The organism is Kocuria sp. cx-455 (genome assembly GCF_057707085.1).
This window is the reverse complement of the sequence record NZ_JBYIPM010000001.1, coordinates 1-834,577: the sequence shown is the minus strand read 5'-3', so window position 1 is coordinate 834,577 and position 834,577 is coordinate 1. Positions and strand designations below refer to the sequence as shown.

Here is an 834,577-nt window from a genome sequence, read left to right as displayed (position 1 = left end):
TGGTCAAGCCACGGACAACCACACTCGCGCGAGCGGGGCGGCTATCCGTGGCTTTCTGCTTTTAACACGCGTTCATTGCTGCAGGGGGAGTGGTTTGCCCGTCGGGGGTGAGCTCTCTCCTAGATCCACCCCTCCTCCCACGCCCTGTGAGCGGCCTGTTGGCGGCTGCTAGCACCAAGTTTTGCCATGGCAGCGGAGACGTAGTTCCTGACTGTTCCCGGGGCCAGGTGTAGCGCCCCCGCAGTTTGTGCAAGGGTGTCGTGTTCGGTGCTCGCCCGCAGCACGTGAAGCTCCCGTTCGGTCAGCAGACAGTCCGTGCCGGTGAGTGCACTGGCGGCAATATCCGGATCCACATATCGTGCGCCGCCGGCCACGGTGCGGATCACTTCGGCCAGTTTTTCTGAGGGGGTGGATTTGGGTACGAAGCCCTTGACGCCGGCTGCCAGTGCACGTCGCAGGACTCCAGGGCGGGCATGACGAGTCACCATGACAATGCGGGTGTCGATCTCCCGCAGGATGCTCGTGGCGGCGTCCACGCCATCGGTGGGAGGCATTTCCAGGTCCAGGACGCACACGGTTGGGGAGTGGTCTCGTGCCGCGGCTAGCGCGTCCGTGCCGTTGTCGACCTCGGCTACAAGCTGGAAGTCGTCCTCAAGGTCCAGCAGGGCTGCCAGGGCACCCCTAATCAGGTGCTCGTCGTCCGCGAGAACAATCGAGATGGGGGTGTTATTCACTTCGTGTTGTCCTTCTCGTGAGCGGCTGAGACGTCCGTGGTTCTGGGTACCGAGACCCGCAGGAGGAACTCATGGTCTGGTGTGGTCTCTATCGCGAGCTGTCCTTCAACCTCCGCGAGTCGCCGTTTGAGTCCTGCCAATCCTGATCCACTCGGTATCGCGTTTGCTGATCCGCTCGTTACGGGTAGAGCGCCGTCGTTGCGGATGCAAAGCTCGACCATCGGTTGGAGCCCGGCCGAGGCGGTATCGCGGAACGAGAAAAACGAAGTGAGCGTTGCCGGCCTCGGAGTGGCGCAGGATGTTCGTGGTGGCCTCCCGGACCGTGAGCCCCATGACCGCACCGAGGTCGGTTGTTTCCGGCTGCTGGGACCATGTGGTAATAAGCTCCGGCACATCCACCGTTGTGCTGACGCCGGCCGACTGCAGGACGGAGGAAGCATTGTTGAGCTCCTGGGTAAGTGTTGTCTTTCGGTACCCCTGAACCAAGGCCCGGGTCTCCTGCAGGGCGTTCTGAGCAGCGTCGTGGGCTTCGAGAACGTGATGTGCGGCCGTGTCGGGCCTACCCCTGGCGAGTAGGCGGGACGCGAGGTCAGTCTTGAGGCTGATCACCTGGAGATGATGGCCCTGTACGTCGTGCAGGTCAGCGGCGAAGCGCAATCGTTCGTTGCTGATTGCCAGCTCTGCCGCCCGCTGACGGGTGACATCCAATTCGACCATGACCGCCCAGACCCACAGGGAGGTCGGCGCCCCAATGACGGCGAAAAAAGAGACCCAGGTGACCCATACAAGATCCTGGGCCTCGGCGGGCTGACCGCTGAGGAGCGTTGCCACGTACAAGTGGATGGCGGGTAGGAACATCGAGATGAGGATGACCCACCAGCGGCCCTTACCCAGGGAGAGCGCTGCCGTGGCCAGCACGACGGCCAGCGGTAAGGCACCGACTCCCAGGGCGGGAGGCGCCCACACACTGATCAGAGCGGTAGCGAACGAAAAAATGACTGCGCAGGCCATGGTGCGAGTACGGAACGTTGTTCTGTCGACCCCTCGACGGGCTCTTCGGATGGTCATGGCCCACGGCACCATCGTGAGCGACCCCAACACGGCCGCAATCATCGCGACGGGTTGTGGATCTTGAGAAATTCTAACCAGCACCGCCACGCCGTAGACGAAGAATGCCAAGAAGACGAGGAACAAGTACGTGCTCCACCACACCACCGCCATGTCACGACGCTGACTGGGTGATGCCGCGGTTGAGCTGCCGGGCATGATGTCTTGGGCCGCAGCGGAGCGGTCCGTGGAGAGGGACATGGAATCACCCTAAGCGCTGCCCCTCCCCGATATGACAGCTGTCATGGGGGTTCCATGACACCGTCCCCGCAATTCATGACAGGGCGACACCAACGGTGCAGGGCAGTTCTCGGAAGAGTGGAACTCAACAAGCCAATCGGAATCTCCGGTTCACGAACTGAAAGGAATAGACCGATGCTCGACTGGTTGCAGAACTCCGTAGAAGCCGCAGGACCCTTGGCGAAGGCATTGTTCCTGATGCTCGGCGGGGCCATCCCGTTCATCGAATCCCACGGAGCATCGTTCCTGGGCGTGGTTGCCGGCGTGCCCCTGTACATCACCGTTCCGTTCGCGGTGCTGGGCAACATCATGTCAATGCTTGTCCTGGTACTCGGCGCTGAAAAGCTGCACAGCTTGTTTCGCAAGACCAAACCGGCAGCCGAGCCCAGCAAGCGGAAGCAGAAGTTCTACCGCCTGTTCGAGAAATACGGTGTGGCCGGCGTGTCGCTCATCGGCCAGTGGTTCCTGCCGAGCCAGATCACTTCGTCCATGATGGCCGGCGCCGGCGTGGCCAAGGGCAGAATCATTTTCTGGCAGATCATCGCCATTGTCCTGTGGGGCATGGTGTTCGCGGGATTCGCCACGGCTGGCATCAACATATTGGGCGTTGCCTGACCAACACCGGCCGAGAATTCATGTGACCAGCACTACGTCGTGACGTCCAACCAAGGTGAGGGCTTCATCCCGAGATGGGGCGAGGCCCTCATCTTTGACGGGCTGATCGTCAGTTCTTGTCGTTGATACCGGGCACCACCGCGCCCGCCGGCAAACCCTGGTGCGCGTACCCGCGGTACACAGCCTCCCAGTCCAGGCGAGTGGTCATCGTGTCACCGGTGAGCACACTCCGCATCGTGTGCAGGCACACGTGCCACCCGGCGGCATTACGGGCCGCGGTGTTCTCCGCCTCGAGGAACTCGATGAAGGTGAGTTTGCTGCCCTCCCCGCTCGGCTCGACGGAGATGTCGATCTCAGAGTCGCCCCAGGTGAACGACCAATGGCGTTTCGGTTCCCAGTTCGTCACCGTGCCGGTGCTGGACTCCATGTGCGGGTCACCGGTGAATACGATGCCGCCGCCCTGATGCGCGTTGAGCTGCACTCGGGAAGGGAACCAGCGACTCATGGCCGGTGCTGTGGCCACGGTCGTCCACAACTGGGACGGAGCCACCGGATACTCGCGTTCGAAGACAATCGCCGGCCGGCCTTCGATCACCTCGTAGGTGCCGTCGAAATTCTGCGCAGTGCTGCTGTTCGTCACGGTTCGGACTCCTCGTGCCGGGGGCCTCGTGTTCGGCGCGGATCAGCGCGCCATAATGCACCCATTCAATCCGCCGGCCCGTTTTCCCACAACTACCGAGGCCATTAACCAACGACGGCGCCGCACGAGTAGTGCTCGTGGGGCGCCGTCGTCGTCGGCCAAAATGCTCACCAAGGCGTCAGGCCGGGACGGGAGAGTCCTCCGGGGTCTTCAGGTCATGGCGGCGGTTCTTGAGGATGCGATCCATGATGGTTGCAATGGCGCCGTCGCCGGTGACATTGCACGCGGTACCGAACGAATCGATCGCAATGTAGGTGGCGATCATCAAGCCCACGGCCGTCTCGTCGAACCCGAGCGCGGACTGCAGAATGCCCACCGCGGCCATGATGGCACCGCCGGGTACACCGGGAGCGGCCACCATGGTGACGCCTAGAAGGAAGATGAAGCCCACGTACTGCCACGAGTTGATGGGCATCCCCGTGATCGTCATGATGGCCAATGAGAACAGGACGATCTTCATGGTTGAACCGGACAGGTGGATCGTGGCGCACAGGGGAATGGTGAACCCGGCCACGCGATCGTCCACACCGTTACGAGCCGCGCACTTGAGCGTCACCGGGATGGTCGCGGCGGAGGAGGACGTACCGAGGGCGGTGGCGTAGGCCGGGAGCATGTTCTTGAGCAGCACGAACGGATTGCGCTTGGCAATCATCCCGGCCACCACGTACTGAATGATCAGGATGACCACGGTCATGATGAACGCCAGGACCACGATGCGGATGAACGTGGAAATGATGGTGGTGATCTGGCCGTTCATGGTGATGCTCATAAACATGCCAAAGATGTAAATGGGCAGCAGCGGGATAATGATTTTTTCCACGATCATCATGATGATGATGCGCAGCTCATTAAAACCTTTGTGCAGCGAGTTGCCTCTGATCATGGTGATGCCCACACCCAGGCAGAACGACAGCACCAGCGCGGTCATGACGTCGAAGACCGGAGGCATGGTGATGTCGAAGAACCCGGACAGCGCATGGTCCTCGGGGTTCTCCAGGGAACCGACGGCGCCTCGATCACCCAACAACCACGGGTAGCTGGCCTTGGCCACCAGGAATGCCAGGAGACCGGCAAAGACGGTGGACCCGTAGGCGATTCCCGCGGTCACAGCCAGCCACTTGCCCGCACCGCGCCCGAGGTCCGCAATGGCCGGGGTCACCAGCGCCACGATCAGGACGGGGATCAGGAATCCCAGGAACTGGCTGAAAATGCCGTTGAAGGTGAGGAATAATCGCGCGACACCCTCTGGGAAGAACATTCCACAGACGATGCCCAGCACAATGGCGACCAGTACCCGCAGCAGCAGGTTTTTGGACAGGGAACGAAGACTCATGGTTCAAAATCTCTCGGGACAAGAAGGGGCATTGGTTGATCGACACGTTCTCACGATTGCGACCGTCTCGATGTAGCTGACACCGTCCGTTACGCAGGCCGGTGACCAAGCTGACCCACAGTCGAGGGGACGCCGACCGCGTCCCCTTTGTAGAATGCACTGAAGACTACCGCGACACAGCCTGTCGCTTCCACGCTTTCGGGCCGCAGGCCCCACAAGGAGATCCCTTTGACCGATTCCGAACAGTACGGTTCCCGCGACAAATCCGAGCGCCCCGGCGGAGACCGACGCCGCGGCTCGGGTGGGTCCGGTGGCTGGAACAACCGCGGGGGCCGCTCCTGGCAGGACCGCGGCGACTCCCGGGATCGCCGAGACGATCGTCGAGACGATCGCCGGGGAGGGGGTCGGAGTGACCGCGCTGAAGGCGCTCGGGGAAGAGACCGCCGCGATGATCGAGGTTGGGACAACAAGGGCGGCGACGACCGTCGCGAACCCCGCCGGTGGGATGACCGTCCTCGAAATGACCGCTCGGACGGCCGCTCCGGAGACCGCAAGGGCCCGGGCCGCCAGTTCGGGCGATTCACGGACTGCAAGGACGATCACCGCTCGGAGCGCCGCAGCGGTGACTGGGAACGTCAGCGCAAGACCGGCGACCGCAGCCGCACCTGGGACGACCGCGGTGGTTCGCGAGACCGCAGGGAGGACCGCCGGGACAATCGCGGCGCAGACCGTCGTGATGATCGTGGCGGGCGTCCGGACGGCCGTAAGGATTTCCGCCGTGACGACCGTTCCGGCGGGCGTCGCGATGATCGGAAGCGTGATGATCGGCGCCGTGACAGCTTGGGTCGCGATGATCGCCGCAGGGATGCAGACCGCGAAGAGCGGATGACGCGTCGGGACCTCAATGACCTGGACAAACCGCGTTTCATTGCACCTGATATCGACGAGGACGTGACGGGCCGTGAGATCGACAAGCCCACGCGCCGTCAGCTGGAGGCTCTCGAACCGCGCAATGCGGAGCGAGTAGCTCAGCACCTCGTCATGGCCGCGCGCTATTTGGAGGTCGACCCGGAGTTCGCGCTGGAACACGCCAATGCCGCCGTGCGCAAGGCCGGCCGCATCGCCGCGGTCCGTGAAGCCACGGGCGTGGCGGCCTACGCGGCCGAGGATTACGCGCTGGCCCTGAAGGAATTGCGCACCCATCGCCGGATCTCCGGTTCGGAAGAGCATTTGCCGTTGATGGTGGATTGCCAGCGGGCGCTGGGCAAGGTCGACAAGGCCCTTGAAGAAGCCCAGTCGAGCGCGGTGGAGAAGTTGGACGCCACCGGCAAGGTGGAACTGGCCATGGTTGTGTCCGGAATCCACGCGGATGCCGGTGACAGTCAGGCAGCACTGGAAGCCCTGCAGATCCCGCAGCTCGACAAGAACCGCGGCTTCTCCTACAGCCCGCGCCTGTTCCGCGCCTACGCGGAGGCCCTGCGCGGCGTCGGCCGTGACAAGGAATCGCTCAGCTGGGAACGCCAGGCCATTGTGGCCGAGGCCGCGCTCGGGCTGGGCCAGTTCTCCGAGCCGGAAATCGTGGATCTCGGTGACGACATCGACCTCGACGCCGCCCGTGAAACCGTTCGTGATGCCGGTGAACGTCACAGCGAGAACGCCGCATCTTCCGCCGACTCGTCCGAAACCCCTGAGTCAGCGGAGACCACCGAGACATCGGACGCTCACGACGCCGGGGTCACCGAGAGCGCCGACGATCTCGAGAAGGCACCCATGACCGGCGATGATTCCGAGAACCATGACCGATGAACCGCTGATCCGGGGCTTCGATGCGCTGTTGTGTGATTTGGATGGCGTGGTCTACGCGGGCCCCGATGCCATTGACGGCGGACCCGAATCGCTGAACCGCGCCGTAGAAATGGGCGTTCCGGTGATGTACGTGACGAACAATGCGTCACGCCCACCGGCCGCCGTGGCGGAACATATCTCGCAGCTGGGTGCACCCACTCAGGTGAGTTCCGTGGCCAGCTCCGCACAGGCGGCTGCGAAGCTGCTGGCCGGTCGGCTGCCCGAGAAATCCCGGGTGCTGATCACCGGCGCGCAGGCGCTCGCGGACGAAATCAGCGCCGTGGGTCTGATCCCGGTGTGGTCGCAGACTGAAAATCCCGCCGCCGTGGTGCAGGGGTTCGACCCGCACCTGGGCTGGGAACAACTGGCCGAGGCGGCGTACACGTTGGCCGATGAATCCGTGTTGTGGTGTGCGACCAACACGGACCGCACGATCCCCAAGGAACGCGGCATTGCACCGGGTAACGGCACGCTCGTGGCAGCGGTGGCGGCGGCCACCGGCCGGGAACCCATGGTGGCGGGTAAGCCGCAGGCTCCGGTGTTCCAGGAAGCTGCGCAGCGAGCCGAGAGCCGGCGACCCGTGGTGGTCGGCGACCGGCTCGACACGGACATTCGAGGGGCCCACGCCGCGGGCATGGACAGCATCGAGGTGTTCACTGGTGTCGACACCCCGGACGCCGTGTTGCGCGCGTGCGATCAGGAACGCCCCACCTTTCTGCTCGGTAACCTGCGGGAGCTGTTCGAGGTCTATCCCGATCCGCAGGTGACCCGAGAGGATCGCGACGTGACCGCCAGCTGCCGCGACGCGACGGCCGTGGCACGGGAGAATACGGTGACCGTGCACGCCCCCGAAAACAGCCTGGACGGCTGGCGCGCGGCGTGTGCCGCGTGGTGGTCCCTGCACCCCGAGGCGGAAGCGCCGACTAATCCCCACCTGACGTGGGTGAGCGAGCCATGAGTGACCAGCCAGTGAACGCGGGCCAGAACCAACCGGAACCGAACGCCGTTCCCGTCACCGGGCTGGATGCGGTGGACCGGGTACTCGCCGAGGACGCCGCGGTGAGCGAGCTGCCCGTGAACGAACGAGCGGCGGCCTATCAAGAGCTCCACACGGAACTGGAAGCGGTTCTCAATCAGCAACCCGGTTCCCTGCCCACGGGGCTCACGGGCCAGTGAGCCGGCGGTTGGACCAAGCCTTGGCCGCCCGGGGGCTCGCGCGCTCCCGCACCCTCGCGGCGTCGTGGGTCCGGGACGGGCGCGTCAGTGTCAACGGGGTGGCGTGCACCAAGCCGTCCCGCACGGTGAGTGACGAGGATCAGCTGGCGGTGACGGCGTCGGCGGCGGAGGAATACGTCAGCCGAGCCGGGCACAAACTGGTGGGTGCCTTGGAAACCTTCACCGACATCGATCCGGCCGGACTGCGCTGCCTGGACGCCGGTGCATCCACCGGTGGATTCACGGACGTGTTGTTGCGCCGCGGTGCCCGCGAAGTGGTCGCGGTCGATGTGGGGCACGATCAGTTGGTGCCCGAATTGCGCGCCGACGAGCGGGTGCGCGTGTTCGAGGGTCTCAACGTTCGGTATCTGGACCCGGACCGGATCGGCGGTCCCGCCGATCTGACCGTGTGCGATCTGTCGTTCATTTCGTTGACACTGGTCACGGATGCCCTCGGCCGGGCCACGAAGGACGGGGGAGACGTCCTGTTCATGGTCAAACCCCAATTCGAGGTGGGTGCCCACAACATTTCCCGCACCGGTGTGGTGACCTCCGAACGGGAACGACGCCGCGCCGTGGCCGGCGTGATGTCCGCCGCCGGCCGGGCCGGCCTCGAGGTCATGGGACGGGTGGAAAGCCCCCTGCCGGGTCAAGACGGTAACGTGGAGTTCTTCGTGTGGTGCCGTAAACGAGGCATCGTTCAGGGAGTCTGAATGCTCGCGTAGGCTGAGCAGAGTTCTTCGACCGTAGCCCAAATCACAGGAGGATGACCCGAGCACGTGAGTCGGAAAATCTTGGTCATGACACACACGGGCAGGCGTGACGCCAAAGACGCCGCCCGTCAGTCCTGTGCGCAATTGCATGAGGCCGGACTGACTCCCGTGCTGTCGCGCCGAGATCTGGAAGCCCTGCGGGCGGACGGCCAGACCATGGCACCCGTGGAGATCATCGAAGAAGACGTCGCCCTGCGCGACATCGAACTGGTCATGGTCCTGGGCGGTGACGGTTCCATCCTGCGCGCCGCGGAACTCGTCCGTGGCGTGGACACCCCGCTGTTGGGCGTGAATCTGGGACACGTGGGGTTCTTGGCCGAATCGGAACGCTCCGGGCTCACGGAGACCGTGGAAGCAATTGTCGACGGGCGCTACACCGTGGAACGCCGCATGGCGTTGGATGTGACCGTGTGGGAGAACCAGAAGAAAGTTCTCCACACCTGGGCCCTCAACGAGGCCTCGGTCGAAAAGGGTAACCGAGAGAAAATGGTGGAAGTGGTCATCGAGGTGGACCGCCGCCCGCTGTCCACGTTCGGCTGTGACGGTGTGGTCATGGCGACCCCCACGGGTTCCACCGCGTACGCCTTCTCCGCCGGCGGGCCCGTGGTGTGGCCCGAGGTCGAGGCGTTGCTCTTGGTGCCGCTGTCGGCGCACGCGCTGTTCTCACGCCCCCTGGTCATTTCACCGCGCTCCATGATGGCGGTGGAAGTGCTCACCCGCACCGATGCCCGCGGTGTGCTGTGGTGCGATGGCAGACGCACTGCCGACCTGCCACCGGGCTGCCGCATTGAAGTGCGCCGCTCCGACAAACCCGTGAATTTGGCGCGCATGCACGCGACCCCGTTCTCGGAACGACTGGTCAAGAAATTCGAACTGCCCACCGCGGGCTGGCGCGGCCCGCTCCCCAGCCACCAGCAGGAGGCCAAGACCACCGCCCTCCCCATGTTTCAGCCCAAGCACAATGTGATCTCCGAGACCAATGATTTTCCCAAATTGAGCGTGGGACGCGAAATCCCGTACGACCTCAGGTCCCCCCAAGACGGCGATACCACGGACCATGTCCAGGACCCGTCCCCGGAGCAACCCTCGTCAGGTGAAACCCCGAGCCGATGATCGAAGAAATCCACATTCATGACCTGGGTGTCATCACGGATGCCGTGCTGCCACTGGGGCCCGGACTGTCCATCCTGTCAGGAGAGACCGGCGCCGGTAAGACTATGGTCGTCACCGCGCTCGGCATGCTCCTGGGTAATCGCGCGGATGCCGGTGCCGTGCGCTCCGGAAGCGGTAAAGCACTGGCAGAGGCAACCGTCATGGTGCCCGCGACGCACGGGGCGGTAGAGCTCGTGGAGGAAGCGGGCGGCGTCGTCGACGTCGAGACCGTCAACGGTCGGGAGGAGGCGCAGATCCTGCTGTCCCGCACCGTCTCCGCCGAGGGCCGCAGCCGCGCGCACGTGGGCGGCCGGTCGGCTCCCGTGGGCACCCTGGGCGCCGTGGGGGAGACCCTCGTGGCCGTGCACGGCCAGTCGGACCAGCTGCGGCTGAAGTCCCCTGTAGCCCAGCGCAAGGCCCTGGACGAGTACGCGGGGGCGGCGCTCGCCAAGGAATTGACCGCGTACCGGGAGAAGCTCGCCCGCTACCGGACGATTGTGGCGACCCTGCGCGAAATCAAGGAGAACATGCGCGAGCGAGCCCTGGAGGCTCAGAGCCTCACCACCGCGCTCGAGGAAATCGACGCGGTGGAGCCGATCTCCGGCGAAGACCTCCAGCTGGACGCCGAAAGCGAAAAACTCACCAACCTCGAGGCCCTGCGGTCCGCGGCGATGACCGCGCAGGCCGCGCTGAGTGGAACGGACACGGACGACGAACCCACCGCCAATGCCGTGGCCCTGCTGTCGCTGGCGCAACAAGCCCTGGATCACGAGTCCGACGCGGATGCCGACCTGACCGAGTTGGCCACTCGCGTCAGGGAACTCACGGTGGTCGCCGCCGACGTCGCCGCGGACCTGTCCGGGTACGCGAGCGGTCTCGACGAGGACGGGCCGGCCCGTCTGGCGCAGGTGGAACAGCGCAGAAATGCGCTGCGGACCCTCACCCGCAAGTACGGAACCACGATCGACGAGGTCATCGAATGGGCCGAGACAGCGCGGGGGCGGCTCTCCGACCTCGTGGACGACCCGCAACGCGACGAGGAACTGCGCGCCGAGGCCCACGCGCTGCACCGGGAACTGCTCGAGCGCTCGCAGACCATGCTGGGGATCCGCCGAAAGACGGCCGAGAAGCTTTCCCGGGCCGTGAGTAGGGAACTGTCCGCCCTGGCCATGCCGAACGCGTCGCTGGTGGTCTCGGTGGAACCGATCGAACAGTTCACCGACCACGGGCGTGACGAGATCGAATTCCTGCTGGCTCCCCACCCGGATGCAAAACCTCGCCCGCTGGGCAAGGGGGCCTCGGGTGGTGAGCTCTCCCGCATCATGCTGTCGCTGGAAGTGGTGCTCTCCGAGGTGGACCCGGTACCGACCTTCGTCTTCGACGAGGTGGACTCCGGCGTGGGTGGTAAGGCCGCCGTGGAGATCGGGCGGCGCCTCAAGATGCTGGCCAAGAATGTCCAGGTGCTTGTGGTGACCCACCTGCCACAGGTTGCCGCCTTCGCGGACCACCACGTGCTGGTGACCAAATCTTCGGATTCCACGGTCTCGGACGTGAGAGTTCTCACGGACGAGGAACGCGTGGTGGAACTGGCGCGCATGCTCGCCGGCCATGAAAACTCTGAAGCCGCGCGGGAACACGCCCGCGAGCTCCTGCGGGATGCAACCGCATGACACAACTGCCCGTCAACTCAACGCAACTGGAATGGTAGGCTGAAATTCCGTGGTGAACGCTCAGAACGCCGCCCCCGAGGCAGGCACGCAGAACAACGGCAAAGTGACCCGACAGATCTTCGTCATGGGTGGTGTAGCTTCCTCCCTCGGTAAGGGCCTGACGGCCTCGTCCCTGGGCATGTTGCTCCGCTCCCGCGGATTGTCCGTGACCATGCAGAAGCTGGATCCGTACCTCAACGTGGATCCCGGGACCATGAACCCGTTCCAGCACGGTGAAGTCTTCGTCACGGAAGACGGCGCAGAAACCGACCTGGACATCGGTCACTACGAGCGCTTCCTCGACGAGAAATTGGATGCCTCCGCCAACGTGACCACCGGTCAGGTGTACTCCACGGTGATCGCCAAGGAACGCCGCGGCGAGTACCTGGGTGACACGGTCCAGGTCATTCCTCACATCACGGACGAGATCAAGCGCCGCATGCGCCGCCGTGCAGAGGACGAGGACGCGCCGGACATCATCATCACCGAGATCGGTGGCACGGTGGGTGACATCGAGTCCCAGCCGTTCATCGAGGCCGCACGCCAGGTACGGCAGGACGTGGGCCGTAACAACGTGTTCTACCTGCACGTGTCCTTGATCCCGTTCATCGGCCCGTCCGGGGAACTCAAGACCAAACCGACCCAGCACTCCGTGGCCACGCTGCGTGGTCTGGGTATCCAGCCGGACGCGTTGGTGCTGCGCTGCGACCGAGAAGTCCCGGAGGGTATGCTCCGCAAGGTCGGCGGAGCGTGCGACGTGGACCTGGACGCCGTGATCTCATGTGCCGATGCGCCCAGCATCTACGACATCCCCACGACCCTGCACAATCAGGGTCTGGACACCTACATCCTGGACTACCTGCGGTTGTCCTACGGCGATGCCGATCTGACCCAGTGGTCGCACCTGCTCGAGGCCGTGCACCAGCCCGAACAGCATGTGAACGTGGCGCTCGTGGGCAAGTACATCGACCTCCCGGATGCCTACCTCTCGGTGTCCGAAGCACTGCGCGCCGGCGGGTTCGCCAATGGGTCCCGCGTGCACATCAAGTGGGTTGCCTCCGACCTGTGCGACACCCCCGAGGGTGCACTGCGCGAACTCGGCGACGTGGACGCGATCTGCGTTCCCGGTGGTTTTGGCATCCGCGGTCTGGAAGGCAAGCTGGGTGCCCTCAAGTGGGCCCGTGAGAACCGTGTTCCCGTACTGGGCCTGTGCCTGGGTCTGCAGTGCATGGTCATGGAATTCGCCCGCAACGTGGTGGGCCTGCCCAACGCGTCCTCGACCGAATTCGACCCCGAGACCGACACCCCGGTGATCGCCACCATGGAAGAGCAGAAGCAGTTCGTGGAGGGCGCCGGCGATCTGGGTGGCACCATGCGTCTGGGATCCTACCCGGCAAAGCTCGCCGAGGGTTCCGTGGTCGCCGAGACCTACGGCAGCCTGGAGGTCTCCGAGCGTCACCGCCACCGCTACGAGGTCAACAATGCCTACCGTGATGCGCTGACCCAGGGTGGCCTGCTGATGTCGGGAACGTCACCGGACGGTCAGCTGGTGGAATTCGTGGAGCTGCCCCGCAGCGAGCACCCGTACTACGTAGCCACCCAGGCCCACCCGGAGTACGGCTCCCGTCCGACCCGACCGCACCCGCTGTTCGACGGCCTCATCAAAGCGGCACTGTCACGCCGCGAGGGCCTGGACACGAAGTAAATCAACAACCCGGAGGTTTGGATGCAACAGTTGCGCGTGAACGGCCCCGACCTGAAGGACACGGTGGATCCCCACACGGTGGTGAACTCTGAGACCGTGTACGAGGGCTTCATCTGGGACGTCCAGCGTGACGAGTTCCGGCTGGGTGATGAAGATGCCACGCTGAAGCGGGACTTCATCACCCACCCGGGTGCGGTGTCCATCCTGGCACTCGACGACCAGGACCGCGTTCTGCTCATCAACCAGTACCGCCACCCCGTGGGTATGCGCATGTGGGAGATCCCGGCCGGCCTGTTGGATGTGGAAGGGGAGGCACCCCACGCCGCGGCCCAGCGGGAGCTGGCCGAGGAGGCGGACCTGAGCGCGGACGAGTGGCACGTGCTCGTGGACTTCCACAACTCACCCGGTTCCTCCTCCGAGGCCAATCGAATTTTCCTGGCCCGCGGGCTGCACGAGGTCCCGGAAGCCGACCGGCATGACCGGGACGGGGAAGAAGCGGAGATCTTCACTCGCTTCGCGGACCTCGATGACGCGGTGGCCGCGGCCTTGTCCGGCCAGATCAGTTCTCCCACTGCAGTGCTGGGCATCCTGGCAGCTCACACGGCGCGTACTGGGGGCTGGGACTCGCTGCGTCCCGTGGACGCACCGTGGCCGGGCCACCCGAAATTCCGGTGACCGATTCCCCCGGATCGCCCGAACTGGGCCGAGCGGTTCAGCGCTATCTCGACCACCTCACCGTGGAGCGGGGACTGGCCGCCAACACATTGGCCGCCTACCGCAGGGACCTCGCGCGGTATCAGGAGTTCTTGGCCGGGCCCGCCGCGGACTCGCGGTACGGTTCGGTGAGCGCGCCCGCTGACATATCCACCGAGCACGTCCGTGCCTTTGTCAGGCTACTCCACGAAGGTTCTGCCGACTGCGCCGCACTGAGCACCCGCAGTACCGCCCGGGTGTTGGCCGCCGTGAGAGGGGCCCACGCGTTCTGGGTGACCGAGGGCCTGTGCCCGGTGGACGTGGCGTCCCGGGTCAGCCCACCGACGCCGCCCCGGCGCCTCCCCAAGGCGATCGGCCTGAGCAGTGTGGAGAAGCTGCTCTCGGCTCCCGATCCCGACACCCCGGCGGGACTGCGGGCTCGCGCGTTCCTGGAACTGCTCTACGCCACGGGCGCGCGCATCTCCGAGGCGGTGGCCTTGGACGTGGACGACCTGGCCGGGCTGGCGGAAGACGATCTTTCCTTCGTCCGGTTACTGGGCAAGGGCACCAAGCAACGCATGGTCCCGGTGGGTTCCTACGCCAGGAAGGCCCTGGACCAGTACATGGTGCGCGCGCGCCCGGAACTGTCGCGGCACGGGAAGGGCACCCCCGCGGTGTTCCTCAACGCCCGCGGTGGGCGGATCTCCCGCCAGACCGCATGGACCATGGTCAAGCACGCCGCGGCGTGCGCGGACCTGCGCGAGGATGTCACCCCCCACACGCTGCGGCACTCCTTTGCAACCCACTTGTTGGAGGGCGGAGCCGATCTGCGCGTGGTCCAAGAGCTGCTGGGGCATGCGTCCTTGGCCACCACCCAGATCTACACCCAAGTTTCCGTGCAATCACTGCGCGAGGTCTACGCCACCGCGCACCCGCGGGCACGGTGACGGTCGTGGCTGCTCGGGCGCGGTGTCGCCGGGCAGCCCGGGCCAAGATTTAAGCTCCTTTTCGGCTCCCTGCCGGCACGCCCGGTCTACCCTGGGAACATGCCGCGCACACAGCTGTCCCGAACCGTCCTCTTCTCGGCGCTCTTGGTGCTGGTTTTCTCCTTTCTGGGGGCTCCTCCAGCGCAGGCCGGCGCCGGTATCGACAACGAATACAACTCGCTGGGCGGCTCCGGCGGGTGGCTGGGTAAACCCACATCCTCGGAACGCTGCGGCCTGCGGGACGGCGGCTGTTATCGCCAGTACCAGGGCGGGACCATCCACTGGTCCCCGAACACCGGCGGTCGCGCCCAGCGGGGCGGTATTCTGCTGCGTTGGCGGGTCGAGGGGTCGGAGCACGGCACCCTGGGGTACCCGACAACACGGGAAACCTGCAGCGGTAATTCCTGTGTCGTGCACTATCAGCGCGGGACCATCCGATGGGCCAAGGGTAAGGGCTCCACGGTCAGCCGCGACATTGATCGGGCGTCCAGCGCCTCGGTCGTCGTGAACAAGAAGCGGCCGTTGAACCCCCGGGCCTACGCTCCCGGACCGTTACGTAATGTGGGCGCGGGAGTTCTGTTGCGCAGCGATGCCGCCACCGCGTATCAGCGGATGAGTCAAGCGGCGGCCAATCAGGGTGTGAGCCTCGTGCCCGTCAGCGGCTACCGCTCCTACGCCACACAGAACAGTCTGTACTGGAACTACGTGAACATGTACGGACAGGCCACTGCGGACACTCTTTCCGCGCGCCCCGGATACTCCGAGCACCAGACCGGCCTGGCCATCGATGTGGGAGCACCCGGGGGAGTGTGTGGCCTGCAGTCATGCTTCGGTAACACCCCGCAGGGCAAGTGGGTGGCGGCCAACGGTCACCGGTACGGTTTTGTGGTGCGTTACCCCAACGGGTACACCGGCACCCACGGCTACGCCTACGAACCGTGGCACCTGCGCTACGTGGGCACCGCCACCGCCACCAGCCTGAAGAGCAACGGGTACATCACCCTCGAGGGGTACCTGGGTCTATCCAACGCACCTCGTTACTGAAACGTCCCCGGGACTCACGGTCATGGCGTGAACCCCGGGGACTTCTGTGTGCCTGGACGGGTCGGCGCTTAGTCCAGGTGACGCTCTTGCGGCCCGTTGTACTCGGACAGCGGTCGAATCAAGGAGTTGGAGGCGCGCTGCTCCATGATGTGGGCGGTCCAGCCGGTGATGCGGGCGCACACGAAGATCGGTGTGAACGTGGGAATGTCGAAACCCATGAGCCAGTACGTGGGTCCGGCGGGGTAGTCCAGGTTGGGTTTGATGGACTTGGCCTCGTCCATGGACTTGGCCAGACCGTTGTACAGACCCAGAATCTCCGGGCGCTCGTAGTAGTCCAGCATGCGGAACAAGGCATCCTGCATGGTCGGCACGCGCGAGTCACCGTGCTTGTACACGCGGTGCCCAAAGCCCATGACCTTCTTCTTCTCCGCCAGGGCCTGGTCCATCCATTCCTTGGCGCGCTTCTCGGCGTCCTCCGCGGACTCGTCCTTGCGAATGCCCAGTTCCTCGAAGGTGCGCATGACGGCCTCGTTCGCGCCACCGTGCAGCGGACCCTTGAGGGCGCCGATGGCACCGACCACGGCGGAGTGCAGATCGGCCAGGGTCGAGGTGATCACGCGACCGGTGAAGGTCGAGGCATTGAATGAGTGCTCGGAATACAAAATGATGGACACGCGGAACGCGTCCACGACCTCGGGAGCGGCCTCTTCGCCAAAGGCCATCCACAGGAAGTTCTGCGAGTAGTCCAGGTCATCGCGCGGCTCGATGAGCTCCTGGCCGCGGCGGCGTCGCTGGTCGTAGCAGACCACCGAGGGCATCACGGCGAACAATTCCTGGGCCTTACGCAGTTCGGCCTCCGGGGAGGAGTCCTCCGCGTCCGGGTGCTGGGCGCCGATCACGGACGCCGCGGTGCGGCACACGTCCATCGGGTGACAGTCGGTGGGTAGGGCGTTGATGATGTTCTTGAGCTCCGGAGTCAGGGCGCGGTTGGCGCGTTCGCGCTTCGTGAAGTCGGCGAGCTCGTCGTCAGTGGGTAGCTCACCGGTCCACAGCAGCAGCGCGACCTGCTCGGGGGAGCACTTGGCCGCCAATTCCTGGACGGGGTAGCCCCGGTACAGCAGGGAGTTGGTCTCGGCGTTGACCTTGGAGACGGCGGTGGTGTCCGCGACGACGCCGGCAAGACCCTTGCGAATCTCGGTTTCGGTCATGGTGACCTCCTTGTTCGTGTGTGGTCGATCACTTGAAAGCCTACGACGCCGCTGGGCAGCGGCGTCGTAGGCGAGCGTTTAGTTACCGGGCGTGCCCGGGACCTCGAAGTTGAACACCCCGGAGTCGAACTGGTTGTAGCCGTTGTAATCCACCAGTTCGTACAGCCGCTTGCGTGTGAGCATGTTCTCCACCTCCGCCTGCTGGGTGCCGTCCTCGCGGATGGCGCTCAGCAACCGTTCGATGGCACCCAGCGCCTGCCGCTGCAGGGACACGGGGTAGATGACCATGGCCACCCCGGCGTCCTGCAGTTGCTGCTTGGTGAACAAATCGGACTTACCGAACTCGGTCATGTTCGCCAGGATGGGAACGTCCAGGGCTTCGGCCATGCGCTCGAATTCGGAGAGATCGGCCATGGCCTCCGGGAAAATGACGTCCGCACCGGCGTCCGCGAGGGCCTTCGCGCGGTCGATAGCGGCGTCCAGGCCGTCCACACCGCGGATGTCGGTGCGGGCCATGATCACAAAATTGTCGTCGCGGCGGGATTCCACGGCGGCCTTGATGCGCTTGGTGGCCGTGGCGGTGTCCACCACGTTCTTACCGTCCAGGTGACCGCAACGCTTGGGGTTGAACTGGTCCTCGATGTGGCACCCGGCCAGGCCGGCGTCCTCGAGTTCCTGCACGGTGCGGGCCACGTTCATGGGCTCACCGAAACCGGTGTCCGCATCGACGAGCGCGGGCAGGTCCGTGGAGCGGGCGATCTGAGCGGCGCGGGTGGCCACCTCGGTGAGCGTGGTCAGGCCGATATCGGGCAGGCCCAACTCGTTGGCCAGAACGCCGCCGGAGATGTACACGCCCTCGAAGCCCTGTTCCTGGATGAGCTTGGTGGACAGCGGGGTGAACGCCCCGGGGAACTGGGCGACCTGCGGGTCCGCTAGGGCCTTGCGGAACGCCACGCGCTTTTCGGCGGGGGTGACTTTCGAATACAGCATGATTTAGAAGATTCCCTCCTGAGCCTTGTCCAACTCCACGGCCGCCACGATGTTCAGCTGGCCCAGCTCACCGGCTTCGAGCTCGGGCAGACGCTGCACGGCGTCCAGGAAACGCTCGATCTCTTCCGGTGCCACCAGGCCCTCGGCCAGGGTGCGGAACTTGTTGATGTACTGCTCACGGGCGAACGGACGGGCACCCAGCGGGTGGGCGTCGGCAACCGCGATCTCGTCCGTGAGCACGGTGCCGTCGTTGAGGGTGATCTCCACGGAACCGCCAAAGGCCTTCTCGGAGATGTCCAGGGAATGGTAGCGGCGGGTCCACTCGGGGTCCTCCTCGGTGGTGACCTTGTTCCACAGAGCCACGGTGTCCTCACGGCCCGCACGCTCCGGGGCGTAGGAATCCACGTGGTGCCACGCGCCGTCCTGCAGGGCCACCGTGAAGATATAGGGAATCGAGTGGTCCAGGGTCTCGCGGGAAGCCTGGGGATCGTACTTCTGGGGATCGTTGGCGCCGGAGCCGATCACGTAGTGGGTGTGGTGCGAGGTCTTGATCAGGATGGACTGCACGTTGTTCGGATCCGCGAGCTCGGGGTGTTCGTTGTGCAGCTTGCGTGCCAGGTCGATCCAGGCCTGCGCCTGGTACTCGGCGGAGTGTTCCTTGGTGTAGGTATCCAAAATGGCGCGCTTGGCTTCGCCCTGCTCCGGCAGCGGAACCTCGTAGGAGGCATCGGGGCCGGAGAGCAGCCACGCGATCACGCCGTCCTCACCTTCGTAAATGGGCGTGGGGGAGGTCTGTCCGCGCATTGCGCGGTCCACGGCCTCGATCGCCATCTTGCCGGCGAACGCCGGAGCGTGTGCCTTCCAGGTGGAGATCTCACCCTTGCGTGATTGACGGGTCGCGGTCGTGGTGTGCAGACCCTGGCCGATGGCCTGGAAAATGGTCTCCGTGTCCAGGCCCAGCAGCGTGCCGATACCGGCGGCCGCGGACGGGCCGATGTGGGCGATGTGATCGATCTTGTGTTCGTGCAGGCAAATGCCCTTCACGAGGTCCACCTGAACTTCGTAACCGGTGGCGATACCGCGAATAAGATCCTTGCCGTTGCTGCCCACGTGCTGGGCCACGGCCAGGATCGGGGGAATGTTGTCGCCGGGGTGGGAGTATTCGGCGGCCAGGAAGGTGTCGTGATAATCCAGCTCACGCACGGCCACGCCGTTGGCCCAGGCGGCCCATTCCGGGGAGACCGCGGCATTGTCATCGGGAGCGCCGTACAGCAGGGCACCGTGGCCCGTGAAGCCGGAGCCTTCGGTGACCTTGTGCCCCAGCGCCTGCGTGCGAGCCGAGACAATGGGGGCCCGGTTCAAGGAGGCAATGGCAACCGACGCGTTGTCGATGATGCGGTTGATGACCATGTCGACAACCTCGGGATCGACCTCGACCGGGTCGGTGGCCACCTTGGCCAGTTTGTAGGCCAGCTGCTCCTCACGGGGCAGATTTTCCTTCGACGAATACGTACGTACGGTGTGCTTGACGGTCACGGGGGTCCTTCCTCAGATCCGTTAGGCGCGAACCGGTCGGTGCCGCGCGGGTGGTGTGATCAGGATGCGGCGGGCCGCACCGGTGTCAATTCTTTGGTGTTCAACGCGTGCTGCAGCGCGTTGCTCAGGTGCACGCGCGTGGTGGCAATGGCCAGGGCCGGATCGCCGTCCGCGATGGCCTGGGCAATGCGCTGATGCTCGACCGCGGCGGATGCCAGGCGTTGCGGATCCGACTTGGACAGCTTGCGGACACGGGCCAGGTGCAACCGGACGCCCGCTTGGGCCTGACGCAGGAACGGGTTCGCGGCGGCCTCGTCGATGGCGGCGTCCATGCGGTGGACCAGTTCGTAGTAGGAGACGTGGTCCGGGTCGTCGTCATGGGTGAGGCCGTCCACGGCGCGGCGCAGGTCTGCCGCGAGCGCGCGAAAAACCTCGGGGTTGCCGCGGCGGGCGGCCAATTCCGCGGCCCGGCAGTCGAGGCTGTCACGGAATTCGTACAGTGCGCGCACATCCTCGGCGGAGATCGTCGCCACGACGACGCCGCGGCCGTTGTGGGGTTCGGTCAGGCCGTCCGCGGTGAGCCGGGACAGCGCTTCGCGCACCGGTGTGCGGGAGATGCCCAGCCGCTCGGACAGTTCGACTTCGCCGAGTACTTGCCCCGGCGGCAAGCGCCATTCAACGATGTCTGCGCGCAATGCCTGGTACGCGCGTTCCCCAGCTCGCATGACACCTCCTTCGTCGTTGCATCAATCACCAAGAGTGTATACACAGATCGGCGATCTACGCGAGAGCGTCCGGAAATATCCGCAAAAAATCGGGTCTATGTATACAAAGTTGTTGAATCATGTGACTTATAACACTAGCCTGGAGGCAAAGCCGTTCAACGAGTCCCACAATGATGTCGGAGTGATCATGACCCAGGCTACGTACGCATCCGTTTACGAGAACAGTGTCGGCAACCCGGAGCAGTTCTGGCTCGATGCTGCGCAGGCCGTCGAGTGGATTACGCCTCCCAGCAAGGCCCTCGACGACTCCCGGGCGCCCATCTACCGCTGGTTCCCCGATGCGGAGTTGAACACGTGCGCCAACGCGCTGGACCGCCACGTGGCAGCCGGCCATGGAGAGCGCACGGCCCTCATTTATGACTCCGCCGTGCTGGACATCCAGGAAAAGATTTCCTACAGCGAGCTCCTGGAGCGCGTGAAACTGTTCGCCGGCGCACTCGCGGACCAGGGCGTGACAAAGGGCGACCGCGTTCTGCTGTACATGCCCATGATTGCGGAGTCCGTGGTCGGCATGCTCGCGTGTGCTCGTTTGGGTGCGGTGCATTCGGTGGTGTTCGGTGGGTTCGCTCCTCGGGAGCTCGCCAGCCGCATTGATGATTCCCAGCCGACCGTCATTGTGACGACCTCGGGTGGTGTGGAACCCAAGCGGCGGATCGAGTACATCCCGTCCGTGGAGGAGGCGCTGGAGATCAGTGACCACGCGCCGTCGGCGGTGCTGGTCCACGAACGAGAGGGTTTCGAGAACACCGTGGCCCACGCGCGCGAACGCGCCGAAGGCGTGGCGAACGCCCCCGCATGGCTGTCGTGGACCGAGGCCCTGGAGAAGGCTGAACCCGCGGACGCCGTGACCGTGGCGGCCACCGATCCGCTCTACATCCTCTACACCTCCGGCACCACGGGTAAGCCCAAGGGCGTGGTGCGCGACAACGGCGGTCACGCTGTCGCGCTGACGTGGTCCATGAAGAACATTTACGACGTGGGCGAGGGTGAGGTCATCTGGACCGCCTCGGACGTCGGCTGGGTCGTGGGCCACTCCTACATCGTGTATGCGCCGCTGCTGGTGGGTGCCACCACGGTGCTCTACGAAGGGAAACCCGTGGGCACCCCGGATGCCGGTGCCTTTTGGAAGCGGATCGACAATCACGGGGTGAAGGCGTTGTTCACCGCGCCCACCGCCCTGCGCGCCATTCGGAAGGCGGACCCCGAGGGTGAGTTCGTCAAGGACTACGACATCTCCTCGCTGCGGGCGCTGTTCGTGGCCGGCGAGCGCCTCGACCCGGAGACCTATCACTGGGCGGCCAAGGTGCTCGGCGTTCCCGTGATCGATCACTGGTGGCAGACCGAAACCGGATGGGCGATTTGCTCGAACCCGTTCGGCATCGAGAAGTTGCCGATCGTGGCCGGCTCGCCCACTGTTGCGGTACCCGGGTACAACGTGGCGATCCTGGATCCCCTGGGTGATCCCGTGGCGCAGGGAGAAGAGGGCAATATCGCGGTCAAGCTGCCCTTGCCCCCCGGCACGCTGGCGACCCTGTGGGGCGACGACGATCGCTACGTTTCCTCCTACCTCGAGGCCTTCCCGGGCTACTACGCCACCGGCGACTCGGGCTTCATTGACGAGAACGGCTACGTGTACGTGATGGGCCGCACCGATGACGTGATAAACGTGTCCGGGCATCGCCTGTCCACGGGCCAGATGGAACAAATCGTGGCCACCCACCCGGATGTCGCGGAGTGCGCGGTGATCGGCGTCAATGACCCGCTCAAGGGACAGCGCCCCTCCGGCTACGTGGTGCTCAAGACCGGCTCCGAGATCAGCGAGGAAGAGCTGGCCAAGGACCTGGTCAAGCTCGTGCGCTCGGGGATCGGCCCGGTGGCGGATTTCAAGGATGTGGCCGTGGTGGAAGCGCTGCCCAAGACCCGTTCGGGCAAGATCCTGCGCAAGACCATGCGCCAGATGGCCGACGGGGAGAAGTACTCGGTGCCCTCCACCATTGAGGACGATTCGGTTTTGGACGCGCTGCACTCGATCCTGGCGCCCAAGTCCTGAGTAGTCATGGTGTGACGGGAGGCAGCCGGGGATTCGTCCCCGGCTGCCTCTGGTTTACTCGGTGTCATGACCAACACTGTGGAATGGACTGTCAGGCCGGAAACGGAACAGGATGGTGCCGCCGTCCGGTACGTGCTCGAGCAGGCGTTTCCGACCGCCGAGGAAGCTGATCTGGTAGACGCGCTCCGTGAAGACTCCGCGTGGCTCGAGGGGTTGTCCTACGTCGCGGAGGATCAGGACGGCACGGTGGTGGCTCACGCGTTATTGACCCGGTGCCACATCGACAATGTCCCCGCGCTGTGCCTCGCCCCGAGTTCGGTGCTGCCCGATCGACAACGCGGGGGAGCGGGTACGGCGGTTACGACGGCCGTGCTGCACGCAGCTGCAGAGCGAGGGGAAAAATTCGTCGTCGTTCTGGGTCACCCGGAGTACTACCCGAGATTCGGCTTCGAGAGGGCTTCCGCATCGGGGGTGCACTTGAGCATCGAGGTTCCCGATGATGCACTCATGGTGCTGTCCTTGGACGGCACAACTCAGGTTCCCAGCGGGCTGGTTCGTTACGCGGGGCCCTTCGGCATCTGACGAGTCACCCGGTCCAGCCGTACTCCAACTCGGGACGGCCAGGAGTGCCGTGGCGAGAGCGCCGTTGAACGGTTCCCTTCTCGGTCAGGTGCTCGAGGTAGCGCCGTGCCGTGACTCGGGACAGCCCCAAATCCTTGGCGAGCTCGGCGGCCGAGCGGAACTGTCCACCGTCTTGAAGGGCGGTCACTAACGAATCGAGGGTCTCGGGGGAGAGCCCTTTGGGAACCTTGGGCGGCGACTGGTCCTGCATCGTGGCGAAGGCCCGATCGAGTTCCTCCTGGTCGAACGTGGTGGACGCCGGTGTGGCTGCGGACAGCAGCCGGTGGTACTGGGCATAGGACGCGAGCTTGCGCTCGAACACGTCAAAGGTGAACGGCTTGATCAGATACCCGACCACGCCGAGCGCCGTGGCCCCGCGCACGGTTCCCGCGTCACGGTGGGCGCTGACGATCATGAAGTCGACATCCACCCAACGAGCACGGAGTGTCCGCGCCACGTCCAGCCCGGACATGTCCGGCAGGTTGATGTCCTGCAGCACTAAGTGCACTGGTTCCGGGCCCGACGCTTTCTGGATGATGGCCCTGGTCGCTGCTTGCCCCGTGAGCGCGACACCCACCACCCGGAAGCCAGGACAGCGCTTGACGTACTCCGCGTGGGCCGCCGCGGTGAGTTCTTCATCGTCAACGACGAACACGTTGATCATGAGTCGTCCCCTTCCGCATCGCGGGCCGAGTCGTGCACGGGGATCTCCACCGTGAAGACTGCCCCGGCATCGTTGCCGAACCGCAGACGGGATCCCCATGATTCGGCAATGTGCTGGGCGAGGTAAAGACCCACTCCGCGCATGGAATCGCCCGCAGGTTTGGTGGAGACCCCTCGGTCGAACAAAGAATCGGCGACCTCGGGAGCCACACCCGGGCCGGTGTCGGCCACGGTCAGATGCACGTACCCGGCGCGCTCGGACGGCGCCAGCTCCACCTCCACGGCCGGTTCTTCCCGGTGCCGATTGGACGCCGCCGCGTCAATTGCGTTGTCCAGCAGGTTGCCGACCACGCTGACCACCTCCGAAGGGTCCGCCGAGGACACCGGGATCTCACCGTGCGCCAGGACCTGCAGGTCCACACCGCGCTCGTGGGCCTCTGCGGTCTTCCCGAGGAGCAAGGCGGAGAGATATGGATCCGCCACCGACTGCGTCACCCTTGATCCGAGATCACGGGTCATCGAAAGATTGGACGCCGCGAAATTGAGGGCCTGCGGGTACCGCTGGAGCTCCAGCAGGGACACCACCGTGTGCATCCGGTTCGCGTGTTCGTGCGTCTGCGCTCGCAGACCGGCGGCCATGGTGCGCACGGTGTCCAGTTCCCCGGACAGCCGGGTGAGTTCGGTGTGATCCTGAACGATGAGCACTCGCAACTTGGCGTCCCGTGCTGCCTTCACGCAGGAGACGATCAACGTCCGGGCGCCCACGGTGCACCACTGGTCCGAGAAGACGCGCCGGTGGTCAAGGAGCCCGCGGATCGAGGCCGGCAGGGTGCCCGCGGGCCGCGGTTGAGTTCTGCGGCGTAGCGCAACGGAACGACGGCGCCGGGCCCGGGCGGCGTCGGCGGCGGCGGTGGGCATGTCGAGCAGGTGACGAGCGCGGGCATTGGCGAGCACCGGGCGGTCCAGGTCATCGAGCAGTACGAGACCCTCGCGCGCTTCGGCCAGAACGGCGTCGTTGAGAGCCTGCGAACGAACGAGCGCTTCGGGCGCTTGACCATTGGTGGCGCGGCTGAGATAGCGCGCCAAGAGGTAGCTGACCAAAGAAGACATGACCAGCAGGGCCGCGACGATCAACGCGAGTCCCGGAAGCTGCTGCCGACTCTCCTGGGCGATCTGGTCGAGCAGCACGCCGCTGGAAACCAGGCCGACTAGGGAACCGTCGGTGTCGTAAACGGGTGCAATGGTGCGTACCGAGGGGCCGAGCTGACCGGTTTCGGTCTCGGTGTAGGTCTCGCCAGCGAGCGCGTGAGAACGATCGCCCACATATTGTCGCCCCACGTATTCCGGAATCGCGTGGGTGAGGCGGGTGCCCTCGGGGGTCATGAGCGTGACGAAATCGATGTCGGATTCGTCCTCGATTCGATGCGCGTAGGCCTGCAGTCGGGCGGTGGGATCCGTGGCAGTCAGGCCGTCGCGGACGAACGGGTCCTGAGCCATCACGGACGTGGCCGCCCGGGTTACCGACTCCGCCCGCATGGTGACCCACGAACGGGTCTGTTGGATCATCACCAGCGCAACGACCACGGAAATGACGAGCACCAGTCCGAGCTGCAGCGCCAGAAACCGTTGGGCGAGTGACACATGCACCTCCGCACCTCTCTGGGTCGGCTGGTCGGGACAAGGGGTGTGACCGGCGTCATGAACAGTATGAACACAACGCGACAGAACTCGCAGGGCTGCGTGAGGCTGGTCACTATTCCAGCACTCGTGTTCTAAGGAGCCATCATGGCCGATAACTCAACGGCACCGCGGTCAGCGCAGACCGTGTCCCGCGGGGCGCAACGCAAGCCCAAAAAGGACCGCACCCACTATCTCTACATGTTCGTGATCGCCGGTGTGGTCATTGGCGCCCTGCTCGGCCTGATCGTGCCCGACTTCGCTGTGACCCTCAAACCCCTGGGCACCGCTTTCATCGCGTTGATCAAGATGATGATCGCGCCGGTCATTTTCTGCACCATTGTGCTGGGCGTGGGCTCGATCGCCCACGCCGCCACCGTGGGCAAGGTGGGCGGCATGGCCCTGGCCTACTTCTTGATCATGTCCACGTTCGCGCTGTTCATCGGCCTGGTGGTCGGCAATATCGTGCAGCCCGGTAGCGGCCTGGACCTGGCCAACGCCAGTTATGATTCCGCCGGTTTGGCGTCCACTGCGGACCACGGTGAGGAGGGAGCCGTCGGGTTCCTGCTGGGGATCATCCCCACCACCCTGCTGTCCTCGCTGACGGCCGGTAACATCCTGCAGACCCTGTTCGTGGCCCTGCTGATCGGGTTCGCCCTGCAGGCCATGGGGGAGTCCGGCAAGCCCGTGCTCAAGGCCGTGACCTACATCCAGGCCCTGGTGTTCCGTCTGCTCATGATGGTCATGTGGGTTGCCCCGATCGGCGCCCTGGGTGCCATTGCCGGCGTTGTCGGCGCCACCGGCATTCAGGCCATCGTCTCCATGATCGGCTTGATGGCCGCGTTTTACGTCACCTGCATCCTGTTCATCGTGGTGGTGCTGGGTCTGGTGCTGAAGCTGGTTTCCGGTGTGAACATCTTCAAGCTCATGAAGTACCTGGCCCGTGAGTACCTGCTCATCTTCTCCACCTCCTCGTCCGAAGCCGCCCTGCCGCGCCTGATCGCCAAGATGGAACACCTGGGTGTCTCCAAGCCCGTGGTGGGCGTGGTGGTTCCCACCGGTTACTCCTTCAACTTGGACGGCACCGCAATTTACCTGACCATGGGCGCACTCTTCGTGGCGGACGCCATGGGCACCCCGCTGGCCCTGGGTGAGCAGATCACCCTGTTGTTGTTCATGATCATTGCCTCCAAGGGCGCCGCCGGTGTCTCCGGCGCAGGCATCGCCACCCTGGCCGCCGGCCTGCAGTCCCACCGCCCCGACCTGGTGGACGGCGTGGGTCTGATCGTCGGCATCGACCGCTTCATGTCCGAGGCCCGCGCGCTCACCAACTTCTCCGGTAACGCCGTGGCCACCGTGGTGCTGGGCACCCTGGTCAAGCAGGTGGACAAGGAGCGCGTGAACCGCGTTCTCGCGGGCCAAGTGCCTTTCGACGAGCAGTCCTTGGTCGCCGATCCGCATGCCTCGCCCACGTCCGCCGAGCAAGCGCTCGAGGGCAGTCCCGAGGTCAAGCCGCTGAGCCCGCAGAACGCCTGATCGCCGGCTTCGCCTCATACTCGTCATGTCCCCTCCGGTCACCGACCGGAGGGGACATCGTGTGTTAGACATACTGTGGTCCACTCAGGCTGCTGTGGATCGCTCCCCTCAACCGTTCTCCGGGCGTTCTTACCGCGGGCGGTTGAAGGGCCCCCCACCCCCCCCCACGTAAGGCCACCATGTCCGCCACACCCCATGTCGTAGCGATTGTTCCGTGCCACAACGAAGAAGGCGCCATAGCCAAAGTCGTCTGCGATCTCCACGCGACAATCCCCGGTATCGATGTCTACGTGTACGACAACTGCTCCACGGATCGCACGGCCCAGGTGGCAGAGCGGGCGGGAGCCCATGTGCGCTATGAGACGGAGAAGGGCAAGGGCAACGTGATTCGTCGAGCATTCGCGGATCTCGACGCGGACGTCTATCTCCTGATCGACGGGGACGACACGTACGACGTGGCCGACGCTCCCGGCATGATCGAAACTCTCCTGGCCGGGCCCTACGACCACGTGCTGGGCGTGCGCAGGCAAGTGTCGGACACGGCATACCGTTCCGGTCACGAGTCGGGGAACAAGTTTTTCAATTCCATGGTCAGCTTCGCCTTCCGGCGCGAGGTGTCCGACATGCTCAGTGGCTACCGCGTGTTTTCCCGGCGCTTCGTCAAATCCTTCCCGGCACTGTCGCGGGAGTTCGAGATCGAGACGGAACTGACGATCCACGCTGTGAACGAGCGCGTACCTCAGACGGAGGTCCCAGTGGGCTTCAGGGATCGCGCGGAGGGAACCGAGAGCAAGCTGCGCACCTACCATGACGGGTTCCGGATTCTGCGCATCTTCTCCCAGCTGTTGTTCCATGAGCGCCCGTTCTTGATCACGAGTATTTTTTCCGGTGTCCTTGCGGTCCTGGGGCTCATGTTCGGACTGCCGGTGGTGGCCGAGTACTTCCAGACGGGCATGGTGCCGCGTTTTCCCACGGCGTTCTTGGCCTCCGCGCTGTTCATCCTGGCCGGGGTGTTCCTCCTCATGGGCGTATTGCTCAACGGTCAGGTGAAAATTCGCAGGGAGGCCTCGCGGTTGTTCTACCTCCGGTTACCGGCACCGCCGTTCGGTGCGACGTCCCCGCGCCGTGAACTGCCCACGGACCACACGACTATCGAGGATGTGGCCTGATGGACGTCTCCCGTTACCTGAACCGTGAAACCCTCCGGCGACACCTCAACCGTGACACCCTCCACCGCATCAAGGACGACTGGCGGTGGCGGCCGCTCCTCAAAGGCTTGGGAGTCCTGGTGGCACTGCAATTCGTGCTTTTCGGACTCCTCATCGTGGGGCAGGCCGTTCCGGACAAACCGATCGTGGACAACCTCGTGTCCTCGATCGAGAAAAACACCTACGGCCCCAGTGCAATCCCCGACCGCATGGGCACCCAGTCGGACACGTTCACGGAATGCGTGGTCGTGGGGACCGGACTCGGAGCGCCCCCGGACGAGTCCGCCCTGAGCCGGGCCGCGCGCATGCCGCGCATCGACAACTGCGCCGGTGGCAAGCAGGACATCGCGGAACTGGCGCAGGGCAAGGTATTCGAGGACAGCAACTACTACAAGTACTGGGCCGGCTACACCATCATCACGCGTCCCTTGCTAGCCTCGGTCGGGCTCGAAGGCCTGCGCATCGTCTCCGGCACCCTGATGATCACGGGGTTGTTCGCCGCCCTGGTGCTGGTTCGGTCCAAAACGTCCACCGCGGTGACCCTCGCGTTGTTCCTCCCCTTCGTGATGGGGACCAACATGCTCTCCACCCCCTCCACGTCATTCAGCCAGTCCATTGCCATCACGTTCATTTTCCTTTCGGTGATTCTCACCGCCGTGGGGTTCACGAGGTCGACATACCTGGGCCTGCTGGGCGCGGCGCTCGGGGCCGCACTGTTCTGTTACGTGGATCTGCTGACCACACCGGCCATTCCGTGGGGCATGTCCACTTTCGTGTTGGCCGCGGCGGTCTGGTACCGCGAACGTGACCTCAGGAGCGCGGCGACCTGGGGTGTTCTCGCCGCCGTGGTGTGGCCCGCCGCGTTCGGTCTCACCTGGGTGTTCCGCTGGATCTTCGGGGCGGTGTTCATGGGAATCGGTGAGACGATCGCGATGGTTCGACAAAACGTCGGGTTCCGGACCGGCGGCAGTCACAGCGGCGTCTCGGACGTGTTCGGTGCGGGCATTGCAAGCAACGTGTCCTTCTGGTGGAACAACATTCCCACCGCGCAGTTGGTGTTCTACGGATGTCTGATCGCCGCGGCAATCGGCCTCGTTCTGGCCGTGCGCCGCGGGGGAGTGGACCGCCTGAAGATCGCGGGAGTACTCGCGCTGCCCCTGGTGATCCCCCCGTTCTGGTACACCGTGGTCAGCAATCACTCTCAGATCCACGAGTTCTTCGTCAACCGCGGGGTGCCCGCCGCGCTGGCCGTGGTCACGGCAGCCTGCTGGGCCGCAGCGGTCCGAACAGCGCCTCCCGGGGCACAACACGTCCCCTCCGAGAAGTCCGAGACCACGACCGGGTCCACCTCGGTTGGTTCGCTCCCGCGTGACGGCGGTAGTGTGGGGCGTTGAGACCCGACCAGTGACTTGAGGAAAGCAGGCCGTAGCACGTGAGCAAAGCCAGTGACGAGAGGTTCCCCGAGCTCGATGACCGGTCATCGGGCACCGTAGGCCCCACCGGCCGTCCCGTGCGGACCTTCCCGGATCCGCCCGAACTCACGGATCACGGCCCCGCCCGCATCATCGCCATGGTGAACCAGAAGGGTGGCGTGGGCAAGACCACCTCCACCATCAACCTGGGTGCCGCGCTCGCGGAAACCGGCCGCAAGGTGCTCCTGGTGGACTTCGACCCGCAGGGCGCGCTCTCCGCGGGTTTCGGATCCAACCCGCACGAGCTGGACCTGACCATCTACAACGTGATGATGGACCGCTCCGTGGACGTGTGGGACGTGGTGCAGGAAACCCACGTGCCCAACGTGGATCTGCTGCCGGCCAACATCGATCTCTCCGCCGCCGAGGTGCAGCTGGTCACCGAGGTGGCCCGCGAACAGGTGCTGTCCTCCGCGCTGCGCAAGGTCGAGGAATACTACGACGTGATCCTCATCGACTGCCAGCCGTCCCTGGGCCTGCTCACGGTCAACGCCCTGACCGCATCCCACGGGGTAATCATCCCGCTGATCTGCGAATTCTTCGCGCTGCGCGCCGTGGCCCTGCTGGTGGATTCCATCGAGAAGGTCCAGGATCGCCTGAACCCCAAGCTGCAGATCGACGGCGTGCTGGCCACGATGTTCGACTCGCGCACCCTGCACTCGCGCGAGGTCATTGCGCGCATCGTGGATGCCTTCGGGGACAAGGTCTTCGACACGGTCATCAAACGAACCGTGAAGTTCCCGGACGCGACCGTCGCCGCGGAACCGATCCTCAACTTCGCCACGAACCACCCGGGCGCCGAGTCCTACCGTCAGCTCGCGCGCGAGCTGATCAGCCGCGGCGGCGCGCCGTGATCTGCGCTGCCCGCACCGCTCTAGGCCTGACCTCGCACGGGGCCACCTCACGAGCATGAGCATTGTCGCCGAGCGTCCCACGGACTCGGACACCGGTTTCACGGTGGCCCTGGACAACTTCCAAGGCCCCTTTGACGTGTTGCTCTCCCTGATCGCCAAGCACGAAATGGACATCACCCACGTGGCCCTGTCCGTGGTCACGGACGAGTTCATCCGCTACGTGAAGGCATTGCAGGAAGAGGGCTCGGTCAAGGCCCTGGACGAGGCCAGCGAATTCCTGGTGATCGCGGCGACCCTGCTCGATCTCAAGGCCGCGCGGTTGTTGCCGCGCGGGGAGGTGGAGGACGACTACGACGTCGAACTCCTCGAAGCCCGCGACCTGCTGTTCGCCCGACTGCTGCAATACAAGGCGTTCAAGGAAGTGGCCGGGCAACTCAACCGGCGCTTCGCCGCGGAGTCGGTGCGGATCCCGCGGCAGGTGGACCTGGACCCCGCGGTGACCACCGCCCTGCCGCCGCTGCAGTGGACGCTCACCCCCGATCAATTCGCCCAGCTGGCCGTTGCCGCGCTGGACCCCGAACGGCACGTTCCGGACGAGGTCAATGTGGAGCACCTGCACGGTGCGGCGGTGCGGGTGGCGGACGAGGCCGAGACCATGGCCGACATCCTCCGAGACGGCCGGGACCATAGCTTTGCCGGGCTCATCGCGGACGCGGAATCCACCCTGGTAATCGTGGTGCGGTTTCTGGCGATCCTGGAGATGTTCCGTGACCGTGTGGTGCGGATCCGCCAGGATGAGGTACTCGGGCCCCTGCTCGTGCGCTGGGTCGGCCCGGACGACTGGACCTCGGAAGGGCTCAACAGCGAGTACACGGGGGCGGAGCCGGCCCTTGCGGACCCCGCACCGAGCGGCAACGGCGCGGGGGAGTGACCACTGGCCACGGCGGCGCCGAAAACCTGAAACAATGAGACACGTCATGGATCGGTGTGAACCGTACCGAAGGAGATGATGTCAGCGTGGTAAACGAACCACACGAACAACCCCCGACCGATATCCACGCGGCCCTTGAGGCCGTGCTCATGGTGGCGGCAGCCCCCGTCCGGGAAGAAGAACTCGCACGGAGCCTCAACGTGCCCGTGCACGAGGCGCGCAGCGGCCTGGAATACCTGAAAGCCGAGTACGACGGCGTGATCGGTCCCACCCCCGCGGCCCCACCGGAATCACCGCAGCTCGGATATGATGGAGGGTCGGCCCCCAGAACGCGCGGTTTCGAACTGCGCCACGTGGCCGGCGGCTGGCGCATCTACTCGCGCAGCGAGTACGCCCAGCTCGTGACCGACTTCGTGGTGGAAGGCAGCAGCTCGCGCCTGTCGCAAGCAGCCCTGGAAACCTTGGCCGTGGTGGCCTACCTGCAACCCGTGTCCCGCTCCCGGGTCTCAGCCATCCGCGGTGTCAACGTGGACGGCGTGGTGCGCACCCTGGTGCAACGCGGCCTGCTCACGGCACACGAACGCGAGGAAGCCACGGGTTCCGTGCTCTACTCCACCACCCCCTTGTTCTTGGAAAAGCTGGGACTCGGTTCACTGGATGAACTGCCAGACATCGCCCCGCTGCTTCCCGGAACCGACCAACTCGAAGACTTAGAGGACTGATCTCAGCATGGCTCAATCACGTAACAACTCCTCCCGCGGCGGTGGCAAGCCCGGCGGCGGCGCTCGCGGTCCGCAGGGTCGCGGCAAGGGATCCAAGGCCGGACCCAAGGGCGGCTTCAGGTCCGGGCCGAAAACCGGTCCCAAGTCCGGCCCCAAGTCCGGACCGGGTAAGCCCAAGGCCTCGGCGGGGCAGAAGGGCCCGCAGAAGCCCCGTGCCTTCGGCGGTGTGGACAAGTACGAGCGCCGCGCCTCGGCGATCAAGGAGCACGGCCCGCACCGGCGGCGTCGTCCCAAGAACCCGCCCGTGGACCGTCTGGAGGCCCACGACGAGAACGGCGTGCGGCTGCAGAAGCTCATGGCCCAGGCCGGTGTGGCTTCGCGGCGCGTGTGCGAAGAAATGATTCTGGACGGGCGCGTGGAGGTGGACGGCCAGATCGTCAACGAGCTGGGCGTGCGCGTGGATCCCGCGCTGCAAAGCGTTCACGTGGACGGCATGCGGATCCAGACCGATGAGAAGCTCGTCTACTACGCGTTCAACAAGCCGGCGGGCGTGGTCTCCACCATGGAGGATCCGGACGGTCGCCGCTGCGTGAGTGACTTCCTGGATGCCCGCAAGCACGAGCGCGTGTTCCACGTGGGCCGCCTGGACGTGGAGACCGAGGGTCTGCTGCTGCTCACCAACGACGGCGAACTCACCAACCGTCTGACCCACCCCTCCTACGAGGTGCCCAAAACCTACCTGGTGCAGGTGCACGGACCCGTGGAGAAGGGCGTGGGCAAGCAGCTGCGCGAGGGCATCAAGCTCGAGGACGGCATCGCCAAGGTGGATTCGTTCAAGCTCGTGGACTCCACACCCGGCCACGTGCTGATCGAGGTGGTGCTGCACACCGGTCGTAACCGCATTGTTCGCCGCATGTTCGACGCCGTGGGCCACCCGGTCGAGAAGCTCGCACGCACCCAGGTGGGTCCGATTGCCATTGGTGATCAGCGCCAGGGAGCGGTGCGCAAGCTGTCCCACACCGAGGTGGGCACCCTGCTCGCATCGGTGGGGATGTAACGGTGGTTCCGGCGATCGCCTCCACCTCCGGACCGGTCCTGGTGATCGGCGCGGGACTCCTGGGCGCGAGCATCGGGCTGGGACTGCAGCACCTGGGCGTGCGCGTGTACGTGCGCGACTCCTCGCCCACCACGGAGGCCGTGGCCCAGGACATCGGCGCGGGCCAATCCGTGCGCGCGGTTCGCGAAGCGGGCCAGACGCTGGCCGATCCCGCCCTGGTGGTCGTGGCCACTCCGCCGGACGTGGTCTCCGAACTCGTGGTCGAGGCGCTGTCCGATTTCCCGAACGCCGTGGTCATCGACATTGCCTCGGTGAAGTCCGCGATTCTCGACGACGTCGCCGCGGCCGGTGCGGATCTGTCCCGCTACGTGGGCACGCATCCCATGGCCGGACGCGAGAAGTCCGGTCCCGTGGCGGCCCGCGGTGAGCTGTTCACCTCCATGCCGTGGGTGATCTGCCCGACCGAGTCGACCGGCGCACGGGCCCTCACCACGGCCAAGAACCTGGCCGTGGACCTGGGGGCGACCGTGACCGTGCTGGACGCGGCCGAACACGACGAGACCGTGGCGTTGATTTCCCACCTGCCGCAGGTGATGTCCTCGCTGCTGGCCTCCCGGTTGCAGGACACCCCGTTGCACCACCTGTCCCTGTCCGGCCAGGGGCTGCGGGACACCACGCGCATTGCGGGCTCCGACCCGGCCCTGTGGGTGCAGATCCTCTCCGCGAACGCCCGACCCATCGTGGCATCCCTCCACGAGGTGCGCACCGACCTGGACCGGCTGATCTCCACGCTGGAGAACCCCACGGCCGGCGGTGCGCGCTTGGACATCGCCCAGCTCATGGCCGAGGGCAACTCCGGGCAGGCACGGATTCCCGGCAAGCACGGTGGCGCGCCCAAAGCGTTCGCCACGCTCACGGTGGCCGTTGACGACACCCCCGGTACCCTGGCGCGGCTGCTGGCCGAGATCGGGGACATCGGGGTCAACTTGGAGGATCTGCGGTTGGAGCACTCACCGGGACAACCGGTGGGTCTGGCCGTGGTGTCCGTGGATCCCAACCGCCGCGATGAGCTCGTGGCCGCGCTGAACGCACGCAACTGGAAGGTGGTGCAGTAATGGACGCACGCGATGAGAACGCCCGATTGGTGGTCGCCATTGACGGGCCTTCCGGTTCCGGGAAGTCCTCCGTGTCCAAGGAAGTGGCTCGCCGCTTCAACCTGGCCTACCTGGACACCGGTGCCATGTACCGCGCCGTGACGTGGTGGTGCCTGCACACGAACGTGGACCTGACCGATGCGGACGCCATTGTGCAGGCCACCCGCACCGTTCCCCTCGAGATGGGCACCGACCCCAATGGCGAGCGCCTCACCGTGGCCGGCCAGGACGTCCGCTCCGCCATCCGCGGGGACGAGGTGACCAACAACGTCTCCGCCATTGCCACGACCGTTCCCGCCCGTGAGGTGCTGGTGGCCCTGCAGCGCCAGATCATTGCCGATTCCGGTGAGCGCATGGTGGCCGAGGGCCGCGACATCACCACCGTGGTGGCCCCGGATGCCACCGTACGGATTCTGCTGACCGCCTCCGAGGAAGCGCGCATGGCGCGCCGGGGCAAGCAACTGGGCGCGGCGGCGTCGTCGAATTTGAAAGACCAAGTGGTGGGCCGTGATGCCAAGGACTCCACCGTGGTGAACTTCACCGAAGCGCAGGACGGCGTGCACCTGCTGGACTCGTCCGAACTGAGCATGGAGCAAACCGTGCAGGGCGTGATCGACCTGGTGATCCGCACCACCCAAACCATGACCGAACGGGCCGCCGGCCCCGATCAATCCCCGGGCGCCCCCGCCCAGAGTAAGTGAGGTAGCCATGACAGCTTCCGAAGAGAACAAGGTCGACCCGTACGAGCAATCCGTGCTCGGCGGGGGCCAGGAAGACATTTCCGAGCGGCTGGCCGCCATCGACGACGACGAGGCCGAGCGCCGCGCAGAAGCGTTGCGCGCGGGCCTGTCCGACTACGAGTTGGACGAGGACGACGCCGCGCTGCTGGACGAGTGGGGCGGCTTTGACGAGGACCGCGAAACGCGCCTGCCGGATCCCGTGGTCGCCGTGGTCGGTCGACCTAACGTGGGCAAGTCCACGCTGGTCAACCGCGTGATCGGCCGCCGCGAAGCCGTGGTGGAGGACACCCCGGGCGTGACCCGTGACCGCGTGTCCTACAAGGCCGAGTGGACCGGCAAGAACTTCACCCTGGTGGACACCGGTGGCTGGGAGCACGACGCTAAGGGGATTCACGCCCGCGTGGCCGAGCAGGCCGAGGTGGCCGTGCAGAACGCGGACGCCGTGCTGCTGGTTCTGGACGTGACCGTGGGCGTGACCGCAACCGACGAGGCCGTGGTGTCCATGCTGCGCCGAGTCAAGAAGCCCATCATCCTGGTGGCCAACAAGGCCGATTCACCGCAGCTGCAGATCGAAGCGTCCAACCTGTGGTCGCTGGGCATGGGGGAGCCGTTCCCGGTGTCCTCGTTGCACGGTATGGGCACCGGTGATGCGCTGGACGCCCTGGTCAACGCGCTGCCGGAGTACTCCGAGGTGGCCGAGCCCGAGGTCGAGGGCGGGCCCCGCCGCGTGGCCCTGCTGGGCCGCCCGAACGTGGGTAAGTCCTCGCTGCTGAACAAGTTGGCGGGCGAGAACCGCGTGGTCGTGGACGAGCTGGCTGGCACCACTCGTGATCCCGTGGACGAGATCGTGATGCTGGGGGAGGAGCCCTGGCGCTTCATTGACACCGCCGGTATCCGCCGCCGCGTGCACCTGCAGCAGGGTGCGGACTTCTACGCGTCCCTGCGCACCCAGTCCGCGCTGGAGCGCGCCGAGGTGGCCGTGGTGCTGCTGGCCGTGGACGAGGTGCTCTCCGAGCAGGACGTGCGCATTCTGCAGATGACCGTGGACTCCGGCCGCGCCGTGGTTCTCGCGTTCAACAAGTGGGATTTGCTGGATGATGAGCGCCGGTACTACCTGGAACGCGAGATCGAGAAGGATCTGGCCCACGTGGCCTGGGCTCCGCGCGTGAACATCTCCGCCAAGACCGGCTGGCACAAGGACAAGCTGGTTCCCGCGCTGCACACCGCGTTAGATTCGTGGGACAAGCGCATCCCGACCGGCCGCCTCAATGCCTTCCTGGGCGAGCTCGTGGCCGCCCACCCGCACCCGGTGCGCAGCGGTAAGCAGCCCCGCATCCTGTTCGGCACGCAGGTTTCCTCCCGCCCGCCCAAGTTCGTGCTGTTCACCACCGGCTTCCTGGATCCCGGCTACCGCCGTTTCATCCAGCGGCGGTTGCGCGAGACCTTCGGTTTCGAGGGCACGCCCATCGAGGTGACTATGCGCGTGCGGGAGAAGCGGCAGCGGAAGAAGTAGCGGTTCGCGGGCTTTGTTGGCCGACGACGACGCCGGGTCGTCCCGTTTTGCGCGGGGCGGCCCGGTGTTGTTGTTGCCGTTGTCCGGATGGTGTTGTTCGCGGGGGAGCGGGGTGCAGTCTGGTCGACGCTACGACCACGCTGCGTGGGCCCTCGCAATCTGGTGGACATTGCGACCAGAAATCCTCAACCTGCGGGTCGCAACGTCGATCAGATTCCTTCTCGGTGGGGGTCCGGGTCCTACCGTTGATGAGGATGCAATGGCGGAGTGCCCGTCGTGAACGCGGTCATTCAGCGTGCAGCTCGTGAGCCATGCGGCGGCGGGTTCTTGGTGCCGGGCCTGTCGATGTGAATTTCGATCGACGGTGGGGTAATGTATCTCTGGTGTTCGGGACTGGTTTCCAGTGTCGAACGCGGTCGCGGGCTGTGGCGCAGCTTGGTAGCGCACTTGACTGGGGGTCAAGTGGGTTAGCGGCTGTTTCAGCCTGAAAAGTGAACAACGGGATGTGGCGCAGCTTGGTAGCGCACCTGACTGGGGGTCAGGGGGTCGCAGGTTCAAATCCTGTCATCCCGACAGAAAAGCCCTGGTGAGACGGCAAATCTCACCAGGGCTTTGTCGTTCCCGCGGAGGGTTTATGTAAGCCTCGGCCGTTCCGGATTTCTCGTGCGAGAGCAGGCCCGCTGAGCCTGCTTATGAAGAGCCGGGACCAAACCGGGACCAATCGGCGTGATTCGCCTTCCCGTCATCGGCTGACCGAAGGACTACGCGAGCTCCGCGCCGGTCGTTCGGCGCCCTTGGCATCTTGACCGCTGAGGAATGCGTTGGCCTGCGCTGCGGCGTCTGCGAGGTGCCGGGTATCGGGGTGCAGATACCCTCGCGTGGTTTCCAGCGACTTGTGTCCGAGGATGCCTTGGAGCACGTGCAGCGGGATGCCGGCATCGGCGAGCCAGGTCGCTCCGGTGTGCCGAAGGCCATGCCGGGTGAGGTTCGGCAGGCCGAGCTGGGAGACCAGCGCATCCCACTTCGTGGCATCGCGAACCGTGGCTGTTGTGAGGACGCCTCCGCGCGGCCCCGTGAGCAATCGCTCCTCCGGTGCGCGATCAGATGTAAGGCGTTGGAGGACGGGCTCGAGGTGTCGCAGGATCGGAACGTGTCGAATCTCGCGCCCCTTGGTCTGCTTCGTGACGAGCCCGCCGGAGCCGGGAAAGGTTTGGCGTCGGATCGTCACGATACGCTGATCCCAATCCACGTCGCCGACCTGGAGCCCCGCGATTTCGGATCCTCGGGAAGCGAGTAACGCGCAAAGCATGACGAAGTCCGAATAGCTCTGGTGGACCTTGCCGCAAGCATCTGCCAAGGAGTTGAGCGTCGAAAGATCCTTGAGAGCGTGCACTCGCGGGGACGAGTCGTTCTCGACGACGGTGAGTGCGGTTTTGCCGAGGCTGCGGCGCGAACGCTGGCGAGCAGGGTTGCTCGGGATGACGTCGTCGCGGACTGCTTCGTCGAGCACGCGGACGAGCGGTGCGATCGTGTTCTTGATCGTCGAGGCGGAGCAGTGTTTCTCCCATCCATCGATCGTGCGATCGATCATGCCTGCCGTGATCTGCGAGATCGGGAGATGCCCCAGAGCTGGCAGCACGCGCAGGCGGAGCCCGACTTTGTACCCGTCGACCGTGGAGGTGGGATCCAGCCCACGCATCCAACGGTCGCCGATAAAGGTCACGTACTCCGACAGCGAGATACGACGGTCGAGCCCGATCTTGGCAGAGGCCTGCAGACTCTGAAAGAACTCCTCGGCGGCTTCTTCGTCGGGAACGACGAGCGCACGAACCATCCTCTTCTTCGTCTCCGGGTCTGTCCATCTTGCCCGGGCGCGGATACCGGATCGGCGGTACTCGAGATCGGTGGCGACCTTCACCCCGATCGGCGGAATGGGCGACGGGCCGCTGTCAGCGCCGCTCATTGCTCAGAGACTCCAGCCAGGTTTCGACTGCGTCGAGCCGATACCGGGTGATGCCGCCCAGCTTGAGGAAGGGAGGCCCTTTCTCGTCTGCGCGCCACCGCGACAGCGTTGACTCCGACACCTTCAGGAGCGCCGCGACTTCGTGACTGTCGAGGAGCGGTGAGGTCAGGACTGGCTGGTCGCTCATCGCTGTTCCTGCCACTCGAGGTTCGTGATCTCGCGGATCGTAGCGTCCTGCTCGGCCCGCCGTGCGACGATCTGTTCTTCCACGAAGGCGAGGAAGTCCTCCGTCCGATTCGTGACGGGGCGCTCGGTCGTGTCGGGCGGGGTCCAGTCCTCGGCTTCACCGCCCGGCCACGCTGTGCTGCGGGTGGGGCGGTCGCGGTCGAGCCGAGTACCGGAGATCGTGACCCAGTCCCGCAGCCGCTCCCTGGCGATGGCGAAGTCGTAGTGCCAGGCGAGGGCCTGGTTGCCTTTGGCTTGCGGGTCGAAGCAGAACAGCCAGTGCTGCCGCAGCGCCGAAAGTTCCCAGAGCAACTCGGGATGCCGATGCCACATCGGGGGCACGACCTGGGCGGGCAGCCCATAGGTGTGGCGGAGCCAGTCGACCCAGGCGTTAAGGTCGAGGAGTTCCTGCTCGAGATCCTGCGGGGGCAGGGTGCGCCAGTTGATCGGCCGCGGGACCGCGCCGAGTGTCGCGGCGATGTCGTTCGCGTAGGCCTGCTTCGCGACCTGCCGAGCCTGCGCCTCGACCTCGGGCGGCAGCGCCGCATCCGCTACGTTCGGCTCGTCGCCGTCAACACTGGACGGGCTGGTATCGGTGTTCATCAGAGAGCTCCATCCACGAGGAGAAAGAGGAGTGCGCCGCTGGGCGGCGCCCCGAATCAGAGGGCGGGTGCGGCGGCCAGGAGGAGACACGGGCGCTGGCTGCCGCACCCGGGTCATCGGGCGACGGCTTCCCGCTGCTCCGGGTCGGCACCCGCCGTCGCGGGGGCTTCGGGATCGAGCTGCGCTTCGCGTTCGGCGAGGGCCTGCTGCACCTGGTCACGGGTCGCCGTGTCTCGCTGCGCGGCGTCGCGTTCGGGGCGGCGGCGTTCGACGGTGTAGTCGGTGGTGTTATTGTCGTGCCCGATGCGGGAAGCGACGAACTGCTGCTTCTTTACGCCCTCGCTGTTGACGTAGTCGCGGGGTTCGACCACGGCGATGAAGTTGTCGCCCTTCTGGAACTTCGCGAAGGCGCGCTCTGCGGACTTGCGGAACATCACCAGGTCACCGAACTGCGGGGGCAGGTCCGTGAAGGTGCCGTCGGGTTCGGGCTGAGACTTCGGCTCACCGATCCGGGCATAGAAGCGCGCATCACCCTTGCTGGTGAACGTCAGCTCCGGGTCGGAGGCGATGAATCCCCAGAGCGGCTTCTTCTTCTGCGGCTGCTGCTCCTGGATCTGTTCCTGCGGTTCTTCGGCCATCAGTTTCACTCCTCTGCTCGCGCCCCGGCACGGAGTATGTCGGGGTCACCGGACAGGTACGGACCCGGCCAGGACCTACGCGGTCTCCCCGTCTGGCTCCGGAGGGGCCTCGGTCATAGAGCCCTGCTGGAGGGCTTGTTCGACCTCGGCGCGATCGGCGCGGAGCTGCTTCGCGTCCGCGCGTGCGGCCCAGGGGCGGAGCTTGGTGATGATGGGACGGGCGGTCCGGAGCATCACGACGCCGGTGCCAAACGGCAAGGTTCGCAACACATCCGGCGGGAGGATCGGCACCCTGCGGATCGACCGCTGATTCGAGTGCGACCCGTAAGCGTCCGTCGTGATCGAGTCGGTGGTCTCGTCCCGGTCACCGATCAATGTCGCGAGATCCTGCAAATCGCGGGAGTTGGAGGCCCCGCCAAGGATGATCTTCACGATCGAGGCGTCCCAGATCGCGTTCGCCTGGTTCTCGCCCCATTTTTCCCGCGCCTGCGCGAGGGACTGCAGCACCGGCAGCGACGTGATCCCCGTCCCTCCGCCTTCCGCCATCAGCGTCGGCAGCGACGGAAGAGGGGCGAGATTCCCGATCTCGTCCAGCGCGAGCAACAGTGGCGGATCCAGGCGTGCACCCGGCGAGCGGGCGGCGATCTTGCGGGCGGTCTCGACGAGGTCTTCGATGAACGCCGCCACCAGCGCCGACGATGCGCCCGCCCCGGCACCGGTCGCGAGCAGATACAGCGTGCCGTTGCCGCGGAGGAACGCTTCCGGATCGAACTCCTCGCCCGGCGCGGGGGTGACCGCGTCGAGCACGCGGGGGTCCGCGAGCGCCGAGAACGCCAGCGAGACACCCTGCCAGATCGAGTCTCTCGTGCGGGGGTCTGCCTGGACCATCGCGTCGAGAGAATCCGCCCACCCTTCGGCCGCGTCAGGATGCGAGGAGAGGATCCGCACCGCGTCGGCTGCGAGCGTCGGGTTCAGCGCCCACTGATACAGGGTCTTCGCGTCCCGGCCGTCAAGCGCTGCCGCGTGGAGCAGCCCCTGGATCGCGGCCGTGGTTTTCCCTTCCCAGAAGCCGGCGTCCTGCACCCCACCAAACCCGGTCGCTGTCGCGAGGCCTTTGGCGCGGATCATCGCGGTCAGGGGGTCGTGGCAGCCGCGCACGGGCGACCAGCGCATCCCTGCCGGCAGTCCCGGCGCGAGCTGTTGCGGATCGAACACCGCGACCTTCCCCTTGCATGCTCGTGCCTGCATCGTCGCGGTGAGATTGTCGGGCCTGGTCGACGTCGCGATCACCGCGCCTGGGGCGTCCAGGATCGCATTCACGGCCACGAAGTACCCCTTCCCCGCACGCGGTGGCCCAATGAGGAGGATCGAGTCCTCCACCGTCGCCCACACCTGCCCGCCTTTCCCGTGCCCGAGGAGATACCCGACCTCCTGCGGCTCGACCTTCCCGGTGAGGGAGGGTCGCAACGTGGCTGCCTTCTTGACGAGTGCTTTCGGCGACGCGGCGCGGGCGATCTCCACCGCAGAGGCGGTGCCTGCCAGCCGGTGCGGATCCGTGGTCGCCCGCGCCCGCAGGATCAGGCGCGCCACGACCCACCCGGCCGCGACCACCGCGAGGAGGAAGACCGTGACGACGATCCAGTACAAGATCGGGCTCAGGCCCTCCGCTCCGAGCGCCGTCCCCGGATCGGTCGGGGTTGCGAGGACGCCAATGCCGGACGTCATCCCGCCTTCGGGCTCCGGCAGGCCAGTGAGGAACGCGGTCACGGAGCCCGCGAGCCGGAGCATCCCGGCGAACGCGGCGGCAGCGACAAGCGCTCCGAGCGCGAGATTGATGAAGACGTCGTTGGCGGGTTTCGCCTGCACTGGCCCGTACATGACAACGCACCTGCTTCCTGCCCCGATACGGAGGGGTCAGGAACCAGGTGCGGCAGCAGCCAGGCCGACCCGCTACGTGATGGGCTGCACGGATGCGGTGCCGGAGATCCGACCGAACAGCAGCACCTCGCCCGCGATCTGCGGCACCTCGCCACGGTCGAGGAGCGCCCGCACCGTCCCGGTGTGATCGGCGGAGGCATGCCGCATGATCAGCGCGACCGCGACGTCCTCGCCCGCGATAAACCCCTCTCCGGTGAACTCCACCAAGCTCGGCACTGGCCGGGCGGCCTGATCGTGCTCGGGAGCCGCGAAGGGCGAGCGCGGGGCGGGAGGCGTGAGGACGTCGGCGTGAACGCTGCCATCCATCTCCCGCACTTCCACCCGCGTCGGCGAACCGAGCCGGGCGACGAGCTCCGTGACGGTCTGCGCGATCTGGTCGCGACGGATCGGGGTCGCGGCGAGCTTGTTCCCGTTGACCGTCACGATCAACGTGTCCGGATTCACCGCCTCGAGCAGGATCTGCGGCAGCACCGGAGGCACCACCACCGCCTGAGAGTCGAGGGTCGAAGTAAGGGCTTTGCGCGTGCGGGGTCGGATGCTCATGTCTGCAAGGTGCGACCCGGACCGTCCGCTTCCCGGCCGCGGGACGTGAGCTCGTCAGGGTCGAGGGCTTGCTCGCGGGCCAGCAGCGCGGAGGTGCCTTTCGCCCAGATCTCTGCCTCCTGCAGCAGCTCGCCATAGTCACCCGCTGCGACCTCGCCGCCGGAGATCGCCATCCAGGGCAAGTCGCCCGACATCCCTCTGACGCGCAGTTCGGAGACCCACGTCCAGGAAGTCGGGACACGATCGGGGTCTGCCCAGTCGGTGTCGGCGTAGCGTTCCTCGATCGCGAAGCGATACATGTGACTGTTCCAGGGCGTGAAGACGAAATGCCCAGCGCCGAAGACCTCGGGGTCTTCCCATCCGAGGACGATGTGCTCGGAGTAGCGTTCCGCTATCTCCTCCAGCCGCGCCATGAGCGCCTCCATCCGCCGGACGAGCTCGGCTTCTGAGAACGGTGGTCCCTGGTGCTCGGGGTCGGGGTTCGGTAGGCTCATGACACGTCTCCGGATCGGCCAGGATCGGCGTGTTTACGCGGATTTTGGGCCTGCGTCATGCGCTGGGTCGTGTCGAAGGCTCGCAGCTCATCCGGGTGGAGTTGATGCTGCACGACGTAGCTGGATTCCTTGATCCGCCACAGCCCCTGCCCCGTGCCCAGGCTCGGGAGGAGTTTCTGCTCGGTGCCCGTCAAGCCGAGGGTCTTTCCGGTGGTGCCGACCTGGTCGGATTCCTGCCGGTAGATGATGCGGGACTCCGCATTCGCCAGCAGCGAGTTGGCGAGGGATCTCATGGCGGAGCCCTGGTCGCCGACGTTGTCGAGGTCGGTGAGCTTATGGAAGATGAGCAGGTTCGCAATTCCGTAGTGGCGGGCCAGTCTCCAGTGCGCGTCCATGCGTTTGAGGAGCGCCGGATGCGACATCAGCCTCCACGCCTCGTCATAGACCACCCACCGCTGCCCACCGTTGGGATCCAGCAGCGCCGATTCCATCCACGCCGAGGAACAGGTCATCAGCACCGAGATCAGGGTGGAGTTCTCCACCACCCGCGACAGATCCAGGGTGATCATCGGCAGCGTCGGATCGAAGGACACCGTCGAAGGGCCATCGAACAATCCGGCGAGGTCTCCGGAGACGAGCCTGCGCAGCGCGTGCCCGACCATGCGCCCATCTTCTGCGAGACGATCATCACCGCCCGTATCGGGGGCGAGGATCCGGTCGACGACCATCGGGAGGATCGGCACCGATGCGGTCGAGACGACCGACTGGAGGGCGATATCGATGACCGTGTGCTCCAGCGGCGTCAAGGACCGTTCGAGCACCGTCTCTGCAAGCGCCCCGATCAGATCGCGGCGACGGGAGGCGACGGTCGCCGCCCACTCGTTGTCGGAGATCCCGGCCGGACGGTACCCCTCGTCCAAGGGGTTCAATCTGTTGCGGAGGCCGTGTCCGAGAACGATCGCTTTTCCGCCGACGGCTTCGGCAACCGCGGTGTGCTCGCCCTTCGGGTCACCGGGGACGTAGACGCGCCTCCCGAACGGGATCGACCTCGTGTACAGCGACTTCGCCAATGAGGACTTGCCCGAGCCGACGATGCCCGCCAAGACCAGGTTCGGGGCGGTGATGATGCCGCGCTGGTAGAGCACCCAGGGGTCATAGACGAAGCTGCCGCCGGAGTACATGTCCTGCCCGACGAAGACGCCCTGGGAGCCGAGCCCACCCTCCGCGAGAAACGGATACGCCCCCTGGAGCGCCGCCGATGTGTCCTGGTGTGCGGGCACCCGGAATCCCCGATACGAACGGAGCACCGCAGCTCCAGGGTCGCCTCCCCGCGGCAGATAGTTCGTGGAGCGCGCTTCCGCGCGCTCGGCCTGGAGCTTCTCCCGACCTATTTGCCGCTGTTCGGCGTGCTCGCGGGCGATGACTTGTCGGGCGGCACGCTCACGGGCTTGGCGGGCGCGCCGCCCGGTCCCGTCCTCCACGAGCACCGTGGAGTAGAGCTTCTTCGAACGCTGGTGATCTCCCATGACCGGGGCCTTCCTGTCGCACAGCCGATACCACCGATCAGGTACGCCCGCGGTCAGATCCCGCGGCACAGCGGCAGCGCTGCCGCGACGAACGCCTGTGCCTGCTGCCCGACGAGGCGCCGCGTCTCGCACGACGCCTGGATCGCGGCCTGCTCGATCGCCGAGACTGCCGCCTCGAGCTTGTCCTCGGTCGCCGCGGAGACAGCGATGAGCCCGGTGTAGCGGAGCACGCCATGTCCGCTGGTGAGATCGGATTCCTGCTGGAGCACATCTTGGTATTCGGCGGTCTGCTGCGCATCCTCGATCTGCCCGACCTTCTGCCGTTGCGCGGCGTCGGAGATGTACTCGGTTTTCTTCTTCCGGATGTCTCGTGCCGCCTGGTCCGAGCGCACCGGGTCGCACAGTAGCGTAAATGACCGTCGGATCCCGCTGGAGAGCAGCACCGGCGCGAGGAATCCGGGGTAGACGAGCGAGCGCGGCCACTCTGAGATCCACAGCACCGCATGATGCGAACTATCCGAGCGCAGCCGGTCCCAGGTCTCCTCGACGGCGACGGGGCCGGCGGCGGCGAGCTCCTGTCCGATATCGCCAGAGCGTTCCAGGGTCGCGGCGATCGCGGGGTCGTAGGCGGAGCGCAGCATGATCGCGAGCTGTCCCGGCGTGTACCAGTCAGAGGGCTTCAGGTCGGCGGTGCGCAGCGCCGTGGTGAGGGTCTGCATCTCTTGCCGCAGCACCGCTGCCGCGCCCTTCATGCCGCCGCCTGCGGTGCGGATCGCACGGGACGCGGCGCGCATGTCGAGCGAGAGGGAGATGGTGGAGATGTGCCGTTCTCCGGCGGGGCCTGCCCGGTCGATGAGCTCGCGATAGGTTCTCGCGACCCAGGAGTCGTCATCGTGGCCGTGCTCCGTCCACCACTGGGCGAGCCCTGACCCGGAGTCGGGGACGGTGCGCTCGAGCACCTGCAGCCGGGCAATCCGCGTCGACCGGCACGCGGTGGAGAGGACTCTGCCCCAGGCGTGGACGCGGCGTTCCTGCTCGCCGGGGTCGAGGAGGATGAACGAGGGATGCGTGACCTCCAGCAGTGCGGTGAGGGTCTGCCCGTGCGGGTCGTGCACCATCACCGCGTCCGTCTCGGGATCCTGGTATTGGCGCAGCGGCGCCGCATCGCCGGGGAGTGCGAGCGTTCCTGCGGGGCGTGGCTTCACGACCCGCTTGCGATAGCGGGTTTGCCGCAGGGCTTGCCGGAGCAGCCAGTGCAGGGTGATGGGCACCCATTCGACGAGCTTCCTGCCGCCGACGGGCACCCAGGCGAGGCCGAGTGCGGTGCCCCAGATCGGTGCCGTGTAGAGCGCGGCCGGGCCTCCGGCATACAGGGAGGCGACGAACACGGCGACCGCGACGCTGAGGGCGATCACCTGCGGGAGGGAGAGGCCGAGGATGATGCCGCGCCGTGTGAGTCTGGAGAACTTCACCGGGGACAGTTCGAACTCGGTCGTGGTGGAAGCGGTGGTCGCCATGAGGATGCTCCTGAACAGACGAAGAGACACGGTCGCCGATCAGGTACGCGCCCCGGCACACAGGAGCGGGCGGTGGTGCGTACCGGGCACGAGCCAGGTCGCTGGCTGACCCGTGCCGGGCATGTCGCACCACCGCCCGCATCGACGGCGGCCTCACCTCCTTTCGCTGCATCCTAGACGGTCTGCTACTTCGGCCCGCCCGAGGGCGGAGGCGGCGGCTTCTTCGGCCCCTCCGGGGACGGAGCTGCCGGCTTCGCCGGTGGCTGCGCTGGCGCATTCGGGGTCGGTGGCACCGACCGATCCGGTGGAGGCGGCGGGTTCTGCCCGTCGCTTGCCGCTCCCGCGTGTGCGTCGGCGGAGCGGCCGATCGCGGCGCCGAGCTTCGGGCCGGCCTCGGCTGCGCCCTTGGCAACTTTTGCTCCGGCCACGGCCGCGATACCGATCGGGCCTGCCGCAGCCCCGGCGCCTGCGCCTCCGGCCGCGGCACCGCCGCCGGCTGCACCGGCTCCACCGCTTGCCGCGCTGCCTCCAGCAGCACTGCCTCCCGCCGCGCCGCCGCCAGAAGGTGGAGGCGGAGGATTTCCGCCGCCGCCACCGCCACCAGGAGGCGGGGGCGGGTTCCCGCCTCCACCGCCGCCTCCGCCTTTGTTGTCTTCGAGGACGCGCGGGGGCTCTTTCCCGTCGGGCTTGCCGGGCATGGGCACGGGCCGGTTCATGGCCTGCTTGGATTCCTGCTCGGCGCTCATGACGTGGTACATGTCGAAGCCGACGAAGCTGATGAACTTGTAGACCATGTATGGCGCGAACGCGGCGATGAACATCAACACGATGCCCGCGATCGGGTCCGCGATCGAGGACAGGTCGAGGTCGATCGGGGCGTTGACCTGGTTGATCGCGACGAGGAACACGACCACGATCACGAGCTTCGAGAAGATCAGCGCGAGCACGAAGCTGGCCCACTTCCCGAACCATCCCTTCGTCGCATCCCACGAGGATCCCGATAGCGCGATCGGGGCCATCACGACGGCGACGAGGATGAGGGCTTTGCGCACCAGCAGGCTGAACCAGACGATCGCTGCCGCACAGATCGCGAGGAACGCCAGGAAAATGGTGATGATCGCTCCCGCTCCGGGCGCGGTCAGGTTGATCGCGGTGAGCCCGGCGACCAGGACGCCGATCTTCCCGCCCATCTCCTCGAGGGTCGTTCCGGTGGCTTGGATGATCCCGATGCAGAGCTGATCGACCACCTCTAAGAGGGTGCCGGTGATGGTGATCACGAGGAACGAGCCGAGCACGCTCTTGGCGAGGCCGAGCGCGGCGCGGGAGAGTGCGCCGGGGTCGCGGCGGATCAGCCCGGTGATCAGTTGCAGGCAGAAGAAGATCAGCATGAGGAAGACCGCGATCCCGAAGATCACGTTGTACACGCCGATGTAGCCGCCGCCCGTGACATCGACCAGGGTGGTGGAGTCGAACAGTGCCCAGACTCCCTGGAAGATCCACGACGCGGCTTGCCCGATGGCTTGCGCGAGCCAGTCGAACGGGGCCGAGATCAGCGTCGCGGCGGTCTCGCCGACCGTGTCGCAGACGTTGGAGATGATGGGGACGTCACACAGAGCCACGACACCCCTCCCTTCCTTCGAGGTGCCGGATTTTCAGGAGACGGTCTGGCCCACGGTCCAGAAAAAATTGATCAGCGTGACGCTCGCGCCGGTCACGATGGCCGCGCCGCAGGAGATCAGCACGCCAACCTTCCCGCGACTGGCGAGATGGGGATTTGAGGAATTGGATCCGAAACCCCAGACCACGGCGGACACGATGAGAGCGAGCACCGACAGGATCAGGCCGATCGTCATCACAGCGCCGACGATGGTGCGCAGCGCCGCGATACCGGGCAGTCCCGAATCGTTCGGGCTGATGTCGATGTTCGCGGGCAGTACTGCCGAGACGGTCGTGAGCGTGTCGAGGACAGCAAGCATGGTGGGCTCCTTCGCGGGCAGACGCCCCGTCCCCGGACGTGAGGAGGGGTCACCGCGACAGGTACGGACCCCGCCAGACCGGTCAGAGCGTGTCGCCCAGGCGCAGCAAGAAGTTCATCCACGCCACGCCCGCTCCTGCCAGTGCCGCCGCCCCGAGTGCGACGAACACACCGACCTTGCCCTTCTGCGCGGCCTGCGCGTTCCCGCTTGAGGAGGACACCGCCCAGACGGTGCCGGAGATGACGAGCATCAGCACGGCGACGATCAGCACGAAGGTGAGGAGCGCGCCGACGATCGAGATGAGCGTGGAACGGCCGCCGACGCCGCTGAGATCCGGGTAGACGTTCTCAGCGGCGACGAGGGCGAATCTGGTGGTGAGGAAGACAAGCGAATGCATATGGGGCTCCTGACGCTGCGCGGGATCTGGCATCGCACAGGTACGGCCCCGGCATGGAGCATTCACCGCTTGGGCCTGTGGGTGTCAGGCGGCGCAGCCGGGTCCGCCGCCGGTCGGCGCGTCGATGCCTTCGACGCCGTGCTCGGCGAGCCAGGGCTCGGCATCGATCGCGGGCTGGCCCGCCCCTCCTGGGTGAACTTGGAAGTGCAGGTGCGCGCCGGTGGAGTGGCCGCTGCTGCCGACATCGCCAATGTGCTGCCCAGCGGTGACACGATCGCCTGTGGAGACGTGAATCCCGTGCGCCCACATGTGCACGTACATCGTTGCGACCTTCTTGCCGCGAATGGTGTGCTCGATCGTGATCTGCCCCGAGAAGCCATCCACCATGCCCGCATAGACAACGCGCCCGTCTGCGAGCGCGAAGATCGGCGTCCCGTCGGGCGCCGCCCAGTCAGTGCCGGAGTGGAAGCTCGACTCCCCGGTGATCGGGTCGACGCGCGGCCCGAACCCTGATGTGCGGACGTAGCTGCCGGTGGGCAGCGGGAACACGAGCCGCGTCGTCTCGGGGATCGTCTCATCGCCCGGCGCGCCCTCGCCCGAGCCGCCGCCAGGGAGGGTGAGGGTGTCGAGGATCGTGCGGGCGACCGGTTCGTAGTTTTGGTACCGATCTGGGTAGGCGCTGACCTCGACCGCCTGGGCTGCTTCGCCCTTGTCCATCTGCTGCCAGCCCGGAATATCCAAGAGCCCTCGCGGGCTCGGGAAGTTCGGGCCGTCCGGTCCGCCATAGAAGGCGCGCGCCTGGTAGGTGGTGTCCATGAGCTCAGCGACGGTGCCCCACCCGGCCTGGGGCCGCATCTGGAACAGGCCCAAACTGTCGTGATCGGAGCCGTTGCCGTCATGGGGATATTGGCCGCTCTCGGGATACGTGCCGGTGTTCGCGAGCTGCCGCAGGGTGGACTCGGTGAGCGCGGCCATGAGCGCGACGAGAATCCCGTCCCGGCCAACCCCTGCCGTGTTCCCACCCACGGTGATGATCGTTCCCGCGTGGGTGAGCTGCTGCTTGTTCAGCGTGAACCGGGTGCCGTCCTTCGTCGTCACCTCGAGTTCGTCGGGGATTGGGCCGAGCCGGATGCCGGAGGCGATGCAGTTCGCCTGATGGATGACGGCGGGGTTCATCAGCACGCCGATGCTCAGCAGTCCCAACATCGGGGCGAGCAACAGCGCGACGATGCCGACGGCGAGGAACTTCTTCATTCGCGCCTCCCCTTATCGGAGGGGGTTGTCGAGCTGGGACAGGCGCAGCAGATGGCAGCGCTCGAAGACCGGTTCGCAGGCGACGAACACGGTGAAGGAGACTGCGTGCGCGCTGTCGACCGGGTCCATGTACCAGACGCCTTCCCGGTGCCTCGTGCCCTCGACGGTGTATGCGATCGTGCCCTCAGCGATTTGCCCGTCGGAGACGGCGACGGCTTCTTCCCACTGCGCGGGAACGAAGATCCGGTCGATTTCGAGGTGCTGGCGGGTGCGGTACTCGGCGAGATCTCGCCACGTTGTCGCTGACGGTAGGTAGCCGTCGAGGTCGGTGATCAGGCCCGGCGTTTCGGTGCCGGAGGGGTCGGCGTCCTCGATCAGGACGCCGCGATGATCATTCGGGGTGAGGAGCGTGAACGTGTCCCAGTTGAACAGCGCCCGTGCGACGGCCCGCACATACTCCTCCGGGTCGTCCGTGCGCGGCAGCGGATCCAGCGTCTTCTCGTCGGGATTCTCGCCCGGCGTCTGCGGTGCGGTTGGCGTCGCTGGAGGCGTATCGCGATCGGTGCCGGATGGTGCGGGGCCGGTGAGGAGCCCGTAGATCCCGACCCCGGCAAGCAGCAGCAGGACCAGGCCGGTGGCGACGAGCGTAATGATGAGACGGCGGCGGTGACGCGAACGATATTCGCTGTGCGGCGAGGACATGGCGGCGGGCCTTCCAGACGAGGGGCAACGGTCAGCCGATAGGTGCGTCACCCAGTAGGGCGCCCGTGCGGTCAGCGCGTCACGCCCCGGCCGGGATCCGGCCGCTCGCCGGAAGGCCGTGGCTCCGCGGCGAACTCGGTCTCCCGGTCACGGAGGGCTTCGGCCAGCGGAGCCAGATCGCTCGGGAGCGCGGCCCATGACGGGTCGGGCTGCCAGGCGACGCGCCCGTTCTCGCCCTGCGCACGCATCACGAGATCAACGACCTGGTCCAGGGACGCGGCAGCGATCCGCGCCCAACCCCCGGCTTTCTCAGCGCGTTCCTGCCCGGCCTGCCGGTTCCCATCGTCGGTCGCGGCGTGGCCGCTATGCCGGTGATGCCACGACGCCAACTGCGACAGCGACTGCTGCACACTCGTCAACGCGTAATGCAGCGACCCCAGCACCTGGTAGGTGTCGGCCGGCTGCTCGATATGACGGGTCGCGTACGCGAGGCCGCGGGCAGCTTCGCCGAGCTCGTCGGCATCCTGTTTCGGATCATGAAATGTCGGCACCAGCGGCCTCCTTCTCGCGCGCGGCACGGGCGGTGTCGAGGAAGACGCCGGCCTGGGTGATGCTCGTCTCGACGAGCTCCCACTGCTCCCCGTCCGCGTGCATCCCAAACACCGCGGGGTCGAAGCGGTCCCACCAGCCGTGCTCGCGACGGAGCAGATCGACGAGCTTACGGACCTGATGCTTCTCCCGCAGCAGCGGGTCGGCATCCTTCCACCCCTCGCGCGGGGCGGCAGCCGCAGCGTCCTTGCGGAGCTGCGTGAGACGCGCGATCGCACGATTCGCATCTGCCAGTGCGCCCTTCGGATGCTCCTGCGCCCGCACCCGGGCGAGCTCGGACGCTGCCGCCTGCCGGATCGCATCCGGCTCGTCGGGATGAGCGGACCAACGCTCGAGCAACATGAGTGCTTGGAGGAGTTTCACGCGGAGGTAGCGGCCGTTCACTTTCCCGTCGGTATTGAGCTCGAGCAGCGCCTCCGCTGCGGCCTGCCGCACCTCGGGATGTTCCTCGTCGGAGGCGGCGATCTGCTTCAGCTCAACGACCTGGTCGAGCTTGCCGTGCGAGTCCTGCCCAGTGACCGCTTTCGCCGCCTGCACCCGCGTCTTCCGTCCCTCACCCTTCGGCGCGCTCTGCGGTGGTGTCGAATCGACACCACCGCCACCCACCGTCCCGTCGCCCGGCTCCTGACCGCCCTCATTTGGGCGGGCGTCGGCTCCGAACTGGGTGGCTTGCTGCTTGCGTGCGTTCTCCTCGGCGTAGAGCTTCTTCAGCTCGTCGTAGAGCTCGGCCTGCTCGAGCGGCTTCAACGCCTTGCGGAGGGTTTCCTCGTCGCGGATCGCGAGGACGTGGGAGAGCTTGTCGGACACGCCGTGCACGATCCAGACCGGAGTGACCCGGTAGCCGAGCCGCTTCTGCGCAGCGAGCACACGGCGACCGGAGATCAGCGAATACTGCTCGGTGACCGCGGGCGGGTGGATGACGCCGAAGCGTTCGATCGACGCGCACAGCTCGTCGAGATCCTCCCCCAGGTCTCGGCGGAAGCTGTACCCGATACTGATCTCGTCGATCGCATGCTCGAGCACGAGATGCCCGCGGCTCATGACGCACCCCCGTCTCCTTCCGTGCCGGGCTGGGCGCTGCGCCGGGACGCGGACACGAGGGCCTCGTCCCGCAACAGGTCGGTGACGTCATCACCGAGGAGCACGCGGGCGAACAGGCCGTACTGCCCGCCCTGACGTTTCCCGGTTTTCGCGCCGACGACCAGGCGCACCAGTGCCGCCCAGGTCTCGGCGGTGTATCCCAGCCGATGCGCGATGTGCAGCTCCTTGGAGACGACCTCCACCGCGGCGCTGCGCGACGACAGCCCGGTGACGCGGTGAGCGATGTAGTCGACCGCTTGCTCAACGGGGCGGGCCGGCCAGTCGGTGAGGACGAGGAACACGCAGGTTGCGCGGATCACCCGGTCCACCGAGTGATCTTCTCCGCCGTGCTGCACGAGGGAATGGGCGTGCGGGTGCACGTCGTAGAAGAACTCCTCGTAGTGCCCGGCCCGCATCGGCTCTTCCGTAGGGCGCTTCGAGGGTCGGCGGGCCTTGTCTTGGCTGGTCATGTTCCGGTCGGCGTGCACCTCGGCGGCGATGCCGAGCGCCACCGCCCGCGTGATCACCGCCCACGGATCGTCGGCGGCGAGGGTGGTCGGGGTGCGCATCGCGAGGAACGCTTCGTAGGCGGCATCGGAGGGATCCCGATGCCAGGCCTTCGCGATGGGCGTGTATTTCTGCGTGGCGTAGACCATGAGCTCGGCCGCGACCGGGCTCGACGCCCACGCGTTGTGCTCGTTGAGCTCGGTGAGCAGCACGCGCAGGCCTTCACTCGTGGTGAAATCCGGTGCCTGGTCGTGGGACTCGTGGTGAGGCTGGGGGTACATAGCGACTCCTGAGAAGAAAGATCCGTCGATGGAAGAGAGGTACGACCCCCATCCGGCCAATCGGCGCAGTCGCCCGCGAACGGCAGCACGGCGCCACAGTGCGCAGGCCGCGCAAGACCGGCAGGCCCTCCCCTGGGAGGGTCTGTGCGCATCTCACGAACGGGATATCCTGTGCGTGATCGGTGCTTAGAGGGTCGGGGTGTTGTCCGGCACTCGGGCGGTGCCGGGCCACGAATGGGTCATCGGCTCACCCCCGTCCTCTCGGCCACGGGCCGCATGGCCCGACCCGAGGTCGTCGTCGCAGGCTCGAGGTCGTCCTGCCGCTGTGCGAGCCGCTCGTGGAGTTGGGCGCGGCCCTCACGGATCCCGTCGAGGGCGGCCTCGTGCAGCAGGGCATTCCACTGCGCGCCCCGATCGACGACCGCGCCACCGGCACGGGCAGCAAGATCGGTCGGCCGCACCCACTGCACCCCGGCACGCTGCGCCTCCGTCTCGGCGCCCGTGCCGGTGACGGTGGGGTCTCCGTGGGTCGCGAACCTCGACGCTTCATCATCTTGCGCGCCGCGAGTCTCCGAGTTCGTCGCGGCACCCTCTGCCTCGGCCGTGGCGCGGCGGGCGGCCTCGTCGCGGCTCGCGGCGGCACGGATCGGGTCGGTTCCGGTGGGGTCAGTCATGATGGGCTCCGTCCTGTTGCCTCTCAGGTGCGTTCAGCCATCGGCCCACCGTGGTCGGATGCACCCCTTCCTCGGCGGCGATCTGCCGCTTCGGGACGCCCTGCGCATGCAACGCGAGTGCCCGAGCCCGCGCCTGCTCCCGGCCACCGCGCCGAAGCGAGCCCGCAGGCGCCTCCTCCGCCGGCCGGTCTGTCGCGGCGGGCGTCGGGGGTGCGGTCTGGATCGCTCGCGGCGCGGGCGACTGCCCTGGCTCCGCGTCGGGACTGCTCTCGATCTCGGCGGTGCTCGAGGCTCCGCTCGATGCAGAGTCGTCGCGGAGCGGCTCGCCGGGCGGGGTGGCGTTGCGGGTGAGTTCGACGGTGAGATGCGTCATCGCCAGCAGCACCAGCGGGGGCACGGACGCGACCACGGCTGCGATCACGGCGGGCACCCGGATATCGGAAGCGACGACGGCGTGGGTGACGTTCGCCGCGACCGACACGCCGGCCCCGGCCGCGAGCAGCAGCCAGGCGAACCGCCGCGCGGCGGGAGCGGAGTTGCGGAGGGCGACGACACTGATCGTGGCCTCCAGAATCACGCCGTCGACGATCAACGGCCACACCCACGCCTGCCCCGACGCGATGCCAGACAAGACGGCAAGATCCATCAGGGTGGTGAAGGAGAGCCAGAACGCGCCCAGTGCCAGCAGGATCGTCCCCGTCACCGCGAGCACGATCACCAGCCTCGTCACTCCGGCCGCAGGCTCGCCCCGGCGCGGTGCCTGCTCGAAGGTGGCCGGGGCGTGCATGAGGGCTACCTGCCCATCCCCGTCAAAACGCCGGAGGCGTCCGCTCTAGGTTCGGCCGGGTCGGGGGCGAGGCTCGCGGTGCGGTGCGCCGACCGGATAGTCGCCGCGATCTCCCGCGCGTCCAGCGCCGTCTTGTGGGCGGCGGGCTCGAGCACGACGCGAGTTTCTGTTTCGGTGAGGCCGGCCTCGACCAGGCGGCACGCCGCCCAGAACAGGCCCGCGTTCCGGTTCCCCTCGGGCAGCCGCGCGACCCAGGCCGCGAGCTGCTCGGATCCCGCCTCACCACGAGCCGGAGCCGTTGTCCTGCTGGCCGGGGCCGGTGGCGGGGTGAGAAGCTCACGGATCGCGTCGGCGTCGATCGCGCGGGGACTGCGGCCGGTCGCGATCAGCTCGTAGCGGCGCGGCCCGTGATCGGTAGTGACGATGGAGGGCGGGGCGATGATGTAGCCGCCAAGCCCACGAAAATCCAGATGCGCCGTCCCGCGTGCCCAGGACCGTTGGTCACGGTCTGGATCGGTTGGGTAGTACAGATGGAGCCCGCCAGCCGGGGAACGCACAGCCTGCGCCCACCCGCTGATCTGCCCGGAACGGTGCAGGTTCCGCAGCAGCGGGAACCCGGTCCCGATGGCGTGCACGTCCACATCCAGCACCTCGACTCCGCGGCCGGTAGCGATCCCGATGTTCGCCTCCGGAGTACGACGCCACCACCGGTGAATCTGTCTCAGATCGGTGGTGGCGCGGTGGAAGCCACGCTTGATGAGCGGGTTCTTGTCGCCAGGCACGCACGGGAAGATCGGGATGCCCGCGTGCGCATACGCGATTGCGGCGTCCGCGAGCGTGCCGGGAAGTTTCGCGGGGATCGGCCAGCCGGTAGGGTCAAGACGAGACACCCGAATCACCCCCTTTCCGATGACGTCGCAGGAGCTCTGCGGCCCGCGTACGGCGTCTTCCAGAAGGTGCGGCAGCAGTGCTGCCGGGGCTTGGGGAGAGTCCGCTCGCGAGCATTCTCTGAGGCCTCCACCCTTACCCGGCCCGTGACGCCCTGGCGAGGATTCCGGAGCGGTCTGCGCCGAATCGTCAAGGATCTGCGCCGCATCGTCAAACCCGCCAGGTGCCGCCTCCCCGGAAGTTGTGCCGCCGCATGCTAGATGTTTCGTTCCGGTCCCGCCTCGGGTGCGTGCGGTTCGGGACCGTCAGCGGGAGGATCCAGGTGCTGTTCCCGTTCGGCGAGCAGCTCGCTCAGCAGCACGCCCCGCTCGAGCCGGGTCAGCGGCTCGGGCGCGCGGGCGAGATCGCTGGGGAGCGCACCGATGCGGCCGGTGCCCGTGACCGTCCCGTTGATGTGCGCGAGCACGGTCGCTGGGTCAGCGATCTCGGTGTCGTGTTCGAGGATGCGGGCGATCTCGCTCAGCGCGGTGCTATCGTGCTCGAGCGGCGGGAACGCGGCCGAGGCCGTCACGCGCTCGCTTCCGGGGATGGGGCCGACGACGACCCGGAACTCGCCTGTGTCGTCGGGACCGGTCGCTTCGTAGACGCCGGACGGGAGCCAGGCATGCGCTTCCGAGGCCGGCCCCGCATACAGTTCGACCCCGGATGGATCGTCGGGATCGAGGACGCGCACCTCGGGATCCGCGGCGGCGAGGAGCGCCTCGAGCTGTGCTGCCTGTTCCCGTTCGATCGAGATCCCGAGGATCGGCTGTTCGGATTCGACGATGGAGCGCAGCGTATGGAGCGCGATCAAGTCGGCGGGAACCCAGTCGCGGTGGAACTGCTCGGGCAGGTACGTCGTGCGCGGCCCGCCCTCTGCGAGGAGTGCACGGAGGGTGTGGTCGCGTCGGAAGGCTGCCGCGGTGAAGTCAGATCGCCATTGCGAGTGATCCCAGGCGAACCGCATGTCTTCGATCTCGCCTTCGAACGATGGCGCGATCGTCACGAGGTAGTCCTCCTTGCGCGGCTCGACCGGGAGCGGGTCGCGGTCGAGGAGATCGATGAGCCCGTCCCGCACGCGTTCTGCCTCGTCGATCCGTGCCTGACTGGTCTGCGCCTGCTCGAGCTGCTCGAGCCGCGCCAGAAGATCCGGCAACTGGGCGGCCTGGACTGCGAGCTCCAAGCACACCTCTCGCCATTCCTGCACCTCGAACTCGAACGCGTCCTCGTTGAGCGAACCGTCCGCGCGGCGATGATCGTCTTCGGACGGGAACGGCGGGAACATGCGGGCGACGATCTCGGGAATCCCCGAGCCCTCGAACGGTGCCCACTCCGGCGACGGTACCGTCCCCGACTGCGAAGCCGCAGCCGATTCGGTGCGGGGAACCCAGGAGAGGACGTGCGCCACGTCGTCGCCGAAGTCTTCGCCGAACACGCGATCCCCGTCCGTGCGGAGCTGCTCGGGCGGACCTGCGAGCTCTTCGATCAGCACTTCGTTCACCAAGTGGTTGGCGTCGTCCTGGGAGGCCGCGAGGACGTCGAATTCGATCGTCACGCGATGCGAACGCAGCGGTGCCGGTTCGGGCGCGGGAGGGAAGGTTGGATCTGACATGGACATACTCCTTCGATCAGGGAACAGGGATTCAAGCAGCGACCAGGGCCGCCAGGAGACAGGCCGCCCCTTCCGGGTTACGTGACTCGTGTGAGCGCGGTCGAGCCGACGGACCAGATCTGCGGCGTACGGTCAAGAATCTGCGCCGCATCGTCATCCCCACCCAGCCGAGCCGGGCGCTGCCCGCGACGATGCAGGTGCCTGGGACGTGGCGTCGGTATCGGCGGCGAGCGCCTGTTCACGATCGTGCAGGGCGTGCTGCAAGTGACGATTCACGGCGGTGTGGTTCGTCCCATCGACGCCGCCGGTGACTGGCACCTGGTGGAACGAGTACGACGGATACGGGGTTGCCTCCCGCAGTGCCTCTAGCCAGTCATCGACGTCCTCGGGCCGAGCCCAGTCCTGCGGCGGCGGCTGTTCCTGCAGGAACTCGGTCGCGCCCACGTACAGGTTGGTGTCGGCGAGCATCTCGTGAATCGTGAGGGCGAGGCTGCGCGCCAACGTCACCGGGTTCCGGTCAGCGATCACCGTCGGCTCCACGTCCGGGTCGTCAGACCAGATGATCACCCCGAGATACACCGATCGCTGCGGGCCTTCTTCCTGTGCGTGCGGTTCGGTCGTCGTCATGGTTCCTCCGCTCACGATGCTGGCTCGCCAGATGACGGCCTACCTCTCAGGTAGGGCACCGCCCGTGCGCCGCGGCCACTGCGGGCCGGTCACTGTTCCATGCGGGAACGGATGAGCGGGATGTAGTCGGCGTTCTTCTCGAACGCGACCACCTGAAATCCCGCGGCTGCTGCCGCCTGCACGGTGGTGCCCGAGCCCGCGAACGGTTCGAGGACGACGCCGCCGACTGGGGCGACGAGGGTTACCAGCCATCGCATGAGCGCGAGGGGCTTCACCGTCGTGTGTGAGACGCCGTAGGCGCGGGGCCGCTCGGAGGCGGTGGGCTTGTGCTCGAACCGGAAGATCGGGAACTTCCGCGACAGCGACTCGCCCTGCCACGTTCCGGTCAGCACATCGAGCGCGTCGGCCTGCCCTGGATCGAATGCCACGTTCGTAGGCCACCGCTCATCGGCGAATCGGGCGCCGTCAATGTTGATGCCGCCGACACCATGCTCGAGGACGTTGCCGACGATGCTGCCCGACAGCGGTTTGCGGGCGATGATGATCGGCTCGAACGCGGGGCGCAGTGCGGTGCCCCACCCTTCCCAGCGTGCAGCGTCCTCGGTGACCGGGGTGCCCCTGGACAGCACCGAACGCGTTGCGCCGAGGACGCCCTCGTGCTCACTGAGCTGCACGATCCGGTCTGCACGCTGCACGCCCTGGTGCTTGTCGATTGCGTGCGAGAGATCCATGCTCTTGGGCATCCCGGTGGTGTGCAGCCACGCAATCTGATCGCGGATATCGAAGCCTGCGTTCTCCAGGGCGCGCACCATGCGATGCCATGTGCGTGCACCGCCGAACGCGGCAAGGTGCGCGCCGGGCTTCAACGCCTGCAGCGCACCCGCAGCCCACTCGCCGCACCACGCTTCGAACACCTCCGGCGGCGTCATTCTCGCCGTGTCCAGATGCGGGAGCGACTCGCGGAACCCGGCCGCGTCGTCCCAGGCCTGCCCGTTGAAGCTCAACCCGTACGGCGGATCCGATACCAGCGCGTCGGCGCTGGCCTCTGGCAAGAGCCGCAGAAGTTCGACCGCGTCACCGTGGTAGAGCGTGACGCGGGCATCGGTGAAGGCCGGGGACGGAAGGGCGGCGGCGCCCGGGCCGCGCGGGACGGGGTCTGGCATGACGAGGGCTCCCTGCTGTTCGGGGCCTGTTCGCCGCCGTGTGCGACGATCAGGATCACCCAGCAGGTACGGGCCATCCCAGCATTCCCGAGCCCACGTCGCGGCGCCCCCGAACAGCCTGGAAACAGAGAAGCTGCTCCGCCTCCCCGCATCCCACGAGCGAGCTGCGCGACCCTGAAATCCCGAGCTTCGTTCTCCCACACACGATCGGCAATCAACGAGTACCACGTCCGATAAGCATTCAGGAGTCGACAGCACCAAATCACCGGGCCGGCGACGGAATCTCGGAACGACAACGGTCAGCGGTACGGTAGAAGTTCGCGTAGGTACTGGGCGCGAGTCCGTACCGCTGCTTGAACGACCGCGAGGCGACCGCCGGGTCAGGCCAGCCGACGGACACTCCAGCTTCGCCGACCGTGAGATGTGTAGATGCGAGGAGCTCCGCCATCCGATCCGCCCGCAGCTGGTTTAGGAAAGCTCCTGGCGATACACCAACCTGGGTGCGGAACAGCCGGGTGAGTTGTGAGGTCGATAGCGAGACGGCCCGTGCTAAGGAATCGATCCGCCACGGAACACTCAGATCCGACCGCAACAGCGATAGCGCAGTGAGGACTTCACGACTTGGCACCGCATCCGCTATTGCGGCACAGGAAGAACGTGTGCCCGCAAGCCGTCCGAGTGCATCAAACACCTCAGCAACCCCAGCCAGGAGTGCGAAAAAGCTTGAGTCGTTATTGGGAGGGCGAGCAAGCTGCATAAGCAGCGGAGCGAGGTCTTGCGAGCTCGTCGCCGCGAGCTGCATTGATTGCAACCCGGTATCGTCGTCGAGTGCCTGATGTAGGTGATGAACGAGCGGATGTGCGGTAGGGAGCCAACGGACTTGATCGGCTAGATACTCCGGACTGAGATACAACGTAATCGTTCGAGCGTGCCCAAATGGAACTCCTGAGCACGCCACCTCAGCTGGGACTACCAATATCGTGCCCGCGTTGAGGGGCACCGAGTCTTCAAAGGAGGAGACCCTTGCCCAACCTGAAATTCCGAAAATGACCTTTACTGCTTCAGCAACAACTGGACCCGAGGGAGCATCTGCGTGCTGCTCGCGGACTGTTAACGGCGGGCCTTGGCTGCTAAACAATGCAGATGCTGTCAATACCACCACGCTCGGCTCCTACCCTGGACAACTGCTTTACCATCGCCTCAACCGCTGGGCCTCGCGATGAGTCATAAACACTTGCAGAAAGCGTGATGACTGGAGCAAAATGTCAAACCAGCTCAGGGTTCCGACCGAACTATTTGATTCTCCTGCAGAAGCAAGAGCGGCGGTATTCATGTCTTCCACTCTTCAGCGGGTGGCGGCTCAAGTCATCGCTCAGTCGGGTGAGACCGGGTCACCCGGACGGGTGATCCGAAGAATTCCAGCCTGGAACTAGGGTGCTTGTATGCACATTCGCCAGGCTGAAATCGACGACGCAGAAGAGTTGGCCCGCCTACTGAACAGCATCATTGCCGAAGGTGGAAAGACCGCGATCGATACTCCGCTGTCCGGCCCCGAGTTCGCGGAATGGTTCATCACCGGCCCCCACTGCATCAGCTGTCTCCTAGCAGACAGCGACGAGGGGATCCTCGGCTTCCAGGCCCTTGAGCGCTTCCATGCGGACTTGCCGAACGACATGGCGGACATCGCCACGTTCGTTACAGTCAGTGCGAGAGGCTTGGGCCTCGGCCGGAGCCTGTCACATGCTACTGCAGCCATCGCAGAGGGAACCGGAGTACAGCGCATCCGCGCCGTGATTCAACGCTCGAACGAGGACGCTATCCGCTACTACCGCTCGGTCGGATTCCATGACGACACGGCCAATATGACGAATAGCTCAGTCGCCTTGATACGGCCTACAGGACTCGGGGTGACGCTGAGAATGTCAAGCCCTAGTGATTTTCCGTCTAGGCTTCAAGATGACTGACGGGCCTGACTCGATGACCCCTAACGCGAGGGAGCGTTCCAGCGGCGTGTTAGGGTCGGCCGTCATTGGAGAAGATTTAGATCCAGTTGCACATAACCGCCTCGCCTGGGATCGTCTCGTCGACAGCGATATCGAATGGTCGCGACCGGTAGGCACTCGCATCATCGAACGCGCACGCGAGGGCGACTGGTCCGTGGTCCTTATAGGCCATGAACGGACGCCGCGCGATTGGTTTCCCGCCGAGTTGGTCGGCGTTCGCGTACTCTGCCTCGCTTCTGGTGGAGGTCAGCAGGGGCCTATCCTCGCAGCCGCGGGCGCGACCGTAACGGTGTTCGACAATTCTCCCAGGCAACTTGCCCGTGACGACGAGGTCGCCGCACGTGAGGGGCTTGAGATTCACACTGTTCTGGGCGATATGCGGGACCTCAGCGCTTTTGCCGACGACGCGTTCGACATCATCGTCAACCCCGTGTCGAACGTGTTCTGCCCCGACCTTGCTCCGGTCTGGGCGGAGGCGTTCCGTGTCCTCCGGCCCGGCGGACTGCTCCTCACCGGGTTCATGAACCCCGATGTCTACCTCTTCGATGAGGTGTCGCTCGATCAACAAGAGTTCGTCGTGCGCCATCGACTTCCCTTCAGCTCGCTCGACCTCTCGGAATGCGACCGGTCGCGCGCCTACGGAGATGGCCCCATTGAGTACAGTCATTCGCTGACCGAGCAGATCGGCGGGCAGCTGTCAGCGGGTTTCATGCTCACCGATCTCACTGAAGCGCCACATCACGCAGACATCACTGCGCAGTATTTCCCGGCCTACATCGCCACCCGTGCGATCAAGCGGTGAGAGACCACAATTGTGTCGACCGTCGCGAACGCGCCCTGGTCGTCGCGTCCACTTTCGTGATCGGGTCGCGGTGCTCTGTCGCAGTTCGTGATCGGCTCGCGCGCTCTCCAGGCGGTTAGTTCGCACGCCATAGCACTCCTGCTGACGTTGGAAGTGCGGCATTAGGAATCGAGTCGAGAAGCGATGCCGTCAACGAGAAGGCCCAGGCCTCGTTCGAAGAGTCGATCCAGGTCGAGCTCATAGCCAGATCCGACGAGCGATCGCAGGCCAGCATGATGATCCCGGTAAGTCAGATCCCGGAGCACATCCATGCGCTCCTCGACCCATGTGTCGGCGTCAACCCCGGAAGTAGATTCGGCCTCAGCCTCCGGCTCGAGCAGGACGGCCATGCCGCGTATCTGCGTGAACAGGAGCAGGTGCGCCTCGAACGCCTCCCCAGAGCTAATGCCGGCCTGCCCCAATGTCTGGATCGCCCATTCTGCGAAGGATAGCGCCGCGGGGAGGAGCTGCGGCCGGGTCACTGAAAGCTGCGGTGCGAGCCACGGATGACGGCGGAAGACCCGCCAGAGCTCCCGGTGACCCTGGATCAGCCGATCTCGCCAATCGCCGTTTCCGGCCACGGGGGACCATTCTCCGAGGGCGTACTCCATCATCCGCAAGACGAGGTCTTCCTTGCTGGTCACATGCCGGTACAGCGACGTCGGCTGGGTTCGCAGCACATGAGCGACTCTGCGCATCGAGAGCATCTCCACGCCTTCGGCGTCGGCGATCGCGACGCCGGCGACCGTGATCCGCTCGACGTTGAGTGGTGCAGCTCCCTGTACTGCAGACTGAGCATGTCGATTCTTTGGCCGACGGGTACGAAGGCGGCCCGCACCGCCGTTGCGATCTCCCGCCACGACGGTTCCGACCCCTGGCACGGGGAGCGCGAGTCCTTCGGCGCGCAACAGCGCGTGCACCCGACTGGCCGTGGCGATGGCGACGTGCCGGGTTCGCATGATCTCCCGCGCAGAGGGAAGCTGCTCTCCGGGCAGCAGGGCACCGGAAACGATCTGGTCGCGCAGTTCATTGGCAATAGTCGTCGACGAGGTGCTCATCTCTTCATCCTGTACTAGAACACCGCCGATCGGCAAACACCGCGATCATCATCATCTCCCCGTCCAGGGACACCAGCTGTACTAGTACGCGATTGCTCGTTCTGGTCGGGCGTTCCTAGGGTGGCAGCATGACTGGACAACGAATACTCATCTCAGGTGCAAGCATCGCGGGGCTGGCTTGTGCGTACTGGCTACGCAAGTACGGCTTCGCGGTTACGATTGTTGAAATCGCGCCAACGCCGCGGCAGGGCGGGCAGGCGGTGGACCTGCGTGGAGCGGGGCGCACAGTGATCGAGCGCATGGACCTGCTCGAAGATGCCCGTAGCATCTGCCTTGACCAGGCCGGCATCTCCTGGGTCGACGAGCGCGGCCACCCACGCGCAGTGATCAGATCCGATGACTTCGATGGGGAGGGATTCATCTCCGAGATCGAGATCCTTCGGGGAGATCTCGTCGACCTGCTCTATCGCGAACTCGACAGCGAGGTTGAATACCTCTTCAACGACACAATCACGGGGCTCACCCAGGACGCCAGCGGCGTGGAGGTAGTCTTCCGCCACGCACCAGCACGTCGCTTCGACTTCGTCATCGGCGCCGACGGCCTCCACTCGGCCGTGCGTGCTGCGGCTTTCGGGGCTGAGGAGCAATTCGTCAAGTCTCTCGACCTGTACACGGCATGGTTTACAGCCCCCGCGTTCGACGACCTAAACGGTTGGTACCAGACGTACAACCGTGCCGGCGGGCTCGTCGCCTCCGTCCGTCCGGGTAGGGTCAGGACGGAGTCCAAGGCAGCGCTGAGCTTCCGCCTGCGCCGAGGCGAGACGATCCGCCACAACCGACATAACCGCCTCGCGCAGGTTGCGCTCCTCGACGAGCGTTTCGCGGACGCCGGCTGGCGAACGCCACAGCTGCTCGAAGCCGCCCGCACGTCATCAGACTTCTCCTTCGACGTTATGGGTCAGGTCGACCTCGACCGGTGGTGGAATGGCAGGGTTGCGTTGATTGGTGATGCGGCGGCGTGCCCGAGCCCGTTGAGCGGGCTGGGCACCAGCGTCGCCCTCGTCGGGGCTTACGTCCTGGCAGGAGAACTCGGTACCGGGGCGGGGCATGTTGCCGCGTTCGAAGCCTACGACCGGATAGTGCGACCCTATGCCGAGGGTGCCCAGCAGCTCGCGGGCGGGACGGGAGGGTTCGCCCCGATGAACGGCCTCGCGATCCGTCTTGTCCAGGCATCGATGTCCTGGGCTACCCGCTGGCCGATGCGAGGATTCATGCAGAAGCAGTTCAACAAATCCACCGACATCGAGTTGCCACACTATCCTCGGGCCGGTCTCAATACATAAAGTTGCCGCAGCTGGGGACGGGAGATATCACTCGCTAGCTGTGACACTGACCGACGCCCTCGAATTTCAACGCCGGTGCTCCCGTCACACGCTTCCAAGCCGGATTCACCGTGGGCGCAGCCATTGGGGATCACTTGCATATCCGACTAAGGCACAGCGTGCAGATGCTGACTCGCGTATGTTCCGGGCGCTGCGGCAGCCCAGGTCTACAGCCGAGGGGTGCTGAGGACAAGACGCTCACTAGGGTCCTCTCACTCTCGCGGGTGAGGCGGCACATTCGCTCCTGTCGGATAATTGCGTTGTGATGAGCGATCGCGAGTTCTCCAGCCGGCTGCGCCGGCGAACCGTGTCAGGGGAGGTTGTCGCCGCCGCGATCATGATGGTTCTCGCTTTGCCTTTGACAGTTGTGGGCCTGCTACAAGCGGCACCCGAACCGCTGAGTTACGGGCAGTTCACATGGATTATTTCCCTCCTCGTATTGCTGCACGTGACCGGGTTCTTCTGCACCAGGCGTCCGATCACCGCGTTCGTCGGTGGATCGGTGCTAATGCTCCTCCTCGCGTTCACGATCGTTCCTGGCATCGGTAGCGCAGCGCTCCTGCCGTCAAGTGTCGCTTACCTGTTGTTGTTGTGGCGGTTGGCCTCGAGCCAGAACCGCCGGCACTCGCTCGGCGCCCTGATTACTGGCCTACTCGGGGTCGGCCTCATCACCGCGGCAAGCGCAGTGCAAACCGCTTTCAGCGATCGCATGACGTTGTTGTTCGAGACGGTAAGCCTCGTCGCCGCGGTCCTTGCGGCGTGGGCTCTCGGTGCGCTGGCACGCCAGTCGCGTCTCGCTGAGTACCGGCGAGCTCAAGAATCGATGCAACATGCTGTCAGCGAAGAACGGGCGCGGATCAGCCGGGATCTTCACGACGTCGTGTCGCACTCGCTAACGGTGATGATCGCCCAGGCAGAGGCCGCTCGTATTGTGACCGAATCCAGCGCCTCCCGCAACAGCCCGGAGGCCGATGCCGCGTTCGAGCGCGTCGCGGAGACCGGACGCGAGGCCATGCGTGGCCTGCGCAGCATGATCCATACGCTCGGAGATCCTGACGCGAGTCCGCTGACACCGGTCTCCGGGGTCGACGCGATCGCCGGGCTAGTCGAACACGCCAATAGTGCTGAGCATACGATTGAGCTGACTGTGCAGGGCACCCCGCGACGGTTGGCGCCTGACGCCGATCTCGCGGCATTCCGCGTTGTCCAAGAGGCGGTCACCAACGCGATCAGGCATGTCCGGCCACCGACACAAATCGACGTCAGCCTCGACTGGCAGGAGGCCGAGACCGTTGTCACGGTGGGTGACGACGGCGGACAAGGTCCTCTGCGCCGAGCGGCAGACTCGCACGGGACCGGGTTGATCGGCCTTGTCGAGCGGGTACGGCGCGCGGGCGGCGACCTAGACATTCGGAAGGGGCATGGATGGCGCGTGCGCGCGACACTGCCCGTTGAGGAATCCTCATGAACAGACCGATCTCGGTGCTGCTTGCCGACGACCAGGTGCTGCTGCGTGAAGCGCTCGGCACGGTGCTCGGCGCCGACCCTCGCATCGAGGTCGCAGGTGGTGTCGACGACGGAGCGGCCGCCGTGTCGTTTGTTCTGTCGCATCGCGTCGACGTGGTCCTCATGGACGTGCGGATGCCAGGCATGGACGGCATCGCAGCCACTGTCGAGGTTCTCAGAGTGAGCCCGCAGACCAGGGTGCTGATCCTGACGACCTTCGACTTGGACGAGTATGTGTTCGGCGCGATCCAGGCCGGTGCCAGTGGCTTCCTCACAAAGGATACGCGACCGCCGGATCTGTGCGATGCGGTGATCCGAGTCGCCGAAGGAGACGCCGCGGTTGCCCCGCGCGCCGCGGCGTCACTGCTGCGACACGTGCGCCGCCAGGTGCTGCCGTCCGACGGACTCCTCGACGCGCTCACACCGCGCGAGTGCGAGGTGTTCGCGCTGCTGGCACGCGGGGCCTCTAACGCTGAGATCGGTTCGAAGCTTTACCTCACCGATAACACTGTGAAGACACACGTGAAGGCCGTACTCGCGGGTCTGGGGCTCTCCGATCGCATCCAGGTCGTGATCTGGGCGTACGAGAACGGCCTTGTGCAACCGGGCGACAGTTCAGCGGTTGGTGAAGATCACCCGCTCAGGTGAGCCGCTCTCGCCTGCCGGAGCGATGATCTCGGCTGTCTCTCTCGGAAGAGTAGATGCCATGAACGCCACTGCTCTTCCTCGGACAAGTACGCCGGAATCCCGCGTGCGGGCTTTGCACTGGCTTGGCACTGCGCTCGGCGTCCTCATGCTCTCAGCGAGTCTGGTGTGGTTGGTCGCGCCAGAGCTCAGCCCCTACGCTGCTCGTCTGAACCCGGCGCCGATCCACCATTTGTTCAACAGCACTGCCCTCGGCCAGATGGCCGCTGCTGCGCTCCAAGCATGCGTCGGCGCAATGGCATCTGCAGTCGGACTATCAGCGTTGTTCGGCAGGCACGGCATGACTCCGCTGTTGAGCGGCGTCGCCATTGCCATTGGCATGGCGTGCGCGGTCGGTCTGACTGGCCTGCGCGGACTCGCCATCGCCGGCTATACGCTCGCATACCTACTGCCCCTGATCCTTCTCGCGCTCGCCGTGTTCGCGATGAGAACGCCCGCAATGCGCGTGTTCGCCACACTCGCCGGTCTTTCCGTGATGGGCGTCCTGCTGCTCGGACCGACCCCGCTTCGCTCGTTGTACTTTGACTTCGCCGTGGATCTGCTCACCGTACGTTCTGTCACGCCACTGGTCTTAATGCTGTTCGCGGGGATCTGGTTCCTGGTCGGCGCGTCATTTCTGTACCGCACTCCGGGAGCGGCCGGGGTGTTTGTGCTTCGGCACCGTGTCGCCATCACGGTGATCGCGGCGTGCTGCGCGCTGCCGTACGTCATCGCGCGACTCAGCTGGCTGACGCCATGGCCACTTTTCGGAAACCCGCATGAGTCGGACGACCCCTCTCTGACATTCGCCAACGGTCTCATCCTCGGCTCAGCGATGCTCGCTGGAGGCGTCTTGACGCTCGGACTCATCCTGCCGTGGGGCTCGCGGGTGCCTCGCTGGTTCGGCCGTGTCGGAGGTAGGGCAATCCCCACGGGGGTGGCCGTCGTTCCCGCACTGACCGTGGCCGTCCTATTCACCGCTGCTGGACTCGACTCTCTGTTGCTCGCGGGTGAGTCGCCTACTGGGATCGCGATACCTCTGCTGACCACGGCTTTAGTCTTCCCGTTCTGGCTTTGGGGGCCACTTCTGGCGCTCGCGACGTGGGGATATGCCCTGCACCGCCGAGCCGAGAACGTATGACCTCGCGGTCCACCACGACTTGGAAAGAAAGAGAATGCTTCAACAAACTTCTGAATCGAATCGAGTGGAGACTCGAGGGTCGACCGTGAGCTGGGCTGCTCTCGGGCTAGGGGCCGCCGTCGGCGTCCTCGCGCTCCTGCACTCGGCCGCAGACTATGTCGCAGTCAACTCGCCGAGCTGGTTTGTCCTGGCAGGCATCGTCGTCGCTGTTCTGGCCCGTGTATTCGCACGGACGACGGGGCAGCGCTACGCCGGGCTGCTCATCGCGACGGCACTGCTGCTGCCGACCGCGTGCACGCTGTTGCTCCTGCATCTGCTGCGAGCGGTCGGGGCGATCCCGTTCCCAGTGGATCCGATCTCCGCCTGCGTTTCGCTCGGGGCCGCAATCGCGCTTTATAGCCTGTGGTTCTTACCGAACCCGCTCAGACCCGCACGCGATCTGCTCGTACCAGTGCCTGCCTGGATGCCCCTCATCGGGATCGCCGCGTCGCTCGTCTATCCAACACTCAAGACGCTCTGGGCGTTCGGGATCGACGTTGCGGCCCCGCCTGACACGGTAGGCGTCGTCGATGCGACCTTCTATATAACGGTGGCAGTATCCCTCGCCGCGGTACCGGCGCTCGTGATCGCCATGCGCTGGTGGAATCGCCCCGCGCCGAAATGGGTGCGACCTGTCGCTCTGATCGGCGGCCTCCTCCTGCTATCCCTCGGCGTCTCAGGGCTGTGGGGCGTGGCGCGGAGCCCCGCCGACGATCCCGCTACCGGCCTGCTCGTGTACGGCGGATGGTTGGTCTGGGGCATGACGACACTGGCGACCGCAGGAAGGCTCTCACCCAAGAATCACAAGACACGCTGACTACTCCAAGCACACCAACAAGAAGGAAGACATGCACATGAACGAGACCATCCAGACTTTCCGCGTCGAGATCGCGGAGGCCGCCGTCGCAGACCTCCGCTCACGCCTCGCGAACGCCCGATTCGAGCATCCGCTTCCAGTCGATGATCGCAGCACCGGCATCCCGTCGTCCGAGCTCCAGAGCCTCATCGCGCGCTGGGCCGAGCACGATTGGCGCGCCACCGAGGAACGCCTGAATGCCCTGCCGCAGATCATCACGAGCATCGACGGGCAGAACATCCACGCGGTACACGTGCGGTCGCCGCATCCGGAGGCGACACCGCTGCTGCTGATGCACGGCTGGCCGGGATCGTTCCTCGAGTTCGAGAAGTTGATCGGGCCTCTGACCAATCCGGTCGCGCACGGCGGCGATGCGGCCGACGCGTTCGATGTTGTGGTCCCGTCACATCCAGGGTTCGGCTTCTCTACGCCACTGGTCGGACACGACTGGAAACGCGGCGACATCGCCGCGGTGATGCTCGAGCTGATGACTCGACTCGGCTACGACCGGTTCGCCGTGCAAGGAGGCGATGTGGGCGCGGGCGTCGCTCCCGAGATCGGACGGCTCGCCCCTGAGCGCGTGATCGGCGTGCATGCGAACGGGTCGGTGGGCTCATTTGTCGGCGAGGTCGATGAGGAAACCGCAGCGGCGCTGACTCCGATCGAACAGGATCGGATGCGACGGGTCGGCGAATTCATGCAGAGAGAGTTCGGCTACATCGCGATCCAGTCGACACGGCCGGGACTGATCGGTGCGATGCTCACGGACAGTCCCGTCGCCCAGTTCGCGTGGATCCATGACAAGTTCCAGGAATGGACGCACCCCGCAGATGTACCGGCTGCTGAAATCGTTGGTGAGCAGTTCCTGTTCGACAACGCGTCGCTGTACTGGTTCACGGCGACGGGCGGGTCGGCGGCGTACGTAGGTTATGCGCAGGATGCAGGTTGGGGCGCAGAACCCTCAAGCTCCGGGGTGCCCACTGCGGTGATCGTGTTCGCGCACGACGTCGGACTGCGCTTCGCGGAAGAAAAGGCGAACAACATCGTCCGCTGGACGGATGTCGAAGAGCGCGGCGGACACTTCGCCGCACTCGAGGAACCCGATTTGCTGCTGGACGATGTAAGGGAGTTCTTCCGGCCGCTGCGGTGAGCACGGCACACAAGTGACATTGTGGGGCCAGGGCCGGAGCTTGACCCGGTTTCCCGGACACCTGAGTTGAGGCGATGATCGTCTCGGAAGGAGTCCGTGAGATGCCTGCTGCCCACCCGCCGGAGTTCCGGCGTCGAGCCCTGGACCTTGTCGCCCAAGGCAATCCTGTCGGTCAGACCGCGCGTGATCTCGGGATCAGCGAGTCGTGTCTTCGCAACTGGATGAATCGCGAGGAGGTCGACTCAGGCCGCAAGCCCGGTCTGACCTCGGATGAGCACAAGGAGCTCGTCGAGCTGCGGCGCCGGCTGCGGGTGCTGGAGATGGAGAACGAGATCCTCAAGCGCGCGTCGGCGTACTTCGCCAGGGAGAACGTGCTCCCAAAATAGGGTTCCGGCTGGTCCAGGAGCTCGCCGCGGACGGTGTTCCCGTCGCGGTGGCCTGCCGGTTCTTGAACGTCTCGACCTCTGGCTACTACGACTGGGTGGGTCGATCACCGTCGGCTCGGGCGGTCGCGGACGCGGAACTGATGACAACGATCAGACGCATCCACGCCGACTCACGAGAGACCTACGGAGCTCCCAGGGTGCTCGCCGAGCTACGACTCGGTCTCGGCGTCCACGTCGCCCGAAAACGTGTCGCGCGACTGATGCGGCTGGACGGGCTGGTCGGGGTCGCGCATCACCGCAAGCGGCGCGGCTGGAAGCCGGACACGGCCACGCACGAGGACCTCGTGAAGCGGCAGTTCCGCACGGACGCTCCGAACCGGCTGTGGTTCTGCGACATCACGCAGCACCGCGCGAAGGACGGCTGGGTCTACTGCGCCGCCGTCATCGACGCTTACTCGCGTCGTATCGTGGGGTGGTCGATCTCGGATCGGATCACTGCGGAGATCGTCGTCGACGCGCTCGAGATGGCACGCTGGCGGCGGCGACCCGAACCAGGCACCGTGGTTCATGCGGACAGAGGCGCGCAATACACCAGCTGGCTCTTCGGCCACCGACTCCGTCAAGCAGGGCTGCTCGGATCAATGGGCAGAGTCGCATCCAGCGTCGACAACGCGCTCATCGAGTCATTCTGGTCGATCATGCAACGCGAACTCCTGGACCGCACGACCTGGGACTCCAGGACGCAACTCGCATCGGCCATGTTCGAGTGGATCGAAGGTTTCTACAACCCCCGCCGCCGGCACTCCGCTCTCGACTACCTCAGCCCCGCCGACTACGAAGCACTTCACACCGACGCAGAAATCGCGGCATGATCAACACACAAGAACCGTCCGGGAAACCGGGTCAAGCTCCGCCTCCGTTCAGAGGGGATACGTCAGATGCACGCTTGGCTGTTCGCAACAGCGTTTGTGCTCTACACCGGCGACTATGTAATCGCGGCGTCTTGCCTGAGCTTACGAATGATCTCGGTGTTACCGAGGGGCAAACCGGGCAGCTCGTCGCGGTATCCTCATTGACGGTCGCCCTGGCCGCACCGATTGCGACAGTGGTCCTTGCCCACGCCTTACGTCGGCGCCTGTTCGGATTCGCACTGTTGGTCTTCATTTTCACCAAATCCGCAGCAGCTGTAGCTCCGTCTTTCGCCGTGCTGATGATACTGCGGGTTGTCGCGGCGATGGCTCTGTCGCCGGGCAAGCGCTGGCACTCAACACCTCCGGGACCTACCTCGGCGTCTCTATGGGAGCCGCGATCGGCGGTGTTGCCATATCCGGGCTCGGGATAGCTGCACTTCCGCTCATCGCCGCGGCGTTCGCGCTCGAAGCACTCATCCTGCTCGCTCTCGCACGCCGAGCGAACCTGGCCGGGTAGGAAGCTCGACAAGAACAAGTACGGGCTGAACTTCAAAGGACTCGTTGTGCATCCCGTGGTCGGGCTCGCAGACGAGCTTGATCCTATGCGGCGCACATTGCAAGCGTCACGTTCTGCCCGCCGAACCCGAAGGAGTTGCTGACCGCGCTTCGTACTGACTTGCGGCGAGTCTCCGAGACCACGTCCAGATGAATCTCGGGGTCGATGTTCTGCAGGTTGGCGGTTGCGGGAATGACATCCGATTCAAGGGTTCGTGCCGTGATGATTGCTTCGAGGGCTCCGGCCCCTCCGACCAGGTGGCCCAGCGCACCTTTCGGAGCCGTGACGTTCATGCTTTCGCCGAACACTGTACGGAGCGCCTGCGCTTCGGCGCGGTCGCCGATGATCGTTCCGGTCGCGTGGGCATTCACGTGGTCGACGTCGTTCGTTGTGAGGCCGCCGACTGTGAGTGCCTTGTGAATGGCGCGGATCTGGCCGGTTCCGCTCGGTTCGGTGCCGGTGATGTGATGCGCGTCCGAGGTGATGCCCCACCCGGCAAGCCACGCGTGGACGCGCCCGCCACGCGCGGCAGCATGGGTTTCGCTTTCAAGGATCACGATGCCGGCACCCTCGCCGAGTACGAAGCCTCGGCGCTCGGCGTCGAACGGCCGGGAGAGCCGCTCCGGAGGGCCGCCGTCCGGTTTGGCGAGAGCTTGCGCTTGGGCGAAACCGGCGAGGGTCAAAGGTGTGATCGCCGCTTCGACTCCGCCTGCAATCACTACGTCCGCGTCTCCGTCTCTGATGAGTCGAGCACCCAACGCGATCGCCTCCGCTCCTGACGCACAGGCTGAGGCGGGTGTGAAGACTCCGGCTTTAGCTGCGTACTCGATACTGATCTGAGCCGAAGCGCCGTTGGGCATCAGCATGGGCACGGTTCGCGGTGACACTCGCCGCGGACCGCGACTCTCAAGTACGTCGTCTTGGTCGAGGAGGGTTTGCACTCCACCCACACCGGTTCCGACGGACACCGCTAGGCGTTCGGGATCACAGTCGCGAAGGCCTGCGTCGCGCCACGCCTCGTCGGTTGCGATGAGGGCCATCTGCTGGCTTCGGTCGAGCTTCCTCGCACGGACACCGCCCAGAGTCGCCTCGAGGTCGGCCGTCACAGGAGCGGCGACACGAACCGGGAGGTCTGCCCACGCGACATCAAGTCGCTCCAGTTCGCGCACTCCCGAGCGCCCCTCGATCAACCCCGACCACAGAGCATCTACCCCGAGTCCCAGTGGGGTCACCGCACCGTATCCCGTCATCGCGATTCGCATCTGCATCCTCCTGGCTTGTATGGCATACAAGCCAGTTGTATCACATACAATTGAGTTATGGCCAGTATGGATCAGCGCAGCCAAACCATTCGCGGGGTCGACACACGCCGGAGGATTCGCGACGCTGCGATGACGCTCTTCAGGGATCGCAAGTCTGCAGATGTCACGGTGAGCGAGCTCGCGGAGGCGGCTGGGGTGTACCCCAACCAGATCACCCACCATTTCGGCTCGAAGGATGCGTTGTACATCGATGCCGCTTTCGGGCTTCTGCTACTGGATACCGAACGTCTCCAGAAGGCGGGGCGCCGGGCGCCAACGCCAGATGCTCTGCGACGAGTGCTCGCTCGAACCGCTCTCACTATGCCGTCCACGACCGTTGTCGTGAGTGCGCTCGGCCTCGCGCGCGGGAATCCCATGGTGCAGCCGGCTATCGAGGCTGGCCTTGGTCTTCTGTTCCGCCGATCCGAACGTTTTCTGGAGCGAGTGCAGAGAGAACACGGATGGACAACCGACCAGGGCATTGACCGTGCTACGAAGACATTCTGGAGCGCGGTCTTCGGAGCCGTGCTCATCTCTCAGGCAGGGTTCCCAGGAGGGCCGTCATCCGTTGACGTGGCAGCCACGCTATCCCTTCGACTGGCTGATGAGAACTAGTTGTTGCCGGCCAGGAGGTTGTTGACGCTTCTTGGGAACTGCGGCGCAGACGGGTACGATGAGCCGTATGTCGAGCCCTGAATCGGACACTCAGGGGCTTTCGGTCACGCCGTCAGCCCCTCACCTCAGCTGAGCCCCTAGCTCTGCCGCCCAGTACTGCACGCAGTACGACATTCGGGCGTTTCTTTGGGCGCTGACCGTGGTGACGAGACGTTCTCTTGTTCGTACTCTCGCTTCGGAGCTATCTCGATGCCTTTCTCTCTCTATCTTCTTGCCCTGGTGGTCTTCGCCATGGGCACTTCCGAGTTCATGCTCGCCGGCCTCGTGCCCGACATCTCCACTCACTTCGGCGTTTCCGTGGGGACTGCTGGTCTCCTGACCTCGGCATTCGCCGCAGGTATGGTGATCGGCGCACCTGCGATGGCCGCGCTCACTCGTCGCCTCCCCGTGAACGCGACACTCTTGGGTTGCGTGATCGTGTTCGCGCTGTCCCATGTCGTAGGGGCACTCACGCCGGACTTCACTGCACTGTTCATCACGCGCGTGATCGCCGCGATCGTCAATGCGGGTTTTTTGGCGGTCGCGCTGCGAGCGGCGACGCAACTCGTGGCACCTGACGCCAAAGGTCGGGCCGTGGCGGTTCTGCTGGCGGGTACCACCGTCGCAACCGTCGCCGGCGTCCCCGCGGGTGCTCTGCTTGGTACGGCACTCGGTTGGCAGTCGACGTTCTGGGCGATCGCTTTTCTCTGCGTCCCCGCTGCGATCGGCATCGCCGCGGGCTTCACCACTCAAACTGACAACTCATCAAGGGAGGATCCGTCCTCGACCTCGCTGCGGGTGGAGCTGGCTCAGCTTGCCTCCCCGCGCCTCGTCTTGACGATGCTGCTCGCTGCCCTGGTGAATGCCGGGACCTTCGCCACACTGACCTTCCTCGCGCCGATCGTTACAGAGACCGCCAGTCTGAGCCAGTGGTGGGTGTCGGTGGCGCTTGTGCTCTTCGGCGTCGGCTCCTTCACCGGTGTCACCGTTGCGGGACGGCTCTCGGACGCCCGACCCCGAATCGTCATCGTGGGCGGTGGCAGCGTTCTGGTGCTCGGGTGGCTCGCGTTGGCGATATTCGCGACGAACCCCGTTGCCCTGCTCGGACTCGTTTTCATTCAGGGTGTGTTGGGGTTCGCTGTCGGCAGCACGCTGATCACGCGAGTGCTCTATGCGGCGGCGGGTGCGCCCACCATGGCCGGGTCATATGCGACAGCGGCGCTCAACGTGGGCGCAGCCGTCGGTCCCGTACTTGCCGCTGTCGCACTCAGTGTTATGCCGGGCGCGCTCGGGCCCGTTTGGGTGGCCGCCATCGCGACCGCAACGGCATTGCTGCTCGCAGTTCTCCTTCTTCGGCTGATTGCACCCGTCGAGAGCGAAGCGGTCAAGTGACGCACGCAAACTCTCCCCTGACGGTCGAAGGCGGTCGCCGAGTCATCGCGCGTTGTCGGACTTGACCTCTCGCGCATATCGCCGCCGAGATGGGCATCTCTCGAGCCACCGCATCCAAATGGGTCGGACGCTACCGCCGATTCGGCGAACCCGGCTTGCACGGCCGTTCGTCTACTCCAATCCGCCAGCCAACGGCACCGCGGAACGAAATCGTGGTGATGATCGAAACCATGCGACGTCACCACAAGTGGTCGGCTTCACGAATCGCCTTCGAGCTGGAACAGAGCGGTAGGAATATCAGCCGCCGTATGGTCACGCGCCTGCTCGCACATCGCGGGCTGAACCGCCGAGCGACGATCGACCCGACCGGCGCAACAAACCGGGAGCCGCAGAGGATCGTGGCTGAGCGCCCCGGTCACATGGTGCACACCGACGTGAATGAAGACCGGACACATCCCGAACGGCCGAGTCGATTCCTGCTAGAATTCCTCCCATGAGTTGGCAGCAGCGATTTTCCAGCCCCCGGCCGGGTAACGGCCGCGGGGTTCTCGACGTGCGCCTATAGCTCACTGGGTCTCCGCAGGCGCGGCCGGGGGTGTTCTCCTCGTTCATCAGCCCACAATCCTGTTGGAGACTCTCATGGCTCATGCCGATTACTTGACCCCTGAACAACTCTGCCGCGCCCTCGACCTTCGGGATCTCACCGATCCCGCCCAGGGCGAACATGCCATCCAAGCTCTTCTAAGCGCCGTCGTCGCAAGTCTCGAACGCAGCTGGGGCAGCACGATCCGGTACGTGCGCAGCTCTCCCATCGTCTCGATCACCGCGAACTACGACCGCCTCGGGTATGCCCGGAGCGATGTCACCCGCGCCCGCCGCTACACCCGATACGTCAGCCCGACGGCCATGCTGCGCAGCCACATGAGCGCGGAGCTCCCCACCGCGCTGGAAGCCTACGTCGGCTGCGGAGATGTCGATGAACTGATCGTCGCGCCGGGGCTCGTGTATCGACGCGACGCCGTCGACCGCAGCCACGTCGGAGAACCTCACCAGGTCGACCTGTGGCGCATCCGCAGCACGCCAGGCACCAGAGACGAGGACATGCTCGACATGATTGGAGAACTGGTCGATGCCGTTCTCCCAGGAGCCGAGTGGAGGATCACCGAGGCCGAGCACCCCTACACTGTGGGCGGGCGTCAGATCGATGTTCGGCATGACGGTGAATGGCTCGAACTCGCCGAGTGCGGACGCATCCACCCAGCGGTGCTGCGCGACTCAGGGCTCGACCCCGAGCAGTGGTCGGGACTGGCGCTCGGGATGGGGCTCGAACGGGCGCTCATGCTGCGCAAGGCGATCCCGGACATCCGCTATCTGCGAGCCACCGACCCGAGGATCGCCGAGCAGATGCTGACCCTGGAACCGTGGCGGCATGTATCCTCGCTGCCACCGGCCCGACGCGATATCTCCGTGGTCGTCACAGACGAAGAGGACGAGGAGACCCTTGGCGATCGCATACGCACGGCGCTCGGTGACGACACTGACCTGATCGAGACCGTCGCAGTACTCAGCCGTACCGAGCATGAGAACCTGCCCGAGACCGCACGAGCGCGGTTGGGGACGCGGCCGGGACAGGTCAATGTGCTGCTGCGGATCGTGCTTCGCCCGATCGACCGGACACTCACCGCAGATCAGGCCAACTCGATCCGCAACACGATCTACCGTGCCGTCCACGAGGGGCCGGTGATGGAACTCATCTGAACCCGATATGCCTGCGTTGCGAAGCCTTCCTTCAACTCTGACCGAATGGGGCGATCACCAGCGTTATGAGTGCGGCAGTGCTCAAGACGGTTCGTGTGTGGTTCCATCTGTTCCAGGGCGCCTCGAAACCCTTGCGCGTGTCGTGGAGCCGCTGTGCCGTATCTGCGGATGCCCGGTCGAGCGCGCGGTTCAGCGGCACGTTCCCGGCGGCAGTGATGCCGAAGGAGAGCATCGAGCAGGCAGCGCCCACGACGAGCCATCCGAAAGTCGATGCGTCCTCTCGGCCGACGGCCAGGATCGCGCTTGCGACGGTAGTGAGTGGTGCGGCGAGGAAAACGTTGAGGAACCAGCCGTTGAGAATTGCCCCGTTGATGGCGCAGAACGCTCTGACGTAGCTGCGATCGTCGATGTGTCTGAATCCGGGGCTGATCGCGCAGGAGAACGCGAAGAACACTCCGGCCAGCAGCCCGTTGGTGACGACACCGGCGGCAAGCACGATCGTGGAAATACAGTCGAACACGATCGTCACCCCAAGCCGGAGGTGAGCAGACGATCGATCGTGACCTCGAGGCTCGACTCCCCACGGATAATGCGGTCGCCGCGCGGGGCAAGCAGCCCTTGCTCGTCGGCCCGGTAAAGTTCGGCGAGGCTCTCGGCGATATGCGGACGGAATCCCGCATCGACCAGTGCCCCGGTCCAGGTGTCCTCAGGCATCGTCGCAACGTGCAGCTCGCGCCCGAGCGCGGTACCGAGCACCGTGGCGACATCGCGTTCCAAGTAGGCAGGACCGACGATATCGACATTCTCGCTGCGAGCGGGCGGGGAGAGCAGCGTCTGGGCGGCGGCGACACCGATGTCGCGAGTGGCGACCATGGGAACCGGCGTCTCGGCTGACGCTGCGAACACCGGGTAGACGCCAGTGTCACGAGCGACGTCGATCACGTCGACGACCTTCTCCTGAAAATGCCCCGAACGCAGCGCAGTCACAACCGCGCCGGTCGTGAGGAGCGCTCGCTCGAGCCGATACAACCCCACGATCGGGCCGGTGCCCTCGGCCAGATCAGCCCCGCCCGAGGACAGCATGACGACCTGCGGTACCCGCCGATCCGCGACCGCGCCGCTGATCGAAGCGATCAGGGCATCGGCGTGCGCATCGAGGTCGTCGGCAGTCAGATCGAACGGCAGCAATGCGAAGAACCCGGACGCTCCCTCAAGCGCGTCGCTCAACGCCGTCTGGTCGCTCAGTTTCACGACGCGGGTCTCGGCACCCTGTGCCGCCCATGCTTCCGCATCGATCTGGCGGCGCACCAGCACGCGCACCCCAGCCCCGGCATTGAGCAGTGTCCGTGCGGTCACCGATCCGACCCTGCCTGTGGCTCCTGCGATGACGTACATGTCGGTTCCTCCTGTGAGCTTCGATTGATTGTTCTTCGACGGTATGCGGTAGTGCCCGGTAGAACCATGCCCATATAGGCAAAGTTCTTGCTTATTCGTCTGATCCAACGGACATATCCGTTCAGGGATGTGACACGATTGCAGGATGGAGGGCATCTCGCGTTTCGAATATCAGGATCGGGTGGCGCGCGTGCTCCACACGCTACGAATGCGCAGCACCTTCTACTGCCACGCCGAACTCTCGGAGCCTTGGGCCTTGGAAATGCCCGCGATCGCTGACTCGGTGAGTTTTCACGTCGTTACGGCCGGGTCCTGCTGGCTGCGCTTGCCCGAAACCGACCCGATCGAGTTGCGCGCCGGAGACCTCGCCTTGGTTCCGCACGGCCTGGGCCACGACCTGCTGGGTGACGCCGACGCGTGTCGCGGCCCGAGGGTCGACCTCCTTCCCCAGGAGTACCTGAGCACGAGCTACTCGATCCTCCAGCACGGGGGCGGCGGCCGGGCAGCACAGCTGATCTGTGGTGTCGTCTCCTTCGACGAGCCTGCCGCACGCGAACTGATGCGCACGCTTCCCCCCGTGATGTTCATCGGCGGCGATACGCTCTCGGCCGCGTCCTCGATCAAGGACACCCTGCGCCTCATGGCAGGCGAGCTCGCCTGCCCGCAGATCGGAGGCGAAGCCGTCGCGACCAGACTTGCCGACGTTCTCGTCGTACAGGCGATCCGCTCCTGGCTCATCAGCGACGCGACGGCCCCCGCAGGCTGGTTGCGCGCACTCGAAGACGACAGAATCGGTCGCGCACTCGAAGCGATCCACCACAACCCCGGCGACGAATGGAACCTCGGTCGTCTCGCCAAGGCCGCCATGATGTCCAGGTCGTCGTTCAGCAGCCGCTTCACCACACTGACCGGCGAAGCACCGATCGCCTACCTCACCCGCTGGCGCATGAGCATCGCCGCATCACGGCTGCGCGAAGAAGACATCACCGTAGCACGCCTCGCCTCCGAACTCGGCTATCAGTCAGAGGCCGCATTCAACCGCGCCTTCACCCGGGTCAACGGCCAGACCCCCGGCTCTCTGCGTGGACGCCGGAGAAGATAGCTGAACGGCCTGGGCTCACATATCGGGCGGATCTGCGCGGTTGTCACGGAGGAGAGCGCGGACGTAGCCGAATCCTGCGACAGCGTGGAGGAACGCTCCTACGACGCAAAGGACTCTGCCTGCGGCTCCGACTGGATGGAGCGCGGGGACCAAGCTGACTCCGATGAGCGCAAGGCCTGCCATAAGCACCGCGGTACGTACCTTGCCGACACGGGAGACCTTCGGCGCTCGTGCAGGACGAGTCACCAGGTAGGTGACGGCAAGTGCAGCGTCGACGGCTGCGATGGTGAGAACGACTCCGAGGGAGAGATGACCTGCTACGGCGAGGGCGAGGGCGATCGTCGCAACGCCGACGCGGTCTGCGACAGGATCGAGTACCGCTCCCGTGGCACTGACCTGGTTCAGGGCGCGAGCGAGATAGCCGTCGATCCAGTCGCTTGCGCCGAAGACCGCCAGGAGTACGACAGTGAGGACCGGCTGGGCATGGTGGAGGACGAGGATGACAATCGGAACCACGAGCCCAAGCCGCAGCAAGGTGATGAGATTGGGCAGAGTCGCCCAGTCGGGGCGCGGGTGTGCCGAGGACATGCGGTTCATGCGCGCACCCCCCGCTTGTGGCGTGCGAAGAGCCAAAGGACGAGTGCAGCGGCCACGACGATGAGTGCGGGCAGAGCGTAGCGCTCAACGACGTCGAGCAGTGCGTTTCCGATGAGCGCACCACCGACGACCCAAAGCCCCGCCCAAAGCAACGCCGCGACACCACAAGCGGTTGCGAACCGCGAGTATGGCACTGCTGAGGCGCCGGCTGCAGCAGCGACAAGGGTGCGGATACCCGGAAGCAGACGGGCGAGGATCACAATCCAGAACCGGCCGGCAACGTAATATCGTGCCTTCTCCCAGCGGTCCCGGCCCAGGCGCTTGATCAGTCTGGTGTCGCCGAGGCGGGCTCCAAGACCGCGTCCGACCGCGAACCCCACATGATCTCCGAGGAATGCGCCCAGCGCAGCAACGAACACACCGGCGGCGAGCAGCTCGGCACGGTCAGAGAGCGTGACCGCGGCCAGGACGATGCCCGTTTCCCCCGGGAGGACAGCACCGATACCGAGGGCTGCGTCAAGGGCCGCGAACAGGAGCATGCAGGCGAGCAGGAGAGTGACGTGCTCGCCTGCCTGTGCAAGGAACATGCGGAGAAGATCGACCATGCATACGACGGTAGATTCACGGGTCAACGTGCCGATATTGCCGAATGCCCATTCATGACCTAACGATCGTGAGTTCACCGGTCGGAGTCGCGCGCATAGATTGGGAGTATGAGTGGTAGCTCCAATGATCCCGCGACGCTCCGCCGTCGGCAGACCATCGTTGGATGCGTCGTCGCGATCAGCGGCGGCACGTCCACGCGTTGGTTGCCCGATGCTCCCGTGCTGGTGCTGAGCCTTATTGCGACTGCTGCGATCGTGCTGATGTTCGCAACCCCGGCTGCGCGGGTGCGCGTGATCCTTGCTGGTTCCGTGCTCGCCGCTACCGTCGTCAGGCTCCCCGAGTTGCGAGTCGAGGAGATCGTCGAGGGCCTTGTGTATGGTCTGCTGACCGCCCTGGTGCTCGCCGCACCGCTGACCACGCGGCGCGCGGTGTCGCAGAGGCGAGAGTTTCACCGCCGAGGCTGGGAGCTTGCCGCGATCGAATCCAGACGACGGGCAAGCCAGACCCGTGAGGTCCTGCAACGAGAGCGGATGAGCCTTGCCGCGGAGATGCACGACGGCCTCGGCCACTCCTTGACGCTCATCGCCGTCCGGCTCGGACAGCTCTCCCTCACACCCACGCTTCCGGATACCGACCGGGCAGAGGTCTCCGGTATCCGCACGATCGCAGCGGACGCGGCGGATCAGCTCGGCCTCGCCGTTCGCCTGCTGCGCCAGTCCGAAGACCCGGCTGCCGGATGGAGCCCCCCGAGCATCGACGAAGCAGTGACCGGTGCTCGTCAGGCCGAGATGCACGTGGAAACGCACATCGCCGCAGATCTGTCCGACCGACTCAGCGATGAAGCGCTCAACACTGTCGCGCGGGTGGTGCAGGAAGGACTCACCAACGCGTCCAAGCACGCTCCTGGGCAACCGGTCACCGTGCGCATCGAGGTCGAGGGCGATATTGTCACTGCGATCGTTTGCAATCCGCGTGACGAGGAGGCGTCCTCAGCCCATCCGCTCGATGGTGGATTCGGACTGCATGGCCTCCGGCATCGCGCCGCGATGCTGGGCGGCGCCCTCACCGTCCATCAGATGCCGACCGAGTTCGCACTGACCCTCACCCTTCCCGCGCACGCACACCCATCCGCGGACAGCGCAGCACCTGATGGCGACATCGTCGCCGCCGAGGACGATGCCGCGACCCTTCGATCCCGCGCCACCCGTGCTGCCATCGCCGTTCCCACAGCCATCCTCGGCGCACTCGTGTTCATCGCGGTCGCTTACTTCGTGCTCGCCAACACGCTATCTGTGATGACCACGGCACAGTTTGCGGACATCTCCGTCGGAGACACCCAGGAGACGGTCGAGCGATCCCTCCCCGCCCTGGAGATGCTCGATCCTCCACGCGATGAGTTCCCGCCTCGCCCCGACGAGACCTGTCACTATTACGAGGCGGAAATCAGCTTCTTCGAACGAGTCGACGTCCACGTCGTCTGCTTCGCCTCCGACCAGGTCAGTAGGATCGGAACGGTTCCCACGCCATGACCCCGGAGGATCGCACCGACACCCCGCCGATCCGTGTCCTGATCGCGGATGACGACCAGCTCGTCCGCACCGGCGTCGCCGCTATTCTCGCCTCCGCCACTGACCTTGACATCACCGCCCTCGCCAGCAACGGCCACGAGGCCGTCGACGCCGCGGCAACACACCGCGTTGACGTCGCACTGCTGGACATCCAGATGCCACGACTCGACGGCATCGGAGCTCTCCGTGAGATCCGGCACCGACTGCCCGAGCTTCCGATCGCCATGCTCACCACCTTTTCCGACGACCATCTCATCGCCGATGCGATCAACGCCGGCGCCCTCGGTTTCCTCCTCAAGTCCGACGAACCTCAGCAACTTATTGCCGGCGTCAGGGCCCTCGCGCACGGCGGAGGCGCGTTCTCCCCTCGAGTCGCCCGCTGGCTCGCCGCCGAGCAACGAGCGGGCCACCGCACCCGAACCGCGCGAGACGAACTCACTGCCCTGCTCACCGAGCGCCAGATCGAGCTCCTCACCCACATCGCTCGCGGACTCTCCAACGCCCAGATCGGCGGGGCCATGCATCTGTCCGAAGGCACCGTCAAGCAATACGTCTCCCAGCTCTTCAACACCCTCGGCATCGACAACCGTGTCCACGCCGCCATCACCGCCTACCGACACGGACTCATCACCTGAAGCCGACCCTGACCACACTAATGGTGGGTAGTGGCGCACTCGAGAGCATGGTCATCGTCGGCATCTAGATGGCGGTCGTCTACAGCGGCGCAATCTTTTAACCAAAGTGGACAGCGCGTCCGCGATCAGTCCCCACCCCCCTGATCGTCGAAGGCAGTAGCGTCGTGACGGTTTCGATGCGCGTGATGATCGCGAGGGATGGCTACAAGCACCTCTTGAGCACGGTCGCGGCCAAGGACGACGACCGCGAGCCAACCCTGTAGGGTCGGCAAAGTAGTTGGTTTCGATCGGGTAGTTTCTGCGGTTCCCAGATTACGGGCTCAAGGGTCGTTCTTGCTGTCCGCACAGGCCTCAGTCAACCTGCGTCTCGATGCAGTAGCGTCGCAGTTCTGCGATCATCGAGGTCTTGGGGGTGCTGACGAAGCGGAACGCATGGCTGAAACGGACGCGCATTCCTCCAGCCTCGAGGTAGCCGTCGCAGGAAGCGCGTCGTCCGTGGGTGACGACAGAAATGACCTCCACCCGCTCGGGAGAACGGCGGGCGCACCTCTCGGGCTGCACTGGGGCCGCTGTGTGTGGATTTCTCGATGAGCGTCCAGCTCATGTCATCGGCAAGCCACTCGGAGAGGGCCTCCAGCTCTCCCTTGGCCCGGTTCACAACGAAGTCTCCGTCGACGCACTTCCGTGAAGACTCATGGTGCTATGGCTCGATCCGATGCGCCCGGCCCTTCTCCGCGATCGGCACGCACATTTCGATGGGTCTATCAGGCTCCCAGCTGACCTGTCCTTGGTAGATGATGCCGAGTTTCCCGGTGGCGCCGTCTCGCTAGTCGGCCATGGCGAAGCAGTGTCGCCGCCGTGTTGCTCCTGCTCACGTCTCACAACTCACATCGAGTCGCCGCTCGCCCAAGAGCCGAACTTCGGGGACGCTGCTGTACCACGCATGATGAGAATCACGCAGGGCACGTAGAGTGCTGCGGCGCAGAGCCAGAGGAAGCCGTCGGCGTTGATGTAAGTGAGCGCGAAGATCGTTGTGAAAGCGACCGGTCCGAAGATCGATGTGACGCTGTTGATGCTGGCGAGCACACCCTGGAGGCGCCCTTGATGCTGTTCATCGACGCGCTGGGAGAGAAGGGTTTGCAGAGCGGGGAGGCCGATGCCACCGATCCCCAGTGCCGCCAAGATAGGCGCCATGGAAAATGCGTCAGTGACAATCGCCAGGCCTACGAGACCCAAGGCGTCGGTAATACACCCGATGATGACTGTTTTTGCCTCACCGATCCACTCCACGATGCGGCCAGTAAGGAGGGCCTGCACGAGAACCTGTACGATCCCGAAAACGGACAGGGAGATTCCAACTTCGACGGGACTCCAGTCGAGGCGGTGTTCAGTAAACAGCACCCAGGTCGCACCTGGAGCCTGCCCAATGAATTGAACAAGGCCGAATGCGACTAATAGGAAGGTAATCCCAGGCACCGCGCTGAGGCCGGGGCGACCACGATGCTGAGCGAGCGACGCAGAGCGCGCAGGGGAATCAGGACGGGTCTCGCGTAACAGGATAAAGGTGAGTGCCAGATTGCTCGCTGAGAGAAGAGCAGCGAGCAAAAACGGCAGATGTGGCGAGATGGCACCGAACAGTCCACCCATGGCTGGCCCCGCGATCATTCCGCCGCCATAGCAGGCACTGAGTAAACCGAAACGCTTGGCGCGCTGGTGGGGTGGCGTGATGTCGGCGATCACGGTGGCGGTGACCGCATTGGTCGCTCCGGTTATCCCAGCCACTGCGCGGGCGATATAGAACACCGACAGAGCGGACGTCGTGGCGAGCACGAGATAGTCGACGGTCGCACCGGCCAGGGAAACAAGCAGCACCCGGCGGCGGCCGAATCGGTCCGACAGTGTTCCCAGTACGGGGGCAAAGATGAACTGCATTACCGCGTAGAGCGCGATCAGCACTCCGACGTTCAGCGGAACCGCATCAGCGGTGACCCCTGCCTCGTGTAGCAGTGCGGGAAGAATCGGCATCACCAGGCCCATGCCGGCGGCGTCGAGGCTAGCCGTGATGAGGACCGTGGCCAACGAGCCACGAGCGGAAGTGAGAGATGACACCTTATCAACGATAAAGTTATCGATGATAAAGTGCAAGCATGGCTCAGAAACAAGCGCGACTCGATCGTGCAGCAGTCTTGCGCGGTGCGAGGCATGTGCTCAATAACACGGGGATCGACGGTTTCACCACGCGGGCGCTGGCTGCGCATCTGCGGGTGCAGCAGCCAGCGCTCTACTGGCACTTTCGGACAAAGGCCCACCTGCTCGGATCGCTCGCGGCTGATGTGCTTGATCGCGAACACCACGCCTCACTCCCAGAGTCAGGGGAGCGCTGGGACGACTTTCTCCTGCGCAACGCGCGGAGCTTTCGGACAGCGCTTCTGGCAGTCCGGGATGGAGCACGGCTGCACGCAGAGTTTCACCGTCAAAAGAGTGACCAGATGCCAGCGGGCTCGGATGCCCCCGAAAGTCAGATCGAGTTTCTCGTGTCCGAAGGATTCGCTGAGGGCTCTGCGGTCCGAGCTCTCATGACTATCAGCCGCTATACGGTCGGTTTCGTACTAGAAGAACAAACAGCGCTCGACAACGGATGTGAGCCTGTCGATCAAGACCTAGACTTCGAGTTCGGGTTAGTTGCAATGGTTGAAGGGCTGGCATCAAAGCGATGAGGGATGCTCGCACTTTGGGTCTCTGCGTCAGTAAGGTCAATCCTTTCCCGCTCCCGCAGCACCTCCTCCGCGATACTGACGATTCGCTCATGGCTACGGGGCTCACAAACGAGCAAATCAGGGACCGTGTGCATGTCGCGTCGCGATCGCGGAACGGCACATCAGCAGCATCTTCACCATGCTCGACCTTAACGAGCGCACAGGGAACAAGCGCGTCATCGCCGTCCTCGAGTACCTCAAGAACTAAGCGTCGAGTGCGCGACCGGCGCGATGACCATAGGTAACGGCTGTTTAGCATCGGTGCCGCATCTTGACACGACTCAATCCGCGACAGCTAACCTCCGCATATGGAGTTCGACGGAATGGAGATCCCCGACGATATCGAGGTCACGGTCTGGGGGAGCAACGAGCACCGGCTCTGTAACGTCTGCCGCGCAGAATGCGACCCCGAGCCGAGCGGCGCCGACGGGTACGGCGTGCGAATCATCTACGTCTGCCGCGACCACGGACTCCAATCCGTCGTGGACCCATTCGAGCATCTCCGTTGAAGCGCGCTCTTCGCTATCTCCCTGCATTGACGCAAACATCGCGCTCTCCGCCTTCCGAGGGTAGATCCCAAGATCTGCGGCGCACCTGCCCAGTGTGACGATTTCGATCAGGGTCATGACCGCTGGGGACGGGTACCGGTACCTGCTGAACGCGGTTGTCGCTGGCGACGGGGATCGCGATGCGTCGTCAGCGCTGACAAGGTACTACCTTGAAGCAGGAACGCCTCCCGGCATCTGGCTCGGGGCCGGCCTCCCAGGACTCGCCGGAGAGATCGCCGTCGGTGCCTCGGTGAGCGAGGAGCAGTTACGGCGCCTCATGGGGCACGGGCAGGATCCGAACAGCGGCGAGCAACTGGGGCGTCCGTACCGAAAGTTTGCCACCGCGGGCGAGCGGACGCAGCGCCGCCTCGATCAGCTCCCGAAGTCCCTTACCGCAGGTGAGCGTGCCGCGCAGCAAGCGCTGATCGAGGCGGAGGAGGCACAGAAGCCCACGAATGCGCCCGTCGCAGGGTTCGACCTCACGTTCTCGGTCCCGAAGTCCGTGTCGACCCTCTGGGCAGTTGCCGATGGCGGAACTCAGGCACTCGTCGCTCAAGCCCACCACGCCGCGATCCGGGACGTGATCGCCCTGCTTGAGCGCGACGTCGCGATGACCAGGGTCGGCGCGAAAGGGCCGCGCGGCGCCGTCGCGCAAGTCGACGTGCGGGGTGTGATCGCGACCGCCTACGATCACTACGATTCCCGCGCCGCGGACCCACAACTCCACACGCACGTCGTGATCGCCAACCGCGTCCAAGCCGTCGATGACGGGAAGTGGCGCACGCTCGATTCCCGCGCCATCCACGCCGCCGTCACGGGCCTATCGGAGCATTACAATGCCGTCCTCTCCGACCATCTCACCCAGATCCTCGGCGTCGGGTGGGAACCCCGCGACCGCGGAGCCGGACGCTCCACTGCGTGGGAGATCGTCGGCGTGCCGCAAGAGCTGATGGATGAGTTCTCTTCCCGCACACGCGATATCGAGCAGGTCAAAGACCGGCTGGTCGACGAGTACGTTTCGAAGCACGGGAGGCAGCCATCCCCGAAGCTGGTGTGGCAGTTCCGGCAGCAGGCCACGCTCGAGACTCGGCCCCCGAAACAGGAGCACTCTCTCAGTGACCTCACCTCCCAGTGGCGAGAACGCGCGACCACGTTGCTGGGTGAGGACGCGCCAACCTGGGCGTCGGCACTGCTCGCCGGTAGCGAGCAGGAACCGTTGCTGCGGGCGGACGATATCCCGTTGGAAGATCTCGAAGAGGTCGCTGAGGTTGTGGTGCAGCAGGTAGGTGACCGGCGGGCGACGTGGAAGCGGTGGAACCTTCACGCGGAGACGGTGCGGCAGACGATGGATCTTCGCTTCGCGTCCGCGAACGACCGGGACGCTATCACCCAGCAGATCGTCGATGCTGCCGAACGGGTCTCGCTGCGTCTCACCCCGCCCGAGCTTGCGACGAGCCCTCCGCTGTTTCGCCGTGCGGACGGGTCGAGCGTGTTCCGACCCAAAGGCGGAACGGTGTTCTCCTCCGAGCAGGTGCTCGCGGCAGAAGACCGGCTCCTTGCCGCGTCGAATGATCGATCGGCGCCGACCGTGCCGCTGGCATGGATTGAGGACGCCGCCAGAACGAGGAACCGCGACGGGCATACCCTGTCGGTGGATCAGGAGCAGGCGATCGCGAAGATCGGCGTCTCCGGCCGCGTCCTCGACGTCCTCGTCGGCCCCGCAGGGACTGGGAAGACCACGACGATGCGTGCCCTGCGCCGATCCTGGGAACGACGCTACGGGACAGGCTCGGTGACCGGGCTCGCACCCTCGGCCGCTGCCGCCGACGTCCTTGCCGGGGATCTCGAGAGCGGGACGGAGAACACGGCGAAGTGGCTGCATGAGCATCGCCTCGGGAGATGGAACCTCACGCGCGGGCAGCTCGTCATCATCGACGAGGCATCGCTCGGTGGCACGTTCGCGCTCGATGCCATCACTAGACACGCCCAGCAGGTCGGCGCGAAAGTGCTGCTCGTGGGCGATTGGGCGCAACTCGCGGCGGTGGACGCGGGCGGCGCGTTCGGGATGCTCGTGCGTGATCGCGGCGACGCCCCGGAACTGGTCGATGTGCGTCGCTTCCGAAACGACTGGGAGAAGCAGGCGTCCCTGCAGTTGCGGATCGGCGACACCGACGTCATCGATACCTACATCGCGCACCAGCGCGTCACGCCGGGCGGATATGACGAGATCCTCGAAACCGCCTACCAAGCCTGGCGCACAGACCTCGCGGAGGGAAAGAGCACGGTGCTGATCGCGGAAACCCTCGACACCGTCTCCGCGCTCAACACTCGCGCCCGCACCGACCGGATCCTCCAGGGAGACGTCGCCGTGGACGGCATCAGGCTTCACGACGGCAATGAAGCGTCTCACGGAGATCTCATCATCACGCGGGAAAACAATCGGCGCCTCTCGCTCGGGCGAAGCTGGGTGAAAAACGGTGACCGCTGGCATGTCACCCATGCGAACGACGACGGATCCCTCACCGTGCGGCGGGCCGGATCGAAGCGGCGCACCACGATCACGCTGCCCGCGGGCTACGTCGCCGAGCACGTCGAACTGGGCTACGCCGTGACCGCCCACCGCGCACAAGGGTCCACCGTCGACGCTGCGCACACGGTCGTCCACTCACCGGAAGTGACGCGCGAATCCCTCTACGTCGCGATGACCCGCGGCCGCGAGTCCAACCGTGTCTACGTCGCCACCGACGAGCATCATCTCGAGGAGCATCAGCACCGCGAGGATCTGCAGAACACCGCCCGGAGCATCCTCTACGGGATCCTGCAGCATCCCGGTGCAGAGCTCTCCGCGCACGACACGATCACGGTCGAGCAGGACTTCTGGGGCTCGCTCGAGCAACTCGCGGCCGAGTACGACACCATCGCGCAAGTCGCCGGGCAGGAACGCTGGATCGCCCTCCTGCATGCCGGAGGCCTCATGGCGGAGACGATCGACGAGCTCGTTGAGACAGACGCCTTCGGGATCCTCACCACGGAGCTGCGCAGGCTCGAAGCTGACGGGCACGACATCGACAGTCTTCTCCCTCGCATCATTCAGGCTGGAGGACTGGACGGCGTGCAGGATCTCGGGTCGCTGCTGCGTTACCGGCTCCAGCGTGTCACGGCGGTCTACCAGCCTGCTCCGCAGCGGGCCGCCGGGATGATCGCCGGCCTGGTTCCGCGAGCGAGCGGGATCACCGATCCTGCGATGAGGCAGGCCCTCGAGGAGCGGGAGCAGCTCATGGAGCAGCGCATCGAAGCCCTGGTCGAGAAGCTCCTCAAGCAGCCAGAGCCCTGGTTGGCGGAACTCGACGAGACCGCTCCCACAGAGCGTGAGGCTGCGGCACGGGCGGTCATCGCGTACCGCGACCGGTGGGGCGTCACCTCGAGCAGCCCACTCGGAGCGGTGCCTGGCGACGATGCTCAGCGCATCGACTACGAACGCGCCCAGGGTGTGCTCGTGAGCCTTCAGCAGACCGAGCATTCCCCGGAGGAAGTGCGGTCCAGACGGAGTCAGGGGCGGTCGATTCCCTGATGTATGCGGCCGATATTCTTAGTGCATGACGCCAACGAACCGCGCGAGGATCTCTCGCCAGACGCGCTCAAACGTGTTCGATTGGCTATCGCTTTCCGAGTACGACTGGTCGGGGCGCCTGCAGCATCCGCAGTTCCTCGCCCGGCTCTACGATTTGGAGGAGCTGCCGAGCAGGGACCACAGGTATCGCACTGCCAGCGGCGACATCTACCAGCACATGGTGAACAACTGGGACTGGGAGGATGACTGGGTCTTTAACGACGACCGTTTCCAGCTTCGTCACGGCAGCGACGAGACGTTCCTCAACTTCTTAGCCGAGACAGTCCATCCCATTGTCCGCGACGATCGAGACGCCGCTGCCGCGATGGTCGCTGCCTACAATGACCCCCTCCGCCGAGATGGGTATGAGCTCATCGAGACAGACCGTTTCGGAGATCGCATCATCTATGGCTGGCGTCAGATTTCTGCGTATCACGCCCCAACCGAGCTGACGCTCGCCAAGACGCCCGACCTCACCGAGAACGCTGTGCTGCGCCGTCACCTCGATCTGATCAACCGCGACCTCAGCTCAGACCCCGCCGCGGCGATCTCCTCCTGCAAGAACCTCCTTGAGAGTCAGTGCAAGATCGTGCTCACGGATCTGGATATCGAGTTCTCCGAACGAGACGAGCTCCCGGCTCTTTTCGCAAGCACCGCATCGGCACTCGCGATCAATGCCGACGCGGTAGACGGTAGCAAGCGCGGCAGCGACGCCCTCCGCAAAGCGATGCGCGCCCTCTCCACTCTCGTGCAGTCCGTCGCGGAGGCACGCAACTCCATTGGCGACGGGCATGGCTCCGTAAACGAGAGCCCCGCGACTCCACGACATGCACGCCTCGTGTTCAACTCGACTGTTGCAGTCGCGCAGTTCATCGCCGACACCTGGCACGAAACCTCCCACGAGCAAAAGGCTGCGCTGCGCTGCTCCTTCTGACGCTTCTCCACTCCAATCCGCAAGCAGTACTCCACCGCCCTTCCGCACTCCAACCGAGCAGCGTAGACTGCGAAATGGCAGGACAAACCACGCGCGAAGCCCGACGTCGAGCGGAGCAGACCGCCCCAAAAAGCCGGGGCACTCACCACACAGGACCAGCCACATCGAAGTGCTCCCGTGTGAAAAGTGAGGCCCTCATGAATCTCATGCAGCGTCTGTGGAACGCCAGCGTCCGCACCCGCATCTTCCTGCGCCGCCGCATGCCCACGAACATCCTGCTCGACAAGATCCGCACCCGCCGCGGCCTCAAATGGGGCGTCCCAGCGATGCTGTTCGGCGGCATCTACCTCTTCGCCGCCGCCATGTGCATCACCCTCATCCAGTACGGCTGGAACCAGGCGCTCTACCTGCTGTTCCTCCTGCTGTTGTGGAACGGGATGAAGTTCCTCTGGATCGGGCCGTGGAGCCTCATCCGGCTCGCTCGTACTCGTATCTGTGAGCACCGAGTGCAGACCTCGTCACTGCAAGCGGGAAATTCGTCATTGAGCGCAGACTCTTCAGACTTGAGGGATGCAATCTCCACAACTCGATAGCCTCAGCAGCACTACTTCACCACACGACCAGCCCTGGGAAACGGGGGTGGCGACTCGTGGCTAGACCCCGTACCCCGATCGGCACCTTTGGCACTATCGCGACCTCCCGCACCGTCCAGAAGCGGTATGTCGCTCGCACGAGATACCGCGACTGGGATGGCAAGAGCCGCCACGTCCAAGTCACCGCCGACAGCCGCGCTGCAGCCGAACGTGCTCTGAAGAAGAAGCTCGCTGAGCGAGACCTCTTCCAGCCAGGGTTCCCCGGTATGACCGCAGATAGCCCGTTCCCCGCACTTGTCTCGTACTGGTTGGAAGACATGGAGCTTGAAGACCGGCTCTCTCGAACCACCCGGCTCCTATACGAGCGGAACATGCGAACTCTCGTCCTCCCATTCTTCAAGGAAGTCACACTCCGTGAGATCGGTGTCGCGCGCTGTGACTACTTCCTCAAGCAGCTCGCGAGGCAGAGCTACAACCGTGCGCGGCAAGCGCGTGTCGTCCTCCGCCTCGCGCTCGCTCTCGCAGTCCGCCACGAGATCCTGTCACGCAATCCGATGGATCATGTCTCGCGTCTGCGCCGTCCAGTTCGAACGCCGGACGTCTATTCCTGGGAAGAGATCGCAGCCATCCGGTCTGGAATCAGGACGTGGGAGCAGCGGGAGGTCACGGCCGGTCCGCGCCCAGATGGACAACTAGGTCAGATCGTGGAAGTGCTACTCGGCACTTCGGCCCGTATCGGTGAGGTGCTCGCGATTCGTCTCGGGGATCTCGACCTCGACGCGCCGATCCCTGCAGTGAGGATCTGCGGCACCATCATCAGCAGAAAGGGGGAGTCCACGCATCGGCAAGATCACCCGAAGACAGCTCGCTCGGTGCGCCGGGTCGCTCTCCCGAGTTTCGCGCTCCGCGCGGTCCGGGCGAGGTTGGAGGGGATCCGGTTCACGCACCCGGACGCGCTGCTGTTCTCGACCCGCATCGGCACCCCGCATACGACGAACAACGTCCGAAGGCAGCTCCGCGACGTCATGGATCGAGCAGGCGTCCCCGACGTCACACCACACCGGTTCTGCCGCACCGCAGCCACTGCGATCAACGAGATCGGTGGCCTCCAACTCGCATCCGAACTGCTCGGGCACAGCGACCCCGCGATCACGCGCGAGCACTACATCCGCCGCAACGAGACCGTGAACCCAGCGACGGCTGGGTACCTGGAACAGGCGTTCGGGCGAGCAGGGTGAGGCTCAGCGCGCAGCGTTCACCGTTGCCGCAGCGTGCTCTCGGGTATGCGGTCTTTGACCATTGCTCTCCTAACTGCTTACAGATACCCTTGAGGTGTTGAGGGTTAGGAGGCCGCATGCTGCGAGATAATCTTGCGCCGGCCTTCACCCTCGAGGATGCTCGCGAAGCGGGAATGCGCAAAGACGAGGTGTACTCGATGCTCGAGCGCGGCGAGATCGAGCGCGTGGGACGAGGTGTCTATGTGCGCTACGGCGAGCTCGACCCGGCGCTCCTACAGCTCGCTGCTGCGACGACCATCCGGGATGACGCGACGCTGTGCTTGACGAGCGCGCTCGTACATCACGATCTCAGTGACGCCATTCCGTTCGGATCGGACATCGCGTTGCCGCGCGGCACCCGCCACCCGGCGGGGCTGACGCATGTGAGCTGGCACAGCTTCGACCCAGCGACCTTTCATATCGGTCGTGAACTGGTCGACGCCGGGAGAGACCTCAGGGTCGCCATCTACTCGGCTGAGCGGACAATCATCGATTGCTTCCGCCTCATGCACCAGGAAGGCAGCGATGTCGCCCATGAAGCGCTCAAACGCTGGTTGCGCAAACGAGGAAGCGCGCCGTCGGCACTGTTGAAGATCGCGGCGTCGTTTCCCAAGGCGCAGCCTCGAGTCCGCCAAGCACTCGAGGTGCTGCTATGACTCCACCTACACCATCGCGAGACACACCTGCCGGTCGGGTGTTCAACGATCTCCGCAACCTCGCCCGCCGCGATCAGCGCGACCCCGCCGAGTACATCGTTCTCTACGCGCTCGAAGGGTTCCTCGCGAGGCTCGCGTCGTCCGAGTTCGCCGCAGACTTCGTGCTTAAGGGCGGGGTGCTCATGGCCGCCTTCGCCGCACGTCGACCCACGCGCGACATCGATCTTGCGGCTCACGGCTTTCCGAACGACATCCACGAAGTCGAAGATCGGGTGCGAGAGGTTGTCTCCGTCCGGCTCGAAGACGGGCTCGAATTCGATACGGTATCCGTCAGCGGTGAAGTGATCCGAGACGAAGCTGACTATAACGGCGTGCGTGTGAAGGTGACCGCGCAACTCGCGTCGGCGAAGGTCGCGCTCCACGTCGACGTGAACTTCGGTGATCCCATATGGCCAGCACCAACAGAGGCAGTGCTCCCACTCCTTCTCGGCGGCGAGCTTCATCTCTCCGGCTACCCGGATCACATGGTGCTCGCGGAGAAGATCGTCACCGCGATCGAACGCGGCGAACAGAACACACGTTGGCGCGATTTCACTGACATCGCCGCCATCGCTCGCACCCGCAACATCAATGGTGACCAGCTCATACAGGCCATAGAGGTAGTCGCCATGCACCGGCGCATCGACGTCGAGCCGCTTGCGCCGCTGGTCGCCCAGATGCCTGATCTGGCGCAACGCAAGTGGGAGGTTTGGCGCAGAAAACAGCGCCTGGAGGCATCGACGCCGTTGAGGTTCGGCGAACTGCTCCAAGCCTGCTTTGTGTTCACAGAGCCGGTGCTCGAAGGCGGCACGGTGCATCAGGACTGGGATCCTCGTTCCCAATCCTGGAGGTCTGGCGCCCTGCGGAATGGCAGGACGTCACCTCGTGCAGAAGCGGAACGAGGCAACGATGACTGATCCCTCGATGATCGATTTCCGGATCCACGCGATTGCCGCTGGAAGTGATGACGGTGGTCGAGTGTTATTTCAGAGAATGCTCTCCGCACTTATCGCTGTGGAGTACACCACCGCGACCGACATCCGACCGGATCCCGGCGACTGGGGTATTGACGTGATGGTAGGGAGTCTTGCTGACTCCATCATGATCTGGCAGGCCAAGTACTTCTACGAGAAAATCGGAGATTCGCAGAAGCGTCAAATTCGTGATTCGTTCGCCTCGGCCATGAAGCACGCGAAGGCGAACAAGTATCGAGTGGATGCTTGGACCCTCTGTGTTGCCTGCGAGCTCAGCGCTCCGGAGAAGAAGTGGTGGGACAAAAAAGTCAAGGAATGGACCAAAATCTTCCCAGACGTGCAATTCGATCTTTGGGACGTGCCTCGCTTGCGCCGCAAGCTCATGTCACCGGACGCGAGCGACGTTCTGGAGGAGTTCTATGGTCCAGGTAAGCAAGTCGCTCTCCTGCAGAAGCCGCAGAACGCGGCGGTTGAGCATGCCCCGCTCGCGCCTCGAGCCGAGACACCAGAATACAAGGAAGCGCTGTTCGTCAAACAGATGGAGATCGCGGGAATCACCGAACTCGACGCCCAGCGCTACGCCTACTTCAACGCTGATCTTCTCATCCGGGATGTAGCAGCGAGGGCCATCCCCACTCAACTCGCTGCGGTGGATGAGGTCGATGCAACTCTGCAGAACGCATGGGAACTCACGGTGACTGACCCGGCGACCGCACCGAATGCAGACGACTATGAGGGATCTGCGCGAACATTCTACGCGTCCGTAATGAGGCAAGCCGGGGCCACCAAAGCTCCGGACGTCTTGCCGTTGCGCCCGATGCATACGTCCGGGTTGATGCATCGAATCGTCGATGATAGTCGGGCCGGATGGGTTCACGACTGGCGGAGAGTCGCCCGTGAGCATACTGAGTCAGGCGACTCCACAGGCTCAAGGGTTCATCAGGCCATCAGCAGTGCAGAGGAGGATGCGTCTCGTGAGTGATTCCCAAATGTCTCCGCCTGCGGACGTCGAGAAAGTTTCCGCCTCTGTCGCGGCTCCTGAAGACCACACGAAGTTCCGGCTTGCGCAGCTCGTAATCCTTCTCGTCGAGATCTCGCCGGTGACTGGGAAAGGGGTCGACCTCGAGCGCATCGGCTACTACGACTTCTTCGCGGCGAACCCATTCGCCATGATCGAATCAGCAAACACGCGGGATCGCGCGCGACTGCATCGCGCGTCCTTCAGTGAAGAGCAGCTCTCATATGCTTCAACCGGCTCGCGCTTTGCGAACCGTCGGCAACGTCTTCAACATGACCTAGCACTCCTTGTCGCCTACGGTCTTGTCGCGCCACGCAACTCCGGGTACGGGGCGACCGAGCAGGGCACCGCAGTATCCGACGCTTTCAGTGCGCTGTACGCCGACCACTACCGCGAATCTGTGCGCGTTATTCACCAGCACCTCAAGAAGTTGTCAGACCCCCAGCTCGCGACAAGCGCGCGGAAATGGCTCCGCACTCCGTCGCTCCTCCTTGACCTTTACGGTGTTCCCTCCGGCGACCCGACCCGCACCGACAGTTCCCACCAGCACGCAAAGGAAACCCCATGACAGATGAGATTTCCATGAAGAACGACCCGGTGTCGCCCGTAGAAGACCTCACGCTGCCAGCACGAGGAATTAGAGTCCGTCGACTCAGGCTACTTGGAATCACCAAACACTACGACGTCTCTTTCCTCGACGAGCTGGAGGGTGGACTAAAGCCGCTTGGTCTTATCGCTGGACGAATCAACACCGGGAAGACAGCGATCCTTCGTTTCATCGACTATGCGATGGGAGCATCAAGTTACCCCAACCCCTCCGAAGTGGAACGACAAGTCCGAGGTGTGCTCCTTGAAATCCAGACGCCCGAAGGAATCTTCACTCTAGAGCGTGGCCTGGGCGCAAAGAACGTTCTGCTCTACTCATCCTCGATCGATGCTCTGCGAGAAGTGACAGGGGTCGGCCATGTTGTAGAACCCATCAGCGACCCGGGCAGCATCTCCCAATGGCTACTCGCCACGGTAGGGCTTCAAGACGTGAACCTCAAGGAGGCTCCCACCAAGGACGATTCCGGTACGGACCGGTTGAGCTTCCGAGACCTCATGTGGCTCTGCCTCTACTACAACGAGCGAGTCGGAAGCCAACAACTCCTCCATGTCGGAAATCACATGAAGGAGCTCAAGCTTCGTCAGGTTGTCGATGCAGTATTCGGGGTACATGACAACGACCAAGCAGATCTTGCCCGAAGGGTCAGAGACGCACAGAGCGCACTCGATCACCAGCGCCGTTCAGTCGAGTCTCTTCAAGAGTTCGTTGAGCAACAGGAACCCCAATCAATAGATGGACTGCACATCCAAGCTGAGGATCTCGACAAGGAGCTTGCCGAGATCACAACGGAGCTTGAACAACTCACCGCAAGGGAAGCAGCAGCATCGGACTTCGCTTCGCAGCTCAGGCAGAGGCAGGCCAATCTCGCTGCGGCAGCGGCCGCTGCCAACGCACTCGTGAGGGACCGTGAGTCCCTTATCAACAGGTTCGCCAGTCTCCGAGCGCAGTACGCCGACGATGTCCGAAAGCTGACCCTCCTTGTTGAAGCAGGGGTCATCTTCGACCAGCTCTCCGTAACTGTCTGCCCAGTTTGCTTCAACAGCCTTCCTGTACAGGAGATCCGAGAAGACGGCACCTGCAGCCTCTGCCGCCACGACATTCACTCCGGTGCAGAGTCAGACGAAGCTTCCCAGAACCGCCGGAACGACGAAGCAGAGCTAGCAAAGAAGGAGCTCCGCGCAGCAAAGCGCCGCTACAAGGAACTCGATGAATACTGGCAGCGGCTCAACCGTGAGCTACCTCAACTCCGCGAACGCTCATTCCAAGCTGCTCAAGCAGAGTCGCTAGCCAACGGCGAGCTGGACAAAGCCACTCGAACGGCGGTCAGCCCTTTCCTTGGTGAACGCAATGAGTTGGAAGGTCGTAGGCGCGCCAATCTCGTTCATCGAAACAAAGTCGCAAATGGCATTAAGTTGTATACGGGCTTGCAAGCGCGACTTACTTCGTACGATATTGCGCGCAGAAGTCTCGAGGCGCTCCGCAAGGAACAACGAGAAACAAAGGACCGGCCGGACCGGACCACGATCGTCCGTTCCATCTCTGATCGGTACTCCGCGATTCTCCATGAGATCAGGTATCCGAAGGTCGATGAGGCGGGCGCGCCGCCGCCTTACCTGGATGACAAACTTGTTCCTCACGTCAGAGGGCAACACTTCAAGGAAGCCAGTAGCGGAGGCCAAGTTCTCGTCACTCTGGCGTGGATGCTCGCGATCTTCGAGACGGCTTACGAAGCGAACCACGCTCATCCTGGCTTCTTGATGATCGACACCCCCCAGAAGAACCTGGGTGGTATTGCTGACGACGCGGAGTTCGCCGACATCCATCTCGTGGAGCGCTTGTACGATCACATCCAGAACTGGCTCGAACAAGCAGGCCAAGGCGCGCAGATCATCGTGGTGGACAATACTCCTCCGACCGCCGTCGAAGACCAGGTCGTCGTCCGGTACACGCGTGATCCGGCGATGAAACCATTCGGGCTCATTGACAACGAGACAGGAACCGCACCTGGCACAGAAGACGTCGCAGTCTTGGACGTCTAGTGTCTGGAACTTCGGCGACCCGATCTGGCCCGCCCCGACCGAGGCGGAACTCCCGCTCCTACTCGGCGGTACCTTGCGGCTGCGGGGATACGCAGATCACATGATGCTTGCGGAGAAGATCGTGACGGCGATCGACCGTGGTGATCAGAACCCGCGCTGGCGCGACTTCGTCGACATCGCCTCGATCGCAGCCACGCGCCGCATTCGTGCCGACGACCTCCGCACCGCGATCACCACCGTCGCCTCGTATCGACAGATCGAGCTACGCCCACTCGGGGAACTGCTCGCGCGGATGCCAGGGGTAGCGCAACAGAAGTGGGCGGTATGGAGGCGTCGACAGCGGATGGAAGAGACCACGCCGGAACAATTCGGTGACCTGCTGCGCGCCTGTGCTGCGTTCGCAGACCCAACTCTCGAGCATGCCCCTGACGGCGTTTGGGATCCAGTAGCCCAGGAGTGGACTCCAACTGGCAGCGAGCAGTAGCCGACGTCGAATCCTCACCACTTCGAAGCCTCCTTCCCACCATGAATCGCTTCATGCAGGCAAGTAGGCTAGGTACTCAGCAGAACAGAAAGGTGCGTGCATGTCGAGCCAGCTGCGCATCGGCCCAGGAGATCCGGTCGAAAAAGAAGCAACAACCGGCCTCTCGATCGATCGGCTTCGAACGATCATCCAAGATTCTCACCTGAATTTTCTTATCGGCGCCGGCACCTCCGCACCATTCTTCGAACCTCTCGGTGATGTCGAGAAAGCGCTGACTGCACTTCGAGCTGCTGACGAAGAAACTAGACTTGCTCGTGCCTCAGTGCAAGGCTACTTCTTCCAAAAGGTGCTTGCGCCGAATGCCAGACTTCTGAATGCCCGGAGTGACTCCGGCGCGCAGACGCTGATCAAAACCTACGCACGATTCATGGCTGTTCTAAACCGAATCCTCTTACGGCGACGGAGCACGCTCCTCGGCAAGCAAGTCAACCTCTTTACGACCAACATCGATATGGCATCAGAAGTGGCACTCGAACTCCTCGAGATTGATACCAATGACGGATTCTCCGGCAAGATCCGACCGCGTCTCGACCTCGGCGAATACAGCACCCTGCGATATCGACAAGGGGGCCGTTTCGAGTACCAGTCAGAAATCCCCACTGTCAATCTCTTTAAGATCCATGGCTCAGCAGCCTGGCGAGGCGAGGGCGACGACATCTACTTTGACCATCAGCTCAAGCTGGTACAAGCAGTGCAAACGACGTACGAGGCAGCAAAGCCTTCCTTGATCCGGATCACTAGACCTGCCCAAATCGACGCAGTTAGACTGAAGAAGCGGGCAGTAGGAAAAGTACGTAATGACGAAGTCAAAAACTTCGTCAAGGCATACTCACGTCTCCAGATCGTCAACCCCGAGAAAACCAAGTTCGCGAGCACGGTCCTGAATAAGACCTACTACGAGCTCCTACGTCGCTTTGCGAACGAGCTCGAGAAAGAAAACAGTGCCCTGTTCGTTCATGGATTCTCGTTCCGCGACGAGCACCTTCTCGACCTAGTGACGCGCGCAGCTGCAACCAACCCGACTCTTCAAGTGATTGTCTTCTGCTACGACCGGGACTCCTACGAAGAAATCAAGCAGCTTTTCCCAATGGAACGGGTCAAGAACGGCAACATCCTTTTCGTGCGTCCTGCAGAGCCAGAGAAGGATGAAGACGAGCGGAAACTCTCACTCGGCACCGTTGTGGAGGACTTCCTAGAGCAAGTGCTGGTCGAGAAGGCACCATCTCCAGAGCACATCATCGAACTCAAGTTGGACTCCGCTGTCGGGGATTCGACCAATGTTTGATGAGAATGCGACTCTCAAACGAGATGCCGTTTTCAGCGTTGGACGAGTCGTTGCAGTCGAGGGACGGCAAATACGTGTCGCCGTCGACAAACTTAAGAACAGCGCCCATCTTCTCTACCAGGGTGAGATCGTACGTAACATCGCCGTCGGAAGCTACATCAAGATCACCAAGGGGTTTGGAGAGCTTGTAGCCTCGGTCAACGGTGAACGTATACGAGAAGAGCGAGTTGCCTCACCTGACTACAAGCGAAACGTCGACAGCCTTGTGCGAGAACTCGAAGTGAGCCTGGTTGGGTACTTCGAAAAAGGCCGCTTCCAGAGAGGCGTCCGAGAGATGCCTCTCCTCGATAACGAATGCTTCATCCTCAGTGAGGATGAGTTCCGGGCCATTCACACTTTCGCTGATGCGGAGACCCCAACGATCCCGCTGGGCGTCCTCGCAATGGAACCTACTCAGCCAGTCAGCATTGGTGTTGACAAGATATTCGCAAGCCACATTGGAGTGTTCGGGAACACAGGCAGCGGCAAGTCATATTCCCTCGCGAAGCTATACCACGAACTCTTCAAGCAGCATGGCGGTCAGCCTGGCTTCCTTCAGAGATCCGAGTTCGTGCTCATCGACTTCAATGGCGAATACGTCAACCGTGACGCTGATGGTGACGATGACCACGGCACGTCGGTGATCATCGAGGACGAGCTCAAGGCTGAATACCGCCTGTCAACTCGAACGAAGTCTGGGGATCGGTTGCCGCTTCCCTCGTCTGCCGTAAACGATCCCGTGTTTTGGTCGATCCTGCTCGGCGCCACAGAGAAGACTCAAGCACCCTTCGTGTCGCGTGTCCTAAGAGGAGACTTCTGGGATCGCCTGCTTCCTGATTCATCCGCATTGCTCGCTGTGATTGGGGACACCGTCGCAAGAGCTACCAAGAGTACCGACCCGTCAATGGATCGACTCCTACCGCACAACTTCCTCGAAGAGGTTGAGGAATGCCTGGGGGACACGGCCTCGGACTCTTTCAAAGCGATGGTTCAGGACTTCAAGACCAACCTGAACTACTTCACCCGAAACCACAACTTTTTCTGGGGAGGCCCAACCCCAAAATGGTCTTCCGACCAGGACTGGGAAGATTTCATAGCCAACAAGATCAAGGCCGTTACTCAAGATTTTTCGGCGGTGACCGACGTTGACCTCGTGAGGTTCAAGCTCGTTCTGCAGTTCTATAAGGATGTTATCGGCGGATTTGTGAACCGTGAACACATCGGCCCGCTCATGAAACGCCTCCACAGTCAGATCCACGGTATCAAGCGACTCATTACCGTTTCCGATGACACAGTGACCTCGAAACCACTGACCGTCGTGTCGCTTCGAGATGTCAACCTAGACATGCGCAAAGTGATCCCGATGATTCTCTGTCGCCATCTCTACGAAACTAAGAAGACAACCGACCATGCCAATGATCGGCACCTCAACCTCATCATTGACGAGGCACATAACATCCTCTCCCTCGACTCCTCCCGCGAAAATGAAGCCTGGAGAGACTACCGACTCGAAACGTTCGAGGAGATCATCAAAGAGGGCAGGAAATTCGGCGTCTTCCTGACTATCGCAAGCCAGCGTCCGCACGACATCTCACCAACCATCATCTCGCAGCTCCACAACTATTTTCTGCATCGTCTCGTGAATGACCTCGATATCCGGGCGATTGAGAAAGCAGTTTCCTACCTGGATCGGGTGTCCTTCGAATCGATGCCGATTCTTCCAACCGGGACTTGCATTCTGTCCGGTGTCGCGGCGCAGATCCCCGTGATGGTCAGTGTCGGGGAAGTAGAGCCACGGTTTGCTCCCAACAGCCGAACCATGTCGATCACAACCGCATGGTCAAGCCCGCTCCCACAGGCGAACCCGACCGACGATGAGTCGCCATTCTGAACGAAGCATGGACTCAATAAATGAACGCTGATAGTGCCGCCCTACTCATAGCCGCAGCCTCGATGCTCGTGGCCGGGCTCTCACTCGGCTGGCAGATCGCACAATGGCTACTGTCGGCAGGACGCCCCAAGGCCACACTGCTGCACGGCCTCGTCGACGGGTCCGACGTGTATGACGGGCCAGTGACTAAGAAGCGAGCCGGCTTCAACCTCGATCAGCTCCGTCGCCAGGGCATTGACGGAACACCAGTGATTGGTGTCAAAGTCGTCAACCATGGGAGAGCATCAGTCACTGTCGATAGAATCTCAGTCCATCATCACGGCGGCGGAATGGCCTATACGCCTGTCGGTCAGCTGATCGGCCCTGAACTCCCGTACCGCCTGGAAGCAGGAACCAACGCCAGTTGGTACGTCCCCGAGGAAATCGCTCACCGCCTTGCCCATGCGTCGCGCGAAGCGCTCGGAGAGACAATCACCGGCGTCTACCTGACCGCCTCGCTCGCGACAGGAAAGTCCATCGAAACGCGGCACAGATTCGCTGTATGACGAACTCAGCGCCCAAGCCCAATTACCGCGATCTATCTCCCCTGAGTCACCGTCGACTGAGGTTTGCGATATGCAGCTTGCCGAAGAGTTTCATCCCCTCGGTATGTAGATCCGCGAGCTTTTCGGCGGTCCTATTCAACTCCTCTATATCGACAGCCTCATGCTCGTTCTTGCGCATGAGCCAAACCATAGGCTCCGCATTGCCTTCAACGTCCATGGACTTCATGTGGACGCCGTGGATGGCTCGATGCCGCACATCGAACAGCGACGGCAACTGAGAGATCCAACTGAGCACCTGGGGCTCATATTGTGCGAGCGGTTTGGAAGCAGCACGCACCGCCTTCTTGACCCGCTTCATGATGTCACTCGCTGCGCCAGTCGGATTGGCAATCCCGAGTTCGTTGGCAACCAGTGCGAGATCCATTTCAATTCGACCTGCGGCGACAACAACTCGGCCCAAGGCCGAAAGTCCCTCGGCTTCAACTCCCATAAACGGCTCTGACACCATGCCACCTTAACCGGAACCAACGCCATCCGACTGCGGTTTTCTCCCGCCACAGTTTGCTCGCGACGTGACAAGCAAGGGCGGCATTGAGGCCGTCACCCCGCACCGGTTCCGCCGTGCGGTCGCGACCGCGATCAACGACGCCGCCGGTATCGATCTCGCTGCTGCGCTCCTCGGGCATACCGACTCACGCATCACGCGGATCTACTACGTGCCGCGCGACGAAATCGTGGACACCTCGACCGCCCGGCACCTCGAGGAAGCCTTCGGCACGGCTGGGTAGGACACGACTCTGACATCAATCCAGCAGGCCCACCAGATGCGGGCCGGTGATGCTGTGGCGATTTGATCTGCCCATCACGAACCCGACGAAAACCCTTCACCGCGCCTGAACGCGCGTGAGTTCCACGAGCATGAAACCGGGGCGCCTCGGGGGTCGAGGTAGAGGCGTACCTGACGCTCAACAACGATCGCAGTACCGTGTTGATAGAGCCGAGCACGAGGATAGCAACGCCACCGAGAGCCGGGACCAAACCGGGACCAGAAACATGGGTTGCATGCATTGCAGGCCTTGCATGAGGCCCAGAAACCGCCAGAAATCCCAGAAAACTGGCGAAATCGACCGTACGGGGTACCTGGGGGTCAAGGGGTCGCAGGTTCAAATCCTGTCAGCCCGACCAGATAGCCCTGGTGAGACTAGGTTTCTCACCAGGGCTTCGTCATATCCAGGGTCGTTCTATGTGACCCGCTTGGCCGCCGACGCGAGATTCCTGTTGTTGGGGTGAAAGTAGCCTGGATGGTTTCCATCGAAGCCTAGCTTCTTGCCGCTTGCCGCCGGTGGAGATGACGAACACCAGCACAGTTAGAGACACGGCCGTGCTCACGGCCGATCGCCACCGCCACAACGCGAACTCTTGCCCCTTCAATGAGATTTCGACCTCGTAAGGATCCCGGAGATTTGACCAGTGGCTCAGGATTGTCACTCGTGAGCCTTCTCCTGTGTTCCGATCGAGGTTGCGGTTGAATGCCGTTTCCACAGACATCGGCCGCGCCGTGCCGGTCAGGGTTTGTGAACTGCAAGGTCCATGCCGTTCCGTTGTACGGGTGCAATATCGCAGGATGTCTAGGTGCGATCGACAACCGCAGGGCTGACCGTGGACATGCAAGTTGCTACTTGCCTATGCTTGTGGCGTGGGAGATGTTTTTAAAGCGTTGGCGGACCCGACCCGGCGGACGATACTGGATGAGCTTGTGCTGCGTGATGGTCAGTCGCTGTTCGAAATCTGCTCGCGCCTGACCATGCGGCACGGCAACACGTCGACACGCCAGGCCATCTCCCAGCACCTAGCTGTCTTGGAAGAGGCCAACCTGGTCCGTTCGCACCGTGAGGGGCGGACGAAGATCCACCACCTGAACACCGAACCACTTCGTTCGATCGTCGACCGCTGGCCACTACACGAACTCAAGGAGTAGGAACACATGCCCAGGATCAATGTGACAAGCGTGCTGGTCGATGACCAGGCCAAGGCACTCAAGTTCTATACCGACATGCTCGGCTTCGTGCCCAAGACCGACGTTCCGTTGGGGGAGTACCGGTGGCTGACCGTCGTCGGCGCGAACGAGCCGGACGGCGTCGAGCTGCTGCTGGAGCCCGACGCCCACCCTGCCGCGAAGGCGTTCAAACGGGCACTGGTCGAGGACGGCATCCCGCTCACGTCCTTCGCCGTCGACGACGTGGCCGCCGTCCACGAGGATCTCGTGGCGCGGGGCGTGACCTTTACCCAAGCTCCAACCGCGATGGGCCCGATGGTCACAGCAGTGCTGGATGACACTTGCGGCAATCTGATCCAGCTCACGAGCCCGGCATGAGCGCCGATTCGGCCCCCAACGGGTACGACGGCGAAGGTCGCAAGACCGGACTGTGGTCGGAAAAGGACCCGCACGGAGCCCTGCACGGGAGCTGGGTCTGGTTTCGGGCCACAGGTGGCCTGCAGCCACGCGGTGGCATCCTCGATGACCAGAAGCACGGCCTGTGGGAACGATGGGTCGCCGACGGGTCGCCGCTGGATGCGACGCAGTGGGAGCGGGGCAAGAAGCTGCGCAGGGCGGGGCCCCCGGCGTCCGGTTCGTGACGATCAACGCTCGCCGGGACCGGGCAGCGCGGCGTCGATCAGCGGGGTTGCTTAGCAAGCGAGGCAGCGAGGCCTCGGAACCGGAGACGGTTTCGGGGCTTCTTCGCTACCCGGCAAACGTCAGCGCCCGTTCATACTCACCTGCGCCGGCTGAACCTTATTGGCGGTCTGCGACTTCTTCGGCACGCCGCGCGAGGTAGACCCCGGTACGGCTGTCCTTGTGAGTCGTTAGCTCGGCGGGAGTCCCCGCGGCCACCACGGAGCCACCGTCGGATCCTGCGCCCGGACCCATGTCGACGATCCAATCAACCACGCTGAGGGTCCGCAGATCGTGGTCGGCAATGACCACGGTGTTGCCTGAGTCCACCAGCAACTGGAGCTGCGCGACCAGCAGGTCGGCATCCGCGGGATGAAGTCCGGTCGTGGGCTCATCCAGGATGTAGAGGCTGTGACCGCGTGATGAGCGGTGGAGCTCCGAGACGAGCTTGATGCGCTGGGCCTCACCACCGGAAAGGGTTGGCGCGCTCTGACCCAAACTGACATAGCCCAGACCGATGTTCTGCAGCAACGTGAGGATTGCGGCTGCCTTGGGGACGTCGTTGAGGAAGTCGGCCGCCTCATCGACGGTCATGGCGAGCACATCCGCGATCGTCCGGTCGTGATAGGTGACCTCCAGAGTCTCGGAGTTGTACCGCTGGCCGTGGCAATCGGGGCACGGCGCCGTCTCCGTGGGCATGAACAGCAACTCGATGCTGACCTCGCCGTCACCGAGACAGGTCGGGCACCGCCCCTCCGGCTGATTGAAGGAGAAGCGACCGGCACCGAAGCCGCGCTCCTTGGCTTCCGGCTGCGCGGCGAAGAGCTTACGAACGCCGTCGAACAGCCCGGTGTAGGTGGCCAGGGTCGAGCGGGAGGTCCGCCCGATGGGGCGCTGGTCGACGAGGATCACGCGGTCGACGGCGTCCAGCCCCGTTGTGGACGTGGTCTCGAGTTGGTCGCTGCCCAGGTCCCACACGGGAGCGCCGTTGACGAGTTCTTCGGCGACCTCGACGGCGTCGGAGTTTCGTTCCTCATTCGGCTGAACGTCACCCGCGTCGAGCTGGGCGCGTACCGCGTTGGCGAGAGCCGTGAGGACGGTGGTCTTGCCCGATCCGGAGACCCCGCTAATCGCCGTAAACGCGCGCAGCGGGAGCCGGATGTCCACGTCGGAGAGATTGTGCCCCGTGACACCGTGCAGTTCAATCCAGTCTCTGAGCTCTCGAGTAGTTTTAGCGCCCGGCGGCTGCGGGGCGTTCGGCCCGAGATAGCGAGCCGTAACGGAGTCCTCGACCGAGTTCAGGCCCTCCGCCGGACCGTTGTACAGCACCTGTCCGCCGTAGCGTCCCGCACCCGGACCGAGGTCCACGATCCAGTCCGCAGTCCGGATGATCTGGGCGTTGTGTTCCACGACAAAGACCGTGTTGCCGTCGTCCTTGAGTCGTTTGAGTGCACCGAGGAGCAGTTCGAGGTCGGACGGGTGGAGCCCGGCCGAGGGTTCATCCAGCACATAGAGGACGCCGAAGAGTCCGCTGCGCAACTGGGTCGCCAGGTGCAGACGCTTGAGTTCACCACTCGACAGGGTCGAGGTGGGCCGCGCGGTCTCAAGGTAACCGAGCCCAATGTCGATCATGGTCTTGATGTGGTCCTGAAGGACGTCAATGAGCGCGAGGGCGGCCTGCCGGCGTTCCACGGAGAGCTCATCGGTGGCAGGGTGGGTTCGAGCGTCGTCGAGGAACGAGGCGAGGTCGACAAGGGGGAGGCGAGCGGCGTCGGCGATGTCCATGCCGGCGATGATGACCGCGAGTGCTTCCGGATTGAGTCGCTTTCCATGGCACGTGGGGCACAGCTGGTCCGTCATGAACGACGCGGCCGTCGCGCGCATCCGGGCCGACGGTGAATCCGCAAAGGTATGCTCGACCCACCGCTTGGGGCTCATGTACGTGCCGTTGTAGCGATCATCGACGCGGACGGTGGGTTGCTCGTCCGTGGTGAGCACCCACTCGCGGGTATCGGCGGGCAGTGACTCGAACGGAGCGTCAATATCGATGCCGAGCACCCGCAGGACGCGCCGGTTGTTCTTGCCACCGAACGCGCCGGGCCACGCGACAATGGCGCCGTCGTCAATGCTGAGTGAGGGATCCCCGACAAGTTTGTCGATGTCGACCAGGAGGAGACGCCCCATCCCCGAGCAGGTGCGGCAGGCGCCCACGGCGGTGTTGGGGGAGAAGCTGTCCGAATCCAGGGGAGCGGCGTCGCGGGGGAAGGTGCCCGCGAGATCGGCGGGGCGGTAGCCCTCGGGATAGGTGCCCGACCGCGAGAAGAGCATGCGCAGGACGTTCGAAATCCGAGATACGGTCCCCACCGACGAGCGAGTGCTCCCCGCATGCTGCTGGCGCAGGGCCACCGCCGGCGGGAGACCGCTGATGAGCCGGACGTGGGGAGCGGACCCCTGGTCGATGAGCCTGCGCGCGTAGGGCGAGACCGATTCGAGGTAGCGCTGGCGGGAGTGGGAGTAGATGGTGCCGAAGGCAAGCGAGGATTTCCCCGAGCCGGAGATTCCGGTGAACGCGACCACGGTGTCGCGGGGGATGTCGACGTCGAGCGCTCGCAGGTTGTGTTCGCGTGCCCCGCGAACGGCGATGTGTCCGGGAACGACGTCGCTCGAGTCCAAATGTCCTCCTAGGGGTTTTACGTCTTCGGCCTGGTCTCCGAACGGAAGTGGCACCCACATGCCCCTACAAACCTACGGGTTATGGACTAAACATACGAAAAGCTGCGCGACGGCGCCCTGTCCGCGCGCGCCGTCGTCGCCCCGCACGCCTGACAACGAACCCAAGAAGGCCCGCGGTCCTCACCGGCCGCGGGCTTTCTACTTCCCGAATAATGGACGACGCAGCCGTGCCATCCCTGTGGATGGTGTCACCTCATATGCTGGTTCCGTAGGGTGGGGACAAACACTAGAAAGGTGGCTTACATCATGACGACCAAGACCATCGAGACCTACTTGAAGGATCACCACGCGGGTTCAGCGGCTGGGTTGGATGCGTTCAAACGAGTCGCTGAAGGCCACGGTGATCGCGAGGTCCGGTCGAAAGTTGGGCGGCTGGCCTACGACGTGGCAGAGGACCAGCGTTCACTCGAAACCATCATGGCGGCCTTCGACGTCAAGCCCAGCCAGCTCAAGGACCTCCCCGCGCGAGCGGCGGAGAAGGTCGCCCGGCTCAAGCTGAATGAGCGAGTGACCCAGCGGTCGCCGCTGTCGGACGTTGACGAGCTCGAGGGACTCTCAGCCGCTGTTCACGTCAAGTCACTCGGCTGGCGAATTCTTCTGGAGGTTGATGACGACCGCCTGGATAAGTCCAAGCTCGGGGAACTGCTCAAGCGTGCTCGGGAGCAGGAGAACGTGCTGGAGGAGTTGCGGTTGAAGCAGGCGCCAAAGCTCACTCAGTCGTAATCGTGACGCTCGCACCGGTCGCCTGATCGGTGCGAGTTAACGGGTGTGGATGATCCCGGCGTGGCGTCCGCGAGTTCATCGAACTCGAAGTGCTCCAGGGGAGTGCGGGTGATATAGGTGGCGCGGGCGATGGCCATGGTTCCCACCGCCGACGACGCCAAGTGCACAATCACGACGAGCGCCACCTTCACCACGTTCGGAATCGACGGTTGCAGTGCCAGGGCCCCGGCCACGATCAAGACAATGCCCACGCCGCCCGCCGTGCCCACGGCCGAGACGCGCATGTACGCATCCGGGAAGCGCAGCACACCCAGTGCCGCGGTTGCGAACACCAACGCACCGGTCACGATGGTGATGTTTCCAACGATCGACAAAAGATCCATCAGCGCTTCCCCCTCGTCAAAGCTCGGGCGAGGGACAAAGCGCTCAGGAAGCCCACGAGCGCGGCCACCAGAACGATGTCGAACGTGTACTCATTGGCGGCTCGGATGCCGAACAACGCGATGAGACCCACAAAACCGAACAGCAACAGGTCACCGGCCACGGCGCGGTCGGCCTGGGTGGGGCGCCTCAGAACGCGGTACGCGGACGCTAGACACGCGAGACCAATAATCACAATTCCTACGTCCACACCGATCATGACGGCGCTCCTTCCCTGCGAATCCCGCGGAGCATCCGAGTCTCCATGTCTCGCAATTCCTCTCGCATGGCATCGGCGTTACCCGCATACATGCCGTGTACGTAGATCGTCAGCGTGCCTGTTTCGGCCGGAGCCGGTCTGGCCCCATCTGCCGGCGACACTGCCGAATCGGAATTCAACCCCAGCGTGAGCGTCCCCGGAGTCAACGTAATAAGAGCTGCAAGCAGCGTGATTTCGTAATCGTTGCGGCATTGGCTGTCGAACGCGGTGATACCCGGCGTGGAGTTCTGCCCGGGCGTCAGATTGTCCTTCAACACGGCCGCGCTCGAGGTCACCATTTCCTTGGCGAACCACAAGAAGAATCCGATGCATCTCAATGGCCACGTCAACCAGCTCATGAACCCATCACCGCCTGTACGTACGTCGTGGTATCGAGCAATCCTTCGGCCGCGACCGCGGACAGACCCAGCAGCAACTCGGCCCCCAGGCCGAGCCCCAGCGTGATCGCTGCGGTGACCACGGCCGGTCCGGCCAGTCCCATACCGATCCGCGGCCGCTCGGCCACGACGGTCGACGACGCCGCCGGTGCCTGTTTCGTGGCCACCCCGCCAAGAGGCGAGGGAGCGGAAGAAACCGCGGGAGCGTCGTCGCAGTCAAAAAGTGAGGACGTGGAATTGCCCCAGAACACGCCGCTCCAGATCTTGAGCATGGACAGCAACGTGACCAGGCTGACGAGGAGCATCACCACGACCGCGGCGATCTGACCCGCCTCGACCGAGGCGAGGATCAGCGTGAACTTCGCGACGAAACCCGAGAACGGTGGGAGGCCTGCCAGCGAGAGGGCCGCGATGAAGAATGCGACCGCGATGACCGGCTCTCGCTTGGCGATGCCCGAGAGCTTGCCGATTTCACCGGTCCCGTAGCGGACCTCGACCGCACCGGTCGACAGGAACAGCGAGGCCTTCACGATCATGTGGTGCAACAGGTAGAAAATGCCCGCGGTGAGCCCGGCCAGTGTGAACAGGGCGACACCCAACAGGATGTACCCGATCTGGCTGATCATGTGGAACGCCAGGATGGAACGCGTGGTTTTCTCACCGACCGCGCCCAACACGCCGATGACCATGGTCAGGCAGAACAACGTCACGCCGATCCAGAGCCAGCGGGAATCACCGTCAAAGAGCACGGCGTACACGCGGTAGATGCCGTAAATGGCGACCTTGGTGTGCAGACCGGAGAACAGCGCGGTGATAGCGGGGGACGTCGCGGGGTAGGCCGCGGCGAGCCACCCGTGCACCGGTACCACCGAGGCCTTGATCCCCAGGGCGAACAGGCAGACAGCGCCGGAAATAGCCACGGTGGGCTCCGTTGTCGCGAGCCCCGCGAGCTCAGCCAAGTTCACTGTGCCCGCGGTGCCGTAGATGAATCCCACGCCGATCAGGAACACGGTGGAGGTCAGGAGATTGAGCGTCACGTACAGGCGCGCGCCGGCCACTTGCTGCAAAGTGCCCTTGTGCCGGGCGGCCAGGACGAACAACCCGTAGGAGGGCAGGAGCATGACCTCGATGAACACGAACAAGTTGAACAGATCCGCGGTCAGCAGGGCGCCGTTCACACCGGCGGTGAGCACCAGCACGAGCGGGGCGAAGTACACATTGGCCGCACGTCCTGAGGCAATGGCGAACCACGAACACACAATGGTGAGCAGACCGGTCACCACGAGCATGAGCGCGGTGAACATATCGGCCACGAACGGGATGGCAATGCCGAACGGCCACGAGCTGACCCCGTGCGCCATGGCACCGCCGGACCGGAACTCGAATACAAGCGCCACGGCAGCACCCACGGCGGCGATCATGGTGCCCAGCAGGCCCACGGCATGAACCGTGCGGCGGTCGCCCGCGATGACCAGCAGCGCGGCCGTCATGAGTGGGACCGCCACGAACAGGGGAAGCAGAGCGGCGCTCACTCTTGCACCTCCCGGGCGGTGGCGGCGGTGTCATCGTCCTCATTGCCCGTGACCGCGAGCACCAACATGACAATCGTGATGGAGAAGGCGATCACGATCGCGGTCAGCACGAACGCCTGGGGCAGCGGATCGGCAACGGTGGACAGGTCCCCGGGGGCGCCGTACGGAAGGTCCCGGCGGGAGGCCCCGCCCGCGGCCATCAGCACCATATTGCCCGCGTGACCCAGCAGGATGAATCCCAGGATCACGCGCAGCATTTCGCGCTTCATCATCAAATACACGGCCCCGAAGACGAGTAGGCCGGCGTTCATGGCAACGGTCATCGTGTGTTCACCTCGTCCGAATTCCTCGGGGTTGTTGGCGTGGTTGCGGGAGTGTTCGCGTGCGGGCGGCCCAGTAGGTTGAAGGACGCGAGGATCACGCCGATCACGGCCAGGTACACGCCCACGTCGAAGACCAGCGCGGTGGTGGTCTGGTACTCGAAGATCTCGGGGTGCAACGGTCGCAGGAACGATCCGTCCAGGTAACCCAGGAACCCGGTTCCCACACCCACGGCCACGCCCAATCCGATGAGTAGTAGATACGGCATCTGCACGCGCGCGGAGCGGTCCGATGGCGCGGCGAGGTAGGCCAGGGCGAAGCCCGCGCCGCCCACCAGTGCGGCGATGAAGCCACCGCCGGGTTCGTAGTGACCGCGCAGCAACAGAACCAGAGAACCCGCCACGATGATCGGCGCCAACAGCTTGGCCGCGGTGCGCACGAACACGGTGTTGTCCCGCGCGTCGATCAGCGGGGAGTGGTCCTGAATGTTTGCCGAGCGCTCCGGGCTGGGCTTGCGCGCTCGCAGCAGCGCGGCGATCGTGAGGCCGACAACGCCCAGTATGGTGAGCTCGCCCAGCGTGTCCAGGGCACGGAAGTCCACCAGGATGGTGTTGACCAGGTTGGTGCCACCGGTCTCGATGTACCCCTCGGTCAGGTAGTACTCCGAGGCCGGGGACATCTCCCGTCGCCCGGTCAGCGCCCACACGCCCACGGTGGTGGCCAGGCCGGCACCACCGGCAACCAGCAGCGGAAGCACGTGTTTGCGCGGGGGAGTCTTCTCGAACGTGGTGGGCAGCCGGCGCAGGAGCAGGACCATGACGCACACGGTCAGGATCTCCACGAGCAGCTGGGTGATGGCCACGTCGGTGGCGCCCAGCTGCAAGAACCACACGGTCATGCCGAAGCCCACCACACCGGTCACCACAATCGCGGCGATCAGCGTCTTGGCCTGCATCATTGCCACCACGCCGCACGCAATGAGCACCACGAGCACCCAGTCGAGCGGATCGCTGGGATCGTCCACCACGGCGGGTAGGTCATCGATGGTCAGCACGGCAATCGCCGCGATCGCGATCAACGCCACGGCGGGAATGCTCAGGTGCCTGCGCGGGGCGATACTTCCGGTCCAACCGCCGACGACGCCGCCCAACCGGATGGTCTGTTCCCTCGCGGTGTCCACGACGTCCAGTCCGGACATTGGGAAGTCGTAGGGTTCCATGGCCCGGTGGACTCGGTGGCGGGCGAGAACGAGAACGGTTCCAAGGGCGATCACGGTTAGGGAGACGAACAGTTCGGGGACAAGGCCGTGCCACAGGGCGAAGTGAGCCGCCACCTCTTCACCCGCGGCCGCGGTCGCGCCCACCGTGACGAGTTCGTCCAGCAGGAACGGGGTCACTCCCAGCACCAGTCCGGAGGCCGCGCCCAGTGCCGGGGCACCCCAGAACGCGGGGGAGACTTCGCGGACCACGTGGTGGGAATCCTTCGAGCGATCTGCTCGGCCACCGAATGCGCCCAGGACCAGCCGTGCCGAGTAGGCGAACGTGAAGATCGAGGCCACGGCTGCCGCGGCGGTGACGACCCACGGAACCCACACCGGACCCGGCGCGTCGAGAAACGCCTTCAGCATGGTTTCCTTGCTCACGAACCCGAGCAGTGGCGGCACCCCGGCCATGGAGGCGGCGGCCAGCCCCATCGCCGTGGCAGTGACCGGCATCCGCAGCCTCACGGGGGCGAGCTCGCGGATGTCCCGGGTGTGGGCGCTGTGGTCGATCACTCCGATGATCATGAACAGCGCGGACTTGAAGAGCGCGTGGGCAATTGTGTGAATGACCGCGGCCTTCAGCGCTTCGGGTGTGCCGATGCCGATCATTGTGACCAACAGTCCCAACTGACTCATGGTCGAGTAGGCCAGCAGTTCTTTGAGGTCGTAACGGCGCAGGGCCGCGATCGCGCCGAACAGCGCGGTGACCAGGCCGGCGGTCACCAGCATGACGTTCCACACGGAGACATCCGCGAACACGGGGGAGAAGCGCAGCAGCAAGTAAATGCCGGCCTTCACCATGGCCGCGGCATGCAGGTAGGCAGAGACGGGGGTGATGGCCACCATGGAGTCCGGCAACCACGCCTGGAACGGGAACTGCGCGGACTTGGTGAAGGCAGCTAGGGCGATCAGCACGGCCACCGATGTGGTCAGTGCCCCATTGACGGACCACACGGGATCCACCAGGATCTCGCTCAACCGAGTGGTCCCCGTGGCAATGATCATCACGGTCACCGCGGCCAGCAGCAGCAGACCACCGGCCACCGTGACCAGTAACGTGCGGATCGCGGGTTCGCGCGCACCGGCTCCGGAGCGGGCGATCAGGAAGAACGAGCACAGCGTGGTGGCTTCCCACGCAACATAGAGCACGATCAGATCGTCGGCGAGCACCAGCGCCAGCATGGCCGCGGCGAAACCCGTCATGAGGAGATAGAACGTGCCGTGCTTTCCGCCGGGCTCTAAGTAGCGGGTTGAGTAAACCATGATCAGCGCGCCGATGACCAACACCAGCAGCGTGAACACCAGAGCCAGGCCGTCCAAGCGGAGGCCCAAGCCGACGTCCACCGTGGGCATCCACGGGACCCATTGCGCGACCACCGGGGAACCCGAGCTGTCGGCGGAACCGGAGCGAGCGGCGTCGGCGAATGCGGATGTGGCCAGCAGGGCCGCGCCTAACAGCGGGAGCGCGAGAACCCAGCCCGCATTGCGGCCCAAAACCTTAGTGATCAGGGGCGAGGCGACGCAGGTGAGCAGCGCAAGAATTAAACATGTGAGTAGCAAGAAAACACCTTGGTCCGGGCATCAGAACATGGGCGGGCCAGAAGGTGAACATCGCCCTCGCAATGCGCCGGACGAGTTCAGGCCAGTGGTAACGCGAGCGCGTAAGAAGGCGGAGCGCCGGCCTGATTAGCGCCCCACGATGAAACCTGTCCATTGGTCCCCAGGGAAACGGGGAGCACCCAGAAAGTCGGCTCGAAGGCCGCGGGGATGAACGGGTGCTGAGAAGACATCCTGACGATCCTAGCAGTCCTGTGGCCCAGACTGCCCGGGGGTCTCAGCCGGCCGGAATACTTGACGCGTCCACAGTGTTCCCATGGCATGACCATTGAACTTGGCATTGACACGTTCGGAGACGTGACCTGGGATGCCCACGAGAATCCGCTGTCGCACGCCCAGGTGGTGCGCAACGTGGTGGAGGAAGGTGTGCTCGCGGACCAGGTGGGGTTGAACTTCATTGGGCTGGGGGAGCACCACCGCGATGACTTCGCCGTGTCTTCTCCCGAGATGGTGCTGGCCGCCATCGCCGCACGGACCAAAAACATTCATCTTGGCTCAGCCGTGACCGTGCTCAGCTCCGATGACCCCGTCCGCGTGTACGAACGCTTCGCGACACTGGACGCGCTCTCCAATGGCCGCGCGGAAGTCATTCTGGGCCGAGGTTCCTTCACCGAGTCCTTCCCACTGTTTGGCTACGCCCTGGAGGACTACGAGGAACTATTCGAGGAGAAGCTCGCCCTGTTCGCGAAGCTGCGTACGGAGCAGCCGCTCAGCTGGGCCGGTAAGCACACGCAAAACTTGGCCAACGTGAGCCTCTACCCGCCCGTGGAGCACGGGCCGTTGACGTCGTGGATCGCCGTGGGCGGTAGCCCTCAGTCCGTGGTGCGTGCCGCCCACTACGACATCCCGCTCATGCTCGCGATCATCGGCGGCCCGGTGCATGCTTTCACCCCGTTCGCGGACCTGTACCGCCGCGCGCTCGCCGAGTTCGGGCACACCGAGACCAATCCCGTGGGTTACCACTCCTACGGTTACGTTGCGGAGACCGATGAGCAGGCCATGGCGGAATTCTTCAAGCCGTACGTTATTTCCACGCGACGCATCGGTGCCGAGCGCGGTTGGCCGGCACCCACGCGCGAGTCCTTCGAGAACGAGGTCACGCACGGTTCCATGGCCGTGGGCTCCCCGGAGACCGTAGCGCGCAAGATTGCCGCGGGCATCAAGGCCCTGGGCGCGTCCCGGTTCGACCTCAAGGTCAGCACGGGTCCGCTGTCCCACGAGAACATCATGAAGAGCATTGAGCTCTACGGCACCAAGGTCGCGCCGCTCGTGAAGGACATGCTGTCCGAATGAACACGGTGGATGTGGTGGTCATTGGTGCCGGTCAGGCTGGTTTGTCCGCCGCCTATCACCTGGTCAAGGCCGGGCTGCGCCCGCACGAGGACTTCGTGGTGCTCGACGCCAATCCCGGTCCCGGCGGTGCCTGGCGGCACCGATGGCCCTCCCTCACGTTCGGCACCGCCCACGGAATCCACGACCTGCCCGGTCTCCCGCTGGGCACGCCGGACCCCACCGAACCGGCGTCGTCCGTTGTCACCCGATACTACGAGGAGTACGAGGCGCGATTTTCGTTGCCGGTCATCCGTCCGGCGCGGGTTTCTTCCGTGGTGTCCGAAAGCAACGCCGGCGACGCCGCTCTGATCGTTCGCACCGACGGCGGCACCTTTCGCACGCGGTACCTGATCAACGCGACCGGCACATGGGATAAACCGTTCTGGCCGTGGTACCCGGGGCGTTCCGAGTTCCGCGGGCGGCAGTTGCACACCCGGGACTTCTGGTCCGCATCCGAGTTCGCCGGTCAGCACGTGGTGGTGGTCGGTGGCGGCACCTCCGCCGTGCAGTTCCTGTGGCAACTGCATGAGGCGGGCGCGTCGACCACGTGGGTGACGCGCCGCGAACCCGTGTTCGAACCGCGGTCCTTCGACTCGGAATGGGGCCGAGACGTGGAACGGCGCGTGCGCGAACGCACCAGCGCCGGGCTGCCACCCGAGAGCGTGGTGTCCGTGACCGGTCTGCCCTTGACCTCGCAGTATCAGCGGGGGATCGACCAGGGAATCCTGGTCTCCGCTGGGCCGATGACGTCTTTGACTCCGGACGGGGTGCTGCTGGCAACCGGCGAAGAAGTGCACGCGGACGCCCTATTGTGGGCCACCGGGTTCCGCGCCTCGATCGACCACCTGGGGCCGCTGCAGTTGCGCGAGCACGGTGGCGGAATCCGCACGGAGGGCGTGCGGGCAGACGCGGACCCCCGCGTGTTCCTGGTGGGCTACGGCTCGTCCGCCTCCACGCTGGGAGCCACGCGCGCGGGCAGAACGGCAGCGCGAGGCGTCGTCAAAGCCCTCAATACCCGAAAAGCAGCTCAAGGCGTCGCCTGATCGAGCAGCAGTTCCATCTGAGGTCAGGTCCCAGCTGCAAGTTCCCCACCATCACACCGGTTTCCCGGGACAGCTGTAATTCGAAGGGCGACCCCATTGGTCCATGAGACCTACGTCACACGTGTGTACGATAGCGGGTACTTGGCCGCCATCCGGGCGGTTTTCTCAGCGAAGGAGCAACAGATGTCCCCCCGCATGATGCTCACCCGCGGTGTGACCGCAACCGCCCTGGCCATTGGTCTGCTCGCGGCCTCTCTCGCCCCCGCCAGTGCAGCTCGAACGGCTACGTACTGGACCGGCGGCAGCTACGCCGACTGCATTTCGTGGCAACGCTCCATGACGTCATCGTGGAGCCGTGTCTCGGAAAGCTGTCACCGCAACGGCAATGGCTGGGCCTTCAGCATCACGTACCGCTACTGATCCGGCGGCTCCACCGCAGATCCTGTGTAATGCGCTCGCGGGCTACACTGGCGACCCCCACCGTCTCATCAGGAGGTACCGCCCCGTTGCCCGGCACCGCGCGCATTCCCGTTCTCATCCTCACCGGCTACCTGGGCGCGGGGAAAACCACGGTCCTCAACAGATTCCTCGCCGCGAGTGGGGCGCGGATCGGGGTGATCATCAACGACTTCGGTGACGTGAACGTTGACGCCGCCCTGGTCGCGGGCCAGGTGGACGAGCCCGTATCGGTGGCCGGCGGCTGTCTGTGCTGCATTTCCGATCCCGATCAATTGGACCAGGCGTTCAAGAAACTTACCCGCCCCGACCTGAGCCTGGACGCCATCGTCATTGAGGGCTCCGGTGTGGCTGAGCCGCCGGCGCTCTTGCGCCTCGTGATGGACTCGCGCGTGCCAAGGGTTCGGTTCGGGGGCCTGATCGAGGTTGTCGACGCCGTTCATGTCCCCGAGGCTGAGGCTGCCGGGTGGGATCTGGAGCAGCACGTGCGGGCGGCCGCCGTTGTCCTGTTGACCAAGACAGACCTGGCGACGGACCCCGGGTCCAGGCAAGCCCTCGAGAGGAGAATTCACCGAGCCAACCCCCACGCCATGATCATCGAGGCTCCGCACGGTGTATTCGACCCCGCGTTGTTCGTGGACGCCGGCGAATCCGAAGAACTCGAATTCGGGCAGCTGGCGCTGTGGAACCCCGGGGAAACGCTGGGGGAGTCCCACTCGAAAGACGGCCATTCCCACCACCACGTGCACCACCAGTCGGTGACGGTGGAACATGATGGCACGGTTGACCCCGTGGCACTTTCCGAGTTCGCGCTGGACCCGCCGGAGTCCGTGTATCGGGTCAAAGCGATCGTTGATGTCGCCACCAGCTCGGGCCCGCAACGCTTCGCGGTTCATTCGGTTGCGGGGTACGTCACTGTGGAAGCGATGGCCCGAGGTCAGGACGAGCCCCTCGCGTCGTCGCTCGTAGCCATCGGCCTGGACCTGGATCGGGCGGATCTTCAGACCAGACTGGCCTCGGTCTGCCTTCCGCTGACGACGCCGCCGGCCTCCGCAGCGCAGCTGCGGCGGCTCACAAGATTTCGTACCTGAGGTGACGAGGACTCAGCCCATGGCCGAGAAGCGTTCGGCCTGCTCCGTGGGGCCCGTGACCAGGATCTGATCGTCCTCGTACAGCATCGTGCCCGGCTCAGTGGGCTCCCACGTGCCGCCCGGGCGGCAGACCGCGACCACGGCGACCCCGAAGCGGCGTCGTACGTCCAGCAGGTCCATGGGACGCTGCTGAACGGACGCGGGCGCATTGCAACGGATCATTGCGAACCCTTGATCAATGGGCACGAAGTCCAGGACGTCTCCCTGAATGAGGTGCGCGGTCCGCACACCCATGTCCCGTTCGGGGTTGATCACGTGGTGGACGCCCAGCTGCTCGAGAATCTCCGCGTGCGGGGCGGTGATTGCTTTTGCCCACACCTCGGGGCATTGAAACTTCAACAGCCGAGAACTCACCAGGATGCTGGCTTGGATGTCCGATCCGATTCCCACCACCGAGCGCTCGAATTCGTCCACACCCAACTGCCGCAGGACTTCCTCATCCGTGGCGTCGGCGCGGATGACCGACGTGAGTTTGCCGTTGAAGGACTGCACGATGGACTCGGACACGTCGATGCCCATGACATCGGTGCCCCGGGACATCAGTTCCATGGCCAGTGAGCCACCGAAGCGGCCGAGCCCGATCACCACCACGGCGTTGTCGGTGCGTTGAGTAGGGTGGCCCGGGCGAAATTTGTCAAACATGACTCAATCTTTCAATAGAGGTTGCTCAACCAATGAGCGGTCGTTCTTTGGGCAGTTCGTAGGCCCGGGGTTTGCGGCCCACGGCAATGGCCGTGGCTACGGTGACCGGTCCCAGGCGACCGAGGAACATGAGACCGATGAGCACCACCTGCGCGAAGGGTGACAGGGAAGCGGTGATACCCGTGGACAGCCCGACCGTGGCGAAGGCCGAGATCACCTCGAACAGGGCACGGTCCAACCCCAGGTTGGTGTCGGAGAGCATGAGCAACATGGTGCCGGCCATCACGGCGCCCACGGCCACCACCACGAGGGTGATCGCCTCGCGTTGGACGGAACGGGACAGCTGCTTACCCAGTACGGGCACGGCGGCCCCGCCCCGGATTTCTGTCCACGCGACGAAGAAGAGCACCCCGAATGTAGTGACTTTTAATCCACCCGCGGTACCGGCGGGTCCGCCGCCGATGAGCATCAGGACATCCATGCCCAGCCATGAAACCGGGTGCAGCTGCGCGATATCCACGCTGTTGAAACCGGCGGTGCGAGCAATCGCTGATTGGAAAAAGGCATTGAGAATCTTGGACCCCACCGGTTGGGGCCCCAGGGTACCCGGATTGGACCACTCAAGAACCGCAATGAAGACGGTGCCCCCAATCAGCAACACGGGAGTTGCCAACAAGACCAACCGCGTATTCATGGACCATTCGCGCGGCAACCGAAGATGATGGCGCAACTCGTACAGAACCGGGAATCCCAGGCCACCCAGAATCACGCAGCCGGCCAGGGGGAGCAAAATGAATGGGTCCTGGTGGAAGTCCATGACGTTGAGCGTGTAGAGGGCGAACCCCGCATTGTTGAACGCGGAAACAGAGTGGAACACCGCATGGGCCAGGGCTTGGCCGGGGGAGTAGTGGTAGTGGAATGAGAACCGCGCGAACAGCAGAAGTGCCGCAGTGACCTCGATGACCGCCGTTGTCGCGACTATGCGCAACACCACGTGGCTCACGCGGGCAGCACCGAACGACTTGGTTTCGGCGCGGGCCAGCAATTTGATGGAGAGCCCGAACCTTCGGGCCAGAACGATACCCAGCATGGTGGTCAGCGTCATCACGCCCAGGCCACCCACCTGAATGAGACACAGGATCACGGTTTGACCGAACGGGGTCCAATAAGTTGCGGTGTCCACCGTGATCAGACCCGTGACGCACAAAGCGGACGTTGCGGTGAACAATGCGGTGAGGAGGTCGGTTCCCCCGGGCCCGGTCGAAGACGCGGGCACCATGAGCAACCCGGTCCCCACCACCAGTGCGATGACGAAAGCAGAAACAATGAGGCGAGCGGTCCGGGCGGGCGTCATCTCCGGCCGTTGTCGCAAGTGAGTGCGAGGCACGCGGACAAGTTACACCCTCCGTGCCCTAAACTGAGCGACATGAGTAACATTCCCGCGGAACTCGCGTACACCTCAGAGCACGAATGGGTCAAAGACCTCAAGAACGACAACACCTACCGGGTGGGGATCACGGATCACGCCCAAGACGAACTGGGCGAAGTGGTCTTCGTGGACCTGCCGCAGGTTGGGGACCAAGTGTCCGCCGGGTCTGTTGTGGGCGAAATCGAATCCACCAAGTCCGTGAGCGATCTCTTCGTTCCGATGTCCGGTGAAATCACTGAGGTCAACCCCGAGCTCGAAGACAACCCCGGCGCTGTGAACGCCTCCCCCTACGAGGACGGCTGGCTCTTCACGATCCGTGCTGATTCTGAAGAGGCGACCAAGGACCTTTTGGACGCTGACCAGTATCAACAGCAGCTGGACTGACCCGCAGACTCCACACTCAGGAGAAAGATACGTATGGCAAAGCAGGACAGCTCCGTACCCGATTCGGGGCCGGAAACCACATCCATCCAGATCGTTGCGGATGTTCTCTCCACCGCCGCTCGGCACAAAATGTCCGAGAGTGAGCAAAATGCGGTCGCCGCATTACCCCCGGGTTCCGCGCTGCTTCTTGAAACCAATGGCGGACTCACGGGTTCACGTTTCCTGCTGGACCGTGATGAAGTCATTGCCGGCCGACACCCCGCGTGCTCCGTTTTCCTGGATGACGTCACGGTGTCCCGGAGGCACGCGGGCTTCCTCCGTCGGTCGAACTCCTACGAGCTGGTGGACCAGTCCTCGCTCAACGGCACCTACGTCAACGGTGACCGAGTGGACTCCAAACAGTTGGAAAATGGTGACGAAGTCCAAATCGGCAAGTTCCGGTTCACCTTCTACCACTCCGTACAAAAGGACTCCTGACTCTACTCATGCCTGAATCCGGACACTCGCAGACCTCGCTGGTGGGGATCGGGGTGCTGCTACGACAATTGCAGCCCGAGTTCCCCGGCCTGTCCGCCTCCAAGATCCGCTTCTTGGAGGACCAGGGGCTGGTGCGCCCGCATCGCACAGCCTCGGGGTACCGCAAGTACTCGGAAGAAGACATCGACAGACTGGCCACGGTGTTACGCCTTCAACAGGAGCGGTACCTCCCGTTGAAGGTCATTCGCGACCGTCTGGATCGAGGGGAGGACCCGGGAGCGGATGCCGAACCGCAGGAGCCGCGCGAGACCGAGCAAGCGACGTCGTCGATGCCCGGCCAAGAATCGCAGGATCCCCGCCAGGCGGCGGCCCATGCCGTGCGTCAGTCGGGGCGGCGTTATACCTTGCGTGAGGTGGCCGCCCGCACCGGCGCCGAGACCGCACTGCTGCGCGATCTGATGAACAACGGGTGGCTCGTGGAACGCTCGGGCTACTTCGACGATTACGCGCTCACGGTTGCGGCCACGGCCAAACGACTGAGCGCGTACGGGATCGAGCCGCGTCACCTACGGGCTTTGCGCGGTGCGTCGGAGCGCATGATCGGATTGGTGGAGGGAACCATTGCCCCGCTCATCAGCCGACGCGACCCGACCTCCCGCGAGAAGGCCCCCCAGCGGGCCCGGGAAATCGCGTCCCTGTGTCTGACCATGACCACGGCGCTGGTGAACTCCCAACTTAAAGACACTCTCCGCCCATTCGAACAGGAGCGATAGGTGGCCTCCCCGGACGTACCCATGGAAGTGGCCGGAGTCCGCATGGACGTACCCACCGGGCAGCCGGTGGTGGTGCTCCGTGAACTCAACGGCGCCCGACACCTGCCCATTTGGGTGGGAACGAACGAGGCGACCTCGATCGTCTTCGCCATGCAGGGCATCAAACCGCCCCGCCCCCTCACACATGATCTGCTGATCTCCGTGGTCGATGCCCTGGGGCACAGCATTTCTCGCGTGGTCATTCACACGGTGGAGGACACGGTGTTCCACGCCGCCATTGAGTTCGACCACGGAATCGTGGTGGATGCCAGGGCCTCGGATGCGCTCGCGGTGGCCGTACGAACCAAGTCCAACATCGTGTGTGCCCAGTCCGTGCTGGAGGATTCCGGTCTCGTGCTGAGCGCGGATGGTGAATTGCGCGAGCAACCCGCCCCGGACCAGGCCGAAGCTGACGTCCAGGTGCGTGAGTTCCGTGACTTTCTGGATCACGTGGACCCGGACGATTTCCAGACCTGACAGGCAGTTCTGCGGGTGAGCTGACGTCGCGACACGTTGCGACCCCGTACAAATGTCTTTGACCCGCCGCACCCCGAGGTCTACCGTCTAATCATTACCGAGAACTGCCTTCCGGTAACTCAGTCATGGACCACCCCAGCCGATCCCGAGGAGGATATGTGAGCCACGGAGACCTTCCGCTGGATGTAGCAGATCCGCTCCAATCCTCGCTCGCGGGCGGGACCCAGGGCATGCTGTTCGACGAGGATCTGGTCAGTTTCGACGAGACCGTCGGGTTCCGCGGACCCACGGCCTGTAAGGCTGCTGGCATTACTTATCGCCAACTCGACTACTGGGCGCGTACCAGTTTGGTCGAGCCCACGGTGCGCGGGGCCAAGGGTTCGGGCTCGCAGCGCCTCTACTCCTTTCGGGACATCCTGGTTCTCAAGGTCGTCAAGCGACTTCTGGACACGGGTGTGTCGCTGCAGCAGATTCGTTCCGCCGTGGGTGCTTTGCGGCTGCGCGGGATCGAGGACCTCACGCAGCTCACCTTGATGTCCGACGGCGCCAGCGTCTACGAATGCACATCGCCCCACGAGGTCATCGACCTGGTTCAGGGGGGACAGGGTGTCTTCGGCATTGCCGTGGGCCGGGTCTGGCGCGAGATCGAGGGTGCCCTGGCGTCCATGCCCGCCGAACACACAGCGGTGGCCGCCACTGACGCCGATGAGGAATTCCCCGAGGACGAGCTCTCCGCACGCAGGGCGCGCCGTCGCAAGAAGAACGCCGGCTGACGCCTTCTCATCACCCGACGGGGACCCGAGCGGAACTGGCCCCGGATTCACCATGAGCCGGTAGTTACTTCAAAAGCCCGGTGAGGATGGAGCTGAAGCGCTCCGCCAGGACCGCGGCTTGTTCCCCGGGCCACCTGTGGACGGGCCACGCGGCACCCTGAACTTGCTGCATAACGGGAGCATCCGGGAGGATCGGTTGCACTACGAGCTCACCGAACAGCTCATGGAGTTCAGAAATGCGGTGCGAGTGTTCGGAGAAGTCCTCGCGAGCCCGGTTCACGACCACACCCGCGGCGGGCACGGCCCAGAGTTTGGAACTCTCGAACTGGGCCAGCGCGGTCATCGTACGTTTGGTGCCGGCCACGGAGAAAAGCGAGGGCTCCGCCACGGAGAGCACCTTGTGGGAGGCCGCCCACGCCATGCGGGTCAGCACGGTGAGGCTGGGCGGGCAGTCAATGAGTACCAGCTCGTACGTATCCACCCCGTGCAGTACCGTTTCCAGACGTTTGAGATCTTTGGCCTTGAAACCTGAACGGTCCAACGGCGAGGACGCTGCGGAACCCGGTGCCACGTCCAGGACGGGCCGTGGGGACGAATCAGGGGTGATGGGATGCGCGGTCCACGACGCGGCAACTGCGATGTTGGACACGGCACCTTTCTTCGGTTTGCGCAGAATGGAACCGATGTCGCGGGAGGGCTGAGCGTGGGCACCCAGGGCGGTGGACGCATCCGCGTGGGGGTCGAGATCAACCACGAGAGTGGGAATGCCCGCATCCAAAGCGGCCGAGGCCAGGCCGAGAGTTACCGATGATTTGCCCACGCCGCCCTTGAGACTGCTGATGCTGACGATCTGCACTGTGTCCTCTCCCGGTTCAGTGCCCCGGCCACCGGGACACACCAATGTCCATGCTAACGGCTGGACTTATAGCCCTTTCGTCACGAAGGGACCCGTTTCGTTACACAGTGTGGTCAGTCCACAGGTATGATGTGGGTCTCACGTATGCTGAGACAGCTAGTTCGCTATCTAACGCAGCGCCCGTCGAGGCCCACTGGTCCGGGGGCGCGGAACGGCAGTACATGTTCTCCAAAATCCTGGTGGCCAACCGCGGCGAAATTGCTATCCGAGCATTCCGTGCCGCCTACGAACTCGGCGCGAAAACCGTGGCCGTGTTCCCGCACGAAGACCGCAATTCCATCCACCGTCAGAAATCTGACGAAGCGTACCCCATTGGCCAAGAGGGCCACCCGGTACGTGCGTACCTGGATGTGGACGAGGTCGTTCGTGTGGCCAAAGAATCCGGCGCCGATGCCATTTACCCCGGTTACGGGTTCCTGTCCGAGAACCCCGAGCTCGCCCGCGCCGCCGATGCCGCGGGCATCAAGTTCGTCGGGCCCAAGGCGGAGATCCTGGAACTCGCGGGCAACAAGGTAGCGGCCCTGCGCGCAGCGAAGCGCGCGGGGATTCCGACCTTGCGATCCACCGAACCTTCCTCGGACAGGGACCAACTGATCGAAGAGGCCGAGAAGATCGGTTACCCGCTGTTCGTGAAGGCCGTGGCCGGCGGTGGCGGGCGCGGCATGCGCCGCGTGGAGGCCTCCAAGGATCTGCCCGGTGCACTCGATGCCGCCATGCGAGAAGCGGACACCGCGTTCGGTGACCCCACCGTGTTCATCGAGCAGGCAGTACTGCGCCCACGGCACATCGAGGTGCAGATCCTTGCGGACAACGAGGGCAATGTGGTGCACCTGTTCGAGCGTGACTGCTCACTGCAGCGCCGCCACCAGAAGGTCATCGAGATCGCCCCGGCACCCAATCTGGATGATGACATCCGTCAGGCCCTGCACCGTGACGCCGTGAAGTTCGCCAAGGAACTCGGCTACGTCAACGCCGGTACGGTGGAGTTCCTGGTGGACACCGCCGGCGAGCGCGCCGGTGAGCACGTGTTCATCGAGATGAACCCTCGCATCCAGGTGGAGCACACCGTGACCGAGGAAATCACGGATGTCGATCTGGTCCAGGCCCAGCTGCGCATTGCCGCCGGTGAAACCCTCGAAGATCTCGGGATCAGTCAGGACACACTGCGCGTGCGCGGCGCCGCACTGCAGTGCCGCATCACCACCGAGGACCCCGCCAACGACTTCCGCCCGGATGTCGGCAAGGTCTCGGCCTACCGTTCCGCCGGCGGCGCGGGCGTCCGTCTTGACGGTGGCACGCTCTATGCCGGCGCCGAGATCTCCCCGCACTTCGACTCGATGCTGGTCAAACTCACGTGCCGCGGAGGCGATTACACGACCGCGGTTCACCGTGCGCGCCGCGCCCTGGCGGAGTTCCGAATCCGCGGCATAGCCACCAACATTCAGTTCCTGCAGGCCGTCCTGGACGACCCGGACTTCATTGCCGGAGACGTGGCCACCGACTTCATCGAGAATCACCCCGAGTTGCTGCGCGGCAAGACCTCCGCGGACCGCGGGACCCGCGCCCTGACCTACCTGGCCGAGGTCACGGTCAACAAGCCCAACGGTGAGCGCGTGGACGGTATTGACCCCCGCACCAAGTTGCCCCATTACCCGGGCGACAAGTCCGACGAACCCTACCGCAGCCCCTTCGACGGTCCTTCGACCCACGAGCCGCCGGCCGGTTGGCGCCAGGTGCTCCAGGAGAAGGGCCCGGAAGGGTTCGCTCAGGAACTGCGCGCGTACAAGCCTGTGGCGGTCACGTCCACGACCTTCCGCGACGCCCACCAGTCGCTGCTGGCCACCCGGGTGCGCACCCGCGATCTGCTCGCGGCGGCGCCGGCCTACGCACATACCCTGCCGGGCCTGCTGTCGATCGAGGCCTGGGGTGGCGCGACCTACGACGTCGCTCTGCGCTTTCTGGGCGAGGACCCCTGGGACCGCTTGCGCCGCCTGCGCGAGGCGTTGCCGAACATTCCCATTCAAATGTTGCTGCGCGGGCGCAACACCGTGGGTTACACGCCGTACCCCGCCGAGGTGACCAACGCGTTCGTCGCCGAGGCCGCAGAAACCGGCGTGGACATCTTCCGCATCTTCGATGCCCTCAACGATGTGGACCAGATGCGCCCGGCGATCGAGGCCGTTCGCGCGACCGGGACCGCCGTGGCCGAGGTGGCCCTGTGCTACACCGGTAACCTGCTGGATCCCCGGGAAGAGGTCTACACCCTCGAGTACTACCTCGATCTTGCCCAGCAGTGTGTGGACGCCGGGGCCCACGTCCTGGCCATCAAGGACATGGCCGGGCTGCTGCGCCCGGAGGCCGCCCGCAAGTTGGTGACGGCGCTGCGCGACCGTTTCGACCTGCCGCTGCACCTGCACACCCACGACACCGCCGGGGGCCAATTGGCCACCCTCATGGCCGCCTCGGAAGCCGGCGTGGACGCCGTGGACGTGGCGTCCGCATCGATGGCGGGAACCACGTCGCAGGTCTCCGCGTCCGCGCTGGTGGCGGCGCTTGAGAACACCGAGCGCGACACCAATCTGGGTCTGGATGCCGTGAGTGATCTGGAACCCTACTGGGAAGTGGTGCGCGGGATCTACAAGCCCTTCGAATCGGGGCTGAACAGCCCCACGGGTCGCGTGTACCGGCACGAGATCCCGGGCGGTCAGCTCTCGAATCTGCGCCAACAAGCCATTGCGCTGGGTCTGGGTGAGAAGTTCGAGGCCGTCGAGGACATGTATTTCGCCGCGGACAAGATGCTCGGCCACCTGGTCAAGGTGACCCCGTCCTCCAAGGTCGTGGGTGACCTCGCGTTGCAGCTGGTCGGCATGGACGTGGACCCGGCGGAGTTCGAGGCGAACCCCAACAAGTTCGACATCCCGGACTCCGTGATCAACTTCCTGGCCGGTGAACTGGGTACCCCGCCGGCGGGCTGGCCCGAACCGTTCCGTTCCAAGGCTCTCGAAGGTCGCAATGTGACCCTCGGGGACAAAGAACTCAGCGAAGAGGATCAGGAAGGTCTCAATCAGCCCGGCGAGAAGCGCCGTGCCACGCTGAATCGCTTGCTGTTCGCGGGGCCCACCAGGGAGTTCGAGGCGTCGCAGGTGAAGTACGGAGACCTGTCCGTTCTGCACACCCGTGATTTCCTCTACGGTCTGCGCCAGGACTTCGAGCACGTGATCTCACTGGGCAAGGGCGTGCGCCTGCTGGTGACACTGCAGGCCATTTCCGAACCTGATGACAAGGGCATGCGCACCGTGATGGTCACCCTGAACGGCCAGTTGCGTCTGCTGGAAATCCGTGACAACTCTGTCAAAACGGATTCCGTGGAGCTGGAGAAGGCTGATTCCGCCAACCCGGGTCACGTGGCGGCGCCGTTTGCCGGTGCCGTGACGGTCACGGTGGCCGAAGGTGACACCGTGGAGCCCGGTCAGGCGGTGGCCACGATCGAGGCCATGAAGATGGAAGCCTCCATCACCACGCCCACAGGCGGAAAGGTCTCGCGGGTCGCCCTACGGGACGTAGCGCAGGTGAGCGGCGGTGACTTGGTTCTGGTGATCGAGACCGAATGACCGCCGATTTGCCAGGCTCCCTAGGATGGGATCCATGCGCGAATTCGATCTCATCATTGTGGGCTCCGGCTCCGGCAACTCCATCCTGACGGAGGAGTATCAAGACCTGAACGTGGCCATCGTGGAACCGGGTACTTTCGGTGGAACGTGCCTCAACGTGGGGTGCATTCCCACCAAGATGTACGTGTACCCGGCCACGGTGGCCCGTGAAGCCGAGGAAGCGGCCCGTCTCGGGGTCGAGGCGTCCGTGGACTCGGTGGACTGGCGGGCCATGCGAGATCGGATCTTCTCCAGGATCGATGCCATTGCCAATGGCGGCCTGACCTACCGCCAATCCCTGGAGAACGTGAGCGTGATCCAGGAATACGTGCACTTCGTGGCACCCAAGGTTCTGGAGACCGAATCGGGGGAGCGGATCACCGCGCCCCACATCGTGCTGGCCAACGGCTCACGCGTTCGGCTGCCCGAGGTACCCGGCATGGACCTACCGGGGGTCCACACCTCGGACACCGTGATGCGTCTGGACGAGTTGCCCGAATCCATCATCGTGGTGGGCGGTGGGTACATAGCCGCCGAGTTCTGCCACGTGTTCAACGGCCTGGGGTCCAAGGTCACCCAGCTCAACCGTTCCGAGCGGCTGCTGCGGCAGCACGATGACACAATTGCCGAGCGCTTCAAACGCGAAGCTGCCCTGCAATGGGACCTGCAATTGAACCGCTCCATCACCGGTATCGAGCAAACAGCGGACGGCAAACTCACGGTGACCGCCGCGGCGTCGGACGAATCCCTGGAAACCTGGGAAGGGACGGCGGACGTGGTCCTGGTGGCCACCGGGCGCGTGCCCAACTCGGACACCCTCAATCCTGCGGCGGCACACGGGGATGTGTTCGATTCCGGGTTGCTGGCCGTGGACGAATACCAGCGGGTGCTCAGCGATGGCCAGCCCGTCGAGGGACTCTGGGCCCTGGGGGACGTGTGCTCGCCGTACCAGCTCAAGCACGTGGCCAATGCGGAAGCCCGCACGGTCGCGCACAACGTGTTGCACCCGGAATCGCTGCGCGCCACCGACCACCGCTTTGTTCCCTCGGCGGTGTTCACGGACCCACAGATCGCGACCGTGGGTCTGACGGAACAGCAGGCGCGCATCTGGGCCGAGCGGAACGATACGGAGATCACCGTGAAGGAGCAGAGATTCGGTGATGTCGCCTATGGCTGGGCCATGGAGGACTCGGTGGGGATCTGCAAAGTGATTGCGGACAGGAGCACCGGATTGCTGCTGGGCGCGCACTTGATCGGTAAGGATTCGTCCAACCTGATCCAGCCGCTCATCCAGGCCATGTCCTTCGGGCAGACCGCCCACGAGATCGCGCGCGGTCAGTACTGGATCCACCCAGCGCTGGCCGAAGTGATCGAGAACGCGCTGCTCGGACTGGATCTCCCCGAGCAGGACTGAGGTTCACACGAGGAACCGGACACTACGTCCGGTTGGGTGCGCCGTTGCCTACGTGGTGTAGAGAGCCTCAATCTGCTGTGCGTAATCCGCCATGACCTTGGCGCGCTTGAGCTTCATGGAAGGCGTCAGGTAACCATCCTCGATCGTGAAGTCGTGATCCAGGATCTCGAACTTTCGGATGCCTTCCGCGCGGGAGACCTTGGCGTTGGCGTGGTCCACGATCTTCTGGACGTGCTCGATGACCGCCGGCTCCTTGGCGGCCTGCGCCGGTGTCAGTGACGAGTCCAGACCCAGGGTCGGGAGGACCCTGGGCAACGTGTCCGGATCCAGGGTGATGAGCGCGGAAATGAAGGGCCGGTTGTCACCGAGCGCAATGATCTGTCCCACGGTGGCCGAGGCCCTGATCGGGTCTTCCAGCATGTTGGGTACCACGTTCTTACCCGCGGCGGTCACAATGATTTCCTTCTTGCGCCCGGTCACGGTCAGCAGTCCCTCGTCATCGAGGACTCCCAGGTCTCCGGTCGCGAACCACCCGTCGTGAAAGCTTTCCGCGGTCTTGTCGGGCATGCCGTGGTAGGCGCGGAACACGTTGTTGCCGCGCACCAGGATCTCCCCGTCCTGGGCAATGGCGATCTCGTGGCCCGGGATCGGGTGGCCCACGGTGCCCAGGCGGTTGATGCTGGGGAAATTCGCCGAGATGGGAGCGGTGGTTTCGGTGAGGCCGTAGCCCTCCACCACGTAGACGCCAATGCCGTTGAAGAAATGACCCAAGCGCGAGCCCAGGGCGGCGCCGCCGGAGACGGCATAGCGAACCGCGCCGCCCATGGCGTTGCGCAGCGTGGAGTACACGAGCTTGTCGTACAGGCGATGCTGGGCCTCGAGCAGCGGGGAGACCTTGCCCGCTTGCGAGGCCTTGGACCACTCGACGGCCACGGCGACTGCCCGGGCGAAAATGAACTTCTTCACGGGGGAGGCCGCCGAGGCCTTCAGGCGCGCGCCCACGAAGATCTTCTCGAAGACGCGAGGTACGGCCAGGATGAACGTGGGGTTGAACCGCCCCAGGTCTTCCATGAGCCCGGAGACGTCCGGGGTGTGGGCCAGGGTGACGCCGGCGTCCAGCGCAATGACTTCCACGAAGCGCGCAAACACGTGGGCCAGCGGCAGGAACAACAGCGTGCGGGCACCCGGATAAATCACTTCCGAGGCCACGGCAATGGTGTTGGCCGAGCACCCGACAAAGTTTCGGTGGGTCAGTTCGCAGCCCTTGGGCGGGCCGGTTGTCCCCGAGGTGTAGATCAGGGTGGCGGTGTCGTCCAGGGAGATTCCCCCGTGCGGGTTGTCGAAGTCCGTCCGGTCGGCACCTTGGGCTATGAAGGTCTCCAGCGAGGACTTCTGATCGGCCGTGTCGAACACACAGATGCGGGACACGGCATCGAACGGGGTGATGGCGGCGGCAACCTCAACGCGCTCGGCCAGCTCGTCCGTTTCCACGAAAATTGCCCGCGCCTTGGAATCGGAGAGGATCCAGGCGATCTGGTCCGGGGAAGATGTGTCATACACGGGCACGGGGACGGCGCCGACCCACCACAGGGCGAAGTCCACCAGCGACCACTCGTAGCGCGTGCGACTCAGGATGCCCACGCGGTCGCCGGGTTGGATGCCCCGAGCGGCCAGGCCACGAGCCACGGCAATGACCTCGTCGCGGAACCGTCGAGCCGTGACATCGCGTTCCTTGCCGCCGGCCAGGATCGTGTACAGGACGATGTCCGGGTTCTCGCGTGCTTGGCGGGCCAGGATTTCGGCCACGCTGTTGTGCGGAAGCGGGTCAACCGCGGGGGGTACGCTCACGCGTCTCATGGGTCACCTTCTTTGCAGAGATTTCCAGCCAGCCTACTGTGTGATCAGGCTCATGCCGCGGCATGTATGGACGTGTCCACTTCCGCGGTGGAAAATCACTGTCAGACCACGGCGCCGTCGTCGTCCCGGGGATCCTCGGGAAGAGCGCGAAAGACCAGGTACAGGCCCCCGATCAACCCGGCAACACCGGCGGCCCACACCACCCCGGGTAGTGAACCGGGTAGCGCCGCCAGACCCACCATGATGACGATGACCGCCAGGATCACCGTCACGGCCCGAATCATGTGGGCACTCACACCGCGGGTGATCTCTCCCGGATCGGGGTTGTACGTCTCGTCCTCCTCGGACTCGAAGAGTTCGAGGGGCACGTCCGCGGCGGGTTGTTCCCGGGGTTGCCACGGAATCTCGTCGGCCCAGGGCTCGGCCTCCTCGTCATCGCGGGGCACGTTGTCCCAGTCGTTACCGTCAATGATGCGGCGGAAATCGTCGTCGGGCCGCGGGTCCTCGGGGTCTCGAGTGCTCATGCCGACGCCGCCGCCTCGCCGGCGGAGGTCGTCAGACCAAGGCCGCGCATGAGGTTCTGGACCGCCTGACGGGAGGCCGTTTCCACAAGGTCCTGGTCGTAGTCCATGGTGGCCACGTGAAAACTGTTGGGCAGGGTGATCACAGCCACGGGTCCCGCGCTGCGTTCACGAATGAGGTCCACGGACGCATCCGCTACCACGTGGTCCTCCGCCGAGCGGAAGACGAGGGCCGGAGCGCTGACCGCGGGAAGCGTCTTGATCGCCTGCCGGATCAGGAGGTTGAGCTGTGCCACGGCAGCCAGCGGAGTGCGGTCATAGGTGACCTCACCCTCGGAGGGGCGGTTGATGTCGCTACCGATTCCGGGGACCGAGGCCACCACGTGGCGGGCAATGTGGCTGTACGCGGCGGCACGGCTGGTCAATGCCAGAGCGGGGTTGACCAGGAGCAGTCCCGCCACGCGGTACCGCGCCGCCAGGTGAATTGCCAACGCGCCTCCCATGGACAAACCGCACACCACCACGTGGTCGTGTCGGGAACGCAGCCGCCAGTACTCCTCGTCCACGGCGTCACGCCACGCGTGCCAGTTCTCCTTGGCCAATTCCTCCCACGAGGTGCCGTGACCCGGCAGGAGCGGAACGGACACGGACGGGTGGCGGCCGGCGGCGTCGTCGGCGTGGTGAATGGCGCGCGCCCACTCGATGACCGAAGCGGTCGTGGACGTGAACCCGTGCAGTACCAGTACCCCCACGGATGCGGAACCGGGGAAGAACTGATGGCCGTGTGTTGCGGGATCAAAGCTCATGGCGCCATTGTGCCAGCCCGGGTACGAGGCATGAGAGAATCCAGCGGGGATGTCGGTACGCGCACTGCTGATCCGCGCGTACCAGACCCGTTCGATGCCGCGGTCAAGTGGTTCAACAACAGCTTTCCGGAAGGATCCGAGTCATGGTGTACATGTTCCTCAAACGCTATGTGGTGGGCCCCGTGGTGAACACGGTTTACCGCCCCAAGGCGATCGGATTGGAGAACGTCCCCTCCCAGGGCGCGGCCATCCTGGCGAGTAACCACCTGTCCATCTCGGATTCCGTGTTCATGCCGGTGGCGGTGCCCCGCCAGGTCTATTTCCTGGCCAAGTCCGAGTACTTCACCGGCCCCGGGGTCAAGGGCAAGGTGGTGGGGGCCTTCTTCCGCGCCATCAACCAGATCCCCATGGACCGCAACGGGGGCAAGGCCAGCGCCAAGGCTCTGAGCGCCGGCGGCCAGGCTCTGCAGGACGGCAAGCTGCTGGGGATCTATCCGGAGGGCACGCGCTCGCCGGACGGCCGCCTGTATCGCGGCAAGATCGGTGTGGCCCGGCTGGCGTTGGAAACTGGCGCGCCCGTGGTGCCGATCGCGATGGTGGGTACGGACAAGATCCAGCCGCTGGGCTCCAAGTTCCCGGACCCCCGCAAGGCCAAGGTCACCACGATCTTCGGTCAGCCGCTGGACTTCTCCCGGTTCAAGGGCCGGCACGGGGACCACGCCCTCTTGCGTGAGGTCACGGACCAGATCATGGCGGCGATCCAGGAATTGTCCGGCCAGGAGACCGCGGCCGTGTACGCCGCCAATTACAAGAAAGAACTGGCGGAGCACAAGCGCGAACAGTTCAAGACACAGGTCAAGGATGCCGCCGAATCCGCCCGTGAAAAGGGCCGTTCGATGTCCGCCACCGTGTCCCAGCAGGCGGAGCAGTTGGGCTCCAAACTGCCCGGTCGTTCACATGATGGACATGATGACCACTCCTCGGACCGGAACGCCTAGAATGGGACAATGACCTCTGTAACCCAGTCCGAACAATCACGCTCCAGGATTACCCCCTCGCCCAGTGCCGCCAACTATCCCGGCCTGGACGAGTGGCGTCATCGGACCATTGGTCAGCACCCGCAGTGGTCCGAGCATCCGGATTTCGCCTCCACCATTGAGGAGCTCAACGCCGTCCCGCCGCTGGTCTTCGCCGGTGAGGTGGATCTGCTGCGGGAGCGCTTGGCGGCCGTGGCCGCGGGCAAGGCGTTTTTCCTGCAGGGTGGCGACTGCGCCGAGACATTTGCCGGTGCCACCGCGGACAAGATCTCCGGCCGCGTCCGGACCCTGCTGCAGATGGCCGTGGTCCTCACCTACGGCGCCTCGCTGCCCGTGGTGAAGATGGGTCGCATGGCGGGCCAGTTCTCCAAACCCCGGTCGTCCAACCTGGAGACCCGCGGTGATCAGACCCTGCCGTCCTTCCGCGGTGAGATGGTCAACGGCTTCGATTTCGACGAGTCCTCCCGCGTCCACGACCCCAACCGCATGCTGCGCGGCTACCACACCTCCGCATCCACGCTGAACCTCATTCGTGCGTTCACCACCGGCGGTTTCGCGGACCTGCGCCGCGTGCACGCCTGGAACATGGGCTTCGCGGCCAACCCCGCCTACGCGCGCTACGAATCCATGGCCCGCGAAATCGATCACGCGGTCAAGTTCATGGCGGCCTGCGGTGCCGATTTCGACGCGCTCAAGACCACGGAGTTCTTCGCCGGTCACGAGGCACTGTTGCTCGACTACGAGCGCGCGTTGACCCGCATCGATTCCCGTACCGACCTTCCGTACGGCACGTCCGGGCACTTCCTGTGGATCGGGGAGCGCACCCGCGAGCTCGACGGCGCCCACGTGGACCTGCTCTCGCGCCTGCGCAACCCCATTGGTGTGAAGCTCGGCCCGTCCACCACGGGCGAGGACGCGTTGCGTTTGATCGATGCGCTGGACCCGAAGCGCGAACCGGGTCGTCTCACGTTCATCATCCGCATGGGCGCGAAGAACATCCGCGAGAAACTCCCGGCCATCATCCAGGCGGTTGAGGGTTCCGGCGCCAAGCCGGTGTGGGTGACCGACCCCATGCACGGCAACACCGTGTCCCTTCCGTCCGGGTACAAGACCCGCAACTTCGAGGACGTGGTGGACGAGGTCCGCGGCTTCTTCGAGGTGCACCAGTCGCTGGGTACGTTCCCGGGTGGCATCCACGTGGAAATGACCGGCGACGACGTCGCCGAGTGCCTGGGCGGTTCGGACCCGGTCAACGAATCCTCCTTCGCGGAGCGTTACGAAACCCTGTGCGACCCGCGACTGAACCACATGCAGTCGCTGGAGATCGCGTTCCTCGTGGCGGAATACCTCTCCGCACAGCGCTGAGACCGCTCAACCACCGCTGCGGCACCGCCGGTGATTCCTCTAAAGGATGTCATCTGTCGGTGCCGCGGCGCGGTGGTGATTGCCACGGACTCAGATCACCGTGAGGATCACGGTATCTCCGTCTTCGCGCTGGTGCACCACGCGGTCCAGAGTGGAGCCCACGGGGCGGTTCACCTCGACGGTGAATCCCCGTTGCTCCAACGACTCCCGCGCCGAATCGACGTTCTGACCTACCACGTTGGGAGCCGGCTCCGTGGGGCCGGCCAAGGCCACGGTCAGGTCCACGACCGAGCCCTCCTCGGCACTGGACCCCGAGGCCGGTTGTTGCTCCACCACGGTGCCCGCGGGTTCCTCCGAGAACCGGGGCTGTACTGCGCCCACGGAAAAACCTGCCCGGGTGATGGCGTCGCGGGCCTCGTCCAGGGACATGCCCTCGACCAACGGCACGTCCACCTGGGCCGGGCCTTCCGAAACCAACAGCACCACTTGCTCGAGACCGCGCACCTGGGAGGATGCCCCGGGGTCCGTGGCAATCACCGAGCCGGCAGGGACCTGCGCGTTGGTCGTCGTGTGGACGCCCACGTTGCTGATTCCGGCCCCGTCCAGGGTTCGTTCCGCAGTGGCCACGGAGCTGCCCGATACATCGGGCACGGTGGCGGCAGTGGTTCCCGGTCCGGAGGCCAGCCACCAGCCCAAGAACCCGGCCAGGGCCAGAGACAGGACGAACACCACGGCGCCGATGGCCAGGTGCAGCGGTTCGGGTTGCGGGTTGAGCGTGATGCGGGGTTGATCCGGCGTGCGGTGCGCGGTAGAGCCTGCCGCCGTGATGGCCACGGTTCGAGTCGCATCCAGGTCGTCCCGGGGCAGAATGCCGGCGGCCGGAACGGGCCGATATGCCGGAGCTGACGGCGGCAGTGCCCGAGTCTCGTCGGACGGGGGCATCAGGTCGGTCGGCTGATCCAGGGAGACCGGATCGATCACGGACGGCAACGACCGTTGAATCGCGAGGGCAAGATCCAGCAGGGCGGTGGCGTCGGCGGGGCGCGCCTGCGGATCGCGTGCGGCGCAGCGCCGCACGAACTCGTCCAGGCTGCCGGGGATCCCGTTGGAGGTGCGGCTCGGGGCGGGAACGTCGCGACTGACGTGGGAGTTGGCGACCTGGAGGGCGGTGCCGGTGTAGGGCCGGGAGCCGGTGAGCATTTCGTAGGTCATGATTCCCACGGCGTACACGTCGCACCGTTGATCCACGGGTTCATGGCCCACGAGTTCCGGTGCCGCATACGCGACCGTGCCCAGGATGGTGCTCGTGGCGGTGTGCTCGTCCACCGCGCGCATCAGACCGAAGTCCGCGACCTTGACGTCCCCGCCGGCGGTCAACAGCACGTTCTCCGGTTTCATGTCTCGGTGGACCATGCCGTAGCGATGCGCCTGGGCCAGGCCGCGCAGCACGGGGACCAGCAGTTCCAGGGTGCGGCGCGCGGTCATGGGGGATTCGCGGGCAATCACCTGGCGCAGGGTGGGCCCGTCCACGTATTCGAGGACCAGGTACACCACGCCGTCCTCCGTGTGGCCCTGATCCAGTACGGCCACCACGTTGGGATGGTGTAACCGTGCGGCGCCCTTGGCCTCACGCTGGGCGCGTTCCACGAATTTGGGGTCGTCCGCGTAGTGGCCGTGAAAGATTTTCAGCGCCACGGAACGATCGAGGCGCTCATCCACCCCCACGTAGACGGAGGCCGTTCCTCCCGTGGCCAATCGGCGTTGGATCCGGTAGCGCCGGTCCAGCAGTGTGCCGCTCAGGCGGTCCTGGTGGGAATGGTCAGTCAAATCGCTTTTCCTGCGCGGAAACCGCTCGTACGTAGTCCTTGGTGTCCGAGAACAAACCATAGGTCTTCACACCGTGCAGACCCTGGTAATACGCGGCGATACCCATCTCCTTGGACGGCGTCTTGTCCTGGAGTTCCTTGATGATGGCCACACCGGCGGTGACGTTGTCGCGGGCGTCCAACAGGTCCAGATCGCGACCCACCAGCTGGGACGCCCACTCTCCCGCGGACGGGATGACCTGCATGGTTCCCACGGCATCCGCGGGGGAGACCACACCCTGCTGGAAACCGGATTCCTGAGCGGCATGAGCCAGCGCCAACGTGGGTTCCACGCCCATTGACTCAGCGGTCTCGCGGACCAGGGATTGCATGGCCTCCTGGGACGGCAGGTCCCGTTTCTGCAACTCGGCGTGGTGTTTGTTCGCCGAATCCACCACGTGCCGGGGATAGGTCCTGCCGGCGAACGTGTTGTCCACGGCGGGTTCGGGTGCCGCCTTCGGAGCCTCCGGCGCCTTGGTCTTGGGCGCGGGTTCGGGCGCCGACGCCGCGGCGGGCGAATGAGCGGCGTCGGCGGCCCTGGACGCGGCCTGGGAGCCGGGGATGGTGAGCGTGCGCCCCGGGCGCAACAACGAGGAGGCATCGAGGTCGTTCGCGCGCTGCAACTCGGCCACGCTGACCCCGTGGTGGTCCGCAAGGTCCCACACGGTGTCCCCGGGGGCAACCGTGTGGTGCGCGCTCGGGGGCTGGGGCGTGGCTGTCCCGGCGGGCTCGTCCTGGGTGTGTTCTTGAGGCCGACCGGGGACCGTGAGGCGATCCCCCGGGCGCACCATGGCGTGAGCCGGGATCTTGTTGGCCTTCATGAGGTCGGTGACCGTCACGCCATGCTTGGTGGCTAGGGACCACACGGAGTCGCCCGGGGCCACGGTGATCTCGCCCGGCGCATGAGCATGCTGGGAGGCGGCCTCGTTCGCAGGTGGCGCCGGCGATTGCGCGTGGGCCACACCCAGGGAGCCGACGGCGGACAGAGCGGCCAGCGCGGTGACCGCGGAGCCCTTGGTGGCCTTGCGCGCCCACGTGGACCGGGCGGACGGGCGATGTTCGGGTGGCTCAACCGGCATGTTCGTGCTTCCTGCCTAAGTACGAGGGTGAGGGGGGAAGGCCACCGACTCGCGGGAGCCGTGACAGCGTCACCAGCGTACCTGACCTGGCCGGACGAGTTGAAGACATGAACCTGACCACCAACCGTGGCAAAGTATTGTCCGTGAATCATTCATCCGAGATCAGTGCCGAAACCTTTGCCGAACTTGATTCCTTGGTGGGGGAGTGGACGTATCTGCCCGATATCGCCCAGGCCCTGGACATCCAGATCACCAAGGTGCACCGCATGATGGACCAGGGAGAGTTCTTGGAGGTCCGCCGCCCCTCCGACGGCGTCCGCGTGGTTCCCGCGGAGTTCATGGTGGGAGGTGAGCCGCTCAATGCGCTCAAGGGCACCATTTCGGTGCTGCGCGACGCCCGCTACACGGATGCGGAGGCCATTCGCTGGCTCTTCACCGAAGACGAGTCCCTTCCGGGCCGTCCGGTGGACGCGTTGCGTGAGGGCCGCAAGACCGAGGTTCGACGTCGGGCGCAGGCTCTGGGCTGGTAGCCCTATCGGCTGCGCCGCACCGCGGCGTCCGCGAGTGCGCGCAGCCCGGCGCGGGCCACGTCATTCGTGGGTAGCGTTGCGAGCTGTTGCTCGGCCGTAGCCACGAGGTCACTGATCAGGGCTTCGGTGTGTCCCAGCGCCCCGCTGTCGGTCATGAGGGCGCGGGCTCGGCTCACTTCTGCCTCGCTGAGATCGGCGCGGCCCAGGGCGGAATCCAACCACTCGATCGCTTCCCGGGAGGCTCCTCTGGCGCACAGGGCGACCAGCGCGGTGCGTTTGCCCTCCCTGATGTCGTCACCGGCGGGTTTGCCAGTGGTATCCGGATCACCGAAAACTCCCAGGACGTCGTCTCGTAACTGGAATGCCTCTCCCACGGGCAGCGCGAAGGACGAGCAGTGGGCCACGAACCGCTCGTCCGCTCCGGCCAGTGCGGCGCCGATGCGCACGGGGTGTTCGACAGAGTACTTGGCCGACTTGTAGCGCAGCACGGCCAGGGCACGAGCCAGTTGCTCGTCCGGATCGTCCGGCGCGGGAGCGACCTCGGCGTGGACGTCCAGATACTGCCCCACCATGACCTCGGTGCGCATGGTGTCGAAGATGGCTCGGGCCGAACGCTCGTCGTCGCGTGGTAGCTGCGCGCAGGCCTGAGCGAACACTTGCTCGGAGAAGGCCAAACTCATGTCCCCGGTCAACACCGCGGCACCGACACCGAAGTGCGCGGCGTCATCACGCCAGCCCTGTTGGGTGTGCACCCGTTCGAACTCCCGGTGCACACTGGGCTGTCCCCGGCGGGTGTCGGAGCGATCCAGGATGTCGTCGTGGATGAGCGCTGCGGATTGGAACAACTCCAACGCGGCGGCCGCCTGCACAATGGCCGGCGTCAAGATCCCGCCGCCGGCCGCGCGCCAGCCCCAGTAACACAGTCGAGCGCGCAGTCGTTTGCCACCGGAGGTGAGACGCGCAATGGATTCCACCAGTTGCGGGGCGTCCGGGGATATCTGCACAACCCGCTGGCGCTCCACCGAGAAGAACTCCGCCAGCTGATCGGTGAGGGCCCGCATGAACCGGGCGTCCTCGGCACCTGCTGCGGCTGCGGGTTCTGGCGTCTCGGTCATACAGCGGGCACCTCTTGTCCTGTGATCTAGGGATGGCTGCCCCGGCCATAAGCGCGGAGCACCATCCCAGCCTAGCGGGGCGCCCCCGGGGTTTCTGCGTGTCTGAGCCGATGCATAGGCTGGGGGCATCTCGGCAGGCGAGAACGCGGTTCATCGCCGCCATGATCACGGGGAGGGCAGAGTCAATGGGCGAGTCACAACGTTCCACGCGGCCCCCGCGGGGCCCGTCCCCGGAGCAACTGGACAGGTACCGCCGCTGCGCCATCCTGCACGTGGACATGGACATGTTCTACGTGGGTGTGGAACTCCTGCGGACACCCCAGCACCGGGGTAAGCCTGTGATCGTGGCGGGTCTGGGCCCGCGGTCGGTGGTGCTGTCCGCCTCGTACGAGGCACGGACATTCGGTGTGAATTCCGCCATGCCTCTTGTCCAGGCCCGTGCGGCATGTCCGCACGCCGTGGTGCTGGAGCCCCACCGGGAGGATTACACGCATTACTCGGGGCTCGTCATGGCCATGTTCCGTGACATCACCGACCGCGTTGAGCAGCTCAGCGTGGACGAGGCCTTCTTGGACGTTTCCGGGGCAATCCGTCGACTCGGACCGCCTGCCGTGATCGCCAGGCGGATTCGCGCGGAGATCGAGCACCGCACGGGACTCACCGCCTCAGTGGGCGTGGCGGAGAACAAGACGGTCGCCAAAATTGCGTCCGCCCATTGCAAGCCGAACGGCCTGCTGATCGTGGAACCGCACCGCACCCTGGCGTTCCTGGCCCAGCTGCCCGTCACCGCACTGTGGGGAGTGGGCAAGCGAACGGCCGCCGTTCTGCAAGGCGCCGGGCTGACCACGGTGGGGGACATCGCAGCCACCCCCGTCACCCGCCTCCGGTCACTCGTGGGAGACGCCGCGGGCCACCATCTGCATCAACTGGCCAATGGCTACGACCCGCGCGCGGTGACGCCCGTGCGCGAGGAAAAGAGCCTGGGGGCGGAACGCACTTTCGACCGTGACATATCCGACACCGCCCAGCTCAAACGGGTACTCCTGGGACTGTCCCATGACACCGCGGCTCGGTTACGTAGGCACGGGCTGCGCGCGCAACGCGTGGGTTTGAAACTGCGGTACGCCGACTTCTCCACCGTCTCGCGCTCGCGGACCCTGAGCCACCCCATCACGTCGGCCCACGATTTGTACACGGAATCCGCCGCCCTGCTGGACCACCTGGGGCCACGCAAACAATCCATCAGGTTGCTGGGAGTTCGCGCTGAAAAATTGGCGGCATCCGCTGACGCACTGCAGCTCAGTCTGGACGGTCGCGAGGAGGAATGGGGGGCAGCCGAGCAAGCCATGGACCGGGTTCATCACAGGTTCGGTCCGGGAGTGCTTCGCCCGGCGAAACTCCTGGATCCTGCCGTGCCAAACCAGGCCGCAAAGGATATCCTTGATGACACGTGATGATTATCCGGGTTTAGCGGTCATCTTCACTTCAACACTCAGGAGGAAACGTGCCCCTTTCCGAGCACGAACAGCAGCTTCTGGCGCAGCTTGAGAAGCAACTGCACCAAGATGATCCGCGTTTTGCGTCCACCATGCAGCCCGAGCCCACGCGCGGGCGGGGGTCCAAGCGCAACGTGGTGCTGGGCGTGGTGATTGCTGTGGTCGGTCTGGGTGTCGTCCTGGCGGGCGTGGTCGCGAACTTGATCATTCTGGGTGTCCTGGGATTCATCATCATGGGCGTGGGTGTGTACGTGGCCTTCATCCCGGCCGGGGGAAGCCTGGGAAGTTCCACATCCGCCGGACCCAAGCGCGGTGGCAGCACCAAGTCCTCGTCCGGCTTCCTGCGCAACCTCGAGCAGAAGTGGGACCAGCGTAACCAGGGCGGGGAAAACTAACCCTCCACTTTCCTCCCACCAACTCCTCTTTCGACTCCTCAGTCCATGACTGAGGAGTTTTTCTTTGCCCGAAATCTGCCCGGTGACACTCCGCCACCCTTGGCACGCCGGGAGGGGCGCGGGTGCGTTGACGGTGGAGGCAAGTGGAGTAAAGTGGAGCGCGATAGAGGAGCAAGGGTGCGGCTGGACCCCTGAATCGAGGCGGTGGAGATGTTTCTCGGAACATATTCGCCGCGCCTCGATGAGAAGGCCCGGTTGATCCTCCCGGCCAAGTTTCGGGCTGAACTGGCGGACGGACTCGTACTGACCCGCGGGCAGGAACGCTGCCTGTATGTGTTCAGTGAGCGGGAGTTCACCCGGGTGCACGAACAAATGCGAGCGGCGCCGTTGTCGTCCAAGCAGGCACGGGACTACATTCGCGTTTTTCTGTCCGGCGCTTCGGATGAGGTACCGGACAAACAAGGCCGCGTGACCATTCCCGCGTCACTGCGCACCTACGCCGGGCTCGGAAAGGAACTCGCCGTGATCGGTGCGGGGAGTCGTGCAGAGATCTGGGATGCGCAGGCATGGCAGCAGTACCTGGAGGAGAAGGAGGCAGCGTTCTCGGACACCGAAGAAGAGGTGATCCCCGGATTGTTCTGATTGCACCGCAGCGCGCACCGGATACGAGATCTCCAGCCGCCCACGTCACCGTCCTGACTCGACTTCCCCCGAGTCAGGCCGGATTCGAGTGACGAGTGGCGGAGGGGGATCTGGTAGCCGGACCGCGAAGGACCACACATCGTCAATCACGCGGGTGACAGCGACCAGGGCTGAACCCGAAACAGATCAGGAGCCCGGATGCAGGACACACCAGCTGAGCAGCGCCACGTACCGGTGCTGCTCGATCGCTGTCTGGACCTCCTAGCTCCCGGTTTCGACACTGCTTCACCCATCGCCCTGGATGCCACCCTGGGAATGGGCGGCCACACGGAGGCCATGCTCGAACGTTTCCCCCACCTCACCGTGGTGGGTATCGACCGAGATCCGCAAGCACTGGAATTGGCGGGAGAACGCCTGGCGCGGTTCGGGGATCGCTTCCTGAGCATCCACACCACCTATGACAACGTTGCTGACGCCGCTGCGGTCGCCGGAGTCGAGACGGTGGACGGGGTGCTGTTCGACCTGGGTGTGTCGTCTCTGCAATTGGACGAGCGCGAACGGGGTTTCGCGTATTCATTCGACGCGCCGCTGGACATGCGGATGAACTCGCAGGCGGACTTCACGGCGGAAACCGTGGTCAACGAGTACGAGGAAGACCAGTTGCGCGATATCTTGCGCAATTGGGGTGAGGAGCGCTTTGCCCCGCGGATCGCGCGAGCCATTGTGGCGGCGCGCGCGGTGAAACCGCTCACGACCACGGGCGAGCTCGTGGAAGTGGTGAAGAGCGCTGTCCCCATGAGCGTTCAGCACAAGAAGGGCCACCCGGCAAAGCAGACGTTTCAAGCACTGCGCATTGAAGTCAATGAAGAACTTGATGTTCTGTCTCGTGCCATTCCTGCCGCGTTGGAAACTCTGAGGGTCGGCGGGCGTGTCGTCGCCATGAGTTACCACTCGCTTGAGGACAAAATTGTGAAGCAGGAATTCGCGCGTGGCGCGCGGTCCTCGGCACCCAAGGGATTCCCCGTCGAGCTGCCGGAGCACCAGCCCACGCTCAAGGTCCTGACTCGAGGGGCCGAGAGGCCCACCGAAGAGGAAACCGCAACCAACCCCCGAGCTGCCTCTGCTCGGTTGCGGGCCGTCGAGAAAGTACGCACCACCATGAAGTCAGGGAGAACACGATGAGCAGCGCGGCTATGACACGACCGGCGCCCCCATCGACCCCCGGGGGAGAAGAACACTCGCCGCAACCGCGCACCCCGTTGTCGGTGGTGCCGCAGCGTGAAGTTCGCCGCAGCCGCGTGTCGACCGTGGTGATGTGCGCCCTGGCGCTGGCCGCGGCGCTCATGGGCATCTTGTTCCTCAATATCCAGATCTCCTCGGGGCAGTATCGCCTCACGGAACTCACCATCCAGGAAAGGGCACTTTCCCAGGAGAACGAAGCCCTGACCCAGGACATCGAGGCCAACGCCGCCCCCCAGAACCTGGCCGCGCGCGCCAACGATCTGGGAATGGTTCAGGCCAAGGACGTCGGAACGGTTGAGCTGAGCAGGGGGGCCGTTGCCGCGGCGTCGGGGGTGGCCGAAAAGGGTGAGGCCCAGGACATTCTGGTGCCCCCGGCGGAGATGAAGGGATCCGAAGCCGCGGAGAGCGCGCGCGTGGCCGCCGAGGAACGCGCGGAAAAGCGCGCCAAAGCAGAGGCGGACAAAAAGGCCGCCGATCGCAAGGCTCAACAGGAGGCCGAGCAAAAGGAGAACCTCAACGGGGGCTCCATCCCGGCACCTGCACAGCGTGAACCCGGACAGTAAACTTCGTGCGGTTCCGGCAACGGTGCCGGAACACGGCCGGACCCTTCGGAGGTAGCCCACTTCTCTGACCCTAAGAATTGAGGATTCCCTGTGTCATCACCCGCAACCAGAACCGCGTCCCGGAGACCCCGATGGACGCGCGCACAGGTGGGTATTGCCCTGTTGCTGGCGCTTCTTCTGGTGGTCGCGGGAAAACTGTTCTGGGTGCAGGGGCTGGACCCCACAGGTCGTGCGGAAGCCGCCGCGCAGAGCCGGACCCAGACGGAAGTCATTCCCGCGGTGCGCGGTGACATCCGCGACACGAACGGTAAGGTCCTGGCCAGAACGCTGCAGCGTTACGACATCACGGTGGATCAGACCGCGGTGGCCGAGTTCACCCGCGTCAAAGACGATCAGTCCACCGAGCAGGTGACCCCCACCCAGGCCGTGTACGACATCGCCGACGCACTGAGTCTGCCGGACACCGAGGTCAAGAACGCTCTGGACGGGGACAAGACCTTCAACTACGTGGCCCGCGGCGTGACTCCCGAGCAATACGGAAAAATTCAGGATCTCAATCTGCCGTACGTCTATGGTCAGCCGACCTTCCAACGCAGCTACCCCAATGGCGCGGTGGGTGGTTCCATCGTGGGCTTCCTGGGCGGGGACAACGAGGCCCTGGGCGGTATCGAGCAGACGCAGGACGAACAGTTGCGCGGAGTGGACGGTGAACGCCGGTACGAGATCTCCGGGGACGGCGTTCGGATTCCCGTGGCGCCCCAGGAACTGCAAGCCGCCCAGGACGGTGCGGACGTGCAACTGTCCGTGGACAGCGACGTCCAATATTTCGCGCAGCAGGCCGTGTCCGAGCGGGCTAAGGAACTCAACGCCGAGTGGGGCAGCGCCGTGGTGATGGACATCAAGACGGGCAAAGTTCTCGCCATGGCGGATTCATCCACGGTGGATCCCAACGTGCCCGGAAAGGCGGATGCTGAAGATCTGGGCGTCCGGTCCGTCACGCATGCCGTGGAACCGGGATCGACCCAGAAGATCCTGACCACCGCCGCCGTGATGGACCAGGGAATCGCCGATCCCGAGACCGAAATCACAGTGCCCCCGAACCTGCAGATCGATTCCGAGAAGATCACGGACGCCTTCGACCACGGAACGCAGAACCGCACCGTGGCCGGCATCATTGCCGATTCCATGAACACCGGCACGGTGATCATGGGAGCCAAAATGGACAAGCAGACCCGGCATGATTACATGGCGGATTTCGGTGTCGGTCAGTCCACGGGTATCGAACTGCCGGGTGAGACCTCGGGAATTCTGGCCCCGGCGGACGAGTGGGATTTCCGGCAGCAGTTCACGGTGTTGTTCGGCCAAGGTGTGTCCCAGAGCCCGTTGCGCACCGCGTCCATCTTCCAAGCGGTCGCCAACGACGGCGTTCTGATCGAACCTCGGCTGGTGGAATCCACGGAACAGGCCGATGGCACCGTGACCACCTCCGAACAGCCGGAAGGCAAACGAGTGGTCTCCGAGGACGCCGCCCAGAAAACCCTGGACGTCATGGAGACCGTGGTCACCGAGGGCGGCGCCCCGGAAGCAGCAGTACCCGGCTACCGGGTGGGTGGTAAGACCGGCACCGCCGAGGCCCCTAGTGACCAGGGCGGTTACGACGGGTACACCACGTCCTTCGTGGGCGTCGCCCCCATGGAAGATCCGCAGTACCTCGTGGGGATCACGCTGCAGCGCCCCGAAGGCGATGTGCACACCATTGGCGTGACCGAGACGTTCTCCACGATCATGGAGCAGGTGCTGCACCACTACAACGTTCCCCCGTCCACCAGCGATCCCGTGGCCATCACCAAGGAGGTCCCGGAGAGTGTGGATCGCTCCGTGACACCGTCCAACGCGCTGGAACAAACGTGGCCGGCACCGGCTCGGGAAGAGACGGCCGGATAAACTCGCACGATCAGGTGATATATCGGTAGGTACCGGCCCGGGCGAGTGGGGAACATTCGCAACAGCTCATTGAAAAGGATTTCCATGCTTGAATCTGCCGACCAGGGGCCCGATGCGCAGTCCGCGCGTCCGTCCCGTCCCGTGGCGCATACTGTTGAGCAGTTGGCCCGCCTCACGGGCGCGCAGATCGTGGCCTCCCATGGCGCACAGGCGACCCGGGTGATGGGAGTGGTCCTCAACTCTCGTGAGACGCAGCCCGGGGACCTGTACTCGGCTCTTCCCGGGGCACATGTTCACGGCGCGACGTTCGCCGCCGACGCCGCCGCGTCCGGTGCCGCGGCGATCCTCACCGATGCAGCGGGTGCAGAGATTGTGGCGAAGGCGGGCGTGGAGCTGCCGGTGCTGGTCAGTGCGGATCCCCGGGCTTGGACCGGTCGAGTTGCGGCCGAGATCTACAACTCCCACCCCGGGGACGCCAGCGCGCAGAAACTGTTCGCCGTGACCGGTACGAACGGTAAGACCACCACCACCTACTTCATCAACTCCATCTTGCGGGCCCTGGGGCATACCACGGGCTTGATCGGGACCATTGAGATCCTGGCCGGAGACACCCCCATTCCGTCCAAACTCACCACTCCCGAGGCGCCCCACGTGCACTCGCTCCTGTCCCTCATGCGTGAGCGCGGTATCGACGCCGCGGCCATGGAGGTCTCCTCCCACGCGTTGGAATTTCACCGCGTGGACGGAGTCAGGTACAACGTGGCGGGATTCACGAACCTCACCCAGGATCATCTGGACCTGCACGGGTCCATGGAGGCGTACTTCGAGGTGAAGGCCCAACTGTTCACCGCGGAACGCACCGAACGCGCCGTCGTCCTGCTGACCGAGGGCGACACGTGGGGTGAGGCTTTGGCCCGTCGTGCGCGCGAGAACCTCGGAACGGATCGTGTCACCTCTGTGGCCCTGCGCGGCAACATCGGGGATGACGCCCACGCCGGCCCCGGCCGATCCGGCGCCGACTGGACACTGCATTCCTTGACCCGGCGGGGTATCGGCCACGCGTTCACCCTGCAACACCGCGAGGGCCGCAAACTGTCGGTGTCCACGGCACTGCCCGGCGACTTCAACGTGGCCAATGCGGCACTGGCCGTACTCATGGTGCTGGACTCAGGGGTTGAGCTGGACACCCTGCAGAAGGCGCTGGACGAGCACGACCCGCTGACCACGGACGTGCCCGGCAGAATGCAGTTGATCGGAACCCGGCCCACGTCGGTCGTGGACTTCGCCCACAACCCGGACGCCATGGCGCGGGCCCTGCAGTCGGTGGAACCCACCGAGGAAGGCGGCCGTACCATTATCGTGTTCGGTGCCACGGGGCGCCGTGACAAGACCAAACGGCCCATCATGGGCAGGATTGCCGCCGAGGGCGCGGACATCGTGATCGTCACGGACGATGATCCCCATGACGAGGATCCCGCCCCGATTCGCGAACAGGTTGCCCAGGGTGCGCGCGCCGCCCAGGAGCACGGCGCCAGAGCCGCCGAGGTGCACGTGATTGCTCCGCGCGAGGTGGCCATCCACACCGCGGTGCGCATGTCTCGGCCCGAGGATTCCATCATTCTGGCCGGCCGCGGACACGAAACTTTCCAAGATCTCAACGGCGTGGCTCATCCCCTGGATGACCGCGTGGAACTCAAGGCGGCGTTGGACGCGTTGCACTCGAGTCGTAAGGAGCAGTCATGATTCCCCTCTCCGCAGCTCAGGTGGCGCAGGCCACCGGAGGCAGATTGGTGGGCGTCCAGGACCCGGAGGCCGTGGTGATTTCCGCGGTGACCACCGATTCCCGTGAGGTCACACCAGGCGCCCTGTTCGTGGCCAAGCCCGGCGAAACCACGGACGGCCACTCGTTCGTGCCGCAGGCCGCAGCCGCCGGCGCCGTGCTCCATGTGATGGAGCGCGAGATAGTGGACGTGGCGGGGGAAGCCTACCCCGGTGTTATCGTCCCCGACGCGGTGGAGGCCATGGGAGCGCTGGCCGGTCACGTGATCGACCGCCTCCGAGCGGCGCACCCGGTCACCGTGGTTGCGGTCACGGGTTCCGTGGGTAAGACCACCACCAAGGATCTGCTGGCCGGCATTTTCGCGTCACAGGGACCCACCGTGGCGCCCCGTAATTCCTACAACGGTGAGGTGGGCGTGCCCCTCACGGTGTTCACCGCTCAGCAGGACACCCGCTACTTCGTGATCGAAATGGGTGCCAATCATCTGGGCAACATCGAATACCTGTGCAACATGGTCCGCCCGGATGTGGGCGCTGTACTCTGCGTGGGCACCGCCCACGCCGGCGAATTCGGCGGCGTGGAGAACATCGCCCGCACCAAGGGCGAAATGGTCGAGGGTCTCAGCGCATCGGGTACGGCCGTCCTCAACGACGACGACGCCCGCGTGCGTCAGATGCGCACCCGGACCCAGGCCCACATCGTGTCTTTCGGCCTGGGTTCCGCGCCCCACGCGCCCGAACACGAGGATGACCGGGTGTGGGCCGAGAACGTGACGGTGGGCGCCGATGGTTGCCCGCGGTTCACCCTGCACCTGCCGGACGGTTCCGCGCACACGATCGAATCCAAGCTCATCGGCGCTCATCACGTGGCCAACATCCTGGCCGCGGCCTCGGTGGCGTTCGCGGCGGGTATCCCGGCACCGGCCATTGTCGCCGGCCTCACCGGCCGGGGCGCCCGGTCGCGCTGGCGGATGGAGCGCACCGAGCGCCCGGACGGTGTCACCGTGATCAACGACGCCTACAACGCCAACCCGCAGTCCATGCGCGCGGCCCTGCAGACATTGGCTCAGATGGGACGCGGTGACGGTGAGAACGCACCGCGTCGAACCGTGGCCGTGTTGGGCGGTATGTACGAGCTGGGGGAGGAGTCGGTCGCGGCTCACGATGCGCTCGGTCAGCTCCTGGTGCGGATGAACATCTCTCACGTTGTGGCGGTGGGCGACATTGCCCGTCCCATTTTCACCGCCGCTACCCTGGAAGGTTCGTGGGGGGACGAAGCCCAATGGGTGGCCACCGCCCAGGACGCCGAGGATTACCTCGCGCACGCACTGCAGCCGGGTGACATCGTGTTGTTCAAATCCTCCAATGCGGCGGGCCTGAACCACTTGGGTGACCGGGTCGCGGCAGCAGCGTCCGGCGGGGCGGCCACTGCCAACGGCACCAACGATGGCAAAGGAGACGAGCCAGCATGATCCAGTTGCTCATGGCTTCGGGGCTGGGCCTCGTCTTTTCCATTTTCGGTACCCCCGCACTGATCAAGATGCTGGCCCGCCGCGGATACGGCCAGTACATTCGCGATGACGGCCCCACGAGCCACCAGACCAAGCGGGGCACCCCCACCATGGGCGGTGTGGCCATCCTGTTGTCCGTGGTGGCGGCCTACGCGGTGACCCATCTGGTCAGCGTTCTGGCGTGGCCCGAGAACGGCGGTATCAGTCTGTCCGGGCTCTTGGCCCTGGGGCTGATGCTCGGCATGGGCGCAGTGGGTTTCTTGGACGATTACAAGAAGATCGCCCGGAAGCAGAACTTGGGACTCACGGCGGTCGGCAAAATGATTCTGCAGGGCACCATTGGCGTGGCCTTCGCCGTACTGGTGTTGTTCTTCCCGGACGAGGCCGGTAACACCCCCGCATCCACCGCAATTTCCTGGACCCGAGACACCAATGTCGATCTGGCCTTCGCTGGTCCGATCATCGGTGCCATCCTCTTCATCATCTGGGTCAACCTGATCGCGACCGGCACCACCAATGCCGTGAATCTCACGGACGGCCTGGACGGCCTGGCCACGGGCGCGTCCATCCTGGTGTTCAGCGGGTACATGCTGATCGCCCTGTGGCAGACGGGGCACCTGTGCGAGAACGTGAACCAGGCGGCCTGTTACGAGGTGCGTGACCCCATGGACCTGGCCATCGTGGCGGCGGCCCTGGTGGGAGCCCTGATCGGCTTCTTGTGGTGGAACACCTCACCGGCCAAGATCTTCATGGGCGATACCGGTTCACTGGGGCTCGGCGGTGCGCTGGCAGCATTCGCGGTGCTCTCCCGCACCGAGCTGCTCCTGATTGTGATCGCCGGTCTCTTCGTGATCATCACGTTGTCCGTCATCATGCAGGTGGGGTACTTCAAACTCTCGGGCGGCAAGCGCATTTTCAAGATGGCCCCGCTACAGCACCACTTTGAGCTCAAGGGCTGGCAAGAGGTCACCATCGTGGTGCGATTCTGGATCGTTGCCGGGCTGTTCGTCGCCGCGGCGCTGGGCGTGTTCTACGGTGACTGGTTGATGCACAACGGAGGGGCTTTCCCCGGAGCTGAGGCACTGCGATGATTCACGCCGGCAATGAGAACCCGATGGTGGACAACCCCCGGTTGGCCGAACTGACCAGCTGGGATGCGGACTGGCGCGGACTGCGCGTGGTCGTGGCCGGGATCGGTGTGTCCGGTTTTGCCGCCGCGGACACCCTCATTGAGCTCGGTGCCCGCGTGGTCGTCCTGGACGGTAATGACACCTCGCGTAACAGGCAACGTGCGGACACCCTGCGCATCGTGGGTGCCCTGGACGTCAACCTCGGCCAGGAGGCCATGACCTACGTTCCTGACGTGGCCGGTGATCGCCCGGACCTGGTGGTCACCTCGCCCGGTTTCCCACCCACGCATCCCCTGTTGGCGGCTGCACGGGATGAAGGCGTCCAGATTTGGGGGGACGTGGAACTGGCCTGGCGCGTGCGTGAACGCGCGGGCCGTAAAACCGCCGAGTGGGTGTGCATCACGGGAACCAATGGCAAAACCACCACCGTGGGAATGACCGCCTCCATGCTGCAGGCCGCGGGGCTCAAAGCCATTGCCGTGGGGAACGTGGGCACCCCCATCCTGGACGCATTACGTGATCCGGTCGAGTACGACGTGCTGGCCGTGGAACTGTCCAGTTTCCAACTGCACTGGGCCCATTCACTGGCCCCCCTGGCCTCCGTGGTGCTCAACCTGGCCCAGGATCACGTGGACTGGCACGAGGGGTACGAGAACTACGTGGCCGACAAGTCCAGAGTGTACGAGAACACCAAAACAGCGTGCGTGTACAACGCGGAACAAGAGGGCTCCGAGGCACTCGTGGAAGCGGCGGACGTCCAAGAAGGCTGCCGCGCCATTGGTTTCACGACCGGCTCCCCGGGGCTGTCCATGGTGGGAGTCGTGGAGGATCTGCTGGTGGACCGGGCCTTCGTGGCGGATCGCACCAACACCGCCGCCGAACTGGGCAACGTGGCCGATACCGGCGCGCTTCCCACCCGACACGTGGTGGCCAACGCCCTGGCCGCGGCCGCACTGGCCCGCGCCGCCGGGGTCGCCCCGGAAGCGGTCCGGGACGGTCTGCTCGCGTTCCAACCCGGGAACCACCGCATCCAACTGGTTGCCGAGTCCGACGGCGTTCGCTGGGTCAACGATTCCAAGGCCACCAACCCGCATGCCGCCCAGGCCTCCCTCTCCGCCTTCGACTCGGTGATCTGGATCGCGGGTGGCCTGTCCAAGGGCGTCAGTTACGACCAACTCGTCGAACGCCACGCCTCCCGGTTGCGCTCGGTGATTCTGATTGGAACCGACAACCAGTCCCTTCTGAGCGCCCTGAAACGTCATGCTCCCGCAGTCACGGCGGTGGCGATATCGGGCCCCGGTGCCGTTGATTTCGCCGTGGACCCGCAGGACGGCCACTCCGTCATGCGCGCGGCCGTGCAGCAAGCGCGCGCGCTCGCGGCACCGAATGACACCGTGCTCATGGCTCCCGCCGCAGCATCCATGGACCAGTTCCGGGATTACGCGGACCGCGGTGACGCCTTCATGAACAGTGTGCGCGAGGAATTGGGACTCTGATGGCGAAACTTCCTGGCCGGGGTTCAGACACCCCGCGTAACGCCGCCGTGGTCGAGCGCCCAGTGGCTACTCCTGCGCGCGGGACTCGCGACGCGCGGCCCGGCATGCGGGAGGACGACCCGGGTGTGGAGCGGGCCGGCAACGGGGGAGACCGTCCCCTGACCACCAAACTGCGTCACCTGTGGCACCAGCTGGTCGACGGTCCGCTGTACCACTCCTACTGGGCGCTGGCCGGGGCGGTGCTCATGCTCACCGCGATCGGCATGATGATGGTGCTCTCCGCGTCCGCCGTTGAAGCGATTGCCGAGAACAGCTCCGCCTATTTCCTGTTCCAGCGCCAGGCCATGTTCGGCGTAGCGGGTCTCATTGCCATGATCGGCCTGTCCTTCGTGCCGGCCTGGATCTACCGCAAGTTCTCCTGGGGCCTGTGGGGACTGGGCGTGGTCCTGCTGCTCTTGGTGTTCACACCCATCGGCCAGGAAGTCAACGGTAACCGCAACTGGCTGAATCTGGGCGGCATGACCCTGCAACCCTCCGAGGCAGCCAAGTTGGCCCTGTGCGTGTGGCTTGCAGCGCAGTTCGCCAAACAGGGCGACGAGATCCGGGACTGGAAAAAGGCCCTGTGGCCCTCCGCCCTCGGATTCCTGGTACCCACCGGCCTGGTGGCCGCCGGCGGGGACATGGGCACCGCGATCGTGTTCGTCCTGATTTACGCCGCTGCGTTGTTCTTCGCGGGGGCCCCTCTCAAAATCTTCGCCGGCGCGGCCGTGCTCGGTGCCGTGCTGGGTGTGGGAGCAATCATTACCGCCCCGCACCGAATTGATCGCATCACGGGCTGGTTGTTCGGCGAATGCGGCGCCACCGACGCGTGTTGGCAAGCCCAACAGGGCCTCAACGCGCTGGCCACCGGTGGCTGGTGGGGTGTGGGCCTGGGACAGTCCAGACTCAAGTACAACTATGTCCCCGAGGCGCACAACGACTACATTTTCTCGATCATCGGTGAAGAACTGGGGCTGCTCGGAACCGCCATCATTTTGTTGTTCTTCGCGATCATCGTCATCGCCATGGCGCGCATCATCCTGCGGACCCGCAGCATCTTCGTGAAGATCACCACCGCGTGTGTGGCCACGTGGCTCGTGGGCCAGGCGTTCGTGAACCTCGGCATGGTCACGGGGCTGCTTCCCGTCATCGGCATTCCGTTACCGTTCATCAGCTACGGTGGTTCGGCATTGCTGATCAGCCTGATGGCGGTGGGCGTGGTGATGTCCTTCGCCCGGGTTCCCCGATCGGTCGAGGTGGGCATGAACGCCGCGATCCTGGACCGTCAGGAGGCGCACGAAGCCGCCGACGACCACGAGCCGCGACGCCGGGGACCGGATTGGTTGCGGCGGATGACGTCGCAGGAGGGAAAGGCACACCATGACCAGTGATCCGCTGAACAATGACCGCGGGGCCGTGCACGTGGTGCTCGCCGGTGGCGGAACAGCGGGGCACGTCAGCCCGCTGCTGGCCATCGCCCAGGCGATTCGAGAGGCAGCGCCGGCGGCATCGGTGTGCGCGGTGGGTACGGCGTCGGGAATGGAAACCCGACTGGTGCCGGCCGCGGGGGTTCCCCTGGAACTGATCGACCGCGTCCCCCTGCCGCGCCGTCCGTCCGCAGACCTGATGCGCCTACCCGGGCGGCTGAACCGCGCGGTCCAGCAGGCCGGACGCATACTCGACTCCCAACGCGCGGACGTCGTGGTGGGCGTGGGGGGCTACGTCTGCACACCCGTGTACCTGGCGGCCGCGCGGCGTCGTATTCCCGTGATCATTCACGAGGCGAACGCCCGGCCAGGCCTTGCCAACCGCGTGGGTGCCCGGTTCGCGTCCGTGGTGGCCACCGCCTTTCCCGCGACTCCGCTCAAGGGTGCGGTGGCCGTGGGCATGCCCATGCGTCAGGAAATCGTCGATCTCGACCGCGCCACTCTACGGTCCCGAGCACGCGAAGAACTCGGACTCCACCCGGAGCTGCCCACCGTGGTGGTGACCGGGGGGTCCTCGGGCGCTCAATCCATGAACCGCACGGTCGCGAATATCGCGCGTGAGGTGGCAGACGGTGGCTACCAGTTGTTGCACGTCACCGGCCGGTCCAAGGAGGTCCGCACCCATGACGGACAGTTGCTGCGGGCACCGGGGTATGTCCAAACGCAGTACGTGGACGGAATGGAAAAGGTCTACGCCGCAGCGGACCTGCTCGTGGCCCGCGCCGGCGCCGCCACCGTGTGTGAAGTCGCGGCCGTGGGGCTACCGGCGATCTTCGTGCCGTTGCCCATCGGCAACGGGGAGCAAGCGTTCAATGCGCGGTCCTTGGTGGCCGCCGGGGGTGCGGAACTCGTGAAGGATTCCGAGTTCACCCCGCACTACTACCGTGAGACGGTGGCCGCCCTCGTCACCGACGCCCCCCGGCTGAGCACAATGGCCCGAGCGGCCGCTGCCCACGGAATTCGCGACGCGGCCCAAACCATGGCGCAGCTGGTACTGGAACACGCACCGCGGCGTTAAGGTAGTCACCGATCATTCACCATTCCCGTTCGGAGGAAACCACCGTGAACCCCCAGGTCCAGCTCGACCCACACGCCTTGGGGCGTGTCCACTTCATTGGCATGGGTGGAGCCGGTATGTCCGCCGTGGCCCGGCTGTTGCTGGCCCGCGGGGTACCCGTGAGCGGTTCGGACGCGAAGGACTCCCAGGGGCTGCGTGAACTGGAAGCACTCGGAGCCACGGTATTCGTGGGTCAGAGCGCCCAGAACGTGGCCGGTGCGGGGACCGTGGTGGTCTCCACCGCCATCAAACCCGCCAACCCGGAGCTGGCGGCCGCACGTGAGCAGGGTCTGCGCGTGGTCCATCGGTCGCAGGCACTGGCGTCCGCGATGTACGGCAGACGTGTCGTGGCCGTTGCTGGAACGCACGGGAAAACCACCACGAGTTCCATGGCCACGGTGGCCTTCCGTGCGGCGGGTCTCGAACCGTCCTGGGCCATCGGCGCGTTCGTCGCCGACCTGGGCGCCAACGCGGGATTCGCCAACGGCGCGTGGTTCGTGGCCGAGGCGGACGAGTCCGACGGCTCGTTCCTCGCCTACCTCCCCGAGATCGCCGTGGTCACCAACGTGGAACCGGATCACCTGGATCACTACGGTTCAGCCGCAGAATTCTTCGCTTCCTTCGACCGTTTCGCAGAGACCATCCGGCCGGGCGGCACCCTGGTGGTGTGCCTGGACGACGAGGGCTCGCGTAACCTGGCCGAGCGGCGCCGTCGGACCGGCGAGGCCGTGTTGAGCTACGGGACGGACCCGGCCGCGGATGTGCACATCTCCAATGTGCAGGCGCGGGGCGTGGGCTCGCATTGCACTCTGACGTTCGCGCTGGCCGGGGAGGACACCCGTTCCCTCGATCTGGACCTGCTGGTGCCCGGAGCCCACAACATTGCCGACGCCGCGGCAGCCTTCACGGCGGGCTTGGCCGCGGGTGCCCAGCCGGAAGCCCTCGTCGAGGGTCTCGGCCGTTTCCACGGCTCGGCCCGCCGCTTCGACCTGAAAGGTACTGCCCGCGGGGTCCGCGTGTTCGACGACTACGCCCATCACCCGACCGAGGTCCAGGCCGCCTTGACGGCGGCCCGCGAAGTGGCCGGGAAGCACAAGGTGCACGCCATTTTTCAACCACACCTGTATTCGCGCACTCGTGAATTCGCTGCCGAGTTCGCGGCGGCGTTGGAACTCGCTGACCGCGCGTACGTCCTGGATGTCTTCGGGGCGCGTGAGGCACCCATTCCGGGTGTGACCGGGCGCAGTATTGCGGAACTGGCCGCATCCGGTCGTGTGGCGTCCACGCCGGAGGCAGAAGAGGCCATCGGTGCTGTCCTGCAATCGGCGGGGGCGGGTGACCTGATCCTGACGATCGGGGCCGGTGACGTAACGGCACTGGGTCCCAAGATCGTGAACGGATTGGCGCTGAACTGATGACCAGGCCCACTCCACCCCACCAACCGCGTCTGGGCCGGGAACCGGATTCCGAGGAGTACTCGGATTCACGAGCGGGCGAGGATGCTGCATTCGACGGCTCGCCCCACCACGATCCGGGCGAGTCTTCCGACCAGGAACCAGTGCGGGTGCGCGTCAACGACGAGTCCAAGGTGTCCCGCGTGGACACCGGGCAGTTGGAGGAGACCCCGGTTCCGGGGAGCCGATTCTCGTCATGGCGCCAGCGCCGCAGGTCGGCCAAGGCGCAACCGGCGGCGACCGAGGTGGAGGCCACCGATGATGACCCGGACACCGTGGTGGCATTTCCGCGCAGTTCCCATCGCCGAATCCGCCGCAACCGGTGGCTCGCCCTGCTCGGTGCATTGCTGGCGGTGGCGCTGTTCGTGTGTCTCGTCTTTTTCTCACCGTTGTTCGCCACTCGCGCCATCGACGTGGAAGGCGCGCGCCTGACCGACCCCCAGAACGTCGAGGACGCCCTGCAACGGTTCGAGGGTGTTCCGCTGACCAGGATCTCCAAGGACGAGGTCCGCGAGGCCGTGGGTAACGTACCCCAGGTGAAGTCGGTGAATGTGATCCTGAAACCTCCCCACACCATCACGGTGGAGCTGCACGAACGCGTGGGGGTGGCCACCGTGCAGGAGGGACAGGAGCTGATCCTCGTCGATTCCCAGGGTAAGCAGTTGTCGACCTACGGGCAGCAGGACCGGCCAGACGTCCCCATGATCGAGGGTGGCAGGGACGTGCTGAGCACCGACAAATTTTCCGCGATCTCCGACGTGCTCGCCTCGCTGCCCGCCAGCGTTCTGAGCCAGCTCGACACGGCCGCCGCTCCGTCGGAATCAGCGGTCGAACTGACCTTCGCGGACGGCCGGAAGGCCATCTGGGGGGATTCTTCGAACAGTGAGCTGAAGGCGCAGGTGCTCGCGGCGCTCGTGAACGATGCGGACACGGCAGACGGTAGTGAATACGACGTCTCGGCGCCTTTGCACCCGACCGTCAAGTGAGCTCGGCCCGGCCGGATATCTCAGTCTCAGGCTTAGCTTGAATGTGCCGAATCCCCTTGTGATTAGCGGAAACGATGACTTGTCAGGAAACACTTGCGATCGTGATAGGGAGATCCTCCGGGTGATTGGTACTCTTAGGGCGACATGAAATTCGATATTCCCCCGTGTGTATGAATCGCTCAAGTTTCAAGTAAACCTTGATTGTATTGCATTTACACGTCGGAAGTCGGCAAGCCCCACGTGAGTTAGGTGCATATGGACTCCTCAACCCCCCAGAACTACTTGGCCGTCATCAAGGTGGTCGGCATCGGCGGCGGCGGTGTCAACGCTGTCAACCGCATGATCGAGGAAGGTCTGCGCGGCGTTGAGTTCATCGCCATCAACACCGATGCCCAGGCGTTGTTGATGTCGGACGCCGACGTCAAGCTCGATGTGGGTCGCGAATTGACCCGCGGCCTCGGCGCGGGCGCCAACCCCGATGTCGGACGCCAGGCGGCCGAGGATCACGAAGAGGAAATCCAGGAAGTACTCAAGGGTGCCGACATGGTTTTCGTGACCGCTGGTGAGGGCGGTGGCACCGGTACCGGTGGCGCACCCGTGGTGGCTCGGATCGCCCGGTCGCTGGGTGCTTTGACCATCGGCGTGGTCACCCGTCCGTTCACTTTCGAGGGTCGGCGCCGTTCCAACCAGGCCGAGAACGGCATTGAAACCCTGCGCGACGAAGTGGACACGCTCATTGTGATCCCCAACGATCGCCTGCTGTCCATCTCGGATCGCAACGTGTCCATGCTGGACGCCTTCAAGTCCGCCGATCAGGTCCTGCTGTCCGGTGTCTCCGGCATTACCGACCTGATCACCACCCCGGGCCTGATCAACCTTGACTTCGCGGACGTGAAGTCGGTTATGCAGGGGGCGGGCTCCGCCCTCATGGGAATCGGGTCCGCGCAGGGCGAGGACCGCGCGGTCAAGGCCGCCGAGCTCGCCATCGCATCGCCGCTGCTGGAAGCGTCCATCGACGGCGCGCACGGTGTGTTGCTGTCCATCCAGGGCGGTTCCGATCTCGGTTTGTTCGAGATCAACGAGGCCGCGCGCCTTGTCCAGGAAGTGGCTCACCCCGAGGCCAACATCATTTTCGGTGCCGTGATCGACGACGCCCTGGGTGACCAGGCACGCGTGACCGTCATTGCCGCTGGTTTCGACTCCGTGTCCCAGGAAACCAACGCCAACAACTCATCACCCGCGGATCGCCAGGCGGCCAATACTCGTGCGGCCTTCGGCGGCGATGCCTCACGGCCTTCGGGCGTGGGTCGTTCCCCGCAGCGCGGCGGCTCCTCCTACGGCACCAACACCTCGCAGTCCTTCGGTGCTCGGCAGTCCCAGGAAGATGACATCCCGGATGACGCCGGTTTCGACGTGGATCTGCCCGCCGAGGGTGATTCCGGCAATTCCTCGTCCAGCTCGTCGCGGAAGGACTCCCTGGACTTCCCGGATTTCCTGAAGTGAGGTGAGCGGGTGCTACCTGACGGGTAGACATCCGAACGACTGAATCACGGGGTGGGTGCCGCCAAGCGGTACCCACCCCGCAGTTTTGCAAGGAGGAGGTGATGTCTCGTGTGGTTCACCGATCGACTTGTCGGCGCGGCCGTGGCGTTCACTGACGCGACAGAGGGAAACCTGGCGGCGCACACCGGGGAGGACCCCGCGGACGTGGCAGCGCACAGGAGAGCCCTCGAGGTCGAACTGGGTCTGGCAGACGGTTCTCTGCGATACATGCACCAGGTCCACGGAACCGACGTGGTAACCGTCGCATCCGACGGCTGCGCGTCGAGGGCCACTGCGCGCGAAGTTCCCGTGGCGGACGCCGCTATCAGTGAGGACGGGACACCGCTTGCGGTATTGACCGCGGACTGTCTTCCGGTGGTCTTCGTGGCCGAGCGGCCCGGAGCCGACATTGCGCTGCTCGCGGTCGCCCACGCCGGCAGGCGCGGACTACTCGACGGCGTGCTGCAGAACACCGTGGGAGCACTGCGCGAGCGTGGTGCTGCCACACTCACCGCCTGGATCGGCCCGGCCATTTGCGGCGGGTGCTACGAAGTGCCGGAGGACATGCGGGCGGAGTCCGGGCGCGTGCTACCCGGTGTCGATACCGAGACCTCCTGGCACAGCCCGGGGCTCGACCTGCCGGGCGCCGCACGCCGCCTCCTCGAAGAGCTCCGCGTGCGGGTTGCCGATACCGGCTCCACCCGCTCGGACTGGTGCACGCTGGAGAACACCGAGCTGTACTCTTATCGACGCGATAAGACCACTTCGCGCCACGCGGGAGTCGTGTGGGTGCCCTCGGCATTCGAGCCCGCGGGAAAGGAAACACCATGACCTCCGCCGACGATCAGCAGCCGGGTCAGGACAATGTGGCCCGCACCGCCGAACTGGCACAGCGGCTGTCTTCCGTACGGCAACGAATCCTTGCCGCATCCGAGCAGCGTTCCGAGGATCGCGCACACGGCGGTGAGTTGCCGTCACTGATTGTCGTGACCAAGTTCTTCCCCGCCCAGGACGTGGTGCGCCTGCGCGACCTGGGGGTGCGCGCCGTCGGCGAGAACAAGGACCAGGAGGCGCTGCCCAAGGCGCGGGAGGTCGCCGAGTCCTTGGCCGGGCGGCAGCCCGGCACGAGCGAACCCGTGTGGCATTTCATCGGGCAGTTGCAGTCCAACAAAGCGAAGCGAGTAGTGCGCTACGCGTCCTGGGTGCATTCCGTGGACCGTGAGTCGCTGGTCGGAGCCCTGGGCAAGGCCGTGGCCAATCATCGTGCTGCGGTAGCCGACGGTGATGCCACCGCCGGGCCCTGCGCCACGGCCGATCTCAAATGCTGTATCCAGGTCAACCTGGACCCGTCAGCCGAGGCGGGCACGCAGCGCGGGGGAGCGCACCCGTCACAGGTGGCCGAACTGGCTCGGCAGATCCACCAGACCGACGGGCTCGAACTGGCCGGTGTGATGGCCGTGGCCCCACAGGATGGCGAACCGCGAGATGCGTTCGAGCGGCTCTGGAGCATTTCACAGCATTTACAGGGACAGTACCCCGGGGCCGGCGCCATCTCTGCGGGCATGAGCGGGGACCTTGAGGCGGCCGTGGCGGCCGGAGCCACTCACGTGCGCATCGGATCGGATGTCCTCGGGCCGCGCCCAACCGTGCGGTAGCGTAAAGAAAGATAAATTTGCGGGTGAGTGTTGCACGCACCCGTCCAGTGATTGAGGAGAGACTATGGCCGGAGCGCTGCGTCGTACCATGATCTACCTCGGCCTTGCCGAGACCGACGACGACTACACCTCCGACGCGACCGGACGTCCCCGGGAAGTCACACAGGCGCCGGCAAGCGGTTCCACCGCCGCGGCCGGTGAGACAGCGAACGGCGCCGCGGCGCGGCGTTCCGCGGAATACCGAGCTCCCGTGACACCCATTCGAAGGGCCCCCAGTTCCCGAGAGGACGACAGCGAATTGCGCACCATTACCACCGTGCATCCCCGCTCCTACAATGACGCCAAGTCGATTGGTGAAGCGTTCCGTGACGGTACCCCCGTGATCATGAACGTGTCGGACATGGGAGAGGCAGAGGCCAAGCGTCTCGTGGATTTCGCGGCCGGGCTGGTGTTCGCGCTCCACGGTTCCATCGAACGCGTCACGGCCAAGGTGTTCTTGCTCACGCCGTCCTACGTGGAGGTCCGCGATCAGGGCCACACCAGTGACATCGATGAAGAGACCAAATCCTACGGTCAGGCCGAGGGCTCATCATGAGCCTGATCCTGTCCGTTCTGTACTTGTTGGTCCATCTCGTCTATGTGGCGCTGCTGGGCCGGCTGGTGCTGGACTGGGTGCAGATGTTCGCGCGGAGCTGGCGACCACAGGGAATCGTGCTGGTAGCGGCGTCGGCCATTTACTCCGTGACGGATCCCCCCATGAATCTCCTGCGACGGGTGGTCCCGCCGTTGCGGCTCGGGGGCGTGGCCCTGGACCTGGGTTTCCTGATCCTGGTCTTCGCGATCAGCATCATCCAGTCGATCCTGTGGGGAATGTTGCTGCGGGCATAAGCGTCCGTGACACCCCCGCCCACCGCGCGCCACTGACGCCGTGGCTGTATCGTTGACATAAAATATCTCGACCGAGGCCTGGCATTCGCGGCTTGATCAGAAGTAGGAGTAAAACACTCACATGACTTTGACACCTGAAGACGTCATCAATAAGCGGTTCCAGCCCACCAAGTTCCGTGAGGGATACGACCAGGACGAGGTCGATGATTTCCTGGACGAGATCGTGGCGGAATTGCGCCGTTTGAACGAGGAGAACGAAGACCTGCGCAAGCAGGTCGAGACCGGCGGTGGCCAGGTGGCCGCCGAGCCGCGGGACGATTCTGCGGCATCGGCGCCGGTCGTGCCGGAGAAGCCGGTGGACGTGTCCGAGACCACGGAGGTCAGTGAAACGGCCGCCCCGGTCCCGGCCGCAGCTCCGACCGAGCCGGCCGTCGCGGAGGCGACCCAGCCCGGCACCGAGTCGGCCGAGTCCGCGGCGGGTGTGCTCGCCATGGCCCAGAAACTCCACGACGAGTACGTGGCACAGGGCCGTTCCGAGCGCGAACGCCTGATCTCCGAGGGCCGCACCCAGGCCGACAAGCTCGTGTCGGACGGCAAACGCACCAAGGAAGAGACCCTTTCCTCCTTGGAGAAGGAAAAGTCCCGCCTGGAAGCGTCCGTCAACGACCTGCGCACCTTCGAGCGCGATTACCGCAGCAACCTCAAGGACTTCATCAACGGACAGCTGCGTGACATCGATTCAACCGGCTCCCTGGCGCCCAGTAACGCGCCGGCCGGTAACGCATCGAACCGCACCGCAGCCAAGTAACACTCGGTGTCGCATCAAGCTCGCGAGGCAGCGGCGGCTCCCACTCCTTCGGGGCGGGGCCGCCGCTGCCTCATTCTGTCCCTGGTGATTGCCGCGCTCATTTACGCCGCTGATCAACTCACCAAACTGTGGGTCGTCGCGGAACTACCCGTGGGCCAACAGTTTCCCGTGATCCCGGGGCTGTTGTGGTGGCAGCACATCCGCAACAGCGGCGCCGCGTTCTCCCTGGGCTCGGACTTCACCTGGGTCTTCACGGTCGTCATGGCCGCCGTGGTCGTGTTCATTGCCGCCACGCTGCGCAAGGTCCGGCATCCGGTCTGGGCCGTGGGGTTGGGACTGGTGCTCGGCGGCGCCTGCGGTAACCTCACGGACCGACTGCTGCGTGAGCCCGGCTTGGGGCAGGGCCACGTGGTCGATTTCATCGCGGTACCGAACTTCGCGATTTTCAACCTGGCGGACTGCGGGGTCGTGGTCGGAATTGCCGTGATCATGGTCCTGATCCTCGGTGACCGAGACATGACACGACCCGCCATTCCCCGCCCGGCAGGCACCGCTGACCAGGACTCCAGCGAATCGCAGACCGAAAGGCCGGCTCCCGACCATGACTGACTCCCGCACCCGCCCCACCGGCTCGGACCCCGAGTACGTTCCGGAGCGCTTCACCGTGTCCGACGAACTCGACGGCGCGCGCGCCGACGCCGCTGTGGCCGCCTGGACCGATTTGTCCCGTTCCGCGGCGGCCCAGTTGTGCGCCGAGGACCGCGTGCTGTTCAAGGGCAGGCCCGTTGCCAAGTCCCACCGGGTGGAGACGTCCGAGACGTACGCGGTGGAAGTCCCCGTGCCGGAGGATCCGACTCGGATCGCCCCGCAGCACGTGGCCGACCTTCAATTGGTGCACGTGACTCCGGGGTACGTGGTGGTCGACAAGCCGGCGGGAGTCGCGGCCCACCCGTCGCCCGGGTGGAAGGGTCCCACCGTGGTCGGGGCGCTGGCCGGGGCCGGTGTGTCCATTTCGACCTCGGGTGCCCCCGAGCGGCAGGGCATCGTGCACCGCCTGGACGTGGGCACATCGGGACTCATGGTGGTGGCCCGTGACGAGCATGCTTATACGGTGCTCAAACGCGCCTTCAAGGAGCGCACGGTCACCAAGGTGTATCACACGGTGGTGCAGGGGATTCCGGATCCGCTCAAGGGCACGATCGACGCGCCCATTGGTCGTCACCCCGGACACGAGTGGCGCTTCGCCGTGCTCGAGGACGGCCGTGATTCAATCACCCACTACGAGGTGCTGGAGGCCTTCGGTCGGGCCTCCCTCGTGGAGGTACACCTGGAAACCGGGCGCACCCACCAGATCCGGGTGCATTTCTCGGCGCTCAAGCACGCGTGCGCCGGGGACCTGACCTACGGGGCGGACCCGGCATTGTCCGCGGGCCTCGGCCTGACCCGGCAGTGGTTGCACGCCAAGAAGCTCGGCTTCGCCCACCCCGAGACGGGCGCTTACGTCGAGTACGAAAGCGCCTACCCGGCGGATCTCGCCTTCGCGGTGGAAACCTTGCGAGAAGGCGGCCCGCAACTGTGAACGTGCCCCAAGCGTCGGCAACCGCGGGAACGAGCGGCGTCGTCGTGGGGCACGTGGCGGATGTGGTCGGTGGGTGGGCCCGGATGAGGCGTAGCTCGCGCTCGCCGGAACGTGAGGTTGTCGCAGTCCCGTCCTAGACTGGTTCGGTGACCACGGCGACCGGAAAAAAAGGCTTCACCCACCTCCACGTACACACCGAGTACTCGATGCTCGACGGTGCTGCGCGCTTGGACGATTTGTTCGAGGAGTGCGACCGGCAGGGCATGGATTCCCTGGCCACCACGGACCACGGGTTCGTGTTCGGCGCCTACGATTTCTGGAACCGCGCTCGCACTGCGGGGATCAAGCCCATTATCGGCGTGGAGGCGTATCTGACCCCGGGCACCGCTCGGCAGGACCGCACCCGCGTGAAGTTCGCGGACGGGGGCCGTGACGACGTGTCCGGTGGTGGCGCGTACACGCACATGACGATGCTCGCCGAGACGAGCGAGGGCATGCAGAACCTTTTCCGCGCCTCGACCAAGGCCTCCTTGGAGGGTCAGCTCTACAAGCCGCGTATGGACCGGGAACTGCTGAATCAGTACGGTAAGGGGCTGATCGCCACCACGGGGTGCCCCTCGGGCGAGGTGCAGACCCGGTTGCGACTGGGCCAGTACGATCAGGCCGTCCAGGCCGCCGCGGAGTACCGCGACATTTTCGGCGCCGAGAACTTCTACTGCGAGCTCATGGACCACGGTCTGGGTATCGAGAAGCGGGTGACTCAGGATCTTCTGAAGCTGGCGAAGCAGCTGAATTTGCCCCTCGTGGCCACCAATGATCTGCATTACACGCACGCGGAGGACGCCAAGTCCCACGCGGCTCTGCTGTGTGTGCAATCCGGCTCCACGCTGCAGGATCCCAAGCGTTTCAAGTTCGACGCGGATGAGTTCTACCTCAAATCTCCCGAACAAATGCGTGAACTCTTCCGCGATTTCCCGGATGCCTGTGACAACACGTTGGAGATTGCCGAACGGTGCAACGTGGAGTTCGACACCTCCGCCAACTACATGCCCCGCTTCCCCGTTCCCGAGGGCGAGAACGAGGAATCCTGGTTCGTCAAGGAGGTCGAGAAGGGGCTGCATTACCGGTTCCCGGGCGGCATCCCGGATGACGTGCGGACACAGGCGGAGTACGAGAAGGGCATCATCATCCAGATGGGCTTCCCCGGGTACTTCCTGGTGGTGGCCGACTTCATCAACTGGGCCAAGGACAACGGCATTCGCGTGGGTCCCGGGCGTGGCTCCGGTGCCGGTTCCATGGTTGCGTACGCAATGCGCATCACCGAGCTCAACCCCCTCCAGCACGGGCTGATCTTCGAACGCTTCCTCAACCCGGACCGCGTGTCCATGCCCGACTTCGACGTCGACTTCGATGATCGGCGCCGTTCCGAGGTCATCCACTACGTGACCGAGAAGTACGGCGACGAGCGCGTGGCCATGATCGTCACGTACGGCACCATCAAGGCGAAGCAGGCGCTCAAGGACTCCTCCCGGGTGCTCGGCTACCCGTTCTCCATGGGTGAGAAGCTCACCAAGGCCATGCCGCCGGACGTCATGGGCAAGGGCATTTCGCTCAAGGACGTCTACGACCAGGACGCCAAACGCTACGACGAAGCCGGTGAGCTGCGCGACACCCTGGCCGATGATCCGGAAGCCATGAAGGTCTTCGAAACCGCTCAGGGTCTGGAAGGGCTCAAACGCCAGTGGGGTGTGCACGCGGCCGGTGTGATCATGTCCTCGGACCCGCTCATCGACATCATTCCGATGATGCGCCGCGAGCAGGACGGCCAGGTGATCACGCAGTTCGACTACCCCACGTGTGAGGGCCTGGGCCTCATCAAGATGGACTTCCTGGGGTTGCGGAACCTCACAATCATTTCGGACGCGCTGGAGAACATCACCCTCAACCGTGACGGTTTCGTGCTTGACCTGGAGCACCTGGGCATGGACGACAAGGAGTCCTACGATCTGCTGGCCCGTGGCGAGACCCTGGGGGTGTTCCAGCTGGACGGTGGCCCCATGCGGCAGCTGCTCAAGCTCATGCGCCCGGACAACTTCGAGGACATTTCCGCAACCATTGCGCTGTACCGTCCGGGACCCATGGGCGCCAACTCGCACACCAATTACGCGCTGCGTAAGAACGGCGCGCAGGAGATCACGCCCATCCACCCGGAACTGGCGGAACCGCTCGCCGAGATTCTGGACACCACCTACGGCCTGATCGTGTATCAGGAGCAGGTGATGGCGATTGCGCAGAAGGTGGCCGGTTACTCGCTGGGTCAAGCCGACATTCTGCGCCGGGCCATGGGTAAGAAGAAGAAGTCCGAGCTGGACAAGCAGTACAAGGGCTTCCACCAGGGCATGATCGACCGCGGGTATTCAGAGGCGGCCATCAAGTCTTTGTGGGACATCCTGCTGCCCTTCTCCGACTACGCGTTCAACAAGGCGCACTCCGCCGCCTACGGACTGGTGTCCTACTGGACCGCGTACCTCAAGGCGCACTACCCGGCTGAGTACATGGCCGCGTTGCTCACCTCCGTGGGCGACGACAAGGACAAGCTGGCCCTCTACCTCACCGAGTGCCGTCACATGGGCATCACGGTGCTCCCGCCGGACGTCAACGAGTCCGCGCTGAACTTCACTCCCGTCGGCTCGGACATCCGGTTCGGCATGGGAGCCGTGCGCAACGTGGGCGCCAACGTGGTGCAGGCCATGGTCAACGCCCGCCATGAGAAGGAACGCTTCACGTCGTTCAACGACTTCCTGGCCAAGGTTCCCGCCGTGGTCTGCAATAAGCGAACGATCGAGTCCATGATCAAGGCCGGCGCGTTCGACCAGCTCGGTCATACCCGGCGCGGGCTGGTCATGTGTCATGAGCAGGCCGTGGAAGATGTGGTCGCCCAGAAGAAGAAAGAGGACAACGGGGAGTTCACGTTCGATCTCTTCGCCATGGGCGGTTCCGACGATCCCGAGGGGGACACGTTCTCGATCGAGGTACCGGACGTTCCCGAGTGGGAACGCAAGGACATGCTGGCGTTCGAGCGCGAAATGCTCGGCCTCTACGTATCCGATCATCCGTTGCGCGGTCTCGACGACGCCCTGGGCCAGTACACGGACACGGCCATCCAGCCGCTGCTGTCCGATGACAACAACCGGCCTGACGGCGCCATTGTCACCGTGGGCGGCATGATCACGTCACTGTCGCGGCGCATCGCCAAGACCTCCGGCAATGCGTATGCGCGGGTTGAGCTCGAGGACCGTTCGGGTTCCATTGAGATCATGTTCTTCGGTAAGGCGTACGCGCCCATTGCCGGGGTGCTCGCGGAGGACCTGATCTGCGTGATCAAGGGACGCATGCAGCGCCGTGACGATGGTTCCATTTCGATCTCCGCCCAGGAACTCACGGTTCCGGAGCTCAGCATGGACGGTACCTCCGGTCCCGTGTGTGTGGCCCTGCCCGAGCACCGCGCCACGGAGGCCACCATCCGCCAGATCGGCGAGGTGCTGCGCAACCACCGCGGTGAGTCCGAGGTCCGCATCCACTTGGACACCCACCGCTCACTCCAGGTGCTGCGGCTAGGACCCGAGCACCGGGTCAATCCCACACCGGCGTTGTTCGGTGACCTCAAGGTGCTGCTGGGACCGGCCTGCCTGGAAGCGTGATCGGGTTTGCTGATCGCGACCGACCGTCCGGGTTCCTGGGTGCCGGGCCATCCACGGTGCGCTAGTAGAATGGCAGGGTGACTGAACAAACCTTCGATTCGGCAAGCGCAACCACTCCCTCCGGCTTCCTGCGGGTCATCGACCTGCGCGGACAGCACCTGAGCTGGAACGAGCTGCGTCATGCGGTACCGAGGCAGACGGCGTCGTCCGTGGCCGAGGCGGAAGCCAGTGTGCGGTCAATCATTGAGAACGTTCGGTCCAATGGCGCGGCGGCCGTTCGCGAGTACGCCCAGAAGTTCGACCGCGTGGCGCAGGGCCGGATCAAGGTGGACCCGGCAGAGATCCGCAAGGCCGTGGACGAGCTGGACCCTGCGGTGCGCAAGGGTCTGGAAACGGCCATCGAGCGCACTCGGCGATTTGCCAAGGCCCAGCGCCCGGCGGACGTCGAGGTGGAGATCGCCCCGGGCGCCGTGCTGAATCACCGCTGGACCCCGGTCAAGCGCGCGGGCCTGTATATTCCTGGCGGGCTGGCCGTGTACCCGTCGTCGGTGATCATGAACGTCGTGCCCGCTCAGGCGGCGGGCGTGGAGTCCGTGGTGTTGTGCACCCCGCCGCAAAAGGACTTCGGTGGGCTTCCCCATCCCGTGATCCTGGCCGCTGCCGGTTTGCTCGAGGTGGACGAGGTCTGGGCCATTGGCGGCGCGCAATCGTTGGCGGCGTTGGCGTACGGGCTGACCGACGGTCAGGACGTCCTGGAGCCGGTGAATACCGTGACCGGTCCCGGCAACATCTTCGTGGCGATGGCCAAACGTCAGTTGCGCTCCATGGTGGGTGTGGATGCCGAGGCCGGCACCACCGAGATCGCCATCATTGCCGACGCCACCGCGGACCCGCGTTTCGTCGCGGCCGACCTGATTTCCCAGGCCGAACACGATCCGGATGCGGGTTCGGTGTTGATCACCGATTCGGCCTCGTTGGCCCGTGCGGTCGAGACCGAGCTCGCCACTCAGGTGGCGGACGCCAAGCACCACGAACGCATTGGGATGGCCCTGCGCGGGCCCCAGTCCGGTGTGGTGCTGACGGACAACCTGGACCACTGCATCGAGGTGGCCGACGCGTACGCCGCGGAGCACCTCGAGATCCACACGGAGAGCGCCCGTGAGGTGGCCGCTCGTGTGCGCAACGCCGGGGCGATCTTCATTGGCCCCTACAGTCCCGTGCCGCTGGGCGATTACGCGGCCGGCTCCAATCACGTGCTGCCCACGGGCGGCACCGCGGTTTTCAATTCGGGTCTGCAGGCGGCGTCGTTCATGAAGGCCGTGCAGGTCATCGAGTACAACCAGGACGCGTTGGCGGAGCTCGAGGACGACATCGTGGCGTTGGCCACGAGCGAGGACCTGCCGGCGCACGGGCGCGCCGTGACCATCCGCTCCGAAACATCCGGCCGGAAGGGCTGATCCGTGCATTGCCCGTTCTGTCGACACAATGACTCCAAGGTGGTGGATTCCCGCACCACCGACGACGGCACGGCGATCCGCCGACGCCGCCAATGCACGGAGTGCGGGCGCCGCTTCTCCACGCTGGAAACCACGTCGATCTCGGTGATTAAGCGCTCGGGTGTCACCGAGCCGTTCAACCGCCAAAACATTGTCAACGGCGTGCGCAAGGCGTGCCAGGGCCGTCCCGTGAGCGAGGACGACCTGGCGATGCTTGCCCAAGAGGTCGAAGAGTCGGTGCGCGCCTCGGGCTCCGCCGAGATCGACGCGCACGATGTGGGCCTTGCGATTCTCACCCCGCTGCGGCGACTGGATGTTGTGGCCTACCTCCGGTTCGCGTCCGTGTATCAGGCGTTCGAAGGCCTCGAAGACTTCGAACGCGCCATTGACGTGCTGCGGGATCAGCAGGCGGAGTTGGCCGGTCAGCAGACTCTGGTCCCGGATACTTCTCGGCGCAACACCGCTCCCGCCGCACGACGCCGCACGGTCCGGAAACCCGCGCAGGTCACCGGGGCGGCGGCGTCCGAGAACGAGGCGGGGGAGAATGAGCCCAAGCCGCGGCGCAAACGCGCGGCGAGGAAGCAGCAGGAAACGGCCACGCAGCCGCGGTTGCTGTAGCCGGCGTGCATCGTCACATACTCTGGGCAGCAGAAGTCACCCGCGCGAAAGGGAACCAGTGTGGCCAAGGACCCGGAACATCTTCCGCCGTACAAGAAGTGGGACTGGCTCTGGCGTTCGACCTTCGAGCTGGAGTATCGGGGCGCACTTTTGGTAGCGGATGTGGACTTCTTCGACTTCTCCGAGCGGATTCGGCTGTATCGGGACGGTGATTTCCTGGCCGCAGGCACGTCTCCGGCCGAGCTCCCCGTGGACAGCAATGCCACGGTGGAAGCGGCGTTGTCGCTCTACGGAATGCAGTACATCCGGCTCGTCCACGCCAACGCGGGAACCTCGGAGTCATTTCGTCCAAGCCCGGGCACGGGTGAGGACCGGCGCGCGCGGTTTGCAGCCGATTACCCCGGGCCGGACAGGATCATTTCCCTGTGCTCGTGGATCGTCCTGACGTTGGCGCTGCTCACACAGGTTCCGGAAATCTTGAATGTCCTGGGCAGGATCTTTGACATCTCTGTGCCAACCTTTCAACTGCCCACCTGGTTGAACACCACGCTGCAGATCGGTGGCATCCTTGCTGGACTGGATCGAGCGCTGCGCATGAAGTTCAATCGCTGGATCGACGACACACACTTGTAGGCGGGCGTCCCCGGTCCGGGACATCAGCGAACGGGATCCGCTGCCGCGCCGTCGGTTGCGGGGTCCTCGAACGGTGCGCCGCCCAGGGCCTGTTCCTGCCAGTGGGTCACCACCCAGCGGTCGCCGGCGCTCTCGATCACCACGGCACCGGTATTGGAAAGCGCATTGTGCGCCACGAAATCCACGTCCACGTTGTCGCACCGGGCCGCGGTCCAGGCGCGAATGATGGCGCCGTGCGACACAAGAATGGCGACCTCACCGGCCGCTGCGTGGTCGGAGGCTTCCGAGACAACCGCGTCAAAGCGCCGAATCACGTCGTGACCATTTTCTTCCGAGCCCGGGACTCGAACGTTCCAGTTACCAGCGGACCACCCCACGGCGGTGCGGACATAGGTTTGAATCGATTCGTCGTCGTTGGCCATTTCCAACTCACCCGCGGAGATCTCTCGGAGACCCGCACGCACGGCTGGCTCCAGCCCGAAGTGTCGGGCCAGGGGAGCGGCGGTTTGCTGAGTCCTCACGAGATCAGACACGAATATCTTCCGGACGGATTCACGCCCCAGGGTGTCCACGAGCGCTGCGGCCTGTTCCCGCCCGAGATCCGTGAGGTCGGCTCCGGGAACCGCGGTATCCAAATGGTGACCCACATTGGAACTGGTCTGGCCGTGTCGAACGAGAATGAGCTGCATGAGAATCTCACGCCTTTCCGCAGGGAAGTAGCTACCACAGGGTGCCTCGGCTCACGCTAGTGCACTCGTGAGCACAGGGAACAATCGGGTGCCCGCGGTCGGCAAGGGGCCGCAGGTACCGGGGATGGCTAGACGGGCAGGCCCAGGCGGCGTCGTCGTTGCCTGTTGATCAAAGCCGTTGCGGTACCCAGCAGCACCAGGACGGACACCACCCATACCGACTTGATCCCGATGGTGACGTAGCACAGACCTCCGAGGAGGGCCCCGATGACCAGCGAGAGCCACAGGATGAAGTACCGCAACCATACGCGGTGACTGCCCCCGAAGAACGCGCCCACGAACCGCTGGGACATCTTGACCAGGGTGCCGGTCATGTACGTGAGCGAAATGGATACCTCACCGTCCCGTTCGAAAATGCTGTTCATGGCGCCCACGGTGAACGACAAACTGAGCACGGCGAGCAGACCATGTCCCAGGGCCACCCAGACCGAGGCCACGGAGACGGTGAAACACACGAACAGGAGGACGGCTTCCCTGGGTCGGGTGGGCGGAAGGCGACGATGGGCCACACGACTGATGAGGGAGCCGATCATCACACCCGTGAGGAACAAGGCCATGACCCCGGCGGCTCGCCACGCAACATCCCAGTTGCCCCCTACGGCCGCGGCGGTCATTCGGGTGGTGTTGCCCGACATGAAGGACAGGAAGAACCCGCCCAGATAGAGGAACCCCAGAGCATCAATGAACCCCGTGATCGAGGAGAGATACCACGCCAGCGCTCGCTCTCCGAGGCGATACTCTTCCATGGCCGTCCGTCCCTCCCATGGTCGACGAGAGGAGCTCTTGTGAGGCGAGCTTCCCGTGAAAAAAGCGGCCTCCCTCGAGGGGAGACCGCGGTGAGACCGTGCCGACAAGTCTCTGGTGGCCATGTCCACCATGTGGTGGGCCCTACCGGGATCGAACCGATGACATCTACGGTGTAAACGTAGCGCTCTACCAGCTGAGCTAAAGGCCCCTTTACAATCGGGTGGGCATAACTGGTCCAGCTGCCAGCACCCGATTGGGCTACAGCTTACCTGCACCTAGGTAGTTCCTGGCAATTGCGACCGATCGTTCGGTGTGTGTAGTTGATCACGTATATATCCGCCTCTCGTGTGCTGCTTCACGGCGTTGTGAGCTATTCGACAGTGCAGAGATTGGCATCTGATGGCATGCATGGGTTAATGTGGAAAACACGAACGCACGCGACAGTGCTTTCGAACCAGGGGACGCTGGTGCGCTAGATCGCTTTCGGGCGTGACAGATACGGCGGTTCGATTCCGTCGGTCTCCACCATTGAAGCTCCGGGCCAAGCTGGTCCGGGGCTTTTCTCATGCCCAACTGTGAGCGTGGGAACAAAGGGCAATTCCCGTTCAGGCACCGCCTCGGTGCGTAGGCTGGTGCCATGGCTGCAGAAAAGAAAGCTCAAATTGGTGTCACCGGCCTCGCGGTGATGGGCGCGAACCTCGCCCGCAACTTCGCTCGTCACGGCTACACCGTGGCTCTTCACAACCGCTCGGTGGGTAAAACCGATGCGCTGCTCGCGGAGCACGGTTCGGAAGGCGATTTCATTCGCACCGAGACCATGCAGGAACTCGTGGACTCCTTGGAGAAGCCTCGGCGCATCCTGATCATGGTCAAGGCGGGGGCTCCCGTGGACTCCGTGATCGAACAACTCACTCCGTTGCTCGACAAGGACGACATCATCATTGACGGAGGTAACTCGTACTTCCAGGACACGCGCCGCCGCGAGCGGGAATGCGCGGAGCAGGGTCTGCACTTTGTGGGAATCGGCGTGTCCGGCGGCGAGGAGGGTGCCCTGAACGGGCCGTCCATCATGCCGGGCGGTTCTGAGGAGTCCTACAAGAGCCTGGGCCCCTTGCTCGAGGACATCTCCGCCAAGGCCAGCGACGGTAAGCCCTGTTGCGCGTGGATCGACACGGACGGTGCCGGACACTTTGTGAAAATGGTCCACAACGGCATCGAGTACGCGGACATGCAGGTGATCGGCGAAGCGCACGAGCTGCTGCGTTCGGTCGCCGGCCTGGAACCGGCCGACCAGGCCGATGTGTTCGACGAGTGGAACAAAACCGAGCTGTCGTCCTACCTGATCGAGATCACCGCCCACGTTCTGCGTCAGGTGGATTCCAAGACCGGCAAGCCGTTCATCGATATCGTCGCCGACGCCGCCGGCCAGAAGGGCACCGGGCGTTGGACCGTTCAGGAAGCCCTCGAGTTGGGGTCACCCGTCACGGCCATTGCCGAGTCCGTGTTTGCTCGGGCGCTGTCCTCGTCCGAGCCGCACATGCGCAGTGAGGCCCAGGACATCCTGCCCGCGGGCATTGGCGACACCACCGAAGACGTGGTCAAGGACCCGGAGTTCGTGGACGACGTCCGTCAGGCGCTCTACGCGTCCAAGTTGGTCTCCTACGCCCAGGGCCTGGACATGCTCACCATGGCCGGCCGTGAATACGGATGGGATCTCAACCTGGCCACCATTGCGAGCCTGTGGCGCGAGGGCTGCATCATTCGAGCAGAGCTGCTCAACGTGATCATGGAGGCCTACGCGGGGGACAAGGATCCGCTGAACCTGCTGTTCGCCCCCGAGTTCGTCGCGGCCATGGAGGATGCGTTGCCCGCATGGCGCCGGGTGGTGGCCCGCGCCGTGGAACGCGGCATTCCGGCCCCGGTATTCTCGTCGGCGTTGGCCTACTACGACGCCCTGCGGCGCCCCCGGTTGAATGCCGCCCTGACCCAGGGCCTGCGCGACTACTTCGGCGCGCACACCTACAAGCGTGTGGATGATCCGGACAGCTCGTTCCACATCCTGTGGAGCGGCGACCGCTCGGAGGTCGTCTCCTGATTCGTGCGCAATAGAGCCGATCACGACGCCGCGGGCCGCCTTTCGTGCGAAAGGCGGCCCGCGGCGTCGTGATTCTCAGAAAAGTCTCACCGCATCAGATCCACATGGCGGGATCGATGTAGGTGGCCGGGTCCACCAAGGGCTCCTGCTTCTCGGGCGTGCGCTGCCGGATCTTGCCGGGAATACCCGTCACAATGGAGTCCTCCGGGACGTCCTTGACGACCACGGCATTGGCGCCCACGGCGGAATCCGATCCGATCACCAGGGGGCCAAGGATCTTGGCGCCGGCGCCGATGGTGACACGGTCGCCCACGGTGGGGTGACGCTTGACCGGTTCCAGGGAACGGCCGCCCAGGGTCACGCCGTGATAAATCATGACGTCTTCGCCGATTTCAGCGGTTTCCCCGATCACCACACCCATCCCGTGATCAATGAAAAAACGCCGACCAATGGTGGCGCCGGGGTGGATTTCCACTCCGGTGGCCCACCGGGCAGCCTGGGACACCGTGCGGGCCAATAGGCGTTTATTGGGGTCCTGCCACAGCTTGTGTGAGAGCCGGTGCGCCCAAATGGCGTGAAGGCCCGAATAATTCAGCGCAATCTCGATGTTGGAGCGAGCGGCTGGATCATGGACGCGGGCGGTTTGGAGATCCTCCTTGAGTCTGCGCCAAAAGCTCACGTGTCAGTACCTCTTCTGCTCCGCCCCGTGTCCGGGGGCCCAATGATCTCGGGATGTCGGCCGACACCGGTGGTGCCGTCTGTGCCAACGCTATCGAACCTTCATGCTAGTCCCGCGCCCAGTGCCTCCTCGTGAAGCCACGGGGCCGGGCAGCAATGGCCTTTAAATCACGCGCGCGGCGGCGCCCCATGGGCCGCTCGCCGCGCGTGTGCTGTCAACTCATTCGCTGCGAGGGCGAATCAGCCGCGGATGTCTTCGTAGAGGATGGTGGAGATGTAGCGCTCGCCGAAGTCGCACACGATCGCCACGATCAGCTTGTCGCGGTTCTCTTCCTTTGCGGCTTCCTGGAGCGCGGCCCACACGATGGCCCCGGAAGAGATGCCGCCCAAGATACCCTCTCGCGATCCCAGTTCACGGGCGGTGGTCACGGAATCTTCCACGGTGACGTCGTACACGTCGTCGTAGATCTCGCGATCGAGGATCTCGGGAATGAAGTTCGCTCCGAGCCCCTGGATCTTGTGGGGACCGGCCTTGCCCTCGGTCAGCAGCGGGGAATCCGAGGGTTCCACGACAACCATGCGGATGTCCTGCTTCTGCTCGCGCAGGTACTTGCCGGCACCGGAAATGGTGCCCCCGGTGCCGATTCCGGCCACGAAGACGTCGATTTCACCGTTGGTGTCTTCCCAGATCTCCGGGCCGGTGGTGTTGTAGTGGACATCCACGTTGGCGGGGTTGGCGAACTGACGGGCCAGCACGGCGTTCTCGGTGGTGTCCACGATTTCCTGGGCCTTGTCCACCGCACCACGCATGCCATCCGCGCCCGGGGTGAGAACGATTTCCGCGCCGAAGGCCCGCAGCATCACACGACGCTCGGTGGACATGGTCTCGGGCATGGTCAGGATGACCTTGTAACCGCGGGCCGCACCCACCATGGCCAGGGCGATACCGGTATTACCGGAGGTGCCCTCCACCACGGTGCCGCCGGGCTTGAGCTCACCGGAGGCCTCTGCGGCGTCGATGATGGCCTTGCCGATCCGGTCCTTGACCGAGTTGGCCGGGTTGTAGAACTCGAGCTTGACGGCAACGTTGCCGGGAAGGTCCTTGTCCAAGTTGTTCAAGCGGACCAGGGGAGTGCCGCCCACGATGTCCGTGATGTTGTCATAAATCTTGCCCATGGATGTTTCTCCTGTCGTGGATTCGTGTCGGAACAAAACTATTTTTCAGCCTAGCGCCGGTGCCGGTGGCAGCTCAGTGGGTTAGCCACACAGCGTAATCTTTGCGGACCTTGGCCAACTTGGGGTTGATGATCACTTGGCAGTAACCGTTGAATGGTTGGTTCCCGTAAAAATCCTGGTGGAAATCTTCGGCCTCCCACAGCGGCTGGGGTTCTTCGATGGTCGTGACGATCGGGTCCTGGAACAGCGGCTGCGCCTTTGTGATTGCCTGCTCGAAGAGTGTCCGCTGTTGCTCGTTGGCGGGGAACATGGCGGAGCGGTACTGCGTGCCCACGTCGTAGCCCTGCCGGTTCAACGTGGTGGGATCGTGGCCGGTGAAGAACAGATCCAGGATCACCTCCGCGGGAACCACCTCGGGGTCGAATGTGACCACCACGGCTTCCGCGTGGCCCGTGGTGCCCGAGCACACCGATTCGTAATCAGGGTGTTCCGTCTGACCACCGGTGTACACGCTGCGGACGTTTTGCACGCCGCGAACGCGGCGATAGACCGCGTCCAAGCACCAGAAGCAACCGCCGGCGAGCACAAAGGTTTCTGTCGAGGAAGAACTCATAGTCCGTATAACACGCAAATCGCCGCACAATTCCCGAGCTGCCTGCGCTCTGCCCTCCTAGGATGGTCACATGACGTCCGAGGCCCAGGCACAGCACCGATCGACGCCCACACTCGCACAGGTGGTGGATGCCGCGGATTCCCTGTGGCCGTTCCGGCTCCAGGAGGACTGGGACGCCTCGGGGTTGATCACCGGTCGTCCTGATCAGCCGGTGCGACGCGTCCTTGTCGCGGTGGATCCGGTGGCCCCGGTCATAGCCGAGGCGCTGCAACGACAGGCCGATCTGGTGATCACCCACCACCCGCTGCTCTTGCGGGGTGCCACCTCCGTGGCGGCGGACGGGTTCAAGGGACAAGTGATTCACGACTTGATCGAGAACCGCTGCGCCCTGCTCGCGTGCCACACCAACGCGGACTCCGCTCGACGGGGCGTGTCCGACGCCTTGATTGCGGCCACCGGTGTCAATCCCGACGACGCAGTTCCGCTCGTTCCTGACGACACCTATCCAAACGCGGGGCTGGGGCGCGTGGGCGCCCTGCCCCGCAGCGTGAGCCTGCGAGAACTGGCCCAACGACTGACCACGAACCTGCCCGGCACCGCGCAGGGACTGCGCATCGCGGGGGACCCGGATCGGATGATCACCACCGTTGCCGTGTGCGGTGGTGCCGGCGATTCATTGTTCGACCGGGTCCGCGCCACGGGTGCGGACGTGTACATCACCGCGGACCTGCGCCACCACCTCGCCTCCGAAGCACGCGAGCACGCCCTGGGGCCCGGGGGCGATGGCACTCCTGCGCTGATCGACGCCGCGCACGCCGCAAGCGAGGCCCTGTGGCTTCCGTGGGGCGCCGAGGACCTGCAGCGAGCGCTGGCGGCCCGGGGATTCGACGTTGAGATATCCGTGAGTGATGTGCGCACCGACCCGTGGGATTTCCGGGTGGCGTCACCCAACTCCGATCCAACGCCGCACCACATCACGGGAGAGAGCTCATGACCGAACAGCAGGCCGCCTTGACCGCGCTCCTGGACCTCCAAGCCGTGGACTCCGAACTGCACGCCATCATGGTCAAAGCCAAGTCCCTGCGGGAATCCGCGCACGTGAGAGCACTGTTGGCCCGCCGCGCCCAGGCCATCGAGGCGGCCAAGCAGCTGGATGCCCGGGGCAGGGAGGCCGCGAACGCCGTCGACGCCGCGGAAACCACGGTGCGGGAGATTCAGGTCAAGATCGACCGGGACACCGAGCGGCTCAACCACGGTGGTACGGCCAAAGATCTCATGGGGATCCAACACGAGATCGATACGCTCACCACGCAGCGTGGCGAAGCGGAGGACGCCCAGTACCAGGCCATGGAGCACGCCGAAGCGGTGGCGGCGGACCGAGAACAGAAACTTCCACTGTTGCGCGCGGCAGACGCCCAGGCCCGAGATGCCGTGACCGAGCGGGATCAGGCGTTGGCCGAGTTGAAGGAACGCCACGGGGAGCTCACGGCGCAACGACCCGAACGGGTGAGCGCGGTGGGCCACGAGAGCCTCGTCGCGCGCTACGACTCATTGCGCAACGCCCGCGGGGGCGGGCGGATCGCCGTCGCCCGTTTCGAGCGCGAAACGTGCGGGGCGTGCGGCACGCACATGAGCCCGGGGGACGCGCAGTCGATCCGCAATGCTCCCGCCGGAACCATTCCCACGTGCATCGAATGCTCCGCACTTCTGGTCCGCTGAGAAGACCGCGGCGTTCGGCGCGGTAGGATCGACGCTGGACAGGCGGGCCGGGTGACCGCGCGGCGCACCGCAAGGCGCGTCTCGAGGAAAGTCCGGGCTCCACAGAGCTGGATGGTGGGTAACGCCCACTCGGGGAAACCCGCAGGAAAGTGCCACAGAAAATAAACCGCCCGCCTCGCGCGGGTCAGGGTGAAAAGGTGGTGTAAGAGACCACCAGCGTGCCGGGTGACCGGCGCGGCTCGGTAAACCCCATCCGGAGCAAGGCCATGCAGGGCGCGTTCGAGGGCTGCTCGTCCGAGTGCCCGGGTAGGCTGCTTGAGCCGTGCGGCAACGCGCGGCCTAGATGGATGGTCACCACCGCGGTTCGGGTAACCGGCCGCGGCACAGAACCCGGCTCATAGGCCCGCCTGTCCCCTAGACTTCTGGGGTGCTGATTCTGCTGCCCCCGTCCGAGTCCAAGACCGCTCCCGTCTCCGGCGCCCCGGTTGCCCGAGGCGCACTCAGCTTCCCGGAACTGACCGAGGACCGGGAGCATTTGGTCGCCACACTGGCGCACGTGAGCGCCCAGGAGAACGCGCTCGCGGTGCTGGGTGTGGGGCAGTCCTTGGCGGAGGACGTCGCTCGCAACCGTGAGCTTCTCACTGCGCCGTCCGGCCCGGCGCTGTCCGTCTACTCCGGAGTGCTGTACGACGCCCTGGACGCGGCCTCGCTCTCCGACGCGGCCCGCGCGGTGGCGGATCGTTCACTCGTGGTGATCTCCGCCCTGTGGGGCGCCGTGCGGCCCGGCGATCGCATTCCCGCCTACCGATTGTCAATGGGAACGGATCTGCCCCGGCACGGAAAGCTCACCACGTGGTGGAAACCCCGCTTGTTCCCGGTGTTGGATCAGGCGGCAGCCGGCCGGGTGGTGGTGGATTGCCGTTCGGCCGCATACGTCGCCGCGTGGAAGCCGCCGGCCATTCGAACCGTCGCCGTGCGAGTCGAACAGCTCAACGAGGCCGGGAAGCGCTCAGTGGTCTCCCACAACGCAAAACACACCCGGGGTCTGGTGGCGCGGTTCTTGTGTGAACATGTGGCCGCGCACGGAAATCTCGAGACCGTCGAGGCCGTCCGTGACGCCCTCGCTCAGCGCTGGACGGTCGAGCTCACCGAGCCCACGGCGCGCAAAGCCGGAACACTCACCGTCGTCCTGGACCCGCCCACCCGGTGAAGCCCACGGGACGCGCTCACTCGACACTGCGCCCGCCCGCGTCCGCAACGGTGCGCGGGCCCGCGCCAAACGGGCCATGGGTGACTGACCGGCCGGCACCGTGCTGGTCGGATGTCAGTGTCCGAACGGGTCTTCGTCCTCGCCCGGCAGCCAGGTCGAGTCGTCGGACCACTGTTCCTGCTTGATGGCCTTCTTGGCCTTCTTGCCCCACTTGGTGTTGAGCCGGTCCACGTAGAGCTTGCCGTCCAGATGGTCGTACTCGTGCTGCATGACCCGGGCGAACCAGCCATTAGCTTCGAAGGCGAAGGGGTCGCCGTTCTCGTCCTGACCCGCTATGCGGATCCACTCGGCACGCTTGAGCGGCCACGAGTAGCCGGGAACCGAGAGGCAGCCCTCGGATTCCTCATCCGGATCCGGGGCCACTTGGGAAATCTTGCCCGCGGTCAGTACCGGGTTGACGATCACACCGCGCGCAGCGACGTCGTCATCGTTGTCGAAAGCGTAGGTGAAGATGCGCAACCCCACCCCGATCTGAGGTGCCGCGAGCCCCACCCCGTGGGCCTCGTCCATGGTCTCGTACATGTCCGTAATCAGCGCGCGCAGCTCGTCGTTGAATTCGGAGACCTTCGCTGCGGGACGGTGCAGCACCGGGTTCCCGGTAATGACGATGGGGCGAATGGCCATGTTGTGGTTCCTCACACGGTGCTGTCGGGGCTGATGATCCGCAGGCCAATATAGCGCGTGACACGTGATGTCGCGGGTGCGTCGTGGGCACCGCTAATATTAAGCCTGCTGCATATCCTCCCCCTGAGGGGTGTGGCGCCAGATTCACGGTGCGGGATGAACTGACCGATGGATCACAACACCGAATGTACTGAATTGAAGGGGGCATGCCCGAGTGAGGGTCGCGTCAGCACCGCACGGCCACGTGTATATCCAACACCTGACGGACCCAGAAAACCCTGGCACTGTGTACCGCCTGCCCGATCCAACCCCGGAACGATCGGTTCCCGGCGCGCCCTGGTGGCCCCTGGTCATGTTGAATGTGGAGTGGGTCAATGACCACGCCCACGAATTCGACGTTTTTCATTTGCATTTCGGCTTCGACGCCGTGCCGCCGGCGGAACTCCAACGCATCGTTGCCGCCCTCCACGCCAACGGCAAACCGCTTGTCTACACGGTTCATGACCTGCGCAACCCGCATCAGACGGATCCTTCGATCCAGGACGCCGCACTGAATGTCTTGATCCCCGCGGCGGATCAACTCATCACGCTCACGACGGGGGCGGCGCAGCAGATCAAGCGCCGCTGGGGCCGCGACGCCACCGTGGTTCCGCACCCGCACGTGGTGCCGCTGGAGATACTGGACCGCCCGCGTCCGCGGCACACGACCGTTACGGTCGGATTGCACCTGAAGAGTATGCGCACCAACATGAATCCGCTGCCCGTCCTGCGGACCCTGCTGGCCGAGATCCGTGACCGTGACATGAATCTGCTCATCGACGTCCACCCGGACGTGCTCACCCCAGGAATGCCACACCACAACCACGAAGTGTGCGACCTTCTGGACCACGCGCGTGATCGGGAGGACGTGCGCATCCACGTCCACGATTTCTACACGGACGACCAGCTGTGGGATTACCTCATGGGCGTGGATCTGTCCGTCCTCGCGTACCGGTTCGGTACTCATTCCGGGTGGCTCGAAGCTTGCTACGATCTGGGCACGCGCGTGCTGGCCCCGTCGGTAGGGTTTTATCACCAGCAGCATCCGGGGGTTCTGAAATTTGATTGGGATGACCACGGGCAACCGGACGCAGAGCAGATTGCGGCCGCACTCGACGGGTTAGCCTCCTTACCGCCGTGGCGAACCACGCGCTCGGAACGTACTCGACAACGGCAGAACATCGCGCGAGAACACTCGCGGATCTATCACGCGGCAACGGCGGGGAGGTCATCGTGAAAATTGCTTTGTTGGCCCATGACCGCTTCCCCATTGCGGTTCCCTTCGCGGGTGGCCTTGAATCGTTCACCTGGTACCTGGCCAAGGGGCTTCGGGAACGCGGGATCGACGTGGTGGTTTTCGCCGCGCCCGGAAGTGATCCGGAACTGGGGGCCGAGGAACTGGCCGTCAAACCGGTCTCCCTCAGTGAGCAGGCGCGCGGCGACGTCTCGATGCCGCCGGAGGGCCAAGTGCGCGAGACCATTTCCTATCTGCAGGTCATGACGGCCTTGGCTGAGCGTGATGACATCGATGTGGTGCACAACAATTCCCTGCACTACCTGCCGATCGCCATGGCCCACTCACTCCAGCAGCCCCTCCTGACCACGTTGCACACGCCCAATACACCGTGGATGGAGCCGGCGCTGCGACTGAGTCCCTCGGTACGGACCGCGGCCGTGAGCTCGTCGATCGCGCACATGTGGCGCGATGTGACGGATGCGCGGGTGATTCCGAACGGCGTGGACCTTGATCGTTGGTCGCTGGGCCCCGGAGGGGACTCGCTGGTGTGGTCCGGCAGGATCGTGCCCGAAAAGGCTCCCCACATCGCCGCGCGGATTGCCCGTGAAGCGGGACGGAAACTGCGCATCGCCGGGCCCCTGTCCAGCCACGAGTACTTCGAAACCCACTTGAAGCCGTTGCTGTCGGAGGACATCACCTACGCGGGTCACTTGGAACCCGATGAGCTGCATCAGCTGGTCTCCCACAGTGCCGCGTGCCTGGTGACGCCGCAATGGGAGGAACCCTACGGTCTGGTCGCCGCGGAGAGCATGGCGTGCGGTACCCCGGTACTGGCAATTGCGCGCGGTGGTTTGGCGGAAGTGGTGCGTCCCCCGGGCGGGTTGTCGATTCTTCCCGAGGCCACCGACGAACGCACGGTCGCCACCGCCGCGCGCGCCTTGGACGGAGTGCTCGCCCTGGATCGTTGCGCGGTGCGTGAGCATGCACGCGCCCACTGTTCACTGGACGCCACCGTTGATCGGTACGTGGACTACTACCGGGAGCTGGTCGGGCAGTGATCGGCTACTACATCCATCATCAGGGGCTGGGTCATCGCACCCGAGCGCTGGGCATTGCGCGGGAGCTGAGCGTGCCCGTGGCGGGGTTCAGTTCATTGGAGGCGCCGCAGGGTTGGCCCGGTGACTGGTGCGTGTTGCCCATGGATGTTCCCCGGTCACCGGTGGATCCTACGGCCAACGGTGTGCTGCACTGGGCGCCCCTCGATCACGCGGGGTACCGCGAACGCATGCGTCTGATGGCCGAGCGGCTGGGGTCGGATGTGTCCGTCATGGTCACGGACACCTCCGCGGAGGTGACACTTCTGGCTCGGCTCCTGGGGGTTCGTACCGTGGTCATGGCCATGCGGGGGAACCGCACGGATCGCACGCACCGTGACGCTTACGACGCCGCCTCCCTCATCGTCGCGCCGTGGACCGCGGAAACGGCGGAGGAGTACTGGCCACGCGCGTGGACCGACAAAACAGTGTTCACCGGAGCCATCTCGCGTTTCGACCACCTCGCGACCACGTCGGCGGGGCGTGCCGCCGACGCCGCCGGGCCGAGTTCGCCCCGCAAGGTTCTGGTTGTCTGGGGCGGGGGAGGCACCGAGGTGACGGAACAGGACATTGACCGAGCCCGGCTGGCGAGCCCCGAGTGGGAGTGGACCGTTCGCGCACCCGGAAACCCCTCGCCCGATCTGTGGGCTGAGTTGCGGGACGCGGACGTGGTGGTGACCCACGGTGGTAACAACGCGGTGGCCGAACTGTCTGCGGCGGCCCGGCCCGCGGTGGTGATTGCTCAGCCCCGGCCCTTCGACGAACAACACGCGACCGTCCGAGCACTCAAGAACGCGGAAGTGTGCACCGCTCTCGAAGATTGGCCGGAGGCGGCGCAGTGGCCCACGCTGTTGCGCACTGCGCTGGCCCGCGGCAACTCCGGATGGTCCCGGTGGCGCCACGGAGACGGTGCACGCCGCGCCGCGCAGGCCATTGCGCGTCTCGACAGTGGGGTGATGACGTGCGGATCGCTTTGATCACCATTGTCAGCGGCCGCCACGCGCACCTACGCAGACAGCTCGCTTGGGTGTCCGCAATGGACCCGCAGCCGCACGTCCACGTGGTGGTCAGCATGGGTGACCCCGAGATCGCGGATCTGGTGGCCGGGAACGGGCGCGGCGTCGTCATCAGTATGGAACCCACCCGGGAACTACCGCTGGCCGCGGCGCGAAACGCCGGGGTGGCCGCAGCCGGCGAGCTGGGCGCCGATGCCGTGGTCCTGCTGGACGTGGATTGTCTGCCCGATCAACATCTGATCGGCGATTACGAACGAGCGCTGCTCAAGACCCGATCCGAAACGGCCGTGATCAGTGGCCGTGTCAAATACCTGCCCGAGGGCATGGGCGAGCACGAATACACCCCCCAGCGAGTGGCCGAGCTCGGTCGGGATCACGATGCGCGAGTGATACCTCAGGGTTCAGCCCTGGCGGAGGCGGATCCCCACATGCTGTGGTCCCTCAACATTGCCGCCACGGTCGGGACCTGGAACCGAGTTGGCGGGTTCGACGAGTCCTACGTGGGCTACGGGGGAGAGGACACGGATTTCGGGCAGCGGCTCGCCGCGGCCGGAGGGAGCATGTGGTGGAGCGGGCTGGCCTGCGCCTACCATCAGTACCACCCCACCGTCACGCCCCCGGTGCAGCACGCCGCATCGATAGCGCGCAATGCCAACATCTTCCGCGGCAAATGGGGGTTCGACCCCATGGAAGGCTGGTTGCAGCACATGCTCGGGTCCGGGCACCTGACGCGAGAGGGAGGGCAGTGGCGCGCCTCGGCCCGCCCTCGATAGCACTTAGGGATCAGCTGCCACTAAAGTCAACGGTGTGACCGAACTGCATGCTCCGATTTCGTTAGCCCTTGTCAATGACTACCCGGTGGTGACGCAAGGCATCGCACGGATGCTCGAGAACGTTGACCGACTCAAGGTCGTGGAACGGGCATCGGGGGAGAATCCTAGTCATGTCGTGGACCTGGTGCTCTATGATGCCTTTGCCGCTCGTGGCCGCGGTGAGCACGACGTGGTGCGGCTTCTCGAGGATGAACGCAACCGGAAACTGGTCGTCTACACGTGGCACGTGTCCGAAGCGCAGGTGCAGCAAGCACTCGACCTCGGTATCGACGGCTACTTGTCCAAGGAACTCGGCGCCCGTGAACTCGCCGATGCGCTGATCCGGATCCACGAGGGCGAACGCGTGGTCGAGCCGAAACCGGTGCCAGAAAATATTGAAATTGCGGATTGGCCCGGCCGCGGCGCCGGGTTGTCCCCGCGCGAAGCGGAAGTTGTCGCCCTGATCACTCAGGGTGCGACCAACGATGAGATCGCCCGCACGTGCTACCTGAGCATCAACTCCGTCAAGTCCTACATCCGTTCCGCGTACCGAAAAATGGGTGTGGAGCGGCGCAGTCAAGCGGTGCTGTGGGGCGTGCAGAACGGGATGCAGCCCAAAGCCACCACAACGGAATGCACCCCCTGAGGTGGTAGAACCACTCCGGTGGGCGCGGCAGACTAGTCATATGACTGATCAATTTGCCGCAGACAAAGCCGCTCGTGAACTCGCCGGAGAGGAGGGCGGGTTCCCCACTCAGGAACAGGCCCCTCCGGGGCTGACCACGGACATGAATCCCGTTCCGGACCACGGTGAGCAGAGCTGGGTCGGGCGAGGCCGCCTCGAAGGCCTGAAGGCCTTGGTCACCGGTGGAGATTCGGGCATCGGCCGCGCCGTGGCCATTGCCTTCGCGCGTGAGGGCGCGGACGTGGCCATCAATTATCTGGCGGAGGAACAGTCCGACGCCGAGGACACCAAGCAGTGGATCGAGAAGGCCGGTCGTCAGGCTGTGCTTCTCCCCGCAGATCTCCGGGACGAACAGGCCGCTCGCGGTGTCGTGGATGATGCCGCATCTCAGCTGGGTGGTTTGGACGTTCTGGTCAACAACGCCGGATTCCAGTGGGCCCGCCGCGACGGCGGTCTGCAGGGTCTGAAGACCGAGGAAATGGACCGTGTCTTCAAGACCAACCTGTACGCCCTGTTCTGGGTGTCCCAGCAGGCGCTGAAGTATTTGAAGGACGGTTCGAGCATCATCAACGTGAGCTCGATTCAGGCCTACGACCCGTCCGAGAACTTGATCGATTACGCCTCCACCAAGGCAGCGATCAACAACTTCACGGTCAACCTGGCCAGTGAGGTCGGTGAGAAGGGTATTCGTGTCAATGCGGTGGCGCCCGGTCCGATCTGGACCCCGTTGCAGCCCGCCACCAAGGCCGGCGAGTCGATGCCCGCTTTCGGCGGCGACACCGCCCTGGGGCGCGCGGGTCAGCCCTCCGAGATGGCCGGTGCCTTCGTGTTCCTCGCCAGCCCGGCGGAGGCCTCCTACGTGTCCGGCACCGTTATCGGTGTCACCGGAGGTAAGCCGGTGTTCTGATCCGGGCCGGTGTTCATCCGGCGGTCACTTTCGGGTCATATCGTGCGATCACGGTCACCTTTCCTGGGCGGCCGTGATCGCCTTTTCACGTCTGGAGTGACCACACCGATGACCACCACCGGTGACCTGCAGCGCAAGCTGGGCCTCGGGGATGCCGTGGCCATCGGCCTCGGGTCCATGATCGGGGCGGGGGGTTTCGCAGCCTTCGCGCCCGCAGCGACGGCGGCCGGGCCGGGACTGCTGATCGGTCTGGCCATTGCCGCGGTGGTCGCCTATTGCAATGCCACGTCATCCGCGCAACTCGCTGTGCGGTACCCGGCCTCCGGCCGGGCAGATGCGTCCCGTTTGACCGGCACCGTCGCCCCCGCCGGGTTCTGCGGGATTCTCCAGTCCGCGGGCCTCTTGTTCTTCGCCTTTGCCGGCTACGCCCGGAGCGCGACCATGGGAGAGGAAGTGCGCTCCCTGTCCCGCACCATTCCGCGAGCAATTCTGATTGCACTGTTCGGCGCTCTCGCGGTCTACGGGGTCATCGCGGTGGCCGCTCTCTCGACCCTGGGCGCCGGTCGTCTTGCTGCTACGACGACGCCGCTCGCGGACGTCGCCGCGGCCGGAGGCTGGGAGTGGACGGGCGTCGTCGTCCGCATCGGAGCGGCTGCTGCCGCGCTGGGCGCGCTGCTGTGCCTGGTGCTCGTGGTAACGCTGCCGATCGGGTCCATAGTCGGGTCAATCGTCGTGGTGGCCGTGGGGGTGCTGTATCGAGTCGTCCTGGTGCGCCGGAGGCATTCACGGGCAAAGGGGTGACGGTGACTCACGAGACGGTGAGGACGGGTCGAAAATGCTGTCCTCGTTTGCTACTTTGAGCAGCGGAGCCCGCCTTCGGGGCTCGCGGACGAGGGAGCAGTACCCGCACCACGACAAGACTGACTCAGAAAGATGCACGTCATGGCGTGGTTCATACTCATTTTGTCCGGCACGCTCGAGGCCGTCTGGGCGGCGGCTCTGGGAGCGTCGCACGGATTCAAACGTAAAATTCCCACCCTCATTTTCCTGGTGAGTCTCACCCTGAGCATGACCGGTCTCGCGTGGGCCATGACCTCACTTCCCACCGGCACCGCCTACGCGGTGTGGGTGGGGATTGGCGCAACGCTCACCGTGCTGTGGGGCTTCGTGAGGGGCTATGAGCGTCCCACCTTCGCGCGGGTGCTCTTGCTCGTGCTACTCGTCAGCTCCGTGATCGGCCTGAAGGTGGTGAGCTGAATGCCATGGATCGTGCTTTTGATCAGCGCCGTGTTCGAGGCCGTCTGGGCAACCGCCCTCGGTGAATCCAGCGGTTTGAGTGAGCTCACCCCCACCCTCGTGTTCTTCGCCGGACTCGCCATGAGCATGGCGGGACTCGGCTGGGCCGCCAAGCATATTCCCATTGGTACCGCCTACGCAGTGTGGACCGGCGTAGGGGCAGCCCTCACGGTGATCTACGCCATGGCCACCGGAACAGAAAGCGTCTCGGTCGGGAAGATCATTTTCATCTCGGGCATTATCGCGGCGGTGGTCGGCCTCAAACTGGTCCCCAGTCAACCTGGTAAGGCCCTTGATACCGCAGATGGGATTGGCCCCCCGGAAACTGGCTGACCCATCCGTGAACCCGGTGCCTCGTCGAATCCGGAAGGCACCGGGTTCTTCAACGCTTGGATGCGGGCATCATCCGCGTTCGTTGTTCTTGCGTGCGGCCTTGGATCCCAGGACGGTGAGCACCTTCACGACCTTGGAATTCAGAGCCGAGGCGGCCTCCCTGCCCTCGCGGAGCCCGGACTGATCCGGGCGTGCCCCGGGAAGTAGTCGGTTGGCCAATCCCATGGCGCGGGTGGTCAGGCCGGGCGCAAGGCCGTGGACCCGCTGGGCGACCTTGGGCAACCAGCCGACCAGCACGGTGGGTTTGCCCGCCAACACGCCGTCCACGATGATCCGGGCCGCGCGGTCCGCGTTCATGGAAAGTACGGGCAAGGACGCCGCCGGAGCGAACCACGCGTACTCCTTGGCCGACTGACCCGTGAAGAAGGCCCTCTCATGGGAACCGGTGCGCATGAGGCCGGGAGCAATGGTGGTGGCGGTGACTCCGGAACCGGACAGGGCCACAGCGAGTCCCTCGCTGAAACCCACTGCGCCGAACTTGGCGGTGGCGTAGGGGAGGAGATGGGGAGGAGAGACCAGCCCACCCACTGAGGCGACGGTCCCGATGTGACCGGAGCGTCGCTGCCGCATGCCGGGCAACACCGACAACGCACAGTGAATGGGGCCGTACGTCATGGTGTCGATGGCGTCTTTGAAGTGTTCCTCGGTGACCGCTTCGAGCGGGCCGGTCTGAATAATGCCGGCAACGGTGATGAGGACCTCCACGGGACCCAGGTCCTGCTCCATCTGGTGAACCAGGCGCTTCACGGCGTCCGCATCGCGAACGTCGCAGACGTAGTCCTTGACGGTTCCGTGGGATGACAGCCGCTCCTTCGCGCGCGTGAGCTCATCGTGATCACGAGCGGCAATGGCTACGGCGTAGCCCCGATTCAGGAGTTCGCGGCTGACCAGGAGGCCAAGCCCCCGTGACCCGCCGGGTACCAGTGCAATCTTCAGCGTGCTTACCATCCGTCCAGTTTACGGGAGGGTGGCCGGGTCGACCGGACGATTTCCCGAGAATCGCCGTGAATTACCGCGCGGTGATTGCAATGCGGTCCTTTCATCAGTTAACTGATGGTTATGCGTGCACTCACATGGCAAGGACTCGGCGACGTCCGAGTTGAATCAGTACCTGATCCCGTCATCGAGCATCCCAAGGATGCGATTGTGCGGGTCACGTCCACGGCAATTTGCGGCTCGGACCTGCATCTCTACGGAGTGTTGGGTCCGTACATGTCACCCGGTGACGTACTCGGTCACGAGTTCATGGGCATCGTGGAGGAGGTGGGGGAGCAGGTCACCAACCTCAAGCCGGGAGATCGAGTGGTGGTTCCCTTCACCATTGGCTGCGGTTCCTGCTGGATGTGCGATCGCGGGCTGTATGCGCAGTGTGAGACCACTCAGGTGAAGTCCAAGAACATGGGCTCCATGCTGTTCGGGTTCTCGTCACTCTACGGTTCCGTTCCGGGTGGTCAGGCCGAGATGGTGCGCGTACCGCACGCCGATTTCGGGCCGGTCAAACTTCCCGAAACCCACTCCGACGAGCGCTTTCTCTACCTCAGCGACATCCTCCCCACCGCCTGGCAGGGCGTGAAATGGGCTAATGTCGGCCCGGGTGACACCCTGGCCGTCATGGGCCTGGGGCCGGTGGGGCAAATGGCCGTTCGCTCCGCCAAGCAGATGGGCGTTGATCGCATCATTGGCGTGGATCTCGTGGATGAGCGCCTCGAACTGGCCAAGTCATGGGGTGTGGAAACAGTGGATCGGCGCACCGTCAAGGACGTTGCCGCCACGCTGCAGGAGATGACGGACGGCAGGGGACCGGACGGCGTCGTCGATGCCGTGGGGATGGAAGCGCACGGTAACCCGATCTCGGAGAAGATCGTTGCCGGTGTCGCCAGACTGCCCAAGCCGCTGGGTCGTGCGGCAATTGAGAATGTCGGTATCGACCGGCTCGAAGTTCTGCACACCGCGATCAATGCGGTGCGACGGGGCGGCACCGTGTCGTTGTCGGGCGTGTACGGAGGCATGGCGGACCCCATGCCCATGATGACCATGTTCGACAAGGGCATCACCATGCGCATGGGCCAGTGCCACGTGAAGCATTGGACCGATGACCTGCTGGCCATTGCCTCCGAACCCGATGACACCCTGGGCCTGGAAACTTTTGCGACCCACCACGTGTCCCTGGAGGATGCGCCCGAGGCCTACAAGATGTTCCAGGAGAAGAGTGACGGCTGCATCAAGGTGGTGCTCAAGCCGTAATCGAAGTTGGTTCCCCCGGGGGCGGCCGGTACGGGCTGGATGGCGAACAGTCACTCCGTAGTGGCCGCCCTTCATCATGCCGGAGGTGACATACCGCGGGGCGTCGTCCGGGGCGCGAGCAGTTCTGCGGCGTTGTCTGAACACTGCGCACAAAAAATGAGGCCCCCTGCCGGATCACATGACTGATCTAGCACGGGGGCCTCGTTGATTCGGGGTGAACGACGGGGGTTGAACCCGCGACCTCCTGGACCACAACCAGGCGCTCTGCCAACTGAGCTACGCCCACCATGTAACCCGTCACGAGGTGGAACACCTGCGCGGGCAACGACGACCACTATAGCGCAAAGTTTGCGTTAACTCCGCATCGGGCACGCGGTACCGCGGAGGGGGGTCAGGAGTTTCCGGATCGCGTGCGGGAAGCGTTGATTAACGCTGCGACCTTGCGGGCGTCGTCGGAGCTGGGGCCGGGCTCTGCGGCGAACAGGATCCGCCGGTAGTAGCGCAGTTCGTCAATGGAATCTTCGATGTCGCCCAGGGCTCGGTGGTTGCCGGTCTTTTCCGGTGCCTGGAAGTAGGCGCGGGGGAACCAGCGGCGCGCGAGCTCCTTAATGGTGGACACATCGATCACGCGATAATGCAGGTGGTCCACCAGGTTGGGCATGTCGCGTGTCAGGAAGGTCTTGTCCGTTCCCACGGAATTACCGCCCAGGGGGGCCTTGCGGGGCTCGGGAACCCATTCCTTGATGTACTCGAGGACCTGGGCCTCGGCCTCTTCCATCCCCAGACCCTGGGGCAGCTCGGGCAACAACCCGGACGTCACGTGCATGTTCCGCACGAAATCATTCATCTGCTCCAGCGCGGCATCGGAGGGTTTAATGACAACGTCCACTCCGTTGCCCAGGACGTTCAGGTCATCGTCCGTCACGAGCGCTGCCACCTCGATCAAGGCGTCGTCGGACAGGGACAGCCCTGTCATCTCGCAGTCGATCCACACGATTCTCTGATTAGAAATAGACACGTCCTCTAACTTACCGCGCCGGGGCTTCCGGCGCGTGCTCCTCGCGCATCGCGATAGGATTCAGGCCGACGCCGTTGCGGGACCATTCGTGGGTTTGCCTGAGCGGCGGCGTCGTAGGGTGAGAGAAATTATTGGGCGACGGGAAATCCGGAGGCAACGCGGTGCAGAGCAACCCCAAGGCTGCCGGCCACGCCGATTCCGCCCCGCACCCGGGCACCGTGCTGGCCACCCGGCAAGGGTCGGCCTACGCCTCGCAGTCACCGCTGCGCACCGTGATCATGGGAACCATTGGTTCGATCATGGTGCTGGTGGGTTCGCTGGGGGTGGGGTGGCTTGCGAGTATTTCCCCCTTGCGTCAGAACCCGCTCATCATCTGGATGCGTTACGAGACCGGCGGCGTGGTGTTGTCCATCCTGCTGCTGGCCATCGGCAGCATGATCCTGGTCCGCGAATGGCTGAGGCTCGGTCAGAAGCTCAACAAATGGGGTCCGGGAACGGGCAGGTGGGTGCTGGCCGCCATCACGGCGTGGTCCGCGCCCATGCTCTTCACCGTGCCGCTGTTCAGTCGCGATGTGTACTCCTACATCGGACAGGGCCGGGTGATGCAGAGTGGTCTCAATCCCTACGAGCACGGCGTCTCCACGATCGAAAACTTCTTCCAGCTGGGAGCCGACCAACTGTGGGCGGAATCCCCGCCCCCCTACGGGCCCGTGTTCCTGTGGCTTGAACAGCTGGTGGTGCTGATCACCAACTCCAGTCCCGACGCTTCCGTTTTGCTGTTCCGAGCGATGTGCGTGGTCTCCGTGATCGCGTGCATGTGGGTGATTCCGCGGCTGGCGCGGCTGCACGGCGTCAACCCCGCCCGGGCCCTTTGGCTATCGGTGGCCAATCCGCTGTTCCTGACCAATTTCATAGCGGCCGTGCACAACGACGCGATCATGGTGGCCCTCGCCCTGTTCGGGATTTACCTAGCGGCGATCCAGCGCAATTGGAAGGGCGGTCTGATCGGTGCCACCCTGGTGACGCTGTCCATCGGTATCAAACCCATTACGTTGGTGTTCCTGCCCTTCATCGGGCTGCTGTGGGCCGGCCGTGGTGCCTCGTGGCCGCGTCGATTCCTGATCTGGTTCCTCACCCTCGCGTATTCGTTGGCGCTACTGGGAATCATGGGATTGATCAATGGATTCGGCTTCGGATGGGTCGCGGCGATGACCACCCCCGGCAGCGTGTTCATTTGGTATGCGCCCATTGGCTTGATCGGGTTCCTGGCCATGATCGTGGGGGATTCCCTCACCTCCAACGGCCGGGTCTGGATGGATGTGGTGCACACCATGGGCACGGTCCTGTCCGCGCTGATCGTGCTGGTGCTGATGTTCGTGGGCAGGGACGCCAAAATCTTCCGCCGGCTCGCGTGGGCCTTCGCCGCGCTCGTGCTGTTGGCCCCTATGATCCAGGCCTGGTACGTGGTGTGGTTGATCCCGCTGTTCGCGATCACGGGCATCCGCAGTGACTGGCAGATCGATGTGCTCTTCTTCCTCACGGCGTTCTTCACGGTTTACGCCGTGGCCGATCAACTCGACGTGTTCCCTTATCTCGACCTGAGCTTGCTTGCCGCGCGTGTGATATCGGCGATCGCCTCGCTGACCTTCGGGGTGTACCTCTGGTTCTTCGATCCGGCGACCAGGCGGCTGTTCCGCCCCCGTTACCGCGCGGACATGAGCACCACGATCATTTAGCCGGTTCGCACAAGGGCCCCGACCAACTCACGTTGATCGGGGCCCGCACGCTCACTGGTGGGACAGCGAATCACACACCGTAGTAGAGCTCGAACTCCAGCGGGTGGGGTACCAGCGCGAGCGGCTTGAGCTCGTTCTCACGCTTGTACTCGATCCAGGTCTCAATGAGATCCTCGGTGAACACGTCGCCGGCGAGCAGGAACTCGTGGTCCTCCTCCAGCGCCTGCAAGGCTTCCTCGAGGGTACCCGGGGCCTTCTTGATGTCCTTGGCCTCCTCCGGGGGAAGCTCGTAGAGATCCTTGTCGATCGGATCCGCGGGCTCGATACGGTTGCGGATACCGTCCAGGCCGGCCATCAGCTGAGCGGCGAACGCCAGGTAGGGGTTGCAGGAGGGGTCCGGTGCTCGGAACTCAAGGCGCTTGGCCTTGGGGTTGGTCCCGGTGATGGGGATCCGGATGCCGGCGGAGCGGTTGCCCTGCGAGTACACCATGTTGACCGGCGCCTCGTAGCCCTTGACCAGGCGACGGTAGGAGTTGACCGTGGGGTTGGTGAACGCCAGCACTGCGGAGGAGTGCTCCAGCAGACCGCCGATGTACCAGCGCGCCACGTCGGACAGACCCGCATAACCCTTTTCGTCGTAGAACAGGGGCTCGCCGCCCTTCCACAGAGACTGGTGGCAGTGCATACCGGAGCCGTTGTCGTTGTAGACCGGTTTGGGCATGAACGTGACGGTCTTGCCGAACATCTCCGCGGTGTTCTTGATGACGTACTTGAACTTCAGCAGATCATCCGCGGCGGCGGTCAGGGTGGAGAAACGGTAGTTGATCTCGGCCTGGCCGGCGGCGCCCACCTCGTGGTGGGAACGCTCTACGAACAAACCGACGTCATCCAGGGCAACGCACATGGCGTCACGCAGGTCGGCTTGCTTGTCCACGGGGGACACCGGGAAATAACCGCCCTTGGTGTGGGTCTTGTTGGCCAGGTTGCCGCCCTCTTCCTTGCGGCCGGAATTCCACGGAGCCTCTTCAGAATCGATCTTGTAGAAGGTGCTCTCCGGAGAAACCTGGAAGCGAGCGTCGTCGAAAACGAAGAACTCGGCCTCTGAAGCGAAATTTGCGGTATCCGCAATGCCGGTGGAGTTCAGGTAGGCCTCGGCACGTTCGGCCACGCCGCGGGGGTCGCGGTGGTAAGGCTCACCGGTGCGCGGGTTCACGATGGAGCAGGTGACCACCAGGGTCTTCTCCACGCGGTAGGGGTCCACAAAGGCTGAGGTGGGGTCCGGAATCAGCTGCATGTCCGATTCAGCAATTCCCTGGAAGCCTCGGATGGAGGAACCGTCGAACAACTGTCCGTCGGTGAAGAAATCGTTGTCCACCGACTTGGCGGGCAGATTGAAGTGCTGCTGCACGCCCGGCATGTCGGTGAATCGGAGGTCGACGAAGACGACTTCCTCATCCTTGATGTAGGCGAGGACTTCCTCGGCTGACTGGAACATGGACCTGTTCTCCTTCTGTATGGGCGTCCCGATCAGCGACAGTGCCACTTTCGGCAAGTGACCACCGCGCTCGGTTCTGATGTCCATCCTAAGAACCTGGCGTTGCCCGTCCGTGACATCAATGTTTCGGCCGTGTAACGCATGCCTCGGAAACGCCGGAACACAGCTGACCTGATGTCTTGGACAACACCGACCGGTCGGTACCTCATCAGTTTACTGGCCATGACCGAGGAAGACCTGAAGGGCGGATAGGCTGAGTGCATGATTTCACGGCAGGATCTGGGTTCTTGGCTCGAGGGCGGCCCCTCACGCACTCATCAGTATCCGGGGGAGCGACTGGGGCGGCCCATAACCGGCCCGGCCTCCGTGGCGCGATTCGTTCCCCGGTTCTTCGGGCTGTGCATCGACTGGCTCCTGGCCATGGTGCTTGCCAATATGTTCTTGGCCCAGTGGAACCAGAACGGGCTCATGAATCTCGCGGTGCTGTTCGCGCTCAACGTGCTGATGGTGGGAGCCTTCGGCCGCACCATTGGCCACTGGATCATGGGACTGCAGGTACAGACCATGAATGGCCGCCCTGCCGGTTTCGGCAAGGCGGCCATTCGCTCAGTATTGCTGTGCCTGGTGATCCCCGCGGTCGTTTACGACCAGGACCAGCGCGGACTCCATGATCGGGCCGTGGGAACCATTCTGGTGAGGGTCCGCTGATCACCACACGCTGAAGGATCAGCGCCCGCGCATGGCCTTGCGGTCCGGGCGGGCCCTCATGGGGTCAACACCCTTGGGAATGGGCAAGCGGTTCTGCAGGGTATTCAGCCGCTTGTACACCACGTGCACTTCCTGCTTGGTCAGGGTCTTGTCGAGTTTCCTCACGTGCTTGGCCAGTTTGCTCAGCGGTACCTGGTTCTCGCCGTTGCCGGACTTGATCACGTGAATCGGGACGTTCTGGATCACGGGGCCGATGCGGCGGCGTTCCTTCTTGACCAACTTGTCCACGCGATTGACCGGACCCTCGGTCACGAACACCACGCCGGGGCGTCCCACCAGGCGGAACAGCAGGTCCTTGGACTTGGGATCCATCGCGGCCGGTTCTTCCTCGATGATCCAGCCGCGTTTCAGGGTCGACAGGGCCGCGCCGGCCGCGCCGGGCTGGCCTTCGATGCGCGCGAAGGCGGCTCGTTCGGCTCGTCTCGACAACAGGATCACCGCGGCGAGAACACCGAACGGAATGCCGATGAGCAACCACGTGAGCCAGTTGCCCAGCAGCACGCCGATGAGCAGGAACACCAGCAGCACCCCAAGACCCAGCAGGATCATCCAGAGCAGGATGTTCGGCTCCCGCTCCTTGGTCATCTGGAAGACTTGCTTCATCTGAGCAAAGATGCCCGGGCCCTTCGCCGCTTTCCGCTTGCGCTTGTCCTGGCGCTTACGTTCGCGCTCGGCCGCGCGGGCAGTGGATGAGGTGCTAGGTGACACGTTTGTTCCTCGCGATTGCTGATAGGAGATCGCGGCCATTCTAACCGTTGGTGCGCTCGTAGGAGGCGCTCCCTGGCCGCGCAGGACACAGAACGACGACGCCGCCCGGCCGGGCGGCGTCGTCATACCGATAAGAAAGGTCTAGCTCAGTCGGGCGACCAGGGAGGACGCTTCCTGGCTGGCGGAACCCGAATCGTCGATGTGGGAGAGGTGCTCGGGGATCTCGCGACCCATCTTCTTCATGGCGCGGGCCCACAATTTACCGGCGCGGTACGACGAACGGACCATGGGGCCGGCCATCACACCCAAGAAGCCGATCTCTTCGGCCTGCTGGGACAGCTCCACGAACTGCTGCGGAGTGACCCATCGGTCGATGGGGTGGAAGGTGGGGCCCGGGCGCAGGTACTGGGTGAGGGTGATGATGTCGCAGCCGGCGTCGTGCAGATCGCACAGGGCCTCGTAGACTTCGTCGTTCGTCTCGCCCATGCCCAGGATCAGGTTGGACTTCACGATCATCCCGTTCTCCTTGCCCTGCGTGAGGACCTCCAGGGAACGCTCGTAGGAGAACGCGGGACGGATCTGCTTGAAAATCCGGGGCACGGTCTCTAGGTTGTGCGCGAAGACCTCGGGCTGGGCGTCGATGACCTGCTGAACGGCGTCGGGCTGGCCCTTGAAGTCGGGGATGAGGATCTCAACACCGGTGGAGGGATTGAGCTCGTGGATCGCGCGAATGGTCTCGGCGTTGAGCCACGCGCCGCCGTCCAGGAGATCGTCACGGGCCACGGAGGTCACCGTTGCGTAGCGCAGGTTCAGGTCGCGGACGGACTCGGCCACCTTGCGGGGCTCGGAGACATCCAACATGCCGGGCTTACCGGTGGCGATGTCGCAGAAATCGCAACGGCGCGTGCAAGTGTCGCCGCCGATGAGGAACGTTGCTTCGCGGTCCTCCCAGCACTCGTAGATGTTGGGACAACCGGCTTCCTCGCACACCGTGTGCAGGCCACGACCGCGGGCCATGGTCTTGAGTTCTTGGAACTGCGGACCCATCTTCGCGGTGTTCTTGAGCCAGTTGGGCTTCTTCTCGATCGGAACAGATGCGTTGCGCTGTTCAACGCGCAGCAGCTTGCGGCCTTCGGGCGCGATGGTCATACGTACTCCTCGCTTGTGGCGCTCGGTTGTGCCTGACTTTGTGGCGCAGGCAGGTCTCTGATCTCCACCTTAGGAGACCAGAGAGTCCAGGGTCAGGGGTGTTGCGGGTGAGTCGGGTTCGAATGGCAGGCACAAGTCCGATCCTCGGGCCGCCAGCTCCTGCTCCATGCGTTCCACAACATCAACGGGGTCGATCTGATTCCCCGTCTCCTGACTGATGGAGGTCACACCGGCATCCGTGATGCCGCACGGGATGATCTTGCCGAACGGGCGCAGATCGTTGGAACAGTTCAGGGCGAATCCGTGCATCGTGACTCGTTTGGAGACCTGCACACCGATCGCCGAGATCTTGCGGTCCGGGCCGCGCTCGTCGGATAGCACCCACGCCCCGGATCTGCCCTCCACAGTGGTGGCCGCCACACCGAAATCCTTGACCACGGCAATGATGATCTCCTCCAGCACGCGCACCACCTTGACCACGTCCAAGGGGATGGGCAGGCGCATGATGGGGTACCCCACGAGCATTCCGGGGCCGTGATAGGTGAGTTTTCCGCCGCGGCCAATCGGAACCACTTCCGTGCCGTCCCATGGGTATTCGTGTTTCTCGGTGCGACGGCCGGCGGTGTAGACGGGGTTGTGCTCGAGCAACAGCACGGTGTTTCCGCGCTCACCGGTCACGATCTGGTCATGAACTTCTTGTTGCAGTTGCAGGCAGGAACGGTAGTCCACGAAGTCCGGGTCGAAACCGACGCGCTCGAAGTGCAAAGCCATTCCATCAGTTTATCCCCTGAGAGGGCCTGTGGATAACGGGAGCGGGAGGGGATGCTTTCGGTGCACAGTGGGCACATGAGTGCACCGGAGAAGCGAACACGTGCCCAACAGCGTGTCCTGGCGGCGCAGCAGCCGCGGCGAGAACGGCCCGTACCGTCACCCTTGGTTCCCCAGGGCGGCACGGGGGAACCCGGCCGCACCGTGGAGAGCACAGGGGACGCGCGGGATCACGCGGCTGCGCAGAGCGAGGGATTGGAGCTGGCGGGCCGCCTGGGGTCCGGTCGTGGAACTCGAAGCTGGCTGGCCAAGGAGGAGCAGAGCCGGGAGAAATTCACGGTTACGTTCGCCACGGGGACGTCGGCACAAGAACGCGACGCACAGCAGCGGGCCATGGCTCGGGTGGCCGAACACTGGGCGGGGCTGGCGGATCCGCACCTCGTAGCCGTCCGTGGCACCATCGGCCATGGCGAGACCGCGCAGGCACTGGTTGCCGATCATACGGAGGGAACCTCCCTGGCGCGCAGGCTCGTTGCGGACGGCCGGGTTTCCCCGGCTGAGCTCTCCCCGATCCTCGCGGCTGCGGCCAAGGGGTTGGCCACGTTGCACGACCACGACTGGGTGCACGGGACATTGAGCCCGCACCGCATCCTTCTCGGGCCGGATCGGCAAGTGCGCATCGACGGGTACGGGTTACCGAACACATCCGGGGCGACCGAGCCGAACGGAACAGCGGATTCTGTAACGGCGGCGTCCTGGGGGCAGGACGACAGGCCGGAAGTACACGATCGGGACATTGCCCGGTCATCCGCCGACGACATCAAGGCGCTGGCCACACTGGCATGGCTCGCGCTCACCGGAAGGTCACCGGGCCCGGATTCCCACCGAGTACCGCTGACACTTGTCTGCCCGGCTGCCCCCAGGGGCCTGGTGCTGATGCTGGAAGCAGCCCTGGGTGACGATCCGGGCACACGCCCCACCGCCCGGGAGTTCGCCACTGGGATCGCGGCAATCCCCGCGGTCAAGGCGCCGCCCGCATCCGCTCGTGCGCAACCGCCGGACATCATTCGGGCCGACGGCACGGAAGTGAAGCTGGGGCGCACCATACTTCCGAGGCTGCGTCGCGGATCGGCCGTTGTTGCGGCGCACCATGGCCGGTCACGGCGACACCCGTTGATTATCGCCTGCGCGGCGGCCGGGCTTGTCGCCTGCGTCTGGTTCGCGATCCCACTCGTCAATAGAGGCGACGGCTCGCCCGTTGCGGTCGAGGAACACGTGGCAGGGTCCGAAGAATCGGGTATCCGTACACCGGGTACATCGCCGGTGGAGACTGCTCCCGAGGCCGAGACTGCGGCGCCGTCGGCAACGACGCCCGAATCCGGGCAGAACACGACCCGGGCGGCCGAGCGCGCCGCGCGAGATCTTGTCGTCGCCCGGGCAGAAGCCCTGGCCGCGGGGGACCAAGAGGCCCTGGAGGCGGTGTACGTGCGCGGGTCGAGCTTGCAGGAAAGTGACCAGGCCACCATTGCGCGCGCCGCGGAACAGGACGTGGGCTCCAGTGGTTATACGGCCCTGTCCGGGCTGAGCATGGAGGTGGCGCGCATCGAAGTCCTGAGCGCGCCCGGGGAGCGCGGGAACCCGGACGAGAACGTGCCTGCCGGCGGAACCCACACTTTCTACGCGGAGATCCTGACCCGTGGTTGGCACGGGGAAATTCCGGAGGGGGCACACGTGGCGCGCGAGAACGCCACCGTGCGGCAAACCGCGCATCTCACCGTGACCCGCACGGACAAGGGATGGCGCATCGTGGACGTGACACCGGTCGCGCGGCAGGGCCGCTGAATGACGCCGTGCCTTCCGGAACCGTCTCCTCCTCGACGCGTAGCACCCCATGAAAGGACCCCGCAGCGCTTGGTGCGCAGCGGGGTCTTTTCATGAGGTTTCAGAGCTCGGGGATCACCAGAAGACGGCGACGGCTGCGTTGATCACTGCCATACCACCCACGGCGTGGGCGAGACCGGTCGAGACGGGTTCGCCGCGCGTGGTCTTGCGCATCCCGATGAACGCGGCCACGGCCACGATCAACAAAATGATCAACTTGACCGCGATCTTCAGGTGATTGACCTCGAAACCCGCTTGCATTTCGCGCAGGGCCACCAAGACCAAACCGCTCACGAGCATGACAATTGCGGACCAGAACTGCCCCGCGGTGACGGTGGGGCGCTTCATTGTGTAGATCCAGGTGCCAATGATTACGGCCAGTCCGAGGAAGTGCAAAAACAACATGAGGCTGAAGAGGAAGTCCATGCTTCGACCCTATCCGAGCCCCGCACGCAAAACCGCCGGGATGCGCTCTGAGTGATCCAGAACACATCCCGGCGGCAGGAAATCAACCGTTCGGTTGACCGCTGAGGGTCAGTCTGAGGTGCTTACAGGCCAACCTCGGACTCGAAGTGACCCTCTTCCAAACGCTTCTTCAGGGTAGAGAGGAAGCGACCGGCGTCCGCGCCGTCGACGAGTCGGTGATCATAGGTCAGCGACAGGTAGCACATGTGACGGATGGCAATGGTGTCGTTGCCATCGGCGTCGGAAACGACCATGGGGCGCTTCACAATGGTGCCCGTACCCAGGATGCCAACCTGCGGCTGGTTGATGATGGGCGTATCGAACAGGGCGCCGAAGGAGCCGATGTTCGTGATCGTGAACGTGCCACCGGTCAGCTGATCCGGGGAAATGGAACCGTCCTTGGCTGCGGTGCCCAGCTCCGCGATCTGCTTGGACAGGCCACCCAGGTTCAGGTCTCCGGCGTTCTTGATGACCGGAACCAGTAGACCACGCGGGGTGTCAACGGCGATCGCGATGTCCTCGGAGCCGTTGTACACGATCTCCTTCTCGGACTCCTTGAACGTAGCGTTGAGTACCGGGTGGGCCTGGAGGGCCTCGGCCACGGCCTTGGCGAAGAACGGCAAGAAGGTCAGCTTGGCGCCTTCGCGCTTCTGGAACTGATCCTTGGCCTTGGACCGCAGCTGAGCCACGCGGGTCATGTCCACCTCGGTGACCTGGGTCAGCTGAGCGGACACGTCCAGCGACTCGCGCATGCGCTTGGCAATGGTCATGCGAATGCGGGGAGCCTTCTCAGTGGTACCACGCTTGGCGTCCGCGGCCGGAGCCGCAGACTTCTGCTCGGTGCCACCGGCCACCGCGGGTGCCATTTCCACCGACTGGTCGTTGGACTCGGACGCCTTGGAGGACTCTTCGGCGGCGGCCAGCACATCCTGCTTACGGATCCGGCCACCCACCCCGGTACCCGTCAGTGTGGACAGGTCCACGTTCTTCTCGCGGGCCAGCTTGCGCACCAACGGGGTCACGTAGCCCGCGGCCTCGGAGGGTCCTGAGGTCGATTTGGGCTTCTCGGAGGAGGAATCCTCCTTCGCGGGTGCGGACGTGGACTCGTCCGTGCTCGGAGCTGCCTGGGGCTCTTCCTTCTTGGCGGGTGCCTTGTCCTCGGCGGATTCCTCGGTGTTCTCACCGGAATCGGCCTCGGTCGCGGCGTCCTCGATCTGCTCGCCGGTCGCTCCCTCGGAGGAGCTCGCCGAGGAGTCATCGGAACCGGAGTCCTCGGAGGAAGCGTCGGATTCGTCGCCGACGATGGCCAGGACCTGGCCGACCTCGGCGTCCTCGTCTTCCTGGACCTTGATCTCCAGCAGGGTGCCGGCCACGGGGGAGGGCACCTCGGTGTCGACCTTGTCGGTGGAGACCTCCAGCAGGGGCTCATCGACCTCGATCTGCTCGCCGACCTCCTTGAGCCAGCGAGTCACGGTGCCCTCGGTGACCGATTCACCCAGCGCGGGCAGGGTGACCTCCACGGAGTTGCCCGAGGACTTCTTGGTGTCGGCCTTCGGCGCTGCCTGGGGCTCTTCCTTGTCCTCGGCGGCTTCTTCGGTGTTCTCACCGGAATCGGCCTCGGTCGCGGCGTCCTCGACCTGCTCGCCGGAGGAGTCGTCGGAACCCGAGTCGCCGGAGGAAGCGTCGGATTCGTCGCCGACGATGGCCAGGACCTGGCCGACCTCGGCGTCCTCGTCTTCCTGGACCTTGATCTCCAGCAGGGTGCCGGCCACGGGGGAGGGCACCTCGGTGTCGACCTTGTCGGTGGAGACCTCCAGCAGGGGCTCATCGACCTCGATCTGCTCGCCGACCTCCTTGAGCCAGCGAGTCACGGTGCCCTCGGTGACCGATTCACCCAGCGCGGGCAGGGTGACCTCCACGGAGTTGCCCGAGGACTTCTTGGTGTCGGCCTTCGGCGCTGCCTGGGGCTCTTCCTTGTCCTCGGCGGCTTCTTCGGTGTTCTCACCGGAATCGGCCTCGGTCGCGGCGTCCTCGACCTGCTCGCCGGAGGAGTCGTCAGAACTGGAGTCGCCGGAACCGGAGCCGTCACCGATGACGACCAGCGGCGCGCCCACCTCGACGTCCTCGTCCTCGTCAACCAGAATTTTCTCAATGACACCCGCGACGGGGGAGGGCACCTCGGTGTCGACCTTGTCAGTGGAAACTTCCACTAAGGGCTCGTCAACGGCTACCTCGTCGCCAACTTCCTTGAGCCAACGAGTAACGGTGCCCTCGGTGACTGATTCGCCCAGTGCGGGCAGGTTAACGGTTTCAGACATTGCCTTGTCCGTCCCTCTCTAAACGTAGAAATGCTCTCAAGTTGTCGGGGCGGGTGAGCGCCCCTGTGGTGGGCCGGCCGTCGATGCCCACCGGGTGGCGGGCATCGACTCGACATCAACCGTGCAGCGGGGCTCCGGCCAATGCCATGGCAGCTTCACCGATGGCCTCGTTTTGGGTGGGGTGGGCGTGGATGAACGCGGCGACGTCCTCCGGGTAAGCCTCCCAGTTGACCATGAGCTGACCTTCACCGATCTGCTCACTGATGCGTGTGCCAATTGCGTGGAATCCGACAATGGGGCCATCCTTCTCGCGCACGAGCTTGATGATGCCGCCCGTGCCGAGGATGGAGCTCTTGCCGTTGCCGGCCAGGTTGTACTCGAAAGTCTCCACGTTGTCCTTACCGAACTTTTCCTCGGCCTTGGGCTGGGAGTAGCCCACGGAGGCGATTTCGGGTTCGGTGAAGGTGACCTTGGGAATGTTGATGTCCTCTACGATCACCGGGTTCAGACCGGCGATCTCCTCGGCCACGAAGCGACCCTGCTGGTACCCGCGGTGCGCCAGTTGAACGCCGGGAACAATGTCGCCGATGGCGTAGATGTTGCCGACGCCGGTGTGCAAACGCTCGTTGGGGGTCACGAAGCCGCGATCCATGGGGATGCCCTGATCCTCATAGCCCATGTTCTCGGTGTTGGGGCCGCGACCGACCGCCACCAGAACAATGTCCGCTTCGAATTCCTTGCCGTCCGCGAGCGTGACCTTGGCGCCGTCGTCGTTCTGTTCGACCTTGTCGAAGAACGTGCCCAGGTTGTACTTGATGCCGCGCTTCTTGAATTCGCGCTCGGCGACCTTGATGATGGCGGGGTCTTCGTTGGCGACCAGATGGGGCAGCCCCTCGATCACGGTCACGTCCACACCGAAGGAACGCCACATGGACGCGAACTCGCACCCGATCACGCCGCCGCCCAACACAATGGCGGACTTGGGCACGAAGTCGATCTCGAGGGCCTCGGTCGAGGTCATTACACGACCGCCGATCTCGATGCCCAGGGTCTTGGCGTAGGAACCGGAGGCCAGGATGATGTGCTCGCCGGTGTAGGTGGTGCCGTTGGCTTCAATGGTGTTGGTTCCGGTGAGTTTGCCTTCGCCGGCAATGACCTCGATCTTGCGCATTTTCATGAGGCCGGTGAGGCCCTTGAACTTGCCCTGCACAATTTTGTTCTTGTAGTCGCGCACCGCACCCATGTCGATGGATTCCAAGGTTGCCTTGATGCCGTACTTCTCCGACTCCCGAGTACCCTCGGCCAATTCGGCGGAATGCAGGTACGCCTTGGTGGGGATGCAACCCCAGTGCAGACACGTGCCGCCCAGCTTCTCCTTTTCGAACAGTGCCACGGAGTAACCCAGCTGAACTGCGCGCAATGCTGCTGCGTATCCGGCGGATCCACCGCCCAGGACGAGAATGTCGTATTGGTTGTCGGCCACGTTGGCTCCCTCGGGGTTCGAGTGTATTGACGTTGCTAGTGGTCTGGCCGTACCGATCTGCGGTCCGTTCAGACACTGAGATGTTTGTCCCCACCTTATCGCCACGCCCAGGGTCTTACCAGGTATTGCCGCCTCCGGAGACCCCGGTGCGTGGCGCGCGTGAGGGACGAGATCATGCCTCTACGAGGCGTAGTTCTCGGCCACGCTCAACAGGGTGCGAACTCCGAAGCCGGTTCCTTCCTTGGGGGTGTAGCCCCAGGGGGAGCCCTCATTGAACGACGGACCCGCAATGTCCACGTGGGCCCACGGGACACGGCTTCCCTTGACTTCCGGCACGAACTCGCGCAGGAACAATCCCGCGACCAACATGCCTCCGAACTTGTCGCCCATGTTCTTGATGTCGGCCACGTTGGAGTTCAAGGATGCTCGCAGGTGCTCGGGCAGCGGCATGGCCCAGGCAGCTTCGCCAACAGCGGAAGCGGCTTCGCTCACCATGTCGCGAGCAGCCTCATCGCCCATGACGGCGGCGGTGCGGTTGCCGAGTGCCACCATTTGGGCCCCCGTGAGCGTTGCGATGTCCACCAACAGGTCCGGATCCTCCTGTCCCGCGGCCCACAGGCCATCGGCCAGCACCAAGCGCCCCTCGGCATCGGTGTTGAGCACTTCCACGGTGTGACCGGAGTGCATGGTGAGCACGTCACCGGGGCGGGTCGCGGTGCCGGAGGGCAGGTTCTCCGCCAAGCACAGCCAGCCGGTCACGGCCACGGGCAGCTTCAACTCGGCCGCGGCAGTCACGGTGGCGAGCACGGCTGCGGCGCCGGCCATGTCTGACTTCATCGTCATCATTGAGGCGGGAGGCTTCAGCGACAGCCCGCCCGAATCGAAGGTGATGCCCTTACCGACGAACGATACGTGGCGCTTAGCCTTGGCGGGGGCCCATTCGAGCTTGACCAGGCGGGGGCCGTTCACCGACCCCTGGCCGACACCGAGCAGCCCGCCGAAATTGCCTCGGACGAGTTCCTTCTCGGCCAACACGGTGACCTTGACCTTGCCACCCTTGGCGGCGGCAACCGCGTAATCAGCCACGAATTCCGGAGTGGCGGTGTCCGGGGACAGATCAACCAGATTGCGAGCGGTGCGTACGGCCTTGACCACGTGCGCGGCACGCTCCACGGCTGTCTGGGATCGCTTGGCCAGGTCCTTGGCCACGCACACCGTGGCCGAGTCGACGGGTGCCGATTGGTTGCCCAGGGTATGAACCTTCTGCGCCGTGTAGCTGAAAGCGCCCATGCCCAAACCTTCCGCGACCGCCTGAACGTCGGTCACGGACGTGGCGGGGAGGGCGACGACCGCGCTTGTCGCCTTGCCCGCCAAATGGCGAACGGCGGCGCCGGCGGCCCGGCGCAGAGATTCCGCGTGAGCGGCGGCGTCGTTGGAGGTGGGGGTCTTCCCCAGGCCCGTGAAGGCGACCAGTCGTGCCGACACGTTGGAAGGGGCCGGGACCACGGTGACGGAATCCTCGGAACCGGAGGCACCGGCGAGTTCGGCGAGTTCGGAGAGCGCGCGGCTTAGTTTGGAGCTTACGGAGGGGCCGAGAACCACGGAGGTACCCGGTGACTGCACGCCCACGATGAGGGCGTCCGCAGTGATGGCTGCCGGCGACTTGGCACTGACGGCCACACTCACATCGCTGGTGTTCACAATGTCCTGCACGGTGGTCACGGTGGTGTCCTTTCGTTCGGAAACACTGATATAAGCCCACGCGAGGAGGACCACTGCGTGGGGACCGCCACCGATCTTATCCGGACGGCTAGTTTTGCAGTGCCCTGCGGGAATACCGGCGGGTCACACAGGCGTTGAAACCAGTGATGTCATACGCGGCGATTCCTCTGCCGGAATCGCCCCACCATTTTTCTGCAGGAGGTCAATGTGCTGGATCCAACGGCGCTGTACCGGAGTGACCCCGCATTGCTGGGGGACGGGCGACTGCGTGGATTGCCCATGATCGTGGCGCTGTCCGGATACGTGGAGGCGGGCCACCTAGCCGGTCAAATCGAAGCCGTGGTCGTGGATTCCATGCCCAGTGAGACCCTGGCCCAGTTCGACCTGGACCAGCTCTACGACTACCGATCCCGCCGCCCGCACGTGAAATTCGTGCAAGACCACTTCGAGGAGTGGGACGCCCCGGAACTGACCCTGCGCGTGGTCACGGACGGCCTGGGTCGCCACTTCCTGCTGCTCACCGGGCCCGAGCCCGACACGCAGTGGGAACGCTTCAGCCAGGCCGTGGTGGGTCTGGCGCAGCGCCTGGATGTGAGCCTGGTGGCCTTGGTGAGCGGTATTCCCATGCCCGTTCCCCACACCCGGCCCATGCTGGTCACCGCACACGGTCCGCGCGCGGACCTGCTGCCGAGTACGGGTGGCAACAAGCCGACCTTCGAAATCAGCGCCTCCGTCTCGCACCTGCTGGAATTGCGGTTGCAGGACGGCGGCATTGATCACGTGGGCTTATCGGTGCACGTACCGCAGTACCTCGCGGAGTCGTATTTACCGCAGGCCGCCGTGGCCGCCCTGGAACACTTGAGCGCGGTCACGGGCCGCACCCTGCCGACCGACGAGCTGCGCGAAGCATCCCGCGGGGTGATTCAGCAGATCAACGAACAAGCCAGCGGGTCCCCGGAGATCCAGTCCGTCATTGAAAACATGGAACGGCGATACGATGACGTGGTCGATGCGTCCGCGCATCGGTCCATTCTGGCTGGTCCTGACCACGACGATCTGCCCGACGCCGACGAACTCGGAGCCGCAGCGGAGGCTTTCCTCGCATCTCAGGACGAGCAGGACAATTGATCTCGCGGCCCCGCAGTAGTGGGGCCGCGATCTCCACCGCGATCCAAGGACTTCGAACATGCCACACCCTCCCGTGTCTTCACCTCGTGATCAGGGGAAGGACTCGCGAGCGGCGTGGATTGTTTTTGCGGTGGGGATTTTCGCCTACTTCTCCGCGGTGGCCCAGCGCACCAGCTTCGGTGTGGCATCCGTGGAAGCGGCGGACCGTTTCCAGACCGTGGCGGCGGGTCTGTCCATGTTCTCCATGATGCAGGTGCTGGTCTACGCGGCACTCCAGGTTCCCGTGGGTGTTCTGGTGGATCGTTTCGGCCCGCGCGTCCTGATCAGCGCTGGTGCTTTGCTCATGGTGCTTGGGCAGCTGCAACTCGCCGCGGCGGAATCGGTCACCGCCGGTGTGATCGGGCGGGTTCTCGTGGGTGCCGGTGATGCCGCCACCTTCGTGTGCGTCATGCGTCTGCTACCCGCGTGGTTCTCCGCCATGCGCGTGCCCATGCTGTCCCAGGTGGTCGGCATGACCGGCAACTTGGGGCAGTTGTTCTCCGTCATTCCCTTCGCGGCACTACTTCATGCGGCCGGGTGGGTACCGGCGTTCATCGCCCTGGCCTCACTGGCGTTGCTGTCCGGCGTGCTCTCCGCGGCTCTGCTTCGGAGCGCGCCTCCGGGGGTCAATGTCCTCAACGACTCCATTTCTTTCGCAACCGTGGGCGCCATTATTAGGGAATCACTGCGGGAACCGGGCACACAATTGGGGTTCTGGGTTCACTTCGCGGTGCAGTTCGTGGGCAACACCTTTGCGCTGATGTGGGCCTACCCCTACCTGCAGAACGCGCAGGGCATGGACGCCACACAGGCGTCTTCGGTCATGACGGCCTTCGTGGTGATCAATGTGGTGGTCAGCCTGGGCGTGGGCAAGCTCAGCGCGGTCTTCGCCCGGCGCCGCTCGGCGCTCGTCCTGACCTTTTGCGCGGTGATCTACGTCGGCTGGGCACTCATGTTGTTGTGGCCCGGTGAGGCCCCCACCGCCGTGGTGTTCATCGCGGTGGGCATGCTCGCGCTGTCCTATCCGGCATCCATGCTCGCCTTCGACATCGTGCGCAGCTTCAACCCTCCCCGCCGTGGCGGCACCGCCACCGGCCTGGCCAACGTGGGCGGGTTCATCGCATCGTTGGTGGCCATTTATCTCACCGGTTTGGCGCTGGATCTGCAGTTCGCGGCCGGGGTCTCACCGACGCTCTACGACGCCGAGGCGTTCCGTCCCGCGATTGCCTCGCAGGGGCTCGTGGCCGCGGTGGGCATCAGCGCGGTGCTCATCTGCACCAGGAAAGTGCGTAAGGTGCACGGCCCGCATTCGGTTTGAGCGTGACGTGCCCGAGTCGGTTGCGCGGGGCACGGCACGCGGGCTCCCCAGGGTCCCGCCCACAAGCCTCCAGGACCGCGGACCTCACATTCCGACGTCGCCGCGAGACACGTCGTGCCCGCCGTGCGGATCGTGGGGGCATGACACTCCTCAACGATCCCCAAGAGCCCGTGAAGATCCGCTGCGACGAAGACCTCTTGGCACTGATCCCGCATCAATTGGGATACGAGCCGCGCAATTGTGCCGTTCTCTTCATCCCCGTCGCCAGCGGGGGTGCGCTGTGCCTAAAGTTACCCACCCCTAGCGGGAGTGAGGATCTGGTGGAATACGCGCAGCAACTGAGCGAGGTCACCGCGACCACGGGCCACGTCGAACAGGCGACGGTCGTGGTGTATTCGGATACGGCCGCGGTCCCGCAACCGGAGTCGGATTTCTTCCGCGCGGCGTGGCTCGGGTTGGCCGTGGAGGATTCGGGGCTTCGTACCACCGGTGGCTTCGTCGTGGGTCCCCAGCACTGGTGGAACCTGCAACGATTCGACGAGCCGCAACCGCTGAGTGACATCAAGGACAGCCAGCTCAATGCCCGCATGGTGACGCTGGGCAGCTGTTTCGACCAGCTGACCCCAGAGCAACCGGGTAGGGTGCCGGACGCGCTGAAACATCGCTCTTCCGAGTTTCTCGACGCACTGGGCCGCCTAACCAAGAGCCCGGGTGAGGGGCCTATCGAGGACGAGGTCCCCGGAGACCATCGCGTCGCGACTGGTGTCAGCCAGCACGAGCGGGTGGATGACCATGGGCGATACGGCTTTCGCGCGCCGGCCTGCTACGAACGGGATCTTGCACACTGGCGGGATGCCATCGCGGCGTTGAATTCCGAAAGCGGCGACTGGACCACGGCGTTGGCGAGGCTCAGCGACCAACATCTGGCCCGGCTCGTCACCTCTCTGACTCACAGCATCACCCGTGATGCGATCTTCTACTCCTGGTTGACAGGGGACCAGGACAGGGCGATCCGAGCTCACAGGGGACTGCAAGCGTCCTTGCGGGAGGTCTTGTCCCTTCCGGCACCGGCGCCCGAGCACCGCGCCGCGGCAGAGGACGTCGCCGAGGGGTTGTGCTGTGCCCACGCGGTGCTGGGGCAGTGGGAATCCATTCCCGACTGGGCCACCGTGGAGGCCGCGTACCGGATCCTTGAGGGACTGGACTTGTTGCTGACGCACGGACTGGAGTCTGCCGGGGCCCTTCGGGAGAGCGAACGACGATGCGCCATGGTTCACGCGGATGTCGTCTCGGCACGCGCCCAGTTGGAGGTGTACAGAGGACGTGCCTTCACCGCTATGGGATTGTTGGATCGCAGCAACGCCATTGCCGCGGACCGGGAGGCAGCCAGGACCGTACGCCGCCGTCTGGACATCCAGGACATCCCGTGGTGGAGCACCGACCCCCGCACGGCGTGGCCCGGTGGCCGTTGGTGGGCCAAGCGCCAGGACGCCCGCCACGCTCACGAAAAATAAATGAGGAGAACGGGGAACAAAACCCGGGGCATGTATGTTGACTCAACTAGGACCCTTCATGTCCGGGCGGCAGCAGTGCCGAGAAACCGGGCTTGACAGGGTCATAGGCGCGTTCACCACACATGGTGACAATGCACCTCGCGACCGGTTCAACGAAAGGTTCTCAGTGTCACCTGCTGCAAGCAAGACCGCGAACGAGTCCACGGTCTCTGAGGAGTCAACGGACTCCGCACAAAAGACCACTCAGGCCAGCACCGGCCGGGCGAGTACCAGCGGTGCGGCAAAGAAGACCACGGCGGCCAAGAAAACCGCCGCGAAAAAGACCACGGCGGCGAAGAAGACGACCGCGGCCAAAAAGACCACCGCCGCGAAGTCCACCGCTTCCAAGACCACGGCCACGTCGCCCGCGGCAAAGAGTGCGGCCACCAAGGCCGCCCCCGCCACGGATGCTGTCGAGGTCGAGGAGGCGGAGACGACTCCCGCCAAGACCACACGCACCCGCAAGACGACCACCAGGACCGCCGGCACCGCCCGCGCACCGAAGGCTGGTACGGCACCCGCCACGGGCCGGGGCCGCAAGAAGACCGCGGACACGTCCGGGACCGCTGAGGCGGATGAAGAACTGCTTGCCAATCACGATGAAGCCATCGAGGACGAGCGGGACGCGGACGAGGAGGAATCGACGCAGGCCAGCCCGGAGGAGTCCGCACCCCGCATGAAGGGTCGCGAGGACAAGACCGCCCGCGGATTCGTCCTCACCAGCAACGACGAGGACGATGCCCCCGCACAACAGGTCATTGCCGCCGGTGCCACGGCGGACCCCGTCAAGGATTACCTCAAGCAGATCGGTAAGGTGGCCCTGCTCAACGCGGAGCAAGAGGTTGATCTTGCACTGCGCATCGAGGCGGGCCTGTTCGCCGAACACAAATTCGCGGACGAGCAGGATTTCATGGATGCCGAGACTCGCCGGGCCTATCGCTGGGTGATTCACGACGGTCGACGCGCCAAGAATCACCTACTGGAGGCCAACCTGCGCTTGGTGGTCTCCCTGGCCAAGCGCTACACCGGCCGCGGCATGCTGTTCCTGGACCTGATTCAAGAGGGCAACCTGGGGCTGATCCGCGCGGTGGAGAAGTTCGACTACACCAAAGGCTTCAAGTTCTCCACGTACGCGACGTGGTGGATCCGCCAGGCCATCACCCGCGCCATGGCGGACCAGGCACGCACCATTCGCATCCCGGTGCACATGGTCGAGGTCATCAACAAGCTTGCTCGTGTGCAGCGCCAGATGCTCCAGGACCTGGGCCGCGAACCCACCCCGGAAGAACTCGCCAATGAACTGGACATGACCCCTGAAAAGGTCGTGGAGGTTCAGAAGTACGGCCGCGAGCCCATTTCGCTTCACACTCCGCTCGGTGAGGACGGTGACTCCGAGTTCGGCGACCTCATTGAGGACTCCGAGGCCGTGGTTCCCGCGGATGCCGTGTCCTTCACCCTGCTCCAGGAACAGTTGCACTCCGTGCTGGACACGCTGTCCGAACGTGAAGCCGGTGTCGTCGCGATGCGTTTCGGTTTGACCGACGGTCAGCCCAAGACCCTGGATGAGATCGGCAAGGTGTACGGGGTCACCCGCGAGCGCATTCGCCAGATAGAGTCCAAGACCATGTCCAAGCTCCGCCACCCGTCGCGCTCGCAGGTGCTGCGGGACTACCTGGACTGATCCGGTACGCCATGGCGAGTCAACAGTATTCTATGACGTCCCAGGACGGACGTGTCCAGAGCATGTTCAACCGGGTGACGCGCAGCTACGACCGGGTCAATGCGCTCATGACGCTGGGCCACCACGCACAGTGGTGCCGAGAAGTCGCTCGGCGCGCGGACCTGGCCGTGAAAGGGCGGCTGTTGGACATCGCGACCGGCACGGGCGAAATCGCCCTGGCTGCGCGGCGTCGTTACCCGGGCGCGGAGATCTTCGGCGTGGACTTCTCGAAGAACATGCTCGAAGAAGCGCGTCAAAAGCGCGGTGCCGAGAACATCGAGTGGGAGTTCGCGGACGCCCACCAGTTGCGTTTCGAGGACGAGTTCTTCGATGCGGTGACCCACGGATACCTGCTCAGGAACGTCAGTGACGTGGAGCGGGTGCTCCGGGAGCAATACCGAGTGTTGAAACCGGGAGGCCGCGTGGTGGTGCTGGAAACCTCACCCCCGCGCGGGCTCCTCAAGCTGGTGCTGTCCGCCGGGATGAGCGTGGTCCTGCCGCTGCTGGGTCAGCTCATCGCCAAGGACCGCCAGGCCTACACCTATCTCAAAAGCTCCACCCTGGGATTCATGACTCCCGCCGAGGTCGCCCGGGTCATGGAACACGTGGGTTTCTCCGGTGTCGACTGGTCCACCAAGTACCTCGGAACAAACGTGATCATGTGGGGTCACAAACCCTGATCCGGAGTCCGGCAGGGGAATAGCGCAAGACCGGGGCACGCACCGTACGGTGCGTGCCCCGGTCTATGTCTCAACCGCGGGAAACCTCAGGAGGCTCCCAGCTGCTCCGTTTCGTCCTGCCAGGTGGCAGCCAGCGGGCGCAGCTTGCTCTCATTCTTACGCGCGTGATGCGCGCAGAAGAGCAGTTCACCGCCGGTGCTTTCGAGGACCACGCGCACGTATGCCTGGGCGCCGCAGGCGTCACAGCGGTGGGTCGCGTTGAGTTCACGCGTTTCGAGAGTCGCGTTCATGAGATCCTCCTTACGGATACAGGGTGCGTAATCCCACCTTGCGGTGCAATTACAATGCGCAGCTGATTCCGAAGATCAGCACTGCAGCACGTATCAATAGAACCAAAGGTAGACCCGATTACTTCCCCGGCAACAGCGGTTTCGCCCTCCGCGCACAATGTCGGTGCTGCAGTCTAAAGTGGGGGAGTCCCACCCGCGCCCACAAGCCACACACTCGGGAGATTCAGCACCGTGACACCCACTCGTTCCGAATACAACGCCCGGCACCTTTCCGTCCTGGAGGGGCTGGAAGCGGTGCGTAAACGCCCGGGCATGTACATCGGTTCAACCGACTCACGCGGGCTCATGCACTGCATGTGGGAAATCATCGACAACTCGGTGGACGAGGCGCTGGCGGGCTACGGGCAGAACATCACCGTGATCCTCCACCAGGACGGTTGCGTGGAGGTCCACGATGACGGCCGCGGTATCCCCATCGACAAGGAACCCCGCACCGGTCTCACGGGTGTCGAGGTGGTGTTCACCAAACTGCACGCCGGCGGTAAGTTCGGCGGCGGTTCCTACACCGCCTCCGGTGGTCTGCACGGCGTGGGTGCCTCGGTGGTCAACGCCTTGTCCTCGCGCCTGGACGTGCAAGTGGATCGCGGTGGCAAGACCTATCAAATGTCCTTCAAGCGCGGCGAGCCGGGTATTTTCACGGACAAGGGTGCGCCGACACCGAATGCTCCGTTCGAAGCGTTCACGGACAACTCCGAACTCAAGATCGTGGGCAAAGCCAAACGCGGAGTCACGGGCACACGCATCCGGTACTGGGCCGACGAACAGATATTCACCCCGGACGCCAAGTTCTCCACGGACGAGCTGGTGCGCCGTGCGCGGCAAACCGCCTTCTTGATCCCGGGTCTGCAGATCACCGTGCGCGATGAACGACTGCTCGCGGGCACCCCGGGGGAGACCGGTCCGCACACCGAGGTGTTCCAGTACGACGGCGGCATTTCCGAGTTCGCGGAATTCCTGGCGATCGACGCGCCGGTCACTGATGTCTGGCGTTTGCAGGGCCAGGGCAGCTTCACCGAGCGCGTCCCCGTACTCGACGACACGGGGCGGGCACAGCTTCAGGACGTGGAGCGCGTGTGCGAGGTGGACGTCGCCCTCCGCTGGGGTGTCGGCTATGACACCACCGTGCGATCGTTCGTGAACATCATTTCCACGCCCAAGGGCGGTACGCACCTGTCCGGGTTCGAGGCGGCGCTGCTGAAGACCATTCGCAAGCAGGTCGAAGCCAACGCTCGCAAGCTCAAGGTGGGCAACGACAAGCTCGAGAAGGACGACGTCCTGGCGGGCCTGACCGCGGTGCTCACGGTTCGCCTGGCGGAACCGCAGTTCGAAGGCCAGACAAAGGAAGTGCTCGGTACCCCGGCGGTGCGCCAGATCGTCACCAAGGTGGTCGAGTCCCAGCTGACCAAGCAATTCGCGTCCAAGAAACGCGACGACAAGGCTCAGACCAGCCAAGTGCTCGACAAGGTCGTCGCGGAAATGAAGTCCCGCATCTCGGCACGCGTTCACAAGGAGACTCAGCGCCGCAAGAATGCCTTGGAAACCTCGTCGATGCCCACCAAGCTGGTCGAGTGCCGTTCCTCAGACGTCGGTCGGTCCGAGTTGTTCATCGTGGAGGGTGACTCGGCGCTGGGCACCGCCCGTCTGGCACGCAACTCCAACTATCAGGCGCTCCTGCCGATCCGCGGCAAGATCTTGAACGTTCAGAAGGCATCCATCACGGACATGCTCGCCAACACCGAGTGCGCCGCACTGATCCAGGTGATCGGCGCGGGGTCAGGACGCAGTTTCGACGTGGACGCCGCTCGCTACGGCAAGGTCATCATGATGACCGACGCGGACGTGGACGGGGCCCACATCCGCACCCTGCTTCTCACGCTCTTTTACCGCTACATGCGCCCGCTCGTGGAAGCCGGGCGCGTCTACGCTGCCGTCCCGCCGTTGCACCGCGTGGAGATCGTGAACCCCGGTTCCAAGGCCAACGAGATGGTCTACACGTACTCGGAACGCGAGCTCGAGACTCTCCTGGGCAACCTGGAGGAACAGGACCGCCGGTACAAGGAACCCATTCAGCGTTACAAGGGTCTGGGCGAAATGGACGCGGATCAGCTGGCCGAGACCACCATGGATATCCGTCACCGCGTATTGCGTCGCGTGCGAGTCGCGGATGCTGAGGCCGCAGAGCATGCATTCTCGCTGCTCATGGGCTCGCAGGTGGCGCCGCGCAAGGACTTCATCGTGGCCGGTGCTGCGCAGTTGGATCAGGATCGCATCGACGCCTGAGAATTATGCACCGTTTAAGATGAGAGTCACAGATCCCAGAGTCTCTTCATTTCATTTACATGACACCGCACCAAAAGCAAATGATCACTATGCATTCCAGCACCGGACAAGACATCTAAATAGTCTGGAAGTAATGCGTTAATGAATTGCCGCACTGAATCCGTGATGGAGAATTCACTGAATTCAATTTTACGTGATAACCGATCAAAGGAATCCAAGCTAATATTGCTGTAGTGCCTTCGGTTGCCGAATTTTAATCCAATATCTTTAGTGACCCAAGGATAAACAATGACCGAGACGAGATCATAAGCAGGCGATATTCTCGGGTTTCTCCCATCTGGGTATAATAGTGACCAGTTCTTGAGATGCGCATCATGATTTCCAAGTAATAAATTAAAGGCAAGACGGTGACTGAACTCCAACAATGATGATTGGTCACGGCCACGGTAAAAATAGGCCCCAATTGTTTCAAAAGTGCCTTTATATTTATCCCGGGGGTTATAAAAACGAACCTGAGCTAAATCTTCCATATGAATACGCGGACCGCTATTAGTGCGATCAAATCGTTCAATGGCCAATCCATGACCTTTTCCAGCCCATACGCGATCGGGTACATCGCGGAATTGCTCTTTCGACACAAGTTTCGTGTGAGCGACATTTAATCCAGCATGGGCAGCCAACTGCATCACCGCATGTTCATTTTCAGGCAGGTGTGGGAAATCTTGGGCTGGGGGCTTGACGAACCACTTGGCCTGGCTGCTTGAGGCTGGTAGCGTGAACCGGTCGGAGGAGACATCGGCGGAAAACTTTACTTGTATCCCCGCTAGTGAAAACTTCATTGAAAGTGCACTAAAGGAATCTGTTGAGGTACGACTATTAACCTGTAAACCTGAGGCGTCTTCTGAATAGCTCGAGTTGGTTCGGTTCATGTTCGTGGAAGGATATCCAGTTTCATATTTCGGAATAACTGAAACCGCCCCAGGTAGGTCTGCGCCTACTTGAGCTAGTAACTGGGCAATTTGCTCATAGCGTTTAGATTTCTCATTGATCCCCAACGAAGACTTTAATACTCTCGAAAACCCGCCCTCAGGAAATAAGTTCGCAAACCAGGGATGAATATCGTCTTTAGTGAGTTGAGGTGCATCGGTTAGTCGTTCTTCAAAACCCAGGCCCAGGACTTTCCTGTCGGAATCATTGAGATACTCTTCCGAAAAAACAAAGATTGATCCGCCGGAATTTATATAAAGGCTTCCTATTTGTTTATTGTGAAGGGATACAGAAAGTTCCATTTAAGATACTCAATCCTCGTTGGTGTTGAAATCAAAAAGAAAAACTTCCTTTTCTGACTCGCGATCCCTTCCCTCGTCTTCATCTTCGTCGTCGAAATCATCTGAGTCGTCGAAGTCGAAACTCGAGAGAGGCGGCGTATCTTCAAATTTCTGTTCAGTCATGAGTTCAACGAAATCATGAATCTGGCTTTGAAGAAGCTTGTTTCTATGAGCAATAAAACTTTTCGGGTCGCCATGTACGATAAATTCTTGACATTCTTGGTCGATAATGTGAGAAGCGAGGGTTTCTTGAACTTTGGCGTCATCGACAGGATTAGCTACCAGCGTGTAGATGGCGTCATACGGAGAGGCCGTAGCGGTAGGGGTATTAAAAAGAATACGGTTACCAGCGGAACGCTTCAGACTTTTCCACTCATTTGTCGTTGGCTCGCCACCGTTCGTTGCGTAAATCATGGGAAAGAAATCTCTGGCGGTTATGCTATCCGCTAGTTCTTCCTGAAGTAAATCTCGAGAGTAGACGTGACCGACGGTTTCAAGGTTATTGACTGCGTCCTCGAATCGAGCGGGACTTCGGTGCCAGAGCGAACACATTATAATTTTCGAGGCGGCGTGATTTGTCTTAAAGGTTTCCTGGGTAGTGGGAACATGGTTAATTACCTCAGTCGCAGGAGCTGTTCCAAGCAAGTTCTCGATGGATTTGCGTTCGTGATGCGGTTCGATTTTGCTACAGAGAATTCGTGTGGTTCCCGTTACACTACCTTTAAAATGACTGGGTCCTATAACGGCACTACGCCAGACCCAACGTCTTAGATCTCGGAGGTCTGCAGCCGTTGGATTGGGGAAGTGAGCAAAGAACCGGACCAGGGTAATTAATAGGTACCTGTACGGGAGGAATGAATAGTGCGGTATTTTACATTCATTCATAAGAAATTGAACTGCTGAAATCATGGCCTTGGTAGTCAAAGCCCAGGCTTCACTTCTTGTTTCAGCCTTGAACTCGAGTGCCCTTGGTTCAGTTGCTATTGCCGAATCGGAGGCGTTTGAGAACTCCCTTCGAATATCCCGTGATATGTCTGCACCTCTTCTTGCGAGCAAGCATAGAAATACTGTGTCATCGTCTATCGTGCCGAACCGGGTGGCAGCTTGGACAGCCTCTGATATCTGGTCGTATCTAAATGGACGTGATTCTTCTGTTTCAACGCCGGTTTCTTCGTTCAGGGCTGAGAAAACTTCTGCACGAGTGAGCTGGCGTCCGAAATTGTTCATACGATCAAAGATGTCGCGAAGTACTGCAGGGTTCTCTTCCTCCACGATGTATATGGGGATTCGGAATCCGCGAATAATCTTTGAGAGATTACTTGCACGGTCAATGAAGTCTCTATTTCCCAGTAGTATCGGTGACGAGGTGAATAAATCAAGTAGTTGAGGCAGATCAAAAATTACATATAATGGTATTGTGGTGCCAGATCGCGATTCCTTGTTCGTGAATGTTTCGGTATTTACATCATAGAATATTCTAAATCGCGGATCGGAGTGGCCGTTTTCTGTTAGGCCATTAGCGAGAGCTGTGATTCTTTGTTGCCCATCTACAACGTACCAGGCGGACTGCTCGGGGTCGGCGTGCATCGTCAAGGCCCCGAGGTGTACTGTTTGCGCTGGCGCAGCCTTATTCCAAAGGAGTAGATTTCCTATTGGATATCCCTTGGCGATCGACTCAAAAAGCCGAAGGACGTCTCGTTCAGTCCATCGGAGTCCACGTTGGAAAGTCGGTATCCGTATTTTGCCACTTAATACTCTTGGAACTAAGTCTTCAACGACGATGTCATTCGTTTGCAGATTTCCGGCCATGATACGTGTCCGCCTAGTGTGAAAGTGCAGGTTATTGTCTGACTTTGGCTTATGTTACGAATTGTAAATGAATTGTACTTTATCTGCAGCGTGTGTGTAAACACCTATTCGTGCTTTATGAAGTCTCTGTCTTGGGAAGTTAGTCGATAGACTGTTGGTCCGTTTCAGGCGTATCAACCGTCCCGGGCACCGGGAGTCCGCCGAGAGCCGGCCCCACGGCGTGCACGGCGCGGTCCACGCTCACTCCGGAGCCGTCCCTGCGGCCGTACTCGTTGGGTAGGTTACGTGCCACACCGGCCGCCGAAACGGCCTTACCCGGCCCGTGGCCCACCCACGCCAGATTCAGCTCGGATTCACCCGTGAGCAGGCGCTGAGCCCGCACACCGGCGGTTGCGCGGCCCTTGGCCGGGTACTCGGACAGGGGAGTCACCTTGATGGACGCTTCACCCATGTCCGGCAGCTGATCCTGGGACTTGGCTTGGGTGACCACCACGGTGGCGTCGTCCTCCTTGACCGCGCCGAAGAAGATCGCAAGCTCACCGGCGGCCAGTTTCATACCGGCCACACCACCCGCGTTGCGTCCCTGCGGTCGCACGAGATGCGCCGCGAAGTGCAGCAGCTTGGCGTCCGAGGACACGAACACCAGTTCGGCACCGTCCGGGCACGCGGACACGCCGATCACGCGGTCCCCGTCCTTGAGCTTGATGACCGGCCACTGGTCGAGGTTGAGCGGGTAATCGGGGTTCACGCGTTTGACGATGCCCTGTTCCGTACCCACGGCGAAGACCTCGGCGAGGGGCACCAAGCCCACCAGGTGCTCATTCTTGTCCAGGCCCAGGAAATCGGAGGCGAGAACGCCGTCCGCAAGGCGCGGAACGCCGTCGAAATCCTGCAGCACGGGAATGTCGATGCAGGACACCCGCAGCATGCGGCCGGTGGAGGTGACCGCCGCGATCTCACCGCGTGCGGTGGTCGGGAGCACGCTCACGAGCGCGTCGTGCTTGAACCGGCGCGGGGCATCGGCCAGCGGCGTACGCGTGGTGGTGCGCGCCAGGCGGCCGGTCGTGGAGACGAACGCCCAGCACGGGTCGTCGCTGATCTCGAGCGTGACCGACGACGCCGCTTGCTTGCCTTTGCCGCCCGCTTCCGCCGCCGAGGTCACGGCCGGCAGGTCCTCCGCTTCGAGCAGGACGGTGCGGCGATCGTCGCCGTGCTTCTCGGCGACCTCCGCGAGTTCGTCCGCGACGACCTGGCGCAGCCTCTGATCGGAACCGAGGATCGCCTCGAGCTCGGCGATCTCCGCGAGCAGCTGATCCCGTTCGGTCTCGAGCTCGATGCGTGAGAACTTGGTGAGTTGACGCAGGCGCAGCTCCAGGATGTGCTCGGCCTGGGCTCGCGAGAGGTCGAAGACCTTCATCAGCCGGTCGCGGGCCTCCGCCGTCTGCTCGGAGGAGCGGATGATCTCAATGACCTCGTCGATGTCGACGATCGCGACCAGCAGACCTTCCACCAGGTGCAGCCGGTTCTGGCGCTTGGCCAGACGGAACGCGGTGCGGCGGCGCACCACGGACAACCGGTGATCGGTGTAGACCCGCAGCATCTCGAGCAGGCCCAGCGTGCGCGGCTGGCCGTCCACGAGCGCCACATTGTTGATGCCGAAGGAATCCTCCATGGGCGTGTGCTTGTACAGTTGCGCCAGCACGGCGTGGGGGTTGAATCCGTTCTTGAGTTCAATCACCAGGCGCAGCCCGTTGGCGCGGTCGGTGAGGTCCACCACGTCCGAGATGCCGGTCAGTTTCTTGGACTGAACCGCGTCCTTGATCTTTTCCGTGACCTTCTCCGGACCCACCATGTACGGCAGTTCCGTGACCACGATGCCCTGTTTGCGGGGCGAAACCTGCTCGATGGAGACCTTGGCCCGGGTCTTGAACGAACCCCGTCCGGTTCGGTAGGCGTCGCGGATGCCTTCCAGGCCCACGATGCGCCCGCCCGAGGGCAGGTCGGGGCCCGGGACGAACTTCACGAGCTCTTCGAGCGAGGCCTCGGGATTGAGGATCAGGTGACGGGCACCCGCTACCACTTCGCGGAGGTTGTGGGGTGCCATGTTGGTGGCCATGCCCACGGCGATTCCGGTGGCCCCATTGACCAGCAGGGCCGGGTAAGCCGCCGGGAGCACACCGGGTTGCTGGAACTGGTTGTCGTAGTTGGGAACGAAATCCACGACGTCCTCGTCGAGGTCTCCCGTGAGTGCCTGAGCGGCGGCCGCCATGCGCGCCTCCGTGTAGCGCGGGGCCGCGGGCCCGTCGTCCAAGGAACCGAAGTTTCCGTGGCCGTCCACCAGGGGCAGTCGCATGGCGAAGGACTGGGCCATGCGCACCATGGCGTCGTAAATCGCGGAGTCACCGTGGGGGTGGAGCTTACCCATCACCTCGCCCACCACGCGCGCGCTCTTGACGTGACCGCGATCCGGGCGCAAACCCATCTGGTCCATCATGAACAGGATGCGACGCTGCACCGGCTTGAGGCCGTCACGCGCATCGGGCAGGGCGCGCGAGTAGATCACCGAATAGGAGTACTCCAGGAAACTGGTTTCCATCTCCTGCGTGACATCGATATCCACGATGTGCTCCGTGAAATCCTCCGGCAATTCCTCCTGTTCGGAGCGGGTGGTTGAACGACGTCGGGCCATCTAGCGGCAACTCCTCGAATAATCGGCGTGTACCTGTCGAGAGGTCACGCGGTTGGCTACCCTGAAGTCTATGGGTTCTCACGATGAAGGTTCGCAGTCACCGTCCTACCCCGAATACTGGGAAGCAGACGTCATCATGCGTGACGGCGCCACCGCTCACTTGCGGCCCATCAGCCCGGAGGACCGGCAACTGCTCACCGAGTTCCACGGCAAGCAGTCCGAGGACAGCATCTACCTGCGATTCTTCTCCTACAAACCCGCACTGTCCGAGAAGGAACTGGTGCGATTCACCACCGTGGACCATGTGGACCGCGTGTGCTTCATCCTGTTGTTGGACGACAAAATGATCGGGGTGGGTCGTTACGACCGCACCTCCGAGCGCGCGGCGGAAGTCGCGTTCATGATCTCGGACCACCATCAGGGCCGCGGCATCGGGTCCATCCTGTTGGAGCACCTGGCCGCGGCCGCCCGAGAGAACGGGATCGATCGGTTCACCGCGGAAGTGCTGCCCGAGAACCGCAAAATGCTCCACGTGTTCGTGGAGGCCGGATATGACGTCTCCCGGCAGTTCGAAGACGGCGTGGTGGTGGTCGACTTCGACATCGACCCCACCGAGAAGTCGCTGGCGGTGATGGAGTCCCGCGAACACCGGGCCGAGGCCCGCTCCATCCAGGATCTGCTCACTCCGGAGGTCGTGGCCGTGATCGGGGCGTCCGCGGATCCGGACCATGCCGGGTTCCACGCCGTGGAAGGAATTCTGAACGGCGGCTACACGGGCACCCTCTACGGGGTGGGGAACACGCCGTTCGAGCGGGACGGTCTTACCTTCGTGGCGAGCGCCCGGGACATCCCGGTGAAGATCGACCTCGCCATCATTGCCGTCCCTCGGGATGCCGTGGAATCCACCGTTGCCGATTGCGGCCGAGCCGGGGCCAGGGCGGTGGTCGTCATGACCGGCGGTTACGCGGAGACCGGCGCCGAGGGGGCCGTGCAACAGCGCCGACTGGTACGGATTGCCCGCGCGTCCGGCATGCGCGTGGTGGGTCCCGCAAGTCTGGGGTTCATCAACACCTCCGAGGAGGTCAGTCTCAATGCCTCGCTGCTGCCGCGCATGCCGCCGGGCGGGGGCCTGGGACTGTTTTCCCAATCCGGTGCGATCGGCACCATGGTGTACGGGGCCGCCCGACGACACCGGGTCGGACTGTCCAGTTACCTTTCCGCCGGTAATCGCGCGGACGTCTCCGGCAACGACATGATGCAGTACTGGGAGGACGATCCGGCCACCACGGTGTGCGGGTTGTACCTGCAGTCCGTGGGCAATCCCCGCAAATTCTCCCGGATCGCCCGCAGACTCTCCCGGTCCAAGCCCGTTATCGTGGCCAAGTCCGAGGTCACCGGGTTGCGGTTGCCCCCGGGCCACACGGGGCGTACCACCCAGGCACCGCCCGGCGCCCTGGACGCCATGTTCCGCCAGGCCGGCGTGATCCGCGCTGGGACGGCCGAACAGCTGCTGGACATCGCGGCCGTGGCCGAGAGCCAACCGGTTCCGGACAACAACCGGGTGGCCGTGGTCTCCAACGCGTTGGCACTGTCCCAACTGGCCGAGGACTCCGCCATCCGCCTGAGCATGGAACCCGTGGTCTGCGACGGCAACGTGGATACGAGCCAGGGTCCCCAGCGCGCGCACGAGGCCATCGTGGACGCGGTACGCCGCAGCGCTTCCCTGGACGGGGTGGCCAGCCTGGTGGTCGTGCTCATGCCCGTGCCTGGGCTCGACCACAATGCCCTGGTCGATGAAATCGCCCGGCAGGCCCGCGCCGCCGAGTGCACCGCGGTCGGTGTGTTCACCGGCCAGTTCGGCAGTGACGCCAAGACGGCGATGGTGCACACCACCGACGACGGCGCTTTCCTGCCCTGCTTTGATTCGCCCGGGGCGGCCCTGCTCGCGTTATCGAGTGTGGTCACCTACTCGAGGTGGCGCGAGCAGGAATACGGGCACATGTCGATCCCCGAGGACTTCGATTACGACGCCATCGAAAAGTTCCTGGAGAAGCTCAAGCCCCAGATTCCCGGGGATGGGCTTTACGAACTCGCCAGGGAGGAGACCACGGAACTGCTGGGGCACGCCGGGATCACGGTCCTGGAGTCCGTGCGGTTCTCCGAACCAGATCAGGGCGTTACCGCTGCAGCGCGGCTGGGGTATCCGGTGGCGCTCAAGACCACCGACCCGCACCTGCGACACCGCCTGGACCTGGGCGGGGTTGCGCTGAACATCGAGGACGAAGCACAGCTGCGCGCGGCGATCACCACCATGAATCGCGCCCTCGCAAGCTTCGGAACCTCCGACTTCGAGGTGCAGTCCATGGCGGCCGCGGGTCAGACGGTCGTGCTGCGGGCCATCGAGGACCCGTTGATCGGCCCAGTGCTTTCTTTCGGCATGGCCGGCGACGCCGTCAACCTCCTGGAGGACTGGGCCCACAGGGTTCCGCCGCTGACCGATCAGGACATTTCCCGCATGGTTCGGGCCCCCAAAGCGTCCAAGAAGCTGTTCGGGCACCAGGGCGTTCCCGCCGTGGACACCACCGGTGTGGAGGACCTGATCAACAGGGTGGCTCTCATCAAGGATCAGTTCCCCGAAACCGCGTCCCTGGACCTCAACCCGGTCCTGCTGTCCGGCTCCGTGGTCACGGTGCTCACGGCAACCATCACTCTGGGTGACCCCGGGCAGCGCACCGACAGCGCTCGCCGGGCCATGCGAGGCTAGGCCTTTTATCGCGTGTCGGACACGATTGCCGGGCGTTTCGAGTTACTGGAACCCATTGCCAAGGGCGGCAGCGGGGCAGTGTGGCGTGCCAGGGACCTCAAACTGGGGCGGGAATGCGCGGCCAAGGTGCTCCGCCAACGGGATTCCGCTGATTTGTTGCGGTTCGTCAGGGAACAATCCGTGAAGCTGGATCACCCACACGTGGTGGCACCCTACGGGTGGGCGGCCGAGGACGAATACGTGGCGATCGGCATGCGGCTGGTCAGCGGCGGCACCCTCGAAGCGGCGCTGGGCGACAACGGAGCCGTTTCGGAGGCGGTCGCGGAAGAAATCCTCTACCAACTACTTCAGGCCCTGCAGTTCGTGCACGCTCGCGGGTGGATTCACCGGGACGTCAAACCCGGCAATGTGCTCATGGAACCCACCGGCTCCGGGCGCCCGTGGGGGCGTCTTGCGGACTTCGGGATTGCCGTACGCGCCGATGACGCAAGATTGACGCACACGGGAACCGTTGTCGGCACACCGGGCTATCTACCCCACGAGGCGTACGGACCCATGGAGCCCTCCGCGTCCACGGATCTCTACGCCGCCGGGGTCACCGCGGTTCGGCTCGTGGACCCGCACGTCGATCTCAGCAACCCTCTGGAACCCGCCGCCGTAGCGGGACTGTTCCCCGAGTCACCGCAGTTACGGGCTCATGTTGCGGGGTTGCTGAGCACGGACCCCCAACGACGCATTGCCGCGGCAAAAACCGCCCTGCGGGATCTCGGCGAGGGCGCCCCCCGTCGATGCGACAGCGAATCCCTGACGGCAGAGGGCGAGCCGTTCGAAATTTTCGACGTGCTCTCACCCACGACCGAACGGGAACTGTCCGCCGTTCCCGATGCGGCCGTGCTACCCCCGTCCGACGACGCGCCCACGGCGCGGATCCAATGGCATGCGGTGCGAGGCCAGGGGGAACAAGTCCAGCAGCCTCATCCCGCGCCCCCGTTCTCGGCTGACCCCCTGAACCCTTTCGGCGCCGAGGATGAGACGGAACCGTTGCCACGCCACGGCGCGGTGACAACCGTCGCGCGCGACAGGGCTTTCCCGGACACCGACCCCGCTCAGCGGGTGACCCGAACGGAACCGGCCCGCACGAAACGATCTCGTGTGCCGTGGGTCCTCCTCGCCCTGGTACTGGCCGCGGTCGCCCTGGCCGCGGGTTACTTCTGGGTTGGCCCGGTCATGAATTCATGGCTGAACGGCCCGTCCGCCCCCGAACCCGAGGTGACCCAACCGCGCGAGGACACGGCAACGCCGTCGGCCCCGCAAGAACCCAGCATGGACGTAACGCCGGTGTGCACCGAACAGGAGGACGGCACGCTCTCGTGCGTGCTCACACCATGAGCCACAACGATTGCGCACGGGCGTGCTCAGTGAAGGACAATGGACACATGACGTATTCAGCTCCCGACGGCTCGCGCTTGATCGAGGACATCAGCACGGCCGGGTTCTATCCGCAACTCGTGGAAGACGTAGTGCGGGATTCCCTCGACGGTAGGCAGCCCGTGTCCCACCTGGTGCAGTTGGAAACCCACTTCAACAACACCGAATTGCACCGCCACATCACCGTGCTGGTTCTCGCGGAGGATGTCCTGCACATCACCCACGTGGATGACCAACAGTTCGACGACAGCGGCAGTGATGTGGTGGCCCGGGTCTCCACGGAAACCGTGGGGATCTCGCAGATCCGTTCGGTCACGCTCAGTTACGCCTATCACCAGCCACAGAATTATCGCCCCGACACACCCATCATGGAGCTGACGCTCGCGGTGAGCTGGACCGGGACCCAGCAACTCGAGTTGTACCCGGCCATGTGCGAGGACCCGGAATGCCAGGCGGACCACGGGTACACGGGCACGGCCGCGAGCGAGGACGTGGTGATGCGCATCAGCTCCGAAGCGGACGGCAAGGACGCCGTGGAGGGTGCCCGAGAATTCGCGCGCACATTACGGCGAGCGAATCTGGCGCCCATGACCGACTCGGGAGCCCAGATCGCGCAATCGCCCCACCAGCGTCCCCTGACCGAACGCCGCCCCTCCGAGGCCCCCGTGCAGCGACCGCGGTTCGGTCATCGCTTCACGGGCCGCGACTCTGGACGCAAATCCCCGTGACCCTTCCCTCGGATTTTCCCGCCCCCCCGCGCTACGGCGAGCGTAGCGTGGCGGACGTGATGTCATCGGCCGCGGCCGCGTTGGGAGTGCCGGGGACCACCAATACGGTGGGTCTGCCCAAGGCGCAACGGTACGTGGTGGTGCTCGTGGACGGTCTCGGGGCCGAGCTGCTCAGCGAGTGCTCCGGTTATGCACCCACGCTGCGCAAAGCACAGTCCCTGGGGGCTCTCGACGCCGCTTTTCCCACCACAACCTCCGTGTCCCTGTCGAGTCTGGGCACGGGGCTCGCCCCGGGACAGCACGGCATGCTCGGTTACGACGTGGTGGACCCCCAACAGGACCGCGTGGTGAACATGCTCGGCCAATGGAGCCCACGGATCAAACCGGAAACGTGGCAACCCCACCGCACCGTGTTCAACCGGTCGGAGGCCACGGTGGACACCGTGACGGTCAGTAAGCCCCGGTTCCAGAACTCGGAGTTGACCCGGGCCTCCCTGCGGGGTGGGCGTTTCAAAGGCGCCGACGGCGTGTTCGCTCGTACCGCCGCGGTCCTCGAGGAGTTGCGCGAGGGTAAACGAGCGCTTGTCTACTTCTACTGGGACGAGTTGGACAAGGTGGGCCACGCCAAGGGCTGGCGTTCCGACGCCTGGCTGACGGCCCTCGAGGAACTGGACTCCGCCATCAAGCGGCTCGTCCAGAAGCTACCATCCAACACCCGCGTGGTCCTCACCGCCGACCACGGGATGGTTGACGTTGCCGCCCAAGACCGCGTGGACGCCAGCGCGGTCCCCGGTCTGCTGCACGGCGTTCGCCACACCGCGGGAGAACCGCGAGCCGTGCAACTGCACACTCAACCGGACACGGATCCCGCGCTCGTGGCGGCGCGTTGGCAGGAACACTACGGCGATACCGTGTGGGCCGTGACCCGCGAGGACCTGGCGGCCGGGGGGTACTTCGGCCCGGATCCGGATCCCGTCATGCTGGAACGAGCGGGGCACGTGTGGGTCCTCGGTAAGGAGCCGGTGGCCATTTACGACGTCTCCCGCCAGGGCACCAAGCCGCTCAACATGGTGGGTCAGCACGGTTCCCTCACGCCCGCGGAGCGTCTGATTCCCGCGTTGGTCTGGTGACCGGGACGTTACTTGCTGGCCGTGGGTTTCGGGGCCGGTTTTCCGCCGTTGGGCGGATTTTTAGGCGTGGCCGGTGGGTCCGGCTGTTTGGGCGTGGTCGTCGGCTTGGGAACCTGGGTCGGCTGTGTGGTCGGCTTGGGTGACGCGCTCGGCTGTTTCGTGGGTGCAGTGGACGGCGTCTTGGTCGGCTGGGGCGTCTTGGTTGGCACCGGGGCCTTGGTAACCGGCGGTTGCGGCACCGGAGCGGGCGGGGGCGCGGGAGCGACCGGTGGTGCCACGGGCGGCGGGACGTACTCCTGCACCGGGGTGGTCTCCACCGGGGTGGGGGAGGGCGTGCGGCTCGCGGTGGCACTGGGGGACGGGGTGGGCGTTTCGGATTCGGTCGCGAAATCGGCCGGTTCCTGATCATCCTGGGAATTGGACAGCCCGGTGAACGCCAACGCTCCAACTCCCACGAGTACGAGGAGCGCGGCCACCCCGAGCACGATCGGAGCCATGAAACGCCGGAGCGGCCCGCTCTCGTTGGGTTCGGTGAAACCCTCGGTGGTCTCCGCAGCCGGTTCATCGGCACCGAACAAGTCGTCCTGGATGGAATTACCCATGCAATGCGTCCCTCGAATCCATGAATTGCCAGGGCAAAGCTGGACCGTTTTCTCCCCTTAGCCCAATCTGCCTTAGTGACTTTAGCGGATCCGGGGTCAATTCTGCATTCCCCGGACGGTGACCCCGATTCCTAGTTCGAATTGGAACCGAAGACGATCTCATCCCAGCTCGGCACCGAGGAACGTTTGGCCTTGCCGGTCCGGCCGCGCGGCCCGGGGGCTCGTCGGGGCGGTTCGGTAGGCTCGGCGGAGGTTTGTTCCTGGTCGACCTCGGAGTTCTGGGCCACGGCATTGCCCCCGGTGGGGTTCTCGTTCGGGGGGTTGCCAATCGGCGCGGTTTCGTCCTTGGACTCGAGAGTGGCCACCGAGTCCTCGAGATCTCCCGCGACGGTCAGTTGCGGGCCCCTGCCCGCCGTCACCGCATCGGGCAGCGACGTGGACGCCGCCTGGTCCGCTTCTTCCTCCGGGGCCTCAGGCTCTTCGGGTTCGACCGTGGAATCGTCCACGATCTCGATACCGGCGTCTTCTTCGAGCGCCCGATCCTCGGCCACCCGCGCGGCAGCGGGTTGAATGGGCTGATCGAACAACGGTGAATCCTCGGGCGCGCCAATGGGCCGGGGACGGTTGTCCACGTGTCCCATTCCACGACCCAGGATCTCGGCCAGCCGATCGTCCTCGTCCGTGTCGGAGCCCAGCCGGCGGCCACGGCGCGCCTGCAGAACGTCCAGGAGTTCATCGGCCTGGCTGGCTTCCCGCTGGAGTTGTTCCACGCGAGCATCAGGGGCCGGATGGTGGGTGACCGTGGGCGCGGGGACACCCAGGGGACCGGTCTCGTGCGGTTCCTGGCCGAGGGTACTCGCCCAGTCGTTCACCGGCCGCACGGTTTGACTGGCGGGGTTGTAGGTCCATTCCGCGGGACCGTCGGTGTCATGGGGAGCCAGGTCGCGGTCCGAAACGCTGAACGTCAACTGCAGGCTCCAGAGCTGATCCTCGCGCTGCCAGGCATCCCAGTCGAGGGAGCTCACGGCCACCCCCGTGTCCTGCGCGCGATGGTGCACGGTCTGCTCGAGTGTTCGCGGTTCGCCCTCGAACACGGAACGGTACCCGTCGTGCGATGGGCTGGTGCCGGTCACCTTGACCTTGAGAGCCTCCCGCACCATGTGGCCGCGCTCGGCCAGAATGGGCCATTCGTAGCGCTTGACGCGCTCGGGTTCCCAGCCGGACTCCGCCACGATGTCTTCAACGCTGGCACCGGCACGGAACCGAGCCTGGATGTCGCGGGGGCCGAACTGCCCGCTCACACGCCCACGAGCGGGAGTCTTTTTCCGCGCGTGCTGCACCGCTTGCCGCAACTGCTGATCGATCTTCAGCGAGTAACGCTGTGAATCGGTGGATTCCACGATCAGGTGTTCGCCGTCTTCGTGTACACCCACAAGGTGCAACTGGTCCATGCTGTCCTTCCTTTACCAGCGGGAAGTCATGCTGTTAGAGAAATTCCCACCGTTCATGTCGTGCCAGTCTAGTGGTTCAACCGCGCCCACCTAACCGTTTCGCCCCCGTCCTCCGGCATTTCCCGCGGTGCTCCACCCGGGGGTCATCCGTGTGGGCCGATCGGAGGAATTCCCGGTGTGACGTCGAGCGATAAGCAGTTGCTGCCTCGGGCTGGATTTTTTCCGGTCAATGGTGAACAATCTACGCGACACGGACCCGGCTTCTATCCCAGAAAGCCGGGGTATCGACACCCACAGCGATCTCGCTGAGACCGGTTGGAGCGGATTCACACATGGCCACAGATTACGACGCGCCGCGCAAGCAGGACGAAGACCTCAAGGAAGACTCGATTGAGGAGTTGCAGTCTCGTCGATCGGATCAGCAGTCCGGCAGCGTCGACGAGGATGAAGCGGCAGCGGCGGAAAGTTTCGAGCTTCCCGGCGCCGATCTTTCCAACGAAGAGCTCTCCGTCGTGGTGCTGCCCGCCCAGGAGGACGAATTCACATGCGGTTCGTGCTTCTTGGTGCGTCACCGTTCCCAGCTCGCCGAAGAGCGCGACGGGGTGAAGTTCTGCTTCGAATGCATGGGCTGATTCACAGCTGCTGAACACAGAATTCGGGCGGTCACCGGCACGGTGACCGCCCGAAGTGTTCCAGCGTCTCAGGGTGCATCCGTGCCGCGATCGGCATTGATCGCGCGAGCCAGTTCCTCGGGGTGACGGGTGGCCGTGAGCCAGTACGGCGTGGGATCCACGGGGTCCACGATCTGGATCCGGCACATGTCAGGGACGGACACACGGAAGTTCATGAATGCGCGGCCGTCCAATTTGGGACCGCGGGCAACACGTGCCGCGTCACCACGCAAGGCCTCGGCCTCCCCGACAAAGCGCCGCTCGATGTGGGCACGGCCCACGCGCACGTCGTGGTCCGTGACCACGATCCGGGGTGAGCCGAGATACAGGATCAACCCGATGAAGACCATGACCACCACGGCCGCAATGATGCCCACCGCCATGTTGATGGGGGCAAGAGCAATGAACGTGGCTGCTCCCACGAACAGGATCACGAGCCACATCCACCACGCGACGCTGAGTCGCTCCTGGTACGCCACCACAGGTCGGGTGGCTGGCTGGTCGGGGGTGGCCGATTCGGAGGCCGCGGCGGCGTGCGGTTCGTGAGGGGTCATGACTCCACTTTCCCACAGCTTGCTAGGAGTCTTCCACGTCCGGGCAGCCACCCGAGGGGCGCCGCGTTAGAGTGGTGGATTGTGACTGATGTAGCCGTTGACCACACCGTGACCGTGGCCCTGAAGATGTTGGATCCCGGGCTGGCGCCCCCCTCGTACGCAACCCTCGGAGACGCGGGCGCTGATCTGCGGGCCCGGCGCGAGACCGTTCTGGAGCCGGGACAACGGGCGCTGGTGGACACCGGGGTGGCCCTGGCGATCCCGCACGGGTATGTGGGCCTGGTTCACCCCAGGTCCGGGCTTGCCGCCAAGCACGGGCTGACCCTGGTCAATGCCCCGGGCACCGTGGACAGTGGCTACCGCGGCGAGATCAAGGTGTGTTTACTCAACACCGACCGCTCGAACACCTACACGGTGAGCCGCGGTGAGCGGATTGCCCAGCTCGTGATCCAGCGAGTGGAGACGGCCCTCTTCGACCCGGTGGCCGAACTGCCCGAGAGCGAACGCGGCGCGGGAGGCTTCGGCTCCTCCGGAACCCATTAGATCCCGGCCCCTGATTCACAACGACCCGCAGACAAGCAACGGAGCACACATGTTTGGACGAAAGAAGCGCCGCAAGGACGTTCAGGCGGATAGCCGCGCCGTCGCCATGACAGACTCGCAAGAGACCCCCGAAACACCCGGCGACGACACGGCAGCGGCCTCCGACCCTCGCGCCCTGGGCCCGTGGGACGAGTCCGAGCTGAAGGGCGAGCGCGAGGATTACATCGATCTGGGCTGCATCCTTCTCAAACCCGTGGCCGGCGTGGCCGTGCGCATGGATCTGGATGAAAAATCCCAGCGACCGCGTGCATTGAACGTTGACTACCAGGACGGCTCGGTTCAACTCCAAGCGTTCTCCGCGCCCAAGAGCAGTGGCCTGTGGAACGACGTCCGCCGCGAGTTGGTGGAAGGATTGCGTCGCGACAGCGGGCAGGTCACCGTGGCGGAAGGCCCGTTGGGCTTGCAGGTCAACGCCAAATTCTCCGCGACCACGGCCTCCGGTCAACCCGGCTACCGGCTGGCACGCTTCGTCGGCATCGACGGGCCTCGCTGGTTCTTGCGCGCGGTGTACTCGGGCGGCGCCGCCATGCCGTCCACGACCGCCGAGGTGCTCGACGACGTCGTGCGGTCGTTGGTGATCGTTCGCGGGCACGATCCGATGCCCCCGCGCGACCTCTTGCAGTTCAAGGTTCCGGAGAACGCGACACCGCAAAGCCCCCAAGGCCAGACCGCCGACCACCCCGGGCGCGATCCGCAGCCGCCGGCAAGTGCACCGCGGCGCGGCCCAGAGATCACCGAAATCGGCTGACCTCGTGGTAACCACTCACGTCACCGGGGCCATCGACGTGGTCGGCGAGCGCGGTGCCGCCGCGCAGGATCTGGACCCGGCGGCGTCGTCGCAACGTCGTCGGGTGATGGTTGAGGGCGAGGTCACCGAGGTCACGTTCTCGCCAGCCACGCAGTCGCCGCGGTACCGGGCGGTGCTGCATGTACAGAGCCGGTCCGGCCTACGAGCAGGTCGGGAGGATTCCTACGTCACGTTGCTCTGGCACGGTCAGCGCAGTGTTCCCGGCATCATGGCCGGCACCAGATTGCGGTGCGTGGCCGTGGTGTCGTTCACCGATTCGGTACCCACCATGTACAACCCCCGTTACGAGATCATCACGCCCAAAAGGATCAACCGGTGAGCCACACAACACCCCCGTACCCCTCAGCGCCGGATGGCCACGAACCCCCCGAGGGCAACCGGCGGCCTCAGCCCGTGGAACGGGCCATGGGGGACTATGCCAAGCGCGCGGGTCTGCGCCGTGACGACCACGGTCAATTGGACGTGCTGCACGCCGTGGGCGGCTGGCGCGGGTTGCTCGAGGCGATCCTGCCGGGTCTGATCTTCTTGGTCGTGTTCCTGCTGACCCAGCAATTGGCCCTCGCGCTGATTGCGTCCCTGGCCACCGCGTTGTTGTTCGCGGTCGCGAGACTGGCCCAGCGGCAGTCACTGATGCAGTCGATCGCCGGGCTGATCGGCGTGGCCGTGTGCGCCCTGTTCGCCCGGGTCGGCGGTCAAGCGCTGGACTATTACGTGCCGGGGTTCTTCGTCAACATTGCGTGGCTCATCGGCCTGTCGATCTCCGCAGCGGTCGGCTGGCCGCTGCTGGGTGTCTTCTACGGTTACGTTCGTGGGGAGGGGATGGACTGGCGCAAGGATCGGCAGCGGCGCGGCGCGTATCAGCGAGCCACCCTGTTGTTGATCGGGATGTTCGCGGCGCGGTTGCTCGTCCAGGTCCCCTTGTTTTTCGCGGAGAACGTCGCCGCGCTGGGCGTCGCTCGCCTGGTCATGGGCGTTCCCTTGTATGCGCTGGTGCTGTGGCTCGGGTGGCTGTTGACCCGCCCGATTCCGTCTCGAGGGTGACGTCCCGGGCCGTGGTGAACATGGCGCGCAGCTGATCTTCCCCCTCCGCAGTGGAAATGAAGAACAACTCGTCCGACCCCTCCAGAACATCGTCCCCGGAGGGTGTGATCGGCACTCCGTCCCGCAGAATGGCCACCAGGGTGACCTCGAGCGGCCACGGCACGTGGGACACGATGGTCGCCACCACCGGGTGCTCCCGGGGAACCGTATAGGCGGACAGCGTGGCACCCCCGGTTTGCAGACTCAGCAACCGGACCACGTCCCCCACTTCCACGGCCTCTTCCACGAGCGCCGTCATGAGCCGGGGAGTCGACACCGCAACGTCAACGCCCCACGCGTCGTCGAACAGCCACTCGTTCTTGGGGTTGTTGACTCGACCCACCGTTCGGGGCACCCCGAACTCGCTGCGCGCCAGGAGCGAGACGACCAGGTTCGCCTTGTCGTCGCCGGTCGCGGCCACCACGACATCCGCCTCCTCCGTCTTGGCCCGCTGCAGCACGTCCAAATCGCAGGCATCCCCGACGACCCACTGCGTACCGCGCAGCTTGGACCGGCCGATCACGTCCGACGTCGCGTCGATCACCACGATCTCGTGGCCGTGGGACACCAATTCACGGGCGATCGAGGAACCCACGGAGCCGCCGCCCACAATGATGACCTTCATGACCGCTTCCTCCCGTGACCGCGTTCCTCGGTGGCCGCCAGAGCCACCGCCTCCAAAACCTCGTCCGAGGGCGGCCGGGACAGGATCCGGGCCACGTTCTCCACGTCTTCCACGCGCATCATGGCGTGCACAATATCCCCTTGCTGATAACTGGAATCGGCGGCGGGCAGGATTCCCTCGCCGAAGCGAGTCACGAAGGCCACCCGAACACCGGAGGCCTCCTCGATGCGATCCAGGTGTAAACCCGACCAGGATTCGTGCAAGGGCAGCTCTCCCAGCTGCAACCGCCCGGAGGCCTCCCGGAAATCACCGGTAATCGCGTGCTCCGGCAGGATCCGCCGCAGCACCTGGTCCGAACTCCACCGCACGGAGGCCACCGTGGGAATCCCCATGCGCTGGTAGAACTCCGCGCGACTGGGGTCGTAAATGCGGGCCACCACGTGCTTGACCTTGAACGTCTCCCGGGCCACGCGGGCCGCAATGATGTTGGAGTTGTCCCCGCTGGACACCGCCGCGAACGCGTAGGCCTCTTCGATACCCGCGCGGCGCAGCACGTCCCTGTCGAAACCGTGGCCGGTGACCTTCTTGCCCCCGAACGACGGTCGAAGTTTACGGAAGGCCCGATCGTCCTGATCGATGACCGCCACGGTGTGGCCGGAATCCTCGAGGGCGTGCGCAATGGAGATCCCCACGCGGCCGACACCCATGATCACAAAATGCGCCATGTCGCACAGCATAATTCTCCGCGCTTCGGGACAAGACCCCCGCGAGGCACTAGCGTGTTGAACCGTGTACCTGTCCCAACTTGCTCGCCGCGTCCTCGTGGGCAAACCACTTCACAACGAACGCGCCGGCGGAACCCTGCTCCGCAACCGCGCCGCACTACCCGTGTTCGCATCCGACGCGCTGTCATCCGTGGCCTACGCGCCGGACGAAATCGTCTTGACCCTCGCGCTCGCGGGCACCGCGGCCATTGCCGTCTCACCCTGGGTGGGAGTCGTGGTGCTGATCGTGCTAATCGTGCTGATCACCGCTTACCGGCAGAACGTGCGGGCCTATCCGTCCGGCGGAGCGGACTTCGAGATCGCGTCCAAGAACCTCGGCCGGCCCTCCGGCGCCATGGTGGGTGCGGCGCTGTTGGTGGACTACACCCTGGTGGTGGCGGTGTCCATGTCCGCCGCCGCCCAGTACGTGGCCTCCGCGGTGCCGTGGTTCGTGGGTCAGCAGGTCTTCGTGGCCCTCGCGGGTATCGCGGTGGTCGGGCTCCTCAACCTGCGCGGGCTGCAGTTCATGGGACGCGCCTCGACCGTACCCACGTATGCCTTTGTGGCGGTGGTACTCCTGCTCGTGGCTGCGGGGCTGGTACAGCAGCTGATGGGAACGCTGGGCCGAGCGCCGTCGGCGGACTACCAGGTGCTGCCCGCCGCCGGAATGGATGCCGGGCTGGTGGGCCTGGCCGGGGCGATGCTGGTGCTGCGTGCGTTCTCCTCGGGCGCGGTGGCGGTGACGGGGGTCGAGACCATCACTAATTCCGTGCCCTATTTCCGTAAGCCCAAGGCCCTCAACGCGGCCCGCACCCTGGCCCTCCTAGGAGCCTTGTCCACGGCGTTGCTGCTGGGCGTGTTGTATCTCACCCGTGAAACGCGGGCGGTCGTGGTGATGAACGCGCAGGAACAGCTGTTGATCAACGGCCAACAACCGGGTGAGGGTTTCTTCCAGGTGCCGATCCTCGGTCAACTGGCCCAGACCATTGCCGGCGTGGACTCCGTGTGGTTCTTCGTGCTGGTGGCCGTCACGGTGGGTGTGCTGTTCATGGCCGCCAACACGGCGTTCTCGGGTTTCCCCACCTTGGCCTCGCGACTGGCCAGCGCGGCGCTGCTGCCGCGCCAGTTGCAATCGCGCGGGGATCGATTCGCCTTCACCAACGGAATCGTGCTGCTCTCGATCGTGGCGGCGCTGTTCACCGTGATTTTCGATGCCAACGTCAACAGCCTGATCCAGCTCTACGTGGTGGGGGCGTTCTTCGCGTTCACCCTCACCCAGGCGGGAATGGTGCGGCACTGGGCGCGCGTGCGACGGACTCGCACGTCAAAGGTCACCACTCGGCAGCTGGCCATCCGGCAGGCCGTGGCCGTGGTGGCCCTGGTTTTCTGCGCCGCCGTGTTCCTGGTGGTGTTGGCCACCAAGCTCACGCAGGGGGCCTGGTTGACCATTGTGGCCATTGCCCTGCTCACGCTGTGGATGCGGGCCATCGGCCATCATTACGCATCGGTGGACCGTGAACTCGAGGTGGACCCCGAGTCCCCGGTCCGTGCCCTGCCCTCGCGCGTGCATGCCGTGATCGTGGTGACCTCCGTTCGGAAGCCGGTGGTCCGCGCCCTGACCTACGCTCGGGCCTCCCGTCCGGCCACGTTGGAGGCGGTATTGGTGGACACCGATCGTGCCCGCACCGAGGACGTGCTGCGGCAATGGCAACGGCTGGAGTTTCCGGTCCCCATCACGGTCCTGGCCTCCCCGTACCGTGACAGCATCGGACCCGTGATCTCCCACGTGCGCAGCATCCGTAAGAAATCCCCGCGGGACTTGGTGATCGTCTACGTGCCCGAATATGTTGTGGGGCGCGGCTGGGAGCGGTTCTTGCACAATCAGGCCATCAGGCCACTCAAGGCGCGACTTCACTTCGAACGGGGCGTCATGATCGCCTCCGTTCCCTGGCACCTGGAATCGGTGCGCGAACTACGACTCACGGAGAATCAAGGATGACCGAAGACCAACCCGACACCCCCGATCAGCTGACGCTACGACTCACCGCGGTGGCTCACGGTGGTCACATGGTGTCGCGTTCGCCGGACGGTCGTGTGGTGTTCGTGCGTCACGGGGCGCCCGGGGAACTCGTGCGCGTGCGCCTCACCGATCACGGTGAGGACGCCACGTTCTGGCGCGCAGATGTGGTGGAGGTGCTGGAATCCTCCGCGGATCGCAGATCGCAGCACCCGTGGGCCGCCGCGGATGCCTTGCGCGCCGCGCGGGAAGGACACGCGCCCGTGGGCGGGGCGGAGTTCGGTCACCTGACGCTGGACGCGCAGCGAGAACTCAAGCGCGCCGTGGTGGCCGAGCAACTTGCGCATCTCGCCGGGATCGTGTGGCACGGACAGGTTGCCGCCGTGGCCGACGAATCCCCTGACGGCACCGGGTGGCGTACCCGCCTGCACTTGGACGTGACCGCGGACGGCACCGCGGGTATGTATCCCCACAGGTCCAACGATCTGGTGCCGATCACGGACATGCCGCTGGCCACGGACGCCATCAGCGCCTGCGCACCCTGGGAGCTGTCCGTACCGGGCGCCGCTCGCCTGGATATTGCCGCACCGGCCAACGGGGGCCGCCCGCTGTTGCACGTGGGTCTGCTGCCGCGTCAGGACCCCGAGACGCTCTGCGCCCTGCGTGCCCGGCTCGCGACCTGGGGGAGCGAACACGGGGTCTCGGTCACCGCGCAGTCCCCGGGGGATCGCGAGATCCAGACGTGGTCCGGTGAGGCACTGGTGCGGGAAAGCCTCGAGGTGCCCGGGGACGACGCACTCACGTGGCGCGTCAGTCCCACGGGGTTCTGGCAGATTCACCGTGCCGCCCCGCGCACCCTGGTCGACGCGGTACTGGCGGCGGCCAGGATCGAGCCGGGGGAGACGGTGTGGGACCTCTACAGCGGAGCGGGATTGTTCACTGCCGCCGCTGCCCGCGCGGTGGGACCTGGGGGTCGGGTCTTCGCGGTCGAGGGCTCACCCGTGACGTCCGCGGATGCGCGCGAGAACGTGGCAGGGCGGGAGAACGTCCGCGTCACCCGCGGAGACGTGGCGCGGGTGCTCACGGGGCGTGACCCCGCACGACGCCGCCGCGGGGCCCCGCGCGGGCAGCGCCGGCCCGCGGTGCGCGCGCCCCGGCCCGACGTCGTCATTCTCGACCCCCCGCGCTCCGGCGCGGCCAAGGAGGTGCTGTCGGCGATCGACGGCGCCGATCCCCACACCGTGGTCTACGTGGCGTGTGATCCCGCGGCACTGGGTCGCGACCTCGGCCGGTTGTCGCGCCGCGGGTGGAAGGTGGCCACCGTGAAAGCCTTCGACCTGTACCCGAATACCCACCACGTGGAGGCGGTGGCCGTACTGCGGCGCAATGATGCAACCTGAGGCGAATCTCCCGGTCGGGGTAAGTGGCACGGGCTACACTGAGAGGTGACCGTTCGTGCGCGTCCGGGGCGTTTCATGCGCCCCGTGGACAGCCACGAGCGCATTCAAACGGTGGCGAGAGGAGTTCCACACCATGACTGTGGACAGCTTTGGGGCCAAAGGCGTACTCAACGTCAGCGGCACCGACTATGAAATTTTCCGACTCAATGCACTGGAGGGGGCCAAGAAACTCCCTTACAGCTTGAAGGTTCTGCTCGAGAACCTGTTGCGCACCGAAGACGGTGCGAACGTGACCAAGAAGCATATTGAAGCCCTGGCCAGCTGGGATCCCGAGGCCCAGCCCGACACGGAGATTCAGTTCACCCCTGCCCGTGTCATCATGCAGGACTTCACCGGAGTTCCTTGCATCGTGGACCTTGCCACGATGCGCGAGGCAGTAGCGGAGCTCGGCGGTGACCCGTCACGCGTCAACCCGCTGGCCCCGGCCGAGCTGGTCATTGACCACTCCGTGCAGATTGACGCGTTCGGTTCCACGGACGCCATTGAGCGCAACATGGACATTGAGTACCAGCGCAACGGCGAGCGGTACCAGTTCCTGCGTTGGGGTCAGTCCGCATTCGACGACTTCAAGGTCGTGCCCCCGGGCATGGGCATCGTGCACCAGGTCAACATCGAGAACCTGGCACGCGTGGTCATGACCCGCGAGATCGACGGCACCGTTCGCGCGTACCCGGACACCTGCGTGGGCACCGACTCCCACACCACCATGGAAAACGGCATCGGCGTTCTCGGTTGGGGCGTCGGCGGCATCGAGGCCGAGGCCGCCATGCTGGGCCAGCCCATCTCCATGTTGATCCCGCGCGTGGTGGGCTTCAAGCTCACCGGCGAGATCCCCTCCGGCGCCACCGCAACCGACGTGGTGTTGACCATCACCGAGATGCTGCGTGAGCACGGTGTGGTGGGCAAGTTCGTGGAGTTCTACGGTGAGGGCGTCGCGGCTGTGCCGCTGGCCAACCGCGCAACCATTGGCAACATGTCGCCCGAGTTCGGTTCGACCGCCGCGATCTTCCCGATCGACGAGGTCACCATGGACTACCTGCGCCTGACCGGTCGCTCCGAGGAACAGGTCGCCCTGGTCGAGGCGTACACCAAGGAACAGGGTATGTGGCACGACCCCTCGGAAGAGATCGCGTTCTCCGAGTACCTCGAGCTGGACCTGTCCACCGTGGTCCCCTCGATCGCCGGCCCCAAGCGCCCGCAGGACCGTATCGAGCTCACCAAGTCCAAGCCGCAGTTCCGCGACGATCTCACCAACTACGTCTCCGTGGACGAGTCCTCCACCGCGGACCAGGCCGTTGCAGAGTCCTTCCCCGCCTCCGACGCTCCCGCCAACAGCGCCGGCGACCAGCAGGACCCCTCGGACGCGCCGCGCCATGCCGATGCCGCGGGCATGAGTGCTCGCGCATCCAACCCGGTCAAGGTCGCCATGGAGGACGGCCGCGAGTTCGAGCTGGATCACGGTGCCGTGTCGATCGCTTCGATCACCTCGTGCACCAACACCTCCAACCCGTCGGTCATGATGGCGGCTGCGGTTCTGGCTCGCAATGCGGTGAGCAAGGGACTCAAGGCCAAGCCGTGGGTCAAGACGTCCATTGCTCCGGGGTCCAAAGTGGTGACCGAGTACTACGAGAAGTCCGGTCTGGTACCGGATCTGCAGGAGCTCGGCTTCTACGTCGTCGGATACGGCTGCACCACGTGCATCGGTAACTCCGGCCCGCTCGAGCCCGAGATCTCCCAGGTCATTCAGGACAACGATCTGGCCGTGACCTCGGTGCTGTCGGGTAACCGTAACTTCGAGGGTCGTATCAACCCCGATGTCAAGATGAACTACCTGGCCTCGCCGCCGCTGGTCATCGCCTACGCCCTGGCCGGAACCATGGACTTCGACTTCGAGAACGAGGCCCTGGGGCAGGATTCCGACGGTAACGACATCTACCTCAAGGACATCTGGCCGAACCCGACCGAGGTTCAGGAGATCATTGACCGTTCCATCGAGACGGACATGTTCACCAAGGAATACGGCACTATCTTCGACGGTGACGAGCGTTGGCAGAACTTGAACACCCCCACCGGTGACGTGTTCGAGTGGGATCCCAATTCCACGTACGTGCGCAAGCCACCGTACTTCGACGGGATGTCCATGGAAGCCTCCTCCGTCGAGGACATTAAGGGTGCCCGCGTGCTCCTGAAGCTGGGCGATTCGGTCACCACCGACCACATCTCCCCGGCGGGTTCCTTCAAGTCGGACACCCCGGCCGGTAAGTACCTGATCGAGAACGGTGTGGAGCGCAAGGACTTCAACTCCTACGGCTCCCGTCGTGGTAATCACGAGGTGATGATCCGCGGAACGTTTGCGAACATCCGCATCAAGAACCAGCTGCTGGACGGCGTGGAAGGCGGCTTCACCCGCGATTTCACGCAGGCCGACGGCCCGCAGTCCACGGTGTACGACGCGTCCGTGAACTACCAGGAAGCCGGCGTCCCGCTGGTGGTGCTGGGCGGTAAGGAATACGGTTCCGGTTCCTCGCGTGACTGGGCGGCCAAGGGCACCTCCCTGCTGGGAGTGCGCGCCGTGATCACCCAGTCCTACGAGCGTATCCACCGCTCCAACCTGATCGGTATGGGTGTTCTGCCGCTGCAGTTCCCTCAGGGCGAGTCCGCCGACTCGTTGGGACTGGACGGCACCGAGACCTTCGACATCGAGGGCGTGACCGCTCTGAACGAGGGTTCGACCCCCAAGACCTTGAAGGTCACGGCCACCAAGGAAGACGGCTCCACCGTGGAGTTCGACGCAGACCTGCGCATCGACACCCCGGGTGAGGCCGACTACTACCGCAACGGTGGCATCCTGCAGTACGTGCTGCGTCAGATCGCCAAGTAACACCCGCGGTCCGACACCCGGCCGGTGATCCCTTCGGGGGCCACCGGCCGGGTCGTTTAACCAGGCACCTGTGCAGTGCTGTCGGTTAGGGCGAGTAAGATCGAACGGTACCTCGGGGCAGGTCATCAGTGTGCTGTTGACTGGTGCCCCATCCACCATTCCGATTTGTCGAAGGCACGGAGAGCACGCATGACGCTTCTGGAGACCATCAAGAGCCCGTCGGACCTGCGCGGTCTGGACAACGCGGCTCTCGAGCAGTTGGCTGCGGATATTCGTGCGTTCCTCATCACGCACGTGGCCGCCACCGGGGGACATCTGGGACCCAATCTGGGTGTCGTGGAGCTGACGTTGGCCGTGCACAGGGTCTTCGACTCGCCCCGCGACTCCATCGTCTTCGACACCGGGCACCAGTCCTACGTGCACAAGCTCGTCACGGGGCGTCAGGACTTCTCCACACTGCGGCAAAAGGGCGGTCTTGCCGGTTATCCCGACCGCGGTGAGTCCGAACACGATATCGTGGAGTCCTCACACGCGTCGTCGTCCCTGTCCTGGGCCGACGGTATTTCCCGCGGTTACCAAATGACCGGTCAACACGACCGCCACACCGTGGCCGTCATCGGCGATGGTGCCCTGACCGGCGGCATGGCGTGGGAGGCCATGAACAACATTGCCTCGGACAAGAACCGCAAGGTCGTGATCGTGGTCAACGACAACGGCCGTTCCTACGCGCCCACCGTGGGTGGCTTCGCGAACAGGTTGCAGGAACTGAAGGCCAGCGTGCAGCAGGGCGTGGACGCCATGCGCACCGACCGTCGTTACGAACAGACCTTGGACAAGGTCAAGGGCTTGTTGCAGGAGTCGGGGCATCTGGGTCAGGCGGTGTACCGCGGTCTGCACGGTATGAAGCAGGGCATCAAGGATGTCGTGGTCCAGCAGGGCATCTTCGAGGACCTCGGCATGAAATACGTGGGTCCGGTGGACGGCCATGACCTGGATGCCATGGAACAGGCTCTGAGCAACGCCAAGAACTACGGGGGGCCGGTCATCGTCCACGCGATCACCGAGAAGGGCCACGGGTACCTCCCCGCGCGGCTGGACGAGAACGACCAGTTCCACTCGGTACCCGTCATCGATCCGTCCACCGGTAAGCCCACCGCCACGTCGTCATCGCGCACCTGGACCCATGTCTTCCGCGACGAGATCGCGGCGATTGCCGATGAACGCGAGGAAATTGTAGGCGTCACCGGCGCCATGCTGATTCCCATGGGCCTGCAGAAGATGCAGCTGGCCTACCCGGACCGCGTGGTGGACGTGGGGATCGCCGAGCAGCATGCGCTGACCATGGCCGCGGGTATGGCCTTCGGCGGTTTACACCCGGTGGTCGGCCTCTACGCGACGTTCCTCAACCGCGGCTTCGACCAGCTGCTCATGGACGTGGCCCTGCACAAGGCAGGTGTCACGGTGGTTCTGGACCGCGCCGGCGTCACCGGCCCGGACGGGCCCAGCCACCACGGGATTTGGGATCTCGCACTGCTCCAAATCATTCCCGGACTTCATCTGGCCGCGCCTCGGGACGAGGCGACCATGGTCGAGGAACTGCGCGAAGCGGTGGCCGTCAACGATGCGCCCACGGTGGTGCGCTACCCCAAGGGAACCGTGGGAGCGCCGTCGCCGGCGTTGGAACGGCTGCCCGACGGCGTGGACGTCCTGGTGCGTCACGGGGACCCGGCGCAACCGGGGACAGACCATCGCGATGTGCTGATCGTCAGTGTGGGCGCCATGTGCGGCATCAGCCTGGAGGTGTCCGAACGGCTGGGCGCCCACGGCGTGTCGTCCACGGTGGTGGACCCGCGCTGGGTGCTGCCGGTGGCCAGGTCGGTGGTCGAACTCGCGGCCCAGCACCGGATCGTGGTGGTCATCGAGGACGGCGTGCGGGCGGGTGGCATCGGGTCCTTGATCCGCCAGGAAATGCGCTCGGCCGGCGTGGACACCGCACTCAACGAAGTGGGGTTGCCCACGGAATTCCTGGCCCACGCAAGCCGCGACCAAATTTTTGAACAAACCGGTCTCACCGCTCAGCGCATTGCCCAGAACACCCTGTCCTCCGTCCTCGGCACACGGGTACCTTATGCCCGCCCGGCCGACGAGGAAAAACTACGCGCCACCCAGACCAGCCGGATGCGCCGGGTGGACGGCACCTAACGCGCTGGCCTAGGTCTCGGACCTGCAGGGTTGTGAGTCTTCAACCCACGATGATGCGCTCACCCTGAACGGTCACCGGATATTCGGCCAGACCGCTCGCGGCCGGGCCGCCCTGGACATCCCCGGTGGCCATGTCGAACGTGGAGCTGTGGCACGGGCACACGTAACTCTGGTTGGCGGGATTCACTAGGCATCCTTCGTGCGGGCACACGGGGGAGAAGGCCGTGAACGTGCCTTCGGTGGGCTGGCCCACCACGGCCTGTAGCCCGTCCTTCTCGACTTTCACGCCCTGCCCCACCGGAATGTCCGAGGTGGCAGCAACGTCCACGGGAGAGGTGGGCGCCTGAGGGGTGGCCGGGTCGCTGGACGCAGTGTCGGAACCACCACATGCACTGAGCCCGACGGCGGCAACCGATGCCAGGCCCGCGGCACCCATCACGCGGCGTCGCGTGGGATGAACGCTGGCAGGTGCGGTGTCGAATGGCTGATGTCGTTGCGTGCTCACGGGGATCCTCTCGAAGATTGCTCGATTGTCAGTTTATGATTCGCTCCCCGGCAATGTGGTGCGACTGGCCGGGTGGCGTGCGTCAAAACTGTGAGCCAGGACAAAGGTCAGTAGGATGTGTATCAGTCACAGGGGTGCCATGATGGCTGCCTCGACCAACGGAAAGGAATCAAGATGATCAAGCGTCTCGCTTTCGTCGCCGGTTTCGGTGTGGGTTTTATCGTGGGTTCCGCGTCGGGCCGTAAGAGCTACGAGTCCCTGCGTGAGACCGCCATCAACACGTGGAACGACCCCAAGGTCCAGGACAAGGTGTCCGAGGGCACCGACTGGGTCAAGGCCGAGGTTCCCGTGGTGGGCGGCAAGCTGGCTGACACCGCCCAGAAGGCTGCGGGTACCGTGTCGGCCAAGGCCCAGGACGGCGCCTCGACCGTGAAGGACAAGGCCCAGGAGGGCGCCGCCTCCGTGAAGTCCAAGGTCGGTTCGGACTCCGCGGACGCGGATCTGCCCAAGCCCGTGACCACCGAAAAGGACGTGGACATGGACGCCGCGGAGCCGGGCCCCACCCAGGATGAGATGAAGAACTGATTCAGGTCTTCAACCGACAGTGGCCGCGTACCCTTCCGGGTGCGCGGCCACTGTCATGGTGGTCATTGGTTCGTTGCCTCGGGGCTCGGGTCATCCGTGTGCTTCTCCGCGCGCCGTTGGGCTCGCAGCTCACGCCACGTGTGCCCGATCACGGGCGCCACCTGGTCGACCTGCCACTGTCGGACCCCCAATTCCGCGAGCCGCTGCGCCACGGCCTCGTCCGAGGTTGAGCGCGGGGGCTGCCAGCAGAAGCGGCGCAGCAACTCGGGAGTGATCAGATTCTCGGTGGGCATCCCCACGGCCTCTGCATGGTCGGCGACGGCCGGTTTGATGGCCTTGAGCCGGGCGGCGGCCTCGGGGCGTTTGGTCTCCCAACCCTTCACGGGGGGTAGTGCATCCGAGGGCACATTGTGGGGCACCGGGTCATCGGTGAGCCGCGCCTCTTGGACTGCAGCCAGCCACCGGGGGGCCTCACGGGATGCCGAGCGACCGTGGAAACCCGGGGTCGCCAACAACTGCGGCACGGTGCGGGGCATGGCGTTGGCGGCGGCAATGATGGCGGAATCGGGCAGGAGCCTGTTGGGGGAGAGATCCTTGTGTTTGGCGAGGTTCTCCCGGGCGGTCCAGAGATTGCGCACCGCGGTGAGTTTGCGGCGACCACGCACGTTACCGATCCCGTGGGTGCGCCGCCACGGGTCCTTACGCGGTGGCGGGGCCGGGGCGGTGCGGACGGCCTCGAATTCCTGCCGGGCCCAGTCGAGCTTTCCGGCCTCGAGCAGTCGCTCTTCGGTGGCCCAGCGCAGCTGGACCAGGACCTCCACGTCGAGGGCGGCATAGTTGAGCCAGTCCTGCGGCAAGGGGCGCTTGGACCAGTCAACGGCGGAGTGTTCCTTGGAGAGTGTGAACCCCAGCAGCTCCTCGGTCATGGACGCCAGGCCGACCTTCCGCAGCCCCAGTAGTCGCCCGCCCAGTTCGGTGTCGAACAGCAGATCAGGGGTCATGTCCAGATCTCTCAGGCACGGCATGTCCTGAGTTGCCGCGTGCAGCACCCATTCGACGCCGCGGAGGGCCTCGTTGACACTGGCCAGTGATCCCACGGCTTCCGGGTCGATCAAGATGGTGCCCGCACCCTCGCGGCGGATCTGGACGAGGAAGGCACGCTGACCGAAACGAAACCCCGAGGCTCGCTCGGTGTCGATGGCTACGGGACCGGTGGCTTCCGCGAGTTGTTCCGCCGCCCGCGCCAAGCCGCGCGCCGTGTCCACCACACGGGGAATGCCATCGGCAGGCCCGTGCAAATGAACCGTTGCGGGGACGTGGTAATCCTCGAACCCCGTGACCACCACTTCGGTGGCCGGGGGTCCGGGCGGCGTCCTGGGAGACTGATCACTCACGGTGTTAATGAATATTCCTGATCACTGGATCGTTAACTGTTGTCTCTACCGTACTGCCACGGAACCGATCAGTAGGTGCGGGCCACTACAAATAGGTCACGCCTTCGCTGAACGGGGGCAGTCCCGTAGCTGTGCACAACAATTGCGACCAGGCTTCCACGTGCGCGCACGCCCAGTTCCGGGGATCGTTGTGGGTCAGCGGAGTCCACGACGCGCGGACCTCGATCTCCACGCTGTCCGCGTTCTCCCGCAGCGAGCCGAATCCCTTCTCCAGGGTGCGTGAGGCCGTGCCGCCCTCGGACATGTACAAGGCGCCGCTGGTGTCCAACGCCTCGGTCAACCACGACCAGCTGACGTCCGTGAGCAGCTCGTCCCGGCCGATGTCCAGGTCCATATGGGCCCGGAACCAACTGACGATCCGGAAGGGCCCGCCCCATGGTTCGGGCCGTGACGGATCGTAGAGCAGCACGAATCGACCGGTGGTGGGTGCCTGGGTTTGTTCGTAGCTGCGCAGGGTACGGCGGTGAATGCGGCCCACTTCGGCGGCAATCGACATCGCGTGGGGAGCCAAGCCGCGCGGTGGAGTGATGCGGGCCAGTGTAACTTCCGGGCGTGTGCGTGCACGACCGAGAGCTCGCACTGCCGTGCGAAATTCCTCCGGGGTGCCGTTCAGCTCGCTTACCGCGCTCACAACGCACACATTAGCCAGTGAGCCGCCCGGGGTGAGGGGAGCCACGCCGTGAGAGTCTGCCGCGACTTCCGTGGGCAGTTGCCGGCCGCTGTGCCGACCGGCCGGTAACTGCCCCAGAATCAGGCGCCCTGCTCGGCCGGCGCCAATCGCATGGACACAGAGTTGATGCAGTAGCGCAGGTCGGTGGGCGTGTCGAAACCTTCTCCTTCGAAAACATGTCCCAAGTGGGAATCACAGGACGCGCAACGGACCTCCACGCGCTTCATGCCCATGGTGGTGTCCTCGATGTAGCGCACCCGGTCCTCGGCCAGGGGCTCGTAGAACGAGGGCCACCCGCAATGGGAGTGGAATTTGGTGGTGGACCGGAACAATTCGGCTCCGCAGGCTCGACACTCGTACACGCCGGTGGTTTCCGTGTCCACGTATTCGCCGGTGTAGGGGCGCTCCGTGCCGCCCTGGCGCAAGACCTGGTATTCGGTGGGGGTCAGCAGTTCGCGCCATTGGGCATCGGTTCGGGCGGCGGACCGCGCGGAGACCGGTTCGTGGGTGGAGTTCTCGGACATCTTTTCTCCGTTTCAAGATGGGCATGATGGATCGGGCCACTGTGTACAACAGTGGGCCGGGCTGCAATATGCCCGCCGGGAGCGTCCAGGACGAACATGTCAGAATGACGCTATGGCTTCCCTTCTGACTCCCACCGCAGACGCTCCCTCCCGGTCGTGGCGCCACGGTGCCATTGTGGGTGCCACGGTCAGCATCGGGGCGGCGTCCGTGACATTCGCCCTGTCCAGCGGTTTGGCGGCGATCATCGCCCGGCAAGTTGTGGTGCCGGCCAAAGTGGCGGGAAAGCTGACGGTGTTGAAGCTCGAGAAGGATCCCAATTCGGGCCAACAGCTGATCACATTGCCCGCCACCACGGACACCCGGGCCGCCGGCACTTACGCCCTGCGGTTCGACGAAGGCCAGAGCATGGCGCGTATTGGATTCGTGGTCCGACAGAACAACAGCACGGTCACCCGGTTGGTGGAACGGGTCTACCGCGGCGAACTTGCCGAGGGTACGAAAGGCTGGTGGACCGGCACGGTCTACGCACGCCCGGGGGATGCCGGATTCGCGTTCGAGAAGGTGGACGTGGACACGCAGCTCGGCCCCGCCCCGGCCTGGGTCATTCCCGCGGACGGTGACACCGACCGGCCACGGCACGACGGCATGTGGGCGGTCATGGTGCATGGGCGCGGTGCGCAGCGCATGGAATGCATCAGGGGAGTTCGTGTTGCCAAAGAACTCGGTCTGCACACTCTGATCGTCTCCTACCGCAACGACCGAGAAGCACCGGCCACGCAGGACAATCGCTACGGACTGGGCTTCACCGAATGGGAAGACGTTGAGGCCGGTATCGCGTACGCCCTGTCCCGGGGCGCCACGGACATCGTGCTCTTCGGATGGTCCATGGGCGGTGCCATCGTGCTCCGCACCCTGGAGCTCACCGAGTACCGCCATAAAGTGCGCGCGGTGGTCCTTGACGGGCCAGTGGTTGACTGGTTCGAACTGGTCGCGCACCAGGCCAAGATCCACAGGATTCCACGGCGTATCGGCCGGATGGCCACGGACATGATCTCTCATCGACTGGGGCCCAAAATCACGGGGCTGGCCGCGCCCCTGGACCTGCATGCGCTGGACTGGTTATCGCGGTGGGAGGACATCACCACCCCCACGCTCATACTGCACTCCACCGATGACGAGGTGGTTCCGGTGGAGGGTTCGGTACGCCTGGCCGCCCTCAGCCCGTTCGTGGACTTCGTGGGTTTCGCGGGTGCGCGCCACACCAAGGAGTGGAACATCGACCGCAAGCGGTGGGAACGAGCAGTGCGCGAGTGGCTGCCCACTAAGCTCAAGCGGCCAGCGGTGCGTACCGCCCGTCCGTCAACCTGAGCAGATCGGCGGGGGACAGCTCGACATCCAGGCCTCGCCGCCCGCCGGACACCAGCACGGTCACGAGTTCGCGTGCGGAGTGGTCCAGTAACGCGGGAGACGGAACCTTCTGACCCAAAGGGGAAATGCCGCCCACCACGTAGCCCGTTCGGGTTTCGGCCGCCGACGGCGCTGCGAGACGCGCCTTCTTCCATCCCAGTTCCCGGGCGGTGGCCTTGAGATCCACCGCGGCACTCACGGGCACCATGACCGTGGCCCAGTTCTTGTCATGGACGACCATGATGGTCTTGAACACGCACGCTGGGTCCCTGCCCAGCTCGCGCGCGGCCTCCGCACCAAAAGACACAGCGCGCGGATCATGCCGGTAGGGCAGCGCCGTGTAGGTAACCCCGGCGGCGTCGAGCACGGCAAGGGCCGCCGTCGCGGCGTGCGCTGCCCGGGCCCCGGGGTGTTTCCGGGCCATCCTCAGCCGGCAGCGCGAGCCGCTTGCCGCTCCCGGACCTGCCGCTTGATCCTGCCCAGCATCGCGGACATCCCGCGCATCCGCAGCGGGGACACCAGCTTGGTCAGGCCGAAACGCTCCGGCAGGTCATCGGGGATGTCCAGCACGGTGGAGGCGGGTAGGCCGTCCAAACCCTCGTGCAGGATGGACGCGAACCCGCGCGTGGTGGGGGCCTCCGGCGGTGCGGAGAAATAAATGTTCACCCCCGGGTCCTCGGCGCCCTCTTCGAGTTCCACGGCCAAGAACAGTGGCGACTGGCACTCGACCACTTGCTCGAGGTCCTCCGGGTGTTCGCCGTACCGGGCGGGAAGCTCGGGAAGCGAACGAGAGAACTCGAGAAGGAGCTGGAGCTTGTCGGGTTCCGGAACGGCGTCGAAATCCGCAATCAATTCCTGAACCTGTTCGGGCAATGCTTCGGTGGTCACCGGGCACCCTCCGGAGCCTCGCCGCGGGCCTCACCCTGGGCCACGGGCACGCGCACGGCATTGCCCCATTCGGTCCAGGAACCGTCGTAATTGCGCACGTTGTCGAAGCCCAGCAGGTGGGTGAGCACGAACCACGTGTGGGAGGAACGCTCACCGATGCGGCAATACGCGATCACGGCGTCTTCGGGGGACAGGCCCACTTCTTCGCGGTAAATCGTCTCCAGCTCGTCACGGGACTTGAACGTGGCGTCCTCCGCGGCGGCGCGAGCCCACGGGACGGACGCCGCGGTGGGGATGTGCCCGCCGCGCAACGTGCCCTCCTGGGGGTAGTCCGGCATGTGGGTGCGCTCGCCGGTGTACTCCTGCGGGGAGCGCACGTCGATGAGCGGGGTCTTGCCCAGGTTGTCCAGGACGTCCTCGCGGTAGGCGCGAATCACGGAATCATCACGCTCGACCACGGGATAGTCGGTGGGGGTGACCTGCGTGGTCTCGGTGGTCAGTTCTCGGCCCTCCGCGACCCACTTGTCACGGCCGCCGTTCATGAGCCGGACATCCTGGTGGCCGAACAGGGTGAAGACCCACAGGGCGTAGGCGGCCCACCAGTTGGACTTGTCGCCGTAGACCACAATCGTGTCGTCGCGGGAAATGCCCTTGCGGGACATCAGATCGGCGAACTGTGTGCCGTCCACGTAGTCCCGGGTGTCCGGCTCGTTGAGGTCCGTGTGCCAGTCGACCTTGACCGAACCGGGGATGTGACCGGTTTCGTACAACAAGACGTCCTCGTCGGATTCAACGACCACCACACCGGGCTTACCTGCGTTGTCGGCCACCCACTGGGTGGAGACCAGCCGCTCGGGGTGGGCGTACTGGGAGAAGTCCTGGTTGTTCTCTGCTTCCACGGGCATGTGGCGTACTCCTCGTGTGTAGACGTGCGCGTCACGGCGCGCGGGGCTTGATTCCCAGGGTAGTGCGCTCGCCGTGGTGAATGCATGCGGGAAAGCCGCAACAGGGGGCTGCAGCGGGCGTGTTCACGATGGGCTGACCGGTAGCATCGTGGCAGGAGCAGTTAATCTGCTCAACATTCGTCCTGATCAATGCCGCCCGGTGTCCGTCCCGTGAAGTCGCGGGCTGAGACGCTGCGGGCAGGGAGGCCCCTTACGTGAGCATGCACATTGAACACCTCGTGGAGCGTAATCCGCGCGTTTCCGGCCAGGATTTGCTGGCCGGTTTTCGCCCGTCCGAGCGCTTCGGAGAGGTCTCCTTCGACACGTACCGGCCCGATCCTTCCCAGCCCTCGCAGGCGGAGGCGGTCGAGAAACTGAAGGCGTTCGCGGCGAGTGTGGGCGGGGGCCAGTCCTCGGGCAACGGGTTCTTCTCCAAGCTCTTCGGCGGGGGAGGCGCTCAGAAGGGCTCGCCCGCCCAGGGCATTTACCTGGATGGTGGTTTCGGTGTGGGCAAGACCCACCTCCTGGCCTCCCTGTGGCACGCGGTGCCGGGCGCCAAGGCGTTCGGCACGTTCGTGGAGTACACGAACCTGGTGGGCGCGCTGACCTTCCGCCACACCGTGGAGGCGCTCAAGGACTACAAGCTCGTGTGCATTGACGAGTTCGAACTCGACGACCCGGGGGACACCGTGCTGATGTCCCGGCTGATGCGTGAACTAGCGGATGCCGGGGTCAAACTCGCCGCAACCTCCAACACGCTTCCCGGCTCACTGGGTGAGGGTCGCTTTGCGGCCCAGGATTTCCAACGCGAGATCCAGGTGCTGTCCTCGCAATTCGACGTGGTCCGGATCGACGGCGAGGACTACCGCCACCGCGGCCTTCCCGAGGCGCCTCAGCCGCTCGCCGACGACGCCGCCCTGGACGCCGCCGCCCAACAGGCCTTCTCGGGCAAGACCGTGGGGAGCGACGATTTCGACGCGCTGATCGAACATCTGTCCCGTGTGCACCCCTCCCGCTACCGCGCGCTGATCGACGGTCTGGACGCGATCGTGTGGCGCGGGGTGCGCACCATCGACCAGCAGGCCGTGGCACTGCGGTTCGTGGTGTTGGCCGACCGCCTGTACGACAAGGACCTTCCGATTCTCTCGACCGGAGCGCCCTTTGACCAGGTCTTCACCGAGGAGATGATGGCCGGCGGGTACCAGAAGAAGTACTACCGCGCCGTGTCCCGGCTGACCGCGCTCGCTCGTGAGGGCGGTGAGGGGGCCTAGTTTCCGCGGGGGCCCTCGATGAGGTTCCCCACATGGCACACGGCGCCCCTCGGAATCTCTTCCGAGGGGCGCCGTGTTATCAGCTGTTATTGCTCGCCATTGCCGCCGAACTTGTTGCGCGCGGCGTCCTGGCCCTTGTCTACGTGCTCCGCGTACTTGCCGCCGGTGCGGTCGTCCACGGCGTCTCCGGCCTTGTCGATGCCCTGGTCAACCTTGTCCGGGTTGTCCTCGGCGAACTGCTTTGCCTTGTCTCCAAGTCCTCCGATGTCCACCATGACGGTCTCCTTTCGGTCGCTCGAGCCGCCTCGCACGAGGCGCTGATGTGACCATCATGACCTGCGCTTTCATCGGAATTCAAGGCGGGTGAGTTACTCTAATGGTTCGACTGAACTCATTGCGCGGGTTCGTGATGAAGCCCCCCCGAGGATGCCAGTCGAGACTCTTCTGGACAAGCGAAGGAGCCAGCGCGCCATGACAGCTGAAAAGGTCGAACTGCTCCGCCACACGGCGGAGGCCATCAACTGGAACCGCATCCAGGACGACAAGGACCTCGAAGTCTGGGATCGTTTGACCTCCAACTTCTGGCTCCCCGAGAAGGTGCCGCTGTCCAACGACGTGCAGTCCTGGAAGACCCTGACCGAGGACGAGCAGGACCTCACCATGAAGGTCTTCACCGGTCTGACCCTCTTGGACACCATTCAGGGCACCGTGGGCGCCGTCTCGCTGATTCCGGACGCCAAGACCCCGCACGAGGAAGCGGTGTACACGAACATCGCGTTCATGGAGTCGGTGCACGCCAAGTCCTACTCCTCGATCTTCTCGACGCTGTCGTCCATGAAGCAAATCGACGAGGCCTTCCGCTGGTCCCGCGAGAACCCGTACCTGCAGCGCAAGGCAGAGATCATCATCAAGTACTACAAGGGTGATGACCCGCTGAAAAAGAAGGTGGCCTCCACGCTGCTGGAGTCCTTCCTCTTCTACTCGGGCTTCTACCTGCCCATGTACTTCTCCTCGCACGCCAAGCTGACCAACACGGCGGACCTGATTCGGCTGATCATCCGCGATGAAGCCGTGCACGGTTATTACATCGGCTACAAGTACCAGCGCGGTCTGGTCGAGGAGACCCCTGAGCGTCAGGAAGAGCTCAAGGCGTACACCTACGACCTGCTCGACGAGCTCTACGAGAACGAGATCGCCTACACCGAATCCCTCTACGACACGGTGGGCTGGAGCGAGGACGTCAAGAAGTTCCTGCACTACAACGCCAACAAGGCCCTCAACAACCTGGGTTACGAGGCGCTGTTCCCGCGGGAAATGACCGATGTCTCCCCGGCCATCCTGTCCTCGCTGTCCCCGAACGCGGACGAGAACCACGACTTCTTCTCCGGCTCCGGTTCCTCCTATGTGATCGGCAAGGCCGTGAACACGGAGGATGAGGACTGGGACTTCTAAGTCCACGGCCGCGATCGAACCCCGCACCCACCTGGGCTCCCAGGTCGGGGTGCGGGGTTTGTCAGTTAATGACCAGCTCCTCTCAACCCGCTATCAGTGATCGCGGTGCATGATCGATACACACCGGCACGCACATCGCGAGCCTCGACCTATCGATCGTCGAGAGGATGACATGTTGACGTTTACTTCCCCGCGGACACCGTCCGCCCTCACGTCCCATGAACTGTCCGCACTGGGTTCCGTCATGCACGGTGGTGGCACCGTGGCGGAGTTCCACGTCTCACTGTTGACCCGTGTGCTGCGCGGAGCACAAGCGTGGTACCTGACCCACCCCGACACCTCCTTCCTGTCTCGAAAGGCGAAGAAGCGGCTGGCGCGGGAGCAGTATCGCGTCCACCGGTTCGTGCCCGTGAGACAGACCGCCGACCCCCGCGAGAAGATCCTGTCCCTGAAGGACTCGCGCGAACTCCTGGACGATTACGCGTTGCTCGCAGCCGCCACGGCCGCCGCGCAGGCGTACGGTCCGTTGGAACCGGATATTACCGTCCGAGCCATTCGCCGTGGCATCGGGGCCGACGAACACCGGCTCGCGCCGCGGTGGCGCAGCGGATCCACGGCGGCTTTGGCCGCGTAGGGCGACGCAACGGCGTCGTCGACCGTGAGCGCCCGGCCGAGCAACTACAGTGGGGCGCAGCATGAAACTCATACGCCAGCGCGAGTCCCTAGGTGCCGAGCAGGACTACCGCCGTTCCCTGTCGATTCTCGACGCCGCTCGGTCGTCGAACACCGGGCCCATCCTGCGGATCTACCAGCCCCGCCCCACGGTCGCCTTCGGTCGCCGCGACGAACTCAACCCGGGCTTCGGCCGCGCACGGCAGTCCGCGCTCGACGCCGGGTTCGCACCCTTGGTGCGCCGGGTCGGTGGGCGCGCGGCCGCCTATCACGGCGGGTGCCTGATCGTGGACCACGTCGAATCGGATCCGGACCCCAAGACCGGAATCCAGGACCGTTACCGGTTGTTCGGTGACATGATCGTGGCCGCCCTCGAACACCTGGACATTCCCACCGATGTCGGCGAGATCCCCGGCGAATACTGCGCGGGGGAGTACAGCGTCCACGCGCCGCGCACCGCCCAGGACCCGGACCGGCCGGTGAAACTTGCGGGCACCGCCCAACGGGTCGTGGCCGGCGCTTGGTATTTCTCCAGTGTGATCGTGGTGGAACATTCCGACCCGATTCGTTCGGTGCTCACCGACGTCTACTCGGCGTTGGGCGTGGAATGGGATCCGGGAACCGCCGGCGCCGTGGATGATGTCCGCCCCGGAACCACAGTTTCGCAGGTCGAAGACGCGTTGTTGCAGGTCTACACCATGTACTCCCGGTACATGGGCTACGGAGCCATTCAGAACAGTTAGGGGCACCCCATGTGCGGCCGTTACGTCATTGCCAGGACCCCGGGCCAGCTCGCCCTGGAATTCGACGCCGAGGTGGACGAGACCCTCACCGGGGACCACGTGCGTGCCAATTGGAACACCGCGCCCACCCAGACCGTGCCCATTCTGCTGGAACGCCTGGACGACGAGGGCACCCTGCACCGTGAACTCCACGCGGCCCGCTGGGGGCTAGTGCCTTCGTGGGCCAAGGACATCGCCGTGGGCTCCAAGATGTTCAATGCGCGCTCTGAAACGGTTCAGGACAAGCCCTCGTTCCGGGCCGCCGTCAAGTCCCGCCGCTGCGCCATCCCCGCGGACGGTTACTACGAGTGGCTGGCCCCGGCGGCCTCGTCGGGTGGTGCCAAGGGAAAGGGCAAGAAGCAACCGTACTTCGTGCACCCGCCGGAGGGGCAGCTGATCTGGTTCGCCGGTATCTACGAGTGGTGGAAGGTGCCGGAGGAACACTCGGCGGATGCCCGTGCGGGCCAGACCCGCTCGGGCAAAGAGGGCGAAAACCAGTGGTTGCTGTCGTGTTCCATCTTGACCTGCGAGGCACCCGATCCCGATGACGAGAACCAACACCTCGCAGCGCTGGGTCATTTGCACAACCGGCTGCCCATGGGCATGAGCGGCGACTTGGTGCCGGAATGGATCACACCGGACAAGGAGCGCACGCACGATGTGGTGGCTCGGGCCATCTCGGAGGCCTACGACGTCGCCGCGCAGTGGCGCATGCATCCGGTCACCACCGACGTGGGATCCGTGGCCGTGCAAGGACCCCATTTGGTGGAGCCGCTTAACAGTCTGCTCTAATACCGCATGATGGGGTGCCGCCCCGGGAACCGGAGCGGCCGCGACCTACAGTGGACGGTGTCAGGTATAGGCACAATCCGGTAGGAGCCGTCATGGTGGAACTGGGCAAGAACATTTCAGAAGACAGCCGCTGGTTGATCGATTTCGTGCGTCGCGCGGGAGCCGGTGTGATCGCTAGCAACAGCGGGACCGGTTATCCCGAATCCGCCTACGTGCACGTGGCCGTCAACGACTTCGGACGCATCATTCTGGGAACCAATGCCCTGTCCCGCAAGTTCACCAACATCACCTCCGACCCCCGGGTTTCCATGGTGGTCGTCCACGACGACGCCGAGGAAGTCCAGCTCGAGGGTGAGGCGGCCGTGTTGGACGAGACGCAGGAGGCGGCAGAGGTCCTCTCCGCCCAGCATCCCGGCGCCACGGAGACGAATGACCCCGAGAACATGCGTTTGCTCGAGGTCACCGTCCGCTGGGCCAGTTACACGGACACCCGAGAAATGCCTCCCGCGCAGCGTGAACTGGAATTCTGACCCCTCACGTCAGAGATCGTCGCTGTCCGGAATCCACCGGTTGAAGTCCAGCGTCAGATACAGCGCCAGGGCTGCGGAGTTGTCCTCCGCGATCCGCAAGCAGACCTCTTCGTAGCCCTGGTTGTACAGCTTGGTCATGGCTTCGCGGACCAACTGTTCCGCGAGCCCGCGGCGCCGGTGGGACGAAGCCGTGAACAGCTCGAACAAGTAGGGAGCCGCGGGCAGGTCGTCGCCTTTGCGCCGTTCCAGCACCATCGCGGCGGCGATAACTTGGCCGTTGTCGTCCTCGACCACCGGCGAGGCATCCGGCAAGAACGGGCCGTACTCGCTGTCGAAGACACCCTGGATGATCTCCCCGGCGTCCTCTTGCGACATGGCGGCGGTCGTTGACGCGTAGGCCTCAAAGAAAAGTTTGGACAGCGCCGGGATGTCCTCCGCGGTCACCTGTCGACTGGGCACCGGGTTAGTGCTCTTTGTCTCCGACGTTTGGGCGATCAGGGTGATGGTTCCACTCATCTTGGCCTCCGTATGGGTCAAGGGCCGGTGCGGCCTGGCGTTCGTTCCACCAGAGTAACGGAGAACACGGAGGCGGCGATCACTCCGGCATCATCACCCCCCGAAATGTTGACTAATCTTTACGGACGTCCCAGGGACAGAGGGCGATCCGTGGTGAGTCCGCCGCGAACGTGCTGCCGCCGTACTGCTCGGCCCGGTAGTCCAGGGACCACGTCCTGGCCAGTTGCACTGCGGCCTCGAAGGTGCGGGCGCGACCTTGCCGAGGGCAACCGGAATGGGGTTCGACAAAGAACACTTGCCATTTGAGGGTGCGCCAACGATGAAAGGCGACCGCGCGAATATCGACTTGGGGCAGCTCGTCGTGCGGAAAATGGCGGGGGGAATGCGGAAGCATTGAATCGTGCAGCATGAGACCTTTGGGGGGGGGATTCGGGGGGAATCTCAAAGCAATTAACGCTGATACTACTGCGAAGTAGAGGCGAATTGGAATGAGTTGCCGGCGTGCCCGAGCACTGACCAACATTTGGACGACCCGGTTCGTCGTTGCCGCTCGAGTGCTACTGGAGGGCCGCGGGGACTACCGTTGAAGGCACACGGACGACGAGTCGGGTGGTTCCACCCGGACGATCCCAGGAGAAGGAGACACGATGTCGACACCAGATTCCACGGCCTCGGGGCAGTCAGTCCCCGAACTCGAAACCGCCGAGATCTGCCAAGAACTCATTCGTTTCGACACCACCAACTACGCCCGGGGCAATGCCAAGGGCGAACGGGCCGCCGGTGAGTACATTGCGGGTCTGATCAGCGAGGTGGGGTTGGAACCGCAGTACTTCGAATCGGCACCGGAACGAGCCAATGTGTTTACGCGCATCGAGGGGGCCGATCCTTCCGCGGACGCGCTCCTGGTGCACGGTCACCTGGACGTGGTTCCGGCACTGGCCGATGAATGGTCGGTCGATCCGTTCGCGGGTGAGGTCAAGGACGACATGATCTGGGGTCGCGGCGCCGTGGACATGAAAGACATGGACGCCATGATGCTCTCGGTCATGCGCCACATGGCCCGCACCGGGGAACGACCCAAGCGCGACATCGTGTTCGGTTTCTTCGCGGACGAAGAGGCCGGGATGAGCTACGGCTCCAAGTGGGTCGTCCAGAACCACCCCGAACTTTTCGACGGTGTCACCGATGCCCTCAGCGAAGTGGGTGGCTACTCGGCCACCATCGGCGGTCAGCGCGCCTACCTGCTGCAAACCGCGGAAAAGGGCCTGATGTGGCTCAACATGATGGCCAAGGGAGAGGCGGGCCACGGTTCCGGGCTGCACGAGAACAACGCCGTGACCCGGTTGTCCCGGGCCATGGCCACTATCGGTGAGTACACGTGGCCCATTGAATTGACCAAGACCACCCGGGCCTTCCTGGATGAGGTCACCGGACTGACCGGGGTAGAGTTCGACCCGGACAATCCCAAGCGGCTGCTTGACGAACTCGGGCACGTGGCGCGCTTTGTGGGTTCCACCCTGCAAACCACCGCCAACCCCACCATGTTGGACGCCGGGTACAAGACCAACGTGATTCCCGGGACGGCCCAGGGCACCATTGACGTGCGCTACCTTCCGGAGCAGCGCGAGATCGTCATGGACAAGTTGCGGGAACTCGCGGGGGAGGGCATCACCTTCGAGGCCGAGTTCGAAGACATTGGACTGGAAGTGCCTTTTTCGGGAAACGTGGTGGATGCCATGGTGGACTCACTCAAGGCGGAAGACCCCGAGGCCGTGGTGCTGCCCTACATGCTGGGCGGCGGCACGGACAACAAGTCCCTGTCCCGCCTGGGGATCACCGGCTACGGCTTCGTACCGCTGCGGTTGCCGGAGGAATTGGATTTCACGGGCATGTTCCACGGCGTGGACGAACGAGTGCCGGTGGCATCACTGGAATTCGGTTCGCGCGTTCTGCATCGTTTGTTGACCAACTACTAGGAGTTATTCGTGGGGGAGAGTACGGAAAAGACCGAGGCTGTTTCGGGGGAGGACCAGCGCAGTGGTCTCACGCGCCGCCGAGCGATTATCACGGTCGCAGGAGTGGTTGCGGCGGCCACGGCGGCGGGTGTCGCCACGCAGATCCCTCGGTGGGTCGAGGATGAACCCGCCGAGCAGGACCTGGCGGCGGACCGGTTGTTCGACGCGAACATCAATGAGCGTGGACTGAGTGGCTACGCCAAACTGATTCCTGAGGACAACCGGGAGGGGCTGGGTTACCACTTGGTCCCGGACCCCGTGGGTGGTGGACGCCAAGTGGCACGATTCACCTCGCTGCCGGAATTGACGCTGGGCAACGAGTTCCCCCGTTCCATGGTGGAGACCGAGCCCATCATCAAGGCGGCGGCGCACGGTAATGACAATGACGTGTACTTCAACGGATTCTCGTTCTATGTCCTTGATGACGACTTCACCGAGCAAACGTGGATCACGTTGTACACCGGTGGTTATGGGCCTCCGTCCAACGGCCCGTCATTTCTAGGGATCATGCTGGTCAAGCACCCCGACGGCGGACTGATGTTCCGCATGGGGGACGAGCCCCGGCTGCTGGGCACCGAGGCGCGGATCCCCACCGGACAGTGGGTGGGCGTTATTCAGGCTTACAAGTACGCATACGCCAGTAACGGTGGCTGGGTGGAAATGTGGCTCAATACCGGCGATGCCTGGCAACAGTTGCGGATCAACGGGGAAACCCGACCCAACTTGGACATCATGAGGCCCAATGTCACGGACGGGTGGTACAAGGATCCCAGCGTCCCCGCATCCTTCTCGCGCATCGGGGTGTACGGCAACAAGAGCTACGAGGCGTTCTTCGCAACCCATCGCATTGCGCGCACCTTTGACGCCGCGGATCCGCTGCGCTGAGAACAACGTCAAGGAGACACACGTGAGCACCATTCATGACCTACTTCCGGACCACATGCTCGAGACGTTCCGTGACCGCGCGGCAGGGTATGACGAACGCAACGAATTCTTCGCGGAGGACTTCGCGGACTTGCGTGATGTGGGCTACCTCAGGTTGTTGGTGCCCCAAGAGTTCGGGGGCCTGGGGTTTTCCCTGCAGGACGCCGCCATGGCCCAACGCCGCTTGGCCGCGGCGGCACCGGCGACCGCCCTGGGGATCAACATGCACCACGTGATCGTGGGCGTTGCGCGCACGCTGTGGCAACGCGGGGACGCGCGTGCCCGCGGGATCTTCGAGGACGTCGTGGCCGGTGAAGTATTCGCCTTCGGCATTTCCGAGGCAGGTAACGACTCGGTGCTCTTCGACGCCACCTCGGCGGCCGAACCCGTCGAGAGCGGGCTGAGGTTGCAGGGCACCAAGATCTTCACGTCGCTTTCCCCCGCGTGGACCAGATTGCTCGTGCATGCCCGGCGCACCGATCGCGCATCCGACGCTTCGGACGCGTTGGTTTTCGGCATACTCGAACGCGGTGCGCGGGGGCTCGAGATCAAACAGGATTGGGATGCGTTGGGGATGCGCGCTTCCCAGTCGTGCACCACGGTGCTCGACGGCGCGGTGCTGGCGCCCGAGCGCATTCTCACCGAAATTCCCGTGGGCCCGTCGCCGGATCCCGTAGTGTGGGGCATTTTCGGTTGTTTCGAGTTGTTGCTCGCGGCCGTGTACACGGGGATCGCGGACCGGGCGATCCAGGTGGCCGTGGAGATCAGCGGCACACGGATGTCACATGCGCGCGGTGCCAGTTACGCCTCGGACCCCGATATCCGGTGGCACATTGCCGAGGCCGGGATCCTGCGTGACGGCGTGGAACTGCAACTGCGTCAGGTGAGCTCCGACATGGACGCGGTGGGCTCCGATAGGGAGGTCCAGCACGGTGGTCGCTGGTTCATCCTGTTCTCCGGACTCAAGCACCGTGCCACGGAAACCGCGCGGCAGGTCGTGGATCTGGCACTGCGTTCCACCGGCGGTTCGCAGTTCCGCCGGGGGAGCGAGCTGGAACGGCTCTACCGTGATGTCCTGGCCGGGATGTACCACCCCTCGGACAACGAATCGGTGCACGCCGCCACGGCCAAGTCCCTGCTCGGTCCGCTCCCCACGGACTGACACGCGGTGGCTACCGGCAGCCGTGACGACCGCGGCCGAACGCCGGGGTGGTAACACCGCAACGGGCCGGCGGGGTCACCGGCGAAGCCCCGGATCGGTTAGAATGTGCGCGTCACCCGCGTGATCCGACGCCGCATCACGTAGCGGCGGGCTCCGCCGTACAGCACCACCGAACGCATCAGTTCCCATTTCCCGTACTCTGCGTGCTCCCGCACCCTGGCGCGCGCATCCGCGATGTGTTCACGGGGGGTCACGGTCAGCCTGAGGTACTCGTACCTGTCATCCCTGCTGGCCACCGGGTGGGGGGCAGCAGAGCCGATCTTGGACAAACGTTGTTCTTTCATTGCTCCCATTCTGCCTCGATAACGACTAACGTCTACCCCATGAGCAATGATCCTCGCGCCGCCCTGCAAACTCTGGTCAACGCGTTCGAAGAACACCTGGCCGCCGCCGCAAATCGACGTTCGGACAACGACCCCGCCGTGGACGGGGCGTACCTCTCGATCGCTGACGCCTTCGACGCTTACGAAGAGGCCCTGTACGAGGCCTACGACGAAGTCACCCCCCTCACCGTGTTCGCCGAGGACGAGAGCGACTCGGATGATGACGATGATGACGACGAGGACTTGCTCGAAGACAACGAGATGATGGACGAAGACCTCGTGGACGAAGACGACTACGACGAGGACGATGACTCCTCGGATTCCGCGCGCCGCTAGATCGAATGAGGGGGCCGCGTGCCCACCGAGCGAGCGGGCAAGGGCTCACGTGTGATGGAACACGTGGGCCCTTTGCACACCCGTTTCACAGGCCCGGGTGCCGTACAGTTGTCGCGTGAACTGGATCGAAGCAATCATTCTGGGAATTGTCCAGGGCCTGACTGAATTCTTGCCCGTATCCTCCTCCGCACATCTGCGCATCATGGGTGAGTTCCTCCCCAACAGCGCGGATCCCGGTGCCGCCTTCACGGCCATCACCCAACTGGGCACCGAGACGGCGGTGGTGATCTTCTTCTGGCGAGACATTGTGCGGATCATCAAGCAATGGTCGTTGTCGCTGCTCGGGAAGGTCTCCCGCAAAGACCCCGACGCCCGCATGGGGTGGTTCATCATCCTGGGCTCCCTGCCGATTGCGATCCTGGGGCTGCTGCTCGAGGACTACATCGACAGCCAGTTCCGTTCACTGTGGATCACCGCGTCCATGCTGGTGATCTTCGGTTTGTTCCTGGCCATTGCGGATCACGTGGGTAAGCAGGAACGCGTGCTGGAGGATCTGACCGTCAAACACGCCGTCGGCTACGGTCTCGCGCAGGCGCTCGCCTTAATTCCGGGTGTCTCCCGATCGGGTGGCACCATCACGGCCGGTCTGCTCATGGGGTACACCCGCGCGGCCGCCGCCCGCTACGCCTTCCTGCTGGCCATTCCCGCCGTTTTCGCCTCCGGGCTGTACAAGCTGTACAAGGCCATGACGGGACAGGAACCTGAGAGCGTGTACTCCATGGCGCAGACACTGGTAGCAGCGGGTATCGCGTTCGTGGTCGGGTACATCATCATTGGTTGGTTCATGCGCTACATCTCCGAGCGCAGCTACAACCTGTTCGTGTGGTACCGGATCCTATTGGGCGCCGGAATCTTCGTGCTGCTGGGCACCGGCATGATCAGCGCCTGATAACCGCGCCGCCGGACCCGGGGGAATAGGGTACCGGGGGCACCCGTTGACAACTTGAGTGACCCCTGTCCGTGAACAAAAGGTGAGTATGAAGTCCTGGTCCGCACGTCCCGTTCCCGAATTGCCCGGAACAGCCCCCACGCCGTCGGTGTACGACTCGCGGCAGCAGCGAAAGGTGCAGCTTCCGTCCGAGCACGAGGCGGGTCTGTACGTCTGCGGTATCACACCCTACGACGCCACCCACATGGGCCACGCCGCCACGTACGTGGCCTTCGACCTGTTGCATCGCGCCTGGAACGACGCCGCCCAGCACGTCACGTACGTCCAGAACGTCACCGACGTGGACGACCCGCTGCTCGAGCGCGCCGAGGCCACGGGCGTGGACTGGCGTGACCTCGCCAAAGAACAAACCGATTTGTTCCGGACGGACATGAGTGCGCTGAACGTGATTCCGCCGGCCCACTACGTGGGGGCCACGGAATCCGTGGAATGGATTGTGCCCGCGGTCGAAAGCCTCATTGATCGTGGTCTGGCCTACCGCGTTCCCGGCGGTGTGGACAAGGACGGCAACGAGCAACCCGACGGGGACGTTTATTTCGACGTCGACGCCGCCGGGCAACTGAAAGAGACCGATCCCGATGCGTGGGTGGTCGGTGACGTGTGCGGGCTGAGCCGCGACGAGATGCTCCCGTTGTTCGCCGAACGCGGCGGAGACCCCGAACGCGACGGCAAGAACAACGTGCTCGATCCCTTGCTGTGGCGCGTCAACCGCCCGGGAGAGCCCGCGTGGGACGGCGCATCACTGGGTGCAGGGCGCCCCGGTTGGCACATCGAGTGTTCGCTGATTTCCCTCAAGTACCTGCCCACTCCGTTCACGGTCCAGGGCGGCGGTTCCGACCTGGCGTTCCCGCATCACGACATGGGTGCGGGCCATTCTTACGCGCTCTCGGGCCAGCCCATGGCCGAGCATTTCGTGCACACGTCCATGGTCGGTCTGGACGGCGAGAAGATGTCCAAGTCCAAGGGCAACCTGGTGCTGGTCTCCAAACTCCGAGAACGCGGCGTGGACCCCTCGGCGATCCGGTTGGCCATCCTGGCCAATCATTACCGCACCGATTGGTTCTGGACCGATGATCTGCTGACCCAGGCCGAGCGGCGACTGGCCACGTGGCGTGCGGCCGCGGCCAAGCCGGAGACCGCCGGTGCCGAGGCGCTGCTCGAGGCCGTGCGCGCGGCCCTGGCCGATGACCTCAATGCGCCCGCCGCATTGGTTGCCGTGGATGCGTGGGCGGCTCGGAACCTGGGTGGGGCCGCTGCTCGCGGTACCGATGCGTCCTCGCGGGACCGTCAGCTGGCCGTCGACCTCATCGAGTCCCGGCTGGGAGTCGTGCTGTAATCACACGGAGTCAGCGCGCTACCCGCGGTCGTCGCGGCGTCGCAAATAACGCTCGAACTCACGGGCAATGGCGTCACCGGTGGCCTCGGGCAGATCCACGGTGTCCTTGGCTTCTTCCAGCTGCCGAACGTACGCCGCGACCTCGGGATCCTCTTCGGCGAGCTCATTGACGCCGCGTTCCCAGGCCTCCGAGTCCTCCACGATCGGATCCACCGGCAGCGAGATGCCCAGCAGTTCCTCCAACTGCCGCAACAGAGCGAGCTCCGCCTTGGGCGAGGGCGACTGGGCCACGTAGTGCGGCACCGCCGCCCACATGCTGACCGTGGGGAAGCCCGCGAGCGCGGCCATGTGCGAGAGGACACCCACGATGCCCGTGGGGCCCTCGTACTGGGGCGCTTCGATGTTGAGTTCGTCGCGCAGTTCCTCGGTGTCCGAGGTCAGGGTCACCGGAATCGGCCGCGTGTGGGGCACGTCGGCCAATAACGCCCCGATCATGATCACGAAGTCGACGTCCAGGGTGGTGGCCTGTTCGAGTAACTCCGCCGTGAAGGTGCGCCACTTGTAGGACGGTTCCCAGCCGTGCAGCAGTACCAGGTCCAGATTGGTGCCGGGGACAGAGGCCTTGGACAGTTTGGTGGTGGGCCACTGCAGCTTGGGCTCCCCGCTGGCTCCCCGACGGACGATGGGCCGGGAATATTGGTAATCGTAGAAATCATCCGGGGAGACCTCGAAGACCTCGCGCGCACCGTAGTGCTCACTCATGAGTTTGAGGGCGTCGGTTGCGGCGTCGCCGGCGTCGTTCCAACCTTCGAACGCGGCGATCAACACGGTCACTTTGTCCGTCTCGGTGCCGTCGCGAACCACCCCGAAGGGGCCGACCCCGGGGTGCGAATTCTTCTCGTCAAAGGTGCTCACCGTTCCACTGTACGGCGCGGGCGGACGCAGTACCACGAGCCCGGATTCAGCCGTTTCACCGGTGACCCGTTTAACATGGGCGCATGCATTGTGAACGCGCGCTGAACTCCCCTCGCCCCACCGCGCCAGAGTTGGCATGAGCGGCACCACCGCGGCCCGGCGCGGGCTCCGGTTGGCACGCGTCGGCGGCGTGGACGTTCACCTGGATCGGTCGTGGTTCGTGATCGCCGTCCTGACGGTGGTGCTCTACGGGCCCATCCTGTGGCGGCTTTATCCCGAGTTGGGCTGGCTCAACCTGGTCGTGGCTTTCGGGTTCGCCCTGGGGTTGGCTGTCAGCGTGCTCGTCCACGAATTGGCGCACGCGCTCGTGGGCAGGGCCGCGGGCTGGCCCGTGGGACGCATCGTCCTGACATTGATGGGTGGCCACACAACCTTCGGTGCCGTCCGTGCCTCACCGGGGTCCACGGCGGTGGTGTCCCTGGTGGGACCGATCGCCAATGTCATCCTGGCGGGCATCGGTACCGCATTCATGATCCTGGCCCCCGCGCAGAACGCCGGCCCCGGGTGGGCATTGCTGCAGCTGTTGGTGCTGGCCAACTGGATCCTGGGACTGTTCAACCTGCTGCCCGGTCTGCCGCTGGACGGTGGGCGCGTGGTCGAGGCCCTCGTGTGGCGGCTCACCGGTTCGGAGAGCAAGGGAACCACCGTGGCAGCCTGGAGCGGTCGCGGACTGGCCGTGCTGGTCCTCGTGTGGGTTGTGTTCCAGGGTCTGTGGCGCTCGCCGATCACGCTGCTCATCACGCTCATGATCGCCGCCTTCATCTTCACGGGGGCTTCGCAAGCTCTCAAGCAAGCGCGGGTGCTGGAACGGGTTCGACCCCTGCGCGCCTCCGCCATCGCGCGTCCCGCGCTCGAATTTCTCCCCGGTACCGCGCTGTCTCTCGTGGATGCCTCCGTTCTCGCCGCCACGAGCCAGGGCTACACCGGGTGGACCCCCGATGTGGTGGCGCGCGACGCCGCGTCGGGTCAGGTGGGTGTGCTCAGCCCGCAGCGAGCGGCCACCGTGCCGGACAATGCGCGGGGCGACACGCCCGTGGGCAAGGTCATGGAATGGTCACCCGTGTCGGCCGCGGCGCCGGCCGACGAGCGGGGCGACGACCTGCTGCGGCGGTTGGAACTCAATGGCTTCCCCTGGGTGCTCGTGCTCGACCCGGAGCGGACCGTGGTCGGTGTGGTGCATCACCGGGACCTCGCCCGCCACATCACCGGCCGATGAGACCTCCCACGGGCCACGGTGAGACAATGACCGGGAGCTGACCACGGCGGGGCCGCGTGCCACCGCCGAAGACCCACAGAACATCTTTTCGTGAAAGCGAGCACATGACCCAGCAGTCGCACGAACGCCAAGCACCCGCCCAGTCCGCAGCACCGGTCCGGGGTGCCGCTAATCGGAGGGGACCCATGCGCGCGGGCGAGCGCGTGCAACTGACCGACGACGGCGGCCGCATCACCACCATCACGCTGGCCGAGGGCGGGCAATACCACACCCACCGAGGTGTCCTGGAACACCAGGAACTGATCGGAGCTCCGGAGGGCACCGTGGTGACCAACTCGGGTGGCATCCAGTTCCAGGCCCTGCGCCCGCTGCTCAAGGACTTCGTGCTGTCCATGCCCCGCGGTGCTGCGGTGGTGTACCCCAAGGACGCCGGTCAGATCGTGACCATGGCGGACATCTTCCCCGGTGCGCGCGTGGTCGAAGCCGGTGTGGGCTCGGGGGCACTGTCGATTTCCCTGCTGCGCGCGGTGGGGGACGAAGGCACGGTGCACTCCTTCGAACGCCGCGAAGAATTCGCCGATATCGCCCGGGGCAACATCGAAACCATGTTCGGTGGCCCGCACCCCGCTTGGACGTTGACCCTCGGAGACCTTGCCGAACAGTTGCCGGAGGTCGAGGAACCCGGCTCCGTGGACCGCGTGGTCCTTGACATGCTGGCCCCGTGGGAATGCCTGGACGCCGTGGCCCACGTGCTGGCCCCGGGCGGCGTCGTGATCTGTTACGTCGCCACCGTGACCCAGTTGTCGCGCGTGGCCGAGGCGATGCGCGCGGACGGGCGCTACACCGAACCCGAGGCGTCCGAGACCATGGTGCGCGGCTGGCACGTGGAGGGTCTGGCGGTGCGTCCCGATCACCGGATGGTCGCGCACACGGGATTCCTCATTCAGTCCCGCAAGCTTGCCGACGGTGCCGTGCGCCTGGCTCCCAAGCGCCGCGCGTCCAAGAGCGATTACACCGAGGAAGATCTGCAGGCCTGGACCCCGGTGGCCCTGGGCGAGCGGATCGTCTCCGACCGCAAGCTGCGCCGCGCCGGCCGCGACGCCACCCACCTGGCCGATCAGGCCGCCCAGGCCACGGCACGCATCGATCCCGACGCGCGGCGGGAAAACACCCCGCAGAGCACGGAGGACACCAGCCATGAGTGATGCCACCCCGCAGAACCGAGCCACCGACAACACGCAGCGTCAGATCAACATGCTGCGCGAGCAGAAGCGCAACCTGGACAAGCAACTGGCCGGCGTGGGATCGCAGAACCAGAAATTGGTGCGCCTGCTGGATGCGTCCCGGCAGGAGATCGTCAAGCTCAAGCAGACCCTCGCCGCGGAGGCCGTGCCGCCCATGAGTTTCGGGGTGGTGCAGCAGGTCAATCCCGGTCAGCAACCCGTGGGAACCGCCACCGGTGACGGGCCCGTGATCACCGTGGCGAGTCTGGACGTGCTGGTGTCCGGCCGCAAGATGCGCGTGGCCGTGAGCCCGCTCGTGTCGTTGAGCGCGTGTGAACCGGGGATCGGGGTGCTGTTGAACGAGAATTACGTGGTGGCTGCCGTTCTCGACTACGAGCGCACCGGCGAGGTGGCCACCATCAAGGAAATCATTGACCACGACCGTGTGCTGACCGTTGGACGCTCCGACGAGGAGCGCGTCATGTTGCTCTCCGGCGCGCTGCGCCGCGACCGACCCAAACCCGGTGACGCGGTGACCGTGGACCACCGCACCGGTTTCGCCCTGGAACATGTGGAACGCACGGACGTCGAGCAACTGGTGCTGGAGGAGGTTCCCGAGGTCAGCTACGCGGACATCGGCGGCCTGGGCGCCCAGATCGAGGCCATCCGCGACGCCTTGGAACTGCCCTACGTGCACCCGGACCTGTACCGCGACCACGGCCTGCGCCCACCCAAGGGCATCCTGCTGTACGGCCCGCCCGGTAACGGCAAGACGCTGATCGCCAAGGCCGTAGCCCGCTCGCTGGCCGAGCGCAGCGCGGCCAAGGCGGGTCGCGCACGCGCCCTCGGATACTTCCTGAACATCAAGGGCCCCGAACTTCTCGACAAGTACGTGGGTGAGACCGAGCGTCAGATCCGTTCCATCTTTGCCAACGCCCGCGAACAGGCCGCCCGGGGTGTGCCCGTGGTGGTGTTCTTCGACGAAATGGACTCGCTGTTCCGCGTGCGCGGTTCCGGCCTGTCCTCGGACGTGGAAACCACCATTGTGCCGCAGCTGCTCACCGAGATCGACGGCGTGGAGAAGCTCGACAACGTGATCGTGATCGGTGCGACCAACCGCGAGGACATGATCGACCCCGCCGTGCTGCGCCCCGGTCGCCTGGACGTGAAGATCCGCATCGATCGTCCCGACCGCCACGGTGCGCGCGAAATTTTCACGCTCTACGTCACCCCCGAACTTCCTTTGCGCGAGGCCGACGTGGCCGCGGCGGGTTCTCGTGAAGCCGCCGTCGATCAGTTGATCGACGCCGCGATCGCCCACATGTACGATCGCACCTCCGCCACCGAGTTCCTCACCATCAGCTACCGGGACGGTGGCCAGGAAACCCTGTACTTCGCCGATTACGTCTCCGGGGCGGTGATCCGCAACGTGGTGGACCGGGCCAAGAAGCAGGCCATCAAGACCCTGCTGACCACGGGCGAACGGGGTCTGACGCGCGAGCACCTGGTGAATGCCGTGGATGAGGAGTTCTACGAGCAGCAGGACCTTCCCAACACCGCGGACCCGGAGGACTGGGCGCGGTTGACGGGCCGGCGGGCCAACACGATCCAGGACGTACGGATCGCCGTGCACCGCGGCACCGCTGCTACCCAGGACGGGGATCGGTCATGAGTGTGCGGCGGGTGATGGGTAGTGAAACCGAATTCGGTGTGCTTGCCGTGGGTGAACCCCAGGCCAACGCCACGGTGCTCTCCACCCGGGTGGTGACCGGGTACGCGCTGCGGGTGGCCCGAGAACTGTCACGGGAGCAGTCCGGGTCCCAGGCGTCCCAGGGGCAGCCGCACGTGGGCACCGGCTGGGACTACGGTTCGGAGTCCCCACTCTCCGACGCTCGCGGATACTCGATGAGCCGTGACCAGGCCCACCCGTCGCAGCTGACCGATCAGGCCCCCGTGCTCACGGCCGAGGAGATCGCGGCGGAGGCGATCACCGAATCCGCGATGTACACCGAGGACATGGACTGGCGGAAGGTCGTCATGAACACCGTGATCCCCAACGGGGCGCGCGTGTACGTGGACCACTCGCACCCCGAGTACTCCTCGCCGGAGGTCACCACGCCCTTGGCCGCCCTCACGTGGGATGCCGCGGGGGATGTGGTGGCCGCCCGCGCCGTGGCGGAGCTGGCCCGGGGTGCGGAGAAGACCGGGACACCGCCGGTGAACCTGTACAAGAACAACACGGACAACAAATCCGTGTCCTACGGGGCCCACGAGAACTACGTGGTGGACCGAGCCGTGGCCTTCGACCGGATCGCGGCGGCCCTGCTGCCGTTCTTCGCGACCCGCCAGATCATGTGCGGTGCCGGTCGCGTGGGGTTGGGCGTGGACGGTAACCAACCGGGATTTCAACTGAGCCAACGCGCGGATTTCTTCGAACGCACCGTGGGCCTGGAAACCACCATTCACCGTCCCATGGTCAACACCCGCGACGAGCCCCACGCGGACGACACCAAGTACCGGCGGCTGCACGTGATCATCGGGGACGCCAACCTGTCCCACACGGCCACGCTGCTGAAATTCGGCACCACCTCCTTGGTGTTGAACCTCATCGAACACGACCGGGTGCCCAGCGTGGACCTGGTGGACCCGGTGGCGGCCCTGCAAACGGTCAGCCACGACCCGACCGTGACCGCGAGCGTGGCCCTGCGCGACGGACGCGAGCTGAGCGCCGTCGACATTCAACGCGAGTACCACCGCGCCGCCACGGACCTCGAACGGGAACTCGCGCCGGACGGCCTGGACCGCGACACGCAACAGGTGCTGGACCTGTGGGATCAGGTGCTCAGCGACCTCGCCCGGGACCCGGCACTCCTTGCCGATCGACTCGACTGGGCCGCCAAGTACGCCCTGCTCACGGCGTATAGGCAACGCGACGGTATGGCGTGGGACGACCCCCGGTTGATCGCGATCGACCTGCAGTACGCGGACGTGCGCCCCGAAAAGGGGCTGTACCACCGGCTGGCCGCGGCCGGTCGGATCCGCACGCTGGTCGACGCCCACACCATTGACCGCGCAGCGGACCGGCCTCCCGAGGACACCAGGGCGTGGTTCCGCGGTACGGCCGTGCGCCGCTTCCCGTCCGCGATGGTCAGCGTGGGCTGGGACAGCGTGAACGTGGCATTCCCCGGGATCCGCCGGGGCGCCCGGATCGCTATGCCCGAACCCCTGGACCTGACCCGCGCGACCACCGGGGAATGGTTTGAGGCGCAGGACGTTGAACAGTGGGTGCACCGGGTGGCCGAACACCGCCCCGGCACGGTCACCGGAACCGGCGTCCACTGAGCGCACCCGACACCAAAGCACGCAGAGATCAGGAGACACACATGGCACAGGAACGCATTTTCGGCTCGGGCTCGCGCCGCGAAGAAGAAACCGAGCTGCCCGACAACGGCACCCCGGCGCCGTCACAGGGTGCCGGACAAGCACAGCGCGACACCCAGGGCACCGATGATCTCCTCGCCGAGATCGACGGCGTACTCGAGACCAACGCCGAGGCCTTCGTGAAGGGCTTTGTCCAGAAGGGCGGCCAGTAAGCTCGTGGACCGCAGAATCTACGGCATCGAAACCGAGTTCGGCATCACCCACAGTGTGTCCCGGGGACACAGTTTGGGAGCCGACGAGACCGCGCGGCGCCTCTTCGCACCCGTGCTCGCGTGGGGCAGGGCGTCCAACGTGTTTCTGCCCAATGGCGGCCGGCTTTACCTCGACGTGGGTTCGCACCCGGAGTACGCCAGCGCGGAGACCGCTTCCCTCCAGGACGTGGTCGCCCAGGACGTGGCCGGTGAGTTGATCGTGGACGACCTGCGGCAGCAGCTGCAACAAAAATTCGATGAGGACGGCACCGGCGGCACGGTGCACCTCTTCAAGAACAACGTGGACTCCGCGGGCAACTCCTACGGCTCCCACGAGAACTACATGATCTCGCGTCGCACCGAATACGCGCGCCTGGTGCAGGTGCTCATTCCGTTCCTGGTCACCCGCCAGATCCTGGTGGGCGCCGGCCGGGTGCACCCCAACGGGCCGGCCGAGTTCGGCGGTCTCACCCTGGGCGACGGCTCCCACGGGCCCAGCTACTCGTTCTCCCAACGCGCCGATCACATCTGGGAGGGCTCCTCCTCCGCCACCACGCGCTCGCGGCCGATGATCAACACCCGTGACGAGCCCCACGCCGATGCCGAGCATTACCGCCGGTTGCACGTGATCAACGGCGACTCGTCCATGTCCCAGACCACCACGGCACTGAAGATCGGCACCACGGATCTTATGTTGCGCATGATCGAGGCCGGGAAGATCCTCCCGGACCGCACGCTGGCGGATCCCGCGGCGGCGCTGCGCATTGTGTCCCACGACCTCACGGGTCGGGCTGAACTGGAGCTGGCCTCCGGCGAGAAGATGTCCGCCCTGGATTTGCAGCTGGAGTACCTGCACGCCGTGACGGATTTCGTGGCTCGCCACGGCGCCCACCACGATCGCGTGGACTGGGTGTTGGAGTTGTGGGAGCGCGGTCTGCGCGCGGTGGCCGACCAGCGTTTCGAGTTGGTGGACACCGAACTGGATTGGGCCATCAAGAAAAAGTTGTTGGACTCCTACGCCTCCTCCCACGGCATGGACTACGCCAACCCACGGCTGCTGCAGTTGGATTTCGCCTACCACGACACGTCACCCACGCACGGATTGTTCCGCATGCTCAGCCGCCGCGGTGCCGTGGCCACGTTCATCGCCGACGACGCCGCTCACGCCGCCGTCACGCGCCCTCCGGCCACGCGTGCGAGCCTGCGCGGTAAGTTCATCCGGGCCGTTCTGGACGCGGGGGAGAACTACACGGTGGACTGGGTGCACCTCAAGCTCAACGGTTCCCGGAACCAACGCACCGTGATGTGCAAGGACCCGTTCGCCACCTCCCAACCCGATGCGGATGAGCTGATTTCCGAGGTCCAGGCCATGTCCGCGGGCTGAGAGTTCACGCCCAACCCCCACGACCGTGACGGGGGAGTATCAGCTGATCCTCAAGCGAGTCCCATAGATTGGTCGTCGAGTTCTTACAGCGCCCCTTCGTGTTGAAAGGTGAATCCTCCTTTGCGAAAGATTGTTCCGGCCGCGGGCACCGCCCTGGCCCTGTCCCTGATGTTGACCGCGTGCGGCGGCGCCGAAATGGATTCGGTGGAGCTGTCGAAGGACCCCTCCGGGGGAACGGCGCCGTCTGTTTCCTTCGAAACCCCCCTCCAGGTGAGTGAGGCCGAGACCAAGGTGCTGCGCGAGGGGGAGGGCGAGGACTTGGACGAGGGCGACAACATCCTGTTGCAGGCCGCCCTGTTCAAGGGCTCGGACGGTTCCTCGTTGGGTGATACGTACAGCCAGGGTGCCGGTCAGGTGCTCACGTTGAACGACGAGCTCAAGGACGCCATACCGCAGATGTACGATGCGCTGCTCGACGCCAAGGAAGGCGCGATCATCGCCTACAGTTCGCCGGACACCAGCGGTGCCGCGGGGGACGAGTCCACCTCGGTCGAGGTGTACCAGGTGGCTCAGAAGATCCTGGCACCCCTCAACGAAGACATGAAGGACACCTCGGACAAGCTGCCGACCGTGACCCAGGACGATCAGGGCACACCGACCATCGAGAAGCCCTCCGGTGAGGAACCCAAGGATCTCCAGACGGAGGTGCTCATCGAGGGCGACGGTGAAGAGGTCTCGGACACGGACACCGTGGTCGCCAACTACGTGGGTGTGCGGTGGGCGGACGGCGAGGTCTTCGATTCCTCGTACGAGAAGGACGCCCCCGCATCTTTCCCGCTCGACAGCGTGATCGAGGGGTGGAAGGAAGGCCTCAAGGGCCAGAAGGTGGGCTCCCGCGTGTTACTGGTCGTGCCGACCGGTCAGGCCTACGGAACCGAGAAGCAGCTGGGCGAGGATTCAGAGTACCCAGCCGGCTCACTCGTGTTCGTGGTGGATATTCTGGGTGCCGTCCCCACGCCCGAACCCGCACCGAGCGAATCCGCGGCACCGTCCGAGAGCGCTACTTCTCAGCCCTCGGAGGACGCCAGCGGTTCAGCGAGCCCCACGCCAGCGGCGTCCGCATCGGATCAGTAAACTAGTCGTCTGGACGGGCCCCGCACCGGGGTCGGATGCTACGAAAGGCCATGAACGTGTCATTTGGACAGCGCAACTTGGATCGTTCCAAGCCGGACATCGATTTCCCGCAGGATCCGGTCCCCACGGAACTGCGCATCACGGACGAGATCCCGGGCACCGGCCGCGAGGCCAAGGCCGGGGACACCATCTCCTGCCACTACGTGGGTGTGACCTACTCGGGCGGCGAAGAATTCGACGCGTCCTGGAACCGCAACCAGCCCCTGGACTTCACCGTGGGCATCGGCCAGGTCATCCAGGGTTGGGACCAGGGTCTGCTGGGCATGAAGGTGGGCGGGCGCCGTCGGCTGGAAATTCCTTCCGAGCTGGCGTACGGCAAGCGGGGCGCACCCGGTGCCATCGGCCCGGACGAAGCCCTGATCTTCGTGGTCGATCTGCTCGACGTACGCTAAATGCCCCCATCCTCAGGATCGGTTTCGGGCCGCTCCACCGCGGCGTCGGCGGAGCGGCTCCTGAATCTGCTCATTGCGCTCCTGGACCGCGAGAGCGGGTACACGCGCGATCAGCTGCGGGAGATCGTTCCCGGGTACCACAAGGCCGGTAGCCACGACGCGTTCGAGCGAATGTTCGAGCGCGATAAATCGCACCTGCGTTCTCTGGGCTACCCGGTCGAGGAGATCCCCGACGACGATCCCTGGGCCACCGACGCCCAGTTGGCGCCGCGGTATCGGGTGTCCCGCGGTTCGTACCAGTTGCCCCAGGTGCAGTTCAGCGCGGAAGAATCGGCGGTGCTTGCGGTTGCCGCGGACGCCTGGAACGACGCCGCACAGGACCGGCTGGCCCGCCGAGCCCTCGACAAGCTCGAACCGGCCTTGTCCCACGAGGCCGCCCCGGGTCGCGACGTGCAGCCGACGGTGGCCGTGGCGGACCCGGCATTCGAACCGTTGCTGTCCGCGGTGCTGAGCCACCGCACGGTCCGCTTCGACTATGTGGACCGCACGGGTGCCTTCAGCCGGCGCACCGTGCAGCCCTGGGGTGTGGGCTCACGTTTCGGCGCGTGGTACCTGGCCGGCTGGGACGAGGACCGCCAGGCGAAACGCACGTTCCGGTTGACCAGGATCATTTCCGAGGTGGCCATCACCCGGGACAGTTTCGAACCCCCCGAGGACTTTTCCATGGGAGGTCAGCTCGCGCGCATGGTCCTGCCGCCCACCCGCGTGCGGGTCACGATCTACGTGCGGCAGGGGGCGGCCCAGCTGTTGCGTCAGATCGCAACACCCCTGAACGAGGAAGACCCCCATGTGCCCGAGGGTTTCGACGCCGTCATGTTGGCGGTGTCCGACACCGAGGGCGCGGCCGAACACGTGTGCGCAGCCGGCCCCGACGCCCGTGTGGCCACGGCCGCCGGCGCGGACCTGGAAACTCAGCGGGCCGTGGCCCGAGCGGTGGAACGGCGCTTGAACGAGGCCAAGAAATTCCAGGACCGCGTGGGTGGTTGCGAGGTGGTCTGGGGAAAGCAGCGCCGTAACGGTGCCGCCAAGGCAAGCACGGAACAGCACCTGGCGCGGTTGTTGCACATCGTGCGTCACGTGTACTCGCACCAGGGTGCGCAGCTGGAGGAAACGGCCCGGCACTTCGGCATCACCGACCAGGAATTGATTGCCGACCTGCAGACACTGTTCGTCTGCGGGCGGCCCGGTCACATGCCCGATCAACTCATCGATGCGTCCTGGGACGACGGCCATATTTACCTGGGTAACGCGCAAGAACTCTCCGAACCCGTGCGATTGACCGTTCCCGAGGCCAGCGCGTTGTTGATGGGACTGCAAACCCTCCAGGCGCTGCCGGGTGGCAACAGCGACGTCGTGCGCTCCACCATGCGCAAAGTCGCGACCGCCGCGGACGCGTTGCCGCTCGCGGACGCACTGGCCGCTCCGGACCAGCCGGCCGAACTCGTCCCCGAGGACACGGAACTGATGAGTCAGGTGCGGCAGGCGATCACGAACAACCGGCGCGTGCAGATCCGCTACGTGGTGGCCTCACGGGACGAGGTCACCGAACGGCTGGTCGACCCGGTGCGCATCGTGTCCTCGGACGGCCACCAATACGTGCGTGGCTGGTGCCTCAACGCCAACGGGCCCAGGACCTTCCGCGCCGACTGCATCCTCAGCTGTGAGGACGTGGGACAGGCCCAGGCGCATCCCCGGATGGACTCCGAAACGCGCACGAGTCTGTACCCGGAGAAGCGCCGCCCCGTGCAGGCCGTGCTCGTGACGGACCGGCGTGGTCGCTGGATCGTGGAGCACTACCACGCCAAGCGCGCCGCGACCGTGGACTTGCCGCCCACGGAGGAACCGCCGGTCCCGGTTGCGGGCGGGCCGGGCGGGTCCAAGGGCCCCAAACCGTTGCCCGAGTACGTCGCGGCGGAGGTGGACTTCCCCACGGCGGAGGCGCTGAGTTCCCTGGTGACCCGGCACGCCGGTCACGTGGCGGTGGCTTCCCCGCCCGAGGTCGTGCGCACAGTTGAACAGTGGATAAATAACAGCCTCTTCATGGGCACAACTCAACCCTAGTTCAGGGCTCGGCTCTATACTGGAACCCATGGTGTGGTGGATGTGGGTCGTGCTGTGGACCTTAGTGGTCCTGGCGAGCTTCGCGTTCATCGTGGGCGCGGTGTGGAGACTGATCACGCGTAAGGCCTTACCCGCAATGCGCGACGTCGAGGCCATGGCCGATGACTTCACGCACCGGTGGAACTCCGCCGCCCAGGGAACACCACAACCACTGCGCTCACCCGCTGAACCCGCCGTCTTCACCCCGGTGAATTCGGCCCGCGCCGCCTATTCGAGCGGACGCGATCAACGACAAACAGCCCGGCTCGTCCGCCGCATGAATCGCAAGGACATCTTGGGCCAGCCCCAGCGGCTGACCGATCTTCGCCGGGCTGAACGGAAAGGACTTCACCATGGGCCGCTTGTTTGACAGCCCCCTCACCATTGTTCTCATCCTCGTGGTGATCTTGCTGCTGTTCGGTGCCCCCAAGCTCCCGGGTATGGCTCGCAGTTTGGGTCAGTCCATGCGGATCTTCAAGTCCGAGGTCAAGGAAATGAAGAGGGACGACGACGACAACGTGACCGTGAACGGTGAGCCCGTTTCCACCGGCCAGACCATCTCTCAGCCGCAGAACCCCACCACGACCAACCCCGTGAACACCGACACCGGTGCACCGGGCCAGGCGACTGCGCAACCCGTCGCGCAGCCCGACGCCACCCCGGTAGATCCCCAGCAGCGCCCCAACGCGTAGGTCGCGGATTCTCCTGAGCTACACAGCACACGCCCGGGGTGGGCCGTACGGTCCACCCCGGCGAGTGCCCCTCCACGGCCCAACTCACAGCAGAGGTTCGGATGTCCGCCACTGATTCCAACTCTGTGCGGGATCCCTCGCGGCGCAGTGAGCGCCGTTCCCGCAAGAAGAACAACTCGCGCAGGAGCAACCCTCAGGCCCAAATGGCACTGAAGGAACACCTGCGTGAAATGCGTAATCGGTTGATCAAGTCGGCCATCGCGGCCGTCATCGGCGCGGTGGCCGGATTCATGGTCTATAACCCGTTCATGCAATACATCACCGAACCGCTGCAACGCTTGGCGGATTCGGGGCGCACGGCCACCATCAACTACTCATCGGTGGGCGGTTCCTTCAACATCATGGTTGAGGTGGCCCTGGTACTGGGCGTCATTTTCGCATCCCCGGTGTGGCTCTATCAGCTGTGGGCCTTCATCACCCCGGCGCTGCACAAACATGAACGCCGCTACGCCATGGGCTTCCTGGCAACCGCCATTCCGTTGTTCATCGGCGGTTGCGCCCTGGCCGTCACGGCTCTGCCCGCCGCCGTGTACGCCCTGACCGCGTTCACCCCCGAGGGTGGCGCGAACTTTGTCGAGGCCAACCAGTACCTGCGGTTCTTCCTGCAACTGATCTTGACCTTCGGGGTGGCGTGCGTGATCCCGGTGTTCCTGGTGGGACTGAACATGCTGGGCCTGCTCGCCGGGCGCACAATCTTGAAATCCTGGCGCGTGGTGGTGGTCATCGTCCTGGTCATTTCCGCCATGGCCGCGCCCGGTCCGGACCCGGTCACCATGTTGTACCTGGCCATTCCGTTACTGGCGTTGTTCTTCGTGGCCGTGGGAGTGTGTTTGTTCCTGGATCGGCGCAGGGCAAGGAAGGCGGCCAAGCGTGAGGCGGACACGGGCATGGTTGCGGACAGTGCGACCTCCGCCCAAGAACTTCGCAAGATGGGCTAGCAGCGGAACCTCACGGCGCGGATTTATCGGGTGTCCGGGCTACGCCGTAGGCTGGACGCATGTCTTCCCACGCCGATCGATTCATGGCCGCCAAGGCCCGTGCGGCCCACGCGAACACGGAACTCGCGGCGTTCGAACAACTGCTGGACTTCGAACTCGATCCCTTTCAGACCAAAGGGTGTCGGGCGTTGGAACGGGGCCATGGCGTTCTGGTCGCGGCCCCCACGGGTGCCGGAAAAACGGTGGTGGGCGAATTCGCCATCCACCTGGCCCTCGCCCAGGGGCGCAAGGCTTTCTACACCACCCCCATCAAGGCACTGAGCAATCAGAAGTTCTACGAGTTCTCCCGTCGCTGGGGCAGCCACCGTGTGGGATTGCTGACCGGTGACACCTCGGTCAATTCCGAAGCGGAGATCGTGGTCATGACCACCGAAGTGCTCCGCAACATGCTCTACGCGGATTCGGCCACTCTAACCAACCTGGGGTACGTGGTGATGGACGAGGTCCACTACCTCGCGGACCGCTTCCGGGGTGCCGTGTGGGAAGAAGTCATTATCCACTTACCGGATCACGTGCAGCTCGCCTCCCTGTCGGCCACCGTCTCCAACGCCGAAGAATTCGGTGCGTGGCTTCACCAAGTGCGCGGTCACACGGACATCGTGGTGTCGGAACACCGGCCCGTCCCGCTGTGGCAGCACGTGCAGGTGGGACCGCAGCTGCTCGACTTGTTCGTGGACGACACCGTGGAAGAAGCTGCGGAGCGACAGGCGGAACCCGGCATGGACGAGCCGACTGTCAACCCGGAACTGCTCCGACTGTTCCGTGCCCAGCACCCCCGCGGTGGCCGGGGCGGCGGGCGCGGCCCCAATCATCGGGGTCGACGGCGCCGCGGGCCCCACCGTCCGGAGGCACACGTTGCGCGTCAGGACCGGATCTCCCGGCCCCACCTGCTGCGCCGCCTCGACGCGGAGGCCCTGCTGCCGGCCATCACCTTTATTTTCTCCCGGGCCGGTTGCGATGCGGCGGTGGCCCAGTGTGTTGCCGCCGATCTGTGGTTGACCACGCCCGAGGAGCAGAAGACCATTCGCGCCTATGTGGCCGAGGCGACCTCGCACATGACCACCGCGGACCTGGCCGCGCTGAACTACCACGACTGGTACGACGGACTGATCCGCGGTACCGCCGCCCACCACGCGGGCATGCTCCCGGTCTTCAAAGAGGTCGTGGAGCAGCTGTTCGCCCAGGGGCTGGTGAAGGCGGTCTTCGCCACCGAGACCCTGGCGCTGGGCATCAACATGCCCGCGCGTTCGGTCGTGCTCGAGCGGTTGGACAAGTTCAACGGTGAGTCCAGGGTTGACATCACTCCCGGCGAGTACACCCAACTCACGGGGCGTGCCGGGCGGCGCGGCATCGATGTCGAAGGACACGCCGTGGTGCTGTGGCGCGACGGAATGAATCCGCAAGCCGTGGCCGGGCTGGCCTCCAAACGGACCTACCCGCTGAACTCCAGCTTCAGCCCCACGTACAACATGTCCACCAACCTGATCGCCCGCTACGGCGCCAAACGGTCCCGTTCCATTCTGGAGACGTCGTTCGCGCAGTTCCAGGCGGACCGTTCCGTGGTGGGCCTGGCCAAGCGCGTACGCTCCCAGGAAAAGACCCTCGAGGCCTACCGGGACGCCATGGCGTGTCACCTGGGCGATTTCACCGAGTACGCGCGGCTGCGGCGCGAACTCAACGGTCTGGAGAAATCGGCGACCAAGTCCCGCTCCGCCCGGCAACGCAACGATGCTGCAGTGTCGCTGCAGGACCTGTTGCCCGGTGATGTCATTGACATTCCGCAGGGCCGTAATGCCGGGTACGCCGTGGTGGTCAAGGCGGACGAGCACCCCTTTGACCCGCGACCCCACATCCTCACACTGGACGGCAAATTGCGACGGGTCGGTGTCAACGACCTCGACGGCTCCCTGGAACCCGCGTCGAAGGTCAAGATCCCCAAACGTTTTTCGGGGCGCTCACCTCAGGAACGCAAGGACCTGGCGTCCACCGTCCGCGCGGCCCTGCGCGAGCATCGGCCCGCCCGCGAACGCGGCGGCGGCCACACCATCCAGTTCGACCGCGGAACCTCCGCGCGGGACCGCAAGATCGAGGATCTCCGGCGCGCACTGCGTTCCCACCCGTGCCACGGGTGTTCCGACCGGGAACACCACGCCCGGTGGGCGGAGCGTGCCTGGAAGCTCCAGAAGGAGACCGACGGACTGCGCCACCAAATTGCCGGTCGCACGGGCAGCATCGCGGCAACCTTCGACCGGGTCTGCGCGGTACTCACCCATTTCGACTACTTACGCGCGGACGAGTCCGGCAGCCTCAAACCCACTCCTACGGGGGAGCAGTTGCGCCGAATCTACGGTGAGCGTGATTTATTGCTCGCCCTGAGCCTGCGTGACGGTTTTCTCGACGGCCTCGATGTTGCGGGTCTGGCGGGCGTGGTCACCGCCCTCGTGTACCAACCCCGCCGGGAGGACCAGGGATCCCGGCCCAAGATGCCCACGGCCCACATGGAGGCCGCCGTTCAGACGCTGATCCACAACTGGTCGGTGCTCACGGACGTCGAAGCGCAACACCGGCTACCTCAGACGGCTCAGCCCGAGCTGGCCCTGGTGGATGCCATGTACCGCTGGGCCCGGGGTGCCAGTTTGACCAAAACACTGACGGGCACGGATCTGGCCGCCGGTGACTTTGTGCGCTGGGCCAAACAAACCATTGACCTGCTGGACCAACTGGCCGGGGTCGAGCACCTGGATCCGGCCATCCGCGCCACCGCTCGCGACGCCATTCGGGCAGTGCGCCGCGGAGTGGTGGAGTACAGCGTCTTCGAACAGTGACCAACAGCCATGATTTCCCGGAGGACAATGTGAACCCACAGGCCAAAACCACCGTGATGTACGTGAACGCTTCGGTGTATTCACCGGTGGACCCGTTCGCCACGGCCATCCTGGTGGACGGGCCCACGGTCGCGTGGCTGGGTTCCGACAGCGCAGCACACGCCATGACGGGCGATCGGACCACCGTGACGGATGTGGCGGGCGCGGTGATCACCCCGTCCTTCGTGGCGCACCAGCGCATCACCGGCACCGAACAGATCGTGACCGCGGCTCAGGGTTACGGTGCCGTGGAGTTGCTTTCCGACAGCGCCGAGAAATTGACCGATGCGGTGAACCACGCAACGGAGGCCGGTCTGATTGCGCTGCCCGTCCTGATTCACCCGGTGCGCGATGCCACCGACATCGAAGCGGCCGGCGCCCCGCGTTCGTGCCTGGGGATGGAGCTCACCGCCGCTCAGGATCGGGATGCGCTGGTCGCTGCCGTGACGGCTCACCTGGTCGCCTGCTCCGAAGGCCGTTATCAGGCAGTGATCATATGCGGCGGCGGTGACGACGCGGAGGGAGCGCCGTCGTCCGTGATCGACGCCGTGCTCGAGGCGGCGCAGCGAACCACCGACAGGGTGGGGCAGCGCGCTTTCAGGTCCCGCGGCCATCGCCTCGTGGGCGTGGGCGAACTCAGCGACGAGCAGAGCGAGGAGCTCGCCCGCCACGCGCTGTCGGTGAGTTCACGGCCCGGGGCGGCACCCCTGACGGCGCTGGCGCGGGCGGGGGTTCCCTCGACCCTCATCACTGCTGCGGACAACCCGTGGCAGGCCGTCAAGGACGCCCTGGAGGCTGCGCAACCGCGCCATAGGACCTCGGCCCGCGCGGCGTTTCTCGCTTTGACCCGCGGCGTGTGGCGAACGCAACGCGATGCTCAGCCACTGGCCGGTCAGCTGGCGCCCGGGGCGGAAGCGAGCCTGGCAATGTGGGACGCCGAATCTCTCATGGTCCAGCAGGCGGCGGGCACCGGCGCGTCCTGGAGCACGGACCCCCGCGCCCGCACACCGGCCCTGCCGGCCCTCGACGACCCGAGGTTGCCCACGTGCGAGCGTGTCATGGTGGCGGGGAACATCGTTTTCGAATGATTGACAATCTGCCATCTTGGTGCTCGCCAGAATAGGCGGTTACACTGAATTCTTACTGCCGGGTGGGTTCATCCGTCCTTAGAAAACAGAGCCGCGGAGCAATTCGCGCCTGGTCCGAAGGCGGATGGGCCCGCCCTGTGGTGTGTTCGGGGCGTTTCCCCCGTCCCCAGAGGCTTGAAAGGACGCCCGGTGCGAGTTCTCACGATCATCCCCACCTATAACGAACGCGAATCACTGCCCACGGTAGTGGCCCGGTTGCGGGCAGCCGTTCCCGATGCGCACGTGCTGATCACGGACGACAACAGCCCGGACGGCACCGGCCGCTTGGCCGATGACATGTCCGCGGCGGATGATCATATCCACGTGCTCCACCGGGCCAAGAAAGAGGGGCTGGGCCCGGCCTACATCGCCGGTTTCCACTGGGGTCTCGAGAACGGCTACGACGTGCTGGTCGAGATGGATGCGGACTGCTCCCACCAACCCGAACAGTTGCCCTTGCTGCTGGACGCCATCGACAACGGCGCGGATCTGGCCATTGGTTCCCGCTACGTACCGGGTGGTCGCACGGAGAACTGGCCGCTGGACCGGCAGCTCATTTCCCGCGGCGGCAATCTGTATTCGCGCGTCCTCCTGGGTACCCGTATCCATGACATCACCGGCGGCTACCGTGCCTACAAACGCGCGACCCTTGAGGCCATAGACCTGGACTCGGTGCGTTCTCGCGGTTACTGCTTCCAGATCGACCTCGCATGGCGCACCGAACGGTTGGGCCTGAACATCACGGAGGTGCCCATCACCTTTGTCGAGCGCGAAGAGGGCGTCTCCAAGATGAGCAAGAACGTGACCGTGGAAGCGGCGACCAGCGTGGCCGCATGGGGTTTGACAGCTCGAGGGCAGACCCTGGCGGCGAAACTCGGCCTGCGCAAGTAACCCACATGCGAGTCGCAAGCCACGGCGACGAATAGCAAACGCCGACGCCGCGTACCACAGGTGGTACGCGGCGTCGGCGTTTCAACTGGGCCCTCACCGGAAACCCGGCCCGATTGACGGTCCCGGCGCGCTCATGACATCAGATCGCGTGGCGCTCCTTGTAGAAGTCCAAACGCTGCTGCAGGATTTCCTCGAGCTCCTCGGAGCTACGACGCTCCATGAGCATGTCCCAGTGGGTGCGAACATGCTTCTCATTGGGGTTTTCAGGTTTTTCACCGTTGACCAGGATGGCCTCGTGGCCGGTCTTGGTGGTCCACACCGGGGGAATTTCCGCCTCCGCCGCGAACATCACGCTCACCGATTCACCATCCTTGGTGCGGTACTCCACGCGTTGGCGCGGTGCCGGTTCAACACCGGTTTCGGTTTCCATCGACTGGGAACCCAAACGCATTCCACGGAGGCTGCGATCGCTCACTGGACGGTCCTTCCTGAAGTCCTACTGGTACACAGAATATGATCCCGGCTGTCAATCGGCCCGATGGACGACGCGGGGATTCTTATCAACCGAATACAACCACGGGTCAGCGAGATTCATTCCCGTCATTGCTCGAACCGTATTCTCCGGCCGCCGGGTCCGCGAACGGCGGTTCCGGCATCTCGAAGTCATTGGGGTCGGTGAGCGTCAGATCCGGCTCGAGATCCTTCTCCGTGACCTTGACGGTTTCGGACTCCACAATGGGCTCCGAGTGGGCTGTGGGGGTCGGCTCGTCCTCCTGGTCGTCCCAGGACGCGTCATGCGGGCCTTCACCGCCGGGAGTGGCCAGGAAGTTGCCCACTCCGCGCAGCGCGGTACTGAGTTCGGCGGGAATCATCCACACCTTATTGGCGGAGCCCTCTGCCACCTTGGGCAGTGTTTGAATGTACTGGTAGGCCAGCAACTTCTGGGTGGGCTTGGCGCGGTGGATGGAGTCGAAGACCTTGGCGATGGCCTGGGCCTCACCGTCCGCGCGCAGGATCGCGGCCTTGGCATCGCCTTCTGCGGAAAGCACCGCGGCTTGCCGCTCACCCTCGGCGGTCAGGATCTGGGACTGTTTCTCGCCCTCGGCCGTCAGAATGGTTGCGCGGCGATCACGTTCGGCGCGCATCTGCTTCTCCATCGAGTCCTGGATGGAGGGCGGGGGAGTGATCTCCTTGATGTCCACGCGAGAAATGCGAATGCCCCAGCGGCCCGTGGTGGAGTCCAACACCCCGCGCAGCTCGGCATTGATCTTGTCACGCGACGTCAGTGTCTCCTCGAGATTCAGGCCACCCACCACGTTACGCAGGGTAGCGCTCGTAAGTTCGTCCACGGCCTGGATGTAGTTGGTGATCTCGTAAGTTGCGGCGCGAGGGTCGGTGACCTGGAAGTACACCACGGTGTCGATACCGACCACCAGGTTGTCCTCCGTGATCACGGACTGAGCGGGGAACGGTACCACTTGCTCTCGCAAGTCGATCATGGGCAGCAGTCGGTCGACGAAGGGGATGAGGAAGTGCAGGCCGGGATTGAGCGTGGCCTGATACTTGCCGAGGCGTTCCACGATGCCGGCGCGGGACTGCGGAATGATCCGCACCGCCTTGATCAGAGCGATTGCCGCGGCCAGCACCACCACTACGAGTAGTACTGTGATGACGATTTCCATGGGGTCCTCTCACGTGGGGGGATGCGCGGGCCGAACGACCCGTACAGGTATCAGTATCCGGGTTGCGGAGCGGGCGAATCGGAGAAATCAGTGGTTGCTGGGGCGGTGTGGGAGACGATCGCGGTGGCTCCGTCAATGCGGTACACATAGGCCTTGGTCCCCGTTTCGAGCGTGGCGCGCTCCGCCGAGCGTGCCGTCCAGATGTCACCCTCGAGCCGGACCAGGCCGGTGTCCTCGCTGACCGGTTCCAGCACGGTGCAGGACAACCCCACGAGTCGCTCGGCATTGGAACGGGTACTGGGGGTGGACCGGTTGAGTCGTCTCAGCGCCACGGGGCGCAACAGGAAGATGAGAAGCACCGCAACCACGGCGAACGTGATCACCTGGAGCGGGAAGCTGGGGGTGAAGAAACTCACCACCCCCGCGCCCAGGGCGGCCATGGACATCATCAAAAATAAGAAGTCCAGGGTGAGCATCTCAATGCCCGCCAGGACGAGCATGATGATCAGCCAGAGGATCCAGGGGTTATTGACCAGTGCGTCCCACACGTGCGGCTCCAGACTTGTCGTGAAGTGTCGGAAGTGGCCGCCTCCGCAGGATGCGCAGCCCGCCACCCGTCGGCTCGATCCCCATTGTGCCCTACCCCACGTGCCGAGCCCGGGAATGAATTCTCCCCGTTGCTGCGGGCCCCGTAACTGGCGGGTCAATAATCCAAATAAACGGGCGACGGAAGCAAGAGCACGGCATTTCACCCAAGAGAGAAAAAGTATTGTCAGCCCACTGAACGTCAGTATGCTGGGCAGGAAGCTAGATCACAATGCCATCGTGCAGAGTGATGGCTCGCAGGGCACAAACCGTGCTTTGACGAACGCAATAAACGTGAAGGAGTTCTTGCGATGACGACTTTCGATGTGAATGCGATTCTCTCCAGCACTGCCTACGACGCTGACGGTGACAAGGTCGGCAAGGTCGAGCAGGTCTTCCTCGATGACAACTCGGGTGAGCCCACGTTCTTGACCGTCAACACGGGACTCTTCGGCGCCAAGGAGAGCTTCGTTCCCGCCAAGGATGCCCGCCAGGACGGTGACCGCGTTGTCCTGCCCTACCAGAAGGACGTCATCAAGGACGCTCCCAAGGTCGATGCGGATCAGCACCTTTCCCCGGCGGAAGAGGAAGAACTCTACCGCTATTACGAGATGAACTACGACAACGGTCAGGGTGCAGATCGCGATCGCGACCTGACCGATCGGGACCGTACCGCCGGTACCGCTGGCACCGCCGGTGTTGCGGGCGCAGCTGCGGGCCGTGACGACGATCGCGATCTCACCGATCGGGACCGCGACCTGACCGATCGGGACCGTACCGCCGGTACCGCTGGTACCGCCGGTGTTGCGGGCGTAGCCGCGGGCCGTGACGACGATCGCGACCTGACCGATCGTGACCGCACTGCCGCTGACCGCGACGACGCTTCCGTGGTTCGGCACGAGGAGCAGCTCAATGTCGGTACCCAGGAGCGCGAAGCCGGACGTGCGCGTTTGCGCAAGTACGTGGTCACCGACCACGAGACCGTTGACGTTCCCGTTGAGCGCGAAGAGGTCACCGTGGAACGCACCCCGGTCCGTGACGGCCAGGCCCGCACCGGCACCATCGGTGAGGAAGAGGTTGAGGTCTCACTGCACGAAGAGCGCCCCGTGGTCGAGAAGGAAGCCGTGGCCGTCGAAGAGGTCGGCCTGAACAAGGAAACCGTTCGCGACACGCAGCGCGTCGAGGCGGACGTGCGCAAGGAACAGGTCGACGTCGAGACCGACACCGATCGTGACCGCGACCTTAATGGTCGTGGTGACGGCTTGGGCGGCAACGCTCCCCGTCGCTGAAACTGATGTGCACCGCTGAGGCGCTGCACCGCTGAGTTGCTGTACCCCGGGCCTCACGGCTCGGGGTACAGCTTTTTTCGGGCCGCATTCCGGCCCGCCAAATGTGTCCGCTCCGTGTCGGGGCGGTAGCATCATCTGCGTCCCCGCCGAACTAGGTGTTCCGCGGGACCCGCGCGTCCCCGGTATGGGCGCGCGTCGAAAGTACAGTCGAAGGAGTAACTCATGTCTGATGCCGCTCAATTACAGCTGACCGTGGATGGCGATCCCCGCACCGAAACCGAGGGAACCACCGCGGCTGATCTGTACGCGGATCAGCGTGAGGTGGTGGTGGCCCACATCAATGGTGAGCTCAAGGATTTGCGGACCGAACTCGCGGACGGTGACGTGGTGGAGCGCGTGCTCGTGGGCGACCCGGAGGGCCTCGAGGTCTTGCGGCACTCCACGGCTCACGTGATGGCGCAGGCCGTGCAGCAGTTGCGTCCCGATGCCAAGCTGGGCATCGGACCGTACATCACGGACGGGTTCTACTTCGACTTCGACGTCGACGAACCGTTCACGCCCGAGGATCTGAAGACGATCGAGAAGTCCATGCTCAAGATCGTGAACAAGTCGCAATTGTTCCGGCGCCGCGCGGTCGATGAAGCCGAAGCCCGCGAGGAAATGGCGGACGAGCCCTACAAGCTGGAGCTGATCGACCTGGCCAACGGGCCGGGTTCGGGCTCCATGGAGGAATCCGCGGAGGGCGCATCCGTGGAGGTGGGCGCCGGGGAAATCACCATTTACGACAACGTCGACCGGCAGAGCCACGAGATCGTGTGGCGCGATCTGTGCCGCGGCCCGCACGTACCCAACACCAAATTGATCGGCAATGGCTTTGCGCTGATGCGTTCGGCGGCCGCTTACTGGCGCGGCAACGAGAAGAACAAGCAGTTACAGCGCATTTACGGCACCGCATGGCCCTCCAAGGACGAGCTGAAGGCCTACAAGGAGCGCCTCGCGGAAGCGGAGCGTCGCGACCATCGCAAGCTCGGTTCCGAGCTGGACCTCTTCTCCTTCCCGGACGAACTGGGTTCGGGCCTGCCCGTTTTCCACCCCAAGGGCGGCATCATCCGCAAGGAGATGGAGGACTACTCGCGTCAGCGTCACACCGAGGCCGGCTACGACTTCGTGTACTCCCCGCACATCACCAAGGGCCACCTGTACGAGGTGTCCGGTCACCTGGACTGGTACCGGGACGGCATGTTCCCTCCCATGCACGTGGACGAGGAGCGGGACCCGCAGACGGGCGAGGTGACCAAGCAGGGCCAGGACTACTACCTCAAGCCCATGAACTGCCCGATGCACAACTTGATTTACCGCTCACGCGGGCGTTCGTACCGTGAGTTGCCGCTGCGGTTGTTCGAGTTCGGCGCGGTGTACCGCTACGAGAAATCCGGTGTGATCCACGGGCTCACGCGCGTGCGCGGTATGACCCAGGACGACGCTCACATCTACTGCACGCGCGAGCAAATGAAGGACGAACTGACCGGCACGCTGAACTTCGTCCTGTCCTTGCTCAAGGACTACGGTCTGGACGACTTCTACCTGGAACTGTCCACCAAGGACCCGGAAAAATTCGTGGGCTCCGACGAGGTCTGGGACGAGGCCACCCGCACCCTGCAGGAGGTGGCCGAGGCTTCCGGTCTGCAGCTGGTCCCGGATCCCGGGGGAGCGGCCTTCTACGGCCCCAAGATTTCGGTGCAGGCCAAGGACGCGATCGGGCGCACGTGGCAGATGTCCACCATCCAGTTGGACTTCAACCTGCCCGAGCGTTTCGACCTGGAGTACCAGGCCGCCGACGGCACCCGGCAGCGGCCCGTGATGATCCACCGTGCGTTGTTCGGATCGGTGGAGCGGTTCATGGGTGTGCTGACCGAGCACTACGCCGGGGCGTTCCCCGCGTGGCTGGCTCCGGTTCAGGTGCGCGCCATTCCGGTGGCCGAGGCCTTCAACGACTACCTGGACGAGTTCGCGGCCAAGCTGCGCGCCCGGGGCATTCGTGTGGAGGTGGATGCGTCGTCGGATCGTTTCCCCAAGAAGATCCGCACGGCGTCCAAGGACAAGATCCCGTTCGTGGTCATCGCGGGCGGCGACGACGCGGAAGCCGGCGCGGTCTCGTTCCGCTACCGCGACGGCTCGCAGTTCAACGCGGTACCCGTCGACGCCGCCGTGGAGATGATCGTTCGGCACGTGCGCGAGCGCGTGAACGAGGATCCTTCGGCACCCTCGGACGGCGAGGTCTCGCAACCCGCTGCGGAGCAATCGTGACGGAGAACGCCGAGCAGAATCAGAACGGCAACCGGCGCTGGGTGGCGCAGGACGATTTCGAGCTGCCCGGCGTGCCGGACAGTTTCCAGCGCCTGTGGACTCCCCACCGGCTCGCCTACGTGCGCGGTGAGGACCCCTCGATCACGGAGACTCCCGGATGCCCGTTCTGCACCGGGCCGGACCGCGCGGACGAGGACGCGTTGATCGTGCATCGCGGGGAACACTGCTTCGTGGTGCTCAACCTGTTCCCGTACAACCCGGGGCACTTGCTGATCTGTCCGTATCGTCATGTTGCGGACATCACCGAGCTCACGGACGAGGAACTGTGGGAGCTGAACGTGCTGACCCGCACGGCGGTGGCCACGATCCGGGAGGTCGCGCAGCCGGCGGCGTTCAACGTGGGCCTGAATCTGGGGTCCGCCGCGGGTGGCTCGTTGTCCGCGCACCTGCATCAGCACGTGGTGCCCCGCTGGGAGGGTGACGCCAACTTCATGCCCGTCATTGCGCACACCAAACCGCTCATTCAGACCCTCGGAGCCAATCGCGACGACATCGCCGCCGCCTGGCCCCGTTCCTGATTCCCATTGCCCCCGGGCATCGCTGACCGGCGCCCGGGACGGTGGGACCCCAGTCATTAGAATGGAATCCATGTCTCGACCACTCGTACGTCTACTCGGCCAGGGAGTCCGGTGGGCCTCAAGCCTGCGCGGCGGCGGCTCCGCCTTTCCCGGCCTGGTCATGGAAAAGCTGCACCCCGGTTTCGTGGCCGAAGAACTCGGCAAACTCTCGCACGGTGTGGTGGTCATCAGCGGCACCAACGGCAAAACCACGACCACCAAAATGGCCGTCCAGTTGCTGCGTTCCCAGGGACTGCGCGTGTTCACGAACCGGACGGGATCCAATTTCGTGCGGGGCGTGGCGGCGTCATTGCTGGCCGAGATGAACGCGTTCGGTCGCCTCGACGCGGACGTGGCCGTGCTGGAACTCGACGAGGCGCACGCCGTGCACTTCGTCAAGCAGGTCAAGCCCCGCTACGCGCTGCTGCTCAACGTGATGCGTGATCAGCTGGACCGGTTCGGCGAGATCGACACGACCCGTCGCATGCTCAGCCAGGTCGCCAGGGCAACCACCGGCACCGTGGTTCTCAACCGTGAAGACCCCCGGATCGCCAGTCTCGCGGACGACGTCGCCGCTGACGCCACCGTTGAATGGTTCGGCCTCTCGGACGCATTGCGGCCCATGTTCCCCTCCGACGACGACATGCGCGACGTGCTGCGTCAGACCGAGACGGTCGAGCTGGACTCGGAGCAACCCTCCGTGGCGCGGCCACGCGCGGATGTGGTGCTCAACGCCGTGCAGGCCAATAGCGTGGACCTGGACGTGCGCGGCGAACACCACACGGCCACGATCGACCTCTACGGGGTGTACAACCAGTACAACGCGGCGGCGGCTCTGGCCCTGAGCCTGCGGGTTCTGGGCGACGGCGCGGACATTGCCTCCCTGGTGGCGGAACTGTCGCGGGTGACCCCGGCCTTCGGTCGCGGTGAAACCGTGACGGTGGACGGGAAACCACTTCAGCTGCTGCTCGTGAAGAACCCCGCCGGATTCCGGTTGTCACTCGCGTCCGCATCGGCGGACGAGTACGCGACCATGATCGCGATCAACGACGCCTACGCCGACGGCCGTGACGTGTCGTGGCTGTGGGACGTGGATTTCGACAGTTTGCGCGACGGCGGCGTGGACACGGTCTCCGGTGTGCGCGCGTGGGACATGGCCCTGCGCCTGGACTACGACCTGGTGCCGGTCCGATCGGTGGACACCGACCTGGACACCGCGCTCCAGCAGTTCATTGCGGGGGCGGGAGACCGGCCCATGCGGGTGTTCTGCACGTACACCGCCATGTTGTCCCTGCGCAAGACCCTGGGCGGCATGACCCACGTGGACGCGATCTGAGGAGCCGATCATGAATCAGGAACAAGTGGGGTCCTTGGACATTGTTCAGCTCTATCCGCGGGACATGAACATCTACGGGGATTGGGGCAACACTCTGACCCTCAAACGCCGGGCCGAGCGCTACGGCTTCGAGGTGCGGGTCCACGACTACAACCCCGGTGACCCGTGGCCGGAGTACGCAGACCTCTTCGTGGGTGGCGGTGGGCAGGACTCGGGTCAGTTTCGGGTGGCCGAGGACCTCGCCCGCGTGGCACCCCGACTGCACGAGGCGGCGTCGGCGGGCACACCCATGCTGGTCATTTGCGGTCTGTACCAGCTCTTCGGCCGGGAGTTCCGTACCGGCGGCGGCGAGACCTTGCGGGGGATCGACATGTTCGACCTGGAAACGGTGGGTGGACCGCAGCGTTTGATCGGCAATGTCGTGAGCGAATCCCCGGAATTCGGCACGATCATCGGCTACGAGAACCATTCCGGGCTGACCACCTTGGGACCGGACCAGGCGCCCTGGGCCGCTGTGGTCAGCGGGGCCGGCAATAATGGTCAGGACGGTACCGAGGGCGCGCGCACGCATAACGTGCTGGGCAGTTACCTGCATGGGTCGCTACTTCCCAAGAACCCGGCCGTCGCAGATTTTCTGCTGCGGACCGCGGTGGAAACCCGCGGGGACGAATTCCCGGACACCTCATTGGACGACACCTACGCAGAGCGCGCGCGTGGCATAGCCCGAACCAGGCCGCGTTAGGCGCGGGGCCGTGTTCGAGGCCCCCGTGGTACATCGCTAAAATAATGGCTAAACCCCAGACCCGGACCAGCTTCACCGGGCACACAGACTTCCTAGGAGGAACTCCATGTCAGGTCACTCCAAATGGGCCACGACCAAGCACAAGAAGGCCGCAATCGACGCCAAACGTGCCAAGGCGTTCGCCAAGTACATCAAGGGTATTGAGGTCGCCGCTCGCATGGGTGGCGCGGACACCGCCGGTAACCCGGCACTGGAGTTGGCCGTGTCCAAGGCCAAGAAGAACTCCGTGCCCAACGACAACATCGATCGCGCCGTCAAGCGTGGCGCCGGCCTGACCGGTGAGACCATCGACTACTCGGAGATCCTGTACGAAGCTCGCGGCCCCCAGGGCACCGCGCTGTACATCGAGTGCCTGACGGACAACAAGAACCGGGCGGCCTCGGAGGTGCGCGTTGCGGTGACCCGCCACGGTGGGACCATGGCGGATTCCGGTTCCGTCGCCTACCTCTTCGAACGCAAGGGCGTGGTCGAGGTGGCCAAGACCGACGGTCTCACCGAGGACGACGTTCTGATGGCCGTGCTCGACGCCGGCGCGGACGAGGTCATCGAGGAATCAGAGGTCTTCGAAGTCGTCAGTGAGGCCACCGACCTGCCCGAGATCCGAAAGGCCCTCGACGAGTCCGGACTGGATTACAACAACGACGACCCCCAGTTCCGGCCCACCATGAAGGTGGATCTGGACGCCGAGGGCGCCAAGAAGTTTCTCAAGCTCGTGGACGCGGTGGAAGAGCTCGACGACGTGCAGAACGTCTACTCGAACGCCGACATCCCGGAGTCCGTACTGGCGGAGCTCGAAGACGAGGACTGAGAGTCCCATGGCACACACGTCGGACGGCGGATCGGCCCCGGGGCAGCGCATTCTTGCCGTGGACCCGGGGCTGACCCGTTGTGGCTTCGCGGTGGTGGACATGGCGGCCAACCGCACGGGAACGTTCGTCCATGTGGAGGTCAACGGCACCAAGGCGCATGAAGCCCTCGAGGATCGCGTGTTGGCCATCATGACGGCGGCCGAGTCGCTCATGGAGCGGTTCGCACCGGACGTCGTGGCGGTCGAGCGGGTGTTCGCTCAGAACAACGCGCCCACCGTGGTGGGCACGGCCCAGGCCACCGGTGTGGTCATCGCCGCCGCGGCGCGGCGTGGGATCCCGGTGGCATGGCACACCCCGTCCGAGGTCAAGGCGGCGGTCACCGGGGACGGCGGGGCGGACAAGGAATCGGTGAATCGCATGGTGGTCCGGATCCTCCGATTGGATGCACCCCCGCGACCCGCCGACGCCGCGGACGCGCTGGCTCTGGCGGTGTGCCACGGTTGGCGCGGCGGCATGGCCGGCATGAATGCGGCGGCCAAAACGTCCACGCATTCGGGCTCTCAGCCCTCCTCCGCCCGGGCCTCCGGGCTGACCCCGGCGCAGCAAGCGTGGAAACGGGCCGAGGCGGCGGCTCGTCAACCGAAGGCCCCCCGGGCCGCCCGTTCACCGCGCCGCTGATCCGGCTGGTTCCGCCGATGACGCGGCCCGGGAAGGCGGTGCGCGCTGTGCGAGTCGGTGGGAGTTGTTAGAGTGAGGCCGTGCTGCAGTTCGTATACATGTTCGAATCCATGGCGGGGACATCCCGCGTGACGGGAGCCGCCCTGTGATTGCTTCGGTGTCCGGTGAGGTGCGTTTTGTGGGCGCCGCGCAGGCGGTCATTGAGGTCTCCGGTTTCGGGATCGAGATCCAGGCCAGCCCACACACCCTGGCGGGTCTGCGCACGGGATCCACCGTGCACTTACACACCGCCTATATCGCGCGCAAGGACGAAGCCCCCCTGCTGTTCGGTTTCGCGGGAGCGGACGAGAAGGAGGTCTTCACCGTCATGCTCGGCGTCTCCGGCGTGGGGCCGCGCACCGCGTTGGCCGCGGTCTCCGTTCTCGGTCCGGAGGAGACCCGGCGTGCCATTGCCACCGGGGACGACAAGGCCTTCACCGTCGTCCCGGGAATCGGCCCCAAATCCGCCCGCCGAATCGTGTTGGAACTGGCGGACAAGCTCGTTCTTCCGGAGCCACAGCAGACCGCGGCCGTCCAGCCCCAGGTGCAGGTGTGGCGCGAACAGGTCATGAGTGCTCTTGTGGGTCTGGGGTGGAGCGAGAAGGACGCGATCCGCGGCATCGACGACGCACTGGAAATGCAACCCGAATTGGCGGACACCGGCAACGTTGCCGAGATCCTGCGGGCGGTCCTGTCCTGGCTGGGAACCGCCAAGGGCACAAGTCACGCACACGGTCGAGGATGGTCCTGATGGCTTTCGAGGAGCGCGGTGCCGCGCAGGGACACCAGAGACTGGTCGGTGCCGAGGGGGACCTGGACGATCAGCAGCTCGAAGCGAGTTTACGCCCGGGCACCCTGGACGACTTCGTGGGGCAGAAGCGCGTGCGCGCCCAGCTGTCCCTCGTCCTGGAAGCCTCCAAGTTGCGCGGGCGCACCGCGGACCATGTCCTGCTGTCGGGGCCTCCGGGTCTGGGTAAAACCACCCTGGCCATGATCATTGCCCAGGAATTGGACGTTCCCCTGCGGATCTCCTCCGGCCCGGCGATTCAACACGCCGGGGATCTCGCGGCCATTCTGTCCTCACTGACCCAAGGCGAGGTGCTGTTCCTGGACGAGATCCACCGGATGTCCCGGCCGGCCGAGGAAATGCTGTACATGGCCATGGAGGACTTCCGCGTGGACATCGTGGTCGGTAAGGGCGCCGGCGCCACATCCATCCCATTGGACCTGCCGCCGTTCACCCTGGTGGGCGCGACAACGCGCGCTGGTCTGCTTCCGGGACCGCTGCGCGACCGGTTCGGCTTCACCGGCCACTTGGAGTTCTACTCGGTTCCGGAACTGGAACTGGTGTTGCGTCGCTCGGCGGGCCTGCTGGACCTGAACATGACTTCCGAGGGATTCTACGAAGTGGCCTCTCGGTCCCGCGGCACCCCGCGCATCGCCAACCGGTTGCTGCGCCGCGTCCGTGACTGGGCGCTGGTGCACGGGGTGGACCGGATCGATGCGCGCACCGCCGGCGCCGCCCTGGACATGTACGAGGTGGATGCCAGGGGACTGGACCGCCTGGATCGGAATGTCCTTTCCGCCCTGGTCAGCAAGTTCAACGGGGGGCCGGTGGGTTTGTCCACGTTGGCCATCGCGGTGGGCGAGGAAACCGAAACGGTGGAAACCGTGGCCGAACCGTTCCTCGTGCGCGAGGGATTGTTGGGGCGCACCCCGCGCGGACGCATCGCCATGGCCGCGGCGTGGGAGCACCTGGGTCTCAACGTGCCCGACCACGCCGCCTTCAAGGACCCCGCCCTGCGCACCGCACTGGCCACCGAGCCCCCGGAGCAGGAGCAACCCACCGCGTTCTGACCGGCTCGCACCTGCCCCCACGGGGCGGGCCCGCTGGCCCCGGGGTGGGCGGACAGGCTGCGGAGGCGTCACGGTTCAGCGGGCCACCAGCTGGATCACCTACACTTGGTCGGATCCTTGTGATGACGGCGGTGAACCCCCACGGTAACTGCGGTCACTCAGCCGTGAACATCGTCTACAGAACGGAACTTCGTGATTCTCTCCGCGCAACTTCTTGCCCAGGCCCAGCAGTCAGGAGGCGGCGGAACCGCATGGTTCCTTCCCGTCATGCTCGTGGTGATGGTGTTGCTGCTGTGGCTGCCCATGCGTCGCCAGAAGAAGGCTCAGGCCCAGATCAAGGCCAAGCAGTCGACCATGGAACCCGGTACCCGGGTGATGACCAGCTTTGGTCTCTACGGAACCGTTCTGTCGATCGACCGGGACGAGAATAAGGCGGTCCTGGAAGTCTCCCCGGGAACCTCGGTGACCGTGCACACCCAGACCGTGACCACCATTCTCGACGACCCAGCCACCCAGAACGCAGCGCTCGCGCAGGGTGCCACCGTTGACGGTGACGGTTCCACGGCCGCGGGAACCGCATCCGACAGCGTGGCTGATGGCGAGCACGATCTGCCCGGTGACGCGGTCCCCGGCGATCCCGCCGCGGGCGACAACGTCCCGGGACACGACGCTCAGAGCGGCACGTGGCGCGACAACCGCCGCGATAACGACACCAACTGAACACATGCGTGAGTCACGGGCCGAGAGCATCGGCCCGTTTCTCATGACCGGACCCAGGTGCGGCGTACTCGGCGGCCACACCAACCGTGCGTTGATGAAGGGCAGACATGGCATCACGTAAGGGCACTTCGGACACATCGGAACCCGAAGAGTCACAGAAACCCACCCCCCAAGCGCCACCGACCCGCGCGCCCAGATCGGTGAAATCGGGATCGAACGCGGCCCTAACAGCGGCCAAACGCGGCCTGGCCGCGCTCGCGGTGATCACCCTTGCCCTGGCGGCGATCCTGATCTACGGGGTCACCACCGACCGCACCGGGTGGGCCCCCAAATTGGCCCTGGACCTCGAGGGCGGCACACAAATGGTGCTGTCTCCGGAGCTGCAGGCAGCTCAAAACGGCCAGGAGATCACCCAAGAGCAACTCGATCAGGCCGTGGAGATCATTCGTCAGCGCGTGGACGGTACGGGTGTCTCCGAGGCCGAGATCAGCACGCAGTCCGGGTCCAACATTGTGGTGTCCATGCCCGGAGTTCCCTCCGCCGAAACCCGTGACTTGATTCAGACCTCCGCCCAAATGGCGTTCCGGCCCGTGATCACCACGGCGGAGGGCGCGCCCACTCCCGAGGAGCAGCGCACACCCCTCAAGGACATTCCGAACCCGGATGCCGAGCCCACGAACTCCTCGGATCCCAACTGGGTGACACCCGATCTCGTCACGCAGTTCGAGGCCCTTGACTGTTCCGCGCAGCGACCCCAGGAGGAACGCAAGGCGCAGGATCCTGACAAGGCCATTGTCTCCTGCGACCCGGCGAACAACACCAAGTACATTCTTGGTCCGCTGGAGATCCCCGGCACGGACATCGATGATGCCTCCTACGGCACCGCAACCAACCAGCAGGGCATGTCCACGGGGCAGTTCGCCGTGAACCTGCAGTTCAATGCCGAGGGCACCGAGACCTTCAAGGAACTTTCCGAACGCCTGTATCAGATCGGGCAGTCCCAGCAGGGTGACCCCCGGTCCCAGTTCGCGATCCTGCTGGACGGCACGGTGATCTCCGCCCCGTCCATGAACGCCGTGATCACCGACGGCAGCGCACAGATCACCGGATCCTTCACCGAGGACGAGGCGCAATTCCTCTCCGAGCAGCTCAAGTACGGTGCGCTGCCGGTGAGCTTCAGCATCCAGTCGGAACAGCAGATCTCCGCGACCCTCGGCAGCAACCAGTTGCGGATGGGTATCATTGCCGGTCTCGTGGGACTGGCATTGGTGTGCGTGTATTCCCTGTTCCAGTACCGCTGGCTCGGACTGGTGACCATCTCCTCACTGCTCGTGGCGGGTCTGATCACCTACTTCGCCATCACGCTGCTGGGGTGGAGCGCCAATTATCGCCTGTCGCTGGCGGGTGTGGCCGGCCTGATCGTGGCGATCGGGCAGACCGCGGACTCGTTCATCGTGTACTTCGAACGCATCAGGGATGAGATCCGGGCGGGCAGAAGCATTCCCGCCGCGGTGGACCACGGCTGGCAGCGCGCCCGGCAGACCGTGCTCGCGGCCAAGGCCGTGAACCTCCTCGCCGCGGTCGTGTTGTACTTCGTGGCCGTGGGCAACGTGCGGGGTTTCGCGTTCACCCTGGGTTTGACCGCGATCGCGGACCTGCTCGTGGTGTTCCTCTTCACCCACCCGATCATGGTGCTGCTCACGCGTACCCGCTACTTCGGCGGTGGCGCGAAGAATTCGGGCCTGGATCCTGAAGCGTTGGACGCCGTCCCGCTGTACCGCGGCGCGGGCCGCATCCGCAGCCCCGAGGACAGCGACGGGCTGACGATCGCCGAGCGGCGTCGTCGACAGAAGGCCGCCGGAGACGGGCCCGCCGGATCCGGCGGTTCCAGCGCCGTGGACCAGACCGCCTTGACGGAAGGGAGCACCCGATGAGCAACCGACTTGCACGCTTCGGTAACGACCTGCACAGCGGCCGTACCTCGTACCCGTTCGTCGGCAAGCGCAAGCTGTGGTTGTCCCTGGCCTTGGGGCTGGTGCTGGTGTCCATGCTGATCCCCGTGCTCAAGGGCGGATTCAATCTCGGTATCGACTTCACCGGCGGCTCCGAATTCACGGTCTCGGGTGTTGAGAACACGGACGTCCAGCCCGGCGAGCGAGCGGTCGCGGACTCCTCGGACACCGGAGGGGTGTCCGTGACCAATATTGCGCCGGGCACCATGCGAGTGCAGACCGAACAGCTCGATGACGATCAGACCCTGGCCGTGAAAGACGCCTTGCAGGACGCCTACGGCGCCACCGACGACCAGGTGACCTCCAACTTCGTGGGTCCCACGTGGGGTCAGGGGGTGACGCAACAGGCCCTGTGGGGTCTGCTGGTCTTCGTCCTGCTGGCCACGGTGCTCATGGCGCTGTACTTCCGCACGTGGAAGATGTCCGTGTCCGCGGTCGCTGCCATGCTGGCCACCATCGTGATCACCGCCGGGGTGTACTCCCTGGTCGGGTTCGAAGTCACGCCGTCCGCGGTGATCGGCTTCCTGACCGTGTTGTCGTACTCGCTGTACGACTCGGTGGTGGTCTTCGACAAGGTGCGCGAGAACACCAAGGGGCTTCTGGGCGGTGCCGCGCCGGAGGAACGAGCCAAACGCACGTTCTCGGAGCAGGTCAACCTGGCCGTCAACCAAACCCTGGTGCGGTCCATCAACACGTCCGTGGTGGGGATCATTCCCGTGGGCGCAATCCTGTTCATCGGGGCGTACTTGCTGGGCGCCGGCACGCTCAAGGACCTGTCACTGTCATTGTTCGTGGGCATCATCGTGGGCACGGTGGCCACCCTGTTCGTGGCGGCGCCCATGTACTCGTGGTTGCGCGGGCTCGAACCCGCGGTGCGCGATCAGGAACGTCAGGTCCTGGACGCGCGCCGGACCGACGGCGCGCCCGTCAGCTCCGACCCGGTACAGGCCGGCCCGCGCGAGTAGCTGGCCGCGCATGCGTTACACTCGCCCCCGTACCGTTCGGCGCGGGGGCGTGCTACTAGACTTGGTTGATTAGCGCACCGGGCGCCACGAACCCGTCCCGGCCAGCGGTGATCCGTGAGGAGGCTGTGGAACCATGACGACAGAGTCGGACGCTCAGAGCGCAAAGAATTCCAAGCCGGCCAACGACCCGGAGACATCGGTGGTGCCCGCGAGTTCCAGGATCGAAACGGCGGGAACCCACTTTGTCCTGCCGGCCTCCCGCCCCGTTTTCGGACGGGCCGTGTTCCCGGGCCGTAGCGAACGCACCCGGTCCACGCTCTCAGCCTTGACGGGAGAGTCCGTGCCCCGCTCGCCCATCCTGGTCCCGTTACTGCGCAGCGTGAGCGCCACGCATCCGGATGAGGACCTGGATGTCCTGGAACGCGCGTTCGCCGTGGCGGATTCCTACCATGAGGGACAAAAGCGCAAGTCCGGGGATCCCTACATCACCCACCCGGTGGCGGTCACCACCATCCTCGCTGAACTGGGCATGACGGGCGCCACCCTGGTGGCGGGGCTGCTGCACGACACCGTGGAGGACACCGACTACTCCCTCGAGCAACTGACCCGGGACTTCGGTGAAGAGGTCGCCGTGCTCGTGGACGGTGTGACCAAGCTGGACAAGATCCAGTACGGCGAGAACGCCCAGGCAGAAACCGTGCGCAAGATGATCGTGGCCATGGCCAAGGACATCCGCGTGCTCGTGATCAAGCTCGCGGACCGGTTGCACAACGCGCGAACCTGGCGGTTCGTGTCCTCCTCGTCCTCGTCCAAGAAGGCTCGTGAAACCCTGGAGATCTTCGCGCCGCTCGCCCATCGCCTGGGCATGAACACGATCAAGTGGGAGCTCGAGGACCTTTCCTTCTCCGCCCTGTACCCCAAGGTCTACGAGGAAATCGTCCGCATGGTGGGGGAGCGCACGCCGGAACGCGAACGGAATCTGGCCACGATCCGCGGGTTGATCGCCCAGGAACTGGACAAGTCCGGCATTGACGCCACGATCACCGGCCGCCCCAAGCACTACTACTCGATTTACCAGAAAATGATCGTGCGGGGGAAGGATTTCGACGAGATCCACGATCTCCAGGCCGCCCGCGTGCTCGTGAACTCGGTACGTGAGTGTTATGCCGCACTCGGCGTGCTGCACGCGACGTGGAGCCCCCTCCCGGGGCGGTTCAAGGACTACATCGCGATGCCCAAGTTCAACATGTACCAGTCGCTGCACACCACCGTGATCGGCCCTCACGGACGCCCGGTGGAGATCCAGATCCGCACCCACGAGATGCACCACCGCGCCGAATACGGTGTGGCCGCCCACTGGAAGTACAAGAACCAGGTCAACCAGGCCAATTCGGCCACCCCCAAGGCCAAGGCGGGAGAGCTCAACTGGTTGAGTTCCCTGGTCTCGTGGCAGGAGGAAGCCAAAGACTCCTCGGACTTCCTGGATTCACTGCGCTACCAGATCAACACCGCGGAGGTGTACGTCTTCACACCCAAGGGTGAGGTCATGGCCCTGCCCACGGGTTCCACCCCGGTGGACTTCGCCTATGCAGTGCACACCGAGGTGGGTAACCACACGATCGGCGCCCGGGTCAACGGCAAACTGGTGCCGCTGTCGTCCAAACTGCAACACGGTGACCGGGTCGAGATCCTGACCTCCAAATCCGAATCCGCCTCCCCGTCACAGGATTGGCTCAAGTTCGTGGGATCCCCGCGGGCGCGCACCAAGATCCGGCAGTGGTATTCCAAGGAACGCCGCGAGGAGGCCATTGAACGGGGCAAGGACCTGCTCACCCGAGCGCTGCGCAAGCACCACCTGCCGCTGCAACGCACGGTGACCCACGAGTCGCTCGTCTCGGTGGCCCAGGACTTCAACCGCTCGGACGTTGCAGCCCTCTACGAGGCCATCGGAAGTGACACGGTCAACGCCCAACAGGTCGTGGAGAAGCTCATCGAGCATCACGGCGGCGCGGAGGGGACGGAAGAGGATTTCGCCGAAACCACCAAGGTCACCGCGCCCGCCCGGGCCACCGTGTCCGATTCCGGCGTAGTGGTCCAGGGCATGTCCGACGTGTACGTGAAGTTGGCTCGCTGCTGCACCCCGGTGCCCCCGGATGAGATCGTGGGCTTCGTGACCCGCGGCGCGGGAATCTCCGTGCACCGCAAGGACTGCAACAACATGAAGACACTGGTGGCCAATGATGATCCGCGCGTCAAGGAAGTCAGCTGGGCTCCCACCCAGTCCTCGCTGTTCCTGGTGGAGATCCAGGTGGAAGCACTCGACCGGCATTCACTGCTGCTCGACGTCACCAGGGTGCTGTCCGAGAACCACGTGAACATCCTCTCCGCGCAGGTGCACACCTCACGATCCCGGTTGGCCATCTCCCGGTTCTCGTTCGAAATGGGCGATACCCGTTACCTGGAGCACGTGCTCAATCAAGTGCGCCGCATCGACGGCGTGTACGACGTGTATCGCACCTCTGGTCACCGCCCGGTCGCCTCGTAACCGCGTTCCACCGCTCGCCCCACTTTCCGCACACGGGCCAGGGCCTGTCGACGTCCCGGTTTCTTCCCCACGGCGTCCAAGGCCGCCAGGACGAGTTCGGGTGGGCAATGCAGGTGCGGTGACGCCATGAGCCAGTGCAACGCCCGGGTGCCCTCCGGTGTGGGAACATGCAGCGCCACGTCCACCGCGGTGCGCAGCGGGCTGGTGACCGACATGGCCTCGTGGGACACGCGATCGAAGGCGTTGAAAACGGTCTGGTGCAGGCTGAACCCCTGCGGGAGCGTGGTGGTCGTCCGGGCGTCCTTGGCCACGAGGATCGGCAATGGATCCGGGACGGCGGCGCAGTCGTAGAACCACGCGGCCCCCAATCTCCCCAGCACGCCCCGGCGCTGCAGATGCCGGGGGATGACCGCTCGCAGGACTCGGACCTTGGTGGCCCGAGTGAGCGCGACACCCACGGGCACATGCGCATCCAGGACGACCCTGCGGAGGATCCCGTCCGCGACCATTGCCGTCAGCTCACCGCCGCTGAAGGGATCACCCGGACGCAGTACCCGAAAATATCCCGCGCCGGGTGGCCGCGGATGGGTGGAATCGGGGCTCAGCGGCCGCGGTGCAGTCATGACCCCATCAGACCCGATGGTCGGGGGGCAACGAAACGGGGATCACCCCGGTTGTGGACAACCCCGGTGATCCCCGTTCGGTGTGCAGAGCGCTCGGTTCACCCCGCGCGCCGAGTTGCGCTCAGTTCAGTTCGGACGCCGAGGCTTGCAGGGTGGCCAACCACTGCTCGCTCGTGGCGAGGTCCTTTTCGAGGCCGGCGGCCTTCTTCTCGTTGCCGGAGGCGCGAGCGGCCTCGATCGCGGACCGCTGATCGGCGATCTTGTTCTCGAGCTGCGTCAACATGGAGTTGGAGCGGGCCTTGGTCTCGGGGTCGGAGCGGCGCCACTGATCGTCCTCGGCCTTCTTGACGGCGTCTTCGACGGCGCGCAGTTCGTTCTCCACCCGGCGCATGTGCGCGCGCGGAACCTTACCGGCTTCCTCCCAGCGAGCCTGTACCGCCGCGAGGTCCTTCTTCGCCTGATCGAGGTTCTTCACGGGAAGGATCTGCTGCGCCTCCTTGAGCAGTTGCTCCTTGACCACCAGGTTCGCCTCGAACTCGTGGTCGATCTGCTCGTTGGCGGCCTTGCGCGCATTGAAGAACACGTCCTGGGCGGCGCGGAAACGGGACCACAGGGCGTCGTCGTCCTTGCGGGACGCGCGGGGCGAGGCCTTCCAACGATCCATGAGGTCGCGGTACTTGGAGGCGGTGGGTCCCCAATCGGTGGAGCCCGACAGCGCCTCAGCCTCGGCGATCAGCGCCTCCTTGGCGCGCTTGGCCTTAGCGTTGGTCTCGTCCAGTTTGGAGAAGAACGCCTTACGGTGGCGATCGAACGTGGTGCGGGCCTTGCGGAACCGTTTCCACAAGGACTCCTCGTCGGACTTGGAGAGCCGCACGCCCGAACGCTGGTGCGCCTTCCACTGGTCGAAAAGTTCACCCATGCGTTCCGAGGAGTGCTTCCACTGGGTCTTCTCGGGATCCTGGCCGGCAACTTTTTCCGCGGCCTCCACTATGGCCGTACGGTGCGCCAGCTGCTCGGCCCTGGCTCGTTGCTGCTCTTGCTTCTCGCGGACCTCCGCCTGCCCAATGGAGACGTCCAGGGCGTCCAGGCGTGCGGACAGCCCGGCCAGATCGCCCACCATGCCGTGGGCGGCTACCTGCTCGCGCACGTGTGCCACGGTCTTGCGCATGTCCGTGGTGGGGGCCTTGGCGGCAAGTCGTTGTTCGAGCAGGCCGACCTGGGCCTCGGCGTCGTCGAATTTGCGCGCGAAGTAGGCAATGGCCTCATCCTCGGTCGCGTTCGGGAACTGGCCGCACTCGTACACCTGGCCGGCCACGCTCACGTACACGGTGCCGTTCTCGTCCGCGCGGCCGTGCTGCTTGGCGCGCGCCACGGATTCCGGGGTGGCCAGGGCGGGCTTGGCCGTTTCCTGGGGCGCAGCGGACGGGGCCGGTGGTGCCGGGGCCACCGGTGTGGCGGGGGCGGCGGGCTTGGCAGGGCGCGCCGGGGGAGCGGGCACGGGGACCGCCTCGGAGGTCCGGGCCCGGTCGTCGGATTCAGGACGTTCTGTCACCGCTATAACTCTCTCTCCACGTCCACGACCGTGTGGGGAGGCCCCGGAATGCGGGGGGTTGGTCACACGGCGCGTGGAATCGGTCATCGATACGGCCATCCTATCGACCACAGCGGCCTAGAATGGCACCACACACCACGACGCCGCTCGGGGCCTTTGCATGACCAGGTCCCGCACCGTACGCCGAGACCCCGCTTTCGCACCGAGGAGAACTCATCCATGGCCCGCACCACATCCCTGTCCGGTTTCCCCGAATGGCTTCCGGAAGAGCGGATCGTGGAGCAACACGTCCTGGACGAACTGCGCCGCACGTTCGAACTGCACGGCTTCTCCTCCATTGAGACCCGCGCCGTGGAAACGGTGGAGCAGTTGCTGCGCAAGGGCGAGATCGACAAAGAGGTCTACGGCGTGTCCCGGCTGCAACAGGACGAGGACGAGAAGTCTCCCCGGGAGGGCGCGCTCGCGCTGCACTTCGACCTGACCGTACCCTTCGCCCGCTACGTGGTGGAGAACAACGGGTACCTGACGTTCCCGTTCCGCCGCTACCAGATTCAAAAAGTGTGGCGCGGTGAGCGCCCGCAGGAGGGTCGCGCCCGCGAGTTCACCCAGGCCGACATCGACGTGGTGGGCGACGGCACTCTGGCCTTCCGCTACGACGTGGAACTGGCCCTGGTCATGATCGAGGCGCTGTCCCGGTTGCCCATCCCGCCGTTCGTGCTGCGCGTGAACAACCGCAAGCTCGCCGAGGGGTTCTACCGCGGCATCGGCCTGGACGACGCACCCGCGGTGCTGCGTGAGATCGACAAGCTCGAGAAGATCGGCCGCGAGGCCGTGAGCGCGAATCTGCAGGCGAACGTGGGCGCGACTGCCGAGCAAGCGGCGTCTGCCCTGGATCTTGCGAGTATCCGCACCGAGGACACGTCCTTCGTGGCGCAGGTGCGTGCCCTGGGCGTGCGCAACGACCTGCTGGAGGAGGGCCTGGCCGAACTCGCCGAGGTGGTGGGCGAGGCCGCCCGCCGTGCACCCGGCAAGGTCAATGCGGACCTCTCGATCGCGCGCGGTCTGGACTACTACACCGGCACCGTGTACGAAACGGTGCTCGTGGGTCACGAACAACTGGGCTCGGTGTGCTCCGGCGGTCGCTACGAATCCCTGGCCTCGACGGGTAAGAAGAACTTCCCCGGTGTGGGCCTGTCCATCGGGGTGACCCGCCTGGTCACCCGCATCCTGTCGCAGAACATGGCCACGGCGTCGCGTGCGGTCCCGTCCGCGGTGCTCGTGGCGCTCAACGATGACGAATCCTGGTCCGCCGCCCAGGACGTGGCCGGGCAGCTGCGTGCCCGTGGCATCGCAACGGAAGTGGCGGCGTCGCCCCAGAAGTTCGGCAAGCAGATCCGCTATGCCGAGCGCCGGGGCATTCCGTTCGTGTGGTTCTCGACCGCCCAGGAAGACGGCAGTGTCACGCACGAGGTCAAGGACATCCGATCGGGGGAGCAGATCACCGCGGATCCCACGGCCTGGCAGCCCCCGCGGGAGGACGTGCACCCCACGGTCCACGCGACCCGGACCCCCTGAGACTTGTAGACTTTCAACCAAACTCACCCGGCCACCGAGCCGCGTCCGGCCCATCGGCCGGCGAACGCGCCGGTCGAGCCAACACCCCAGACACGAAAAGGTGGATATTTCTTGCTGCGAACGCATGAACTCGGATCATTGAGCGCCCGGAACACCGGCGAAACGGTCACGTTGGCCGGTTGGGTGGACCGCCGCCGTGACCACGGTGGGGTGGCGTTCGTGGACTTGCGCGATGCCAGCGGCGTGGCGCAGATCGTGGTGCGGGACGAGGCCGAGTTCCATCAGCTGCGCAACGAGTTCGTTCTGCAGGTCACCGGCACGGTCGAGCGCCGCCCCGAGGGCAACGAGAACCCGAACCTGCCCAGCGGTGAGGTCGAGGTCATGGTCGAGGAGCTCACCGTGCTCAACACCTCCGCGGCACTGCCGTTCCAGATCGACGAGCACGTGGAGGTCGGTGAGGAAGCGCGACTCAAGTACCGCTACCTGGATCTGCGCCGCCCCGAGCCCGCACGCATCATGCGCCTGCGCTCCGAGGTCAACCGCGTGGCCCGCAACCTCCTCCACGACCAGGGTTTCCTGGAGGTCGAAACCCCCACGCTGACCCGCTCCACCCCGGAGGGTGCCCGTGACTTCGTGGTCCCGGCCCGGCTCTCGCCGGGCTCGTGGTACGCGCTGCCGCAGTCCCCGCAGCTGTTCAAGCAGTTGCTGCAGGTGGGTGGCATCGAGAAGTACTTCCAGATCGCCCGCTGCTACCGCGACGAGGACTTCCGTGCGGACCGCCAGCCCGAATTCACCCAGCTGGACGTCGAGGCCTCCTTTGTCGAGGAGGACGACATCATTGCCCTGGGCGAGTCCATTGTGAAGGCCCTGTGGTCACTGATCGACGTGGAGATCCCCACGCCCATCCGGCGCATGACCTACGCGCAGGCCATGGCCGATTACGGCACGGACAAACCGGATCTGCGGTTCGATCTCAAGCTCACCGACCTCACCGAGTACTTCAAGGACACCCCGTTCCGCGTGTTCCAGGCTCCGTACGTGGGTGCCGTGGTCATGCCCGGCGGTGCCTCCCAGCCGCGCCGTCAGCTCGATGCCTGGCAGGAATGGGCCAAGCAGCGCGGCGCTCGCGGACTGGCGTACATGCTGTTCAAGGAAGACGGCGAGATCACCGGTCCCGTGGCCAAGAACATCTCCGACGAGGAGAAGGCCGGGCTTGCCGAGGCCGTCGGCGCCAAGGAGGGCGATTGCGTCTTCTTCGCCGCCGGTGAGCCCAAGTCCTCCCGCGCGCTGCTCGGCGCCGCGCGCGTCGAGATCGGTCACCGCACCGGCCTGATCGACGACGCCGCCTGGGCCTTCGTGTGGATCGTGGACGCCCCGCTGTTCGAACCCGCCGCCGACGCCGTGGAATCGGGTGACGTGGCCGTGGGTTCCGGTGCCTGGACGGCGGTGCACCACGCGTTCACCTCGCCCAAGCCCGAGTTCCTCGACACGTTCGACACCAACCCGGGTGACGCCCTGGCCTACGCCTACGACATCGTGTGCAACGGCAACGAGATCGGCGGCGGTTCCATCCGTATCCACCGCCGCGACGTGCAGGACCGCGTGTTCCGCGTGATGGGCCTGTCCCAGGAGGAAGCCCAGGAGAAGTTCGGCTTCCTGCTGGACGCCTTCCAGTTCGGCGCACCCCCGCACGGCGGCATCGCCTTCGGGTGGGACCGCGTGGTGGCACTGCTGGCCGGCACCGAGTCCATCCGCGACGTGATCGCCTTCCCCAAGACCGGTAACGGCTACGACCCGTTGACCGCGGCTCCCGCCCCCATCACGGCGCAGCAGCGCAAGGAAGCCGGCGTGGACGCCAAGCCCGAGCCCAAGGGCCACAAGGCCGAGAAGTCCGCCCAGGACGAGGCCGGCACGAAGGGCGATTCCCAGTAGCACGCACGCGTCGCAGCAGTGTTGCCGGCCGGGGCCTGATTGCCCTGGCCGGCATTGTGCTGTCCGCCTTCTCCCTGCGACTCGCGGTGTCCGGGGTGTCACCCGTGTTGGACCGCGTGCGGGAAGACGTGGCGCTGGACGCGGTCTCCACCGGTGTGCTGGCCATGATGCCCACCTTCGGGTTCGCTCTCACGGGATTCTTGACGGCCGCCGCAATGCGCCGGGTCAGCCTGGAAGCATTGCTCACCCTTGCCAGTGCCCTCGCGGCCGTGGGCCTGATCGCCCGCGCCGCCAGCTCGGCCCCCGCACCGTTTTTGGGTTTCTCCCTGCTGATCATGATCGGGCTGGGGATCGGTAACGTCACGCTCCCGCCCATCATCAAGAAGTACTTCCGCAATCACATTGCTCCGCTCACCGCGATTTATTCCATGCTCCTGGGCTTGTCCACCGCGGCCGCCCCGTTCTTCGCGGTGCCGCTGGCCGACGCCGCCGGGTGGCGTTTCTCGATCGGCTCGTGGGCGATCTTCTCGCTGGCCGCTTTCGTGCCGTGGTTGCTCATGTGGGTGAGCGTGCGCCGCGACGGTGCGCGAGCGGCGTCGTCGGTGGTTCCGGACGCGGCGCGAGCGCCGGTCAAGCCGTGGCGATCACCGATCGGGTGGGGGCTCGTGTTGCTGTTCGTGGGTACCTCGTCCAACACGTTCTCGATGTTCACGTGGTTACCGCGCGTGATCACCAGCTACGGGTTCACCGAGCACCAGGCCGGGCTCATGCTCTCCTACTACGCGATTCTGGGCATCCCGGTGAGCCTGGTGGTGCCGCTGATGGTGCGGCGCGTGGCGCGGACCACCGGGCTGGGGCTCACCGCCGTGGCCCTGTACGCGCTGGGTTACCTGGGGCTGTTGCTGTGGCCCACCGCGCACTGGGGCCCCCTGGACACCGTGTGGGTGTGGATCACGATCTTCGGACTCGCGCAGGCCTCCTTCCCGTTGGCGCTCACGCTCATCAATGCACGCACGCGCACCACGGCCGGTGCGGGCGCCCTTTCCGGATTCGGGCAGGGCGCGGGGTATCTGGCGGGTTGTGTCGGACCGCTGATCTTCGGCGTGCTGTTCACGTGGGGCGGGTCGTGGTGGACCTCGTTCGGTTACCTGTGGCTCATGTTGCTCGCGCTGACGACCGGCGTGTTGTTGACGGGGCGCCGTCGTTTTCTGGAGGACCGCGGCGACCCCGATCGCACCGTCCAGGAGTAGGCTCGGGCACACGCCCACCGCGCAAACCACCCCCCGGAGGCTGCCGTGTGCAGACTGTTCGGGCTCCACACCGGATCGCAGCCGCAGACCTGCTCGTTCTGGCTGCTGACCGCCCCGGATTCACTCTCACGGCAAAGCAGACAACAGCCGCACGGCGCCGGAATCGGCACGTTCGAACCCAGCGGGGTCCCGCATCTCGTGAGGTCCGCGCTGGCGGCCTACCTCGACCCCGCGTTCACGCGTGCCGCTCAGGAGATGACCGGCACGAGCTTTGTGGCCCACGTGAGATTTGCGACCGAGGGTGAACCGAGCGTGGCGAACACGCATCCGTTCGAACAAGAGGGACGGATGTTCGCCCACAACGGTGTGATCCGCTCCCTCGATGTCCTGGACCGGGAACTCGCTCGGCGGGGCGTGTCCGACCTGGTGCTGGGGACGACCGACAGCGAGCGGTATTTCGCATTGCTAACCTCCTATCTGCGGGAGGCCGCGGGGGATATTGCCTCGGCACTGCGCCAGTGCTTGACGTGGTTGGCCCGCAACGTGTCCCTGTACTGCCTCAACTGCGTGCTCGCCACACCGCAGGAAGTCTGGGCCGTGCGTTACCCGGACACCAACCCGCTGTGGTACGTCACCGGCCGCCGCGGCACGGGCTCGCACCCGGCCGGCGCTGACCCGGGCTCGGTGCGCCTGAGGTCCTCGTTCCTGCGGGTGCATGGACTGGACCCGTCGAACAACGCGGTCACCGTGGTGGCCAGCGAGCCCATGACGGAGCGCGAGCAGTGGATCATGATCGACCCGGGTACGGCATTGCACGCGGGGCCCGGCGATGCCTTCGAACTCCTCGACCTGGGGCTCCCGCGGCCCTCCCGTCAGATCCCTCATGATCAGCTCGGTGCTGCGGCCACGACACAGGGCGGCGGCTGAGACCGCCGAGCACGCATGAACGGTGTGATGAACTGGGCCCATGAAGATTGTGCTGCAAACGGTGTCCCGGGCCTCCGTCACGGTAGCGGGGTCGGTGACGGGCGACATCAGCGGGCCCGGGCTGCTGGCCCTCGTGGGAGTCACCCACGGCGACACACCCGAGACCGCCCAGAAACTCGCGGACAAGATTGCCGCGCTCCGAATCCTCCCCGGGGAGAAGTCATGCGTGGATCTGTCGGCACCCGTGTTGGCCGTCAGCCAGTTCACCCTCTACGCGGATGTCCGGAAGGGGCGGCGGCCTTCGTGGTCGGCGGCGGCGCCCGGGGATGTGAGCGAGCCGATCTTCGATCAGTTCGTGACGTCCCTGCGTGCGGCCGGGGTGGCTGTCGGCACCGGTGTCTTTGGCGCCCACATGCAGGTCGAGCTGATCAATGACGGACCCGTGACGATCATCGTGGACAGTGACGACCTGGACCGTCCCCGATCGGGCGCGCACGGACGGCAGTAACCGATGCCGCGTGTCCGAAGCTCACGCTAGGGTCAGCAGCGTGAGCACTTCACTGTTTGACCTGCCCGACCCGGACGAGCCCGACCGGGAGGAGACCCCCGCGCCGAGCCGCGGCCGGGGACGCGCGCCCCTGGCCGTGCGGATGCGACCGCGCACGCTGGACGAAGTGGTCGGCCAGAAGCACCTGCTCCGCCCCGGTTCGCCGCTGCGAGTGCTGGCGGGAACCGATGCCGGTCCCGCGGGTCCGAATTCCATCATCCTGTGGGGGCCGCCGGGAACCGGGAAAACAACCCTCGCGCACGTGATTGCGCGCGGACACGGCACAACGTTCGTGGAACTGTCCGCCATCACGGCGGGCGTCAAGGACGTGCGCCGTGTCATGGACGAAGCCCTGACCGATCGGGACCTGCACGGCCGCACCACGGTACTGTTCTTGGACGAAATCCATCGCTTCACCAAGGCCCAGCAGGACGCCCTGCTGCCGGGTGTGGAGAACGGGTGGGTCGTTCTGGTGGCCGCGACCACGGAGAATCCGTCCTTCTCGGTGATCTCACCGCTGCTGTCCCGCTCGCTCATGCTCACGCTGCAACCACTGGAGCGTTCCGACATCGCGGACCTGCTCGATCGCGCCGTGACCGACCGCGGCGGCCTCAACGGCGAGGTCACACTCGCCGAGGACGCCAAGAACCACCTGCTCGACATGGCCGGAGGCGATGCCCGCAAGGCCCTGACGTCGTTGGACGCCGCCGCGGGCGTGGCCTTCTCCCACCAGACCACGGAGTCGGACCGGGAACCGGACCCGGAACCGGACCCGCGCGAGGCGGGCCCCGTGACCATCACCCTGGAGCACGCGGAGGAAGCACTCAATCGCGCCGCCGTGCGGTACGACAAACAGGGCGACCAGCACTACGACGTGATCAGCGCATTCATCAAGTCCATTCGCGGCTCGGACGTGGACGCGGCCATGCACTACCTGGCGCGCATGATCGAAGCGGGGGAGGACCCGCGGTTCATCGCCCGCCGCCTGATCATTTCCGCCTCCGAGGACATTGGCATGGCGGACCCGACCGCATTGCAGACCGCTGTCGCAGCGGCGCAGGCGGTGCAGTTGATCGGGATGCCCGAAGGCCGCATTCCGCTGGCCCAGGCGGTCACCCACTTGGCCACCTCCCCCAAGTCCAATGCCTCGTACACGGCCATCAATGAGGCCATCGCCGATGTTTGCGCGGGTAAGGCCGGGCCGGTTCCCAAGCACTTGAGAGACGGTCATTACAAGGGAGCGGCCGCTCTGGGACACGGCGACAATTATCTGTACGCCCACGACCAGCCCAATGCCGTGGCGTCCCAGCAGTACCCGCCGGACGAGCTCGTGGGGCGGGACTATTACCGTCCCACGCCCTACGGTCACGAAAAACAGCTGTCGCACCGGGTGAACATTTTGCGCGACATGGTCCGCGGCGCCGGTGACTAGGGGTCCCGCTGGGTGGCTAGCGCTTTCCCGGGCGGTTCGACGTAATCGAGCACGTCCTTGGCGGTGAGGTCGTCGATCACCAGGTCGGTGACGGCGCCGGAACGCAGGGCGCCCAGGATACCGGGTACCTTGTGTCGCCCGGACACCACGCACAAGCGGCGAGGAATGCGGGCCAGATCAGACGGGGTGGGCCCGGAGGCCCTGCGATTGACGTCAATGTCCGAATAGGTACCGTCCTCCCGAATGAACACCGTACACATGTCGCCGACCACGCGGTTGTCGTTCAGGCTGCGCAGCTCCGCCTGGGTGAAATGGCCCTCCGTGTACACCTGCGACAGCACGGGGCCGTGAAAGGCGCCCACGCTGAACACGGCCAGGTCCACGGCGGAACGGACGGCCAGAATTCGGCGCACGGACGATTCCTGCCACAACAGGGTGCGGGTTTCCTCAAGGTCGAAGAACGCGGGAGTGGGGAATGGGTAGAGCTCGGCATTGAAGGCCCGCGCCATGCTCGAGAGCAGCGAGGTTGACGTGCCGGCGCCCGTGGTCCGCGGACCCGCAGCACCGTTGAGCTGCACCACCGTGACGTCCTGCGCGCTGGTCTGGTCCAGGTGCGCGGCAATGGTGGAGGTGGTGGTACCCCACGCAACGCCGAGAATCGAACCGTCCTCGACCCAATCCATGAGCAGGTTCGCCGCGTAGCGCGACACGGCCTCCAGACGCGGTCCGCTGTGGGATGCCCGGTGCGCGCCGGCAATGTGCGCAGTGACCCCGAACATCTCGTGGAACCGCCGCGACAGCCGATCGGGCGGGTGCTCGGGTGGGCACAGGGAGATTCTCACGATGCCCCGGTTCTTGGCTTCGGTCAGCATGCGCGACACCGTGGAGCGCGAGACGCCGAACCGGTCCGCCACCGCCCCCATGGTCATGTCCTGAACGAAGTAGAGCTCCGCGACTTGATACAGCCCTGCATCGTCGTGCATGAACCCTCCTCCGTGCTGCACGTGTGTGCAACTGACTTGAGCATACGTGCATCGGCGCGGCATGGTAGTGCCTACGGCCAGGCAATGGGACGCAGATCACACTACCGGCCGTAGCGTGGTCCTTAAGATCGCGCGCACCACACGAGTACGCACAGAGGTTGAGTGAGGTAGATCCCGTGAGAAGCACAGTTTTGAACCCCGAATCCCGTCGGGCCGCCCTGCGCGAGATGGCCGACGGCCCCGCACTGGACGTTCTGGTGATCGGCGGTGGCATCACGGGCGCGGGCGTGGCTCTGGACGCCGTCACACGCGGTTTGCGCACCGGAATCGTGGAAGCGCAGGACTGGGCCGGCGGCACATCGCGGTGGTCCTCCAAGCTGGTCCACGGTGGGCTGCGCTATTTGCAGCAATTGGACTTCAAACTGGTCACGGAAGCCCTCCACGAACGGGAGCGGTTGCTTTACACCCTGGCACCCCATCTGGTGAAGCCGGTCCCCTTCCTGTACCCGATCCTCCACAGGGTGTGGGAACGTCCGTACGTGACCGCAGGTATCGGTCTCTACGACACATTGGCCCACGTCGGATCCAAGGTCGCGTCCATGCCGTTCCACCGCCACTTGACCCGGCGCGGGGTCCAGGAAGCGTTCCCCAGCATCAAGCCGGACGCGATGGTGGGGGCCGTCAAGTACTGGGACGGGCGAGTGGACGACGCACGCCTGGTGCTGACCTTGATCCGCACCGCCGCCGGATATGGCGCCCTGGCCGCCACGCGCACCAAGGTCACCGGCCTCCTCAAGGACGGCGACGCCGTGGTCGGCGCCCGTGTCACGGACCTCGAGACCGGGAAAGGCTTCGACATTCGAGCCCGCAAGGTCGTTGCGGCCACGGGAGTGTGGACCGAGCAAACCCAGGACTTGGCCGACACGGACGGCGGGCTCAAGGTCATGGCCTCCAAGGGCATCCACATTGTGGTACCCCGTGAGCGGATCAAGGGCGAGGTGGGTTTGATCCTGCAGACCGAGAAATCCGTGCTGTTCGTGATTCCGTGGGAGCACTACTGGATCATCGGGACCACGGACACCCCGTACGAACAGGACATATCCGCACCCGTGGCCACCGCGGCCGATATCGATTACGTGATCGAGCACGCCAACGTGGTCCTGGACCAGCCATTGACCCGTGACGACGTGATCGGCAGTTTCGCCGGTTTGCGCCCCCTGCTGCAACCGGGGGTCAAGGACGACACGGAAACGGTGTCCACCAAGGTCTCCCGCGAGCACACGGTGGCGGAAGTGGTCCCGGGTCTGATCTCCATTGCCGGCGGCAAGCTCACGACCTACCGAATCATGGCCCAGGACGCCGTGGACTTCGCGCTCGGTAGGGACCGTGCCAAACAAGTGCCCTCCGTGACCGAACGGACCCTGTTGCACGGTGCGGACGGCTATCTCCCGCTGACCCGCCAGGTGGAACAGATCAGCAATCGCTACGGGTGGACACCGGACATAGTCGAGCACCTACTCAACCGCTACGGCTCTGCCATTTCCGAGATCGGGGCCCTCGTGGACGAACGCGCCGACCTCGCCGAGCCGCTCACGGGTGCACCGGACTACGTGCGCGCGGAGATCGTCCAGGCCGCACGCAACGAGGGCGTACTGCACCTGGCGGACGTCTTCCAGACCCGGACTCGCATGAGCTACGACCAACCCGATCATGGTCTCGCCGCGGTCGAAGAGGTCGCGAACCTGCTGGCCGAAGAACTCGGGTGGGATACCGAGCGCACGGCAGCAGAGGTTCGGGCCTACCGAGACCTCTCCGCCGCCGAGGACGCCGCCGCGGAGACCGCCGACGATACGGCCGCTGCGGCGGCACGGGCCGCGGCGCCGTCGTTGAACAGCCTGTGAATGTCGTAGCGGTATTCCGCAACGAACCGGACACGCGCCGACCCGGGTAACCACGTCAGCCACCGGTCCCCTCCGACCACCCATGGAAGAACGAGATTGAAGGAGTCACTCAATGACTGCAATGACGGCGCTGCTGCCCATGGAGGCGGCGGAAGTGGTGCCCCTGGGCACGGTGTTCTGGTCCGAAGTGCTGGGCACCGCCATGCTGACGCTGCTGGGTGTGGGCGTGGTGGCCAACCACTTGTTGGGAAAGACCAAGGGCAATGCCGGCGGCTGGCTGCTGATCAACTTCGGCTGGGGCCTCGGCGTGTTCGCCGGTGTCTACGTGGCATGGCAGTCCGGGGCGCACCTGAATCCGGCCGTCACTGTGGGCCTCTGGGCCTCCGGCGCCTCGGAGTACGCCCCGGGGGTGGCGATCACCGCGGCCTCCACGCTGGTGTACTTCGCGGCCGAGCTCCTGGGCGCGTTCCTGGGTGCCGTGCTCGCGTGGATCGCTCACAAACAACACTACGACGAGCCACTGGAGCCGGCGGCAAAACTCGGCACGTTCGCCACCGGGCCGGAAATCCGCTCCTACCCGTGGAACGTGGTGACCGAGACCATCGCGACCTTTGTGCTGATCTTCGTGATTCTCATGTTCGGTGGGACGCCCTCCGAGTTGGGCCCCTTGGCCGTGGCGCTGCTGGTGGTCGGTATCGGTGCCAGCCTGGGCGGTCCCACCGGGTACGCCATCAACCCGGCGCGTGACCTCGGCCCCCGCATTGCCCACGCGATCCTCCCGATCCGGGGTAAGGGCGGCAGTGACTGGGGTTACGCGTGGGTCCCCATCGTGGGTCCCATCCTCGGCGCACTGATCGCCGGCGGCATTTTCCAGATCTACCCGTCGTCCAACTTCTGATTTCCCAACGACCACCACAACGATGTGAGGAGTTACCACCATGACCAAGCGATCCAGCACCACCACCCCGAACGGCAAGAAGTCCAACGGAGCCACTGAGGCCCAGTACGTGATGGCCATCGACCAGGGAACCACGAGCACCCGGGCCATCATCTTCGATCACTCCGGCACCATCATCAGCATCGGCCAGAAAGAGCACCGACAGATCTTCCCGCGCGCCGGATGGGTTGAACACGATGCCACCGAGATCTGGCGCAACGTCCGCCGAGTCGTCGCCGACGCCCTGGCCGAAACCGAACTCACCAAGGACGATATCGCCGCGGTGGGTATCACCAACCAGCGTGAGACCACGGTCGTGTGGGATCGCACCACGGGAAAACCGGTCTACAACGCCATTGTGTGGCAGGACACCCGCACCCAGGCCATCGTGGACGAGTTCGCGAAAAACGGGGGAGTGGATCGCTTCCGCAAGCGCACGGGTCTGCCCCTGGCCAGCTACTTCGCCGGCCCCAAGATCAAGTGGATCCTGGACAACGTTGCCGGCGCTCGGAAGAAGGCCGAAGCCGGTGAGCTCATGTTCGGCACCACCGACAGCTGGCTGGTGTGGAACATGACCGGCGGCCCCAACGGCGGGGTGCACGTCACGGACGTCACCAATGCGTCCCGCACGCTGCTCATGAACATCGAGACCTTGAACTGGAACAAGGACCTGGCTGATGCCATGGACGTTCCCATGTCCATGCTTCCCGAGATCCGTTCCAGCAGTGAGGTCTACGGAAAGGGACGCTCACGCGGCTTCGTGAGCGGTGTGCCCATTGCGGGCATCCTGGGGGACCAGCAGGCCGCCATGTTCGGTCAGACCTGCTTCGAGCCCGGCATGGGTAAGAACACGTACGGCACCGGCAACTTCTTGCTGATGAACGTGGGTGAGCAACCGGTGCAGTCCGAGAACGGTCTGATCACCACGGTGTGCTATCAAATCGAGGGCCAGAAGCCCGTCTATGCGCTGGAGGGTTCCATTGCCGTAACCGGTTCCCTGGTGCAATGGGTGCGCGACAACCTGGGCCTGATCCAGGAAGCCAAAGACATCGAGACACTCGCCCGGGAGGTGGAGGACAACGGAGGGGCGTACTTCGTGCCGGCGTTCTCCGGACTCTTCGCACCGCACTGGCGACCGGACGCCCGCGGTGCCCTGGTGGGTCTGACCCGGTACGTGCGCAAGGAACACATTGCCCGCGCCGTGCTGGAAGCCACCGCCTACCAGTCCCGGGAAGTGGTCGAGGCCATGAACAAGGACTCCGGTCAGGACCTCGTGGACCTGCGTGTGGATGGTGGCATGACCGCCAACGAGTTGCTCATGCAGTTCCAGGCGGATCAGCTGGACGTTCCCGTGATCCGCCCCAAGATCACCGAGACCACCGCCCTGGGCGCGGCCTACGCGGCGGGTCTGGCGGTGGGTTTCTGGGCCGATCTGGAGGAAATCACCGAGAACTGGGCCGAGGACAAGCGCTGGAAGCCCAATGGTAAGACCGAGGCCAACGACAAGTTGTTCCGCAACTGGAGCAAGGCCGTGACCAAATCGTTGGATTGGGTGGATCAGGACGTCGACTGAATCGGCTATAGTGGAACGCTGGCTGGCAAGCTGTGCTCGATCATGACTTCTCACCGTGGCACCCTCACGGCGCGGAGCATGCGAGCCAACTGTAGGCAATGACGGATTGCGGCTGATCCGCACCTCTCCTGCCGGGACCCATTCCCGCGCGATGGAGGCCAGTACCACACAGATCGGTGCACGCATTGTTGTGCGTGCACCGTCGACCGCATGAAAGGCAACATGGCTAACAACGCATTGCGTGCGCGCCGTCAGGTGCGCAAGTCCCGCGCCCTCGGTATCGCACTGACCCCCAAGGCCGAGAAGTACTTCGAGCGCCGCCCGTATGCTCCCGGTGAGCACGGTCGTGCGCGCCGCAAGTCCGACTCGGACTACAAGGTCCGTCTGACCGAGAAGCAGCGCCTGCGCGCCCAGTACGACATCCGCGAGAAGCAGATGCACCGCGCCTACGTGGAGGCCAAGCGCGTCGAGGGCCAGACCGGTGAAAACCTCATCGGCCTGCTCGAGACCCGCCTGGACGCCCTGGTACTGCGCTCCGGTTTCGCGCGCACCATGGCTCAGGCCCGTCAGGCCGTTGTCCACCGCCACATCATGGTGGACGGCCAGCGCGTGGATCGCCCGTCGTTCCGCGTGCGCCCGGGTCAAATGATCCACGTGCACCCGCGCTCCGAGAAGATGGTTCCGTTCCAGGTGGCCGCCACCGGCGCTCACCAGGACGTCCTGCCCGACACCCCGGGTTACCTGGACGTGTCGATCGACCGTCTGCAGGCAACGCTGACCCGCAAGCCCGAGCGTTCCGAGGTCCCCGTGACCTGCGAGGAACAGCTCGTGGTCGAGTACTACGCCCGCATGGCGTAATGCTTTTCTCCCGCGCGCCCGGTGTCGGGTGAGCGGAGCGCGCAGCCCGTGGCTTCGGCCGCGGGCTGTGTGCATTTCGGGGGAGCGGCTGAACCGGAACCCCCAGCAACGTTGGGTAGAGTTTCCCTTCGGCCGTGCCACGTGGTGGCACTGCGGCATGCATTGAGGACAACGGACGAGAGGTACGGGTCACTTCCATGGACGGTGGAGATATCGCGGGATTGATTGCCGCCGGCGTTTTTGCGGTGCTCGTGGGCTTGTTGGCGATCCCGATCGTCAAGCTCGGTCGCGTGTTCGACGAGTTGCGCCTGACCATTCGTTCCTTGAACGACGGCACCACGCCGCTGATCGACGAGGTCACCCGCACGGTGTCCACCACCAACACCCAGTTGGAGAAGGTGGACGGCATCACCTCCAACGTCTCGGACGCCTCCGCCAATGTGTCCGCGCTGTCCTCGTTGGTCGCCTCCACGGTCGGACAGCCGCTCATCAAGGTCGCGTCGTTCTCCCACGGTCTGCGCCGCGCCTTCACCCCTCAGCAGGGCCCCGGACCCCACGACGGTCCCGCCTCGGAACGCACCGGACCGGTGAACGATCAGGCCTGAGGCCCGCGCGGGCCATGAACGTGCCCGAGCCATGCAATAGTCGAGTCGGATCCGAAGGGACAAGCCATGGGAATGTGGTCCAAACTGGCGCTGATCGCCGCCGGTGCCATTGCGGGAAGCATCGCGACCCGTGCGGCCAACAACCCCCAGACGCGAGAGAGGATCGCGGGACAGCTGCAGCGGCGTCGCAGTACCGACGTGGAACTGCGCTCCGGCTCTGCCGTGCAGCGCATGCGGGCGGTGACCGGCTACCTGCAGGATTTCGCGGCGCGGGTGAAGGCCGGGATGAACGAGCGCGAAGCGCAATTACGCGAGCAATTCGATGTTCGTACCCCGGTCGACCACACCGCCGGCCACCCCGGCTCACACGGCTCGCTCACTGCGGTGGGCGAGCAAGACAACGTAGAATCCACCGAGATCATCCATCGCGGTCAATCATCAGAAGGAAATAACCGGTAATGCTCTCACACGAGATCACCCAACGCTGGCTGAGCTATTTCGAAGGCCAGGGTCACACAGTTGTGCCGTCCGCCTCGCTGGTGTCCCACCAGCCCGGCGCGATGTTCACCATTGCCGGCATGGTGCCGTTTATCCCGTACTTCCTGGGACAGGAGACCGCACCGTTCCCGCGGGCCACGTCCATCCAGAAGTGCATCCGCACCCTGGATATCGACGAGGTCGGCAAGACCGCCCGCCACGGCACGTTCTTCCAGATGGCCGGCAACTTCTCCTTCGGCGATTACTTCAAGGAGAAGGCCATCCCCATGGCCTGGGAGCTGCTGACCGCCCCGCTGGACAAGGGGGGCTTCGGCCTGGATCCCGACCGCCTGTGGGTCACGGTGTACGAGGGTGATCAGCAATCCTACGATCTCTGGCGCGACGTGGTCGGAATTGCCGAAGAGCGCATCCAGCGCATGGGCCGCGACGAGAACTACTGGGACACCGGTCAGCCCGGCCCCGCGGGCCCCGACTCCGAGATCTTCTACGACCGCGGCGCCCGGTACGGTAAGGAGGGCGGCCCGGCCGTCGATGACGACCGCTACATCGAGATCTGGAACCTGGTGTTCATGCAGTACCAGCGCGGTGAGGGGCAGGGCAAGAACTACGAGATCCTCGGGGACCTGCCCAAGAAGAACATCGACACCGGCTTGGGTGTGGAACGCCTGGCCATGTTGCTGCAGGGTGTGGAGAATTTCTACGAGACGGACCAGGTCCGCCCCGTGCTCGACGCCGCAGCCGAGCTGTCCGGCCGTACGTACCGCGGCACCGAGAAGGCGGGGCAGGAGGGCTACGAGGACGACGTTCGCATGCGGGTGGTCGCCGACCATGTGCGCTCCTCGCTCATGCTCATTGCCGACGGCGTGACCCCCGCCAACGAGGGCCGCGGGTACATCCTGCGCCGTCTGCTGCGCCGCGCCGTGCGTTCCATGCGCCTGCTGGGGGTCACCGAACCGTGCCTGCCCGTGCTGCTGCCCGCGTCCCGGGACGCCATGAAGGGCGTCTACCCGGTGGTCGCCGGCGACTTCGAGCGCATCTCCCGGATCGCGTACGCGGAGGAGCAGGCATTCCTCAAGACGATCGAGTCGGGCACCGCCCGCCTCGAGCGCGCGGTAAGCCAGGCAAAGACGGAGAAGCGCGTTGTCAGCGGTGCGGACGCATTCGCGTTGCACGACACGTTCGGCTTCCCGATCGACCTGACCCTGGAAATGGCCGCCGAGGCGGGGGTGTCCGTGGACGAGAAGGCCTTCCGTGGTCTGATGACCGAACAGCGCGAACGCGCCCAGGCGGACGCACGCACCAAGAAGGGCGCCCTGGCGGATCTGTCCGAGCTGCGCCGCATGCTCGATGACCACGGTTCCGTGTTCACCGGGTATTCCGAACTGGTGACCCAGACATCGGTGCGCGCCGTGCTGTCCGACGGCGTGACCGTCCCCGCGGCCGCCGCCGGCGATCAGGTAGAGGTGGTGCTGGAAGAAACCCCGTTCTACGCCGAGGCCGGTGGCCAGGCCGCTGACGTGGGTGTCATTGAGGGACCGGATTTCTCCCTGGAGGTCCTGGATGTCCAGCAGCCCGTCAAGGGTCTGTCCGTGCACCGCGTCACGGTCACCTCGGGCGAAGTCACCCAGGGTGCTGCGGTCACCGCTCGCGTGAACTCCCGCCGCCGTCACGACGGTGAGGCCGCACACTCGGGCACCCACGTGATCCACGCGGCCCTGCACGACGTACTCGGCCCGGACGCCGTGCAGCGTGGTTCCTTCAACAAGGAGGGTTACCTGCGCTTCGACTTCTCGCACGGCACCGCGCTGAGCGCGTCCCAGATGCAGGAGATCGAGCAGATCTCCAACACGGCCATCCGCGACGACTTCGAGGTGCTCACCCAGGAAATGCCGCTGGCCGAGGCCAAGAAGCTGGGAGCCATGTCCCTGTTCGGCGAGAAGTACGGCGAGAACGTGCGCGTGGTCGAGATGAACGGCCCGTGGTCGCGTGAACTGTGCGGCGGCACCCACGTGGGATCCACGGCTCAGCTGGGTTCGCTCTCGCTCGTCTCGGAGCAGTCCGTGGGTTCCGGTAACCGCCGAGTGGAAGCCCTGGTGGGCCTGAATTCGTTCAATCACCTGGCCGCCGAGCGCACCCTGGTCAATCAACTCACCGGGATGCTCAAGGTCCAGTCGAGCGCTGAGCTGCCCGAGCGGATTTCGGCCACTCTCGACAAGCTCAAGGAGACCGAGCGTCAGCTCACCGTTCTGCGGCAGCAGCAACTGCAGGCCCAGGCCGGTCAGCTCGTCAACGACGCGCAGCGGCTGGGTCCGGTCAACACGGTTCTGCACCATGCCGGAGACGTCGCTTCGGCGGACGCGCTGCGTTCGCTTACGCTGGATCTGCGCACGCGCCTGGGCTCCGAACCGGCCGTCGCCGCCGTCACGGGTATCGCCAACGACCGCCCGCTCATCGTGGTGGCCGCCAACGACGCCGCGCGCGAGGCCGGGCTGGCCGCGGGCCAGCTCGTCCGCACCGCAGCCGGCGTGCTGGGCGGCGGTGGCGGCGGTAAGCCGGACGTTGCCCAGGGCGGCGGATCGGACGCCGCCAAGATCGACGACGCACTCGAGGCCGTGCGCCAACAGATCCTCAGCGTAGCGGGCGCGTGAGCGAGACGTTCGTGAAGGGCACCCGCATGGGTGTGGATGTCGGAACGGTCAGGGTGGGAATAGCCCTGACCGATCCGGACTGTGTGCTGGCCACGCCGCATCGGACTCTGACGCGGGACAAGAATCGCAAAAAGCGCTTCGATGTGAAAATCATCACGGCCATGTGCGAGCAATTCCACGTGGCCACGGTGTACGTCGGACTGCCGCGCAGCCTCAACGGTCAGGAGAATCGATCCACCGATATGGCCCGGGACTATGCAGCCGACCTGCAGAATCGGCTACGCTCACGTCAGTGCCAAACAATGGTGCGCCTGGTGGATGAGCGGCTGTCCACGGTTGCGGCGCACCAATCGCTTCTGGATGCGGGGGTATCCCGGAGGCACCACATGGACAAGGTTGATCAAATGGCTGCCGTGACATTCCTGCAGTCGGCCATTGATCAGGGCAGGTCCACGGGAACCGAACCCGGTTTCCCCATCGACACTTAGATCGCGGATAATGGACGATGTTCTCGGCAGAACGCCGAAAATATCCGAAGACCACGGACTACGGCGGACGGAGATCATTCGTGAGCGAACAGCCACGAGATAACAAGGCCCACCGCGGCCCGCAACAGGGCGGCGAGGCCGGGTCGGCCGCGTCCGGCGGCCTGCTGGGCACGCTGGAACCGGACGAGCACAACTCGCGTTCGGGCCTGTCCGGTGCGTTCGAACACCACGACGTCTCCCCGGAAACCGCAGCCCGCCGGAAGCGCCGCTCCCGTGCGTCCCTGGCCACCGCCATTGCGCTGTTCATTGCCGCGCTGCTGATCGTGGTGGCCGTCCTCGGGTCCGCGTTCGGTCTGTTTGAACGCAAGGACTACAACGGTTCCGGCGACCAGGACGTCAACGTCACGGTGGGCGAGGGACAGTCCACCGGTCAGATCGCCAACACGTTGGAATCCCAGGACGTCGTGGCCAACGCCGGGTACTTCCTGGACACGTTCCAGGAACGCTACCCTGAGGACTTCATCCAGCCCGGCGATTACCAGCTCAAGACCCACATGAGCTCGGACGCCGCCGTGGACGTTTTGATGGAACGCGGGGAGGCCTCGCACTACGCCGCCGTGGCGCAGACCCAGCGTATTGACGACACCTTCCAGACCCTGAGCGAGTCCACGGGCATCGACAAGTCCGAGTTCGAGGCGTTCAAGGAAGACACCGACCGCTTCGGCATCCCCGATGAGTTCCCCACCCTCGAGGGTTGGCTGCACCCGGGTGAGTACCGGTTCCCGTTGGACGCCACCGCGGAACAAATCATTCAAGAGATGGTGGACCGCACCGAGGCCACGCTGAACAACAACGAGGTGGCCGAGGACCAGTGGTTCCGAGTCATCACCGTTGCCTCACTCGTGGAGTTCGAGGGCGTCCCGGACATCTACCCCGAGGTCGCCGGTGCCATCTACAACCGCATCGACCGCCCCGACGATGAGACCAACGGTCTGATCCAGTCGGACGCGTCCGTGACCTACGGCCTGAACAAGCGCTCCTACCATGTGTCCGACGAGGAGAAGCGCGACAAGTCCAACCCGTACAACACGTTCGCCCACCCGGGGTTGCCCGTGGGTCCGATCGGTTCTCCCGGTGACGAGTCGATCAAGGCCGCCGCGAACCCGGACGACAACGACTACTACTACTGGGTGACCGTGAACCTCGACACGGGCGAGACCAAGTTCGCCGAGAACTTCGAGGAACACAACCGCAACGTGGAGGAGTACCAGCAATGGTGCTCCGACAACGAGGGCCGGTGTAGCTGATTCACAGGGGAGTGGACATGGAGCGAAACGCCGCAGCGGTGCTGGGCCACCCTGTGGCTCACTCCCTGTCGCCGGTTCTGCACGAGGCCGCCTACCGCGTGCTGGGCGCCCCGTGGGACTACACACGCTGTGATGTTCCCGCGCAGGACTGGGACCGCTTCTGGCAGGATCGCGTGGCCGAGGGGCACTGGCGTGGATTTTCCGTGACCATGCCGCTCAAGGCACTGGCCGCGGAGCAGGCCGATGAGTGCACCGCGCTGGTTCGTGCCCTGGGAGTGGCCAACACGCTGGTGTTCCGCGCGGACGGCACCACGGTGGCGGACAATACGGACGTCACCGGCATCATGGCCGCGCTCACCTCGGCGCGCGAGATCCCCGCGCGACCCCGCTGCGCCATCCTGGGTGGCGGCGGCACGGCCACGGCGGCCGTGGCGGCGTTACACGGGTTGGGGGCCCCGTCAATCGACGTGTTCGCGCGGTCCACGCAGCGCGCCGGAAAGGTCACCCGCGCCGCAGGAAAGCTCGGCGCGACCGTCACCGTGCGCCCGTGGGGTGAGGCAGCGGCGTCGTTGGTGGACTACGACGCGGTAATCTCCACCCTGCCTCCCCACGGTGCCGACGAACTCGCGGCACAGTTCGGGGCCCTGGATGCGAAGGTGAGCGGTGTGCTCCTGGACGCGGCCTATGATCCGTGGCCCTCGGCCATTGCGCGGTCGTGGCGTGACGCGGGCGGAGCAATTGCGCCCGGAGTGGATATGCTGATCTTTCAGGCGGTCGATCAGGTGCGCTGGTTCGCCCTGGGCCGCGTGGATCAACCCGTCCCCCGTGAAGCGGAGGTCACCGCGGCCATGTGCCGGGCCGTGGCTCGCCCCGAACGCGTGATCCCGGAACGGGCCCGGGCGGCCCAGCTGGAGCGCTGACCGGAGTTTTCTTGCCTTTTCGGGAGCCCGCGCGGGTTCCCTCAACCGAGTACTGGAGTAGAACATGTTGCGTTGGCTCACGGCCGGAGAATCTCACGGCGAGGCCCTCGTGGGAATCATCGAAGGTGTTCCCGCCGGGGTGGAACTGACCACCGAGATGATTCAACGCGCCCTGGCTCGCCGCCGGCTCGGTTACGGCCGCGGTGCACGCATGAAGTTCGAACAGGACGAGGTCCGTATCCTGGGCGGTGTCCGGCACGGTCTGACCCAGGGTGGGCCCGTGGCCGTCGAGATCGCCAACACCGAATGGCCCAAGTGGCAGGACGTCATGAGCTCCGACCCCGTGGCCGCGGCCACGCTCGAGGGCCGCGCACGTAATGCTCCGCTGACCCGCCCCCGCCCCGGTCACGCCGATCTCACCGGAATGCAGAAGTACGGTTTCGACGAGGCCCGCCCCGTCCTGGAACGCGCCTCCGCTCGCGAAACCGCGACGCGCGTTGCCCTGGGTGTCGTCGCCACGCAAATCCTCGCGGCACTCGGGGTGCGTCTGGTGTCGCACACGACCGCGATCGCCGAGGTCTCGGTTCCCGAGGACGCCCAACTGCCCACCGCGGGTGACGTGGCGGTCCTGGACGCCGATCCGTTGCGCTGCTTCGACAAAACCACCTCGGACGCGATGGTTGCGACCATTGACGATGCCCACAAGGCGGGGGAAACCCTCGGTGGCGTGGTGGAGGTACTGGCGGAGGGGCTGCCCCCGGGATTGGGGTCCTACGTCCATTGGGACCGCCGCCTCGACGCCCGCTTGGCCGGGGCCCTCATGGGCATCCAAGCGATCAAGGGTGTGGAAGTGGGTGACGGTTTCCGCACCGCCGCCCGTCCCGGTACCCGCGCCCACGACGAGACGCTGCCCGGTTCGGATCGCACCGTGCACCGCGTGAGCAACCGCGCCGGCGGCATCGAGGGCGGCATGTCCATCGGGGACCTGCTGCGTGTGCGCGCCGCCATGAAGCCGATCGCGACCGTGCCCCGTGCCCTGCACACCGTGGACGTCGCCACGGGTGAGCCCGCCCGCGCCCACCACCAGCGCTCCGACGTGTGTGCCGTGCCGGCGTCCGGTGTGGTCGCCGAGGCCATGGTGGCCCTCGTGCTGGCCCAAGCCGCGCTGGAGAAGTTCGGCGGCGATTCGATCACGGAGACCGTGCGCAACAAGGATGCCTACATGGCGGCCATTCCGGACCACCTGCGAACCTCCTCCGTCCTGGCCGACCCGTCGGATCTCGCGGCCCTCGATGAGGTGCGCGGGGACCTCACGTGAGCTCCTTGCCCACGCCGTTGATCCTCATTGGACCCATGGCGGCGGGAAAGTCACACCTGGGACATCATTTCGCCAAACGCTACGGCCTGGACTTCGTGGACGCCGACCACGTGATCGAGGCACAGCACGGCCCGATCCCGGCGTTGTTCACGGCGCACGGGCAGCAGCATTTCCGCGAGATCGAGGCCGGGGTGGTCGCCGATCTGCTCGCGGACGCACGCTATCGCAACGCGGTGATCTCGTTGGGCGGGGGTGCCCCCATGACCCCGGCGGTCCAGGATCTGCTGGCCGGTCACACCGTGATCTACCTCGAGGTCGACGAGGCAACGGTTCGCCCTCGGATCACGGGTAACAAGACCCGCCCCATGTTGCAACCGGATCCGCAACGGCGCTGGCGTGAAATTCTGGACGAACGGCGCGAGACCTACGAACGGCTCGCCACGATCCGGCTGGACGGCACGGGGCACCGGCGTATCGGCTCGCTGGTCCAGCAACTGCACAAAGCTTTGAAAGCACTACGAAGGGACGCCACAGCGTGAGCGATTCGGTGACCACCATTCCCGTTCGGGGAGACACCCCCGACAACCGCTACGACGTGCTCGTGGGCAACGGGCTCCTGGGCAGGGTTCCCGAGCTGCTGGGTGAGCGCGTCAAGAAGGTCCTAATCATCCACCCCCGCGCCCTGCGGGCCACCGGTGACCTGGTCCAGCAGGATCTCAAGGAGGCGGGGATCCAGAGCTTCGTGGCCGAGATCCCGGACGCGGAAGAGGGCAAACGCGTTGAGGTCGCGGCCTTCTGCTGGCAGATCATGGGCACCTCGGACTTCACCCGCACGGACGCTGTGGTGACCGTGGGTGGTGGGGCCGTGAGCGACCTCGGTGGTTTCGTGGCCGCCACGTGGCTGCGCGGCGTGCGCGTGATCCACCTGCCCACCACCCTGCTGGGCATGGTCGACGCCGCCGTGGGCGGTAAGACCGGCATCAACACGGCGGAGGGCAAGAACCTGGTCGGTGCTTTCCATCCGCCGGCCGCGGTCGTGTGCGATCTGGATTCGCTGAAGACCCTTCCGGAGAACGAGTATCTGACCGGCATGGCCGAAGTGGTCAAGTGCGGGTTCATCGCGGATCCCGAGATCCTGGACCTCATCGAGGAGAACCCCCAAGCGGTCCGGGATTCGCAGTCGCCCGTGGTGCGTGAGCTCATCGAGCGCGCCATCCGGGTGAAGGCAGAGGTGGTGTCCTCCGACCTCAAGGAATCCGGGCGCCGTGAATTCCTCAACTACGGCCATACGCTCGGTCACGCGATCGAGCACAACGAGCGCTACCAGTGGCGCCACGGCGCCGCGGTCTCGGTGGGGTTGGTGTTCGCCGCCGAACTCGCGCGGGCGGCCGGCACCCTTGCCGACGACGTCGTGGATCGCCACCGCGGCATCCTCGCGTCCCTGGGGTTGCCCGTGACCTATCGCGCGGACCAGTGGCCGCGGTTGCTCGAGGTGATGAAGCGCGACAAGAAGACCCGCGGCAGCCTCCTGCGTTTCGTGGTCCTCGACAGGGCGGGCTCGCCGCGCATCATGGAGGTTCCGGACCCCGCGATCCTTTTTGCGTGTTACCAGGAGATCGCCGAATAACGGCCCGGGGACCGTGGACTGCGCCGGGCGCGATACACTGGTTCGGCTTAACGCCCCCAGAATCTTTGCACTCATGTTTCCGACGAGAAAGTGAATCCGTGGCAACCAGCAACGACATCAAGAACGGCACCATCCTCAAGCTCGACGGGAACCTGTGGCAGACCATCGAGTTCCAGCACGTCAAGCCCGGCAAGGGTGGCGCGTTCGTGCGCACCAAGCTGCGCAACGTGACCAGCGGCAAGGTGGTCGACAAGACCTTCAACGCCGGTGCCAAGGTCGAAACCGCCACGGTGGACCGCAGTGAGTACCAGTACCTGTACCAGGACGGCGAAGACTACGTGTTCATGGACAACTCCACCTACGACCAGATCACGGTTCCCGCCGCTGTCGTGGGTGACGCCGCCAACTTCATGCTGGAAAACCAGAATGTGACCGTGGCCATGTATGAGGGTTCCCCGCTGTACATCGAGATGCCGCCGTCGGTCGTTCTGGAGATCACCTACACCGAGCCTGGCCTGCAGGGCGACCGCTCCACCGGCGGCACCAAGCCCGCCACCGTTGAGACCGACTACCAGATCCAGGTGCCGCTGTTCCTCGAGCAGGGCACCAAGGTCAAGGTCGACACCCGCACCGGCGACTACCTGGGACGCGTCAACGAGTGAGCGGCGCACGCAGTAAAGCCCGCATCCGTGCGGTAGAGATTTTGTTCGAGGCGGAGCAGCGTGACGAGTCCATCCAGGCCGCGCTGAACCGCCGCCGGGACAACAGCACCTCCAAGATCAACCCGTACACGGTGGACATCCTTGAGGGTTTCCACGATCGCGCCGAAGACATCGACGAGTTCCTGGAAACCTACTCCCAGGGATGGACATTGGATCGGATGCCCGCCGTGGACCGTAATGTCCTGCGTGTGGGCGCCTGGGAACTGCTCTACAACGACGAGATCCCGGATGCCGTGGCCGTGTCCGAAGCCGTCGCGGTGGCCAGGGAGCTGTCGACCGACGATTCACCCCGGTTCGTCAACGGCCTTCTCGGACGTTTGCAGAAGGTCAAGCCGTCGCTGCTGGACTGACTTGTGGGCCCCGGTTCGCTCATGCAGGGCGAACCGGGGCCTTTTGCCTGTGATAGCGTCACACCCAGATCGCAACCTTTAAGTCCGTCCCGTGAGGCGGGGAAGGAGGCGGCACGTGAACGTGCCAGAACACGGCGAAGCATTGCCCGCGACCACGTCGCGCGTGATTCTCTCGACAGCCGACATCGACCGGGCCCTGACCCGGATCGCCCACGAGATTCTGGAGTCCAACAAGGGCACCGATAATCTCATCATCTTGGGCATCGCCCGCCGCGGGTACCCGCTGGCTCAGCGCCTGGCCGCCAAGCTCGAACAGACCGACGAGTCCTTCGACGCCCGTTCCGCCACCGGCCAGTTGGACATCACCATGTACCGCGATGATTTGCGCAGGAATCCGGCGCGGACCCCGCAGCCCACCATCATTCCGGACAGCGGGATCGACGGCCGCACCGTGGTCCTCGTGGACGACGTCCTGTTTTCCGGCCGGACCATCCGCGCCGCCCTGGACGCCCTGGTGGACGTTGGTCGCCCCAGGATCGTGCGGTTGGCCGTGTTGGTGGATCGCGGCCACCGCGAACTGCCCATCCGCGCCGATCACGTGGGGAAGAACCTTCCCACCTCCTCCCAGGAGAAGGTGCGGGTGCTGTTGCGCGAATCGGATCCGGGGCAGCGCGAGGAGAACCACGAGGACTGCGTGGTCATCGACGCGCCCGTGGCCTCGGACCCGGACGTCGCCCGCCCGGGGAAGGCAGCGACCTCGTGAAGCACCTGCTCGCCACTGCCGACCTGAGTTACGCGGATGCCCTCAGCATCCTGGACACCGCCGATCAAATGGCCTCCGTGTCCTCACGATCCGTCAAGAAGTTGCCGGCGCTGCGCGGGCGCACCGTGGTCAACCTGTTCTTCGAGGATTCCACCCGCACCCGGATTTCCTTCGAAACCGCCGCCAAGCGGCTCTCGGCGGACGTCATCAACTTTTCCGCCAAGGGCTCGTCGGTGTCCAAGGGTGAATCGCTCAAGGATACCGCCCAGACCCTCATGGCCATGAGTGCCGACGCCGTGGTGATCCGCCACGGCGCCTCCGGCGCCCCCCAGCAGCTCGCGTCGTCTGGTTGGATCGACGCCGCCGTGGTCAACGCGGGTGACGGTAAGCACGAGCACCCCACCCAGGCACTGCTGGACGCCATGACGCTGCGCCGGGTCCGCGCGCGCCGTGAGGACCGCCCCAGCACGGGCATGGACCTGGCGGGTATGCACGTGGTGATCGTGGGGGATGTGCTGCACTCCCGCGTGGCCCGCTCCAACGTGTGGCTGCTGCACACACTGGGCGCGCGCGTGACGTTCGTGGCACCCCCCACTCTGTTACCCGTGGGGATGGATCAGTGGCCGTGCGAGGTCTCCTACGACCTGGACGAGGTGCTCGCCCAACGCCCCGACGCCGTGATGATGCTCCGACTGCAGAGCGAGCGCATGAACGCCGCGTTCTTCCCCAGCGAGCAGGAGTACACGCGGGCGTGGGGGCTGACCCCGGAACGCGTGGCGGCACTGGACGCCACGGACGCGCCCACCGTGATCATGCACCCGGGGCCCATGAATCGTGGCCTGGAAATTTCCTCCGAAGCGGCCGATTCACCGCGCTCCACCGTTCTGGCCCAGGTGGCCAATGGTGTGTCCGTGCGCATGGCCGTGTTGTTCCTGTTGCTCTCGGGAGACGAGAGCAGCCCGTCCCTGACCGACAACTGAAGGTGACATCGTGAGTTCGTTTCTCATCAGTTCCGTGAGTCCCGAGGGCTCGGACCCCGTTGACCTTCTGATCGCGGACGGCACCATTGTGGCCGCGGGCGCGCCCGGCTCGGTGGCCGCCCCCGCGGGCGCCACCGTGGTGGATGCCACCGGCCTGATCGCCCTCCCGGGGCTGGTGGACATGCACACCCACTTGCGCCAGCCCGGCCACGAGGATGCCGAGACGGTGGAGACCGGGACGCGCGCCGCCGCCAAGGGCGGTTACACGGCGGTGTGCGCGATGGCCAACTCCAACCCCGTGGCGGACACCGCCGGCGTGGTGGAGCAGGTCTGGCAGCTGGGCCGGGACGCAGGCTGGGCCGACGTGCATCCCGTGGGTGCCGTGACCGTGGGGTTGGAGGGCAAACAACTCTCCGAGATCCGTGCCATGGCCGAATCCCGCGCACGGGTGCGGATGTTCTCCGACGACGGCAAGTGCGTGCACGATCCCGTGCTCATGCGCCGAGCCCTGGAGTACGTGAAATCCTTCGACGGGCTCGTGGCTCAGCACGCCCAGGAGCCCCGCCTGACCGAGGGCGCCCAAATGAACGAGGGCGTCGTTTCCGCGGAGCTCGGGTTGACCGGGTGGCCGGCCGTTGCGGAGGAAGCCATCATTGCCCGCGACGTTCTGCTGACCCGGCACGTGAACTCCCGGTTGCACATTTGTCACCTCTCCACCAAGGGTTCCGTGGAGATCGTGCGCTGGGCCAAGGAACGCGGCATCAACGTGACCGCCGAGGTCACCCCCCACCACCTGCTGCTCACCGAGGAACTGGTGCGCACCTTCGACCCGGTCTACAAGGTCAACCCCCCGTTGCGCACGAACGAGGACGTCATGGCCCTGCGCGCGGCCGTGGTGGACGGCACCGTTGACGTCATCGGCACCGACCACGCCCCGCACACGTTGGAGGACAAGGAGTCCGAGTGGAGCTGCGCGGCCATGGGGATGACCGGGTTGGAGACCGCGCTGTCGGTGGTGCAGAAAACCCTGGTGGACACCGGAATGATCGACTGGGCCACGGTTGCGAAGATCGCTTCGCGCCGCCCGTCCGAAATCCTGGGGTTGCCGGATCAGGGCGGGGCGCTGGAAGCCGGCGCCGCCGCCAACATCACGCTGTGGGATCCGGCGGGGGAGACCCCCGTCAACCCGCAGACCCACGTGTCCAAGGGGCGCAACAGCCCCTACAGGGGCATGCCGCTGCCCGGGCGCGTGAGCGCCACCTTCTACCGGGGCCACCCGGTGGTCCTGGACGGTCAGCTCACCACACCGCTGCCCGCCTGAGACCCGATCCGACCCACGAAAGGCACCCCGTCCATGTCTGACAAGTTCCTCCCCACGCTCCTCGCGATCCTGATCGTCGTGGTGCTCTTCGCCCTGGTGTGGCGGGGGTGGCGAGGCCGGATTCGACGTCAGTCGGACGTGCCCCGGTTGCCGCAGGCGCCCGCGGACCTCCTTGACCGGCTCGTGACCCGAGCGGACGGCATGTACGTGGTGACCACCTACACCGCCCAGCCGCTCGAGCGGATCGCCATTCACGGCCTGGGGGTGCGCTCCAATGCGGAGGCAATCGTCGCCCGGGACGGTGTGCTTATCAACCGCCAGGGCGCGCCGGACGTTTACATCCCTCGCGAGCAGCTGCGCTCGGTGGCCACCACCTCCGGAATGGTCGGCAAGTTCGTGGAACGTAACGGCCTGGTCGTGTTCACGTGGCAGCTCGGCGACACCGTGGTCGACACGGGTTTCCGCGCGCGCAGCGGCGAGGAATCCCGCGAACTCGAGAACGCGGCGTCGGCGCTCGTGGGCGCCCCCTAAGTTGTGCGACCTTCGCGCCAAGTTTTTGATGAAAAGGAAAGGAGTTCTCTGTGAACTCACACCCCCTTCAACCGTCCGTCCTGGTCCTCGAGGACGGACGCGTGTTCCGCGGTCGTTCCTGGGGAGCCGCCGGCAACACCTTTGGTGAGGCCGTGTTCGCCACGGGAATGACCGGTTACCAGGAAACCCTCACGGATCCCTCCTACGCGGGACAGATCGTCATTCAGACCGCCCCGCACATCGGTAACACGGGCGTCAATGACCAGGACGCCGAATCGCGCAAGATCTGGGTTAACGGCTTCGTGGTGCGCGACCCAGCGCGCAGGGCCTCCAACTGGCGTTCGGAACGCAGCCTGGACGACGAGCTCACCGCTCAGAACATCGTGGGCCTGCAGGGCGTGGACACCCGCGCGCTCACGCGCCACGTGCGGGACAAGGGCGCCATGCGGGCGGGTATCTTCGCCGGGGACGACGCCGCCCGGCCCGTTTCCGAGCTCGTCCAGCTCGTCAAGGACCAGCCCACCATGGAGGGCCAGAGCCTGGCCGAATCGGTCAGCATCGACGAGGCCTACGTGGTGGAACCGGCCGATCACGGCTGGGACGGGCCCGTGAAGCACGAGCTGGCCGCCGTGGACCTGGGTATCAAGGGCATGACCCCCCAGCGCTTTGCCGAGCGCGGCGTACGAGTCCACGTGCTGCCGGCCACCACCACGTTCGATGAGCTCACCGGGCGCCACGTGGACGGGGTGTTCTTCTCCAACGGTCCCGGTGACCCCGCCACCGCGGACCACCAGGTGCAGCTGTTGCGAGAGGTCCTGGACGCCAAGATCCCGTTCTTCGGAATTTGCTTCGGCAATCAGCTGCTGGGCCGTGCGCTGGGCTTCGGCACGTACAAGCTGCCCTTCGGCCACCGCGGCATCAATCAGCCGGTCATGGACCTGACCACCGGCAAGGTGGAGATCACCTCCCAGAACCACGGGTTCGCCGTGGACGCTCCGGTGGGGGAGACCGTCACCGCTCCCGAGCCGCGCTTCGGTTCCGTGACGGTGTCGCACGTGGGACTCAACGACAACGTGGTGGAGGGCATCCGCTGCCTGGATCTGCCGGCCTTCTCGGTGCAGTACCACCCCGAGGCCGCGGCGGGTCCGCATGACGCCGCCTACCTTTTCGACCGCTTTATCGACGTGATGGACCGGGCCGCACAGGGCACCGCGACTCAGGAAGCAGGACAGCACTAATGCCCCGTAGGCAAGATCTGAACAGTGTTCTGGTGATCGGCTCCGGCCCCATCGTGATCGGTCAGGCCGCCGAGTTCGACTACTCCGGTACCCAGGCGTTGCGGGTGCTCAAGGACGAGGGCATCCGGGTGATCCTCGTGAACTCCAACCCCGCGACCATCATGACGGACCCCGAGTTCGCCGATGCCACCTATGTGGAGCCCATCACCCCCGAGGTGGTCGAGAAGATCATCGAGAAGGAACGTCCCGACGCCGTTCTGCCCACCCTGGGTGGCCAGACCGCCCTGAACACCGCGCTGGCACTGGACGCCAACGGCGTGCTGGACAAGTACGACGTCGAACTCATCGGCGCGGACGTCGCGGCCATCAACCTGGGCGAGGACCGCGAGGCGTTCAAGGGTGTGGTGCAGCGCTGCGGCGCGGAATCCGCCCGCTCCGTGATCGTCCACTCGATGCCCGAGGCGCTGGCCGCCGCCGAGACCCTGGGGTACCCCATGGTGGTGCGCCCGTCCTTCACGATGGGCGGTTTGGGCTCGGGTATGGCCTACAACGAGACCGATCTGCATCGCATCGCCGGTGCCGGCATCCAGTACTCGCCCACCTCCGAGGTGCTGCTCGAGGAGTCCATCCTCGGGTGGAAGGAATACGAGCTGGAAATGATGCGCGACGCCAACGACAACGTGGTGGTCGTGTGCTCGATCGAGAACGTGGACCCCGTGGGCGTGCACACCGGTGACTCGATCACCGTTGCGCCCGCGCTGACCCTGACCGATGTGGAGTACCAGCGCATGCGCGACATCGCGATCGCTGTGATCCGTGAGGTGGGCGTGGACACCGGTGGCTGTAACATCCAGTTCGCCGTGGAGCCGGCCACCGGGCGCATCGTGGTCATCGAGATGAACCCGCGCGTGTCCCGTTCCTCCGCGCTGGCCTCCAAGGCCACCGGTTTCCCGATCGCCAAGATCGCCACTAAACTGTCACTGGGGTACACCCTGGACGAAATCCCCAACGACATCACGCAGAAGACCCCGGCGAGCTTCGAACCGACCCTGGACTACGTGGTGGTCAAGGTGCCGCGCTTCGCGTTCGAGAAGTTCCCGGCCGCGGATCCCACGCTGACCACCACCATGAAGTCGGTGGGTGAGGCCATGGCCATCGGCCGCAACTTCACCGAGGCCCTGCAGAAGGCGCTGCGGTCCCTGGAGCAGAAGGGCTCCTCCTTCGACTTCACCAAGCCCGCGGTGGACCCCGGGCCTAACACCGTGGCCCGCTTGGTGGAGCGCACCAAGGAGACCACCACGGAGCGGCTGCGCAACGTGCAGCGAGCGCTGCTGGCCGGTGCCACGATCGAGCAGCTCTTCGACGCCACCGCGATCGACCCGTGGTTCCTGGACCAACTGCAGTTGCTCAACGAAACCGCCGAACTGATCCGCGAGGACCCCGACCTGCGCCCCGAAACGCTGCGCGAGGCCAAACGCCACGGCTTCTCGGACGCCCAGATCGGCGAATTGGCGCACCTGGACGAGTCCGTGGTGCGCGGTATCCGCCACGCCCTGGACATCCGCCCCGTGTTCAAGACCGTTGACACGTGCGCGGCCGAGTTCGAGGCCTTCACGCCCTATCACTATTCGAGCTACGACGACGAGAACGAGATCGCCCCGCACGCGAAGCCGTCGATCATGATTCTCGGCTCGGGCCCCAACCGCATCGGTCAGGGCATCGAATTCGATTACTCGTGCGTGCACGCCTCCATGGTGCTGCGCGAGGCCGGGTACGAGACCGTCATGGTCAACTGCAACCCGGAGACCGTCTCCACCGACTACGACGTGTCCACACGCTTGTACTTCGAACCGCTCACGTTCGAGGACGTCATGGAGGTCGTCGAGGCGGAACGCCGCAGCGGTGGCCTGATGGGCGTGTTCGTGCAACTGGGTGGCCAGACCCCGCTGAAGCTGGCTGCGGACCTGAAGGCCGCCGGCGTGCCCATTCTGGGGACCACCCCCGAGGCCATCGACCTGGCCGAGGACCGCGGGGAGTTCGCCCGTGTGCTGCACCAGGCGGGACTGCGCCAGCCCAAGAACGGCACGGCCGCCACCTTCGAGCAGGCGAGCGCCATCGCCCAGGACATCGGCTACCCCGTGCTCGTGCGCCCTTCGTACGTGCTCGGTGGCCGCGGCATGGAAATCGTCTACGACCAGGATTCGCTGCGCCGTTACCTCGAGAACGCGACCGAGGTCAGCGCCAGCCGTCCCGCGCTGATCGACAAGTTCCTCGAGGACGCCATCGAGATCGACGTGGATGCGCTCTTCGACGGTAAGGAGGTGTACGTGGGCGGTGTGATGGAGCACATCGAGGAGGCCGGTATTCACTCCGGTGACTCCGCGTGTGTTCTCCCGCCGATCACGCTGGGCCCCGAGGTGGTCGAGCGCGTGCGCGAGGCCACCGCGGACATTGCCCGCGGTGTGGGCGTCAACGGCCTGATCAACATCCAGTTCGCCCTGGCCTCGAACATCCTCTACGTGATCGAGGCCAATCCGCGCGCCTCGCGTACCGTTCCGTTCGTGTCCAAGGCAACCGGTGTGCAGTTGGCCAAGGCCGCCGCGCTGCTGGGCACGGGCCGTTCCATTGCCCAGTTGCGCGCCGAGCACGTGCTGCCGTCCACGTACGACGGGGCGGATCTTCCGGTGAACACGCCGGTCGCCGTGAAGGAGGCCGTGCTGCCCTTCGCCCGTTTCCGCACCGCCGAGGGCTCCGTGGTCGATTCCCTGCTGGGCCCCGAAATGCGCTCGACCGGCGAGGTCATGGGCATCGATGGCTACTTCGACACCGCGTTCGCCAAGGCGCAGGCGGCCGTGGGTGGTCCGCTGCCGACCTCGGGACGACTGTTCGTCTCGGTGGCCAACAAGGACAAACGCTCGGCGGTGATTTACGTGAAAATGTTCTCCAACCTGGGCTTCGAGATCGTCTCCACGGGCGGCACCGCGGACGTGCTGCGACGCAACGGCATTGAATCCACCGTGGTCTCCAAGATCACTGACGCCCCTGCGGGCGAGGATTCCGTGGCCGACTGGATCACCGACGGCAAGATCGACCTGATCTTCAACACACCCTCCGGCGGTCAGAAAGCCCGCAGCGACGGCTACCAGATCCGCGCGGCGGCCACATCGATCGGCGTGCCGATCATGACCACGGTGTCCGAACTCGGGGCGGCGTTGCAGGCGATCTCCGCCCAGCGGCAGTTCTCCTGGTCGGTCAACAGCTTGCAGGTCCACGAGAAGAATCTGCGCGACGCCGTCCTCGCCGGGCACACGCATGGCTGAGCACGGGGCGCGTCGAGCGGGTGACGACGCCGCGGCGTTGTCACCCGCCGTGGGGGAACCGCACCGTTCCGGCGCAAGGCGCGAACCCTTCGGTGCGCGGCTGCGCCGCGCCATGACCGACTACGGGCCCCTGTGCGTGGGCATTGACCCCCACCCGCCGTTGCTGGACGCGTGGGGTCTGCCCCACACCGTGGCGGGGTTGGAGAGATTCTCGCTCACCGTGGTCGAGGCGGCGGCCGGGCACGCGGCCACCCTGAAACCGCAGGTGGCCCTGTACGAGGCGTTCGGTTCTGCCGGGCTGGCAGTCCTGGAGCGGGTGCTGCGCGCGTGCCGGGAGGCCGGGGCCTTGACCATCGCGGACGCCAAGCGGGGTGATATCGGTTCCACGATGGCCGCCTACGCCACGGCGTGGCTGTCGGACGATTCACCATTGGCCGCCGATGCCGTGACCCTCAGCCCCTATCTGGGGTTCGAGTCGCTGCGCCCGGCACTGGATCTGGCTCGGCAGACCGGACGTGGCACGTTTGTTTTGGCGCTGACCTCCAATCCCGAGGGCGCCAGCGTGCAGCACGCGGGTGGTGTCGAATCGGTGGCCCAAACAATTCTCCGGGCGGTCCGAGAAGAAAACTCCCACGTCACCGCCGCGAAGCGGGAAAATATTGAGACGAGCATCACGGGGGAGAGGGGGACAGACTCCCCAATCACCAATTGTGACCAAATCGTTACAAATCGGGAGAATGCCCCCTTGGGATCGTGCGGAGTGGTTATCGGTGCCACCGTTTCCGCTGCCCTTTCCGAGCTGCGGATTGACCTGCGCGATTTCAACGGACCCATTCTCTCTCCCGGATATGGCGCCCAGGGGGCTGACGCCACCGCGGTGGCGCGCGTGTTTGACCACGTCAGGGGGAATGTTCTGGCTAATTCATCTCGGGGGGTCCTGCGCCACGGGCCGAACATTTCGGCATTGCGTTCTGCAATGCAACGTTCGGGTGATGAACTTAGCGCCGCGCTTTACGGCTGATTCTTTTCTAATCAAAATCGGTAAAATGCCATTGAAAACCCTGACCAGAGGCTATTCACGGTGTTTACGCCCTAAATAATGTCGGGTACTTTTCCGATAGCGGCTACCCCCCCAGATCCGCTACTGCAGGCGTGTGGGAGCGCACGCAGAGCAACCAGAGGAGAGAGATCCACATGGCATTACGTCCCTTGACAGATGAAGAGCGAGCGCGAGCACGTGAAAAGGCGACAGCGGCGCGAACTGCGCGGGCGGAGGTGAAGAAAGCACTGCGCGAAGGCACCATGACCGTGGCCGAGGTTCTGCAACGCGGTGACAGCGATGAAGCCGTCAGCCGATTGAAAGCCACGGACCTGCTCGAAGCCACCCCCGGAATCGGGAAAGTCCGGTCGGCGGCCATTATGGACCAGATCGGAATTGCGCGAACTCGACGGGTGCGTGGCCTGGGCCAGCACCAGCGGCGCGCCTTGATCGAATACCTTGACCGGTAAGTCGTGGTCCACACCAGCAGGGACATCGGTGAGCGGCGGCACACGGACGTGACCGCGGCTGGTTGATCCCACAGATCGGCCCGTTGGTACAGTGGCGGAACAGGTTCTCACCTGTTCCGCCACTTTCTTGTCCCGGATTCCGGAGGTTGCCGTGCCCATTGAACCAACCGTCACCGTGTTGGCAGGACCCACGGCGGTTGGTAAGGGCACGGTCTCCACCTACATTCGCGATCATTACCCGCAGGTGTGGTTGTCGGTGTCGGCAACCACCCGGGCGCCCCGCCCGGGAGAAGTGGACGGCGTCCATTACTTCTTCGTCTCGGACGCCGAGTTCGACGCCATGGTTGCCGATCACGCCCTGTTGGAATGGGCCGTGGTCCACAACCGCCACCGCTATGGCACGCCCAAGCACAAGGTGGACGAGGCGCTGGCCCAGGGGCGGAGCGTGTTGCTGGAAATCGATTTACAGGGAGCGCGGGAGATCAAACGAACGCTGCCGTCCGCCCAGTTCGTTTTTCTGGCCCCGCCCAGCTGGGATGAAATGGTGGCCCGATTGGTCGGTCGCGGGACCGAAACCCCTGAGCAGCAGCGGGCGCGGCTGGAAACGGCTAAAGTAGAGCTTGCGGCGCAACCCGAATTCGATCACACGGTGATCAATGACCGCGTGGAACGCGCCGCCGCTGAACTTGTAGAGCTCATGGGGTTGCCCGCCCAGGCGCGGGACTGACCGCTGAACACCACGCGCGCAGCCCATACGGCCAGGAGCCTACCCGCCATCAAGAAGTCCATGACAGGAGTCATTCACTCGTGAGCACGAATTACGAAGGCATCGTCAACCCGCCCATCGACCGGTTGCTCGGCAAGACCGATTCCAAGTACGGGCTGGTCATCTTCGGTGCTCGCCGTGCCCGTCAGATCAATGCGTACTACTCGCAATTACACGAGGGCCTGTTCGAGTACGTGGGTCCCCTGGTGGACACCCAGCTCAATGAGAAGCCGCTGTCCATCGCGTTCCGCGAGATCGACGAGGACCTGATCGAGGCCACTGAGGTCGACCACGCGGGGTTCTCCGCCAACGGTCAGCTCGTGACCGAGGAAACAGCATCCGCCGATGTCTTCGGCGGCGACTTCTTCGCCCCCAGCACCGATGACGCCTCGGCACCCATGTTCTCCGACGGCGCCGAGGTGGCCCCGGAAGAGGCCGTCGAGGAGACGGACACCACCCAGACCGAGGAGTCCACCGAACAGTGACGGTGCCAGACGCTTCGGGTGCCCCCGTTCGTTCCCGGTCCGCCGCGCCGTTGCGCGTGGTGTTGGGAGTGGGCGGGGGCATTGCCGCATACAAGGCGGCACTGCTCACGCGGTTGTTCACGGAGGCCGGTCACCGCGTGGTGCCCATGCCCACCGCGGCGGCGTTGGAGTTCGTGGGTGCCCCCACCTGGGAAGCGCTCACCGGTGAACCCGTCTCCACGTGCGTGTTCGATCGTGTGGATACCGTCAACCACGTCGCCCAGGGTCAACACGCCGATCTCGTGGTCGTGGCCCCGGCCACGGCGGACCTGATGGCCAAGATCGCTCACGGTCACGCGGACGACCTGCTGACCACCACGATTCTCGCGTCACGGGCGCCGATCGTGCTGGCACCGGCCATGCACACGGAAATGTGGTTCAACCCCGCCACCCAGCGCAACGTGGCGTTGTTACGCGAGCACGGGCACACAGTGATCGACCCGGACTCGGGCCGGCTGACAGGCCGAGACAGTGGCCCGGGTCGGCTTCCCGAACCCCGGGCCATTTACGACGCCGCGCTGGCCGTTCACGCCCGCGGCGCGGCGGCGTCGTCGGGCCCGCTGGCCGGGCGTCGTGTCCTGGTCACCGCGGGCGGAACCCGCGAACCCCTGGACCCCGTACGCTTCTTGGGCAATCGCTCCTCCGGTAAGCAGGGGATCGCCCTGGCCGAGGCCGCCCGGGACGCAGGCGCCACCGTTGAGCTGATTGTCGGACACGTGGAGACCGGGCTGCCACGTGGCGTGGAGATCTCGCAGATTTCCTCCGCCGTGCAGTTGCACGAGGCTACGCGCACCGCGGCGCAGAACGCGGATGTGGTGATCATGGCCGCCGCCGTTGCGGACTACCGCCCGGTATCGGTCGGTGAGCACAAAATGAAGAAGTCCGAGGACGGCACCAACCCGGTCATCGAACTCACCCGCAACCCGGACATCCTGCGCGGTGTGGTGGAGGACCGCACCGCGAACGCCCGGGAGCAACTCATCGTGGGGTTCGCCGCGGAAACCGGCGATGGCGAGCACTCCGTGCTGGATTTCGGCCGCGTCAAACTCCACCGCAAGGGCTGCGACCTGCTGGTCGTCAACCAGGTGGGCACCTCCAAGGTCTTCGGCCAGGACACCACGGAGGTCACGGTGCTGTCCGCGAAGGGCGCCGAGGACGCCCACGCGTCCGGTTCCAAGGCGGAGGTTGCCCAATTCATCATGGACCGCGTGGGAGTCGAACTGGGACTCCGTTCAGACGGGTAGTCTTGAGCGGTGACCGAATCTAGCCCCCACCTGAGAATTTTCACCTCCGAATCCGTGACGGAGGGACACCCGGACAAAATCTGTGACCAGATCTCGGACTCCATCCTGGACGCCCTGCTCGCCGAGGATCCCGAGTCATCCGTGGCCGTGGAAACCATGGTGACCACCGGCCTGGTGCACGTGGCCGGTGAAGTCAAGACCAGGGCGTACGTGGAGATCCCGCACATTGTGCGCAAATGCCTGTTGGACATCGGATACAACTCGTCCGTGCATGGTTTCGACGGTGAGTTCTGCGGTGTCTCCATCAGCGTGGGTGAGCAGTCCAGCGAAATCCACGAGGGCGTGTATAACTCCCTGGAAAGCCGTTCCGGTGTGGCCAAGGACCCCCGGGACATCCAGGGCGCGGGGGACCAGGGCCTGATGTTCGGCTACGCCTCCGATGAGACCGAGGTGCTCATGCCGGCGCCCATTTCCATCGCGCATCGGTTGTCCGAGCAGCTCACGCGCGTGCGCAAGACCGCCGTGCTCCCCAATCTCCGTCCGGACGGTAAGACTCAAGTGACCCTCGGTTACGACGGTCATACGCCCGTGTCCGTGGAGACCGTGGTCGTGTCCTCGCAGCACGCCGAAGGGTATGACCTGCAGCAGCTGACCTCGGACATTTCCCAGTCCGTGATCGATCCCGTGCTCGCGGATTCGGGTCTGGACCTGTCCCACACCGAGATCATCGTGAATCCGGCGGGTAATTTCGTCCGCGGTGGGCCCGTGGGTGATGCGGGGTTGACCGGCCGCAAAATCATTGTGGACACCTACGGGGGCATGGCCCGCCACGGCGGCGGGGCGTTCTCCGGCAAGGACCCGTCCAAGGTGGACCGTTCGGCAGCCTACGCCATGCGCTGGGTCGCCAAGAACGTGGTCGCCGCGGGCCTTGCGCGCCGCGCGGAGGTCCAGGTCGCGTACGCCATTGGCCAGGCCCGCCCGGTGGGTCTCTACGTGGAGACCTTCGGCACCGAGACCGTGGCTCCGCAGCGCATCGAGAAGGCCATTCTGGAGGTCTTCGATTTGCGTCCGCTGGCCATCATCGAAGACCTGAACCTCAAGCGCCCCGTGTACGCCAAGACGGCGGCGCACGGTCACTTCGGCCGCACGGACCCCGATTTCACCTGGGAGCGCACCGACCGCGTCGAAGCGTTGCGTTCCGCCGCAGGACTGTGAGCGAGCGTTCCGGGTCGGAAGCGGTACCCGGCCCGGACGCTGCCCCGGAGCAACTCTCCCTCGCGGGACTGCCCGACGCGGTTCCCACGCCCGCAGAACCCGAGATCCCCGTGGGGTCCGAGGGACCGGCCCCGGAGAACCCCGTTGCCAAGATCCTGCTGGACGCCTACGTCCCGCATCTGGATCGCCTGTTCGACTACCGGGTCACGGCCGGTCTCGACCAGCACGCGGTGGTCGGTGCCAAGGTCTCCGTGGTGTTCTCCGGCCGGCTCATGACCGGGTGGATCGTGGACCGCGTGGCCGAGACGGAGGTGGCCGGGCGCCTGCTGAGCATCCGCAAAATCCTCAGCCCACTGCCCGTGCTTAAGCCGGCCATCGTGGAGTTGGCGCAGGCGGTGGCCGCCCGGTCGGCCGGAACCGTGTCGGACGTGCTGCGCGTGGCGGTGCCGCCGCGGGTCGCCCGGGTGGACAAGGAAATGCTGGCGCGCATGAAGGCGGCCGCCGCGACGACGGACGATGACCACCCCGAACCGGCGGCGTCGGAGGATGAACCCGCGCCGGTGTCCGTGCCGCGCGAGCCGTGGCGCCACTACCGGGGCGGCCCCGAGTGGCTTGCCGCGGCATCGGAGTCGGCTCCCGCCCGAGCGGTGGTCGAGGTGCTGCCCGCCCCGGAGGATCACGACTGGGCGCTGCTGACGGCCTCGGCCATGGCGGCCAGCTACGAGGCCGGGCACGGTGCGTTGGCCGTGACCCCCGACTACAAGTCCCTGCAACGCCTGGCCGCGGCCCTCGAGAGTCTGGTGGGTTCCGAGCGGGTGGTGCGCCTGCACGCGGACGACGGCCCCACACCGCGCTACCGCGGGTACATGGAGCTCTCGCTGGGCCACAAGCACCTGGCGATCGGGACGCGATCGGCCGCCTACGCGCCCGTGCAGGACCTGCGCCTGGTGTGCTGCCACGACGACGGCGACGCCAGTTACGTGGAACAACGCGCCCCGTACCAGCACACGCGCGATGTGGTGTTGTTGCGCGCCCAGCGGGAGGACACGGCCGCCCTGTTCACCGGGTACAGCGTAAGCCCGGAAGCCCAGCGGCTCATCACGACCGGTTGGGCTGCTCACCTGCGCCCCGAGCGGGCCACCCTCCGGACGTACTCACCGCGGATCGATGCCACCTCGGACTCGTTCAACGTGGCTCGCGACCCCCTGGCCGCGAGGGCGCGGTTGCCGCACGAGGCGTACCGGGTGGCGCAGCGGGCCCTGGCGGAGGGGCCGGTGCTCGTGCAGGTCGCCCGGCGAGGCTACGCGCCGTTCGTGGCGTGTGAACGCTGCCGCGCACCCGCGCGGTGCCGCGCCTGCGGGGGGTCTTTGTCGCTGCGGTCGGGTCGTGAAGCCCCCGTGTGCACGTGGTGCGGTCGTAACGCCCACGGCTGGCAGTGCCAGGAATGCGGTTTCCAGCGCTTGCGGTTGAGCAAGGTGGGGGCCCTGCGCACCGCGGAGGAGCTGGGTCGTGCTTTCCCGCAGGTTCCCGTGATCTCCTCCAGCGCCGAGCACGTCCGGGCGGATGTGGGCTCGGATCCCGCGCTGGTGGTGGCCACCCCCGGTGCCGAGCCGGTGGCCGAGGGCGGTTATGCCGCAGCGCTGCTGTTGGACGGCAACGAGATGTTGGCCCGGCCGTGGCTGCGCGCCGAGGAACAAACCCTGCGTCGCTGGTTCAACGCCGCGGCGCTCGTCCGGCCCTCATCACGGGGCGGGACCGTGGTGGTGACGGCGGACCATGATCGGGCGGTCGGCGCCCTGGTGCGCTGGGACCCCTCGGGTCACGCCTACCGCCAATTGCAGGAGCGCCACGAGCTGGGCCTTCCCCCCGCGGTACGGACCGCCGCCCTCACCGGCCCGCGCGATGCCCTCAGCGCGACCCTGCGCGACCTGGACCTGCCCTCCCGGGTGAACGTGGTGGGCCCCGCTCCCTTGAAGGACCACGTGGGCGGCTGGTCCGACGAGGGCGATCCGGGAACACTCGCGGGCCTCACGACCGGGGACGAACCCCAGTACCGGGCGCTGTTGTTCTTCGGGTTCGGAATCGCCCCGCAGATCACCGCGGCATTACGGGCTGAGAAGGCGCGCGCCTCCGCCCTGCGTGAGCATGCCGTGGTGAACGTGCGCTGCGATATCACCGATCTGTTGTAGCCGGGTCCCCGCCCACCCGCACCTCGGTCTCGACGGCGACCGGGGTTGCGTGTTCCACCGTGCGTGAGACGGTGCAGTACTTGTCGTGGGAGAGTGCCACCAACCGGTCGACCAGCCCGGCGGCCTTGCGCCCGCCCTCGTCATCGGGGAAGGCCAGGCGGAAGGAGAGGTTAACGTCCGTCAACCGAGTTGCGCCGCTGTCCTCCGTGATCTTGTGGCCGCTTGCCTCGACCCGGAAGTCGGTGGGCTCGGTACTGCGGGAGGTCACGGTGTCCACGTCGATGGCGGAGCAGCCCGCAATGGCGGCCAACAGCAGTTCCACCGGTGACAGCAGCCCCTCACCTCGCCCGAAGGCAACCTCGGCGCCGTCCGCGGTGCGGGCAACGTAGCGGTTGGTGGCGGTGCGCAACAGCTCAACGGAGTGCGTGGGGTTCTGATGTTCGCTCATGGGTCCATGATGTCACCCGGTGGTGAGCGCCCGGCCGGGAAGGCCGCGAACCTCAGGGCAGCGGCGGCAGTTTCTTCTCGAACAACCACGCGTGCAGCACCGGCTCCACGGGTGCCGCGTTGACCTCGGAGGCCAGGGCCAAGAACTGGGCCGTCGTCACGTTCCCGCACCGGTTCTGGGCGGTCCACCGCTGCATCATCGTGAAGAATGCTCGCTCACCCACGTGCATCCGGAGCGCATGCAGGGTCAGGGCGCCGCGCACGTACACGCGGTCGTCGAACATTTTCTTGGGGCCGGGGTCCCCGATGACCACTTTCTGCTTGGCATCGGACAGCTCCTTGTGCGCCGCCACCGCGTGGTCGTACGCCGAGCGGCGGCCGGAGGCCTCGGACCACACCCACTCCGCGTAGTGGGCGAACCCTTCATTGAGCCAGATATCGGACCAGGACGCCGGCGTCACCGAGTTACCAAACCACTGGTGTGCCAGCTCATGGGCGATCAGCCGTTCGGACTCCCACGATTCGGTCAGGTGATTGCATCCGAAAATCGACAACGGCTGCGATTCGAGCGGGATCTCCAACTCGTCATCGGTCACGACCACCCCGTAGTGGTCGAACGGGTACGCCCCGAAGTGCTGCTCGAACGCGGCCATCATGGCGTGTTGTTTCGCAAGCACCCGCTGCGCCTGCGACCACAGGTGCTCGCCGCAGGCCAGCGTCAACGGAACCCGTGCGGGGGGATAGGGCCCGGTTTCCACGGGTCCCCGTCGGTACTGACCCATCTGCATGGTGGCCAGGTACGTGGCTACCGGCTCGCGCGACTCCCAGGTCCACTCCGTGCGCTTGCCCCAGGAATTCACCGACACCAGCTCGCCGTTGGAGATCGCGGTGTAGTCGGAGTCCACCAGAACACGCACCCGGAAGGTGGCCTTCTGGCTCGGGTGGTCATTGCACGGGAACCACGTGGCCGCCCCCACCGGCTGCCCGGCGACCAGGACGCCGTCCGAGAGTTCCTCCCACCCGATCTCGCCCCACGCGCCGGAGGCCGGGGACGGGGTTCCCGCATAGTGGATCTCGAGCGTGAGCGACTCGCCCGTGACGAACCCGTCCCGGGCGTGCACCACCAGCTTGGACCTGGACTGTTCGAAGGAGCTCGAGCGGTCGTTGACCAGCACGCGATCCACCGTCAACCCCGCAAGATCCAGGGACAGCGCGGAACAGTTCTCCAGCACCCGGGCCTCCAGCACGGCGTGCGCTCGCAGCGTGTTCGGCAGGATGTCGTAGTCCAGGGCCAGGTCGTAGTGGTTCACGTGCACCGCGGAGCTTCCCGAATGCGGGGTGTAAGAGTCCAGATGGGTCATGGTGGTCCTTCCGGGGCGCGTGGCCCCCGTCAGCCGCGTTGCTGCAGCTCGGTCGCGAGGTGAAGGAGCCGGCGCGCGGAATCCTCCCACGTGTGGGCGCGTACCCGCTGCAAACCCGCCAGAACCCGCGCCCGCGCGAGCTGCGGATCGGTGAGCTCGCGCACCCGGGCGGCGAATGCGGCGTCGTCGTCGGCGGGAGCGTACCCCGCGGCGTCACCGGCCACCTCGCGAAAAATCGGTGTATCCGAACAGACTACGGGAGCCCCGGCCGCGAAGGCCTCGATGAGCGGTAGTCCGTAACCCTCGGCGTGCGAGGCGGTCACGAGTGCCGCGCACGAGGACAGCAGATCCTGGTACTCGGTCTCGGTGACCCCGCGGTGGAAGACCACGTTCTCGCCGGCCCCCGCGAGCGCCCGCAGCTGCGCCTCACGTGCCGGGGAGATCCGGGAGAGCACGTGCAGCGTGTACTCGGGTAAGTGCGCGGCCGCTCGCAGCAGGGTTTCGACGTTCTTGTACGGCAGGAACGAGCCCATGTAGAGCAGGTCCTTGCCGCGCGTGGCGAGCCGGGTGAGCGCCTCGATTTCGGGCACCGCCGCGGACGACGCCGCATTGGGCACCACGCGCACCTCCCGTTTGGTCAGGCGGTGGGCCAGGATCTGCTCCCGAGAGGTCTCGGAGACGGTGACCACGGCATTCGCGCGATTGAGTGCGACCCGCTGCGGCCACCAGGCCTTGTGGTAGGCCCGCCACCCCCATTGGATGGGCAGCGGCAGGTCCGAGGGCGGCTGGGGGTGCTCGTAATAAATGAGGTCGTGGAGCGTGAGGATCAGCTTGTACCGCCGGCCCAGTGAACCCATCGTCTGCATGGGGGAGAAGACCACGTCCGGGCGGTAACGGTTGAGCTGCAGTGAGGTGAGCGCCTCGGCGGGGGACGTGACCGCCGGGCCCGTGAGGTGGGGCAGCTGGGGGACGTGTTCCAGCTGGGCGGGGTCGCTGATCAGCGCGGCCACACGGACCCGGGGCTCATCGCGGGTCAGCTCGGCGAGCGCGCTCAGCAGCTCGGCGCTGTAGCGGCTGATGCCGTCGTGATGATCGGTGCGGATGTAGCGGGCGTCGAAGAGGAATTTCACGGGCGATCCTCACCGGTGGGGTGGTCGTCGCGCTCGCGGCGCTCGTGGCGGGACTGCTGGGCGGCGTGTTCGCGGGCCAGCTGGTGCTGCCGGATGATCGGTGTCATGCCGGTGAGCTGGTCGGGTGTGGACTCGGTGGTGTCGGCCAGCGGTAACTCGTCGTGAGCGGCCATGGGCTCGGGTGCCGGGGCGCTGAGGAAGTCGTCGATGTACTGGGCCGCCAGCACCGGGGCTTCGTAGTGGATCAGGTGACCCGTGTCCGGGATGATTTCCAGGCGGTGGCTGCGGATCCACGAGGCCATGGTTTGTTGGGATGCCACGGACCCCAGATCGTCCTGCGCGCCCACGATCAGCAGCGTGGGCATGCTCAGTTGCATGGCCACCTCGGCCACGGTGCGGGAAATGGAGGCCTGGTAGGCCTGGTGGAGCACGTCCCGGTTCGCGAAGGTCGAGAAGTAGGACTCGTGCTGCCGTAACGCGTACTTCTTGACCTCGGGGTCCTGGGACTTGACCATCACGTCGGTCATGAGTTTCACCACGGCCCGGGATGAGAGGATCTTGGTTCCCAGGGCGCGGGGCAGAGACTTCCCCACGCCGTAGTAGAGCTCCGTGAGCCGCGTGAGTTTCTTGTGCTCACCGGCCAGGGCGGGCTCGGAAATGGGGTTGATGAGCACCAGCCGGTGCACCATGGCCGGGAAATCCACCGCAAAGTGCGAGGCGATGATTGATCCGAAGGAATGACCGGCCACGATGATTCCGTTCTCCCCGTCCGGGGACACGGCGCCGTCGGTCAGTGCCGTGATGAACTGCTGGGCGAACTCCACGTAGGAGGGGATCGAGTGTTCCCGATCCGGAAAGGGTTCGGAGCGGCCGAAGCCCGGCAGGTCCGGAACCACCACGTGGTACTTCTCACGCAGCTCGGTGGCGATCAGTTGCAGACCGTGGTGATCCCCGCGGAAGCCGTGGAACATGACGATCAGGGGTTTGCGCGTCTTGTCCGCGTCGTAAAACCAGTATCTGACCTTGTATCCGTCCAGTTGAACGCTGCGGCGTTCGGCGTACGGATTATCCACGGTGACCTCCAAGTCATGGGCTAGCGGCGCGTCCATGGTAACCGTCCGGTCCGGGAGCACACCCCGGTTGCGGGGCTGGTCTAAACTGACGGGAGATCCCCATGTCAGTCCGCGTGGATTCACCATGCCAGCGTCAGGTGCCGGCCGTGACAGTGCGCGGGTGACCCAATCATGTGATGTGAAGGCGAGGCCCGTGAGCGCGCAGAACACCCCGGAGACGGGAACCGAGTACAACGTCCAGCGCATTGAGGCCGCCTGGCCCCAGTTCTGGGACGACCAGAAGGTGTACAAGCCCCTCGACGACGGTTCCAAACCCCGGCGCTACGTGCTGGACATGTTCCCCTACCCCTCCGGTGACCTGCACATGGGTCACGCGGAGGCGTTCGCCATGGGTGATGTGGTGGCCCGTTACTGGATGCACCGCGGCTTCGACGTGATGCACCCCATTGGCTGGGACTCCTTCGGCCTGCCGGCGGAGAACGCGGCGATCAAGCGCAACACCCACCCGGCGGAGTGGACCTACCGCAACATCGACACGCAGAAGAAGTCCTTCCAGCGCTACGCCATCAGCGCGGACTGGACGCGGGAGATCCACACCTCGGATCCCGAGTACTACCGCTGGACCCAGTGGCTGTTCCTGCAGTTCTACAAGCACAACCTGGCCTACCGGAAGGATTCACCGGTCAACTGGTGCCCCACGGACCAGACCGTGCTGGCCAACGAGCAAGTGGTCAACGGGCTGTGTGAGCGTTGCCACACCCCGGTGACCAAGAAGTCCCTGAACCAGTGGTACTTCAAGATCACCGACTACGCGGACCGGCTCCTGGACGACATGACGGAGTTGGAGGGTCACTGGCCCGAGCGAGTGCTGGCCATGCAGCGCAACTGGATCGGCCGTTCCGAGGGCGCGCACGTGAACTTCGTGATCGAGGGTGTCCCCGCCGAGGGCGCGGATGCCTCGGACACCTCCGGTCGCAGCGTCACAGTGTTCACCACCCGCCCCGACACCCTCTACGGCGCCACGTTCTGCGTGGTCGCCGCGGACGCCCCCATTGCCGCCGAGATCGTCGACGACGAGCACCGCGCCGCCTTGGAGAAGTACCGGGAGAACATCAAGGCGCTCTCCGACATCGACCGGCAAGCCACCGACCGCACCAAGACCGGAGTGTTCCTGGGCCGGTACGCGATCAACCCGCTCAACGGCGAGAAGCTGCCCGTGTGGGCGGCGGACTACGTGCTGGCCGATTACGGCACCGGCGTGATCATGGCCGTGCCCGCCCACGATCAGCGAGACCTGGACTTCGCCCGCGCCTTCGACCTGCCCGTGCGCGCGGTCGTGGACACCGGCGAGGAGGACCCGGCGGTGTCCGGGGTGGCGACCACCGGTGACGGCCGGCTGGTGAACTCCGGTCCGCTGGACGGGCTGCCCAAGGCTGAGGCCATCACCCGAGCCATCGAGATTGTGCGCGAGGCGGGTACCGGCGAGCGCCACATCAATTACCGCCTGCGTGACTGGTTGCTGTCCCGCCAGCGGTTCTGGGGCGCCCCCATCCCCATCATTCACTGCCAGGCCTGCGGCGAGGTGCCGGTCCCCGAGGACCGACTGCCCGTGACGCTGCCCGAGAACCTGCGCGGGGAGGAGCTCTCGCCCAAGGGACAGTCCCCGCTCGCGGCGGCGTCGGACTGGGTGAACGTGACGTGCCCCGAGTGCGGTGGGCCCGCCACCCGCGACACCGACACCATGGACACGTTCGTGGATTCATCCTGGTACTACCTGCGGTTCGCTTCACCCACGGACGAGAACGCACCGTTCAATCGCGACGAGGTGGACCGCTGGCTGCCCGTGGACCAGTACGTGGGCGGTGTGGAGCACGCGATTCTGCACCTGCTCTACAGCCGGTTCTTCACCAAGGCGCTCTACGACTTCGGCCTGATCGGTTTCCAGGAACCGTTCAAGGCGCTGCTCAACCAGGGCCAGGTGCTCAACGGTGGCAAGGCGATGTCCAAGTCGCTGGGTAACGGTGTGGACCTGGGCGAGCAGTTGGACGCGTTCGGCGTGGACGCGGTGCGCCTGACCATGGTGTTCGCCTCCCCGCCCGAGGACGACGTGGACTGGGCGGACGTGTCCCCGCAGGGTTCGCAGAAGTTCCTGGCCCGCGCCTGGCGGTTGGCTCAGGACAGCACCGTCGGCCCGGATGCGGATGTCACCGCCGGTGACAAAGCGCTGCGCAGTGTAACCCACCGGGCCGTTGCGGATGCCACGCAGCTGCTGGATGCCGGGAAGTTCAACGTGGTGATCGCCCGCACCATGGAGCTGGTCAACGCCGTGCGTAAAGCCATCGACGGCGGTCCCGGTGCCGGTGATCCCGCCGTGCGCGAGGCCGTGGAGGCCGTGGCCATCCTGCTGTCCCTGGTGGCGCCCTACACCGCCGAGGACATGTGGCACGCCCTGGGCCACGAGGATTCCGTGGTGCTCGCCCCGTGGCCCGAGGTGGACCAGGCCCTGCTCGTGGACGACACGGTCACCGCCGTGGTCCAGATCAAGGGCAAGGTCCGCGATCGCCTGGAGGTCGCCGCGGACATCACCGAAGCGGACCTCGAGACCGCCGCGCTCGCCTCCGAGACCGTTCAGCGCCACATCGGCGACGCCACGGTCCGGAAGGTCATCGTGCGCGCGCCCAAGCTCGTGAATATCGTGGTGTGATGACCCGAGATTCCCACCAGCGCCCGTCACCCGGTGCCACGCCGGGGGACGGGCGCTGTCCCGTTCCCGGCGCGAAAGTCGCGGTCGTCACCGACAACGCCGCCGCCCTACCCAGCGTGTGGCAGGCCGAGTTCGAGGCCTCCGGAGCGTTCGCGAGCGTGGAATTACCCGTGTTGATCGGCGGGCAGCTCTACACCGAGGACGAGTCGGACATGCTCTCGTCCCTGGTCATTGCGCTCGCTGAAGGGCGGCCCGTGACCACCTCGCGGCCCGCGCCGGGGCAGCTGCGCAAGCGTTACGAAGCCTTCCAGGCCGCCGGTTTCGAGGCCATCGTCTCCGTTCACCTGTCCGCGGAGTTGTCCGGCACGCTGGGTGCGGCGCGGATAGCACGCCAGGACATCGACATTCCCGTCCGTCTCGTGGACACCCGCAGCGCCGGCCTGGGGCAGGGCCTGGGGGTCCGCGCGGCGGTCCGGGCCGCGTTGGCAGGGCGGGGGATCGACGACGTCGCCGCGGCCGCCACCGCCGCCTCGGCCGAGGCGCACGTGCTGATCCAGGTGAACTCCCTGGAGACCCTGCGCCGGGGCGGGCGGATCAATCCGACCTCGGCGATGCTGGGGACCATGCTGCAGATCAAACCGCTGCTGTCCCTGCACGAGGGCAAGATCGTGACCGTGGAACGGCCCGTGTCGGCGGGGAAGGCCCGCGGTCGCTTCATGACGCTCGCGGGGGAGGCGCTGTCGCATGCCGAGGTGCAGACTCCGGTGCTGTGCATCCACCACGTCTCCGATCCGCACGGGGCCCGTGAGATCGGGGAGACGCTACTGGACCGGTACCGCCCGGATGCGCAGCTGGTCCTGAGCGAGTTGCCGGCCGTGTTGAGTGCTCACGTGGGGCTGGGAACCAAGGCGGCGATCGTCGAGGGTCCTACGAGCCGACCGATTGTGCACGGCATCCGGGCTGCACCGGTGGAGACATGAGGCTCCGCGTGCTTTCGTGATCCCCAGGCCGTGACCTGAGGCTTCTCCGGGTCCGGTCGGCCGGGTTGGCTGGGGCGCATGAGCGGGGTCAATTATCGGGGACGGGCCCGACTACGGGATCAGCAAGCCACGGAGCGATTGTCGGCGTTGTTGGAGGGCGTGGCCGAGCGCGCCGAGGAACCGGCGGTTCCGGGCGGTCATGTCACCGCGGTGGACGGCCCCGGCGAGCAGGACGGCCCCCACCATCGTCATCCCGTGGCGGTCCGCGCGTTCTTCACCCGCCCGGCGGTCATCGTGGTGATCGTGGTGCTCCTGGCGGTGTGCGGGATCTCTGCCCTGTCCCTGCTGCCGGGAGATGCGGATCCTGAGTCGAGTGTCGTGGCGGAGGCGGATCCGTCGGGGGCGGCCACGGTTGCGGGGGAGGCGTCCGGCGCTGCGTCAGCGCCGGTGGACGCGCCCGGTTCGGGTCCGGGCTCTCACGCCGCCCCGGCCACGACCGACACCGGGGGCCCGTCCGCGGCGCTGACCGTGCACGTGGTCGGGGAGGTGAAGCAACCGGGCGTGGTGCAACTGTCCCCGGGCGCGCGCGTCATTGACGCCGTGGACGCCGCGGGAGGACTCACGGGGGCGGCCGTCACCGAACGCATCAACCTGGCCCAGCCGCTCACCGACGGTCAACAGGTGCTGATCCCCAATGAGAAGACCGCGGCGCAGGCAGAAGCCGCGGGCGATTCGGCGGGCACGGCGCAGGGGGCGCCAGCGGTCCGGGGCGTCCCCCGGGAGACGGGCTCCCGAGCGGGCGGAAGCGAAACGAGAGGCGAGCCCGGCACGGGCGCGGCGGCGTCGGGCGGGCCGATCAACCTCAACACCGCCGCCGTGGCCGACCTCGAGGAACTCCCGCGCGTGGGGCCGGTGCTGGCCCAACGGATCGTCGATTTCCGCGCCGAGCACGGGCCGTTCACCGCGCCCGAACAACTCGATGACGTCAGCGGGATCGGCCCGGCCATGCTCGAGGCGTTATTGCCCCTGGTCACAGTATGAACCGTCGGTGGGACCTGCGCCTGGTCCCGTCGGCGCTCACGGTGTGGCTGTGTGCCGTCATTGTCTTGACCGCCGGGGTGCTGCCCGCCGTGTGGACCGGCCTGGCGTGCGTGGGTGCCACCGGAGCCCTCCTGCTCGTACTCCGCCGGCATCGACACCGCAGCAGCCGCGGCGCAGCCCGACGCGCGTCACCCGTGCGCCGCGCCGAGATCGCCGGCGCGCTCGCGGTCGTGTTCTTGTGCGCCGCCGCTGCGGTGTTGACCGCGTGGAACGCAACCCAACCCGCGCGGTCCACCCTGACCGCGCATCCGCCGGGTTCCACGGTCCGCGTGACTGCCACGGTGACGGGTGAGCCCACCGCGTACTCGAGCCGGTCCTTCGCGCATCGCGGTGAAACCGGTGAGGGCACCGTGGTGGCGCTGCAGACGCAGCGGGTCGGGCGGCACGCCGAGCACACCGAGATCACCGTGTTCGCCACGCACCCGCGCTGGGCAGAGCTGGCGGACGGTGAGGCCATCACCGCCACCGTGACCCTCACGGACACGGCGACCCCCGCGCGAGTGACCGCGCGAGCGGCGGCCGCACCCATGGTGGCCGAAACCGCCGGAGACACGGAACGGAAGCCGGGACTGTTGGAGGCAGCCCGCGCCGATCTCGCCCGGTTGAGTCTGTCCCACGGCGCGGCCGCGGCCGGCCTGGTACCGGGTATGACCGTGGGGGATACCTCGAACATCTCGGCGTCGCTGACCGAGGACCTGCGCACCACCGGGCTCACGCACCTCACGGCGGTCTCCGGTTCCAACTGCGCCCTGGTGATGACCCTGACCGGGTATGCGGCACTGTCCCTGGGGGCGGGGCGTCGGGTATGTCTCGTGGCGGGGCTGATCGCGCTGGGCTGCTTCGTACTGCTCGTGGGCCCGGACCCGTCCGTGCTGCGCGCCTCCGTGATGGGTGCGCTGGGCGCGCTGAGCATGCTCAGCGGCCGCACCGGGGTGAGTCTCAATGCGTTGAGCGCGGCGGTGATCGCGCTGGTGTTGGTCTCGCCGGGGTTGGCCATCGACTTCGGGTTCATCCTGTCGGTGCTGGCGACCGCGGGGATCGTGGTGAGCGGCCGCGCCGTCGCGCGCCTCGTGGCGCTGAAGCTGCCGGCGCCGGTTGCGCTGTGCATCGCCATCCCGTTCGTGGCTCAGCTGTGGTGCGGACCCGTGCTCCTGCTGCTCAACCCGGCGCTGCCCACGTACTCGCTTCCGGCCAACCTGGCGGCCACGCTGCTGGTGCCCGTGGTCACCGTGGCCGGGCTCATCGCCGTCTGCGTCCTGGTCCTGCCCAGGGTGCTTATGCCCGCACTTCTCCTGATCCCCGCCCTGGACGCCGAACCGGTCACCGGCGCGTGGGAACGCGCCGCCCAACTGCCCCTCACGGTGGCCGCCGTACCGGCGCGCGGCGTGGCCTGGATCGCCACCTCCTTCGCGGGCCTGCCGGGCGCACTCACACCGTGGCCGCCGGGCATCCGGGGCATTGTCCTGCTCGCGGCCATCAGTGTCACCGCCGGCGCAGGATTGCATTGGCTGGACGCCCGGTGTCAGCGACCCACCGATACGTACGGGTCCGTGCTCGTCACGCCCGCCCCGGCCCCCGTGCCCGATCCCGTGTGGCGACGGCGCGCAGCACAACGCCGCCGACGCCGCCGCGCGCTCGCGATCCTCGCCTCCGTCACCACCCTGGTGCTGCTCGGCCAGGGGTTGATCTGGTGGCTGCGCCCGGCACCGGACTGGGACTCGGTGGTCTGCGACGTGGGCCAGGGAGACGCCGTTCTGCACCGGACCGGCGAGCACAGCGCCGTATTGGTGGATGCCGGGCCGGAGCCGCGAGCCCTCGGCGCGTGCCTGCGTCAGGCCGAAGTCGAGCACCTGGACGCCGTGATCCTCAGTCACGACCACGCGGACCACACGGCCGGTCTCGAAGCCCTGACCGGGGACATCCCCGTGGATCGCGTGTGGTACTCGTCGGCATCCGGTGATCTTCCGGAGTCGGCTCAGGACTTCGCCGACCGCGCCCACCTACCCCGACCCGGGGACACCCTGGAGCTGGGATCCACCACGGTGACGGTCCTGGGACCCGCACCACCATCCCCGGCACGTGCGCCACGACGAACCGTCCCGAGCTCCGAGGACGAGAACAACGCATCTCTGGTACTGCGCATCACCGTGCGGGGAGAACACGGAACCACCACGTGGCTCTCGGCCGGTGACCTCGAGGAGGACGGCGCCAACCGGCTCATCCGCGGCCAACCGGACGCCAGCGCCCTCAAGACCGACATCCTCAAGGTCTCCCACCACGGCGCCCGCAACGGCGGAACCAGACTCATCGACGCGGTGGACCCCGCGCTCGCGGTCATCTCGGTGGGAGAGGACAACACGTACGGGCATCCGCACCCGGCCATCACGCAGGCGCTCCACGACCGTGGAGCCGCCGTGGCCCGGACCGATCAGCACGGCTCGCTCTGGATCCGTAGGGACGGCTCGCGCATCTCCGTCTCCACGCGGTGACGGAGCACCCTGAACGAGTGGCAGCCGTGGCGGCACCCCGGCCAGCTCGCACTTCACGGTGCGCGTGCGCTTCCGAGGGCCAGCGTCGCCGATAAACTGTCGGTGTCGCACGGAGTGGCCGTTGCGGGGGCCGCCCGGTCGTCCGGCCGTGGCACCCTCGAGTGCATTCCCGAAAGGACAGCGTGGGTCAGACCGAAGAGTTCATTGCCGAGCGCTCACGTCTCGTCAACCTCGCGGCCAGGATGCTCGGGGACCCGAGCGAAGCCGAGGACATCGCCCAACGTGCGTGGTTGCGGCTGCACACGAACAGCGCTCAGATCGACAATCTTCCGGCCTGGTTGACCACCGTCACGGTGCGGCTCTGTCTGGATCGTTTGAAGGCCAGAACTCCCGTGCCCAGCGGGCAGTCCGAGGGCCCTGATACGTCGTCCGATCCCGCGGAACAAGCGGTGCTGGCGGACAGTGTGGCGAACGCTCTACACCACGTTATGGATCGACTCTCTCCGAAAGAACGAATCGCATTCGTCCTCCACGAGAGTTTCGGGTTCGAATTCCACCGTATTGCCCACATTCTGGAAACCACTCCCGCCGCGGCCCGCCAGCTGGCGGCAAGAGCGCGTTCGAAAGTGGGCCCGGCCGATGCGGAAGAACAACTCGCCGACTGGGAAATCGTGGACGCGTTCCTCTTGGCAGCGCGCACGGGTCTCCTCGATCGTCTCATCGACCTGTTGGCGTCCGACGTCGTGGTCGTTGGGGACGCCGCCGCGGTCGAGATCGGAACGCCGTCCAGAATCGAGGGGCGCACCTCGGTTGCGAATTTCTTCAACGGCGGGGCGGCTTCCGCGCTTCCGGTATTCGTGGCTGGGCGCCCCGGCGCCGCGTGGTTCGACAGGGGCGCAGCGCGTGTGGCCTTCGATTTCACGATCGAGCATGGCCGTATCACTCGGATCGAGTTCCGGGCCGAGGCCCAGTTGCTGTCCGTGGAACTGCGGCGTCGTCGCAACAATGAGGTCCGCTGAAAAGAACCCGTCACACTTTGGCGTCCTCGGTCGTCAAACGAGTGAGGGCAACACGGCCCCGCGATCAAGGAGGAAACACCATGAAAACCATGACCTGCAGCCAGTTGGGCGGTCCGTGCACGCAGGAGTTCCACGGCGAGACAGCGGATGACATCATTCACCAACAGGATCAGCACTTGAAAGACGCTGTTGCCGCCGGTGACACCGCGCACGAACCTGCCCGCAAGGACATTAAGGGCCGATGGCTTCACCCGAAGAAGTCCATGGACTGGTACAACAACACCAAGCAGGCCTTCGCAAACCTCCCGGTCGATTAGGGTCTTCCGTGTCTACATCCGGGCCGGCACCGCATGCGTGTCGGCCCGGAGCACTAGCATGGGTCACCGGAACCATTCACGACCATCACCATTGCCGTCGCACGCGTGATCGTGCACCGAGGAGGAGCCATGGCAGCCGCGCGCCGATCCGCGCCGTCGAACGCGGGCACCTCCTGGCGGGATGCCGCGCCCCAACCGCTCGTCCTGGCCACGGGCTCGGACGAATACCTGATTCAGCGGGTCCGAGAGTCACTACGCGACCAGATTCGTGAGACACGCGGTACGTGCGAGGTCACGCTCATGTCCGCGGCGGACTACGCCCCGGGACAGCTGGCCGTGGTCACCAGCCCGTCATTGTTCGACGAACCCAAGCTCGTGTGCGTCACCGACCTGGCGAGCATGAACGAAAACCTTCTGACGGACGCGCTCGCGTACGTGACGTCACCGGACCCGGAGGTCACGGTGCTGTGGGAACACGGCGGCGGCAACCGCGGCAAGAAACTGCTCGATGCCCTCAAGGAGACGGCGGTCGTGGTGGACTGTGCGCCCCTGAAGTCGGACCGGGACAAGTCCGCGTTCATCCTGGCCGAGTTCAAGCAGCACGGAAAACGCATCGAGCCGGACGCCGCCCGCGCGCTTGCCGCGGCGGTGGGCACCAGCACCGCGGAACTGGCCGCGGCATGCGCCCAGCTGATCTCCGACGGGCCCACCACCGTGGATCACGACCTGGTGGAGAAGTACTACGGCGGACGGGTTGAGGTCACGGCGTTCCGTGTGGCGGACGCCGCCGTGGCCGGTAACGCGGATCAGGCCCTCAAACTCTGGCGCCAGGCCGTGGACGTGGGTGTGGACCCGGTTCCCATGGTGGCGGCGCTGGGTGCCAAGCTGCGGCTGATCGCGCTCGTAGCCGGGTCCCGGGGGAGCACGGGAAGTGTGGCGAGAGATGTCGGCGCCGCGCCGTGGCAGGTGGAGCGAGCCCAGAACGAGGCTCGCCGATTCACGCCGGGGCACGTGAGCGAGGCGCTCAAGGCCATTGCCCACGCCGATGCTCAGGTCAAGGGGGAGTCCCGCACCCCGTACTACGCGGTGGAGCGCGCCATTACCGTCATCGCTACGCACGGCAGGCACTGAGCCCGGGGCGGCGCCCGGGCCGTTGTGCTCTTGTTCGGCGCGCGTGAACTCCGTCGACCTCTGGAGTCGTCACCGGCGGCGAATACAGCAAGAGCCCGGTACCTCGCGGTACCGGGCTCTCAAGCTATCAGCTGAGACCGATTCAGATCTTGGAGACCTTCTTGGCCAGGCCGGACTTCTTATTGGCCGCGGTGTTCTTGTGCAGAACACCCTTGGAGACGGCCTTGTCCAGCTTGCGGGACACGATGCGCAGGTTCGACTCGGCGGCGTCCTTGTCAGATGCGCCAATGGCGTCGGTGACCTTGCGGATCAGGGTCTTCAGCTCGGACTTGTAAGCGTTGTTGCGCAGGCGAGCCTTCTCATTGGTCAGGTTGCGCTTCTTCTGCGACTTGATGTTGGCCACGTATAACTCCTAAAACTGTTCATGGAATTTCGGTCAGTGAGGGCTCACGGATGATCATCGACTGAGTGTGAGAGTGGGGATGCTCGGTGGCAACCATCCGCTGTGCCCGACGACCAGCGCGGACACACAGCGATAAAGCTTATCAGATCAGCGTGGTCAGCGCCGGTTCCCGAGTTCTCGGGTCACGGCGTCGAAGTGGTGGCGGTCCAGGACGGCACCTTCGCGGCGGATATCGGCGGCCAGCACGGGGATCACGCGGTTGAGGCGTGCTTCCGAGGGTCGGCCCTGACGATCCCACGGTCCGGTTCCGACGTCCACGAAGTCCGGATCGTTGTAGGACGCGTGGTCGTGGTCCTTGGACGTGAGCATGAGGCACAGCAGGTAGTCACCGGCGCGGTCCACGATCAACACCGGCCGGTCCTTGCCCTGGGTGTGATCCTCCTGGAACGGCACCCAGGTCCAGACCACCTCACCGGGATCCGGGCGACCGTCCGGACGGGGGTTGTACTGCGGATTCACGGGGCCGGTCCAGTCACCGAGGTAGGGCTTGGACAGCCTGCCGCCCGCCGGGGGTTGCGAGGTGGACACCGGGTACTGGCCCTGCTGCGGCGTCGGCCGCTGGTCCATGTCCGGGCGCGAGCCCTGGCCGCGGTTGCCCTGCATGGAACCGGACACTCGTTTGTACATGCGGTAGGCGCGAAGGCCCTGGCGCGCGAGGCGCATGAAATCTGCCATGCCCCCGAGTCTACTGGCGGCCCGCGGCCCACCCTGTGTGAGTTGCGCACCCCCGGTTCGCCCATCCGCACGGAACGTGGGAAACTGGGGAGTCATCCTGAGAACGAAAGGACCGCCTGTGTCACCGTTGGCCGTCAACCCACCGGCACCCGCCTCGACCGACCCCTCGGTGCTCAGAAATTTCTGCATCATCGCCCACATCGACCACGGCAAGTCCACGCTGGCGGACCGCATGTTGCAGGCCACCGGGGTTGTGACCCCGCGGCAAATGAAGGCCCAGTACCTGGACCGCATGGACATCGAGCGCGAACGCGGCATCACCATCAAGTCTCAGGCCGTGCGTATGCCGTGGAACGTGGACGGCACCGATTACGCCCTGAACATGATTGACACCCCGGGACACGTGGACTTCACGTACGAGGTCTCCCGTTCGTTGGCCGCTTGTGAGGCCACCCTCCTGCTGGTGGACGCCGCCCAGGGCATCGAAGCCCAGACGCTGGCCAACCTCTACCTGGCGCTCGAGAACGACCTCACCATCATTCCCGTGCTCAACAAGATCGACCTGCCCGCGGCCCAGCCGGACAAGTACGCTGACGAACTGGCGAACCTGATCGGCGTGGAACCGGATGAGGTGCTGCGCGTCTCCGGCAAGACCGGCGTGGGCGTGGAAGCACTCCTGGACAAAATCGTCCGGGACGTCCCCTCGCCCCAGGGCGTCAAGGACGCCCCCTCACGCGCCATGATTTTCGACTCCGTGTACGACACCTACCGCGGTGTGGTCACGTACGTGCGCGTGGTGGACGGCACCCTCAAACCGCGCGAACGCATCCGTATGATGTCCACGGGCGCGGCCCACGAGATGCTGGAGATCGGCGTGATTTCCCCCGAGCCCATTCCGTCCGAGGGGCTGAGCGTGGGCGAGGTCGGTTACCTGATCACCGGTGTGAAGGACGTCCGCCAATCCCGTGTGGGCGATACAGTCACCTCGCACACCAAGCCGGCCGAGGAGTCCCTGGGTGGTTACGAGGACCCCAAGCCCATGGTTTTCTCCGGCCTGTTCCCGGTCGAGGGTTCGGACTACCCCGTGCTGCGCGACGCGCTCGAGAAGCTCCAGCTCAACGACGCCGCTCTGGTCTATGAACCCGAAACCTCCACCGCGCTGGGCTTCGGTTTCCGCTGCGGTTTCCTAGGCCTGTTGCACTTGGAAATCACCCGCGACAGGTTGGAACGGGAGTTCAACCTGGACCTGATCTCCACCGCGCCCTCGGTGTCCTACAACGTGACGCTCGAGGACAACTCGGAGACCGAGGTGACCAACCCGTCCGAGTTCCCCGAGGGTCGCATCAACGAGATCCGTGAACCCATGGTCTCGGCCACCGTGCTCGTGCCCTCGGAGTTCATCGGCGCAGTCATGGAGCTGTGCCAGTCCAAGCGCGGTGAAATGAAGGGCATGGATTACCTCTCGGAGGACCGCGTGGAACTGCGCTACCGCCTGCCGCTGGCGGAAATCGTGTTCGACTTCTTCGATCTGCTCAAGTCCAAGACCCGCGGTTACGCGTCCCTGGACTGGAAGGCGGACGGCGAACAGGCCGCGGACCTGGTCAAGGTGGACATCCTGCTGCAGGGCGAACAGGTGGACGCATTCAGCGCCATCACCCACAAGGACAAGGCCTACTCGTACGGCGTGGTGATGACCGGCAAGCTCAAGAACTTGATCCCTCGTCAGCAGTACGAGGTGCCCATCCAGGCGGCCATCGGCTCGCGCATCATTGCCCGCGAGAACATTCGCGCGATCCGCAAGGACGTGCTGTCCAAGTGCTACGGCGGTGACATCTCCCGCAAGCGCAAGCTGCTCGAGAAGCAGAAGGAGGGTAAGAAGCGCATGAAGATGGTGGGCCGCGTGGAGGTCCCCCAGGAGGCCTTTGTGGCCGCGCTGTCCTCCGACGAAGAATCGGGCAAGGACAAGAAGAAGTAATGCCCGCTCAGCCCGAAGGGGACCCGGCTCCCGCTGACGGGTCCCTCCCCTCGAGTGCGGTGGCCCGGGCTAATCAGCGCACGCTGAGCCTGTACGTGCACGTCCCGTTCTGCGCCGTGCGCTGCGGCTACTGCGACTTCAACACGTACACGATGTCCCAGCTGGGCCCGGACGTGTCCCGTGACGATTACCATCACGACGCCGCCGCGGAGGTCCGCTTCGGCCGTTCCGTTCTCGACGCCGCCGGAGCGTCACCGCGCCCGCTGCACAGCGTGTTCTTCGGCGGCGGCACACCCACGCTGCTCCCGGCCGAGAACCTCGCGGATGTCTTGCAGCAAGCACGGGAGAGTTTCGGACTGGCTCCGGACGCGGAGATCACGGTGGAGGCCAACCCGGATTCAGTGACGGACCGCACGTTCGAGATTCTGGCGCAGGCGGGTGTGAACCGTGTGTCCTTCGGCATGCAATCCGCCGTACCCCACGTGCTCAAGGTGCTGGAGCGCACCCACACCCCCGCCAATGTGCCGCTCGCGGTGGCCGGTGCCCGGAAAGCGGGACTGTCGGTCAGCGTGGACCTGATTTACGGCACACCGGGGGAGTCCGTGCGCGATTGGAGGCGTTCCGTGGAAACCGCCCTGGACTTGGAGTCCGATCACATCTCCGCGTATTCGCTGATCATCGAGGACGGCACCAAACTCGCCGCCCAGATCAGACGCGGCGAGGTCCCCGAGGTGGATCCTGATGATCAGGCGGAGAAGTACATCCTGGCCGACGCTCTGCTGCGCGAGGCCGGGTTCGACTGGTACGAGGTCTCCAACTGGTCCCGCGCGGCCCAGGGTCGCAGTGCCGAACAGAACCGCAGCGCCCACAACATTGCCTATTGGCGCAATCAGGATTGGTGGGGGATCGGCCCGGGCGCCCACTCCCACATGGACGGTGTTCGCTGGTGGAACATCAAGCACCCGTTGCCCTACACGAACAAAATCCGTGAGGGTCTTTCACCGGCCGTGGGGCGGGAGAGCCTGAACCAGGACACGCAGTATCTTGAGCACGTGATGCTGGGCATCCGCATCCGGGAAGGACTCGAAACACGCAGCCTGCGCCCCGAGGGACGCACCGCCGTGGCCGGGCTCATTCTCGACGGCTGGGTGGACGGCCCCGCCGCTGTCGGCGGGCACGTGATCCTCACAGATCAGGGTCGTCTCATGGCCGACGCCGTGACACGTCGCCTTCTCGACTGGTGATCGTTGCCGCCTAGAACGGAAGACAGACGAAAGCCGCCGCGCCAGGATCCCCCCGGACGCGGCGGCGTCGTCGTAGCTGAGGAGCCGTTCAGGCCCTGGCCGCGCGATTGGCCTGCAGTTTGTCGAACAAGTGCGTGTTGCCGCGGTACTGGTAGGGCTCGCCCTGATTGACCTTGATGCCCGCGACCACTGATTGCGCGGCCAGCACCACCCAGGTGAGGGAGGCGATCAGTGCGAAGACCCAACCGATCACGGGAATCACGGACAGGCCGATGCCCACCAGGATGACCACGGTGGGCAACAAGGAGAAGTTGAGGGCCTCTCGGGACTCCTGGCGGGTGAACGGACCGCGATCGCCCAGAGCGCGGTTAATCAGATAACTGGGCAGTGCCCCGGCCACACCGCCCAGGTGCGCGAGGGTGGCGAACTGCTTGTCCTGGGAGATGTCCAAGGGCTCCGCCCGCGCGGAAATACGCTCGAACGGGGGAGTGTTTGCGGAGACCGGTCGCGAACCGGTTCGTGTGGGGGGGTGATCAACCACTACATATTCCTTTTCGGGGCCACGAGCCCGTGGTGCCAAGTTTCACTGCGCTGAAACTCTTCACGCCATTCTAGGGTCTCGATGCTGGCCCGGAGCTGAGACGCCGGTGTTAGTCGCGCCACTATGAGCGACGGACCGGTCGGCCCCGCAATTGCGGGGTGGTGCGGACGTTACTGGGGGGGCCGTCAGGAAGTCGATGAGTTCTTCGACCCGCCCCAGCAGCGACGGTTCCAAATCCGCATAGGAATCCACCCGGGCCAGGATCGACTGCCAGGCCTGACCGATGTCCGCGGGTGTCTTGTGGGGCAGCCCGAGTGCCTTGGCCATACCAGTTTTCCAGTCGATACCGCGTGGGATCACCGGCCACTCGTCCACACCCAGGACCGACGGCTTCACGGCCTGCCAGATATCCACGTACGGATGGCCCAGCACCAGGACATTGTCCCGCGCACCGGGTACGCGCAGCGCGTCCGCGGCGATCTTGGATTCCTTGGAGCCGGTGACCAGATGATCCACGAGAATGCCCAGCCGCCGTTGGGGACCGGGGTTGAACTCGCGGACCGCGGTCGGCAGGTCATCGATGCCGTGGAGCGGTTCCACCACGATGCCCTCCACCGCCAGGTCATGTCCCCAGACTTTGGCGACCAGTTCGGCGTCGTGATAGCCCTCCACCCAGACGCGGGACTCCTTGGCCACACTGGCGCGCAGGCCCTCCACAGCCACCGAGCCTGATCGGGTGCGGGCGGGCTTCCGGGGGCCGGTCTTCCGAGCGGGCGGGCCCAGTGTGATCGGTTCACCGTCCAGGAGAAAACCCGGGCCCAGCGGGAACGTCTTGATCCTGCCACGCCGATCCTCCAAACCCACCACGCGCATGCCACCAATGGTTTCCAGGCTGACCGCGGCACCCACCCAACCGGTCTGCGCATCCTCCAGGACCATGCCCGGTTCCAGGGCGGTGTTTCGTGCCACGGGGCCGGTGCGGGCAACGGAGGCGCTACTGAGATCCTGCGGGCCCCAGTTCCAACCGGATGCTGTCACGATGCGCTGTCCTCACGTGTGGGATGGATGATCAGCCGCGAGCGTACCAAATGGCGCGGGAGCTGCTCGGAGGTACACTGGGAGGAATTAGCACTGTCTACCATTGAGTGCCAGGAACAGTCACTGTTCCGATTCATGTCTGAAGCCAGTCCATGCCGGGGAGGTGAAGCGAGTGAGCCAACCGCGCAGAGCCGAAATTCTGCGGGCAATCGTTGAGGACTACGTCCATTCGCGGGAGCCCGTGGGATCCAAAGCGCTCGTGGAACGGCATCGGTTGAGCGTTTCCTCCGCCACGGTCCGCAATGACATGGCCGCGTTGGAGGAAGAGGGGCTGATCGTGGCCCCGCACACCAGCTCGGGCCGCATCCCCACGGACAAGGGGTACCGCGCTTTCGTGGACCAGATTGCCTCCCTCCGGCCGTTGACATCGCCCCAACTACGAGCGATTCGATCCTTCTTGGACGGTGCGAACGATCTTGACGACGCCATGGAACGGACCGCGCGCATTCTTACGCAACTGACCCATCAGGTGGCGCTCATCCAGTACCCCGCGGCATCCGGTACCACCGTGCGCCACGTGGAACTCGTGGACGTGGGCGGCACCTCGTTGCTCGTGGTGTTCATCCCCACCTCCGGCAGGGTGCTGCAGCGGATCGTGGACTTGCATCGCCCGCTCCCCGAGCACGAGCTCATGGAGCTGCGGGCGCGGGTTCTTGCGGGCGTGGTCGGACGGCCACTGCGGGATGTCCCGACCGCGGCCTCCGGGACGGCCCAACGCCTGCCCGCGGAACTGCTCGAGGCGGGCACCGCGGTGGCGGAGGCACTCGGGGCCCTGGCGGCGACGTCGGAGGACCACAGACTGGTCATGGCCGGAACGGCCAACCTGGCCCGCTTCAGCGGTGACTTTGCTCTCAGTATCGGCCCAGTCCTCGAAGCACTTGAGGAACAAGTGGTCATGCTGCGATTGTTGTCAGAGATGCAACAGGACGCCCGCGGTGTGGCCGTGCGGATCGGCTCGGACAGCACGGATGACCCGCTGGCGGAAACGTCCGTGGTGGCTACCGGCTACGGCCCGCAGTCCGTGTCCAAACTGGGAGTGGTCGGCCCCACCCGCATGGACTACCCCTCCACCATGGCCGCGGTGCGAGCCGTGGCCCGCTATTTGTCCCACACGCTGGGGGAGTAGTAGCCGCGTCCGCCGTGGCAGCGTTCCCCATCCGCGTTGAGTACTACACACTGACGAAAGAAGAATCGATTCCATCGTGAGCGATCACTACGAAACCCTGGGCGTGACCCGGGATGCCAGCCCGGAAGAGATCAAGCGCGCCTACCGCAAGAAGGCACGCAAACTGCACCCGGACGTGAATCCCTCCCCGGAGGCCGCCGAAGAGTTCAAGCGCGTCTCCCACGCGAACGACGTCCTGGCGGACCCCGAGAAACGACGCGTGTACGACGCCACCGGGAACGAGAACGGAACCGACACCGGCTTCGGCGGGGGCTTCCCCGGCTCCGGCTTCGGGTTCGCGGACATCTTCGAGACGTTCTTCCAGGGCGCGGGCGCCGCGGGCCAGCGCGGCCCCCAATCCCGCACCCGGCAGGGACAGGACGCGCTCATCAATGTGCGCGTGTCCCTCAAGGACGCCGTGTTCGGTGTCGAAAAAGACATCACCGTGGACACCGCGGTCGTCTGCCCCACCTGTCAGGGCTCGTGCTGCCAACCCGGCACCAGCCCCACCACCTGCTCCATGTGCCGCGGGTCCGGGCACATGCAATACCAGAAGCAGTCCATCCTGGGCGTGGTCACCACCCAGGCACCGTGTGCCACGTGTAATGGATTCGGCACCGTGATCGAGAACCCCTGCCACGAGTGTTACGGCGAGGGGCGCGTGCGCGACCGCCGCCCGCTCACCATCAAGATTCCCGCCGGAGTCCAGTCCGGCAACCGGATCCGACTGTCGGGTCAGGGCGAGGCCGGCACCGCCGGCGGACCCAACGGCGACCTCTACGTGGAACTCAAGGTCGATCCGGACCCCACCTTCCACCGCGAAGGTGACGACCTGCACGCGCGGATGCGCATTCCCATGACCTCGGCCGCGTTGGGCACCACGGTCCAGTTGGACACGTTCGACGGCGAGCGCGACGTCGACGTCGCCGCGGGCACCCAATCCGGTGCCACCGTGACCATTGAGAATCTGGGCGTCACCCACTTGCGCGGTAAGGGCCGCGGCGATCTGCAGGTTCATATCGAGGTGGAAACCCCTCAGGACCTCACTTCCGAACAGCGTGAGCTGCTCGAACAGCTGGCGCAATTGCGCAGCGAACGCCGTTCGGACGCCACCACCGTGAACGCGCCCTCCTCCGGCGGGTTCTTCTCCCGGCTCAAGGACCGGTTCAACGATCTGTGACGGACCCGGTCTTTTATGCCGATCGCGATGAACTGAGCGCGGCAACCGCCGGTGAGCAATTCCACCTCACCGGCCCGGAGGCCCGCCACGCCGTGACCGTGCGCAGGTTGCGAGCCGGGGAGTCCCTCGAGCTGGTGGACGGTGTCGGCACCCGTGTGGCCTGCGAATTCCTGCGCGGTGAGAAGGACGCGATGACGGTGCGGGTGGCCGCCGTGGCCCACGAACCCGCCCCGGCCACCCAATTCATCCTGGTTCAGGCCCTGGCCAAGGGGGATCGGGATCTGCAAGCGGCCGAAAGCGCCACGGAGCTCGGCGTGGACAGGGTGATTCCGTGGCAGGCGGATCGCAGCATTGTGCGACTCAAGGCGGAGCGGGCCGCCAAAACGCTGGGTAAGTGGCAATCCACGCTGACCGCTGCGGCCAAGCAGTCCCGGCGTGCCCACTGGCCCGAGCTCGGAGACCACGTGAACTCCACCGGTCTCGCCACACTGATTCAAAGCACCCCCGAGACGCGCTGGTTCGTGTTGCACGAGACGGCGGAGGTCTCCTGGGGGGCCCTGCGGACCGAGGAACTCACCGCCGCGAGATCCATCGGGTTGATCGTGGGGCCCGAGGGCGGCATCAGCGACTCCGAGTGTGAACGATTCACCGAGGCGGGCGCGCACGCGCTGAAGCTGGGCCATGAGGTGGTGCGTGCGTCGACCGCCGGACCCGCGGCCCTTGCGGCGTTGTGCGCAATGACCGGCCGGTGGAGTTAATCGACGGCGGCTCAGTCGGCCACGACGGTGACCGTATGGTCATCGATGATCTGCTCGCCGTCCTCGTTGCTACCGGTCACGCGCACCGTGTAGTCACCGGCGGGAACCTCCACGGGGACCCGGAATTCCGTAGCCGCGGCGGAAGCGGGGGTTTCCTGCGGCCCCGCGATCTCACCGGACTTCACGGCCGTATCACCGTCAACGGGTATCACTTCCCATTGCGCGGACGTGAATTCCGGAAGCACCCGCCCGAACATGGTCAGTGGTGAGCCGGATTCGGTCCCCGTTTGCGGATCGATCAACCACACCGGGGCTGCCTTGGACGCATCCCGGGAGATGGGATCCTTCAAATCCACCGAGCCGAAGGCCTTGTAATCGGACTGGCCATCCACCAGAACCCGGACCTCCTTGGCGGTGTCCGCATCGAGCAGCCCCGCGGTGACGGCGGCCGCGGACACGGTGTACACCAGTTGCTGAAGGGCCAGCTCGGCCTCGTCGGCGGAGAACTGACTGGCGAACGCGGTCGCGGGCAGATCAACGGTGATGGTGCCGTCCGGTGAGACGGAGGTGCCCACGGACTTCACGGCCGACCACAGGGACCGGTAATCCGGGTCCAGCGGTTCCTGACTGGTCATCATGATCACCGCCTCCGCGACGGGGTCCGCGGTGTCCGCCGTGGAAGCGGTGCGGAATTCACGGAAGAGGTAGCCCGACTGTTCATCGGATCCGGCCCAGTACACCGGCGTCTGTTCGGTTGCCACGCCCCCGTACACATCGTCCGTGCTCACGGGGGCGGAGGCGATTCTGGGGGCGGTGCTCGAGGCATTGGTGGCGCGGTCCGCAGCTGACCCGCACGCGGCGAGGCTCAGAACTACGGCAAGCCCCGCTGAGATGACGGGGACGGCCCTGCGGGCATGGTTATGCCGTGAGTCCATGTGTTCACCGTCCCGGTAGAGCTGTCGTGGATGTCTGCACGGACGGATTGTGGTCGGGGAGGAGCGTCCGTGATGAGTACCGGTGGCCAAAGATACCCACAGGTACAGGTCTCAATGAACCCGGAAGTGCGTCCTGGGCGAAACCGTTATCAACCTGCAACATAACGAGCGGTAGGCTGGACCCCAATGACTGATCACGTATTCGGGGACGAACTTGAACCCCAAGACCACGAAGGCCACACCCGTGTTGTGGTGCACCTGCCCGACCGGGACACCGCCCTGCGCGCCCTGGGTCAGGCGGACGCCTCCCTGCGCCTGCTGGAACAGAATTATCCGACGGTGCGTATCACCGTGCGTGACATGGACGTGGCCTTGGACGGGCCCGTGCAGGACACCCGTTCGGCCGCGGCCCTGCTCGAAGAGCTCGTGGTGCTTGCCCAGCGCGGTACCGACATCACAGAACGGACCGTGATGCGCGTGACCCGTATGCTCCGCGAAGCCGAGGGCATGCGCCCCGCCAGCGCGTTGGCCACGAGTATCCTGTCCACCCGCGGTAAGACCATCCGACCCAAGACCGTCAACCAGAAGCACTACGTGGACGCCATTGACGAGCACACCGTGGTCTTCGGTGTGGGTCCGGCCGGCACCGGTAAAACCTACCTGGCCATGGCCAAGGCCGTCCGAGCCCTGCAGGCGAAAGAGGTCAATCGCATCATCCTCACCCGGCCCGCGGTGGAGGCCGGAGAGCGATTGGGTTTCTTGCCGGGATCGCTCAACGACAAGATCGACCCCTACCTGCGCCCGCTCTACGATGCGCTGCACGACATGATGGACCCCGAGTCCATCCCCCGTCTCATGGAGGCGGGCACCATTGAAGTGGCCCCGCTGGCCTACATGCGCGGGCGCACTCTCAATGACGCGTTCGTGATCCTGGACGAAGCCCAGAACACCACGCCGGAGCAAATGAAGATGTTCCTCACGCGCCTGGGGTTCGGATCGCGCATTGTGGTCACCGGTGACGTCACCCAGGTAGACCTCCCCGGCAGCACGTCATCGGGCCTGCGCCAGGTTCAGCACGTGCTCCAGAACATCGACGACATCGCGTTCTGTGAGCTCACCGCCCAAGATGTGGTTCGACATGAGCTGGTGGGCGAGATCGTCTCCGCCTACGAGCAGTTCGACACCACTAATCGGCACCGCAACGAAAGGCGCCGCCGCAAGGACGAGCGCCGTGCGGCCGCCTCGACCACGGCCGAACCCGGTCAAGAGCCCTCATGAGCGTCTCGATCGACACACCGTGGGAAACCCCGGAAGAACAAGCAACCTTCCCCGAGTCCTACCGCGCGGTGGATCCCGACCAACTAACGGCGTTGGCAGACCTCGCCTTCGCGCGCTGGCACATCCACCCGGACACCGAACTGTCCATCTCGGTGGTCGATGAGGATCATATGGCCGAGTTGCACATGCAGTGGCTGGATCTGCCCGGGCCCACCGACGTGATGTCCTTCCCCATGGACGAACTGCGCGCCGGCACGGTGACCGAACCGAGCCTGGGGGTGCTGGGCGACATCGTGCTGTGCCCGCCCGTGGCTCAGCGCCAGTCGGAGGCGGCCGGCCACAGCACGCAGGACGAGCTATGCCTGCTCACCGTTCACGGCATGCTGCACCTGCTCGGACACGACCACGTGGAAGACACCGAGCGAGAAGCCATGTTCACCCTGCAGCGGGGATTGCTGGAGGAGTTCCTGGGGCGCGACGCACCCGTCGAAACCATGAAGTAGCCCCCGCCCAACGCTTTGCGAAAGGACATGGAGATGTCTGAGGATCATCACATCACCCCCGAACAGCAATTCCGCGCGGGATTCGCAGTGTTCGTGGGCCGCCCCAACGTGGGAAAGTCCACGTTGACCAACGCGCTGGTGGGGCGCAAGGTTGCCATTACCTCCAACCGCCCCCAAACCACGCGTCACACAATTCGTGGCATCGTCCACCGCGCTGACGGCCAGCTCATCCTGGTGGACACTCCCGGGCTCCACCGTCCCCGCACCCTGCTGGGACAGCGCCTCAACGACGTGGTGGCCGAGACCCTGGGCGAGGTGGACGTGATCGGGCTGTGTATCCCGGCGGACCAGAAGGTCGGCCCGGGTGACCGGTACATCGCCCAGCAGGTCGCCGCCGCAGCCGGACGCAACCCCGTGGTTGCCATTGTCACCAAGGCGGATTCCGTGCCCCGCGACCGGCTCGCCGAGCAGCTCGTGGCGGTCACCGAACTCGGCCGCGAGGTCATGGCCCAAGAACAGGCCCAGCGCGAGCAACGCCGACGCCGCCGCGCGGCGTCGTCGAACGCCGTCCCCGGCAACGAAAAACCGCGTGCGGACCAGTCCGACGCCGGGTGGAGCGACGTGATTCCCGTGAGTGCCAAGGACGGCTTCCAGGTCGAGGAACTCGCGGCGCTACTCGTGAGCCTCATGCCCGAGTCCCCGGCGTTGTACCCGGACGGCGAGCTCACGGACGAACCGGAAATCACCATGATGGCCGAACTCATCCGCGAGGCCGCCCTGGAAGGCGTCCGGGACGAACTGCCGCACTCGCTGGCCGTGGTCGTCGACGAAGCGACCGAACGCGAAGGCCGCCCCGCCAACAACCCCATGCTGGACGTGCACGCGAGCTTGTTCGTGGAACGGCCCTCGCAAAAGGCCATTGTGATCGGCAAGGGGGGATCACGGTTACGGGAGATCGGCACCAAGGCCCGCACCCAGATCGAAGCGCTCCTGGGGACCAAGGTGTACCTGGATCTGCATGTGAAGGTCGCCAAGGAATGGCAACGCGACCCCAAGCAGCTGTCCCGGCTGGGGTTCTGACGACCCGTCACGTTCTCAGGTGGGTTTAGGAAAAGGCCCATAGCATTTCCGGGGTCCAAACCCGCATCATCATGTAGCGACGCAGGAGAAACATTCGGTGGAATCAGGCAGCACACACGGTCGTGCAACCCACACGTCACGTGAACCTGCGCCCCGGCACAAGCTCACCCACCAGCAGTCTCTGCATGAGGATCACGAGTTCGAACGCATCAACCTGAAGCAAACGGGCAGGCACCACCGTTCCCGTGATCACAGGCCCTCGGCACGCCGGATCGCCGCCATTCTGGCCGTCTTCGGGCTCATTGCGGTTCTCGGGATCGGGGGAGTGGCTGCCCTGCGGCTCAGTAGCAACTTGGACAGCAGCCCCCTCAACCTCTCGGACGGGTCCTCCACCGTGGGCGAGGGCCCCTTGGACATCCTGGTCATGGGCTCGGACACTCGTGAGGGCTCCGGCAACACCGAATACGGTGACGAGGACGACGCTGCCGGGCGCACCGACGTGATGATGCTCGTGCATGTCACCGAGAACCGTGACGCCGTGACCGTGGTGTCCTTCCCCCGTGACCTGCTGGTGGACATCCCCAAGTGCACCGATCCGGAATCGGGCGAGGTGTTCCCGGCCCACCGGGACATGATCAACTCCGCCGTTGAGAACGGCGGCCCCGGATGCACCGTGGCCACGGTCAACCAGGTGGCCGGTGTCGACATCGACCACTTCATGCTCGCCGACTTCAACGCGGTCAAGGAATTGTCCTCGACCGTGGGCGGCGTGCAGGTGTGCGTGAACGAGCCGGTGGATGATCCGAAATCCGGCCTGAAACTTCCGGCCGGCATCTCCTCGGTCGAGGGTGATCAGGCGCTGGCCTTCCTGCGCTCTCGTGCGGCCTTCGGCGATGGCGGCGACGAGTCCCGGATCCAGTCCCAGCAATCCTTCTTGGCCTCGCTGACCCGCAAGATCCAGGACGACGGCACGTTGACCAATCTGCCGCAGCTCTACAAGATCGCGGAAGTCATGACCCAGAACTTGCACGTGGACGAGGGTCTGACCTCCGTGCCCACGCTGGTGGGTATAGCCGGGACGTTTGCCGGCATCGATCTGGGGCGGATTGCGTTCGTGACCGTGCCCAGCGTGCCCAACCCCGAAGATCCCAATCGACTGATCCTGGACGAGGAGCCCGCCGAACGACTGTTCGACACCCTCCAGCAGGACCGTGCCGTGACCGATCCGACGCCGTCGGCAAGCGCCTCGGCGGCGGTCACCACAGAGTCCCCTTCGGCGGGTCCCACCACCGAACCCCTGCCGGCCGACACCCAGGAGGCCGTTGCGGAAGCGGTCCCGCAGATCCAGTCCTCACTGGTGCCGGTGGCCGTGGACAATCGGTCCGGTGACCCGGACCGAGGGGGAGACATCGTGGACCTACTCCAGGACGCCGGATACACCGAGACGGAGAGCGGCCGGACCGGTACGGCCCTGGCCGGGACTCAAATCTTGTACAACCCCTCGTGGGCCGCGGCCGCCGATGATCTCGCGGCGCTGCTCGGAGTCCCGGACAGTCAGCTGGTGGTCGACAATGAGTTGTCCGGCCTGCGGGTGTCGATCGGTCAAGACTTCACGTCCGGTACGAAACTTGATCTCTCCGGTGCCCTGCCGGATGAGCTGAAGGGGCAGACGGCCGAGCAGTTCACGTGCCGGGAGTGAACCACCCGTCGGGTGACCGCCCTACACCGTCCGCGAGCGGGAGCCCTCGACATGAACGAGCGCACTTTCCGAACGGCACCCGCCCAAGTGGTACGTTGGATCACATGCGGCCAGGGAACGTGCGACTCCTGCTTATGTGCCGCAGCGGGGCCTCACCCATCTGACGGACGGCCGACCCACCCGCTGCGGAGTTTCGTGGTGCCGGCCCTATCTCTGTAGTTATTGAAAGGCCCGCTTTTCGTGAAAAATTTACAGCGTCCCTCGGCTATGCCCGTGCACAAATACACGCCGTACCAGCAGAATTTCCCGTTCGACATGTCGGACCGCACCTGGCCGGACAAGGTCATCACCAAGGCACCCCGCTGGTGCGCGGTGGATTTGCGAGACGGCAATCAGGCTCTGATCGAGCCCATGGATCCCACCCGCAAGCTCAAGATGTTCGAACTGCTCGTGGGCATGGGATACAAGGAGATCGAGGTGGGTTTCCCCTCAGCCTCCCAGATCGATTTCGACTTCGTGCGCAAACTGGTGGACGAGGATCGCATTCCGCAGGACGTCTCCATCCAGGTGCTCACCCAGTCCCGTGAACACTTGATCGAGCGCACCTACCAGGCCATCGAGGGCGCACCCAACGCGATCGTGCACCTGTACAACTCCACGTCCCGGCTGCAGCGGCGCGTGGTGTTCCAGCAGGTCATGGATGGCATCGTGGACATCGCCCTGACCGGTGCGCGCCTGTGCATGAAATACGAAGAGCAGCTCAAGGACACCAACGTGACCTACGAGTACTCACCGGAGTCCTACACCGGCACCGAGCTGGAGTTCGCGGCACGGATTTGCAATGAGGTGGCCGAGACCTTCGAGATCGGTGACGGGCGACAGATGATCGTGAACCTGCCCGCCACGGTGGAGGAAGCAACCCCCAACGTGTACGCGGATTCCATTGAGTGGATGAGCCGCCACCTTTACCAGCGTGACGACATCATCCTGTCGCTGCACCCCCACAACGACCGCGGCACCGGCGTGGCCGCGGCCGAGCTGGGTTACTTGGCCGGCGCGGATCGCATTGAGGGTTGCCTGTTCGGCAACGGTGAACGCACCGGCAACGTGGACCTGGTGACGCTGGGCCTGAACATGCTGACCCAGGGTGTGGACCCGCAGATCGATTTCTCCGACATCGACGATATCCGCCGCACCGTGGAGTTCTGCAACCAACTGCCCGTGCCCGAGCGCAGCCCGTACGGCGGTGACCTGGTCTTCACCGCGTTCTCCGGTTCCCACCAGGACGCGATCAAGAAGGGGTTCGAGTTCATGGAGAAGGACGCCTCCGAGCAGGGCATCTCCGTGGACGAACTCGAATGGGCCGTTCCCTACCTGCCCATCGACCCCAAGGATGTGGGCCGCAGCTACGAGGCCGTGATCCGCGTAAATTCGCAGTCCGGTAAGGGCGGCGTGGCGTACCTGCTCAAGAGCGAGTACGGCGTGGACCTGCCCCGCCGCGCTCAGATCGAGTTCTCCGGCGTGGTGCAGAAATACACGGAGACCTCCGGTTCCGAAGTGACCGGCCAGCAGCTGTGGAACATCTTCACGGACGAGTACCTACCGGCCCGCGAGAGCGGCGAGCACCGCTGGGGTCGCTACCGGATCTCCAGCATGTCCACCCACTCCGAGGACGAGGGCAATACCGTCCTGGAGATCGGCCTGGACGTCGACGGTCAGCGTCATGACCGCACCTCCCAGGGCAATGGTCCGATCGACGCCCTGATTTCCCTGTTCAACGCCGAAGGCGTGGACGTGCGGCTGCTCGACTACTCCGAACACACGATGTCCGCCTCCGCCAACGCGCAGGCAGCGAGTTTCGTGGAATTGGCCGTGGGCGACCGTGTCCTGTGGGGCGTGGGCATGGACAGCAACACCACCAGATCCTCGCTCAAGGCCGTCATTTCGGCCATCAACCGCGCGGTCCGTGACGCGCAGTTGGCAGAACAGGCCTAGGTCTCGTTGTCTTCTTCGAGCCGCCGACGCCGCTCGGTGACCTTCCGCACGGTGGGCCGCCGGGCGGCGTCGGCGTTTTCACGCACCCACCCGGGTGCCCGGGAGAACGTGGGAGACTAGGGCGGTGGCCGGTTCAACTTTCGCTTCTCGCTCGTACCGCGATGAAGCCGTGGTGCTTCGCACCTACAAATTGGCCGAGGCGGACCGTATTGTCATCCTCCTGACCAAGGAGCACGGCCAGGTTCGTGCGGTGGCCAAGGGAGTGCGTCGCACCACGTCGCGTTTCGGCGCGCGGCTGGAGCCTTTCAATGTGGCCACGCTGCAGTTGGTGCAGGGGCGGACCCTGGACATCGTGTCGCAGGCGTTGGGCAAACGTTCCTACGGCGAACAGATCGGTGCGGACTACGCCAAGTACACGGCCGCGGCCGCCATGGTCGAGACCGCGGAGAAGCTCACGGCGGACGACTACGACACCGCGCATCAGCATTATCAGCTGCTCATCGGTGCGCTCTCCGCCGTGGCCCGTGGATTGCATGATCCCGGCCGGACCCTGGATTCATATCTGCTGCGGGCGGTATCCATTGCGGGTTGGGCCCCCAGTTTCGTGGACTGCGCCCGCTGCGGTGCGCCCGGCCCGCATCGATCCTTTTCCGCCGCACTCGGTGGCGCGGTGTGTCCGCAATGTCGCCCGCCGGGGTCCGCGGCGCCGAGCGAGGCGACCTTCGTGCTGCTGCAGGGTTTATGGGCGGGTGACTGGCCAACGATCGACGCCGCGGACCCCAAGACGGCGCGGGCCGCGGCCGGACTGGTTGCCAGCTACATTCAATGGCACATGGAACGATCAGTGCGTTCCCTGAGCCTGGTCGAACGCACCGAATGATTCAGTAAAGGACTGTGAGCGTGAGCAGATTCACCCCGCCTCCGGCGCACCCCAGCGGCGCCAAACCCCCGGCCATTCCCGAGCAGTTCAGACCCGGCCACGTTGCCCTGGTCATGGACGGCAACGGCCGGTGGGCCAACGAGCGAGGGTTGCCGCGCAATGAGGGGCACCGCGCGGGGGAATTGGCCCTGATCGACGTGGTGGCCGGCGCCATTGACATGGGCATCCGCCATGTCTCCGCGTACGCATTCTCCACCGAGAACTGGAAACGATCTCCGTCCGAAGTGGCGTTCCTCATGAACTTCACCGGGGACGTGATGAAGCGGCAGCTGCCCACGTTTCAGGAGTGGGGCATCCGTGTCCGCTGGGCCGGGCGTCGACCGAAACTGTGGAAGTCCGTGATCAACCGCCTCGAACACGCCGAGGAAGAGACCAAGGACAATGACGTGGTGACACTGACCATGTGCGTGAACTACGGGGGCCGAGCCGAAATTGCCGACGCCGCCGCCGCCATGGGACGGGACGTACAGTCGGGCCTCCTCGATCCAAGGGCCATCACCGAGTCCACCGTGCAGCGCTACCTGGACGAACCGGATCTACCGGACGTCGATTTGTTCCTGCGGTCCTCCGGCGAACAACGGATCTCCAACTTCATGCTGTGGCAATCGGCCTACGCGGAGCTCGTGTTCCTGGACGTCCTGTGGCCGGACGTGGACCGCCGGACACTGTGGCGCGCCGTGGAGGAGTACGCGAGCCGGGACCGACGCTACGGGGGCGCCGTGGATAAAGTGTCACGGGGCAGTTGAGACTTGTGCTGTAACTCGCAACTTAAACTTGAATGATTCGGGCGGGTGGGTTTGGACGATCGCGCGATGATGTCGTGTGCAAAACTGGCGTCATGCGCTTGTATCCCACGTTCTTCAAAATCGCGTTCTCCTGGATGGACGCGGAACTCGCCCACACCCTCGGATTCGCCGGTATCAAGGCGCTGCACCGTAGCGGACTTGGATCCGTGCTGAGTAAGGTCACCCGCCCCGATCCCGGTAGTGCAGTGGAGGTCATGGGACTTCGTTTCCCCTCGGCCTTCGGACTTGCGGCGGGGTTCGACAAGGGCGCCACGGGAACCCACGCGCTCACGGATCTCGGATTCGGTCACGTGGAAATCGGGACCGTGACCGGTCAGCCGCAGCCCGGCAATCCCAAACCCCGCCTATTTCGGTTGATCAAGGACCGAGCGGTGATCAACCGGATGGGATTCAACAACGACGGCGCGGCGGCGGTGGCTCCGCGCGTGGCCGCGGCCCTGCAATCTCTGACGGAGCGGGCCCTCAAGACCGGACTCGAGCGACCCGTCGTGGGTGTGAACATCGGCAAGACCAAGGCGGTCGACCTCGATCGCGCGGTGGGGGATTACGTCACCAGCACCCGAGCCCTCGCCCCCTACGCGGACTACCTGGTGGTCAACGTGTCCTCACCCAACACCCCGGGGCTGCGGCAGCTGCAGGAGCTGGAGTCACTGCGACCCTTGCTCGGCGCTGTGCGACAAGAAGCCGATACCGTCACGGGGCGGCATGTCCCTCTACTGGTGAAAATTGCGCCGGACCTGGCCGATGATGACGTGCGGGCGGTCGCTCAGCTGGCCCTGGATCTGGGATTGGACGGCATTGTCGCCACCAACACGACCATTGCTCGTGAGGGCCTGGGCCTGCGCAGCACGGAGGACGAGGTCACCGCGTGTGGTGCGGGCGGGCTGTCCGGGCGCCCGGTGCGGCGTCGTTCGCTGGAAGTTCTGAAGCTGCTGCGCCAGCACGCGGGTGAACGTTTGACCCTGATTTCCGTGGGCGGGGTGACCACCCCCGAGGACGTGATCGAGCGCCTCGACGCCGGCGCGGATCTCGTGCAGGGGTACACCGCGTTCCTGTACGAAGGCCCGTTCTGGGCGGCGAGAATCAACCGAGGGCTCAAAAAAGCGGCTCGACGCGTTCGTAACTAACGAGCGCGCATTGACTCCCGGGCGCCGAGCACGTCGCCATGCACAGGGGACCCGCACCGACCGGTGCGGGTCCCCTGTGCTATCGCAGATGACAAGGTCGGAACCTACGCCGGGCGTTCCCCCCGGCGAACCTGCGGCTTGGGCAGGCGAAGTCGCCGAATGGTGAAGGTGCGCATCGCCGCGTACCAGCGGGTGCCACGTTGAATGTCCCCGAATTTGCGGCGCATCGCGGACGTCATGCGCGTGGTCGTGATGAACGCGTCAATCACGCACAGGGCAATGTAGCCGTACATGATCCAGATGAACGTCAGCCCGATCGCCTGGTTGGGCAGGAACAGGATGAACAGCATGAGGATCAGGAAGATCAGGACGAATTCGCCGATGTTGAATCGGGAGTCGATCCAGTCGCGGGCGAAACGGCGCTGAGGGCCGCGGTCGCGGGGGCCGAGGTAGCGCTCGTCACCGGCGGCCATACCTGCCTGGGCCACGGCGCGGCGTTCCCGCTCCACCTGCCGGGATTCCGCCTTGGCGATCTTGCGGTCCGCGGGGACCAGGGGACGCCTGCGGGCGGCCTCCTGTTCCTTACGGCTGGGGGTCGGGCGGCCCTTGCCACCAACGACCGGCGCGGTCTCTGCCGGCTCGCTCGAGGCGCCTACCGCCGTGGAGCCCGTTGATTCATCTGCTTTCTTGCGTCCAAACACCGATCCAGGATAGCGGAGTCCTCGCCAGAACCGGCATCGTGGCCTTTTCGGCGGGTAAGGGTGACGCGGCGATAGTGTAAGGCTCATGAGTACCGAGTTCACTCCACTGGAACAGGACACCATCGAAGCGTTGCGGGCGACCGTGACCGGATCGCGAGAACAAATTCTGGGGGAGCTCTCCGAGCTCGTGGCCATCCCCGGGGTGGCTTGGGAATCCTTTGATCCCCAAGAGCTGGAGCGCAGCGCCGAGGCCGTCAAGAACCTGCTCGCAGAGCTGCCTTTCGACAGCGTGGACATTTTGCGAGTCGAACAAGATGATCAGCCCGGCCATCCGGCGGTCGTTGCTCGGAAGGCTGCAGCCGAGGGTTTTCCCACCATCCTCCTGTACGCCCATCACGACGTTCAGCCCCCGGGCAAACGCGAGCTGTGGAACACGGAACCTTTCGAGGCGGTCGAAAAGGACGGACGGCTGTGGGGCCGTGGCGCCGCTGACGACAAGGCGGGTGTCATGGCGCACATTGGAGCGCTTCGCGCCTTTTTCGAACGCTGGGGTGCGGAACCATCCCTGGGTGTCACGGTGTTCATCGAGGGCGAGGAAGAGGCCGGCTCACCCGGTTTTGAAGCGTTTCTCGCCCAGTACCGTGAGCAGCTCGCCGCGGACGTGATCGTGATAGCCGACTCGGCCAACTGGGAAGTGGGAGTTCCCGCCCTCACCACGAGCCTGCGCGGTGTCGTTGGCGGCATCGTCGAGTTGTCCGTGCTGGACCACTCGGTGCACTCCGGAATGTACGGCGGCCCGGTACTGGATGCCCCCACGTTGCTGTCCCGCCTGATCGCCACGTTCCACGACGACCGCGGTGAGGTCGCGGTGGCGGGTCTGCTCTCCGAGGACGACGTGGATGTCGACTATCAGGAAGACCGGTTCCGCGCGGACGCCGGCGTGCTCGACGGCGTGCAGCTGGCGGGAACGGGTTCGATCGCCTCACGCCTGTGGACCAAGCCCGCGCTGTCCGTCACGGGTATCGACGTGACTGATGTGGATACGGCGTCGAACACGATCGCATCGACCGTTCGAGCCAAGCTGAGCCTGCGGATCGCACCGGGGCAGAACCCCAAGGAAGCGGGGGAGGCCCTGCGCAAGCACATCGAAGAGAATGCACCCTTTGGCGCGCACGTCGAGTTCTCCATTGAGGAGGCCGGCCCCGCATTCCGTGCCGATACGCAGGCCCTCAGTTCCCAGATCGCCCTGTGGGCCTTCGAGCAGGCGTGGGGGCGCCCCGCCGTGAAATCCGGTATGGGCGGGTCGATCCCGTTTACGGCAACCCTCACGGAGGCGTACCCTGATGCCCAGATCCTGATCACTGGTATCGAGGATCCGGATACGCGGGCTCACAGCGCCAACGAGTCACTGCACATCGGGGATTTCCTCCACGCGGTGACGGCCGAAGCACTCGTCCTGGCGGCGCTGGCCGAACAGGGCCGCCGTAACGAGGAATGATTCCCGCTCCCGCAACGTTTGAAGGTTAATGAAAGGTTCGCTTCCGCGAACCGCTCCGGTTGGACAGAAAGCGAGCACCATGAGCGTCACCACCGACAACGAGACCACCCAGGACCTTCCGACCCACGAGGTCTTGCTGACCGACGTCGCCGCCCAGAAAGTCCGCGATCTCCTGAACCAGGAGGGCCGCACCGATCTGCGCCTGCGCGTGGCAGTTCAGCCCGGAGGCTGCTCCGGATTGATCTACCAGCTCTACTTCGACGAGCGCGTCCTTGACGGTGATCACACCCGAGACTTCGACGGCGTCGAGGTCATCGTGGACAAGATGAGCGTTCCCTATCTCAGCGGCTCCACCGTTGATTTCGAGGACAGCATTTCCAAGCAGGGTTTCTCCATTGACAACCCCAATGCGCAGGGCTCTTGCGCATGCGGAGATTCCTTCCACTAAGGGCTCATATACCCGGCGGGACGGGGTGAATCCAGCGCATCACGGCGCAGGGTTCACCCCGTTTTTCGTGAGACCGGCGGCATGGCTCACGCAGTGTTTCTGTCCGCCCGTGATGGCGACACGGCGCGGTGACACAGTGTCAGCAGAAGCGCCAGCCGGGAGGTAAGCTCTCTAGGGAGATCAATTAACGGGCAACGTATGCCCTGTGCCCTGCACAGGCGGATACGGAGCTGACACAAAGAAGAGGAAGGGCCGTCTGTGAGTTCGCAAACTCGATCCGGCAGCCGTCGAAGCCGGATGCTCAAGGCCTCGGCAGTGGCAGTCCTGGCTGCGACCACGCTCACTGCTTGCTCAGAACAAGCCAAGGTGGGCTTCTTGCCCACCCAGCGTGGCACCACCGACAACGCGGATCACATCATGGATCTGTGGATCGGGTCGTGGGTCGCGGCGCTGTCCGTAGGCCTGGTGACCTGGGGTCTCATGCTGTGGTGCATGATCGCTTACCGCCGTCGTAAGAACGAGACCGGCTACCCCCGCCAGTTGGCCTACCATGCACCGCTTGAGGTCTTTTACACGATTGTGCCGATCGCCATGATCGTGTCCCTGTTCTTCTTCTCGGAGCGGGCACAGACGGCCATCACGGCACGACACGACAACCCGGACGTCACCGTCCAGGTGTACGGCAAGCAATGGGCCTGGGACTTCAACTACCTTGACGACGATGTCTACTACCAGGGCGTTCAGGCACACCTGACCGGTGAGGAGGGTGTGGAGGAAACTCTGCCCACGCTGTACCTCCCGGTGGACAGCCAGGTCGAACTCGAAATCAAGTCCCGTGACGTCATCCACTCGTTCTGGGTTCCGGCCTTCCTCGAGAAGATCGACATGTTCCCGGAGCGCACCAACTACATGAGCTTCACCACTGGCCGCGAGGGCGTCTTCGCCGGCAAGTGCGCCGAGCTGTGCGGTGAGTTCCATTCCGAGATGCTCTTCAACGTTGCCGTTGTGAGCCAGGAAGAGTACGACGCCCAAATGCAGCAGCTGCGCAACGAGGGCAACGTTGGCTCCGTCGGCGAGGAGTACAACCGCAACCCGAACCTGAACCAAACGTCCAACAACTAGGGGATAGGCAATGTCTACGCTCGAATACTCGCGGGACGAAGCGACCACGGTCGCTCCCCGTGTTGTGCCTCGGTCCAAGGGCAAGGTGATTGTCAATTGGCTCACCTCCACGGACCACAAGACCATCGGGTACATGTACCTGATCGCGTCGTTCGTCTTCTTCTGTGCCGGTGGCGTCATGGCGCTGCTGATCCGCGCGGAGCTCTTTGATCCGGGCATGCAGATCCTGGAGACCAAGGAACAGTACAACCAGCTGTTCACCATGCACGGCACCATCATGTTGCTGATGTTCGGTACTCCGCTGTTCATTGGTTTCGCCAACGTCATCGTCCCGCTTCAGCTGGGCGCCCCCGACGTAGCGTTTCCGCGTCTGAACGCCCTGGCGTTCTGGTTCTTCCTCTTCGGCTCCTTGATTGCCGTGGCCGGCTTCGTCACCCCGCAGGGCGCGGCGTCCTTCGGTTGGTTTGCTTACGCGCCACTGAACAGCACAACGTTCAGTCCGGGAGTTGGCGGAGACCTCTGGGTGTTCGGTCTGGGCCTCCAGGGCTTCGGCACCATCATGGGTGGCGTCAATTTCATCACCACCATCCTGTGCATGCGTGCCCCGGGTATGACCATGTGGCGCATGCCCATCTTCACGTGGACCACGCTGATCACTGCTTTGCTGATCATCATGATCTTCCCGCCGCTGGCATCCGCGTTGTTCGCCCTGGGTATGGACCGCCGACTCGGCGGGCACGTGTTCGACCCGGAGAACGGTGGCGCCATCTTGTGGCAGCACCTGTTCTGGTTCTTCGGACACCCCGAGGTGTACGTGCTTGCGCTGCCGTTCTTCGGCATTGTGTCCGAGATCATCCCGGTGTTCTCCCGCAAGCCGATCTTCGGGTACAAGGGCCTGGTCTTCGCGACTATCGCCATTGCTGCCCTGTCCGTCACCGTGTGGGCACACCACATGTACGTGACCGGCTTCGTGGCTCTCGGGTTCTTCTCGTTCATGACCATGATGATCGCGGTGCCCACCGGCGTGAAGTTCTTCAACTGGATCGGCACCATGTGGCAAGGGTCGCTCACGTTCGAGACACCCATCCTGTGGGTCCTGGGCTTCCTCTTCACCTTCCTGTTCGGCGGACTGACCGGCATCATCCTGGCCACCCCGCCGCTGGACTTCCACGTTTCCGATACGTACTTCGTGGTGGCCCACTTCCACTACGTGATCTTCGGAACCATCGTGTTCGGTATGTTCGCGGGCTTCTACTTCTGGTGGCCCAAGTTCACCGGCAAGATGCTCAACGAGCGCATCGGCAAGATCCACTTCTGGTTGCTGTTCGTCGGTTTCCACATGACCTTCCTCATCCAGCACTGGCTGGGCGTGGACGGTATGCCCCGCCGCTACGCGGACTACATGCCGGAAGACGGCTTCACCTGGATGAACCAGTTCTCCACCTGGGGTGCGGTCCTACTCGGTATCTCGATGATCCCGTTCTTCTGGAATGTGTACACCACCGCCCGTAACGCCAAGAAGGTAGAAGTGGACGACCCGTGGGGCTTCGGCGGCTCTTTGGAGTGGGCCACCTCGTGCCCGCCCCCGCGTCACAACTTCACCTCCCTGCCCCGCATCCGCTCCGAGCGTCCCGCCCTGGACCTGCACCACCCGGAGTTGGCGGCATTCTCCAGCCAGCAATTCGATGCAGACCAGCCGATCGTGGGCGGATCTGGAAGGACCGGTCGATGAAAACTACTGTCAAAACCTTCATCCTCTTGGCCGTCTTCTGCCTGATCGTGGGAATGGTGTACGGGTACCTCACCGGGTTCCAAGAGTTGGCCGGTTTCCCCGCGCTGTTGGCCGTGGCTGCCATGAGCCTCATGCTCGCGGTCTACCTGTGGCTCGTGGATCGTTCCACCGGTGCCATGCTGCCGGAGGACCGCGAAGACGGCGAGATCGTGGAGATGTCCGGTGACTACGGAGCTTTCTCCCCGTGGAGCTGGTGGCCGTTGCTGCTGGGTATCGGATGCGCTATCTTCGTGACTGCTCTGGCGGTTGGTTGGTGGATTATCGGCCTGGCAGTGCCGGTCATCATCCTGGGTCTGGTCGGGCTCATCTTCGAGCACTCCCGCGGGGAACACGCGCACTGATGTAGACGTTCTGTTCGCTGACGAAGTCCTCCTCTTGTCACCCGACACGAGGAGGGCTTCTTCGTGCTCGAAACGTGGAAGTCTTGTTGTCCCGCCGTGGCGAACTCGACGTGGCCCCGACATCCACGCGCCAATCGCGACGGACAGGCCACCCGGGGTGCCCCTTATGTCGCGTATGAGGGCTTAGACGGTCTCATGAGCGGGATTTTGTCCACGATGTGTTCCTTACGGCCTCAGAGGGCCCGGTGTGGCGTGATCAGCGCATGCTGATCCACAATCCGCGGGTAAGCCACGCGCACCCGTTGATGTTCCGGTGAGGTTGCCAGGTAGCAGGCGAATTTGAGAGCGGTGCGGTTACGGCTAATTGGCGCCCTGCACTGCCGGGCAGCTGCGCCGCCGTGGACTTCTTGGCCGTCATGTGGCGGCCCCGGCGGGGACCGTTCTTCCTCGAGGCACGGAGGGGTTTTGGTGGCGTGAAAGGTGCCGACGAGGAACATGCTTTAAATGACATCGCGTTGGCACCGACCCAGGGCGATCAGGGCTAGGCGCTGGGCCTTTTACCGTGGGCTCGCATGCGTTCATAGTGCGCCCCCGAGAGTGCTCCTGCATGGCTGCTTCGGCTTCTCCGTGGGCGCAGGTGCGAATCCACGGGGTAGGGGCGGGCGTAGAGCACGTCATGGACTAAATAACGACTGCACCGCTCGACCTTCCCATTGTGCCGGGGGTGTAGGGGCGAAGGCACTGATGCCGACCGGCGACGGTTTCCACATTGTCAAGGGCTTCGGTGTAGGCCAGTCGGGAGAGGCCGTCCACAGCGCTGTGCAGGCAGGTATAGCCGACAATCGCCCCAGGCCCGTGCTTGGACTTCAATGCTCGGGCGCTGCCGCGGCCGTGGGGGCCCAGCCGCCGTCGTCGGGGATCCGCCCGACCTTCTTCACATTCAGATGCACCAAAGGCGAGAGGCGAGGCGGCAGGGGCTCGCCGGGGTGGGCGTCGCGGGTCCTCGCCGGCCGGGATGAGATCACGCAGCCTGGAGATATCTAGTCGGTGAAGCCACCGGCCCACGTTGCGTAGGTGTGCCTGGCGGCCGAGGCCGAGCAGGTGGTGGTGGATACGTCGGGCCGACCACTTCCGCTCCCGCCGCAAGGTCTCGATCAGCATGGGTCCTGAGCGGCACCAGATGAATGATTCGATAAGAAGTCCGTGTTCGCCTCGTCCACGATATCCGCGCGTCCTGGGCGGCGGACGGGGGAGTGGAAAGACGAAGATGCCCCCGAGGTGAACCTCGGGGGCATCTCTACGGGCGGTCTAGGCGACCACCGAACTTACTTGTCGAGCTGGGCCTGGTGGGACCCTGCGCCGACGACCTCGCGAGCGTGGTCCTCGTGGTGGCCGTGTGCTGCATCGAGCTCCTTGGGAGTCACGGGCGCAACTCGGTCCTCGAAGTACCAGCTGCTCAGACGACCGCGAAGCTTCTCGGTTCCGGTGACCTTGCCCTTCGCGTTGGCACGGGCGGGCTGAACTTCCATGTCTTCGAAGTTCACGAGGCGGTAACGCTTGTACTCGTCCAGCGGTTCGTGGACCTCTACGAACTCACCGTGCGGGAGCGCCTGGATCCGGCCCGACTCGCGGCCGTGCAGGACGATCTCCCGGTCCTTGCGCTGCAGTGCAAGGCACATGCGACGAGCAATGATGAAGGCCAGGATCGGCCCCAGGAAGTACGTGGCGCGCAGCCAATACGTGACATCGTTCAAGCCCACGTGGAAGTGGGTGGCGATGAGGTCGGAGCTGGCTGCCATCATCTGGACTGCGTAGAACGCGACGGCGGCGGCACCGATTCCGGTACGGAACGGGGCGTTACGCGGGCGGTCCAGCACGTTGTGCACGCGGTTGTCCTTGGTCACCCAGCGCTCGATCCACGGGTAAGCAAACATCGCCACGAACAGCAGACCAATGGGGAGCAGCGGCAGCAGAATGGCGAGCGGCACTGCCCAACCGAATATCGAGACCTCCCATGAGAACGGCCACGAACCGGGCATCAGGCGTAGTGCGCCGTCCGGGAAGCCCATGTAGAAGTCGGGCTGCGAACCGGCCTGCACGGGGGACGGGTCGTACGGTCCGTAGTTCCACACCGCGTTGATCGTGGTGGTCGCCGCCAAGGTGGCCAGGAGACCGAACACAATGAAGAAGAAACCGCCGGCCTTTGCTGCGTAGACCGGGCCCACGGGGAAACCGACCACGTTGTTCTCGGTGCGGCCGGGGCCGGGGTACTGGGTGTGCTTGTGGACGACCACCATGAAGAGGTGAACCACAATCATCACCAGAATCAACGCGGGGATGATCAACACGTGTGCGATGTACAACCGGCCAATGATGGCCAGACCGGGGAATTCGCCACCGAACATGAACATCGACATGTAGGTACCGACCACGGGGATTGCCTTCAGCATGGCATCCGCGATGCGCAGACCGTTACCGGAGAGAACATCGTCCGGGAGGGAGTAGCCGGAGAAGCCGGCCACAATGGCCAGGAGGAACAGCACACAGCCAACAACCCAGTTGAGCTCACGCGGGCGGCGGAATGCGCCGGTGAAAAACACGCGGAGCATGTGCACGGAAAGGGCCATGACGAACATCAGGGCCGACCAGTGGTGGAGCTGACGCAGGAACAGACCACCACGGATATCGAACGAGATATGCAGGGTGGAGGCGTATGCGCCGGACATTTCCACGCCCTGCATGGGCACGTAACTGCCGTCGTACTCCAGGGAGGTCATGGTGGGGTCGAACCAGAACGCGAGGAACGTGCCCGACAGCAGGAGGATGACGAAGCTGTACAGCGCCACCTCACCGAACATAAAGGTCCAGTGGTCGGGGAAGATCTTGCGACCGAATTCCTTGACCATGGGGGACACCCCCGCTCGGGTGTCCACGAAGTTGGCGATCCGCCCGGAACTGGTGCGGGGCCGATACTCGTAATCAGTAGTAGATGACATTAGCTTGCCTCACCCTGCATATCTCGGACTGCGAAATCGCGTTGCGAATAGGTGGGTCCCACCGGCTCGTGGAAGTCACTACGGGCAACGAGGTATCCTTCGGAATCAACTGTAATGGGCAACTGCGGCAACGGGCGAGATGCCGGGCCGAAAATTACTTCACATTCGTTCGTGAGGTCGAAGGTTGACTGGTGGCACGGGCACAACAAGTGGTGCGTGTGCTGCTCGTACAGTGCAATGGGGCAACCGACGTGGGTGCACACCTTTGAGTAGGCAAAGATGCCTTCCACGTTCCAGTCTTCACGTTCCGCAGAGACATTCACCGTGTCCGGGTCAAGACGCATGAGCAGCACCACGGACTTTGCCTTCTCGTCGAGGTAGCCCTCGTGGTGTCCCAGCTCGGAGAGGTTCTCGGGAATCACGTGGAACGCGGAACCCAGCGTCACGTCCGACGCCTTGATCGGGGTACCGGAAGGATCGCGTACCAGGCGGACACCCTCTTCCCACATGCTGTGACGCAATACCGAAAGATCGGTGGGTCCCAGGTCGCGGAGCAGGCCCACGAAGGGGAGCGGTGCCAACACCGCGGCGCCGATCAGGGTGTTCCGCAGCAACGGACGGCGCTTGATGCCCGACTCGTCGTAGATGGTGGTCAGGATTTCCTGAGCCTCCGCGCGCTGTTCTTCGGTGCGGACCTCGTGGCGTTCCTCCACCAATTCGTGGTCCGGCATGAGGGTGCGTGCCCACTGGACAACACCAATACCGATGCCGAACATTCCGAGGGCGATTCCCAGTCCGAGCAGCAGATTCTGCAGACGCAACTGGCTGGTGGGTTCGGTATTGACTACGTCGTAAATCGGCCCCTCGACCCGGATGCCGAAGTACGCGATGAAGAACAGAATCGATCCGAGGACCGAGATGATGAACAGCAGCACTACCTGCCGTTCGGCACGCTTCGCGGCCTTGGGGTCAACGTCTGTCACACGAGGACGGTGCGGCGGAAGTCCCGGGTCGGGGAACTGATTCCTAGCCGCTCCGTCCGAGGTGACAACCGCCCCGCTGTGCTGGGGAGTGCCGTCACGATGGTCGCCCATGTGGTCCCTCATTCTTCTCTTGATGCTTTGAATAATACTGTGTCAGGTTGCCGGCCGTACCGGCTGTTGCTCTCAGGCGGAGCGCGAAGTGAGCCAAACGGTGAAACCAATGACGACGGCCAAACCGAGGCTCCAGATCAAAAGACCTTCGGACACCGGGCCGAGCGATCCGAGACCGAATCCACCCGGGTTGGTGTTGTTATCCAACGCCTTGAGGTAAGTGATCACGTCACGCTTTTCCTCAGGAGTGATGTTGGCGTCGTTGAACACCGGCATGTTTTGGGGGCCGGTCTGCATAGCCTCGTAAATGTGGGCCTCGTCGACGCCCATCAGGGACGGAGCGTACTTGCCGCGTGTCAGTGCGCCACCGGCGCCAGCAGCGTTGTGGCACATGGCGCAGTTGGCCAGGAAAACTTTGGCGCCGTTCGCGGAATCGCCCTCGGTGACATCCAAGTACTCTTCCTCGGGAACGGCGGGACCCGCACCGAGCGAAGCGACATAGCCGGCAAGCTGCTTGGTTTGTTCGTCATTGAACTGAGCCGGCTTGACCTGCGCCTGGGGACCGTGCATCTGCATAGGCATGCGGCCAGTGCCAACCTGGAAGTCGACCGATGCAGCGCCCACGCCAATGAGGCTGGGGCCGGCCTCGGAGCCTGCGGCGTTCACGCCGTGGCAGGTCGAGCAGTTGGCCATGAACAACTTCTGGCCTTCTTCAATGTCTTGTGCCGAGTAGGTTGTGGTCTCGGCCTTTGCTTCGTTGGTGGTTGTGGCAACTGCATAGAGTCCACCGGTGAGAAGCAAAGCCATGACGAGCAGTGCGAGGACTGCCAGTGGATGGCGGCGCTTTTGTGAGAGTGCCTTCACGTCAAACGTTCCTTTTACTCGGTACTAAAGACTGGATGTGATGAATCGTTGTGGCCGGCTACTGAATGAAGTAGACCAGGATGAACAGGACGATCCAGACGACGTCCACGAAGTGCCAGTAGTAGGAGACCACGATGGCCGAAGTGGCCTCGTAATGTCCGAACCGCTTGGCAACGTAGGCGCGGCCCATGATGAACAGGAATGCGATCAAACCGCCCGTCACGTGGAGCGCGTGGAAGCCCGTGGTGATGTAGAAGGCGGACCCATATGCGTTGGCCGCAATGGTGACGCCTTCGGAGACCAACACGGAGTACTCGTACACCTGGACGGAGACGAATACGGCACCCATCAGGAAGGTGAGGGCGAACCATTCGGTCAGACCCCACTTCGTGAACTGGAAGATGCTACCGGTGCGGCGCGGCTGGAGACGCTCAGCCGCGAACACGCCGAACTGGCAGGTCACGGAGCTGAGCACCAGGACAATGGTGTTGATCAATGCCAACGGAACGTTGAGCATCGAAGTCATTTCTCCCCACAACTCCGGAGAAGTTGCGCGGAGGGTGAAGTACATGGCGAAAAGACCGGCAAAGAACATCACTTCGGAGGAGAGCCACACGATGGTGCCCACGGAAGTGAGGTTGGGGCGATTGATGTTCGCGCCTACCGATTTGGCTGGGGTATGGGTTGCAGTTGTCACAGAGACATTATGTCGCCAAAACTCTCCCTGAACCAACCACCGAGCCCTCCGGCGGTGCCGTGTCGTAACCCAAAGGCTTCTGTCGCGCCAGATTTCAGTCCCGGTCCAGTACTGGAGCGGGATTGGAGGCCCGTTTGTGGCTTCGTGCACGCCGCAAGTCTGGCGGTAGAGTCGAACGGTGACTACTTCAACTGGCTCTCCATCAAGCATGCATTGGCCGAACCTTCTGACGTCGCTTTCGCGCGGTCAGGACCTCACGTGGCGCGAGTCATATTGGGCCATGGACACCATCATGAATGGTGAAGTGCCTGACGCGGTCATCGCGGGGTTCCTCATGGGTTTGCGCACCAAGGGGGAGACGGTCGATGAGCTCAACGGTCTCGCGGACGCCATGGTCGAGCACGCACGTGCCGTACACGTTCCCGCGCCCGCTCTGGACATCGTGGGCACCGGGGGAGACCGATTGTCGAGCGTCAACATCTCCACCATGTCGGCGCTGGTGTGCGCCGGCGCCGGGGTGCGCGTCGTGAAGCACGGCAACAGGGCGTCGTCGTCGAAATCTGGGTCCGCCGATGTCCTCGAGGCCCTGGGAGTACATCTGGATATGCCCGTGGAGAAGGTGGAGCAGGCGGCGTCGGAGGTGGGCATCACGTTCCTGTTCGCGCAGACCTTCCACCCCTCGATGCGTTTCGCCGCGATCGCGCGCAAGGCACTGGGCGTGGCCACCGCCTTCAACTTTCTGGGGCCGATCACGAACCCCGCCAAGGTCAAGGCCTCCGCGATCGGCGTGGCCGACGCCGCCCTCGCACCTCTGATGGCCGGTGTCTTCCAGAATCGTGGCGATCGGGCGCTGGTTTTCCGTGGCGGAGACGGCTTGGACGAGCTCACCGTCACGGCGCCGTCGGACGTGTGGGAAGTTCGTGACGGCCAGATCACGCAGCACGCACTCGAACCGCTGGACTTCGACATGCCACGGGCGACGATCGAGGATCTGCGGGGTCAGGACGCTCAATACAACGCGGGGGTCGTGCGCGAGATCCTCGCTGGCACTCAGGGCCACATTCGCAATGCGGTGCTGCTGAACTCCGCCGCCGGTCTGATGGCCGTGGACGAAACCGCCCACGGTGGGTTCCAGGAACGTTTCGGTACGGCAATTGCACGCGCGGCCCAGTCCATCGATTCCGGCGCGGCCCAGGACGTGCTGGATCGCTGGGTCCGGTACGCGGCGGCGGCCTAGCCGCATCGCTCCATTCACCAACGACGACGCCGCTCGCCCGGATTCGTTTCGGGGGAGCGGCGTCCGTCGGGGCCGGGAGGGTATCGGCTAGTCGATGCCCAGTGAAAAGGCCGCGTCCAGATCGTGCTCGCTGTAGGCGCGGAAGGCGATATTCGTGTTGGTCGAGACCACGCCCTTCACCTTGGACATCTGGTCTGCAATAACGTCCGCCAAGCGCTCGTGTTCGCGCACCCGCACCATAGCGATCAGGTCCCAATCTCCGGTCACCGAGTAGACCTCGGTGATGCCCTTGATGTTGGAGATCTCTTGGGCCACCTCCGGGATGCGGTCCGCGGTGGTCTTGATCAACACAATTGCAGTGAGCATGTGAATCCTTTCTCGACGTCTCTCGTCAGCCTAGCGAGTCCGGCGGGCCCGGCTGATCAGTCGGACGATCAGGCGGTATCCCAGCAGGAACAGGCCAAGCACCCCCAGGCTCACGAGCACGAAGGCCAAGGCTGTGCCCTGGCCCGTGAGCATGCGCAGGAGCATGCCGGTGATCTCGGTAGACAGCCAAATGACCACTCCGGTGGGGAAGAGTGCGCCGGGCCTGCGCTGCGCTCGGATCGCGACCCATCCGAAAAGGGTGCCCACCAGGAATGGCCAGGCCGTCTCCAGGGCGCCCCAGGGGCTTTGTTCGTGGGCGTTACGCCCGAGCGCGGCGAAGATGGTCACCAGAACGAGATCCGCGAACAGGTACCAGTGCCACCGGGTAGGAGTGGTAATCCGATTCGGTGGCGAGGTTCTGTCGGTCGACGCGGGGGATAGGGGGTCGGAGGACGTTGCAGGTCGGGACATGTCTCCAGTCTAGGCCCAGGCATTTTCTAAAGTGTAAAGTGAAAGTTTGAAAATATGTCTAAACTATCTCCTGAAACATGATGTCGGGGGAGGTACCTTCATATGGCGGTTGACGACTTCGACAACCGTGGGTGTTCTAAATATCCCGGGCGCGGTAGGCTGCCGTGCGCCGTCGTCCTTCGAACGGCACCTCTTCAACCCTTGGAGACACGGTGAGCACAACCGATGCCGCCCGCGGCCACGCGGCCGACAGCCACGATCTGATTCGAGTACGGGGTGCCCGCGAGAACAATCTCCGGGACGTGAGTCTGGATATCCCCAAACGCCGACTTACCGTGTTCACGGGCGTTTCCGGGTCGGGGAAGAGTTCTTTGGTCTTCGGAACCGTGGCCGCGGAGTCGCAACGGCTAATCAATGAAACCTACAGCGCGTTCCTGCAGGGCATGATGCCCACGGTTGGTCGCCCCGAGGTCGACATGCTGGAGGGCATCACCACCGCCATCGTGGTGGATCAGGAACCCATGGGCGCGAACCCGCGTTCCACCGTGGGAACCGCCACCGACGTCAATGCGTTGCTGCGTATTGTCTTCTCGCGGTTGGCGCAGCCGCACATCGGAGGCCCCAAGGCGTTTGCGTTCAACATTCCATCGGTGAGCGGTGCCGGCGCGATCACCGTGGAACGCGGGAACAAGAAGAGGGAGAAGAAAACCTTCTCCATCACCGGAGGCATGTGCCCGCGCTGCGAGGGCATGGGCAAGGTCTCGGATCTGGATCTCACCGAGCTCTACAACGAGAATCTGTCCATCAGGGACGGCGCCATCACCGTTCCCGGCTACAACAAGGGCGGCTGGAACGTTCGCTTGTACGGTGGCCTTGAGTTCTTCCCGGGAGACAAACCCATTAAGGAGTTCACGGACAAGCAGCTTCTGGACTTCCTCCACATGGAACCCGTGAGGGTCAAGGTCGAGGGCATCAACATGACCTTCGAGGGCCTCATCCCGCGGATCCAGAAATCCCTGCTCACCAAGGATCGCGAGGCCATGCAGTCTCACGTGCGCGAGTTCGTGGACCGCGCCGTCACGTTCCAGGCTTGCCCGCAGTGCCATGGCACTCGGCTGGCCGAGGGTGCCCGCACCGCCACGATCGATGGCGTGAGCATCGCCGATGCATGCACCATGCAGATCACCGACCTCGCCCAGTGGATCCGCAGCCTGAATTACCCGTCCGTCCAGCCATTGCTGGACAGCCTGACCGAAACCCTGGACTCTTTCGTGAGGATCGGTCTGGGCTACTTGTCCCTGGATCGGCCCACCAGCACGCTGTCCGGGGGTGAGTCGCAGCGCGCCAAGATGATTCGGCATCTGGGCTCACCGCTGACCGATGTCACGTACGTGTTCGACGAACCCACCATCGGCCTGCATCCGCATGACATCCGTCACATGAACGAGCTCTTGTTGGAATTGCGCGACAAGGGCAATACCGTGCTGGTGGTCGAGCACAAGCCGGAAACCATAGCGATTGCCGACCATGTGGTGGATCTAGGACCCGGCGCGGGTGCGGACGGCGGCACCATTTGCTTCGAAGGAACCGTGGCTGAGCTGCGGGGGAGTACCACCAACACCGGGCGCCATTTCGATGACCAGATGACGCTCAAGGAATCCTTCCGCACGCCCACGGGGCAGCTGGAAATCCGCGGAGCCGGCTCACACAACCTGGACAACGTGGACGTGGACATTCCGCTGGGCGTGCTCACGGTCATCACGGGCGTGGCCGGCTCGGGTAAGAGTTCACTGGTGCACGATTCGCTTCCGGCCAACCCGGACATCGTGTCCATCGACCAGAGCCCGATCCGCGGCTCCCGCCGCAGTAACCCCGCCACCTACACGGGCCTGCTGGATTCCGTGCGAAAGACGTTCGCCAAGGTCAACGGCGAGAAACCCGCCCTGTTCAGCCCGAACTCGGAAGGTGCGTGCCCCACGTGCAAGGGCGCCGGAGTGATTTACACGGACCTGGGCATGATGGAAGGCGTCACCTCCACGTGCGACGACTGCGAGGGCAAGCGATTCCAGCCGGCCGTGCTCGAGTACACGGTGGACGGTCAGAACATCAGCGACGTCTTCTCGATGTCCGTGGCCGAGGCACTGGACTACTTCGCCCACGGCGACGCCCGCACACCCGCCGCGCTCGAAATCCTGGAGCGCCTTTCCGATGTGGGGCTGGGATACGTGAAGGTGGGCCAGCCGCTCACCACGCTGTCGGGTGGTGAACGCCAGCGCCTCAAATTGGCCGCGCGCATGGGGGAGAAGGCTGGTATCTACATCCTGGATGAGCCCACCACGGGTCTTCACCTGGCCGACATCGAACGTCTTCTGGGCATGCTGGACCGCCTGATTAACTCCGGGAAGTCCGTCATTGTCGTTGAGCACCATCAGGCCGTGATGGCGCACGCGGACTGGATCATCGATCTGGGCCCCGGTGCTGGTCACGACGGCGGACGGATCGTTTTCGAGGGCACTCCCGCACAGCTCGTGGCTGGGAAATCCACGCTCACGGGCCAGTTCCTCGCGGAGTATGTGGGCGCCTGAACCGAATTCAGCCCGCCTGGACGGGGCGCAATTCCACCTTCTGGCCGCAGGCCGCGGACGCGCGGGTTGCCAGGTCCAGTGCGAGATTTTCGTCGAGGGCTTCAACGATCCAGAGACCACCCAGGGATGCGGCGGCAACAGAAAACGGTCCGGACTGAATGGCCGGCGCGGTACCGGTGGCATCCACGGTGTGACCGGCTTCGGGTGGCATGAGTCCGCACGCGAACACGAAGTTGCCGGAGGCCTGAATGGCCGCGTTGAACTCGGCGACCGCCGCGAATGCGGACTGCGCAGCGGCGTCGTCCTGGTAAGAGGTGCCGGCGTCTTGGACGCCGGGTTGGTGAAAGACGGAGATCATGTACTGGGCCACGGGTGAACCTTTCGCGGGTCTGTTGCGCACGCCTGGGGCGTGACGACGAGTACTCTCACGGACGATTCACCATCGACCGCAGCGCACGTATATAGAGGCGTAGAACCCCGATTCCGCCTTCGCCCATCGTTGTCCGATAATGTACATTATGTAAAGTACGTCGTTCGACAGCGGGCGGTCCGATGTCTCAACCCCCGGCCACCCGCTGTACTCTATCCTCTGCCCACTATCCTCTGCCCACTGCTCCCTGGTTCCGGTAGTGACCCACCATGATCAGAATGGAACCGAAGACCACCCATGCCGCCAGCGCCAAGATCTGCCACGTGAGATCCGCGTGCGGGAAGTACGACAGATCTCGCAACACCGTGCCGGACAACCCCGGAACCAGCCACTGACCGATCTCGCCCCACGGCTGCACAATGAATTCCTTCGGTTGCGTCAACCCGGACAGCGGGTTACCGATGAACACGGTGATGATGGCACCAATTGCAATGCCGGCGCGGCCCATCACCGAGTTCAATCCCACGATGAGGGCGGCTGTCGCAACCAGGCCCAAACCGGTAGCCCCGGCGTTGGCCCAGAAATTGCCTGCGAGAATGTCCAGCCACGGCTGCAGGATGAGCGTGAGCGCCAAGCCGCCCATCACGCCGTAGGCCGCGATCGCGGTCAACCGTCGCCAGGTGCCCGAGACCAGCAGGGAAATCAACGAACCACCGATCATGCCGCCCATGGCCAACGGCAGGCCCGCAATAGCCAAGCCGCTGCCCCTGGGGTCGCTCTCGGACAACGGCACGACATCCGTGATCTTCACGCTCGGCGGGGCCTCCTGGCGCGCTTGCGAACCGTCTGGGACCGACGGCACCGCGCCAGTTCCTGGGCGACTCCCCTGCGCCATGGCCTGCTGCATCTTCTCAATTCCTTGACTCATGGACTCGATCACTTGTTGATCGATTGCTCGCTGCATGGAATTGCCGGCCTGAGTCAGCATCTGTGCGGCAACCGGGCTGGCCGCACCGGCCACCAGAATCTCCGGCTGCTCCCCCAGCACAATGGCCCCGTAGACTTCGCGGGTTTCGATCTGATGGATTGTGTCGTCCCGATCCGTCGCGTCATGCATGTCCAAAAGGTTCTCGGGCAGCTTCTCCTTCATGGCGGTGATCTGCTCGGGTGAGCCGACCGCCGCGACCGGCAAGTGTTCCGGCGATGAGGTGACCGTAGGCCAGGCGAAAGCGAGTAACACGATGCACACGGCCAGGGTGGCAATGATTGATGTCCTGAGGCTTCTAACCCACGGGGTGTGTGGGGCGTTAGCGACTTCCCCGGATGGTTGACGGACATGTGACATGGACATTCCTCTCAAAACGAATAATCATTCGTTTATATTGCTGCCCGATACACTAGCTGTCAAGAATGTTCATTCGTTTTTAACGCCGATGGAGGATCGCCGTGCCCAAGGTCACCGACGAGCACCGGGAAGCCATGAAGCTCCGTATCCAGGACGCAGCCCTCGTTTGCCTTTCTCGCAAGGGGTTTTCAGCGGTGTCCATGGCGGACATCATCGCCCAGGCGCAACTGTCCGCCGGTGCCGTCTACCTGTACTACAGGAGCAAAGAACAACTGATCCTGGACGTGGGCCAGCGAGTCATGGCCGACCGGCTGAGCTTCCTGAAAGACTTGCGGGAGCGGACACCACTGCCCTCCCCCGCGGAGGCCATGGCCATGATTTTCACCGAGGTTTCGCAAGGGCCGCTCACTCCGGGTCTCCCCGTCCAGGTATGGGGCGAGTCGGTGGGTCATCCAGATTTGCGTCGTACCGCGGGCGAGCTCTTGAGCCTGGCTCGCGCGTACATCGCGGACTACGTTGCAGCGTGGTTGTCGCAAGAGCGTCACGCGTCCGATCACCTCGCTCGCAAGCGCGCAGAGGAACTTGCGCCGGCGCTCCTTGGGTTGGTTCAGGGCTTCATGATTCAACTGAGCCTGAGTGACGCACCCGGCGAGGCTGCCGCGCAGTATTCCACTGCAGTCTCCTCCCTCTTGGGCGACCTTTAGAGGCGCTCACGCACCCGTACCGACGCCGCCGCGCCAGAGCGAGCACGGCGGCGCGGGCCGTTTGCCGGCCCTATTCAATGTTGCTCAGCAGCCTTAGAGTAAGGTCACGGCCGATGAAGAGACCCAAGACACCGCGCGCTCGTAGCGACCCGGCCCCGCGGTGTCGAGTGAGAACCGCCCAGGAGGCATCCCGTGATCACAGCATTGCAGCAGCTCACCGAGCGGATCGAACACGCTAGGTCGTTGGACTCCATCATCGGCTTCGCCAAAAAGAATATTGGCCCCATTACACAAAAGCCGGTGGTCAAAGATGTCCTCAGCGGGGAATTCATGGGTCATCCGCTGCACCCCTTGATGACAGATATTCCCATTGGCGCGTGGAGCATGTCCGCGCTGCTGGATGTTCTGGGCGGCGAGGAGTTGGAGGACGCCTCGACCATTCTTGTGGGCGCCGGCGTACTCTGCGCGATCCCCACGGCCGTCACTGGTTTGCATGATTGGCAGGACACCACGGGCGAGTCTTCTCGAGTGGGATTCGTGCACGCGGCGGTCATGGATATGACCGTGCTGGTGTACGCCGGCTCCCTCGTTGCTCGTCTCACGGGACACCACACCGTGGGCAAACTGTTGGGGCTGAAGGGCCTGGGTGTGATGTCGATTGGCGGTTTCCTGGGTGGGCATCTCACCTACGCCCTGGGTGCCAACGTGGAGCAGGAAACCCCCGCACTGGGGCCGGTTTCGTAAGTACGCCCCGCACAAGTGCCCACTGAACGACGACGCCGGGTGGTCACCTTCGTGAGGTGACAACCCGGCGTCGTGATGTCTGGGCGTGGGGCTGGTGAATCAGCGGCCGAGCACGCTCATCGCCTCATTGGCGCGGGAGGCCTGGACCTGAACCAGATAGGTGTCGGCGGCCATGGTCTTCAGGGACTTGAAGTCGCGCTTATCGCCGGTGGCCCAGTGGGCGACAAAGCCGAAGATCGCGCCCCACACGGCACCGATGACCACGGACCACAAGATGATGGACAGCAGTCCGAAGCGAGCCTGTGCCTCGGCGTAGTCGGGAAATCGGGCGATCGTCTCATACTTCACGTCGGCGCTGGGACGCCTCACCAGTCGGTCCCGGATGCGGCAGGAGCTGGGCAGTCGGAACGCCAAGCTCTCCCCCTCGGATCTGTGGCTCGTGGACCGAGTCAGCGAGTTCGGGCCGGCGCGAATGTCAGAGCTGGCCACGTGGCAATCCGTGGACCGGTCCACCATGACCGCCCAGGTCGGCAAGCTGGAGAAACTGGGCCTGGTGCAGCGGGCACCGGACCCGCAGGATCGCCGGGCCATCGTGGTATCCGTCACCGACGCGGGCCGGCGGCTGCATGAAGAAAGCCGCGCAGCGGCCTGCGCGGCTTTCGACACTATGTTGGGCGACTGGACCGATCAGCAACGTCAGCAGTTGAGCGAGTCAATGGCTCACCTGGTGGAGAGTCTGGAAAAGCACTTGTCCGCCAGGCCGCAGGATCACAGCACGGAGCGGTAGACCTCCAGGGTCCGCTCGGCAATGGTTTCCCAGGCGAAGTGTTCCTGGGCGCGCTTGCGACCGGCCGTGCCCATCCGACGAGCGCGTTCGGGGTCCGATACGACGTCGATCAGGGCCGCGGCAAAGTCGTCCACGAACTTCTGGGGATCCAGCGGGGTCCCGGTGCCGTCGGTGACCTGCTCAATGGGAACCAATCGGCCGGTTTCACCGTCCACGACCACCTCGGGAATGCCACCGGTCGCGGAGGCCACTACGGCGGAACCGCAGGCCATGGCCTCGAGGTTCACGATGCCCAGGGGTTCGTACACGGACGGGCACGCGAAGGCGGTGGCGTGGGAGAGGATCTGGATGATCTCGCGGCGCGGCAGCATCTTGTCGATGAGGACCACACCGGTGCGCTGGGCCGTGAGCTCGGCAATGAGGCCGTTGACCTCTTCGGCGAGCGCGGGGGTGTCCGCTGCGCCGGCACACAGGACGAGCTGGACCTCGGGCGGCAGCTGCAGGGCCGCGCGTAGCAGGTAGGGCACACCTTTTTGGCGGGTCACGCGGCCGACGAACACCACGGAGGGGCGCTCGGGGTCGATGCCGTACTCGGCCAGAACATCGGTGTTCGGGTCGTGGTCCCACTGGGAGACGTCGATGCCGTTGTGCACGGTGCGCACGCGGGCGGGGTCCACGTTGGGGTAGGAGCGCAGGATGTCCTCGCGCATGCCGTCGGACACGGCGATGATGGCGGCGGCCGCCTCGTAGGCGGTCTTCTCGGCATAGGAGGACACGCGGTAGCCGCCGCCGAGCTGTTCGGCCTTCCACGGGCGCAACGGTTCCAGGGAGTGGGCGGAGAGCACGTGGGGAATGTCGTACATCAGGGAGGAGAGGTGCCCGCCCATGTTGGCGTACCAGGTGTGGGAGTGCACGAGATCCGCACCGGACACGTCACCCACCATTCCCAGGTCCACGCCCAGTGTCTGGATCGCGGCGTTCGCGGAGGACAACTCGTCCGGCACCGGATACGCCTTGACGGTTGCTCCGTGGAAGTCGGGCTCACGCGGGGCGCCGAAGCACCGCACGTTCAGGTCCACCAGCGGCGCGAGCACTCGGGAGAGTTCGGCCACGTGCACCCCCGCTCCCCCGTAGATCTCGGGCGGGAACTCTTTGCTCAAAATGTCTACTCGCACATTGCGAGCCTAGACCACATGCACCGCTCATCACAGGGTTACGGCGAGCGCCGCGCACGGGTGACCGGGCGGCGCGGTACCCCTGAGGAAAATTCTGCAAAGTTTGCGGCGACACGATGGTCAGGTGCAGGAAGTGGGACACAATAGCAGTGAAGGCCAGTCGTGGGGGATTGCGCGTTGTTGCCCAACGGCTATGACTCGAACGGGAAGTGAGAGCTACATATGTCACGCAAGAAGAAGGTTTTGGCCATTGTGCTGGCCGGCGGTGAGGGCAAACGTTTGATGCCGCTCACGGAGGATCGGGCCAAGCCCGCGGTTCCCTTTGGTGGCGGTTACCGTTTGATCGACTTCGCTTTGTCCAACCTGGTCAACTCGGGGTACCTGCAGATCGTGGTGCTCACGCAGTACAAGTCGCACTCCCTGGACCGACACCTGTCCGAGACGTGGCGCTTGTCCACCCAGTTGGGCAACTATGTGGCCTCGGTGCCGGCGCAGCAGCGCCGCGGTAAGGACTGGTTCCTGGGGTCGGCCAACGCGATCTTCCAGTCCATGAACCTCATCGATGACGCGGATCCGGACATCGTGGTGGTGGTGGGCGCGGACCACGTGTACCGGATGGACTTCTCGGACATGGTGGAATTCCACATCAACTCCGGTGCGAAGGCCACGGTGGCCGGTGTGCGCCAGAGCATGGACATGGTGACCTCCTTCGGTGTGATCGAGACGGACCCCCAGGACGTCACCAAGATCAGCCGGTTCGTGGAGAAGCCCCAGTCCACCGCTCCCCTGCCCGATGATCCCAACGCGTTCCTGGCGTCCATGGGCAACTACGTGTTCGACCGTGATGCCCTGGTCGATGCGCTGCGCTACGACGAGCAGCAGGAAGGCACCAAGCACGACATGGGCGGGGACATCATGCCGTACTTCTCCGATCGCGGAGAAGCAGCGGTCTACGACTTCACCCACAACAACGTGCCCGGTTCTACCGACCGGGACCGCCAGTACTGGCGGGACGTGGGGACCTTGGACTCCTATTACGATTCCCACATGGATCTGATCCGTCCGCTGCCGGTGTTCAACCTGTACAACTACTCGTGGCCGCTGTACACCCACCAGATCATGGCCCCGCCGGCCAAGACCGTGCGCGGTCCCAACGGGCAGCCGGGTGTGGCGCTGGATTCCATCGTGTCCCCGGGGGTGCTGATCACCGGCGGTCGCGTGGAGTCCTCGGTGCTCTCCCCCAAGGTGGTTGTGGAACACGACGCCCGGGTGTCCGAGTCCGTGATCATGCAGAGCGCGCGCGTGGGCGCCGGTGCGCAGGTGCACCGGGCGATCATCGACAAGAACGTGGTGATCCCCCCGGGGGCCACCATTGGTGTGAACAGGGATGAGGATCTGGCCCGCGGTTTCACGGTCACGGAATCAGGTTTGACCGTGGCGCCCAAGAACTTCATCTTCGACAGCTGACACCGGGTTGCACATGAGTCACGTGCCCGGGGCGGAAACGTCCCGGGCACGTCGCTGTCCCCGGCGGCCAGTGCCGACCTCGTTCTGGGTTCCCCACCGCGGGTCCGGGACTCCCGGGGACGCAGGCTTCCGGTCGGGTGTGCGCGGTATCTGGTCCCTCGTCTGTGAGCTGCGGAGTCCTTTGCTTTCTGATCGACGGTAGGACCGCCCACTGACCGCCCCGCGATCTGATCGACGTTAGAGCCGGAATTCGCCGAACCGCGGGTCGTACCGTCGATGGAGCTTCCAGCCGGGTCATCGGATGGTCGTACCGTCGGTCATCGCCACCAGTCGCACTGAAACCCCGGTGACCAGCGCCGTCACATCCACATCGACCCCTTAAACGTCTGGCCATCGCCCAGGCGGGGCTGCCTAGAATGATGCATATGGTGCAAAGTTCCCTGACCCGAGCCGAAGCAACGACCCGTGCCGAGCAAATCAGGGTGGCCTCCTACGACGTCACGGTGGATCTGTCCGGGGCTGAGGACCCCCAGCAGAAAACCTTCGGCTCCCAGGTGACGGTGCGTTTCACCGCGGAGGACGGCGCGGAAACCTTTATCGATTTCATCCACGACTCGATCTCCCTGGTCGAACTCAACGGCGATGAGCTGGACGTGGACGATGTGGTCGAGGGTTCCCGGATCCGCCTGCCGGAGCTGGAGGGCGCCAACGAACTCACCGTGGTGGGCCGGGCGCTCTACTCGCGCTCCGGGGAGGGCCTGCACCGCTACGTGGATCCGCAGGACGGCAACGTATACATCTACACCCAGTACGAACCGGCCGATTGCCACCGGGTGTTCCCGGTGTTCGAGCAGCCCGACCTCAAGGCCTCGTTCACGGTCACGCTCATCACCCCGCCGGAATGGGTTGCCGCATCCAATGGTGAGCACCTCACCACCGAGCCGGCCGGCACCAGCGACGTTCCCGGCGCGGTATCCCACGAGTTCGCCCCCACCGAGCGGATCTCCACCTACATCACCACCATCCTGGCCGGGCCCTACACCCGGGTCACGGACGTGTGGCAGGGCGTGGACGTCCAGGGCGAAACCCAATCCGTTCCCCTGGCCCTGTACTGCCGGCGAGCGCTCGCCGAGCACTTGGATTCGGAGGAGCTGTTTGCCGTGACCAAGCAGGGCCTGGATTTCTTCACGGAGCTTTTCGCCTTCGATTACCCTTTCGGCAAGTACGAGCAGGCGTTCGTCCCGGAGTACAACCTGGGCGCCATGGAGAATCCCGGCCTGGTGACGCTCACGGAGGATTACCTGTTCCCGTCCGGGGCCACGCGCACGCAGCTGGCCGGTCGGGCGAACACCATGCTCCACGAGATGTGCCACATGTGGTTCGGGGACCTGGTGACCATGACGTGGTGGGATGACCTGTGGCTGAAGGAATCCTTTGCGGAGTTCATGGGCGCGTATGCGTCCGTGCGGGCCACCGAGTACGACGACGCCTGGGTCGCCTTTGCGCTGGGCCGCAAGGAATGGGCCTACCGCCAGGATCAACTGCCCACCACGCACCCGATTGTTGCGGACATCGTGGACCTGGAAGCGGCCCGGCAAAATTTTGACGGCATTACCTACGCCAAGGGCGCCTCCGTGCTGAAGCAGCTGGTCGCGTTCGTGGGCGAGGAGGCGTTCATTGATGCCTGCCGCGCCTACTTCCGCCGCTTCGCCTACGGCAACACGAGTCTGGATGATTTCCTCACCGTGCTGGACGAGGCGTGCGAGGCCGATGTCCGCTCCTGGGCCAACGACTGGTTGCTCACCACCGGTGTCCCCCACTTGGACCTTGCCGTGGAACGCGATGACAGCGGCGCCATCGCGGCCGCCACGCTGACCCAGACCTCGGACGCGCCCCGCCCGCACGTGGTGGCCGTGGCCACCTACGCCCCCGGCGCCTCCGGCAACTCCGACAACACCGAGGACACCGGGCAGCTGGTCCTCCAGCGCAGCACCGACGTGCGCGTGGACCCGCAGCAACCGGCCACCGACCTGCCCGAGCTGCTGGGAGACACGTCCCCGGTGATCCTGGCCAATGATCGCGACCTCACCTACTGCCTGGCCTCCCCCGGCGCGGACGGCCTGTCCGCGCTTGCCGACGGCGTTCACCTCCTGGCCGATCCCCTCGCCCGGGCTCTGGCCCACTCCCAGGTGTGGGCGGCCGTCCGCGATGCCCGCTACGATCCCCGCGCCTACGTTCACCTGGTGGCCCACCGCGGTGTGGGGGAACAGCACAGCAGTATTCTCACCACCATCCTGGACCGGGCGCAGGAGGCCCTGGAAAGTTTTGTGCCACCCCGGCTCCGGCCGCCCCTGCGCACCGAGTTCCTCGACTGCCTGCACTCGGCGGTGACCGGCGCGCATGCCGGGTCCGACGCCCAACTCGTGCTCATGCGCGCCTTTGCGCGCGTAGCCGCCAGGGACGCCTCCCACGCCACGACCGTCGCGAAACTTCTCAGCGGCGAGCAGCACCTGCCCGGCCTGGAGCTGGGCTCACAACTCACCTGGGCCCTGTGGAGCGCCCAGACCGCCACGAGCCACGCCACACGGCCGCAGCTGGAGCGCGCCCACGCCGCCGATCCCTCCCGCGAGGGCCGCCTGGGCTACCTGCGGGCGCTCGCGGCGATCCCCGCCGAGGAAGCCAAGGCGGAAGCCTGGCAGGCCATCACGTCCGGTTCGCTGTCCAACGACGAGCTCTCCGCCACGATGTCCGGCTTCCAGCTGGCCACCCCCGACCTGCTGGGCACCTACCACGGCGCGTACTTCGAGAGCATTACCCCGTGGTGGAGCGAGCATTCCATGGAGATCGCCACCCGCATGATCCGGGGACTGTACCCGCGGGCGCTGGATGCGCAAGCGGCGTCGTCGGCGCAGGAGAACCCCACGGTGGTGGCCACGCAATCCTGGTTGGACGAGAACACCACGGCGCCCGGGGCGCTGCGTCGTATCATGACGGAACTACTGGATGACGCGCGCCGGGCCGTGAAACTGCAAGCCGCAGTGCTGTCCCATCTGAACCAATAGGCACTCACCGGGACCCAAGTGTTGCCGGTGAAACGAAAGCATTCCGTGAGAAGGTGGGAGCGATAGGCGCTGCCGCTACAGCGAGGGAGACCATGACCGATTACGCGCTCAACGACCGAGGGTCCTTGGACGTTGTCACCGAGAACTTTTACGACACCGAGATCATGCGAGTGTTCGGAGGGTTGTCACTTGGTCGTTCGCAGACGTGGACGGGACTGGCCGCGCTGGTACCGGAACCGGACCATCCGTTCGATCCACGCACCATTTCGGTGCGGATCGGTGAGAACAAGGTGGCTCACCTGCCCGCTCAGGACGCCCACCGCTACTGGGACCCGATTGCGCGCGTGGTGGCCTCCGGCTACATCCCGGTGGTGCCGCTGAAACTGGACGCACGACTGGAACGCAACGACGGCCTGGCGGAAGTGGACGCGAGTGCCGTGATCTCGATTGCTCCCCCGGACATGCTGTTCCCCATCAACACCGCGCCCATCCAGGCCGCCGTGCTGCCCCAGGGATCATCTATCAAGGTGCTGGACGAGCAGGACTTTGCCGAGTACCTGCATTCGATCGTGCCCGCCGGCGGTGAGGGCCGCGTGATCGTCACCCTGGAGACGAACAAGGTCCGCAACTCCCACGGGATGACCGTGGACACCGTGGACGTGCTCTACGAACGCAAGCAGGTGGGCCGGTTGTCCACGCAGATGTCGCAGCAGTTCATCCCCATCATCAAACACGCCTTCGACCACAACCTGCTCACCGCCGCGTGGGGCACCATTCGCGGCTCCGCGTTCGAGGTGTCCATGACGCTGCAGGCCGCCCGCGCCACGGAAGTACCGGAGCAGTGGTACGAGGAACTGCCCAACGACGTTCCGGAGCTCGTGGCGGAGGCCGAAACCTACGAGGTGCCCCCGGCCTACATTCCGGTCGAGACCGACCGCGGCCGCAATTCCAAGAAATGGCGCAAGGGCTACACCGCCGCCCACCCCAACGGGCCCGCCGACGCCGCCGCTTCGCGCCCCGCCGCGGGCAGCTCTCGGGTTGACGCCGATCCCCTAGCCATCGGTGACCGGCCGCCGGCCGAGGGGCGCCGGAACGCCCCCAAGGGCGCCAGGACCACCGTCCTGGCACTGGCGCTATTGACCGTGATCCTGGTGGTGGGCGCCGTGATCCTGATCCCGTTCGAACCGCTGGCGACCACCCTGTTCATCATTGTGGCCGTGGCCACCGGGTTCATGGCTTTCTACCTCAACCGGACCTTGTAAGGGACAGTTACCTCTCCATGATTTCTCGCCGCGAACGGTTCATCCAGATCATCGAGGTGCTCTCGAGGCATGGTTTTGGGTTTGCCGTGGGGGGTATCAAACCCGAATGGCGCGCTCCGCTGGCTCGCGCTCGCCTGTTCAAGACCCAAAGCTTCCACTCCCAACCCGAACACCTGCGCATGGCGTTGGAGGAACTGGGGCCCACGTTCATCAAGCTGGGTCAGTTGGTGTCCACGCGCCCGGATCTGCTGCCACCCGGCTACGAGGATGAACTGCACAAGCTCCAGGACAACACCCCTCCGGTGCCCGTGGACCAGATCAGGGCGCTGATCGAGGCCGAACCGGATTCTCAGGCGGAAGAAATCCTGGCCGATATCGACCCCACACCCATTGCCACCGGCTCCATCGGGCAAGCACACGCCGCGACCTACCGCGGTCACGAGGTCATCGTGAAGGTCCGCCGCCCCGGCGTGATGGACGAGGTCAACCGCGACCTGGAAATCATGAGCGATCTGGCCAAGCTGGCCTCACGCTACTGGGCCGCCGCCCGCGACTACGACCTGGAAGGGCTGGTCCACGAGTTCAACGACTCACTGCGCGGGGAACTGGACTACCTTCAGGAGGCCCGCAACGCCCAGCGGATGTCCGAGAACTTCACCGGCCACCCGCGCATCCACATCCCGGAGATTTACTGGGAGGCCACCTCGTCCCGTGTGCTGACCATGGAACGGATGTTCGGCGTCAAGATCAACAACTACCCGGCCCTGGAGGACGCCGGCGTGGATCGCCACCTGCTGGCGCGGGAGGCCACGGACGCCATTTGCAAAATGGTGTTCGAGGACGGTTTCTTCCACGCGGACCCGCACCCGGGCAACCTGTTCGTGGAACCGGACGGGCGCATCGCCATCATCGACTTCGGCATGGTCGGCCACCTTAGCGAGGAATTCCGCGATCACCTGATCACCCTGATGCTGGGGGTGGTCCAGAGCAATGCCCGCCGTGCCACCACGGGCCTGTTGGGCCTGACCGCCACCGGTGAGCACGATGTCTCCAAGCGGGACCTCGAACGGGACGTGGCCGTGATGATGCGCCGCTACGCCAACAAGCCACTGGAAGAAGTACGCGTGGGCGAGCTCATGGGCGACCTGGTGCACGTGCTGCGCTATCACAAGTTGCAACTGCCCCGGCAGTCCGCGCTGCTGCTGCGCATGCTGGTCACCGCGGAGTCCATGGGCACCGGCCTGGACCCGCACTTCGACCTGGTGTCCGTGCTGCAGCCCTACGCGGAACGCTTCATCCTGCACCGGCTGTCACCGGATGCGTTGCTGGCCCGGCTGCGCAGTTCACTGGAGGATGCCATGCAAATGAGCGTGGACATCCCCGAGTACGTGCGCCGGCTCATCGTGGTGCTCGAACGCGGCGGCTTTGACGTTCACCTGCGCACCGACGAGTTGGAGCCGGTCATGAAGAGCGGCGCCAAGATCGGCCACCACGTGGTGGCCGGTGGCATCATCGCCGCGTCCATCAACGGCACCGCTCACATCCTGGCCTCGGATCCGGAGCGGTGGAAGAAGTACCACACGCCCATGATCGTGGGTGGCATGTCCACGGTGGGTGTGCTGGGTGGCTACTTGGCCGTGTCCTCCAACGTGGACCGCGCCCGCAAGATTGTGCGCACCCTCCGGGGTCAGCGGCCGCGCGGCCTGTCCTGACTCGGCGGACTATTCGGGTGGGGTTCCCCACTCCTGCTCTGCCTGGCTCAAAGCGGGGATGGTGGGTTCAAAGGACATGGGTTGGAGCGGGTCTCCGCTGATGAAGTCGCGCAAATGCTCGTTACAGATGATGACCTGGTTGGCCAGGCCTTGAACTTTGTGGATCTCACCGCGCGCGGTCACGTAGGCGAAGTTCGGGTTGCTCAGGGGGCTGAGTCCCGCGCGCCACGCGGCTTGAATGGCAGGGTCCCGCACCAGGTCCAGGAACTGGGCGGGAAAAATGAGCCGAGGCTTACTGTCAACCAGGACTTCGACATCCGGGCCGTAGTGGGTCTCAACCCGCCGCAGCTCGCACCCGGGATGCGCGGCGATGAGCATGGTCGCCTCGCCGATCGTACCGATCACGGTCATGGCCCGGGCCAACATCGGGTAGGCCTCTCGGAGCGCGCCAGAAGCGCCCAAGAGGGCCATTTTGCCCAGGTCCGGGCGGCGAATATCGAACCGGAAGTCGAAGGAGGACGGGCCCACCTGCATGAATGTGACATCGAGCAGGTCCAGATCGAATTCTTCCGGCCCGGAGCCGAAAATCCCCCGGGACATGTGCTGGAACCCCGTGAAGGCCACGCTGAGAACGGATGAGGGGACGGGAACCTGCTGCCCTCGATCGTTGTAGCACGTGAGGAGGGTGGAATGCTGCACGGCAGTGGGCTTACGCCAGCCGTTTTTCTTGAAAGGCACGCTACTTTTCGCTGCTTTCTATTGTCTCCTAAGCGCTGCGCCCGCAGCTAGATGATCTCCCCAAATTGAACCGGCCACGGATAATGCCGATCCACTCCTAGAACCCGTGGCACGCTTTGTCTCATCGCCGTGGGACTTCCGTGTGCCCAGCGAGTGAGGTGTTACATGGATTCGCAACAACATTACATCACCACGGCGGGTGGTGTGAGCCTCCGCGCCATGATCTTCAGATCCGGCGTGACAAGAGTATTTGTCCTAGACTGACAACGAATCTCGCGTCCCCGACAGCGGTGTTGCTGTGGTCCACCCCCCTCGGGCCAGTCCCCCCAGTGCGCCGCCGAGGTCACGTATGCGCCTGGAAGAGGATTATTCATGCACACGATCATGCCGATCTACGGCACTCGTCCTGAAGCCATCAAGATGGCCCCCATCGTGAAAGCACTTCAGGAAAACCCCCTGTTCAATTGTGTGGTGACCGTGACCGGCCAGCACCGCGAAATGCTGGATCAAGTCAACGACATTTTCGATATCACCCCGGATCACGATCTCAACATCATCCAGCCCCGTCAGACCCTCAACGGCGTGTTGACCCGCACCGTGGACGGCCTGGACAAGATTTTCGCGGAGAACGCCCCGGACGCCGTGGTGGTCCAGGGTGACACCACCACCTCCACCGCCGGCGCCATTGCCGCGTTCTACCGCGGCATCCCGGTCATCCACGCCGAGGCAGGTCTGCGTTCCTTCGACCTGTTCTCCCCCTTCCCGGAGGAAGCCAACCGCAAGCTGACCTCGCAGATTGCCTCCCTGCACCTGGCGCCCACCTCCACCTCCCAGGACAACCTGCTGCGTGAGGCCATCACTCCCGAGGACATCGTGGTCTCCGGCAACACCGTGATCGACGCCCTGCTGCACACCGTGGACAAGCAGCTGCCCTTCTCAGATCCCCAGTTGGAGGAGATCGCCCAGTCCGGCAAGCGCGTGCTGTTGGTAACCACCCACCGCCGGGAGAACCAGGGTGAGGCCATGCGCGGCGTCGGACGCGCACTGGCACGCATTGCCGCGGCCGAACCGGACCTCACCATTGTGTTGCCCGTCCACCGCAACCCGGCCGTGCGCGAGGCCGTGCTACCCGCGATTGAGAACCTGCCCAACGTGGTGGTCACCGAGCCCATGGCCTACGGCGAATTCACGCGCATGCTCTCCGTGGCGCACCTGGTGCTCACCGACTCCGGCGGAGTCCAGGAGGAAGCCCCGTCCCTGGGTAAGCCCGTTCTGGTGATGCGCGAGAACACCGAGCGCCCGGAGGCCGTCACCGCCGGCACCGTGAAACTGATCGGCACGGACGAGGAACGCATTGTCGAAGAGGTGGACAGCCTGCTCAACAACCAGGCCATTTATGACGCCATGGCCAACGCCGTGAACCCTTACGGTGACGGCAAGGCCGGCGCCCGCACGGTGGCCGCGATCGCGCAGATGTTCGGCGTGGGCGAGCGGATCCCGGATTTCGATTCTCAGGTCTAACCAGTTCACCGGTACGTCTCGTTAAAAGGGGGCATGCATGAAACTGACGGTCATTGGCACGGGGTACCTGGGTGCAACTCACGCGGTCTCCATGGCGGAGTTGGGTCACGAGGTGATCGGTCTGGACGTGGATCAGGCCAAGATCGATGCCCTGTCATCCGGTGAAGTACCGTTTCATGAGCCCGGTCTCCCGGAGCTGCTGACCCAGCACATTGGCACGGGCAAGCTGCGTTTCACCACCTCTTACGAGCAGGCCGTCCCGTTCGGTGACGTCCACTTCATTGGGGTGGGCACCCCGCAGAAGGCCGAGAGCCACGCGGCGGACATGCGCTACGTGGATGCGGCGGTCACTCAGATCGCTCGCGCCGCGGATCGCGACTGCATCATTGTGGGCAAGTCCACGGTTCCGGTGGGTTCGGCCGCTCGCCTGCAAGAGCTCGCCCGCGAGAATGCCGCCGACGGCGTTCGGGTCACCCTGGTCTGGAACCCCGAGTTCCTGCGCGAGGGCCACGCCGTGGAGGACACGCTGACCCCGGATCGCATGGTGCTGGGCCTGGAAACCGATGCCAACGGCCAGTACACGGAGGAAGCGCTCGCGGCCGAAAAAGTGTTGCGGGAGGTCTACGCCTCACAGCTTGCGGCGGACATTCCGCTGATCGTCACCGATTACCAGACCGCTGAGCTGGTCAAGGTGGCCGCCAACAGCTTCCTGGCGACCAAGATCTCGTTCATCAACGCGCTGTCCGAAATCACCGAGACCGTGGGGGGCGACATCCGCACCCTGGCAGATGCCATTGGCCTGGACGAGCGTATCGGGCGGAAATTTCTCAACGCCGGCGTGGGCTTTGGTGGCGGTTGCCTCCCCAAGGACATCCGTGCGCTTCGCGCTCGTGCTGCCGAGTTGGGCGTGGACCAGTCCGTCCGGTTCCTGGCCGAGGTGGACGACATCAACCTGCGACGCCGCGAGCACACCGTGCAGCTGGCCGTTCAGCAGCTCGGCGGTTCCGTGCACGGCCGAGACATTGCCGTGCTCGGCGCCGCGTTCAAGCCCGAATCAGACGATGTCCGCGACTCCCCCGCGCTGGACATCGCCGCGCGCCTGCACTCCATGGGCGCCGAGGTCCACGTCTACGACCCCAAGGCCAATGCCAACGCGGCCAAGCGTTACCCCCGCCTGGACTATGTGGACCGGATCGAACAGGCCGTGGCACGCGCCGAAATGGTGCTGCTACTGACCGAGTGGAAGGAGTTCCGCGAGCTGACCCCCGAACAGCTGGAGCCCCTGGTGCGTGAGCGCACCATTGTGGACGGACGCAACGTGTTGGATCCGGACCAGTGGACCAACGCGGGTTGGAAGTACATGGCGTCCGGGCGGTCGATTAAGAAATAGAATTCGAGGCGGTGGTACGCGCTCCCCCAACCGTGTGCCACGGCTAGCACCCTCCCCCCTATCCCCGATCGGAAGGTTTTCCGTGGTCGCACTTCACCCCTACCCCCGGGGGTTCGTGATTTTCCGCAGGGACTCATCTCTCGCACTGCCGGAAGATTGGACCACTGTGTCTCTCGGAGACTCCAAGTGGGCCTTTGCGCATGATCATCTGGAGACGCCGGAGCTGCTGCCCGTTGAAGACGACAATCGGTGGGTACTGGTACACGGGATGTGCCTGTACGCCGGACCCGATCAGCGGAAAATGAGCCCCGCCGAGCGACTGGCGGAAGCCGCGGCACTCGGCGACCCCGAGTTCCTGGACATGCTGGACGTGCTGGGTGGCCGGCATATTGTCCTCCTGGGAAACAAAGACGGCTTCTCGCTCTATCAGGATGCAATAGGTATGCGATCGGTGTATTTCTCCACGAGCGCAGAAATTTTAACTTCGCACGCCAATTTGTTGAATGAATTGTCATCTCATCAAAAGAGAACACCGGAGCAAGGGCTGAACGCCTTCATGCGGGCCTGGGAGCGAACTCCTTATTTGGGCATCGATGCCCTTCTTCCCAATCATTCCCTCACCGTGCCGCGGTTCGACATCAAGCGCTTCTTTCCCCGTGAGATCAACAGATTCCGTCGCTTAAGTATCCAAGAACGAATCGACGCTTTACGAACATTATGGGACCGGCAGTGGGAATCGCTCATGGAAATCGGCCCAGACCTTGTCATGTCCGTGACCGGGGGTAACGACAGCCGTACAACCCTGGCCTTGCTAGCTGAGCATGTGCACTCGATAGAGACGTTCACCTACACGACAGCTAAACCAGCAAACTCCCCAAGGGAAGCAAGTCTCAAGCTCGACAAAAAAATTGTTGACCAAATTAAAAGCTGCATTGCTCTCAACCACAAATACATTGTGGAGCCGGAAAAGAGAGCAGATCTTGACGAACACCTCAAGTCGACTCTCGCGAAAAACACCATTGGCACACATGGCCGTTGGTTGTTGCCATACTATTTGCAGTCTTCCGGTCACGAGAACTCACTACACATACGGGGTAACGCATACGGAGTATATAAGTTGGCTTGGCTGCCGCTTAATAACAAAGATACGTTGGATGATCTAAGAAAACAATATTTTAGATTGACCAAGAACGACCAGCCACACGAAACCCCAGCATCACGAGAAAAACAATTTTTCGATGGGATAGAACTCTGGGAATACTCTGGCCGCCAGTTCGATTACCACCGTTCCGAACTCCTTTTCTGGGAACTGCGGCTAGGTAGATGGGCAAGCGAAATCTACAACGAAACCGACATTGCGTTCAACTCGCTGGAGCCAACCAATGTGCGTAAAATTCTTGAGATCGCTACATCATTTACCTACGCCGAAAAAAGAAACAAACTATTTCAATCTGAGTTAGTAAACGACGCGTATCCCCTTCTAAACTTCCCCGGCAAGAACGATCTCCGAAACCTTTATGAACAAATTCGTGATCGAGATGCCGGCGTGTCGAACACGGAACGCGACAAACTTCACGACTCAGAGACCGTACACGGGCTCCAACCTGACGCGGTTCTAACTCTTGAGGATGGAACACAGACGGAGATGAAACTACCGGCTGGAGAAATCAAAATCCCGGCTGAGCACTTCCGCCCCGGGTGTTCCGTGGCCAGGTCGTTCGTACCCTCAGAAATTGAAGGGGACCTCACTTTCACGGTCACTAACCCCTACTCAAACCCCCAAGCCCAGGGCACCTGGGCGTTCGAAGTTCTCGTGGATGACGAGTCGAAATTTCGGTGGGACGGAGCAGATCGGCACAGACCGGTGCACGTGTCCGTGCAGAATCTCCGAGTGGGCATGGGCGTAACCGTTCGGGAGGTTGCACTTCGAGACCAGCAGGGCAAAACTTCGTGGGAACGAGCCAGCCGAGCGACCATTACATCGTCCATAGCTCAACAGAGACCGGTACAGGGCCAAGTAACGGTTATAGCTGACATCGTCAGTGAAAGGGTCCCCTAATCGGCCCCAACCAAACCGCGCCTACAAATCCTTCAATTTGGAACTAGTACAGGTAACGCATCACCATGAATTGGCTCGAAGAAGAAAACACGGCTCTCCGGACATCCTTGGACGGCCTACGCACCATGACCGCTGAGGATTTTCCGGTAGAACAACCTCTTCGAGTAGACGTCGCAACCCCTGACGTCACGATCCCGCTTCTTGTTGTAAAACGAGAGCATGCAGACAGACTCACGGTGCTCAACAACGGGGCGATGGACCTGAAGCGGTCACAAGGGAATCCCATCTTTCAACGCTCGAGCTGGTGGCAAGACATCGACAGTCACCAGATTTACGTGTGTGATCCTGGCACGGTGGGACACGAAGCGCTGTCGTTGAACTGGATGCAGTCCACTCCACCGTCATGGATAGGCCATACGCTGGCAAAGGCCATTAGACCAATTTCGCACCTGTTGGGCGTAAAGAGCGGAAGCGCCAGAATCTATTACGGCTCGTCAGCAGGTGGCTTCGGCGCGCTCAGTTGTCTCGTATACGACCCTAAGGCAATCGCCATCGTGAACAACGCTCAGTTTGACTGGACGCGTTGGTATGCACCGCAAGTTCGAGAAGTGCTAGACAAAAGGTTCTCGGGTCGGACAGCCGCGGAGGTTCGAAACAAGTGGCCCCACCGAGCAAATGCACTATACGCCTTGACCCGTAGGGACTCCGCGCGCACCGTACAATACTGGCTCAACTTGGCCAGCGAATACGACCGCACTGTCCAACTACCAGTGTGGATTGATATGTTGAACAGGCACCCCACTATTGCTGCCAATTTCTCATTGCATTGTTATCACGATGAAAATCTTGGCCATAACCCATTATCGCGGGAACGCACAGTGGATATACTCAACGCACGATAATCTGAATTTGTAGAGACGATTACTGGGTAACCGCCAAGCGTGACGTCTGCAAGTGCTAATTCAAGGAGCCTCTACACGGACCTTACCGGCTGAAAGGGTTCTCTAATCGCAATTAATCCGACAGTGACTAAAGTGCACTATTCCAGCTCGAACGCGCAAGCGCAGAGGTCACAGGCGCTTCTGCGCGGGTGACCCCTTGCGACTGAGAGGCGCCTGGTCTCTGCCCGGCCAGCTGATTTGGACTGGGTATCCCGCTTTTGAGGCTGCGGAGGTTAGTATTCGCACGTTCAGCCCGTTGCATTGTTTAATTCGAAGTGTGGCTCGACCTAGGCAACAACATCAAGCTTGCATCGTCGCAGGAATCCACCAGCCAGGAGGACTCCCCTGGCATGCATATCCTGTGGACCCCATCTGTTTTCAACGTCCAAAGCACCACGGAATCCGTAAAGGTTGCGCACGCCGCCGCTTGCCTGGGAAGGGTCAAATCGCCAGAAGTCGTTATTAATAGCACGTGAGTACAAGTGTGCCGCACCCGCAAAATTATGGAGCGGTATCTTGCCAGCCATTGAGCGCAGTGACGGATCGCAATCCATAACGTGCTTTCTTGGCTGTCTCACATCGGACGCTGCGATTGATCAGAATAACTCAGTTCGAAATCATCACCTGGCCGCGGAGGTTCAATCGGTTGATAGCTGCTAAAATATGGCCGTTGACTAGACTGATGCCGCCCAGGTCAGCCGAAAAATGGTTGGCCTAGGAACTGTTGCGGACTTCTTGACTGTCAGACTTGACACTTATTCTTCATGAGCAGGCGAGACCAGTATGGCTATTGTCACACTGCGCCGGACCTCCAGGAAACTCCTGCAAACTCGATCGCCTACGGCCTGTGAAACCAATGTAATGCCTGTAGACTTACTGACATTCAGCTAGGTCAATCCGCATCCAAGGAAGTTTCGTTTTATCGTGATTTTGTACTCATCATTCACCCACGCGCCGATGCATGACTTCCAAGGTTACTGTTTCGTAAATGCCGACTATGTCTATGGGCCTCGGGGGGCTCATGCACGGTACGACAATACTGGTGAGGCTATCGGCCCAGGTCACGACGGCTGCTATGTGACGGTTCGCCCAGTGGGAAATACGTGGGAATTTGGCGTAGATGCGCTAGGCATGGCTAAACTTTTTGTATATGAGGAGGGGGGTGTTTGGGCTATTTCAAGCTCTCTAGCTACACTTGTAGACCATCTCAGAGAGCACGGCGTGCGGCTTCGCCCCAATTATCCGCAATTGGCGGGGCTGGCCGTAAATAAACGCCTCACTTCCCAGATGTCATCTTTTCGCACAATTTTCGAAGGTGTGCGTCTCGTTTCCTCCAGCGATGTAGTGTTACTACACCGAGATAAAATTCAAACTCGTCCAGTTCAACGCGCGGCTCGTCCTCAAACCTACAAAGCGGGCCTGTCATCATTCCTCGAATTATGGCTGTCTAGACTGGTGGGGATACTAAAAGACGGGCGCGCCCACCTCGAGTGCGATCTGTCCGGCGGCATCGATTCGAGAACCGTATTTGCAATCGTTATGGCTTCTGCACTTCGGGTGGATGGCGCCTGGGATAGGATTGACTTTCGTAGCAACGCCAATAATGAAGCCGACTTCAACGTTGCACAGGAAATCGCGAAAACTTACCACGTCTCCCTGAATTCACCCGGACCGAGAGAGAATGCCAGATTACGCAAAGGACGACGCCCGGTTTCATGGCGGGACACGTGCATGGGGAATTACCTCTTGCCGTACTTTCACAAGGTGGGATCCCACCCGTTCGCTATGCATTGCCACGGCTCGGGCGGGGAGGTCCACCGTAGTGCTTATGCAGGTGCAAGCGCTGAAAAACTCGCGAAGGAAAACGAATCAGCCATGCCCGCGCATCTTTACGGCGTTTGGCACGACGATTTCTTAGAGACAATCGACGCCTTAACCGCTCAAGATCCTTCTATGGATCCAATGCAACTTCATTTTCGAGAATTCAGAAATCGACTCCATTTTGGCCATAGACCTCATGGCTCGGTGGTTTTATCCATGTTGAATAGTGCAGCCCTTAATTTCATGGCAGATTACCCGGAGGCTATGAACACGAGACAATTGTACTTCGACATTATGGAAAACCTCATGCCGGGTCTGGCCAATATCCGTTATGATCTTGATAAAAAAAGCCCCAGTTCTGAAAACCTGCAGAATGTTACCCACGTGGACAGTTCATGCCTATCAAATATTGGCAACGTTTACGCGCAGGCTGAATGGGAATCCGGGATGTCTGTTAACAGCAGACCGTATTTATTGGCCGACTTTTTAATAGATGCGCGTTCCGCATTGGCTCACAAAGGTGTCCGCAGTTTCGTCTTGCCAGAGGACCTAATTAGCGCGCGTGCCGCGCTTGAGCAATGCGAAGTCTCCGGGAAACTCGGGCACCCGAATTCGATAGAAACCAAGAAATTGGTGTACTGCGTATTTGTGCACTGGGTCTTGGAGGCCTAAATGTTTGCTCACAGATTTTGAATTTGGTGCGGTATGCCATAAGAGAGATTTTTGATTCATGCTTGGCGAAAGGTCACTAAACAGCATTCAGCCGGGGGTCTCACTCGTTTTGGATAATAAATAATTCTTCGTAGGGGGGGGCAGGTCGATGCCTTGGATAAGCAGTGCCCGTCTGGGCAGAGTCGGCAACGACATATGGATTTGTACATAGATCCACGATGCTTGCGGTACTCTCCTGGATTCCCCCCCATGGGCCACTAGGAATCCAAGGGTCCTTGAATGAACGGGTGGCCAGAACTCCTGACTTCCGACTAGTTGGGTTCTTCGCACCATCTCTCGATATGACAGGAGTGACTTGGCGACCCAGGATTGCGACTCGATTCAAGTTACCACTTGGAAAATCATAAGTCTGCGGAGCTCAAGGTTCTACTCAACCTGGGCAACCGCGGCCAGCGTACTCATTTCTATGGCTTACTCCGAACGCAAATGTTCTGGTAATTAGCCTTACGATGTTATTGCGATCGACCTATCCGCGATCATTCCGGCATCTTCTAAGCAATTGACCTAACATCACCTGATGCCAAACTTCTGTCAGGGCATGCCGCTGAAGCGACTACACTCCCGATTTTTGGAAAAGCGAGTGATGGAAACAGTTGATGGGCGAATTATGCTTTCGAGTACGTGACCGCAAGTTTCGTCGGCCTCGACCCGGCATCATCCGTGGACGACTGGACACCCTTAGACTTAAGACTACACGCAACGATTACCAATCCCCAGCCGCCTCGGTTAGAACTGATGGCGCGTCTAGGTCAAGAGGCGTGCAGCCTGGCCAAGGACTTAGGAAGACAGTGTGCATGCCGTTTTCCAATTTGCCCATCACCGCTCGGTTTGCTTGAACGCAAACACTGTTTGCGTCTCTACGGAACCACTAAACTCTAAGCAGAATTCGAGCGACCATGCGGGTTCCACTGTTCGATCTCGGCGGGATCGTACACCTCGAATAACTCCATCCGTTTGGTTATATGCGACTTCTAACGTCTCCGTAGGGCGTCCATTCCGCTGGATGGTCATGGGAACGTCCCACGCTTCGCTGTTGAGGGTTATTTGACCACCATCTTGATGGAGTCGAAGCGATCCATCTAGGAGGAACCATGTATGCAATGTGTGCTTTAGCTCGTCTTCCACGTCTATCCGGTCATCAATTGTTAGAGATCGACCCGGTATGTAAGTTACGACTCGGCGAGAAACCCAGCCGGTCTGTGGAACCTCGGATTTTATGACGTATGCACCGTTGTCATTGGCAACTAGATCCGAGATTCCTGAACCATACGGGTCGCGCCGTCTATCCTGCATTGTTCCGTCGACACTCAATGTTGAATGAGCAGCACTGGACTCCATATACTGTCGCATGGGATCGGCATAATAGAAGCCTAATGAGCGGAGTTCTGAATCTCGAGGAAGAAGATCACCGTACCGGTATCGACCGCCATCAACGAGTATTTCTTGACCCTTCTCGAACCACACTAGGCTCTGATCGTCGCAATGTTTATGTGCCCGGGAGTGGAAACCTGCCGTCATAGCCAAATAGGATGAACGACTCTCAGAGTTTTCGCCTGTCGCTAGCTTTCTTACAAAGGCGTAGCCGCTTTCGGGTAGCAGCAGGCTGTCGTTCTCTGGTCGCTGTCCGCTTTTTCCTTTGCTGAGCACCCATTCAGTAGTACGCGAAATGGTGCTAAGATCGCCGCACATGAATACCTCGGGGGAATCACCCATCTGGAGAATTTTGTTGGTCGGCAGAATCATCCACCCAAGAACGTCGGCGGCCCTACGGATCCGGGTCAGTACTTCCGGATCATCAATTGCTTCAGCCTTGATCGCTCCTTCGAAAGATAGAAGCAATAGCCGGTGATAATCTGGTGAGTGTTCCGCGTGTCCACCGTCACTCAGGAACTGGCTGTCGGTCATGAGTCGCAGTCTTTCGTTCCCTTGTGCATGAAGAGCCCTCATGCCGGGGAGGACGACTAACGAATTGGCTAAAACCACCTGACTTACCGCAGAATAATAGCCGTGGTTATTCCGAGCGTTGAAGGATTCCTCCTGCCAATGCGCGTCTCGGTGAAGCATCGCTAAACGTACTAGTTGTTCGAATTGCTGGTCTGTGACTGAAGAGCATGCGGCGGAGCTACGCACCAAGGCTTGAAGAGCCACTGAGCGATAGGACAAAGCCATGTCGTACCAGGCCATACTGGTGAAGTTGATGGTGGGAAAGGCCTCGAACCACGTCAGGGCTCGATGCACAGCCCATTTGACAAATCGTTCCTCGCCAGTGTCCGCCCAGGCTTCAAGGATCGGAGTCATGAACTCCCAGCCGTGCAAGTGCATTTGCCATGTCCGGTCTTCCTGGTCAAATGCGTGCCAGTCAAGGTTATCGGGGAATGACACTGGGTCGAACCCATACCCGCCCCAACCTTTAACCATGACCTCCGTGGCCTGTGGTACAGGGTCACTATTTCCCGGGCCAGAGTGGACTCTTAAGTACCGAATGGACTCATCGCGAGTAAGATTCTGCAATTCCGATCGGATTGCTTTCAGGTCGATGTCCATCATTGCTTGGTTCGATTCCATGTCATCGAAGAATTTGACGCCGAGCTTTTCGTAGGGCACATCGTAACGAGCAGCGATAGCTGCCCACGACCGTTGCTCGCGTGCCCAAGTGGATCCGCGCTCAGAGAATTCTTGACGGCGCGAGGGATTGGCAAGAAGGCGGCGGAGCACGGTGGTGAGTGATTCGGCGTCACCGGCCTCGAAGGTGGCCGCGGCCTGCGACTGGTCAGCAATTTCTTGGAGAGCATCCACGTTGGAGACTACAACTGTCCGTCCGCTACATAGTGCCTCGAAAGGCTTAAGCGGCGTGACCAACCGGCACACGGCTCGATTCTTTCGTGGAACTACGAACAAATCGATCAGGCTGTAGTAGCCCAGGATCTTCTCGTGCGGAACTCGTCCCGTGAAAACCACACGATCAGAAATTCCAAGGCTCTTAGCGAGCTGTTGAAGAGACCGCCTCACTGGGCCGTCGCCAACCAGGAGCAGCCACGCGTCTTCCCCAAGCTGCTTCATCCGGGAGAAGGCTGTAATCAGAGTGTCAATTCCCTCGTACTCAACGACGGATGTGATGTATCCGATGACCCGTGCTTCCAGTGGAATCCCCAGGTCGGCTTTTAGCTGCAAATCGGGATCCACGATCGGGAAGTCTTCGGGCTGGACGCCATTGGGCGTCACGGAAATTCTATCGGGGTCTTCACCGCGGTCGACAATGTGTTGCTTCATCACCTCAGCAAGAGTCGTGACGTGGTCACTGGACCGGCGAGCCTGGTCTTCCCGTTCGCGTCGCAACGTGTACGCCTCGGGGAGACCATAACGCTTATAGTCTCTATCGAGGGACCGGCCGACTTGCGTCTCGACCCGGGACAACCAGGACTCTTCCCAGAACCCTCGACTTTCGTATACCAACGGAATATTGAAGGCTTCAGCCACCGGTTTTGCGATTAATTGATTGATGAAGTCTGAGTGGCAATGCAACAAACTTGGTCTAACGCGTTCCACCAAATCAAAGAGCTCCATAGCATTGAATTGAAGCCACTTGTCCCACGCAACGGATCCCCTAGCTGGGCCTTCCGGCAAATGGTAGGCGACGTCGTCTAGCACCACTTCATTCTGGTCGAGCGGCTCCGGCGTTCCCCCGGCCTGCCTCATCACATGAACGTCGTAGCCCTTGGAGGTCTGTGCCTGCGCGAGATAGTGAGTCCGCAAGGTGTAGCCCGTTTGCGTTTCGGGAATTGCTTTACCGACAACGTGCAGAATACGCCCAGTCACGGCTGTGTAGGATTCGGGAATGGGTACGGCGAGGTCTACATCACCGCGCATCATAGCGAGCTCAGATGCACGTACCAACGAAGTCAGCTTGTCCTTCTCACGCTGGGTGGTCACAGCGATTCCCTCTATGACCTCGTAACTTCGGGCCAGATAGCCGCGTCGGTAGAGGTCTTTGGCCAGCTTGCGTCGGTCGGAAAGATTCAGAGATACGCGATCGCCCCGTGCGATCCATAGATCATGCAGGTACAGCGGGTCTTTGATGTGAGGAATGACGTCCGCTACGTCGAGACCACCCAGAATGGCACGAGTATCGATGTCCCAAGGTAGAGACGTAAGTAAGGCAGCGACGCGTTGGCTTTCTCGCTCGGTGGCAGCGTTCTGATGCCTCGAAAGTGACTTCATAGTCGTTTCAAGTTCTAGCAACCGGTGAGAAGCAACTGGACTCCCAGTGGCTTTTTCAGCGAACTGAGCTCTGAAGGATACTAGTTCTCGTTCGAGTTCAGAAATGCGGCGATTCAGTAGAGCCGCCTCCATGCGGGCACCGACGGTATCGGCTACCTCGCTCTGAGGGCTCGACTGGTCGAACTGTGTATCTTCTTTCACTGAGACCTCTTCTGGTGTGATCTCCACGTTCCATACGCGCCCGAATCTCAGAATTCGGATCCACGTATTCTCTGATTTGGCACGGCTGGATGAGATCGACCATGCGTCGCGCGTGGAGTCTCCAAGAACCGTGGCGAAGAACGCGGACGATGCGGTTCGACTCACTTCGAAGCCGGCGGCAGGGGTCTTGTCGCCCCATTTGCGGGATACCCATTCCTTTACCGAGGATTCATTGCCATACGTGACTTTCGGACGTTCGCCATTTCCCAGCCAGCGAACCGTGAATTTGGAGCCATCGTTCTTCTGTAGTTCCAGCGCACTATCTCGGTACCGCGGCTTGATGCCCGGTTCGGTATGCCAAACCTGCCGCGACGTGACTTTCGAGTCGCCGGCCACGTGATCCAGGACCACCATGAGATCCAACAGGGGAAGGTACACGACCCTCCTCGTGAGCTCGACACCCGAATAGTTGGTGTCCACTACCGTGTAGTCGTGGCCCACCTCGTCCATGTGGCAAGCCTTCAACCACACTCGATCCGATTGGCCATACTCAACGTCATCCACGAGAACCACGTTGTGGGACTCTCGGGACCTCAAATACTTTCTGAACGGGTCTTTCGGTTCGTAGAGATATGATCCCGGATCAGTGATCCAGTCCTGCCCACCGGAAAAAAGAGTGATGCTTCCTCTGTCTTCATGTTGATGGGATGACTTGTGATCTCCGTAGCGCAAGCTGTAGTGGGTCTGGTCAGAGAATGGGTCCGCCGTGGTCCCCCAGCCTGACCGTCCTAATACGTATCCATTGGGAGCAGCAACAACAGTTGTGGTTGGCGGCTGACCGAACTCACCGCGTGATGCGACGTACTCAAGTTCGGGCCAATCATTTGCTTGAACCTGGCGCAAATGAGTGTCCCCTATGGGGACCAGTGTTCCATCCGGTCGAGTGGCGTGGGCAAGGAACGTAGCCGCTTTCGACAGCGTTTCGCTCACGTGAGCAGGAACCTCCACGCCTTCTGCAGAAACCCTGTCCCATGTACCTCGCCACCACGACAAGTTCATGCGGTGATAATCAATGGACCCTTCGTCGTTCGCACCGGAGGTGTCGAAGGATGACTCGAATAGGGCTCCTATCCGGTGGATCGCCAGTTGTTGCCAGTCCTCATGTTTCAAGAAGCTCGCTAGGACGAACAGCCCCACATTCTGGTGAAGCGCATGGTTACCTGTCGCCTGGTGTGCCTCGTCCGCAAGCCACTGACCATGTGTGTGCAGCGCATCCAGGAGCAGCTGCTGTTCGGCCTCCGAAGTTGCGAGGGGCCACCCGAAAACCATTTCTTGGGCTCGCAACCCATCAGCCATGTCCACCCACGAGAACCGTGATGGGGGGTTTTCCGTCGGATTGTTCTCAATCCAAGAACGGACTGTGTCCATCCAATACTCTCGGGCGTTTTCTCGCCCTTCCGACGCTAAGTGGCGAACAGGCGACAACCACCGCAACGCGTGATGCTGAAACTGCCAGTTACGGGAGCCGAATGGATCGGCATCCCATGTGGCCAAGTCAGCGGATTCCCATTTCGGATGCGGCGCCAGCCGGAGAACACCGGACATGACCTGTTCCGCGCGTTTCTCAAAATCTTCGGTACGAACGAATCCCGCGCCCACACATTGTCGTGAGACGACACCAATGTCCAGTGATGACGCACCATTCGACTCGGTCATGTTCGTCGAATCCTTGAGTGGAGGCCGAGAATCGTCGTTCACTTCAGTCCTGTTCCTGGTTGCCATCTACGCGACGACCACCGAGGTCTTCGTAAATATTGGAAACTATCTGTGCCATGTCCGACCATTGCCGGTTTTCCCGAACCCAGCGGCGGCCCTTCTCGGCCAGCTCTTCTCGCAGGCCCGGATCGTCCAAAAGGACTTCCAGTTGACGAGTGAGATCCTCGACATCGCCCTTGCGGTGAAGCAGACCATTGACTCCTGGCTGGATGATCTCGGCCAGGGCAGCTACGTCGGAGGCGACTACCGCCTTACCCATGGCCAACGCTTCGAAGGGCTTCAGCGGGGAGACCATTTCGCAAACCGGCAAGGGCAGGCGCGGGAAGGGAGCGATATCCACGAGCGAGTAATACCGTTCGACGTCCTCATGCGGCACACGTCCCGTGAAGCGTACGAAATCCTCCAGATTGCGCTCCCGCACGAGGTCCTGGAATTTTTCGAGTTCGGCGCCGTCGCCCACGATTAGAACTGCGAAATCCTGGCGGCGCGTGCGCATGACGTCTGCCGCATCGACCAACATGCCGAGGCCCTCGTAATCAAGTACCGAACCGATGTAGCCGATGACGGTTCTTCCGGCCAGCTCGAGCGAATTCTCGAGTTCGGTGTCGCGCGACTGGGGAGTGAACCGTTCTGCGTCAACAGCATTGGGGACCACGGTGATTTTGTCCGGGTCCACTCCCCTGTTCACCAACTCCTCCTTGAGGGCGTTGGTAATCGCGAGCACACGCGTCGCTTCGGCCGCCGCGTCTGCTTCCATGCGGGCCATGAAGCGATACATGCCGCCCTTGGCCCATTCGGGGTCGCGCGAGCCGCGAGTGACTTCCCACAGTCCTCGAACTTCGTAGATGGACGGAAGTCCAAGCCTGTTGGCTGCTGTCACGGCGGCAAGACCGTTCCAATGGTTCGAGGCTCCGTGGATGACGAATGGGCGTTCCTGCTCGGTGAGGGGAGCCAGCGCGCCATAGTATCGCTCCACGTAGTCCGTGATCGGGCTCTTCTTCTCGATGCCCGGTGTGGTACTCAAGCGGTGATACGGAACCCCGTCCACCACATCAGTGGTATCTATGGCGCCGAGATCCGCCATCTTCGGCATGTCGTACGGGTATCCAAGGCGGGTAACCCCGCGCACATCCCATCCCAGCCGGCGAAGTCCCGTCAGCAGCCCGTGGGTACGGGTGCTGTAGCCGGCCGAGTGATACGGAAGCGAGTTATGCAGCAGATAGAAGATTCGATCTGGTACAGGCTCGAAGGCCGCGGATTTCCGCCGATGCGGGAAGGGGAATCCCTGGCGGGCAAGCTGATAATTGGTGGGCGCTGTGGATTTACTGAGCTTCATTTCCTGCGACTTGGCCCAACCATCCTCGGGCTCCAAACGGCGGTACTCCGTGAGCAACCTTTGGGCCCCCTTAAGACGATTTGTCTTCAGGTCCCGTCGAATCGCCAGACGCAAACTCCACCGGGAGATCGCCTGGTCCGGCAGCATTCGCATCAGTGCTATTGCGCGGCTCCGTCGCCCCCGTTGGAGACTGTACAAAAGCTGCGCCACCAAATATTCGTCATGGTTCAGCCACGAGGGTTGCGGGTAGTACGGGGAGCGATCTGCCTCGACGGATGACTCCGCCTCCGCATCGAGATCCCATTGTTGGACGACAGCACGCGTTACCGCATCCGGGCTGGCCCTGAGAATGTTCAAGCACTCCGCCAAGCGGGAGGGAATCGTGAAATCAAGTGCCCGACGGTGCAACTCCGGTCGCTGCTTCAGCGCATCAGCTAGCCCAGCGAACACCTGATCCATAGACACCCAACGCTGCCGGTCCACCCTCGATGAGCTACTCAACAGCTCGAGAGCATCGAGGTTGCCCGGATTAACCGTCAAAGTATTCTTGAGGGCTTCGATCGCCGCATCGTAATTGCGGCTCTCCAACAAACGCAGCGCATAGAGATGCCAGCCGCGAGAGTTCTGCGCATCCGCAAGCAGAAGTTGGCGAAGATGCTCCGCTGCGCCGGCGGTATCACCCTGCGACCGTCGCTCCTCGGCCGCGGCGAATTGCTCATTCACCTCGTCGCGCAGTCGCTGCGCCTCAGCGTCCAGTTCGGACTGGTGTGCAGCGCGCGCGGCGGTGTAAGCGTCCCGTAGTTCCGACTCTGTCACCGCGCGACCCTTCCCCGGCGGAAGTGCGCCTTGGGCGACGGTTAGGCCATGAGGAGCTACCAACGCTGCCGCGTTGACACGCGCACGCCAAAGTTGACGTCGCAGATCGGACATTGAGGGGGGTGTCATCTATATTTCCTCATGGTGTAGGGGGATGGTGATCGCCATGGGTGCAACTGGTTGCTTGCTTATGCAGTTCCTCGCGTGCCCACGGGTTCGGGGGTCCCTCGTGGGCACGCGGTAGTCATCCGGTCAGCGCCAGAGACCCTTGGTATCGACCACGGTCTTACCCTTAAGCGCGGTGGCCGGGATGGACTTGAACTCGTCGTGGTCCACCAGCAGCAGAACCACGTCCGCACGATCGATGGCATCCGCGTACTCGGCGAACTTCACGTTGGACATGCCTTGCAGTGCCTTGGGCAACTCGCTCACGTTGGGCTCGACGGCCAACACGGTCGCGTGGTCCACGTGCTCGGCCAAATCCTTGGTGATGTTGAGCGCGGGCGACTCTCGAAGATCGTCGATGTTCGGCTTGAACGCCAGGCCCAGGGCGGCGATGACCGGGGAATCAATGGTCTTGACGGCCTCGTCGACCTTGTTGATGACCCACTTGGGCTTGCCGTCGTTGACTTCACGAGCGGTGCGAATGATGTTGGAGTTCTCACGGTCGGAGGACACGATGAACCAGGGGTCCACGGCAATGCAGTGACCGCCCACGCCAGGTCCGGGCTGGAGGATGTTGACGCGCGGGTGATGGTTGGCCAGCTCGATGAGCTCCCACACATTGATTCCGAGGTTGTCGGAGATCAACGACAGCTCATTGGCGAAGGCGATATTGACATCGCGGAACGAGTTCTCGGTGAGCTTAGCCATCTCGGCGGTCACGTCATCCGTGGCCAGCAACTCGCCCTCGCAGAAGGACGCGTAAACCTCGGTGGCGCGGCGGGCAGCCTCAGGGGTGCGGCCGCCGATGATGCGGTCGTTGGTGATCAGCTCCTCCATGGCCTTGCCGGGGAGGATACGTTCGGGGCAGTAGGCGAAGTGGATCACGGGCTTGCCGTCTGCGCCGTCGATGGACAGATCAGGACGAAGCTCCAAAATCTTGTCCGCAAGCTTCTGGGTGGTCTTGGGCGGGGAGGTGGATTCCAAGATGACTACTTCGTCGCCGCGCAGCTGGGGAGCAATCGACTCAGCGGCGGACATGATGTACGAGAGATCGCCCTCGTAGTTCTCCTTGAACGGAGTGGGAACGGCGATGACAAATGCGTTGCCCTGCTGCATCTCCGTCGATGCAGTCAGCTGGCCGCTGTCAACAGCCTTTTTCAGCTGCTCCTCCAAGCCCGGTTCCACAATGGTGACCTCACCGCGCTGAATCCGCTCAACCGCGGATGCATTGACGTCTACGCCGTGAACTCGCACACCGTGATTGGCCATGACCACCGCGGTGGGCAGGCCAATGTAACCGAGTCCGACAAAGACAACTTCCAAAGAATTACTCATTACCTCACCTTACTGAGACGACCACTCACCACCCGGCAATGTAAGCCCGGTCAGGGGTTTTCCGCGCCTCGCACGTTTTGATCCATTGAAATCATACCGTCACATGGTTTGAGTTGTCCCCGAACATGACGACGCTGCCCGTGGCCAGCACGTTGGCGTCCGACACCTGCCACGTGTGACCGTGGGCGCCCCGGTGCTGGACGAAATTGAAACGGTCGGCCGAATAAATAGCGAATCCCGCTTCTATGGCGGCCGCCAAGAAGGACGAATCTTCACCGGTACTTCGCCGTTGAAACGGTATTTGGTCAAAGACACGGCGGTAGCCCGTGATGGTGGGACCCATCACGAAGTCCGTGTAGCGGTGCTCACGGTGGGCAAATCGGTGCAGGGTCGCGTTCTGGGACTCCACGTACATGTAATGGGCTTGCTTGCCCACGATGTCCGCGCCCGAGTACACCAAGGCGTCGAGCAGGTCCGCCAGATACCGCGGCGCGTAGAAGTCGTCATCGTCCATCTTGGCCAGCACTTCGCCCGTGGACGCCTCAACCGCCAAGTTCAAGCACTCCCCGAGCGTCAACGTGGCATCTGCGGCAATGGTCGAGACGCGGTCGATTCCGCTGGTCGCAATCGCATCTTGGATCTCGTCCGCGTTCGGATCGAATCCGTGCGCCACCATCACCACGTCCAGGTCTACGCCTACCTGGGTAGCGAACCCGCGCAGAGCTGACCCGACCCGGTGCGGACGGTTGGTGCACAACAAGATCGTGACCGTTGGCCGGGTTCGCGGATGAACCTTGTCGGGGAGAACACGTTGCAGAATCTGCTCCACGCGGTGTCCGTAGGTGTGCTTGTTCCACACTTCTCGCTGCGCGCGATGGACCATACGATCGGCAAGTTCCGGGCTCCGCACGAATGCCCGCACAACATCCGCCGCATGTTCCCGATCCGCCACCACGGCCAGCTGGTCCTCAGTGAAATACTCACGAATTGCGCGAGACGGCGTGCTGACAACGGGCGTGCCACTTGCGGTGATCTCAAAAATGCGCCGAGCACACATGGAGGGTGAATCCACCACGGAGTTCACATTGAGGAAGACACGGTAGGCCTTGTAAGCGGTCAACATCTGCTCGTAGGTCAACGAACCAACCACGCGCTCATCGAGCGGTGCGGGGAACTGGTAGCGCTCGTCCTCGCCCAAATACCGGGAGAAAATTTCGAGCCCGGTCTCGAGCCTGGGGCTCACATCGTCTGCGCCGCCCAGAAGCACATCCATTTGTTCCCGTCTTTCGGGGAACTTGTGCGCAAAGTACATGCCACCGAAGGCGACATCTCGCTCATGGAACCCGTTTTTGGGGCGCGACGGGTTGTGGACAGCCGGCTGCGCCGCGAACGGCAGGACCGAGACGCGATCATGCCCCAGATCCCGGTGGTAGTCGGGGATCTTGTTCACGTCAGTGGTGAAAACGTGGTCGAAGAGCCGCGCGCACTCCAGAAAGTCGTGGTAGTGGGGTGGATCTTCCTTGTTCCAGAACACGGTGGGTATGCCGTGTTCCTGGCAGTGCGCGAGGAGCTCCTTGAAGGGTTCTTTGACCCCGCTCGTTCCCGTGAGCTGGTACTGCCACTCGTCACCGTTGCCGTGCCAGGCCGACTCCACGAACAGGAGGTCCACCGGCTGCGCCGCAAGCTCCGACTTCCAACCGTCACGGGACAGCGCAATCTGGTTCCACTCGTAATGGAATGCCCGAGCAGAGAAGTCATCGAGGATCACAGCAACCGTGACATCCGGTCGAACCGGCGCACGATCGGGCCATACCTGGGGTTCGAAACTAATGCTCTTCTGCAGACCCTGGACCGGCTCCGCAGAGGGGCCGGCGGGCAGGGACGCCCGCCTACGGTACTTGCGCCACTGTGACACTCCCCCGTTTCGAAGGTGCCAGATTTCGGTCCTGAGATCTCGTCGCGATCGTGTGGGGGTCACCATTGCACCTCGCGGAGTTCGGTTCGGACAAAGTCGGATTGCAGTTGTTCCTTGCGGGCCTTCGCGGCCAGGTTGTTGCCCGCGGCGAGGTCCTTCATGAAGGTCTCGTACTCTGCGGTCACGGTTTCCGCGTCACCGTCCATCAAAAGGTCACCCTGATCAAGCCACACCACCCTGGTGCACATGTCCCGGATTTCGGCCATGGAGTGAGAAACAAACATGACGCAGCCGGCTTGCTCCCGGATCTCGGCCATGCGCTTTTGGCCTCGTTCCCGGAACTGGGCGTCACCGGTGGACAGCGCTTCGTCCAGGATGAGGATGTGAGGGTCGGTGGCCGTAGCCACGGCGAAACGCAGACGTGCTGCCATGCCGGAGGAGTAGGCCTTCATGGGCCAGTGAATGGCCTTACCCAGTGCGGCCACCTCCACCAGGTCCGGGAGAATTTCATCCACCCGATCCGGGTGCATACCCTGCGCCAGACAACCCAGCCGAATGTTTTTTTCTCCCGACAGCGCGGGCACCAGCGACACATTGACGCCGAGCTTGACGGGGGTGTCCACCGAGTAGACACGGCCCACCGTGGGGTTCATTTGGCCGGCCACGATATTCATGAGGGTCGATTTCCCGGAGCCGTTGCGTCCGATGAAGCCCACGAACTCTCCCTGGTGAATGGCCAGCGAGATATCGGTCAGGGCTTGATTCTTGACCACCGGCGGGCGGCCAAGGGCCTTCCGGGCCCACCTCACGGGTGCCGCCACGGGCACTTCTTCACCTCCGCCGGTGGAAGTGACGTTGTAGACCATGGTCACGTTGTCGATGACCACGGCGGGGTTGCGCGGGGAACGCCCATGACGGCCGGACGTGCCCGCGGACGGCGCATGACGGTTAACGCTCATCGGCGTAGCTTTCTTCGTTGAACCAGAAAACGAGCATCCCAATGATCACGAGCACACATGTTGCGGTCACCAGGACAGCCCATGACTGCCAGCCGGGCACGGTGTTGTCCAGGATCAGGGAACGGCTGATGGATAGCACTTGATACAACGGGTTGAAGTGGAAGACCGCCAAGACCCGTGGGTCGTCGATAAATCGGGAGGGGTCGTAGAAGATCCCGGACGAATACATCCACAAGCGCATGAAGAACGACAGAAGGTTTGCGATGTCGGGCACTTTATTCACCGCCGGTGCCAGCAGCATGCCCAGCCCCCAGTTGAACAGGGTTTGCAGGACGAACACGGGTATGACGAGCAACCATGTCCAGCTCACCGGCTCGGACGGCGGAATGAGGATCACCATGATGACCATGGCCGTCAGAGCGTAGACCTGCGTCATGGCATCTTTCATCACAATGGACAAGGGCAGCGCCGCTCGCGGGAACATGAAACCTCGCACGAGCGCCTTCCCCGAATACATGGACTTGGACACGGACACCACGGATCGGCTGCTGTACTGGAACATGATCAGGCCGATCAGCAGGAACGCGAGGAAGTTTTCGATGCCCCGCCCCGTCCTGAGCAACAGGCCGAACACCACGAAGAATGTCAGGCCCAGGAGAACGGGATTGAGGATGATCCACGCCTTGCCCAGGAAGGTGTGATCCTGGCTGACCGCCAACCGCACCTTGGCGTCGTACCGGATGAAGTGCCGTGAGCCCCACAGATCTCGCAGGTACTCCCCCAACGGCGGCCGGGCGCCGACTGCCTGGAGCTGGTTCGGGTTGAACGTCTCCACCTTGGCCCCGTGCGCGGGCTCGTGACTCGGTGCAGTCTCCGGTGTCGCCCCGTCCACGCTCACACGAGTGCTCCCGTTCTCGGGGGAACGGTCCCACGGAGCGGGTGATGCAGAGGCATCGGACGGCACGTTAGTCATGCACTTGGCTCCTCGAGTCTGCGACATCGTCGACTGGTTGGGGGACATTTTTAGTCAATTCACCGTACCGCTTCACGGTCTCTTTTGCGGTCACCGCCCACGTGCGATTTTCCAGCGCCCAGTTCCGACCTGCGGCAGCAAGCCGTTCCCGGGTGTCCGGGTCACGCGCCAACTTGATCAACGCGTCCGCGAGGGACTCCGGGTCGTCCGGCGGGGTCAGCAGTCCCGTCACACCGTGCTGAAGCACTTCACGCAATGCCGGCAGGTCACTGGCCACCACGGTGGTCCGTGAGGCCAACGCCTCGATAGGCTTCAGCGGCGTCACCGCGCGCGTCACCGTGCGGTCCTTACGTGGCACCGCGAAGACATCGAGTGACCTGAAATACTCGACCGCTGCGGATCGATCAACGCGTCCACACAACCGCACATGCTCCTGTAACCCCAGGTCGGAGACCAATTGTTGCAGTCCCGGACGGGCCACCCCGTCCCCCACGATCACCGCGAGGACGGACGGCACGCTCTCGCGAGCGATGTCCACGGCACGCAGCAGATCATCCAGGCCCTCGTAGTCCACCACCGAGGTCACGGTTCCCACCAGGAACCTGTCCGCCGGCAACCCGGTACGACGCCGCGCGGTCGCCTTCTCCCCCGGCTCCTCCGTGAAGGACCCGCCCACGCCGTTGGGCGCCAGCCGCACCGGCAAGGAGGGGTTTCCGCTGAGGGAACGAACACGATCGGCCATGTGCGCCCCCAGGGTGACCACGTCGTCAGCGGAGTTCAGCGCCTGGGCTTCCCGCGCTTGGAACCGCTCGTAACGGGTGGATGTCAGGGCCGCGGGCGATCGCGTGGACGCCCACGTATCCGCCAGCAGTCCGCGCACCTCGTAGACCCACGGAATCCCCAGCGCCTCCGCCACGGCCCGCACGGCCAACGCGTTCACGTAATGCGTGGTGGTGTGCAGCACGGCCGGGCGCACCTTGAGCGCGAGGGCCAAGAGGGAATCCGCGTGCTGCTGCACGCGTCCCGTGGCCGTGGGCGCCAGGTGGAACGGCATGATGCGGTGATACGGGATCCCGTCCACCACGTCCGTACCGCGAGCCAGGATCTTGCCCACCTGCACGGGATACCCGGGCCGCGTGGCGGCATGAACATCCCAGCCCTCGTCCCGGATGGCAGACAGCATTGAATGCGTGCGCTGCGCGTAACCACTGGCCGTGTGGGGCAGGGAGTTGGTCACCGCGTACAGCACGGTGGCCGGTCGCGGATCATAGTTGCTGATCCGCGGCAGCACCGGTGCGAACGAGCCCAGCAGATCCCGCTCGGCGGCCAGTCGTTTCAAGAGTGCACGCTCGCCAGGGGTGGCAGTTCCGCCCGCGCGGGCGGACTCGAGCCCGCCGACGGCGCCGTCCACGTCCCCGTTGTACCAGGCCACCCGCGCCCGGGTCGCCGCAGCGCCCCGCGTGGCGGCCGGTAACTCGGCCAGTAAAGCCTCCGCCAGGGGCACCTCCCCCATGGTCAGCGCCACCTCCGCGCACCGGCGCCGAACGGATGCGGCCGCGGACCGCGGGGCGGCTCGTAAGGTGTCGGCAGCGGCGTCGTCGTTACCCAGAATGTGCAGTCCGGTGCCGCGGGCGGCCGGGAATGTGCCCGCGGGCAAGCGACACAGACCGGAGGCGATGGGCCGCACCACCCGCGGGGGTAAGCGCCGTGACACCTGCAGGCAGAACACCACGGGATCATCCGTCACGTGGTGCGCGACTGTTGCGGCGGTGACCCAGGCGTTGGTGGTGAGCTCCCGCGCGCGGCGCAGGGTGCGTCCCGCCATCAGGCGTGCCTCCTGGCCCGGCGGGCGCTACGGGCCACCTTCACGGCGGCCCGGCCCACGCGTGCAATGCGGCGACCGAGGGATTGCGGGGGGTGGGTCCGGTGCTCGTGAATGGTCTCGCGTAACAGCTCGCTGTACTGGCACGCGAGATCCGAGTATTCGGCGTTTCGCTGGACCCAAGCCCGGCCGGATCCGGCGGGTTGTAACCGGCCACGATCGGCGGCCAGTGCCCGCCACAACTCGGCAATCTCCCGGGGCTTGCACTCCACGATGTCTCCCTCACCCGCCTCGGTGAGGACATGGGCCGCTTCACCGCGCACAATCCCGGTGATGTGCCTGCCAATGGCCAGCACCTCGTACGTCTTGGACGGAATGGTGTCCTCGAAGGACTTCCAGTCATCGCGGAGTGAGATCACCAAGGAATCCGCTTCCCGGTAGCGCTCGAACACGGCCTCCCGGTATTCCGGGGGCAGGAACCGAACGTTGACGCCCAGCTCCACGGCCAGGCGGCGTAGGGCCGGCTTCTGACTTCCGTGGCCCACGAGCGTGAGGCGCATGTCGTCACCCACCAGCGCCGCGGCGCGAATGAGCACGTCCAGGGCCTGGGACTCGCCGTGGTTACCCAAGTACAGGACTTCCAGCCGCTTCCTGTCGACCGGGGGTGCGTCCAAGTGCGGTGTGCGGTCCATGAGAATTCCGTTGCGCACGGTCACCACGTTGGTGACCCCGCGCTCGCGTAACGTGCGGGCGAAACCCTCGGTCACGGTGACCACCAGATCCGCACGATTCTGCACGTATTCCACGGCACCGTTAATCACGGATTTGGAACCGCCGCGCACCAGAGAGGCGTCCTCGGCCAAATTGGGCCACGCGTCCCGCATCTCCACCACCAGCGGCAGTCCCTTGAACCGGGCCACCAACAACGCCGATCCCAGCAACGGCAACGACGGCGCCGTGACCACCACCGCGTCCTGGCGGCCGGTGGCCACGCCCCGCAGCACCGAGCCGGCGGCGCCGACGAATTGGTTGGCCAGTTTGAAGATCCTGTTGTCTCCCAGCAGCAGGTGCGGCACGCGGTAGATCCGCTCCCCCAGATGGCCGTGCTGCAGCCGCCAGGCGTGGCCTTTGGTGTCCGCATTGTAGTCCGGCCCCGGGCCGTAATGCGCCACCGGTGCCACCACGGACACCGCCCACCCCTGATCACACAGCGTGGTGATCAGGGACATCCAGCGGCGTTGCGGTGGGGAGTGCTCCGGCCAGTAGGAACTGGTGAGGAGCAGGAGGCGTAGTTCGGTGTCAGGGGGCTGCATGGGCCTCTCGCGGGGTCAAGAGGAAGGAGGGAGGGCGTGGCTCGAGGGGTACGAGCGTGCCGGGGGGTCAGAACAGGACGTCGGTCATTGATCTCCTGCGGGGAGGTTGTCCACGTACTCGTCCAACGTGCCGTTGGCCATTGCTTCGCCGATCTCCTGCATGGCCTGGGTATCGGCCACCACGATCGACTGTCCGTCGGCGGAGGTTCCGGTGCCCTGGGTGGGCACCGTGAACATCCGGATGTCGCTGTTACTCAGCCCCACCAGGTCAGGGGCTTGCCGGATGATCCAGGTGGCGGTCAAACCGTCGCTCACGGTCAGGTAGGGAGAAATCTGCTTGACCACCTCGTTGATCTTCACCGGGTTGGTCAGGGTCTCGGAACTGACGAGCTTGTTGATCATGGCCTGCAGGTAGGCACGCTGATTGCGCACACGCTGGTAATCGCCGTCCTGGAACGCGTAGCGCTCGCGGACGAAGGCCAGGGCGGTTGCGCCGTCCATGTTCTGGGGGCCTTGCTGGAAGGTCTGACCCTCACGGGTGGTGAAGGACTGCGGCACGTTGACCGTCACTCCGCCCAGCGCGTCGGTGAGGCCTTCGAAGCCGGCGAAGTCCACCTGAGCGACCTCGTCAATGCGGGTGTCGAAGTGCTCCTCGACCGTTTGCACCATCAGCGGCATACCGCCCTGGTCCAACGCGGCGTTGATCTTGGCTTCACCCACGCCGGGGATGTCCACCCAGGTGTCACGCATGATGGACATGATGAACATCTCACCACCGTCAGCGGGGATGTGCAGCAGCATGATGGAGTCCGCGCGGGAGCCCGTGACATTCGGGTCCTCGCCCTCCGGGCGTTTGTCCGAACCCAGCAGCATGACCGTGGTGCCGGCATCCTGAGCGGAGTCCTTTTCGGGGCGGTCCGACTCCGCGGGGAACGCGGACTCGATGGCGCTGGACCCGCGGTCGAAGTTGCGGCCCAGGTTCCACACGAACAAACCGGCCACCACGGCGACCGTCAGAACCAGAGCCAAGAACACCAGAAGAACATTGCGGCCGGTGTGTTTCTTGCGGGGGCTGCGCTCTTCTTCGTGGTAGTCGAAGTCATTCAGGGACATATGGGGGCTCCGAGGTGTGGGGGGTCATTCGGTCGTGCGGTGTCCGCCGTATCAGGGCAGTAACTTTTGCACATCTTACGGTACGCGGTGGATCCATTCCGGCGTGGCGAACTTGGACCGCACCAAGTCACGGGCCGCCGCCAGTTCCTCGGCGGTGATTTCACCGGCCGCCGCGTCATATCGATCGGTGAACGACTTGCTCAGGGTGGAAATGACATCGGCGCGGCTCATGCCGGTTTGCCGCCGCAGCGGGTCCACGCGTTTCTTGGCCGAGCGGGTGCCTTTGTCGGAGAGTTTTTCCTTGCCGATCCTCAGCACATCGGTCATTTTGTCCGCATCGATGTCGTAACTCATGGTGACGTGGTGGACCATCCCGCCGTGGCCAAAGCGCTTTTGCGCCGCTCCCCCGATCTTGCCGTACTGCGTGGCGATGTCATTGAGCGGCACGTAATGCGCATCCAGGCCCATGGACTGGAACGCCTGCATGACCCACGCGTCCAAGAACGGATAGGAATCGGCGAAGCTCAACCCGTCCACCAGCGACTGCGGCACGTACAGCGAATACGTGATGCAGTTACCGGCCTCCATGAACATCGCCCCGCCGCCGGACACACGGCGCACCACGTCGATGCCGTGGCGCTCGGCGCCCTCCGGGTTCACCTCGTTGCGCACGGACTGGAACGAGCCGATCACCACGGCGGGGTCCTGCCAGTCCCACAGTCGCAGCGTGGGATTGCGCCGCCCCTCGCCCACTTCCCGGGCGAGCACTTCGTCCAAGGCGAGGTTCTCCAGGGTGGGGCGCACCTGCGGGGCGATGACCTCCCATTCGTGGTCGGCCCAGCCGGTGGCCTTGCTCAGGGCTCGCCGCACCGCGATCGCGACCGCGCGGGCGTCGAAACCGAACAGCACGGCGTCGGCGGGAAGGGCCGCCTCGATGGCCGCGACCATCTCGTCCGCAGCGGCCGACTCCGGCAGCCCGTTCAGCGCGGCGTTGATCTCACCGAGCGCCTCGTCCGGTTCCAGGAAGAAATCCCCGTTGATCGAGATCTCCGCCAGGTGCCCGTCCACGACCGACAGGTCCGCGACCACTAATTTGCCGCCCATCACCTTGTATTCGCCATGTCTGCGGGTACTGGTCATCGGCTCTCCTGGGGGCTCGGGGACGGCTGGGTCTTCTTCAGGGTAAGCACAGTGGTGGACCCGGCGGGAAGCGTCACCGAGACATTTCTGCTGCCGGCCTTCACACCACCCACGCGGGGTCGCTCCCCCACCGGGGTGATCGGCAGGCCGTAGCCGTCCACGCTCACCGCGTTACGGGGCGCGGTCTGCAGGGCGCGTTCCACGCTCAGGGCCACGTTCGGATCCGCGGGGTATTCGGGCGCCGACGACGCCGCGCCGCTTGCGCTCGCACCACCCGTTGCCGTGGCGCTGGGACCACCGCCCTCGTGGTCTTCGAACAGGCTGGCTACGGGGTACTCGGCCGTCCAGGACGGTCCGCGCAGCTGGGACTGCGTTGCGTAGTCCACCCGGAAGGGCAGCCTGAGGTTGGTGGTGCGGTCCTTGGCGCGTGCGGGATTGCGGTAGTCGGTGAGCACCACGGACACCGTGCCGTTACCGTGCTCCACGGCGTAGCTCGTGAGGTTCTCCGTGGAGGTCGAGGTCTCCACCATGTTGCCCTCGGGGATGCTCGCAATCAGTGCCAAGGCCAGGCCGTTGGCGCGCACGGAGAACGCGTCCCCCGGATTGGCCAGGGTTCCGCTCGAGCACAACACGGACATGGGCGCCCCGCCCCGGCACGGCGCCAAGGACGAGTGCGCGGCCACGCGTTCGGCACCGTGCTCCTGGACCCGCATGGAGTACTCGGCCTGGTGCACCGCGGCCACCTGGGTTTCGGTGATCTCATTGGACCCAGAACACGCCGACAGCGAGGTCTCCGTGATCCACAGCGGGAGGTCGTGGTCCGCGGCATCCCGGGCGGCCTCATCCATGAGCCGGTCGATATTGTTCCGGGTCGCGGGATCCACGGCGTTGGCCACGGTCGGTTGCTGGTGCTCCCACTGGGCGCCGCACTCGGACAGCGGGTACTGGTGGACCGCCATGGCCATGGGATCGGTGTTCGGGGCGTCCGCGGCCGCGTTCCACCAATCGGCCGAATACGCAGCCGGAGCCACGATGCGCAGGGTGGGCACCTTGTCGTGAATGGCTTTCGCATAAGCCGTCAGTTGTTTGGCGTAGGTCGCCTGATCCCAGTCCGGGCCCTTGATCGTGAGGTCGTTGCCCTCGCCCTGGTAGAACCCGTTGGGCTCGTTACCGACCATCAGGCCCACCAGGCGCTCGCCGAACGCTTTCTTGGCGTGGTGGGCCAGCTCGCCCGCTCGCTTGGGGTCGTAGCGGGCCAGGTTGGCGCTGAGGATCACCGATGAATCGGTGCGTTCGGCCAACTCCGCCACGCGCTTGAGGTCATCGGGTGTGACCTTGGTGATTTCCTCGCCCTCGTTGAGCGGCCAGTCGGTGGGGACGGGTTCGTCCGAGGCCGTGAAGAAGAAGCGGCGGTCCGTGGAATTACCGCCAAAGCGCACCGTGGGCTCGTTCAGCGAATCCAGGATGCTTACCAGGTCCGGGTTGTCCCGGTTCAAGCGTTGATCCGCGAGATCCGTGGCCTCCAGGGACAGTCCCACGGAACCGTGCCGGTAGTCCTCGCCCCGCTCGCCGCCGCGCAGGGTGACCGTGGCTTCCTGCCCGCCGGTGTCGTTGGAACTACCGGGGTAGGTCTCCGGGAGGTCTCGCGCCTGGGCCACCTTGGCGGGATCCACGGAGTGCAGCGGGGCATTGCGCTCCACCCCCGCAATGGGTCCGGTGGGCGTGGGGTCCGGGGTGGGATCCGGTTCGGGTTGGTCCGAGCAAGCCGTGAGCAACAGGAGGGCGGTGCCCAGGACGGCGACCGAGCGGCGTCGTCGGAAGGAACCGGACGGGCGGGCGGGGGTAGACAGGGGGGCGGCAACCACCCGTCCATCCTAGCCGGGGCAATCGACCGCACGCGGACCGTGGGTGTAGACTGGCCGATTGGTGCGTGGCGCGTTTGCGCCTAAAAGCACCACCATCCGAGCAACGCCGTGCCTGGCAAAATCCAGGCACCTACAGAAGGTTGACACCATGAAGACCGAAATTCACCCGGATTACCACCCGGTGCTGTTCCGTGACCTCGCTTCCGGCAAGGTCATCCTGACTCGTTCCACCGCCACCTCCTCCAAGACGGAGACCTGGGAAGACGGCAACGAGTACCCCATCATCGAGGTTGAAATTTCCTCCGAGTCCCACCCGTTCTACACGGGCAAACAGCGCATCATGGACTCCGCCGGCCGCGTGGAGCGCTTCAACCAGCGTTTCAAGAACTTCGGCAAGTCCTCCAGCTGATTCTGGAACTGCCACCAACGCCCGGTTCGATGTTGTCGAACCGGGCGTTGTGCTGTCCCGGGCGTTTTCGCGGGGCGTGTCCCATCTGATCGGGCGCGACACGTAACACTCGTACCTGAGTATTCCGCGAGAGGTTCCTTATGATGGGCCTGCCCCCCACCATCACCCGGGACTGTTGACGATCGAGTTCTCCCACTCGAGCCCGGGCCCTCGAAAGGTCCCCGCCCTATGACGGTACGTAGACCGCGCCTGCGCGCAGTTACTCTCCCCCTGGCCGTGACGGCCACTTTAGCTTTCTCCCTCCAGCCCGCCGCGGCGGCCCCCACGGACGGTCCGGAATCCCCGGCCACCACCTCGGCGGCTCAACCGCCCACGGACACCGATCGCGTGATCGTCAAGTTCCGGGAACCGGCCGCCGCCGAGACCGTGAAGGACCAGGTGGTCGAGTCCGCCGCCGATGAGGCCCTCGCCACCGAACCGGGCGCCACCCCGGAGGTCACCGAGCACGTCAAGAAGACCGCGGCGGACGCGGACGTGGTCCGCTTGGACCGCGAACTCGATGAGACCGAACAGGACAAGGTCGTGGAAGAGCTCCGCGCGGACCCGGCCGTGGAGTACGCCGAACCGGACCGCCTGGCCGCCGCCAGCTGGATGCCCAATGACGTGTACATGCAGTCCGCTCAGTGGGCCAACACGAGGAGCCGGGGAATCGACTTCCCCGGCGCATGGGACCTCGCCCGCGGGAACGGCCAGACGATCGGCATCCTGGACACCGGCATCACCTCGCACCCGGATCTCAACTCCAAGGTGGTCACCGGGCGCGACTTCATCACCCCCACGGACCTGTCCGTGGACGGCAACGGCCGCGACGCCAACCCCCGCGACGAGGGTGACCGGTCCGCCGCCGGCCACTGCGGCACGGGCAGCCCCGCGCGCAATTCGTCCTGGCACGGTACCCACGTGGCCGGGCTGGCCGCGGCGGCCACCAACAACAACCGCGTGGGCATTGCCGGGGCAGCCCCCGGCGCCAGGATCCAACCGGTCCGTGTGCTGGGCAAGTGCACTTTCGGGTGGGTTTCGGACATCGCCGACGCCGTGTCCTGGGCTTCCGGTGCGACCGTTGCCGGTCAGCCCCGCAACCCCAATCCCTCCACCGTGATCAACATGTCCCTCAATTATCCGGGACAGTGCGGCACCACGCTGCAGGCCGCGATCAACACGGCCGTGGGCCGCAAGGTCCCCGTGGTGGTCGCGGCGGGTAACAGTGGCGTGAATGCCGCGGGCACCGCCCCGGCCAATTGCGCTAACACCATTGTGGTGGGCGCGGCCGGCCCTAATGGGGTTCCCGCTGGGTACTCGAACATCGGTGCGGTCGTTGATGTCCTGGCCCCCGGTGGCACGGCTCAGTACCCGCTGCTCTCCACCGTGAACAGCGGTACAGCCGGTCCCGCCGCTGGCACGTACGGCAACCAGTACGGCACCTCCATGGCCACCCCTCTGGTGTCCGGGACAGTGGCTCTCATGAAGCAGGCCAACCCCGGGCTGACTCCGGCCCGGATCGAGCAGGTGCTCAAGTCCACCTCCACCGGCCCCCTGGGATCCCTGCAGATCAACCCCGCCGCGGCCGTTCGCGCCGTGGCTCTGACCGGGCAGGTGCAGTCCACGAACTTCTCCGCCAAGGGCGGGATCGGAAGCAAGTGGCGCGCCACCGGTGGTGCCGGTAAGTGGGGTAACCCCGTGATGAACGAGGCCAACGCCGCCAACGGCGGTCGCTACCAGGAGTTCGTGAAGAACGGTCGCAAGACCACCATTTACTGGCACTCCTCCACCGGCGCCCAGATCGTGGAGAACCCCACCGCGATCGGCAAGCGCTTCATTACCGGCGGACGTGAGCGCGGACTGGGCTTCCCCTCCAGCGACGAACGCCGCGTCTCCGGCGGCGCCTACCAGCTGTTCCGCAACGGCACCAAGCAGAACAAGGTGCTGTGGACCTCCCGCACCGGCGCTCATGCCGTTCAAGAAAACGGTGCCATCGGGCAGCGATGGAAGGCCGCGGACATGGAGCGCGGCTGGGGCTGGCCCGCCACCTCCGAGTACAGGGCCTCCAACGGAGAGGTGCAGCAGCGCTTCTCCAAGGGCGTCACCGCCCACTGGACCTCCAAGCGCGGGGTGTGGATCACGCGGTAACGCCTGACCGGGTCCGAATACGCCTCATCGGCGCGTGACCCGTTCGATCTCATGACGACCACCTCATGAACAGGGGCCGCTCCCATCCGGGAGCGGCCCCTGCGACGTCTCACGGTCCGGGAGGCCCTCTTTGCCCACCGGCTGTGACATCTGAGGCCGAGAATCGTAAGCGTAAACATTTAGGGAAGAGGTTCGTCGCATATCGGCCGGTTTGGCCGCGAACCTCTGCCAGGAATGTTTGCGGGGCACCGGAGGTGCGAACCTCTACCTCAAATGTCACCGAGTGCGCGAGAGCAGGGTCTCCGGGGGCACAATTTACTGCTTTACCTCGGTACTAGGACGATGGCGCAACGTACTCTTGGCGAAGGTCGCTGACCTTGGCGATGTGATCAAAATCCCGGTCGGCAGCGAGTACGGTCGCGCTGTTCACGATTGCGTACCCGGCGATCAGGATGTCCAGGGAGCCAGCCGCTCGTACGAGCCCCGAGTTCCAGAGTGCATTCTGGATATCCAACACGAGCGACTCGTCGGGAGCTTGTTCTAGCGGGAATCCAAGGGAAATCTGCTGGCGGTAGCGTTTGTATTGCTCCGGTGTGCGAGCACTATGGCAGAATTCCAGCACCTGAGGCGGGCAGGTCACCAGAAGATCCGACGGCGTACGTTCAATCTCGCGCAGCCGAGCTGTGATTTTCTGATCACCCGATGCCAACCTTGCCCACACCGAGTTGTCCACCAGGTAGTCGGTCACGACATCGCGCGCTCTGAACTGGGCACGTTGCTGGTGGGGGCGCCGAGTTCAGATTCAAGGTCCGTCAACTCAGCAATTCCATCGATCATCGCACCCTTCTGTTTCGACGCTATGAGACGGCGGAGAGCTAAATCGAGGACTGCGCGGTTCGACCTCTCGCCCGTGAGTGTTCTGGCTCGTTCAATGAGCCCAGGGTCCAAATCAACGCTTGTCATGGCCATGGTCCCACCCCCTTTGTTATATAACTCATTATATAACCGTGGAGATCCGGATGTACATGCTAGCCATCGCACCCGGACTACACGGGTCAGCGCGGTCGGGTTTCCCAGAACGCGACCGCACTGGCGGCGGCGACGTTGAGGGAGTCCACCCCGTGGCTCATGGGGATGATCACGTGGCGATCCGCATGGTAGAGAGTGGCATCTCCGAGCCCTTGCCCCTCGGTGCCGAGAATCAGGGCAAGCTTGTCCGGGCGCTCCGCCGCGAGCTCGTCAATGGTCACCGCCTCTTCCGACAGGGCGAGTGCCGCGGTGAGGAAGCCCGCGTCCTTGAGCACCTGCAGGTCCGCGGTCCAGTGCTCGAGGCGCACCCAGGGAACTTGGAACACGGTGCCCATCGACACCCGCACGGCCCGGCGGTACAAGGGGTCGGCGCAGCGCGGGGTGACCAGAACGGCGTCGACGTCCAAGGCCGCCGCGGAACGGAAGATGGCGCCCACGTTGGTGTGGTCCACGATGTCCTCGAGAATGGCCACGCGCCGGGCCGAGGCCAGTACGTCGGTCAAGGACAACGGGGCCGGGCGATGCATGGCGGCAATGGCCCCGCGGTGCAGGTGGAAACCGGTGATGTGCTCGAGCACGTCGTCCGAACCGACGAACACCGGGACGTCGTAGGCGTCCAAGATGTCGCGCATGTCGTCGAGCCATTTCTCGGCCATGAAGAACGAGCGGGGCTGGTGACCGGCGTCGAGGGCGCGGCGCAGCACCTTGGAGGATTCGGCCAGGTAGAGCCCGCGCTCGGGTTCGATCTTCCGGCGCAGCGCCACGTCCGTGAGGCTCGTGTAATCGGCCACGCGGGGATCCTTGGGATCGGTCAGCCGGATAATGCGCTCGTCGAGGGGTGAATGCGTCATGGCCGATCTCCTAGAACAGCTGGGAGACCATGTTGATGAGCGCCACCACACCCAGGATCACGATCACCGTGCGCAACGCAATGGGCGAGAGCCGTTTGCCGATCTTGGCGCCCAACCATGAACCCAACGTGGAACTCAGGGCGATGAACAGCACGACCCACCAATTGATGCGGTCGAAGGCCAAAATGATGTAGGACAGTGCCGCCACAATGTTCACCGCGGCCACCAGCACGTTCTTCACCGCGTTGGCTGCCTGCATGGACGCGAGCAGGAACACACCCAGGATGCCCACGAGCAGCACGCCCTGGGCCGCCACGAAATAACCGCCGTAGATGCCGGCGAAGAACACCAGGAAGTACAGTGGGAGCGGCTGCTTGGAACGGTCGGGGTCCACTACCCCGCCGCTGGTCTCGGTGTCCGTGTCCGCGGCGGCCGCGGCCTCTTGCTGGGCCTTACGACGCCGCACCACGGCTTGCAGGCGCGGCTGGAAGATCACGAACAGCAGCGCCACCACGATGAGGATGGGCGCCGCCACGCCGAAGACTTCCTCGGGAAGGGTCAACAGCAACGCGGCGCCGATCACGCCGCCCGCCAGGGAACACGGAATGAGCTTCTTGAGGGTGTGTTTCACTCCCCCGAGTTCGCTGCGGTAACTCCACGCGCCCGTCAGGTTGCCGGCGATCAAGCCCATGGCGTTGGACATGGACGCCGTCACGGGTGGCACACCCATGGTCACCAGAACCGGGAAGGTCACCAGCGTGCCGGAGCCCACGATCGTGTTGATCAGGCCGGCCCATACACCGGCCACCAGAATCAGGGCGACCTGCCACCACTCGAACGGAATGGTCCCGGATTCTCCGAACAGCTGCATGGGGGCAGCCGCGGACAAGGAAAGGTTCAACACCGTGAGTCCCGATTACCGCGCGAAGGCGGCGTAACGGTTGCCGACCTTCACGAGCTTCAACGGAATGTTGAAGGTCTCGGACAGGTTCTTCTGGGTCATGACGCGCGCGACCGGTCCGGCGGCAACCACCTTGCCCTCGCGCAGCAACATGGCGTGGGTGAAACCGTCCGGGACTTCCTCGAGGTGGTGGGTGACCATCACGACCGCCGGTGACGCGGGATCCTTGGCCAGCTCGTCCAAGCGGGCGACGAGCTTTTCGCGCCCGCCCACGTCCAGGCCGGCGGCCGGCTCGTCCAGCAACAGCAGTTCGGGGTCGGTCATCAAGGCACGGGCAATGAGGACCCGTTTGCGTTCGCCCTCGGACAGGGTGCCGAAGCGGCGTTCGGCGAGCTCATCCAGGCCCCAGGCCTCGAGAAGTTCCACGGCGCGAGCGTCGTCGAACTCGTCGTATTCCTCGCGCCAGCGACCCGTCACGCCGTAGGCGGCGGTGACAATGACATTGCGGACGGTCTCCGCGTTCGGGATCTGGGTGGCCAGGGTGGCGGAGCTGACGCCGATGCGCGGGCGCAGCTCGAACACGTCCACCGCGCCCAGAATTTCGTCCAGGATGTCGACCATGCCGGTCGTGGGGTGCAGTCGAGCGGCGGCAATCGACAACAGCGTGGATTTGCCGGCGCCGTTGGGGCCGAGAATGACCCAGCGTTCACCGTCTTGAACGGTCCAGTTCACCGAATCCAACAGGGTTTTCTCGCCGCGGACGACACTGACGTCCACCAATTCCAGGACAGCATTCATGCTCGCAACTCTAACGTGAGCGGGAGGTGACAGGCGGTCGGGCACACCGGGAACACGGCCACGACCGGTTACAGATCCACGAAGAAGCGCAGCGCGTCCAGATTGGGAATGTTCAATTGCGTGTCGGCCACCTCACGCAGAGCGGGTTTGGCGCGGTAGGCCACGGACAAACCCGCGGCGCGGCACATCTCGACGTCGTTGGCACCGTCACCCACGGCCATCACGTTCTCCGGAGCGATGTCGAGTTCTTCCGCCCACTGCCTCAGGAAACGGGCCTTGGCCTCGCGGTCGACCACGGGCCCGGTCATGCGACCGGTCAGCACGCCGTTTTCGATCTCAAGGGTGTTGGCCGCGGCCCTCGTGAGGCCCAAATCCTCCGCCAAGGGGTCCAGGATCTGATGGAAGCCACCGGAGACCGCGGCGACGGCGTGACCGGAACCCAGCAGTGTCTTCACAAGAACCGTGGCCCCCGGGGACAAGCGCACCGCGGACGAGACCTCATGGATGACCGAGGCCGTCAGTCCCTTCAAAACGGCCACACGATCGCGCAGCGATTGCTCGAAATCGATCTCCCCGCGCATGGCCCGTTCGGTGACCGCGGCGACCTCTGCCTCGAGCCCCACGTGTACGGCCAGCATTTCAATGACCTCTTGGCGGATGAGCGTGGAGTCCACGTCCGTCACCACCAACTTGCGCACGGAGTTGTCGAACCAGCGAGCATCAACGACGTTGAGGTCCACACCGGGCAACGCCTGGTCGAGACGGTCCGGCTGCAGTGCTTCACGCAGTGTTTCCGGGGACGAGGCAGTCACGTGCACGGTCAGGGCGTTGTATCCCTCCACGTCCGTGGCTTGCCCGTCGGACGCGGAGTCCGTTACGCGCACCCAGTTGTGCGACTCGACCGCGCCACCGGAACGTTCGATCCGTTCCAGCACGGACTCGGTGGCACCGTCCTCGGGAGACACGGCGAACGCAACGACAATCAGCTTTTGGGGCATGAGATGCAGTCTATCCTCGCGGGGTAAGGGCCTGAAATTACCCGTCCGTAGCCATTTCCATTTTGCGATGCTTGCCGGGAGTCCCAATTCGTGAGGGCCACCAGGACTTGGGGCCGATATCAAGCGCCAGTGCCGGGACCAATAGCGAGCGAACAATCACGGTGTCCATCAGCACACCGATGGCCACGACCACGGCCAACTGCACCAGGAACAGAATGGGCAGCACGGCCAGGGCGGCGAACGTTGCCGCGAGTACCACGCCCGCGGCGGTGATGACGCCGCCGGTGGTCACCAGTCCGACCAGAACTCCCTTGCGGTGGCCGATCTGCACGACTTCTTCGCGCACGCGGCTCATCAGGAAGATGTTGTAGTCGATGCCCAGCGCGACCAGGAACACGAACCCGAACAGGGGCACCGTGGGGTCGGCCTGGTTGATGTCGAACAGGACGAATATTCCGGTGGCCACGCCAAGTGCGGACAAGTAGGACACTACCGTGGTGACCACCAGGAGCAGCGGCATGAGGAAGCTGCGCAGCAACAGGATCAGGATCACCAGGATCACGGCCAACACGATGGGAATGATCAGTGCGCGGTCACGCTCGGCAGCCGCAATGGTGTCCACCTGCACGGCAGTGGTGCCGCCCACCAGCACGTCGGGGTCCGCTCCGGCGAGATCGTCTCGCAGGCGCTGAACGGTTTCCTGTGCCGCGGCCGAGTCCGTGTTGTCCGCCAGGGTGGCCTGGATCAGAACCTGACCGTCATCAACGGTCGGTTGCGCATCGGCCAGCGGGCCGGCCGGGGGCGCGGGGTACGGCAGAGTGCCGCTCGGTGAGTCCTGGGCGTTGAACGCCACGGAGGCAACACCGTCGTCGTCCGCGAGCTGCTGGGCTACGTCCTGGGCCTTGTCCTTGGAGGCGAGCACGTACGCGGGGTCGCCGGCGCCGCCCGGGAAGTGACGATCGATGATGGCCAGCCCGTCGCGGGCCTCGGACTCCCCCAGCACGAATTCGGACTCGGGGACGCCACCGGCGTCGAGCTGCGACGCACCCACCGCAGCGATGCCCAGGGCAACCGCGCACACGATCCACACGGCGCGGGACTTGCGGTCGACCAAGCGGGCGACGGCGGGCCACAGGCCCTTCTTGTGCTCGAGGTCATTGGCCTGCTGGTGGGCCGGGGGCATGTTCTCCACCTTGGGAATGCGCGGCCACATGGCCACGCGGCCGAAGATGGTCAACAGCGCGGGCAGCAGAGTGAGGCCCGCGAGGATCGCGAAGACCACGCCGATAGCGGTGACGGGGCCCAGCGCGCGATTGGATTCGAGCATCGAGAGCAGCAGGCACAGCAAACCGGCAATCACGGTGGTGCCGGAGGCCAGGACCGCGGGGAACGTACCCTTCCAGGCCACACGGGTGGCGTGCCAGCGAGATGTGGTGTGATGCAGGGCTTCGCGGAATCGGGCGGTGTACAACAAGCCGTAGTCCGTGGCGGCGCCGATCACGATGATTGAGAGGATGCCCTGGGTTTGGCCGCTCAGGGTAATAAACTCTTCCTTGGCCATCCAGTACACGGTGAGGATTGCGCCGCACAGGGCCGCCAAGGACGTGAGCAGCACCAGGATGGGCAGGATCGGTGACCGGTAGACCAGAACCAGGATCACGAGGACCGCAATCAACGCAACGAGCAAGAGGAGCCCGTCAATACCCGCGAACGCTCCGCTGAGGTCGGCCACCAGGCCCGCGGGGCCGGTGACGGCCACGTCGAGGCCCGCCACGGCGTCGCTAGCCAGCTCGGCGCGAATCTCCTCCACGACCGTGGCGGTGTCCGATTCCGCGTCCACCAGGGCAATGATTTCCACGGCCTGGCCGTCCTCGGACGGGATGGGTGGGGACACCTGGGTGACCTGATCGATATCGGTCAGACCCTGGGTGGCTTCGCCCACATCACGCAGCTGGGCGTCCGAGATCTCGGCCTCGGATTCGGCCACGATGATGGCGGGGATGCCTTCCGAGTCGCTGAAAGCACCGATCCGATCCTGAACCTCGGTGGCCTGCGCGTCAACGGGAAGGAAGTCCGCCTGCGAGTTGCTGACCACATCGGAGATCTTGCCGAAGACCGGCCCACCAACACCCATGACACCCAGCCACGCCAGAACCAGCACAATGGGAATGATCCACCGAACGGCGCCGGGCTTCCTGCCGCTGGGCGACTGCGTGTCTGGGAACCGGGTTTCAGTGGAGGGCATTGTTCACCTGTCATCTGTTGCCACTGAGCGTCCCGTTCCGGAGAGTCGGGCGCTCGGCACCGTGGGCGTACGCGCCACGAATGCGGCGGCCACCTGGGAGTCTATGTGGTGTGCGCCCCGATCAGCGAGGATGAGAAGGGGAAATCAACCTATCAGTTGATCGGTTCAAAGCAGGGGTGGGCCTTCATGAAGGACGATGCCAAGCCAAGCCGCAAGAAGGCCTGGCGATGGGCACTGACCTTCGGGGTCTACTTTTTCGTCTCTGCGTTCCTCAACGACTGGATCGCCGACCAGTTCACAGCGTCCATGCGCGCGCTCGTGGCCATTGGCGGACACTGGTTGTCCAACGTGGCGCTGGGGCTGCTGACCGGCACGGGTTGCTATGTCGTCTACACGATTATCAGCCGGAGGCGCACGGACCAAGTGGTCAACGGCGATCCCGAGCCCCTTCCGGCCCATTTCGATTATGTGACCCAGGCTCAACCCAGTCTCTGGTTCGGCTGGTTCGGCGGTTTGCTCTTTTGGGCGGTGGGGCTGGTCATGTTGATCGTCTGGTACCCGGCGGCGTGGATTGTCGGACCGATCATTGGCACCACGATCATCGCCGGTGGGCTCAGATCCATGACCCACGCACGCGCCATGGATGCTCAGCGCGGAGGGAATCCCGGCGGCGCGTAGAGCCCTTCGGGTTACTAGCTGTATGACGCGATGTCGTTGTCGACACGGTTCGGGACGCGCGCACGATCGGGGAGGCGGGCGGCGTTGTTGACTCGCACGTCGCGCAGATTGCCGGCGGGACAATGCGCGCCGGCAATACCCTTCACCGCCGCCCGTGCACGGTCAGTCCTGTTCTTCTCGCGCCTTGGCCAGTTGGCGCCGCACGTGTTCTCTGCGGGTGTAGGTGGCTTCACTGATGGCATTTTCGCTGTCGAAGTTGGAGCCCAGGGCCCCTCCCATCATCCCCAGCGCTGAAGCCAGCCAGGCGATGTCCACGTAATTCGTGAAATTGACTGAATGCCCCACGTCACCGGTCAAGTATTCGATGTCCACCACGGCAATGGTGGCGGCGAGCAAGAGCGCCCAAATCACCAGGTACATCACGGTGACACCCACGCCCACGGTGATCACCGTGGCAACGTTGTCGAGCCCGCTCCGCATGTGGCTGTGCGCGCCTTTGAGGGGGTTCCACAGCCCATTGTGGCCAATGAGCCAAATGCTGAAGGCGATAACCACGAAAACGCTGATCATGGCCAGGCGCAGTGGGGGCAGCGCGTCGGACATGTTCCAGATGGAGGCGTAGAAAATACCGAAACCACCGGTGGCCACCGCCGCCGCCATACAACTGGACAGTGCCGGCAAGAGCCCCAGGGGGCGATTACAGCGAACCATACCAGCGAGCAGCCTGGGCCGACTCATGGGCCCGGCCAGGACTAAGTCGTAGTTGTTCCGGTCGTTTTCGTGCTGAATCCGTCGCCACCTCTTGCGGCCGAGCCCTCCGGGACTTGCCGCCGTACTCGAGCGCCCAGAACCATCTATGTCCATGGACCTTAGGAGCCTGGTCAGCAGGTGCCGAGTCTTGGATCTGATCCGGAGGGCTCCGAAGGCCGGCAGGGAAATCAAGGCCGTGCCACCCGTAGCGTCCGCCTCGCACACCAATGAATTGTTGTCCAGGGAACGGGGCAAATCGGTCAGGTACACGATGTAGTCCCAGCCGTTTTTGCGTTTCAACCTTGGAGCGTGTGTAAGGAGGGGAATCTCGTTCTCGGCTGTCAACGGAAAAGTTTCGCGACTGACATCCATGCGCCACTCAACGGATTCAGAATCGTCGAGCCGGTTCAGATCACGCGCCACGGAGCTGGCTACGGATCGAGCAACCACCTCGGGAAGACCTGGGTCGGCCATGAGGCCGATGGTCACTGTCTGTTGAGCCATGAGATCAGTATGGGCGAACCCCCATTCGACGTGTAATTCCCCATGTCGCCGGGTTATTGGACGGTCCTAATTATTTCCACAAAGCGGATCAGCTCCGCGGCCAGCGGTCCTGCACCGGCGCCCAGACTGTGCCGCCATATGGACGCCGTGGAGAAGTACCAGCAACCGGCCATCTCCACCGGTGTCCCCGTACTCGATCAGTCCGGCGGTCAGTTGCACAGTTGCCACGAGGTCCCTCGTACCCGGTTCCGCTTGGTGCACAAGGTGCGCCAGCCTTGCCTTCGCAGCCCCAGCCCGTGGTGGCAGAACCCGCTCACACACGTGGTGTGCCGTTAGGTCCCTTTTCTAGGCGGCCAGGGGTTATAACGGCACCCGGCGTGTCAAACCGAACCGGGGCCCCGCTCCCCTACGATGACGCGCGGCGAGGTCGCGGGGGCACAAGGCCGTCTCTTTCGTAGCGATCGAAAAGTTCGAGGAATGCCCGTTCGGTGCTGATGTAGGTGTCGAACCCCGCAAGGCGGCTCTTGGTCATGTCGGCAATGACCTCGACTTTCACGCCCAGGTCGCCGTCGGTGTGCCAGAAGGACGCGACATGATCTAGGCGGTTCTCCGCGAGTCCGTACTTGGCGGCGACGTAGGCCCAGAGCTGCTCCATTCCGGCCATCTGCTCGACCAGTGGACGTGTCTCGGACGTGGGAGCCTCCCATTCGACGCCGAGAGCGTCGGCGAGGCGGGGCCACAGCCACCGCCAGCGGAAGACCTCGCCGTTGATCACGTTCCACGCCTCGTTACCGATGCCAGGGGTTGTGGCTGCCCAGATCATTTGATCGGCAACGACTCGCGAGTCGGACATGTCGGTGAGGCAGTTCCACACCACCTCCGTGCCGGGGAAGATCAGCGGAGTGCCCGTCTCGCGGGCAATGGCCCCGTGCACGGCTAGGGTGAGGGCGAAGTTCATGGCGTTACCCACGGCGTGTCCGGTCATCGTGTGTGCTCGGTGCACGCTCCAGGTGAAGGCATCGCGCTCGGCGGCCGAGAACAACTCGTCCTCCTGCGCGTAGTAGAAGTTCGGAGTATTCAGGCGCTCGGAATCCTCCCGGAACGGGGTCTCGCTCATCTCCCCCGTTCCGTAGGCCTCGAAGGGGCCCATGTAGTGCTTCAGCCCCGTCATCCGCGCGGCGTGCTTCACCGATCCGGCCGGGGCGAGTGCGTCGAAAAGGTTGCGCACCATCGCACCGTTGACACGAATGTTCTCGGCCTCGGTCTCCTGCGGGGACCACGCGGTGAAGAAGACGTGCGTGGGTCGAAGGTCTTTCAGCGCCTGGGAGGCACTGTTCGCATCCTGCAGGTCCGCGAGCACGGGGCGCACACCCACCGGGAGTTCATGGGCCGAGCGCGACAACCCGTAGACGTCCCAATCACCTCGGATGGCGAGCTGGCGGGTGATCTGGGAACCGACGATGCCGTTAACACCGACAACGAGCGCGGTCGAGCGTTAGTTTTCCATGTGTCATCCTCCAGACGAATCAATGAAGCCCCGCCCATCGACGGCCGGGCGAGGCTGGTAATCAGTCTCAATGCTATTCACGACGGCAGCCAGTCACCCCCTGATCGTGCGACCGGGGTTCCTACCACTGTCGGGGATACGTTAGAAACAACGGGCCTGCGTACCCTGGTTGCATGAGCAACACACCCCAGTCAGGCGGCCTCGGCGAGTTCTTGAAGTCTCGTCGCAATGCTGTGACCTCGGCCGTGGCCGGTATTTCCAACTGGGGCAAACGCCGCCGGGTGCCCGGGCTACGCCACGACGAGGTCGTCCAGCGCGCTGGAGTCTCCGTGGGCTACAGCGAAGTGCGCTTGAATGATCGACGTCGCTTCGGAGGATAACGAGACCACGGCGGTCCGGGAACGTCTTCTCAGACAGCGGTCGAGGCGAGGTCAAGATGGCGAAAAGAGTTTGTTGATATGTCATTGACTTGGGTGCCCAAGGACAATGATGTTGCGATTGCAACCAACTCCGGCACGGCCTCATCAGGTGGACGTTTTCCCAAATCTCATCCCCTGGGCGTCCGTCACGCTGCGTTGCCACTGGGGCTGTCGCCCTACCCAGAGGTGCTGCGGACTGGCTATCGCTTAACCATCCCCCCGTTTTCAATGAATAGGTGTATTTCGTCATGCGCGCTCCCTCCCCCCCCCGTACCCGGAAGATCGCCGGCCTCAGTGCTGGCCCCATCGCCGTGGTCCTGGCCGGCCCGCTGGTCTGGCAAGGCTCGACGGCGGCCTTCACGGCCACCACCCGTAACTCCGGCAACTCCTGGGCCACCGGTCAGGTCGCTTTGACCGACGACGACCGCGGAGCGGCTGGCTTCACTGTGGAGAACCTGGTGCCGGGTTCCACCGACACCAAGTGCATCGTGGTGACCTCTTCTTCCAGGTGCCCGGGGAGGTGCGTTCCTACGCGCAGAACCTCTCCAGTTCCGCCAACGGTCTGGAGGACCACCTCATGTTGCAGATCGAGCGCGGCAGCGGGGGCACCTTCAACGACTGCACCGGATTCACCCCCGACCCCGGGACGCTGCCGGCCCAGTCCCTGTCCACCCTGGCCAAAGCCAACCGCGACTACGCCACCGGCGCATCGCCCTGGGACACCACCGGCACCCGGGGGGAGCAGAAAACCTACCGGGGCACCTGGACCTTCGACACCACCGGCATGACCCAACAGCAGGTCGACGCCCTCCAGGGCTCTCGCGTCAGTGTCGACCTGGTCTGGGAGCTGCAAAGTGACGAGGGCCCCGCAGCTTGAGTACCGCCTCTGCCGTGACAGCCCCCCTCGACCGGACCCCGCCAGCCCGCACCGACGGCGGCCAGCACGCACCGCACCCAGCCCTGTGGTCACCACAGGGCTGGGGAGGGTTCGTGGCCGGAATCATCGCGCAGGTCTATCTGGGATTGCTGCTGACCCTGGTGGCCATCGCCATTGTGCCCGCCGCACGCGGCTGGCATGCCACCGTGATCCAAACCGGGTCCATGCAACCGCACATCGACCCCGGGGACGTGGTCGTCTCCTCTGCGCTGTCCGACGACGCACCGGTGCCGGTCGGCGGGGTGGTCCAGTACCGCAGCCCCGCCACCGCTGAACCCGACCACGTGGCACGGCTGCGCATGCACCGGATCGTGACCGCCAACGACGACGGGACCTATGTCACCGCCGGCGACGCCAACGCAGAGGTCGACTCCACCCCCCCTGACCAGGGAGCAAATCACCGGCCAGACCCGGCTGCTGGTTCCCTTCATCGGGCTGCCCTCCCTATGGATCGGCCATGGCAACTTCCTGTCGCTGGCCCTGTGGGTGGCCGGAACTCTGCTGGCCCTGGTGGCATTGCTTCGCACCCTCCCGCCCCGGTCTTCGAACCCGACTCCGGAGACAGGACAGGTTCCGGCCGACACTGCTGATCAGGAGCTGGGGGCTCAGCTCGTGCCCGCCGGCCGCACTGAACCCGGCCGACGCTCGGCCCTGGCCCTGGCAGGGCTCGCCACCGTCGGCGCACTGGTGGCCTATCGGGTTCCGGCCAGCACCGCCGGCTTCACCGGCCGCACGACCACCGTGGGTAACACCTGGACCGTGGCCGCCCTGCCCACCTTGTCCCTGGGCCGGGCTGCGGGTTACACGCTGCTGGCGGCCACCGGTATCCGCAACTCTTCATTCCTCGGAACCGGTTCCTCCGTCAACGGCAGCGTGGCCACCAGCCCCGGCACCTCCATCGACGGTTTCTGGCCCTGGGACATCACCGGGGCCACCGACCGCAACACCACAAACGCCCGTAACGCCCGCAGCGACGCCCTCACCTTGTACACCGCTCTGGACGCCTACCCCGCCACCAAAGTGATTCCACCCACGCTGACCGGAACCCTGAGTCCCGGGGTCTACACCAGCACCACCGGGGCCTTCACTATCAGCGGCACCCTGACCCTCGACGGCGGCGGAGACCCCAGTGCCCGCTTCATCTTCCGCGCCACCTCCATCACTGCTGCCCCGCGCAGCACCGTGACCCTCACAAACGACGCCTTCCCCAACCGCGTGTATTGGAAAAGCACCACCACCATCACCCTGGGCGAATCCAGCACCGGCCGAGGAACCTACCTCGCCAGCGGAGACGCCACAGCCTCCCGGAACACCAGCCTCTACGGCCGACTCATCTCCCTCAACGGCGCCATTGCCATCAGCCGCTCCACTATCACCAACCCCTGATGCCAGCACCACCCTGCCGGAACTGAGCGCGCCGTCGGGCCCGTCGTTGACCGTGCAGCTGAATGACCTGCCGTCCCGCGGGGTGTCCTGTGGTTCATCACTGCGGGGTTATTGGTATTCGACTGCATATACTGGCGGTTCCCTCACTCCCCCAGATGAATAGGGCTTTCGTTATGGCGCAGCGTTTGAAACCTTGGCAGATTACTCGGTATTTGAAGTCTGGACCGTTAGGGGAGGGCCCTGTTCCCTCGACGCAGCAAATCGTTGAGCACGCTCGGGAGTTCCCGGATAAGTATGATTATGCGCTGATTGTCCTGTATTACCAGTTCGCGGAGACGATGTTTAAGCGGTCGCCGGCTGGTTACTGCAAACGATTTCGGCGGTTTGTTGAGCCGTGGATTGACCAGGTGGATCGAGATACATCCCGGTTCGTGCGTGGCGCCTTGGAAGCGTATGAGGCTGCCTGGGATGCTGGCATGGGGACCCTGTCGGTAGATGCTACCGCCGAGTCGGCCAAAGCGGTCTCTGATGCCCTGGCGGAGTTTAAGACTATTCCCGACAGTATCGAGGAACTGTCTGTGTTGACGTTGCGTGGTCAGGCGGAGAGCCTGTGGTCGCGGGACGTGGCGGGTGAGACCTTTGCTGCCGTGCGCGCTAACCCGCACAATGACCTCGTGCGTGTCTTCACATGGGACCAGGGTGCGCTGAGCTACTTCAACGATGTCCAACTGGCCGGCGGAGCCGCGACCGGGGACTCACTGGACCTCGATATCTCCTGGGCTCAGCCAGCCTATACAGGGAACAAGAACGCCTTTGTGATTTCCGTTGACCCGGTGTTCTTCCGAATCTACGGGCCCATGATCTTGTTCAATGCCCAGCAGATCCACGAAACCGACTTGGTCCTCCTATTGTGCGCAGACGAGGACGTTGCGCGCGAGCTTGTTGATACCGCCGAGGAATATCTCGCGGTGCTTTCCAAATTCAACAAGCAACCCAAGCCTTCCGCCGTCTCGTACTACGCCGTGGACACACCCACGTGGGTCACTGAAATGCATACCTACTACGCGTGCGCCAGGTTCCTGGCCCTGCCCAGCCTGCTCGAACATTACGAGAGTGTGTACTGCATTGACGCGGACCTGCTGATGCGCGATGACCCTGCGGGGTTCATAAAAAAGACTGCGAATCTCAGGCTGTCAGTTCCGCGCAATGAGGGGACCATAGGCATCGTCCCCTGGCGTCGCTACATGGCCGGTAACCTCGTTGCCAACAAGACGTTGCTCGATACTGACCTGCTGGAGAAGCTGAACTCGTACATTAACGTCGGTCTCAAGACGCCGTTCGCCTGGACCCTCGACCAGAACGCTCTGTCATATGTTGCCGAGCAAGAATCACACAGTGGCATCGAACCCCTCAACAGGTACCCCCGTCCGACCAAAGTATCCAAATTCATGGCCCGGTGGGAACGCAACTATAAGAAGCATGCGTGAGCTAACGCGGACGTTTGAATTCCAGCTCAGCTAGTCCGGTGTGGCCGTAGCGGCCACACCAGGCATCCGCGACAAGGTGAGCCGAGCGGGTTTGATGCCGTATCCCTCCGAGTTGGAGGGATGGTCTCACGCCGAAAAATTGACCGGGCGCTCAGGGGTGCAGCTATCAGGCTTGTGCTCGACCGCCGGGCCGATTACCCCTCGACCGCTAAACCAACCGCGGTCGAGGGGTAATGAGCAGGGCGTGGAGATCGCCGCGCGATGGACCTGGCACGCTGACCATGTCTCGGCCCGGGCTGTCACCGATGCGTTGGTGCTCGACGCAGTGGGTGGCGCTGAACCGCCCCTGACCACACTGGTAGAACCCAATACCGACCCCGCCGGCTTTCAACGCATCAACACCACCGGACGAACCCACGCCCGAACCCCCGTCGTGATCATCGTCAAAGACCGGCACATCACCATCGCCAACAAAACCACCGGCGAGATCATCACAGACTTCACCCTCAACACCACACGCAACTACCAAGGACAACAAAAAAGACCCTGAACCAAGGGTTCAGGGTCTTTCCAACGTCCTGAGACAAGACAATTGTGCGCGAGGGGGGACTTGAACCCCCACCCTCTAATACGAGGACTAGCACCTCAAGCTAGCGCGTCTGCCTATTCCGCCACCCGCGCAGGTGTCACAACCATGAATCGAAGCCTTGAAGAACCTCGTGTGGCCGTTGGCAACGAGAAGTAACTTACCACATTTGAGGGCCGGACTCGAAAACATCCGATCGGCCCAGAACGCAGTGTGCCGCCCGCCCGCTCTAACGGACCGGCGGCACAACTCCAGTGCAGGTAAATTACTTGCCCGCCTGGGCCAGGAAGTCTTCGGCGCCGCCCACGAGCTCCACGTGGCCGGTCTCCACGTCAGCGGAAACCATCTTGGCGATCTCCTGGGCGAACTCGTTGACCGAGTAGAGCTTGCCCGCGGATTCACGGCGTTCCTCGAGCGCACCGGGGCGGGCACGGTTGAGCAGAGTAGCGGTCACGGTGCCCTCGATCATGTCCGCGGAGACCACCACGAAACTCACACCCTGCTTGGACATCTCCGGCACGCGGGCGGTCAGGGTGTCTTCACCGGCGCGCTTGGACTTGGCCACGGCCTCGTACTCCGGCATGGTCTCCACGTCATTGATGAAGTGCGCCTGGTGGCTGGTCACGAACACCACGCGGCCGCCCTCGGGCAGCACCTTGAGTCCCTCGGTTAGGGCATCGTTCTGGGCATCACGGTTCAGACGCAGCGCGTAGTCCTCGCCCATGCCCGATTCCATGCCGCCGGAGGCGTTGAGGATCAAGATGTCCACCCCGCCGAACTCGTCCACACCGGCCTGCAACAGACCACGCAGGGACTCCACGTCCGTCATGTCGGCCTGGACCGCAATTGCTGCGCCGCCGGCCTCGGTGATTTCCTTGACCACTTTGTTGGCGCGGGGCGCCTTCTGGCGGTAATTGACGACGACGTTCGCGCCCTCCCCCGCCAAAATCTTGGCGGTGTCTGCGCCCACCCCTCGCGAGGAACCCGTAATCACTACGGTTTTACCTGCCACTGGACTCATGCGGTTCTCCTTTGTCGCGCTGCACTGTTCAAGATTGTTTTGAGAGTCAGTGTCCCATGACCAGGCCGCCGTCCACGGGGATGACGGCGCCGGAAATGTAGGCGGCGTCATCGGAGGCGATCCACCGAACGGTCTTGGCGATCTCCTCGGGCTCGCCGAAACGGCCGGCCGGGATCATGGCGAGGTATTCGGCCTTGAGCTCGTCGCTCAGGGCGTCCGTCATGGCGGTGTCGATGTACCCGGGCGCCACCACATTGGCGGTCACGCCGCGGGAACCCAACTCCCGGGTGATGGCGCGGGCCATGCCCACCATTCCCGCCTTGGACGATGCGTAGTTGACCTGGCCGGGCGAGCCGATGAAGCCGACCACGGAGGAGATCAAAACGATCCGGCCCTTCTTCAAGCGCATGAAGCCCTTGGTCGCACGCTGCACCACGCGGAATGCACCGGTGAGGTTGGTGTCGATGACGTCCTGGAAGTCGGCTTCCTTCATGCGCAGCAGCAGGGTGTCCTTGGTGACGCCGGCGTTGGCCACCAGCACCTCCACGGGGCCGAACTTCTCTTCGATCTGCTTGAACGCGGTGTCCACGGACGCGGAATCGGTGACGTCCGCCTGGACGGTGAACGCGCCGTCGGGCCCGTCGTCGCCCGAACGCGAGGTGACCACCACGTTGTCCCCGGCGGCCACGAACGCCTCGGCAATGGCGCGGCCAATGCCGCGGTTGCCTCCCGTAACCAGTACGGTGCGGGCGCCTTCGGCGGTGGGCTGATCAGCCATGGTGAACCTTTCATCGAGACGACGGCGCGGCAAGGGTCAACGCCGCATAACACGCTAATAGTGAACTAAGACGCAATCCTATTCGGACACCCACAGAACTGGGCCCCCCGGGTTGGGGAGTCAGCACAACGGTGAGACAATTAAAGGAAGTGCTCAGCGCGCTCCCCGGAACCCATGACACCATAATGCGTCTGCGATTTTCCGGCCATTGACTTCCAAGGATCTGTTCAGCATGCCACGCACGCACACGCCTTCGCGAGACGCCACCGGAGTTCACTCGATTACTTCGGCGGCTGGCCCGCACACGCAGGACATGTCTCATCGCATGAAGGTGTATGCCCTCCAACAGGGTCTGCGCATCGTGTGCATCGTGGGCGTGGTGTTCATCGACATCCTGTGGGTTCGCATTCTGCTGTGCATTGGTGCGGCGGTACTGCCCTGGATCGCGGTGATGATGGCCAATCGCGGCGCGGACCGGTCCGAGCGCACCAGCACGTACTACCGGCCGCCCCAGCGCATTGAACTGCCCACGGTCGCCGAGACCCAGGCCAAACCCGAGGATCCGGAGACGGTGATCGTGGACGGCGAGTTCCGCACGCATGAACCGCCCAAGGCGATCACGTATAACCGAATGGGCACATCGCGCAACTGAGCCCGGGCCGTCACCCGGGCACCGAACATCTGTCACACCGAGGAGTAGTTGAACCGTGGAATTTGATCTGCTGGGTTCCCTGAGTCCCCACGAGGCCTCCCCGAAACCGGACACGAACTCCACGGACCACCCCGAGGTTCCCCAGTGCTCACGTCGCGGGTGCGGTCGCAACGCCGCGTGGCAACTGCTGTGGAACAACCCCAAGGTGCACACCCCCGAGCGCCGCAAGGTGTGGCTCGCCTGTGACGAGCACCGTGATTATCTCGGTGAGTTCCTGAACCAGCGTGGCTTCCTCAAGGCCGTCGAACCCTTCAACGGTGCGGAGGACCAGGCCTGATGCGCAAGTATTCCTTCCTCTTCTCCGGCACCTGGATCGCGTGGTTCATGATGTGCGTGGTCGCCGCGATCGTGTGCGCGTTCCTGGCCCAGTGGCAAATGTCCCGCAACGATCATCTGGTGGCGGAGAACGCCAAGATCGAGAACAACTACGACGCCCCCGCGCTCAGCCCCGCCGAGGGCCTGCCCTTGTTCGCGGACTACGACGACACCCAGACCTGGCAGCCGGTGACCCTGGAGGGTCAGTACCTGCCCCAGGACACCACGCTCGTACGCAACCGCCCCCAGGACGGCCGCGTGGGCTACGAGGTGCTCGTTCCGTTCCGCACGGTCGACGGCCGCACCGTGGTCATCAACCGCGGCTGGATCCCGACCGGCGACGGCGCGGGCGGCCTTCCCGGGGTGGTTCCCCAGCCTCCGTCGGGCGAGGTCACCGCAACGGTACGGCTACGCCCGGGAGAGGTTGCCGTGGACCGTGGCGCGCCCGAGGGTCAGATCGCGTCGATCGACCTCGAGCAACTCAATGAGCGCCTGACATACCCCATAGCCACCGCTGGCTACGGTCTGCTCGCCTCGGAGGACCCGCCCGCGGCCGATCGTCCCGCGGCTGCCGCCAAGCCCGAGATCAACTACGGCCCGCACCTGTCGTATTCGCTGCAGTGGTTCGCGTTCGCGTTCCTGGTCTTCGTGGCGTTCGGCTATGCCGCCCGCCAGCACGTGCGCAACGAGGAATGGGACCGCGCCTACGCCGCCGAGGTCGAACGCAAACTCGCCCAGTACTACGATGCGGACGGCAACTACACCGGTGACGTGGACGAAGAATTGATCATTCGCGAACTCCAAATGGCGGACGACATGCCCGCTCACCTCAAGTCCCTGTACCGGCCCAAGACCTCCCGCCGATCCAATGCGGTGACCAATGAGGACGAAGAGGACGCCCTGTTGGACGCCCTCGAGTCGCAGCGCAGCTGAGCCTCAGGCCAGCGAGATCAGGTCCTGGTACTCCTGGCTCCACAGGTCCTCAACGCCGTCCGGCAGCATGACCACGCGCTCGGGTTCGAGTGCTTCCACCGCGCCCTCGTCGTGAGACACCAGAACCACGGCGCCTTCGTAGTTGTGCAGGGCGTTGAGGATCTCGCGGCGTGAGGCCGGGTCCAAGTTGTTGGTGGGCTCATCGAGCAGCAGCACATTCGCCGACGACGCCACCAGCGTTGCCAACGCCAGTCGCGTCTTCTCACCGCCGGAGAGCACCCCGGCGGGCTTGTCGACGTCGTCGCCCTGGAACAGGAACGATCCCAGAATGGTGCGCACCTGCGTGTCCTGAAGCTCCGGTGCGGCGGACTTCATGTTTTCCAGCACCGTGCGGTTAGTGTCCAGGGTGTCGTGCTCCTGGGCGAAGTAACCCAGCTTGAGCCCGTGGCCGGCAATGACCTCGCCGGTGTCCGGTTCGGACTGCCCGGCCAGCATGCGCAGCAGCGTGGTCTTGCCGGCGCCGTTGAGGCCGAGCACCACCACGCGGGAACCGCGGTCGATCGCGAGATCCACGTCCGTGAAGATTTCCAGGGAGCCGTAGGACTTGGACAATCCCTCCGCGGTGAGCGGGGTCTTGCCGCAATCGGCGGGCTTGGGGAAGCGGATCGCGGCAACCTTGTCCTGCTGGCGTTCGCCCTCGAGTCCGGCCATGAGGCGTTCGGCGCGGCGAATCATTTGCTGAGCGGCCACGGCCTTGGTGGCCTTGGCGCGCATCTTGTTGGCCTGGTCCATGAGGGCCCCGGCCTTCTTCTCCGCGTTCTGACGCTCGCGCTTGCGGCGGGCCTCGTCCTGTTCGCGCTGCAGCAGGTAGTTCTTCCACGACATGTTGTACACGTCGATCACGCAGCGGTTGGCGTCCAGGTAAAGCACCTTGTTGACCACCATGTTCATGAGTTCCACGTCGTGGGAGATCATGAGCACCCCGCCCTGGTAGTTCTTCAAGAACTCCCGCAGCCACACGATGGAATCGTGGTCCAGGTGGTTGGTGGGCTCGTCCAGGAGCATGATGTCCGCGTCCGAGAAGAGGATCCGGGCCAGCTCCACACGGCGGCGCTGACCACCGGAGAGCGTGTGCAGCGGCTGTTCGAGCACGCGCCCGGGCAGGTCCAGGTTGCTCGTAATGGTGGCGGCCTCGGACTCGGCGGCGTAACCTCCGCCGGCGAGGAACTCGGTCTCGAGGCGGTCGTACCGTCGCATGGCCTTGGACCGCACGGCGTCGTCCTCGGAAGCCATGTCCTGCTCGGCCTGACGAAGCTTGGCCGTCACCCCGGCAAGATCGCGGGCGGAGAGAATCCGGTCGCGCGCGAGCTGGTTCATGTCCTCGACCTTGGGGTCCTGGGGCAGGTAGCCGATGGTGCCCGAACGGGTCACCTCACCGGCGGCCGGCAGGGCCTGGCCCGCGAGGACCTTGGTCATGGTGGTCTTGCCCGCCCCGTTGCGGCCCACCAGGCCCACCTTGTCCCCGCGATCCACCCGGAAATTCACTTCGTCCATGAGCAGGCGAGCTCCGGCGCGCAATTCGAGGTTCGTCACGGTGATCAAGAGGCAGAGGCCTTTCCGAAGAGATGAGGGGGCAAACGAGATGCCCCGAACCTGCGGGGCACCGACCCAGTCTAGCCGCGGTGCAGCGCTGGCTGAACTAGACTTCGTGAACATGAGTGAAACCTCACGTTCCCACCTCACAATCAACTCCTTCGACCTGGCCAACATCGCGGTTTTTGCCGCGCTGACCTGTGTTCTGGCGTTGGCCCCGGCCATTCCCGTGGGAGCGCTCGGGGTGCCCCTCACCCTGCAGACGCTCGCCGTGTTCCTGACCGGCATGATCCTGGGTGGCTGGCGCGCGTTCCTGGCCATTGCCTTGTACGTGGTGGTCGGGCTGTTGGGCGTGCCGATCTTCGCCGGTTTCGTGGGCGGGCCGGGCGTGCTGGCCGGTCCCTCGGTCGGGTACCTGCTCGCGTTCCCGTTCACCGCCGCCCTGGTGGGGTTCCTGGCCCACCGGTCCGTGCGCGAGGAACACGTACGACGCCGCGCCGGCTCCACCTCCGCCACGACCGACAAGCGCCGCGGGCTGGGTCTCAAACTCTTCCTGGCCGGTGTGGCCGGTTTGGTGCTGTCCCACGTGCTGGGCATCATCGGCATGATGCTGGTGGGCGGTCTGAGCCTCAACGCCGCGGTGATCGCTGACCTGGTGTTCATCCCCGGTGACCTGATCAAAGCCGGTGCCGCCGCGCTGATCGCCGTGGCCGTGCACCGTGCTTTCCCGCGCATGGCCGGAGCCGTTCTCTAGTACATGGCTCATACGTCCGGATCTTCTTCCTACGACCCCCTGGTGCCCGAGTCCTCTTCTGGGTCGCTGTCCTGCGCCGACGTGAGCCTCACCGTGGACTCCCCCGCGGGCCCGTTCACCGTGTTGGATCATGTCAGCTGTGAGTTCGACCAACCCCGAACCGCGGTGATCGGTCTCAATGGCTCCGGCAAATCCACGTTGCTGCGCTTGTTCAATGCCCTGGTGGTGCCGCAGTCGGGGGTGGTGCGGGTCAACAGCATTGATCCGGTGGCCTTCCCCCGCGAAGCCCGCGCGGCCGTGGGATTCGTGTTCACCGATCCCGCATCCCAGATCTTGATGCCCACCCCGATCGAGGACATTGAACTGTCCCTGCGCCGTCACGTGCACGACCGGCACGAACGCACCGAGAGAGCGCGCGACTGGTTGGTCCGGATGGGGTTGGAGCACCGAGCCCACCACAGCGTGTTCGATCTCTCTGGGGGCGAACGGCAGCTCGTGGCCCTGGCGGCCGTGCTCGCCGCCCAACCGCAGGTGTTGATCCTGGACGAACCCACCACGCTGTTGGATCTGCGCAACCAGCTCAAGCTCATCGACATACTCGACGATTTGGGGCAACAGCAACTCATCAGCACCCACGACCTGGACCTCGCCGCGACCGCTCACCACGTGGCCGTGGTGCACGAAAGTCGCATCATCGCTCAGGGCCCGCCGGCCGAGCTGATTCCCCAGTACAAGAGCTGGTGCGCCCACGGCTTCCCGCAGTGGGAGTCCCTGTGAGGCGGAAGGTGCGCCGCGACGATCTCCTGGGAACCTACGTCCCCGGGCGCTCACTGCTGCACCGCTGTCCCCTGGCATTGAAGGCCACACTGCTTCTGGGGTTGTGTATCACCGTGATGGTAATCCGGGACTGGCAATTCTCACTGGCCGTCCTGTCGCTCACGGCGCTCAGCTCCGCGGTATGTGGGCTGGGTCTGCGGCGCTGGGCGGCGTCGTTGCGGCCGCTGTTGTTCCTGGTGATCCTGCTGGGCGGCTATCACCTGATCTTCAACGGGCCGGCTCGGGCTGCGTCGATCGTGCTGTCCCTGCTGGCGGTCGTCAGTCTCTCGCGGCTGCTCATCAGCACCACGCCACTGCCCCGGCTCATCGACGGTCTGGTGTGGCTGTGCACTCCGCTGTCATGGTGCGGGGTCAACACCGAACGCATCGGGCTGGCCGTCTCGCTCATGATCCGATCCGTGCCGTGGCTCTTCGGGTGCCTGGGCGAACTGCGCGACGCCGCCACCGCCCGCACCATTCGGGCCAACCCCGTGCGCCTGGTCACCCCGGCAACCATCGCCACGGTGAATTACGCCCACCACACCGGCGAGGCGCTCGCCGCCCGCGGGTTGGATTAATCCGCGCCGCACGGCCTCAAACGCACGGGTGCGCCTTATGCTTCGCTCATGAGCTTCAATGACAATGCGCGGCTGGACACGTCGCAGGTAGGGTCCGGCGGCGGGCGCGGTGGTCGTGGTGTGGCGGTCGGCGGTGGCCTGGGCGGCATCATCCTTCTGGTCGTGGCCGGTTTGCTGTTCGGCCAGGACGGCATCGACATGGTGACCGGCGGAGGCCAGCAGCAACAGCGGCAGGGCTCAATCACCAGCGTGGCGGAACAGGACCGGGAGCTGGCCGAGCGCTGCCAGACGGGCGCCGATGCCGACCGCTACGACGACTGCCGCCAGATCGCGACCGTCAACTCCCTCAATGAATTCTGGGGCTCCTACTACCCGCAGGCCACCGGTGAACGTTACGAGCAACCCGGCGTGATGCTCTACAACGGTGTGGAGCAGTCCGGCTGCGGTCAGGCATCGGCGGCCGTGGGGCCGTTCTACTGCCCGGTCGACACGTCCGTGTACCTGGACGTGGGATTCTTCGACCAAATGCGCGAGAGCTTCGGGGCCAGCGCCAATGCCCTGGCACAGGAGTACGTGATGGCACACGAGGTCGGCCACCACATCCAGAACCTGCAGGGCAACCTAGGGATTGCCCAGCAGGACCCGCAGGGTGCCGATTCAGGCGCCGTGCGTGTGGAACTGCAGGCTGACTGCTACGCCGGGATGTGGGCTCACCACGCATCTCAGCCCGGCGGCAGCGTGAGCTTGGAACCGATCACCAACGATCAGCTGGCCGATGCGTTGAACGCTGCCCAGGCGATTGGTGATGACCGGATCCAGGAAACCACCCAGGGCCGCGCTAACCCGGAGTCCTTCACCCACGGTTCCTCCGCTCAGCGTCAGGCCTGGTTCCTCTCCGGCTACCAGACCGGTGACATCAACCAGTGCGACACCTTCAGCTCCCGCAACCTGGACCGGCCGGCGGGGCTGCGGGGTTAGGTCCTTCCGGGCAGGCGATCATGGGCCGCGCCATCTCATGTGAGGAAAATGCAGTGTCGCAATCTCAGGGGAGGTACATGCCGGATTGGTGCTGATTTTGCGCAAATTTCTCACCTCACCCTTGGCGGCCGCATTTTCCTCCCCTGAAACTTCACTGCCACCGATGCAGCCGTGGTGCCCGCATGTCATCGAGGCCGAGGTCCGCATAAGAACCGGCACCCATGAGCAGCATGGTGGTGCGAATCCGCGCCGCCAGCAACTCGAACGCCGTCGTCGGCAGAGGAAGTCGACCGTGCGGGCACGCGAAAGGGCGCGAGGTCACAGACCCCGCGCCCTTTCGCCGGCGAGAACCGGACTAAATGTTGAAGCCCAGGGCGCGCATCTGATCGCGCCCGTCCTCGGTGATCCGCTCCGGACCCCACGGGGGCATCCAGACCCAGTTCACGTGCCACTCGTCAACGATGGTTCCCAAGTTCTGCGTGACCTGTTCCTCGATCACGTCCTGCAGCGGGCACGCCGCCGTGGTCAGGGTCATGTCCAGGCGCAACGAGTTGTCTTCCTGGTAGACCAGTCCGTACAGCAGGCCCAGGTCCACAATGTTGACACCCAGTTCGGGGTCGATCACGTTCTCCAACGCGGTTTTGACCTCGGCCAGGGACGGCTGCCCATTGGGGCCCGGGGCCTCGGCGGACAGTGTTTCTTCGGTGGTTTCGCTCATCTGGAACCCTCCTCAAGCGACGTGGATAAAGACAGGTTACTTGGACACGCTCATGTAGCGGTCGTAACCCTCTTCTTCAAGGCGATCGGCCAACTCCGGCCCACCCTCATCCACAATGCGACCGTCCGCGAAAACGTGCACGAACTGCGGCTTGATGTAGCGCAGGATGCGGGTGTAGTGGGTGATCAGCATGATGCCGGTGTTCTGCTCGGTGAGCGCACGGTTGACGCCGTCCGAGACGACCTTGAGCGCATCCACGTCAAGACCCGAGTCGGTCTCGTCCAGCAGAGCGATCTTGGGGCGCAGCAGTTCCAGCTGGAGGATCTCATGGCGCTTCTTCTCTCCGCCGGAGAAGCCCTCGTTGACGTTGCGCTGGATCATGGCCGGGTCGATCTTCAGCTTCTCCATGGAAGCCTTCATGTCCTTGGTCCAGGTGCGCAGCGAGGGTGCCTCGCCGTCGATCGCGGTCTTGGCCGAACGCAGGAAGTTCGAGGTGGTCACGCCGGGGATCTCGACCGGATACTGCATGGCCAGGAACAGGCCGGCGCGGGCACGCTCGTCCACGGACATCTCCAGGACGTTCTGACCGTCCAGGGTCACGGACCCGGAATCGACCTGGAACTTGGGGTGACCGGCGATGGTCGAGGCCAGGGTGGACTTACCGGAACCGTTGGGGCCCATGATTGCGTGCACTTCACCGGAATTGATGGTGAGGTTCACGCCCTTGAGGATCGGCTTGGTGGTCTCGTCGTCCAGGATGACGGACGCGTGGAGGTCCTTGATCTCCAGTACAGACATGTGGTGATTCTCCTTGGGTAAAAGTGTGTAGGGGCGGGGCTACGAGTCAGTTCTCGTGTCGCGCGAGCTCTTCTTCAACGCTGTGACGCAGCTGTTCCTCGATGGACTCCACGCCGATCTGCTGGATGATCTCGAACAGGAAGCCACGAACCACCAAACGGCGGGCGTCCTCCTCCGGGATACCGCGGGACATCAGGTAGTAGAGGTGCTCATCGTCCAGCTGACCCGTGGTGGACGCGTGACCGGCACCGGTAATCAGACCGGTCTCGATCTCCAGGTTGGGAACGGAGTCCATGCGGGGTCCGTCGTTGAGGATCAGGTTGCGGTTGAGCTCGTAGGTGTCGGTGCCCTCGGCCTCGGCGCGGATCAGGACGTCGCCCACCCACACGCCGTGCGCGTTCTCGCCCTGCAGTGCGGACTTGTAGGTCACACGGGAGCGGCAGCGCGGCTGGGAGTGGTCCACGAACAACCGCGATTCCAGGTGCTGGCCCTCGTCCACGAAGGTCAGGCCATACATCTCCACGTTGCCGCCCTGGGCGGCAAAGCGGGTCGACGGTGTGACGCGCACCAGATCCCCACCCAGGGAGATCAGCACGTGCTTCAGGGAGCCATCACGCTGGATCTTCGCCTGCTGCGAGGAGGCGTGCACCGAGGTGTCGTCCCATTCCTGGATTGAGACCACGGTCAGTTTGGAGCCCTCGCCCACCTGGAACTCGATGTTCTGGGACAGCACGGCCTGACCGCGGTGGCGCAGCACCACCAGAGCGGCCGAGTTGGCACCGGTCTCGATCACGATGTGCTGGGCGGCCGGGTCCATGGACGAGCCGTTGATGTCGACCAGCAGGGGCTGATCGGCCTCCACGTCGGCCGGAACGGAAATGACGGTGGCCTCGGTGAAAGCGTTCCACGCGTTGGCGGAGACGCGGTCCTCGGGGATGCCCGCCCGACCGATGCGGGCGTCGTCGCGTCCCACGGTGGTCACGGTGACCTGGCCCTCACCCGAGACGACCTCCACGGCGGGTGCGGCACCGGTCAGTTCGGCCTCGTCCAAGCCCTTGAGGCGCTTGATCGGGGTGAACCGCCAGTCCTCGAGCTTGGTGCTCAGCTTGGGGAACTCTTCCACCTTGTAGGAGGTGAAACGGCCCGCGCGCGAGGAATCGGGAACACCGGAGATGTCACCGTGCTGGGTGTGCTTGATCTCCGGCTCCCCGGCCTGGTTACGGCCCTCCTGGAGGACCTCGCCTTCCTGGCTCATGCCCGGAATGGCCACGCGATCCTCACCCGTGGGGACACCCTCCACCCTGTCGGCGGTTTCTTTGCCGTGTCGTACGGTCTGGTCGGTTGCGGACATATCAGCCAACGGATCCTTCCATCTGCAATTCGATCAAGCGGTTGAGTTCAAGGGCGTACTCCATGGGCAGTTCGCGGGCGATCGGCTCCACGAAACCGCGCACGATCATGGCCATGGCCTCTTCTTCGGCCATACCGCGCTGCATCAGGTAGAACAGCTGCTCCTCCGAGACGCGGGACACCGTGGCCTCGTGGCCCATGGTGACGTCGTCCTCGCGAATGTCCACGTACGGGTAGGTGTCCGAACGGGAAATTGTGTCCACCAGCAGGGCGTCACACACCACATTGGACTTGGAATGCTTGGCACCCTCGCGCACCTGGACCAAACCGCGGTAGGCGGAACGGCCACCGTTACGGGCCACCGACTTGGAAACGATGGAAGATGAGGTGTTCGGAGCAATGTGCACCATCTTGGAACCGGTGTCCTGGTGCTGGCCCTCGCCAGCGAACGCAATGGACAGGGTCTCACCGCGAGCGTGCTCACCGGTCATGTACACGGCCGGGTACTTCTGGGTGACCTTGGAACCAATGTTGCCGTCAACCCATTCCATGGTGGCGCCCTCGTGGGCAATGGCGCGCTTGGTCACCAGGTTGTACACGTTGTTGGACCAGTTCTGGATGGTCGTGTACCGAACGCGGGCGTTCTTCTTGCAAATGATCTCCACCACGGCGGAGTGCAGCGAGTCGGTCTTGTAGATCGGCGCGGTGCAACCCTCGATGTAGTGAACGTAGGAGTCCTCATCCGCAATGATCAAGGTGCGCTCGAACTGGCCCATGTTCTCCGTGTTGATGCGGAAGTAGGCCTGCAGAGGGATGTCCACGTGAACACCCTTGGGCACGTACACGAAGGAACCACCGGACCACACGGCCGTGTTCAGCGCGGCGAACTTGTTGTCACCCACCGGGATCACGGTGCCGAAGTACTCCTCGAAGAACTCCGGGTGCTCCTTCAGGGCGGTGTCCGTGTCCATGAAGATGACGCCCTGACGCTCCAGGTCCTCACGGATCTGGTGGTAGACGACCTCGGACTCGTACTGGGCCGCCACACCGGCCACCAAGCGGTTGCGCTCGGCCTCCGGGATGCCCAACTTCTCGTAGGTGTTGCGGATGTCCTCGGGCAGCTCCTCCCACGAACCGGCCTGCTGCTCGGTGGAACGCACGAAGTACTTGATGTTGTCGAAATCGATCCCGGACAGGTCCGCGCCCCACGTGGGCATGGGCTTGCGGTCGAAGAACTTCAAGCCCTTCAGCCGCAGGTTGAGCATCCATTCGGGTTCGCTCTTCTTGTCCGAGATGTCACGGACCACATCGGCGTCCACGCCGCGACGCGCCGAGGCGCCGGCGTCGTTCTTGTCCGCCCAGCCGTACTGGTACTGGCCGATCCCCTCGAGTTCCGGGTTCATTTCCAGGATCTCGGAGATCACGGTGTCTTCTGGCTTGTTACCCGCGGTGTCTGCGGGAACGGTGCGCTCAGTCATGACAACCCTCCTTTGTCGTGCGGTTGTTGATTAGTTTGGGTGGTCGGTGCCGTTGAGCGGCGCTGCAACGGTACGTGTGTGGTGCAAACGTGGGCGCCGGCGGCCATGGTCGACAGCCTGCGCACGTCCACGCCCAACAGCTGGGCGATCATGGATGTTTCCAGTTCGCAGAAATCGGGGTATTCCGTGGCTATCTCGCGCACGGGGCAGTGGCCCTGGCACAGCTGGGCGGAACGCATGCTCACGCCCTTGGGGCCTCGGGGGGTCACTACGGTGTGGGAGGCGGCAAAACCGTCGCGGCTCATCTCGGCGGTCAAGGCATTGAGGCGATCTTCGACGTCGGGCCCGGCCGCGTTGATCACGGGACGGTACCTTTCCGACATCTCCTGGATGCGTTCGGCCACGAAGTCGTGAACGAGCTCTTCTCCGCCGGCGGCTTCAAGGGTGTGCATCGCCTTGCGGGCCAGGGTGAGGTAGTCGTTACCGAGCAGGTCGTGACCTTCCGCGGCCACCACGTAGCGCCGCGCGGGGCGACCCGCACCCCCCTGGGTGCTGCGGACCGGCGAGACTTCAATGATTTGTTCGGCCTCGAGGGCGTCCAGGTGCCGGCGCACGGCAGCCGGGGTGAGACCCAGGTCCTTGGCGATCTGCGCCGCGGAGACCGGGCCGTGAGCAAGCACCAGAGACAGCACCCGCGAACGAGTGGTCTCGTCGTGGTCTGCGCGCACCGAAGTGGCGTGTTCCATAGCTTGGGAACTCATGCTGTGTGGGACATCCTCTGGATTGCCTGCGTTGCGGGCCGGATTTCGCTGATCGGCCTCTGGTCACGATCCACTTCGCGGTGGACCTGCAATACACAACAAGGGTATGCGCTAATCCATTCCCATTCCACTAAGGGTGACCTTCTGTCGGTGGGATCCGCCTCACACGAGAGGTCCAGGTGTCTCCGCGTAGACTGTCGTGGTGCTGAACCACCCTGCTCCCACACAGTCTGCTCCGGATTTCGACGCCGGGTCCGAGGTTCCGGCTCTCCACATCACGGACCTGTCCAAGACGTTTGAGCGCAGGGGTGCTCGGGTGCACGCGGTGCGTGGGCTCAGCATGGCCGCCCACCGCGGCCGGGTGACGGCCCTGTTGGGAGCCAATGGCGCCGGCAAAACCACTACATTGCAGTGCGCGCAGGGTTTGCTACGCCCCACCTCGGGCGCCGTTCGTCTGCTCAACGAGGACCCGTGGCGGGCCTCGCCCGAGGTCAGGGCCCGCGTTGGAGTCATGCTTCAGGACGGCGGTCTCCCCCAGGCCGTGCGGCCCATGGAGCTGCTGCGCCACGTGAGTCGGTTGTACAAGGATCCCCGCCCGGTCACGGAACTCGTTGATCTGCTCGGCATCGAACCGTTCGCCACCACGTCCATTCGACGGTTGTCCGGCGGTCAGCGCCAGCGAGTGGGTCTGGCCGCGGCGCTCATTGGTCGGCCGGAGGTCTTGTTCCTGGATGAACCGTCCGCCGGGTTGGATCCCCAATCACGACACATTGTTTTCGACCTGATTGCCCGGTTGCGCGACGCGGGCACCTGCATCATTCTCACCACCCATCTCATGGACGACGCCGCCCGGTTGGCCGACTACGTCTACATCGTGCACCACGGTTCCGTGGCCGCCCAGGGCACGGTTGCGGATCTTGTGAGCGCGGAGCAGCACGCCCCCGTGGTGATGTCCGTGACCTTGCCCGAGAGCCGGGCGGTCGATCTGCGCGAGGCGCCACCCTGGCACACCGAACCCTTCCGAGAGATCGCGTGGACCGTGAAGGACCGCACGGTGACGCTCACCGGAGAGCTCACGGCACCTCTCATCCGCGAGATCACCCAGTGGGCGACCCGCAATGACGGCGTGCCCGAGGCGCTCAGTGTGCAACCCCGATCCCTGGAGGACGTGTTCTTGGAAGTTTCAGGAAGTGATCCCCGATGAGCGATCTCATGACCGCCGACCGGCAGCAACCCCGCGCCGCGAGCCTTCCGGCGCGAGTGCTGGCGCAGTCCCGGTACGAAACCATCACCATGGTGCGTAACGGCGAGCAATTCCTGCTGCTGATCATCCTGCCGATCCTCGCCCTGGTGGGTCTCACCGTCACCGACCTGCTCGATTCGTTCCGGCCCGACGGCGCCACCCGCCTCGACGTGGCCGTCCCCGGCGTGCTCGTGCTGTGCGTGATCTCGAGCGCCTTTTCCGGACAGGGCATTCAGACAGGTTTCGACCGCCGCTACGGGGTGCTGCGGTACCTCTCCACCACTCCCCTGGGCCGCGGCGGCCTGATCGCCGGGAAGTTGCTGGCCATCGTGGCCGTCCTGGTGCTGCAGTACATCCTGATTAGCGGTACGGCGGTGCTGATGGGATGGCGGCCGGAGCCGCTGGCCGTTCTTGCGTCCCTGCCCCTGCTCCTGCTCGTGGCCGTGGCCTTCACGGGGGTGGGCATGCTCATTGCCGGCACCCTCCGAGCCGAAGCCACGTTGGCGATCCTCAATCTCGTGTGGGTCGCACTGGCCGCGGGTGGGGGCGTGCTGTTCCCCACCTCGGCGCTGCCGGGGTGGATTTCATGGCTGGTCGACCTCTTGCCCTCGGCGGCGGCCGGCGAGCTGCTCCGCAGCTGCTTCCTGGCCGGTCGGTTCACCGTGGTCCCCGCGCTCGTTCTCGCTGCCTGGGCCGTTCTCAGCTGGGCGGCGACCGTTAAATGGTTCAAGTGGGTCTAGGCTCACCCGTGGAGCCGATTCCCCGGCCGGGCCGATACACTTTCCCTACCTCATTCATCAGCATCTGGAAGCAACGCCATGTCTGCCACCGTGTCCCCATCCGTCACCGATAACTTTTGGTGGCCCACCACCGTGACCCCCTGGGTCCGCGCCATGGCCATCGCCTCACTGGTGGCCAACAGTCTCCTGATCCTTACCGGCGGCCTGGTCCGGCTAACCGGTTCCGGCCTGGGCTGCCCCACCTGGCCGCGGTGCACCGACGAGTCGTGGACCAACACCGCGGAAATGGGAATCCACGGACTCATCGAGTTCGGCAACCGCCTGCTGACGTTCGTGCTCACGGTGGTTGCCGTTCTGACGTTCCTGGCGGTCCTTCGGTTGCGCCACCAGTTCCCCCGCATGTTTTTGTTCGCCCTGCTCCTGGGTCTCGGCATCCCCGTGCAGGCGCTGATCGGTGGCATCACCGTGCTGGTGCAGCTGCACCCGCTGGTGGTGGGTGCCCACTACCTGGTCTCGGCCACCATGATCATGTTGTCCACACTGCTCGTTCTGGACACCCGCCGCGCCGGCCTGGCCACCGTGGCGTACGCTCAGCGACCCGGTCAGCTCCCCGGTCGCGAAGTACCGGTTCGGCTCTTCGCCACGGCCGTGGGCGTTCTGTCCGCGATGATCCTCTATGTGGGCACCCTCGTGACCGGAACGGGTCCTCACGCCGGCGACGAGGACTCCGCTCGTCTCGCCTTCGAGCCCCGCTTGATCACGTTCACCCACGTGGTGCCGGTGTACCTGATCGTGGCAGTGGTGATCATTGCGTTGCTGCTGAGCAAGAAGCAGAACTGGCCCAGGGTGCTTGTGCGCGCCTACATGCTTTTCGCCGGCATTCTGGCGATGCAGGCCCTGGTCGGTTACTACCAATACCTCAACAACGTCCCGGTCCTGGCCGTGGCCATCCACATGGTGCTCTCGGCCCTCATGATCTGGACCGCAACCCGCGTGTGCTCCATGAGTTTCCAGATCACCAAGGATCCCACCGAGGCCCACGCCGATCGCGCCCTGGCCCGCGACAGCGACGTTACCGAGCCGGTCCTCTGAGTCAGTGCGCGATGCGCGGGCGGGTGGCGCGCAATTGCGCCACGGCGTCCGCGAGCACTTGCTTACTGCGGGAGGGAATCGGCAACAAGGGCCGGCGCGGAGCTCCCGTGCGCACCCCGCACACCTCGGCCAAAGCGTAAAGCACTGACAGCGGTCTCTCCTGCGCCATGAGGTGCATGAGCGGCGCCAGGGTGGCGCTCCACAGGGCCGCCTCGCTGTCGCGGTGATCGATGACCGCTCGGTGGAAGGCCACGAATTCGGGAGCCAGCAGGGCCGCCATACCGGTGTGCCATGGGGCCATGGGGTAATCGGCCACAATGATCTGATCCCCGCTGATTCCGTGCACGGTACTCGGATCCGCGCGCTGGGCGTAGAGCAGCTGACGCGAGTGGAAGAGCTTGCCGGATGACACGGTGTCCTTGAAGGCCACCACGTTGTCCAACCAGGACAGTTCCGCGGCCAGTTCCACGGGGTAGTTGAAGCCCGTGGTTTCCGGGTTGTTGTACAAACACAGCGGCAGCGCCAGCGATGACGCCACGGTCTCCACCTGGTCGGCGATCTCCTGCGAGACCAGCGGGATGTAGCTGAGCGGATTCAGAACCAGCCCGTCCGCACCGTTGTTCTCGGCCGCGTAGGCCATGGTCATGACCTCTCGGGTGGTCATTGCAGAAATACCCACGCCCACGGGGGTTTCCGACCCCGACGCCGCGTTCACGGCCACCTTGACCACGCGGGCACGTTCCTCGGCGCTCAGATACGCGAAGCTGCCGGAGGTTCCCAGAACGACCACGCCGTCCACTCCGCTGCGTGCCAGCTTGGCCACGTTAAGTTCCAAGGACTCCAGGTCCAACCCTCCGCCCGGCAAGAAGGGCGTTATGGGGTAGGCGATGACACCGGAGAAAGTCATGGACTGCATGAGCCTAGTTTAGGTGAGCCTTACACGAATCCGTGGGCACGGCGGGAGTCACCGCGCGTCAGGGGTGCCACGAGTGAGGCACGCTCGGAACCGGATCAGAAAATCGGTCCGCCGATGAACGGGTCCAGGGCCACACCCACGAACACGAAGGTGATGTAGGCAATGGAACCGTGGAACACGAGCATCGCCTGCTTGAGCGTGGGCTTCCCGGACTGTGCCATGGAATGCAGGGTGTGGCAGTGGTACAGGAACCAGCCGCCGGACGCCAGAGCAATGAGCGCGTACACCCAGCCCGCACCGCCCACCGGAACCAGCAGCAGGGAGCAGATCACGGTGGCCCACGCGTAGAGCACCACCTGGGCTCCCACGGAGCGGGCGGTGTCCACGGCGCCCAGCATGGGCACGCCGGCGCGGGAATAGTCCTCCGCGTACTTCATGGACAGCGGCCAGTAGTGAGGCGGGGTCCACAGGAAGATGAACATGAATAACACCAGCGCCGGCCACTCGATGGTGCCGCGCACGGCGGCCCAGCCGATCAGGACGGGCATGCAGCCGGCGATGCCGCCCCACACAATGTTCTGCGCGGTGCGGCGCTTCAAAATAATGGAGTAGAACACGGCGTACAGGGCAATGGCCACCACACCGAGCACGCCGCACAGCACGCTGACCCCCAAGGTCAACCAGGCCACGGCCACCGCGGACAGCACCCACGCGAAGATCAGGGCCTCCCGGTCACCCACTTCGCCGGTGACCAACGGACGACGCGCGGTGCGCTTCATCAGACGGTCTTCGTTGCGGTCGATGTAGCAGTTGAACGCACCCGCGGCGCCGGCTGCCAAACTGCCGCCGATCAAGGTGTTCAGGATGAGCCAGAAATTGGGCATGCCCTGCTGGGCGAAAATCATGGTCGGAACGGTGGCCACCAGCAAAAGTTCAATGATGCGGGGCTTGGTGAGCGCCACGTACGCCTTGATCTTGCGCCCCGCCGTCATGGGCCCCTCGTAACCCACCGGCGCTACCGAGCCGATGGAAGAGCCGGTGACACCGTGACCGCGAGAGGCCTGCGATGCACTTCGACCCGACTGTGCCGCGGTATCAAGGGGGTTCACAGAATCAATGCTCCAAATAATCGAATCCGGCGTCGTGGTGTTCCGAGCCGCACGGGGCAAGTACCGCCCTCCGGACGCGTACCTATACCCACACAGCAGTATAGCCGCCACACTGCGTAAATTCCGGGTGATGAGTGGCACGTCCGGGCGCATGATTCACCAACAGCACAAGACACTGACGTTGCCTCGGCCGCGGGACTAAGGTTGATGCTGAAACCCGTGTGGCCTACCCGGCGCAGCGTCGTCGAACCTCGTGGGCCGCCGTGGAGTACCCCACCGACGAAAGGGACTAGCTACCGTGCCGAACCTTGAGCAACCGCTGAACTGGACCGAACAGGACGCTCGTGCCGTGGATACCGCGCGCGTGCTCGCAGCCGACGCCGTGCAGAAGGTGGGCAACGGTCACCCCGGCACCGCCATGTCCCTGGCGCCCGTTGCGTACATGCTGTTCCAGAAGATCATGCGTCACGATCCCAGTGATGACCGCTGGACCGGCCGCGACCGATTCATCCTCTCCCCCGGCCACACGTCGCTCACGCTGTACCTGCAGTTGTTCTTCTCCGGTTACGGCCTGGAAATGGACGACCTGAAGTCCCTCCGCACGTGGGGCTCCAAGGTTCCCGGCCACCCCGAGTACCGCCACACCACCGGCGTGGAGATCACCACCGGCCCGCTCGGTCAGGGCCTGGCGTCCTCCGTGGGCTTCGCCTACGGCCAGCGCTACACCCGCGGGCTCTTCGACGCCGACGCCGCTGCCGGCACCTCACCGTTCGACCACAACGTCTTTGTGATCGCCTCCGACGGTGACCTTCAGGAAGGCATCACCTCCGAGGCCTCGTCGCTGGCGGGCACCCAGGAACTGGGTAACCTGGTGGTGATTTACGACGACAACAACATCTCCATCGAGGACGACACCAACGTGGCGTTCAACGAGGACGTTCTGAGCCGCTACGAGGCCTACGGCTGGGATGTCGCCCGCGTCGACTGGCGCCAGGGTGGCGAGTACAAGGAAGACTTGGACGCGCTGTACAACGCGATCGTTGCCGCCACCAAGGTCACGGACAAGCCCTCCATCATTGCGCTGAACACCATCATCGGCTGGCCCGCCCCCAATAAGCAGAACACCGGTGCCGTCCACGGTTCCGCGCTGGGCGAGGACGAGGTCGCCGCGACCAAGGAGATCCTCGGTTTCGACAAGAACGAGTCGTTCGTGATCGAACCCGAAATCTTCAAGCACGTGCGCTCCGTGGGTGAGCGCGGCAAGCAGGAGCGCGCCGAATGGGAGAAGTCCTTCGCCGCCTGGCGCGAGGCCAACCCGGACAAGGCCGCCCTGTACGACCGGATTCGTGACGAGAAGCTGCCCGAGAATTACCAGGCGGCCTTCCCCACGTTCGAGGCCGGCAAGGACGTCGCCACGCGCAAGGCCTCGGGGCAGGTCATTAACGCAATTGCGGACACGTTCCCCGAGCTGTGGGGCGGCTCCGCGGACCTCGCCGGCTCCAACAACACCACGATCGACAACGCCAAGTCCTTCATCCCGGCCAAGCGCTCCACGGACATGTGGGACGGTTCGCCCTACGGTCGCGTGCTGCACTTCGGGATCCGCGAGCATGCCGCGGCGGCCATCGTCAACGGCATTGTCATGAGTACGCAGACCCGCGCGTTCTCCGGGACGTTCCTGATCTTCTCGGACTACCAGCGCCCCGCGGTGCGCCTCGGCGCACTCATGCGGGTGCCCTCGATTTACGTGTGGACCCACGACTCCATCGGCCTGGGCGAGGACGGCCCCACCCACCAACCGGTCGAACAGTTGTCCTCCCTGCGCGCCATTCCCGGCCTGGACGTGGTCCGCCCGGCCGATGCCAACGAGACCGCCGTTGCCTGGCGCACGATCCTCGAGCATCACGACCGCCCGGCCGGTATCGCGCTGACCCGCCAGAACCTGCCCACGTTCGCTCGCGTGGACCTGCACCCGGACGCCGAGGGTGAGAAGTTCGCCTCCGCGGAGGGTGTGGCCCGCGGCGCGTACGTGCTCGCGGACACGGACACCACACCGGACGTCGTTCTGATCGCGACCGGCTCCGAGGTGGAGTTGGCCGTGGCGGCTCGCCGGCAGCTTGCCGAGCAGGGCGTTGCCGCCCGCGTGGTGTCCATGCCCTGCCGCGAGTGGTTCGACGCCCAGGACGAGGACTACCGCGAATCGGTGATCCCCTCGGGTGTCAAGGCCCGCGTGTCCGTCGAGGCCGGTGTCAAGATGTCCTGGAACGACATTCTGGGAGACGCCGGCCGCGCGGTGTCCCTGGAACACTTCGGCGAATCGGCCGACTACAAGACCCTGTACCGCGAATTCGGCATCACCGCCGAGGACGTGGTCAGCAAGGCTCAGGAGTCCATCGCCGCCGCGCGCTGATCCTCCCCATCGCCGGGCGGGGCGCACGCTGCGTCCCGCCCGGCCTCAACAGAATTTCCGGCACGAAGTTAGGAAGTCACAGTGAGCACTCCCACCAAGAAGCTGTCCGACGCGGGCGTTTCCATCTGGCTCGACGATTTGTCCCGCGAACGTTTGACCAGCGGTAACCTGCAGGAACTGATCGACACCAAGAATGTCGTGGGCGTTACGACCAACCCCACTATTTTCGCTGCGGCCCTGGCCAACGGTGAGTCCTACGCGGAACAGGTCTCCGAACTCGCCCGGTCCGGCGCGGACGTGGACGAGGCCGTCCTCGCGATCACCACCGACGACGTCCGGGACGCGTGCGACGTGTTCGCGCCGGTCGCCGAGGCCACCCAGGGAGTCGACGGGCGGGTGTCGATCGAGGTCGACCCCCGCCTGGCACAGGATGCCGACGCCACCTCTACCATGGCACAGCGGCTCTCCCAGACCATTGACCGCCCCAACGCCCTCATCAAGATCCCGGCCACCGAAGCCGGGCTGCCCTCCATCAGCGCAACGATCGCGGAAGGCATTTCGGTCAACGTGACCCTGATCTTCTCGCTCGAACGCTACCGCGCGGTAATCAACGCCTTCATGGTGGGTCTCGAGGAGGCCCTGGAGAACGGCAAGGATCTGTCCACCATCCACTCCGTGGCGTCGTTCTTCGTCTCCCGCGTGGACACCGAGATCGACAAGCGATTGGACGCGGTGGGCACGGACGAGGCCAAGGCGCTCAAGGGCAAGGCGGGTCTGGCCAACGCACGGCTGGCGTACCAGATCTACCAGGAACAGTTCTCCACCGAACGCTGGCGCCGACTGGAATCGGCCGGCGCCAACGCGCAGCGCCCATTGTGGGCCTCCACCGGTGTCAAGGACCCGTCCCTCCCGGACACCCTGTACGTCACCGAACTGGCGGCTCCTCACACGGTCAACACCATGCCCGAGAAGACCTTGGACGCCACCTACGACCACGGTGAGGTCACCGGGGACACGATTACCGGCACCTACCGGGAGTCCAACGAGATTCTGGATGCGATTGCCGAGCAGGGTGTCTCCTATCAGGACGTGGTCGACCAGCTCGAAACCGAGGGCTTGGACAAGTTCGTCGCGTCCTGGGACGAACTGCTGGAAACGGTGCGTACCGCCCTGGACAACGCCCGCTAACACACCGACCGCCCACCCACCAGCACCCATCGCACCCACGAGGAGGCTCCATATGAGCTCACTGTCATTGTCTGCGGCAGGCGCCGCACGTCAGGCCATTGAATCCGCGGTCCCCGGCCTGGTCGAGGAACGCTTCGCATCCAGACTCTTCGCCAAGGACCCCACCCTGTGGGGACCCGCGGCCCAGGAAGAGGCCGAGATTCGTCTGGGATGGACCGAGGCCGCCACGGTGTCGCGTCCGCTCGTGGCCGAGATCGTGCAGCTGCGCGATGACTTCGCCTCCGAAGGGGTCACGCGGTTCGTGCTGGCGGGCATGGGGGGCTCGTCCCTGGCGCCAGAGGTCATCACCCGCACCGAGGGCGTGGACCTCTTCGTGTTGGACTCCACCGACCCCGACATGGTGCAGCTGGCATTGCAGGATCTCGACAAGACCGCCCTGGTGGTTTCCTCGAAGTCCGGATCCACTGTCGAGACGGACTCGGCGCGCCGTGCGTTCGTAGCGGCCTTCGAGAACGCCGGTATCAATGCGCCGCAGCGCATCGTGGTGGTGACCGATCCGGGCTCGCCCATGGACGGCTCCGCCCGCGAGGCCGGGTACCGCAAGGTCTTCAACGCGGATCCCAATGTGGGCGGTCGTTTCTCCGCCCTCACCGCGTTCGGCCTGGTGCCCTCCGGACTGGCGGGCGTGGACATCGAGCAGCTGTTGGACGACGCCGAGGAAGCGGCCGAGTTCCTGCGCGACGATGACGAGGACAATATCGGCCTGCGCCTGGGCGCGGCACTGGGCGGGACCAAACCGTTGCGCGACAAGATCGTGATCGTCAACAACGGCGCGCCTGTGGTGGGTTTCGCGGACTGGGCCGAGCAGCTCATTGCGGAGTCCACAGGTAAGTCCGGCACGGGTGTGCTGCCGGTGGTGGTTTCCGAATCCGCTCCCGAGCTGACCGGCGGAGCGGACGACATCCTGGTGATCTCCCTCGTCGCCGACGACGCCGAACCCGCGGATCAGGAAGATAGCGTCGCGATCTCCGGCTCCCTGGCCGCCATGATGATGGCGTTCGAGGTGGCCACCGCCGTGGCCGGACGGCTCCTGGGAATTGATCCCTACAATCAGCCGGACGTTGAATCCGCCAAGAACGCGACGCGGGCGCTGCTGGCCTCGTCCCCGGAGCCCAGCCCCGCGGAAGCCACCGACGGTGCCATTGAAATCCGCGGTGCCGAGCAAGTGCTTCAGGGTGCGACCACGGTGACCGAGGCACTCAAGGCCCTGCTGGGTCAGCTGCCCGAGGATGGTTACGTGAGCGTGCAGGCGTACTTCGACCGTCTGGGCTGGGCGGAACTCGAGAAGATCCGTCCGCTACTGGCCGAGAAGACCGGCCGCCCCGTGACATTCGGGTGGGGTCCGCGGTTCTTACACTCGACCGGTCAGTACCACAAGGGCGGACCGGCCCAGGGTGTGTACCTTCAGATCACGGCCGCGACGGACACGGACGTGGACATTCCCGGGATCCCGTTCTCGTTCGGCGAGTTGATTTCAGCCCAGGCCCACGGGGATGCGCAGGTGCTCAAGGATCACCACCGCCCGGTGTTGCGCTTGCGCCTCACGGATCGCGCCGCGGGCGTGAAGCAGCTGCTGGAAGCCACCACCGAGCTCTAACATTATTACTATTCATATTTTCCGGTCACCGCGGGCCGGGGTGTCACGCCCACGTCGCTGCACCCCGGTCCGTTGACCCGGATGAGTCAGGGAGCATTGTGCCTCACCACACCAACAGCAACCCGCTGCGAGATCCACGCGACCGGCGCCTGACGCGCGTCGCGGCGCCGTCGTCCCTCGTGCTTTTCGGCGTGACCGGCGACCTCGCCAAGAAGAAGCTGCTACCGGCCATGTACGATCTGGCCAACCGCGGTTTGCTGCCCCCCTCGTTCTCCTTGGTGGGCTTCGGTCGGCGCGACTGGAACGACACGCAGTTCGCCGACTACGTGAAGAAGTCCATTGCGGGCAATGCCCGCACGCCGTTCAACGAGGACATGTGGGCGCAGTTCGCCTCCGGCTTGCGTTTCGTCCACGGCAATTTTGACGACGACGCCGCCTACGGACGTCTCGCCGAGACGCTCGCGGAACTCGACGCATCCCGTGGCACCCGTGGTAACCACGCGTTCTACCTGTCGATCCCGCCCAAGGCCTTCGACGTGGTGTGCCAGAAACTCGCCGACCACGACCTCGCGGACAGCAACGGCAGTCAGGGGTGGCGGCGCGTGGTCATTGAGAAACCCTTCGGTCACGACCTCGAATCGGCCCGCGAACTCAACGCGATCGTGGAACGGGTGTTCCCCGCGGACAGTGTGTTCCGCATCGACCACTACCTGGGTAAGGAAACGGTTCAGAACATCCTGGCCCTGCGTTTCGCGAACCAGATGTTCGAACCGTTGTGGGACACCCGTTACGTGGACCACGTGCAGATCACCATGGCCGAGGACATCGGTATCGGGTCGCGCGCCGGGTACTACGACGGCGTGGGCGCCGCCCGCGACGTCATCCAGAATCACCTGCTGCAGTTGCTCGCCTTCACGGCTATGGAGGAACCGCCGGCGTTCTCCGCGCATCACCTGCGTCGCGAGAAGGCGAAGGTCCTGGAATCGGTGATCCTCCCGGATGACCTGGGCGCCTACTCCGCCCTGGGGCAGTATTCGGCGGGTCTGCAAGGCGGTGCCGAAGTCAAGGGATTCCTTCAGGAACAGGACATTCCCGCCGATTCCCGCACGGAGACGTACGCGGCCCTGCGCCTCGGGATCAACAACCGCCGCTGGGCGGGAGTGCCGTTTTACCTGCGGGCCGGCAAACGCCTGGGCCGACGGGTGACCGAGATCGCCGTGGTGTTCAAGAAGTCGCCCAATCTGCTGTTCCGCTCCCCCGATAAGGACGATTTCGGTCAGAACGCCATTGTGATCCGCATTCAGCCGGACGAGGGCGTGACCATCCGGTTCGGTTCCAAGGTTCCCGGCACCCAGTCGGAGATCCGGGATGTGACCATGGACTTCGGGTACGGCCACGCATTCACCGAATCAAGCCCGGAGGCGTACGAACGACTGATCTTGGACGTGCTTCTGGGCGAGCCACCACTGTTCCCCGACCACTCGGAGGTCGAGCTGTCCTGGAAGATCCTGGACCCCTTCGAGCAGTACTGGGCGGGACACCACATCATGCCTGACGCTTACGCACCCGGATCCTGGGGTCCGGACTCGGCGGATCAGCTCATGGCTCGCGACGGACGTGTCTGGAGGCGACCGTGATCGTACAAATGGAAAACACCACCACCTCGCTCATCGAGAAGAAGCTGCACGCGCTGCGGGACGAGAACGGGGTGGTGACCCTGGGCCGGGTGCTCACGCTGGTGATCCTGGCGCGCGCCGGTCACTCGGAAATGGCCATAGAAGCCGCCAATTTTGCCAGCCACGAACACCCGTGCCGCATCATCGTGCACGTGGCGCACTCCGCGAACGAGGCTACCCGGCTGGATGCTCAGTTGCGCATGGGCGGGGACGCCGGCGCCTCGGAAGTGATCATTCTGCACGGCTACGGTGAACTCGCCGAACCCACGGAAACGCTGATCTCCGCGTTGTTGCTGCCGGATGCACCCATTGTGGCGTGGTGGCCCCACGACTTCCCGGACTCCCCCGGTGAGTCGTCCATCGGGAAGATCGCTCACCGGCGCATCACCGATTCCTCCCGCGCCGACGACCCGTTCACGTCACTGCGGCAGCTGTCCCAGCAGTACCGGCCGGGTGACACCGATCTGGCGTGGACCCGCATTACCAGCTGGCGGATCCAACTTGCCGCGGTGTTCGATCAGATCGGTTCCGTACCCGTGCGTGAAGTCATTGTGGAGGGCGCGGAACGCTCCCCCTCGGTGGTGCTCATGGGCGTGTGGTTGGCCGGCGCGTTGGGTTGCGAGGCGAAGTTCATCACCCAGTCGGAGTGCTCCGGGATGGAACGGGTCACTCTGGTCACGGATGAGGGCCCTATCGAACTGCACCGCCCCGGCAGCACCGTGGCCGTCCTCAGGCAACCCGGCCAGCCGGATCAGCAGATCGCCATGCCGGTGCGTGACCTCAATGTGTGTCTGGCCGAAGAACTACGACGGCTCGATCCGGACGAGGTCTACGGCGATGTCATCACCAAGGCGCTGCAAAGCGCACGGCTGGAAGAGGCCGTTGGAGAGGTCACGGACGGAGAGGTGTCCCAGTGAACCACGCCCGCATTGTCCCCCACGGTAGTCAGGAGCAACTCGCCCAGGAGACGTCCCGGCGGGTCATCTCCGTGTTGGAGCAGGCCCAGGACGAACGCGGTGAGGCCACGCTGGTGCTGACCGGCGGCAGCATGGGAAACGCGGTGATCCAGGCGGTCGCCAACGATCCGGATTCCGCACTGGTCGACTGGTCCCGCGTGAACGTGTGGTGGTCGGACGAGCGATTCGTACCCGGCTCGGATTCCGAACGCAACGGTGTGCAAGCCGCCGACGCCGCCCAGGGGCAGTTGGATCTGGAATGGGACCGTATTCACCCCATTGCGGCATCGGATGAGATGAGCACCGCCGAGGAAGCCGCCGCCGATTACCGCGAAGAGCTCGCCACCGCCGCTCAGCAGGAGGGCGAGGACGGTGAATTGCCCCGTTTCGACCTGCTGCTGCTCAGTCTGGGCCCGGACACCCATGTGGCGTCGCTGTTTCCGGGACGTCACGAGGTGACCGTGACGAACACCCCGGTGATGGCCGTGCACGACTCCCCCAAACCACCGCCCACGCGGGTGACCATGAGCCTGCCCGCGATCAATTCGGCGGACCGGGTGTGGTTGCTGGTGGCCGGCGGCGCCAAGGCGGAGGCACTCGCGGCCATCCGCGATCCGGAAGCGACCGCACAGTCCGCACCCGGTAGCGCAGTGCGAGGCACCCAGGAAACCCTGCTGCTCGTCACGGAGGACGCCCTCCCCGGTCTCCCCCAGGATCCCGAGGGCTAACCAGAACCCCAACAGACACCTGAGGTGCCGGTGGAACCCCTGGCATGGGTCAGAAGGGCCCCACCGGCACCTCAGGTGTGTCGCGGGGTTCTTACGATCCTTGACCGTCTAGGGATGCCGACGGCGCTGCCAGTACCTCACGTGTGGCCACCTGCCGACGGCGCTGCCGCCACCTCACCTGTGGCCGCCTGCGGCCGGGGGTGCCACGGACTTTTAGCCGAAAAATGCGCAAGGCCCGCAGACCGAAGTCTCCGGGCCTTGCGCGATGCCGTCGGCGCTCACACCACGGGGGGCGCGAACCGCAGGGAGAGCGCGTAGCCCACGATGGCCAGGACCCACACGATCGCCAGTACGGTGGTCATGCGGACCACGTTCCTCTGGGCTGCTCCCGAGGTGTTCAAGGACTGGGTCATGCCGCCGCCGAACATGTCGGACAGGCCGCCGCCCTTGCCCTTGTTGAGCAGCACGAACATCACGCACAGAATGCTGGTGACCACAATGATCACTTGCAGGGCAAGCTGCAGGATCTCCACGTAAAGCCTCAATTCCTGGGGAGTCGCTGATCGAGCGTGGGAGCGACACGGAGTCTCTCCGTGAACCGCTCGTTGGAACGCTTAGTTGTTGAGCAGATGCTGCTCGAACCGTGCAATCTTAGCAAACTCCTCGGCATCCAAGCTGGCCCCGCCCACCAGGGCACCGTCCACGTCGGAGCCGGCCAGAATGTTCGCCACGTTGGAGGACTTGACCGAGCCACCGTAAAGAACACGGGTGGCCCGCGCGAAGTCTTCACTGTACAGCGTGCCGAGTTCCTTGCGAATGGCCGCGGCCATCTCCTGCGCGTCCTCCGGCCCGGCCACTTCGCCGGTGCCGATGGCCCACACGGGTTCGTAGGCGACCACGAGGCCTTCGAGTTCCTTCTCGTTCAAATCCGCCAGGCTGCCGCGCAACTGCTCGAGGGTGAAGGCCACGTGATTGCCGGACTGGCGCTCGTTCAGGCCCTCCCCAATGCACAGCACGGGGGTCAGGTTGTGACGAATGGCCGCCCGGATCTTGTCCCGGCACAACTCATCCGATTCCTGGTGCACGGTACGGCGCTCGGAGTGGCCCACCAGTGCGTAGCTGCACCCCAGCTTGGCCAGGAACTCGCCGGAAATGTCACCGGTGTAGGCTCCGGAATCCTGATCGGAAAGATCCTGGGCGCCGTACCCGATTTGCAATCCGTCGCCCTCGACCAGTGACTGCACCGAACGCAGGTCCGTGAACGGCGGGAAAACGGCCACCTCGACGCGCTGGAAATCATGCTTGGCGTCCTTGAGGGTCCACGCGAGCTTCTGCAGCAGGGCGATCCCTTGCGCGTGGTCCATGTTCATCTTCCAGTTGCCCGCAATCAGGGGTGTGCGGTCGAAGTTTCCATCGGTCTTGCTGGTCATAGCTTCTCCTTTGAATCAAACCGCGCGGAGCCCCTGTCGTAACACGGGCCCCGCGCGGCACTCATGATCGGTTCGGGGCGGGTATCAGGCGCCCAGTGCCACCACACCCGGAAGTTGCTTGCCCTCGATGAACTCCAGGGAAGCGCCGCCACCGGTGGAGATGTGCCCGAACTGCTCGTCGCTGTAGCCCAGGTTGCGGACGGCCGAGGCGGAGTCGCCGCCGCCGATCACGCTCATGGCCTCCGAGGTGACCAGTGCGTCCGCCACGGCCTTGGTGCCATTGGCGAAAGCGTCCATTTCGAACACGCCCACGGGGCCGTTCCAGAAGACGGTCTTGGCGGAGCCGATCCGGTCCGCGAAGATTCGGGCGGAGTCGGGTCCGATGTCCAGGCCGAGACCCGAATCGCCGATCTCGCCTCCCTCGATGTCCTCCACGGGGCGCACTTCGTGCTGGGCGTCCTTGTCGAAAGCGGCCGCGTAGACGACGTCCACCGGCAGCACGATCTCGGTTCCAGCGGCCGAGGCTTTGTCCAGGTACCCCTTCACGACGTCGATCTGGTCCTTCTCCAGCAGGGAGCCACCCACGGAGTAGCCCTGGGCGGCCAGGAAGGTGAAGACCATGCCGCCGCCGATGAGCAGCGAATCCGCCTTGCCGATCAGGTTGTCGATCACGGCCAGCTTGTCCGAGACCTTGGAACCACCCATGACCACCACGAAGGGTCGCTCGGGATCGGAAATGACTTTCTTGAGCACGTCCACTTCCGTCTTGACGAGGTCCCCCAGGTACCCCGGAAGCTGCTGGGCAATATCGAACACGGAGGCGTGCCTGCGGTGGACCGCTCCGAAGGCGTCGTCCACGTAGGCGCCGTTGTCTCCGGTCAGCGCGGCAAGCTCGGCCGCGAATTCCTGCCGCTCGCCGTCGTCCTTGGACGTTTCACGCGGATCGTAACGAACGTTTTCGAGCACGAGGATTTCGCCGTCCCGGAGCGCCTCGGCCTTGGCCCGGGCGTCCTCGCCGACCACGTCGGTGGCGACCTTGACGGGCGCGTCCGCCAGCTCAGCGAGCTTCTGCGCGGCCGGGGCGATCGAGTACTTGGGGTCCACCTGGCCCTTGGGTCGCCCCAGGTGGGCCATGACGATCACGCGGGCGCCGGCCGCGGTCAGCTTGGTGAGCACGGGTAGCGAGGCGCGCACGCGACCGTCGTCGGTCACGGTGGTGCCGTCCAGGGGCACGTTGAGGTCCGAGCGGACGAGCACGCGTCGGCCGGAGACCCCCTCAGAAATCAGTTCATCCAGCGATTTGGCCATGTCCGGTTCATCCCTTTCAGTGAGACAGCAGATCCTTATGACAGCGGCGCCGGTACCCCCCCAGGGGCACCGGCGCCGCTCATAGGTCTAACTTAGAGCTTATCTGCCACGTGGGACACAAAGTCGACCAAACGAATGGTGTAACCCCATTCGTTGTCGTACCAGGCAATGACCTTGACCTGGTTGTCCACGACCTTGGTCAGCGGAGCGTCGAACACGGTGGAGACGTCGTAACCTTCGATGTCCGTGGACACCAGGGCCTCCTCGGAGTACTCGATGATGCCCTTGAACGGACCCTCGGCGGCCTTCTTGACGGCCGCGTTGACCGACTCCACGGTGACGTCCTTCTCGACGTCCACGGTGAGGTCCACGATGGACCCGGTGGGGGTGGGAACACGAACGGCAAAGCCGTCCAGCTTACCCTTGAGCTCCGGGAGCACCAGCCCGACCGCTGCGGCCGCACCGGTGGTGGTGGGAACCAGGTTCAGAGCCGCAGCGCGGGCCCGACGCAGATCCTTGTGCGGGGCGTCGTGCAGGCGCTGGTCACCGGTGTAGGCGTGAATCGTGGTCATCAGACCGCGCTGGATGCCGAACTCGTCATTGATGACCTTGGCCAGCGGGGCCAGGCAGTTGGTGGTGCATGACGCGGCCGAGATCAGGTTCATGGTCTCGGGGTCGTAATCCTCATGGTTGACGCCGTACACGAACGTGCCGTCAACTTCCTTGCCCGGAGCGGAAAGGACGACCTTCTTGGCGCCGGCGTCGATGTGAGCCTGCATTTGCGGGCCCTTGGTGAACTTACCGGTGCATTCCACCACGATGTCCACGCCGAGCTCGCCCCACGGCAGTTTGGCGGGGTCCTTCTCGGCCAGGAACTTGATTTCGTGATCGTCGACCTTCATGACGTCGCCCTCGAGGGAGATGTCGGCGTCCACGCGGCCCATGACCGAGTCGAACTCGAACAAATGCTTCAGCGTCTCCGGATCGGTCAGGTCGTTGACGGCCACGAGCTCGATGTTGTGTCCGTGCTGCGTCTGCAGGGCGCGTGCGAAGTTGCGGCCGATGCGTCCGAAGCCGTTGATGCCAACCTTGATGCTCACTGCGATCTCCTCTTGTCATTGACAATGTCGGTCAGCGGGCCCGTCCCTAAGTCGATGTTGGATCGGTCACAAACGGTAAAGATCCAACATCCTCTGGTCTTTACGTTGCCAGGCCCGATGTGTTCTACCACGACCATTCTATCGAGATACCGGGATGTTTGACAGTGCATCCCCGGATTTTTGAACGCTGAGCGCGATCAATTCCCACATAAACCCACAATAACGTGCCGTTCTCGACCGTGTGCTACGGTCACCGCCGCTGCGGCAGCCCCGCGGTCGCTGCGAATTCGCTCGTATTGGGGACTCCCAGGTCCTCGGCGCGGCGGTCCGCCATGGCAAGCAGACGCCTGATCCGCCCGGCAATCGCGTCCTTGGTGAGCGGGGGGTCCGACAACCGGCCCAGTTCGTCAAGACTCGCCTGCTTATTGGCCACCCGCAGCTTTCCCGCCGCGCGCAGGTGTTCGGGAGCCTCTTCACCGAGGAGTTCGAGAGCTCGCTCCACCTTGGCACCGGCGGTCACTGCGGCCTGTGCGGAGCGGCGCAGGTTCGCGTCGTCGAAATTCGCGAGCCGGTTCGCGGTCGCGCGAACCTCCTTGCGCATGCGGCGATCCTCCCACTGCAGGAGGTTCTGATGCGCGCCCATGCGGGTCAACAGCGCGGCAATCGTGTCACCGTCCCGGACGACCACGCGGTCGATTCCGCGCACCTGCCGGGCCTTGGCCAGGACATCCAGACGGCGCGCCGCCCCTACCAGGGCAAGGGCCGCTTCGGTTCCGGGGCACGTGAATTCCATGGCTGCTGCTCTGCCCGGTTCGGTCAGCGACCCGTGGGCGAGGAACGCGCCGCGAATCACTGCCGCGGCGTCCTCCACGGTCCCGTTCACGACCGAGGGTGGCAGGCCCCGCACGGGCCGGCCATGAGCGTCCAACAGGCCGGTCCTGCGGGCCAGGGCCTCACCGTCCCGGGCGACCCGCACGATCCAGGTCCTGTCCCGACGCAGCCCGTTGCCGGTCATCACACCCAGTTCCGTGCTGTGGCCGTAGACCTCAGTGATGGCGTGCGCTGTACGGCGCGCGGCGGCCTCGGTATCCAGCTCCGCCTCGATCACGATTCTGCCGCCCACAATATGCAGCCCACTCGCGAAACGCAGTAGCGCGGAGAGCTCCGCGCCGCGAACCGAGGACTTCTTGACCTGCAAGTGTGCAAGCTCGTCTTTGACCGATGCGGTCAATGCCATGGGGGACGTCTCCTTCGAGTGATCGATGAACGGGGCTCCGATGTGAGCGGGGCTCAGCCGTCCGCCTTCATAATTTTTTGGTAGGCCGCAGCCAGCTTGAAGTGGTTGTGGACCGCCGAGCCGTCGTTGTCCCGCAGATCCGCCCAGTGCACCGTGGCACCCAACTGGGCCGCGGCGAATTCGACGTCGTGCGGGGACTCGGCCGCGGTGGGATCCGCGAGTACGGCATCCAGGCGCAGCTCGGGCGCGTAACGGGCGAGCACCCGCAAGTGGTCCGCGGCGCTCATCCCGAGAGTCTCGGAATCACGGGACAGGTTCAGGGTGACCAAGCGCTTGGCCGGGGACTTGCAGATCGCGTCACGCAACCCGGGCAGGAGCAGGTGCGGCAACACGGAGGTGTGCCACGAGCCCGGACCCAGCACCACCCACGCCGCCTGGTTGATGGCCGAGACCGCCTCGGGGCAGGCCTGGGCATCGTGCGGGTGGATCCTTACGTTGCACACGTCCGCTTGCTTGGCGAGAAGCGACTGCCCCGTGATGGTTCGGGTAATCATCTCCGGTGGGCAAGGTTTGGTCGGATCCGAGTTGGGTGCGATGTCGCCCTCGATCACGAGCGGCTCGCGGGACATCGGGAGCACCTGTCCCCTGGCGCCCAGCAGGGCTCCGGCCCAGCGCAGCCCGTCAACGGGGTCGTCCAACAGCTCCCACAGGGTCACGATCAGAAGGTTCCCCAGCGCGTGATTGTCCAGGCCCTCATGGGGGTGGCTGGCATTGCTGAAGCGATGCTGCATCACGTCGCGCCAGGTGCGGCCCCATTGCGAGTCATCGCACAGCGCGGCAAGTGCCATGCGGAGATCACCGGGAGGCAGCACGTTCATTTCATTGCGCAACCGGCCAGACGATCCGCCATCGTCCGCGACCGTGACCACGGCCGTGACAGCTGGGGCGAGCAGGCGGAGCGCGGACAGACTCGCGGACAGCCCGTGCCCGCCGCCCAGGGCGACCACCGAATCGGCGTCGGAAATACCTTCACGCGCCGCGGGGTCCAGCGAATGATACGGGTCGACGTCGCGCCGGGTGCTCAAGGGCAGCCTGGGCAACGCGCCGGTCGAGGGAAAGTTACTCATAGTGGTCCGTTGGGGTCTAGGACTCCGGGTCTGCGGCTACTCGCGCCCCAGGTCTCGGTGTTGGATGTTGACGGTAACGCGCGGGAATTTGCTGAGTCGCTTGGCAATGTCCTCGGTGACCGCCACGGAGCGATGCTTACCTCCCGTGCAGCCGATCGCGACGGTTGCGTAGTGCTTGTTCTCCGTGCGATAGCCGGCCAACACCGGCTCGAGCATGGCCACGAAGCGGTCCACGAATGTGGCGGTGTCCGCGTGTCCGAACACGTAGTCCCGCACTTCGGGATCTTTGCCGGTGCGCGGACGTAGCGCCGGGACCCAGTGCGGGTTGGGAATGAAACGCACGTCGGACACGAAGTTCGCATCCGCGGGTACGCCGTATTTGAAGCCGAAACTCATCACGGTCAGGCGCAGCACCACGGGACCGTTGGTGGAGAACATGTCGGCCACCGCACGCGTGAGGGCGTGCACGTTGAACGAGGACGTGTCCAACACGGAATCGGAGGACTCTCGAAGATCCCGGAGCAAGGATCGCTCTGCCTTGATGCCGTCCAGGATCCGACCACCGGCTTGCAGCGGGTGGGGCCTGCGCTGATGTTCGTAGCGGGAGACCAGCACCTCGTCCGAGGCGTCCAGGAACAGGACGGAGAACTCCACGCCGGAGTTCTCCAGTGCCGCGAGCGTCTCGCGCATGTCGTTGAACAGGGCCTTGCCGCGCACGTCGATGACCACGGCCAGTTTGGGCAGGGTCTCCGGGGTGCGTGCCACCAGATCCGCCAATGTGCTGAGCATTTGCGGTGGCAGATTGTCCACCACGTACCAGCCCAGGTCCTCCAGCGCATTGGCCGCCGTGGAGCGGCCCGCACCGGACATGCCGGTGACGATCAGAAGTTCGGAGGTGGGGGGTTTAACCGGTTGCAGTTGGGGGGTGGGGGAATCCGACTCGGGAGTTGGATTACTCATGTCCGTCTGCGCCGCCTGACTGTTTGCCTGCAATGGGTCCGCTTCCAGGGTAGTCCAGTTTCAATCGAGCAGTTCCCCCGTCCCCACGTCCAGGCCCGCCGACGGCGCTTGCCCGCCTCCCAATGCGGCCACCACGCGTTCGGCGAGACCGGGCCCGAAACCCTTGACGTGTGCGATCTCCTCCACGGTTGCCGCGCGGATTTTCTTGACGGAACCGAAGTGTTTCATGAGGGCCTTGTGCTTGGCGGGGCCCAGCCCCGGCACGGCATCCAGGGCGGAGACGGTCATGGACTTGGAGCGCTTCTCGCGGTGGAACGTGATCGCGAACCGGTGGGCTTCATCGCGTACCCGCTGCAACAGGTACAGGCCCTCGGACGCGCGGGGCAGGATGAGCGGGAACTCGTCGTCCGGCAGCCACACTTCTTCAAGTCGCTTGGCCAGGCCCACCACGTACACGTCCGTGACTCCCAGATCGCCCAGGGCGCGCTGGGCGGCCGCCACCTGGGGCGGCCCGCCGTCCACGATCACCAGGTTGGGCGGGTACGCGAAGACCCGGCCGTTGTCCTCTTCGGCCTGTTCCGCGGTGACTTCGCCGGTGGTTACGCCGCGTTCGGCTGCCTTGCGCTGCTGTTCGAGGTGGCGGGTGAAACGGCGGTGGATCACGTCGTACATCGAGGCGGTGTCATCCCGGGCGGCATCACCGGTAATGGCGAACTTCCGGTACTCCCCCTTGCGCGGCAGACCGTCCTCGAAGACGACCATGGATGCCACCACGTTGGTGCCCTGCACATGGGAGATGTCATAGCACTCGATGCGCATGAGGGCATCGGGGAGATCCAGAGCTTCCTGGAGTTGTTGCAGTGAGGCGGAGCGTGTGGTGAGATCTCCCGCTCGGCGGGACTTGTGCAGTGCCAGCGCCTGACGGGCGTTTTCCCCCACCGTTTCCAACAATTGCGCCTTGTCACCGCGCTGCGGCACGGAAATGGTGACCCGGGACCCGCGGAGCTCGCTGAGCCAGTTCTCCAGATCGCCGGCTTGTTCCGGTTGTGTGGAGACGTAGACCGTGCGGGGAACGGTGTCCTGCCGGTAGGCCAATTCTGCCGTTCGGCGATGTTTGGCCACGGTGTCCTGGCTGCCCTGCTGCGTGGCCTTCCTCCCCCGTCGCTGAGTGGGATTCAGCTCCGCGGTTGCCTCACCGTAGGCCTGTTGCAGGAGGTGTTCGACCAGTTCCGCGGTGGAGACTTCTTCCACCTTTTCGGTGATCCACCCGCGTTGGCCGCGGATCCTTCCGCCGCGCACGTAGAACACCTGCACGGCGGCTTCGAGTTCATCCTCTGCGAGGGCGAAGAAGTCCGCGTCCGTGCTGTCGGCGAGCACCACGGTGTTGCGTTCAAAGGCCTTCTCCAGCGCCACCACGTCATCACGGCGGGCCGCCGCCGTCTCGAAATCCATCCGCTCCGACGCTTCTTGCATTTGACGGCCGAGTTCCCGAATGTAGGGTTTGGCGTGTCCTGACATGAAACGGCACAGGTCCTCGGCCAGCGCCCGGTGGTCCTCCCGGGAAATGGTGCCCACGCACGGCGCCGAGCACTTGTCGATGTGGGCGAGCAGGCACGGCCGCCCCGTGCGCTCGGCACGCTGGAACACACCCTTGGTGCACGTGCGCACGGGGAACACCCGCAACAGGGCGTCGAGGGTTTCTCGAATGGCCCACGCTTGCGAATACGGGCCGAAGTACCGGTTGCCCGGTTTCTTGTCGCCTCGCATGACCATGGCGCGGGGAACAGCCTCGACCATGGTGATCGCCAGGTAAGGGTAGGACTTGTCGTCCCGGTAGGCGATGTTGAAACGCGGGGAGAACTCCTTGATCCACGTGTATTCGAGCTGCAGGGATTCGAATTCGGATCCCACCACGGTCCATTGCACGGCCGCCGCCGTGGTCACCATGGCTCGAGTTTTGGGTGAGAGTTGATGCAGCGGAGCGAAGTACGACGACACCCGGTTCCGCAGGTTCTTGGCCTTGCCCACGTAAATCACACGGCCGTGCTCGTCCCGAAAGCGGTACACCCCGGGATTGGTGGGGATGTCCTGACGAGCCGGCTTGTAGCTCACCGGATCAGCCATGACCGGAATCCTTCTCCGCGGACGGCGACTGGTTATAGGTGTCCTTGCGCGGTTGGCCGGACAATTCCGCGATGGCGTCCATGACCTGCTCCGTGAGTTCTTTGCGCATGCGCCCGTTGTGCTGGGGTCCCGTCCTGGGTACCTCGATCGGTTGTCCCATGTGCAGTTCGAAACGCGCGGGACGGATCATGGTGGAACCAGGCGGCTGCAATCGTTGGGTTCCCACGAGGCCCACGGGTACCACGGGAGCTCCTGTCATGTAAGCGAGGTAGGCCACCCCGTTGCGGCCCCGGTACAGGTAACCGTCACGGGACCGGGTGCCCTCGGGATAAATGCCGAAGATGTTGCCCTGCTCCAGGTGCTCGAGGGCGGGGGCCAGCGCCGCGACCGAGTCGCCCTGTTGTCCGCGCTCCACGGGGATGATGTCGATCATTTCGAAGAGCTCGCGCATGATACGTCCCTTGATGCCCGGGGTCTTGAGGTACTCGGCCTTGGCAATGAACTTCACCCGGCGGGGCATCATGACGGAGAGAATGACGGAATCAAGGAACGAAAGGTGATTGGACGCGATGATCACGGGCCCGTGATCCGGTATATTCTCCGTGCCCGTCACGATGGGCCGGCACAGTGCCTTGAAGACGGTGGTCACCGATGTTTGCAACAATCGATAGTTATCCATGCTCCGACTGCCCCTCCGCGGAATCGTTGTACCGATCAGTCCATGCTGCCAGCCCGGCGGGAGCACCGACCACCGCCACACACAGTGCGTCGAGTTCACCCGGTTGACCGAAACCCCAGCCGGCACCAATGCAGTCCAGGCCGTGCGCGTGAGCGCCCTCGGCATCATAACTGCGGTCACCGATCATGACCGTGCGTCCGGAATCGGGGGTGGACAGGCCGAGTCGACGCAGCGCCTCTCCGATGATCTCGGGCTTGTCGTGCAGGGACACACGGCCGTCCTTGGGTCGAGCGAGATCATCCGCGGCACCGCTCACGGTGTCGAAGTACTCGCCCAGGCCGAATCGTTCGACCACCTCAACGGCAATCCGTTCGGGCTTCTGGGTGGCCACGACCTGGCGAACACCCAGGGTACGCAACCGGCCCAGTTCCTTCTCGATACCCGGATAGACGCGCGTTCGCTGCAGCCCTTCCGTGAGGTAGCCCGCTCGGTACACCGAGATCACCTGCGGAATCTGATCCTCCGGAACGTCCGTGAAGTGCCGCAGCGACTCACCGATCGGCGGACCCACAAAACGCTCCAGATTCTCCGGTGCCGAAAATCCGCAGGTCCACAGGGCGTCTGCTATGCCGTCGGTGATGGCACCCGCCGGATCCAGGATGGTTCCGTCCAGGTCCCACAACACCACGGGAGTTTGAGTGATCACGGGTGCCTTCTCTCGGTTGTCGCTGGGCTACCGCTGGGCTGCGGCCCGGCGGGTCGCGGACGTTTCGAGAACCTCGGCCAGGAACTGGCCGGTGAAGCTGTCCTTGTTCTTGGCGATGTCCTCGGGGGTGCCCTCGGCGACGACCGTGCCACCGCCGGAACCGCCGTTGGGTCCCAGGTCCACCACCCAGTCCGCGGATTTCACCACGTCCAGGTTGTGTTCAATGGTCATCACGCTGTTGCCCTTGTCCACCAGCGATTGCAGCACCATGAGCAGTTTGCGGATGTCCTCGAAATGCAGGCCCGTGGTGGGTTCGTCCAACACGTAAATGGTGCGGCCGTTGGAGCGCTTCTGCAGTTCCGCGGCCAGCTTCACGCGCTGGGCCTCACCACCTGACAGTGTGGTGGCCGGTTGTCCCAACCGGACGTAACCGAGCCCCACCTCGACCAGGGTGTTGAGATAGCGGGCGATGGCCGTGAACGGTGCGAAGAACTCCGCGGCCTCCTCGATGGGCATGTCCAGGACTTCCGCAATATTCTTGCCCTTGTAGTGGACCTCCAGGGTTTCGCGGTTGTAGCGGGCGCCCTTGCAGACCTCGCACGGGACGTAGACGTCCGGCAAGAAGTTCATCTCGATCTTGAGCGTCCCGTCGCCGGAGCACGCCTCGCAGCGACCACCCTTGACGTTGAACGAGAACCGGCCCTGCTGGTAGCCGCGGATCTTGGCTTCCTGGGTGTCCGCGAACAGCTTGCGGATCCGGTCGAACACGCCCGTGTAGGTCGCCGGGTTGGAGCGCGGGGTGCGTCCGATGGGGCTCTGATCCACGTGGACCACCTTGTCCAGGTGATCCACGCCGTCGATCCGCTTGTGGCGGCCCGGAACCTGTTTGGCGCCGTTGAGCTTATTGGCCAGCGTGGTGTACAAGATGTCGTTGACAAGTGTGGACTTACCCGAACCGGAGACACCGGTCACCGAGACGAACACGCCCAGTGGGAAGTCCACGGTGAGATTCTGCAGATTGTTCTCACGCGCGCCCACCACGGTCAGCCGGCGGTTCTTGTCGATCGGACGACGCCGCTCGGGCACCTCAATCGCGCGGCGCCCGGCCAGGTAGTCCGCGGTGATGGAGTTCTTGTTCTCGAGCAGTTTCTCGTAGGTGCCCGAGTGCACCACGTGACCGCCGTGCACACCCGCGCCCGGGCCCACGTCCACGATCCAGTCGGCCTCACGAATGGTGTCCTCGTCATGTTCGACCACGATGAGCGTGTTGCCCATGTCGCGCAGCCGGGCAAGCGTTTCAATGAGTCGCCGGTTGTCGCGCTGATGCAGACCAATGGACGGCTCATCCAGCACATACAGCACACCCACCAGTCCCGCGCCGATCTGCGTGGCCAGGCGGATACGCTGGGCCTCACCGCCGGACAGGGTGGCCGCAGCGCGTTCGAGGTTGAGGTAGTCCAGGCCCACGTCGATCAAAAACGTCAGGCGAGCCACGATCTCCTTGAGCACCTGGTCACCGATCTGGGCTTCCCTGTCGGACAACTCCAGGGTCTCGAAGAACGTCAACGAGTCGCGCATGGGGAGATGAGTGGCCTGGGAAATGTTGAGCCCACCCACGGTCACACCGAGAACGGTGGGGTTCAGACGCGCGCCGTCGCACGTGGGACACGCAACCTGCCGCATGTACTGCTCATAGCGGTCCTTGGCGTGATCGGACTCGGTTTCCTCGTGCTTGCGTTTGATGTACCCGAACACACCCTCGAAACCCTGCGTGTAACGGCGTTCCCTGCCCCAACGGTTCTTGTAGGCAACCGTGACCTTATAGTCCTTGCCGTTGAGCACGGCTTTCTTCGCCTTGGCCGGGAGCTCCTGCCAGGGGGTCAGTAAATCGAAGCCGACCTCTTCGGCCAGTCCCGCCAGCAGGCGATTCCAGTAGTCGCTGGTGGCTTTGCCCAGCGACCACGGTGCGATGGCTCCCTCGATGATGGACAAATCCGGGTCCGGCACCACCAGGCTCTCGTCCACCTCCAGGCGTGAGCCGATGCCGTCACATTCGGGGCATGCGCCGAAGGGGGCATTGAAGGAAAACGACCGGGGTTCGATCTCGTCCGTCTGTAGCGTGTGCTCATTGGGGCACGCCAGGTGTTCGGAGAACATGCGGCTGTTACCGGCCCACGGAGTGTCCTCACCCTCGCGCGGCACCACCTCGATGACCACGCGGCCCTCGGCCAGGTTCAGAGCGGTTTCCACCGAATCGGTGAGCCGCTGCCGGGCCTCGGCCTTGACCGTGAGACGGTCCACCACCACATCAATGGTGTGTTTGTACTGCTTCTTGAGCTTGGGGGGATCATCCAGCGTCACGGTGTCCCCGTCCACGACAGCGCGGGAGAAACCCTGGGTGCTGAGCTGCTGGAACAGGTCCACGAACTCACCCTTGCGGCCCTTGACCACGGGCGCGAGCACCATGAATCGGGTCCGCTCGGGCAGTTCGAGCAGCTGGTCCACGATCTGCTGGGGGGTCTGCTTGGTGATGGGCTCACCGCACACGGGACAGTGCGGGTGCCCGATGCGGGCCCACAACAACCGCATGTAGTCGTAGATCTCGGTAATGGTGCCCACGGTGGATCGCGGGTTACGCGAGGTCGATTTCTGGTCAATGGACACCGCGGGTGAGAGACCCTCGATGAAATCGACGTCGGGTTTGTCCACGCGCCCCAGGAACATGCGGGCATAGGAGGACAGCGATTCCACGTAGCGGCGCTGGCCCTCGGCAAAAATGGTGTCGAACGCGAGCGACGACTTACCGGAACCGGACAGGCCCGTGAACACCACCATGGAGTCACGGGGGATGGTCAGGTCAACGTTCTTGAGGTTGTGCTCGCGGGCGCCCTGGACCACGATCTCGGTCAGGTCGGACGCCCCGGAGGCCCTCAGCGTGGGTGCGTGATCGGACGCGACCTGCTGGGCAAGAACGGAGGAGGAGTAGTTTTTTGCGGGGGCTTCGCGGGTTTGCTCGGACACGGCAGTCACTCTATTACTCACCTCAGACATGCAGCGCTGAGCGAGGGGGAATCCTCGCTCAGCGCAACGATCGACGAACTTCTATTCTCTCAGGACATCATTTCGCGTGCCGACCCCGGCCCGCCCGGCGGGAGCCCGAGGGGCCACCCTCTCGGGTGGCGGAGGCGGCGTCGTCGGCCGCGGCGTCCTCGACGGGCGTGCGGCGCAAACCCGAGGCGCGCGGGTCCACGACCGGCAGTGAACCCGTCTGGGCACTCTGCATGCGCAGGCCGGCGGCCTCCACCCGGTCCACACGCTTGGAGACCACGGACAGCTCGCCCGTTTCAGGATCGACCTCCACGACGTCCACGGTGGTGCGCAGCGGGATCTCCTTCATGAGCAGCACGCACGCCAGCGTGACGACGGAGGCAATGGCCGCGATCAGGAACAGCAGTCCCGTGCCCGAGCCGTAGGCCGAGCGCAGGGCCTCCTCCGCGGCCGGGGGCAGACCGGACATGTCGATCGAGGCGGCGTCGCCCATTTGGGACGGGTCCACATTGTGTTCGCGAGCGAACGACTCCATGGAGCTGGTCAGGTGGCGCGTGAGTACGGCACCGAACAGCGACACCGCCAAGGCGCCGCCCACGGTGCGGAAGAAGGCGACGCCGGACGAGGCCGCGCCCATGTCTTTGAGACCCACCGTGTTCTGAACCGCCAGGATCAGGTTCTGGTTGAGCGTTCCCACGCCCAGGCCCACCAGGCAGATGAAGATGCCCACGAGCCATACCGGGGTCGTGTGGGTGAGTGTGGCGGCGGAGAACAGACCGGCTCCCAGGATCACGGTGCCCACAACGAGGATCCGCTTCCACCTGCCGAACTTCGTGATCAGTTGACCCGCCACCATGGACCCGACGAACGAGCCGAGCACCTGCGGCAGCATGAGCAGACCGGACTCGGTGGGCGTGAACCCCTGACCCAGCTGGAAATACTGGCCGAGGTACGTGGTGGAGGCGAACATGGCAGCGCCGGTGGCAATGGCGGCAATGGTGGCCAGCACGGTGGTGCGTTCGGTCATGACGTTCAGCGGCATCACGGGTTCGGGAACGCGGCGCTCCACGAGCACGAACAGCGCGGCCGCCACCAGGGTGAGCGCCACCAGGCCCAGGGACTGCCATGACGCCCAGTCGAAGAGCTTGCCGGCGAAGGACACCCAGAGCACGAGCGCCGAGGTCCCGATGGCCAGCAGCGCCATGCCACCCAGGTCGATGAGGGGCTTGCGTTCCTGTTCACGCGGGGGGATGTGCAGGGTCTTGATGATCAGCCCGGCGGCCAGGATGGACAGCGGCACGGGAATCAGGAAGCACCAGCGCCAGCCGAAGAGGTCCACGATCAAACCGCCCAGCAGCGGGCCGAGGGAGGTGGCCACGGCCATGACCGCGCCCATGTAACCGGCGTAGCGACCGCGCTCTCGCGGCGGGATGATGGTGCCCAGAATCGTCTGGGCGAGCGCCATGAGACCGCCCATCCCGATGCCCTGGATGACGCGGGCCATCACCAACATGCTGATCGAGGTGGACAAACCGGCGGCCCCCGAGCCGAGCACGAAGATCAGGATGGCCAGGAGCAACAGCTTTTTCTTGTCGAAGAGGTCCGCCAACTTGCCGAAAATGGGGGTGAAAACGGCGTTGGCCAGCAGGGTTCCCGTCACGGTCCACGACAGTGCGGTTTGATCGCCACCCAGATCCGCCATGATCACGGGCAGGGCGGTTCCGATGATGGTCAGCGTGACCATGGCCATGAAGAATGCGGCCAGGATGCCCGTGAGTGCCCGCAGGACGTTGCGGTGTTCCGCGTCCCGGGTCTCTTGGTCCCTTCGGTCCGCAGACGATGCGTCGACTGCTGTCATTGAACGGAGTCCTCCAGACGGTGTGCCGTCTCAGTAGTAGTGATCTGTGATGTTGTCTCGCGTGGACCTTCCGGGTCGACCCGGGGCATGCACGTGGTCATGCGTTCCAGGCCCAGAGAGGTCAGAAAAATCTCGGTCAGGCGATTCAGGTCTTCTCGGGTGCGAGCGGCGTCGGCTTCGCTCAGGGCGCCGAGGCGCTCAATGAGTCGTTGCGTGTCCGACTCCAGGTAGTCGGCCACCGCAGTGCGGCCCGGCTCGGTGATCTGCACCAGTTGTGCCCGGCCGTCTTCCGGATCCGGGGTTCGTTCGACGAAGCCGAGTTTCTCCAAATGGCTCAGCTGCCGGCTCATGACCGAGGCACCCAGCCCGGACTCCGCACCGATGTCCTTGGCGCGCCGGGCGGGCACGGACGCCAAGTGGCTCAGCAGGCTCAACTGCACCACCGACAACTCCCGCTCGGCAATGGATACCTTGAGGACCCTTCGCATGACGCGCTGTAGCTCGAACAGTTCTCGAACCAGCGCTGAGGCGGTCTCTTGAGAAACGCTCATGGTCTCCCCCGGGTGAAAATTGGTCGGTGGTGTCAGTGCAAAAGCCGACTGCGGCGGGGTCGCTCAGCCCACGGCGCCACCTGGAACAGTTGCTTGCAACATGCAACTATATGACGCGATTTGTAGGCTGTCTAACTATTTTGAGGTGCGTTCCGTCACGGTGACTGAATACGGTGCTTGCAACGGAGGGGCGCCATTGGATCCGCCGCCGGAAGTGGGCCTACACTCGTGGCATGATCGCCACCCAGACCGAGGTAATCGAGCTTTCTGAGATCACCATCCGACGCATCTCAGTCAGCGACATGGACAACAATGTCTACCTCCTGACATCGAAGGAACACGGCACCCAGGTGCTCATCGACGCCGCGGACGACGCCCGCGCCATCGCGGGTATGGTCGCCGCCGGCTCCACCGACTGCACCGATTGGGCCAACCTCCAGCTCATCATCACCACGCACTCGCACTGGGATCATGTGCGAGCCCTCGGCAGCGTGGCCTCGCACTCCGAAGCCATGACCGCATGCGGCGCCGCCGATGAGGACGACATCGACGTCCCCATGGACCTCACGTTCAGTGACGGGGACACCGCCGAACTGGACGGTTTCGAACTCGAGGTCATTGAACTGCGCGGGCACACCCCCGGTTCCATTGCCCTGGCATACCGGGACCCCAAGGGGCCGGACCATATTTTCTCCGGTGATTCCTTGTTCCCGGGCGGCCTGGGTAAGACCAACTCCCCGGAGGACTTCCAACAGCTCTACCAGGACGTCACCGAGCGGATTTTCGATCGCTTCCAGGACGACACCATCGTGCACCCCGGTCACGGTAAGTCCACGACCCTCGGGGCCGAACGTCCGCACCTTGAGGAGTGGAGGCAGCGCGGTTGGTGAGTTCCCCGCAGCCGCCAGGTGATCCCGCGCCCGCCGCCGCAGACCGCGCCGCCTACACGGCGGTTCTGGTCTTCCCCGTACTGATTCTTGCCGGTGGCGCCGCGGGATACTTCTTTGCCCCCACCGTGCAGTTGGCCTCCGGGTGGGTCAACACCCTGTTGGGTCTGGTCATGTTCGGTATGGGTCTGACCCTGCGCCCCGTGGATTTCGCGCTCGTTGCCAAGCGCCCGGTGCCCATTATCGTGGGCGTGGCCGCGCAGTACATCGTGATGCCGCTCTTGGCGTTGTTCGTGTCCTGGATGCTGCACTTGCCACCGGAACTGGCGGCGGGTGTGATCCTGGTCGGCTGCGCACCGGGCGGCACCGCGTCCAACGTGGTGTCCTACCTCGCTCGGGGAGACGTGGCGGTGTCGGTCACCATGACATCCATATCCACGCTGCTCGCACCGCTACTCACTCCCCTGCTCACCCTCTGGTTGGCTGGTCAGTACATGCCCCTGGACGGTCCCGCCATGGCCATGTCCATTGTGACCATCGTGTTGGTCCCGGTGCTGGCGGGACTCCTGGTGCGGTGGGCGCTGTCCCGTCTGGTGGAGCGGCTGCTTCCCGTTCTGCCGTGGGTGTCGGTCCTGGGGATCGCCACGATCGTGGCCATCGTGGTGTCCGGCTCCGCGGACCGCATTGTGCAGGCGGGCCTCCTGGTGCTGCTCGCGGTGGCCATCCACAATGTGCTCGGTTATACCCTGGGTTACCTCATCGGCCGAGCCACCGGCCAGCCCGTTCCCGTGCGCCGCACCACCGCGGTGGAGGTGGGCATGCAGAACTCGGGTCTCGCAGCCGGTTTGGCCGCGCAGTACATGTCGCCGCTGGCGGCGCTGCCCGGTGCCGTGTTCTCCGTGTGGCACAACATGTCCGGAGCGGTCCTCGCGCTGCTGTGCCGCCGCGCCGATGCGCGCGCCGCCGCACGGTCGACCCACCCCGACGACGCCGCTCGCCTCCGTTCCTGACCGGGCGGCCTATGCCTGTCGGCGCGTGCCGATAGGCTTGCGATGATGAAACTTCTGGACGCCCTGGCCCCCGAACTCTCCGCACCCGGTCACCATTACCTGCGCGGGGACTTCGCCTCCAATCCGCTCAGCGATGACGAGATCTACGAGGGGTTCCTCGGCTGGATCTCCTCGCGGGACATGGAACTCTACCCCGCCCAGGACGAGGCCGTTCTCGAAGTGGCCGGTGGTGCCAATGTCATCCTGGCCACGCCCACCGGATCCGGTAAATCCACGGTGGCGGTGGCGGCCCACTATGCGGGGCTCGCGCGGGGCCAGCGTTCCTACTACACCGCGCCCATCAAGGCGCTCGTGTCCGAGAAATTCTTTGACCTGTGCGAGATCTTCGGGGCCGAGAATGTGGGCATGGTAACTGGTGATTCCTCGGTCAATCAGGATGCCCCCATTGTGTGCTGCACAGCGGAGATCCTGGCCAACGTGGCGCTGCGTGAAGGTTCCGACGCTGACCTCGGCGTGGTCATCATGGACGAGTTCCACTTTTACTCCGACCCGCAGCGCGGGTGGGCGTGGCAGGCCCCGCTGATCGAACTCCCCCAGGCCCAGTTCGTGCTCATGAGCGCAACCCTGGGAGACGTCACCCGGATCGAGGAACGTCTCAGCGAGGTCACCGGGCGGGACACCAAACTGGTCACGTCCGCGGATCGGCCCATCCCGCTGCATTATTACTACTCCGAACGACCCATTCATGAGGAACTAGAAGAGCTGCTGAGTACACACCAGGCTCCCGTGTACGTGGTGCACTTCTCGCAGCTGCAGGCCGCGGAACAAGCCCAGAACCTGATGTCCGTGGATGTCCTCAGCAAGGAGGAAAAACAACGCATCTCGGAGCTGATCGGACAGTTCCGGTTCTCCGCGGGTTTCGGCAAGACCCTCAATCGCCTGGTCCGCCACGGCATTGGAGTCCACCACGCGGGCATGTTGCCCAAGTACCGGCGGCTGGTCGAGCAACTCGCCCAGACCGGACTGCTCAAGGTCATTTGTGGTACGGACACCCTGGGCGTGGGCATCAACGTGCCCATTCGCACGGTGCTGATCACCGCACTGTCAAAATTCGACGGCGAACGCACACGTCGGTTGAGCGCTCGGGAGTTCCACCAGATCGCAGGCCGCGCCGGCCGCGCCGGATACGACACCGCGGGCACGGTGGTGGTTCAAGCACCCGAGCACGTGATCGAGAACGAACGGGCCATGGCCAAGGCCCGGGCCAAACACGGTGACGATCAGAAGAAACTGCGCCAGGTCACCAAGAAGAAGCCACCGCAGGGGTTCGTCTCGTGGAGCAACAAGACCTTCGACGGCCTGGTCGCCGCACAGCCGGAGCAACTGACCTCATCCTTCACCGTGACGCATTCCATGGTGTTGAACCTGCTGCAGCGACCCGGCAACAATGTGGCCGCCGGTTATCACCTGCTCAGCAACATCGATGAGACCCACGCCAGGAAGCGGACCTTGTTGAAGCAGGCTCTTGCGATTCTTCGGGAGCTGCTCCGCGCCGAGGTGGTGGTTCGGCTTCCCGAACCGGACGAGACCGGGCGCCGCTACAAGGTCACGGTGGAATTGCAGGAGAATTTCGCGCTGAACCAGCCGTTGTCCCCGTTCGCCCTGGCCGCGCTCACGATCCTGGACCCCGAATCCGAGACGTACGCGCTCGACGTCGTATCCGTGATCGAGGCGACCCTCGAGAAGCCGCGGCAGGTGCTCAACCTGCAGGAGAAAAAGGTCAAGGGCGAGGCGTTGGCCGTCATGAAAGCGGACGGCGTGGAGTACATCGAGCGGATGCGCGAACTCGATGAGATCACCTACCCCCAGCCGTTGCGTGAACTCCTGGAACAGGCCTTCGAGACCTACTCCAGTTCTTCACCGTGGGTGACCCAGTTCGAACTGTCCCCCAAGTCCGTGGTGCGCGACATGTTCGAACGCGCCATGACCTTTGGCGACTACATCCAGTTCTACGGGCTGGCCCGCTCCGAAGGCATCCTGCTGCGCTACCTCTCCGACGCGTACAAGGCGTTGCGACAGACCGTTCCCGTGGACGCCACGACCGAGACGCTGACCGATCTGATCGAGTGGCTCGGCGAAAGCATCCGTCAGACGGACAACTCCCTGCTCGACGAGTGGGAGAAGCTGGCCTCCGGGCAGGAATCTCCCATGGGCACCAGCGCGGACTCCCTGGAAGAACTTGTCGAGGAACAGCCGGAGGGCGTCACCAGGAACCCCCGGGCCTTCCGCGTGATGGTGCGCAACGCCTTGTTCCAGCGCGTGGAGCTGTTTGCCCAGGAGAAGGACAAGGTCCTGGGTGCCTTGGACGAGGCCACCGGCTGGGATCGGGACCGCTGGGCGGACGCCATGGATGCGTATTTCGACGAATACGACGACATCTACACAGATGCCCAGTCCCGTGGGCCCGCGCTGATCCGGATCAACGACAAGCCCGAGGGCCTGTCCGGTTATTGGACCGTGGCTCAGGTCTTCGACGACCCCGACGGCAATCACGACTGGGGTATCAACGCTCGCATCGATCTGGCAGCCTCCGACGAGGACGGGTTCCCCGCGGTACTCGTCGACAATGTCGGCGACATTGCGCACACGGGCCGATCCTGAAACTATGCATCTACTACTGCATAACACTTTCTTATGCAGTGTGACCCGCATCAGGTGCACGGTCGTCCGTCCGACACAGAGGAGGTATTGATGTACGCCCTGACCGTCGATCGACGCGGTTCTCGCACGGCCCCCGGCGCCCTGGCCATGAGCGAGCATCGCAATCGGTTTGATTCCGATCTCCCTCGACCCGTCCTGGGGTGGCAGATCAGCGCGGGAGACGAGCTGCAGGCTCTGTACGACACTGCGCAGGACGCCCTGACCGCAGTGCTCGCCCTGGTGGATGACCAGGACTGGCACGTGGGTCTGGGAATCGGAGCCGTGAACATGCCGCTGCCCAACAACGTCAACGAGGCCACGGGGCCGGCCTTCGTGGCCGCGCGGGAGGCCGTGACGGCGTCGAAGGACACCGGTTATCCCGCTGTGCGCGGCACAGCCTGGGCATCCCATGCCCAGGCCGTATTGACCCTGGCCAGTGCCGTACGCCAACGCCGCACGCGGGCCGCACGCGAGGCAACCGACCTGGCCGAGCAGGGACTCACGCAGCAGCAGATCGCGTCGACGCTGGGCATCGCGCAGTCGTCCGTGTCGCGGAGGTTGTCATCCGCGCTCTGGAGCCAGGAGCAAGCCACCCACCCCGCGGTGCTGACCCTCCTGCAACTGGCCGACGGCACTGCGGAGGCCTCGTGAAAATCTCCCGTATCCTCCTGGACGCCGCGCTACCGGCGTCCCTGGTGATCGTGACCGCCGTGTGGACCGTCCTGGCCGGTACCGCGCCGCGTGAATGGGCTTATCCGGCGCTGCTGATCGCCGGCACACTGTCCGGGGACCTGGCGGTCCGGTGCGTCTTCAACCTGGCGGACGTCTCCCATGAGCGGCCGACCCCCGCCCCCGACCCCTGGGACGGCGCCGAGCCACCCCCGGAGCCGGTCACACCACCGTTGCGAGGCGGTTTGGTGATCGGTTTCCTGGAACGGTCGGCCACCATTGCGTCCCTGCTGACCGGTCACGTGGCCGGTATCGGGGTGGTCGTAGCCGTAAAGGGTCTGGCCCGGTACGGGGAATTCACCAACGCGCGACAGCGCGAGCAATTCATCATCGGCACCCTGGCCTCCCTGTTGTGGGCCGGGCTGTTTGCCGCGGCAGCCCTGTGGTTCACCACCGAACCTGGCCCCTTCGCTGCCTGGCGCTAGGAACGACCGGGTACGACGTCGCCCGCGCACCTCACAGGTGCGCGGGCGACGTCGTGAGTTCCAGGGCCTGTTCAGGCCATCGAACGGTAATTAGCGCAGGGAGGTGGAACCTCCGGTCGAGTGACCTTCGGGTCCGCTGCCGTCCGCGGCCTTACCGGTGGGCTGCACCGTGGCCGTGGGAGCTGCTGATTCCACGTCGTCCTGATCGAGGTCCGGGGACGGGGTCTTGACCTCGCCCGTGGATTCGAATTCGCTCTGCTGCCCGTGCACCGTGTCGACCATCTTGCGGAACCTGGCGCGGGAATCGATGAGCTCTTCCTTGTGCTTTTCCGAGATCTTGGGGAACTGCTGTGTGAGTTCGGCGATCTTGGAAGAAATGCGGTTGCGTTCCTCCGCGGGCGCGTCCTTGGGCAGGGCCAGGTACTTCTCGGAGAGGTCCTGGGTCTTTTGAATGATCCGCAGGGCACGACCCTTGGGGCTGAACAACGAGGCCAGCACGGTGATGACCAGGATGGAGATGATCACGGTCAGCGACGTGCCGATACCGATTTCTGCCACGGGGACATGCTGACCATCGTTGATGAAGGACAGCGTGTTCTCGTGCAGAGCGTGCAGCATCAACTTGATACCAATGAACAGCAGGATGAGCGAGAGACCCCACGACAGGTAGATCAGGCGATCCAGCAGGCCGTCGATCAAGAAGTACAGCTGGCGCAGACCCATGAGCGAGAACGCCGTGGCCGTGAACACGATGTACGGCTCCTGGGTCAGACCGAAGATCGCGGGGATGGAGTCGAGCGCGAACAAGATGTCGGTGCCGCCAATGGCCACCATGACCAGCAGCATGGGGGTCATGACCTTCTTGCCGTTCTCAATGGTGAACAGCTTGTCGCGGTCGTAGTAGTCGGTGGTCGGCAGAACTCTCTTGGCCAGTCGCACCACAAAATTGTCGGCCTCGTCCGACTCCGAATCGGTGACCTCGCCCTTGATGAGCTTGCCCGCGGTGTAAATGAGGATCAGGCCGAACAGGTAGAACACCCACGAGAAGGTGTTGATCGCGGCGGCACCGATGAAGATGAACACCGTGCGCGCGATCAGCGCGAACACGATGCCGAAGAGTAGTACCTTCTGCTGATCAGCCCGCGGCACCTTGAAGGAGGCAATAATGATCAGGAAGACGAACAGGTTGTCGACCGACAGCGCCTTCTCGGTGATGTAACCGCCGTAGTATTCCGCCGTTAGTTGCGGGCCATCCATCCATAGGATGACCAGACCGAAGAGCAGAGCAATACCCACGTACACGGCCGACCAAATGGCGGCCTCTTTGATCGTGGGCTCGTGCGGCTTGCGCACGTGGAAGAAGAAGTCATAAGCCAGCAGGCCCAGAATCAATGCAAGGGTGATGCCCCATTGCAGGCCGGTGATTTCCATGTGTCAGCACTTTCCGTTGAGAGACGGTGGAGACCGTGGGTCTCTCCACCGATCGGCACTCGGTCGACGCACCGGTAACGGTGGCCTTCTCGCCGTGAGCGATCGGTTGCTGCGCCCGGAGCGGCATCAATGCCGCTCGTGCTGACGTTCACAGCTCTTCGGGATACTCCCCCACGTTGTGGTCTGACCCAGTTTACACAGCTCGCAGGACTGTCTAGGCGTGACCCGCGTCCTTCATGCGGCGCAGTTCCTTCTTGAGATCCGCCAATTCATCACGCAGCCGTGCCGCGAGTTCGAACTGCAGTTCGGCGGCGGCGTTGCGCATTTGCTCACTCAACTGCTCGATGAGCTCCACGAGATCCTCCGCCGGGGCAGCCTGCACGCCGTCACGCAACAGCTTGGATTCAGCCCTGGATGCTGCCTCACGCTGGGTCTCGGACGCGCTCTTCTTCTTGCCGCCCTTGACGGGTGCGGTGTGATCATTGGCGGCGGCTCGCTGGGCCAAGAGGGTTCGTGTGTCCTCGTCCTCGCGGGCCAGTTGGTCCGTGATGTCCGCAATGCGCTTGCGCAGCGGCTGAGGATCGATCCCGTGCTCCTTGTTGTACGCCACCTGGATCGCGCGGCGACGATTGGTCTCATCAATGGCGGTCGCCATGGAATCCGTGATTTTGTCCGCGTACATGTGCACTTCACCGGAGACGTTACGCGCGGCACGGCCAATGGTCTGAATGAGCGACGTGGTGGAGCGCAGGAAGCCCTCCTTGTCCGCGTCGAGGATGGCCACGAGCGAGACCTCGGGCAGGTCCAGGCCCTCGCGCAGCAGGTTGATGCCCACGAGCACGTCGAAGGTGCCCATGCGCAGGTCCCGCAGCAGCTCCACGCGCTTGAGGGTGTCCACGTCCGAGTGCAGGTACTGCACGCGCACCCCGTGTTCCATGAGGTACTCGGTGAGATCCTCGGCCATGCGTTTGGTCAGTGTGGTCACCAGGACGCGTTCATTGCGCTCCACACGCAGCTCGATCTGCTCCAGCAGATCGTCGATCTGTCCCTTGGTGGGCTTGACGACTACCTGGGGGTCCACCAGACCGGTGGGACGGATGATCTGCTCGACCACGGAGTCCACCTTGGCCAGTTCATACTTGCCCGGGGTCGCGGACATATACATGGTCTGGCCGATGCGTTCCAGGAACTCGTCGAATTTCAGGGGCCGGTTGTCCATGGCGGATGGCAACCGGAAGCCGTGCTCCACCAGGGTGCGTTTGCGGGACATATCGCCCTCGTACATGCCGCCGATCTGCGGCACGGTGACGTGAGACTCGTCAATGATGAGCATGAAGTCGTCCGGGAAGTAGTCCAGCAGGCAGTGGGGCGCGGAACCGCGGGGCCGGCCGTCAATGTGCAGCGAGTAGTTCTCGATGCCGTTGCAGTAGCCCATCTGCTCCATCATCTCGAGGTCGTACGTGGTGCGCATGCGCAGTCGCTGGGCCTCGACCAGTTTGTTCTGGGATTCCAGTTCTTGGAGGCGGTTCTGCAGCTCGTCCTGAATGGATTCCACCGCTCGCGCCATTCGTTCCGCGCCCGCCACGTAGTGGGAGGCCGGGAAGACGTACATTTCCTGTTCCTCGTTGACGATCTCCCCGGTGAGCGGATGCAGGGTGTAAATCGCTTCGATCTCGTCCCCGAAGAACTCGATGCGGATCGCGAGTTCCTCGTACATGGGGATGATTTCCACGGTGTCACCGCGCACCCGGAACGTGCCGCGGTGGAAATCGATGTCGTTGCGGGCGTACTGCATATTCACGAATTGGCGGAGCAGATCGTCGCGGTCCATTTCTTGGCCCACGGCGAGCGTGACCATTTGTTTGACGTACTCCTCCGGGGTGCCCAAACCGTAAATGCAGGACACCGTGGAGACCACCACCGTGTCACGGCGGGTCAGGAGCGCGTTGGTTGCCGAGTGCCGGAGCCGCTCGACTTCCTCATTGATGGAGGAGTCCTTCTCGATAAAGGTATCCGTCTGCGGAACGTACGCCTCCGGCTGGTAGTAGTCGTAGTAGGAGACGAAGTATTCGACCGCGTTGTTGGGCAGCAGTTCCCGCAGTTCGTTGGCCAACTGAGCGGCCAGGGTCTTGTTCTGGACCAACAGCAGGGTGGGGCGTTGTATGGCCTCGATCAGCCACGCCGCGGTGGCTGATTTACCGGTGCCCGTAGCGCCCATCAGGACAACGTCTTGTTCGCCGCCCTGGATCCGTTCCGTGAGTTCCGCAATGGCCTTGGGCTGATCACCCGCGGGCTGAAACTCGGAGACCACCTCGAACGGGGCGACAACGCGATTGATTTTCTGGGCCAGCGACATGCCACTAGACTACGCGTCACCTCCGACACGCTATTCGCCTTGCTGACGCCACCAAGTATCGACCTGACTCAGGAGGTCCTCGACCGAGCCCGAGTTGTCGAACACGGTGGTTGCCGCGGCCAGCCGCTGCTCGTCGGTGGCCTGGGCCGCAATGCGCCGACGAGCGTGCTCGGGGTCCATGCCCCGGTCGGTGACCATGCGACGAACCCGTTCCTCGAGTGGTGCCTCGACCACCAGGACCTGGTCCATGTCCGCGTGCTGGCCGGTCTCCACGAGGAGCGGCATGTCGAAGACAATGACCGATCCGGGCGCGGCCTGCTCGATCAGCCGAGCGGTTTCCTCCCGAACCATCGGGTGGATCATGCCGTTCAAAGTTTCGAGTTGTAGTTCATCATTGAACACAACGCGTGCCAGTTCCTCTCGTAACAGCTCACCGGTGGTCGGATCTATCACCGATTCACCGAAGTGTCCGCGGATCGCGGTGAGCCCCCGTTGCCCCGGTTTCTGGAGGTCCCTGGCAATGGCATCGGCGTCGATCACCACGGCTCCCAGCTCCGCCAGGCGTCGAGAGACGGTGGACTTACCGGAGGCAATCCCCCCGGTGAGACCCACCGTCTCCACGGGTCGAGTGTTGGCCCGCGACACACCGTCACCCACGAGCGACCTCCCTTGAGCAGCGTTCTGAGGTTGGCTTTCGATCCACCACTGTACCGGTCAGTTCCGACCGTCCGGACATCTGCTCATTCTCGCCGGAGGTCACCGCGCGTTCCGAACATTTCGTCGCTCCCTCGCCACTGCGTGACCCGGGATCAGCCGAGCCCTTCGCGCACTCCCGGGCGGAATGCAATGAACAGCCAGATCCCGTTGACCACCACCAAGGCAATTCCGGGGAGGCCGAGGAGGAGGTTTCCCGGTGCAACTACCGCGGACAAGGCCGCGTGAATCAGCCCCACGGTCGCGAACACCGCGCCCGCATACCAACCCTCACGCAGCCGCTTGCGCAGCGGAATGTACACGGCCATGTACATCCCCACGAGCAGGATGAGGCCCACCACCGCGCCAACCCAGTACAAACCCTCGGGTGGCGCTCCGAACGGCGCATCCTCGAAGGCCTTGTGCGTGATCTGCCCGGTGATGATGTTGGTGATGATGGTCGTGAGGTACAGAACGCCGGACACAATGGTCAGCGTCAGCAATTTCCTGACGTGATTGTCAACCTCTGGGTCGATTTCTCGATTCCGTGCCGACGAACCCTGGGATTCGTCACGCCGCGTTGTCATGCTCATAATGGGTACCGCTTTCTCCATGTGCCAGTGCAGCCATGTTCCTCCCAGCACAGGTGTGACGCAAGACTCCCCGCGGGCATTTCCTGGGAATTTGCTTAGTCTGCCTATCTGAGCTGAGAGACCGCACCCTAGACTGGAGGCCATGCCCACCGACCCGAATGTCTCCTACACGGTGCTGGGCACGACCTCGGTGCACACCCACGAAATCGAGATCAAGAAATCTCGCTTCCTCGCGCTCTTGAAACGGGTTGACTCCGAAACATCGGCCCGCGGCTTCATCGCCGAGACCAAGGCTCAGTACCGCGATGCCCGCCACCATTGTTCGGCCTTCATCATCGGACCCGCCCGCGAGACGGCCCGCAGTTCCGACGACGGCGAACCGTCCGGAACCGCAGGTATGCCCATGATGCAGGCCCTGAGCACTCATAAGGTGCCCTCCCAGCGCGACCAACGGCTCCACAGCGATCTCTCCGACATCTGCGCCGTGGTGGTTCGCTGGTTCGGCGGGGTCAAACTCGGTGCCGGTGGCCTGATACGTGCATACTCCGGGAGCGTGACCGCAGCGCTCGAGACCGCCCCTCTCAAGACACGCATGCGCTCCCGCTCCCTCACGGTCCGCTTGGCCCACGCGGACGCAGGCCGTGTGGAGGCCGACGTGCGCGCGGCCGGCTTCGCAGTGCTGCCCACCCGCTACGCCGCCGACGCCGCTGTGCTCACTCTCGCGGTTCCCGATCGGGAGTTCGATGTCCGCGCTGCCCTGGACACCGTGACCTCGCTGACCGCGGGACAGTACACTCCGCACCTCGGGGGCGTCGACTGGCACGACATTGCCCTGCTTTGAAACCCACTCCCCCGGGCACTGAACACCGTGGCTCATCCCGGTTGTTGTCGCGCTCGGTTACACACGTGCGCCGGATACGACAGAACCCCGCACGGAGTCCGTGCGGGGTTCTGCTAGTCAGGAGGCCCGTACCGCCGGAGCGGTGCGAGCTATCCGTGCATCAGTGGCCGGTCAGCTTCTCGCGCAGAGCAGCGAGGGCTTCGTCCGAAGCCAAGGTGCCTGCGTCCTCGGCCGGAGCCTCGGAGGAGTAGCTGGTCGGAGCGGCGGGGCCGCTGGTGCTGCTGCTGGAGTTGGAGGAGGAAACCGCGGCTTCCTGATCCTCGGCCAGGTGCTTCTGCACCTGCTCCTTGTGGGCTTCCCAGCGAGCCTGAGCGTCCGCGTACTGCTGCTCCCACGCTGCGCGCTGTTCCTCGTAGCCTTCGATCCACTCGTTGGTCTCGGGATCGAAGCCCTCGGGGTACTTGTAGTTGCCCTGCTCGTCGTACTCGGCAGCCATGCCGTACTGAGCGGGATCGAACTCGGTGGACTCGGGGTCCACACCCTCATTGGCCTGCTTCAGGGACAGCGAGATGCGGCGGCGGTCCAGGTCGATGTCAATAACCTTGACGAACAGCTCTTCGTTGACGGAGACGACCTGCTCGGCCATGTCAACGTGGCGCTGCGCCAGCTCGGAGATGTGCACCAGGCCCTCGATGCCGTCTTCCACGCGCACGAACGCGCCGAAGGGAACCAGCTTGGTGACCTTGCCCGGGACAACCTGGCCCAGGGCGTGGGTGCGTGCGAACAGCTGCCAGGGATCTTCCTGGGTTGCCTTCAGCGACAGCGAAACACGCTCGCGGTCCATGTCCACGTCGAGGACCTCGACGGTGACTTCCTGGCCAACCTCGACGACCTCGGAGGGGTGGTCGATGTGCTTCCAGGACAGCTCGGACACGTGCACCAGGCCGTCCACGCCACCGAGGTCCACGAAGGCACCGAAGTTAACGATGGAGGAGACGGTGCCGGTGCGAACCTGGCCCTTCTGCAGCTGTTGCAGGAAGTTGGCGCGAACCTCGGACTGGGTCTGCTCGAGCCACGCGCGGCGCGACAGCACCACGTTGTTGCGGTTCTTGTCCAGCTCGATGATCTTGGCTTCGAGCTGCTGGCCGATGTAGGGGGCCAGATCGCGGACGCGACGCATCTCGACCAGGGAGGCGGGCAAGAAGCCGCGCAGGCCGATGTCCAGGATGAGGCCACCCTTGACGACCTCGATGACGGTGCCGGTGACGACGCCGTCTTCTTCCTTGACCTTCTCGATGTCGCCCCAGGCACGCTCGTACTGAGCGCGCTTCTTGGAGAGGATCAGGCGACCTTCTTTGTCCTCTTTGGTGAGAACCAGAGCCTCGACCTCATCACCCACGGCAACAACATCGTCAGGGTTGATGTCGTGCTTGATGGACAGCTCGCGAGAGGGAATGACGCCTTCGGTCTTGTAGCCGATGTCCAAGAGGACCTCGTCGCGGTCGACCTTGACGACGGTGCCTTCCACGAGGTCGCCGTCGTTGAAGTACTTAATGGTCGCGTCGACAGCGGCGAGGAAATCCTCCTCAGTTCCGATGTCGTTGACGGCAACCTGCGGGGTGGTGGTGGTCATGTAGTAGGGACTCCGATGGATTAGTTTGAATGGTCAATGCCCACTGCTGGGACCTTGTAAGGCCCGGGATGCGGTGAACGAAACGTGCTTTGGGCGCGCAAATGAAGACGCACTGCTCTATCTTAGGCTTGAAGGGCAAGCGGTTCAAGCAGCTTAGAACGGGGAGATGCAGTACGGGTGTTCGGAGGTGGACATCAGCGATTGCAGGTCATCCAGTGCCGCCAGATCCCGTACCTTGATCAGTCCCGCGTAATACAGCGTGGACGCCTTGACGGCCCCCAAGTACAACGAACCCAGGGAGTCGATGTTCATGGCGACGTCCGCCTCGTCCGGCAACTCGACGCGCGGCATGGACTTACCGGCGGCGTCGTCGTCCGTGCGTGGCCGGTCTCCCGTCCGCTCCACGACCGGCCGCTGGCCGGTCGTGTCGATGGTGTACACGCCGTCCGCGAAACCCAGCGAATCCACCAGTGAAATCGTCAACGCCCGGTGCGAACGGTAGGGGCGCGCAGACAGCGCGGCGACCGGGTCCAGGATGCGCAACCACAGCCGCTCGTACCGCTTGCGCACCTCGTAGTCGGCCATGTCGACCATGCCCCACATCAAGGGGTCCTCCATTTGGGCATTGGGGTGACGCACCTCGGTGACCAGGTCCAAGCCGCACAGGTACTCCCACAGCGCGATGCGCACCTGGGCGCTGGGTGAGACCAGGTCCACCACTTCTAGGGTGCCCTTAAAGCCACTCCCGCGCACGAACTTGTAGCTGACGTAGCCGTCCGCCCGGTCGTTCTCGTCGTAGTGGACCGCCGTGCGAATCTCGGGATCGGCCTTACCTGCATGCCAGTCGTACTGGCCGCTGACATAATCCCACCACTTGCCGGTGCGCCTCAGCGAACCGGGGGTGAGCTGGTGGAACTTCTCGAAGATGTCCGGCGCCAGCTGCGCGAGCGCCTTGTTGTCGGCCATTTCCACACGACCCACGGACGGGGCCTTGAGCTTTAAGCCGGATTCCGCGGCCACCGCGACCTCGGTGTTGAACGTGCCCGCCCCGAACCCGAACCGGCCGTAAATGGTCGCTTCGGAGGCCGTAAGCGCGGCGATCGGGAACCCTGCCCGGTGCGCTTCCGTGAGATCGGTGGTCATCATGCGGCGCAGGATCCCGCGGCGGGCATGCGTGGGCCGCACCGTCACCTCGGACACCAACCACGCGGGCAGCTGCGTTTCCGCGCCCAGGGTGAGGCTCGAATCCCACGAGCAGTATGTGGCCACGGGTCGCTGCTCACCCAGAGCCGCGGTCGGCACCGGGTCCTGGCTGTGGACGGCGCGCAGGCGGACGCGTTCGCCGTGCAGCCACTTGAGATCCCTTTCGAGGGACTGTTCGGAGGGCTCCGGGCCGTGGAAACCCTGGTTGACCGCGCGCAGCCACTCGACTGCTTCCGGGTTCTCGGCGATTCCGCCCGACCCCGCGCCGAAAGTCTTCACCTGGTAGGTGTTGCCCTTGGCGCTGTACTGCTCGGAGCGGGATTCGTGGGCCGGGTGCGTGTTCATGCGGGAATGACTCCTGGGTGACGTTGACTGGTTCTAGTGCGCGGCCTGTTGCCACGTGCGGCCGGTGCCCACGTTGACGTCCAGTGGAACCGTTAATTCTGCTGCACCCGCCATTTCGTCGCGCAGGATCTTCTCCACGGCGTCGGCCTCTCCGGGTGCGACCTCCACGATCAGTTCGTCATGGACCTGCAGCAGCACGCGGGAACGCAGCTCTTGCTCGGCCAGGGCGCGATCCACCCCGATCATCGCCTTCTTGATGATGTCCGCGGCGGAGCCTTGAATGGGAGCGTTGAGGGCCGCGCGCTCGGCGGACTGGCGAGCCAGCCGATTGTCGCTCGTGAGGTCCGGGAGATAGCGGCGTCTGCCGTCAATGGTCTCGGTGTAGCCCTTCTCGCGGGCTTCGTCCACGACACCGCGTAGGAAGTCGCGCACCCCACCGAAGCGCTCGAAATATTCGCTCATCATGGTCCGCGCCTCATCCACGGGAATGTTGAGCTGCTGGGACAGTCCGTAGGAGCTGAGCCCGTACACCAGTCCGTAGCTCATGGCCTTGACCTTGGAGCGCATCTGCGGGGTGACCTCTTCGGGTGTCACGTTGAACACGCGCGAGCCCACAAAACGGTGTAGGTCCTCCCCCGCCCGGAACGCCTCGATGAGGGCCTCGTCCCCGGACAAATGCGCCATGATGCGCATTTCGATTTGCGAGTAATCCGCGGTCATGAGGGTCTCGAACGGGCCTTCCTCATCCGATCCGACCACGAACACGTTGCGAATGCGTTGACCCTGTTCGGTGCGCACCGGGATGTTCTGCAGGTTGGGGTCGGTCGAGGACAACCGCCCGGTGGCTGCCACGGTCTGCATGTAGGTCGTGTGGACCCGGCCGTCCTCGGCAATGGCCTTGCGCAATCCCTCCACGATCTGCTTGAGCTTGGAGTACTCGCGCCAGTTCATGAGCGCCACCAGGAACCGGGAGCCCTGCGTCTCGGGATCCACCCGGCCCAGCAGATCCGCCACCGCCGCGGCGTCCGTGGTGTAACCGGTCTTGGTCTTCTTGGTCTTGGGCAGGCCCAGTTCCTCGAACATCACGGTCTGCAACTGCTTGGGCGAACCCAGGTTGACCGTGCCCTCGATCTGCGCCTGCGCCTGCTCCTTGTTCTGGTCGATGGGCTGCTGCAGGTCCTTGTACAACTGGTCGATCCCGGGGCGGTCGATGGCTACACCCAGGTTCTCCATGCGCGCCAGGATCACCGCCAGCGGCATTTCCAGATCCAGCAGCATCGGCAGTTGGCCGTCCGCCTCGAGCAGTGCCCGCAAATGACGGCTCAGCTGGGCGCAGGCCGCGCCCAGGCTCGCCTCACGCTGCAGGACCTCGTCCGGGATCGCTTCGAGGCCTCGGTCCCCGCCCAGGTCCAGCTCCGTCTGCGCGGCCTTGCCCTTGCCCGACGACGCCGCTGGGTCGCCCGCCCGCGGCACCTCGAGTTCCAGGTGCTGGGCGAGCTGAGCCTCGAGGTCGTAGCTGCGCAGCGCGGGACGCACGAGGTAACCGGACAGCTGAACGTCGTCGTGCACGCCGTCCAGGGTCACACCGCGGTCCACGAGGCCGTGGAACAGATCCTTGAGGCCGTCCACGATCTTCGGTTCGCTGCGGTCCTCGAGCCACTGGTCCACGGCGCCGGCCAGGTCCTGGTCCGCGGCGATCACATCCACCACGGCGGTGGTGTTTGCGGTGAACACGAGTACCGTGACTTCCCCGCCCGACGCCGCCTTGGGATCCGGCAGCAGACGCCGCACCACGGCGGGCGATTGGGTGTCCTTGTTCTCGTCCAGCCACTGCTGCCAGTCTTCCGCCGTGCTCACGCGATGGACCTCGCTCACCGCCGGAGCGTTTGAGGTGGGTCCGCTCTCACCGGCATTGCCGAAGGCATCCAGTAGCCGGCCGCGCAGACCGGCGCCGAATTCGAGGTCGTCGAAGACCTCGTCCACCTTGTCCGTGTCCGGGACCGGGAGCGCGGCGTTGGCGAAGTCGAGGTCGAGGTCGAGGTCGGTTTCCAACCGGTTCAGCTTGCGATTGCGGCGCACGAGCTCAACGTTCTCGCGCAACGCCTCGCCCTTTTTGCCGGTAATTTTGTCGGCGTGCTCGAGCACGGATTCCACGGGCCCGTAGGATGCGATCCACTTGGCCGCGAAACCGGGGCCCACACCGGGCACGCCCGGTAGGTTGTCCGCCTGCTCACCCGTGAGGGCGGCGAGATCCGGATAGTTCTGCGGCGCCACCTTGTACTTCTCGTACACGGCCTGGGCGTCCATGCGGCGCAGATCGGACGGGGTGCGGCCCGGATACACGATATTGACGTGGTCGTTGACCATTTGGAACGCGTCACGGTCTCCGGAGAAGACGAGCACTTCGAAGTCCTCCGAGGCGCCGCGCGTGGCCAAGGTGGCCAGAACGTCGTCGGCCTCATAGCCCTCGAGAGTGACCACGGGGACGCCGAGTGCTTTGAGGATGCGTTCGATGTTCGGCACTTGGCCGTGGAACTCCTCGGGGGTCTCGTCTCGACCGCCCTTGTAGTCCCCGTATTCCTGGGAACGCAGGGTGGGGCCTTCGAGGTCGAAGGACACCACCAGGTGGGTCGGCTGATAATCGCGGATCAGCTTGACCATGGTGTTCAGGAACCCGTAAACACCTTCGGTGTGGACTCCCTCTGATGTGACGAAACCCGGGCCGCCGCCGTACTCCGCGGCGCGGGACAGTGCGAAGAACGCACGAAACGCCAGGGAATGCCCGTCAATCAGGAGCAGGCGTCGTTCCGGGTGGCTCACCGTGCCGGGCAGCGTGATCGATTGGGGGGACTCGGTTTTCTCCCCGATCACCACCACGGGATCGGCGGGGGTGTCCTGGCTCGGGTTGTTCTGGGCGTCGCTCGTCTCACTCACGCGTCCATCCTAGGCGTTCATCCGGGGCGCTCGGAGAAGTCCGCCCTCAGGTCACCTGGTTGATGATCGCGTCGGCCACTTCACGCATGGACAGCCTGCGATCCATGGAGGTCTTTTGAATCCAGCGGAACGCCTCGGGTTCGGACAGGCCCATTTTGGTCTGCAGGAGGGACTTGGCGCGCTCCACGAGTTTGCGCGTGGCGAACTGTTCCTTCATGTCCGCCACCTCATTCTCCAGCGCGGAGATTTCCTCGAAGCGGGACATCGCGATCTCAATGGCCGGGACCACATCGTCCACGGTGAACGGCTTGACCACGTACGCCATGGCGCCGGCCTCACGCGCCCGCTCCACGAGTTCGCGCTGGCTGAAGGCCGTCAGCAGCACCACCGGAGCGATGCGCTCCTCCGCAATGTGTTCAGCCGCGGTGATGCCGTCCATGACGGGCATTTTCACGTCCATGAGCACCAGGTCCGGTGTATGCTCTCGGGCCAGATCCACGGCACGCTGCCCGTTCTCGGCCTCCGCCACCACGTTGTAACCGGCTTCGCGCAGCATCTCCACGATGTCCATGCGGATCAAGGCCTCGTCCTCGGCGACCACAACGGTCTTGGCGGGCTCATTCGAGGGAGCGGGAGTGGACGCTTCGGGCGATTCCGTCACGGGGGAACTCCTTGGTTAACTGGGAAACAAACTGGATACCGCATCAAACCACGCCATCGCGGCGGGTTGGGCATGAGACACGCCACACGAGAAGCCGTGCGTGGCGCATTGGTCTCTAGCCTACCGCTCATCGTGTAAGCTGTTACCCGCTGCTCACGGCCTCGTGCTGTGATTGTGTACGGCACTTGCCCAAGTGGCGGAATTGGCAGACGCGCTGCACTCAAAATGCAGTATGGAAACATGTGTGGGTTCGAGTCCCACCTTGGGCACCATGAACCGTTCGGTGAGAGCGGTAGCGAAACGGCCCCGGTGACGCGGGGCCGTTTTTTGTTGGCGCGGTCGGATCGCCAACGGGCCCCCTGCGTCTGAGGCGCGGCTAGAACCTTCGACGGCGCCTCAGGTGGCACGAGAACCTCTTGTGCTCCCCTCAGGGGTTCCAACGACGCTTAAGGTGCAAGGCTGGGCTCTCACGACGCCTGGAACGTGAAGCGTTTACCACTGAAACATGCCGTGGCGGCGGCGTCGGCGTCGGGCAAGAACCGGACTGAGGCGTGAGCTGAGTCCGGGACGCGAGGGGCAACAAGGACCGCCGTATCTGATGGCCGCGAATGTCCGGGCGAAGAAACGCGCCCCTGACATCTGGGGACGATGTTCGCAGCCCGGGCCCCGTCGACGCGACGAACCTCTGCCAAGAATGTTCGGCCGGAGCTGGGGCGACACTCCACGCGTTGATAGAACCCTTTCGGACTCGGCAAGAGGTCCTCACGGCGCTTCAGGTGCCGGACACGGCTTTCACGCGGCACAGCCGGGACGGTCCACCCGAAAGGCCCCCGCACGCCGACGGCGACCCACGCACCGAAGTGCCCGGATCGCCGTCGTTGATCGCGCTGGAAAACTAGCGGATCACGATTCGCGCCAGGGAGCCGAAGCCGGCAGGGTCTCGCGCCACGGACCAACGCGTTCGTGCTGTTCACGCACGGGTGCCTCACCGGCATCGTCCAGGTCTCCCACGCGGTGGACCTTGACCAGGTTGGTGGAACCTGCCACGCCCGGAGGTGATCCTGCGCAGATGATCACCAGGTCATCCGAACCGGCCAGGCCCTTCTCGAGCATGTAGTGGTCCACCTGCTTGGTCATTTCATCCGTGTGGTGCACCTGCTCGACCAGGATGGGTTTCACACCCCACAGCAAGGACAGCAGAGCCATCACGTTCTGCACCGGAGTGAAGGCCAGGATCGGGCGGTCGGGCCGCAACCGGGACAGGCGGCGGGCGGAATCACCCGATTGGGTGAACGTGCAGATGTAGTTGACGTCCAACTGCCGCGACATGGTCACAGCGGCCCGGGTCACGGCACCACCGCGGGTGCGGGGCTCGGTGCCCAGCGGCGGCATGCGATCCATGCCCTGGGTCTCGGTGGCCTCGATGATCCTGGCCATCGTCTCGATGGTCTGCACCGGGTATTTGCCCACGGAGGTCTCACCGGAGAGCATGACCGCATCCGCACCGTCGAGCACGGCGTTGGCGCAGTCGGAGGCCTCTGCTCGGGTGGGGCGCGGATTGTCGATCATGGACTCGAGGACTTGGGTGGCCACGATCACGGGCTTGGCCCAGCGGCGAGCCAGTTCAATGGCGCGTTTCTGCACGATCGGCACGGCCTCGAGAGGCAGCTCCACGCCCAGGTCACCGCGGGCCACCATGATGCCGTCGAAGGCGTCAATGATTTCGTGGAGGCTGTCCACGGCCTGCGGCTTCTCGATCTTGGCGATGACCGGGATCTTCCGGCCTTCTTCCGCCATGATTTCATGCACGCGGGTAATGTCCTTGGCGTCGCGCACGAAGGACAGCGCAATGATGTCCACGCCGCATTGCAGTGCCCAGCGCAGGTCATCCTCGTCCTTGTCGCTGAGCGCGGGAACGTTCACGGCCACACCGGGAAGGTTAATGCCCTTGTGGTTGGAGACGGGGCCGCCCACGATCACCTCGGTCTCCACCGTAGTGTCCGTGACCTTGGTGGCTTTCAGGGCCACCTTACCGTCGTCGATCAGCAGTGGGTCGCCCACGTTGACGTCACCGGGTAGACCTTTGTGCGTGGTGGAAGACAGCTCCTGGGACCCCTCGACATCCTCGATGGTGATGGTGAACGGGTCCCCCACCTCCAGGTTATACGGGCCGTTCGCGAAGGCGCCCAGTCGAATCTTGGGGCCCTGCAGGTCGGCGAGGATGGCCACCGTGGTTTCGAGTTCTTCGCTGGCCCGTCTCAGGTTCTCGTAGGAGGCGTTGTGAACGTTGTGATCACCGTGACTCATGTTCAGGCGAGCCACATTCATCCCGGCCCTGATGGCCTGAGTGAGGTGCTCGTACGAGGAAATAGCCGGGCCAATGGTGGCCACGATCTTCGCTCGACGCATGGGTGATTCCCTTTCGGTCGGAGACTAGAGGGCGAAAACAGAAAAATGGCCGCGATGAAACAGCGTATTGCTGCTCCAGCACGGCCACTTTGCCGGAATTCGGTTCTCAGTTTAGCAACGGGGGCCACGGATTGATACGGCTGGGTATCGCGTGAACCCCGCTTTAGCTAAAGGCTCAAATCGATGGCGCGTTCCGACGGCGTCACGGGCTGCGGGAGGCGCGTTTGTCCGGTCAGGTGCCGTTCCACCTCGGCCGCGCACGCGCGCCCCTCGGCGATGGCCCACACCACGAGCGACTGGCCGCGGCCCGCGTCACCGCACGAGAACACGCCATCCACGGCGGTCATGTACTGCTCGTCGCGGGCCACGTTGGTGCGGCGGTCCAGTTCCACGGACAGCTGGGACGTGAGGTCATCGGACTCGTTCCCGGTGAAACCCAGCGCCAAGAACACGAGGTCAGCCGGAATGACCTTCTCCGTGCCCTCCTTCGGAACACGCCGGCCATTGTCCAGGTACTCGGTTTCGGCAACCTTCAGACCCGTCACGTGGCCGTTCTCGTCCCCCACGAATTCCACGGTGGACGCCAAGTAGGTCCGCTCGCCGCCCTCCTCATGAGAGGACGACACCTCGAAAACCTTGGGCATCATGGGCCAGGGTTCCTCATCGGCGCGGTCCACCGGTGGCTTCCGACCGATGGCCAAAGACGTCACCGACGCCGCTCCCTGCCGGTGGGCGGTACCAATGCAGTCCGAGCCGGTGTCACCGCCACCGAGCACGATCACGTTCTTGCCGCGAGCGTCAATGAGATCCGTGACCTCGTCCCCCGCGGACAACCGGTTGGATCGCACCAGGTAGTCCATGGCGTGGTGGATCCCCTGCAGCTCGCGGCCGGGAATATCCAGTTCACGGGGGCGGGTGGCCCCGGTGGCGACGATCACGGCGTCGTAGCGGCGGCGAAGAACGTCCCAGGTGATGTCCTTGCCGATCTCGATGCCGGTGCGGAACCGCGTACCCTCGGCGGCCATGACATCCAGGCGACGGTCCACCACGGACTTCTCAAGCTTGAAATCGGGGATCCCGTAGCGCAGCAAGCCACCGATGCGGTCATCGCGCTCGTACACCGCCACCGTGAACCCGGCCTGTGTCAGTTGCTGGGCCGCCGCCAGTCCGGCCGGCCCCGAACCGACCACGGCCACGGTTTTTCCCACCAGGCGCGCCGGGATGAACGGTTTGACGTAACCCTCGTCGAAGGCCATCTCGCCGATCTCGTACTCGATCTGCTTGATGGTCACGGCCGGTTGGTTGATGCTCAGCACGCACGAGGACTCGCACGGAGCAGGACACACGCGACCCGTGAACTCGGGGAAGTTGTTGGTCGCGTGCATGCGCTCCGCGGCCTCATCCTTCTTACCGCGCCACACCAGGTCATTCCATTCGGGAATCAGGTTGCCCAGCGGGCAGCCCTGGTGGCAGAACGGCACGCCGCAGTCCATGCAGCGGCCGGCCTGCTCATGCAGGGTCTGCGCGTTCTGCCGCTCCTGAACTTCGTTCCAGTCCATGATGCGCACGGGAACCGGGCGCTTGGGGCGGTCTTCGCGGTACCGAACTTTCAGAAAACCACGGGGATCAGCCACGCGTGGTCACCTCCAAAATCTTGTGCCAGGTGCCGTCACCGTCCGGGTCGTCTCCGGCGGCCTCGGCCTGATTGCGCAGTGCGAGCACCGCTGAATAATCTCGCGGCAGCAATTTGGTCATGCGCGCGATGATGTCCTCGGGGTTCTGGAGCAACTCGGCCGCCCATTCGGACTCGGTTTCCTCGCCGTGGCGCTTGATGAGCGCCAGGACCAGTTCGCGGTCCTGCTCGTCGAGCGTTGCCAAGAGCAGTTCCCCGGAGTCCCGTGCCTGCTTGTTGATGTCCGACTCGTCCAGATCCAGCACGTAGGCCACACCACCGGACATGCCCGCGCCGAAGTTGCGGCCGGTCTCGCCCAGCACGAGTGCCACCCCGCCGGTCATGTACTCGCAGCCGTGGTCGCCGATTCCCTCGACCACCGCGGTGGCGCCCGAGTTGCGCACCAGGAACCGCTCGCCCACCGTGCCGCTGAAGAACATTTCACCGCTCGTGGCGCCGTAGCCGATCACGTTGCCCGCGATCACGTTCTCGTGGGAGGCGAAACCCGCTCCGCGCGGCGGGCGCACCACGATGCGGCCACCGGACAGGCCCTTACCCGTGTAGTCGTTGGCGTCGCCTTCCAACCGCAGCGTGATACCGCGGGGAATGAACGCGCCCATGGATTGTCCCGCCTCACCGGTCAGGGTCACATCAATGGTGTCGTCGGCCAACTCCTTCAGGCCCAGGGCGCTGGTCACCGTGTAGCCCAGCATGGTGCCCACCGTGCGGTCGGTGTTGATGACGCGCTCCATGACCCGCACCGGTTCCCCGTTCTCGATGGCCGGGGCGGCCAGCGGGATCAGCTTGTTGTCGAAGTGGTCCTCCAACTCGTGATCCTGTTCGCGCGTGTTGCGTAGTCCGTCCTTGAGACCCGGAGACTGAAACGAGTCCAGCACGGGGCTCAGATCCAGGCCCTTGGCCTTCCAATGCTCGATGGCCTCGCGGGTGCGCAGCACCTCGGCGTGGCCCACGGCCTCCTCGATGCTGCGGAAGCCCAATTGAGCCAGGTATTCGCGCACTTCCTCCGCAATGAACTCGAAGAAGTTCACCACGTGCTCGGCCTTGCCCGTGAAGCGCTTGCGCAGTTCCGGGTTCTGGGTGGCCACGCCCACGGGGCAGGTGTCCAAGTGGCACTTGCGCATCATGATGCAGCCCTCGACCACCAGGGGTGCGGTGGCGAAACCGAATTCCTCGGCACCCAAGAGCGCGGCAACCACCACGTCACGGCCGGTCTTGAGCTGACCGTCCGCCTGCACGACCACGCGTTCACGCAACCCGTTCAGCCGCAGGGTCTGCTGCGCCTCCGCCAGGCCAAGCTCCCACGGCATCCCCGCGTGCTTGAGCGAGTTCAGCGGCGCGGCGCCGGTGCCGCCGTCGTGACCGGAAATGAGCACGACGTCGGCCTTGGCCTTGGTCACGCCCGCCGCGACCGTGCCGATCCCCCGTTCGGAAACGAGCTTCACGTGCACCCGGGACCGGGGGTTGGAGCGCTTGAGGTCGTAAATCAGCTGCGCCAGATCCTCGATCGAATAAATGTCGTGATGCGGCGGGGGCGAGATCAGGGAGACGCCCGGGGTCGAATGACGTGTGCGCGCGATCCAGGGGTAAACCTTCTGCGCCATCAACTGGCCGCCCTCACCGGGTTTGGCGCCCTGGGCCATCTTGATCTGCAAATCGTCCGCGGTGGCCAAGTACAAGCTGGTCACACCGAAGCGACCCGAGGCGATCTGCTTGACGGCCGAACGGCGTTCGGGATCCACTAACCGTTCGGGATCCTCGCCGCCCTCGCCGGTGTTGGACTTACCTCCCAACCGGTTCATGGCGATCGCCAGGGTCTCGTGGGCCTCCTGGGAAATGGAGCCGTAGCTCATGGCACCGGTCGAGAACCGCTTGACGATCGAACTCACGGGCTCCACCTGTTCGATCGGGATGGGTTCCCGCTCCGAGGTGAAGCTCATGAGACCGCGCAGAGTGGCGAGCTCACGTGACTGATCGTCCACGCGCGCGGTGTAGGACTTGAAGATGTCGTAACGGCCCGTCTGCGTGGCGTGCTGAAGCCGGAACACGGTCTGCGGGTCGAACAGGTGCCGCGGTCCTTCTCGGCGCCAGTCGTACTCGCCGCCGATGACCAGGTCTCGGTGGGGTTCGGTGACACCGTCCTCCGGGTAGGCCAGACGGTGGCGGGACGCGGTTTCCTCCGCAATCACGTCCAGGCCCACGCCCTGGATCTGGGTGCGCGTTCCGTAGAAGTACGCGTTGACCAGCTCGCCCGACAACCCCAGCGCCTCGAAAGTCTGGGCACCGCAGTAGGACTGCACCGTGGAGATGCCCATCTTGGACATGATCTTCTGAACGCCCTTGCCGAGCGCCTTGATCAGGTTGTAGACGGCATCTTCCTCACTCACCCCGGTGATCTCACCGCGGCGCACGAGCTCCTCCGCAGATTCCATGGCCAGATAGGGGTTCACGGCGGATGCCCCGTAGCCCAGCAGCAGAGCCACGTGATGGACCTCGCGCACGTCGCCGGATTCCACGATCAGCGCAACCTTGGTGCGGGTTGCCGAACGCAGCAAGTGATGGTGGACGGCAGAGGTCAACAGCAAGGACGGAATGGGTGCCCAGCCGCCGTTGGAATCGCGGTCGGAAATGATCACGAACTGCACGCCGCGGTTGACCGCGGTGGACACCTTCTCGCAGATTTCTGCAATGCGCGCGCGCAGTGATTCTTCCCCGCCGTCCGGGCGGTACAGGCCGCGCACCTTGAGGGTGAGTGCGGCGCCGTCCTCGTCGTCCAGGTGCAGGAACTGGTCCAACTGGTCGTTGTTGATGACCGGGAAGTCCACCTTGATCAGGCGGGTCTTGGCCTGCTGGGTGGCCAACAGGTTGGCCATGGGGCCCACCGAACCGATCAGTGAGGTCACCAGTTCCTCACGAATCGCGTCCAGGGGCGGATTGGTCACCTGCGCGAAGGACTGCACGAAGTAGTCGTAGAGCAACCGGGACCGATCGGAGAGCACCGCCACCGGGGTGTCGGTGCCCATGGCGTAAATCGGTTCGGCACCGGCCACTGCCATGGGGCCGATGATCTTTTTCAGATCTTCCTCGGTGTAACCAAAGGTCTTCTGACGCAGCCGCACGGACTGCGCGGGGTGGACCATGTGCTCGCGTTCGGGAAGTTCGCTGATCGGCACGATGGAGTCCTGGACCCAGTTGCGCCACGGCTTGGCCGCGGCCAACTCGGCCTTGATCTCGTCGTTGTCGACAATCCGGCCCGCTTCGGTGTCGACCAGGAACATGGTTCCCGGGGACACGCGACCCTTGCGCACCACCGTGCGGTCGCCGATGTCGATGACACCGACCTCCGACGCGAAAATGACCAGACCGTCCTCGGTCTCCCAGAAACGCCCCGGGCGCAGACCATTGCGGTCCAACACGGATCCCACCCGCGTGCCGTCCGTGAAGGACACGCACGCCGGACCGTCCCACGGTTCCATGAGCGTCGAGTGGTACTGGTAGAACGCCCTGAGGTCCGGGTCCATGCTCTCGTGGTTCTCCCAGGCCTCCGGGATGAGCATGAGCATGGTCTCGGTGACCGGGCGCCCGGCCAGTTGCAACAGCTCGGCCACCTCGTCCAGGGACTGGGAATCCGAGGCGCCTTCCGAGCAGATCGGGAACAGCTCCTCGGGGTTGCGGCCCAGCACGGCACCGGACATCGAAGACTGGCGGGCGCGCATCCAGTTGCGGTTGCCCATGACCGTGTTGATCTCGCCGTTGTGCGCCAGGGTACGCATGGGCTGAGCCAGCGGCCACGACGGGAACGTGTTGGTCGAAAAGCGCGAGTGCACCACGGCCAGCTTGGTGGTGAACCGCTCATCGGAGAGGTCCGGGTAGAAGGGCTGCAACTGCGCGGTGGTCAGCATGCCCTTGTACACCAAGGTGCGTGAGGAGAAGCTCGGGAAGTACACACCGAACTTGTTCTGCGCGCGTTTGCGCACGCGGAAGACCTTCTGGTCCAGTTCCAGCTGCAGGTGCGCGGGGTCGAACGACGCCGCCGCGCCGGGTTCGAACAGGCTCGCTCCCCTGGCGTTGTGGCGTTCGTCCGCCACGAAGAACTGCACGAACGTGGGCATGACCGCGCGCGCGGAGGCGCCCACGGCATCATCCACCACGGGGACGTCACGCCAACCCAGCACGCGCAGACCCTCCATGACGGCGAGATCCTCGAGTGCGCGCTGCAGCGGCTCCAAGTGCTGGCCGCCGGTGGGCATGAACGCGGTGCCCACCGCGTAGGCGCCCGCGGGGGGCAGTTGGAAGTTCACCGTGTCCCGGAAGAAGGCGTCGGGAATCTGAGTGAGAATGCCGGCGCCGTCGCCGGTGCCTTCGTCACCGCCCACGGCACCGCGGTGCTCGAGATTGCGCAGGGCCGTCAGCGCGGCTTCCACGATCTCGTGGGTGGAGTTGCCGTCGAGGGTGGCGACTACCGCCAGACCGCACGCGTCTTTTTCGTCCTCGCCACGGTAGAGGCCCTGGTCCTCGGGCTGGGTGGAAAAGGCCCGGAACGGGGATTGCGCGGGGGTCAGTTCGCTGCGCGAGTCAGGCTGGCCCGTGTCGCGGTTGACCGCGTCGGTGACCATACTGGTCACGGGGGCTGCGTGGTTGACTTGGCTCATAGGGAGCTCCTCACCGGGTTGGTGGGCAGGTCTGAAGTGTCAACAATGCCCGGGCCACTGGGGTGAAGTGCGTACGGACATCATCTGATCCAGATGACATAAGCGTCCGCGGCGCTGCGAACTACGGGTCGAACCTCGATGGGCCGACGGATCACCACCGAACGCGGAACCCGCGTGATGACGAATTCCCGGTGCGGCGCACGGGTAATTTACCACGATCCGAAATGAGTGTGTGAGGGCCAACACCCCAGCACAATGCCCCCGGGGTCACCGGGGGCATGGCGTGGCGCTCAGCGCTCAGCGGCGTGCGGAGTGCGCGGCACCGCTCGCGGGCATGTCGGGGCTTTTGCGCATCCTCGCGGATATTGCCACGAATAATGCGATACCGAACAGCACCAGGGCCAATGACGTCCACACGTGGACCCTTTGACCAGCGATCAGCAACGCCGGGTCCATCCGCAGGAACAGCTCGATCATGAGCCGCCCGAAGCCGTAGTACACCAGGTACAGGGCGAACACGCGGCCGTGAGTGAGTTGGAATCGTCTACCGAGTGTGATCAAAATCACCACACCGGCGAGGTTCCACAGGCTCTCGTAGAGGAACGTGGGATGGAACAGGGTGTCCGCGGGGAACCCGGCCGGGAAGTTCGCGGAGTTCGGATCGATCTCCAGTCCCCAGGGCAGGTCGGTGGGCTTACCGAAGAGTTCTTGGTTGAACCAGTTGCCCCACCGGCCGATGCCCTGCGCCAACAGGAGCGAGGGCGCCACGGCATCCGCGAAATACCACAAAGGTACGTTGTTCCTGCGTGACACGAGCCAGGCGGCTCCGGCACCGAAGAGCACGGCGCCCATGATGCCCAGGCCGCCCTCCCAGATCTTGAGCGCGTCCAGGGGATCGGCACCGGGTCCGAAGTATCCGGCGGGGTCCGTGATGAGCACGTGGTAGGCGCGGGAACCAATGATGCCCGCGATCACGGCCCAGAACACGATGTCCCACAGGACATCCGGGTCCTGGCCCCGGTCCTTCCAGCGGCGCATGGTGAGCCATACGGCCGCGGCCATGCCCAGTAGGATGCACAGGGCGTAGAAGTGGATGGTCAGGGGCCCGAGGGAGAGGCTACTGATGTCCGGGGACGGGATGGCTGCGGCAACGACCGGCGGCATCAGCGGCGCCCGGACAGTTCGGAGGCCAGGAGACCCACAGCGTCGGCTCCGCCCTTACCCAGGGCGCGCACGAGCGCGGTTCCCACGATGACACCGTCCGCGTACGCGCCGATTTCCTCGACGTGGCCGCGGTTGGAGACACCCAGACCCACGCACACGTTCTGGGCGCCGGCTTCGCGGGCGCGCGCCACGACGTCCTCGGCGGCCGATGACACCTGGTCCCGCGCGCCGGTGACGCCCATGATGGATACCGCGTACACGAATCCGGAGGACGCCTTGACGGTCATGTCCATGCGCTCCCGGGTAGTGGACGGGGCCACCAGGAAAATCCGGTCCAGGCCGTATTTCTGGGAGGCCTCGAACCAGTCGCCGGCTTCATCGGGGATGAGATCGGGGGTGATGATGCCCGCTCCCCCGGCCTCGAGCAGTCTGCGGGAAAATTCGTCCACGCCGGTTTGCAGCACGGGGTTCCAATAGGTCATCACCACGGGCACGGCGTCCGTGCGTTCGGAGACGGCCCTCACGACCGTGAAGGCATCCGCCACACGAACGCCGTTGGCTAGTGCCAGGGTGGTGGCGTTCTGGATGACGGTGCCGTCCATGACGGGATCCGAATACGGGATCCCGATCTCAATGATGTCCGCGCCGTTCTGACCCAGTGCTACCGCGGCGTCAACGGATTCCGCCACGGTCGGGTAGCCGGCCGGGAGGTAGCCGACGAGCGCGGGGCGCCCCTCGGCCTTGCACTGGGCAATGCGTGCGGCCAGTTTCGAGTCCGGGTTACGGGTGAGATCCCGGGGAAGAATACGTTCTGCCAGACCGCCCACTCCGGGACGGACGGATTCGGGGGCGCTCACAGTTCTTCACCTTTCTGACCGACCTGCTCCTCGTGGCTGTTCTCGGGAAGCAGGTCGAACCACTCTGCGGCCGTCGCCACGTCTTTGTCGCCGCGCCCGGACAGGGACACCACGATGATTTTTTCCGCCGCGGTCTCGGGACCGAGTTCCTGGACCCAACGGGCGGCCAGCTCCCGCGCCCCGGCCAGAGCGTGCGATGACTCGATCGCGGGGATGATGCCCTCGGTGCGCGAGAGCAACTTGAAGGCGTCCATTGCCTGGGTGTCCGTAATGGCCTCGTACTTCACGCGACCGATGGCGTGCAGGTGCGAGTGTTCGGGCCCCACGGCCGGGTAGTCCAGACCGGCGGAAATGGAATGCGATTCAATGGTCTGTCCGTCCGTGTCCTGCATGAGGAACGTCTTGGCGCCGTGCAGCACACCCGGGCGACCCAGCGTGATGGTGGCCGCGTGACGTCCGGTGCCCACACCATCGCCGCCGGCCTCGTTGCCGTAGAGCTCGACCTCGGGGTCGTCCAGGAAACCGTGGAAGATACCGATCGCGTTGGACCCGCCGCCCACGCATGCCGTGACGGCGTCGGGCAAGCGTCCGGCCTGCTCCAGGATCTGCGCCCGAGCCTCCTCACCGATCTGCTCGTGGAAGTAGCGGACCATGGCGGGGAACGGGTGCGGGCCTGCTGCGGTGCCCAGCAAGTAGTGCGTGGTGTCCACGGAGGCCACCCAGTCGCGCAGGGCCTCGTTGATGGCGTCCTTCAAGGTGGCGGAACCGTGGGAGACGGGCACGACCTCGGCGCCGAGCAGTTGCATGCGGGCGACGTTCAGGGCCTGGCGCCGCGTGTCCTCCTCCCCCATGTACACGCAACATTCCATGCCGAACAGGGCCGCGGCGGTCGCGGTGGCCACGCCGTGTTGGCCGGCACCGGTTTCGGCGATCAGGCGGTTCTTGCCCATGCGCTTGGCGAGCAGGGCCTGGCCCAGAACGTTGTTGATCTTGTGCGAACCGGTGTGATTGAGGTCCTCACGCTTCAGGAACACGCGGGCGCCGATGGCCTCGCCGAAGCGCTTGGCCTCGGTGAGCAAGGAGGGCCTGCCGGAGTAGTCGCGGGACAACCGCTGGAATTCCTCGGCGAACTCGTCATCGGTACGTGCCTTGTCGAAGACCTCGGTCAGCTCGTCCAGGGCGGCCACCAGGGATTCCGGCATCCACCGGCCCCCGAAGTCACCGAAGTACGGGCCCGGTGCGTTTTTGAGGGAACGGCCCCCGGAGGCCGGCGCGGCGGCGTCGTCGGCGAGCCGCTCCGCGGCGAACTCGGCCTGGGCGGCCGGTGGCTTTTTCCCCGCCAGGAAGTCGACGCGTGCCGCCGCGCCCACCTCCCGGAACCGGGCAATGGTGCGGGACGGGTCGTCGGAGGTGACCAGCACCTCACCGGTCAGCACCGCGTTGGCACCGTGGCCCGCGTAGAGCTTGATCTGGTCCTCGCCGGACACACCGGATTCGGCAATGATCACGGCGTCTGCGGGAATCTGCTCGGCCAGTCGGCCGAAGGTGTCCACGTCCACGTCCAGGGTCTTGAGATTGCGGGTGTTCACCCCGATGATGCGCGCACCGACCGCCACGGCCCGCTGGATTTCCTCGGGGGTGTGCGTCTCGACGAGCGCGTGCATACCCAGCTCGTGGGTCAGGTCCAGGAACCGGCGCAGGGTGGGATCGTCGAGGGCCGCCACGATCAGCAGCACCATGTCCGCACCGTGGGCCCGGGCTTCCCAGATCTGATACTCGTCCACGGTGAAGTCCTTGCGCAGCACCGGGATGGTCACGGCTTGGCGTACGGCGTCCAGATCGGTGAGCGAACCTCCGAAGCGACGCTTCTCCGTGAGCACGGAAATTGCGCTGGCACCGCCTCGTTCGTAGGCCGCTGCCAGTTCGGCGGGATCCGCGATGTCCGCCAGGGCGCCCTTGGACGGGCTCGAACGCTTGACCTCGGACAGCACCTGAACCGAGCTGGGTTCGCTACCGCGCAGGGCACGTTCGGCGTCCAAGGCGGGCGCCTGGGCCCGGGCGGTGCGTTGTAGTTGCTGCAGACTGACCACCGCGCGGCGGGCTTCGAGGTCCTCGCGTACTCCCTCGATGATCTGGTCCAGCACCGTGCCGGTGCGTTGCTGCGTCATTGGATTCCTCACTTACGTTCGTTGCGCCATCGGGACGGCGACAACCCGCCCGTATGACGATGACCAGTTCCGTGCCGCGTGGAACTGGTCATGGTCTGGTGAACCGGTGGCGTGGGAGACACGCACCGGCGCTAAGAGCACGTGGCTCAGTGGTTGAGCTTCTCGCTGCCCTTGCCGTGACCCATGGACTTGAGAACCGCGCCCACGATGAGCCCCACGATGATCAAACCAATTCCCACCACGGTGACCGCGGTCGAGGCAATGGTGAAGCCCACGCAACCGACGATCACGCCGACCGCCATGATGCCCACGCAGGCCCACGCGGCAACGGTGTTGCCGTGACCCACGGCGCTCGTGTGGTCCAGGATGACTTGGTTGGTGTTCGACATATGTGTCAATTCTCCCGTGCCGGTTGAGCCGCAGGGCTCAGACAGTGATGGGCGCGCGTTGCAGCGCACCGGTGATTTTCTTGCTCCCATTGTGCCATTACCGCGGTCCGTGATGGTTCAGCACCACGCGCAGGTTACTTGAAGGGTCACGGGCCCCGCGTGGGGTCCTCACCGCGCGTGAAGGCATCCCAGGCGTCGATGTCGCTGGAATGCGCCGTGGTCACCCTCTGGTTCTTCGACGCCGCCTTGTTGCCGGCCAGGGCGTCGCGATCGTAACGTCGACCCGCCCTCCGGCCCGCATGACGCGCCACCAGCATGAGCCAGATGCCGCACAGGATCAGGGCGACGGCGGCCGTCAGGGCCAACCACGGGAAGGCGGTGAGGACGTACTCGCCGCCGGTGCCTACGGCCCCGGTCTGGGTTCCCACCGCCCCGCGGGAGGCATTCTCGGGGTTCGCCGTGACCGACAGCACGGCGAATATCGCGCCGACTCCCGCCAATGCCACCACCGCGCCCACCATGGTGCGCAGCACCCGGCCCGCCAAGGTCGAAGCCACTGCGGCCGCGCCGGCCACGAGACCCAGGGCCGTGACTGCGGGGGCGGCGTCGGAACCGGGAACGTCCACGGTGAGCGGCTGCAGGGTGGTCTCGACCGTGGCATGGATCCACGTGGCGGCGGAGGCTGCGAACAGCCCGATCGCGCACACGAGGGTGGCCAGAACCGCGGGGGCCGTACGACGCAACACGGGAGTCCTTTCTACTGCTGTCGGTGGCGGAAACTCAGCGCGAAAGATCGCGCAGGGACTCGGCCACCAGGGCTGCGCGCAGGGGCGCCGTAGCCTTGTTGAGTGACTCGAGGGCTTCCGTTTCGGGGTCCGAGTCAGCCACGATACCGCCGCCCGCCTGGACGTAGGCCGTGTCATTGATGAGAAGCGCGGTGCGAATGGCGATGGCCATGTCCATGTTCCCGGCGAAATCCATGTAGCCCACCACCCCTCCGTAGACGGCGCGACGCAGGGGTTCGTACTTGTCCAGCAGCTGCAGCGCCCGGGGTTTGGGTGCCCCGGACAGCGTGCCCGCCGGGAAGGTCGCGGCCAGGACATCGTACGCGGACACGTTCTCGCGCATTTTGGCCACCACCGTGGAGCACAAGTGCATGATGTGACTGAAGCGTTCGATCTCCATGAACTCGCTGACATCCACGGAACCGGGCACGGACACCTTGGAGAGGTCGTTACGGGCCAGGTCCACGAGCATGAGGTGCTCGGCGCGTTCCTTCTCGTCCGCGAGTAGATCGTGGCCCAGTGCCAGATCCTCCTCCACGGTGGCGCCTCGCGGACGTGAACCCGCGATCGGGTGCGTCATGGCCTGCCGCCCGGTCACGGTCACCAGGGCTTCCGGTGAGGAACCCACAATGGAGTACGGCCGCCCGTCCGCGTCCTCGAAGGCATACAGGTACATGTACGGGCTGGGGTTGATCCGGCGCAGCGTGCGATAAACATCCAGTGCCTCGGCACGGCACTCGGCCTCGAAACGGCGGGAGACGACCACTTGGAAGATGTCGCCGTCCACAATCGCCGTCTTGGCGCGGTTGATCGCTTCGATGAACAGCTCGCGGTCCCACGACTGGCGGGCGGCGGCCTCGATGTCCGTGATGTCCTGGGCGTCGGGGGCCGTGACCGAGACCGTGGAACGTTCGAGGGGGGTCGCCAAACGGGTGACCATCTCACGCAGGCGGGAGACGGCGTCGTGATAGGCGGCGTCCACGTTATCATCGGTGCCGTTGACGTTGACCGCGTTGGCCACCAGCATCACTGTGCCCTCGGTGTTGTCGTGCACGGCCATGTCCGCGACCAGATTCATGGCCAGCTCGGGCACACGCAGATCGTCCTCGGGCGGGTGGGGTAGATTTTCCCACCGGCGCACGGCCTCCCAGCCCACGAAGCCGACCATGCCGGATGTCAGGGGTGGCACACCATCAAAGGGCTCGGTGTGCAGTAAATCCATGGTGGCGCGCAGCGCCTGCAACGGGTCACCGGCCACGGGCGCGCCGGCCGGGGCCTGCCCCAGCCAATGGGCCTGTCCGTTCTGGGCCGTGAGCGTGGCGAACGATCGGGCCCCCACGAACGAGTACCGCGACCACACGCCGCCCTCGGCGGCGGATTCCAGCAAGAAGGTACCCGGTGCGGGCTTGCCACCGCGCACCACGAGCGAACGGTACAGACCAATGGGTGTCATGGAGTCCGCGAGCACGGTGGTGCGCACGGGGATCACGCGACGCGTTGCCGCGTACTCGCGGAACTCCTGCAAGGTGGGGGTGATCGTGCCGAGTTGCTGCATTTAAACCGCCTGTCGAGCGTTCAGGTCGCGGTCGTCGAAGCACGTGCGTGTTCCGGTGTGGCACGCGGCACCCGACTGATCGACCTTGACGAGCAGTGCATCGCCGTCGCAGTCGAGGCTGACGGAATGCACCCGCTGAATGTGGCCGGAGGTATCACCCTTACGCCAATACTCTTGGCGCGACCGGGACCAGTAGGTCGCGCGGCCTTCGGTGAGGGTGCGGTGCAGGGCTTCGTCGTTCATCCACCCGAGCATGAGCACCTCACCTGTGTCGAACTGCTGGACCACGGCGGCCACCAGCCCGGACGCGTCCCGCTTGAGACGGTTCGCGACCTCCGGATCCAGATGACTGTCGAAAAATTCGCGGGGCGTGTTTTCCACGGCGTTCAACTCTTCCGTTCGCATCAGCGCACCTCGTATCCGGCTGCGCGCAAGGCGTCTTTGACGTGGGCGATCGCGCCCACGGGACCGAAATGGAAGACCGAGGCCGCCAGAACGGCGTCGGCCCCGGCCGCCACGGCGGGCGGGAAGTGCTCGGGGGCGCCGGCGCCACCCGAGGCGATCAACGGCACTGACACGCGCTCGCGCACCGCGCGGATCATGTCGAGGTCGAACCCCTCGCGCGTACCGTCCGCGTCCATGGAATTGAGCAGGATCTCCCCCACTCCGCGCTCCTCGGCCTCCCGGCACCAGTCCAGGGCGTCGATGCCGGTGAGCTGGCGGCCACCGTGCGTGGTGACCTCGAAGCCCGACGGCGTATTGCCCGTCCGTTTGGCATCACACGAAAGAACGAGCACCTGATTGCCGAAGCGATTGGTGATCTCGTTGATGACCTCGGGCCGGGCGATCGCGGCGGTGTTGATCGAGGCCTTGTCCGCACCGGTGCGTAGCAGCCGATCGACGTCCTCCGGGGTGCGCACGCCGCCCCCCACGGTGAGCGGGATGAACACCTGCTCCGCGGTGCGGGACACCACGTCGAACATGGTGGCACGGTCGCTCGACGACGCCGTGACGTCCAGGAAGGTGAGCTCATCGGCGCCGGCCAGGTTGTACCGGGCGGCCAGTTCCACCGGGTCACCGGCGTCTCGCAGGTTCTCGAAATTCACGCCCTTGACCACGCGACCCGCGTCCACATCGAGACACGGGATCACTCGTACGGCCACACCCATAGTGCTGTCCTAACTCCTTGCTGAAACGGGGACCGAACCTTAGATCCGGGCCGCCTGAATGGGCGAGACCAGGATGGCGCGGGCCCCCGCCTGGTACAGGGCGTCCATGATCTTGTTGGTGTCGCTCTTGCGCACCATGGCCCGCACCGCCACCGACCCGTCACGTCCCAGCGGGGAAATGGTGGGGCTCTGCATCCCGGGGGTGATCTGTGTCGCGGCCGCCAGCAGATCCTCGGAGATGTCGTAGTCCATCATTACGTACTGCCGGGCCACGAGCACGCCGCGCAAGCGACGGCGCAGCACGTCAAGCCCCTCGGGCTCCCCCTGATCCTGACGGCGGATCAGCAGGGCCTCGGATCTCATGATCGGCTGGTCGAAGATGTCCAGGCCGGCGGCGCGCAGCGTGTTGCCGGTCTCCACGACGTCCGCAATCGCATCCGCCACGCCCAGGCGAATGGCTGACTCCACGGCCCCGTCCAGGCGCACGACCTCGGCGTTGACGCCCTGGTCCTCGAGGTACTTGCTCAGGAGCAATTCGTAGCTGGTGGCCACGCGCTTGCCCTCGAGTTCCTGGACGGACTCGAACTGGCCCGTGGGGCCGGCCAGGTGGAAGGTCGAGCGGGCGAAGTCCAGGCCCAGGTCCTCCAGGGCTTCGGCCCCGGAATCGAGCAGTAGATCGCGGCCGGTGATCCCCAGGTCCAGGGTGCCGCCGCCCACGTAAATGGCGATGTCCCGCGGCCGCAGGTAGAAGAATTCGACGTTGTTGTCGTTGTCGACCAGCACCAGGTCGCGGCTGCTGCGCCGTTGCCGGTAACCGGCTTCGGTGAGCATGGTGATGGCGGCTTCGGACAGCGCGCCCTTATTGGGCACGGCTACTCGCAGCATGGGGTTCCTTTCCAGAAGGCGTGGAATGGGGGTGGGCCGTGACCGGCCGCGGATCACAAGTACTTGTAGACGTCTTCGAGACGCAGACCCTTGGCCACCATCATGACCTGCAGGTGGTACAGCAACTGCGAGATTTCCTCGGCCGCCTGGTCATCGGTTTCGTATTCGCACGCCATCCAGACTTCGGCGGCCTCTTCTACGACCTTCTTGCCGATGCCGTGGACTCCCGAGTCCAATTCTTTGACGGTTCCGGAACCTTCCGGACGGTCAGCGGCTTTTTGGGTGATTTCGGCAAACAGGGTTTCGAAGGTCTTCACCCCTTTAGGGTAATGGTTGCGCGCGCCATCGGTTGAACCGTGGTGCCCGCGGGGTCTCAGACCCCCAGCCCGCGCAGGGTCAGAGCGGTGCGCACGGCGGCCTCGGCGGCCTCGTACCCTTTGTCCTCGCTCGAGTCCTCCAGTCCCGCCCGGTCCAGGCCCTGTTCCTCGGTGTCGCACGTGAGGACGCCGAATCCCACCGGCTTACCGGTCGTCACGGAAACGTCGGTGAGTCCCGTGGTGGCGGCAGAACACACGTAGTCGAAGTGCGGGGTGCCACCGCGGATGACCACGCCCAGGGCCACCACGGCGTCGGCCCGTTCCGCCAAACGACGGGCGGCCACCGTCAGCTCGAAGCTTCCCGGAACGCGAACTTCGATCACGGTGCCCACGCGGGCGTCCCGGAGGGCGCGCCGGGCACCGTCCAGCAGCCCGGCCATGATCGTGTCGTGCCAGCTGGCCGCTACGACCGCGACCGTGAGTTCCGCTCCGTCGAGTTCGCCCGCATGGGTGGCGGGGGCTCCGTGTCCGCTCATGATTGTTCTCCTGTGCTGTGATTCGGGGTGGTGAAAATCTGGGTGCTGTGCCTGGGGGTAGGGCGTGTCGTGGTGGTGACGTCGCCCGAGGTGAGCTCGGTCAGATGGTGGTCCATGCGGTCACGCTTGGTGAGCAGGTACCGAAGGTTCTCTTCCCGGGGTGGTACCTCGTGGGCGACAACGGCCGCCACGGTGATCCCCAGGTCCTCCAGCTTGCGGACCTTGTCCGGGTTGTTGGTCAACAGCCGGATACGCGTCAACCCCATTTCCTTGAGGATCCTCGCGGCGGCGGTGTAGTCGCGAGCCTCGGCGGGCAGGCCGAGCAGCGTATTGGCCTCGACCGTGTCCGCCCCGCCGTCCTGCAACTTGTAGGCGCGTAGTTTATTGATCAGGCCGATACCTCGGCCTTCGTGGTTGCGCAGGTACAACACGGTGCCGCCGTGGTGGGCGATCCGTTCCAGGGCCAGGTGCAGTTGGGGGCCGCAGTCGCAGCGCCACGATCCGAACACGTCTCCGGTAATGCATTCGGAATGCAATCGCACCAGGGGCGGTTGGACCGCTTCCGCGGCGGTCGTGGGAGCGGCGCTCAGGGACACGTGTTCGGCCGCTGCTCTGCCGCTGGGTTCTGGGACCAGCCAACCCATGACGGCGAACGTGCCGAATTCGGTGGGGATGCTCACCGCTTCGGAATGGTCCAGTGTTTCGGGGGTCGCGCTCATGCGGACAGGTCCCCCCTGCCCGCGGGGGCTTCCGCCGACGACGCCGCGGCCTCACCCACCGCGCGCTGGTCCAGGTGGGCCACGAGGTCTTCGATGCTGATCATCAACAACCCGTGCTGGTCCGCGAACTCGCGCAACGCGGGCGCACGCAGCAGCTCTCCCTGGTCGTCCACGATCTCCGCAATGGCCCCCACCGGCTCACAACCGGCCAGGCGAGCCAATTCCACGGAGGCCTCGGTGTGACCGCGACGCACACGCACGCCGCCGTGCACGGAGCGCAACGGCAGGATGTGACCGGGGCGGGTCAGCTCGGCCGGCCCGGTGCCCGGATCCGCCAAGAGGCGTGAGGTCAGGGCACGGTCTGCCGCGCTGATGCCGGTGCTCACGCCCACGCGGGCATCACACGTCACCGTGTAGGCGGTGCCTTTGGCGTCCTCGTTGTGCGCGGTCATGGGTGGCAGGTCCAACGCATCGGCTCGCTCGTGCGGCATGGGGATGCACACGACCCCCGAACTGTGGCGGATCGTGAACCCCATGAGCTGCTGGGTGGCGTGCTGGGCGGCGAACACCAGGTCGCCCTCGTTCTCGCGGTCCTCGTCGTCCACGACAACCACGGGGCGGCCGGCGGCAATGGCGGAAATGGCCGCGGGCACGGGGTCCAGGCGCACCCCGGTCCACGCCGGTGCCGCGTACACGGCCAGGCGCTCGGCGTACTTGGCGAGCACGTCCACTTCAAGATTGACCGCGGATCCCTCGGTGCGCTCCCCCAGTGTGGTGGCGCGCAGCGTCTCGGGAATCAAACCCACCTCGAACCACGCGGGTGATTCCGCGGCGGCGTTGACGGCGGTCACGGTCAGGGACACACCGTCCACGGCAATGGATCCCTTGACGGCGATGTACTTGGCCAGCTCGGTGGGCACCTGGATGCGCACGGTGTGCCACCCGGTGTGCGCCACGCGAGAGACCACCGTGCCCACACCGTCCACATGGCCCTGCACCACGTGGCCGTCCAGTCGGTCACCGGCCGCGGTGCAGCGTTCCAGGTTGACGCTCTCACCCTCCGACAGGCCGCCCAGGGTGGTCAATCGCAGGGTTTCTCCCATGACGTCCGCGGTGAACCGGCCGGTTCCGGACTCGGGTGCGGGCACGGCCGTGAGGCACACCCCGTTGACCGCCAATGACCCGCCGTGCGGCAGATCGGCAATGATCCGGCCGGCGGCCACGTGCAGCCGAGCGGCGTCCTCGGCGAGTCGTTCAATCCGCTCCACCGTGGCCTGCGCCGCGACAATTCCGGTAAACATGTGCTGCTCCTTCGTGCTGAACTACTGAGAGGCCGAGACCGGTGCGGGTCGTAAATGCCATGCGACGTCTTCTCCCAGGGTGCGCACCGGAGGTCCGGCCACGGGATCGGAACGCCAGCGGGCGGCGTCGGCGAGGGTCTGCGTGGGTAAGGCCGCCAGCGACGGTGTGCCGGCGCCCAGGATCAGGGGGGCTTGGTACAGCCACAGTTCGTCCACGAGGTCCGCGGCGAGGAATGCCGCGCTGACCGTGGGCCCGCCCTCGACCAGAACGTGTGTGACACCCAACGCGCCCAACCGGGCCAGGGCGTGTGCGGGGTCGTGCGTGTCGAGCCAGACGAACCGGCCGTCGGTGGATTTCTCGCTGTTTCCGGGGGTTCCCACGCCGCGCCGGACCCGGGCGTCATGGGCCACCGGGGTGCGGGACATGACCGCTCGCAAGGGCTGGTGATCGAACGGGGTTCCGTCACCGTCGCGGGCCGTCAAGGTAGGGTCGTCCGTGCGAGCGGTGGCGCCACCCACCAGGATCGCATCCACCCGGGCGCGAATCGCATGCCCCGCCTGACGGGCGCTCGCGCCGGTGATCCACTGACTGGTTCCGTCCGGGGCGGCCACCTTGCCGTCCAGGGACTGGGCGATCTTGAGCGTCACGAACGGTCGGTTGTGGGCGTGAGCGGTGAACCAGCGGTCGTTGAGGTCGGTGGCCTGCTCGGACATGAGACCGTGGCGCACCGAGACCCCGTGGTCGGCGAGGAAGCTTCCTCCCCCGCTGGCGGCATCCGTTCCGTCGTGGACCGCAAAGATGACACGTGTGATGCCGGCATTCAGGATCGCCCGGGAGCACGGCCCGGTGCGCCCGGTGTGATTGCAGGGTTCCAGGGTGATCACCATGGTCACATCCGTGAGGTTTGTGCCCGCCGCATGGGCCCGAGCGAGCACATCCACTTCCGCGTGGGGTGTTCCCGCGCCGCGATGATGTCCCACGTGCAGAATCCGGCCATCAGACCCGAGTAGAGCGGCACCGACCACCGGGTTGGTGCCCCGCACACCCAGGGCTGCGGCGTGCAACGCAGCAGCCATAGCTTCTCGTTCGGCGGGCGAGAAGTCATGGTGTGCGGTGGGCAGCGTGGCAGAGATCACTTGGAGCCGTCACCCATTTTCAGGTGCAGGTCCGGGAAGCCCGTCTCCACGATGGCGCGTTTGCGTTGCTGCGAGTTCACGCGCCACCACACGAAGAAGCCGGCCAGGGTGAACGCTCCGTAAAAGACGTACATCAGCCCCGACGCGTAATAACCGGCGGAGAACAACAGCGGAACACCCACAAGGTCCACGGCCACCCAGAGCAACCAGAATTCGACCCAGCCCTTGGCCATGCCGTAGGTGGCCAACAGGGAGCCCATGAAGATCCAGGCGTCCGCCCAGACCGGTTCGTAGGAACCCAACGCCCGGAAAACAGGGGTCAGGAGCGCGGTGCCGAACACCAGGGCGACGATCAGCAGAATGCGTTGTCGACCCGAGGCCCAGCGGGGCGTCACCGCTGCCTGGCTGTTACCTCGGGAACGCCGCCACTGCACCCAGCCGTAAACGGACACGGCGATGAACATGACCTGGCGGCCGGCTTGGCCCAACAAATTGACCGGGTTGGGGGTGTCGAACACCGCACCCAGGAACACGGTCAACAGGATGAGGTTGCCGATGATACCCACCGGCCACGCCCAGATCTTGCGGCGCATACCGCCGAGTGCGGACAGCAGACCGAACACGTTGCCCAGGACTTCGCGCCACAGGATGAAACCGTCGCCCACCCGTAGTTGCGCATCGAACAACCAGCGCAAAACGTCCACGGAACTTCCTCTCGCCCTCGAATCTCATGGTTCCGGGGCGGAGACAACGGCACGTGCGCCCGAAGACGAGCACCACAGCGGCACCCCGACAAGAGGGCACCGAGCCGAAATCCACGTGTTGCCTACCATCCAGACTGTGACTGTCGGTACCGGAATTTCACCGGTTCGGCCGATTCAGCGCCGCCGCGTGACTCTGTGCGGCAGGCGTTCCTCGGTTCGCGGACTGTGACCGCCGGTTCGGACTCTCACCGACCCCGGAACACGTTGTGATTTGAATTATGCCACGGTGTGCGCGTCCCGTACGAAAGTTCGCACCCGCATGTGTGGCACTGCGCCGCACGTAAGGCGTGTGAACCCCGCGGTGGCGCGTCGGCTACGCGTTCTGATGGGCCCTTGCGGTTTCGCGCAGAGCGTCGATGGCGGCACCCGGATCGTCCTTGCCGTACACCGCCGATCCGGCGACAAAGGTGTCCGCTCCGGCCTCGGCCGCGCGCACAATGGTCTCCTCCGTGACCCCGCCGTCCACCTGCAGGGCCACCGTGCCCCCGTGGGCTTTCACCGCCTGGGCCGCACGCCGCAGCTTGGGCAGCGTCACGTCCAAAAACTTCTGACCGCCGAAGCCCGGTTCGACCGTCATGATGAGCAACATGTCCAGCTCGGGCAGCAGATCTAGATACGGCTCAACGGGTGTGGCCGGGCGCACCGCCAGACCGGCCTTGGCGCCGGCCGCCCGCAGTTCGCGGGCCAGCTTGATGGGGGCGGTGGCGGCCTCCGCGTGGAACGTGACCGAGGCGCAGCCGGCCTCCGCATAGGCGGGTGCCCAGCGGTCGGGATCCTCGATCATCAGGTGCATGTCCAGCGGAACGGGGCTGACCTTCCGCAAACTCTCGACCACGGGCAACCCCAGCGTCAGGTTCGGGACGAAGTGGTTGTCCATTACGTCCACGTGGGCGGCATCGGCGTGAGAGATCCGCTGCAGCTCATCGGCCAGGTGGGCGAAGTCAGCGGACAGAATGGACGGGTGGATGGCACAGCGGCTCATGGTGTCTCCAGGGTGAGGGTCAGGCGGTTTTTCGTAGGGCGATCATGAACATGGCATCGGTTCCGTGCACGTGGGGCCACAGTTGCACGCTGGTGCCGCCGTCGGGCCAATCGAGATCGGCACGTCGGTCACCCTCGAGCGCCCCCGGCAGAGCGGCGTGGCGAGCGAATTCGTTGGTGTCCAGAATCTCGACGTCATTGCGCCCGGTGATGATGTCGGAGACCACGTCCAGGGTTTCTGCGGTGTGCGGCGAGCACGTGGCGTACAGCACCACGCCACCGGGTCGCGTGGAGTCCAGGGCGGCGCTCAGGAGCTCACGCTGCAGCGATCCCAGCTCGGCCACGTCCGCGGGGGTGCGGCGCCACCGCGCCTCCGGACGACGCCGCAGCGCGCCCAGCCCCGTACACGGTACGTCCACGAGCACCCGGTCGAAGCCCCCCGGCATTTCCCCGGGAATGTCACGACCGTCCCCCACGCGCAGCGTCCAGGCCCGTTCCGGAACGGCGGCGAGGGCTTCTTCCACGAGGTCCGCGCGGTGATCGCTGACCTCGTTGGCGTACAAGCGAGCGTCCTGCTGATCCGCCAGGGCGGCCAGCAGAGCTGCCTTGCCACCGGGGCCGGCGCAGAAGTCCGCCCATTTCCCGTGGTCATCCGCCACCGGCACCGCGGCCATGACTCGGGCCACCAGTTGGGACCCGGCATCCTGTACGCGCACGGTGCCGTCTCGGGTTCCGGGAATCCGGTGCACGTCTCCCCCGGCGCTCTCGGCACTGTCAGCGACCAGCGTTCCGGGCGTGGCTCCCGCATCCAGTGCGGCGGCCACACTACCCAGCCCGGGAAGCGCCACCAAATGCACCCGCGGAGGTGCGTTGTTGGCCTCCAGAAGATCCGTGATCTCTTCCTGGGGGCGTCCACTCATGCGCAGCGCGCGGCGCAGCGCACGAACTTCCCACGCTGGATGCGAGTACCGGACTCCCAGTTTGCGCAGGTCATCGGACTCCGCGGCTTCGAGCTGGTCCAGCCAGTCGTCGGTGCTCCGGCGGGCGACCTTGCGGAGCACTGCGTTGACGAGTCCGGCGGGGCCCTGGCCGATCTCACCCCGCACCAGACCCACCGTTGCGTCAAGGGCGGCGTGATCCGGCACGCGCATTGCAAGCAGTTGGTGGACACCGAGCCGCAGGGCGTCCAGAACGTTCGGGTCGAGGTCTTTGAGGGAACGGTCCACGCAGTGTCCGAGGACGGCATCCCACGTTCCCTGGCGGCGCATGGCACCGTAGGCGAGCTCGGTTGCGAAGGCGGCGTCGCGTTTGTCCAACCTGTTCTTGCGGACCAAGTGGGGCAGCACCAGGTTGCCGTAGGCATCCTCGCCGTTGACCGCGCGCAACGCCTGATAGGCCGTCAAGCGCGCGGGGTCCGACGAGCGACGTCGTTGAGCCGGGGATTTTGCCGAGAACGGGCGATCCTTCTGCGCGCGCCTGTTGCGCTCATGTCCTTTGGCGTTGCGGTAACCACGCTCGCTCATTCGAAGACCACCTGTTCACTGCGTTGCTGACCGCGCGCCCAGTCGAGGGCGGCCATGGGTTTCTTGCCGGAGGGCTGCACTCGGGTCAGTTCCACCGCGTACGAACCGGTTCCCGCATAGACCGCGCCGTCCCTGACTTCCACGTGACCGGCAGCCAGGCCTGCGACCCGGGGGGTCGGGATCACCCGCTCGATTTTCATCCGCTGCCCGTTGTAGTTCGTCCACGCTCCCGGTTCCGGAGTCACTCCCCGCACGTGGTGGGACACCGCCACGGCAGGATGGTTCCACTCGATGCGGGCCTGGGCCCCGGTCAGCTTGGGTGCCTTACTGGCTTCCCCTTCCTGGGGCACGGGTTTGGCCTGGCCAGTGGCCACGGCCACGAGTGAATCCGCAAGCAATGATGCACCGCTGTGGGACAACCGTTCCAGGACGGATCCGGCGGTATCGTCCGTGCGCAGGGGGTCGGTGAGGGTTCCCACGATGTCCCCGGTGTCCATTCCCTCGTCCAGGACGAACGTGGTGGCGCCCAGCATCGTGTCACCGGCCATGAGCGCCCGCTGCACCGGAGCGGCCCCGCGCCACTGCGGCAGCAACGAGAAATGAAGGTTGACCCACCCGTGTTCGAAAACGTCCAGCACGGGGCGCGGTAGCAGGGCGCCGTAGGCGACCACGGCGGCGATGTCCGCGCCGGTGGCGCGTAGTTGCTCGACCAGTTCGGCCGTGGCGCGATTGGCCTTGAGCGTGGGAATACCCCGTTCCTCGGCACGCTGTGCCACCGGGGACGGGGTCAGAACCTTTTTCCGTCCCACCGGGGCGTCCTCGCGGGTCAACACGGCGACAACGTCCAGGTCGTCACGTTCGAGAAGCGCGTCGAGAGGGATGACGGCGGTTGCCGGGGTGCCGGCGTAGAGAACTTTCAGTGGCTGACGCACGTTCAGGAGTCCTCTCCGCGGGTGAAGGCCGACCCTGTGAAGGACGACCCGGGCGAGCTGGGGCCGGCAGGGACCCCGAGGCGCTGAGCTTCACGTTCCCGGCTCACGCGGTCCACCAGGTCTCGGTATTCGGGGGCACGCATGGCGCGCATGGCCTCCGTGCGCACCTGGCCTTCGAGCCGGTCGACGAACAGTGTGCCGTGCAAATGGTCAGTTTCGTGTTGGAAGCAGCGGGCAAGCAGTCCCGTTCCTTCTCGGCGCACCGGCTGCCCATTCATGTCCACGCCCGTGATGATCGCGTAGTTGAGCCGTGGCGTGTCGTAACCGGGGCCCGGAACCGAGAGGCACCCCTCGCCGCCCTCCTGGGGTTCCTCGCCCACTTCCAAGACGGGGTTGATCACGTGACCGGAATCCTCGCCGATGTCCCACGTGAAGATTTGCAGCCCGACCCCCACCTGTGGTGCGGCCAACCCGACACCCTTGACGGCGTGCATGGTCTCGACCATGTCAGCGATCAACGTTCGCAGTGAGTCGTCGAAGTCCGTGACTGGGAGTGCGGGTGTCCTGAGGACAGGGTCCCCCTGGGTTCGGATGCGCAGGATTGTCACTGCGAATTACTCTCCTCGGTTGCCTGGATCTGGGGTTCTTTCAAGTCTACGGTGACGGCCATGGCTCCCCGACCCACCGGGTTGTGCTCCAGCGGCGGCGGGACGATGGCCCGCAATTGTTGGCCGGCCGCCTCGATTTCGGCCGAGCGGGCCCACACTTTGGCCAGGGCGCAGAATTTGAACCAGTGGGCCGGCAACTGGTCCGGGACGGCCTGGACCGACAGAGCCTCCGTGTCGCCAATGGCCACGGCCATGAGAACCTCCGCATTCGCGAACTCCCAGGGCTGCCATTCACCGGCTGCGGCATCCACGAGGGATTCTTCTGCCTTCAAACCGGCTACGAGCTGGGTGACCACCTTGGCGTCCGGGGCCTTGACCCGCCCGTTGCGATCCGTACCCCGGGTCTTGTAGTCGATCAGGCACACCTTTCCGCCGATACGCGCCACCAGGTCCAGCGTGCCGGCGTAACCGACGGTGGAATTCCACACGGTGATCTCCGCGGCCAACGGCTCGGGGCGATACAGCTCCCACCACTGGTCAGCAGAGTCCGCGAACCTGGATTCTTGGTGCTCCGCCAACGTGTCCCGTGCGTGCTCCACGCGGTGGTCCTGTCCCATGGCTCGCAAGGCCAACTGTTCACAGTAGTCATGCACCCGGTCGCCGCGCTCGGCGGCCCGGTCCCTGTGGCGTTCCGCCGCCTTGGCCGCGTGGTTGACCAGCGCGCGGCGGCGTCGTGAATCGCGCAGTGCGTCGGGAAGTTGCGGGTCCGCGGCCAAGGCCTGTGCGGCGCTGTAGCCATACCAACCGCCCAAATCATTGGCCTCGCACCCGATGACCGTGGTGATGGACGGAACCTGCGGCTCCTGCCCCTCCGCACGCGCATACATGCGTCCGTAGGGAGTTTGTTGGGCCAAGCGTGGTTGCGTCATGGGGCCACCCTACGACCCGCCACCGACAGGGACACCGGCCGCACCCTCGAATGCACAAGGCCCCGATTCCTGGTGGAATCGGGGCCTTCAGTGTGCGCGATACTGGGATCGAACCAGTGACCTCTTCGGTGTGAACGAAGCGCGCTACCGCTGCGCCAATCGCGCTTGCAACGTTGAAAACCATAGAACACTTTTCGGTCACATGCCAATTGATGACGGCCCACCCCGGCTCATCCGTCTGGGCAACCGGATGGCCCCTCAAGGGTCGCCGTCGATTTGCTCGAACGAAATTGTGTGGGTAATGTTCTAGCTCGTTGGCACAGCCCGGAAAGGCGAAGCAGACAACCCCCACCGGTTGAAAACTTCCCCGAAACAGGCGCTGACGGACTGTGATAGAGTTTCCGCTCGGAAGAACGGCAACCCGGTTCACGGAAAGTCATTCGACCGACAATGCGGACGTAGCTCAGCTGGTAGAGCATCACCTTGCCATGGTGAGGGTCGCGGGTTCGACTCCCGTCGTCCGCTCGCAGTAATCGACAACCATGTCGAGACCTGAGACCCTGTCCTCCAAGGATCTGGTCCCGGTGGGGTGGCCGAGTGGTTAGGCAGCGGCCTGCAAAGCCGTCTACGCGGGTTCGAATCCCGTCTCCACCTCGGCTCCAACCACCCTCGCTCGGCGAGTACGTTTGAGCGCGATTGGCGCAGCGGTAGCGCGCTTCCCTGACACGGAAGAGGTCACTGGTTCGATCCCAGTATCGCGCACCACAGCAAAACCCCGGTACGGATGTGCCGGGGTTTTCGCATCCCCGGACTCCCCCGGCAGCTGCGGCGCCCTGCGAACCCCACCTTGCATCTCATGGCTCGTTGCAGCCCTCTCCCGTGGCCGGCAAGGCTCTCAGGGTCCATCTGGTGCGTCGGAGGGTTCTAACGGCACCCATGACGAGCGGATGCGCCCTGACCTCAGTGACTACGCAGGGAGCCCGGGGTCGCGCGTGCGCCTGACGACCGCGCAAGCCTTATCCGGCCCCGGGGCACGGTCGACCTGTGGCTCCGCCGGCGACGTCGTGCACCCCAGCACGTCCGCGGCGCTCACCTCGGTCGACTCACCCGCAACCACCGCGTCTCGCAGGCCGTTTGCCATGTACTCCCGCAGCGGGATCGATTGGCCGTTCTCCACCCGAAGCGGCTCCCGGTCGGCCTTGTCAGCCAGGGATTGTTGAGCTACCGGTGAACCCCCGCTCAGAGGAAACCGCCCCGCTCGAACGAGTGGTCCGAGCGGGGCGGGACATTGCGCGTGAGCGATCAACCGGTCAGGGCCGACCCACCTCTGTCAGAGCATGCAGGAGACGCAGCCTTCGATCTCGGTGCCTTCCAGCGCGAGCTGGCGGATGCGCGAGTAGTACATGGTCTTGATGCCCTTGCGCCACGCGTAAATCTGAGCGCGATTGACGTCGCGGGTCGTGGCGGTGTCCTTGAAGAACAGGGTGAGCGACAGGCCCTGGTCCACGTGCTGAGTGGCAGCGGCGTAGGTGTCGATGATCTTCTCGTATCCGACCTCGTATGCGTCCTGGAAGTACTCCAGGTTCTCATTGGTCATGAACGGTGCCGGATAGTACACGCGACCCAGCTTGCCTTCCTTGCGGATCTCGATGCGCGAGGCGATCGGGTGAATGGAAGACGTGGAGTTGTTGATGTACGAGATGGAACCGGTGGGCGGCACGGCCTGCAGATTCTGGTTGTACATGCCGTCCGCCATGACCTTGGCCTTGAGCTCACGCCAATCCTCCTGCGTGGGGAGGGCAATTCCGGCCCGTTCGAACAACTCACGCACCCGTGCCGTGGCCGGCTCCCATGCCCGGTCCGTGTACTTGTCGAAGTACTCGCCCGACGCGTACTTGGAGTTCTCGAATCCCTCGAAGGACTCACCGCGCTCCTTGGCGATCAGGTTGGACGCGCGAATGGCGTGGTAGGTGACCGCGTAGAAGTACATGTTGGTGAAGTCGATGCCCTCTTCGGACCCGTAGTAGATGTGTTCCTTGGCCAGGTAGCCGTGCAGGTTCATCTGCCCCAGACCGACCGCGTGCGACATGTTGTTGCCGCGGCGAATGGAGGGCACGGAATCGATGTTAGACATGTCCGACACCGCCGTCAGACCGCGAATGGCGGTCTCGATGGTCGACGCGAAGTTCTCCGATTCCATGGCCATGGCAATGTTCATGGAGCCCAGGTTGCACGAGATGTCCTTGCCCACCTCGGCGTAGGTCAGGTCCTCGTTGTACACCGAGGGTTCGGAGACCTGCAGGATCTCGGAGCACAGGTTGGACATGATGATCTTGCCCGCCACGGGGTTGGCCTTGTTGACGGTGTCCTCGAACATCACGTACGGGTAACCGGACTCGAACTGCACCTCGGCCAGCGTCTGGAAGAACTCGCGGGCGTTGATCTTGCGCTTGTGGATCCGGGAGTCCGCGACCATCTCGTGATACTTCTCGGTCACGTTCACGTCCGAGAAGGGCACACCGTAAATGCGCTCCACGTCGTACGGGGAGAACAGGTACATGTCCTGGTCTTTTTTGGCCAGCTCGAACGTGATGTCCGGAATGACCACCCCCAGGGACAGGGTTTTGATGCGGATCTTCTCGTCAGCGTTCTCGCGCTTGGTGTCCAAGAAGTTGTAGATGTCCGGGTGGTGGGCGTGCAGGTACACGGCACCGGCACCCTGCCGGGCACCCAACTGATTGGCGTAGGAGAAGGAGTCCTCCAGCAGCTTCATCACGGGGATCACACCCGAGGACTGGTTCTCGATCTTCTTGATGGGCGCGCCGGATTCACGCAGGTTGGTCAGGGCGAACGCCACACCACCGCCGCGCTTGGACAGCTGCAGCGCGGAGTTGATGTTGCGGCCGATGGACTCCATGTTGTCCTCGAAGCGCAGCAGGAAGCACGAGACGAGTTCACCGCGCTGCTTCTTGCCGGCGTTGAGGAACGTGGGAGTCGCGGGCTGGAATCGGCCCGTGATGATTTCCGCCACGAGCTGCTCGGCCAGGGCCTCGTCACCGTCAGCCAGGTACAGCGACACCATGACCACGCGGTCCTCGAAACGCTCCAGGTAGCGCTGACCGTCAAAGGTCTTGAGCGTGTAGGAGGTGTAGAACTTGAACGCGCCCAGGAACGTCTGGAAACGGAACTTACGGGCGTAGGCCTGCTTGGAGAGCTTCTTGATGAACTCGAAGCTGTACTTGTCCAGCACCTCTGCCTCGTAGTACTGGTGATCCACCAGGTACTTGAGCTTCTCTTCCAGGTCGTGGAAGAACACGGTGTTGTTGTTGACGTGCTGCAAGAAGTACTGGCGCGCGGCCTGCTGATCAGCTTCGAACTGGATCTGACCGTTGGCGTCGTACAAGTTCAGCAGAGCATTGAGCTCGTGATAGCCCAAGCCGCGGTAACGCTCGGGGCAGGTGGGATCTTCGTGGCCCGGTTCAACGCTCAGTCCCGGGGCTGCATGGATGCTTGCCAAAACTTGTCCAATCCTTGTGTGACTTGTTCTACGTCTTGATCGGTGCCCATGAGTTCGAACTTGTAGAGCAGAGGCACTTGACATTTCACGGCCACTTTTTCCGCGGCTACGCAGAACAGTGATCCGAAATTAGTATTTCCCGCGCCTATGACACCCATAAGGTGCTGGCGGTTGACGGGCTGGTTGAGGAATTTCACAACCTGGGGGGGAACCGATCCGGCGCCACCGGGTCTGCCGTAACTGGGTAGGGCCAACACGAACGGCTCAGTGAGCTCGGGGGTGGGTTCGGACGTCTTCAACGGTAACCGTAAGGACCTGACCGGAAGTTTCTGGATGAACCGGTCGGTGTTGCGGGTGACCGAGGAGAAGTACACCACCAGGGGGGATTCCTCCCCCGCGGTGACGACGCGTCGATGGTTTTCGCGTTCTTGAGCCGCGGCCAACACGGTGGCCAAAGTGCTCATGGCGTGTCACTTCGATTCTGGCTGGCGGGCTACGGTGCGGGGGAAAATTTCGACGCTGCCGCGACGGTTCGCGGGCGGGCGCCGAGTTTTTCGACGGCTGCGGATTTATCGCTATCGCCCTCAGGCGGAGAGCAGAACAGCCAAGGAGTTGATCTTGTCCGGGCGGTAACCGGACCAGTGATCCTGGGCGGTTTCCACAACGGGGACCTGCTGGTAACCCAGGCTCACCACGTGCTGGTAAGCGTCCTGGTCCTCAGTCACATCGACCACGGTGTAATCGATGCCCTTCTTGGTGAGGGCTCGGTAGGTGGCGTTGCACTGGACGCATGACGGCTTGGAGTACACGGTGACGGACATATCCCAATCCCCTCGAAAGCTAGTGGTGGGAGTACTGCGCTTCCGCGGTGATCGTGACACATGTGATGTGTCGCCGCTGGTTGCGTCAAGTGCTCTGTATGACTGCGTCAATACTACATCTAGTGTCAGACAAAGTAAGTGGCCCCAAGATGATGTGGTGGCCTTAATCCACAGCTGTCTCTCGGTTATCCCCGCACTGTCCACAGGCCGGTGCCGAAATGGGCGCGAGAACACGCGGAACTGGCCCGCCCTGTGGACAACCGAGGGGGCAATGAACACACCCAAAAATTAAAAAACCGGCGTGTCGAGATCGTCCTCGACACGCCGGTTTCGGTGTCAGGTGACCCCTATAGCAGGCCGGCTTCCTGGAGCTGGGAGGAGATGGATGCGCCGTCGTTGCCCTCGATCCACAGGGTGCCTTCCGGAACCGACACCGTACGATCCTCGGTGGCGCGGGCACCGGCCGCCAACACGGCTTCGGTGGGCGACAGGTTGCGAATCACAATGGCCGCCACGGACTCGGGGTGACGCTGCGCGAAACCGGAGTAGATCTGTGGGTCGTGCTGACCGTCGTCGCCGATCAGGATCCACCGCACGTGCGGAAAATTCTTGGCCAGCCGTTGCAGGTTCTGCACCTTGTGCTGGGCGCCGGAGCGGAACCAGCGGTCCGTGGTGGGGCCCCAGTCGGTCAGCAGCAGCGTCCCGGCCGGGTAGGCGTTGCGGCTCAGGAACCGGCGCAACGTGGGTGCCACGTTCCACGCGCCGGTCGAGAGGTAGAGGAACGGCGCCTCGGGGTGGTGGTTGCGCAGCCGCTCCATGAGCACCGCCATGCCCGGGGTGGGGGTGCGGGCGTGCTCGTTGAGCACGAACGAGTTCCACGCCGCCAGCATGGGACGCGGCAGCGCGGTGACCATGACGGTGTCGTCCACGTCGGAGACCACACCGATATTTTGGGTCTCCGAGACGATGGTGACCCTGGCCTCGGTGACCTCGGACCCGTCGGTCTGCATGTAGACGGTGTAGACACCCGGCTCCATGCTCACCTGCAGGTCCACGTCGATCACGCCGCCCTTGTCGGCCACCAGATGGAACTCGTGATCCCCCAGCCACACGTTCACATGGGCGAAGGCCAGCGGAATGGAGGTGAAGGAACGCCAGCCACGGATGAACTCGGCGGAGTCGTCGGTGGCCGCGATCAATTGCCGGGTCTTGAGCAGCACACGTCCCAGCACGCGGACGTGCCGGGTGCTGCCGTAGCCGTCGAAGGCGAGCATGGTGGGAATGTCACCGCGCTGCTCGGCGCGCGCTTGCCGCCACCGGTGCAGCCTCTGCTCCCACCGGTAGCCAATGTTGATGGCCTCCTCCGTGACCTGATCCACGGTCTGAAAAAGGTCCCCGCTACCGGTGTGTTTCGCCATGCTTCACAGTCTCCCACAGCTGTTCCCGCCCACGACGCCGCCGCGTACCGCGCCACGGTTTGGTCCGGTCCGCGGCGGTACCAGGGATTCGCGAGCGCCGTCGGCGTAGCACTCAGCCGCGTACATAGCGCGGGAAGCGCTCGGGACGGTCGATGGGCTGGGTTTCGGGGGCCATATCGATGCCGAGGTCCTTGGCGAAAATCAAGCGGGTGCCCGTGTACACGCGTTCGGTGCGCTCGTTGAGCTCGAACACTCGGGCACCGCGCAGGGTGTGTTGATCCCGGGTGCCGTCGTTGAGACCGTACGTGCCGAAGCCCGTTCCCGGCCCGTACCCGAGTTCGATGCCGAAGTAGTTTCCCATGTAGGTGTTGATGTGATCGTGACCGCAGTACATGCCCAGGATGTCGCCGCGTTCCTTGGCTGCGGCGTAGATACCGGAGTTGATCATGCCGGTGTAGACGTTCTCGTGCTTCTCCCCCACGATGCCGTGGCGCTTCACCGCGGCCGCGTGGCCTTCGTCGTCGGAGGTGAACTGCTGGCCGTACCACATGTGGTGGTGCTCCCACGTGGGGATGTGGAAGTACATGAGACCCGGGATCTTCTTCCCGTAGCGGCGTTCGGTTTCCGCAGAGAGGTCGTTGTACCAGCGGATCTGCTGGGGGCGGATCCAGTCGTAGCCCATGAGTCCCTCGCGATCCTGGCCGCCGGGCTTATCCTCCGCGTAGCGGCCGGAATCCAGCAGCCACACGGCGAAGGCCGGGGTGTTACCCCGGGAGGCGCGAATCAACAACTGGGCGTTGGATGAGCCGAAGACTTTCTGGTCGTCACCGGGGTTGAGGTTGTGCTTGTACTGCCGTACGAACTCGACCAACTGGGGTTCGTACATGCTCGTGCCGTTGTCCTCAGTGGAGTCCTCTTCGTGGTTGCCGAACGTCACGGCCCACTTGATGCCCCGGGATTCCATGGGCAGCACCACGTTGTTGATGGCCTGCTTGACCTCCCGATTGGTGCGCGGGCCGTCCTGGGTGTCGTTGAACTGGACGATCTTGAACGTGCCGTTCCCACCGAAGGACAGCGGTATCTGACCGTGTCCCCGTCCGTGACGCTGGGCCACCGTTGCCGGTGCCGCCTGGGCGGCGGTGGGTAAGGCGCTGAGGGCCCCTGCAGCGGCGAGCGCGCTGCCTCCGGTGATCAGGGTCCGGCGGCTGGGGCGGGAGGTGTTCTCGGACATGTCGCGCTCCTGGTGTGAGGAAATCCTGGCTGCCGTGGGCGGCTGATGACTCACACCGTAGGGAGCGTGCGTTAAGAGGCCGTGACCTGGGGGTTTCGTGCAGGCGCACGGTTGGGTTTGGGGTGGGAACCCAGCACCGTGGTGGGATCGGGCAGTGTCTCCGGGTGGGCCATGTCCCATGCGCGCACCGCTTGCACGCCGATGCCCCGGGGGCCGGTGCGGCGGGTGTGGCCGTGGATCAGGAGCATGGTGGGGGCGAACAGCACGGGGCCGGACAGGGCCTGCGCTTCGTCGAAGAAGGTGCAGTCCACCGCACCCGAGCCGTCGTCCACGGAGATGAACACCACGCGTTTACCGCTGCGCATGGGCGGGGTCATGGTGGAGACCCGCACCCCTGCCACCACTACTTCGGTGCCGCTGCGCAATCCCAGCAGATCCTCCGCACGGGTGACCCCGTAGGAGCGCATGATGGCGGCGTGGCCGTCCATGAGGTGGGCGGAGACCTCGATGTTCATGGTGTCCAGTTCCGCGCGCACTTTTTCCTCGGTGCTGGGTTCGGGTTGTTCCGGCGGCAGCCCGGTCAGTTCCAGGTCCCCCAGTGGAAGGCTCAGTTGGCCGGGGCCGGGTTGGCCCTTGGCGGAGGTACTGCGGGAGGTGGCCGGTCGATCGGCCCGCCGGGTCAGGTGGGTCACCAGGTCGGTGCGGGAGGCGCGGGCGCCGGAGATGTTCAGGAGACTGTCCAGGGCCCCGGCCGAGGCCAGTCGTTGCAGGCTCCGCCGGGAGGGCCTGGCCCGGGTGCGCACATCCGTGAGGGTGGTGTAGGGCTGACCGGCCACGATCCGTTCGATTTCCGTGCCGCTGATTCCGGTGATGCTGGTGAGGGACATGCGGATCCCCCAGGCGCCGCCGCGGGTGTAGGGGATGCCCTCGTCCAGGTCTCCGGGTTCCACGGTGCCCGGTCGGGGGCTCACGGGTTCAATGCGGTGGTGGTCCACGCTGCGGTTGATGTCCGGGCCGAGCACGGGGATCCCCATGCGCCGGGCCTCCCCCACGAGCAACCGGGCCGGGTACATGCCCGGGTCGTGTTCCCAGACCCCGGCCATGAAGGCTTCCGGGTGGTGGGTTTTCAACCATGCGGACTGGTAGGTGGGTACGGCGAAGGCCACGCCGTGGGCCTTGCAGAACCCGAAGCTGCCGAACGCGTGCAGGATGCCCCACACCTTGTCCACGGTCTGCGCGTCGTAGCCGCGGGCGAGCGCCCCGCTGCGGAAGGTGTCCTCCACGCGTTGTTCGGTGTCCGAGCCGAGCCTGCGCCGCCATTCATCCGCGGTGGCCAGTCCGCAACCGGTCATCCGGTCCATCATGCGCATGATCTGCTCGTGGTAGACGGCCACCCCGCGGGTCTCCCTGAGGATGTCCACCAGGTCCGGGTGGGGATATTCGGGGGTGCTCCAGCCGTGGCGGGAGTTGAGGTAGGGGCGCACCATGGACGCCTGCATGGGCCCGGGGCGGAACAGGGAGATGTCCACGATCAAGTCGTTGAATTCCTCCGGGCCCATGGTGCCGATCAGTTCGCGCTGTCCCGGGGATTCGATCTGGAAGCACCCCAGGGTGTGGGTGGAGCTGATGAGCCGGAAGGTGTCCGGGTCGTCGCGGGGTATGGCGTCCAGGTCCGGGGCGGGGCGCTCGGGTTCCATCCGTGCTACTTCCTGGACCGCGTAGGCCAGGGTGGATTGCATGCGCACGCCCAGGATGTCGAGCTTGATCAGGCCCATGGGGTCCATGTCGTGTTTGTCGAACTGGGACATGGGCAACTCGATGCCACTGGCCTGCACCGGCGTGCGGTTCAACAGGGTCGCGTCCGAGAGGATCACCCCGCACGGGTGCATGGAGATGTGGCGGGGCAGCCGGTCCAGGCGCTCGGTCAGATCCACCAGCAGGTCCAGCTGCCGGTTGGCCTTGAGCTCATCGGCCAGACGAGTCAGTTCGGGGCGCTGGGCGATTTCTTCGCGCAGGGTGGCCCCCGGGACCCGCCACAGTTGCTCCGCAATATGGTCCACGATCTCCTGCCCCAGCCCCAGGGCCAACCCGGCATCCCGCACGGCGCCCCTGGAACGGTAGGCATTCTGCATGCTCATGAGCGTGACCCGACTGCTGCCGAAGCGCTGGAAGATCTCGCGGTAGATCCTGTGCCGTTGCGCGCTCTCCATGTCGATGTCGATGTCCGGCAAGGTGCTACGCCGCGGTGAGAGGAAGCGTTCGAACACCAGGTCGTATTCGAGCGGGTCCACAGGGGAGATTCCCAGCAGGTGCACCACCAGGGACGACACCGCCGACCCGCGTGCCGCGTGCCGGACCTTCAGCCGGGTCATCAGGTCGGAGACCTCCGAGACGGTCAGGAAGTACCCGGCAAACCCCAACTGCGCGATCACGTCCAGCTCACGCTCCATCCGCGAGCGCAGCGATTCCCCGCTCAGGCCAGGGACGGTGCGGTCCCAGTTCTGGTGGGAGTGGAAGCGTTCCAGGCCGGTGTAGCAGCGGGTTCTGAGTTGGGCATCGGGGTCCCCGCTGAGACCGATGACAGAGGCCTCAGGGATCACGGGCTGTCCCACGTGCAGGTCCGTGACGGGGTCCTGGCTGCAGCGTTCGGCCAGCCGGTAGGTGTCCGCGAGCAGGTGCGCGGCCCCGGAGACACCCAGGTTTGCGGCCGAGGAGATCTCGTGGGCGAGCCGGGTCATCTGCGCGGTGTCTTTGAGCCAACCCTGCCCCGTGGGTTGCAGTACCCCGGGGTCCGAACCGGCCAGCTCCCCCAGGGACAGCAGGGTGCGAGCGGCATCCAGCACGTCCGCGGTGACGGCTTGCCCGGGGTGGGCGTAGCGCACGGCGTTGGTGAGGATCACGGGCAGCCCGGCCTCACGCCCCACGGTGAGCATCCGCACGGCGTGACCGGTGCTGAGGGTGCTGCCCTGCGGTGCCAGGTGGGTTGCGGTCTCCACGATGAGGCATCCTGCCGGTAGTACGCGCTGCCACGCGCGCAGGGCCGTGCGCGCGGCCCGGTAACGGCGCCGGGCCAGCAGAGATCCCACGTCCGAGTCCGGGCCCGTGAGCACCACCAGGCCGGGGGCTGCCCCGCCCGCCGCGCGGTGTACGTGGCGGGCGATCTGTTCCCGGGTCAGTCCGATGGGGTGGGCGCCATGGTGGTCGTGGTCACGGTGAGCCGCGGACACCAACCGGCACAGGGACGCGTACCCGGCCCCTCCGTTGCCACCGGTGGCCAGCACCACCACGCGCCCGATCACCCGGGGCGAGGGCACGGCGCCGCGCTGGGGACGGCCGTTCTGACCCTGCTGGCCGGTGGCGGCCCGGGAGTGCTTGCCCGACGACGCCGCTCCCGGGCCCAGCAGCGCCAGGTCCACTCCCAGCACGGGAGCCACCCCGTGCTGTTGGCAGGCCAGCACGTGTTTGACCACCCCGTACAAGCCGTCCCGGTCCGTGCACGCCAGGATCTGCGCCCCGTAGGACGCCGCTACCTGGGCGAGCTCGTGGGGGCGAGCCACGCCGTAGTGCGCGCTGTAGGCGGTGGCCACGCGCAAATGAGGGAAACGCATACCTCATATTCGAAACTTTGTTCTATTAATGTCAAACCCCCTGGTCAACCACGAGCCACCACTGACCGGTGACCTCATGACGCACCAGTTCCAGCGTGCGAGGCACCACGGCCCCGCGCTGAGCCGCCTGGACGCGCCAGTGTTGCCGATCCACCACGGACTGTCCGCTTTCCCGCGGAACCCTCTCTTCCACCTCCCACCAGCGGCGACGTTCGTACCAGCGCTGCGGCGGGGCCGTGATGCGGTGCAGCCTGCCGCGAAACACCAGCTCGCGCGGAGCTCCCGCTGCATCGCAATGCACCTCGCACGGCTGCCCCCATCCCTCGTCGAGCCGCACCGCGCCGTGCGTCTCGTTCCGCGTGAGGTCCGTATGGTTTACCGCAGCCAGTACCGTCATGACTCGTTCACCCTCCCGGTGTATTCGAAACTTTATTCGACTACCGTGAGGGTGCCAAGGGTCGCCGACACGCATAAGCGGAACGCTCCGGTGGCCCTTGCGACGGCCGGCGGCCGTGCCGTGCGAGGTGTCGTCGGACCAGCAGTCATAAAACTTCATCGTTTGTGGCGCTCGACATGCGCGTGGTTACGTTGTCGCCATAAGAATCACGAGTTCCGGTGCGAAGCCCTGGCTGGCCGGACGGCAACCCTCAGACGCTGTCGTGGGGTGCCCCAGGTGATGATTCGGCCCGCCGTCAGTTCCGGCGCGGGCAAGGACGGCGTCCGGTCCAACATTCCGTGGCGCCCCGTCATGAGGAGTGTCATGGCCCCCGCCACCGCCCCGGTGCCCACGGTCACCGATTCATCATCAGCCCAGCGGACCCAACCCGCCACGGATCACGCGCTCGCGAGCGTGGGATCCGCAGTGCGTGACAAGAAGCGCGTGCTCGCCGCGTCCTTCGTGGGCACGACCATCGAATGGTACGACTTCTACCTCTACGGTGCCGCCGCAGCCCTGGTGTTCAGTCACTATTTCTTCCCGCAGGGTTCGGGCGTGGGCTCGATCATTGCCTCGTTCGCGACCTTCGCCATTGCGTTCTTCTTCCGGCCCCTGGGCGGCATCATTGCCGGGCACCTGGGTGACCGGATCGGCCGCAAGGCCCTGTTGGTCGCGTCCCTGTTGATCATGGGCGTGGCCACCACGGTGATCGGGCTGCTGCCGGGCTTCTCGCAGATCGGCTGGTTCGCCGTGGCCCTGCTCGTTGCCTGCCGCATTGCCCAAGGGTTGTCCGCCGGCATGGAGTGGGGAGGTTCCGCGGTGCTCTCCGTGGAACACGCACCCAAGGGGTTGCGCGGACTGTTCGGTTCCTTCACGCAGGTGGGTTCGGCGGCCGGCATGCTCTTGGCCACCGCGTTCTTCGCGATCATGCAGGGCGTCACCACCGCCGAGCAGTTCCAGGCGTGGGGCTGGCGCGTACCCTTCCTGTTCTCCGCAGTGCTCGTGATCATCGGCCTGATCATCCGCGCCGGCATCGAGGACGCCGAGGAGTTCCAAGAGGTCAAGCGCGAAAAGGCCGCCGCGACGTCGCCCGTGCGTGAGGTGCTCACCCAGCACACCCGCGGCGTGATCGTCTGCATCGGTCAACGCATGATCCAGCCGGCCATCTTCTCCATCCTCACCGTCTACACGCTCACCTACGTGACGCAGCAGCGCGGCGCGAGTCAGTGGGTCATGATCTCCATCCTGATCGCCGCCGCCGTGGGCCTGGTGGGCGGCCCGTTCTGGGGCTGGCTCTCCGACCGCGTGGGACGCCGCCGCATCTCCATCATTGCCGCGGCCGCCATCGGCGTGTTCGTGTGGCCCTACTTCTACTACCTGGACCACGGGCCGCTGGCCTTGCTGCCGCTGGTGTACCTGATCGGCATGGCCGTGCTGCATGACAGCATCTACGGCCCTCAGGCCGCTCTGTTCGCCGAGCAGTTCCCCACCCACCTGCGCTACTCCGGGGTGTCCCTGGGTTACCAGGTGGGCACCATTCTCTCCGGCGGTCTGACCCCCATGATCGCCGCGTGGCTCGTGGCCACCGGCGGCTCCCCCTGGCTGCTGTGCGGTTACTTGAGCCTGCTGGCCGTGATCTCCGTGGTCACCGGCCGCATGGCCAAGGACACCGTGACCGACGCACCCGAGATCGCTCAGTACTGACTCGGCACCACCCGCACACGCGCCAGTACCAACCCGAAAGGATCCCTTTTGCCCCGCCCCTTGCTGCTCAATGCCTTCGAAATGCCCGTGCCCGTCCACCAGTCCCCCGGACTGTGGCGCCACCCCGAGGACCAGTCGCGCAACTACGCGCAACTGTCCCACTGGGAGCGGGAGGCCCAGATCATCGAGAACGCGGGCTTCCACGGCCTGTTCCTGGCCGATGTCCTGGGACTCTACGACGTGTACGGCGGGTCCGCGGACGCCGCCCTGCGCGGTGGCGTTCAGGTGCCCCAGCTGGACCCACTGATCCTGGCACCGTTGCTGGCCAAAGCCACCAGCACCCTCACCATCGGCGTGACCGCCTCGGTCACCTACGCGGCTCCCTATGACCTGGCGCGCCGCTTCTCCACCCTGGACGCCCTGACCGACGGGCGGATCGCGTGGAACGTGGTGACCTCCTACCAGGAATCGGCGGCGCGCAATCTGGGCCTGGGTCAGCAGCTGCCCCACGACCAGCGTTACGACCGCGCCGACGAATACATGGACGTGGTCTACTCGCTGTGGGAGGGCTCCTACGCGGACGATGCCTATGTCGCGGACGCCGCGAGCGGCGTCGTCGTGGATCCCGAGAAGGTCAAGGGAGCGGGGCATTCCGGCGAGTACTTCGACGTCCAGGCTCCCGCCCTGGTCGCGCCAACACCGCAGCGCACACCGTTCCTGTTCCAGGCCGGGGCCTCCCCGCGCGGGCTGAAGTTCGCGGCCAAGCACGCGGAGGCCGTGTTCTTCTCCGGGCCCACTCCCGAGCAGGTCGCCAAGTGGACGGCCGGTCTGCGCGAGGCCGCCGCCGAGTACGGCCGCGATCCCCGCTCGATCAAGGTCTTCACCAACGCCGCGGTGGTCGTGGCCGAGACCTCCGAGGCCGCCCGCGAGCGCCTCGAGTCCTATAAGCAGTACGTGGACGTCGACGCCGCGCTCGCCCTGTTCGCCGGCTGGACCGGAGTAGATCTGTCCAGCGCGGACCCGGATGCCCCGCTCGAGCACGTGGAGACGGACGCCAACCGGTCGGCGCTGGCCTCGTTCACCAAGATGGATTCCGAGGGCGCGTGGACCCCGCGCCGAGTCGCCGAGTTCGTGGCCGTCGGCGGCCGCGGCCCCGTGATCGTCGGCTCCCCCGAAGAGGTCGCCGACGAGCTCCAGCGCTGGGTCGAGGTCGCGGACCTGGACGGCTTCAACATCAACGCGTGCGTGCGCCCGGCCGATTTCGAGCGCTTCGGCCGGTTCGTCACGCCCGTTCTGCGCGAACGCGGTGTGCTGACCGCCGACGACGCCGCTTCCGCTACCTCCCGCACGGCCCGCGAGGTCTTCGGCGGGGCCGGGCCCCGCTTGCGTGAGGATCACGCGGGGGCGAAGTTCCGGTTCGGGAGCTAAGACCGCCGCGTTGTCAGTAGAAGGTCCCCCGGGCACGTGACGTGTCCGGGGGATCTTTTTGTTTTGTATCAGCTCGCGCAATCAACGTTGCGCGGGCAGCACGTACTTCCCCGTTTTGTCGGTGGCCAGCGCCAGGGACGAGATGTACTGCTTGGATCCGTCCGGAGCCAGTTCATTGGAGAGCAGCATGTCCGGGCGCTCAAACTCCATGCCGGTCACATGACAGGTAAGTGTCACGTCCGAGGGGTTGCCGTCCGCATCAACCATGGGCAGGTCGATTCCGTCATCCACGCGCCGCAGGTAGTACCGCCCCTGAGTCAGCACAGCCATGACGGGTGTGACGATCATGGCGATCAGGACCGCGAAGATCGGCGAATACGGTGCCACCGCCGGACCGAAAGCGCCGAAGAACATAGCGATGGAAATACCCGCCGAGAGCGCCAACGACGTCACGCCCACTGGATTCCAGTTGTAGAGCATTCCTCGACGGAACTCGGGGTACTTGGGTGAAAGTTTGAGGATGTACTTGTTGACCACGATGTCCGTGGCAACCGTGACGATCCAGGCCATGGCGCAGTTGGCGTAAAAGCCCAAGATGGTGTTGAGGAAGTCGAACATGTTCAGTTCCATCAGTGCCAGGGCGATGGCCAAGTTGACCACCACGAAGACCATGCGGCCCGGATAGGTGCGGGTCACCCGGGTGAACGAGTTGGTCCACGCCAGAGATCCTGAGTACGCGTTGGTCACGTTGATCTTCACCTGAGAGATGACCACCAGGATCACCGCCAGGGTCATGGCCAGCCACGCGGGCATCATCTCCCGGTAGACGCCCAAGAACTGGTGGACCGGTTCATTGGCGGTCGCAGAGGCTGCCGGGTCCAATGTCGCAATCAAATACACCGTGATGAACAGACCGGTGATCTGCTTGATCGCGCCGAAGATCACCCAACCGGGGCCGGCCAGAATGACGGCGCGCCACCAGGCCACACGGTTCTCATCGGTCTTGGGTGGCATGAATCGCAAGTAGTCGATCTGTTCGGCGATCTGAGCGATCAGTGACAGGCACACGCCGGCGGCCAACATGACTGAGGCGAAGCTCACCCCGGCACCCGCGCCTGATTCACCCTGATACGCGAAGAAACTACCCACGGAATCGGGATTGGCCAGGACCAGATATCCCACGGGGATCACCATGAGCACGAGCCACAGCGGGGTGGTCCAGACCTGCAGCGTGGCCAAGGTTTTCATCCCGTAGATGACCAGGGGGATGATCAGCAGGGTCGACAGCGCATAGCCGATGGGTTTGGGGATACCCAGCCCAAGTTCCAGGCCCTGAGCCATGATGGAACCTTCGAGGGCAAAGAAAATGAACGTAAAGGTCGCAAAGATCACGTTGGTGATCACGGACCCGTGGTACCCGAATCCCGAACCGCGGGTAATCAGGTCCAGGTCAATGTTGTACCGAGCCGCGTAGTACGCCAGGGGCAACCCGGTGACAAAGATGATGAACGCGGCAACGGTAATACCCAGCAATGCATTGGTGGTTCCGTGCGCGATTCCGACATTGGCGCCAATGGAGAAGTCCGCCAAATAGGCAATCCCACCGAGTGCGCTCGTGGCGACCACACCCGCGCCCCATTTCCGGTAGGAACGCGGTGCAAACCGAAGTGTGTAATCCTCCAGACTCTCGCGAGTGGCCGCTCGCGCGTCCGCGTTGGTGCCTGGTGAGACGGTAGTTGTCGATCCTTCGTGGTCCGGACGTGTCCGAGTATCTAACGACATGTGTTCGATCTTTCTTCTGGGCAGCTCCGAGAGCTGAAAGATGCGTGATGATCCGGTGGAAGGCTCTGTGTATGACCAGCTACGAATCCATGGGAGGCCGGTTCGTGTTGTGCATCCAACCGGCGACCCCAGAAGAACTATGGCCCCGAATTATTTCGGGAATGTTTTCGATCGACGACACTTCTGTGTCGGGGAAAGCCATTCGTGTAACGATTGAAAGAAGGGTCGCCGCCGATTCATCGGCAGCGACCCTTCGACAGTCACCTCGCACTCGCGAGAGCATCACACGGCTTGAGCTCGTCCCTCAAACAACTGCTGCCCCACGTACGCCCCGGGCTCGTTCGGAATCCCGGGCGGCACGGCGAACAGCCCGGACCCAGTGTGGCGCAGGTACTCGCCCAGCGCGTCCTGACGGGCCAGTTTGTTCTGGATCGGCACGTATCCGGTGCGCGGGTCGTTGACCATCGCGATAAAGAACAGCCCCGCGTCCATATTGCCCAACCGGTCCGTGCCGTCCGCGTAGTTGTAGCCGCGGCGCAGCATCTGCACACCGTTGTTGGTCTCCGGATGAGCCAAGCGCACGTGGGAATCCTTGGGGATGATCGGTTGATTTCCGGCACCCTGCATCGCGAAGTCGGGTGCGGTGAACTCCTCGCCCCCGGACAGCGGCGCACCCGTGCCCTTGGTGCGGCCAATGATGTTCTCCTGGCCCATGAGTGATTCGCGGTCCCAGGTTTCCATGATCATGCGGATCCGCCGGGCGACCAGGTAGGTGCCGCCGTCCATCCAGGACCCGTCGCGGACCCACAGGTGATCATCGAGCAGCTGCGGGTCCTCGGCCTTGAGGTTGGCGGTGCCGTCCTTGAAACCGAACAGGTTGCGCGGGGTGTTCTGGGTCTTGGACGTGGACGAGGTCCGCCCGAATCCCAGTTGCATCCAGCGCGTGGACACGATTCCGAATCCCATGCGCACCAGGTTGTGCACGGCATGGACGGCCACTTGCGGGTCGTCGGCGCACGCCTGGATGCACAGGTCTCCCCCGGTGCGCGCCGGATCCAGCGTGTCACCGGGAAAGTGCGGCAGGTCGATCAGCGCCTCGGGCATGCGGTCACGCAGCCCGAAACGGTCCTTGTCGTGCTCGTCCACGAACAGTGAGCGCCCGAATCCAATGGTGACCGTCAGGTGTCCCGCGGACAGGTCGTGGGCCTCACCGGTGTCCTGCGGCGGGGCGTACTGGGAGCCGCCGTCGAATCCCGTGTCGGTGACGTCCAGGCCCTGGGTGATGCGCGCGCACGCTGCGCTCCACTGGGTCAGCAGGTCCACGAGTTCGCCGCGGTCCTCGGTGAGCACGTTGAGCGCGGCGAAACACAAGCGGTCCTGGGCGGGGGTCACGATCCCGGCTTGGTGGTCGCCGAAATAATCGACGACGTCGCTGTGGGCCTCGCCAGTGACGGTGTCCTGGATCGCGGCGACCGCGGGTCGAGCGAACCAGCCCAGCCCCGCGCCCACCGCCACGGCGCCGGCTCCGGTGCCGAGCAGGGCGCGGCGACTCACGCCGTGGTGCGTACCGTTCCGCTCGGGGGGTTCGGGTTGTTCTGCGCGGTGATCCATGGATTACTCGACAACCTTTTCCGTCACCATGGACAGTGGTTCGGACAGGGCGTTCACGGAGTCGGAGAGTTCCTTGACCTGATCCTGGCTGAGCTCGTCGTAGTAGACGAAGCCATCACCCTTCTTGTGCTGATCCAACAGCTCCTGCAGGTCGGTGAAGCGGGTCTCCAGCGTCGTGTTCAACTCGGCGTCGCGCTTGGCGAGCAGCGGGGACAGATTTTCGTGGGCGATGCGTGCGCCGTCCACGTTGGCCTGGAAATCCCACAGGTCCGTGTGGGACCAGATTTCCTCCTCGCCGGTGACCTTGCCCGTGGCGACCTCGTCGAGCAGTTCCTTGGCCCCGTTGGACAGTTGGTCCGCCGTGAAGCTCAGGTCACGGGTGCGGTCGTAGAGCACTCGGGTATCGGCCACCAATTGGTCGGCGTACTTCTGCCGATCGGCCTGGCTCAGCTCCCGGTAACCCTCGGCCGGGGGCCACAGGTCCTTCTCGATCCGGTGCCATCCCGTCCAGTCCTGGCCTTCCTCCAGATCCGCTTCGCGCAGGTCCAGTTTGGGGTCCAGGTCTCCGAAGGATTCGGCCACGGGTTCCACGCGCTCCCAGTGCATGCGCACCGGCGCGTACATCTCCCGCGCTTTCTCGTCCTCCCCGGCCGCGTATGCCTTGGCGAACTCCTCCGTGCCCGTCATCAACTGCTCGGTCTGGTCCTTGACGTACGCCGCGTACTGGGTGGTGGCCTGATCCTTGAGCTGCGAGTCCTCGGCGTTGACCTCGGCCCCACCCTCGCCCTCGGTGACGGTGAATTCGTTGCGGATACCGTCACCGACCATGCCGGGCTTGCATGCCGTGAAGTACTGGCCCTGCGGTGCGGACACGGTCAAGGTGCGGTTGAGTCCGGGTGCGATGTTCTCCACCTCGCCCACAATGCGCAGGCCGTCCTCGCCGAGCAGATAGAACTCGGTCACTTTCGAGCCCTCATTGGTCACATCGAAACGCAGGGTTCCGGCGGGGGCCTCTTCAACGCCCACGTCGCATTGATCGTCGGTGCTCGAAACGGCGATCGCGCCGTTCTCCCCGCCCTGGTCGTTGGGTTGGCACGCGGCCAACGTGAACATCAGGCCCACGGCGGTCACGGCGGCGGGGAGGCGGGTGGAGACGGAGCGCATGGTGGTCCTTAGGAATTCAGTGCCCCGAAGACGGGTGCATCGGGCAAGGTGAGGTGATGACAGGTCAGGCGGAGGTCGAGGTGCTGGTGGCCGAGGCCGAGGAGGGGACCGGCGGCGTCGTCGGCCTTCTCCTGGCCGTGCGGGACCGGGCGATGAACAGCGGCATGACCGTGAGCACATAGGCCCACCACACGCCGAACTCGAGCCACGTGGTGGCCGGTGAAAAGTTGAACACGCCCTTGAGCAGCACCCCGTACCAGCTGGTGGGTGGGATCTGCTCGGAGACGTCGAATGCCAAGGAGTTCAGGCCGGGCAGCACGCCGGCCTCCTGGAGGTCGTGGAACCCGTACGCCAGGACGCCCGCGGCAATGATGACCAGAAACCCGCCGGTCCAGCGAAAAAACGTGGCGAGGTTGAGCTTGAGGAGCCCGCGGGTGATGAGCCATGCCAGAGCGATGGACACCAGGATGCCCGCGAGCGCCGCGAGCGCCGGGGCGAAAATCCCCTCGGCGCCCCCGGTGGCTCGAGTGGCCGCCCAGAGGAACAGGGCCGTTTCCAGGCCTTCACGCCCCACGGCAAAGGCGCCCAGCAGGATCACTCCCACGGCGGAGCCTTGGAGGGCCACATCGGCGCGGAATTCCAGCTCGCGTTTGAGCCCCCGAGATGCGCTGGCCATCCAGAAGATCATCCACGTCACGAAGCCCACGGCCACGATGGACAGTGTTCCGCCAATGACTTCCTGGGCTTCGAAGGTCAGGGTGGACGGGCCGAACGTCAGGAGCGCACCGAAGGACAGCGAGATCGCGACGGCCACGGAAATGCCGATCCACAATCGCCGCACCGCGAACCGCTGCCCCGTGCGTTTGAGGTATCCGATGAGGATCGCGACGATCAGCGCGGCCTCGAGGCCCTCGCGCAGACCGATCAGAAATGTCTGGAACATCCGGCTGTCTTTCACTCATGAGGTTAGGTGAGGCTAACCTGAACACAGTGAAATTAGCACAGTGCTTGCCCGTTCAGAAGATTCCCGGCCGAGATTTCCCGAGCCGCACCCAGTGCGTCGTTGTGTGACGCAACCAATGTGAGTCGATGGGCGTCCGGTCACATGGTCAAACCGCCGCTGACGGAAATGGCCTGCCCCGTGATGTACGCGGAGCCCTCGCTGAGCAAGAACCCCACGGTCGCCGCGACTTCCTGGGGCTGGCCGAGCCTGCGCGCGGGAATCCCCTTGGCCATGCCCGAGAACACCTTGCCCGTCAACCCTTCGGTTTGTGCGGCGTGCCGATACATCTCCGTGTCGGTCGGCCCCGGGCACACGGCATTGACGGTCACCGGCACGGCCGCGTTTTCGCGGGCCACCGACTTGACCATGCCCAACACGCCGGCACGCGCCGCCGACGACGCCGCGTCACCCATCGAACCCGCCTTGGCACTGTCCGAGGCCACCACCACGATGCCTGCGCGCCGCCCGTTGTTTCCTGCGTGACGGAGGAAGGGCAGAGCGTGGCGAACCAGGGACATCACGCCCATCAGTTCGGTTTCGATGATGTCCCGCGCCCACCCGGCCTGGGTCTCGTGCAGTGGTGCGAGGTCGTGGCGGTGTCCCGCGGTGACCACCAGGGCATCCAGACCGCCCAGGATCTCCGCTGCGCGAGTGACACCCCACTCCACGGCACCCTCGTCGGTGATGTCCAGGGTGAGGTGGCCCATCACGATGCCCAGCTCGTCCTGGGGGTCTTCGAAGGGCCCCTCCATGCGCACGTTCCTGCCCGCGACAACCACGCGCGCGTCCTCGGTGACCAGGTGCTCCACCGTTGCGGTACCGATACCGCCGGCGCCGACCACCAGAATCCTCTGACCCGCGTGCTGGCCCACACTCATACCCGTTCCCCTTACCGGCCTGTGAATCTCGGTGTGCGTTTCTCCAAGAATGCCCCAGCGCCCTCGGCTTTGTCCTCGCTTTGGTACAACAACGACTGGGCGAGGCGTTCAATGATCTGACCGGTGGCCTGATCCGCGTCCGCACCGTGTTTGATCACGAGCTTGGCCAGGCGGATGGCCAACGGACCCCGGGCGGTAATTCCCAACAGCGTCTGCCGTGCTGTGTCGAGCAACTCCTCCGGTTCGGTGACGCGCGTGACGAGCCCCATCTGCAGCGCCTCCTCCGCCGGTACGAACCGCCCGGAGAGAATCATCTCCACGGCACGTCCGCGCCCCACCAGCCGCGTCAGGCGTTGCGTGCCGCCGGCTCCGGGGAGCACACCGAGTGCCGTTTCGGGCAGGCCGATCTGCGCTGTGGTCGAGGCAATGCGCAGATCACAGGCCATTGCCAGTTCGCAGCCGCCACCCAATGCGTAACCGTTGAGTGCGGCCAGGGTGGGTCGCGGGAAGTTCTCAATGCGGTCGTAGAGCTTCTGCATTGCGGCAGTGAGCCCGTCCACGGCGGTGTAGTTGACCAGACCGGTGATGTCCGCTCCCGCGATGAAGGCCTTTTCGCCCGCCCCGGTGAAGATGATGCCCTGCACTTCGACGTCCGCTTCGGCGTTATTGAGGACTTCGCCGATCTCGGTGAGGACGTCCGCGTTGAGGGCGTTGCGAACCTCGGGGCGGTTGATCGTGACCGTCAACAGCCCGTCGGTGAGGTCTGTGGTGAGGAATTCGGTGCTCATGCCTGGTCCTTCGTGAAGCGCTCGCGCAAATGGTATTTCTGGATCTTGCCGGACGGGGTGCGTGGGAAGTCCTCCAAGATCTCCACGCGTTCGGGCCAGTAGGACTTGGCCACGCCTTTCTCGTCCAGGTAGGTCCTGAGGGCCTCGAGTGTCAGGGGTGCGGCGCCGTCGTTCATCACCACGGCCGCGCAGGCGATCTCCTGCAGGCGGGGGTGGGGCGCGCCCACGATCGCCACGGAGGCAATGTCCGGATGCTCGTGCAAGACGTTCTCCAAATACGCGACCGGGATGTTCTCACCGCCGCGGATGATCAGATCTTTGGATCGTCCGGCAATGGTCAGGTAGCCGTCCTCGTCGAGGGTGGCCAGGTCGCCGGTGTCGAACCATTCGCCGTCGAAGTCCTCGCGGGTCTTGTCCAGCTGTCCCAGGTACCCCACGAACAGGGAGGGTCCGCGCACCCACAGCTTGCCCTCGGAACCGGCCGGCAGTGACGTGCCGTCCAGGTCGGTGATCCGCACGTCGATGCCACGCACGGGCCGGCCGTCCGTGGAGGTGATTTTCTCGACGGGGTCGCTCGGGTGCCCGCACGTGGACAGTGCGCACTCGGTCTGACCCCAGCCACCCAACACGGACAGCCCAGGAATCTCATCGCGGGCGTTGCGCAGCAGCACCCGTGGGATCGGTGCGCCCATACAGCAGAACCGTTGCAGGGAGGACACATCGTGGTCGGCCAGGTTAGCTGCGTCCAACAGGTCGTGCAGGAACGGGGTGGCGCCCGAGGTGTGGGTGATGCCGTGCTCGGCAATCAGCTCCACGAACGTCTCCTTGTTCCACACGTCCTGGAACACCCCCTTGGCCCCGAGCAGGATGGGCAGTTCCACCCCGAACAGGTAACCGGTGAGGTGGCCGAAGGTCGAGGCCATGTGAATCACGTCCCGGTGGTCCATGCCCATGCGATCCGGCCAGGGCAGACCGGCGGCACACACCGTGTTGTGCGTGTGCATTACACCCTTGGGGCGACCGGTGGTACCGGAGGTGAACATCAGCAAGGCCACGTCGTTCGCCCCGGGGCGGCGCTCGGCCAGTTCTTCCGGGGAACCCTTCGCTTCCCAGTCGGTGGCGATGAACTCGTCCCATGCGATCTCGTCGCGCTCAAGGGCCGGCGGGTTGGCGGGGTCCTGGGCAAGGACCATCACGCGCGCCGGGTCCTGCTGACCGCTCACCATGCGGCGGGCCAGAGCCAAGTGGTCGTAGCCGCGGAAGGAATCGGGCACCACCAGGATCCGGGTGGTGGCGCGCTCCATCATGAACGAAATCTCGCGGTCGCGGTAAATAGGGATCAGCGGGTTGGTCACCGCCCCGATTCGCACCGCGGCCAGGTGGAGAATCACCCATTCCTTCCAGTTGGGCAGCTGCAACGAGATCACGTCACCGCGGCCCACGCCCAGCTGGATCAGACCGTGCGCGGCGCGCTCCACCTGCTGGGCCAGTTCGCCGTAGGTCAATGACCCGCGCGAGTCCACGGAGGCGACGGCGTTCGGATCGCGCGCCACGGCCCGGTCCAAATGGTCGGTGAGAATCTGACCGTCCCAGTAACCGGCCTGGGTGTTGTGGTCAATGATGTCCTGGGTCAGGAGGGTTTCATACGTGGTCATGACGGGTGCTCCTTTGCACGCTGGGACGGTTGGCGGCTGGCGGCCGCGTGAGCTGCCCGCAGCGTCAGATCATGGTGAGGCCACCGCTGACGGACAGCGTCTGGCCGGTGATGTAGTTGGACCGGGGGGAGGCCATGAAGGCAACAGCGTTGGCCAAGTCCTCCGGTTGGGCCAGGCGACGCAGCGGAATGGCGCGCTCGAGGGATTCGCGCAGCTTCGGATTTTCCTTGCCGATCTCTTCGAACAGGGGCGTATCGGCAGGCCCCGGGCACACGGCATTGACCGTCACCCCGTAGCGGGCCAGTTCGCGCGCCATCGTCTTGGAGAAGGCCACCAGCCCGCCCTTGCACGCGGAATAGACGGCCTCGCCCGTGGAACCCACGCGCGCGGCGTCGGAACCGATGTTGATCACGGTGCCCGACCCCTGTTCCTTCATCACGCTCATCACCGCGTGACTCACGGTCAGGGTGCCCATCAGGTTGATGCCGATGACCCGTTCCCAGGTCTCAGGGGCGCTGTCCAAGAACGGGCCCACCTTGTCCCACCCGGCGTTGTTGACCAGCACGTCGATGGATCCCCAGGTGTCGAGCACGTGCGAAACGAGGGCGGCGACGTCGTCGGAGCTGGTGATATCGGCACGCACCCCCATGGCCTGCTCGCCGATGCGCTCGGCGGTGGCGTTCGCGGTCTCTTCATTGAGATCGGCGATGACCACGCGGAGCCCGTCCTGGGCGAGGCGCTGGGCAATGGCCGCGCCGATGCCCTGTCCGGCGCCGGTCACGATGGCCACGCGAGGGGTGGGGGATTCTGAAGTCTGAGCGGTCATGGTGTGAGGTCCTTTCCTCGGTGCGGAGCGGGTGGGTCCGAGTTACGGGGCGAACTGTCGGCCGGCGGATTGCCGCGCAATGATGAGTTTCATGATCTGGGCGGTGCCGTCCCCGATCTGGAGACCGAGCACGTCGCGCATGCGCTGCTCAATGGGCTTGTCCGTGCGATAACCGAACTGCCCGTGCAGCAACAGGCACTGGGTGATGGCGTCGTGGGCGACCTTGGGGGCCCACCACTTGCACATGGCGGCTTCCTTGGTGTGGTTCTGGCCCGTGTCCTTCAGGTGGAGGGTCCGCAAGCACAGCAGGCGCGCCGCGGTGAGTTGAGTTTCCGCTTCCGCCAGCGGGAAGGACACGCCCTGGAACTTAGACAACGGCTGGTCGAAGGCCTGGCGGTGACTGACGTAGTCCCAGGTTTCCTCGACCGTGATCTCCGCGGTCCCCAGGCACTGCAGGCCGATGAGGGCACGGGAGAAGTCGAAGCCCTGCATCACCTGGGTGAACCCGGCGCCCTCGGTGCCCAGCAGGTTCGAGGCCGGTACGCGCACGCCGTCGCAGTGGATCAGGCCCCGCTCCACGGCCCGGGTGCCGGCGTCTTCTACCGGTTCGATCCGCACCCCGGGACTGTCCATGTCCACGACGAACGCGCTGATGCCCCGGCCGCGACCGGCCTCGGGGTCGGTACGGGCGAAAAGCACCGTGGCCTCCGACTGGGTCACGAACGACATGGACTTCACGCCGTCGATGACCCAGGAGTCACCGTCCTTGCGCGCGGCCATGCGCGGGTTGCCGGCGTCCGAACCGGCGTCCGGTTCGGACAGTCCGATCCCCACGATGCCCTCACCACTGGTGATCCGCGGAACGTACTTGCCGGCGGTTTCCGCCGTGGCGTTGCTGGCCAGGATCTGGCCCACCAGTGACCCCACGATCTGCAGGTATCCCACGTTGAAGTCACCGCGGGCGATCTGTTCCACGATCAACCCGGAGGTCAGACGAGGAAGGTCGCGGCCACCGTACTCGGACGGCAGTTCCGGGCCGATCAACCCCAGAGCACCGATCTCTCGGCGCAGTTCCGGTTCGATCCGACGGGCCGTTTCGCGCTCGCGGTAGCCGGCGGCCAGTTTCTCGTGGAGACCGCTGGCTGCAGCCACCAGTTCCTCCTGGGCCGGGCTGAGGGTCATCTCCATGGTGCGAACTCCTTGGTCTCACGGTCGGCTGATGTTGTCACGATGATTTCCTGAACCGTTAGGCTCAATGGCTGATCACGTGGCCGTTGAAATCGGGCATCCGCTTTTCGGCAAAGGCGGCAGCACCCTCCCGGCCCTCCGGGGATTCGGTGAACAGGTCCAGCCCCGACATCGCCAGGTTGGACAGTCCCGCCTGGTGGTCCGTGTCCGCGTTGAAGGACTGCTTGAGGAAGCGCAGGGCCGTGGGTGACTTCTCCGCGATCTCCGCGGCCCAGGATTTGGCCTCTTGCAGGAGCTGGTCGGGGTCCACCACGGCGTTGACCAGACCCCAACCTTCTGCGGTGTGGGCGTCGTACTGTCGGCACAGGTACCAGATCTCTCGGGCGCGCTTCTCCCCCACCACCCGGGCCAGGTACGCGGAGCCGAAACCGGCGTCGAAGGAGCCGACCTTGGGCCCGGACTGACCGAAGCGCGCCGTGGAGGAGGCGATCGTCAGGTCACAGATCACGTGCAGCACGTGGCCGCCGCCGATGGCCAGGCCGTTGACCGCGGCAATCACGGGTTTGGGGATGTCGCGGATGGTCTTGTGCAGGTTGCCGATCTCGAACATCCCGGACGGGGACGGTCCGTAGTCACCGGTTTCCGCGCGCTGTTTGACGTCTCCGCCGGTGCAGAAGGCCTTCTCGCCCGCACCCGTGAGAATCACGGCCTGCACGCCCCGGTCCGCCCACGCCAACCGGAACGCCGTGATCAGCTCGTGCACGGTCAGGGCGCGGAACGCGTTGTAGCGCTGCGGGCGATTCATGGTGATCACGGCGGTGGGACCGTCGATTTCGTACAGAATGTCCTCGAACTCGGGTGCGGCGGATGCGGTGGGTTCTACGGTCATGGCTCAGTCCTCTTTCGCGGTGAGGTAACGGGTGTACTCGGTGTGATGGTCGGGGGCCAGGGCGGCGGACAACACGAGGCCCAGCTGCCCGCGGATGTAGCTGTCCACGGTGTGCTGGGGCTGGAAGTACCAGGACTTCAGGGCCCACCCGTGGGCGAGCAGCACCAGGTTGTAGGCGAACAAATCCACGTCCACGGGGGCGAAGAGTCCGGCCTCCACGGCCTCCTGGGTTGCCCGGCCCAGGGGTTGAACGGAGCCCATTTCCAAGTTCTTGATGACCGTTCGGTTCTCGGCGGACAGCCTGCTGCTCTCGCGGTAGGTGATTACGGCGGCCTCATTGTTCTCCGCAATCACCCGGCAATACGCGTCGAATCCGGCGGCCACTCGATCCACGGGGTCGTCCCCCGCAGCGAGAATCGCCGCCGGCACGCGGGCATCGATGTCCTCGAGTACCCCCACGATCACGCTGCGCAGCACGTCTTCCTTGTTCGTGAAGTACCGGTAGATCAGCCCCACGCTCACGCCGGCTTCCTGCGCGACGCTCTGCATGGACATCTGCTCGCTGCCCTTGCCCTGCAGCACCTTCACGGCCGCGGCCAACAATTGACGACGCCGCGCTTGTGTCCTCGCGTCGCGGGCCGCCTCGAAGGGTTCAGCGGCCGAAACCTGGGTAGTTGAATCTTTATTCATCACTGGTGAATCTAGATTCACTCAACGGGTGCGTCAAGGGGTGGTTCGTGAAAATCAGGAAAATACGCGGTGCCGTCCCGCGAGCGGCGCAGCCCGGATCGAACCGCCCGATACCCCAATCAGGTGCGAATGAAGCTGGGCACCAGACGAACCATGGCCACCATGACCAGCAATTCCACCAGTGTCTGGGTGACCACCACGAGCGGGGCCATGCCCAACGCCGCGGGCAGCGCGAGGGCCAGGGGAAGGATCACCAGGGAATTGCGCGTGACACCGCAGAAGACGAGCGCGCGTCGCGCGGGGACGTCGTAGCCGCCGCGTCGGCCCAGCCACTGCCCCAGGCAGAACATGATTAGCGCAAACGCGAGGAACAACGGGATCACCACCAGCAGGGCCGATAGCTGCGCGCGGACCCCGGCGATTTGTGAGGCGACCACAACGGCCAGGGTGAGCATCATGAGCGGGACCATCGCGGCCGTTGCGGCGGCGCCCAGGACGCGACCCGCACGTGTTCGGGCCGCCAGCTGGGTCAGGATTGCGGCTGCGAGTGGCAACGCAATCAACAGCACAAAGGCCTCGACGAACGGGCCGAACTCCACGACCGAAACCATGTCCGCACCGGCCATGAGCCACAGATAGACCGGCAGGAGCAGCATCTGCACAAGCATGAGCACGGGAGAAGCTGCAAGGAGTCGCTCGTGGGCACCACCGGCCAGGCCCGTGAAGACCATGACGTAGTCCACGCACGGACACAGCAGCACCAAGAGGACACCCGCGAGCAAGGCCTGGTCGTGTGCGACGAAGCGCGAGAGACCGAACACCACCACCGGCGCCAGCACGAAATTGAGCCACAGCGTGGACCTGAGAAATGCCCAGTTCCGAAGGACGTCACCCAGCCGAGTGAACGGGATGCCCAGGAAGGTCGCATACAGCAACAGGGCGAGCACGGGATTGATCAGTGTTTCCGCGGGTGCGGCGATCCCGGGCATCGTGAGGCCCACGATGGCGGCAATCCCAATGGATCCCACGTACAGGGCGACTTGATGCCGCTCGAACCACTGAATCATTCGGTCCAGGCTAGTTCACGCGGCCGCAACCCGGACTATCGCTACGACATGCAGATAGGGTGGCAACCATGGGTTGGCAGTACTGGACGGAATCGGCAGGCACGGGCGCGTGGCGTGAGGTTCCCGAACCCCACGCTGATGTCACCGCGGGTGAGCTGCGGGTCCGCACCGTGGCCACGGCCGTGTCCCGCGGCACGGAGACCCTGGTCCACACCGGAAACGTTCCGGACTCCATTGCGCATCTGATGCGAGCGCCCCAGCAACTGGGGGATTTCCCCTTCCCCGTGTCCTACGGCTATCTGGGCGTGGGTGTCGTCGACGAGGGCCCCTCGGACTGGCTCGGTGCACGGGTGTTCGGGTTGTTGCCGCACCACACCCACCACGTGGTCACCACGGAGGACGTCCAGCGCATTCCCGACAACGTCCCCGACCACCGGGCATTGCTGGCCGGCGCGGCCGAGACCGGTCTGAACATCCTCTGGCAGCAGCCCCCGCGCATTGCGGATCGGGTGGCCGTCATCGGTGCCGGCATGATCGGTACCGCCACGGCGCTGCTGGCCTCCGGAATGGCGCTGGATCGTCTCGAAGTCCTGGAAACCACTCCGGATCGGCGCCGGTTGCTGACATCTCTGGGTCTCACCGCCGTGGACCCGAGCAATGCGTCTGCGGACAACGACATCGTCATCCATACTTCCGGCACCGAACAGGGCCTGGCGCGCGCCCTGGAGATCATCGGAGACGACGGCACAGTGGTCGAGGCCTCATGGTTCGGGTCCCGTGCCCCCGCGGTCCCCCTGGGCGCGGACTTCCACGCCCGGCGACTGTCCATCGTGGCCAGTCAGGTGGGTCAGGTCGCCGCGGGACAGCGCGCACGACGCACACGCGCCGAGCGACTGCGGACCGCGCTGCGCGCCCTGCGCGATGAACGCTTTGATGCGCTACTGACCGGCGCGTCGCCCCGGGAAGACCTCCCGGAGGTCATGGACCGGATCACCGCAAACACCGATCTGGCCCGCACCACCCTCTGTCATGTGCTGACCTACTGAGCGGCCCGCCGAACAGGACGCCACCCGGAGCACTCCATCCACCCGAGCAGGAGAACCATGTACAGCCTCACCGTCAACGACCACGTGATGATCGCCCACAGCCTGCCCGACGAGTTCTTCGGCCCGGCCCAGGGGATGCACGGCGCAACACTCACGGTGGAGGCCACCTTCTCCCGCGCCGAACTGGACGAACACGCCGTGGTCCTGGACATCGGCCAGGCCATGGACTTCCTCGATCAAGCGCTGTCCCCCCTGCGCTACGCCAACCTGGACGAGCACCCGGACTTCGCGGGCATGCTCTCCACCACCGAGGCCACCGCGCAGTACATCGGTCAAAAATTGGCCGATTCCCTGAGCGATCGACCGGATGTCGGAATCACCGTGACCCTCACCGAGAACCCCCGCGCCAAGGTCGCCTACACCGTGCCCGGGCGCCCATGACCGTACTCATCGAACCGGATCTCGGGCGGGTCAGCGGCGGGCTGCGCTACAACCGCGCCGTGGCCGACGCCGCGCACGGTGCCATCACGCGCCACGCACTTCCCGGGACGTGGCCCGCCCCGTCCGCCCAGGACGACGCCGCCCTGCGTCACCTGGCCGCGCACGGCACCGAACCGGTCATCGTGGACGGTCTGATCGGATGCAGTCTGCGTGAACCGCTCGAGGCGGCGGTGCCGCTCATCCAGCTCGTGCACGCCCCCCTGGCCCTGGCGAACCCGGCCGCGCGGGAGCGCGAGCGGGCGAACCTGGCGGCCGCGGGCGCCGTCGTCACAACCAGCCACCACGCCGCCGATCAGATACGTGACCTGTACGGCCTGGACGCCACCGTGGCCGCGCCGGGTGTCAGGCAACGCGAGCCCGCCAGCGGCACCGCCACCGGATGGCACCTGGTGTGTATCGGCGCCCTGGAGGACAACAAGAATCAGCTGTTCCTCGCGCGAGTCCTGAGCGCGCTCGCGGAGTCCGGGGTGGCCGGGTGGCACTGCACCTTTGCTGGGCCCCCGACCGATCCGGCCTACACGCAACGGTTCGAGGAGGCGTGTGCCGCGCTGCCGCGGGATAGTGTGAGCATTGTCGGTGAACTTGAGCCACAGGCCGTGGACGACCTTCTGGCAGCCTCGGATCTCCTCCTGCTGCCTTCCCAGCGGGAAACCTTCGGGATGGTCGTCACGGAAGCCGCCTCCGCCGCGATCCCCGCCCTGGTGAGCGCACACACGGGGGCCGAGGAGGCGCTGGCCGCGGGCCGGGCCCTGCCCCTCGTGCGGCAGCAGTGGGTGACGGCGCTGACTCGCTGGCTGACGGACACCGAGCATCGCGAGCAACTGCGCGACGCCGCCGCGAGGCACCGTCCGGGCCTTCGCACGTGGGAGGACACCGCCCGCGACTTACTGGGCGCCGTGGCCTCGTGCGGAGCCGGCTCCGCAACCGAGTTACCGAGTGAGAGGAACCCGCAATGATTGGCGCCGCCCAGGACTGGCTCGAGGCTCGCGTTCCGTTCGACGACGCCGCCCGACAACAGTCCCTACCCTTGCTGGACCGTGCCGCGCAGGCCCTCCTGGCTGCGGATCCCACCGGGCGGACCCCGCTGACGGTCGTGGATCTGGGCGCCGGCACCGGAAAATCGGCGGCGTGGTTCCGGCGGCATCTGAGCCCCCGGTTGCCCGGTCGCAGCATCAACTGGCTGCTCGTGGACGCCCACGAACCCTCCCTGGAGATCGCCACCCAGCACCTGACGGACGCGGACACCGTCGTGACGCCGTTGTCCGACCTACCCGCGGCCCTGGACAACCACCTCCCCGAACGTCCCGCCCCGGGCACGCTGATGCTGACCTGCAGCGCGGTCCTGGACGTGCTCACCCAGGACGATGTGGAGGCCATCCTCACCACCCTGACCACCCACCACGGCGTGGGGTTGTTCCTGCTGAGCATCACCGCGGACTGGCACCTGGAGCCCGCGGATCCCCGCGACCCCGAGCTTGCTCAAGCCTTTGCCGATCACCAGCGCCGGGACGGCAAACTGGGGGCGGAAGGGGGCGAGGCCATGCTGCGGACCGCCCGGGAACGCGGAATCCACACCACGCACGGCAACAGCGCCTGGCAGCTGAACGCACCCAGGGATACGGAATTCACCCGTCGGTTCCTGACCGAACGCGTGGCGGCCGCCGTTGAGGCTTCTCCCGAACTGGAGGTCGAGGCCCGAGATTGGCTCGAGACCCGCAATCGGCAGGCCGCGGACCACCTGAACGTGACCGTGGATCACTGCGACGTACTGGTGGACGCCCGCCGGGACCATTGAGTCCGTGAGCGCGCGCTGGCTCCAACGAACCGTACTGGCCGCGGTGACCCTCCTGCTGCTGGGGTTGACGGCTCACGCGGTCGGACTCCAGGCGCTGCTGGCCGGGTGGCGGGTGCTCTCTCCGCTGACCGTGCTCGCCGCGCTGGCCGCGGGTCTGATCGTCGCGCTGACGCAGGCGGTCCGCTGGAAAGCGTTGGCCGCCGAGCAGCAGATCCACCTCAGCTTCCGGAGGGCATGGGGCGACTGTTACGCCTCGGCCTTCGGCAACATGGTCCTACCCGGTGGTCTGGGCGGGGACGTCGCACGCGTAGCCGTCTACCGCCACCGGGGGCGGCGGCGGTGGTGGTCCCCGGTGCTGGCCGTGGGTGCCGAACGACTCAGCGCCACGGCGTGCTTGTTCATCGTCACAGCTCTCGTGGTGGGTGCGAGCGCGCAGCAGGGTGAAGCGCAGTGGCCGGCGGCGGTCGTCGCGGCGGTTGCCGCCGCACTGTTCCTGGCCGCGGCAATCGTCTGCTTGCGCGGGGTGCCCGCGCGCCGCCAGCTCATCGTGTGGAGCGCCTCCGCTCTGAGCGTGCTCACCCTCATAGGGCTGTTCCTCCTGGCCATGGCGCAGCTGGGTGGGCCGGTTCACGCGCCGGTCGCGACCGTGGGGTTGGCGTCGATGAGCGTGCCGGTGGGAGTGGGTGGCTGGGGTGTCAGAGAATTTTCGGTCGGGGCGCTGGCACCCGCGATGGGTGTTCCGGCGGGCCAGGCCGTGACCGCGGCCACCGGTTACGGGGTGCTCGCGGTTGTGTCCACGCTCCCCGGGGCCGCGGTCCTGGCCCGGGGAGCGTGGCGACGCGCGGCTCGACCCGGCTACCGGGTCTCGGGGCCCTGACCCGCGTTCTGCACCGTCAGGTGCCCGACGGGCTGGGCGGCGGATTGCCCGGCGACCTGCGCGGCGTCGTGCGCTCCGGCGGCCTGGCTGAGCACGAATTCGGTGCAGACGTCGTCCTCGAACGTGTACCGGCGGAACGGTGCGCGCAGCGCCTCCCCCATGACGTTCGACCCTTCGAAACGAACCCCGGGGACCCCGTCCCCGATCAACACCGGTGCCACGGTCAGGAACAGTCGATCCAGTACACCCGCGGCCAGGAACGCGGACACCGTTGTACCGCCGCCCTCCACCAGGATGGAGCCGCTCACGTGTTCCCGCACCACGCTCAGAACCGTTGCGGGGTCCACCGAGGTGCCCCGGGCGCCGTCGGACCCGCTGGTGGTCGGTGCCGACCCCGCGGGGAGTCGCACCACCTCAACGTGCTCGCCGATCCCGGTAGGCACCTCGGCGCATTGACCGACCAACCACAGGGTTCGGGCATCCGGGGATTGCAGCACGCGGCTGCTCACGGGAATCCGGGCTCGCGGATCCAGCAGGACACGCACCGGGTTGTCCCCCTGCGCGGCTCGTACCGTGAGCTGCGGGTCGTCCCGGGTCACGGTGGTGGCCCCCACCAGCACCGCGTCCACCGCTGCCCGTAGATGATGCAGGTGGGTGCGATCGGCCTCGCCGGAGACGAATTCCGCGTCCCCGCCGCGGGCCGCAATGAAACCGTCCGCGCTCTGGGCCAATTGCGCAACGACTTCCGGATACTCGGCCAGGGTCCGGTACACCGGGAAGGTGTCTTCCTGCACGGAGACCCGGCCGGCCAGCGGGTCATGGCGCATGCGCCGACGTTTGGTCTGCAGATAATGGGAGTTCTCGGGCCGGTCCAGAACCGGTAGCACCACCCGATCCGCCACCGTGATACCCAGGCTGGTCAGGGCTTCCGCCTTGGCCGGGTTGGAGGACAACAGGCGGACCGTGGGCACTCCCAGGTGCCGGAGCATTTCCGCGGCCGCGGTGTAATCCCGGGCATCGTCCGGCAGACCCAGCGCCCGGTTGGCATCCACGGTGTCCATGCCGTCATCCTGCAGCGCGTAGGCCCGCAGCTTGGCGGCCAAACCGATCCCGCGGCCCTCATGGCCGCGCAGATACAACAGAATCCCCGTGCCCTCCGCAGCAATGGCCTGCAGTGCCGCTTCCAATTGATCGCCGCAGTCGCAGCGGTGTGAACCGAGGGTGTCGCCGGTGAGGCACTCGCTGTGCATACGCACGATCGGCGCCTCGACCTGAGCCGGATCGCCCATCAACATGGCCACGTGCGTGACGTCGCCAAAAGTGTAGGCGCACGTGGTGAAGACACCATGATCGGTGGGCAGCACGGTCCGAGACTCGAGCACAAGTGCGTGATCCTGTTCTGGCTGATGCATGCGATTCAGTCTATGGTCAGCACGCTGCCGGACGGGCCACGACAATGCCCACGGTCGTGTCTGTGTCGCGGATCGGATCAGTCGCCGGAGCGGCCGCCGTGAGATTCCAACCACGCGATGTCCCGCCCGAACGAGTACAGCACCGACACCACCGCGGCCGCGACGCAGAGCACCCCGAACGGTGGGACGGCCACCGCAATCGGCGTGCCCGCGACGAGCAGAAGGATTCCCTGCGCGGCGGCAATCACCCTGCGGCTCAGGGAGGGGGGCAGCCGCCGCCGCCACGCCGGGCGGAGCGCGGCTACCAGGTGGAACACGTAGTACATCAGTCCCGGGATCAGGCACCACGGTCCCCACAGGGCAACGAGTGCCACGGACAGAATGAGGATGAACAGCGCGTCCACGGTCTCGTCGTACAGCGCGCCGGCGCGGGTGCTCCCGGTGCTACGCGCAATCTTTCCATCCAAACCGTCCATGGCCAGCGCCGCCCCACCCAGCGCCACGGCGCTCCAGGAAAACCCCGGGCCATCCCCGACCAGGATCAACGCGGTGACAATCACGATGAGCCCGAGCCGCAACGTGGTCAGGTCATCCGCGTGGGTCCACGGATCACGCCGTAACAGACTCCGCGCGGCACCGATCACGGCCACTAGAGCGCACACCGCGGCGTCGACCAGGCCGGAGGAGATCGACCCGGCGATCACCACAGCCATCGTGAGAACCAGAAAGGGAGGCACTCGCCGCCGGATTGGACGATCCCCACCATTTCCCATGGGCCTAGTTTGTTACATGAGCTCGGCCGCCCGCTTGAGCCACGCTTGCTGACCGCGAGTCTCCACGGCACGCGGGTGATACCGGGCGCGAACCCAAGCCACGGCGTCGTCGGTGGTCATCCCGCTCATCACGGCGAGCAGGGCGATGGCCGTTCCCGTGCGTCCCACTCCCCCGCCGCACGCGATCTCCACGCGTTCGGACACCGCCCGTTCGTGGGCTTCACGCAGCGCCGCCACGGCATCGTCGGTGTGCGCGGGAAGACGGAAGTCCGGCCACTCGACCCAGCGATACGGCCACGCGTCGATGCGGGGGTCCTTGCTGAGTAAGTAGACCGCGAATTCTGGCGCCTCCGTCCCTCGCCGACGCCGCCGCACCCCGGTCCCGCGCACGGCTCGCCCGTCCGGGAACCGCACGACACCCGATTCGGTTTCCCACGCGCCCATGCGTCAAGCGTAGGTGCCACGCAATGGACGGGCTGCCCGAATGTACCTGACGCCGGCTACCACGTGCAGAACGGCCCCGAGATCCGCCAGCGCGTGGGGAATCCTCCCCAGCCGGCGTCGCGTCCTCGGACCTGCCGCGGCCACCACCAACGCGACAAAAAGTATGGTGCTGCGGACCTTCCCCAGATACGACACGCGCAGTTTGCCGCGCGAGGCGGCCTGGGTCGTCAGCAGGGATGTGGCGATGTCCACGGTCAATACCGTGCTGGGTACGCGCCGAGGTAGCTCCCCCGCCTTGGTGAGGCTCCACGCAATGACGGCAATCCCCGCACGATCCGCGATGGGATCAAGCGCCCTACCGATCACGGATTCCCACTGCATACGGCGCGCCAACCTGCCGTCGACCCAGTCCGTAGCGGCCCATGCCGCAACACCCACCGCGGTTCCCACTCCGGTGCGCCCGGTGCGGATGCGACGGACCAGGGGAACGGTCGCCACGAGGCGCGCGGCGGTGAACAGATTGGGTAGCTGGTGGGTGATGCGCATCAAGGGCATGGGCCTTTCCGGTTCGATGATCAGGCACTCAGGAATGCGTCGATTTGATTGATCGAGGAGGTCGCTCCCTCCTTCATACCCATGTCGAGAACCTCCTGCAAAGCCTCGGCGGAGGTGAACACCGACACGTATGTGGCGCGGACGCCCTCCGCGGTCGGTTTGAACGAGTAGCTGCACTCGGAGGCGGGCAGGTCCTCGGCCGGTTCGAAATTCTCGGTCGCGAAGAAATCCTCGAACGTGAACCCGTTGGGCCGATCCACACTCGTGATCCGCCACAGACCCGGGTACTTCTCCCCGTCGGGGCTCGTCATGAAGTACTTGCTGGTAGTGCCCTCCGTCAGTTCGTGTTCCACGAACGTGGCCGGGTAGGTGGGTGGGCCAAACACTTGCTCGAGCTGGCGGGGATCCGCGTACAGCTCCCACAACCGTTCCACCGTCGCTGCGAATTCCGCGACGATCGTGATCGAATGGGTGTCTACGTCTTTGGTGACCTCGATGACTGGCATCTCAACTGTCCTTCAGTAGTTCCTCGATGCGGTCGATGCGGTCTCGCCACACCTGCTCGAACTCATTGAGCAGTGATGCCACGGATCGTACGGCCTCCACGTCGCCGCGTGCGTACTGTTCGCGACCCCGGCGCTGCTTGATGAGCAACCCTGAGCGCTCCAGAACGGCAACGTGTTTCTGTACTGCCGCGAACGACATGTTGTAGTTCGCGGCCAAAGCCGAAATCGACTGCCCCTCAGAGAGCACACGGCGGAGGATGTCGCGCCGTGTCCGGTCCGCTAGGGCATGGAACAAACCGTCGGTCCGCTCCTCCGTGATCTGGCTCATATTTACAATGTACAACCAATCGGTTGTAGATGATAGAGACCGGCGGTCCCCGTCCAGCCACCCAGGTGAAAATTTCAGCAATGAATTGACGGCCAGGCGTTAGACTGCGAACCGTTCCTTCATCCGTTGTTGAGCCCGCTGTCGGGAGATTGTGGGGCTACGAATAGTGACCACTTTCGGTATCGAAGAGGAATTTCTCCTTGTTGACCGCGGCACCCAGTTGCCCGCGACACCCGCCCCGCAGCAGGCCGAAACTCTGCTCGCCATTGACGCCGGCGGCGGCAAGGCCACCCCTGAATGGCTCACCTGCCAACTCGAGCACACCTCCCCCGTGTTCAGCAACGCTGCGGCGGCGCTCGACTCGCTGCTGAGTTTTCGCCGCGAACTCGCCGCCGTCGCCGGGTCCATGGGCTTCGACGTCGCGGCAACGGGTACCGCACCCGACATTGCCCTGGCAGCCGCCCAAGTCACCCCCGGTGAGCGCTACCACCGGCTGGCGGGCATGACGCCGGCCATCGCGGCCGACCAGTACCTCAACGGCATGCACGTGCACATTGGGTTGAACACTTTCGACGAAGGGGTGCGAGCGCTCAACGGTTTGCGCCCGTGGCTGCCGCTCGTGGTGGCCTTGGGTGCCAATTCGCCCGTGTGGCGCGGCTCCGACAGCGGGTTCGCCTCGTGGCGTTCCATTCACTACCGCCGATGGGTGGCCAACGGCATTCCTCCGCAGTTCGACGACCTGGCCGATTACCGGGCCCGATTGGACGCCCTCCTGAGTTTCGACGTGGTCGAGAGCCCCAGCACCCTGGCCTGGCTCGCGCGGATTTCTTTTGCTCACGGCACCCTGGAAGTCAGAGCATGCGACGTTCAGCTCGAAGCCGGAGACGCCGTGGTCATTGCCCTGCTCATCAGGGCTTTGGTGCGCATGGTCCTCGACACTGCAGTGGTCGCCCACATGCCACCCGAGCTGCTGGAGGTCGCGGCGTGGCAATCGGCGAAATTCGGGCTGTCGGGTTGCCTCATGGACCCCGCCACGGGAATCCAGAAGCCCGCGGCGGATCTCGTCCACGAGACTTTCGAGCGGCTCCAGCCGTACTTCGACGGCGCCGAGGACCGGTCAGTGGTGCAGCACGGCCTGGAGCGCATGCTCTCGCGCGGAACAGGGGCCGAACGACAGCGCCGAGCCATGCGGGACGGCGGTCTGAGCGGACTGTTGGCCCACGCGTACTCATCCTTGACGGCACACCCCGACCTACCCGGTGAGTTTCCCGCGGCACGGTGCTAGCGTGCCCAGCATGGCTACCGATAATGTTCTTGCCCGCTGGGTGACGCCTAACGGCGTCCCACAGCGCCGTCTCGTCTTCTTTCCCCACGCCGGCGCCGGGGGGCTGACGGGGCGCTCGCTGGCAGCCCACGACGTCGAGGTTCTCGCCCACCGCCGCCCCGGCCGGGAAGCGCGCATGGCCGAGCCGGCCGCGGCATCCGTACGGGAGGCGGTCGACGAGGCCACCGCGGCATTGCTACCGGTTCTCGATTCCGATGACTTACCCACCGATGTCCTGGGGCACTCCTTCGGCGCGTTGCTCGCCGCCGAGTTCGTGAACCGCATGGAACGCGAACGTCCGGGCCGTGTCCGGCGTCTCGTGGTGTCCGCCAAAGCACCGCCACCGGATCCGAGCCCCGAGCTGGCGGCCGCGCTGCATGACGATCACGCGCTGATTGAGTGGCTCGTGGGCCTGGGTGGCACTCCCGCTGAACTGTTGGAAGACCCGGGAATGCGCGCCATGGTGCTCGACCCCCTGCGGGCGGACCTGACCGCCTCCTTGAACTACCACGGGGAACCGGCCCAACTGAGCACTCCGCTGTTGGTAGTGGCCGCGGACGGCGACACCACGGCCCCGCCGAGCGCCGTGGAGTCCTGGCGTACGTTCACCACGGGGGGCGCGCAGGTGTTACGGCTGCGCGGCGGGCACCACGCACTATTCGACCAATCTGAGCGACTGCACGCGGCGTTGCGCGCACCGGACACGAGTTCACCCCCGCCGGGTCGGTGAACCCACCACCCGGGTGGATCGAGCGGTTCTCAGCGGTCTCGCTCGGCGGTTTTCATCAGGTCATCGAGAATACGAGCGTCCGGCATGTCGTAGTGGTTATGACCGGCCAGCAGCTCCAGATCGACTCGCTCGAAGCCTTGGTCGTCGTAGAATGCCGCGCCGGACTCCGCGGCGCTCACCGCATCGAACGGGGCCGATGTGGACGAGCCGTCGTCCTTCCTGCCCGTGACCCACCACAGGGGCATGGTCTCCAGCTGGGACTCGGTGGGGTCCGTCGTGAGACCCTGGGGGGCTCCCCCGCCGCCGACCATGACTGCTCCCCCGGTCACCAGGTCCCGAGGTCCCGCGAGAATCCCGTAGCTGAGCATCTCTGCGCCTCCGGAGTACCCCATCCAGGTGATGCGGTTGCGGTCCACGGGATAATCCCGCAGGATCCGATCGTTCACCAGGGACGTCAGCCAGTCGCGGTTACCTTTGAGGTCTTCCCACCAGGTGGGGGACTCAGTTTTATCGGGACTGCGAGGCACCACGAGCAATGCGTTGTGGGAGGCAGCCACGGCGGCCAGACACGTCACTCGGCCGCTGGGATCGTGGTATTCCCGGGCGCCGTCGCCATGCAAATGCATCACCAGTCCCACGGGCTTGTTCGTGTCCACGCCCCCGTCAATCACGTGATACTGCCCCGTGAGACCGTTGTGAGTGAAGGTCTGCGCCATCTCCCCGAGATCTCCCGCGGCGGAGTAGCTGGTGCCAGCCCGGAAGCTCGCGTCGATGATCTGTGTGGGTTCCGCGCGCGGATCATCGGCCGCAAGACCGTAGGTCGTGCAGCTGACAGCGCTGGTGTCCTCGTCCGGGTCGAGGGGGAACAAGAGGGGGGAAAGTACAGTCCCCAGCGCCAACACTAAGGCTGCGCCCAGCGCAACACCGGATGTGACGGAAAGGGAGCCGTCCCCCGAATGACGGGTCGGCATGGGCCGATTCTATAGGGATCGGCGCGCGTTGCGTGAATGGGACGCGGGGTGAGCATGAACACAAAAAAGCCCCACCATAAGGCGGGGCATTTTCTTGATTTTCGATTGTGGAGCTAAGGGGATTCGAACCCCTGACCCCCTGCATGCCATGCAGGTGCGCTACCAGCTGCGCCATAGCCCCGTGCTTTACCTCGAAGACTGTACCACAGTTATTACTAACAACCACTTCCGGTTGTCAGTGCGCTTTCCGTGGTGTTCCTCGTGGGCAACGCATTTATCCTAAACAGTCGTTCACCCGCCGTGCAAATCGAGTCTGCCGCGGCGTGACCGCCCGGACACCGACCGTTATTCGGTGTGGGAGGCGCCCGGCGCGGCGTCGTCGTTCGAGGTGGAAACCTGTTCGGGAAGGTTCAGCGAGATCTTGGGGCTGTCCCCCCAGAGACGCTCCAGGGCGTAGAACGCACGGTCCTCGTCGTGGAGCACGTGGATCACGATGTCGCCGAAGTCGAGCAGGACCCAGCGGCCCTCGCCTCGGCCTTCGCGGCGCAGCGGCTTGACCTTGTGCTCTTGGATGAGCTTGTCCTCAATGGCGTCGACCACCGCGGCGACCTGGCGTTCATTGGGGGCGGACGCGACCATGAAGGCGTCGGTGATGGCCAAGGAGTCACTGACGTCGAAGGCCACAATGTTCTCGGCCTTCTTCTCGTCCGCGGCCAGGGCGGCGGTGCGAATGATCTCGACGGATTCGGGGAATGCAGTCACAGAGGGGTGAGTCCTTCCAAAGACTAAGCGTTAGAGCATAAAAATGATGAGCAGAGCAATGAGCGCGGCAATGACCAGGACCAGCAACACGAGCAGGGCCACCACGGCCCCGGATTGTTGCTTGTAGTCCTTGGGCTCGAGTAGGTCCAAGCCTTGGGCGTCCACGGCACGAACGGGCGTACCAGGGGCGCCGTCCTGGTCCGACCGGCCGGCATCGGAATCAATTGGGTCGTCCAACGGTGGAACGTGAGGTTCCACCTCGATCCTCTCCCCGGATGACGGCGCCGCCGGAACCACGTTGATCGTCACGGTGTGCGGATTCGATGCGGTAGCGAGGGGAGAACTCGGGAAGTGCCCGGGATCGACCCGCAACGGGTCCGCGGCCAGGGAGGAACCCGCGGCGGCGGACTGAGGAAATGTTACCGTAATGGTTTCCTCGCCCGGCGTGGCATGTGGGCCTGCCCCCGCACCATGTCCCTGTTCGGCGTCACGGGCTTTCAGCGCGGCCTGGGCATCTTGGCGGTCCTGCTCATTGGCCGCGGCCGCGCGCAGCGCGAGTTCCGCGAATCGTTGCTGCTTCAGAAGCAGGTCTTCATCCACTTGCCCGGCATTCGACTGTTCGGCCTGGTGAATTTCCTGCGCGTGCTCGGCCATTTCCCGTTGCAGCCGGGCCAGCCGGCGTGGTCCCAACGGCTTGACCGGAGCGGTTTCGATGGCGCCGTCCAGCTCGATCACGGGTGCCGGCCCGGCCACTCGGGGCACCTCCGAGGTCCACGGAGCGACTTTGTGCCCCGACTGTCCGTGCGGGGTCTCGAGACCGGTCTCGTGGAGCGAATCCGGTCCCGGTGCGTTCTCCGGATCGGGACTCCTGTCCTTCTTGGAACGAGGCTCACTCACAACGTGCTCCTGGGGGGTTCTCGCGGTCCGTTCTCGATATCGCGTTCGACGGTTGGACCGCCAGCGGGGTGGTCGATGTGTGGGCGTCGTGGACGTAAAGACCGTACTTGTTGATGTACTGAACCACACCGTCCGGCACCAGATACCAGACGGGTTTGCCCTCCTCAACACGAGCGCGGCAGTCCGTGGACGAGATCGCCATGGCGGGAACGTTCAGCAGGGACACGCTCGAGGACCCCCCGGGGGCGGCAAGCTCGTGGCCCGGCCGAGTGACACCCACGAAATGGGCATGATCCCAGAGTTCGTCCGTGCCCTTCCATGTGAGGATCTCCCCCATGACGTCCGCACCGGTGATGAAGAACAACTGGGCATCGGGACGCAACCGTGCCAAGTCACGCAGCGTGTCGATCGTGTACGTGGGCCCCTCGCGGTCGATGTCCACGCGGGACACCGTGAAGCGCGGGTTCGATGCCGTGGCCACCACCGTCATCAGGTAGCGGTGCTCGGCGTCCGAGACTTGTTTGCCGGCCTTCTGCCACGGGTTCCCGGTGGGCACGAACACCACTTCGTCCAGGTCGAACACGGATGCGACTTCGGAGGCCGCCACGAGGTGCCCGTGGTGAATGGGATCGAAGGTACCGCCCATCACGCCCAACCGGGTCTTACCCGGTTGGCGCGGTGGGATGTGCAGCTCGGTGCCCTCTGCGACGGTTGAGGATACGTTCGGATTCACGCAGTCAGCACTACCGGCGACTCAGTGCTGGCGCGGCGAGTTGAGGCCGTCGATCATGGCGCGCTCTGTGGCGGGCAAGTCGGCTGGATCCTCGTATTCGCCGGCCTCCGGGCTCTTGCCGCGGGAAGAGAAAGAAGCCGCAGCAATCAACATGAGGACGAACAAGATGAACGCAATCACGCCGAACATTTCCGCGGGGATGGGCAGTTCGTTCACCACGTGATGTCCGCCTTCTTCGGCGGACAGAGCGGCGTTGTTCAACAGGTGCAACATGTCTGTGCGGTTTCCCTTCTGCTACCGGGCGGTTCCGGTGTCACCAGTGCGATCCGCCCGGAGGCGGTTGATTACATGGTACTTGTCAGGAGCGCACGTGACCGTCACCCTGAACAACCCACTTGGTGGTGGTCAGCTCTTCCAAGCCCATGGGGCCGCGGGCGTGCATCTTCTGGGTGGAAATACCGATCTCGGCACCCAGACCCAATTGACCGCCGTCCGTGAAGCGCGTGGACGCGTTGACCATCACCGCCGCGGATTCGACTTCTGCGACAAAGCGCTCCGAATTGGTCAGATCATTGGTCACGATCGCCTCGGTGTGGCCGGTCGAGTACTTAGCGATATGATCCAGGGCCTCACCCACGGAATCCACGACCTTGACGGCCATGTCCATGCCCAGGTACTCGGCTTCCCAGTCCTCCTCGGTGGCCTGGAAGTGATCGGAGCCCGGGGGCAGCAGCTCCGCGGCTCGCTGATCCACGTGCAGCTTCACACCGGCCTTGTCCAGCGCCGCCAACACCCGTTTACCGGCCTCCGCCTTGGAGTGCAGCAACAGCGTCTCCGCCGAATTGCACGTGGACGTGCGGTGCGTCTTCGAATTGACCGCGATCTTCTCGGCCATTTCCGGGGTGGCGGACTCGTCGATGAACACGTGCACGTTGCCCTCACCGGTCTCGATGACCGGGACGGTGGCGTTCTTGACCACGGACTGGATCAGCCCTCGGCCACCGCGCGGAATCAGCACGTCCACCTTGCCGCGAGCTGTCATCAAGGCGTTCGCGCCGTCGCGGCCGTAGTCATCCACCGTCTGCACGCAGTCCACGGGCAACTTGGCATCGGCGAGGGCGTCACGCAGGATGCCGACCAGGGCACGGTTGGATTCCAACGCGGCGGAACCGCCGCGCAACAGGGTGGCGTTACCGGACTTCACGGCAATGCCGGCGATGTCCACGGTCACGTTCGGGCGCGCCTCGTAAATGACGCCCACCACGCCCATGGGCACGCGCATCTGGCGCATGCGCAGCCCATTGGAGAGGGTCTGCCCGCGCACGATGGTTCCCACCGGATCCGGCAGTGCCGCCAATTCACGCAGGGAATCGGCGAGCCCCTTGATACGGGCGGGGTCCAACTTGAGGCGGTCCAACAACGCCGGCGACGTCTCGTTCTGTCGTCCGCGTTCCAGATCCTTGCCGTTCGCCTCCAGGACCACGTCCTGGCGCTCCTCGATGCGCCGAGCCATGAGCAGCAGTGCGCGGTCCTTCCACGCGCGGGGGGCCCGTGCCAACCCGCGGGCTGCCTGGCGAGCGTCGTCGGCCATGAGCCCGACGCCCGCCACGGGGTCTTCACCAAATGTTTGCTGCGCGGTCAGTATTGACGTGTTCTCGGCCAAAATTCCTCCTGGATGTTGGTCGGTTCGACGCCCGGGGGCGCCTTTCGTGTCAGCGTAGTTCTCGAAACGTGGGACGCGGATTACCGAGCGGGAGGCTGCCTGAGCTTGGTCCGCGCGGAACGCGGGCGCAGTGTGACCAGGTTGTCCACGTGGATCAGTTCCCGGGCAAAGTCCTCTCCGAGCTCATCACCGAGCTGGTCGGTGCGCTTGCCCAACATGTCGGGCACTTCCTCCGAGCTGTAGTTGATCAAACCGTGGGCCACCTCGTTGCCGTCCTTGTCCTTCATGGAGACGGGGTCACCGGCGGTGAATGTGCCGCTCACCTCGTTGACTCCCGCGGCCAGCAGTGAGCGCCGGCCACGAATGGCCTCGACGGCGCCGTCGTCGAGTGTGAGGGTGCCCTTGATGTCGGCGAGGTGGGCCAGCCACAGCAGCCGCACGTTGCGTCGACCGCCGGTGGTGGAGAACCAGGTCCCCACGTTCTCCCCGGCCAGGGCCTGGTTGATATTTTGCGCGGAGGTCACCAGGGCGGGAATCCCCGACGCCGCCGCGATGCGTGCGGCCTGCACCTTGGTCACCATGCCGCCGGAGCCCACACCCACGCGACCAACGGATCCGATCTCGACACCCTCCAGGTCCGCGACCGGGTCGTCGATGCGTGCGATCCGCTCGCCACCATCCTTGGGCGGCTTGGTGTACAGCGCGTCCACATCCGAGAGCAGCAGCAACGCATCCGCCTTGATCAGGTGCGCCACGAGCGCAGCAATGCGGTCGTTGTCGCCGAACTTGATCTCGTGGGTCGCCACGGCGTCGTTCTCATTGACGATCGGCAGAATGTTCAGGTCCAGCAAGCGTTCGATCTGGCGGTGCGCGTTCTTGTACTGCGAGTGCCGCATGAGGTCCTCGGCGGTCAGCAGCACCTGCCCCACCGTGACGCCGTAACGGGCGAAGTACTCGGTGTAGCGGGAAATCAGTAGGCCCTGCCCCACGGAGGCGGCCGCCTGCTTGGTGGACAGGTCCTTGGGCCGCTTGGCCAGACCCAACGGTGACAGGCCGGCGGTGATCGCACCCGAGGACACGAAGATGATGTCCGTGCCGCGGGCCTTCGCACCGCCGAGGGCGTCCACGATGCTGCGCAGCGCGTTTTCGTCAATGGAGTTCTCGACGGAGGTCAGCGAGGACGATCCCACCTTGACCACCACGCGTCGCGCCTGGGGCAGTTGGGAGGGCTCCGTGATCGGAGACCGCCGGTTCTTCCCGCGGTTCTCCGTGCTCAGCTGCATGGCCGACTTGGCGGCATCCTGCTCAACAGCTGCGACGTCGATTTTCTCGGTGGTCATTTTTTCACTCATGCTCAGAAAGATCCTGTCGATGCTGATCAATGTGACGGCCGCGCGCCTGGTCCACTGACTCCGTCCAGACACCTGCCTTGCGTTCGGCCTCGAGCTCGGCCCGAGCCTCGGCCTTCGCGTCCATGCGATCGTAGAACTGTTCGCGCTTTTCGCGGCGCGTAGGACGGTTCGTTTCGTCCAACCGCACGTCCGTGCCGCGCGGGCCGCCCAGCAGCTCCGCGCCTCCCACCATGGTGGGTTCCCAGTCGAAGACCACGCCGTTGTCCTCGGGGCCGATCAACACCGCATCGCCGGGGCGGGCGCCGGTTCGGAACAGTTCGTCCTCGATGCCCAGCTTGGCGAAGCGGTCCGCGAGGTAACCCACGGCCTCGTCATTGTTGAAATCTGTCTGTTGCACCCAACGCTCGGGCTTGTCACCGCGCACGTGCCACAGGGGTTCTCCCCCGCGGTCCTCACGGGAAATCGTGAAACCCTTGCGGTGTTCCCCGCGGCGGCCACGCACGGGTTCTGGGCGCACCACCTGGGACTGCGCGTCGGATGTATCGGGTTCGTTCTCGGTGCGCACCTGCGCCACGAGCTCCGCCATGGCGAAACCGAGCTGACGCAACCCCTCGTGCGATGCCGTGGACACCTCGAACACGCGGTAGCCGCGCTGCTCGAGATCCGGGCGGATGAACTGCGCAAGTTCCCGGGCCTCGGGAACATCGATCTTGTTGAGCACCACCATTCGGGGGCGTTCCGTCAACGGCACGGTGTCCTGGTTCTCGTCCTGGATGTCCTGGGCGTAGTGGGCCAGCTCGGCCTCCAGTGCATCCAGATCCGTGAGGGGGTCACGGCCCGGTTCCAGGGTTGCGCAGTCGATCACGTGAACCAGCGCGGCGCAGCGCTCCACGTGCCGCAGGAATTCCAGGCCCAGGCCTTTGCCCTGGGAGGCCCCCGGGATCAGACCGGGTACATCCGCCACGGTGAAGCGCGTATCCCCGGCCTGCACCACGCCCAGGTTGGGTACCAGGGTGGTGAAGGGGTAGTCCGCGATCTTGGGGCGGGCCGCGCTCATCGCGGCGATCAAACTGGATTTTCCCGCCGAGGGAAAGCCGACAAGAGCGATGTCCGCAATGGACTTCAGCTCGAGTTCGACCTCGTGTTCGGCGCCCGGTGTGCCGAGCAGGGCGAATCCGGGAGCTTTGCGCTTCTGGGATGACAGTGCGGCGTTTCCCAGACCCCCGTGACCACCGCCGGCGATCACGTATTCGTTGCCCTCACCCAGCAGGTCCGCCAGGACGTTTCCCTGGCGGTCCTTCACCACCGTTCCGTCGGGAACGGACAGGATCAGATCCTGGCCCTTGAACCCGTGGCGAAGATCGCCCTTGCCCGGCTCACCGTTGGGGGCCTTTTGGTGAGGTGAATGGTGGAAACCCAGCAGCGTGGTGGACTGGCCGTCCACGCGGAGGATCACGGAGCCGCCGTCTCCGCCATTGCCGCCGTCGGGGCCACCTAGCGGCTTGAACTTCTCGCGGCGCACGGACACACAACCGTGTCCGCCATTGCCGCCAGTAGCGTGCACGATGACTCGATCGACAAAACTGGCCACGGGGCTCCTTAAAGTCCTCGGCGCCTTCGCCGCCTCATGGGCACGGCGAACACCTCTGGTTGAAAGACTAAAGGGTGAGCGCGTATTGCGCCCACCCTTTAGTGGTTGCCGGCCACGGGAAACCCGTGGGCGGCGGGTGGACCCGGAGGTCCAAGAGACAATTACTCGGCGGTCTGGATGTTGACCACGCGACGACCGCGGCGGGTGCCGAATTCAACGGCGCCGGCGGACAGGGCGAACAGGGTGTCGTCCTTGCCGCGACCCACGTTCAGGCCCGGGTGGAAGTGGGTGCCGCGCTGGCGGACCAGGATCTCACCGGCGCTGACGGTCTGACCGCCGAAACGCTTCACGCCCAGGTACTGAGCGTTCGAGTCACGACCGTTGCGAGTGGAGCTCGCGCCCTTCTTATGTGCCATGGTGTGTGCCTACCTTCGTGTCAAATGTTCGGGAAAGGGTGTGACTCAGGCGTCGATGCCGGTGACCTTGACGGTCGTCAGCTCGGCGCGGAAGCCCTGACGCTTCTTGTACCCGGTCTTGTTCTTGTACTTCATAATCGAGATCTTGGGACCGCGCAGGTCTTCGACGATCTCGGCAGTGACCTTGACGTTGGCCAGGGTCTTGGAATCAGAGGTGACCTTGTCCCCATCGACCAGCAGCAGTGCAGGAAGCTCAATGGTGCTGCCTGCCTCACCGGCGACGCGGTCAAGGGTCACGAGGTCTCCAATGGAAACCTTCTCCTGGCGGCCGCCTGCGCGGACAATCGCGTACACCACTTGGGAACTCACTTCTCTCGACATCTATGGACTACGTGTAAGGGTCGGGAACACCCCTGGAGGACCACGAATGTCGAGACATCACGTCGCGGCAGTCTGAGGAGACCGCGCCTCGCGTGGCTTTCGCATCGAACAGGAGCTGAACCCGAGTGTGCCGCCGAACGCGGTGGATTTAACTGTCCACACACACGCTGGTACCCGGCACCGAAAATCTAGCCTACCCGATGCGTGGAAGCTACGGCAAACGGGCGAGCCCCGGCGCGTCGGACGGGTTCGGCGAAGAACCGCAGCTCCAGCTCGCACGCTCGCATGAAAGCGTCCCGCATGCGCCGGACGGTGGCCGGGTCCGCAGTCGCGGCCGCCCGGTCCACGATCTCTCGCGCCCGCTCGGCCGCGAGGTGGAATTCGGGAGCGTTGTAGGTGGCCAGCCAGTCACCATAGGGGTGCGGTTCCGGTCCGGCCGCGCGGGCCTTTTCCAGCAGTGCGCTACCCAGTGTCGCGTAGAGCCAGTAGCACGGCAAGACCGCCGCGGCCCCCACCGCGAAGGTCTCACTTCCCGTGGCCGCCAGTAGAAAGTCCGTGTACGTCCTGGTCACTTCGGACGCCGGGTGCGGGGGTGCGCCGTTGAGCCGTGTCCGGTGCAGCGCCGACTCCACGGTCACGACCTCGGCCGCCCCGTGGGCGAAGAATTCGCGTGCCGACTCCGACGGCGCCGCGGCGGCCAATGCGGCCAACGCCCGCGAGTAAACAGTCAAGTACTGCATGTCCTGGTCCAGATACCACTGGAAGGTTTCGGGCGGCAGCGTGCCGTCGGCCAACTGGGCGATGAACTCCAGGGTGTCGATCTCACGACGCACCCTCTCGCAGTCACGCCAGAGCACATCGGTGACGCGCTCGTGGGACGCGCTGTCCGCCAGCACATGCTGGGCGTGGTGGAAATGATGCACGGGACCGTTGCCGTGCCCCACGTGGAGATCGTCGGCATGTTCGAGCGCACCGCGCAGCCACGAGCGCGCCGCGCTCACGGCGGCCGGCCAGTCCCCCGTGCGAGCCACGATCGTGGCAATGGCGGAGGACAGCGAACACCCGGTGCCATGGGTGTTGGAGGTTGCGACTCGCGGGTCATCGAACGTGATCACGGGCTCGTGCCGCCCGGGTTCGAGCAGCGCATCCGGGGTGCGCGGCCCGGGCATGTGGCCACCCTTCACGAGGACACGCGCGCCGAACCGGTCGGCCACCTCCCGGCCTTGTCGCAGGGCCTCGGCCCACGTGGTGGCCGGGTCCGCTCCGGCCAGCACGGCCAGTTCCGGAAGATTGGGCGTGATCAGGTCGGCGAAGGGCAGCAGCGACAGCAGGGCCGTGTGGGCCTCCGCCCGCAACAATCGCCCGCCGGCCGTGGCCACCATGACGGGATCAATCACCGTCACCGGCGGTTTCACCTCGGCCAGCCAGTCGCGCACGGCCTCGATCACCTCGACCGATCCGAGCATCCCCACCTTGACGGCGTCCAGGGTCACGTCGGAGCTCGCGGCCTCGAGCTGGGCACGGAGGACCCGCACGGGCGGGGTGTGGATTTCGATCACGCCCGTGGTGTTCTGGGCCACCACCGCGGTGATCACGTTCATGCCGTAACCACCCATTGCGGCTATGGACTTCAGGTCGGCGGCCTGTCCGGCGCCACCCGTGGGATCGGTGCCCGCGATCGACAGGACGCGGGGCACGGTCAAAACAGCAGAATGCGTAGTCATCACGACATTCCCTTCGCTAGTACGAGCTAGATCAGGTTCAACGGGTGTGATCTCAGCCGCTCGCGCGGCACCCCGTGTCAGTGATACAGATCATGCCACAAGGGTGCGGGATTCTCATCCCCGCACCCTTGTGGCATGTCATGTCTTGCGGCCCGTGGCCGGTGTCAGCTCGCGGCGCCGCCCGTCATTTTCATGTCCTCGGCCTTGACGCCCACGCCCACCACGGTGGGTTGCGCCGAGGCCTTGGGGCTCTGCTGCTGGGAGACATCGGCGGTGAACCGCTTGACGGATTCTTCCGTGCTCACCGACTCGTGGGTCCGGACGCTGGCCGTTCCCGGTGCCGCCGCGGGTGCGGACGCTCGGCGGGAACGACGCCGTGTGGCGGGCTTGGTCTCGACCGCCGCGGCGGGTGCCGCGGCCGCCTTAGCGCCCTCGAGTTGCGACTCGTTGGTCGCCGGGCGCTGGGCCCGGCGCGAACGGCCTCCGCGGTTGCCGCGCGAGGCCTGCTCCGGTGAGTCGGTCTCGCGTGCCGGCTGGTCAGGCGAGGACTGTTCCCGGGGTGCCTCGTGAACGGGCTCCTCGGTGAAGGCCGCGGTCAAAGAGTCCAGCGTGCGCGACTGCTGACCGGCCTGCGACTGATCCTCGTGATGAGCGCTGCCGTGGGGCAGCTCAATGACCTCACCGTGAATGGTGAGACTGGATGAGGGACCATCACCCGTGTCGTGCGACTCCCCACCGCGGTCACCACGGGTCGAGTCCCGGGGTTGCGCGGACGACGAGTCATTGCCCCGGCCGTCCTGACCCGACTGACCGCGGCCACGACTGCGCTTACCGCGCCGCTTCTTGCGGCGGCGATCGCCGTCCTGATCGCCGTGTTCCTGATTGTCCTGGGCGCCGGACTGATCCTTTTGCGGCTCCTCGCCTCCGGATCGGTCGGCGGCCTGGGCCTCGCCCGGCCCACCCGACGCGGCGTCGTCGTCGTGCTGCGAGGCCGCCGCGATATTGGCAAGTGCGCTACGAGTCGCCTCGGCACGGGCCTTGGACTGTTCCTCGTTACCGTCGTGGCCGTTGCCCGAACCGTTGCCACCGTCACCGGTGTTCTTGGGCTTGTCCTGCGGCCCGCCTTGCTGGGCGCCCTGGTGCTGCTGCTTGTGCCTGGAGCGTTTGCGCTCAGTGCGGTTACTGCGGTGGTCCGCACCCGAGTCCCCGGCGCGCCCCTTGAGCGGGTGGTCATGAACAATTGCGCCACGACCGGCACACGCCTCGCACGGCTCCGAGAACACTTCGAGCAGGCCGGTGCCCATGCGCTTGCGCGTCATCTGCACCAGACCCAGCGAGGTCACCTCCGCGACCTGGTGCTTGGTGCGGTCCCGGCCCAAGCACTCGACCAGGCGACGCAGCACCAGCTCACGGTTGGATTCGAGGACCATGTCGATGAAATCGACCACGATGATTCCGCCGATGTCCCGCAGGCGCAGCTGGCGGACGATTTCCTCGGCGGCCTCCAGGTTGTTCTTGGTGACCGTCTCCTCCAGGTTGCCGCCGGAGCCGGTGAACTTACCGGTATTGACGTCCACTACGGTCATGGCCTCGGTGCGGTCGATCACGAGGGAACCGCCGGAGGGCAGGTAAACCTTGCGGTCCAGGGCCTTCTGGATTTGTTCCTCCACGCGGAAGGATTCGAACAGGTCCGTGTCCTCGGTCCACTGCTGCAGCCGGTCCAACAGGTCCGGGGCCACATAGGTGACATAGGCCTCGATGTTGTCCCAGGCCTGCTCGCCCTGGACGACCATGGCCGTGAAGTCCTCGTTGAAGACGTCACGCACGGTCTTGATGGTCAGGTCCGGTTCCGCGTAGAGCATTTCTGGGGCGAGGGTCTTGGTGGACCCGGCCTTCTCCTGGATCTGTTCCCACTGCGAGCGCAACCGGTTGATGTCGTTGGTGAGTTCTTCCTCCGACGCGCCCTCCGCGGCGGTGCGCACGATCACGCCGGCACCCTCGGGCAGGCGGTCCTTGAGGATCTTCTTGAGGCGCTGACGTTCCACATCCGGCAGCTTGCGCGAAATGCCGGTCATCGAACCACCCGGTACGTACACCAGGTAGCGGCCGGGCAGGGACACCTGGCTGGTCAGGCGCGCGCCCTTGTGGCCCACGGGATCCTTGGTGACCTGCACCAGGACGGAGTCCCCGGACTTGAGGGCGTTTTCGATCTTGCGGGGTTTGTGGCCCAGCTCCGCGGCGTCCCAGTCGACTTCACCCGCGTAGAGCACCGCGTTGCGGCCGCGTCCGATATCCACGAACGCGGCTTCCATGGACGGGAGCACGTTCTGCACCTTGCCCACGTACACGTTGCCGATCAGCGAATCCTGTTGGGTGTGGGAGACGAAATGCTCCGCCAGCACACCGTCCTCGAGCACACCGATCTGGATCCGGCTGTCTTTCTGGCGCACGAGCATCTTGCGTTCGACCGATTCGCGGCGGGCCAGGAACTCGGCCTCGGTGATCACGTGGCGGCGGCGGCCCGACTGGCGGGATTCACGACGGCGCTGCCTCTTGGCTTCCAGGCGCGTGGATCCTTTGACTCCGGTGACCTCATCGGCGCCGCTCTCGGCCACGCGGGGCGCGCGGACTCGGGTGACGGTGCCGTCGGACTCGTCCACGAGTTCCATGTCCACATCACCGCGGCGACGGCGTCGCCTGCGGCGGCTGGTCACGGCGCCCGAGGGCTCGTCCTCATCGGTGTCGTCCTCGTCCGAGTGCTGGGGCTGACGACGTTGGGCGTCCCGTTCCTTGGCGGCTTCGCGCTGGCGGGCGGCCGCGGCCTCGGCGGCCGCACGGATCTCGTCCAGGTCCGGGGCGTGGAACATCAGGCCCGCACCCACGCCGAAGGCCGGCTCGGTCCCGGAGGTGTCCTCGGTGTCGGGTTCCGTTGCCTCGGCGGTGTCCTGGGGCTCGTCGGTCGCCTGGGTGTCGCCTCGGGGTTCAGTCGGGGTTTGCTCAACAACAGCTTGCTCGGGGGCGGTGTCCGCCTCCGGGGTCTGCTGCTGCACAGCAGATTCCTGGTTCTGTGTTGTCTGTTCCGCGTTGTCCTGTTCGGATTCCATGTGAGGTTGTACTCCTGCTCGGAACACCGTCCGCACCCGGGTCCGAGGTGTTCTCGGTCGGTCGAACCGGTGGTGTGAGACCACGCGGTCGCCGGAAGTCATTGTGGTACCTGCCGGGTGCGTTGACTGACGTGAACGCTTGCGGCAAGCCGACGGATGTCCGAGCCGCATAATCCTGGGGGGATTGCGAACTTTCTCCGGACGGACGCGCTCGATCTGTTGAGAGCCGCGGGTCCATCCGCTGTGTATCGGAGGTCCTGCCGGACCGGTTCCCGTGTGCGGCTGGGGACCGACCGTTGCCAAGTATCTCACAGTCCGTCCGTGCACCCCAGGATTGGCGTGTGCGCCAGACCACATCGCCCGGGGCACCGTGTCGATTAGCATCGGCCTGTGAGCTCAACAAACACCCTGGACCGTCAGCACACCGCACCCACAGACCGCGGCTGGGCCAGCCTGGCGCTGATTCTGTCGATCATCGGATTCGGTGCCTCCGCGACCCTGGTGATGGAACGGCTGGCCATTTTCGCGGACGCCGGCCACCGCACCAGCTGTGACATCAACGCGTGGCTCTCGTGCGGAACCGTGATGCGCACCCCCCAGGCCGAACTCTTCGGATTCCCCAACCCGTTCATCGGCATCGTGGCCTACGCGATCGTGCTGACAATTGCGGTGGGGGTCCTGGCGGGTGCGCGCTATGCCGAGTGGTACTGGTGGCTGGTATGGGTGGGCACCCTCGCGGGTTCCGTGTTCACCCTGTGGCTGTGGTGGCAGACCACCTTCGAGATCAACACCCTGTGCCTGTACTGCATGATCGTGTGGATCGCACAGACCATCCTGCTGGCTCACACCACGGCGCGAAACGCTCGGGCGGGGATGTTCGGTGACCGATTCGTCCGGGCCGGCCAGTCCGGCGCCTGGGCGTGGTTAATTGCCATCGGTGTCCTGGTGGTGGCCTTCGGCATCATTGCCGTCCGTTTCGCCACCGTGATCTTCGCGTAGCGACCCGCGCGGGTCCGGAGGGTAAACCCACGCAACGGTGGGGTGCGACCGAATCATCGGTCGCACCCCACCGTTGCTCATTCCGCGAGCCGAGTGGGTCAGTGCGGATCAGGCGAACCAGATGCCGATCTCGCGGGCTGCGGACTCGGGTGAATCCGATCCGTGCACCAGGTTCTTCTGCACCTTCTCGCCCCAGTCACGGCCCAGATCGCCGCGAATGGTGCCGGGAGGCGCGGTGGTGGGTTCGGTGGAACCGGCCAGGCTGCGGAACCCTTCGATCACGCGGTTGCCCTCGACCACGGCGGCAACCACCGGGCCGGATCCCATGAACTCGACCAGCGGTTCGAAGAACGGCTTGCCCTGATGTTCCTCGTAATGCTGCTCGAGGATCTGCCGCGTGGCCTGCACGAGCTTGAGCTCCACGATCTTGTAGCCCTTGGCCTCGACACGAGCGAGGATCTGACCGGTCAGGCCGCGCTCTACGCCGTCGGGCTTCACCAGCACCAGGGTGCGTTCCGTCATCTGCGTCTCCTTGAATCGATCTCGTCAGGGGTACCGCGACCAGCCTACCGGCCGTGCTCCCCGGCGCGGTTACTCACCCGAGCTCATGCGGGTGTTCGGCTTCCCACTGTTCCTGGAGACGGTCACGCTCCCGGTTCTCCCGGTCGATGGCGGCGCCCTTAAGCACGGCATAGCACCAGGCCGCGGCGCACATTGCACCGATCACGAACATGGCCGGTACCAGCAAGCCCGTGGTGATCAGTCCGAGTTGCAGCACCCAGCCGAGCGCGTATCCGCCGGGCCTGCGCACCATGCCGCACGCGATCAGGAACACCAGGGTGAGCAGCACCCCGCCACCCACGAGCAACAACTGGTGGGTGGTTTCCCACTCCCGCGCCAGGATTCCGAAGGCCGCCAGTGTGGCGAAGAACACGATGAAGGCCTCGATGGCCAGCACGGACACCGCGAACATGGCCTTGATGGAGCCGCGTGGTTTCTTCTGGCCCGGGCGCCATTCGCGCTGGGCCCTGGTCATTTTTGCCATGGTGATTTCCTCCCGGAGCTGTGGCGGTTCTCAGAGGCCGAGGAGCGCACGGGCTTCACCCACCACGGTGACGGAACCGGTGATCAGTACCGCGCCGTCGAATTCCTGGCGGTCGGCGGCATCCTGGACGGCGGAGGCAATGGCGTCGTCCAGGCGAGCCTGCGCGTGGACCATGTCCTCGTCGAAACCCATGTCCGCGGCGATCTCGGCCAGTTCCTCGGACGGAATCGCCCGCGGGGACCGGGACTGGCTGCACCACACTTCGAGCTCGTACCCGCTGTACTCCTCGGCGAGCGTGCGCAGCATGGTCTCGGCGTCCTTCTCGCCCAGTATCCCGACCACCAGGTTGAGTTTGGCGAACGTGAACGATTCCTTGACGGCCGCCGCCGAGGCTTTCAGTCCGTGCGGGTTGTGCGCCGCGTCCAACAGCACGGGCGGTGCCTTGCGGGCCAGCTCGAGTCTGCCCGGGGAAGCAACGGCACCCAGCCCCGCGCTCACCAACTCCTGGTTGAGGGGCTTGTCTCCCCCACCCAGCAGGGCCTCCACGGCTGCAATGGCCAGCGCCGCGTTCTCCGCCTGGTGCTCGCCGAACAGGGGCAGCATGAGGTCCGTGTACTCGGCGGCCAGACCCTGAACGGCCATGAGCTGCCCGCCCACGGCAATGGTGCGGCCCCGCACGCCGAATTCGACGCCTTCGAATCGGAATTGTGTTCCGACCTCTTGAGCTCGTTCCAGCAACACCTGCGCCGCCGCGGGATCCTGCGCGGCGGAGACCAGGAATCCGCCGTCCTTGATGATCCCGGACTTCTCCACTGCGATCTCCTGGAGTGTGTCCCCGAGCATCTCCGTGTGGTCCAGGTCCACGGGCGTCACCACGGACACCGCGGCATCGGCCACGTTGGTGGCGTCCCAGCTGCCGCCGATACCCACTTCCAGGACCATGACGTCCACCGGTTCGTCCGCGAAGACCGCGAACGCCAGAACGGTGAGCACCTCGAAGTACGTGAGCCGGGGCTCGCCACGCTGCGTCAGCTCGGTGTCCACGAGCCGCAGGTACGGGGCGATTTCACCGTAGCCGCGCACGAACGTCTCATCCGCCACGGGCTTCCCGTCCAGGCTGATGCGCTCGGTGACCTTCTCCAGGTGCGGGCTCGTGTAGCGGCCCACCCGGAGGTCATGGGCGAGCAGCAAGGACTCGACCATGCGAGCCGTGGAGGTCTTCCCATTGGTTCCGGTGATGTGGATGACCGGAGCGCTCTTCTCGGGGTTACCGAGAACGTCCACGGCGCGCTGGACCGCGTCCAGGCGCGGCGCCATCCGGTTCTCCGGCGCACGGGCGAGGAGCTCCGCGTACACCTCCTCCACGGTCTGGGGAGTCGCCATGTCCCATGCCTCACTCATCGGTTCATCACCTCCACGATTACCGAGGACTCGTCCGAGACGATGACCTCGAGCTCACGACTTAGAGTCTCCCCCGCCACGAGCTCACGGTTGGCCTCGACCGCGGCGCTCGTTGCTGCGTCCGCATGAATGGTCGTGTGGATCCGGTCGGACACGTTGAGGTCCGCGTTCTTGCGCTCCTGCTGGATGGCACGAATCATGTCCCGGGCGGTGCCCTCGGCGCGCAGCTCGGCCGTCAGCTCGGTGTCGAGCACCAGGAAACCGCCTTCGGATAACACGGTGACGGCGCGCGCGGAGGTCCCCGCGGCGTCGTCGACGACCGTGGCCAACTCGTATTCACCCGCTTCCAACGGAATCGACCCGGCCGTGACCGTGCCGTCCTCGGACACCGACCAGTCGCCCGCCTTGGCGGCCTTGATGACCTGCTGAACCTGCTTGCCCAGGCGCGGTCCCGCGGCGCGGGCGTTGACCTTGAGTTGCTGCGAGATCCCGAAGTCCGCCGGCGAGACCTCCGCCGAATCGAGCAGCGTGACGGTCTTGAGGTTGAGCTCGTCCGCGATGATGGACTCGAACATTCCCCCGAGGCGCTGTCCCTCGGGAACCGCTACGGTGAGACCCGCCAGGGGCTGACGCACGCGCAGGCTGTGGGCCTTGCGCAGGGCCGAACCGGAGGAGCAGATGGCGCGGGTGCGGTTCATGAGCGTCATCAGGTCCTCGTCCCGCGGGAACAGGGAGGCGTCCGGCCAGTCCGTGAGGTGCACCGAACGACCACCGGTCAATCCCCGCCAGATTTCCTCCGTGACCAGGGGCAACAGCGGCGCGGCCACGCGGCACACGGTCTCCAGGCACGTGTAGAGCACGTCGAAGGCCTGGGTGTCCTCGTCGAAGAACCGCTCGCGTGAGCGGCGCACGTACCAGTTGGTGAGTGTGTCCATGAAGGAACGCAGGGTTTCGGCGGCGGACCAGATGTCGTAGTCGTCGAAGTGCTGCTTGGTCTCGGACACCACCCGCCCGGTCTCGGCCAGGATGTAGCGGTCCATCACGTTCTCGGCGCTGTGGCGCAGTTGCGCCTCGTACCCGGCACCACCGTTGGCGGCGTTCGTGTACAGACCGAAGAAGTGATAGACGTTCCACAGCGGGAGCATCATCTGGCGGACACCCTCGCGGATGCCCTGCTCGGTCACCACCAAGTTGCCACCGCGCAGGATGGGCGAGGACATCAGGAACCACCGCATGGCGTCCGCGCCGTCACGATCGAAGACCTCGTTGACGTCCGGGTAATTGCGCAGGGACTTGGACATCTTCTGCCCGTCCGAGCCCAGCACGATGCCGTGCGAGATCACGTTGCGGAACGCCGGGCGGTCGAACAAGGCGGTGGCCAACACGTGCAGCAGGTAGAACCAGCCGCGGGTCTGGCCGATGTACTCCACGATGAAGTCGGCCGGGTTGTGGGTCTCGAACCACTCCCGGTTCTCCATGGGGTAGTGCACCTGGGCGTAGGGCATGGACCCGGAGTCGAACCACACGTCCAGGATCTCCGGCACACGGCGCATCACGGACCGGCCCGTGGGATCGTCCGGGTTGGGCCGGGTCAGGTCATCGATCCACGGGCGGTGCAGATCCACTTCACCGTCCGCGTTGCGCGGCAGCGTGCCGAAGTCCCGTTCGATCTCGGCCAGCGAACCGTAGACGTCACGGCGCGGGTAATTGGGGTCACTGGATTCCCAAACCGGGATGGGCGAACCCCAGTACCGGTTACGGGAGATGGACCAGTCGCGGGCGTTCTCGAGCCACTTACCGAACTGACCGTCCTTGACGTTGTCCGGGATCCAGTTGATCTCCTGGTTGAGCCCCACCATGCGGTCCTTGATGTCCGTGACCCGCACGAACCAGGAGGAGACCGCGCGGTAGATGAGGGGATTGCGGCACCGCCAACAATGCGGATAGGAGTGCACGTAGCTGGATTCACGCACGAGTGCATCCTGGGCGCGCAAGTCACGGATCACGGTGCGGGCCACATCCTTGTCGAACACGTTGTGCCCGGCGATCCCGGCCAGGGGAGCTCCGGCGGCCAGGGCCTCGTCCTTGAAGAAGTCGTAGAACACGCCGGCCTCGTCCACCGAGAGCACCACGGGGATGTCGTAGCGGGCGCACACGTTCTGGTCGTCCTCACCGTAGGCCGGGGACTGGTGCACCAGCCCGGTGCCGTCCGTGGTGGTCACGTAGTCGGCCACGATGATCTGCCACGCGGTGCCGGTGTCGAAGCGTTCGGCGTCCGTGAAGTAATCCCACAGCGGGCGGTAGCGCACGCCTTCCAGCTGCGCACCGGTGAAGTGGGCGGCCACGGCCTCGCGGGCGGCGGCGGCAGGGTCCTCGGCGTCACCGTGACCCAGGTCCTTGGCGTAGCCCTCCAGCAGGTCGGCGGCGATCAGGTAGCGACGCCCGCTCAACTGCGCGCCGCCGTGGACCAGCACGTAGTCGATGTCCGGGCCGACCGCGAGCGCCTGGTTGGTCGGCAGGGTCCACGGCGTGGTGGTCCAGGCCAGGGCGCGGGCGCCGGCGAGCTGGGCCACGACGTCGGGCTGTTCGGCCCAGGACGCGTCGTCGAGGATTTCGAAGCCCACGGTGACGGTGGTGTCCTGACGGTCCTTGTAGACGTCGTCATCCATGCGCAGCTCATGGTTGGACAGCGGCGTCTCATCCTTCCAGCAGTACGGCAACACGCGGTACCCGGAGTAGACCAGGCCCTTGTTGTCGAGGGACTTGAACGCGGCCATGACCGATTCCATGTACTCGACGTTGAGGGTCTTGTAGTCGTTGTCGAAATCGACCCAGCGGGCCTGGCGGGTCACGTAGTCCTGCCACTCGGTGGCGTACTTCATGACAGAGGCACGGCAGGCATCGTTGAACTTGTCGATGCCCATTGTTTCGATTTCGTGCTTGTCGCTCATGCCCAACTGCTTCATGGCCTCGAGCTCGGCCGGCAAACCGTGGGTGTCCCACCCGAAGCGGCGCTCCACGCGGCGGCCCTGCTGGGTCTGGTAGCGAGCGACCAGGTCCTTGACGTAGCCGGTGAGCAGGTGCCCGTAGTGGGGCAGGCCGTTGGCGAAGGGAGGGCCGTCGTAGAAGACGAATTCATTGGCGCCGTCCTGGCCGCGATCGCGCCGGTCGATGCTGGCCTGAAAGGTGTCGTCCTTCTTCCAGTACTCGAGAACGCGCTCCTCGACCTGTGGGAACCGCGGGGCGGACGGGACGCCCTGGGCAGTGGGATCGGTGCTTACCTTGGGGTAAACGGGTGAATCAGTCACGGTGCTCCATCCTGAGACGTCAGAAAATTCAGGATGCGAGGACGCTGGGGCGCACGGAGTACGCCGGTGGCGCGGTACCACCTCGCTTACTCGCGCCGATTCGCTCCTCCAGGGAACGACGACGCCGCGAGCCGCTCATTCAAAGGCTGTCACGGGCCAACCCGTTCGGTTCTACTGACATCACTCCGCCGGAATGATCCGTTCTTCCGAAGACTCCCCGGTGATGGCCGGTTCACGGTCTGTGCGTGCACGGGGTGCACCGCGCCATTCTAACCCCACGAGGGACTCAATCGTCACCCCCGCCATCGTCGCACTCCCACTCGTCGTCGTCCCACTCGCACACGCCGCCGAGGGCGGGGGCCTGGGGAACGGGGACGGGCGCCAGCGCCGGCGCGGGGGCGGCCGGCGGGTCGATCGGCGCCGGGGCTGCGGGGTCAGGGGCCTGTTCGGCGCGATCCACCGAGCTCGGGGTCGTGGCCTCGCTCGGTGACGCGCTGGTCGTGGCCTGCGGGGTCACCACAATGCCCGGAACGGTGGTGGTCTCCTGGGAATCCCTGGGCATGATCACGATGGCGGTGGCGATTGCCCCCAGTGCCGTGAGGATCGCGGCGTTCCGAAGCGTTTTCATGCCTCCAGTGTGCTGCGGGCCGATGAAACCACCGTGAACCGGGCATGAGGAAACTCTCATAATCGCCCGCCTGGGGCCCCGGACCTAGGGTTCATGGGGATCCACCAACTTGTAGCCGGCCCCGCGCACGGTGATGAACCGGTCCGCGCCCATTTTTTTCCGCAGGTAGCGCAGGTAGACCACCACCACGTTGGACGCGCCGTCGTAGTCGTAACCCCACACCCTCGACAGGATGACTTCCTGGGTCAGCACCTGATTCGGGTGCTCCAGGAACAACGACAGCAGGGCCTACTCGCGGCTGGACCGTTCCACCTCGCGTTTCTGCGCACCCACGCCCACGGTGGCCACCCGCGTGCGCAGGTTCAGGGTGAGGTCACCGAGTGCACACGTCTCCCGGGTGGGTTGTGCGCCGGCGCCGTTGCGTTCGCGAACACGCAGTTTGATCCGGGCCAGCAGTTCCTCGAACCGGAAGGGCTTGGCCAGGTAGGCGTCCGCGCCGCCCTCCAATCCGTGCACCGTGTCCGCCACGGAATCTCGGGCGGTGCACATGAGGACCGGGATGTCCGCACCCATCTCACGCAAGGCCCGCAGCACGGCGAATCCGTCCATGCGGGGCAGCCCCACGTCCAGGACGAGCAGATCGAACTCGCCGCTGCTCGCGTAATCCAATGCGGTGATCCCGTCCTCCACCACGGTGGGCGTATAACCGTGGGCTTTCAGGCCTCGAGCCACAAAACGTGAAATACGGGGTTCGTCCTCGGCAATCAGTATTCGCATGTCAGGGCTCCTCGGGATCCGGCATGTGGGTGGCGTTGGCGGCCAGTTGCACCACGGCCTGGATGAGGCGGTCCTCGTCCGCCCGGGCCACCACGTCCGTGCCGCAACCGAGCAGCCATTGTCTGGGGCCCAGGTGCTCAATGCGGGACATGGCGTTGCGCGCGAATTCCGCCATGTCAACGGGTGCGAATGTCACGAAGTCGGGCCGACCGGTCTTGGCCAGTGTGGCGAGGTCCGTGACCAGGTTGTTCATCCGGTCCAGCTCGTCCAGGGCGATCTCGTGGCTCTCGCTCACGTCCGCGGGGTCGGAGCGGTCCGTGGTCTCCAGTGTCTCCCGGATGATGGTCAGCGGGGTTCGCAGTTAGTGGGAGACGTCGGACATGAACTGGCGCTGATGCGCGTAACCCTCGTGGATGCGCTCGAGCATGCGGTTGAAGTTCTGGGCGAGTGCGGCCACATCGTCGCGGGTCCCCGGATCCGGAACGCGTCGTTCCAGATCGTCAATGGTAATCTCGCGAGTTGCGTTGCGCAGCTCCCCAATGGGGCGCATGAGCTTGCCCGTCACGACCAAGCCCACCAACGCAGAGACCAACAAGGTTGCCAGGCTGACCACGGTGTAGGTCACGGCCGAGATCCAAATTTAATCACGCTGACTTTGGATCCTGTTGGCCGCCACGAAAATACCGGGCGTGTCATCGCTGTACAGGTCCACGGACGCAACGGCGGCCGGAACCGCCTCACCATTGATCTCGAGGTCGGTGAAAATGGTGCTGCCCGGCGCGTGAGTGCCCAGGATCTGCTCGACCGTTTCCGGTTTGTCGAGTTCGAAGGCTTGCTCTTGCGGTTTGAACTGCGGGCGGTCGTCCAGGAAGGCGAGGAACGATTCGTGTTCTCCCGGGACGGCACTCTCAATGGCGGCCCGCATTAGGTCCTCGGTGCTCTCGTCCTCCCCCACATCCGACTGGCGCAGCTCCGCGATCCGCTGGAATTCGTTGACCTCTTGGAGCAGTTCCGCGTTGACCCGGTCGTCCAGCACGGTGAACTGCACGTAGTAGCTGACGAATCCGGCAATGAGCAGGCCGCCGGCTATGAAGGCGAGCATCGTGGACAGGATGCGCACTCGCACGGACCGCGAGGAGAGGTCCTGCGTGAATGGGCCCTTCACGGTCACCTTCCCGTGCGTCGAAGCCGGGGCTGCGCGTGCGACGTCCCGCCGAACCGCGGTTACTCCGTGGCGCGTCCCCGTTTCCAGTACCCCATGAACGATATGTCAGTTTTCGGCACGCCGTGTGACACGCACATGCGTCGCAACGATTTGACGGCGGACGATTCCGCGGCCAGGAACCAGTACGGGCCATGTCCGGCGGCGTCGGCGGTGGCCCACACGAAGTCCCCGGTGTCCTCGTCCCCTTCCTCGGCCGTGGCCGACGCCGCCTGGCGCGCCGTTGCTGCCCGGCCCTCGAGTTGCTGCCGCAACCATGACTCCAGGAGCTCGTTGCGAACGGCCGATTCACCCCGCTCCAGCCACGTCCACGTCAGTTCGGTTCCGCTGTCGAGGGTGACGCGGATGTCCCCGTTGCTCATGACTCCGCGGGACAGCGCCGCCGGCCCGGCCGGCAACGTGGCATCCCCGTGTGAGGGGACCTCCACGGCCACGTGCAGCGTTTGAGGCGCGCCGGTAGCGGGCGCGGAATCTTCACCCAGGGAAATGGCCTGATCCACGCAGTCGACAATGGCCGCCGCGGCCGGCAAGGCCGTTTCATCACCGGCAAGGACCACGTGATTGTTACCGGCCCGGTGTTCGTCCCAGCAGGCCCACCAGTTTCCGGTGGCCGAAGGTACCAGCAGCTGCACCGTGTCCGCGGGCACCAGTTGGGAACCCCACCGGGCTCCGGGGCCCAGCCCACCGTGCACGTCGTCCTCGTGCACCACCACGTCGATGTCCATTTCCGGAACCTCGCCCCGCTCCGTGGTCACCACACGGGCGTCACGCAGCGTGTAGGTGCGAATCCAGCCGCGCTCGGTTTCGGGCCGGGACAGGTACTCCTGTCGCCACCGGCTCAGGTCCGAGGAGTCCACGCGCACGTGGTCGCGGCCGGGCGCGGGGATCACCACCTTGAAGTACGCGTCCGCGCGCGGCCCGGGACCGGACTCGCCCCACGGCAATGTCCGCAGTTCCTCCCCCGCCACACTGACCCGGACCAGGTGCTCCCCCACCATCTCGGTGCGGGTCACGCGGGTCATGACGGCTTGGATGTCAGACATTCATACCTTTCTCGACGGCGCTCGGTGCGTGGGTTGCGGGTGCTGGCTGCGCCGCTCGGTGGGTTCGCGCCGGGACCACCAGTCGGGTATCGAATTCGGGATCGTGAAGTACCCGCGCCGACATTCCGAAGACCTCACTGACCGTGTGATCGGTCATGACCTCCTCCGCGGTTCCCGAAGCCAGGACCGTCCCGGATTTGATCGCCACCAGTTGATCGGCGTAACGGGCGGCCATGTTCAACTCGTGCAGCACCATCACCAGGGTGATCCCGCGCCGGCGTTGCAGATCCGCCAGAATGTCCAGGACCTCCACCTGATGAGCGATGTCCAGGTACGTGGTCGGTTCGTCCAGCAACAACACATCAGTCTGTTGCGCCAACGACAGTGCGATCCACACGCGCTGACGTTGACCGCCGGAGAGTTCGGTGACCTGCCGGTCCAGGTAACTGTGCAGACCGGTCAGTTCCACGGCCTCCGCCACGGCCCGGTCGTCGCTGGCACGCCAGCGCCCGAAGGCACCGCGATGCGGGTGACGCCCGCGTGAAATCAGGTCGAGTACGGTCACGCCCTCGGGGGCCACCGGATCCTGCGGCAGGAATCCGACGCGTCGGGCGAACTGCGTGCGTGACCACCGTCCGGTGTCCTCGCCGTCCAGCAGCACTTCGCCGTGGGACGGTTTCAGCTGGCGGGCAATGGTTTTGAGCAGCGTGGACTTTCCGCAGCCGTTGGCGCCCACGAGCACCGTCACGGCCCCGCGGGGGATGTCCAGGGAAATCTCACTCAGGACAGGCCCCGCTCCGTAGTCCGCCCTGAGGTTGCGGATCTGCAACGAGACGGCCCCCGGCACGGTCTGGCCCCGGGGTGCCGAGGTGGCGGGCGGCGTCGTCGCGGACGACTTTTCGGTCGTATCCCCCGCGTCGATCAACGAATGGTCGGAGAGTTTCATGATTCAGCCTTTCCTCGGCCGATCAACAGCCACAACAGGACGGGCGCGCCGGCTGCCGCCGTGACGACACCCACGGGCAGGGACAGACCGGGGAGGGCCTCGGCGGCAATGTAGTCGGAGACCACCATGAGCAACGCTCCCACGAGGGCCGCGTGATGCGCCAGCCCGGCACCTCCGGCCAGACCGCGCGCAATGGGGGCCGCCATGAACGCGACGAACGCCACGGGCCCCGCCACGGATGCGGCCACTGCCACGAACACCACGGCGAGCGCGAGCGCGGTCAACCGCACGGGTACAACGGGCACACCCAGCCCGGCGGCCAAGTGGTCTCCGGTGCTCATTGCATCGACGGACGGGGTCAACAGTGCGCACAACGGCAGCAGAACGATCAGCGCGACACCCACCAGGATGATGTCGGCCCAGCGTGCGGAGTTCAAGGACCCCGTCAACCACTGCAGGGCTTCGTGGGCCTCGTAAATACTGGATCGGGTGAGCACGCCGTTGATGCCGGCCGTGGTCAGGGTCCCGGCGGCGACACCGGTGAGCACCAGGCGTCCGATGTTCGCCCTGGTTCCGCCGGCGGCAAGGATCACCGCCGTCATGAGCACAAAGGCGCCGACCAGGGAACTGGTGGTCACGGCCGCGCCCGACAGGCCACCCACGGTGATGGCCACGACCGCGGCCAGACCCGCACCGAAGGAGACACCCATGATGTCCGGGGACGCCAGCGGATTGCGCAGCACCCGCTGGAAGAGGTGCCCGCCCAGTCCGAAGCAGATACCCGTCAGGATCCCCAGGATCGTGTGCGGCAGGGTCACGTCCCACACGATGTAGCTCGCGGGACCGTCGTAGGTCCCCGCCAGTACCGAGACCAGGTCGGGGACGGACACCACGTACTTGCCCAGCGCGATGCGGGCGAACGAGCACATCACCAGGGCGAGGCACAGGGCGAGGGTGACCCCGCGCAACCTGCGGTGGGTGCGGCGTCGTCCGGCGCGGACGCTGTCGACCGTGGCCGGAGCGGGCTGGGAGACAACGGGGCGGGCGATCAGTGTCTGGCTCACGCGGTCACCACTCCCCTGCGGCGCACAATGGCCACCAGGGCCGGCGCGCCGATGATCACCAACGCGATACCCACCTGCAGCTCGCGATCCGGGAGCGCTATGCGAGCCACGGTGTCCGCGAGCAGTACGACCGCGGGTCCGGCCAGCATGCACGCCGGTATCACGCGCCGGTAGGACACACCCACGAACGCACGCACCGCATGGGGCACCAGCAACCCGCAGAACACGAGTGGACCGGCCAGCGCCGTGGCCGTGCCGGCCAGCAGCACCACGGCCACACCCGCGAGTAAGCGAATGAGCGCGGGGTGGGCGCCCAGTCCGCGGCCCAGTGCATCGCCCAGGCTGAGGGTGTCCAGGGAACCACCCAACGGCCACGCAACCACCAGCCCGATCAGGACCACGGGGGCGGCCAGCAGCAGGAACGTGCCGTCGGGACGCGCGAGGTCCCCCACCTGCCATGAGCGGAACGAGTTGAACGTCGCCTGATCGCTGAGCAGCATGGCGCTCGTGAGCGCCCCCAGGCCCGCGGAGATCGCCGCGCCCGTCAGCGCGAGGGTTACGGGCCGGGCGCCGCCCTTGGCCACCGTGGCCAACCCATAAACGAGCAGCATGGCCGCCGCGGATCCCGCCGCGGCCAACCAGAGTTGGGAACCGGGAGAGAGCAGTCCGCCCAGAACGGCGCCCGTGACCACGGCGCACGCGGCGCCCGCGGTGAGCCCCAGAATCCCGGGATCCCCCAGCGGATTGCGCGTGGCGCCCTGCAGAAGCGCTCCGGCAACGGCCAGCGCCGCCCCCGTGAGCACCCCCGCGGCGGTACGCCACACGCGGGACTGCACCACGGCGGCGTCGAGCGCGGGGACGCCGGTGGTCGAGAGGTCCCCGGCGAACACCCCCGGCAGCACCCGCCACGTGATGGCCGGGTCGATGGGGCGGGTGCCCACCAGCACGGAAACCACCACGGTCACCGCCAGCAGCGCAGCCAACACCGGCCAGACACGCGCACGAGCCCGATCGCGTGTCCGGCCACCGCGGTGCGGGACGGCGATCCCGGCGTGCGCGCTCACGAGGACTGCATCCCCAGGGCCCCCTTAATGGCGGGGATGTGAACGTCCAGCGCGTATGGAACCGACAGCGGCGAGGTCACGGACCCGGCCAGAACGTCCTGCTTGTTCGTGAAGAAGATGGCCTGATCCTTGGCGACTGCGGGGATCGCGCGCAGGATCGGGTCCTCCTTGAACTTCTGGACCGCCTCGTCGTCCTCGGCGGCGCTGATGAACAGATCGCTGTCGAGCTCGTCCGCGCGTTCCTGCGGCCATTCGCGCCAGAACTCGTCCTCGGAAATGTTGTCGGTCACCACGGCCGGCAACGTCAGGCCCAGTTCCTCGTAGAACCGCGGGCGCCCGTCGCCCGGTCCGTAGAACCCGAGGTTTCCGGACACGTCCCCGTAAATGAAGGTCTTGCCCTTGGCGTCGCCCAGCTCCTCCGAGCGGCTGGCGATGAGTGCCTCGGTGTCCTCGACCAGCGTGTCGCCCGCCTCGGAGCGCCCCAGGGCCTGAGCAACCAGCCGCTGCTGGTCCTGCCACGCATTGACCCACGGGCCCGTGGGATAGGCCACCACGGGGGCAATCTTCGCGAGGCGGTCGTAATCCTCCTGGGTGATTCCCGAGTTCACCGCCACGATCAGGTCCGGTCGCAACTCCGCGACCGCGGAGAAATTCGTACCGTCCGATTCGTCGTACTGCTCCGGCTGCTGCGCGCCCAGACGGGAGACGGCCTCATCGAACCAGTCGGTGGAGCCGTTGGCGTTGCCGCCCCACGCAACCGTGACGATGCCCACGGGCATCACCCCCAGGGCGGCCACGAAGTCCTGGTTGCTGCTGGCTCCCACGGTCACCACTCGCTGGGGTTCGGCGTCCACGGTGGTGGTGCCCAGGGCGTGCTCGACCTTCACGGGGAAGGAGTCGGTGGGCGACGACGACGCCGTAGCACCCGGGCGGGTTTCCTCACTGCCCCCGCGCGAGCCGGTTGAACACGCGGCCAGTCCCATGAGCGAGGCGAGTGCCAGGCCGGAGCCGAGCAGGCGGCGCCGGGTCACGGCCGGCGTGTGGGCGGGGTGGGAAGATGCGTGCACGGTGGCTCCTCGAGCAGTCCAATTAGATCAGGTTAGCCTAACCTAAATTATTCGAGCGGGTTCTGACAATACGAGAGCGGGCCCCGACGACACGTTCTCGTCGGAGCCCGCTCAGTTCACCGTTCGAGAGTCAGGACTGCGTGCGAATCATCTTGTGCACGGCCGCCTGCGCCACCGGCTTGACGGTGAGAGTGTCGATGTTGACGTGGTGCGGCAACTCCACGGCGAAGGCGAGCACCTCGGCCACATCGGCACCGGTGAGCGGCTTCTCCACACCGGCGTAAACCTTGTCCGCGGCCTCCTGGTCGCCACCGAGGCGCATGAGTGAGAATTCAGGGGTGTGCACCAGGCCGGGGGCCACCTCGACCACGCGCACATTGTGTTCAGCTTCCTCCAGGCGCAGCGCCTCGGTCATGGAACGCTCGGCGAACTTGGCGGCGTTGTACCCGGCCCCGCCCTCGTAGGCACGGAAGGCGGCCAGCGAGGTCAGGTTGACCACGGTGCCCTCGCCGTTCTCGCGCAGGGTCGGCAGGAATGCCCGGGTCACCCGCAGGGTGCCCATGACGTTGACCTGGAACATCCAGTTCCAGTCCGCCTCCTTGGCGTCGAGGATCTTGTCGGTGCCGCGCGCGCCGCCGGAGATGTTGAGCAAGGCATCCACGGTTGTCTGTTCGGACAGCACGGTGTCGCGCAGGGCGTCAACCTGGGCCGGATCCGTGATGTCCGTGGGCGCGGCAATCGCGCCGGTGCGCTGGGCGAGATCCTCGAGTCGTTCCGCTCGACGCGCCACCGCGTACACGGTCCAGCCGCTGCTGCGCAGCCGTTCCACGGTGGCCTCACCGATGCCGGTGGAGGCACCGGTGACCACGGCCACCTTGCCGTTGCCGACGGGCTTGGGGTTGTCGTAGGCGCTCTGTGTGTTGTGAGTCATACCTGCCACGGTAGTCGCCCGATTTATCCAGGGGAAATACTCAGTCACAATGGATTAGGACGTTGAACCCCGCGCCGGCCCGATCGCGCGCGGAGGGCATGAGAGACTGGGGCACATGGCACAACATTTTGAGGGTACAGACACGCCCAATTTCAGTGACACAGCCGCGACCACCACCGCGGTGACCGTTCCCGACAAGCCGGCGTTGGAGGGTCTGGAGGACAAGTACTCCGCGCAGTGGCGCGAGAACGGCACGTACGCCTTCGACGAGGACACCACGCGCGAGGCCGTCTACTCGATCGACACTCCCCCTCCCACGGCCTCCGGTTCCCTACACGTGGGACACATGTTCTCCTACACGCAGACCGACGTGATTGCCCGTTACCAGCGGATGAACGGCAAGAACGTGTTCTACCCGCTGGGCTGGGACGACAACGGCCTGCCCACCGAACGCCGCGTGCAGAACTACTACGGTGTGCGTTGCGAGCCCGGCAAGCCCTACATCGAGGGGTACCGTCCCCCGGAGAAGCCGGCCAAGAACCAGCGAGACTGGGACGTGGTGTCCCGCCAGAACTTCATCGAGCTGTGCGAAGAACTCGCCGTGGAGGACGAGAAGGTGTTCGAGCACCTCTTCTCCACCCTGGGTCTGTCCGTGGACTGGAACCGCACCTACCGCACCATTGATGCCCACTCCCGCAAGGTTTCGCAGCTGGCGTTCCTGAAGGACTACCAGGCCGGTAACGCCTACATGGCCGAGGCCCCCACCATGTGGGACGTCACGTTCCGCACCGCGGTGGCCCAGGCCGAACTCGAGGACCGCGAACGCGAGGGCGCCTATCACCGCGTCTCATTCCACCGCCCCGACGGGGAGAAGGTTTTCATCGAGACCACTCGCCCCGAGCTGCTGCCCGCGTGCGTGGCCCTGGTGGCCCACCCGGATGACGAGCGGTACCAGTCGCTGTTCGGCACCACCGTGCGCTCTCCCCTGTTCGACGTCGAGGTCGAGGTCAAGGCCCACCCGCTGGCCAAGCCCGACAAGGGTTCGGGTATCGCCATGATCTGTACCTTCGGCGACCTCACCGACGTCACCTGGTGGCGCGAGCTCAACCTGCCCACCCGCGCGTTGATCGGCCGCGACGGCCGGTTCCTCGCGGAGCAGCCCGAGTGGATCGGCGAGGGCGCCCCGGCCGAGAATTACGCGCAGGTTGCCGGGAAGACCGTGTTCTCCGCGCAGAAGGCCGTGGTGGAGTTGCTCGAGGCCTCCGGTGACCTGGAGGGCGAGCCCAAGAAAATCATGCACCCGGTGAACTTCTACGAAAAGGGCGACAAGCCCCTCGAAGTGGTCACCTCGCGCCAGTGGTACATCCGCAATGGTGGCCGTGATGCAGAGCGCCGGGAAGCACTGATCGAGCGGGGCCGTGAGATCTCGTGGCACCCCACCTTCATGCGCTCCCGCTACGAGAACTGGATCGAGGGGCTCAACGGTGACTGGCTGATCTCCCGCCAGCGGTTCTTCGGTGTGCCGTTCCCGGTCTGGTACCCGCTGGACGAGTCCGGTGAGCCGGACTACGACCATCCCGTGCTGCCCTCCGAGGATCAGCTGCCGGTGGATCCCACGGCCGATGTCGCTCCCGGTTACACCGAGCAGCAGCGCGATCATCCCGGTGGCTTCATGGCGGACCCGGATGTCCTGGACACGTGGGCCACCTCCTCGCTGACCCCGCAGATCGCGACCGGTTGGTCCGTGGACGAGAAGCTGCATGCCGCCACATTCCCCATGGATCTGCGCCCGCAGGGCCACGACATCATCCGCACCTGGCTGTTCTCGACCGTGGTACGGGCCGAGACGCTGGCGCAGACCGTGCCGTGGAAGCACACGGCGCTGTCCGGCTGGATCCTGGACCCGGACCGGAAGAAGATGTCCAAGTCCAAGGGCAACGTGGTGGTCCCCACCGATGTGCTCGAGAAGTACGGTTCGGACGCGGTCCGCTACTGGGCGGCCTCCGCCCGGCTGGGTGCGGACACCGCCTACGACGAGGGGCAGATGAAGATCGGGCGCCGGTTGGCCATCAAACTGCTCAACGCCTCCAAGTTCGTGCTGGCCCAGGGTGTCAGCGAGGCCTCCGTGTTGGGTTCGGGGACGGACGAGTCGGTGGTCGTCAACGGCCTGGACCGCGCCCTGCTGACGCAGTTGGCCGATGTGGTCACCCGTGCGAGCACCGCGTTCCAGGACTACGAGTACGCCCGCGCGCTCCAGCTGATCGAATCCTTCTTCTGGACCTTCACCGACGACTACGTGGAGCTGGTCAAGGACCGGGCCTACGGTTCGCGCGGTGAGGCGGCTCAGGCATCCGTGCACGCGGCCCTGGCCACCACGCTGGATACCCTGTTGCGGTTGTTCGCACCGTTCATTCCTTTCGCAACCGAAGAGGTCTGGTCCTGGTGGCGTGCGGGGTCGGTGCACCGGGCTTCCTGGCCCGTGATCGACGGGTTTGCCGGGCTTGCTCAGCAGGGCGATCCCGAGGTGCTTACCGTGGTGGGCGAGGCCCTGTCCGGGCTGCGCAAGTCCAAGTCCGAGGCCAAGGTCAAACAGCGCACCGCGGTCACCTCCGCGACCGTCTCGGGCCCGGCCGCTCAACTGGAGCAGCTACGCGCCGGCTTGGACGATCTCAAGGCCGCAGGTAACGCCGCGGACCTCACGCTCACGGACGCCGACGGCGAGCTGACCGTCAGTCACGTGCAGCTGGAAGCCGCCCTCGAGGCGTAGTCACACGCGCAGACCACAACGGCGGGCGAACCCTCGGGGATCGCCCGCCGCTGTCGTGCCACCTCCGGGCCCGGGTGCCGACATCCCGGTCCGTGAAAATGCAGTGACGCCCCCGCCGGAGGCAGTTATCCGGACCGGAATGTCGGCGCACACCCGTCGGCGGAGGATCCTCAGCTGAAGTCGGGGCCCTTTTCGCGGCCGCGCTTGAGTTCGTAGAAGCCGGGGTAGGAGGCCAGTGCGAGGGCACCGTCCCAGACCTTGCCCGCTTCCTCGCCCTTGGGTGCCGGGGTGAACACGGGGCCGAAGAAGCCCACGCCGTTCACGGCGATGCACGGGGTGCCGATGTCCTGGCCGGCTACCGCCTGGGCGGCCTCGGTGGACGCGCGGATCGCGGCGTCGTAGTCCTCGGAGTCCTTGGCGTCCGCGAGGTCCGCGGACAGACCGACCTCCGCGAGGGACTCCGTGATGATTTCCAGCTCGTCCTCCATGCCGCCCGGGTGACGGCGGGTGCCCATGGCGTCGTAGAGCTTCTTGTAGTACTCGTCGCCGTGCGCCTGGGCCGCGGCCTCGATCACCCGCACCATCCACATGGACTCGATGTGGCCCTGGTGGTGATTGTCCGGGTTGTTCTCGTTGAGGATGCCCAGCGAAATGATGCGCCAAGTGACCTCCACGTCACGGATTTGGACGACCTCTTCCATCCAGCGTGAGGTCATCCAGGCCCACGGGCACAGCGGATCGAACCAGAAATCTACGTGCTGCTTATCGGACATGCGGTTACCTTTCGACAAACGGGTACGTTGCTTTCACAGGGTGATCACGCCTCACGCGGACTTATGACGACGCCGCTCTTCTTCGATCATCTCGTGCGTGAAGATCTCCGGGTCGCTGAGTTTCGCCACGGAATCGGCGGTGACCAGAACCGCAGCGACATCATCGCGGCTGGGCAGGTCGAACATGACCGGCATGAGGATGTCTTCCAGAATGGCGCGCAGGCCGCGGGCACCGGTGCCCCGTTCAATGGCCAGTTCGGCAATGGCCTCGAGGGCCTGCGGGTCGAAGGTGAGTTCCACGCCGTCGATCTGGAAGAGCTTGCGGTACTGCTTGACCAGGGCGTTCTTGGGTTCGGTGAGGATCCGAACCATGTCCGAGACCGACAGTTTGGACAGCGTGGTCACAACTGGCAGGCGGCCGATGAACTCCGGGATCAGACCGAACTTCAACAGATCCTCGGGGCGCACCTGACCGGTGAGGTCCACCTCGGAAGTGTCTCGGATGGCGGCGCCAAAGCCAATGCCCTTCTTGCCCGTGCGCTGCTGGACGATCTCGTCCAGACCCGCGAACGCGCCGGCCACGATGAAAAGCACATTGGTGGTGTCGATGTGCAGGAACTCCTGCTGGGGGTGCTTGCGCCCACCCTGCGGAGGGACCGACGCCACCGTGCCCTCCAGAATTTTCAGGAGCGCTTGCTGGACCCCTTCACCCGATACGTCGCGCGTGATCGAGGGGTTCTCAGATTTACGAGAAATCTTGTCGATCTCGTCGATGTAAATAATCCCTTGCTCCGCTTTCTTGAGATCGAAATCGGCAGCTTGGATGAGTTTGAGGAGAATATTTTCAACGTCTTCACCTACGTATCCGGCCTCGGTGAGGGAAGTGGCATCCGCCACGGCGAACGGTACGTCCAGTTTACGAGCCAGGGACTGCGCCAGGTAGGTCTTACCGGAACCGGTGGGGCCCACCAACAAAATATTGGACTTGGCCACTTCGATGTCTTCTTCGTGACCGTCGGAACCGGCAATGGAGAGGGTCTGCCCGGAGACGCCCGCGCGGATGCGCTTGTAGTGGTTGTACACGGCCACGGACAGCGCACGCTTGGCGGTGTCCTGACCGATCACGTATTCCTGCAGATGATCATGGATCTGCTGCGGGCGCGGAAGCTCCACGTGGTCGGTTTCCTCGACCTCGGTGAGTTCCTCTTCGATGATCTCATTGCACAGTTCAATGCATTCATCGCAAATGTAGACGCGAGGCCCGGCAATGAGCTTGCGCACCTGCTTCTGGCTCTTACCGCAGAAGGAGCATTTGAGCAGGTCAACGCTCTCTCCGATGCGCGCCATAGCCAGTCCTCACAGTTCATCTCGATGTTTGCCCTCGGCGCCATTTTAGGCGAGGGCGGAAGGTGCGCCAAAGCTGGACACCGGTACGCGGTCAGCGGCGGCGTCGCCGGAGAAAATATCTCCCGCGACGCCGCTCAGCCTACGTCAGTTTTACTGCGTGACGGTGACCGGCTTGTTGATCTTCCGGGAATCCAACACCTGGTCGATGATGCCGTACTCCATGGCGTCCCTGGCGGTGAGGATCTTGTCGCGCTCGATGTCGCGGTTGATCTCCTCGCTGGACTTGTTGGTGTGCAGTGCCATGGTGTCTTCCAACCAGGTTCGCATGCGCATGATCTCGTTGGCCTGGATCTCGATGTCCGAGGCCTGACCGCCGCCCTGACCCTCCATGGCGGGCTGGTGGATGAGCACGCGAGCGTTGGGCAGCGCCAAGCGTTTGCCCGGGGTGCCACCGGCCAGCAGCACGGAGGCCGCGGACGCGGCCTGACCCAGGCACACGGTCTGGATCTCGGGACGGATGTACTGCATGGTGTCGTAAATGGCCGTCATGGCCGTGAACGATCCGCCCGGGGAGTTGATGTACATGGTGATGTCGCGGTCCGGGTCCTGGGACTCGAGCACCAGCAGCTGCGCCATGATGTCATCGGCGGAGGTGTCGTCCACCTGGACGCCCAGGAAGATGATGCGGTCTTCGAACAGCTTGGTGTACGGGTTCTGGCGGCGGTAGCCGTAGGGCGTGCGCTCTTCGAAGTCCGGAATCACGTAGCGGCTGGTGGGCAACTGCGGTGCAGTGGCGTGAGGCAAGTTCATTGGTCCGTCCTGAAATTCTTGAAGTGGTTCGTGGCAGCTACGGCTGGTTACTTGGATTCGCGCATGGTTCCGCCGCCACCGGTCACGTTGCCGGCGGACTGGGCGATGTGGTCGAAGAATCCGTACTCCAGGGCACGCTCGGCATCGAACCAGTTGTCGCGGTCGTTGTCGCGAAGGATGGTTTCGAGGTCCTGACCGGTCTGCTCGGCCGTGAGTTCGGCCAGGCGCTTCTTCATGGACAGGATCAGCTCGGCCTGCACGCGGATGTCCGAGGCCGTGCCGCCCATACCACCGGAGGGCTGGTGCATGAGGATGCGGGCGTTGGGGGTCGCGTAACGCTTTCCCTTAGTGCCCGAGGACAGCAGGAACTGTCCCATGGAGGCCGCCAGACCGGTGGCCACGGTGACCACGTCGTTGGGGATCAACTGCATGGTGTCGTAAATGGCCATGCCCGCGGTGACGGAGCCGCCCGGGGAGTTGATGTACAGGAAGATGTCCGCCTCGGGATCTTCAGCAGACAGCAACAGCATCTGCGAGCAGATCAGGTTGGCGTTGGTGTCACGCACCTCGGAACCGAGCCAGATGATGCGTTCCTTGAGCAAACGGTTGTAGACGTAATCGTCCTGACCGTTGTGCGCCCCGTCCTCCATGCGCGGAGTGACCGGTGCGGCACCGTACGGCTGGATGGGAGTGGAGGTCATGGAATGCCTCTTTCTTCTGGGCGGGGTCGCGCACGGCGACCCATGAACACTTTCTGTCTCAGCAGCGTAGTGCCGCACCCGCACCGTTTCGCAGGCTCAGGGGCATTGTTCGCTGCTGGCGCATGGTCCCGGACACACGACGACGCCGCAGGCTGCCTTCGCGTGGAAGGCCCCCTGCGGCGTCGTCGTGAGCAACTCTGTGAACCCGCCTCGGCAGGGCTCACAAACGCTTACTTGGCGTCGGTCTCGACAGTCTCTGCCTCTTCGGCAGCGGCGTCGTCCTCGGTGTCGGCGCCGACGAAGGCGGACAGGTCTACATCGGCACCCGTGGAGTCGGTGACCGTGGCGTACTCGAGGACCTTGGCGAGAGCCTTACGACGGCGCACCTCGCCCACCATCATGCCGGCCTGCCCGGAGCCGTCCAGCATCTGAGCGAACTGGTTGGGGTCCATGCCGTACTGCTGGGACATGTTGACGATGTAGTCGATCAGCTCGGACTGCTCCACGCCGACCTCTTCGGCCTCGGCCACGGCGTCGAGGATGATCTCGTTGCGGAAGGCGGTCTCGGCGTTGGCGCGAACCTCGGCGCGGTGCTCTTCGGTGTCGTGATCGGGCTCAGCCGACGCCTGGGCCTGCTCGGAATCGAAGTGCTGGGACAGCTGATCCTCAATGACCTTCTCCGGAACCGGGACCTCGATGAGTTCCACGAGCTTGTCCAGGATCTTGTCGCGGGCTTCGATACCCTGCTCGACCACGGCGGACTCGCCGGCCTGCTTCTTGAGGTCTTCCTTGAGCTCGGCAATGGTGTCGAACTCGGAAGCCAGCTGAGCGAACTCGTCGTCGGCCTCGGGCAGCTCGCGCTCCTTGACGGCGGTGACCTTCACCTTGACGGTGGCATCCGCACCGGAGTGCTCGCCACCGGCCAGCTTGGTCTCGAAGGTGGCGTCCTCGTCGGCGGAGAGACCGGTCACGGCCTCGTCCATGCCTTCGAGCATGGTTCCCGAGCCCACCTCGTAGGACAGGTCGTTGGCGGCGTCCACTTCTTCACCGTCGACCAGGGCCTGCAGGTCCAGGGTCACGTGGTCGCCCTCGGCTGCGGGGCGGTCCACGGACTTGAGGGTGCCGAAACGAGCGCGCAGCTCGTCCAGTGCCTTCTGCTCATCCTCGGCGGATGCCTCGCGGGCCTCCACCTCGACCTTGAGACCCTTGTAATCGGGCAGCTCGATTTCCGGGCGAATGGCCACGCTGATCTCGACCTTGGTATCGGCCTCGCGGTCATCCGATTCCGGCTTGGCCAGAACCTCGACCTGCGGCTGGGACAGCGGGGTCAACTCGTTCTCGGCCAGCGCCTGCTGGTAGAAGTCGTTGAGGCCCTCGTTCAGGGCGTTCTCGATCACGAAGTCGAAGCCAACGCGCTGGTCGATGAGCTTCGAGGGGACCTTACCCTTGCGGAATCCGGGGATCTGAATCTGATCGGCCAACTGCTTGTACGTCTGTGCGACAAACGGCTTGAGATCGGCGTAAGGGATCTCAACGGTGATCTTCGCCTCGGTGGGGTTGAGTTTCTCGACGGCGCTCTTCACTTCCGTTGTACTCCTGGGGTCGTGGATGGACAGTTCTCACGGGCCAGGTTTGGCCCGGTCGGTCAACGAGCGCTCCCCCTTCTTAGCTGCGGGCGGGTGAGCGCTCAGACGTCGGGGTGACAGGACTCGAACCTGCGATCTCCTGCTCCCAAAGCAGGCGCGCTAGCCACTGCGCTACACCCCGTAGTCGGTGTATATCCGTGCATTGATGCCCGTCCGCGGGCACAAAAATAGCCCTGGGACACACCAACAACGTGTAAGTCTACCGTGTCATGGGCCCCCGGGCTGCAATTCGGCCCGCGCAGCCGCCGCATCGGTGCTCAATTGGCGAGCACCGAACGGCTCGTGTAATCTTTCGGTGTCCCCGGGGGTGTAGCTCAATGGTAGAGCCCCAGTCTTCCAAACTGGCTACGCGGGTTCGATTCCCGTCACCCCCTCACAGGTACACAGCGGCCCCGCACTGATCAGTGCGGGGCCGCTGCGCTGTTCCCGGGCCTCGACCCGTTCCCTTCCCCGCACATGAGGTGGCGTTAGAACCACGGGGCACCTATGAGGTGTTGGTGGGACCCTCGACCGAGTCAGGGAGGGTTCTTACGACACATGAGGTGTGGCGGAGGGCCCTAGTGGCGCACAGGATGCGCGCCGTCCGCTACTTCTGGCACTGCGGGCACCAATAGAGCGCTCGACCGTTGAGCTCCTGGCGCAACACGGTGGTGCCGCAGTGCAGGCACGGCTGACCGTGGCGGTGGTACACGTAGTTCCCGTGGTGGGGCCAGGCTTCGGCCTCCGGAACACCGGGGCGATCCACGGGGTCGGTGGTGATGATGCGACCCACCCGCACGCCGATGTTCATGAGCGCAACGTTCTCCTCCCACAGCCCCACGAGGTCCTCCCGGCTCAGCGACGTGCCGGGACGGAAGGGGTTGACCTTTCGGCGGAACAGGGATTCCGCCCGGAAAATGTTGCCGATACCGGCCACCACGTTCTGCTCCATCAGCAGCACGGCAATCGGGCGTTTGCTCTGACCGGCCTTGGCGATAAACGGTTCGGGGTCCGCATCGGGGTCGAGCGGGTCCGGACCCAGCTTGGCCTCCGCCACCGCGGCCTCTTCCGGTGTCTCCACGGTGCACAGCGCCGGCCCGCGCAGATCCGCCCACCCGTGCTCCCCCACCAGCCGGGCACGGACGGCACCGACGGGAGCGTCGGGAACGACCAGTCCGGCGTCGTCGTACTCGACGGTGGACTCGGTCGCGGAACCGGTTTCCTGCTCGCCCACCTTGCGGGGTGCCCCGATCGACGACGCCGCCCGGAACGTTTCGTCGCCGGCGAAACTCCACGCCCCGTAAATACCGAGGTGCGAGCGGAGAATGAGGATGTCAGCCGCATCGGACGGTGCGGCGAAACTCATGAAGAGCTGTTTGCCGTGAGCGCGGGCGCCGGCGAGGACGCGGCCGTCGAGCTGGGCCGCGCCGTGGGCGAAACGGCCCTGCGGGCTGGAGATCCGCACGGTCTGGCCCGCGAAAACGTCCTCGAGCTGGCGAGCGAGCCGGTGAACCGAGTGGCCTTCGGGCACGGTCAGTTCCGGGCGACGGGGCGCGCGGTGACCTGGTCGAGCTTGCCCCGGATGTCCCCGGTGGTTTCGTACTCGCCCAGCTGGGCAATGCGGCGCTCGTGGCGTTCTTCGCCGGTGAACTCTTCGGCGAGGAACGCCTTCACGATCTCCAGCGCCTCCTCCTGGGAGTGCTGGCGGCCGCCGATGGCCACGACCTGGGCGTTGTTGTGCTCCCGGGCGAGCTTGGCGGTGTCCAGGTTCCAGGCCAGGGCGGCACGGATTCCCTGAACCTTGTTGGCGGCCATTTGCTCGCCGTTGCCCGAGCCGCCGAGCACGATGCCCAGGGAGTCCAGACCCTGATCGCGGTCTTCCTTCACGGCGCGGGCGGCGTGAATGCAGAAGGCGGGGTAGTCGTCGGCGGCGTCGTACTCCTGGGGGCCGTGGTCGACCATCTCGTAACCCGCGGCGGACAGCCGATCGATAAAGTACTGGGACAGTTCGAGACCGGCGTGGTCGGTGGCAATGTGCACGCGCATGAGCGGGGTTTCTCCTGGATCAGGTGCGGCACCGGGGACATTCACCCGGTCGGCCGCCGAGAGCTTTCTGACACCCACCACCGTACCGTGAGCACCCCGGAACGCACTGATCGGAAGGATCACGGCCCGTGCCGCTGTGATCTCGGCCGCAGACTGCCATAATGGCTAGATGCTCGCGCGCCCGGTGTGCGCATGCCCCCCGCAGTCGAGGAGAGGATCACTCACGTGCCCGGAATCAATGTGACCCGAGAGGAAGCCGTCCAGCGGGCGGAGACTGTGTCGGTCGATTCCTACGATGTGGTCCTGGATCTCACCGAGGATCCGGAGACGTTCCCCGCACGCACCACGGTGCGCTTCACGGCCACACCCGGTGCCAGTACCTTCATCGATGCGATCACCGCGTCCGTTGAGTCCGTGAGCCTCAACGGCAAGCAGCTGGACCCGTCCCAGGTCAGCGACGGCGCGCGGATCCAGCTCCCCGATCTCGCGGAATCCAACGAGCTGGTCGTAGAATCCCGGATGAACTACATGAACACCGGAGAGGGCCTGCACCGCTTCGTGGACCCGGTCGACGGTGAGGTGTACCTCTACACCCAGTTCGAGGTGGCCGACGCCCGCCGCATGTTCCCGGTGTTCGAACAACCCGATCTGAAGGCCACCTTTCGTTTTGTGGTGACCGCCCCGCGGCACTGGGCCGTGGTGTCCAACCAGCCCACCCCGGAACCGGTTGCCGTGCGCGAGGGCGTCTCGTGCTGGGAATTCTCCCCCACACCCAGAATGTCCTGCTACATCACCGCGTTGATCGCCGGCCCCTACGAGTCCCTCACCGACTCGTTGACCTCCTCGGACGGGCGCACCGTTGACCTGGGGTTGTATGCGCGCAAGTCGCTGGCCGAGCACGTGGACGCGGCCGAGATGTTCGAGGTGACCAAGCAGGGCTTCGAGTTCTTCGAATCACAGTTCGGCGTGCCCTACCCGTTCGAGAAGTACGACCAGCTGTTCGTCCCCCAGTTCAATGCCGGTGCCATGGAGAATGCCGGTGCCGTGACGTTCGTGGAGCAGTACATCTTCCGGTCCAAACCCTCACAGGCCCGCGTGGAGCGCCGCGCCATCACCGTGTTGCACGAACTCGCGCACATGTGGTTCGGCGACCTGGTGACCATGCGCTGGTGGAACGACTTGTGGCTCAATGAGTCCTTCGCCGAGTACATGTCCACGCTCGCGTGCGCGCAGAACACCAAGTACACCAACGCGTGGACCACGTTCGTGGCGGGTGAGAAGTCCTGGGGTTACGAGCAGGACCAGTTGCCCACCACCCACCCCATCAAGGCCGAGATCCGCGACCTCGAGGACGTGCTGGTCAATTTCGACGGCATCACCTACGCCAAGGGTGCCTCGGTGCTCAAGCAGCTCGTCGCCTGGGTGGGCCAGGACGAGTTCATGACCGGGCTCAACGCGTACTTCGGCAAGCACGCGTGGGCCAACACCGAGCTGGCCGATCTGATGGTCGAACTCGAAGCGGCCAGCGGACGCGACCTCACCGATTGGACGCAGCGGTGGCTTGAAACCGCGGGCGTCAACACCCTGATCCCGCACGTCGAGGCGGACGAGGACGGTGTGATCACCTCCTTCGGCATCGAGCAGATCGGTCAGGAGGGTCACCCGACCCTGCGTCCGCACCGGTTGGCGGTGGGCTTCTACGACCACGACGACGCCGCCGGGCGCCTGGTGCGCACCCACCGTGTGGAGCTGGACGTGGACGGCGAACGAACCGAGGTGGCCGAACTCGTGGGTCGTGAGCGACCGGACCTCGTGCTCCTCAATGACGATGACCTGGCCTACGCCAAGATCCGCCTGGACGAGTGTTCTCAGGACACCGCGGCCAACCACCTGGGCGATTTCGAGGAATCCCTCCCCCGCTCCCTCGTGTGGGGTGCGGCGTGGGATTCGGTGCATGACGGCGTGTCCCCCGCCCGCGAGTACGTCCAGCTGGTGCTGGCCAACATCGGCCGCGAGACCGATTCCACGGCGGTTCAGGTGCAGCTGCGCCAACTCGATACCGTGCTCGATTATTACCTGGCGCCGCAGGAGGCGGACGAGATCCGTGCGGGCGCTGCCGCCACGATCTGGGAACTGGTCGAAGCCTCGGCACCGGGCTCGGATCACCAGTGGCAGTTCTTCCGCGCCTTCGCCCGCCGTGCCGTGACGGCCGAGCAGTTCGATCAGCTCGAGGCCTTCGAGCGGGGCGAGAACGTTCCCTCCGGCGTGGACATGGACACCGACACCCGCTGGGTCGTCCTCACCGCGCTCGTGGCCGCCGGCCGCCGTGGCGAGTCCGAGATCGACCACGCCCTGTCCCAGGACAACACGGAGACGGGTGCCATTGCCGCCGCGACCGCGCGTGCGGCGATCCCCACCGCGCAGGCTAAGGCCGCGGCCTGGCAGCAGATCGTGGTGGACGGATTACTGCCCAACTCGCAGCAGCAGGCGGCGATTGCGGGGTTCTTCCGCGTGCACGACACGGCCCTGGTGGCCCCGTACGCGGAGAGGTATTTCGCGGCGGTCACCGATGTGTGGACCACTCGCACGCATGAACTGTCGCAGCAGATCGCGGCGGGCTTGTTCCCGCGCATCGCCACCCAGGAGACGGTCGACGCCGCCCAGGGGTTCCTGGATCGCCTGGCGGGAGAGCACAACGGGCTGCGCCGCATCGTGCTGGAACGCCAGGACTCGATCCGCCGCGCCGTAGCGGCTCAGGCCGTGGACGCCGCATCCGCAGCACACGAGGACAGCACCGCATGAGCACTCCCGAACAACCTCCCCTGAATCCCCAGGCAGGCCGCACCGAGGGGCGGCGCACCTTCACCCTGGGCGCCGTGGGCTCCCGGTCCGCCGTACAGCCCATGACGCAACCCCCGCCGCAGGTGGGTGACGCGCGCGAGGCGGCCGAAGCGGCGTCGTCGGACTCGTTTTACGCCCAGGTAGGTGGGCACGAGACATTCGTCAAACTCACGAGCGAGTTCTACCAGCGCGTGGCCCAGGACGAGGACTTCAAGGCCCTGTACCCCGAGGAGGACCTGGGGCCGGCCGAACGGCGGCTGCGGATGTTCCTCGAACAGTACTGGGGCGGGCCCACCACGTATTCGCAGGAACGCGGTCATCCTCGATTGCGGATGCGGCACGCACCGTTTCCCGTGGACACCTGGGCGCGGGAAACGTGGCTCAAACACATGCGCGCCGCTTTGGACACCCTGCAGTTGTCGCCCCTGCATGACGGCATCATGTGGGATTACTTCGACCGGGCCGCTCACGCCATGGTGAACCGTCCGGGCTGATCAGCGCTGAGCGTTCTTGACCACCACGTGGCCGGCCTGCGTGCTGACCCTGAGCCACTGCCCGGATTCCTCCGCGGCCACGGTCACCTCGACCTCGGACGGCGGAATGAACCCCAGGACGTCCAGGCCGAACGCTGCGCCGTCGGGAATGTCCGGAACTTCCAGGGGGCCCCAGCCGGAACTTGCACCCCAGATTTCCGAGCGCACCTTGGACACGACCGCGGCACCGGAATCGGTGGGGACGGTGTCCGCGACCTTCTGGATTCCCGCCCGAGCCACGTCACGCACATGATGGGCGGACACGACGCCGCGCTTGGCCCAACCGCTGCGCGGGGCGACCATCCCCGCCCACGGGGCCGCAACCTCCTGCGGGGGTGCGCTGATACGGACCAGTTCGCTCGAGGTGGTCGGGTCGGCCAGGGAGAACCGGGCCAATCGATCGAGGATGGCCGAGGCGGGCACGGTGAGGTCCAGGTCCGAGGGGCGCGCCAGCGTCACCGCGCGCAGACCCAGCACCACCGGCGACCGATCCATGAGGGTCGAGGGGTAGATCACCGGAACCCACGTGGCCAGGGCGTGGCCGAAGCCCTGGAGCCGTACCGCGGCGTTCGCGTCGAGGCTGCGGGCGCGGCTCAGCAGGGTGGCCAGGTCGGAGGCTTCGGCGGGGCCGGCCAGGAAAATACCGGGGCTGCGCTGGTCCCCAGAGTGTGTCATCGTTCGTCGAGCTCCTTGACCTCATCTGCCAGGGCGTCCAAGAGGGCCTTGTGGTCCTCCGACAGTTTTTGACTCTTTCCCGTGTCCGGGTCCATTAAGACCATCACGGATTCACCCTCCGCGTAAACAGTCGAACCGTCCTCTTCCTGCAACAGGTAGGAAATCGTGAAGGACGAACCCCCCACCTTGGAGATCCAGGTTTGCACGTACACCGGTTCGTGGCGGTAGAACAATTGCTTCTTGTAATCGATGCTCTGATGCACCACCACGGTGCGGATGTCCCCGATCGACTCACGGAACGTGGTGTCCTCCGGGATCCCATGATCCGCGTTCGCCTTGATGGGGGACGAGGTCAGGCGCACACGGGCGTCCTCGAAGAACCGCACCATGATCACATTGTTGATGTGGCCGTAGGCGTCCATGTCCGAGAATCGCATTTGAAGGGGAATGGTTAGCGAGGTCATGCCCCCATCAGATCACATCCGGGCCAGCACTAGGATGGAGCACATGAGTGTTGATCCCCAGAAGGAACCCGTGAAAGCCCTGCTCCACATGCTGGACCTGGCAGACGGTGGAGGGGCCAGAACCCTCGAGGACATTTTCGTCGGTCAGACGATCACGAGCATGCGCAATCGGGTGTACGGCGGGCAAGTCCTTGCTCAGGCCGCGATGGCGGCCATGCGGACGGTTCCCGAGGAACGGGCCATCCACTCGTTGCACGCGTACTTCCTGCGCCCCGGGGACGTGAATTTCCCGATCACCTTTGGTGTGGAGCGCGTTCGCGACGGGCGTTCCTTCTCCGCCCGCCGGATCCACGCCTACCAGGACGGCAAGACCATCCTGTCCATGATTGCGTCGTTCCAGGCTCCCGCGGGCGGCCTGGATCACCAGGACGACATGCCGGCCGGCGTCCCGGACCCCGAGTCGCTACCCACCCTGCGCGATCTGCTGGGCAGTATCGACCTCCCGGAGGCCCGGGCCACCGCGTTCGAGCGTCCGTTCGACATGCGCTACGTGACCGAGCCCCTGTTCCTGCCGTGGCGCGGCACCCACGAGGCGTACAACGCCGTGTGGATCAAGGCGCTCGCGCCTCTGCCCGATGACCCCCACATCCACCGCGCGGCCCTGGCCTACGCCTCCGACTACACGATGCTCGAACCCGTGCTGCGCCGCCACGGTAAATCCTGGGTCGAACCCGGCCTCAACGTGGCGTCCCTGGATCACGCCATGTGGTGGCACCGCGACGCGCGCGCGGACGAATGGATCCTGTATGTCCAGGCCTCCCCCAGCGCATCCTCGGCCCGCGGTTTGGGCGTGGGTCGCATGTTCACGCGGGACGGCACGTTGATCGCCACCACCGCCCAAGAGGGCATGATGCGCCTGCCGGATTTCCCCTGAACTACCGCTGAGGGGACGACCTTGCCGGGGTCAGTGCCGCGGCCGTGAGCAGCAGCCCGTCCGTCACGGCCCATCGACCGCGCACCACGAGCACCTCCCCGTCCGGGGTGGGCAGCGGTCGCGGCAGTTCCACGGTGAACGTCCCGTCCGTGTGCACCGCGGCGTCCACCTCCTCGAAGCCGAGCCACTCCCGGCGCAGCGGGTACCACAGCTTGTACGTGGCCTCCTTGAGGCTGAAGACCACCCGGTCCCACGCGATCTCCGGGACCGCCGCGCTCAAGTGCCCCACGCGACGTTTTTCGGGCGGTGTGAGCGTGAGCTCCATGACATCCGCGGGCAGCGGGAGGTGGGGTTCGGCGTCGATGCCCACGCCCGTGACCTCGCCGCGGCGCGCCACGGCCGCCGCCCGCAAACCGTCGCAGTGGGTGATGCTGCCCACCACACCGGCCGGCCACAGGGGTTCCCCCCGGCTGCCCCGGCCGATACTCCCGTCCGGGACCCCGAGGCGCCGCAGGGCCTCGTGAGCGCACGCGCGACCGGTCGTGAACTCGGCAACCCGCGAGGGCACGGCGGCGGCCACGGCGCGCGCCTCGGCCGGGTCCAAGCGCACCATGACGTTGTGTGACGCCGCCACTACGATGACGGCGGGTGGCAGGAGCGCAGCGTACGCGCGGGCGGCGGTGGAACTCCCGCCGTGGTCAGGTGCGTCATCGCGCGGTGCCCCCGCCGGATCGGCGTGTCGTTCCAAGGGCACCTCCGTGAGTCGGGGCGCCGTCGCGCCACGTGAGTCCCGGCGTGTCCCCGGGGATACCAAGTTAGGTTAGCCTAACCATGATGGAAATGGGGCGTGCTGAACCAGCGGACCACGCGAACGCGCGCCCTTCTGCACGCCGTTGTCCTGATCGTCCTGCTTGTACTGGTGCTCGCGTGCGCGGCCACGAGCTTGTTCTTCGGATCCCGCCTGGTACCCCCGACGGACGTGTGGCAGGGGCTCGTGCACCCGGAGACCGCCCCCGAGGACATCGCGGTCCTCGTGCGTGAACAACGCCTGCCGCGCATGGCCATGGGCGTGGCCGTGGGAGCCGCGCTCGGCCTCGCCGGGGCGTTGACGCAGGGACACGCGTGCAATCCGCTGGCGGATCCCGGGCTGCTGGGCATCACGAGCGGTGCGGCGCTGATGATCGTGGGCGCCGCCTTCTTCCTGGGCGTCACGGACCCCGCCGTGCAGGTGTGGTTCGCGTTCGCGGGAGCCGTGCTGGGGGCCGCGATCGTGTTTGTCATCAGCGCGCTGAGCGGCGGCGCAACCAACCCGCTGACCATCATCCTGGCCGGCTCGGCGCTGACGGCATTCCTCACGGCCATGACCACGATGCTGGTGCTCTCCGGCCGCGCGGCGCTGGACGTCCAGCGGTTCTGGCAGGCCGGTTCCGTGGCGGGGCGTGAGATGAGCGTGCTCTACGGCGTGCTGCCCTACCTGCTCTTGGGTGCGATGCTGGCCCTGCTCTCCGGACGGTCGCTCACGCTGTTGGGCCTCGGCGACGCCGCCGCGAGCTCCCTGGGCGTACGTCCCACCCTGGTGCGCTGGGTCGGGTTCGTGGCCATCGTGATCCTCTCGGGGGCCGCCACCGCGGTGGCCGGCCCCATTGGTTTCGTGGGGTTGATCGTCCCCCACGTCGCGCGCATCCTGGGCGGCCCCGACTACCGCTGGGTGATCCCCGCCTCGGCACTGCTGGGAGCGATCCTCGTGGTCGCCGCGGACACCGTGGGTCGGCTGGTGACACTCCCGTCCGAGGTGCAGGCCAGCATCATGCTCGCCCTCGTGGGAGCCCCCGTCTTTATCCTCCTGGTCCGCAGACGCTCCCCGGTGACACTGTGAGCACCGCCCAGCACAGGACCGCCACCGAGCGGCCGCGCCCCGTGACCTCGGCGACCTACGTGCGCCTGGGTAGTTGCCTCCTGCCCGTGCACGTGCGCTCCGCGGTGGTCATGGTGATCACCGCTGTGCTGGGGTGCGTCGTGTTCGTCGCGGGCCTGGGCATGGGAGACTACCCGCTCCCGATTTCCACGGTCGTCGACGTCCTCACCGGCGGCGGCACGCGGCTGGAACGCACGGTCGTCTTCGACTGGCGGCTGGCCCGCTCCCTCGTGGCGCTGGCCGTGGGCCTCGCTCTGGGCATGGCCGGTGCCATCACCTAGAGCACGGCCCGCAACGCGCTCGCGAGCCCGGACGTGCTCGGCATCACGATGGGTGCCGCCGCGGCCGCCGTGATCGCCATTGGATACGGATCGGTGGGGACCAACAGTCCCGTGCTGATCCCCGCGGTCGCGATCATGGGTGGCGCACTGACCGCCGCGCTCATCCTGCTCCTCGCCCGGGGGACCGGCGGGCAGACATACCGCATGGTGCTGATCGGCATCGGGGTGAACTCCATGCTGGGCTCCGTGGTCAGCTTCATCCTGGTCAACGCGGCATCGGACACTGCCGCCATGGCCACCCTCTGGTTGACGGGCAGCGTCAACGGCCGGGGTATGGCCCAGTTCGTGCCCGTGATGGTCGTGCTGCTCGTGGTCTGCCTCTTGGTGCTGCCCACCGCGCGGGATCTGAGCCCGCTGCAGCTGGGCGAGAGTTCGGCGTCCTCGCTCGGCGTGGACGTCTCCCGCCGCCGGTTGCTGTTGCTCGTCGCGGCCGTGGTGCTCACGGCGGTGGCCGTGGCCGCGGCGGGTCCGGTGGCGTTCGTCGCCTTCGTGGCGCCCCAGCTCGCGGTGCGCTTGCAGGCCACCGCGCACCCGCCGCTCATGGGCAGTGCGGTGTGCGGCGGGGTGCTCGTGCTCGTCGCTGACCTCGTGGCCCGGGTCCTGCTGCCGTGGGAGCTGCCCGTGGGCGTGGTGACCGCGGCTATCGGCGGCCCGTTCCTGTTGTACGTACTCGTGACCCGACGCCGGAGGACCACCCTGTGAGCGCATCAACCGCACCCGCCCACCGCTTGCGCGCCGAGACCGTGAACGTGGGCTACGGCCAGAAGACCGTGCTGGAACGGCTGTCCCTCGAGATCCCGGACCACGCCGTGACCACGATCATCGGACCCAACGGTTGCGGCAAGTCCACCCTGCTGCACGCTCTCGGTCGCCTCCTGCCGCCGAGTTCCGGGCGGGTCACACTCGACGGTACCGATCTCTACTCGCTGTCCCCCAGGCAGGCCGCCCGGTCCCTGGGCCTGCTCCCCCAGACACCCATCGCCCCGGAGGGCATGACCGTCTCGGAACTCGTGGCGCTGGGCCGCCACCCGTACCACACCTGGCTGCGGCCGTGGTCCGTGGCCGATGACGACCATGTGCGGCACGCCCTTGAGCTCACCGCGGTCGCGGACCTGGCCGACCGGCCCCTCGAATCGTTGTCCGGCGGCCAGCGGCAGCGAGTCTGGCTGGCCATGACGCTGGCGCAGGACACCGACATCGTGTTGCTCGACGAACCCACGACCTACCTGGACCTCGCCCACTCCCTGGACCTGCTGGACCTGATCGACGACCTACGCGGGGAGAACGGGCGCACGGTGGTCATGGTGCTGCACGACCTGGTTCTGGCCACGCGCTACAGCGACCACCTGGTGGTGATGAGCGAGGGCCGGGTCGCGGCCTCCGGTCATCCCTCCGAGGTGATCACGGAGTCCTTGCTGGAGGAGCTCTTCGGGTTGCGCGCGCGGGTGATCGAGGACCCCGTGAGCGACCGGCCCCTGATCGTGCCCATCGGGCGGCGGCACGCCAACTTCACGCGCTGAACGATCCGTCCCGAGGGCGGAGCCACGCTGGTCAGCGCTGTGCAGTGCCGCCCTCGTTGGCGCCGTCCTCGTGCGCGTGGGAGGCCTCCCACAGCTGCGCGTAGCGCCCGCCTCGGGCCAGCAGCCCTTCGTGGGTGCCCTCCTCGATCACGGCCCCGTCAGCCATCACGAGGATCCGGTCGCACAGCGCCGCCTGATCGAGGTGGTGGATCACCGTGATCGCCGTGCGCTCGCGACTGACCTCGGCCACCGCCCGCGCCAGGATCTCCGTCTCGCCGCGTGCGGCACGCGAGACCGGTTCGTCCAGGACGACGACGCTCGGGCCCAGCAGCGCGACGCGCGCGAGGGCGAGTTGCTGACACCGCATGTCCCCGAGGACGGGGCTGCCGTCGAACACGGGGGTGTCCAGCCCTTCGTGCAGCTCCTCGACCCACTCGGCGAGGCCGACGGCGCGCAGGGCATCCCACACGGCGCGGTCCCCCGAATTCGGTGCGGCCAGGGTCAGGTTCTCGCGCAGGGTCCCCGAGAAGACGTGGCTCTCCTGGGACACGAGCGCGACCACGAGAGCCCGCTCCGCGGGCGGCAGGGCGTGGGGGTCCTGCCCCGCGATCCGCACCGCACCGCGCGACGGGGTGCGCACGCCGGCCACGACGGCGGCCACCGTGGACTTGCCCGCGCCGGAGGCTCCCACGAGGGCCACGGAGGCCCCGGGCGCCACGTCGAAGCTCACGTCCGCCACCGCGCGCCGCTCACCGTAATGCACGTCCAGGTCACGCACGACCACCGGGGCAGCGGCGCGGGACCCGGCGGCCGCGGAACCGGCGGAACCGGTCCGGGCGGCGGCGGCGTCGGAGGTCGTGGGCACCGCGGAACGCGCACCGGAATGGTCCGAGCCGATCCGCACGAGGCCCACGATGCGCCCCAGGGACGTGTACGCGGACTGCAACTGGTCGAGCATCATCAGGGCGGTGCCGATGGGGTTGTAGAGACGCAGGAAGAACAGGACGGCCGTGGTCGCGGCACCCAGCGTGACCGCGCCGGTGTCGAGCAGCACGAACGCGGTCCCCAGCAGCGCGCTCAGACCCAGCAACTCGGCGAGGTTCACGCCGCCGAACAAGCGGGTGGTCGCGATCTGCGTGAGCACCACCAGGCGCGAGACGACCCACGAGGGCACCACGAGCCGGCGCCGCATGAACCCGCCGGCGCGGAACCCGCGGATCACGGACCCGCCACGGACGGCGTCGAGCACCATGCCGGCGCGGACGGCGCGCTGGGCACGTTCGGCGCGGTACAGGGGCGGGGCCTGTCGCAGGTAGCGGCGCACGGCCACCGCGTAGACGGGCACCGTGACGACCACGAGCACCACGGCGAACGCCCAATGAGTCCCGACCATCCCGGCCACGGTGACCACGATGCCGGTGACGGCGGCAATGGCCGAGGGCAGAGCGGTGTTAACGGCGGAGGTGACCGCGGCGACGTCGTCGCTGGAGCGCGAGATGACCTCTCCGGAGCCCACGGCCTCGGCGCGCTCCTGGTCGAGGGTGAGTGCGGCGGCCACGGCGTCCTCGCGCAGGGAGGCCACCACCCGGTCCGCGGCACCCGCCGACCACGCCGTGCCGAGCCCGTTGAGTGCGGAGCCCACCGCGAGCGCGATCAGCAACACGGCGAGCACGCGCCACGGATCGCCGTCCCCGATCAGGAGGCGGTGTGAGACGTTGCCGGTCACGGCGTCCACGACGATCCCCAGCACCAGGGGCATCACGAGTCCGCAACCCGCCGAGGCCAGTAGCACCACCAGGGAACCGAGTGTCCGGGGCAGTTGCGGGCGCAGCCGGCGCCCCACCGCCCCGAGGACCTCGCGGCCACCGGCGCGCGGCAGCGTGGTGGGAACCGGGGTGAGCGCGGGATCCCGCGTGTGCTCCTGCTGGGTGGTCCTCACGACGTCGCTCCTTCTGCGGTGTGTTCGGGTGCCACGTCCTGCTCGGTCACCGTGAGCACGCGGTCGGCCGCGGCGCACCACACCTCGGAGGCGCTGAGTACCACGGTGGCGGCGCCGCGGCGGTGGGCGGCCACGGCCCGGGCCACGCTCACCTCGGTCACGGTGTCCAAGGCGGAGGTGGGCTCGTCGAGCACGAGCAGCGAGGAGCGGGCGGCCAGCGCCCGGGCGAGGACCACGCGCTGGCGCTGCCCGCCGGAGAGGTGACGGCCGGCCTCACCGGGGCCGGCGGCGCGGGCAGGGCCGCCCGATCAACCTTGCCGCCCACGGTCACGGGGAACGCGTCGAGCACCACGACGTGCGCGGGCACGAGGTGCGACGGCGCCCGGCGGGCCAGGTCGTTTCGCACGCCGGCGGCATCGATCGTGGCGCCGCGCGCGGGCACCACGTGGGCCACGAGACTCACGTCCTGGTCCTGGCCCATGACCCCCACCACGGCGCCGGCCACGCCCGGGACCTCGTGGAGCAGGGCCTCGACCTCGGCCGGCTCCACACGCTGACCGCGGATCTCCACCTGGTCGTCCGCGCGGCCCAGCAGCAGGTAGCCCACGCCGGGTTCCCAGCGGGCCAGGACACCCGTGCGGTAGAGGCGCCCGCCGGGGGTGAACGGATCCGCCACGAAGTGGGTGGCGGTCTCGATCGGTCGCGCCCGGTAGCCTCGCGCGAGCTGGGGGCCACCCAGGTAGAGCTCTCCCGTCTCACCGTCCGGGACGGGCTGCAGGTCGGAGTTCAACAGGTGCGCGCTCAACCCGGCCAGGGGGCGGCCGATCGTGGGGGTCCGCCCAAGCACCCGGGCCGCCGCGGCGTCGACCGTGGACTCGGTGGGCCCGTAGAGGTTCCAGGCGAGTTCCCCGGACGCCACGACGTCTGCCACAGGGAGGCCGGCAGGGTCTCGCCTCCCAGGATCAAGGTCGCGGGAGCGGGCAGCTGCAGCAGACCGAACTCCACGAGCACCCCCGCCAGTGAGGGCGTGGAGTCGAGGACGTCGATCCCGTCCTCGCTCAGGGCGCCCAGGAACGCGAGGGCGTCCCCGGTGAGCGCGGCGTCGTAGACGTGCACCGTGTGCCCGCCGAAGAGCCACGACAACTGGTCCAGTGCGGCGTCGAACGTGAAGGACGCCGTGTGCGCCACGTGCAGGTGGCTCGCGCCGCTGTGGCGCTGGGACGGGGGGAAGAGCAGCGCGCGATGGTGGGCGATCAGGTGACCGAGTGCGGCGCGCGTGACTTCCACGCCCTTGGGGCGGCCGGTGGTACCGGACGTGTGCAGCAGGTAGGCCAGGTTCTCGGGCCCCACGGTGACCGCGATATCGGCCGCGGGCGCCTCCCAGTCGATCCGCTCCCACAGGATGCGCTGGGCCCCGGGGCGCAGGGAGGGATCGCCGTCGGCATCCGTGACGACGACGTCCGCGCCACCATCGTCGGTGGTCGCACGACGCCGCTCGGCCGGGTGCGCGCGGTCCAACGCTTGGAACGCGCCGCCCGCGAGCAACGTGGCCAGCATGCCCACGACCATCTCGTGGCCGCGGGGCAGGTCGAGAACCACCACCTCCTCGACCGTCACGCCCGCCTCCGCGAGCAGTCGCGCCAGGACGCGGACTCGGCGCACCAACTCGGTGCCGGTGAGGGAGGTGCGCGCGTCCACCAGGACGGGCTCGTCCGGGCTCGTCAGCGCGATCCGTTCGATGGCCTCGGTGAGGTCCACGGGCGTGAAGTGACCGTTCTCCGCACCTGCCGCGGGGGCCGCCGAGCGGCGCCGCGCGATGGCCGCCTCCTCGGCGTCGTCGAGTGCGGAGATCGCACCCAGCCGTGGCGCGCCGGGGGCCACGAGACGGCGCAGCAACGTGACGAAACCACGCACGCGGGCGGTCGCCCGATCCCGGGAGACGCGGGTCGGATCGGTCTCGAAACCCAGGTGGATCTCGGTGCCGTTGTCGGTGGACACCGGGGTCACGGTCAGACCCATGTCCTCGGGCGGGCCGCCGGCCACGTTGCGCAGCAGCCCCGGGACGCCGCGGAAGTCGAGTGCGGGGTTGAAGACCTTCACATTGGCTCCCACGCCGTGCAGCAGCCCGCCGGCACCGGGGACGCCCAGAGCGCCGGGGAGGTCCTCACCGCGGAAGCGCTGGTGCTCGCGCATGCCCACCATGGCGTCGGAGACTTTTCTCGCGAGGCTCGCGGCGGTGTCCGCCCCGGAGACGGCCACCCGCAGGGGCAGCACGTTCACGGCCATCGCGGGGGTCTTCAGGGTGGCCGGTGTCGTGCGCACCATCATGGGCAGCGCCACGACCACGTCCTGCTGGCCCGTGAGCCGGTGGACGTAGCCGGCGTATGCGCCGAGCAGCACGTCGACCCAGGTGCACCCGGCCGCGGAGCCCAGTTCCTTGAGGCGGTGGCTGTCCTGCGGGGTGAGCGTCTGCCGCAGGTGCACGGTGCGCCCGCCGGAGCGCTCGGCGCCGCCCTCGCGGCCACCCACCGGCGGCAGCGGGGTCATGGCGTCGACCCAGTAGCGTTCGTCCGCTTTGCGCTGCTGGCTGCCCCGGTACTTCAGGTCTTCTTCGACGAGCTCGCGAAGGGGGCGGTAGCCCGTCGCCGGTGCGGGCTCGCCCGTCAGTCCCGCGCGGTAGAGCGCAGCGATCCGGCGGCTCAGGCGCGCAGCCGAGTACCCGTCGATCACCAGGTGGTGATAGAGCTGCACGAGCCACACGTGCTGCTCGCTCAGGCGCAGGATCACGTAGCGGAAGAGTTCGCGCTCCGCCATGGGGGCGCAGTGCCGAGCCATGTCCGCGCGCTGCTCGTCCACTACGGCGGCGGCGAGTGCGAACGGGTCCGGGGCCGCACGCAGGTCGACCGCGCGGGGTCGGTACCCGGTGGGACTCACGACGCATTGTTGCGCCCGGCCCTCGTGCTCGCGAACTCGGAGCCGCAGGGTCTCGGTCTCGGCCACGGCCTCGCCGACGGCGCGGGCCAGCCGGTCGACGTCCACGTCACCCGGGCCGATCTCCACGACCTCGCCCACCACGTAGTAGGGGGACGACGGATTCAGCCGTTGGGCGTTCCAGATCCCTTCTTGCGCACCGGTCAACGGGAACCACTCGGCGGGGTCGGGGAGGCTGGGCGAAGAGACCATGCGAGGCTGGTGTTCCTTTCTGGGAAGGATGAGCACATCGCGCATCGTGGCACATATTTAGGTTAGGCTAACCTTAGTTAATTATTGCCGTCATCTCGAGAGGATTACACGTGCCGGACATTGTTGAGGAGCTGCGACTCGAGGTTGCCACCGCATTGGGCGTTGCGCCCGGACAGGTGGACACCGGTGCCGATCTGACGGATCTCGGACTCGACTCCGTGCGTTTAATGGGTGTGGTCGAGGGGATCATTGCCCGCGGCTACGACGTCGACTACGTGGACCTTGCCGAGGACCCCCGGCTCGACGCCTGGCGGGGCCTGCTCGAGGGCTGATCGCCCGCACGGGCTGCACACGCTTCACGGTGCGTGCCGCCCGTTGTGGTGGGCCCAGGGCGTCAATGCTGGGCGGCGCCGCCGTCCACGGTGAGCACCTGCATGGTCATGTGCCGTGATGACTCCCCCAGCAGGAACCCCACGACACCGCTTACGTCCCCCGGGCGCCCGACCCGCCCCAGCGGGATGCCCGTCTTGAAGACCCCCGGCCCCCCCCCCGACCATGTGTGCGGAGCGGTCCTCGCCACCCCACATGCCCATGACCATGGCTGTCATGGTGGTGCCGGGGGCCACGACATTTGCCAGCACCCCGTAACGGGCCGATTCCAGTCCGAGGCTCGTGGTGAAGTGCGTGGCCGCCGCTTTCGACGCCGCGTAGGCCGCCATGTGCGCGCGGGGCACCACCGAGGAGTTCGAGGAGATCGTCACGAGGCTGCGCCGGTTGGCCGGGTCGTGGTCGCACTGGGCCACCATCACGCGCAGGGTCTCGCGGCTGACCCGGAACACCCCGGTGGCGTTCACGGCCATGACGCGCTGCCACTGGGCCTCGTCCGTCTCCAGGACGGTGCCCGTCTCCAAAGTGCCGGCCGCGTTGACCAGACCCACGAGCGGGGGCATGGACGCGGCGATCTCATCCAGGGCGCGGGCAACCTCCGCGCCGTCGAACACGGAGCACCCGCGGTAGGACAGGCGTCCAGTCGCCGCCCCGCGGCCGATCACGGCCAACGCCTCTGCGGTCTGCTCCGTGGGGGCGAGCTCCTGCCACGGGTTTCCCTCCGGCAGGTCGAGGGCCGCAACGGCGTAGCCGCGGGTGAGCAGGTCCGCGACGAGGGCGGTTCCCATTCCACCGGCCGCCCCGGTGACCACCACGGTCTCGAAGTCGAGGGCCCGGGCGGGCAGGGCATCGGATGGTGTCATCTCGTTGTAGTCCGGCACGAAGGTAAGCCTAACCTAACCCCCCGAAAATGCGCATCGCCCCGCGGTCCACGAGGGGACCACGGGGCGATGAAGTGGCGCGTTGAGGACGTCAGTCGCGCGTGAGGCGACGGTGCGTGAGGCGCTTGGGCCGTGCGGCGTCGGGGCCGAGACGCTCCACCTTGTTCTCCTCGTAGGCTTCGAAGTTACCCTCGAACCAATACCAGTTGTCCGGGTTCTCCTCGGTGCCTTCCCAGGCGAGGATGTGGGTGGCCACCCGGTCCAGGAACCACCGGTCGTGGGATACCACCACGGCGCAGCCGGGGAATTCCAGCAGCGCGTTCTCCAGGGAACCCAGGGTTTCCACGTCCAGGTCGTTGGTGGGCTCATCCAGCAGCAGCAGGTTACCGCCCTGCTTGAGCGTCAGCGCCAGGTTCAGACGGTTGCGCTCACCACCGGAGAGCACACCGGCCTTCTTCTGCTGATCCGGGCCCTTGAACCCGAACGCGGAGACGTACGCGCGGGACGGCATTTCGACCTTGCCCACGTTGATGTAGTCCAGGCCGTCCGAGACGACCTCCCACAGGGTCTTCTCCGGGTCGAGGTTCTCACGGTTCTGATCCACGTACGAGATCTGGACCGAGTCGCCCACCTTGAGCTCGCCGCCGTCGAGCGGCTCGAGACCCACGATGGTCTTGAACAGCGTGGACTTACCCACACCGTTGGGACCGATCACGCCCACGATGCCGTTGCGGGGCAGCGAGAAGGACAAATCATTGATGAGTGAACGGTCGCCGAAACCCTTCTCCAAGTCCTCAGCTTCGATCACCAGGTTGCCCAAACGGGGTCCCGGGGGAATCTGAATTTCTTCGAAGTCCAACTTGCGGGTCTTCTCCGCCTCCGACGCCATTTCTTCGTAGCGAGCCAGACGCGCCTTGGACTTGGCCTGACGGCCCTTGGCGTTGGTGCGCACCCAGTCGAGTTCTTCCTTGAGGCGCTTGGCCTGCTTGGCGTCCTTCTTGCCCTGGACCTCCATGCGCTTGGCCTTGGTGTCCAGGTAGGTGGAGTAGTTGCCCTCGTAGGGGTACAGGCGACCGCGGTCGACCTCACAGATCCACTCGGCCACGTGATCCAGGAAGTACCGGTCGTGGGTCACGGCCAGAACGGCACCGTGGTACGCGGCCAGGTGCTGCTCAAGCCACAGCACGGACTCGGCGTCCAAGTGGTTGGTCGGCTCGTCGAGCAGCAGCAGGTCCGGTTTCTGCAGCAGCAGCTTGCACAGCGCGACACGACGCCGCTCACCCCCGGAGAGGACCTTCACGTCCGCTTCGGGCGGCGGGCAACGCAGCGCGTCCATGGCCTGCTCGAGCTGGGAGTCGAGGTCCCACGCATTCGCGGCGTCGATCTCTTCCTGCAGCTTGCCCATTTCTTCCATGAGCGCATCGAAGTCCGCGTCGGGCTCGGCCATTTCGGCGGAGATCTCGTTGAAGCGATCGAGCTTGCCTTTGATCTCGCCAACGCCCTCTTCGACGTTGCCTAGAACGGTCTTCTCTTCGTTCAACGGCGGTTCCTGCAGCAGGATACCCACGGAGTAACCGGGGCTCAGCCGGGCCTCACCGTTGGAGGGCTGGTCGATGCCGGCCATGATCTTAAGGATGGTCGATTTACCAGCACCGTTGGGACCCACAACGCCGATCTTGGCGCCGGGGTAGAACGACATGGTGACATCGTCCAGAATGACTTTGTCACCCACCTTCTTGCGGGCTTTGGACATGGTGTAAATGAATTCCGCCATACCCTCCAGGCTACCGCGCCCGCACGCCTCCTCCAGCCACGTTCAGCTCCCGGCACGCAACTCCCCCGGCGACGCCGCTCCGTTGCGTTACCGGGGTCACATGCGGGCCCCGGCAACGCACGGTAGGCAGTTGCGGTCGGGGCGTTTTCAGTCGCTCCCCACGCCCACCGGGGTGCGCTCCTTGGAGTCCTCCTCCGAGTCCTCCGTCCCGTCCGGGTCACGGGGCAGATTGTTCAGGGACGTGAAGGCGTGATCGGGATCGGAGCGGATGATGACCCCGTGACCGTGCTCATCCAGCCGCTCGTTGTCCTGCAGCCCCGCAATTTTCGCACCGCTGTCATCCTGGGTGGATTCGTCCGCGTCACCGGCGGCCGTCTGCGGACGCTGACCCTGGCCACCCGTGCGGGAGAAGTTGGCCGTGCCGAAGTTGAGGTCGTGGCCAATGGCGGTGGCGTCCACCTGAACCGTGGTGCGGGGACCGTTGTCGGACATCCACTCCTGGACTTGCAGCTTCCCGGTCACCATGACCGGCTGCCCACAGCGCACGCTGTTCATCACGTGCATGGCCAAGCCGCGGAAACACCGGATGGAGTACCAATTGGTGTGGACATCGATCCAGGTGTTCTTCTCGGCGTCGAACCGGCGCGTGGTGGTGGCCAGGCGGAAACGCGCGGCAACGGTGCCGTCCTCGAACAGGTGGGACTCGGGATCTTTGCCGACGAATCCTCGGAGGGTGATGTGCTCGGGCATGGGATGCTCCTTCGTTTGAGCCATCCCCGTGGCTCGTGACACCGCGAGGACGGAACCTGTGCCCCGAAATTCAGGGGTGGTCCCACGCTCCCGTGTTCACACGGCTGAGGAGACAAAGGCACTCCAAAATGTGGATTGCCTTCGTGAGCTCGTGCTCGTCTCCCACGGTGTGCAGTTGCCACGCCGCGGGAACATTGCCCATCCCGCGCTCAACCGTTGCTAGACTGTATTGGCGCTTCACGCGCTCCGCCTCGGTAGCTCAGTGGATAGAGCAGGAGCCTTCTAATCTCTTGGTCGGGGGTTCGATTCCCTCTCGGGGCACCTATGTCCTGCGGTGACACCTGGGGGGCCGGTGGAACCCTTTTCCCTCGCGGGAAGGGTTCCACCGGCCCCTCAGACGTTGCAGGGGGTCCTACCCGACCCCGGCGAGCACACGCCTGGTACCACGGGCCATCTGTACCCGGTGACACCTTCCCCGCGAGGGGCTGCCTCCGCGCGGTATCGCGGTACCGCGAGCTCATCGACGTTGCGACCACGACGTCCGATCCCCTGCATCCTCGTCGACGATGGAGCCAAGAACCGCCGGTTCCTGGGCGTCACCGTCAATCATCGTGCACCGTGGCCCTGGGTAAGGGTCCTACTGTCAACCAGAATGCCCGCTGCTGACTATCCAGGGCACCGGAAATCCTGCAATGACGTCTGAGGGGCCGGTGGAACCCTTTTCCCTCGCGGGAAGGGTTCCACCGGCCCCTCAGATGTTAGTAGCGGTCCCAGCGGCCCCGCAGGCGCGCATGCCTAGTGACCGTAGAACACTTTCTCGAACACGGTGCGCGACTGCCGGGTGATCCGCAGATAGTCCTCTTCCAGTTGCGAGGCCGAACCGGGTTCATAACCGATCCACCGGGCCACGGCTTCCAGGTCCACGCGGCGGGAGGGAACGGAGTCCGAGGAGCGACCGGAACGCAGCACGTTGCCGTTGCGGATGGCGGTGGCCAAGGTCCACGCACTCTTGAGCACCTGGGCGTCCTGCGGTGCCAAGAGGTTGGCCTCGACCGCGGCTTCCAGAGCGGCGAGGGTGGAGGTGGTCCGCAGGCCGGCCACCTCGTGCCCGTGCTGCAGTTGCAACAGTTGAACCAGCCACTCCACATCAGCGAGCCCGCCGCGGCCCAATTTCACCTGCCGGTTGGGATCCGCGCCGCGCGGCATCCGCTCGTTCTCCACACGTGCCTTCATGCGGCGCACGTCGATGAGCTGACGCTCCGTGAAGTCGGATGGATACCGGAATCGGTCGAACACGCGAACGAGCGCTGCCGCAACATTCTCGCTGCCCGCCATGTAACGAGCTCGCGTGAGGGCCTGGAACTCCCACGTCTGAGCCCACCGGTCGTAGTACTGGGCGAAGGATTCGACCGAACGCGCCATGGGCCCTTGCTTACCTTCGGGCCGCAGATCATTGTCGATCTCCAGTGTCCGCTCGGCAATGATGGGTGGCTTGCACGGCATCTTGAGCAATTGCACCATGCGCAAGAAGATCGTCTCGGCCTGCGACCGGGCTTCACCGGGTTCGAATCCCTCGCGCGGTTCGAAGGCGTACATGACGTCCGCGTCCGATCCGTAACCGATCTCGCGCCCACCCTGGCGGCCCATGGCCACGACCATCACGTCCGCCCCGTTCTCCTTGTCCTCGCCTTCGCAGAACTCCCGCTGGGCAATGTACAAAGCACCCATCACGGTGGCCTGATCGACGTCCGAGAGTCCCGCGACGACCGTCTCGACCGAGGCCAGACCGCTCGTGTCAGCGAGCGCGATGCGTAGCTGCTCGCGACGTCGGACCTGGCGAATCGCGCGAATGGCCTCGTCCGGTTCGGGGTGCCGTTGCAGCTGGGTGCGCATTTCCTTGGTGAGCTCATCCAGGGTGCGCGGGCGCAGTTGGGGGTCGTCCCCGAGCCATGCAACGGACTGCGGAGACGTTTCCAGCAGGTCCGAGACGTACCGGGAACTGGACAGGATCTGGCACAGCCGCTCGGCCGCAGCGTTGGAGTCGCGCAACAAGCGCAAGAACCACGGCGTGTTGCCCATGGCCTCGGTGATCTTCCGGAAGTTGAGCAGACCTGCGTCCGGGTCCACGCCCTGCGCGATCCAGTCCAACAGCACGGGCAGCAGGGTGCGGAGAATCTCCGCCCGGCGACTGACGCCCCGGGAAAGAGCTTCGATGTGACGCATTGCCGCTTTGGTGTCCTGGTATCCGAGGGCGGCCAAACGGTCCAGGGCGGATTCGGTCGTGAGCGTGGTGTCCGCGGGGGCGTTGGCGAGCGCGGCGAGCATGGGGCGGTAGAAAATCCGCTCGTGCATGGTGCGCACCGACCGCTTGACCTTGGTCCAATTCTCGCTCAGCGCCTTACCCGTGGGGTGGGTGTGCTCCCCCGCCCCGTCCACGGACCGGGCCACCACGGACAGCTCCCGCTCGTCGCGTGGCATCAGGTGGGTGCGACGCATACGGAACAGCTGGATGCGGTGCTCGAGCAGGCGCAGCCACCGGTAATTGCGGTGGAACTCGTCGCCGTCACTGCGGGAAATGTAACCGCCGGCGGACAGCGCCACGAGAGAATCGGTAGTGGCTTTGGTGCGCACCGTTTCATCGCTGCGCCCGTGAACGAGCTGCAGCAACTGCACCGTGAATTCGACGTCGCGCAGGCCCCCCGGGCCCAACTTGATCTGTCGATCGCGGTCCGCTTCGGGAATGTTGTCCGTGACACGGCGTCGCATGCCCTGGACGGATTCCACGAAGCCCTCGCGTTGCGCCGATGACCAGACGAAGGGGCTGATGGCGGTTTCGTAACGCTCGCCCAGGTCAATGTCCCCCGCGATGGCTCGGGCCTTGAGCAACGCCTGGAACTCCCAGGACTTGGCCCACCGCTTGTAGTACTGCACGTGTGAATCCAGTGTGCGCACGAGCGGCCCGTCCTTGCCCTCGGGCCGGAGGTTGGCGTCCACTTCCCACAGAGCCGGTTCCGGCCCGGTCGTCATGACGGCGTGTGCCATGCCGGACGCCAGGCTCGTGGCGATTTCCGCGGCCAGCTGCTCGTCCGGTCCCTCCTGCTGGTCAGCGGCTCGAATGTCGACGACGTACACGACGTCCACGTCGGAAATATAGTTCAGCTCGCGGGCACCACACTTACCCATCCCGATCACGGCCAGCCGTACCTGATCGACCAGCGCGCGGCCCCAGTGTTCGTTGGCTTCCGCGCGTGAGACGGCCAAACCCGCTTCAAGAGCGGCACCGGCCAAATCAGCGAGCTGGCGCCCCACGGACGGCATGTAGTCCACCGGATCCAAGGCACCGACGTCGCGAATGGCGACTTTGGTGATCCCCCGCCGGTACGCGACCCGTAATGCTTTGTAGGCTTCTTCGCCGGTTTCAGTGGCGGTGGGGACGTCGGATTCGGGATCCGCGCCCACCGCTTCCAACAGGGCGTCCCGGAAGACCTCCGCTTTGTCGTGCCCGGGCTGGTCCTGTGGCTCGATGTCCAACAGATCCAGGTTCTGCGGGGCCCGCAGCAGGAATTCGCCGAGCGCCTCGGAGGCACCCAACAGCCGGAACATGGTCTCGGACTTCGCCGGGTCCCCGTTGACTCGTTTCGCGATCTCCGGATGCCGTTCGATCAATCGGACGATCAGCTGCAGCGCCACATCCGGGGAGGCGGAATGCGCCAGGCCGTTGAGCAGCAACTGCAGATCGACGCCGTCGAGCTCGCGAAAACCCAGCCAGCGCCGCGCGTTGGTGACGTCCGCGAAACCGATGGAGATCAGCCGTTTGGCCGAGATCTTTTCCGCGCGTTCCTTGGCACTTCCGTCCGTGGCGCTCATCCCGACCACGCCTACAGGATTCCCAGGTTGGTCCGCAGCTCGTAGGGGCTGACCTCCACCCGGTAATTGTCCCAATCTCGGCGCTTATTGCGCAGGAAGTAATCGAAAACCTGCTCCCCGAGCAGTTCCGCCATGAACTCCGAGTCCTCGGTCTGTCGGATGGCCTCGTGCAGGCTCGTGGGCAGCGGCTGGTGGCCCACGGCGCGGCGCTCGGCGCTACTCATGGCGAACACATCGTCCATTTCCACCGGCGGCAGCTCGTACTCGTTCTCGATGCCCTTGAGCCCCGCTCCCAACAGTGCCGCGTAGGAGAGATACGGGTTGGTGGCCGAATCGATACCGCGATACTCGATACGCGAGGACTGCACCTTGTCCGGCTTGTAAAGCGGTACCCGTACCAGGGCGGACCGGTTGTTGTGACCCCAGGACATGTAGGACGGCGCTTCGTCGCCGGCCCACAGCCGCTTGTAGGAGTTCACGAACTGGTTGGTGACCGAGGTGAACTCGGGTGCGTGGCGCAACAGTCCGGCAATGAAGTGACGGCCTACCTTGGACAACCGGAACTCCGCACCGGCTTCGTAGAACGCGTTGGTGTCCCCCTCGAACAACGAGAAGTGGGTGTGCATGCCCGAACCGGGCTGACGGGAAAACGGTTTGGGCATGAACGTCGCATAAATGCCCTGGGACAGCGCCACTTCCTTGACGATCGTGCGGAACGTCATGATGTTGTCCGCCGTCTGCAGGGCGTCCGCGTAGCGCAGGTCGATCTCGTTCTGCCCGGGCCCGGCCTCATGGTGGGAGAACTCCACGGAAATCCCCACGGCTTCGAGCATGCTCACCGCGGTGCGGCGGAAGTCCTGGACCACACCCCCGGGGACGTGATCGAAATACCCCTCGTAGTCCACGGGCGTGGGCTCACCGGTCGTGGCGTCCAGCTCCGAGGAGCGCAGCAGGTAGAACTCGATTTCCGGAGCGGTGTAACACGTGAAACCCATGTCCGCGGCCTTGTTCAGGACTCGTCGGAGCACACCGCGCGGGTCGGAGGCCGAGGGTTCCCCGTCCGGGGTTTTGAGGTCGCAGAACATCCGCGAGGTGGGTTCCTCGTCCCCCCGCCAGGGCAGTAACTGGAATGTGGAGGGGTCCGGCTGGAGCAGCATGTCGGATTCGTACACGCGCGAGAGCCCCTCGATGGAGGAGCCGTCAAAGCCCAGACCCTCGTCGAAAGCGGCCTCCACCTCCGCCGGGGCCAGGGCCACGGACTTGAGCGTTCCCACGACATCGGTGAACCACAGCCGGACGAATCGTACGTCACGATCCTCAATGGTTCGCAAAACGAATTCTTGCTGCCGATCCATGTGGGGCCACCTCGGGTATCTCGACCGTGTTGCGGATGTTCTCGCGGCCCCGTGACGTCTGCATCACAGCTGAGCCGCTCCCCCAACTCTAACGGCAGGCCCCGCACGCGGACACGACGCGAGATCTCACGGCGAGTGCGGCGTCGTCGGCGGCGGTACCCTGGACCAATGACCGCTACACCCCCGTCAGATCAAGCTTCCAACGCGCCTTCGTTGAGCGAGGTGACCCGCGTGCGCACCGTGCATTTGCAACGAGCCAAGGCGCAGGGCGAAAAATTCGCGATGCTCACCAGTTATGACGCCCTGACGGCCGCGATTTTCGACGGCGCCGGCGTGGACGTTCTGCTCGTGGGGGACTCCGCGGGCAACAACGTGCTGGGCTACGAAACCACCCTTCCGGTCACGCTCGAGCACATGATTCCTTTGGCCGCCGCGGTCTCCCGCGCCGCCCGGCGCGCCCTGGTGGTGGTGGATCTGCCGTTCGGTTCCTACGAGGAGTCCCCGGAGCAGGCCGTCCGCTCCTCCGTGCGCATCATGAAGGAAACCGGGGCCCACGCCGTCAAGATCGAGGCGGGTGCGGACCTCTGCGACCATGTGGCCGCGGTGGTGCGCGCGGGCATCCCCGTGATGGGGCACGTGGGCTTCACCCCCCAATCCGAACACGCCCTGGGCGGTTATCGGGTCCAGGGCAAGGGCGACGCCGCGGCCGCACTGATTGCCGACGCCCGCGCCGTGCAGGCGGCCGGCGCGTTCGCCGTGGTCCTCGAAATGGTCTCCGCAGACGCCGCGGCCCGGGTCGAGGACGCGCTTGTCATTCCCACCGTGGGTATTGGCGCCGGAAACTCCACCACGGGTCAGGTGCTCGTGTGGCAGGACATGCTGGGACTGCGAACCGGACGGATGCCGCGCTTCGTCAAGCAGTACGCCCAGTTGTCTCAGATTATCGGGGACGCCGTGGGCAGCTACGTGACGGACGTGAAATCCGGGCGGTTTCCGGCCGAGGAGAACAGCTTCCGCGGCTGATGCCGACAGGAGCACGGCGGTGGCCCGGACCAAGAGGTCCGGGCCACCGTTGATATCGGGGTATCTCAGTCGCCCTTGTAGGCGGCGTCCTCGTCGTCCCAGCGCTTGGTGTTCTCCGCCGCGGTCTTCAGCGCGCGTGACGCTTCTTCGCGGGTCGGGTACGGACCCATGAGCTGGCGGTAGTCGTCCTTGGGACCTTCTTCCACCTGCTTGGTGTACAGGTTGTACCAGTACTCGGCCATGACTCTGCCTCCTTCGCACGGCGCTGCGCGCCCTGTCGGTCGGTGGATCCGGGTGCAAAACTGCGGGATCCCGGCTCGGCTCTGCTCCGAGCGTCTAAGGATTAGGCTAGTGCCAAGACACATGCCGAGCCCGCACTCGCGTCGGCTCGGCATCCACCTTTTCAACCCGTTGGAGGCAACGACCCACCGTGACATCGCACAATTTGGCCCCAGCCCCCGGTTCCACCGCTCCGATCGGTGATTTGAAACCGGGGATCATTGGTTCCTCTCGATTCGTCCCCGCGTCCATTCCCCGTCCCGAGTACGTAGGTCGGATGGAGCCCAACGAAGGCAGGGGCTCCAATATTTACACCCCCGAGGAAATCGAATTGGTTCGTGAGGCCGGCCGGATTGCGGCACAGGCCCTGGAACTGGCCGGGGCGGCAGCCCAGCCCGGAGTGACCACGGACGAACTGGATCGCCTGGCCCACGAATACATGTGCGATCACGGGGCCTACCCTTCGTGCCTGGACTACCGGGGTTTCCGCAAGTCGATTTGCACCTCTCTCAATGAGGTCATCTGCCACGGAATCCCGGACTCCACCGTGCTCGAGGACGGTGACATCGTGAATCTGGATGTCACCGCGTACAAGAACGGCATGCACGGGGACACCAATGCGACCTTCTTGGTGGGAGACGTGGACGAGGATTCCCGCTTACTGGTGGAGCGCACCCGAGAAGCCACTCACCGCGCTATCAAGGCCGTGCGTCCGGGCCGTGAGATCAATGTGATCGGGCGGGTCATCGAGAAATACGCCAAGCGTTTCAACTACGGTGTCGTGCGCGATTTCACCGGACACGGCGTGGGGCGCGAATTCCACTCGGGTCTGATCATCCCCCACTACGACGCCGCGCCCAGTTACAACACCGAGATGACTCCGGGGATGATTTTCACGATCGAGCCCATGCTCACCCTGGGATCGATTGCGTGGGACCAGTGGGAAGACGATTGGACCATCACCACCTCCGACAAGCGCCGCACCGCCCAGTTCGAACACACCATGGTTGTGACTGAAGACGGCGTGGACGTACTCACCCTGCCGTAAACTAACCGCACATTCGGGGGCCGGAGATGGCCCCTGACCACCTGGTTTCACCGTGAACCGAGAGGACCGTTCATGAGCCCCACCAACCCTTCGAAGGCCCCTTCGACACTCGGTATCGGAATTGATATCGGCGGTACCGGCACCAAGGGCGGGATCGTTGATCTCAGTTCCGGGGAGCTCGTGGGCGACCGGTTCCGCATCCCCACTCCCAAGCCGGCAACCCCGGAAGCCGTGGCCGCCGTGGTCAAGCAGATCGTGGACGAACTGCAGTCCCGCCCCGAGGCCCCGGCCCCAGACTCACACGTGGGTATTGTGTTCCCGGCCATCATCAAGGACGGTGTGGCGCTCTCGGCCGCCAATGTGGACAAGTCGTGGATCAACACCAACGTGGATGCTCTTATGACCGAAACCCTGGGGCGTGAAGTAGAGGCTCTCAACGACGCCGACGGCGCCGGGTTGGCGGAGGCGTACTACGGTGCGGGCCGCGACAAGACCGGCTTGGTCATGGTCATCACCCTGGGCACGGGCATTGGCTCCGCAATGATCCTCAACGGCCAGCTGGTTCCGAATGCCGAACTGGGCCACCTGGAAATCGACGGCCACGACGCTGAGTCCAAGGCATCGGCGGCGGCTCGCGAACGCGAGGATCTCCCGTGGAAGAAATGGGCCAAGAAGCGCCTCCAGCGGTATTTCTCCCACGTGGAATTTCTCTTCTCCCCTTCCCTGTTCATCATTGGCGGGGGCGTGTCCAAGAATTCGGAGAAGTTCGTGCCGTACCTGGAGCTGAAGACCCCGGTGGAGATCGCGTCACTGCGCAATAACGCGGGAATCGTGGGTGCGGCCCTGTGGGCCCAGCAGTGCGGCGAGGCCCAGGCGGCCAAAGCGGTGATCGACCCCGAGAAGAAGTAGCACGAACCCCGAACGCAAAGAATCCCGTTGGTACCGCGGCTTCCCCTCCGCAGTCCCAACGGGATCTTCATGTCCTAGTTTATGTAGCTACGGCGATTCAATCAAGATCACCAAGCAGTTCATCTACCAGCGATCGCAAGAACCCGCCCACGAACGCGTCCACCTTGACCGTGGCCAGGTGATCGGAGCCCGTGACCCCGTGATTGACAATGACCACGGGGATCCCGTTGCTCACCGCGCGACGTACATACCGTTTCCCGGAATTGACCGTCAACGATGTACCAGCGACAAGGAGCCCCTCAGCCCGGTCGACCATCAGTTTCGCGTAACGCACCCGCTCCACCGGTGCGTTCTCGCCGAAGAACACCACGTCGGGTTTGAGGATCCCGCCGCACACCGGACAGTCCAGGATTGTGAAGTGTTCGGTGTGTTCAATGGTGGCGTCCGCGTCGGGCGCGTATTCGATGTCGTGGCGCGTGGCGACGTCGTCGTAGAACCCGGGATTCAACGAATCCAACCGATCCGACAACACCGCGCGGGGAATGGTGGCGCGGCAACGGGTGCAGATCACCCTGTGATGAGTGCCGTGCAGGTCCAGCACGTCGATGGATCCGGCTTTTTGATGCAACCGGTCGATGTTCTGGGTGATGATCCCACAGAGAGTGCCCCGGTGTTCCAGCTCGGCCAGGGCGGCGTGCGCTTCGGAGGGTTTTGCCTGGGCAACGAAGTGCCATCCGAACTGGTTACGCGCCCAGTAATGACGTCGCATCCGTTCTGAGCCCATGAATTCCTGATAGGTCATGGGCATTCGTGGCTTTGCCCCGGGTCCCCGATAGTCCGGGATGCCGGAATCGGTACTGACCCCCGCGCCCGTGAGGACTGCTAGCCGCCGTCCCGATAGCGCGGACACCGCCGCGGGAAGTCCTGCGGTGGCATCGAGTGCATTCGGATCCGGAAACTGTGCCGCGTCGCGGGGCGCCCCGTAGCCGGCGCGGATCACCCGGACGGGCATCAGTGCTGCTCGAGTTGGGCCAGTGCCCGCTCGAGGCGCTCCAATTGGCGGGGTTCGGTGACCTCGGACTCGAATGCGTCCACGACCACGCCCTGGGCATCGAGAACAAAGGTCTGCCGCTTGGCATAACCGCCGTCCTCGGCCAGAACACCGAAGCGCCGGCTGACATCACCGTGGGGCCAGAAATCGGACAATAACTCGAAGTCATAGGATTCCTGGCGCGCGAAAGCGTCGAGGGTGAAAGAACTGTCGGTGGAAATTCCCAGCACCTTGGCGTTGCTCGTCTCGAACACCTCGGGGTGATCCTGCACGTCGCACAGCTCACTGGTGCAGACGGGTGAGAACGCGAACGTGAAGAAAATAAGCACCACAGGGCTGCCTCGCAACTGCGACAACGTCACCGCGTCACCGCGCTGGTTGAGCAGGGTGAAATCCGGTGCGGAAGAACCGACGGAGATCACGGGAGCAGCTCCCGGCGTGACTGGTGAAAGATTGCGCGCATGGTCAGAAATTGCGCTTGGGCGCCAACCGAGTGACGGACCAATCGGGCGAGACCCGTGCGGTGGTGGTCACGTGCAGCCCCGCAGTGGGGGCAGCGTCCTGAACGTCGGCCGGGGAAACGTGGTCTGCACGGCCGGCCTTGGGGGTCAACAGCCAGACCACGCCGCCCTCATCAAGGGTCGTCTGGACGTCCACGAGCTCGTCCACCAAGTCTCCGTCGCCGTCGCGCCACCACAGAATGACGGCATCCACCACTTCTTGGGCCTCGTCATCGAACAGCTCGGAGCCGATGGTGGCCTCGATCCGGTCCCGCAATTGAGCGTCGACGTCGTCGTCGTAACCGAACTCCTGGACGTAATCGCCGTCCTTCAAGTTGAGCTGGTCCACCGCGGACTCGTCGGGGGCCTTTGCCTCGCTCACCGTATGTACTCCTTCTCGATGTAGACGTGCAACCGCCCACAGTGCCGATGCACTGACGGATGTCGTGGCCGACGGGTGCCGGACCGAACATAGAAACGGTGCGATATAAGACAACACCGGATTCAATTCTCGTTCAAGCTCCACCGGATGGAAAGCATGGATTCAAACTGTTGTGACGACTTCTGTGTGACGCGCGGAACCACTGCCGGCCAGTATGACCACTGACCATTTATGACACGATGTACAGCAAAGCGGTACGTCCCACAGCGGGCACCGATGACGCTCCCCGCCGGGCCACCCCCGATTCACGGAGCCGATGATAGAGAGGTTGAAGTGTCTTCATCCAGCAACCACCACATTCTCAGTGGCTTAACCAATAATCTGGAGGACGCCAACTCCGAGGAAACCCAGGAGTGGATCGAGTCCTTCAAGGGTCTGATCGAGACCCAGGGCACCGAGCGCGCGCAGTACGTCATGCGAGCCATGTTGCAGTACGCGGGTGCCCATTCGGTGGGCGTGCCCATGGTGACCACCTCGGACTACGTCAACACCATTCCCGTGGACCAGGAACCGGAATTTCCCGGTGATGAGGAGATCGAGCGACGGTACCGCGCGTTCATCCGTTGGAACGCGGCGGTCATGGTCCACCGCGCGCAGCGCCCCGAGATCGGGGTGGGCGGTCACATTTCCTCCTACGCCGGTGTGGCCACGCTCTATGAAGTGGGCTTGAACCACTTCTTCCGCGGCCCCGAACACCCCGGTGGCGGTGACCAGGTCTTCTGGCAGGGTCACTCCTCCCCCGGTAACTACGCGCGGGCCTACTTGGAAGGTCGCCTCACCGAAGAGCAGTTGGACGCGTTCCGCCAGGAGAAGACCAAGGCACCCGAGGGCCTACCCTCGTACCCGCACCCGCGCTGCCTCCCCGATTTCTGGCAGTTCCCCACGGTGTCCATGGGTATCGGACCGATGAACGCGATCTACCAGGCGCAGTTCAACCGCTACATCCACAACCGTGGCATCAAGGACACCGCCGACCAGCATGTGTGGGCGTTCCTCGGTGACGGTGAAATGGACGAACCCGAAAGCCGCGGACTGCTCCAGCTGGCGGCCAATGACAAGCTGGACAACCTGACCTTCGTGGTCAACTGCAACCTGCAGCGCCTGGACGGTCCGGTGCGCGGTAACGGCAAGATCATCCAGGAGCTGGAAGCGTTCTTCCGCGGTGCCGGTTGGAACGTCATCAAGGTCGTGTGGGGCCGTGAGTGGGACACCCTGCTGGAGAAGGACACCACCGGCGACCTGGTGCGGATCATGAACGAAACCCTGGACGGTGACTACCAGACGTACAAGGCTGAGAACGGTGGGTTCGTCCGCGATCACTTCTTCGGTAAGTCCCCGGCGACCAAAGAGCTCGTGGCGGATCTGTCCGACGACGAGATCTGGAACCTCAAGCGCGGCGCCCACGACTACAACAAGGTGTATGCGGCGTACAAGGCAGCGCTGGAGCACAAGGGTCAGCCCACCGTGATCCTGGCGCAGGCCATCAAGGGCTACGGCCTGGGCTCGCACTTCGAGGCGCGTAATGCCACCCACCAAATGAAGAAGCTGACCCTGGACGACCTCAAGGTCTTCCGTGATCGCATGCGCATCCCGATCAGCGACGAAGAACTCGAGAAGGATCTCTACGGCGCGCCCTACTACCACCCCGGGCCGGACTCCCCCGAAATCAAGTACCTCATGGAACGCAGGAAGGAACTGGGGGGATTTGTCCCGGATCGTCCGCACGAGCAGAAGGAGATCACCCTTCCCACGGACAAGGCGTACAAGTCCGCGAAGAAGGGCTCCGGCAAGCAGCTGGCCGCGACCACCATGGCCTTCGTGCGCATCCTCAAGGACCTGCTGCGGGAGAAGGACTTCGGCCACCGCATTGTGCCGATCGTGCCCGACGAGGCCCGCACGTTCGGCATGGACTCGTTCTTCCCGACCTCCAAGATCTATAACCCCAACGGGCAGAACTACCTCTCGGTGGACCGCGAGTTGATGCTCGCGTACAAGGAGTCCGAGCAGGGTGTCATCTTGCACCCCGGCATTAATGAGGACGGCGCCACCGCGGCGTTCACTGCGGCCGGCACGTCTTACGCCACCCACGGCGAACCGATGATCCCGTTCTACATCTTTTACTCGATGTTCGGGTTCCAGCGCACCGGTGACGTGTTCTGGGCGGCGGCGGACCAGTTGGCCCGTGGCTTCATCATTGGCGCCACCGCCGGTCGCACCACGCTGGCGGGCGAGGGTCTGCAGCACATGGACGGTCATTCACCGTTGCTGGCGGCCACCAACCCGGCCGTGATCCACTACGACCCGGCCTACGGCTACGAGATCGCGCACATCCTCAAGCGCGGTATCGAGCAGATGTACGGCACGGGCGATGAGGATCACAACGTGATGTACTACCTCACGGTGTACAACGAGCCGATCCACCAGCCCGCGGAACCGGAGGACGTGGACGTCGAGGGCATCGTCAAGGGCATTTACCTGCTCAAACCGGCCCAGCAGGAGGGTCCCCGCGCCCAGTTGCTCGCCTCGGGTGTGGGTGTGCCGTGGGCTCTCGAAGCGCAGCAGATCCTCGCCGAGGACTGGGGTGTTTCCGCCGATGTGTGGTCGGTGACGTCCTGGACCAACCTGCGCCGCGATGCACAAGCCGCCGAGGAAGAGGCGTTCCTCAACCCCAACGAGGGCGCCCGCACCCCGTACGTGGCACAGGCTCTGGCCGGTGCGACCGGCCCGGTGGTGGCCACGAGCGACTTCGCATCGGACCTGCCGGACATGATTCGCCAGTACGTGCCCAACGAGTGGGCCTCACTGGGCGCGGACGGGTTCGGGTTCTCCGACACCCGCGCCGGCGCGCGCCGCTTCTTCAACATCGACGCCCACTCCATGGTGGTACGGACCTTGGAGATGTTGGCCAAGCGCGGCGAAGTGGACTGGTCCGCGCCGGCGCAAGCGATCGACAAGTACAACCTGCTCGATCCGAACGCCGGCACCTCCGGCAACGCCGGCGGCGAGTCCTGATCGCTCCGGCCGCCCGGTCATGATGATCGAGCCTCGGCTCGGGTGACCAGCGACGCCCCGAATCGACGACGCCCGCTCAGTTCTTGCTGAGCGGGCGTCGTCGTTTTCAATGCACTAACCTCGTTCCATGGCTTCCGATTCCAAGGGCACCGCTGCCGCAAAACAACGATCTTCGCGACGAGTGACCTGGTCCCTGCGCAACCGGCCGGCCGGAAGCCCGCATCCGCGAACCCTGGATAATCTCACCGCCAACCTGGGGCAGGTTTCCACCGTGGCCGTCCAGCGCCTGAGCACCACGCTGCCGTGGTTCTCCCAATTGCGGGCGGATGAACGCTCCGAGCTGGGTTTACTGGCGCAGCGTGGTATCTCGTCCTTCGTGCGGTGGTACGAGGACCCGCAGGAACCGGTCTGGGTCCTGACCGAGGTCTTTCGGCAGGCGCCCACCGAACTCACCCGTTCCATTTCGCTGCAGAACGCGCTGCAGGTCCTTCGCATCGTGGTGGACGTCGTGGAGGAGAAAGTTCCCGAGCTCGCCCAGCCCAGTGATGAGAGCGCGCTGCGGGAAGCCGTGCTGCGCTTCTCCCGGGAAGTGGCCTTTGCCGCCGCGGACGTCTATGCTAAGGCCGCCGAGAATCGTGGCTCGTGGGACGCCCGGTTGGAGTCACTCGTGGTGGACGGGATCCTGCGCGGGGACCGCTCGGATTCCATCCGCTCCCGGGTCGCCGCGCTCGGTTGGAAGGACCAGGGGCAGGTCACCGTGATGGTGGGCGCCACCCCGGCCACCACCGGGCCGAGCAGTGTGGACAAGATTCGACGGTCCGCGACCCGTCATGCCGCGGAGTGCCTCGTCTCGCTGCAAACCGACCGTCTAGTGCTCGTACTGGGGGGTGTGGCGGATCCCCGCCGCGGGCTCCCCCAGCTTGCCTCCGTGTTCGGGGACGGACCCGTGGTCTTCGGCCCCGCAGTTGATACGGTCTTCGACGCCAAGAACTCGGCCGACCGCGCCTCTGCGGGGTTCCGAGCGACGTCCGCGTGGCCCCAGGCACCGAGGCCCGTTGACTCCGAGGACGTGTGGCCCGAACGTGCCATGTCCGGGGACCCCCTCGCATTGCGGGCCATGGTGGACGCCGTGTGGGAACCGCTCTCCGGTTCCTCGACCGGTCTGGTGGATACCTTGAGCACCTACTTCAGTGTGGGTAATTCTCTCGAGGCCACGTCCCGTGAACTGTTCGTGCATGCCAATACCGTGCGCTACCGGCTGCGCAGGGTCTGCGACATCACCGGTTGGGACCCCTTGATTCCCCGGGAGGCCTTTGTCTTGCATTGCGCCATGGTTGCGGGCCGCCTGAATTCATCCCAATAGGTGGCCATTTGTAGGAGTTGCACAAAGCTTCACACCCCACTTGGTGGCTGGGAACACCTCGTTTCGGCGTGCGGTTTGGTGGAATGGGATCGTGATTGCCGTAGTCTGCCCGGGTCAGGGCTCCCAGAAACCAGGTTTCCTCCGCGATTGGCTGTCAATGGACGGTGTGCCAGAACATGTGGCGCAGCTGTCCGACGCCGCGGGATTGGACCTTGCCCATTACGGGACCGAGGCCGACGAAGAAACCATCAAGGACACCGCTGTTGCCCAGCCGCTGATCGTGGCCGCCGGCTTGGTGGCCGGCCGGTTGCTCACGGACGCGTGGAATGGCCGCGACGACGTCGTCTTTGCGGGCCACTCGGTCGGTGAGATCACCGCCGCGGCACTTTCGGGTGTGCTGAGTGAAGCGGACGCGATGCGTTTTGTGCGGGTCCGCGCGACGGAAATGGCCGAGGCCGCAGCGGCCACGCCCACCGGTATGGCCGCCGTTCTGGGCGGCAAGGCGGAGGACGTCGCCGCAGCCATTACTGCCGCGGGTGCCTCCCCCGCCAACGCCAATGGTGGCGGTCAGGTGGTTGCGGCGGGCACCCTGGAGCAGCTGAAGGCCCTCCAGGAGAATCCCCCAACTCGAGCCAAAGTGATTCCCCTCAAGGTGGCCGGTGCGTTCCACACCGAGCACATGGCACCGGCGCTGGGACCGTTGCGCGAGCTAGCTCCCGAACTCTCCCCGCAAGACCCCGCGCATCGGCTGCTCACCAATTTCGACGGTTCGCTCATCACGTCCGGTGCCGACGTGGTGGACTCGCTCGTGGCGCAGGTCTGCCGTCCGGTGCGTTGGGACGCGTGCATGGACACCATGGCCGAGCTGGACGTGGAACGGCTCATTGAGCTCCCGCCGGCCGGGACCCTGGCGGGGCTGGCCAAGCGCGGCCTGAAGAGCGCGCAGGCAACCGCGGTGAACACACCCGAAGATCTTGAGGCGGTGCGGAGTATTCTGAGCTGAAAACGGTGCCTCGCCATTGCGCAGCACGCTTCGATTCGCACCATGTAAGGAGTCAGCCTCTCGTGGCGACCATTAAGCAGAACACCCCGAACGCTCATTCCAGGATCCTGGGTATGGGTGCTTACCGTCCGTCCGTGACGGTCACCAATGACGACGTGTGCCAGTGGATCGACTCCTCGGACGAGTGGATCGTCAAGCGCACCGGGATTCACACCCGGAAGCGAGCCCCCCAGGATGTTTCCGTGTTGGACATGGCCGAACACGCCGCGCGTGAAGCCTTGGAAAACGCCGGACTCACCGGTGAACAGCTGAGCACGATCATTGTTTCGACCGTGACGTTCCCCTACATGACGCCCTCTTTGGCGGCCAAGCTCGCGGACCGCATCGGTGCGACGCCGGCGGCGGCCTACGACGTCTCCGCGGCCTGCGCGGGCTATTGCTACGGCATTGCCCAGGCGGACGCGCTCGTGCGCTCCGGAGCGGCCACCAATGTGCTGGTGATCGGTGCCGAGAAGCTCTCGGACGTGATCGACAACGGCGAGCGTTCCATCTCGTTCCTGTTGGGCGACGGTGCCGGCGCTGCGGTCATCGGCCCCTCGGACGAACCCGGAATTGGCCCCTCGATCTGGGGTTCGGACGGTTCCAAATGGGACGCCATTCGAATGACTCACCCGCTCACGGACGTCCTCACCGTGGAACGGGGTGGTGAGCGCACCTTCTCCAAGGACCTCGCGGACCCGGAGACCGGCGAGATGCGCCCGGATGCGACCATGTGGCCCACCCTGCGCCAGGACGGGCAGACCGTCTTCCGCTGGGCTTCCTGGGAAGGCGCTCGCGTCGCACAGGAAGCGCTCGACGCCGCCGGCCTGGCCCCCGAAGAGTTGGCCGCTTTCGTACCCCACCAGGCGAATATGCGCATCATCGATCAGATGGCCAAGGTGCTCAAGCTACCCGAGTCCGTCATCATTGCCCGCGATATCGCGGACGCCGGTAACACCTCCGCCGCGTCCATCCCGCTGGCCGCCCACCGCTTGCTCGCCGAGCACCCGGAGCTGTCCGGAAAGCCCTCACTGCAGATCGGTTTCGGCGCGGGCCTGGTCTACGGCGCGCAAGTGGTGCTACTGCCCTGAACCCGCTTGTGAGGTGTCGTAGGGTTAGACCGCACACCTTATGTTCTTGGATCGTTCCGGACGTTTCGGTACGAACCACAACGACAGCTCACCAGAGCGTCGTCGTTCCATAGCAAGGTCGTAACACGCGGCCCCACAGAAAGGAAGCCCCATGGCGAGCAAAGACGAAATCCTGGCCGGCTTGGCAGAAATCGTGAACGAAGAGACCGGTCTGGAGACCGAGGCTGTCCAGCTCGACAAGTCCTTCACCGATGATCTCGACATCGACTCGATCTCCATGATGACCATTGTCGTCAACGCCGAAGAGAAGTTCGATGTGACCATCCCGGACGAAGAGGTCAAGAACCTCAAGACCGTCGAGGACGCCGTCAACTTCATCGACAACGCTCAGGCCTGAGCCTCCGATGAAGCGCGGCGTGTCGGGTGGGTCTCGTGAGGCTCACCCACACGCCGCACTTCATCTGCCGGTGATCTGGCTGCGGCCAGAGCCCGGAACCCATGCGATCCCGGACACGAGGAAGTGCAGATAATGTCCCGCAAAGTAGTTGTCACCGGCTTGGGAGCCATCACCCCCATCGGTGAAAACGTCCAGGAAACCTGGGCCAACGCTCTCAAGGGCGTCTCCGGTGTTCACGCCCTGGAAAATGACTGGGTCGACCAATACGACCTCGCGGTGCGCATCGGCGCAACCGCCCCCACACCCTCGGAAGCTGCGGTGTCCCGCGTTCAGGCCAAACGTCTGGACCCCTCGGGACGGTTCTCCGTGGCCGCCGCCCGTGAAGCCTGGACCGACGCCGGTTTCTCCGGGGATACCGCCGATACCAGTGACGAGCTGGACCCCACTCGCGTTGGCGTGGCCTTCGGCACCGGCATCGGTGGCGTGTGGACCCTCTTGGACGCGTGGGACACCATGCAGGCCAAGGGCGCCCGGCGGGTCAAGCCCATGACCGTCCCCATGCTCATGCCCAACGGCAACGCGTCCTCCGTGAGCATGGAATTCAAGGCACGGGCGTGCGCGATCACCCCGGTTTCCGCGTGCGCCTCCGGCACCGAGGCGTTCTATCAGGGACTCAACCTGATCCGCGAGGGCAAGGCGGACGTGGTGATCGTGGGCGGCGCCGAAAGCGCCATCCACCCGGTGACCATTGCCGCTTTCAACTCGATGCAGGCGCTGTCCCGTCGCAATGACAACCCCCAGGCCGCCTCCCGCCCCTTCGATCTCGACCGTGACGGCTTTGTCATGGGTGAAGGCGCCGGCGCGTGCATCCTGGAGTCGGAAGAACACGCCAAGGCTCGCGGTGCCAAGATCTACGCCGAGCTCGCCGGTGCGGGCCTCAGCGCCGATGCGCACCACATCACCTCCCCCGCCACCGGTGACGAGGGCGGCCCCGCGCGGGCGCTCAAGGAATCAATGGCGACCGGTGGTTTTGAGCCCGGCGACATCAAGCACGTCAACGCCCACGCAACGTCGACCCCCGTGGGTGACATCCCAGAGGCGGGGGCCCTGCGCGCGGCCTTCGGTTCCGAGGTGGACAACATGGCCGTGTCGGCCACCAAGTCCATGACCGGTCACCTGCTGGGCGGTTCGGGTGCGGTGGAGGGTGTCCTCACCGTGCTGGCGCTCAAGCACCGTGTGGCGCCGTGCACCATCAACCTGGACAACCAAGATCCCAAGATCGACCTGGACGTGGTGACCACGGCCCGCGATCTGCCCTCGGGCGACATGGTGGCCATCTCCAACTCGTTCGGATTCGGCGGCCACAACTCGGTAGCGGCGTTCCGCTCCGTCTAAGGACAGCACCGACACAGAGCCCCGGCTCGCACCGCTGACGGATAGCGGTGCGAGCCGGGGCTCTGCTATGTCGGTCTCAGCCGACGCGGTGCAGCCAGCGGACGGGCGCACCATCCGCCGCGTGACGGAAGGGTTCCAGTTCCTCGTCCCAGCATTCGCCCAGAGCGACCGACAGTTCTGTGAACAGCAGGGCTGGATCTCCCGCGGCCGCCTCGTAGGCGTACCGAATGCGGTCCTCGCTCACCACGATGTTGCCCGCCACGTCCGTGGTGGCGTGGAAGATCCCCAGATCGGGGGTGAAGGACCAGCGTGAGCCGTCATTTCCGCGGCTGGGATTCTCGGTGACCTCGAAGCGGATCCGACCGAGCGTCCGGAGGGCCGAGGCCAGCAGTGCACCGGTTCCCGCTACCCCGGACCACTCGAGTTCGGTGCGCATGGCACCGGGTTCGGCGTTCTGGGGGGTCCACTCAAGATCCGTTCGCTGCCGCGAAACGGATTCCAGAGCCCACTGGATGTGCGGGCACAGTGCCTGTGAGGCGGAATGCACATAGAGCACTCCGCGGGTGGTGGGTGAAGACATAGCCTGTTCCTCCGTCATATAGGTACGTCTTCCCCAACGCCCTTCACGGAGTAGTTCTGTTCACCACCACTGCCACATTAAGTTATTTCGCAACCACCGTTGGCGTTCCCTGCGGATTCGAGGCCGCAGATCAGCTTGCGCGACTGCTGGCACCCATTGTTCAGCAGGGAGGTGGGCGGGTCAACCTAAAGTCGTTGTGTCGGCAACATGTCAGGCCCGCGGGTGGGCCTGGGCGTAAGCGTTCCTGAGCCGTTCCACGGACACGTGCGTGTAAATCTGCGTGGTGGCAACCGATGAGTGACCCAGAAGTTGTTGGACGCTGCGCAGGTCCGCTCCCCCGTCCAGGAGGTGGGTTGCCGCGCTGTGCCGCAGACTGTGCGGCCCACTGGCGAGGGTGTCCGGCACCGTGCGAAGAGCGTCCGCGACCGTGCGTCTCGCCACGCGAGCATCGATTCTGCCGCCGCGCGCCCCGAGAAAGACCGCCCCGCCGGATTTGTCCGAGGCCAATACATCACGACGGCGCCGCCACAGCGCCATTGCTCGGGCGGCCCGGTCCCCGAAGGGCACTCGGCGCTCCTTGTTGCCCTTACCCGTGACCGTGAGGACTTGGACGGTTTGGTCGATATCCTGCAGGTCCAGGTTGACCACTTCGCTGATTCGAGCCCCTGTGGCGTAGAGCAGTTCGATGAGCGCCCAGTTCCGGGCCGCGAGCGCCGCCGCACGATCGTCCTCGGCCGGTTGTTGCGCTGCCGCCGCCAGACCCTCGAGCATGTCGGACAGAGCTGAGGAGCTGACCACCTCGGGTAGGTAGCGGCCCTTCTTGGGTCCTTTCAACGCGGCCGCGGGGTCGTGGTCGAGGCGGCCGCTGTCCACCGCCCACCGGCAAAATGTGTGAACGGAGGCAATCCCCCGGGACACGGAACTGCGCGCCAGCCCTCGTTGATGCCGTTGCGCCAACCAGCCCCGCAGTGATTCCCGATTCAGATCCTCGATACCGCCGAGTCCTCGTTCTGTCATCCATTCGGACAGCTCTTCCAGATCAGTCACGTACGACCGCACCGTGTGCTCACTACGGGCCTTTTCGTGGCGTAAGTGCCGCGCGAACATCGTGATCTCTTGCGCCAAGGCACTCGGAGGATCCACGTCATGGTCCGTGCGGTGAGAGGGGATGTGCGGTGCCATTCTTCGAGCCTACTCGGCGCCAGCCCAGCAACGAGTCGGTTGCCAAACCCTGTGACCGCAGTGCGGCCAGCCCGGACATGACCTCGGTGGGGGACAAACCGGATACGCGGCACAACTGGGAGGGCTCTGCATCCCGGCGCAGGGGCAGTGCGTCGTAGAGGCGTAGCAGTTGAGGTTCCAGAGCATCCTCCGGACGTTGCGCGGCTGCGTCCTGTTGGGTGTAGGTCCTAACGGCGGCGTCATTACCGAGCGGGCCGAGCAGTTCCAGGACTTCCGCGCCGTTGTTGACCAGTACCGCGTGACCCTCCCGGATGAGCTTGTGGCAGCCGGCCGACCCACCCGAGAGAACATCACCGGGCACCGCAGCGACATCCCGTGACATGGATTCCGCGTGGTGGGCGGTGTTGAGGGAACCGGAGCGCCAGGCGGCCTCCGTGACCACGGTGGCCCGGGACAACGCCGCAATCAGACGGTTGCGTTGCAGGAAGCGGTACCGCGTGGGTGAACATCCCAGTGGTACTTCGCTGAGCACCAGCCCGTGATCCTCGATCCTGCCCAAGAGGTCCGCATTGGCGCTGGGGTAGAACCGATCCACTCCGCATGCCAACACGGCGACCGTGGGCAGTACCGATGTGCCTGCGGTCAGGGCGGCAGAGTGCGCGGCAGCATCGATCCCGTGGGCCCCGCCCGAGATCACGCACCACCCCTCTCCGCTGACCCGGTGGGTGATGTCCCGCGTCACCGCGGCCCCGTACGCGCTGGCATTGCGCGATCCCACCACGGCCACGCTGCGCTCCAGTGCGGAAAGCTTCCCGCGTTGCCCGCGTCCCCACAAGGCAATGGGTCGTGACAAGCCGAGGTCGGCAAGCGGCTCCGGCCAATCGGGGTCTTCCGGGATCACGACCCACGCGTCCAAGGACTGGCAGTTCCGCGCATCGATGTCCGGGTCCACCACGGGGAGCCTGCTGCGCCACGCGTCGAATCTGGTTCCGAGGTCAGCCGGTTTGCTTCGCAGCCCCCATGTGGCCATTGCCTTGTGGAACTTCCCCAGCAGCCAGGGCGGTGGGGTCGAGTTCGCGGTGATGGTCTCCAGCAAACTGATCGGTCCCAGACAGTGCAACAGCGCCATGCCAGCGCGGTCGGCGGGTTCGAAAACGTGCGCGAGCTGAACACGCGCCCGCCGCAGTTCCTGCAGATAGTCGGGGGCCAAGACGTGGCTGTCGGTCAGCTGGTTCATGAGGTCACCGTGGTCTTGAAAAAGAGAGCGAGTTGGACGTGGTCGGAGGTGGGAGACACGGCTCCGGACAGGTCCGCCAGAGTCCATGCGGTGCGGAGCACCCTGATATATCCGCGGGCGGTCAGCGTGTGATTGTCCATGGCTTTTTTCAGCGAGTGCACCGCCGCCCGGTCGGGGGCCAGGGTTTTGCGCAGAAGGGCGCCCGGGATGTCACTGTTCAGGTGCACTCCGTAGCGGGCCAGCCGGTCCTGTTGCGCCTCCCTGGCCGCCCGCACCCGGGAGGCTACGGCCGCGCTGTCCTCGGGCGGAATTCCCAGTGCGGAATTGAGCTCGTGATACGTCACCGCTGGGACCCGCAATTGCAGGTCCACACGGTCCACGAGGGGACCGGAGAGCTTGTTGAAATACCGGTGGCGCTGTTGGGCAGTGCATGTACAGCGGTTCCCGGAGCCGCCCGCCTGTCCGCACGGGCACGGGTTCGCGGCCAGCACGAGTTGGAATTTGGCCGGATAGCGGGAGACGTTCTGTGACCGCGCAATGGTGACCGTTCCTGATTCCAGCGGCTGACGGAGGGTATCCAGAACACGGCGTTCGAATTCCGGCGCTTCATCGAGGAAGAGGACTCCGCGATGGGCCAGCGAAATCGCCCCGGGCCGCGGAACTCCACTGCCACCACCGCACAACGCCGGTGTGGTGATGCTGTGGTGCGGTGCTTGCAACGGTGGCCGGCGGATCAATGCGGAACAGCGTGTGTCCCCTCGCAGAGAGTGAATGGAGGTGACTTCCAGGGACTGGTGATCGTCGAGGTCGGGGAGGATTCCCGGCAGCCGTTCGGCCAGCATGGTCTTTCCCGCTCCCGGGGGCCTGATCATCATGAGGTGGTGGCCACCGGCCGCGGCGATCTCCAGTGCCTGGCGGCCCTCGATCTGCCCCACCACGTCGCGCAGGTCCGGGGTCTCGGGAGAGTCAGCGACATCCGTGCGGACGTCGGTGGGTTCGTCGATCATGGGCACCCGATCGAGCAGTTGCGGGTCGGCACCGCTCATGACCAGCAACTCGGCCAAATGGGAGACCGCGGTGACCTCCGCCCCCGAGACCAGTCGCGCTTCCTCGTGGTTCTCCCGCGCGACCACCACGCGGGGGTGGCCGTTGAGAACCGCCGCGTGCACGGCGGGGAGCACACCCCGCACGGGGCGCAGCGAGCCGTCCAGGCCCAGTTCGGCCAGGTACACGGTGTCCGCGCTGGCCCGAATGGCGCCGTGCGCGGTGAGCACGGCCATCACCACCGCAACGTCAAAGTGTGAGCCGCGTTTGGGGAGCGTGGCCGGCGACAGGTTGACCGTGATTTTCCGGGCGGGTAGTTTCACCCCGGCATTTCGCGCTGCGGCACGGATCCGTTCCCGGGATTCGTTGACCGCTTGGTCCGGGAGCCCAATGATGCTGAACGCCGGAAGCGACTGCCCGATATCCGCCTCGACATCCACCACGTGACCGTCCAGACCGACCAGGGCAACGGACTTGGTCCGCGCGAAGCCCGTCATGGCCGGTCACGCCGGGCCGATGTCAACCGAGGGGCTGGACCCCTCGGGGTCATGGATTGCGATAGTGAGTCTTTGTGCATGAGACGACCATGTCCGACCGCACGTTCGCAGCACAGAGACGATGGCCGGCTGTGCAGTTCCGGAGAACGCTCCGCACGGTGCCGGGCCGTCTACTGCTGCGTCGTGGGCTGGCCGCCGGCGGCCTGGACCGGCACCGACGGTTGCGCCGGAGTTTCCGGGGCTACCGCCTCGGGCGGCTGCGTGGGTAGATCCTCGGCACCCGGTGGCTCCGGGTCCTCCGGCGGGACGGGCGCACCGGTGGGTTCCGGGGGGTCCTGGGGTGTCGGCTCGGCGGTGGGTTCCGCCCCATCGTCCGGGGGCGGTTCCTCATCATCGGGCCCGTCCGCGGGCGGCGTTTGTCCTTCCGGTGCCTCCGAGGGTTCCGGTACGTCGGGGTCCGCCGGAGATGCCGGGCGCGGAGCCGCGGGGTCGTTGTCTCTGTCGGGGCTGGGCCGAACAGCGCGTTCCTCGGAATTGCCAATGGAGGGGATCAGCTCCATGCTGGCGAACGTGGCCGGAATGCGGCTCAGATCACCCACCAGAATCTCCTCCCCTTGCCCTCCGGCGGGAACGTCTCCCTCGTACTTGCTCACCGTTTCCGCCACCCGGCGGTTGATGTCCCCGGCCTCGTCCTGGGTCACGCGCGCACCACCGGCGGTCGCCCATTCACCGGGCTCCACCTCACGTGAGGCCCAGCCGGGTACCACCTTGGGCAGGGCATCGAGACGATACTCAGCGCCGTCCTCGGCGGTCAGGACCAATCGGCTCACCGAGACCGGGCGATCCCCCTTGCGGTTGTCGATGCCGATGTTCGCGTACAGGGCACGGTCGATGCCTGCCTCTTCACGGAGCGTGTCCACGTCCTGATCGGGCGGGGGTGATGCCGGCAGCGTGATGCGCACGGACGCTCCGGAAGGCAGCGTCGCATTGAAACTCCCACCGTGCAGACCGGGGGAAGATTCCTCCGGGGAGACCGACGTCGTCCGGTCAGGCTCTTGTTCCTCGTCTCCACCGCAGCCGGCCAGCGCCACGGCACAAAGGCCCAAGGCCACAAGAGCACCCACTGGCCGCCCACGTGAGAGAGAGAATGTCACCACGCGGCCCTCGCTGACGGTCTAGTGTTCGGGGGCCTTTCCCGACCCTTGACCCACCGTGGCACGTTGGTCGGGCAAAGTCACTCAGCACGCGGAATGTCGACCCAATTGTGACCTTCGAGTTCAGTGCCAGCTCAACGATCCCATGTGTTCCACGCGCGGGGCCTCGCCCGCCGGCCAGTGCACCGAGACCACGTCCACACTGGGGATTTCCGCCCGGCCGTGTTCCCGGGCCCACGCACGCGCCAGCACATGGAGTCGTTTCAGTTTTTCGGGCCCCACGGCCTCGGCCGGGTGGCCGAATCCGGTGCCGGTGCGGGTCTTGATCTCGAAAATTGCCGCGGCTCCCCCGCGCTCGGCCACGATGTCCAATTCGCCGCGTCCCACGCTGCGGCCGGCGGACGGCCGCCAATTCCGGTCCAGTACCCGCCAACCGGCTCGGGTGAGGAGGTCGGCGATCAGGTCTTCTCCGGATCGTCCCGTTCTGATGTGTGCCGCGGGAGGATCGGGTGTGGGTGCGGAAACAGGGGTCGCAGTCATGGACCCATCGTGGCGTGCCGCGGTGCCGAGGACCAGGGTGCGAGCGGGCCTGTGGAGTGCGGGCGAGGTAAGAGGTCGCCGCGTTCAGATCCCCAGGTTCCAGCTCACCCGGTGCAGGGGGGTCACACCGTGCGTCCGGAGTGCGGTCCGGTGCGCGGCGCTACCGTAGCCCTTGTTCGAGTCCCAGCCGTAGGCGGGGTACTGCCCCGCGTAGTCGATCATCAGGGCATCCCGCTCCACTTTCGCGGCAATCGAGGCGGCCGCCACGGAAACGCAGTGGGCGTCCGCTTTGACCAGGGTCCGCAGCACGGGCGGGACTTCCCACGGGTCAGGGTCCTGCCCCAGGACGGGTTCCGAACGGAGCCAGTTGTAGGAACCGTCCAGGATCAATCCGTCCACGGAAACGCCCGACGACGCCGCTCGGGCCAGCGCCCTGAGCCCGGCCAGGCGCAGGGCCGCGCTAATTCCGAGCCGGTCGACCTCGTCCGGTTGGGCATGGCCCACGGTGCAGGCAGCAGCCCACGAGCCAATGGTCGGTGCCAGCGCCTCGCGCTTCTTGGCGGTGAGGGCCTTGGAGTCGCGGACACCGTGCCAAGCGGAGGAATCGGCACTGTCGAGGGTGGCGGCGTCGAGAACCACCAGGCCGACGCTCGCGGGCCCGGCCAGGGCGCCGCGGCCCACTTCGTCCATGCCGCCCACGTAGCGCAGCCCCTGGGAGGCGAGTTCGCGTTCGAGATCGAGACCGGGATCGGCGGCCAACCGCGGGGCCACGATCAGTTGTCCGAGGAGCCCGCGGCCGGCACGTCGGCAAAGATCTGGTCCGGGTGGTGCAGTATGTGGAAGCGGTCCAACGGCCACGCGATCACGAATGCGGTGCCGATGATGTCTTCCTTCCGGATGAACGCGTTGTCCTGGGCTAGGTGCACGCGCGAATCGGCGGAGGCGTTGCGGTGGTCACCGAGCACGAAGTAGTGGTCGTCCGGCACGATCACGTCGAAGGGGATCTCGGACGGCGCGGCCCCGGGGTACACGTAGGTCTCGTCCAGGGCGGTTCCGTTGACGGTGACGCGGCCGTCCGCGTCGCAGCAGACCACGTGGTCCCCGCCCTGCCCGATCACGCGCTTCACGAGGGCCTGGTCACCCGTGTCGGGGAGGATACCCACGAAGGACAATGCGCTGCGGACGGCGCCGCCGACCCCGTCACTCCCCTGCGGCTGGGCCGGCAGCCAGTTCTTGGTGTCGTGGAAGACCACGATGTCCCCGCGGTCGATGTTGCCCAGATTGGCGTTCATGACGTTGACGAAGATCCGGTCGTTCAACTCCAGGGTGTTCTCCATGGAACCGGAGGGTATGTAGAAACCACGGATGAACAGGGTTTTGACGATGAAGGCGATCAGGATGGCCAGCACCACCACGATCAGGATCTCCTTGACGGACCGCCACGCCGAAGTCGACTTCTTGGCGTTGCGCGAGGCCGAGGAACGGGACGAGCGCGCGGACCGGCGCGGACGCACCGGCTTGTGCTCCGGTTGCTCCCCCGCGGAATCTGATGATCGTTCTTCAGTCACTACGCCGTGTTCCTTCCTGACAAGGTGGGTGTCTCACCCATGGGGCAGACTACAAGTCCCGGGCTCGGTCGAGGGGCCACAACACCCGTTCTGCCGTTCCGATGATGCGCTCCGTGCGGATCAGACCACCGCCGGGGGCCCCCAGAAGGGACCGTGAATCCACGGACTCGTTGCGATGATCGCCCATGAGCCACACGCGATCGGCGGGGACATCGACCGAGAACGGGATATCCGATGGGTTCTCGTCAGGGTAGAGATAGTCCTCGTCCAGAGCCTGTCCGTTGACCGTGATCTTGCCCTGAGCGTCACAGCATGCAATGGAGTCCCCGGGCACCGCCATCACACGTTTGACGTACGCGGTGGACGAGCCCGTGACTCCGAGCCAACGCCCCACGCTGTTGAGGGCCTGGGTGTACCAGGGATCGGTGGAGTGCAGCGGGTCCAAGGATCCCCGACCGTCGAAGACCACGAGCTGACCGCGGTGCAGTTGCTCCGTGCCGCTGAGTTTATTGACGAGCACCCGGTCCCCGCCCTGCAGGGTGGGTTCCATGGAATTGGAACCCACCCAGTAGACGTCCACCACGAAAGCGCGCACCACGGCCGCAATGAGCAGCGCCGCCACTACCGCAAGGGTGATGACTCGCAACCACCAGCGCCGCTGGGACAGTGGTCCGGGTACAGCGGAGGACCCGGTAGAAGCCGGGTCCTCCGTGCATTCCGAGTGCACTTGCACGTGGAAAATGCTTACTTGTTCGAAGCGCTCGAGTCCCGCTTTTCGCGGATACGAGCGGCCTTGCCGTGGCGATCGCGCATGTAGTAGAGCTTGGCGCGACGCACGTCACCGCGGCTCACGAGCTCGATCTTGTCGATAATCGGGGAGTGCACCGGGAAGGTACGCTCCACGCCCACACCGAAGCTGACCTTGCGAACGGTGAAGGTTTCGCGCACGCCGGAGCCCTGACGGCCCATGACGTAACCTTTGAAGACCTGAACACGGGAACGGTTGCCTTCAATGATGTTCACGTGGACATTCAGGGTGTCGCCGGGGCGGAAGTCCGGAATGTCGTTACGCAGGGACTTGGCATCAAGCTGATCGATAAGGTTCATGCTTATTCTCCTCGCGACTGCCGCAGGTCGATCGCGTGTGGTCCGCGCGGCTCAGCCATCAAGGTGTGAACCGACGCGCAGAAGTGTGTCGAAATCGGGCCGGTGTGGTGATTTCGAATGCGTGGTTGTTGGTCGCTCTCCCCCCTGCGGCAGGGGCGTGCCCAACTCACGCACAACGATCCATTATGCCATACGCCGGCTAGTGCCCGCCGCCATCCTCCGGGTCGGGGGCGCAGACCTGCAGCGAACCGTTGATCACCCGAAAACCATGCTCGCTCAGAATGCTCAGATCGGCCGTGTTCAGCTCCGCCGGGTCGAGCTGCTCGATCATGTCCGGTCTGCGCTGAGCCGTCCGGTGCAGTTGTTGATCCCGCCGCCAGCGCGCAATGTGGCCGTGATGACCGGACAGCAGCATGTCCGGAATGGCGCGCTCGCGCCACACCGCCGGCTTGGTGTACACGGGGTACTCGAGCAGGCCGCCGGTGTGGGATTCCTCGGCAAGTGATTCGGGGTTGCCGATCACGCCGGGGATCAGCCGGGTCACGGCCTCGATCATGGCGAGCACGGCCACTTCTCCCCCGTTGAGCACGTAGTCGCCCAGGCTCATGGGGCGCACCACCGCGTGGTCGGAGGCCCATTCGATGAAGCGTTCGTCAATGCCCTCGTAGCGTCCGCACGCGAACACCAGGTGCTCCTGCTCGGCCAGTTCGTAGGCAATCTCCTGGGTGAAGACCTCCCCGGCCGGCGAGGGCACCACCAGCGCGGGTTGACCGGACGACGGTGATGCTGCCGTGACGGATTCGAGGGCCTGCGCCCACGGTTCGGGTTTCATCACCATGCCGGCCCCGCCGCCGTACGGGGTGTCGTCCACCGTGCGGTGGCGGTCCGTGGCGTAACTGCGGGGATCGGTCACGGACAGTTCCAGCACGCCCTCCGTCATGGCCTTGCCGATCAACGACAATTCCAACGGGGCCAGGTATTCGGGGAAGATGCTCAGCACATCGATGCGCACGGTTCTAGTCCTCCGCACCCAGGTCCAGCAGTCCGGCGGGCGGGATCAACAGCACGCGCCCGGTCTCCAGATCCACCTCCGGCACGATTTCTTCCACGAACGGGATGAGAATACGACGCCGTTCACCCCCGACCTCCAGTTCGAGCAGGTCTTGAGCCGCTCCGGGGATCAGCGCGGTCACCTTACCGACCTCGCGGTCGTCCCGGGTGGTGTCCACGGCCGTGAGGCCGAGCAGGTCGTCCTGGTGCCACTCGTCGTCCTCGAGCTCGATCTCGTGGGCCGGTGCATACAGTTGCGCGCCGCGCATGTCCTCGGCGCGGTTGCGGTCGGTGATCTCCGCGAAGCGGACGATCAGCACCTTCTTGTTCCAGCGGAAACCGGCAGCCGTGAGGGTCTCGGGAAGTCCCGCGGCGGCGTCGTCTCGCCCCTGAGGCCACTGGACGTCAAGGCCCGATCCGGGCGCGAACCGCGACTCGGGATCGTCGGTGAACAATTGCACCGTGACCTCCCCGCGCACGCCGTGCGGCTTACCGATACGTGCGATACGAACGCTCATGAGATCTCCTTTGCGGGAACTGGCCCGGTGTGACGTTGCTACCAATGATGACGGCCCCCGTCTCCCGAGTGTGCGGGAGACGGGGGCCGGTCATGTACGCGCGGTCGTTAGCGACGACGACGGTCGGTGTCGACCACGTCAACGCGCACATTTTCGCCGGGTGCCAGGGCTGTTACGACGGTGCGCAAAGCCTTGGCGGTGCGTCCGGAACGCCCGATCACGCGACCGAGGTCGTCGGGGTGAACCCGAACCTCGAGGATCTGCCCGCGACGTCCTTCGCGTGAGCGAACGGTGATGTCCTCGGGGCTGTCCACAATGCCGCGAACCAGGTGCTCCAAAGCCTCGGCGAGCATGCTCACTCTGCCTTCTCGGCGTTGTCCTCCGTGGATTCCGCACCCTCGGTGGAAGCTTCTTCCGCGGGCGTTTCCGCCTGCTCGGAAGCCTCGGCCTTGTCAGCCTTGGGGGTGATGGCCTCGGGGATGATCACGGAACCCTTGTCCGGTGCCACGAACTGACCCTTGGGCTCGGGAGCCTGGTAGGTACCCTCGGCCCCGGGCTCACCCTTGAACTTCTGCCAGTCACCGGTGATCTTCAACAGTGCCGCCACGGCGTCAGAGGGCTGTGCGCCCACGCCGAGCCAGTACTGGATCCGGTCGGAAACCAGGTTGATGTAAGAGGGGTGCTCGGTCGGCTGGTAGACGCCGACCTCCTCGATGACACGGCCATCGCGCTTCTTGCGGGAGTCGACGATGACAACGCGGTAACGGGGATCGCGCATTTTACCCATGCGCTTGAGACGAATCTTAACTGCCACTTGAGTGGTTACTCCTGTTTCGAATGTGGTCGGAAATGCACACACTCGCACCCGTGGGGCGGGCCTTGGTGGGATTTCCTGTGGACGCGAGACACGCACGGTGAGAGGGTCCGCACGGCTCGAGTACCCGTCCATTGTGCCACACGTGTCAAACCCGGGCGCGCAGGCAGCGCGTGGGCTACCTCTCCAGTTTGAGTGCCTTGCGCCACGTGAGCGCCTGACCGCCCTGGAACACGGCGCGCTGGTAAATGCGTTCACCCACGCGGAACATGAGGAGCCCGAAGGCCGCGCACAATCCGAGCGCGAGCCATGGTTCCCACCAGTGCACGGTGTCGGTGAGCATGCGCACGGGCATCGCCACCGAGGAAACCAGGGGGACGTAGGAGGCGACGCTCAGCCACGTTCCCTTGGCGAACAACCCCACGAGCAGCGCGGCGATCAGCACGGACAGGATGGGCCCGGTGTTGGACTGCAGGTCCTCCGTGCGTGAGGCCAAGGAACCCAGCACGGCCCAAATACTTGCCTGGGCCGCGAAGCCCACCACGAAGAACCCGATGAACCACCCCGAGGCTTCCAGGATCCATCCGACCGATTCCGCCCTGCCCAGCACGTTCACGCCCAATAGCCCCACGGCCCCGTACAGAATGATCTGCGCGTAGGCCAACACGCAGTTACCCGCCACCTTTCCGTACAGGATGTGGCGGACGGGGATGGCCGTGGCCAAGATTTCCACGACTCGGTTCTGCTTTTCCTCGAGCACCGAATTGGCAATGGCCATGCCGAAAATGATGGCCGCCGTGTAGAACAACATGGCGAAGACGAAGCCCAACACGTTGGCCGCTACACCGCGGTCGGGTTCGTCCGCCAGTGTGCGAGTCTCCACCTGTGAGCCCACCGCCAGTTGCTCCGTGGTGGTTCCTGCCTCGGCGGCGTTCTGCTGGGCGGTGACGTCCCTGGCGGCATCCGAGAGCATCCCGCTCAGGGTGCCATCCATAGCGGTGCGTGCCGTGAGTACCCACTCGCCGTCCCCGCGTGTCACGGCGGCGTCAATCTCCTCGCTCTCCAGGAGAGCCCGGGCCTCCTCCGGAGTGACGGATTCCAGTTCGATGGTGGTCCCCGACCCGGCCGCGTCACGGGCCGTTTCCACCACCGCGAGCGACTGGTCATCGGTGGCGGCCACGGTGTAGCTGGTGGTGCGCTCGCCCATGAAGAACGTGAACACGGTGAAGCCGATGATGCCCAGCACCGTGAGCACCGTGGACAGCACAAAGGCCTTGTCTCCCAGTTTGACACCGATTTCACGGTTCATCACCGTCAGCCAGGGGGCGGGCACCGAGGCAGTCTGTTCCTCGTCCGCGGCGGCGTGGGAGGCCGCGGTGGAATGGTTGGTCGTGTCGTGGCTCATGAGATGGCCTCCCGGTAAAGCTCTCCCAGCGAGGGACGGAGTCGTGCGAATTCGATCATGCCTCGGGCCGCAGCTTCCCGCGCCAAGTGATCGCGGGCCTGCGCGTTGGTGGGCTGGACAACGGCAGTGTTGCCGTCGAGATCAATGACCTCCACCCCGGGTTGTCCCCGGGTCCAGCCCGCGTCGGTGGTGCAGACCAATCGATACTGTTCCGGGCGCGCAGCACGTAGTTGATCGACCGGCCCGGCCAGCCGGACCGTGCCCTGGTCCAGAACCACGAGGGCGTCGCACAGCCTGTCGATTAGGTCCAATTGGTGGGAGGAGAACAGCACCGGCACGCCGCGAGCCATATATTCGCGCAACAGTCCCACCATGGCGTCCACGGCGGTGGGGTCCAGGCCGGAGAACGGTTCGTCGAGCACCAGGGCCACCGGGTCGTGCAGCAGTGCCGCAGCCACCTGGACCCGCTGCTGGTTACCCAGGGACAGAGTCTCCAGCCGGTCCTTGGCGCGCTCCCCCAGGCCGAAACGTTCCAGCAGACGATGCGCCTGAGCCAGTGCTCGTGAGCGTTGCATCCCGTGGAGTTGGCCCAGGTAACCCAGCTGATCCGCGATCCGCTGTTTCGGGTACAGTCCGCGTTCTTCGGGCATGTAGCCAAAACGCGAGCGCGCACCGGAGTCGATGGGCTGATCGTTCCATAAAACCGTGCCACCGTGCTGGTTGAGTACACCCATGATCATGCGCATGGTGGTGGTCTTACCCGCGCCGTTCGCGCCCACGAAACCCGTCATCTGCCCGGGCTCCACCCGGAAGGACACCCCGTCCACCACGGTGCGTTCGCCAAAACGTCGCGTCAGGTCCCGCACCTCCAGTGTGTCTCCCGCGCGCGACGGCGAGTAACGGACGGAAGTGTACGCGGCCCCCGATTCTGCCAAGCTCATGCTGCCTCCCTGGATCCGTGCCGTATCGGCGGCCGTGGTGTGCTCGAGACACGGTGCGGCCGGCTGATCCCAGCCTAGGAGGACCGGGGACCCAGCAGATCAGCCCGGCGGTGGAACTTCCCTTCCACCGTGCGGTGTAACTGACCCGGGTAGCGCCCGGGGCCGGGTCGGCCCGTGGGAACGGTTGTGTGGTGGGAGCCGCGACGAGTCAGGAGACCAGGCCCGACCTGTAGGCGAACACGACCGCTTGCACGCGGTCGCGCGCCCCCACCTTGGACAGCACGTTGGAGATGTGCGTCTTGACCGTGGCCTGCCCGACCACCAGGGTTTCGCAGATCTCCCCGTTGGACAGCCCCTCCGCCGCCAGGGTGAGCACCTCGCGTTCGCGCGCCGTCAGGGAGTCGATGATGCGTTGCTGCTCGCCCGTGCGCTCGGCAAGTTCGGTCGACGACGCCGCCGCCCGGCCGTGGCGCCCGGCCGTGGCCCCGCGAGGTGCGCGAGCAGCGTCGTGCCGGGTGAGTTGCTGAACCACGCGCAGTGTGGCTTCCGGGGCCAGGAGTGCATGCCCGTCAACCACGGCGTGCACCGCAGCCACGAGATCTTCGGGTGAGGCGTTCTTGAGCAGGAACCCGCTTGCGCCGGCCCGCAGCGCGTCGAACAAATAGTCGTCGCGGTCGAAGGTGGTCAAGATGATGACCTTGGTGTCCGTGGCTCGGGTGATGAGCCGGGTTGCTTCAATGCCGTCCATCACGGGCATCTGCACGTCCATGAGGACCACGTCCACGGGGGTCTCGAGCACGTGCGCCACGGCGTCCTTGCCGTGGGCTACCTGCCCCACCACGTCAATGTTCTCCGCCACGGTGAGCATGAGCGCGAAACCGGAACGCACCAGTTCGTGATCGTCGGCCAACAGTACTGTGATCACGGGGCGATCTCCTGGGTAGCGCTGATGGTGGACCGGGGAATACGCACGCGAACGCGCCACCCGGGACCTGGTGTGCGCGGGCCGATCTCGGTGACGCCGTTGTAGAGCCGGGCACGCTCGGTGATGCCTTTGAGGCCGAATCCGGAACCTTCCGTCCCGGGTTTGGGTTGGCCCCGGTCGGTGATTTCCACTTCGACCCACGCGTCGGGTTTCTGCTCCCCCGGCCCGGCCGCCGTGGATCCGGTGCGCACCACGGCTGTGGCCTCCCGGGCGGTGGAGTGGCGTGACACGTTGGCCAGGGCCTCCTGGAGGCAGCGGTAGACGGTCAGTTGGACGGAGCCGGGCAGCGTGGTGAGGTCATCGGGGTGTTCCAGGGACGTATTCAAGGTCACGGTCAGGCCGTGGCGGGTGTGTGATGCCACCAGTTCGTCCAATTCGCTCAGCCGGGGTTCGGGGGTGCGGGACGGGGAGGGCAATACACTGCCGTCCTCGGCGCGCAGCACACCCAGGAGTTCCCGCATCTCGGTGACCGCCTGCCGGCTGGATTCTTCGACCGTGCTCAGGGCCGCCGCTGCGGCCCGGGGATTCTTGTTCATCACGGTGCGTGCCGCTCCGGCCTGGATCCCGATCGCGGACACGTGGTGGGCCACCACATCGTGGAGTTCGCGGGCAATGCGCAGCCGTTCCTCAACGACCGCGCGGATGGCCAGCTGTTCCGACTGGTGGGCGATCCGCCAGGCTTGGTCACGGAGCCTGCGCCGGTCCAGGGCCCGACGCCACGAGGACCGCCCCATGATGACCGCACCGCCGAAATACACGACGTTCATGACCACTGAGTAGCCCATGATCCCCACCGCGGGAGAAAACGGGCCGGACGCGTCCTCGACGTCGTCCAGCAGATCACTGTAAGAATTGGTGATCGTCCAGTCCACCATCAGCCACCCGGCTATGAACACCGCCAACCCCACGACCATCAAGGCCACGACCTGGCGGGACCGGGCCCAGGCCACCATGGAGTACAAGCTGGCGAAGTACGCGATCTGGAAGAACAACTGCAGGCTCATGTGGGGAACCGTGTAATAGGTCCACACGAACACGGCCGTGGCCGCGACCACGCCCGCGACCGGGAAGCGGCGACGGACGGCCAGCGGCACGGCGATCAGCACCGCCGCGAGATATCCCAGCCACCAGGGGCGCTCGGGGGACAGGGACACGTAGCTTTCGATCAGCGCCAACGAGAACACCGACGCCGCCGCGACGCCCAGCGCAAGCCAGACATCCCGAGCGAGTTCGTGGGACGCGGGGCGGGGCCGCTGCCAGTCCGGCTCGTCCGGATCCGACAGCGCCGCAACCCACCCCCGGGCCCATTCGAACCGGGCCACTAGGACTTCTTACGCGCCCGCACCGCCGCCCACAGCGCAGTCTGCCCCGCGGCATCGGTCAGTAACACCGCCGACGCCGTTCCGAGCACGCGCGCACCACGCCCGCCACGCCGAGCCAAAGCGGCCAGCGTGGAACCGGCAATGAGTTCGGCTCCGCCCATGGCCAGCAGGATCTCCGGGTGACGGATGTAGGCGCGTTGGATCCGCGAGGCCACATCGTTGCCTGACGGCTCCGTGGTGACGGCGTCCACGAGGGAGAGCCCCATGGGTTTGGGTTCGTAATGGCGGGCATCTGCCATGTCCTCGAGGGAGCGCTCCGATTCGACCAACTTGGCGGCCACCACGGGCACGCCCAGAAGTTGCAGGACCGATTCGAGCAGCAAACCGGAACTGGGTGTTGCAGCGTAATTCTCCAGGCGGGCGGTGGCCGCGGGGTCCAGGGAACACATGGAGGCGATGGCCTCTACGGCGATCTTGGTCTCACGGTCGGTGTCGGTGGCCACCGGGTGCTGTGAAGCGGTGTCCGCTTCGCCACCGAGGAACTCCGCGATGTCACTGTGCTCGGCGTCCCAGCGCAGCGTGGCCACGCGGCCCACGTCCATTTGGTGGTCGAGTTCGGCCCGCTCGTCCCGGGAGGAGTCGGTGGGTGGGTACACGCTGAGACTGCGCTCGGCGCCGTCCGATGACACAGCAATGCATATCTCGCCGGGGTGAACGGCGGCAACGAACGCGGGATCGGTGTCCTCGTCGGGCAGGATCACGGCCCATCCGTTCCGTGTGACCGCGGAGAAACTGGCGTCCACGACGTTGGCCAGGAACGGCAGTTCGGGTGCGTCCACGTGGACCAGAACCGCCGTCCGGTTGAGCTGTTGGTCGCTCATGAATGCTTTCCTCCGTCTACTACGTGCTCCACCACGGTGCCCTGCTCAAGAGCCTTCAGTGCGTCGCGGATCCGCTGTGACATGCCGGCCGAGAGCACGGTTTCCAGGTCCTGCGGGGCCACCCAACGGTAGGACAGCAGTTCCTCTTCCTGGACGGTGATCTCCGTGTCGGAGGCAATTTCACCGCCGTCGTAGAGGAACGCGACCGAGTCACCCCACATGCCCATGCTGAGCCCGTGCATGATCAGCAGCATGCGGCCTTCGGGCAGGTGCAGACCGACCTCTTCAACCACTTCGCGGAAACACGCGCTACGGGGGTCCTCCCCCGCCTCCACGGTGCCTCCGGGGAGGGTCCATTCCGACTTGTAGTTGGGTTCCACCGTCAGAACGCGCCCGTTCTCATCACGGATGATGGCAGATGCCGCCATGCGCCGCGTGGGCAGGGTGCCGATGAACTCGCGGAGCTCCTGGTCCGACAGGTAAGAACCCATTAGTGACTCACTTTCCGAGGAATTTTTCGAAGCCCTTGGGGAGGTTCAGGGACTCCGGATCCGGCTGTTGCGACTGCGCACCAAAGGCACTGCCCGTGGCCGCGGGTTTCTGGCCGCTGGCGATCGCAGCGTTCTCCTGGGCGCGCTTGGCGGGGTTACCCGAGCGCGAGCCCTTCTTCTTGGCCTTGCCTTTCTTACCGCCGCCACCGGCGCCGCCGCCCATACCGGGGATGCCACCGGGCATGCCGGGAACTCCCTTGCCCTGGGCCAGTCGTTTCATCATTTTCTGCGCCTGGGAGAAACGTTCCATGAGCTGGTTGACCTCGGAGACGGACACGCCGGAACCGCGGGCGATGCGGGCGCGGCGCGAGCCGTTGATGATCTTGGGCGCCACGCGTTCGTGCGCGGTCATGGACCGCACAATGGCTTCCACGCGGTCGATCTCGCGCTCGTCGAAGTTCTCCAGCTGCTCACGCATGCCCGCTGCCCCGGGCATCATGGACAGCATCTTCTTCATGGAACCCATCTTGCGCAGCTGCTGCATTTGCGCGAGGAAGTCCTCGAAGGTGAAGTCCTCCTGATCGGTGAACTTCTTGGCCATGCGCTCGGCCTCGGTCTTGTCCCACTGCTTCTCGGCCTGCTCGATGAGCGTGAGCACGTCCCCCATGTCCAGGATGCGCGAGGCCATCCGGTCCGGGTGGAACTGTTCGAAGTCGTTGACGCCCTCGCCGGTGGAGGCGAACATGATGGGCTTACCCGTGACCGAGCGGACCGACAGCGCGGCACCGCCGCGGGCGTCGCCGTCGAGCTTGGACAGCACCACGCCGGTGAAGTCCACGCCCTCGTCGAAAGCCTTGGCGGTGTTGACCGCGTCCTGGCCGACCATGGCGTCGATGACGAAGAGCACTTCGTGCGGGTTCACAGCGTTGCGGATGTCGCGGGCCTGACGCATGAGGGCCTCGTCGATACCCAGGCGGCCGGCGGTGTCCACGATGACCACGTCGTAGAGCTTGGCGCGGGCGTGGGCCACGCCGTCGCGGGCGACGGCCACGGGATCACCGGTGGGGTCGTCGAATTCGGAGGTGGCGCCGGGTTCGGGGGCGAACACGGGAACCCCGGCGCGCTGACCGACCACTTGCAGCTGGGTCACCGCGTTGGGGCGCTGGAGGTCGGAGGCGACCAGCACGGGTTTGTGTCCCTGGTCCGTGAGCCACTTACCGAGCTTTCCGGCCAGGGTGGTCTTACCGGCACCCTGCAGACCGGCCAGCATGATCACGGTGGGCCCGGATTTGGCCAGGTTGACGCGGCGGGTCTCACCGCCCAGAACAGTTTGCAGTTCTTCGTTGACGATCTTGACCACTTGCTGGCCGGGGTTCAGCGCCTCGGAGACCTCGGAACCCAGAGCGCGTTCCTTGATGCTGGCAGTGAATTCACGAACCACGGGAACGGCGACATCGGCTTCGAGGAGCGCGCGTCGGATTTCCCGCACGGTGGCGTCCACATCCGCCTCGGACAACCTACCCTTGCCGCGCAGGTTCTTGAAGGTCGCTGTAAGCCGGTCGGACAGAGAGTTGAACACGGGGCAGTCGCTGCTTTCGTCGGTCAACGGATGGGGTCAGTGTCCCAGGTTATCAAGCCGAGCCGGGTCACCGGAACGACACGGACGCACCGCGGGGGGCTCCTCACCCGTCCCACGGTGCGTCCGGTGCATGTCGGTTGCCGACGCCGCCGCGCGGCTACAGCGCGGACTCCCCACGTTCGCCGGTGCGCACGCGCACCATCTCGTCCACGGTGGTGACCCAGACTTTCCCGTCCCCGGCGGAACCGGAGTGGGCCGAGGAGACGATCACGTTGACCACGTCCGCGGCGATGTCGTCCGCGACGAGTGTTTCCACCCGTACTTTTTCCAACAGGTCCACGGTGTATTCGGCCCCGCGGTAGACCTCGTTGTGACCGCGTTGCCGGCCGTAGCCGTGCACGGTGAGCACAGTCATTCCTTGGATTCCGAAGGCCTCCAGTGCGTCCTTGACGTCACTGAACTTATCCGGCCGGATAACGGCGGTGATGAGTTTCACAGGGAAGATCCTTCCTTGGCATGGACGGGAGCCTCAGCGGTCCCCGGGAGGGCTCGCGAGGGCGCGGTCCCGGCGAAGTAGCCGGTGGCCTCATCCCTGAGCGAGTACGCGGATTCCGCGTGCTGGGTGACATCGATGCCGTCCACCTCGTCCTGGGCGGAAATGCGCAGGCCCAGGGTGAGTCTGATGAGCAGGCCGATGATCAGCGTGAGAACACCGGTGTAGAGCACCACGGACACGGTGGAGCTCACCTGGGCACCCATGAGCGCCCAACCGCCGCCGTAGAACAGGCCGGCCTGGCCCTCGGAGGGAATGGCCAGGAACCCCAGTGCCACCGTACCCACGATGCCCGAGACCAGGTGCACGCCGATCACGTCCAGTGAGTCATCCAACCCGATTTTGTATTTCATGCCCACCGCGAGCGCGGACAGCACACCGGCCACGGCGGACAGGGCAATGGCGCCCAGCGGTGACACGTTGGCGCATGCGGGGGTGATGGCCACCAGGCCGGCCACCACTCCGGAGGCGGCGCCCAGGGAGGTGGCGTGGCCGTCGCGGATCTTCTCGGTGAGCAACCAGGTCAGCATCGCGGCCGCCGGGGCCACCAGGGTGTTGGTCCAGATCAACGCCGCTTGCTCGGCGGTTGCCGCGGCACCCACGTTGAAGCCGAACCAGCCGAACCACAGGATCGCCGCACCCAGCATGACCAGGGGCAGGTTGTGGGGTCGCTGACCGGAGTCCTTACCGAAGCCCTTCCGGGCGCCGATCAACAGAATGAGCACGAGTGCCGCCACCCCCGCGTTGATGTGCACCACCAGTCCCCCGGCGAAGTCGATGGGCTCCCCGAAGATCTCGGCCAGGGCGCCGCCCTCGGACCACAGGCCACCGCCCCACACCATGAACGACAGCGGGAAGTACACCGCGGTGATCCACAGCAGGGTGAACACCACCCAGCTGCCGAACCGGGTGCGATCGGCAACGGCGCCGGAAATCAGGGCCACGGTGATGATGGCGAAGGTGATGCCGAAGGCGCTGCCCAGCAGGTCCTCGGAACCGACCAGCCCACTCAGGCCGAAGCTGGCGGTGGGATCGGCCACCAGTCCGCCCAGGATCGCGTCACCGGAGGACATGGACGCTCCCCACAGCACCCACACCACCGCCACGATCGCAATGGAGATGAAGCTCATCATCATCATGTTCAGCACGCCCTTGGCCCGGGTCATGCCGCCGTAGAAGAGCGCGAGACCCGGTGTCATGAAGAACACCAGCCCCGCAGCCACCAAAGTCCACACGTGTCCCGCCGTCAATTCCACGCGAGCTCACCTCGTCTCCGTCTCAAAGTTTCGTACAACGGTTATCCGTTGCTATCGAGTAAAGAGCGGGTGTGTTTCGGCTGTGCTTCGGGGTTGGTTTCGATCGTGTTTCTTTTGCCCGCCTCAGGTGACAACCGCGTTACGAGAGCACGTATGAAAAGGCGCCCGCCCCGTCAACGGGGCGGGCGCAAGACCTCTCGCGGCGGCGCGGTCCTCAGTCGAGCAGCGCGTCCACGAACTGCTCGGCGTCGAAGGGGGCGAGGTCATCGGGACCCTCGCCCAGGCCGATGAGCTTGACCGGAACGCCCAGGGCGCGCTGGATGGCCACCACGATGCCGCCCTTGGCGGTGCCGTCGAGCTTGGTCAGCACAATGCCGGTGATGTTCACGGCCTCCGCGAAAACCTTGGCCTGGCTCATGCCGTTCTGACCGGTGGTCGCATCGATCACGAGCAGCACCTCGTCCACCTCGGCGGCTTTGGTGACCACGCGTTTGATCTTGCCCAGCTGGTCCATCAGCCCGGCCTTGTTCTGCAAGCGGCCGGCGGTGTCGATGAGCACCACATCCGACTCCTGGTCGATGCCCGCCTGCACCGCGTCGAAGGCGACCGACGCCGGGTCCGCGCCTTCGTTCTCGGAACGCACCGTGGCAACTCCCACCCGGGCGCCCCAGGTCTCGAGCTGGTCCGCGGCTGCGGCGCGGAACGTGTCCGCCGCGCCCAACAGCACGTCCTTGTCCTCGGCCACGAGCACACGGGCCAGCTTGCCCACCGTGGTCGTCTTGCCCACGCCGTTGACGCCCACCACCAGAACCACCGCGGGTTTGCCGGGTGCGCCCACGGAATTGATCGTGCGATCCATTGCGGGATCCACGAGCTGGAGCAGCTCCTCGCGCAGCATGGCCTTGACGTGCGCGGGGTCCTGGGTGCCCTCCACGCGCACCCGCTTCTGCAGGTTCTCCACCAGTTCCAGGGACGCATCCGTACCGAGGTCCGCCATCAGCAGCGTGTCCTCGATCTCGTCCCACACGTCCTGGTCAATACGTTCGCGGGACAGCAGGGCCAGCAGTCCCTTGCCGAACACGTTGTTCGACTTGGACAGGCGCCCGCGCAGTCGCGCCATGCGGCCCAGCGCCGATTCGGGCCGCTCCACGGTGGTGGCCGGGCGCTCCTCGACGAGCACGTCGCCCTCGGCCGATGGGATGTCGACGATGTCCCGGGTGTGTTGGTATCCGCCCTTGGGAGCCTTGGGTTTACGCAGCAGCATGGTGCCGAAAATCACCATGAGCGCCACCGCCAGGACGGCTATAACGAGTATCCAAATCCATTGAGTCGTGGTCACGTTTCTAATCTCCCATAAACTGCTCGACGTGTCCCACCCAAACGAAGATCCCGCGCCCACCGATCCGAGCTCCACACCCGTCACGGGCCCTCAGCCGGTGGTCCCCGGCGGCAAGGAGAAGGTGCCCTCCCAGATCAAGGTGCTCATCGCGGCGGCCTTCGTGATCGCCATCGGCTACGGAATCGTGGCCCCGGTGCTGCCCCAGTTCGCCTCCAGCTTCGGCGTGGGCGTGGCCGCGGCCTCCGCCGTGGTGAGCGCGTTCGCGCTGTGCCGGTTGCTGTTCGCCCCGGCCAGCGGCGCGGTCGTGAACAAGCTGGGTGAACGCCCCACCTATTTGATCGGTCTGCTGGTCGTGGCGGTATCCTCGGCGGCCACCGCGTTCGCCGAGACCTACTGGCAGTTGCTGCTGTTCCGCGGCCTGGGCGGTGTTGGCTCCACCATGTTCACGGTCTCGGCCATGGGCTTGATCGTGCGTTTGGCGCCGCCTCGGATGCGCGGCCGGATCTCCGGGTTCTACGCCACCGCGTTCCTGTTGGGCGGCATCCTGGGGCCGGTCGTGGGTGGCTTGCTCGCCGGCTTCGGAATGCAGGCACCGTTCATCATTTACGCGGTGGCGCTGCTGATCGCCTCCGCCGTGGTTTACCTCCGGCTCAAGGACGAGACCCTCGCGGCCCGCAAGGCCAAGAACCCGCAGCCGCCCATGACGTTCCACGAGGCCTTCCAGGTGGGCGCCTACCGCTCCGCCCTGGTGTCCAGCTTTGCCACGGGGTGGACGGCCTACGGCGTGCGCGTGGCCCTCATCCCCCTGCTCGCCGTTCAGCTGGTCGGAGAGGGCCCGCGGGTTGCCGGGCTGGCCCTCGCGGTGTTCGCGGCCGGTAACGCCCTGGCCCTCACATTCACCGGTCGGTTGACCGACAAGCTGGGCCGCAAACCGCTCATCCTCACCGGATTGAGCGTCTGCGCCCTGGCCACCATTGGCGTGGGACTGGCCTCATCCGTCCCGTTGTTCGTGATCCTGTCCCTGATCTCGGGCATGGGCTCCGGCACCCTCAACCCCGGCCAGCAGGCCGCGGTGGCAGACGTCATCGGTCCGGAGCGCGCCGGCGGCAGAGTGCTGTCTCGCTACCAAATGAGCGCTGATGCGGGCCAGATCCTGGGTCCGATCCTGGCGGGAGTACTCGCGGACGCCGCCGGCTTCGGGTGGGCGTTCGGCGTCTCCGGCGGCCTCATGCTCCTGGCCGCGCTCGCGTGGCTGCCGGCCAAGGAGACCATGCCCCCGGAGGAGAACCCCAAGAACGAGAACCCGGACGACCAGCACCAACGGGGCTGATCCCGCTCAGCGCAGCTCCGCGAGCTTCTGCCCCACCACCAGGCTCACCCCGTCACCGCGCATGGACACGCCGTACAGGGCGTCGGCGATCTCCATGGTGCGCTTCTGGTGCGTCACGATGATCAGCTGCGAACTTTCCTGCAGCTGCTGGAAAATGCTCAGCAGGCGACCCAGGTTGCGATCGTCCAGGGCCGCCTCGACCTCGTCCATCACGTAGAACGGCGAGGGCCGGGCCTTGAAGATGGCCACGAGCAACGCCAGCGCGGTCAGCGAGCGCTCGCCACCGGACAGCAGCGACAGTCGCTTGATCTTCTTGCCCGCCGGGCGCGCCTCCACGTCCACGCCGGTGGTGAGCATGTCATCCGGGTCGGTCAGGCGCAGCCGCCCCTCCCCCCCGGGGAACAAGGTCGCGAAGACCTGCACGAATTGCTCGGCGGTGTCCCGGTAAGCCTCGGTGAACACGCGTTCCACGTGCTCGTCCACCTGGCGGATGATGTTGCGCAGATCCGAGCGGGAGTTCTTGACGTCCTCCAGCTGCTCCACCAGGAAACCCTGACGTTCCTCCAGCGCCGCGAATTCCTCCAGCGCCAGGGGGTTCACCTTGCCCAGCGCCTTGAGCTGCTTTTCCGCCCTCCGCAACCGGGTCTCCTGCTCGGCGCGCCGGAACGGCGCACCGGGATCCGTCATGGCCGGCATGCGCGAGGGGTTCTGGGTTTCGCCGCGCTCCTCCGCGTCCTGGGCGGCTTCCAACACGGCGTCGGCGTCGGGGACGGGCAGGTGCGGTCCGTAGTGATTCACCAGGTAGTCGGGGGTCATCCCCAGTTCTTCGAGCGAGGACTTCTCGAGCGCCTCGAGCCTCGCCTGCCGCTGCGCCAGGTCCAATTCTTCACGGTGCAATTGCTCGGTCACCGTGTTGAGTTGTTTGCCCAGATCGTCGCGCTCGGCGCGCAGGCGCCCGGCCGCCTCGTCCAGTCCGGCGCGTTCCACGTCCACCGCGTCTCGGACCCGGGCCGCTTCGATCACGGACTCCTCGGCGCGCAACCGCAGGTGCTCGGCGGCCTGAGACACGGCCTGCGCAATGGTGGCCCGCACGCGGCGTCGTTCGGCGCGCCGGGCGGCCTCGGCCTGCGCCACGCGCTCGGCCCGGGCGGCACGTGCCTGAGACGTGGCCCGCGAGTCCGCCGAGCGATGCTGCTCTTCCAACCCGCGCAGGGCCAGTCTCGCCTGGGTTTCGGTTTCGCGCGCTTGCCGTGCCGCGCGATCGGCCCGGTCCTTCGCCGCCGCCGCTTCCAATTGATCCCGCTCGAGGGTCTCCTCGTCGCCGCTGTCCACGGCCTCGGCGCGGGCCACCGCGTCCCGCAAGAGTGCTTCGCGTTCATCGAGCCGTTGCTGTGCGGTGGCAAGGGCCTCACGACGGCGCTGCAGTTCCGCGTCCGCCGAGGCCAGCACCGCCTCGGCCCGACCCAGGGCATTTGCGGCCTCGGAGGCGGCCTTCTGCCGGTCCCGTGCGAGCCCGCCGGCTTCGCGGGCCTTGGCAGTGGCCTCGATGCGCAGGGCCTCGGCGTGCTCGGCCGCCGCGGCCGCCGTCGCCAGTTCGCGCGACCATCGCTCGGCCTCCGAACGGGCCTTGTCGATCTGCGCGTGGATCTCGAGACTGCCGGCGGCTTCTGCCGCGCCGCCCTGCGCCCGGTGGGCGCCGAAGACATCGCCGTTCGCTGTCACGGCACGGATCCCCGTGGCTCCCGACGCCGCGACGCCCTCCATCACGGCCACCGCGGTGTGGGCATCGGGAACCAGGATCGTGGTGGCCAGCAGTCCGCGCACCGCGGTGAGGATCGCCTGTGCCGCTGAATCGGTGGCGGCCTGTGGCGAACCGGACAACGCCGAGACCGCCGGAACCGCTCCCTCGGGGGAGTTCAGGGCGGGTGGCTCGCCCGCGGCGTCGTGCCCGGAAGCCACCAGCACGTTGACGCGCCCCGATTCCTCGGTGCGCAGCGAGGCGAAGATGTCCGCCGCCCGAGTGTGGGAGGCAACCGCGAGCGCCTCGGACCACGGCCCCAGTGCGGCGCCCACGGCGCGTTCCCAGCCCTCGGCCACGCGTATTGCGTCCGATACCGCCCCCAGCACGGAGTCACCGTGACTTGCCGAGACGGCCCGCGAACCATCGGGTTGCGGCATTGACTGCTGCAGGGTGTCCAGGCGAACGGTCACGGAGTGCTGTTCGCGCAGCACCCGCTGGCGTTCGGCCTCGGCCTGGCGGGCGGCGGTTTCGACCTGCTCGGTGGTCTCACGAGCGTGTTCGGCGAGCTCGGCGCTGCGCGCGGCTGCCGTGCGTAGGCTGTCGGCGCGTTCGCTCAGCTGAGCGTGTTCCCCGCGGGCACTCTCGGAACGAGCGATCACGTCGTTGATCTCCACGCGCAGCCGTTCAACATCGGCTTCCGCGGCGGTCAAACCGGATCGAGCGGAGGACACGGCGGCCGCCAATTTCGCCTGGCCCGCTCGACGGTCAGCGGCCTCGCGCACCAGATGAGCGGTGCGCTGTTCGGCTGCCCGCGCCGTTTCTTCGGCCTCGTGGCGGGCTGCTTCGACGGTGGCCAGGTGCTCCCGAGACTCGGTAACCCGCTCTTGGAGTCCGGCCGCTTCCGCCCGGCTGCGTTCGGCGTGTTCCTCGAGCCGGGTGGCGTCCTGACCCGTGTCCTGTTCGGGTTCGGCAGATCCCAGGAGCCTGCGTCGCTCCCCCGCCAACGAGGCGAGCGCGCGAAATTGATCACGCACGGTACTGAGTTCGTACCAGCTGGCGCGGGCGGCATTGAGCACGGGTGCCGTACGAGCCGCGTGCGCCTCGGTCTCCCGCAGCCGCACCGCGAGCTGCTCCGTGAGTTGTTCGAGGCGTTGTTTCTCCGCCCGGGTCGTGGCGCTGGCGGCACTGTCGGTCCGTAACGCGGCACGTGCCTGCTCGAGGTCGTCCGCGAGCAATCGGGATTTGGCATCGCGCACGTCGTACTGGATCCGTTGTGCCTTCCGAGCGGTGCGTGCCTGGCGGCCGAGCGGGGTCAACTGCCGTTGGATCTCCCCCACCAGATCCTCCAGGCGGTCCAGGTTGGCCTGCAGGGAATCGAGCTTACGAAGGGTCTTCTCCTTGCGGCGGCGGTGCTTGAGAATTCCGGAGGCCTCCTCGATGAAACCTCGGCGGTCCTCGGGAGTGGCCTGCAGGATGCGGTCCAGCTGGCCCTGTCCCACGATCACGTGCATTTCGCGGCCCAGGCCCGAGTCCGAGAGCAGTTCCTGGATGTCCAGCAGGCGGCACGAGCGACCGTTGATGGCGTATTCGGAACCGCCGGTTCTGAAGAGCGTGCGGGAAACGGTGACTTCGCTGTATTCAATGGGCAGGGCGCCGTCCGCGTTGTCAATGGTCAGCGACACGTGAGCGCGCCCGAGCGCGGAACGGCCGGAGGTACCGGCGAAGATGACGTCTTCCATTTTGCCGCCGCGCAGGGACTTGGCACCCTGCTCGCCCATCACCCAGGACAGGGCATCGACCACGTTGGACTTCCCGGAACCATTGGGGCCCACCACGGCGGTGACACCGGGTTCGAAATGGAAGGTGGTGGCCGAAGCGAAGGACTTGAAACCGCGCACGGTGAGGGTCTTCAAGTGCACGTATAGGGCTCCTAGCGTGAGATGTTCACCACCGTGCGGCGCCCGTCCGGGGGTTGGCGGGCCCGCACAACCACACCACTGTACCCGCGCGGGGCCGGGGATCCGGAGCCCGGTAATAGTCAGCCTGCAGAGAAACGGCTGAAAGCCGCTGGCTGCAAGGTTCGACCTGGTCGATAGACTGAGCCGGTCCAGTCCGCCTGCTCGCTCGAGCGCCCACGGTGGTGAATCGTTTCCCGATTCATCACGGCGCGGGGAGAGCCCAGTCTCGAAAGCGCCACGTTGATCGGAAACTCAACCATAAAAAACCGCAATGCAGCCGTGCTGTCCATTACCAAGGTGGAAGCAGACGAGGTGGTGCCCTCAACGCGGTTCGATGACGAGCTCGCCGACACCTTCAAGCGCGTGCGCTTACCCCGCGGCCTCCTCGAACGACTGGCCGGGATCGAGGAACGCCGCATGTGGGCCCCGGGGCGCCACTTCTCGGACGGCGCCACCGAAGCGGGGCAGGCCGCACTGGACCAGGCAGGCATCAAGCCGGAGCAAATCGGGTTGTTCATCAACTCCTCGGTCACCCGCGACGACTACGAACCAGCGGTGGCCGTGGGCATCCATCACCGGCTGGGCATGCCCAGCTCGGCATTGAACTTCGATATCACCAATGCGTGCCTGGGTTTCCTCAACGCCGTGACCGTGGCGTCCTCCATGATCGACTCGGGTGCCATCGAGTACGCCCTGATCGTCAACGGCGAGGACCCCCTGCGGTGGCACCGCGCGGCCGTGGAGCGGTTGAAAAAGCCCGGCGTCACCCGGGATCAGGTCGTCCAGGAGTTCGCCACCCTCACCCTGGGTTCCGGTGCGGCCGCCGCCGTGGTGGGCCCGGCGGACCTGCACCCGGACGGGCACCGCATCGTGGGTTCCGTCACTCGGGCGGGCACCCAGTACCACGAGCTGTGCGTGGGGGGCGAGGAAGGCATGATCACCAACGCCACCGGACTGCTCAATCACGGGGTGGGCCTGGTGGTCGACGCCATGCGAGAGGCCGAGAACGACGGGTGGGACTGGCTGCACATGGACAGCTACGTGACCCACCAGGTCTCCAACTCGCACACCAACAAACTCATTGCGGACATGGGACTGGACCCCGACCGCGTGCCGCTGACCTTCCCCTTCTGGGGCAATGTGGCCGCGGCCGCCCTGCCCATGACCCTGGCGCTGCAGGCCGAGACTTTGACGCCCGGTGACCGGGTGCTGTGCCTGGGTGTGGGGTCCGGCCTGAACACGACCCTGATGGAACTGGCCTGGTAACGCCTGGGAGAAACTGGAGTTCAAGCGTGAGCAAGAAAACCTCTCGATCGGCCCAGACCGGACCTCGACTGCCGATGACCGATGTCGCCCTACCGGGTGTCGATCCCGCGTGGTCCACCACCGTCACGGTGGCCTCCACGGCAGCCGTGGAACCCGTGCCCGGGCGCAAGCGCCGCTGGCACCTGCTGGACAACGGCCCCGCCCTGGAGAAGGCGGGGGTGACTGCCCGCGGCATCATCCTGGCGGTGCACGGAAACCCCACGTGGTCCTACCTGTGGCGCAGCGTGCTCCGGGCCGCCACGGAAGCCGAACAGCCCTGGCGCGTGGTCGCCGTGGACCAGCTGGACATGGGATTCTCCGAGCGCACGGGACTGTTCCGACGCTTGCAGGACCGGGTCCAGGACCTGAGCGACCTCACCGCCGAACTCGGCATTGACACCGCGGACGTTCCCGTGGTCACGCTGGCACATGACTGGGGTGGCCTGATCTCCCAGGGCTGGGCCCAGGAACATTCGGGGATTCACGCGGCCACCATCCTGACCAACACCGCGGTGCACCACGACAATTCGGAGCCGATCCCCACCGCGTTGCAGGTGGCACTGAACTCCGCCTTGCACGAACCCCTCACCAAGCACACCACCGCGTTTCTGGACACCACACTGGCCCTGGCCGATCCCGCGCCGAGCCGTGACGTGAAGCAGGCTTTCAAGGCCCCCTACCGCACCCGCGAGCGTCGCCAGGCCATTGCCCATTTCGTGGCCGACATTCCCGCACCCGAGGATCATCCCTCGCACGCCGACTACGAGCGCATCGCGGGTCGCATGAGCGCGCGTGAAGTTCCCACCCTGCTGTTGTGGGGCACCAACGACCCGGTGTTCCAACAGCGCTACCTCGATGACCTCTTGCGCCGTGCGCCCCACGCGGACGTTCACCGGTTCGAAGGCGCCAAGCACCTGGTCGGTGAATCCCGCGATATCGCTGTACCCATCCTCACGTGGCTCGACGAACACTTCGGCGCCGGCCTACCCATTACGCAGCAGCACCGGGAGAAGCGCGCCAACGCCTCGGACGATTTCTCACCGTTCTTCGCCGAGCTCGAGGCGCGGCGCACCGACGACTCCCCCGCCGTGGTCGACATGGGCCCCGTGGCCCAGACCGTGGACGGCACGGCACCGGCCCTGAACGTGGAACGCACCGTGTCCTGGGCGCAGCTCAGTTCCCAGGTCGATCGTCTCGGTGCCGCCCTGCTACGCACCGGGGTACGCCCCGGCGACCGCGTGAACCTCATGGTTCCCCCCGGTTCGCTGCTGACCACGTTGATTTACTCGTGCCTGCGCATCGGCGCCGTCATTGTGGTCGCTGATCAGGGCCTGGGTCGCAAGGGTCTGACCCGCGCGCTCAAAGGTTCCTCCCCCGACTGGTTCATCGGGATTCGCAAGGCCCTGGTGGGTGCCAAGGCCCTCGGCTGGCCGGGGCGTAAGATCTCCGCGGTGAGCCTGGATCCCGTGACCAAGAGGGCCCTGGGTGTCGAGCACACGGTTCCGGAGCTCCTGGATTCGGTGACCACCGTGAACCACGGCGAACTGCCGCTCGTGGATCCCGACGCCGAGGCCGCCGTGTTGTTCACCTCCGGTTCCACCGGCCCCGCCAAGGGCGTGGTGTACACACACCGTCAGATGGCGAGCATGCGCGATGCCATTCGCGTGACCTACGGTCTGCGCGCCGGGACCGGTCTGGTGGCAGGCTTCGCACCGTTCGCATTGCTGGGCCCGGCGCTGGGTGCCGCATCCGTCACACCGGACATGGACGTGACCCAGCCCAAGACATTGACCGCACGGGCGCTGGCGGAAGCCGTCATGGCCATCGACGCGACCGCCATTTTCGCATCACCGGCGGCCATCGACAATGTGCTGGCGACCGCGGATGCGCTCGCCCCGGCGCAGCGCGACGCGCTCGCCCGGGTCGACCTGATGCTCTCGGCCGGCGCGCCGATTCCGGAAGCGCTGCTGGAGCGCCTGCAGACACTGCTCCCGGCCGCGGAGCTGCACACGCCCTACGGCATGACCGAGGCATTGCCACTCACGGATGTCAGCCTGGACGTCATCCGAGCCGCGCGGGAGGATGCCCAGCGCGGGATGGCGGGTGCGGGCAATGGGGTGTGCGTGGGCACTCCCGTCCACGGTGCCCAGCTTGCGGTGTTGCCCCTCGATGGTGCCGGCAACGTCACCGATGAGATCACCACCGAACCGGGTGTCACCGGTGAGATCGTGGCCCGGGCACCGCATGCCAAGGACCACTACGACCGGTTGTGGATCACCGAACGCGTCTCCGACCAGACCCCGGGCTGGCACCGAACCGGAGACGTCGGCCATTTCGACGCGAACGAACGACTGTGGGTGGAAGGTCGGTTGGCGCACGTGATCAAGACGTCCGGCGGTCCCGTGACCCCGGTCGCGGCCGAGCACGCGGCCGAAACGGTTCCCGGTGTGGGTCGCACGGCACTGGTCGGAATTGGCCCGCAGGGTTCACAAACCACGGTGGCTGTGATCGAAACGCACCCGGCGCCCCAGAATCCGGGGCTGGCCCCCGGTGATCTCGCCGAACGGGTGCGGTCCACGGTGGAATTCGCCACCGGAATCCGCCCGAGCGCGGTTATGGTAATTCCAGAACACCCCACCGACATCCGACACAATTCCAAGATTGATCGGGCCGCGTTGAGCCAATGGGCTGAGCGCGTACTTTCCGGCGGAAAGATGAGCGCACCGTGAGCAATTCACCAGAGATCACCCCCGACCCCCTCTCCCGCGCCGGCCGCCACCGTGCGGGCACCCCCGGGGGCGGTGAGGACGAGCGCGCGAGCACGGCACCTACAGCGACGTCGTCCGCCCCCGACTCCACGAACGCCTCGCCACGCGCCGTGGTCGGCTCCACCGCGACCGAAGGCGAGCTGACCGGCAAGGGCCGCACCGTCCTGGTGACCGGTGCGTCCGGCATGCTGGGCGGCGAGGTCGCGCGCACCCTGCTCGAGAAGGGCTGGCGCGTACGCGTGTTCCAGCGCGGACACGCCGCCGTGGCCAACCGCGAGGGCGTGGACGAGGTGCTCGGATCGGTGACCGACCCGGACGCCGTAGCCAAGGCCTTGGAGGGTGTGGACGATATCGTGCACCTGGCCGCCAAGGTCTCGTTCGCCGGTGATTGGGAAGACTTCGTGCACGTGAACGTCACAGGTACCCGCGTGCTGCTGTGCTGCGCGCAGGAGGCCGGTGTGGACAACGTCGTGTTCGTCTCCTCCCCGTCCGTGGCGCACGCCGGGACCTCGATCGAGGGTGTGGGCGCCGAGCCCGCCAACCCTCGCACCGCACGCGGACACTACGCGCGTTCCAAGGCCGCCGCCGAACTGCTGGCCCTGGAAACCGATGGCCGCGGCCTGCACGTCGCCGTCATACGTCCGCACATCGTGTGGGGCCCGGGCGACACCCAGCTCGTGGAGCGGATCGTGGACCGCGCAGCCGCGGGCCGCCTGCCCAACGTCGACCACGGCGCGGCCATGATCGACACCACGTACATTGACAACGCGTCCGAGGCCATTGCCCGGTGCCTCGAGCGCATTGACGTCACCCATGGCAAGGCCATTGTGGTGACCAACGGCGAGCCCCGCCCCGTGGGAGAGTTGGTTGCTCGGATGTGCGCCGCAGCCGGGGTCGATGCCCCCACCCGCTCCGTCCCGGGCAAGGTGGCCCGTGTTGCGGGCAAGGTCATCGAGAAGGTGTGGCCGTACATTCCGGCCAAGCTGCGCGGGCATGATTCCGAGCCGCCCATGACCGAGTTCCTGGCCGAGCAGATGTCCACCGCGCATTGGTTCGATCAAAAGGACACGCACAAGCTGTTGGACTGGAAGCCGTCCGTGACGATCGATCAGGGCATGGAGCGCCTGTCCCAGTATTACAAGGACAATCCCCGCCCCGAGCGCCACACCGGCTCGGTGGCGGCCGAGCGGGTCATGGAGGTCGCCGACGATCAGCGCGTCAGGGCCGAGACCGCCGCGGACGCCGCTGGCAGCGGTCGCAGCGATTCGATGAACGATGTGCAAAGCGTTCGTTCGGAGTAAACGGGGGAAGGTTAAGCGGCTTCGGGGGCGGGCAGCACGCAGGATCCCTTGGCCATAACGCTGTGGTCCGGCTCAGCTCACCACGGCAGTCACGGCCGCCAAGCGCGCGTCGATCGACTCCGCCATCATCCCGATCTCCTGCTCGCGAATGCTACGACTGGGTGCGGCGTCGCGCCAGCCCGCCATCGTTGCCAATATGTAGCTAACCCGCTCTAGGGTCTGTTGAGCGCCCATGCCGCATTCTTCGGCCAGCGGCAGCAATGCTTCGGCTTCATCGGTCAGCGCATCGGCCCCCATGATTGACGTTGCGCGTGGCTGCGACGGGTCTGGATTGGGGTTCACATCGAAGGCGGGACTGAGCCTCCAGGAGCCGTGATCGGCGAGGAAGCCGTGGTTGCGAAGGGTGGTCGCCATCGCTCGCTCCCAGTGCTGTCATCGAGGCGCACGGATGCCTTGGGCCGCGCACCGCCCAGGCCGATCGCGCCAGTGTCCAGTAATTGCTTCACCGCCGCGCTGGGATCGTCCTCCGTGGAGAGTTGGTCAGAGGCGTGCAGTAGCTCCGGGAATGAAATCAGTTGGGGGAACGTGCGACGGCTCGCCGACGAACGACCGGTCGCCGGCAATCCGATACCGCAGGGCCCCCTGTCGCGTGTCGTCGCTGACGCCCAGGAGAAAGTCGAGATCGTCCGGCCTGCGCGGCGCTCGGTGTTCCTTGCGGGTACGAGCGCGCTCCGCCTTCTCGATGAGATTCCTGCCCCAGCGATCGGGTGCGCTATCGGCAAAGGCCCGCACGAGACCGACCTGGTGTTGCGCCCCAGAAACGAGGCGTAGGGCGGGGTCGATACTCGTCCCGCCGTCGATCAGGTAGGTCGGGTCGTAGAGGAAGGTAGTGGAAATTTGACTGCGGTGCCTGGTGAAGTGCGCCTGCCCCGCCAGGATCGGATGTCCGGCCCGGTCCACATAAACTTCGACGGTGGTCACCGTGCACGCTTTTTCGTCAGGTTGCCGGCGCGCAGACGACCGATGTCACTGCCGAGCGGGTCGACGGCCTCGACGACCTGATCGAGGACACCGAGGGTGCGCAGCACCTGTGCAACGTTGCCGAATCCCACCCCCGAGTCCCCGGCCTCGATCTTGCGCAGGGTGTCCCGTGTAATTCCGGCGCGCTCGGCGACCTGCTGCGCGGTGAGCCCTAGTACCATGCGCCAGCCACGCACATGTTTTCCGAACTCGGTCAGCTCACGGTTGATTCGATATCCGCTCATCACACATGCCCTTTCTCTGTGGCGAGGATAGCATGCATATTTAATCGTAGTGACGAACACCTTCGTCATAAATATCGACTACCGTGTTTAACTAGCGCTTCCGCTGACAGACCGGGCAGAAATAACTCGATCTGTTCATGAACTTCACCCGCTCAATGGGCGCACCGCACCGGTCACACGGCTCCCCCGCCCGCCCGTAGGCGTTCAATGAGCGGGCGAAGTACCCGGACTCGACTCGTTTGTGACCGATCCTTCACCGAATGCCCGGATCGCCGACGACCCCGCCGTCGGCCCCGGACTTGCGTCTGTTGACCTGTCGGTCCTCGAGTACCTCGGGCGGATGGTGACCATCCACACCGATGCACGCCATGACCGCTTCGCGAATGAGCAGGGGACGATCCAGGCGGATTCCCCACCGAGCTCGCCGACGCCACGATCGGCACGGCCTGCTCCACCCTTGTCAACCCTGGAGAGTCCTTCACCAGCATCAACCTGTCCGCGACATTCATCCGCCCCTTCTGGGAAGGGGCGCTCATCGTGGAGGCCTATCCCACGCAGATCGGCAGCACCATTTCGCACTGGTACTGCGAGATTCTCTGCGCCGAGGCGCCAGAAGACCATCATGACGGCCACGAGCACGATCATGGCCCTTCGCGGCGATCGAGCCATCGGCCGTTGACCCATCACCGCAAGCACAATGGCCATCCCCGTGTCTGACGAGCTCAACGTTCGGATGGCTCGGCTGCAGGCGGTTCCCGGCGGCTACGGCTGCGCGCAACTCGTCTGTACAGCCGTCGTCCCCGCGCGACGTCCAGCGGGAAGACCAGCGTGGATGTAGCGGAGTCCCCGGAACTCAAGGGGGACGAGAAATCGCGGACCGCTTGATGCGCACGCGCCGTGCCCGCTTTCCGCTCACGGCGGCTCTGGAACGTCGGCCCCAGCGTCTACCCGGCGGTCTATGACCTGTGCAGCGGAGCCGTCACGCTGCTGGAATGAACTGATCAAGACGCGGTCACTTACCGCTATTGGCTGAGTTCCAGATGGAGGGTCGGATAAGGTCGCCCATCCCCGTCGAGCACGTCGCGTCCCACCTGTGCGAATCCTCGACTGCGGTAGAAACCGCAGGCTCCAGAATTCTGTTCATTCACGTCGACCTTCGTCACCCTGAAATTGGCGATAGCCTCATTAAGCAGGTCTGTACCGATGCCCTCCCCTCGTGCCTCGTCGGTCACGAAAAGCATTTCAAGATTTCCCTCAGCGATTCCGGCGAAGCCGACCGGTTCTCCGGCTCGTTCGGCGACGATCAGGCTCACGGCAGGAAAATAGGCCGATGCAAGATTGCCCTCGATCCGATCGAAGTCAGACTCCTCGAGAAAGTCGTGCGTCGCGCGCACGGCGCTGCGCCAAATCTCAACGAGGGCTGGGGACTCGGCCGGACCATATGATGCGCGAATTTTGACGACCTGTTCACCTTGCATCTAACCATCCTGGCAGGCTCGCGGTTAGTCATCAAAGTAGTCGTCGGCGAAGTGAGTTGCTGCACCTTCCTCCGTTCGCCATCGAGCGGGTCACGTCCTGGCCAGACACATTGGTCGGACCAGACGCATCTTCGGCGTCTCGCACCATTCGCCGCCGGCATGGTCGGCAACCCGGTTAGCAAGAAGGCGGCCGGTGCGCTGGGCCTCTTCTGCGACTACGACGGCGGGCCCTACTGGTTCTGCTGCGCCGGCTACGGTCCGACCTTCGACTCCGATCCGGCCAAGTACGCCGCCAACATGGCCTGCTCCTTCGACGCGCCGGACCGCGGCATCACGGCTGCGGTTTCCGCCGACTCGATCTGCGCTTACTCACCTCACGAACGCGATGACCGGCCATTTGATCTATACCCCACTGGGGTATAGGGTTGATCAGGTCAGACTAAACGAATAGGAGACCATATGCGCAAGCACCTCACGACGGCCATCGCCGCAGGAGTGCTCGGCGGAGCACTCGTGCTGACCGGGTGTAGCACCGGCGGGGACCAGGACCAGGCGACGCCCTCGTCGACCAGTCAGCATCAGGGCCACGGAAGCGGCAGCTCGACCGGCAGCGACGGCGGCGGGATGGACCACCCGATGGACGGCGGCCCCGCACCCGCGGGCATCGAGAAGGCCACGTCGCCGAAGTACCCGGTCGGCACCAAGGTGACGCTGACCGCCGACCATATGGAGGGCATGGACGGCGCGAAGGCCACGATCGTCGGCGCATTCGACACCTACACCTACGCGGTGAACTTCACCCCGACGACCGGTGGCGACCCGGTCAAGGACCACAAGTGGGTCGTGCAGGAGGAGATCAAGGACGCCGGTGACCAGCGCCTGGCCGACGGCACCGAGGTCACCCTCGAGGCCGAGCACATGAAGGGCATGAAGGGCGCGAAGGCCACCATCGCCTCCTCCACCGACGAGACCGTCTACATGGTCGACTACGAGGCCGACGGCATGACGATGACCAACCACAAGTGGGTCGTCGAGAGCGAGATCCAGCCGGCCTCCTGACCGGCCGCCGCGGGCCCTGCAAGGCCCGCGGCGAGACACGCACGACCCGATCGAAGGGAAGACCGGGGAAGAACGAGGAGAAGCGAAGAGCAATGACGGACCCAACCGCGCACCATAATCTCCACGGCGAGGTCGCCGACGAGACCGCGCACAGCGACCACGACGCTGTCGCGTCGACCGCGCCGGGCCACGGGGACGTCCCGCACGCCGGCCACCAGGGCAACGGCATGCAGCACGGCGACCACGCGGAGCACGGCGGGCATGGTGGCCACGGCGGTCATGGGGACCACGTGGGCCAGTTCCGCCGGCTGTTCTGGATCAACCTGGTCATCGCGGTCCCGGTGGTCGCGCTCTCGCCGATGTTCGCCATGCTGCTGGGCTATTCGGTGCCGGGCTGGGCGGGCTGGGTCGCCGCTGTGCTCGGCACCGTCATGTACGCCTGGGGCGGCACACCGTTCCTCACCGGTGCCGTTAGCGAGCTGAAGAGCCGCCAGCCGGGAATGATGCTGCTGATCGCGCTCGGCATCACCGTCGCGTTCCTCGCCTCCTGGACCGCTACCCTCGGGCTCGTGCACCACGAGCTCGAGTTCTGGTGGGAGCTGGCGCTGCTGATCGTGATCATGCTGCTCGGCCACTGGATCGAGATGCGCTCCCTGGCCCAGACCACCTCCGCGCTGGACTCCCTGGCCGCGCTGCTGCCCGACGAGGCCGAACGCGTCGAGGGCGACGACGTCGTGAAGGTCGGCCCCGCCGAACTGCGCGTGGGCGACGTCGTCATCGTCCGCCCCGGTGGCAGCGTCCCCGCCGACGGCACCGTCGTCGACGGCCAGGCGGACATCGACGAGTCGATGATCACCGGCGAGTCGCGCCCGGTCGCCCGAGGCGAGGGCGACCCGGTCACCGCCGGCACCGTGGCCACCGACTCCGGCCTGCGGGTCAAGATCACCGCCACCGGCGACGACACGGCCCTGGCCGGCATCAACCGACTCGTCGCCGAGGCGCGGGGCTCCTCCTCCCGCGCCCAGCGCATCGCCGACCGCGCGGCCGCCTGGCTGTTCTGGTTCGCCCTCGGCGCAGCGCTGATCACCGCGGTCGTCTGGACGCTGACCGGCAGCCCCGACGACGCCGTCATTCGCACCATCACCGTGCTCGTCATCGCCTGCCCCCACGCCCTGGGCCTGGCGATCCCGCTGGTCGTCTCCATCGCCACCGAGCGCGCCGCCCGCGGCGGCGTCCTGGTCAAGGACCGCCTCGCGCTGGAGTCCATGCGCCAGGTCGACGCGGTGCTTTTCGACAAGACCGGCACGCTGACCCGGGGCGAGCCCACCGTCACCGGCGTCGAGCCGACGGGCGACCTGGACGCCGACCAGGCCCTCGCCCTGGCCGCCTCGGCCGAGGCCGACAGCGAGCACCCGCTCGCCCGGGCCATCGTCGCCGCCGCGAAGGATCGCAGCCTCGCCTTCGAGCCCGGCAGCGGCTTCACCTCCTCACCCGCCGTCGGCGTCACCGCGACCGTTGCCGGCCACGAGATCCGCGTCGGCGGGCCCCGGCTGCTCGAAGAGACCGAACAGTCCGAGGTCGACGCGGCCGAGGAGTGGCGCTCTGAGGGCGCGATCATCCTCCACGTCCTGTGCGACGGGCAGGTAGTCGGCGGCCTCAAGCTCGCCGACGAGGTCCGGCCGGAGTCCCGCGACGCCGTCGACGCGCTCCACGAGCTGGGCGTCGAGGTCGTCATGATCACCGGCGACGCCGAGGCCGTGGCGAACGAGGTCGGCCAGGAGCTCGGCATCGACCGCGTCTTCGCCGGCGTCCGTCCCGAGGACAAGTCCGCGAAGGTCGCCCAGCTGCAGCACGAGGGCAAGAAGGTTGCCATGGTCGGCGACGGTGTCAACGACGCCCCCGCCCTCGCGCAGGCCGACGTCGGCATCGCCATCGGAGCGGGCACCGACGTCGCCATCGCGTCGGCCGGGGTCATCCTCGCCAGTTCCGACCCGCGCTCGGTGCTCTCGGTCATCCAGCTCTCAAGGGCCGCGTACCGGAAGATGAAGCAGAACCTGTGGTGGGCCGCCGGATACAACCTGCTCTCCGTCCCGCTCGCAGCCGGCGTCCTCGCGCCCGTCGGGTTCGTCCTGCCGATGTCGGTCGGCGCGATCCTGATGTCGATCTCCACCGTCGTCGTCGCGCTCAACGCCCAGCTGCTGCGGCGCATCGACCTCACACCCGAAGCCAGCACCCGCTCCGTCCTGGAGCGCCAGAAGTGAAGGACACGCTCATGACCACCGACGCCGCCGCCGACGCTTCCACCGACAGCACGGTTACCGAGACCGGCACCCACGCCGAGGCCCACCAGCACGGCTACATCAGCGACAAGGACCGCTACCTGGCGCGCATGAGGCGCATCGAGGGCCAGGCCCGCGGCATCGCCAAGATGATCGACGACGAGAAGTACTGCATCGACATCCTCACCCAGGTCTCCGCGCTTACCCGGGCTCTGCAGGGCGTCGCCACCGGACTGCTCGACGGCCACCTCAAGCACTGCGTCCTCGACGCCGCCAAGCAGGGCGACGACGACGCCGCCATCGCCAAGATCCAGGAAGCCAGCGACGCCATCACCCGGCTCATCAAATCCTGATCTGCCCGACGAGCAGCGCACACGAACGCACGAAGGAGGATTCACCCATGCCCCCGATTGGACCGCCTAAGCCGGTGGGACCGCCGTCGGCGCGTCGCGCGAGCTGCTCGGTGACCTCGTCGAGAGCCACGGCACCGTGGGCGACATGGTCTCCACCATGGCCCACTCTCCAGCTGTCCTCGGCCGCTACCTGCAACTGAGCAGGGCCATGCGCTGCGCACCGGCCCGGTTCTCGTCGGCACGTCTACCTCAGCGAGTGTGGCACTCGACGGGGAGATCAGGCGTCGTAGGTGACCACATCGCGCGAACGCTTGAAGACATGGACCCGATGGAGCCCGGACCCGTCAGGTGGGATCCCGTTAGTTCGGAGACATTCTTGGCGCGTCGTCGGTCGCGATGCGACGCAGGCGCACGGCGACCGCGATGGTCACGCCAGCGATGACTGTCGCCACCGTGTGGGGGATGACCAGGGCGGTGTCATCGGAAGCGATTCCGTAGCCGACCCACAGGCAGAACCCCGGTAGAAGGAGCGCCAGGTAGCCGATGGAGACGTCCACTGAGGAGCGCCGAAGCAGCATCCTGCGCAGACCGGATCGGCCGTGTTTTGCTCAGTCCGTGAGCTGCCGGCTTATGGTTCATCGCTTCGTCGGCAGTGGTGGAGCGGATCGCGATCGATGAGGGCCGGAGGCCACCTGCATCACGCCGTTCCCGCGATGCCCACGCGGGAAGATCGCGATTTAGTCGGGCAGGACAGCGGTGACTTCGATCTCGACGCGCATGTTCTCGTCTCCCAGTGCCGCGACGCCGATGTTGGTCCACACCGGCGGCTGGTCGGGCAGGTAGCGACGAAGCCGGTCGGCCATGGTCTCCACGGTCGCGGAGTCGATGTCGACGTGGTAGGAGCGGACGATGACGACGTGGTCCCAGGAGGCTCCCGCGGTCGCCAGGGTTCGGTCGATGTCGAGAAAGGCCTGGTCGATTTCGTCACTGAGCTTCTCGGGGAACTGCCAGTCGTCGTTCCAGCCGCCTTGTCCGGCGAGTTCGATCCGGTCACCGATCTTGACCGCCTGCGAGTAGTGGAACAACTCGCGATTGCGGTCCCCGTTTCCGGGAGTGACGAAGAATTCGGGTGCAGTCATTGTGATCTCTCCTTCTGGGCATGTTCCGCGAGAGCAGTCTGGTGCTCGATGTCATGTTTGTCGGCGCTGGAGCTCGAGCAGGGGTCAGTGCAGACCGTCCTCGTCGATGAGCGGCAGGCCGTCGAGCATCTCCTGGAGCTGGAGCAAGTTGCGGGGCACGTACTCCGCAACGGTGAGCCCGACGACGTCGGCCTGCGCGGAGAGGTCGACGATCATGCGGCGGACCTGTGCGCGGCTCAGTCCCCCGGGCACCGTGCCCAGACCGAGGACCGCCTCGTCGCTGTCGACGACGTCCACGTCCAGGTGGATGGCGACCTTGCCCGCCCCCGTCTCGGCAAGCCAGTCCAGCAGCGGCCCGGTGATCTCGCGCAGATCATCAGGGCCGAAGACCGGGATGTCCCACTGCCGGACGTTGTCCAGCGCATCCTCCTCCCCCGCGTGGAGGCCGGCGTAGGCGAACCGCTGCGCATCCACGGTCGCAGGGAGCAGATCGAGAATCTCCGGGTCGCCGTACCCGAGCAGCACGGAAGCGGCCATGGCGTGGAAGCCGTCGTAGCCGGTCTCCGGGGTGTCCGAGTCGGGATGGGCATCGATCCAGACCACAGCGAGATCGTTGCCGTACCGACGCGCCAGCGTGCGTAGGCGACCCGGTCACCGGGCTCGACTTCGGTCACGTCGGGGCCGCCGGTGCGGTCGACGACGATCCCTCGGACTGTGGTGCTCATGGCTCCTCCGGATCTGCTGAGGGGACGGACGACGAAGGGTCAGCCGAACGTCTTGGCATCGATGACGAAGCGGTAGCGGACGTCGGAGTCGACGACGCGCTTGTACGCCGCGTTGATGTCGTCCGCCGCGATCAGCTCGGTCTCGGGCAGCACGTCGTGCTGGGCGCAGAAGTCGAGCATCTCCTGGGTGTCGACGATGCCGCCGTTGGCCAATCCGGCGATAGACCGCCTGTGGGAGATGAGCTTCATCGGCGTGACGCTCAGCGCGTCGGTCGGTGCTCCGAGGAGGACGAGTGTGCCGTCGACGGCGAGCAGGTCGACGTAGGCGTCGTAGTCGATGCCCGCGGAGACCGTCGAGAGGATGAGGTCGTACTCGGCCTGGTGGTCGGCGAAGGTGGCCGGGTCCTCGGTGGCGAAGTAGTGATCAGCGCCGAAGGCGAGACCGTCGTCCTTCTTCGCCAGCGTGCGGGAGAGGACGGTGACCTCTGCGCCGAGGGCGTGGGCGAGCTTGACGCCGACGTGGCCGAGGCCGCCCATGCCGATGATCGCGACCTTCGTGCCCGGTCCGGCATTCCAGTGCTTCAGCGGGGCGTAGAGGGTGACGCCCGCGCACAGCAATGGGGCGACCTTCTCCAGCGGCAGCGCCTCGGGCACGCTCAGTACGAAGCGCTCGTCGATGACGGTGGCCTGCGAGTAGCCGCCCTGGGTGATGGTGCCGTCGACGTCCACGCCGGCGTAGGTCTGGATGTTGCCCTTCAAGCAGTAGACCTCCCCGCCCTTGGCGCACTGCTCGCACTGGCCGCAGGAGCCGGACTCGCAACCGACGCCGACCCGGTCGCCGACCTTGTGCTTCGTGACCTCGGAGCCGACGGCGGCGACGTGACCGACGATCTCGTGGCCGACAACCTGCGGGTACGCGATCTCGCCCCACTCTCCGCGGAGGGTGTGGATGTCGGAGTGGCAGATGCCGGCGTAGTCGATGTCGATGAGCACGTCGTGGGGACGCAGGTCGCGGCGCTCGATGGTCATCGGCTCCAGCGGGTCGGTAGCCGAGATTGCTCCGTAGGCGTTGACGGTGGTGGTCATGGTCGTTTCTCCTTCTTGTGTGGTCTGGGCGCGTAGTGGTCGCGCCAGGAGTGGCGTCGAACCACAAGTCTGGTTCAGGCGTCGCGGATGTTCTGCCCGTGGATCTCGAGGGTCATGTCCTCCTGCTCGGGGCCACCGCGGACGCCCGCGTCGAGAGCATTGATCCGGGCGAGCTCCTCACCGGTGAGCTCGATGTCGAAGACGTCGAGGTTCTGCGCCATACGGGCCGGGTTGGTCGATTTCGGGATCACGCGGCGACCCTCCTGCAGATGCCAGGCCAGGATGACCTGCGCGAGAGTCTTCCCGTGCGCCTCGGCGATGGAGACGATGGCCGGGTCCTCCAACGGCGTGGAGAACGCGGTGTCCTCGTAGGACACGACTCCGCCAATGGGCGACCACGCCTGCGAGAGAATGCCCAGGGCCTCGCCCTTGGCCCGCAGCTTGGCCTGGTGGAAGTAGGGATGGATCTCCAGCTGGTTGACCGCCGGCACCACGTCGGTGGCGTCGAGGAGCCGGTCGAGGTGCTCGGCCATGAAGTTGCTGACCCCGATAGCGCGGACCTTGCCGTCGGCAAGCAGCTGCTCCAGGGCGCGGTAGGCGTCAATGGTGAGGTCGAAGCGGCTGGGCAGGGCCTGGTGCAGGACGACGCCGTTGTTCAACGTGACGGTGGGAATGCTCGTGGAACCTCCAGGTGGGATAGAAGCGAATAATCGTTGTGGGGCGGTTCAGGCGGCGACCGGCGCGGGCTCGGCCGCGGGCCGACTGCTGCGGCCGAGAATACCGAGCGCGATGGTCGGGATCAGTGTGAGAGCGACGATGACGGTGCCGACGGTCGCCGGTCCAGCGAGGCCCAGGGGTGAGGCGAGAGTGGCTCCGGCGATCGTGGTGCCGATGGCGGTGCCAGCGTTGAACGCTGCGACGGCCAGTCCTGATCCGAGGGTTGCCGCCCGGCCTGCGTAGTCGACGGCGAGGTGGATGAGCACGCTGTTGGCGCTGAGTCCGAACGCTCCCAGCAGCACGACGAGGACGACGGTGGTCCAGGTCGATCCCGTCAGCAGGGCCATCGCGAGCAGCACGAGCGTGGTCAGCGCGGGGGTCGCGATCGTCACGGCGTGGGCGTGTTTGTCGCCCAGTCGTCCGCCGAGGAGGGTGCCGAGGAAGGAGCAGATGCCGAATCCGGCGAGCACCAGTGGAACGAGGCCGGCGGAAACGCCTGCGTGGTCGGTGAGGATCGGCGCGATGAACGAGTACGCAGCGAGCACGCCGCCCGTGGTGGTCAGGCACGCGGCCAGGATGAGCCAGAGCCGCGATGAACGCAGATCCGCGAGCCCGGACAGCGCTGACCCCTGCGAGTGCGCCTCGTCTGCGGGGACCAGCCGCACGATGAACACCACAGCGATGGCCGCGGCGATTCCGAGAGCCCAGAAGGTGCCCCGCCAGCCCACGTGCTGGGCGAGGAACGCGCCGATCGGTACGCCGAGCACCGTGGCCAGCGAGCCGCCTGCGGCCACCACCCCCACGGCGGAGGACTTCAAGGAGGAGCCGACCATGTTCGAGGCGACGACCGCAGAGACCGCCCAGAACGCGCCCGTGGCCAGGGCGGTGACGAAGCGCGCGACCGTGAGGATCGTGAGGTCCGAGCTGAGGGCAACGACCACGTGCCCGGCGATGAAGACGACCAAGGCGATGAGGAGGGTGAGCTTCTTCGACAGCCGCATCGTCAGCAGTGCCAGCAGGGGCGCGCCGATGACCATGCCGACTGCGAAGACGATGATCAGGGAACCCGCCTGGGCCAGCGAGATGCGCAGATCGCTGGCGATGTCAGGCAGGATCCCGGCGATCACGAACTCGGTGGTGAGCATGAGGAACGTGCCCAGCGCCAGGACGTAGACGACGAGTGGGAGTCGGGCTTTCGGGGAAGTGCCGCGGGTCGCGGACTGCGTCTGGACGGAAGCCGTGGGCGCTTCGTTGTGCATGGATACCTCGTAGGCGAATGGACGATGATCGGTCGTTATCCATTTGATCGCTGATCGCGTAGGCGGAGAAGTTCGAGCTCATAGGGGGCAGAGGATCAACCCCCTTCGCGGAAGGCATCGCTTCTATGCTTGAACCATGGATAATCGCGACGACATCAAGGGCTTTCTCTCCAGTCGGCGTGCGAAGTTGACTCCCGACGTGGTCGGCCTACCCACCAGCGCGCGCCGACGCGTGCCCGGCCTGCGTCGCGAAGAGGTCGCCGTCCTCGCCGGGGTTAGCACCGAGTGGTACACCCGCTTGGAGAAGGGCCATGTCGGCGAAGTCTCAGCCGACGTCCTCGACGCCGTCGCCGAGGCGCTGCGCCTCGACGACGACGAACGCACCTACCTCCACGATCTGGCCCGGGCCGCGAAGCCGGCCCGTCGCAAGGCCGTTCGCCGTCGGGACGTCCCGATCACGCCGCAGGTGCAGTGGATGCTCGACTCCATCACCATGTCAGGAGCATTCGTCCGCAACGGCCGCCTCGACGTCATCGGGTCCAACGCTCTCGGTCGCGCCCTGCACGCCCCGATGTTCGACAGCCCCACCACAGTGGACGGGACTGCGAACTTCGCCCGCTACCACTTCCTCGACGAGTCTTCCAAGGACTTCTTCGTCGACTGGGAATCAGGAGCTGCCGCGACCGTCGCGCTGCTGCGCGCCGAGGCCGGCCGCGAGCCCTACGACAAGACGCTGCGCGAGCTCATCGGTGAACTGTCCACAGCTAGCGAGGATTTTGCCGCGTACTGGGCCTCCCACGACATCCGCATCCGCCACGAGGGCACCAAGCGCCTGCAGCACCCCGAGATCGGTGAAATTGAACTGACTTACCAGTCCGTCGACCTCCCCACCGGCAAACGCGCTTGGCACGACCTGTCCATCTACACCGCCGAGCCCGGATCGTCTCACGAGGAAAACCTGAAGCTACTGGCGAGCTGGGCCGCGCCGTGCGCGAAGACCGAGGAGGCATCCGCGGACGAGTCGACGACTCCGACGCCACGGGCCGACGAGCAAAGGCCCTGAGCAGAGTTGTGATGAGCGAGGCTCCATGGAAGCCCGGTCGTGCTCATGCGCCGCGTCCGTCTACACCATTGGAAGGCTCGGACCAGCCGTGCTGGCCTGACACCACTACATCCCCCACGCCTCTCCACGATGCGCACTTGGGGGATTTTTCTCTGCCTCGAGCCCGGAGGAACACTGATGCCTCGACCACTGCGGCCGCGCGGCTCGCTTCTCTTCGACAAGCCACCTCTGAGTTTCGATGATCTGCTGGGCCGCCTCGTCGACCGCGGGCTCCATGTTCCCGATCGGGGTAGAACCCGACGGTACCTGCGGCACCTCGGCTACTACCGGCTATCCCCGTACACGATTCCGTTCCAGCAGGGCGGGTCCGATTACCTGCTTCACAATGGGACGTCATTCAATGACGTCCTGGACCTCTACGTCTTCGATCGTGCGCTGCGGCTCCTGGTCATGGACGCTCTCGAGCGGGTCAAAGTCGCCGTGCGCGCGGCCCTGACTGACCGCATGGCGACGACCTCCGACGATCCTCATCGGTACATGAACGCCTCGCACTTCCAGCATCGAGGCAGCACGTCGGTCTCATGAAGACCGTCAGGGACACCTGCGAGGAGCGCCTCCGCGGAACGCCGGACGCCGGTGAGGACTCGCTGGTTCACCGCTCGGCGCTCGCATTACCTCACGACCTACTCCTCTCCCGAGCTGCCACCCTCCTGACTCATGGTGGAGATGCTGACCATCGGACAGCTGACGAGCGCCTACCGCAATCTGCGGCGGCGCACTTGAACTCTAGCGCGAGCTAGCAAGGTGGCCCGCTCTCGAGCTTCCACGGCGATGCTGCTCGCTATACCTTGATGTACTGCACATCGAGGTAACGCCACCACGACCGGGATCCGCCTGCCACTCGTCGTCGCGACGGACACGACCGCTCAGCTAACGTTTTCGCTGGCAGACCGGGCAGAAATAACTCGATCTGTTCATGAACTTCACCCGCTCAATGGGCGCACCGCACCGGTCACACGGCTCCCCCGCCCGCCCGTAGGCGTTCAATGAGCGGGCGAAGTACCCGGACTCACCGTTCACATTGACATACAGCGAATCGAAGCTCGTGCCGCCGGCGTCCAACGCCCGGCGCATCACGGCCTGGCACGCTTCGATCAGTCGCTGGGTCTTGGCCGCGGTCATCGTTTCGGTGGGCGCCGCCCAGTGCAATTGAGCGGCCCACAGCGCTTCATCCGCGTAGATATTGCCGATCCCGGAGATCAGCCCCTGGTCCAGGAGTGCGCGTTTAATGCCGGTCTTCTTGCGCCGCAGGGCAGCGTGGAAAACCGCCGTGTCGAACATAGGGTCTAAGGGATCCAGGGCGATGTGAGCGGCGTGCTCCGGCACCGATCCCCCGCCCTGCGGGCTGGGCACCAACGGGTCCAGCAGCATTCCGCCGAAGATCCGCTGGTCCACGAAGCGCAGTTGTTCCGGCAGCGGGGCACCAGTGTCCGACGGAGCCGGGGACAGTTCGAAGCGCAGCCGCTCGTGGCGGGGCGCGGGTTGGTCGTGGGAGGCCACGAGAAGCTGGCCGCTCATCCCCAGGTGGACGAGCAGGGCTCGGTTCGCCTCGGTCTCGTGGGACTCCCTGACGGGTAGCCAGAGGAATTTGCCGCGGCGCTGGGCGTCCGTGACGGTCAGTCCGGTCACGCGGTCGATGAAATCTTGAGGGCCGGCCACGTGACGGCGCAGGGAGCGTTCGTCGTTGACGGTGACGTGTTCAATGGTGCGACCGACCACCCAGTTGGCCACGCCGCGTCGTACTACTTCGACCTCGGGAAGTTCGGGCACGGACTCAGGCCTTGGCGCCGTAGCGGTCGTAAATGGCCTGGCAGGCCGCCGCGGCCGCGGAACGTTCGGAGGCCTTCTTGGAGGTACCCTCGCCGTGTCCCAAGACCGTGCCGTTCAACGACACGGACGCCGCGAAGTGACGGGCGTGATCGGGACCGGTGCCCGCGACGTCGTAACGAACGGGTCCCAAGCCGTGGTGGGCGGCGAGCTCGCTGATCTCGGTCTTCCAGTCACGGCCCTCATGGAGCACGTGGGAGTCCTCGAGCAGTGGAACGATCAGCCGCAGCACCAGGTCGCGGGCGGGTTTCTCCCCGGCGGACTCGTAGGTGGCGCCGATCAGGGCTTCCATGGTGTCCGCGAGGATCGACGGCTTTTCGCTGCCCTTGGTGCGAATCTCACCCTTACCCAGACGGATGTGCGGACCGAGTTCCAGAGACCGTGCAATGTCCGCGAGGGTGCGCGAGGACACCACGGAGGCGCGAAGCTTGGCCAATTGGCTCTCGCTCCAGTCGGTGTACCGGTGGAAGATCTCGTCCGTCACGGCCAGTTGCAAAACGGCGTCCCCCAGGAACTCGAGGCGCTCGTTGTGCTTTTCGCCCTCGTGTTCGTACGCGTAGGAGCGATGCGTCAGCGCAATGCGAAGCGTCTCGGTGTCGATATCGACACCGAGACGCTCAAGCAATGCACCGGGATCCGGCATGGTAGTCACGCTTACGCGTCAGCTACCTTGCGTCCCTTGTATTCGTAAAACAAGGGGGTGCCGGCGGAATCGGAAACGACCTTGGCCTGGTGCGGCAGGCTGTAGCTCACCTTGCCGTTTTCCACGGTCTTCACCAGTTTGGGGGCGTTAGCCTTCCACTGGGAGCGGCGCATCCGGGTATTCGCACGGGAAAGTTTCCGCTTGGGAACAGCCACGGCTATCTCTCTTCTCTCGTCTCGGTTGTCTGATCCGAAGTGTCAGAACCCTGGTCGGCGCTGTTGAGCAGCCCTTCCAGAGCGGACCAACGGGGGTCAAGCACTTCGTGGTGGTGATCCGGGTCATCCTCGAGCCGCGCACCGCATTGGGCGCACAAGCCCGGGCAATCAGCCCGGCACACCGGTTGGAACGGCAGCTGAGTAATTACTGCGTCCCGAAGCATGGGTTCGAGGTCGATTTCCTCGTCCCGCACTTCATACACTTGCTCGTCCTCGATGTCCTCGTCACCGTCGGGAGAGGCATCGAACACGAAAAGTTCTTGTACGTCGACCGGTAAATCGTAGTCAATCGGGTCGAGACATCTGCTGCACTCGCCGTGAATACTGACGATGACGGTTCCGGATACCAGAATACCGTCGTGCACGGATTCGAGTCGGAGCTGCAGATCCATGGGCGCGCCTTCTGGCGAACCAATGAGCGCCGTACCGAAATCTTTCGGTGCGGGCACCTCGATCTCCAGGTTTCGCATGGTCCCCGGACGATGTTCGAGATCCCGAACGCTGTGCGTGAGGGCTGAACTATTGCGGTTATTCACGAAACTCCTGGCTGACGACATGGGCCGACAGATCATGGTAGCACGCACCCAAGGTGACGAGCCACGCGGTGGGGGCGGAACGCGGCTAAACAGCGCGGTCGCGTTCCTCGATGGCGTCCAGCACCTGGGGCGGGACGAAGTCGCCGATATTCCCGTCCAGGCCGTGGACCTCCATGACGAGCGTGGAGGATAAATGCAGCAGCGACGGCTCCCCCGGGATGAACACCGTCTCCACCCCGGTCAGCGTGCGATTCATGGTGGCCATGGGGAGTTCGTAGTCGTAGTCGGCGCCGTTGCGCAGACCCTTGACCAGCGCCACGGCGTCACGATCGGCCGCGTAATCGGCGATCAACCCGGCCTCGAGCGGCTCCACGACCACGGCGGGTTGATCCGCGAACACCTCACGCACCAGCCGCAAGCGCGTTTGCTCGTCGAAGCGGGGCTTCTTGTTGGGGTTCGTGGACACCGCCACGATCACCTCGTCGAAGAGCCGGCACGCACGGCGGATCACGGCCACGTGGCCCAGGTGGATCGGGTCGAAGGAGCCGGGGCAGATTGCGCGTCGCATGCTTCCACTCTAACGGCCGGGCGCGATTCCCTAGACTGATTCCATGACAGCGCACACCTCCGGTTCCCCGTTCCGCACGACCGGCTCGACCGAGACGCCCTGGCAGCGAATGGCCGCCGGCGGCGGACTCCTGGACGCGTCCGGCCGGATGCTCTCCACGGTTTTCGAGGAAATGACGGCGCTGGCCCAGCGCACCGGTGCCGCGAACCTCGGTCAGGGCTTCCCGGATTTCCCCGCGCCCGAGCGCATGGTCCAGGCAGCGTCCGAGGCGCTGGCCGCCGGCCACAACCAGTACGCGCCCATCAAGGGCATCCCCTCCCTGCGCACCGCCATTGCCGAGCACCAGCGCCACTTCTACGGGCTCGAGCTGGACGCCGAATCCCAGATCATTGTCAGTGCCGGCGCCACCGAGGGACTGACGGCCAGCCTGCTGTCCGTCCTGGAACCAGGCGATGAGGTGGTCGTGTTCGAACCGCACTACGACCTTTACGGCGCGGTGATCCGATTTGCCGGGGCCACCGCCGTACCGGTGCCTCTGCTGCCGCCCGCGTTCACGCCCGATCCCGACGACGTGCGGGCCGCCTTCTCGCCCCGCACCCGCGCCGTGATCCTCAATGATCCACACAACCCCACGGGCACCGTGGCCTCGCGGGAGTTCCTCGGGCAGCTGGTGGAACTGGCTACCGAGTTCGAGGCCGTGGTCGTCACCGATGAGGTCTACGAGCATTTGCGTTTCACCGGCGACCACACGCCGATCGCCACCCTGCCCGGTGCGTTCGAACGCACCCTGACCGTGTCATCGGCGGGGAAGACCTTTTCCGCCACGGGCTGGCGCGTGGGCTGGGTCAGCGGCCCGGAGCACTTGATACGCGGCGTCACCGCGGTGAAGTCCTACATGTCCCACAGCGCCGCCGCACCGCTGCAGCACGCCGTGGCGGAGGCAGTGGGATTCCCCGCCGAGTTCTACGAGCGTCTGTTGGCTGACTACCGCGACCGGCGTGACATTCTGGTCAACGGATTGCGCGAGGCCGGACTGAACCCTCCGGAACCCCAGGGCACGTTCTTCGCGATTGCGGATGTCAGCGATCACTATGCGCTGGCCGGGGTCAGCACCGCCAAAGACTTGGGCGAGCACTGGGCCGAGAACGCCGGCGTGGTCGGAATTCCCGTGTCCGCGTTCGTGGGTGAGGCCAACCGCGACCTCTACACGGACTGGCTCCGCTTGGCGTTCTGCAAGCGCTCGGACGTGCTGCGTCACGCCATGGCCGATCTCGCGCTGTCGCTCTAAGACTCCTCGACGTACCAGAGCACCGTTTCACCGTGGGTGCTGTGCTCGAATCGCTGCAACCCCGCCGGCCAGTCGGGTTCCGCGGTGCGAGCGGATCGTTCCACCACGATGACCGCGCCCGGGCCGAGGTGCCCCACCAGGCGCGCCAGCAGCGCGGTCAGATCCTCGTTGGGCAGCGGGTACGGCGGATCCACCAGCACCAGGTCCCATCGGTGGCTTCCCTGCCGCGCAAGAAAGGTTGCCACGGGAGACTGCACCGTGGTCATGATGGCGTCCGGGCGGGCGTTGGCGAGCACGTGGGCATTGGCCCGACACACCGACGCCGCCCCGGCGGCCTTCTCGACCAGGGTCACCTCACGGGCTCCTCGACTCACCGCCTCGAGTCCGAGGGCTCCGGAACCGGCGAACAGGTCCAGTACCCGGGCGTCCCGGCACATGCCCCACGCGTCCAAGCGAGCGAACAGGGATTCCTTGACGCGGTCGGTCGTGGGACGGGTGGCCGAACCGGGCACCGACTTGATGCGCAGCCCACCCGCGGTTCCGGAAATGATGCGTGTCATCCGCGCTCCAAAAATGCTTGGTTGTTCTCGTCCACCACGCGACCGATGGCGGCGAGCAGTTCGGTGTGCCGGGTCAAGTGCGGGTCCTCGGCAATCACCGCTTCGGCATCCTCCCGAGCTCGGGCCACCAGTGCTTCGTCCCGCAGGGCGCTGATCCAGCGCAACCCGGACTTCCGCCCGGACTGGGACGCGCCCAGAATGTTGCCTTCCCGGCGCAGTTTCAGGTCCACTTCCGCGAGTTCGAAACCGTCCGTGGTGGCCGCCACCGCGGCGAGCCGTTCGCGGCCGGGATGCTCGGGGTCGCTGCGGGTCACCAACAAACATGTGCTCTCGTGCTCGCCACGCCCGATGCGACCGCGCAACTGATGCAGCTGCGAGATCCCGAAGCGTTCCGGGTCCACCATGATCATCAGCGAGGCATTGGCCACGTCCACCCCCACCTCGATCACCGTGGTGGAAATGAGCACGTCGATCTCACCGGCCGCGAACCGGTTCATGGTCTCGGACTTCACGAGCGGATCCTGTCGCCCGTGCAGCACGGCAATGCGTGCGTCCCGCAACTCGGGTTGGGCGCTGATCAGCCGTTCGAGCCACTGGACGGTCGCCGGTTCCGGGCCGTCCCCGTCCTCCCCGGCCTCCTGGGCGGCACGCAATGACTCGCGCAGCGAAGTGAAGGGCGGGAGGGCGGCGTCGTCGCCGATCTTGGGTGCCACCACGTAGACCTGACGGCCGTGCGAGATGTGCTCGCCGGCGAGCGCCCACACGCGGCGTTCCCACGCGGGGCCGTGCTCGGCCAGGCCCACCACGTGGGTGTGGATGGGGCGCCGTCCGCCGGGCAGCTCGCGCAGGGTGCTCACGTCCAGGTCTCCGAACACCGTCATGGCCACGGTGCGCGGGATGGGGGTCGCCGTCATGACCAGGGTGTGGGGTGCGTGTCCGGCCTTGTCGCGCAGGGCGTCGCGCTGTTCCACGCCGAAGCGGTGTTGTTCGTCCACGACCGCCAGGCCGAGATCCGCGAACTGCACTTTCTCCTGGATGAGCGCGTGCGTTCCGACCACAATGCCCGCCGCACCGCTGGCGATGTCCAACAGGGCCGCGCGTTTGGCGGCCGTGGGAAGGGAGCCGGTCAGCAGCACGACCTTGGTGCCGTCCGGGTCGCCGTCGAGTTGATCGGGGCGGGCGAGCGGGCCCAGAGAGGTCACGATCTTGTCGTAGTGCTGCTGGGCGAGTACCTCGGTGGGCGCGAGCATGGCCGCTTGACCCCCGGTGTCCACGATCTGGAGCATGGCGCGCAGGGCCACCACGGTCTTACCGGAGCCCACGTCACCCTGGAGCAAGCGGTTCATGGGTGCGGTGCCGGCCACTTCGGCCCGGATCTGTTCGCCCACCGCCCGCTGACCGTCCGTGAGGGTGAACGGCAGGGCGGCGTCGTAGCGGGACAGCAGCCCGTCCGCGCGGGCCGGGCGCTCGGCCACGGGCTGGGACGCGTGGTCATGACGACGCCGCGCGAGTTCCGTTTGCAGCACGAAGGCCTCTTGGTAGCGGAAACGCTCTTGCGCTTTCTGGAACGCGACCACCGACTCCGGGCGGTGCAGGTCGCGGTAGGCCTGCGCGAGACCCACGAGCGTTTCCCGCTCCAGGATGTGCGGTGGAATCGGGTCCGTGAGCGAGTCGAGGTCGGCGGTGAGAAGCAGTTGCTGGACGGCGCGCGTGATCCGCGGGGTGGTGAGTTTGCCGCTTTCCGGGTACACCGGGATGGGGTAGACCTCACCGGACTGGGAGGTGAAATCCGTGACGGAATCCGGGGTGTCCACCACGGCGTAATCGGCGCCCGTCATGGACAGGTGGCCGCGGTAGAGTTCGGGCTTGCCCGTGAACAGCGCGTGGGTTCCCACCGGCAATTCTTTCTGGGCGGTGTACGCGTTGAAGAACGTGATCTTGAGGCTGGCCCCGGTGCCGTCCGAGACGATCACATCGGTCAGGCTGCGGCGCGGATCCCGCTGCATGCGCCGTGTCGAGGAGGACTCCACACGGGCCACGAAGGACGTCCGTTCCCCGGCGACCAGATCGCTCAACAGCTGCAGGTGGCCCCGGCGAATGTAGCGGCGCGGGGCGCAGTCCAGCAGCCCACCCACGGTGGTGATGCCCAGATCCTTCTCGAGCAACTTGACCGTGGCGGTGGGTGCGTTACCGGGAATGTAGCGGGACAGTGGCTGGTCCAGGAGCCCGGCGAACGCCGAGACCGGCGGCGCCCCGGTGGTCACGGGGAAACCCGGTTGTCGTCGGATCCCAGCGGGGTCACGCTCACGTTGACGGCGTGCCCGCGGGCGCGCATGAGCGTGAGTGCTTCCTCGGGGTCCGTGATGTGCACGTGAACGCGCCACGTGTATTCATTGTTGTCTGATTCACTGACCGCGCTGACCAACACGCTGTCCCCGGCGCTGTCCAGTTCGTGGCGCAGCTCGGCGGCGTCCAGGGCGGAGAGTTTCACGGTGCACATGACCTCGAAGCCCTCACAATCGTGCTTGTCCTGGTATCCGGTGTGGTCGGAGTAATCACGGATGATGCCCGGGACAGGGTTGTACCGCTGCTCGTCGCCGGTCAGGGCCGCCCTGAGCTCGACCAGCACGATCAACATGCCCAACGCACCGGAATCCACGGTGCCGCGTTCGTGCAGGACCGGCAGTTGCTCCACCGTGTCGATCACCGCGTGGCTCCCGCGGGCGATCACCAGGTCCAGCCAGTCGGAGAGCTGCTGATTGGAGCCGTCCTGCGAGTTCTCGGGAAGAGACACCTCGCTCACGGCATCGAGAACGGAGATCATGGTTCCCTCCACCGGGTCGGTGAGGGCAGACCAGCAGCGCACCTGAGCTGCGGAGAACGCGTCGCGCAGGCCACCGGCGGTGACCCGCGTGGACCCTTCGAGAGACGTTCCCATGGCGGTCAACGTCAAGGCCATCAGGACGCCCGAGTTCCCTCGGGCCTCTTCCATAGCGGTGCGGCCTGCATGGTGGAGCAACTCGCCGATGTCATTGCCTTCGATCAGCTGCGCCGCCTCGGTCGCATAACCCACCGTGGTGCTGAGATTGACGCCGGTGTCCGAATCGGCCACGGGGAAAACATTGAGATCGTTGAGCACCTCGGTGTGCTCCGTGAGGGCACGGTACGCGGAATCCAACCAGTCGCGCACTGCCGATACGGTAGAGCCTCCCTTATGGCTCAAAATGATCCCATCCTTCACCCACGTCGTAGCCCAGCCATTGGCTCGGATCCTGCCCGGCAATGGTGACGGCCCTGTCACCGGGGAACGCCTGTCGGCGGTCTGCGGGCGCACACGAGCCTATCGCACGCATCCCCGGGGGAACCTGAACATCGGGGGCAACCACGGCGAGCAAACCGTGATCCTCGCCGCCGGTCAGCACCCAGCGCCACGGGTCCACGCCCGCGGTGTGACCCGCGTCGGCCAGCATCGCCACGGATTCCTCCAGCGCGGCCGGATCCAGATCGATCACGACGCCGCTCGCTCGCGCCACGCGGCCGGCGTCCCGTAACAGTCCGTCGGAGATGTCGATCATGGCGCTCGCTCCCGCTCGCGCCGCCCGTGGCCCCGCGGTGATCGGGGCATGCGGGCGCAATTGTGCTCGTTCGAGCTCTCGCCGCTCGTCCCGGGGCCGGCGATCCCAGCCGCTGCCGGGAGGGGCTTCCAGCGAGCAGAGCCCGGCGGCGGCGTGTCCGAGAACGCCCGCGTGCACCACCGTTCCGCCCGCGCCCGCTCCCGAGCGCAGTACGGGATCCCCGTGTTCCATGACCCCCAGCACCGTTGCGGTGACGGACAGTTCTCGGCCGCGCCCCAGGTCCCCACCCACCAGGGCGCAGTCCGCGGCACCGAGCCGCACGAAGGCTTCCGTCAGCCCGGTGGCGAAATCCCGCACCCAGCGCACGGGGGTGTCCCCGGGCAGGGTCAGCGACACGACCATGGACGTGGGAACCGCTCCCATGGACGCGATGTCCGCGAGGTTCTGAGCGGCGCACTTGTGTGCGGTGTCCGCTCCCGTGGTCTCGTAACCGTTGGGCCAGCGCACCCGGAAATCCTGATCCACCACCTGCGTGTCGGTGGTGATGACCACTCGCCCTTGTGGAACCGCCACCACGGCGCAGTCGTCACCGGGGCCCACCTCGACGTAGGGTGACGAGGTCCTGGCCAGCGGGAGGAACGCCTTCAACAGCTCGGATTCGGAGACCTGCTCCACCGTAGCTGCGGGGGTCGGAGTGGGAGAAACGGTCATGGGTTCAGCGTAACGAGCGGCACACCCGGCTTCGCAGAGGCCACCCGGTCAGCGCGTCTACAGTGGAGATCATGTTCTTCTCCCGCGTGCGCACCCAGGACGGATCCCACGGACTCCCCATTCCCACCCGCCGCGCGGCACTGACGACCATGACACTGGGGGCTTTGCTGCTCACCGGCTGTGGCTCCCCCGTGACGGTCGAGGGAGCCCCGAATAATACCGATCCCGCGTGCGCTTCCGCCATGCTGGCCATGCCCGAGACCATGGGCGATTTGGACCAGCGGGCCACCACCAGCCAGGGCACCACGGCCTACGGTGATCCCTCGGGCGTGATTGTGCGCTGCGGAGTGGAGCCGCCGGCTCCCACCACGGATCCGTGCACCAATGTCAACGGAGTGGACTGGCTCATCTCCGAGGTGGAGGGTCAGGAGAACCAGTGGCGAGCCGTCAGCTACGGTCGCTCCCCCGCCGTGGAGATGCTCTTCGACACCGGTCGTGTTCCGTCATCCACCGTGATCGTGGAGGCCAGCAGCGCGGTGGCGCAGATCCCCCAGCAAAATGCGTGCCTGTCCGTGGCCGACACCCTGGACGCGCAGAGCACCCCCTGACCCACGACGGGCAACGGGGACCCGAGACGGTCGGCGATCGACGCGCGGAGTGCTCAGCGCAGTCCCACGGGGCGTTCGAGCGCCAGTGAAATCAGCTCATCAATCAGATCCGGATACTCCAAACCGGAGGCCGCCCACATCCGCGGGTACATGGAAATCGGGGTGAACCCGGGCATCGTGTTGATCTCATTGATGATCACCCGGTGATCGGGCGTGACAAAGAAATCGCAGCGCGAGAGTCCTTCACCGTCAATGGCGTCGAATGCCACGACTGCCCTCTCCCGCAGGGTCTCGATCACATCCTCGGGCAGATTCGCCGGGCAGGACAGCCGGGCGCCGTCGTCCACCACGTACTTGGCCTCGAAGTCGTAGAAGTCATGACCCTGAACCTCGATCTCACCGGGCAGGGACGCACGGGGCGCGGACCACTCGTGAGCACCCAGCACGGCGCACTCGATTTCACGGCCGTCGATCCCCGCTTCGATCACGAGCTTCAGGTCGTGCTCGCGAGCGGTCTCGATTGCGGCGTCGAGGTCTTCGGTCCTGTCCACACGGGTGATCCCGAACGAGGAACCCGCACGTGCGGGCTTGACGAACACGGGGAAACCCAATGCCGCCACGTTCTCACGGACCCGCTCCGGATTGGTCAACCAGTCGCGGTTGTGGACCACGGTGTAGGGGCCAACCTCCAGCCCGGCGGCTTCGAAGGCGACCTTCATGAAGTGCTTGTCCATGCCGATGGCCGAGGCCGAGACACCGCAGCCCACGTACGGCAGATCGGCCAGCTCCAGCAGACCCTGCAGGGTGCCGTCCTCACCGAACGGCCCGTGCAGCAGCGGGAACACGGCGTCGATGTGACGGCCCCGCGACAGTGCGCCCCCTTCGGTCCCGCACCCGTGGATGAGCAACTCGTTCTCCCCCACTTGCAACGGCAGGGTCACTCGTTTCTCGCCCACGGGCAATACGGCCATGGGCTGGCTGTCCAGAAGGCTCTCCAGTTCCTCCTGCGAAAACAGGAACCAGGTGCCATCGGTGGAGATGCCCACGCTCACCACGTCCCACCGATCACGATTGATGGCACGCAGCACCGAACGGGCGGTGATCAAGGACACCGAATGTTCGGAGGAACGGCCTCCGAAGACCACGGCCACGCAGGGTTTACCGGCCGCGCCGACCCCCTCCGCAGTTCCTTGAGCGTCCTCCGCCGTGTTCATCATGCGCTGTTCCCTTCGGATTTGAGGTCTCGGCCGAGCAGCTTGGGTGCCAGCTGATCCACCGGGATGTCACCGCGCAGCACACCCACCACCGCCTCGGTGATGGGCATTTCCACGCCGTGTTCTTGGGCCAGAGCCAGCACGGCGGGGGCGGATCTAATGGCCTCCGCGGTCTGAGTCATGGCGTCCTGGACCTGGGACACAGTCAGTCCCGAACCCAGCAGCCTACCCGCAGTGTGGTTCCTGGACAGCGAGGACGAGCACGTGGCGACCAGGTCGCCCATGCCGGACAACCCGGACAATGTGGTCAGCTCCCCTCCCAGCGCCAGGGCCAGACGGGTGGTTTCGGCCAGTCCGCGAGTCATCACGGAGGCCTTGGAATTGTCGCCGTAGCCGCGGCCGTCGCAGATGCCCACGCACAGGGCGATCACGTTCTTCACCAGACCACCGATCTCGGTGCCGGTGACGTCGGTATTGGTGTACGGCCGGAAGTAGGGTGCCGCGCAGCAACGGGCCACCCACGCCGCGGTGGTCAGCTCGGGTGCCGCCACCACGGAGGCCGTGGGCTCTTCCCGCGCAATTTCCATGGCCAGGTTCGGGCCGGACAGCACGCAGGAACGGCGCGCCCACCGATCACGACCACCGCCCGCGCGCTCGCCCAGAGCCTGGGCGATGACCTCCGTCATGCGCAGTCCGGTCGCGGATTCCAGGCCTTTGGCCAACGACAGCACCACCGCGTCCGGATCAATGAATTCCGCCACCGCGCCGAGTTGGGCGCGCAGGGATTGAGCGGGAATGGCGGCCACCACCAGCCGCGCCCCGCTGAGAGCTTCCCCCAGATCAGAGGTGACATGGATCTCACGCGGCAGATCGATGTCCGGCACATACCGCTCGTTGCGGCCGGTCTCACGGACCCGGTTCATTGCCTCGTGATCACGGCCCCACAGGTGGACGGTGCGTTCGGCACCCGCATCCCGGGCAGCGTCGGCGAGGACCTTGGCGAAGGTGGTGCCCCACGAGCCCGCGCCCAGCACCGCGATCTTGCTCGGGCCGTTGGGTTCCTCGGCCAGGGCCGTCAACGACGACGCCGCGGCGGCCTCCGGGGGTGCCTCGCGATCGATCGGACGGCCGGTCGAGACGTTCATGAAGATTCCTTGCGGGCGCGGGGATCAAAGCGGGACTCGGGTGCCTGTTCACCGCGCAACTGGGCCACCAGATCGGTGATCCGGTCCATGATCACGGCGGTCGCGTACGTGAGGTCCTCCGCCGTCGGGTGGTCCGTGGGCTGTTTGCCGGGGCGCAGGAGCTCCCGCGGCTGCAGCGGTTCCCCAATGATCACGCGGACCCTCTTGGGCGGGAACAGGTTGACCGTCCGGTGACCCTGCGGGTCACGGTATAGCACATCCTGGTCACCCCAGTGCGCAAGCGGCACCACGGGAACCTGCCCCTGCAGGGACAACCGGGCCGCACCCGTGTGGGCTCGCATGGGCCACATGCGGGGGTCGCGGGTCACGGTGCCCTCCGGGTAGACCAGAATGGCGCCGCCGTCCTTGAGTTCGGCGAAAGCTGCCTCCAGGGAATCCTTGGCGCGGGTGGTCCCGCGATAGACGGGCACCATACCGATGTGTGAGAGCAACCATCCCAGGACGGGCACACGGAACAGGGATTCCTTGGCCAGGAACCGGGGCATGATGCCGGACTTGTAGACCGGGTACGCCACCGTGATGGGGTCGATCTCCGTGAGATGGTTGGCCGCGACCACGAACCCGCCGGAGGCCGGAAAATTTTCGGTCCCGCGCCAGGAAATCCTGGCGACCAAGCGGTAGACGGGAATGGCGATCCCGGCCAGAATCCGGTACGTGGACCGCTGCGACGTTCTACTCACTCGAGCATTCTCTCCCTACACCGCTCGTGACAGACACTCGCTGGGCCAAGGCCACCTCAGCGTTCTTCGAGATCGAAATCCGCGCCCAGTCCCGCCAGCTTATCGGTGAAGTGCTCGTAGCCGCGTTTGATCAGCTCGATACCGGTCACGTGGGAGACACCGTCCGCCGCCATGGCCGCGATCAGGTGCGAGAATCCACCGCGCAGGTCGGGAATGTTGATGTCCGTGGCCTTCAACGGGGTGGGTCCGGAGATCACGGCGGAGTGCAGGAAGTTGCGCTGACCGAAACGGCAGGGCACGGAACCCAGGCACTCGCGGTGCAGTTGGATGTTGGCGCCCATGCGGTTGAGGGCGCGGGTGAACCCGAAGCGGTTCTCGTACACGGTCTCGTGCACGATCGACACACCATTGGCCTGGGTGAGGGCGACCACCAGGGGTTGCTGCCAGTCGGTCATGAACCCGGGGTGCACATTGGTTTCCACAATGAGGGGGTTGAGGTCGCCGCCCGGGTGGTAGAAACGGATACCTTCGTCCTGAATGTCCAGGCCGCCGCCCAGTTTCCGGTAGGTGTTGAGGAAGGCCATCATGTCCGATTGCTTGGCCCCTGCCACCAGGATGTCTCCGCCGGTGGCCAGCGCCGCCGACCCCCAGGACGCGGCTTCGATCCGATCCGGCAACGCACGGTGCCTGTAGCCGCGCAGCTCGGGGACACCCTCGATCCGGATGACCCGGTCGGTCTGCACCGTGATGATCGCACCCATTTTCTGCAGGATGGCGATCAGGTCCATGATCTCGGGCTCGGTCGCGGCGCCGCGCAGTTCGGTGTGACCCTCCGCGCGGGTTGCGGTGAGCAGCACCTGCTCGGTGGCGCCCACGGACGGGTACGGCAGATCGATCTTGGCGCCCTGCAGCCCGTGCGGTGCGCTCATGCGGATGCCGGATTCCAGCTTCTCCACGCGGGCACCGAAATTACGCAGCACTTCCAAGTGGTAGTTGATGGGTCGGTCGCCGATGCGGCAGCCTCCCAGGTCCGGGATGAATGCCTCACCCAGGGCATGCAGCAGCGGTCCGCACAGCAGGATCGGAATCCGGGAATCCCCCGCGTGAGCGTCGATATCCGCGTGGCGCGCCCGGGTGACGTTGGAAGGGTCAAGGCTCAGAACGCCGTCGGCGCCGTCGCGGGTGACCGTGACCCCGTGCAGGGTGAGAAGATTCGTCACCACGGCAACGTCCTTGATGTCGGGAACGTTACCGAGCACCGACGGCGTGGAACCGAGCAGCGCAGCGACCATGGCCTTGGGAACCAGGTTCTTGGCTCCGCGCACAGTGACCTGACCTGACAGCGGGACTCCGCCGGTGATTCTTAAAGAACTCATGACCTACCGATCTCGGGGGGAATCTAATGTCCCGCCGCACACCGCAGTACGGAACCTGCCCATTCTAACGAGTCGGCGGCGTGATCATCGCACGGAGTTCTCAGCTTTCTGCCGGGAGCGTGACGGGTTTGAAGGCCGGTCGGCCGTGTTCGTAGGCCTTGACGTCCTCATCGTGTTGCAGGGTGAGACCAATGTCATCAAGACCCTCCATCAGACGCCACCGGGTGTAGTCGTCGATCTGGAAGGGCACCGTGACCGTGTCGCACGTGATGGTCTTGGACTCGAGATCCACCTCGATCTCAATACCGGGCTGCTCGTCCATGAGTTTCCACAACATCTCCACGTCCGATTGATCCACCTGGGCGGCTAACAGACCCTGCTTCCCCGAATTGCCGCGGAAAATGTCAGCAAAACGGGAGGAAATGACCACGTGGAAGCCGTAGTCACGCAGCGCCCACACGGCGTGCTCACGCGATGAGCCGGTACCGAAGTCCGAGCCGGCCACCAGGACGGAACCGTTCTTGTAGACCTCCTGATTCAGCACGAAGTCCGGATTCTTCCGCCAGCCCGCAAAGAGGGCGTCGTCAAAGCCGGTTTTGGTGATGCGCTTGAGGTACACGGCCGGGATGATCTGGTCCGTGTCCACGTTGGACTGCTTCAGGGGCACACCGGTACCGCGGTGAGTGGTGAATTTCTCCATGGTGAGGTCCTTTACTGTTGCGGGCCCCGCCCGCTGTGGCGGGGCACCAGCGAACGACTTAGCGTGCGGATGCGGATTCCAGATCGGACGGCGAGCTGAGCGTTCCGCGCACCGCGGTTGCCGCGGCAACCACTGGTGAGACCAGGTGGGTTCGGCCGCCCTTGCCCTGGCGGCCCTCGAAGTTGCGGTTGGAGGTCGAGGCGCAGCGCTCCCCCGGTGCCAATTGATCCGGGTTCATGCCCAGGCACATGGAGCAGCCGGCAAAGCGCCAGTCCGCGCCGAAGTCCTTGAACACCCGGTCCAGACCCTCCGCCTCGGCCTGCAGTCGGACCTTGGCGGAACCGGGAACCACCATCATGCGCACGTTCTCGGCCTTGGTGCGTCCCTTCACGATGTCCGCGGCGATCCGCAGGTCCTCGATACGGGAGTTGGTGCACGAGCCCAGGAACACGGTGTCCACCGCGATGTCCTTCATGGGAGTACCGGATTCCAACCCCATGTAGTCCAGCGCACGCCGCGCGGCATCCTTGGCGTTGTCGTCCCCGGCGTCCTCGGGGTTCGGGACGGCTTCGGACAGCGGAACACCCTGGCCGGGGTTGGTGCCCCAGGTGACGAACGGCTCCAGCTCGTCCGCGTTGATGAACACCTCGTTGTCGAACTCCGCGCCCTCATCGGTGTGCAAAGTGTTCCAGTACTGGACCGCCGCATCCCAGTCCTCACCCTGCGGGGCGTGCGGGCGGCCCTGCACGTAATCGAACGTGGTCTGGTCCGGGGCGATCATGCCGGCGCGCGCCCCCGCCTCGATGGACATGTTGCAAATGGTCATCCGCGCTTCCATGGACAGCGACCGGATGGCCGAACCGCGGTACTCCAGCACGTAGCCCTGACCGCCGCCGGTGCCGATCTTGGCGATCACGGCCAGAATGATGTCCTTGGAGGTCACGCCCGGTTTGAGGGTGCCCTCCACCGTGACGGCCATGGTCTTGAACGGCGCCAGCGACAGGGTCTGGGTGGCCATGACGTGCTCGACCTCGGACGTGCCGATACCGAAGGCCAGGGCACCGAACGCACCGTGGGTCGAGGTGTGGGAGTCACCGCACACCACGGTCATTCCCGGCTGGGTCAGACCCAGCTGCGGGCCCACCACGTGCACAATGCCCTGTTCGGCGTCTCCCAGGGAATGCAGGCGCACGCCGAACTCTTCGCAGTTGGCCCGCAGGGTGTCGATTTGTTTGCGGGAGGTCTCGTCCTTGATGGTCGAGAAAATGTCCTCGGTGGGAGTGTTGTGGTCCTCGGTGGCAATCGTCAGATCGGGGCGGCGCAAACCACGCCCGGCCAGGCGCAGGCCCTCGAAGGCCTGGGGGCTGGTGACCTCGTGAACCAGGTGGAGGTCGATGTAGATCAGATCCGGCTGACCGTTCTCCCCCTGGCGCACCAGGTGGTCCGCCCAGACCTTCTCGGCCAGTGTGCGCGCGGTGGCGCTGGAATCCTGCGCAACGGAGCGGATTCCGGTGGTTTGTGACATCTCAACTCTCCTGGTCATGGCTACGTCGGCGAACCGGCCGCGAGTCGCCGCGCGTGGTTTGCCCGGCACCGTGTTTTCTCCATGGTCCACGGGACCCGGCGAAGAGTTCCAGTGTACTCGCTTGCTTCTCGCATTGTGAGACGGCAATCTTAGAGCATGGACATTATTGATGCGATGGATCCGACCGGTGCACCCCTGGGAACCCCGCTGGGCGGTCGAGGAACGGGTGCCGGCATGCCCGGGGAGTCCTCCTTCTCCCCGTCCGGTGTGGGAGTCATCGACAAGGCCTCGCTGATCCTGGACGCCCTGGAGGCCGGCCCCGCATCACTGGCCGATCTTGTGGAAGCCACCGGGCTCGCGCGTCCCACCGTGCATCGCCTGGCCGTGGCACTAGCTCACCACCGGTTTGTGGGTCGTGATGTGCAGGGCAGGTTCGTCCTGGGCTCCCGCGTGGTCGAACTCGCCTCCGCGGCCGGTGAGGATCGGCTCATTTCGGCGTCGGCGCCCGTGCTGCTCCAGTTGCGTGACGCCACCGGCGAATCGTCGCAGGTGTTCCGCCGGCAGGGCGAGTGGCGGGTCTGCGTGGCCTCCGCGGAACGGCCCATCGGGCTGCGTGACACCATTCCCGTGGGCACCCAGCTGTCCATGAGGGCGGGTTCCGCCGCCCAGGTCCTGATTGCGTGGGAGGACCACGCCCGGCTGATCGAAGGGCTGTCCCACGCCCGGTTCTCCGCCACGACCCTGGCCGGCGTCCGACGCCGCGGCTGGGCCCAGTCCATCGGCGAGCGCGAACCCGGCATCGCCTCGGTCTCGGCTCCCGTGCGCGGACCTTCCGGTCGCGTGATTGCCGCCGTGTCCATTTCCGGCCCCATTGAACGACTCTCCAAGCAGCCGGGGCAAAAGCACGCGGAAGTGATCGTGCAGGCGGCACGCCAGCTCACCGAGGCGGTGCGCGTGAGTGGATCCTGACCGGCTAGCGGACCTGCGCGGTGGTCACCGTGAGGGACTCGCCGAACCTGCGGTGGGCCTGCAGTTCACGCTCCACCGGGGACTCCACGAGCTCTCGTGCGGTCTCGCGCACCGACTCGCCCAGGCGGCGTCGTAGTCGGGAGGCCCGCAGGCGCGAGGCGACGGAGGCGATGACTCCGCCCGTGATGGCCAGGAAGATCGCCACCACCACGCCCGTGATGACCATGAGCGTGGGCACCGGGAGCGGGAATCCCTCGACCGTGGGCGGCGGGGGCAGCGGAATCTGGAAGTAGTCTGCCGCGAACAAGCCCAACAACCACAGCAGTCCCACCACGGTCATGGCCATGGCGATCCACTGCAGCACGTCGAAAAGAATCCACCACCAGGACGCGGATCGTGCGGAGAACTTGGTGCGCGCCACGGCCTGGTCCAGGGCGTCCGGGAGGCGTGAGTCGTTGGACCGAGCGGCCACACGCACACTGCGCCGCCACGGTGCCCCGGCACCCTCGGACACCGCATCCGCGTAATGGCGCACGGCGGAGTCCGCCGATGCCTTCTGTGAGGCGTTCATGGGTGGCAGGGACGTGCGATGCACCGAAGGGTCAGAGCCCTTGTCGTGGCTTTCGATGTGCAGGCGCTTGAGCGGATCCTTGCGGAAGTTCGCGAGCCAGCGTGTTGCGATCCAGCCCGTGTGCTTGCCGGCGCGCAGGCGGTAGGAGCGTGCGGCGGCGTCGGCAATGAGGTCCACTCCCGCGGCGCGCACGAGGCCCGAGGTGAGCTGCTCACTCGCTTCGCGTGTGATGCCCCGGGGGTCGCCCTCGCCGGCGGCCTCCGCGAGAACGTGTCCGGCATGGATCACGTCCGCCTCGAGCCGTTGCCCCGCGGCTGCCCGGTGTGCTGCGATGGCGTGGATGCGCTCGCGCAGATCGGGCACACCCTCCCCGGTCAACGCGGACACCGCCACGGGGGTACTGGGCCCGGACGTGGGCAACCCGTCCTGGGCGAGCAGCTCCCGCAGCGAGGCCAGCACGTGGGGCAGGTCTGAGGGGGCCAGGCGGTCGGCCTGGTTCAGCACCACCATGGTCACCGCGCCGTGCCGGGCCAGTGGCTGCACGAAATCCTGGTGCAGCACGGCGTCGGCGTACTTCTGGGGGTCCACCACCCACACGACCACGTCCACCAGGCCCACCATGCGCTCCACGATGTCCCGGTGCTCACGCGTGACCGAGTCGAAATCGGGCAGGTCCAGCAGAATCAGGCCGCCACTCGTGGTGCTCGTTCTGCGGCCCTTGCCTGTGCTGATGCTCAGGGCGGGGCCCACCACGTGGCGGTCGCTGACGTCGAGCCAGTCGAGCAGGGCCTCGCTGCCCTCCTCTCCCCGGATCGCAGCCAGCGGCTGGGACGTGGTGGGCCGGCGCGCCGCGGTGCGCGCCAGATCCTGGCCGATCACCGCGTTGAACAATGTGGATTTTCCCGATCCTGTGGCGCCGAAGAAACCGACCACGGTGTGATCGGCGGACAGCGCCCGCCGCTGCCCCGCACGGTCCAGGGCGTGGCGGGCGGCCGTCACCGCGTCCTGGTCGAGACGACCCTCGGCCAGTTCCGCGGCTTGGGCGAGACCCTTGATCCGGTCGGACAGCGTGAGCCCGAGGTGTTTGGTGCGCCGTTTCACAGGGCCTCACCGGCCGTGCGAATGTCCTGGGCCGCGGACCGCAACTCGCCCGCGGTGGGGTGCTCACCCAGTTCGTCCAGACGGTCCAGGAACGCCTTGGCGCGCTGATCCAGCAGGTGCTTGATGCGGGTTTCCAGGTTCTCGCGCGCTTTCTGGCTCATTCGCCGGACGGCGTCCTCCCCGAAGACCGCTTCGAGCAGTTTGGTACCGACCACGCCGGAGCCACCGGCAATGCCGACCTCGAGACCGGTGAGACCACCGGTCATGGAAAACACACCGATCATCAGAATCACGGCCAGGGCATTGACCCCCAGGGACAGGGCCCGGGCCTGCGTGCGCTTACCCGCGCCTTCCTGTTGGATCATGAGCATGACGTCCGACTGCCACGAGCGGATGTGCTCGGCGGTGGTTTCGGGATAGTTCGCCGGCAGGGCGGACAGATCCCGCCCCGCGAGCAGGACCTGCCCCGAGGTTTCATCACGCCAGCGCCGCTCGGCCAACTCCGAGGCGCGCGCGGTGTGTTCCACGATCACGGCCTGCAGACCGGTTTCAATGGCTTCTTCGACCTGGACCTCCGGGGCGGGCTCACCTTTGAAGAACGCGGTGATCCGGTCGCGCATCCGCCCGATGCCGGCCTCGAGGTTGCGGAAGAACTCGCCGGTGCCCACGAAGTCCTGCCAGCGGGCCAGGACCTCCCCGCGCAGCAACGTGCCGTCACGGGTGGAGTCGATGATGGCGGCCAGGGCGTCGTCGAAGGCGGTGGTGACCTCACGGCGCAAGTGGTCTTCCGTGCGTTGCTGGCCCTCCACCGCGTCCGCGGTTCGATCGGTGGTGTCCGCGAGCTCGCGCACGGCGCCGCCCAGCGTGCGTGCCGCGATGTCCGAGCGCGCCTGGGCGTCGGCCCCGAGCTCTTCGAGCCAGCCACGCAACGGGGCCACCACGGGCGGCGGCAGCATGTCCAGCTCATTGAGCGGAGATTCCTCCACCACAAAGATGGGCGCGTGCCCGAGCCCTTCTTGATTGAGCATCCGCCGCAGGTCGTCCTGGATTTCTTCCGCCGACGCCGCCTGCACACGATCCAGCACCACGGCCACGGTGATATCGCGGCCGGCCGCGTTACGAAGCAATTGCCACGGCACCGCGTCCGCGTATCGATTGGCGGTCGTGACGAACAGCCAGAGGTCCGCCGCGGACAGCAACTGGGCGGCGAGCGCGCGGTTGTCGTCGGATACGGAATCCACGTCCGGTGCGTCGAGCACGGCCAGGCCCTGCGGAATCTTCTCGTCCGCCAGCAGCACCAACGAACCCGTGTCCTCCACGGGGCGATCGCCCTCGGACCGCGCCGGGGCCGTGACCGTGGGGTCCATGAGCTTGCCTCGCACCCGAGCCAGATGCGGCAGGACGCGCTGCGACGTGAACGCGGCGGCGTCGTGGGGGTGGTGGATCAGCAGCGGTCTGCGAGTGGTGGGCCGAATGGCACCGGAACGCGTGACGGGATGACCCACGAGTGCGTTGACCAGCGTAGATTTTCCCGCGCCGGTGGATCCGCCGACCACCGCCAGCAACGGGGCGTCCAGGGACCGGACGCGCGGCAACACGTAGTCGTCGAGCTGGGCGACGGCCCGGCCCACGGTCTCTCGCTGCTGCGGCGCACTGGCCGTGGCCAGCGGCAACGTGGTGGAGCTCAGGAGGTCTCGGGTCCGCTCGAGCGCGTCGATCAGCGAAGTGGCGGATGCGTTGTCGGTGCTCACGCCGCCATTGTGCCAGCCTTCAGCTCGGGGCGAGTGCTACATCACCCACGACACGAACGCAGGATGCGGCGGCACGCGTGAGCGGTCACGTGCGAGACCACCGGCCGCGGGAACGAAAAAACCCCGCCTCCGGAGGGAGACGGGGTTTCGTCACGTGCGTGACCCCAGCGGGATTCGAACCCGCGTTACCGCCGTGAGAGGGCGGCGTACTAGGCCGCTATACGATGGGGCCCTAGGTGATCGAGAAGCTATCAGGCTCAATCGACGGACTAAACAGTAACATCAGATGTCGCCTGCACCAACTTGCTCGTTCGGTGCATCTTATCCACTGGTGAATCAGTGGATGATCAGCGCTGGGATACCAGGACTCGAACCTAGAACGACGGTACCAGAAACCGCTGTGTTGCCAATTACACCATATCCCAATGTCGTGCCGGGGCTCTCGCACCCGCGCAACGAGCAATAACTATACCCAATCGCCGCGCGGGTGCCAAACCGGGCACGGTGCCACTAACTGAGCTGGGAGGCGAGCGCCTTGATGCGGTTCAGGGACGATTCCTTGCCCAGGATTTCCAGTGACTCGAAGAGCGGCGGGGAAATGCGCTCACCGGACACCGCGGTGCGCACCGGGCCGAAGGCCAGCCGGGGCTTGATCTCCAGTCCCTCGACAATGGCCTCGCGCAATGCGGCCTCAATGGGCTCCGCCGTGAAATCGTCCAATGGTTCGAGCGCCTCGACCGCGGCCTGCAGCACCTGCGGGGCGCTGTCCTTGAGCTGCTTCCGGGCGCCCGGGGCGATCTGGATCTGATCGTCGGAACGGAACAGGAAGCCCAACAGTCCCGGGGTCTCGCCCAGCAGGTTCATGCGTTCCTGGACCAAAGGCGCCGCTTGGTCCAGGATCGCGTTCTGCTCGTCCGTGAGGGTCTCCCCCGTCAAGCCGGCCGACCGCAGGTACGGAATCAAGCGGTTGCGGAAGTCCTGCGGCTCCAGCATGCGAATATGGGTGCCGTTGATGGCCGTGGCCTTCTTGATGTCGAAGCGCGCGGGATTGGCCAGAACATTGTGGATGTCGAAATTCGCCACGAGCTGGTCCACGCTGAAGATGTCCTCGTCCGCGGACAGTGACCAACCCAGCAGCGCCAGGTAGTTCAACAGTCCCTCGGGGATGAACCCGTTGTCCCGGTGGTGGAACAAATTGGACTCGGGATCGCGCTTGGACAGCTTCTTGTTGCCTTCACCCATCACGTAGGGCAGGTGGCCGAACTCGGGGATGAACTCGGCCACGCCGATGTCCATGAGGGCGCGGTACAGGGCGATCTGGCGAGGGGTCGAGGACAGCAGATCCTCTCCGCGCAGCACCTGGGTGATACCCATGAGGGCGTCGTCCACGGGGTTGACCAGCGTGTAGAGCGGCTTACCGTTGGCGCGGGCCACCACGAAGTCCGGCACGGACCCGGCCTTGAAGGAGATCTCACCGCGCACCAGGTCGGTGAAGGTAATGTCATCGTTGGGCATCCGCAGTCGCAGAACGGGCTTGCGGCCCTCGTCCCGGAAGGCCTGCTTCTGCTCCTCGGTCAGGTCGCGATCGTAGTTGTCGTAGCCGAGCTTGGGGTCCTCCCCCTTGGCCCGGTGACGGGCTTCCACCTCGTCCGGGGTGGAGAAGTCCTCGTACACGTGTCCGGACTCCACCAATTTGGCCAGCACGTCCTGGTAGATCTCACCGCGCTGGGACTGGCGGTACGGCTCGTGGGGGCCACCCACGTTGACTCCCTCGTCCCAGTCGATACCCAACCAGGCGAGTGCGTCGAGGATCTGGCCGAAGCTCTCCTCGGAGTCGCGGGCGGCGTCCGTGTCCTCGATCCGGAACACCATGGTGCCGCCGGTGTGGCGAGCCCAGGCCCAGTTGAACAATGCGGTGCGGATCAAGCCCACGTGAGGCGTGCCCGTGGGAGACGGGCAGAAGCGCACGCGCACGGGGGTGTCGGCGGAAACGGTGGGCTGCAGTGAAGTTTCGTGGTCAGTCATGATGTGACCAGTCTAGGCTCAAGGGACACCACCGGCTCAGCGGCGCAGCACCGTGGTGAGACGACCGATCCCCTCGATGTCCACATCCAGGGTGTCACCCTCGTCCACGATGCCCACCCCGGCCGGTGTGCCCGTGAGGATGACGTCACCGGGCAGCAGCGTGAAGGCCTGGGACACGTAGGAGACCAGCGTGGGGACGTCGAAGACCATGTCCGAGGTGTTCCCGTCCTGCTTCGGTTCACCGTTGACCCGGGACTGCACCCCGATCGAACTGACGTCCAACTCGGTCTCGACCCACGGGCCCAGGGGGCAGGCGCCGTCGAACCCCTTGGCGCGGGCCCACTGGCCGTCCGTCTTCTGAGCGTCACGCGCGGTGAGATCGTTGGCACCGGTGTAGCCGAACACGACCTCGGGCACTCTCTCGACGGGTACGTCCTTGCACATCCGCCCGATCACCACGGCGAGTTCGGCCTCGTAGGAGACCTGCTCGGTCCAGGACGGCAACGTCACCGGATCGCCGGGGCCGGACACCGAGGTGTTCGGTTTGAAGAACAGCAGCGGGCTGGTGGGCAGGTCATTGCCCATCTCGGCGGCGTGGTCCGCGTAGTTGCGTCCCACGCACACGATCTTGGAGCGCGGGATGACCGGAGCCAGCAACCGCACCTCGGAGATCTCCACCGTGCGATCGAGGGGCTGCACGCCCACGTAGAGGGGGTCGCCCGAGAGGTACGTGATCTTCTCCTGGCCCTCGGGCCCGGCAACCACGCCGAAGTGAATTTCATTGTCGAAGGTGAACCGTGCAATGCGCATGCCCCAAGGCTACACAGCACGGCCCACCTCGGAGCCGCGTTGAGCGGTGAGCGATCAGGCCAGTCGCGTGAGCCAGCCGTGAGTGTCCTCCGCGCGACCGGTCTGGATGTCGAGCAGCTGCTGGCGCAGGGACAAGGTCACCTCCCCCGGCTGGTCGTCTTCGTTACCAATGACCTCGTCGTGACTGACCAAACGACGCACGGGCGCGATCACCGCTGCGGTACCGCACGCGAACACCTCCGTCAGCTCTCCCGAGGCTTTGCGCTCACGCCATTCGTCCAACGTGAAGCGACGTTCCTCGACCTGCAGGCCGCGCTCCCTGGCCAGTTCGATGATCGAGCGGCGGGTGACGCCCTCCAGGATGGTTCCCGTGAGTTCCGGGGTCACCACGCGGCCGTTCTTGAAGACGAAGAACACGTTCATGCCACCGAGTTCCTCGATGGCGTCGTCGCGTTCGTGGTCGAGGAACAACACCTGGCTGCAGCCGTGGGCGTCGCCTTCCATTTGCGCAATCAACGACGCCGCGTAGTTGCCGCCGCACTTGGCCGAACCGGTGCCGCCCTTACCCGCGCGGGCGTAGCTGCGGGACAGCCAGATGTCCACGGGTTCCACCGTACCGAAGTAGTTTCCGGCCGGGGAGGCGATCACGGAAAACCGCGCCTGGCGTGACGGACGCACCCCGAGGAACGGCTCCGTGGCGATCATGAAGGGGCGCAGATACAGGGACTCACCGTCACCGGAGGGCACCCATTTCTCGTCCGTGCTCACGAGCTCGCGCACGGCGTCCACGAACGTGTCTTCCGGCAGTGCCGGCAACGCGAGGCGCTCGGCCGAGCGGTTCAGTCGAGCCGCATTGGCCTCGGGGCGGAAGCTCCACACGGAGCCATCCTCGTGACGGTAGGCCTTGAGCCCCTCGAAGATCTCCTGGCCGTAGTGGAACACGGCGGCGGAGGGATCCAGGGCCATCGGACCGTAGGCCTCCAGGCGAGGGTTGTCCCACTGCCCGGTGCCCTTTTCCACGTCACCGGTCCAGTCGATGGAGATCATATTGTCCGTGAAATGTACGCCGAAACCCGGGTTGGCCAGGATGGCGCTGCGGACCTCGTCGGTGGCCGGGTGGGGATTGGGCTGACGGACGAACTGGGTGCTCAAGAGTGTTCTCCTTCGACTGCTCGGAATCAGGCGGCTTTCAGGGCGGCCACAATGTGGTCGCCCACCTGATCGGTGCTGCGCTTCTCGTTGCCGTGCGTCTCGAGATCCCGGCGCACTGCCTGGTTGATCTGGTCTGCGAGATCCTCGTGGCCCAGGTGGTCCAGCATCATGGCGGCGGCAAGGATAGCAGCCACCGGCTGCGCTGTTGCGGTGCCCGCAATGTCCGGTGCGGAACCATGAACGGGTTCGAACATGGACGGCGCGGTGCGATCTGCGTTGATGTTACCGCACGGTGCCAGACCGATACCTCCGGTCACCGCCCCCGCCTGGTCGGTGAGGATGTCGCCGAACAGGTTGTCGGTGACGATCACGTCGAAGCGGGAGGGCTCGGTGGTCAAGAAGATGGTGGCGGCGTCGATGTGCAGGTAATCCACGGTGATGTCCGGGTACTGCGCCGCGTACGCGTTGACGGTCTCCTGGTACAGTCGGCCCGCATTGACGAGCACATTGTGCTTGTGCACCAGGGTGAGCTTCTTGCGCGGGCGTTTGCGCGCCAGCTCGAACGCGTACTTGACCAGGCGACGTACACCGTGGGCGGTGTTGATCGACACCTCGGTGGCGATCTCGTGGTCGGTGCCCTGCCGGACCCGGCCGCCGTTGCCGGCGTAGAGACCCTCGGTGCCTTCACGAACCACCACGAAATCAATGTCCCCGGGCTCGGCCAACGGGCTGGTGGTTCCCGGGTACAAGGTGGCGGGGCGCAGGTTGATGTAGTGGTCGAAGCTGAAGCGCAGTTTCAGCAGCAGGTCACGCTCGATGATTCCGGAGGGAACACGGGTGTCGTTGGGGGCGGCCCCGACCGCGCCGAACAGGATGGCGTCGTGACCGCGGAGCTTGTCCAGGGTGTCGTCACTGAGAACCTCACCCGTGGCCAACCAATGCTCGGCTCCCAGCGGGTAGTGGGTTTTTTCCAGGGTGACGCCGGCCGGCTCGGTCACGGCATCGAGTACTTTCACCGCCTCTGCAACGACCTCGGGGCCGATTCCGTCCCCGGGAATCACGGCGATCGAGTATGTGGTGGCTGCGTTCAACGATGCTTCGCTCATGAATCCAGCCTAGATCTGGCGGGCCTCGGGATTCCACAACGTGAATACGTGTCTCGAATACCGAGACAGGCAACAACGGCGCCGCCACGCTCCCGTGACGCCGCCGTCGCACCACCGCCGGCACTCAGGACTTGAGGACCTCGGGCTCTTCATAGCGCGGGAACACGCCGCTCGGCTTGGGCAGCTCGGTACCGGGCACCAACCGATCGGGAATCGCCGCATATCGGCGGGCTGCACCGTCGGGCTGGCCCAGCTGAGTCAGCAGCGTGGCCATGGAGTCCGGCATGACCGGCTGCACCAGGATCGCCACGATCCGCAGCACCTCCGCCGTCACGTACAACACGGTGGCCATGCGCTCAGGGTCCGTCTTGCGCAACACCCACGGCTCCTGCGCCGTGAAGTAGCGGTTGGCGTTGGCAATCACGCGCCAGACCGCTTCCAACCCACGGTGGAACGACTGGGCGTCGAACGCGGTGCGGAACGTGTCCACCACGGCGTTCGCCTCGGCGAGCATGGCCCGGTCCTCGGCGGTGAACTCGCCGGGTTCGGGGGCCACTCCCCCGAGGTTCTTGGCGACCATGGACAGGCTGCGTTGGGCCAGGTTGCCCAGGTCGTTGGCCAGGTCCGAGTTGATGCGCGCAGCAATCGAGTCGTGGGAGTAATTGCCGTCCTGGCCGAACGGGACCTCGCGCAGCAGGAAGAAGCGCAGTTGGTCCAGGCCGTATTCGCAAATCAGCGAGTGCGGGTCGATCACGTTGCCCACCGACTTGGACATCTTCTCGCCCTGGTTGAACAGGAACCCGTGGGCGTAAACGCGTTTGGGCAGGTCCAGTCCGGCGGACAGCAGGAACGCCGGCCAGTACACGGCGTGGAACCGGGCGATGTCCTTGCCGATCAGGTGCAGATCGGCGGGCCAGTACGTCTGGAACTTGGTGTCCTCCGTGTCCGGGTAGCCCAAGCCGGTGAGGTAATTGGTCAGTGCGTCCACCCACACGTACATCACGTGATCCGGGTTGCCCGGCACGGGGACACCCCAGTCGAAGGTGGTGCGTGAGATCGACAGGTCCTGCAGTCCACCCCCCACAAAAGATGCAATTTCATGGGAACGGGTCTCGGGTTGCACGAAGCCCGTCTCGTAGAGCTCCAGCAGCCTGTCCTGGTAGGCCGAGAGGCGGAAGAAGTAGCTTTCCTCCTCGGTCCACGTCAGTTCGGTGCCGGTGCCGATCGAGTACCGCTGGCCGTCCTCGCGGACCTCGGTCTCGTCCTCGGCGTAGTAGGCCTCGTCGCGCACGGAATACCACCCGGCGTACTTGTCCAGATAGATGTCACCGTTGGCCTCCATCCGCCGCCAGATGTCCTGGCTCGCGGCATAGTGGTCCTCGTCCGTGGTGCGGATGAACCTGTCGTAGCTGACCTGCAACTCGTCGTCCATCTGCTTGAACTGGGACGCGTTCTGATCCGCGAGTTCCCGCGGGGACACACCCTGCTTCTCGGCGGTCTGCTGCATCTTCTGGCCGTGCTCGTCAGTGCCGGTCTGGAACCGCACGTCAAAGCCGTCCAAGCGCTTGAACCGCGCCATGGTGTCCGCGGCGATCGCCTCGTACGCGTGCCCGATGTGCGGGGACCCGTTGGGGTAAGAAATCGCGGTGGTCAGGTAGTAGGGAATCTGCTCGCTCACGCCCCCCACTCTAGCGACCGTCCAGTACTTTTCCCGCCTCGCGCATCCTCGGACAGCACGACGCCGCCGTGAGAGTTCTCGTGAACTCTCGCGGCGGCGTCGGCGATCGAAGGACGGCACCCCACGGGGATGCCGGATCAGAACCGATCAGCGAGCGGCGGTGCCCTCGGTATAGTCCTCATCGGTCTGCTCCCACGCGAAGAGAGAACGCAGCTCGCGGCCGGTCTCCTCGATGGGGTGGGACTCTTCCTTGGAACGCAGTTCCTTGAACTCCTTGCCCCCGCTGGACTGGTCCTCCATGAAGCGCTTGGCAAAGGTGCCGTCCTGGATGTCCTGCAGAACGGCCTGCATGTTCTCCTTGACGTGGGCATCGACCACGCGCGGTCCGGAGACGTAGTCGCCGTACTCGGCGGTGTCGGAAATGGACCAGCGCTGCTTGGCAATACCGCCCTCGACCATGAGGTCCACGATCAGCTTGAGCTCGTGGAGCACCTCGAAGTAGGCGATTTCCGGCTGGTAGCCGGCCTCGGTGAGAACCTCGAAGCCCTGCTGCACCAGGTGGGACATGCCACCGCACAGCACGGCCTGCTCGCCGAACAGGTCGGACTCGGTCTCCTCCGTGAAGGTGGTCTCGATGACGCCGGCGCGGGTGCCACCGATGCCCTTGGCGTAGGACAGCGCCAGCTCCAGGGCCTTGCCGGAAGCGTCCACCTCGACGGCCACGAGGTCGGGGACGGCACGGCCGGCTTCGAACTCGCGGCGTACGGTGTGACCGGGTCCCTTGGGTGCGACCATGGCCACGTCGACGCCCTCGGGGGCCTTGATGTACCCGAAACGAATGTTGAACCCGTGCGCGAAGAAGATCGCGTCGCCCTCGTCCAGGTTGTCCTTGATGGACTCCTCGAACACCGTGGCCTGGACCTGATCCGGGGTCAGGATCATGATCACGTCCGCTTCTTTGGCGGCCTCGGCCACGGTGAGCACGCGCAGGCCGTGTGCCTCTGCCTTTGCACGGGACTTGGAACCCTCGGCCAGGCCGATGCGGACGTCCACGCCGGAATCACGCAGGTTCAGCGCGTGGGCGTGCCCCTGAGAGCCGTAGCCGATGATGGCCACGGAGCGGTTCTGGATGATCGACAGATCTGCATCGTCGTTGTAGTAGATCTTTGCCATGGGGTTGTCTATCTCCTCATTCGATGGTGGGACTGCTGTTCGGATCGGGGACCGCGTCCCGAGCGAAACCCGATCAAGGGTGTGGTGGTGCTAGTGGCGCAGCGCGCGGTCCGACATGGACTTGGGGCCGCGCCCCAGGGCCAGCGTGCCGGCGCGCACGATTTCGCGGACGCCGAAGGGTTCGAGCACGTCCAACAGGGCGTGGATCTTGTCCCGCGCGCCCGTGGATTCAATGATCACGGATTCGGTGGAGACGTCCACGATGGTGGCCCGGAACAGATCTGCAGCCTGGGTGACCTGCAAACGAGTGGACGCGTCCGCACGCACCTTAACCATGATGTGGTCACGCTGCACGGAGGACTCCGGGGCGAGCTCAACAATCTTGATGACGTTGATGAGCTTGTTGAGTTGTTTGGTGACCTGCTCCAGCAGTTCGCCGTCCGCATCGACCACCACGGTGATCCGTGAGATCCCCGGAAGTTCGGTGGGGCCCACCGCCAGCGAGTGGATGTTGAACGCACGGCGCGCGAACAAACCGGCAACGCGCGTGAGCACGCCGGGCTTGTCCTCGACCAGAACGGAGAGAGTGTGTCGGCTCATCGATTAGTCCTCCGGGTTCCAGTCAGGAGTCAGGTTCTTGGCAATTTGGATCTGGTCGTTGGAAACGCCCGAGGGAACCATGGGCCAGACCATGGCGTCGGCAGAGACCACGAAGTCGATCACCACGGGGCGGTCGTTGATCTCCAGGGCCTGCTTGATCACGTCATCCACTTGATCATCGTTTTCGCACCGCAACGCGGCGCACCCGTAGGCCTCGGCCAACTTCACGAAGTCCGGCACGCGACGGGAATTGTGGCCGGTGTCCAGCTCCGTGTTGGAGTAGCGACCGTCGTAGAACAGGGTCTGCCACTGGCGCACCATGCCCAACGAGGAGTTGTTGATCACGGCCACCTTGATGGGGATGTTGTTGATCACGCACGTGGCCAGTTCCTGATTGGTCATCTGGAAACAGCCGTCGCCGTCAATGGCCCACACCACGCGGTCCGGCTGGGACACCTGTGCGCCCATGGCTGCGGGAACCGCAAAGCCCATGGTGCCCAGGCCGGAAGAGTTCAGCCACTGCCGCGGGCGCTCGTAGTTGACGAATTGCGCGGACCACATCTGGTGCTGGCCCACACCGGAGACGTAGACGGCTTCGGGCCCGGTCAGCGCCGAGATGCGTTCGATCACGTACTGGGGGCTACCCAGCCCGTCATCGGTGCGGTTGTAACCGAGCGGGTATGTCTCGCGCAGGCTCGACAGCGTGGTCCACCACGTGCCCAGATCCGGCGTCCCGCGCGTCTCGAATTCTTGCCGCACCGCCTCACTGAGATCAGGGATCACGCTCTTGAGGTCACCCACGATCGGAACGTCCGCCGTGCGGTTCTTGGAGATCTCCGCGGGATCGATGTCCGCGTGGATCACCTTGGCATTGGGGGCGAAGGTGTCCAACTGACCGGTCACCCGATCGTCGAACCGGGCACCCAGGGTCACCAAGAGGTCCGCCTGCTGCAATGCGTAAACGGCCGGGACCGTGCCGTGCATACCGGGCATACCCAGGTTCAACTCGTGGGAGTCCGGGAACACGCCACGAGCGGTGAGCGTGGTGACCACGGGCGCCCCGGTGAGCTCGGCGAGCTCGAGAAGCTCCGCAGCGGCGTCGGCCCGCATGGTGCCTCCGCCCGTGTAGAGCACCGGACGCTCGGCGGAAGCAATCAGACGGGCCGCTTCCCTGATCTGCTTGGAATGACCGCGCGTCACGGGGCGGTAGCCCGCCAGATCCAACTGCGGGGGCCAGGAGAACGTCATGGTGGAGACCTGGGCGTCCTTGGACACGTCCACCAGGACCGGGCCGGGGCGTCCGGTGGAGGCCAAGTGGAAGGCCTCCGCCAGAACGCGGGGAATGTCCCGGGGGTCTGTCACCAAGTAGGAGTGCTTGGTGATGGGCATGGTCATGCCCACGATGTCCGCCTCTTGGAACGCATCGGTTCCGATGAAAGCGCTGTGGACCTGACCCGTAATGGCCACCATGGGGATCGAATCCATGTTCGCGTCCGCGAGTGCGGTGACCAAGTTGGTCGCGCCCGGACCGGACGTCACAATGCACACACCGGTGCGACCCGATGCCAGGGCGTAGCCCTCCGCCGCGTGTCCCGCACCCTGTTCATGACGCACCAGGATGTGGTTGATCTTCTCCGCATCCATCAGGGGGTCGTAGGTGGGAAGGATCGCGCCACCCGGAAGACCGAAGACATCGGTGACCCCGAGCTGCTCGAGGGAGCGAATAATGGCCCGCGAGCCGGTCATTTCCTCCGGGCCTTCAGCACCGGCCACCGCGGTGGCCACGGGATGCTGCTCCGATTCCGCGCCCACCAATGACGCTGAGGTGTTCTCGGCACGCCGATGGGCCATCACGGCCGGTGAAATCGGCTGATCCTTACTCATAGTGGATATTTCCTTTACCTGCTATTGGTGCTGAACGCCGGGCGGGCCATCCCCTGACCGATGACGGTGAACCGGTGCGGATCGTTGTACATAAGGAAAGGCCCTCACGCCACGGGTTTCGTGAGCGTTCGGGCCTGTGTCCACGCGCGGCGTATGTTCCTCAGGCCCGATGTCCGATAAGAACTACGACTCCAAGGTCTACGACGTCACTCGGTGCGAACTGCATAACACCCACTGTAGTGAAGCGCGCGTCTCCTGTGTCAATCTTCGGACATCATGTCTCACATTATGAACTACTCACCGGTGGGCGGGATGTAGAGGCGCCCGGGTTGCACCAAGAATTGCGGCGCGTGCCCGGCCCTGATGCGCTCGGCCTGCTGGAGAATCAGATCGCGCACGCGGGGCCGGTAGGACACATTGGATCCGCCCACGTGCGGGAGCACGATGGATCCCGCGGCGCTCATGAGGGGGTGATCGCCGGGTAGCGGCTCCGGGTCCACCACGTCCAGGGCGCAGCGTAGCCGTCCCTGCAGCACTTCCTCGGTGAGAGCATCCGTATCGACCAACGACCCCCGCCCCACGTTGACGACCAGAGCGTCGTCGGGGAGTTTCCGCAGGGCCGCCGCGTCGAACAGGCCCTCCGTGGCCTCGGTGAGCGGGAGCGCGAGCACCAGAATGTCGGTCTCGGGCAGGATCTGATCCAAGTCGGCCACGCCGCGAACCTGGCCCTGCTCGTCCTCGCGCGCCGACGACGCCACGCGAGTGATCTTGACCTCGAACGGGCGCAGGCGGTCGATGACGGCCGAGCCGATTTCTCCGATTCCCGCCACCGTGACCCGGGAATCCGCCACCGCACGGGAAAAGAACCGCTTGTACACACCGTCCTTCTGCTGCAGGATGGCGCGATCGATGTTGCGCTGCGCGGCAATGATGAGACCCACCGCGATCTCCGCGGTACCCGCGGCGTGCACCCAGCCGGCGGAGCTCAACGCCACGTCAGGGCCGATTCGCTCCGGCACGCCGTCGTAACCGGTGGACTGCAACTGGAGGAGTTTCACGTGTTCGACCACGGCGGGATTCTCCAACCACCGACCGCTGAAGTACGGTGCCACGGCGATGTCGATGTCTTCGCGTGCGCACCCCTCGGGTTCACCCTCGAGATCCCACAGAACACAGGTGAAGTCATCAAGTTCGGCACTGATTTGATCGAAGAGCTTTTGCTCCGGCAGGGAGATCACGCGCAAGTCCGACAGGGGCACGACGGGGTACTGAGAGGTCATGGCTCCATGGTACGTGCGAGGGCCTCTTCGGACGTGTCCGGCGCCACGCCTGCCGAATTGGACAGATCCTCGGGCGGTGCTACAGTTATCTCTCGTTGCGCAGGGAAATCTCGCACGGAGCCGTTGCCGGACGGAGCGGATCGTGTGCTAAATTTTTCCCGGTGACGCTGGCGCTCCTAGCTCAATTGGCAGAGCAATTGACTCTTAATCAATGGGTTCTGGGTTCGAGTCCCAGGGGGCGCACCCTATGAGTTCGGCCGCATTGCTTGAAATGCGGCCGAACTTCTTTATTGTGCAATGGAACTTGCTGTTAAAGATCAACGCCACCTCAGCTGAGGTGGCGTTGATGTCGGTCGGCCCGCAGGAGTTACTGCGCCTCGCTGACGGAGTTCTCCGTGTCCTCTCGCACCACACCGTCATTGGAAACCTCCAATTTCCATCGGGCACCGCCCAGGGTGGAAATGATTTCGGCCAACGAACGCCGCAGATGATCATCCATCAGGGTGCCCTCACCCAGGAGATCATTTTCCAGTTTGGTCGCCGTGTCCAGGACTCTTTCCCCCTCCGGGGAGATGGACACGACATGGGAACGACGGTCACGAACGTTCTTGGACCGGGTGATGTGCCCGTGAACCTCAAGTCGATGCAAGGTCTTGCCCATGGTTTGAGCCTGAACGCGAACCTTGTGTGCAAGTTGCGCCTGGGTCATACTGCCCTCGGCCTGCAGGACATCCAGGGCCATTACACCTGCATGAGTGATGCCCAGCGACGCGAGGCTCTCGTTCCATGCGTGTTCCACCAGTCGCGCTGCGGTCGACAGCAGGCGATTCGGGGGCCACTGGTTTCGATAAGACATACCCACCAGTATACCCGCCGCGGATGAATCCGACAGATTCTAATCAGGGTACTTATTAAGCAAGGGTCGTGATGTAGGGCGCCTCTTCCAGCGGATACCCTACGCATGAGCCTGCTGCAACCTCTGGCCCCTGGCCACGAGATGTCCTTGCGCGGCCGGCCTAGATACGAGACCCCTGTTGCCCATCGGAAGGAAACCCCCTGTGACAACCACGTTAACCGCCGGAGACACCGCACCCGCGTTCACCCTCAACGATGCGAATGGCCACGACGTCTCCCTTCAGGACTACCGCGGCAAGCGAGTGATCGTGTACTTCTACCCCAAAGCAGCCACACCGGGCTGCACCACGCAGGCGTGTGATTTTCGTGACAACCTTGCGCGGTTCACGTCAGACGGCTTCGCGGTGCTGGGAATTTCCCCCGACGCCCCGGCCGCGCTGGAACGCTTCACCGACAAGGAGGAACTGACGTTCCCGCTGCTCTCGGACCAGGACCATGCCGTGGCCGAAGCCTATGGTGCCTGGGGCGAGAAGAAGAACTACGGCAAGACGTATGAGGGTCTCATCCGTTCCACCGTGGTCGTGGATGCCCAGGGTGTCGTGGAACTCGCGCAATACAACGTTCGCGCAAAGGGCCACGTGGCCAAGTTGCGCCGGGACCTGCACCTGGACTGAACGGCGGGGTCGTGGCACGCGGCCGGGCACTGCGACGCGGGTGCCCGGCACGTTCGACCACGATTGTCCGGTTACCATGGTTCTCGTTCGCCGGGCAGGCCCGTGCGAGCTGCGCGAGTGGTGGAACTGGTAGACACGCAGGATTTAGGTTCCTGTGCCTCACGGCGTGCGGGTTCGATTCCCGTCTTGCGCACCAACCCGGTTAGCTCCGTCAACAGCTGTCGGTCGGTGAAAGGATCTGCTTCGTTGCGCACCTCGGAATTCCAGTTCGGTCGTCGCGGGTTTCTGGCCGCGGCCGGGCTGGGAATGGTGCAAACAGGTTGCGGTGCCACCACGCCGCGGTCACAGGATTCCCCGGCTGCACCCGACGCCTCGTTCGTTTTCGCCCAGGCGGCCTCTCCCGCCACATTGGATCCGTCCATCAGTAATTCGGTGGAGACTTCTCGGATCGCCGCTCAAGTTCTCGAGGGTCTGGTCAGGGCGGATTCCTCGACCGGGGAGCCGCTCCCGGGTCTGGCCGAATCCTGGGAGGTCGACGGCGACAAGCGCTCCGTGACCTTCACCCTCCGGCGCGGTATCTCGTTTCACGACGGCGCCGCCCTGGACGCTGAGGCCGTGCGCGCGAACTTCGACAAGTGGCGGGAGCAGGCCGAGTCGGATGCGCCGTGGGCGCCCAGAACGTCTTTCGCCACGGTGTTCCGGCACGGCAACACGGATCCGTCCACACCGTCCAGTTACGGCGGCTGCGAGGTGGTCGACGAGCGCACGGTCAAGATCGTGCTGCGCCACCCGTACCGCCCGCTGCTCCACGCGCTGACCCAGCCGTCGTTCGGTCTCGCCTCACCCGACAGCATCGCGGCCGACGCCTCACGCAGCCATCCCGTGGGCACCGGCCCGTTTCGCTTCGACTCCGCCGATGCCACCACGGTTCGATTGAGCGTGAATCCCGATTACTGGGCGCAACTGGGCCACCTCGGCAGCGTGGAGTTCCGCAGTGTCCCGGACTCCAAAGTCCGGTATGCGGCCCTCGTGTCCGGCCAGGTGGATGCCTATGACCAGGTGGGCCTGGACGATTTCGCTCCCCTGGCCCGCAGCGGCACCCAGGTGCTGTTCCGTGACCCGTATTCCGTGTCCTACGTGGGAATCAATCAGCGTCTTCCGCTGCTCCAGGACGTGATGATTCGCCGTGCGATCGCCGCGGCGATTGACCGAGGTGCCATTGCCCGCGAACTGTTCCCCAATGGCACCAACGTGGCCGATCAGTTCATCCCGGCGCGATTCAACGTGGATGGTGATGACCTACAGGTCCCAGGATTCAACCCACAACGCGCTCGCGACCTGCTCGCCGACTCGAAGTACAACGGCGAACGGCTGAGTTTTTACTATCCGCGCAATACCTCCCGGTTGTACCTGCAAAAACCCGAGCAGGTATTTGCCATGATCTCCTCGCAGCTCACGCGGGTGGGGTTCACCGTGGACCCGGTAGCCGTGAACTGGGACGACGACTACGTGCAGAAGGTGACGGATCCGGAGTCACGTCATGCCCTCAGTCTGATGGGATGGAGTGGCGGGTTCCGGGATCCGGATAATTTCCTGGGCCCGTTGCTGGGCTCCCCCAACGCCGAATTCGGGATTCGGGACACGGGCCTGTTCACGGCCGTCAATCGGGCGGCCGCAATCTCCGACGACGCCGCCCGGGCCAACACGTACCGGGCGTTGAACAATCGGATCTCGCAAATGCTGCCGGCCATTCCGCTTGCGCACCCCGTATCGGCCGTGGCCGTTAACAACAGGGTCGAGACCTTTCCCTTGACCTCGACCGGACATGAGCTGTTCAACGACCTGACCCTGCGTGGCAGCTGATGAATGCGCATTCCGTGACACCTTCCATTCGGTGATCGTCACGGGCTGGGGATAGTCTTGGGGCGAACCTCACGCGGCGCACCGAGGCGCCGCAAAGCATTCCGGGAGACACCTTGACTTCAACTCAGCCCATAGAATCCACTGACGTTCTTCTGGTTGGCGCAGGCATCATGAGTGCCACGCTTGCAACCATCCTCAAGGATCTTCAGCCCCACTGGGACATGACCATCCTGGAGCGTCTGGACCGCGCAGGGTTGGAAAGTTCCAACGCCTGGAACAATGCCGGTACCGGTCACGCGGCCCTGTGTGAACTCAACTACGCACCCCAGGCCGCAGACGGTTCCGTGAGCGCGCAGAAGGCACTGAATATCAACGAGCAGTTCCACGTGACCCGTCAGCTGTGGTCCACCTTGGTGGAGAGCGGAGTGCTCAAGGATCCTTCCAGCTTCATCAACCCGGTTCCGCACATTTCTATGGTGTTTGGCGAGGACCACGCCCGCTACCTGCGTACCCGCTATGACTCCTTCAAACAGAACAAGCTCTTCGAGCGCATGGAATTCTCGGAGGACCGCGACAAGATCGCCGATTGGGCCCCGTTGACCATGCACGGTCGCGGCGCCGGTCGTGTGGCCGCGACTTTCGCTCCCGAGGGCACAGACGTGGACTTCGGTGCGCTGAGCAATCAGCTGATCGACTACGTGGCGGGCCAGGGCACCACGGTCCGCTACGGCCAGGAGGTCACCACCTTGAACCGGCAGTCGGACGGTTCCTGGCTGGTCAAGGTTGAGGATCGCCTCAACAGCGACAACAACCGGAGCGTCCACGCCAAATTCGTGTTCCTCGGCGCCGGCGGCGGTGCCCTGCACCTGTTGCAGCGCTCCGGTATCAAGGAGGCCAAGGGCTTCGGAGGTTTCCCGGTGTCCGGGCTGTTCCTGCGTAACACCGATCCCGCCGTCACCTCCCAGCACAATGCCAAGGTGTACGGGCAGGCCTCCGTGGGAGCACCTCCCATGTCCGTACCGCACCTGGACACCCGTTACGTCAATGGCAAGAAGGCCGTCATGTTCGGGCCCTACGGTGGGTTCAAGCCGAACTTCTTGAAGCACGGTTCTCTGCTGGACCTACCCAAGTCGGTGCGGGCGCACAACTTGTACCCCATGACTCGCGCGGGACTGTCCAATCTCGACCTGGTCAAGTACCTTCTGAGCGAATTGACCAAGACCCGTTCCCAGCGCATGGACGCCTTGCACGAGTACTACCCCACTGCTGAGGCTGGCCAGTGGGATCTTATCGAGGCCGGCCAGCGTGTCCAGGTCATGAAGAAGGACCCTCAGAAGGGTGGCATTCTGCAGTTCGGCACCGAACTGGTCACCAGCGCGGACGGTTCTATCGGCGCATTGCTGGGCGCGTCCCCGGGTGCGTCGACCGCGGTGCCCATCATGTTGAATCTGTTGTCCCGTTGCTTCCCGTCCAAGATGTCTGAGTGGGAGCCCCGGTTGAAGGAACTGATTCCGGCCTACGGTGTGAAGCTCAACGACAACCCGCAGCTCGCGGATGAGATTATCGGTCACACCTCCGAGGTGCTGGGTATTCGCTGACCTGCTGAGTTACCCCGAGCCCGAGCCGGGGTTGCGTTTCCATGGGAGCATTTGTACATGTCGTACAAGTGCTCCCGTGCCATTTAAGCGAGCTACGACCGGCACCGCGCTGTGCACCCTTGCGGGGACAAGGTTATCCAGGGGTGTCATAAATGTGGACACCAGCGACACCGGAGCTGCCGCCGCGGTTTCGTAGCATGGAAAGAACGCTCATAGGGGGTGAGCGTTCAAAGGGGGAATTATGCCGTCAAGAGGCAGTATCGAAGCATGGGAGGCCCTGGGGCGTTGCCACGTCTCCGTGACTCGCGTGCTACAACGCAACGTGAACTTACATGGTTTATCGCGTCGGGAATTCGAGGTCCTGGCAACTCTGTACACCGCTGACCGCAATGGTTTGCGCTTGCGGGACCTCAACAGTCATGTACTACTGACGCAGTCCAGTCTCTCCAGAATGCTGGAGCGTCTTGAGTTGAAAGGCTTGGTCACCCGGCGCCAGGATGCGCAAGATCTACGGGGTGTACGTGTCGCGCTGACCAGTAGTGGTTCGGAACTGTACGAGGCCATTTCTGTCAGTCACGACCAAATGGTTGCCGAACTCATCAGCACGGCACTTGATCCGGATGAAGTCCGAGTGCTGATGCGGTTGAGCGAACGCGTTCACCAGTATTCGTTGTCATTGCATCGATAGGCCCGCTGGCCACGGAAGGGAGACCGAATGCCGCGGTAAGCTGCGGGGTACACGATCCAACCCCCACAGCTCAGTAGACTGTCTAAGAACCGTCATTAGCACCAGCGACACTTTTCTTAGTGAGGACTACGCGATGAGCGAGCAAAAGCTTGAAGCCACGCAGCGCCGCGGCCACGCGGCCCCAGATCCGGACCACGACGCCAAGCCCGACTCTCCTACTGATCTCAAGGGGCAGTCGTGGGGGTACGTGTTCAAACGCGCTCTTTCGGAGTTCAGCAAGGACGGCTGTACCGACCTGGCAGCGTCACTGACTTACTTCGCGGTGCTGTCGATCTTCCCGGCGCTGTTGGCGTTGGTGTCTCTCTTGGGCGTTTTCGGCCAGGGTGAAGCCACCACCACGGCGATCCTGGACTTTCTGGAGCAGTACGCGCCCGCCGAACTTGTGAGTCTGTTGTCCGGCCCCATTTCGCAGTTGACCACCCAGTCGGGTGCCGGGTTGGCCCTGGTCGTCGGTGTGGCCGGTGCATTGTGGACGGCTTCCGGGTACACGGGCGCGTTCGGTCGTGCCATGAACCGGGTCTACGAGGTGAGCGAGGGGCGCCCGTTCCTGAAGCTGAAGCCCACCATGTTGCTCGTGACCCTGGCGGTCGTCTTGATCGTGGCGCTGGTCATGTTCATGGTGCTGTTGTCCGGCGACATCGCTCAGACCGTGGGCGACCTGGTGGGCCTGGGCACCACCGCGGTGACCGTGTGGAACTGGGCCAAGATCCCCGTGATCCTCTTTCTGGTGGTGCTGCTGATCGCACTGCTGTACTACGCGACTCCCAACGTGAAGCAGCCCAAGTTTCGCTGGATGAGCCCCGGTGCCGTGATCGCGCTGGTGGCCATGGGTCTGGCCGGTGCCGCTTTCGCGTTCTACGTGTCCAACTTCGCAAGTTACAACGCCACCTACGGCATCATCGGCTCCGTGATCATCCTGCTCCTGGGCTTGTGGATCATGAACAACGTGCTTTTGTTCGGCGCGGAGGTCGATGCCGAGGTCGAGCGCGGACGCCAGCTCCAGGGTGGCCTGCGGGCCGAGAGCACCATTCAGTTGCCCCCGCGTGACGTCCGTCAGACCAAGAAGCTCCAGGCCAAGGAGGAAAAACTTGAGGCCGAGGGCCGCAAGCTCCGCCTGCAGCACGACCACATCGACTACTCGTCCGATTCCGAGGATTCCAAGGATGCGAAGAACTAGCGTCGGTCACTGCGCGCGTTCGATCCGAAGCCGGTTCGAGGCCCCCACGGGGTCACGAACCGGCTTCGGCCGTTAACGCCGCCGTGACCGCGCGCCCACGCCGGGGCACGTCGAACCGCGCCGCCACCGCGGGGGCATGCGGGTATCGACCCGGGATTGCGACGTCGCAGCGCAGTTCCTCGCGGGGCGAACTCCCGGCGCCTCACCCGAGCTCTGGCCTAAGCTGGAAGTGACGCCAGCAACAACCCAACAGGAAGGCACACGCATGCACAAGGTCAAAGGTGTAGTGGTCAAGGCAAAAAACGAACCGGCCACGGTGGAAACAATTCTGGTACCGGATCCCGGGCCCGGCGAGGCCCTGGTGGACGTGTTGACGTGCGGCGTGTGCCAAACCGACCTGCATTACAAGGTGGGCGGTGTAGGTGACAATTTCCCCTACCTGCTCGGCCACGAAGCCGCCGGTGTGGTCAGCGCCGTGGGCGAAGGCGTCACCGAGGTCGAGGTGGGCGATCACGTGATCCTCAATTGGCGGGCGGTGTGCGGCGAGTGTCGTGCGTGCCGCAGGGGCGAACCGTGGTACTGCTTCGACACGCACAATGCGACCCAGAAAATGACTCTTGAGGACGGCACCGCATTGGAACCGGCTTTGGGCATCGGCGCCTTTGCGGAGAAGACCTTGGTCGCGGCCGGGCAGTGCACTCGAGTGGAAACCCCCCTCGAGGACCACCAGTACGCCGCCGTGGGTCTGCTCGGTTGCGGCGTGACCGCCGGCATCGGTGCCGCCATCAACACCGGCGCCGTGAAGCGTGGGGAATCCGTGGCGGTGATCGGCTGCGGTGGCGTGGGTACGGCCGCAATTGCCGGCGCGGCCCTGGCCGGAGCCACGACCATCATTGCCGTGGACCTGGATACCGAGAAGCTCGCCACCGCCCAGCGCCTGGGCGCAACCCACACCGTCAACTCCAAGGACCGTGATCCGGTGGAAGCCATCAAGGAGCTCACGGACGGTAACGGTGCGGACCTGGTGATTGATGCCGTGGGCATCGAGCCCACCTTCAAGCAAGCATTCCAGGCTCGTGATCTCGCCGGACGCGTGGTCCTGGTGGGCGTGCCCGATCCCGGTACCACCATTGATCTGCCCTTGGACGAAATCTTCTCCCGCGGCGGTTCCATCAAGTCCGCGTGGTACGGGGACACCCTACCCTCGCGTGACTTCCCCATGCTCGTGGACCAGTACAAGCTGGGCCGCCTCGACCTCGATGCGTTCGTGACCGAGCGCATCGAGCTGGACAAAGTGGACGAAGCATTCGAGACCATGAAGGCCGGTAAGGTCCTGCGATCCGTAGTGGAGATGCCCCGATGAGCGAACAGCCGACAACCATTCTGACTGACGACCAGACCGGCCTGCGGGTCGACAACTGCGTCACCTCCGGAACGTTCAGCCTGGACGGCGGAACGTGGGAGGTCGACAACAACGTGTGGATCATCGGCAACGAGGTGGAGTGCGCGGTGATTGACCCGGCGCACAACCCCCAAGCCGTTGTGGACGCTGTGGCGGGGCGAACCATCACCCACGTGTTGCTGACCCACGGACACGACGACCACATCGGCGCGGTCCGCGAGTTCGTGGAACTGGCCGGCACCGACGCCCAGGTCTATCTGCACCCGGAGGACCTGGTGCTGTGGCGCAAGGTGTTCTCGGACGGCTCCGAGCCGGAACCGCTCGAGGACAACCAGCACATCGTCGCGGGTACGGCGGCGCTGACGGTACTGCACACCCCCGGGCACTCCCCCGGGTCCGTGGCCTTCCACGCTCCCGATCTCGGCGATCACGGCGTGCTGTTCAGTGGTGACACGCTGTTCCAGGGCGGCCCGGGTGCTACGGGACGGTCCTACTCGGATTTCCCCACCATCATCGACTCCATTCGGGAGCGCATCCTCAGCTTGCCGGAGGAAACCCTGGTACTCACCGGGCACGGAGACTCCACCACGGTCGGCAGCGAGAAACCGCATCTGAGCGAATGGATCGCGCGCGGTCACTGAGTCCGCGGGCACCCCTGCCACCCGAATGAACCGCGTCACGGCCGGCAACGGCTGCGACGCGGTTCGTCATTCCTGAGCACTCTGGCGCCGACGTCCGGGGACCTCCCTACTTTTCCCGCGCGGTTTTCACCGGGCGGCGCCGGCCCCCGTACTGGTCACCCGTGCAGGCTGGACAACGGCGACCGGCGCCACAGGTAAATGAAAGCCAGTGCGCCGGCCAATGGAATCAGGGCCATGGCCACCGGCACCAACGCAGCGGAAATGTAGTCGTACCGAACGCCGAAATACGCGCTGAGCACTAACCCCAAGGCCGTTCCGGCGGAGGTTGCGGCGGTCATATGAGAGACGAGCCCCATGTACATGTTCTCCGGAGCCACGTAGGCCGCCAGCCCGAATAGGCACAGCAGGCTCGGCCCGATGGTCAAGCCGATAAATGCGAGCACCACCGCGAACCCGAGCGCCCCCGAAGGGGTGGATAACATCATGGAGGTCAGCAGCGCGGCCGTGCCGTAGAGGATCCACAGGTTCCGGGGCGACACCCGAGTGCGCCAGGACACGGTGACAATAGCGGCGATCGCGGACGTCAAACCCAGGAACGCGTACAGGGCACCCACCGACGGCACGATGTCCACCGACACGACAAACACCACCAGGCACCCCTGGATCGCGCCCAGCAGAGCCCCCAGACCACCGCATCCCACTAGCAACATGGTGCGCAGTCGTTGCGCGGACCAGCGTTGAGCGAGGGCCAATCTTTCCGATCCCTCCCGCAGCGACATGGTGAGAACGGGTTGTTTGAACCTGGCGGATGGATGAAGCATGAAGATGAGCACCATGACCACCGAAAGCACCGCCGAGACCCGCAGTACGGTTTGCGGCCCCGCCGTGGTGGCGATCAACCCGGTGATGGCGGCGCCCGTCACCACGGACATGGCTTCACTCACGGATTCCATGCGCATGGCGGAGGGTAAGAGGTCCACCCGTTGGCGATGTTCCAACAGGGAATTCCACCGGATCCTGCAGGCCAGGCCCTGCGGGGCCAGGGACAATCCGGCGAGGAAGAAGGGCAGAAACATCCCCACACTCTCGATCCCGGTCGGGACGGATTCAATGGGAGCCAGGGGCAACAACCACATGACCGTGCCCTGCACCAGGGCGAGCACGGCCAACCCCGCTTGACGCCAAGGGACGTTGACGAAGAACGTCATAATCATTCCGCACAGGGCACTGCCCAGACACACGGCCGCCGAACCCAGCGCCGCCGTCCACGGGGAAGCCGTCTGGGTGGCGATCCATGTGATCACACCCAGGGGCGCGAGGACCTGGGGCAATCGCAACGCCAGTGTGATCCGGGTGAGGCCGCGCCCGCCCATCCCATTGAGCACTTTGACGTCCCTGATCAGCTCGGGAACGGTCGTGGACGTGACGGGCGAGGGTGCGGGCACGGAAGAACTCACGGGATCAGCCTACGCGTTCGTTTCCAGACCGGTCATGACGCGCAGGTGTGACCCCTTGGGGGTCTTGGTCACGACCAGTTGTGCACCGATGCGCTGTTTCATCTCCGCCACGTGGGAGACAAGTCCAATCACCCGTCCGTTCTGTCGGAGCCCGTCGATGGTCTGGAGCACCTGTTCCAGGGTGTCCTCGTCCAGGGAACCAAAACCTTCGTCCACGAACAGTGTGTCCATCTCCTGGCCGCCCGCGGCCGCGCGCACCACGTCCGCGAGCGCCAGGGCGAGCGCGAGGGACGTGAAGAATGATTCACCGCCGGACAACGTTTCGGTGCCTCGGCGAACCCCTGTCCACGAGTCGTCCACTTCCAGGCCCAGCCCCGCCTTTCCCCCGCCCCGCGTCTGGTCGGTGTGGAGCAAGCTGAACCGGCCGGAGGACATCCGCTGCAAATGTTCCGAGGCCACGGCCGCCACGTGCTCCAACTTGGCCGCGAGCACGAAGGACGTCAGCGTCATACGAAGACTGTTGTCGGAGGACAACCCATTGGCCACGGCGGACAGGCCGGTGAGCCGTTCCGACTTCTCCCGGGCGCGGCGCAGGCGTTCACCGCGATCACCGACCGCGCGATCCAGTTCCCGAACCGCGCGCTCAAGGGCGGTGACGGTTCCCGACGCCGCGGTGATCCGGTCGCGCTGGGCCGCGAGGCTCTCGCTGTGCTGCGCGGCTCTGGCCACGGATTCCGTGGACGTTTCGGCGCGCTCCCGCGGCGAGAGCTGACCCGTGGCCACCATGGTCTCCGTGGCCAGTTCGGCGGTGATCTTGCCGAGCCGGTCGTGGTGATGCTGCAGCCAGGTTTCGATCTCCTGGGCCTCGGACGGTTGCAGAAGTGCCGACCGCACCTGCTCCGCCGTTGCAAAGGGGGACTCCGCCAGCTCGCCCGTGAGCGTGTGCCGTGCGTAGTCGAGTTCTTGGGTGGCACGGTCGAGGCCACGCTGGGCGGTTTCCATGACGGAGACCGCCTCCATGAGGTCCTGGGCAGCTGCCATCCGTTGCCGGGCTGATGCAAAGCCGGCCAATTCCCGGTCCAAACGCTCTCGGGCCTCCTGCAGCTGCGCGGTCAGAGACGTCCTCCGCGTGGCATCGCGTTCGATCCGGAGGTCGATATCGCGCAGGGCTGCCCGTGACTCGTCGATGCGGTGCTCAAGGGTCGTCAACGTGTCCGCGGTTTCACGGGCGCGCACGAGTTGGCGTTCGAGCCGGGCAACGGCCTGAGCGGATTCCGCGGCCGCGGCTCGAACCGCGGTGATGTCTTCCTCCGCTCCGGCACCGAGTGCCTGGGCGGCCCGCTGCTGAGCCGCCTGCCATTCACCGTGGGTCCGGTCGGATTCCGCCTGGGCTTCGTCTCGGGTTGCCCGGGCGCCCGCGAGTGTGCGCTCGGTGACTTCACGGCCCCGCTCATGCCCCGCGGGAGCGGGGTGCAGTGTGGACCCGCACACGGGACATGGTTCTGACGCGCGCAGTGCTGAGGCAAGCGTCGCGGCCGCGGAGGCGAATCGTTGGGCTTCCAGTTCCTCCACACGGTGAGCCGCAGCACGGCGAGCATCCTCCGCGGTGCGATAGTGGTCTCCGCGTGCATCCCGCTCCCGGGCGAGTTCTTGGAACGTCTCCGTTGCCGCCAAGGTCTGACGCACTCGTTCATCACGGTCCCGGATCACGGCGGCATCCCGTGTGGCTTCGCGCAGCTCGTCCCCGGTGCGCTCCACCGCGGCTCGTTCCTCGATGTCTCGACCCAGGATGTTCTCGACAGTTTCTTTACGAGCATGATGCTGTGCCAGATGCTGTTCCACGTCGGTCAGGGCCAGCTGGCTGGTGTGCAGCGATTCCTCCTCCTCGAGCGCCTGTTGGGCGCCGTGACGAGCACCCACGGCCGCGTCTCGAACGGCCGCCAGATCTCGGTCACCGGTCAGCCAGCCCTCCAGAACGGCGCCATGCCCACCCAGGACAAGCCGAAATCGCTCGTGACCCGTGGACCCCGCCGACAACGCCTCTCGTGCGGCCCGCGCCGTGGTTCGGGCGTGGTCCACCGCCGACTCCGCGTGGTCGGCCGCGTTGGCGAGGCCGGCCAGTTGTCGTGCGGCCCGGTGCCGTGTCAGCTGTGCCTCCCGAATGCGCACGGTGTCCCGTTGCGCCTCCAGCTCGGCGCGGAGCCCGCTCAGCCGGTCGTGGCGTTCAATGTTGGAGAGCCACTCGGTAAGCTCTCGTGCTCGCGCGGCAGCCTGTGTCTGCTGGGCGCTCACCGCATTACGGGCGCTGGTGAGCAGGGGCACCACGGTGGCGAGCTTGCCCGACAGCTCCTCCAGGGTTGTCTGTGCGGGCATCTCCCCTGCCGCGTCTGCGGTCGGGTGCGCGACCGGGTCATCGCCGGTATGGGAACCCGGCGACTCGGACAGCGGAACGGTCTCCGCCGGCAGCTGCGCAAGCACCTCCGCCAGCTGCTCGTCCAGTTGGCTCACGCGTTCAAGGTCTCGTTGCTGATCGAGCCTGAGCGCATCGAGGTCGGCCTGGGCTGCGGAGGCCAGGTCCTTGAGTTCCTGCTGGATCCTTGGATAGATGTCGGTACCGAACAACGTTTCCAGAAGCTTCTCGCGTTCCTTGGAACCCGCCCGGAGGAACTGCGCGAACCGGCCCTGAGGCAGCATCATCACTTGCGTGAACTGTTCCCGGTTCAACCCCACCACGTGTTCGACGGTCTGGGCCACGTCATCCGGTCGATAACCGCGTTCTTCCCACACACCCGCCACGAATTCGCGTAGCAACACCTTGGCGTGTTGTTCGGACCAACCGGACGCCGCCCGTTTGGACGGTTTGCTCCAGGCCGGAGAGCGGCTGATGTGCCACCGACGACCGCCGGCCGAGAACTCCAGATCCACCAGGGGTGCCGTGTCAGGATCCGCGTGGTCACTGTGCCCCGGTTTCCTACCGCCCATGGCCACCGTGGTGGGTGCCGAGGAATAGAGGGCGAAACAAATCGCATCCAGCACGCTGGTCTTGCCGGCCCCCGTCTCACCGTTGAGCAGGAACACACCGGCCTCATTCAGGGTGTCGAACTCGACCACTTCGTGTCCCGCGAAGGGACCGAATGCGGTGATCTCCAGGCGATGCAGTTTCATGGTGTTCCCCTATTCCGACGCACCGACGGCGCGCGCGGCAGCCACGGCTGAGGCGATATCGTTCTGCTCCGCGTCCGATACCGACCGTTGTCGGACGTGGTCGAAGAACGATGCGCACAGGGAGTCCGGGCTCTGCGCAACCTCGACCCGGGCGCTGTAACTGAGCTTCTGTTGTGAACGGCCCCCCTCGGGTTCCCACCGCAGTTCCACGGTCTGCGGAAACCTGGTGCGAATGCGCTCCATGGCCGAGGCGGGTCGTTCGGGATCGGTGAGCACCACCTGGCACCATGCGCTCTCCGCGCTCGCGTGGCCGGGATCTCGCAGCAGGTCCGCCAGGTTCCCGCGCAGTTGAGCAAGGTGCAGTCCGGCACGGTGGTCGAGGCTTGTGACCGCCGGTTCATCCGAGTCCGTGAACTCCACGAGCCACGCGCCCTTCGTCTGACCCGTCTCCGAGAACGAATAGGCCACGGGTGAGCCGCTGTACCGCACGGCGGGGCGGACCGCTTGCCGTCTGTGGATGTGGCCCAGCGCAGCATAACTGTGTGCCGCGAACACGTCCGCGCTGACGGTGCCGAGACCCCCGCAGTCGATGACTCGTTCGGAGTCCGTGGTGGCCGCACCCGTGACGAACGCGTGTGCCATGACCACGCCCCGGGTATGAGCCCGAGATCGGAGATCGGCGGCGGTAGAAGTGGCGATCGTGTCCAGAACGTCCTGGTGGGTGGCCGAGCACGCCAACCGGGGTGCCACCGACCGCGGCTCGAGGTACGGAATGCCGTACACGGCCACCGTGGGAGCACCGGGGCGTTCTCCCGGATCGTCCCCGTTCAGCGCCGTGTCCGTGACTCGCACCCCCGACTCATGGGCGGAGAAGAGAATGGGAAGAGCCGCCTGCTCGGCCCGGGTGCGAATGAAGACCCCGCCGTGCGCCATGATTTGCGCCCCGAAACCCAAACGCGCGGCGGAATCGTGATTGCCGCTGGTCATCACCACGTACGCCCCGGCCCGGCGAATGCTCGCCAGGGTGGCGTTGAGCAGTTCCACCACCTCCGTGCGCGGTTGCGCACGGTCATACACGTCACCGGAAATCAGCACCGCATCAATGCGGTGCTCGACAACCCACGCGGCGATCTCGTCCATGGCGCGGGCTTGAACGTTCAGAACGTCCACGCCGTGGAACGTGCGGCCCAGGTGCCAGTCCGATGTGTGGAGGAATCTCATGCTCGACAATCTATCGACCCTGACCGACACGCACTGGCTCACCGTCACTCACATAGACTCGGTGCATGCAGGCCTCTTCCCCGTCACCCTTGCTCTCCCCCGATCACGGTATCGATGCCGCTATGGGCGCGTACCCGGACACCGTCACCGCCGTGTTCGGCAGCCTGGCGGTCGCCGCGGCAACGGACGGCCCGGCCTCCGAGGAGTACGTGCAGCTGGCCGCCCGTTCTGCGGATGCCCTCAATGAGGTGGCCGAGTGGGCCAACACCGGGCTGTCCGCGGATCCGAGCGCGTGCGCGTGGCTGTCCTACCTGCGCTGGGCGCGGGCGGCCGGCGCTCGACCGCCCGCCAGTTCCCCGGTGCCGCCCACGCGCGAGTTCGACCGTGATTTCCCCGTGCTCAGCCGCGCCTGCGCTTTCTCGGGTGACAGTTTTGCCGCACTCGCCACCGGCGAATTCGGCGAAGTGGCTCGCCCGATCGATCCCACGGCCGAAAGCGGTGAGGTTCTTGCGCGCAGCATTCCCTACGGGTTGATCCCCAATCTGGGCTGGAAGGCCCTCGTGCCGATCATCGTGGACGCCGCCGCCATCACGCACGGTCATGCGGAAGCCCAAACGGCCGCGGTCGGCGCGGCTCTTGCGATCCACGCGAGCGTGCGCGCCCAGGAGACGGACGCTGATTTCCGAGAGGTGCTCACCGCCGTGAGCGAGGTCTGCGACGGCATGACTCGCCCGGCACCGAAGACACGCGCGCTCTTACATTTGGTCACCCAGGCCACGGAGCGCGCGGACCTCGAATCCGCCGACGGCGCCCTGTCCCGGGCCCTCGGGGACGGCACCGCGGCGTCGTCGGCGCTGGCCCTGGGACTGTTCGCAGCGAGTACCGCCCAGGCCGCCGCCGGGGCGCGCGGCGACACCGTGACGCGGGCGCTCGAAGTGATCTCGGCGCATCCGGCGGCCTCCCCCGGGGCTCGATCCGTGGCGGCGGCCGTCTGCGCAGCGCGGTGGGGAACGCAGGCCGTTCCGGCAGTGACCGACCCGGTGGGCGCGGAGCTCGCCCAGCTCGCCCGCCAATGGAGCGACCGCTGGCGCCCGTGAACGTGTGACCTGCCCGCGGGAACGACGAGCGCGCGCCCGCGCAAGGAGGCGCACCGAACACGGTCAGAGTCGGGTGCTGTAGATCTTGGTGCCGTAGTGGGCGGCCAGTTCCTCCATGGAGTCGGCCGCGCTGCGGTGCGCGAGATCCATGACGATGCCCGCGCACGCCTGGGCATCGGCCAATGCATTGTGATGATTCTCTAGGGGAACACCCACCGCGTGTGAGACCGCCGGCAGCGAATACGACCGCAGTCGATAGGCGGCCCGCGACAATCTCAACGTGCACGCGTAGCGCCATGGCCGGGCCGGATGCCCCACTGCCGCATTGGCTGCCTTGATGACCCCGGTGTCGAAAATCGCGTTGTGTGCCACCAGGATTCCGTCCGGGGCGCCGGTCTCGAGCCGTTCCACGAGCCACGTCCAGTACTGCGCGTACGACGGCGCTTCCGCCACGTCCGCCGGCCGAATTCCGTGAACCCTGATATTGCCCGGTTCGAAGTGGTCGTGGCCGGGTGGGGGTTGCAGCAGCGAGTACTGGGTATCAGCCACCTGGCCGTCCTCCACGCGGACAACGCCTATGGCGCACGCGGAGGCAAAGCTACGGTTGGCTGTTTCGAAGTCTATGGCGGTGAAACTGACGGGCACGGTGACAGGTTACTGTCGGCCTCAGACACGCTGCGCGCATCCCGGAACAATTCGCGGGGTTGCGCCACGAACGGCCGAGACCGTAATCGGGCGAGCGCTCAGGCGTGGACCGATGCGTGAGCCTCGTACCAGTCGTCGGCCTTTTCCACGGCCTGATTGATTTGGGCGATGTCCAATTCGTGATGGATCGCGTAGGCGACCGCCTGCAAGGGGAATATCCGGGCGTGCAGCCGCGCCCGCTCGAAGTCATCGGGGGTGGTGGCGTGCCGTACGCTGTCCCAACCGAACCACAGGCCCAGGGAGGCGGTGTCGTAGGCGGGGTCGGCCAGACAGGCGTGATCCCAGTCGATGATTCCCACCAGCCGGTCGTTCTCCCACAACATGTTGTTGCCCATGAGGTCACCGTGGACCAGTTCGGGCTGGACCATCTCGAGTTGCACCAGGTCCCGAATGGCTTCGAGGGCGCGCGGCCTGTTCCCCGGGATCAGGCGCGGGATGACCTGGTCGAGCAGCACGTGGCGGCGGCGGTGCCCGCCCCAGTGCTGTCCCGGCCGGTCGAGCCACGGCGCGGCCTGCGGAACTTCGGCCGAACGCAGCTGATCGAGCACGCTGGCCAGGACGGTAGCGGCCACGGGCCCGGGTCCGCGGGTGGTCCCGGGGAGCCACGTCATCCCCACGGCCGTGTACCGCCCTTCGTCGAGCACCGGGGTCAGCGGCCGCGGGATAGCGAAATCGAAGTCGGGAAGCAGCGAGAGCGCCCGCACGCGGCGTCGTACGTTTTCACCCGATGTGGGGTTCTTGGCAATGCGCACGCTCATCACGTGCCCCGCGTTCACCACGATGTGTGCGGAACCGCCCGCGTGGACCTCCCATTCGGAACGGTCCACGCTCACCCCCGCTTCCGCCAGCACCGCGTCCACGGCGTCAGCGAACGGAAGATGCCCGCATGAGAATTTCATGACTCAGTCCCCCGAGGCCGGGCGCGGTGGATCAACCGCGCCCGAATCGTCCTGTTCTCCCAATGCCGCCACGAGATGCGGCAACACAGCCTTCATGGCCCGCGCACGGTGACTGACCCGGTTCTTCTCCTCCGGAGTCAACTGTGCGCAACTCAAACCGTCATAACCGTCCGGGGCGAAGATGGGGTCATACCCGAAACCGTGCTCACCCGCCGGTTCCCGCAGGATTCTCCCCGGCAGTTCTCCGAGCACCACATGTTCCGAGCCGAGGGGGGTCACCACGGCGGCGGCGCACACGAAGTGGGCACCTCGGTGGTCGTCGGGGACATCTCCCAGTTGCGCCAGGAGCAAATTCAGATTGGCGCTGTCATCGCCGTGACGACCGGACCAGCGGGCGGAGAAAATGCCCGGGGCTCCTCCCATGACGTCCACCGCGAGACCCGAGTCATCCGCGAGCGCGATCATTCCGGTTTCGCGGACCGCGGCGCGCGCCTTGAGCAGCGCGTTCTCCGCAAAGCTCACGCCGTCCTCAACGACGTCGCTGAGTCCCGCGGTGCGCGCGTCCACCACGGCTGCGGCGGCGTCGAGATGCGGCACGGCCGCGGCGACCATGGCCTGCAGTTCGCGGACCTTACCCGTGTTCTTGGTGGCCAGAACAATCCTGGCCGGTTCTGGGTCAGCGCTCACGACCCGCCTCCAGCGTTTCCTGCTGAATGGTCGTCAGCTGCGCGCAACCCGCGACCGCCAGGTCGAGCAGCACATCGAGCTCACCCCGGTTGAAGGGCGCACCCTCGGCGGTGCCCTGGACCTCCACGAAGTCTCCCGATCCCGTGACCACCACGTTCATGTCGGTCTCCGCACGGACGTCCTCCACGTACGGCAGGTCCAGCATGGGAACTCCGTCAATGATGCCCACCGATACCGCCGAGACGGTGTCCACCAGCGGTTTGGCGTTGGCCTTGATCACACCGTTCGCGTGCGCCCAGGAAATCGCCTCCGCCAGCGCCACATAGGCACCGGTGATTGCTGCCGTGCGCGTTCCACCGTCCGCCTGCAGGACATCGCAGTCGAGCACCACGGTGTTCTCACCGAGGGCCTTCAAATCAATGATGGAACGAAGCGCGCGGCCGATCAGGCGGGAGATTTCATGGGTGCGGCCACCAATTTTGCCCTTGACGGACTCGCGGGCCGACCGGGTGGATGTGGCGCGCGGCAGCATTGCGTACTCTGCGGTCACCCAGCCGCGGCCCTCGCCCTTGAGCCAGCGGGGAACTCCCTCGGTCAGGGACGCGGTGCACAACACTCGGGTGGCACCGAATTCAATGAGCGCGGAGCCCTCTGCCTGATCCGACCAACCGCGGGTGATCGTAATGGGGCGCAGTTCATCGACGGCGCGGCCATCGGCTCGCACAATATTCGCCTGCTCCGTAGCAGCGGTGGATCGCTCCCCGACCAACGTGGAATTATTTTGTGACGGATCGGTAGGCGAAGTCATGTCGCCAGCCTAGTCCGCCGTTACTGGCCTTGCCAACGCACCCGAAATGGTGACTTTTTCCGGAACCACCTTGTAGGTGTACCCCGGCTCCGCAATGCCCACGGGACCGTCGAACGCGGCGATGCCTTCGCGCCGTGTCCTGGTGGGCGAATTCCAGACCGGTAGGTGGGTCAACAGCAGCTGGTGCACGTTGGCCTGGGCCGCGGCCTGGCCGGCGCGGTAACCCGTCAAATGGATACCTCGCAAGTGGTCTTCGCGGCCCTCTTCGTAGGCGGCCTCGCACAGGAACAGGTCGGCGTCGCGAGCGGCATCCACCAGCCCGTCGCACGAATCGGTGTCCCCGGAATAGGTCATGACCGAAGGTCCCATCGGTCCGTCGAACGTGATCCGCAGGGCGTAGGACTCGGGGCACGGGTGTTCCACTTCGAACGGGGTCACGGTGAAGGGCCCCACGGTCACCGGCTGGCGTTCCCGCCACACGTTGAACACGAACTCGGTCTCCATGGTGTGGCCTTCGGGCATCGCGTGCGAGCGGTTGAGGTACTCGTGCAATCCGGACGGTCCGTACAGCGGAATGCGGCCGGCAGTCCATCCCCGCGGGTCCCACTTGACCGCCACGTGCAGACCGGCCAGATCCACGCAGTGATCCGGGTGGAGGTGAGAAATCATCACCGCGTCGATGTCTTCCAACGCGAGCTGCCGTTGCAGGACGCCCAGGGAACCATTTCCCATGTCCAGGATCACGCGCCAGGTGCGGCCCTGGTGATCCTCACCGGTCAGCAAGTAACACGACGCGGGAGAGTTGGGTCCGGGGAAGCTCCCGGTGTTCCCAATAACGGTCAACATCATGACTGCGGGTGCCTTTCGTGGTGCCGACTCAACGTTGAGCCGCGTGGATCATGGCCAGAGAACCCGTGGGGTACTGCTCGGCCACCGAGGACGTATGACGGACGCGCAGCACCTCGGGTCCGAGGAACCTGCGGGCAAGAACTTCAAAACTCTCGGGGTCACCCGTGGCCAGGAATTCGTGGTGCGGAGTGAGGGTGACGTCGCGTTCCAGGTTGTTGTCCATCAGCGCGCGGTACACATCGCGCGCCGTTTCCTCCGCCGAGGACACCAGGTTCACGCTGTCACCCATGACGTAGGAAATCACAGCGGTCAGGAGCGGGTAGTGGGTGCACCCCAGAACCAGTGTGTCCACACCCGCGTCCCTGAGTGGCTGCAGATATCCCTCAGCGGCGCGCAAGAGCTCCGGTCCGGTGGTCACTCCGCGTTCCACGTAATCGACGAATTCCGGACATGCCACGGAGGTGACCTGCAAATGCGGCGCCGCGGCAAAGGTGTCGTCATAAGCGCGGGAACCCACGGTGGCTTCCGTGCCGATGACCCCGATCTTCCCGTTGCGCGTGGTCGCGACCGCGCGCCGGACGGCCGGTTGGATCACCTCGACCACGGGAATGTTGTAGGCCCGGGTATAGCGCTCGCGCGCATCACGCAGCACGGCGGCGGACGCCGTGTTGCACGCGATCACCAAAAGTTTCACGCCGGAATCAACCAGATCATCCATGATGTCCATGGCCAGGGAGCGCACTTCCGCAATGGGCAGTGGACCGTAGGGACCGTGCGCGGTGTCCCCCACGTACAGGATTTCCTCGTGCGGTAACTGGTCGATGATGGAGCGAGCAACGGTCAGTCCACCCACGCCGGAGTCGAACACGCCAATGGGCGAGTTCGGATTGGGGCCTGAAGTGTTCACGTGCTCATCCTGCATATCGAAAGACAGTAATGCTCCGCGCCGATTTTCCCTATCCGAGCCACCGATGAGCGGACACAATACAAGTAACAGTTGGCACTCGGAGGCGAGGCACAACCGCGAAAGACTGGAAAATTCAGCACAAAATACGCCTCCCACGTACCGAACGCTTCGGCACCCGGCGTCGAGGGCGTGCAACATATGCGAGGTATCTCACAGTCCCCCGGTGCCGTGCTCGGCGCGGTCAGAGCGTCTTGAGCAACGCATTCATCAGTGACTCCTGCAGCCAGGACACAAAGTTGTACACGACCGCCATGTAGTCGTGGATGTCCTCCACGGCCGCGAAATCGACCTGCTCACCGACCCGTTCGGCGTCCTCGGACGTGGTGATGTCCAGCCGGGTTGCCAGCACCAGCCGGATGTCGTTGAGCGATCGCGCGAAATCCTGCGCTTGTTCCACGGTCAGGGTGACGGGGTCGGATTCCAGGGCGAACGACGACGCCTTCAGCGCCCCAATCTTCGCCTCGCGCAGTGACCTGTCGGTCAGCCGACGGAACTCTTCTGCTCGCTCGGGGTCCGTGGACGCCCCCGGGAGCAGCCGTTTCAACGCCGGATCGGTGGGCTCACTCGCGTCCTGGTCGATACCGACCATGGCGGCCAGGGGATCCTCGTCCGGACGGACCTGGGGCTCGAGGGTCTCGGCGACGTCGGAGAAAAGTTTTTGGAGTAACTGCACTTCGGGTGCTTCGAAGCGCCCGACGATTCCCTTGCGGGTCTTCTTGAATCCGTGTGCCATTAGCTGTGGTCCGCCCGTTCGTACGTGGCCCAAAGTCCGTATCCGTGCAGGGCACTCACGTGGGTCTCTGCTTCCTCGAGGGTCCCAGACGCCACGATGGAGCGCCCCTTGTGGTGCACCTCGAGCATCAGTGTCCGAGCCTTGGCATCCGAATAGCCGAAGTAGGAGCGAAATACGTACACCACGTAACTCATGAGGTTGACGGGATCGTCCCACACCACCACATTCCACGGCACGTTGAGCATGGTGCGGGTTTCGGGGTTCCGGGTCAGAACAGGGGTCTCGGCGGGAGCCGCGCTCATGAGAACGGGCGCGTTTCGGGCGCGCGTGGATAAAGAAGTGCACATCATGGTGTGCCCATCGTATCCGCCGCGCACGGATGTGCGCAGTGATCCGATCCCATTAGGCTGGAGGCGTGAATGAGCGCAGCTATCCATGGGAACCCCGTCCGACCTCCCTCATGACGGACCACTACGAGCTCACCATGCTCCAGGCCTCGTTGCGGGCGGGAACGGCTTCGCGGCGCAGCGTGTTCGAGGTGTTCACCCGCCGGCTGCCCCATGGTCGCCGCTACGGTGTGTTCGCCGGGGTGGGTCGTGTGCTGGAGGGTCTGGAGACGTTCCACTTCTCGGAGCCCCAGTTGCGGTTCTTGCGGGACACGAAGGTAGTGGATCGGACGACGATCGACTACCTCGAGAATTTCAGGTTCACCGGACACATCCGCGGCTACGCCGAGGGCGAGGTGTATTTTCCCCACTCGCCCCTGCTGACCGTGGAATCTTCTTTCGCCGAGGCCTGCGTCCTGGAGACCTACGTCCTCTCGGTGCTCAATTACGACTCCGCCGTGGCGTCCGCTGCATCCCGCATGGTGGGTGCCGCCGGTGATCGTCCGTGCATAGAGATGGGGTCCCGCCGCGCCCACGAGGAGGCGGCCGTTGCGGCCGCACGTGCGGCTGTGATCGCCGGATTCGCCTCGACGTCCAATATGGAAGCCGGCTACCGCTACGGCGTGAAGACGGTGGGCACCGCCGCCCACTCGTTCACGTTGTTGCACGACTCGGAGGAGGAAGCCTTCCGGGCGCAGATCGCTGCACTGGGGATCTCCACTACGCTGCTGGTGGACACCTATGACGTGGAAAACGCCGTCAGGCTGGCCGTGGACATTGCCGGTCCGGATCTGGGCGGAGTCCGGTTGGATTCGGGCGACCTGGTCACCCAGGCGGCACAGGTGCGCTCCTTGTTGGACAAGGTGGGTAACGCCAACACCACGATCACCGTGACCAGTGACCTGGACGAGTACGCCATTGCCGCCCTGCGCGCGGCCCCGGTGGACTCCTACGGCGTGGGCACCCGCTTGGTCACCGGTTCCGGTGCGCCCACGTCATCAATGGTGTACAAACTTGTGGCACGTGAAGGCGCCTCCGGCGTCATGGAGCCCGTGGCCAAGGCCTCGTCCGGCAAAGCATCCGTGGGTGGCGAAAAATTCGCGCTGCGCCGTCGTGACGACCAGGGCGTGGCCACCCAGGAAATCGTTGGTGTCTCCCACGAACCGACCGACGACGGAGACGACCGTGAGCTGCTGGTCGAGTACGTGACCGGCGGTGAACTACGCGACGGATACGTGGGCGCGCCGGCCGTGGGTCGCGCCCGCGAACGCCACGCCCTGTCCGTGGCGGAGCTGCCCCGCGCGGCCCGCCGCCTGTCCGAGGGCGAACCCGTGATCCCCACCATCATCGAACCCGGAACCGCTCACTGATCAAGGAGGCACCCGTGCGTACAGCCCTCATCATTGTTGACGTACAAAACGATTTCTGCGAAGGCGGCAGCCTGGCCGTGACCGGAGGCGCTGCGGTGGCCGGGCAGATCTCCGAGTACTTGGAGGACCGCCACACCAATTACCAGGTGGTCGCCGCGACCCAGGACTGGCACATCGATCCAGGCTCGCATTTCAGCGACGAACCGGACTTCGTGTCGAGCTGGCCGGTGCACTGCGTGGCCGAGACGCACGGTGCGCAGACCCACCCGAATTTCGATACCGACCACGTCACGGAATTTTTCCGCAAGGGCGCCTACGACGCCGCCTACTCCGGTTTCGAGGGTCTGGCCGCCCCGGACGTGGACGTCCCCATGGGCGAGGACCCCGAGGACGCGGAGGAGGAACACGTCAGCTTGGACGACTGGCTCCAAGGGCACGAGATCGAGGCCGTGGACGTCGTGGGGCTCGCGCTGGATTACTGCGTTCTGGCCACCGCCAAGGACGCCATGGACGCCGGTTACGAGACCCGGGTCCTGCTACCCCTCACCGCCCCGGTGGCCAAGGAGTCCGGCGAGCGCGCCACCGTGGAGCTCGCGGATGCCGGTGTGGCCGTGGTCGAGGATCTCGATCGACCCATGCTCGACTGACCGTCGGGCGGCTGACCGGCCGAGCCGCCGGCCCGCTATTTCCGTCCGATGAACCAGCGTTGCAGCAGGCTCAGCCGCGCGGTGATCTGGTCCTCGCTGGCCTGTGCGACCGCCGGGCCACCGCATTTCTCACGCAGCTGATTGTGAATGATGCCGTGCGGGGTGCCCGTCCGCGCGGACCACGCGGACACGTTCTTGGACAGTTGCGAGCGCAGTTCTTTCAGTCGTCGGTGATCGGGCACCGCGGGTGCGGCCGGTTTTGACGGTGCGTCGTCCGAGCGGCGCCGGGCGTGGCGGGTTTGTCGTTCCCGCAGCAGTGTGGACACTTGTTCGGCGTCCAGCAATCCGGGGATGCCCAGGAAGTCCGCCTCTTCCTCGGAACCCACGGCCACGCCGCCACCGAATGCGCCGCCGTCGAAGAGCACGCCGTGGAAGGAGGCATCGGAGTCCAGGGCTTCGAAGTTGCCCTGCGCCAGCGAACCCGAGGCTTTCTCTTCGCGATTGGCCTCCTCGAGCAGGTCATCGTCCCAGCCGCTCTCCATCGGTTGATCGAAATCCACCACACCGGGCATGTTCTTGGGCTTGTCGAGCGCGTGATCGCGTTCCTCCTCCATGGAGTTGGCGAGCCCCATGAGTGCGGGCACCGAGGGCAAAAACACCGACGCCGTCTCACCGCGCTTGCGCGCACGTACAAAACGACCTACCGCCTGCGCGAAGAACAACGGCGTGGACGTGGACGTGGCATACACGCCCACGGCAAGTCGAGGAACGTCCACGCCCTCGGACACCATGCGCACCGCCACCATCCACCGTTCCTCGGATTCGGAGAACTCGTCGATCTTGTTCGACGCCGCCTTGTCGTCGGAGAGCACCACCGTGGGGCGACGTCCGGTGATGAGAGTCAGTTGTTCGGCGTATGCCTTGGCATCCTGGTGATCGGTGGCGATGACCAGACCGCCGGCGTCGGGCACGGTGCGGCGGACCTGGGTCAGGCGCTGATCCGCGGCCTGCAGAACGGACGGGATCCAGTGGCCGTTGGGATCCAGCGCGGTGCGCCAGGCCTGGGAGGTGATGTCCTTGGTGAAGCCCTCCCCCAGCTGGGCGGCCATTTCTTCACCGGCTGAGGTGCGCCACCGCATCTGGCCGGAGTACGCCATGAAAATCACAGGACGCACCACGTGGTCCTTGAGAGCGTCACCGTAACCGTAGGTGTAGTCGGCGGTGGAGCGCCGGATTCCGTCCCGGTCCTCCTGATACGTCACGAATGGAATCGGTGACGTGTCCGAACGGAACGGGGTACCGGTGAGTGCGAGACGGCGGGCCGCGGGTTCGAACGCCTCGCGCAGGCCGTCGCCCCAGGACAGTGCGTCTCCGGCGTGGTGGATTTCGTCCATGATCACCAGGGAGCGCCCGGCTTCGGTCCGTGCCCGGTGCAACAACGGCTTGTTGGCCACTTGGGCGTAGGTCACCGCGGCACCCATGTAGGACGAGCCGTGGCTTCCGTCCGCGTTCTTGAAATTGGGGTCCAGGGCGAGTCCCACGCGTGCGGCGGCGTCTGCCCACTGGCGCTTGAGATGCTCGGTGGGGGTGACCACGGTGATGCGCTGGATCTTCCCGGAATCGTGGAGTTTCTTGGCCACGGTCAACGCGAAGGTTGTTTTACCGGCGCCCGGTGTCGCCACCGCCATGAAATCTCGGGGCTGGGCTTCCTCGTAGCGCCGGATGGCCTCCGCCTGCCAGGCACGCAGCCTGGGTGCCGTGCCCCACGCCGCGCGATCCGGGTATGCCGGCGGCAGGTCTGCCGCCGCTCCGAACAGGTCTAACTGATCGCCTTCAGACACGTAGTGCTCGTCCTCTCCGCGCACGTGCCGCACGGGCCGCCTCGACGTACGACGGCGTGCGGGCCCGCACAGCACAAGGCGCCCGCGAGCACGGGCGCCGCCTGTCACGCGGCCGATGGGCCGACGTGACGAATTCTGTGATGGATGCTTAGTTGTTGTCCGAATCGTCCTTGCCCGGACGGAGTCCCTGATAGATCTCCTTGCACGCGGGGCAGACGGGGAACTTCTGGGGATCGCGGCCGGGAAGCCACACTTTGCCGCACAGGGCGATCACCGGTTCACCGGACAGCGCAGATTCCATGATCTTTTCTTTGCGCACGTAGTGGGAGAACCGTTCGTGGTCACCGGGTTCCTGCAGCTGACGCGTTTCCTCGCGCTCAATGGTGGAGGTGGATCCCACGGTGTCCGCCTTGCGGCCGAACAGAGCGTTGAGCACCGTCTGACGGTGCTCAACAGTTCTACCAGTGCTCATCAATGCTGCGGTGTTCTCCATGCCCGACAGTCTACCCCCGGGCCCGGACACGACTCAGCGCCCGGGCTCTGAAAGAACTCTGGACGCTGAGTCGTGAGTCGCTCAACGGTACTGCGCAACCTCCTGCAACAACTCAGGAGCGCGGCGGTCCAGCCATGTCCCGCCGAGCACGATGCCCAACCAGAAGACACCCAGACCTTCCACGATGCCCACCGCCAGGGCCAGCCAGCCCCACAGTGCCTGCCCGGAGACCACCTGAACGATGAGCAGGATCATCGGCGGCAACGCCATGAGGGCCACCGCACCCAGAATCACGAACTGGATGATCACGTTCAGCACCGTGTATCCCTGGGGTGTTTTCATCGGGGACGCGCCCGGTGGCGGCACGGGGTACGTGTACCGGGCGGACATCACGGACACCACACCGGTACCGGCCAACAACAGTGCCGCGCAGATCCCGACCATGCCGGGCAGATAGCCCCACCCACCGGTGCGGACCATGGTCACCGCCAACATCAGAATCACGGCGGGCACTCCGATGCACAACATGGCCAGGGCTCGACCCAGGCGGTCGTGACTTCCCTTGACCGGTGCCAGGATGTGCAGCGTGAAGGCCGTGTTGTCGTAACCCACATCCGCGGAGATCGCGTACGCCATGAGCAGCGCCACGAGTCCCGGGAGGATCCAGATCACGCCCGTTCCATCCTGGCTGATGAACCAGAATGCGGCCGCCATGGCCGGCAGAATCAGCAACGTGGCCGAATACCGGGGGTCCTTGACCCAATACGTGAGACAACGCGCCATCACGGCCCCCCAGCCCGTGGCGGGCAATCGGGCGAACAACCCCACCCCGGACACGGACTTGGCACCGGAGCGAGCGGCGTCGCCGGTGGCGTCGGCCAGGGCCCGGTGCAACGCGGCCCGCCACACCAGCACTACTACGACGAGCGTGGCCGCAGCGATCGCCAGACGCCCGAGCGCCGCACCCCACTGGCTCTGAGCGGCGTCGGCGGGAATGGCCCAGGCGGCGCCCAAGGGCGACCAGGCGAGATAACCGGCCCAGGTCGGCAACTGTTCCCACACCTGTTCGACACCGCGACCGATCAGGGCGAACAACGGGCCGAGCAGGACCACGAGACCCAACAACACGATCGAGATGATTTCGCCGGCGCGGCGCTGCTTGTTGAAATTCGCGGACAGCGCCGTGACCGCCCGTGAACCGACAAAAGCCAGGAGCAGTCCCAGCAGGGCGCACGGGATGGCGAGCAGCAACGCAATGCCCGACGCGCGCCACGTGGAGATCCACGCCGCCGTGATCAGGAGGGTCGCGATGCCCGGGATACCGATGACGGCACCCAGGATCTGGCCGATTTGAATCCCGGGAATCCGTAAGGGAAACAAGGCCAATCGGGACGGATCCAGACTGGAATCCGCCTTGGAACTCACGACCGGCACGATCCACCAGCCCAGCAGCAGGAGCGTGCCGAAGAACACGGCCGCGGTACGGACGATCTCGAGTGATTCGCTGCCCACCATGAACAGAGCGAATCCGAAGGAACCCACGACGAACAACATGTACAGGGCACCCAGAATGGTTCCCACCAAGATCCAGGTGCTGCGTGTCAGGGTGTTGATCAACAGGTGCCACTTCAGGGCTGCCATGCGCAGACCCTCGGACAGCGGCCCCACGGCACGCGCATGCGTGGCGGGACCCGCGGGTCCGGTGGGTCGCAGCGATTCGGGCGCCACGTGCACCGCGCCCTGCTCAGAGGTGGCGGCGCCGGGGGCCGCGTTGGGCTCGGTTGCATTCACTCGGGTCGAAGCCACGACAAACCCTCCCCCGCGTCCGTGCGGCCACCCACGAGATTCACGAAACGATCCTCGAGGGACATCTCACCGCGTACCTGATCCACCGTGCCCTGCGCCAGGACCCGACCGTTGTCCATGACCGCCACGTGGTCGCACATGCGTTGGACCAGGTCCATCACGTGGCTCGAGACCACCACCGTGCCGCCCGCCCGCGTGTACTGATGCAGAATGGCCCGGATGTTGGCGGCGGAGACGGGATCCACTGATTCGAACGGCTCGTCGAGCACCAGCAGCGCCGGAGCATGGATCATGGCCGCGGCCAGGGCGATCTTCTTGGTCATACCCGCGGAGTAGTCCTGGACCTGCTTGCCGGCGGCTTCCTGGAGGTCCATGGCTCGAATGAGGTCCTCAGTGCGATCCTTGACCAGCTCACGGTCCATGCCGCGCAGCAAACCCGAATACGTGACCAGCTGCCGGCCGGTCAGCCGGTCGAACAAGTGGGTTCCGTCCGGCAGCACACCCATGCGCTGTTTGGCGGTCACCGAATCGGCCCAGACGTCCACCGGCCGGTCCCGGCTACCACCGCCCACCCAGACCGTGCCCGCGGTGGGTCGCAAGAGGCCGGTGGCCATGGACAATGTGGTGGTCTTACCCGCGCCGTTACGCCCCACCAGCCCGTAGAACGACCCCCGGGGCACCGCGAGGTTGACATGATCCGCGGCCGGGCGAGCCCCCGGCCCGGGGTGGCCGTAGACCTTGGTCAGGTCCCGGATCAGCAGTGCTGGGTTCGGCTCTTGCGGTTGCGGAGGCTGCTCCGCGGGCCTGGAACTGTGTGCCTGGATGCTCATGCCCCCAGCCTATGAACGGGGCGTGTGACACACATCCCCCGCCGGTGTGATTTCGGGAGCGGACATGTCATCCCCTGGCGTGAGCGAGGCTCACCGCCGCGCCAAGGATGACGGCACACGACTGGGACCCGCGCCGTGGCCTAGAACAACGCCCGCATCAACTGGCCGCGAGCAGTGGTGACACGGGGATCCTCGGAGCCCACCACGTCGAACAGTTCCACCAAGCGCTCGCGCACGGTGTCCTTGTCATCGCCGAACGTGGTCCGAACAAGCTGCAGCAATCGCCGGAACGCGTCCTCAACGTGACCTCCGGACACATCCAGATCGGCCACGTCCAGCGCGGCCCGGACGTCCTGGGGATCATCCGCGGCAGCGTGACGCACTGCGTTCGCGTCCATGGCACTCACGCGTTGCAGCAGGTGCACCTGGGCGAGCGCGAGCTTGGCGTCCTTATCGCCGGGGTTCTCGGCGAGCGCCTTGTTGTAACTGGCCTCTGCTCCGTCAAGGTCACCCGCTTCGAGCTTGTCGAGCGCGTCCTGGTGCAGCGGGGGCAGTTGTTTGGGTGCCGCTTGCGCGGTGGGTTCGGCCGTGCCGGTCACACCGTTCTGAGCGGCCACCGTGAGCAGTTCGTCCAGGAGCTGACGCATCTGGTCCGCGGGCACGGTCGAATTCACGAGTGGCACGGCCTGACCGCCCACCATGGCCACGACGGTGGGAACCGTCTGGGCCTGGAAAACCTGGGCGATCTGCTGTTCTTTGGACGCGTCCACGGTCCCCAACAGGAGCTTGCCCTGGTAGCTGTCCACCAGTTGCGCGAGGGTCTCCACGAAGGTCTCGGACTCGGGGCTCTGCGGCGCATACAGGGCAACCACCACCGGGACGGTGGCCGAGCGTTCCGCGTACTTCTGGAAGTCCTGGACCGTAATGTTCACGCGGTAGCTCGCGCCGTGCTCCGCGCCCGCCGACGGCGCCGCTGCCCCGGATGTCCCCGCCGCCGATGAAGGCATGGCTCCGAGATCTACTGCTCCGCGCACCGACGCCGGCACCGCGTGCTCGGGTGCACCGGTGTTCGGCTGCTGCCGCTGCTGGTCGTTGTGCTGGGGAAATTCACTCATGCTCGGTCTCCTTTTCGCCGCATCCTGGTGCCTCCGGGCGCCAGATCGCGCTCGCGAGCGGCGCCGGATGCAATGCATTGTGCTCTGCGACCATTATCGCCATGTGCGCCACGCCCACTTCAACGCGCTCGTGCGTTGTACGCTTCCGGCGTGACCACATCACCCCCGCCGCCGGAGAAGTCTGCACCGAGATTCCGCCCGTCGCGCCATCGCTTTGATGTGCCCCCTGAGCCCGCAACAAGTCCCGGGGCTGGCCCCCCACCCCGTCGGGCACCGTGGGACAAGGGGATGTTCGCCGGTGGCCATCCGGTGCAAACGGGATTCTTCCTGACCGTCGGTGTCGGTATTGCCCTGCTCGGTTTTTACGTTTTGACCAACGTGGGCAGTTTGGCCGGCTGGGTGGTCACCGCCGCGTTCATTGCCCTGGGGTTGGACCCCATTGTCCGGTGGCTCGAAGCGCGCGGGCTTCCGAGGCCCCTGGCCGTGGCCGCGGTGATTCTGGCCCTGGCCCTGGCGGTCACGGCCTTCATTGTGCTGGTCGTTCCGCGCATCGTGAGTCAGGCCCAGCAGTTCATGGGGACCATCCCCGCACTCGTCAACGAATTCATGGGCTCCTCGTTCTTCCTGGCCCTGGACGACCGATTCGAGATCGCGGCCACCTTCGAACGAACCGTGGGATCGTGGCAAACCCAATTGTCCACGAACCAAGATCTGCTGGGTGGCATGTTCGGTTCCGTGGTGAGCGTGGGCGGAGTGGTGATCAATGCGGTCACGGGCACCATCATCGTCATGGCACTCACGTTGTACTTCTTGTTCTCCCTTCCCATGGCCAAAGCCTGGGGATACCGCTTGGCTCCTGCCAGCCGACGCGCCGGGGTGCAGAAGTTGGGAGATCAAATGGTCAACGGGGTGGGTAATTACGTGGTCGGCCAGGCCTGCGTCGCGCTCATCAACGCGTCCGTGGCGTTTGTCCTGATGAACGTCACCGGTGTTCCGTACGCAACCCTGCTCGTCCTGTTCGTGGCCGTGCTCGCGTTCATCCCCCTGGTCGGCGGAGTTCTTGCGGGCATCCTCATGACGTTGTTCGCAATTCTCGGTGGCTGGGACTCGGTCGTGCCCTTCGCCGTGTGTTATTTCGCGTATCTACAGGTCGAGGCGTATTTCGTATCGCCCCGCATCATGAAACGCGCCGTGGCCGTGCCCGGCGCGGTCGCCGTGATCGCCGTGGCGGCGGGAGGCGCGCTGTGGGGAATCCTCGGCGCAGTGATCGCCATCCCCACGGCCGCCGCCGGCCTCCTCCTGGTGCGAGAGGTCTTTGTGCCTCGCCAGGATGCTCGCTGACACCCCGGCGACGGCGCCCGGCCCGGTGCGCGGGGTGCCGCACCCGTGCGTTGCCAGCCGGATGCGCGCCGTCGGCGGCGGGGCGATAGGCTTGCCCGGTGCGATTGGTGATAGCTGACTGTTCCGTGCGTTACGAAGGCCGCCTCAATGCCTTCCTGCCCCTGGCCCGACGCCTGCTCATGCTCAAGGCGGACGGGTCCGTGTTGGTGCATTCGGACGGCGGGTCATACAAACCCCTGAACTGGATGAGCCCTCCGGCCACACTGCACGTGGCTGAGCCGAGCCCCGAGCAAAGCGACCAGGGCGTGCGGGAGGCCTGGGTGGTTCAGGCCGCCAAGTCCGATGACCGCTTGTTGATAGACATCTACGAGGTCCATCACGACATCGGCCACGACCTGGGCGTGGACCCGGGACTCGTCAAGGACGGTGTGGAAGCTGACCTGCAGCGCCTGCTGGCCGAGCAAATCACCATCCTCGGCAACGACTTCTCCCTGGTACGCCGGGAGTACCCCACGGCCATCGGTCCGGTGGACATCCTGGCCCGCGACGGATCCGGCGCCAGCGTGGCGGTGGAATTGAAGCGCCGCGGCGATATCGACGGCGTGGAGCAGCTGACCCGCTATCTCGAACTCCTCAACCGCGATCCCCTGTTGCGGCCCGTTCGAGGCGTTTTTGCGGCCCAGCAGATCAAACCACAAGCCCGAACCCTGGCCCACGACAGGGGCATTCAATGCGTGACCCTGGACTATGACGAAATGCGGGGCAATGTCGACACCCAGTCACGGCTGTTCTAGGAGCGTTGCGCGCCCCCTGAGACGAACATCACGTGAACGCAATGCGTCTTTGCCATCAGCAGGCTGATAGCTGTTGACCTTGATCCGGCAATGTGTGAAGCTGGTACCGTTCTTCGCTTCATGTTTTACATGCTCGCAGGAATGGTAGCGAGCGTGAAGTCCTGACTGGCGCTGTGGCGCAACATCTAGTGAGCCGCATCCACAGCCTTCTCGCGGTACCTGTTCAGGTGTACAAAAACAAGTACACGCATTTATTTACTCCAGAAGGAGCGCCCCATTATGGCTCAGGGCACCGTTAAGTGGTTCAACGCAGAAAAGGGCTTCGGCTTCATTACCCCGGACGACGCTGAGGGTGACGTTTTCGTTCACTACAGCGAAATTCAGACCGGTGGATTCCGCACTCTCGAAGAGAACCAGCGCGTCGAGTTCGAAATCGGTCAGGGCCAGAAGGGCCCCCAGGCAACCGGCGTGACTGTCATCTAATAGTTTCACTCCACGCAAAACCCCGCAGCCAGGTGGCTGCGGGGTTTTGTGTGTCTCGTGACGGCCATGGAGCCGGGGCGATCCCCGGTGGACGTCCTCGCACGGCTCAGAACAGACCGCCGACAATACGTCGTTCAACGCCGGCGCCGGCATTGGCGAGCCGCTCCACGAAATGCTCATAGCCGCGGTCGATGTGCTCCACCCCGGACACCTCGGTCACACCGGTGGCAGCCATACCCACGATGGCAAGGGCCGCGCCCGCGCGAATGTCCTTGGCCTCGACCGGAGCCCCGGACAACTGGTGCGCCGGAAGCCCGTCCACGCGTGCGTGGTGACCATCCAGTCGAACGCGGGCACCCAGCCGCTCCAGTTCCGCAGTGAACCCCCAGCGGGCTTCGAACACGTTCTCCGTGACCATCCCCGACCCTTCCGCCACGGCGTTCAACGCCACCACGAACGGTTGCAGATCCGTGGGGAAACCGGGGTAGGGCAACGTCGAGACATTGATCGCGTGAGGTCGCTGCGGGCCTTGCACAATGAACCGGCCCCGTGAGGTGTCGATCGTGCAACCGGCGGCGCGAAGTTTTTCCAGGACCATGGTCAGGTGCGCGGGTTCCGCCCCCTGAATCTCCACGCGGCCACCCGTGACAGCGGCGGCGAAAGCCCACGTGCCGGCCACGATCCGATCGGGAACGGTGCGATGGGTCACCGGGTGCAGCTCACGAGCGCCCTCAACGGTGATCGTGCTGGTGCCCAGTCCTTCGATGTGGGCCCCCATGGCCTGCATCATCCGGCCGATGTCCACGATTTCGGGTTCTCGGGCGGCGTTCTCCAACACCGTGGTCCCGTCGGCCAGTGCGGCGGCCATCATGAGGTTCTCAGTGGCACCCACGGACGGGTAGTCCAAGTAATAGCTGGTGCCCTGTAACGTGCCCGCCACGGAGGCCCTCAGGAATCCCTTTTCAATACTCAGCTCGGCACCCATGGCTTCAAGACCCGCACGGTGCATGTCCAGTCCCCGGGAACCAATCGCATCGCCACCCGGCAGGGCAACCTCCGCCCGGCGACAGCGGGCGACCAGCGGGCCCAACACGGAGATGGACGCGCGCATGGCCCGCACCAGATCGTAGTCAGCCTGGTGCCCGAGCACCTCGGGCACATCGATGTCCACGGTCTGCTGCGCGGGGTCGTAGCGCACCGTACACCCCAGTCGGCGCAAAAGCTCCGCCATGATGGTGACGTCCTGGATCTCAGGGACGTTGGTGATGGTCGACTCCCCCGCCGCCAGCAAAGCGGCCGCCATCAACTTGAGCACACTGTTCTTGGCCCCCGACACGGGAAGCACCCCGGACACCTTGGTGGGTCCGTGAACTTCGATCTTTTCTTCCATGGGTCCTCCAGATCAGGTGGCTTCTCCGCACCCGCAGACTGCACGGGCCCCCGTACCGAACGGTACGGGGGCCACGATGCGCGATTCTACCTGCGAACTACTTATTCGGACTGTCCGTCGAAATCCACCTCGTCGGCAACAACCGTCACGCGGTTGTTGTCGACCGAGATGAATCCCGAATCGATGTGACCGTTCAAACGACCGCCGTTCACACGCTCGACGGCGAACTCGCCCGGCTTGAGCAGTCCTGCAACCGACTCGTGTCCGGGGAGGATGCCAATGTCACCCTCGGTGGTACGAACACGGACCATTTTGGCGGCACCGGCCCAGATCTTACGGTCCAGGGCAACCACCTCGACAATGAGCTCCGCCATGATTACTTCTCGCCGGTCTGGGTCTTGATCTCGTCCCAGCGCTGCATGACGTCGTCCAGGCCACCCACGTTGTAGAACGCCTGTTCCGGAACGTGGTCCAGCTCGCCGTCGCAGATCTTGCCGAAGGCCTCCACGGTTTCCGTGAGCGGAACCGTGGAACCCTCGACACCGGTGAACTGCTTGGCGGTGTAGGTGTTCTGGGACAGGAACTGCTCAATGCGACGGGCGCGGGAAACCACGACCTTCTGCTCCTCGGAGAGCTCCTCGACACCCAGGATCGCAATGATGTCCTGCAGTTCCTTGTTCTCCTGCAGGATGCCCTTGACGCGGGTTGCCACGTCGTAGTGGGCCTGGCCCACGTACTGCGGGTCGAGGATGCGGGAGGTGGAGGACAACGGATCGATGGCCGGGTACAGACCACGCGACGCGATTTCACGGGACAGCTCGGTGGTGGCGTCCAAGTGCGCGAAGGTCGTGGCCGGTGCCGGGTCGGTGTAGTCGTCCGCGGGCACGTAAATGGCCTGCATCGAGGTAATCGAGTGACCGCGGGTCGAGGTGATGCGCTCCTGGAGCACACCCATCTCGTCCGACAGGGTCGGCTGATAGCCCACGGCGGACGGAATACGGCCCAGCAGGGTCGAGACCTCGGAACCGGCCTGCGTGAAGCGGAAGATGTTGTCGATGAACAACAGCACGTCCTGGTTCTGAACATCGCGGAAGTACTCCGCCATGGTCAACCCCGACAGGGCCACGCGCAGACGCGTTCCGGGCGGCTCGTCCATCTGACCGAATACCAGGGCGGTGTCCTTGAGCACGCCGGCTTCTTCCATTTCGACCCACAGGTCGTTACCCTCGCGGGTACGTTCGCCCACGCCGGCGAACACGGAGGTGCCGCCGAAGTTACGGGCCACACGGGTGATCATTTCCTGGATCAGCACCGTCTTGCCCACGCCGGCACCGCCGAACAGGCCGATCTTACCGCCCTTGATGTAGGGGGTCAGGAGGTCGATGGACTTGATGCCGGTTTCCATCATCTCGGTGGAACCCTCGAGTTCCGCGAAGGACGGAGCCTTGCGGTGGATGGGCCAGCGCTCCTGAACGTCCAGCTCTGCAATGGGCAGATCCAGCGAATCGCCGAGCACGTTGAAGATGTGGCCCTTGACCACGTCACCGACGGGCACGGAGATCGGCGCAGCGGTGTCCTTCACCTGGGTGCCGCGCACCAGACCGTCGGTCTGCTGCAGCGAGATAGCGCGCACCATGTTGTCGCCCAGGTGCTGTGCGACCTCGAAGGTGATCTTGCGCGGTTCACCGTTGAACTCGTAATCGGCGGTCAACGCGTTGTAGACGGCGGGCACCTGGTTCTCAGGGAACTCGACGTCGACCACAGGGCCGATCACTCGGGCGACACGGCCGGTCGCGCCGCCCGAGACCGGCTGAGCGGCCTGTTCATTGATAGTGGCAGTCATTTCTCTCACTTCATTTCGGCGGTGGGTAGTGGCGGGGCCCCGGTCAGAGGGCTTCTGCACCACTGACGATTTCGGTCAGCTCGGTGGTGATCTCGGCCTGACGGGCGTTGTTCATCAAGCGGGTGTACTTCTTGATGAGCTCGTCCGCGTTGTCGCCGGCGGCCTTCATGGCGCGCTGACGTGAGGCCAGCTCACTCGACGCGGCGTGGCACAGGCTCGAGTAAATACGAGACTTGATGTAACGCGGCAGCACCTCGTTGAGGAACTCTTCCGGATTCGGTTCGAACTCGAAGTTGTTCTGCGTTTCTTCGAGGTCCTGGTAGTCCTGGGCCACTTGGTCGTCGAGGTTGTTGGCGTCAACCACCTCGAGGGGAAGCAGGCGCAGCACACGCGGCTCCTGGGTCACCATGGACTTGAAGGCCGTGTAGACCAGGTGGATCTCGTCCACGCCACCGTCTTCATAGCTTGCGCTGATGTCACCGAGCAGGCGCTCGGTCAGTTCCGCGGCCCGCGTGGGGTTGGCGTTGTCGGTATCGCCGGTCCAGAACTCGTCGTAATCGCGGTGACGGAAATCGAAGTACGCCTTAGCTTTCCGACCTACCAGGTAGACCCGGACTTCCTTGCCCTCCGAATCCAGCAGCCCCAACAGTTCCTCTGCGCGCTTGAGCACGTTCGAGGAGTAGGAACCGGCGAGACCACGATCGGACGTGAAAATCACGACTGCGGAACGACGAACGTCGTCTGCGGTGGAGGTCAGCGGGTGGGAAATGTTGTGCTGAGACGCGATCTGTGAAACCGCACGGGTCAGCGCGTTGGCGTACGGGTACGCCGCTTCGAGGCTCTGACGGGATTTGTTGATGCGCGAAGTCGCGATCATCTCCATCGCCTTGAAGATCTTCTTCATTGACGAGGTAGACGAGATCTTCTGTCGGTAGACCCGAATCTGCGCTCCCATGAAACTTCCTTTCGGCACCGCAGCGGTGTGCCGTCACCGGCACACCGCTGACTCGGTTACTTCCTGACGATCTTTTCCTGGTTGACGTCCTGGGCATCGAGGGATTCGTGCTCCTCATGCCCGGGTTCAATACCGTGCTTCGAACCGCGGAAATCACGCTTGACCTCGGCCACGGCCGTCTTCAGCGCCTCGATCGCGTCGTCCTCGAGCTTGCCCGTGGAATCGATGGAATCCATCACGTTGGTGGTGCGACGGACCTGGTCGATCAGGGCCCGCTCGAAGTCGCTCACGTTGGCGACCTCGACGTCGTCCAGCTGGCCGGTGGTACCCGCCCAGATGGAGACAACCTGATCCGCGACCGGGTACGGCGTGTACTGGGGCTGCTTGAGCAGCTCCATCAGTCGCTCACCACGGGTCAGCTGCTGACGGGATGCAGCATCCAGGTCGGATGCGAACATCGCGAAGGCCTGCATCGACCGGTAGGAGGCCAGATCCAGCTTCAACGTACCGGAGACCTTCTTCATGGCCTTCACCTGAGCGGCACCGCCCACGCGGGACACGGAGATACCCACGTCCACGGCGGGGCGCTGGTTCGCGTTGAACAAATCCGACTGCAGGAAGATCTGACCGTCGGTAATCGAAATCACGTTGGTCGGGATGAACGCGGAGACGTCGTTCGCCTTGGTCTCGATGATCGGCAGACCGGTCATCGAACCGGCACCGAGCTCGTCCGAGAGCTTGGCGCAACGCTCCAGCAGACGGGAGTGCAGGTAGAACACGTCACCCGGGTACGCTTCGCGTCCCGGCGGGCGGCGCAGCAACAGGGACACGGCACGGTAGGCCTCGGCCTGCTTGGACAGATCGTCGAACACGATCAAAACGTGCTTGCCGTTGTACATCCAGTGCTGACCGATCGCGGAGCCCGCGTACGGAGCCAGGTACTTCAGACCGGCGGACTCGGACGCCGGGGCGGCCACGATGGTGGTGTACTCCAGGGCTCCGTTGTCCTCGAGGGTCTGACGCACGGACGCAATGGTGGATGCCTTCTGGCCAATGGCCACGTAAATGCAACGCACCTGCTTGTCGACGTCGCCGGACTCCCAGTTGGAGCGCTGGTTCAGGATGGCGTCCACCGCGATAGCGGTCTTACCGGTCTGACGGTCACCAATGATCAGCTGACGCTGGCCACGGCCGATCGGAATCATGGCGTCGATCGCCTTCATGCCGGTCTGCAGCGGTTCGTGAACCGACTTACGCATGGTCACGCCCGGAGCCTGCAGCTCCAGCTCGCGTCGACCGTCGGTTGCCACCGGTCCCAGATCGTCCAGCGGCTCACCCAACGGGTCCACCACGCGGCCGAGGTAGCCCTCGCCGACGGGTACGGACAGAACCTCACCGGTACGGTGAACTTCTTGGCCCTCTTCGATGCCCTGGAAGTCACCCAACACCACGACACCGATGTCGCGAGTGTCCAGGTTCAAGGCCAGGCCGAGAACACCGTTCTCGAACTTCAGGAGCTCGTTGGCCATGACCGAGGGGAGACCCTCGACACGGGCGATACCGTCAGCGGCGCTGGCGACACGTCCGACTTCTACTCGTTCTGCATTGCCGGGTTCGTAGGACGCCGCGAACTCGTTCAGCGCACTACGGACTTCGTCGGCATTGATGGTCACATCGGCCATCTGCTGTCCCTGCTCTCTACGTTTCGTGATCATCGCCCGCGCAATGACCTAACTTCTTTTTGTCGCGATGCGTTGCCCCATCGCCTGCTGACCGTGTCAACGGCCGGTGGAGGCAACGCGACGAGATGCCGGCATCGACCGACTCCCCGCGATCCCCGCTCCACCAGGGGATCAGGCTCCGATTCGCTGCTGCAACTGGCCCAGACGATGGGTCACGGACCCGTCGATGACTTCCTCACCGACCTGGACTCGCAAGCCGCCGATCAGTGACGGGTCCACCTCCACGGCAAGCTTGAGATCTCGCTGGTACAGAGAGTTCAGGCTCTGACGCAGTTTCTCCAGTTGCTCGTGGTTCAAGGGACGGGACGTCACGATGCGTGCGATCCAGCGCTGCTGGCGATCTGCAACAACTTCTGCGAAGCGCTCGATCAAACGACCGGGCAAAGCTCCACGAGGCTCGCTGACGGCGCGCTGGGTCAACAGAGCACCCTCTTCAGATGCATTGGGCATCAGGCGGGACGCGAGCCGTGCCTTGGCCTCCGTGCTTGCACGCGAATCAGCGAAGGCACCCTGGATCTGCTCGGAGTGATCCACGGTGTTCTTGAACTGAATCAGTTCGTCCACCAGGGCTTCCATGGCGTCGAGTCCACCGCGGTGCTCGGCTGACGCTGCCGCCATCGTCACTGCGGCTCGCTCAATACCGTCACCGAGCTGCCGCTCGTTGGCGGAGCGCTGCTTCACAAGCTCGGACACGATCTCGATAGCGGGATCGTGTTCCTCATTGCCCAACAGTCGGTGCACGAAACCGGACACGGCCTCAACGGTGTCGGACTTGTGGGTCCGCTCCCCGAAAAGCTTGCGTACGAGTTTCACGCGATCGTCGGCGGCGCGTGACGGATCCGTCAGTGCCCGACGCAGAGCGCCGTTGCCGTCGATGACGTCGAGCATGCCGAACAGCTGCTTGGCCGTTTCGACGTGTGCTTCCGAAGCCCAGCGATCAATGTCCACTGTGAGGGGACGGTAGGGTTCGTTCGATGCTTCTGCCATTACCGTGCAGCTCCTGTGCGACCCTGCTCGGTCTCAAGATCCTCGAGGAAGCGATCGACAACGCGGTTTGCACGAGCGTCGTCGTTCAGGGATTCCCCGACGATCTTTGAAGCGAGCTGCGTTGCCAAGGTACCGACCTCGTCGCGCAAGGAAACCACTGCGGCAGCACGCTCGGCCTCAATGGCCTTGTGTGCGTTCTCGGTGATCCGAGCGGATTCCACGTTGGCGCGGTCCTTGAAGTCCGCGAGGATCTTCTCGCCCTCGTTGCGGGCTTCCTCACGAATCTTCTGGGCTTCGAGGCGGGCGCTCTCAAGCTGCTGGTTGTACTCGTCGCGAGCTGCCTTGGCCTCTGCCTGAGCGGCCTTGGCCTTGGCAAGTCCACCTTCAATGGCCTCGGTGCGGTCACGGTAGACCTTCTCGAATGCCGGAACGATGAACTTGATCGCGATGAAAAGCAGAATCAGGAACCCAATGGCGGTGATCAGCATTTCCCAGACATTGGGGAAAAGGGGGCTGGCCCCTTCTTCTGCTGCCAACAACATTGCGGTCATGTGCGCGATTCCTGTTCTCTAGTTTAGGGCTAAGTGCGGACGGGCCGCTCTTAGAGGAGTGCGAGCACGAAGCCCAGGATGGCCAGAGCCTCGACCACGGCGAAGCCCATGAACAGCATGGGCTGGATTACGCGCTGGGACTCGGGCTGGCGAGCAACTGCCTGCATGTAAGCAGCGAAGATCAAACCCACACCGATGCCACCACCGATGGCAGCGAGACCGTAGCCAATGACGCTAAGCGAACCTTCCATTATGGATATTTCCTTTCTGGGTGCCCGTGTCGGGCAGTGATGCCATTACTGGAATCGTAAATGGACGATGGTCACATCAGCAGTCCGGTCGGACCGCTGCTTCGTGGGGTCAGTGCCCCTCCTGCAGTGAGCCCTGTACATACACGGCAAACAGCAGGGTGAAGATGTAGGCCTGCAGGATCTGAATCAGAACCTCCAGGAAGTAAATGAAGAGGCCCAGGATGACGCCGAAGACGGATCCGCTGATCCCGAGCGCACCACCCACGCCGGTGGCGAGGTACGCGGTGAAGCCGGCGGCCACCATGATGGCCATGTGGCCGGCGAACATCGTGGCGAACACACGCAGTGCGTGCGTGACGGGACGAATGATCATGTTCGAGAGGAACTCGAGGGGGATCAGAACAATGTAGAGGATCTTGGGAACGTCCGGCGGCATGGTCATCTTGACGAAGAAGCCGCCGAAACCGTGACGCTTGATGCCTACGAAAACCCACACGAAGTAGGCGATGGCCGCGAAGACGTACGCGGTGCCGGGGTGGGAGAAGGTCGGAAGTTGCAGGACCGGAATGGAACCAAACAGGTTGTTCACCAGGATGAAGAAGAAGAAGGTGAACAGCAGTGGAATGTACGGGCGGAATTCCTTCTCGCCGATGATGTCGCGGCCCAAGTGGTTACGCACAAAGCCGTAACCCATTTCACCGAGGTACTGACCCTTGGAGGGGACCAGGGCGCGGCGGCGAACGACATACATGAAGAACCCAGCGATGAGAACCACCGACAACAGGATCAACAATGAATGCTTGCCGACTTCAAATGTGCCCACGGTGAAGAGGGGAGGCAGGTGCGCGTCCTCAACTGACGGGGCCACAAATTCGGCCGGAATCCTCAAGGCGGGGTTCAATACGGGTCCTTTCTGCGGTATCCAGACCGGTCACACTCGGGGCGAGGGGCCCTGATCAGACGACGATGTCTTAGTCGGGTACTCCATCTGGGTCGAACTGGAGTTCAGGCCCTCCCGCATGTGGAGGTAACCAAGATAGATCCCGGCAGCCGCACCTATGACGGCTCCCACGATCACCAACCACCCTGTTCCCAGCAGGTGATCCGCGCCCCAGCCTACCAAACTCCAGAAGCCCCCACCGACCACGATGTACAGCAGCAGGGTCAGCCCTCCGGCCAATCCCCCTCGCTGTACGAGCTCGCCCGCGGTGCTGAGCGCGTCCTCGGTTTCGGCCGCATTGTGCGCAGCTTTGTCGGGCCGACCGTCGCGGTGCGCTGAGTTGGCGACATCGGGTTCATGTTCGGCCATGCTCTCCCCCATCGGTCGGTTCGGATAAGTGTTCATCCAGGATAGTTGCCGAATCGGCCTCGGCTGCGGCCTGTTCCTCCTTGGCGCGCACCACCGCTGCGTATTCCCTGGCCAAAACCGCGCTGGCTCGCATCGCCATCGGCGCCAGGGCCAGCCAGGACAGCGTGAGACCCGCGGCAACGGTGATGGCGAACCCCAAGGAGTGCAGCCACTCGGGCGATCCCACGGAGAGCAGGTACCACCCCATCACCACGACTTTCACCAGGTAGAGCAGAGCGAGCGCGGGAGCCGTGGCTGCCGGTGCAATGCGGTACATGAGAGTCGAGACGAACACCGTGAGCCCCGTGCTCAGTGCCACCAGCCCGACCCCCGCCACGATGGATCGCCACGGCGGGGCGAACTCGAGCGCGGCAACGCACGTGATGAGAATCACAGCCAGAAAAATGGCTGTGACGCTGAGAACGAGCACCGGGCGGCCGTAAACATCAGGGGCATCCCCGGCGGACCGATCCCGGACCGGGTGCTTCACATGGTCCGCGGGCTGCGCCGGGGTCATGACGCCCCGGCCCGGCGTCGACGTGCAAGCGGGCGGAGGAAGCGGGGCAAGCACAGGTACAGCACCACCATGGCCACGGCGGCCAATCCGGCGAGAACCGAACCTGCGCCGTCGGCGCGTAAGCCCCAGAGCGAAATGAGGCTGACCAGGACCGTGGCGAGTGTGACGACCAGCGAAGACTGGACGTGTGACAGCCCCGCGTCCGTGAGTCGCTGGTAGACGTGCTCGCGGTGGGGTTTGTACCAGATCTCACCGCGCCGAACGCGCTTGACCAACGTCACGGTGGTGTCGGCCAGGTAAATCAGCAGGGGCGGCAGCAGATACTCCACGTAAACGCCGGACAAGAACGCCCCGATGGCGATGGCCACCAGGCTTGCGCCCAGGGCGTACGAGCCGACGTCGCCCAGAAAGACCGTGCCTCGGCTCAGGTTCCAGGGCAGGAATCCCGCGAAAGCACCGGCCACGACCAGGCCGGCGCACATCATCCAGGTCATGTTGTTGGCGGCACCGGCCCAGGCGTAGAGCAATCCCACTGCGGTTCCGTGCATTCCCGAAATCCCATTGATGCCATCCATGAAGTTGGCGATATTGACGTACGCGACCGTGGCAATCACTCCCACCGGCCACCACCACACCGCAATCCCCAGTGTGAAGATCAGGGCGCCGGTACCCAGCGCACCGATGAGCACCTGCCCTCCGAGCCGAGCGCCCACGGACGCACCGCGATAGTCCTCGAACCATCCCAGCGCAGCACCGGCCACCGTCATGGCCAGCACGATCAACGCTACCGAGCGGTCCACCGCGACCACGCCCGCAAGCATGGCAATGGAGTACATCACCGCAATGGCAATGGCCACCGCCAGTCCCATGCCGCGGATGACCGGGCGGTCGTGAGAGGACCTGTCGGACGGGATGTCGATGACTCCCCACCGCGCCAGAAGCGGTTTGATGACGAACGGCAGGAGGACGGAAAGCAAGAAAGCGCCCCCACCCAGCCAGAACGCAAGGGTACTCAATTCGTGGAGCGTCCCGGCCTGCGGAATGGCACCCGGGCCGTCAACGAGGGACAACACGGTCGGTGCGGTGGTGATGATGGGCCACGTCATGATTGTTCTCCCCCGGAACGCTCTGCAGGGGGGGATGATTCGCGGCGTTGCCTGGCTCGGGGAACCTGGAAATCTGTGATGCGGGGTTGGGTGCTGGCGTTCACCACGGGAATCGAGCCGGTGAACAACATCCCCCCGCGCACCTTCCACACGTGTCGGTCCAGGTGCGCCGGATCCAACCGCTCCGCCTTGGCGTGGGAAATCTTAGGGTGCAATGGCCGTTCATCGCTCTCGCCCGCACCAATCAAATCCTCGTGCAGCTTTTCACCGTGGCGCAGACCGGTAATCACGATCTCCACGTCCTCACGGCCCGACATGGCGCGCAATCGTTCGGCAATGTCCAGGATCCGCACCGGTTCGCCCATGTCAAGGATGAGGACCTCTCCCCCGCTGGCAATGGCACCGGCCTGAATCACCAGTTGGCAGGCCTCCGGAATGGTCATGAAGTACCGGGTGGCCTCCGGGTGGGTCACCGTGATGGGCCCGCCCTGCCGAATTTGTTCGGCGAACAGCGGGAGCATGGAACCCCGTGAACCGAACACGTTGCCGAAACGGACGGACGCGTACCGGTTGCCGGTCTCCCCCGCCATCCACGCCGTGAGTTTTTCCGCCACACGCTTGGAGTGCCCCAGAGCCGTGGTGGGATTGGCAGCCTTGTCGGTGGAGACATTGACGAAAACCTCCACGCCCACGTGGGCCGCGGCATTGAGCACGTTGAGGGTGCCCATCACATTGGTCTTCCATGCCTCGTCCGGGAACTGTTCGAGCAGCGACACGTGCTTGAGCGCGGCCGCGTGAAAGACGACTTCCGGTTGCCTCTGTTCGAAAATGTGCTCCAGTGACTCGGTGTCGCGGATGTCCGCGAGCACGGTGTCATTGCCGTCCAGGAGTCCGCGGCCGGTGATCGAGATCTGGGTGGACTGCAGGCCGGTTTCATCACGATCCAGCATGATCAGCTCGGCGGGTTCGAAACCCACGAGCTGACGGCACAGTTCGGAGCCGATCGATCCACCCGCACCCGTGACGAGCACTCTTTTGCCGGTGACGTAACCGGCAATCGCCTCCACGTGGATGTCCACGGGACGCCGTCCGATGAGATCTTCCATGGCGATATCGCGCAGGTCCACGCTGTGCTGATTGGCGGTCAACATGTCGGTGATCGGCGGAACCGTCATCACGCGCGTGTTGGTGCCCGCCACGGCGTCGGAGACGCGGCGCATCAGGCGCGGCTCGACGTCGGAAATGGCCACGATCAGAACGGCCGAGCGTGTGGTCTCCAGGACCTGGGCGACGTCGTGCAGGGTTCCCATGACCGGGACGGATGAGATCCGCAGGTGTTTCTTGGCGGGATCGTCGTCGATGAGGGCGACCGGCAAGTATTCCGAGGAGGGGTCCTGCATCATGCGGTGGACCAGGAACGCGCCGAGATATCCCGCACCGAACACCACCACGTGTTGCGCTCCGGCCCCGGGCTTGGCCGTGGACTCCTGGTACATGCGCTTGAGATAGCGGAACGCGGCCATGAACAAGCACGCGAACGGGAACGCAATGAATCCGATGGAACGCGGGATTCCCATAGCCACGCCGAACACCAGGAGCACGACTTCCACAATGGCAATGACGATCACCGTCACCACGACCAGGAGCTTGGCTTCTTCGAAACTGCCGAACGAATACCGCCCCTTGTAAAGGGCGAACGAGAAACCCACCACCATCTGACACGCGACCGCTACCGCGCACGTGATGATCAACCCGCCCGTGGAAACGAACTGCACGTTCATTTCATAGCGCAGCAGCACCGCCACGCACATGGCGACGATCCACGCGGCGGAGTCCAGAATCATCTGGATCCATAACCACGCGACCGGCTTCTCCGCCGAGGGGGTGTTCGACTGGGGGTTCCCCATGCGTGTTGATGTCCTTTCGAGCACGCGAATCAGTTACCGCGGTGGCCCACCATGAACCGGTAGGCCGTTTCCCGCACCCTGAGCGGTACAAATCTGTAGCCGCCCCGCACGATCACGTTCGTTGCCCATTGTATGAACCCGACGTACCCTAAACGGCGCAACTTCCATTGCAACGCCAATTCCGCCAGGAATACGCGGGGTCCCCCGCGCCTCTCATACGAGCCGGCGGAGACCCGGTAACCGACCAGCGGTTCGGGGATGTTGCGCACGTCCGCCCCGGCGCGAAGCATGCGGGCCCACAGCCAGTAATCCTCGGCCATGGGGACGTGCTGGTACCCGCCCACCGCTTCCACGGCGCTGCGGCGGAAGACCACGGACGGATGGGAGATCGGGTTGCGGCGTTTACCCACCCGCACGATCTCCGCATAACCCACGGGTGCCCGGCGCAGCGCCACCGGATCCGATTCGTCGTCGCCGATCTCATGCATGGAAGCTCCCACCAGGTCCGCTCCGGCTTCAATGAGCGGCAGTTGCCGTGCGAACCGGTCCGGGTAGGAAATGTCGTCCGCGTCCGCGCGGGCCACAATGTCGTGGTCACACCACAGCAGGCCCGTGTTCAACGCGTCGGTCAGGCCCGCGTTGCGTTCCAGATCCACGCGCACCACGGGCACGGACGACGCCGCACTGATCCGGTCGAGTTCGTCGGTGATCTCCTGGGGCACCGGTCCGTCCCGGACAATCACGACCTGGGCGGGAGGCCGTGTTTGCTCCGCCGTGTTCGACTCGACGGCCCGGCGCACCCGGGAGGCGGAGTCCCCCCGGTACACGGGCATCAACAGCGAGAAGTCGGCGGGGAGTTCGGCGGCGCCCAAGGGCTCAGCGAGGGCCACCGAAACCACGTCCCCGCATTCCATTGACGTATCGGGTGGCCCACGTGCGCAGCCCCTTGAGGTCTCCGCGCTGCAGGTAGTACGCCGGATAGCCAATTGCGTCCGCGGCCAGTTGCACCACCCGCTTGTAGTGCCACGAGACGTAGCCGCGGTTGCGGAAGAAGTGCTGTTGCTTGAACTGCCCCGGGGGAATCAGCACCTGGAGTTTGCCGGGAATCACCACGTGTTCCTCCTCCCACCCCGGGGGGTGGGCCACGGCGGTGGTGGTCACGGTGCCGAAGGGCAAACCGGATTTGCGCAATCGCACCAGGAAGTCCACTTCGTCACCGCGCAGGAAGAGTTTGAGATCCGGGAGCCCCACGGTGAAGAACACCGATTCGGCCATGAGTGCGCCGTTGAAAAAGGCCGCGTACGAGGGAATGAACCCTAAAGGTTCAACGTCAACTCGAGAATGTGTGATGACTCCTTCGAGGCGGAACGGGAAGGCCAACGTGCCGTGATCCTGCGGTGCCACGATCAAGGGTGAGACCACCGCCAGATCACGTTCCGCGGCGGCGCGGCGCAGGGTCCGCAGGCAGTGCTCATCCTCCGGATGGGCGTCGTCGTCCATGAGCCACACCTGGTCCGCGCCGGCGGACAACGCCGTGAGGATGGCCAGGGAAAAACCACCCGCGCCACCCAGATTGGCTTCCGAGCGCACGTATCGAAGTTCGAATGCCCCGTCGATCAAGTCGACCAGATGAGCGTGGTCCAAGGCCGTCTTGCCCGCGTCCACCAGGCACAGGCTGTGGATCGGATCCGACTGGCGCCTCAACCCAGCGATCAACTCCGCAACGTCGCGGGGACGGTCCTGCGTTACGCATGCAACGCTGACGCGCCGGCACCGCGCCGGGTCGGAACTGGCTCGAGTCATAGTTGCTCCCGCGGAAAGTACTGTGTGGGGCCTACAAACTCGAGCCCCGCTGGACTCACGGATTCTATCAACGCACAGCTGACAATCCCCCGGACACGGTGAGCGCGGGATTGCTGTCGTACGATGAAGAAACCAATGTCGGGAGGAGATTCACCGTGACAGCTAGTAGCTGGCGAGTACTCGGAGCCACAGGCTTCGTGGGATCGGCCATCACCACTGCGCTGCAGACGAAGAACATTGCCGTGACCCCCGTGTCCACGCCCCGGTTGGCCTCCCCGGCCACCACCGTGCACCACGTGATCGAGCACGCTCATCGGTTGGAGTCGGTCATAGATTACCTGGCGGACTCGTTTGCCGGCGCGGACATCGTGGTCAACGCCGCGGGATTGGCGGCCCCCGATCAAACCCATCAGCAGTCGTTGACCGGCGCGAATGCGCTGCTCCCCGTCCTGGTCGCCCTGGCCGCCCACCGCACGGGTGTGCGCCGGGTCATTCACATCAGCTCGGCCTCGGTCCAGGCGAACGCCCCCGTGCTGGATGAATCCATCCGTACCGCGCCCTTTTCCGCCTACTCGTTGTCCAAGGCGCTGGGCGAGTCCGCGCTGTACCGGTTGCGGTCGCAGTGGGAGTCGGAATCCACCGCCCCGCAACTGACGGTCCTGCGCGCCACCTCGGTTATGGGAAGTGGGCGCCGCACCACGCGTTTGCTCGCCAAGTTCGCCTCCTCGGTGTTCTCCTCGGTTGCCGGGGACGGCACGGCCCCCACGCCGGTCACCTCCGTCACGGCACTCGCGCAGTTCGCGGTGGCCGTGGGCGAATACCCCGAGCCCCTGCCCGCGGTGATTCTGCAGCCGTGGGAGGGCGCCACGAACGGTTCCGTCCTGCGCGATGCCGGGAGGCGCCATCCACTCCAGCTGCCACCATTGCTGTGCCGCGCCGTGATCGACGCGGGCAATTGGGTGTCGGGGTTGGCCAATAATCGCTTCAACGGGGCCATCCGACGCCTCGAGGTCACGTGGTTCGGGCAACGTCAGGTGCCGGGCTGGGCACACGAGAACGGTGTGATTCCCGAGCCCCACGTTCAGGAAGTCCTGCGCCAAGCGCATTTGTCCTTGGGCAAGTAGAACCTGTTCCGCAACGGAGCGGGGGCTGCAACCATGGTGGTTGCGGCCCCCGCTCCGTATCGTCCCATCAGCTGCGAGAGATCAGCCGCCATTGACGAGCCGTCCGGCTTCGGCCACGCTCAGCGCCTCGGTGCCGCCCCAGCCCGGCCGGGATGCGTTCGCACGGTGACGATTCTGATCCACGCGTGCACCGGGCCCCGCAGCCGCATTCTGTACGAGCGCCCTGGCCACCTCGGCCTCGGTGGCCCCCGGTTCGACCAGCGGCTCGGCCGTTGAACGGCGTGTCGACCGGCCGCCGACGTCGGTGTGGTGCCGCGAGGGCTCGACGCTAGGTTCCGCTTCGGTCTCCTCCGGCGCCACGGGTGAGGAACCCGCCCCGGTCGCGCCCGCGGGACGCGTGCCTGCCGCACCGTGATTGTGGCGTTCGCCGGACTGATCGGACGGGTCGTTGGATGCGAAGTCCCCGGCGTCCACGTCCGGGACAACGGCTCGTAGTTCGGCGAGCCCGATGGCTCCCAGGCGCAGCACAACGGGCACCTCACCGGTGCAGTCGACAATGGTTGAGGGAAGCCCGTTGGGATTGTCCGCCTCGTGCTCGGCGGTGGGACGAGCGCCGTCGTCGAGGTAGAGCGCCACACGGTCCTGGAGCATCTCGCGGGCGTCCTGGGCCGTGAGCGCCGCCGACATCCCGGTGAGGTTCGCCGAGGACACCGCCATCGGACCCACGCGCTCGAGCAGCTGGCGAGCCACGAGGTCGTCGGGAACCCGCAGCGCCACCGTGCCGTGCGTTTCGCCCAGATCCCACCCCAGGGTCGGCTGGGCCCAGCACACGAGGGTGAGCGCGCCGGGCCAGAAGGCGTCGGCGAGGGCCCGGGCGGCGTCGGAAACCTGGTCGGCGAGACCGGCCATGACCCCGGGATTCGCGATCAGCACGGGTGGTGGCATCTGGCGGGTGCGACCCTTGGCACCCAGCAGGGTCTGGACACCCATGGGGGAAAACGCATCGCACCCGATGCCGTACACGGTGTCCGTGGGCATGACGATGCATTCACCGTCCGCCATGACACGCGCCGCATGATCGATCGCGGCCCCCATGGATTCTTGGTCTGCGCACTTGTAGGTGGCACTCACGAGCAGCTCCTTAGCTCAGGGTCTGGTGCGGATCGGTGGGGTCGTCGGCAGCCGCTGCGGGGCGGCGCGCCCCCGTCACGCGGGGCTTGCCCGCGAGATCACGGTGCAACTGGATGGCCACGAAACCGCGGGCCGCTAGTTCACGCTCCATGGCCTGCACCTGGGACTCCGCGTGTTCCATGAACACTGCGCCTCCGGGCCGCAGCAGCCGAACGGCCGTGTCCATGGCCGCGCACGGCAGTGCCATCCCGTGGCCCGCTCCCCCATACAGCGCCGTGGGGGGATCGAAGTCCCGGACTTCCGGTTCGGCGGGGATCTCCTCGGGGGGCACGTAGGGCGGGTTGGTCACCACCACGCAGAACGTCCCGGCATTCTCGGGAAAGTAGTCTCGGAGGTCGGCGTGTGCGAGGGTGACCTTGGAACCACGGAGGTTACGCTGCGCCCAGGTGAACGCTTCGTCCTCCTTCTCGACCGCGGACACGCGCGTGGTGGGATCCTCGGTGGCAATGGCCAGCGCGATGGCGCCGGTGCCGGTTCCCAGGTCCACGATGCGAGGGTGGGGCACACCGGCCTCGCGCCACAGTCGGGCCTCGTCAAGACTCAGTTGGACCAGTAACTCTGTTTCCGGGCGGGGGACGAAAACTCCCGGGCCCACCGACAGTTCGAGCTGTCGGAACGGGGCCTTGCCCGTCAAGTGCTGCAGTGGGATGCGCGTGGCCCGCTGGGCCACCAGGTCACGGTAACCGGCGGGTTCGGCGGCGCCCAGAATGGCTTTGGCCTCGACCTCTCCCCTGCTCAGCCCCATGAGGTGTGCTGCCAGCAGCACGGCGTCCGTGTCGGGCGAGGCGACACCCGCCTCCGCAAGCTCACCGTGCGCCCAGCGCAGTGCCTGAGCAAGGGTAGCTTCCACCGGAGGTCAGTCTCGCTTTCCGGCCGGGTCCTGGCCGAGCTGTTCGAGCCGGGTCTTCTCGTCGAGCTCGATCGCGGAGTTCACGACCGGTTCGAGGGCGCCGTCCAGAACCTGGTCCAGGTTGTAGGACTTGTATCCCGTGCGGTGATCGGCAATCCGGTTCTCGGGATAGTTGTAGGTGCGGATACGTTCGGAACGGTCCACGGTGCGCACCTGGGACTTCCGCACGGCGGCGTTATCGGCATCGATCTGCTCCTGCTGGTGCGCCAGGATGCGTGCCCGCAGCACGCGCATGGCCGCTTCTCGGTTCTGCAGCTGAGACTTCTCGTTCTGCATGGCCACCACGATGCCCGTGGGGAGGTGGGTGATGCGTACGGCGGAGTCCGTGGTGTTCACGGACTGACCACCGGGACCGGAGGATCGATAGACGTCGATCTTCAGGTCGTTCTGGCTGATCTCGATCTCGTCCGGCTCGTCGACCTCTGGGAACACCAACACGCCGGCGGCGGAGGTGTGCACGCGGCCTTGGGATTCAGTGGCGGGCACGCGCTGGACGCGGTGCACGCCGCCTTCGTATTTCAGCCGCGCCCAGGCTCCGTGTGCGGGGTCGTTGGAGCTGGACTTCACCGCGAGCTGGACATCCTTGTACCCGCCCAGCTCGGTGGGAGTGGAGGAGAGCACCTCGGTCTTGAACTTGAGTGACTCCGCGTAACGCATGTACATGCGCAACAGGTCACCGGCGAACAGCGCGGACTCGTCCCCGCCCTCGCCGGCCTTGATTTCCAGGATCACGTTGCGCCCATCATCCGGGTCCCTGGGGATCAGTTTGCGGCGCAGCGCTTCCTGCGCGGATTCCAATGCGGCCTCGAGCGGTTCGATTTCCGCCGCGAGCTCGGGATCCATGCTGCCGAGCTCGCGGGTCGCCTCCAAATCCTCGGAAAGCTGCTCCACCCGTCGATGGGCCTCCACAATGCCGTTGAGTTCGGAGTACCGCCGGCCCAGTTTGCGGGCCTTACCCGCGTCTGCGTGCACGGCGGGATCCGCCAGTTCGCGCTGCAGCTGAGCGTGCTCATCCAGCAGCGGCTGAACGGGATCGGACATTGAAGGGTCTCCTATCGACGGGTGGAACGGGACGGCGAGGAGTTCTCGCTAGTCCTTGCCGTTGGCCAGCGTGGTCTTCTGGACCTGCAGCAGGAACTCCGTGTTGGACTGCGTGTCACGCAACTTGTTGGTGAGCAGCTCCAGGGCCTGCTGCTGTTCCAGACCGGACAGCACACGGCGTAGCTTCCACATGATCTTGATCTCGTCCGCGGAGAGCAGGTTCTCCTCGCGGCGGGTGCCGGAAGAGTTGACGTCCACGGCCGGGAAGATCCGGCGGTCCGCGAGCTGGCGGGACAGGCGCAGTTCCATGTTGCCGGTGCCCTTGAACTCTTCGAAGATGACCTCGTCCATCTTGGAGCCGGTCTCCACGAGAGCGGTGGCCAGAATGGTGAGCGAGCCACCGTTCTCAATATTGCGTGCGGCGCCGAAGAACTTCTTGGGCGGGTACAGCGCTGCCGAGTCCACACCGCCGGACAGGATGCGTCCGGACGCCGGTGCCGACAAGTTGTAGGCGCGGCCCAGGCGGGTCATGGAATCCAGCAGGACCACCACGTCCATACCCATTTCCACCAGACGCTTGGCACGCTCGATGGCCAGTTCGGCCACGGTCGTGTGATCGTCCGCCGGACGGTCGAAGGTCGAGGCAATGACCTCACCCTTGACCGTGCGCTGCATGTCCGTGACCTCTTCGGGGCGCTCGTCCACGAGCACCATCATGAGGTGGACCTCCGGGTTGTTGGTGGTGATCGCGTTGGCGATCGCCTGCAACATGAGGGTCTTACCGGCCTTGGGCGGGGACACGATCAGGCCGCGCTGGCCCTTACCGATCGGGGCCACGAGGTCGACCACTCGGGGGCCGATCTTCTTGGCCTCGGTCTCCAGGCGCAGGCGCTCCTGCGGATACAGCGGAACCAGCTTGGAGAACTCCACGCGGTCCTTGTTCTCCTCGGGCTTACGTCCGTTGACCGAGGTCAACTGCACGAGCGCCGAGAACTTCTGGCGCGAGCTGTTGTGCTGCTCACCCTCGCGGGGTGCGCGGATGGCACCCACAATGGCGTCGCCCTTGCGCAGGTTGTTCTTCTTGACCTGGGACAGGCTCACGTACACGTCCGACTGGCCCGGGAGGTATCCCGAGGTGCGAACGAACGCGTAGTTGTCCAGCACGTCCAGGATGCCCGCGACGGGCAGCAGGACGTCATCCTCGGTGATCTCGATGTCGTCCACGTCCGGGCCGTTGCTGCGGTTACGGCGGTTGCGACGTTCGTTGCGATCATTGCGGTCATTGCGGTCGTTGCGATTGCGGTTACGGCGGTTGCGACGCGAATTACCGTCACGATCGTTGCCGTCGTTGCTGCGATCATTACGGTTGCGGTTGCCCCGCTCGTGACGGTCATTGCCGTCCTTACGGTTCTGACCGTCCTGCGAGGACTCCTTGCGGCCGGAATCCTGCTTGTCCTCGCGTGATCCCTTCTCTTCACGGCCACCGTTGTCCTGATCGTTGGACCCGGACTTCTCCTCGCGTGAACCGTTACGGTCGCTGCGATTGGCACGCGAACGCTGGTTGCGATTGCCGCGGTTGCCGGATTCCTTGGAATCCTCGCCCTGCTCGTTCTGAGCGTTGTCGGAGCGCTCGCCCTGGTTCTCCTGGCCGGAGTCCTTGGACTGCTGCTCGGGATTGTCCTGCTGCTCGGCATCCTGGTTGCGGGACCGGTCCCCGCGTCCGGAGGCGGAGGCACGGCGGGAACGGCGGGAGCCGGACTGGCGCTCGTGCTGGCTGGGGCGGTTCTCCCCCTGAGACTCGTTCTTCTGGTCCTCGTTCGCGGGCGCCGAGGCGGCGGGGGCGGGCTGCTCGCCCTGGTCCGAGGCCGCGCTGTCCTGTGATGCGTCCTGGGACGGTGTGGACTTCGACGACGCCGCGCGGCGCGTGGACGCCTTGCGCGCGGTTTCCGAGATCTTTTCCTCCACGGCCTTGTCGCGCTCGGCAACGGCGCCGCCACGCTGGTGGGCCTCAATGGCCTCCACGAGCAGCGATTTGCGCATGCGACGCGCGCCGGTGATACCGAGTTGCGAGGCGAGCGCCTGCAGCTGCGCGAGTTTCAGCCCGGACAAACCAGTGTTCTGGGGCTTGGAATCTTCCGTTCCCTGTTCGGGGGCGGTGGTTTCTGTCACGAAGGTTCCTTCTGACTCGATGGGGGCCGTGGCGATGACATCGCGCACTGACCCGACGTTATGATTGTGGGCCACCAACTGCGGGCCACGTTGAATGCGCGCAGAGTGCGCGCCGGAAAATCAGCAATGAGGTCCTCTGATCCCCTGGATCCACCAGCCGCGGTCACATCACAGAGGTGACCTGGTCATCATGAAAAGGGATCGCACTGGGGTGACGCATTGAAACAGCAGTGACGCTCGGTCATGATTGCCGACTCGAATGCGGGACTCCGCCTGAACCGCGTGGGCGAACCCAGGGCCTATTGCGTGGATACGCCCACTTTAGCACCCTCGGCCGGTACGCGTAGCGTCATAACACGCCACGACACGTCCTCGCCGTTGTGGGTGTGCGCCGCGGAGTCCGGATCCGAGCTGATGCGCTTGATCGCAGCGACCGCCGTTTCGGCGGCTTCGGTGCCGTTGGCCAGGGTGAGGACCGTGGGCCCGGCACCGGAAATCACCGCCGCGAATCCCAGGTCCCGCAACTGTGTCATGAGTTCGAAACTCGGCCCCATGGCCTGGGCTCGGAATGGCTGGTGCAGCAGATCGAACGTGGCCGGGAGCAGGAACTCGGGGCGGTTACTCATGGCCTCGACCAGCAGCGCCGCGCGCCCGGCGGTCACCGCGGCGGTGCGGTGGGCCACGGTATCGGGCAGTAGGCCGCGGGCGAGGGAGGTGGCCACCTCGAAGTCCGGGATGGCGACGACCGGGATGATGTCGTGGTGCACCCGCACGGGGACACTGACGAATGTGCCGTCCTGCTCGAAGGAGACGGTGAGGCCCCCGTACAGAGTGGGCGCCACGTTGTCCGGGTGCCCTTCCAACCGCGAGCACACCTGTAACACGGCGTGCTCATCCAGCCGCAGGTCCTGGGCGAGCAGGGCATTGGCGGCCAACGCGCCGGCCACCACGGCCGACGCCGAGGACCCCATGCCGCGCCCGTGCGGGATCCGATTATGGGCCTTCAACCGCAGGCCCGGCAGGCAACCGGCGCCGGCGGCGTCGAAAACCGCCTGCATGGCGCGGACCACCAGGTGATCTGCGGTGCGGGGGACGTGTTGCGATCCCTCGCCCGAGAGCTCGAATTCGAGACCGGAATCGACGCGGGTGACCGTGAGCTCGTCGTAATAGCCCAGGGCCAGCCCGAGGGTGTCGAAACCGGGCCCCACGTTGCCCGTGGATCCGGGGACCCGCACCGAGACCCTCGTGCCCGGCGCGGCTACGGCCTGGTGGTTCACGACGTCGGTCACTCCAACCCCAGCGCTGCGGCCACGGGGACCACGTCGAAGGGTACGCGCTTGGGTTCCGCGGCGCTGGGATCCTCGGCCTCGGCGCCCTTGATGGCCCACTGCGGGTCCTTCAGCCCGTGACCGGTCACGGTGATCACAATGGTCTTGCCGCTGGGCACTTCACCCGCGCGCTGCTTCTTGAGCACGCCGGCGACTCCCGACGCGGAACCGGGCTCCACGAACACGCCCTCGCGTGAGGACAGCCACCGGTGGGCCTCGATGATCTGCTCGTCGCTCACGGAGTCGATCAGGCCCCCGGACTCGTCACGCGCGGCAATGGCGGTGTCCCACGAGGCGGGGTTGCCGATCCGGATGGCGGTGGCGATCGTCTCGGGTTCGGTGACCGGGTGGCCCAGGACGAGCGGTGCGGCACCGGCGGCCTGGAAACCCCACATGGTGGGTGTGTGCGTGGCCACGGGCGCCAGCGGCTGACCGGTGGTCGCCGGAGTCTCCGTGGCGTACTCCTTGTACCCCTTCCAGTACGCCGTGATGTTGCCGGCGTTACCCACCGGCAGCACGTGGATGTCCGGGGCGTCCCCCAGGGTGTCGACAACCTCGAACGCGGCGGTCTTCTGACCCTCGATGCGGTAGGGGTTGACCGAGTTCACCAGGAACACGGGGTAGGACTCGGACAGTTTGCGAGCCACGTCCAGGCAGTTGTCGAAGTTGCCCTCGATCTGGATGATGTCGGCTCCGTGCGCCACGGCCTGGGACATCTTGCCCATGGAGATCTTGCCTTCGGGAACGAGCACGGCGCAGCGCATTCCCGCTTGCTTGGCGTAGGCAGCGGCGGCGGCGGACGTGTTACCGGTCGAGGCGCACACCACGGCCTCCGCGCCCTCTTCCTTGGCCTTGGTGATGGCCATGGTCATGCCGCGGTCCTTGAAGGAACCGGTGGGGTTCATTCCCTCGAACTTGAGCCACACGGAGCTGCCGGTCAGTTCGGACAAGGCATGAGCCCGGATCAGCGGAGTGCCACCCTCACCCATGGTGATGACCTCGGTGGTCTCGGTGACCGGCAAGCGGTCCTTGTACTCGTTGATGACGCCCTGCCAGACGTGTGCCATACCGGTTCTCCTCGACGCTGTGTAACGGTGGGTGGGTCAGCCACCCATGGCTGTTGTGGACCACCCCGAGGGGCGGTGGACTTACTCGCCGGTCTCCACGGGGATCACCGACAGCACCCCGGCCACCACGGGCAATTCGCGCAATGCGGCCACGGTGTCCATGAGATCACGGTGGCGCCCGGTGTGGGTGACCAGGTGCAGCACCGAAATGGCCTGGTCGTGGGGGTCCTCGGTCTGGTGCATGGTGGAGATGGACACCCCATGGTCCGCGAAGACCTGGGCGATCCGTGCCAGCACACCCAAGCGGTCCTTGACGGTCACGGTGATGGCCATGCGGGTGCTCACGTTGTCCATGGTCACCGCGGGTAGCTTGGCGTGGTCGCTCAGCGGGACGCCCTCGGCGCCGCGGGCGATTGCCCGTGCGGCCGAGACGAGGTCGCCCAGCACCGCCGACGCCGTGGGCTCGCCCCCCGCTCCCTGGCCGTAGAACATGAGGGAGCCGGCGTTCTCGGCCTCGACGAACACGGCGTTGTACGCCCCGCGCACTCCCCCGAGCACGTGGCTGCGGGGAATCATCACGGGGTTCACGCGCAGGTTCACGCCGTTCTCGGTGCGTTCACCCACGGACAGCAGCTTGATCACGTACCCGGCCTCGGCGGCGGTGGCAACGTCCTCCGCGGTCACCGCGGTGATGCCCTGGCAGTGAACATCGTCCTGGGTGAAGGTCGAGTGGAAGGCGAGGGAGGCGAGCACGGCGGCCTTGGCGGCGGCGTCGTACCCCTCCACATCGGCGGTGGGGTCGGCCTCGGCGTAACCCAACTCCTGAGCCTCGGCCAGGGCGTCGTCGAAAGCGGCGCCCGTGGTGTCCATCTGGTCCAGGATGAAGTTGGTGGTGCCGTTCATGATGCCCAGGAACCGGGTGACGTTGTCACCGGCGAGTGAATCGCGCATGGGACGAACAATGGGGATGGCCCCGGCCACCGCGGCCTCGTAGGATAGCTGCGAGCCCGACGCCGCCGCGGCATCGTGGAGCTCACGCCCGTGGGCCGCTATCAGCGCCTTGTTGCCGGTCACCACGGTGGTGCCTGCGTTGAGCGCTCGCAGGATGCGGGTGCGCGCGGGCTCGATGCCGCCGGTCAGCTCCACCACGATGTCCGCCGCGTCGATCACGGAGTCCGCGTCCGTGGTGAGCAGCTCGCTCGGGATCTCGACGTCGCGCTTGGCGCTCACGTCGCGGACGGCCACCCCCACGAGGTCGAGGACCACACCCGAGCGCTTGGCCAGCTCGTCCTGTTCGGCGAGAAGCACGCGGGCCACCTGGGAACCCACGGTCCCGGCTCCCAGCAGGGCAACCTTCAAGTGGGGGGTCGCTTGGTGAGGTGTCGCTGAAGTAGTCATGGCTCCTGATATTCCTTGGGGGCTTATTCGGTGCTCGCGCCGGTGTCCCGGGCCAGCAAGTCGTTGACGGTTTCGGCTCGGATCAGCTCCTTGACCTGTCCCTGGGCGTCCACACTGATCATTCCGGGTCGGGTGAGCCAGTTGTAGTTGCTGGACAGCGCCCAGCAGTACGCACCGGTCACGGGCACCACCAGCAGGTCACCGGCGGTGACGTCCGAGGGGAGATAGACGTCCCGCACCACGATGTCCCCGGATTCGCAGTGCTTACCGACCACGCGGCTGAGCACGGGATCCGCGTCGGACACGCGATTGGCGAGCACGGCCGTGTAATCGGCGTCGTAAAGCACGGGGCGGGCGTTGTCGCTCATGCCGCCGTCCACGGACACGTAACGCCGCTGCTCGCCGGGGCTGACGGTGACGGTCTTCACGGTGCCCACGGTGTAGACGGTGCATCCGGAAGGACCCGCAATGAAACGTCCGGGTTCGAAAGACAGGTGCGGGAGGGGCAACTCGGAATTCTTCAGCAGGCCGGCCAGGTGCTCGGCGAGATCCTCGGCAATGGACTGCGCGGTGCGGGGTTCGTCCGCGCTCGTGTAGGCCACGCCGTGACCGCCGCCCAGGTCCAGCTCGGGCAGCACCGTGGCCCAGCGCTCGGCCACGGTCTGGCGCAAGGCCAGCACACGCTCGGCGGCTTGGCCGAAGCCCTCTGCCGCGAAGATCTGGGAACCGATGTGGCAATGCAGACCACGCAGGTCCAATTGTTCGCGCAGGGCCACGCACTGGGCGATGGCCTGCAGCGCCGGCGAGTCCACCCCCTCGACCGAGGGGATCAGGGACAGCCCGAACTTCTGGTCCTCGTGGGCGGTGGCAATGAATTCATGGGTCGAGGCATGCACACCGGGCGTCACGCGCAACATGATGGGCGCGCGCACCGCCAGCTTCTGGGCGAGATCGGCAACCAGTTGGATTTCCGGCAGGGAATCCACCACGATGCGCCCCACACCGGTGTCCAGCGCGCGGGTGATCTCCGCGGCCGATTTGTTGTTGCCGTGCAGGGCGATCTTGGCGGGGTCCACTCCGGCGCGCAGGGCCACCTCGAGTTCCCCGCCGGACGCGGTGTCCACGTTCAGGCCTTCATCCTGCGCCCACCGTGCCACGTGGGTGTTCAGCAGTGCCTTGGAGGCGTAGTAGACCTCGACAGCCACGCCCAAGGGTGTGAACGCGTTCTCGAAGGCCTCCCGGAAGCCACGGGCACGCGAACGGAAGGTGTCCTCGGAGACCACGTAGCTGGGTGAACCGTATTTCTTTGCAAGTTCAGCCACGGACACGCCGTCCACGGTGACACAGCCTTGATCGCCCCTGGCGTACTGGCCGGTGAAGACCTTGGGATCCAGGGCAGCGTTGTCCTCGGGTACGGTCAACCAGCCCGGGGCCAAGGGGTGCGCAGTATCTGTTGAACTCACGAGATCACATCCGTTCCGGCGCGCTGACACCCAGCAGGGTCAGGCCGTTGGCCAGGACCTGCTGCATGGCGTCATTGAGCCATAAGCGAGAGTTGTGTACCGGTTCGACCGGGGCATCGCCCTGCGGTGCCACGCGGCACACGTCGTACCAGCGGTGGTAGGTGCCGGCCAGTAGTTCCAAATGACGGGCCACGCGGTGCGGCTCACGCAGCTGCGCCGCCTGGGCCACCACGGAGGGGTACTGTCCCAGCGCGGCCAGCAGATCGGCCTCGCGCGCGTGATCGAGCAGGGCGGCGTCGAACGTGTCGGTGCCGTCCTCGCTCACGCGACGGACCCCCGCGGCGTGGGCGTTACGTTGCACCGCGCATGTCCTGGCGTGGGCGTACTGGACGTAGAAGACCGGGTTCTCGTTGGAGCGCTTGGTCAGCACGTCCAGGTCGATGTCGATGTTGGAGTCCGCCGAGTAGCGGGTCAGGGAGTAACGTGCGGCGTCCACACCCACGGCCTCCACGAGGTCCTCCATGGTCACCACGGTGCCGGCGCGCTTGGACATGCGCACCGCAACACCCTCGCGGACCAGGTTGACCATTTGACCGATCAGCACCTCAACCCGCTCCGGCGAATCCCCGAGGGCTGCCGCCACTGCCTTCAAACGCGCCACGTAGCCGTGGTGGTCCGCGCCCAGCATGTAAATGCACAGGTCCGCTCCGCGGCCGCGTTTGTCCTTGAAGTAGGCGATGTCACCGGCGATGTAGGCGGCGTTGCCATCGGACTTGATGACCACCCGGTCCTTGTCGTCGCCGTAATCGGTGGATCGCAACCACCACGCGCCGTCCTGGAAGTACATGGCGTCGGAGTCCTTGAGCTGTTCCACCAGCTGCTCGACCTGCCCGCCTTCGAACAGGGAGTTCTCGTGGAAGAAAACATCGAAGTCCACGCCGAACTCATGCAGCGAGGACTTGATCTCCTGGAACATCAGCTCCACCCCGGCCGCGCGGAAGACTTCCTGCGGGTCCTCGGATTCCAGCGCATCCGGATGCTGCTCGAGCACACGCTGAGCGATGTCCGCAATGTACTGCCCGCCGTAACCGTCCTCGGGGGCCTCCTCGTTGCGGGCGCGGGCCAGCAGGGAGCGGGCGAAGCGGTCGATCTGGGCGCCGTGGTCGTTGAAGTAGTACTCGCGGGTCACCTCAGCACCCTGCGACTGCAGCACGCGGGCCAGTGAATCGCCCACGGCTGCCCAGCGGGTGCCACCCAGGTGAATGGGCCCGGTGGGGTTGGCGGACACGAATTCCAGGTTGATGGCGGTGCCGCCCAGGGTGTCGGAGGTGCCGTAGGAGGCGCCCTGCTCGACGATCGACTGCGCGAGCTCACCCGCCGCGGCGGCGTCGAGCGTGATGTTCAGGAAGCCGGGGCCGGCGATGTCCACCGCGGCCACACCGGTTACAGCGCCCAGGCGCTGCACCAGGATCTCGGCGATCTCGCGGGGCTTGCGAGCGAACTTCTTGGACGCCTGCATGGCCACCGTGGTGGCCCAGTCCCCGTGCTCACGATTCTTGGGGCGTTCGACCTTCGCTTCGGGAAGCTCTGCGCCGTCCACCAGGGTGAGATCGCCGGCGGCCACGGCATCGTGCAGGCATGCGGATACGGCAGCGGAAAGTTCTTCAGGAGTCACCGGACCAGTGTAACGGGACGAACGGCACCCACCGATTCGAGTCGATTCGCCTGCCGTGCTGAACCTGCTAATATCGATCGAGTTGTTCGCGGTCCGACATCGGGCCCGCTCGGACAACCCCCGCCCGCGTAGCTCAGGGGATAGAGCGTCTGCCTCCGGAGCAGAAGGTCGTAGGTTCGATTCCTATCGCGGGCACTTTTTCTTTTAACGGACCCGGGGTGTCACCCACGCCGCCGCCCCGCGCAATCGGTTCTCAGGTTGCCGCGGCCGCCTCGCGTAGTTGTCCGCCCCATGCCATGACAAAACCCCCGAACCGCTGGTTCGGGGGTTTCTCGGTCAGTCCCGGTCGCCGTGGCGTTGCCGGGTTCGAAGGTGCGGGTTCAGGTCCATGGGGTCGTATTCGTGGTACATCTGCCCTTCGCCGAATTGTTCGGCCACGTAGTCGTCCTCGGGGTTGTGCACCGGGGCCGCGGTGCGCCGCCGGACCATGCCGACAATGCTCAGCACACCGCCGATCAGTAGGGTGCCGAAACCCACCGCGATCGTGGTCACGGCGCTGCCGGTCAACGGGACGGACGCGGATTCCGACGCCGCCCGCCCCAGATGCACCAGGGCAGGCGGGAGCGTGAAGATGCACACGAACAGGGCCAGCAGCCCCACGATCGAGATCACTGAGGTGATGCGCTGGCGCCTGTTCGTGTTCACGGTGACTACGGTTTTCCTTCTTCGGTGACGCGGACTGTTTCTAGCAGCGTAGCGTCATCGAGTGCGGGTTCTCCGCTGACCTTTTGCAGTTTCTGGAACTCGGACAGCAAATCCGCCACGGAGGATCCGGCCTTCTGCTCCTGGTTCAGTTCGAACAGAATCTTGCCTTCGTGCATCATGATCAACCGGTTTCCCAGGCGCAGCGCCTGTTCCATGTTGTGGGTGACCATGATGGTGGTGAGGTTTTGTTCTGCGACCATGCGCTCGGTCAGTTCCGTGACGTGCTTGGCACGCTGCGGGTCCAAGGCGGCCGTGTGCTCATCCAGAAGCAGAATCTCCGGGGACGAGAACGTGGCCATGAGCAGGGACAGTGCCTGGCGTTGGCCGCCGGACAGCAAACCCACTTTGGCACCCAACCGGTTTTCCAACCCGAGTTCCAGCTTGGCCAACTCGTCCCGGAACTGCTGTTTCCGCGGGCGGGTCACACCCGTGGACAGCCCCCGGGACTTGCCGCGACGAGAGGCAATGGCCATGTTCTGCTCAATGGTCAGGTTCGGCGAGGATCCCTTCATGGGGTCCTGGAACACCCGGGAGATCCAACGGGCCTTCTGGTGTTCCCTGAGCTTGGTGACCGGTTCGCCGGAGACCTGGATACTGCCCGTGTCCGGGATGATGGTCCCGGACACGGTGTTCAGCATGGTGGACTTGCCCGCGCCGTTGGAGCCGATCACGGTGACGAAGTCCCCCGATTCCACGGTCAGGCTCACCCCGTCCAGGGCCACGCGTTCGTTGACGGTGCCGGCGAAGAACGTCTTGCGCACATCGGTGATGGTCAACATGGTTTATCGCCCCTCTCCGGTTCGACCGCCCACGGTCGCGGGTGTCCCGGCACCGGGTTCGACGCCGGCCTGGACCTTACGTGCTTCACGGTCCTTGCGGTGCGTGTTCCACCGTTTGAAGAACGTCAGCTGCGGAAGCACCAGCGCGATGACCACCAGCACGGCGGAGATCAGCTTCATGTCGGACGGGTTCAGGCCCAGCTGCAGGGCTGCGGTGATCACCAGGCGGTACAGCACGGACCCGAAGATCACGGCCGCGGTGGCAATGATGACCGTGCGGGTTCCGAAGATGCCCTGGCCCAGGATCACGGAGGCCAGACCCACCACGATCAGGCCGATACCCATGCCGATGTCCGCGAAACCCTGATACTGGGCCACGAGCGCACCGGAGAGGCCGACCATGCCGTTGGACAGACACAGACCCAGAATCTTCTGATTGTCCGTGTTCACGCCGAAGGAACGGATCATGTCCGGGTTGTCGCCGGTGGCCTGCATGGCCAAACCGGCGTCCGTGTAGAGGAACCAGTCAAGAACGACCTTGACCAGAAGCACCCCGACGAGCAATAACAGGACACCCACGAAGGAGCCCTGGAAGCCCGCTTCACGCAGCGGGGTGAACACGGTGTCCTCGCGCAGCAACGCGAGGTTGGCCTTGCTGTCCATCACCCTGAGGTTGATGGAGTACAAGGCGGTCATGGTCAAAATACCCGCCAGCAAGCCGTTGATGTGTGCTTTGGTGTGCAGCAGACCCGTGATGAGGCCCGCGAGTGCACCGGCGAAGAATCCCGCGATGGTGCCCAGCCAGGGGCTGCCACCACCCAGGATGATCATGGCCGCGGTGGCGGCCCCAGTGGTGAAGGACTGATCCACCGTGAGGTCCGGGAAGTCCAACACACGGAATGTGAGGTAGACGCCCAGGGCCATCACGGCGTAGATCAGGCCGAGCTCGATTCCGGCAATCATGGATGGTTACTCGATTACCTGGTCGGCGGAATCACGCAGGTCCTGCGGGATCTCGACGCCCATGGCCGCAGCGGCCTTGGCGTTGATGATCAGCTGGGTCTCATTCTGGGACTCAACGGCCATCTCGGCGGGATCGGCGTCATCGTTGAGGATGCGCAGGGCCATTTCACCGGTCTGCTTGCCGAGTTCCTCGTAGCTGATGCCCTGGGTGGCCAGGCCACCGCGCTCCACGGAATCGCCCTCGCCCACGATCAGCGGGATCTTCTTGGATTCGGCGGCACCGACCACTGCTTCGAGACCGGCCACCACCTTGTTGTCGGTGGGCACGTAAATGGAATCGGTGTTGAAGGACTCCGCGGCCTGGGCGACCTCCGCGGTGGTGGTCACGGTCTTCTCCTCCACGGTCAGACCCTCGGCCTCGGCGGCTTTCTTGGCCTCTTCCACCTGGATCTGCGAGTTGGTCTCACCGGAGCTGTAGATGATGCCCACGGACTTGGCGTCCGGGTCGAACTTCTTGATGAGTTCGATCTGCTCCGCGACCGGGTTCATGTCGGTGGTGCCGGTGATGTTGGCTCCGGGTTTGTCCATGGAGTCCACGAGTCCGGCGTCCACGGGATCGGTGACGGCGGTGAACAGGACGGGCTTGTCGGTCACGGCCTGCGCCAGGGACTGAGCGGTGGGTGTCGCGATACCGAGGATCAAGTCGTTATCGGACGAAGCGAAATTGGACGCGATGTTGGTCGCGGTCGCCTGGTCGCCGGAGGCGTTCTGTACGTCCAGGGTCAGGTTGTCCCCTTCGGTATAGCCGCCTTCTTCCAGGGCGGAGACGAAACCCTCGCGGGCGGCGTCGAGTGAGGGGTGCTCCACGAACTGAGCGATCCCCACCTTGATTTCCTGGGGTCCCTCGGATTGGCTGTCCCCGCCGCCCGACCCGCAAGCGGTGAGGACCAGGGCGGAAGCGGCTACCGCGGCGGACAGCGAAAAAGTGCGCTTCATGATGGTGGGCGTCCTTTCAAGACAATTGGTGGTGCCTGGATATTACCTGCCGTTCGGTCAAAAAATGAGACGTGGCGCACATTCGGTGTGGGATCGTGTTCTGACGGGCTCGGACGCGGTGAGCCGAGTGCCGTCCGGGGCCCGTAGACTGGGGCGTTGACATGACTGAGTCCAGCACCACGCCCCGCATCGTGTACCCCCAGAACCTTCCGGTCAGCGCGCGCCGTGACGACATCAGCGCTGCCATTCGTGATCACCAGGTGGTGGTCGTCGCCGGTGAGACGGGCTCCGGCAAGACCACCCAGATACCCAAGATGTGCCTGGAACTGGGTCTGGGCGAGAACGGGCTGATCGGCCATACCCAGCCGCGCCGCATCGCCGCGCGCTCGGTGGCCGAACGCATTGCCCATGAGCTGGGCGAGCAGGTCGGGCGGACGGTCGGCTACCAGGTGCGGTTCACATCCGAGGTGGGCAAGGACTCCAAGGTCAAGCTCATGACGGACGGCATTCTGCTGGCCGAGATCAGCCACGATCCCATGCTGCGCCGCTACAACGCGATCATCATCGACGAGGCCCACGAGCGCTCCCTCAACATCGACTTCCTGCTGGGGTACTTGAAGCGGCTGCTCCCCCGCCGCCCGGACCTCAAGCTGATCATTACGTCCGCGACCATCGACCCCGAACGGTTCGCGCAACACTTCGCCCAGCCTGCCCCCGACGGAGGTGAGGCTGAACCCGCACCGATCATCGAGGTCTCCGGGCGCACTTATCCGGTGGAGGTCCGCTACCGTCCCCTGGCCCAGCCCCGCTCGGGAGACGGCGGTGATGACGAGGCGGACACCGGCGACGGCCTCGAGGACGAGGACCGTGATCCCATTGACGCCGTGTGCGATGCCGTGGTGGAACTCGCCGCCGAACCCCCCGGTGACATCCTCATCTTCTTCGCGGGTGAGCGGGAGATCCGTGACGCCCAGGACGCGTTGGCCAAGACCCTCGACCGGCACCGCTCGCTGGCCGGGGCCGAGCTGCTCCCGTTGTTCGGTCGGTTGTCCATGGCCGAGCAGAACCGGGTGTTCGCGCCGTCTTCCACACGCCGGATCGTGCTCGCGACCAACGTGGCGGAGACGTCCCTGACCGTGCCCGGGATCAAGTACGTGATCGATCCGGGCACCGCCCGGATTTCGCGGTACTCCGCGCGCACCAAGGTGCAGCGACTGCCGATCGAACGGGTTTCCCAGGCGTCGGCGCGGCAGCGCGCCGGGCGCTGCGGCCGCGTCTCGGACGGCATCTGCATTCGCTTGTACTCCGAGGAGGACTTCGACTCCCGCCCCGAATTCACCGACCCCGAGATCCTGCGCACCAACCTGGCGGCGGTCATCCTCCAAATGATTTCGGTGGGCGTGGTCCGAGAGCCCACGGACATCTCCGATTTCCCGTTCGTGCAGAAGCCGGATTCCCGCGCCGTCAAGGACGGCGTGGTGTTGTTGCGCGAACTGGGCGCCCTGCGCTCCGGCGAGCGTGCGGCGTCGTCGGGCGCTCGCGAGCGGTCCCGGGGACGACGCCGCCGCGGCACGCAGAATTCGCCGCTCACCCGGACCGGTCGTGTCCTGGCGGCCCTGCCGGTGGACCCGCGGCTGGGTCGCATGATCGTGGAGGCCGAGCGTCGCGATTGCACCCGCGAGGTCATGGTGCTCGCCGCGGCCCTGACCGTGCAGGATCCGCGCGAACGGCCCCTCGAGCACCGGCAGGCCGCGGACGAGTCCCACAAGCGGTTCAAGGACAAGACGTCGGACTTTCTGTCCTACGCCATGCTGTGGCAGTACATCCAGGACCAGCAGCACGAACTCTCGTCCTCGCAGTTCCGCAAACTGTGCAAACGCGAGTACCTCAACTTTCTGCGCATCCGGGAATGGCAGGACCTCTACGCGCAGCTGCGTCAGATCGCACGCGACGTGGGCATTGATCCGGGGAGGTCGCGCGAGCTGGACGTGGCCGGCAAGCAGGATGTCATTCACCAGAGCCTGCTGTCCGGTCTGCTGAGCCATATCGGTGTGCGCGATGAACGCACCCGCGATTACCGCGGCGCGCGCGGCACCAAGTTCGCCATCTTCCCCGGCTCCGACCTGTTCAAAACCTCCCCGGACTGGGTGGTCTCCGCCGAGCTCGTGGAAACCTCACGACTGTGGGCCCGCACCAACGCGAGCATCAACCCGGAATGGGTCGAGGAGCTGGCCCCGGAACTGGTGAAACGCAACTACTCCGAACCGCACTGGTCCCGTTCTCGCGGGGCCGTGATGGCCTACGAGAAGGTCTCCCTTTACGGTCTGCCGCTGGTGGCCGAGCGGCCCGTGCAGTTTTCCAGGGTGGACCCGCAGCTCTCGCGGGAGCTGTTCATCCGCCATGCCCTGGTCGAGGGCGACTGGCAGACCCGGCACCGCTTCTACAAACGCAATCAGCAGCGGCTGGAACGCGTGGAAGAACTTGAGAATCGCATGCGCCGCAAGGATCTGCGCGTGGATGACCAGGTGCTCTTCGATTTTTACGACGCCCGCATTCCCGCGGACGTGGTGTCACAGCGACACTTCGACTCGTGGTGGAAGAAAACTCGCGGCAGCAACGAGCACCTGTTGGACCTGGACCCGGACGCGTTGCTCGCCCCGGAGGTCGCCGAGCTCGACACCCAGGCCTTTCCGCGCACCTGGAACGTGGCCTCACCGGACGGCGTCCTGTCCTTGGATCTCGACTACGAGTTCGCCCCCGGTTCCGAGACCGCGGACGGCGTGACCGTGCGTGTTCCCGTGCTGTTCCTGGACCGGCTGGCCCCCGAACAATTCGAGTGGCACATCCCCGGTCTGCGCACCGAGCTGGTCACCGCACTCATCAAATCGCTGCCCAAGGCGGTGCGGCGCAACTTCGTGCCCGCCCCGGACATGGCGGCCACCGCGGTGGAGGTGCTGTCGGCGGAGTTCTCCTCCGAGTCCGACTCACTGCTGGAATCCCTGGCCACCGTGCTGCGCCGGCTGCGCGGTCACCAGGTGCACGCCACCGACTTCCAGCCGGACGTGCTCCCGGCCCATCTGCGCATGAACTTCGAGGTGCGCGACGCACAGAACACGGTCCTCGGCACCGGTGAGGACCTCACCGAGCTCAAGGAGCGGCTCCGACCCCAGATTCGCCGCGCACTGGCCGAGTCGCTGGGCAGCGCCGCCTCCCGGCTCGCGGACTTCGCCGATGCCGCCGATGCCGCGGGCGGCATCCCCGGCGCGCCGCAATCCGGCAAGCGCGGGGCACCGCGTCCGGGGGCGAGGGGACCTGGTGGGCGCGGGACGAAGGGTGGCGGCGCAGCGGCGTCGTCAGCGGAAAGCCTGGAACGCACGGGACTGACGTCCTGGCCCGAAAAGGACCCACCCCGCTCGGTGCAGACCCACGTGGCAGGACAGACCATCACCGGTTACCCCACGCTCATGGTCCGCCGCGAAAATCCCAACGCCACCCAGGCTGGGAAGGGCTCGCCGCGGGAGCCCACCGTGGACCTGCGGATCCTAACGCGGCAGGATGAACAGCGTTCGGCCCAGCGCCACGGCGTGATCGCGTTGTTGGAACGCACCCTGCCGTCGGTGCATCGCTACGTGGTGGAGCATCTGAGCCAGCGGGAGCGGCTGATCTTCACGCAGAACCCGCACGGCTCCGTGGACGCACTCATCCGAGACTGCACCGTGGCCGCCATCGATCGCCTGGTGCCGGAGGACCCGCCGTTCACCAGGGCGGAGTTCGACGCATTGGCCGTGCACGTGCGCGCTGAACTGATCGACACGGTCTTTGCGGTTACCGCCCTGGTCACCGAGACGCTCGCGGAGGCCACCACCCTGCGGAAACGGCTCCGGAAGCCGGGCTCGCTGGCCGCGGTGCCCGCGTTCAAGGACATGTCCGAGCAGATCGACCGGTTGATTTATCCGGGGTTCGTGGCCGAGACCGGCTGGCACGCGTTGCAGCATCTGCCGCGTTACGTGAAAGCGATCAATGCGCGCCTCGACAAGCTTTCCGGGCACATTCAACGCGACAGCGTGAACATGGTGCTGATTCAGGACATTGAACAGGATTACAGGGGCGCCCGGGCGGCCGTCCCCCCGACCGCCCCCGTGCCCGAAGCCCTCACGCGTGTGCGGTGGGATCTGGAAGAACTGCGCGTGTCGCTGTTCGCGCAGGAGCTCGGTACGGCGCGCACGGTGTCGGAAAAGCGGGTCCGGAAAGCGCTGCGCGATGTCATCCAGCGCTGACCGGAGCCGCTCCGGGGCCTCCGGCACGGTGCGGTGTCGGGGACCCGTGGTTCACGGCGTGTTCCGGTGCGGCTACCGCTGGGGCACCTTGGTCTCGTGGCCCGCGGCGACCAGTGCGGCGCGGATCGAGCGGGCTGTCTCGTCCATGACCTCGGGATCCGGGTCCTGGTCCACCTGAGCGAAATCGAATTCCTCGATCGTATTGGTGGGCCACACATGCAGGTGGGCGTGCGGCACCTCGAAGCCCTGGATCATCAGTCCCACGCGCCTGGGTGAGAAGACCTCGTCAATGGCCTGGCCGATCGTCTTGCACACGGTCATCAAGTGGGTGGCCAGCTCGTCGGGCAGGTCCAACCAGGCGTCGATCTCCTCGCGAGGCACCACCAGGACGTGACCCTGGGACAGCGGTGCAATGGACAGGAATCCGGCGCACTGCTCATCCGACCACACGAAGCGGCCGGGCAGTTCGCCCTCGATGATCTTGGTGAAAACGGAGCTCACGGTGATGTCCTTTCAGTTGGTTTTCTCGGGCGGCTCGGTCGGTCGAGCGGACCGGACCTCCACGGACTCGCGGGGGTGCAGGTGGCGGTATGCGGTGCCGTACATCTCGGCGAACCTGGCCACCTGCTTCTCGACCACGCCAAAGCCGATGTCCGAGAGCAGGGCGTCGTGGATCTGATACACGGTGGTGGCGCGGGTCGCAATGATGAAATCGATGACCTCGGACATCTTGGACCAGGGGGCGTGCAGGGGAACCAACACCGTGGGCACGGTGAGCCCGTGTGGAACGGTGAAGGAATCGCCGGGGTGGAACACGGTGTCGTCAACGACGAACCCCACGTTGTCCACCGTGGGAATCAGCGGGTGGATCAGGGCGTGCTGGCCGCCGAAGGTCTTGACCTCGAACGGGCCCAGCGACAGCGTGGAATCCGCGGTGACGGTGTGCAGACGATCCGTGGCGTCCCCCGAAGCCTCGGCGAGTTCGTCGACGACGGGCCGCGGTGCGTACACGGTCAGTTGGGGGTTGTCCGCGAGCGCGGCGGTCAATCTCTCGGCGTCGTAATGGTCCGGGTGCACGTGGGTGATGAGCACCAGGTTGGTGCCCGCCAGGGCCTCCTCGACCTCGGAAAAGGTTCCCGGGTCGATCACCAACGATGTGCCGTCCTTCTCCAGCCGGACGCACGAGTGTGTGAACTTGGTCAGCAACATGACGCCAGCCTAGCCCGGGAACAGCCCACAGATGCGAACCGTTAGCATGGTTGAAGAAGTCTGCACAGGGAAGGGACGGGCGTGAGCACAAGAACCACCGGGCAACCCGAGGTGCGTAACACCAAGCAGCGTCGGGCCGTTGCCGGGGCCCTGCGGAGCCTCGAGGACTTCATTTCCACCCAGAATTTGCACCGGCGCCTCCAGGACGAGGGGCAGTCCGTGTCTCTGGCCACCACCTATCGGATTCTGCAGTCCATGGCGGACTCCGGGGAGGTGGACGTGCTGCGCAATGCGGAGGGCGAGGCCATTTACCGCCGCTGCGAGGCCGAACATCACCACCACCACTTGGTGTGCCGCTCGTGCGGTGCCGCGGTGGAGCTCGAGGCCCCCGCGGTCGAGCGGTGGGCGGGTGAGACCGCCGAGGAGCACGGGTTCACGGACGTGGACCACACGGTGGAAATCACCGGTATCTGCGGCAACTGCGCGCGCGAGTCACGCTGACGGTGGCGACCCCGCGTCCCCGCGACATCCTTCTGGTGCGCAACGGGGATTCCCCGCTGGCCCGAGACGCCTGCGACCGCGCCCGCGGAATCTTCCACGCTGGCGGCTACCACGCCGTGTTCCTGGACGCACCATCGGCGGGCGAGCTCTCCGAGGCCCTGACCGACACCGTGCGATCTCGAGCCCTGCACGTGGCCGCCGTGGTCGCGGTGGGCGGGGACGGCATGGCCCATCTGGTCCTTCAAGTCCTGCACGAAGTGGGCCAACAGGGCGTGGACGTGGCATTCGGGCTCATCCCGGCGGGTTCGGGCAACGACCTCGCCCGGTTCTGCGGGATTCCCACCCGGGATACCGAACGCGCGGCCGGTCGCGTGCTGCGCGGCCTGGAAACTCCGGCTCAACACATGGATCTGTTGGCCGTGGACTGCGCGGACGGCACCTCGCACGTGTGCGCCACCACCGTGTGTCTCGGTCTGGACGCCCGCGTCAACGCGCGCGCCAATCGCTGGACCACGATCCGGGTGCCCGCCAAGTACGCCGTGGCCCTCGTCTGGGAAATCATGCGGCTCACCTCACGTGACTACACGATCGACTACACACCCCCCGACGGCGCTCGGCGCGTGGTGGATCGCAGGGCCACGTTCCTGTCGGTGGCCAACACGTCCTCCTACGGCGGCGGCCTCACGATCGTGCCGCGCGCCGATCACCGGGACGGGCGGGCCGAGTTGTTCGCGGTGTCCGACGCTCGCCCGTTGCGCCTTTTGTTCCTGTTGCCGCGGCTGCTGTTGCAGACCCACGAGAACCTTGCCGAGATCGCTCTCGAACCGGTCACCTCCGTCACCGTGGTGCCCCACGAAACGGTGACCCGCCCGGCGTCGGGCTCCGGGACCCGAGCGGAGACGTTACCGCCGCACGTCGCCCACGGGGACGGGGAGCCCCTGGGACCCCTGCCCGTGCGCGTGCGGATCCTGCCCGCCGCCGTGCGGGTGCTCTTCTGAGCCGCCCTGGCGGTACGAGGAACCACGCTCGCGGATTCCGCGGATCACGCGGGTCAGCAACCAGATCGCAAACGAAATGGTGGTCACGTAGGGGCTGATCGGGATGTTGCCACCCAGGGCCAGCAAAATGCCGCCGACCATGGACAGCTCGGCGAAGACCACCGACAGCACCACGGTCCGCGCCGGGGCCACCGTCAGGTTCATGGCCGCGGCGGCGGGAGTGATCAGCAGCGCGAGCACCAGCAGGGCGCCCACGATCTGGACCGACATGGCCACGGAAACGCCCAGCAGCACCATGAACACGATCGACAGGGTCCGCACGGGCAGCCCGCGGGCCTCGGCGACCACGGGGTCGGTGCTGGCAAACGTGAGCGGGCGCCACACGATCACCAGTCCGGCCACCACCACGATGGACAGCACCATCATCGACGTCAGCTGAACCGGGGACACGGACACGATTTGACCGGTCAGCAGGGAGAACTTGTTGGACGAGCGGCCCTCGTAGAGCGAGAGGAACAGGATGCCCAGGCCCAGCCCGAACGGCATGAGCACGCCCACGAACGAGTTGCTGTCCCGGGCGCGCAGGCCCATGAAACCAATGATCAGCGCGGCCACAACCGAGCCCAGCAGGGAACCGGTCACGATATCCACACCGATCAGCAGGGCCGCGGCGGCACCCGCGAAGGACAGCTCCGCAATGCCGTGGACGGAGAACGCCAGGTCGCGCATCATCACGAACGTGCCGACCAGCCCACCGACCAGACCGAGCAGGGCACCGGCCCACAGGGAATTGCTCAACAGCGCCAGCAATTCACCGTAATTGTCGAAGACGAACACGGAACTGACGATCGAGTCCCAGTCGACGGCTGCGGTAATCACGGGATGAGGCCTTCCTGGGACGAGATGTGGTGGGTGTTGTCGGGCCGACCGGTCACGATGATCCGGCCATTGCTGCGCAACACCTCGATGTCCGCGCCGTACAGCTCCGACAGCACCTCGGAACGCATGACCTCATCGGGGGTGCCGATCTTGAAGGAGCCCCCGGCCAAGTACAGGATGCGATCCACGTGATCGATGATGGGGTTGATGTCGTGGGTCACGAACACCACTGCGCTACCGGTCTTCACGCGCTGCGCATTGACCAGCTCGCTCACGATGTATTGATGGTTCAGATCCAGGGACAGCAGGGCCTCGTCGCACAACAGCAGCTCCGGGTCGGTGGCCAGGGCCTGGGCGATGCGCAACCGCTGTTGTTCACCACCGGAAAGCAGCCCGACCGGGGCATTGGCGTAGTCGCCGGCCCCGACCTTCTCGAGCAGCTCGTCCACGCGGTGGTTGACGGCGCGGCGGCGGACTCTGATCCCCCACTTGTGCCCGTCGATCCCCTGGGCCACCAGGTCACGGGCGCGCAGCGGCGTCCTCGGCGCGAAGCCGCGCTGCTGCGGGACGTACCCCACATGACGCGACGCCGCACCGGGGCGTTCCCCCGTCACGGAGACCGTTCCGCGCGTCAGCGGGAGCAGTCCGAGCAACACTTTGAGAAAACTGGTCTTACCGGTCCCGTTGGAACCGAGCACGGCAAAGTACTCACCTTCCCGAATGGTCAGGTTGAGGTCGCGCCACAGCACGCGCTCGCCGAACGCGAGTTCCGCGTTCTTGAGTTCGACCACTGCCCGGCCCGGTTCCGGCTGGGTGCGGGGCGGGGTGCTCGCGGTGGTGCGTGTGGCAGGTTGGGCCGCTGGAGTGTGAATGGTTGGTGCCGCCTTGGTGGGAAGGGTCATCCGGGCCGTTACTTCACAGCCTGGGAAACCTGGTCGATGTTGTCCTGCATCCATTGTTGGTACGTCTTGCCGTCGGGAAGGGTCTCGGAGAATTCCACCACGCTCACCCCGGAGTTCTCGGCCTCCTCGCGCAGCTTCTCGGTCTGGCCCGTGGAAGTTTGCTGGTTGAACGCGAGCAGGTCGATGTGACCGCTCGTGACCAGGTCCGTGGTGTCCTTCAGGACGGCGGGGGCCACGTCCGATTCCGAGTCGATGGCGGTCGTGAATTCCGCGGGAGTGTCATCGTGGAGTCCCGCGTCCTGCAAGAGATACCCGGGCATCGGCTCGGTGGCCACGTAGCCACCCGAGGCGTTCAACGATTCGAGCTCACTCTTCATTCCGGACAGCTGATCAGTGAGCGAGGCCGCGTTGTCCGTGAACTCCTGGGAATTGTTGGTGTCGATCTCCCCCAGTTGTTCGGCAATGCGGTCGGTCAACGTCTGCATTGTGTCCAGGTCGTACCAGACGTGCTCGTTGAATCCGCCGGGCGCGTGGCTGTGACCTTCGTGGCCTTCCTCATCGTGCGTGTGCTCGTGTTCCTCGGCCGCTTGCTCTTTTCCCTCCAGTTCGGACACGTCCACCGCGTTGATGACCGCCTGCGAATCCGTGGTCATGTCCTCCATGAACGCGTCGTAGCCACCGCCGTTGAGGATCACCACGTCCGCCTTCTCAATGGTCAGCCGGTCCTGCGGAGACGCCTCGTACGAGTGGGGATCCTGCGCGGCGGAGTCAATGACGGGCGTGACGTCCACGTGGTCGCCGGCGACCTGTTCCACCAGGTCCGCGTAGACGTTGGTCGAGGTCACGACCGTGATTTTGTCCCCGTCCGACGCCGCCGCGTCGCCTTGCTGGGCATCCCCCGAAGTGGCCGAACAGCCGGTGAGCACCAGGGCACTCAGCGCGGATACGGCAACGGCGGAACGAACAACGGTGTGGCCGGGAACGCACATGGACACGAAATCATCTCCTCGGGGTCATTCTCAAAACCGGGTCTTATTGAGAATGGATTGCATGTGATCTGCGGAGAGCATATCACTAATCATTCTCAATAAGACCGGGACCGGAAACCGCCGCCGGAAGGGCTCGTCAGCTCCAGGATTCCGAACGCGGGCGGCCCTCGTCATAACCGGACTGCGACTGGATTCCCACCACGGCGCGGTTGCTGAACTGCGCGAGCGAGGTGGCCCCCGCGTACGTCATGGAGCTGCGCACACCGGAGGTGATGTGATCGATCAGGTCCTCGACTCCCGGACGCTGCGGATCCAGGTACATCTTGGAGTTGGAGATGCCTTCTTCGAACAGTGCCTTGCGGGCGCGGGCGAACTCGTCCTCCCCGCGGGTGCGGTGGCGCACGGCCCGCGCGGATGCCATCCCGAAACTCTCCTTGTAAGCGCGACCGTTCGCATCGATGTTGAGATCGCCGGGACCCTCGTGAGTGCCGGCGAACCAGGACCCGACCATGACCTGACGCGCCCCGGCGGCGAGCGCCAGGGCCACGTCCCGCGGGTGCTTGATGCCACCGTCGGCCCAGACGTGTTTTCCAAGATCGGCCGCGGCGTCCGCGCATTCGACCACGGCGGAGAACTGGGGTCGACCCACGGCGGTCATCATGCGGGTGGTGCACATGGCCCCGGGGCCCACACCCACTTTGACGATGTCCGCGCCGGCGCCGATGAGGTCGCGCACGCCGTCGGCGGAGACCACGTTTCCGGCCACGACGGGGACCTGCGGGTCCAGGGCGCGCACAACCTCGACCGCCTGCATGGCCTTGATCTGGTGGCCGTGGGCGGTATCGACCACGAGCACGTCGATGCCGGTGTCGAGCAGCGCGGCGGCCTTCGCGGCCACCTCGCCGTTGATCCCCACTGCGGCGCCCACCTGCAAACGGCCCTGCGGACCGAGGGCGGGTTGGTAGATCGTGGAGCGCACCGCGCCCTTCTGAGTGAGGACGCCCTCGATGGCCCGCCCCCGCAGAACGGGCGCGACACTGAGCCGCGAGCCCGCCAGCTTCGCATAGGCGGAGCGCATCGCGGCGTCGTGATCCTGGCCGGCGAAGTCCTCGACCTGGAACACCGGCCCGTCCGTACGCATGACGTCCGTCAACTGGGTGAAGCGGTCCACGTCCTGGCAATCGGCGGCGAGCACCAGGCCGCGGTAGTTGCCCTTCTCATCCGTGACAAGCACGGCCCCGTGAGGGCGCTTGTGCATGACCCCGAGCGCGTCATGAACCGTGTCCGTCTCGTGCAAGGTCACCGGGGTCTCGTACTGGGGTGAGCGGCTCTTGACCCACGCGGTCACCTCGGCAATGACGTCCAGCGGGATGTCCTGCGGCAGGATGCCCAGGCCGCCGCGGCGCGCCATGGTTTCGACCATGCGCCGACCGGTCACCGCCGTCATATTGGCCGCCACCAATGGAATGGTGGAGCCGGTGCCGTCACCCGGAGACAGGTCCACATCGAAGCGGGACGTCACCCGGGAGATGGACGGCACCAGGAAAACATCGTTGTAGGTGAGGTCGGTACTGGGAGTCGTGAGGAATCGCACGAGAGCCCATACTACGGGCCCGTCAGGCAGCCCGTCAGGGGTCCCTGATGAACGCACGACGAGACCTACCGAACGGTCAGGATGGACTGGCCAGGCGGTGTCCGCCTCATTAGACTGTTGGCTTAGTACGGCCTTATGAGAATAAGGTCACCACGTCCGCCCGCGGAGACACATGCCGCTGGCACCACCGACCGGTGGTGGTCTACCGAGCAACCACCGGAGCACACCGTCATATGGAAGAGGCGTATCTCCCGTGCCAGAGCAGCCGCACCACCTGATCCCCGAAGAATTCGCCGGTAATGAATGGCTCGTTGACGAGCTGTTCGAGAAGTACCAGGACGACAAGAACTCCGTGGACAACAAGTGGTGGCCCATTTTCGAGGAAATGAGCAAGGGCTCTGATGCCGATACCGCATACTCCTCGCAGTCTTCCGCGAGCTCCGACAATGCCGCCAAAAAGCCAGCCCCTGCCCCGTCCAAGGCGGCCCCCTCGGCAGCCACTCAGGAGAACAAGCCCAAGGTGACCCAGAAGAATTCCGCCCCGGCAACCAAGTCCACCGCCGGCGCACCCAAGCGCGCCGCGGCGCCGTCGTCGACCACCGGAGGCTCCAAGGCCAAGGGCCGGCCCGAGGGCGTGGATCAGGAGTCCAACGGCGGCGAGGGCTCGGCCACCAAGCGACCCATCCGCGCCCAGCCCGAGGTCGACGCCAGGACGAAGGCCAAGGAACAGGAAGCCAAGACCGAGGCGGAGGACAAGGTCACCAAGCTGCGCGGCCCGGCCAAGGCCGTGGCGGCGAACATGGACGCCTCCCTCACCGTACCGACCGCCACCACCGTGCGCGCGGTGCCCGCCAAGCTGCTGATCGACAACCGTTTGGTGATCAACAGTCACCTGGCGCGCAACCGCGGCGGCAAGGTGTCCTTCACTCACCTGATCGGCTACGCCGTGATCCGCGCGCTGGCCAATTACCCGTCGCAGAACGTGATCTATGGCGAAGTGGACGGCAAGCCCGCCGCGATCCAGCCGGCCCACGTGAACTTCGGCATCGCGATCGACATCCCCAACAAGGACGGTTCGCGCAATCTGGTGGTGCCCAACATCAAGGGCGCCGAGGACATGACCTTCATGCAGTTCTGGACCGCGTACGAAGACGTGGTCAAGCGTGGCCGTTCCGGAGAATTGACCATGGAGGACTACCAGGGCACCACGGTGTCCCTGACCAACCCGGGTGGGATCGGCACGGTGCACTCCGTGCCGCGACTGTCCAAGGGCCAGGCCTGCATCGTGGGCGTGGGCGCACTGGACTACCCCGCCGAGTACAAGGGCGCCTCCCCGCGCACCACCGCGCGCATGGGCGTCTCCAAGATCATCACCCTGACTTCCACCTACGATCACCGCGTGATCCAGGGCGCCGGTTCCGGTGAATTCCTGAAGCTCGTGGAGCACTACCTGCTGGGCGGGGACGACTTCTACGATCACATTTTCGAGGCCCTGCGCATCCCCTACGAGCCCGTTCGCTGGGCCGTGGACAACCAGGTCAACCCCGAAACCCAGATCAACAAGGTCGCCCGCATCCAGCAGCTGATCCACGCGTACCGCGTGCGCGGTCACCTCATGGCCGACACCAACCCGCTCGAGTACGTGATGCGCAAGCACCCGGACCTGGACATCCGCAGCTACGGACTGTCCCTGTGGGACCTGGAGCGTGAGTGGCCCACCGGCGGTTTCGGCGGCCAGGACCTGCTGACCCTGCGCGTGATCCTCGGGCGGCTCCGTGATGCGTACTGCCGCACCGTGGGCATCGAATACATGCACCTGCAGAACCCGGAAGAACGCGAGTGGTTCCAGGACAAGCTCGAGCACGATTACCAAAAGCCCGCCCGCGAGGAACAGTTCCGCATCCTGGGTCGTCTCAACGCAGCCGAGGCTTTCGAGACCTTCTTGCAAACCAAGTACGTGGGTCAGAAGCGCTTCTCGTTGGAGGGTGGCGAGTCCCTGATCCCGCTGCTGGACGCGATCATTTCCGACGCAGCTGACGAGTCCTTGGCCGGCGTGGGCATCGCCATGGCCCACCGCGGGCGCCTGAACGTGCTCACCAACATTGCCGGTAAGTCCTACGCGCAGGTCTTCCGGGAGTTCGAGGGCAGCCAGGACCCCCGCTCCATCGAGGGCTCCGGTGACGTGAAGTACCACCTGGGCACGGAGGGTGTCTTCACCTCGGACAACGGCAACGAGACGCAGGTCTACCTGGCCGCCAACCCGTCCCACCTGGAAGCCGCGGATCCCGTGATCGAGGGCATCGCCCGCGCCAAGACGGACGTCCTGGGTGCCGGGCCCGAGGGGGACGGTACGTTCCCCGTGCTGGCCGTCCAGGTTCACGGCGACGCCGCCATGGCCGGGCAGGGCATCGTGTACGAGGTCATGCAGATGTCCGGGTTGGAGGGTTACCACGTGGGCGGCACCATCCATGTGGTGGTCAACAACCAGATCGGTTTCACCACCTCCCCGACCGGCGCGCGCACCTCCACCTACTGCACGGACGTAGCACGCACCATCCAGGCCCCGATCTTCCACGTGAACGCGGACGACCCCGAGGCCGTGACCCGCGTGGGTCAGTTGGCTTTCGAGTACCGCCAGCGATTCCACAAGGACGTTGTGATCGACCTGGTCTGCTATCGCCGCCGCGGCCACAACGAGGGCGATGACCCCTCGATGACACAGCCGCTGATGTACTCCCTGATCGACGGCAAGCGCTCGACCCGCAAGATCTACACCGAGAACCTCGTGGGCCGCGGTGACATCACCCAGGAAGAAGCCGACCGCGCGCTCAAGGACTACCAGGAGCGTCTGGAGCGGGTCTTCGCGGAGTCCCACGAGGCCCAGACCTCCACGGTTCCGCTGGTCACCGGCGACGCCGCCGCAATCGCCAACATCGAACGCCCCTCCGCCCAGCAGGCGGACTCGGGAGTCTCGATCCCCAAGTCCACGGCCATCACCCAAGAGGTCGCCCGCCGCATCGGCGAGGCTCACGTGGACACCCCGGAGGGTTTCACCACCCACCGCAAGTTGCAGAAGCTGTTGGAACGCCGCAACGAGATGACCCAGAAGGGTGGAGTGGACTGGGGCATGGGCGAGATCATGGCCTTCGGTTCGCTGCTCATGGAGGGCGTGCCGGTCCGGTTCTCCGGTCAGGACGTGCGCCGCGGTACCTTCACGCAGCGTCACGCCGTGTTCTTCGATGCTGAGAACGGCTCCGAGTGGGAACCGTTGAACAACCTCTCCGGGGATCAGGCCAAGCTGTCCATCTACAACTCGCTGCTGTCCGAGTACGGCGTGCTGGGTTTCGAATACGGCTACTCCGTGGAACGCCCCGAGGCCTTGACCGTGTGGGAGGCGCAGTTCGGTGACTTCACCAACGGCGCGCAGATCATCGTGGACGAGTTCATTTCCTCGGCCGAGCAGAAGTGGGGTCAGCGTTCCTCGCTGGTCCTGCTCCTTCCCCACGGCTTCGAAGGCCAGGGCCCGGACCACTCCTCGGCGCGTATTGAGCGGTTCCTGACCCTGTGCGCAGAACGGAACATGACCGTGGTCAATCCGTCCACCCCGGCCAACCACTTCCACCTGCTGCGCCGTCAGGCCTACTCGCGCCCGCGGCGCCCGCTTATCGTGGCCACGCCCAAGCAGTTGCTGCGTCTCAAGGCCGCCGCCTCCCCCATCGAGGACTTCACGCAGGGCACGTTCCAGCAGGTCATCCCGGATGTCGCCCACCTGGACGATTCCAAGGTCACGGACGTGATCCTTGTCTCCGGTCGCCTCTACTATGACCTCGCCGCACAGCGCGAGGAGTCCGGGGACCACTCCACCGCGATCATTCGTGTCGAGCAGCTCTACCCGCTTCCCGAGAACGAGATCAAGAAGGAACTGGCACGCTACCCCGAGGCTCGCGTCATGTGGGCCCAGGACGAGCCGGCCAACCAGGGTGCGTGGCCGTTCATGGCCGTGAACCTGCTTCCTCAGGTGGACCGCCGGATCACTCTGGCCTCGCGCCCGGCTTCCGCCTCACCGGCCAACGGTTCCGCCAAGCGTCACGCGAAGGAACTGGAGACCTTGGTGCAGCAGGCCTTCGACCGCGGCGAGTAACCAGCGCTGCGCTGCCCCCCGTGAGATCGGGGTCGCGGCGGACACGTTTTCCCCTCGGTGGCCATCGTGGTTTACGGTGGCCACCGAGACACGTTATGAGCAAAGGAAGAGGAATAGTGGACCAACGCAGGATCCGCATTGTGGCCGTCGGTGACGAACTGCTAGCCGGTGTGGAAGACCCCCGTGCCCTGGGCTGGTTCGGTCGAGTGCTGGCGCGTACCCCGCGGGACATCGCGCCCGTGGACGCCTACAACCTGGCGGCGCCCGGCGAGGGCAGCGAGTCCCTCAACGAACGCTGGTTCGACGAAGCTTCCCGCCGTTTCGATTCCACGTGCGACAACCGTTTGGTGATCGCCCCCTCGGCCATGGACGTGGAGCTGGACATCACCTCGGCCCGTTCGCGGTTGAACATGGCCAATATCGTGGATCAGGCCACCCAGAACAACATCAAGGTGCTGGTGGTGGGTCCCCCGCCCACGCTGGACCCGGAACGCAACCGCAGGATCGCTGATCTCTCCGCGGCTTTCGGTGACGTGACCACCCGCCGGCAGCACGTGTATGTGGACACGTTCAACCCACTGCAGCACCACGAACAGTGGCGCAAGGACCTGGCCGCCAACCACGGTCACCCCGGACAGGCCGGCTACGGTTTGATGGCCTGGCTGGTGCTCCACCGCGGTTGGTACAACTGGTTGAACCTGCCCGAACCCCGATAGATCGCAACCGCCCTCGGACCGCACCAGCCGGACAACTCGGACTACACGTCACGGTGTGAGATACTGGCGGACGGTGCCCAGACGAATCAACGCAGGAGGTACACCATGAGCAAGCGTGGACGTAAGCGCAAGGACCGTCGCAAGAACTCTGCAAACCGCGGCAAGCGGCCCAATTCTTGAGTTCTGTGCAACATGAACAACGCCCGCAACCGGCAAGGTTGCGGGCGTTGTTGTGTGTCCACGTGACAATGCCGGGCTCTACCGTGGCCCGCGGCTGCGTTGCCGCTCTGCCGTGAAAGCGTAGGCGGCGGCAGGTGTAGGAGCTAGGCCGCCGGGTGACCGCTGCATTGCGCGTCAATGCGCGTGAGGATCGACTGTTTGAGCTGCGCGGGGGCAGTCTCTGTGCAGGATCGCTTGATCACCGTGCGGATCACGCACTCCAGGTTGTACTCCCGCTCGCATTCGGGGCAGTCCGTGAGGTGCGCGTGGATCTCCTCGAGATCCTCCTTGGTCAGGGCACCGTCAAGGTATTCGTAAATGCGACGGATGCGCTCGTCGGTGCAGCCGTTCTGGCAGTCGTTATCAGCCATTGCTTCAGCCTCTGTCCTTCGATGTTGTCTCGCCCTTGGACTTTTTGGTCCCCTGGGAGGTGTCAAACCCTCGCTCGGTGGCGTAGTCGGCCAGTTTCTCCCGAAGTAGCTTGCGACCTCGGTGCAGTCGAGACATCACGGTGCCGATGGGCGTATCCATGATCTCGGAGATCTCCTTGTAGGCGAAGCCTTCGACATCGGAGAAATACACGGCGAGTCGGAACTCCTCGGGGAGCTCTTGCAGCGCCCGCTTCACGTCGGAATCCGGTAGATGGTCCAGGGCTTCGGCCTCCGCCGATCGCAGCCCCTTGGACGTGTGGGATTCGGCCCGGTGCAACTGCCAATCCTCCACCGTGTCCGTGTTGGCCTGGCGCGGTTCGCGCTGCCGTTTGCGGTACAGGTTGATGTAGGTATTGGTCAGAATCCGGTACAGCCACGCCTTCAGGTTTGTCCCGGGCTTGTACTGATGGAACGCTGAGAACGCCTTGGTGTAGGCCTCCTGGACGAGGTCCTCGGCATCGGCGGGGTTACGGGCCATGCGCAGCGCAGCGGCGTACAGCTGATCCACATATTGCATGGCGTCGCGTTCAAACCGTTCGCGGCGCTGTTGTGTGGTTTCTTGGCTGACGTCCACCGGCTCGGCGGTGTCCTGTGCCCGCGGCTCAAGCTCTTCATGTTCTTTCATCACGGCCCAGTCTACGGTCGGGGCGGTGGCGATCATGCTTTACCTGCCTTCCGTGGGCCGCGTGGTCAATACGGGATATGGGCCCGATGCGTGGCGCTTGCTGTCTACTGGTGAATAACACGGGGAACCCGCCGCACTATTCCCGTGCGTTGGTCAGCGGCGCCCCGTTAGGATGAAGGACGTGCCCTCCCGGAAATGCCGGGATCAATAGGAGGAACCATGAGCATCGTTCGTCGTCTCGCCCGTCCCCTGCTCGCCACCGGTTACATTGCCGGCGGCGTTGAAGCATTCCGTAACTCCTCGGCCGCCGCCGAGAAGCTGGACCCGGTCCTGAAGCAGGTGGAGCAGGTGCTGCCGCAGGTCCGCCCCGTGACCGCAAACCGCGCCCAGGTGGCCCAGGGCATTGCCGCGGCCCAGGTACTGGCCGCCTCCGCCCTTGCGCTGAGCAAGCTCCCCCGCCTGTCGGCATCGGTGCTGCTCGGGACCACCGCCATCAACGGGTTCGTGCAGTACCAGTCCGCGGATGCCTCCACCAAGGAGGGCACGTCCCAGCGCCGCAGCAACGTGTTCAAGAACCTCTCGTTGGTCGGTGCCGTGATGATCGCCTCCGTGGACACCGCCGGTAATCCTTCGCTCGCGTGGCGTGCAAGCCACCTTGCGGACGACGTTCGTAAGAACGCCGCCAAGGTGTCCAAGGACACCAAGAAAAAGTTCGCCCAGGCCGAGAAGGCCGTCCAGGACGCGGTCAGCCACTAAGGTCCGGCCAGCACAGTGACTACGCGCAACGGCTTGCCGCCCACCGATCCCCACTGGGCCGCACCCTTTACGGGCGATCGTCCGGTGAGCGGATCCGTGGCCATTCCCGGTTCCAAATCGCTCACCAATCGGTACCTGGTCCTGGCGGCCCTGGCTTCCGAGGGATCGGTGGTGCGCAAGCCGTTGTATTCACGTGACAGCCAGCTCATGATCGCCGCCCTCCAGCAGTTGGGTGCGGTCATCGAACCGACCGGGGTGCCCGGGCCCTTCGGCGCGGATCTGAGCATTACCCCCATACCCCGAGGCCCCGCCGCCGATGTCCGTCGCCCTGAGCCCCACCACATTGATTGTGGCTTGGCGGGCACGGTCATGCGTTTCGTGCCGCCGGTCGCGGCTCTTCTCAATGCGGACACCACGTTCGACGGCGATCCCCACGCCCGAGTGCGCCCCATGGGTCCCGTGATCCAAGGCCTGCGCGACCTGGGTGTCACGGTCGAGGACGAGGGCCGCGGCACCCTGCCGCTCACCGTCTCGGGAACCGGTGGCGTCCGTGGCGGCACCGTGCGCATCGACGCGAGCGGCTCCTCACAATTCGTCTCCGCCCTCATGCTGGCCGCCGTGCGCTTCGACGCCCCCGTGGTGCTCAAGCACGAGTCCGACGGCGCCGGGGTCCCGTCCCTGCCCCACGTGGCCATGACCGTGGAGGTGCTGCGGGAGGCCGGTGTGGAGGCCACCCACATCAGTGACACCGAATGGCGGGTCGAACCCACTCGGATGCCCGGTTTGGACGTCACCGTGGAACCGGACCTCTCCAATGCGGGCCCGTTCCTGGCCGCGGCCATGGTCACCGGAGGCACCGTGAGCATCCCGGACTGGCCCTCCCGCACCACCCAGGGCGGCGATCACTGGCGCTCGATCCTGCCGCAGTTCGGCGGCACCGTTGACCTCGCGGGCGGTGTGCTGAGCGCAACCGGCCCGGCCCAGCTCAACGGCGTGGACCTGAATCTGTCCGAGGCCGGCGAGCTCGCCCCCACCGTGGCCGCCATGTGTGCGCTGGCCACCGGCCCATCGCAGCTGCGGGGCATTGCACATCTGCGCGGCCACGAAACAGATCGTCTCGCGGCCCTGCGCACCGAGATCAACCTGCTGGGCGGCAACGTCATGGAGACGGAGGACGGGCTCATCATCAAGCCCGCGCCCCTGCACGGCGGGCTGTTCCACAGCTACGACGATCACCGCATGGCCACCGCGGGCGCCATCATCGGGCTGCGCGTAGCGGACGTGAGCGTGGAGAATATCGGCACCACCGCCAAGACGCTGCCCGATTTCTCCCGGATGTGGACCACCCTGGTCAGCCATGGCGCGTAATCGCAGCGTCCATCGGCAGTGGGACGAGTCCGATGTCCGAGTGCGAGCCAACAAAAAGGGCTCACGCCCCCGCACCAAACAGCGCCCCACCCACGAGGATGCCGTGGTGGCCCGGGTGATCGCCGTGGACCGTGGCCGCTACACGTGCGTGGTCAATGAGTACAGCACCGATCAGCGCACCGTGGTGTGCATCCGCGCCAAGGAATTGCGCCGCAACCCCATTGTCCCCGGCGACCAAGTGGGGGTCGTGGGCGATGCCAGTGGCGCCCCCGACACACTCGCCCGGATTGTGCGCATTGAACCGCGCGCCACGGTCCTGCGCCGCAGCGCGGACGACACCGACCCCGTGGAACGTGTGATTGTGGCCAACGCGGACCGGCTGCTGCTGGTTCTGGCCACGGAGTCCCCCACGCCCCGCACCGGTTTTGTGGACCGTGGTCTCGCGGCGGCGTCGGACGCCGGCATCACCCCCGTGATCTGCATGACCAAGACCGACCTCAAGGACCCGGCCGCGTTCCTCACCTATGTGGAAGCGCTGGACGTTCAGACCGTCTCGACCGAGCCCTCGGATGCTCTGGGTGGCCGCCCGACCGCGGGAGTGCACGAGGAATCCCTGGCGATCTCGGAGGAATCCGTCGGCCGGCTCCGCACCATCTTGGACGGGCACATCAGCGTATTCCTGGGCCCCTCCGGCGTGGGGAAATCAACGCTGGTCAACGCGCTCACGGGCTCGGAACGGGCCACCGGCGGCGTCAACGACGTGACCGGCCGTGGCCGCCACACATCTTCTTCCGCTCGAGCCCTGCGCATGCCGAACACCTCCCCCGGAACGTGGGTCATCGACACCCCCGGCATTCGCTCACTCGGTCTGGCCCACGTGAGCGAGGAAGAACTCATCAACTCGTTCACGGACCTCGTCCCAGCCACCGCGGACTGCCCGCGCGGCTGTCTGCATACCCAGGACTCCCCCGGTTGCGCGCTGGACGCGTGGGTGCACCGCCCCGAGGCCTCCCCGGCTGCACCCCTGAGGCTGGAGTCGCTGCGCAGGCTGCTGGCCGCCTCGCGCGGGGAAACACAGGCGGGCACCGACGAAAAGCACCTGGGACAAGCGATAACGTAGAGATCATGCGACCACCCAGCACTTACACGGATGATCTCCGTCTCGCGCACATTCTGGCCGACTCTGTGGACGGGCTGACCATGCGTCGGTTCAAAGCCCAGGACCTCCACGTGGAGACCAAACCCGATCTCACCCCCGTCACGGACGCGGACCGCGAGGCCGAATCGGTGATCCGTTCCCAGCTGGGCCGAGTGCGTAACCGCGATGCCGTGATCGGCGAAGAGTTCGGCACCACCGGATCCGGTTCCCGGAAATGGGTGATCGACCCGATCGACGGCACCAAGAACTTTGTGCGCGGCGTGCCCGTGTGGGCCACGCTCATCGGGCTGGTCGAGGACGATCAAGTGGTGGCCGGCGTGGTTTCCGCACCTGCCCTGAATCGACGCTGGTGGGCCGCCGCGGGATCCGGTGCGTTCACCGGGCGCTCGTTGTCCCAGGCCACGCGGCTGTCCGTGTCCTCGGTGAATCAGCTCTCGGACGCGTCCCTGTCCTACTCGTCCTTGACCGGCTGGCGGGATCTGGGCGTGCGCGAACAGTTCATCGAGCTGACCGATTCCGTGTGGCGCACGCGCGCGTACGGTGACTTCTGGTCCTACTGCCTGGTGGCCGAGGGCGCAGTGGACATCGCGTGCGAACCCGAGCTCAACCTCTACGACATGGCCGCCTTGGTGCCCATCGTCACCGAGGCCGGCGGCCGCTTCACCTCACTCAAGGGCCAGGACGGTCCGTTCGGCGCCAACGCGATCGCCAGTAACGGAGTGCTTCACGACGCCGCTCTGGATATTCTGGGCACACGAGAGACGCCCTAGCGTCTGGCTTGACGAGCACCGAAAATTTAATCACTGCCCTTGACCACCTCGTGCCCCGGGCGGCCGAGGCGCCCGCGCGCAGCGGCGTCGCCGACCGTGCGGGGCACGATGCTGGGGCAGGTGCGTTAGCTGTTGATACCCATGTTCTGATTGACGGCGTCCTGAACGCACTGTTCGTACGCGGTCTGGGAGGCGGAGTCGATCAGCGGGATGCAATCGCTGACCATGTCGAAGGCCCAGAAGAACAGGACCGCCATGATGATGCCGCCGATGATCGCCAGGATAGAAAGCACGATACCCACGATCGGCAGCGCCTTGGAGGCTCCCGGGGTCTTCTTGAGCTTGGACAGCCCCACGATGCCGAGAATCAGACCGACCAGACCAATCAGGCCACCAATCCCCAAGAACCAGAAGGTCAGGATGCCGATGATGCCCAGGACCAGGGACGCGACGCCCAGACCGGAACCCGCGGGCTTGGCGTTGCCGTAGTAGTTCTGGTTGCCGTAAGGCTGCTGGTTGTAATCGTTCTGGTAGTACGTGGGGTTGTTCGCTCCGCCGGGTCCGTAAGCCTGGTTGCCGTACTGGTCGTTACCGTAGCCCTGGTTGCCGTAGCCCTGATGGCCCTGGTTGTTGTACTGGTCATAGCCGTACTGCTGATCACCGTACTGCGGCTGATTGCCGTAGCCTTGCTGACCCTGGTTGCCGCCGTACTGGCCGTAGTCGGGCTGCTGCGAACCGTAGTTCTGCTGCGACCGGTCGTAGGCGTTGTGACCGAAGCCCTGGTCGTTGCCCTCCACGCGCTGACCGTACTCGGGCTGGTTGTTGCCCGAGGTGTGTCCGGCGGCGGAGGAAGAACCGGACTGCGGCTCGTTAGGACGATCGCTCATGGATGCAATTACCTGTCTGTCTAGTTGGCTGTTTGTGGGTTCTGGAGCCAAGTCTTCCACAGGGTGCCGATGGGTTCCGGGGTTACACACGCCCGTTTTCTCTCAGCGTGTGAGATGCGGCGGAACACACATCAGGGTGCGGCTGCCACGCCCACGGGCGTGCGCGCGGTCGCCTGCGCCTCGAGAACTGCTCCGCGCAGAACCTCCAGACCGTCGCGCAGCAGTTCCTCCTCAATGACCAGGGGTGGTAGCAAACGGATCACATTGCCGTGGGTACCGCACGTCAGAGTCAGCACGCCACGGGAGTGGCAGGCGGCGGAGATCGTTCGAGCCAGGTCCGGGCGCGGCTCCAGAGTTCCCGCGTCCGCGAATTCCAGCGCGAGCATGGCGCCGCGCCCCCGGAACTGCGCCACGATGGCGGTCTCCGTGACGAGGGCTTCCAGCGTGTCCCGAGCCCCTGCCTCGATGGTGCGGGCATTGGCCAGCAGTGAGCCGTCCTCGAACTCTTCGAACACCGCGAGCGCCGCCTCGCATGCCAGGGGGTTACCGGCGTAGGTGCCGCCCAGGCCGCCGGTGTGCACGGCGTTCATGAGCTCGGCCCGCCCGGTCACAGCGGACAGGGGAAGCCCGTCGGCCAGCGCCTTGGCGGAGAGGGTGATGTCTCCGGCGATGCCTTCGTGCTCACTCGCGTAGAGCATACCCGTGCGGCCCATTCCGGCTTGGATCTCGTCGATGACCAGCACGATCCCGTACTGATCGGCAATGCGACGTAACCCCGCGAGGAAGCCCGGGGCGGGGACAATAAATCCGCCCTCACTCTGAATCGGTTCGATGACCATGGCGGCGAATGTCTCGGCCCCGCGCTCGGCCAGGGTGGCTTCCACGGACGCGAGCGCGGTGGCCGCGAGGTCGTCCCCGGCGACAGCGGGGCGCAACGGGTTGGCGGATGCCGCACGCACGATTTCCTCCGGGAGGGGACCGAAGTTGAGACGGTAGGGGTTCTCCTTGGCCGTCATCGCCATGGTCAGCAGGCTGCGCCCGTGGTATGCCTCGTCGAATACCAGCACGTTGGGACGGCCCGTGGCCGAGCGGGCAATCTTCACGGCGTTCTCCACGGCTTCGGCGCCGGTGGAGAACAAAGCCGTGCGCTTGTCGAAATCGCCGGGAGTGTGCTCGTTGAGCCAGCGACAGACCTGCGTGAACGATTCGTACTCGGTGACCATGAAACACGTGTGGGTGAACCGTTCCAACTGCGCGGCCACGCGTTGGCGCACGCGAGGATTGGCCGCGCCCACGCTGGTCACGGCGATACCCGAGGCGAAGTCGATCAGCCGGTTGCCGTCCACGTCCTGGATGATGCCGCCGTCCGCGCGATCCACGAACACCGGAAACACCAGGCCGAACCCGTCGCTGACCTGGGCCAATCGCTCGGCATGCAGCTGTTGGGACCGCGGGCCGGGTACGGTGGTGGCCAGGTGGCGGGACTGGGGCAGGGTGGTGGTTTCCGTTATCTCGGTCATACTGCTCACGCTACGGGCGCGGACCGGGTCCGTCATTGAGCATTTCTACCACAATGTGTCGAAATATCGGATGATGTGTCTATGGTGTCTCTCCTTGAGCTCAGCACGGAACTCGGCTCCCATTTGGTCTCGGTCGGGGGTCGGGCGCTGACCTCGCGCCGAATCAGCGGTGTGCACGTCTCTGAGCTGGAGGACCCCACCCCCTATCTCGAGGGTGGGGAGCTGCTGCTGACCACGGGAATGCCGCTTGGCAGCACCCCCGCGGCCACCGAGGCGTACGTGGCTCGGTTGCGGACCAAAGGGGTCCCCGCGCTGGGGATCGGCCTGGGTCCATGGCTCACCCAGGTCCCCGCGTACGTGAGCCATGCGTGCGAGGGGGCGAACATCGACCTCCTCACGGTTCCCGACGGCGTACCGTTTCAGAATGTCTCTCGCGCCTTCTGGGGTCTGTCCGCGCGAAGCGATCAGGCGGATCTCATGGGCAGTCTGGGCACCCAGACCGCGCTGGCGCGGGCGGCCATGCGCCCGGACGCCATCTCCGCCGTGGTGCGCGGGCTCGCACAAGCTCTCGGCGGGTGGGCGGCGTACCTGCCGACCGACTCAGGGGCGGAGACGTACTGGCCCGCCGCCGCCGAGTCGTGGATTCCACTGCTGCGCGCCGACACCCTCAGATTTCTTCGTTTGGGGCCACACTCTGCCGCCACGTTCGAACTGAACGGGCAACCCGTGGTGGAGTACCCCATCGCCACGAGTGACCGCATCCACGGGTTCTTGGCCATGGGTCCGGGGCGCGCCCTCACAGCGGCGGACCGTCAGGTGATCGTGACCGTGTGCACGCTGTTGGCGATCAAGGCCAAGCAACGTGAGGTGGCGTCCAATGCCACGGGAACCCTTGCCGCCTCGGTCGCCAAACTGCTGCTGCACGGGCAGCCCGAAGCGGCCCGCATGCTCTCCGAGGACCTCGGGCTGCAGGATCTGCCCTCGCGGGTGCGCCTGTTGGGATTGCGGATGCAACCGGGCGACGACGTCGCGCTGCTCGCGCGCGCGGCGCCGTCATTGCGTCGCGAGGCCGAACTCCCCGAGCTGGACTCCACCTTGACGTCCTGTCTGCTGCGACATGAGGAGGCGGGAGCGGTGTATCTGGTGCTTCCCGCCACCCCGGCCCGGCGCACATCGGATGCCTTCCCCACACCCCTCGCGGACGCCCCCGGGGAGTTGGTGGGTGCCCTCAGTGAACCGGTGTCCCTATCGGAGGTGGCCGCGACGGTGCCGGCCGTGAGGCAGGCACTGCGCCATGCCCCCGCCGGGTCACTGGTGAGCACGGGCGGCGGTCACGATGCGCAAGCCCACAAGTGGGTGGACACGCTGGCCGCCCATCCTCGCGCCGATCTGGTCGGAACCGTCACCGAGTACCTACGCCACCGCGGCAATTGGGAGAACGCGTCCCGCAGCCTGGGTGTGCACCGCAATTCCGTGCGGCACCGGATAGGGGTGGTGCAGTCGCTGCTGGGCGTGAACCTGGATGATCCGGACGTCTTTGCGCCCCTGTGGTTGGCGCTGCGCGGGCACGGCACGCAAGGTGACACGCACCGTGGTCCCGACCCGCAGGAACATCACGCCGCTCACCCCGATGTCTCGACCAGGCGGCGATGACCACGACCCCGCGGCAGCAGGGCAGGTATTCGTCTCATGGGAGTCCGCGATGGGCGCACTCCCCGATGAACGCAGCGATGTGCTCCACTTCCTGCCCCGCCCGGGCTATCCGGCCGGCCGAGGTGAACAGCCCGTGGGCGTACCCGCTCAGGTGGCGGAAACACACCGCGGTACCCGCCTGCGCCAGGGCCGCGGCATACCGCGCACCCTCGTCCGCGAGCGGATCGTTGTCCACCGTGACCACGTACGCCGGGGGCGAGCCGGGCCGCAATGCGGCGAACGCGGGGCTGAGCTCGGGTGCCCTCCGATCCGTACCCTCCGGGAGGTACAAGTCCGCGAACCACCGCATCGTGTCCGCCACCAGGGGAAACCCCTCGGTGACACGCTGGTAGGACGGGGTGGCGAACGACAGGTCCGTGATCGGGTACAGGAGCACCTGGCCGATGAGCGGCAGCGGCGCGGCGCACCGGGCGTTCTCATTGGCCAGAACCGCCGCGAGCTGGCCGCCGGCACTGTCTCCGGCGAGCACCACCGAGGCCACCGTCAGGCCATGCGCGGCGTCCTCCGACAGCAACCAGTACAGTGCCTCCCGGCAGTCTTCGAGCGCCGCTGGGTACCGGTGTTCCGGGGCGAGCCGGTAGTCCACGGCCACCACGGGATGACCCGTGAGAGAGGCCAGCCTCCGACATAGACCATCGTGGGTGTCCAGGCTTCCCATGACCCAGCCCCCGCCGTGGAAGAACAAGGTGACGCGCGTGGGCCCCCGTGTGGGCCGGGGCTCGTACACCCTCACCCCGAACTGCCCCACCCGATGATCGGTCACGGCGTGCAGGGAATCCCCGCTCAGCCCGTTCGCGGCGCAACCCTGCTCATATCTCTCGCGCACCTGCGCAACGTCGAAATTGTGGAACGAACGAGCCCCGGCGGCACGGAACTCCTCGAGAACCTCCACGGCGTCCGCTGCCACGGGCCTGCCGCTGAACTCGTCCAGGGCGGTCACTGCCGAATTCCCTGCGCCACGAGCTGACGGTAATCGTCCAACCGCAATTCGCTGGTCTCCACCCGGTATTCCTCCACGGTCCCGGACCAGTTGTTGATCACTCGGCCGTCCTCGTTCTTGTACCACGAGGAACATTCGGAGGTGAAGGCAGATTTTTCCAGCTCCTCTTGAAGGTACGCGGTGAACCGCTCCAACACGTCGCGGTCCACTTCCAGGGCCCGCGAGGAATCCTCGGTGAGGTACTCCACGGCCTGGGAGATGTAACGGTGTTGCGGCTCCAACATGGACACCACCGAGTTGTGGTTGAGGTTGGTGTTCGGGCCGTAGACCAGGAACAGGTTGGGAAAATTGTCCACGGCAATACCGAGGTAAGCCTCCGGGGCGTTACCCCACCGCTGATCCAGGGTGAGGCCCTCGCGGCCCACCACGCGGGTGGACCCCTGGAATGCGTGACTCTTGAACCCGGTGGCGTACACGATCACGTCGAACTCACGCTCCACCCCGTCCTCGGTGCGAATGCCGGACGGCGTGATCTCCGCGATCCGCTCGGTGAGGAGTTCCACGTTCTCGCGGGTGAGGGCGGGGTAGAAATCGTCGCTGCGCAGGATGCGCTTGCAGCCGTAGTCATAGTCCGGGGTCAGCTTGGCGCGCAACCTCGGGTCCGCCACCTGGGCTTCCCGGTGCTGACGCGCAAGTTCCACACCCTCCTCGTTGGCCACCGTGTGGGTGCGTGTCCGCTCGAAGCCCGCTTCCCGCACCTCGTGGATGCCCCGACGCAGTTCACGGTAGGAATCCGGGTCTGCGAGGAAACGCGCGGTCTCCTCCTCGGTGAACACGCGCTGATCACGGGGAAGGATGTAGTTGGCCGAGCGCTGGAACACGGCCAACTGCGATGCCGTCTTGGCCGCCTCGGGAACGTACTGCACCGCCGTGGCAGCGGACCCGATGGACGCCACCCGCTTGCCGGTGAGGTCCACATCGTGGCGCCATTGCGCGGAATGGAAAGCCACCCCCTGAAACGTCTCCGCTCCCGGGAAGTCCGGAATGTTCGGTTCGTTGAGCTGACCCCATGCGGCTACGACCGAGCGCGCCAGGTACTGCGAGCCATCGGCGGTGCGCACCGACCACACGAGCCGGTCCTCGTCCCATTGGGCGTCGGTGACGTTCTGGCCGAACCGCAAATGATCCCCGAGGCCGAACTTCTCCGACAGTTCACGCAGGTACCCCTGGAGTTCCTCCTGCCCCGCGAACATGCGCGACACCTTCAAGTTGAGGAAATAGCTGAAGCAATAGATCACGGCCTGGGTGTCGCACGCGGCACCGGGGTAGGTGTTCTCGCGCCACACCCCGCCCAGGTCGTCGCCGCGTTCGAGGATCAGGAAGTCGTCCACGCCGTCCTGCATGAACTGGGCGCCCTGGCCCAGACCGCCGAAACCGGCACCGATGATGATGGCGCTGTACACGTGGTGCTGTGTGGAAGTCATGAGGTTGTCTCCGTCCGAAAGGCAGTGAGTTAGGAAAAAGTGATGATTTGGCGCAGCGCCTGGCCACTATGGAGCATGTCCATGGCGCGGTTGATGTCCTCCAGCGGGATGGTGTCCGAAATGAGCCCCTCCACGGCCAACTTCCCGGAGCGCCACAACTGCTCGTACACCGGAATGTCGTGTTCCGGAACGGCGGAGCCGAGGTAGCTGCCCACGATGGTCCGCGCCTCGGCGGTGAGCGCCAGGGGGTCGATGCTCGCCGGCTGGCCGGGGGCGGGCAGTCCCACCGTGACCGTCACCCCTCCCGGAGCGGTGAGCTTGACCGCGGTCTCGAACGCCCGGGGATGTCCGGCGGCCTCGATAACGGCGTCGAACGTCTCTCCCCGCTCCAAGGCCTCTTCCGAAGTCATGGCATCCGTGGCTCCGAGCTGACGCGCGGAATCGAGCTTGTCGGACAGTGTGTCGATACCCACCACGTGCTCGACCCCCGTGGCAAGGGCCGTGATCACAGCGGCCATGCCCACGCCACCGAGGCCTACCACGGCCACACGGGACGACGGCTCCGGTTTGGCCACGTTGAGCACCGCACCGCCGCCGGTGAGCAGCGCGCACCCCAGCAGGGCCGCGACATGTGGGGGGACGTCCGCACCCACGGGAACTACCGATCTGCGGGACACCACCGCGTGCGTGGCAAAGCCGGACACCCCCAGGTGGTGGTTCACGGTGTGCCCGTCGCGAGTCAACCTGCGGGCACCACCCAGCAGCGCGCCCTCACCATTGGACGCGGTTCCCACTTCACACGGGGTCTTCCCGTGGGAGCGACAACCCTCGCACTCACCGCACCGCGGGAGGAACGTCATGACCACGCGCTCGCCCACGGAGATCTCTTCCACGCCCTGGCCCAGTTCCGCCACGATTCCGGCGGCCTCGTGCCCCAGCAGCATGGGCACCGGGCGCGGGCGGTTGCCGTCCACCACGGACAGATCGGAATGACACACACCGGCGGCTTCGATCCGCACGAGGATCTCTCCCGGGCCGGGAGAGTCCAGGTCAAGATCGGCCATGCGAATGGGTTTACTGTTTGCGTAGGGATGCTCTGCCCCGACGGTCTCCAGGACCGCCCCGCGAACCGTTGTGGTGCGCCCAGGAACCTCACCCGGTGCTTTGACCTGGTCGTTCGTCATAGTCGTCCTCTCGCTGATGCCGTGCTGGTGCGCGGGCCGCGCCCCGATTAATGAAGAGGGGTACGTGGCCGCGCCCACGTGATCGGGGCTGTGTCTTGAGCGTAGGCGGGGGCGCGCAGCACATATTGGACGAAATAACTCGATGTGTGCTGCTGTTTGTGCACACTGCCCAAATTGTGGGACGAGTCGATGTCTCCCGGTCGCAATCCCGCGCGTGAAGCGACAGGGGCACCGACCCGCAGGCCGGCACCCCTGGCACCCTCGTTCGTCGAGTGATCAACCGATCAGGACGTCCACCCGCCCAGGGACCGACGGCGCATGAGCTGCCGGTACTGGTCCGTGGTCGTGGGGAACAGCTCACCCGTCCCCCAGTCGAGGATCACCCCGTGACGACGCACCACATCCATCACGTTGATCTCCCCGGCGCGGTAGCGCTCGGCCACGGCCTCGGCGTCCTCCTCCAGCCACGCGCGGCGCAAGGAGCGGATGTCGGTGCGGGAGCGTTCCGTGGCGGCGGCGTCGATCTCGTAGTCGTCGATCTCGGCGTCGTTCACCACGATGACCACCCCGTAATCGCGAGCGGCTCGTTTCACCGAGACGTAGCCATCAATGACGTCCTCGAGCACCTCCTCAGCGGGGCGCTCCAGCGGATCACCGAATCCGCCACCACCCGCGGACGGGCGAGTGAACGAATCACCGGACTGCACGGGAACGGAGGAGAACACGGAGCCCAGGTACTTCTGCTCGTGGGTTCCCTTGTTGACCCACACGCCGTGCGGAATGGACGGTAGGCCACCCGCGATGCCCCACGTGACCGAGCGGGCACGATCGCAGCAATAACTCATCACAGCGTCGGTGGCGTCCATGAGCACGCCGCCCTTTTCAATGCCTACCCCACCGCGGTACCGACCCGGTCCCCCGGAATCCGTGACCAACTGGTGATGGGTGGTCAGCACGGGTGTGAGGCGTTCCTGGCCCTCCACGCGCTGAACGGCCAGGCCCGCCCCGAACACCGGCGCGGTGGCCCCGGAACCATCTTTGGTGGCGCGGCCGCCCCAGCCGCCGGCCATCCAGTCGTACCACATGAAGAATGGCTTCTCCCGGCTGCGCCCGTCGCGGCCGCCCACCAACAGGTATTCGAGATTGAAGGCGCACGCCATGGCGCGTTCAGGCATCACCTGGGACCAGATCTCGAAGATACCGTTCATTAACTTTTCGTACGGCCCCGAACAGAAACCGGTGACCGCGTGCGGCCATCCCGCGTTGACCACGGTGCCCTCCTCACCAATGTCCGCCGTCACAGCGGCGTAAAAGCCGGAGTTGAGGGGCACGTCCGGGAAGAATGTCTTGGTACCCGCGTAGATGGCGGAGAACGTGGTGCCGTAGCCGGAGTTCAAGAAAGTGGAGACGGCCTCCGCGGAGCCCGTGAGGTCGTAGTGGATGCCCTTGCCGTCAAGCGTCAGTTTGATGGTGATGGGCACCAGACCTTCCTCCTTGCCGGGGTCGTAGTCGAGGTAGTCCACGGTTTCCCACTCGCCGTGTGGCAGGTTTTCCAACTGGCGCAGCACGGTGCGCTGCACGTAGTCCTGGGTCTCCTGCATGGCCGCCACCACGGTCTGGCGGGAGTACCGTTCGACCAGTCGCAGAATCTCGCGTTCGCACACGGCAGTGGCCTCGGCCTGGGCGTGCAGGTCTCCCATGGCCTGTTCCGGGGCCCGGGTGTTGCCCACGAGCAACCGGGCGACGTCGCGCTGGAACCCTCCGCGATGCCACACCCGCACGGGCGTGATGCGCAGGCCCTCACCGAAGTGATCCTTGGCGGTGACGTCGAATGAGCCGGGTACGGAACCGCCGATGTCCGCCCAGTGACCCTTGTTCTGCGCGAACCCGATCAGGGTCTCGTCGGTGAAAATGGGGCGGATGAAGCTGACGTCGTTGAAGTGCGTTCCTCCCCGGTAGGGATCGTTGACGCAGAAGACGTCCCCGGGGTTGATGTCCTCATCGAACTCCTCCAGCACGGACTTGCACTGGAAGTGCAGAGTGCCCACATGCACGGCGATGTCCGCACTGCCCTGCATCACGGTGTTGCCGTGCGCATCGCACAGGGCGGACGAGAAGTCTCTTGAGTAGATCACGAACGAGTAGCACGTGCGCAGAATTTGCTCGCTCATCAGATCCACGCTGGTGACAAAAGCGTTCTTCAGGACCTCGAATGTGACCGGGTCCAGCTTGGAGTCGGGGACCTGGGCAGCCCTGGCGGTCGGTGCGGTCTGGATGGTGGTCATGTCAGGCCTCCTTCACGTGAATGCGGATGTTGAGCCATTCGTCGATCTCCGCTCGGGTACCGGGAGGCACCACGGTGGTGGAGTCGAGTTGGGAGATGATTACCGGACCGGTGATCCGCGCCCCCGCGGGCACCCGTGTACGCTCGTAAACGGGGGTGTCCTGCCAACCCCCGTCCTCGAAGTACACGGGGCGCGTTGTCACCGGGTCACCGGGGTCCTCGGTCAACTCGGTGGCCTTGCGGAAGGACGGCTTGGGCGTGCGGCCGATGCCGGTCACCTGCAGCTGATACACCTCTACCGCCTGCTCGTCCTGGCGGAACGCGTACTCCTTCTCGTGCTGCTCGTGGAACGTCTGCACGGCCTCCGCCAGGGATTCCGGCCCCCTGTTCATGGGCACCATGAGGGAGCGCCACTGACCGTGGTAGCGCATGGAGATCTTGCGCTGGAGCACGGTGTTCTCCGGGCTGACCCGCTCTTGCGCCAGGCGGTTGGCGGCATCCGCCTCCAGCGCGGCGAAGTGCTGCTCCAGATCCTCCGGGTCAATCTCCCCCACCAGACCGGAATACATTTCCGACAGGTCGTGGCGGATGTCCACCAGCAGGCATCCCATGGCGGAGGTGACTCCGGGATTCGGGGGAACGATCACGGTGGGGATGTCCAGCTCGCGGGCCACGTCCGCGCCGTGCAACGCACCGGCCCCGCCGAAGGCAACAAGCGCAAATTCCCGCGGGTCCAGCCCACGCCTGATCGAGACCAGGCGGACCGCGTCGGCCATGTTGGCGTTGGCCACCTTGAGGACCGCGCAGGCCGCCTCCTCGGTCTCCATGCCCAGGGGTTCACCGATCACCCGGTTGATTGCCGCCGACGCCGCGTCGCGGTCGAGGCTCTTGGCCCCGCCCGCCAGTTCGGTACCCAAGCGGTTGAGCACGATGTTCGCGTCCGTGTTGGTGGGTTCCTCACCACCGTTGGCGTAACACGCGGGGCCGGGGTCCGCGCCCGCGGACTGCGGTCCATTGCGCAGTGACCCGGCAATGTCGATGTGCGCCAGCGATCCGCCGCCGGCCCCGATGGTGAGTACCTCGATGCTGGGGAAGATGATGGGATGGCCATACTCCACCTGCCACTCCTTGGTGGTGCGCAGCTCGCCGTCGTTGACCAGGCAGATGTCTGTGGAGGTGCCGCCCATGTCCAGGCCCACGGCGTGCGGCATCCCGCACTGCTCCGCGATGAACTGGGCGGAAATTGCACCCGCCGCAATCCCCGAAGCAGCCAGACGGACCGGGAACCTCTCCACCATGCGCGGGGTCATGGACCCGCCACCGGAGTGCAGGAGCAGCAGGTCACCGCCGTAACCGCCGTTGGACAGCGCATCGCTGAGGCGGTTGACGTACCCGGACACCAGCGGCGCAAGCACCGCATTGGAGACCGCCGTATTGAAACGATCGTGCTCGAAAATCTCCGGGAGGATTTCCGCGGACGTGGAAATGGCCACCCCGGGCAGTTCCTCCTCGAGGAGCTCCCGCATCCGCGTTTCATGCGCAGGATTGGCGAAAGAATTGATGAAGCACACCGCCACGGTGGTAACTCCCCGCCGTCGTAGCACGGAGGCCAGCCGCTGCGCCTCGACCTCATCCAGGGGCGTTATCACGTTGCCCTCGAAGTCCATGCGCTCGGTGATCTCGAAGCGGTCGCGCCGCTTGATGTACGGGCCCGGTACGTCGTCGTACGCGTCCCACAAGTTGTCCTTGGTTCCGTCGCGGATCTCGATGACGTCACGGAAACCCTTGGTGGTGACCATGGCCGCCTCCGGGAATTTCCGCGTGATGAGTGCGTTGGTGGCCACGGTGGTGCCGTGAGAGAACAATGAGACGTCCTGGAGATCGATTTCGCCCCGCTCCACACCTTTCATGACGGCGATCATGGGATCGGAGGGTGTGGATGGGACTTTGGTGACGCGCATCGAGCGGTCGTCCTCATCGAAGATGCACACGTCGGTGAAAGTCCCCCCGACATCAACCGCTACACGAACCTGAGTCATGGTTTCTCCTCTAAATATGGGTGGTTCAACTGTGATACAGGTCATTGGCCGTGTCATTGTGAGAAGTGCAATTTTTGAAGCCGCGCATTTGTGCCAGGCGCAAAATTAGCGCGCAGGAGCGCCGAAAAGGGGGTAAACATGCGAGTCCAGGATCTCGTGGACGCGCCCCGGCTGCGCATCCACCCGGTGAACAACCACGGACGGGACCGGCCGGTCCGTGCGGCTCAGGTGGTCGCGTGGGGAGACGGCACGCAGAAACTCGAAGCCCACGCCGTCCTTCTGATGTCGTTGCAGGGCCGGCCCCCCGCGCAGACAACGGACGCATGGCTCGCTGCGGAACTCGCGCGGTGTGCGGCAGCCCAGGTAGCAGCCATCGTCTGTTGCCTGGACGGGTCGGAGGACCACGTACCACCTGCCATGGCCCGCGCGGCCGAACGCTCCCAGTTCCCGTTGTTGGAGGTGCCCGCCAGTACCTCCACAAACGAGGTGGAACAGTATGTCGCGCTGGCCATGCAGCGCGAGGAACTGCACGAGTTGCAGCGCTCCACGGATATCCTCACGGCATTGCTGCAAGCCGCTGGCGGCACGGACCCTCTCAATAAGGTGGTGGAGCAGCTCGCCCGCATCGGCCATGGTGCGGCGTTCGTGTACGACCTCTCGGGCAAGATCATCCACTCCGCAGGGACCGGCCCGGCGCGGCTTATCTGGAGCGAACATGCCTCCGTGTCCCCTGAGAACGGCTTCCTGCGAATCGGGCGGTGGACGGCCGCGACCCGCCGCATCGCGCGCGGCCCGGATGTGTTCCTTCTTGCGCTGGCAAGTCAGCAGGAGGGCCACGTGATGGAGGTAGCTGCCCCCGCGCTGGAGGCCAGCGCTCAGCTTTTTCGCACCATCAGCGGAATCAACAGCGCCGCGTGGACCAATCAGCAGCACTACGGCCAGTCTCTTCTGTCCGTGTTGCGCAATGGAGTGCAGCCCAGCCGGGAAAGCAGGCTGATGGATCAGCTCGCTCCCTACGGGTTCGCCACGGGTAACACCTTGCGATTCGTCGTTCTGGGTGGCGAGGTCGAGGCATATCCGCACCGCCACCAGGACCTGCTGAGCCTGGGTCTGGACCTGGGATTGGGTCTGGTGCTCGCCGAACACTACGATCTCGGCACCCGCCCCTTGCTGCACGCCCTGGTCACCGATGCCTCCCCGCTCACCGGATGGCTCGATGAGGCCGGACGCACTCATGTGGTGGGGGTGTCCGAGCCCTTCCACAGCCTCACCGACACCCCGGGTGCCTACCAGGAGGCGGAGACGGCGCGCGCTGTGGGTGAGCGTCGTCGGGCGCCGGGGCGCGGATACGTGGTGCGCATGGACGAGGTGGGGTTATCCACCTGGCTCAAGGCCCGCCATGCGGGGCCACAGGTGGCGGCGCGGGTGGCCCGAGAAATCGCCCCGTTGAAAGCCCACCCACAATTGCAGTCAACCCTGGTGGCATGGTTGCGACACCGCATGGATGTGCAGGCCACGGCCCGAGCCATGTTCGTGCACCCCAACAGCATCCGCTACCGGCTGCACCGCTGCGAAGAACTTCTGGACCGGTCGTTCCAAGATCCTGCGGCCCTTGCAGACGTTTACCTGGCGTTGGAAGACGATGTGTTCTGGCACCCGGACCTGGGCGCCAATGGCCATGGCTCAACCCTGTGAGGGACTCAGTGGTCGAGGTCTTGTCACGCTTTACCGACGGGCCAGGCATTGACCCCACCCGCAACTACCAAGAGCAACAAAAAAGACCCTGAACCAAGGGTTCAGGGTCTTTCCAACGTCCTGAGACAGGACAAATGGTGGAGATGGGGGGAATTGAACCCCCGTCCGATGCAGTATTGTCAGGGCTTCTCCGGGTGCAGTGTGCTGATAGGTTTCTCAGTTCCGGCCATCCCGCACACAGGTGGCCGCCGAACTCAGCTACGTAAAAGTCCCACGAACGCCCGTAACCTGCGTTCGCAGCAGTGACCTTCTAGCTGATGGCAGGATCCAGGCCGAAGGTGAACCTGGGCTGCCAGACTGCTGTCGCTACTTACGCAGCGAGAGCGAAGTCAGTGCGCTTGGATTTGGCACTTATATTTTTACAGAGAGCGTTTACGAGATAACTCTGTATCCTCGACCCGCTTCCCCTGTCTCAACTCACATCGTCGAAACCGATCATCCCCGTATTCAATTACCAACCCGCTCCCTTTCGGTCGCGGACACATTAGCTTACGCCTGCCAAATGTAACGCGTCAATACCGGGATTTATGCCCCCATGTTGCGGTAGCGCATGGCGCGCTGGGCCTCGCGGTTGTCCTGCTTCTCGCGCAGGGTCTGGCGCTTGTCGTACTCGCGCTTACCGCGGGCCACAGCGATCTCCACCTTCACGCGCTTGTTGTCCACGAAGTACAGGGACAGCGGGATGATGGTATAACCAGCCTCCCGCGTCTTGCCCGCGATCTTGTCCAGCTCGGAGCGGTGCAGCAGCAGTTTGCGGCGGCGCCGGGCCGAGTGATTAGTCCACGAGCCCTGCAGGTACTCCGGGATGTGCGCGTGTTCCAGCCACAGCTCACCACCGCGGTCGAACTGGCAGAACGCATCCACCAGGGACGCACGCCCCATGCGCAGCGACTTCACCTCGGTCCCCATGAGTGCCAGGCCGGCCTCGTAGGTGTCGTAAATGTTGTAGTCGTGCCGGGCTTTCTTGTTGTTGGCCACGATCTGGCGGCCGTCATCGTTCTTCTTCTTGGCCATGGGCCGTTACTTCCTTCAGCGGGTCTCTCCCCAGGACGATGCCGCTGCGCTGCCCGGGTGCCGGGGGCACCTGCCGGGCGGGGCGGCGTCGTCGTGAGGAAAGAGCTCCTTAGTCTTCGTCGTTGTTGCGCGCGTCCGCGCGCCAGCGGATGCCTTCGTCAATGAACTTGTCGATGCCGCCGTCGAACACGTTGGAGGGATTGCCCTCTTCGTAGTTGGTGCGTAGGTCCTTGACCATCTGGTACGGGTTGAGCACGTAGGAGCGCATTTGATCACCCCAGGATGCCTTGACGTCCCCGGCCATTTCCTTCTTCTTGGCGTCCGCTTCTTCCTGCCGCTGCAACAGCAGTCGGGACTGCAGCACGCGCAGCGCGGCGGCGCGGTTCTGGATCTGCGACTTCTCGTTCTGCATGGACACTACGATGCCCGTGGGAATGTGGGTCATGCGCACCGCGGAGTCCGTGGTGTTCACGGACTGACCGCCGGGGCCCGAGGAACGGAACACATCCACCTTGAGCTCGGACTCCGGAATCTCCACGGTGTCATCGGATTCGATCAGCGGAATCACTTCCACCGCGGCGAACGAGGTCTGGCGGCGACCCTGGTTGTCGAAGGGCGAAATGCGCACCAGGCGGTGCGTGCCGGCCTCGACCGAGAGCGTGCCGAACGCGTACGGGGCCTTGACCTCGAACGTGGCGGACTTCAGACCCGCCTCTTCAGCGTAGGAGGTGTCGAGCACCGCGGTGGGATACCCGTGACGCTCGGCCCACCGCAGGTACATGCGCATGAGGATTTCCGCGAAGTCGGCGGCATCCACACCACCGGCGCCGGAGCGGATGGTGACAACGGCCTCACGCTCGTCGTACTCGCCGGCCAACAGGGTCTGGATCTCGAGCTGGCCCAGCGCCTTGCGGATGGACTCGAGCTCTTCTACCGCACTGTCGCGGGTGTCCTGGTCGTCTTCCTCCTCGGCCAACTCCACCATGACCTCCAGGTCATCGATGCGCTCATTGAGCTTCTTGAGCCGGTCCATCTTGGACTGCTTGTGCGACAGCCGCGACGTGACCTTTTGCGCGCGGTCCTGGTCGTCCCAGAGATCCGGGGCCGTGGCCTCCTGCGAGAGCTCGGCGATTTCCCGTTCGAGCGCGGCAACGTCTGTGACGGCCTCCACGGACGCATAGGTGGAGCGCAGATCGCGAATTTCAGCTGCAAAATCAATAGAGGCCATGGGACACCACTTTACGGCATCCGCTGACGTCCTTCAGTGCCGTTAGTCTGGTGGCCAGCCACAATCAATCAGGAGGGTGACTATGGAGCGTCCCACGGTTCTCGCACTTATTCTTGCCGGCGGAAAAGGATCGCGGCTGGGGGCGCTCACCGATCACGTGGTCAAGCCCGCCCTGCCCGTGGGGGGCACCTACCGGTTGATCGACATCTCCCTATCCAACCTGGCGCACTCTCAGATTCCCGACGTGTGGATGGTGCAGCAGTACCTCCCCCACAGCCTGAACGCGTACCTCGCCAACGGCCGCCCGTGGGATCTGGACCGCTCGCACGGCGGGTTGCAGATCCTCCCGCCGTACGAGGGTTCCGACGGCGAGGGCTTCGCTTCCGGGAATTCGGATTCGATTTACCGTCAGGCCGAACTGATTCGCGAAGCCGATCCGGACCTGGTGCTCGTGCTCTCGGCCGACCACCTGTACACGGTGGATTTCCTCGACGTGATCGACACCCACCTGGCCAAACGCGCGGATCTGACCTTGGTCACCACTCACGTGACCGAGGACACCTCGCGGTACAGCGTGGTCACCTCCGACGAGTCCGGTGCGGTGACTTCGTTCGCTTACAAGCCCGAGGACCCGCCCAGCCAGATCGTGGCCGGTGAGATGTTCCTCTTCACTACCGAGAAACTGCTCACCGCTCTGGACACTCTGCAGGACGAACTCGGTCAGCTCGCCGACTACGGCGAGGATCTGATCCCCTACTTCGTGGACCACCACACAGTGTTCGAGCACCGTCACCCGGGTTACTGGATGGACCTGGGCACGGTGCAGTCCTACTGGACCGCACAGATGCAGTTGATCGACGGCAACGGCGCCTCCCTTGACGATCCGAACTGGCCCATCTGGACCGGCCAGGTTCCGCTCCTGCCAGGTTTCGTCAACGACGCCGCCGCGGTCACCAACTCCTACGTCGCCCCCGGCGCACGCGTGGCCGGCACGGTGGAGCACTCGGTGATCGGCCAGAACTGCGTGATCGAGGCCGGCGCCGTGGTCCGCAACAGCGTGCTGTTGGACAACGTGCACGTGAGCTCCACGGTGGTACTGATCAACGTGGTGGCCGACTCCGGCGCAGAGATTACGGGCGGTTCCCAGCGCGGGTCGTCCCAGGCGATCACCCTGATCGACCGGGAGGGCAAGGTCAGCCAGCGGGACGAATTCGACCACTCGGCGGAGTTGCCGCGGGATCCGGAGAAGTACTGATGACAAGGAACCGACGCACATTACCAAGTAAAATAAAGCGGGAAGTTCGTCAACGCTGTGGATTCGGGTGTATATTTTGCGGACTTCCCGTTTATCACTATGACCACATCCGTGAATATAGTGCAACTAAAAGACATGAAGCTGATAACATTACACTACTATGCGGCACTCACCATGACCTAAAAACACGCAAACAGTTACCCGTCAAAAAGGTTCTTGAACAAAACCAAGAACCGTTCAATAAAACAAGGAACCACACCTCTCCCCATCCTCTATATTATTCGCGCGACCAGGCCGAGATCATCGCTGGTGGAAACACAGTAGCTATAGACGGGGGTCAGACAAGTGCAATTAAAATCGACGGACATAGCCTTGTCGACTTCGAAATGATCCACGGAAATTTAGTCTTGAATATGAACTTCCAAGATCGCGCGGGTCGACCTATACTAACCGTACGACAAAATGAACTCGTGCACTCGAATCATTTATAGGACTATGAATTCTCTGGAAACCGACTTACAATTCGAGAAGGTTATGGAGAAGTTTATTTGAGTACAAAGTTCGATACCACCAATCA

The 834,577-nt window shown here is 65.1% G+C and carries 745 protein-coding genes, 19 tRNA genes, 2 other RNA genes, 5 pseudogenes and 4 riboswitches; of the genes and pseudogenes, 363 read left to right on the top strand and 408 right to left on the bottom strand.

What is annotated here, in order from left to right:
- Window positions 1-119 precede the first annotated feature (119 nt).
- Together AC3ENJ_RS03855 and AC3ENJ_RS03850 are read right to left on the bottom strand one after the other, a co-directional pair.
- The gene (locus AC3ENJ_RS03855; protein ID WP_431813137.1) at window positions 120-734 is read right to left on the bottom strand and encodes a response regulator transcription factor; all 615 of its coding nucleotides are present in this window, start codon (window positions 732-734) and stop codon (window positions 120-122) included.
- 105 nt (window positions 735-839) lie between these two features.
- On the bottom strand, window positions 840-2,042 hold the full coding sequence (locus AC3ENJ_RS03850) for a histidine kinase (protein ID WP_431813136.1): 1,203 nt from the start codon (window positions 2,040-2,042) through the stop codon (window positions 840-842).
- Window positions 2,043-2,216: 174 nt separating this feature from the next.
- Here AC3ENJ_RS03850 and AC3ENJ_RS03845 point away from each other — a divergent pair, with 174 nt between their 5' ends.
- Window positions 2,217-2,696, top strand: coding sequence for a hypothetical protein (locus tag AC3ENJ_RS03845; RefSeq protein WP_431813135.1), 480 nt, complete (start codon window positions 2,217-2,219; stop codon window positions 2,694-2,696).
- 109 nt (window positions 2,697-2,805) lie between these two features.
- Here AC3ENJ_RS03845 and AC3ENJ_RS03840 read toward each other — a convergent pair whose 3' ends face one another.
- A complete protein-coding gene (locus AC3ENJ_RS03840) occupies window positions 2,806-3,336 on the bottom strand; it encodes an SRPBCC domain-containing protein (RefSeq protein ID WP_431813134.1) in 531 nt (176 codons plus the stop codon).
- Window positions 3,337-3,514: 178 nt separating this feature from the next.
- The gene (locus AC3ENJ_RS03835) at window positions 3,515-4,729 is read right to left on the bottom strand and encodes a dicarboxylate/amino acid:cation symporter (RefSeq protein ID WP_431813133.1); all 1,215 of its coding nucleotides are present in this window, start codon (window positions 4,727-4,729) and stop codon (window positions 3,515-3,517) included.
- A gap of 228 nt (window positions 4,730-4,957) precedes the next feature.
- Here AC3ENJ_RS03835 and AC3ENJ_RS03830 point away from each other — a divergent pair, with 228 nt between their 5' ends.
- From AC3ENJ_RS03830 to AC3ENJ_RS03785, 10 genes are all read left to right on the top strand, one after another.
- On the top strand, window positions 4,958-6,535 hold the full coding sequence (locus AC3ENJ_RS03830; RefSeq protein ID WP_431813132.1) for a tetratricopeptide repeat protein: 1,578 nt from the start codon (window positions 4,958-4,960) through the stop codon (window positions 6,533-6,535).
- Window positions 6,525-7,532: an HAD-IIA family hydrolase gene (locus AC3ENJ_RS03825; protein WP_190782438.1), complete on the top strand. Its 1,008-nt coding sequence runs from the start codon at window positions 6,525-6,527 to the stop codon at window positions 7,530-7,532. The genes AC3ENJ_RS03830 and AC3ENJ_RS03825 overlap by 11 nt, the downstream gene beginning before the upstream one ends.
- Window positions 7,529-7,750: a hypothetical protein gene (locus AC3ENJ_RS03820; protein ID WP_431813131.1), complete on the top strand. Its 222-nt coding sequence runs from the start codon at window positions 7,529-7,531 to the stop codon at window positions 7,748-7,750. The genes AC3ENJ_RS03825 and AC3ENJ_RS03820 overlap by 4 nt, the downstream gene beginning before the upstream one ends.
- Window positions 7,747-8,502 (top strand): TlyA family RNA methyltransferase, encoded by a 756-nt coding sequence (locus AC3ENJ_RS03815; RefSeq protein ID WP_431813130.1) that lies wholly within the window; start codon window positions 7,747-7,749, stop codon window positions 8,500-8,502. Before AC3ENJ_RS03820 ends, AC3ENJ_RS03815 begins: the two co-directional genes overlap by 4 nt.
- A gap of 66 nt (window positions 8,503-8,568) precedes the next feature.
- Entirely contained in the window at window positions 8,569-9,675 is a 1,107-nt protein-coding gene (locus tag AC3ENJ_RS03810) for an NAD kinase (RefSeq protein WP_431813129.1), read from the top strand.
- Window positions 9,672-11,384 (top strand): DNA repair protein RecN, encoded by a 1,713-nt coding sequence (gene recN, locus AC3ENJ_RS03805; RefSeq protein WP_431813128.1) that lies wholly within the window; start codon window positions 9,672-9,674, stop codon window positions 11,382-11,384. Before AC3ENJ_RS03810 ends, recN begins: the two co-directional genes overlap by 4 nt.
- 52 nt (window positions 11,385-11,436) lie before the next feature.
- Complete coding sequence (pyrG, locus tag AC3ENJ_RS03800) at window positions 11,437-13,128, top strand: CTP synthase (RefSeq protein ID WP_431813127.1); 1,692 nt, start codon at window positions 11,437-11,439, stop codon at window positions 13,126-13,128.
- 21 nt (window positions 13,129-13,149) lie between these two features.
- Window positions 13,150-13,803: an NUDIX domain-containing protein gene (locus AC3ENJ_RS03795; protein ID WP_190807704.1), complete on the top strand. Its 654-nt coding sequence runs from the start codon at window positions 13,150-13,152 to the stop codon at window positions 13,801-13,803.
- Window positions 13,800-14,768: a site-specific tyrosine recombinase XerD gene (locus AC3ENJ_RS03790; RefSeq protein ID WP_498957820.1), complete on the top strand. Its 969-nt coding sequence runs from the start codon at window positions 13,800-13,802 to the stop codon at window positions 14,766-14,768. Before AC3ENJ_RS03795 ends, AC3ENJ_RS03790 begins: the two co-directional genes overlap by 4 nt.
- Window positions 14,769-14,867: 99 nt before the next feature.
- Window positions 14,868-15,851 carry a D-alanyl-D-alanine carboxypeptidase family protein gene (locus tag AC3ENJ_RS03785; protein WP_190807702.1) on the top strand — a complete coding sequence of 328 codons (984 nt, stop codon included), beginning with the start codon at window positions 14,868-14,870 and terminating at the stop codon, window positions 15,849-15,851.
- 68 nt (window positions 15,852-15,919) lie between these two features.
- Here the strand turns inward: AC3ENJ_RS03785 and AC3ENJ_RS03780 are convergent, their stop codons facing one another.
- The 4 genes from AC3ENJ_RS03780 to AC3ENJ_RS03765 form a co-directional block, all read right to left on the bottom strand.
- A complete protein-coding gene (locus AC3ENJ_RS03780) occupies window positions 15,920-17,059 on the bottom strand; it encodes a bifunctional 2-methylcitrate synthase/citrate synthase (protein ID WP_190807701.1) in 1,140 nt (379 codons plus the stop codon).
- Between the two features lie 78 nt (window positions 17,060-17,137).
- Entirely contained in the window at window positions 17,138-18,049 is a 912-nt protein-coding gene (prpB, locus tag AC3ENJ_RS03775) for a methylisocitrate lyase (RefSeq protein ID WP_190807700.1), read from the bottom strand.
- A 3-nt stretch (window positions 18,050-18,052) separates the two neighbouring features.
- Window positions 18,053-19,585, bottom strand: a complete 1,533-nt coding sequence (locus AC3ENJ_RS03770; RefSeq protein WP_431813125.1) for an MmgE/PrpD family protein — start codon at window positions 19,583-19,585, stop codon at window positions 18,053-18,055.
- 59 nt (window positions 19,586-19,644) lie between these two features.
- The gene (locus AC3ENJ_RS03765) at window positions 19,645-20,310 is read right to left on the bottom strand and encodes a GntR family transcriptional regulator (protein ID WP_190782427.1); all 666 of its coding nucleotides are present in this window, start codon (window positions 20,308-20,310) and stop codon (window positions 19,645-19,647) included.
- Window positions 20,311-20,431: 121 nt separating this feature from the next.
- Between AC3ENJ_RS03765 and AC3ENJ_RS03760 the strand changes: the two genes are divergently transcribed.
- Window positions 20,432-22,420: a propionyl-CoA synthetase gene (locus tag AC3ENJ_RS03760; RefSeq protein WP_308495935.1), complete on the top strand. Its 1,989-nt coding sequence runs from the start codon at window positions 20,432-20,434 to the stop codon at window positions 22,418-22,420.
- A gap of 66 nt (window positions 22,421-22,486) precedes the next feature.
- On the top strand, window positions 22,487-23,002 hold the full coding sequence (locus AC3ENJ_RS03755) for a GNAT family N-acetyltransferase (protein ID WP_190782426.1): 516 nt from the start codon (window positions 22,487-22,489) through the stop codon (window positions 23,000-23,002).
- 4 nt (window positions 23,003-23,006) lie between these two features.
- On the opposite strand, the gene AC3ENJ_RS03750 is transcribed toward AC3ENJ_RS03755, so the two are convergent.
- Complete coding sequence (locus AC3ENJ_RS03750) at window positions 23,007-23,705, bottom strand: response regulator (RefSeq protein WP_431813124.1); 699 nt, start codon at window positions 23,703-23,705, stop codon at window positions 23,007-23,009.
- Window positions 23,702-25,345, bottom strand: coding sequence for a sensor histidine kinase (locus AC3ENJ_RS03745; protein WP_431813123.1), 1,644 nt, complete (start codon window positions 25,343-25,345; stop codon window positions 23,702-23,704). The genes AC3ENJ_RS03750 and AC3ENJ_RS03745 overlap by 4 nt, the downstream gene beginning before the upstream one ends.
- A 144-nt stretch (window positions 25,346-25,489) precedes the next feature.
- Here AC3ENJ_RS03745 and AC3ENJ_RS03740 point away from each other — a divergent pair, with 144 nt between their 5' ends.
- From AC3ENJ_RS03740 to AC3ENJ_RS03690, 11 genes are all read left to right on the top strand, one after another.
- Window positions 25,490-26,917 carry a cation:dicarboxylate symporter family transporter gene (locus AC3ENJ_RS03740; protein WP_190782423.1) on the top strand — a complete coding sequence of 476 codons (1,428 nt, stop codon included), beginning with the start codon at window positions 25,490-25,492 and terminating at the stop codon, window positions 26,915-26,917.
- A gap of 179 nt (window positions 26,918-27,096) precedes the next feature.
- Window positions 27,097-28,086, top strand: a complete 990-nt coding sequence (locus AC3ENJ_RS03735; protein WP_431813122.1) for a glycosyltransferase — start codon at window positions 27,097-27,099, stop codon at window positions 28,084-28,086.
- Window positions 28,086-29,519, top strand: coding sequence for a hypothetical protein (locus tag AC3ENJ_RS03730; RefSeq protein ID WP_431813121.1), 1,434 nt, complete (start codon window positions 28,086-28,088; stop codon window positions 29,517-29,519). The genes AC3ENJ_RS03735 and AC3ENJ_RS03730 overlap by 1 nt, the downstream gene beginning before the upstream one ends.
- Before the next feature lie 38 nt (window positions 29,520-29,557).
- The gene (locus AC3ENJ_RS03725; protein WP_190782420.1) at window positions 29,558-30,451 is read left to right on the top strand and encodes a ParA family protein; all 894 of its coding nucleotides are present in this window, start codon (window positions 29,558-29,560) and stop codon (window positions 30,449-30,451) included.
- Between the two features lie 55 nt (window positions 30,452-30,506).
- A complete protein-coding gene (locus tag AC3ENJ_RS03720) occupies window positions 30,507-31,382 on the top strand; it encodes a segregation and condensation protein A (protein ID WP_431813120.1) in 876 nt (291 codons plus the stop codon).
- A gap of 86 nt (window positions 31,383-31,468) precedes the next feature.
- Complete coding sequence (scpB, locus tag AC3ENJ_RS03715) at window positions 31,469-32,104, top strand: SMC-Scp complex subunit ScpB (protein ID WP_190807693.1); 636 nt, start codon at window positions 31,469-31,471, stop codon at window positions 32,102-32,104.
- Between the two features lie 7 nt (window positions 32,105-32,111).
- Entirely contained in the window at window positions 32,112-33,161 is a 1,050-nt protein-coding gene (locus AC3ENJ_RS03710; RefSeq protein WP_190807692.1) for a pseudouridine synthase, read from the top strand.
- 2 nt (window positions 33,162-33,163) lie between these two features.
- Window positions 33,164-34,276 (top strand): prephenate dehydrogenase, encoded by a 1,113-nt coding sequence (locus AC3ENJ_RS03705; protein ID WP_431813119.1) that lies wholly within the window; start codon window positions 33,164-33,166, stop codon window positions 34,274-34,276.
- Window positions 34,276-35,016: a (d)CMP kinase gene (gene cmk / locus AC3ENJ_RS03700; RefSeq protein WP_431813118.1), complete on the top strand. Its 741-nt coding sequence runs from the start codon at window positions 34,276-34,278 to the stop codon at window positions 35,014-35,016. The genes AC3ENJ_RS03705 and cmk overlap by 1 nt, the downstream gene beginning before the upstream one ends.
- A 7-nt stretch (window positions 35,017-35,023) precedes the next feature.
- Window positions 35,024-36,568, top strand: coding sequence for a ribosome biogenesis GTPase Der (gene der, locus AC3ENJ_RS03695; RefSeq protein WP_431813117.1), 1,545 nt, complete (start codon window positions 35,024-35,026; stop codon window positions 36,566-36,568).
- 499 nt (window positions 36,569-37,067) lie between these two features.
- A tRNA-Pro gene (locus AC3ENJ_RS03690) sits at window positions 37,068-37,141 on the top strand.
- 169 nt (window positions 37,142-37,310) lie between these two features.
- Here AC3ENJ_RS03690 and AC3ENJ_RS03685 read toward each other — a convergent pair.
- The 24 genes from AC3ENJ_RS03685 to AC3ENJ_RS03570 all read right to left on the bottom strand — a co-directional run bounded on the left by AC3ENJ_RS03685 (window position 37,311) and on the right by AC3ENJ_RS03570 (window position 59,368).
- A complete protein-coding gene (locus AC3ENJ_RS03685) occupies window positions 37,311-38,531 on the bottom strand; it encodes a tyrosine-type recombinase/integrase (protein WP_431813116.1) in 1,221 nt (406 codons plus the stop codon).
- On the bottom strand, window positions 38,518-38,718 hold the full coding sequence (locus tag AC3ENJ_RS03680; protein WP_010154802.1) for a helix-turn-helix transcriptional regulator: 201 nt from the start codon (window positions 38,716-38,718) through the stop codon (window positions 38,518-38,520). The genes AC3ENJ_RS03685 and AC3ENJ_RS03680 overlap by 14 nt, the downstream gene beginning before the upstream one ends.
- Window positions 38,715-39,359: a hypothetical protein gene (locus tag AC3ENJ_RS03675; RefSeq protein ID WP_431813115.1), complete on the bottom strand. Its 645-nt coding sequence runs from the start codon at window positions 39,357-39,359 to the stop codon at window positions 38,715-38,717. The genes AC3ENJ_RS03680 and AC3ENJ_RS03675 overlap by 4 nt, the downstream gene beginning before the upstream one ends.
- A 113-nt stretch (window positions 39,360-39,472) precedes the next feature.
- The gene (locus AC3ENJ_RS03670; protein WP_431813114.1) at window positions 39,473-39,997 is read right to left on the bottom strand and encodes a single-stranded DNA-binding protein; all 525 of its coding nucleotides are present in this window, start codon (window positions 39,995-39,997) and stop codon (window positions 39,473-39,475) included.
- A 75-nt stretch (window positions 39,998-40,072) separates the two neighbouring features.
- Entirely contained in the window at window positions 40,073-41,875 is a 1,803-nt protein-coding gene (locus AC3ENJ_RS03665; RefSeq protein WP_431813113.1) for a type IV secretory system conjugative DNA transfer family protein, read from the bottom strand.
- Window positions 41,876-41,947: 72 nt separating this feature from the next.
- On the bottom strand, window positions 41,948-42,478 hold the full coding sequence (locus tag AC3ENJ_RS03660; protein WP_431813112.1) for a hypothetical protein: 531 nt from the start codon (window positions 42,476-42,478) through the stop codon (window positions 41,948-41,950).
- Window positions 42,475-42,972 carry a hypothetical protein gene (locus AC3ENJ_RS03655; protein WP_431813111.1) on the bottom strand — a complete coding sequence of 166 codons (498 nt, stop codon included), beginning with the start codon at window positions 42,970-42,972 and terminating at the stop codon, window positions 42,475-42,477. The genes AC3ENJ_RS03660 and AC3ENJ_RS03655 overlap by 4 nt, the downstream gene beginning before the upstream one ends.
- Window positions 42,969-44,498, bottom strand: a complete 1,530-nt coding sequence (locus AC3ENJ_RS03650) for a putative type IV secretion/conjugal transfer ATPase (protein ID WP_431813110.1) — start codon at window positions 44,496-44,498, stop codon at window positions 42,969-42,971. The genes AC3ENJ_RS03655 and AC3ENJ_RS03650 overlap by 4 nt, the downstream gene beginning before the upstream one ends.
- A 53-nt stretch (window positions 44,499-44,551) precedes the next feature.
- Entirely contained in the window at window positions 44,552-46,015 is a 1,464-nt protein-coding gene (locus AC3ENJ_RS03645) for an SCO6880 family protein (protein WP_431813109.1), read from the bottom strand.
- Window positions 46,016-46,200: 185 nt separating this feature from the next.
- Window positions 46,201-47,634 carry a hypothetical protein gene (locus AC3ENJ_RS03640; protein ID WP_431813108.1) on the bottom strand — a complete coding sequence of 478 codons (1,434 nt, stop codon included), beginning with the start codon at window positions 47,632-47,634 and terminating at the stop codon, window positions 46,201-46,203.
- Window positions 47,635-47,667: 33 nt separating this feature from the next.
- The gene (locus AC3ENJ_RS03635) at window positions 47,668-47,991 is read right to left on the bottom strand and encodes a DUF6112 family protein (RefSeq protein ID WP_431813107.1); all 324 of its coding nucleotides are present in this window, start codon (window positions 47,989-47,991) and stop codon (window positions 47,668-47,670) included.
- An 82-nt stretch (window positions 47,992-48,073) separates the two neighbouring features.
- Window positions 48,074-48,388, bottom strand: a complete 315-nt coding sequence (locus AC3ENJ_RS03630) for a DUF6112 family protein (protein WP_431813106.1) — start codon at window positions 48,386-48,388, stop codon at window positions 48,074-48,076.
- 84 nt (window positions 48,389-48,472) lie between these two features.
- Window positions 48,473-49,642, bottom strand: coding sequence for a M23 family metallopeptidase (locus AC3ENJ_RS03625; RefSeq protein ID WP_431813105.1), 1,170 nt, complete (start codon window positions 49,640-49,642; stop codon window positions 48,473-48,475).
- Between the two features lie 12 nt (window positions 49,643-49,654).
- Window positions 49,655-50,344: a hypothetical protein gene (locus tag AC3ENJ_RS03620; protein ID WP_431813104.1), complete on the bottom strand. Its 690-nt coding sequence runs from the start codon at window positions 50,342-50,344 to the stop codon at window positions 49,655-49,657.
- Between the two features lie 71 nt (window positions 50,345-50,415).
- Entirely contained in the window at window positions 50,416-50,895 is a 480-nt protein-coding gene (locus AC3ENJ_RS03615; protein ID WP_431813103.1) for a hypothetical protein, read from the bottom strand.
- Entirely contained in the window at window positions 50,879-51,994 is a 1,116-nt protein-coding gene (locus AC3ENJ_RS03610) for a ParB N-terminal domain-containing protein (protein ID WP_431813102.1), read from the bottom strand. The genes AC3ENJ_RS03615 and AC3ENJ_RS03610 overlap by 17 nt, the downstream gene beginning before the upstream one ends.
- Window positions 51,991-52,821, bottom strand: coding sequence for a hypothetical protein (locus AC3ENJ_RS03605; protein WP_431813101.1), 831 nt, complete (start codon window positions 52,819-52,821; stop codon window positions 51,991-51,993). Before AC3ENJ_RS03605 ends, AC3ENJ_RS03610 begins: the two co-directional genes overlap by 4 nt.
- A 239-nt stretch (window positions 52,822-53,060) precedes the next feature.
- Window positions 53,061-53,495, bottom strand: coding sequence for a hypothetical protein (locus AC3ENJ_RS03600; protein ID WP_431813100.1), 435 nt, complete (start codon window positions 53,493-53,495; stop codon window positions 53,061-53,063).
- Window positions 53,488-54,282, bottom strand: coding sequence for a DUF2637 domain-containing protein (locus AC3ENJ_RS03595; RefSeq protein ID WP_431813099.1), 795 nt, complete (start codon window positions 54,280-54,282; stop codon window positions 53,488-53,490). The genes AC3ENJ_RS03600 and AC3ENJ_RS03595 overlap by 8 nt, the downstream gene beginning before the upstream one ends.
- 5 nt (window positions 54,283-54,287) lie before the next feature.
- Window positions 54,288-55,172 carry a bifunctional DNA primase/polymerase gene (locus tag AC3ENJ_RS03590; protein WP_431813098.1) on the bottom strand — a complete coding sequence of 295 codons (885 nt, stop codon included), beginning with the start codon at window positions 55,170-55,172 and terminating at the stop codon, window positions 54,288-54,290.
- A 254-nt stretch (window positions 55,173-55,426) separates the two neighbouring features.
- Window positions 55,427-56,821, bottom strand: a complete 1,395-nt coding sequence (locus tag AC3ENJ_RS03585) for a hypothetical protein (RefSeq protein WP_431813097.1) — start codon at window positions 56,819-56,821, stop codon at window positions 55,427-55,429.
- 153 nt (window positions 56,822-56,974) lie between these two features.
- Entirely contained in the window at window positions 56,975-57,448 is a 474-nt protein-coding gene (locus tag AC3ENJ_RS03580; protein WP_431813096.1) for a hypothetical protein, read from the bottom strand.
- 89 nt (window positions 57,449-57,537) lie between these two features.
- Entirely contained in the window at window positions 57,538-58,611 is a 1,074-nt protein-coding gene (locus AC3ENJ_RS03575; RefSeq protein WP_431813095.1) for a DNA-methyltransferase, read from the bottom strand.
- 262 nt (window positions 58,612-58,873) lie between these two features.
- Window positions 58,874-59,368: a helix-turn-helix transcriptional regulator gene (locus AC3ENJ_RS03570; RefSeq protein WP_431813144.1), complete on the bottom strand. Its 495-nt coding sequence runs from the start codon at window positions 59,366-59,368 to the stop codon at window positions 58,874-58,876.
- Between the two features lie 685 nt (window positions 59,369-60,053).
- On the opposite strand from AC3ENJ_RS03570, the gene AC3ENJ_RS03565 reads away from it, so the two are divergent.
- Complete coding sequence (locus AC3ENJ_RS03565) at window positions 60,054-60,575, top strand: GNAT family N-acetyltransferase (RefSeq protein WP_431813094.1); 522 nt, start codon at window positions 60,054-60,056, stop codon at window positions 60,573-60,575.
- Complete coding sequence (locus AC3ENJ_RS03560; protein ID WP_431813093.1) at window positions 60,568-61,416, top strand: class I SAM-dependent methyltransferase; 849 nt, start codon at window positions 60,568-60,570, stop codon at window positions 61,414-61,416. The genes AC3ENJ_RS03565 and AC3ENJ_RS03560 overlap by 8 nt, the downstream gene beginning before the upstream one ends.
- Window positions 61,417-61,577: 161 nt before the next feature.
- Here AC3ENJ_RS03560 and AC3ENJ_RS03555 read toward each other — a convergent pair whose 3' ends face one another.
- Window positions 61,578-62,513, bottom strand: coding sequence for a TetR/AcrR family transcriptional regulator C-terminal domain-containing protein (locus tag AC3ENJ_RS03555; protein ID WP_431813092.1), 936 nt, complete (start codon window positions 62,511-62,513; stop codon window positions 61,578-61,580).
- Between the two features lie 128 nt (window positions 62,514-62,641).
- On the opposite strand from AC3ENJ_RS03555, the gene AC3ENJ_RS03550 reads away from it, so the two are divergent.
- The 9 genes from AC3ENJ_RS03550 (at window position 62,642) to AC3ENJ_RS03510 (ending at window position 70,999) form a co-directional block, all read left to right on the top strand.
- On the top strand, window positions 62,642-63,856 hold the full coding sequence (locus AC3ENJ_RS03550) for an FAD-dependent monooxygenase (protein WP_431813091.1): 1,215 nt from the start codon (window positions 62,642-62,644) through the stop codon (window positions 63,854-63,856).
- Between the two features lie 304 nt (window positions 63,857-64,160).
- Complete coding sequence (locus tag AC3ENJ_RS03545) at window positions 64,161-65,363, top strand: sensor histidine kinase (RefSeq protein ID WP_431813090.1); 1,203 nt, start codon at window positions 64,161-64,163, stop codon at window positions 65,361-65,363.
- Entirely contained in the window at window positions 65,360-66,049 is a 690-nt protein-coding gene (locus AC3ENJ_RS03540) for a response regulator transcription factor (RefSeq protein WP_010154772.1), read from the top strand. Before AC3ENJ_RS03545 ends, AC3ENJ_RS03540 begins: the two co-directional genes overlap by 4 nt.
- Window positions 66,050-66,107: 58 nt before the next feature.
- Complete coding sequence (locus AC3ENJ_RS03535) at window positions 66,108-67,226, top strand: hypothetical protein (RefSeq protein ID WP_431813089.1); 1,119 nt, start codon at window positions 66,108-66,110, stop codon at window positions 67,224-67,226.
- A gap of 85 nt (window positions 67,227-67,311) precedes the next feature.
- Window positions 67,312-68,082: a hypothetical protein gene (locus tag AC3ENJ_RS03530; protein WP_431813088.1), complete on the top strand. Its 771-nt coding sequence runs from the start codon at window positions 67,312-67,314 to the stop codon at window positions 68,080-68,082.
- A 37-nt stretch (window positions 68,083-68,119) separates the two neighbouring features.
- The gene (locus AC3ENJ_RS03525) at window positions 68,120-69,271 is read left to right on the top strand and encodes an epoxide hydrolase family protein (protein ID WP_029608018.1); all 1,152 of its coding nucleotides are present in this window, start codon (window positions 68,120-68,122) and stop codon (window positions 69,269-69,271) included.
- A gap of 101 nt (window positions 69,272-69,372) precedes the next feature.
- Complete coding sequence (locus AC3ENJ_RS03520; RefSeq protein WP_431813087.1) at window positions 69,373-69,657, top strand: transposase; 285 nt, start codon at window positions 69,373-69,375, stop codon at window positions 69,655-69,657.
- Window positions 69,654-70,529, top strand: coding sequence for an IS3 family transposase (locus tag AC3ENJ_RS03515; RefSeq protein WP_431813143.1), 876 nt, complete (start codon window positions 69,654-69,656; stop codon window positions 70,527-70,529). Before AC3ENJ_RS03520 ends, AC3ENJ_RS03515 begins: the two co-directional genes overlap by 4 nt.
- Window positions 70,526-70,999 (top strand): MFS transporter, encoded by a 474-nt coding sequence (locus AC3ENJ_RS03510; protein WP_431813086.1) that lies wholly within the window; start codon window positions 70,526-70,528, stop codon window positions 70,997-70,999. The genes AC3ENJ_RS03515 and AC3ENJ_RS03510 overlap by 4 nt, the downstream gene beginning before the upstream one ends.
- Window positions 71,000-71,168: 169 nt before the next feature.
- Here the strand turns inward: AC3ENJ_RS03510 and AC3ENJ_RS03505 are convergent, their stop codons facing one another.
- Complete coding sequence (locus AC3ENJ_RS03505; RefSeq protein ID WP_431813085.1) at window positions 71,169-72,386, bottom strand: beta-ketoacyl-[acyl-carrier-protein] synthase family protein; 1,218 nt, start codon at window positions 72,384-72,386, stop codon at window positions 71,169-71,171.
- 57 nt (window positions 72,387-72,443) lie between these two features.
- Between AC3ENJ_RS03505 and AC3ENJ_RS03500 the strand changes: the two genes are divergently transcribed.
- From AC3ENJ_RS03500 to srmL, 4 genes and pseudogenes are all read left to right on the top strand, one after another.
- On the top strand, window positions 72,444-73,040 hold the full coding sequence (locus tag AC3ENJ_RS03500; RefSeq protein WP_010154766.1) for a TetR/AcrR family transcriptional regulator C-terminal domain-containing protein: 597 nt from the start codon (window positions 72,444-72,446) through the stop codon (window positions 73,038-73,040).
- Between the two features lie 249 nt (window positions 73,041-73,289).
- Window positions 73,290-74,471: a Cmx/CmrA family chloramphenicol efflux MFS transporter gene (locus tag AC3ENJ_RS03495; RefSeq protein WP_108871147.1), complete on the top strand. Its 1,182-nt coding sequence runs from the start codon at window positions 73,290-73,292 to the stop codon at window positions 74,469-74,471.
- A pseudogene (locus AC3ENJ_RS03490) lies at window positions 74,468-74,936 on the top strand (helix-turn-helix domain-containing protein); the annotation flags it as partial. The gene AC3ENJ_RS03495 and the pseudogene AC3ENJ_RS03490, both read left to right, overlap by 4 nt.
- 174 nt (window positions 74,937-75,110) lie before the next feature.
- Window positions 75,111-76,229, top strand: coding sequence for a PheS-related mystery ligase SrmL (srmL, locus tag AC3ENJ_RS03485; protein ID WP_108871145.1), 1,119 nt, complete (start codon window positions 75,111-75,113; stop codon window positions 76,227-76,229).
- Window positions 76,230-76,260: 31 nt separating this feature from the next.
- On the opposite strand, the gene AC3ENJ_RS03480 is transcribed toward srmL, so the two are convergent.
- Window positions 76,261-76,758, bottom strand: a complete 498-nt coding sequence (locus AC3ENJ_RS03480) for an anthrone oxygenase family protein (RefSeq protein ID WP_108871144.1) — start codon at window positions 76,756-76,758, stop codon at window positions 76,261-76,263.
- Entirely contained in the window at window positions 76,755-77,624 is an 870-nt protein-coding gene (locus tag AC3ENJ_RS03475; RefSeq protein WP_108871143.1) for an NmrA family NAD(P)-binding protein, read from the bottom strand. Before AC3ENJ_RS03475 ends, AC3ENJ_RS03480 begins: the two co-directional genes overlap by 4 nt.
- 145 nt (window positions 77,625-77,769) lie before the next feature.
- Between AC3ENJ_RS03475 and AC3ENJ_RS03470 the strand changes: the two genes are divergently transcribed.
- Window positions 77,770-78,726: an AraC family transcriptional regulator gene (locus AC3ENJ_RS03470; protein ID WP_108871142.1), complete on the top strand. Its 957-nt coding sequence runs from the start codon at window positions 77,770-77,772 to the stop codon at window positions 78,724-78,726.
- Window positions 78,727-78,741: 15 nt separating this feature from the next.
- On the opposite strand, the gene AC3ENJ_RS03465 is transcribed toward AC3ENJ_RS03470, so the two are convergent.
- Complete coding sequence (locus AC3ENJ_RS03465) at window positions 78,742-79,323, bottom strand: CDP-alcohol phosphatidyltransferase family protein (protein WP_174202230.1); 582 nt, start codon at window positions 79,321-79,323, stop codon at window positions 78,742-78,744.
- On the bottom strand, window positions 79,320-79,928 hold the full coding sequence (locus AC3ENJ_RS03460; RefSeq protein WP_108871141.1) for a DedA family protein: 609 nt from the start codon (window positions 79,926-79,928) through the stop codon (window positions 79,320-79,322). The genes AC3ENJ_RS03465 and AC3ENJ_RS03460 overlap by 4 nt, the downstream gene beginning before the upstream one ends.
- Before the next feature lie 108 nt (window positions 79,929-80,036).
- On the opposite strand from AC3ENJ_RS03460, the gene AC3ENJ_RS03455 reads away from it, so the two are divergent.
- Entirely contained in the window at window positions 80,037-81,458 is a 1,422-nt protein-coding gene (locus AC3ENJ_RS03455) for a sensor histidine kinase (RefSeq protein WP_431813084.1), read from the top strand.
- Window positions 81,455-82,132: a response regulator gene (locus AC3ENJ_RS03450; protein WP_431813083.1), complete on the top strand. Its 678-nt coding sequence runs from the start codon at window positions 81,455-81,457 to the stop codon at window positions 82,130-82,132. Before AC3ENJ_RS03455 ends, AC3ENJ_RS03450 begins: the two co-directional genes overlap by 4 nt.
- A gap of 885 nt (window positions 82,133-83,017) precedes the next feature.
- On the opposite strand, the gene tet(33) is transcribed toward AC3ENJ_RS03450, so the two are convergent.
- Window positions 83,018-84,241, bottom strand: coding sequence for a tetracycline efflux MFS transporter Tet(33) (gene tet(33), locus AC3ENJ_RS03445; RefSeq protein WP_121867990.1), 1,224 nt, complete (start codon window positions 84,239-84,241; stop codon window positions 83,018-83,020).
- A 38-nt stretch (window positions 84,242-84,279) separates the two neighbouring features.
- On the opposite strand from tet(33), the gene AC3ENJ_RS03440 reads away from it, so the two are divergent.
- From AC3ENJ_RS03440 to AC3ENJ_RS03370, 15 genes are all read left to right on the top strand, one after another.
- Window positions 84,280-84,849: a TetR/AcrR family transcriptional regulator C-terminal domain-containing protein gene (locus AC3ENJ_RS03440; protein WP_431813082.1), complete on the top strand. Its 570-nt coding sequence runs from the start codon at window positions 84,280-84,282 to the stop codon at window positions 84,847-84,849.
- Window positions 84,850-85,196: 347 nt separating this feature from the next.
- Window positions 85,197-85,397: a hypothetical protein gene (locus AC3ENJ_RS03435; protein ID WP_069408167.1), complete on the top strand. Its 201-nt coding sequence runs from the start codon at window positions 85,197-85,199 to the stop codon at window positions 85,395-85,397.
- 94 nt (window positions 85,398-85,491) lie between these two features.
- Window positions 85,492-89,007, top strand: a complete 3,516-nt coding sequence (gene mobF / locus AC3ENJ_RS03430) for a MobF family relaxase (RefSeq protein ID WP_431813081.1) — start codon at window positions 85,492-85,494, stop codon at window positions 89,005-89,007.
- A 25-nt stretch (window positions 89,008-89,032) separates the two neighbouring features.
- On the top strand, window positions 89,033-89,980 hold the full coding sequence (locus tag AC3ENJ_RS03425) for an abortive infection family protein (RefSeq protein WP_431813080.1): 948 nt from the start codon (window positions 89,033-89,035) through the stop codon (window positions 89,978-89,980).
- A 197-nt stretch (window positions 89,981-90,177) separates the two neighbouring features.
- Window positions 90,178-90,573: a hypothetical protein gene (locus AC3ENJ_RS03420; protein ID WP_431813079.1), complete on the top strand. Its 396-nt coding sequence runs from the start codon at window positions 90,178-90,180 to the stop codon at window positions 90,571-90,573.
- 56 nt (window positions 90,574-90,629) lie between these two features.
- Window positions 90,630-91,811: a tyrosine-type recombinase/integrase gene (locus AC3ENJ_RS03415; protein WP_431813078.1), complete on the top strand. Its 1,182-nt coding sequence runs from the start codon at window positions 90,630-90,632 to the stop codon at window positions 91,809-91,811.
- Window positions 91,812-91,927: 116 nt separating this feature from the next.
- Entirely contained in the window at window positions 91,928-92,506 is a 579-nt protein-coding gene (locus tag AC3ENJ_RS03410) for a type IV toxin-antitoxin system AbiEi family antitoxin domain-containing protein (RefSeq protein ID WP_431813077.1), read from the top strand.
- Between the two features lie 38 nt (window positions 92,507-92,544).
- Window positions 92,545-93,462, top strand: a complete 918-nt coding sequence (locus tag AC3ENJ_RS03405; RefSeq protein WP_431813076.1) for a nucleotidyl transferase AbiEii/AbiGii toxin family protein — start codon at window positions 92,545-92,547, stop codon at window positions 93,460-93,462.
- Complete coding sequence (locus tag AC3ENJ_RS03400; RefSeq protein WP_498957818.1) at window positions 93,455-94,501, top strand: hypothetical protein; 1,047 nt, start codon at window positions 93,455-93,457, stop codon at window positions 94,499-94,501. The genes AC3ENJ_RS03405 and AC3ENJ_RS03400 overlap by 8 nt, the downstream gene beginning before the upstream one ends.
- Complete coding sequence (locus AC3ENJ_RS03395) at window positions 94,494-95,105, top strand: ABC-three component system middle component 2 (RefSeq protein WP_431813074.1); 612 nt, start codon at window positions 94,494-94,496, stop codon at window positions 95,103-95,105. The genes AC3ENJ_RS03400 and AC3ENJ_RS03395 overlap by 8 nt, the downstream gene beginning before the upstream one ends.
- Window positions 95,102-97,183, top strand: a complete 2,082-nt coding sequence (locus tag AC3ENJ_RS03390; RefSeq protein WP_431813073.1) for a hypothetical protein — start codon at window positions 95,102-95,104, stop codon at window positions 97,181-97,183. The genes AC3ENJ_RS03395 and AC3ENJ_RS03390 overlap by 4 nt, the downstream gene beginning before the upstream one ends.
- Complete coding sequence (locus AC3ENJ_RS03385) at window positions 97,125-97,667, top strand: nucleotidyl transferase AbiEii/AbiGii toxin family protein (protein WP_431813072.1); 543 nt, start codon at window positions 97,125-97,127, stop codon at window positions 97,665-97,667. Before AC3ENJ_RS03390 ends, AC3ENJ_RS03385 begins: the two co-directional genes overlap by 59 nt.
- Window positions 97,668-97,767: 100 nt before the next feature.
- Window positions 97,768-99,012 (top strand): hypothetical protein, encoded by a 1,245-nt coding sequence (locus tag AC3ENJ_RS03380; RefSeq protein WP_431813071.1) that lies wholly within the window; start codon window positions 97,768-97,770, stop codon window positions 99,010-99,012.
- Window positions 99,005-100,942 (top strand): ATP-binding protein, encoded by a 1,938-nt coding sequence (locus AC3ENJ_RS03375; protein WP_431813070.1) that lies wholly within the window; start codon window positions 99,005-99,007, stop codon window positions 100,940-100,942. Before AC3ENJ_RS03380 ends, AC3ENJ_RS03375 begins: the two co-directional genes overlap by 8 nt.
- Window positions 100,943-100,962: 20 nt before the next feature.
- Window positions 100,963-101,487, top strand: coding sequence for a hypothetical protein (locus tag AC3ENJ_RS03370; protein ID WP_431813069.1), 525 nt, complete (start codon window positions 100,963-100,965; stop codon window positions 101,485-101,487).
- A 46-nt stretch (window positions 101,488-101,533) separates the two neighbouring features.
- On the opposite strand, the gene AC3ENJ_RS03365 is transcribed toward AC3ENJ_RS03370, so the two are convergent.
- Complete coding sequence (locus AC3ENJ_RS03365; protein WP_431813068.1) at window positions 101,534-101,995, bottom strand: hypothetical protein; 462 nt, start codon at window positions 101,993-101,995, stop codon at window positions 101,534-101,536.
- Between the two features lie 64 nt (window positions 101,996-102,059).
- On the opposite strand from AC3ENJ_RS03365, the gene AC3ENJ_RS03360 reads away from it, so the two are divergent.
- From AC3ENJ_RS03360 to AC3ENJ_RS03345, 4 genes are all read left to right on the top strand, one after another.
- Window positions 102,060-102,275: a tyrosine-type recombinase/integrase gene (locus AC3ENJ_RS03360; protein ID WP_431813067.1), complete on the top strand. Its 216-nt coding sequence runs from the start codon at window positions 102,060-102,062 to the stop codon at window positions 102,273-102,275.
- Window positions 102,276-103,183: 908 nt separating this feature from the next.
- On the top strand, window positions 103,184-103,465 hold the full coding sequence (locus AC3ENJ_RS03355) for an ArsR/SmtB family transcription factor (RefSeq protein ID WP_431813066.1): 282 nt from the start codon (window positions 103,184-103,186) through the stop codon (window positions 103,463-103,465).
- Between the two features lie 6 nt (window positions 103,466-103,471).
- Window positions 103,472-103,861 carry a VOC family protein gene (locus AC3ENJ_RS03350; RefSeq protein WP_431813065.1) on the top strand — a complete coding sequence of 130 codons (390 nt, stop codon included), beginning with the start codon at window positions 103,472-103,474 and terminating at the stop codon, window positions 103,859-103,861.
- Window positions 103,858-104,124: a toxin-antitoxin system YwqK family antitoxin gene (locus AC3ENJ_RS03345; RefSeq protein ID WP_431813064.1), complete on the top strand. Its 267-nt coding sequence runs from the start codon at window positions 103,858-103,860 to the stop codon at window positions 104,122-104,124. Before AC3ENJ_RS03350 ends, AC3ENJ_RS03345 begins: the two co-directional genes overlap by 4 nt.
- A gap of 157 nt (window positions 104,125-104,281) precedes the next feature.
- Here the strand turns inward: AC3ENJ_RS03345 and AC3ENJ_RS03340 are convergent, their stop codons facing one another.
- Entirely contained in the window at window positions 104,282-106,834 is a 2,553-nt protein-coding gene (locus tag AC3ENJ_RS03340) for an excinuclease ABC subunit UvrA (RefSeq protein ID WP_431813063.1), read from the bottom strand.
- 306 nt (window positions 106,835-107,140) lie between these two features.
- Between AC3ENJ_RS03340 and AC3ENJ_RS03335 the strand changes: the two genes are divergently transcribed.
- A complete protein-coding gene (locus AC3ENJ_RS03335) occupies window positions 107,141-107,617 on the top strand; it encodes a hypothetical protein (RefSeq protein WP_431813062.1) in 477 nt (158 codons plus the stop codon).
- Here AC3ENJ_RS03335 and AC3ENJ_RS03330 read toward each other — a convergent pair.
- From AC3ENJ_RS03330 to AC3ENJ_RS03300, 7 genes are all read right to left on the bottom strand, one after another.
- Window positions 107,608-108,000, bottom strand: coding sequence for a cation:proton antiporter (locus AC3ENJ_RS03330; protein ID WP_223841500.1), 393 nt, complete (start codon window positions 107,998-108,000; stop codon window positions 107,608-107,610). The genes AC3ENJ_RS03335 and AC3ENJ_RS03330 overlap by 10 nt on opposite strands.
- Window positions 108,000-108,257, bottom strand: a complete 258-nt coding sequence (locus AC3ENJ_RS03325; protein ID WP_431813061.1) for an MrpF/PhaF family protein — start codon at window positions 108,255-108,257, stop codon at window positions 108,000-108,002. The genes AC3ENJ_RS03330 and AC3ENJ_RS03325 overlap by 1 nt, the downstream gene beginning before the upstream one ends.
- Window positions 108,254-108,655 carry a Na+/H+ antiporter subunit E gene (locus AC3ENJ_RS03320; protein WP_190782408.1) on the bottom strand — a complete coding sequence of 134 codons (402 nt, stop codon included), beginning with the start codon at window positions 108,653-108,655 and terminating at the stop codon, window positions 108,254-108,256. Before AC3ENJ_RS03320 ends, AC3ENJ_RS03325 begins: the two co-directional genes overlap by 4 nt.
- Window positions 108,652-110,226 (bottom strand): monovalent cation/H+ antiporter subunit D family protein, encoded by a 1,575-nt coding sequence (locus AC3ENJ_RS03315; protein WP_431813060.1) that lies wholly within the window; start codon window positions 110,224-110,226, stop codon window positions 108,652-108,654. The genes AC3ENJ_RS03320 and AC3ENJ_RS03315 overlap by 4 nt, the downstream gene beginning before the upstream one ends.
- Complete coding sequence (locus AC3ENJ_RS03310; RefSeq protein ID WP_431813059.1) at window positions 110,223-110,549, bottom strand: cation:proton antiporter subunit C; 327 nt, start codon at window positions 110,547-110,549, stop codon at window positions 110,223-110,225. The genes AC3ENJ_RS03315 and AC3ENJ_RS03310 overlap by 4 nt, the downstream gene beginning before the upstream one ends.
- Window positions 110,546-113,368, bottom strand: a complete 2,823-nt coding sequence (locus AC3ENJ_RS03305) for a DUF4040 family protein (protein ID WP_431813058.1) — start codon at window positions 113,366-113,368, stop codon at window positions 110,546-110,548. Before AC3ENJ_RS03305 ends, AC3ENJ_RS03310 begins: the two co-directional genes overlap by 4 nt.
- A gap of 77 nt (window positions 113,369-113,445) precedes the next feature.
- Window positions 113,446-113,598, bottom strand: a complete 153-nt coding sequence (locus tag AC3ENJ_RS03300) for a hypothetical protein (protein WP_190782404.1) — start codon at window positions 113,596-113,598, stop codon at window positions 113,446-113,448.
- Between the two features lie 88 nt (window positions 113,599-113,686).
- Between AC3ENJ_RS03300 and AC3ENJ_RS03295 the strand changes: the two genes are divergently transcribed.
- The 4 genes from AC3ENJ_RS03295 to AC3ENJ_RS03280 all read left to right on the top strand — a co-directional run bounded on the left by AC3ENJ_RS03295 (window position 113,687) and on the right by AC3ENJ_RS03280 (window position 117,347).
- Entirely contained in the window at window positions 113,687-114,718 is a 1,032-nt protein-coding gene (locus tag AC3ENJ_RS03295) for an LLM class flavin-dependent oxidoreductase (protein WP_431813057.1), read from the top strand.
- On the top strand, window positions 114,715-115,800 hold the full coding sequence (locus tag AC3ENJ_RS03290) for an FAD-dependent oxidoreductase (protein WP_431813056.1): 1,086 nt from the start codon (window positions 114,715-114,717) through the stop codon (window positions 115,798-115,800). The genes AC3ENJ_RS03295 and AC3ENJ_RS03290 overlap by 4 nt, the downstream gene beginning before the upstream one ends.
- A gap of 183 nt (window positions 115,801-115,983) precedes the next feature.
- Window positions 115,984-116,220, top strand: coding sequence for a hypothetical protein (locus tag AC3ENJ_RS03285; RefSeq protein ID WP_431813055.1), 237 nt, complete (start codon window positions 115,984-115,986; stop codon window positions 116,218-116,220).
- Between the two features lie 86 nt (window positions 116,221-116,306).
- Complete coding sequence (locus AC3ENJ_RS03280; protein WP_431813054.1) at window positions 116,307-117,347, top strand: CobW family GTP-binding protein; 1,041 nt, start codon at window positions 116,307-116,309, stop codon at window positions 117,345-117,347.
- Window positions 117,348-117,359: 12 nt separating this feature from the next.
- Here AC3ENJ_RS03280 and AC3ENJ_RS03275 read toward each other — a convergent pair whose 3' ends face one another.
- Complete coding sequence (locus tag AC3ENJ_RS03275; RefSeq protein WP_431813053.1) at window positions 117,360-118,049, bottom strand: potassium channel family protein; 690 nt, start codon at window positions 118,047-118,049, stop codon at window positions 117,360-117,362.
- Between the two features lie 25 nt (window positions 118,050-118,074).
- Complete coding sequence (locus AC3ENJ_RS03270) at window positions 118,075-119,436, bottom strand: TrkH family potassium uptake protein (RefSeq protein ID WP_431813052.1); 1,362 nt, start codon at window positions 119,434-119,436, stop codon at window positions 118,075-118,077.
- 39 nt (window positions 119,437-119,475) lie between these two features.
- Between AC3ENJ_RS03270 and gcvH the strand changes: the two genes are divergently transcribed.
- The 5 genes from gcvH (at window position 119,476) to AC3ENJ_RS03245 (ending at window position 122,401) form a co-directional block, all read left to right on the top strand.
- Complete coding sequence (gcvH, locus tag AC3ENJ_RS03265; RefSeq protein ID WP_431813051.1) at window positions 119,476-119,862, top strand: glycine cleavage system protein GcvH; 387 nt, start codon at window positions 119,476-119,478, stop codon at window positions 119,860-119,862.
- A gap of 33 nt (window positions 119,863-119,895) precedes the next feature.
- Window positions 119,896-120,339 carry an FHA domain-containing protein gene (locus AC3ENJ_RS03260; RefSeq protein ID WP_431813050.1) on the top strand — a complete coding sequence of 148 codons (444 nt, stop codon included), beginning with the start codon at window positions 119,896-119,898 and terminating at the stop codon, window positions 120,337-120,339.
- A gap of 8 nt (window positions 120,340-120,347) precedes the next feature.
- Window positions 120,348-121,112, top strand: a complete 765-nt coding sequence (gene ftsR / locus AC3ENJ_RS03255; RefSeq protein ID WP_431813049.1) for a transcriptional regulator FtsR — start codon at window positions 120,348-120,350, stop codon at window positions 121,110-121,112.
- Window positions 121,113-121,628 (top strand): bifunctional nuclease family protein, encoded by a 516-nt coding sequence (locus tag AC3ENJ_RS03250; RefSeq protein WP_308495932.1) that lies wholly within the window; start codon window positions 121,113-121,115, stop codon window positions 121,626-121,628. It begins immediately after the preceding gene.
- Window positions 121,629-121,786: 158 nt separating this feature from the next.
- Window positions 121,787-122,401, top strand: a complete 615-nt coding sequence (locus AC3ENJ_RS03245) for a MerR family transcriptional regulator (protein ID WP_308495931.1) — start codon at window positions 121,787-121,789, stop codon at window positions 122,399-122,401.
- A gap of 64 nt (window positions 122,402-122,465) precedes the next feature.
- On the opposite strand, the gene AC3ENJ_RS03240 is transcribed toward AC3ENJ_RS03245, so the two are convergent.
- Complete coding sequence (locus tag AC3ENJ_RS03240) at window positions 122,466-123,257, bottom strand: ParA family protein (protein WP_431813048.1); 792 nt, start codon at window positions 123,255-123,257, stop codon at window positions 122,466-122,468.
- Window positions 123,258-123,478: 221 nt separating this feature from the next.
- Between AC3ENJ_RS03240 and AC3ENJ_RS03235 the strand changes: the two genes are divergently transcribed.
- Together AC3ENJ_RS03235 and AC3ENJ_RS03230 are read left to right on the top strand one after the other, a co-directional pair.
- Window positions 123,479-126,928, top strand: coding sequence for a pyruvate carboxylase (locus AC3ENJ_RS03235; RefSeq protein ID WP_431813047.1), 3,450 nt, complete (start codon window positions 123,479-123,481; stop codon window positions 126,926-126,928).
- A gap of 34 nt (window positions 126,929-126,962) precedes the next feature.
- On the top strand, window positions 126,963-128,381 hold the full coding sequence (locus AC3ENJ_RS03230; protein WP_431813046.1) for a mycothione reductase: 1,419 nt from the start codon (window positions 126,963-126,965) through the stop codon (window positions 128,379-128,381).
- Between the two features lie 48 nt (window positions 128,382-128,429).
- On the opposite strand, the gene AC3ENJ_RS03225 is transcribed toward AC3ENJ_RS03230, so the two are convergent.
- From AC3ENJ_RS03225 to AC3ENJ_RS03215, 3 genes are all read right to left on the bottom strand, one after another.
- Entirely contained in the window at window positions 128,430-130,229 is a 1,800-nt protein-coding gene (locus AC3ENJ_RS03225; protein WP_431813045.1) for an AMP-dependent synthetase/ligase, read from the bottom strand.
- Window positions 130,230-130,339: 110 nt separating this feature from the next.
- Entirely contained in the window at window positions 130,340-130,762 is a 423-nt protein-coding gene (locus AC3ENJ_RS03220) for a hypothetical protein (protein WP_431813044.1), read from the bottom strand.
- Entirely contained in the window at window positions 130,759-131,565 is an 807-nt protein-coding gene (locus tag AC3ENJ_RS03215) for an alpha/beta hydrolase (RefSeq protein ID WP_190782389.1), read from the bottom strand. The genes AC3ENJ_RS03220 and AC3ENJ_RS03215 overlap by 4 nt, the downstream gene beginning before the upstream one ends.
- 143 nt (window positions 131,566-131,708) lie before the next feature.
- Here AC3ENJ_RS03215 and AC3ENJ_RS03210 point away from each other — a divergent pair, with 143 nt between their 5' ends.
- Complete coding sequence (locus AC3ENJ_RS03210) at window positions 131,709-132,563, top strand: 1-acyl-sn-glycerol-3-phosphate acyltransferase (RefSeq protein ID WP_190782388.1); 855 nt, start codon at window positions 131,709-131,711, stop codon at window positions 132,561-132,563.
- 9 nt (window positions 132,564-132,572) lie between these two features.
- Entirely contained in the window at window positions 132,573-133,967 is a 1,395-nt protein-coding gene (locus tag AC3ENJ_RS03205) for a class II 3-deoxy-7-phosphoheptulonate synthase (protein ID WP_190782387.1), read from the top strand.
- 90 nt (window positions 133,968-134,057) lie between these two features.
- On the opposite strand, the gene pknB is transcribed toward AC3ENJ_RS03205, so the two are convergent.
- Both pknB and AC3ENJ_RS03195 read right to left on the bottom strand, forming a co-directional pair.
- Window positions 134,058-135,794 (bottom strand): Stk1 family PASTA domain-containing Ser/Thr kinase, encoded by a 1,737-nt coding sequence (gene pknB, locus AC3ENJ_RS03200; RefSeq protein WP_431813043.1) that lies wholly within the window; start codon window positions 135,792-135,794, stop codon window positions 134,058-134,060.
- The gene (locus AC3ENJ_RS03195) at window positions 135,787-136,911 is read right to left on the bottom strand and encodes a lytic transglycosylase (protein WP_431813042.1); all 1,125 of its coding nucleotides are present in this window, start codon (window positions 136,909-136,911) and stop codon (window positions 135,787-135,789) included. Before AC3ENJ_RS03195 ends, pknB begins: the two co-directional genes overlap by 8 nt.
- Before the next feature lie 143 nt (window positions 136,912-137,054).
- On the opposite strand from AC3ENJ_RS03195, the gene AC3ENJ_RS03190 reads away from it, so the two are divergent.
- The gene (locus tag AC3ENJ_RS03190) at window positions 137,055-137,441 is read left to right on the top strand and encodes an Rv2175c family DNA-binding protein (protein WP_308495929.1); all 387 of its coding nucleotides are present in this window, start codon (window positions 137,055-137,057) and stop codon (window positions 137,439-137,441) included.
- 2 nt (window positions 137,442-137,443) lie between these two features.
- Here AC3ENJ_RS03190 and AC3ENJ_RS03185 read toward each other — a convergent pair whose 3' ends face one another.
- Window positions 137,444-138,556, bottom strand: coding sequence for a polyprenyl synthetase family protein (locus tag AC3ENJ_RS03185; RefSeq protein WP_431813041.1), 1,113 nt, complete (start codon window positions 138,554-138,556; stop codon window positions 137,444-137,446).
- Window positions 138,557-138,741: 185 nt separating this feature from the next.
- Here AC3ENJ_RS03185 and dinB point away from each other — a divergent pair, with 185 nt between their 5' ends.
- The 26 genes from dinB (at window position 138,742) to AC3ENJ_RS03055 (ending at window position 168,697) form a co-directional block, all read left to right on the top strand.
- Window positions 138,742-140,010, top strand: coding sequence for a DNA polymerase IV (gene dinB / locus AC3ENJ_RS03180; RefSeq protein WP_431813040.1), 1,269 nt, complete (start codon window positions 138,742-138,744; stop codon window positions 140,008-140,010).
- A gap of 50 nt (window positions 140,011-140,060) precedes the next feature.
- On the top strand, window positions 140,061-140,447 hold the full coding sequence (locus AC3ENJ_RS03175; RefSeq protein WP_190782382.1) for an SCO2097 family morphological protein: 387 nt from the start codon (window positions 140,061-140,063) through the stop codon (window positions 140,445-140,447).
- A gap of 210 nt (window positions 140,448-140,657) precedes the next feature.
- Complete coding sequence (gene mraZ, locus AC3ENJ_RS03170; RefSeq protein ID WP_190782381.1) at window positions 140,658-141,089, top strand: division/cell wall cluster transcriptional repressor MraZ; 432 nt, start codon at window positions 140,658-140,660, stop codon at window positions 141,087-141,089.
- Between the two features lie 198 nt (window positions 141,090-141,287).
- On the top strand, window positions 141,288-142,271 hold the full coding sequence (rsmH, locus tag AC3ENJ_RS03165) for a 16S rRNA (cytosine(1402)-N(4))-methyltransferase RsmH (RefSeq protein WP_190807669.1): 984 nt from the start codon (window positions 141,288-141,290) through the stop codon (window positions 142,269-142,271).
- Window positions 142,268-142,894, top strand: coding sequence for a cell division protein FtsL (ftsL, locus tag AC3ENJ_RS03160; RefSeq protein WP_431813039.1), 627 nt, complete (start codon window positions 142,268-142,270; stop codon window positions 142,892-142,894). Before rsmH ends, ftsL begins: the two co-directional genes overlap by 4 nt.
- Before the next feature lie 90 nt (window positions 142,895-142,984).
- Window positions 142,985-144,838 (top strand): peptidoglycan D,D-transpeptidase FtsI family protein, encoded by a 1,854-nt coding sequence (locus AC3ENJ_RS03155; protein ID WP_431813038.1) that lies wholly within the window; start codon window positions 142,985-142,987, stop codon window positions 144,836-144,838.
- Window positions 144,839-144,922: 84 nt separating this feature from the next.
- The gene (locus AC3ENJ_RS03150; protein ID WP_431813037.1) at window positions 144,923-146,581 is read left to right on the top strand and encodes a UDP-N-acetylmuramoyl-L-alanyl-D-glutamate--2,6-diaminopimelate ligase; all 1,659 of its coding nucleotides are present in this window, start codon (window positions 144,923-144,925) and stop codon (window positions 146,579-146,581) included.
- Window positions 146,578-148,089, top strand: a complete 1,512-nt coding sequence (locus AC3ENJ_RS03145) for a UDP-N-acetylmuramoyl-tripeptide--D-alanyl-D-alanine ligase (RefSeq protein WP_190807666.1) — start codon at window positions 146,578-146,580, stop codon at window positions 148,087-148,089. The genes AC3ENJ_RS03150 and AC3ENJ_RS03145 overlap by 4 nt, the downstream gene beginning before the upstream one ends.
- Window positions 148,086-149,219, top strand: coding sequence for a phospho-N-acetylmuramoyl-pentapeptide-transferase (gene mraY / locus AC3ENJ_RS03140; RefSeq protein WP_431813036.1), 1,134 nt, complete (start codon window positions 148,086-148,088; stop codon window positions 149,217-149,219). The genes AC3ENJ_RS03145 and mraY overlap by 4 nt, the downstream gene beginning before the upstream one ends.
- A gap of 23 nt (window positions 149,220-149,242) precedes the next feature.
- Entirely contained in the window at window positions 149,243-150,754 is a 1,512-nt protein-coding gene (gene murD, locus AC3ENJ_RS03135; protein ID WP_431813035.1) for a UDP-N-acetylmuramoyl-L-alanine--D-glutamate ligase, read from the top strand.
- Window positions 150,754-152,184, top strand: a complete 1,431-nt coding sequence (gene ftsW, locus AC3ENJ_RS03130) for a putative lipid II flippase FtsW (protein WP_431813034.1) — start codon at window positions 150,754-150,756, stop codon at window positions 152,182-152,184. Before murD ends, ftsW begins: the two co-directional genes overlap by 1 nt.
- Window positions 152,174-153,298 (top strand): undecaprenyldiphospho-muramoylpentapeptide beta-N-acetylglucosaminyltransferase, encoded by a 1,125-nt coding sequence (gene murG / locus AC3ENJ_RS03125; RefSeq protein ID WP_431813033.1) that lies wholly within the window; start codon window positions 152,174-152,176, stop codon window positions 153,296-153,298. Before ftsW ends, murG begins: the two co-directional genes overlap by 11 nt.
- A 44-nt stretch (window positions 153,299-153,342) precedes the next feature.
- Window positions 153,343-154,752: a UDP-N-acetylmuramate--L-alanine ligase gene (gene murC / locus AC3ENJ_RS03120; protein ID WP_431813032.1), complete on the top strand. Its 1,410-nt coding sequence runs from the start codon at window positions 153,343-153,345 to the stop codon at window positions 154,750-154,752.
- The gene (locus AC3ENJ_RS03115) at window positions 154,752-155,777 is read left to right on the top strand and encodes a cell division protein FtsQ/DivIB (RefSeq protein WP_431813031.1); all 1,026 of its coding nucleotides are present in this window, start codon (window positions 154,752-154,754) and stop codon (window positions 155,775-155,777) included. Before murC ends, AC3ENJ_RS03115 begins: the two co-directional genes overlap by 1 nt.
- A 255-nt stretch (window positions 155,778-156,032) precedes the next feature.
- Window positions 156,033-157,280, top strand: a complete 1,248-nt coding sequence (ftsZ, locus tag AC3ENJ_RS03110; RefSeq protein ID WP_190782371.1) for a cell division protein FtsZ — start codon at window positions 156,033-156,035, stop codon at window positions 157,278-157,280.
- Window positions 157,281-157,388: 108 nt separating this feature from the next.
- Window positions 157,389-158,150 carry a purine nucleoside phosphorylase YfiH/LACC1 family protein gene (locus AC3ENJ_RS03105; RefSeq protein WP_190782370.1) on the top strand — a complete coding sequence of 254 codons (762 nt, stop codon included), beginning with the start codon at window positions 157,389-157,391 and terminating at the stop codon, window positions 158,148-158,150.
- Window positions 158,147-158,974, top strand: coding sequence for a YggS family pyridoxal phosphate-dependent enzyme (locus tag AC3ENJ_RS03100; protein WP_431813030.1), 828 nt, complete (start codon window positions 158,147-158,149; stop codon window positions 158,972-158,974). Before AC3ENJ_RS03105 ends, AC3ENJ_RS03100 begins: the two co-directional genes overlap by 4 nt.
- 64 nt (window positions 158,975-159,038) lie before the next feature.
- Window positions 159,039-159,569 carry a cell division protein SepF gene (locus tag AC3ENJ_RS03095; protein ID WP_190782368.1) on the top strand — a complete coding sequence of 177 codons (531 nt, stop codon included), beginning with the start codon at window positions 159,039-159,041 and terminating at the stop codon, window positions 159,567-159,569.
- Window positions 159,566-159,862: a YggT family protein gene (locus AC3ENJ_RS03090; protein WP_190782367.1), complete on the top strand. Its 297-nt coding sequence runs from the start codon at window positions 159,566-159,568 to the stop codon at window positions 159,860-159,862. The genes AC3ENJ_RS03095 and AC3ENJ_RS03090 overlap by 4 nt, the downstream gene beginning before the upstream one ends.
- 121 nt (window positions 159,863-159,983) lie before the next feature.
- On the top strand, window positions 159,984-160,670 hold the full coding sequence (locus AC3ENJ_RS03085; protein WP_431813029.1) for a DivIVA domain-containing protein: 687 nt from the start codon (window positions 159,984-159,986) through the stop codon (window positions 160,668-160,670).
- A gap of 6 nt (window positions 160,671-160,676) precedes the next feature.
- Window positions 160,677-161,279: a signal peptidase II gene (gene lspA, locus AC3ENJ_RS03080; protein ID WP_431813028.1), complete on the top strand. Its 603-nt coding sequence runs from the start codon at window positions 160,677-160,679 to the stop codon at window positions 161,277-161,279.
- Window positions 161,272-162,249, top strand: coding sequence for an RluA family pseudouridine synthase (locus tag AC3ENJ_RS03075; RefSeq protein ID WP_431813027.1), 978 nt, complete (start codon window positions 161,272-161,274; stop codon window positions 162,247-162,249). Before lspA ends, AC3ENJ_RS03075 begins: the two co-directional genes overlap by 8 nt.
- Window positions 162,250-162,395: 146 nt before the next feature.
- Window positions 162,396-165,950, top strand: a complete 3,555-nt coding sequence (gene dnaE / locus AC3ENJ_RS03070; protein WP_431813026.1) for a DNA polymerase III subunit alpha — start codon at window positions 162,396-162,398, stop codon at window positions 165,948-165,950.
- 77 nt (window positions 165,951-166,027) lie between these two features.
- Window positions 166,028-167,407, top strand: a complete 1,380-nt coding sequence (hisD, locus tag AC3ENJ_RS03065) for a histidinol dehydrogenase (protein WP_190807653.1) — start codon at window positions 166,028-166,030, stop codon at window positions 167,405-167,407.
- Between the two features lie 3 nt (window positions 167,408-167,410).
- The gene (gene nrdR, locus AC3ENJ_RS03060) at window positions 167,411-168,064 is read left to right on the top strand and encodes a transcriptional regulator NrdR (RefSeq protein WP_190807652.1); all 654 of its coding nucleotides are present in this window, start codon (window positions 167,411-167,413) and stop codon (window positions 168,062-168,064) included.
- 60 nt (window positions 168,065-168,124) lie between these two features.
- Window positions 168,125-168,697, top strand: coding sequence for a hypothetical protein (locus AC3ENJ_RS03055; RefSeq protein WP_431813025.1), 573 nt, complete (start codon window positions 168,125-168,127; stop codon window positions 168,695-168,697).
- 23 nt (window positions 168,698-168,720) lie between these two features.
- Here AC3ENJ_RS03055 and AC3ENJ_RS03050 read toward each other — a convergent pair whose 3' ends face one another.
- The 3 genes from AC3ENJ_RS03050 to AC3ENJ_RS03040 form a co-directional block, all read right to left on the bottom strand.
- Complete coding sequence (locus AC3ENJ_RS03050) at window positions 168,721-169,386, bottom strand: histidine phosphatase family protein (RefSeq protein ID WP_431813024.1); 666 nt, start codon at window positions 169,384-169,386, stop codon at window positions 168,721-168,723.
- A 128-nt stretch (window positions 169,387-169,514) separates the two neighbouring features.
- The gene (locus tag AC3ENJ_RS03045; protein WP_431813023.1) at window positions 169,515-170,192 is read right to left on the bottom strand and encodes a YoaK family protein; all 678 of its coding nucleotides are present in this window, start codon (window positions 170,190-170,192) and stop codon (window positions 169,515-169,517) included.
- 133 nt (window positions 170,193-170,325) lie between these two features.
- Window positions 170,326-170,401 (bottom strand) — tRNA-Val (locus tag AC3ENJ_RS03040).
- Between the two features lie 249 nt (window positions 170,402-170,650).
- On the opposite strand from AC3ENJ_RS03040, the gene AC3ENJ_RS03035 reads away from it, so the two are divergent.
- Window positions 170,651-170,721 (top strand) — tRNA-OTHER (locus tag AC3ENJ_RS03035).
- A gap of 109 nt (window positions 170,722-170,830) precedes the next feature.
- Entirely contained in the window at window positions 170,831-172,288 is a 1,458-nt protein-coding gene (gnd, locus tag AC3ENJ_RS03030; RefSeq protein ID WP_431813022.1) for an NADP-dependent phosphogluconate dehydrogenase, read from the top strand.
- A 94-nt stretch (window positions 172,289-172,382) separates the two neighbouring features.
- Here gnd and epsC read toward each other — a convergent pair whose 3' ends face one another.
- The 3 genes from epsC to msrA form a co-directional block, all read right to left on the bottom strand.
- A complete protein-coding gene (epsC, locus tag AC3ENJ_RS03025; RefSeq protein WP_190807647.1) occupies window positions 172,383-172,967 on the bottom strand; it encodes a serine O-acetyltransferase EpsC in 585 nt (194 codons plus the stop codon).
- Window positions 172,968-173,206: 239 nt separating this feature from the next.
- The gene (cysK, locus tag AC3ENJ_RS03020; RefSeq protein WP_190782355.1) at window positions 173,207-174,142 is read right to left on the bottom strand and encodes a cysteine synthase A; all 936 of its coding nucleotides are present in this window, start codon (window positions 174,140-174,142) and stop codon (window positions 173,207-173,209) included.
- A gap of 73 nt (window positions 174,143-174,215) precedes the next feature.
- A complete protein-coding gene (gene msrA, locus AC3ENJ_RS03015; protein WP_190782354.1) occupies window positions 174,216-174,755 on the bottom strand; it encodes a peptide-methionine (S)-S-oxide reductase MsrA in 540 nt (179 codons plus the stop codon).
- A 70-nt stretch (window positions 174,756-174,825) separates the two neighbouring features.
- Between msrA and AC3ENJ_RS03010 the strand changes: the two genes are divergently transcribed.
- The 4 genes from AC3ENJ_RS03010 (at window position 174,826) to AC3ENJ_RS02995 (ending at window position 177,684) form a co-directional block, all read left to right on the top strand.
- Window positions 174,826-175,749: a Nif3-like dinuclear metal center hexameric protein gene (locus AC3ENJ_RS03010; RefSeq protein WP_431813021.1), complete on the top strand. Its 924-nt coding sequence runs from the start codon at window positions 174,826-174,828 to the stop codon at window positions 175,747-175,749.
- Complete coding sequence (locus AC3ENJ_RS03005; protein WP_431813020.1) at window positions 175,746-176,474, top strand: zinc ribbon domain-containing protein; 729 nt, start codon at window positions 175,746-175,748, stop codon at window positions 176,472-176,474. Before AC3ENJ_RS03010 ends, AC3ENJ_RS03005 begins: the two co-directional genes overlap by 4 nt.
- 39 nt (window positions 176,475-176,513) lie before the next feature.
- Window positions 176,514-176,888: RNase P RNA component class A (rnpB, locus tag AC3ENJ_RS03000), an RNA gene on the top strand.
- Between the two features lie 13 nt (window positions 176,889-176,901).
- Window positions 176,902-177,684, top strand: a complete 783-nt coding sequence (locus AC3ENJ_RS02995; protein WP_431813019.1) for a YaaA family protein — start codon at window positions 176,902-176,904, stop codon at window positions 177,682-177,684.
- A 114-nt stretch (window positions 177,685-177,798) separates the two neighbouring features.
- On the opposite strand, the gene def (AC3ENJ_RS02990) is transcribed toward AC3ENJ_RS02995, so the two are convergent.
- A complete protein-coding gene (gene def / locus AC3ENJ_RS02990; RefSeq protein ID WP_431813018.1) occupies window positions 177,799-178,368 on the bottom strand; it encodes a peptide deformylase in 570 nt (189 codons plus the stop codon).
- Between the two features lie 286 nt (window positions 178,369-178,654).
- On the opposite strand from def (AC3ENJ_RS02990), the gene AC3ENJ_RS02985 reads away from it, so the two are divergent.
- The 9 genes from AC3ENJ_RS02985 (at window position 178,655) to AC3ENJ_RS02945 (ending at window position 185,787) form a co-directional block, all read left to right on the top strand.
- Window positions 178,655-179,644 (top strand): hypothetical protein, encoded by a 990-nt coding sequence (locus tag AC3ENJ_RS02985; protein ID WP_431813017.1) that lies wholly within the window; start codon window positions 178,655-178,657, stop codon window positions 179,642-179,644.
- The gene (locus AC3ENJ_RS02980) at window positions 179,641-180,702 is read left to right on the top strand and encodes a glycosyltransferase family 4 protein (RefSeq protein ID WP_431813016.1); all 1,062 of its coding nucleotides are present in this window, start codon (window positions 179,641-179,643) and stop codon (window positions 180,700-180,702) included. Before AC3ENJ_RS02985 ends, AC3ENJ_RS02980 begins: the two co-directional genes overlap by 4 nt.
- A complete protein-coding gene (locus AC3ENJ_RS02975; protein WP_431813015.1) occupies window positions 180,699-181,715 on the top strand; it encodes a glycosyltransferase in 1,017 nt (338 codons plus the stop codon). Before AC3ENJ_RS02980 ends, AC3ENJ_RS02975 begins: the two co-directional genes overlap by 4 nt.
- A complete protein-coding gene (locus AC3ENJ_RS02970; RefSeq protein ID WP_431813014.1) occupies window positions 181,700-182,527 on the top strand; it encodes a glycosyltransferase family 2 protein in 828 nt (275 codons plus the stop codon). Before AC3ENJ_RS02975 ends, AC3ENJ_RS02970 begins: the two co-directional genes overlap by 16 nt.
- 34 nt (window positions 182,528-182,561) lie before the next feature.
- Window positions 182,562-183,212 (top strand): response regulator transcription factor, encoded by a 651-nt coding sequence (locus AC3ENJ_RS02965; RefSeq protein WP_431813013.1) that lies wholly within the window; start codon window positions 182,562-182,564, stop codon window positions 183,210-183,212.
- Window positions 183,213-183,252: 40 nt separating this feature from the next.
- The gene (locus tag AC3ENJ_RS02960; RefSeq protein ID WP_190782345.1) at window positions 183,253-184,158 is read left to right on the top strand and encodes an SDR family oxidoreductase; all 906 of its coding nucleotides are present in this window, start codon (window positions 183,253-183,255) and stop codon (window positions 184,156-184,158) included.
- 108 nt (window positions 184,159-184,266) lie between these two features.
- Window positions 184,267-184,959, top strand: a complete 693-nt coding sequence (locus tag AC3ENJ_RS02955) for an APC family permease (RefSeq protein ID WP_431813012.1) — start codon at window positions 184,267-184,269, stop codon at window positions 184,957-184,959.
- Window positions 184,960-185,021: 62 nt separating this feature from the next.
- A riboswitch (guanidine-III (ykkC-III) riboswitch) is annotated at window positions 185,022-185,088 on the top strand.
- A gap of 12 nt (window positions 185,089-185,100) precedes the next feature.
- On the top strand, window positions 185,101-185,415 hold the full coding sequence (locus AC3ENJ_RS02950; protein ID WP_431813011.1) for a DMT family transporter: 315 nt from the start codon (window positions 185,101-185,103) through the stop codon (window positions 185,413-185,415).
- The gene (locus tag AC3ENJ_RS02945; protein ID WP_190782342.1) at window positions 185,416-185,787 is read left to right on the top strand and encodes a DMT family transporter; all 372 of its coding nucleotides are present in this window, start codon (window positions 185,416-185,418) and stop codon (window positions 185,785-185,787) included.
- A 69-nt stretch (window positions 185,788-185,856) separates the two neighbouring features.
- Here AC3ENJ_RS02945 and AC3ENJ_RS02940 read toward each other — a convergent pair whose 3' ends face one another.
- Window positions 185,857-186,795 carry an SDR family NAD(P)-dependent oxidoreductase gene (locus AC3ENJ_RS02940; protein ID WP_431813010.1) on the bottom strand — a complete coding sequence of 313 codons (939 nt, stop codon included), beginning with the start codon at window positions 186,793-186,795 and terminating at the stop codon, window positions 185,857-185,859.
- 111 nt (window positions 186,796-186,906) lie between these two features.
- Between AC3ENJ_RS02940 and AC3ENJ_RS02935 the strand changes: the two genes are divergently transcribed.
- Window positions 186,907-188,091: a zinc-dependent alcohol dehydrogenase gene (locus AC3ENJ_RS02935; protein WP_190782340.1), complete on the top strand. Its 1,185-nt coding sequence runs from the start codon at window positions 186,907-186,909 to the stop codon at window positions 188,089-188,091.
- A gap of 213 nt (window positions 188,092-188,304) precedes the next feature.
- Here AC3ENJ_RS02935 and AC3ENJ_RS02930 read toward each other — a convergent pair.
- Both AC3ENJ_RS02930 and orn read right to left on the bottom strand, forming a co-directional pair.
- Window positions 188,305-188,377, bottom strand: a tRNA-His gene (locus AC3ENJ_RS02930).
- Window positions 188,378-188,482: 105 nt separating this feature from the next.
- Window positions 188,483-189,109, bottom strand: coding sequence for an oligoribonuclease (orn, locus tag AC3ENJ_RS02925; RefSeq protein WP_431813009.1), 627 nt, complete (start codon window positions 189,107-189,109; stop codon window positions 188,483-188,485).
- A 161-nt stretch (window positions 189,110-189,270) separates the two neighbouring features.
- On the opposite strand from orn, the gene mptB reads away from it, so the two are divergent.
- A complete protein-coding gene (gene mptB, locus AC3ENJ_RS02920) occupies window positions 189,271-190,845 on the top strand; it encodes a polyprenol phosphomannose-dependent alpha 1,6 mannosyltransferase MptB (RefSeq protein ID WP_431813008.1) in 1,575 nt (524 codons plus the stop codon).
- Window positions 190,846-190,915: 70 nt separating this feature from the next.
- Here the strand turns inward: mptB and glnA (AC3ENJ_RS02915) are convergent, their stop codons facing one another.
- Window positions 190,916-192,427 (bottom strand): type I glutamate--ammonia ligase, encoded by a 1,512-nt coding sequence (gene glnA, locus AC3ENJ_RS02915; RefSeq protein ID WP_306786982.1) that lies wholly within the window; start codon window positions 192,425-192,427, stop codon window positions 190,916-190,918.
- Window positions 192,428-192,601: 174 nt separating this feature from the next.
- Here glnA (AC3ENJ_RS02915) and AC3ENJ_RS02910 point away from each other — a divergent pair, with 174 nt between their 5' ends.
- A complete protein-coding gene (locus AC3ENJ_RS02910; protein ID WP_431813007.1) occupies window positions 192,602-193,048 on the top strand; it encodes an RDD family protein in 447 nt (148 codons plus the stop codon).
- 18 nt (window positions 193,049-193,066) lie between these two features.
- Here the strand turns inward: AC3ENJ_RS02910 and AC3ENJ_RS02905 are convergent, their stop codons facing one another.
- The 3 genes from AC3ENJ_RS02905 to lipB all read right to left on the bottom strand — a co-directional run bounded on the left by AC3ENJ_RS02905 (window position 193,067) and on the right by lipB (window position 195,736).
- A complete protein-coding gene (locus AC3ENJ_RS02905; RefSeq protein ID WP_431813006.1) occupies window positions 193,067-193,816 on the bottom strand; it encodes a DUF4191 domain-containing protein in 750 nt (249 codons plus the stop codon).
- 141 nt (window positions 193,817-193,957) lie between these two features.
- On the bottom strand, window positions 193,958-194,965 hold the full coding sequence (lipA, locus tag AC3ENJ_RS02900) for a lipoyl synthase (RefSeq protein ID WP_190807636.1): 1,008 nt from the start codon (window positions 194,963-194,965) through the stop codon (window positions 193,958-193,960).
- A gap of 69 nt (window positions 194,966-195,034) precedes the next feature.
- Complete coding sequence (lipB, locus tag AC3ENJ_RS02895) at window positions 195,035-195,736, bottom strand: lipoyl(octanoyl) transferase LipB (RefSeq protein WP_431813005.1); 702 nt, start codon at window positions 195,734-195,736, stop codon at window positions 195,035-195,037.
- A 75-nt stretch (window positions 195,737-195,811) separates the two neighbouring features.
- Between lipB and AC3ENJ_RS02890 the strand changes: the two genes are divergently transcribed.
- The gene (locus tag AC3ENJ_RS02890; protein ID WP_431813004.1) at window positions 195,812-197,575 is read left to right on the top strand and encodes a protein kinase; all 1,764 of its coding nucleotides are present in this window, start codon (window positions 195,812-195,814) and stop codon (window positions 197,573-197,575) included.
- A 114-nt stretch (window positions 197,576-197,689) separates the two neighbouring features.
- Here the strand turns inward: AC3ENJ_RS02890 and AC3ENJ_RS02885 are convergent, their stop codons facing one another.
- The 4 genes from AC3ENJ_RS02885 to AC3ENJ_RS02870 all read right to left on the bottom strand — a co-directional run bounded on the left by AC3ENJ_RS02885 (window position 197,690) and on the right by AC3ENJ_RS02870 (window position 203,602).
- Complete coding sequence (locus AC3ENJ_RS02885; protein WP_190782334.1) at window positions 197,690-198,040, bottom strand: hypothetical protein; 351 nt, start codon at window positions 198,038-198,040, stop codon at window positions 197,690-197,692.
- Window positions 198,041-198,162: 122 nt separating this feature from the next.
- Entirely contained in the window at window positions 198,163-200,397 is a 2,235-nt protein-coding gene (sucB, locus tag AC3ENJ_RS02880) for a 2-oxoglutarate dehydrogenase, E2 component, dihydrolipoamide succinyltransferase (protein ID WP_431813003.1), read from the bottom strand.
- Window positions 200,398-200,512: 115 nt separating this feature from the next.
- Window positions 200,513-201,880, bottom strand: a complete 1,368-nt coding sequence (gene lpdA, locus AC3ENJ_RS02875) for a dihydrolipoyl dehydrogenase (RefSeq protein ID WP_190780533.1) — start codon at window positions 201,878-201,880, stop codon at window positions 200,513-200,515.
- 180 nt (window positions 201,881-202,060) lie between these two features.
- Window positions 202,061-203,602 carry a leucyl aminopeptidase gene (locus AC3ENJ_RS02870; RefSeq protein WP_431813002.1) on the bottom strand — a complete coding sequence of 514 codons (1,542 nt, stop codon included), beginning with the start codon at window positions 203,600-203,602 and terminating at the stop codon, window positions 202,061-202,063.
- 207 nt (window positions 203,603-203,809) lie between these two features.
- Between AC3ENJ_RS02870 and AC3ENJ_RS02865 the strand changes: the two genes are divergently transcribed.
- The 5 genes from AC3ENJ_RS02865 to AC3ENJ_RS02845 all read left to right on the top strand — a co-directional run bounded on the left by AC3ENJ_RS02865 (window position 203,810) and on the right by AC3ENJ_RS02845 (window position 210,040).
- A complete protein-coding gene (locus AC3ENJ_RS02865; protein WP_190780531.1) occupies window positions 203,810-204,730 on the top strand; it encodes a PAC2 family protein in 921 nt (306 codons plus the stop codon).
- A gap of 58 nt (window positions 204,731-204,788) precedes the next feature.
- Window positions 204,789-206,087 (top strand): MFS transporter, encoded by a 1,299-nt coding sequence (locus AC3ENJ_RS02860; RefSeq protein WP_190807630.1) that lies wholly within the window; start codon window positions 204,789-204,791, stop codon window positions 206,085-206,087.
- A 140-nt stretch (window positions 206,088-206,227) separates the two neighbouring features.
- The gene (locus AC3ENJ_RS02855) at window positions 206,228-207,601 is read left to right on the top strand and encodes a hypothetical protein (protein WP_431813001.1); all 1,374 of its coding nucleotides are present in this window, start codon (window positions 206,228-206,230) and stop codon (window positions 207,599-207,601) included.
- 166 nt (window positions 207,602-207,767) lie between these two features.
- The gene (locus AC3ENJ_RS02850; protein WP_431813000.1) at window positions 207,768-209,321 is read left to right on the top strand and encodes an RNA polymerase sigma factor; all 1,554 of its coding nucleotides are present in this window, start codon (window positions 207,768-207,770) and stop codon (window positions 209,319-209,321) included.
- A gap of 32 nt (window positions 209,322-209,353) precedes the next feature.
- Complete coding sequence (locus tag AC3ENJ_RS02845; protein WP_431812999.1) at window positions 209,354-210,040, top strand: ubiquinone/menaquinone biosynthesis methyltransferase; 687 nt, start codon at window positions 209,354-209,356, stop codon at window positions 210,038-210,040.
- Between the two features lie 86 nt (window positions 210,041-210,126).
- On the opposite strand, the gene AC3ENJ_RS02840 is transcribed toward AC3ENJ_RS02845, so the two are convergent.
- Window positions 210,127-210,330 carry a DUF7455 domain-containing protein gene (locus AC3ENJ_RS02840; protein WP_190780527.1) on the bottom strand — a complete coding sequence of 68 codons (204 nt, stop codon included), beginning with the start codon at window positions 210,328-210,330 and terminating at the stop codon, window positions 210,127-210,129.
- A gap of 231 nt (window positions 210,331-210,561) precedes the next feature.
- Between AC3ENJ_RS02840 and AC3ENJ_RS02835 the strand changes: the two genes are divergently transcribed.
- Complete coding sequence (locus AC3ENJ_RS02835; protein ID WP_431812998.1) at window positions 210,562-212,670, top strand: DNA gyrase/topoisomerase IV subunit B; 2,109 nt, start codon at window positions 210,562-210,564, stop codon at window positions 212,668-212,670.
- Between the two features lie 26 nt (window positions 212,671-212,696).
- Here the strand turns inward: AC3ENJ_RS02835 and AC3ENJ_RS02830 are convergent, their stop codons facing one another.
- From AC3ENJ_RS02830 to AC3ENJ_RS02820, 3 genes are all read right to left on the bottom strand, one after another.
- Window positions 212,697-213,959, bottom strand: coding sequence for a type II toxin-antitoxin system HipA family toxin (locus AC3ENJ_RS02830; protein ID WP_431812997.1), 1,263 nt, complete (start codon window positions 213,957-213,959; stop codon window positions 212,697-212,699).
- 9 nt (window positions 213,960-213,968) lie between these two features.
- A complete protein-coding gene (locus AC3ENJ_RS02825) occupies window positions 213,969-215,807 on the bottom strand; it encodes a GmrSD restriction endonuclease domain-containing protein (RefSeq protein ID WP_431812996.1) in 1,839 nt (612 codons plus the stop codon).
- A gap of 139 nt (window positions 215,808-215,946) precedes the next feature.
- The gene (locus tag AC3ENJ_RS02820) at window positions 215,947-218,496 is read right to left on the bottom strand and encodes a DNA gyrase/topoisomerase IV subunit A (protein ID WP_431812995.1); all 2,550 of its coding nucleotides are present in this window, start codon (window positions 218,494-218,496) and stop codon (window positions 215,947-215,949) included.
- 70 nt (window positions 218,497-218,566) lie between these two features.
- On the opposite strand from AC3ENJ_RS02820, the gene AC3ENJ_RS02815 reads away from it, so the two are divergent.
- The 4 genes from AC3ENJ_RS02815 to AC3ENJ_RS02800 are packed head-to-tail and all read left to right on the top strand — an operon-like array spanning window position 218,567 to window position 224,546.
- Complete coding sequence (locus AC3ENJ_RS02815) at window positions 218,567-221,260, top strand: bifunctional acetate--CoA ligase family protein/GNAT family N-acetyltransferase (RefSeq protein ID WP_431812994.1); 2,694 nt, start codon at window positions 218,567-218,569, stop codon at window positions 221,258-221,260.
- A 12-nt stretch (window positions 221,261-221,272) separates the two neighbouring features.
- A complete protein-coding gene (locus AC3ENJ_RS02810; RefSeq protein ID WP_431812993.1) occupies window positions 221,273-222,649 on the top strand; it encodes a serine/threonine-protein kinase in 1,377 nt (458 codons plus the stop codon).
- Window positions 222,650-222,696: 47 nt separating this feature from the next.
- The gene (locus AC3ENJ_RS02805; protein ID WP_190780522.1) at window positions 222,697-223,416 is read left to right on the top strand and encodes a DUF5998 family protein; all 720 of its coding nucleotides are present in this window, start codon (window positions 222,697-222,699) and stop codon (window positions 223,414-223,416) included.
- Window positions 223,417-223,475: 59 nt separating this feature from the next.
- Window positions 223,476-224,546 carry an alkaline phosphatase family protein gene (locus tag AC3ENJ_RS02800; RefSeq protein ID WP_190807729.1) on the top strand — a complete coding sequence of 357 codons (1,071 nt, stop codon included), beginning with the start codon at window positions 223,476-223,478 and terminating at the stop codon, window positions 224,544-224,546.
- 8 nt (window positions 224,547-224,554) lie between these two features.
- On the opposite strand, the gene AC3ENJ_RS02795 is transcribed toward AC3ENJ_RS02800, so the two are convergent.
- Together AC3ENJ_RS02795 and sepH are read right to left on the bottom strand one after the other, a co-directional pair.
- Window positions 224,555-225,148 carry a hypothetical protein gene (locus AC3ENJ_RS02795; protein ID WP_431812992.1) on the bottom strand — a complete coding sequence of 198 codons (594 nt, stop codon included), beginning with the start codon at window positions 225,146-225,148 and terminating at the stop codon, window positions 224,555-224,557.
- 131 nt (window positions 225,149-225,279) lie between these two features.
- Window positions 225,280-226,599, bottom strand: coding sequence for a septation protein SepH (gene sepH / locus AC3ENJ_RS02790; RefSeq protein ID WP_431812991.1), 1,320 nt, complete (start codon window positions 226,597-226,599; stop codon window positions 225,280-225,282).
- A 332-nt stretch (window positions 226,600-226,931) separates the two neighbouring features.
- Between sepH and AC3ENJ_RS02785 the strand changes: the two genes are divergently transcribed.
- Window positions 226,932-227,231: a DUF4193 domain-containing protein gene (locus AC3ENJ_RS02785; protein ID WP_095798898.1), complete on the top strand. Its 300-nt coding sequence runs from the start codon at window positions 226,932-226,934 to the stop codon at window positions 227,229-227,231.
- A gap of 68 nt (window positions 227,232-227,299) precedes the next feature.
- Here AC3ENJ_RS02785 and AC3ENJ_RS02780 read toward each other — a convergent pair whose 3' ends face one another.
- A complete protein-coding gene (locus tag AC3ENJ_RS02780) occupies window positions 227,300-227,824 on the bottom strand; it encodes a DUF3093 domain-containing protein (RefSeq protein WP_431812990.1) in 525 nt (174 codons plus the stop codon).
- Window positions 227,825-227,905: 81 nt separating this feature from the next.
- Here AC3ENJ_RS02780 and dut point away from each other — a divergent pair, with 81 nt between their 5' ends.
- Genes dut through AC3ENJ_RS02760 form a run of 4 tightly spaced genes read left to right on the top strand, consistent with a single transcriptional unit; the run spans window position 227,906 to window position 230,276 of the window.
- Window positions 227,906-228,367: a dUTP diphosphatase gene (gene dut, locus AC3ENJ_RS02775; protein WP_431812989.1), complete on the top strand. Its 462-nt coding sequence runs from the start codon at window positions 227,906-227,908 to the stop codon at window positions 228,365-228,367.
- Window positions 228,368-228,416: 49 nt separating this feature from the next.
- Window positions 228,417-229,175: a DUF3710 domain-containing protein gene (locus AC3ENJ_RS02770; protein ID WP_431812988.1), complete on the top strand. Its 759-nt coding sequence runs from the start codon at window positions 228,417-228,419 to the stop codon at window positions 229,173-229,175.
- A 4-nt stretch (window positions 229,176-229,179) separates the two neighbouring features.
- Window positions 229,180-229,554 (top strand): single stranded DNA-binding domain-containing protein, encoded by a 375-nt coding sequence (locus AC3ENJ_RS02765; protein ID WP_431812987.1) that lies wholly within the window; start codon window positions 229,180-229,182, stop codon window positions 229,552-229,554.
- Window positions 229,551-230,276, top strand: coding sequence for a DUF3159 domain-containing protein (locus AC3ENJ_RS02760; protein ID WP_431812986.1), 726 nt, complete (start codon window positions 229,551-229,553; stop codon window positions 230,274-230,276). The genes AC3ENJ_RS02765 and AC3ENJ_RS02760 overlap by 4 nt, the downstream gene beginning before the upstream one ends.
- Here AC3ENJ_RS02760 and AC3ENJ_RS02755 read toward each other — a convergent pair.
- Both AC3ENJ_RS02755 and AC3ENJ_RS02750 read right to left on the bottom strand, forming a co-directional pair.
- On the bottom strand, window positions 230,200-230,940 hold the full coding sequence (locus tag AC3ENJ_RS02755; RefSeq protein ID WP_431812985.1) for a potassium channel family protein: 741 nt from the start codon (window positions 230,938-230,940) through the stop codon (window positions 230,200-230,202). The genes AC3ENJ_RS02760 and AC3ENJ_RS02755 overlap by 77 nt on opposite strands.
- Window positions 230,937-231,665: a potassium channel family protein gene (locus AC3ENJ_RS02750; protein WP_190780514.1), complete on the bottom strand. Its 729-nt coding sequence runs from the start codon at window positions 231,663-231,665 to the stop codon at window positions 230,937-230,939. The genes AC3ENJ_RS02755 and AC3ENJ_RS02750 overlap by 4 nt, the downstream gene beginning before the upstream one ends.
- A gap of 64 nt (window positions 231,666-231,729) precedes the next feature.
- Between AC3ENJ_RS02750 and AC3ENJ_RS02745 the strand changes: the two genes are divergently transcribed.
- The 4 genes from AC3ENJ_RS02745 to dxs all read left to right on the top strand — a co-directional run bounded on the left by AC3ENJ_RS02745 (window position 231,730) and on the right by dxs (window position 240,264).
- The gene (locus AC3ENJ_RS02745; RefSeq protein ID WP_190780513.1) at window positions 231,730-233,703 is read left to right on the top strand and encodes an APC family permease; all 1,974 of its coding nucleotides are present in this window, start codon (window positions 231,730-231,732) and stop codon (window positions 233,701-233,703) included.
- Window positions 233,700-235,121, top strand: a complete 1,422-nt coding sequence (locus AC3ENJ_RS02740; RefSeq protein WP_431812984.1) for a class I SAM-dependent RNA methyltransferase — start codon at window positions 233,700-233,702, stop codon at window positions 235,119-235,121. Before AC3ENJ_RS02745 ends, AC3ENJ_RS02740 begins: the two co-directional genes overlap by 4 nt.
- Window positions 235,122-235,254: 133 nt before the next feature.
- On the top strand, window positions 235,255-238,062 hold the full coding sequence (locus tag AC3ENJ_RS02735) for an aconitate hydratase (RefSeq protein WP_431812983.1): 2,808 nt from the start codon (window positions 235,255-235,257) through the stop codon (window positions 238,060-238,062).
- Between the two features lie 189 nt (window positions 238,063-238,251).
- Window positions 238,252-240,264, top strand: coding sequence for a 1-deoxy-D-xylulose-5-phosphate synthase (gene dxs / locus AC3ENJ_RS02730; RefSeq protein WP_431812982.1), 2,013 nt, complete (start codon window positions 238,252-238,254; stop codon window positions 240,262-240,264).
- Between the two features lie 40 nt (window positions 240,265-240,304).
- Here the strand turns inward: dxs and AC3ENJ_RS02725 are convergent, their stop codons facing one another.
- Window positions 240,305-240,769, bottom strand: coding sequence for a QcrA and Rieske domain-containing protein (locus AC3ENJ_RS02725; protein ID WP_431812981.1), 465 nt, complete (start codon window positions 240,767-240,769; stop codon window positions 240,305-240,307).
- A gap of 174 nt (window positions 240,770-240,943) precedes the next feature.
- On the opposite strand from AC3ENJ_RS02725, the gene AC3ENJ_RS02720 reads away from it, so the two are divergent.
- Window positions 240,944-241,354, top strand: a complete 411-nt coding sequence (locus tag AC3ENJ_RS02720) for a hypothetical protein (protein WP_431812980.1) — start codon at window positions 240,944-240,946, stop codon at window positions 241,352-241,354.
- Window positions 241,355-241,416: 62 nt separating this feature from the next.
- Here the strand turns inward: AC3ENJ_RS02720 and AC3ENJ_RS02715 are convergent, their stop codons facing one another.
- The 3 genes from AC3ENJ_RS02715 to msrB all read right to left on the bottom strand — a co-directional run bounded on the left by AC3ENJ_RS02715 (window position 241,417) and on the right by msrB (window position 244,002).
- Window positions 241,417-242,748, bottom strand: a complete 1,332-nt coding sequence (locus AC3ENJ_RS02715) for an HRDC domain-containing protein (RefSeq protein ID WP_431812979.1) — start codon at window positions 242,746-242,748, stop codon at window positions 241,417-241,419.
- Window positions 242,749-242,833: 85 nt separating this feature from the next.
- Window positions 242,834-243,439, bottom strand: coding sequence for a DUF3000 domain-containing protein (locus AC3ENJ_RS02710; RefSeq protein WP_431812978.1), 606 nt, complete (start codon window positions 243,437-243,439; stop codon window positions 242,834-242,836).
- 119 nt (window positions 243,440-243,558) lie between these two features.
- Window positions 243,559-244,002 (bottom strand): peptide-methionine (R)-S-oxide reductase MsrB, encoded by a 444-nt coding sequence (gene msrB / locus AC3ENJ_RS02705; protein WP_190780507.1) that lies wholly within the window; start codon window positions 244,000-244,002, stop codon window positions 243,559-243,561.
- 112 nt (window positions 244,003-244,114) lie between these two features.
- Between msrB and AC3ENJ_RS02700 the strand changes: the two genes are divergently transcribed.
- Window positions 244,115-245,371: an alpha/beta hydrolase family protein gene (locus tag AC3ENJ_RS02700; protein ID WP_431812977.1), complete on the top strand. Its 1,257-nt coding sequence runs from the start codon at window positions 244,115-244,117 to the stop codon at window positions 245,369-245,371.
- Here the strand turns inward: AC3ENJ_RS02700 and AC3ENJ_RS02695 are convergent.
- The 3 genes from AC3ENJ_RS02695 to AC3ENJ_RS02685 are packed head-to-tail and all read right to left on the bottom strand — an operon-like array spanning window position 245,331 to window position 247,203.
- Window positions 245,331-245,834 (bottom strand): aminoacyl-tRNA deacylase, encoded by a 504-nt coding sequence (locus tag AC3ENJ_RS02695; RefSeq protein WP_431812976.1) that lies wholly within the window; start codon window positions 245,832-245,834, stop codon window positions 245,331-245,333. The genes AC3ENJ_RS02700 and AC3ENJ_RS02695 overlap by 41 nt on opposite strands.
- Before the next feature lie 2 nt (window positions 245,835-245,836).
- Entirely contained in the window at window positions 245,837-246,298 is a 462-nt protein-coding gene (locus tag AC3ENJ_RS02690; RefSeq protein WP_190780504.1) for a SufE family protein, read from the bottom strand.
- Entirely contained in the window at window positions 246,295-247,203 is a 909-nt protein-coding gene (locus AC3ENJ_RS02685; protein ID WP_431812975.1) for a sulfurtransferase, read from the bottom strand. Before AC3ENJ_RS02685 ends, AC3ENJ_RS02690 begins: the two co-directional genes overlap by 4 nt.
- Window positions 247,204-247,463: 260 nt before the next feature.
- Between AC3ENJ_RS02685 and zapE the strand changes: the two genes are divergently transcribed.
- Window positions 247,464-248,513 (top strand): cell division protein ZapE, encoded by a 1,050-nt coding sequence (gene zapE / locus AC3ENJ_RS02680; RefSeq protein WP_431813142.1) that lies wholly within the window; start codon window positions 247,464-247,466, stop codon window positions 248,511-248,513.
- Window positions 248,514-248,599: 86 nt separating this feature from the next.
- Here zapE and AC3ENJ_RS02675 read toward each other — a convergent pair whose 3' ends face one another.
- Window positions 248,600-248,788: an antitoxin gene (locus AC3ENJ_RS02675; protein ID WP_431812974.1), complete on the bottom strand. Its 189-nt coding sequence runs from the start codon at window positions 248,786-248,788 to the stop codon at window positions 248,600-248,602.
- Window positions 248,789-248,984: 196 nt separating this feature from the next.
- On the opposite strand from AC3ENJ_RS02675, the gene nrdF reads away from it, so the two are divergent.
- The 5 genes from nrdF (at window position 248,985) to AC3ENJ_RS02650 (ending at window position 252,741) form a co-directional block, all read left to right on the top strand.
- Entirely contained in the window at window positions 248,985-249,965 is a 981-nt protein-coding gene (nrdF, locus tag AC3ENJ_RS02670; protein ID WP_431812973.1) for a class 1b ribonucleoside-diphosphate reductase subunit beta, read from the top strand.
- Between the two features lie 172 nt (window positions 249,966-250,137).
- Window positions 250,138-250,599 (top strand): hypothetical protein, encoded by a 462-nt coding sequence (locus AC3ENJ_RS02665; protein WP_431812972.1) that lies wholly within the window; start codon window positions 250,138-250,140, stop codon window positions 250,597-250,599.
- Window positions 250,600-250,660: 61 nt separating this feature from the next.
- Window positions 250,661-251,380, top strand: coding sequence for a lipoate--protein ligase family protein (locus AC3ENJ_RS02660; protein WP_431812971.1), 720 nt, complete (start codon window positions 250,661-250,663; stop codon window positions 251,378-251,380).
- A 9-nt stretch (window positions 251,381-251,389) separates the two neighbouring features.
- Window positions 251,390-252,211 carry an SOS response-associated peptidase gene (locus tag AC3ENJ_RS02655; protein WP_431812970.1) on the top strand — a complete coding sequence of 274 codons (822 nt, stop codon included), beginning with the start codon at window positions 251,390-251,392 and terminating at the stop codon, window positions 252,209-252,211.
- Window positions 252,212-252,303: 92 nt separating this feature from the next.
- Window positions 252,304-252,741 carry a pyridoxamine 5'-phosphate oxidase family protein gene (locus tag AC3ENJ_RS02650; RefSeq protein WP_431812969.1) on the top strand — a complete coding sequence of 146 codons (438 nt, stop codon included), beginning with the start codon at window positions 252,304-252,306 and terminating at the stop codon, window positions 252,739-252,741.
- A 9-nt stretch (window positions 252,742-252,750) separates the two neighbouring features.
- Here AC3ENJ_RS02650 and AC3ENJ_RS02645 read toward each other — a convergent pair whose 3' ends face one another.
- Both AC3ENJ_RS02645 and AC3ENJ_RS02640 read right to left on the bottom strand, forming a co-directional pair.
- Window positions 252,751-253,257: a GNAT family N-acetyltransferase gene (locus tag AC3ENJ_RS02645; RefSeq protein ID WP_431812968.1), complete on the bottom strand. Its 507-nt coding sequence runs from the start codon at window positions 253,255-253,257 to the stop codon at window positions 252,751-252,753.
- 112 nt (window positions 253,258-253,369) lie between these two features.
- Window positions 253,370-253,666, bottom strand: a complete 297-nt coding sequence (locus tag AC3ENJ_RS02640) for a hypothetical protein (protein WP_431812967.1) — start codon at window positions 253,664-253,666, stop codon at window positions 253,370-253,372.
- 238 nt (window positions 253,667-253,904) lie between these two features.
- On the opposite strand from AC3ENJ_RS02640, the gene AC3ENJ_RS02635 reads away from it, so the two are divergent.
- From AC3ENJ_RS02635 to AC3ENJ_RS02625, 3 genes are read left to right on the top strand one after another with little or no spacing between them, the layout of a single operon-like run.
- Window positions 253,905-255,233: a M20/M25/M40 family metallo-hydrolase gene (locus AC3ENJ_RS02635; RefSeq protein ID WP_431812966.1), complete on the top strand. Its 1,329-nt coding sequence runs from the start codon at window positions 253,905-253,907 to the stop codon at window positions 255,231-255,233.
- 9 nt (window positions 255,234-255,242) lie between these two features.
- Window positions 255,243-256,157, top strand: coding sequence for a hypothetical protein (locus tag AC3ENJ_RS02630; protein ID WP_431812965.1), 915 nt, complete (start codon window positions 255,243-255,245; stop codon window positions 256,155-256,157).
- A 22-nt stretch (window positions 256,158-256,179) separates the two neighbouring features.
- Window positions 256,180-257,358: an acyl-CoA dehydrogenase family protein gene (locus AC3ENJ_RS02625; RefSeq protein WP_431812964.1), complete on the top strand. Its 1,179-nt coding sequence runs from the start codon at window positions 256,180-256,182 to the stop codon at window positions 257,356-257,358.
- 98 nt (window positions 257,359-257,456) lie between these two features.
- On the opposite strand, the gene AC3ENJ_RS02620 is transcribed toward AC3ENJ_RS02625, so the two are convergent.
- A complete protein-coding gene (locus tag AC3ENJ_RS02620; protein WP_431812963.1) occupies window positions 257,457-257,702 on the bottom strand; it encodes a DUF5703 family protein in 246 nt (81 codons plus the stop codon).
- A gap of 39 nt (window positions 257,703-257,741) precedes the next feature.
- On the opposite strand from AC3ENJ_RS02620, the gene AC3ENJ_RS02615 reads away from it, so the two are divergent.
- The 3 genes from AC3ENJ_RS02615 to mshC all read left to right on the top strand — a co-directional run bounded on the left by AC3ENJ_RS02615 (window position 257,742) and on the right by mshC (window position 260,422).
- Window positions 257,742-258,077, top strand: coding sequence for a hypothetical protein (locus AC3ENJ_RS02615; RefSeq protein ID WP_431812962.1), 336 nt, complete (start codon window positions 257,742-257,744; stop codon window positions 258,075-258,077).
- Window positions 258,078-258,192: 115 nt separating this feature from the next.
- The gene (locus tag AC3ENJ_RS02610; protein ID WP_431812961.1) at window positions 258,193-259,026 is read left to right on the top strand and encodes an undecaprenyl-diphosphate phosphatase; all 834 of its coding nucleotides are present in this window, start codon (window positions 258,193-258,195) and stop codon (window positions 259,024-259,026) included.
- An 88-nt stretch (window positions 259,027-259,114) separates the two neighbouring features.
- Entirely contained in the window at window positions 259,115-260,422 is a 1,308-nt protein-coding gene (mshC, locus tag AC3ENJ_RS02605) for a cysteine--1-D-myo-inosityl 2-amino-2-deoxy-alpha-D-glucopyranoside ligase (RefSeq protein WP_190780490.1), read from the top strand.
- An 18-nt stretch (window positions 260,423-260,440) separates the two neighbouring features.
- On the opposite strand, the gene AC3ENJ_RS02600 is transcribed toward mshC, so the two are convergent.
- Window positions 260,441-261,337, bottom strand: a complete 897-nt coding sequence (locus tag AC3ENJ_RS02600) for a PAC2 family protein (RefSeq protein ID WP_431812960.1) — start codon at window positions 261,335-261,337, stop codon at window positions 260,441-260,443.
- Between the two features lie 136 nt (window positions 261,338-261,473).
- Here AC3ENJ_RS02600 and AC3ENJ_RS02595 point away from each other — a divergent pair, with 136 nt between their 5' ends.
- The 15 genes from AC3ENJ_RS02595 to AC3ENJ_RS02525 all read left to right on the top strand — a co-directional run bounded on the left by AC3ENJ_RS02595 (window position 261,474) and on the right by AC3ENJ_RS02525 (window position 279,230).
- Complete coding sequence (locus AC3ENJ_RS02595) at window positions 261,474-262,613, top strand: site-2 protease family protein (protein ID WP_431812959.1); 1,140 nt, start codon at window positions 261,474-261,476, stop codon at window positions 262,611-262,613.
- Window positions 262,614-262,717: 104 nt separating this feature from the next.
- Window positions 262,718-263,818: a tRNA (adenine-N1)-methyltransferase gene (locus AC3ENJ_RS02590; RefSeq protein WP_431812958.1), complete on the top strand. Its 1,101-nt coding sequence runs from the start codon at window positions 262,718-262,720 to the stop codon at window positions 263,816-263,818.
- The gene (arc, locus tag AC3ENJ_RS02585; RefSeq protein WP_431812957.1) at window positions 263,811-265,508 is read left to right on the top strand and encodes a proteasome ATPase; all 1,698 of its coding nucleotides are present in this window, start codon (window positions 263,811-263,813) and stop codon (window positions 265,506-265,508) included. Before AC3ENJ_RS02590 ends, arc begins: the two co-directional genes overlap by 8 nt.
- Window positions 265,505-267,178: a depupylase/deamidase Dop gene (gene dop, locus AC3ENJ_RS02580; protein WP_190807598.1), complete on the top strand. Its 1,674-nt coding sequence runs from the start codon at window positions 265,505-265,507 to the stop codon at window positions 267,176-267,178. The genes arc and dop overlap by 4 nt, the downstream gene beginning before the upstream one ends.
- 41 nt (window positions 267,179-267,219) lie before the next feature.
- A complete protein-coding gene (locus AC3ENJ_RS02575) occupies window positions 267,220-267,429 on the top strand; it encodes a ubiquitin-like protein Pup (RefSeq protein ID WP_190780484.1) in 210 nt (69 codons plus the stop codon).
- Window positions 267,430-267,433: 4 nt separating this feature from the next.
- Window positions 267,434-268,852 (top strand): Pup--protein ligase, encoded by a 1,419-nt coding sequence (pafA, locus tag AC3ENJ_RS02570; protein WP_431812956.1) that lies wholly within the window; start codon window positions 267,434-267,436, stop codon window positions 268,850-268,852.
- Between the two features lie 120 nt (window positions 268,853-268,972).
- The gene (locus AC3ENJ_RS02565; protein ID WP_431812955.1) at window positions 268,973-269,986 is read left to right on the top strand and encodes an FKBP-type peptidyl-prolyl cis-trans isomerase; all 1,014 of its coding nucleotides are present in this window, start codon (window positions 268,973-268,975) and stop codon (window positions 269,984-269,986) included.
- A gap of 56 nt (window positions 269,987-270,042) precedes the next feature.
- A complete protein-coding gene (locus AC3ENJ_RS02560) occupies window positions 270,043-270,438 on the top strand; it encodes an FKBP-type peptidyl-prolyl cis-trans isomerase (RefSeq protein ID WP_190780611.1) in 396 nt (131 codons plus the stop codon).
- Window positions 270,439-272,559 (top strand): WYL domain-containing transcriptional regulator, encoded by a 2,121-nt coding sequence (locus tag AC3ENJ_RS02555; RefSeq protein WP_431812954.1) that lies wholly within the window; start codon window positions 270,439-270,441, stop codon window positions 272,557-272,559.
- Window positions 272,560-272,587: 28 nt separating this feature from the next.
- Window positions 272,588-272,968: a hypothetical protein gene (locus AC3ENJ_RS02550; protein WP_431812953.1), complete on the top strand. Its 381-nt coding sequence runs from the start codon at window positions 272,588-272,590 to the stop codon at window positions 272,966-272,968.
- Window positions 272,952-273,290: a Sec-independent protein translocase subunit TatA gene (gene tatA / locus AC3ENJ_RS02545; protein WP_190807594.1), complete on the top strand. Its 339-nt coding sequence runs from the start codon at window positions 272,952-272,954 to the stop codon at window positions 273,288-273,290. Before AC3ENJ_RS02550 ends, tatA begins: the two co-directional genes overlap by 17 nt.
- A 101-nt stretch (window positions 273,291-273,391) precedes the next feature.
- A complete protein-coding gene (tatC, locus tag AC3ENJ_RS02540; RefSeq protein ID WP_190780478.1) occupies window positions 273,392-274,288 on the top strand; it encodes a twin-arginine translocase subunit TatC in 897 nt (298 codons plus the stop codon).
- A 59-nt stretch (window positions 274,289-274,347) separates the two neighbouring features.
- Window positions 274,348-277,173, top strand: a complete 2,826-nt coding sequence (locus AC3ENJ_RS02535; RefSeq protein WP_431812952.1) for a DEAD/DEAH box helicase — start codon at window positions 274,348-274,350, stop codon at window positions 277,171-277,173.
- Window positions 277,170-278,300, top strand: a complete 1,131-nt coding sequence (locus AC3ENJ_RS02530; RefSeq protein ID WP_431812951.1) for a hypothetical protein — start codon at window positions 277,170-277,172, stop codon at window positions 278,298-278,300. The genes AC3ENJ_RS02535 and AC3ENJ_RS02530 overlap by 4 nt, the downstream gene beginning before the upstream one ends.
- A 189-nt stretch (window positions 278,301-278,489) precedes the next feature.
- Window positions 278,490-279,230, top strand: a complete 741-nt coding sequence (locus AC3ENJ_RS02525; protein ID WP_190780476.1) for a polyprenol monophosphomannose synthase — start codon at window positions 278,490-278,492, stop codon at window positions 279,228-279,230.
- 139 nt (window positions 279,231-279,369) lie between these two features.
- Here the strand turns inward: AC3ENJ_RS02525 and AC3ENJ_RS02520 are convergent, their stop codons facing one another.
- The 3 genes from AC3ENJ_RS02520 to AC3ENJ_RS02510 form a co-directional block, all read right to left on the bottom strand.
- Window positions 279,370-279,705 carry an RNA polymerase-binding protein RbpA gene (locus AC3ENJ_RS02520; RefSeq protein WP_190780475.1) on the bottom strand — a complete coding sequence of 112 codons (336 nt, stop codon included), beginning with the start codon at window positions 279,703-279,705 and terminating at the stop codon, window positions 279,370-279,372.
- A gap of 106 nt (window positions 279,706-279,811) precedes the next feature.
- On the bottom strand, window positions 279,812-280,912 hold the full coding sequence (locus tag AC3ENJ_RS02515) for an SPFH domain-containing protein (RefSeq protein ID WP_190780474.1): 1,101 nt from the start codon (window positions 280,910-280,912) through the stop codon (window positions 279,812-279,814).
- A 50-nt stretch (window positions 280,913-280,962) separates the two neighbouring features.
- Window positions 280,963-281,460, bottom strand: a complete 498-nt coding sequence (locus AC3ENJ_RS02510; protein WP_190780473.1) for an NfeD family protein — start codon at window positions 281,458-281,460, stop codon at window positions 280,963-280,965.
- Between the two features lie 348 nt (window positions 281,461-281,808).
- Between AC3ENJ_RS02510 and AC3ENJ_RS02505 the strand changes: the two genes are divergently transcribed.
- The 13 genes from AC3ENJ_RS02505 to AC3ENJ_RS02445 all read left to right on the top strand — a co-directional run bounded on the left by AC3ENJ_RS02505 (window position 281,809) and on the right by AC3ENJ_RS02445 (window position 297,473).
- A complete protein-coding gene (locus tag AC3ENJ_RS02505) occupies window positions 281,809-282,786 on the top strand; it encodes a DUF2382 domain-containing protein (protein WP_190807590.1) in 978 nt (325 codons plus the stop codon).
- Between the two features lie 222 nt (window positions 282,787-283,008).
- Entirely contained in the window at window positions 283,009-285,093 is a 2,085-nt protein-coding gene (thrS, locus tag AC3ENJ_RS02500; RefSeq protein WP_431812950.1) for a threonine--tRNA ligase, read from the top strand.
- Window positions 285,090-285,671, top strand: coding sequence for an HIT family protein (locus AC3ENJ_RS02495; protein ID WP_190807588.1), 582 nt, complete (start codon window positions 285,090-285,092; stop codon window positions 285,669-285,671). The genes thrS and AC3ENJ_RS02495 overlap by 4 nt, the downstream gene beginning before the upstream one ends.
- A gap of 70 nt (window positions 285,672-285,741) precedes the next feature.
- Window positions 285,742-287,046, top strand: a complete 1,305-nt coding sequence (locus AC3ENJ_RS02490; protein WP_431812949.1) for a DUF1727 domain-containing protein — start codon at window positions 285,742-285,744, stop codon at window positions 287,044-287,046.
- Window positions 287,047-287,056: 10 nt separating this feature from the next.
- Window positions 287,057-287,788: a type 1 glutamine amidotransferase gene (locus AC3ENJ_RS02485; RefSeq protein ID WP_190780468.1), complete on the top strand. Its 732-nt coding sequence runs from the start codon at window positions 287,057-287,059 to the stop codon at window positions 287,786-287,788.
- A 106-nt stretch (window positions 287,789-287,894) separates the two neighbouring features.
- The gene (locus tag AC3ENJ_RS02480; protein ID WP_190780467.1) at window positions 287,895-288,656 is read left to right on the top strand and encodes a YebC/PmpR family DNA-binding transcriptional regulator; all 762 of its coding nucleotides are present in this window, start codon (window positions 287,895-287,897) and stop codon (window positions 288,654-288,656) included.
- A 7-nt stretch (window positions 288,657-288,663) separates the two neighbouring features.
- The gene (gene ruvC, locus AC3ENJ_RS02475) at window positions 288,664-289,335 is read left to right on the top strand and encodes a crossover junction endodeoxyribonuclease RuvC (protein WP_190780466.1); all 672 of its coding nucleotides are present in this window, start codon (window positions 288,664-288,666) and stop codon (window positions 289,333-289,335) included.
- Between the two features lie 145 nt (window positions 289,336-289,480).
- Window positions 289,481-290,125 (top strand): Holliday junction branch migration protein RuvA, encoded by a 645-nt coding sequence (gene ruvA / locus AC3ENJ_RS02470; RefSeq protein WP_431812948.1) that lies wholly within the window; start codon window positions 289,481-289,483, stop codon window positions 290,123-290,125.
- Complete coding sequence (gene ruvB / locus AC3ENJ_RS02465; RefSeq protein ID WP_190780464.1) at window positions 290,125-291,231, top strand: Holliday junction branch migration DNA helicase RuvB; 1,107 nt, start codon at window positions 290,125-290,127, stop codon at window positions 291,229-291,231. The genes ruvA and ruvB overlap by 1 nt, the downstream gene beginning before the upstream one ends.
- A gap of 192 nt (window positions 291,232-291,423) precedes the next feature.
- Complete coding sequence (yajC, locus tag AC3ENJ_RS02460; protein WP_431812947.1) at window positions 291,424-291,951, top strand: preprotein translocase subunit YajC; 528 nt, start codon at window positions 291,424-291,426, stop codon at window positions 291,949-291,951.
- 107 nt (window positions 291,952-292,058) lie between these two features.
- On the top strand, window positions 292,059-293,885 hold the full coding sequence (gene secD, locus AC3ENJ_RS02455; RefSeq protein WP_431812946.1) for a protein translocase subunit SecD: 1,827 nt from the start codon (window positions 292,059-292,061) through the stop codon (window positions 293,883-293,885).
- Window positions 293,882-294,928: a protein translocase subunit SecF gene (gene secF / locus AC3ENJ_RS02450; RefSeq protein ID WP_431812945.1), complete on the top strand. Its 1,047-nt coding sequence runs from the start codon at window positions 293,882-293,884 to the stop codon at window positions 294,926-294,928. Before secD ends, secF begins: the two co-directional genes overlap by 4 nt.
- A gap of 133 nt (window positions 294,929-295,061) precedes the next feature.
- The gene (locus tag AC3ENJ_RS02445; protein WP_190780461.1) at window positions 295,062-297,473 is read left to right on the top strand and encodes a RelA/SpoT family protein; all 2,412 of its coding nucleotides are present in this window, start codon (window positions 295,062-295,064) and stop codon (window positions 297,471-297,473) included.
- Here the strand turns inward: AC3ENJ_RS02445 and AC3ENJ_RS02440 are convergent.
- Together AC3ENJ_RS02440 and AC3ENJ_RS02435 are read right to left on the bottom strand one after the other, a co-directional pair.
- A complete protein-coding gene (locus AC3ENJ_RS02440; RefSeq protein WP_431812944.1) occupies window positions 297,452-298,096 on the bottom strand; it encodes a hypothetical protein in 645 nt (214 codons plus the stop codon). The two genes, AC3ENJ_RS02445 and AC3ENJ_RS02440, sit on opposite strands and share 22 nt — an antisense overlap.
- A 121-nt stretch (window positions 298,097-298,217) precedes the next feature.
- Complete coding sequence (locus tag AC3ENJ_RS02435) at window positions 298,218-299,648, bottom strand: DUF349 domain-containing protein (RefSeq protein WP_431812943.1); 1,431 nt, start codon at window positions 299,646-299,648, stop codon at window positions 298,218-298,220.
- 219 nt (window positions 299,649-299,867) lie between these two features.
- On the opposite strand from AC3ENJ_RS02435, the gene hisS reads away from it, so the two are divergent.
- From hisS to AC3ENJ_RS02405, 6 genes are all read left to right on the top strand, one after another.
- Window positions 299,868-301,223 (top strand): histidine--tRNA ligase, encoded by a 1,356-nt coding sequence (hisS, locus tag AC3ENJ_RS02430; RefSeq protein ID WP_431812942.1) that lies wholly within the window; start codon window positions 299,868-299,870, stop codon window positions 301,221-301,223.
- Between the two features lie 111 nt (window positions 301,224-301,334).
- On the top strand, window positions 301,335-303,155 hold the full coding sequence (gene aspS / locus AC3ENJ_RS02425; protein WP_431812941.1) for an aspartate--tRNA ligase: 1,821 nt from the start codon (window positions 301,335-301,337) through the stop codon (window positions 303,153-303,155).
- A gap of 56 nt (window positions 303,156-303,211) precedes the next feature.
- On the top strand, window positions 303,212-304,405 hold the full coding sequence (locus AC3ENJ_RS02420; protein WP_308495916.1) for an MFS transporter: 1,194 nt from the start codon (window positions 303,212-303,214) through the stop codon (window positions 304,403-304,405).
- 45 nt (window positions 304,406-304,450) lie between these two features.
- Window positions 304,451-305,332, top strand: a complete 882-nt coding sequence (locus tag AC3ENJ_RS02415; protein WP_431812940.1) for a class II glutamine amidotransferase — start codon at window positions 304,451-304,453, stop codon at window positions 305,330-305,332.
- Window positions 305,333-305,372: 40 nt separating this feature from the next.
- A complete protein-coding gene (gene dtd / locus AC3ENJ_RS02410) occupies window positions 305,373-305,840 on the top strand; it encodes a D-aminoacyl-tRNA deacylase (RefSeq protein ID WP_190780456.1) in 468 nt (155 codons plus the stop codon).
- A gap of 40 nt (window positions 305,841-305,880) precedes the next feature.
- Window positions 305,881-307,311, top strand: a complete 1,431-nt coding sequence (locus AC3ENJ_RS02405; RefSeq protein ID WP_431812939.1) for a replication-associated recombination protein A — start codon at window positions 305,881-305,883, stop codon at window positions 307,309-307,311.
- Here the strand turns inward: AC3ENJ_RS02405 and AC3ENJ_RS02400 are convergent.
- Window positions 307,308-308,294 (bottom strand): sugar-binding transcriptional regulator, encoded by a 987-nt coding sequence (locus AC3ENJ_RS02400; protein ID WP_431812938.1) that lies wholly within the window; start codon window positions 308,292-308,294, stop codon window positions 307,308-307,310. The two genes, AC3ENJ_RS02405 and AC3ENJ_RS02400, sit on opposite strands and share 4 nt — an antisense overlap.
- A 176-nt stretch (window positions 308,295-308,470) precedes the next feature.
- On the opposite strand from AC3ENJ_RS02400, the gene AC3ENJ_RS02395 reads away from it, so the two are divergent.
- The 28 genes from AC3ENJ_RS02395 to AC3ENJ_RS02260 all read left to right on the top strand — a co-directional run bounded on the left by AC3ENJ_RS02395 (window position 308,471) and on the right by AC3ENJ_RS02260 (window position 339,646).
- The gene (locus tag AC3ENJ_RS02395; RefSeq protein ID WP_431812937.1) at window positions 308,471-310,195 is read left to right on the top strand and encodes a glycerol-3-phosphate dehydrogenase/oxidase; all 1,725 of its coding nucleotides are present in this window, start codon (window positions 308,471-308,473) and stop codon (window positions 310,193-310,195) included.
- 112 nt (window positions 310,196-310,307) lie between these two features.
- Window positions 310,308-311,093: an MIP/aquaporin family protein gene (locus AC3ENJ_RS02390; RefSeq protein ID WP_223840856.1), complete on the top strand. Its 786-nt coding sequence runs from the start codon at window positions 310,308-310,310 to the stop codon at window positions 311,091-311,093.
- A gap of 40 nt (window positions 311,094-311,133) precedes the next feature.
- Entirely contained in the window at window positions 311,134-312,705 is a 1,572-nt protein-coding gene (gene glpK / locus AC3ENJ_RS02385; protein WP_431812936.1) for a glycerol kinase GlpK, read from the top strand.
- Window positions 312,706-312,927: 222 nt separating this feature from the next.
- Window positions 312,928-313,563 (top strand): 30S ribosomal protein S4, encoded by a 636-nt coding sequence (gene rpsD / locus AC3ENJ_RS02380; protein WP_190780452.1) that lies wholly within the window; start codon window positions 312,928-312,930, stop codon window positions 313,561-313,563.
- Between the two features lie 197 nt (window positions 313,564-313,760).
- Window positions 313,761-314,168 carry a DUF948 domain-containing protein gene (locus AC3ENJ_RS02375; protein WP_223840855.1) on the top strand — a complete coding sequence of 136 codons (408 nt, stop codon included), beginning with the start codon at window positions 313,761-313,763 and terminating at the stop codon, window positions 314,166-314,168.
- A 66-nt stretch (window positions 314,169-314,234) separates the two neighbouring features.
- The gene (locus AC3ENJ_RS02370; protein WP_431812935.1) at window positions 314,235-314,627 is read left to right on the top strand and encodes a hypothetical protein; all 393 of its coding nucleotides are present in this window, start codon (window positions 314,235-314,237) and stop codon (window positions 314,625-314,627) included.
- Complete coding sequence (gene alaS / locus AC3ENJ_RS02365; protein ID WP_431812934.1) at window positions 314,627-317,314, top strand: alanine--tRNA ligase; 2,688 nt, start codon at window positions 314,627-314,629, stop codon at window positions 317,312-317,314. Before AC3ENJ_RS02370 ends, alaS begins: the two co-directional genes overlap by 1 nt.
- On the top strand, window positions 317,311-317,802 hold the full coding sequence (ruvX, locus tag AC3ENJ_RS02360) for a Holliday junction resolvase RuvX (RefSeq protein WP_190780449.1): 492 nt from the start codon (window positions 317,311-317,313) through the stop codon (window positions 317,800-317,802). The genes alaS and ruvX overlap by 4 nt, the downstream gene beginning before the upstream one ends.
- Window positions 317,803-317,882: 80 nt before the next feature.
- Entirely contained in the window at window positions 317,883-319,109 is a 1,227-nt protein-coding gene (gene mltG, locus AC3ENJ_RS02355) for an endolytic transglycosylase MltG (protein ID WP_431812933.1), read from the top strand.
- A gap of 17 nt (window positions 319,110-319,126) precedes the next feature.
- On the top strand, window positions 319,127-320,029 hold the full coding sequence (locus AC3ENJ_RS02350) for a shikimate dehydrogenase family protein (RefSeq protein ID WP_431812932.1): 903 nt from the start codon (window positions 319,127-319,129) through the stop codon (window positions 320,027-320,029).
- 64 nt (window positions 320,030-320,093) lie between these two features.
- The gene (gene aroC / locus AC3ENJ_RS02345; RefSeq protein WP_190780446.1) at window positions 320,094-321,347 is read left to right on the top strand and encodes a chorismate synthase; all 1,254 of its coding nucleotides are present in this window, start codon (window positions 320,094-320,096) and stop codon (window positions 321,345-321,347) included.
- The gene (locus AC3ENJ_RS02340; RefSeq protein ID WP_190780445.1) at window positions 321,344-321,886 is read left to right on the top strand and encodes a shikimate kinase; all 543 of its coding nucleotides are present in this window, start codon (window positions 321,344-321,346) and stop codon (window positions 321,884-321,886) included. The genes aroC and AC3ENJ_RS02340 overlap by 4 nt, the downstream gene beginning before the upstream one ends.
- Window positions 321,883-322,974: a 3-dehydroquinate synthase gene (gene aroB / locus AC3ENJ_RS02335; protein WP_190780444.1), complete on the top strand. Its 1,092-nt coding sequence runs from the start codon at window positions 321,883-321,885 to the stop codon at window positions 322,972-322,974. The genes AC3ENJ_RS02340 and aroB overlap by 4 nt, the downstream gene beginning before the upstream one ends.
- A gap of 98 nt (window positions 322,975-323,072) precedes the next feature.
- The gene (gene efp / locus AC3ENJ_RS02330; protein WP_190780443.1) at window positions 323,073-323,636 is read left to right on the top strand and encodes an elongation factor P; all 564 of its coding nucleotides are present in this window, start codon (window positions 323,073-323,075) and stop codon (window positions 323,634-323,636) included.
- Window positions 323,633-324,046, top strand: a complete 414-nt coding sequence (gene nusB, locus AC3ENJ_RS02325) for a transcription antitermination factor NusB (RefSeq protein WP_190780442.1) — start codon at window positions 323,633-323,635, stop codon at window positions 324,044-324,046. Before efp ends, nusB begins: the two co-directional genes overlap by 4 nt.
- A 115-nt stretch (window positions 324,047-324,161) precedes the next feature.
- Entirely contained in the window at window positions 324,162-324,809 is a 648-nt protein-coding gene (gene pyrR / locus AC3ENJ_RS02320; RefSeq protein WP_431812931.1) for a bifunctional pyr operon transcriptional regulator/uracil phosphoribosyltransferase PyrR, read from the top strand.
- The gene (locus AC3ENJ_RS02315) at window positions 324,806-325,789 is read left to right on the top strand and encodes an aspartate carbamoyltransferase catalytic subunit (protein WP_190807572.1); all 984 of its coding nucleotides are present in this window, start codon (window positions 324,806-324,808) and stop codon (window positions 325,787-325,789) included. The genes pyrR and AC3ENJ_RS02315 overlap by 4 nt, the downstream gene beginning before the upstream one ends.
- 10 nt (window positions 325,790-325,799) lie before the next feature.
- Window positions 325,800-327,110, top strand: coding sequence for a dihydroorotase (locus AC3ENJ_RS02310; protein ID WP_190807571.1), 1,311 nt, complete (start codon window positions 325,800-325,802; stop codon window positions 327,108-327,110).
- A gap of 33 nt (window positions 327,111-327,143) precedes the next feature.
- Window positions 327,144-327,641, top strand: coding sequence for a PH-like domain-containing protein (locus AC3ENJ_RS02305; protein WP_190807570.1), 498 nt, complete (start codon window positions 327,144-327,146; stop codon window positions 327,639-327,641).
- A 50-nt stretch (window positions 327,642-327,691) separates the two neighbouring features.
- Entirely contained in the window at window positions 327,692-328,879 is a 1,188-nt protein-coding gene (carA, locus tag AC3ENJ_RS02300; protein ID WP_190807569.1) for a glutamine-hydrolyzing carbamoyl-phosphate synthase small subunit, read from the top strand.
- Window positions 328,879-332,199: a carbamoyl-phosphate synthase large subunit gene (gene carB, locus AC3ENJ_RS02295; protein WP_431812930.1), complete on the top strand. Its 3,321-nt coding sequence runs from the start codon at window positions 328,879-328,881 to the stop codon at window positions 332,197-332,199. Before carA ends, carB begins: the two co-directional genes overlap by 1 nt.
- Window positions 332,192-333,220, top strand: a complete 1,029-nt coding sequence (gene pyrF, locus AC3ENJ_RS02290) for an orotidine-5'-phosphate decarboxylase (protein ID WP_431812929.1) — start codon at window positions 332,192-332,194, stop codon at window positions 333,218-333,220. The genes carB and pyrF overlap by 8 nt, the downstream gene beginning before the upstream one ends.
- A gap of 173 nt (window positions 333,221-333,393) precedes the next feature.
- Window positions 333,394-333,708 carry an integration host factor, actinobacterial type gene (mihF, locus tag AC3ENJ_RS02285; RefSeq protein ID WP_431812928.1) on the top strand — a complete coding sequence of 105 codons (315 nt, stop codon included), beginning with the start codon at window positions 333,394-333,396 and terminating at the stop codon, window positions 333,706-333,708.
- Between the two features lie 151 nt (window positions 333,709-333,859).
- Complete coding sequence (gene gmk, locus AC3ENJ_RS02280; protein WP_431812927.1) at window positions 333,860-334,435, top strand: guanylate kinase; 576 nt, start codon at window positions 333,860-333,862, stop codon at window positions 334,433-334,435.
- An 80-nt stretch (window positions 334,436-334,515) separates the two neighbouring features.
- On the top strand, window positions 334,516-334,959 hold the full coding sequence (gene rpoZ / locus AC3ENJ_RS02275) for a DNA-directed RNA polymerase subunit omega (protein ID WP_190780433.1): 444 nt from the start codon (window positions 334,516-334,518) through the stop codon (window positions 334,957-334,959).
- Window positions 334,956-336,242, top strand: coding sequence for a bifunctional phosphopantothenoylcysteine decarboxylase/phosphopantothenate--cysteine ligase CoaBC (gene coaBC, locus AC3ENJ_RS02270; protein ID WP_431812926.1), 1,287 nt, complete (start codon window positions 334,956-334,958; stop codon window positions 336,240-336,242). The genes rpoZ and coaBC overlap by 4 nt, the downstream gene beginning before the upstream one ends.
- Before the next feature lie 9 nt (window positions 336,243-336,251).
- The gene (gene metK, locus AC3ENJ_RS02265; RefSeq protein WP_190780432.1) at window positions 336,252-337,457 is read left to right on the top strand and encodes a methionine adenosyltransferase; all 1,206 of its coding nucleotides are present in this window, start codon (window positions 336,252-336,254) and stop codon (window positions 337,455-337,457) included.
- Window positions 337,454-339,646, top strand: a complete 2,193-nt coding sequence (locus AC3ENJ_RS02260; RefSeq protein ID WP_431812925.1) for a primosomal protein N' family DNA-binding protein — start codon at window positions 337,454-337,456, stop codon at window positions 339,644-339,646. Before metK ends, AC3ENJ_RS02260 begins: the two co-directional genes overlap by 4 nt.
- Here AC3ENJ_RS02260 and AC3ENJ_RS02255 read toward each other — a convergent pair.
- Genes AC3ENJ_RS02255 through AC3ENJ_RS02240 form a run of 4 tightly spaced genes read right to left on the bottom strand, consistent with a single transcriptional unit; the run spans window position 339,630 to window position 343,693 of the window.
- On the bottom strand, window positions 339,630-340,094 hold the full coding sequence (locus AC3ENJ_RS02255) for an OsmC family protein (RefSeq protein ID WP_431812924.1): 465 nt from the start codon (window positions 340,092-340,094) through the stop codon (window positions 339,630-339,632). The genes AC3ENJ_RS02260 and AC3ENJ_RS02255 overlap by 17 nt on opposite strands.
- 52 nt (window positions 340,095-340,146) lie before the next feature.
- Window positions 340,147-341,454 carry a M1 family metallopeptidase gene (locus AC3ENJ_RS02250; RefSeq protein WP_431812923.1) on the bottom strand — a complete coding sequence of 436 codons (1,308 nt, stop codon included), beginning with the start codon at window positions 341,452-341,454 and terminating at the stop codon, window positions 340,147-340,149.
- Window positions 341,455-341,483: 29 nt separating this feature from the next.
- Window positions 341,484-342,584 (bottom strand): glycosyltransferase family 4 protein, encoded by a 1,101-nt coding sequence (locus tag AC3ENJ_RS02245; protein ID WP_431812922.1) that lies wholly within the window; start codon window positions 342,582-342,584, stop codon window positions 341,484-341,486.
- Window positions 342,581-343,693 carry an alpha/beta fold hydrolase gene (locus tag AC3ENJ_RS02240; RefSeq protein WP_223842050.1) on the bottom strand — a complete coding sequence of 371 codons (1,113 nt, stop codon included), beginning with the start codon at window positions 343,691-343,693 and terminating at the stop codon, window positions 342,581-342,583. Before AC3ENJ_RS02240 ends, AC3ENJ_RS02245 begins: the two co-directional genes overlap by 4 nt.
- A 157-nt stretch (window positions 343,694-343,850) precedes the next feature.
- On the opposite strand from AC3ENJ_RS02240, the gene leuS reads away from it, so the two are divergent.
- The 7 genes from leuS (at window position 343,851) to holA (ending at window position 353,398) form a co-directional block, all read left to right on the top strand.
- The gene (gene leuS, locus AC3ENJ_RS02235) at window positions 343,851-346,361 is read left to right on the top strand and encodes a leucine--tRNA ligase (protein ID WP_431812921.1); all 2,511 of its coding nucleotides are present in this window, start codon (window positions 343,851-343,853) and stop codon (window positions 346,359-346,361) included.
- A complete protein-coding gene (locus AC3ENJ_RS02230) occupies window positions 346,361-347,341 on the top strand; it encodes a DegV family protein (RefSeq protein WP_431812920.1) in 981 nt (326 codons plus the stop codon). Before leuS ends, AC3ENJ_RS02230 begins: the two co-directional genes overlap by 1 nt.
- Window positions 347,342-347,419: 78 nt before the next feature.
- The gene (locus AC3ENJ_RS02225; protein WP_431812919.1) at window positions 347,420-348,382 is read left to right on the top strand and encodes a ComEA family DNA-binding protein; all 963 of its coding nucleotides are present in this window, start codon (window positions 347,420-347,422) and stop codon (window positions 348,380-348,382) included.
- A complete protein-coding gene (locus AC3ENJ_RS02220; protein ID WP_431812918.1) occupies window positions 348,379-350,931 on the top strand; it encodes a ComEC/Rec2 family competence protein in 2,553 nt (850 codons plus the stop codon). The genes AC3ENJ_RS02225 and AC3ENJ_RS02220 overlap by 4 nt, the downstream gene beginning before the upstream one ends.
- Window positions 350,932-351,113: 182 nt before the next feature.
- Window positions 351,114-351,950: a sigma-70 family RNA polymerase sigma factor gene (locus AC3ENJ_RS02215; RefSeq protein WP_431812917.1), complete on the top strand. Its 837-nt coding sequence runs from the start codon at window positions 351,114-351,116 to the stop codon at window positions 351,948-351,950.
- Window positions 351,951-352,030: 80 nt separating this feature from the next.
- Window positions 352,031-352,267 carry a DUF1059 domain-containing protein gene (locus AC3ENJ_RS02210; protein WP_431812916.1) on the top strand — a complete coding sequence of 79 codons (237 nt, stop codon included), beginning with the start codon at window positions 352,031-352,033 and terminating at the stop codon, window positions 352,265-352,267.
- A 129-nt stretch (window positions 352,268-352,396) separates the two neighbouring features.
- Window positions 352,397-353,398 (top strand): DNA polymerase III subunit delta, encoded by a 1,002-nt coding sequence (gene holA / locus AC3ENJ_RS02205; RefSeq protein ID WP_190780421.1) that lies wholly within the window; start codon window positions 352,397-352,399, stop codon window positions 353,396-353,398.
- Between the two features lie 142 nt (window positions 353,399-353,540).
- On the opposite strand, the gene rpsT is transcribed toward holA, so the two are convergent.
- A complete protein-coding gene (gene rpsT / locus AC3ENJ_RS02200) occupies window positions 353,541-353,801 on the bottom strand; it encodes a 30S ribosomal protein S20 (RefSeq protein WP_190780420.1) in 261 nt (86 codons plus the stop codon).
- 156 nt (window positions 353,802-353,957) lie between these two features.
- A complete protein-coding gene (locus AC3ENJ_RS02195; protein WP_431812915.1) occupies window positions 353,958-354,536 on the bottom strand; it encodes a type II toxin-antitoxin system PemK/MazF family toxin in 579 nt (192 codons plus the stop codon).
- Between the two features lie 118 nt (window positions 354,537-354,654).
- On the opposite strand from AC3ENJ_RS02195, the gene lepA reads away from it, so the two are divergent.
- Window positions 354,655-356,511 carry a translation elongation factor 4 gene (gene lepA, locus AC3ENJ_RS02190; RefSeq protein ID WP_190807556.1) on the top strand — a complete coding sequence of 619 codons (1,857 nt, stop codon included), beginning with the start codon at window positions 354,655-354,657 and terminating at the stop codon, window positions 356,509-356,511.
- Window positions 356,511-357,755, top strand: a complete 1,245-nt coding sequence (gene hemW / locus AC3ENJ_RS02185) for a radical SAM family heme chaperone HemW (RefSeq protein WP_431812914.1) — start codon at window positions 356,511-356,513, stop codon at window positions 357,753-357,755. Before lepA ends, hemW begins: the two co-directional genes overlap by 1 nt.
- 88 nt (window positions 357,756-357,843) lie before the next feature.
- Here hemW and AC3ENJ_RS02180 read toward each other — a convergent pair whose 3' ends face one another.
- Window positions 357,844-358,296, bottom strand: a complete 453-nt coding sequence (locus AC3ENJ_RS02180) for a DUF4870 domain-containing protein (protein ID WP_308495909.1) — start codon at window positions 358,294-358,296, stop codon at window positions 357,844-357,846.
- Window positions 358,297-358,356: 60 nt separating this feature from the next.
- The gene (locus AC3ENJ_RS02175; RefSeq protein WP_431812913.1) at window positions 358,357-359,334 is read right to left on the bottom strand and encodes a DUF3097 domain-containing protein; all 978 of its coding nucleotides are present in this window, start codon (window positions 359,332-359,334) and stop codon (window positions 358,357-358,359) included.
- 172 nt (window positions 359,335-359,506) lie between these two features.
- Between AC3ENJ_RS02175 and hrcA the strand changes: the two genes are divergently transcribed.
- From hrcA to AC3ENJ_RS02160, 3 genes are all read left to right on the top strand, one after another.
- Entirely contained in the window at window positions 359,507-360,520 is a 1,014-nt protein-coding gene (gene hrcA / locus AC3ENJ_RS02170; RefSeq protein ID WP_190780415.1) for a heat-inducible transcriptional repressor HrcA, read from the top strand.
- 76 nt (window positions 360,521-360,596) lie between these two features.
- On the top strand, window positions 360,597-361,739 hold the full coding sequence (gene dnaJ / locus AC3ENJ_RS02165; RefSeq protein WP_190780414.1) for a molecular chaperone DnaJ: 1,143 nt from the start codon (window positions 360,597-360,599) through the stop codon (window positions 361,737-361,739).
- The gene (locus AC3ENJ_RS02160; protein ID WP_431812912.1) at window positions 361,736-362,497 is read left to right on the top strand and encodes a 16S rRNA (uracil(1498)-N(3))-methyltransferase; all 762 of its coding nucleotides are present in this window, start codon (window positions 361,736-361,738) and stop codon (window positions 362,495-362,497) included. Before dnaJ ends, AC3ENJ_RS02160 begins: the two co-directional genes overlap by 4 nt.
- An 11-nt stretch (window positions 362,498-362,508) precedes the next feature.
- Here the strand turns inward: AC3ENJ_RS02160 and AC3ENJ_RS02155 are convergent, their stop codons facing one another.
- Entirely contained in the window at window positions 362,509-363,432 is a 924-nt protein-coding gene (locus AC3ENJ_RS02155) for a GerMN domain-containing protein (RefSeq protein ID WP_190807554.1), read from the bottom strand.
- A gap of 186 nt (window positions 363,433-363,618) precedes the next feature.
- On the opposite strand from AC3ENJ_RS02155, the gene AC3ENJ_RS02150 reads away from it, so the two are divergent.
- The 8 genes from AC3ENJ_RS02150 (at window position 363,619) to AC3ENJ_RS02115 (ending at window position 372,860) form a co-directional block, all read left to right on the top strand.
- Window positions 363,619-364,710 (top strand): PhoH family protein, encoded by a 1,092-nt coding sequence (locus tag AC3ENJ_RS02150; protein ID WP_223840853.1) that lies wholly within the window; start codon window positions 363,619-363,621, stop codon window positions 364,708-364,710.
- On the top strand, window positions 364,707-365,213 hold the full coding sequence (ybeY, locus tag AC3ENJ_RS02145; protein ID WP_431812911.1) for an rRNA maturation RNase YbeY: 507 nt from the start codon (window positions 364,707-364,709) through the stop codon (window positions 365,211-365,213). The genes AC3ENJ_RS02150 and ybeY overlap by 4 nt, the downstream gene beginning before the upstream one ends.
- A 33-nt stretch (window positions 365,214-365,246) precedes the next feature.
- Window positions 365,247-366,293: a GTPase Era gene (locus tag AC3ENJ_RS02140; RefSeq protein WP_431812910.1), complete on the top strand. Its 1,047-nt coding sequence runs from the start codon at window positions 365,247-365,249 to the stop codon at window positions 366,291-366,293.
- A 97-nt stretch (window positions 366,294-366,390) separates the two neighbouring features.
- Window positions 366,391-367,992 (top strand): LCP family protein, encoded by a 1,602-nt coding sequence (locus AC3ENJ_RS02135; protein WP_431812909.1) that lies wholly within the window; start codon window positions 366,391-366,393, stop codon window positions 367,990-367,992.
- Between the two features lie 267 nt (window positions 367,993-368,259).
- The gene (leuA, locus tag AC3ENJ_RS02130; protein WP_431812908.1) at window positions 368,260-369,987 is read left to right on the top strand and encodes a 2-isopropylmalate synthase; all 1,728 of its coding nucleotides are present in this window, start codon (window positions 368,260-368,262) and stop codon (window positions 369,985-369,987) included.
- Between the two features lie 124 nt (window positions 369,988-370,111).
- Window positions 370,112-370,867: a DNA repair protein RecO gene (gene recO, locus AC3ENJ_RS02125; RefSeq protein WP_431812907.1), complete on the top strand. Its 756-nt coding sequence runs from the start codon at window positions 370,112-370,114 to the stop codon at window positions 370,865-370,867.
- A 20-nt stretch (window positions 370,868-370,887) separates the two neighbouring features.
- Window positions 370,888-371,673, top strand: a complete 786-nt coding sequence (locus AC3ENJ_RS02120) for an isoprenyl transferase (protein WP_190780407.1) — start codon at window positions 370,888-370,890, stop codon at window positions 371,671-371,673.
- Window positions 371,674-371,765: 92 nt separating this feature from the next.
- Window positions 371,766-372,860: a quinone-dependent dihydroorotate dehydrogenase gene (locus tag AC3ENJ_RS02115; RefSeq protein WP_190780406.1), complete on the top strand. Its 1,095-nt coding sequence runs from the start codon at window positions 371,766-371,768 to the stop codon at window positions 372,858-372,860.
- Between the two features lie 104 nt (window positions 372,861-372,964).
- Here AC3ENJ_RS02115 and AC3ENJ_RS02110 read toward each other — a convergent pair whose 3' ends face one another.
- Complete coding sequence (locus AC3ENJ_RS02110) at window positions 372,965-373,561, bottom strand: DUF3043 domain-containing protein (RefSeq protein WP_308495907.1); 597 nt, start codon at window positions 373,559-373,561, stop codon at window positions 372,965-372,967.
- Between the two features lie 85 nt (window positions 373,562-373,646).
- Here AC3ENJ_RS02110 and AC3ENJ_RS02105 point away from each other — a divergent pair, with 85 nt between their 5' ends.
- The 5 genes from AC3ENJ_RS02105 (at window position 373,647) to AC3ENJ_RS02085 (ending at window position 378,762) form a co-directional block, all read left to right on the top strand.
- Entirely contained in the window at window positions 373,647-375,059 is a 1,413-nt protein-coding gene (locus AC3ENJ_RS02105) for a dipeptidase (RefSeq protein ID WP_431812906.1), read from the top strand.
- Window positions 375,060-375,138: 79 nt separating this feature from the next.
- Window positions 375,139-375,507, top strand: a complete 369-nt coding sequence (locus AC3ENJ_RS02100) for a HesB/IscA family protein (protein WP_190780403.1) — start codon at window positions 375,139-375,141, stop codon at window positions 375,505-375,507.
- 258 nt (window positions 375,508-375,765) lie between these two features.
- Window positions 375,766-376,629, top strand: a complete 864-nt coding sequence (ctaC, locus tag AC3ENJ_RS02095; RefSeq protein WP_308495906.1) for an aa3-type cytochrome oxidase subunit II — start codon at window positions 375,766-375,768, stop codon at window positions 376,627-376,629.
- A gap of 10 nt (window positions 376,630-376,639) precedes the next feature.
- On the top strand, window positions 376,640-378,361 hold the full coding sequence (ctaD, locus tag AC3ENJ_RS02090; protein WP_190780402.1) for an aa3-type cytochrome oxidase subunit I: 1,722 nt from the start codon (window positions 376,640-376,642) through the stop codon (window positions 378,359-378,361).
- A complete protein-coding gene (locus tag AC3ENJ_RS02085; RefSeq protein ID WP_190780401.1) occupies window positions 378,358-378,762 on the top strand; it encodes a cytochrome c oxidase subunit 4 in 405 nt (134 codons plus the stop codon). The genes ctaD and AC3ENJ_RS02085 overlap by 4 nt, the downstream gene beginning before the upstream one ends.
- A gap of 649 nt (window positions 378,763-379,411) precedes the next feature.
- Here AC3ENJ_RS02085 and AC3ENJ_RS02080 read toward each other — a convergent pair.
- The 5 genes and pseudogenes from AC3ENJ_RS02080 to ctaE form a co-directional block, all read right to left on the bottom strand.
- Window positions 379,412-380,052, bottom strand: a pseudogene (locus AC3ENJ_RS02080) (transposase family protein); the annotation flags it as partial.
- Window positions 380,053-380,087: 35 nt separating this feature from the next.
- Window positions 380,088-381,758: a cytochrome bc1 complex cytochrome b subunit gene (gene qcrB / locus AC3ENJ_RS02075; RefSeq protein ID WP_431812905.1), complete on the bottom strand. Its 1,671-nt coding sequence runs from the start codon at window positions 381,756-381,758 to the stop codon at window positions 380,088-380,090.
- The gene (qcrA, locus tag AC3ENJ_RS02070) at window positions 381,758-382,852 is read right to left on the bottom strand and encodes a cytochrome bc1 complex Rieske iron-sulfur subunit (RefSeq protein WP_223840851.1); all 1,095 of its coding nucleotides are present in this window, start codon (window positions 382,850-382,852) and stop codon (window positions 381,758-381,760) included. The genes qcrB and qcrA overlap by 1 nt, the downstream gene beginning before the upstream one ends.
- Window positions 382,853-382,924: 72 nt before the next feature.
- Window positions 382,925-383,716, bottom strand: coding sequence for a cytochrome bc1 complex diheme cytochrome c subunit (qcrC, locus tag AC3ENJ_RS02065; RefSeq protein WP_190780398.1), 792 nt, complete (start codon window positions 383,714-383,716; stop codon window positions 382,925-382,927).
- A 58-nt stretch (window positions 383,717-383,774) separates the two neighbouring features.
- On the bottom strand, window positions 383,775-384,413 hold the full coding sequence (ctaE, locus tag AC3ENJ_RS02060) for an aa3-type cytochrome oxidase subunit III (protein WP_190780397.1): 639 nt from the start codon (window positions 384,411-384,413) through the stop codon (window positions 383,775-383,777).
- A gap of 208 nt (window positions 384,414-384,621) precedes the next feature.
- Here ctaE and trpD point away from each other — a divergent pair, with 208 nt between their 5' ends.
- On the top strand, window positions 384,622-385,650 hold the full coding sequence (trpD, locus tag AC3ENJ_RS02055) for an anthranilate phosphoribosyltransferase (protein ID WP_223840980.1): 1,029 nt from the start codon (window positions 384,622-384,624) through the stop codon (window positions 385,648-385,650).
- 87 nt (window positions 385,651-385,737) lie between these two features.
- On the opposite strand, the gene AC3ENJ_RS02050 is transcribed toward trpD, so the two are convergent.
- The gene (locus AC3ENJ_RS02050) at window positions 385,738-386,016 is read right to left on the bottom strand and encodes an Lrp/AsnC family transcriptional regulator (protein WP_431812904.1); all 279 of its coding nucleotides are present in this window, start codon (window positions 386,014-386,016) and stop codon (window positions 385,738-385,740) included.
- 30 nt (window positions 386,017-386,046) lie between these two features.
- Entirely contained in the window at window positions 386,047-386,487 is a 441-nt protein-coding gene (locus AC3ENJ_RS02045; RefSeq protein ID WP_431812903.1) for a DUF3054 domain-containing protein, read from the bottom strand.
- Window positions 386,488-386,699: 212 nt separating this feature from the next.
- On the opposite strand from AC3ENJ_RS02045, the gene AC3ENJ_RS02040 reads away from it, so the two are divergent.
- A complete protein-coding gene (locus AC3ENJ_RS02040; RefSeq protein ID WP_431812902.1) occupies window positions 386,700-389,072 on the top strand; it encodes an ATP-binding cassette domain-containing protein in 2,373 nt (790 codons plus the stop codon).
- A 7-nt stretch (window positions 389,073-389,079) separates the two neighbouring features.
- Here AC3ENJ_RS02040 and AC3ENJ_RS02035 read toward each other — a convergent pair whose 3' ends face one another.
- Entirely contained in the window at window positions 389,080-389,442 is a 363-nt protein-coding gene (locus AC3ENJ_RS02035; protein WP_431812901.1) for a YciI family protein, read from the bottom strand.
- A gap of 226 nt (window positions 389,443-389,668) precedes the next feature.
- Complete coding sequence (locus AC3ENJ_RS02030) at window positions 389,669-390,787, bottom strand: hypothetical protein (protein ID WP_431812900.1); 1,119 nt, start codon at window positions 390,785-390,787, stop codon at window positions 389,669-389,671.
- A gap of 101 nt (window positions 390,788-390,888) precedes the next feature.
- Between AC3ENJ_RS02030 and AC3ENJ_RS02025 the strand changes: the two genes are divergently transcribed.
- Both AC3ENJ_RS02025 and AC3ENJ_RS02020 read left to right on the top strand, forming a co-directional pair.
- Complete coding sequence (locus tag AC3ENJ_RS02025) at window positions 390,889-391,491, top strand: TetR/AcrR family transcriptional regulator (protein ID WP_431812899.1); 603 nt, start codon at window positions 390,889-390,891, stop codon at window positions 391,489-391,491.
- Between the two features lie 192 nt (window positions 391,492-391,683).
- The gene (locus AC3ENJ_RS02020; protein ID WP_431812898.1) at window positions 391,684-392,235 is read left to right on the top strand and encodes a DUF2231 domain-containing protein; all 552 of its coding nucleotides are present in this window, start codon (window positions 391,684-391,686) and stop codon (window positions 392,233-392,235) included.
- A 99-nt stretch (window positions 392,236-392,334) separates the two neighbouring features.
- On the opposite strand, the gene AC3ENJ_RS02015 is transcribed toward AC3ENJ_RS02020, so the two are convergent.
- Window positions 392,335-392,583, bottom strand: a complete 249-nt coding sequence (locus AC3ENJ_RS02015; RefSeq protein ID WP_190780388.1) for a hypothetical protein — start codon at window positions 392,581-392,583, stop codon at window positions 392,335-392,337.
- Between the two features lie 34 nt (window positions 392,584-392,617).
- On the opposite strand from AC3ENJ_RS02015, the gene AC3ENJ_RS02010 reads away from it, so the two are divergent.
- On the top strand, window positions 392,618-393,022 hold the full coding sequence (locus tag AC3ENJ_RS02010; RefSeq protein ID WP_431812897.1) for a MarR family winged helix-turn-helix transcriptional regulator: 405 nt from the start codon (window positions 392,618-392,620) through the stop codon (window positions 393,020-393,022).
- Here AC3ENJ_RS02010 and glgA read toward each other — a convergent pair.
- A complete protein-coding gene (gene glgA / locus AC3ENJ_RS02005) occupies window positions 393,004-394,197 on the bottom strand; it encodes a glycogen synthase (RefSeq protein WP_431812896.1) in 1,194 nt (397 codons plus the stop codon). The genes AC3ENJ_RS02010 and glgA overlap by 19 nt on opposite strands.
- Window positions 394,198-394,419: 222 nt before the next feature.
- Here glgA and glgC point away from each other — a divergent pair, with 222 nt between their 5' ends.
- From glgC to AC3ENJ_RS01985, 4 genes are all read left to right on the top strand, one after another.
- Window positions 394,420-395,664, top strand: a complete 1,245-nt coding sequence (gene glgC, locus AC3ENJ_RS02000; RefSeq protein WP_190780385.1) for a glucose-1-phosphate adenylyltransferase — start codon at window positions 394,420-394,422, stop codon at window positions 395,662-395,664.
- A gap of 425 nt (window positions 395,665-396,089) precedes the next feature.
- Window positions 396,090-398,726, top strand: coding sequence for an aminopeptidase N (gene pepN / locus AC3ENJ_RS01995; RefSeq protein ID WP_431812895.1), 2,637 nt, complete (start codon window positions 396,090-396,092; stop codon window positions 398,724-398,726).
- A gap of 92 nt (window positions 398,727-398,818) precedes the next feature.
- Window positions 398,819-399,988 carry a hypothetical protein gene (locus AC3ENJ_RS01990; RefSeq protein ID WP_431812894.1) on the top strand — a complete coding sequence of 390 codons (1,170 nt, stop codon included), beginning with the start codon at window positions 398,819-398,821 and terminating at the stop codon, window positions 399,986-399,988.
- 17 nt (window positions 399,989-400,005) lie between these two features.
- Window positions 400,006-401,700: an ABC1 kinase family protein gene (locus AC3ENJ_RS01985; protein ID WP_431812893.1), complete on the top strand. Its 1,695-nt coding sequence runs from the start codon at window positions 400,006-400,008 to the stop codon at window positions 401,698-401,700.
- 9 nt (window positions 401,701-401,709) lie between these two features.
- On the opposite strand, the gene AC3ENJ_RS01980 is transcribed toward AC3ENJ_RS01985, so the two are convergent.
- Window positions 401,710-402,438: a hypothetical protein gene (locus AC3ENJ_RS01980; RefSeq protein WP_431812892.1), complete on the bottom strand. Its 729-nt coding sequence runs from the start codon at window positions 402,436-402,438 to the stop codon at window positions 401,710-401,712.
- A 372-nt stretch (window positions 402,439-402,810) separates the two neighbouring features.
- On the opposite strand from AC3ENJ_RS01980, the gene wecB reads away from it, so the two are divergent.
- The 4 genes from wecB to AC3ENJ_RS01960 all read left to right on the top strand — a co-directional run bounded on the left by wecB (window position 402,811) and on the right by AC3ENJ_RS01960 (window position 410,842).
- Complete coding sequence (wecB, locus tag AC3ENJ_RS01975; protein ID WP_190807284.1) at window positions 402,811-403,959, top strand: non-hydrolyzing UDP-N-acetylglucosamine 2-epimerase; 1,149 nt, start codon at window positions 402,811-402,813, stop codon at window positions 403,957-403,959.
- A 37-nt stretch (window positions 403,960-403,996) separates the two neighbouring features.
- On the top strand, window positions 403,997-405,349 hold the full coding sequence (locus tag AC3ENJ_RS01970) for a UDP-glucose dehydrogenase family protein (RefSeq protein ID WP_431812891.1): 1,353 nt from the start codon (window positions 403,997-403,999) through the stop codon (window positions 405,347-405,349).
- 82 nt (window positions 405,350-405,431) lie between these two features.
- Window positions 405,432-407,408 carry an asparagine synthetase B family protein gene (locus tag AC3ENJ_RS01965; protein ID WP_431812890.1) on the top strand — a complete coding sequence of 659 codons (1,977 nt, stop codon included), beginning with the start codon at window positions 405,432-405,434 and terminating at the stop codon, window positions 407,406-407,408.
- 1,865 nt (window positions 407,409-409,273) lie between these two features.
- Window positions 409,274-410,842, top strand: a complete 1,569-nt coding sequence (locus tag AC3ENJ_RS01960) for an asparagine synthetase B family protein (RefSeq protein ID WP_431812889.1) — start codon at window positions 409,274-409,276, stop codon at window positions 410,840-410,842.
- An 876-nt stretch (window positions 410,843-411,718) separates the two neighbouring features.
- Here the strand turns inward: AC3ENJ_RS01960 and AC3ENJ_RS01955 are convergent.
- The 11 genes from AC3ENJ_RS01955 to AC3ENJ_RS01905 all read right to left on the bottom strand — a co-directional run bounded on the left by AC3ENJ_RS01955 (window position 411,719) and on the right by AC3ENJ_RS01905 (window position 431,849).
- The gene (locus tag AC3ENJ_RS01955; protein WP_431812888.1) at window positions 411,719-417,037 is read right to left on the bottom strand and encodes a heparinase II/III domain-containing protein; all 5,319 of its coding nucleotides are present in this window, start codon (window positions 417,035-417,037) and stop codon (window positions 411,719-411,721) included.
- 43 nt (window positions 417,038-417,080) lie between these two features.
- On the bottom strand, window positions 417,081-419,249 hold the full coding sequence (locus AC3ENJ_RS01950) for a glycosyltransferase (protein WP_431812887.1): 2,169 nt from the start codon (window positions 419,247-419,249) through the stop codon (window positions 417,081-417,083).
- A 252-nt stretch (window positions 419,250-419,501) separates the two neighbouring features.
- Entirely contained in the window at window positions 419,502-420,749 is a 1,248-nt protein-coding gene (gene wecC, locus AC3ENJ_RS01945) for a UDP-N-acetyl-D-mannosamine dehydrogenase (RefSeq protein WP_431812886.1), read from the bottom strand.
- Between the two features lie 91 nt (window positions 420,750-420,840).
- Window positions 420,841-422,664, bottom strand: coding sequence for a glycosyltransferase family protein (locus AC3ENJ_RS01940; protein ID WP_431812885.1), 1,824 nt, complete (start codon window positions 422,662-422,664; stop codon window positions 420,841-420,843).
- Window positions 422,665-422,723: 59 nt separating this feature from the next.
- On the bottom strand, window positions 422,724-423,623 hold the full coding sequence (locus tag AC3ENJ_RS01935; protein WP_431812884.1) for an ABC transporter ATP-binding protein: 900 nt from the start codon (window positions 423,621-423,623) through the stop codon (window positions 422,724-422,726).
- Window positions 423,613-424,596 carry an ABC transporter permease gene (locus AC3ENJ_RS01930; RefSeq protein ID WP_431812883.1) on the bottom strand — a complete coding sequence of 328 codons (984 nt, stop codon included), beginning with the start codon at window positions 424,594-424,596 and terminating at the stop codon, window positions 423,613-423,615. Before AC3ENJ_RS01930 ends, AC3ENJ_RS01935 begins: the two co-directional genes overlap by 11 nt.
- Entirely contained in the window at window positions 424,589-426,421 is a 1,833-nt protein-coding gene (locus AC3ENJ_RS01925; RefSeq protein WP_431812882.1) for a glycosyltransferase family 4 protein, read from the bottom strand. The genes AC3ENJ_RS01930 and AC3ENJ_RS01925 overlap by 8 nt, the downstream gene beginning before the upstream one ends.
- The gene (locus AC3ENJ_RS01920; protein ID WP_431812881.1) at window positions 426,421-427,731 is read right to left on the bottom strand and encodes a glycosyltransferase family 4 protein; all 1,311 of its coding nucleotides are present in this window, start codon (window positions 427,729-427,731) and stop codon (window positions 426,421-426,423) included. Before AC3ENJ_RS01920 ends, AC3ENJ_RS01925 begins: the two co-directional genes overlap by 1 nt.
- Before the next feature lie 84 nt (window positions 427,732-427,815).
- Window positions 427,816-428,844, bottom strand: coding sequence for an LCP family protein (locus AC3ENJ_RS01915; RefSeq protein ID WP_431812880.1), 1,029 nt, complete (start codon window positions 428,842-428,844; stop codon window positions 427,816-427,818).
- A 75-nt stretch (window positions 428,845-428,919) separates the two neighbouring features.
- Window positions 428,920-429,984, bottom strand: a complete 1,065-nt coding sequence (lplAB, locus tag AC3ENJ_RS01910; protein WP_431812879.1) for a lipoate-protein ligase LplAB — start codon at window positions 429,982-429,984, stop codon at window positions 428,920-428,922.
- Complete coding sequence (locus AC3ENJ_RS01905) at window positions 429,981-431,849, bottom strand: cellulase family glycosylhydrolase (RefSeq protein WP_431812878.1); 1,869 nt, start codon at window positions 431,847-431,849, stop codon at window positions 429,981-429,983. The genes lplAB and AC3ENJ_RS01905 overlap by 4 nt, the downstream gene beginning before the upstream one ends.
- A gap of 148 nt (window positions 431,850-431,997) precedes the next feature.
- On the opposite strand from AC3ENJ_RS01905, the gene AC3ENJ_RS01900 reads away from it, so the two are divergent.
- On the top strand, window positions 431,998-432,258 hold the full coding sequence (locus AC3ENJ_RS01900) for a type B 50S ribosomal protein L31 (RefSeq protein ID WP_190780367.1): 261 nt from the start codon (window positions 431,998-432,000) through the stop codon (window positions 432,256-432,258).
- Between the two features lie 276 nt (window positions 432,259-432,534).
- Complete coding sequence (locus AC3ENJ_RS01895) at window positions 432,535-434,445, top strand: S8 family serine peptidase (protein ID WP_431812877.1); 1,911 nt, start codon at window positions 432,535-432,537, stop codon at window positions 434,443-434,445.
- A 334-nt stretch (window positions 434,446-434,779) separates the two neighbouring features.
- Here the strand turns inward: AC3ENJ_RS01895 and AC3ENJ_RS01890 are convergent, their stop codons facing one another.
- The 7 genes from AC3ENJ_RS01890 to AC3ENJ_RS01860 all read right to left on the bottom strand — a co-directional run bounded on the left by AC3ENJ_RS01890 (window position 434,780) and on the right by AC3ENJ_RS01860 (window position 441,267).
- The gene (locus tag AC3ENJ_RS01890; protein ID WP_190780366.1) at window positions 434,780-435,193 is read right to left on the bottom strand and encodes a PIN domain-containing protein; all 414 of its coding nucleotides are present in this window, start codon (window positions 435,191-435,193) and stop codon (window positions 434,780-434,782) included.
- Window positions 435,190-435,408 carry a type II toxin-antitoxin system VapB family antitoxin gene (locus tag AC3ENJ_RS01885; RefSeq protein WP_303383227.1) on the bottom strand — a complete coding sequence of 73 codons (219 nt, stop codon included), beginning with the start codon at window positions 435,406-435,408 and terminating at the stop codon, window positions 435,190-435,192. Before AC3ENJ_RS01885 ends, AC3ENJ_RS01890 begins: the two co-directional genes overlap by 4 nt.
- Before the next feature lie 92 nt (window positions 435,409-435,500).
- Window positions 435,501-436,325: a TrmH family RNA methyltransferase gene (locus AC3ENJ_RS01880; RefSeq protein ID WP_190807261.1), complete on the bottom strand. Its 825-nt coding sequence runs from the start codon at window positions 436,323-436,325 to the stop codon at window positions 435,501-435,503.
- A gap of 10 nt (window positions 436,326-436,335) precedes the next feature.
- Window positions 436,336-437,229: a sulfite exporter TauE/SafE family protein gene (locus AC3ENJ_RS01875; protein ID WP_498957808.1), complete on the bottom strand. Its 894-nt coding sequence runs from the start codon at window positions 437,227-437,229 to the stop codon at window positions 436,336-436,338.
- A 12-nt stretch (window positions 437,230-437,241) separates the two neighbouring features.
- Window positions 437,242-438,024, bottom strand: a complete 783-nt coding sequence (locus tag AC3ENJ_RS01870) for an ABC transporter ATP-binding protein (RefSeq protein ID WP_431812875.1) — start codon at window positions 438,022-438,024, stop codon at window positions 437,242-437,244.
- 68 nt (window positions 438,025-438,092) lie between these two features.
- The gene (serB, locus tag AC3ENJ_RS01865; protein WP_431812874.1) at window positions 438,093-439,022 is read right to left on the bottom strand and encodes a phosphoserine phosphatase SerB; all 930 of its coding nucleotides are present in this window, start codon (window positions 439,020-439,022) and stop codon (window positions 438,093-438,095) included.
- A 37-nt stretch (window positions 439,023-439,059) separates the two neighbouring features.
- Window positions 439,060-441,267, bottom strand: coding sequence for an MMPL family transporter (locus tag AC3ENJ_RS01860; protein WP_431812873.1), 2,208 nt, complete (start codon window positions 441,265-441,267; stop codon window positions 439,060-439,062).
- A 186-nt stretch (window positions 441,268-441,453) separates the two neighbouring features.
- Between AC3ENJ_RS01860 and AC3ENJ_RS01855 the strand changes: the two genes are divergently transcribed.
- A complete protein-coding gene (locus AC3ENJ_RS01855) occupies window positions 441,454-441,945 on the top strand; it encodes a hypothetical protein (protein WP_431812872.1) in 492 nt (163 codons plus the stop codon).
- Window positions 441,946-442,107: 162 nt separating this feature from the next.
- On the opposite strand, the gene AC3ENJ_RS01850 is transcribed toward AC3ENJ_RS01855, so the two are convergent.
- Window positions 442,108-443,199 (bottom strand): hypothetical protein, encoded by a 1,092-nt coding sequence (locus AC3ENJ_RS01850; protein ID WP_431812871.1) that lies wholly within the window; start codon window positions 443,197-443,199, stop codon window positions 442,108-442,110.
- Between the two features lie 138 nt (window positions 443,200-443,337).
- Between AC3ENJ_RS01850 and AC3ENJ_RS01845 the strand changes: the two genes are divergently transcribed.
- Window positions 443,338-443,535, top strand: a complete 198-nt coding sequence (locus AC3ENJ_RS01845) for a hypothetical protein (RefSeq protein WP_431812870.1) — start codon at window positions 443,338-443,340, stop codon at window positions 443,533-443,535.
- 70 nt (window positions 443,536-443,605) lie between these two features.
- On the opposite strand, the pseudogene AC3ENJ_RS01840 reads toward AC3ENJ_RS01845, so the two are convergent.
- Window positions 443,606-444,673: pseudogene (locus tag AC3ENJ_RS01840) on the bottom strand (SDR family oxidoreductase); the annotation flags it as partial.
- Window positions 444,674-444,879: 206 nt separating this feature from the next.
- Here AC3ENJ_RS01840 and AC3ENJ_RS01835 point away from each other — a divergent pair.
- The 6 genes from AC3ENJ_RS01835 (at window position 444,880) to AC3ENJ_RS01810 (ending at window position 449,485) form a co-directional block, all read left to right on the top strand.
- Window positions 444,880-445,086 carry a hypothetical protein gene (locus tag AC3ENJ_RS01835; protein WP_190780358.1) on the top strand — a complete coding sequence of 69 codons (207 nt, stop codon included), beginning with the start codon at window positions 444,880-444,882 and terminating at the stop codon, window positions 445,084-445,086.
- 520 nt (window positions 445,087-445,606) lie between these two features.
- On the top strand, window positions 445,607-446,002 hold the full coding sequence (locus AC3ENJ_RS01830; RefSeq protein ID WP_431812869.1) for a hypothetical protein: 396 nt from the start codon (window positions 445,607-445,609) through the stop codon (window positions 446,000-446,002).
- A 113-nt stretch (window positions 446,003-446,115) separates the two neighbouring features.
- Window positions 446,116-446,652, top strand: coding sequence for a S24/S26 family peptidase (locus tag AC3ENJ_RS01825; RefSeq protein WP_498957807.1), 537 nt, complete (start codon window positions 446,116-446,118; stop codon window positions 446,650-446,652).
- Between the two features lie 22 nt (window positions 446,653-446,674).
- The gene (locus AC3ENJ_RS01820) at window positions 446,675-447,448 is read left to right on the top strand and encodes an ice-binding family protein (RefSeq protein WP_431812867.1); all 774 of its coding nucleotides are present in this window, start codon (window positions 446,675-446,677) and stop codon (window positions 447,446-447,448) included.
- A gap of 173 nt (window positions 447,449-447,621) precedes the next feature.
- Window positions 447,622-448,935: a hypothetical protein gene (locus AC3ENJ_RS01815; protein WP_431812866.1), complete on the top strand. Its 1,314-nt coding sequence runs from the start codon at window positions 447,622-447,624 to the stop codon at window positions 448,933-448,935.
- Between the two features lie 244 nt (window positions 448,936-449,179).
- Window positions 449,180-449,485: a hypothetical protein gene (locus tag AC3ENJ_RS01810; RefSeq protein ID WP_431812865.1), complete on the top strand. Its 306-nt coding sequence runs from the start codon at window positions 449,180-449,182 to the stop codon at window positions 449,483-449,485.
- Between the two features lie 45 nt (window positions 449,486-449,530).
- Here the strand turns inward: AC3ENJ_RS01810 and AC3ENJ_RS01805 are convergent.
- The 3 genes from AC3ENJ_RS01805 to AC3ENJ_RS01795 all read right to left on the bottom strand — a co-directional run bounded on the left by AC3ENJ_RS01805 (window position 449,531) and on the right by AC3ENJ_RS01795 (window position 451,320).
- Window positions 449,531-449,616: transfer RNA gene (locus AC3ENJ_RS01805), tRNA-Leu, on the bottom strand.
- Between the two features lie 170 nt (window positions 449,617-449,786).
- Window positions 449,787-450,542 carry an SDR family oxidoreductase gene (locus AC3ENJ_RS01800; protein ID WP_431812864.1) on the bottom strand — a complete coding sequence of 252 codons (756 nt, stop codon included), beginning with the start codon at window positions 450,540-450,542 and terminating at the stop codon, window positions 449,787-449,789.
- Between the two features lie 46 nt (window positions 450,543-450,588).
- Window positions 450,589-451,320, bottom strand: a complete 732-nt coding sequence (locus AC3ENJ_RS01795; protein ID WP_190807249.1) for a beta-ketoacyl-ACP reductase — start codon at window positions 451,318-451,320, stop codon at window positions 450,589-450,591.
- A 232-nt stretch (window positions 451,321-451,552) separates the two neighbouring features.
- Here AC3ENJ_RS01795 and AC3ENJ_RS01790 point away from each other — a divergent pair, with 232 nt between their 5' ends.
- Genes AC3ENJ_RS01790 through AC3ENJ_RS01780 form a run of 3 tightly spaced genes read left to right on the top strand, consistent with a single transcriptional unit; the run spans window position 451,553 to window position 453,280 of the window.
- Entirely contained in the window at window positions 451,553-451,972 is a 420-nt protein-coding gene (locus tag AC3ENJ_RS01790; RefSeq protein WP_190780351.1) for a DUF3099 domain-containing protein, read from the top strand.
- A gap of 55 nt (window positions 451,973-452,027) precedes the next feature.
- Complete coding sequence (locus AC3ENJ_RS01785) at window positions 452,028-452,309, top strand: hypothetical protein (RefSeq protein ID WP_431812863.1); 282 nt, start codon at window positions 452,028-452,030, stop codon at window positions 452,307-452,309.
- A complete protein-coding gene (locus tag AC3ENJ_RS01780; RefSeq protein WP_431812862.1) occupies window positions 452,309-453,280 on the top strand; it encodes an SURF1 family cytochrome oxidase biogenesis protein in 972 nt (323 codons plus the stop codon). The genes AC3ENJ_RS01785 and AC3ENJ_RS01780 overlap by 1 nt, the downstream gene beginning before the upstream one ends.
- Window positions 453,281-453,283: 3 nt before the next feature.
- Here AC3ENJ_RS01780 and abc-f read toward each other — a convergent pair whose 3' ends face one another.
- Complete coding sequence (abc-f, locus tag AC3ENJ_RS01775) at window positions 453,284-454,873, bottom strand: ribosomal protection-like ABC-F family protein (RefSeq protein WP_431813141.1); 1,590 nt, start codon at window positions 454,871-454,873, stop codon at window positions 453,284-453,286.
- 121 nt (window positions 454,874-454,994) lie between these two features.
- Between abc-f and AC3ENJ_RS01770 the strand changes: the two genes are divergently transcribed.
- The 4 genes from AC3ENJ_RS01770 to ypfJ are packed head-to-tail and all read left to right on the top strand — an operon-like array spanning window position 454,995 to window position 457,999.
- Window positions 454,995-455,627, top strand: a complete 633-nt coding sequence (locus AC3ENJ_RS01770) for a biotin transporter BioY (protein WP_431812861.1) — start codon at window positions 454,995-454,997, stop codon at window positions 455,625-455,627.
- Window positions 455,628-455,630: 3 nt separating this feature from the next.
- Complete coding sequence (locus AC3ENJ_RS01765) at window positions 455,631-456,404, top strand: energy-coupling factor ABC transporter ATP-binding protein (protein WP_431812860.1); 774 nt, start codon at window positions 455,631-455,633, stop codon at window positions 456,402-456,404.
- Window positions 456,401-457,021 carry an energy-coupling factor transporter transmembrane component T family protein gene (locus tag AC3ENJ_RS01760; protein WP_190780345.1) on the top strand — a complete coding sequence of 207 codons (621 nt, stop codon included), beginning with the start codon at window positions 456,401-456,403 and terminating at the stop codon, window positions 457,019-457,021. Before AC3ENJ_RS01765 ends, AC3ENJ_RS01760 begins: the two co-directional genes overlap by 4 nt.
- A gap of 48 nt (window positions 457,022-457,069) precedes the next feature.
- A complete protein-coding gene (gene ypfJ, locus AC3ENJ_RS01755; protein WP_431812859.1) occupies window positions 457,070-457,999 on the top strand; it encodes a KPN_02809 family neutral zinc metallopeptidase in 930 nt (309 codons plus the stop codon).
- Window positions 458,000-458,150: 151 nt separating this feature from the next.
- On the opposite strand, the gene AC3ENJ_RS01750 is transcribed toward ypfJ, so the two are convergent.
- Genes AC3ENJ_RS01750 through AC3ENJ_RS01725 form a run of 6 tightly spaced genes read right to left on the bottom strand, consistent with a single transcriptional unit; the run spans window position 458,151 to window position 463,104 of the window.
- Complete coding sequence (locus AC3ENJ_RS01750) at window positions 458,151-458,321, bottom strand: hypothetical protein (protein ID WP_431812858.1); 171 nt, start codon at window positions 458,319-458,321, stop codon at window positions 458,151-458,153.
- Window positions 458,322-458,354: 33 nt separating this feature from the next.
- Window positions 458,355-458,717 (bottom strand): metal-sulfur cluster assembly factor, encoded by a 363-nt coding sequence (locus AC3ENJ_RS01745; RefSeq protein WP_190780343.1) that lies wholly within the window; start codon window positions 458,715-458,717, stop codon window positions 458,355-458,357.
- Window positions 458,718-458,753: 36 nt separating this feature from the next.
- The gene (gene sufC, locus AC3ENJ_RS01740; protein WP_190780342.1) at window positions 458,754-459,515 is read right to left on the bottom strand and encodes a Fe-S cluster assembly ATPase SufC; all 762 of its coding nucleotides are present in this window, start codon (window positions 459,513-459,515) and stop codon (window positions 458,754-458,756) included.
- Window positions 459,516-459,561: 46 nt separating this feature from the next.
- Window positions 459,562-460,866 (bottom strand): Fe-S cluster assembly protein SufD, encoded by a 1,305-nt coding sequence (gene sufD, locus AC3ENJ_RS01735; protein WP_431812857.1) that lies wholly within the window; start codon window positions 460,864-460,866, stop codon window positions 459,562-459,564.
- A gap of 1 nt (window position 460,867) precedes the next feature.
- A complete protein-coding gene (gene sufB, locus AC3ENJ_RS01730) occupies window positions 460,868-462,343 on the bottom strand; it encodes a Fe-S cluster assembly protein SufB (RefSeq protein ID WP_431812856.1) in 1,476 nt (491 codons plus the stop codon).
- Entirely contained in the window at window positions 462,340-463,104 is a 765-nt protein-coding gene (locus AC3ENJ_RS01725) for a helix-turn-helix transcriptional regulator (RefSeq protein ID WP_431812855.1), read from the bottom strand. Before AC3ENJ_RS01725 ends, sufB begins: the two co-directional genes overlap by 4 nt.
- Window positions 463,105-463,306: 202 nt before the next feature.
- On the opposite strand from AC3ENJ_RS01725, the gene AC3ENJ_RS01720 reads away from it, so the two are divergent.
- From AC3ENJ_RS01720 to AC3ENJ_RS01710, 3 genes are all read left to right on the top strand, one after another.
- Window positions 463,307-464,308, top strand: coding sequence for an ABC transporter ATP-binding protein (locus tag AC3ENJ_RS01720; RefSeq protein ID WP_431812854.1), 1,002 nt, complete (start codon window positions 463,307-463,309; stop codon window positions 464,306-464,308).
- Window positions 464,305-465,087 carry an ABC transporter permease gene (locus AC3ENJ_RS01715; protein ID WP_431812853.1) on the top strand — a complete coding sequence of 261 codons (783 nt, stop codon included), beginning with the start codon at window positions 464,305-464,307 and terminating at the stop codon, window positions 465,085-465,087. The genes AC3ENJ_RS01720 and AC3ENJ_RS01715 overlap by 4 nt, the downstream gene beginning before the upstream one ends.
- 78 nt (window positions 465,088-465,165) lie before the next feature.
- Window positions 465,166-466,179, top strand: a complete 1,014-nt coding sequence (locus AC3ENJ_RS01710) for a COX15/CtaA family protein (RefSeq protein ID WP_431812852.1) — start codon at window positions 465,166-465,168, stop codon at window positions 466,177-466,179.
- A 1-nt stretch (window position 466,180) separates the two neighbouring features.
- On the opposite strand, the gene AC3ENJ_RS01705 is transcribed toward AC3ENJ_RS01710, so the two are convergent.
- Together AC3ENJ_RS01705 and AC3ENJ_RS01700 are read right to left on the bottom strand one after the other, a co-directional pair.
- The gene (locus AC3ENJ_RS01705; RefSeq protein WP_431812851.1) at window positions 466,181-467,095 is read right to left on the bottom strand and encodes a dihydrodipicolinate synthase family protein; all 915 of its coding nucleotides are present in this window, start codon (window positions 467,093-467,095) and stop codon (window positions 466,181-466,183) included.
- 95 nt (window positions 467,096-467,190) lie between these two features.
- A complete protein-coding gene (locus AC3ENJ_RS01700; RefSeq protein WP_308495866.1) occupies window positions 467,191-468,204 on the bottom strand; it encodes a heme o synthase in 1,014 nt (337 codons plus the stop codon).
- Window positions 468,205-468,502: 298 nt separating this feature from the next.
- Here AC3ENJ_RS01700 and tkt point away from each other — a divergent pair, with 298 nt between their 5' ends.
- The 6 genes from tkt (at window position 468,503) to pgl (ending at window position 476,819) form a co-directional block, all read left to right on the top strand.
- Complete coding sequence (tkt, locus tag AC3ENJ_RS01695) at window positions 468,503-470,614, top strand: transketolase (RefSeq protein ID WP_431812850.1); 2,112 nt, start codon at window positions 468,503-468,505, stop codon at window positions 470,612-470,614.
- 81 nt (window positions 470,615-470,695) lie between these two features.
- Window positions 470,696-471,802, top strand: coding sequence for a transaldolase (tal, locus tag AC3ENJ_RS01690; protein WP_190780335.1), 1,107 nt, complete (start codon window positions 470,696-470,698; stop codon window positions 471,800-471,802).
- Between the two features lie 52 nt (window positions 471,803-471,854).
- Entirely contained in the window at window positions 471,855-473,459 is a 1,605-nt protein-coding gene (locus AC3ENJ_RS01685) for a phosphoglucose isomerase-related protein (RefSeq protein WP_431812849.1), read from the top strand.
- A gap of 98 nt (window positions 473,460-473,557) precedes the next feature.
- The gene (zwf, locus tag AC3ENJ_RS01680) at window positions 473,558-475,096 is read left to right on the top strand and encodes a glucose-6-phosphate dehydrogenase (RefSeq protein WP_308495865.1); all 1,539 of its coding nucleotides are present in this window, start codon (window positions 473,558-473,560) and stop codon (window positions 475,094-475,096) included.
- Entirely contained in the window at window positions 475,093-476,052 is a 960-nt protein-coding gene (locus tag AC3ENJ_RS01675) for a glucose-6-phosphate dehydrogenase assembly protein OpcA (RefSeq protein WP_431812848.1), read from the top strand. The genes zwf and AC3ENJ_RS01675 overlap by 4 nt, the downstream gene beginning before the upstream one ends.
- Window positions 476,049-476,819: a 6-phosphogluconolactonase gene (pgl, locus tag AC3ENJ_RS01670; RefSeq protein ID WP_190807238.1), complete on the top strand. Its 771-nt coding sequence runs from the start codon at window positions 476,049-476,051 to the stop codon at window positions 476,817-476,819. The genes AC3ENJ_RS01675 and pgl overlap by 4 nt, the downstream gene beginning before the upstream one ends.
- Before the next feature lie 278 nt (window positions 476,820-477,097).
- On the opposite strand, the gene secG is transcribed toward pgl, so the two are convergent.
- The 13 genes from secG to AC3ENJ_RS01605 form a co-directional block, all read right to left on the bottom strand.
- On the bottom strand, window positions 477,098-477,352 hold the full coding sequence (secG, locus tag AC3ENJ_RS01665; RefSeq protein WP_431812847.1) for a preprotein translocase subunit SecG: 255 nt from the start codon (window positions 477,350-477,352) through the stop codon (window positions 477,098-477,100).
- An 81-nt stretch (window positions 477,353-477,433) separates the two neighbouring features.
- Complete coding sequence (gene tpiA / locus AC3ENJ_RS01660; protein WP_190807237.1) at window positions 477,434-478,249, bottom strand: triose-phosphate isomerase; 816 nt, start codon at window positions 478,247-478,249, stop codon at window positions 477,434-477,436.
- A gap of 84 nt (window positions 478,250-478,333) precedes the next feature.
- Window positions 478,334-479,557: a phosphoglycerate kinase gene (locus AC3ENJ_RS01655; RefSeq protein ID WP_431812846.1), complete on the bottom strand. Its 1,224-nt coding sequence runs from the start codon at window positions 479,555-479,557 to the stop codon at window positions 478,334-478,336.
- Between the two features lie 92 nt (window positions 479,558-479,649).
- Window positions 479,650-480,657, bottom strand: a complete 1,008-nt coding sequence (gene gap / locus AC3ENJ_RS01650; protein ID WP_190780328.1) for a type I glyceraldehyde-3-phosphate dehydrogenase — start codon at window positions 480,655-480,657, stop codon at window positions 479,650-479,652.
- Window positions 480,658-480,907: 250 nt separating this feature from the next.
- Window positions 480,908-481,894, bottom strand: coding sequence for a DNA-binding protein WhiA (whiA, locus tag AC3ENJ_RS01645; RefSeq protein ID WP_431812845.1), 987 nt, complete (start codon window positions 481,892-481,894; stop codon window positions 480,908-480,910).
- A gap of 53 nt (window positions 481,895-481,947) precedes the next feature.
- Window positions 481,948-483,021, bottom strand: a complete 1,074-nt coding sequence (locus tag AC3ENJ_RS01640) for a gluconeogenesis factor YvcK family protein (protein ID WP_190780326.1) — start codon at window positions 483,019-483,021, stop codon at window positions 481,948-481,950.
- Between the two features lie 36 nt (window positions 483,022-483,057).
- On the bottom strand, window positions 483,058-483,981 hold the full coding sequence (gene rapZ, locus AC3ENJ_RS01635; protein ID WP_190780325.1) for an RNase adapter RapZ: 924 nt from the start codon (window positions 483,979-483,981) through the stop codon (window positions 483,058-483,060).
- 60 nt (window positions 483,982-484,041) lie between these two features.
- A complete protein-coding gene (gene uvrC, locus AC3ENJ_RS01630) occupies window positions 484,042-486,105 on the bottom strand; it encodes an excinuclease ABC subunit UvrC (protein WP_431812844.1) in 2,064 nt (687 codons plus the stop codon).
- On the bottom strand, window positions 486,098-486,784 hold the full coding sequence (locus AC3ENJ_RS01625; RefSeq protein WP_431812843.1) for a lysophospholipid acyltransferase family protein: 687 nt from the start codon (window positions 486,782-486,784) through the stop codon (window positions 486,098-486,100). Before AC3ENJ_RS01625 ends, uvrC begins: the two co-directional genes overlap by 8 nt.
- Window positions 486,777-487,490: an HAD hydrolase-like protein gene (locus AC3ENJ_RS01620; RefSeq protein ID WP_431812842.1), complete on the bottom strand. Its 714-nt coding sequence runs from the start codon at window positions 487,488-487,490 to the stop codon at window positions 486,777-486,779. The genes AC3ENJ_RS01625 and AC3ENJ_RS01620 overlap by 8 nt, the downstream gene beginning before the upstream one ends.
- 27 nt (window positions 487,491-487,517) lie before the next feature.
- The gene (gene uvrA, locus AC3ENJ_RS01615; RefSeq protein WP_431812841.1) at window positions 487,518-490,511 is read right to left on the bottom strand and encodes an excinuclease ABC subunit UvrA; all 2,994 of its coding nucleotides are present in this window, start codon (window positions 490,509-490,511) and stop codon (window positions 487,518-487,520) included.
- Between the two features lie 97 nt (window positions 490,512-490,608).
- On the bottom strand, window positions 490,609-492,396 hold the full coding sequence (locus AC3ENJ_RS01610; protein ID WP_431812840.1) for an MDR family MFS transporter: 1,788 nt from the start codon (window positions 492,394-492,396) through the stop codon (window positions 490,609-490,611).
- Window positions 492,393-492,947, bottom strand: coding sequence for a MarR family winged helix-turn-helix transcriptional regulator (locus AC3ENJ_RS01605; RefSeq protein WP_431812839.1), 555 nt, complete (start codon window positions 492,945-492,947; stop codon window positions 492,393-492,395). Before AC3ENJ_RS01605 ends, AC3ENJ_RS01610 begins: the two co-directional genes overlap by 4 nt.
- Window positions 492,948-493,180: 233 nt before the next feature.
- Between AC3ENJ_RS01605 and AC3ENJ_RS01600 the strand changes: the two genes are divergently transcribed.
- The 5 genes from AC3ENJ_RS01600 (at window position 493,181) to AC3ENJ_RS01580 (ending at window position 498,698) form a co-directional block, all read left to right on the top strand.
- Window positions 493,181-493,837: an MBL fold metallo-hydrolase gene (locus AC3ENJ_RS01600; RefSeq protein ID WP_431812838.1), complete on the top strand. Its 657-nt coding sequence runs from the start codon at window positions 493,181-493,183 to the stop codon at window positions 493,835-493,837.
- Complete coding sequence (locus AC3ENJ_RS01595) at window positions 493,834-494,844, top strand: bile acid:sodium symporter family protein (protein ID WP_431812837.1); 1,011 nt, start codon at window positions 493,834-493,836, stop codon at window positions 494,842-494,844. Before AC3ENJ_RS01600 ends, AC3ENJ_RS01595 begins: the two co-directional genes overlap by 4 nt.
- Before the next feature lie 45 nt (window positions 494,845-494,889).
- Window positions 494,890-497,505 (top strand): DEAD/DEAH box helicase, encoded by a 2,616-nt coding sequence (locus AC3ENJ_RS01590; RefSeq protein ID WP_431812836.1) that lies wholly within the window; start codon window positions 494,890-494,892, stop codon window positions 497,503-497,505.
- A gap of 90 nt (window positions 497,506-497,595) precedes the next feature.
- On the top strand, window positions 497,596-498,195 hold the full coding sequence (locus AC3ENJ_RS01585) for a hypothetical protein (RefSeq protein ID WP_431812835.1): 600 nt from the start codon (window positions 497,596-497,598) through the stop codon (window positions 498,193-498,195).
- Window positions 498,192-498,698 (top strand): hypothetical protein, encoded by a 507-nt coding sequence (locus AC3ENJ_RS01580; RefSeq protein ID WP_190807224.1) that lies wholly within the window; start codon window positions 498,192-498,194, stop codon window positions 498,696-498,698. Before AC3ENJ_RS01585 ends, AC3ENJ_RS01580 begins: the two co-directional genes overlap by 4 nt.
- A gap of 90 nt (window positions 498,699-498,788) precedes the next feature.
- On the opposite strand, the gene AC3ENJ_RS01575 is transcribed toward AC3ENJ_RS01580, so the two are convergent.
- The 4 genes from AC3ENJ_RS01575 to AC3ENJ_RS01560 all read right to left on the bottom strand — a co-directional run bounded on the left by AC3ENJ_RS01575 (window position 498,789) and on the right by AC3ENJ_RS01560 (window position 503,771).
- A complete protein-coding gene (locus AC3ENJ_RS01575; protein ID WP_190807223.1) occupies window positions 498,789-500,129 on the bottom strand; it encodes a TerC family protein in 1,341 nt (446 codons plus the stop codon).
- A 214-nt stretch (window positions 500,130-500,343) separates the two neighbouring features.
- The gene (gene uvrB / locus AC3ENJ_RS01570; RefSeq protein WP_431812834.1) at window positions 500,344-502,485 is read right to left on the bottom strand and encodes an excinuclease ABC subunit UvrB; all 2,142 of its coding nucleotides are present in this window, start codon (window positions 502,483-502,485) and stop codon (window positions 500,344-500,346) included.
- A 30-nt stretch (window positions 502,486-502,515) separates the two neighbouring features.
- Window positions 502,516-503,142: a dephospho-CoA kinase gene (gene coaE, locus AC3ENJ_RS01565; protein ID WP_431812833.1), complete on the bottom strand. Its 627-nt coding sequence runs from the start codon at window positions 503,140-503,142 to the stop codon at window positions 502,516-502,518.
- 152 nt (window positions 503,143-503,294) lie between these two features.
- On the bottom strand, window positions 503,295-503,771 hold the full coding sequence (locus AC3ENJ_RS01560; RefSeq protein ID WP_431812832.1) for a hypothetical protein: 477 nt from the start codon (window positions 503,769-503,771) through the stop codon (window positions 503,295-503,297).
- 142 nt (window positions 503,772-503,913) lie between these two features.
- On the opposite strand from AC3ENJ_RS01560, the gene AC3ENJ_RS01555 reads away from it, so the two are divergent.
- The gene (locus AC3ENJ_RS01555; RefSeq protein WP_431812831.1) at window positions 503,914-504,612 is read left to right on the top strand and encodes an IMPACT family protein; all 699 of its coding nucleotides are present in this window, start codon (window positions 503,914-503,916) and stop codon (window positions 504,610-504,612) included.
- A 160-nt stretch (window positions 504,613-504,772) separates the two neighbouring features.
- Here the strand turns inward: AC3ENJ_RS01555 and rpsA are convergent, their stop codons facing one another.
- From rpsA to AC3ENJ_RS01535, 4 genes are all read right to left on the bottom strand, one after another.
- Window positions 504,773-506,245, bottom strand: a complete 1,473-nt coding sequence (gene rpsA, locus AC3ENJ_RS01550) for a 30S ribosomal protein S1 (protein WP_190780310.1) — start codon at window positions 506,243-506,245, stop codon at window positions 504,773-504,775.
- Window positions 506,246-506,398: 153 nt separating this feature from the next.
- A complete protein-coding gene (locus tag AC3ENJ_RS01545) occupies window positions 506,399-507,793 on the bottom strand; it encodes a GNAT family N-acetyltransferase (RefSeq protein WP_190780309.1) in 1,395 nt (464 codons plus the stop codon).
- A gap of 33 nt (window positions 507,794-507,826) precedes the next feature.
- Window positions 507,827-510,727 carry a DNA polymerase I gene (gene polA, locus AC3ENJ_RS01540; RefSeq protein ID WP_431812830.1) on the bottom strand — a complete coding sequence of 967 codons (2,901 nt, stop codon included), beginning with the start codon at window positions 510,725-510,727 and terminating at the stop codon, window positions 507,827-507,829.
- 46 nt (window positions 510,728-510,773) lie between these two features.
- Window positions 510,774-511,388 carry an ANTAR domain-containing response regulator gene (locus tag AC3ENJ_RS01535; protein ID WP_190780307.1) on the bottom strand — a complete coding sequence of 205 codons (615 nt, stop codon included), beginning with the start codon at window positions 511,386-511,388 and terminating at the stop codon, window positions 510,774-510,776.
- A gap of 187 nt (window positions 511,389-511,575) precedes the next feature.
- Here AC3ENJ_RS01535 and AC3ENJ_RS01530 point away from each other — a divergent pair.
- Window positions 511,576-511,660, top strand: a tRNA-Leu gene (locus tag AC3ENJ_RS01530).
- A gap of 631 nt (window positions 511,661-512,291) precedes the next feature.
- Here the strand turns inward: AC3ENJ_RS01530 and pyk are convergent.
- The 24 genes from pyk to AC3ENJ_RS01410 all read right to left on the bottom strand — a co-directional run bounded on the left by pyk (window position 512,292) and on the right by AC3ENJ_RS01410 (window position 539,023).
- Window positions 512,292-513,797, bottom strand: coding sequence for a pyruvate kinase (gene pyk, locus AC3ENJ_RS01525; protein WP_431812829.1), 1,506 nt, complete (start codon window positions 513,795-513,797; stop codon window positions 512,292-512,294).
- Window positions 513,798-513,964: 167 nt separating this feature from the next.
- Window positions 513,965-515,431 (bottom strand): glutamate synthase subunit beta, encoded by a 1,467-nt coding sequence (locus tag AC3ENJ_RS01520; protein ID WP_190780305.1) that lies wholly within the window; start codon window positions 515,429-515,431, stop codon window positions 513,965-513,967.
- Window positions 515,424-520,139 (bottom strand): glutamate synthase large subunit, encoded by a 4,716-nt coding sequence (gene gltB / locus AC3ENJ_RS01515; RefSeq protein WP_431812828.1) that lies wholly within the window; start codon window positions 520,137-520,139, stop codon window positions 515,424-515,426. Before gltB ends, AC3ENJ_RS01520 begins: the two co-directional genes overlap by 8 nt.
- A gap of 297 nt (window positions 520,140-520,436) precedes the next feature.
- Complete coding sequence (gene lgt, locus AC3ENJ_RS01510; protein WP_190807217.1) at window positions 520,437-521,303, bottom strand: prolipoprotein diacylglyceryl transferase; 867 nt, start codon at window positions 521,301-521,303, stop codon at window positions 520,437-520,439.
- The gene (gene trpA / locus AC3ENJ_RS01505; protein ID WP_431812827.1) at window positions 521,303-522,160 is read right to left on the bottom strand and encodes a tryptophan synthase subunit alpha; all 858 of its coding nucleotides are present in this window, start codon (window positions 522,158-522,160) and stop codon (window positions 521,303-521,305) included. Before trpA ends, lgt begins: the two co-directional genes overlap by 1 nt.
- Complete coding sequence (locus tag AC3ENJ_RS01500; RefSeq protein ID WP_431812826.1) at window positions 522,157-524,328, bottom strand: bifunctional phosphoribosylanthranilate isomerase/tryptophan synthase subunit beta; 2,172 nt, start codon at window positions 524,326-524,328, stop codon at window positions 522,157-522,159. The genes trpA and AC3ENJ_RS01500 overlap by 4 nt, the downstream gene beginning before the upstream one ends.
- A gap of 146 nt (window positions 524,329-524,474) precedes the next feature.
- Window positions 524,475-524,717, bottom strand: coding sequence for an HGxxPAAW family protein (locus AC3ENJ_RS01495; RefSeq protein ID WP_190780302.1), 243 nt, complete (start codon window positions 524,715-524,717; stop codon window positions 524,475-524,477).
- Between the two features lie 146 nt (window positions 524,718-524,863).
- Window positions 524,864-525,463, bottom strand: a complete 600-nt coding sequence (locus tag AC3ENJ_RS01490) for a Trp biosynthesis-associated membrane protein (protein ID WP_190807215.1) — start codon at window positions 525,461-525,463, stop codon at window positions 524,864-524,866.
- 34 nt (window positions 525,464-525,497) lie between these two features.
- Complete coding sequence (locus tag AC3ENJ_RS01485) at window positions 525,498-527,057, bottom strand: anthranilate synthase component I (protein ID WP_190807214.1); 1,560 nt, start codon at window positions 527,055-527,057, stop codon at window positions 525,498-525,500.
- Window positions 527,058-527,462: a phosphoribosyl-AMP cyclohydrolase gene (hisI, locus tag AC3ENJ_RS01480; protein ID WP_190780299.1), complete on the bottom strand. Its 405-nt coding sequence runs from the start codon at window positions 527,460-527,462 to the stop codon at window positions 527,058-527,060.
- The gene (gene hisF / locus AC3ENJ_RS01475) at window positions 527,462-528,226 is read right to left on the bottom strand and encodes an imidazole glycerol phosphate synthase subunit HisF (protein WP_431812825.1); all 765 of its coding nucleotides are present in this window, start codon (window positions 528,224-528,226) and stop codon (window positions 527,462-527,464) included. Before hisF ends, hisI begins: the two co-directional genes overlap by 1 nt.
- Before the next feature lie 39 nt (window positions 528,227-528,265).
- On the bottom strand, window positions 528,266-529,111 hold the full coding sequence (gene hisG / locus AC3ENJ_RS01470) for an ATP phosphoribosyltransferase (protein ID WP_431812824.1): 846 nt from the start codon (window positions 529,109-529,111) through the stop codon (window positions 528,266-528,268).
- Window positions 529,112-529,164: 53 nt separating this feature from the next.
- Window positions 529,165-529,428, bottom strand: coding sequence for a phosphoribosyl-ATP diphosphatase (locus tag AC3ENJ_RS01465; protein ID WP_190780296.1), 264 nt, complete (start codon window positions 529,426-529,428; stop codon window positions 529,165-529,167).
- A gap of 56 nt (window positions 529,429-529,484) precedes the next feature.
- Entirely contained in the window at window positions 529,485-529,964 is a 480-nt protein-coding gene (ribH, locus tag AC3ENJ_RS01460; protein ID WP_431812823.1) for a 6,7-dimethyl-8-ribityllumazine synthase, read from the bottom strand.
- Complete coding sequence (gene ribA, locus AC3ENJ_RS01455) at window positions 529,961-530,683, bottom strand: GTP cyclohydrolase II (RefSeq protein ID WP_431812822.1); 723 nt, start codon at window positions 530,681-530,683, stop codon at window positions 529,961-529,963. Before ribA (AC3ENJ_RS01455) ends, ribH begins: the two co-directional genes overlap by 4 nt.
- On the bottom strand, window positions 530,680-531,984 hold the full coding sequence (gene ribB, locus AC3ENJ_RS01450) for a 3,4-dihydroxy-2-butanone-4-phosphate synthase (RefSeq protein WP_431812821.1): 1,305 nt from the start codon (window positions 531,982-531,984) through the stop codon (window positions 530,680-530,682). The genes ribA (AC3ENJ_RS01455) and ribB overlap by 4 nt, the downstream gene beginning before the upstream one ends.
- Before the next feature lie 21 nt (window positions 531,985-532,005).
- Window positions 532,006-533,061, bottom strand: a complete 1,056-nt coding sequence (gene ribD / locus AC3ENJ_RS01445) for a bifunctional diaminohydroxyphosphoribosylaminopyrimidine deaminase/5-amino-6-(5-phosphoribosylamino)uracil reductase RibD (RefSeq protein ID WP_431812820.1) — start codon at window positions 533,059-533,061, stop codon at window positions 532,006-532,008.
- Window positions 533,062-533,117: 56 nt separating this feature from the next.
- Window positions 533,118-533,825: a nicotinamide riboside transporter PnuC gene (gene pnuC, locus AC3ENJ_RS01440; protein WP_190807207.1), complete on the bottom strand. Its 708-nt coding sequence runs from the start codon at window positions 533,823-533,825 to the stop codon at window positions 533,118-533,120.
- Between the two features lie 111 nt (window positions 533,826-533,936).
- A riboswitch (FMN riboswitch) is annotated at window positions 533,937-534,092 on the bottom strand.
- Window positions 534,093-534,198: 106 nt separating this feature from the next.
- Window positions 534,199-534,867 (bottom strand): ribulose-phosphate 3-epimerase, encoded by a 669-nt coding sequence (rpe, locus tag AC3ENJ_RS01435; protein WP_431812819.1) that lies wholly within the window; start codon window positions 534,865-534,867, stop codon window positions 534,199-534,201.
- A gap of 19 nt (window positions 534,868-534,886) precedes the next feature.
- Window positions 534,887-536,389 (bottom strand): RsmB/NOP family class I SAM-dependent RNA methyltransferase, encoded by a 1,503-nt coding sequence (locus AC3ENJ_RS01430; RefSeq protein ID WP_431812818.1) that lies wholly within the window; start codon window positions 536,387-536,389, stop codon window positions 534,887-534,889.
- Complete coding sequence (gene fmt, locus AC3ENJ_RS01425; protein WP_431812817.1) at window positions 536,386-537,321, bottom strand: methionyl-tRNA formyltransferase; 936 nt, start codon at window positions 537,319-537,321, stop codon at window positions 536,386-536,388. The genes AC3ENJ_RS01430 and fmt overlap by 4 nt, the downstream gene beginning before the upstream one ends.
- Window positions 537,322-537,323: 2 nt before the next feature.
- Window positions 537,324-537,929: a peptide deformylase gene (gene def / locus AC3ENJ_RS01420; RefSeq protein ID WP_190780289.1), complete on the bottom strand. Its 606-nt coding sequence runs from the start codon at window positions 537,927-537,929 to the stop codon at window positions 537,324-537,326.
- Window positions 537,926-538,858: a hypothetical protein gene (locus tag AC3ENJ_RS01415; protein ID WP_223840843.1), complete on the bottom strand. Its 933-nt coding sequence runs from the start codon at window positions 538,856-538,858 to the stop codon at window positions 537,926-537,928. The genes def (AC3ENJ_RS01420) and AC3ENJ_RS01415 overlap by 4 nt, the downstream gene beginning before the upstream one ends.
- 93 nt (window positions 538,859-538,951) lie before the next feature.
- Window positions 538,952-539,023 (bottom strand) — tRNA-Val (locus AC3ENJ_RS01410).
- 287 nt (window positions 539,024-539,310) lie between these two features.
- On the opposite strand from AC3ENJ_RS01410, the gene AC3ENJ_RS01405 reads away from it, so the two are divergent.
- The 3 genes from AC3ENJ_RS01405 to AC3ENJ_RS01395 all read left to right on the top strand — a co-directional run bounded on the left by AC3ENJ_RS01405 (window position 539,311) and on the right by AC3ENJ_RS01395 (window position 539,623).
- A tRNA-Gly gene (locus AC3ENJ_RS01405) sits at window positions 539,311-539,383 on the top strand.
- Between the two features lie 58 nt (window positions 539,384-539,441).
- Window positions 539,442-539,512 (top strand) — tRNA-Cys (locus tag AC3ENJ_RS01400).
- A gap of 36 nt (window positions 539,513-539,548) precedes the next feature.
- A tRNA-Val gene (locus tag AC3ENJ_RS01395) sits at window positions 539,549-539,623 on the top strand.
- 565 nt (window positions 539,624-540,188) lie between these two features.
- Here AC3ENJ_RS01395 and nrdE read toward each other — a convergent pair.
- From nrdE to AC3ENJ_RS01360, 7 genes are all read right to left on the bottom strand, one after another.
- The gene (gene nrdE, locus AC3ENJ_RS01390) at window positions 540,189-542,375 is read right to left on the bottom strand and encodes a class 1b ribonucleoside-diphosphate reductase subunit alpha (RefSeq protein WP_431812816.1); all 2,187 of its coding nucleotides are present in this window, start codon (window positions 542,373-542,375) and stop codon (window positions 540,189-540,191) included.
- On the bottom strand, window positions 542,345-542,839 hold the full coding sequence (gene nrdI / locus AC3ENJ_RS01385; RefSeq protein ID WP_431812815.1) for a class Ib ribonucleoside-diphosphate reductase assembly flavoprotein NrdI: 495 nt from the start codon (window positions 542,837-542,839) through the stop codon (window positions 542,345-542,347). The genes nrdE and nrdI overlap by 31 nt, the downstream gene beginning before the upstream one ends.
- A 120-nt stretch (window positions 542,840-542,959) precedes the next feature.
- Entirely contained in the window at window positions 542,960-543,196 is a 237-nt protein-coding gene (gene nrdH, locus AC3ENJ_RS01380) for a glutaredoxin-like protein NrdH (protein WP_190780287.1), read from the bottom strand.
- A 347-nt stretch (window positions 543,197-543,543) separates the two neighbouring features.
- The gene (locus AC3ENJ_RS01375) at window positions 543,544-544,614 is read right to left on the bottom strand and encodes an App1 family protein phosphatidate phosphatase (RefSeq protein WP_190807203.1); all 1,071 of its coding nucleotides are present in this window, start codon (window positions 544,612-544,614) and stop codon (window positions 543,544-543,546) included.
- A gap of 112 nt (window positions 544,615-544,726) precedes the next feature.
- Window positions 544,727-545,845 carry a metallophosphoesterase family protein gene (locus AC3ENJ_RS01370; protein WP_431812814.1) on the bottom strand — a complete coding sequence of 373 codons (1,119 nt, stop codon included), beginning with the start codon at window positions 545,843-545,845 and terminating at the stop codon, window positions 544,727-544,729.
- 71 nt (window positions 545,846-545,916) lie between these two features.
- Complete coding sequence (locus AC3ENJ_RS01365) at window positions 545,917-549,453, bottom strand: DNA polymerase III subunit alpha (RefSeq protein ID WP_431812813.1); 3,537 nt, start codon at window positions 549,451-549,453, stop codon at window positions 545,917-545,919.
- Window positions 549,454-549,484: 31 nt separating this feature from the next.
- The gene (locus tag AC3ENJ_RS01360) at window positions 549,485-549,850 is read right to left on the bottom strand and encodes a DUF6504 family protein (RefSeq protein ID WP_190780283.1); all 366 of its coding nucleotides are present in this window, start codon (window positions 549,848-549,850) and stop codon (window positions 549,485-549,487) included.
- A gap of 204 nt (window positions 549,851-550,054) precedes the next feature.
- A riboswitch (SAM riboswitch) is annotated at window positions 550,055-550,173 on the top strand.
- 40 nt (window positions 550,174-550,213) lie between these two features.
- Here AC3ENJ_RS01360 and AC3ENJ_RS01355 point away from each other — a divergent pair.
- Together AC3ENJ_RS01355 and AC3ENJ_RS01350 are read left to right on the top strand one after the other, a co-directional pair.
- Window positions 550,214-551,593 (top strand): MFS transporter, encoded by a 1,380-nt coding sequence (locus tag AC3ENJ_RS01355; RefSeq protein ID WP_315277445.1) that lies wholly within the window; start codon window positions 550,214-550,216, stop codon window positions 551,591-551,593.
- 48 nt (window positions 551,594-551,641) lie between these two features.
- The gene (locus tag AC3ENJ_RS01350; protein WP_431812812.1) at window positions 551,642-553,021 is read left to right on the top strand and encodes an NtaA/DmoA family FMN-dependent monooxygenase; all 1,380 of its coding nucleotides are present in this window, start codon (window positions 551,642-551,644) and stop codon (window positions 553,019-553,021) included.
- 81 nt (window positions 553,022-553,102) lie between these two features.
- Here AC3ENJ_RS01350 and AC3ENJ_RS01345 read toward each other — a convergent pair whose 3' ends face one another.
- From AC3ENJ_RS01345 to AC3ENJ_RS01290, 12 genes are all read right to left on the bottom strand, one after another.
- Window positions 553,103-554,803: a purine-cytosine permease family protein gene (locus AC3ENJ_RS01345; RefSeq protein ID WP_254049382.1), complete on the bottom strand. Its 1,701-nt coding sequence runs from the start codon at window positions 554,801-554,803 to the stop codon at window positions 553,103-553,105.
- 282 nt (window positions 554,804-555,085) lie between these two features.
- The gene (gene efeB, locus AC3ENJ_RS01340; protein WP_431812811.1) at window positions 555,086-556,414 is read right to left on the bottom strand and encodes an iron uptake transporter deferrochelatase/peroxidase subunit; all 1,329 of its coding nucleotides are present in this window, start codon (window positions 556,412-556,414) and stop codon (window positions 555,086-555,088) included.
- A gap of 3 nt (window positions 556,415-556,417) precedes the next feature.
- Window positions 556,418-557,578 carry an iron uptake system protein EfeO gene (gene efeO, locus AC3ENJ_RS01335; RefSeq protein WP_431812810.1) on the bottom strand — a complete coding sequence of 387 codons (1,161 nt, stop codon included), beginning with the start codon at window positions 557,576-557,578 and terminating at the stop codon, window positions 556,418-556,420.
- Window positions 557,579-557,642: 64 nt separating this feature from the next.
- Window positions 557,643-558,521 (bottom strand): iron uptake transporter permease EfeU, encoded by an 879-nt coding sequence (efeU, locus tag AC3ENJ_RS01330; RefSeq protein WP_431812809.1) that lies wholly within the window; start codon window positions 558,519-558,521, stop codon window positions 557,643-557,645.
- Window positions 558,522-558,679: 158 nt separating this feature from the next.
- Window positions 558,680-559,459, bottom strand: a complete 780-nt coding sequence (locus AC3ENJ_RS01325; protein ID WP_190780278.1) for an SDR family NAD(P)-dependent oxidoreductase — start codon at window positions 559,457-559,459, stop codon at window positions 558,680-558,682.
- Window positions 559,460-559,470: 11 nt separating this feature from the next.
- Window positions 559,471-560,247, bottom strand: a complete 777-nt coding sequence (locus AC3ENJ_RS01320; protein WP_431812808.1) for an enoyl-CoA hydratase/isomerase family protein — start codon at window positions 560,245-560,247, stop codon at window positions 559,471-559,473.
- Window positions 560,244-561,902, bottom strand: a complete 1,659-nt coding sequence (locus AC3ENJ_RS01315) for an AMP-binding protein (protein WP_431812807.1) — start codon at window positions 561,900-561,902, stop codon at window positions 560,244-560,246. The genes AC3ENJ_RS01320 and AC3ENJ_RS01315 overlap by 4 nt, the downstream gene beginning before the upstream one ends.
- A 64-nt stretch (window positions 561,903-561,966) precedes the next feature.
- Window positions 561,967-562,728 (bottom strand): SDR family NAD(P)-dependent oxidoreductase, encoded by a 762-nt coding sequence (locus AC3ENJ_RS01310; protein ID WP_190780276.1) that lies wholly within the window; start codon window positions 562,726-562,728, stop codon window positions 561,967-561,969.
- Window positions 562,729-562,770: 42 nt separating this feature from the next.
- Complete coding sequence (locus AC3ENJ_RS01305; protein ID WP_431812806.1) at window positions 562,771-563,916, bottom strand: acyl-CoA dehydrogenase family protein; 1,146 nt, start codon at window positions 563,914-563,916, stop codon at window positions 562,771-562,773.
- Between the two features lie 64 nt (window positions 563,917-563,980).
- Window positions 563,981-564,805 (bottom strand): enoyl-CoA hydratase-related protein, encoded by an 825-nt coding sequence (locus AC3ENJ_RS01300; protein ID WP_190807194.1) that lies wholly within the window; start codon window positions 564,803-564,805, stop codon window positions 563,981-563,983.
- 3 nt (window positions 564,806-564,808) lie between these two features.
- Window positions 564,809-565,495 (bottom strand): TetR/AcrR family transcriptional regulator, encoded by a 687-nt coding sequence (locus tag AC3ENJ_RS01295; protein WP_431812805.1) that lies wholly within the window; start codon window positions 565,493-565,495, stop codon window positions 564,809-564,811.
- 119 nt (window positions 565,496-565,614) lie between these two features.
- On the bottom strand, window positions 565,615-566,562 hold the full coding sequence (locus AC3ENJ_RS01290; protein WP_431812804.1) for an arsenic resistance protein: 948 nt from the start codon (window positions 566,560-566,562) through the stop codon (window positions 565,615-565,617).
- Window positions 566,563-566,630: 68 nt separating this feature from the next.
- Between AC3ENJ_RS01290 and AC3ENJ_RS01285 the strand changes: the two genes are divergently transcribed.
- From AC3ENJ_RS01285 to AC3ENJ_RS01265, 5 genes are read left to right on the top strand one after another with little or no spacing between them, the layout of a single operon-like run.
- The gene (locus tag AC3ENJ_RS01285) at window positions 566,631-567,608 is read left to right on the top strand and encodes a zinc-dependent alcohol dehydrogenase (RefSeq protein ID WP_431812803.1); all 978 of its coding nucleotides are present in this window, start codon (window positions 566,631-566,633) and stop codon (window positions 567,606-567,608) included.
- A 57-nt stretch (window positions 567,609-567,665) separates the two neighbouring features.
- A complete protein-coding gene (locus AC3ENJ_RS01280; protein ID WP_431812802.1) occupies window positions 567,666-568,049 on the top strand; it encodes a 6-pyruvoyl trahydropterin synthase family protein in 384 nt (127 codons plus the stop codon).
- Window positions 568,046-569,065 (top strand): glycosyltransferase family 4 protein, encoded by a 1,020-nt coding sequence (locus AC3ENJ_RS01275; RefSeq protein WP_431812801.1) that lies wholly within the window; start codon window positions 568,046-568,048, stop codon window positions 569,063-569,065. The genes AC3ENJ_RS01280 and AC3ENJ_RS01275 overlap by 4 nt, the downstream gene beginning before the upstream one ends.
- Entirely contained in the window at window positions 569,062-569,904 is an 843-nt protein-coding gene (locus tag AC3ENJ_RS01270) for a class I SAM-dependent methyltransferase (RefSeq protein WP_431812800.1), read from the top strand. The genes AC3ENJ_RS01275 and AC3ENJ_RS01270 overlap by 4 nt, the downstream gene beginning before the upstream one ends.
- Before the next feature lie 4 nt (window positions 569,905-569,908).
- Window positions 569,909-570,781, top strand: coding sequence for a lysylphosphatidylglycerol synthase domain-containing protein (locus tag AC3ENJ_RS01265; protein ID WP_431812799.1), 873 nt, complete (start codon window positions 569,909-569,911; stop codon window positions 570,779-570,781).
- On the opposite strand, the gene ribA (AC3ENJ_RS01260) is transcribed toward AC3ENJ_RS01265, so the two are convergent.
- From ribA (AC3ENJ_RS01260) to AC3ENJ_RS01235, 6 genes are all read right to left on the bottom strand, one after another.
- Window positions 570,760-572,193 (bottom strand): GTP cyclohydrolase II, encoded by a 1,434-nt coding sequence (ribA, locus tag AC3ENJ_RS01260; protein WP_431812798.1) that lies wholly within the window; start codon window positions 572,191-572,193, stop codon window positions 570,760-570,762. The genes AC3ENJ_RS01265 and ribA (AC3ENJ_RS01260) overlap by 22 nt on opposite strands.
- Window positions 572,194-572,270: 77 nt before the next feature.
- A complete protein-coding gene (locus AC3ENJ_RS01255; RefSeq protein ID WP_431812797.1) occupies window positions 572,271-572,906 on the bottom strand; it encodes a CDP-alcohol phosphatidyltransferase family protein in 636 nt (211 codons plus the stop codon).
- Between the two features lie 72 nt (window positions 572,907-572,978).
- Window positions 572,979-573,410 carry a protein-tyrosine phosphatase family protein gene (locus AC3ENJ_RS01250; protein WP_190780265.1) on the bottom strand — a complete coding sequence of 144 codons (432 nt, stop codon included), beginning with the start codon at window positions 573,408-573,410 and terminating at the stop codon, window positions 572,979-572,981.
- Window positions 573,411-573,413: 3 nt separating this feature from the next.
- Window positions 573,414-573,965, bottom strand: a complete 552-nt coding sequence (locus AC3ENJ_RS01245) for a CDP-alcohol phosphatidyltransferase family protein (RefSeq protein ID WP_431812796.1) — start codon at window positions 573,963-573,965, stop codon at window positions 573,414-573,416.
- A gap of 20 nt (window positions 573,966-573,985) precedes the next feature.
- Entirely contained in the window at window positions 573,986-574,471 is a 486-nt protein-coding gene (locus tag AC3ENJ_RS01240) for an SRPBCC family protein (protein ID WP_431812795.1), read from the bottom strand.
- A 1-nt stretch (window position 574,472) separates the two neighbouring features.
- On the bottom strand, window positions 574,473-574,799 hold the full coding sequence (locus AC3ENJ_RS01235; protein ID WP_190780262.1) for an ArsR/SmtB family transcription factor: 327 nt from the start codon (window positions 574,797-574,799) through the stop codon (window positions 574,473-574,475).
- Window positions 574,800-574,965: 166 nt separating this feature from the next.
- Between AC3ENJ_RS01235 and AC3ENJ_RS01230 the strand changes: the two genes are divergently transcribed.
- Window positions 574,966-576,084, top strand: coding sequence for a carboxylate-amine ligase (locus tag AC3ENJ_RS01230; protein WP_431812794.1), 1,119 nt, complete (start codon window positions 574,966-574,968; stop codon window positions 576,082-576,084).
- 10 nt (window positions 576,085-576,094) lie between these two features.
- Complete coding sequence (locus AC3ENJ_RS01225; protein WP_431812793.1) at window positions 576,095-576,853, top strand: thioesterase II family protein; 759 nt, start codon at window positions 576,095-576,097, stop codon at window positions 576,851-576,853.
- A gap of 29 nt (window positions 576,854-576,882) precedes the next feature.
- Here the strand turns inward: AC3ENJ_RS01225 and AC3ENJ_RS01220 are convergent, their stop codons facing one another.
- From AC3ENJ_RS01220 to AC3ENJ_RS01160, 13 genes are all read right to left on the bottom strand, one after another.
- Entirely contained in the window at window positions 576,883-577,824 is a 942-nt protein-coding gene (locus tag AC3ENJ_RS01220) for an alpha/beta hydrolase family protein (protein ID WP_431812792.1), read from the bottom strand.
- Between the two features lie 108 nt (window positions 577,825-577,932).
- Window positions 577,933-578,005, bottom strand: a tRNA-Ala gene (locus AC3ENJ_RS01215).
- A 164-nt stretch (window positions 578,006-578,169) separates the two neighbouring features.
- A complete protein-coding gene (rsfS, locus tag AC3ENJ_RS01210) occupies window positions 578,170-578,586 on the bottom strand; it encodes a ribosome silencing factor (protein ID WP_431812791.1) in 417 nt (138 codons plus the stop codon).
- Between the two features lie 30 nt (window positions 578,587-578,616).
- Window positions 578,617-579,483, bottom strand: coding sequence for a hypothetical protein (locus tag AC3ENJ_RS01205; protein ID WP_431812790.1), 867 nt, complete (start codon window positions 579,481-579,483; stop codon window positions 578,617-578,619).
- Window positions 579,476-580,216 carry a nicotinate-nucleotide adenylyltransferase gene (gene nadD / locus AC3ENJ_RS01200; RefSeq protein ID WP_431812789.1) on the bottom strand — a complete coding sequence of 247 codons (741 nt, stop codon included), beginning with the start codon at window positions 580,214-580,216 and terminating at the stop codon, window positions 579,476-579,478. Before nadD ends, AC3ENJ_RS01205 begins: the two co-directional genes overlap by 8 nt.
- Window positions 580,217-580,237: 21 nt before the next feature.
- Window positions 580,238-580,489, bottom strand: a complete 252-nt coding sequence (locus AC3ENJ_RS01195) for a hypothetical protein (protein WP_190807177.1) — start codon at window positions 580,487-580,489, stop codon at window positions 580,238-580,240.
- An 85-nt stretch (window positions 580,490-580,574) separates the two neighbouring features.
- Complete coding sequence (locus tag AC3ENJ_RS01190) at window positions 580,575-581,879, bottom strand: glutamate-5-semialdehyde dehydrogenase (protein ID WP_190807176.1); 1,305 nt, start codon at window positions 581,877-581,879, stop codon at window positions 580,575-580,577.
- Between the two features lie 80 nt (window positions 581,880-581,959).
- Complete coding sequence (gene proB / locus AC3ENJ_RS01185) at window positions 581,960-583,231, bottom strand: glutamate 5-kinase (protein WP_190780254.1); 1,272 nt, start codon at window positions 583,229-583,231, stop codon at window positions 581,960-581,962.
- The gene (gene obgE, locus AC3ENJ_RS01180; protein WP_190780253.1) at window positions 583,224-584,822 is read right to left on the bottom strand and encodes a GTPase ObgE; all 1,599 of its coding nucleotides are present in this window, start codon (window positions 584,820-584,822) and stop codon (window positions 583,224-583,226) included. The genes proB and obgE overlap by 8 nt, the downstream gene beginning before the upstream one ends.
- 161 nt (window positions 584,823-584,983) lie before the next feature.
- Window positions 584,984-585,238 (bottom strand): 50S ribosomal protein L27, encoded by a 255-nt coding sequence (gene rpmA / locus AC3ENJ_RS01175; RefSeq protein WP_190780252.1) that lies wholly within the window; start codon window positions 585,236-585,238, stop codon window positions 584,984-584,986.
- A gap of 45 nt (window positions 585,239-585,283) precedes the next feature.
- A complete protein-coding gene (gene rplU / locus AC3ENJ_RS01170; RefSeq protein ID WP_308495857.1) occupies window positions 585,284-585,607 on the bottom strand; it encodes a 50S ribosomal protein L21 in 324 nt (107 codons plus the stop codon).
- Between the two features lie 200 nt (window positions 585,608-585,807).
- Window positions 585,808-587,343, bottom strand: coding sequence for a bifunctional hydroxymethylpyrimidine kinase/phosphomethylpyrimidine kinase (locus AC3ENJ_RS01165; protein WP_431812788.1), 1,536 nt, complete (start codon window positions 587,341-587,343; stop codon window positions 585,808-585,810).
- Window positions 587,334-587,428, bottom strand: a riboswitch (TPP riboswitch). (Overlaps the previous gene by 10 nt.)
- Window positions 587,429-587,507: 79 nt before the next feature.
- Window positions 587,508-590,447, bottom strand: coding sequence for an Rne/Rng family ribonuclease (locus AC3ENJ_RS01160; protein ID WP_431812787.1), 2,940 nt, complete (start codon window positions 590,445-590,447; stop codon window positions 587,508-587,510).
- 390 nt (window positions 590,448-590,837) lie between these two features.
- On the opposite strand from AC3ENJ_RS01160, the gene AC3ENJ_RS01155 reads away from it, so the two are divergent.
- The gene (locus AC3ENJ_RS01155) at window positions 590,838-591,446 is read left to right on the top strand and encodes a vitamin K epoxide reductase family protein (protein ID WP_308495856.1); all 609 of its coding nucleotides are present in this window, start codon (window positions 590,838-590,840) and stop codon (window positions 591,444-591,446) included.
- A gap of 108 nt (window positions 591,447-591,554) precedes the next feature.
- Here the strand turns inward: AC3ENJ_RS01155 and ndk are convergent, their stop codons facing one another.
- From ndk to AC3ENJ_RS01075, 16 genes are all read right to left on the bottom strand, one after another.
- Window positions 591,555-591,968, bottom strand: a complete 414-nt coding sequence (ndk, locus tag AC3ENJ_RS01150; RefSeq protein WP_431812786.1) for a nucleoside-diphosphate kinase — start codon at window positions 591,966-591,968, stop codon at window positions 591,555-591,557.
- A gap of 73 nt (window positions 591,969-592,041) precedes the next feature.
- Entirely contained in the window at window positions 592,042-592,491 is a 450-nt protein-coding gene (locus AC3ENJ_RS01145) for a DUF4233 domain-containing protein (RefSeq protein WP_223841879.1), read from the bottom strand.
- Window positions 592,492-592,521: 30 nt separating this feature from the next.
- A complete protein-coding gene (locus AC3ENJ_RS01140) occupies window positions 592,522-593,892 on the bottom strand; it encodes a bifunctional folylpolyglutamate synthase/dihydrofolate synthase (protein WP_431812785.1) in 1,371 nt (456 codons plus the stop codon).
- On the bottom strand, window positions 593,889-597,200 hold the full coding sequence (ileS, locus tag AC3ENJ_RS01135; RefSeq protein ID WP_431812784.1) for an isoleucine--tRNA ligase: 3,312 nt from the start codon (window positions 597,198-597,200) through the stop codon (window positions 593,889-593,891). Before ileS ends, AC3ENJ_RS01140 begins: the two co-directional genes overlap by 4 nt.
- A gap of 286 nt (window positions 597,201-597,486) precedes the next feature.
- On the bottom strand, window positions 597,487-597,828 hold the full coding sequence (locus AC3ENJ_RS01130; RefSeq protein WP_431812783.1) for a hypothetical protein: 342 nt from the start codon (window positions 597,826-597,828) through the stop codon (window positions 597,487-597,489).
- An 84-nt stretch (window positions 597,829-597,912) separates the two neighbouring features.
- The gene (locus tag AC3ENJ_RS01125) at window positions 597,913-598,104 is read right to left on the bottom strand and encodes a winged helix-turn-helix domain-containing protein (RefSeq protein ID WP_431812782.1); all 192 of its coding nucleotides are present in this window, start codon (window positions 598,102-598,104) and stop codon (window positions 597,913-597,915) included.
- Window positions 598,105-598,116: 12 nt separating this feature from the next.
- Window positions 598,117-598,605 (bottom strand): response regulator transcription factor, encoded by a 489-nt coding sequence (locus AC3ENJ_RS01120; protein ID WP_431812781.1) that lies wholly within the window; start codon window positions 598,603-598,605, stop codon window positions 598,117-598,119.
- A gap of 1 nt (window position 598,606) precedes the next feature.
- Entirely contained in the window at window positions 598,607-598,954 is a 348-nt protein-coding gene (locus AC3ENJ_RS01115) for a sensor histidine kinase family protein (RefSeq protein ID WP_431813140.1), read from the bottom strand.
- A 12-nt stretch (window positions 598,955-598,966) separates the two neighbouring features.
- Window positions 598,967-599,230 carry a HAMP domain-containing protein gene (locus AC3ENJ_RS01110; RefSeq protein WP_431812780.1) on the bottom strand — a complete coding sequence of 88 codons (264 nt, stop codon included), beginning with the start codon at window positions 599,228-599,230 and terminating at the stop codon, window positions 598,967-598,969.
- Between the two features lie 15 nt (window positions 599,231-599,245).
- The gene (locus AC3ENJ_RS01105; RefSeq protein WP_431812779.1) at window positions 599,246-599,770 is read right to left on the bottom strand and encodes a hypothetical protein; all 525 of its coding nucleotides are present in this window, start codon (window positions 599,768-599,770) and stop codon (window positions 599,246-599,248) included.
- A 59-nt stretch (window positions 599,771-599,829) separates the two neighbouring features.
- Entirely contained in the window at window positions 599,830-600,870 is a 1,041-nt protein-coding gene (locus tag AC3ENJ_RS01100; protein WP_431812778.1) for a siderophore-interacting protein, read from the bottom strand.
- Window positions 600,863-601,816 (bottom strand): ABC transporter ATP-binding protein, encoded by a 954-nt coding sequence (locus AC3ENJ_RS01095; RefSeq protein WP_431812777.1) that lies wholly within the window; start codon window positions 601,814-601,816, stop codon window positions 600,863-600,865. The genes AC3ENJ_RS01100 and AC3ENJ_RS01095 overlap by 8 nt, the downstream gene beginning before the upstream one ends.
- Complete coding sequence (locus AC3ENJ_RS01090) at window positions 601,813-602,880, bottom strand: FecCD family ABC transporter permease (RefSeq protein ID WP_431812776.1); 1,068 nt, start codon at window positions 602,878-602,880, stop codon at window positions 601,813-601,815. The genes AC3ENJ_RS01095 and AC3ENJ_RS01090 overlap by 4 nt, the downstream gene beginning before the upstream one ends.
- On the bottom strand, window positions 602,877-603,944 hold the full coding sequence (locus AC3ENJ_RS01085) for a FecCD family ABC transporter permease (RefSeq protein ID WP_431812775.1): 1,068 nt from the start codon (window positions 603,942-603,944) through the stop codon (window positions 602,877-602,879). The genes AC3ENJ_RS01090 and AC3ENJ_RS01085 overlap by 4 nt, the downstream gene beginning before the upstream one ends.
- Window positions 603,941-605,011, bottom strand: a complete 1,071-nt coding sequence (locus AC3ENJ_RS01080) for an iron-siderophore ABC transporter substrate-binding protein (RefSeq protein WP_320414874.1) — start codon at window positions 605,009-605,011, stop codon at window positions 603,941-603,943. The genes AC3ENJ_RS01085 and AC3ENJ_RS01080 overlap by 4 nt, the downstream gene beginning before the upstream one ends.
- Window positions 605,012-605,141: 130 nt before the next feature.
- On the bottom strand, window positions 605,142-605,942 hold the full coding sequence (locus tag AC3ENJ_RS01075) for an SDR family oxidoreductase (protein ID WP_431812774.1): 801 nt from the start codon (window positions 605,940-605,942) through the stop codon (window positions 605,142-605,144).
- A gap of 115 nt (window positions 605,943-606,057) precedes the next feature.
- Between AC3ENJ_RS01075 and valS the strand changes: the two genes are divergently transcribed.
- Window positions 606,058-608,709 (top strand): valine--tRNA ligase, encoded by a 2,652-nt coding sequence (gene valS, locus AC3ENJ_RS01070; RefSeq protein WP_431812773.1) that lies wholly within the window; start codon window positions 606,058-606,060, stop codon window positions 608,707-608,709.
- A 170-nt stretch (window positions 608,710-608,879) separates the two neighbouring features.
- On the opposite strand, the gene AC3ENJ_RS01065 is transcribed toward valS, so the two are convergent.
- From AC3ENJ_RS01065 to AC3ENJ_RS01040, 6 genes are all read right to left on the bottom strand, one after another.
- Window positions 608,880-609,482, bottom strand: a complete 603-nt coding sequence (locus AC3ENJ_RS01065; protein WP_190780239.1) for a mycothiol-dependent nitroreductase Rv2466c family protein — start codon at window positions 609,480-609,482, stop codon at window positions 608,880-608,882.
- A 51-nt stretch (window positions 609,483-609,533) separates the two neighbouring features.
- Window positions 609,534-610,829: an ATP-dependent Clp protease ATP-binding subunit ClpX gene (clpX, locus tag AC3ENJ_RS01060; protein WP_190780238.1), complete on the bottom strand. Its 1,296-nt coding sequence runs from the start codon at window positions 610,827-610,829 to the stop codon at window positions 609,534-609,536.
- A gap of 150 nt (window positions 610,830-610,979) precedes the next feature.
- A complete protein-coding gene (locus AC3ENJ_RS01055) occupies window positions 610,980-611,639 on the bottom strand; it encodes an ATP-dependent Clp protease proteolytic subunit (protein WP_190780237.1) in 660 nt (219 codons plus the stop codon).
- A gap of 47 nt (window positions 611,640-611,686) precedes the next feature.
- Complete coding sequence (locus AC3ENJ_RS01050) at window positions 611,687-612,340, bottom strand: ATP-dependent Clp protease proteolytic subunit (protein WP_431812772.1); 654 nt, start codon at window positions 612,338-612,340, stop codon at window positions 611,687-611,689.
- A 230-nt stretch (window positions 612,341-612,570) separates the two neighbouring features.
- Complete coding sequence (tig, locus tag AC3ENJ_RS01045) at window positions 612,571-613,923, bottom strand: trigger factor (RefSeq protein ID WP_431812771.1); 1,353 nt, start codon at window positions 613,921-613,923, stop codon at window positions 612,571-612,573.
- A 111-nt stretch (window positions 613,924-614,034) separates the two neighbouring features.
- Window positions 614,035-614,107: transfer RNA gene (locus AC3ENJ_RS01040), tRNA-Pro, on the bottom strand.
- A gap of 182 nt (window positions 614,108-614,289) precedes the next feature.
- Here AC3ENJ_RS01040 and AC3ENJ_RS01035 point away from each other — a divergent pair.
- Window positions 614,290-614,360: transfer RNA gene (locus tag AC3ENJ_RS01035), tRNA-Gly, on the top strand.
- A gap of 212 nt (window positions 614,361-614,572) precedes the next feature.
- Here the strand turns inward: AC3ENJ_RS01035 and AC3ENJ_RS01030 are convergent.
- A complete protein-coding gene (locus tag AC3ENJ_RS01030) occupies window positions 614,573-615,496 on the bottom strand; it encodes an Fpg/Nei family DNA glycosylase (protein WP_431812770.1) in 924 nt (307 codons plus the stop codon).
- 2 nt (window positions 615,497-615,498) lie between these two features.
- Window positions 615,499-616,011 carry a ribose-5-phosphate isomerase gene (locus AC3ENJ_RS01025; protein WP_431812769.1) on the bottom strand — a complete coding sequence of 171 codons (513 nt, stop codon included), beginning with the start codon at window positions 616,009-616,011 and terminating at the stop codon, window positions 615,499-615,501.
- Window positions 616,012-616,236: 225 nt separating this feature from the next.
- Here AC3ENJ_RS01025 and pepN (AC3ENJ_RS01020) point away from each other — a divergent pair, with 225 nt between their 5' ends.
- Together pepN (AC3ENJ_RS01020) and AC3ENJ_RS01015 are read left to right on the top strand one after the other, a co-directional pair.
- A complete protein-coding gene (pepN, locus tag AC3ENJ_RS01020; protein ID WP_431812768.1) occupies window positions 616,237-618,813 on the top strand; it encodes an aminopeptidase N in 2,577 nt (858 codons plus the stop codon).
- Window positions 618,810-619,346 carry a globin gene (locus AC3ENJ_RS01015; protein ID WP_431812767.1) on the top strand — a complete coding sequence of 179 codons (537 nt, stop codon included), beginning with the start codon at window positions 618,810-618,812 and terminating at the stop codon, window positions 619,344-619,346. The genes pepN (AC3ENJ_RS01020) and AC3ENJ_RS01015 overlap by 4 nt, the downstream gene beginning before the upstream one ends.
- On the opposite strand, the gene AC3ENJ_RS01010 is transcribed toward AC3ENJ_RS01015, so the two are convergent.
- Window positions 619,347-620,060 carry a DUF8185 domain-containing protein gene (locus AC3ENJ_RS01010; RefSeq protein WP_431812766.1) on the bottom strand — a complete coding sequence of 238 codons (714 nt, stop codon included), beginning with the start codon at window positions 620,058-620,060 and terminating at the stop codon, window positions 619,347-619,349.
- Complete coding sequence (locus AC3ENJ_RS01005; RefSeq protein WP_190780231.1) at window positions 620,057-620,524, bottom strand: acyl-CoA thioesterase; 468 nt, start codon at window positions 620,522-620,524, stop codon at window positions 620,057-620,059. Before AC3ENJ_RS01005 ends, AC3ENJ_RS01010 begins: the two co-directional genes overlap by 4 nt.
- A gap of 43 nt (window positions 620,525-620,567) precedes the next feature.
- Between AC3ENJ_RS01005 and AC3ENJ_RS01000 the strand changes: the two genes are divergently transcribed.
- Window positions 620,568-621,458, top strand: a complete 891-nt coding sequence (locus tag AC3ENJ_RS01000; RefSeq protein WP_190807159.1) for an acyl-CoA thioesterase — start codon at window positions 620,568-620,570, stop codon at window positions 621,456-621,458.
- A gap of 1 nt (window position 621,459) precedes the next feature.
- Here the strand turns inward: AC3ENJ_RS01000 and AC3ENJ_RS00995 are convergent, their stop codons facing one another.
- Window positions 621,460-622,206 carry a 4'-phosphopantetheinyl transferase family protein gene (locus AC3ENJ_RS00995; protein WP_431812765.1) on the bottom strand — a complete coding sequence of 249 codons (747 nt, stop codon included), beginning with the start codon at window positions 622,204-622,206 and terminating at the stop codon, window positions 621,460-621,462.
- A 99-nt stretch (window positions 622,207-622,305) separates the two neighbouring features.
- On the opposite strand from AC3ENJ_RS00995, the gene AC3ENJ_RS00990 reads away from it, so the two are divergent.
- The 3 genes and pseudogenes from AC3ENJ_RS00990 (at window position 622,306) to AC3ENJ_RS00980 (ending at window position 625,234) form a co-directional block, all read left to right on the top strand.
- Window positions 622,306-623,334 (top strand): FecCD family ABC transporter permease, encoded by a 1,029-nt coding sequence (locus AC3ENJ_RS00990; RefSeq protein ID WP_431812764.1) that lies wholly within the window; start codon window positions 622,306-622,308, stop codon window positions 623,332-623,334.
- A gap of 110 nt (window positions 623,335-623,444) precedes the next feature.
- A pseudogene (locus tag AC3ENJ_RS00985) lies at window positions 623,445-624,416 on the top strand (FecCD family ABC transporter permease).
- Window positions 624,413-625,234: an ABC transporter ATP-binding protein gene (locus AC3ENJ_RS00980; protein WP_431812763.1), complete on the top strand. Its 822-nt coding sequence runs from the start codon at window positions 624,413-624,415 to the stop codon at window positions 625,232-625,234. Before AC3ENJ_RS00985 ends, AC3ENJ_RS00980 begins: the two are co-directional and overlap by 4 nt.
- Window positions 625,235-625,265: 31 nt before the next feature.
- Here AC3ENJ_RS00980 and AC3ENJ_RS00975 read toward each other — a convergent pair whose 3' ends face one another.
- The 4 genes from AC3ENJ_RS00975 to AC3ENJ_RS00960 are packed head-to-tail and all read right to left on the bottom strand — an operon-like array spanning window position 625,266 to window position 630,356.
- On the bottom strand, window positions 625,266-627,173 hold the full coding sequence (locus AC3ENJ_RS00975; RefSeq protein ID WP_431812762.1) for an ABC transporter ATP-binding protein: 1,908 nt from the start codon (window positions 627,171-627,173) through the stop codon (window positions 625,266-625,268).
- Complete coding sequence (locus tag AC3ENJ_RS00970) at window positions 627,170-627,409, bottom strand: P-loop NTPase family protein (RefSeq protein ID WP_431812761.1); 240 nt, start codon at window positions 627,407-627,409, stop codon at window positions 627,170-627,172. Before AC3ENJ_RS00970 ends, AC3ENJ_RS00975 begins: the two co-directional genes overlap by 4 nt.
- On the bottom strand, window positions 627,331-628,092 hold the full coding sequence (locus AC3ENJ_RS00965; RefSeq protein WP_431812760.1) for an AMP-binding protein: 762 nt from the start codon (window positions 628,090-628,092) through the stop codon (window positions 627,331-627,333). Before AC3ENJ_RS00965 ends, AC3ENJ_RS00970 begins: the two co-directional genes overlap by 79 nt.
- Window positions 627,975-630,356, bottom strand: coding sequence for a condensation domain-containing protein (locus AC3ENJ_RS00960; protein ID WP_431812759.1), 2,382 nt, complete (start codon window positions 630,354-630,356; stop codon window positions 627,975-627,977). Before AC3ENJ_RS00960 ends, AC3ENJ_RS00965 begins: the two co-directional genes overlap by 118 nt.
- 110 nt (window positions 630,357-630,466) lie before the next feature.
- On the opposite strand from AC3ENJ_RS00960, the gene AC3ENJ_RS00955 reads away from it, so the two are divergent.
- Window positions 630,467-630,688 carry a phosphopantetheine-binding protein gene (locus AC3ENJ_RS00955; RefSeq protein ID WP_190807155.1) on the top strand — a complete coding sequence of 74 codons (222 nt, stop codon included), beginning with the start codon at window positions 630,467-630,469 and terminating at the stop codon, window positions 630,686-630,688.
- Window positions 630,689-630,712: 24 nt separating this feature from the next.
- On the opposite strand, the gene AC3ENJ_RS00950 is transcribed toward AC3ENJ_RS00955, so the two are convergent.
- The 3 genes from AC3ENJ_RS00950 to AC3ENJ_RS00940 all read right to left on the bottom strand — a co-directional run bounded on the left by AC3ENJ_RS00950 (window position 630,713) and on the right by AC3ENJ_RS00940 (window position 634,148).
- Window positions 630,713-631,624: an SDR family NAD(P)-dependent oxidoreductase gene (locus tag AC3ENJ_RS00950; RefSeq protein ID WP_431812758.1), complete on the bottom strand. Its 912-nt coding sequence runs from the start codon at window positions 631,622-631,624 to the stop codon at window positions 630,713-630,715.
- 91 nt (window positions 631,625-631,715) lie between these two features.
- A complete protein-coding gene (gene ettA, locus AC3ENJ_RS00945; protein ID WP_431812757.1) occupies window positions 631,716-633,398 on the bottom strand; it encodes an energy-dependent translational throttle protein EttA in 1,683 nt (560 codons plus the stop codon).
- Between the two features lie 147 nt (window positions 633,399-633,545).
- The gene (locus AC3ENJ_RS00940; RefSeq protein WP_431812756.1) at window positions 633,546-634,148 is read right to left on the bottom strand and encodes a single-stranded DNA-binding protein; all 603 of its coding nucleotides are present in this window, start codon (window positions 634,146-634,148) and stop codon (window positions 633,546-633,548) included.
- A gap of 248 nt (window positions 634,149-634,396) precedes the next feature.
- Here AC3ENJ_RS00940 and AC3ENJ_RS00935 point away from each other — a divergent pair.
- Window positions 634,397-634,469: transfer RNA gene (locus tag AC3ENJ_RS00935), tRNA-Arg, on the top strand.
- A 474-nt stretch (window positions 634,470-634,943) separates the two neighbouring features.
- Here AC3ENJ_RS00935 and AC3ENJ_RS00930 read toward each other — a convergent pair.
- Window positions 634,944-638,015: a bifunctional [glutamine synthetase] adenylyltransferase/[glutamine synthetase]-adenylyl-L-tyrosine phosphorylase gene (locus tag AC3ENJ_RS00930; RefSeq protein ID WP_431812755.1), complete on the bottom strand. Its 3,072-nt coding sequence runs from the start codon at window positions 638,013-638,015 to the stop codon at window positions 634,944-634,946.
- Window positions 638,016-638,026: 11 nt separating this feature from the next.
- Window positions 638,027-639,370 (bottom strand): type I glutamate--ammonia ligase, encoded by a 1,344-nt coding sequence (glnA, locus tag AC3ENJ_RS00925; RefSeq protein ID WP_190807151.1) that lies wholly within the window; start codon window positions 639,368-639,370, stop codon window positions 638,027-638,029.
- A 168-nt stretch (window positions 639,371-639,538) separates the two neighbouring features.
- On the opposite strand from glnA (AC3ENJ_RS00925), the gene panB reads away from it, so the two are divergent.
- Window positions 639,539-640,393: a 3-methyl-2-oxobutanoate hydroxymethyltransferase gene (panB, locus tag AC3ENJ_RS00920; protein WP_431812754.1), complete on the top strand. Its 855-nt coding sequence runs from the start codon at window positions 639,539-639,541 to the stop codon at window positions 640,391-640,393.
- A gap of 65 nt (window positions 640,394-640,458) precedes the next feature.
- Here the strand turns inward: panB and AC3ENJ_RS00915 are convergent, their stop codons facing one another.
- Window positions 640,459-640,635, bottom strand: coding sequence for an SPOR domain-containing protein (locus AC3ENJ_RS00915; protein WP_190780219.1), 177 nt, complete (start codon window positions 640,633-640,635; stop codon window positions 640,459-640,461).
- Between the two features lie 188 nt (window positions 640,636-640,823).
- Between AC3ENJ_RS00915 and map the strand changes: the two genes are divergently transcribed.
- Both map and ppgK read left to right on the top strand, forming a co-directional pair.
- Window positions 640,824-641,720 (top strand): type I methionyl aminopeptidase, encoded by an 897-nt coding sequence (map, locus tag AC3ENJ_RS00910; protein ID WP_190780218.1) that lies wholly within the window; start codon window positions 640,824-640,826, stop codon window positions 641,718-641,720.
- 72 nt (window positions 641,721-641,792) lie between these two features.
- A complete protein-coding gene (gene ppgK, locus AC3ENJ_RS00905; RefSeq protein ID WP_190780217.1) occupies window positions 641,793-642,629 on the top strand; it encodes a polyphosphate--glucose phosphotransferase in 837 nt (278 codons plus the stop codon).
- Between the two features lie 97 nt (window positions 642,630-642,726).
- On the opposite strand, the gene AC3ENJ_RS00900 is transcribed toward ppgK, so the two are convergent.
- Genes AC3ENJ_RS00900 through AC3ENJ_RS00890 form a run of 3 tightly spaced genes read right to left on the bottom strand, consistent with a single transcriptional unit; the run spans window position 642,727 to window position 644,562 of the window.
- A complete protein-coding gene (locus AC3ENJ_RS00900) occupies window positions 642,727-643,641 on the bottom strand; it encodes a Sir2 family NAD-dependent protein deacetylase (protein WP_190780216.1) in 915 nt (304 codons plus the stop codon).
- On the bottom strand, window positions 643,641-644,102 hold the full coding sequence (locus tag AC3ENJ_RS00895; RefSeq protein ID WP_190780215.1) for a redoxin domain-containing protein: 462 nt from the start codon (window positions 644,100-644,102) through the stop codon (window positions 643,641-643,643). The genes AC3ENJ_RS00900 and AC3ENJ_RS00895 overlap by 1 nt, the downstream gene beginning before the upstream one ends.
- 43 nt (window positions 644,103-644,145) lie before the next feature.
- Window positions 644,146-644,562, bottom strand: a complete 417-nt coding sequence (locus AC3ENJ_RS00890; protein WP_190780214.1) for a DUF3052 domain-containing protein — start codon at window positions 644,560-644,562, stop codon at window positions 644,146-644,148.
- A 333-nt stretch (window positions 644,563-644,895) separates the two neighbouring features.
- On the opposite strand from AC3ENJ_RS00890, the gene aceE reads away from it, so the two are divergent.
- The 6 genes from aceE (at window position 644,896) to AC3ENJ_RS00860 (ending at window position 652,922) form a co-directional block, all read left to right on the top strand.
- A complete protein-coding gene (gene aceE, locus AC3ENJ_RS00885) occupies window positions 644,896-647,634 on the top strand; it encodes a pyruvate dehydrogenase (acetyl-transferring), homodimeric type (protein ID WP_431812753.1) in 2,739 nt (912 codons plus the stop codon).
- A 127-nt stretch (window positions 647,635-647,761) separates the two neighbouring features.
- A complete protein-coding gene (locus AC3ENJ_RS00880) occupies window positions 647,762-648,997 on the top strand; it encodes a PucR family transcriptional regulator (protein WP_431812752.1) in 1,236 nt (411 codons plus the stop codon).
- A 43-nt stretch (window positions 648,998-649,040) separates the two neighbouring features.
- Window positions 649,041-650,000, top strand: coding sequence for an ACP S-malonyltransferase (locus tag AC3ENJ_RS00875; protein ID WP_431812751.1), 960 nt, complete (start codon window positions 649,041-649,043; stop codon window positions 649,998-650,000).
- Window positions 650,001-650,062: 62 nt separating this feature from the next.
- On the top strand, window positions 650,063-651,130 hold the full coding sequence (locus tag AC3ENJ_RS00870) for a beta-ketoacyl-ACP synthase III (RefSeq protein ID WP_431812750.1): 1,068 nt from the start codon (window positions 650,063-650,065) through the stop codon (window positions 651,128-651,130).
- Between the two features lie 151 nt (window positions 651,131-651,281).
- A complete protein-coding gene (locus AC3ENJ_RS00865) occupies window positions 651,282-651,527 on the top strand; it encodes an acyl carrier protein (protein ID WP_016996935.1) in 246 nt (81 codons plus the stop codon).
- 132 nt (window positions 651,528-651,659) lie between these two features.
- Window positions 651,660-652,922, top strand: coding sequence for a beta-ketoacyl-[acyl-carrier-protein] synthase family protein (locus tag AC3ENJ_RS00860; RefSeq protein WP_431812749.1), 1,263 nt, complete (start codon window positions 651,660-651,662; stop codon window positions 652,920-652,922).
- 76 nt (window positions 652,923-652,998) lie between these two features.
- Here the strand turns inward: AC3ENJ_RS00860 and AC3ENJ_RS00855 are convergent, their stop codons facing one another.
- From AC3ENJ_RS00855 to ftsY, 24 genes are all read right to left on the bottom strand, one after another.
- Complete coding sequence (locus tag AC3ENJ_RS00855; RefSeq protein ID WP_431812748.1) at window positions 652,999-653,502, bottom strand: DUF3145 domain-containing protein; 504 nt, start codon at window positions 653,500-653,502, stop codon at window positions 652,999-653,001.
- 210 nt (window positions 653,503-653,712) lie between these two features.
- Window positions 653,713-654,684 carry a tyrosine recombinase XerC gene (locus AC3ENJ_RS00850; protein ID WP_431812747.1) on the bottom strand — a complete coding sequence of 324 codons (972 nt, stop codon included), beginning with the start codon at window positions 654,682-654,684 and terminating at the stop codon, window positions 653,713-653,715.
- Window positions 654,647-655,921 (bottom strand): DNA-processing protein DprA, encoded by a 1,275-nt coding sequence (dprA, locus tag AC3ENJ_RS00845; RefSeq protein ID WP_431812746.1) that lies wholly within the window; start codon window positions 655,919-655,921, stop codon window positions 654,647-654,649. The genes AC3ENJ_RS00850 and dprA overlap by 38 nt, the downstream gene beginning before the upstream one ends.
- On the bottom strand, window positions 655,918-657,462 hold the full coding sequence (locus AC3ENJ_RS00840) for a YifB family Mg chelatase-like AAA ATPase (RefSeq protein ID WP_431812745.1): 1,545 nt from the start codon (window positions 657,460-657,462) through the stop codon (window positions 655,918-655,920). Before AC3ENJ_RS00840 ends, dprA begins: the two co-directional genes overlap by 4 nt.
- Window positions 657,463-657,632: 170 nt before the next feature.
- Window positions 657,633-658,424: a hypothetical protein gene (locus tag AC3ENJ_RS00835; RefSeq protein WP_431812744.1), complete on the bottom strand. Its 792-nt coding sequence runs from the start codon at window positions 658,422-658,424 to the stop codon at window positions 657,633-657,635.
- 315 nt (window positions 658,425-658,739) lie between these two features.
- Complete coding sequence (locus AC3ENJ_RS00830; protein ID WP_431812743.1) at window positions 658,740-659,156, bottom strand: YraN family protein; 417 nt, start codon at window positions 659,154-659,156, stop codon at window positions 658,740-658,742.
- An 84-nt stretch (window positions 659,157-659,240) separates the two neighbouring features.
- Window positions 659,241-659,927, bottom strand: a complete 687-nt coding sequence (gene rnhB / locus AC3ENJ_RS00825; protein WP_431812742.1) for a ribonuclease HII — start codon at window positions 659,925-659,927, stop codon at window positions 659,241-659,243.
- A 2-nt stretch (window positions 659,928-659,929) separates the two neighbouring features.
- Complete coding sequence (gene lepB / locus AC3ENJ_RS00820) at window positions 659,930-660,724, bottom strand: signal peptidase I (protein ID WP_431812741.1); 795 nt, start codon at window positions 660,722-660,724, stop codon at window positions 659,930-659,932.
- Window positions 660,725-660,773: 49 nt separating this feature from the next.
- Complete coding sequence (gene lepB, locus AC3ENJ_RS00815) at window positions 660,774-661,457, bottom strand: signal peptidase I (RefSeq protein WP_190780202.1); 684 nt, start codon at window positions 661,455-661,457, stop codon at window positions 660,774-660,776.
- 11 nt (window positions 661,458-661,468) lie between these two features.
- Window positions 661,469-661,831, bottom strand: a complete 363-nt coding sequence (gene rplS / locus AC3ENJ_RS00810) for a 50S ribosomal protein L19 (protein WP_190780201.1) — start codon at window positions 661,829-661,831, stop codon at window positions 661,469-661,471.
- Window positions 661,832-662,030: 199 nt separating this feature from the next.
- The gene (gene trmD / locus AC3ENJ_RS00805) at window positions 662,031-662,843 is read right to left on the bottom strand and encodes a tRNA (guanosine(37)-N1)-methyltransferase TrmD (RefSeq protein ID WP_431812740.1); all 813 of its coding nucleotides are present in this window, start codon (window positions 662,841-662,843) and stop codon (window positions 662,031-662,033) included.
- Window positions 662,844-662,847: 4 nt separating this feature from the next.
- Window positions 662,848-663,399, bottom strand: a complete 552-nt coding sequence (gene rimM, locus AC3ENJ_RS00800) for a ribosome maturation factor RimM (RefSeq protein ID WP_431812739.1) — start codon at window positions 663,397-663,399, stop codon at window positions 662,848-662,850.
- 107 nt (window positions 663,400-663,506) lie between these two features.
- Window positions 663,507-663,752, bottom strand: coding sequence for an RNA-binding protein (locus AC3ENJ_RS00795; RefSeq protein WP_190780565.1), 246 nt, complete (start codon window positions 663,750-663,752; stop codon window positions 663,507-663,509).
- A 2-nt stretch (window positions 663,753-663,754) separates the two neighbouring features.
- The gene (gene rpsP, locus AC3ENJ_RS00790) at window positions 663,755-664,213 is read right to left on the bottom strand and encodes a 30S ribosomal protein S16 (protein ID WP_190780198.1); all 459 of its coding nucleotides are present in this window, start codon (window positions 664,211-664,213) and stop codon (window positions 663,755-663,757) included.
- A 178-nt stretch (window positions 664,214-664,391) separates the two neighbouring features.
- Window positions 664,392-665,618 (bottom strand): ABC transporter permease, encoded by a 1,227-nt coding sequence (locus AC3ENJ_RS00785; protein ID WP_190780197.1) that lies wholly within the window; start codon window positions 665,616-665,618, stop codon window positions 664,392-664,394.
- Window positions 665,615-666,559, bottom strand: a complete 945-nt coding sequence (locus tag AC3ENJ_RS00780) for an ABC transporter ATP-binding protein (RefSeq protein WP_190780196.1) — start codon at window positions 666,557-666,559, stop codon at window positions 665,615-665,617. Before AC3ENJ_RS00780 ends, AC3ENJ_RS00785 begins: the two co-directional genes overlap by 4 nt.
- Window positions 666,560-666,767: 208 nt before the next feature.
- Window positions 666,768-667,484 (bottom strand): response regulator, encoded by a 717-nt coding sequence (locus tag AC3ENJ_RS00775; RefSeq protein WP_190807140.1) that lies wholly within the window; start codon window positions 667,482-667,484, stop codon window positions 666,768-666,770.
- Window positions 667,481-668,866 carry a sensor histidine kinase gene (locus tag AC3ENJ_RS00770; protein WP_431812738.1) on the bottom strand — a complete coding sequence of 462 codons (1,386 nt, stop codon included), beginning with the start codon at window positions 668,864-668,866 and terminating at the stop codon, window positions 667,481-667,483. Before AC3ENJ_RS00770 ends, AC3ENJ_RS00775 begins: the two co-directional genes overlap by 4 nt.
- The gene (locus AC3ENJ_RS00765; protein WP_431812737.1) at window positions 668,866-669,747 is read right to left on the bottom strand and encodes a hypothetical protein; all 882 of its coding nucleotides are present in this window, start codon (window positions 669,745-669,747) and stop codon (window positions 668,866-668,868) included. Before AC3ENJ_RS00765 ends, AC3ENJ_RS00770 begins: the two co-directional genes overlap by 1 nt.
- Window positions 669,744-670,238, bottom strand: coding sequence for an NUDIX domain-containing protein (locus AC3ENJ_RS00760; RefSeq protein ID WP_431812736.1), 495 nt, complete (start codon window positions 670,236-670,238; stop codon window positions 669,744-669,746). The genes AC3ENJ_RS00765 and AC3ENJ_RS00760 overlap by 4 nt, the downstream gene beginning before the upstream one ends.
- Window positions 670,239-670,245: 7 nt before the next feature.
- Complete coding sequence (gene ffh, locus AC3ENJ_RS00755; RefSeq protein WP_431812735.1) at window positions 670,246-671,817, bottom strand: signal recognition particle protein; 1,572 nt, start codon at window positions 671,815-671,817, stop codon at window positions 670,246-670,248.
- 157 nt (window positions 671,818-671,974) lie between these two features.
- On the bottom strand, window positions 671,975-672,313 hold the full coding sequence (locus tag AC3ENJ_RS00750; protein ID WP_190780190.1) for a P-II family nitrogen regulator: 339 nt from the start codon (window positions 672,311-672,313) through the stop codon (window positions 671,975-671,977).
- On the bottom strand, window positions 672,310-673,626 hold the full coding sequence (locus AC3ENJ_RS00745) for an ammonium transporter (RefSeq protein WP_190780189.1): 1,317 nt from the start codon (window positions 673,624-673,626) through the stop codon (window positions 672,310-672,312). The genes AC3ENJ_RS00750 and AC3ENJ_RS00745 overlap by 4 nt, the downstream gene beginning before the upstream one ends.
- A gap of 214 nt (window positions 673,627-673,840) precedes the next feature.
- A complete protein-coding gene (gene ftsY, locus AC3ENJ_RS00740; protein ID WP_431812734.1) occupies window positions 673,841-674,965 on the bottom strand; it encodes a signal recognition particle-docking protein FtsY in 1,125 nt (374 codons plus the stop codon).
- A gap of 28 nt (window positions 674,966-674,993) precedes the next feature.
- On the opposite strand from ftsY, the gene AC3ENJ_RS00735 reads away from it, so the two are divergent.
- On the top strand, window positions 674,994-676,295 hold the full coding sequence (locus AC3ENJ_RS00735) for an MFS transporter (protein WP_431812733.1): 1,302 nt from the start codon (window positions 674,994-674,996) through the stop codon (window positions 676,293-676,295).
- 6 nt (window positions 676,296-676,301) lie between these two features.
- Here the strand turns inward: AC3ENJ_RS00735 and smc are convergent, their stop codons facing one another.
- Entirely contained in the window at window positions 676,302-679,955 is a 3,654-nt protein-coding gene (gene smc / locus AC3ENJ_RS00730) for a chromosome segregation protein SMC (RefSeq protein WP_431812732.1), read from the bottom strand.
- Window positions 679,956-680,234: 279 nt separating this feature from the next.
- Between smc and AC3ENJ_RS00725 the strand changes: the two genes are divergently transcribed.
- The 3 genes from AC3ENJ_RS00725 to AC3ENJ_RS00715 are packed head-to-tail and all read left to right on the top strand — an operon-like array spanning window position 680,235 to window position 685,368.
- On the top strand, window positions 680,235-681,260 hold the full coding sequence (locus AC3ENJ_RS00725) for a 3-oxoacyl-ACP synthase III (protein WP_431812731.1): 1,026 nt from the start codon (window positions 680,235-680,237) through the stop codon (window positions 681,258-681,260).
- 26 nt (window positions 681,261-681,286) lie between these two features.
- The gene (locus AC3ENJ_RS00720) at window positions 681,287-684,028 is read left to right on the top strand and encodes an alpha/beta fold hydrolase (protein ID WP_431812730.1); all 2,742 of its coding nucleotides are present in this window, start codon (window positions 681,287-681,289) and stop codon (window positions 684,026-684,028) included.
- Window positions 684,025-685,368 (top strand): NAD-dependent epimerase/dehydratase family protein, encoded by a 1,344-nt coding sequence (locus AC3ENJ_RS00715; protein WP_431812729.1) that lies wholly within the window; start codon window positions 684,025-684,027, stop codon window positions 685,366-685,368. Before AC3ENJ_RS00720 ends, AC3ENJ_RS00715 begins: the two co-directional genes overlap by 4 nt.
- A gap of 72 nt (window positions 685,369-685,440) precedes the next feature.
- On the opposite strand, the gene AC3ENJ_RS00710 is transcribed toward AC3ENJ_RS00715, so the two are convergent.
- From AC3ENJ_RS00710 to AC3ENJ_RS00695, 4 genes are all read right to left on the bottom strand, one after another.
- Window positions 685,441-685,782, bottom strand: a complete 342-nt coding sequence (locus AC3ENJ_RS00710; protein WP_431812728.1) for a hypothetical protein — start codon at window positions 685,780-685,782, stop codon at window positions 685,441-685,443.
- 126 nt (window positions 685,783-685,908) lie between these two features.
- Window positions 685,909-686,349, bottom strand: coding sequence for a HipA N-terminal domain-containing protein (locus AC3ENJ_RS00705; RefSeq protein WP_431812727.1), 441 nt, complete (start codon window positions 686,347-686,349; stop codon window positions 685,909-685,911).
- On the bottom strand, window positions 686,346-686,633 hold the full coding sequence (locus AC3ENJ_RS00700) for a helix-turn-helix domain-containing protein (protein WP_431812726.1): 288 nt from the start codon (window positions 686,631-686,633) through the stop codon (window positions 686,346-686,348). The genes AC3ENJ_RS00705 and AC3ENJ_RS00700 overlap by 4 nt, the downstream gene beginning before the upstream one ends.
- 91 nt (window positions 686,634-686,724) lie before the next feature.
- Window positions 686,725-686,841, bottom strand: coding sequence for a zinc finger domain-containing protein (locus AC3ENJ_RS00695; RefSeq protein WP_431812725.1), 117 nt, complete (start codon window positions 686,839-686,841; stop codon window positions 686,725-686,727).
- A 206-nt stretch (window positions 686,842-687,047) separates the two neighbouring features.
- Here AC3ENJ_RS00695 and AC3ENJ_RS00690 point away from each other — a divergent pair.
- Window positions 687,048-687,350 (top strand): annotated as a pseudogene (locus AC3ENJ_RS00690) (PaaI family thioesterase); the annotation flags it as partial.
- Between the two features lie 305 nt (window positions 687,351-687,655).
- Here the strand turns inward: AC3ENJ_RS00690 and AC3ENJ_RS00685 are convergent.
- Window positions 687,656-688,111: a GNAT family N-acetyltransferase gene (locus AC3ENJ_RS00685; protein ID WP_431812724.1), complete on the bottom strand. Its 456-nt coding sequence runs from the start codon at window positions 688,109-688,111 to the stop codon at window positions 687,656-687,658.
- A gap of 159 nt (window positions 688,112-688,270) precedes the next feature.
- Between AC3ENJ_RS00685 and AC3ENJ_RS00680 the strand changes: the two genes are divergently transcribed.
- The 4 genes from AC3ENJ_RS00680 (at window position 688,271) to AC3ENJ_RS00665 (ending at window position 691,802) form a co-directional block, all read left to right on the top strand.
- A complete protein-coding gene (locus AC3ENJ_RS00680; RefSeq protein WP_431812723.1) occupies window positions 688,271-688,534 on the top strand; it encodes a hypothetical protein in 264 nt (87 codons plus the stop codon).
- Between the two features lie 36 nt (window positions 688,535-688,570).
- On the top strand, window positions 688,571-689,170 hold the full coding sequence (locus AC3ENJ_RS00675; RefSeq protein ID WP_431812722.1) for a YdhK family protein: 600 nt from the start codon (window positions 688,571-688,573) through the stop codon (window positions 689,168-689,170).
- 92 nt (window positions 689,171-689,262) lie between these two features.
- Entirely contained in the window at window positions 689,263-691,431 is a 2,169-nt protein-coding gene (locus AC3ENJ_RS00670; RefSeq protein WP_431812721.1) for a heavy metal translocating P-type ATPase, read from the top strand.
- Complete coding sequence (locus tag AC3ENJ_RS00665) at window positions 691,428-691,802, top strand: metal-sensitive transcriptional regulator (protein WP_431812720.1); 375 nt, start codon at window positions 691,428-691,430, stop codon at window positions 691,800-691,802. Before AC3ENJ_RS00670 ends, AC3ENJ_RS00665 begins: the two co-directional genes overlap by 4 nt.
- Window positions 691,803-692,161: 359 nt before the next feature.
- On the opposite strand, the gene AC3ENJ_RS00660 is transcribed toward AC3ENJ_RS00665, so the two are convergent.
- The 6 genes from AC3ENJ_RS00660 to AC3ENJ_RS00635 form a co-directional block, all read right to left on the bottom strand.
- Window positions 692,162-692,380, bottom strand: coding sequence for a hypothetical protein (locus AC3ENJ_RS00660; RefSeq protein WP_345311556.1), 219 nt, complete (start codon window positions 692,378-692,380; stop codon window positions 692,162-692,164).
- Between the two features lie 159 nt (window positions 692,381-692,539).
- A complete protein-coding gene (locus AC3ENJ_RS00655; RefSeq protein WP_431812719.1) occupies window positions 692,540-692,941 on the bottom strand; it encodes a Rid family hydrolase in 402 nt (133 codons plus the stop codon).
- Window positions 692,942-693,025: 84 nt separating this feature from the next.
- A complete protein-coding gene (locus AC3ENJ_RS00650) occupies window positions 693,026-693,574 on the bottom strand; it encodes an arginase family protein (RefSeq protein ID WP_431813139.1) in 549 nt (182 codons plus the stop codon).
- Between the two features lie 131 nt (window positions 693,575-693,705).
- Window positions 693,706-694,752, bottom strand: coding sequence for an NAD(P)-dependent alcohol dehydrogenase (locus tag AC3ENJ_RS00645; protein ID WP_431812718.1), 1,047 nt, complete (start codon window positions 694,750-694,752; stop codon window positions 693,706-693,708).
- Between the two features lie 74 nt (window positions 694,753-694,826).
- A complete protein-coding gene (locus AC3ENJ_RS00640; protein ID WP_431812717.1) occupies window positions 694,827-695,411 on the bottom strand; it encodes an aldo/keto reductase in 585 nt (194 codons plus the stop codon).
- 66 nt (window positions 695,412-695,477) lie between these two features.
- Window positions 695,478-696,728: an MFS transporter gene (locus tag AC3ENJ_RS00635; RefSeq protein WP_431812716.1), complete on the bottom strand. Its 1,251-nt coding sequence runs from the start codon at window positions 696,726-696,728 to the stop codon at window positions 695,478-695,480.
- A gap of 136 nt (window positions 696,729-696,864) precedes the next feature.
- On the opposite strand from AC3ENJ_RS00635, the gene AC3ENJ_RS00630 reads away from it, so the two are divergent.
- Window positions 696,865-697,791, top strand: coding sequence for a helix-turn-helix transcriptional regulator (locus AC3ENJ_RS00630; protein ID WP_431812715.1), 927 nt, complete (start codon window positions 696,865-696,867; stop codon window positions 697,789-697,791).
- Between the two features lie 177 nt (window positions 697,792-697,968).
- Window positions 697,969-698,376 carry an Abi family protein gene (locus AC3ENJ_RS00625; protein ID WP_431812714.1) on the top strand — a complete coding sequence of 136 codons (408 nt, stop codon included), beginning with the start codon at window positions 697,969-697,971 and terminating at the stop codon, window positions 698,374-698,376.
- A 345-nt stretch (window positions 698,377-698,721) separates the two neighbouring features.
- Here the strand turns inward: AC3ENJ_RS00625 and mutM are convergent, their stop codons facing one another.
- The 5 genes from mutM to coaD all read right to left on the bottom strand — a co-directional run bounded on the left by mutM (window position 698,722) and on the right by coaD (window position 701,700).
- The gene (mutM, locus tag AC3ENJ_RS00620) at window positions 698,722-699,621 is read right to left on the bottom strand and encodes a bifunctional DNA-formamidopyrimidine glycosylase/DNA-(apurinic or apyrimidinic site) lyase (protein WP_431812713.1); all 900 of its coding nucleotides are present in this window, start codon (window positions 699,619-699,621) and stop codon (window positions 698,722-698,724) included.
- Between the two features lie 4 nt (window positions 699,622-699,625).
- Window positions 699,626-700,321, bottom strand: a complete 696-nt coding sequence (rnc, locus tag AC3ENJ_RS00615; RefSeq protein WP_431813138.1) for a ribonuclease III — start codon at window positions 700,319-700,321, stop codon at window positions 699,626-699,628.
- Window positions 700,322-700,332: 11 nt separating this feature from the next.
- The gene (gene rpmF, locus AC3ENJ_RS00610; RefSeq protein WP_031273047.1) at window positions 700,333-700,536 is read right to left on the bottom strand and encodes a 50S ribosomal protein L32; all 204 of its coding nucleotides are present in this window, start codon (window positions 700,534-700,536) and stop codon (window positions 700,333-700,335) included.
- Between the two features lie 2 nt (window positions 700,537-700,538).
- Complete coding sequence (locus AC3ENJ_RS00605) at window positions 700,539-701,132, bottom strand: YceD family protein (protein ID WP_190780184.1); 594 nt, start codon at window positions 701,130-701,132, stop codon at window positions 700,539-700,541.
- An 85-nt stretch (window positions 701,133-701,217) separates the two neighbouring features.
- Window positions 701,218-701,700 (bottom strand): pantetheine-phosphate adenylyltransferase, encoded by a 483-nt coding sequence (gene coaD / locus AC3ENJ_RS00600; RefSeq protein ID WP_190780183.1) that lies wholly within the window; start codon window positions 701,698-701,700, stop codon window positions 701,218-701,220.
- Between the two features lie 43 nt (window positions 701,701-701,743).
- On the opposite strand from coaD, the gene AC3ENJ_RS00595 reads away from it, so the two are divergent.
- On the top strand, window positions 701,744-702,988 hold the full coding sequence (locus AC3ENJ_RS00595) for an aminotransferase class I/II-fold pyridoxal phosphate-dependent enzyme (protein ID WP_190807119.1): 1,245 nt from the start codon (window positions 701,744-701,746) through the stop codon (window positions 702,986-702,988).
- Here AC3ENJ_RS00595 and rsmD read toward each other — a convergent pair.
- The 4 genes from rsmD to thiL are packed head-to-tail and all read right to left on the bottom strand — an operon-like array spanning window position 702,985 to window position 707,834.
- A complete protein-coding gene (gene rsmD, locus AC3ENJ_RS00590; protein WP_190780181.1) occupies window positions 702,985-703,548 on the bottom strand; it encodes a 16S rRNA (guanine(966)-N(2))-methyltransferase RsmD in 564 nt (187 codons plus the stop codon). The two genes, AC3ENJ_RS00595 and rsmD, sit on opposite strands and share 4 nt — an antisense overlap.
- Complete coding sequence (locus tag AC3ENJ_RS00585; protein WP_431812712.1) at window positions 703,545-705,812, bottom strand: ATP-dependent DNA helicase RecG; 2,268 nt, start codon at window positions 705,810-705,812, stop codon at window positions 703,545-703,547. The genes rsmD and AC3ENJ_RS00585 overlap by 4 nt, the downstream gene beginning before the upstream one ends.
- Window positions 705,809-706,738: a DAK2 domain-containing protein gene (locus AC3ENJ_RS00580; RefSeq protein ID WP_431812711.1), complete on the bottom strand. Its 930-nt coding sequence runs from the start codon at window positions 706,736-706,738 to the stop codon at window positions 705,809-705,811. Before AC3ENJ_RS00580 ends, AC3ENJ_RS00585 begins: the two co-directional genes overlap by 4 nt.
- 22 nt (window positions 706,739-706,760) lie before the next feature.
- On the bottom strand, window positions 706,761-707,834 hold the full coding sequence (thiL, locus tag AC3ENJ_RS00575; protein ID WP_431812710.1) for a thiamine-phosphate kinase: 1,074 nt from the start codon (window positions 707,832-707,834) through the stop codon (window positions 706,761-706,763).
- Window positions 707,835-707,905: 71 nt separating this feature from the next.
- Between thiL and AC3ENJ_RS00570 the strand changes: the two genes are divergently transcribed.
- Window positions 707,906-708,442, top strand: a complete 537-nt coding sequence (locus AC3ENJ_RS00570) for a DUF3515 domain-containing protein (protein ID WP_190807115.1) — start codon at window positions 707,906-707,908, stop codon at window positions 708,440-708,442.
- Between the two features lie 53 nt (window positions 708,443-708,495).
- Here AC3ENJ_RS00570 and AC3ENJ_RS00565 read toward each other — a convergent pair whose 3' ends face one another.
- The 6 genes from AC3ENJ_RS00565 to leuC all read right to left on the bottom strand — a co-directional run bounded on the left by AC3ENJ_RS00565 (window position 708,496) and on the right by leuC (window position 715,142).
- On the bottom strand, window positions 708,496-709,659 hold the full coding sequence (locus AC3ENJ_RS00565; protein WP_190780176.1) for a D-alanine--D-alanine ligase family protein: 1,164 nt from the start codon (window positions 709,657-709,659) through the stop codon (window positions 708,496-708,498).
- Entirely contained in the window at window positions 709,656-710,801 is a 1,146-nt protein-coding gene (locus AC3ENJ_RS00560) for an NAD(P)H-dependent glycerol-3-phosphate dehydrogenase (protein ID WP_190780175.1), read from the bottom strand. The genes AC3ENJ_RS00565 and AC3ENJ_RS00560 overlap by 4 nt, the downstream gene beginning before the upstream one ends.
- On the bottom strand, window positions 710,798-711,541 hold the full coding sequence (locus AC3ENJ_RS00555) for a lysophospholipid acyltransferase family protein (protein WP_190780174.1): 744 nt from the start codon (window positions 711,539-711,541) through the stop codon (window positions 710,798-710,800). Before AC3ENJ_RS00555 ends, AC3ENJ_RS00560 begins: the two co-directional genes overlap by 4 nt.
- A 56-nt stretch (window positions 711,542-711,597) precedes the next feature.
- Window positions 711,598-712,917, bottom strand: coding sequence for a UDP-N-acetylglucosamine 1-carboxyvinyltransferase (murA, locus tag AC3ENJ_RS00550; protein WP_190780173.1), 1,320 nt, complete (start codon window positions 712,915-712,917; stop codon window positions 711,598-711,600).
- A 100-nt stretch (window positions 712,918-713,017) separates the two neighbouring features.
- On the bottom strand, window positions 713,018-713,617 hold the full coding sequence (leuD, locus tag AC3ENJ_RS00545) for a 3-isopropylmalate dehydratase small subunit (protein WP_190780172.1): 600 nt from the start codon (window positions 713,615-713,617) through the stop codon (window positions 713,018-713,020).
- Window positions 713,618-713,675: 58 nt separating this feature from the next.
- Entirely contained in the window at window positions 713,676-715,142 is a 1,467-nt protein-coding gene (gene leuC, locus AC3ENJ_RS00540) for a 3-isopropylmalate dehydratase large subunit (protein ID WP_431812709.1), read from the bottom strand.
- 156 nt (window positions 715,143-715,298) lie between these two features.
- On the opposite strand from leuC, the gene AC3ENJ_RS00535 reads away from it, so the two are divergent.
- Window positions 715,299-716,111, top strand: coding sequence for an IclR family transcriptional regulator (locus AC3ENJ_RS00535; RefSeq protein WP_431812708.1), 813 nt, complete (start codon window positions 715,299-715,301; stop codon window positions 716,109-716,111).
- A gap of 4 nt (window positions 716,112-716,115) precedes the next feature.
- On the opposite strand, the gene AC3ENJ_RS00530 is transcribed toward AC3ENJ_RS00535, so the two are convergent.
- The 13 genes from AC3ENJ_RS00530 to AC3ENJ_RS00470 all read right to left on the bottom strand — a co-directional run bounded on the left by AC3ENJ_RS00530 (window position 716,116) and on the right by AC3ENJ_RS00470 (window position 731,242).
- Entirely contained in the window at window positions 716,116-717,783 is a 1,668-nt protein-coding gene (locus AC3ENJ_RS00530) for a GTPase (protein ID WP_431812707.1), read from the bottom strand.
- Window positions 717,780-719,534: a dynamin family protein gene (locus AC3ENJ_RS00525; protein WP_431812706.1), complete on the bottom strand. Its 1,755-nt coding sequence runs from the start codon at window positions 719,532-719,534 to the stop codon at window positions 717,780-717,782. Before AC3ENJ_RS00525 ends, AC3ENJ_RS00530 begins: the two co-directional genes overlap by 4 nt.
- A gap of 159 nt (window positions 719,535-719,693) precedes the next feature.
- A tRNA-Glu gene (locus AC3ENJ_RS00520) sits at window positions 719,694-719,766 on the bottom strand.
- Window positions 719,767-719,887: 121 nt separating this feature from the next.
- Window positions 719,888-719,959, bottom strand: a tRNA-Gln gene (locus AC3ENJ_RS00515).
- Window positions 719,960-720,044: 85 nt separating this feature from the next.
- The gene (gltX, locus tag AC3ENJ_RS00510; protein ID WP_431812705.1) at window positions 720,045-721,559 is read right to left on the bottom strand and encodes a glutamate--tRNA ligase; all 1,515 of its coding nucleotides are present in this window, start codon (window positions 721,557-721,559) and stop codon (window positions 720,045-720,047) included.
- A gap of 36 nt (window positions 721,560-721,595) precedes the next feature.
- A complete protein-coding gene (locus tag AC3ENJ_RS00505) occupies window positions 721,596-722,369 on the bottom strand; it encodes a fumarylacetoacetate hydrolase family protein (protein ID WP_190780167.1) in 774 nt (257 codons plus the stop codon).
- Between the two features lie 54 nt (window positions 722,370-722,423).
- Window positions 722,424-723,521 (bottom strand): branched-chain amino acid aminotransferase, encoded by a 1,098-nt coding sequence (locus AC3ENJ_RS00500; RefSeq protein WP_190780166.1) that lies wholly within the window; start codon window positions 723,519-723,521, stop codon window positions 722,424-722,426.
- A 26-nt stretch (window positions 723,522-723,547) separates the two neighbouring features.
- Entirely contained in the window at window positions 723,548-724,627 is a 1,080-nt protein-coding gene (locus tag AC3ENJ_RS00495; protein WP_190780165.1) for a 3-isopropylmalate dehydrogenase, read from the bottom strand.
- Window positions 724,628-724,751: 124 nt separating this feature from the next.
- The gene (gene metG, locus AC3ENJ_RS00490) at window positions 724,752-726,305 is read right to left on the bottom strand and encodes a methionine--tRNA ligase (RefSeq protein WP_431812704.1); all 1,554 of its coding nucleotides are present in this window, start codon (window positions 726,303-726,305) and stop codon (window positions 724,752-724,754) included.
- Between the two features lie 147 nt (window positions 726,306-726,452).
- A complete protein-coding gene (gene ilvC / locus AC3ENJ_RS00485; protein WP_190780163.1) occupies window positions 726,453-727,478 on the bottom strand; it encodes a ketol-acid reductoisomerase in 1,026 nt (341 codons plus the stop codon).
- A gap of 90 nt (window positions 727,479-727,568) precedes the next feature.
- A complete protein-coding gene (ilvN, locus tag AC3ENJ_RS00480) occupies window positions 727,569-728,078 on the bottom strand; it encodes an acetolactate synthase small subunit (RefSeq protein ID WP_190780162.1) in 510 nt (169 codons plus the stop codon).
- Window positions 728,079-728,081: 3 nt separating this feature from the next.
- Entirely contained in the window at window positions 728,082-729,962 is a 1,881-nt protein-coding gene (locus tag AC3ENJ_RS00475; protein WP_431812703.1) for an acetolactate synthase large subunit, read from the bottom strand.
- A 293-nt stretch (window positions 729,963-730,255) separates the two neighbouring features.
- Window positions 730,256-731,242 (bottom strand): NAD(P)-dependent oxidoreductase, encoded by a 987-nt coding sequence (locus AC3ENJ_RS00470; protein WP_431812702.1) that lies wholly within the window; start codon window positions 731,240-731,242, stop codon window positions 730,256-730,258.
- A gap of 170 nt (window positions 731,243-731,412) precedes the next feature.
- On the opposite strand from AC3ENJ_RS00470, the gene AC3ENJ_RS00465 reads away from it, so the two are divergent.
- Window positions 731,413-731,485: transfer RNA gene (locus AC3ENJ_RS00465), tRNA-Lys, on the top strand.
- Between the two features lie 124 nt (window positions 731,486-731,609).
- On the opposite strand, the gene AC3ENJ_RS00460 is transcribed toward AC3ENJ_RS00465, so the two are convergent.
- Window positions 731,610-732,098 carry a MarR family winged helix-turn-helix transcriptional regulator gene (locus AC3ENJ_RS00460; RefSeq protein WP_190780159.1) on the bottom strand — a complete coding sequence of 163 codons (489 nt, stop codon included), beginning with the start codon at window positions 732,096-732,098 and terminating at the stop codon, window positions 731,610-731,612.
- A 202-nt stretch (window positions 732,099-732,300) separates the two neighbouring features.
- Between AC3ENJ_RS00460 and bcp the strand changes: the two genes are divergently transcribed.
- The 8 genes from bcp to AC3ENJ_RS00420 all read left to right on the top strand — a co-directional run bounded on the left by bcp (window position 732,301) and on the right by AC3ENJ_RS00420 (window position 740,200).
- A complete protein-coding gene (bcp, locus tag AC3ENJ_RS00455; protein WP_190780158.1) occupies window positions 732,301-732,771 on the top strand; it encodes a thioredoxin-dependent thiol peroxidase in 471 nt (156 codons plus the stop codon).
- 111 nt (window positions 732,772-732,882) lie between these two features.
- Window positions 732,883-732,967: transfer RNA gene (locus AC3ENJ_RS00450), tRNA-Leu, on the top strand.
- Between the two features lie 50 nt (window positions 732,968-733,017).
- The gene (locus AC3ENJ_RS00445; protein WP_431812701.1) at window positions 733,018-734,634 is read left to right on the top strand and encodes an ABC transporter substrate-binding protein; all 1,617 of its coding nucleotides are present in this window, start codon (window positions 733,018-733,020) and stop codon (window positions 734,632-734,634) included.
- A 113-nt stretch (window positions 734,635-734,747) separates the two neighbouring features.
- A complete protein-coding gene (locus tag AC3ENJ_RS00440; protein WP_190807107.1) occupies window positions 734,748-736,232 on the top strand; it encodes a malate:quinone oxidoreductase in 1,485 nt (494 codons plus the stop codon).
- A gap of 241 nt (window positions 736,233-736,473) precedes the next feature.
- Window positions 736,474-736,920, top strand: coding sequence for a MarR family winged helix-turn-helix transcriptional regulator (locus tag AC3ENJ_RS00435; protein WP_223840831.1), 447 nt, complete (start codon window positions 736,474-736,476; stop codon window positions 736,918-736,920).
- Window positions 736,921-737,053: 133 nt separating this feature from the next.
- On the top strand, window positions 737,054-738,157 hold the full coding sequence (locus AC3ENJ_RS00430) for a YihY/virulence factor BrkB family protein (RefSeq protein ID WP_190780155.1): 1,104 nt from the start codon (window positions 737,054-737,056) through the stop codon (window positions 738,155-738,157).
- Between the two features lie 265 nt (window positions 738,158-738,422).
- Window positions 738,423-739,520, top strand: coding sequence for an S-(hydroxymethyl)mycothiol dehydrogenase (locus tag AC3ENJ_RS00425; RefSeq protein ID WP_190780154.1), 1,098 nt, complete (start codon window positions 738,423-738,425; stop codon window positions 739,518-739,520).
- Window positions 739,517-740,200, top strand: coding sequence for an MBL fold metallo-hydrolase (locus AC3ENJ_RS00420; RefSeq protein ID WP_190780153.1), 684 nt, complete (start codon window positions 739,517-739,519; stop codon window positions 740,198-740,200). The genes AC3ENJ_RS00425 and AC3ENJ_RS00420 overlap by 4 nt, the downstream gene beginning before the upstream one ends.
- A 155-nt stretch (window positions 740,201-740,355) precedes the next feature.
- On the opposite strand, the gene AC3ENJ_RS00415 is transcribed toward AC3ENJ_RS00420, so the two are convergent.
- Genes AC3ENJ_RS00415 through AC3ENJ_RS00405 form a run of 3 tightly spaced genes read right to left on the bottom strand, consistent with a single transcriptional unit; the run spans window position 740,356 to window position 746,043 of the window.
- The gene (locus tag AC3ENJ_RS00415; protein ID WP_190780152.1) at window positions 740,356-741,657 is read right to left on the bottom strand and encodes an MFS transporter; all 1,302 of its coding nucleotides are present in this window, start codon (window positions 741,655-741,657) and stop codon (window positions 740,356-740,358) included.
- 9 nt (window positions 741,658-741,666) lie between these two features.
- Complete coding sequence (locus tag AC3ENJ_RS00410) at window positions 741,667-744,822, bottom strand: AAA family ATPase (protein ID WP_431812700.1); 3,156 nt, start codon at window positions 744,820-744,822, stop codon at window positions 741,667-741,669.
- Between the two features lie 9 nt (window positions 744,823-744,831).
- Window positions 744,832-746,043: an exonuclease SbcCD subunit D gene (locus AC3ENJ_RS00405; protein WP_190780150.1), complete on the bottom strand. Its 1,212-nt coding sequence runs from the start codon at window positions 746,041-746,043 to the stop codon at window positions 744,832-744,834.
- A gap of 65 nt (window positions 746,044-746,108) precedes the next feature.
- Between AC3ENJ_RS00405 and AC3ENJ_RS00400 the strand changes: the two genes are divergently transcribed.
- Entirely contained in the window at window positions 746,109-747,140 is a 1,032-nt protein-coding gene (locus AC3ENJ_RS00400) for an ADP-ribosylglycohydrolase family protein (RefSeq protein WP_190780149.1), read from the top strand.
- Between the two features lie 63 nt (window positions 747,141-747,203).
- On the opposite strand, the gene AC3ENJ_RS00395 is transcribed toward AC3ENJ_RS00400, so the two are convergent.
- From AC3ENJ_RS00395 to clpS, 8 genes are all read right to left on the bottom strand, one after another.
- Window positions 747,204-747,785 carry a 3'-5' exonuclease gene (locus AC3ENJ_RS00395; RefSeq protein WP_190780148.1) on the bottom strand — a complete coding sequence of 194 codons (582 nt, stop codon included), beginning with the start codon at window positions 747,783-747,785 and terminating at the stop codon, window positions 747,204-747,206.
- A 98-nt stretch (window positions 747,786-747,883) separates the two neighbouring features.
- Window positions 747,884-748,744 (bottom strand): phosphotransferase family protein, encoded by an 861-nt coding sequence (locus AC3ENJ_RS00390; protein WP_190780147.1) that lies wholly within the window; start codon window positions 748,742-748,744, stop codon window positions 747,884-747,886.
- Window positions 748,745-748,747: 3 nt separating this feature from the next.
- Window positions 748,748-749,431 (bottom strand): RdgB/HAM1 family non-canonical purine NTP pyrophosphatase, encoded by a 684-nt coding sequence (gene rdgB / locus AC3ENJ_RS00385; protein WP_190780146.1) that lies wholly within the window; start codon window positions 749,429-749,431, stop codon window positions 748,748-748,750.
- The gene (rph, locus tag AC3ENJ_RS00380) at window positions 749,421-750,239 is read right to left on the bottom strand and encodes a ribonuclease PH (RefSeq protein ID WP_431812699.1); all 819 of its coding nucleotides are present in this window, start codon (window positions 750,237-750,239) and stop codon (window positions 749,421-749,423) included. The genes rdgB and rph overlap by 11 nt, the downstream gene beginning before the upstream one ends.
- A 9-nt stretch (window positions 750,240-750,248) precedes the next feature.
- Complete coding sequence (locus AC3ENJ_RS00375) at window positions 750,249-751,088, bottom strand: MBL fold metallo-hydrolase (RefSeq protein WP_190780145.1); 840 nt, start codon at window positions 751,086-751,088, stop codon at window positions 750,249-750,251.
- Between the two features lie 28 nt (window positions 751,089-751,116).
- On the bottom strand, window positions 751,117-751,995 hold the full coding sequence (murI, locus tag AC3ENJ_RS00370) for a glutamate racemase (protein ID WP_308495845.1): 879 nt from the start codon (window positions 751,993-751,995) through the stop codon (window positions 751,117-751,119).
- Between the two features lie 241 nt (window positions 751,996-752,236).
- Window positions 752,237-752,788: a DUF2017 domain-containing protein gene (locus AC3ENJ_RS00365; protein ID WP_431812698.1), complete on the bottom strand. Its 552-nt coding sequence runs from the start codon at window positions 752,786-752,788 to the stop codon at window positions 752,237-752,239.
- Window positions 752,788-753,090 carry an ATP-dependent Clp protease adapter ClpS gene (gene clpS / locus AC3ENJ_RS00360; protein ID WP_190780142.1) on the bottom strand — a complete coding sequence of 101 codons (303 nt, stop codon included), beginning with the start codon at window positions 753,088-753,090 and terminating at the stop codon, window positions 752,788-752,790. Before clpS ends, AC3ENJ_RS00365 begins: the two co-directional genes overlap by 1 nt.
- A 113-nt stretch (window positions 753,091-753,203) precedes the next feature.
- Between clpS and AC3ENJ_RS00355 the strand changes: the two genes are divergently transcribed.
- Both AC3ENJ_RS00355 and AC3ENJ_RS00350 read left to right on the top strand, forming a co-directional pair.
- Window positions 753,204-754,544, top strand: a complete 1,341-nt coding sequence (locus AC3ENJ_RS00355) for a nicotinate phosphoribosyltransferase (RefSeq protein ID WP_431812697.1) — start codon at window positions 753,204-753,206, stop codon at window positions 754,542-754,544.
- Window positions 754,545-754,558: 14 nt separating this feature from the next.
- Entirely contained in the window at window positions 754,559-755,191 is a 633-nt protein-coding gene (locus AC3ENJ_RS00350) for an isochorismatase family protein (RefSeq protein ID WP_190780141.1), read from the top strand.
- A gap of 35 nt (window positions 755,192-755,226) precedes the next feature.
- Here AC3ENJ_RS00350 and AC3ENJ_RS00345 read toward each other — a convergent pair whose 3' ends face one another.
- The 5 genes from AC3ENJ_RS00345 to AC3ENJ_RS00325 form a co-directional block, all read right to left on the bottom strand.
- On the bottom strand, window positions 755,227-757,032 hold the full coding sequence (locus AC3ENJ_RS00345) for a DEAD/DEAH box helicase (protein WP_190780140.1): 1,806 nt from the start codon (window positions 757,030-757,032) through the stop codon (window positions 755,227-755,229).
- Window positions 757,033-757,180: 148 nt separating this feature from the next.
- Complete coding sequence (locus AC3ENJ_RS00340; protein WP_223840829.1) at window positions 757,181-757,525, bottom strand: DUF3039 domain-containing protein; 345 nt, start codon at window positions 757,523-757,525, stop codon at window positions 757,181-757,183.
- An 81-nt stretch (window positions 757,526-757,606) separates the two neighbouring features.
- Window positions 757,607-759,331 (bottom strand): hypothetical protein, encoded by a 1,725-nt coding sequence (locus tag AC3ENJ_RS00335; protein ID WP_431812696.1) that lies wholly within the window; start codon window positions 759,329-759,331, stop codon window positions 757,607-757,609.
- Window positions 759,313-760,161, bottom strand: coding sequence for an ABC transporter ATP-binding protein (locus tag AC3ENJ_RS00330; protein WP_190780139.1), 849 nt, complete (start codon window positions 760,159-760,161; stop codon window positions 759,313-759,315). Before AC3ENJ_RS00330 ends, AC3ENJ_RS00335 begins: the two co-directional genes overlap by 19 nt.
- A 140-nt stretch (window positions 760,162-760,301) precedes the next feature.
- Window positions 760,302-761,276 carry a tetratricopeptide repeat protein gene (locus AC3ENJ_RS00325; RefSeq protein WP_190780138.1) on the bottom strand — a complete coding sequence of 325 codons (975 nt, stop codon included), beginning with the start codon at window positions 761,274-761,276 and terminating at the stop codon, window positions 760,302-760,304.
- Window positions 761,277-761,585: 309 nt separating this feature from the next.
- Between AC3ENJ_RS00325 and AC3ENJ_RS00320 the strand changes: the two genes are divergently transcribed.
- The 3 genes from AC3ENJ_RS00320 (at window position 761,586) to AC3ENJ_RS00310 (ending at window position 763,894) form a co-directional block, all read left to right on the top strand.
- Window positions 761,586-762,617 (top strand): AI-2E family transporter, encoded by a 1,032-nt coding sequence (locus AC3ENJ_RS00320; protein WP_498957804.1) that lies wholly within the window; start codon window positions 761,586-761,588, stop codon window positions 762,615-762,617.
- A gap of 98 nt (window positions 762,618-762,715) precedes the next feature.
- Entirely contained in the window at window positions 762,716-763,411 is a 696-nt protein-coding gene (nucS, locus tag AC3ENJ_RS00315; RefSeq protein WP_431812695.1) for an endonuclease NucS, read from the top strand.
- A gap of 279 nt (window positions 763,412-763,690) precedes the next feature.
- Entirely contained in the window at window positions 763,691-763,894 is a 204-nt protein-coding gene (locus AC3ENJ_RS00310) for a cold-shock protein (RefSeq protein WP_095797343.1), read from the top strand.
- A gap of 106 nt (window positions 763,895-764,000) precedes the next feature.
- Here the strand turns inward: AC3ENJ_RS00310 and murA (AC3ENJ_RS00305) are convergent, their stop codons facing one another.
- From murA (AC3ENJ_RS00305) to AC3ENJ_RS00235, 15 genes are all read right to left on the bottom strand, one after another.
- Window positions 764,001-765,284 carry a UDP-N-acetylglucosamine 1-carboxyvinyltransferase gene (murA, locus tag AC3ENJ_RS00305; RefSeq protein ID WP_190807097.1) on the bottom strand — a complete coding sequence of 428 codons (1,284 nt, stop codon included), beginning with the start codon at window positions 765,282-765,284 and terminating at the stop codon, window positions 764,001-764,003.
- Window positions 765,285-765,385: 101 nt separating this feature from the next.
- The gene (locus AC3ENJ_RS00300; RefSeq protein WP_431812694.1) at window positions 765,386-765,658 is read right to left on the bottom strand and encodes a F0F1 ATP synthase subunit epsilon; all 273 of its coding nucleotides are present in this window, start codon (window positions 765,656-765,658) and stop codon (window positions 765,386-765,388) included.
- Between the two features lie 2 nt (window positions 765,659-765,660).
- The gene (atpD, locus tag AC3ENJ_RS00295; protein ID WP_190780133.1) at window positions 765,661-767,127 is read right to left on the bottom strand and encodes a F0F1 ATP synthase subunit beta; all 1,467 of its coding nucleotides are present in this window, start codon (window positions 767,125-767,127) and stop codon (window positions 765,661-765,663) included.
- 43 nt (window positions 767,128-767,170) lie between these two features.
- On the bottom strand, window positions 767,171-768,082 hold the full coding sequence (locus AC3ENJ_RS00290) for a F0F1 ATP synthase subunit gamma (RefSeq protein ID WP_431812693.1): 912 nt from the start codon (window positions 768,080-768,082) through the stop codon (window positions 767,171-767,173).
- A 56-nt stretch (window positions 768,083-768,138) separates the two neighbouring features.
- Window positions 768,139-769,764, bottom strand: a complete 1,626-nt coding sequence (gene atpA, locus AC3ENJ_RS00285; protein ID WP_431812692.1) for a F0F1 ATP synthase subunit alpha — start codon at window positions 769,762-769,764, stop codon at window positions 768,139-768,141.
- 171 nt (window positions 769,765-769,935) lie between these two features.
- Complete coding sequence (gene atpH, locus AC3ENJ_RS00280) at window positions 769,936-770,811, bottom strand: ATP synthase F1 subunit delta (protein WP_190780130.1); 876 nt, start codon at window positions 770,809-770,811, stop codon at window positions 769,936-769,938.
- Window positions 770,811-771,362: a F0F1 ATP synthase subunit B gene (locus tag AC3ENJ_RS00275; RefSeq protein ID WP_190780129.1), complete on the bottom strand. Its 552-nt coding sequence runs from the start codon at window positions 771,360-771,362 to the stop codon at window positions 770,811-770,813. Before AC3ENJ_RS00275 ends, atpH begins: the two co-directional genes overlap by 1 nt.
- A 50-nt stretch (window positions 771,363-771,412) precedes the next feature.
- Entirely contained in the window at window positions 771,413-771,613 is a 201-nt protein-coding gene (locus tag AC3ENJ_RS00270) for an ATP synthase F0 subunit C (RefSeq protein ID WP_016996283.1), read from the bottom strand.
- A 109-nt stretch (window positions 771,614-771,722) separates the two neighbouring features.
- Window positions 771,723-772,436 carry a F0F1 ATP synthase subunit A gene (gene atpB / locus AC3ENJ_RS00265; protein ID WP_308495843.1) on the bottom strand — a complete coding sequence of 238 codons (714 nt, stop codon included), beginning with the start codon at window positions 772,434-772,436 and terminating at the stop codon, window positions 771,723-771,725.
- A 108-nt stretch (window positions 772,437-772,544) separates the two neighbouring features.
- Window positions 772,545-772,922, bottom strand: a complete 378-nt coding sequence (locus AC3ENJ_RS00260; protein ID WP_190780127.1) for an AtpZ/AtpI family protein — start codon at window positions 772,920-772,922, stop codon at window positions 772,545-772,547.
- Complete coding sequence (locus AC3ENJ_RS00255; protein WP_190780126.1) at window positions 772,909-773,478, bottom strand: hypothetical protein; 570 nt, start codon at window positions 773,476-773,478, stop codon at window positions 772,909-772,911. Before AC3ENJ_RS00255 ends, AC3ENJ_RS00260 begins: the two co-directional genes overlap by 14 nt.
- Window positions 773,475-774,584 (bottom strand): MraY family glycosyltransferase, encoded by a 1,110-nt coding sequence (locus AC3ENJ_RS00250; RefSeq protein ID WP_431812691.1) that lies wholly within the window; start codon window positions 774,582-774,584, stop codon window positions 773,475-773,477. The genes AC3ENJ_RS00255 and AC3ENJ_RS00250 overlap by 4 nt, the downstream gene beginning before the upstream one ends.
- Window positions 774,581-776,491 (bottom strand): polysaccharide biosynthesis protein, encoded by a 1,911-nt coding sequence (locus AC3ENJ_RS00245; protein WP_431812690.1) that lies wholly within the window; start codon window positions 776,489-776,491, stop codon window positions 774,581-774,583. Before AC3ENJ_RS00245 ends, AC3ENJ_RS00250 begins: the two co-directional genes overlap by 4 nt.
- Before the next feature lie 29 nt (window positions 776,492-776,520).
- Complete coding sequence (locus AC3ENJ_RS00240) at window positions 776,521-777,390, bottom strand: glycosyltransferase (protein WP_431812689.1); 870 nt, start codon at window positions 777,388-777,390, stop codon at window positions 776,521-776,523.
- Window positions 777,368-778,294: a glycosyltransferase gene (locus AC3ENJ_RS00235; RefSeq protein WP_190780122.1), complete on the bottom strand. Its 927-nt coding sequence runs from the start codon at window positions 778,292-778,294 to the stop codon at window positions 777,368-777,370. The genes AC3ENJ_RS00240 and AC3ENJ_RS00235 overlap by 23 nt, the downstream gene beginning before the upstream one ends.
- A 155-nt stretch (window positions 778,295-778,449) precedes the next feature.
- On the opposite strand from AC3ENJ_RS00235, the gene AC3ENJ_RS00230 reads away from it, so the two are divergent.
- On the top strand, window positions 778,450-779,418 hold the full coding sequence (locus AC3ENJ_RS00230; protein ID WP_431812688.1) for an NAD-dependent epimerase/dehydratase family protein: 969 nt from the start codon (window positions 778,450-778,452) through the stop codon (window positions 779,416-779,418).
- Between the two features lie 81 nt (window positions 779,419-779,499).
- On the opposite strand, the gene AC3ENJ_RS00225 is transcribed toward AC3ENJ_RS00230, so the two are convergent.
- The 9 genes from AC3ENJ_RS00225 to argS form a co-directional block, all read right to left on the bottom strand.
- Window positions 779,500-780,549: an L-threonylcarbamoyladenylate synthase gene (locus AC3ENJ_RS00225; RefSeq protein WP_320414869.1), complete on the bottom strand. Its 1,050-nt coding sequence runs from the start codon at window positions 780,547-780,549 to the stop codon at window positions 779,500-779,502.
- A gap of 10 nt (window positions 780,550-780,559) precedes the next feature.
- Complete coding sequence (gene prmC, locus AC3ENJ_RS00220; protein WP_431812687.1) at window positions 780,560-781,459, bottom strand: peptide chain release factor N(5)-glutamine methyltransferase; 900 nt, start codon at window positions 781,457-781,459, stop codon at window positions 780,560-780,562.
- A 6-nt stretch (window positions 781,460-781,465) separates the two neighbouring features.
- Window positions 781,466-782,560: a peptide chain release factor 1 gene (prfA, locus tag AC3ENJ_RS00215; RefSeq protein WP_190780119.1), complete on the bottom strand. Its 1,095-nt coding sequence runs from the start codon at window positions 782,558-782,560 to the stop codon at window positions 781,466-781,468.
- A gap of 48 nt (window positions 782,561-782,608) precedes the next feature.
- Window positions 782,609-784,729: a transcription termination factor Rho gene (gene rho, locus AC3ENJ_RS00210; protein ID WP_431812686.1), complete on the bottom strand. Its 2,121-nt coding sequence runs from the start codon at window positions 784,727-784,729 to the stop codon at window positions 782,609-782,611.
- Window positions 784,730-785,028: 299 nt separating this feature from the next.
- Complete coding sequence (gene thrB, locus AC3ENJ_RS00205) at window positions 785,029-786,018, bottom strand: homoserine kinase (RefSeq protein ID WP_320414868.1); 990 nt, start codon at window positions 786,016-786,018, stop codon at window positions 785,029-785,031.
- Window positions 786,015-787,124, bottom strand: a complete 1,110-nt coding sequence (thrC, locus tag AC3ENJ_RS00200; RefSeq protein ID WP_431812685.1) for a threonine synthase — start codon at window positions 787,122-787,124, stop codon at window positions 786,015-786,017. The genes thrB and thrC overlap by 4 nt, the downstream gene beginning before the upstream one ends.
- Before the next feature lie 81 nt (window positions 787,125-787,205).
- Window positions 787,206-788,522, bottom strand: coding sequence for a homoserine dehydrogenase (locus AC3ENJ_RS00195; RefSeq protein ID WP_190780116.1), 1,317 nt, complete (start codon window positions 788,520-788,522; stop codon window positions 787,206-787,208).
- Between the two features lie 23 nt (window positions 788,523-788,545).
- Window positions 788,546-789,985, bottom strand: a complete 1,440-nt coding sequence (gene lysA / locus AC3ENJ_RS00190) for a diaminopimelate decarboxylase (RefSeq protein ID WP_431812684.1) — start codon at window positions 789,983-789,985, stop codon at window positions 788,546-788,548.
- Between the two features lie 4 nt (window positions 789,986-789,989).
- Complete coding sequence (gene argS / locus AC3ENJ_RS00185) at window positions 789,990-791,660, bottom strand: arginine--tRNA ligase (protein ID WP_431812683.1); 1,671 nt, start codon at window positions 791,658-791,660, stop codon at window positions 789,990-789,992.
- Between the two features lie 122 nt (window positions 791,661-791,782).
- On the opposite strand from argS, the gene AC3ENJ_RS00180 reads away from it, so the two are divergent.
- A tRNA-Arg gene (locus AC3ENJ_RS00180) sits at window positions 791,783-791,855 on the top strand.
- Between the two features lie 141 nt (window positions 791,856-791,996).
- Here the strand turns inward: AC3ENJ_RS00180 and AC3ENJ_RS00175 are convergent.
- From AC3ENJ_RS00175 to AC3ENJ_RS00160, 4 genes are read right to left on the bottom strand one after another with little or no spacing between them, the layout of a single operon-like run.
- The gene (locus AC3ENJ_RS00175; protein ID WP_431812682.1) at window positions 791,997-792,365 is read right to left on the bottom strand and encodes a hypothetical protein; all 369 of its coding nucleotides are present in this window, start codon (window positions 792,363-792,365) and stop codon (window positions 791,997-791,999) included.
- Between the two features lie 5 nt (window positions 792,366-792,370).
- The gene (locus tag AC3ENJ_RS00170) at window positions 792,371-793,204 is read right to left on the bottom strand and encodes an ABC transporter ATP-binding protein (RefSeq protein WP_431812681.1); all 834 of its coding nucleotides are present in this window, start codon (window positions 793,202-793,204) and stop codon (window positions 792,371-792,373) included.
- A gap of 3 nt (window positions 793,205-793,207) precedes the next feature.
- The gene (locus AC3ENJ_RS00165; protein WP_431812680.1) at window positions 793,208-794,167 is read right to left on the bottom strand and encodes an ABC transporter permease; all 960 of its coding nucleotides are present in this window, start codon (window positions 794,165-794,167) and stop codon (window positions 793,208-793,210) included.
- A 6-nt stretch (window positions 794,168-794,173) separates the two neighbouring features.
- Window positions 794,174-795,163 carry an ABC transporter substrate-binding protein gene (locus tag AC3ENJ_RS00160; protein ID WP_190780111.1) on the bottom strand — a complete coding sequence of 330 codons (990 nt, stop codon included), beginning with the start codon at window positions 795,161-795,163 and terminating at the stop codon, window positions 794,174-794,176.
- Window positions 795,164-795,324: 161 nt separating this feature from the next.
- On the opposite strand from AC3ENJ_RS00160, the gene hrpA reads away from it, so the two are divergent.
- On the top strand, window positions 795,325-799,440 hold the full coding sequence (gene hrpA, locus AC3ENJ_RS00155) for an ATP-dependent RNA helicase HrpA (protein ID WP_431812679.1): 4,116 nt from the start codon (window positions 795,325-795,327) through the stop codon (window positions 799,438-799,440).
- A gap of 72 nt (window positions 799,441-799,512) precedes the next feature.
- Here the strand turns inward: hrpA and AC3ENJ_RS00150 are convergent, their stop codons facing one another.
- Both AC3ENJ_RS00150 and AC3ENJ_RS00145 read right to left on the bottom strand, forming a co-directional pair.
- On the bottom strand, window positions 799,513-799,941 hold the full coding sequence (locus AC3ENJ_RS00150; protein ID WP_431812678.1) for an HIT family protein: 429 nt from the start codon (window positions 799,939-799,941) through the stop codon (window positions 799,513-799,515).
- Window positions 799,942-799,953: 12 nt separating this feature from the next.
- On the bottom strand, window positions 799,954-800,649 hold the full coding sequence (locus AC3ENJ_RS00145) for an MBL fold metallo-hydrolase (RefSeq protein ID WP_431812677.1): 696 nt from the start codon (window positions 800,647-800,649) through the stop codon (window positions 799,954-799,956).
- An 81-nt stretch (window positions 800,650-800,730) separates the two neighbouring features.
- On the opposite strand from AC3ENJ_RS00145, the gene AC3ENJ_RS00140 reads away from it, so the two are divergent.
- Both AC3ENJ_RS00140 and AC3ENJ_RS00135 read left to right on the top strand, forming a co-directional pair.
- Window positions 800,731-801,150, top strand: coding sequence for a Fur family transcriptional regulator (locus tag AC3ENJ_RS00140; protein WP_190780107.1), 420 nt, complete (start codon window positions 800,731-800,733; stop codon window positions 801,148-801,150).
- A gap of 2 nt (window positions 801,151-801,152) precedes the next feature.
- Window positions 801,153-802,148 carry a diacylglycerol/lipid kinase family protein gene (locus AC3ENJ_RS00135; protein ID WP_431812676.1) on the top strand — a complete coding sequence of 332 codons (996 nt, stop codon included), beginning with the start codon at window positions 801,153-801,155 and terminating at the stop codon, window positions 802,146-802,148.
- Here AC3ENJ_RS00135 and AC3ENJ_RS00130 read toward each other — a convergent pair.
- From AC3ENJ_RS00130 to AC3ENJ_RS00115, 4 genes are all read right to left on the bottom strand, one after another.
- A complete protein-coding gene (locus AC3ENJ_RS00130; RefSeq protein WP_431812675.1) occupies window positions 802,053-803,027 on the bottom strand; it encodes a metal ABC transporter permease in 975 nt (324 codons plus the stop codon). The genes AC3ENJ_RS00135 and AC3ENJ_RS00130 overlap by 96 nt on opposite strands.
- Window positions 803,024-803,929, bottom strand: coding sequence for a metal ABC transporter ATP-binding protein (locus AC3ENJ_RS00125; RefSeq protein ID WP_431812674.1), 906 nt, complete (start codon window positions 803,927-803,929; stop codon window positions 803,024-803,026). The genes AC3ENJ_RS00130 and AC3ENJ_RS00125 overlap by 4 nt, the downstream gene beginning before the upstream one ends.
- 8 nt (window positions 803,930-803,937) lie before the next feature.
- Window positions 803,938-804,918: a metal ABC transporter solute-binding protein, Zn/Mn family gene (locus AC3ENJ_RS00120; RefSeq protein ID WP_190807317.1), complete on the bottom strand. Its 981-nt coding sequence runs from the start codon at window positions 804,916-804,918 to the stop codon at window positions 803,938-803,940.
- Window positions 804,919-805,054: 136 nt separating this feature from the next.
- Window positions 805,055-806,512 (bottom strand): GuaB1 family IMP dehydrogenase-related protein, encoded by a 1,458-nt coding sequence (locus tag AC3ENJ_RS00115; protein ID WP_190780103.1) that lies wholly within the window; start codon window positions 806,510-806,512, stop codon window positions 805,055-805,057.
- A 253-nt stretch (window positions 806,513-806,765) separates the two neighbouring features.
- Between AC3ENJ_RS00115 and AC3ENJ_RS00110 the strand changes: the two genes are divergently transcribed.
- From AC3ENJ_RS00110 to AC3ENJ_RS00100, 3 genes are all read left to right on the top strand, one after another.
- Window positions 806,766-810,653, top strand: coding sequence for a multifunctional oxoglutarate decarboxylase/oxoglutarate dehydrogenase thiamine pyrophosphate-binding subunit/dihydrolipoyllysine-residue succinyltransferase subunit (locus tag AC3ENJ_RS00110; RefSeq protein ID WP_431812673.1), 3,888 nt, complete (start codon window positions 806,766-806,768; stop codon window positions 810,651-810,653).
- Between the two features lie 116 nt (window positions 810,654-810,769).
- Complete coding sequence (locus tag AC3ENJ_RS00105) at window positions 810,770-811,369, top strand: GDSL-type esterase/lipase family protein (protein ID WP_190780101.1); 600 nt, start codon at window positions 810,770-810,772, stop codon at window positions 811,367-811,369.
- 105 nt (window positions 811,370-811,474) lie between these two features.
- The gene (locus tag AC3ENJ_RS00100) at window positions 811,475-811,549 is read left to right on the top strand and encodes a 50S ribosomal protein bL37 (protein WP_098054049.1); all 75 of its coding nucleotides are present in this window, start codon (window positions 811,475-811,477) and stop codon (window positions 811,547-811,549) included.
- 143 nt (window positions 811,550-811,692) lie between these two features.
- Here AC3ENJ_RS00100 and rsrA read toward each other — a convergent pair whose 3' ends face one another.
- Window positions 811,693-811,959 (bottom strand): mycothiol system anti-sigma-R factor, encoded by a 267-nt coding sequence (rsrA, locus tag AC3ENJ_RS00095; RefSeq protein WP_190780100.1) that lies wholly within the window; start codon window positions 811,957-811,959, stop codon window positions 811,693-811,695.
- 4 nt (window positions 811,960-811,963) lie between these two features.
- Window positions 811,964-812,644, bottom strand: a complete 681-nt coding sequence (locus AC3ENJ_RS00090; protein ID WP_431812672.1) for a sigma-70 family RNA polymerase sigma factor — start codon at window positions 812,642-812,644, stop codon at window positions 811,964-811,966.
- A gap of 219 nt (window positions 812,645-812,863) precedes the next feature.
- On the opposite strand from AC3ENJ_RS00090, the gene AC3ENJ_RS00085 reads away from it, so the two are divergent.
- Genes AC3ENJ_RS00085 through hisN form a run of 4 tightly spaced genes read left to right on the top strand, consistent with a single transcriptional unit; the run spans window position 812,864 to window position 816,697 of the window.
- Window positions 812,864-813,400 (top strand): hypothetical protein, encoded by a 537-nt coding sequence (locus AC3ENJ_RS00085; RefSeq protein ID WP_431812671.1) that lies wholly within the window; start codon window positions 812,864-812,866, stop codon window positions 813,398-813,400.
- Between the two features lie 15 nt (window positions 813,401-813,415).
- Entirely contained in the window at window positions 813,416-814,768 is a 1,353-nt protein-coding gene (gene aroA, locus AC3ENJ_RS00080) for a 3-phosphoshikimate 1-carboxyvinyltransferase (protein WP_431812670.1), read from the top strand.
- Window positions 814,758-815,888 (top strand): ribosome small subunit-dependent GTPase A, encoded by a 1,131-nt coding sequence (rsgA, locus tag AC3ENJ_RS00075; RefSeq protein ID WP_190780096.1) that lies wholly within the window; start codon window positions 814,758-814,760, stop codon window positions 815,886-815,888. Before aroA ends, rsgA begins: the two co-directional genes overlap by 11 nt.
- 5 nt (window positions 815,889-815,893) lie before the next feature.
- Window positions 815,894-816,697, top strand: coding sequence for a histidinol-phosphatase (hisN, locus tag AC3ENJ_RS00070; protein ID WP_190780095.1), 804 nt, complete (start codon window positions 815,894-815,896; stop codon window positions 816,695-816,697).
- Between the two features lie 125 nt (window positions 816,698-816,822).
- On the opposite strand, the gene AC3ENJ_RS00065 is transcribed toward hisN, so the two are convergent.
- Complete coding sequence (locus tag AC3ENJ_RS00065) at window positions 816,823-817,584, bottom strand: hypothetical protein (RefSeq protein ID WP_431812669.1); 762 nt, start codon at window positions 817,582-817,584, stop codon at window positions 816,823-816,825.
- A 131-nt stretch (window positions 817,585-817,715) separates the two neighbouring features.
- Complete coding sequence (locus AC3ENJ_RS00060; protein ID WP_431812668.1) at window positions 817,716-819,104, bottom strand: aminotransferase class III-fold pyridoxal phosphate-dependent enzyme; 1,389 nt, start codon at window positions 819,102-819,104, stop codon at window positions 817,716-817,718.
- An 81-nt stretch (window positions 819,105-819,185) separates the two neighbouring features.
- Here AC3ENJ_RS00060 and AC3ENJ_RS00055 point away from each other — a divergent pair, with 81 nt between their 5' ends.
- Window positions 819,186-820,757 carry a PucR family transcriptional regulator ligand-binding domain-containing protein gene (locus AC3ENJ_RS00055; protein ID WP_431812667.1) on the top strand — a complete coding sequence of 524 codons (1,572 nt, stop codon included), beginning with the start codon at window positions 819,186-819,188 and terminating at the stop codon, window positions 820,755-820,757.
- Window positions 820,758-820,791: 34 nt separating this feature from the next.
- Here the strand turns inward: AC3ENJ_RS00055 and AC3ENJ_RS00050 are convergent, their stop codons facing one another.
- The 5 genes from AC3ENJ_RS00050 to AC3ENJ_RS00030 form a co-directional block, all read right to left on the bottom strand.
- Complete coding sequence (locus AC3ENJ_RS00050) at window positions 820,792-821,757, bottom strand: alpha/beta hydrolase (RefSeq protein ID WP_431812666.1); 966 nt, start codon at window positions 821,755-821,757, stop codon at window positions 820,792-820,794.
- Window positions 821,754-823,241: a flavin-containing monooxygenase gene (locus AC3ENJ_RS00045; protein WP_431812665.1), complete on the bottom strand. Its 1,488-nt coding sequence runs from the start codon at window positions 823,239-823,241 to the stop codon at window positions 821,754-821,756. Before AC3ENJ_RS00045 ends, AC3ENJ_RS00050 begins: the two co-directional genes overlap by 4 nt.
- Before the next feature lie 29 nt (window positions 823,242-823,270).
- Window positions 823,271-824,305: an alcohol dehydrogenase catalytic domain-containing protein gene (locus AC3ENJ_RS00040; RefSeq protein WP_431812664.1), complete on the bottom strand. Its 1,035-nt coding sequence runs from the start codon at window positions 824,303-824,305 to the stop codon at window positions 823,271-823,273.
- A gap of 404 nt (window positions 824,306-824,709) precedes the next feature.
- Complete coding sequence (locus tag AC3ENJ_RS00035; RefSeq protein WP_431812663.1) at window positions 824,710-826,710, bottom strand: hydantoinase B/oxoprolinase family protein; 2,001 nt, start codon at window positions 826,708-826,710, stop codon at window positions 824,710-824,712.
- Window position 826,711: 1 nt separating this feature from the next.
- A complete protein-coding gene (locus AC3ENJ_RS00030) occupies window positions 826,712-828,748 on the bottom strand; it encodes a hydantoinase/oxoprolinase family protein (RefSeq protein ID WP_431812662.1) in 2,037 nt (678 codons plus the stop codon).
- A 138-nt stretch (window positions 828,749-828,886) separates the two neighbouring features.
- Here AC3ENJ_RS00030 and AC3ENJ_RS00025 point away from each other — a divergent pair, with 138 nt between their 5' ends.
- Entirely contained in the window at window positions 828,887-830,443 is a 1,557-nt protein-coding gene (locus AC3ENJ_RS00025; RefSeq protein ID WP_431812661.1) for a PucR family transcriptional regulator, read from the top strand.
- 135 nt (window positions 830,444-830,578) lie between these two features.
- Here AC3ENJ_RS00025 and ssrA read toward each other — a convergent pair.
- The 3 genes from ssrA to prfB all read right to left on the bottom strand — a co-directional run bounded on the left by ssrA (window position 830,579) and on the right by prfB (window position 832,745).
- Window positions 830,579-830,946: a transfer-messenger RNA gene (gene ssrA / locus AC3ENJ_RS00020) on the bottom strand.
- An 82-nt stretch (window positions 830,947-831,028) separates the two neighbouring features.
- On the bottom strand, window positions 831,029-831,517 hold the full coding sequence (smpB, locus tag AC3ENJ_RS00015) for an SsrA-binding protein SmpB (RefSeq protein ID WP_190780086.1): 489 nt from the start codon (window positions 831,515-831,517) through the stop codon (window positions 831,029-831,031).
- Between the two features lie 109 nt (window positions 831,518-831,626).
- The gene (gene prfB, locus AC3ENJ_RS00010) at window positions 831,627-832,745 is read right to left on the bottom strand and encodes a peptide chain release factor 2 (RefSeq protein WP_431812660.1); all 1,119 of its coding nucleotides are present in this window, start codon (window positions 832,743-832,745) and stop codon (window positions 831,627-831,629) included.
- An 82-nt stretch (window positions 832,746-832,827) separates the two neighbouring features.
- On the opposite strand from prfB, the gene AC3ENJ_RS00005 reads away from it, so the two are divergent.
- Window positions 832,828-834,000, top strand: a complete 1,173-nt coding sequence (locus tag AC3ENJ_RS00005) for a glucose-1-phosphate adenylyltransferase family protein (RefSeq protein ID WP_431812659.1) — start codon at window positions 832,828-832,830, stop codon at window positions 833,998-834,000.
- Window positions 834,001-834,577: the final 577 nt, after the last annotated feature.

Bases quoted from the DNA above. Each gene is read 5' to 3' on its own strand.
- AC3ENJ_RS03850 (WP_431813136.1), bottom strand. From the start codon at position 2,042: ATGTCCCTCTCCACGGACCGCTCCGCTGCGGCCCAAGACATCATGCCC.
- AC3ENJ_RS03845 (WP_431813135.1), top strand. From the start codon at position 2,217: ATGCTCGACTGGTTGCAGAACTCCGTAGAAGCCGCAGGACCCTTGGCG.
- AC3ENJ_RS03835 (WP_431813133.1), bottom strand. From the start codon at position 4,729: ATGAGTCTTCGTTCCCTGTCCAAAAACCTGCTGCTGCGGGTACTGGTC.
- AC3ENJ_RS03825 (WP_190782438.1), top strand. From the start codon at position 6,525: ATGACCGATGAACCGCTGATCCGGGGCTTCGATGCGCTGTTGTGTGAT.
- AC3ENJ_RS03820 (WP_431813131.1), top strand. From the start codon at position 7,529: ATGAGTGACCAGCCAGTGAACGCGGGCCAGAACCAACCGGAACCGAAC.
- recN (WP_431813128.1), top strand. From the start codon at position 9,672: ATGATCGAAGAAATCCACATTCATGACCTGGGTGTCATCACGGATGCC.
- AC3ENJ_RS03795 (WP_190807704.1), top strand. From the start codon at position 13,150: ATGCAACAGTTGCGCGTGAACGGCCCCGACCTGAAGGACACGGTGGAT.
- AC3ENJ_RS03785 (WP_190807702.1), top strand. From the start codon at position 14,868: ATGCCGCGCACACAGCTGTCCCGAACCGTCCTCTTCTCGGCGCTCTTG.
- AC3ENJ_RS03780 (WP_190807701.1), bottom strand. From the start codon at position 17,059: ATGACCGAAACCGAGATTCGCAAGGGTCTTGCCGGCGTCGTCGCGGAC.
- prpB (WP_190807700.1), bottom strand. From the start codon at position 18,049: ATGCTGTATTCGAAAGTCACCCCCGCCGAAAAGCGCGTGGCGTTCCGC.
- AC3ENJ_RS03765 (WP_190782427.1), bottom strand. From the start codon at position 20,310: ATGCGAGCTGGGGAACGCGCGTACCAGGCATTGCGCGCAGACATCGTT.
- AC3ENJ_RS03755 (WP_190782426.1), top strand. From the start codon at position 22,487: ATGACCAACACTGTGGAATGGACTGTCAGGCCGGAAACGGAACAGGAT.
- AC3ENJ_RS03750 (WP_431813124.1), bottom strand. From the start codon at position 23,705: ATGATCAACGTGTTCGTCGTTGACGATGAAGAACTCACCGCGGCGGCC.
- AC3ENJ_RS03740 (WP_190782423.1), top strand. From the start codon at position 25,490: ATGGCCGATAACTCAACGGCACCGCGGTCAGCGCAGACCGTGTCCCGC.
- AC3ENJ_RS03735 (WP_431813122.1), top strand. From the start codon at position 27,097: ATGTCCGCCACACCCCATGTCGTAGCGATTGTTCCGTGCCACAACGAA.
- AC3ENJ_RS03730 (WP_431813121.1), top strand. From the start codon at position 28,086: ATGGACGTCTCCCGTTACCTGAACCGTGAAACCCTCCGGCGACACCTC.
- AC3ENJ_RS03720 (WP_431813120.1), top strand. From the start codon at position 30,507: ATGAGCATTGTCGCCGAGCGTCCCACGGACTCGGACACCGGTTTCACG.
- AC3ENJ_RS03710 (WP_190807692.1), top strand. From the start codon at position 32,112: ATGGCTCAATCACGTAACAACTCCTCCCGCGGCGGTGGCAAGCCCGGC.
- cmk (WP_431813118.1), top strand. From the start codon at position 34,276: ATGGACGCACGCGATGAGAACGCCCGATTGGTGGTCGCCATTGACGGG.
- der (WP_431813117.1), top strand. From the start codon at position 35,024: ATGACAGCTTCCGAAGAGAACAAGGTCGACCCGTACGAGCAATCCGTG.
- AC3ENJ_RS03685 (WP_431813116.1), bottom strand. From the start codon at position 38,531: ATGAGCGGCGCTGACAGCGGCCCGTCGCCCATTCCGCCGATCGGGGTG.
- AC3ENJ_RS03680 (WP_010154802.1), bottom strand. From the start codon at position 38,718: ATGAGCGACCAGCCAGTCCTGACCTCACCGCTCCTCGACAGTCACGAA.
- AC3ENJ_RS03675 (WP_431813115.1), bottom strand. From the start codon at position 39,359: ATGAACACCGATACCAGCCCGTCCAGTGTTGACGGCGACGAGCCGAAC.
- AC3ENJ_RS03670 (WP_431813114.1), bottom strand. From the start codon at position 39,997: ATGGCCGAAGAACCGCAGGAACAGATCCAGGAGCAGCAGCCGCAGAAG.
- AC3ENJ_RS03665 (WP_431813113.1), bottom strand. From the start codon at position 41,875: ATGTACGGGCCAGTGCAGGCGAAACCCGCCAACGACGTCTTCATCAAT.
- AC3ENJ_RS03660 (WP_431813112.1), bottom strand. From the start codon at position 42,478: ATGAGCATCCGACCCCGCACGCGCAAAGCCCTTACTTCGACCCTCGAC.
- AC3ENJ_RS03655 (WP_431813111.1), bottom strand. From the start codon at position 42,972: ATGAGCCTACCGAACCCCGACCCCGAGCACCAGGGACCACCGTTCTCA.
- AC3ENJ_RS03650 (WP_431813110.1), bottom strand. From the start codon at position 44,498: ATGGGAGATCACCAGCGTTCGAAGAAGCTCTACTCCACGGTGCTCGTG.
- AC3ENJ_RS03645 (WP_431813109.1), bottom strand. From the start codon at position 46,015: ATGGCGACCACCGCTTCCACCACGACCGAGTTCGAACTGTCCCCGGTG.
- AC3ENJ_RS03635 (WP_431813107.1), bottom strand. From the start codon at position 47,991: ATGCTTGCTGTCCTCGACACGCTCACGACCGTCTCGGCAGTACTGCCC.
- AC3ENJ_RS03630 (WP_431813106.1), bottom strand. From the start codon at position 48,388: ATGCATTCGCTTGTCTTCCTCACCACCAGATTCGCCCTCGTCGCCGCT.
- AC3ENJ_RS03625 (WP_431813105.1), bottom strand. From the start codon at position 49,642: ATGAAGAAGTTCCTCGCCGTCGGCATCGTCGCGCTGTTGCTCGCCCCG.
- AC3ENJ_RS03620 (WP_431813104.1), bottom strand. From the start codon at position 50,344: ATGTCCTCGCCGCACAGCGAATATCGTTCGCGTCACCGCCGCCGTCTC.
- AC3ENJ_RS03610 (WP_431813102.1), bottom strand. From the start codon at position 51,994: ATGAGCCGCGGGCATCTCGTGCTCGAGCATGCGATCGACGAGATCAGT.
- AC3ENJ_RS03605 (WP_431813101.1), bottom strand. From the start codon at position 52,821: ATGTACCCCCAGCCTCACCACGAGTCCCACGACCAGGCACCGGATTTC.
- AC3ENJ_RS03600 (WP_431813100.1), bottom strand. From the start codon at position 53,495: ATGACTGACCCCACCGGAACCGACCCGATCCGTGCCGCCGCGAGCCGC.
- AC3ENJ_RS03595 (WP_431813099.1), bottom strand. From the start codon at position 54,282: ATGCACGCCCCGGCCACCTTCGAGCAGGCACCGCGCCGGGGCGAGCCT.
- AC3ENJ_RS03585 (WP_431813097.1), bottom strand. From the start codon at position 56,821: ATGTCAGATCCAACCTTCCCTCCCGCGCCCGAACCGGCACCGCTGCGT.
- AC3ENJ_RS03580 (WP_431813096.1), bottom strand. From the start codon at position 57,448: ATGACGACGACCGAACCGCACGCACAGGAAGAAGGCCCGCAGCGATCG.
- AC3ENJ_RS03575 (WP_431813095.1), bottom strand. From the start codon at position 58,611: ATGCCAGACCCCGTCCCGCGCGGCCCGGGCGCCGCCGCCCTTCCGTCC.
- AC3ENJ_RS03570 (WP_431813144.1), bottom strand. From the start codon at position 59,368: ATGCAGCTTGCTCGCCCTCCCAATAACGACTCAAGCTTTTTCGCACTC.
- AC3ENJ_RS03565 (WP_431813094.1), top strand. From the start codon at position 60,054: ATGCACATTCGCCAGGCTGAAATCGACGACGCAGAAGAGTTGGCCCGC.
- AC3ENJ_RS03560 (WP_431813093.1), top strand. From the start codon at position 60,568: ATGACTGACGGGCCTGACTCGATGACCCCTAACGCGAGGGAGCGTTCC.
- AC3ENJ_RS03555 (WP_431813092.1), bottom strand. From the start codon at position 62,513: ATGAGCACCTCGTCGACGACTATTGCCAATGAACTGCGCGACCAGATC.
- AC3ENJ_RS03550 (WP_431813091.1), top strand. From the start codon at position 62,642: ATGACTGGACAACGAATACTCATCTCAGGTGCAAGCATCGCGGGGCTG.
- AC3ENJ_RS03545 (WP_431813090.1), top strand. From the start codon at position 64,161: ATGAGCGATCGCGAGTTCTCCAGCCGGCTGCGCCGGCGAACCGTGTCA.
- AC3ENJ_RS03540 (WP_010154772.1), top strand. From the start codon at position 65,360: ATGAACAGACCGATCTCGGTGCTGCTTGCCGACGACCAGGTGCTGCTG.
- AC3ENJ_RS03535 (WP_431813089.1), top strand. From the start codon at position 66,108: ATGAACGCCACTGCTCTTCCTCGGACAAGTACGCCGGAATCCCGCGTG.
- AC3ENJ_RS03525 (WP_029608018.1), top strand. From the start codon at position 68,120: ATGAACGAGACCATCCAGACTTTCCGCGTCGAGATCGCGGAGGCCGCC.
- AC3ENJ_RS03520 (WP_431813087.1), top strand. From the start codon at position 69,373: ATGCCTGCTGCCCACCCGCCGGAGTTCCGGCGTCGAGCCCTGGACCTT.
- AC3ENJ_RS03510 (WP_431813086.1), top strand. From the start codon at position 70,526: ATGATCAACACACAAGAACCGTCCGGGAAACCGGGTCAAGCTCCGCCT.
- AC3ENJ_RS03505 (WP_431813085.1), bottom strand. From the start codon at position 72,386: ATGCGAATCGCGATGACGGGATACGGTGCGGTGACCCCACTGGGACTC.
- AC3ENJ_RS03500 (WP_010154766.1), top strand. From the start codon at position 72,444: ATGGCCAGTATGGATCAGCGCAGCCAAACCATTCGCGGGGTCGACACA.
- AC3ENJ_RS03495 (WP_108871147.1), top strand. From the start codon at position 73,290: ATGCCTTTCTCTCTCTATCTTCTTGCCCTGGTGGTCTTCGCCATGGGC.
- srmL (WP_108871145.1), top strand. From the start codon at position 75,111: ATGGCTCATGCCGATTACTTGACCCCTGAACAACTCTGCCGCGCCCTC.
- AC3ENJ_RS03475 (WP_108871143.1), bottom strand. From the start codon at position 77,624: ATGTACGTCATCGCAGGAGCCACAGGCAGGGTCGGATCGGTGACCGCA.
- AC3ENJ_RS03470 (WP_108871142.1), top strand. From the start codon at position 77,770: ATGGAGGGCATCTCGCGTTTCGAATATCAGGATCGGGTGGCGCGCGTG.
- AC3ENJ_RS03465 (WP_174202230.1), bottom strand. From the start codon at position 79,323: ATGAACCGCATGTCCTCGGCACACCCGCGCCCCGACTGGGCGACTCTG.
- AC3ENJ_RS03460 (WP_108871141.1), bottom strand. From the start codon at position 79,928: ATGGTCGATCTTCTCCGCATGTTCCTTGCACAGGCAGGCGAGCACGTC.
- AC3ENJ_RS03455 (WP_431813084.1), top strand. From the start codon at position 80,037: ATGAGTGGTAGCTCCAATGATCCCGCGACGCTCCGCCGTCGGCAGACC.
- AC3ENJ_RS03450 (WP_431813083.1), top strand. From the start codon at position 81,455: ATGACCCCGGAGGATCGCACCGACACCCCGCCGATCCGTGTCCTGATC.
- AC3ENJ_RS03440 (WP_431813082.1), top strand. From the start codon at position 84,280: ATGGCTCAGAAACAAGCGCGACTCGATCGTGCAGCAGTCTTGCGCGGT.
- AC3ENJ_RS03435 (WP_069408167.1), top strand. From the start codon at position 85,197: ATGGAGTTCGACGGAATGGAGATCCCCGACGATATCGAGGTCACGGTC.
- AC3ENJ_RS03425 (WP_431813080.1), top strand. From the start codon at position 89,033: ATGACGCCAACGAACCGCGCGAGGATCTCTCGCCAGACGCGCTCAAAC.
- AC3ENJ_RS03420 (WP_431813079.1), top strand. From the start codon at position 90,178: ATGAATCTCATGCAGCGTCTGTGGAACGCCAGCGTCCGCACCCGCATC.
- AC3ENJ_RS03410 (WP_431813077.1), top strand. From the start codon at position 91,928: ATGCTGCGAGATAATCTTGCGCCGGCCTTCACCCTCGAGGATGCTCGC.
- AC3ENJ_RS03400 (WP_498957818.1), top strand. From the start codon at position 93,455: ATGACTGATCCCTCGATGATCGATTTCCGGATCCACGCGATTGCCGCT.
- AC3ENJ_RS03390 (WP_431813073.1), top strand. From the start codon at position 95,102: ATGACAGATGAGATTTCCATGAAGAACGACCCGGTGTCGCCCGTAGAA.
- AC3ENJ_RS03380 (WP_431813071.1), top strand. From the start codon at position 97,768: ATGTCGAGCCAGCTGCGCATCGGCCCAGGAGATCCGGTCGAAAAAGAA.
- AC3ENJ_RS03375 (WP_431813070.1), top strand. From the start codon at position 99,005: ATGTTTGATGAGAATGCGACTCTCAAACGAGATGCCGTTTTCAGCGTT.
- AC3ENJ_RS03370 (WP_431813069.1), top strand. From the start codon at position 100,963: ATGAACGCTGATAGTGCCGCCCTACTCATAGCCGCAGCCTCGATGCTC.
- AC3ENJ_RS03365 (WP_431813068.1), bottom strand. From the start codon at position 101,995: ATGGTGTCAGAGCCGTTTATGGGAGTTGAAGCCGAGGGACTTTCGGCC.
- AC3ENJ_RS03350 (WP_431813065.1), top strand. From the start codon at position 103,472: ATGCCCAGGATCAATGTGACAAGCGTGCTGGTCGATGACCAGGCCAAG.
- AC3ENJ_RS03345 (WP_431813064.1), top strand. From the start codon at position 103,858: ATGAGCGCCGATTCGGCCCCCAACGGGTACGACGGCGAAGGTCGCAAG.
- AC3ENJ_RS03335 (WP_431813062.1), top strand. From the start codon at position 107,141: ATGACGACCAAGACCATCGAGACCTACTTGAAGGATCACCACGCGGGT.
- AC3ENJ_RS03330 (WP_223841500.1), bottom strand. From the start codon at position 108,000: ATGGATCTTTTGTCGATCGTTGGAAACATCACCATCGTGACCGGTGCG.
- AC3ENJ_RS03325 (WP_431813061.1), bottom strand. From the start codon at position 108,257: ATGATCGGTGTGGACGTAGGAATTGTGATTATTGGTCTCGCGTGTCTA.
- AC3ENJ_RS03320 (WP_190782408.1), bottom strand. From the start codon at position 108,655: ATGAGCTGGTTGACGTGGCCATTGAGATGCATCGGATTCTTCTTGTGG.
- AC3ENJ_RS03310 (WP_431813059.1), bottom strand. From the start codon at position 110,549: ATGACCGTTGCCATGAACGCCGGCCTACTCGTCTTCGGGGCCGTGTAT.
- AC3ENJ_RS03300 (WP_190782404.1), bottom strand. From the start codon at position 113,598: ATGTCTTCTCAGCACCCGTTCATCCCCGCGGCCTTCGAGCCGACTTTC.
- AC3ENJ_RS03295 (WP_431813057.1), top strand. From the start codon at position 113,687: ATGACCATTGAACTTGGCATTGACACGTTCGGAGACGTGACCTGGGAT.
- AC3ENJ_RS03290 (WP_431813056.1), top strand. From the start codon at position 114,715: ATGAACACGGTGGATGTGGTGGTCATTGGTGCCGGTCAGGCTGGTTTG.
- AC3ENJ_RS03285 (WP_431813055.1), top strand. From the start codon at position 115,984: ATGTCCCCCCGCATGATGCTCACCCGCGGTGTGACCGCAACCGCCCTG.
- AC3ENJ_RS03275 (WP_431813053.1), bottom strand. From the start codon at position 118,049: ATGTTTGACAAATTTCGCCCGGGCCACCCTACTCAACGCACCGACAAC.
- gcvH (WP_431813051.1), top strand. From the start codon at position 119,476: ATGAGTAACATTCCCGCGGAACTCGCGTACACCTCAGAGCACGAATGG.
- AC3ENJ_RS03260 (WP_431813050.1), top strand. From the start codon at position 119,896: ATGGCAAAGCAGGACAGCTCCGTACCCGATTCGGGGCCGGAAACCACA.
- ftsR (WP_431813049.1), top strand. From the start codon at position 120,348: ATGCCTGAATCCGGACACTCGCAGACCTCGCTGGTGGGGATCGGGGTG.
- AC3ENJ_RS03235 (WP_431813047.1), top strand. From the start codon at position 123,479: ATGTTCTCCAAAATCCTGGTGGCCAACCGCGGCGAAATTGCTATCCGA.
- AC3ENJ_RS03230 (WP_431813046.1), top strand. From the start codon at position 126,963: ATGCGCGAATTCGATCTCATCATTGTGGGCTCCGGCTCCGGCAACTCC.
- AC3ENJ_RS03220 (WP_431813044.1), bottom strand. From the start codon at position 130,762: ATGAGCACTCGAGACCCCGAGGACCCGCGGCCCGACGACGATTTCCGC.
- AC3ENJ_RS03215 (WP_190782389.1), bottom strand. From the start codon at position 131,565: ATGAGCTTTGATCCCGCAACACACGGCCATCAGTTCTTCCCCGGTTCC.
- AC3ENJ_RS03210 (WP_190782388.1), top strand. From the start codon at position 131,709: ATGGTGTACATGTTCCTCAAACGCTATGTGGTGGGCCCCGTGGTGAAC.
- AC3ENJ_RS03205 (WP_190782387.1), top strand. From the start codon at position 132,573: ATGACCTCTGTAACCCAGTCCGAACAATCACGCTCCAGGATTACCCCC.
- AC3ENJ_RS03195 (WP_431813042.1), bottom strand. From the start codon at position 136,911: ATGCCGGTTGAGCCACCCGAACATCGCCCGTCCGCCCGGTCCACGTGG.
- AC3ENJ_RS03185 (WP_431813041.1), bottom strand. From the start codon at position 138,556: ATGACCGAGACGCCAGAACCCGCAGCCGCAGCAGGTGCCGAGGACGCC.
- dinB (WP_431813040.1), top strand. From the start codon at position 138,742: ATGGGCGAGTCACAACGTTCCACGCGGCCCCCGCGGGGCCCGTCCCCG.
- mraZ (WP_190782381.1), top strand. From the start codon at position 140,658: ATGTTTCTCGGAACATATTCGCCGCGCCTCGATGAGAAGGCCCGGTTG.
- rsmH (WP_190807669.1), top strand. From the start codon at position 141,288: ATGCAGGACACACCAGCTGAGCAGCGCCACGTACCGGTGCTGCTCGAT.
- ftsL (WP_431813039.1), top strand. From the start codon at position 142,268: ATGAGCAGCGCGGCTATGACACGACCGGCGCCCCCATCGACCCCCGGG.
- AC3ENJ_RS03150 (WP_431813037.1), top strand. From the start codon at position 144,923: ATGCTTGAATCTGCCGACCAGGGGCCCGATGCGCAGTCCGCGCGTCCG.
- AC3ENJ_RS03145 (WP_190807666.1), top strand. From the start codon at position 146,578: ATGATTCCCCTCTCCGCAGCTCAGGTGGCGCAGGCCACCGGAGGCAGA.
- mraY (WP_431813036.1), top strand. From the start codon at position 148,086: ATGATCCAGTTGCTCATGGCTTCGGGGCTGGGCCTCGTCTTTTCCATT.
- murD (WP_431813035.1), top strand. From the start codon at position 149,243: ATGGTGGACAACCCCCGGTTGGCCGAACTGACCAGCTGGGATGCGGAC.
- ftsW (WP_431813034.1), top strand. From the start codon at position 150,754: ATGGCGAAACTTCCTGGCCGGGGTTCAGACACCCCGCGTAACGCCGCC.
- murG (WP_431813033.1), top strand. From the start codon at position 152,174: ATGACCAGTGATCCGCTGAACAATGACCGCGGGGCCGTGCACGTGGTG.
- AC3ENJ_RS03115 (WP_431813031.1), top strand. From the start codon at position 154,752: ATGACCAGGCCCACTCCACCCCACCAACCGCGTCTGGGCCGGGAACCG.
- ftsZ (WP_190782371.1), top strand. From the start codon at position 156,033: ATGGACTCCTCAACCCCCCAGAACTACTTGGCCGTCATCAAGGTGGTC.
- AC3ENJ_RS03100 (WP_431813030.1), top strand. From the start codon at position 158,147: ATGACCTCCGCCGACGATCAGCAGCCGGGTCAGGACAATGTGGCCCGC.
- AC3ENJ_RS03095 (WP_190782368.1), top strand. From the start codon at position 159,039: ATGGCCGGAGCGCTGCGTCGTACCATGATCTACCTCGGCCTTGCCGAG.
- AC3ENJ_RS03090 (WP_190782367.1), top strand. From the start codon at position 159,566: ATGAGCCTGATCCTGTCCGTTCTGTACTTGTTGGTCCATCTCGTCTAT.
- AC3ENJ_RS03085 (WP_431813029.1), top strand. From the start codon at position 159,984: ATGACTTTGACACCTGAAGACGTCATCAATAAGCGGTTCCAGCCCACC.
- AC3ENJ_RS03075 (WP_431813027.1), top strand. From the start codon at position 161,272: ATGACTGACTCCCGCACCCGCCCCACCGGCTCGGACCCCGAGTACGTT.
- AC3ENJ_RS03050 (WP_431813024.1), bottom strand. From the start codon at position 169,386: ATGCAGCTCATTCTCGTTCGACACGGCCAGACCAGTTCCAATGTGGGT.
- AC3ENJ_RS03045 (WP_431813023.1), bottom strand. From the start codon at position 170,192: ATGGAAGAGTATCGCCTCGGAGAGCGAGCGCTGGCGTGGTATCTCTCC.
- gnd (WP_431813022.1), top strand. From the start codon at position 170,831: ATGGCTGCAGAAAAGAAAGCTCAAATTGGTGTCACCGGCCTCGCGGTG.
- cysK (WP_190782355.1), bottom strand. From the start codon at position 174,142: ATGGGCAAGATTTATGACAACATCACGGACATCGTGGGCGGCACTCCC.
- msrA (WP_190782354.1), bottom strand. From the start codon at position 174,755: ATGAGTTCTTCCTCGACAGAAACCTTTGTGCTCGCCGGCGGTTGCTTC.
- AC3ENJ_RS03010 (WP_431813021.1), top strand. From the start codon at position 174,826: ATGACGTCCGAGGCCCAGGCACAGCACCGATCGACGCCCACACTCGCA.
- AC3ENJ_RS03005 (WP_431813020.1), top strand. From the start codon at position 175,746: ATGACCGAACAGCAGGCCGCCTTGACCGCGCTCCTGGACCTCCAAGCC.
- def (WP_431813018.1), bottom strand. From the start codon at position 178,368: ATGGCCATTCGCCCCATCGTCATTACCGGGAACCCGGTGCTGCACCGT.
- AC3ENJ_RS02960 (WP_190782345.1), top strand. From the start codon at position 183,253: ATGACTGATCAATTTGCCGCAGACAAAGCCGCTCGTGAACTCGCCGGA.
- AC3ENJ_RS02955 (WP_431813012.1), top strand. From the start codon at position 184,267: ATGACCACCACCGGTGACCTGCAGCGCAAGCTGGGCCTCGGGGATGCC.
- AC3ENJ_RS02950 (WP_431813011.1), top strand. From the start codon at position 185,101: ATGGCGTGGTTCATACTCATTTTGTCCGGCACGCTCGAGGCCGTCTGG.
- AC3ENJ_RS02945 (WP_190782342.1), top strand. From the start codon at position 185,416: ATGCCATGGATCGTGCTTTTGATCAGCGCCGTGTTCGAGGCCGTCTGG.
- AC3ENJ_RS02940 (WP_431813010.1), bottom strand. From the start codon at position 186,795: ATGGTAAGCACGCTGAAGATTGCACTGGTACCCGGCGGGTCACGGGGG.
- AC3ENJ_RS02935 (WP_190782340.1), top strand. From the start codon at position 186,907: ATGCGTGCACTCACATGGCAAGGACTCGGCGACGTCCGAGTTGAATCA.
- glnA (WP_306786982.1), bottom strand. From the start codon at position 192,427: ATGGACATCAGAACCGAGCGCGGTGGTCACTTGCCGAAAGTGGCACTG.
- AC3ENJ_RS02910 (WP_431813007.1), top strand. From the start codon at position 192,602: ATGATTTCACGGCAGGATCTGGGTTCTTGGCTCGAGGGCGGCCCCTCA.
- lipA (WP_190807636.1), bottom strand. From the start codon at position 194,965: ATGACCATCGCGCCCGAAGGCCGCAAGCTGCTGCGCGTTGAACAGCGC.
- lipB (WP_431813005.1), bottom strand. From the start codon at position 195,736: ATGGCTTTGCACTTCGAGCGCGTCGGTTTCGACCCGGACTTCGTGGAC.
- AC3ENJ_RS02890 (WP_431813004.1), top strand. From the start codon at position 195,812: ATGAGTGCACCGGAGAAGCGAACACGTGCCCAACAGCGTGTCCTGGCG.
- AC3ENJ_RS02885 (WP_190782334.1), bottom strand. From the start codon at position 198,040: ATGGACTTCCTCTTCAGCCTCATGTTGTTTTTGCACTTCCTCGGACTG.
- sucB (WP_431813003.1), bottom strand. From the start codon at position 200,397: ATGTCTGAAACCGTTAACCTGCCCGCACTGGGCGAATCAGTCACCGAG.
- AC3ENJ_RS02860 (WP_190807630.1), top strand. From the start codon at position 204,789: ATGCCACACCCTCCCGTGTCTTCACCTCGTGATCAGGGGAAGGACTCG.
- AC3ENJ_RS02855 (WP_431813001.1), top strand. From the start codon at position 206,228: ATGACACTCCTCAACGATCCCCAAGAGCCCGTGAAGATCCGCTGCGAC.
- AC3ENJ_RS02845 (WP_431812999.1), top strand. From the start codon at position 209,354: ATGACGTCCCAGGACGGACGTGTCCAGAGCATGTTCAACCGGGTGACG.
- AC3ENJ_RS02840 (WP_190780527.1), bottom strand. From the start codon at position 210,330: ATGAACGCGACTCTCGAAACGCGTGAACTCAACGCGACCCACCGCTGT.
- AC3ENJ_RS02830 (WP_431812997.1), bottom strand. From the start codon at position 213,959: ATGGAACTTTCTGTATCCCTTCACAATAAACAAATAGGAAGCCTTTAT.
- AC3ENJ_RS02825 (WP_431812996.1), bottom strand. From the start codon at position 215,807: ATGGCCGGAAATCTGCAAACGAATGACATCGTCGTTGAAGACTTAGTT.
- AC3ENJ_RS02820 (WP_431812995.1), bottom strand. From the start codon at position 218,496: ATGGCCCGACGTCGTTCAACCACCCGCTCCGAACAGGAGGAATTGCCG.
- AC3ENJ_RS02815 (WP_431812994.1), top strand. From the start codon at position 218,567: ATGGGTTCTCACGATGAAGGTTCGCAGTCACCGTCCTACCCCGAATAC.
- AC3ENJ_RS02805 (WP_190780522.1), top strand. From the start codon at position 222,697: ATGACGTATTCAGCTCCCGACGGCTCGCGCTTGATCGAGGACATCAGC.
- AC3ENJ_RS02800 (WP_190807729.1), top strand. From the start codon at position 223,476: ATGTCATCGGCCGCGGCCGCGTTGGGAGTGCCGGGGACCACCAATACG.
- AC3ENJ_RS02795 (WP_431812992.1), bottom strand. From the start codon at position 225,148: ATGGGTAATTCCATCCAGGACGACTTGTTCGGTGCCGATGAACCGGCT.
- sepH (WP_431812991.1), bottom strand. From the start codon at position 226,599: ATGGACCAGTTGCACCTTGTGGGTGTACACGAAGACGGCGAACACCTG.
- AC3ENJ_RS02785 (WP_095798898.1), top strand. From the start codon at position 226,932: ATGGCCACAGATTACGACGCGCCGCGCAAGCAGGACGAAGACCTCAAG.
- AC3ENJ_RS02780 (WP_431812990.1), bottom strand. From the start codon at position 227,824: ATGACCCCTCACGAACCGCACGCCGCCGCGGCCTCCGAATCGGCCACC.
- AC3ENJ_RS02770 (WP_431812988.1), top strand. From the start codon at position 228,417: ATGTTTGGACGAAAGAAGCGCCGCAAGGACGTTCAGGCGGATAGCCGC.
- AC3ENJ_RS02755 (WP_431812985.1), bottom strand. From the start codon at position 230,940: ATGAAGGTCATCATTGTGGGCGGCGGCTCCGTGGGTTCCTCGATCGCC.
- AC3ENJ_RS02750 (WP_190780514.1), bottom strand. From the start codon at position 231,665: ATGGCGCATTTTGTGATCATGGGTGTCGGCCGCGTGGGGATCTCCATT.
- AC3ENJ_RS02740 (WP_431812984.1), top strand. From the start codon at position 233,700: ATGACCGAAGACCAACCCGACACCCCCGATCAGCTGACGCTACGACTC.
- AC3ENJ_RS02735 (WP_431812983.1), top strand. From the start codon at position 235,255: ATGACTGTGGACAGCTTTGGGGCCAAAGGCGTACTCAACGTCAGCGGC.
- dxs (WP_431812982.1), top strand. From the start codon at position 238,252: ATGACGCTTCTGGAGACCATCAAGAGCCCGTCGGACCTGCGCGGTCTG.
- AC3ENJ_RS02720 (WP_431812980.1), top strand. From the start codon at position 240,944: ATGATCAAGCGTCTCGCTTTCGTCGCCGGTTTCGGTGTGGGTTTTATC.
- msrB (WP_190780507.1), bottom strand. From the start codon at position 244,002: ATGTCCGAGAACTCCACCCACGAACCGGTCTCCGCGCGGTCCGCCGCC.
- AC3ENJ_RS02700 (WP_431812977.1), top strand. From the start codon at position 244,115: ATGGCTTCCCTTCTGACTCCCACCGCAGACGCTCCCTCCCGGTCGTGG.
- AC3ENJ_RS02695 (WP_431812976.1), bottom strand. From the start codon at position 245,834: ATGGCCCGGAAACACCCCGGGGCCCGGGCAGCGCACGCCGCGACGGCG.
- AC3ENJ_RS02685 (WP_431812975.1), bottom strand. From the start codon at position 247,203: ATGCCCGTGGAAGCAGAGAACAACCAGGACTTCTCCCAGTACGCCCAC.
- zapE (WP_431813142.1), top strand. From the start codon at position 247,464: ATGCACATTGAACACCTCGTGGAGCGTAATCCGCGCGTTTCCGGCCAG.
- AC3ENJ_RS02675 (WP_431812974.1), bottom strand. From the start codon at position 248,788: ATGGTGGACATCGGAGGACTTGGAGACAAGGCAAAGCAGTTCGCCGAG.
- nrdF (WP_431812973.1), top strand. From the start codon at position 248,985: ATGACAGCTGAAAAGGTCGAACTGCTCCGCCACACGGCGGAGGCCATC.
- AC3ENJ_RS02665 (WP_431812972.1), top strand. From the start codon at position 250,138: ATGTTGACGTTTACTTCCCCGCGGACACCGTCCGCCCTCACGTCCCAT.
- AC3ENJ_RS02660 (WP_431812971.1), top strand. From the start codon at position 250,661: ATGAAACTCATACGCCAGCGCGAGTCCCTAGGTGCCGAGCAGGACTAC.
- AC3ENJ_RS02655 (WP_431812970.1), top strand. From the start codon at position 251,390: ATGTGCGGCCGTTACGTCATTGCCAGGACCCCGGGCCAGCTCGCCCTG.
- AC3ENJ_RS02650 (WP_431812969.1), top strand. From the start codon at position 252,304: ATGGTGGAACTGGGCAAGAACATTTCAGAAGACAGCCGCTGGTTGATC.
- AC3ENJ_RS02645 (WP_431812968.1), bottom strand. From the start codon at position 253,257: ATGAGTGGAACCATCACCCTGATCGCCCAAACGTCGGAGACAAAGAGC.
- AC3ENJ_RS02640 (WP_431812967.1), bottom strand. From the start codon at position 253,666: ATGCTGCACGATTCAATGCTTCCGCATTCCCCCCGCCATTTTCCGCAC.
- AC3ENJ_RS02635 (WP_431812966.1), top strand. From the start codon at position 253,905: ATGTCGACACCAGATTCCACGGCCTCGGGGCAGTCAGTCCCCGAACTC.
- AC3ENJ_RS02620 (WP_431812963.1), bottom strand. From the start codon at position 257,702: ATGAAAGAACAACGTTTGTCCAAGATCGGCTCTGCTGCCCCCCACCCG.
- AC3ENJ_RS02615 (WP_431812962.1), top strand. From the start codon at position 257,742: ATGAGCAATGATCCTCGCGCCGCCCTGCAAACTCTGGTCAACGCGTTC.
- mshC (WP_190780490.1), top strand. From the start codon at position 259,115: ATGAAGTCCTGGTCCGCACGTCCCGTTCCCGAATTGCCCGGAACAGCC.
- AC3ENJ_RS02595 (WP_431812959.1), top strand. From the start codon at position 261,474: ATGAGCGGCACCACCGCGGCCCGGCGCGGGCTCCGGTTGGCACGCGTC.
- AC3ENJ_RS02590 (WP_431812958.1), top strand. From the start codon at position 262,718: ATGACCCAGCAGTCGCACGAACGCCAAGCACCCGCCCAGTCCGCAGCA.
- arc (WP_431812957.1), top strand. From the start codon at position 263,811: ATGAGTGATGCCACCCCGCAGAACCGAGCCACCGACAACACGCAGCGT.
- dop (WP_190807598.1), top strand. From the start codon at position 265,505: ATGAGTGTGCGGCGGGTGATGGGTAGTGAAACCGAATTCGGTGTGCTT.
- AC3ENJ_RS02575 (WP_190780484.1), top strand. From the start codon at position 267,220: ATGGCACAGGAACGCATTTTCGGCTCGGGCTCGCGCCGCGAAGAAGAA.
- AC3ENJ_RS02555 (WP_431812954.1), top strand. From the start codon at position 270,439: ATGCCCCCATCCTCAGGATCGGTTTCGGGCCGCTCCACCGCGGCGTCG.
- AC3ENJ_RS02550 (WP_431812953.1), top strand. From the start codon at position 272,588: ATGGTGTGGTGGATGTGGGTCGTGCTGTGGACCTTAGTGGTCCTGGCG.
- tatA (WP_190807594.1), top strand. From the start codon at position 272,952: ATGGGCCGCTTGTTTGACAGCCCCCTCACCATTGTTCTCATCCTCGTG.
- tatC (WP_190780478.1), top strand. From the start codon at position 273,392: ATGTCCGCCACTGATTCCAACTCTGTGCGGGATCCCTCGCGGCGCAGT.
- AC3ENJ_RS02535 (WP_431812952.1), top strand. From the start codon at position 274,348: ATGTCTTCCCACGCCGATCGATTCATGGCCGCCAAGGCCCGTGCGGCC.
- AC3ENJ_RS02515 (WP_190780474.1), bottom strand. From the start codon at position 280,912: ATGGAAATCGTCATCACAGTACTACTCGTAGTGGTGGTGCTGGCCGCG.
- AC3ENJ_RS02505 (WP_190807590.1), top strand. From the start codon at position 281,809: ATGACGACTTTCGATGTGAATGCGATTCTCTCCAGCACTGCCTACGAC.
- thrS (WP_431812950.1), top strand. From the start codon at position 283,009: ATGTCTGATGCCGCTCAATTACAGCTGACCGTGGATGGCGATCCCCGC.
- AC3ENJ_RS02490 (WP_431812949.1), top strand. From the start codon at position 285,742: ATGTCTCGACCACTCGTACGTCTACTCGGCCAGGGAGTCCGGTGGGCC.
- AC3ENJ_RS02485 (WP_190780468.1), top strand. From the start codon at position 287,057: ATGAATCAGGAACAAGTGGGGTCCTTGGACATTGTTCAGCTCTATCCG.
- AC3ENJ_RS02480 (WP_190780467.1), top strand. From the start codon at position 287,895: ATGTCAGGTCACTCCAAATGGGCCACGACCAAGCACAAGAAGGCCGCA.
- ruvC (WP_190780466.1), top strand. From the start codon at position 288,664: ATGGCACACACGTCGGACGGCGGATCGGCCCCGGGGCAGCGCATTCTT.
- ruvB (WP_190780464.1), top strand. From the start codon at position 290,125: ATGGCTTTCGAGGAGCGCGGTGCCGCGCAGGGACACCAGAGACTGGTC.
- secD (WP_431812946.1), top strand. From the start codon at position 292,059: ATGGCATCACGTAAGGGCACTTCGGACACATCGGAACCCGAAGAGTCA.
- secF (WP_431812945.1), top strand. From the start codon at position 293,882: ATGAGCAACCGACTTGCACGCTTCGGTAACGACCTGCACAGCGGCCGT.
- AC3ENJ_RS02445 (WP_190780461.1), top strand. From the start codon at position 295,062: ATGACGACAGAGTCGGACGCTCAGAGCGCAAAGAATTCCAAGCCGGCC.
- AC3ENJ_RS02440 (WP_431812944.1), bottom strand. From the start codon at position 298,096: ATGACTGCACCGCGGCCGCTGAGCCCCGATTCCACCCATCCGCGGCCA.
- hisS (WP_431812942.1), top strand. From the start codon at position 299,868: ATGGCCCGCACCACATCCCTGTCCGGTTTCCCCGAATGGCTTCCGGAA.
- dtd (WP_190780456.1), top strand. From the start codon at position 305,373: ATGAAGATTGTGCTGCAAACGGTGTCCCGGGCCTCCGTCACGGTAGCG.
- AC3ENJ_RS02400 (WP_431812938.1), bottom strand. From the start codon at position 308,294: ATGCACGACGATGCAGGGCTGTATCAAGTCGCGGAGCTCTACTTCGTT.
- AC3ENJ_RS02390 (WP_223840856.1), top strand. From the start codon at position 310,308: ATGACTGCAATGACGGCGCTGCTGCCCATGGAGGCGGCGGAAGTGGTG.
- glpK (WP_431812936.1), top strand. From the start codon at position 311,134: ATGACCAAGCGATCCAGCACCACCACCCCGAACGGCAAGAAGTCCAAC.
- rpsD (WP_190780452.1), top strand. From the start codon at position 312,928: ATGGCTAACAACGCATTGCGTGCGCGCCGTCAGGTGCGCAAGTCCCGC.
- AC3ENJ_RS02375 (WP_223840855.1), top strand. From the start codon at position 313,761: ATGGACGGTGGAGATATCGCGGGATTGATTGCCGCCGGCGTTTTTGCG.
- AC3ENJ_RS02370 (WP_431812935.1), top strand. From the start codon at position 314,235: ATGGGAATGTGGTCCAAACTGGCGCTGATCGCCGCCGGTGCCATTGCG.
- alaS (WP_431812934.1), top strand. From the start codon at position 314,627: ATGCTCTCACACGAGATCACCCAACGCTGGCTGAGCTATTTCGAAGGC.
- AC3ENJ_RS02350 (WP_431812932.1), top strand. From the start codon at position 319,127: ATGGAGCGAAACGCCGCAGCGGTGCTGGGCCACCCTGTGGCTCACTCC.
- aroC (WP_190780446.1), top strand. From the start codon at position 320,094: ATGTTGCGTTGGCTCACGGCCGGAGAATCTCACGGCGAGGCCCTCGTG.
- AC3ENJ_RS02305 (WP_190807570.1), top strand. From the start codon at position 327,144: ATGTCTGACAAGTTCCTCCCCACGCTCCTCGCGATCCTGATCGTCGTG.
- carB (WP_431812930.1), top strand. From the start codon at position 328,879: ATGCCCCGTAGGCAAGATCTGAACAGTGTTCTGGTGATCGGCTCCGGC.
- pyrF (WP_431812929.1), top strand. From the start codon at position 332,192: ATGGCTGAGCACGGGGCGCGTCGAGCGGGTGACGACGCCGCGGCGTTG.
- mihF (WP_431812928.1), top strand. From the start codon at position 333,394: ATGGCATTACGTCCCTTGACAGATGAAGAGCGAGCGCGAGCACGTGAA.
- AC3ENJ_RS02255 (WP_431812924.1), bottom strand. From the start codon at position 340,094: ATGAGCGAACATCAGAACCCCACGCACTCCGTTGAGCTGTTGCGCACC.
- AC3ENJ_RS02250 (WP_431812923.1), bottom strand. From the start codon at position 341,454: ATGACCCATCTGGACTCTTACACCCCGCATTCGGGAAGCTCCGCGGTG.
- AC3ENJ_RS02240 (WP_223842050.1), bottom strand. From the start codon at position 343,693: ATGGACGCGCCGCTAGCCCATGACTTGGAGGTCACCGTGGATAATCCG.
- AC3ENJ_RS02230 (WP_431812920.1), top strand. From the start codon at position 346,361: ATGACCCGAGATTCCCACCAGCGCCCGTCACCCGGTGCCACGCCGGGG.
- AC3ENJ_RS02225 (WP_431812919.1), top strand. From the start codon at position 347,420: ATGAGCGGGGTCAATTATCGGGGACGGGCCCGACTACGGGATCAGCAA.
- AC3ENJ_RS02220 (WP_431812918.1), top strand. From the start codon at position 348,379: ATGAACCGTCGGTGGGACCTGCGCCTGGTCCCGTCGGCGCTCACGGTG.
- AC3ENJ_RS02210 (WP_431812916.1), top strand. From the start codon at position 352,031: ATGAAAACCATGACCTGCAGCCAGTTGGGCGGTCCGTGCACGCAGGAG.
- holA (WP_190780421.1), top strand. From the start codon at position 352,397: ATGGCAGCCGCGCGCCGATCCGCGCCGTCGAACGCGGGCACCTCCTGG.
- AC3ENJ_RS02195 (WP_431812915.1), bottom strand. From the start codon at position 354,536: ATGGCAGATTTCATGCGCCTCGCGCGCCAGGGCCTTCGCGCCTACCGC.
- hemW (WP_431812914.1), top strand. From the start codon at position 356,511: ATGCCCGCTCAGCCCGAAGGGGACCCGGCTCCCGCTGACGGGTCCCTC.
- AC3ENJ_RS02155 (WP_190807554.1), bottom strand. From the start codon at position 363,432: ATGGACTCACGGCATAACCATGCCCGCAGGGCCGTCCCCGTCATCTCA.
- AC3ENJ_RS02150 (WP_223840853.1), top strand. From the start codon at position 363,619: ATGACTGATCACGTATTCGGGGACGAACTTGAACCCCAAGACCACGAA.
- ybeY (WP_431812911.1), top strand. From the start codon at position 364,707: ATGAGCGTCTCGATCGACACACCGTGGGAAACCCCGGAAGAACAAGCA.
- AC3ENJ_RS02140 (WP_431812910.1), top strand. From the start codon at position 365,247: ATGTCTGAGGATCATCACATCACCCCCGAACAGCAATTCCGCGCGGGA.
- leuA (WP_431812908.1), top strand. From the start codon at position 368,260: ATGCCCGTGCACAAATACACGCCGTACCAGCAGAATTTCCCGTTCGAC.
- AC3ENJ_RS02115 (WP_190780406.1), top strand. From the start codon at position 371,766: ATGCGCTTGTATCCCACGTTCTTCAAAATCGCGTTCTCCTGGATGGAC.
- AC3ENJ_RS02105 (WP_431812906.1), top strand. From the start codon at position 373,647: ATGAGTACCGAGTTCACTCCACTGGAACAGGACACCATCGAAGCGTTG.
- AC3ENJ_RS02100 (WP_190780403.1), top strand. From the start codon at position 375,139: ATGAGCGTCACCACCGACAACGAGACCACCCAGGACCTTCCGACCCAC.
- ctaD (WP_190780402.1), top strand. From the start codon at position 376,640: ATGTCTACGCTCGAATACTCGCGGGACGAAGCGACCACGGTCGCTCCC.
- AC3ENJ_RS02085 (WP_190780401.1), top strand. From the start codon at position 378,358: ATGAAAACTACTGTCAAAACCTTCATCCTCTTGGCCGTCTTCTGCCTG.
- qcrB (WP_431812905.1), bottom strand. From the start codon at position 381,758: ATGTCATCTACTACTGATTACGAGTATCGGCCCCGCACCAGTTCCGGG.
- qcrA (WP_223840851.1), bottom strand. From the start codon at position 382,852: ATGGGCGACCATCGTGACGGCACTCCCCAGCACAGCGGGGCGGTTGTC.
- trpD (WP_223840980.1), top strand. From the start codon at position 384,622: ATGCATTGGCCGAACCTTCTGACGTCGCTTTCGCGCGGTCAGGACCTC.
- AC3ENJ_RS02050 (WP_431812904.1), bottom strand. From the start codon at position 386,016: ATGCTCACTGCAATTGTGTTGATCAAGACCACCGCGGACCGCATCCCG.
- AC3ENJ_RS02045 (WP_431812903.1), bottom strand. From the start codon at position 386,487: ATGTCCCGACCTGCAACGTCCTCCGACCCCCTATCCCCCGCGTCGACC.
- AC3ENJ_RS02030 (WP_431812900.1), bottom strand. From the start codon at position 390,787: ATGTCACATGTCCGTCAACCATCCGGGGAAGTCGCTAACGCCCCACAC.
- AC3ENJ_RS02010 (WP_431812897.1), top strand. From the start codon at position 392,618: ATGCGGCAGGAGCTGGGCAGTCGGAACGCCAAGCTCTCCCCCTCGGAT.
- glgC (WP_190780385.1), top strand. From the start codon at position 394,420: ATGTCACGCAAGAAGAAGGTTTTGGCCATTGTGCTGGCCGGCGGTGAG.
- pepN (WP_431812895.1), top strand. From the start codon at position 396,090: ATGGTGCAAAGTTCCCTGACCCGAGCCGAAGCAACGACCCGTGCCGAG.
- AC3ENJ_RS01990 (WP_431812894.1), top strand. From the start codon at position 398,819: ATGACCGATTACGCGCTCAACGACCGAGGGTCCTTGGACGTTGTCACC.
- AC3ENJ_RS01985 (WP_431812893.1), top strand. From the start codon at position 400,006: ATGATTTCTCGCCGCGAACGGTTCATCCAGATCATCGAGGTGCTCTCG.
- wecB (WP_190807284.1), top strand. From the start codon at position 402,811: ATGCACACGATCATGCCGATCTACGGCACTCGTCCTGAAGCCATCAAG.
- AC3ENJ_RS01970 (WP_431812891.1), top strand. From the start codon at position 403,997: ATGAAACTGACGGTCATTGGCACGGGGTACCTGGGTGCAACTCACGCG.
- AC3ENJ_RS01955 (WP_431812888.1), bottom strand. From the start codon at position 417,037: ATGACCGAGTCGAATGGTGCGTCATCACTGGACATTGGTGTCGTCTCA.
- wecC (WP_431812886.1), bottom strand. From the start codon at position 420,749: ATGAGTAATTCTTTGGAAGTTGTCTTTGTCGGACTCGGTTACATTGGC.
- AC3ENJ_RS01935 (WP_431812884.1), bottom strand. From the start codon at position 423,623: ATGAGCGTTAACCGTCATGCGCCGTCCGCGGGCACGTCCGGCCGTCAT.
- AC3ENJ_RS01930 (WP_431812883.1), bottom strand. From the start codon at position 424,596: ATGACTAACGTGCCGTCCGATGCCTCTGCATCACCCGCTCCGTGGGAC.
- AC3ENJ_RS01925 (WP_431812882.1), bottom strand. From the start codon at position 426,421: ATGGCGGGACGCACCCTGCGCCGCGCGCGGGAGCTCACCACCAACGCC.
- AC3ENJ_RS01920 (WP_431812881.1), bottom strand. From the start codon at position 427,731: ATGCAGCCCCCTGACACCGAACTACGCCTCCTGCTCCTCACCAGTTCC.
- AC3ENJ_RS01915 (WP_431812880.1), bottom strand. From the start codon at position 428,844: ATGTCCCTGAATGACTTCGACTACCACGAAGAAGAGCGCAGCCCCCGC.
- lplAB (WP_431812879.1), bottom strand. From the start codon at position 429,984: ATGACCAGTACCCGCAGACATGGCGAATACAAGGTGATGGGCGGCAAA.
- AC3ENJ_RS01900 (WP_190780367.1), top strand. From the start codon at position 431,998: ATGAAGACCGAAATTCACCCGGATTACCACCCGGTGCTGTTCCGTGAC.
- AC3ENJ_RS01885 (WP_303383227.1), bottom strand. From the start codon at position 435,408: ATGACAAGCGTTGATTTGGACCCTGGGCTCATTGAACGAGCCAGAACA.
- AC3ENJ_RS01880 (WP_190807261.1), bottom strand. From the start codon at position 436,325: ATGACGCATTCACCCCTCGACGAGCGCATTATCCGGCTGACCGATCCC.
- AC3ENJ_RS01870 (WP_431812875.1), bottom strand. From the start codon at position 438,024: ATGAATGCTGTCCTGGAATTGGTGGACGTCAGTGTCGTCCGCGGCGAG.
- serB (WP_431812874.1), bottom strand. From the start codon at position 439,022: ATGCCCCAAAAGCTGATTGTCGTTGCGTTCGCCGTGTCTCCCGAGGAC.
- AC3ENJ_RS01860 (WP_431812873.1), bottom strand. From the start codon at position 441,267: ATGCCCTCCACTGAAACCCGGTTCCCAGACACGCAGTCGCCCAGCGGC.
- AC3ENJ_RS01855 (WP_431812872.1), top strand. From the start codon at position 441,454: ATGAAGGACGATGCCAAGCCAAGCCGCAAGAAGGCCTGGCGATGGGCA.
- AC3ENJ_RS01850 (WP_431812871.1), bottom strand. From the start codon at position 443,199: ATGGCTCAACAGACAGTGACCATCGGCCTCATGGCCGACCCAGGTCTT.
- AC3ENJ_RS01845 (WP_431812870.1), top strand. From the start codon at position 443,338: ATGGACGCCGTGGAGAAGTACCAGCAACCGGCCATCTCCACCGGTGTC.
- AC3ENJ_RS01835 (WP_190780358.1), top strand. From the start codon at position 444,880: ATGAGCAACACACCCCAGTCAGGCGGCCTCGGCGAGTTCTTGAAGTCT.
- AC3ENJ_RS01815 (WP_431812866.1), top strand. From the start codon at position 447,622: ATGGCGCAGCGTTTGAAACCTTGGCAGATTACTCGGTATTTGAAGTCT.
- AC3ENJ_RS01800 (WP_431812864.1), bottom strand. From the start codon at position 450,542: ATGAGTCCAGTGGCAGGTAAAACCGTAGTGATTACGGGTTCCTCGCGA.
- AC3ENJ_RS01795 (WP_190807249.1), bottom strand. From the start codon at position 451,320: ATGGCTGATCAGCCCACCGCCGAAGGCGCCCGCACCGTACTGGTTACG.
- AC3ENJ_RS01790 (WP_190780351.1), top strand. From the start codon at position 451,553: ATGCCACGCACGCACACGCCTTCGCGAGACGCCACCGGAGTTCACTCG.
- AC3ENJ_RS01780 (WP_431812862.1), top strand. From the start codon at position 452,309: ATGCGCAAGTATTCCTTCCTCTTCTCCGGCACCTGGATCGCGTGGTTC.
- AC3ENJ_RS01770 (WP_431812861.1), top strand. From the start codon at position 454,995: ATGAGTGAAACCTCACGTTCCCACCTCACAATCAACTCCTTCGACCTG.
- AC3ENJ_RS01765 (WP_431812860.1), top strand. From the start codon at position 455,631: ATGGCTCATACGTCCGGATCTTCTTCCTACGACCCCCTGGTGCCCGAG.
- ypfJ (WP_431812859.1), top strand. From the start codon at position 457,070: ATGAGCTTCAATGACAATGCGCGGCTGGACACGTCGCAGGTAGGGTCC.
- AC3ENJ_RS01745 (WP_190780343.1), bottom strand. From the start codon at position 458,717: ATGAGCGAAACCACCGAAGAAACACTGTCCGCCGAGGCCCCGGGCCCC.
- sufC (WP_190780342.1), bottom strand. From the start codon at position 459,515: ATGTCTGTACTGGAGATCAAGGACCTCCACGCGTCCGTCATCCTGGAC.
- sufD (WP_431812857.1), bottom strand. From the start codon at position 460,866: ATGTCCGCAACCGACCAGACCGTACGACACGGCAAAGAAACCGCCGAC.
- sufB (WP_431812856.1), bottom strand. From the start codon at position 462,343: ATGACTGAGCGCACCGTTCCCGCAGACACCGCGGGTAACAAGCCAGAA.
- AC3ENJ_RS01725 (WP_431812855.1), bottom strand. From the start codon at position 463,104: ATGAGTTCCCAAGCTATGGAACACGCCACTTCGGTGCGCGCAGACCAC.
- AC3ENJ_RS01715 (WP_431812853.1), top strand. From the start codon at position 464,305: ATGAGCGATCTCATGACCGCCGACCGGCAGCAACCCCGCGCCGCGAGC.
- AC3ENJ_RS01710 (WP_431812852.1), top strand. From the start codon at position 465,166: ATGTCTGCCACCGTGTCCCCATCCGTCACCGATAACTTTTGGTGGCCC.
- AC3ENJ_RS01705 (WP_431812851.1), bottom strand. From the start codon at position 467,095: ATGCAGTCCATGACTTTCTCCGGTGTCATCGCCTACCCCATAACGCCC.
- AC3ENJ_RS01685 (WP_431812849.1), top strand. From the start codon at position 471,855: ATGAGCTCACTGTCATTGTCTGCGGCAGGCGCCGCACGTCAGGCCATT.
- tpiA (WP_190807237.1), bottom strand. From the start codon at position 478,249: ATGACCAGCAAGACCGATGGAAACTTCGACCGCACACCCCTGATTGCG.
- AC3ENJ_RS01655 (WP_431812846.1), bottom strand. From the start codon at position 479,557: ATGGCCAAATCGCTGGATGAACTGATTTCTGAGGGGGTCTCCGGCCGA.
- whiA (WP_431812845.1), bottom strand. From the start codon at position 481,894: ATGGCATTGACCGCATCGGTCAAAGACGAGCTTGCACACTTGCAGGTC.
- AC3ENJ_RS01640 (WP_190780326.1), bottom strand. From the start codon at position 483,021: ATGAGTAACTTTCCCTCGACCGGCGCGTTGCCCAGGCTGCCCTTGAGC.
- rapZ (WP_190780325.1), bottom strand. From the start codon at position 483,981: ATGAGTAATCCAACTCCCGAGTCGGATTCCCCCACCCCCCAACTGCAA.
- uvrC (WP_431812844.1), bottom strand. From the start codon at position 486,105: ATGGCTGATCCGGTGAGCTACAAGCCGGCTCGTCAGGACATCCCCACC.
- AC3ENJ_RS01625 (WP_431812843.1), bottom strand. From the start codon at position 486,784: ATGGATAACTATCGATTGTTGCAAACATCGGTGACCACCGTCTTCAAG.
- AC3ENJ_RS01610 (WP_431812840.1), bottom strand. From the start codon at position 492,396: ATGACAGCAGTCGACGCATCGTCTGCGGACCGAAGGGACCAAGAGACC.
- AC3ENJ_RS01605 (WP_431812839.1), bottom strand. From the start codon at position 492,947: ATGAGCGTTTCTCAAGAGACCGCCTCAGCGCTGGTTCGAGAACTGTTC.
- AC3ENJ_RS01600 (WP_431812838.1), top strand. From the start codon at position 493,181: ATGATCGCCACCCAGACCGAGGTAATCGAGCTTTCTGAGATCACCATC.
- AC3ENJ_RS01590 (WP_431812836.1), top strand. From the start codon at position 494,890: ATGAAACTTCTGGACGCCCTGGCCCCCGAACTCTCCGCACCCGGTCAC.
- AC3ENJ_RS01585 (WP_431812835.1), top strand. From the start codon at position 497,596: ATGTACGCCCTGACCGTCGATCGACGCGGTTCTCGCACGGCCCCCGGC.
- AC3ENJ_RS01575 (WP_190807223.1), bottom strand. From the start codon at position 500,129: ATGGAAATCACCGGCCTGCAATGGGGCATCACCCTTGCATTGATTCTG.
- uvrB (WP_431812834.1), bottom strand. From the start codon at position 502,485: ATGTCGCTGGCCCAGAAAATCAATCGCGTTGTCGCCCCGTTCGAGGTG.
- AC3ENJ_RS01560 (WP_431812832.1), bottom strand. From the start codon at position 503,771: ATGAGCATGACAACGCGGCGTGACGAATCCCAGGGTTCGTCGGCACGG.
- AC3ENJ_RS01555 (WP_431812831.1), top strand. From the start codon at position 503,914: ATGCCCACCGACCCGAATGTCTCCTACACGGTGCTGGGCACGACCTCG.
- rpsA (WP_190780310.1), bottom strand. From the start codon at position 506,245: ATGACCACCACCACCCCGCAGGTTGCCGTCAACGACATCGGAACTGAG.
- AC3ENJ_RS01545 (WP_190780309.1), bottom strand. From the start codon at position 507,793: ATGAACACGCACCCGGCCCACGAATCCCGCTCCGAGCAGTACAGCGCC.
- pyk (WP_431812829.1), bottom strand. From the start codon at position 513,797: ATGCGTCGAGCGAAGATCGTGGCCACCATTGGCCCGGCTATTTCCTCG.
- gltB (WP_431812828.1), bottom strand. From the start codon at position 520,139: ATGAGCCAAGTCAACCACGCAGCCCCCGTGACCAGTATGGTCACCGAC.
- lgt (WP_190807217.1), bottom strand. From the start codon at position 521,303: ATGCCGCCGGTCGTTGCCGCAGCCATCCCGTCCCCGGACATCAGTAGC.
- AC3ENJ_RS01500 (WP_431812826.1), bottom strand. From the start codon at position 524,328: ATGACGCAGCAACGCACCGGCACGGTGCTGGACCAGATCATCGAGGGA.
- AC3ENJ_RS01495 (WP_190780302.1), bottom strand. From the start codon at position 524,717: ATGTCGAACACCAACCAAGTCATCCTGGACCACACGAGCGCCGTGGGT.
- AC3ENJ_RS01485 (WP_190807214.1), bottom strand. From the start codon at position 527,057: ATGCAGCAACTCGGCACGATCACCCCCACCTTGCAGGAGTTCCGCGAG.
- hisI (WP_190780299.1), bottom strand. From the start codon at position 527,462: ATGCGAACGGAAGAGTTGAACGCCGTGGAAAACACGCCCCGCGAATTT.
- hisF (WP_431812825.1), bottom strand. From the start codon at position 528,226: ATGGGTGTGGCCGTACGAGTGATCCCGTGTCTCGATGTGGACGCGGGT.
- hisG (WP_431812824.1), bottom strand. From the start codon at position 529,111: ATGCTGCGAGTAGCCGTGCCCAATAAGGGCGCGCTGTCCGAAGCCGCC.
- ribH (WP_431812823.1), bottom strand. From the start codon at position 529,964: ATGAGCGGACACGGAGCCCCCGCCACCCATGCGGGCGAACTCGACGGA.
- ribA (WP_431812822.1), bottom strand. From the start codon at position 530,683: ATGAGCGCGACCCCCGAAACACTGGACCATTCCGAAGCGGTGAGCATC.
- ribB (WP_431812821.1), bottom strand. From the start codon at position 531,984: ATGTTTACCGGAATTGTCGCGGCGCAGGCCACGGTGGAGCGGATTGAA.
- ribD (WP_431812820.1), bottom strand. From the start codon at position 533,061: ATGGCTGCTGCGTTGCACGCCGCAGCCCTGGGTGTGCGGGGCACCAAC.
- rpe (WP_431812819.1), bottom strand. From the start codon at position 534,867: ATGAGCCGCTGTGCCATCCACCCGTCCATTCTGTCCGCTGACTTCGCC.
- AC3ENJ_RS01430 (WP_431812818.1), bottom strand. From the start codon at position 536,389: ATGAGCGAGCGTGGTTACCGCAACGCCAAAGGACATGAGCGCAACAGG.
- AC3ENJ_RS01415 (WP_223840843.1), bottom strand. From the start codon at position 538,858: ATGACGCAACCACGCTTGGCCCAACAAACTCCCTACGGACGCATGTAT.
- nrdI (WP_431812815.1), bottom strand. From the start codon at position 542,839: ATGAGCACTTTGGCCACCGTGTTGGCCGCGGCTCAAGAACGCGAAAAC.
- nrdH (WP_190780287.1), bottom strand. From the start codon at position 543,196: ATGTCCGTCACCGTGTACTCCAAGCCGTCATGCGTCCAGTGCAACGCC.
- AC3ENJ_RS01375 (WP_190807203.1), bottom strand. From the start codon at position 544,614: ATGGCGAAACACACCGGTAGCGGGGACCTTTTTCAGACCGTGGATCAG.
- AC3ENJ_RS01370 (WP_431812814.1), bottom strand. From the start codon at position 545,845: ATGTCCGAGAACACCTCCCGCCCCAGCCGCCGGACCCTGATCACCGGA.
- AC3ENJ_RS01365 (WP_431812813.1), bottom strand. From the start codon at position 549,453: ATGCGTTTCCCTCATTTGCGCGTGGCCACCGCCTACAGCGCGCACTAC.
- AC3ENJ_RS01360 (WP_190780283.1), bottom strand. From the start codon at position 549,850: ATGACGGTACTGGCTGCGGTAAACCATACGGACCTCACGCGGAACGAG.
- AC3ENJ_RS01355 (WP_315277445.1), top strand. From the start codon at position 550,214: ATGGCCCCCGCCACCGCCCCGGTGCCCACGGTCACCGATTCATCATCA.
- AC3ENJ_RS01345 (WP_254049382.1), bottom strand. From the start codon at position 554,803: ATGTCGTTAGATACTCGGACACGTCCGGACCACGAAGGATCGACAACT.
- efeB (WP_431812811.1), bottom strand. From the start codon at position 556,414: ATGGATCACCGCGCAGAACAACCCGAACCCCCCGAGCGGAACGGTACG.
- efeO (WP_431812810.1), bottom strand. From the start codon at position 557,578: ATGCGCTCCGTCTCCACCCGCCTCCCCGCCGCCGTGACCGCCGTGGGC.
- efeU (WP_431812809.1), bottom strand. From the start codon at position 558,521: ATGTTCCAGACATTTCTGATCGGTCTGCGCGAGGGCCTCGAGGCCGCG.
- AC3ENJ_RS01325 (WP_190780278.1), bottom strand. From the start codon at position 559,459: ATGAGTGTGGGCCAGCACGCGGGTCAGAGGATTCTGGTGGTCGGCGCC.
- AC3ENJ_RS01320 (WP_431812808.1), bottom strand. From the start codon at position 560,247: ATGAGCACCGAATTCCTCACCACAGACCTCACCGACGGGCTGTTGACG.
- AC3ENJ_RS01315 (WP_431812807.1), bottom strand. From the start codon at position 561,902: ATGACCACGTATGAAACCCTCCTGACCCAGGACATCATTGACCACAAC.
- AC3ENJ_RS01310 (WP_190780276.1), bottom strand. From the start codon at position 562,728: ATGACCGCTCAGACTTCAGAATCCCCCACCCCTCGCGTGGCCATCGTG.
- AC3ENJ_RS01305 (WP_431812806.1), bottom strand. From the start codon at position 563,916: ATGGAGATGACCCTCAGCCCGGCCCAGGAGGAACTGGTGGCTGCAGCC.
- AC3ENJ_RS01300 (WP_190807194.1), bottom strand. From the start codon at position 564,805: ATGACCGTAGAACCCACCGCATCCGCCGCACCCGAGTTCGAGGACATT.
- AC3ENJ_RS01295 (WP_431812805.1), bottom strand. From the start codon at position 565,495: ATGAATAAAGATTCAACTACCCAGGTTTCGGCCGCTGAACCCTTCGAG.
- AC3ENJ_RS01290 (WP_431812804.1), bottom strand. From the start codon at position 566,562: ATGATTCAGTGGTTCGAGCGGCATCAAGTCGCCCTGTACGTGGGATCC.
- AC3ENJ_RS01285 (WP_431812803.1), top strand. From the start codon at position 566,631: ATGGGTTGGCAGTACTGGACGGAATCGGCAGGCACGGGCGCGTGGCGT.
- AC3ENJ_RS01280 (WP_431812802.1), top strand. From the start codon at position 567,666: ATGTACAGCCTCACCGTCAACGACCACGTGATGATCGCCCACAGCCTG.
- AC3ENJ_RS01275 (WP_431812801.1), top strand. From the start codon at position 568,046: ATGACCGTACTCATCGAACCGGATCTCGGGCGGGTCAGCGGCGGGCTG.
- AC3ENJ_RS01270 (WP_431812800.1), top strand. From the start codon at position 569,062: ATGATTGGCGCCGCCCAGGACTGGCTCGAGGCTCGCGTTCCGTTCGAC.
- ribA (WP_431812798.1), bottom strand. From the start codon at position 572,193: ATGCATCAGCCAGAACAGGATCACGCACTTGTGCTCGAGTCTCGGACC.
- AC3ENJ_RS01255 (WP_431812797.1), bottom strand. From the start codon at position 572,906: ATGGCTGTGGTGATCGCCGGGTCGATCTCCTCCGGCCTGGTCGACGCC.
- AC3ENJ_RS01250 (WP_190780265.1), bottom strand. From the start codon at position 573,410: ATGGGCGCGTGGGAAACCGAATCGGGTGTCGTGCGGTTCCCGGACGGG.
- AC3ENJ_RS01245 (WP_431812796.1), bottom strand. From the start codon at position 573,965: ATGCCCTTGATGCGCATCACCCACCAGCTACCCAATCTGTTCACCGCC.
- AC3ENJ_RS01240 (WP_431812795.1), bottom strand. From the start codon at position 574,471: ATGCCAGTCATCGAGGTCACCAAAGACGTAGACACCCATTCGATCACG.
- AC3ENJ_RS01235 (WP_190780262.1), bottom strand. From the start codon at position 574,799: ATGAGCCAGATCACGGAGGAGCGGACCGACGGTTTGTTCCATGCCCTA.
- AC3ENJ_RS01225 (WP_431812793.1), top strand. From the start codon at position 576,095: ATGGCTACCGATAATGTTCTTGCCCGCTGGGTGACGCCTAACGGCGTC.
- AC3ENJ_RS01220 (WP_431812792.1), bottom strand. From the start codon at position 577,824: ATGCCGACCCGTCATTCGGGGGACGGCTCCCTTTCCGTCACATCCGGT.
- AC3ENJ_RS01195 (WP_190807177.1), bottom strand. From the start codon at position 580,489: ATGTTGCACCTGTTGAACAACGCCGCTCTGTCCGCCGAAGAAGGCGGA.
- proB (WP_190780254.1), bottom strand. From the start codon at position 583,231: ATGAGTGAAAAAATGACCACCGAGAAAATCGACGTCGCAGCTGTTGAG.
- rpmA (WP_190780252.1), bottom strand. From the start codon at position 585,238: ATGGCACATAAGAAGGGCGCGAGCTCCACTCGCAACGGTCGTGACTCG.
- AC3ENJ_RS01165 (WP_431812788.1), bottom strand. From the start codon at position 587,343: ATGACTACGCATTCTGCTGTTTTGACCGTGCCCCGCGTCCTGTCGATC.
- AC3ENJ_RS01160 (WP_431812787.1), bottom strand. From the start codon at position 590,447: ATGGAATCCGAACAGGACAACGCGGAACAGACAACACAGAACCAGGAA.
- ndk (WP_431812786.1), bottom strand. From the start codon at position 591,968: ATGACGGAACGCACCCTGGTGCTGGTGAAGCCCGACGGCGTAGAGCGC.
- AC3ENJ_RS01145 (WP_223841879.1), bottom strand. From the start codon at position 592,491: ATGGCAAAAATGACCAGGGCCCAGCGCGAATGGCGCCCGGGCCAGAAG.
- AC3ENJ_RS01140 (WP_431812785.1), bottom strand. From the start codon at position 593,892: ATGAGTGAGGCATGGGACATGGCGACTCCCCAGACCGTGGAGGAGGTG.
- AC3ENJ_RS01130 (WP_431812783.1), bottom strand. From the start codon at position 597,828: ATGAAAACGCTTCGGAACGCCGCGATCCTCACGGCACTGGGGGCAATC.
- AC3ENJ_RS01120 (WP_431812781.1), bottom strand. From the start codon at position 598,605: ATGCGAATACTGATTGCCGAGGACGAACCCCGTATTTCACGTTTTGTG.
- AC3ENJ_RS01100 (WP_431812778.1), bottom strand. From the start codon at position 600,870: ATGTCTGACATCCAAGCCGTCATGACCCGCGTGACCCGCACCGAGATG.
- AC3ENJ_RS01095 (WP_431812777.1), bottom strand. From the start codon at position 601,816: ATGAAACTCTCCGACCATTCGTTGATCGACGCGGGGGATACGACCGAA.
- AC3ENJ_RS01075 (WP_431812774.1), bottom strand. From the start codon at position 605,942: ATGACTCACAACACACAGAGCGCCTACGACAACCCCAAGCCCGTCGGC.
- valS (WP_431812773.1), top strand. From the start codon at position 606,058: ATGGCACAACATTTTGAGGGTACAGACACGCCCAATTTCAGTGACACA.
- AC3ENJ_RS01065 (WP_190780239.1), bottom strand. From the start codon at position 609,482: ATGTCCGATAAGCAGCACGTAGATTTCTGGTTCGATCCGCTGTGCCCG.
- clpX (WP_190780238.1), bottom strand. From the start codon at position 610,829: ATGGCGCGCATCGGAGAGAGCGTTGACCTGCTCAAATGCTCCTTCTGC.
- AC3ENJ_RS01055 (WP_190780237.1), bottom strand. From the start codon at position 611,639: ATGAACTTGCCTCACGCCACTGCACCGCAGTTGCCCACCAGCCGCTAC.
- AC3ENJ_RS01050 (WP_431812772.1), bottom strand. From the start codon at position 612,340: ATGACCTCCACTCCCATCCAGCCGTACGGTGCCGCACCGGTCACTCCG.
- AC3ENJ_RS01025 (WP_431812769.1), bottom strand. From the start codon at position 616,011: ATGCGCGTGCACATTGCCACCGACCACGCCGGTCTCGAACTGTCCCAG.
- AC3ENJ_RS01015 (WP_431812767.1), top strand. From the start codon at position 618,810: ATGAGCACTCCCGAACAACCTCCCCTGAATCCCCAGGCAGGCCGCACC.
- AC3ENJ_RS01010 (WP_431812766.1), bottom strand. From the start codon at position 620,060: ATGACACACTCTGGGGACCAGCGCAGCCCCGGTATTTTCCTGGCCGGC.
- AC3ENJ_RS01005 (WP_190780231.1), bottom strand. From the start codon at position 620,524: ATGACCTCGCTAACCATTCCCCTTCAAATGCGATTCTCGGACATGGAC.
- AC3ENJ_RS01000 (WP_190807159.1), top strand. From the start codon at position 620,568: ATGAGTGTTGATCCCCAGAAGGAACCCGTGAAAGCCCTGCTCCACATG.
- AC3ENJ_RS00960 (WP_431812759.1), bottom strand. From the start codon at position 630,356: ATGGTCTCTTCGCCCAGCCTCCCCGACCCCGCCGAGTGGTTCCCGTTG.
- ettA (WP_431812757.1), bottom strand. From the start codon at position 633,398: ATGGCGGAATTCATTTACACCATGTCCAAAGCCCGCAAGAAGGTGGGT.
- AC3ENJ_RS00940 (WP_431812756.1), bottom strand. From the start codon at position 634,148: ATGCCCGAGCACATCACCCTCCGAGGATTCGTCGGCAAAGATCCCGAG.
- AC3ENJ_RS00930 (WP_431812755.1), bottom strand. From the start codon at position 638,015: ATGAGCGCCACGGACGGAAGTGCCAAGGAACGCGCGGAAAAGATCTCG.
- glnA (WP_190807151.1), bottom strand. From the start codon at position 639,370: ATGGATCGGCAGCAAGAATTCGTTTTGCGAACCATTGAGGATCGTGAC.
- panB (WP_431812754.1), top strand. From the start codon at position 639,539: ATGACCGCTACACCCCCGTCAGATCAAGCTTCCAACGCGCCTTCGTTG.
- AC3ENJ_RS00915 (WP_190780219.1), bottom strand. From the start codon at position 640,635: ATGGCCGAGTACTGGTACAACCTGTACACCAAGCAGGTGGAAGAAGGT.
- ppgK (WP_190780217.1), top strand. From the start codon at position 641,793: ATGAGCCCCACCAACCCTTCGAAGGCCCCTTCGACACTCGGTATCGGA.
- AC3ENJ_RS00900 (WP_190780216.1), bottom strand. From the start codon at position 643,641: ATGCCCGTCCGGGTGATCCGCGCCGGCTACGGGGCGCCCCGCGACGCG.
- AC3ENJ_RS00880 (WP_431812752.1), top strand. From the start codon at position 647,762: ATGGCTTCCGATTCCAAGGGCACCGCTGCCGCAAAACAACGATCTTCG.
- AC3ENJ_RS00865 (WP_016996935.1), top strand. From the start codon at position 651,282: ATGGCGAGCAAAGACGAAATCCTGGCCGGCTTGGCAGAAATCGTGAAC.
- AC3ENJ_RS00860 (WP_431812749.1), top strand. From the start codon at position 651,660: ATGTCCCGCAAAGTAGTTGTCACCGGCTTGGGAGCCATCACCCCCATC.
- AC3ENJ_RS00855 (WP_431812748.1), bottom strand. From the start codon at position 653,502: ATGTCTTCACCCACCACCCGCGGAGTGCTCTATGTGCATTCCGCCTCA.
- AC3ENJ_RS00850 (WP_431812747.1), bottom strand. From the start codon at position 654,684: ATGGCACCGCACATCCCCTCTCACCGCACGGACCATGACGTGGATCCT.
- dprA (WP_431812746.1), bottom strand. From the start codon at position 655,921: ATGAACCAGCTGACCGACAGCCACGTCTTGGCCCCCGACTATCTGCAG.
- AC3ENJ_RS00840 (WP_431812745.1), bottom strand. From the start codon at position 657,462: ATGACGGGCTTCGCGCGGACCAAGTCCGTTGCCCTGGTCGGTCTGGAC.
- AC3ENJ_RS00830 (WP_431812743.1), bottom strand. From the start codon at position 659,156: ATGACTGCGACCCCTGTTTCCGCACCCACACCCGATCCTCCCGCGGCA.
- rplS (WP_190780201.1), bottom strand. From the start codon at position 661,831: ATGAACCTTATCGATCAGCTTGATGCCAAGTCCCTGCGTAACGACATT.
- rimM (WP_431812739.1), bottom strand. From the start codon at position 663,399: ATGAGCGTTCGTATCGCACGTATCGGTAAGCCGCACGGCGTGCGCGGG.
- AC3ENJ_RS00795 (WP_190780565.1), bottom strand. From the start codon at position 663,752: ATGCTCGCCGAGGCTTTGGAGCACCTGGTTCGCGGCATTGTGGACAGC.
- AC3ENJ_RS00785 (WP_190780197.1), bottom strand. From the start codon at position 665,618: ATGAGCCACGACACGACCAACCATTCCACCGCGGCCTCCCACGCCGCC.
- AC3ENJ_RS00780 (WP_190780196.1), bottom strand. From the start codon at position 666,559: ATGAGCTTGGCAGAATCGGGGGCCGCGTACACTTCCGTCCGTTACTCG.
- AC3ENJ_RS00765 (WP_431812737.1), bottom strand. From the start codon at position 669,747: ATGAGCGACCAACAGCTCAACCGGACGGCGGTTCTGGTCCACGTGGAC.
- AC3ENJ_RS00760 (WP_431812736.1), bottom strand. From the start codon at position 670,238: ATGGGTTCTTACCTGTCGGACCAGGAGCTCCGCGAGTTCATCGGCACC.
- AC3ENJ_RS00710 (WP_431812728.1), bottom strand. From the start codon at position 685,782: ATGGCGACCACCCTTCGCAACCACGGCTTCCTCGCCGATCACGGCTCC.
- AC3ENJ_RS00700 (WP_431812726.1), bottom strand. From the start codon at position 686,633: ATGAGCGGATATCGAATCAACCGTGAGCTGACCGAGTTCGGAAAACAT.
- AC3ENJ_RS00685 (WP_431812724.1), bottom strand. From the start codon at position 688,111: ATGCAAGGTGAACAGGTCGTCAAAATTCGCGCATCATATGGTCCGGCC.
- AC3ENJ_RS00680 (WP_431812723.1), top strand. From the start codon at position 688,271: ATGGTCGGCAACCCGGTTAGCAAGAAGGCGGCCGGTGCGCTGGGCCTC.
- AC3ENJ_RS00675 (WP_431812722.1), top strand. From the start codon at position 688,571: ATGCGCAAGCACCTCACGACGGCCATCGCCGCAGGAGTGCTCGGCGGA.
- AC3ENJ_RS00670 (WP_431812721.1), top strand. From the start codon at position 689,263: ATGACGGACCCAACCGCGCACCATAATCTCCACGGCGAGGTCGCCGAC.
- AC3ENJ_RS00660 (WP_345311556.1), bottom strand. From the start codon at position 692,380: ATGCTGCTTCGGCGCTCCTCAGTGGACGTCTCCATCGGCTACCTGGCG.
- AC3ENJ_RS00655 (WP_431812719.1), bottom strand. From the start codon at position 692,941: ATGACTGCACCCGAATTCTTCGTCACTCCCGGAAACGGGGACCGCAAT.
- AC3ENJ_RS00645 (WP_431812718.1), bottom strand. From the start codon at position 694,752: ATGACCACCACCGTCAACGCCTACGGAGCAATCTCGGCTACCGACCCG.
- AC3ENJ_RS00635 (WP_431812716.1), bottom strand. From the start codon at position 696,728: ATGCACAACGAAGCGCCCACGGCTTCCGTCCAGACGCAGTCCGCGACC.
- AC3ENJ_RS00630 (WP_431812715.1), top strand. From the start codon at position 696,865: ATGGATAATCGCGACGACATCAAGGGCTTTCTCTCCAGTCGGCGTGCG.
- AC3ENJ_RS00625 (WP_431812714.1), top strand. From the start codon at position 697,969: ATGCCTCGACCACTGCGGCCGCGCGGCTCGCTTCTCTTCGACAAGCCA.
- rnc (WP_431813138.1), bottom strand. From the start codon at position 700,321: ATGCCGGATCCCGGTGCATTGCTTGAGCGTCTCGGTGTCGATATCGAC.
- coaD (WP_190780183.1), bottom strand. From the start codon at position 701,700: ATGCGACGCGCAATCTGCCCCGGCTCCTTCGACCCGATCCACCTGGGC.
- AC3ENJ_RS00595 (WP_190807119.1), top strand. From the start codon at position 701,744: ATGACAGCGCACACCTCCGGTTCCCCGTTCCGCACGACCGGCTCGACC.
- rsmD (WP_190780181.1), bottom strand. From the start codon at position 703,548: ATGACACGCATCATTTCCGGAACCGCGGGTGGGCTGCGCATCAAGTCG.
- thiL (WP_431812710.1), bottom strand. From the start codon at position 707,834: ATGACCGTTTCTCCCACTCCGACCCCCGCAGCTACGGTGGAGCAGGTC.
- AC3ENJ_RS00570 (WP_190807115.1), top strand. From the start codon at position 707,906: ATGTTCTTCTCCCGCGTGCGCACCCAGGACGGATCCCACGGACTCCCC.
- AC3ENJ_RS00565 (WP_190780176.1), bottom strand. From the start codon at position 709,659: ATGATGAACACGGCGGAGGACGCTCAAGGAACTGCGGAGGGGGTCGGC.
- AC3ENJ_RS00560 (WP_190780175.1), bottom strand. From the start codon at position 710,801: ATGAACGTCTCGACCGGCCGTCCGATCGATCGCGAGGCACCCCCGGAG.
- murA (WP_190780173.1), bottom strand. From the start codon at position 712,917: ATGAGTTCTTTAAGAATCACCGGCGGAGTCCCGCTGTCAGGTCAGGTC.
- leuD (WP_190780172.1), bottom strand. From the start codon at position 713,617: ATGGAGAAATTCACCACTCACCGCGGTACCGGTGTGCCCCTGAAGCAG.
- leuC (WP_431812709.1), bottom strand. From the start codon at position 715,142: ATGTCACAAACCACCGGAATCCGCTCCGTTGCGCAGGATTCCAGCGCC.
- AC3ENJ_RS00535 (WP_431812708.1), top strand. From the start codon at position 715,299: ATGGACATTATTGATGCGATGGATCCGACCGGTGCACCCCTGGGAACC.
- gltX (WP_431812705.1), bottom strand. From the start codon at position 721,559: ATGACTGACCACGAAACTTCACTGCAGCCCACCGTTTCCGCCGACACC.
- AC3ENJ_RS00505 (WP_190780167.1), bottom strand. From the start codon at position 722,369: ATGCGCATTGCACGGTTCACCTTCGACAATGAAATTCACTTCGGCGTG.
- AC3ENJ_RS00495 (WP_190780165.1), bottom strand. From the start codon at position 724,627: ATGAGCGAAGCATCGTTGAACGCAGCCACCACATACTCGATCGCCGTG.
- ilvC (WP_190780163.1), bottom strand. From the start codon at position 727,478: ATGGCAAAGATCTACTACAACGACGATGCAGATCTGTCGATCATCCAG.
- ilvN (WP_190780162.1), bottom strand. From the start codon at position 728,078: ATGAGCCGACACACTCTCTCCGTTCTGGTCGAGGACAAGCCCGGCGTG.
- AC3ENJ_RS00475 (WP_431812703.1), bottom strand. From the start codon at position 729,962: ATGAGTAAGGATCAGCCGATTTCACCGGCCGTGATGGCCCATCGGCGT.
- AC3ENJ_RS00470 (WP_431812702.1), bottom strand. From the start codon at position 731,242: ATGACCTCTCAGTACCCCGTCGTGCCCCTGTCGGACTTGCGCGTGATC.
- AC3ENJ_RS00460 (WP_190780159.1), bottom strand. From the start codon at position 732,098: ATGTCTTATCGAAACCAGTGGCCCCCGAATCGCCTGCTGTCGACCGCA.
- AC3ENJ_RS00435 (WP_223840831.1), top strand. From the start codon at position 736,474: ATGCCGTCAAGAGGCAGTATCGAAGCATGGGAGGCCCTGGGGCGTTGC.
- AC3ENJ_RS00430 (WP_190780155.1), top strand. From the start codon at position 737,054: ATGAGCGAGCAAAAGCTTGAAGCCACGCAGCGCCGCGGCCACGCGGCC.
- AC3ENJ_RS00425 (WP_190780154.1), top strand. From the start codon at position 738,423: ATGCACAAGGTCAAAGGTGTAGTGGTCAAGGCAAAAAACGAACCGGCC.
- AC3ENJ_RS00420 (WP_190780153.1), top strand. From the start codon at position 739,517: ATGAGCGAACAGCCGACAACCATTCTGACTGACGACCAGACCGGCCTG.
- AC3ENJ_RS00410 (WP_431812700.1), bottom strand. From the start codon at position 744,822: ATGAAACTGCATCGCCTGGAGATCACCGCATTCGGTCCCTTCGCGGGA.
- AC3ENJ_RS00405 (WP_190780150.1), bottom strand. From the start codon at position 746,043: ATGAGATTCCTCCACACATCGGACTGGCACCTGGGCCGCACGTTCCAC.
- AC3ENJ_RS00400 (WP_190780149.1), top strand. From the start codon at position 746,109: ATGCAGGCCTCTTCCCCGTCACCCTTGCTCTCCCCCGATCACGGTATC.
- AC3ENJ_RS00390 (WP_190780147.1), bottom strand. From the start codon at position 748,744: ATGAAATTCTCATGCGGGCATCTTCCGTTCGCTGACGCCGTGGACGCG.
- rph (WP_431812699.1), bottom strand. From the start codon at position 750,239: ATGACTTCGCCTACCGATCCGTCACAAAATAATTCCACGTTGGTCGGG.
- AC3ENJ_RS00375 (WP_190780145.1), bottom strand. From the start codon at position 751,088: ATGATGTTGACCGTTATTGGGAACACCGGGAGCTTCCCCGGACCCAAC.
- AC3ENJ_RS00365 (WP_431812698.1), bottom strand. From the start codon at position 752,788: ATGGCACACGGATTCAAGAAGACCCGCAAGGGAATCGTCGGGCGCTTC.
- clpS (WP_190780142.1), bottom strand. From the start codon at position 753,090: ATGAGCGCGGCTCCCGCCGAGACCCCTGTTCTGACCCGGAACCCCGAA.
- AC3ENJ_RS00340 (WP_223840829.1), bottom strand. From the start codon at position 757,525: ATGGAGAACACCGCAGCATTGATGAGCACTGGTAGAACTGTTGAGCAC.
- AC3ENJ_RS00330 (WP_190780139.1), bottom strand. From the start codon at position 760,161: ATGAGCATCCAGGCACACAGTTCCAGGCCCGCGGAGCAGCCTCCGCAA.
- AC3ENJ_RS00325 (WP_190780138.1), bottom strand. From the start codon at position 761,276: ATGAGTGAATTTCCCCAGCACAACGACCAGCAGCGGCAGCAGCCGAAC.
- AC3ENJ_RS00310 (WP_095797343.1), top strand. From the start codon at position 763,691: ATGGCTCAGGGCACCGTTAAGTGGTTCAACGCAGAAAAGGGCTTCGGC.
- murA (WP_190807097.1), bottom strand. From the start codon at position 765,284: ATGGAAGAAAAGATCGAAGTTCACGGACCCACCAAGGTGTCCGGGGTG.
- AC3ENJ_RS00300 (WP_431812694.1), bottom strand. From the start codon at position 765,658: ATGGCGGAGCTCATTGTCGAGGTGGTTGCCCTGGACCGTAAGATCTGG.
- atpD (WP_190780133.1), bottom strand. From the start codon at position 767,127: ATGACTGCCACTATCAATGAACAGGCCGCTCAGCCGGTCTCGGGCGGC.
- AC3ENJ_RS00290 (WP_431812693.1), bottom strand. From the start codon at position 768,082: ATGGGAGCGCAGATTCGGGTCTACCGACAGAAGATCTCGTCTACCTCG.
- atpA (WP_431812692.1), bottom strand. From the start codon at position 769,764: ATGGCCGATGTGACCATCAATGCCGACGAAGTCCGTAGTGCGCTGAAC.
- atpH (WP_190780130.1), bottom strand. From the start codon at position 770,811: ATGGCAGAAGCATCGAACGAACCCTACCGTCCCCTCACAGTGGACATT.
- AC3ENJ_RS00275 (WP_190780129.1), bottom strand. From the start codon at position 771,362: ATGACCGCAATGTTGTTGGCAGCAGAAGAAGGGGCCAGCCCCCTTTTC.
- AC3ENJ_RS00270 (WP_016996283.1), bottom strand. From the start codon at position 771,613: ATGGAAGGTTCGCTTAGCGTCATTGGCTACGGTCTCGCTGCCATCGGT.
- AC3ENJ_RS00260 (WP_190780127.1), bottom strand. From the start codon at position 772,922: ATGGCCGAACATGAACCCGATGTCGCCAACTCAGCGCACCGCGACGGT.
- AC3ENJ_RS00255 (WP_190780126.1), bottom strand. From the start codon at position 773,478: ATGACCCCGGCGCAGCCCGCGGACCATGTGAAGCACCCGGTCCGGGAT.
- AC3ENJ_RS00250 (WP_431812691.1), bottom strand. From the start codon at position 774,584: ATGACGTGGCCCATCATCACCACCGCACCGACCGTGTTGTCCCTCGTT.
- AC3ENJ_RS00245 (WP_431812690.1), bottom strand. From the start codon at position 776,491: ATGGGGAACCCCCAGTCGAACACCCCCTCGGCGGAGAAGCCGGTCGCG.
- AC3ENJ_RS00235 (WP_190780122.1), bottom strand. From the start codon at position 778,294: ATGACTCGAGCCAGTTCCGACCCGGCGCGGTGCCGGCGCGTCAGCGTT.
- prfA (WP_190780119.1), bottom strand. From the start codon at position 782,560: ATGTCCGATCCCGTTCAGCCGCTGCTGGATGAGCACGCTCAGCTGCAG.
- thrC (WP_431812685.1), bottom strand. From the start codon at position 787,124: ATGGCACACGTCTGGCAGGGCGTCATCAACGAGTACAAGGACCGCTTG.
- AC3ENJ_RS00195 (WP_190780116.1), bottom strand. From the start codon at position 788,522: ATGACTACTTCAGCGACACCTCACCAAGCGACCCCCCACTTGAAGGTT.
- AC3ENJ_RS00170 (WP_431812681.1), bottom strand. From the start codon at position 793,204: ATGTTGACCATCACCGATGTGCGCAAGACGTTCTTCGCCGGCACCGTC.
- AC3ENJ_RS00165 (WP_431812680.1), bottom strand. From the start codon at position 794,167: ATGATTGCCGGAATCGAGCTCGGCCTGATCTACGCCGTGATGGCCCTG.
- AC3ENJ_RS00160 (WP_190780111.1), bottom strand. From the start codon at position 795,163: ATGAAGCGCACTTTTTCGCTGTCCGCCGCGGTAGCCGCTTCCGCCCTG.
- hrpA (WP_431812679.1), top strand. From the start codon at position 795,325: ATGACTGAGTCCAGCACCACGCCCCGCATCGTGTACCCCCAGAACCTT.
- AC3ENJ_RS00145 (WP_431812677.1), bottom strand. From the start codon at position 800,649: ATGTTGCTGACCAAGTTCACACACTCGTGCGTCCGGCTGGAGAAGGAC.
- AC3ENJ_RS00125 (WP_431812674.1), bottom strand. From the start codon at position 803,929: ATGACCCTTCCCACCAAGGCGGCACCAACCATTCACACTCCAGCGGCC.
- AC3ENJ_RS00120 (WP_190807317.1), bottom strand. From the start codon at position 804,918: ATGTGCGTTCCCGGCCACACCGTTGTTCGTTCCGCCGTTGCCGTATCC.
- rsrA (WP_190780100.1), bottom strand. From the start codon at position 811,959: ATGGCTGATAACGACTGCCAGAACGGCTGCACCGACGAGCGCATCCGT.
- AC3ENJ_RS00090 (WP_431812672.1), bottom strand. From the start codon at position 812,644: ATGAAAGAACATGAAGAGCTTGAGCCGCGGGCACAGGACACCGCCGAG.
- AC3ENJ_RS00085 (WP_431812671.1), top strand. From the start codon at position 812,864: ATGAGCATCGTTCGTCGTCTCGCCCGTCCCCTGCTCGCCACCGGTTAC.
- rsgA (WP_190780096.1), top strand. From the start codon at position 814,758: ATGGCGCGTAATCGCAGCGTCCATCGGCAGTGGGACGAGTCCGATGTC.
- hisN (WP_190780095.1), top strand. From the start codon at position 815,894: ATGCGACCACCCAGCACTTACACGGATGATCTCCGTCTCGCGCACATT.
- AC3ENJ_RS00065 (WP_431812669.1), bottom strand. From the start codon at position 817,584: ATGAGCGATCGTCCTAACGAGCCGCAGTCCGGTTCTTCCTCCGCCGCC.
- AC3ENJ_RS00060 (WP_431812668.1), bottom strand. From the start codon at position 819,104: ATGACCGAGATAACGGAAACCACCACCCTGCCCCAGTCCCGCCACCTG.
- AC3ENJ_RS00055 (WP_431812667.1), top strand. From the start codon at position 819,186: ATGGTGTCTCTCCTTGAGCTCAGCACGGAACTCGGCTCCCATTTGGTC.
- AC3ENJ_RS00045 (WP_431812665.1), bottom strand. From the start codon at position 823,241: ATGACTTCCACACAGCACCACGTGTACAGCGCCATCATCATCGGTGCC.
- AC3ENJ_RS00040 (WP_431812664.1), bottom strand. From the start codon at position 824,305: ATGGCCGATCTTGACCTGGACTCTCCCGGCCCGGGAGAGATCCTCGTG.
- AC3ENJ_RS00035 (WP_431812663.1), bottom strand. From the start codon at position 826,710: ATGACCACCATCCAGACCGCACCGACCGCCAGGGCTGCCCAGGTCCCC.
- AC3ENJ_RS00030 (WP_431812662.1), bottom strand. From the start codon at position 828,748: ATGACTCAGGTTCGTGTAGCGGTTGATGTCGGGGGGACTTTCACCGAC.
- AC3ENJ_RS00025 (WP_431812661.1), top strand. From the start codon at position 828,887: ATGCGAGTCCAGGATCTCGTGGACGCGCCCCGGCTGCGCATCCACCCG.
- smpB (WP_190780086.1), bottom strand. From the start codon at position 831,517: ATGGCCAAGAAGAAGAACGATGACGGCCGCCAGATCGTGGCCAACAAC.
- prfB (WP_431812660.1), bottom strand. From the start codon at position 832,745: ATGGCCTCTATTGATTTTGCAGCTGAAATTCGCGATCTGCGCTCCACC.
- AC3ENJ_RS00005 (WP_431812659.1), top strand. From the start codon at position 832,828: ATGGAGCGTCCCACGGTTCTCGCACTTATTCTTGCCGGCGGAAAAGGA.